The organism is Chimaeribacter sp. YP20170169 (assembly GCF_056739715.1).
Genome location: NZ_CP176824.1, coordinates 340,692 through 1,263,437, shown reverse-complemented (window position 1 = coordinate 1,263,437; position 922,746 = coordinate 340,692). Strand labels below are relative to the sequence as shown.

Here is a 922,746-nt window from a genome sequence, read left to right as displayed (position 1 = left end):
TGATTCCTCAATCCAGGTGGTGTACTCTTTGCCGCCCAGCGTCACGGCGATGTAGCCGTTCTCTTCATAGGAGAGGTAGCTGGAGGTGCCGGTCACGGTCAGCCCCTCGCTGGCCTCCGCCAGATTGAGCCGGTCATCGCCGCCCGCCAGCGGGTCGATGGCGACCGCCCCGACGTTCAGGTCAACGTAGATGTAGCGCTCAAATTCGCTGCTGTTACCCGCCGCATCGCTGACGGTGCCCAGCAGCGAGTAGCCGCCCTGGGTCAGGGCCGCCAGATCGGCGGCCGGGATGGTGGTGCTCCAGCTGCCGCCCTGCCCGACCGTGGCGCTGTAACTCTGGCCGTTCAGGGTCAGGGTGACAATCTGTCCAGCCTCGACGCCATAGGCGGTGCCGTCAACCAGCTGGTCAATCTGCTGCTCCGCGCCGTTGAGGACGTTGTCACCGGCGAAGGCATTGATACCCAGATAGGGCTGGGTGTAGAGATCGAGCGTAAAGGTCTGGCTGGCCTCAGAGACATTGCCTGCCCCATCAACGAGGGTGGCGCTCAGGGTGTAGTCGCCATCCTGGAAGTCAAGCAGCGCGCCGAACGGCAGCGTGGCGCTCCATGCCCCGCTCTCATCCAGCGTCGCCGGGTACGTCACGCCCGCCAGCGTGATGTTGAGGGTCGCGCCGGGCAGCGCGTTCAAATCAGTGACGCTGCCGGTGACCACGATTTCGCCCAGCGCCTCGGTTTGATCAATCAGGTTGTCGCCGGTCAGCGGGTCAATCTGCAACAGCGGCGCGGAGGCCGCGGCGGTAAACGCCACCTCCTGGCTGTCGCTGTTGCCCGCCACGTCAGTGACCGTCACGGTATAACTGGCCGGGCCAGCCGGCAGCGCCTGCAACGCCTCTGTCGGCAGGGTCACCCGCCAGAGGCCAGCGGCGTCCACCTCGCCGGTGAAGGTCTCGCCGCCCAGGGTGACGGTGACCGTCTGGGCAATGCCGGTCTGCCCGGTCTGGCCGGTCAGCAATTGGTCGGCGGCGGCCTCTGCCGCGCTCAGCACGCCGTCGCCGAACGGCGTGTCATAGCCCACCTCTGGCAGGTCATGGATGGCGACGGTCAGGGTCAGGGCGCTGGAGATGAGGTTGAAGAAGGTGTCCTCCGCCTCGGCGGTGATGACGATCGCGCCATCGGGCAGCGCCGCCAGATCGGCGGCCGGGAGGGTGATGCTCCAGTCAGACCCCTCCACCGTGGCGATGTAAGTCTGGCCGTTGAGGGTCACGGTGATCGGGTTTTCCGCCGGTACGCCAAACACCTTGCCCACCACCACCAGATCGCCACCGGCTTCGCTGGCATTCAACCGGTTATCACCGGCGATGATGTCAAAGGCCAGCGAGGGCCGGTTGGTGACGATGGTCAGCGACACCAGATCCGTGACCGCATCGCCCGCCTGATTGCTGACTGAGGCGACCAGATCCGCCTGTCCGCTGGCGAGATTAACCAGCTCTGCCAAATCCTCCTGCGGCACAATCAGGCTCCACTGGCCGTCTGACTGCACGGTGGCGCTGTAGGTTTCGCCGTTGAGCGTAACGGTGACGATCTGCCCGGCCTCCACGTGGGTGGTGGTGCCGGTGAGCATCTGCGCCACGCTGCGCTCCGCCCCCAGCAACTGGTTGTCGCCGGTGAAGGGCAGAATGGTTAGCAGCGGCAGGTCGTTACTCGCGATCTCCACCTCCTGCTGGAGGGTGGTGGGGTTGCCAAACGGGTCAGAGAGCGTGACGCTCAGGATCTGCGTCCCCGGCGCCAGCCCATTGAGGCTGGCGGCCGGGATGACGATGCTCCAGAAGCCATTCTCGTCACTGGTGCCGGTGTAGGTGTGCCCATTGAAACTGGCGCTGATCCAGCCGTAGGGTTCGTCACTGGTGCCAGCCAGCACCAGATCCTGTTGCAGCTCCCCTTGGTTGAGCACATTGTCGCCGGTGACCGGCTCCAGCGTCAGTTGTGGCGCGGTGACATCCACATCCAGCGCGGCGCTGGCCTGGCTCTGGTTGCCGCCGCTGTCAGTCACCACCACGCTGAAGGGCACGCTGCCATCGGTGAGCGTCTGCAACGCCTCCGGCGGCAGGAAGACCGACCAGGTGCCGTTGTTCTCCACCTGCGCGCTGTAGTCCTGGCCCGCCAGCGTTAAGGTCAGGCTCTGACCAGCGCCGCTGAAGTGGGTCTCACCGGTGAGGGTAATGCCGGTTTGGGTCGCCTCGATATTGACATAGGGCAGCGGATTGATGGTCACCTGCGGCAGGGCATTGGCGGAGGAGAAGAGATCAACGCTGGCGCTGAGCGGGTTGCCGTCGGCATCCACCGTCTCGACCGTTGCGGTCAACAGGCCCTGGGTGCGGATGAGGTTGCCGGGGATCCAGATGCCCCAGCTGCCATCCTCGTTGGTGTAGGTGAGATCGCTGTAGTCGCCCAGCGTCAGGGTGACCTGGGTGCCGGGCGCCACGCCACTGACGAGGCCGCCGATGTTGAAACCGTTGGCCGCCTCCTGCGCGTCAATGCGGTTGTCGCCAGCAATCAGGTCAAAGGCGATGCCGTCGAGGGTGTTATTGAGCGTCACTATCTGGCTGGCGGTGGCCTCGTTGCCCGCCACGTCCGCCACGCTGGCGGTGACGGTGCTGCTGCCGTTGGCGAGCTGCCCCAGCTGCTCCGCTGGCACAATCACCTGCCACAGGCCGCCCCCCGTCACCTCGGTGGTGAGGGCGAGCGTGCCGAGTGTCAGGGTCAGCACCTGCCCATCGGCCACGCCGCGGGTGGTGCCCGCGATCGCCAGCGGCACGCCCAGTTCCGCGGCGTCCAGCAAATTATCGCCGGTCAGGGCGTTGATCGTGACCGTCGGCGCGGTCAGCACGGCGGTGACGTACTCCAGCACGCTGCTGACGTTGCCAGCGGCGTCCATCGCCTCCACCGCGATCAGCAACGCTTCCGCTGGCAGCTGTTGCAATATTTCGACTGGCACCGGCACTGACCAGCGCCCGGCCTCATCCACCGTGCCGCGCAGGGTGTGGCCTGCCAGACTGAGGCTGACGCTCTGGCCCACGCCAGCGTTGCCGGTGGTGCCGCTCAGTACCTGCGGCGTGGCCGCCTCGCCAATGTTCAGGTAGCCGTCGCCAAACGGCGGATCCAGCGTCGCCAATGTGGCGGGGTGGGTAATAAGGGTGAGCGACAGGCTGTCGGCCAGCGGGTCGCCATTCTGGTCGGTGGTGGTGACCTGCGCCGTGGTGATGCCATCCCCCAGCGCCTGCACGTCTGCCGCTGGCACCGTGGCCTGCCAGCGGCCATCCGCCTGCACCTCCGCCTGATAGCTGCGACCGCCCAGCGCCAGCGTCACCGCCGTGCCTTCGGCCACGTTGGTAGCGACGCCCTGCACCAGCAGGTCGCTGCCCGCCTCATAGGCGTTGATGCGGTTATCACCGGCGACGGTATCCAGCGCGATGCCGCCCAGACTCTCCTCAATGGCAAAGCGCACCAGCTCGGTTTCCGCTGGGTTACCGGCGCGATCGGCCACCGCCACCTGTAGGATATTGCTGCCAGCTGGCAGGGCGGCGATGTCTGCCGCCGGGATAATCAGGCTCCAGCTGCCATCCGCCAGCACCTCGGCGCTGTAGGTTTGTTCGTTGACGCTGAGGGTCACCGCCTGCCCCGCCTCCACATGGCGGGTGGTGCCGCTGATGGCCTGCGCCACCTGGCGCTCCGCGCCGTTCAGCACGCTATCCAGCCCGTTGGTGACGCTGATTGCGGGCAGTGTGCCAGCATCCGCCTGTAGCGAAACCGGGCGGCTGACGGTGGTGCTGTTGCCGTTGGCGTCCGTGAGGGTCGCCACCAGCGCGTAATTGCCATCCGGGAAGGCCCCCTCCGGGTAGCTGAAGGTGTGGGCCGGGATCAGCTGGCTCCAGTTGCCCTGGCTGTCGGTTTCGGTGATCCAGCTCTGGTCGCCCAGCGTCAGGGCAATGCTGCCCTGGCTGACCGAGGCGTGGCCGGTCAGGAGGATGCCCTCCTCCGCCTCCGCCTCGGCAAAGGTGATCACATCATCGCCCGCCACCGGCTCGAGGGTCAGGGTGGGCGGCGTCAGCGCCACCTCCACATTCACCGACAGCGTTTTGCTCTCGCCAGCGGCGTTGGTGGCGGTAATCGCCAGCGCCTGCGTCCCCTCCTCCAGCGCCTGCAACGCTGCGGCTGGCAGCGTCACCTGCCAGCGGCCGCCCTCGTCCACCTGCCCGGTGTAGTCACTGCCGCCCAGCGTAATCACCACCTGCTGGTTGGCCCCAGACAGGCCGGTTGAGCCGACCAGCGTCTGGTCGGTCGCGGCCTCCGCCACCGACAGCACGCTGTTGCCAAACGGCGCCTCCACCGTCGGCTCGGGCCGCCGGTTGGTGTAGTTCTCAATCTCCTGCGTGGCGGCCGGGCCATCGGCCTCTGGCGCGCTGACGGTCAGCAGCACGACCGGGTCATTCCAGACGCCAATCACCTGCCCCTCCGCCAACGGCAATGACCAGCGCCCCTCGGCGTCCGTGGTGACGCTGTAGGTCTCGTCGGCGATGCTCAGGGTCAGCGTGCTGCCCTCCGCCAGCCCGCGGGTGCTGCCGGTCAGGGTGATACCAGCGACCGCCTCCGCGTAGCTAACCAGATTATCGCCGGTCACCGGGTCGATGGTGATCGCCCCCTGCGGCGGCTCCACCTGCACGGTGGTGTTCAATACGCCGCTGTTGCCCGCGTCATCGGTGGCAACGATGCTCAATGCGGCCGCACCCGCGGGCACCGCCTGCAGATCCACGGCCGGCAGGGTCACTTGCCAGTTGCCCTGATTATCGACCGTGGCGAGGTACTCCTTTCCCGCAAAGGTCACCGCCACGTTCTGATCCTCGCCGCTGACGCCGGTGGTGCCGCTCAGCGTCTGGTCAGAGGCGCTCTCATCGGCGCTCAGGGTGCCATCCTCAAACGGCGTGGCGAGGGTCGGGATCGGGTTGCTCTGGATCGCCACCTCCACCGACTGGCTGATCGGCGTGGAGCCGGGCACGCTGACGCTAACCTCCACATAGCCCTCTGGCAGGCTGACCAGTTCGGAGGTGGAGAGCGGCACCGACCAGCTGCCATCCGCCTGGATGGTGGTGGTGCGCTCCAGCCCGCCAATCTTGAGGGTCACCGTCAGGCCAGCCGCCGTGGTATCGGCGCTGCCGCTGATGACAATCCCGGCCGCCGCCTCGACGGCGTTGATGCGGTTATCCTCCGCCACCGGGTTGAGGGTCAGGCCAATGTCCTGCGCGGCGATCTCAAAATTGCGCCCATTGCTCTGGCTGTTGCCAGCGATGTCAGTCACCTCGGCGTGGATATAGCCGCTGGTCTGGTCGGGGATCGCCATCATGCCCAGCAGCACCTCGGCTGGCACCGTGATGCTCCAGCGTCCCTCACTGTCTGAAGTGGTGGTGAACTGGCTGGTATCGACATAGACCCGCACCTGGAGATTGGGGCCGCTGGTAGTGCCGGTGATGACCTGCCCCTCCTCGGCCTCGCCGGCGGTCAGCACGCCGTCGCCAAAGGGCTCCTCCACGTCGATGTGCAATTTCTCCCACGCCTGTACATAGATGCCGACGTCCACGCTGGTTGAGGCGCTGCCCGGCGCGCTGAAGGTCATGGTGTACTGGCCATCCGGGAAGCTGCGGATGTCATCAATGTCCAGCATGGTGCGCCAGCTGCCATCCGCCTCCACCCGCGTGCCAAAGTTCTTGGTGCCGATGGTGATGGTGATGGGGGTGTTGGCTGGCAGGGAGGGCGCGCTGCCAATGATGTTGAAGCCGTTGCCGCTCTCCTCCTTGTTGATGTAGTTATCGCCTGCCACTCCATTAACGATGATGCGCTCGGTGGTGAAGGCCACGGTCATGTGGCCGCTGCTGTTAGTGACTTGCCCGGCTTGGTTGGTGGCGCTGGCGGTGATCTCCACCTGCCCGTTGGAGAGTTTCAGCAGCTCCGCGGGTGGGACACGCACTGAAAAAGAACCCTCCTCGCCAATTTGGCTGGTGTAGGTGTAGCCATTCAGCTTGACCGTGACGGTCTGGCCCGGCTCAATGCCGCTGGTAATGCCGGTCAGCGTCTGCGTGCGTAAGGCCTCCGCGTCACTTAGCACGTTGTCGCCGACGAAGGTGTTGAAGGTCAGGGATGGCAGGGTGTTATCCACGATCAGCACCGCCGAGTCACCGGCCTGCTGCCCAGCGGCGTTGCTGACGGTAGCCAGGATCTGCGCGCCATCCGGCAGTGCCGCGACATCCGCCGCTGGCACCTCGGTGCGCCAGGTGCCATCGGCCAGTACTTCCGCGCTGTAGCTGATGCCGTTGATGGTGATGGTCACTACCTGCCCAGCCTCCACGCCGTGGGTCGCGCCGCTCACCACCTGCATCACCCCGCCCTCAGGGCCGCTGATCACGTTGTCACCGGCCAGCGCGTTGAGCACCAGCGACGGCCAGTCCGGCTCGATAGCGACCTGCACGGTGGACTCGGCCACCTCGCCAGCCTCGTTGATCACCGCGGCGCTCAACGGCTGCTCGCTGCCGGCGTTGAACTGCATTAGGTTGCTCATCTGCCAGTTTTCGACATCCACTTTCCAGCGGCCATCCTCCTGCACGGTGGCATAGGCATAGACCCAGTCACCGAGCATGATATTGACGGTCTTGCCCGCCTCCACGCCGGTGGTGGTGCCGCTCAACGCCTGCACCGTGATGCTTTCGCTGCGGGTCAGGATGTTGTCGCCAGCAAAGGGGTCAATCGTCAGGGTCGGCACTGCCTGTAGGGTGGGAGCCTCGGCGGCCGCGGCGGCGGTGTGGCTCTCTGCATTTTGGGTGTCACTGTTAGCCAGCGCACCGGCGGTTAATTGGGCGTCGATGTCGCTGGTATTGCGGGAATTTTGGTTTGGGGTTGCCATTTGTTGCCTCGTATGGGGAACGAAGTAAAAATTCCATGACCTCCCTCTCCTGGGTTATTCGGGAAGGAGAGCGCGCATGGGAATTCATATAAAAGCCCATTGATTCAGGGCGTCACGTCTTCGACTCTGTTTCGGCACATCACAAATAGAACGAAATACAAAAATTCGGCCGCACCGCATTATCAGAAAAAACTCTTTTGAAGAAATAACAAGGCGGCGCGCAAACTGATATATAAATAAATCAATAAAAACAATAAGTTAAAATAAATACAGCCATAAAAAAATGGTTTTTTTCTAAAAAAGTTGAACCGTTTCGCGTGGGCCTCGGGATATATATGCGGGCCACCGCGACCTTAGTTAATATATGGAATTAGAATTTAACAACTTGAATTATAATTTCACTGAAGTTCGGCATGATAGACACAAATTTTCACAGATTTAAAGATATCTTGGGGTCAGTTAAGAATATTTAACGTTTCTGGGAGCTGGATCGAACCCTCCCTATTTTTAATCCGCACCGCGCGAAATAGGGGCATTTTCAGAATAATGCCAATTAAGCCCCCCGCCCTTTCTGTTAACATGACGCGCTTGCTTACCGCGGCAACTCGACCAGGCGTCGCCAAAGGAGTAACATCGGCGTAACTGGTTTTACCAGATTGGTAAACAGGGTATCCTGCACCCTCTTTTTGGCCTGACAAGGGACGTTTCAGCGTGAACCATCACCCACTTCAGCCCCACCGTGCCACGCACGGTATGTCCGCCCCCGGCGGCCCGGCTGGCGTGCCCGTTCACGCGACGCCCCCGATTTTGATGCGGTAATCAAGGACCTCTATCCACTGTTATGCAAAGCAAATACCTGTCGTTGACTTCCGCCAACATCACCCGCTTCTTTTTGGTGCTGATTTTGCTGCTATTGGTGGCGCTGGGCGTGTATGGCTACAACTACACCAGCACCTACCTGAATGAGAAAAAGCATGTGATGGAGAACGTCGCCAGCCGGATGCAGCAACGGATCGACATCTATCGCTACAATACCTACCAGATTTATGACAATTACACTGGCTCCCCGCAGGGGGTGACACCGGCGCAGGAGATTCGCCTGCGGCCAGATGTGTTCTATGTGCAGAAAACCCGCCGCAAAACCGACGCGGTGATCTTCGGCAACCATGACAGCGCGACGCTCGACCTGACGTTGCAGGTCTCCAACTACCTGGATCTGCGCTGGGGCGGCAAAACCCAGCCCTACACCCTTTACTACCTGAATGGGCAGGACAACAGCCTGATCATGGTCACCACCCAGCCGTTGCAAGAGCTGACCTCGCGCTTCAAGGAGAGCTACCTCACCACCTCCGCCGACGCCCGCCGCGCCGAGATGCTGCAACAGGCCAATATGCTGGATGAGCGTGAAAGCTTCTCCACCCTGCGTAGGTCGCGTTTCAGCAATGATTACTTCTTCTCGCTGCGCACCACCTTTAATAACCCCGGCCACCTGGCGACGGTGATCGCCTTCGACCTGCCGGTGAATGACCTGCTGCCGTCACATCTGGCGCGCGCCAACTTTGCGCTGCGTGAGGCGACCTCCCCCGCCGGTGATGATGACCAGAGCAGCAATGCGCAGGTGACGCGCAGCGGCTGGTGGCTGGAGTTCACCGCGCCGCTCAGCAACGCGCCGTTGCAGGTGGTCTACCGCGTACCGCTGCCCAGTCTGGCGCTGGATCTGGCGCACAATAATAGTTGGCTGCTGTTGATCCACCTGGCGCTGCTGGCGCTCTCCATGAGCGGCATCTACTTTATCCGCCACCAGTTCATCCGCCCGAGCGAGAACATGGCCGCGCAGTTGCGCGCCCAGCAGGTGCTGAATCAGGAGATTGTCGCCAGCCTCTCCACCGGGCTGGTGGTGCACAACTTCAATACCAACCAGACGGTTCTCAGCAATAAAATTGCCGAGAACCTGCTGCCGCACCTCAGTTTGCAGAACATCGCCTCAATGGCGGAGCAGCACCATGGCTCCATCCAGGCGACGGTCAATAATGAGGTGTATGAGATCCGCATGGCCCGCAGCAAGTATGCGCCGGAGACCTACCTGTTCCTGCTGCACGATCAGGACAAAGAGGTGATGGTCAACAAGAAGCTGCAACAGGCGCGCAAGGAGTACGAAAAGAATTTGCAGGCGCGCAAGCTGATGCTGCACAACCTCGGCATTGAGCTGAACCAGCCGCTGAACCAGATCCACACGCTGGCCGAGACGCTGCAACAGGCGCCGGAGGTGGAGCGCGCCCCGATGCTGGCGGAGCTGGCCTGGCAGTCGCAGTCCGTGCTGACGCTGATTGAGAACATCACGCTGCTAACGCGGCTGGAGACCCAGGACTGGCAGCCGTCGAAACACCACTTCTCGCTCTCCGGCATGGTAGATGAATTGCTGCTCGAGACGCTGCCCGCCCTCAATCGCAAGGGGCTGTCGCTGTTCAACCACTTCCAGCTGGACGTAACCCAGACCTACGTCGGGGATGTGCAGGCGCTGAAGAAGGTGCTGTCGCTGCTGCTGGACTACGCCATCGTCACCACCGCCTTTGGCAAGATCTCGTTGATTGTCGAGAGCGAGCCGCAGCACCCAGAGCAGCTGATCTTCCACATCACCGACACCGGCAGCGGCATCTCGAAAGAGGAGATCCGCAACCTGAACTATCCGTTCCTCAGCCAGTCGCTGATTGACCGCTTCAACCACGGCTCCGGCCTGACCTTCTTCCTCTGCAACCAGCTGTGCAAAAAGCTGAACGGCCAGCTGGAGATCCGCAGCAAGGCGGACATCGGCACCCGCTATACGGTGCGCATCCTGCTGGGGCTGGAGCCGCAGCAGGAGGAGGAGAGCGAGAAGCTGCTGGATGAGGTAACCGTGCTGCTGGATGTGACGTCGGAAGAGGTGCGCTCGATCGTCACCCGGCTGCTGGCAGCCTATGGCGCCAACTGCATTACCCCGGACGACAGACAGATTAATCGTGATTATGACGTCATGTTGACAGATAATCCCCATAGCTGTGATCGCTACACCTTGCTGCTTTCGAGTGACGAGGCGGGCTTCCAGCAGTTACAACGGGACTATATTCGCGTCAATTATAATATCAGCAGCGCTGTCATTGATGCCATCTTGGTGCTGATCGAGCAGCAGATGGCGGCCGTCGACGGCCCAGCCTCCCTGGAGGCGCCGACCGATGAAGAGCCGGATTACCGCGCGCAGCTCCTCGCCAGCGACTACTACGCGCTGTTTGTGGAGACGGTGCCGGAGGATCTGGATAAACTGTATGTCGAGAGTCAACAGCATGATTTTACGTCGCTCTCCCAGACAGCACACCGCCTGAAAGGGGTCTTTGCCATGTTGAATCTGGCCCCCGGAAAGCGGTTATGTGAACACTTAGAACAGCACATCGTGGAAACTGATATGCTGAAAATCGAGAATAACATCAGTCAGATTGATCAATTTGTCAGCAGACTGCTACAGCAAGGTAGCCAAAAACATGAATAACCTGAATGTAATTATTGCCGATGACCATCCTATTGTCCTGTTTGGCATCCGTAAGTCACTGGAACAGATAGAGTGGGTGAATGTGGTCGGGGAGTTCGAGGACTCCACCGCGCTGATCAACAACCTGGCAAAGCTGGATGCCAACGTCCTGATCACTGATCTGTCGATGCCGGGCGAGAAGTACGGCGACGGCATTACGCTGATCAAATACATCAAACGCCACTACCCGCAGCTGGCGATCATTGTGCTGACCATGAACAACAACCCGGCGATCCTGAGTGCGGTACTGGATCTGGACATTGAGGGCATCGTGCTGAAACAGGGCGCGCCCACTGACCTGCCGAAGGCGCTGGCCGCCCTGCAAAAAGGCAAGAAGTTCACGCCGGAGAGCGTCTCCAAGCTGTTGGAGAAGATCAGCGCCAACGGCTATGGCGACAAGCGCCTCTCGCCGAAAGAGAGCGAAGTGCTGCGCCTGTTCGCCGAGGGCTTTTTGGTGACCGAGATCGCCAAGAAACTGAACCGCAGCATCAAGACCATCAGCAGCCAGAAGAAGTCGGCGATGATGAAACTGGGCGTGGACAACGACATCGCCCTGCTCAACTACCTCTCCTCCGTCAGTACCACCCCGGTGGATCGCGGTTAAACGGTATCCCGGCCACGATCAGAAAAGGCGCCCGAAGGCGCCTTTTTTATTGCCCCGCCATCAGGCGGAGGCGTCACCGGGCTGGCCCTGACTGGCCTCCGCCAACTGGCGCTCCCGCGCCCGCTGCTCCGCCTGACGGATCTGGCGGGTGCGCGCGCTGTAGTAAGCCAGCGTGGTGCGCAGCGTCTCCAGCGTCACCGGTTTCGACAGGCAGTTATCCATGCCGGCCTCAATGCAGCGCTGCTTCTCCTCCGCCAGCGCGTTGGCGGTCACGCCAATCACCGGGCGGATGTAGTCCATCTGCCGCAACCGCTGGGTCAGGCGGTAGCCATCCATCTTCGGCATGTTGACGTCGGTCAGCACGATGTCGATGGTGTTGGCGCGCATCACCTCCAGCGCGTCCAGCCCGTCGTTGGCGGTGAGGATCTGGTAGCCCAGCGAGCCAAGCTGGTCAGCCAGCAGGCGGCGGTTGATCGGGTGGTCATCCACCACCAGCAGCTGGATCTCATGGTTGGCCTGCTGCGCCTCGGCGTTCAGCGCTGGCAGTTGCAGCATGGCGCGTGAGCTCTCCTCCTCCAGTTTATAGAGGCGGTTGATCAGGCTGGTCAGCTCCAGCGGCGTCGAGGTGCTGTGCAGCCAGTAGCCGGGGCGCGTCTCCACCGGCGGGCCGATGTGCTCCAGCGAGAACTCAATCTGCCCCAGCAGCGGCAGCGGGTGGTTGAGCGGGTAGTCCGTCAGCAGCACGTCGCACTCGTGGGTCATCATCTCCGGCTGGTAGCGCACCACTTCCGCGCCATACTGGCGCAGCATCGGCTCCAGATACTCCTCCAGCCGGGCATTACGTACCTCCAGCACCAGCCGGCGACCCTGCCAGAGCGTGGCGTCCGGCGGCGCGGTGAACTTGGCCTCATACATCGGCAGCCGGATGGTGAAGGCACTGCCCAGCCCCGGCTCGGACTCGACGGCGATGTCGCCATCCATCAGGTTGACCAGCTTCTCGCAGATCGCCAGCCCCAGCCCGGTGCCCTGGAAGTGGCGCTGCACGCCGGTGCCAACCTGGAAGAAGGGGTCGAACAGCCGCGTAATCTCGCGCGCCGGGATGCCAACGCCGGTATCGCGCACCTGGAACACCAGATAGTTGTCGCGGGTGCAGACATGCAGCACGATGCAGCCGGTATCGGTGAACTTGATGGCGTTGTTGAGGATGTTGGAGAGCACCTGCTGCAACCGTACCGGGTCGCCGGAGAGGAACTCCGGCACGTCATGCTCAATGAAGCAGTAGAGGCCGAGGCGCTTCTTCACCACCAGCGGCAGGTAGTTACCGGCAATGTGGGTCAGCACCTCGCGGCAGGAGAACTCGCGCGGCTCAATCTTCAGCTGCTCTGACTCAATCTTGGAGAAGTCGAGGATGTCGCTGATGATCTTCAGCAGCAGATTGGAGGAGTTGTTCATCGCCGTCACCAGCCGCTCCACCCCCTCCGGCAGCCCCTTGGTCTGCAACAGATCCAGGTTGCCGATGATGCCGTAGAGCGGCGTGCGCAGCTCATGGCTGACCGTCGCCAGGAACATCGATTTCGACTGGCTGGTCTGCTCGGCGGCGCTTGCCATCTCCTGCAAGGACTCCTCCATCTTGACGCGGGCGCTGACATCCACCAGCACGCAGATCGCCACATCCTCGTTGCGGTAGCGCGAGTGGACGAAGCTCAGTTGCAGGTTGTTGTTATTGCTGGTGATGACATCGACGAAGTTGACCTGCTGATCGCAGATGATGCGCGTGATGCGCTGGCGATCCTCGTGGGTCAGCATCTTGATGTAGTTGTGCGCCAGCTCGTTGCTGAGCAAATTGACGCCGTCACTGATGCGCAGGATCGAGATGCCCACCGGCGCGGAGGCGACAATCTTGTGGTTGAACTGCTCATTCTCCTCCAGCCGGAAGGCGTTCTCCTCCGCCGGGAAGAACATCTTGCGCTCAAACAGCCAGGCCAGTGTGAACAGCAAAATCGCCGAGAAGATGTTGAGCAGGAAAGCGTTGAGAATCAGGATTTTGAAGCGCTCCAGCAGGGTGCGCACCGGCAGCGAGTAGACAATGCTGAGGGACGAGGGCTGGAGGCTCTTCTTCATGATCAGGTCGTTGTAGCCATTCACATAGCCGAAGTAGCTGCTGACATCCGGGTAACGGCCGAGCATGGAGATGTAGCGCTCCCCCTCGCTAAAGCGCAGCAGCGGCTCATTGGAGGGGCCGAGCAGCGTCACACCAATCGGCAGTGCGCTGGGGTTGGAGAAGTCCTCCAGCCGCAGCACCTGCTCAATGCCGATCAGCGCCTCCAGCTTGTTGCCGACGTAGATGGGCGACAGCACATAGAGGTAGCCGACGTCGGCGCGCGGGCCGGGGCTGATCCAGTAGAGGCTGTTGTCCTTCTCCTGATTTTTGCCGTTGCGGAACTTCAGGATGCGCTCATGCAGCGACTTGAGCACGTTTTCGCGCTCCAGCGGCCGGGTGTTGTTGATGTTGAAGTCCGCCATGCAGAGGCTGTCGCCGCCGATGAAGAAGACCCGGTTCAGGTCGTAAGCGGCGGAGAAGTTATCCTTCCAATAGTGGATGGTGTTGCTCAGCGCCTGTAGCGAATTGCGGTAGTCATCATTAAGCTGCGCGCAGTCGGAGTCGGCGAACAGTGGGTAGATGCGCGGCTGGTTGGTTTTGCCGGCGAATACGCCGTTCAGGATGTCCAGACCATTGACCGCACCATTCAGGCGGTTCTCCGCCATGTAGCGGATGTCGCGCATGATGTCCGCCGAGTGGCGGAAGTAGTTCTGCGCCTGATCGTAGTTGAGGTAATACTCCTGGCGGATCTGCGACTCTTTCTCATGGAAGATGTTGAGAATATAGAAGGTGGTCAACAGCGCACCGAGCGACCAGAGCATGATCGCCAGCAACCGGAACAGGTAGCGGGAAATCTTTAGCGTTGTACGGAACGAAGCCAGATATTTCAAGCGTATACCATTGTAAAGTGACAGACGAAAGGCGCCAGTGCGCCGGGGCGGGCCGCGCACAGGATACACCATTGGCCGACGAGAAAAAAATGGCGCGGCGGCCATAAAAAAAGCCAGCCCGTAGGCTGGCTTTTTACGCGGGCAAGGAATTACTCCTCTTCACCCTCGGCGTCGTCGGTGTCCGGCTCTTCCGGCTCCTCCTCTTCCACCGGCAGCTCGCCCTCAATGGCGATCACGCCATCCAGCTCCTCGTCCTCAACCGGCTCGGCCACCCGTTGCAGGCCCACCACGCTCTCCTCTTCCGCGGTGCGGATCAGCGTGACGCCCTGGGTGTTACGGCCCACGATGCTCACCTCGGAGACGCGGGTACGCACCAGCGTGCCGGCATCGGTGATCATCATGATCTGGTCGCTGCCCTCCACCTGCACCGCGCCGACCACTGGCCCGTTGCGCTCGCTGACCTTGATGGAGATCACGCCCTGCGTCGCACGGGATTTGGTCGGGTACTCGGCGGCGGCGGTACGCTTGCCGAAGCCGTTCTGCGTCACGGTCAGGATGTCACCCTCGCCGCGCGGCACAATCAGCGACACCACGCTGTCCTCTTCGGCCAGCTTGATGCCACGCACGCCAGCCGCGGTACGGCCCATCTTGCGCACGGCCGCTTCGGAGAAGCGCACCACTTTACCGGCCGCGGAGAACAGCATCACTTCGTTGCTGCCGTCGGTCAGGTCAACGCCAATCAGCTCGTCGCCCTCGTTGAGGTTCACGGCGATGATGCCCGCGCTGCGCGGACGGCTGAACTCGGTCAGCTCGGTCTTCTTCACCGTGCCGCTGGCGGTCGCCATAAAGACGTAGCGCCCTTCCTCATACTCGCGCACCGGTAGGATTGCCGTGATGCGCTCGTTGGCTTCCAACGGCAGCAGGTTAACGATCGGGCGGCCACGCGCGCCACGGCTCGCTTCCGGCAGCTGGTAGACCTTCATCCAGTAGAGACGGCCTCGGCTGGAGAAGCAGAGGATGGTGTCGTGGGTGTTGGCCACCAGCAGGCGGTCAATGAAGTCCTCCTCCTTGATGCGGGCGGCGGACTTGCCCTTGCCACCACGGCGCTGCGCCTCATAGTCGCTCAGCGGCTGGTACTTGACGTAGCCCTGATGCGAGAGGGTCACCACCACGTCTTCCTGACTGATCAGGTCTTCAATGTTGATGTCCGCCGAGTTGGCGGTGATCTCGGTGCGGCGCGCGTCGTTGTACTGCTCGCGGATGGCGATCAGCTCTTCGCGGATCACCTCCATCAGGCGGTCCGGGCTTTCCAAGATAAAGATCAGCGCGGCAATCTGGTCGAGCAGCTCTTTGTACTCGTCCAGCAGCTTCTCGTGCTCCAGACCGGTCAGCTTTTGCAGGCGCAGATCCAGAATCGCCTGTGCCTGCTGCTCGGTCAGGTAGTACTTGCCGTCACGGATGCCAAACTCCGGCTCCAGCCACTCCGGGCGGGCAGCGTCATCACCGGCGCGGGAGAGCATGTCAGAGACGTTGCCCAGCGCCCAAGCGTGGGCCACCAGCGCGGCTTTCGCCTCGGCCGGGGTCGGTGCCTGCCGGATCAACTCGATGATCGGGTCGATGTTGGCCAGTGCCACGGCCAGCGCTTCCAGAATGTGGGCGCGGTCGCGTGCCTTGCGCAGCTCAAAGATGGTGCGGCGCGTCACCACTTCACGGCGGTGGCGCACAAAGGCTGACAGGATATCCTTCAGGTTGAGGATCTTCGGCTGGCCCTGATGCAGCGCCACCATGTTGATGCCGAAGGAGACCTGCAACTGGGTCAGGGAGTAGAGGTTGTTCAGCACCACCTCGCCCACCGCGTCGCGTTTGATCTCAATCACGATGCGCATCCCATCCTTGTCGGACTCATCGCGCAGCGCGCTGATCCCCTCAAGGCGCTTCTCTTTCACCAGCTCGGCAATCTTCTCGATCAGACGCGCCTTGTTCACCTGATAGGGGATTTCGTGGACGATGATGGTCTCACGGCCGCTCTTGGCGTCCGCTTCCACCTCGGCACGGGCGCGGATATAGATTTTGCCACGCCCGGTGCGGTACGCCTCTTCGATGCCGCGGCGGCCATTGATGATGGCGGCGGTCGGGAAGTCTGGCCCCGGGATGTGCTCCATCAGCCCTTCAATGCTGATGTTCTCATCGTCAATGTAGGCCAGACAGCCGTTGATCACCTCGGAGAGGTTGTGCGGCGGAATGTTGGTCGCCATGCCGACGGCAATGCCCGAGGAGCCGTTAACCAGCAGGTTCGGGATCTTGGTGGGCATGACCGCCGGGATCTGCTCGGTGCCGTCATAGTTGGGGACGAAATCGACCGTCTCTTTCTCGAGATCCGCCAGCAGTTCGTGGGCAATTTTTGACATGCGCACTTCGGTGTAACGCATCGCCGCGGCGGAGTCGCCGTCGATGGAACCAAAGTTGCCCTGCCCGTCAACCAGCATGTAGCGCAGCGAGAAGGGCTGCGCCATACGGACAATGGTGTCATAGACCGCAGTGTCGCCATGCGGGTGGTATTTACCGATGACGTCACCGACCACACGGGCCGATTTCTTATAGGCTTTGTTCCAGTCGTTGCCCAGGACATTCATGGCGTACAGTACGCGGCGGTGCACCGGCTTCAACCCATCGCGCACATCTGGAAGGGCGCGTCCGACAATAACGGACATCGCATAATCCAGATACGAACTCTTAAGCTCTTCTTCGATGTTGACCGGTGTGATTTCTCTGGCAAGGTCGCTCATGGAGCTGCTATCCCTCTACTGAATTGTTCATCTGCCCGCTGCCTGTGGATAGGCAAAGGTGTAAAACTATACCACAAATCGGCCATCTGAGGGAAACAAACCCGCCCCGATCGCCCCATATTTCATGCTGTTCCGGCCACGCTGGCGCGCCACAAATCTGCGCCGCGGCGCGGGAATATGTATAATCCGCCTTAACCAGGTTTAAGGAGTGATAAAACCGATGAATGAACAAGCTACCGGCCCGGCCACCCAGGCCGCGCCCCAAAACGTTGACCAGCAGGAAATCGCCAAGTTTGAGGCCGTCGCCTCACGCTGGTGGGATCTAGAGGGGGAGTTCAAGCCGCTGCACCGCATCAACCCGCTGCGCCTGAACTACATCATGGCCCGTGCCAACGGCCTGTTCGGCAAGCAGGTGCTGGACGTCGGCTGCGGCGGCGGCATCCTGGCGGAGAGCATGGCGCGCGAGGGCGCGAAGGTGACTGGGCTGGACATGGGTGCCGAGCCGTTGCAGGTGGCGCGCCTGCACGCGCTGGAGGCGGGCGTGGCGCTCGACTACGTGCAGGAGACGGTAGAGGCGCACGCTGAGGCGCACCCGCAGCAGTATGACGTGGTGACCTGCATGGAGATGCTGGAGCACGTGCCTGACCCGGCCTCGGTGGTGGTGGCCTGTGCCAAGCTGGTGAAGCCGGGCGGCCATGTCTTCTTCTCCACCATCAACCGCAATAACAAGGCGTGGCTGATGGCGGTGGTGGGCGCGGAGTATGTGCTCAACATGGTGCCGAAGGGCACCCACGACGTGAAGAAGTTCATCAAGCCCTCTGAGCTGCTGCACTGGGTGGATCACACCCCGCTGGTGGGGCGCCACATGATTGGCCTGCACTACAACCCGCTGACCAACCGCTTCAAGCTGGCCCCGAACGTGGACGTCAACTACATGGTGCACACCCACTACCCGCTGGAGAGGTAACCCCAGCCGGCAGGGGCGGCATCTCTTCCCCTGCCACATTTCCCCGGCCATCGCCAGCGCTTTTTTAGGAATTGCGCCAGCCACTTAGGCAGGCGGCCAGAATAGATCTTTATTTTTAGGCATTTGGCGCGATCAGGGCTTTCAAAGAGTTTTTTTAGAATAGTTACTGCCGCCAATATAGCGATTTTTTCTAACGTTTAATAAATCAGCGATCGATCACTTTTTAAAAAAATATAAGAAATTCATATCGGAGATATTGACAGCCAAAGCATCCCAGCGCTGATGCGGCCTTACACCGCGCTTAACATTTTACCCCCATAGTTATCCACAAACCTGTGCTTTTTTGCCCCTTGTCATTCGCCCCGACTGCCACTATCTTGTTGGCCGAATTGAAGTCACCCACAATATATTGTGTTTATATCCTGACCAACCGCCTATACTTCGACAGCGGTCGTGCCCTGGGGGCGCGATCAGGCAAGTCTCGTTTATAAACCTTTAAGGTATGCACCCCATGAACCAGAGTCTGCTTGTTACTAAACGTGATGGCCGCAAAGAACGCATCAATCTTGATAAAATCCACCGTGTCATTGACTGGGCCGCGGAAGGGCTGCAAAACGTCTCCGTTTCCCAGGTAGAACTGCGTTCCCACATTCAGTTTTATGACGGCATCAAGACTGCCGACATTCATGAAACCATCATCAAGGCCGCCGCTGACCTGATCTCCCGCGATGCGCCGGACTACCAGTACCTGGCCGCGCGCCTGGCGATTTTCCACCTGCGCAAGAAGGCCTACGGCCAGTTCGAGCCGCCGAAGCTCTATGACCACGTCACCCGCATGATTGACATGGGCAAATACGATAAGCATCTGCTGGAAGACTACACGGCTGAAGAGTTCGAGCAGATGGACAGCTTTATCGACCACTGGCGCGACATGAGCTTCTCCTACGCGGCCGTCAAGCAGCTGGAAGGCAAGTACCTGGTGCAGAACCGCGTGACGGGCGAAATCTATGAGAGCGCCCAGTTCCTCTACATCCTGGTGGCGGCGTGCCTGTTCTCCAACTACCCGCGTGAGACGCGCCTCGACTACGTCAAGCGCTTCTATGACGCGGTGTCGACTTTCAAAATCTCGCTGCCGACCCCGATCATGTCCGGCGTGCGTACCCCGACCCGCCAGTTCAGCTCCTGCGTGCTGATTGAGTGCGGCGACAGCCTGGACTCCATCAACGCCACCTCCAGCGCGATTGTGAAGTATGTCTCCCAGCGCGCTGGCATCGGCATCAACGCTGGCCGCATCCGTGCGCTCGGCAGCCCGATCCGTGGCGGTGAGGCGTTCCACACCGGCTGCATCCCGTTCTACAAGCACTTCCAGACCGCGGTGAAGTCCTGCTCGCAGGGCGGCGTGCGCGGCGGCGCGGCCACCCTCTTCTACCCGATGTGGCACCTGGAAGTGGAGAGCCTGCTGGTTCTGAAGAACAACCGTGGCGTGGAAGCCAACCGCGTGCGCCACATGGACTACGGCGTGCAGCTCAACAAGCTGATGTACCAGCGTCTGGTGAAAAACGAGGACATCACCCTGTTCAGCCCGTCTGACGTGCCGGGGCTGTATGACGCCTTCTTCGCCGATCAGGATGAGTTCGAGCGCCTGTACGTGAAGTACGAGCAGGATGAGAGCATCCGCAAGCAGAAGGTGAAGGCGGTAGAGCTGTTCTCCCTGATGATGCAGGAGCGCGCCTCCACGGGCCGTATCTACATCCAGAACGTTGACCACTGCAACACCCATAGCCCGTTTGACCCAGCCATCGCGCCGGTGCGCCAGTCCAACCTCTGCCTGGAGATTGCGCTGCCGACCAAACCGCTGGAGGACGTCAACGACGAAAACGGCGAGATCGCCCTGTGCACCCTCTCCGCCTTCAACCTGGGCGCGATTGAGAGCCTGGACGACCTGGAGGAGCTGGCAGTGCTGGCCGTGCGCGCACTGGATGCGCTGCTGGACTATCAGGACTACCCAATCCCGGCCGCCAAGCGTGGCGCGATGGGCCGCCGCACCCTGGGCATTGGCGTGATCAACTATGCCTACTACCTGGCGAAGCATGGCGTGCGCTACTCTGACGGCAGCGCCAACAACCTGACGCACCGCACCTTTGAGGCGATCCAGTACTACCTGCTGAAAGCCTCCAACGAACTGGCGCGCGAACAGGGTGCCTGCCCGTGGTTCAACGAAACCACCTACGCACAGGGCATCATGCCGGTTGACACCTACAAGCGTGACCTGGATCAGGTGTGCAGCGAGCCGCTGCACCTCGACTGGGACACCCTGCGCCACAACATCAAAGAGTTTGGCCTGCGCAACTCCACGCTCTCTGCCCTGATGCCGTCCGAGACCTCCTCGCAGATCTCCAACGCCACCAACGGCATTGAGCCGCCGCGCGGCCACGTCAGCATCAAGCAGTCGAAAGATGGCATCCTGCGCCAAGTGGTGCCGGAGTACGAGCGCCTGAAAGAGGCGTACGAACTGCTGTGGGAGATGCCGAACAACGACGGCTACCTGCAACTGGTCGGCGTGATGCAGAAGTTTATCGATCAGGCGATCTCGTCGAACACCAACTATGACCCGTCGCGCTTCACCGGCAACAAGGTGCCGATGAAACAGCTGCTGAAGGATCTGCTGACCGCCTATAAGTTTGGCGTGAAAACGCTCTACTACCAGAACACCCGCGATGGCGCGGAAGATGCCCAGGATGACCTGGCGCCATCCATTCAGGATGACGGCTGCGAAAGCGGCGCCTGCAAGATTTAATCTGGCGGGGCCGGGCACCTGCCCGGCCCCTGCTGACAGACAGGATTAGCACAATGGCCTACACCACATTTTCCCAGAACAAAAATAACCAGCTGCTTGAGCCGATGTTCTTCGGCCAGCCGGTTAACGTCGCCCGTTTCGACCAGCAGAAGCATGAGATCTTCGAAAAGCTGATCGAGAAGCAGCTCTCCTTCTTCTGGCGCCCGGAAGAGGTGGACGTCTCGCGCGACCGCATCGACTTCCAGGGTCTGCCGGACCATGAGAAGCACATCTTCCTGAGCAACCTGAAGTACCAGACGCTGCTCGACTCCATCCAGGGGCGCAGCCCGAACGTGGCGCTGCTGCCGCTGATCTCCATCCCGGAGCTGGAGACCTGGATCGAGACTTGGTCGTTCTCCGAGACCATCCACTCGCGCTCCTACACCCACATCATCCGCAACATCGTTAACGATCCGTCGCTGGTGTTTGATGACATCGTCACCAACGAAGAGATCCTGAAGCGCGCCAAGGACATCTCTGGCTACTACGATGACCTGATCACCATGAGCGGTTACTACAACCTGTTCGGTGAGGGCACCCACCAGATCAACGGTGAAACCGTGGTGGTGAACCTGCGCGAGCTGAAGAAGAAGCTCTACCTGTGCGTGATGAGCGTCAATGCGCTGGAAGCGATCCGCTTCTACGTCAGCTTTGCCTGCTCCTTCGCCTTCGCCGAGCGCGAGTTGATGGAGGGCAACGCCAAGATCATCCGCCTGATCGCCCGTGACGAGGCGCTGCACCTCACCGGCACCCAGCACATGATCAACCTGATGCGCTCTGGCGCGGATGACCCGGAGATGGCGGAGATCGCCAAAGAGTGCCAGCAGCAGAGCTATGACCTGTTTGTGCTGGCGGCGCAGCAGGAGAAAGAGTGGGCGGATTACCTGTTCCGCGACGGCTCGATGATTGGCCTGAACCGCGACATCCTCTGCCAGTATGTGGAGTACATCACCAACATCCGTATGCAGGCGGTGGGTCTGGATCTGCCGTTCAAGGCACGCTCCAACCCGATCCCGTGGATCAACAGCTGGCTGGTGTCGGACAACGTGCAGGTGGCGCCGCAAGAGGTGGAGGTCAGCTCCTATCTGGTCGGCCAGATCGACTCCGAGGTCAATGCCGACGACCTGAGCGACTTCCAGCTCTGATATGGCAGGCGCAACGGTTACCCTTGGCGGCCACACCATTCTGGTACGCAGCTCTGGCGCGCAGCTTCCCTGCGCGGCAGAGCACCGCTGCCTGCTGGAGACGCTGGAGAGCCACCGCGTACCGGTGGAGTACCAGTGCCGCGAGGGCTACTGCGGCTCCTGCCGCGTGAAGCTGCTCAACGGCAGCGTCAACTACCACCAGACGCCGCTGGCCTTCATTCAGGAGGGGGAGATCCTCCCCTGCTGCTGTTTGCCGCAAGGGGATATCGAACTCGATATCTGACGCCGCCAAAGCATAAAAAAACGGGCTGATTATCAGCCCGTTTTTTTTGTGTCTTTTTATACCCGAGGGCCTTAGCGCGCCCGGCTGACCGCCTCGCCCAACTGCCACACCGCCATTGCGTAGTGGGTGCTGTGGTTGTAGCGGGTGATGACGTAGAAGTTCGGCAGGCCGTACCAGTACTGGTAGGCGGTGCCGATATCCAGCCGCAACAGGCTCACCTGCTGGTCATCGCGCAGCGGACTGAGCGGCCGCAGGCCAGCGGCGGAGAGCGCCCCCACGGTATATTTGGTGGTGTAGCCCTGCTGCATCAGCGGTGCCTGTCCGCTGGCCTGCACCGCCACCGTGCCATTCTTCACCCAGCCGTGCGCGGCAAAGTAGTGCGCCACGCTGCCGATGGCGTCAACCGGGTTCCACAGGTCAACATGGCCGTCGCCGTCGAAGTCCACCGCATACTCCTTGAAGGCCGATGGCATGAACTGGCCGTAGCCCATCGCGCCCGCGAAGGAGCCGCGCAGCGAGAGCGGGTCACGCCCCTCGGCGCGCGACATCAGCAGGAAGGTCTCCAGCTCGCCGCTGAAGTACTCGGCGCGGCGCGGGTAGTCAAAGGCCAGCGTCGCCAGCGCATCGATAATCCGCGTCTTGCCCATCACCCGGCCCCAACGCGTCTCCACGCCGATGATGCCCACCACAATCTCTGGCGGCACGCCGTAGGTGGCATAGGCGCGCTCCAGCGCCCCCTCATACTGGTTCCAGAAGGCCACGCCGTTCTGCACGTTGTCCGGCGTGATGAATTTTTTGCTGTAGCGCAGCCACGCGCCATTCGGCCCGCTCGGCCGCTGCTGCTGGCCGGGGGTTTTCGGCGTCGGTGCCTGCTGATTCATCAGCCGCAGTACATAGTCGAGCCGCTGGGCCTGATCCAGCACATCATGCAGCTGCTGGCGGTCAAAGCCATGCTTGCGCACCATCTGGTCGATAAAGCGCGCGGTATTGGGGTTGTTGGCGAAGTCGCCACTCAGCGGGTGCACCGCGTGCTGCGGCTCGAGCAAAAAACCGCCGCTGGAGGTGGGCTGCGCGGTGATATCGGCAGGCTTCGGCGTGCTGCTACAGGCGGAGAGCAGCAGCGCGAGGGGTAACAAGGCAGCTAATTGACGCATCGGGTATCCATACAACCAGAAAAAGTGGGCGCTATAGTAAAGCATTGCTTAAGCCGCCGGGAACAGGCCGGCCCGTCAGGAAGTGTAAAAAAAGCCGCCCGCAGGCGGCATGGGGTCAGGCTTCGGCCACCCGCGCCAGCCACGGGTAGTTGGCCACCGGCGGCCAGCCGTTGAGGTAGCGCCGCAGCATGTCCATCGCCACCATCGCTACCATCTCCTGTTGCAGCGTCGGGCTGTGGTGGCGTGCGCCGTAGCGCAGGGTCTGGCCGAGGGTGCCTGCCGGGGTGTGCAGTGCCAGGCTGATCTCCCCTCCACTAGCGGGCCGATGGCCAGCGCCAGCGGTGCGCCGCGTTGGGCCGCCAGCGTCGCGGCGCGCGCCAGCAGCGGTGACAGCCCCGCCTCCTCCTGCGCTGGCAGTTCGCCGCCGGCCAGCGGCACGCCCGCCGCCTGCAAGCGCCAGTGCAGCAGCCCGCCGGTGAAATGCTCGCTCAGCGCCAGTTGCAGCGACTGGGTCAGCATCTGCTCCGCCAGCCGCGCCGGCAGGCCGCCGGTGCCCTCAAACAGCGTGCTCTCGCCCGCCACCTCGCGCACCCGCTCCCACGCCTGACGCATCGTCGCCTCCTGCGCGCGCGGGCCGGTTAGCTTCAGCTCAATGATCGGCGCGGAGGAGCGGTAGCCCAGCACCACGCCCGGCGGCAATGGCAGCGGGTCCAGCTCTGCCGCCAGGCTGCTCTCGCCACGGCCAAAAGTGGTCAGGCGCAGGCAGAGTGGCGGCTCGCTCTCCGGCCACTGCTGGCGCAGGCGCGGGACGATCTGCTGCTCGACCATCACCTTAAACTCGGAGGGCACGCCGGGAGTGAAGAAGATCCAGCAACGGTTGAGGCGCAGCGCAAAGCCACAGGCGGTGCCGACCGGGTTGTCGAGCAGCTCGGCATTGGCCGGGATCTGCGCCTGCTTGCGGTTGGCGGGTGACATCGCCTGCCCCCGGTGGGTGAAATAGGCCTCCATGCGCGCGATCCACTCCGGCCGCTCCACCACCTCCACCCCGGCAGCCAGCGCGGCCGCCTGTGCGCTCAGGTCGTCGCTGGTCGGCCCCAGCCCCCCGTTGACGATCAGCACGTCGGCAATCTGGCTGCGCTCGGTCAGCACCGCCACCAGTGCCTCCAGCGCGTCGCCCACCGTCTCGCGGCTGGTGAGGGGAAAGCCCTGTTCAAACAGCTTGTCCGCCAACCAGGCGGCATTGGTATCAACAATCTGGCCATGCAGCACTTCGTCGCCTGTGCTGAGCATCTCAATCCTAAGCATCTCTCACTCCTATGGTTAGCCTGCTAACACTGTAGAAAGGGCGCGCGCCAAATACAATCGCCATTTGTTCTTGCCAATAAAAAGGCCGGGTCTCCCCGGCCTGATACGCTGGCATCGCCCGTCAGAAGTGCAGCGCCGCGCCCAAATAGGGGCCGTCTGCCAGCACGTTGTCCCGGTGCCCATCCTTGCCCGCCATCGCCATATAGCGGTAGCCAATGTCCACCGACAGCAGCGGGATGACGTTCAGCCGCAGGCCGCCGTTGGCCTCGGCGTAGTCATTGACGCCGCTGGAGAGGGAGTCCGGCGCGTAGTAACCCTCACCGTAGAGCGCGAAGTAGCGGCCCATCGGCAGGCTTAGGCCGCCGCCGACCGCCAGCGCGTAGCCCTCATCGCCATCCTGTGGCCCCAGATAGAGCGCCTTGCCGCCGACCGTCGCCATCACCGGCCCCAGTGGCACGTTCAGCCCCAGCCCGATACCGGCGATGTCGCCATCATTGTCGCTGTGCGCCCAGTTGAGGTTGGTGGTGAGGCCGGCGGTGTCCGCGCCGAAGTCGGCTCCCAGGCTGGTGTAGTGCTGGCCGGCCTGGCCGCTGATGCTGATTGCCTGTGCCATGGCGGCGCTGCACAGCAGGGCGGCGGCCAGAACAAGAGAGGTAGTTTTCATGGTGGATTTCCTTTGATCATCAAAACAGTGCGCAGTAGTGGCGCAGAGTCTAAACCAAAGACCACACAAAACCAGTGGATTAGCGCAGGAAATGGGCAGAGAGCCGTTGGCAAATGTAACAAAAACCCCTATCGATAAGCACTGATCATATAACCAATATTAATGATAAATCAGATCGATTTGCCCCGGATCAACACTGCCGCGAAACTGGCGGCGTAGAGTGGCTCGGCAGCAATCACCAGGAGGGGTTTTCCCTTCCTCCTTACCCGTCGGCAGCCCTTTTTACCCTCTCCTCAGCCTCCCCGGCGGGGACATAACAATAGAGCAGGAACAGCGATGACGAAAAAAGGTTTGACTACAGCAGCAGGCGCCCCGGTTGTCAGCAACAACAACGTGATGACCGCTGGACGCCGCGGCCCGATGCTGCTTCAGGACGTATGGTTCCTGGAGAAGCTGGCGCACTTTGACCGTGAGGTGATCCCGGAGCGCCGGATGCATGCCAAAGGCTCCGCCGCCTATGGCCGTTTCACCGTCACCCATGACATCACCCGCTATACCCGCGCCAAACTGTTCGCCGACATCGGCAAGCAGACCGAGATGTTTGTCCGCTTCTCCACCGTGGCCGGCGAGCGCGGCGGCGCGGACGCCGAGCGTGACATCCGCGGCTTCTCGATGCGCTTTTACACCGAAGAGGGCAACTGGGATCTGGTGGGCAACAACACCCCGGTCTTCTACCTGCGTGACCCGCTGAAATTCCCCGATCTGAACCACGTGGTGAAGCGCGACCCGCGCACCAACCTGCGCAACCCAATCTACAAGTGGGACTTCTTCTCCCACCTGCCGGAAGCGCTGCACCAGCTCACCATCGACTTCAGCGACCGTGGCCTGCCGCGCTCCTACCGTCATATCCACGGTTTCGGCAGCCACACCTTCAGCTTCATCAACCACGACAACGAGCGCTTCTGGGTGAAGTTCCACTTCCGCAGCCAGCAGGGGATTGAGAACCTGATGGATGATGAGGCCGCCGTCCTGATTGGCCGTGACCGCGAAAGCTCCCAGCGTGACCTGTTCGAGGCAGTGGAGCGCGGCGACTTCCCGCGTTGGAAGATGTTTGTGCAGGTGATGCCAGAGAAAGAGGCCTCCAGCGTGCCGTACAACCCCTTCGACCTGACCAAGGTGTGGCCGCACGGCGACTACCCGCTGATTGAGGTGGGTGAGTTTGAGCTGAACCGCAACCCGGACAACTACTTCGCGGAAGTGGAGCAGGTGGCGATGACCCCGGCCAACGTGGTGCCGGGCATCGGCTTCTCGCCAGACCGCATGTTGCAGGGCCGCCTCTTCTCCTACGGCGATGCGCACCGCTACCGTCTGGGCGTGAACCACCACCAGATCCCAGTGAACCAACCGCGCTGCCCGTTCCACAGCTACCACCGCGACGGCGCGATGCGCGTGGATGGCAACAGCGGCAATGGCCCGACCTACGAGCCAAACAGCTTCGGCCTGTTCCAGGAGCAGCCCGACTACAGCGAGCCGCCGCTGTCGCTGGAGGGTGCCGCCGACCACTGGAACCACCGCGAGGATGAGGATTACTTCAGCCAGCCGCGCGCGCTGTTCAACCTGCTGAGCGAGGAGGAGCACCAGCGCATGTTCACCCGCATCGCCGGTGAACTGGCCCAGGTGCCGGAGAACATCCGCCAGCGCCAGCTTGACCTGTTCTTCCAGGTGCACCCGGCGTATGGTCAGGGCATCGTTGATGCGCTGAACGCCATCCGCTAACCCGCACTCGCTAACTGGGGCCGCTTATGCGGCCCTTTTTTTATGCCTGCTGCGCCAGCCACTGGCGCACTGCCGCGCGCGCCACCTTGATGCCGCCCTGCGCCAGATCGGCTGGCAGCGCGTAGTAGCGATCGGGCTGCTGGTAGCGCGCCAGCCGCCCCGCCAGCCAACGATCCAGTGCCTGCGCGGGCAGCGGGCCGTCGGTCGCCAGCACCGCCACCGGTCGTTCGCCGTAGAGCTCATCCGCCACCGGCAGCACAAAGGCCTGCGCCACCTGCGGGTGCGCCAGCAGCACGCGCTCTACCTCCTCCGGCTGGATGCCCTCACCGCCGCTGAAAAACAGGTTATCGAGTCGGCCAGGAATGTGCAGCTCCTCGCCCTGCCAGCGGCCACGATCGCGGCTGTGATACCACCCCTCATCGTCCACCAGCGGGTGCAGCGCGCCGTCGCGCCAGTAACCCGCCGCCATGCCGGGCGCGCGGATCAACACCTCCTCCCCCACCAGCCGGATTGCCACCCCCGCCAGCGGCCGCCCGACGCCCGGCCCGCCATCTGCCCGCTTGGCGCAGACGGTGGAGGCCATCTCGGTCATGCCGTAGCCGCACCAGCAGCGCAGGCCGCGCTGTTCGGCACGCGCCGCCAGTTCCGGCGGGATCACCGCGCCGCCCAGCAGCACGTCACGCAGCCGGCCACTGCCCGCCGGTGAGGCGAGCAGCCGCACCAGTTGCGTCGGCACCAGCGAGGCGTGGGTGGCCTGCCCGATCTCCGCCAGCAGCCCGCCCGCCGCGGGCACATGCAGCGTCGCTCCCGCCGTCAGCCAGCGCCAGACAATGCCCTGCCCGGAGACGTGGCAGAGCGGCAGCGACAGCAGCCAGCTATCCTCGGCGCTGAAGGTCAGCAAACCCAGCACGCCTGCGGCGCTAGCCAGATGGGCGGCGGGGGTGTGGGCCGCCGCTTTCGGCAGGCCGCTGGAGCCGGAGGTGAGCGTCAGGGTCGCCAGCCGCGACGGCTGCCAGTCAACCGGCACCCTTCCCGCCCGCGCCTCGGCCCCCAGCCGTGGCAGCGGCACTCCCGCGCCCTCGCCGCAGAGCCACGCCATGTCTAGCCCCGGCAACAGCTGTGCCAGCAGCGCCGTCGGCAGTTGCGGGTTGAGCGGCAGCACGCGCGCGCCACAGCGGATCAGCGCCAGATAGTCGAGCAGCAGCGCCGGGCTATTGGCGCCGCGCAGCACCACGCCGCACCCCTCGGTGACGCCCTGCGCGCGGTAGCCCACGGCGCGGCGCTCCAGCCGCGTCGCCAGTTGCGCCCAGTTCAGGCTGCCGCCCGCCCCCGCCAGCGCTGGCCGATCCGGCGAGTGCTGCGCCCAGTGCCGCCACGGCCACGTTGTCAGCCCTGCCATGCCACCTCCAGTTGGTCGATGCCCCAGAGCGGCAGTGGAGTGCCGGGCCAGACGCGCAGCAATTGCGCGTTCATCATCGACAGCGTATCCAGCCCCGGCGGCGTTTCCGGCGTCAGCCAGGCGGCCAGCCGTGACAGTTGCGTCAGGCCAAGGCTGCTCTCGATGGCAGCGCTAATCACCACCTCCAGCCCGGCGGCCCGCGCCTGCGCCACCTGAGCCGTGACCTGCGCCAGACTGCCCACCAGCATCGGCTTGATCACCAGCGCCGCCACCCCCGGCTCCGCCTGAAGGGCAAAACCCGGCTCGCGGCCGCTCTCATCCCAGCCAATGGCAATGCCGCTCTGCCGGGCAAACTCCCGCGATGCCGCTGGCGAGTGGCACGGCTCCTCAATAAAGGCGATGCGCGCCCGCAACGCGGGTGGTACATAGCGGGCGAATTGGCGCGCCCGCTCCGGCGTCCAGCTGCGGTTGGCATCCAGCCGCAGCCGTAGCTGTGGCAGCGCCTCCAGCAGCAGCGTCACCAACATGCCGTCGCGCACCGCCTCATACAGCCCCACCTTCATCTTCGCCAGCGGCACCCCGGCCAGCCGGGCAAAGAGCGCGTCCGGGTCACCGTGGCAGAGCGGCACGCTGTGGCTCAGGGCAGTGGGCAAGGTGCCAGCCAGCTCCGCCTGCGCCATGCTGGTGCCCCACGCCACCGACGGCAGGCCGCACGCGGGCGGTTCGCCCGTCAGCCAGTCCGCCAGCCACTGCCGGGCGGCCTGTTCTGCCTCGGCCAGTGATTCCAGGCTGAAGCCCGGCAGCGGGGCGATCTCGCCCCAGCCGCTGGCACCGTCCGCGCACAGCCGCAGCAGCAGCCCCTCACGGCAGGTAAGCCGCCGATCGCGCAGCGCCGCCCCGGCCACCAGCGGCAAGCGGTAACGATAGAGTGTCGCGTGGCGCATCATGGATTCCGGGTAAATTTGCTGAAGTCGGGGGCGCGTTTCTCATTAAAGGCGTTGCGCCCCTCCTGCCCCTCCTCGCTCATGTAGAACAGCATGGTGGCGTTGCCCGCCAGCTCCTGCAAACCGGCCTGCCCGTCGCAGTCGGCGTTGAGCGCCGCTTTCAGGCAGCGCAGCGCCATCGGACTGTTTTGCAGCATCTCACGGCACCAGCGCACCGTTTCGCGCTCCAGCTCCGCTAGCGGCACCACTGCATTGACCAGCCCCATCTCCAGCGCCTGCCGGGCATCATACTGGCGGCAGAGGAACCAGATTTCGCGCGCCTTTTTCTGGCCGACGATGCGCGCCATATATGACGCGCCCCAGCCACCGTCAAAGGAGCCAACCTTTGGCCCAGTCTGGCCGAATACCGCGTTCTCCGCCGCCAGCGTCAAGTCACACATCATGTGCAGCACGTGACCGCCGCCGATGGCGTAGCCCGCCACCATCGCCACCACCGGTTTCGGGCAGGTGCGGATTTGGCGCTGGAAGTCGAGCACGTTCAGGTGGTGCACCCCCTGCTCATCGCGGTAGCCGCCGTAGTCGCCGCGCACCTTCTGGTCGCCCCCAGCGCAGAAGGCCAGATCGCCCGCGCCGGTCAGGATGATGACGCCGATGCGCGCATCGTGGCGCGCCGTCTCCAGCGCGCGCATCATCTCCCGCACTGTCTGCGGCCGGAAGGCGTTGCGTACCTGCGGCCGGTTAAGGGTGATCTTGGCGATGCCATCCGGCGAGGTGTGGTAGCAGATGTCCTCGAAACCGCTCGAGCAATCCTGCCACTCCACAGGCGCATAGAGCGCGTGCTCATCAACAGCAATCATAGTTAACTCCTTGGTCAATAATGGATATCAGGTGCCGGGCGAACAGGCTGGGGTTGTCAAAATGGGCGTTGTGGCCACAGCCGGCCAGCAGCGTCAGCGGCAGGCGGCGCGCCTCGGCCAGCGCCCGGAACCGGCTGTCCCGTCCGCCGCACAGGAAGTGAAAAGGGTGATGCAGCCGCGCGAGGGCGGTATCCAGCGGCGGTTGGTGGCCGAGGGAGGTGGCGAGTAGCATCTGGGCGACGCCCACTGGTGCATTGTGGCGGCGCAGCGCAATCAGCGCCTGCCGCTGCGGCTCCGCCAGATCGGCAAAAACCGGCTGGCGATACCAGGCATCAAGCACCGTTTCCAACGGCTGTTGCAGCAGTCGCTGCGCCCAGCGCTGGTCATGGGCCAGCCGCGCCTGCCGCTCGGCAGCCGTCATCAAGCCGGGGTGGCCGCCCTCCACCACCAGCCCGCACAGCCCCGCTGGCTGGCGCGTGGCGTGGTACATCGCCACCCGGCCGCCCAGCGAGTAGCCCACCAACCAGTAGCGGGCCACGCCGTGATGGCGCAGCGCGGCGCGCAGTTGCTGGTCGAGCGCGGCAAAGCCAGAGGGACTGATGCCCGCGGACGCGCCATGCCCCGGCAGATCGAGCGCCAGCGTGCGCCAGCCGGTGCAGTGCGCGGCCACCGCCTGCCAGTCGGCGGCCGATCCCAGCAGCCCATGCAGGAACACCAGCCAAGGGCGCGCGTCATCCATCGGCGCACCGGGGAAGTGGTGGGCGGCGAGCATCACTGTCCACCTGCCTTTTGCAGCTGCCGCAGCAGGTGTGCGCCAGCGTCCGGCTCGGTCTGCATCTCAATCAGCGTGGTGCCTTCGCCCTGCCACGCCTCGGCCAGCGCGCCACGCAGCGCCTGCCACTCTGTGGCGCAGGCATAGCGCAAACCGAACATCGCCGCCGCATGGGAGAAGTCCACCTGTTGCGGCATACAATAGAATCGTTCGCGCTCGGCGGCGGGCGTCGGCAGCAGCGAGAAGATGCGCCCACCTTGGTTATTTACCAGCAGGATCACTACCGGCGCGGGCGGATGCTGGAGCAGCGCCAGCGCGTTGAGGTCATAGAGCGCCGAGAGATCGCCGATCAGCAGCAGCGTCGGCCGGGCGGTGGCGCGCGATACTCCCGCCGCCGTGGAGATCAGCCCGTCAATGCCGCTGGCCCCCCGGTTACCGTAGACCGGGTAGCCCGCCGGCAACTGCGCCAGCGCATCCACCAGCCGTACCGCCAGACTGTTGCCGATAAACAGCTGGCCGCCCGCGGGCAGCAGCGATGGCAGGTGCGCCGCCAGCCGCCCTTCGCCGAAAGGCTCCACCCGCTGCGCCTGCCGGTGGGCGCGATCGGCCCACTCCGCCAGATCCGCCGCCCAAGGGTGGCGCGCGCCCGCTGGGTGCTGCGCCAGCCACTCCAACACCGGTGCGACGATGCGCCGCCCCGGATGCTGGCCCGGATCGCGCCGCCCCGGCAGCGCTGCCACCAGCCACCAGTTATCCGGCCGCAGTTCGCCAAGCCACGCCAGCACCCGCTGGCCGGTGAGATAACTGCCGAACTGCACCACCAGCTCCGCCTCCGCCAGCCGCGCCCGTGCCGGTGGGTGATTGAGCCACAGCTCGGCGCAAGGCAGAGGCTGGCCGGTATGGGACTGCACATCCGCTACCAGCGGCCAGCCCAGCGCCGCCGCCCAGCGTGCCACCGCCTCCCCTCCGTCGGCGACAGACGGCCAGCCACCACCACGCCGCGTCGCTGCTGCCACTGCGACCACCCCGGCTCCGGCTGGCAGGCGGGCTTCGCCCCGGCCGCCAACCAAGGCCCACGCCCCTGCCACCAGTCGCCGAGCGCCGCCGACCACGGCTGGTAGTCGCCGCGATCCTCGCCATACAGCGGATCGCTGAAGGGGCAGTTGATGTGCAGCGCGCCACCCGCCAGCTCCGCCATCGCCTGATCGATCGCCGACACCAGCCAGCGCGCCGGAATATCGGGCGTCGGGCGCGGCAGGTTGAGCGTGCCAGCCGGGTGATCGCCGAACATGCCCGGCTGGCGGATGGTCTGGTTCGCCCCGCACTCCAGCAGCTCCGGCGGACGATCCGCCGTCAGCATCACCAGCCGCTCGCCGGTCAGCCCCGCCTCGATCAGCGCCGGGTAGAGGTTGGCTGCCGCCGTGCCGGAGGTGACCACCACCGCCACCGGCTCGCCGCTCCCCTTCGCCAGCCCCAGCGCCAGATGCCCGAGGCCGCGTTCATCAAAATGGGTATGGCAGATCAGGTGGGGATGGGCGGCGGCGGCCAGGGTCAGCGGGGTGGAGCGGGAACCGGGGGCGATGCAGAGATGCCGGACGCCATGCCGGGTCAGCGCCTCAAGGATGAGCGCCGCCCAACGGCGGTTAAATTCACTGGTTAACATACGAAGCCTGTGCGGTACGGTTGCCAAAAGGGGGACATGACGCCGGGCCAACCCGGCCAGGCGTCAAAAAGTATATTTTTTTTCTATGGATCTATTATTGATTTAGACAGGCTAAAGGGGTGATTGGCCATCATCGGGGTGCAGCAGCGAACGCAGGCCAGCGGCCTTGTTCTCAACTTCCTGCCACTCCGCCGCCGGATCGGAGCCAGCCACGATGCCTGCCCCGGCATAGAGGTGCACCTGATTAGCACGGATCAGCGCCGATCGCAGCGAGACGGCGAACTCCGACTGATCACGCGACAGGTAGCCCGCCGACCCGGCGTACCAGTGGCGCGGGAACGGCTCATGGCAGAGGATAAAGCTGCGCGCTGGCTGGCGCGGCAGGCCGGCCACCGCAGCGGTGGGTTGCAGGCGCGCCAGACAGTCGCCATCCTCCGCCTGCCGCAGGCGACCGTGGATGCGGCGGCGCAGGTGCTGCACCTTGCGCAACCGCACGATCTCCGGCGGCATCACATCCAGCGCCTGCGCGCCGCCCTGCAACCGCTGGCAGATGTCATCCACTACCAGCCAGTTTTCCCGCTGGTTCTTTTCGCTGCCCATCAGCCACGCCGCCAGCGCCTGCGCCTGATCCGCCTCCTCGCTGTTGGCGACCGTGCCAGCCAGCGCCTCGGTGGTCAGTTGGTCGCCCTGCCGCAGGAACAGCCGCTCCGGGCTGGCGCTCAGGAACGCCTCCTCGGGCGAGAAGGCCATCATAAAGTGGTAGCAGTGGTGATTGACCGCCAGGCTCGCCGCCAGCATCTGGCCTGGTTCGACCGGCTGATTGAATGTCAGTACCGTCTGACGCGCCAGCACCACTTTCTCCAGCTCGCCCGCGTCTATCTGCTGTAGTGCCCGCTCCACCATCTCCTGCCACCCCTCTTTATCCGGCTGGTGGCTGGCGTGAACCAAGGTGGTATGCAGCGGCGGCAAGACAGCGGCGGGTTGGAGTTGTTGCAGGAAGGCGGCGGCGCGTGCCAGATCGCCATGCAGCGTATACGGGTCGGCCAACGTCAGGGTGAGCGTCAGGGTATGCGCCTGCTGATGCAGGGTCAGGCGCGGCACGAACAGGCAGGCGGCCTGTGGGGTGCCCTCCACGGGCGCGGCATCAAAGGCATTTACGCCCCAGACACGCAGCCGCCCAGCTGTGTCACTGTGCTGCCGCACGTAGTCGCTGGCCTGCCGCAGGGTGCCGAACTGCGCCACCTGCCCGCAAATTGCCACCCTCTCCGTGCCCTCTCTGGGCTGCCAGTAGAACTTGGGATAGTGCGGCTGGGCGGCCAGCCAGTCCAGCAGTGGTTCGTCGTCATCTGCCATAAAGGTCAGACTCAGCTGCCTGACCCCGCTGGCCGCTGGCCACGCCGGATCAAGTAGCGCCTGCGCCAGCGCCGCGTCCAACTGTTGGAACACCCCTGGAAGTATCGACACCGTCACCTCAATAACCAAACATAAAGTGTGGGCATTATACGTACCCCGAATGGGATGAGAAGCCGGCCGTCAGGCAAAAAAAAGGGCACACCACGGTGCGCCCCTCTTTGCCAGAGTCTCTGCCCTGACGGTTCCGTTGGCCTAGCGACGCATCAGCAGGCCGAGGATCATCCCGGCTGCGGCGCCCATACCCACGGCGTGCCACGGTTTCTCGTGCACGTAGCTGTCTGCGCTGCATGCCGCCTGTTTCGCCTTATAGTAGGCAGCGTCAGATTTGGCGCTCAGGCGTTTTTTCACCTTATGCAGCGCCTCTTCGGCACGGTGCTTGATTTCGATGTACTTCTGGTCTGCCTTGTCACCGGATGAAGAGAGCACCTCTTCCAACGTATCCGACAGCATCTTCAGATCGTCATCTAGGGAAGTTTGAGGTTCTTCCGGAAGCTCAGACTGTTTTGGATCTGCGGTAGTCGCCATGCATGTCTCCTTGGTTTTATGACTTGATAGTACTAACCATAGTCACTTTTTCACCAATTTGCTTAGTGACAACCCGTGATTTTATCTTACTGAATCAGTTTAAGAACCTTCTGAAGCCACTCAGGGATCAGTTTTCGCCGCCTTCGGCACCCCTGTTTTGCTACTGCGCGCCGCCAGCCACAGCCCGCTGTTTTTCATCGCATAACCGAACACCGCGCCGAGCAGCAGGGAGGGCAACACCAACCGCCAGTCCCCCTGCCCGGCAAAGGTTGCGCACGCGCCAATAAAGGTGCCCGGCACAAACGCCAGCCAGCGGTGGGCCGCCTGTATACACATCAAAAACGCCACCACGCCAGTGAGCAGGTAGCCCAGCAGCGCCCATTCCGGCTGGAAGGCTGCGCCATCAATGATCATCCGCGCCCAGAACACGCCACTGGCGGTGGTCAGACCGGTCAGAGCCAGCCCCCGCATCCCGCCCTGCGGGCAGGCAAAGTAAGCCGTACACCCCAAGAACCCGGCCCAGCTCAATAACCCCAAAGAGATCGCCACCCAGCCCCATACGCCCGAGAGCACCCCGGTGGTCAATGCAATTGCGAGAAGTACGTTCATCAGCCAGCCCCCCCATTAAAAACGGCGCAGTGTACGCGATCAGAGGCGGAAATGTGTGATTTGGATCACTTGTTGGATATAAGCGTTTCTATAATTTCATCGTAATTGTGATTTTTGTCACACTTGCATGGTGAGGGCGTTGGGGGCTGCTGGAGGGGTTGGGTTTGATGGCTGTTGAGACCCTCACGCCGCCCCCAGCTGCGTATGGCTACCGACCGTGATATCAAACTCGCCACTGCCTACGTCTATCCCGCTCTGCTCCCGTACGGAGGCATAATCGCTGTTCATGTTATCATTGCTGTAGCTGATACCGCCCGAGCCGGTCATGGCTGAAGCTACCACCTGCACTGATGTTTTTCTGGCTGCTGTCATAGTGATCGGTGCCCTGTTCGCTGGTGATGGTCAGGTTGCGCCAGATGTCGACGACAATCGTATTCCGCTTGTTCAATTTTCCTGATGTATTATCTGAACTTTAGAATAAAGTGAAACATTAACCAAACGCCAACTCCTGCAATAAATCCGCCAGTGGCACCTGCTTTGATAAATAATAATATTCTCATAAAATCAACGTCCCATAATCCAGTCAAGAAAAAAACATAAGCTATAAAAACAAACTGTAAAACCAGTGCACACAAAGAAATAGCGAGAGCATGAAGACCCACAATCAATAAAAAACCTTTAGTTCTTTATATGTTTTCATATTAATTACCACTAGGTATATCAATTATTTAAGGGCCAGCCTGACTCTCAGTCTTAATAGCGAATGAAGCTCCACTGTTACCAGACATTCCAGGTATAGGACTCAATTGCATCGGGTCAGCATAGTCTGCCCTGCTCCTAAAAGCCTTTGACTTTCAGGAGGCGACACAGGATTATTCCTAACCCCAAGATCCCTCCTCCAGCCCCTCCAACTCTTATACCTTTTAATATTTCAGAAAATGAAAAATCAATATATCCATAAATCAAATATTTAATGAGAAGCAAAATAACATAAGACACTTCTGCAATTGCCATTCCTGACATCATCGAAATAATGATAACGAAGAAAAGAAAGATGAATAATTTCATTATCTTTTTCCATCCTTTAATTTTCTGTTAATGAATTTTTGGATCTCAGCACCTGTCATCTCTGTCGCAATAGCAGGACCAATGTTAGCAGCTGCGCCAGGAATATTACTTGGCACCATTTACTTAAAAATTCCAAACTTTCCATTTACATCTCTATATTTCAAGCAGTTAGCATCAAATTTTGGATTCCAGCCACCGGAAATCCATTTACCTGCCATATTTACAGCGGGTTTGACTACATAATTACCAACGCCATACCCTAATCCCGCACCAAAACCACTAATAGCACCACCTGACAGCGGATCATCTCCTTTTAGATAACTGGATGTCGCTCCCCCCGCTGCGTTCCAGCCCATAGTTCCCCACACTCCTGTACTTGCAGTAAATGCGCCAACATAAGTGGCAATCAGGGCATCTGTCGGATTAATTTCCCCTGCCAGCGCATACTGAATACCCGCGTTTGCTACCCCACCAATCCCCGCAGTTACCTGCATTCCTCCTGGTAAATAGATCAGTCCTGTTGATGCCATTGCGAATGCCACCGCATTGGCTTCATTCTGTGCTTTCTGACATGCAGCCCCGGACGGATTATCGGCACATGTCGCCATATCAGTCCCGTGCTGGCGTATCCATGCTGTCTGAGACTCCTCATTTCCACCAAACAGGTTATTCTCCACCTCATTCCTTCCCGCCTTGCCGCCGTCTACGGCGGCAGAGAGGTCGCCACCGGTTAGGCCGCCGACGATGCTGGCAGCGAGGGTGGTGAGGGCGGCGACGGTCTGCTTCTCTGCTTCACTCAGGCTCGACGGGTTTTTGCCGGGGTAGAGCTGGCTTGCCAGATATTCCGCGCCGCCGGCGGCGAGGCCGGCACCGGTGGCGCCCGCCAATGCGTTGCCCTGTTGCAGTTCGGCCAGCACGGCGCCTGCCACCGCGTGGCTGATGATGCGCTCGGCCCCGGCGTCGGTGTGGGTTTTGACATACTCCGCCACATACGGCGCCGCCGCGCCGCCCAGTGCGCTGCCCGATATCCCCGCTCAGCGCGCCCTGCATCGCGGCGGTGATGGCCTGCGTCAGTTGCTGCGCCCGGCTGCCGGTGCCGTACTCTCGCTGCGCCAGTTCATAGGCGCGCTGGCTTTTACAAATTTTCTTGTCTAATTGCAAATGAACTCAGGGCAAAAAATCCCACTAACAGTGAATGGGACTCCTGATAATCACTTAGGGAAGGCAATCGCAACTCTGTACTTGTCGCATATAAATCCTTCTTCCGCTCGATTATGCGGTGTTTTTTCTGCATTCCAATAACGTAAAGAAGGCTCCGATGTTTCTATAAGCTGACGGACTTCATTTGTTAATATGCTTGACATATAAACAACCTGCTCAACTTTAGACCACCCATCCATGATATCGCTAACACTATTGCCCTTGCTTGTAGCTAAGTCTATTGCATGAACTATATATGGGGATTTACACATATCATTTACCTAGGTTAATAGTATCAATAAGCTTAAGGTTCTTATTATAGTCTTTTATGAAAAACTGTGTTCCTCCACCAGGACCTAATAATGGGTTTTGACTTACTATTCCTGTAGGAATTTTCATATCATTCATTACTTGGTAAATTCCCATTTTAGGCCTATAACCAAACTCAGGATGTGGAGCAACTTGCAAACTTTTGAATAAAAAATCACGACTAAACCCTGCGTTCAGTAAGGTAGCTTCGTTTGTATAATATGCTGATTGACCTGGAATGCCTCCAAACACCTTATCACCCGCTTTTAATCCTCCCATATTCCAGTCATCAGCTGCGTAACCCCATTGCAATTGGTCAGATTTTGCTGAGTGAATTGCAAAATTCGATGAATCTCGTGCTTGCTGGCTGGCAGCTATATTGCCATTGATACGATCAGCCTGGGCAATAGCAGAACCCGTCTCTGTCATTCCATAAACAATTCCGGCAACAGCCGCAGTACTGTGTATAACTGTCATACCATCGTAAAGCGTTGCAGCAGTTTCCGGGCTGACGCCCCAGTTCTGCGCTATACGCTGAACATCAGCATCACGTTGCGCTTTCGCACCGGCGGTAGCGTACTGCCACTGCTGCCCGGCAATTTTATCGGCACCTTCCTTATACACACTGCCCATTGTGCCAACATATTGACCGTCCAATTGCTCATCATAGCTCTTGCCCATGGCCGCAAGTTCCTGGCGCATACCCTGGCAGGCTGAGGATGACAGACCATTACAGGCTTTATCCAGTGCCGCATCGAACGCTTTATCTTTCGCATCAAGGTCCGCAACCAGCTTTTCAGCCTTGGCTTTTTCATTCGCATCCTGGATGTACGGCAGTGACCATTTCGCGTCCTGGCGTTTTTTCTCGTCCTGTGCGCTCAGCGAGTTATTCTCAACTATTCTTTTATTTATTTGTATTAGTCACGACTTGCTCTGACATATGACCTTTAAAGACTATCGTTGTATGGTGCTTCAGTCAGAATTTTTTGAATTTCGTGTTGTGCTTTTAGCTCCCATGAAAGATTCATATTTGCCATTAACTCAATAAATTTTGGAAAAGCGATACGTCGTCCATCTATGCCTTCCACCCTGTGTTCTAACTCATATTGGAATGCTATCTTATAAGCGAGTTCTGACATGATCCAATAAAGTAGCTTATCTAGCGAACTAGTTACCTTCCGCGAGAATTCATAACCTCTTTCTGAATGAATGTAATTATATACATTATTTTCAAATGTAACATATGGTGTGCCATCACCAATTGGAGCGGAACAAAGATTAACTGAATGTCTTGGGAGACCAGCTTTCAAAGTCAATACGTCAATTTTTTTTGTATTTCATTGATATTCAACAACATGTTAGCGAACCTCACGAATATATCCATTCTTTAATAGCCATTCCACATTCACTCGTTCTTGCATATTAGGTAATATTTGAATCCCCCCTCCAGGCTCACCAAAAGCGGGGGCTATCTTTCCTTGTATAGCAGGCAATGATTTTATTACCTCATATTCATAGTATTTTTCAGCTTTAGCACCTGGCGCTAGAGCTCGTTGTTCGTAAGGCGTACCTTTCGGTGCAAGGAAAGAGCCATTAGGCTCACCATATCTATCTAGGTGTGTGCCTACCGGAATTATAGTTTTGATTGGATCGCCTTCAAATCCCAAATTCTTGGGTCAATCCCACCCACCATTAGCATTCTTAAATTTGTCGTAGTAAGAATAGCCTCCGGCTTCAGCATCTGTAATTGCACTTGAAGAGTTAGGGTTTTTAGGTACGCTTTCTTTAACTATACCTTGGCCTAATGCACTGATTTTATTAGCTGCCGCAGCACCTAACACTGGCGTCATTGAGGCCACTACCGTCTTCATCCCGTCATAGGTTTCGACGTAGCTTTCAGCCGTCGCTTTATCCACACCGAACTGCGTCATGGCATAGTTTACCATTGCATCCTTCACCTGCTGCTGATTTTGTACATCAACACTGGTGATATTCAGCAGGTTTACTATCTGCCCGTAAGCATCTGCGTATTGCTGGCTAACCTTCGAGTTATACGGCCCGGTTTCATATTCACCTTTTGCCACTATGACCTCCAGCCGCGCACTCGCACAGGCCGTACTCCCTGCCGCACCGTTACCACAAGCATCAATAACCTTCTTATCGCTGGCGATATCTTTCTCACGCAGTTCATTGATGGTCTGCTGTGCTTTCTCACGCTCTGCCGGGTCGTTACTGTTGAGTTTCTGCTTCGCCAGCTCAAGCTCTGTCTTCTCCGACACGCTCAGGAAGTTATTCTCCACCACAACCGCAGCCAGCGAACCGCAGGCGCACTATTATCTGGTGGGTTATCGTCCCAACCAGGGCAGGCTCAACCCGCTACCCTAGCTCACCATCAAGGGCCGCTGGCTGGAAGCGCTGGGGTTCCGGACCGGGCTGCCGGTGATTGTGACCGCTGAGAAGGGACGGCTGACTATTGAACTTGAGCTTAAGTTCTGACGGTTAAAAAAGATCCCGGCGCAGTGGCCGGGATTGGATTAGCTCAGCGCCATAGTAATTTGATCGTAAAAGAATTCACCAAAATCATCGTAATATGGCTTGAATGCTGATTGATGATCCTTTATACCCGGTGTCCATAGTAGAACTTTACTTTGATCATTATTGCTACAGTCCAATACAACATAATCACCCTCTCCTGTTGCACTTATAACTACATAATTTTTTGGTAAATTTGATTCTTGCCGTTCTTTTATGGTTAACCATATAGCATCCGGTATACCAGAGTTGAAGAAATCTGATTTGATTACCCCATAAAATTCTTGACCTGCAATATCACCACAGCCAAGATTTTGCAGAAAAAATCTATAGCTATCGGGAAAATTAACATCCAGGGTTTTTTCTGCAAGATCAATCACCTTCTCTTCTTTCACGCCTTCAAAATCAGCATCATCTTGATGCTGATTTATTATAAGCATGGCTTTTCTAACATTATCGATACTCATAATGACCTACTTTTTAAAATCATTTACCCTTTGTTTCCAGTAATCAGACCGCCATTTGTTAAATTCATTACGATCAATCCCTGATGGAATGCTGTTATCATTAATATGAATAACACCATGATTATCCTTATGGAAGCCCTGAGTTACTTCTGCTATTGGACCATCTTGTTTTTGCAACATATGATGAAGGTTTACAGATTGACCATTTGCATCTATAGGGGCCAGACCTTTTTCCATACGTTGAATATTTGTTCTTCCTCTGGAATCCACTGCATTAGGATCGAACAAATCATTCCTTTGGTAAACTTTGTTCCCGTTAATATTGACGGGTTCGGCACTCCAGTACTTTCGTTCCTGCCCAAAATAATTAGCTGACGTAACATCATTGCTGGCCTTATTAATCAGCTTAGACGCAGTTTCAACATCCCCGGCCTTCAGCGCCTTTTCCGCCGCCTTGATGGTCTTACCTGCCACATCACCCGCACCCGGTATCAGCCCGATTGCCGCAGCAAGATAATCCAGCGCCGTCTCAGCCTCGTGGAACCCTTTAATATCCCCGACGACTGGCACAAAATCCAGACCCAGACTCGCCGCCTCATTCACTGCCTGGCGACACGCTTGCGGATCCTGTTTACATATGGCTTCTTTAGCAGCCTGGTATTTCGCTATCGTACCGGGCTTTTCTTTCTCGGCAGCGGCCAGAACATGAGCCAGCGAGTTATTCTCCACCTCATTCCTTCCCGCCTTGCCGCCGTCCACGGCGGCGGCAAGGTCGCCACCGGTTAGGCCGCCGACGATGCTGGCAGCGAGGGTGGTGAGGGCGGCGACGGTCTGCTTCTCTGCTTCGCTCAGGCTCGACGGGTTTTTGCCGGGATAGAGCTGGTTTGCCAGATATTCCGCGCCGCCAGCGGCGAGGCCGGCACCGGTCGCCCCCGCCAGTGCGTTGCCCTGTTGCAGTTCGGCCAGCACGGCGCCTGCCACCGCGTGGCTGATGATGCGCTCGGCCCCGGCGTCGGTGTGGGTTTTGACATACTCTGCCACGTACGGCGCGGCCGCGCCGCCCAGTGCGCTGCCGATATCCCCGCTCAGTGCGCCCTGCATCGCGGCGGTGATGGCCTGCGTCAGTTGCTGCGCCCGGCTGCCGGTGCCGTACTCCCGTTGCGCCAGTTCATAGGCGCGCTGGCTGATGGCCTCCCCGGTCGGGAGAATGCCCTCCGCCCGCAGTGCCGCTTCGGCCTCGGCCCGTCGGGCGGGGTCGTTTACTGCCGTCTGCGCCGCCAGCTTGCCCTCGGTGCGCAGGATATCGCTGACCTGGGTGCCCAGCTCCGCTATCAGCTGCCGCGCCTCCATGCGCGCCTGCTCCTGCTCCGCGTCAAAGATGGGCGACAGCCGCTCATGGCTGTGCGCGGTGTCGCGGCTGATGTCCAGCCCGCTGCCGTCATGCACCGTCAGCGTGCCGTCGGCGATGGCCGCCCGGCTGCGGCTCTGCGCCTCCCCGCTCTGGCTGCCGCCGTTGAGCAGCGTGTTCGCCATGTTGCCGGTGAACTGCTGCCCGATGCTGCCGCTGCTGCTGAACCCTGCCCCCTGACTCTGCGCCTCAAACTCCGCCCGGTTGGTGAGGTCGCGCCAGCCCAGAGAGCCGGTCTCCAACTGGTTCAGCGCCGGCAGAGCGCGGGAGTCAATCACCGCCCCCTCCAACTGGGTGTGGCCGCCGACCCGCAGGTCAAAGCCACCGGTGCCAGCAAACAGCCCGCTCTGCTCCGTTACGCTCAGGTAGTCAGAGTCCATCTGCTGCCGCCCGGCGCTGATGTACCCGCCGCCGCCAAGGCTTCCGGCGCTGAGGCCCGCGGCCAGGCTGCGCTGGTCACTCTGGTAGCGGTCGCTGTCTTGCAGACTAATCAGGCTCAGGTCGCCGCCGATGTCAGCCAGAATGCGGGTGCCGCTCGCCTGAGCGCCGGCCAGCGTCATGTCTTGCCCGGCGATGAAGGCGAGCCGATTGCCCGCCTGTGCCGTGCTCTCCGTCCAGGTGGTGCCGTTGCCCGCCTGCTGCCCCTGCGAAGCGCTGGCGTCAGCAAACAGGCTCACGCCGCCGCCGTCACCGCTCAGGCCAATGCTGGCACCGATGCGGCCGCCGTGGCTGCTGCTCTCGCCGCGCATCGTCTGGCTGTTCTGGGCGGCCAGCAGGCTGATGTTGTCGCTGGCCTGTAGCGTCAGGTCATGACCAGCCTGCATGGTCGCGCCCTGCGCCAGAATGTCGCCGTCGCGCGCCAGAATGTGCAGGTCGCCGCCGGCCGTCAGGGCGCTGCCCTGCGCGATGCGCTGGTCGTGGGTCTGGTGGGACTCGCTCTGCTGGCTGCCCATCGACAGCGCCATGCCGACAAAGCTGCTCTCGCCGCTGTTGTTGCCCGCCAGTTGCGTTGCCTGATAGGCCTGATAACCGGTCAGCCCGGCCTTCATCGCCTGAAGCGCCGCCAGCCGGCTGTTGCCGTTATCATCTGCTGCCTGCACGGTCTGGATGCCGCTGTTGACCGCCGAACCGACACTGCCGGAGAGCGCCACCGACAGCCCGCTCTGGCTCATCTCATAATGCTGCTCGCTGTGCTGGCGCGTCACTCCCGCCTCCAGCGTGACGCTGTCGCCAGCCAGTGTCAAATCGCCTGCCGCCATCAGATCGGCGGCGCGGGCGGTGAGCGCGCCACCGGCGTTCAGCGTGACGTTGCCGTTCAGGCTGCCCAGGGTGCTGCCCGCCTCGTACTGGCCGTCGCTGAGCGTGTCGAGCGCGGTGCTCTGGCGGCCCACCGTAAAGCCAATGCCGCCGCTGCCCATCAGGCCGGACTTCTCCTCGCGCTGCTCGCGGGTCTGGAGGTCATGCTCCGTGGCCGTGGTCAGGCTGAGCGCGTTGCCCGCCGAGAGCACCAGATCGCGGTCAGCCACCACGTTGCTGGCTTGCAGCGTCAAATCATGCCCGGCCTGCATCAGCACCCGGTCGCCGCTGAGCAGGCTGCCCTGCGCGGTGAGGGTGTCGCGGGTGGCGTGAGTCTCCTGAGTGGTACGTGAGGCGATGCCGTTGCTGCCCGTGACCTTGCTGTAGGACTCGACGTGGCTCTGCCGCTCGCCGTGGGTGATGCTGAGATCGTTGCCCGCCGCCAGCGCCAGTGTGCCGCCCGCGGTGGCGCTGGCGGCCTGAAGGGCCATGTCGTGCCCGGCAATCAGGGCCAGATCGCCGGCCACCTCCAGCGTGCTGCCCACCTGCTGCGAGCTGGACTGCCCATGCCGCTGATCCGTGCTGAAGTTGAGTTGCTCATGTGCGGCGGTGGTTACGGTATCCAGCTTCAGGTCGCGCCCCGCCTGAAGCTGGGTCTGCCCCTGCGCCCCCTGGTTGGTGATCTGCGCTGCCGTCAGGGTCAGGTCACGCCCGGCCTGCAACAGCATGTCGCCCTCCGTGACCTGAAACGCGGCCAGCCGATCGAGGGTAGTGGCGGCGAAGTCACCCCCGGCGCTGGCGGCGCTGCGGGTGCCGGTCATGGCCTGGATATCGCGGCCAGCCACCACCGTCAGCCCCTGTTCACCGCCAATCAACCCGCCCAGATGGTTAATGTCCGTGCGCGCCTGCAATGCCAGGGTGTCGGCATACAGGGTGCCGCCCCGGTTGGTGATGTTGTCAGCGACCAGCGTGGCGGACTGCGACGCCAATACCCGGCCACTGTTGTTGAAATCGCCGCTGAGGTTGATGTTGACGTCGCGCCCTGCCAGCAACGCGCCGCTGCCCTGCACATCGCCCGGCTGGACATGGGCATAGACCTGCGGCACCAGCACCTGCTGCACGCTGCCATCCGCCAGGGTAACCGGCTGCGCCACCATCCAGACAATGTCCTGTGTGAGCTGGCCCATCTGTTCGGCGGTCAGCGCCACCCCCGGCGTTAACTGGTACTGCTGCCCAAAGGCGATGCCGGCGTTCATCAGCGCCCGGTACTGCTCCTCGTCGCTGGTATAGCCTGACAGATAGCGCTGGCCGGTCAGTGCCGCCACCTGGTCGCGCACCAATTTTTGCTCGTAGTACCCGTCCCCCAGCCGCTTGAGGGTGCGGTCGGGATCGCTCTGGAAGGCGGCCAGCATATAGTCAGAGCTGAGCCACGCCTGCTGATGGGTGAAGCGCGGATCGGTCTCCACCAGATAGTCCGCGTCACTGGCCGGCAGAATGTGGAACAGGCTGCTGTCGGGCAGTCGCGTCTCCGGCCCGGTGATGCGCACCACGCTGGCGCTGCCGTTTTGTGGCGCGGCAGGCACCTCGAACGTCTTACCCGGCGGCACCCGCACGCCGCCGTCCAATGACTGCCAGCCAGCCCCATCCAGTGGCCCCAGCGCCGGGTTAGCCACGCTGCCGGGCGTGAGGCGCTCAATCGCCGGGCGTTCACCGCCCGCGCTGGCGTGCTCCTCAATGCTGCCCGGACGCAGGGTGATCGCCTCAATCACCGGCGCATCGGGAAGCGCTTTTTTGCTGTGCCCCTGATTATCCCCGCCGCGATCGCGGATGCGCCAGAAGGTCTCCGCCCAGCCATCGCGGGTGGTGATGCGTTCGCCAGCCACCTCGACATTGTCGAGCGTGCCGGCATCAATCGAGAGGGTGCCACCCGCGATAATCTGACTCTTGTCATTCAGCACCTGCTGGCCGTGGATCGAGAGGTCGCCACCGGCGCGGATTACTGCCGGATCGCTCTCGGTGATGCGCGTCTCATCCACCGTGAGGATGTAGTCGCGGTGTACCCAATGGTCGTTTTTGTCGGTGGCGGTGGTCGGGAAATCCTTGGTGATCAGGAAATCGACCTCCTTATTTTTGATGCGCACCTCATCCGGCCCATAGATGAGATCCTCATAGTCCACCACAAAGTACTCTTCGACATGATCCTGCGACACCTGCACCACCTCGGTGGCAAAGTGGTCATTCAGGTTGTTGAGCGTCGCCACGTCCAGCCACAGGTTGCCGGCTGACTCAATGGTGGCGCTGATGTTATTAACCAGCCGCGCAGAGCCGGTCGCCAGCCCCTGCTCATCCAGCGTGCCGCCAATTGCCAGATCGCCGCCGCTGTAGATCAGCCCATGCTCGCGGTTATTGAGGGTATCGACGCCCAGATCCAGCCGCTCGCGGGCGGCCAATGTGGCGGCGCTGCCGCCTTCGGCGAGGTTATTGAGCACCTCGGCCTGAAGGCTGATGTGGTCGCCATAGATACGGCCGCTGCCAATGTTGGTGAGGGTCTGGCTGCTGAGGCGCGTCCAGAGGCCATCAATCAGGCCACTGTTGGTGATGGACTGCCCGGCGCGCAGATCGGTCTGGCCGCCGCTGATCTCGCCGCTCTGCTGGTTGTCCAGTACCCTGGCGGAGAGGGCCAGTTGCTGGCCGGCGGCAATCAGCGCGGCGTTGGTGAAGGTGCCGCCGCTACTGAGGGCAAGGTTGCCATTGGCCTGCAAGGTGCCTTCGTTGGTGAAGTCGCCTTGTACCTCCAGCACCAGATCGCCCACTGACTGCACCGCCCCGGCGTGGTTATCCAGCACCTCGCTGTGCAGCGTGCCGTTGCCCTGGCTGGCGATCAGCCCGTCGCGGTTGGTCAGGGTGGTGGCCTCCACCGCCAGCGCGCCGCCGGAGAGCACCTCGCCGCTGAGGTTGACCAGCTCGAGGGCGATGAGCGAGAGGGCATCCGCCGCGCTGATCAAGCCCTCTTGGTTGTCGATACGCTGTCCCGCTGCCTGCCAGCGCAGCGCGCCGCCCGACTGGATGGCCCCGGCATGGTTGCTCACCGCCCCGGTGGCGGCCTCCAGCCCTGACAGCCCGGCCACCAGCCCGTTATCATTCAGCAAATCGAGGGTGGTAAGGGCCAACTGACCATTGGCAATAATCGCGCCCTGCTGGTTATCCAGCGTGCCACTGTGCACCGTGAGATCGCCCTGGCTGATGATGCCGCCCTGTGCGCCACTGCGGGCGTTATTGAGCGCGTGGCCGTGGGTGTCGAGATGGAGCGCGCCACCGCTCTGGATCAGGCCGCCGTCGGCGTTATTTAGCGCGGCGCTGTTGAGGGTCAGGGCTGCCAGCGCCGCCACCACGCCGCCACGGTTATCAACATCGGCGGTGGTGAGCGTGGCGTCCTTGCCGAGCAGGGTGCCCGCCCGGTTATCCACCGTGTGCGCGGAGAGGGTCAGGCGCTCGCCGGCACTTACGGTGCCGCCTTGGTTATCAAGATCGCCCACCACCAGTGACAGCTCGCCTGCCGCGCCCAATTGCCCCTGCGCGTTGGTGAGGCGTCCGCCGCTCAGGCTGAGCTGCTGCGCGCCAATCAGGCCACGGGTATTGTCCAGATCGCCCCCCTCCAGCCGCAATGTACCCTGCGCAATCAGGCCACCCTGCGTGCCGTTGTCACGGTTGATCACTTGCTGGCCGTGGGTGTTGAGGGTGAGGTCACGCCCGGCCTGAATCAGCCCGGCGCTGTTGTCGAGGCGGCCACTATCCAGCGTAAGATCCCCGCGGGCGGCCAGAGTGCCAGCGCGGTTATCCAGCGCCTGCTGGTGCAGCGCCAGCGTGGCGCGGTCGGCGGTTATCATGCCGGCGTGGTTATCCAGTCCCTGCGCGTCGAGGGTCAGCGCGCCCTCCGCCGCGATCTGCCCCTGCTGGTTGTTGAGGGTGGCGGCCGAGGTGATCGTTACCTCCCCGCCCTGCATCACGCCGTTCTGGTTAGCCAGTGCGCCGCTCGCCACGGTCAACGCCCCAGCGGTGGCGAGGGTGCCGCCGCGGTTGTCGATCTGGTCGCGCACCGCCAGCGAAAACGCCTCTTCCGCCTGCATCACGCCGCCCTGATGGCTGAACGCATCGGCGTTTAGGTCAATGCGCCGCGCACCGGTAATCGCGCCATCCAGCCCCAGCGTATTGCCGGAGAGGCGCAGTTCGCCATTGGTGATGATTTCACCCTGCCCGCCGGTGAGTGTCCCGGTGGTGAGGGTGAGCAGGCCGCTGCCCGCGTGGAGCAGGCTGCCGCCGGTGTTATCAAACGTCTCGGTGGAGAGGAGAAGATTCTGGCCGTTGCTGGCGAGGGTGCCGCCCCGGTTATCAATGCCGCCCTGATGCGCCAGCCGCAGGTCGCCATCGCCGAACTGGCGGATGCTGCCCTGCTGGTTGGAGAGGCGATCCGCCGTGAGTTGCAGGGTATCCGCCTGTAGGGTGCCGCCATCATTGCGCAGGGTCTGGCGGGTAGTCGCGCGCAGGGTGCCGGCCGCTTCAATGTTAGCGTCACGGGTGACAATTTCCCCCTGCCGGGCGGTGAGATCCACCGACTGGCCATACCCCTGCCCCTGGCTGAGATCCAACGCATCGCCGGTGAGCGCCAGCGCGCCACCCGCCAGTACGCTGCCGTGGCTGGTGAGCTGGCCCTCGGCAGTGAGGGTCAGGTTGCCCGCTGAGGCCAGCGTGCCCTCTGCCGCCATGCCAGCGGCCACTACGCCCCCGGCCTGATTGACCAATGCGCCGCCTTCTAGCGTGGCGTCCCCAGCCGCCGCCAACGTGCCCTGATTGGTGATCTGCTGGCTACGAACCGCCAGCGCCTGCTCACTGTAGAGGGTGCCGCTGTTCAGCGTCTCCTGCGCAGTGAGATTTATGCCCTGCCCGCTGAGGCTGCCGCTGTTTTCGATGCGCCCGTCGGCGGAGATGCGCACTTCACCCGCCGCCGCGCCAATCAGCCCGGCGTTGCGTACCCCGACACCCTGTTCGGTGCCAATCAACCGGATTTTGTTGGCATACATGCCGCCGAGCTGCGCCACATCAATCGCCACCGTCGGACGCCCCGGCGCGCTGCCCGGTTGCGCCGTGACGCGATCGTGCGCCGCATCCACCTGATTGGTTCCGGCCGTGACACGCAGATCCTGCGCCCAGACACCAGCGTTGACCTTCACCGAGCGGGCGATCAGGTCGGTATAACTTTGCCCGCTGCTGTCCAGCCCGCGCCCCTGGATGGCGATCTCGCCGCCATTAACCTGATAGCCGCTCAGTGCCCCCTCCTGCCACTGCGGCTGGCCGGTGGTGAGGGTGGCGCGGTTGGCGTTGATAAAGCCGCAGCCGTCACAGGTGATGCCGGCCGGGTTGGCGATCACTACCTGCGCCTGGCGGCCAGCGACTTCGATATAGCCGTTCAGTTGGCTGGGGTCGCGGGCGTTGACCTCATTAAGGATCACCTTTGCCTCGCCGCGCGCCAGCCAGGGGTTGCCGGTCACCAGCCCGCCCAACTGCGTCTGGGTGACGGCATGGCTGTTGTTAAGGATCGCACCCTTGCCATCCACGTTGAATTCGCTGAAGCGGTTGCGCGATACCCCCGCCGCGCTGGGGGTCTGGATATTGACCTGTGGTGTTCCGTTGGCGCTGTTGATAATAGTGGGCCGCTGGTTGCCGGGCGCGCTGCCATCCGCCACTAGCGCCGCCTGCGCGGGAGAGAGCAGCGCCATGCCCAGTGCGCCCCATAGCGCCAGCCGGAGCGGGCGCAGCACCGCCAACAGCGGATGTGCAGACGGGCGTGCGCCACGCGGCCGCCCTGACTTGCCCTGCCCGCTGTGGGCAATCTCCGGCACCACCATCAACATGCCGCGTTGACGGTTAAAAATGATGCGGTAACAGTGTTTGTTCATGGCGATCTCCTTATCGTCAGTAGTTCCAGTTGAGGTTGAAGCCGAAGGTGGCGGGGTCGGTGCGGAAACCCGCCGGTTTGGAGAGCGGGACGCCAGCGAACAGGTCATAGCCGACCTGCCATAGGCTGCCGCGCAGCCCGATGACGCCGCCCGCCAGGTGTTTGCCCACCAGCCAGTCGGCGCTGTCGCCCCCCACTTCGCCGTAATCGACGCCAAGGTAAAGCTCTTGCGTGGGCAACGGCGTGCGCCAGGCAAGATCATTGCGCCAGTACCAGCCGCGATCGGCGGAGAGGCTCAACTCACCATCAAAGCCGCGCACGCTCCAGCGCCCGCCAAGGGCAATCTGATCCTGTGGCGTCAGCAGCGTGTGGCTGATTTGGCGGAAGTAGCTGGGCGTGTAGCGGAATGACTGGCCGAACAGCGTGAACGGCATCTCCCAGGAGGCGGAGATCTGGACGATCCGCGCCAGCGCGTCGCCCTCGTCAAACATCTCCTCCGGGGCGGGCTGTGCGCCAAACCAACGGGTACCCTGTTGCAGGGAGACGGCGGCATCCAGCGTGGAGGTGCCGAGGGTATGGCGGTGTTGCAGCCCCAGCTTCCAGGCGGTGGTGGCGCGGCGCTGCACCTCCACTTCGGTGTCATCAATAAAGTTGCGAGACCGGCGCAACAGCACGTCATAGCTGATGCTGTTTTTTTGGTTGGCGTTGCGATGCAGCACGCGGCTCAGGGAGACATTGAGGTTATCGCTGTCACCCCGGTACTGGTAGTCGTCACCGGCGCCCGCTACCGTCTGGTAGTAGCCGTTGCGGCTGCCAGTAATACCGAGCGACCAGTAGCCCAGTGGCACCGAGTAGTGCAACGTGTGGTTGTCACTGCCAAGGGCGTTGCCCGGCGTCACATCCTGCCCCAGAGAGAAGTAGAACATGTCGCTTAAGGAGAGCGGGTTATCCAAATAGAGCGTCAGGCCGCCCTGATAGCGGCCCGTGCTTTCGCTGCCAGCATCGTCCAGTGACAGGCCCAGCCGCCAATGGCGGGACTGCGCCCACGCCACCCGCAGGTCACTGCTGCCCGGCTCACTGCCGGGGGCAATCTGAATATCCGCCTGCACGGTGGGCAGGCGCTGCATATTCTCCAGCCCCTGCTCAATATCCCGCAGATCCAGTAACGCCCCTTCGCGCGACGGCAACAGGGTATAGGGCTGAATATATGCACCAGCTGAATCATTTATTATTATTTTATTGATTTTTCCCGGCACAATAACCAGCGTCAGCTTGCCACCAGTTAAATCCTGTGCCGGTGCCAACACCCTGGTAGTAATATAACCGTGCTCAATGATTTTATTTTGAATGCGCGCCATCAGTTGGGATATTCCCTCACTGCCCAGACAGGGGCCAACGCCCTGTTGCGCCACCCTGTCCAGCGGGAGCCAGACCGGCATTGACGCCAGATTCTCAAGGTAGACGCTGTTGAAGTGGAAACAGGGCGTCTCCTGCGGGAAGCCGCGGCCGGTGGCGGTTTGGACCACGGGCGTGCGCACGTCTGGCGCGGGTTGCGCCAGCGCGGCCTCGCGGGCCTGTTGTTGCTGTTGCTGGTGAATAAGCTGCTGTCGCCCAGAGGCGGCATAAGGCAACGCCTCCGCCGCCCACAGGGGAGAAACGTTAAATAAAAATAGAATGGTGGTTAAAATAAATAAGAGACATTTCCTTGGCATACTTACTCCCTGAATTTGGCGAGAGAGAAAATACACCGCAAATAAAAGAAGTAAAGTGCAAAGCTATTTACCGAAGAAAAATAGCAACAGAAATAAGCTGAGGAAATAATGCGTCGGGAATGAAAATATTAATTAATATATTCCCTATCAATAAGGGAGGTATTTATTTGCTGCCATAAAAAAAGCCGCCCGAGGGCGGCTTATCACAGAATCGTTGGTTACAGGAGAGGTTGCGCGGCCTGTACCAGCGTAATCAGCGGTTGCGGGAAGATACCCAGCAGCAGCACCAGAATCGCGGAGATCAGCACCACCACACCACCGGCGGTGAAAGCCCAGTTGGTAGGGGTGTCGCGTTGCAGTTCGGTCGGCGCATTCAGGTAGAGACTGACGGTCACGCGCAGGTAGTAGTAGAGGCCAATCGCACTGCCCACCACCACCGCACCGGTCAGCCACCACAGGTGGGCGCTGACACCCATCGCAATCACGAAGAATTTGCCGATAAAGCCCAGCGTCATCGGGATACCCGCCAGCGAGAGCATCATCACGGTCATTACCGCCGACAGAATCGGCTTGTGCCAGAACAGGCCACGGTAGGAGAACAGTGACTCCGCATCCGGCCCGGTGTAGGGGCTGGACATCAGGCTGACCACGCCAAACGCACCCAGGCTGCTGAACAGGTAGCCCGCCAGGTAGACACCTACCGTCTCCATCGACAGCTGGTGGGTCTGCACCGCAATCAGCGCCACCAGCAGATAGCCGAGGTGGGCGATGGAGGAGTAGCCCAGCAGGCGTTTGATGTTGCTCTGGCTCACCGCCATGATGTTACCGAACAGGATCGAGCAGACGGCAATGATGGCGAGCACGGTGCGCACCGCTTCGCTGTCGGTGACCGGCGCATAGAGGAACATGCGCATCACCACCGCGAAGATGCCGATCTTGCTGGCGGTTGCCAGGAAGGTCGAAACCGGGGCCGGCGCGCCCTGATAGACGTCTGGCGTCCAGAGTTGGAACGGCACCAGTGATAGCTTGAAGCCGAGGCCTACAATCATCATGCCCAAACCGGCCAGCAGCAGCGGCTGTTGCAGCATACTGTCGCTGAGGTTTTTGCCCAGACCGGCGAAGGAAAGCTCGCCGGAGTTGGCGTAGAGCAGCGCCATACCAAACAGCAGGAACGACGAGGCGGCAGCAGAGAGCAGCATGTACTTGATGCTGGCCTCCAGCGAACGCTTCTGGCGGTAGGCGTAGCCAATCAAACCAAACAGCGGCAGCGAGACCAGTTCAATCCCAAGGAACAGCGCCGCCAGATGGTTAGCCATCGCCAGCAGCAGGCCACCCATCGCCGCGATCAGCACCAGCAGGTAGAACTCCTCCTTGTTGTCGGGGTAACCCGCCAGCCAGGGGTAGGCAAAGGTACAGGTCGCCAGGCTGGCCAGCAGCACCAGCCCGCTGTAGAACATCGAGAAGCCATCCACCCGCAGCAGCGGCGTGACGTCATAGATCCCGTTCTGCCACACCAGATAGAGTGACAGCAGCGCCAGGTTCAGGCCGATGACCGACAGGGTCGCGTTGAAAAAGTGGTCGCGTCGCCACGCAATGCACAGCATCACAACCACCACCGTCAATCCGACGATCAATAGTGGCAATAGTGCGATCAGGTGTTGAGGAGTAAATGTCATGGCGAATTACGGCCTTGTTGTTGAAATGGATGGAATCACAGACCCGAACCAGTGCTGCACGTTGCTCATCGCCGCATGGGAAGTGTCCAGAATCGGCTGCGGGTAGATCCCCAGCAGCACCAGCAACACCACCAGTAGCAGAATGATGAACAGCTCACGCAGCGACATCCCTGGCAATGGCTGATCGGATTTCGGCGCACCGAAGTAGGCGCGCTGCAACATAATCAACGAGTAGACCGAGGCGAACACCAGACCAAAGGTGGAGATCACGGTGATCACCGGTACCACACTGAAGCTGCCGAACAGAATCATAAATTCGCCGACAAAGTTACCGGTGCCCGGCATCCCCAACGTTGCCACCGCGAAGAACATCGACAGCGCCGGGATGAACTTGATGCGTCCCCACAGGCCGCCCATCTGGCGCATGTCACGGGTGTGCAGGCGCTCATAGAGCTGGCCGCAGATGATGAACAGGCCAGCGGCGGAGAGGCCGTGGGCGATCATCTGAATTACCGCGCCCTGATAGGCGAGTTGGCTGCCGGTGTAGATGGCGATCAGCACGAAGCCCATGTGCGAGACGCTGGTGTAGGCAATCAGGCGTTTGATGTCGGTTTGAGCGAAGGCCATCCACGCGCCGTAGAAGATGCCAATCACGCCCAGCCACATGGCGATCGGGGCAAACTCTGCCGAAGCGTGCGGGAACAGCGGCAGGCTAAAGCGCAGCAGGCCGTAGGCCGCGGTCTTCAGCAAGATGCCCGCCAGATCCACGGAACCGGCGGTCGGTGCCTGACTGTGGGCATCCGGCAGCCAACCATGCAGCGGCACCACCGGCATTTTCACCGCGAAAGCGATGAAGAAGCCCAGCATCAGCAGGTACTCCACATTGCGCGACATCGGCGTGTTCAGCAGATCTTCATAGTTGAAGGTCCAGACACCGGTCGCGTCGTAGTGGACAAACACCAGCCCAAGGATGGCGATCAGCATCACCAGACCGCTGGCCTGGGTATAGATGAAGAACTTGGTCGCGGCGGTGATGCGCGTCTTGCCGTCGGAGGCCTTGTGGCCCCACAGCGCGATCAGGAAGTACATCGGCACCAACATCATTTCCCAGAAGAAGAAGAACAGGAACATGTCGATGGCCAGGAACACGCCAATCACGCCGCCAAGGATAAACAGCAGGTTCAGGTGGAAGAAGCCCTGATAGCGCTCAATCTCACGCCAGGAGCAGAGTACCGCCAGCACGCCCAGCAGTCCGGTCAGCACCACCATCAGCAGTGACAAACCATCCAGCGCCAGGTGGAAATTGATGCCAAAGCGCGGGATCCACGCCAGGCTGAACTCAGTCTGCCATTGCGGGATGCCCTGCGGCACGGTTAATGAGTAGCCCCCCTGCAACCAGAGTTGCAGCGACAGCGCCAGCGTCAGCCCCATGGTGATCAAGGCGATCCAGCGCGGTACTTTGCTGCCGAAACGCTCGCACTGCCAACACAGCAGACCGCCGATAAAGGGGATAAGAATTAGCCAAGGTAGTAGCATGGCGTTTGGTGTCCCTTATTTGAATAAACGTGAAACCTGCTCTCCGGCAGGCGGCCCATACCCTGTTCCGCCTGCCCGCGTTGCATTGTTTGACAAACTCTTGTTCGTTAAACCATCAACAACAGCGCCAGTACAACCACTGCCCCGATGCCCATTGAGGCCATGTACCAGCGCACCTGGCCGTTCTCACTCAGCACCAACCCACGGTTGCCGACGCGTGTCAGCAGGGCCGGCAGGTTCATCAGCGAGTTCAGCGGATCGCTGCGCAGGATGCGCGCCACCAGCAGGTAAGGCTTAACGAAAACCATGTCATAGAGCCAGTCAAAGCCCCAGGCATGGAACCACCAGACCGAGAAGAAGCGGCCCGGCGCGCTTTTCGCCACGTTGTTGACCAGCGTACGTTTGCCAAGGTAGAGCGCGGCAGCCAGCAGGATGCCCACGATCGCCACGATCCCGGAGGTCACTTCCAGCATCACCTTGCCCTCTTCGCTGGCGTGGCCCTCTGGCAGTACGCCCGCCAGCGGCGGCGTAATCAGCGCGCCGACGAAGGTAGAGAGCACCAGCAGCACAATCAGCGGCAGGTGATGGGTAATGCCCTTGCCCGCATGTGCCTTGGTGTGCGCCTCACCGTGGAACACGATGAAGATCATGCGGAAGGTGTAGAGGGAGGTCAGGAATGCCCCCACCAGCCCAGCCAGCATCAGGTTGATATGGCCGTTGGCGTAGGCGCCGAACAGGATCTCATCCTTACTGTAGAAGCCTGCCGTTACCAGCGGCAGGGCCGCCAGCGCCGCACCGCCCACCAGGAAGCAGATGTAGACCAGCGGAATGGTTTTGCGCAATCCGCCCATCTTGAAGATGTTCTGCTCGTGGTGGCAGGCCAGGATTACCGAACCGGAGGAGAGGAACAGCAGTGCCTTGAAGAAGGCGTGGGTCATCAGGTGGAAGATGGCCGCATCCCACGCCTGAACGCCCAGCGCCAGGAACATGTAGCCAATCTGGCTCATGGTGGAGTAGGCCAGCACACGTTTGATGTCGGTCTGTACCAGCGCGGCGAAACCGGCCAGCAGCAGGGTTACTGCGCCGATGATGCCCACCAGATGCAGCACCTCCGGTGCCATCAGGAACAGGCCGTGGGTACGGGCGATCAGGTAGACGCCCGCGGTCACCATGGTCGCGGCGTGGATCAGTGCGGAGACCGGCGTCGGGCCAGCCATCGCGTCCGCCAGCCAGGTTTGCAGCGGCAGCTGTGCCGATTTACCAACCGCGCCGCCCAGCAGCATCAGGGTCGCCCAGGTGATCGCCGTGTCGCCGACCGCCAGACGCTGCGGTGCCAGCTCCATCACCTCACGGATGTTCAGCGTGCCCAGCTCGTGGTAGAGGATAAACAGCGCAAAGGCTAGGAACACGTCACCCACGCGGGTCACGATAAAGGCCTTCATCGCCGCCTTGCCATTCTCTGGATTGGAGTAGTAGAACCCAATCAGCAGATAGGAGCACAGCCCCACCCCTTCCCAGCCGAGGTACATCAGCAGCAAGTTATCTGCCAGCACCAGTACCACCATGCTGGCGATAAACAGGTTGGTGTAGGCGAAGAAGCGGGAGTAGCCCTCTTCACCGCGCATGTACCAGGAGGCGAACATGTGGATGAAGAAGCCGACGCCGGTCACCACGGACAGCATGGTCAGCGACAGGCCATCGAGCGTCAGGGTGGCGGCGATGTTGAAGTCGCCCACCTGCATCCAGTTCCACAGGTTCTGGTTAAACACCTGCACCCCGGTGGCGCGCTGGGAGAGGAAATCCATCGCCACGTAGACGGTGACCAGCGCCGCCAGCCCAATGGAGCCGACGCCAACGGTGGCCGACAGGTTCTCCGACCAGCGGCCACGGGAGAATGCCAACAGCAAAAAGCCGATCAGCGGTATCAGAACAGTTAAGTAGAGTAAGTTCATCCGCGCATCTCACTGACAGTATCGATATTCAGGGTATGACGACGGCGATAGAGCTGGAGCAGCAACGCCAGGCCAATGCTGGCCTCCGCCGCCGCCAGGCTGATCGCCAGGATATACATCACCTGACCGTCGGCCTGTCCCCAATAGCTTCCTGCCACCACGAACGCCAATGCGGCTGCATTGATCATCACCTCAAGGCTGATGAGCATGAACAGCAGGTTGCGGCGAATCAACAACCCCGTCAGCCCCAGCACAAACAGGATGGCCGCCAGAATCAGGCCATGTTGTAGAGGGATCATGCTTTTTCCTCCGTTTTACGTTTCACCGCGTCACTGCTCAGCACCTCGCCAGGCTTGTGCTCGCGGCCCACATGGTAGGCAACCACCAGACCAGCCAGCAGTAGCATTGAGGCCAGCTCCACCGCCAGTACATAAGGGCCGAACAGGCTGATACCGACTGCCTTGGCGTCCACTACCTGACCGTCGATGCCCTGATCGTTGATGGTGCGGATGGCATAGACCAGCACCACCAGCAACACCAGCGAGAGCAGACCCGGCCCAATCCAGGCACCGGGTTTCAGCCAGTTGCGCTCCTGCTCCTGCACCGAGTTGCCAAGGTTGAGCATCATCACCACGAAGACGAACAGCACCATGATGGCACCGGCGTAGACGATGATCTCCAGCGCCCCGGCGAAGTACGCGCCAAGGGTAAAGAACACCGCGGCAATCGCCAGCAGGGAGATAATCAGGTACAGCAGGGCATGCACGGGATTGGTGTGCGAGATGACGCGAATGGTCGCGGCCACCGCCACCAACGCGGCAATATAAAAGGCGAATTCCATGCTTGCTGGCTCCTTAAGGCATCAGGCCCTTGACGTCGATCGGTTTGGCTTCATTTTCCGCATCGCCTTTCGCTTTGCCGTCAATCGCCATACCGGCCATCCGGTAGAAGTTATATTCCGGATATTTACCCGGCCCAGAGATCAGCAGATCTTCCTTCTCATACACCAGATCCTGACGCTTGAACTCACCCAGTTCGAAATCCGGCGTCAGCTGGATGGCGGTGGTCGGGCACGCCTCTTCACACATGCCGCAGAAGATGCAGCGTGAGAAGTTGATGCGGAAGAACTCAGGATACCAGCGGCCATCCTTCATCTCGGCCTTCTGCAAGGAGATGCAGCTGACTGGGCAAGCGACGGCGCACAGGTTACAGGCCACGCAGCGCTCTTCGCCGTCCGGATCGCGCGTCAGCACGATGCGGCCACGGTAGCGCGGCGGCAGGTAGACCGGCTCTTCAGGATACATGCGGGTTTCACGCTTGCTGAACGCGTGCAGGCCGATCATCCAAATACTGCGTAGCTGGGTGCCGAAACCAACCACTAACTCTTTCAATGTCATGGTTCATTCACCCCTTATTGAGCGTTGTACAAAATGACCGCGGCGGTCGCCAGCAGGTTCAGCAGGGTCAGCGGCAGGCACACTTTCCAGCCAAATGACATCACCTGGTCATAGCGCGGGCGCGGCAGCGCGGCGCGGATCAGGATGAACATCATCATGAAGAAGGCAGTTTTCAGCGCGAACCAGATAAACGGCGGCAGGAATGGCCCCTGCCAGCCGCCAAAGAACAACGTCACAATCAGGGCGGAGACCGTCACGATCCCGATGTACTCGCCCACAAAGAACAGGCCGAACTTCATGCCGGAGTATTCAATGTGGTAACCATCGGCCAACTCCTGCTCGGCCTCCGGCTGGTCAAACGGGTGACGGTGGCACACCGCGACGCCAGCGATCGCAAAGGTCACGAAGCCGAAGAATTGCGGGATGATGTTCCAGACGTTTGCCTGGCTGTTGACGATGTCGCTCATGTTGAAGGAGCCAGCCTGTGCCACCACGCCCATCAGGGAGAGGCCGAGGAACACCTCGTAGCTCAGGGTCTGGGCCGAGGCGCGCATCGCCCCCAACAGCGAGTATTTGTTGTTACTGGACCAGCCAGCGAACAGCACGGCGTATACCGCCAGACCGGCCATCATCAGGAAGAACAGGATACCGATGTTGAGGTCGGAGACCGCCCACGTCGGGCTGACCGGCACAATCGCAAATGCCAGCAGCAGCGAGGTGAAGGCGATCATCGGTGCCAAGGTGAAGATCGCCCGGTCAGTAAAGGGCGGCACCCAGTCCTCTTTGAAGAACATCTTGATCATGTCGGCGACCAGCTGGAGCGACCCGCCCCAGCCCACCCGGTTTGGCCCGTAGCGGTTCTGGAACAGGCCGAGCAGACGGCGCTCGCCGAAACTCATGAAGGCACCGCAGGAGACCACCACCAGCAGGATCACCACCGCCTTCAGGATGGCGATCAGCACGTCGATCACCTCGGAGTTAAACCAACTCATAATGCCGCCTCCCGCAGATTTTCAACCTTCGCACCCACCAGCACCGGCGGAATGCCCGGCAAGCCAATAGGCAGGCCCAACTGGCCCTGACGCAGCGTGTCGCTCAGGCGCACCGGCAGGCGCAGCGTCTGGCCGGCGCAGGTGAACTCCACCAGCGCGCCAAGGTTCACACCCAGACGGGCGGCGTCTTCACGGCTGACCATCACGTAGGGTTGCGGCATCCGTTGCTGAATGACCGGCGCGCGCTGGGAGAGCTCCTCACTGCCGAACAGGTGGTAGTAAGGCGCAATACGCCACTGGCCGTCGGTGGTGACGGTGGCGGGTGGAATCTCCTTGAAGTATGCCAATGTCCCCTCCCCTGCCTCGATCAGGCGCACGCCCGGATCGCCATGGCGCAGGTGGCCGCCCACTTCGTCTTGGAACTTGTTCCAGGCCTGTGGTGAGTTCCAGCCCGGTGCCCAGGCGAAAGGCACCTGGTTGCGGTCGGCCAGCGGGTTGTTGTTCCCCTCCATTGAGAAGGCAAACATGGTGTCACGGTCCACCGGCTGGCGCGGCTCATGCACGTTGATGTTGGCGCGCATGGCGGTACGGCCACTGTAACGGTGCGGCGCGCGGGAGAGCTTCTGCCCACGGATGCGGAACGAGGCGTCCGGCGCGGCATCACGGATGCCAGCCAGTTGCGGCAGCGCGGTGGCGCAGGCTTCGATCACATGGTCGAGATCGCTCCAATCTATCTGGCGGTTGTGGCGCAGGGCGTGCAGCGAGTGCAGCCAACGCCAGCTCTCCAGAATTGCCACGCTGTGGTCATAGTAGGCCGGGTCATAAACCTGGAAGTAACGCTGGGCGCGCCCCTCCTGGTTAACCAGCGTACCGTCGCCCTCAGCAAAGCTGGCAGCTGGCAGCACCAGCGAGGCGCGATCCATGATGGCGGTGTGCTGGTGGTCGGTGACAATCAGGTTGCTGACCTTTGCCAGTGCGGCGTCGACGCGGCTGAGCGGCGCATGGCGATAGAGATCGTTCTCCATCACGATGGCGGTATCCGCGTTGCCGTTCTCCAGCAGCGCCAGCGCGTCATCCAGCGAGCCACCGCCCATCAGCGCCAGACCCATGCTGTTGGCGGCCGGGGCGACAAAGGTGATGCCAACCTGGCTGCCACGACGTTTCAGCGCCTGCGCCACGTTGGCGGCGGCGGCGATGATCGCCTCACTGCCGGCGTTGCTGCCGGTGATGATCAGCGGCTTCTGCGCGCCGGCCAGTGCCTGTACCACCACATCCAGCTTGCCTTTCAGCGTATCGGGTAGGTCATTGACCGCCGGTGCGCCCTCGTCCAGCGCATGGGCAATGGCGAAACCGAGGCGAGCCTGCTCCTCCACCGGGGCGTGATAGCTCCAGGCGGCGATGTCGTCCAGCTTGGTGCTGTCGACGCTGGTCATAAACAGCGGGTGTTTGGCATGTTGGCCGATGTTCAGTACCGCGGCGATCTGCCAGTCGGCCACACGCTGGGCGGCAGCCATCTGGCGCGCCTTGCCCTTCACCGCCTGACGCACGGAGAGCGCGATGCGCGCGCCGGTCTGGGTCAGATCCTCACCCAGAATCAGCACCGCGTCATAGCTCTCAATCTCGCGCAGCGCTGGCGTGTGCACGCCGCCCTGTTGCAGGATGTTGAGCATCATGTTCAGGCGTGACAGTTCTGGCGCGGCGATGCCGGTGTAGAAGTTCTCCGCCCCCACCAGCTCACGCAGCGCAAAGTTGCTCTCGAGGCTGGCGCGCGGTGAGCCGATGCCAATGGCGCGACGCGCCTGACGCAGCATGTCCGCCGCTCCCTCCAGCGCCTGCGCGGCGTTGAGGGTGATCCAGTCGCTGCCGCGCAGTTGGCGCGGGTGCTTCGGCCGGTCTTTCAGGTTCACGTAGCCGTAGCCAAAGCGGCCGCGGTCACACAGGAAGTACTGGTTGACGGTGCCGTTGTAGCGGTTTTCGATGCGACGCAGCTCGCCATAACGCTCGCCGGGGCTGGTGTTGCAACCGACGCTGCACTGTTGGCAGATGCTCGGTGCGAACTGCATGTCCCATTTGCGGTTATAGCGTTCGGAGTGGGTTTTGTCGGTGAAGACGCCGGTCGGGCACACCTCCACCAGGTTGCCGGAGAATTCGCTCTCCAGCGGGCCATCTTCCGGCCGGCCAAAGTAGACGTTGTCATGTGCGCCATAGACGCCCAGATCGGTGCCGTCGGCATAATCTTTGTAGTAGCGCACGCAGCGGTAGCAGGCGATGCAGCGGTTCATCTCATGGGAGATAAACGGCCCCAGATACTGGTTGTTGTGGGTGCGTTTGGTAAAGCGGTAGCGCCGGAAGCTGTGGCCGGTCATCACCGTCATATCCTGCAGGTGGCAGTTGCCCCCCTCCTCGCAGACCGGGCAGTCGTGCGGGTGGTTGGTCATCAGCCACTCGACGACACTTTCGCGAAACTCTTTCGCTTCCTGGTCATCAATGGAGATGAAGGTGCCGTCTGACGCGGGGGTCATACAGGACATCACCAAGCGGCCACGGGTATCTTCCGCATTTTGGAACTGCTTGACCGCACATTGGCGGCAAGCGCCGACGCTTCCTAGCGCCGGATGCCAGCAAAAATAGGGTATATCGAGACCGAGGGAGAGGCAGGCCTGCAACAGGTTGTCCGCTCCGTCGACTTCATACTCTTTGCCGTCTACATGAATCGTAGCCATAGTCAGCATGCTTCCACAAGGCCCGTGCAGGCACGGGCGTTAATCAAAAATTCTGTTGGGCGCGGACGGGGCAAACCCCGTCCCCACGCGGGCGTTAAAAGCGTTGCTTCAGCAGGTTGTTGGTCTGAATGCCGCCAATCGCGCGCGCATTGCTGTAGTGCTGCTTGGCGATGCCCGCCTCGAATTCGTCCCGGAAATATTTAATCGCGCTCTGCAATGGCTCGACCGCCCCCGGCGCGTGGGCGCAGAAGGTTTTGCCAGGGCCAAGGAAGCGGCAGAGTTGCTGCAGCGTCTCGATGTCGCCAGGCTGCCCCTCGCCGCGCTCCAGCGCGCGCAGGATCTTCACGCTCCACGGCAGGCCATCGCGGCACGGCGTGCACCAGCCACAGGATTCGCGCGCGAAGAACTCTTCTAGATTGCGCACCAGCGACACCATGTTGATCTCGTGGTCAACCGCCATCGCCAGCGCGGTGCCGAGACGGCTGCCAGCCTTGCCAATGTTGTCGAAATCCATCGGCAGGTCGAGGTGATCGGCGGTCAGGAAGTCAGTGCCCGCCCCGCCCGGCTGCCACGCCTTGAACTTCAGCCCGTCACGCATCCCGCCCGCGTAATCCTCCAGGATCTCGCGAGCGGTGATGCCAAACGGCAGCTCCCAGACGCCTGGGTTTTTCACCCGGCCGGAGAAGCCCATCATCTTGGTGCCAGCGTCGCCGCTCTTACCTGCGGACAGCCCCTTGTACCACTCCACGCCATGTTCAATGATCGCTGGTACGTTGCACAGGGTTTCGACGTTGTTCACGCAGGTCGGCTTGCCCCAAACGCCAGCAGAGGCCGGGAATGGCGGCTTGGAGCGCGGGTTGGCGCGGCGCCCCTCCAGCGAGTTGATCAGCGCAGTTTCCTCGCCGCAGATGTAGCGGCCAGCACCGGTGTGCACGATCAGTTCGAAATCGAAACCGCTGCCGTAGATGTTTTTGCCCAGCAGGCCCGCTTCGGTGGCCTCGGCGATGGCGCGACGCAGGTTCACCGCCGCCTCGATATATTCGCCACGCAGGAAGATGTAGCCACGATAGGCTTTCAGCGCATAGGCGGCGATCAGCATCCCCTCCACCAGCAGGTGGGGCATCTGCTCCATCAGCAGGCGGTCTTTGTAGGTGCCCGGCTCCATCTCATCGGCGTTGCACAGCAGGTAACGGATGTTCATGCTGTCGTCTTTCGGCATCAGGCTCCATTTCAGGCCCGTGGAGAAGCCCGCGCCGCCGCGGCCCTTCAGCCCAGCATCCTTGACCAGCGTCACGACTTCATCCTGCGCCATGCCCTTGAGTGCCTTTTCCGCGCCAGCATAGCCGTTCTTGCTGCGGTACTCGTCCAGCCAGATTGGCTGCTTGTCGTCACGCAGACGCCAGGTCAGCGGGTGCTGCTCGGCGGTGCGCACGATGGTTCTTGGAGTAAAGCCCGTGGTTGTCATTGATACTGCTCCAGTAGCCCGTCAATATCGTCCGGCTTCAGGTGACTGTGGGTATCCTCATCAATCATCATGGTCGGCCCCTTGTCGCAGTTGCCCAGACAGCAGGTAGGCAGCAGGGTGAACCGGCCATCCGGAGTGGTTTGTCCCGGCTTGATGCTCAGCTTCTTCTCAATGGCCGCCTGAATGCCCTGATAGCCGGTGATGTGACACACCACGCTGTCGCAGTAACGAATCACGTGGCGGCCCACTGGCTGGCGGAAGATCTGGCTGTAGAACGTCGCCACGCCCTCTACGTCGCTGGCCGGGATGCCCAGCACCTCAGCGATGGCGTAAATGGCACCGTCCGGCACCCAGCCGCGCTGCTTCTGCACAATCTTCAGCGCCTCAATGGAGGCAGCGCGCGCATCTTCGTAGTGGTGCTTCTCATGCTCAATCGCGTCGCGTTCCGCCGCGGAGAGCACGAACGCCTCCGTCGCGTCTGGCGTCACGATGTTGATGGCTTGGGGTTGGGTCACTTTATTGAACTCTGTCATCGTTAGCGGTCCACATCTGACATGACGAAATCGATACTGCCGAGGTACACGATCAGGTCGGATACCAGGCTGCCACGGATTACCGAGGGAATATGTTGCAGGTGCGGGAAGCTCGGCGTACGGATGCGCGTGCGGTAGCTCATGGTGCTGCCGTCACTGGTCAGGTAGTAGCTGTTGATCCCCTTGGTGGCCTCAATCATCTGCAGTGACTCATTCGCCGGCATCACAGGCCCCCACGACACTTGCAGGAAGTGGGTGATCAGGGTCTCAATGTGTTGCAGCGTCCGCTCTTTCGGCGGCGGCGTGGTCAGCGGGTGATCGGCCTTGAACGGCCCCTCTGGCATATTCTTCAGGCACTGCTCCAGAATGCGCAGGCTCTGGCGGATCTCTTCCACCTTCAGCATCACGCGGGTGTAGCAGTCGCTGATGCCATCGCCCAGCGGCACTTCAAAGTCGAAGTGCTCATAGCCGGAGTACGGGCGCGCCTTGCGCACATCGAAATCGATGCCGGTGGCACGCAGGCCCGCGCCAGTCACACCCCACTCCAGCGCCTCTTTGGCGTTGTAGGCGGCGACGCCCTGAGAACGCCCCTTCAGGATGCTGTTCTTCAGTGCGGCTTTGACATAGGAGTCGAGGCGCGCTGGCATCCAGTCGAGGAATTCGCGCAGCAGGCGATCCCAGCCGCGCGGCAGGTCATGCGCCACGCCACCGATGCGGAACCACGCCGGGTGCATACGGAAGCCGGTGATTGCCTCCACCAGATCATAAATTTTCTGGCGGTCGGTAAAGGCGAAGAAGACCGGCGTCATGGCGCCGACGTCCTGAATGAAGGTACTCACGTAGAGCAGGTGGCTGTTGATGCGGAACAGCTCGGAGAGCATCACGCGGATGACGTTGACGCGATCCGGCACCACGATGCCGGCCAGCTTCTCTACCGCCAGCACATAGGGCATCTCATTGACGCAGCCGCCGAGGTACTCGACGCGGTCAGTGTAGGGGATGTAGCTGTGCCAGGACTGACGCTCGCCCATCTTCTCAGCGCCACGGTGGTGGTAGCCGATGTCCGGGACGCAATCGACAATCTCCTCGCCATCCAGTTGCAGGATGATGCGGAAAGCCCCGTGCGCCGACGGGTGGTTCGGGCCGAGGTTGAGGAACATGAAGTCCTCGTTCTCGGTGCCGCGCTTCATGCCCCACTCTTCTGGCTTAAAGGTCAGCGCCTCCATCTCCAGCGCCTCTTTTTGCTTGGTCAGCGTGAAGGGGTCAAACTCAGTGGCGCGCGCCGGGTAGTCCTTGCGCAGCGGGTGCCCTTCCCAGGTTGGCGGCATCATGATGCGCGTCAGGTGCGGGTGGCCGTCGAAGGTGATGCCGAACATCTCCCAGGTCTCACGCTCATACCAGTTGGCATTAGGGTAGATCGAGGTCAGCGAAGGCAGGTGCAGGTCAGTCTCCTTCAGCGCCACCTTGAGCATGATGTCCCGGTTGCGCTCAATGGAGAGCAGGTGCACAAACGTGGAGAAATCCGCCTCCGGCAAGCCGTGGCGGTGGGTACGCAGACGCTCGTCCATGCCATGCAGGTCATACAGCATCACATAGGGTTTTGGCAGCTTGCGTAAAAAGGTGGCCACTTCCAGTAGTTGTTCACGTTTTACCCATACCACGGGCATCCCGGTGCGGGTCGCTTGAACAGTGAAGGCATCCGGCCCAAAACGGTTGCGCAATTCACCCACAACCGGATCATCGAGATGGTCACGGCTCTGCCAGGCTGGCTGGGCGAGGTCTTGCGTCGTTAAATCTGTCATAATTTTTCACCACACAAAATGGTCTGCGTTGACCGGGTCTGCCGCCGCTTATTCTTCTTCCCTGCCGGTAACGGCGCTTGCTCAACGCCTGGGCCAATCAGGGGTGCGGTGCGGCTGCCCAATGAACTAACAGGCGACCGCAGCGTTAAATCTCGTCAGGCGAGCGCAGGTTTGTCACGGCAATGCGCTCGCCATGCTTGCGCTCTCTCTCTGACTGCATGTTGGCGCGGTAGACGCCCTGGTCACCCACCACCCAAGAGAGCGGACGGCGCTCTTTGCCAATCGACTCCTGCAGCAGCATCAGCGCCTGCATATAGGCCTCCGGGCGCGGCGGGCAGCCGGGAATGTAGACGTCCACCGGCAGGAATTTGTCCACGCCCTGCACCACGGAGTAGATGTCATACATGCCACCAGAGTTGGCGCAGGCGCCCATCGAGATCACCCACTTTGGCTCCAGCATCTGGTCATACAGGCGCTGGATGACCGGGGCCATCTTGGTGAACGGCGTACCGGCCACCACCATGAAGTCCGCCTGACGTGGTGAGGCGCGCAATACTTCCGCCCCAAAACGCGCCACGTCATGCACGGCGGTGAAAGAGGTCACCATCTCCACATAGCAGCAGGACAGGCCGAAGTTATAGGGCCAAAGAGAGTTTTTGCGTCCCCAGTTCACCATGTCGTGCAATGCGTGCTCGAGTTTCCCCATATAGACGCTGCGGTGGACATGTTGCTCCAGGGGATCGGTAACGATCTCCTGTTTTTGCAGGGGGTAACGGTCGTTCTCACCGTCAGGTTCTACACGGGTCAGCGTATAGTCCATCTTAATGCCTCGCTGTTACTGCGGATGACGTTGGGTGTTGTTTGTAATTGCCTCTGGCCGGCGGCGGCCAGTGTTGCGCGCCGGCGCCCAGTCCAGTGCGCCGATACGCACCAGATACACCAGCCCGGCCAGCAACACGACAATGAAAATGGCGGCTTCGACGAACCCGGTCCAGCCGCTCTCGCGGATGGAGGTGGACCATGCATACAGATACAGGGCTTCCACGTCGAAAATGACGAAAAACATGGCTACCAGATAGAATTTGGCTGAAAGCCGCATTCTTGCCGACCCTACCGGATCTATCCCTGACTCAAACGGAATATTTTTTCCACGCGCCCGGGCTCTCCCACCCAGATAGAACGCGCCGAGAAGCATAAGACCGCAAAGCCCAATAGCAACGATAAGGAAGATGGCGAACGCCCAGTTATGGGCCATGACTTCAGTGGTTGTTGACATACTCTTAGCTTACTCATCAAAAGCGGCGACCATGGATCTGCTCTTTTTTCCGGCAGCTTCTGCACCACATCGATTCAAGGGAAGGATTAATAACCACAACAAAACAGTGCGTTTAAGGTCGTTAAGGCAGTGTTTTAATGTGGGCTTTTTACTCCTTTCTATAACCTTTTGTCAACTTTAACAAAAGTAACTCCATATTAATTTACATGGTTATCATTTTATTAACATGAGGTGCGCTAGGATGCGCTAAATCGTGTCAGTTAAAAAATGAGCATTAACAGAAGGATGTGAAAAGGGGTAAGCAGTCGCGAACAACTATAGCACTCTGTCAAAAAGTTTCAGGGCTTCCATGTAATAACTAGGGTTATTTTTTTGATCTAGAACACACTTCCGCTCTTTTTGCTAAAAAAATGAGCAATTACCTCAAGGGAAATAGAGATTTCATAAAAATGAAATAAAGGTTTGATTTGGGATAAGTGTACGTCAGTTGGTTAAAGATGAGAATGAGAACCACTCTTGTCTTTAACAGAAAAGCAGGGGAAGTTTGCCGGGTGTAGCGAAGATTAGGACGAGTAAAATGGCGCAGTCACGCCATCAGAGGGTCAAGATCGCTAAAAAACAGAAAACAAAAGATAACCTGCTGATTAATAACAGGCTATCTTTTAGCAAAAGTCATTTACTCAATTTTCGTCATCGAGCAAATATTCATTGTCTTCACTGGAGCCGCTGTGGGTGGCGACATAAGGCTCGTTGCCGTTCTCCACCGCGCTGAAGATGGCCATAGCCAGCTCGCTTTCGCACTCCGCGTTTTTGTACAGCCCATACTGGGTATCCGGCAGCTTGGGTAGCCCTTCCGCATCACCCAGCACACGCAGCTCTGGGCTCATCATCTCAATCGGCCGGGCAGTGACCCCTAAGCCAGCGCGCACGGCGGCGCGTATTGCTGAGAGTGTCGACGCGACATAGGCAATACGCCAAGGAATGCCAGCCTGATTGAGCAGGTTGATGGCCATGCTGCGGTATGGGCTGGGCTCATCCAGCAGCACCAGCGGCACCGCATCGCCGGTTGGGAACTTGTAATCGGCGGCACAGTACCACAGGGTGGGCGAGGTCCGCAGAATGACGTGCGGGTGCTCGTTGTCCACAACCGTGGTGACGGCCAGATCGATCTCATTCTTTTCCAGCATCTCCATCATGAATGGGCTACGCTTGACACGTACATCGATCGCCAGCTTGGGATAGACGGACGTCACCCGGTTTAGCAGGAAAGGCAGGATGGTATCCGCCGTATCGTCGGAAGCCCCAATGGTCATTACGCCCTGGACATCGCTGTACATCAACGAGGTGCAGGCCTCATCGTTGAACCGCAGGATTTTCCTCGCATAGCCAAGCAGTTGAATACCATGCTCTGTCAGCAGCTTGTTACGCCCGTGGCGGGCAAACAGCTCCTTCCCCACCAGTTGCTCCAGGCGCTGCATCTGCTGACTGACAGCAGACTGGGTACGACAGACCGCTGCGGCTGCGGCGGCAAAGGTATTCAAATCAGCAACAGCGACAAAGGTCCTGAGCAGATCAAGATCCAGATTAAGTATCGGACGAGTTGCATTTGTCATAGTGTTTTCTTCACTTTTTAGAATCTAATAACAAACTACCCTGGCATTGCGTGTGTAGTATTCACAGAGTGCAGAATACCAGATAAGACAGTACCCCACTCATTTCCGGGGCAAAAATGGTGTTAATCCGCCAGAATTTTCCGCTTCATTAGACCGAAAATAATCTTTCGCTCTAATAATACGGTTTTATTAGAATGAAAAAAACTCCCCTCGTCTGACGTGAGTCCGTCTCCTTCTACAGGATGGCCGGATCCTGACTTGCTTTCCGTCACCTGTTACTCTGATTTCTCCAGATAGGTTACGAAAGTTTTTAAGGGCGATGCAACAAGATGAAATAGGTTAAATTATGAAAGGGCGCTATACCAACCCGCACTGTTAAGAAATAATAACAGTACTCAGGCAGGCTGTAACTGACAACCGGTTTAGTATTTGCTGCCTTAATAACTTTATTACTCATCAGATTAATCGCAACAGGATTTATGATAATTTCATCACACTAAAATGAAAATTTCACGATTTCACCCGTAACTTCACTCAAATTTATCACAATAATTTTCAATTCTTTTCCCCCGTCCCAATTCATTATTGGTTTTGTATCGTTTTAACCGGTAAGCAGAATGTTCGGGCTTAATTATTTTGCCTGCGCATTAAGTAAGAATTGTGAAGCTCGCCCCCTCCCCCTTTGGACATTTGCCATCGCGAAAAAGTGATTGGCAACGATAAAAAGGTTTCCTCTTGCTGCCCCGCTTAGCCTAATGCCCACTGGTCGTTCTCTCCCACACCGGCATAGCGAGTCGGTTCGAGGTATATATAATGAATACAAAACGAAAAATAGGTTTGCACCATTATCTCTCTTACGGGTCAGGTGATTTTCTCGGTGCCGGCACCACGGCCCTGACCGCTGCCTGGCTGCTCTATTTTTACACAACATTCTGCGGCCTGACGCCGATTGAAGCGACATTTATTTTTGCCATGGCGCGCGTGCTGGATGCGGTGGTCAGTCCGCTGATGGGCTTTTTGACCGATAATTTTGGCGATACCTGGCTGGGCAAGCGATTTGGTCGGCGTAAGTTCTTTATTCTGCTCGGCATTCCCGCGGTATTCAGCTATAGCCTGATGTGGGTCGGCGATATGGGCTACTGGTACTATCTGCTGACTTACCTCTTCTTCGACGTGGTCTATACCATGATTCTGGTGCCCTATGAGACGCTAGTACCGGAGATGACCGATGACTTCAAGCAGAAGACCAAGTTCTCTGGCGCCCGCATCGCCATGGCGCAGCTCTCCGCCATTCTGGCCGCCTTCCTGCCCGGCATCCTGCTCGGCATCTTTGGCAAGGACAACGCAATCTCCTTCTTCTACGCGAGTCTGGTGTTCTCCGTTATCTGCGCCATCGTGCTAACGCTGGTCTACTGCTTTACCTGGGAACGGCCGCGGGAGGAGATGTCCAGCGAGCAGATTGCTGCGATGCAGGCCAACCGGCAGTTGACGCTCGGCCAGAGTTTGCGCCGACTGATTACCGAACTTGCCTCAACCTTCCGTATCCGGATTTTCCGCCAGCATTTGGGTATGTATTTAGGGGGTTACATCGCACAGGATGTCTTTAACGCGGTGTTCACCTACTACGTAGTGTTTGTGCTGATGCAGAGTGCTACCATCGCCTCCAACCTGATGGGCACCATGGCCATCCTGCAATTCATTGCGGTGATTGGCATGATTCCGCTCTGTATCCGCCTCGGGCCAGCCCCCTCCTACCGTATGGTGGTGACGCTGTTTGGCCTGAGCGCCTTCTCCTATGCCCTGCTCTACTTCAGCAACATGCATGACAGCATGACCGCGCTGCTGTTCATCTCGGCGGTGGCTGGCCTTGGCCGCGGCGGCATCAACTATGTGCCGTGGAATATTTATACCTACATTGCTGACGTGGATGAGGTGATCACCGGCCAGCGCCGCGAGGGGATCTTCGCGGGTATCATGACCCTGACGCGCAAGGCGTCTCAGGCGGGTGCCGTGATGCTAGTGGGCATCGCGATGCAGGCTGGCGGATTTGTCTCCGGCCAGAGCGAACAGGTGCCAGAGGTGCGCAATACCATCCTGCTGATCCTGAGCGTCGGCACCGTGCTGGTACTGACCTGCGGTTTCCTGATCTCCCTGCGATTCAAACTCAACCTACAGACCCACCAGACGCTGCGTGAGGAGACACTACGCATCAAGCAGGCGGGCCGCCCAGTGCCGGAGCAGGTCTCACCGCAGGCGCGCGCCACCGTCGAACTGCTGGCGGGTATGCCCTATGAGAAGCTGTGGGGCAACAATGATATCGGTTATCTGAGCCAGCAACGCGCCCGACGCAACCTGGACGAGCGCCCGGTGTGATCCCCCTGCCTGCCGCCTGTTTGACAGGCGGCAGGCAGCTGGAGAGTTATCTTTACGACAAGGGCCATTCATGAGTACTTAATGCTGAAATTCAGCAACCTTCCAAACAATTACTCTGCACTCCTGCCCCTTTGCCTTTGCTTCATTTACGCCGCTCCCTCTGTGCAACCATTTGCACCAAAAGGGAGCGGTGCCCTTCAAAAGCCCGATCGGTCGGAGTACATTGTGCAGATTGCAGTGTTCCACGGTAGGGGCACGCTACTCCGGCAAAAAGGCTCACTTGTTTATGTCCCCCATTGAAAAATCCAGCAAACTGGACAACGTCTGTTATGACATCCGCGGCCCCGTCCTCAAAGAGGCAAAGCGCCTTGAAGAGGAGGGCAACAAAGTCCTCAAACTGAACATCGGTAACCCGGCTCCCTTTGGCTTTGAAGCCCCTGATGAAATTCTGGTCGACGTCATCCGTAACCTGCCGACGGCGCAGGGCTACTGTGACTCCAAAGGGCTGTTCTCCGCCCGCAAGGCGATCATGCAGCACTATCAGGCGCGCAACATGCGCGATATCACCGTGGAAGATATCTACATCGGCAACGGTGTCTCCGAGCTGATTGTGCAGTCGATGCAGGCGCTGCTGAACCTGGGTGACGAAATGCTGGTGCCGGCCCCAGACTACCCGCTGTGGACGGCCGCCGTCTCCCTCTCCAGCGGCAAAGCCGTGCACTACCTGTGTGACGAGGAGTCTGACTGGTTCCCGGATCTGGATGACATCCGCAGCAAAATCACCCCGCGCACCCGCGGCATCGTGATCATCAACCCGAACAACCCGACCGGTGCGGTCTACAGCAAAGAGCTGCTGATGGAGATCGTGGAGATCGCCCGCCAGCACAACCTGATCATCTTTGCCGATGAGATCTACGACAAGATCCTGTATGACGAAGCGGAGCACATCTCCATTGCCTCACTGGCGCCGGATCTGCTGACCGTCACCTTTAACGGCCTCTCCAAGACCTACCGCGTCGCGGGCTTCCGTCAGGGCTGGATGGTGCTGAACGGGCCGAAGAGCCATGCCAAGGGTTATATTGAGGGGCTGGAGATGCTGGCGTCGATGCGCCTGTGCGCCAACGTGCCGATGCAACATGCCATCCAGACTGCGTTGGGCGGCTATCAGAGCATCAGTGAGTTCATCCAGCCAGGTGGCCGTCTGGTGGAGCAGCGCAACCGCGCCTGGGAGCTGATCAATGACATTCCGGGCGTCTCCTGCGTGAAACCGCGCGGTGCGCTCTATATGTTCCCGAAAATCGACGCCAAGCGCTTCAACATCCATGACGATCAGAAACTGGTGCTGGATCTGCTGCTGCAGGAGAAGGTGCTGCTGGTGCAAGGCTCGGCCTTCAACTGGCCCTACCCTGACCATGTGCGCATTGTCACCCTGCCGCGGGTGGATGAGCTGGAGATGGCAGTGAACAAATTTGGCCGCTTCCTGGAAAACTACCACCAGTAAACGCCATCGCACTCCCCTTTACGCCGGGCACCCTGCCCGGCGTTTGCATCTTGGGCGGTGAATCCGCACAATGTGGCTCTCCTTCGCCATGTTGAGAGCCGTCCATGAGCCAAAGTCACTTTTTTGCCTATCTCTCCCGCTTGAAATTGATCAACCGCTGGCCACTGATGCGCAACGTGCGCACAGAGAATGTCTCTGAACACAGTTTGCAGGTGGCATTTGTCGCCCACGCGCTGGCGCTGATCAAAAACCGGAAATTCAACGGCAACCTTAACGCCGAGCGCGTGGCACTGCTGGCGATGTACCATGACGCCAGCGAGGTGATCACCGGCGACCTGCCGACGCCGGTGAAGTACTACAACCCGCAGATTGCACACGAGTATAAAAAGATTGAGAAGATCGCCCAGCAAAAGCTGCTGGAGATGCTGCCAGAGGAGTTGCAGAACGACTTCCGCCCGTTGCTGGATGAGCACTGCTACAGCGAAGAGGAGAAGTTGGTGGTCAAACAGGCCGATGCCCTCTGCGCTTACCTGAAGTGCCTGGAGGAGCTGTCAGCCGGTAACCATGAGTTCACCCTCGCCAAGGCGCGACTGGAGAAGACGCTGGCGCAGCGGCATAGCCCGGAGATGGGCTATTTCATGGAGGTGTTCGTGCCCAGCTTCAGCCTGTCCCTGGATGAGATCAGCCTCGACAGCGCCCTGTGACCATTAGAACGGGAACAGCCACGGCACCAGACAGAGGGTAACGGCCATCACCAGCAGCGTGAAGGGCACGCCGAGGCGCACAAAATCCCCAAACCGGTAGTTGCCCGGCGCCATTACCAGCGTATTCACTGGCGAGGAGACCGGCGTCATAAAGGCCGCTGAGGCGGCAATGGCGATGGTCAGGGTAAAGGGATAGGGCGACACGCCCATTTGCTGCGCGGCGGCGATGCCAATCGGCGCCATCAGTACCGCCGTGGCGGTGTTGGAGATAAACAACCCGATGGTCGCGCACAGCACAAACAAACTGAACTGCATCATGCGCGGGCCAGCACCGCCGGTCAGATCCATCAGGCCCTGCACAATCAGGGCAATCCCGCCGCTGTTCTGCAACGCCTGGGCGAACGGCATCATGCCGACGATCAAAATCAGGCTCGGCCAATGGATGGCTCGGTAGGCGCTCTCCATATCAATGCAGCGGAAACGGCCCATCAGCAAACAGGCGACCAGCGCGGCAACCACGTTCGGCACCTCATCCGTCACCATCAGCGCCACCATCAACGCCAGACAGAAGAGCGCGTGGGGAGCCTGATTGACCGCCGGGGCCACCTCATCCACCTCCGCCGGCAGCGTCAGTACAATCACGTCACGCGTCTGTTGCTGGAGTTGGCGGATTAACTTCCAGTCGCCCACCACCAGCAACAGGTCGCCCGGCATCAGCGCCTCATCCACCAGCGTACCCGGCAGCGTCTCCCCCTGCCGCCGCAGGCCGACCACGTTTAATCCGTAACGGCGGCGAAAGCCGATGTCTCGCAGGCTCTTGCCCAGCAGTTCCGACTCCGGGCTGAGGGCAATCTCTGCCATCCCCACGGCGCGCGCCTGCTCAGAGAAGTAGTCACCGCGCAACACCCGTGGCTCCAGTTGCTGTTCGCTGCAAAATTTGCGGACGTCAATCTCCGGGTCGGCCATGTCAATCAGCAGTACGTCGCCAGCGCGCAGCTCGGTGCCGCTGCCCACACTGACCATGATACGGCGGAAGCGCCGCCAGCGCTCAATGGCGATAATATTGGCGCGGTAGTTGGCGCGCAGGTTGAGGTCATCCAGCGCCAGCCCCACCAGCGGCGATCCGGGGCGCACCGCCAGCCGCCGAGCACGGCCCGCCAGCCGGTAGTCGCGAATCAGGTCACGGAAGGTGCGGCGTGAGCGCTCCTCCTGCTCCTCGCCCCGACGGCCGCCCAGCCAGCGCCGCGCCACCAGCATGTAGAGGATACCGAGCACCAGCACCACTACCCCAACCGGCGTGACGGCAAAGAAGCCGAAGCCCCGGTAGCCCTCGCGCAACAGTTCACTGTTCACCACCATATTCGGTGCCGTCGCCACCAGCGTCATCATGCCGCTGATCAGGCCAGCAAAGCTGAGCGGCATCATCAGGCGCGCCGGATCGATGTGCATCCGCGCCGCCACGCTCAACGCCACCGGTATGAAAATCGCCACCACACCGGTGGAACTCATAAAGGCCCCCAGCCCAGCAACACTGGCCATCAGGAGCACCATTAGTCGCAGTTCACTGCTGCCGGCGACTTTCACCAGCCAGTCGCCGAGCTGGTAGGCAACGCCGGTACGCACCAGCCCCTCGCCAATCACAAACAGTGCCGCAATCAGGATGACATTGGGATCGCTGAACCCCGCCAGCGCCTCACTGGCTGTCAGCGTGCCGCTCAGCACAAAGGCCACAATCACCAGCAGCGCCACCACATCCATGCGCAGCCGGTTGCTGGCAAACAGGTAGATGGCAACCAGCAGCAGGCAAGTTACCCAAATAAGTTGGCCGTTCACGCGCTCTTCCCCCCGATTTAAACCGGCGGGCAGCATCGCATAAAAAAGCCCCGCTCGTGCGGGGCTTAATCATGTTTGGTGCAGATTCAGGCCTGAAGGGCCTTGACGGTAATGCGTTCGCCGTGCTTCTCGACCTGCAACGCCTCCAGCGTGGTGAGCGCTATGTCCACCTGATCCAGCTTTGGCGTCTCCGCGGGCGCATTGACCGCCACCACGTGGCAGCCCGCGGCGAGGCCCGACAGTATGCCAGCCGGGGCATCCTCCACGACTACGCAGGCCTGCGGCGGCAGGCCCAGCTTCTCCGCCCCCAACAGATAGGGATCGGGTTCCGGTTTGCCATGTTTCACCTGCTCGGCGGTGATGAAGACCTTTGGCGTGGGCAGGCCAGCGGCCGCGTGGCGAGCATGGGCCACGGGCACCGAGCCGGAAGTGACGATCGCCCAAGGAATGCCCTGCTCATCCAGCTGGTTGAGCAGGCGCACCGCGCCGGGCAGCGCCCGCACCCCATCGGTGTCGGTGGCTTCCGCCTGCTCGAGGGCCAAAAACTCCTGCTGGATCGCCTCTTTGCTCTCACCCGGCATAAAGTGGCGCAACGAGGTGATGGCCTGTTTGCCGTGGATAAAGTCCAGCACCTCGTCTGGTGAGACGCTGCGGCGCGTGGCCCACGCGGTCCAGGCATGTTCCACGGCCGCCAGTGAATCGACTAACGTTCCGTCCAGGTCAAACAGAAACCCTTTGCACTCCAAAGGCATACTCTCTCCCTATAGGTCAGGCATTGATGATTTGCGCGATTTCCACCGCACTGAGATGGTACTGGCGCGGGCAGGCGCGCCAGGCGGCCAGCATCCGCTGGTATTTGTCCCACATGGCGATCTGGGCGTCAAAGTGGTGCGCCCCGGCCTCAAATTGGGGATAGCGCCCCTCGCTCTCCGTCAGGAAGCGGACATAGCCGAGGTAGCGCGCCTCGGTCGTCGCGTCAAAGCCACGGAACACCAGACGCCGTGGGTCAACGCTATCGGACGTGTTGAGCAACTCAAACGACACCTGCAGGGCATGGTACATCTCCATGATCTCCAGGATAGTGCGGCACAGCGCCTCTGGCAGCGCGCCGAACTCATGGTCCAGCTCGCGCATCTGCAGGCCGTAGCCGTGCTCGATAATCGTCTGCAACCGGCGATAGCGCGGTGCGTGATCCGGGTCAAGCATCGCCATGATCTGGTATTGGTTGGAAAGGATAAGACGCTGGGCATGGGTCATTTCCATCATAGGCTCCTGGTTAAGGCATATCGACGACGGCAGCATCGCATATTGACCGGGATGATGTATGACAAGCTGGCGATTCTTTGACACAACCGGGGTTTTTGCCCCGGCCCGCGCCTGCGGCAGATTACAGGTCGTCCAGGAATGTTTTATCCAGTTGTTTAAAGGCACGTTTCAGCACATCCGCCAGCGCCTGATACGTGGGCGTGCCTTCGACGGGTGCCAGTGCCTGACCGGCATCGGTCAGCTTGTTGCGCACCTCGTGAAACCAGTGCAGCAGCGTCGGCGGCAACGGCGTGACGGCGCGGCGCCCGAGCCACCACAGCCCCTGCATCGGCAGGCTACAGGCAAACAGCGCGGTGGCGATGGCCGGGCCAAGCTGGCCGCCGAGCGCGATTTGCCAGGTCAGCGTGAAGACCGCCAGCGGTGGCATAAAGGTAATGGCGAAGCGGGTAACCCTTGACACCCGGTTCTCCGGGAACATGGGCGCCAGACGTTTGTCGGCCGGCCAAGTTTTCATATAGTGCTGCCCGCGCTGGAAAATCTGGAACCAGCTGACAGAACCGGAGGGTTTGGTTGTCATACAGCACCTCAACTTCTTTGATAAAAGTTAAAAATAACTTGTAATGCACAAACTTTACTTTAGTGCATTCAAATTTATTTTGTCTTTCCGTAGCCCCAACGTTATCCTACTTTGACCTATTGGCGGCGTCGTTCAGAGGGAGATTTTGCTCTCTGCTGGCCGGCAAAGCAACACGGTGGCAGTGCACCGGGACTGATTAATTGTTGTACGTTTTTACGCGCATTTCGAGCAACATCAGCGATTTTTATTCATGATGACCGGAAACCCCGGCACCATGATGTTAATCATAATTGTCAATGACATTATGCGCTACGCTTGATGTCAGACGATGATTTATTAACCACGTGCTGCACTTCCGCCGTGGCGGACGGCACGAACAATAAATAGGTACTTCCATGTCGAGTAAGCTGGTACTGGTTCTTAATTGTGGTAGCTCTTCGTTGAAATTTGCCATCATTGATGCAGCAAACGGTGAAGAACACATCTCTGGTTTGGCCGAATGCTTCCATCTGCCGGAAGCCCGCATCAAGTGGAAAATGGATGGCGGCAAACAGGACGCGGCGCTGGGCGCCGGCGGCGCCCACAGCGAAGCCCTGCACTTCATTGTTAATACCATCTTGTCCCAGAAACCAGAGCTATCCGCTCAGCTCGTCGCCATCGGCCACCGCATCGTGCATGGCGGCGAGAAGTTCACTGCCTCCGCCATCATCGACGAGAGCGTGCTTCAGGGTATCAAAGACGCCTCTTCATTTGCACCCCTGCATAACCCGGCCCACCTGATCGGCATTAATGAGGCGCTCAAAGCCTTCCCACAGCTGGCAGATAAGAACGTCGCCGTGTTTGACACCGCGTTCCACCAGACCATGCCGGAGGAGTCCTACCTCTATGCCCTGCCCTACCACCTCTATAAAGAGCATGGCATCCGCCGCTATGGCGCGCACGGCACCAGCCACTTCTATGTGACCCAGGAAGCGGCCAAGATGCTCAATAAGCCGGTGGAGGAGCTGAACGTCATCACCTGCCACCTCGGCAATGGCGGCTCCGTCACTGCCGTGCGCAACGGTCAGTGCGTGGACACCTCCATGGGCCTGACCCCGCTGGAGGGTCTGGTGATGGGCACCCGCAGCGGTGACATCGATCCAGCCATCGTCTTCCACTTGCATGACAGCCTTGGCATGAGCGTGGATGAGATCAACAAGCTGCTGACCAAAGAGTCTGGCCTGCTCGGCCTGACCGAAGTGACCAGCGACTGCCGCTACGTGGAAGACAACTACGGTGAGAAAGCGGACGCCAAGCGCGCGATGGATGTCTTCTGTCACCGTCTGGCGAAATATATCGGCGCCTACGCCGCGCTGATGGAAGGCCGTCTGGACGCCGTGGTCTTTACCGGCGGCATCGGTGAGAACGCCGCGATGGTGCGTGAGTTCGCGATGGACAAGCTGGGCCTGCTGGGTCTGGAAGTTGACCACGAACGCAACCTGGCCGCCCGTTTCGGCAAGGCCGGCTTCATCAACAAGGATGGCACCCGCCCGGCGTTGGTGATTCCAACCAACGAAGAGCTGGTTATCGCGCAGGACGCCGCCCGCCTCACCGCCTAAAGAATGCCCACCGTCAGCTCCGGCTGACGGTGTTGTTTTAGTCACTTGTAAAGAGGGTAAGCCGTGTCCCGTACAATTATGCTCATTCCTACCGGCACCAGCGTCGGCCTGACCAGCGTCAGCCTGGGCGTGATTCGCGCCATGGAACAGAAGGGCGTCAGCCTGAGCGTGTTCAAGCCGATTGCCCAGCCGCGCGCTGGCGGCGATGCGCCGGATCAGACCACCACCATTATTCGCGCCAACTCCTCTATCACCGCCGCCGAACCGCTGCGCATGAGCCATGTCGAGTCGCTGCTCAGCTCCAACCAGCAGGACGTGCTGATGGAGGAGATTGTCGCCCGTTACCATGAGAACACCCGGGATGCCGAGGTGGTGCTGGTTGAAGGGCTGGTGCCGACCCGCAAGCACCAGTTCGCCAATGCGCTCAACTATGAGATCGCCAAGACCCTAAACGCCGAGATCGTCTTCGTGCTGGCGCTGGGCAATGACTCCCCGGCGCAGCTGAAAGAGCGCATTGAGCTGGCGCGCTCCAGCTTCGGTGGCAGCCGCAACAAAAACATCACCGGCGTCATCATCAACAAACTCAACGCCCCGGTGGATGAGCAGGGGCGTACCCGCCCGGATCTCTCCGAGATCTTTGATGACTCCACCAAGGCGCAGGTCAGCCACATCGATCCCAAGCTGCTGTTCGCCAACAGCCCGCTGCCGGTACTCGGCTGCATCCCGTGGAGCTTTGACCTGATCGCCACCCGCGCCATCGACATGGCAAAGCATCTTAACGCGCGCATCATCAACGAGGGTGACGTCAACACCCGTCGCGTGAAGTCCGTGACCTTCTGCGCCCGCAGCATCCCGCACATGCTGGAGCACTTCCGCCCCGGCTCGCTGCTGGTCACCTCCGCCGATCGCCCGGACGTGCTGGTCTCCGCCTGTTTGGCGGCGATGAATGGCGTCGAGATTGGTGCGCTGCTGCTGACCGGCGGCTATGAGATTGACGCGCGCATCGCTGGCCTGTGCGAACGCGCCTTCCAGACCGGCCTGCCGGTGTTCATGGTGGATACCAACACCTGGCAGACCTCGCTCAGCCTGCAAAGCTTTAACCTGGAGCTGCCCGCGGATGACCAGCAGCGCGTGGAGAAGCTGCAAAACTATGTAGCCAGCCACATCAACAGCGACTGGATTGAGTCCCTCACCGCCGCCTCCGAGCGCCCGCGTCGCCTGTCACCGCCAGCCTTCCGTTATGAGCTGACCGAACTGGCGCGCAAGGCCGGCAAGCGCATCGTGCTGCCGGAGGGCGATGAGCCGCGCACCGTGAAGGCCGCCGCCATCTGCGCCGACCGCGGTATCGCGAAGTGCGTGCTGCTGGGCAACCCCGAGGAGATCCAGCGCGTTGCGGCAGTACAGGGCGTGACGCTCGGTGACGGCGTGCACATCATCAACCCGGAAGAGGTGCGTGAGCAGTATGTGCCGCGTCTGGTGGAGCTGCGTAAAAGCAAGGGCATGACCGAAGTGGTCGCCCGCGAACAGCTTGAGGACAACGTGGTGCTCGGCACGCTGATGCTGGAGCAGGGGGAAGTGGACGGGCTGGTCTCCGGCGCGGTACACACCACCGCCAACACCATTCGTCCGCCGTTGCAGCTGATCAAAACCGCACCGGGCAGTTCGCTGGTCTCGTCGGTGTTCTTCATGCTGCTGCCGGATCAGGTGCTGGTCTACGGTGACTGCGCCATCAACCCAGACCCGACCGCAGAACAGCTCTCTGAGATCGCCATCCAGTCCGCTGACTCCGCCGCGGCCTTCGGCATTGAGCCGCGCGTGGCGATGATCTCCTACTCGACCGGCACCTCTGGCGCGGGCAGCGACGTGGAGAAGGTGCGTGAAGCGACGCGTCTGGCGAAAGAGAAGCGCCCGGATCTGGTGATCGATGGCCCGCTGCAATATGACGCCGCCATCATGGCGGATGTGGCCCTCTCCAAGGCACCGAACTCGCCGGTGGCGGGCAAGGCGACGGTCTTTATCTTCCCGGATTTGAACACCGGCAACACCACCTACAAGGCGGTGCAGCGCTCGGCGGATCTGGTGTCGATTGGCCCGATGTTGCAGGGGATGCGCAAGCCGGTGAATGACCTCTCCCGCGGCGCGCTGGTGGATGACATCGTCTACACCGTGGCGCTGACCGCCATCCAATCCGCGCAAGCGGAAGCGCAGCAAACCGCGGCTGTCACGCCGTAACCGCGTTGCTGACAAAAACGCCGGCCTCAGGGCCGGCGTTTTTTTATGCCTGTCCATCAGCCGCTGACGCGCGCCTCCAGCAACTGCTCGGCGGCCGCCACAATATGGCTGGCGGTCAGGCCATACTCCTGCTGCAAAAAGGCCTGGGTGCCCACCTGCCCATAGCGGCCACTGACGCCCACGCGCCGCATCGGCACCGGGCAGTGTTCAACCAGCACCTCCGCCACCGCCGACCCCAGCCCGTTATGGATGCTGTGGTTTTCGCAGGTGACAATACGGCCAGTTTTGGCAGCGTAGCGCGCAATCAGCGCCTGATCGATTGGCTTCAGGGTAAACATATCAATCACCGCCGCGCTCACCCCGCGCGCCGCCAGCTGTTCCGCTGCCGCCAACGCCTCCGCCACCATGATGCCGTTGGCGATCAGCGTGATGTCATCACCGTCGCGCAGCACGTTGCCCTTGCCGATGGTGAAGCGATACCCGTCCGGGTAGATGCGTGTCGCCTGTTTGCGAATGGTGCGCACCCAGTAGAACCCCTCCCGCGTCAGCAGTTGTTGCAGGATCGCCGCGAACATGGTGGCGTCCGTCACCTCCAGCACCACCGCATGAGCCAGGCCGCGCACAATGCCCATATCCTCAAACGACATATGGGTGCCGCCGTTGTGGCAGGCCGTCACCCCGGCATCCGAGGCGATCACCTTCACGTTGTTGCGCTGGTAATCCAGCGCCATAAACAGCTGATCAAAACAGCGGCGGCTGGCGAAGGCGGTGAAGGTGTGCACGAACGGGATACGGCCGGTCAGCGAGAGACCGGCGGCCACGCCCATTACGTTGGCCTCCATGATGCCGCAGTTGATGACATGCTCCGGGTACGCCTTCTGCACGCTGTCCATCGCCATTGAGCTCATCAGATCGGCCTCCAGCGCGATGATGGGTTGCCCCGCCTCAATCTCCCGGCGGATCATGCCAGCGTAGACCTTGCGCATCTCCACCTGATCCGCCTCACGTTGCCCTGCGATGCTACTCATAGGCTGCCTCCAGCGCGTTGATTGCCTGCTCAATCTCCTCCCGCATTGCTGGCGTCAGCCGCAGGTGGTGGGAGTTCTCCATCTGTTCGAGGTAGGGCACGCCCTGCCCCTTGATGCTGTCGAGGATCACCGCCAGCGGCGGCTGCCCCGGCTCACGTGGCATGGCGACCGCCTCATGGATCGCCGCAATGTCATCCCCCTTCACCGTGACCACCTCAAACCCAAAGGCGCGGAACTTGCCGGGCAGGTCGAACGGCTTGATCACCTCCTCCAGCCGGCCATCCAGTTGCTGTTTGTTGTAGTCGATAAACAGCGTCAAATTGTGCAGCGCATGGTGGGCGATAAACTGGATCGCCTCCCAGCACTGCCCCTCGTTCAGTTCGCCATCGCCGACGATGCAGAACACCCGGTTGCGGCGGCGCGCCAGCTTGTGGGAGAGCGCCATGCCAGCGGCAATCGAGATCCCCTGCCCCAGCGAGCCGGTGGTGGCATCCACGCCGCGGGTCAGCAGCCGGTCGGGGTGGCTCGGCAGGTGTGTGCCGTTCTGGTTGAGCGTGGCGAGCAGTGCGCGCGGGAAGTAGCCCCTGATGGCCAGCGTGCTGTAGAGCGCCGGCCCGGCGTGGCCTTTCGACAACACAAAGGCGTCGCGCTCCGGCCACAGCGGCTGGTTCGGGTCGATGCGCATCACACCGCCATAGAGCACCGCCAGCGTCTCCACTACCGACATACAGCCGCCGTAGTGGCCGAAGCCCAGCGTGGTCAACGCCTTCAGCGTCTCCACCCGGATCTCTCGCGCCAGCTGCGCCAGCGCCTGTTTCTCTGTCACCGTCATTCTCCTCTCCTCTCTGTCGGGGGCGTGACCGCCGAGGGCGCACGCTTGCGTTGAACAATCAGGTTATGCGCCACCAGCAGCGCGAAGATGCCGACAATCACGCCCATAATCATCTCCTTGGAGAGGAAGCGCGCCATATTGCCCAGCACGATGCCCACCACGCCGAAATCCGCGTCGGAGAAGGTGGTGTTGGCAAAACCGAGCGCGCCGAGCACCGGCAATAGCAGCACGGGCAGGAACGTGATCAGCAGGCCATTGGCGAAAGCACCGAGCATCGCGCCGCGTCGGCCGCCGGTGGCATTGCCGAACACCCCCGCCGTCGCCCCGGTAAAGAAGTGCGGCACCACGCCGGGCAGGATCAGCACCATCTTCATCTGCCCGAGCAAAAACAGCCCGGCCAGCCCGCCAAGGAAGCTAAACAGGAAGCCAATCAGCACCGCATTGGGGGCGTAGGGGTAGACCACCGGGCAGTCGAGCGCCGGGCGGGCATTGGGTACCAACTTCTCGGAGAAGCCGGTGAAGGCCGGTACAATTTCAGCGAGGATCAGGCGCACGCCCTGCAAGATGATGAACACCCCGGCGGCGAAAGTGATGGCCTGGATAATGGCGTAGACCAGATAGTTCTGGCCGCTGCTGAGCTGCGCCTCCACATACTCCCGGCCCGCGCAGACCGCCATGATCAGGTAGATGATCATCATGGTGAGGGAGATGGAGATGGAGCTGTCACGCAGGAAGCTGAGGTTTTTCGGCAGGTTCATCTCCTCGGTGGAGCGGGAGTTCTTGCCGACCCGCGTGCCGATCCAGCCAGCCAGCACATAACCCAGCGTGCCGAAGTGGCCGAAGGCGATACCGTCATTGTTGGTGATGCGTTGCATATAGCGTTGGGCCAGCGCCGGGAAGATCGCCATCACCAGCGTCAGCGCGCCGGTGAACACCAGCGGGATGCCCTCGAAACCGGCCACCGTTAGGATGATGCCGATCATGCAGGCCATATAAAACGTGTGGTGGCCGGTCAGGAAGATGTATTTCAGCCGGGTAAAGCGTGCGACGACAATGTTCGCCACCATGCCGAACGCCATAATCAGCGCGGTGGAGGCACCATATTTCTCCAGCGCAATCGAGACAATCGCCTCATTATTGGGAATGATGCCCTGAATATTGAAGGCGAATTCAAACATGCCGCCGAGCGGGTTGAGCGAACTGACCAGCACCGTCGCGCCACCGCCGAGCACAATAAAGCCCAGAATGGTTTTCACCGTGCCCTTCACCACATCAGAGAAGGCTTTTTTCTGCGCCAGCAGGCCAATCATCGCAATCAGCCCCACCAGCACCGCCGGCACCTTAAGGATATCGACGATAAATTTAAGCGTGTCCTGGATAATCATATCCACCTCGCCAAGGGTTAGAGAAGGGAGCGGCTGGAGAAGTAGTCGTGCAGTTTGCTCTCCAGCTCATTGATATCAATGATATTGCTGAGCACTACCACCTGCTCGGCCGGTACGCTGGCGCTGTCGGCAATATCTTTCGCCATCACGAACAGGTCTGCCGCGCCGGGCGTGGCGGAGGAGAGATCGGCATGTTCCACCTCCGCCTCCAGTTCCCATTTTTTCAGCACTTTTTTGATGTTCATCTCCACCATGAAGCTGCTGCCGAGGCCGGAGCCGCAAATTGCCATAATTTTCATCTTGTCCGCCTTGTTCAAATTAACGCGTAGGGAAGCCCTGCCCCGGATAGCCGGGGCTTGATTGTCATTACGAAGAAGATCAGAAACGGGAAATAACGGTGCTTATCTGCTGGGTGGTCTGGGCATGAAATAACTCCTGCATGGCGGTGTCATCGGAAAACAGTTCGGCCAGCTGCGACAGCAATTCCAGATGGCGATGGCCATCCGGTGCGGCCAGCATCACCACCACTGACACCGGGTCGTTGTCGGCCGAGTGGAAACAGACGCCCTTTCCCAGCTTGAGCAGCGACAGCCCTAGCCCGATCGCGCCCTCCTCTGGCCGGGCATGGGGCATCGCCAAGCCGGGTGCCAGCACAAAATAGGGGCCAAGGGTCTGGTGCTGGCGAAAAATGGCCTCCACATACGCCGGGGTAATGATCCCCTGTTGCAGCAGTGGCCGGGCACTCAGGCGCACGGCCTCCTGCCAGTCCGCCACCTCATGGCAATAGTGGAGATGATCGTCGGTTAGCCACTGGTTTAACATGTGCCCTCCTTTGAACGGTACGGTCAGGGCCAACGCGGCCGGGAATGGGTAAACTTTAATCAAGGGTTCCGCGCACCACTGTGATAACGCCCACAAAGATAGCGCTACCAAGACAGCAACACGCGGTTTTGTGATAGCGCTATCAAAGGCGGCCAGCCTGATGCCCGTGGCTGACCTATTTTTATCGATGTGGCCGGTTGCGGCGGGTAGAATGGGCGGAGTGAGCAGGTGCCGGGGCGGGCGTCCCGGCAGGGGATGTTTTCGCGCATAACGCGCGTGTCAGTCAGGATTACACATGTCGATCGGTAAGAAACGACGCAGCACGGGAAGGGTCACGCTGGCCGATGTGGCCCAGCTGGCGGGCGTAGGCACCATGACGGTTTCGCGGGCGCTGCGCACGCCAGATCAGGTTTCGGACAAGCTGCGCGAGAAGATTGAGGCGGCGGTGAGCGAATTGGGCTACCTGCCCAATCTGGCGGCCAGTTCGCTGGCGTCAGCCTCCTCCTACACGGTGGCGATGGTGGTGCCGAGCCTCTCGGAGTCCGGCTGCGCGGAGATGTTCGCTGGCCTGCAACGGGTGCTGCAACCGGCGGGTTACCAGATCATGCTGGCCGAGTCGCAACATATGCTGGAGCGGGAGCAGCAACTGCTGGAGACGCTGCTCTCTTACAATCTGGCGGCGGCGGTGCTGCTTAGCGTTGAGCACACCGTCGCCACCCGGCAGGCGCTGGCGGCGGCCGCTATCCCGGTGGTGGAGATTGGCGCGCTGCGCGCCGATCCCCTCGACATCAATATTGGCATCGATTACGTCGCCGCCATGTACCAACTCACGCAGACGCTGATTGCCGATGGCTACCAGCACATTGGCTTGCTGTGCGCCAATCAGGAGCAGTGGATTTTCCAGCAGCACCTTCAGGGCTGGCACAATGCGCTGCTACGTAACCACATGTCGCCGCACCGGGTGATCAACGCCGCCCAGCCAGCCAGCTTCACCACCGGCGCGCAGCAACTGCCGGAGTTCCTGCTGGCGTGGCCGGAGCTGGATGCGCTGGTGTGCGCCTCTGATGAGCTGGCCTGCGGCGCGCTCTACGAGTGCCAGCGCCGCCACATTCGCGTGCCGGATCATCTGGCGGTGGTGGGGTTTGGCAACAGTGAGTTCAGCCGGGTTTGCCAGCCACCGCTGACCACCATGACGGTGCCGCACCGGGAGATTGGCGTGCAGGCGGGCAGCGCGCTGCTGGCGCGCTTGAATGGCGAGCGCTGGCAACCGGGGGAACCGCTCCCCTCCACCCTCTGCCGGCGCGACAGCTGCTGACAAAAACGCCGGCTCGGGGCCGGCGTTTTCAGGTGGGCGTGGCGTCAGGCGGCCGGGGCGTCGTCACTGCCCGCAGCGGCGGCGTCATTGGTGCGCCGTGGCTCCTCGCGTACCAGTGGCCGTCCATACTCCTGCTGGTTGTTACGGCTCAGCCACAGCGACAGCGCCTTCAGCGAGTCTGGCGTGAACTCGTCACAGCGCGCGGTGATCTCCTCCGGCAGCATCCAGTTCACCTCTGCCACCTCGGACTCCTGCAAGGCGAACGGCCCGTGGGAGACGCAGCTGAACAGCCCGCCCCAGACGCGGCAGTGCTCATCCTCAAAATAGAACATCCCATGCTCGGCGAACGGCACCCCGGCAATGCCCAGCTCCTCCTCCGCCTCGCGGCGGGCGGAGTCGAGCACATTCTCGCCGCGCTGCACCACCCCACCAGCGGTGGCATCCAGCCAGCCAGGGAAGTAGTCTTTGCTGTCAGTGCGGCGCTGTACCAGAATTTTGCCCATCCCATCATGCACCACAATATAGGTGGCACGATGGCGCAGCCGTTGCGCGCGCATCTGTTGACGACTGGACTGAGCAATCACTTCATTCTGCTCGTTAACGATGTCCACCCACTCTTCAGTGTCTGCGGTCTGACCTTGATCCATCCTCTGAAACCTTCTTTCTGGGCGCGAGATCCGCGCGGTTAGGGTTATTATATTTTGCACTGACAGCGGCCAACCACGTTGGCGCGGCGTTCTAAAATAAATGGCAGAAGGGTGACTATGACCATAGACCACCCGCTCTCTCCCACGCAAGCGGACAATGCACCGGCACATTAGGGTGACCGGGTGCCAAAATCCCTCGCTTGCCGGGCGGTGGCCATGGCCGAGGAAGTTTATCCGCCACGCCCTGCCTTCATCAAGCGCGGCGTCGTCCGCTGGGCGCTGGCAAAGCCGGATTATTCCCGCATTGCCTGCTATTCTTAGCTGTTATCCTAGCCCGGTAGTTTGGATGGCGGGCCGGCGCCGTATGCCCGTCCGTGTAATGACTTACAGATCACCCAACGCAGGAGGCACTATGATTGACCTGTATTACGCACCCACCCCGAACGGACATAAAATCACCCTCTTTCTGGAAGAAGTGGGGATGCCCTACCGACTCCATCCAATTGACATCAGTGCCGGTGATCAATTTAACCCTGCCTTTCTCGCCATCTCGCCGAACAACAAGATCCCGGCCATCGTTGACCACCAGCCGGTGGACGGCGGCCTGCCGGTCAGCGTGTTCGAGTCCGGCGCCATCCTGCTCTATTTGGCGGAGAAAAGCGGCAAGCTGCTGAGCCAGGAGCTGCGCGAGCGCAGCGCTACGCTCCAGTGGCTTTTCTGGCAGGTGGGCGGCTTTGGGCCGATGCTCGGCCAGAACCACCACTTCACCCACTACGCACCGCAGCCAGTGCCCTATGCGATTGAGCGTTACCAGAACGAAACCCGCCGCTTGTATGGCGTGCTGAATACCCAGCTGGAGAAGAAGCCTTGGCTGGCTGGCGACCACTACAGCATCGCGGACATCGCCACCTTCCCGTGGGTGGTTTCCCACGAGCGCCAGCGCATCGATCTGGCGCAGTTCCCGGCGGTGCGCAACTGGTTTGAGCGCATCAACCTGCGTCCGGCCACCATCAAGGCCTATAAGCTGGCGGAGAAGTGACCGCCCGCGGCCCCCGCGCGGGGGCCGCGCTCTTCCCACCGCCTTGATTCCAGTGAAAATCACCGCCTCCTGCCTACGCTCCCGGCGTCGGATGGCCTATGCTTGAGAAAAGCCCACATCCCACAGGAAGCCCACCATGCGAGTGCTCATTACCGGCGCAACCGGCCTGATTGGCCGCCACCTGACCGCGCAACTCCAGGCCCGCCACCAGGTGACGGTAGTGACGCGCAATGTTGCGCGCGCCCGCAGCCTGTTGGGCGAGGGCGTCACCTATTGGGCGTCGCTCGACGGCCAGCCAACGCTGGATGGCATCGACGCCGTGATCAATCTGGCCGGTGAGCCGATCGCCGACCGGCGCTGGAGCGAGGCGCAGAAGCGCCGCCTGTGTGACAGCCGCTGGCAGCTTACCGAGCGGCTGGCCACGTTGATCCGTGCCAGCAGCGCGCCGCCGGCCATTTTTATCTCCGGCTCTGCCACCGGTTACTATGGCGATCAGGGCGAAGCGGTGGTCACTGAGGAGGAGACGCCGCACGACGAGTTCACCCACCGGCTCTGCGCCCGCTGGGAGCAGCTGGCGCAGGCGGTGGACAGCGGCAAGACCCGCGTCTGCCTGCTGCGTACCGGCATGGTGCTGGCCCCGCACGGCGGCGCGCTGGAGAAGATGCTGCCGCCGTTCCGGCTGGGGCTAGGTGGCCCCTTTGGCAATGGCCGCCAGTACCTGCCGTGGATCCATATCGATGACATGGTCTCCGCCATCCTGTTCCTGCTCCACCATGCCGAATTGCGCGGGCCGTTCAACATGGTCGCGCCCTACCCGGTGCACAATGACAAATTCAGCGCCACGCTGGCAGATGTGCTGCACCGCCCGGCCTTCCTGCGCGTACCGGCCTTTATGGTACGGCTGCTGATGGGCGAGGCGGCGGTGCTGGTGCTGACCGGCCAGCGCGCCATTCCCAGCCGGCTGGAGGCCGCCGGTTTCCACTTCCACTATGGCGAGCTGGAACCCGCGCTGAAAAACGTGCTGGCGCGCCGCTGATCTTCTCCCTGCGCGCCGGTGGAATTTCACCGTTGGGCGCGGTCAGTGTAGACTCTCGCAGGGCGGCCGCTGTTCACCGCCCCACCACTGACCGACACTTCACAGGGAACCCCCATGCACAACGCGATTGCCGACCAGCTTACCGACCGTTTCTTCCGCTATCTGGCTATCCCCAGCCAGAGTGACGCCGCGGCCACTACCCTGCCGAGCACCCCCGGCCAGCAGCAGCTGGCGGCACTGGTCGCTGACGAGTTGCGCCAGTTGGGCCTGCAACAGGTCAGGGTGGATGAGCACGCCACCGTCACGGCGGTGAAGCCGGGCAACCAGCCGGGCGCGCCGCGCATCGGGTTCATTACCCACCTCGACACAGTGGACGTCGGTTTGTCGCCGGTGATCCGCCCGCAGATTCTCACCTTTGAGGGCGATGACCTCTGCCTGAACGCCGAGCGGGACATCTGGCTACGGGTCAATGACCATCCGGAGATTGACGCCTACCGTGGCCAGCCGATTATTTTCAGCGACGGCACCAGCGTGCTGGGTGCCGACAACAAGGCGGCGATGGCGGTGGTGATGACGCTGCTGGCCAACCTGACGCCGGAGACGCCGCACGGCGACATCGTGGTGGCCTTCGTGCCCGACGAGGAGATCGGCCTGCGCGGCGCCAAGGCGCTCGATCTGGCGCGCTTTGAGGTCGATTTTGCCTACACCATCGACTGCTGCGAGCAGGGCGAAGTGGTGTATGAGAACTTCAACGCCGCTGGCGTGGAGCTGCGCTTCACCGGCATCCCGGCGCACCCGATGTCTGCCAAGGGCGTGCTGGTCAACCCGCTGCTGATGGCCCACGACTACATCAGCCACTTTGACCGTCAGGAGACGCCGGAGCACACCGAGGGCCGCGAGGGCTACACCTGGTTCCAGGAGATGAGCGCCAACGCCAGCGTCGCCACCCTGACGGTGGCAATCCGTGACTTCGACAGCCAGCGCTTCCTGGCACGCAAGCAGCGCATCGGCGAGGTGGCGGAGATCATCGCCCGCCGCTACCCACGCGCCCGGGTAGAGTTCAAGATCACCGACGTCTACCGCAACATCGCTGACGCCATCCATGGCGATCGCCGGGCGATTGACCTGATCTTCAGCGCCATGACCGAGATCGGCGTCGAGCCAAAGGTGATCCCGATGCGCGGCGGCACCGATGGCGCGGCGCTCTCCGCGCGCGGCCTGCTCACCCCCAACTACTTCACCGGCGCGCACAACTTCCACTCACGCTTTGAGTTCCTGCCCCTCAGCACCTTTGTGAAGTCCTATGAACTGACGCTGGCCATCTGCCGGCAGGCAGCGGCTATTTAAGCGCGCCGGAGAGGAACTGGCGCAGCCGGGCGCTTTTGGGGTTGCCGAACAGCGCCTCCGGCGGCCCCTGCTCCTCAATCAGCCCTTGGTGCAGGAAGATCACCTGGCTGGAGACGTGGCGGGCAAACTCCATCTCGTGGGTCACCACCACCATGGTTTTGCCCTCCTCCGCCAGCTTCTGCATGATGCGCAGCACCTCGCCCACCAGCTCCGGGTCAAGTGCTGAGGTAGGCTCGTCAAACAGCAGCACGTCCGGCTCCATCGCCAGCGCACGGGCGATGGAGACGCGCTGCTGCTGGCCGCCAGAGAGGTTGATTGGGTACTTGGCGCGAGCCCGCTCATCGATGCCCACCTTGTCGAGGTAGCGGATCGCCCGCTCGCGCGCCTCCGCCTTGCCCAGTCCGAGCACCTGGATCGGCGCTTCCATCACGTTCTCCAGCACCGTCATGTGGCTCCAGAGGTTGAAGTGCTGGAACACCATCGTCAGTTTGGTGCGCAGCAGCTGCAACTCCTTTTTGTCGAACACCTTGAGCTGACCATCTTTGTCGCGCACCATGCGGATCGGCTGGTTATTGACGCTGATCGAGCCTTCACTCGGCTTTTCGAGGAAGTTGATGCAGCGCAGGAAGGTGCTCTTGCCGGAGCCGGAGGAGCCAATGATGGTGATCACGTCGCCGGCATCGGCGTGCAGCGACACCCCCTTCAGCACCTCGTGGTCGCCGTAGCGTTTGTGCAGTTCGGTCACCGCCAACTTGTTTTCAGGCATGGTCTACATTCCAAATCAGTGTGAGCCGCCCGGCCGGACGTGCGCCAGCCAGCGCCGTTCCGCCCGCCGGAACAGGCCAATCAATACAAAGGAGATCAGCAAATAGATCACCGCCGCAATGCCGAACGCGTAGAACGGCTGGTAGGTGGCGGCGTTAATGTCGCGGGCGATCTTCAAGATGTCCGGCACCGTGGCGGTAAAGGCCAGCGCGGTGGAGTGCAGCATCAAGATCACCTCGTTGCTGTAGGCGGGCAGCGCGCTGCGCAGTGCCGACGGCAGGATGATGCAGCGGTAGAGTTTGAAGCGCGAGAAGCCGTAGGCATTCGCCGCCTCAATCTCGCCATGCGGCACCGCGCGGATCGCCCCGGCAAAGATCTCGGTGGTGTAGGCGCAGGTATTGAGCGTCAGCGCCAGCACGGTGCAGTTCAGGCCGCTGCGGAAAAAGGCGTTGAGGAAGTCACTGCCGCGCACAATCTCCAGACTGTACATGCCGGAGTAAAAGACCAGCAGCTGCACATAGAGCGGCGTGCCACGGAACACGTAGGTGTAGAACCAGATCGGCAGCCGCACCCAGCGCAGCGGCGAAACCCGCCCCACCGCCATCGGGATCGCCAGCAGCCCGCCCATCACTACCGAGGAGACCAGCAGCCATAGGGTGATCGCCAGCCCGGTAAAGCGGTAGCCGTCGCTCCACAGCAGGGCCATGCCATACTGTTGCAGGATCTCCATCATAGCTCAGCCCTCTTCACGCCCAGCGAGTAGCGCCGCGTCAGCCACAGCAGCACGCCATTGGAGAGCGTGGTGAAAATCAGATAGACCGCGCCCGCCACCATCGCGAAGAAGAAGGGCTGGTAGGTGCCCTTGCCAGCCAGTTGCGTGGCCTTCACCACGTCGTTCAGCCCCAGCAGTGACACCAGCGCGGTGGCCTTCAGGATCACCTGCCAGTTGTTGCCGATGCCCGGCAGCGCGAAACGCATCATGGCCGGGAACAGGATGCGGCGGAAGGTCTGCGCGCCGCTGAAGCCAAAGGCGGTCGCTGCCTCAATCTGGCCGCGTGGCACCGCCATATAGGCACCGCGGAAAGTCTCGGTGAAGTAGGCCCCGTAGATGAAGCCGAGGGTAATGATGCCCGCCGCCAGCGGGTCAATGTCAATCTGGCCGACGCCCAGCAACTCGGTCAGGCTGTTAAGGGCAATTTGCAGGCCGTAGAAGATCAGCAGCATCAGCACCAGATCCGGCACGCCACGGATCAGGGTGGTATAGCCGTTGAACAGGGCGCGCAGCACGCGGCTTTGGGAGAGCTTGCCGCCCGCCCCCACCAGCCCGATCACCACTGACAGCAGCACCGATGAGAGCGCCAGCTCCAGCGTCACCCAGGCACCCTGGAGAATCAATTGGGAATAGCCGTCAAACATGGCGGTATCTCAGTTAGGCAGGGGCGGACGCCCCTGCGGAAAGGCTGCGGCCATTAGCCGCCGTACACGTCGAAATCAAAGTATTGCTTGGCAAACTTGTCGTAGGTGCCGTCCTGACGCATCTCGGCGAACGCCTTGTCGAGCGCGGCTTTCAGATCCGTATCCGCCTTGCGCAGCCCCATGCCGGTGCCGACGCCAAAGAAGGTGTCATCCTTCACCGATTCGCCTGCAAAAGCGTAATCCTTGCCTACCGGCTGCTTCAGGAAGCCTTCGCTGCCCGCAACTTCATCCTGGAAGGCGGCGTCGATGCGGCCGGAGTCCAGGTCAGCGTAGATCAAGTCCTGATTCTGGTAGGCCACCACGTCGATGCCCTTCGGCTGCCACATGGCGTTGGCGTAAGCCTCCTGGGTCGAGCCTTGCAGCACGCCCACGCGCTTGCCACGCAGGGCTTCCAGCGTCGGCAGGATGGGCGAACCTTTCTTGGCGATCAGACGGGCGTTGGCGGCGTAGAGTTTTTCCGTGAAGGCGATCTCTTTCTGGCGCTTCTCAGTGATGGAGAGCGACGAGATGATGGCATCAATTTTCTTCGCTTTCAGCGAGGGGATCAGCGCGTCGAAATCACTCTCCACGAAGGTGCACTTCGCCTCGATGCGCTTGCACAGCTCCTTGGCTAAATCAATATCGAAGCCGACCAGCTGGCCATTGGCATTTTTGGACTCAAAGGGTGCATAGGTGGGGTCCGTGCCGATACGCAGATCTTTCGGCACCGCGGCGAAGCTGCCGGCGGTCGCAAATGCCAGAACCAGAGGAAGGACTTTGACCAATTTCTTCATACATTACCCTCAAATGATAGTCGGTGCCTGACCCGGCACTCACCCGCTTTTTCATGCAGGTTTCATGCCGATTATGCGGGGGTGATGAATAACCTTCACGGCTCGCAAAAAGGCGGCCAGAGATCACGCCATAACGCCAATCCACAGGAGGAACGGTATGCCGTGTTGAGAGTATAGATAACTGCCGGGAAAAGATGCACCAGCGGGGTGCGGCGCGTGCGCCATACTGGTGCAGATGAGAAAAATGATCGTTGGTGGGGCAAGGTGCCTAGCGCGCGCCCTGCCAGCGCTCGAACAGATCGTCAGGCAATTCAATATCAAATTGATCCAGTACGCGGTTTACCGTCTGGTCGATAATCTCCTGCACCGTTTGAGGTCGGTGGTAGAAGGCTGGCACCGGCGGCATGATCACCGCGCCCAGTTCGGCGGCCTGCGTCATCAGGCGCAAATGGCCCAAATGCAGCGGCGTCTCGCGCACCGCCAGCACCAGCGGGCGGCGCTCTTTCAGCACCACGTCCGCCGCGCGCGTCACCAGACTGTCCGTGAAGCTGTTGACGATGCCGGAGAGCGTCTTGATGGAGCACGGCAGGATTACCATGCCAGCGGTCTTGAAGGAGCCGGAGGAGATGCTGGCGGCGATGTCGCGGGCATCATGCACCACGTCGGCCAGCGCCTGCACGTCGCGCAGCGAGTAGTCGGTCTCCAGCGCCAGCGTCTGCCGGGCGGCGTTACTCATCACCAGATGGGTTTCGATGCCGTCCACTTCACGCAGCACCTGCAACAGGCGCACCCCGTAGATGGCGCCGCTGGCGCCCGAGATGCCGATGATGAGTCGTTTCATAGGTAATCCTCTGCACTGGACGCCCGCAAACCGGATGCGCCGAAAAAGACAGGGCCAGACAAGTCTGGCCCTGGAGAGGTTATGGTAACGAAAGCGGCAAGAATAATCAGCCCTCGTTATGCATTTCCAGATTTTCCACTTCCTGCTGGCCACGCATCGCCTTGGCGTCATCGTTGCGCAGCGACTCCAGATGCTCCAGGTAGCCCTGATCCACATCCTTGGTGACGTAGACGCCGTTGAACACCGAGCACTCAAACTGCTCAATGTCCGGGTTGTCTTCACGCACCGCGTCGATCAGGTCATCCAGGTCCTGGAAGATCAGCGCATCGGCACCGATAATCTGGGTGATTTCGCTCACCTCACGGCCGTGGGCGATCAGCTCGTTGGCGCTCGGCATGTCGATGCCGTAGACATTCGGGAAGCGAATCTCTGGCGCGGCCGACGCGAGGTAAACCCGCTTGGCGCCCGCCTCACGTGCCATCTCCACGATCTGCTCGGAGGTGGTGCCACGCACGATGGAGTCATCCACCAGCAGCACGTTCTTGTCACGGAACTCGGCGCGGTTGGCGTTCAGCTTGCGGCGCACGGATTTGCGGCGCGCCTGCTGGCCCGGCATGATGAAAGTGCGGCCGACGTAGCGGTTCTTCACGAAGCCCTGACGGTACGGCTTGTTCAGGATGCGGGCGATCTCCAGCGCGATGTCGTTGGAGGTCTCCGGGATCGGGATCACCACGTCAATCTCCAGATCTTCCCACTCGCGGGCAATCTTCTGGCCCAGCTTCTCGCCCATGCGCACGCGGGCGCTGTAGACGGAGATCTTGTCGATGAAGGAGTCCGGGCGCGCAAAGTAGACATACTCGAACAGGCACGGGTGGAACTTCGGGTTCTCCGCGCACTGGCGGGTAAACAGCTGGCCGCGTTCGGTAATGTAGACCGCCTCGCCCGGCGCGACGTCGCGCAGGAACTCAAAGCCCAGCGTATCCAGCGCCACGCTCTCGGAGGCCACCATATACTCAATGCGGCCATCTTCCAGGGTGCGCTTACCCATCACCAGCGGGCGGATGCCGTTCGGGTCACGGAACGCCACCAGCCCGTGGCCGATGATCATCGCCACGCAGGCGTAGGCCCCGCGGATCTGCTTGTTCATCGCCGTGATGGCCGCAAAGATGTTCTCCGCCTCCAGCGGGTAGTGCTGGAAGCGGTCCAGCTCGCTGGCAAAGATGTTCAGCAGGATCTCGGAGTCAGAGGTGGTGTTCACGTGACGGCGCGCCCCTTCGAACAGCTGGCTGCGCAGTTCGTGGGCGTTGGTCAGGTTACCATTGTGCGCCAGAGTGATGCCGAACGGCGAGTTGACATAAAAAGGCTGCGCTTCTGATGCACTGGAACTGCCGGCGGTCGGGTAGCGTACATGGCCGATGCCCATGTTACCCTGCAAGCGTTGCATGTGACGTGCTTCGAACACATCTTTCACCAGACCGTTTGCCTTACGCAGACGGAAGCCGTTGTTGGCATCAATGGTGATGATGCCTGCGGCATCCTGCCCACGGTGCTGGAGCACCGTTAACGCGTCATAAATCGACTGGTTGACCGGCATAAAACCGGCGATCCCGACAATACCGCACATGTTGTCTTTTCCTCATCAGCGCTGCCGCAGTTAGAGATGCTGCGGCAAGAAACTCGACGTGCTCTGCAGGTAGCTGAAAAACCACCTGATAATAATGCTGAACTGCGGAATCAACTGAGACTGTTTCCAGTCAGCACTCTGTGAAAAGCCGGTGAAGGTGTCCAGAAAGAACAGGATGGCGGCGACGATCAAGACACCGCGCAACGCGCCGAAACACACGCCCAGCACCCGGTCTGTGCCTGACAGCCCGGTGCGCTCCACCAGCGTACCGATCACATAGTTAACAACCGCACCTACGAGCAACGTCGCGATAAATAAGATGCCGATTGCGATTCCGTTCCGAACCAGTTCGCCTTCAAAACGGGTGAAATAGATGGCAAGGTAGGGGTAGTAGTGACTGGCCACAAAGAACGCACATCCCCAGCTAACCAGTGAGAGCGCTTCACGGACAAACCCCCGGATCAGGCTGACAAGCGCCGAAAACCCGATAATTGCAATGATGACGTAATCAATCCAGACCATGACAATTCCAATGATGATCCGCCCCGCATCCAATTCGCGGCGAATTCTAACAGAAAAAGAAAACGTTTGCGTAGGGGAAATCTGGCCCTGTCGCAAATAATTAATTGTGCTTAAAAAAACCTCAACCCAGGCAGAAACATAGCGTGGCCGTCAGCGATTCCCTCCCCTGAAATGATAAACGGGGCGCCAAAGGGCGCCCCGTTGTGGCTGGTGCCAATCAGCGTCCGGCGCTGTAGGCGCGGATCTGGCCGCTCAGCCCGCTGATCTGGTTCAGCTCCGGCAGCGCCGACTGCAACTTCTGCTTCGAGGCGTCCGGCCCGACAAAGATGCGGGTGATCTGCCCCTGCACCGGCGTGGAGGGCACGGTGTAGGCGCGGTAGCCCGACAGGCGCAGGCTGGCAACAATCTCATTCACCTTGGCGGCGTTCTTCAACGCGCCAAGCTGGACGATGTAAGCCTGCCCGGCTGGCGCACTCTCCGTTGCCTGCGGCTTCGGCTCTGGCTTCGGCTCTGGCTTGGGTTCCGGCTTCGGCTGCGGTTTCGGCTCCGGTTTTGGCTGGGGCTTCGGCTCCACCGGTTTTGGCTTCTCCACTACCTGCGGCTTGCTTTCGGTCATCGGCGGCGGCGATACCGTCACCGGCGCTTTGGCTGGCGCACTGCCAGCGGCGCTGTTCAGCTCGGCGTTTGGCCGGGTGGCGGCGTCCACCGCTGGCCCTGCCCCTTCCGGTGGCTGGGCTGGCAGTGACTGGGTCGCCGGCGGCACCGCGTCATTCTCCTGGCTGTCGCCGGCCTTCGGCACCAGCGGAATAGCCGCGAACTCATCTTCATAGTGCTTCTTTTTACCATCCAGCAGGCCCGGCAGTACGATGACGCCAAGCGCCACCAATATCACCGTCCCGACCAAACGATTCTGGAACTTACTCGCCACGGCTGTTTCCCGCCTCTAGTGCCTCCATGACATGCGCCACGGTATGGAATGACCCGCAGACAATCACAATGTCATGATCATCAGCATCCTGCATTGCCTGTTGCCAGGCTGATTTGACATCGGCGAACTGCCGAGGTTCCGTCAGGTGCGCGGCCAATTGCTCGGCGCTAGCCCCACGCGGCCCCTCCAGCGGCGCGCAGTACCAGGCGTCTACCTGCGGCGCCAGACAGGCCAGCGTGCCGGGAATGTCCTTGTCCGCCAGCATCCCCACCACCGCGCGCACCGTCGCACCGGGCGCCTTCGGCAGTTGCGCTAGCTGCTGCGCCAGATAACCGGCGGCGTGCGGGTTGTGCGCCACGTCGAGGATCAGGCGCGGCGACTCGCTGACGGTCTGGAAGCGGCCCGGCAGCATCGCCTGTTGCAGGCCAAGGCGGATCGCCTCCTCTCCCACCTGCAAAGCGGGCGCAGCATAGTGCAGCGCGGCCAGCGCGGTGGCGGCGTTGTCCAGCGGCACCTGTGGCAGCGGCAAGTCAGCCAGTACCCGGCCACCGCACGCCCAGCGCCAGTTCTCTGGCTGGGCGCTGAAGTGCCACGCCTCGCCACGCGCATGGAGCGGTGCGCCCAGTTCCGCCGCCACCTCGGCGATGGTGTGCGGCATGTCCGGCTCGCCCACCACCGCCGGGCGGCCCGGACGGAAGATGCCAGCCTTCTCACGGCCAATGCTCTCGCGATCCGGCCCCAGCCAGTCAGTGTGATCCAGCGCGATGCTGGTGATCACGCCCACGTTGGCGTCGACGATGTTGGTGGCGTCGAGACGGCCGCCCAGCCCCACCTCGAGGATCACCACATCCAGCGCCGCCTGTTGGAACAGGTAGAGCGCCGAGAGGGTGCCGTACTCAAAGTAGGTCAGCGTGGTGTCGCCCCGGCCTGCCTCCAGCGCGGCGAAGGAGGCGCAGTGCGCCGCCTCGGGCAGCTCCTGCCCCTGGATGCGCACCCGCTCGGTATAGCGCACCAAATGCGGCGAACTGTAGACGCCGACGCGTAGGCCAGCGGCGAGCAGAATCGCCTCGAGGGTGCGGCAGGTGGTGCCCTTGCCGTTGGTGCCGGCGACGGTGAAAACAAAGGGGGCGGGTTGCAGCAGGGAGAGGCGCTCGGCCACCTGCCTGACGCGCGTCAGGCCAAGATCAATCGCCTGAGCGTGAAGGTGTTCCAGATAATGAAGCCACGTGGCCAGGGGCGACGTGGCTTGGGGAGTGGGTAGAGTTTGCATCGGTCCCGTTCGGCTTACGCTGCGCGTCGTGCAGCGGATGTGGACAACGCACCACCCACGACGTCGGCGCAGATGGTGCCCCATGTCAGGCGTGACGGGCGGCAGCCGGGCCGGTTACCGGGGCGGACAGGCCGCCCCGCAGCCCTCGCGGGCCGCCATCAGGCCGATCAGACGTCCTGTTGGCTCTCGCTCACCACGTCGTCGCCGTCCACCACATGGACAACCACATTCGGCTCCGGCTGGTTGGTCAGCTTGGCGAGGATGCCGGCCAGTTTGTCACGCATCTCCGGGCGGCGAATGATCATGTCGATCGCGCCCTTCTGGATCAGGAACTCACTGGTCTGGAAGTCAGCTGGCAGCTTCTCGCGCACCGTCTGCTCGATTACGCGGCGGCCAGCGAAGCCGATACGCGCTTTCGGCTCGGCGACGTTCAGGTCACCCAGCATCGCCAGACTGGCGGAGACGCCACCCATGGTCGGGTCAGTCAGCACGGAGATGTACGGCAGGCCACGATCCTGCATCTTCGCCAACGCAGCACTGGTTTTCGCCATCTGCATCAGCGACATCAGCGCCTCTTGCATACGGGCACCGCCGCTGGAGGAGAAGCAGACCAGCGGGCAGTTGTCTTCCAGCGCCTGCTCGACCGCACGCACAAAGCGCGCGCCGACCACGGAGGCCATCGAGCCGCCCATGAAGGCGAACTCAAAGGAGGCCACCACCACCGGCATACCGTGCAGCGTCCCTTTCATGACGATCAACGCGTCTTTCTCGTCGGTCTCTTTCTGGGCCGCGCTCAGGCGATCTTTATACTTCTTGGAATCCTTAAACTTCAGCACATCCTTTGGCTCAAGCTCGCTGCCCAGCTCCACATCGCTCCCCTCATCCAGGAAGGTGTGCAGGCGCATACGCGCTGCAATCGGCATGTGGTGATCGCACTTCGGGCAAACCATCAGGTTGCGCTCCAGCTCCGCCCGGTAGAGTACCTGGCCACAGCTGTCGCATTTGGTCCAGACGCCCTCAGGAATGTTGGCCTTCCGGGTTTGGGTGATAGTGCTCTTATTTAGAATTCGTTCAATCCAGCTCATTGATGACCTTTCTGTTTGAACCCGGCAAACGCCAGTCCACTGTTCTTGCCCGCCGGGGCCACCCCATAAAAAAATGCCTGAGAACCGCGCCGGGCGCGTTGCTGAGGCACTGACTTGGGTGTGTCACGACGGACAGACCATAAATGTCGCTCATTAAACCATAACGGTTCGACGCTGTGGATAAAAAACTGGTCGAACCGTTAGGTTAATGTCGTAAAAACTTAATCATTGTGTGACAGCGCGACCCGGTATCAGGGTTTCTGCGTCCGCGCGCGGGCGGCAGCGCGGCGATGGCGCCACACTTCAATCACGCCCGGCAGAATTGAAACAAGGATTATGGCGACAATCAAGAGCTTCAGGTTCTCCTGCACCACCGGCAGGTCACCGAACAGGTAACCGGCGTAGGTGAACAGCAGTACCCACAGCAGCGCGCCAATCACGTTGTAGGCGGCAAAGTGGCGGTAGGACATGTGCCCCATGCCCGCGACGAACGGCGCAAAAGTCCGCACGATCGGCACGAAACGCGCCAGGATAATCGTCTTGCCGCCATGCTTCTCATAGAAACGGTGGGTCTTGTCCAAATAGCTGCGGCGGAAGATTTTCGAGTTGGGGTTGCTAAACAGCCGGTTGCCAAACAGCCGGCCAATGGTGTAGTTCACCGCGTCACCCAACACCGCCGCACAGATCATCAGCCCCGCCATCAGGTGCACGTCCAGGCTGTTGGAGGGCAGTGCCGCCAGCGCGCCCGCCACAAACAGCAGCGAATCGCCGGGCAGGAACGGGGTGACCACCAGCCCTGTCTCGCAAAACAGGATCAAAAACAGGATGCCATAAATCCAAACGCCATACTGCGCGACCAGTTCTGCCAGGTGAACATCAATGTGCAGAATAAAATCAATAACGAAGCGGATAAAGTCCATGGGCGAAATCTTCTGTCAATGCAGGTCAACCCCGCAGGTTTTCACGTTTACCCGGCGAACCGGGTCCCTGTACTGCCTGTTAAATTACCGGCATGAGCGTATCTGGCAGGAACAGCGGCCCCAGCGACGGTTGCGGCAAAGCAAAGCGCTCCGGGTAGTCCACGTCCACCAGATACAATCCCTCGGCCCGGGCGGTCGCCGCCGCCTGGGTGCGGTCCTTCACCGCCAGAAGGTGGGCCATCCACGTCTCTGGCTGGTTGCCGCAGCCGATCTCCATCAGGCTGCCGACAATGTTACGAACCATGTGGTGTACAAACGCATTGGCCTTGATATCTACCACAATATAATTACCCAAGCGCGTAACATTTACATGTTTTACATTGCGCCACGGGGTGCGCGACTGGCACTGCACGGCGCGGAACGAGGTAAAGTCGTTCTCGCCCAGCAGGCACTGCGCCGCGCGCTGCATCCGTTCGGCATCCAGCGGCTGGTGGTAGTGGGTCACCCCCTGTTGCAGGATCGCTGGCCGGTAGCGGTGGTTGTAGATCACATAGCGGTAGCGGCGGGCGGTGGCGCTGAAGCGGGCGTGGAAATCCTCCTCCACCGCCGTGACCCAGCGCACCGCGATGTCGCGCGGCAGATGGGTATTGACGCCCATCGTCCAGGCGGCATCCTTGCGCACCGCATCGGTGGTGAAATGCACCACCTGGCCGGTGGCGTGCACCCCGGCGTCGGTGCGCCCGGCGCAGAAGACGCTGACCGGGTGCGCCGCCACCTTGCTGAGCGCCGCCTCCAGACAGCCCTGTACGCTGGCTACCTCCTGCTGCCGCTGCCAGCCATAGTAGCGGCTGCCGTCATACTCGATTCCCAGCGCCAGCTTGAACTGGCCTGCCGTCGCCTCCGGCGGCAGGGTTACGGCCTCTGACATCAGTACATGTACTCCTGCACCAGCTTCTCGGCGGTCTGCACCGCCATCAGCGCGCCGCCGAAGCGGATGTTGTCGGCCACCGACCAGAATTGCAGGATCTCCGGGATACCGTAGTCATTGCGCACGCAGCCGATGCTCAGCGCGTCGTTACCGGAAGCATCCGTCACCTGCGTCGGGAACGCCTGCTCGTCGCTCAGGGCGATCTCCTCCACATGGCGGAACGCCTCCAGCGCCTCGTCGGCCGCCATCGGCCGCAGCGCTTCCAGGTTCACCGCCTGCGCCACGCCGTAGAACACCGGCGACTGGATGCAGTTCACCGACACCGGCAGGCCCTCGTCCTGCAACACCTTGCGCACCTGATCAACCAGACGGCGCTCCTCACGGACGCTGCCCTCCTGATCGGCCAGCAGTGGCAGCATGTTGAAGGCCAGCTGCTTCGCGAACAGGCTCTCCTCCACCGGCATCCCGTTCAGCAGGCGGGCGCTTTGGCTGGCGAGATCGTCCACCGCCACCTTGCCGTGCGAGGAGGCGGGGATCAGGCTGGTGACGTGCAAACGCGACAGGCCAGCCTGCTCGGTCAGCGGCTTGATGGCGGTCAGCAGCTGGCTGGTGAGGCTGTCGGCCAGCGCCACCACGTTACGGTTGCGGTAGTCAGCCAGCACGTGCGGGTTAACGCCCGGCACCACCAGCGGCACGTCTGGCTCCATGGCGAACAGGCCACTGCTGTCAATCACCAGACAGCCCGCATTGGCTGCCTCGTCCACATAGCGGGCGCTCGCCTCGCTGCCAGCCACAAAGAAGGCCAGTTGCGCCTGCGACCAGTCAAACTGCGCGGCGTCCTGCACCATGACCGATTTACCGTTAAAACGGAGGGTCTCGCCGGCGCTGCGGTCGCTGGCCAGCGGAAAGAGGTCGCCCACCGGGAACTGGCGCTCTTGCAGTAACTCCAGCAGTGCGCCGCCTACCGCGCCTGTGGCCCCCAATAGGGCAATATTCCAGCCGTCAGACATCGTGGTTTCTCCAGAAAAAACAAAAACAAAGGGCGGTCAGGCCGCCCGATACACAGAGGGGTGACGCGCTACTTCAGCTGGGCAGTGAAGCCCAGCCGCGTCAGCAGCGTGGCCGTAGCCTCGTCGTCACAGTGGATGCAGAGCGACGACCATTCGCGCCGCTCCTGATAAAATTTACGCAATTTGTCGAACTCGCCCAGCTGGCCGGCCACGCGGCGCAGCGGGGCGTCATCACGCCGCACATCATACACCAGGTGCATCAGGCGCAGCAGGACACCCTCATCGAGGGTGCGGCTGAGATCGCCATTGAGCGTCAGCGCGCCAAAGTCCGGCGCGGGCAGCAGGCTTGCCAACGGCACTTCCTGCGGGCGGCCGAGGAAACGGCTGTAGGCCTCAAACACCTGGGTGGTGCCGCGCGCCTTGCCCTCCAAGCTGTAGCCAGCGATGTGGGCGGTGCCGATATCCACCGCGCGCAACAGCGGTAGGGAGAGATCCGGCTCCGGCTCCCAGACGTCCAGCACCGTGCTAAGCGCCTTGCCGCCGGTCAGTGCCGCCAGCAGCGCGGCGTTGTCCACCACCTCGCCCCGGCAGGCGTTGACCAGCACGCGGCCGGCTGGCAGCGCCGCCAGCAGCTCGGCGTCCACCATGTGCTGGGTGCGGTGCGGCCCACTTTTGTAGAGCGGGGTGTGGAAGGTGAGGATATCGGCCTCGGCCACCAGCTTCTCCAGCGGCCAGAATGGCCCGGTGTCGCCGCGCTCGGCGCGGGGCGGATCGCACAGCAGGGTCTTCACCCCCAGCGCCTCCAGCCGCGCCTGCAAGCGCGAGCCGACATTGCCGACGCCGACGATGCCGACGGTTTTGTCGCGCAACTGCCAGCCGTCCCGCTGCGCCAGAATCAGCAGCGCCGAGAAGACATACTCCACCACTGCGATGGCGTTGCAGCCCGGTGCGGCGGAGAAGCCGATGCCCTGACCGGCGAGCCACGCGTCATCCACGTGGTCGGTGCCCGCGGTGGCGGTGCCGACGAAGTTGACCGGCGTACCAGCCAGCAGATCGGCATTGACCTTGGTGACGGATCGCACCATCAGCGCGTCGGCATCGGCCAGCGCCTCCCGTGGGATGGGGCGGCCAGGCACCGCCTGGACGTCCCCCAGTCGGCTAAACAGCGTCTGGGCATAGGGCATATTTTCATCAACCAGGATCTTCACGTCACTCTCCGGCAGCTTGCGCATAAATAGGGGCAAATATTCTGCCACTGAATGACACAGAATCCCATTACTTAAGGTGAAACCCAGACGATTACGCACCGCACGGGGCTTTCATTTGCCAACGGCCGGGCCTTACACTACCGGCCCTTTTGCCTGTTTATTGAAGATAGTGACCCATGAATGCACTCTTTCCCCTGCTGGCCGTGATGATCTGGTCGCTGAACGCCGTGGTCAGCAAAGTCGCCGCCGGCGCCATCGACCCGGCCGCCATCTCCTTCTACCGCTGGCTGCTGGCGCTGCTGGTGCTGACGCCCTTTGTGCTGCCCGGCCTGTGGCGCAACCGCGCGGCGGTGCGCCCGCACCTGTGGAAGCTGCTGGTGCTGGGCCTGCTCGGCATGGTGCTCTACCAGAGCCTGGCCTACTATGCGGCGCACAGCGTCAGCGCGCTGTTCATGGGCATTTTGAATGCGCTGATCCCGCTGCTGACGGTGCTGTTCAGCATTGCGGTGCTGGGGGTGGCACCGACGCGCGGCATGGCGCTGGGTGGGTTGCTCTCTTTCGGCGGGCTGGTGTGGCTGGTGAGCGGCGGCGAGCCAGCGCAGCTGCTGCACCACGGCATTGGCAGTGGCGAACTGATGATGCTGGCCGCCTCCGCCTCCTACGCCTGCTATGGGGTGCTGACCAAGCGCTGGGCGATCCCGCTGCCGAACTGGCAGTCGCTCTATGTGCAGATCCTGTTCGGCGTGCTGCTGCTGACGCCCAACTTCCTGCATGCGCCCGACGTGGCGCTGACGGCGCGCAATATCCCGCTGGTGCTGTTCGCGGGCATCCCTGCCTCGCTGATTGCGCCCTTCCTCTGGATCCAAGGGGTGATGCGGCTCGGGGCCAACACCGCCTCGATCTTTATGAATCTGGTGCCGCTGTTCACCGCCGTCATTGCTGTGCTGTTCCTGCATGAGCAGTTGCACAGCTACCACCTGATTGGCGGCGGCGTCACGCTGCTGGGGGTGTTCCTCGCCCAGCGCCTGCGCACGCCGCTGTTGCGTCCGGCGCGCTGACCCGCGGTCGGCGGCTGCGACGCATCAGCCCAACGCCGGCCAACATCATCCCACTGCCCAGCGTTTGCCACGCCGTCAGCGTCTCGCCGAGCAGCAGCCAGGCGATGATGGCGGTGAAGACCAGCTCCAGCGACAGGATCAGGTTCGCCACCGCCAGCGGCAGGTGCTTCAGGCTGAGGTTATAGAGGCCAAAGCCGAGCAGCGTCGGCCCGGCGGCCAGCAACAGCAGCAACCCCCAGCCGCCCCACGCCACGCCCCCCTCGCCCCGCGACAGGAACAGAATGTCCCCGGAGAGCGGCCCGGCCAGCGCCGGGAACTCCCCCGCCAGCCCATTGAACAGCAACTGGTAGAGCGCCGCGAAGGCGAAGACGTAGCAGAGCGTGCCCCACTCCGGGTAGCGGCGCTGGCTTGCCAGCCGGCCGCACAGCGCATAGAGGGTGGAGCCAACGCCGGTCAGGATGCCGATCGCCAGCCCAAACAGCCCGCCCATCGCCGCCGATTCAGTGCCGCCCAAACTGACCAGCGCACAGCCGAGCAGGCTGACTGCAATAATCAGCAGCTGGCGGCCGCTCAACCGCTCGCCAAAACAGGCCCAGCCCAAAAACACCGTAAAGCCCACGGAGAAGTAGCTAAGGATGGTGGCGACCGAGGCACCGTTGAGCATGATCGAGCACGTCCAGAGCGCGTTGAACAGCGCCAGCACCAGCCCAAACAGCGCGTAGAAGCGCAGCTGCCGCCAGCCCGGCCGCAGCCATGCCGGGCGTAGCCAGAGCAGCACCGGGCAGAGCACCAGCGCCACCAGCGCCGCACGCCAGAAGGCCAGCACCAGCGCGGGCAGGTGGTAGCGCTCTGTCAGGATGCGGATGATGATGGCGGTAAAGGCCAGCAGGAAGGCGCTCAGCGCCGCCAGGGAGAAACCGTGGCGCGCGGGCGACAGCAGGCCACTTTGCGTTGCGGCAGCCGGCATGGCCGGTTCAGCGAGGGTTGACATAACATACTCATTCAGCAAGGGAAAACCAGTATGGGAAATTTTACCCGCCCGCCCCATTCCCGCCAGAGCCACTTACCACTAATCTTAGGCAGGCCACTTTTCCCCGCAGAGGATTGCCATGCACATCGCCCTCGACCGCCACAGCGTCATCCCGCTCTATTTGCAGATAGAGGAGACGCTGCGCGCCGCCATCCTGAATGGTGCCCTTGCCGAGGGCGACAAGCTCCCCTCCACCCGGACACTGGCCGCCGAGCTGGCCGTCAGCCGCCTGACGGTTGAGAACGCCTATGGGGAGCTGGCGGCCAAAGGGTTTTTGCAGGCGCGGCGCGGCAGTGGGGCCTACGTGCGCCACCCCTACGCCCCCGCCGGGACGCCCGCCACCGGCCAGCCCGCGCTGGAGACGCCGGTTGACCCCTACACCACCAGCACCTCACGCCTCGATGGCCAGCCCGACGCCCCGCTGCCGCCAGAGGTGATCAACTTTGCCGCTGGCACCGGCAACCCACGCCTCTTCCCCCAGGAGGCGTTCCGCCGGGTGATGCACTCGGTACTGCGCCGCCATGCCGATGCAGCCTTCCACTACGGTGACTACTGCGGCTATTTCCCGCTGCGCGACACGCTGGCGCGCATCCTGTCGTTGCAGGGCATCCCGGCGCGGCCGGAGCAGATATTGATCACCAATGGCTCGCAGCAGGCGCTGAGTCTGGTGAGCCAGACGCTGCTGCGCCCCGGCGACCGGGTGCTGGTGGAGGAGCCGACCTACGCCGAGGCGCTGACGCTGTTTGCGCTCCAGGGGGTGCAGATTATTTCCATACCTTGTGACCAGGATGGTATGTGCGTCGAGGCGCTACCGGCGCTGTTGGCGGCGCACCGCCCGGCGCTGATCTACACCATCCCCAACTTCCACAATCCTACCGGCCGCTGCCTGAGCGAGCCACGCCGCCGCCGGCTGGTGGCGCTGGCCGCGGCCGCCGGGGTGCCGCTGCTGGAGGATGACTTCGTGGGCGAACTGCGCTATCAGGGCGCGGCCCTGCCCTCGCTGCGTTCGCTGGCCACGGAGGGCGAGGTGATCTACATCAACACCTTCTCCAAGATTGTGATGCCCGGCCTGCGCATCGGCTATCTGGTGGCGGAGGGCGAGCGCTACCGCCAGCTGGCCCAGCGCCGCCATGCCGACAGCTTCGCCAGCGCTGGCCTGCTGCAACGCTCGCTGGAGGCATTTGTCACCGTCGGCAGCGTCCAGCGGCAGGTGCAGCGCGCCTGCCGCCTCTACCGCCAGCACCGGGACGTGATGGCAGCGGCGCTCCGGCGTCACCTGCCAGCGGGCTGCCACTTTGAGCTGCCGGAAGGCGGGCTGTTTATCTGGCTGCAACTGCCGCCGGAGATCCCGGTGTCGCGGCTGGTGCCGCTGGCGTGGCGCCAGCAGGTGACCTTCGCCCGTGGCGACTGCTTCTACCGCGACCACCCGCAGGCCAATTTTACGCTGCGGCTCAATTTTGCCGCCAACACGCCGGAGCGCATTGAGGAGGGCATCATCCGGCTGGCGGAGGCGATGCGGCTTTGCCAGATGCAGGCGCAAACTGGGGAGGGAGTAAGCGATCGGCCGCCATTGATGATTTAATCGACATTCATCACTATCCGTGATGGGTACAGGTTGGTATCATTCGCCCTGACACTGCCGCGCCCCGGTTCTCCCCCTTGCGCGGCCGCAGGCTTACATTCGCAACAAGGATCCCCACGCTATGCAACCACTGAGCGGCCACGGCCTTCCCCCGGCCAGCGACCGGCCCTTGCCCACGGCCAGAACCGGGCAGCCCTCGTCTGATGCCCTGCCGCTCACCCCTGCACAGCGCACCACCCTGGAGAAGCTGGTGGTGAAGATTATGGCCCTGACGCCGATGAAACCGGCGGAGCTGTGGGCCAGCCTGCGCCATGACCTGCACGTGCCGGACGAGCAGGAGATCAGCGCTGGCCAGTTCCCGCAGGCGGAGCACAATTTGCAGGCGCGGCTGAGCAGCGCGCAGGAGAGCCACGCCAGCCGCCAGTTGCTGCAACAGCTGACCGAGCTATTGCCGCTTGGCAATAACCGCCAGGCGGTGAGCGACTTTATCCGCCAGAGTTTCGGCCACACGGTGCTGAGCCAGCTGAGCCACGCCCAGTTGCAACAGGTGCTGGCGCTGATCCAGTCCGGCGAGCTGACCATTCCCGCGCCGCAGCAGACGCCAGTCACGGATCGCCCAATGCTGCCAGCGGAGCAGCACAGCCTGCAACAGCTGGTGGCGCGCCTGAGCGCCGTCACCGGTGAGAAACCGGCCAAGCTGTGGCACGACCTGTTTACTTTGGCTGGCGTCGCCACCACCGACCCGATGCCCGCGCGCCACTTCCAGCTGGCGACCCACTATTTGCAGGCGCGGCTGACCCTTAGCCAGCAGGCTGCCCCCACCCTGCACACCCTCCATGCCGCGCTCAAGCAACCGGCCAGCGAGACAGAGCAGCGCCAGCTGGCGGAGTATGCGCAGGCGCAGTTCCAGGCTGGGCCATTGACGCCGCTGACGCAGGCACAGGCGCAGGATCTGCTCGGCCAGCTGTTTGGCCCGCGCGTGGATCGCAGCGCCACCTCCAACGCGATGGTGCAGCCGCTGGCCCCGCCGCCGCTCAACCCGCTGATCGCCCTGCTGCCGCCCGGCCTGCGCGGCTCTGCTGGCGCGCCGCTGCTGTTCGTCGCCCTGCTGGTGCTGTTACTGATGCTCTGGCTGGTGGCCTAGCCGCGCAGCGCCAACAACCCCCAGCCTGCCAGCGCGCTGAGCAGCAGGAACGGCAGGGAGTAGAGGTGGAAGCGCCACCAGATGCGGCGGTCATTGGCCATCCGCAGCGCGATCAGGTTCGCCAGTGAGCCAATCGCCACGCCAAAGCCGCCGACGTTGACGGCGTAGGCCACCAGCGCGCTGGAGGGCACATAGTTCATCAGCAGAATGGTGGCTGGCACATTGCTGATCACCTGTGACAGGCCAATGCCGAGCAGGTACAGCCCCCCCTGCGGCAGGTGGGCGATCTGCGCGAACAGCGCGTGCAGCGGGGCCAGATCCACCAACAGGCGGATGTCGATGAACATCGCGATGAATACCAGAATCAACCCCCAGTCCACCTGCGCCAGCACCTGGCGCGCCAGCAGCAGCATTCCCACCGCCACCGCCAGCAATCCCCACGCCGCCACGCCCTGCTCCACGCAGATCAAAAACATCCCGTAGAGCAGCACGCAGCCCGCCAGCAGCCCGCGCTGGCAGGCCACCCCCTCCGGCAAGCGCACATCCTTGATGCGCCGCGCCGGGAAGCTGAACCAGGTTACCAGCAGCAGCGCCAGTAGCACGCAGGCCGCCAGCGGCAGCATCTGCCAGGTAAAGGCGGCGAAGGAGTTACCGGCGCGGCTCCACAGCAGGATGTTTTGCGGGTTGCCGATGGGCGTCAGCAGTGAGCCGGCGTTGACCGCCAGCGCTTCAAAGATGATCAGCCGCCGCACCGGCAGTGCCGACAGCTTTTTCAGCGTGATGGTGAGCGGCACCACGATAAACAGCGCTACGTCGTTGGTCATGAAGGTGGAGAGCAGCGCCGCGGCAGCCACCAGAAACAGCGCCAGCGTGCGCTCACGCTGCAAGCGGCGCATCAGCCCGCGTCCGAGCCAGTCAAAGCAGCCGCTGACCTCCACCCCCTTGGTCAACAGCAGCAGCCCCAGCAGGGTGACAATGGTTGGCCAATCCACGTAGCGCGGGAACGCCCGTATGGCGGCGGGCTGGAAGGCGGTCAGTACCGCGCCCAGCAGCAGTAGCGCTTGCAATAGGCGGTCGTGGAACAGGGTGTGGATTACGCGTTTAAACAGGGAGTTGGCCATGGCGTTTCGCTCCAGAATCGGGAGTGAGAAGGTAACGCGGGCCGGGAAAAGATGCCAGTGCGGCGTACAAGGCTGGAAAGCGCCCCGCAAAAAATCGCGGGGCGAGAGGGACTATTTGCGCGTCAAGCTGGCACCCCGGCTGCGAATCACCTCCTGATACCAATTGAAGCTCTTCTTGCGACGCCGTGTCAGCGTGCCTTCGCCGTTGTCATCACGATCCACGTAGATAAACCCGTAGCGCTTGGACAGCTCCGCCTTGGAGGCGCTGACCAGATCGATCGGCCCCCAGCTGGTGTAGCCCAGCACCTCGACGCCATCCTCAATCGCCTCGCCCACCTGCACCAGGTGGTCATTGAGGTACTGGATGCGGTAGTCATCATTGATGCTGCCATCCGCTTCCAGTTTGTCCTTCGCGCCCAGCCCGTTTTCGACGATGAACAGCGGCTTCTGGTAGCGATCCCACAGCATGTTGAGCAGGATGCGCAGCCCTTCCGGGTCAATCTGCCAGCCCCACTCCGAACTGGCCAGATGCGGGTTCGGCACCATGTTCAGGATGTTGCCGCGCATCTGCTGGTTCAGTGCCTCGTCGGCGGTGACGCAGCCGGACATGTAGTAGCTGAAGGAGATGAAATCGACCGTCGATTTCAGCGTTTCGCGATCCTCCTCGGTGATCTCCAGCGCCACGCCCTGTTCGCGCAGGTAGCGGGTCATGTAGGAGGGGTAGTAGCCGCGTGCCTGCACATCGCCGAAGAAGAGCCAGTCGCGGTTCTGGCGCTGGGTCGCCAGCACGTCGGCCGGGTTGCAAGAGAGCGGGTAGAGCAGCCCGCCAAGCAGCATGTTGCCGATGCGACCATCCGGGATGATCTCATGCAGAGCCTTCACTGCGGCGGCGCTGGCCACCAGCTGGTGGTGGATCGCCTGATAGATCTCGCCCTTGTTGCTCTCTTTCGGCAGGCCGACGCCGGTGAAGGGCTCGTGCAGCGCCATGTTGATCTCATTGAAGGTCAGCCACAGCTTTACCTTGTGGCGGTAGCGCTCAAACACCGTGCGCGCATAGCGGGTGAAGAAGCCGATGGTTTTGCGGCTGCCCCAACCGCCATAGTTTTTCACCAGCCCGTAAGGCATCTCGTAGTGCGAGAGGGTCACCAGCGGGGTGATGTTGTGCGTCGCCAGCTCATCGAACAGGCGATCATAGAAGGCCAGCCCGGCCTCGTTTGGCTCCGCCTCATCGCCCTGCGGGAAGATGCGCGTCCAGGCAATGGAGACGCGCAGGCAGGTGAAGCCCATCTCGGCGAACAGCGCGATGTCCTCTGGGTAGCGGTGGTAGAAGTCAATTGCCACGTCCTTGATGCCGTGGTCGCCCTCATGGCGCTCGACAATCTCGCCGAAGATACCGTGCGGTTGCAGATCGGAGGTGGAGAGGCCCTTGCCGTCGGTCAGGTAGGCACCCTCAACCTGGTTGGCGGCAATCGCCCCGCCCCATAGAAACTCCTGCGGAAATGCATTTTTCATGGTTCTCTCCTTACTGTTCATCAATGAATGACCGTCAGCAACGGCGTTTGCTGCTGGATCGCGCCACTGCGGGCGCAGAGCACATCCGTAAACTCATCGCTGTTGCTCACCAGCATTGGCGTGGTGAGGTCGTAACCCGCCGCGGCAATCGCCTGACGGTCGAAAGTCAAAAGCAGGTCGCCAGCGGACACCCGGTCGCCCGCCTTGACGTGGGCGGTGAAGTGCTGGCCATCCAGCTTAACGGTGTCGATGCCGACATGGATCAGGATCTCGCTGCCGCCCTGTGAGGCGATGCCGATGGCGTGGCGGGTGGCGAACAGCGAGGCGACCTCCCCATCCACCGGCGAGGTGACGCGCCCCTCTTGCGGCACGATGGCGATCCCCTTGCCGAGCAGGCCGCTGGCGAAAGTTTTGTCCGGCACCTGCTCCAGCGCCACCAGCGTGCCGCTCATCGGGCTGAGCAGCGTTTCGCCCTGCCCGGCCGGCAGCGCGGCCGGTGTGGCTGCCGGGGCCGCTGGCTCCGCCACCGGGGCGGCGGTGGCGCGCGGTTCGCCAAAGGCCATCGTCATCAGTGTCGCGAAGACCAGCGCCAGCACCGCACCGGCGGCACCCGCCCAGACGGTGGCATCAAGGCCAGCCGGTGGGATGATCTGCGCCAGGGTAAAGATGCTCACCAGCCCGAAGGAGTAGACCTTGGTCTGGAAGAAGCCAATCAGCGCGCCGCCGAGCGCCGCGCCAAGGCAGCCGAAGATAAAGGGGCGCTTGGTCGGCAGCGTGACGCCATATACCGCCGGCTCGGTGATGCCAAACAGCGCGGCGGTGAAGGCCGAGCCAGCCAGCCCACGGCGCTTCTGGTCACGGCTACGCAGCAGCACGCCCAGCGCCGCCCCGGCCTGCCCCAGCACCGCCGGGATCAACAGCGGGATCATGGTGTCATGGCCCAGCACGCTGAGGTTGTTGATCATCATCGGCACCAGCCCCCAGTGCAGCCCGAAAATCACGCACACCTGCCAGAGCGCGGCCAGCACCGCGCCAGCCAGCCACGGGGCGAAGGCGTAGATTGACTGGAAACCGCTGGCCAGTTGCTGGCTAAGCCAGGTGGCCGCCGGGCCAATCACCAGGAAGGTGAGCGGCACCGTCACCGCCAGACAGATCAGCGGCGTGCAGAAGTTACGGATATTGCTGTGCAGCCGTGGGTACACCTGCCGCTCAATCCAGCAGCTGATCCAAGCGGCAAACAGAATCGGGATCACCGAGGAGCTGTAGTTGATCAGCGTTACCGGCAGGCCGAAGAAGGTAAAGGGGGCACCGGTGCCGTTACTCTCCCCCTGAAAGGCGGCCAGCATCATCGGGTGCATCAGCGCGCCGCCAATCGCCATGGTGACAAAGGGGCTACCGCCGAACTTTTTGCCAGCGGTGTAGCCGAGCACCAGCGGCAGGAAGTAGAACAGCGCATCGCCGGCCACGAACAGCACCTGATAGGTGCCGCTCTGGTCTGACAGCCAGCCAAACACCAGCGCCAGTGCCAGCAGCCCCTTCAGGATGCCGGAGGCGGCCATCAGCCCGACCACCGGCGTGAAGATGCCGGAAACCATGTCGATAAAGCGGCTGAGCAGCCCCGGCTTTGCCTCGCCCTCCGTCGGCGCGGGCGCACCGCCCTCCTCCAGCCCGGCCTGACGCACCAGCGCCTGATAGACGTCGCCGACGTGGTTGCCGATCACCACCTGGAACTGGCCGCCACTCTCCACCACCATGATCACGCCGGGGTGTTGCTTCAGCCCTTCGGCATCGGCCCGCGTCCGGTCGCGCAGCTTGAAGCGCAACCGGGTGGCGCAGTGCATCACGCCCGCTATGTTCTCCCGGCCGCCGACCCCGGCCAGGATCTCGCTCGCCACCTGCTGATTATCCATTGCTTCCTCTCTTCGCTGAGTGACGCCGCCAGCCGGGCAAAAAAAAACCTGAATGCCCCCTGCGGCCAGCGGGCCGTGGGAAACATTCAGGTTTTGCCCGCCTCGCGGCAGTTACAATCCTGATGCGGTGCCGCCTGGGCGACATCGCGACGATGGTGCCCGGTTAGCCGGGCAGGTGTCCCTCTTTGCGCACCCGCTCAATGTGGATGGTCAGGAACATCAACTCCTCTTTGGTCAGCGCCTGCTGGTAGTGGCTCTGCATATGCCGCCCCACCTTGCCCGCGCAGCGGTAGGCCAACGGGTAGTTAGCTTTTACGGCGTCATGCAGTGACTCGTCGTCGCTCTCCACCCCGGTGCGCGCGTGCATCCGCTGGGCAAAAAACTTCAGGTGGGTGACGAAGCGGTGGTAGCTCAGGGAGCTTTCGTCATAATCCAGCGCGAAGTGGTATTTGACGATCTGCAAAATCTCCTGCATCACCCGCGTCACATGCATCACCTCCGGCATGTGGCCGTTGAGCTGGGCGTTGACCAGATGCAGCGCGATAAAGCCCGCCTCATCATCTGGCAACTGCACCTGCAAACGGCGGGCAATCAGCGCCACCGCGTCACGCCCCAGCGCATACTCCTTGGGGTAGAGCCGGCCAATCTCCCACAGCAGGCCGTTGCGCAGCGGGGTGCCCTGCTTCTGCCGCTCAATCGCGTGGTGGCAGTGATCCGCCAGCGAGATATAGAGGCTGTCATGCAGGTTACCCAGCCGGGCGCGCGCCTGTGTAATCACCAAGTCACAGGTGGCCATCACCTCCAGCGGGATCTCGCTGAGCAGCTCACCCAGCCGGGCGGTGAGATCGTTGCCCTTCAGCGCAAAGGTCTTCTCCACCAGCGCGGCATTGACCGCCTCGCCCGCCTGCTTCTGGAAGCCGATGCCGCGGCCCATCACCACCTGTTCCTGCCCGTGGCCATCCAGCACCACCACGACATTATTATTGAGTATTTTGGCGATTTGCATGTCCGTGCCCTGAAAACAAAAAAACCCGACCGCCCGGCAGATGCCGTTCGATCAGGTCTTGCCTGCTGCCGCAGTCACAATCCTACTGCCGCCAACCTACCATATTGCTGAATCGCATCAACGTGACGAATCCAAAAACGTGATAGATCTCTCGCCGGCCATGCCTGCGGCGGGCCACGGGCGAAAAAAAACCCGCCGTAGCGGGTTTTTTCTGCCGGGTGATTACTTGTCGAACTTGCGCATCACCAGGGTGGCGTTGGTGCCGCCGAAGCCAAAGCTGTTGGACATCACGGTGGTCAGCGCGCGCTGGGTCGGCTGGGTGATGATATCCATACCTTCGGCTTTCTCGTCCAGCGTCTCCACGTTGATGCTCGGCGCGATGAAGCCGTTTTCCAGCATCAGCAGGCTGTAGATCGCTTCCTGTACGCCCGCGGCGCCCAAGGAGTGGCCGGTCATCGCCTTGGTGGCGGAGAGGGCCGGGGTGGTGTCGCCGAACACTTCACGGATGGCGCCCAGCTCTTTCACGTCGCCCACCGGGGTGGAGGTGCCGTGCACGTTGATGTAGTCGATCGGGGTGTCCACGCCGTTCATCGCCATCTTCATGCAGCGCACAGCGCCTTCACCAGACGGGGCCACCATGTCAGCGCCGTCAGAGGTCGCGCCGTAGCCGACGATCTCTGCATAGATGTGCGCGCCGCGCGCCAGCGCGTGCTCCAGCTCTTCCACCACTACCATGCCGCCGCCGCCTGCGATGACGAAGCCGTCGCGGTTCTGGTCATAGGTACGGGAGGCTTTTTCCGGGGTGTCGTTGTAGCTGGTGGAGAGCGCGCCCATTGCGTCGAACTCACAGGCCATCTCCCAGCACAGCTCTTCGCCGCCGCCAGCAAAGACCACGTCCTGTTTGCCGAGCTGAATCATCTCGACCGCGTTACCGATGCAGTGCGCGGAGGTGGCGCAAGCGGAGCTGATGGAGTAGTTCACGCCGCGGATCTTGAACGGGGTCGCGAGGCAAGCGGAGACGCCAGAGGCCATCGCCTTGGTCACCATGTAGGGGCCAACGCCGCGCAGGCCCTTGGCGCGCATACCGTCGGAACCCGCCACCTGGTTGCGCGGGGAGCCGCCGCCGGAGCCAGCGATCAGGCCAGTGCGCTCGTTGGAGACCATCTCATCGGTCAGGCCGGAGTCCTTGATCGCTTCCTGCATGGAGAGGTAAGCATAGATAGAGGCATCGCTCATAAAACGCACGATTTTACGATCGATCAGGCCAGTGGTATCCAGCTTGACATCGCCCCATACGTGACTACGCATACCAGCATCTTTCAGTTCTTGCGAGAAAGTGATCCCTGAACGCCCTTCTTGCAAGGATGCCAGCACTTCCTGCTTGTTATTACCGATGCTCGAGACGATACCCAGGCCAGTAATCACTGCACGTTTCATGTAATACCTCTTCCACTTTTATAAGTCGGGATTTTGCCACGCACTCTAGCTTACAGTTGTACGCCGAACAAGTCCGATCAGCAATAGTTTGTCTATTATATGCAAATTTGCGCCGGGATCGTGACACCGTTAAAATCGCCCGCAACCCTTGAGCCATGAGTATTGCGCGTGAACCACTCTCCGATCCGCCCCGCTACCCTGACCTGGAACGAACAGGGTACACCTGTTTCCCAACAGTTTGATGACGTCTACTTCTCCAACCAGGATGGGCTGGAAGAGACCCGCTATGTCTTTTTGCAGGGCAATGGCTTCCCAGCGCGCTTTGCCAGCCACCCGCGCCGCCGCTGCGTGGTGGCGGAGACCGGCTTTGGCACCGGCCTCAACTTCCTGACGCTGTGGCAGGCCTTTGACCGTTTCCGTCAGGAGAACCCGCTGGCCCCGCTGCAACAGTTGCACTTTATCAGCGTGGAGAAGTTCCCGCTGTCGGTAGACGATCTGGCTGCCGCCCATGCGCGCTGGCCGGAGCTGGCGCACTACGCGGAAGCGCTGCGGGCGCAGTGGCCGCTGCCGTTCGCCGGCTGCCACCGCCTGCTGCTGGCGGAGGGCAGCGTGACCCTCGACCTGTGGTTTGGCGATGCCAACCAGTGCCTCGGCGAGGCGGATGAGAGTCTGGCGCAGCAGGTGGATGCCTGGTTCCTCGACGGCTTTGCGCCGTCCAAGAACCCGGACATGTGGTCAGAGACGCTGTTCAATGCGATGGCGCGGCTGGCGCGCCCCGGTGGCACCTTCGCCACCTTTACCGCCGCGGGCTTTGTGCGCCGTGGCCTGCAACAGGCGGGCTTTGCGGTGCAGCGGGTCAAGGGTTTCGGCCAAAAGCGCGAGATGCTGGTGGGCGAGATGGGCGAGCAGCCGCACGCCGCCCCTGCCGCGCCTTGGTATGCGCGCCCGGCCGCGCCACAGCCGAATGAGGTGGCGATTGTCGGCGGTGGCATTGCTGGGGCTTTGCTGGCGCTGGCGCTGTGGCGGCGCGGCAGCCGCGTGACGCTCTACTGCGCAGAGAACGAGGCGGCGCAGGGCGCGTCCGGCAACCGTCAGGGGGCGGTCTATCCGCTGCTGACCGGCCAGCAGAACGCGCACGAGCACTTCTTCGCCGCGGCCTTTACCTTCGCCCGCCGCCACTACCAGCAACTGGCAGCGCTGGGCATCGATTTTGCTGGCGAATGGTGCGGCGTCAGCCAGGTGGGCTTCGACGCGCGCAGCCAGCGCAAGATTGGCGCGCTGCTGGCCAGCGGCTGGCCGGAGGCGCTAGCGCAGGCACAGGATGAGGCGCAACTGACCCAGCAGCTCGGCCTGCCCACCGGCTTTGGCGGCGTCAGCTACCCGTTGGGCGGCTGGCTCTGCCCGGCGATGTTCACCCGCGCCCTGCTGGCGTGGCTGGAGGCGCGCGGCGTGGCCCTGCGCACGGGGCATCAGGTGACGCAGCTGGCCGCCGAAGAGGGTGGCTGGCAGATCAGCTTTGCCGACGGCCAGCACGCGCACCACGCCACGCTGGTGCTGGCGAACGGCCACCGGCTGACCGGCTTCCCGCAGACCTCTTCCCTGCCTGCCTACCCGGTGCGCGGCCAGGTGTCGCACATCCCTACCACCCCTTCACTGCGCGCGCTGCGCCAGGTGCTGTGCGCCGACGGCTACCTGACGCCAGCTGATGCCCAAGGGATGCACTGCATCGGCGCCAGCTACCAGCGTGGCGACAGCGATACCGGCTACCGTGAGGAGGAGCAGCAGCAGAACCGCCGCCGACTGATGGAGTGCCTGCCGGATGTGGCGTGGCCGCAGGAGGTGGATGTCTCCGCCGGCGAGGCACGTGCCGGGGTGCGCTGCGCCACCCGTGACCACCTGCCACTAGTGGGCGCGGCCCCAGACTTCGACGCGACGCTGGCGGCCTACGGCGACCTGCCGCGCCAGCTGGCCGCGGGCGAGACGCCGGTAACCGCGCCCGCCTATGCTGGCCTGTACCTGTTTGGCGCGCTCGGCGCACGCGGCATCAGCTCTGGCCCGCTGGCGGCCGAGTTGCTGGCGGCGCAGATCCACGGCGAGCCGCTGCCCTGCCCGACCGAGGTGCTGGCGGCGCTGAACCCGAACCGTTTCTGGGTGAGGAAGTTGCTGAAGGGGCGGCCGGTCGACGACCAGCCAGCGTAACGCAAAAAAAAGGCCCCGGACGGGGCCTTTTTTGTCAGGCTTCTTGTTGCGCCTGAAGGTAGAGGTTGTCCCACATCGCCTGCACCAGCACCTGGTCACGCGGGGCCAGCTCGCCAGCGTGGATCGCCTTGTTGAGGCTCTGCTCGACGCGCAGTTTCAGCGCCTGCGGCGTATGCTCGCCATTCTCTTCGGCTTCCGCCACTGCCAGGGTCAAATGACCGCGCAGGTAACCGCCCGCAAACAGTTCATCGTCACTGGCGCGGTCCACCATGTCATCAATCAGCGCCAGAATACGCGCTTCAAATTCAGCGATCATTACGTTTCCTCATTCATCAGTCGGGGGGGCGGATGCCGTCCTCAGAGATCGTCCGGGTAAGGGAAATCCTCTGCACGCAGCGTTGGCGTATTGTAAAACGAATGTAACGCGTTAATAAAGCGCGCCGGACGCGCCGGGATGCCCTGCGTCAGGTGGTGCAGCACCTGCGCGCGCACTTTGCGCTGGAACGCGATGCGATCCGGCTCCACGTCGCCCTCTAGGTTGTCGCAACTGACATTGAACGGGAAGTTCGCCGCCACGCAGAACATCCACTCCAGCGACTGCGGTTTCACCTCAACCTGCTCAAACTCCGCCTGGGTCTGGGCGTCGCGGCCATCCGGGCAGTACCAATAGCCAAAATCCACCAGCTTGCGCCGCGCCTCACCGGCGATGCACCAGTGGGAGATCTCATGCAGCGCGCTGGCGTAGTAGCCGTGGGCAAACTCAATACGGTGGTAGGGAGTCTCTGCGTCCGCCGGCAAATAGATGGGTTCCCCCTCGCCGCGCACCAGCCGGGTGTTGAACTCGTCACTGAAGCAGGCGTTGAAGATGTCGATCAGTTGTTGGTAGTGGTGGGTAGTCTCTGTGTTGTTTTGCATGATGTCATCGGTTTACAGGTCACGGGCCGGCCATCGCGCGGCCCGAAAAAGGGTGGACGCCGCTACAGGTGCGCCGTCAGCCAGTGCTGGATCTCTATCCCGTGGTTGTCATAGAGCAGCTTGAGGCTCATCACCAGTGAGACCAGCACAATCATCGGCCGGATCAGTTTCTGGCCGCGCGTCAGCACCATGTGCGCACCGAGGCGCGCGCCCAGAATCTGCCCAGCCAGCATCACCAGCCCAACGCCCCAGACCACCTTGCCGCCGAGGATAAACAGCAGCAGGCCGCCAAGGTTGGAGGTGAAGTTCAGCACCTTGGCGTGGGCGGTGGCTTTCGCCAGCGTGAAGCCGGAGAGCGTCACGAAGGCCAGCGCATAGAACGAGCCGGCGCCGGGGCCGAAAAAGCCGTCATAGAAGCCGACGCCGCCACCGGCCAGCAGGCCGAACGCCAGCCCGCCAAGGCGCTGCGCCCGCTCCTCCTCGCCCAGCTTTGGCGTCAGCAGGAAGTAGAGGCCAATGCCCACCACCAACAGCGGCAAAATCTGCCGCAGCAGGTCGGCGCGCACGTGCTGCACCAGAATCGCCCCGCTCATCGCGCCCAAAAAGGTCAGCAGGATGGTGAGTTTCTGGTCACTGAGTTTCACCATGCCACGGCGCACAAAGTAGAGGCTGGCGGAGAAGGAGCCGCCGACCGATTGCAGCTTGTTGGTCGCCAGCGCCTGCGCCGGTGGCACGCCCACCGCCAGCAGCGCTGGCACCGTCAACAGCCCGCCGCCGCCAGCGATGGAGTCAATGAACCCCGCCACCAGCGCGACCGCGAACAGGATGCCGAGCAGCTCCGGCCCCAGCGCCAGGCCACTCATAAGGACTCCCCGAAGTGGTTATCCAGCAGCGCCTGACAGGCGCGCGGCAACGGCGGTGGCAGGGTTTTGCCCGGCGGCGTGGTGGCCGGTTTCGGCGGCAGGAACCAGCTTGCCAGCTCCGCGCCACAGCCATCGCCCGGCGGCGGCGGTGCCTGATCCTGACAATCCGGGCTGCCCGCTGGGCAGACCAGCCGCACGTGCATGTGGGCACGGTGGGCAAACCACGGCCGCACCTTGTTCAACCACGCACGGTCACTGCCAGCATCCTCGCACAGGCGCTTCTTGATCGCCGGGTTGACGAAGATGCGCGCCACCTGACTATCCTCAGCGGCCAGCTTGATCAGCTGCCCAATCTGCGGCTGCCAGTGGCGATCCACCACCTGCTTGCCATCCTTCGACACCAAATCGATCGGCTGCGGCTTCAGCAATTGTTGGGACGTCCAGCGCCGGGTGGGCAGTTGCAGCCAGATGTCCACGTCCAGCCCGGACTGGTGGCTGGCGTGGCCGCTGCTAAAGCGCCCACCGGCCGCCATGCCCATGTCGCCGACCAACACCGAGCCAAGCGACTGCTGGCTGGTCTGGCGGCTGAGGCGCTGGATAAACGCCAGCAGCGTTGGGTGGCCGAAGTAGCGGCGCTGGTCAGGGCGCATCACCTGATAGTCGGCGGCCTGCAACGGCAGGGGTTGCGCACCGACGATGCAGCCATTGGCGTAGCTGCCGATCGCCTGTGGCGCGCCCGGCACCGGGTGGCCGATGGTCTGCCAAGGGGTCAGCGCCTGTGCTGGCAGCGTTGCCAGCAGCAACATGCCGGCCATCAGGCCGGCGCGAAGTGATCTGCTCATCGGCGTTACCAGCGTGGCAGTGGGGGCGTGACATCCGCGCACTGCGCGCGCTGGCGCAGCAGGTGGTCCATCAGCACGATGGCCATCATCGCTTCCGCAATCGGCACCGCACGGATGCCGACGCACGGGTCATGGCGGCCACGCGTTACCATCTCCACCGCTTCGCCCTGACGGTTGAGGGTACGCCCCGGCACCATGATGCTGGAGGTCGGTTTCAACGCCAGATGGGCGATCACCGGCTGGCCGCTGCTGATGCCGCCCAACACGCCACCAGCGTGGTTGCTCTGGAAGCCGTCCGGGGTGATCTCATCACGGTTTTCGCTGCCGCGCTTGTTCACCACCGCAAAGCCATCGCCCACCTCAACGCCCTTCACCGCGTTGATGCTCATCAGCGCGTGGGCCAGATCGGCGTCCAGACGGTCAAACACCGGCTCGCCGAGGCCAGCCGGCACATTCTCCGCCACCACCGTCACTTTCGCGCCGATGGAGTCGCCCTCTTTCTTCAGCGCACGCATCAGCTCGTCGAGCGCCTCAATCTTCGCCGGGTCTGGGCAGAAGAAGGGATTCTGCTCCACCTGCGCCCAATCCTTCAGCTCGCACTGCACGTCGCCCATCTGCGCCAGGAAGCCGCGCACCTGCACACCATGCTTCATCTGCAAATATTTCTTGGCGATGGCACCGGCCGCGACGCGCATCGCGGTTTCACGCGCCGAGGAGCGGCCGCCGCCACGGTAGTCGCGCAGGCCATATTTCTGCTCATAGGTGTAGTCGGCGTGGCCGGGACGGAACACATCCTTGATCGCGCTGTAGTCCTGCGAACGCTGGTCGGTGTTCTCAATCAGCAGGCCGATGCTGGTGCCGGTGGTGACACCCTCAAATACCCCGGAGAGGATTTTTACCTGATCCGGCTCGCGGCGCTGGGTGGTGTAGCGCGAGGTGCCCGGCCGGCGGCGGTCGAGGTCATGCTGGAGATCCGCCTCGGTCAGTGGGATGCCCGGCGGCACGCCATCAACGATGCAACCGAGCGCCACGCCGTGGGACTCCCCAAAAGTGGTGACGCGGAAAAACTGCCCAATACTGTTCCCTGCCATCACGGCTCCTTACTTTTGATTTTGGTTCTGTGGTTGGCCCGCTGGCCCTGCCGCGCCGGGGAGGCGCGGCGTGGCGCTTACGAGCGGTACATCGCGAAGTGCGCGTGGCAATCCACCAGCTGCTGGCGGGTCAGGGTGAAGACGCCGTCGCCGCCGTTCTCAAACTCCAGCCAGGTGAAGGGGATGTCCGGGTACTGCTCTATCAGGTGCACCATGCTGTTGCCCACTTCGCACACCAGCACACCCTCGTCGCTGAGGTAGTCCGGCGCGCAAGCCAGGATGCGGCGCACCAGCTTCAGGCCGTCGCTACCGGCCGCCAGCCCCAGCTCCGGCTCAAAGCGGAACTCCTCGGGCAGGTCGGACATGTCCTCCTCGTCCACATAAGGCGGGTTGGTGACGATCAGGTCGTAGCGCAGCGGCGGCAGCGCGCGGAACAGGTCAGAGCGGATTGGCGTGACCTGCTGCTCAACGCCATGATCCTGGATATTGCGCTCCGTGACCGCCAGCACCTCTTCGGAGATGTCCACCGCGTCCACTTCCGCTTCCGGGAAGGCGTAGCTACAGGCGATGGCGATGCAGCCGCTGCCGGTGCACATGTCGAGCACATACTGCGGCGGTTCGCTCAGCAGGCCGCTGAAGCGGTTGTCGATCAGCTCACCAATCGGCGAACGCGGCACCAGCACGTGCTCGTCAACATAGAATTCCAGCCCACAAAACCAGGCCTTGTTGGTCAGGTAGGCGACCGGCACCCGCTCATTGACGCGGCGGATCACCCGCTCAACAATGCGGTGGCGCTCGCTGGAGGTCAGGCGCGCACCGCGCATGTCTTCCGGGATGTCCATCGGCAGGTAGAGGGTCGGCAGCACCAGCTGCACCGCCTCGTCCCAGGCGTTGTCGGTGCCGTGGCCATAGTAAAGGTTGGCCGCGTTAAAGCGGCTGACGGCCCAGCGCAGCATATCCTGAATGGTATGCAGCTCACTGACGGCTTCGTCGACGAAAATCTTGTCCAAAGTGTTCTCCCACGCTGCGGCGGTTCTGGCCGCCGCCTTACAAAATGCCGACTAGTGTGCCATGAAGCGGCCGACAAATCAGCAGCTATAGTCACAGCGGCAAACACACCGCCACGCCCGGCCAGACATTTGTCGCCGGAGCAGGTAAACTCCATGTTAATTTCTCTGTCAACGACGGTTTCCACGACCCACATGAAGAACCGATACCCGCTTACCAGCGAAGAACAGCAGCTGTTCCGTGAGGCCCTGAGCGGCACCAAACGGCTACACAATGACACCATCGTGCACCCGCCAAGCCGCCAGAAGGTGAAGGTCGCGACGCCGAAACGGCTGTTGCAGGAGCAGGTGGATGCCACCCACTACTTCTCGGATGAGTTCCAACCGCTGCTGGAGAGCGAAGGCCCGGTGCGCTACGTGCGGCACGGCGTCGATCATTTTGAGATGAAGAAGCTGCGGCGCGGCGACTACACGCCGGATCTGTTCCTCGACCTGCATGGCCTGACGCAGCATGAGGCAAAGCAGGAGCTGGGGGCGTTGATCGCCGCCTGCCGCCGCGAGCATGTGCACTGCGCCTGCGTAATGCATGGGCACGGCAAACATATCCTGAAGCAGCAGACGCCGCTATGGCTGGCGCAACACCCGGACGTGATGGCGTTCCATCAGGCGCCCAAGCTGTTTGGCGGCGACGCGGCGTTGCTGGTGTTGGTGGAGCTGGCGGAGTAGCGGGAGGGAGGCCGGCGGGCGCCGGCCGGGGGCATCAGACGCGCGCCATCACCTGCGCGGGGCTGAACTGCCAGTCATACGTCCCTTTGCCGCTGTCGGCATCCAGGGTAACGCTGGCGATTGCGGAGGTGGCGAACATCGGCGGGCACTCGCCGGGGCAGAGCTCGGCCACCAGATAGCCCACCAGCGGCAGGTGCGAAACCACCAGCACCGTGGAGACGCCCTCTTTCGCCAGCGCCTCGAGGTAGCAGGCCACCAGCCCGGCATCGCCGCCGGGGGTCAGTTCGGAGAGCACATCCTCATCTTCCGGCAGCGTCAGCGTGCCGCGCACGGTGGCCAGCGTCTGTTCGGCACGGAGATAGGGGCTGACCAGCACCCGGTCAATGTTCAGCGGTTTGGCATTCAGCCAGGCCGCCATCTGTTGGGACTCTTCACGGCCACAGGGGGTAAGCGGTCTTACCGCATCGCTGGCGGCCTCAAGGGCAGCCTCGCCGTGACGCATAATCAAAACTTGCATAGTGCACCGTTTTTGTTTGACAAAATAACGCCATACAGGAAACGCGTCGCGTGCTGTATCGCTGTCTTCCCCTCTCTCCAGAGGGCAACCCTTTAACGATAACGCGCCGTCTCTTCTATGGCGGCCGGGCATTTTGCCTCAAAGTTGACACAAAGAAAATGCTGTTTTTTAGAGCAACCCACGGGTAGGCCGGCAAGTACTGGTTATTTAACCACCAATTCAACATTTTATTCACGGCTGCGCGCCGCGCAAAGTTTTGTAAAAACGACGTTCTTTGCCAGATGGCCTCTCTGTTTACGGTAGTCCTCCCCTCCCCGGCTGTACAGCCTGTGCCAGGGGCAAGAGGGCAAGCAGTGATCACCGTCACTAAATGCTTTAATCATCACCGGGTTGGCCGCAGAGTTGCATAGCATGTTACGCCTCTGGGTAGAAACGCTGCGCCTGCTCGGCCATCGTCACCAGCCGCTCACAGGGCGTGAAGCGATCGCCGTAGCGCGCCGCCAGCGCCCGCAGGTCGGCCGCCACCGGCCCGGCCCCGCGTTGGTCGAGATAGCGGAACGGCCCACCGAGAAACGGCGGGAAGCCGATGCCAAACACCGCCCCAATGTCGCCGTCACGCGCGCTACGGATCACCTGCTCATCCAAGCAACGCACCGCCTCATTGAGCATCATCAGCACGCAGCGCTCAGCGATCTGCTGCTCCGACAGCCGCGACTGCGGCGTCACGCCCAGCAGCCGGTAGACCGCCGGGTCGGGCTGTTTATTGCGCGTCACCAACGGCAGCCTGCGCGTGGGGTAGAGGTAGAAGCCACGGCGGTTCTTGCGCCCCTTGCGCTCATCTTTCAGTAGCGCGTCGAACGCCTCTGGCGCGGCAAAGCGCGGCCCCAGCTCGCGCACCAGCACCGGCACGATTTTGGTGCCGACGTCGATCCCTACCTCATCCAGCAGCATCAGCGGGCCAACCGGGAAGCCAAAGCGCACCAGCGCCCGGTCGATACGATCCACCGGCTCCCCCTCCAGCAGGCAGCGCGCCGCCTCATTAATGTAGGGCGCGAGGATGCGGTTGACGTAGAAGCCAGCGCGATCCGCCACCACAATCGCCGTCTTGCCCTGACGGCGCGCCAGATCCACGGTGGTCGCCAGGGTGCGCGCGTCAGTGCCAGCATGGGGGATCACCTCCACCAGCGGCATCTTCTCCACCGGGCTGAAGTAGTGCAGCCCAATCACCTGCTGCGGGCGCTGCGCGCCGTCGGCAATCTGCGCAATCGGCAGCGAGGAGGTGTTGGAGGCGAAAATGGTGTGCGGCGCGGCGTGCTGCTCCACCTCCGCCACCATCTGCCGCTTGAGCGCCAGATCCTCAAATACCGCTTCCACCACCAAATCAAGGTGCGCGAAGCCGCGGTAGTGGGTGTCGCCGGTGATCAGCATCATCTGCCGGCCGCGCTCGGCGGCGGTGAGCCGCTTGCGCGCCACCTGCTTGCTCAGCGATGCCCAGCTGGTCTGGAGCGCGTGGCTAATCCCCGCCGGGGTGATGTCCTTGATCCGCACCGGCAAGTGGGCGCGGGTGGCGGTGACGCTGGCGATACCGCCGCCCATCAGCCCACCGCCCAGCACGCCGATGCGTGCCAGCGGGGCTGGCTCCGCCGCGCTGGGTGGCGCTTTTTTCAGTGCGGTGCTGGCGAAAAACAGGCTGCGCAGCGCCGCCGACTCCGGCGTCATCGCCAATTCGCCGAAGGCTTGCGCCTCGGCGGCATAGCCGCTGGTACTGCCCTCCTCCAGCCCTTTGCGCAACACCTCCAGCACCCGCTCCGGCGCCGGGTAGTTGCCCTGGGTTTTGGCGCGCGTCTGACGGCGCACCAGCGAAAACAGCAGCCTTTTGCCGAGCGGCCCGCCCAGCAGCCGTTCGCGCCACGGCAGCGGGCGTGAGGCGCGCCAGCCGCGTTTCACCTGCGCCGCCGCGCTCTCCAGGAGGATGGAGGCTGGCACTGCGTCATCCACCAGCCCCAGCTTTTGCGCCTGACGGGCGCGCAGGTGGCGGCCAGTGAGGATCAGCTCCAGCGCCTTGCTGGCCCCCACCAGCCGGGGCAGGCGCTGGGTGCCACCGGAGCCGGGCAGCAGGCCAAGCTGCACCTCTGGCAGGCCAATCACCGTTTTGGGGTCGAGGGTGCAGATGCGGTAGTGGCAGGCCAGCGCCAGCTCCAGCCCGCCGCCAAGGCAGGGGCCGTGGATCGCCGCTGCCACCGGCACCGGGAAGGCGGCCAGCTGCGCCATCGTTGCCTGTCCCTTTTTCGCCAGCCGAGTCGCCTCGGCGGCGCTGCGGCAACCAGCAATCATGCCGATGTCCGCGCCCGCAATAAAGGAGTCGGGTTTGCCGGAGATGATCACCAGCCCCTGCAAACCGGGCTGGCGCTGCGCCTCGTGCAGTACCGCCACCAACTGTTCGGCAAACTCCGCCTTCAGGGTGTTCATGGTTTCGCCCGGCACGTCGAGGGTGATCACCCCGACGCCGTCCGGCCGCAGCATAAAGTGGAAAGCCGACGGCGTGGCGTGGCCCTCGTGCACCGGCTCCGGGCTGGCTGGCTGGGGAGTGGCGTCAAGGCTCATCAGGCAATCTCCAAAATCATGGCCGCGCCCAGCCCGCCCGCCGCGCAGGCGGTGGTCAGGCCCAGCGTGCCGCCGCGGCGGCGTAGCTCATGTAGGGTTTGGGTGATCATGCGCGCGCCAGTGGCGGCGAAGGGGTGGCCGTAGGCGATGGAGCCGCCCAGCACATTGAATTTTTCCGGGTCGACCTCGCCCAATGGCTGTGGGCGCTGGAGTTTGTCCCGTGCGAAGGCGGGGCTGGCGAACATCTTCAGGTTCGCCAGCGTCTGGGCGGCGAACGCCTCGTGCATGTCCACCAGATCCAGATCCGCCAGTTGCAGGCCAGCGCGCTCCAGCGCCAGCGGCGTGGCGTAGGCCGGGCCGAGCAGCATATCCTCCCGCACGTCGATGGCGGTGAAGGCGTAGCTGCGCAGATAGCCAAGCGGCGCCATGCCGAGGGCGGCGGCGCGTGATTCGCTCATCAGCAGCACCGCCGCCGCTCCGTCGGTGAGGGGTGTGCTGTTGGCGGCGGTGACGCTGCCGTGCCGCCGGTCAAAGGCCGGGCGCAGCCGGGCGTAATCCTCTGGCTTGGATTCGCGGCGGATGTTGTTGTCCTCCACCAGCGGCGTGCGGTAGGGCGGCACGTGGGCCGCCATCACCTGCTCACTGAGCAGGCCATCACGCCAGGCCGCCGCCGCCAGCTGATGGGAGCGGTGCGCCAGCGCATCCTGTGCCTCGCGGCTGATGCCGTGGCTTTTCGCCATCTGCTCAGCGGTGTCGCCCATCCGCAGGCCGGTGGAGTACTCCGCCACCGCCGGCGGCACCGGCAGCAGGTCACGCGGCCGCAAGCGGCTGAACAGCTTGAGCCGCTGCGACAGGCTGCGCGCCTTGTTGGCGTCCACCAACGTGCGCGCCAGCGCCTTGCTGACGCCGATCGGCAGTACTGACGAGGAGTCCGCGCCGCCAGCGATGCCCACCTGCACGGTGCCAGCCAGAATGCTCTCCGCCACGTTGGCCACCGCCTGGAAGCTGGTGGCGCAGGCGCGTGACACGCTGTAGGCGTCGGTGGCGGTACTCATGCCAGTGCCGAGCACAATTTCGCGCGCGATGTTGGGCGCTTCCGGCATCTGCACCACCTGGCCGAACACCAGTTGGTCAATCACCTGCGGGTCCAGCCCACTGCGTGCCAGCAGCTCGCTGACCACCATTTTGCCGAGATCAACGGCTGGCACGCCGTGAAATGCCGTTGCCTGCCGGGCAAACGGCGTGCGCAGGCCATCCACGATCGCGATGCGGTCGCCGCTCCGCGTGACCAGCGGTAACACCTTTCCCATAGTCGCTCCTGAACAAGAGATGCGGGCCGCCTGCGTCAACAGGTCAGACCTGAACCAATATTGTTAACCCATTGCTTACATGTCGCAAACCGCAGGCGGGGAGAAATGGGAGCCTGAGCACCCTTTTCGGCGGCAGGCGGGAGGGAGGGGCTAAAAAAACCCCGCCGGAGCGGCGGAGTCAGGTGGGATTAGCGCAAGGCGAGCTGGAAAATCAACGCCTCCGCCTGGCAGGCAAAGGCAAATGACATCTCCAGGCTGACGCCTTCGCCCTCCTCCACCATGCGGCTCTCAATCTGACAGGGATCGGACTCCACCTGGCGCGCCTTTTCGGTCAGCGTGGCCTGCATCGCCTCGGCGGCGGCGCGGTCAGCAAAGGTGTGGCGGTAGGCAGCGGTGCAGTCGGTGTTGTCCATGACGGTGCCGACATCCACGCAGCAGCAGGCGGCGGTCTCTTCGGCATGGCAGGCTTGGGTTACATCAGACATAGGTCTACTCCTCGGCAAAACGTGATGGGGCCATCAGGGAATGGCACAGAAAGCGAAAAGATGGGTAAGATTTTACGCCTCCCGCCCCCGATCCACCAGCCCTTACTGTTTGCAGGGTTTTATCCCAATCAATTGCCATGAAAATCCCCGCAGGGATCGGCCAGAAGGAAATAGTTCGCACTTACTGAAAGAAAATTGTTGGTTGGATCTAACTTTTGTTATCAAAAGGGAAATAAGTGCAAAACGATATTGCAACATAAACCCTCGACAACCCTATAATTCGCTCACTGGTCTGATTTGTCAGGGACGCCCCCGCCCCTACAATCCGCGCTCCTTGTTACTTCATGTAACATTGCAAAAAATAAACACATAACTGAGGTTTTGGTCATGAACCAGAAAAACCTGTTTAAAAGAACCGCACTGGCAGCGGCTGTGGCACTGGTCTCCACCCAGGCGTATGCCGCAGGCTTTCTCCTGAACGAGTACTCCGCCGCCGGGCTGGGCCGTTCCTTCTCTGGCGAAGGGGCCATGGCGGACAATGCAGCCTCCGGCAGCCGCAACCCGGCAACCATGACCATGTTCGATCGCCCGGCCTTCTCCGTCGGCGCGATCTATATCGACCCGGATGTGGACATCAGCGGCTCCTCACCGCTGACCGGGGCGGACACCAGCTCCTCCAACATCGCGCCCACCGAGTGGATCCCGAACATCCACTTCATCATGCCGCTGGATGACCAGTGGTCAGTGGGCGCTTCCGTCACCTCCAACTATGGCCTCGCCACCGAGTTCAACAGCGGTTACGCCGCTGGCCCGCTGGGCGGCAAGACCGAGCTGAAGACCGCCAACTTTAACTTGAGCACCGCCTACCGCTTCAACCGCCACTTCAGCTTTGGCGTGGGCTTTGACGCGGTCTACGCGCGCGCCAAGATTGAGCGCACCGCTGGCGAGGCGGGCGTGCTCTCCAGCCGTGGCCTGATCTCGGCGGACACCCAGATCGCCCGCCTGAAGGGTGACGAGTGGGGCTATGGCTGGAACGCTGGCCTGCTGTATGAGGTGGATGATAATAACCGCTACAGCCTGACCTACCGCTCGAAAGTGGACATCGACTTTGACGGCGACTACAGCAATGAGCTGCCGACGGCGCTGGGCGGCACCGGCGGTAGCACCATCCCCGGCGCGCTGACGCTCAACCTGCCGGAGATGTGGGAAGTGTCGGGCTACAACCGCGTGGCGCCGCAGTGGGCGATCCACTACAGCCTGACCTACACCAGCTGGAGCCAGTTCCAGCAGCTGAAGGCCACCGGCACCCAGGGCCAGACGCTGTTTGAGAAGCATGAAGGCTTCCGCGACGCCTACCGTCTGGCGCTCGGTACGACCTACTACCATGATGACAACTGGACCTTCCGCGCCGGTATCGCCTTCGATGACAGCCCGATCCCCGCGCAGAACCGCACCATCTCCATTCCGGATCAGGATCGCTTCTGGCTGAGCGCTGGCACCACCTACGCCTTCAACCGCGATGCCTCGGTGGATGTGGGGGTCTCCTATATGCACGGCAAGAAAGTGCACATCAGCGAACAGGTCTCCGCCAGCCTGCCGAACTACGAGTTTGACTCCGAAGGCAAGGCGTGGCTCTACGGCGTGAACTTCAACTACCTGTTCTAAGTTGCCGCCCACAAAAAAAGCGCCCCCAGGGGCGCTTTTTTTATGCCAGCAGGCTGGTCACTGCGAGTCGATGTCATCCAGGTCGCCCTGGATCGCCGCCGCGTTCGGGTTGGTGGTCGGGGTGAGCTTGCCGCCATTCGCCAGGAAGTCGTGGCGCTGGAAGTAGGCCTCGCGCACCATCAGGTATGGATCGGAGGCGTTGCGCAGCAGCCCATCGGAGTCCAGCAGCTGGGCGCGGGTTTCGATCCCCTCGACCGCCCACTTGCCGACCGACATCCAGAAGGTCAGGTAGCTGAGCGGCGGGTAGAGTTTGTCTACCCACTCGCCGCCATCCTCACGGATGGTGAAGCTGCCATAGCCCGGCAGTTCGACATAGGGGCCGTAGCCGACGCCGTAGTAGCCCAACGTGCTGCCGAAGCGGTGTGGCTCCTCGCGCGCCAGTTGGGGATTGGCCATGCCCGCGACGTCAATCAACCCGCCCATCCCAAGGATGGTGTTGAGGAAGAAGCGCGTGAAGTGCTTCGCCCCCTCATAGGGCTTACCCTCGAGGAAGTAGTTCACCATCGTCGCTGGCTCATCCAGGTTGCTGGTGAAGTTGCTCAGCCCGTTACGCGCTGGCATCGGCACGTAGTCACGCCACGCCACGGCGACTGGCCGCACAATGTACGGGTCCAGCACGTCGTAGTTGAAGCTGAACATCGCCCGGTTGAAGCCCTCAAGCGGGTCAGACCGCCCTTGCTGATCCTTCTCCGGTGAACTGGCGCAGCCAACAAGCAGTACGCTGGCAAAGACCAGTCCAGACAGGCGGTAGTCCATTCTTTTCTCCCTATTCTTGGTGCGGGGCCTTATGGCACCTGCTGATTAATCTCAATGTTAACCTGTGGTTGCCCATCAAGCGACAGCAACGCGCTGTCGCCAAACCACTCACCGGTGCGCGGCGCTGCCTGCCCCTCTGGCGAAATGCGTACCCTGACTTTGGCCTGATGTATGGAAGAAAGCAACCTTTCAGGCATCATCGCATTGGTATCATCAATAGTTAACTGTAGCGGGAAACGGCTGAGCGGGAGCCGTTTTACCGCTACCGGCACCGGGCTGTGGCCATCGGTCACGGAGAGGATCACCATCCCCTGCGCTGGCAACTGCCGGGCTGCCTCCGCGGAGAGCGTGACCGCCACCGCGAGCCGCGCATTATCCAGACCCGCCTTGGCGCGCGCTTGGCTAATGCTGCGCTTTAACATGTCAACGCGCGGATCGTCTGGCGGCAGCACGCGCAGCATCAGCGTCCACCCCTCCAGCGCCTTGCCATACTGCCCCTGCTGGAAGGCGTTGAGCGCCAGCAAATTGAGCACCCGCAGGTCAGCCGGGTTGGCTTCCCCCAGCTTGCGCAGGATCTGCTCCGCCTGCTTCTGCTGCGCCGCATCCGCAGAGCGGGTCAGCACCTCGGCGTAACTCAACTGCGCCTCGCGGTTCTCCGGTTGCAGCGCGTAGGCGCGAGCGAAGGCTTGGGTGGCGGTGTCGGCGTTGTCCAGCGCCACCCCGACCCGCCCCAGCAGCAGCCAGTCCGGCACATTATCCGGTTGCTGTTGTAGCTCACTGCGCACGCCCAGCCCAAGGCGCGCCACTTCACCTGCCGTCAGCGGCGCAGCGTGCTCGTCCGCCACTCGCGCGCGCAGCGCTGGCAGATCGGCCACCGCCTGTTGCCACTCTGCCACCTGCACCAGCCCACCGCTCTTTAGGTAGAGGGCCATCGGCAGCAGCACCAGCACCAGCAGGCCGGGGATCAGCGTCCAGCGGCCAATCGGCCGGGCGGCGGAAGCGCGCGCCTGTCCGGGGATGTCCGCCAGCAGCGTCTCCTGCAACTCCTCAATCAGTTGCGGCTTGCCCTCTACCACGCCGTGCTGCTCATCGTGCGCCAGTTCGGCGAGGCGATGGTGGTAGAGCGCCTTGTTCAGGCTGTCGCGGGTCATTGGGGAGGAGTGGCCACGGCGCAGCACCGGCACCACCAACAGCGCGCCGGCCAGCACCAGCAGCAAAAAGATAATCAGCCAAAAAGCCATCAGTCAGGTGTCCTGTCAGAATCATTCAACAGTTGCGCCAGCCGCGCCCGCTCTTCGGGCGGCAGCGGGGCGGCGCGTTGCCGGCGGCGCGCGCGGCCAACGATCACGCCCGCGCCCAGCAACACAAACAGTATCGGCCCCACCCAGAGGATCAGGGTGGAGGGGGTAACCGGCGGCTCATAGGTGACGAAATTGCCGTAGCGCGCCACCATGTAATCGATAATTTGCTGGCGCGACTGCCCCTGCTCCATCAGCTGGTAGACCTTGTTGCGCATGTCCGCCGCAATCATCGAGTTAGAGTCGGCGATGCTGTTGTTCTGGCACTTCGGGCAGCGCAGCTGGCCGGTCAGCTCCCGGTACTGCTGCTCCTGCTCGACGTTGGCGAAGTGGTAAGTATCGATGGCCGCCTGCACGCCGAAACACAGCAGCAGCCCCAGCAGCAACATGAAACGCCTCATAACGCCCCCCCGCCATAGCGGCGGTAGAGCGGCTCGACCTCACGCCGCCAAACCTCGGCATTCAGGTCGCCAGCATGGCGGTAGCGGATCACCCCCTGGCCGTCGATCAAGAAGGTCTCCGGCGCGCCATAGACGCCCAGATCCAGCCCCAGCATCCCGTCGCCGTCATACAGGCTCAGGGCGTAGGGGTTGCCGAGGGTGTTGAGCCAGTTGACCGCCTTGGTGCGGTCATCCTTGTAGTTCAGCCCCACCACCCGCACGCCCTGCGCCGCCAGCGTGTTGAGGTACTGGTGCTCGGCGCGGCAGGTCGGGCACCAGGTGGCCCAGACGTTCAGCAGCAGCGGCTTGCCGTCGCGCAGTACCGCCTGGCTGTAGGTTTTGCCCGGCTCGGCCAGTGACTCCAGCTGGAACACCGGCACCGGCCGACCAATCAACGCCGACTCCAGCCGCGTCGGGTCGTCGCCGTGGGCGTTGCGCTGCAACTGCACCAGAAACGCCGCCGCCAGCAGCAGGAACAGCACCAGTGGAATGAACAGCATCTTGCGCGTCATGCGCCCTCCCCTGCAGGCAGCGCCCGCTTTTTCATCCGGTAGCGCGGATCGAGGATGCAGAGCACCCCGCCCGCCGCCATCAACAGGCCGCCCAGCCAGATCCAGCGGACGAACGGTTTATAGTAGAGGCGCACGGCCCAGGCACCGTCGCCCAGCTCCTCGCCCAGTGCGGCGTAGAGATCCCGCACCAGCCCGCCGTCGATGGCCGCCTCGGTCATCATGCTGCGCGCCACGCTGTAGTAGCGCTTCTCGGCACGCAGCACCGTTACCGGCTTGCCATTTTCGCTGACGTCGATGATGCCCGCGCCACCGCTGTAGTTGGGGCCGCGGATGGCATGGACGTCGCGGAACACGAAGTGGTAGCCGCGGATGTCCACGCTGTCGCCCGCCTTCATCCGCACGTCGCGCTCGACGCTGTAGTTCTGGCTGAAGGCGATGCCGATCACCGTCACCGCCACGCCAAGGTGGCCAAGCACCATGCCCCAGTGGCTGCGGGTGAGGGTCGTCAGGCCGCGCCAGAAGCTGTGGCGGTGGGTGGCGCGCTCATGCAACTCCAGCAGGGTGAGCAGCGTCACCCACAGCGCCATCATCAGGCCGAGCACCGTCATACCAGCGATGCGATCCTGCAACAGCCACGGCAGCAGCAGGGAGAGCAGCAGCGTCACCGCCAGCGAGGCCAGCAGCCGCCGACGGAACTTGCCTGCGTCGTCGCGCCGCCAGCGCACCAGCGGCCCGATGCCTAGCAGCAGCGCCAGCGGTGCCATCAGGAAGGTGAACATGGTGTTGAAGAACGGCTCGCCAATCGAGATGCTGCCAAGGCCAAGCTGCTTGTGCACCAGCGGCAGCAGGGTGCCGAGCAGCACCACCAGCATCGCGGCGATCAGCAGCACATTGTTGCCGAGCAGGAAACTCTCACGGGAGAACAGCTCATGGCGGCTGGGGCTGCGCACCTGCGCGCCACGCACCGCATAGAGCAGCAGCGAACTGCCAATCACAATCACCAGATAGGCGAGAATAAACATCCCGCGCTGCGGGTCAGAGGCAAAGGAGTGCACCGACACCAGCACGCCCGAGCGCACCAGGAAGGTGCCGAGCAGGCAGAGCGAGAAGGCGGTGATCGCCAGCAGCACTGTCCAGGCCTTGAAAGTGCCGCGTTTTTCGGTCACCGCCAGCGAGTGGATCAGCGCGGTGCCAGCCAGCCACGGCATAAAGGAGGCGTTCTCCACCGGATCCCAGAACCACCAGCCGCCCCAGCCCAGCTCATAGTAGGCCCACGCGGAGCCAAGCACGATGCCGATGGTCAGGAAGACCCAGGCCGCGGTGGTCCACGGGCGTGACCAGCGCGCCCAGGCGGTGTCGAGCCGACCAGCCATCAGCGAGGCGATGGCGAAGGCGAAGGCCACCGAGAAGCCGACGTAGCCCATGTAGAGCAGCGGCGGGTGGAAAATCAGGCCAATGTCCTGCAACAGCGGGTTGAGGTCGCTGCCATCGATTGGGAAGTCCGGCAGGGTGCGGGTAAAGGGGTTGGAGGTGAGGATGATGAACAGCAAAAAGCCGCCGCTGATCATCCCAAGCACCGACAGCACGCGCGCCACCGCATCCTGCGGCATCCGGCGGCTCAGCAGCGCCACCGCCAGCGTCCAGCCGCTCAGCATCAGCACCCACAGCAGCAGCGAGCCTTCATGCGCGCCCCAGGTGGCGGCGACGCGGTAGTAGACCGGCAGTTGGCTGTTGGAGTTGGTGGCGACGTAGGCCACGGTAAAGTCATTCACCACAAAGGCGTGCACCAGAATGGCGAACGCCCCGGCGATGCAGGCAAACAGGCCATAGGCCAGCGGGCGGGCGGTGGCCATCATCCGCAGATCCTGACGCGCCGCGCCCCACTGCGGGTAGATGCTCAACAGCAGGGCGATCGCCATCGCCAGACAGAGCAGGAAGCTGCCAATCTCAGGGATCATGCGTGGCCCCCGTCCGCCGCGCGGTACTGCGCCGCCGGCCCCTTGTGGTTCTGTTTCATCGCATCGGCCACCTCCGGCGGCACATACTTCTCATCATGCTTGGCCAGCACCTGCTTGGCGTTGACCACGTTGCCAGGTTCCAGCACACCCTGCGCCACCACGCCCTGCCCCTCGCGGAACAGATCCGGCAGGATGCCGGTATAGGTGACCTCAATCGCGCCGCGCGCGTCATACACCTTGAAGCGCACTTCCAGGCTCTGGCTGTCACGCTTGACCGAGCCGGGCATCACCATGCCACCGATGCGCAGGTGCTGCCCCGGCTCCGGCCGCTCATGCGCCTCGCCTTTTCCGTCGAGGATTTCGCTCGGCGTATAGAAGAGGTCGATGTTCGAGCGCAGCGCGTAGAGCACCAGCGCGGCGGTCAAGCCAAGGCCGACCAGCACCGCCAGCGCCAGATAGAGCCGGTTTTTGCGGCGTGGGTTCATGGTGCGCCCTCCTGTGCTGGCGTATCACGGGCATGGCGGATGCGTGCCGCGCGCGCCTCACGGCGGCGGATGGCGTCAATCAGCCGGTGGCGCTGCCATACGGTATGCAGCACCAGCGTTAGCAGCGCCAGCAGGGTGACGGCCACCGAGAGCCAGACGTAGAAGGCGTAGCCGCCCATCGCAAAAAAGGCGTGCCAAGAAGGGAATGCGGCGCTCATGGGCGGCTCCTGCGTGCAAAAAGGGATAAGGCCCACGGGCGGTGGCTCTCCTGCTGCAAGATCAGATTGCGCAGGCGCAGCAGCGCCAGGGTAATAAAGAAGAGCAAGTAGCCAGCAATCGCCCAGCGCAGCGGGTAGCGCATACTCGGGTCAATGGTCTGCTGCATGTTGGTGGAGCCTTGGTGCAGGGTGTTCCACCACTGCACCGAGTAGTGGATGATGGGGATATTGACGATGCCGACCAGCACCAGAATGCCAGCGGCGCGGCCCGCCAGCCGTCGATCCTCAAAGGCATGATAGAGGGCAATTACCCCCAGATAGAGGAACAGCAGCACCAGCTCGGAGGTGAGGCGCGCGTCCCAGATCCACCAGGTGCCCCACATCGGCTTGCCCCAGGCGGAACCGGTCACCAGCGCGATCAGCGTGAACACCGCGCCGACCGGTGCCATTGCCGCCACCACCAGATTCGCCATCTTCATCTGCCACACCAGCGCCACGAAGGCGGCGGTGGCCATTGCGCTGTAGATGCCCATGGACCAGATGGCGGCCGGCACATGGATATACATAATCCGGTAGCTTTCGCCCTGCTGGTAGTCTGACGGGGCGAATCCAAAGCCCCAGATCCAGCCAATCCCTAAGCAGATCGCGCCTGCCAGCCCAAACCAGGGCGCGAAACGGCCGCACAGGTGGTAGAGCCGATCCGGCTTACCGAGTTGATGTATCCATTTCCACATTGTTAAGTGCTCGTCGTCATGTTCCAAAGTGTCGGCGCCCGCCCGGAAAGGGTGCGGCGGCATACGGCCAGGCCGTTGCCGCTCTTGTCAGGCGTCAGGGTGTTGCAGGCGCCCGGCGCGAACCGGGCAAGCTAGTCAAATCAGTGCACGCTGATGCGCAGCGCGGCGGCGGTGGCGAAGGGAGCCAGCGTCAAACTGCCAGCCAGCATCGCCCCCAGCACCGCCAGGTAGCCATCAATCGCCAGGCCGCTGGCCGCCGCCTCCACCGCGCCGCTGGCAAAGATCAGCACCGGGATGTAGAGCGGCAACACCAGCAGGCTCAGCAGTACCCCGCCCTTGCGCAGCCCCACCGTCAGCGCACTGCCGATGGCACCAATAAAGCTCAGGGTCGGCGTGCCGAGCAGCAGCGTCAGCGCCAGCGCCCGCCAGGTGGCCACGTCCAGCGACAGCAGCAGCGCCGCCAGCGGTGAGAGCAGCAGCAGCGGCAAACCAGTCACCAGCCAGTGGGCGCACACCTTGCCCGCCACCGTTACCGGCAGCGGCGTCGGCAGCAGCAGCAACTGCTCCAGCGAGCCATCCATAAAGTCGTCGCGGAACAGCCGCTCCAGCGACAGCAGCGCCGCCAGCAGTGCCGCCACCCACACCACGCCGGGGGCGATGCGCGCCAGCAACTGCGGCTCCGGGCCGATGCCCAGCGGAAAAAGCGTAATGACAATCAGGAAAAACCAGAGCGGGTTGACGATCTCCGCGCGGTGGCGGAAGGCCAGCGTCAGTTCACGCCGCAACAATACGGCAAACATCATGCAGGCTCCGTCTGGGTCAGGCGGATACTGCGCACGGCCTGCCGCACGCCCGGCAGATCCTGATGGGTGGTGAGCAGCACCATGCCGCCGCGCGCCGCCTGCCGCTCAAACAGCGCCACCAGCGCGGCCACACCCTGACGGTCAATGGCGGTCAGCGGCTCATCCAGCACCCACAGCGTGGCCTGGCTCAGCCACAACCGCGCCAGTGCCACCCGACGCTGCTGGCCAGCGGAGAGTTGCGCCACCGGCACCTCCTCATAGCCCAGCAGCCCCACCTGCTCCAGCGCCTGCCAGATCGCCGGGTGATCCGGTTTACCTAGTGCCGACTGATAGAACGCCAAGTTCTCAAAAGGGGTCAGCAGCGACTTCACGCCCGGCTGGTGGCCGAGGAACAGCATCTGGCGGTGGAAGCTGTCACGCGCCTTGCGTACCGGTTCGCCCTGCCAGCGCACTTCGCCGCTCTCCGGCTGCGCCAGCCCGGCCATAATCCGTAACAGCGTGGTCTTCCCGGCGCCGTTCTGGCCTTCAACCTGAACGATCTCGCCTGCGGTAATGTTAAAACTCAGTTGACTGAACAGGCTCCGCTCATCACGGACGCAGCTCAGTTGCACGGCTTCAAGCATTGGGAAAACTCGCCTCTTTTTTTGGGAGCGCGAATCATAGCACAAGCCACAAGGCGCTCGTAGCCTGCCTTGGCAGGGTTTGCCTATCAGTCAGAACCGATTCCATCCAATCTTGCCCACAATGGCGAGTTTTTCCTCAAAGTTAAGATCCTGTTACTTTTTTTATTAATTCTGGTAACGCTTTATGCACCGCCCTAGCACCGTTTGTGAAATCACCTATGCTTAAGCCACAGGGCCTGCGCCCTGCCTTTTCACCCGCCGGTCAGGCGGGCATTTCACCTTATGGGAACCTTTATGACGCAGCAAAAAAATAATCTACGCCAGCATGGCGAGCCTGATGATGAGCAGAACGTGGACAGTGAAGAGGAGGAGCAAGGCACCGAGATAGAGGTGGATGAGGAGAACCTGCCGTCACGGGCGGCGGCGATCCACGAGCAGATCCGCATGGAGGGGGAGAAGGAGCTGGAGCGTGACAGCATGGCGCTGCTCTGGTCAGCGATTGCCGCGGGCCTGTCGATTGCCGCCTCTTTGCTGGCGAAGGGGATCGTGCACGCCGAGCTGCCCGACACCCCAGCGCGCTTTTTCTTGGAGAACCTCGGTTACACCGTGGGCTTTATCATCGTGATCATGGCGCGCCAGCAGCTGTTTACCGAGAACACCGTGACGGCGGTGCTGCCGGTGATGCACAAGCCGACGCTCAACAACCTGGGAATGCTGTTCCGGCTCTGGGGCTGGGTGCTGCTCGGCAACCTGATTGGCGGTGCCTGTGCGGCGCTGGCCTTCCACTACCTGCCCGTCTTTGATGAACCGCTCAACCGTGCCTTTTTGGCCGTCAGTGAGGAGGTGATGCAGAACAGTGCCGGGGAGATGTTTACCAAGGGCATCCTCTCTGGCTGGCTAATCGCCACCATGGTCTGGATGTTCCCCTCCGCCGGGGCCGCCAAGCTATGGATCATCGTGCTGATGACCTATCTGGTGGGGATTGGCAACCTGACGCACATCGTGGTGGGTTCGGTGGAGATTCTCTATCTGGTGTTCGCTGGCGTGATCCCGTGGTACGAGTTTTTCTTCCCCTTCGCCATCCCGGTACTGCTTGGCAACATTATCGGCGGCACCTTTATCTTCGCCATGATCAGCCATGCACAGATCCGCAATGACATGAGCACGGAAGCCAAGGCCAAAGCCAAGGCGGAGCAGAAAAAGCGCGAAAAAGAGGAAGACAAGCAGCGGTAACGTGCATGGGCCAGCACGCTCCCACGCGCCCAAAAGTGGCGAGGGAATAAGCAAACGCACTGACCAACGCTTATACACCAGCAAAAAATGGGTATAATGCCTGCCGGGCAGCCCCACGCTGTCCGGTTGTCCCCTTAGTTAAATGGATATAACGAGCCCCTCCTAAGGGCTAGTTGCAGGTTCGATTCCTGCAGGGGACGCCATGTAACAGTTCGCCACCCTCCGTAGCAGTTCGCAAATTCCCAGTAAAACCAATACCTAGCTATGATAGGCATTCGCCATAGTTCGCCGTGGTTCGTTGACAGCCGCTACCTTGTCTGGGTAAATATTGGGTAAACATTTTTACCCAACGAAATTTTACCCAATGCTCACGATAAAACAAATTGAGGCCGCAAAGCCCAAAGACAAGCCGTATCGCCTGCTTGATACGTCCCCGCATCGGGTAAGAAGGTATGGCAGCTTCGCTATCAGTTCGATGGCAAGGAGAAAGTGCTCACTGTAGACAAGTACCCCATCACCTCCCTAAAGCATTTGAGGCAAAGAAGCTGTTAGCTGCGGGTGATGATCCGTCACAGTCAAAGAAGAGAGAGGTAAGGAAGATAACTTCGAATCGATATTCCGGGAATGGTACGACCATAAGCGGCAGGTGTGGTCGGAAGGGTATGCTGATGTATTAGCTCAGACCTGATCTGACAGTTACCGGTTATTTATACAGCTATCCGTCAGATTACATCTGGTTTAAATTTTTCTCAGCCCAGATGCGCTTTCCATCAAGTAATGTTTCCAGTTGATTAGATAAGCTGATGATTTTTCAGATGCTGCTGTTGTTTCAAATGCCTGACCATCACTTTCCCCTCTGGCATGAACTCGGTCCCATACCGTACAAATCCGATACCTCTCAGTTCCGCATCGATGGCGTAGCGCAACTCCCCAGGCATTTGCTGTTCGAGTAAAGTTACATTGAGTGACTGCAAACGAGGTTTATACTTGATCAGGACACCGGCCTGCGTATCGATCAGCTCGTGGGCAGTTCCAGGCATGCCTTGCATAATTTTGGTCATATCTGGCAAACCATAATCTGGGAGATGGGAAATGGTCCCGACCCGGGCGTTCAAAATACGTTGGATGTTATGCAGTACGGATAAAATGACCTGGTCTTCTTCGTTTACAACTTCAAGGGGAAGATCCCCTGTAAAGTTGCCAGTAAGAATTTCGTATAAAGATGGTGATTTTCTGTCTGGCATTTTGACCTCAGGAGTCTACTTCAGAGATTTTAAAAAGCGGAAGTCCATGGGATTTTCTCCATGCTTTTACTACCTTAGTTATTCCCTGCGGGTTGCAGTCTTCCTCATCGATAGTGTGATATATCAAGGCTGTTCCATCGGGATGACTGGTGATTTTTTCAAAATGCTCAAGCAGCTCGTCTAACTTATCATCATCAGGCGCAGTGTTTTCTTTAAAAATATCTTGTAAGAAATTTTTAAACTCATTTTCAGTATAATCTTCAAAGCGCGTTTTAAATTCCACTAAGCCTCCCGTACTTAAAACTTTTTAAAAAGTGGGAGCCCTTGGGATTGTCTCCATCTTTTAATTTCTTTGAGCACACCCTCTGGGGAATCTTCCCTATCACTTGGCGGATTGAAGATAAGGTCCCGTCCTTCTGGATGAGCAGTGATTTTTATCAGATGTTTCGCCATCTGGCTTAAATGATTTGTTGACTCATAGCCTTTAAGCTCCTTGGAATTTTCGAAAAAATCATTTAAAAACTCCATCATTTCAGACTCTGTATAATCTTCCAAACAGTTTTTGTACATTTAGAACCCTCCTGCTTCACTGGTTATTTGGAGTCTTTAAATAATTCTAACCCTTGAGATGCTCTCCATTTTTTAATTTCTTCAAATATTCCCAATGGCGAACATTCAATTTCATCTGGCGTGTTAAAAATTAGTCCATTGCCGAGTGGGTGTTTGGTAATTTTAACTACGTGCAACTGTAGGTCATCAATAAATTTTCTAAAATCCTTTGCATTTAACCCTTGTTTATTCTCAAAGAAATTAGATAGCAGTTCAATAAACTCTAACTCAGTATAATCGCTTATTGTCTTTTCATTATCTATTAGCATTTTTATGTATTCCTATATGTAAGCGAGGAGTGGTAACGTTTATATTATCCACATTAAACACTTCTCCACCATGTTGGATTTCTTCTATATGATGAAGTCCAAAAGTTGTTCTACCCCCCACCTGCTCTGAAGGGATAGGATACGGCGCTAACCCCATTCTTATCAGGGTTTGGTTCGAAGGTTTAAAATCCTTCATAAGTTCAGGACACTCAGACACAGCAAGCCAAAATTCTTCTCTAAAATGGTCAAAGTTACGGAAGGATTTTCCTCTAAGTTTATCAGCAACCTGCGCAGGTACAGGTGCCCCCAGTCCAGAGCTCGCAGCCTCAAGCCATTTCTCTGAACCTGATAGCGTCTCCCCCTTCCCTGTTGCAACACCTGGCTCATCCCTAGCGGTTTTGAGATAGACATAAATCGGCTTAATCCCGGAGTCCGCAGGGAAGACCAGAATGTAATCGTTAAGATCGCGTTCATCCGGCACCGGGAATGGTGGTGTCGTGTATTCATCTTTGCCGTCAGGAATTGGCGTGACGAGTATTGTAGCCTGGTCTATTGGCTTAATGTCGCTGCCGGTATGTGAGGGAAGGTCACTGCCTTCAGGTTTCTCAGGCGTCCAGGTAATCAGCGGACCATCGGCACCGTGGGCTGGAGTGAACTCATATTGATTATGCTCACTGTTCCACACCATGTTTGCCGTACGGACACCTTCATATGGGGTACCTTCACCCGTATGGACGCCATAGACCCGCATGTTGCCCTGCTCATCCTGGCGCCAGAAGAACCTCACCCGGGTTGTTGCTTTTGCCCCAGTGATGGCTTTCTGCCGCAGCTCTTCCTCGTACCAGAATTCGTCCCAGCCAGGAACCCTGTCACTCCCCTCGCCCGCAGATGGAACGTAGAGCACGGACATCATCGCTCCGACATACGGAATTCCCCGGGCCGCGCCCAATACGCCGGTCAGGGACCATTCACCCCAGACTTGGGTCATCACGCCCGTAGCAGCACCCAGAGCAAGCGGTGCTGCCGTTGCCTGAGCAGGCGCATTTGCGCCCCCGGCGTCAGGCTTCCGTTTTTTGGCTGACTGTGCATGCTGAACGACTTCATCATCTGCATGCTCATGCTCGTGGGCGTAACCGCAGCAGTCGTCCTCGACAGACTGGGCAAAAATGGTCATCTGTCCAAAGTTATCAGCGGGTTCTTCGGCAGTACCGGCATCCGTGCAGCCTTTCTCCTTCAGGCAGGATTTTGCATAAACCGGCGTCACCCACGGGGTGAGCGTTTCGGGATTGAATTCTCGCATGGTCGCCGGAGGCGGCAAGGATACGGCCTCCGGAGGTTTAGCACTGGCCGATGCCGCCATCGTCCTTTTCACCTTCCGCATATACGACGCCGTCGTACCATACTCGACCTTCCCTGCCTCAAGCTTCAGATAACTGCCACCACCAATTAGGGTGATACGTTTTTTTCCGGCAAAGGAGATGTCACTCGCTGAGCTTAGCGTCAGCTTCTTCTCAGCAAACAACCGCATGTTAGCGTTTTGGGCCTGGACATCGATTGGCCCTTCTCCGGATTTCAGGCTCAGTTGACCGGTGCGGGCGAAGAGTCCCAGCTTCTCCCCGGTCAAAGCGGTCGCATTGCCCATCACTCCAACACTAAAGTCTTCTCCGGCGTTAAGCGCCAGGTTCCGGCCAGCGGCCAACTGCATATCTTCCCCGCTGGTCAGCGCCATCCCTTCCGGCGCTGAGAAAAGCACCGCTTCATTGAGTGGTTTCAGTCGCTGTTCAAACATCCTTATCTGGCTGTCAACATCCGCCTTCAGCGCCTGCGCCTTTTCAGCAGCCATTTCCAGCTGTTGCAGTTGCTGATTAAGCCGGTCGATTTCCTTCAGCGCCGCATCCCTGTCCAGCGCATCACCCTGCGCTTTCGCCTGCGCATCCGCTGAGACAAAGAGTCCCTTTCCTGCTCTCAGGGTTCCCCACTCATCGGTGCGCAGCTCGAGGCCCGTACCGCGACGTTGCCCCTGTGCATCCACCAGGTGCCCGCTGTTGAGCTGCGTCTTGCCGTATTCCGTGGCGAGTTTGATATGCTCCTCGCCGCGCCTGTCCTCCATCCGCAGTTTGTTGTTCGCTGGTGTGCGTAGCATGTTACGGGTGTGGTTGTCGCGGGTGACGGGGTCCGGGTGCTCCGAGTCGTGCAATGCATAGGCGATGTACGGCAGGTCAATATCACCATTGCTGTACGCAATCGCCACGTCGGTGCCATCAATGAGCGGCGTATGCCAGCCCAGCGTTTCACTGGCATAAGGCTTCGCCATCCGCAGCCACAGATAGCCGTAACCGGGCTCTGTCCCCTCCCGGTCGAAGTCCAGCTTCACCCGGTAGCGCCCCTGCTCGTCCAGGTGTGCGTAGATATCGTTCTTCTCGCGACTCTCAATCCGCGCCGGAAGCGTCCCCGGGATGACCGGACGCGAGACTTCTACCGGACGGAAGCAGTAACGTTCGGTGTAAGGCAGGCCCCAGACCGACACATGCAGGCGGGAATCAAGCGCGCCCCGAAATGTCACCCGCGTGAGGAGCACACCTTCTTTCAGGGCCGTAATGACGTCGCCCTGCGGCTCCAGCACCTGCCCGGGTGTGAGGTGTGCGGCATTGCTGAACAGGTGAATACGGGTCGACCTGTTGAGCTCCCGCTCGTGGTGAAGTCGGGCGTAGAACGCGCCAGATTCGGTTTCCGGCTCCGGGCTGACGTCATCACCTGCGTCACGATACGGTGCCGCGTAACGGTAATGCTCCCCGGTGGTGACCGCATCATTACGCACGCTGACCGTCGCGTTCATCGGCGTGGTGGCGGTCCGGTAGTTGTAATCCCGCATGGTGACAGTGCCGGTGGCGATGGTGTGCCAGGTCCGCACATCCCAGACCGATTCTGCCGCGCCGTCAAACAGCCCTGATGGCTCGCGGTACGGCAGGCGCACGTCAAACCGGTAGTTAAGCTGACTGTCGGCCAGGATGTAGGTATCTAGACCGCGCACGTCGTCCATCTCCGTGCGCCAGTAAATCCCCACCTCAGACAGAATGCGCTGGATAAACTCAAGGTCCGTTTCCCGCCACTGGGTGATAATGTCACGCGGCGGGTAGGTGCGCTCCAGCCTGAAGTCAAAATCCGGACCTTCCAGACCGTGTTTACGCAGCACCTGCTCAACCACCTCAGGAACGGACTGGTTCTGATATACCGCGCACTGCCGGGTGTATCCCAGGAGCGCCAGGCGCGAACTGAGCGTAAGCCGGTAGTGAGACTGGTCCTTTGAGGTGGAAAGCCATTCCAGGCGGGTCACCCTGCCGTGAACACGTTTACCGCTCCGCATCCAGAAAGAGGCATATTTCATCAGCACCTCTTCCGGGGGGATGTTCGCCTGCGGCGTGGTAAACTCGATGTCCCAGCTGAACGGCTCGCTCAGTGCTTCCCTGCCGTAAAAACGCAGAACATCCGGCTTCACCGAACTGTCATTGATATCCAGATAATATCGGGTCTGTCCGTCAAAAAGCGCTGACCAGTTATCCATCTCGTCACTCCTTTACCGGCACGAGGCTGAGCCAGCCATCGCCCAGTTCAATCGTGCGGGGTTTGTCCGGGTCGAGGTCGTCACGGGTCAGCACCAGCCGCCAGCGGTTGTCTTTCTGATCCGGGCGATTAAACAGCCCTACCACAGCCACGAACTGCGCGTTTTCATCCATCGGCATATTGAGCGTCACGCTGCCGTTGGGCATCACCAGCAGCTCTTTTGACGCCAGCACGTCGTCCTTAAGTACCGTATCGGCCTTGCGCAGCAGCGTCTGGTAATCGGCGGCATCAACCGCTTTACGATCCCTGAGCTGATAAACCCGCACCATCGTCGCCAGCGGCGTCTGTGCGCCATCAGCGTTGATGGCCGTACGCGGAGTCAAATCCAGATGCAGCGTTTTGATTTTCTTGTAGAAGAGGGATTTTGCGATGCTGACCGTACCGTCCGTGACGGTCTGGGTCAGACCGCAGCCAGCGAGCAGGCTACAGGCAATAAGCGTCAGCGCCCACCGGCGGGTTACTGTTGCCATTCAAAAGTTCCTTTATTGAGAGTGGGAGTACGTGATTATTCGAAGCGGTAGTGCCCGTCTTCAGCGGACGGTAACGCAGAACATTGCAACCCTTCATAGCAGCCCAGACTGACGGTCAGACTCTCCCGGCTATTGCTGAGCTTGCCAGCTTTCAGGCCCAGCAAGCCGGTACGGCCCAGCTGGATGCGTCTGCTTTTGCCAAGTCGAGGCTCAGGCAGCAATCGTACGGGTACGGTGAGGCGCAGTCGGGCGTCACTACGATAGCCGAGATAAACGCGCAACAGGACCAGTAAATCGGTATGGAGGAAACCGCCGGGTAACCAGCCTTCTGCCTCACCTGGATCTTCCGTTTCCAGGGTCAACAGTACCCGACTGCATGCTTCTTTTGCGGTTTTGCCCAGTGTGGCTCGCTGCGAAAGACGGATGCGGTTTCCGGCACCCAGCCCGCTACGGTTATCGATATGAACCTTAACCGGATCGGGTTCGGTGATAATTGCCCGGGTATTCGGTGCCAGCAGGTTCACCAGGGCCCGGATGCCTTCTGTATTGCGGGTGGGTAAGCGCATGGTGCCCAGCAAGGCCAGAAAGCGGGAAACCGGCGTTGCCACCTGCTCTGCCGTGCCCGGAATACCGAGTCCCACCAGCCCGAGCAGACACTGTGATGTGGCATCGCGGCCACCTGCCTCGAAGGTGGCAGGATAGGCGTATTTTCGCCAGATTCGATAGTACTGGGTGGTAATGCGGTGGCTGAAAATATCCAGAAACGAGGTGACCGCCTCGTGCCCTTCGCGGCGCTGCACAATGTCGTCCAGATAGGACGTTGGCAGAGGGGAGTCCACGCCATACATCCCCAAAAATGTCGTACGGACCGTTGGGGGCAATGCCGGGTGGTCTTCGTCGGTCTCCACCGCTTTGAGGGTACTGACCGGGAATCCCATACCAGGCCAGGGCCTGAATCGTACCGGATCGTTGGCCGGATGGCTGGTAGTGCCCAGTTTCGGCGCGTCTGGATTTTCCTGCTCCAGCAGCTGGCAGAAACGATAAAAATTGGCTCGCCAGATATCTTTGCTCAGGACTAATGTCAGCCCGGTACGTGCTGGCTGTGATTCTCGCTCCATCTCAGTCGTTTTCCTGTCGGTTGCAGCACCAGCGTGAGCTGGTTAAAGAGGTGAATATCCGCGTAGAGTGCGAAGAACCGGTGCAGCATCTCGCCGAAGAGATTCACATCGCCCTCGCCTGCAAAATTGTCCATGTTCAGCGTGACCTCTATGTCCACGCCCCGAAGCATAAAGCCCTTCTCAAAGCGTCGAATCAGGGTGTGCTTCACCGCGACGATAGCTTCAAGCCGACGTCTGTTCATTTCATCGTCGGTCCAGTCGTACAGCGCCAGCGTGCCCCGCAGAACCTCAGGATTGTCCATCATGCTGAGGAAGTTTGAGCCGAGGTGGCTCATCACTCGCCAGTGAAAACGGTCGTTTGCGGGCGGATACAGCGGCATCGTCGGCGCGGAGACGTTCAGTACCCTGACGGGCACCTTCCCGGTTTTGACCACCCTGTCCAGCAGGGTACTTTCCAGTGCTTTACGCGGAAGCTGACCATTAGTGCCGGTGATCCGCATCGAGAGCGACTCTGGTTTCTCAGACAGCTGCTCCAGTTCGAACAAGCGGCCGCCGAGAATTAGCCAGGTGTCATGCAGGCCAGAGGGGCCGCGTTTCACACGGGTGTGGTAATAACGCTCCGGGGCATCGTGGCGCATCATTCCGCCACGGTGCCGGAAGCTGGTGAAGGGCACATAGGGGTGTTTGCCATTCTTCACCGCGCCATGGATATTATCGACGCTGTAAATCTCGGTGTGACCATCCTGAAGACGCAACGGCCTGAGCAGGTATTCGTTATCCAGCGGGTTAATCGTCAGCGGGTCGGCTTCCAGGGTGAAGAGGTTGATGACCGGCGCACAGTGCAGCCGGAAGTTTTCCGTCTCAAAAGGCAGATCGGATGACCAGGCTTCACTGAGCACGATGTCGATTTCAAACCAGGAGCTGGCTTCAGTGAGTCCGATGGTGTCGAGACCACGCAGCTCAACAAACATAAATTTCGGACGGAAGCTAAAATATTCCAGCAGCAGTTGGTAACCGCTGAAGGCTGTATCTGCTTTCTTCCACAGGCCGTCATTGTCATCAAAGCCCATGGGTTTGCACCAGCCATCAAACTGATAACGTTCGGTATATGTCCCTGCATGGCGGGCATACATGGCGTGAACGCGACGGGTCATTGCCAGGTGGAGTGCTGAACTGATCGGACTCTCTGCGTTGAGGAATATGGCGACTTTGTCGATCCCGGCTTTGCTCCAGTCCACTTTTTCAGGGCATTCGAAGCGCAAACGGATAGCAGAGCGGCCATCGGTTTCCGTATGCAGGCGGGCATCCGTAAGATGCAGTGGTTGCAGGGGAACATCGCGTGTCGTCCGATACTGGCAGGCGGTTTTATGCGGCCCGACAGGACGTGAAAGCACGGAGAAACCTTCAGCCAGCATTTCAGCCTGGCGAAGGGCACGCCAGTCAGGCGAGAATTCGACGATGGCCAGCGAAGGGATGGCCCGCATATAGTGCGGCCACAGCAGACTCACCAGCCCTTCGGTCAGTTCCGGCAGGTCATCATCCAGCTTTTCACGCAAACGTCCCATCAGGAAGGCAAAACCTTCAAACAGGCGCTCTACATAAGGATCGCGAGCGCCGGGCTTATCCAGATTAAGCATTGCTGCCCGATCCGGATGGGCGCGGGCAAACTCTTTTCCCGCCTCACGCAGGTAGCGCATCTCTGCTTCGTAATAGCGAAGGGTTAAATCATCCATGCTCGGCATTCCTGAAAATTATTAAATAAAACATTAGCCACAGAGCACCATGGCGCGGGCCGGGTCGATGGCGATCAGACCCGCCAATAGCGTATCCATCTCGGGCATCAGACGGGCTTTATCGGATTCGCTGCGACCAGCTTTCAGGCGCAGCAGTTTCAGGCGGCGAGCCTGGACTTCAAACAACAGAGCGGGTTCCCAGTCTTCCAGCGTCAGCTGCGGCGCACTGGTGGTCAGTTCACCAAGCAGATGAAGCGCCATATCGTTTCGGCCATACTGCTCAGCCACCCGGGCCATCAGCAGGCGTATCAGCCAGCGGTGGCGTGGTGTGTCCATTCCCGGTCGGGACTGGAGCCAGGCAAGCGCCGACTCAGGCCCTTCAGCGTCACCTTTTTCCATGGCTTCGGATTCAAGAAGCAGCACATCGTCGGCCTGACTATTAACGACGGTGGCCGGTTCATCACCGTACAGCAGGCCTTCCTCATTCACTTTTTCAGCGATCCAGGCGGTGGTGACTTCATCCGCGAAGGGGGTACCGTCATTCCATGCCAGCCCTTCAAGACCCGGAAGGCGCTTAAGAAGAAGCCGCAGATCGAGAAGGACGGAGTCTGTCCAGGCATCCCACGGGTGACCGGCATGACTGAGTCCCTGCCAGAGATACCACTGGAGATCGAGCCAGAAATGATTCACTCCCTGGCAAAACATCTGGCTGCCCTGATCAACCAGTTCAGTCCAGTTTTTCTGAAGCCAGAGTCGCTTAAGTTGAGCCCGGTATTCGGTCTTTGGCGGTATCAGACGGGTGTGCCCGCTACTGTCCAGCGGAGGGATCTGATCGACTGTGTCCCATCGCACAGTCTTAATCAGCCGGTGAGAGGCAAGCCAGCCCTGCGGCTGTTCACTCAGCCAGCGGGAAAGTAACTTTGCCTGGTCGAGTAAATCGCGACCCGATTTCACGGCTGACAGTTGTGGTGCGTCTGAGTGGGCCGGTTCACGTCCATGCTCCTGGGCGCTGCTGTTCTGGGGGACCAGCGCCTCCATACCGCCTGAGCGTGCCAGGCGGCTTTCCAGTGCCGTACACAGGCCAGAAAAAGAAGGCTTTTCAGCTTCCGGCCAGTTGGCAACGGCAGACTCAAGCAGGTTTATGGCACCGACCGTCAGGCCGGCATCATTACTGTCGACTTCCGGCCATAAAGAGAGTGTGTCGATAATTTTTGTACTGTTCAGCCACTCCAGTGCAGCTTTACGGGCAACCGGGCGTTGTGGATGGCAGGCCTGCCCGAATCGGGTCAACATCGCGACAAGAAGCAGTAATCCCTCAGATAAGCCTTTTTCGCCGTCGCGGCTGAGACGGGCCTGAACGTACCAAGTGACAACACGAATATCTTTGGCGTATTCGCAAAGACACGTGCGGGCCAGTTCGCACAACCGTGCTGAGTCGGTACCTGAAAGCTTATTGATCTCTTCACGCATCAGCTGAAAATTATCATCGTGTGCGGGGTCGTCACCGGTTTCAGACCCAGAGGTGAACGGATGCAGCCAGTTATCCCACAGTGACAGGGCGTCATTTGCCCGCGAGATGAGACGCTGCTTTTCTTCTTCGCTGGTGGCGCAGGCGGTTAACAGATCTTCCGGTGAACTCATTCTTTTTCCCGTTTGTTAGTCTCTTTCATAAACCTCACGACTGCTTCCAGAGAATCGTCGTCCTTGCCATTGACGATTTGGGTACTTGTTTCCGATACTCGCGGTGCCTGCCTGAGCGCCGAACCGGCGCGGGCACCGGCAAAAATTTGCACGGGCTCATCCGGGGGAATGAAGCGCTGATGCTTTCCGATGCGTCTGGGTGCAGGCCGGACGGGTTTCCCCTGTTTTCCCCATTCACTGTTCTTAGAGCAGAGCCAGAACAGTACCGGCAATACGGCGTTCCAGAATCCACGGATCCCCTGGAGACAGGGTTGGTTAAAGCGAGTAGCGGGTGAAGTTTCCCGCCCATCGTTACTGGAGCTCTTCTGCGTCAGCGGCGACGTTAAAGATAGCGTTGGGCAGCGTGAATCCCTGTAGCTCCAGTAACGCAAGCGGGCCGTTGCCGAGCTCGCTGCGCATCACAAACTTCAGAGGATTGCCGTCGGCGGTGATCCACACCAGTTGCGTCCGGCTGGCATCCAGCGGGGTAATGAGGGCCTTATCCAGCAGGCGGATGAAACCCCAGTTACCCTGGTTACTGGCGTAGAGTTGCATACCGCTGTTTACACTACGCCAGCTGAGCGACACACCTGGATAGTAAGTATTCCCCGGCCAGGTGAAGCTCTGCCAGCTTTCCATCTGATTGAAGTAATCCAGGTTCTGATCATCGAGGGTAAGCTGCACTCTGGCAACATCCCGCGAAGGACGCGCCATCAGTTCGAAGTGAACACCTGCATCGCCCTGAGAGAACACGATATCTGACAGTGCTGCCAGCTGGTTAATCGCCTGAAGGAAATCCGGACTCATCACCATTCCCTGGCTTGCAGAAGGGTCAACGACCCAGCGATTTCCTTCCTGATGAAGGATCCCGCCAAGATTAGTTTTCAGGAAGGTCGTAATTCGACCCGAGTCGCTACGCAGGAACTGTGCCAGCAACGGCAGGGAGGCATCGCTGCCGGTGGCTTTAAACGGATACCGCCCCGCAAAGGCCTTATTCCACTGATCGACAATGGTTGTCTGCCAGCGGGCATTGAGGCTACCCGCTGCCGGGGCAAGAACCTGCCGCCAGGCCAGATCCAGCGGTTGCACAAACAACGACTGGCCAAATCCGTTCCACTCCTGCCCCAGGCTTGCCGCAACCAGACTGCCGTAATCGCGGGTGTCCGTCAGGTCGATGGCTTTACCCTGGAACACGGTCTGGGCCAGCATCTGCGACATAGCCTGCGGATCCGGGGCGCTGGTGACCTGTTGAAGCTTCAGTCTCACCTGGGTTACACGGGCAAGCCAGGACTGGAAGCTGAGATTACCGTTGCTACCGGTTCCCTCTTTACCTTCCATCAGACCCATCAGCGGTCCAAATACACCATCGAGCGGGCCTTTAGGGCCCTGCGCCTGTTCGATAAACTGTCTGGCATTTTTTTTCTGGCCGATCAGCTTTTTCGCTGAGTCCACTAACGAATCAGCCAGTGCCTCACCCTTCTGCCCTGTTTTTCCCTGCCAGGCCAGCGTGTTCATCAGAGCAACCAGCGGTGACTGGCGGACATCGCCGATCAGATTGAGCTGAGCAATCGCTTCAGAAAGTGACGTTGCTTCCTGCCACTGAATGCTGTTGACCATGTTCAGCCAGGCATTACCAAAATCGGTAAAATAGCGTTCTGTCAGACGGGCTTTCAGTGCCTCCGGGGAGATATCGCTCCCTGTCTGGTGCGTTTTATCTGTCAGTACCCAGTCAATTTCATCTCGGCGGGTTTTGACGACCTCGTTAATCGCATCCTGAACCTGCTCTTCCCAGGCCTGGCGCGTAAACATTCCCGGGACGACTTCGTCAGTGCTGAATACCGTTGAGGCATCGGTGTCACCGGTCATATCTGCAAGCGTTAAATCAGGCCAGTTGCTGGCTACGCGCTTAAGCAGGTTCTGGTATAACCCGGATTCAGCGTTACGCTGCCCTATCTGTTTGAGCAGGATCTGACGGACCGTGGTGATTAATTCCGCGTCGGGCTTAATTTTCCATTCCGGATGCGCCGGGAGGTTCTGTGCATAAAAGCCCAGCAGTTTCGGTGCGAGACCCTGCCATATGCCATCTGGCACATTCTGCCGCTTCGGCCAGGCGACCAGTACGTTTTTTGCCAGCCAGCCTGCGTCCGCTTTATCTGGATGGGCCAGCATCAGATAACTTTTCAGCATGTCATAGGCGTGCTGTGTGCCCTGCGTACGGGCATCACTGGCAGGAGGAAGTTGCACAAAGGCATTCAGCTGCTGCCTGAGATGATCTGCGGTGGCATCCCTCATCAGCTGCGCGTTGTTTTTCGCATACAGCGGCCAGAGCGCGGCCAGCGTGTCGCTGTCCTGATTAAGGCCAAAGCGGGTATACCACGGAGCGCCGGTCACTTCACGATGTTGCAAACGGGCGATAGATTGCTGTAGTACGAGCTGGTTGTGCAGGCGTTCAGCTAGGGGTTTTGCAGTATCCGCTGCCTGCCTTGCCGTCTCCTGTGCCTCATAAATCTGAGCCCGGTTAACGACGAGCGACAGCAGAGTTCCGGCTCCCCATAAAAGGATCAGGGAAAGCAGGAGTAATCGCAGCACCTTCAGCCAGTTGAAACCCAGTTTTCTGCCGCTAATGGCATCACAGTCATCAATGACTGCCTTCCATGTCGGGGTGTCGAGACGTGTGTTCGGCACCGTTCCGGCACCGGCCAGTTCTGGACTGAACATGACCCCGCGTAAACGCCAGGCCGCAGATCCCTGCATCAGCCCACTGAGTAAAACGGTCAGGCTTGCTTTCAGTTCGTGTCGCAGGCGCGAGGACAACTGAAGCAGGCCGTCATGTGCCGAATTATTCAGTATCTGTGCCATTCCGAATTTTTGCAGGCGTTGTGCCAGTGTAGAAAAGGCTTCACGCGCCTCTTTTACAGTGCCTTCCGGGCCAAAAATAACCCCTGCTGGCATCGTTTCCGCTTCCGGCTGAGCGCCTGTCGCTTTGTCTGTCAACCACAGCCAGACAGGGGCCTGCCATCCCAGCAGATGGTCTGCTTTCTGGCGGCAACGCAAAAAGGCATCCCGTTCGCTATCCGTCGGAAGGGTTGAAGCATTCATCACCTGAATGATGCCATCAAGCGGGTGATCGGGCCGCAGGCGTTTCAGTTTTGACAGGAAGATCTCATCCGGGAGTGATTGTGCATCACCGCCGTAAATCAGTACGTTGCCGTCGCCTTCCTGCCAGAGGTCATGACACAGGCCCGGGGCAGCTTTGTGAACGTCGTCCTGGTTGCCCATCACCAGCAGGAGTCGCACCTTACGCTGCCAGCGGCGTCCATAGCGAAAGCGCAAGTGTTCGGACACAACGTCTTCGCTGAAAACCGGTTCATCGTCGTCTTCTTCACTGGGAATTGGGTTCGTCAACGGAGCGGCACTCTCAGCCTTTTTCTGCCCCCATTGGAAATACAACCCGGATTTACCCGCGTGGTCGAAAGCCTTCTCTATCAGCCAGCCGAGTAAAAATATCGCGGCAACCAGTATGGCGCAGAATGTGAGTATCCGTTGGCCGTCATACGGTCCGAAGCCGGTGGCAGAGGCCACATTTTCCGGAAAGGCATAAAACAAAAATGCCACGATGGCTGTCAGGAAAAAGGCGACAGTCACAACGGAGCCGATGAGTGTTTTTACTTTTACCTTAGACATTCTTAAGCGATTCCTTGCGAACTTCTTCTTTGGTGATGACGGCGATCCAGATGTCGTCTTTGTCAGCGGCGGGTTGTGCGGCGATAACCTGCGGCCCGCGTTGTTCAACGTCAGCATTGGCAAGCGTGATGGCCAGCCATGGAGATGCATGGCCCGTGTATCCCAGCACGGGATCGATACTGAAGTTGTCCTCTGTAAGGCTAAATTCCACCCCGCTCTGCTCACAGGCATTATTCCAGCCGCTTCCAGAGGTCAATGTTGGGCCGGTGATCCAGCTTCCTTTGAGTTCACCGGGCCGGGTCTTCGCCCAGAGCAGCGCCCGGGTGAGTGTCTTTGTGAGTGTTGTTTCTGTTCCCCTTTCGGGGCGATGAAGGCGGAGTGCATCCGGCCAGGCGTGGGCTTTGCGGTTGCTCAATACCACCATCGAGATGGCATCTGCGTCATCTTCCCGGGGAGACGCCGGTAAGGACAGCGTGATGGCAACCAGAATGCCCGGATTGTCCCATCGCTTGTCCAGCCAGGCATCGAATGCGCTCAGCCCTTTTCCGGACATCAGGCGAAAAATCCTGCCCGTCTTGAGTGAGAGAGCGGCCTTAAGCTGCTCTTCAATCAGGGGATACAGGTCGTTATCACAATCCAGCACCAGCCAGCATGGCAACTCCGGCGGAAGTGGCTGAACGATCCCTTCTACACGCGTGGTCAGTTTAGTCACCGCCGCCGTCAGGGCCTTTGTTAAATCAGCCTGGTATTCTATCAATGCCGCGTATCTGACCGGTTTGTCACATCCTCTTGGGCGGGAGAAGTCGATAGCGGGGGCTGCGGCCTTCATCGCCTCAAGCAGGTCATCGGTTTTGTTTCCGGCGGGCGCCTGAATGTATGTACCGAGGATCCATGCGCAGCGCTGACCGCGCATAATTTCACTGTCGATAAGAGCTTCACGGTCGACATTACGCGACTCAGCCCCGACCTGCTCTGCTTTATAGGCCCCCCTGCGTAAACCGAAAAGAAGCCCCCAGGTGCAAAACGGAAGGCCCAGAGCGGTGAACCAGAAGACAAATCCGGTTCGCTCTGACGTCCAGCACCATAGCGTGAGCGCTATGCCCCCCAGCATGATAAACGCGAGGAAGAGCAGCCAACGCCCGGTACTGGGACGCACTATCTTAGGTGCCTTTTCAGGGATGGCATCCAGCCAGACGGGCATAATCAGGCAACCTTTGCTGCGGCAAATGAACTGATCAACGTGCAACCACAGGCGCATTTGTGACCGTGAAAGGCAACCGGGATACCATGATCAAGGTAATCAGGGTTTCCTTCTACGATGGTTGTAGGGCTATGTCCCGGAACCGGGCAGGACACTTTGTCGCCTTTGCGGGCAACACCAATACCACCGAATTTCATTGTTTCAGAAGCGGTCAGTACTGAGCCACCGTGAGTGGTTTTATCGCCTTTGCGGATAATTTGAAGCATAAATTTACCTCATATCTGTGAGTTCCATGGAAAGATGCCTATGCCTTACATTTGCAATATGCGTTTCTTACCAGGTGCTTTTAAAGTCAATCTGTCTCAATGAGGCCAAATCAACCCAGCCTGTAACTGTAGTTCCTGACTTTGTTTGATAAGAAACTTGGGTGTATGAGCGCTGCGTTTCTAATCGCTTAACATAATCTCCATTGACAATGAAAGTGTTTGTTTTTTTCATGCCAGAGTCAGTTCTCTCAAAAAAGTACACACGCTTCTTACTTTGAACCTGATAAATAACATCACCTGAAAGACAATATCTTTGAGCTTTTTCGTATTCATTGTTATAGGTCAGTTTAATTGGATTTTCTGGATCGATAGTTGTGTTAAGCAACTCTGCTTTGTTTTTGTCAAATGAAACCCATCCAATCGTGCCTGCACCATCGGTATCAACCACTAATTTTGCACTTATAATTGAGTCATTATCTTCATCAATTATTAAATTTACTTCTTTGAGTTTTAAATCCCATTCCTTAAACGGAAAGTTGCTGCTTCTCACTAACTCATTAAAATATGAGTTTCACTGTTCCGGGCTTGCAGCAAAAGACATAGAGAACGGCAAAAAAGAAAGTAATGGAACTATTATTTTTTTATGAGGCGTCATTTGCTCCCCTCCTTGATTTCATCGACAAACGTATGCCTCATTTTAGGAAAAACAGTTCAGTGATTTTATTACACAGTGGAGTTTTGTGAGCTCTAGGTTGCCCATTTGCTTAAATGTCCTATCGAAAATCCCATCATATCTAAGACTAATATGGGCGTATTATCTCCTTTCTATAGCAATCAGCATTTTATGTGATTCTTTTTTTAACTTCATTCGATTGGGTGGAATTTGTCAATTTCACCCCCTTGGTTTGTGTACATTTCTTGGGTTCCTTTTTTGACCAAAATGCTAAATGGAGTGAGTTGAACGTCTTTACATTCTTCAAGTGCTTCTTTGGATATAGCGAATTTATAGTATTTTTTGTCAGTATCATCGCCACTGATGTTGATACATTTTTCAGGCGCTGTAGTTAGTTTGTTCTTCTTAATGATATCTGGAATAATGTTAAAAACAGTTTGTTCGTTACTTGATGGCCCACTTGTATATCCAGTGTTTTTTAAATCTGACAATTTGAGCCATCCATCGACCGAATCGCCATTTTTCTTGAAGTATGATGCAAACAAATATCCATTAAGCATGGTGTATCCTGAAACAATATCACCATTAACTAAAAATAAATTATTAATCTTGCATTGTTCACTTGGTGCGCTATTGAAGTAAGGCCTTGTTTTCGATACAACCTTAAATATATTCATAGAATGATCTACATATGCTTGCTCCTTCTCGGCTGCTTTGGACAGTTCCGAACAAAACTCGTTAGCATAGGAATAGCAACAAAAACCATATAATAAGATGGATAGTATGACCTTAATCATTTCAACCCTCTGCTTTTCATGTAACTACCTTTCATTATAGAAATTAACTTTGAAGCATAATTAGGGTCTGTGGCATAGCCTTTATTCTGAAGGCCATGAGCCCATTTTTCAGGATCATCGCTTTCAAATAGTGAGGCATATCTCTTGTTTTCAGTTAAGAATCTAGTTCTGTCGGCAATACTTTCTTCAAAAGAGTGATATGCTGCAAATTTATCCTTAATTTTAATGTTACTTCCATTGATATGTTCAGTGGTCCATATCTCAACGAATTCCTGTCCACTTTTAGCCTTTATTCCAAAGAGATTGAAACTATATGTATTATTGTTTAAATCAACTGGAACTTTACGCCCATACCCCGATTCATCAATGGCCTGAGCAGTTGTTATTGCCGCAGGAATACCTGATTTTCCTTGTTCTTTAAGAGCGGCCTCGTAAACAGCATCAGTAAACTGTTGCTTGGTCATCTTGCTCCAATCTATATCATGTCGTGGTTTTAGAACACCAAGGAACATTAATGGATGCATATGCCATAACGAGGGGCCCAGCTTCTCCGTGGTGACATCCTGCATCCATGCCATTTTATCAAGGAAATCTTCGCTGTATTTCTTCCATTCTGGCGCATCTTTCTTCAGTGCATTCAGGAATGGTTGCCAGATAGCATCGCCTTTTTTGAAGTACCAGTCGCTGGGATGTTTTACGATTGTCTTCTGAATGACGTCACGATAGTCAGGATTATGAAGTGCTCTCCAGTATTCCATTGGAGAGTAACGGTCGTTTCCACTATCAATTTTATCAAGAAGGCGCTGATAATTATGCTTCACCAGGGCATGGCTGGTCCGGGTATCACCGGTCGCAGCCTCGTAAAGTGCGTTGATAAGACTGCGGAAGAATCCAATAGGCTGGTTTTTTCCATCCAGGTAATCAAAGCTGGCAGGTTCTGCGGTTTCAGTTCTGAAGCCTAGCTTTGCCAGATCATACTGTGACAGAAGTTGAGGCTCCGCCTGGCCTTTGGGGACGTAAGCATTTTCTGGTCGCAGCTGCCAGTATTCATGTTTTGTTGATTTATCCGTTTCAGTTGTGACTTTGCTCAACGGAAGAATGCCTGTCCGCGTTGTTGACGTCGTACCCTTTGAGAAGGTGCCTTTCGCGACATCTTTTGTGTACAGAGCAAGGCCAGGAGAATACTTCAGCCAGAGCGGGTTTTTCTCCCCCACTTTTTCTGGGTTGGTCAGGAACTTCTCCAGATTATCATCCATGCTCGTGCATTCGATATGTACCTGATATCGTGCTTCATAACCACCATCTTTTGGTGCCTGATAGTAGCCCATGTGGCCAATCGGGTCACCGGCCTTAATAGGGAGAGGTGAACTGAGACTGACTGTTTTATCAAAAACCATGACTTCTTTTGCTGGTGGAACCAAATGCTCCCACCAGCCAGGGCCAATTCCTGGCGCCGGTTTAATGTTGTTATTGTCGACCAGCATCCAGAATCTTTGGCCCGATTTCAGTTTTCCGCTATCCGCATTCAGGGTCGCCAGTCCATAAGTACGTCCCCCCTGGGTGGCGGTGAGGGAAGTATCTGAGGCGTCCCAGGTAACAGGAGTCCCTTTGTTGACATTGCCTGCACTCGCTGGCCTCTGGTCGCTGCGGCTCAAATCCATAATCAACCAGTCGGCTTCTGAATAACCAGAGAGCGTATCCTGAGTTATCCAGTGGATTTTTTTTACACTTTCATAGGCCGAATACGGCGCAAGATGCATATACAGGGTGTAGAAATGCAGCCCGCTGGATTCTTTCTCCCCGGTTGAATAAAGTGCTTAACCAGAACAAACGAACCGGAAAAGCTCAGTGGGCCGGATTCCCATGCAAGCGTCAGATAATCCTTGCAGACACGATAAGCAACCACTTCCCCATCAGCCATGCATCGCACAGCCTGCTCACCTTTAAAAGCAACCGGGAAATCGAATGCCTCCAGCGGGGCTTTGCCACTGAGAGCACACCACGGGGTCGTTGCATGTGTGATATGTATACCGCCATGCCACATGCCACTGCGGCCAATCATATACTACCCGGTGGATTCCCCGCCCGACATGAGAGAAGATCTCTTCCTGATTTTTGAACTCACTTCCCCGACTGTTGGAGGGGATCGGCCAGACAATTTTGGGTAACACAGACACGATTCATACTCCCTGTCAGTCGTTGTAATATTTGCTAACCACCTGGTTTACTTTCGTAATCTCAGTCATATCGAAAACCAGTGATGAATTTTCTGGTGTTAACGAATCAACTTCATCTTTATCTGGATCAGGTTTTTCGTCCTCTTCACAAGCTATGTCTGCATCAATATGTCTATTCAAATTCTTGGGCATAAGCTGACTCCATTTTCTAATTATGGCTAAATTCAGCCCGGTACGTGCTGGCTGTGAGTCTCGCTCCATCTTAGTCGTTTTCCTGTCGGTTGCAGCACCAGCATGAGCTGGTTAAAGAGGTGAATATCCACGTAGAGCGCGAAGAACCGGTGCAGCATCTCGCCGAAGAGATTCACATCGCCCTCGTCTGCAAAATTTTCTATGTTATATGTAACATTAATAATCATTTTAAGTTGGAACTTGACACCTACTATTAGAAGGTGCTCATAGTACTAGTTAATATGTATCATATTCCTCACCGTTCCAGCGAAGTATATACTTAGGTCCGCATAATATGTCTTTCATTCCATTGTGAAGTTCCTTTGATACCCCTAGAGAGGTACACATGTATGAACCATCGATAGACTTACCATCATGCATTTTTATCTGGAATGTTAATATTGGAGAGTTGTCCAAACTAGACATGCAATCTGACTGGTCACATGTACCAGGTGGCGTTGCACTTGAAAAAATATATTCAATAGTATCCTGGTATCCATCACCATTCAGATCAACATTAACAGTTCCGCTCTGCCCATCCAAAAAACCTGTATTTTTTAGTTTGTTGGCGTTGACTAATACATCCTTATTATGGGCGCAATATGCCGATGTTGATATAACCAATAAGCATAATGCTGTTGTAAGATATTTTAATTGCTTTGCCATATTATCCCGCCTTAGGAATACCTAGTTTGTAATTTACCCTAATATTCTCTGCTATTTCATTTTTAGTGATTTCCCCGTCACTATTTCTGTCGTGATATAGGTTCTTACTATAATAGTCTCCGTCACTTCCCTGATAAACAATATCATTTGGCCCGAGTAGTATCGTTTTAGGTCTGAATATCGAGTAATATACATCCTCAAGAGTCCATTGTTCTGTTGGCACCCCGACATTGTCCGCCTGCATTTTGAAGTATTTCTTAACATATTCCATTTGCTCTACATGGTCCATTGCTCGGAGTTGACGGGTTGAAGTTCCAAGGTCTTTGGCCGTATCATCCATAAACTGGATTAGCCCCGTTGCAGATGAACCGGGGTTTTTGATATCTGTTCTAAATGTTTTTCCTGTTTCCAGTGCGATACAAGCCATAATGTAGTTAGGATCAATACTTAACTCCCTGGAAACTTCTAATAACTTGGTTCTAAATGCATCTGCTTTAGTTATTCCAAATTTTTCTATGAATTTTTTCATCCATATAATTTTATGTGTTTTAATAAATGAACCTAAAAATACTATCGGATGCATATGCCACAATGAAGGCCCCAGTTTTTCAGTGGTCACATCCTGCATCCATGCCATTTTATCAAGAAAATCTTCGCTGTATTTCTTCCATTCTGGCGCATCTTTTTTCAGTGCATTCAGGAATGGTTGCCAGATAGCATCGCCTTTTTTGAAATACCAGTCGCTGGGATGTTTTACGATTGTCTTCTGAATGACGTCACGATAGTCAGGATTATGAAGTGCTCTCCAGTATTCCATTGGAGAGTAACGGTCGTTTCCACTATCAATTTTATCAAGCAGGCGCTGATAATTATGCTTCACCAGGGCATGGCTGGTCCGGGTATCACCGGTCGCAGCCTCGTAAAGTGCGTTGATAAGACTGCGGAAGAATCCAATAGGCTGGTTTTTTCCATCCAGGTAATCAAAGCTGGCAGGTTCTGCGGTTTCAGTTCTGAAGCCTAGCTTTGCCAGATCATACTGCGACAAAAGTTGAGGTTCCGCCAGGCCTTTGGGGACGTAAGCATTTTCTGGTCGCAGCTGCCAGTATTCCTGTTTGGTCGACTTATCGACTTCCGTTTGCACCTGACTCAGTGGAAGGATCCCCGCCCTGGTTGTTGCCCTTGTATCTTCTGTGAATGTTCCTGTTGCAACATCTTTTTTGTACAACGCAAGTCCCGGAGCGTACTTCAGCCAGATTGGATTCTTTTCTCCAACCTGCTCAGGGTTTGTAAGGAACGTTTCCAGGTTATCATCCATACTCGTGCATTCGATATGAACCTGGTATCGCGCTTCATATCCGCCATCCTTAGGTGCTTGATAATATCCCATATGACCAACAGGGTCACCTGCACTGATAGCAAAGGGAGTCGGGCATACGACCTGGTCAAATTTCATCGCTTCTTTTGCTGGCGGCATGAGTTTCTGCCACCAGGAAGGCTGTACCACCCCATCAGTACCAGGAGACAAGTTGTTTTTGTCCACAAGCATCCAGTATTGCTGCCCTGGTTTCAGAGATGTTTTCTTGCCCTTTTTCAACGCCTGTTCTGAGAGGCTAACAAAGGTAACAAGGCCATACTCTCGCTTATTAAATGCAACGGTATGGAGGCCGCTGTCTGTTTTATCCCACTCAACAATAGATCCTTTTGGAATCGTGCCCTTGCGATAGCTTTCACTGGTACTTTTATTGTTGGTACTGGCGGTCATGACCCATTCTGGATCGTAGGCAGTAAGCGTATCCTGGACTATCCACTTTGTTTCCACCGGTTTGACACTATAGGCTGAATAGGGGGCCAGGTGCATATACAGGGTATAGAAATGCAGCCCGCTGGATTCTTTCTCCCCCGGTTGAATAAAGTGCTTAACCAGAACAAACGAACCGGAAAAACTAAGCGGGCCGGATTCCCATGCAAGCGTCAGATAATCCTTGCAGACACGATAAGCAACCACTTCCCCATCAGCCATGCATCGCACAGCCTGCTCACCTTTAAAAGCAACCGGGAAATCGAATGCCTCCAGCGGGGCTTTGCCACTGAGAGCACACCACGGGGTCGTTGCATGTGTGATATGTATACCGCCATGCCACATGCCACTGCGGCCAATCATATACTGCCCGGTGGATTCACCACCGACATGAGAGAGGATTTCTTCCTGATTATTGAACTCACTCCCCCTGCTATTGGAGGGGATCGGCCAGACAATTTTAATTTTTCCTTTTTGGGTAGCCGAGGCGTTCTGCTCTGATGTGGTATTATTGCCATAACGATAAAGTGCATAGGGTATGTTTTGATCACGATATATCTGGGCAGGATAGAACCCCCTTTCCTGGACAAAATCAGATACCCAGTGTGTACCATTAAACATCGCCATATGACCATGCACATGATGTGGTGCTGCCTGGATTACGACAACATCCCCCACTTGCTGACCAGAAATTGTGAATACACCGCCAGTACGCACTGTTGTAGCGTTATCTACAACTTTAAAGTTATTTTCAAGCAGCCATGGGCCATAATTTTTAGCTGATTCAATTCCTGATTTTTTTGCAGATACCCCTCCAGCGATTAATGCTTTTTTAACATAGCGGGCACATTTTGACTCGCCATATTTAAGCTTTTTATCTATGCCATTTTTAAAATTTTCAGCGTTAATTTTCGCTCTAGCTAGGGCTTGAGTGTTTAAAAAACTAACTGCTACATTCTTGTCCAGCATTTATTCTCCCCCCTCTGCTTGTCGAGGGCAATAAATACTACTATGGGATATGGGCTTAACAGAATCCATTAACCAGTCCCCGTTTGCTTTAATCAGGTTAACGGCATACAGGGATACGCCCTTACCATATCCTAATGTTAGCTTCACTTGTGCGACCTGGTCATTCTCTGAAACAGTTTCCACATTAATGCTGTCTTTCCATTCTTCACATATATCCTGAGCATCGACAAAATAATCAGCACCCGATTCATCATTATCTCGCAGACTTCTTAGATGCTCAGTTGTATATTCAAAAATAGCTTTTTGAGTTAGTTTATCAGCTGATTCCATATCAGGCATTTCAGACGCAACAAGGTAATCATGATAAAAATTTGCTACAATTTCACGAGGCATTGAACTATCGTTTGCTGAAGCTGAGGCTATATTGGCCACGCAGAATAAGCAGCAAGCAAAAATAATCTTCTTCAACATGAACGTCTCTCCGTAGATATGTTGGCATTTGTATAAGTAGTCGAGGTGAGAAATTTAGAAAATGACTACGTTCTTATTGTTCCGTTACGCTGGTGATTTTCCACTTCCCATCAATTCTTTCTAGCATAACCTTAAATTTAACTTTAGGCTCGGAACCCGCTCCTAAAATAACGTTGACTGAAGAGTCATTCTCTTTCTGAGATACATCGAAATTACTTATACTTGCTTTCCATGAAGGATAAATATCTTGTGATTTTGTAAAATAATTAACGTCAGTATCAACCCAAGCACCATGCCAGTTACAAATATAACGTCCTTTATACTGCTTGCATTCGCACTTTTGTGAACATTTCCCTTCGAGTTCTTCTGCCGACACTGACTCATCAGAATCATAAGCACACATCATTGAGTCGTTAATGCTTTTCATTAATTCATCAGAAACATATTGGCTGGGAAGTCGACTGTTGTCCGATGATTCTTCTTTCAAATATGACTTATAAAAATTGCACACGATGCTTTCTGGGCTTGTTTGCCCGGATGCCAGTGTAAAATTTGATAAACAAAGCAAAAACGCAAATTAAAACACATTACGCATGTGAGGAATTAATGTATCCATCATCAGCCCTTAGTCATTAAAAGACTTGCTGCTGATTTTGCTTTCCTGAGTGATATCCGTCAGGCTGAAATTGGGTGTTTCGTTGGGGAGATTTGCGCCTGAGCCTGGTACCAGATAGTCAGACGTCTTCATAATGAACTCACCAGATGAGCCGTGTTCAATACCGTTCTTACTCAGCCTCAGGTAAGACCCGCCACCATTAAGCGTCAGCGTTGCCGGGGTGCTGATAATAATTTCATCTTCACTACTGGTCACCGTCAGTTGTTTTTCAGAAAACAGGGCCATCGTGTTGTGCTGAGCCTGAATCTCGATGTCTCCCTGGTTGGCAACCAACTTAGCCCCTTCTTTATGGACAAACATACCCAGGGCTTTTTCTACCGTTACAGACAGATTTTTCATCGCACCGATATCAAGATGTTGACCGGCATTAATCATTGTATTGCGGGTGCTGCTGAGCTGAAGATGTTCACCTGAAGTAAATGCTACCCCCTGCGGAGCACTACCCAGCAGGACCGAAGACTGGAGGTCCTTAATTTTGTCGGTCACGAGGCTAATCTGGGTATTGATGTCGCAGACCAGCGCTCCGGCGGCTTCAGCAGCGCTGTTCAGCGCCTGCATCTGGCTGTTGGCCTGGTTAATCTGGCTAATGGCAGGGGCCATTTCCAGCACCGGGCCCTGGGCTTTGGCCTGGGCATCCGCTGTCAGGAACAGCCCTTTAGCAGCCCGAACTGCGCCATGCTCGTCCGTACGCAGTTCAAAACCGGCACCGCGTTTTTCACGCTGGCCATTGACCAGGTGTCCCATGTTCAGTTGCGTTTTGCCATATTCCGTCGCGAGCTTGATATGCTCTTCCTGGCGCTTATCCTCCATCCGCAACTTATTGTTCGCCGGGGTACGCCACACGTTCCGCGTATGATTGTCACTGGTGACATGGTCCGGATGTTCTGAGTCGTGCAAGGCATAGGCGATGTAGGGCCGATCCGGATCCCCGTTATCAAAAATGACGGCCACTTCCGTTCCGTCAAGAAGCGGGGAGTGGAATCCGTAGGTATCACCGGCATAGGGTTTAGCCAGCCGCAGCCACAGATAGGCATAACCGTGTTCAGTACTGCTGCGGTCAAAGTCCAGCTTCACACGGTAGCGCCCTTCCGGGTCGAGCCAGGAATAGGTGTCACCTTTCTGTGTGCTTTCCACCCGGGCAGGCAGCGAGCCGGATATCACAGGGCGATTGAGCAACGCCGGACGATAGCAGACGGTTTCGCTATACGGGATACCCTCAAAGGTCAGCGTAAAGCTACTTTTGCGCGAACCGCTGGCGCGCACCGTGGTGATGACGATGCCTTCTTTTACGGTATTGGGAAGCGTTCCGTCCGTTTCCAGTACCTGACCCGGAGCCAGATGAGGGCTGGAGGAATGCCCGGTGACGTGATATTGCGCATTCAGAATGCGTTCGTGACGCAGACGGGCGAAATATGCCCCGGTCTCTGTGCTGTCAGTATCACCTTCTGTCAGGAAAGGTTCCGCATAATGATACGTTTCCCCGGTGGTGATCCCTGCCTTACTGAAAATGCTTTCGGAACTGTCCTGTGGCTTCAGTGCTTCACGGTAGTTGTAGTCACGGGTGGCCACACTCCCGCTCACGACATTGCAACCAGTCTGAACATCCCAGATGCTCTCCTGCCCGCTGTCACTCATCCCGGCCTGATTGCGCAATGGCAGGGTGACACCAAATTCATACTGTTGCTGGCTGTCCTGGAAAATCACCACGTCCTGTTCAAGACGGCTGTCCATTTTAAAGCGCCAGAAGATACCCACTTCGGCCAGCAGACGCTGAACAAAGGCCAGGTCCATTTCACGCCACTGGGTAATGAGCTCCCGGGATGGATACTCACGGGAGAGCCGGAACTCAAAATCAGGACCTTCCAGCCCGTGGGAACGCAGGATTTGCTCCACCACTTCCGGCACCGACTGGTTCAGATAGACCGCACAGCGCTCGGTATGCTGCATCAGGGCTATACGGGGCACCAATCGCAGGGCGTAGGTGATTTCATCCCCCGATGCGGAGATGCGGCGGAAATCATCCACCACGCCATACACCGTGCGCACCGGCACCGCCGGCGTACCGTCATAAAGTGGCGTCTGGAAGGTAAAAGAAGCAGGTTTGAGCATCAGCTCACTGCCGGCAATATTCGCCGCACAGGTGACGGTGACATCGTAACGCCACGGCTGGCTCAGGGTTTCACTGGCACGAAAGCGCAGAACATCGAGAAAATGCGGGCACTCATGGACATCCACGCGATAGCGGGACAGCCCCAGGGCTTCATCGATTTTCTTTAGTGCCAGACCGATAGTAGTATTACTCATCCTTTACCTCCCTTACAGAACACCAGCGACAATCAATTAATCATTGCCACTGAGGAAATTAATGCGCTCATTGGTCATTTTCGTCTGGCACTGATAAATTTCAATGCGGCGTTTCATATCAACACTATTCGATTCCGCATCCGACAATTTCCCACATTTAGTCACTTTTCCATTCACCCATGCCAGCTGTTCTTTTTTCAGTGCATTTTTCGCTGAATCAGGAAGGTCCCGCCATGCCGAATTAAGCTCACGGTCGGAACTCTTATATTCTGCCTTAGCCGAATCCAAAATGTTTTGGGAGTGAGCGTTAATAATCTGATCTTTATTAACTGATAACACGCTGATATTAAATAGAACATCAGATAAGTCAGTACGGTTAAATTGGCTAAAGATGACATCCTTACCATTATCTGCAAGTTTGGCGCTGTAACTCACATCGCTCCAGACCACACTTCCACTGTTGAGCTTGCCGTAGGCACCTGTTACGTAATGCAAATAATTTGGACTACTGCTCACCACATCCAGTGCTTCTTGTGGTACTTTCACTGAAACCGTTGCGCTACAATTCAGACCATAGCTGCCGTCACCAGACGTTGAGACATTACTTACGTCAACCACCAGGCTGTTAAGCTTATTCTGATAATCTGCAACGGGTTTATCATATCTGTATTTAGATTTTGTCAGATAATCACTTTGCAGTACCCCGGAAGCATCACTACGGAATGTATCAGAGAGGGCTTTAACGGCATCCTCTCTACCACATTTAAAATCATCAGATGAACTGAAAAAACCTGCATAAGCATTTGCTGTAAAGGCCAGAGAAATAACTGCGGGGATGAATTTCATAAACTTCATTGTTTTGATTCCTTTTTTACTTGCAGTAATAGCAACATTCCGTTGCCAGTCATGAATAATTAAGTTCTGCGTTATGAATTCGCAGCATCAAATTCCAGACCAACCCCCTGTTCGTCATTCCAGCCGAGCGTCAGAGAGTGTGGTTTCTGTTTCGCCGCCATGTGGGTCAGCAGCTGCTGACTCAGCACCGGCAGAATTTGTTGATTGAGCAGACTGTCGATGTTGCGTGCGCCGGTAAATACCGGGTCAATCTTGCCCTCTTTCGCTTTGGCAGTGACGTCGAGGGTGAATTTATCCAGCGCATTCTGCAGCGCCGGATTCAGCTCCCCCTCTTTCAGTTCTGCACCGGCAGGACGGCCGACAAACGCCACGTCACCGCCGTGGCTCTGCGCCAGCTCTGCTTCCTGCTGCACGTCCGGACGCTCGTCCGACTGCGCATCGAGCAGCGGACGCAGGCGTTCCAGTTGACTCTGACCGAGCGTCAGCAGCGGCCACAGACCATCGCAGCGCACCAGGCTCTGCTTTTCCACCAGGGCCATCAACAGATGCTGGCTTCGGATTTGCGCTTCACCGTTAAGCGAGGCAATCAACCACGCCTCCTGCATCAGGGTCTGAATGGCGTCTGACGGTTCAGGCGGCGTAATAAGGTTGATGAGTAGTGCTCCATAAAGGCTTTCTTCATTCTGACTCGCACTAGCGGGTTTTACCGTATGGGGACTATCGATTTCAGATATCCCCAACCGGAAGATCCTCACTGCACACAATTAATGCCCTTTCAGGCAGGGTTGCAGCATCTGAAATGCGACGATTCAATGGTGTGTTTTTTGATTTGGGCCGGGTCTAATAATGGCCGCCAATTTCCAGGATCGTTACGTGCTCTCCTACAATCGAGAATAAAACCCTGTGCTGGGATGTAAGCCGGACAGAACAGAGATTACCGCTGTACTTCAATATTTCATAATTCATATCTCCCACAAGTCTTGCAGCGTCTGCCGGAGAATAGCCGGCCAGAATATATCTACGCCAGTTGTGATATTTCCGCATTCCGGCAGGCGGCACACTGGATGATTGTCCTTTTCCCCAGCGCTGCCTGGGAGCTGAATCATCAAAAACATATGGCATAATTTTCTCCTTTTATATCTCAGAAATAAGTCTGGTTTATTCAGGCACGCTACCGCCCATCGCTTTTCCTTTTAGTAAGGAGCCCTAAGCGCATTAGGCCAGATTTTTGGATGTTCACTTTTACACTGTCCCCTCAGCACAAAGGGGCTTTACAAAAAGCTGCAGACAGGTTTCCCCATCCGCATCAGGCGTTACTCTAAACAACAACCCTGCAGCACCAGGCACGGCAGGTCATTACGCGGTGGCGCGTTCGTTCCAGGAATCGGAATGAATGATGTTGCCGTCTTTGTAGGTCCAGGTGATTTTTTCGTAACGCAGTTCAATCTGCTCCAGATGGTTGTGCTTGTCGTAAGCAGGATCCTTAACGTCATGCATTAATGGATTCACTTTCACCACCTTCACATTCTCGAGTCTGGTGTTGAAGTATTCGACTTCCTGACCGGCGTCATTGATTTTGTACCACTTGAACTCTGCTGATTTCAGGGTCTGGCCGGTGGTCACTGCCTTGTACAGATACGGGCTGGAGGAGTCGATTTCCTTGGTGAACATAAACGGCGTGTGGATACGGGTTCCGGTCAGCTTGCCGGTGTTGTTATCAGTCGGGATGTACAGGGTATGCTGCTGAGCGACAACCTCGATGCTGCCATCACGATCCTGAACGTCCACAGACCCTTTAATGTCCGCGCCGCCGTCGTCTTTCAGCCAAAGATAAACAGGGATTGCCATGGAATTACTCTCGATTGTGTTGTGATGCGCCATCATCCTGCGATGGCGCCTGGGTATAGCCGGGTATCTGACAGGCATTCGCCTGCGGTACCAGACTGATTTCGACACGGCGGTTGAGCGCGCGCCCATCCGGCGTGTCATTGGTTGCAATCGGACGGCTTGCGCCATAGCCCTGCACCGCAAAACAGCTTTCCGGCACGTCACCGGTGTCACGCATCCAGTCGCGTACCGCTGCGGCACGCTCAAGCGATAGCGTCTGGTTCAGCTGTGCATTACCGGTGTTATCGGTGTGACCCGCGACCACAATCAGCCAGCCCGGTTTCGCCTTGATGCCGACCAGCGAATTGACCAGCATTTTGGTGGAGCCGGTTTTCAGTACCGCTTTGCCGGAGTCAAACAGCGACATACTGTCGAGACGGACAATTTTCGGTATCGGCTTTGGCTTCGGTTTTGGCGGTGGCGGCGGAGGCACATAGGTATCAATGGCCTGCTGCACCGCCAGCCACAGGCGGTTGCCCGGATACAGTCCGAGCCCGTAGCGATGGGGTTCGCCCTGACGCTGCCAGCGCTCCAGCAGCAGTGCATCCTGTTGCAGGGCATGCAGGGCCTGCGCTTTCGGGGCATAGTGGGTCATCGGGATAGCCTGCCAACGCTGAAGGTCGGCGCTGACCGTGCGGATAAGCGACTGGTTATGCCGCACGGACAGGGCAATGGCCCCCAGGGCGCAGAACAGCAGAACCATCACTACCCGACGCCCGGTTTTCCCGCCCTGCAACGGGGTGGTATACGGGGCCAGTAGAGGGAGCACCGCATCGGCAAAATGCCAGCGGGACTCATAGGCAGTAACACGCCTGGCAGGAGCAATGCGGGTCTGACGGAACAATAACTGTGGCCACAGCGCGGCTGTTGAGGTGGATACCGACCCGAGACGCAGGGTGACAGCAAACGGTCGTACGGCCGGACACAGCCTGTCCGCTTTACCCAGTTCATCCAGCATCACAGAATGAAGCAACGATGTCGCCTGAGTCAGGTATGGATGAATAAAGGCCGTCTGCGGGGACTGCTGCCATTCGCTGAGGGTGACGGCAGATTCGTCTTCCGGACACACCAGGGCCGTATTGCCCCGCACCACTATCCAGGGCGTATCAGGGCCGCTGAATTCGGTGTTCAAAACCACCGGCACGCTATAGCCGGTCAGGTCCCGTAACTGCTTCATCTGCAGACGCAGCGCTTTCAGGGAGGCGCGCAACAACGCCTCATCTTCATGCTGGTCCGGCAAACAGCGGTACATCACGGTGAGCTGGCCGGCCATCGTCGGCGTACGGGCCAGCAGACGCTCTGCAAAAGGCGTGAGTCCGGTCAGTTCCGCAATCCGCAGATACCAGCCCTGCGCCGTGCCACGTGTCGGGCCTGCCGCAAACATGGCATCATCCACATCCCCGCAGACCAGCACCACCGGTCCGGTATGACTGTCGGGCGGGAAAATTCCGGCCTCATCAGCCAGCTGTACCGGTCGCTGTTGACGGTAACGGCGGCGAGCAAGCATGCCCGCAACCAGCAAGGCCACCAGGGTCAGGAAGGCTTTCCCGACAACCGGCCAGGTCAGGAATCCCCATACCAGCCACAGCACGGCGGCAAGGCAGAGCACTACCGGCAGGGCAGCCCGGACGAAGGTTTTTCCACGCATCAGGGCAGCTCCGGCAGTTGCTGGTGCAGCAGATCCTGCAACCACAGATGACCACCCAGCCACACCGCACCGGTCAGGATCACCGCCAGTACAATCCAGAACCAGACGGACCGCAGCAGGTTATAACGACGGCGTCCGGTCTTCTGAACCACCAGTGATGCGCCCGTTTCCAGCGGCGGCACACGCTCATTCAGGGCGGCGATCACCTCATCACGCTGTGACTGCCCGACTCCCGAGAGACTGTATTGCCCCTGGAACCCTAGCGCCAGCACCCGCTGGTAGCAGGTCAGCACCGCAGGCTCCGGCGCGGGCTGACGCAGTACCTCCGCGATACGATCATACAAGGCCCCGCCCGCTCTCAGGGATCCGAAGTAAACCGCCTGCAGTGGCGCAGAACGCCAGGCGCGTTGCCCCGCATCCAGGGTCATATTCAGCGCATCGGAGGCACTGTCGCCGGATACTGCCGCTTGCGCATTTTCCGCTTGCTGAGCCACCGGTTTACGATTCATGACGGTTTCGTCCAGCAGGGCGCACTGGGCATAAGTGATGTGATCAATACTTTCCGCACCCAGCCCGGCGCGCTCCAGCGCCTCACGTACGCTTTCCACCTGCGCTTTGCAGGCCGCATACAGCGCAGGGCCGTCCGTCACCTTCCCACCATGGCGCAACTGCGCCACGGTTAGCCAGGTCTCCGCCATCAGGGCATCAATGTCGATAACCTTATTCATGAGCGCAACACCGCAAACAGTTCAAGCTCCAGCTCGCCGAGCAGGGATGGAACGTAGAATACGCACACCCCCTGATCGAGCATTTCGCGGGCCGCAGCACTCCCCATGTCCAGTACAAAGTACTGGTTCTCCAGACGCACCGGCAGTGCAGCCGGGACTCGGCTCAGGGCAATGAGGCCAATTCCCTCGACGGCCACGCCGGATACTTCACCGACATTCGCCGGGGCACCGGCAATACACATCTCTGCGAACCGTTCGGCAATCTGCCATGCTGGCTGACTGGCTCGTACGGAAAGGTAAAAATCCGCTTCATCGCGCAGACGAATATCATGCAGTACCGCTTTCCAGGTCTCCGGATCCAGACGATCCATCCTGACCGCGACCACTCGTGACGGCAGGCTGGCTTCCAGTAGCTCACTGATGAGATCAAACAGCGGCGGGAAGGTCTTTTCCGGTGCCCGGTGGTCATACCCCGGAATGGCATCCAGATCGTGCTCCAGCGAAAACGTCAGCATGCTGCCGGCCAGACGCGCCAGTTCCGCCCAGACCTGCTCAGGATGTCGGTCAGGGAAACGCTCATACTCCGAGAGCACCCGGGCATGGGAGTTCAGGGCATTCAGGAGCCAGAAAAGCGAAACATCAGCGACCGCAAAATCGGCCATCCTGTCGTTGCTCTCACGACGCATGGACATCAGACGCTGGCGGCGGGATCGCAGCTGGCGATTCAGCAGTGCCAGGCGCTCACACAGATTACGACTTGCCGAGAACAGCGCCATAGGCGGGATAAAGTCCGGATCCAGACGCCAGCCCCCCTGCCCATCCTGCAACAGACGGGCAATGGCGCAGGTATCCCAGGCACTGTTGTCTTCATGATCAAAGCGGAACGCCAGGTTAAAGCGGGCCACCGCCATCGACTCTTCTTCCTGACCGAAGCGATCGGCGATCGTCTCCCAGGCCTCTGCATAGCGCAACGGACGCTCTGCTGGCTGTGTATCGGTCTGGACATTCACGATCCCGGCCTGCATCACCGGCAGCGCAACGTAAACAGTGACCGGGGCATTGCCAGCAGAGGCAGACACCTCAACCTCGCGTGGCGCAGGAGGCAGATCGCTGTGGCGGGTATCTATCAGCGTGTCATCCGGGAGCCACAGGCGCAGTGACTGCGCCTGTACACGGCCTGATGCCAGCATGGCCTCATCCAGCTCAACCCGACCAACGCCCCAGGGGAAAGCATTTCCGCGGGCGGCAATACCGGCCCGGGAAAATGCATCCCATTCAGACTGCTGCTGGAACTGCTGAGGGGCCAGAAGGGCCCCTTCATTCCATAACGGACGATGAATTTTCATCCCTGATCTCCCCTCGCTTTACGACTTGGCTTTTGGCATCTGGGAAACCAGTGACAGGTTGACGTCCATCCCTTCCACCTGGAAGTGCGGCACCGCATAGAGTTTCACGCGGAAGAAGCCCGGGTTGTCTTCAATGTCTTCCACCACCACTTTCGCATCGCGCAGCGGGTGGGAAGCCTGCAGCTCGTCGCCTGGATCGGTCATTTCAGTCACCAGCGTGCGCACCCAGGTGTTCAGCTCCAGCTCCAGCAGACGACGGTCTTTGGTGGTACCGATGTTTTCGCGCTGAATCAGCTTCAGATAATGGGCAATACGCGACAGCAGGAAGATATACGGCAGACGGGCATTGATACGGCTGTTGGCGGTCGCATCGGTGGTGTCATACAGCGCCGGTTTCTGCGTGGAGTTCGCCGAGAAGAAGCATGCGTAGTCGCGGTTTTTGTAGTACGACAGGGGAATGAAGCCAAGGTTAGCGAATTCAAACTCACGGGTTTCCGGGAGCATCACCTCACTCGGGATCTTCACCTGGTTGCCAGTACCGAGGTCGTACAGATGGATTGGCAGATCCTGGACGGCACCACCGGCCTGCGGGCCACGAATTTGCACACACCAGCCGTTGTTAATGAAGCTGCGAACCATGTTGGATGCGAACGCAAACGAGGCGTTGGTCCACAGGTACTTATCGTGATCCGGGCCTTTGACTTCTTCGACATAGTTGAAGCTGCGTACGGGCACGGTGTCCGGGCCATACGGCAGGCGACCCAGCACGCGCGGCATCACCAGGCCGATATAGCGAGCATCGTCCGTCTCGCGGAAGGATTTCCACTTGATGTACTCAGCGCGGTCAAAGTAGTTACCGATATCCTTGATGGCTGCCACTTCTTCCATTGACTCCTTGAGGAAGAATTTCGGGCCGGCAGAGCCGATAAACGGCATGTGGGCAGCAGCGGAAACTTTAGAAATGTTGCGCAACAGCGCGACATCCTGGGCTGAGGCATCGAATTCATACGCAGAGATGACAGCAGCAATAGGCTCGCCACCCGGGGTGTCATACTCAGAAATGTATGTCTGACGGTATAACCCGCTCTGGATAATTTCCGGGCAGTCCTCAAAGTCCTGGCGCAGTGCTTCTTTAGATATATCAAGTATTTCCAGCTTAACATTCTGTCTGAAGTCAGTTTTATCCACGAGGGATTTCAGTCCCCTCCAGACAGATTCGACCTGTTGAAAGGTCTCGTTGTGCATAATTTCATCAAGCTGACGGCTGATCTGGAAATCCAGTTCTGCGATGTGGCTGTCCAGCAGGGCCTTATCCAGCTTCTCGACTTTCTGGCCGGATTTTTGCAGCACCTGCATAAAGACTTGAATGGCTGCCGTTACGCGCGCATCAGCAGAGGTTTCTGCCATAACGGTATTGTCTTCAAAACCGTCCAGCTCTGTCATTGTTGAAACTGGCGTTAAATTAATTTTTTCGAACAGTGAGGCATATACACCACCGGCTGGCAGTGTTTTTTCAAGGGTTGCACCCGCCGTCTGGTTCTGGGATTCGTTATTGACTGACATAAGCATTCTTTCCAGTTATTCCGTTAAAATTTCCAGTAATGACTTATTAATCCTGGGACGGGGCGAGCGCATTGATTTCGTTACGCAGTTCGTCGCTTAAGGCGGGGTCTTTCAAGATTTTTTCAAATTCGCGTTTGAAGGTGGTATTGTCCAGAAGGTTGGATTTAAGATCGCGAAGCAAATTACGCATGGCTAACATTGCTTTCAGCTGCGGCACCTGGCGGGCAATGGCTTCTGGCTCAAAGTCCTTCATCTCCTGGAAGCTCAGATGGATATTTTCTTCAGAGCCGTCGTCAGCAAGGGTATTTTTTACGGTCAGATTCACTTCCGGGTTTAAATCTGATAATACCGCATTAAAATTATTCTTATTAACGTTTACTTTACTTCTTTCTGACAGGGCACCGGTGGCCTTGCCGTTACTGAATTCGCCGACGCTCAATAGTTTCAGCGGAAGCTCACCCTTCTTTTGCGCGCCTCCCGTGTGTAAATTTAACGAAATATTAACGCGCGCTTTCGGTATCTCATTCTGAAAGCTCTGGCTCATCAGCTTACTCTCCTGTAAATATGAATTGAGCTTCCTGCCAGATAACGGGCATGCAACAGATATAACGGCAGGCCGCTTATTATTACGCTGCGCCATTCGTAAGTAAACAGGACAACACCGATTAGTTAATTCGTCATCTGATGTCAGCAGGGATGTTTATACGCCATGCCGCGCCGTGCCTGAGATTACAGACTAGCACCACTGTCGTATATTAATAATTTATATTTACACTTCAAGAAATCAAGGCGATGAATTATGATCAAAAAATCATAATATAATGTGAAAAATCCTAAATTCAGCATTCGACAAGATGAGACACAGTAAGCGGGTAAAATACTCACACGCCGTTATATTTAAATTGCAATAAACACCAAGGCATTTATCACTTAATTCATTTAACCAGGGAATGAATAAAATGAAATCACCCTGGATTATATATAAAGAAAAATACTGTGAGCATAACCATTAGCACGACGTCCCGTTAGCCAGCTCCCTGAAGACACTCCCCCAGCAATTTCGGGAACGTATCAGCGCGGTGGCAACTGGCTTTTCAGTTAATGCCCGCCCTCTTCTGGTACATCTCAATGTGCACGTCAGGGCAATGAATTTGTTATCATCGTATTGCGCAAGCCTGATGCTCAACACTGGGCAGGCAACAGCAATGGCCCATATGACCTGGTACGCGCTGGTCGCCCTTCACACTGCCGTCTGGATGGAATTGCCAGCTCCGAGGCCCAGCAGAATCTCTTTATCACCCGCTGGCTGGCGGAAGCCAAACGTACCCGACGTTTCCCCCCGGAAGTGGCCCGGGATAGTGACTGGCTGCTGAAACAGGGCAGAACCCTGTGCGTCAGGGCAAAACTCCCCTTCAAACTCAATTTTCTCTGGCAGGCAACCACCGGTACTCTGGAAGATCAGCCGGGCCTGTACCGACTCAGCCATGCCCTTGATGCTGCACGGGAGTATCACTGGGTCTACCAGATCCTCTCAGACGATCAGTGGCAGGGACGGCGTCAGATGGCACTGAACCCGGAGGTCAACGGAGTCTATTGCTTGATGGGAAGCGCATCTGGGCTGAAAAAAATTTAAACCAGATGTAATCTGACAGATACCTGTATAAATAACCGGTAGCTGTCAGATCAGGTCTGAGCTAATACAATTAAAATCCCTGCTTTATCGATTAGGTGTTTGCAGGGGGACGCCATTCAGTTATTGCCCACCTGTCTCTCTATCTGCTTCTGCTCTCACTGTGTTATGGCTTCAAAGCATGTCGCCATTATCCACTGCAACGCCTGAAATCCTGTCCCTGCTCGCCTTTGTGATAATTATCCTGGCCTCCTTCTGGTCAGGCCGGAGAGCGTTTTATATCACCCTGTTCTCGCTGGCTGCATTGGCGTCGCCTTTTATCCTGAATGTGCTGTTGGGTTCCTATCTGCCACCGCGCACCATGACACAACTGTCTGTGGTGTTTGCCGGATTAATTACGCTGGCTATTATGGCCCTGCGCAGTAAAACCTTAGGCATAGCTGTATGCGCCATTCTGCTTGCCTGCGGTTCTGCGGCTTCTAACCAACTTTTTTATAGTGATTACATGGCTCGGGCCAGCGATGAACATGCGGCAAAAATGATGCTGGATACGATCTACCAGAAGTATCCGCAGTTCGATATTGATAAAAACCCGGTCTTTTCTATGGTGCTTATGAGCCTAAAAACACCTGGAAACTGTCCAGGGCTGATACCTTTGGCGCATCATTCTTCCGTTGGGATGGCGGCTATAATAATCGTATCTATAACTACTTTAAGGTCAGCAACATTGCCGATTTCTTGCGCCCTTCTCCTGAGCAGGTTGATCGGGCTATCGCTGACGGCACAGACATGGCGTCATGGCCTAACCGCGACGCCGTGGTGATGAAACAGGGCGTGGTCATCGTGAAGATTGGCCCGGTGTTGAGTCCCTATAACCGGTAAGCACGTGCGGGAGAAGCTGACATGGCCTCTCCCGCTCTGCAATAGGGCCTGACGCTATCACAGTCAGGCCCTATTTACTGGCCCCACCTGATCAACAAGACTTCTCGTCATATTCAGGCAGAAATGCACACGTGAACCGATACCATCTCAATATTTAACGACATTTCAGTAAAAACCGGTTTATCTCTGATATCGTCTGGAGAAATTAATACGTCCTAAATAGAGTGTTCATTATTAGGGCAATAGACAGCGGAAAAAAGAACACTTTTACTGGTAGATATTTAACCAGGATAAAAACAGGGTTAATAGGTGCGTTAAAGAGAGGGAGAATAGCGGAGGGTTACCCAACCATGTGATGGCGGCAACCCCCGGTGATATAGAGAAATAATGTGTGACGAAAGAGGAGTGCGCATCCCTGCAAGGCAACAGGTTGAATGAATAACGCGCAAAATAGCCTGGGCTGTTATTGCCGCTGGATTTAGTCCGCCAGCCAACTAATACTTTCATCATGGATAAGATGATGAAACTTTTGAATATCCTCTTGAGTTACTGCATGACCGCAGTCACAACATACATAGACAGGAGATGTACCAGAAACTTTAGATTGGTCCAAAGACTCAAAATCTTCACCTCCACAATGCTGACAGATGAAGTAAAAATTATTCATGTACCTCACTCATAAAAAAGCGTCACACGGGCGTCGGGAAATAACGCGGGCGGTGACCATTGTGTTGACATTGCTACCCCAGCCTGCAAAACCATTATCAGTTTTTTGTGGGCGAACCCGGCACTGATTTTTGGTGCGGCGTTTGTTCGGTACTGCCTCACTGAACCACTACTTTTTCCATGGTGAAGGGATACACTGCTGCATCAGGCCCGCTGCTGGCCGCGACCAGCGTGGTAACCTTTTAAGCGTAAACGGAAAATGGGATTTCTGCCTGCCATCCTGTCCACCCACTCCCATTTGGCAGTGTAAGGATTAAAAAATTTCATGGTGATTCAGGGGAATCCGACCCTCAACCTGCCTGAAATTCTTTCCCAATGTCGGGAACCACCATAAGAGCGCTCTATTTTATACAGATCGGCAGAGTAGTTTTAATTAAAATTCATAATAGTTTGTCTATGCTCTAAACCCTTTCCCGCTAATAACTGTTGAAAAACCAACGGTTACCCCAAATTTTCAGATGTTAAAAGCTTTAATCTGACTAATAAGTCACAATCATAACTATATTTTTTCTATAAATGGACTGGTGATCCATCCAGAAACGCTAATCTTTTGCTTTTTTGTGAGGGAGCTAAAGTTTCGGGTGGCACGGCCGATACTCACTGCATCCGCTCTCAGCAAGATAATCAACATGATGAGTCGTCGCCTGACCTGGCTGTGCATTTTTACCTTTTGTGTTCTGTTTTGGGCTGTGATCTTCTCCCTGATATAACCCCTCGCGCGCTGCGCAGAGCGGCAGGATCAGTGGGAGGTTTAGGGTCGCCGCAGCCTGATCGGCTGTTTATTTGATGCGCCGTAACCCAGGTGGCCGGCGTGTATTCAGGAGTGAGATGTGAAATATCTGTTTATGGGCCTCTCTTTTATGATGGCGCTGTGGTTGGGCACCTTCATCATGCTGCTCGAGTGAGAGGCTGGGGGCGGCGTGCCGCCCCCGATGGCATCAGGGTTTGGCACCCTCGGTGTGGCGGGTGGCTGGCAGCAGGCCATCTGCGCGGAACATCGCCTTGATGCCGCGCACCGCCTGGCGGATGCGGTCCTGATTCTCGATCAGGGCAAAGCGCACGTGGGTATCGCCATAGTCACCAAAGCCAATGCCGGGCGAGACGCATACCTTGGCCTCCGCCAGCAGCTTTTTCGCGAACTCCAGTGACCCCAGGTGGGCATAGGGTTCGGGGATTTTCGCCCAGACATACATTGACGCCTTGGGATTCTCGACCATCCAGCCCGCCTCATGCAGCCCACGCACCAGCACATTGCGCCGCTGGCGGTACTGCTCGGCAATGTCCCGCACGCACTGTTGGTCTCCCTCCAGCGCGGCGATCGCCGCCACCTGGAGCGGCGTAAAGGTGCCGTAGTCATGGTAGCTCTTGATGCGCGCCAGCGCGCTCACCAGCTCTGGGTTGCCCACCATAAAGCCGACCCGCCAGCCTGCCATGTTGTAGCTTTTGGAGAGGGTGAAGAACTCCACCGCAATATCCTTCGCACCCGGCACCTGCATGATGGAGGGGGCCGTCCAGCCATCGTAGACGATGTCGGCATAGGCCAGATCATGCACCACCAGCACGTCATACTGTTTCGCCAGCGCCACCACCCGCTCAAAGAAATCCAGCTCCACGCACTGTGCAGTCGGGTTGGAGGGGAAGCCAAGGATCATCATTTTGGGGCGCGGAATCGACTCGCGAATCGCCCTCTCCAGCTCGCCAAAGAAGTCCACGCCCTCAGTCAGCGGCACCGAGCGCACCTGCGCGCCGGCAATCACCGCGCCATAGATATGGATCGGGTAGCTCGGGTTGGGCACCAGCACGGTGTCGCCGTGATCCAGCGTCGCCAGCATCAGGTGCGCCAGCCCCTCTTTCGAGCCGATGGTGACGATCGCTTCACTCTCCGGGTCAATCTCCACCTGATAGCGGTCGGCGTACCAGCGGGAGATGGCGCGGCGCAGGCGTGGGATGCCGCGCGAGGTGGAGTAGCCGTGGGTGTCATCACGCTGGGCAACGGTGCAGAGCTTCTCCACGATATGCGGCGGCGTGGCGCCATCCGGGTTGCCCATGCTGAAGTCGATGATGTCTTCACCACGGCGGCGCGCCGCCATTTTCAGTTCAGCGGTGATGTTGAAGACGTAGGGGGGAAGACGATCAATACGGGTAAAACGGCGTAATGCGCGGGATTCAGCCATGATTTCCTCTTGTACGTAGGCGCCCAGACCGTCCGAGCGACGTGGGCCGCACTCATGCGGCCGAAACCTGACCATATCGCAGCAAAAATCGCCTGTCGAGGCGCTGGCAAGCCACTTTTTACAATCACATTACTTTTTGATAAAAATTTTTTATCGTTTATGGCCGATTACTCAGGCGCGATGCGCGCCAGCAGCCAATCATTTTCCCATTCACCACCTAACAGGTAGTTATCGCGCAGCGTGCCTTCCCACGCAAAGCCGCACTTCTCCAGCACCCGGCGCGAGGCGCGGTTCCCCTCCACCACCAGCGCTTTCAAACGATGGAAGCCCAGCTCAAAGGCGTAATCACATACCGCATTCAGCGACTCGGTGGCGTAGCCCTGCCCTTGGAAGGCGGGCAGCAGCATATAGCCTATCTCCGCCTGACGGTACGGTGCCCACTCCGGCATAAAACCCGTGACGCCAATGGCCTCGCCGGTTTTGCGCAGCCGGATCACCAGACAGAGCCAGTGGTGGCTCTCTTTGTTCCAGGCTGGCAGCCGCGACTCAAAGTGTTGACGCACCTCCGTCTCGTCGCGGCGGTCAGCGACAAATGCCATCACCTGCGGGTTCTGTTGCAGCTGTTGGAACAGCGGCCAGTCGCGCTCGGTCAGCGGGGAGAGGATCAGTCGGGCAGTCTCTAGTTGCATCGGGTTCTCCAGATTACGTGACACAGATCTTCAAATGAAGAATTATTAATTTCGAACGAAAGTTTATTCCTTTTCTTCGGCCAGCCTTCTCTCCATAATAGTTAACGTCTGAGCAACAACTATTCCCCTTTTTACCGGCTGGAGAGAAGCCTATGACGGCGTTGACCATTGATAACATTCCCGAGGCGATCCGCAAAGTCAAACAGCAATTGCGGCGCGATCTGCCTGATTATGCGGAGGTTTTCCGCCAGATCGAGCAGGATGTCGCCGCCCAGGTGGCGGCCATCCGCGCCGAGCTGGCGCGCGGCGAGAACCCAGTGCCGCAACTGGATGCCGACGACATCCTGCATGGCCGCGTCAGCGAGCAGCAGAAAGCCCTGATTCGCCAGCGCGGGGCCTGCGCCATCCGTGGCGTCTTCCCGCAGGAGAAGGCACGCCGCTGGAACCAGATGATCGGCAACTATCTGGAGCAGAACAACTTTGTCGAGCGGCTGAAACAGGCGGCGGAGGACAACTACTTCGGCACTCTGGCTGCCAGCAAGCCGCAAATCTACGGCATCTACTGGTCACGCCCGCAAGTTGAGGCGCGTCAGGATGAGCGGATGGAGGCGGTGCAGGTGTTCCTTAACCGGCTGTGGCAGTCGGAGAGCAACGGCACGCAGCACTTCGATGCCGGGCGGGTGGTGAGTTACGCCGACCGCACCCGCCGCCGACCGCCACGCTCCTCCTCCCTTGGCCTGTCGCCGCATGTGGATGGCGGATCGCTGGAGCGCTGGCTGGATGAGGGGTTCCGCCACGTCTACCGCCACCTGTTCAGCGGCGACTGGCGCGCCTATGATCCCTTCGCCGCCGAGGGGCGCACCGAGGTGCGCGAGTTCCCCTCACCGGCAGTCTGCTCAATGTTCCGCACCTTTCAGGGCTGGACGGCCCTGACGCCGCAACGCACCCACGCTGGCACCCTCAACCTGATCCCGATTGCCAATGCGATGGCCTATATCCTGCTGCGCGCCTTGCAGGATGACGTGCCGGAGGATGAACTGTGCGATGCCGCGCCCGGCCGTGCGCTCTCGGTGTCGGAGAAGTGGCACCCGCTGCTGCTGGAGGCGCTGTCGCCGATCCCGGATCTAGAGCCGGGCGACACGGTATTTTGGCACTGCGATGTGGTACATGCGGTGGAGAATGAGCACCACGGCGAATTTGACAGTAATGTGATGTACATCGCCGCCGCCCCCTGGTGTGAGAAGAACGCCGCCTACCTGCCGGGACAGGCGGCCAGTTTCCTCGACGGCCGCTCGCCGCCGGACTTCGCAGCCGATGACTTTGAGGTGGATTTCCAGGATCGCGCCACCGAGGAGACGCTAACCCCGCGCGGCCGTCGCCAACTCGGCCTGGCGTAGCCCCCCGCCACCGGCGCTGGCGCCGCCGGTGGCTTTTCTTTATAGTGGCCGCTTGTCATCGCACAGGGAAGCTGTCGTGCACTCCATGTTTGAGATGTTGCTGGCGGTGTTTGATCGCGCCGCCTTGATGTTGATCTGCCTCTTCTTTTTGACCCGCACCCGCGCCTTCCGCCAGTTGTTGCAAAAAGAGCAGCACACACCGCGTGAACGGGCGGCGGTAACCGCCATCTTCTCCCTGTTCGCGCTGTTCAGCACCTACTCCGGCATCAATGTCGAGGGATCGCTGGTCAACGTGCGGGTGATTGCCGTGATGTCTGGCGGCATCCTGTTTGGCCCGTGGGTCGGCATCATCACCGGCCTGATCGCCGGCATCCACCGCTATGCCATTGACGTGCACGGCATCACCGCCGTGCCCTGCCTGATCACCAGCGTAGTGGCCGGGCTGATGTCGGGCTGGATCCACCAGCGCGTTGACAAGCCACGGCGCTGGAGCGTCGGGATTGCCGCTGGCATGGTGTGCGAGTCCCTGACCATGCTGCTGGTGGTGCTGTGGGCCAGCCCGCTGTCGCTGGGGCTGGAGATTGTCTCGCGCATTGCCGTGCCGATGATCCTCGGTGCCACCTGCATCGGCCTGATTGTGCTGCTGGTGCAGAGCGTGGAGGATGAGAAGGAGGTGATCGCCGCGCGGCAGGCCAAGCTGGCGCTGGACATCGCCAACAAGACGCTGCCCTACTTCCGCAACATCAACCACGCCTCACTCACCACCATCTGCGACATCATCCGCGGCGACATCAAGGCGGACGCCGTGGCGATCACGGACACCAAAAACGTGCTGGCCTACGTCGGCACCGGCGCTGACCAGTACAACATTGGCCATGAGATCATCAGCGACATGACCAAGGAGACGCTGCGGCGCGGCAAGATCACCATCAAAAACAATGATGAGATGCACCGCACCCCGCAGATCCACTCGCTGATCATCATCCCGCTATGGGAGAAGGGCGAGGTCACTGGCTCGCTGAAGATCTACTACTGCCGCGCCCACAAGATCACCTACTCGCTGAAGGTGATGGCGGTCGGGCTGTCGCAGATGATCTCCACCCAGATGGAGGTGTCGCGCACCGAGCAACTGCGCGAGATGGCGAACAAGGCGGAGATGCGTGCGTTGCAAAGCAAGATCAACCCGCACTTCCTGTTCAACGCGCTGAACGCCATCTCCTCCTCCATCCGCCTCAACCCGGATACCGCGCGCCAGCTGATCATCAACCTGTCGCGCTACCTGCGCTACAACCTCGAGCTGAACGACGAGCTGATTGACCTGCGCAAGGAGCTGCACCAGGTGCAGGACTACATCGCCATTGAGCAGGCACGCTTTGGCAGCAAGCTGACGGTGCTGTATGACGTGGATGAGGAGATCGCAGTGCCGATCCCGAGCCTGCTGATCCAGCCGCTGGTGGAGAATGCCATTGTGCACGGCATCCAGCCCTGCCGCGGCAAGGGCGTGGTGTCGATCAGCGTTAAGCACGTCGGCGACCGCATCCGCATCGCGGTGCAGGATACCGGCAACGGCATCCACCCGGAGGTGATTGACCGGGTGGCGCGCAATGAGATGCCCGGCAATAAGATTGGCCTGCTGAATGTGCACCACCGGGTGTCGCTGATGTATGGCGAGGGGCTGCACATCCGTCGGCTGGAGCCGGGCACCGAGATCGCATTCTTTATCCCCAGAGAGGGCGGCAAGTACCCCGCCGCTCTGGTTTGACGCCGCATTGAGTGGGGAGAGGGCCGTGAAAGCCATTATTGTTGAGGATGAGTTTTTGGCTCAGGAGGAGCTGAAGTATCTGATTAACGCCCACAGTGGCATTGAGCTGGCGGGCTGTTTCGATGACGGGCTGGACGTGCTGAAGTATTTGCAGGGCAATCCGGTGGACGCCATTTTCCTCGACATCAACATCCCGTCGCTGGATGGGGTGCTGCTGGCGCAGAACCTGAGCAAGTTCGCCCACCGCCCCTACATCGTCTTTATCACCGCCTACAAGGAGCACGCCGCCGAGGCGTTTGAGATTGAGGCGTTCGACTACATCCTAAAGCCCTACCACGAGGCGCGCATCGTCACCATGTTGCAGAAGCTGGAGGCGCACCACCGGCGCGACCGCCAGCCAGTGGGCGACCACCCCTCCCCGGCGCGCAGCAGCCATAGCATCAACCTGATCAAGGATGAGCGGATCATCGTCACCGACATCAACGAGATCTACTACGCCGCCGCGCAGGAGAAGGTGACGCAGGTGTTTACCCGGCGTGAGGTGTTCACCATGCCAATGAACATCACTGAGTTTTGCAGCCGTCTGCCGGAGGAGTTCTTCTTCCGCTGCCACCGCTCCTACTGCGTCAACCTCGGTAAAATCCGCGAAATTGTGCCCTGGTTCAACAACACCTACATCCTGCGCCTGAGCGATTTGCCGTTTGAAGTGCCGGTCAGCCGCAGCAAGGTGAAGGCTTTCCGGCAGTTGATGCGCATCTAGGTGCATTTCATTCCGCCCCGGAGGCATCTCATTCCCGATTCGATCACTGCTTGAAAAGCCGCCCCTATACTGGCCTCAGTGGGCAGACCAACAGGCGCCGAGCGCGGCCAACGGTCTGTTAATTTTGGCCCCGGAGGGGCCTTCGGCGCAGTAACGGGAGGCCGGCATGAACAGCAGTAAACCGGTAAATCGTGGTTTGATTGTTTTGGGCACCATCGTGGTACAGATGGGACTGGGCACCATCTACACCTGGAGCCTGTTTAACCAACCGCTGGTGGAGACATTCGGCTGGGCGCTAGGCGATGTGGCGACCACCTTCTCCATCACCAGCTTCTCACTGGCGCTGGCCACGCTGTTCGCGGGCCGCTTGCAGGAGCGCCTTGGCATCCGCCGCCTGACCCTCCTGGCCGGGGTGCTGCTCGGCTGCGGCCTGATCGCCAGTTCGCACGCCACTTCGCTGACGCAGCTCTACCTGCTGGCCGGGGTCGTGGTCGGCTTTGCGGACGGCACCGCCTACATCACCACCCTCTCCAACCTGATTAAGTGGTTCCCGGAGCGCAAGGGGCTGATCTCTGGCATCTCGGTCGGCGCGTTCGGCACCGGCAGCCTGCTGTTCAAGTATGTCAACGCCGCCCTGATTGCCGAGCATGGCGTCTCACAGGCGTTCCTCTACTGGGGCCTGATTGTGATGGCGCTGGTGGCGGCCGGTTCGCTGCTGCTGAAAGAGAAAAAAGTGCCGGCGGGCCAACCGGCGCAAACCAGCGGGCTGGGGCGTGACTTTAGCGTGCGCGAGATGCTGGCGACCAAAGAGGCCTGGCTGCTGTTTATGATCTTCTTCACCGCCTGCATGGGCGGCCTCTACCTGATTGGCATTGTGAAGGATATTGGCGTGCGGCTGGCCGGGATGGATCTGGCGACCGCGGCCAACACGGTCTCCGCCATCGCCATCTTCAACACCGCCGGGCGCATCATCCTCGGCGCGCTCTCTGACAAGGTGGGCCGGATGCGCGTCATCAGCTTCACCCTGCTGATGACGCTGCTGGCCGTGAGCACCCTGAGCTTTATGAGCCTCACGCCGATGCTGTTCTTCATCTGCGTCAGCACCATCGCCTTCTGCTTTGGCGGCAACATCACCGTCTTCCCGGCCATCGTGGGTGACTTCTTTGGGCTGCGTAACCACAGCAAGAACTACGGGCTGGTTTACCAAGGCTTCGGCATCGGCGCGCTGGCTGGTGCCTTTATCGCCGCCCACTTTGGCGGCTACCACACCACCTTTATGGTAATTGGCGTGATGTCGCTGCTCTCCCTGCTGGTGACGCTGCTGATCAAACCACCAAAAACCGAACCGGCCGCGCGCGCCCTGCCCTCCCGGCAGCACGCCTGAGCCGCCCCACCGCCCATCCTTTGATGGGCGGTTTTTATTTGGCCCCGCCTTGCAATTCCCCCTCCGTCCTGACAAAAATCTCCCTTTGGCTTGACCTTTCCACACAGCACCCAAGGATTGAGCATGGAACTGACTGCCGGACAAAATATCCCATTAACTGACCACACCTTGCGCCTCACCCTGAGCTACCAGCGGATGCCCGCCTTTTGCAGCGAGCTAGATCCCTCGGCCTTTATGCTGGATGCCCACCAGCGGGTGCGCGGCGACAGCGACTTCATCTTCTTTAACCAGCCTGCCACGCCCAACCGCAGCGTGGTGCTGGAGACCTCCCCTGAGCAGGCGCGGTTTACCGTCGATCTGCACCAGGTGGATGCTGGCGTGAGCAAAATCGCCCTGACGCTGGTGATTGACGGGCCGGATACCTTTTCCCACCTGACCAGCCTGACGCTGGAGGTCGGCGGCCACGCCCGCTTTGCCCCGCCGCTGCAACAGCGGAGCGAAAAGGCGCTGATTCTGGCGGAGATCTACCGCTACCAAGGCGGCTGGAAACTGCGCGCGCTGGGGCAAGGGTTCAATGGCGGGCTGGAGCCGCTGGCCACCCACTTTGGCGTCGAGGTGGATCAGGCAGCCGCCCCGCCAGCGGCCACGCGCGGCGTGGTGGATCTGGAGAAGCGGCTGGCGCAGCACGCGCCCCGACTGGTGAGCCTGGCGAAAAAGGCGACCGTCAGCCTGACCAAGCACCGCTTGCAGGATATGCAGGCCAAAGTCGCCTTTGTGCTGGACGCCTCCGGCTCGATGACCCAGCAATTCAGGAAGGGAAACGTGCAGGCGATTCTGGATCGCATTGCCGTGCTGGCGGCGCAGTTTGACGACGATGGCAGCATGGAGTTGTGGGGATTTGGCGAACGCCACCAGAAATACCCGGATGTCACCCTCGATAACCTGGATGGTTATATCCACATGATCCAGGGCATCGGCAAGCGCCGCATGGGCGAGATCCTGCCCGGCCTCGGTGGCGTCAACAATGAGCCACCGGTGATGGAGGAGATTATTGATACCTTCAAAGGGAGCGACTGCCCGGCCTATATCGTCTTTATCACCGATGGCGGCATCAGCAAGACCCGCGCCATCAAGGAGGCGATCCGCCGCTCCGCCCACACCCCAATCTTCTGGAAGTTCGTCGGCCTTGGCGGCCAGAACTACGGCATTTTGGAGCAACTGGACGACTTCACCGATCGCCGCATTGATAACAGCGACTTTTTCGCCATTGATGATTTTGCGCGGATGGATGACGGCCAGCTCTACGACCTGCTGCTGACGGAGTTCGCGCAGTGGTCAACAGAGGCGCGTCGGCTGGGCATTTTGCGCTAGCCGCCGCCGATAAAAAAAGCCGGTCATCATGACCGGCTTTTTTGTGCCTTACGCAATTCAGGCTGACTCAGCTTGCAGGGGCTCTAACCGCATGCCCAGCGACTGGCGCAGGTAGGCGCCCGCACCCAGCAGGCCCGGCTGGTCGTGGGTGATCATGTAGACCGGGATGTCTGCCAGATAGTCCTTGAAGCGACCCTTGTCCTCGAAGGCGGCGCGGAAGCCGGATGCCTTGAAGAACTCCAGGAAGCGCGGGACGATGCCGCCAGCGATGTAGACGCCGCCAAAGGTGCCAAGGTTCAGCGCCAGGTTGCCGCCAAAACGGCCCATAATGACGCAGAACAGCGACAGTGCCCGGCGGCAGTCAATGCAGCTGTCCGCCAGCGCGCGTTCGGTGACATCCTTCGGTTGCAGGTTCTCCGGCAGGCGCTCATCCGCCTTGACGATGGCGCGATAGAGGTTCACCAGCCCCGGCCCGGAAAGGATGCGCTCGGCGGAGACGTGCCCCAGCTCGCCGCGCAATTGCATCAGAATAATGTCCTCCTCCACGCTGTTTGGCGCGAAGTCAACGTGGCCGCCCTCGCCCGGCAGGCTCACCCAGCAGTTGCCGGCCTGCACCAAGTGCGCCACGCCCAGCCCGGTACCCGCACCGTAGACCGCGACCGGTTTACCGGCCTGCGCCTTTTTGCCGCCAAACTGCAATACATCCTGCTCGCCCAGCATCGGGATCGCCATGGAGACAGCCGTGAAGTCGTTGATGATCTCCAGGTGGCTGAAGCCGAGGTTCTGCTTCATCTCCGCAATGGAAAATGCCCAGGTGTGGTTGGTCATCGCCACCCAGTCACCGGTGATCGGGCAGGCAATGGCGATGCAGCCATCCTCCACCACCGCTTCCGGGTGCTCCGCCAGGTAGTGCCGCACCACGGCCTCCAGGCTCTCAAATTCCAGACCGGAGAAGGTCTTGGCCTGGGAGATCTCGCCGCTGTCCAGCGCGCAGAGCGCCAGACGGGCATTGGTGCCTCCCACATCGCCCACCAGGGAATATTTGTTCATTGAGGTACTTCTCCACGAAAAGGAATGTTATTGGCTGCGCACACTGTAAATTTCCCCCTGCAAAACAACAATGCCGATGCACTGGCCTCCCGCTTTTTAGTGATCTTGATCACAAAAATAAGCCAGGACTTTCGTTTGCCGGTGATAAATCATCCAGCCCCACCGCACTGGCACGGCGCGCAAAATAATAGGGGCTTCTTTTTCCTACGGAAAGACGAGGATTCCGATTCCAGCAATCACTCCCCGCCGAGTGCATAACGCACTGCGGCGGCGGCATGCAGCGCCGTGGTATCAAACACCGGCACCTGCGCATCCTGCGCGCCCACCAGCAGCGCGATTTCGGTACAGCCGAGGATGATGCCACCGACGCCCTGCGCCTCCAGCTTGCGAATAATTGCCTGATAGGCGGCGCGCGAAGCGTCATTGATGATACCGAGGCACAGCTCCTGATAGATGATGCGGTGCACAGTTTCACGATCCGCCGCCTCCGGCACCACCACCTCGAGGCCAAAGCGCTCCGCCAGCCGTGCCTTGTAGAACGGCTCCTCCATAGTGAAGCGGGTGCCCAGCAGCGCCACCCGCTGGATGCCCTGCGCCTGCACCGCCTGCCCGGTGGCGTCGGCGATGTGCAGCAGCGGCAGGCCGCCGAGGCGCTCAATCTCATCGGCCACCTTGTGCATGGTGTTGGTACAGAGCACCACCGCCTCCGCGCCCGCGCGCTTCAGGGCGGCAGCCGCCTCGCCCAGCACCTGCCCGGCGCGCTGCCACTCCCCCTGCGCCTGCATCTGCTCAATCTGCTGGAAATCGACGCTGTAGAGGATCAGTTGGGCGGAGTGCAGCCCGCCCAGCTCGGCCTTGACCTGTTGGTTGATCAGGCGGTAGTACGGCACGGTGGACTCCCAGCTCATGCCGCCAAGTAATCCCAGGGTTCTCATGTAACTCTCCAGGTGTTCAGGCTGATGCCGGAACATACCCCAATTTCAGCCGCGCGAGGAGAGGCCCGCGTGCTGTTTTTGCGCCCTGCGGTGCAGCCGTGCGTGGAGAAGGTCAAACAACCCGTTGTAGACCACGGTATAGGGCAGGAAAAATAGGAAAAAGGCGATCTCCAGCATCAGGGCCTGCCACAGCGACACGCCGAGGATCCAGGCGGTGACGGGCAGTGCAATCAAAATGAAGCCCCCTTCAAAGCCCAGCGCGTGCAGTACCCTCACCCGCAGGGTACGGGCCACCCGCTGCGGCGGCCAGCAGCGATCAAAAAGTGTGTTGTAACTAATATTCCACAACAGGGCAATCAGCGACAGCACGATCGCCACCGTGCCCATCTGCCACAGGGGTCGCCCCATGATCCAGGCCGCCAGCGGTGAAACCAGCAGGATAGCCAGCACCTCAAAGCCAATGGCATGGACAATACGTGTACGCAGGGATTTGGTTTTCATGGTCAGCCTCTCTTGGTCATGGAACGCCATCATCATCGCTTTCGGTGATGGGACAAAGTGGGCTAACATCGATAAAAACGATAGGAGCACTGATGCGCTACTCCCCTGAAGCTTTGATTGCCTTTGTCGAGGCGGCGGATGCCGGCTCTTTTTCGGCGGCCGCGCGCAAGCTGCGCAAGAGCCAGTCGACCATCAGCGCGGCCATCGCCAATCTGGAGGCGGATTTGGGGCTGACGCTATTTGACCGCCACAGCCGCACCCCGGCATTGACGCCACAGGGGCGGCGGGTGCTGAGCCACGTGCAGGCGATTCTGGCCGCCAGCGAACGGCTGGACGCGCTGGCCGTGCGGCTCGGGCAGCCGGTGGAGCCGCGCCTGACGCTGGTGCTGTCAGACACCTACGCCCCCAGCCACTATGAGACGCTGCTCGGCCACTTTGGGACACGCTACCCGGAGATTGAGTACGAATGCATGATTGCCGAACGGGAGGATGTCACTGACCTGCTGCAACAGGGACGGGCGCACATCGGCATTCTGGAGAGCCTGTCCGCCTACCCGCCGGACATCGCCCATGCGCGTCTGCCGGAGCAGACGGAGATGGCGCTCTATGTCGCCCGCAGCCATCCGCTGGCGGCACAGGCGCACGTCAGTGCCACCCAGCTCGGGACGGCGCGCCAGCTCTGCCTGACGCTCTATCACCGCCGCGCGGCCGCCCTGCCCACCGGGCTGTTCTGGTCGGCCCCCAGCTACCTGATGCTGATGGAGATGGCGGAACAGGGCTTTGGTTGGGCCGTGCTGCCGCGCTGGCTGGTGGAGCAGTATGGCAAAGGGACACTGGTGGCGTTGCCAGCCGAGGGCTGGCCGATGCGGGTGGACGTGGATGTGGTGTGGTCGAAACAGAACCTGCCCGGCCCGGCGGGCAGTTGGTTCCTCGATCAGCTGATCGCCGGGCCGGCCGCCTCAGTGTGAGGCTTTGCCGCAGTTGCGCTGTTCAATGGCCGTGGTGACGGCGCGCAGCAGCGCCGGCACATCCTGTTTGGGCAGTACCACCTCCACCAGCGCCAGACGATCCGGCTCCGCCAGCTGCGCCAGCGCCTGCCGTAACTGCGGCGGATCGGTGACGCGCAGCGTAGTCACCTGCTCGGCCTCTGCCCCCAGCGCCTGCGGCAACTGCGTCCAGTGCCAGGCGGCGATGTCGTTGTAGCGCTGCTCCGGGCCGTGGATCGCCCGTTCGACGGTGTAGCCCTGATTGTTGAAGACAAAAATCAGCGGCCGCAAGCCATCGCGGATCATCGATCCCAGCTCCTGAATCGTAAGCTGCGCCGCACCATCGCCAATCAACAGCACCACCCGCCGCGCCGGGCAGGCGATCTGCGCGCCATAGGCCGCTGGTAGGGTGTAGCCAATCGACCCCCACAGTGGCTGCACCAGCATGTCACAGCCGCTGGGTAGCCTCAGGCTGGCCGCGCCAAAGCAGGTGGTGCCCTGATCGGCCAGCAGGATGTCGCCGGGGCGCAGGAAGGTTTGCATCGCCTGCCAGAAGGCTGGCTGATCCAGCTGCCCCGAGGGCGGAGAGGGTGCCACGCGCCCAGGCGATGGCAGCCGCCAACGTGCCAGGTGGCGGGCCACCACCGGTTGCAGCGCCGCCAGGGCGACGGCCATCGGCAGCTGGCTGAACGGTCGATCGCCCACCTGCGCCATAAAGGGGTGGAGATCGATGCGCTTCGCCTGTGGCAAACAGTGGCTGAAACCGGCGGTGATGGTGTCGGTGAAGCGCACGCCCACTGTGATCACTGCCCCCGCCTCCTCCAACGGGCGGCGTACCGGTTCCAGGCTGGCCGCCCCGGTATAGGTGCCAAGGAATGCCGGGTGTTGCTCATCCAGCACCCCCTTGCCGAGCAGCAGCGTGGCATTGGGGATCGGCGAGGCCACCAGCCAGCGGTTCAGCGACTCCGCCACGCCAAAACGATGGGCCAGAAAATCCGCCAGAAGGGCCACGCTGTCGGCATTCGCCAGCAGGTTATCGGCGGCTTCGGTGAAGGCGTGCAGCGCCTCTGGTGAGCAGGCGGCCTCCGTGCGTGCCAGCGGCAACGGCATTGCGGCCACTGGCAATGCCGCCACGTCGCTCGGCAGCAGCAGGTAGCCGGGGCGGCACTGGTGCAGGACAGCCGCGATCACCCGGTCAATCTCCGTTAGCGCGTTCTCTGGCGTCAGGCTGGCCTGCGCGACCGTCACCTCTGCGGCCATGCGCAGGAAGTGGCCGAACTCGCTATCCCCCAGCGTGTGGTGCAGCAACTCCCCACCGTGCTGGGAGGCGAGCGGTGGCGCGCCCACGATGTGGATCACCGGCACATGCTCGGCATAACTGCCGGCGGTGCCGTTGATGGCGCTCAGCTCACCGACGCCAAAGGTGGTCAGCAGCGCCGCCGCGCCACGCTGGCGGGCATAGCCATCCGCCGCGTAGGCAGCGTTCAGCTCGTTGGCGCACCCCACCCAAGCGATCTGCGGGTGGTCAATCACGTGGTCAAGAAACTTCAGGTTATAGTCACCCGGCACACCAAACAGGTGGCGGATGCCCACCTCTGCCAGCCGTGCCAACAGATAATCCCCGACGGTACCCCTTTCACTCATCATGACCCCCTGCGTTATGGTTGGACTCCAGCATTAAGTATCGTGAAAACGGTGAGTGCAGCGAATTTTCCCCCAGCTTATCGGCTGGCAAGCGGGCGTTACAGCCACGGCGGGCACTGGCGCGCGGGATCACACTATTGACGGGATGAATGGAACGGTTCTGATTCAGGGGGTTAAGCTGCAAGGGCTGTTCAGGATGTGATCCAGCTGGCATTGGCGCACTATGTAAACGTCTACACTACAGCGCGACTTTCTCTCATCGATAAGGGACAGATATGGTGTACCAAGCCAGCCCGGCGCGTTATGACGCCATGGAGTACCGCCGCTGCGGCCGCAGCGGGTTGAAGCTGCCAGCCATCTCACTCGGCTTGTGGCATAACTTTGGCGACGCCACGCTGCTGGAGAACAGCCGCCAGCTGCTGCGCCACGCCTTTGATCTGGGCATCACCCACTTTGACCTCGCCAATAACTACGGCCCGCCGCCCGGCTCCGCCGAGCTGAATTTTGGCCGCATCCTGCAACAGGATCTGCGCCCCTACCGCGATGAGCTGATCATCTCCTCCAAGGCGGGCTACACCATGTGGGACGGCCCGTATGGCGACTGGGGTTCCAAGAAGTATCTGGTGGCGAGCCTCAACCAGAGCCTGACGCGGATGGGGCTGGAGTATGTTGACATCTTCTACCACCACCGCCCCGATCCTGATACCCCTCTGGAGGAGACGATGGCGGCGCTGGACTTGCTGGTGCGTCAGGGCAAGGCGCTCTATGTCGGCCTCTCCAACTATCCGGCAGAGCGGACACGGCAGGCATTTGAGATCCTGACCGACCTCGGGACGCCCTGCCTGATCCACCAGCCGAAGTACTCAATGTTTGAGCGCGGCGTGGAGGCGGGTCTGCTGGATGAGCTGGAGGAGCACGGCGTGGGGTCGATTGCCTTCTCGCCGCTGGCCGGTGGGCAGCTGACTGACCGCTATCTGCATGGCATCCCGGCCGACTCCCGTGCCGCCAGCGGCAGCCGCTTCCTCAATCCAGACCAACTGACAGACGAGAAGCTGGCGCGGGTGCGGGCGCTGGACGCACTGGCCCAGCAGCGCGGGCAGAAACTCTCCCAGATGGCGCTGGCCTGGGTGCTGCGCGGCGACCGCGTGACCTCGGTGCTGATTGGCGCCAGCAAAACCAGTCAGATTGAGGATGCGGTCGGCATGTTGCAGAACCGCACCTTCAGCCAGCAGGAGCTGGACGCCATCGAAGATATTTTGGTGTAAGCGCTTACCTGGACAGGCAAGTTTCCGGGTAAACCCGCTCTTTGGCGAGGCCAATGCGTTGGCCTTGCCAAATGCCGAGTTACTGGCAGGAATACTTTCATTAACCTTTAACGACGTGTCCACCTTTACTCACTGATTGACGCGCGCTGCCGCACCGGATTAGATTAGGCTGCTTATCAATGTATTTACCCAGCCTTTCCCGCGATCCACAGTTTTCGCCCTGGCATTACGCGAACAATAATTCTGAATATCAAGCCATTACCCTCGTTTTCCCTCTCTAAACCTATGCCAGCCAGTTTCCGCCTCTCTCCACAATTTCCCCACGATCTGCCGCTTTGTCAGTGATCTGTTAAGAGGGGTAAAGGATTCAAAAGGGCGCGTTGTCTTATAGAAGTTGCTTATGTTTAGCCGTATACCTATGCCATCCACTACGGTGGTATGGAGGATAATAAGAATGGTTAAAGTAAAAACACTTTTGTTGAGCACCCTGTTTGTCGCCTTGTTACCGGCTGTCCTGCCTGCCAAGGCGGGGGGCCTCGATCTCCGGATGCCCGGCCTGTCGCTCTCCATTGGTGACCGCGACCGGCATGGCAACTACTGGGATGGACACCGCTGGCGTGACCGCGCCTGGTGGGGCCGTCATCATCCCCGCTTCCACCGGCCACCGCCGCCCCCACCACGCTGGCACCACGGCCCGCCCCGTGGCCACGGCTGGGGGCATGACCACGGCCACGATCATGGCCGCGGCCATGGACATCATTGATAACGGCAAAGACACACACAGCACATAATAAAAACAAATAAAAAAAGGCAGGCCCCTGGGCCTGCCTTTCTTTTTCTGCCTGCTAGCGGAGCATGCTGATCAACAGGTAGGCGTTCAAGCCAATCACCACCACCACAATCATCCGCCCTAAATTCTGCATCAGCGGGGTGTTGGTCATCTCCCCCATCAGTTCGCGGTTGCCGGTAAAGGAGAGCAGTGGCAGCAGCGCCAGCGCAATGCCGAAGCTGAGCAGCACCTGGCTCATCACCAGAATTTTGGTGGCGTCCATCCCCATCAGGATCACGATGAACGAGGGCAGCATGGTCACCACGCGGCGGATCCAGAGCGGGATATAGAAGCGCACAAAGCCCTGCATCACCACCTGCCCTGCCAGCGTGCCCACCACCGTGGAGGAGAGGCCGGCGGCCACCAGACTGAGGCCAAAGATGGTGGCCGCGGCGTGACCCAGCAGCGGCTCCAGCGTCAGGTAGGCCTGATCCAGCTCGCTGATGCCGCTGTGGCCGCTGAAGTGGAAGGCCGCGGCGGCGGTCGCCATCATCGCCAGATTGACAAAGCCCGCGATGGTCATGGCGATCGCCACGTCCAGCTTGGTGGAGGAGTAGCGCTCCGCCTTGGAACTGGAGCCAGAACGCTGGGTGAGCGACGAGTGCAAATAGATGACGTGCGGCATAATGGTCGCGCCCAGAACACCCGCGGCCAGATAGACCGCCTCCGCGCCCGGCAGCGACGGCAGCGCCATCCCCTTCACCAGCTCCGCCATTTTGGGCTGCGAGAAGAACAGCTCCACAATGTAGGCCGCCGCCACAAACAGCAGCAGGCCGCCAATCACCCACTCCAGCGGCTTCTGCCCGCGCCGCTGAATCGCCAGGATAATAAAGGTGGCAATGCCGGTCAGCACGGCCCCCTGTAGCAGCGACACGCCGAGCAGCAGCTTAAAGCCAATCGCCGCGCCGATGAACTCCGCCAGATCGGTCGCCATGGCGATGATCTCCGCCTGCACCCAGTAGGCCCACACGGCCGGGCGCGGGAAGCGGTCACGGATATGCTCCGCTAGGTTTTTGCCGGTGGCGATGCCCAGCTTGGCCGACAGCAGCTGGATCAGCATGGCCATCAGGTTGGCCCACACCACCACCCACAGCAGCTGATAGCCGAACGAGGCCCCCGCCTGAATATTGGTGGCGAAGTTACCCGGATCGATGTAGCCAATGGCGGCGATAAACGCCGGCCCCATGAGGGAAAGTTTGATTTTTCTGGACGTGCGGCTGGTGGAGTCAGCGCGGCTGTTCAGCATAGCCTATAACCCTTAATCATTGTGAGCTTACCGCCATCATCAGGTTAATGAGAATCATTATCAAGCGTAATTCCATCGCTTCTCTGTATCTCACTGATAGGCTGCAGTGATATGTCTAAAAGAGTTGTGGGAACAAAGACCACAGAGTCCCCTGTATTTTGAGGGTTTTGCCGTTCGAAATTTACTCAGTCCGCGAGAATTTAGCGCGTACTATCGCAATTATTAAAGCTAGCACAAATATTCAGCTGGCACATGTGTTTCTTAAGTGGCTGATAAATGCGCCATTTCGTTGCTTTTAGCAGCATGACTTTTTATATTTGCAATTGATGTCTCGTTTTTAATGTAGCCGTTACATAAAATGTCCCCCGAAATATTGCCTGCCTCAAATTTGGAGCACACATGTCCCGCATACTACACTTCGTGTTGGCGTTGGCTGTGGTCGCTATACTGGCGCTGTTGGTCAGTCACGATCGCAAGAACATACGCTTACGTTTTATCGCACAGCTACTGGTTATTGAAGTCCTGCTCGCCTACTTCTTCCTGAATTCGGAAGTTGGTTTAGGCTTTGTTCAGGGCTTTGCCAACTTCTTTGACAAGCTGCTCGGCTACGCTGCCCAAGGTACTGACTTTGTCTTCGGTGGAATGGGCGACAAGGGTTTGGCCTTCTTCTTCCTGAAAGTGCTCTGCCCGATTGTCTTTATCTCCGCCCTGATCGGCATCCTGCAACACATCCGTGTGCTGCCGATTGTCATCCGCTGGATCGGTACTGTGCTGTCGAAAGTGAACGGCATGGGCAAGCTGGAGTCGTTCAACGCCGTCAGCTCGCTGATTCTGGGGCAGTCTGAAAACTTCATCGCCTATAAAGACATTCTCGGCAAGATGTCCGAGAAGCGCATGTACACCATGGCCGCCACGGCGATGTCCACGGTCTCCATGTCGATTGTCGGTGCCTACATGACCATGCTTGACCCGAAATATGTGGTGGCGGCGCTGATCCTGAACATGTTCAGCACCTTTATCGTGCTGTCGCTGATCAACCCGTACCGCGTTGAGGGCGAGCAGGATCTGCAACTGGGGGAGCTTCACAAGGGACAGAGCTTCTTCGAGATGCTGGGCGAATACATCCTGGCGGGCTTTAAGGTGGCAATTATTGTGGCGGCGATGCTGATCGGCTTCATTGCCCTGATCAGCGCGGTCAACGCCCTCTTCTCCACCCTGTTCGGCCACTCCTTCCAGGAGCTGCTGGGCTACGTCTTCTACCCGTTTGCCTGGGTGATGGGCGTGCCATCCAACGAGGCATTGCAGGTGGGCAGTATCATGGCGACCAAGATGGTCTCCAACGAGTTCGTGGCGATGATGGACTTGCAGAAGATTGCTGCCACCCTCTCCCCACGCGCGGAAGGCATTCTGTCGGTGTTCCTGGTCTCCTTCGCCAACTTCTCCTCCATCGGGATTGTGGCGGGCGCCATCAAGGGCCTGAACGAGCATCAGGGCAACGTGGTGTCACGCTTCGGCCTGAAGCTGCTCTACGGCTCAACGCTGGTGAGCGTGCTCTCCGCCTCTATCGCCGGTCTGGTGCTGGGTTAAGCGGACGCTTCCTCTAAAAGGCGCTGCGGCGCCTTTTTTATTGCCCGCGATTTGGTATGACAGGAAGAGCAGTAGGAAGTGGAGAAGTGGCAAACGCCAGAAAGCAAAAAACCGGCCTGAGCCGGTTTTTCTAAATTTGGTGGAGCTAGACGGGATCGAACCGTCGACCTCTTGCATGCCATGCAAGCGCTCTCCCAGCTGAGCTATAGCCCCACAATATGTGGTCACTTCATTTTTATGGACCGAAAGTGACAGTCCTTTACCAACTCCCCTGAGAAGTGAGTTGGTGGAGCTAGACGGGATCGAACCGTCGACCTCTTGCATGCCATGCAAGCGCTCTCCCAGCTGAGCTATAGCCCCTCATCAACACAACATGTCGTGTGGACGGGGCGCATAATATGAAACCCACCTGATCCTGTCAACGGCTAATTCCGACAAATTATTCAAACGTTGAAAAAGCAATCAAATCCGGCACCTGCCGCCGTTTTTGCCGCCAACCTACCACTTTCATCAGCCATGTTAACGGCTTTTCCACGCGGCTGGGGCTGAACCTTAGGAGACGGCCGCGTGCATCTGGCTACTATCCTGCCCCCGCTGGCCTGCTTTCGCTAACATCATGATGTTAGATAAGGTTTAAATTAATGTTAGCTCACTAAACAATCACGCTTGTTTTGAGATAATTCTCATACTAGACTGCTGGCGCTAAAATCATAACCTTTACATCCGGGCTACACATGTCACTGCATTCACCTAAAGAAATTGCAACACTCGCCGTACAGGCCGGCGTGGCGAAAAGCCAGGCCTCCATCCTGAACCTGATTATCCTGGGCTTTATGGCCGGTGCCTTCATCGCTACTGGCTTCCTGCTTGACCTGCATGTCATCGGCACCTTGCCGCCACAATGGGGCTCCTTCGGCGGCCTGCTGGGCGCGGCCGTCTTCCCGGTTGGCCTGATCCTGACCGTGCTGGCGGGTGGTGAACTGCTGACCGGCAACATGATGACCCTGCCGATTGCCTGGTTCTCGCGCCAGATTAAGGGCCTCGCCATTGTGCGTAACTGGTTCTGGGTCACCCTAGCTAACCTGATGGGCAGCCTGGCAGTCGCTTACTTCTTTGGCCACTTCCTGGGCATGACCGAAGGTGCCTATCTGAGCAAGACCGTTGCCATCGCACAGGCGAAGGTCAACGCGGACTTCCTGCACGCCTTTATCTCCGGCATCGGCTGTAACTGGCTGGTCTGTCTGGCCGTCTGGCTGGCATTCGCCAGTAAAGAGATGGGCGGCAAGGTGATCGGCATGTGGTTCCCGGTGATGGCCTTCGTGGCGATCGGCTTCCAGCACGTGGTTGCCAACATGTTCATCATCCCGGCGGCCATCTTTGCCGGTGCCCTGACCTGGGGTGACTATCTGCCGAACTTCGTGGCGGTATTCCTGGGCAACGCCGTGGGTGGCGCGGGCTTTGTTGGCCTGATCTACTTCCTGGCCTACCGTCCGGGCATGGTTGCCAAACAGGCATAATCGCCGACGTTCGCTTTACCCCCCTGCTCACTGCCCGCATCTGCGGGCAGTTTTTCTTGTGATCCAGATCGCGCCTTTTTCCACTTCCGCTTCCCCTGTTAGTGATTCATGTAAAATGAAGACGTAACACGAACCCGTAATTTTACTCATCAGGGAAGTATGATGGCTGACGAATGGATCACTCCCAAGGAGCTGGCGCAAAAGACTGGCTACACTGAGCAGAGCATCAACCAGCGCGCTGTCAAAGAGAACTGGGTCAAGCGCCGCCGCCCTGGCGTTCAGGGTGGCCGGGCGCATGAATTCCTGCTCGCCAGCGTGGCGCCGTTTCTGGCGCAGGCTCGCTCTGCCCAAGAGGAGCCGGCAACCTACCTCACCCACTCCAACCAGCCGCGTGACATTTGGGCGGCAGCGTTCGCACGCCTGAACCGGCGTGAGAAGCACCTGATCACCCAGTTCATTTTGCGTGAGGGTATCACCGGTGTCATGAAGAAGCTGGGACTGGCCGAAGGCTCGCCAGAGGGAAACGATGAGGGACAGCACGAGTAAGATCAGGCAATAAAAAAGGCCGGCAGGAGCATCCTCCCACCGGCCTTTTTATTGCCCGAAAACCTTACTGCTGAGCTTCGCGCTCTGCGATGTAGGCCAGGGCCTGATCAATGCGCGCCAGCGTGCGGCGCTGGCCGATGGCGTGTACGGTCACGTCCATGCCCGGCGACTGGCCGGCACCGGTGACCGCCACGCGCAGCGGCATCCCGACCTTGCCCATGCCCACGCCCAGCGTATCTGCCGTGCCCTGAATGGCGTGGTGAACGTTCTCCGGCGTCCAGTCAGTGATGGCAGCCAGTTGCGCTTTCACTGCCTCCAGCGGCTGGCGAGCCACCGGGCGCAGGTGTTTCTTCGCCGCGTCAGCATCAAACTCGCTGAAGTCTTCATAGAAGTAGCGGCTGGCTTCCGCCATCTCTTTCAGCGTTTTGCAACGCTCGCCCAGCAGCGTGACGATCTCCGCCAGCTGCGGCCCGTTGCGGGTGTCGAGGCCCAGCTGCTCAATGTGCCACTGCAGATGGGTGGCCACATACTCCGGCGCCATGGTGTTGATGTAGTGGTGATTCAGCCACTGCAACTTCTCGGTGTTGAAGGCGCTGGCGGATTTGTTGATCGCTTCCAGGGTGAACAGGTTGGTCATCTCCTCAATGGAGAAGATCTCCTGATCGCCATGCGACCAGCCAAGGCGCACCAGATAGTTGAGCAGCGCTTCCGGCAGGTAGCCGTCGTCGCGATACTGCATCACGCCCACCGCGCCGTGGCGCTTGGAGAGCTTTTTGCCGTCGTCGCCGAGGATCATGGAGACGTGGGCATAGACCGGCACTGGCGCGCCCAGCGCTTTCAGGATGTTGATCTGGCGCGGGGTGTTGTTGATATGGTCTTCACCACGGATCACGTGGGTGATCTCCATATCCCAGTCATCCACTACCACACAGAAGTTATAGGTGGGTGAACCATCGGTACGGCGAATGATCAGATCGTCCAGCTCTTGGTTGCTAAATTCGATCGGCCCGCGGATCTGATCATCAAAGATCACCGATCCCTCTTGCGGGTTGCGGAAGCGCACCACGCACGGCTCATCGGCCGCATGGTGCTCGTGGCTGTCGCGGCAGCGGCCGTCATAGCGCGGCTTCTCGCCATTCGCCATCTGGGTTTCACGCAGCGCTTCCAGACGCTCCTTCGAGCAGTAGCATTTATAGGCGGTGCCATTCTCCAGCATCTGGTCGATGACCTGGTTGTAGCGGTCAAAACGCTTGGTCTGGTAGTAGGGGCCTTCGTCCCACGCCAGGTTCAGCCAGTTCATCCCGTCCATAATGGCGTCAATCGCCTGCTGGGTGGAGCGTTCCAGGTCGGTGTCTTCAATGCGCAGCACAAACTCGCCCTGATTATGGCGGGCGAACAGCCAGGAGTAGAGCGCGGTACGGGCGCCACCGACATGCAGGTAGCCGGTCGGGCTGGGGGCAAAACGGGTTTTGATTTTCATGGAAACACTGCCTTATTACGCAATGGGGCCAGAATGGGCCACTGCTTGCTCGGAAAGAACGAAAAAAGTGGGCAACATTCTACCACTCCACATCATTTCCTCAACGATTGCCGCCCTCGCCTTTCGCTCATTCATCAAAGATATGCATAAAGAACCGGCAGCGCTGGCGATAAATATCGCATCCTGATTACTTTTGCGGCGAACGATTATTTTCTCCGGAAAAAGCGTTGACTCACTTCGAACTATCCCTATAATGCGACTCCATCACGACGGGGGCGATTAGCTCAGTTGGTAGAGCATCTCCTTTACACGGAGGGGGTCGGCGGTTCGAGCCCGTCATCGCCCACCACTAAACAGGTGGCCTGTTGTGATAAAGCAGTAAGACGTGAGACATGGGCGATTAGCTCAGTTGGTAGAGCATCTCCTTTACACGGAGGGGGTCGGCGGTTCGAGCCCGTCATCGCCCACCATCTCTCACCCTTACGCAAACCAGAAGTGGGTGATTAGCTCAGTTGGTAGAGCATCTCCTTTACACGGAGGGGGTCGGCGGTTCGAGCCCGTCATCACCCACCACTTCTGCGGGTCGTTAGCTCAGTTGGTAGAGCAGTTGACTTTTAATCAATTGGTCGCAGGTTCGAATCCTGCACGACCCACCATCACCTGGTTCATGCCAGTTGAGTTTTAGATTTGAGAAATGGGCGATTAGCTCAGTTGGTAGAGCATCTCCTTTACACGGAGGGGGTCGGCGGTTCGAGCCCGTCATCGCCCACCATTTCTCACTCCCCTTGATTATCTCCTGTTATTCCAACGCTCGACTTCTCTACTCTTTCCCTGCTTTTACGTTATTCCTGTTTTGCTTTTCCCTCTTTCCACGCCTGCTTTATTTTTGTTCGCTTTTGCCTGCGGTTAAACAGGGCCACCCTCGCCCTGCCGTGGCTATTTTGCCAAGCGTGGCGTGATGCGACCATGCAATGCCGGGTTGTCGCTCTCGTCTTTCAGCGCAATACCCGTCAGCCGACGCTGGAACGCCTGCTCCAGCAGCCAGGCGAGCTTGAAAGCCGCCTGCGGGTAGTCCAGCCCCTCTGGCCGGATGTTGGAGACACAGTTGCGCTCAGACATCAGCCGCTCACGGTGCGGTTGCCAGGTGAGATACGCGCCCAGGCTGTCTGGCGAGGAGAGGCCCGGCCGTTCGCCAATCAGCATCACCACCATGTTCGCCTGCAACAATTCGCCAATCTCATCGCTTAGCGCCACCCGCGCCTGATGGGCCAGCACCACCGGTGCTAGCGTCAGCCCCAGTTCACGCAAATAGGGATCGAGGGCGGTGATCAGGGGCAGCGCCTGGCGGTGTACCGCTTTGGAGGAGAGGCCATCGCCAATCACCAGCGCCAGATCTGCCCCCTTGCGCCGCTGCTCGCGCAGCAGCTCGCGGCTGGCGGCATTGAGTTGCCGGCCCAGATCCGGGCGGCGCAGGTAGGTGGGGCGATCCACCGCCGCGCTCTGCACCGTCAGGGTGTTAAACAGTTCCGCCTCCAGTTGCAGCGCCAGCGTATCGCTGTCAAAGGGCTGGTGCACCGCGTCCCGCGCCTGAGCGTGCGCCAGCCCGAACTCCAGCAGCGCCTGCGTCGGCAGGCTGGCCCCGGTACGCCCGAGGGCGATGCGCGCCGCGGTAAACTGTTGCAGGCGGCGCCAGGCGGGATTGAGTGGCGGTTTTTTCATGCAAGTCGTCCCTGTGGCAGGTGTTGCAGCAGTGGGTGGCCCGCGCGCGGGTCGCGCAGCCGTCCCTGTTCATCAATGATCTCCATCTGCGCCAGCCAGGCGGCGAACTCCGGCGCATGTTTCAGCCCCAACAGTTCGCGCACATAGAGGGCGTCATGGAAGGAGGTGCTCTGGTAATTCAGCATAATGTCATCCGCGCCCGGTACGCCAATCAGGAAGGTCAGGCCGGCGGTGCCCAACAGCGTCAGCAGGGTGTCCATGTCATCCTGATCTGCCTCGGCGTGGTTGGTGTAGCAGACGTCGCACCCCAGCGGCAGCCCCATCAGCTTACCGCAGAAGTGATCCTCCAGCCCGGCGCGGATAATCTGCTTGCCGTCATATAAATACTCCGGCCCGATAAAGCCCACCACCGTATTGACCAGCAGCGGCGAGAAGTGGCGCGCCACCGCATAGGCGCGCGCCTCGCAGGTCTGCTGGTCAATGCCAGCGTGGGCGTTGGCGGAGAGGCAACTCCCCTGCCCGGTCTCAAAGTACATCACATTCTGGCCGACGGTGCCGCGTTGTAGGCTGAGCGCCGCCTGTTGGGCCTCCGCCAGCAGCGCCAGGTCAATGCCGAAGCCGCGGTTCGCCGCCTCGGTGCCAGCAATCGACTGGAACACCAGATCGACCGGCGCGCCACGCTCCATCAGTTGCAGCGTATTGGTGACATGGGTCAGCACGCAGGACTGGGTGGGAATGGCGAAGCGCTGGATCACCTCATCCAGCATCTCATGCAGCTGCGCCAGTTGCGGCAGGCTATCGCTGGCCGGGTTGACACCAATCACCGCATCGCCCGCACCATACAGCAGGCCGTCGAGCAGCGCGGCAGCGATGCCCGGCAGGCTGTCGGTGGGATGGTTAGGCTGCAACCGCACGCTCAGGCGGCCCGGCAGGCCAATGGTGTTGCGAAAGGCGGTCACCACCCGGCACTTTTTCGCCACCAGTATCAAATCCTGATTGCGCATCAGCTTGCTGACCGCCGCCGCCATCTCCGGCGTAATGCCCGCGGCGACGGCTGCCAACTGGGCGCTGTCGCAACGCTCGGAGAGCAGCCAGTCGCGGAACCCGCCTACCGTCAGGTGTGACAGCGGCGCGAAAGCCAACGCGTCATGGCTGTCGATGATCAGGCGCGTCACCTCATCCTGCTCATAGGGGATCAGCGCCTGCTGCAAAAAGGCCGTTAGCGGCAGATCCGCGAGGGCGATCCGCGCCGCCATGCGCTCCTCGGCGCTCTCGGCCGCCACGCCGGCCAGATAGTCGCCGGATCGCGCCGGCGAGGCTTTGGCCATCAGATCGCGGAGATCGCGGAACCGATAGCTGCGGTGACTCAGGGTGGCCTGAAACATAGTTCTCAGTCTCTTATTTGCCAGGTTTAACCGCCGCGGCCTTCAGTGGTTCGGCAATCTGCAAATGCGGATCGCGGGCGGCGGCGCGGCGTGAATGGTGGGTGATGCAGTACCAGGCATACGCCAGCAGCATCATGGCGGCAAATATCAGCGCCAGCAAGGGGTTATAATAGATCATGGCCGCGAGGCAGACCACTGCCAACCCCAATGCCAACGCCGGTAATAGCGGGTAGAGCGGCGCGCGGAAGGGCCGGATGAGCAACGGCTCGCGACGGCGCAGCCGGAACAGTGACGCCATCGAGATGATATACATCACGATCGCGCCAAATACCGACATGGTGACGATATTGGCGGTCAGCGGCAGGCCACCCAACGTCACCAAGGAATCGGAGAAGATGGCGGCGATGCCGACCACCCCGCCAGCCAGAATGGCCCAGTGCGGCGTGCGGAAACGGCCATTGACCGCCGACAGCCGCGCTGGCAGGTATCCGGCGCGCGCCAGGGCGAAAATCTGCCGCGAATAGCCCATGATGATGCCGTGGAACGAGGCAATCAGCCCAAACAGCCCCAGCCACACCAGCATGTGCAGCCAGCCGCTGTCACTGCCCACCACCCGTTTCATCGCCTGCGGCAGTGGATCATTGATGTTGGCCAGCTGCCGCCACTCCCCCACCCCGCCCGCGAACAGCATCACGCCCAGCGCCAGCAGCGTCAGGGTCAGGATGCCGCCAATAAAGGCGCGCGGGATGGTGCGCTGCGGCTCGCGCGCCTCCTCTGCCGCCATCGACGCCCCCTCTATCGCCAGGAAAAACCAGATGGCGAACGGGATGGCGGCGAACATGCCCGGCAGCGCGGCGGAGGTGAAGACGTCACTGCCCGCCCAGCCGCCCTGCATGAAGTTGGCGGCATCAAAGCCCGGTGCCACCACGCCCATAAATACCAGCAGCTCAAAAATCGCCAGCAGCGTCACCAGCAGCTCAAAGGTGGCGGCCAGCGACACGCCAAGGAGGTTGAGCGTCATGAAGATCAGGTACGCCCCCACTGCCACCCACTTCGGGTTGATGGCCGGGAACTGCACATTGAGGTAGGCGCCAATCGCCATCGCAATCGCCGGTGGGGCGAAGACAAACTCCACCAGCGTGGCAAACCCAGCGATAAAGCCGCCGGTCGGGCCAAAGGCGCGGTAGGCGTAGGCGAACGGCCCGCCAGCGTGTGGGATGGAGGTGGTCAGCTCGGTAAAGCTGAAGATAAAGGCGCAGTACATGGTGGCGACCAGCAGCGCAGTGACCAAAAAGCCCAGCGTACCGGCCTGCGCCCAGCCGTAGCTCCAGCCAAAGTATTCGCCGGAGATCACCAGCCCAACGGCGATCCCCCACAGGTGAAAGCTGCCCAGCGTGCGTTTCAGCGCGGGCCGGGCGTCAGGTGCGGATGTGGTGTGCATGGCTCTCTCCCCTCGGTATAGTGTCCTGGGGTGCTGCAAAGGCTGTACCAGATGCGAGGGCCAGCGGGCGCGTTGACCCGGCAACACTTTTTTCCGATTGGCGATGCCGGTGCGCGGCGCTGCCCCAGCGCGGGGCAGGCAGGGCGCGGGTTGCACCGTGGCGGATAAGTGTAAAAAATTCGAAAGACCGATAAAGCGCCACAGGGCCTCGCCGATACCCAGTTTGCCCACCTTCCGGGCTGACATTTGGAGAGAGACCATGACCACCATCAGTGCAACCGGCACCAGCGCCACCCAGAGCAGCGGCGGCAGCGATCCGGCCCAGCAGATTGCCCAGCTCACCAAGCAGGTGCAGAAACTGACCCAACAGGTGAAAGACCTGAGCAACTCCTCAGAAAGCTCTGACGAGGTGCAGAAGCAAAAAGACCTGTTGCAGGCGCAGATCGCGCAGTTGCAGGCGCAGATTGCCCGGCTGGAGGCACAGCAGGCGCAGGCCGCCCAGCAGAAGCAGCAGGCAGCCAACACCGCCAGCAGCGACAGCGCCTACAGCGCCCGCACCGAAGGGGTCAACCGCCCAAGCGACACCAACCAGATCGACATCTACGTCTAAGTCCTAGGCCTGCGGCCAGTTCGGCTGCTGCTGTCGGCGCTGGGTCAGGGCGGCGGCCTGCGCCTGCACCACTTGCCAAATCGCTTCCGCCGCCGGGGAGAGGGAGCGATTTTTCCGCCGCACCAGCATCAGGCTGCGGTTGACCACCGGGTGCAGCACCCGCACCGCCAGCCGGCTGCCAGTGGGCAGTGGCAGTGCCAGCGCGGGCAAGACGCCAATGCCAATGCCGGCCTCCACCATTGGGTAGAGCGTCACCGGATGCCCAATCTCCTGCACAATCTCCGCCGTCACCCCCTGCTCCGCCAGCGCCCGATCAATCAGCATCCGGCTGCCGGAGGCGTAATCCTGCAACACCAGCGCCTGCCCCTCCAGGTCACGCCAGTTCGCCTGCGCCTGCCCGGCAAAGGAGTGATCGTCCCGGCAGAGCAGCAAGAATGGCTCCTGCATGATTACCTCGCAGTGCAGATCCGCGGCCGTCACCGGATCGATCACGATACCGAAATCGACCTCAGCATTGCGCACGCTGTGCAGCACCTGCTGTTGCGGCTGGTCGCGCAGCATCAGGCGAATCTCCGGGAAGCGCGCCGCGGCATCGGCGATGCACTGCGGCATCAGGTGGGCGGAGATGGTCTGGCTGGAGGCGACGCGCACCGTGCCGGTGTGCTGGGTGCCAAAGCTGCGGCTGTCCAGCAGCGCCGCCTGCAACTCCTCCAGCAGGCGCTCCACCCGTGGCGCCAGCCGCTGCCCGGCGTCGGTCAGCACCACTTCGCGGGTGGTGCGATCCAGCAGCCGGATGCCTACCTCCGCCTCCAGCTCCTTGATGCTGTGGCTGACCGCGGACTGGCTCAGGCCGATTGCCTCGCCAGCGCGGCTAAAGCTGCCGTGGCGGGCGATGGCGACAAAGGTACGTAACTGGCGCAGGGAGTAATTCATGGGGAAAATTCATCAATGGATTAAATAAATCAATTTTTTCATTGTATCCCAACCGGTCACAATAGCCATTCACTCCCGTGATGGAACCCTTATGCGCTTTTTACCTGATCCCTATACCCTGACCCTGATTGGCACCGTGGTGCTCGCCTCGCTGCTGCCAGCACAGGGGGTCTTCGTGCCCTTTTTCAGCCACCTGACCACCGCCGCCGTGGCCCTACTGTTCTTTATGCACGGTGCCAAGCTTTCGCGTGAAGCGATTCTGGCAGGCAGCAATAACTGGCGGCTGCACCTGCTGGTGATGTGCAGCACCTTCATCATCTTCCCGCTGCTGGGCATGGCGTTGCGGTGGTGGTCGCCGCTGCCGGTCAGCCCGGAGATCTACGCTGGCTTCATCTACCTCTGCATTTTGCCCGCCACCGTGCAGTCTGCGATTGCCTTCACCTCGCTGGCGGGCGGCAACGTGGCGGCGGCAGTGTGCAGCGCCTCCGCCTCCAGTTTGCTCGGCATCTTCGTCTCGCCGATGCTGGTGGGACTGCTGATGAACGTCCATAGCGGCGAGCAGCATATGCTGTCGCAGGTTGGCTCCATCGTGCTGCAACTGCTGGTGCCCTTCGTGCTCGGCCACCTGTCGCGTCCGTGGCTGGCGGGCTGGATCAGCCGCCATAAAAAGGTGATTGGCAAGACCGATCAGGCCTCCATCCTGCTGGTGGTCTACTCCGCCTTTAGCGAGGCGGTGACGCACGGCATCTGGCATCAGGTGGGGATTGGGTCACTGCTGGCCATCCTGCTGTTCTGCGCCGGGCTGCTGACGGTGATTCTGGCCTTCAATATGTTCGTGGCGCGGCGGCTGGGCTTCAGCCGACCGGATGAGATAACCATTGTCTTCTGCGGCTCGAAAAAGAGTCTGGCGAATGGCGTGCCGATGGCGAATATCCTGTTCCCGGCCGCCAGCGTTGGGGTCATGGTGCTGCCGCTGATGCTGTTCCATCAGGTGCAGTTGATGACCTGCGCGGTGCTGGCAAAGCGCTACCAGCAGCGGCAGGCCGCCGCCCTCACCCCGGCGGCTGACAAGGCATAAAAAAAGGGCGTGGCCTGCGCCACGCCCCTTGGGGAGGGTCAGCCGCGTTTCAACGGCGTGACCAGCCCCTCCAGCCCCTCGGTTTTGATCGCCAGCGTCAGCGCCAGCAACTGCCCGAGTTTCCCGGCTGGGAACGCCTCTTTGCGGGCGAACCACAGCAGGTACTCCTCCGGCAGGTCAACCAGCATTCGGCCCTGATACTTGCCAAACGGCATCGGGGTGTTGGCGAGGGCGATGAGATCCTCTTTCTCCATCATGCGGAGGCGTCCAGCCGGCGCACCATCTCCGCCTCATCAATCACCTCAATCCCCAGCTCCTGCGCCTTGGCCAGTTTCGAGCCAGCTGCCTCGCCCGCGATCAGCAGATCGGTTTTCTTCGACACGCTGCCGCTCACCTTGGCACCCAGCGCCGTTAGGCGATCCTTGGCCTCGTCACGCGACAGGATGCTGAGCGAGCCGGTCAGCACCACGGTCTTGCCAGCGAACGGGCTGTCAATCTCCTCAGGCACAATCACCTGCACCGCTGGCCAGTGGATACCGATGGCCGGATCGAGCAGCTCGTCAATCACCTGCTGGTTATGCGCCTCCTCCAGGAAGTTGCGCACATGCTTCGCCACGATGTCGCCCACATCCTGCACGCTTTTGAGCGCCTCCAGATCGGCGGCACGCAGCGCCTCCACCGAGCCAAAGTGCGCCGCCAGGTTGGCGGCGGTCGCCTCGCCCACCTCACGGATGCCCAGCGCATAGAGGAAGCGCGCCAGCGTGGTCTCTTTGGCCTTTTGCAGCGCATTGACCAGATTCTGCGCCGACTTCGGCCCCATGCGATCCAGCCCGGTCAGCACACCGGCACTCAGGCGGAAGAGATCGGCGGGCGTCTTGACGTACTCCTTCTCCACCAGCTGGTCGATGATTTTATCGCCCATGCCATCGACGTCCATCGCCCGGCGCGAGACAAAGTGCTTGAGCGACTCCTTACGCTGCGCGCCACAGAACAGGCCGCCAGTGCAGCGCGCCACCGCCTCGCCCTCCACGCGCTCCACGTCAGAGCCGCAAACCGGGCAGGCGGTGGGGAACGTCACCTCACGCACGTGCTCCGGGCGCTCGCTCAACACCACCCCCACCACCTGCGGGATGACGTCGCCGGCGCGGCGCACAATCACGGTGTCACCGATGCGCAGGCCGAGGCGCTCAATCTCATCGGCGTTGTGCAGCGTGGCGTTGCTCACGGTCACGCCCGCCACCAGCACCGGCTCCAGCCGCGCCACCGGCGTGATGGCCCCGGTACGGCCGACCTGGAACTCCACGTCGCGGACAGTGGTCACCTGCTCCTGCGCCGGGAATTTAAAGGCGATGGCCCAGCGCGGCGCACGCGCGACAAAGCCGAGCGCCTCTTGCAGATCGAGGGAGTCCACCTTGATCACCACGCCATCGATGTCAAAACCAAGGCCGGTGCGCGCCTGCTCAATCTGGTGGTAGAACGCCAGCACCTCTTCGCTGCCGTTGCACAGGCGGATGCGTTCACTGACCGGCAGGCCCCATTCGCGGAACTGCATCAACCGTTGCCAGTGGCTGCGTGGCAGCTCGCCGCCCTCCAGCACACCAACGCCGTAGCAAAAGAAGGTAAGCGGGCGCTTGGCGGTGATGCGCGAATCCAGCTGGCGCAGGGAGCCAGCCGCGGCGTTGCGCGGGTTGGCGAACACCTTGCCGCCCGTGCGGCGCGCCTCCTCATTCAACGCCTCAAAGCCACGCTGCGGCATGAAGACTTCGCCGCGTATCTCCACCCGGCGCGGGATATTGTCACCAGTTAGGCGCAGCGGGATGGCGCGGATGGTACGCACGTTGGCGGTGATGTTCTCGCCGGTGGTGCCGTCGCCACGGGTGGCGGCGCGCACCAGCTCGCCATCTTCATACAGCAGGCTGACCGCCAACCCATCCAGCTTCAGTTCGCAACAGAAGGTCAGGGTATCGGCACTCTTCAGGCGATCCTGCACCCGCTTGTTGAACGCCAGATAACTCTCCTCGTCGAAGACGTTGTCCAGCGACAGCATCGGCACCTCATGGCGCACCTGCTCAAAGGCGGTGAGCGGCGCAGCCCCGACCCGCTGGGTCGGTGAGTCAGCGGTGATCAGCTCCGGGTGCGCCGTCTCCAGCTCGCGCAGCTCGCGCATCAGCCGGTCATATTCGGCGTCTGGGATCTCTGGGGCGTCCAGGACATGGTACTGGTATTCGTGGTGGCGCAGTGAGGCCCGCAGTTGATTGATTTGTTGAATGATCGATTCCATGGCTCACCATTTGAAGATAAAAAACCCCCGGCAGGCGGGGGTTGGTCAGGAAGGGGCAGAGGTGCCGGCTATCAGGACTCGGCGGTCGCCTCCAGCACTTCGCGGATGCGGGCCTTGTAGGTCTCCAGCTTCTGCGGCGTCATCATGCGGCGCTCATCATCCAGCACCACGCCGCCGACATCATCAGCAATGCGCTGGGCGGATTGCAGCAGCAGTTTGAAGTTCTGGTTGGCGTCGCCATAGCACGGCACCATCATGAACATCGTGATGCCGGGCGTAGAGAAGTCAGACATGGTGTCCGGGTCAAAGGAACCGGGTTTCACCATGTTGGCCAGGCTGAACAGCACTGGGCCGCTGCCGGCCGGGCTGAGGTGACGATGGAAAATATTCATCTGCCCAAATTGGAAGCCGGCCTGCAACACGCTCTGCAACAGCACCTCGCCGCTAATCACGCCACCCTGATGGGCGGCCACATGCAGCACCAGCACGGTCTCTTTCAATTTTTCGCGCGGCGGCACCGGCGGCACCACCGGTTCCGGTTGCGCAGGCTCGGTCGGGACAACCGGGGCCGCGGCCGGACGGGACGGAGCCGGTTCTGGCTCATCGGCGCTGCCAAACATCGGCAGATCCTCATCCTCGTCGGCAGGCACGAAGGTGTGCACTGGCTCACGCTCTGGCACGTCACGCTGGCGCGGCGTCGGCGCGGTGGCCGGCTCGGCAGCGGAGTAGCCATTCAGCAGCGGGTCATCACCTTCCGCAGCAACAGGCGCAGGCTGGCGGCGCGGCGCAGGCTGGGGTGCCGGCTCCGGCTGGCGGGCAGCGGGCGCAGGCTGGGGCGGCGCACGGCGTACCGGCGCGGCTTCAGGCTCATCAAACTGGCCCAGCTCCGGCTCATCATGGGCATGGGCGGCGCGCACCCGTACCTCGCTGACCCCTTCGTCCACATCCTCGGCCGGGGCGCTAGTTCGCTCTTTCTTGGTTCGCTTGGCTGGACGATCGCGGAACAGGGCGGAGCGCTCTTTGCGGCTGGTCCATAAACCATGCAGCAACAGCGCTATTATGGCGATCGCGCCAACAACGATTAGTATCAGACGCAAATCCTGCATCATTGCTATCTCTAGTTGCTTTTATACATTGCCACCACGGCCTTGAACGCCGCAGAAAACATTCATCTAGTAACTCTATTTGCCCTCGTACACAAGTGCAAGTATTGACTCTATTTTCCCGGCATAAACATGAAGTGCGCACCTTTTTTTGCTGTTTTTTCCAGCGATTGGCGACTAGCCAGCGGAAAATCCCCCCGATATGATAGCCGCCACGAATGATCACCCTGAGATCCGCTGTTTATGCCTGAACCACGACGCGCCCCCACCGGGGCGAACGGTTTCCACTATGTCGCCGAGGGATGGCGCCTGCTCTCCCTGCCCGGCCTCAAGCGTTTTATCCTCGTGCCGATGCTGCTCAACATCCTGCTGATGGGCGGCGCCTTCTGGTGGCTCTTCACCCGGCTGGAGGCCTGGATCCCGCAATTGATGGGCTATGTGCCGAGCTGGTTGCAGTGGCTCAACTACCTGCTGTGGCCGCTGGCGGTGATCTCCATCCTGCTGGTGTTCAGCTACCTGTTCAGCACGCTGGTGAACTGGATTGCCGCGCCCTTCAACGGCCTGCTGGCGGAGCAGTTGGAAGGCAGGCTGACCGGCAAGCCGCTGCCGGACAGCGGGTTCATCGGCATCCTGAAAGACCTGCCGCGCATCATGAAGCGTGAGTGGCTGAAGCTGGCCTACTACCTGCCGCGCGCGCTGGTGCTGCTGGCGCTCTACTTCATCCCCGGCATCGGCCAGACCGTGGCCCCGGTGCTGTGGTTTGTGTTCAGCGCCTGGATGCTGGCCATCCAGTACTGTGACTACCCGTTTGACAACCACAAGGTGAGTTTCGCTGCCATGCGCCAGTCGCTGCGCCGCCACAAGCTGCACAATTTGCAGTTCGGCGCGCTGGTCAGCCTGTTCACCATGATTCCGCTGGTGAACCTGTTCATCATGCCGGTGGCAGTCTGCGGCGCCACCGCCATGTGGGTCGACCGCTACCGCGCACAGCACGCCCTGCCGCCGCGCTGAGCCGTTTTTTGGCGGGGGGCCAGCCCCCCGCCCTGCCCTTCCTGTTGTGCTAAAAACATATTTCCTAATAACATATAGATATACTAATTCTTTACTTCCCTGCGCCAATCGATAGCGTATGCTCTTGACGTTCCCCAAAATTTTCAACCAGTTAAAGGACGGGTTATGAGCAAGATCTATGAAGACAACTCACTGACAATCGGCCACACGCCGCTGGTACGTCTGAACCGTATCGGCAACGGCCGCATTCTCGCCAAGGTCGAATCACGTAACCCGAGCTTCAGCGTCAAGTGCCGCATCGGCGCCAACATGATTTGGGACGCCGAGAAGCGCGGCATCCTGACTGAAGGCAAGGAACTGGTTGAGCCGACCAGCGGCAACACCGGCATCGCGCTGGCCTACGTGGCGGCCGCGCGCGGCTACAAGCTGACGCTGACCATGCCAGAGACCATGAGCGTGGAGCGCCGTAAGCTGCTGAAAGCGCTAGGTGCCAATCTGGTGCTGACCGAAGGTGCGAAGGGCATGAAGGGCGCCATCGCCAAGGCCGAGGAGATCCAGGCCTCTGACCCCGACCGTTACCTGATCCTCCAGCAGTTCAGCAACCCGGCCAACCCGGAGATCCATGAGAAGACCACCGGTCCAGAGATCTGGGAAGACACCGACGGCCAGGTAGACGTGCTGATCGCGGGCGTGGGCACCGGCGGCACCATCACCGGCGCGGGCCGCTTCCTGAAGAGCAAGAACCCGGAGATCACGCTGGTGGCGGTTGAGCCAACCGACTCCCCGGTCATCAGCCAGACGCTGGCGGGTGAAGAGGTCAAACCCGGCCCGCACAAGATTCAGGGCATTGGCGCTGGCTTCATCCCCGGTAACCTTGATCTGGAGTTGCTGGACCGCGTTGCCAAAATCAGCAATGACGAATCCATGAGCATGGCGCGCCGCCTGATGGAAGAGGAAGGCATTTTGGCCGGCATCTCTTCTGGCGCGGCCGTGACGGCGGCAGTGAAGTTGGCAGAAGAGCCGGGCTTTGCTGACAAAACCATCGTGGTGATCCTGCCCTCCTCCGGCGAGCGCTACCTCAGCACCGCGCTGTTTGCCGATCTGGCAGCGGAATAATCTTTGCAACATTTGCAACATCTGCCCTGCGAAGCATTTGTCTGCCGATACGATGAAAAAAGCACCCTTATGGGTGCTTTTTTGTGGACTGCATCAAAGTTTGCAGCTGTCACAGATTGCTTTTAACCGGCAGGTCTAGTATTTAAGCGAGCAATTATTTCGATGCACAAAATTAATCTTGCTCCGCGCCAGATTGCCGCTGAATCGTTTTACTGGTTTGTTACATCCCGGCAAAACACGGCATAATGGGGTGCAGATTGAAAGCGTCCCGCACCGGAGGCTGTACTTGTGCGGCGTTGATGCTTCCTGGTGTATCTACGTTTGCTCCTGCCCGTCAGGCGCGACCAAACAGGCTAAAGTTGGGCAACTGCGCTAAACTTTAGCTCCACAACATTAATCCAATAAGTTGGGGAAATATAATGTTCCAGCAAGAAGTTACAATTACCGCTCCGAATGGTCTGCACACTCGCCCTGCTGCACAATTTGTGAAAGAAGCGAAGGGTTTCGCCTCTGAGATCACCGTGACTTCCAACGGCAAAAGCGCCAGCGCCAAGAGCCTGTTCAAACTGCAAACCCTCGGTCTGACCCAAGGGACTGTCGTGACTATCTCTGCTGAAGGCGAAGACGAGCAACAAGCCGTCGAGCATTTGGTAAAACTGATGGCTGAGCTTGAATAAGAAGGCCCGTCTTTATTAGTTAACACCAGTCAAGAGTAAGGTAGGGTTATGATTTCAGGCATTTTAGTATCACCGGGTATCGCTTTCGGTAAGGCTCTTCTGCTGAAAGAAGATGAAATTATCATCGACCGGAAAAAAATCTCTGCAGAGCAAGTTGAGAGTGAAGTCGAGCGTTTCCTGGCTGGCCGGGCGAAAGCCTCCGCGCAGCTGGAAATCATCAAGACCAAAGCTGGCGAGACCTTCGGGGAAGAGAAAGAAGCGATCTTCGAAGGCCACATCATGCTGCTGGAAGACGAAGAGCTTGAGCAGGAAATCATAGCCCTCATCAAAGATGAGCATGCCACCGCAGATGCCGCCGCCTACGCCGTCATTGAGACCCAGGCCAACGCGCTGGAAGATCTGGATGATGAGTACCTGAAAGAGCGCGCCGCTGACGTACGCGACATTGGCAAGCGCCTGCTGCGCAACATCCTCGGCATGCACATTGTTGACCTCGGCTCCATTCAGGATGAAGTGATTCTGGTGGCGACCGACCTGACCCCTTCTGAGACTGCGCAGCTCAACCTGAACAAGGTGCTCGGTTTCATCACTGACCTGGGCGGCCGCACCTCCCACACATCCATCATGGCGCGCTCCCTGGAGCTGCCAGCGATCGTGGGCACCAGCGACGTCACCAAGCAGGTCACCAACGGCGACTACCTGATTCTGGACGCCGTCAACAACCACATCTACGTCAACCCGACTGCCGATGTGATTGATGAGCTGAAGGCGGTACAGAACCAGTACCTGACCGAAAAGAACGATTTGGCGAAGTTGAAAGACCTGCCGGCCATCACGCTGGATGGCCATCAGGTGGAAGTGTGCGCCAACATCGGTACCGTGCGCGATGTCGCCGGTGCAGAGCGCAACGGCGCGGAGGGCGTGGGCCTCTACCGTACTGAATTCCTGTTCATGGACCGTGACGCGCTACCGACCGAAGAGGAGCAGTTCCAGGCCTATAAAGCGGTGGCTGAGGCCGTCGGCTCCCAGGCGGTGATCGTGCGCACCATGGACATCGGCGGTGACAAAGACCTGCCGTACATGAACCTGCCGAAAGAGGAGAACCCGTTCCTCGGCTGGCGCGCCATCCGTATCTGCATGGATCGCAAAGAGATCCTGCACGCCCAGCTGCGCGCCATCCTGCGTGCCTCCTCCTTTGGCAAACTGCGCATTATGTTCCCGATGATCATCTCGATTGAAGAGGTGCGGGAGCTGAAGCAGGAGCTGGAGATGCTGAAGGCGCAACTGCGCGATGAAGGCAAATCTTTCGATGAGACCATCGAAGTGGGCGTGATGGTGGAAACCCCGGCGGCAGCGGCCATTGCGCACCATATGGCCAAGGAAGTTGACTTCTTTAGTATTGGGACAAACGATTTAACCCAGTATACTCTGGCAGTTGATCGTGGCAATGAACTGATTTCTCATCTATATAACCCAATGTCCCCGGCTGTTTTAAGCCTGATTAAGCAGGTGATTGACGCTTCCCACGCGGAAGGCAAATGGACCGGCATGTGCGGCGAGCTTGCAGGCGACGAACGTGCTACACTGCTGTTATTGGGCATGGGATTAGATGAGTTCAGCATGAGTGCAATTTCAATCCCACGCATCAAGAAAATCATTCGTAATACGAACTTCGAAGATGTGAAGGCGTTGGCCGACGAGGCACTGGCTCAACCGACGGCGCAAGAGTTGATGAATTTGGTGAACAAGTTCATCGAAGAGAAAACACTCTGCTGATTTTGCTGCGTGGAACGCCGCCCAAATTAATGCTTAGGAGAAGATCATGGGTTTGTTCGATAAACTGAAATCGCTGGTTTCTGATGATAAGAAAGAGTCAGGCACGATTGAGATCGTAGCGCCGCTCTCTGGTGAAATCGTCAACATTGAAGATGTGCCAGATGTGGTGTTTGCCGAGAAGATCGTGGGTGATGGCATCGCCATCAAACCTGCCGGCAACAAGATGGTTGCCCCGGTTGACGGCACCATCGGCAAGATCTTTGAAACCAACCATGCTTTCTCTATCGAATCCGACAGTGGCATTGAGCTGTTTGTCCACTTCGGCATCGATACCGTGGAACTGAAAGGCGAAGGCTTCAAACGCATCGCTGAAGAGGGCCAGCGCGTTAAGAAGGGCGACGTCGTCATTGAGTTCAACCTGCCGCTGCTGGAAGAGAAAGCCAAATCCACGCTGACGCCGGTGGTCATCTCCAACATGGATGAGATCAAGGAGCTGATTAAGCTCTCCGGCAGCGTGACCGTGGGCGAGACCCCGGTAATCCGCATCCGTAAATAATCTCTTCTGCGGAAGCATAAAAAACGGCGCCCTCGGGCGCCGTTTTGTTTTGGCTCATTTCCACTGTGGGATGCGCAGGCTAATGCACAGGCCATGCGGTTCGACGTTACGCGCCTCCACCTGCCCGTGGTGCGCCATGATCACCTTGCGGGTGATCGCCAGCCCCAGCCCATAACCCTTGCCGGAGAGCGGCGACTTCACGCGCACGAATGGGTCAAAGATGCTCGAGAGTTTGCCCTCCTCCACCCCCGGCCCCTGATCCGCCACCTCAATCTGGTAGAACGCCTCTTTGCCGTTGAGCGACACCGTGACCGTCTGCCCCTGCGCCGAGAAGCGCAGCGCATTGCGCACCACGTTGTCGATGGCGCGGCGAATCAGCTCCGCATTGCCCTTGACGGTGTAGTCGCCATCCGCCGCCTCCAGCGCGATGTGCACGCCGGGGATCTGCGCCTCATAGCGCGCGTCGTTGACCACCGCGTCCACCAGCCCCAGCAGGTCGAAATACTCCTCGTCGGGCAGGGTGCTGTTCTCCGCCCGTGACAGCGCCAGCAGCTCGCCAATCATCTTGTCGAGCCGCCCGGCCTCATGCTCAATGCGCTGGAGCGAATTCTCAACGTTGAGCGGGTTCTGCCGCGCCAGCCCGATGGCCAGTTGCAGGCGCGCCAGCGGCGAGCGCAGCTCGTGCGAAACGTCATGCAGCAGCTCCTCACGCGCCTTGACCAGCACCTGCAACCGCTCCACCATCGCGTCGAAATCGCGCGCTACAATCGACATCTCATCGTGCCGCTTGCGCATGGTGGGAAAGAGCCGCACCGCCAAATCACCCTGCGCCACCTGATCAAAGGCGCCACGGATCTGCTGCATTGGCCGGGTGAGGTTCCAGGCCAGCAGCGCGCTGAACAGCAGGCCGCCAAGCGCGCCGACCCAGAACAGCGGCGACGGCATATGCAGGATGTCATCCGGGCGGTTACGGTGGTACTGCGTCATCAGGCCGCGCATGTCATAGCGCAGGCGGTAGCCCTGCCCGTCCGGCCCCTGGGCGAACTCCACAATCTGCGCTGGCTCCTGCCCGCGCGGCTGCCCCGGCTCCAGCGCCTCCAGCGGCGCACCGCTGGCTGGCATCATCGCCCGGCTCACCGAGAGGTACTGTTTGTCGTTGTCTGGCCAGGCGGCCACCAGCGACTCCAGCGCTGGCAGGCCGCCGCGCTCCAGCGTGGTGATGGCGGAGGTCATCTGCAACTTGACGAAGCGCCGCGCCAGACTGTTCTCTGGCGGCTCATGGTGGGTGCCGTAGAAGGAGAAGACCACCCAGAGGATCTGGGTCATCAGGATAAAGGTGAACCAGAACCCCAGCAGGATCTTCCAGAACAGCCGGCCGCGCACATTGTTATTTGATGCGATAGCCAATGCTGCGTACCGTTTCGATGGTGAGGGTCTCGCCGCCCGGCAGGGCTGACAGTTTCTGGCGAATATTGCTGATGTGCACGTCCACGCTGCGGTCATAGGCCTCACGCGGGCGGCCCAGCCCCTTCTCGGAGAGCTCATCCTTGGAGACCACGCGCTCCGGCGAGCGCAGCAGCAGCTCCAGCAGGTTGAACTCAGAGGCGGTCAGGTCGAACACCTGCCCACGCCACTCGCTGGTGCGGGTGGAGGGGTTGAGCATCAGGAAGCCATAGCTGACCGGCGCGGAGTCGGAGGAGGCCTCCGGCTGCTCCTCGAAGCGGCGCAGCACCGCCCGCAGGCGCGCCACCAGTTCACGCGGGTAGCAGGGTTTCGGCATGTAGTCGTCAGCGCCCATCTCCAAACCAATCACCCGGTCGATGTTGTCGCCCTTGGCGGTCAGCATGATGATCGGCAAGCGGCTGTTTTTGCGCACCTGCCGCAGCACGTCGATGCCGCTCATGTCTGGCAGCATGATGTCGAGGATCATCGCCGTAAACTCGCCGGAGAGCGCGCCCTCCACGCCCGCCTTGCCGGTCAGCACCAGCGAGGCGTCAAACCCTTCGGCAATCAGGTACTCGCTTAGCATGGTGCCCAGTTCGAGATCGTCATCAACTAACAGAATTTTCATTTTTTGACCTTTTACACTTGGATTGCTCATTTTTACCCCGTTAACCAGGCCACGCAGCAGCTTTTACTGTTTTTTTACACATTATCCCACCCTTGTATCGCGCTCAACGGCGGGCCAGAGTAAATTATGGGTGCGCTCCTCTTCCTGGAGCAGATAAGAAAGGACACCGTGGATGATTGCGTCACCCCCCAAGGAGAGATCCCGCTCTTCACGCCGCCGGCGCTGGCTGGTACTGCCGGCCCTGTTGATTATAGCGTTGGCAGGCTACGCCGTGCTGCACCGCCCGGCTCCGCCCACCTACCTGACCGCCACGGCGGTGCGGCAGGATCTGGAGCACACGGTGCTAGCGGATGGCGCGATTGAGGCGCAGAAGCTGGTCAGCGTCGGCGCGCAGGTCTCCGGCCAGATCAAGGCGCTGCATGTGGCGCTCGGTGACAAAGTGATGCCCGGCCAGCTGGTGGCGGAGATTGACGACCTGACGCAGCAGAACAGCCTGCGTGACGCCCAGGCGGCGCTTAAAAACGTGCAGGCGCAGCAGCGCGCCAAACAGGCGCAGTTAGAGAATGATCGCCTGACCTTCACCCGCCAGCGGGACATTCTGGCGCGGGGCGTCGGCGTGCGGGCGGACTATGACAGCGCGAAAGCCGAGCTGGAGCGCACCGACGCGGAACTGAAGGCGCTGGAGGCGCAGATTGTACAGGCACAGATTGCGGAGAACACCGCGCAGGTCAATCTGGGCTACACCAAGATCCGCGCGCCGATGGCTGGCACCGTGGTCGCCATCCCGGTTGAGGCCGGGCAGACGGTGAACGCCGTGCAGAGCACGCCGACCATCATCAAGGTGGCGGATCTCGACACCATGACCATCAAGGCGCAAATCTCCGAGGCGGACGTGGTCAATGTGCGCACCGGGATGCCGGTCTACTTCACCATCCTCGGCCAGCCTGAGCAGCGCTACCGCGCCACGCTGCGCGCCATTGAGCCTGCGCCCGACTCCATCAATGACGACACCAGCAACAGCTTTGGCGGCGGCAGTGCCGCCAGCGCCTCCACCAGCACTGCCGTTTACTACAACGGCCTGTTTGACGTCGCTAACCCGCAGGGTGTGCTGCGCATCTCCATGACCGCGCAGGTCTACATTGTGCTCTCAAGCATCAAGGATGCGCTGGTAGTACCGGCCACCGCGCTGCGCCGCGACGGCAACCGCACGCTGGTGCAAGTGGTGGACGCGCAAGGCGAGGCGCATGACCGCCCAGTGACCGTGGGGCTGAACAACAACGTGGAGGCGCAGATTACCGACGGCCTGCAAGCGGGTGAGAAAGTGGTGCTCAACCTGCTGAACAGCAGTGCGCCGGGGAGGTCGTGATGGCTGACGCCGCGCCGCTGCTGCATCTGAGCGGCATCCGCCGCGACTTTATGGCCGGGGAGCAGCACATTACCGTGTTGCGGGGCATCGATCTCACTATCCACGCCGGGGAGATGGTGGCGATTGTCGGTGCCTCTGGCTCGGGCAAATCGACGCTGATGAACCTGCTCGGCTGCCTCGACCAGCCGAGCGCCGGTGAGTACCGAGTCGCGGGCCGGCTGACGCGTGATTTAGATCGCGACCAGCTGGCCGAACTGCGCCGCGAGCACTTCGGCTTTATCTTCCAGCGCTACCACCTGCTCAGCGATTTGACGGCGCTCGGCAATGTCGAGGTGCCAGCCATCTACGCTGGCGCGCGGCGTGACCTGCGCCGCCAGCGCGCCAGTGAACTGTTGACGCGGCTGGGGCTGGCGGAGCGGCTCAGCTACCGGCCCAGCCAGCTCTCCGGTGGCCAGCAGCAGCGCGTCAGCATCGCGCGGGCGCTGATCAACGGCGGCGAGGTGATTCTGGCGGATGAGCCGACCGGCGCGCTGGACACCCACAGTGGCCAGGAGGTGCTGGCGATCCTGAAAGATCTGCACGCCCGCGGCCATACGGTGGTGATCGTCACCCATGACATGCAGATCGCCGAGCACGCCGAGCGGATCATCGAGATCCGGGATGGCGAGATCATCGCTGACCGCGCCCACGCCCCCGCCCTGCCCGCGGCGCGCCCGACAGACCGGGATAGTGCGGCGGCCACTGAGCCTTCACGCTGGCGCGCCCAGCGCGGGCGCTTCGCCGAGGCGTTCAAGATGGCGCTGCTGGCGATGTCCTCCCAGCGGCTACGCACCTTCCTTACCATGCTCGGCATCATCATCGGCATCGCCTCGGTGGTGTCGGTGGTGGCGCTCGGCAAGGGATCGCAACAGAAGATTCTGGCGGACATCAGCGCGATGGGCACCAGTACGCTGGAGGTGTTCCCCGGCAAGGACTTCGGCGACATGCGATCCGCCGCCATCCAGACGCTGCGCCCCGACGATGCCGATGCCCTGCGCCGACAGGCCTACGTGCACAGCGTCAGTCCCAGCGTCACCACCAGCACCACGCTGCGCTTTGGCAGCCAGTCGGTGACCGGCACGGTCAGCGGCGTCGGCGAGGAGTTCTTTGTGGTGCGCGGCTATACGCTGGCGGAGGGCATGGCCTTTGGTCGGCAGAGCGTCAGCCAGCTGGCGCAGGAGGCGGTGATTGATACCAATACCCGCAACAAGCTGTTTGTGCAGGGCGAGAACCCGATTGGTCAGGTGATTCTGCTCGGCAGCCTGCCGGTGCGGGTAATTGGCGTGGCCGCGCCGAAACAGGGCGGCTTTGGCACCAGCGAGAGCCTGAATGTCTGGCTGCCCTACAGCACCGCGATGGCGCGGATGCTCGGCAAGACCTACCTCAGTAGCATCACGGTGCGCGTCAATGACAGCGTCGATCTGGCGGCGGCGGAGCAGGCGCTGAACGGCCTGCTGTTGCAGCGCCACGGCACCAAGGATTTCTTCGTGATGAACACCGACAGCATCCGCCAGACCATCGAGAGCGCCACCACCACCCTGGCGCTGCTGGTGTCGATGATTGCGCTGATCTCGCTGATTGTCGGCGGCATTGGGGTAATGAACATCATGCTGGTGTCGGTCACGGAGCGGACGCGGGAGATTGGCGTGCGGATGGCGGTGGGCGCGCGCGCCAGCGACATCCTGCAACAGTTCCTGATTGAGGCGGTGCTGGTCTGTTTGATTGGCGGCACGCTGGGCGTGCTGCTGTCACTGGGGATTGGGCTGCTGTTTGCCCAGTTCAACAGCCCGTTTAGCATGATCTACTCGCCAGCCTCGATTGTCGCGGCCTTTGCCTGCTCCAGCCTGATTGGCATCCTGTTCGGCTTCTTCCCGGCGCGCCGGGCGGCGCACATGGATCCGATCCACGCGCTGGAGCGCGAGTAGCCCTAGCCGAAGATGCCGGTGGAGAGGTAGCGGTCGCCGCGGTCGCAGACGATCGCCACCACCACGCTGCCCGGCTGGGCGGCGGCGATCCGCAGCGCGGCGGCCACCGCGCCACCGGAACTGACGCCGCAGAAGAGTCCCTCTTCGCGCGCCAGCCGCCGGGTGGTCGCCTCCGCCTCGGCCTGCGTCATGTCCATCACCTCATCCACCAGCTCCGGGCGGAAGATGCCCGGCAGGTAGGCGGCTGGCCAGCGGCGGATGCCGGGGATCTGGTTCCCCTCCGCCGGTTGCAGCCCCACCACCCGCACCCGGTCGCTCTGCTCTTTCAGGTAGCGGCTGACGCCGGTGATGGTGCCGGTGGTGCCCATGCTGGAGACAAAGTGGGTCAGGCGACCCGCGCTCTGCTGCCAGATCTCCGGGCCGGTGGTGGTGTAGTGCGCCAGCGGGTTGTCCGGGTTGTTGAACTGGTCCAGCACCCGCCCCTGCCCCTCTTGTGCCATCTGGCGTGCCAAATCACGCGCGCCCTCCATCCCCCGCTCACGGCTGACCAGAATCAGCTCCGCGCCATAGGCGCGCATCGCCGCCTGCCGTTCGGCGCTCATGTTGTCGGGCATCAGCAGCTTCAGGCGATACCCCTTCAACGCGGCGATCATCGCCAGCGCGATGCCCGTGTTGCCGCTGGTGGCCTCCACCAGCGTATCGCCGGGACGCAGCTCGCCGCGCCGCTCCGCCTGCTGGATCATGAACAGGGCGGCACGATCCTTCACTGATCCGGCGGGGTTGTTCCCCTCCAGCTTGACCCAGATCTCACTCTCCAGTCCGGCAGTCAGGCGTTGTAATTTGATGAGCGGCGTATTGCCGATGCAGTGTTCCAGGGTGGTGGTCACGGTTGGGCCTTCGAGGAGTCAATAAAAAGGGCGGCCTCCAGGGCCGCCCTTGCGCACTATGGTGCCTAAAAATTATCAGGCACTCTGCGCCAACGCAACTGGTTGTAGCGGCTGGTCGCCAGCATAGAGGCGCGCGTTGAGGCTGCCAACGTAGTAGCGGCTGCCGCGTACCGGCGCCTTTTCGCTCTCGTGGCTGGTCAGCACCACGCTGATCGGCTCCTGATGCCAGCCCTGCGGCTGCACCGTCAACTGCCAGAAGTGGCCGCGCGGGCTGACCTCCAGCACCTGCACTGGCAGCGGGCAGCGCGGGTTCGGCTGGCTGCTCACCTCCATCTCCCACGGGCGCAGGAAGAGATCCACCGGCCCCTGATGCAGCGGCGCGATGGCGAGCGGCCAGTGGTGCGGGCCAACGTAGAGTTGCGAGCCGCGGATCTCGCCGTCGAGGCGGTTGACCTCGCCGAGGAACTCCAGCACGAAGCGGGTCGCCGGTTCGCGCCACACCTCATCCGGCGCGCCCACCTGCTCAATGTTGCCCTGGCTCATCACCACCACCTGGTCGGCCACTTCCATCGCCTCCTCCTGGTCGTGGGTCACGAAGACGCTGGTGAACTTCAGCTCCTCATGCAACTGGCGCAGCCAGCGGCGCAGCTCTTTGCGCACCTGTGCATCCAGCGCGCCAAACGGCTCATCCAGCAGCAGGATCTGCGGCTCCACCGCCAGCGCGCGCGCCAGCGCCACACGCTGCTTCTGGCCGCCGGAGAGCTGGGCCGGGTAGCGGTTGGCGAGGTGGGCAAGCTGCACCATCTCCAGCAGCTGCGTTACCTTCTGCTTGATGGCGGCAGTCGAGGGGCGCTCGCGGCGCGGCAGCACCGTCAGGCCAAAGGCGATGTTGTCAAACACCGTCATGTGGCGGAACAGCGCATAGTGCTGGAACACAAAGCCCACCTGGCGGTCACGCGCATGGAGGCGGGTAACGTCTTTGCCGTGGAAGCTCAGGCGGCCGCCGCTCTGGTTCTCCAGACCGGCGATAATGCGCAGCAGCGTGGTCTTGCCGGAGCCGGACGGCCCCAGCAGCGCTACCATCTGGCCGGAAGGAATATCGAGCGAGATATCATTCAGCACCTTCGTGCGGCCAAAATATTTGCTGATTTTATCGATCTCAATGCTCATTCTTTTCCTCCTCAAGGCGGCTGTCTGCGCGCGCCAGGCGCCATTGCAGGGCACTCTTCAGAAATAGGGTTACGATTGCCATCAGGGTCAGCAGGCCAGCGGCGGTAAAGGCCCCGGCGGTGTTGTAGTCCTGATGCAGCAGTTCCACCTGCAACGGCAGGGTATAGGTTTCGCCACGGATGGAGCCGGAAACCACCGACACCGCGCCGAATTCGCCGATGGCACGGGCGTTGGTCAGCACCACGCCATACAGCAGCGCCCAGCGGATGTTCGGCAGCGTGACGCGGCGGAACATCTGCCAGCCAGAGGCGCCAAGCAGCACCGCCGCCTCATCCTCCTGACTGCCCTGGCTCAGCATCACCGGCACCAGCTCGCGCACCACAAACGGGCAGGTTACGAAGATGGTCACCAGCGCCATGCCCGGCCAGGAGAACATGATCTGGATGTCATGGGCGTCCAGCCAACCGCCCGCCGGGCCGTTGGTGCCCCAGAACAGCAGGTAGAGCAGCCCCGCCACCACCGGCGAGACGGCGAACGGGATATCAATCAGCGTCAGCAGCAGCTGGCGGCCGGGGAAGTTGAAGCGCGTCACCAGCCAGGCCAGCAGGGTGCCGAACACTAAATTGACCGGCACGGTAATCAGCGCGATCAGCACCGTCAGCCAGATAGCGTGCAGCATGTCCGGGTCGCCCAGGTTCTGCCACACCGCCGCCGCGCCGCTGGAGAAGGCGGTGACGAAAATACTGACCAGCGGCACCACCAGAAACAGCACCGAAATCACCACGCCAAGGGCGATCAGCACCCACTTGCCCCAGTTCACCCGCGCGCGTGCCGCGCCATTGAAGGCCAAATCAGACATCAGTGGCCTCCCAGACGCTTGCCGAAGCGGCTTTGCAGCGTGTTAATGGCGAACAGCAACAGCAGCGAGGCCGCCAGAATCACCGAGGCGATGGCGCTGGCCGCCGGGTAGTCGAACTCCTGCAAACGGATAAAGATCATCAAGGACGTCACTTCTGTCTTCCAGGCGATGTTGCCGGCGATAAAGATCACCGCGCCAAACTCCCCCAGACTGCGGGTAAACGAGAGCGCAGTCCCGGCCAGCAGCGCCGGTGCCACCTCCGGCAAGACCACGCGACGGAAACTCTGCCAGCGGCTGGCCCCGAGGGTCTCGGCCGCCTCCTCATACTCTGGCCCCAGCTCCTCCAGCACCGGTTGCACGGTGCGCACCACAAACGGGATGCTGGTGAAGGCCATCGCCACCGCGATGCCGAGCCAGGTGTAGGAGACCTTGATGCCAAACTGCGCCAGCCACTCGCCATACCAGCCGGTCGTCGAGAACATGCCAGCCAGCGTCAGGCCAGCCACCGCGGTCGGCAGGGCAAAGGGTAAGTCCATCAGCCCGTCGAGCAGGCTGCGGCCGGGGAAGGTGTAGCGCGTCAGGATCCAGGCCATCAGCATGCCGAAAAACATATTGAAAATACTGGCCACCGCCGCCGACAGCAGCGTGACCTTATAGGCCGCCACCACCTGCGGGCTGGTGACCACCTCCCAATACTGCGCCAGCGTCATCTGCGACAGCTGCATCACCAGCGCGCTCAACGGCAGCAGCAGGATCAGGCAGACGTACAGCAGGCTGCTGCCGAGGCTAAGGGTAAATCCGGGTAGAACGCGTTTACTGGCCAACAACATTACTCATGCCCTTGTGCTAACAATTTATCCAGCTCGCCGCCGCTGGCGAAGTGTCTCTTCATCACCTGCGGCCAGCCGCCGAAGGTCTCCTCCACCCGGAACAGCGTGGTGGGTGGGAACGACTCCCTGGCAGCGGCCATCGCCTGCGCGTCATAGACCCGGTAGTGGAACTGGGTAATGATGCGCTGCGCCGGCGGGCTGTAGAGCCAGGTCAAATAGGCTTTTGCTGCCTCGCCGGTGCCGTTGGCCCGCACATTTTTATCAATCCAGGCCACCGGGAACTCCGCCAGAATATCGACCGGCGGCACGATGACCTCATACTGTTCCGCACCATACTGCTTGCGGATGTTGTTCACCTCCGACTCGAAGCTGATGAGCACGTCGCCCAAGCCACGCTCGACGAAGGTGGTGGTGGCTCCCCGGCCACCGGTATCAAACACCGCCACATTTTTCAGCAGCTGGCGCATCTGGTCGCGGGTTTTCGCCTGATCGCCCTGATTGGCCTGCTCCAGCGCGCCCCAGGCGGCCAGATAGGTGTAGCGGCCATTGCCCGAGGTCTTCGGGTTCGGGAAGACCAGCTTTACCCCCGGCTTCACCAGATCGCCCCAGTTGTGCACGCCGAGCGGGTTGCCCTTGCGCACCAGGAACGCCATGGTGGAGTAGAAGGGGGAGCTACGGTTCGGCAGGCGCGCCTGCCACTCCGCCGCCAGCAGGTTGCCGCGGTCATGCAGGATCTGGACATCCGTCACCTGGTTATAGGTCACCACATCCGCCTTCAGCCCCTGCAAAATCGCCAGCGCCTGCTTTGAGGAGCCGCCATGCGACTGCCGGATGGTCAGCGGGTCGTTGGGGTGCTGCGCATCCCACTGCTGGATGAAAGGCGGATTGAGGGCGGCGAACAGTTCGCGGGCCACATCATAGGAGCTGTTGAGCAGTTCGGCGGCCGGCGCGGCGGAAGCGGCGAACAACGTCACCCACGCACCTGCTTGCCAGAACCGGGACTTCCTTAACCTTGCTTTCATTCTGCACCTGTCTCACCGCCCGACAGGCCGGGGCATCGGGTCTGCCATGTGTTAACAGTGTATTTATAACTCTATGCTGAGCTGTAATGCTTTTATATACCATTTGGTGATTTCCAAGCATGAAAAGCTATAAGCAATGAAAGACGCCAGCGGTGGCGGGAAACACGCAGAAAAACAGGGACGAATAGAGAGGCCGACCCACGCCGGCCTGAAGGGTCAGAGCGCCAGCAGGCGCGTCAGGGAGGGGGCAAAGAAGTAGCTGCCGCTCACCGGCCGGGTAAAGCGCAGCATCTGGTCGCGCTTGCCATCCAAGTCACCAAACATGCTCAGCAGTTGCTGCTCGATGTTGTGCAACCGGGCGCTGTAGGCGAGGAAGTAGAGGCCGTGCTTGCCGCTGACGGTGCCGTAGGGCAGGCTCTGGCGCAGGATCTTCAGCCCCTTGCCCTCCTCTTTCAGGTCAACGCGGCTGACGTGGGAGGTGTCCGGGCGGCTGTCGCGCGGCAGCTCCTCGTCGGTCAGCTTGGTGCGGCCAATCACCTGCTCCTGCTGCTCGACGCTAAAGCGGTTCCACTGGCGCAGGTTGTGCTCCCAGCGCTGGACAAACACGTAGCTGCCGCCAGCGTCTGGCTGCTCTTCGGCCACAATCGCCACCTCACGGCGCTGCTCACCCTGCGGGTTTTCGGTGCCATCGACAAAGCCGCTTAGGTCACGCATCTCAATATTGCGGAAGCCGTGCGTCTCCTCCTCCACATGGATGGCGCTGCCAAAGGCAGCCAGCGCGGCCTGCGCCAGCGCGAAGTTGACGTCATGGCGCAGCGACTGGATGTGGATCAGCATGTCGCGCTGGGTGGAGGGGGCCAGCCCCTTGCCAAGCGGCAGGAAGTTTTTCAGCTCCGGCGCGCCCTGCCCGCCCGAGAGATCCTGCCAGATGTCATAACCGAAGGCGATGGTCGCGCCGAGGTTCTCCTGCGGGAAGGCCCGCTGCATCTCTTGCAGCTTCTGGCAGAAGCTGCGGCACCCCTGGCGCAGGGCCTCGAACTCACCCTGGATATTGGCTTCCAGATAGATGGCAAAACGGCACTTCTCCAGCAGGATGCCGCTCTGAACCTGTGTCATTGTTATATCCTCATTGCAAACCGGCCAGCCGCGAATACGGCTGTCACTTTCGGGGCGTTATCATATCGGTTTGCCGGGGAGGGTGCATGGGGAATCGCCCCTCCCGGTGAGAAAGGTTTAGCGCGCCTCTGCCCGCCAGATGATCTTGCTCACTTTCCAGTTTTTCAGGCTGTCGTCGGCTGGCATCAGGCCTGCCGGGCCGTGCCAGGTGCCGCTGAAGACGTAGCTCAGGTGGCGGCTGTTTGGCGCGGCGCACTCCACGCCTTGCTCATCGTCGCCCTGCCCCATCTGGCAGGCGCCGAACGCCTTGCTGTAGAGATCGCTGAACGGCGTGCCAATTTCCACGCCGCTGTCAGTGGCGATGGCGTCGCTGGTGACGTCGATGCGCGCCACCTTGCCCTGCTGCGGGCCGGTGATGGTCAGCGCCACCTTGTCATCCTCCAGCGCCTGCCAGAAGGCGACGATCTGGCCATTGTTGGTGGCCATACCATTGCGCAGCGTGAAGTCATTCTTCAGTCCGTCGCGGATTGCCTGTTCATCCATCGGCGTGGCGGCGGTCAGCCCACCGACGCCCTGCTCGCTCACCTCCAGAGTGCCGCTGAACCAGTTCATCGGGTTGAGGCTGGAGAGATCCGGCATCACGGAGGAGACGGTGGCACAGCCTGTTAGCAGCAGCGGCAGGGCCAGCAGCAGGGGGCGCAGGGGGGTAAGACGTGGGTACATAAAGGCTCCAGTTGGCATTCGCCGGCAGATTTATCGCCAGCGGGAAGAAGGGTTCCGGCAGGTTGGAGTCCTGCGGCGGCAAAAAGTGCCGTCACAGGCCATTTTCCCCGGCCCGGAAGGCGCGTTTCAGGCGGTGGCTCAGCCCACACCACGCCAGGGCCGTGGCGTCCGCCAGCGTCAGCAGCAGGTCGCCGAGCGCTGGCTGGCCGAGGCCGATCCCCTGCCAGAGCGCGGCGGCCTGCACCGCCAGCGAGACCGCCAGCGTCGCCAGCAGCAGCCACTCGCCGCCCCGCCACAGGCGCGGCCAGAGGTGGCGGCGGCCACTGAGCAAAAACAGCAGCACCGCTGGCAGGCCCAGCGCGATGCCCCACCAGAAGCGCTCGCGATCCGGGTAGAACAGCGTCAGCAGGCTGTCGCCCTGATTGCCGGAGGCGGCGGCCATCACAAACAGCAGCCAGGTGCGCGCCAGCAGCGCCAGCACCAGCCAGAACAGCAGCGGCAGGCGCAGCCAGCCATGGGCGTTGTAATCCTCGGGCGAGGGGTGGTCATCAGGTGAAAATACGCGCGGCATGGCAGATCCCCAGCGGCAAAAGTGAGAGGGTAGCAAAAAAAGGCCGTGACGATGAACACCTTGCGATTCTCTGCTTTACTTAATCACTCAAAGAGGCGACCGCGCCAGCCGTCGCCGCCTGACACCATAAGGAGATGCCCCATGAAAAAAGCGATCCTCGCCCCGCTGCTTGCCCTGTGCACCCTGCCCGCCTTCGCCCAACAGGGCGGCTTTATCGCGCCCAACGCGCCAGCGCAGGCCAGCCAGGGCGGTTTCACCGGCCCCGGCCCGCACGTCAGCAGCGTCAAGCAGGTCAAGGAGATGAAAGATGACGCCTGGGTGCGGCTGGAGGGCCACATTGAACGCCAGACCGGCGATGACCGCTATGTATTCCGCGACAACACCGGCAGCCTGAATGTGGAGATTGACGCCAAACGCTGGAATGGTCAGAGCGTCTCCCCCACCGACAAAGTGCAGCTCGAGGGGGAAGTGGACAAAGAGTGGAGCAGCCTGGGAGTGGACGTAAAGAGCGTGAAGAAGGTGCTGTGATGGGATGCCCGCCGGCCCTCGCCGGCGGGTAGGGATCAGTACTCCTGATCCTCAATCAGCCGCTTGCCGAGGGCGATGCTGTCCGCCATCTCGTAGCCCATCTTCTCATACATGGCGGTAACGGCGTCGTTCTCCTCGCGCACCATTAGGTTGATCTTCGGGCAGCCGCGGGCGATCAGCTTCTTCTCCAGCCGGCTCATCAGCGCATTGGCGATGCCGCGCCCCCGGAAGTCCGGGTGCACGCCGAGGTAGTAGGCCGCGCCACGGTGGCCGTCATAGCCGCCCATCACCGTACCCACCAGCTGGCCGCCAACCTGCGCCACCAGGAACAGGTCTGGGTCGTGGTTGAGCTTGCGCTCAATGTCCATCTCTGGGTCATTCCACGGGCGCAGCAGATCGCAGCGCTCCCACAGGGTAATGACCTCTTCAAAATCGTCTTGCCGAAATACGCGAATTTCCATGATCGTTCGCCGCTATTGTTCAGATTATTCTTGATTATCGCGGGATCTGCCGGTGACGCAATATTAAATTGCCTTGCGACGCCACGGCTAAACGAATTTTAAGCATTTTCCACGCCGCCGGGCGGCAGGCTCTGCTACATTGGCACGATTGCCCGTTGCCGCCCGCAGGAGTTTGCCGATGTCACTGACCCCCCTCGCCGCCCTTGACCAGATCGCCGCCGCCGACTGGGACGCCCTGCTGCCGACCGGCCAGCCCTTCTTGCGCCACGCCTTCCTCTCGGCGCTGGAGGAGAGCGGCAGCGTCGGCCCGCAGACCGGCTGGCGCGCCGAGCACCTGCTGTGGCTGGAGGGGGCCGCTGCCGCGCCGCCCTGCCCGGCTACCGCAAGCGCCACTCCTACGGCGAGTATGTGTTTGACCACGGCTGGGCCGACGCCTGCCGCCGCGCCCACATCCCCTACTACCCGAAATGGCTCGGCGCGGTGCCCTTTAGCCCGGTCAGCGGCCCGCGCCTGCTGGGCGATCCGTCATCCGCCGCCCGCCTGCTGGCGGCGCTGCCTGAATATCTGGAGGCGCAGGGCCTGTCGGGCGCGCACGTCAACTTCACCCTTGCCGATGACAACGCGCTGTTCGCTGATCAGCCGGGCTGGCTGCGCCGCCAGGGGTGCCAGTACCACTGGCGCAACCACGGCTACCGCGACTTCCAGGACTTCCTTGACGCCCTGACCTCGCGCAAGCGCAAGCAGATCCGCAAGGAGCGCGCGCAGGTGGCGGCGCTCGGCATTGAGTTTGTCTGGCGCGCCGGCCATACGCTGAGCGAGGCGGAGTGGGATTTCGTCTACACCTGTTACGCCAACACCTACGCGGTACGCGGCCAGTCGCCCTACCTGACGCGCGCGTTCTTCAGCCTGCTGGCGGCGCGGATGCCAGAGGCGATCCAGGTGGTGGAGGCGCGCCGCCACGGCCAGCCGGTGGCGATGGCCTTCTGTCTGGTGGATGGCGACACCCTCTATGGCCGCTACTGGGGCTGTCTGGCGGAGTATCACCAGCTCCACTTTGAGACCTGCTTCTATCAGGGGATTGAGTGGGCAATTGCCCACGGGCTGGCGCGCTTTGACGCCGGGGCGCAGGGGGAGCACAAGCTGATCCGCGGCTTTGAGCCGGTGCTCACCGACTCCTGGCACTACCTGCGCCACCCTGGGCTGCGCGAGGCGGTGGCTGACTTTCTGGCACAGGAGCGCGCCGAGGTGGGCGACTGGGCGGAGGGGGCGCGGCAGGTGCTGCCGTTCCGCCAGCCAGACGTCCCGCCCCGTTCATAATCGGTAATAGTTCCGGGGTCGATCGCCCCGGACGGATACTATATAACATCACCTTTTTAGCCATGATGGTGATGACCGATGCTTAACCCGCTGCACAAGTTCCTGCGTTTCCGCCCGCTGCCCGCCTCCCCCTCGCGCCGCACGCTGCTGATCTCCGGGCTGGGGCTGGCGTTCGGGCTGTTCGGCGCACGCACGGCCGCCGCGCAGCCGCAGCCTACCCACCCGGCCCGGCCGCCCAAGCCAGCCAATGCCAAAAAAGTGGTGATGCTCGATCCCGGCCACGGCGGCATTGACTCCGGCGCGGTCGGCCATGAAGGTTCGCAGGAGAAGCACATCGTGCTGGAGATCGCCAACAGCGTGCGACGCTGCCTCGGCGAGCACAGCAACATCGAGGTGAGGCTGACGCGCGAGAGCGACCACTTTATCCCGCTCTACCAGCGGGTGGAGATTGCCCACCAGCATCAGGCGGATCTCTTCGTTTCGATCCATGCCGACGGATTCACCAGCCCGGCCGCCTCCGGTGCCTCGGTGTTTGCCCTCTCCAACCGTGGTGCCAGCAGCGCGATGGCGCGCTACATGTCGCAGAAGGAGAATGACGCCGACAAAGTGGCCGGCGGCAAGTACGCGGCGCAGGACAACAACTACCTGCAACAGGTGCTGTTTGATCTGGTGCAGACCGACACCATCAAAAACAGCCTGACCCTCGGCCACCACGTGCTGGAGAAGCTGCGCCCGGTGCACCACCTGCACAGCAAAACCACCGAGCAGGCGGCTTTTGCGGTGTTGAAATCGCCATCGATCCCCTCGGTGCTGGTGGAGACCTCCTTCATCACCAACCATACCGAGGAGCAGTTGCTGAGCACGCCGCGCTTCCGCCAGCAGATCGCCCAGGCGATTGCCGACGGCATCGTCAGCTTCTTCCACTATTTCGACAGCCACGAGCGAAAACCGCGTTAACCCTGCCATCAACGGGGCAATGCGTTATACTGGCGGCCTGTTTCCTGAACGCGTGACCCCGTTATGAGCCATCCAAGCATCGACCTGGTAAAAACCTTCCTCCTCTCCCTGCAAGACCGCATTTGTGAACAGCTCGCCGCCGCCGATGGCCGCGCCAGCTTTGTGGAGGATGCGTGGACACGTGCCGAGGGCGGCGGCGGGCGCAGCCGGGTGCTGACCCATGGCGCGGTGTTTGAGCAGGCGGGCGTCAACTTCTCCCACGTCTCCGGCGCGTCACTGCCGCCCTCCGCCAGCGCCCATCGGCCAGAGCTGGCGGGCCGCAGCTTCCAGGCAATGGGCGTGTCGCTGGTGATCCACCCGCACAGCCCCTACATCCCGACCAGCCACGCCAACGTGCGCTTTTTCATCGCCGAGAAGCCGGGCGAGCCGCCGGTGTGGTGGTTTGGCGGCGGCTTTGACCTCACCCCCTACTATGGGTTTGAGGAGGACGCCATCCACTGGCACCGCACCGCCGAGCAGCTCTGCCGCCCCTTCGGCGCGGAGATCTACCCGCGCTACAAGGCGTGGTGCGACGAGTACTTCTTCCTCAAGCACCGCAACGAGGCGCGCGGCATTGGCGGGCTGTTCTTCGATGACCTGAACACGCCGGACTTCGACACCTGCTTTGCCTTCACGCAAGCGGTGGGTCACGGTTTCCTTGACGCCTACCTGCCGATTGTCGAGCGGCGCAAGGCGCTGACCTGGGGCGAGCGCGAGCGCGACTTCCAGCTCTATCGCCGTGGCCGCTATGTGGAGTTCAATCTGGTGTGGGATCGCGGCACCCTGTTCGGTTTGCAGAGCGGCGGCCGCACCGAGTCGATTCTGATGTCGATGCCGCCGCTGGTGCGCTGGGAGTATGGCTACGAGCCGGCCCCGGACAGCCCGGAGGCGGCGCTGACGCGCGATTTCCTGCCGGTGCGTGACTGGCTGGCCACCGATCAGGGGGCGCGCTGATGGCGATTTGGGTAGATGCGGACGCCTGTCCGAACGTGATCAAAGAGGTGCTGTTCCGCGCCGCCGACCGCACCGGCACGCTGGTCACGCTGGTCGCCAACCAGTCGATCCGCACCCCGCCCTCGCGCTTCCTGCGCACCCTGCGGGTGCCAGCTGGCTTTGACGTCGCGGACAATGAGATTGTGAAACGCGTGGAGGCGGGCGATCTGGTGGTCACCAGCGACATCCCGCTGGCGGCCGAAGTGATTGAGAAGGGCGCGGTGGCGCTCAACCCACGCGGCGAGCGCTACACGCCGGACACCATCCGCGAGCGGCTGAACATGCGTGACTTCATGGACACCATGCGCGCCAGCGGCGTCCAGACCGGCGGCCCACCGGCGCTCAACCAGCGCGACCGCCAGCAGTTCGCCAATGAACTCGACAAGTGGCTGCAACAGCGGAAGAGGTGAGGCCAGCCCGATGCCCGCTCAGATGGGCATCACCCCTCCCCCGGTGCGCTGCTGGACTCACGCTCAATCTCTTCCGGCCAGCGCTGGCTAGCGCGCGGTGCCCAGCTCTCTGGCCGCCCCGGCAGCAGCGGCGCCCGGTCTACTTCTTTATACTGCATATACTGACAGCAGACGCTCCACAACCGGCGCTGCGGCTCTGGGTTCAGCATCGCTCGGCTCAGCTCGAAGCGCTCCAGCACCTCATGGGTGCCGGGCTTGCACACCGCACAGAACAACGGGTATCCCTGGCTGTAGCGGTCCGGGTCATAGGCCAGCTCGCCATACACATCTGCCCAGTCAAAGACCCTGACGCTGGCTGACCAGTGCGCCCAGGGGTTCCAGGTGCGGTGATAGTCAAAGACATAAATCTTCTGGCGCGCGCGGTTAAAGCGAATAGGTTGGTCGCGGGGGACGTAGAGGGCCATTTTGATATTGAGCAGTAATAGTGACAATATCACAATCAAGAAAAAGAGATAAAATGGCAAAAAGGAAAATACAACCGAAAAATTATTTCTTAAAATAATTCTGTACATAATCACACATGGGAAATAAAAAAATATTAAGAAAGTAAAAGCTGATAAAACCACGCCTACCCATGCCCCGCCCCACATAATATTTTGGTAACGGGGCAACTCCATCCAAGTGTCATTAATCTCCGTGACGTGAATTAATTTGGCCGGTGCGGTTTGCACGCTTTGATTGGGCGGCAGATCCTCCTGCCAGTTTTTCAGGCGTGGCGTCAAACGCGGGGTGCGGGCAAAGTAGGCACGCAGGGCAGCATGATGCGCCTCCATGTCATCATACCAGTGTGTCATTCTTGCCCCTCCCCCGGTGCGCTGCTGGACTCACGCTCAATCTCTTCCGGCCAGCGCTGGCTGGCGCGCGGTGCCCAGCTCTCTGGCCGCCCCGGCAGCAGCGGTGCCCGGTCTACTTCTTTATACTGCATATACTGACAGCAGACGCTCCACAAGCGACGCTGCGGCTCTGGGTTTAGCATCGCCCGGCTCAGCTCGAAGCGCTCCAGCACCTCATGAGTGCCGGACTTGCACACCGCACAGAACAACGGGTATCCCTGGCTGTAGCGATCCGGATCATAGGCCAGCTCGCCATACACATCCGCCCAGTCAAAAACCCTGACGCTGGCTGACCAGTGCGCCCAGGGGTTCCAGGTGCGGTGATAATCAAAGACATAAATCTTCTGGCGCGCACGGTTAAAACGAATCGGCTGGTCGCGAGGGACGTAGAGGGCCATTCTAAGTTGGAGTAAGAACATAGAAAAAATAAAAAACAAAGAAGGGAACATAATTAGTAAAAAATATATAACAAAATAATAATTACCTTTACTCAATGCGCTATACAAAATGATTGCCATATAAAAAAATGCAGCGCAAAAAGATAAGAATGAAGCAACCACTCCAACCCACGCCCCCCCCCACATAATATTTTGGTAACGCGGCAACTCCATCCAGGTGTCATTGATCTCCTTAACGTGAATTAATTTGGCCGGTGCGGTTTGCACGCTCTGATTGGGCGGCAGATCCTCCTGCCAGTTTTTCAGGCGCGGCGTCAGACGGGGAGTGCGGGCAAAGTAGGCACGCAGGGCAGCATGGTGCGCCTCCATGTCATCATACCAGTGCGTCATTCGTGCTTCTCCCCCGGTGTGCTGCTGGACTCACGCTCAATCTCTTCCGGCCAGCGCTGGCTGGCGCGTGGCACCCAGCTCTCTGGCCGCCCCGGCAGCAGCGGCGTCCGGTCTACTTCTTTATACTGCATGTACTGGCAGCAGAAGCTCCACAACCGGCGCTGCGGCTCTGGGTTTAGCATCGCTCGGCTCAGCTCGAAGCGCTCCAGCACCTCATGGGTGCCGGGCTTGCACACCGCACAGAACAACGGGTATCCCTGGCTGTAGCGGTCCGGGTCATAGGCCAGCTCGCCATACACATCTGCCCAGTCAAAAACCCTGACGCTGGCTGACCAGTGCGCCCAGGGATTCCAGGTGCGGTGATAGTCAAAGACATAAATCTTCTGGCGCGCACGGTTAAAGCGAATAGGTTGGTCGCGGGGGACGTAGAGGGCCATTTTGATATGGAGCAGTAGTAATGAAAAAAGTAACAACAAGGACATGCTTATAAAAATAGTAGGATAAATTAATGAAAGAAAACCACTTTGAATAAATACATTCCGCAAAATCAGGCCGGAACAATAAAAGAAAAAAATCATAAATCCTAAAGAGGAAATTATCCCCACCCACGCCCCGCCCCACATAATATTTTGGTAACGCGGCAACTCCATCCAGATGTCATTGATCTCCGTAACGTGAACTAATTTGGCCGGTGCGGTTTGCACGCTCTGATTGGGCGGCAGATCCTCCTGCCAGTTTTTCAGGCGTGGCGTCAGGCGCGGTGTGCGGGCAAAGTAGGCACGCAGGGCAGCATGGTACGCCTCCATGTCATCATACCAGCGGGTTGGCGGGCGGGACTGTTTCATGCTTACTCCTTAATCTTCGGTGGTCAGCGTCAGGGCGATCTGGCCCTGCGGATCATTTTTATCTGGCCAGTACGCCAGGCTCAGGGTGGCCCGCGGGTAACGGTCACTCCTGACCCAGCACTGGCCGGTCAATAGCAGGGCCTGCTCCTCCCAGTGGGGCGTCAGGCTATTTTTGAACTGTTCTCGCCAGGGGTGGTGTGGTTGGTAGGGCAGCGTTGTTTCTGCTGCTGTCGGCAGGTTGTGGTGCGCGACCAGCAGCGGGCGGAGGTCGCCCCCCTCTGCCGTCAGGCGCAGTGACCAGGCGGAGCCGGTGCGAGTGCAGCCGGGTAATTTAACGCGCAGTGTGACCAGATCCTCATGGCCGCTGGACTCCCCCAGCATATCGCGGTAGTCCAGCTCCATCGTGACCCCGCTCATTACCGCCCGGTAGGCCATCAACGCTGCCCTGGCATCCTCCAGGCGGGTCACATGCCATACGGGGTCATGTTCAGCGCGTTGTTCCGGCTTACCGAAGCAGCAGCAGCGCAGCCACACCTCAAAGGGGCGGCTGCGGGCGCGTTCCGCCTCAATCGCCAGCGCCGCACCGGCCACAATCAGCAGTGCCGCCAACCCGGCGGGGCCAAACAGGGCGAACTGGCAGGTGTAGGAGAAATAAATTGTCACTACACCACCAACAGCAGTAGTAAGACTCGCTCCCAAGTACCAAAATAAAGCTCTTTGATCCCCCATTTCTGATGATTTCAAACCCTTAACCAACATCCCTGCCCCATCAATAATCGACGCCACGCCCGCTATTACCCCGCCGGCGCGCAGTAGCGGGTGCACATACTCGGGTACGCCGGGCACATTGGGGGGCAGGTTCCAGGGGTCTTTGCGTACCAGCATATGCAGGGCGCCACTGCTCTCCAGCGCGGCGCTGGTGATCATCAGTAGGTTGGAGAGCAGTGCCAGTTGCGCCTGGGGCTGGTCGCCTACCGCTTCCCGTACCGCTTGGCTGTTGCCTGCCAACAGGTTGGTTTGCAGGCAGAGCATCCCGATGCTCATTATCCCGCCCAGCACATTGCCGCTGACCAGCCGCCGCGCCAACTGCACCTGATCCTCAATAACCTGCTGCGTCTGCCCCGCCGTCAGGCGGAATGGCCCGCTCTCGCCGGCATCGTCGGCCAGCGTCAGTGACGAGATGCGCAGCGCGGAGAAGTGCCGCATCTGCTGGCTGTCTGTCAGCGGGCCATGCAGTTGCAGCGCGCCCTCACTGCTGCCCGCACGGCGTAGGGCGTCAGCAAAGGCCGCTGGCTCCATGTCGCTGACCAGCGTCACCGTGACCCGGCGGGCCAGCAGCGCCGGATCGGTGACCTGCGTCCCGCCGCCTGCCGTCAGGGCATGTGTCACCTGCTGCCCCTCACTGAGCACGCCACCAAAGCGCGGAAGGCCGCTGGCCGTGAGCTGTACGCGCGCCAGCTCACGGTTCAACTGCTGGTACTCGCCCAGACTCATCGTCAGCGTAAACAGCGTGACCTGTTGCTGCGTCAGCAGGGTGATTATGCCCTGCACCACCCGGCTGTAGCCCGCCAGCGCAGGCTGGGAGAGATTGGCACCCAGCCGGGTAACGGCACCGCTTATCGCCAAGAGCCGGTGGCTGATGGCCAGCCTGATCCCCTCCGACTCCAGGTAGTCGCCTATCTCCTTGGCCGAGAGCACCACCTTCAGGTTGGTGTAACCGCCCATGCCGGCATACACCGCCTCAAGCACTGACGCCTGATGCCCCAGCAGGCCGCGCCAGGCCGGGCTGCTCGCCTCCTCCAGCCACTGCTGCCAGACACTTTCGGTCTCTGGATCGGTACTGCCGCCCTGGAGGCAGGCTGCCAGAGTGGCGAGTTGCGCCGCCCAGCCCGCCATGCTGGTTTTTGGTGCATAGTCATGGGTGATTGCCGCCAGCCAACCCGGCGAGCGATACCAAGCTGCCAGATCTTGGCCGACGGCCGCGATGCGGCGCTGGTACTCCCCCAATATCCAGTGGTGATTGCGCAGGAACGCGGCGCGATCCTCCTCCCGGTAGTAGCGCTGCAAACGGCTCATCTGGGCCTGCCACGCTTCCTGCGCCACCTGCTCTTTCGGCACGGTAATGTGCGCCGAAGCCGGATAGCCGCTGGTGCTGGGCTGATGGCGCGGCTGGCTGGCATCGGTGATGGTCTGTTTCATCGCCGCCAGAGCCTGCTCAATGGCACTGGCGATAAGGTATTTGTGGCGGATTTCCGGGGTCTCGTTGTAGTGCTGGCGCGCCTCCACCAACTGCATCCGCCCGGTATTAAGCTCCTGCACAATCCCCACCGGATCCTCCAGCACCAGCGCGCTGATTGGGCAGTGGAAACTCTGGCTCTGCTGCCATACCCAATCGGCCAGCGCCAGCCGTTGGGATTGCCGGGAGTAAAAACCGTGCGCGCCTCCCAGCGGCTCACCCGGCAACTGCTCCAGATTTGGGTAATAGGGCGCGACGAATTCCGCCACCTCGCCCATCAGTACCGACAAACCGGTGTCCAGCACCCGCGCCTGTGGCACGGTGGCGGGCTGCTGTTTCAAGGCCGCCAGGTTAATGTGGGTGAAACGTGCTGGCCGATGCGGGCCACTGGCATACGCCGCCAGCACCTCGGCACTCCAAGGATCGCTGCTGAATGCCAGCCACGCCTCACGGTATTGCGTGTCATCAAGGTTGATAAAACTGGCGGCGATCTCATGCCCATAGGTGACACACTGCTCGCTGAGCGGCTCCACCCGCTCGGCCTCCGGCATCACGAAGGGATTGAACTGCCGTAAGTACCCTTTGCTGGTCACCTCATAGGCCTGCCACACCTCGCTGTCCAGCAGCACATACAGGTAGCCCTCACGCAGGGTGCGCAGTGCATATTTATACTCCCCGCCCGTCAGCGCCACTGTCTGTGGCGGTACAGAGGGCTGCCAGGCGGAGCCGCCCAGCGTGTTGGGCACTGCCGCCACCCGTAGAGGGTAGATCGGCAGCCCGGTGCGCTGGCACGCCTTGCACCCGCTGGGGAGTTGGGATACCTGCTGGATTAGGCGCAGGTTGCGTCTGGCTTGGCTGTCATGCGTCATGATCGGCTCCGGTATGGCTCACTCTCTGCCAGGCCCGCTGCGGCAGGCCCGCCAGAAGTTGCGTAAAGAGAAGGGAGGGATTGGCTACCGCCCGCGCCAGAAGCGGCTGCAGCAGGGGGTGATCCAAATCGAGCGTGTTTGTCAGGGCATTCAAGGCCAGGTAGCGGCGATCCTGCGGCTGCGTCAGGCCGTACTGCTCGCTCGCCTGCCAGGCAACGACGGCACGCTCCACGGCGTCTGCGGGCAGGGGTGCCCCCTGTCGCCAGGCAAAGAGCAGGCGCTCAATCTCATCCATCTGTTGCAGCAGGCACAGCACACCCCAGGTGGGCTGCCAGTCGCCTTGCGGCTCCCTGCCCTCAAGAGAAAAGAGGTGGCCACTGGCGGAGAGTGTCCACCACTGCCGAACGGGCCAGATCACGCCCTGAAAACCTTTGACCCGGTGCAGATACTCCATGCGCAACGGCTCATAGAAGGGTTCGACCCGGTAATCGGCGATTGCCCCACCCAACCGGCTGGACGCGGCCGCCAGGGTGGCAGCCAGCTCGGCGGGCGGCAGCGGGGTGGCTAGCCAGCCACAGACATAGCGTTTGCGGGCGGCAAGTTCACCGCGGGCATATGCCACTGACTGTGCCAGCAGCGCCGTGGGCAGGGGCGCGCCCGGCGCGGCAAGGCACACCAGCCGCGGGCAGTGGCACGGAGAGTGCGCCAGATCGGCGCGCGGCACCACGGTGAGCGCCGCCTCCCCCAGCTGGGTGGTCAGGCGGTTGATGTTCAGCGGATTACGTGAGGAGAGAGGCTTGAGCGGATCCAGCAGGAGGTAGCGGTAATCGGTAGCAGGGTCAGTCAGGCTGAAAGGATAAGCATCGGCGTGTTCCATACGGCGTGGTCTTCTTTCCGGTGCAGGCCGGAGGATGAGAGCGCCTCATGGCCCCCATCCCACTGCCTGATAAATCATAATGCCGCCTAAATTAAAAAACAGATCACCGGGGCGCAATGCGTCTCACTGGGCATTACGCGATCGGTCAAAAAAAAGCGCAATGCCATTGATTTAAATCAACATTACTGCGCTCATCATTCAATTTGGATTAATTCAAATAACGGAACTCAAGCCAACCTTATGCGGCCAAACATCAGCCACAAAAAAAGCGCCCATTGGGCGCTTTTTTTAGGCCGCCTTTACAGCGGTTGGGTCTGTGCCTCGACGGCGGCCAGCGCCACCATGTTGACGATGCGGCGCACCGAGGCAATCGGGGTGAGGATGTGCACCGGCTTCGCCACGCCCATCAGCACCGGCCCGACGGTGACGCCTTCGGAGGAGGAAACGCGCAGCAGGTTGTAGCTGATGCGCGCGGCCTCCATGTTCGGCATGATCAGCACGTTGGCCGAACCTTTCAGCGGGCTGTCCGGCATGATGTCCTGCCGGATGCTCTCCACCAGCGCCGCGTCGCCGTGCATCTCGCCATCGATCTCCAGATCCGGGGCCAGCTGGTTGACCCGCGCCAGCGTCTCGCGCATCTTGCAGGCCGCCGGGCTGTCAGAGCTGCCAAAGCTGGAGTGGGAGAGCAGCGCCACCTTCGGCTCAATGCCGAAACGGCGCACCGTCTCCGCTGCCATCAGCGTGATCTCCGCCAGCTGCTCCGGCGTCGGGTCATCATTGACGTAGGTGTCCGCGATGAAGGTGTTGCCGCTCGGCAGCAGCAGCGCGTTCATCGCCCCGGCGACGTGCGCCCCCTCGCGGAAGCCAAACACCTTCTCCACCACCGCGAAGTGCTCATGGTAACTGCCGATGGTGCCGCAGATCATTGCGTCCGCCTCGCCGCGCAGCACCATGATGGCGGCGATCAGCGTTGGGTTGCCAATCACTGCCCGGCGCGCCTGCTCCTGCGAAACGCCGCGCCGCTTCATGATCTGGTAGTACTCGCGCCAGTACTCGTTGAAGCGTGGGTCGGACTCGTTGTTGACTACCTCGAAATCGCGGCCCGCCTCAATCTGCAACCCCAGTTTCTTCAGGCGCATCTCAATCACGCTCGGGCGGCCCACCAGAATCGGGTACGCCAGCCCCAGTGACACCAGCTCCTGGGTGGCGTGCAGCACCCGCTCCTCCTCGCCCTCCGCCAGCACCACGCGCTTGGTCTCTTTTTTGGCCTGCGAGAAGATCGGCTTCATGAACAGGTTGGTCTTGTAGACAAACTCGGTCAGCTGCTCGGTGTAGGCGTCGAAATCCTCAATCGGCCGCGTTGCCACGCCGGACTCCATCGCCGCCTTCGCCACCGCCGGTGCGATCTTCACAATCAGCCGCGGGTCGAAGGGTTTTGGGATCAGGTAGTCCGGGCCAAATGACAGCTCCTGATCATCATAGGCCGAGGCCACCACATCGCTCTGCTCCGCCAGCGCCAGATCGGCGATGGCGTGCACGCAGGCCAGCTTCATCTCCTCGTTGATCGCCGTCGCGCCGACGTCCAGCGCGCCACGGAAGATGAACGGGAAGCAGAGCACGTTGTTGACCTGATTGGGGAAGTCGGAGCGGCCAGTGCAGATGATGGCGTCCGGGCGCGCCTCTTTCGCCAGCGGCGGCAAGATCTCCGGCTCCGGGTTGGCGAGCGCCAGAATCAGCGGGTCGCGCGCCATGCCCTTCACCATCTCCGGCGTCAGCACGCCGGGGCCGGAGCAGCCGAGGAAGATGTCCGCGCCAGGCATCGCGTCCGCCAGGCTGCGCCAGCCGTTGTCCTCAATGGCGTAGGCGGCCTTGGTCTCCACCATGTTCGCCTCGCGCCCACGGTAAATCACGCCGCGTGAGTCGCAGGCCGTGATGTTGTGGCGCTTGAGGCCCAGCGCCACCAGTAAATTGAGGCAGGCGATGGCAGAGGCCCCCGCACCGGAGACCACCAGCCGCACGTCGGAGATGCTCTTCTTCACCACCCGCAGGCCGTTGAGCACCGCGGCGGTACAGATGATTGCCGTGCCGTGCTGGTCATCGTGGAACACCGGGATCTTCATCCGCTCGCGCAGCTTCTGCTCAATGTAGAAGCACTCCGGCGCCTTGATATCCTCCAGATTGATGCCGCCAAAGGTCGGCTCCAGCGCGGCGATCACGTCAATCAGCTTGTCCGGGTCGTGCTCATCCACCTCAATGTCAAACACGTCGATACCGGCGAACTTCTTGAACAGCACGCCCTTCCCCTCCATCACCGGCTTGCCGGCCAGCGCGCCGATGTTGCCGAGGCCGAGCACCGCGGTGCCGTTGGAGATCACCGCCACCAGATTGCCGCGCGCGGTGTACTTGTAGGCGGCCAGCGGATCTTTCTCAATCTCCAGACAGGGGGCAGCGACGCCCGGCGAGTAAGCCAGCGCCAGGTCGCGCTGGGTGGCGAGTGGCTTGGTGGGGGAGACCTGGATCTTGCCGGGCACCGGATACTGGTGGAAATCGAGCGCGCTCTGTTTCAGTTGGTCATCCATTGTGAGGCTCCTTGTCATTATCATTGGGCGGATGCGGGTACAGCCCCACCAGTATAGGAAGGGATTTTTAACAAACGTTGAAGCACGCCAAAGAATCAACCGCCCAGCCCTGCCCGCCCCCCTGGAGAAACTCTGATTTACCTACCGGAAGCCGCTGATTTGCTGGCCTGTCGGCGTGAGGATTCTGTAAAGAGAGGTGTCAAATTGTATAAATATTGATCAATTTGTGCGATTTACTATAGTGAGATCTCGACATGACACGGCGCGCCGCTTCGCCACAGGGCGCGTCCTCCCGCGGTTCTTTTCCACCCCCGAGTCTGTGCCATGCCAGGATGGGACGCCCTGTCTCCTGGCGTCGGCCCGTGATCTGCCGCCGCAAGCATGGCCTTCCTGTCTGCCTTCCAATCTGGTCTATGACGCCCAGCCCCTACCGGGCTGAATCGGTTTGAATGTTACCGTCTGAATCTCAGGAGGAAACCTATGGAACCGCTCTACATGGACGAGAACCGCTACACCTATCTCATCGGCGCGTGGCGGCGACCTGTCAGCAATAATTACATTGCCCGTACCCCACAGGGGGATTTCGAGTTGCATCTCCAAACGCTGTTTCTGGAGGGGCAAGCTCATCTACAACACGAGGAGTTCACCCTGGCGCTCGACGCCTTCCAGGAGGCGATGACGCTGATCCTGCACACCGTGCACCCTACCATGCCGGTTGATCCCAACCTGCTGGGGAGAATCCGGCTACCCAGAATGGTGGAGATGGTGGAGCCGCTGATCGCCAAAACCGCCGAGATGCTGCGCCTCGCCACACCGGAGCAGTACACCTTCCCGGCGGCGCTGGTGAGCAGCGGCTCCCGGATGCCCAACGTGGTGCAGGAGGCGCTGAAGCCGCTGGACGATGGCGGCATCCGCATCACCTCCTTCCAGAGCGGCGTGCAGGCCAGCGTCGGTGCGGCGCTGGAGGCGGCCGGCCGCAGCAACTGGCCCGAGGCGGTCAAATTCTACCAGGAGGCGCTCAACCAGACGCCCGAGGGGGAGTTGGCGATCCGCGGCGGCCTGCAACATGATTTGGCGCTGCTGAGCGAAAAGGCGCAGAACCGCGAACAGGCGCAGCAGTTTGCCGAGGCCAGCGTCACCGCCTTTAATCAGGCGAAAGTGAGCGAGGGCGAGGCGCAGGCGCTGGCGATGAGCAGCGGCCTCTATGCCCGCGCCGGCAACAGCCAGCGCGCTGGCGAACTGACCAAGCAACTCGACCAGCTCAAGAGCACTACGGTGCTGACCGACGTGGTCGCCACCACCCGCTCGCCGGTGGCGCTCAACAGCAGCGTGGCGGCGGTGCAACCGCTCACTACCATGTCTCTGCGCTCCGCCTCGATACGCCCGTTGCCCTCCTCCGGCTCCATTGGCAACCTGCCGGTCACAGGGGTGGTGGGCGCCCCTCCGCCCTTCGTCACCCCCGCCGTGCTGGAACAAGCGCAGGCGCAGGCCGCGGCCCCGGTGCTTGACCCCGGCGCGCCGCAGCTGATGGGGACGCGCTTCATCGCGCTCTCCACCCCGGTCAAATCGCTGAGCATCCGTGGGATGCACGATGTGGTTAACCTCAATTTAGAGGCGGCCAACGCGGTCGCCAGCACTCAGGGCTTCCTTGGCACGTTGGAGCAGACCCGCGACCTCGGCCTGCTGACCGGCTGGCTGAACCCGGTGCGCTTCGTCGCCTATGTGCCGCATATGTACTTCTATGTGCTGCCGATGGCGGTGGGCGACTGCCACGCGGGCATGGGCAATCTGGAGGAGGCGCTGGCCAGCTACATCGAGGTGCTGCCCTACCCCTACATCAACCGCTTCTATGAGTTGACCAAAGTGTGGACCCGGCTGGCGCAGACCTACCTCGATCTGGGCGATCGCGCCTACCGCCTCGCGCGCGACAATCAGCCAGCCTACGCCACCGCCAAGGCGCACTATGAGATGCTGGTGATGAGCGATAACACCCTGAACGCCGCCTCACCACTCTATGCCAGCGCCAAGTTTGCCCCCCTCAAGGGGCGTGTCGAGGCGCTGCTGGCCGCCGCCGACCCGGCGCTGATTGATGAAAACCCGGCGGTCACCACGCTGGTGCTGGAGGCAAAGCTGAAGCTGAGCCAGCTGGCGGCCGGGCTGAACTTCTTTGGCTTCGCGCCGGACTACACGCCGCCCTTCAGCTTCGAGTACCTGCAAAACACCGCCCGCTACTTCGCTGGCCACGCCTCGCAGATTGAGCAGCGCTACATCCAGTACAAGAGCACCGCCGAGAGCGAGGCGTTCCGCCGCCAGCAGCTTGACCAACAGGCCGAGGTGGCGCGCCAGACGGTGATCCTGGAACAGCGCGGCGTCACCGAGGCGCAGCGCGGGATTGACGTCGCCAACCAGAGCCTCAACTACGCGCAGGTGCAGCAGCAGAACGCCGCCGCCTCGCGTGATGATTTCAACAACGCGCGCTGGGAACTGCTGGAGCTGAGCACGCTGGAGGCGTGGGCCGGTGCCTCGTCGGTGGATCGTGACGATCAGGTGAAGCTGACCATCAGCAACTACGGCTACTACAACACTGAATCCACCCGCCGCAACGTGGTGCTGAAGGAGCTGGCGGCCCAGCGCACCCTGCTGACCCACGATCTGGAGGCGGCCCGGCTCGATCGCGCCGTAGAGGCGGCGCAGGCTTACGTCGGCGTCGCCACCGCCCAGATTGGGCAGGCGCAGGCGCGCAAGGCGGTGGCGGAGCAGCGGGTGAAGATCGCCGCCCTGCAACAGAAGCAGGCGGAGGAGAACCGCGACTTCCTCGACATGCGCGAGTTCAGCACCCGGCTGTGGTATGAGCTGGCCCAGCAGGCGCGGCGCATCACCCAGCGCTATCTGGACATGGCCACCGAGATCGCCTTCCTGATGGAGCGCGCCTACAACGCCGAGACCGGGCGCGGGCTGGCGGCCATCCGCTACGACTACCAGAGCACCGCCTCCGGCAACCTGATGGGCGCTGACCTGCTGCTGGCGGACATCGACGCCTTCACCCATGACTACCTCACCACCATCCAGAGCAAGAAGATCCCGGTGAAGATCACCCTGAGTCTGGCAGATGCCTTCCCGACCCAGTTCCAGCAACTGCTGAGCCACGGCCGCTGCACCTTCGGCACCCACTTCACCGATTTCGACCGCCGCCACCCCGGCCTCTATCTGGCGAAGATCCGCAACGTCGAGCTGATGTTTGTCGGGCTGTCGGGGCTGGGCGGACTGGCCGGCACGCTGCGCAACATTGGCGTCTCGCGCTTCCGCGCCGCCGACGGCTCGGTGAACGAGCGCCTCTACCCGGCGGATGTGATGGTGCTGTCGCACTACGACATCCGCACCGATGCGCTGGCGTTCCGCTTCAGCCCGAACGAGCTGCGGCTGTTTGAGAACAACGGTATCGAGACGCTCTGGCAGCTTGACCTGCCACCGGATGCCAACGATCTCGACTACCGCGACCTGCTCGACGTGCAACTGGTGCTCTACTACGACGGCTTCTTCAGCCAGCCGCTGGAGGCGCAACTGCGCGCCGCCCTGCCCACCACCGGCAGCGCCGCCCGCGCCGTGTCGATGCGCTTCTCCGCGCCGGATGAGCTGTTCTACCTGAAAAATCAGGGCGAGGGCGAACTGCTGTTTGATGAGGCGCAGTTCCCGCGCAGCCAGAAAGATCGGGTGCGCAGCAGCGTGACGCTGAAGCTTGCCGGCGATCCGGCGACCATTGCCAACCTGACGCTCACGCTGCACAGCGACGCGCTCGGCAGCGCGCTGACGCTGACCACCGACGCCAATGGCGAGGTGACGGGCGCGCCGCTGGCAGACCTGCTCAGTAAACCGGTGCTGGATACGTGGCAGATCAAGATTGAGGCCGCCGCCAATGCGCCGCTGGTGAAAGAGGGCAAACTGGATCTCAGCGGCCTCACCGACCTGATGGTGTTCTTCGAATACCAGTTCACCTACCGTTGAGGGGACGATCATGGCCAAAAGTGAACAACGTTCCGCGCCGGCCGGCACCGGTTACCAGCCGGGCCTGGGCGAGGCCTTCGCCCTCAACCTCAGCACCGGACAGGGCACCTACAGCTACCAGATCCCGTTGCCGGACGGGGTGGCGCAGCACACGCCGCGCCTGCGGCTCGAGTACCTGCACGGCGTCGGCCACGGCCCGTGGGGGCTGGGCTGGCGGCTGCCGCTGCGCAGCCTGACCCGGCGGCTCGACACCGGCAATGAGGTGCTGCGCCTGCTCGACAGCGGCAATGAGCTGGTGCCGCTGGCGGATGGCAGTTGGGGCGCGTTGCAGGAGACCGCCTTTAGCCGCTACCGGCCCGAGGGCGACGGCTGGCGCATTGAGGAGCGCAATGGCACCGTGCACCTACTGGGGCTGACGCCCGCCACCCGCCTCGCGCCGCCCGACCAACCACAGCGGCCGCTGGAGTGGCTGCTGGAGCGCACGCTGGATGTGCACGGCAACGCCATCGACTACCACTACCGCATGGAGGCCGGGTTCGCCTACCTCGACAGCGTGCGCTACGGCGCGTGGGAGGTGCGGCTCAGCTATGAGGCGCGGCCCGACGTGCGCCACGATGGCCGTGCGGGCTTCTCACGCCGCCGCAGCCTGCGCTGCACCCTACTGCAACTGATCCTCGACCCCGGCGAGCAGGAGCGGCCGATCCGCAGCTACCGCTTCGAGTACCAGCTTGCGCCGGTGAGTGCCGTCTCGCTGCTTACCGCCGTGGGGTTCACCGCCCACGGCGCGGCGGCGGACGGCTCACAGGATGTGGTGCGTCCGACGGCGCGTTTCAGCTACACGCCGTTTGACCCGCGTCAGGTACGGGTGAGCTGGATGCAGGCCGAAGCGGGCCAGCCACCGGCACTCACCGAGCCGGACGCCGCGCTGGTGACGCTCGACAACGCGCCGCTGCCGGGCGTACTGCTCAACCGCGATGGCCGGGAGATCTACTGGGCCAACCGGGGCGATGGCCGCTGGGCCGCACCGCGCCCGGTGGCCCGTGCCCCGCTGGCTGGCAGTTTCCGCCGCAGCGGGCTGGCGCTGGTGGACATGGATGGCTCCGGCGCGGCGGATTTGATGGTCGCCAACCCGGACGCCCTTCAGGGCTACTACCTGAACGAGGGGCGGCAGGGCTGGGGCGACTTCGTCCCCTTCCCGCCCGGCGAGCGCCCCACGCCGCCGTGGAGTGACGCCAACCTGCGGCTGCTGGATGCCGACGGCGATGGCCGGCCCGATGCGCTGGTCAGCCAGCGCCGCGCGTTGGCGCTGTGGCGCAACCGCGGCAACCAGGGGTGGGCGGCCCCGGTGCTGCTGCCCAAAACCGCCGATGGCCTGCCGGATCTCGACTTCGCCGACCCTGACCTGCACTTCGCCGACATGAGCGGCGACGGCAACCTCGACATCGTGCGGGTGCGCTCCGGGCGGGTGGAGTACTGGCCCGGTCTGGGCGACGGCCGCTTCGGCGCGCGGATGGTGATGGGCAACAGCCCTCGCCTGCGGCGCGATCCGCTGCGCGACACCCTGCTGCTGAGCGATCTGGATGGCGACGGCTGCGCCGAGCTGATCGAGGTGACGGCGGTGGGGCTACGCCTCTATCCCAACCAGAACGGCCAGCGCTTTGGCGACGTGGTGGCGATCGGTGGCCTGCCGACGCCGTTGCGCGGCACCCTGCACGCCCTCAACCTGAGCGGCGGTGCCGGGGCCGGGCTGATGTGGAACAGCCCGGTGCGCGGCGGCATCGGCTATGTACAGTTCAGTTTCGCCGCCAGCCAGCCCCCCTGGCTGCTGGCGCAGATTGAGAATGGTGCCGGGCTGCGCTCGGAGATCCGCTACCGCTCCGCGATAGAGGATTACCAGCGCGACCGCGACGCCGGGGAGCTGTGGCAGACCCACTTCCCCTTCCCCTATCTGGTGGTCGCCAGCACCCGCGAGACCGATGCCGTCTCCGGCCGCGAAACGGTGGTGGAGCTGCGCTACCACGAGGCGCACTTTGAGCGCCGCGCCCGCCGCTTTGAGGGCTTCCGCCGCACCGAGCGGCTGGAGCGCGGCGACGCCAGCCGGCCGGACACCCTGCAGATCCACCACTTCCTGATGGCGCAGGAGCGGCAGCCGGGCAACGGCCCGCACCATGCGCTGCTCAACGGCCTGTTGCAGCGGATGGCGCTGTTCCAGATGGATGGCTCGCCACAGCAGCCGTTGCCGCTGCGCGAGGAGTTCTCCGACTATGGGCTGACCGCGCTGGAGGGCAGTAGTGATGGCCGCGCGCGCAGCTTCCTGTTCCTGTCTGAGTTCCGGGTGGAGGAGAGCGAGCGCGGCGCGGATCTACGTGTCGAGCGCAAGCAGTACCAGTATGATGGCTTCGGCAACGTGACGCAGGAGCGGCTGGAGGCGAGCGGCCAGCAGGGGGGCACGGCACTGCCGCCACGCGTGCGCACGCTGGAGACCACCTACGCCACCTCCACCGAGCACTACTTGCTCGACAAGCCCTCACGCGTCACCCTGCGCGACGGCGAGGGCCACCTCTGCTCGGAGCGCCGCTACTTCTACGATGGCGAGCCTTTTGTCGGCCTGCCAGCCGGGCAGGCCGGGCGCGGGCTGCTGAGCCGCGAGCAGAGCTGGGTGATGACAGAGACGGAGTTCGCCGCGCACTACGCCGGGATGGATGCGGCGGCGCTCGGCTATACGCCGGGCGAGGATGCCGACGGCACGCCCGGCCTGTTCGCCACCTCCCAGCGCCAGCAGCATGACGCACGCGGCCTGCGGCTGGCGCAACGCGATGCGCTGGGGCAGGAGATCCGTTTCAGCTATGACGCACAGGGGCTGTTCCGCACCGGGCTGACCTCAATGCTCGGCGAGACCCGCTTCAGCTACGATCGCGCCACCGGCCAGATCACCCGTACCGAGTACGCTGATGGTGCCATCACTGCCTTCACCTACGATGCCCAGGGGCGGGTACTGCGCGTGGCGCGCCCCGGCGAGGCGCTGGAGTCCGCCGCCACCGACTACCAGTATGATGAGAGCCAGATACCTAACCGCCGCGTTGCCCGCCAGCACCCGGCACCGGGCGTGACGGCGCTGGCCATCACCTACTTCGATGGCAGCGGCAAGGAGTTCCAGTCGCGCACCGAGGTGGAGCCGGGCACCTTCCTGGTGTCGGCGCTGCAAACACCCAACCCGTGGGGCGTGCCGTCACGCGAGTATGAGCCGGTGTTCTCGGAGAGCGAGGCGTTCGCCCTGCCGCCCACCGAGGGCCGCCCCTGCCGCCGCTTCTTCTATGATGCCAGCGGCCGGGTGGTGCGCACCGAGAACTACAACGGCGGCCTCTCCTCCGCCGATTACCAGCCGTTCCGCGTGACCCTGCGCGACGCCAATGACCACGACGACTCGCCGGAGAATCAGGCGCGCGGCCAGTTCAACACGCCGCGAGAGGAGCAGCTGGACGTGATGCGCTCACTGGTGGCGGTGGTGGAGCGCCCGGACGCGGCCACCACCCTCACCACCCGCTACACGCTGGGGCCGCTCGGCGAGCTGGCGGCGATCGCCGACGCGCAGGGCGAGATGGCGCGCTACCGCTACGACCGCTGCGGCAACCGGCTGGCGATCTGGCTGCGGGACAACGGCGAGCGCCGCATCTGGTATGACGCCGCCAACCGGCCGGTGCGCACGCTGGACGCCGCCGGCCACGACCTGCACGCCACCTGGGACGCGCTCGGCCGCCAGACGCGGCTGGCACAGGGCGACACCCTGCTGGAGGAGTATATTTATGACACGCCAGCCCAGTCGGCCCACGGCCGGCTGGCGGAGGTGCGCTACCCCGGCGGCAGCCAGTCCTTCCACTACGATCTGGCGGGACGGCTGCTGGCGCGCGACTACCAGCATGAGGGTGAAGCCTCGGCACGGCGCGTCGCGTATGAGTATGACGCGCTCGGGCGCGAGACCGCGATCGGCCACGCTGACGGCACGCGCATCACCCACGACTACTACCTCAACGGCTGGCTGCGGGCGGTGCCGGGCATCATCGACAGCCTGCGCTACAACGCGCGCGGCCAGCCGGAGGAGCTGCTCGGCCACAACGGCGTGCGCACCCTCTGCGAGTACACCGCTGGCCCCGGCCGCCTGAGCCGCCAGCGCGTCCTTTCTCCACAGGGGGAGCTGTATGACGAGATTGTCTTCGGCTTCGACAAGATGGAGCTGCTGGTCAGCCGTCAGGAGGGCGAGAACCAGCGCTATGAGTATGGCTACGACGGCCTCTACCAGTTGACGCAGGAGACCCACACCCGGCCAGAAGGCCCGCTGGTGCGCCACTACGCCTACAGCCCGCTCGGCAACCTGCTGCGCGCCGACGAGGCTGCCCTCAGCCTGCGTTATGACGATGCCGCCCACCCCGGCCGCCTGAGCGCGCTGACGCCCGACGCTGGCGCGCCCTTTGACACCCGCTATGACGGCAACGGCAACCTGCTGGCGCTGCCGGGCCAGCAGTTCAGCTACAACGCACGCAATGAGCTGGTGCGTATGCAGCGCCAGGATGGGCTGGTGGCGGAGTACCGCTACGACCACCTGGGGATGCGCACCAGCAAGGTGATCAACGACGGCCACGGCGGCGGGGCGCGCACCCTCTACCTCAGCGAGGAGGCGGAGATCACCAACGGCGTCGCCAGCTACTTCATCAACTTGGGCGTGCGGCGGGTGGCGGTGATCCACAACGGCGCGCTGCGCTACCTGCATGATGACGGTGCTGGCTGCACCCGCTTCATGACCGATGCCACCGGCCAGCGCCTTGGCCGCGTGCAGGGCCGCCCCTTCGGCAACGCCAGCGTCGAGGGCGACACCCGCTTCCGCACCTTCGCGCTGCACGCAGTGGATGAGGAGTCCGGGCTGGTCTACATGCAGCGGCGCTACTACTCACCGCTGCTGGGGCGCTTCCTGACGCCGGATCTGATGGCAACCTACCAGCCCGAGAAGTTCCTGCACCAGCCGCAGGGGCTACACCTCTACACCTTCGTCGCCAACGATCCGCTCAACAAGAGCGACGCGACCGGCCTCTCCTTCTGGAGCTTTGTCGGCGCGGTGGTAGGCGCGGTGGTGGGCGTGATCGTCGGGGTGGCGATTGTCGCGGCGGTGGTGGCAACCGGCGGGCTGGCGGGCATCGCCCTTGGCATCGGGCTGGCGCTCGGGGCCAGCCTGCTGGCGACCGGCATCTCCTATGTGATTGCTAGCAACGTTGACCCCAGCAGCGGCTTCGGCCAGTTCGTGCGCGGCTTTATGATCGGCTTCAACGCTGGCATGAACGGCGTCTTCGCCAGCGCCCTATTCGGCCCGGTGATTGGCATTACGCTCGGCGTGATCAACTTTATTGCCACCTTCGAGGGGGCGTCGCAAAGCCCGGTCTATCAGGGCATCCTGGGCTGGACCAGCTGGGCGATGCCGATGTCCTGGGCTGGCATCGCGCTTGGTGCGGTGTTCTTTATCATCAATTTGCTGGCGGCGGCCGTCACCTTCCAGCAGGTGGACGCGCTGAAAATTGAGAAGCTGCAAATTGACTGGCGCTCCGGCAGCATCGTGATGGTCAACGGCCTGATCCGCAACGGCACCGCGTTCAATGTCGGCAACTTTGTCTTTATGAACAAGGAGTGGACGGACAACCCGGCCTCCGGCGGCTTTGAGGCGGTGCTTAACCATGAGGTGGGCCACTCACTCAACAACGCCGCCTTCGGCCCGGCGTTTGGCATCTACGACGCGCTGAACGAAACCCTGCTCGGCGCAGGCAGCAATGACTACGGCGAGCAACTGGCCGAAAGCCACACCAACCGCCCCTGGCGGCCCAAAATTCCAATGTGGGGGTAACATGACAAAATTAAGGGGCATCTGCCCCTTAATTTTTGCCTCAGGCATTTGGGGGAAAGACATCGTTTTCATGGCCAGCCTGCGCGACATAGGAATGACTTGTGAAACCACGCTTGCCTTCGCACCGCCAAGTCACCCACAGTTTATGTTTAGTGGTACCCTCCACCTTGTTGAAATCCAAGGCCAACCAGTTACGCTCTGGCATGATGTACTTGCTATAGCTGGGAAAGGGGAGCATCTGCAAATGGTGAGCACTGTTTATTTCATCCTGCTTTACCAACACGTTTAAATAGGATAGAAAAAAGTAATCTTTAAAACCGCTGGCAAAGGGATTCATCACTGCTGACGAAATCAGCTGCGTCAGGCTCTTTTGGCGTGGTGACTCACGTTGCCGCCTGTCGGCAGCATATCCTTGGGCAGCCACATGGACATCACCCGAGACGATATAGACATCCACTCCTCTTCTGTCTGCCAGTTGTAAAAACGTTTCAATCACTTTATCCCTTTCACCGGCATGGTCAGCATGAGCCCAGTGATCCCTGACATCATCGAGGTTACCCTCCTGCACATCATCATGGCTGATGAAATCAAAAGCATTTGGTAGCATCACCAAATCGGGATAGATCATCGGCACCGACGACATAAAAATCACACTCTCAATATGTATCTCCTCATGGCCATCATTGATAGTAATCAACGCCGCTTTTATCTGGTTCCAACTTGCCAACCCAATGATCTGCTGTCGAGTACGCTCGCTACGTAAGTCCGCAGCAATCAACACTAAACCATACATTTTGAACAGGGAGGTAAAGCCTGCTTGCTGATCCAGCAAGGGTAATGCCAAGAGATCATCTTCTTTGTACGCCAGCCATGACAGCGGCAGGAAGCCGCCAGGCATTGAAGTGTCTTTCTCAAGCTCAGGCAATAAACTGATGGGATTCTGCAATTGGAAAACCCAAAAAGCTTGGCGTGCACAGGCAAAGAGGGTTTCGAACAATGGGCAGACCTGCCATTCCGCATGGTAGGAGCCCCAACCATCAAAAATATCATGATCGTCCCACATCATGATGGTAGGAATAACTGCCATGGCATCAGCCCCATCATAATGGCCATCGATGACAGTATCGTCCCAGGCCGTCCGACCACTCTGCAGCCAGTTTTTAAAATAATTAACGTAATAGTAGCGCTCAATCTCTTGCGCCAATCTAGGCGATACTTGATAGTCACGCTTTTTGGCTTCGGAGAGATGAGTCCACGCCTTTAACTCCTCAATATTCTCCCATATGGAATCCATATAAATTTGATCTCCGCCCATCATCAGCAGGTGAAAACGCTGGGTCTTCGTCTGCCGCATTTTATTGTCCAACCACACTTGATTAGAGTCAGGTGAGAAGGTTTTGGGGCGCAGACTGAGATCATGGCTGTTTACCAGATCGCGCCAAGCCCGATAGGGATAATCATCCCGATCTTTGAGCTTCTCTGGGTGGCTAATACCATTGCAGGAGACATAGGCCAAATGGGGCATCTCCTGCCTGCCCGGTACAGTAAAATGCCACTGGTGGTTTACACCAACAATTTTATAGTTGTGGCGCTGACTGATCTCTTCCATTTCACAAGAGAGATCAAATCGCAGTACCTGTAGGCTTTCTAACTCTAGTAACACTACTGGCTCCTCACATTGATTGTCATCCAAGAATACTTGCGGGAATGGTTCAGTTCCCGCCTGATGGACGCCAATTAGCATACTGACTTTCCAGACATCCTCCTGCATGCCGCGAAAGGAGAGGATGGGGCCAATAAAGATAAGTTGATTCATTGTCATTCACCTCTTCAGGTTAGGCAGTAATTAAAGAGTCGTTTTTATCTCTCCATCCCTGATAGCCGTGATGATGTGGCTCATGACCGCACTCATCCTGTCTCCCTTACCGGGTATAAAGTAGTAGGAGTGGCCTAATTCACTATTGATAAGATTATTGACCTTTGTGCAATCTATTACGTGAACATTTGAGTAGATCAGGTTTGGATTCCGCGGGCCATGACTACCTAGCCTGTGGCTTCCGTACCTAGTCCGGCCCAGGTTTATGGCTACGCTGGCTCCAAGCACATAGTCATCTCGGGCATGATAAACAATGACATCGTTCGATAACTGGCAAATCACCTCTCCATCTTGCTGAGATTCCAATGCGTTGTCCTCAATATCAGCCGCAATAAGAAATGCCGTTTTAAAAAGCGTTGTATCTTTATACTGGTTATTATCAAAGCTCCAGCGATGCAAGAGTGAGCATAGGGTCAAGTTACCCATAGAGTGCGCCATGACATACATATTCTTCCCAAAACTTTCATTTTTTAGATTGTTGGCTTTGTAGTAAAAGAAGAGTGAGATTGCTCTGGCAAAGGCTAAATCGGAGCGCATTGATGCATCATAATCGTTAAAGTATTTATTAATCAGGCCATAACCCCCGCTAGCGGGCCAGATGACAGGAATAAACTGAATTCTTTCTAGACTGGCATTGCCGTATTGCTCATTCATTTGATAGACCAGACTGAGAACGTCGGCAGGAAAATTATTGAACCCATGAATAAAAAAGACCACGTTTTTGGGTGCGCTATTAAAAAGTGTCATAAAGAAGTAGGGGTAACCGAGCTCGGTACTTATTCCACTCGCTGCATCATAATCACAAAAATAGACTGATGCCCCAGCATCATTATTTTTTATATCGAACTCGAAATTTCTTCCATACTGAGTAACAACCGAACCGACAGGCATGCGATTAGTAACAAATAACATAACGCCTCCTCACGAGCGAGCGCTTACGTTGATTAAGATGATGATGGTTATTCTACTAACAATACTTCCATCTTAAAAAAACACGAAGCATTCCAGCTCAAAGAGATTTGGCTGTTATAACAAATTAACCATTGCATTTTTCTTTTCACTATAATGAATCTTTTTATTTTTTCACTGATTTTATTTACGTCTTCTGGCTTGCAATCTCATAACGCTGAGCAGTACGGATAATTTTTCGTGGGGAGGAAATTTGTACTATTTGCTCCTGTTTTCTTACTTTAAAACAGAATTAAGCCTTTTTCTTGTGGCATAGGAAAAATGTGAGGATTCTCACATTCTCGTACTAGGACGGAGGCAAGCCAGTACTGAATAGCCTGTACTCTCTTAAATGAAAATCTATTTCCCCCTCGCTGCAAAAATGCACTATGCTGAAATGTTGTCCATTCGCGTGCGATCCTCCCTTTATGAGGCATCCTGACTCAACACGCCAGACCGCTCCCGGCAGGGTGCATCGCTATTACCCATTACAACAATCAGAAAAAGCGTATTCATTTCGTTAATGAAATGATGCAGGGTATACGAATGTGATGAAACTCCGAATTTTCTGAAACCGATCTGCCTATTTTTCGACGTTAATCTCGCTAAGGAGCACTGAGATGAACCAGTTAGAAGCTTTGAAAAAAGTGACCACTGTCGTAGCCGACAGCGGCGACATTGAATCTATCCGCCACTTCGAACCGCAGGACGCGACCACCAACCCCTCTTTGATCCTGAAAGCCGCTGGCCTGCCGCAGTACCAGCCCCTGTTCAAAGACGCGTTGGAGTACGCCCGCAAGCAGGGTGGCACCAAAGAGACGCAGATCATCAACGCCTCCGACAAACTGGCCGTTAACATCGGCGTCGAGATCCTGAAAAGCGTCCCTGGCCGCATCTCCACCGAAGTGGACGCGCGCCTCTCCTTTGACCGCGGCATGTGCATCGCCAAGGCACGCAAGCTGATCGGCATGTACCAGGAGCAGGGCGTCGACAAATCCCGCATCCTGATCAAACTGGCCTCCACTTGGGAAGGCATCAAGGCAGCAGAAGAGTTGGAGAAAGAGGGCATCAACTGCAACCTGACCCTGCTGTTCTCCTTCGCCCAGGCCCGTGCCTGCGCCGAAGCGGGCGTCTACCTGATCTCCCCGTTCGTTGGCCGTATCTATGACTGGTACAAGGCCAAAGAGCCGAACGCCGACTACAGCGCGGACAACGATCCGGGCGTGAAGTCCGTACGCCGCATCTACGAATACTATAAACAGCACCGCTACCAGACCGTCATCATGGGCGCGAGCTTCCGTAAAGTGGAGCAGATCCTCGCACTGGCTGGCTGTGACCGCCTGACCATCTCCCCGAACCTGCTGGAAGAGCTGAAAAACAGCGACGCCCCGGTTGAGCGCAAGCTGACCCCGTCCACTGAAGCCTTCCATCAGCCAGCGCCGCTGGCCGAGGCTGAGTTCCGCTGGGAGCACAACCAGGATCCGATGGCGGTGGAAAAACTGGCGGAAGGTATCCGTCTGTTCGCCGTTGACCAGCAGAAGCTGGAAGACATGCTGTCTGCTGAACTGTAATCACGGAGTTTTAATACATGTCCTCTCGTAAAGAGCTTGCCAATGCCATCCGCGCGCTGAGCATGGATGGGGTGCAAAAAGCCAAATCCGGCCACCCCGGCGCCCCGATGGGGATGGCGGATATCGCCGAAGTGCTGTGGCGTGACTACCTGAACCACAACCCGGTCAACCCGCACTGGGCTGACCGCGACCGCTTCGTGCTCTCCAATGGCCACGGCTCGATGCTGATTTACAGCCTGCTGCACCTCACCGGCTATGACCTGCCGATTGAAGAGCTGGCCAACTTCCGCCAGCTGCACTCCAAGACCCCGGGTCACCCGGAGTATGGCTACACCGCGGGCGTTGAGACCACCACCGGCCCGCTGGGCCAGGGTATCGCCAACGCGGTGGGCATGGCGATTGCCGAGCGCACGCTGGCGGCGCAGTTCAACCGTCCGGGCCACGACATCGTTGACCACTACACCTACGCCTTCCTGGGCGACGGCTGCATGATGGAGGATTTCCCACGAAGTCTGCTCGCTGGCCGGCACCATGAAACTCGGCAAGCTGGTGGCGTTCTATGACGACAACGGCATCTCCATCGACGGCCACGTTGAGGGCTGGTTCACCGACGACACCGCCGCCCGCTTTGAAGCCTACGGCTGGCACGTGGTGCGCGGCGTGGATGGCCACGACGCCGACGCCATCAAGGCAGCGATTGAGGAAGCGCGCCGCGTGACCGACAAGCCGTCGCTGCTGATGTGCAAGACCGTGATTGCCTTCGGCTCGCCGAACAAGGCCGGTACCCACGACGCGCACGGCGCGCCGCTGGGCGACGCCGAAGTGGCGGCCACCCGCGAGGCACTGGGCTGGCACCATGGCCCGTTTGAGATTCCGCAGGACATCTATGCCCAGTGGGACGCCAAAGAGGCCGGTCAGGCGAAAGAGCAGGCGTGGAACGAGAAGTTCAGCGCCTACCAGCAGGCCCATCCGGAACTGGCGGCCGAGTTCAGCCGTCGCCTGAACGGTGAGCTGCCGGCAGAGTGGCAGGCCCAGTCCGACGCCTTCATTGCCAACCTCCAGGCCAACCCGGCCAAGATTGCCAGCCGCAAGGCATCGCAGAACGCGCTGGAAGCCTTCGGCAAACTGCTGCCGGAGTTCCTCGGCGGCTCCGCTGACTTGGCGCCGAGCAACCTGACCATGTGGTCTGGCTCGACCTCGATTGGCGATGACCCGGCGGGCAACTATATCCACTACGGCGTGCGCGAGTTCGGCATGACCGCCATCACCAACGGTATTGCGCTGCACGGCGGCTTCCTGCCGTACTCCGCGACCTTCCTGATGTTCGTGGAGTACGCCCGTAACGCGGTGCGCATGGCGTCGCTGATGAAAATCCGCAACGTCTTTGTCTACACCCACGACTCCATCGGTCTGGGTGAAGACGGCCCGACCCACCAGCCGGTGGAGCAGCTGGCCAGCCTGCGCGTGACCCCGAACATGAGCACCTGGCGTCCGTGTGACCAGGTAGAGTCGGCGGTGGCGTGGAAGTACGCCATCGAGCGCAACGACGGCCCGGCGGCGCTGATTTTCTCCCGCCAGAACCTGGCGCAGCAGCCGCGCACCGACGCCCAGCTGGCGAACATCGCCCGCGGTGGCTACGTGCTGAAAGAGTGCGACGGCACGCCGGAGCTCATCCTGATTGCCACCGGCTCGGAAGTGGAGCTGGCGGTGAGCGCCTACGAGCAGCTGACCGCCGAAGGCCGCAAGGTGCGCGTGGTCTCCATGCCGTCCACCGACGCCTTCGACAAGCAGGACGCGGCCTACCGCGACTCCGTGCTGCCGAAAGCGGTGAGCGCGCGGATGGCGATTGAAGCCGGTATCAGCGACTACTGGTACAAGTACGTCGGCCTCAACGGCGACGTGGTGGGCATGACCACCTTCGGCGAATCTGCCCCGGCAGAGAAGCTGTTCGAGCTGTTCGGCTTCACCACCGACAACGTGGTGAACAAGGCCCGCGCCCTGCTGGGCTGAGCCGTTCCCCGCTGACAGGCGCCCCACGGGGCGCCTTTTTTATGGGGGCGACGGCTCCCTGCCCTACCCGCGCGTAGTCCACAGCAGCGGCCAGCCATGCTGGCTGACGCCATCGCAGTGCGGCTCTGAACGGTACTCCGCCAGCACAAACTGCTTGCCGTCATAGATCCAGCGGCTCGACTCGCCGCAATCGCCAATGCCACGTCCCTTGGCATAGAGCGTCAGTTCGCCCTTCGCCTCATCCATGTCCGCGTTGATCATCTCCGGCTCCAGCGTCTGTGTGCCATTCAGCTTGAACGGCGCATTCAGTGCCAGCTCCTCCGCCTTGAACGGCGCGTGGCGGTTCGCCAGATAGGCCAGCGAGAAGAGGTTATAGGCCCCCATGTCGCAGTTCACCAGAATCAGCGCCCGATCGGCGCTGAGGGGTGTCAGGCGGATGTCGCGCTCAGACGGCTCCAGCGTGCAGTCATTGGCATCAATGTTGGTGGCGGCAAACTGCGTCAGGGCGGCGATCTCCGTCTCGGTGAGCGGCTGCGGCAGGGCAAACACCGGTGCCTCCGGGGCCTGTGGCGCGGGCGGCACGCTCTCTGCTGGCTGGCTGCCCGGCTTCGTCCAGGCGGTGACGCTCTCCACCCGCCCCTGCTGGGCATCCATTGCCAGCAGCGCCGCCTTGAACCCCTTCAACGACACCACCTGCCGCAGCTTGACCTTCTCTTCGCCGGAGAGGGTCAGCGCCGAACCCTCGCGGATGTGGGCGATAAAATCGGCCACCACCAGCGGGTTATCTGCCAGCGTGAGGCGGTCAGCAATCTGCCACTCTCGCGGGTTGAGGCGCAGCACCTTGCCATCCAGCAGCAGGCGCGGCGCAATCGGCCGAGTGTCGCTGTCAGGGAACACCTCGCTCTGCTGGTTGTCCAGCCGCACCTCCGCCCGCCCCTGCGGCCCGGCCTCACGGCTGATCAGCAGCACCAGCCCATTGTGGTCATTGATATTGCGCGCCTGGCAACGGTTAAGGTTATCGCAACTGACCGTCCAGTCGCTGTAGTCCTGTTGCAGCGGATCGGCGGCGGCCTGTAGGGCGGCTAGCAACAGCACAGAAAACGTGATTACTCTCAACATCATCCATTCTCGGTTGGAAAAGTGGGTTCCGATAATAGCCCAACCTTTTGACAGCTTGCCTCTCTTTCCCACGCATTTTCGGCGCGGCACGCAAATTAACCGGATTATTCTGCAAGCGCCTGAAATGTCTGGAAAGCATCGCGCAAACTTAAGCTTTGCCCATGCCACATCATTGCCGAGGTGGGCGGCAAGCGGCACAATGCTGCCCTGAGAAGCCAGGCTGTTATGCTGCCTGGGCAAGAGGCTGAGCATGGCCTGAGCAGGGTAAGAGGGAGTGAGCGATGAGAGAGGGGATCCGCCGGGGCATCCGGCTGGGGGCATGTGGCATGGCCGCGGCGATAGGGCTGCTGGCGGCGGCCGGGCTGCGCGCCGAGGAAGCGCCACAGGTCTATACCGGCACGCTGGGCGACCAATCCGTGGTTGTGGAGCTAGACCTGACCCAGCCAAATGAGGTGACGGGCCGCTACTTCTACCAGAAGTACCACCTTGACCTGCCGCTGAGCGGCACACTGGTGAACCATGACCTCAGCATGAGCGAGGGGCTGGACGCGCTGGATGACACGCCGCACCCGACCATCAGCCTGCAACCTGCCGAACAGGGCTGGCAGGGGGAGTGGCGCAGCCCGCAGGGCAAAGTGTTGCCGTTGCAGCTCACGCAGGCCCACCCCACGGCCGCCGCAGGTGAGGACGCCTATCTAGCGACCCTGGCCGACAGCGATCCTTATGAGTACCTGCGCCTGCATGGGTTACGGTTGCAGCGCGACAAGCCACAGACAGTGATGGGCTACGCCATCCAGTGGTGGCGCGAGCCGCAATCTGGCATCCGGCTGTTTGAGATCCTCTCCGGTTACCCGCCGGCGCAACTTGAGACGCTGAACCGCCAGCTGCGCGCCCGGCTATGGCAGGAGGTGGTGGATTACCACGCCTGCCAGCTGGGGGCCAGCCGTTTCGGCCAGGGGGAGTTCTTCCAGACCGTGACGCCCACCCTGCTCTCACCGGCGGTGGTCAGCGTCAGCGTGTTCACCAGCTATGACTGCGGCGGTGCACACCCGGACTTTGGCGACGCACCGCTGAACCTGAATGCGCAGACCGGCGAGAAGCTGGCGCTGGAGGATGTACTCTGGCTGGGAGAGGGCAAGCCCTTCCACTATTTGTATGAGGAGAACAGCTTCTACGACGGTGGACAGGATGCGGACGAAACCACGGACAGCGTCAGTTTTGATGACTACGCCGCCTACCGCAGCCATACGCTGGCCCCCTGGTTAGTGCGCCAGTTCCAAACGCTCTACCCGGAACAGATGGCCGTGCCGGCGGAGGGGGATGAGGATGGCTGCAACTTCAGCGACCCGGAGATCTGGAACTTCCCGGCCTGGTACTTCACGCCACAGGGCATCTGGTTTGGCCCCTCTTTCGCCCGCGTGATGCGCGCCTGCGAGGGGGAGAGCTGGTCGGTGCTGCCGTGGAAACAGATCACCGGCCACCCCGGTGGCGTGGCGCTGGCGCTACCGAAGTAAGCCAACACCCCTAGCGCGGGCTGGCGCTGGGCCGCGTGCTCCCGAGCCACGCGCTGGGGGCAAGCGGTGCCATGCCAGTCAGTTGCCGATGTCGCGCAGCTTTTTGCCCGCCATCAGGTTGCGCTCGATGTGCTCCAGGGTGACGTTTTTGGTCTCTGGGATCAGCACAAAGGTAATCACCACGAACAGCACGTTGAGCGCGGCATAGAGCCAGAAGGTGGCCGCTGCGCCGATGCTGTTGAGCAGCGTCAGGAAGGTCGCGCCGATGATCATGTTGGCGACCCAGTTGGTGGTGGTGGAACAGGTGATGCCGAAGTCGCGGCTTTTCAGCGGCTGGATCTCGGAGCAGAGGATCCATACCACTGGCGCGGCGCTCATCGCGTAGCCAGCGATGCACATCATGGTCATGCCAACGGAGAGATAGGAGAGGCCGCTGGCGCCGCTGCCACTGCCCATCTGTTGCAGGCAGAAGCCGAGCACCAGAGTGCCGATGGCGATCACCGAGAAGCCAATCTTCAGCGCCGGTTTGCGGCCCGCCTTGTCCACCATGCCGATGGCGATAAAGGTCGCCAGCACGAAGGTCAGGCCCACCACCACAGTCGCCATCATCTGCTCGTGGGTAGTGGTGAAGCCCGCCAGGCTAAAGATTTTTGGCGCGTAGTACATGATGACGTTCATGCCGGTAAACTGCTGCATCGCCTGAAGCAACATACCGAGGAACACCGCGCGGCGGACGTTGGCGTTGGTTTTGAACAGCCCCCAGCCATTCTGTTTCAGCTTCAGGCTCTCGCGGATCTCGTTCAGCTCCTGACGCGCCTTCTCGGAGGTGTCACGGAGCATGTTCAGCACCTGCTCCGCCTCCACATGCCGCCCCTTGGCCGCCAGCCAGCGCGGGCTGTTGGGCAGGAAGAACACCGCCACCAGCAGCACCAGCGCGGGGACGCAGAGCACACCGAGCATCGCGCGCCAGTTGCCGCTGGCGCTGAAGGCGGTGTCAGAGAGGAAGGCCAGCAGGATGCCGATTGTCACCATCAGCTGGTACATGGCGATCATCTTGCCACGGATGTTCTCCGTAGCCATCTCAGAGAGGTAGAGCGGCGCGGTGTAGGAGGCGATGCCGACCGCAAAGCCGAGCAGCACCCGCGACAGCAGCAGCAACTCAATGCTGTGCGCCAGCGCTGAGCCAGCCGAGCCGAGCACAAACAGCAGCGCACCGATCATCAGGCTGTATTTGCGCCCCAGCCGTGACGACAGCCAGCCGTTTGCCAGCGCGCCCAGCGCCGCGCCGAGCATCATGGTGCTGACCACCCACTCCTGCAGGCGGCTGCTGAGGGTGAAGTGATCGGTAATAAAGGGCAGCGCGCCGGAAATGACGCCAATATCCAGCCCGAACAGCAGGCCGGCCATCACTGCCGCAAATGACACAAACAGGTTCATCAGGCGGGTGCGCTTCGCCGCATCGTGGGGGCGCAGGTTGGCCTTGCCGGGGTAATCATGGGTAGCAGACATAACGTTCTCCGTAACAAATCATCGGCCGGTGCCGACAGCAGATTTACCGCATACGAGAACGCCACCCTACGGGCTGGCAGGGGGAAGGCGTGAGGCGTAGTCAGCTGTAAGTATTCACTTTTCTGCTACGGCGGGCGGTTTTGTGATAGAGCCATCACAAAAATATGGCTAAAAATGGGGTGGATATGGAGAGGTGTGCCGTGGGCAGGCGCCGTGGGCCGGCGCGGCGGAGGCTGCAATGGGCAGGCGCGACCGGGGGTGCCGTGGGCGGGTGCGACGGAGGGTGCAATGGGCGGGCGCGACGGAGGATGCCGTGGGCAGGCGCGACCGGGGATGCCGTGGGCAGGCGCGACGGAGGGTGCCGTTGGCAGGCGCGACCGAGGATGCCGTGGGCAGGCGCGACCGGGGATGCCGTGGGCAGGCGCGATGGAGGGTGCAATGGGCGGGCGCGACGGAGGGTGCCGTTGGCAGGCGCGGCGGAGGGTGCCGTGGGCAGGCGCGACCGAGGATGCCGTGGGCTGGTGCGGCGGAGGTTGTCGTAGTCAGACGCGGCGGAGGGTGCCGCCGCGCCGGGAATCAGCTCAGCAGGCCGGCCAGTCGGGCGTGTTGCAGCAGCATGATGGTTTTGCCATCTTTGATGCGGCCGTCGCGCACCATCTCCAGCGCCTCTGGGAAGGGGATCTCCAGCACTTCAATGTCCTCATCCTCCACGCCGCCGCCTACGTGGGAGCGTAACGCCTCATGGTACTCCGCCACGAAGAAGTGGATAAGCTCCGTCACGCCGCCCGGCGACATGTAGGCCTCAAACAGCTTCTGCACCTCGCCGACCACGTAGCCGGTCTCCTCCACCGCCTCTTTGCGGATGCAATCCTCAGGCGAATCGTCATCCAGCAAGCCGGCGCACGCCTCCAGCAACATGCCATCATGGTTGCCGTTGACGTAGGTCGCCATGCGGAACTGGCGGATCAGCACCACGCTGTTCTTTTCGCGGTTATAGAGCAGGATGGTGGCCCCGTTGCCCCGGTCATAGATCTCGCGCTTGTGCTTCACCTTGCTGCCGTCCGCCTTCTCCAACTGGTAGGTATAGTTGCGCAGCACAAACCAGTTGTCTGACAACATCTCATTCTTCAAAACCTCAATTTTCGCTGCCATGGTACTCCCCGATTTAGCGCGTTGACTCTCCCCATGATAAGCGCCGCTTGCGCCAGATGCCAGCGGCCCACACACCGGCGGTAGCGCCGTTATCTGAAAGTAAACAGAAGGTTAAATAAAATCTGAAGCAGGATAATATTTTAATTAAAATACGCTTTTATCCGTGCGCCGGAGGTTAGGGTGACAGTCAAACGCTCGCTTATACGCTCACTAGCCGGAGTGTTTCTTGGCATCGCCCTGCTGAGCGCCCTGACCACCAGCCTGGCCGTGGTGACACTGTCTGGCAGCCTGCGTGACGCCGAGGCGGTCAATATCGCCGGATCGCTGCGGATGCAGAGCTACCGGCTGGCCTACGAGTTGGGCGCGAATGCCCCAGCGCTCGAGGCGCATCTGGCACTCTACCGCCAGACGTTGGCGTCACTGCCGCTGCATGAGCGGCCGCACATCTGGGTGCCGGACGAGGTGCGGCAGCACTACCAGCGCCTGCGTCAGGCATGGGCACCGCTGGAGGCCGCCGCCCTCGCCCGCCAGTCGGCACGTTACCAGCGCCTGCTCGAGGGCTATATCACCGAGATCAATGACTTTGTGCTGGCGTTGCAGCAAAACGACGAGCGGAAGCTGACGGGCGTGGCGGTCGTCAGTTTGGCCGGGTTTGTCGCTACCCTGCTGTTGCTGCTGTTCTCGCTGCACTTCTTGCGCCGTCGGGTGGTGGTGCCGCTCAATAAGCTGGTAGACGCCAGTCTGACGATGCAGCACGGCGAGTTCCACTTCCCGCCGCTGGAGACCACGCTGCATAACGAGCTGGGGCTGCTCTCTGCCACCTTCCAGCGCATGTCGGACGAGCTGTCGCGCCTCTATCACTCGCTGGAGCATAAGGTGCATGAGAAGACCGCCGACCTGACGCGCGCCAACCGCACGCTGGAGGTGCTGTTTGACTGCTCGCAGGCGCTAAGCGGCGGCCAGTTGGATCGCCCGCGCTTTCAGCGGGTGCTGGATATTGTTTGCCGCACCGAGAGCCTGCAGGTGCTGCGCCTGACGGTGCAGGAGGGCGGCGGCAGTTGGGCGCTGACCAGCGGCACGCCACAGGCCGAGCTGCGCTGGCACCATCTGCCGATCCAGCAGGAGGGGCGTGAGATTGGCCGGCTCGACTGGCAGAGCCAGCAACCGCTGACCCACCCGCAACTGATGGCGAACGTGGCGGACATGCTGGCGCGCGGGGTGTTTTTCAACTACGCCCAGAAGCAGCAGGTACAGCTGCTATTGATGGAGGAGCGCGCCACCATCGCCCGCGAGCTGCATGACTCGCTGGCGCAGGCGCTCTCGTTCCTGCGCATCCAGCTGACGCTGCTGAAACGCAGCCTGCCGGACGCCGCGCCGCCGGCACAGGCGATTGTCGCGGAACTGGAGCAGGGGCTGGCGGACGCCTACCAGCAACTGCGTGAGCTGCTAGCCACCTTCCGGCTGACCATCCAGGAGTCGTCACTGGAGGAGGCGCTGCGGCAGATGCTCGTGCCGTTGCAGGCCCAGAGCACGGCGGCGCTGCGCCTTGACTGCGCCCTGCCCTCCCAGTCACTCAACGCCCAGCAACAGGTGCACGCCTTGCAGATTGTGCGCGAGGCGGTGCTCAATGCCATCAAACATGCGGCGGCGACGTCGATTGAGATTGTCTGTCGCCCCGATGATGCGCACGCCAACATGATTACCATCCGTGATGACGGCATCGGCATGATTAGCACGGAGGAGCCAGAGGGACACTATGGCCTCGATATCATGCATGAACGGGCGCGGAAACTGGGCGGGGAGCTGGCGATCGGGCCAGCCGAGGGCGGCGGCACCGAGGTGCGGCTGCGCTTTCCCCGGCGGTAAATATCTGGAATGTGGCCCGCTGGCAGGTGAAAGCCACAATTTCACCCTATGGTTGTTACTGGGGGATGGGCCATTTCCCCCTTCACCTGCGGTAAAGGCATCCCGGCGCCCCCGACTGTGAGCCGCGCTATCCCTGGAGAAAAGCTTTTATGGTGAACCATACCCATAGCGTCATGATTATTGATGACCACCCGCTGATGCGCCGCGGTATCAAACAGCTGCTGGAGCTGGACCCTGCCTTTCGCGTGGTGGCGGAGGCGAGCAGCGGCAGCGAGGCGCTGGCGCTGGTGGCGCGCAACGCGCCTGACCTGATTTTGCTCGATTTGAACATGAAGGGCATGTCGGGACTCGACACCCTGAAGGCGCTGCGCAGTGACGGCGTCGCGGCGCGTATCATTGTGCTGACGGTTTCGGACGCGCGTAGCGACGTCTATGCGCTGGTGGATGCCGGCGCGGATGGCTACCTGCTGAAAGACAGCGAACCGGAGGCGCTGCTGGCCAACCTCCACCGCGCGGCGCAGGGGGAAGGTGTGTTCAGTGAGGTGGTAGCGGAGTATCTGGCGTCACGTGGCGAGCAGGCAGACCCGTTCGCCATGCTGACCGAGCGTGAGCTGGATGTGTTGCAGGAGGTGGCGCGCGGCCTCTCCAACAAACAGGTGGCCGCGCGGCTCTCGATCTCCGAGGAGACGGTGAAGGTGCATATCCGCAACCTGCTGCGCAAGCTGGACGTGCGCTCGCGCGTGGCGGCGACGGTGCTCTGGCTGGCGCACCACAAGCCGTCGCAGGGTTAGCCGATGGCCTCCAGCAACTGGTCATGGTGGCGATCGATCCACTCGCTGTCCAGCGGCCCCCAGCCCTCCAGCTGGTAGTAGCCATCATTGTTGCGTACCCCCTGCTGGATGAACTTCAGCTCCACCCCCATCCCCGGCAGCGCCTTCAGCACATCCTGCAAGGTGCGCCGCGGCCAGCCGGTCAGGGCCATCAGGCGCGGAACATTGGGCCGCTCCTGATGGCTAATCAGCCAGCAGAGGTAGAGGCGGCGGGCAAAAACAGAATTGAGCAGCATGGCAGACTCCCTTTGGACCCTAAATATTCATTATGACACCATCCCGCGCTCCCTGCTGGCCTCGCCTGATGCGGGGGTTACCGCCGTGCCAGGCGGCCGGGGTGCGCGGTTTTATTTACATGATCTCCTTATTTTCTCCACGCTTTAGCAAGGTGCGACGCGTAAAGTGCAAGAGAGCCGGGCGCCGCCCCGGCCGGGTTCCGTTCGCCCAAGGCAGGGCGCAGTGCGTCGAGCCGTCTCCTTCAGCTGACGTGATAGTGAGGTTCTCTACAGATGCCCAATTTTTTCATTGACCGGCCCATTTTTGCCTGGGTGCTGGCCATCATCCTCTCCCTGTGTGGGGCGCTGGCGATCATGTCATTGCCGGTGGAGCAGTACCCCGATCTGGCCCCGCCCAATATCCGCATCACCGCCAACTACCCCGGTGCCTCGGCGCAGACGCTGGAGAATACCGTCACGCAGGTGATTGAGCAGAACATGACCGGGCTGGATAACCTGATGTACATGGCCGCCGACAGCAGCAACACCGGGCAGGCGCGGGTGACCCTCACCTTTTTGGCGGGCACCGATCCAAATGAGGCGATGCAGCAGGTGCAGAACCAGCTACAGGCGGCGCTGCGGCGGCTACCGCAGGAGGTGCAGCAGCAGGGGGTGACGGTCACCAAGACCGGCGACACCAACCTGATGATGGTGGCCTTTGTCTCCACCGATGGCAGCATGGATAAGCAGGATATCGCCGACTACGTTGCCACCAACCTCCAGGATCCGCTGAGCCGGGTGAATGGCGTCGGCAGCATTGACGCCTACGGCTCGCAGTATGCGATGCGCATCTGGCTCAACCCGGACAAGCTGACCGACTACCAGCTCACCACCGCCGACGTGGTGGACGCCATCAGCGAGCAGAACAGCCAGGTGGCGGTCGGCCAGCTGGGCGGCGTGCCCTCGGTGGAGGCGCAGGCGCTCAACGCCACCATCAACGCCCAGTCACAGTTGCAGACGCCAGCGCAGTTCCGTGACATCACATTGCGCGTCAATCAGGATGGCTCCGTGGTCAGGCTGGGTGACGTGGCGCAGGTGGAGCTGGGGGCGGAGAAGTATGACTACCTCAGCCGCTACAACGGTATGCCAGCCTCCGGCATGGGCGTGAAGCTGGCGTCGGGCGCCAACGAGCTGGAGACCGACAAGCTGGTGCGCGCGCGCATTGAGGAGCTGTCGCACTACTTCCCGCACGGGCTGGAGGCCAAGATTGCCTACGAGACCACCCCCTTCGTTAAGGCTTCTATCCACGATGTGGTCAAGACGCTGTTTGAGGCGATCCTGCTGGTGTTCTTGGTGATGTACCTGTTCCTGCAAAATTTCCGTGCCACCCTGATCCCGACCATTGCGGTGCCGGTGGTGCTGCTCGGCACCTTTGCCGTGCTCTACCTGTGCGGCTTTAGCATCAATACCCTCACCATGTTCGCGATGGTGCTGGCGATTGGCCTGCTGGTGGATGACGCGATTGTGGTGGTGGAGAACGTCGAGCGGGTGATGAGTGAGGAGGGACTGGACCCGCGCGCCGCCACCCGCAAGTCGATGGGGCAGATCCAGGGGGCGCTGGTGGGCATCGCGCTGGTGCTGACGGCGGTGTTCGTGCCGATGGCCTTCTTCGGCGGCACCACCGGTGCCATCTACCGGCAGTTCTCGCTGACCATCGTCTCCTCGATGGTGCTGTCGGTGCTGGTGGCGCTGATCCTCACCCCGGCGCTCTGCGCCACCCTGCTCAAGCCGGTCAAGCCGGGCCATGCGGCGCGGCGCGGGTTCTTCGGCGGCTTCAACCGCGCCTTTGACCGGGCAATGCAGCGCTATGAGCGCGGCGTCGGTATGGTGCTCAAGCGCAGCCTGCGCTTCATGCTGATCTACCTGCTGCTGATTGGCGGGCTGGTCTGGCTGTTCATTACGCTGCCCACCTCCTTCCTGCCGCAAGAGGATCGCGGCGTATTCACCGTGCAGGTGCAGTTGCCGGTCGGCAGTACCCAGCAGCAGACGGTGAAGGTGGTGGAGAAGGTGGAGCACTACTTCCTGACCAAAGAGAAGGGGCCGGTGCAGTCGGTGTTCGCCACCATCGGCTCCGGGCCGGGCGGCAACGGGCAGAACGTGGCGCGGCTGTTTGTGCGGCTGGCGGACTGGGATGCGCGCGGCGCGGAGAACACCGCTGACGCCATCATCGACCGCGCCACCCGCGCCTTCAGCCAGATCAATGAGGCACGGGTGATCGCCAGTAGCCCGCCAGCCATCAACGGACTGGGCAACTCCGCCGGCTTTGACATGGAGCTGCAAGACCATGGCGGGCTGGGCCATGAAGGGCTGATGCGCCTGCGCGATGAGCTGCTGGATCTGGCTGGCAAACAGCCAGATTTGGCGCGGGTGCGCCACAATGGGCTGGATGACAGCCCGCAGTTGCAGGTGGACATTGACCAGCACAAGGCGCGGGCACTGGGCGTGTCGGTGGATGACATCAATGACACGCTGAAAACCGCCTGGGGCTCGACCTACGTCAATGACTTCGTGGACCGTGGCCGGGTGAAGAAGGTCTATGTGCAGTCGGCGGCGCGCTTCCGCATGTTGCCGGAGGATATCAACCGCTGGTATGTGCGCAACACGGCTGGCAGCATGGTGCCCTTCTCCGCTTTCGCCACCAGCCACTGGACTTATGGCTCGCCGCGTCTGGAGCGCTACAACGGCTACGCCGCGCTGGAGATTGTTGGTGAGGCGGCACCGGGCGTCAGTACCGGTACGGCAATGGACACCATGGAGCGGCTGGTGCGCCAGCTGCCGGGCGGCGCCGGGCTGGAGTGGACCGGCATGTCCTACCAGGAGCGCCTCTCCGGCTCGCAGGCACCGGCGCTCTATGTGCTGTCGCTGCTGGTGGTGTTCCTCTGCCTGGCGGCGCTCTACGAGAGCTGGTCGATCCCCTTCTCGGTGATGCTGGTGGTGCCGCTGGGGGTGATTGGCGCGGTGGCCGCCACCTGGCTGCGCGGGCTGGAGAATGACGTCTACTTTCAGGTGGGGCTGCTGACCATCATCGGCCTGTCGGCCAAGAACGCCATTTTGATTGTGGAGTTCGCCAATGAGCTTAACCAGAAGGGGCAGGATCTGCTGGCGGCCACCCTTGAGGCGTCACGGATGCGGCTGCGGCCGATTTTGATGACCTCGCTGGCCTTTATCTTCGGCGTGTTGCCGATGGCCATCAGTCACGGCGCTGGCTCCGGCAGCCAGCACGCTGTCGGCACCGGTGTGATCGGCGGGATGATCACCGGCACCTTCCTGGCGATCTTCTTTGTGCCGCTGTTCTTTGTGTTGGTGCGCCGCCGCTTCCCCGGCAAGCGCCCGGTGCGTGATACGGCGAAGGCGGAGGAGAAACCCGCGCCCTGACGTCCATAAAAAAGGGCCGCACCAAGAGTGCGGCCCTTTTAGATCATAAAACTTTTCATTCATAAAACAAGAGAGCGTGTGCTGTGAGTGACTTTATTAAAAAATGTTTTTAAAAAGTTACCCCTTTCGGGATAATAGATCTCAGACGTAACGGCCTGTCTTGTTATTACTTCATCGCTGTGTTACTTGCGCAACATCTCTTCGATGAAATCTTTCCAGTTACTGACTTCTTGCTCAACCATAACAACCTCACTGATAAACTGAGGGCGATTTTACGCGCGTTTTTTATACTTGTGAATCCCCCTGAACAACTATTTATCGCTATTTTAGCGATGGGTTTGATAGCCATCACACCCCTATTCCGGCCTGAGCACTTTAAGTTATTTATCCCTGGAGACTGATAGCCAAAGGCGTTTAATCGGCTATTTTTGGGCATTTGTTTATTGGATTTTAATTAATTGTTAAATCTTTTAACAACCCCTACTCTCTCTTACGAATGGACACTCCCGCTGGTTGAAACCGTTCAACTTGTGAACATTTGGCATTTTAAGTGGTTAAAATGCGTACTATGAGCATAGTGTCTGGATAGACCAGCTGGGCCACGCATTTTATCGTTGCCAAATGCCTGTCAGGATGATTTTATAAAACCGGCCCATTGCCATCCGAACTTCAACCTGTTCACGGCCTGTTTTCTTTTCCTGTTAGCTTAATATCGATTATAGAGTAATTTCAGGCAACCATTTATTTATTGGTGTATCATTGCCATTTAATGAGAATATTAAAAAACAGATTGCTTATATTAAAACGAGGCATTAAATATAAATAGACCCATTTATTCAGGCGTGATCTTTCATTATTTCCACGCTTTTATTGCTTCCCATCAGGCGCGCACTTTTTCCAAACAAATCAAGGCAGCGACTTTTTGTCAGAGGATTTTCTTATGGGTGATTCCTATTGCCGGGCGTCGCTGGAATATCTTACTCTGGCCTCTCCTTAACGGAACGGAAACCTTTATGAGCCACTCTGACGCCATCCTCGTTACCCCTGCCCAACCGCACCACTTCACTGCCATCCAGCAGATTTATGCCCACCATGTGCTCTATGGGTTGGCCTCCTTTGAAACCACACCGCCGGACAGCGCTGAGCTGCTGGCGCGTTACCAGAAGGCGCAGGAGAGCGGTTTGCCGTGGTGGGTGGCGCTGGCCGACGGGCACGTATTGGGGTACTGCTACCTCGCGCCCTACCGCCCGCGCGCGGCCTATCGCTATACGGTGGAGGATTCGGTCTACGTACACCATGAGGCGGCGGGCCGCGGCGTCGGCAAACAACTGCTGGCGACGGCGATTGCCTGGGCGGAGCAGCAGGGCTACCGGCAGATGGTGGCGAACATCGGTAACAGCGAGAACCATGCCTCGCTGGGGCTGCACCGGTCGCAGGGATTTTGCATCGCTGGCACCCTGCGCGCCGTAGGGCTGAAGCATGGCCGCTGGCTGGATACAGTGCTGATGCAGCGTGATCTAGGCGCGGCCGATCGCACCCTGCCGGAGTGAGCAACCCGTAGATTGCCGCCGCGCCGCCGCTGTGGCTGGAAAGCCCCGCCATTTTGCCGCATTATGTGGAGATGCCGGGCTGGCCGCGCATCCGCGGGCGCGCCGCTCTATGTTGATCCTTCGTTATAGGTAATTGTTTTCATGGCAGAGTCCACCACCGCCCCCCACCTCACCCTCTATGGTATAAAAAATTGCGACACGGTAAAAAAGGCCCGCCGCTGGCTGGACGAACAGCAGGTCGCCTACCGTTTCCATGACTACCGGGCAGATGGCCTGACCACCGAGATGCTGGAGCGCTTTGTTGCCCAGCAGGGCCATGAGGCGCTGCTCAATACCCGTGGCACCACCTGGCGCAAATTGGGCGAGGCCGAGCGCCTCTCCATCACTGACGCGACCACCGCCATTCAGCTGATGCTGGCGCAGCCGGCGGTGATCAAGCGCCCGCTGCTGGTCAGCGGCGATCGCTCCCTGCTGGGCTTTGATGCCGGGCGTTACCAGCAATTCGTGGCCGAGGAGCAATAAGATGACATGTCCGGTCATTGATCTGGCGCAGCAACTGATTAAGCGCCCCTCCCTCAGTCCTGACGATGCAGGCTGTCAGGCCATTTTGATCGCGCGTTTGCAGGCGCTCGGTTTTACTGTGGAGCCGATGCACTTCGGCGATACCCAGAACTTCTGGGCGTGGCGCGGCGAGGGCAAGACGCTGGCGTTTGCCGGCCATACTGACGTGGTGCCAGCGGGCGATGAGTCACGCTGGATCAACCCACCGTTTGAGCCAACCATCCGCGACGGCATGTTGTTTGGCCGTGGCGCGGCAGACATGAAAGGCTCGCTGGCGGCGATGGTGGTGGCGGCGGAGCGCTTTGTGCAGAGCCACCCGCACCATCGCGGCCGGTTGGCCTTCCTGATCACCTCGGACGAGGAGGCCAGCGCCACCCACGGCACCGTGAAGGTGGTGGAGGCGCTGATGGCGCGGCAGGAGCGCCTCGACTACTGTCTGGTCGGTGAGCCTTCCAGCACCGAGCGCGTCGGTGACGTGGTGAAGAATGGGCGGCGCGGCTCGATGACCGCCAACCTCTATATCCACGGCGTGCAGGGGCATGTCGCCTACCCGCATCTGGCGGACAACCCGGTGCACCGCGCCATGCCAGCGCTGAATGAGCTGGTGGCGACCGAGTGGGATCAGGGCAATGAATTCTTCCCGCCCACCAGTATGCAGATTGCCAACGTGCAGGCAGGCACCGGCAGCAACAACGTCATTCCCGGCGAATTCTTCGTGCAGTTTAACTTCCGCTTCAGCACCGAGCTGACGGATGAGCTGATCAAGCAGCGCGTGCAGGCGCTGTTGGAGAAGCACCAACTGCGCTACACCATTGAGTGGAAAGTCTCCGGCCAGCCCTTCCTGACCGCGCGCGGCGAGCTGGTGGATGCGGTGGTGAAGGCGGTCGAGCACTACAATGAGCTGTCCCCGAAGCTGGAGACCACCGGCGGCACCTCTGATGGCCGCTTTATCGCCCGCATGGGCGCACAGGTGGTGGAGCTGGGGCCAGTAAACGCCACCATCCACAAGATCAATGAGTGCGTGAACGCGGCTGATTTGCAACTGCTGAGCCGCATGTACCAGCGCATCATGGAGCATCTCATCGCATGATCAGCGACGAGATGCTGACCGGCCGCAGCGAGGCGCACCTCGCGCCGCTCAGCGGCCCGCACCGCCTGCAACCGGAGGCGGTGCAGGCGTTCCTGCGCCTGCAACAGGCCGCGGCGGCGGCGGGCTTCGATCTGCAACCGGCCAGCACGTTTCGTGACTTCGATCGGCAACGCGCCATCTGGAATGGCAAATTCCACGGCGAGCGGCCACTATTGGATCACCAGAGCCAGCCGCTAGAGGCGCTGGCGCTGGATGTCCCGGCGCGCTGCGAGGCGATCCTGCGCTGGTCGGCACTGCCCGGCACCAGCCGCCACCACTGGGGCACCGATCTGGATATCTACGATCCCTCGCGGCTGCCTGCCGGACAACGGTTGCAGCTGGAGCCGTGGGAGTACCTGCCCGGCGGCTATTTTGCCCCGCTGACCGCCTGGCTGACCGCGCACATGGCTGAGTATGGCTTCTACCGCCCCTTTACCGAGGATCGCGGCGGGGTGGCGGTGGAACCCTGGCACCTGAGCTACCGCCCGCTGGCTGCGCCGCTTGAGGCAAGGCTGACGCCGGAGACGGTGGTCGCGGCTTGGCAGGGCAAGGATGTGGCGGGGGCCGATTGGCTCTGCGCCAATATTGATAGGCTGTTTACGCGTTTTATACGCACGACGCACGGAGAGTAACTATGCACTGGATAGCCGATTACTGGTGGGTTTTCCTGATTATTCTGGTGGGGATCATCCTCAACGGCATCAAGGAGTTACGCCGTCTGGACCACAAGCGTTTTCTGAATAACAAACCGGAAATCCCTCCCCATCGCGACAACAATGCGCAGTGGGATGATGAAGACGACTGGCCAAAGAAAAAGTAACCCTCGGGGGCGGCGCTGGCCGCCCCTTCTCATTTCTGGCCTCTTTAGCCGCCCGCCGCCCACGCCTGCCACTGCGCGCACTGCGCGTTATCCAGCGCGGTCAGCGCCGTGGCCGTCTCCTCGCGCCAACGCACCAGCAGTGCCTTGCGCCCCGCCAGCGCCAGCTGTTGCGCCAGCACCGGCGGCGTGATGCCCTGTTGCAGGTGCGCCCGCAATGCTGGCAGTGGCAACGCGCTATGCCGCAGCAGGCGCTGGAGCGCGCCGAGGCTCGCCTCCAGCGGCCGGTGGGCGAAGGCAAAACCGGCCAGTTCGCGCCAATCCTCCTGATCAAAGCCCTGATCCCCGCTCGCCAGTGTCAGGTCAAGCTCCCGGCTGGCGGGCTGCCACGGCCAGTCGCGCGCCAGCCGCCGCCCCGCCTCCTGCGCCAGCGCCTCTCCCGCCGCCGAGAGTGGCAGCAGCGCCATCGCCGCGTAGCAGCCACTGCTCGCCTCACGCTGTGAGCCGATGCGCGCCAGCTGGAAGCCGCAGCGCTGCCAGAAGGCCCAGAGCGTCGGGGTATAGCCAAAGCTGACGGAGAGCGCATCCAGCCCGCTGGCAGCGGCATGGGCCGCCTGCTCAGCCACCAGCCGTTGCCCCAGCCCCTGTCGACGCAGGCCGGGCTGCACCGCGATGCGGCTGATGCGGCGCGAACGCAGCAGCGGCGCGCGCCACTGGCCGCCGTGTGCCGCCAGCGACTGGGCGATCAGGTTGCCGCGCGGCCGACGGCGGCCAGCCCACACCTCGCGCGCCAGCGGTTCCGCCAGCCCGCCCTCCTCCACCAGCCAGAGCGCGCCGCCTACATTTTCGCCCTGGCAAGCGGCAATAAAGTGCTGGCCGGGCGCATCCAGCAGGCGTCGCAGGTCAAGCGGCGTGGTGCGGTAGTGGGCGGCGGAGAGCAGGCCGTAGAAACTGGCCAGCAGCGCCGGGCGCGCCAGCCAGTCGGGCTGTGCGACGGTGATAAGCGTGGGCGGCGGCGCGGGGGTGGCAGCGGTGGGCGCGGTTTCCTCGCCCATCAGCAGCACCCGATCCAGCAGGCGCTCGAGCGGATCGTGTTCCGCCCAGCGGATCGGGCTGGTGAGCCGCAGATCGTGCCAGAGGGGCAGCTCGGCGCAGAATTTCAGCAGGAAGCCGCGCCCGGTGCCCTCATACCCCTGCACGGTGGTGGTGAGCAGCACGTGCGGAAAGTGGCGGATCAGCGCATGTAACAGCGGCGCGGGGATGGCGGCCGCCTCATCCACCAGCAGCCAGTCGACGTCCGGCGCTTGCTGGCGGCAGGCCGCGAGCAGGGCGTCCGGCGCCATAAACGGCAGCGCCTCGCCGGCCCAGCGGCTGAGCGTAGCGGCGGCCTGTCGGCTTGGGGCGGTCAACAGGCAGCGCGTGGGGGCCTGCGCGGCCAGCATCCCCGCCAGTGCCGATTTGCCGCGCCCGCGCGCCGCCGTCACTACCCAGACACCCGGCCTGGCGGTGCGCAGGCGCGCCAACAGCGCGTGTTGGCAGGGGGTCGGCTCGCCCGGTGGCGGTTGCCATGCCGGGCGGGCGTGCCAGTCAGGCAGGCGCAATGGCTCGCCCTGCCGCCAGAGCAGGCTTTCGCGCTCCTGTAGCAGCAATCGGCCAAGGTGGGTAACAAAATGGGGGTAGCGATGGGCTGGGGCTGTTCGCTCCAGCGCAGGGTGTCGCGATCGGGCTGCTGCGGCCAGCGTTGCCAAGGCGGCACCAGCAGCAGCAGCCAACTGCCAGCGGCCAGTGAGCCAGCCAGTGCGGCCAGCGCATCCGCCGCCAGCCCGTCACTGGCATCAAAGACCGCATGTTGCCGCTCGCTGCCGAGCAGCTGGCGGGCCTGCTCCGGCGGCAGTGCGCCCGGTAGGGCCGGGTCAGCGGAGATCCAGAGCACCTCCTGTGCCAGCGCCGCCATCAGCGCCTGCGCCTGCGCCACGCACCACGCCCGCTCGCCGCTGATAACCAGCAGCCGCCGAATACCGGCGTGCTGCATCGCCCGCTGTGCCTCCACCCACTCTCTCATCTTGCCCTGCCCGCTCAGCCTTACTGGGCGGCAAAGGTATCACAATCCTTGTAGTTCCCGCTGTCAAAACCGCGCTTGAACCAGCTGTAGCGCTGCTCCGAGGTGCCGTGGGTAAAGCTGTCCGGCACCACGCGCCCCTGGCTCTGCTGTTGCAGCCGGTCGTCACCAATCGCCTGCGCGGCGTTCAGTGCTTCCTGCACGTCACCTGCTTCCAGCACGTTCTGCTGCTGCATCGCATGGCCCCAGACGCCGGCGAAGCAGTCAGCCTGCAACTCCAGCTTCACCGATAAACGGTTGACCGCCACCTCAGAGGCACCCTGCTGCATCTGGCGCACGCGGCGCTCAATGCCGAGCAGGTTCTGCACATGGTGGCCCACCTCATGCGCCACCACGTAGCCCTGCGCAAAGTCGCCATCCGCGCCCAGCTTATCGCGCATCTCCTGATAGAAGGAGAGATCGATGTAGACGGTGCTGTCAGCCGGGCAGTAGAACGGCCCCATCACCGACTGGCCAGTGCCGCAGCCGGTGCGGGTGGCGCCGCGGTACATCACCAGTTTGGGCTGGCGATACTGCTGGCCGGACTGCTCGAAAATGGTGCCCCAGGTGTCTTCGGTGGAGGCCAGAATCACCGAGGTGAATTTTGCCAGCTCATCATCCTGCGGGCTAATGTTGCTCTGCTGGCTCTGGGTCAGCCCCTGTCCGCCGCCGCCCAGCAACGGGGTAAGGTCAATGCCGTAGTAGCCAGCCACCAGCACCACTACCACGATCAGGATGCCGCCCTTGCCGCCAATCGGCACGCGGAACCCGCCCCCACCGCCGCCGCCCTCGCCGCGCCGATCCTCAACATTGTCGCTCTCTCTTCTCCCTTGCCAACGCATAAAATGTGCTCCGATCTGGTTATAGTCTCCCTTTAGCGTAGTCCAAATCTTGTAGGGGGATGGGCGGGGTAGAAATGCGGCAGGCGGCCTGTGGGGGCCGCCTGCCGGGAGAGGGAGAGTAATCGATTGCGCGGTTAGTCGAGCGATACACCGATGCGGGTAGCGACTTCCTCATAGGCTTCAATCACGCCGCCCAGGCTCTGGCGGAAGCGGTCCTTGTCCATTTTGTTCAGGGTGGCCTTGTCCCACAGGCGGCTGCCGTCTGGTGAGAACTCATCACCCAGCACCACTTCACCGTTGAACAGGCCGAACTCCAGCTTGAAGTCCACCAGGATCAGGCCCGCGTCGTCGAACAGCTTGCTCAACACCTCGTTGGCGCGGTAGCTCAGCTCTTTCATGCGCGCCAGGTTCTCTTCATTCACCCAGCCGAAGGTTTTGCAGTAGGATTCGTTGACCATCGGGTCGTGCATGGCATCGTTCTTCAGGAACAGATCAAACAGCGGCGGGTTCAGCACCAGACCCTCTTCCACGCCCAGACGCTTCACCAGCGAACCGGCCGCGCGGTTGCGGATCACGCACTCGACCGGCACCATCTCCAGCTTCTTCACCAGCGCCTCGTTGTCCGAGAGCAGGCGCTCCATCTGGGTCGGGATGCCCGCCTCTTCCAGCTTGGTCATGATGAAGTGGTTGAACTTGTTGTTCACCATGCCCTTGCGGTCGAACTGTTCAATACGTTCACCATCGAGCGCTGACGTATCATTGCGGAATTCCAGCACCAGCAGGTCAGGGTTTTCAGTGGTGTAGACAGTTTTCGCCTTTCCGCGATACAGCTCAGCTAACTTTTGCATCTTAACTTACTCCAGTGATTTGACTCTTCAAGAGAGAGGGTAACGTTTGCGTCGCCGTTGCGGCAACAAAAATCTGCGGGTGCCGACCCACCGCGGCACCAATAAAAAAGGGGCCGAAGCCCCTTTGGTTATTTCGCCGGCACCTGGTTAAAGGCTGCCTGGAACACTGCCACCAGCGCGTCGTTTTGCGACTGCGTCAGCGGGTGCCCTTTCGAATCAATGAACTGCAGGCTGCTGCGGTTGTCGAGGTCACCCAGCTGCACTTTGTAGTCGCCGTCCTTCACCTCGACCGGCTCCTTGGCACCCAGTGCATCCCAGTCGCTGTCGCTGGCTTTGTAGGTGACCGAGAGCGTACCCTGCGGGCGGCTGCTGTCTTTGACATTCATGCCGACACGCGCCAGCGTGCGCGGCAGGCGATCCCACACCTGGGCGTACGGTGCACGGATAATCAGCACCGGCAGTCCGGTGTCATCACTGCCACTGGTGACGTTGAAGCTGCTGGTGTCGCGGCCAGCGCGGCTGCTCGCCAGCTCGGCGTTGATCTTGTCGATGCCGCCCACCAGCACGTTGAGCATCTCGCCATTGTAGCGCTGGATGTCAGACGGGGAGGTGATGGCCTTGTCCTGCTGTTGCAGCTCCAGCGTCCGCACGCTCAGTGCCAGCTGGTAGCCCTGCGGCGCGACGGTGATCTGGTAGCGGCCCTTGTACTGGTAGTCCTCATCCGCGCGGTTCCACTGCACCCAGTCGGTGGTCAGCGTCTTGCTGCCGTCGTCGCGGCTGGCGATGCCGTAATTGTTCTGCTGCACCACGCGCACCACATCCGACCACAGGTTCTGGTTCTGCGGGCTGTTCTCCAGCAGGATGGTGCCACTGTCACCGCTCATCTGGGAACGCGAGCCGTTCAGCAACGGCAGCGGCTGCACCGGCGGGCGCACATCCAGCTGCTTGCCGACGCTGCCTTTGAGGGTCACGGCTGGCACGTCATAGGAACCATCCTGCAACGGCAGGATCATGCCAGCGGGCGCTTGCAGCTCTTTCAGCGCCGGGGCATCAAGATAAGCCTCGTCGCCGCTGACCTGACGCTTGTAACGCTGGTCGCTGGAACAGGCCGCAAGCAGCAAAACGAGGGACACGCCCACAACCTTCGCGACACGCGACTTATGCAATGAATGAACCATTAAATCTCCCTAAGAATTACAGCAAACCGGCACGTTTCAGCGCCTGCTCCACCACCGGGCGGGCCGCGTCGCTCAACGGCGTCATCGGCAGGCGCAGGGTGTCGTTTGCCATCAGCCCCAACGCCTTACAGGCCCACTTCACCGGAATGGGGTTAGCTTCAACAAATAAATCCTGATGCAACGGCATCAAGCGCTGATTAAGACGGCGGGCTTGCACGAAGTCGCCCTCCAGCGCGAATGCGCAGAGTTGCGCCATCTCGCGGGCCGCCACGTTGGCCGTGACCGAAATCACGCCCTTGCCACCCAGTTGCATGAAGTCCAGGCCGCTGGCGTCATCACCGCTCAGCAACACAAAGGCATCATCATTTACCAGCTCTTGGATCTGGCTAACGCGGCTTAAGTTCCCTGTCGCCTCTTTGATTGCGACAATATTCTTCAATTTGGCCAGCCGCGCCACTGTCGCAGGCAGCATATCGCAGCCGGTGCGGGAGGGGACGTTGTACAGGATCTGCGGCAGCGCGGTGTTTTCCGCGATTGCGCGGAAGTGCTGGAACAGCCCCTCCTGCGTCGGCTTGTTGTAATAGGGGGTGACGGTCAGGCAGCCAACCACGCCGCTCTGCTCGAAGCGCCGGGTCAGCGAGATGGCTTCGGCCGTGGCGTTGGCGCCGGTGCCGGCGATCACCGGGATGCGGCCATCGGCCAGCTCCAGGGTTTGCATCACCACATCACCGTGCTCATCGTGACTCAGGGTGGCGGATTCGCCCGTGGTGCCCACGGACACAATCGCCGAAGTACCGCTGGCGACATGATAATCAATCAGTTTTTTAAGGCTCGCGCGATCGACAGCACCTTTGTCGTCCATCGGCGTAACCAGTGCAACAATACTTCCGGTAAACATTGGCCATCCCCTCCACAAACAGGTGACTCATGGTACGTTTGACCCTCGACCAAAAGCAAGCAAACAACCTGGTTGTAAGCGCTTGGCAGGCGGTTTTTTTTATGTTTACCATGTTAACCCCACGAAGCAGGACAGGAAGAGTGATTTTGCCGCAGTCACATCAACACTATCTGGTGATAACCGCGCTGGGCGCCGATCGCCCCGGTATCGTCAACACCATTACCCGCCACGTCAGCAGCTGTGGCTGTAATATTGAAGACAGCCGGCTTGCCATGCTGGGTGAGGAGTTTACCTTTATCATGCTGCTCTCCGGCAGCTGGAACGCCATCGCCCTGATTGAGTCGACCCTGCCGCTGAAGGGCGCGGAGCTGGAGCTTTTGATCGTGATGAAACGCACCCACTCCCATGGCCGCCCGGCGATGCCCTCGACGGTCTGGGTGAAGGTGGAGGTGAAGGACTCACCGCACATTATTGAACGCTTTACCGATCTCTTTGACTCACATCAGATGAACATTGCTGAACTGGCCTCCAAGACCCAGCCCGCCGAGGGCGAGCGGCCGCCGCAGCTATCGATCCAGATCACCGCGCACAGCCCTGCCAACACCGATTCATCAATTATTGAACAGGCTTTTTACCAGCTATGTACAGAATTGAATGCGCAAGGCACTATTAGCGTCGTGAACTATCCCCCTCATGATGAGAAAGATGGAGAGTAGTGATGAGCCCACTGAAAGCCGGTGATACAGCGCCGCAATTTAGCTTGCCCGATCAGGACGGCGAATTGGTCAATCTGTCCGACTTCCAGGGACACAAAGTCCTGGTCTATTTCTATCCGAAAGCAATGACGCCCGGTTGCACCGTGCAGGCCTGCGGCCTGCGTGACAACATGGACGACCTGAAAAAAGCTGGCGTGGACGTGCTTGGCATCAGCACCGACAAGCCAGAGAAGCTGTCGCGCTTTGCCGAGAAGGAGCTGCTGAACTTCACGCTGCTCTCCGACGAAGACCACCAGGTGGCGCAGCAATTTGGCGTCTGGGGCGAGAAGAGCTTCATGGGCAAGACCTATGACGGCATCCACCGCATCAGCTTCCTGATTGACGCCGCAGGTAAGGTGGAGAAGGTGTTCGACGAGTTCAAGACCAGTAACCACCACGACATCGTGATGGATTACCTGAAGTCCAGCGCCTGATTGCCGCTGCCATAAAAAAAGCGCGCCCGGCGCTTTTTTTATTGGCGGCACTACGCCTCCGGAGCCGGCGGCGTCTCTGGCCAGGCATGCACCACCGCCTTCACCAGCGTTGCCAGCGGGATGGCAAAGAATACCCCCCAAAAGCCCCATAGCCCGCCAAACACAATTACTGACAGGATAATCACCAGCGGGTGCAGGTTCACCGCGCCGGAGAAGAGTAGCGGCACCAGCAGGTTGCCATCCAGCCCCTGAACCACCAGATAGGCAATCATCAGCGTCCAGAAGTCCGCCCCCAATCCCCACTGGAACAGCGCCACGCCCACCACCGGCAGGGTGGCGATCACCGCGCCGATATAGGGGATCAGCACCGAAAAGCCCACCAGCACCGCCAGCAACAGCGAGTATTGCAGCCCGAGCACCAGAAACACCAAATAGGTGGCAACGCCAACCACCACCATCTCCAGCACCTTGCCACGGATATAGTTGGTGATCTGCTGGTTCATCTCCTGCCACACCTGCCCGGCCAGCCCACGGTTGCGCGGCAGCACCCGCCGCACCGCCCCCAGCATCTGCGCCTTATCCTTCAGCAGGAAAAAGAGCATCAGCGGCACCAGCACCAGGTAGATGGAGAGCGTCAACAGCCCGACCAGTGACGCCAGCGAGAAGCTGACCACTGACCCGCCGAGCACCGTCAGCCGGGTGCGCACATCCTGCGCCATCATGTCGAGGATGCCGGCGTCCACCAGCGCCGGGTAGCGCCGTGGCAGGCTCTGGGCGTAGCTATAGAAGTGGTTGACCATCGCTGGCAGGTCGGTCACCAGTTTGACGCCCTGCTGCCAGGTGAGCGGCGCGACCACCAGCAGCCCGAGCAGCACCACGCCAGCAAACAGCGTCAGCACGATGCCCGCCGCCCACCCGCGCGAGCAGCCGAGGCGCTCCAGCCGGGCGGTGGGCCACTCCAGCAGGTAGGCGAGCACAATCGCCACCAGCAGCGGCGCCAGGATGTCGTTGAAAAAATAGAGGATGCAGAAGCCCACTAGCAAAATCACCAGCAAGGCGATGGCCTGCGGATCGGTGAAACGGCGGCGATACCACTGCAATAACAACTCAAACATGCATGACTCCAGAGAAAACAACCCCTGCCCGCCGGTGGGCGTTCCATTACCCCCGCAGGCTGGCTAAGATAGAAAAATGACGCCGCACAGGAATCTGTTACCCCGTCAGGAGTCTATGGAGGGCTGGGTGACACCCCAAGGAGCACCGGCACGCTTTGCCATTTTGCGTCATCGACTGCCAGAGAGACGCCACAGGCACCCTCTCCGCTAACATCAGGATATTACAAGGGATAGCGTCATGGCTTTATCATTTCGACACTCTGTTATCGCATTGCTGGTCGGCACCCTGTCACTCTCGGCCGCCCTGCCCGCCGCGGCGGATTTCACCACTGACCAACTGCCGGACATCGGCACCACCGCTGGCGGCACCCTCAGCATCGGCCAGGAGATGCAGATGGGGGACTTCTACGTGCGCCAACTGCGCGCCAGCACCCCGCTGATCAACGATCCGGTTCTGATTCAGTATATCAACCAGCTGGGCAACCGGCTGGTGGCGCAGGCCTATTCGGTCAAGACGCCGTTCCACTTTTTTCTGGTCAACAACCAGGAGATCAACGCCTTCGCCTTCTTTGGCGGCAACGTGGTGCTGCACTCCGGGCTGTTCAACTACACCGACAATGAGAGCGAACTGGCCTCGGTGCTGGCGCACGAAATCTCCCACGTCACCCAGCGCCACCTGGCGCGGGCGATGGAAGACCAGCAGCGTAACGCCCCGCTGACTTGGGTCGGCGCGCTCGGCTCCATCCTGCTGGCGATGGCCAGTCCGCAGGCTGGCATGGCGGCGCTGACCGGCACGCTGGCTGGCGCGCAGCAGGGGATGATCAGCTTCACGCAGGCCAATGAGCAGGAGGCGGATCGCATCGGCATTCAGGTGTTGCAGCGCGCGGGCTTTGACCCGGAAGCGATGCCGGCCTTCTTGCAGAAGCTGGCAGACCAGTCGCGCACCTCCTCCGCCCCGCCGGAGATGCTGCTGACCCACCCGCTGCCGGACAGCCGGCTGGCGGACACCCGCAACCGCGCCAACCAGATGCCGCGCGTGGTGGTGCGATCCTCGCTGGACTTCCTGCTGGCGAAGATGCGCGTGCTGGGCATGTATGGCAGTGACGAGGGCCGGCTGAGTGAGGATGTGCTGGGGCCGCTGGAGCGCGGCAACGTGCGCGAGCAGACGGCGGCGCGCTATGGCCGCGCTATCCTGTTTTATCAGGCGAAAAAATATGCCGACGCCGCGCGCCTGCTGGAGTCACTGCTGGCGCAAGACCCCGGTAACGTCTGGTATCTCGATCTCTTTACCGACGTCGATCTCGGCCAGAACCGCGCGCCGCAGGCCATTGCCCGGCTGGAGAAGGCCAACGCCGCCAACAAAAACCCGGTGCTGCAACTCAACCTGGCTAATGCGGAGCTGGAGGGCGGCCGGCCGTCCGACGCGCTGCGCATTCTCAACCGCTATACTTACAGTCACCCGGACGATCCGAATGGCTGGGAGCTGATGGCGCAGGCCGCCGCGAAGCAGAACCTGCGCGCGCAGGAGCTCTCCGCCCGCGCGGAAGGATTGGCGTTGAATGGCAAGATTGATCAGGCGATTGAGCTGCTGAGCAATGCCAGCGCCCAGTCACGGCTCGGCAGCCTGGATCAGGCGCGCTACGACGCGCGCATTGACCAGTTCCGGCAGATGCAAAAACGCTTTAGCCAATACCAACGTAGCTGACCTTACGGCACGCCCGGCGTGCCGGTTTACCCACTTTTCAGGAAGCCTATTATGCAAACCGTCTCGATCTACCATAACCCGAATTGCAGCAAGAGCCGCGAGGCACTGGCCCTGTTGGAGCAGCAGGGCGTCAAGCCTGACATCATCTTCTATCTGGAGACCCCGCCCTCCTTTGACACACTGCAAACACTGGTGCACCAACTGGGCCTCTCCTCGGCGCGCGACATGATGCGTCAGGGCGAGGAGATCTATCAGGAGCTGAAGCTGGCGGAGGAGAGCAGCGAGGAGGCGTTGATTCAGGCGATGGCCGATCACCCGCGGCTGATTGAGCGCCCGATTGTGGTGGCAAACGGCAAGGCGCGCATTGGCCGGCCGCCGGAGCGGGTACTGGAGATCCTGTGACGCCGCGCCCGGCTACAGGTTAAGGATCTCTTTGACGAAGGGAATGGTGAGCTTGCGCTGGGCAGTGATGGAGGCACGGTCAAGCTGGTCGAGCGTCATGAACAGGGTGCGCATCTCGCGATCGAGCCGCTTCAGCAGGAAGCGGCCCACGTCTTCCGGCAGTTCAAAAGCGCGCAACTTGGCGCGCAACTGCAATGCCTGCAACTTCTCCTCATCCGACAGCGGCAACAGCTTGTAGATCTGCCCCCAATCGAGGCGCGAAGCCAGATCAGGCAGTTGCAGGCTGAGCTGGCGCGGCGGGCGGTCACCGCTGATGAACAGCCGGGTGCGGCCACTCTCCAGAATGCGGTTGTAGAGGTTAAAAATCGCCATCTCCCACGCCTCATCACCGGCGATGCACTCGATATTGTCGATGCAGACCAGCGCCAGCTGCTCCATGCCATCCAGCACTTCCGGGACAAAATAGGCGCGCTTGTCGAGCGGCACATAGCCGACGGCTTCACCACGCAGGGATAGCTCGGCACAGGCCGCGTGCAGCAGGTGGCTGCGGCCGCCGCCGACGCGGGACCAGAAGTAGATGTAGGTCCCATGTTCCTGATTCAGTGCATTGTGGATGGCAGCGAGCAGGGAGGGGTTCTCCCCCGGATAAAAACTGGCGAATGTCTCATCATCCGGAAGATAGAGTGGCAATGAAAGCTGTGCCGGTGTGTTCAGAAGCACCTCAACCAAAAACTGGCAGTAAAACCCGGCGAGTCTACCACACAAACGGCCGCCAGTAGAACCGGCGGCCGCACAATGTGGCCGGGGCGGCGGCGGGCCTAGTGGCGCGGCTCCGCCGGTTTGTCGGCGTCTTGCGGCGCCAGCACCTGCTCCTCGCCACGAAACAGCTCAATCACGCGGAACAGCAGGCTGAGGAAGATGCCGACGATGGTCGCCAGCGCCATGCCCTTCAGTTCGGCCGCGCCGATGTGCACCTTCGCGCCACTGACGCCGATGATCAGGATCACCGAGGTCAGAATCAGGTTCTGCGCGCGGTTATAGTCCACCTTGGACTCAATCAGCACGCGGATGCCGGAGGCACCAATCACGCCGTAGAGCAGCAGCGACACCCCGCCCATCACCGGCACCGGCACCGCCTGGATTGCCGCCGCCAGCTTACCGACACAGGAGAGCAAAATCGCCAGAATCGCCGCGCCGCCAATCACCCAGGTGCTGTAGACCTTGGTGATCGCCATCACGCCGATGTTCTCGCCGTAGGTGGTGTTTGGCGTCGAGCCAAAGAAGCCGGAGATCATGGTGGAGAGGCCGTTGGCGAACATGGAGCGGTGCAGCCCCGGCTCGCGCAGCAGGTCTTTCTGCACGATGTTGGCGGTCACCACCAGGTGGCCGACGTGCTCCGCGATCACCACCAGCGCGGCGGGCAGGATGGTCAGCATCGCCACCCACTCAAAGCGCGGGGTGTAGAAGGTCGGCAGCGCGAACCAGTGCGCCTGCCCGATCGGGGTGACATCCACCACGCCCATAAAGAAGGCGAGCGCGTAGCCCACCAGCACACCGATCAGGATCGGGATGATGGCGAGGAAGCCGCGGAACAGCACCGAACCCAGCACCGTCACCGCCAGCGTCACCAGCGAGATGGTGACGGTTTTGCCGTCCACCGCCGCGCCGTCTGCTGGCAGCAGCCCGGCCATGCCAGCCGCCACGCCTGCCAGCTCCAGGCCAATGACCGCGACAATCGCGCCCATCGCCGCCGGCGGGAACATCACGTTGATCCAGCCAATGCCGGCCTTCTTCACAATCAGCGCCACCACGCAGAACAGCGCGCCGCAGAGGATGAAGCCGCCGAGCGCCGTCTCATAGCCGAGCGGCAACAGCAGCAGCACTGGCGAGATGAAGGCGAAGCTGGAGCCGAGGTAGGCCGGGATCTTGCCCTTGCAGACAAACAGGTAGAGCAGCGTACCGATGCCGTTGAACAGCAGCACGGTGGCCGGGTTGATCTTGAACAGGATCGGCACCAGCACTGTGGCGCCGAACATGGCAAACAGGTGCTGGAAACTCAACGGAATCGTTTGCAGTAGTGGTGGACGCTCACTCACCCCGATGGCGCGACGGGTCATGGTTTCTCTCTCCAGGAAGGTCTTATTGACAGTGTGGTAAAAAAATCAAAAAAAAGCCGACTTCTCAGTCGGCTTAATAGCGTTACTTAGTACCAAATATTTTGTCGCCCGCATCGCCCAGGCCCGGGACAATGTAGCCTTTCTCATTCAGACGCTGGTCGATGGAGGCGGTGAACAGTTCCACGTCCGGGTGCGCTTTCTCCAGCGCGGCAATCCCTTCCGGCGCGGCCACCAGCACCAGCACCTTGATGCTGGTGCAGCCGGCTTTCTTCAGCAGGTCGATGGTGGCGATCATCGAGCCACCGGTCGCCAGCATCGGGTCTACCACCAGCGCCATGCGCTCTTCGATGTTGGAAACCAGCTTCTGGAAGTACGGCACCGGCTCCAGGGTCTCTTCGTCGCGGTAGACGCCAACCACGCTGATGCGCGCGCTCGGCACGTGCTCCAGCACGCCCTCCATCATGCCCAGACCGGCACGCAGGATCGGGACAACGGTAATCTTCTTGCCTTTAATCTGGTCAACTTCAACCGGCCCGCACCAGCCATTGATGGTGACCTTCTCGGTCTCCAGATCGGCGGTCGCTTCATAGGTCAGTAAACTCCCCACTTCAGAAGCCAGCTCACGAAAACGCTTGGTGCTGATGTCGTTCTCGCGCATTAAGCCCAGCTTATGTTTGACCAGCGGGTGTTTTACCTCAACGATCTTCATAATTATTCTCCCCTACGATGGTTGGCGGCCAAAAAAATCGCGAGATTATAACGCCTTTTTTTGGCCGCGCCAGCGCTAATCTCCTGATCGAGATCAACAGATTTTGATAAGTAGTATAGAAGGCAAAAGCGATTTCCCCTTCATAAGCTACTCGCAAACGTTTGCCTGGGCTGTTAGAATTGCGCCGCTCCATTTTAACCACCAATTGCAAACCGCCGTGGGGATTCAGCAGTGACCGACAAAACCTCTCTCAGCTATAAAGACGCAGGTGTGGATATCGATGCAGGTAACGCATTGGTAGACCGCATTAAAGGTGTAGTGAAACAGACCCGCCGCCCGGAAGTGATGGGTGGGTTGGGCGGTTTCGGTGCCCTGTGCGCGCTGCCGCAAAAATATCGTGAACCGGTACTGGTATCCGGGACCGACGGCGTCGGCACCAAGCTGCGTCTGGCAATGGATCTGAAACGCCATGACACCATCGGCATCGATTTGGTGGCCATGTGCGTCAATGACCTGGTGGTGCAAGGGGCGGAACCGCTGTTCTTCCTCGACTACTATGCGACCGGCAAACTGGACGTGGATACTGCGGCCAGCGTGATCACCGGCATCGCCGAAGGGTGCAAACAGGCCGGCTGCGCGCTGGTGGGCGGCGAGACCGCCGAGATGCCGGGCATGTACCACGGCGAAGATTATGACGTGGCCGGGTTCTGCGTTGGCGTGGTGGAGAAGTCCGAGATCATCGACGGCAGCAAGGTGCAGGATGGCGACGCGCTGATCGCGCTGGCCGCCAGCGGCCCGCACTCCAACGGCTACTCGCTGGTGCGCAAGATCCTCGAAGTGAGCAACACCGACGCCGCCACCGAGCAGCTGGACGGCAAATCGCTGGCCGATCACCTGCTGGCCCCGACCAAGATCTATGTCAAATCGGTGCTGAGCCTGATTGAGCAGCTGGAGGTGCACGCCATCGCCCACCTGACCGGCGGCGGCTTCTGGGAGAACATCCCGCGCGTGCTGCCAGCCAATACCCAGGCGGTGATTGACGAGGCGAGCTGGCAGTGGCCAGCGGTGTTTAGCTGGCTGCAACAGGCGGGCAACGTGAGCCGCCACGAAATGTACCGCACCTTCAACTGTGGCGTGGGCATGGTGATCGCCCTGCCCGCCGAGCTGGCGGATCAGGCGGTGGAACTGCTGAACGCCTCCGGCGAACAGGCGTGGAAGATTGGCCGCATTCAGGCCTCTGACGCGGCTGAGCAGGTGGTGATTGGCTGATGAAGCGGATTGTGGTGCTGGTCTCCGGCAATGGCAGCAATTTGCAGGCCATGATGGAGGCCTGCAAACAGGGACGTCTCCACGCCACCGTCGCCGCCGTATTCAGCAACCGCGCTGATGCCTATGGGCTGGAGCGCGCGCGTGACGCGGGCATTCCGGCCCATGCGCTGGATGCGCGCGATTTTGCTGGCCGCGAGGCGTTCGACGCCGCGCTGGCTGACAACATTGACGCCTACGCGCCCGATCTGGTGGTGCTGGCGGGCTACATGCGCATCCTGAGCGCGGGCTTTGTCCGCCACTACGCCGGGCGGATGCTGAACATCCACCCCTCTCTGCTGCCGAAATACCCCGGCCTGCACACCCACCGTCAGGCGCTGGCGAACGGCGATGCCGATCACGGCGCGTCGGTGCACTTCGTCACTGAAGAGTTGGATGGCGGCCCGGTGATCCTCCAGGCCAAGGTGCCGGTGTTTGACGGCGACAGCGAGGAGGATCTCCAGGCGCGCGTGCAGGTGCAGGAGCACCAGATCTACCCGCTGGTGGCCGAGTGGTTCGTCACCGGGCGGCTGGTGATGCGCGATGACGCCGCCTGGCTGGATGGCGAGCGCCTGCCCGCCGTCGGCCATGCGGCGGAGTAACCGCTCAGCGCCGGTAGAGCGGGCCGAACGTGCGGCAGGCACGGTAATCCTGCCCCTCGCGATCCATGCCGAGGGCTGACCACACGGACGGGCGGTAGATCTGCCCGTCCGGCACATTGTGCATACAGACCGAAATGCGCAGCATCGACGCCAGCGTAATGAAATCCGCCCCCACATGCCCGGCCGTCAAGACGCCGTGGTTTGCCCCCCACTTCTCCATCACTGACTGAAGATCCCGAAACGGCCCGGTGCCGGTCAAACGCGCGACAAACCAGGTGGTCGGCCAGGTCGGATCGGTGCGCTGGTCGAGCCTGTCATGCACCGCTGGCGGCAGATCCACGCTCCACTCCTCGGCAATCTGCATTACCGGCCCCACCCCGTGGATCAGGTTGATGCGCGTCAGGGTGAAGGGCACGCCGCCACAGGTCACGAACTGCGACGAGAACCCGCCGCCGGGGACGTAGTCACGCCGCGGCGGCGTCCATCGATCACCGGATGGATGCCGACCCGCGGCAGGGCTGTTCTGTTCATCGTTTCTCCTTGGCGAGCGCCGCCCTCCAGATCGAAAGCCGACAAAAGCCTTTGCTAACTCGAGTTAGCATTAAGATCCCTCCGCTGATTGCTCAATGCTTTTCCACGCATTCTGTGAGCCTTTTCACGCCCAATCCTGTCCGCCCTTTAGGCCACAATAGGTAAAAGGCATAATTATCATTATATTAAGCCGAAATTGTGCAGACGATCACACTCTGGCATCAAAGCGCTTGGCGAAATGCGGTGGGTAAAATAGCGTCAACACTACCAGCTAACTCGAGTTAGCCGCTATCAGGCGCATTGTGGCCCACTGGCGGGTGTGCTCGGTGACAAAACAAGGAGCCGTGATGAGTGATAACTATTTTCTGGGGGTGGACGTCGGGTCTGCCAGCGTGCGCGCCGCGCTGTTCAATGACACTGGCGAGAGGCTGGGCTGCGCCAGTCGGCCCATCTCCCAGTTCCACGCCAGCGGTGAACGGGTGGAGCAATCCTCCACGGAGATCTGGCAGGCGCTGTGCGCCGCAGTGCGCGAGGCGGTGTCGGCATCTGGCGTGCCCGTGGACGCGATCCGCGCCATCGGCTTTGACGCCACCTGCTCGCTGGTGGCGCTGGATGCCGATGGGCACGGGGTGGCGGTCTCACCGGGGGGCGAGCCGAGCCATGACATCATCATGTGGATGGATCACCGCGCCCTGAAGCAGGCCCAGCAGATCAATGCCAGTCAGGATCCGGCGCTGCGCTACGTCGGCGGCGAGGTGAGCGTGGAGATGGCGCTGCCGAAGCTGTTGTGGCTGAAGCAGCAGCACCCCACGGCCTGGCAGCGCACGCACCGCTTTTGGGATCTGGCGGACTTTCTGGTGTGGCGGGCCACCGGTGTGGAGGTGGCGAGCCTCTGCACCCTGACCTGCAAGTGGAACTACCTCGCGCACGAGGGGCGTTTCAGCGACTCGCTGCTGGCGGCGGCAGATCTGGCGGATCTGCGTGACAAGCTGCCCGCGCGCGTTGCCGGGGTGGCGACGGCGGCTGGCACCCTCAGCCCGCAGGCGGCCGAGGCGCTGGGGCTGACCACCCGCACCACGGTTGCCACCGGCATGATTGACGCCCACGCGGGCGGCGTGGCGCTGGCCGGGGCCGAGCCGGAGGGGACGCTGGCGCTAATCAGCGGCACCTCCAACTGTTTGATGCTCGCCAGCCGCCACGAGATCCACACCCCCGGCGTCTGGGGGCCATACTGGGGCGCGATGCTGCCGGAGTACTGGCTGGCGGAGGGCGGCCAGAGCGCGGCCGGTGCGCTGGTAGAGTGGACGCTCAGCGAGCACCACGCCTCCGCCGGGCTGTTCGCACAGGCCAAACAGCAGGGTTGCCATCCGGTGGAGATTGCCAATCAGTGGGTCGCCCAACTCGAGCAGGCGCAGCCCTGCCCCACCGCGCAGCTGCATGTGCTGGCAGACCACCACGGCAACCGCTCGCCCCGATCGCGGCCGGATGCGCGCGGCAGCGTCTGCGGCCTGACGCTGGAGCGTGGCGAGCAGGCGCTGGCGCGGCTCTACCTCGCCACGCTGCAGGCCATCGCCTACGGCACCCGCCACATCATTGAGGCGCTGGAGGCGCAGGGGCACCGGCCGCAGCGCATCGCGTTGTGCGGCGGCGCACGCCACAACCCACTGTGGCTGCGCGAGTACGCCGACGCTACCCAGCGCGACCTGCACCTGATTGCCGAGGAGGAGGCGGTGGCGTTGGGCGCGGCCATCTGCGGCGCAGTGGCGGCCGGTGCTTGGCCGGACATCGCCACGGCGGCACGCGCGCTGGTGCGGCCCGGCACGGTGATCCGCCATCGCCCCACTACCCTGCCCTTCCACCAGCGCAAATACCGCGTCTATCTGGCGATGTGGGAGCAACAGCAGGCGCTGGAGGCACTGATGCAGCAAGAAGCATGAGTTCACGCGCCATTTGCTTTAATCTGCTGGTTTTGATTGGCGAAAAGGATTGGGGCGCTTGAGATGGCGAAAACCGTGGAACAGATTGCGCAGGAGCTGAAACTCTCCGTCACCACCGTGCGGCTGGTGCTGGGGGGCAAAGCGGAGCGTTACCGCATCAGCGCGAAGACACAGGCGCGCATCCAGGAGCATGTGGAGCGCTACGGCTACACGCTCAACCATTCGGCGCGCAGCCTGAAGCTGAACAAAACCGATACGCTGGGGCTGATTGTGCCCAACCTCTCCAACGTGTTTTTTGCCACGCTGGCGGAGAAGCTGGAGCTGCGCTGCCGCCGCTCCGGCTACCAGCTGGTGATCAGCTGTACCTACCATGACGTGGACTACGAGAACCGGCTGGTCAAGGCGTCGATTGCCCGCAACATCGACGGTCTGTTCGTGGTGCCCTCCACCCTTGAGAACCAACAGCACCACCTGCGGCAGATGAAAAAGCCGCTGGTGTTGCTGGATCGTGACTTTGGCTACAGCGACAACGCGCTGGTGGAGAGTGACAACGCCGCCAGCGGGTTGCATCTGGCGCAGGCGATGCTCACCGCCCACGACGCGCCGCTGTGGTTTCTGGCCGGTGACGCCGCGCTGCCCAGCATCGCTGACCGCATCGCCGGCTACCGGCAGGCGCTGGCCGCGCGCGACCTCAGCGAAGAGTGGCTGCTGGCCGGCGAGGAGAACACGCCGCCGGGCGGGTATGCGCTGATGCGCCAGCTCATTGCCCAACACGGGGTGCCGCAGGCGTTCATTGCCTCGTCACTGCCAGTGCTGGAGGGGGCAATCAGCGCGCTGCGTGAAGAGGCGGGCGGGGTGCCACCCGCCATCCATATCGGCACCTTTGACGAGCACCCGATGCTCAGTTTCCTCGCCAACCCCGTCTGGTCGATGCAGCAGGATGAAGATGCCTGGGCGGAGAAGGCGTTTGGACTGATGCAGCGCGCTCTGGCCGGTTCCCCGGCCAGAGAGAGGGTACGGGTGGAGATGAAGCCGGTTATCCGGCGGCGTTGAGTCAGCCGCTGCCGTGGATGTCGGCCAACCGCACCGTTTCACCGGCCGGGATCATCCAGTAATCCTGATTCCGGCCACTCTGATCCCCACTGGAGAGTCGCCCGCTGTGGGCGTCCCTGATTTGGCTTAGCGTGTGTAAAAGACCTGCGCGCTCCGCTGGCCTCCTGCTCTCCTCACCTGATAATGGATCCGGTAAGGGCGACCACACCGGTGCCTCGACAACCTGACACCCACCGCCCTTTGCTAACTCGTGATAGCAAGTTAATGAGCACGTGCTTCGCTGACAGGGTGATTTGGCGGGGAGTGTAACAGGGGTCGTGGTGGCGGCGTTAAGCCAATGATTCTCTGGGGAAAGAAAGAAATCTGCGCCAGTGTTGCATGAATTTTTTTGCATCACTGGCGCGGATGATTTCGTGCGGTCAGCCAAAGCGGCCGGTGATGTAATCTTCGGTGCGCCGCTGGCGTGGTGAGGTGAAGAGTGTGTCGGTGTCGCCATACTCCACCAGCACCCCTTGGTGGATGAAGGCGGTGTAGTCCGAGACGCGCGCCGCCTGCTGCATGTTGTGCGTCACCAGCACCACGGTAAAGCGCTGCTTCAGCGCGCCAATCAGCTCCTCAATCGTCAGGGTGGAGATGGGATCAAGCGCCGAGGTCGGCTCATCCAACAGCAGCACCTCCGGCTCAATGGCGATGGCGCGGGCGATCACCAGCCGCTGCTGCTGGCCGCTGGAGAGCCGCAGGGCGTTCTCCTTCAGCCGATCCTTCACCTCGTGCCACAGCGCCGCCGAGCGCAACGCCGCTTCCGCCGCCTGATCGAGCAGCCGCCGGTCGCGCACGCCCTGCACCCGCAGCCCGTAGACCACGTTCTCATAGATCGATTTGGGGAAGGGATTGGGCCGCTGGAACACCATCCCCACCCGCCGCCGCAGCGCGCTGACGTCAAGCTCGCCATCGTTGACCAACGCGCCATTCAGGCGGATATCCCCCTCAATGCGGCAGGGATCGAGCAGGTCATTCATCCGGTTGAAGCAGCGCAGCAGCGTGGACTTGCCGCAGCCGGAGGGGCCAATCAGCGCCGTCACCCGGTTGCGCGGGATGCGCAGCGAAATGTTATACAGCGCCTGCTTCTCGCCGTACCACAGGTTCAGCTTCTGCACCTCCAGCGCGGTGTCGGCGTCGCTGAGCTGGGAAATATCCGGCAACGGCGTGTCCGGCAACAACGATCTCATCTCTCTCTCGCCGCCGGGCCTACAGGCCCAGCGTGCGGAATTTCTCTCGCAGTGAGTGGCGCAGCCCCATCGCCACCAAATTCAGCCCCACCACAATCAGCACCAGCAGCAGCGCGGTGGCGTAAACCAGCGGTTGCGCTGCCTCCACGTTCGGGCTTTGCAGCGCCATGTCATAGATCTGGAAGCCAAGGTGCATAAACTTACGATCCAGATGCAGGTAGGGGAAGATACCATCCACCGGCAGCGCTGGCACCGACTTCACTACCCCCACCAGCATCAGCGGCGCGGTTTCGCCAGCGGCGCGGGCGATCGCCAGGATCATGCCAGTCAGCATCGCGGGCACCGCCATCGGCAGCACGATGCGCCAGAGCGTCTGCGCCTGACTCGCCCCCAGCGCCAGCGAGCCTTGCCGCAGCGCCACCGGGATGCGTGACAGCCCCTCTTCGGTGGCGACAATCACCACCGGCAGGGTGAGCAGCGCCAGCGTCAGCGCCGCCCACAGCACCCCCGGCGTGCCGAAGGTCGGGTCGGGCAGCGCCTGCGGGAAGAACAACCGGTCGAGGGAGCCACCGACGCCATACACCAGAAAGCCGAGGCCAAACACCCCATAGACAATCGACGGCACACCGGCCAAATTGACCACCGCCACCCGCAGCAGCCGGGTGAGCCAGTGGCGGCCAGCGTACTCATGCAGGTAGATGGCGGCCACCACGCCGAGCGGCATCACGATGATCGACATCAGCACCACCATCAGCACCGTGCCAAACAGCGCCGGGAAGACGCCGCCCGCGGTGTTGGAGGCGCGCGGATCCTCGCTCAAGAAGGCCCAGATGGCACGCGCGGTGTGCAGCAGCTTCTGCGGCAGGCTCATGGCGTTCGGATACCAGGCGTTGTGCACCTCGTTCAGCGGCAGGGTATGCAACTGACCAGCGGCGTCACGCAATAGCAGCGCGTCGCGCCGCCGCTCCTGATTGATGCTGTCGAGTTGGGCGGTCAAGCGGCTGAAGCTGTACTCCAGCTCAATGCGCTCAGCGCGCAGGCGCGACACCGCGCGCGCATCCAGCTGGTCATGCAGCGCCAGCCGCCGCTCCTCCAGCCGCAGCGCCTCAAAGCGGTGGTTGACCCGTGCCAGATCGTGGTGTTGCAGGCGGTAGGCGCGGGCGGCCAGCGCACGGTTCTCCGGCACCCGGCGCAGCAACTCCTCCGCCAGATTGCGCGCCACCAGCGGCTGGCCATTTTCCAACATGCCCGCCAGCGTGCCGTAGGCCAGCCCGCTCTCCTCGCGGTCGAGCACCAGCACCTCTGGCGGCGCACGGCGCGCCGTGACATCCGCCTCATCCAGCAGCACAAACTCGCGCGCCGCTGGCGAGGCCGCTGACAGGTCGCGGTTGCCGGTCTTGACCAGCAACCGCCGCAGCGTGGGCGGGGCATCCGCTGGCAGCGTGACACCGGCGTCAATCAGCTGCTGGCGCGGCACCGACGGCCGGGCGTACAGCTCGCCAAGCAGCTGGTTCTGGCCCGCCAGCGGCGCACGTAGGGTGAACTGCCAGACGTCGGCTGGCCAGAAGCTGCGCGCCCCCTGCCCTGCCAGCAGCAGGATGATGCCAGCCAGTGCCAGCACGCTGGCCGCTACCGCCGCCGCGGTGAGCCAGATCCAGGGCGAGCCTGAGCGCCACCAACGTCTCATGCGCCCTCCTGGTTCTGGCTATAGCGCGCCCGCAGCCGCTGGCGGATCAGCTCCGCCACGGTGTTCAGCACAAAGGTAAACAGGAACAGCACCAGCGCGGTCAGCATCAGCACCCGATAGTGGCCGCTGTCGGCTACCGCCTCCGGCAGTTCAATCGCGATGTTGGCGGAGAGCGCGCGCAGCCCCTGCAACAGGCTGCCATCCATCACCGGCGTGTTGCCGGTCGCCATCAGCACAATCATCGTCTCCCCCACTGCCCGGCCAAAGCCAATCATCAACGCGGAGAAGATGCCGGCGGCGGCGGCTGGCACAATCACCCGGCGCAGCGTCTGCCACGGGGTCGCCCCCAGCGCCAGCGAGCCTTGCCCAAGCAGCGGCGGCACGCTGAACAGCGCATCCTCCGCCAGCGTAAAGATCACTGGCACCAGCGCAAAGCCCATCGCGATGCCCGCCACCAGCGTGTTGCGCGGCTGGTACTCCTCCCCCAGCCACTGGGCGAACGGCATACCAAACAGCATTTGCTCGAACCACGGACTGCCGTGGCACACCAGCCAGGTCACCAGCGCCAGCAGCGGCAGCAGGCAGAACACCTCCTGCCCGGCGCTACGCCAACGCTGGCGCACCGCCAGCACACTGCCCAGCAGCGCCACCGCCGCCAGCAGCCACGGCAGCAGCAGAATGCCGAGCAGCACATGTTGCAGCAGCGGGGCCAGCCAGACGCCAGCAATCAGGCCAATCACCACCGTCGGCAGGGCGCCCATCACCTCCAGCGCCGGTTTCACCAGCCGCCGCAGGCGCGGGGTCATGAACCACGCGGTGTAGGCCGCGCCGCCCAACGCCAGCGGCGCGGCGAACAGCATGGCGCAAAGCGCCGCCTTCAGGGTGCCGATAATCACCGGCACCAGGCTGAATTTGGGCTGGTAGCCCTCCGCCGCCGAGGTGGTCTGCCAGACGTAGGCTGGCTCCGGGTAGCCCTCATACCACACCTTCTGCCACAGGGTGCGCAGGCCGACGTCCGGATAGGGGTTGGTGACATGCAGCGAGAGCCAGCCGCCCGGCTGCTCCACCAGCAGCCCGTCGCCGAGCGGCGCGAAGGCCAGCCGCTCGGTCGCCGCCGGTAGCGCATGGTGCAGCTGCGGCCGCGTCTGTACCGTGGAGTTGAGCGTCATCTGCCCGTGGGCATCCAGCGCCACGAACACCCGGCGCGAGGTTTCGGCCGCCACGCGCACCACGCCCTGCGGCTGGAAGTCACGGATCTTCTGCAGCACCGGGCCGTTCGGGCCAGCGACGTCAAACCACTGGGAGAGCTGGCCGCCCGCGTTGACCAGCAGCGAATTGCCGCCGCTGAGCAGCGTCACGCTCACCGGGTCGCGCTCGGCCAGCACCACCGTCTGGCGCAGGCGCAGGGTGGCGCGGTCCAGGGCGTAGATCTGCATCAGCGGGCCGCTCTGCACAAACAGCAGCCGGCCATCGGGGGTCAGGGCGAGGGTGTCAGGCAGCGCCGCCAGCGGCAGCGTCTCTTCGCGCCCGCTGGGCAGGTCGCGCACCCACAGGCGGCGATCGGCAGTCACCGCCGCCAGCCGGGTGGCCTGCCCCTCGCCCGCCGCCAGTGCCAGTTTCACCAGCGGCTGGCCCGCCGGGTCAACCACCTGCGGCGTGCGGCCAAGCGGGAATGACCAGCTCGGGCCGTGGTGCGGCAGCGGCATCAGCGGTGTCACCAGCGTCACGCGGCCATCCTGGCCGCCAAGGGCATACATCGGCTGCGCACCGGCGTTGCGCGCCAGCGAGGCCAGCGGCGCAGCGGCGAGCGACGTGGTGAGCGGCGCCTCCTCGGAGGGGGTCAGCCGGATAAAGGTGCCCTGCCCGGCGCTGTCGAGGCGGTAGCCCCAGCGCCGATCCGGCAGCGTGCCGATGGCCAGCGACGGCGTGGAGGTGTCAACACGCAGCGTCACTGGCTGGTTGACGCACACCGTGCGGAACAGCGGCCAGACGCTGTAGAGCAGGTAGATGAAGATCAGCATCAGGGCCAGCAGCACCAGCATGCCGCATCCGGTCACGGCATAGCGCACCAGTCGATCGGTGCGGGCGCGGCGGCGGTCTGAAGAGAGAGGTAGGTCACGTATATGCACTGCCCGTCCTGCATAAAAAGTAAAAATCCCTGTGGGTTGCGGCCCCCATTTCATCATGCAAAAGCCGCGATTGACCGCGCATCTTAAGACAGTTTTATGAACATTGCATGACAATGTTAACTCTCGATCTTTATTGGACTTTCGCGCATTTCTCTCGCCATAATGGGCCTGGAGACACGGTGCTAAGCGACCGGCCGCCCTGGCCTGGAGACCGTGATTCAACCTGATTCCCCCTAAAACATCGTATGCCGTTCAGGCATCCCCGTTCCGGCCCCCAGGGAAATGTCAGGCTCAATGAATGGAGTGATAATGGGACAAGAAAAACTATACATCGACAAAGAGCTGAGCTGGTTATCCTTCAATGAAAGGGTATTGCAGGAAGCGGCAGACAAGTCCAACCCCCTGATCGAAAGGATGCGGTTTCTCGGCATTTACTCCAATAACCTGGATGAGTTTTACAAGGTGCGCTTTGCCGATCTGAAGCGGCGCATTTTGATCAGCGAGGAGCAGGGATCGGTCGGCGCGTCCCGCCACCTGCTGAAGAAGATCCAGTCCAAGGTGCTGAAGACCGAGCTGGAGTTTGACAACCTCTACAACGACCTGCTGCTGGAGTTGGCGCGCAATCAGATCTTCCTGATCAACGAGCGCCAGCTCTCTGAAAACCAGCAAAATTGGCTGCGCCACTACTTCAAGCACCAGTTGCGCCCCTACATCACCCCGATCCTCATCAACCACGACACCAATCTGGTGCAGTTCCTGAAGGATGATTACACCTATCTGGCGGTGGAGATTATCCGGGGCGAGCAGGTGAACTACGCGCTGCTGGAGATCCCGTCGGACAAGGTGCCGCGCTTCGTGGATCTGCCGCCGGAAGCCCCGCGCCGCCGCAAGCCGATGATCCTGCTGGATAACATCCTGCGCAATTGTCTGGATGAGATCTTCAAGGGCTTCTTCGACTATGACACGCTGAACGCCTATTCGATGAAGATGACGCGCGACGCCGAGTACGATCTGGTGACGGAGATGGAGTCCAGCCTGCTGGAACTGATGTCCTCCAGCCTCAAGCAGCGCCTGACGGCGGAGCCGGTGCGCTTCGTCTATCAGCGCGACATGCCGGATGAGATGGTGGATCTGCTGTGCGAGAAGCTCGGCATCTCCAACTATGACTCCGTGGTGCCGGGCGGCCGCTACCACAACTTCAAAGATTTCATCGGCTTCCCGAACGTTGGCAAGGCCAATCTGGTCAACCGCCCGCTGCCGCGCCTGCGCCACGTCTTCTTTGACCGTTTCCGCAATGGCTTTGACGCCATCCGCGAGCGCGACGTGCTGCTCTACTACCCCTACCACACCTTCGAGCACGTATTGGAGCTGCTGCGGCAGGCCTCGTTCGACCCGAGCGTGCTGGCGATCAAGATCAACATCTACCGGGTGGCGAAGGATTCGCGCATCATCGAGTCGATGATCCACGCCGCCCACAACGGCAAGAAGGTGACGGTGGTGGTGGAGTTGCAGGCGCGCTTCGATGAGGAGGCGAACATCCACTGGGCGAAACGGCTGACCGAGGCGGGGGTGCACGTCATCTTCTCCGCGCCGGGGCTGAAGATCCACGCCAAGCTGTTTTTGATTTCGCGGCTCGAGAACGACGAGATCGTGCGCTACGCGCACATCGGCACCGGTAACTTCAATGAAAAAACCGCGCGCATCTATACTGACTATTCGTTGCTGACCGCCGACCCGCGCATGACCAACGAGGTGCGCCGGGTGTTCAACTTCATTGAGAACCCCTACCGGCCAGTGACCTTTGATCACCTGATGGTGTCGCCGCAGAACTCGCGCCGGATGCTCTACGCGCTGATTGACCAAGAGATCACCAACGCCCAGTCCGGTGGCCGCGGTGGCATTACTCTGAAAATCAACAACCTGGTGGACAAGGGGCTGGTGGATCGCCTCTACGCGGCCGCCAACGCCGGCGTGAAGATCCGCCTGCTGGTGCGCGGCATGTGCTCCCTGATCCCCGGCCTGCCGGGCGTCAGCGAGAATATCCAGGTGATCAGCATCGTTGACCGCTTCCTCGAGCATGACCGGGTGTATGTGTTTGAGAACAATGGCGATCACAAGGTCTACCTCTCCTCGGCGGACTGGATGACGCGCAACATCGACTACCGGATTGAGGTGGCGGTGGGGCTGCTCGATCCACGCCTGAAACAGCGGGTGCTGGACATCCTTGAGCTGCTGTTCAGTGACACTGTCAAAGCGCGTATTGTTGATAAAGAGTTGAGTAACCGGTATGTTCCGCGCGGCAACCGCCGCAAGGTACGGGCGCAGACCGCCATTTACCATTACTTAAAGAACCTGGAACAGCCAGAGAATCAGGCCTGAGACTATGCCCTTACATCAAATTCCCTCGACCAAGCCACAGGAAATTGCCGCCGTTGATCTCGGCTCCAACAGTTTCCACATGGTGATTGCCCGCATCGTCAACGGGGCGTTGCAGGTGCTGGGGCGCCTCAAGCAGCGCGTGCACCTGGCCGACGGTCTGGACAGCAACCATGTGCTGAGCGAAGAGGCCATGCAGCGCGGCCTGACCTGTCTGGCGCTGTTTGCCGAGCGCCTGCAGGGCTTCTCGCCGGACAACGTCACCATTGTCGGCACCCATACCCTGCGCGAGGCGGTCAACGCCGAGGAGTTCCTGCGCCGCGCCGCCGAGGTGATCCCCTACCCGATTGAGATCATCTCCGGGCAGGAGGAGGCACGCCTGATCTTCATGGGCGTCGAGCACACCCAGCCGGAGAAGGGGCGCAAGCTGGTGGTGGACATCGGCGGTGGCTCCACCGAACTGGTGATTGGCGAGGACTTCGAGCCGCTGCTGGCGGAGAGCCGCCGCATGGGCTGCGTCAGTTTCGGCCAGCTCTTCTTCCCGCAAGGGGAGTTGAGCGCCCACCACTTCAACCGCGCGCGGCTGGCGGCGGCGCAGAAGCTGGAGGCGCTGGCCTGGCAGTACCGCATCCAGGGCTGGCAGTACGCCCTTGGCGCTTCCGGCACCATCAAGGCCACCGTGGAGGTGCTGGTGGAGCTGGGCGAGAAGGATGGCCTGATCACGCCAGAGCGGCTGGAGATGCTGGTGGCGCAGGTGCTGAAGTTCAAGAACTTCAAGTCGCTGAGCCTGCCGGGGCTGTCGGAGGATCGCAAGACCGTGTTTGTGCCGGGGCTGGCGATCCTGTGCGGCGTGTTTGACGCGCTGGCGCTGAAATCGATGCGCCTGTCAGGCGGCGCGCTGCGCGAGGGGGTGCTGTATGAGATGGAGGGTCGCTTCCGCCATCAGGACATCCGCAGCCGTACCGCCCGCAGTCTGGCCGACCACTACAACATCGACCGCGAGCAGGCGCGCCGGGTACTCGACACCACCCTGCAGCTCTATGCGCAGTGGCAGGCGCAGCACCCGAAGCTGGCGCACCCGCAGCTGGAGGCGATCCTGAAGTGGTCAGCGATGCTGCATGAGGTGGGGCTAAGCATCAACCACAGCGGTATGCACCGCCACTCCGCCTACATTTTGCAGAACACCAACCTGCCCGGCTTCAATCAGGAGCAGCAGACGCTGCTGGCGGCGTTGGTGCGGCTGCACCGCAAGGCGATCAAGCTGGAGGAGCTGCCGCGCCTCAACCTGTTCCGCAAAAAGGATTATGTGCCGCTGATCCAGCTGCTGCGCCTCGGCGCGCTGCTGAACAACCAGCGCCAGTCCACCACCACCCCCGAGTCGCTGCGGCTGGAGTGTGACGATAACCACTGGACGCTCTATTTCCCGGCCGGTTACCTGTCACAAAACATGCTGGTGCAGCTCGACGTGGAGCGCGAGCAGGCCTACTGGGATGACGTCACCGGCTGGAAACTGCACGTGGCCGAGGAGCTGCCAGCAGGCGATGGAGCCTGACCGGCCAAAAACGGGGCGGGGCCAGCGGGCCGCGCCCTTTTTTTCTTGCCCCTCGCATGGTTATTTTTTAATCTATACCCTCCCGATTTACCGGAGGAGCCGCCCGCGACGCCTCCCTGGCCCCCGGAGACCCTATGCGACGACGAACCAACGTCCGAATGACCAAAATTGTGCTGGCTATCAGTTTCATCATCCTGTTCGGACGCATGATCTACGCCGGAATCGGCGCCATCTCCCACCATCAGGACAAGCAGCAGTCTGCGGTGTCCGTGCTCACCAGCGAGACGGCTTCCCGCTCCAACCCACCCTGACCCCGCGCCCGCCTGCCCTGAGGCAGCGCAGCCCGCCTGCATGTTCTAACCTTACTCTATCCCGGTGAAGGGAGATTGCGCCGCGCGCGCCATATGAAAAGGGAAAAACATGTCTGCCGCCAACCACAACACTAAAAAACTTGCGGAAACCCGCAGCCGCATCATGGGGCTGCTATTAGGGAACCGGGATCTGGTGGAGGATCTGCTCGGCATCCGGCCCGACGACGCGCCGCCGCCCGACCCGGCCCAGCTTGACCACACCGCCGAGATCCAGACGCTGCTGCGCGGCCTGCACGCCGCCGACCTTGCTGACCTGCTGGAGGCGCTGCCGCTGGATGAGCGACTGGCGCTGTGGGGGCTGGTGGAGGATCACGCCATGCGTGGCCGGGTGCTGGTGGAGGCCAGCGAGACGGTCTGGGACAGCCTGATCGCCGAGATGAGCGACCGCGATCTGCTGCGGGCGATGGCGACACTAGACATTGATGAGCAGGTCTATCTGGCAGAGTACCTGCCGCGTAACCTCACGGGCCGGGTGCTCACCTCGCTGGCGCCGGACAAGCGCGCGCAAGTGCGCGAGGTGATGAAGTTTGACCGCGATACCGTTGGCCGGGTGATGGATTTTGAGCTGGTGACGGTGCGGCCGGACGTGACGCTCGGCACGGTGCACCGCTACCTGCGCAAGCTGGGGCGGATGCCAGACGCCACCGACAAGCTGTTCGTCACCGATCGCCACAATAAGCTGCTGGGCGAGCTGCCGCTCACCGCCATCCTGCTGCATCCGGCGGAGACCGAGGTGGCGGCGCTGATGGATGCCGATCCCACCACCTTCACCCCCGATGAGCAGGCGGAGGACGCCGCCAGCGCCTTTGAGCGTTACAACCTGATCACCGCGCCGGTGGTCGATGCCAAGGGCAAGCTGATGGGGCGGCTGACGGTGGAGGAGATCCTCGACATCGTCAACGAGGAGAGCGAGAACAACATGCGGCGCATGGGCGGCCTGAGCCAGGAGGAGGATGTCTTCGCGCCAGTGGGCAAGGCGGTGCGCAACCGCTGGGCGTGGCTGGCGATCAACCTCTGCACCGCCTTTATCGCCTCGCGGGTGATTGGGCTGTTTGAGCACACCATCTCCGAGCTGGTGGCGCTGGCGGCGCTGATGCCGATTGTCGCTGGCATCGGCGGCAATACCGGCAACCAGACCATCACCATGATTGTGCGGGCGCTGGCGCTGCACCAGTTGCAGGGCGGCAGCTACTCCTTCCTGCTGATGCGCGAGCTGGGGGTGGCGCTGATCAACGGGCTGGTGTGGGGCGGGCTGATGGGCATCATCACCTGGCTGCTCTACCATGATGCGGGCATCGGCGCGGTGATGACGCTGGCGATGGTACTAAACCTGCTGGTGGCGGCGCTGATGGGGGTGATAATCCCGATGCTGATGGTGCGGTTTGGCCGCGACCCGGCGGTCGGCTCCAGCGTGATGATCACCGCCATCACCGACACCGGCGGCTTCTTCATCTTTTTGGGGCTGGCCACGCTGTTCCTGCTGTAAATGCCAGCCCGGCAGCCGCCGGGCGGCACATTTATCTGCCGGAAAGATTCTTAACTCTTATTTCCTGCGATAATATTATTTAATTGATAAATATTTCTACAGTTTACCGCCCCCTGCCGGGGCCGGGCTTGTGACCCGCGCGTGCATAAGGCTTCGATGTGGAAACCAACCTGAATACCCTGCCAGCCCGCCCGCCGAGGATGCGCTGGCGTACCCTGGCGGCCCTGACGGCGCTGGTATTTGCCCTCGCCCTGTTTTGCCTGCGGTTCACGGTGGTGCAGGGGCTGATCGTCTCGCTCTGGCTGCCGACCGCGCTGATGATCGCCCTGCTCTACCGCTTCCCGCAGCGCGACTGGCTGGCGCTGCTGCTCGGCTCCGCCGGGGCGATGGCAGCGGCCAACAGCCTGTGCGGCGTGCCGCTGGCCTTCTTCCTGCCGCTGACGCTGATCAACGTGGCGGAGTCGCTGCTGGCGGCCACGCTGCTGCGCCGGCTGCTGCCCGGCCCCGATCCGCTCGGCAGTGTCGGCAACTGGATCACCTTTGTGCTGGCGGCGGTGGTGTTCACCCCCTGCGTCAGCGCGCTGGTGATGGTGCTGCCGCACCTCGGCACCGCGAGCGCCGAGCTGATGCCGGAGCGCTTTCGCATCTGGTTCCTCTCCGAGGCGCTCGGCATCCTGACCGTCACCCCGATTGGCCTGCTGTTCCGCCCCACGCCGTGGCGGCAGCTGCTGCGCTCGCCGCGTCTGCCGGAGGTGCTGTTCATGCTGGCCGTCACGCTCGGTGCCAGCTATCTGGTGCTGTTCTGGCTGCCCTACCCCTTCGCCTTTATCTCCATCGCCTTGCTGACCGCCTCGATCCGCCTGCAACGGCTGGAGGCGCTGCTGATCTTCTTCGCACTGACGGTGATGGTCACGCTGCTGATCGCCAGCGGGCAGATTGTGCACATCCGCTACCTCGACTACACGCCGCTGCTCAACTATGTGCCGCTGCTGCTGATCCTGCTGCCAGCCAATGCCATGACCATCATGATGCACCGGCTGAAGGTGGAGCGGGCGCACATCGAGGAGAGCGAGAACCGCTTTCGCAACGCGATGGAGTTCTCCGCCATCGGCATGGCGCTGGTATCGCCGCAGGGGCACTGGCTCCAGGTCAATCAGGCGCTCTGCTCGCTGCTGGGTTACCGCGCCGAAATCCTGACGCAGATGAATTTCCAGGAGCTGACCCACCCGGATGATCTGGCGGCGGATCTGGAGATGATGCAGGCGCTGCTGGCGGGACGCATCCACAACTTCACGCTGGAGAAGCGCTACCGCCGCCGCGACGGCGAGATGGTGTGGGCGCGGCTGGCGGCCTCGGTGGTGCGTGATGGCGAGGGGCGGCGGCCGCTCTACTTTATCGCCCAGATTGAGGACATCAGCAGCCTGAAGCAGACCGAGGCGGCCAACAACCGGCTGACCGAGGCGCTGCACGAGGAGAAGGAGCGGCTGCGCATCACGCTCGACGCCATCAACGAGGCGGTGATCTGCACCGACCGCAACCAGGCGGTGATCTTCATGAACCCGGTGGCGGAGAAGATGACCGGCTGCCGGATGCGCGAGGCGCAGGGGCGGCACATCGATCGGGTGGTAAGCCTGACGCGTGGCTTCGATGGCCCGCCGGTCGCCAACCTGCTGCCGTTCGACAGCAACGAGAGCCTGCACTCCTCGATTGAGCAGTCGCTGGTGCTCAACGGCCCCAACGGCGAGGCGTATGAGATCCAGCGCGCGCTCTCGCCGCTCAAGACCCTCAATCAGGAGCCGATTGGCATGGTGCTGGTGTTGCAGGATGTCAGCCGCTCCCGCGAGTTGATGCGCAAGCTGAGCTACAACGCCTCCCACGACATGCTGACCGGCCTGCCCAACCGATCGCACTTTGAGCGCGAGCTGCACCATGCGCTGATGCTGACTGCCAACGAGGGGCAGCGGCACGGGCTGGCGTTCCTTGACCTCGACCGCTTCAAGGCGGTGAATGACACTGCCGGCCACGCGGCGGGCGACGAGCTGTTGAAGCAGCTTAGCCAGTTGATGTCCGCCAACCTGCGCCCCACTGACCTGCTCGGGCGGCTGGGCGGCGACGAGTTCGGCATCCTGCTGCCAGATTGCGATCTGGCGCAGGCGCGCGAGGTGGTGGGCCGGGTGGTGCAGCGCATCAACGACTTCCGCTTCTACTGGGAGGAGAAACTCTACCGCATCGGCGCCAGCGCCGGGGTGACGCTGATTGATAATCCGCAGGTTTCGGCCAGCGAACTGATGTCGCAGGCGGACGTCGCCTGCTACGCCGCCAAGCACGGTGGTCGCGGGCAGGTGGTGGTCTATCAGGCGCGCCAGCAGTGGCTGCTGGAGAAAAACAGCGTGCTGCTCTCCGCCGCACAGGTCACGCAGATGCTGACGAACAACCAGCTGACCCTGATGGCGCGCGCCGCCGCGCCGCCCAAGACACCGCTCTCCACCTGCTTTTACACCCTCTCGGCGACCATGGCCGCTGGCGAGGAGAGTGGCGCGACCCACGAGGCGTTCCACACCACGGTGGCGCTGCTGGGGCTGGAGGCGGAGGTGGATCGCTGGCTGGTGCAGCAGGTGCTGCTGGCCTCCGGCCCGGCGTTGGCGCGCAAGGGGCTGACCGTGGCGCTGCCGCTGAGCGCCGGTGGCGTGCTCAGCCCGGCGCTGCATGAGGCGCTGTTTGAGGCGCTGGCGCAGAGCGCCCTGCCCCCTCGCGGCTACTGTTCACGCTGGAGGAGCAGGTGTTGCTGCACCATCGGGCACAGGCCGAGGCGCTGCTCCACCGCCTGAAGCAGCAGGGGTGCGGCGTCATCCTCACGCAGGCGGGCCACCAACTCAACGCGCTGGGCGAACTGCCGGCCGGGCTGGTGGACTACCTGAAGCCGGACGCGCGCTTTATCAGCCAGATCCACAGCAACCAGATGGATGAGATTCTGGTGAACATCCTGCACGGCACCGCCCACCGGTTGCAGGCGCAGACGCTGGCCGGGCCGGTCAATCTGGCCGCCGCGCAGCAGAAGCTGGTGGAGATGGGCATTGACCTGATTGAGGGCGAGGTGGTCGCGCCGCCGCAAACGCTGGAGAGCCTGCTCGCCAGCGGCTACTTTGCCATGCGCTAGACGCTGCCCTCTGGCACCCAGTCGGCGGCGTGCCACAGGTGCAGCGTGGCGTAGGAGCGGAACGGCCGCCAGCGGGCGGCGTAGCGCACGATTTGTCCTGGCGTCATGCCGGGGAAGCGCTGCTTGATCAGGTAGTCGGTGGTGAGGAACAGGTCACGGGCGGCCCAGGCGCGCATGGCGATATAGTTGGCCGTCCACGGGCCGATGCCTGGCTGCGCCAGCAGGTCGCGCATTCCCACCTCCACCTCCGGCACCGCATCCACCTCCAGCGCCCCCTCCGCCACCGCGCGTGAGAGCGCAATCAAACAGGCCGAGCGCCGCGCCTGCACGCCGATGGCGCGCAGATCATCCACCGTCAGCGTTGCGATGCGCTCAGGCGTCGGGAAGAGGCGGTCAAGCTGGCCGAGGGCTGCGCCAGCGGCTCCCCCAGCGCGCCGCCAGCCGCTCGGTGAGGGTGGCCGCCATCTTGACGCTCACCAGCTGGCCGAGGATGCCGCGCACCGTCTGCTCATAGCCATGCACCGATCCCGCCAGCCGCAGCCCTGGCCGCGCCGCCGCCAGCGGCCCCAGCACCGCGCCAATCGCCTGCGGGTCGGCATCCAGATCCCACTGCCGCCGCACGCGCCGTACCACCTCATCGCGCCACGGCCAGAGCGACACCGACACCCGCAGCGCCAGCGCTGCCTCCCCGGCAGCGGCGACACCTGATAGCAGCCCGGCACGCCTTCGATACGCAGGGTGCGCTGGTAGTGCATGGCGTCGCTGGCCTCCACGCCAGCAATGGCACGGGTACGCAAAAAACCCTGCACCAGCGCCCAGTCAAACGGCGGAATATAGGGTAAAGGGATAATATCCGGGTGCCATTGCAGCTCAACCGTCACGTGCGCGCCTCCTGTATCGCAAAACCTTCAGTTAAGACGCTGCCCGCAGGGGCGTCAATGTGGGGGTTTCAAATCAGGGTCTTATACCCCTCCAGCATCCTGACGGTTTTCGCCAGGCCCACTTGAAGCAGCGTGAAGAGAAACGCTTCGGCAGTAAATGGCGGATGTTTCAGCGAGGCGCGTTGCGCACTAACCGCCTACAATGCCCGGGCGCAGCTCAGGTCAATGATGTCCGAGATAAACTCATCGGGATGGATCGCCTCAATGCCAAACTGGCTGAGGTAGCTGGCAGGGAAATCCTGAAGGTTAAAGGTGACGATCAGTTCGGTATTGGCCTTAATGGCCGCCGCCAGCACATGGCGGTCATCCGGTCAGGCAGATCCAGCCCGGCAATCAGCGCCTCATAGCCAATGATCTCGGTGTCCGGCAGCGCCTGATTCATCAACTGCTCTATCCGATCCAGTTTGCTGGGTTCAATATCTTTTCGCTCCCTGAGCAGCCCACGTTTCCACTCCTGCTGGATGGTGGCCGTCCACTTGGGTTGGTAGAGGCCGTGCAACCCCAGATGCATCAGCAGATCGCGCAATCTGGCGGGATACAACACACAGGCATCAAGCATGACCGGATAGGGCGAGTGCATCATCAATAGATAGCCAAATCCTGTGAAAGTCTGGCCAACTCATCCATCGCGCTGGCACTCTCGGCATCCCGCTGCTGTTTGAAGGCCATCAGGTCAGCAAAGCGAATGCGGCGGTGGCGGCCGGTTTTATGGAAGGGGATCCGCCCCTGCTCAAGGAGTTTGACCAGGTGGGGCCGGGAGACCTTCAGCAAATTGGCCGCCTCCTGGGTGGTCAGCTCCGCGTGCACCGGCACCACCTGCACCGCGTTGCCATTCGCCAGCTCGCCTAAAATCTCCACCAGCATCTTTAGCGCGGAGACCGGCAGCTCCACGCTATGGGCCGGGTTCTCGGCGTTGACCAACGCAAATTGCCGCGACTCCAGCCGGGTCGCCAAAATGGCCGAAAGCTCGCGGTAGCCTTTTTCTGCTAACTGGCTCTCATGCACTTCCGGCAGGCTGAGATCCGACAAGGGGGGTGTACTCATCATGATTTCCTCTCTCTATTGCCCCCAGATCATTCGAAATAAACGAAACACCCAATCGGCGCGGTGTCCGGTACGTGGTTTCTTTGATCACCGCCAAAAAAAGCGCCTTGCGGCGCTTGGGTTATTCGAAGCTGTAGGCCAGCGTCAGGCCGCCGCCCCAGTTGCGGCCGGGGGCGGGTTCGTAGTAGCGGCCATTGCTCTCGTTGACGATCACCGAGCCAACGTAGTTGCGGTCAAACAGGTTATCGACGCGACCAAAGACGTCCAGCAGCCAGTTGCCGTGGCGGAACTTGTAGCCGGTATTGAGCGCAGTGACCGCATAGGAGGGGGCCTGCTCGCTGTTCTCGTCATTGACCTCAATGTCGCCCATGTAGCGGATCTCCGCCCCGGCGTACCACCCCTCTTCCGGTGCCCAGGCGAGGGAGGCGTAGCCCATGTTGCGGGCGATGCCCGGCAGGCGGTGGCCCGCGGTGGCGGTGCAGCCGCTGTCGTTGCAGGCGTCGTCGCGGTAGGTGGCGTCCAGCAGCGTCCAGGCCATATTCAGCTTCCACGCCTCGCCAAACTGCTGGTCGAGCGCCAGCTCCGCGCCGCGGCGGCGGGTTTTGCCAGCGTTGGTGTAGCTGGTGCGGCCGTTGCTGCTCTCATCCACCACAATCTCATTCTGGGTGTGGGTCTCAAACAGCGCGGCGGTGAACAGCCCATAGCCGATGCGCGCCTTGCTGCCCAGCTCCACGCTGTTGCTGGTGGCGGGTTGCAGGCCGACGTTCAGCCCGGCCTGGCTCTCGCCGTTGGCGGTGCTGCTGCGGTAAGAAAGCTCATTGATGGTCGGCGTCTCCATGCCGCGCCCGGCGGAGGCGTAGAGGTTCCAGCCCTCATTCACCGCGTACTTGATCGAACCGGCTGGCAGCCACTTGTGGTAACGGGCGTCGCCGCTGTCATCGCCGTTCTGCGCCGTGACGTAGTGGTCGTTGGAGTCAAACCGCACCGTGGTGTAGCGCACCCCGGCATCCAACGTCCACTTTGGCGTCAGTTGCCAAGAGGTTTGCAGGTAGGGATCGAGGTTCCACATCAGGTTGCGCTCGTCGCGCCGCAGGTTGCCGCGCGTGCCCAGCTCGGTCACGCCATCCTGCACGGTGTAGTTCTCATACCCCTTGCGCTGCTCGGTCACCGTCTCATAGTCCAGCCCGCCGGTCAGCGTCACCGGCACCAGCCACTCGTCGCGGTGCGTCCAGCGGGTGTCGATGCCCTGATAGTGGCGCGTCAGGTCAATCACCCCACCGGCGTTCAGCGGGTTGGCCTGCGCCGCCACCGGGATCGACTGGTACTGCACCGTCTCGCGCTCACCGGCGTAGGCCATGATGCTAAGATCGTCGCGCTCACTCATCTCGCGCTGGTAGCGCAGCCCGCCCTGCGTCTGTTTAGTGGTTTTGCGGGTGTTGAACTGCTCAGCGCGCGTCGCCTGCCGTGGGTTCTCCTGCCACTGCGCGCGCGTCAGGCCGCCGGGGTCATCGGCATCAATGTCCACGCTGTTGAAGATTAAGGTCAGGGTGCTGACGTCATTGATGCGCACGCCGAGCTTGGCGTTGCCGAGGTTCTTCTGCGCGGCGCTGTGGTCGCGGTAGCCGTGGGTGGTGAAGCGGGTGGCGGAGACCAGATAGTTGACGTCGCCGGCCTGGCTGCCATCCCCCGTCGCGCCGCTGGCCTTCACGCCGTAGCGCCAACTGCCGTAGCTACCATAGTAGAGGCCTGCCTCCAGCGTGTCGGGCTGCTGGCCGGTGAGGCTGGTGATGTTCACCACCCCGCCGGAGGCGTTGCCATAGAGCGCCGAGAAGGGGCCGCGCAGCACCTCTACCCGCTCGACCGAGTTCAGGTCAATGTTGGAGGTGTAGCCCTGCCCGTCTGGCATGGTGGCCGGAATGCCGTCCACGTTGATGCGCACACCGCGCACACCATACATCGACCGCGCGCCAAAGCCGCGCACCGACAGTTGCAGATCCTGCGCGTAGTTCTGGCGGTTCTGCACCTGCAAGCCCGGCACGCCGCCCAGCCCCTCGGACAAGTTAATCTCTGGCCGCGCCTGACGGAACGACGCGCCGTCCACCACGCTGACCGCGGCCGGAGTGTCCAGCTCCGACAGGCCCGCCGGGGCCGGGGTGGCGGTAACCACCATCGTCTGTTCAGGGGCGTCGCCCTCTGCGGCCTGCGCCGCCCAAGGCAGCAGCGCCGGGATCACCAGCGAGCAGGCGGAGCGTAGTGTGTACGGTGTTTTTTTCATGACAGGTCATCGCGCCAAAAAGGGGTAAAGGCCGGAGGCATGATCGGCGGCGCAGGGTAAACCACGGGTTAATGCCTTCAAACCTCTGGCATTTTCTTTCGTAGCCGCGCGGGCAGAACTCCGGTGCGTTGCCCGCCCCCTGGCCACATCGTTGGCGTGGCTTTCCCAGCAGAAAGGGGGAAGGTATCAGCAGTATAGGAGGTGATGGGCATCCGGGCGGGGCTATTTTCCCGGCGCGGTGGGCGGACGGCGGGTTTGGCTTGCCCGTTGCGCCGCTCTCCGGTAAAGTCGCGCCCCTTTATTGGCATGGGGAGAAGAGATGTTTATCGGTTTTGACTATGGCACCGCCAACTGTTCGGTGGCCGTGATGCGCGGCGGCAACGCGGAGTTGCTGACGCTGGAGGGCACCTCGCCCTACCTGCCCTCCATGCTGGCCGCGCCGACGCGCGAGGCAGTAAGTGAATGCTTACATCGCCATTGGCAAGTACCCACCGGCAGTGACGAGAATCAGCAGTTGCTGCGCCGTGCCGTCAGCTTCAACCGGGAAGAGGACATTTCGGTCAACAGTGACAGCGTGCTGTTTGGCCTGTCGGCGCTGGCGCACTATGCCGAAGACCCGGAAGAGGTCTACTTCGTCAAGTCGCCGAAATCCTTCCTCGGCGCCAACGGCCTGAAGCCGCAGCAGATCGCGCTGTTTGAGGATCTCGTGTGCGCCATGATGTTCCACATCAAGCGCCAGGCCGAGGGCGAGCTGCAACAGAGCATCACCCAGACGGTGATTGGCCGTCCGGTCAACTTCCAGGGCACCGGCGGCGACGAGGCCAACCAGCAGGCGCAGGGCATTTTGCAGCGCGCGGCTGAGCGTGCCGGCTTCCGCGACATCGCCTTCCAGTTCGAGCCGGTGGCGGCGGGGCTGGATTTTGAGGCGACCCTGCAAGAGGAAAAGACGGTGCTGGTGGTGGACATCGGCGGCGGTACGACCGACTGTTCGGTGCTGCTGATGGGGCCACAGTGGCACGGCCAGGCCGATCGCCAGCAGAGCCTGTTGGGGCATAGCGGCTGCCGCGTCGGCGGTAACGACCTCGACATCATGCTCGCTTTCCGCCAGCTGATGCCGCTATGCGGCATGGGCAGCCAGACCACCAAAGGGCTGGCGATCCCGGCACTGCCATTCTGGAACGCGGTCGCCACCAACGACGTGCCGGCACAGAGCGACTTCTATAGCGTCGCCAATGGCCGCCTGCTGCGTGATCTGATCCGTGATGCCGCCGATCCGGCCAGCGTGCAGCGCCTGCTGAAGGTCTACCAGCAGCGCCTGAGCTACCGGCTGGTGCGCGCCGCTGAAGAGAGCAAAATCGCCCTCTCCCACGAAACGGAGATCCGCACCGCACTGGGGTTCGTCGAGACCGCACTGGAGGAGCGCATCACTCAGCAGCAACTGGGCGAGGCGATCAGCCAGCCGCTGGCGCGCATTCAGGAGCAGGTGACCGAGGCGTTGCAGGGCAGCGCCGTGACGCCAGACGTGATCTACCTGACCGGCGGCAGCGCGCGTTCGCCACTGCTGCGCGCCGCGTTGCAGGCACAGTTGCCGGGCATCCCGCTGGTGGGTGGCAATGACTTCGGCTCCGTCACCGCCGGGCTGGCGCGCTGGGCCGAGGTGCTCTACCGCTAACGCAGAGGCCGGGCGGCGGCGGCCGCCCGGTGGCGCGTCAGTAGGCGCTGGCCTCGTTCAGGCGGGTGATGTCCTGCTCATCGAGCGTCAGCGTCGCGGCCTGCGCCAGATCGTCCAGCTGTGCCAGCGAGGTGGCGCTGACGATCGGCGCGGTGACGCTCGGGCGGGCAATCAGCCACGCCAGGGCGATCTGCGTCGGGCTGACGCGGTGTTTCTCCGCCAGTTCGTCCAGCGCCTGAAGGATCTGGTGGCCGCGCGGGTTGAGGTACTGCTTCACCACCCCCTCGCCACGCGCGCTCTTGCCCGCGTCCGCCGCGCTGCGGTACTTGCCGGAGAGGAAGCCGCTCGCCAGCGAGTAGTAACCAATCACCCCCAGCTGGTGCGCCTCGACCACCTGCTCCAGCCCCTGCTCATAGCCCGCACGGTCATAGAGGTTGTACTCGGGTTGCAGCGTCTCATAGCGCGCGATGCCCTGCGCCTCGCTCACCTTCAGCGCCTCCTCCAGCCGTGCCGCGCTGTAGTTGGATGCGCCGATGGCCCGCACCTTCCCCTCTTTAATCAGCGCGTCAAAGGTCGCCAGCGTCTCTGACAGCGGCGTGTCTTGGTCATCATCATGGGACTGGTAGAGATCGACATAGTCGGTTTGCAGGCGCGTCAGGGAGGCGTCAATCGCCTCGCGGATGTAGCGCGGCGACAGCCCCACCTTGCCCTCGCCCATCGATTTGCCCACCTTGGTCGCCAGCACGATCTGGTCGCGCTTGCCGCTCTTTTTCAGCCAGTGGCCGATGATGGTCTCCGACTCGCCGCCGTGGTTGCCCGGTGCCCAGTGGGAGTAGACATCCGCGGTGTCGATAAAGTTGAGCCGGTGGTCGAGCAGCGCATCCAGAATGCTGAATGAGGTGGCCTGATCGATGGTCCAGCCGAAAACATTGCCGCCAAAGGTCAACGGCGGTACGTGAATGCCAGAGCGGCCCAGTTCGCGTTGTTTCATCCTGATCTCCTTGGTTAATTGTTGCCCACAAAATTATTGCACAGCTAAGGAAAGCTGCCCGCTCAATATTTTCTGAGTTATCCCAGTGGGCGTCTTTGCGCAGCCTGCCCCGGTGCGGCGCTGACTTCATATTTACTTCATTTTTTCTGACGGGCGGAGTCGTTACACTGGTACTCTGCTCGCGCTATCACCTTGAAGTGTTCCACAGACCTGGTTCCCCCGGACGCGGTATAACGGAGAATATGTTCGTCCTATGAATGCATCCCTGAAACGATCTTCGCCGGCGCGCCGCCTGCTGGTTTGGCTGGCGCTGCTGCTGGCGGCTTTTGCTGTCTGGCACTTTTTCATTGCGTCCCCGCCCACCGAGGGGGAGGCCACTCAGGGGAACGCACGGCGCGGCGGCCGCCATGCCACCACACCGGCGCCGGTGCAGGCCGCGACGGCCAGCACCCGCAGCGTGCCGCACTATTTGACCGGCCTTGGCACCGTCACCGCCGCCAATACCGTGACCCTCAAGAGCCGCGTGGAGGGCGAACTGGTGGCGCTGCACTTCCAGGAGGGGCAACAGGTGCAGGCCGGTGATCTGCTGGCGGAGATTGACCCGCGCCCGTTCCAGGTGGCGTTGACGCAGGCGCAGGGGCAGCTGGCGAAGGATCAGGCGACGCTGGCCAATGCCCGGCAGAATCTGGCGCGCTACCAGCAGCTCGGCAACCGTAACCTGATCTCCCAACAGGAGCTGGACGCCCAGCAGTCGCTGGTGCGCGAGACCGAGGGGAGCCTGAAGGCCGATCAGGGGGCGGTCGCCAGCGCCCAACTCCAGCTGGCCTACAGCAAAATCACCGCGCCGATGGCTGGCCGCGTCGGGCTGCGACAGGTGGACGTCGGCAACTACATCACCGCTGGCAGCGACACCGGCATCGTGGTGCTGACCCAAACCCACCCGATTGACGTGGTGTTCACCCTGCCGGAGGACAACATCGCCACCCTGCTGCGGGCGCAGCGCAGCGGCCAGCCGGTGCCGGTCGAGGCGTGGGATCGCACCAACCGCGTCAAGCTGGCGGAGGGCGCGCTGCTCAGCCTCGACAACCAGATTGACGCCACGACTGGCACCATCAAAATCAAGGCGCGCTTCAGCAACCAGGATGACGCGCTGTTCCCCAACCAGTTTGTCAACGCGCGGGTGAAGGTGGACACGCAGCAGGACGCGGTGGTGGTGCCAGCCGCGGCGGTGCAGATGGGTGACAACAACCACTTTGTCTGGGTGCTGGAGGCGGGTAACCGCGTCAGTAAGCGGCTGGTGACCCCCGGCGTGGAGGCGGGGCAACAGGTGGTGATCGCCAGCGGCCTGGCCGCCGGGACGCGGGTGGTGACCGATGGCCTGGATCGCCTGAAAGAGGGGGCGCAGGTGGAGGTCGTGACCGGTGACACGCCAGCCGCCCCCGCCCAGCCACGCGCGGCACGGGCGGGGGCGCACTGATGCAGGCGATGACCCCGGACCACCGCGGCGGGCCATCACGCCAGTTTATCCTGCGCCCGGTCGCCACCACGCTGCTGATGGTGGCAATCCTGCTGGCTGGCATCATCGGCTACCGCGCGCTGCCGGTGGCGGCGCTGCCACAGGTGGACTACCCCACCATGCAGGTGGTGACGCTCTACCCCGGCGCTGGCCCGGACGTGATGACCTCGGCGGTCACCGCGCCGCTCGAGCACCAGTTCGGCCAGATGTCCGGCCTGAAAAGTATGTCCTCGCAGAGCGCCGGTGGCGCGTCGGTGGTGACGCTCCAGTTCCAGCTAACGCTGCCGCTGGATGTCGCCGAGCAGGAGGTACAGGCGGCGATCAACGCAGCCACCAGCCTGCTGCCGGATGACCTGCCGACGCCGCCGGTCTACAGCAAGGTCAACCCGGCCGACCCGCCGATCATGACGCTGGCGCTCACCTCCGACGCCCTGCCGATGACCGCGGTGGAGGATCTGGCGGAGACGCGCGTCGCGCAGAAGATGTCGCAGGTGGGCGGCGTCGGGCTGGTGACGCTGGCCGGCGGCCAGCGCCCGGCGGTACGCATTGAGATGGATTCGGCGGCGGTGGCGGCGCGCGGGCTGGACAGCGAGGTGATTCGCACCGCCATCAGCAACGCCAACGTCAACTCCGCCAAGGAAGCCTTGATGGCCCGATGCGCTCGGTGACGCTGGCGGCCAACGACCAGATGCGCTCGCCAGAGGATTACCGCCAGCTGATCGTCGCCTACCAGAACGGCGCGCCGGTGCGGCTCGGCGAGGTGGCGCGGGTGGAACAGGGGCGGAGAACAACCGGCTGGCCGCGTGGTCGGGACGGCAACCGGCGATTGTGCTCAACGTGCAGCGCCAGCCGGGGGCCAACGTGCTGACCACCGCCGACGGCATCCGCGCCCTGCTGCCAGCGTTGCAGGAGAGCCTGCCGGCGTCGGTGACGCTGACGCTGGTCAATGACCGCACCACCGCCATCCGCGCCTCGGTCAGCGACGTACAGACCGAGCTGCTGCTCTCCATCGCGCTGGTGGTGATGGTGATCTACCTGTTCCTGCGCAACCTGGCGGCCACCCTGATCCCAAGCATCGCGGTGCCGCTGTCGCTGGTCGGCACCTTCGCGGTGCTCTACTTCCTTGGCTTCTCGGTCAACAACCTGACATTGATGGCGCTGACCATCGCCACCGGTTTTGTGGTCGATGACGCCATCGTGGTGATTGAGAACATCTCCCGCTACATCGAGCAGGGCGACCCGCCGCTGACGGCGGCGCTGAAGGGCGCGGGCGAGATTGGCTTCACCATCATCTCGCTCACCTTCTCGCTGATTGCGGTGCTGATCCCGCTGTTGTTTATGGGCGACATCGTGGGGCGGCTGTTCCGCGAGTTCGCCGTTACCCTGGCGGTGGCGATTTTGATCTCGGCGGTGGTGTCGTTGACCCTGACGCCGATGATGTGCGCGCGGATGCTGAGCCACGCCGCGCTGCGCCAGCAAAACCGCTTCTCGCGCGCCAGCGAGCGCCTGTTTGAGCGGGTGATCGCTGGCTATGGCCGCCTGCTGACCCGCGTACTCGGCCACCCGTGGCTGACGCTCGGGGTGGCGGTCAGCACCCTGCTGTTGACCGCCCTGCTCTACCTGCTGATCCCCAAGGGCTTTTTCCCGGTGCAGGACAACGGCCTGATCCAGGGCACGCTAGAGGCCCCGCAGGCGGTCTCCTTTAGCAACATGGCCGAGCGCCAGCAGCAGGTGGCGGCCCGGCTGCTGCGTGACCCGGCGGTGGCCGGGCTGACCTCTTTTGTCGGCGTCGATGGCGCAAACGCCACCCTCAACACCGGGCGGATGCAGATCACCCTCAAGCCGCTGGCGGAGCGCAGTGACCGGGTGGCGGAGATCATCCCGCGCCTGCAACAGGCGGTGGCGGATATGCCGGGGGTACGCCTCTACCTGCAACCGGTGCAGGATCTGACCATCGACACGCAACTGACCCGCACCCAGTACCAGTTCACCCTCCAGGCGATGTCGGCGGAGGCGCTGGCCGAGTGGCTGCCGCCGCTGATGGAGCGACTGCGCCAGTCGCCGGCGTTGCAGGATGTGAGCAGCGATTGGCAGGATCGCGGGCCGGTGACCTATGTCAACGTTGACCGCGACAGCGCCAGCCGCCTCGGCATCTCGATGGCGGACATCGATAACGCGCTCTACAACGCCTTTGGCCAGCGGCTGGTCTCCACCATCTATACCCAGGCCAACCAGTACCGGGTGGTGCTGGGGCAGGACACCCGCGACACGCCGGGGCTGGCGGCCCTTGATCGGGTGTGGCTCAATGGCAGTGACGGCAACCGCGTGCCGCTCAACAGCATCGCCCGCATTGAGCAGCGCTTCGGCCTGCTCTCGGTCAACCACCTTGACCAACTGCCAGCCGCCACCGTCTCCTTCAACGTCACGCCCGGCTATGCGCTGGGCGATGCGGTGCAGGCGGTGACCGAGGCCGAGCAGGCGCTGGCGCTGCCGGCGGATATCACCACCCGCTTCCAGGGGGCGACGCTGGCCTTCCAGGCGGCACTTGGCAGTACGCTGTGGCTGATTCTGGCGGCGGTGGTCGCCATGTATATCGTGCTCGGCGTGCTGTATGAGAGCTTCATCCACCCCATCACCATCCTTTCGACACTGCCGACCGCTGGCGTCGGCGCGCTGCTGGCGCTGATGCTGGCTGGCAGCGCGCTGGACGTGATCGCCATCATCGGCATCATCCTGCTGATTGGCATCGTCAAGAAGAACGCCATCATGATGATCGACTTCGCGCTGGCGGCGGAGCGTGAACAGGGCATGACACCCTATGAGGCCATCTATCAGGCCTGTTTGCTGCGCTTCCGGCCGATCCTGATGACCACGCTGGCGGCGCTGCTCGGCGCGCTGCCACTGATGCTGGCCAGCGGCGTCGGGGCGGAGTTGCGCCGCCCGCTTGGCATCTGCATGGTGGGCGGGCTGCTGGTGAGCCAGGTGCTGACGCTGTTCACCACGCCGGTCATCTACCTGCTGTTTGACCGTCTGGCGCGCCGCCTGCGCCCGCTGCCACCGGAGCCGAACGCCAAGTGAACCTCTTCGCCCTGTTTATCCAGCGCCCGGTCGCCACCACGCTGCTGAGCGCCGCCATCGTGCTGGCCGGGCTGCTCGGCTTTGTGCGCCTGCCGGTCGCGCCGCTGCCGGAGGTGGACTACCCGGTGATCCAGGTGAGCGCCTCCCTGCCGGGCGCGTCGCCGGAGACGATGGCCGCCTCGGTTGCCACCCCGCTGGAGCGGGCGCTGGGGCGCATCGCCGGCGTCAACGAGATGACCTCGCGCAGCAACCTCGGCAACACCACCATCGTGCTGCAATTTGACCTTGGCCGGGACATCAACGGCGCGGCGCGCGACGTGCAGGCGGCGCTGAACGCCGCCCAGAGCCTGCTGCCAAGCGGGATGCCCAACCGCCCCACTTACCGCAAGGCCAATCCCTCGGACGCGCCGATCATGATTCTGGCGCTCACCTCCGACACCTACAGTCCGGTGCAGCTCTATGATCTCGCCAGCACCCAACTGGCGCAGAAGATCGCCCAGCTCGAGGGGGTCGGCGACGTCACCCTCGGCGGCAGTTCGCTGCCGGCGGTGCGGGTGACGCTCAACCCCACCGCGCTGTTTAACCAAGGGGTATCGCTGGACGAGGTGCGTCAGGCGATTGCCGGGGCCAACGTGCGCCGCCCGCAGGGGCGCTGGAGTCCAGCGAACAGCGCTGGCAGCTGGAGGCCAATGATGGCCTGACGCAAGCGCGTGACTACCGGCCGCTGGTGGTGCACTACCACAATGGCGCGGCGGTACGCCTACAGGATGTGGCGCAGGTGCGCGACGGCGCGCAGAACGAGCGCACCGCCGGGCTGGCGAAGGCCAAGCCAGCGGTGCTGATTCTGGTGCGCCGCGCGCCGGACGCCAACATCATCGCCACCGTCGATCGCGTGCGTGCCACGCTGCCTGCGCTGCGGCAGGCGCTGCCAGCCACGGTCGATCTGGCGGTGGCGCAGGATCGCTCGCCCACCATCCGCGCCTCGCTGCATGAGGTGGAGCGCTCGCTGTCGCTGGCGGTGGCGCTGGTGATTCTGGTGGTGTTCCTGTTCCTGCGCTCTGGCCGCGCCACGCTGATCCCCGCCGTGGCGGTGCCGGTGTCGCTGGTCGGCACCTTCGCCGCCATGTATCTGTGCGGCTTTAGCCTTAACAATTTGTCATTGATGGCGCTGACCATCGCCACCGGCTTTGTGGTGGATGACGCCATCGTGGTGCTGGAGAACATCACCCGCCACATTGAGTCGGGCATGAAGCCGCTGGCCGCCGCCTTGCAGGGCACGCGAGAGGTGGGCTTTACCGTGCTGTCGATGAGCGTGTCGCTGGTGGCGGTATTCATTCCGCTGCTGCTGATGGAGGGGCTGCCGGGGCGGCTGTTCCATGAGTTTGCCGTCACGCTGTCGGTGGCGATTGGCCTGTCGCTGCTCATCTCGCTGACCCTGACGCCGATGATGTGCGCACGCATCCTGCGGGCGCAGCCGGGCTGGCCAGCGGCTCCCGCCACGCCGGGTCGGCTGGAGCGCGCGCTGCTGGCGCTCCAGCAACTCTATGGCCGCTCGCTGAACCGGGTGCTCAACCATGCGCGGCTGGTGGGGCTGCTGCTGCTCGGCACCCTCGGCCTGACGGTGTGGCTCTACCTCTCCATCCCGAAAAGCTTCTTCCCGGAGCAGGACACCGGCCGGCTACTGGGCTACATCCAGGCTGACCAGAGCATCTCGTTCCAGGGGATGCAGCGCAAGCTCACGGCGTTCAGCGCGATTGTCAGCGCCGACCCGGCGGTGGAGAACGTCACCGGCTTTACCGGCACCCGCGTCAACGTCGGCTCGATGTACATCTCCCTCAAGCCGCTCAGTGAGCGCCATGAGAGCGCCCGCCAGGTGGTGGATCGCCTGCGCGTCAAGCTGGCGAAGGAGCCGGGCGCCAACCTGTTTTTGGTGCCGGTGCAGGATGTGCGCGTCGGCGCGCGCGAGTCGAATGCCGGTTACCAGTTCTCGCTGCTGGCCGATGACCTTAGCGCGCTGCGCCTCTGGGCACCGAAGGTCAAGGAGGCCTTCACCCGGCTGCCACAGCTGGTGGATGTTAGCTCGGATCAAGAGGATGGCGGCGCGGAACTGGGGCTGATCTATGACCGCGACACGCTGGCGCGGCTGGGCGTCAGCGTCTCTGATGCCAACGCGCTGCTGAACAACGCCTTCGGCCAGCGGCAGATCTCCACCATCTACCAGCCGCTGAACCAGTATAAGGTGGTGATGGAGGTGGACCCGGCCAACCGGCAGGACGCCAGCGCGCTGGCGAAAATGTTCGTCACCAACAGCGCCGGGCAGCCGGTGCCGCTGGCCTACTTCGCCCGCTGGCAACCGGCCAACACGCCACTGGCGGTCAACCACCAAGGGCTGGCGGCGGCCGCCACGATCTCCTTTAATTTGGCGGACGGTGCCAGCCTCTCTGACGCCACCGCCGCCGTCGCCCGCGCCATGACGCAGATTGGCGTGCCGCCGACGGTGCGCGGCCAGTTCGCTGGCACCGCGCAGGTGTTTCAGGAGACGCAGCGCTCGCAGGTGCTGTTGATTCTGGCGGCCATCGCCACGATCTATATTGTATTGGGCGTGCTGTATGAGAGTTACGTGCACCCGCTGACCATCCTCTCCACCCTGCCCTCGGCCGGGCTGGGGGCGCTGCTGGCGCTGGAGGCGTTCGACGCCCCCTTCAGTCTGGTGGCGCTGGTGGGGGTGCTGCTGCTGATGGGGATCGTGAAGAAGAACGCCATCATGATGGTCGACTTTGCGCTCGACGCCCAGCGGCGCGGCCAGCTGACGGCGCGCGAGGCGATCTTTCAGGCCTGCCTGTTGCGCTTTCGCCCCATCATGATGACGACGTTGGCGGCGCTGTTTGGCGCGCTGCCGCTGGTGCTGACGCAGGGCGATGGCGCGGAGCTGCGCCAGCCGCTGGGGATCACCATCGTCGGCGGCCTGCTGGTGAGCCAGCTGTTGACGCTCTACACCACGCCGGTGGTCTACCTGTTCTTTGACCGCCTGCGCCAGCGCGCCGATCATCGCCGCGCGCCGCTGCCGCTCGAACCCTAACCCGGCGGGCCACGCGCCCGCCCTTTACCGGAGGAGATCTCTCACCCCTATGCCCACCCTTCCCGCTGCCGTGCGCTGGCAACTCTGGATTGTTGCCTTTGGTTTTTTCATGCAATCGCTGGACACCACGATTGTGATCACCGCCCTGCCCTCAATGGCGGCCAGTCTGGGTGAAAGCCCGCTGCACATGCATACGGTGATTGTCGCCTATGTGATGACGGTGGCGGTGATGCTGCCGGCCAGCGGCTGGCTGGCGGATCGCATTGGCGTCAAGTGGGTGTTCTTCGCCGCCATCGTGCTGTTCACCCTTGGTTCGCTGTTCTGCGCGCTCTCCGACACCCTCAACCAGCTGGTGCTGGCGCGGGTGTTGCAGGGCATTGGCGGGGCGATGATGGTGCCGGTTGGCCGGCTGACGGTGCTGAAGATTGTGCCGCGCGAGCAGTATATGGCGGCGATGACCTTCGTCACCCTGCCGGGACAGGTTGGCCCGCTGCTGGGGCCGGCGCTGGGCGGCTTTCTGGTGGAGTACGCCAGCTGGCACTGGATCTTCCTGATTAACCTGCCGGTCGGCATCGCTGGCGCGGTGGCGACGCTGAAGCTGATGCCGAACCACACGCTGAAGACCCGCCGCTTTGACGTGCGTGGGTTCCTGCTGCTGGCGGTGGCGATGGCGACCCTGACGCTGGCGCTCGACGGCCAGCGCGCGCTGGGGCTGACCGCCGGTGACCTCGGCTGGCTGGTGTTCGCGGGCGCGGCGGCGTTGCTCGCCTACTGGCAGTATGCGCACCTCAATCCGGCGGCGCTGTTCCCGATGCGGCTGTTCCGCACCCCCACCTACCGCATCGGCCTGACCGGCAGCCTGCTCGGGCGCATCGGCAGTGGGATGCTGCCGTTCCTGACGCCGGTATTCCTGCAAGTGGGGCTGGGCTTCTCGCCGTTCCACGCCGGGCTGATGATGATCCCGATGGTGCTGGGCAGCATGGGGATGAAACGGATCGTGGTGCGGGTGGTCAACTACTTCGGCTACCGCCGGGCGCTGGTCGTCTCCACGCTGCTGCTGGCGCTGGTCAGCCTCGGCGTGCCGCTGGTGGCCTACCTCGGCTGGCTGTGGGCGATCCCGGTGGTGCTCTTCTTCCAGGGGATGGTCAACTCGCTGCGCTTCTCCAGCATGAATACCCTGACGCTGAAAGACCTGCCGAACCGGCTGGCGAGCAGCGGCAACAGCCTGCTGTCGATGGTGATGCAGCTGTCAATGAGCCTCGGGGTCAGCGTGGCGGGCATCCTGCTCGGCCTATTTATGCAGGAGGGCACGGCGACCACCGCCAGCGCCGCCCAGCCCGCCTTTATCGGCACCTACCTTAGCCTGGCGGTGATCATCGCCCTGCCGGCGCTAATCTTTAACCGCGTCCCGGACGCCGCCGCGCCGCAGCCGGCGGGTCACGGCGAGAAACGCGCACGCACCACGAGGCACTCATGAGAATTGGCATCACCGGCAAGCTGTTCCTCGCCATTTTCGCCACCTGTATGCTGGTGTTGATCACCATGCACTGGGGCGTCAGGATGAGCTTTGAGCACGGCTTTATCGACTATATCCGCCACGGTAACGAGCAGCGCATCGAGATGATTGGCGACGCGCTGGAGGATCAGTACCAGGAGCACGGCAGCTGGGCCTTCCTGCGCAAGGACAACAAGATCATCTACCAGCTGCTGCACACCTTCGAGACCAATGATGACAACCCGCGCCTGCCGCCGCACGGCTGGCGTACCCAGTTCTGGGTGCTGGATGAGCAAAACCGCCCGTTGGTGGGGCCGCGCGTGCCGGTGCCGCCAGAGGGGACGCACCGGCCCATTGTGGTCAATGGCACGCGGGTCGGCACGCTGGTCTCCTCGCCGGTGGAGCGCCTGACGCGTAACACCGACATCAGCTTTGATCGCCAGCAGCGCCGCACCAGCTGGATGATCGTCGCCCTCTCCGCCCTGCTGGCCGCCGCCGCCACCTGGCTGCTCTCGCGTGGGATGCTGGCACCGGTCAAGCGGCTGGTGAGCGCCACCCACCGGCTGGCGGCTGGGGATTTCGCCACCCGCGTCGAGGTGGACAGCCAGGATGAGTTGGGCAAGCTGGCGCAAGACTTCAACCAGCTGGCGACCACGCTCGAGAAGAATGAGCAGATGCGCCGCGCCTTTATGGCCGACATCTCCCACGAGCTACGCACCCCGCTGGCGGTGCTGCGCGGTGAGATGGAGGCGATGCAGGATGGCGTGCGCCGCCTCAGCCCGGAGGCGCTGCTCTCCTTGCAGGCGGAGGTGGCGACCCTCACCAAGCTGGTGGATGACCTGCACCAACTCTCCCTCTCGGACGCCGGCGCGCTGGCCTATCGCAAGGAGCGCATCGACGTCATCCACCTAGTGCAGCTGGCGGAGGCGGCGTTCCGTGAGCGCTTCCACGGCAAACAGCTGACCATCAGCAGTGAACTGCCGCCACAGGCGCTGATTTTCGGCGATCCGGATCGCCTGACGCAGCTGTTCAACAATTTGCTGGAGAACAGCCTGCGCTACACCGATGCCGGTGGCAAGCTGTTGATTCATGGCAAGAAACAGGATAAACAGCTGTTGCTATACTTTGAGGACAGCGCGCCCGGCCTGAGCGATGAGCAACTGGGGCGCATCTTTGAGCGCTTCTACCGCACCGAAGGCTCGCGCAACCGCGCCAGCGGCGGCTCCGGGCTGGGGCTGGCCATCTGCCAAAATATCGTCGAGGCGCACGGCGGTGCCATCGGCGCTGAACACTCGCCACTGGGGGGCATCCGCCTCTTGGTGCGCCTGCCACTACTCACCCCCGCGTAAGGATTCCCATGGAGACACACAGCGAGATGCCGCTGCAAATCATGATTGTTGAAGATGAGCCGAAACTCGGCCAACTGCTGGTGGACTATCTGGAGGCGGCGGGCTACCGCACCCGCTGGCTGACCGACGGCAACGCGGTGGTGGCGGCGGTGCAGGCGGAGATGCCCGCGATGATCCTGCTCGACCTGATGCTGCCGGGCACCGATGGCCTGACGATCTGCCGCGAGATCCGCCGCTTCTCTGAGGTGCCAATCATGATGGTGACCGCCAAGATTGAGGAGATCGACCGCCTGCTGGGGCTGGAGATTGGCGCGGATGACTACATCTGCAAGCCCTACAGCCCGCGCGAGGTGGTGGCCCGGGTGAAGACCATCCTGCGCCGCTGCCTGCAACGCCACGAGGCCCCGCCAGAGGCCTATGCGCTGCGTATTGATGAGGCGCGCTTTCAGGCCAGCTACCTTGGCGTGACGCTGGATCTGACGCCAGCGGAGTTCCGCCTGCTAAAGACGCTGGCGATGCAGCCTGGCCACGTCTTCTCACGCGAGCAGCTGCTCAACCACCTCTATGATGACTACCGGGTGGTCACTGACCGCACCATCGACAGCCACATCAAGAATCTCCGGCGCAAGCTGGAGGCGATCGATGGCGAAAAACCCTTTATCCGCGCCGTCTACGGCGTCGGTTACCGCTGGGAGGCGGACGCCTGTCACCTGGAGTAGCTTATGCACAGGGTGGCTATTTATATGCAGCAACCGGCTATTCACGCCGGTTGCAGGCAAAATTCGAACAGGATCACAACTTTTCACATTGCGCGTTGCTGATGCTTTTTTCGCCCTTCCTCTGCCTTTTTGTCTTGAGTACATTCTCTCGGAGCATTCCTAACCAGAGGAGATTTCGACCATGGCAATCGGGCATTTTGAGATTAAAAAAGCCAGAAACGGACGCTATCACTTTGAGTTGAAGGCCAGCAACGGGGAGATTATCCTCACCAGTGAGCTGTATGCCACCAAAGCCTCGGCGGAGAATGGCATCAGTTCGGTGCAGCACAACGCCCCGGAAGAGACCCAGTACGAAATAAAACAGAGCAGCAGCAACCAGCCCTACTTTGTGCTGAAAGCCCGCAACTATCAGGTGATCGGCATCAGCGAGCTTTATAGCTCGGTTAGCGCGGCGCGCCATGGCATCCTGGCTGTCACGCGACATGGCACCAGCACCGACATTCGCGATTTGACCCACTGACCCCCTTCTGCACGCGGCCTGCCCGCGTGCAGCATTGCACCCGGCGGCGCATCGGCCTACAATCCCTGACCTTAATTATCGTGCGGGTATTACACCCGCGGCGGCACCATGCCCGCCCTGACCTGTCATCAGAATGAGCCAAACCATGTCCAACACCTTTACCCCGGAGCTGCTCTCCCCCGCCGGCACCCTGAAAAACATGCGCTACGCCTTCGCCTATGGCGCGGATGCCGTCTACGCTGGCCAGCCGCGCTACAGCCTGCGCGTGCGCAACAATGAGTTCACCCACGAGAACCTGGCGCTCGGCATCCGCGAGGCCCACGCGCTGGGCAAAAAATTCTACGTGGTGGTGAACATCGCCCCGCACAACGCCAAGCTGAAAACCTTCCTGCGCGATCTGCAACCGGTAGTAGAGATGCAACCGGACGCGTTGATCATGTCCGATCCCGGCCTGATCATGCTGGTGCGTGAGGCGTTCCCGCAGATGCCGATCCACCTGTCGGTGCAGGCCAACGCGGTGAACTGGGCGACGGTGAAGTTCTGGCAGCAGATGGGGCTGTCGCGGGTGATCCTGTCGCGCGAGCTGGCGCTGGAGGAGATCGCCGAGATCCGCCAGCAGGTGCCGGGCATGGAGCTGGAGGTGTTTGTCCACGGCGCGCTCTGCATGGCCTACTCCGGCCGTTGCCTGCTCTCCGGCTACATCAACAAGCGCGACCCGAACCAAGGCACCTGCACCAACGCCTGCCGCTGGGAGTACCGGGTGCAGGAGGGGCAGGAGGATCAGGTGGGCAACATCGTCCACCAGCACACGCCGATCCCGGTCGCGCAGGTGGAGCCGACGCTGGGCATCGGCGCGCCCACTGACCGGGTGTTCATGCTGGCGGAGGCGCATCGGCCGGACGAGCCGATGCCGGCCTTTGAGGATGAGCACGGCACCTACATCATGAACTCCAAGGATCTGCGCGCCATCCAGCATGTCGAGCAGCTGACGCGCCTCGGCGTGCACTCGCTGAAGATTGAGGGGCGCACCAAATCCTTCTACTACTGCGCGCGCACCGCCCAGGTCTACCGCCAGGCGATCGATGACGCCGCCGCTGGCAAGCCCTTCGACCCGACGCTGCTGACCACGCTGGAGGGGCTGGCGCACCGTGGCTACACCGAGGGCTTCCTGCGCCGCCATGTGCATGAGGAGAAGCAGAACTATGACTACGGCCACTCAATGTCTGAGCGTCAGCTGTTTGTCGGCGAGCTGACCGGCGAACGGCGCGACGGCTGGGCGGAGGTGCGGGTGAAAAACCGTTTCCTGCGCGGTGACAGCGTGGAGTTGATGACGCCCGCTGGCAACGTGCACTTCACGCTTTCAGCGATGCGTAACGCGCGCGGCGAGGAGTTGGAGGTGGCACCGGGCGACGGCCACACTGTCTACCTGCCGCTGCCGGAGACGCTGGATACCCGTTTCGCCTTGCTGCTGCGTAATTTGCCCGAAAGTCAGGAAGCGTAAAAAAATAGCCCTGGAAATTGTGAGATTTTTTCATCATTTTTAGAATCGGATCACATCAATATTATTTTTTGGTGCGTACTATCTGGGGCGAAAATTACCAATCAAAAATAGCGTTTATGTTCTTCAGGAACCACCTCCTTAGCCGGCCCAATCTCCCTTGGGCCGGCTTTTTCTTTCTTATCAATCATATAATTAAAAACCATTTATTAGCTAAATAATGGATTGGTTATTTCAATTTTTGTAAATAATGGCAAAACCATTCCCTTTCATTGCCTGCTGGCGTTTATTATTTCAACGTGCTTGTCGGTCAAGGGAAATAAGCGGCCTGATTTCTCGCCCTTTTTATCTGCCCTGCCTTTTTTTGCCGCTGCGCTAAGATTTATCTGCATTGCCTGCGGCCGCCTGTTGCCAGTACCGGCATCGGGGCGTTTTGGTTTATCTTATACTCAATGTTGGGCGACCCTGCCCGCTGTACGCTTATTGCCGGGAGTTTGCAATGTCTGAATCATCAGTCCATGTACTGATCCTGAATGGAAAAGGGGCGGGAAATGAGGATCTCCGCCAGGCGGTCACGGCCCTGCGTCAGGATGGTGTGACCCTGCACGTGCGTGTCACCTGGGAGCACGGCGATGCCGGGCGTTACGTCGAGGAGGCGGTTGCCCTGCGCGCCGCGACGGTGATTGCTGGCGGCGGCGACGGCACCATTAACGAGGTGGCCACCGCGCTCTGTCTGGCCCCCGACGACCAGCGGCCAGCGCTCGGCATCGTGCCGCTCGGCACCGCCAATGACTTCGCCACCGCCTGCAATATCCCTGACAATCTGGAGCTGGCGCTGCAATTGGCGATCAAGGGCCACGCCTACCCCATCGATCTGGCGCGGGTGAACCGTGAACGCTACTTCATCAATATGGCGACCGGCGGCTTCGGCACCCGCATCACCACCGAGACGCCGGAGCGGCTGAAGTCGGCGCTCGGCGGCGTCTCCTACCTGCTGCACGGCCTGATGCGCATGGATACGCTGAAAGCGGATCGTTGCGCCATCACTGGCCCGGACTTCCAGTGGGAGGGCGACGCGCTGGTGATTGGCATCGGCAACGGCAAGCAGGCCGGCGGTGGGCAGGCGCTCTGCCCGGAGGCGCTGATCAATGACGGCCTGCTGCAGCTGCGGCTGTTCACCTCCGAGGAGCTGGTGCCGGCGTTCCTGCGCAGCATCGTCAGCGGTGAGGAGAACCCGAATGTGATCTCCGCGGCGCTGCCGTGGCTGGAGATCCAGGCCCCGAATGAGATGACCTTCAACCTGGATGGCGAGCCGCTGAGCGATACCCACTTCCGTATCGAGCTGCTGCCGGCGGCCCTGAGCTGCCGCCTGCCGCCCAACTGCACCCTGCTGGGGTAAGCCGCCGCCGGCCCGCCGGGCCGCCGTCGTTAACCGCGCCGCTCACTCATGCTACACTGGCGGCCATCGTCTTTTGGTGAGCTGCCCTGCCCTATGCCTTCAGAACTGTTACATAATGTCCCGGTCAACCAGCAGATCTACCGTCTGCTGCGCCGGGAGATCGTTGACTGCACCATTGCCCCCGGCACCCTGCTGTCGGAGAAGGAGATCTCGCTGCGCTTTAGCGTGTCACGCCAGCCGGTGCGGGAGGCCTTTATCAAGCTGGCCGAGGCCGGGTTGGTGCAGATCCTGCCGCAGCGCGGCACCTTTGTGATGAAAATCTCCGCCAAGCAGGTGGCAGACGCGCGTTTCATTCGTCAGGCGCTGGAGTGCGCCGTGGTGCGCCGCGCCGCCGCGATGGTGACCGATGAGCAGATCCGGCAGCTGGAGCACAACCTGGAGCGGCAGAAGCTGGCCGCCGCCAGCCAGCAGACGCGCGAGTTTTTGGCGCTGGATGACCAGTTCCACCAGCTGCTGACGCGCATCGCCGACTGTGAGCTGGCGTGGGAGACCATCGAGTCGATCAAGGCGACGATGGATCGGGTGCGCTTCCTGAGCCTGAGCGAAGTATCGCCGCCGGAGAGCCTGCTGGCCCAGCACCAGCAGATCGCCGACGCCCTGAAGGCACGCGACGCCGACCGCGCCGAGGCCGCCATCCGTTTACACCTCCAGGAGTTGATCTACTCCATCACGCCGATTGCCGAGCAGAACAGCGACTGGTTCGAGGCGAGCTGACACCCTGCCCGGTGCCAGCCGCCGGGCGTAAAATCTAACCCCGATCACAGTTTATCTGGCCGCCATCGCCCAGGATAAGGCCCTTTTTAGCCGACAGGAACCGTTGCAATGTCATACCCCTCCCCCCACCCGTTGCTGGATTTTGCCCGTGAGACGTTGGAGATAGAGCTGGCCGAGGCGCAGCGCCTGCTGGCGCGGCTGGATGGCCAGTTCGTTCAAGCCTGTGAACTGCTGCTCGCCTGCCGCGGCAAGGCGGTGGTCTCCGGCATCGGCAAGTCCGGCCACATTGGCAAGAAGATCGCCGCCTCGCTCGCCAGCACCGGCACGCCGGCCTTTTTCGTCCACCCGGCGGAGGCGCTGCATGGCGATCTCGGCATGATTGGCGCGGAGGACGTGATGATCTTTATCTCCTACTCCGGCCGCGCCAAGGAGCTGGATCTGATCCTGCCGCTGCTGGCCGAGAGCCGCATCCCGGTGATTGCCATCACCGGCGGGTTGGCCTCGCCGCTGGCGCAACAGGCGGCGTGCGTGCTGGACATCAGCGTGGAGCGCGAGGCCTGCCCAATGGGGCTGGCCCCCACCTCCAGCGCGGTCAATACCCTGATGATGGGCGACGCGCTGGCGATGGCCCTGATGCGCCAGCGTGGTTTCGGCGCGGAGGATTTCGCCCGCTCCCACCCCGGCGGCAGTCTGGGCGCGCGCCTGCTCAACCGGGTGCACCACCTGATGCGTACCGACGAGCGGATTCCGCAGGTGAGCGAAGGGGCGACGGTGATGGATGCGATGCTGGAGCTGAGCCGCACCGGGCTGGGGCTGGTGGCGGTGTGTGACGCCGCGCACCGGGTGCTGGGGGTATTTACCGATGGCGATTTGCGCCGCTGGCTGGTGGCCGGCCATGCGCTTCAGGATCCGCTGTGGCCAGCGGTCACCCGTCCCGGCTTCCTGCTGCCGGCGCAGTGGCGCGCCGGCGAGGCGCTGGAGGCGCTGCACGCCAACCACCTGAGCGCTGCCCCGGTGGTGGACGTCAATGGCACGCTGGTGGGCGCGCTGAACCTGCATGACCTGCATCAGGCCGGCATCGGCTGACGCCGACCTTTTCCAATCAGGCCGCGCTTACCACCAGTGGTGGAAGTGATGCACTGGGCCGATGCCGCTGCCCACCTCGAGGCTATCGGCCTGCTCCAGCGCCCGTTGCAGGTAGGCTTTTGCCAGCGGGACGGTATCCACCCAGCCGGTATGGCGCGGGCGCAACGCCGCCAACGCCGCCGACAGGGTGCAGCCGGTGCCGTGGGTATGGCGCGTCGCCACCCGCGGCGCGCTGAAGCGCCACTCGCCGTCACGGCTGAACAGCCAGTCCGGGCTATCCTGCTCGCTCAGGTGGCCACCCTTCATCAGCACCGCCTGACAGCCCAGTTCCAGCAACCCGCGCCCCTGCTGGCGCATCTCCTCCTCATTGCGTGCCTGATCGCAGGCCAGCAGCGCCGCCGCCTCCGGCAGGTTCGGCGTGATTAACGAGACCTGCGGCAACAGGCAGCGGCGGATCGCCTCCACCGCCTCCGGGGCTAGCAAGGGATCACCGCTCTTCGCCAGCATCACCGTATCCAGCACCACGTGCGGCACCCGGTAGTGCGCCAGCCGCTCCGCCACCGTCTCTACGACGTCACTGTTGGCCAGCATACCGATTTTCGCGCTGTCGATGCGCACGTCGCTGAGCACCGAGTCGAGCTGCGCCGCCACAAAATCGGGTTCGATGCGGTAGACCGACTGCACGCCGTGGGTGTTCTGCGCCACCAGTGCGGTGATGACGCTAGTGCCATAGGCTCCCAGCGCGGAGAAGGCTTTCAGGTCAGCCTGGATGCCCGCGCCGCCGCTCGGGTCGGTGCCAGCGATGGTCAGGGCGTTAATGCGGGTCATGGGCGCGCCTCCCCAACCTGTTGCCACAGCGCATCCAGCAGGTGCGGCAGCAGCGTGCCCGGCCCAGCGGCCTGCGCGGCCGCGCGCTCCCCGGCGCGCGCCATCAGCGCACAGGCGGCCGCGACATGATCCAGCCGCCGCCCCTCCAGCGCAGTAAAGCCCGCCACCAGCGCCGACAGCGCACAGCCGGTGCCCACCACCCGCGTCAGCAGCGCATCGCCCCCGCCACCGCCCACGTCTGGCGGCCATCGGTGATGTAATCCACCGCGCCGGTTACCGCCACGATCGCACCGCACTGCTGCGCCAGCGCCTGCGCCGCCGGTAGCGCCCGCAGCGAGTCGTCGCCGCTGTCCACGCCGCGCCCCAGCGCCGGTTGGCCCGCCAGTGCCAGTACCTCCGAGGCATTGGCGCGGATCGCCGCTGGGCGCAGGTCAAGCAGCCGACGGGCAAAGTCTGTGCGGTAGGTGAGCGCGCCGACCGCCACCGGATCGAGCGTCCAGGGCGTACTGGCAGCGTTGGCGCTGTCGATAGCCGCCAACATGCTCTCCGCGCGGGCGTGGTTCAACGTACCGAGGTTGATCAGCAGCGCATCGGCCAGCGCGCTGAACTGCGCCGCCTCCTGTGGCTCCACCACCATCGCGGGCGACGCGCCGACGGCCAGCAACATATTGGCGGTAACGGACTGCACCACCTCATTGGTCAGGCAGTGCACCAGCGGTGCACGGTGCGACAGCACGCGCCACGAGGCATCAGCAAGATCGGCGGGCAGCGCCGGCAGGGTGGGATCGGTAGGGGACAGCATGGGCATTCTCCTTACCGGCGTGAAAGAAGGGGGTGCCGGCAAGGCATCCTGACTTCCCTACGCTGGCATTATCCAGTTCAGGTAATACGGGTATTTCTCAGCCTTCACCAGGAAGGGCACCCCGAGTCATTGGTCGCTGTTATACAGCGCATCCAGCATAAGCAACCCGCCGATAAGTTGCAAATAACTTCGGGGGCTTATGATTAGTATAATTATATTTTGCGTTATTTTTAATCTGAAAAACGTTGATTCAAGTCATGACAAATTTCACACGGAAAGAATATTTTTTACCCTTTCTGATATTAAGGGATAAATTAATGCGTGGTGAAATAACGTATCAAGGTGAAATAGTCGGGCCTGAATTAGCGCAGCAGCTGCTATCTTATAATACCCATAACCGGATGCTCTCCGAATCGCATATTGAGACACTGGCAGATTTAATGAAGCGCGGGCTATGGAAAAGGAATGCCCAACCGGTTCAATTTATTGGCACACCTGATAACCCTATTCGCTGTATTGATGGGCAGCATCGTCTCCATGCAATTGTCAAAGCTGGCGTAGACGTCTATATGACGTTGGCCTTCAATGTGCCAGAAGAGTCTGCTGACACCATTGATAATGGCAAGCGCCGTACACATGGCGATCACATCTTTTTCCGCGTACCGGGCATTAAACCTGGGCCGGCGAAAGAGATTGGCGTCATTGTGCCTACCCTTATCCTTTACGAACGCCCCACCATTGTGCAGTGGAGCCAGAGCGGCCAAATGGCCATGAAAGGTGCCTCTTCAGCAGAGGTGGTCAATTATGTACAGAAGCACAAAGAGGAGTTATTGGCCGCCTACGAGTGGGTGGATAAACACTGTTTCCCTACCCGTAAATCACTCCGTTCCCGTTCAGAGATGATGCTTATTCGGGTATTAACCCGACGGGTGGATCCCGCAGCCTCAGACAGCTTCTGCTCTCAAATCTATGGGGGCGTCAATTTGCAGCCTGAGACTATCGAGAAGGTCATATATTCATGGCTGCTTGATATGATGATGAAAGAGGAAGAGAAACATGCAACACCACATATACGCTACACTATGGCTAAGGCGTGGAATAAAATCCGATTCGGTAATAATAAGAATCTTAAATTACGACACCTGATCTATAAAGAGGGCGAGCCTGCCCAACGATTCAAATGAGCCTATCGCCTTCCCTAAAGAGAGAAGGCATTTACCTATTTTCTTTCCCCTATAAAAGCGCCCGGCGGGCGCTTAGGGTTTGGCTTTTTTCTTCTTCCCTTTGTCAGGGGTTTTGATGGTCTCGGTGACGGTGGTTTTTGGCCGCCGCTTGGCCTCTTCCGGATCAACGAACTGGCCGGTCTCGGTGTCACGCACTACTTTACGCTCGTCCATAATGTCCTCACTGTGCAGGATGGTAAGCTAAGGCTATTGCCCTGCCCCCTTCCCCGCAAGCCCGCGCGGCTCACAACGTGTGATTTATCTATTTATAATCAATAAATTATCTGCATTTATCCACTTAGCTTATCAGGCGGGCGCATGAAGGTGCCGGCGGCGTGTACTAAGCTGAAGATAGCCCCAAGGCTTTGGTTCACGCTATACAAGGAGTTTTGATGATCATTCGCCCCTATCAGGAGGCAGACCGCCCCTTCCTACGCACCCTCTATCTCGCGGCCCGCAAGCAGGCCTGGCCCTGGCTGGAGAGCCGCGACTGGCGACTGGAGGATTTTGACCGGGCGGTGCTGGGCGAGACCGTGCTGGTGGCGGAGCACGAGGGGCGTCCGGTGGGGTTTGCCTCACTGTTTGAGGCCGAGAACTTCCTGCATAACTTGTTCGTCGCCCCAGAGGCACAGGGGCAAGGAGCCGGGCTGGCGCTGCTCCAGGCGGCGCAGGAGACTTTTACCAGTACGGGCGCGCTGAAGTGTCTGGTGCGCAACACTGACGCGTTGGCGTTCTATTGTCGGCATGGCTGGCATAAGGTGAGCCGTGGTACGGCACCGAATGGGGAGTATTTTCTGCTGCACTACCCTGTGACGCGCTAAAAGCGCAAGCGGGGTCAGGACGTGATACGGCAGGTTTTCCGGGAGGATGGCCTGACTCGAAAAACCTGCCGCATCGTGGGTTGCTGAATAATCCTCTGGGGAGCGACTGGCCGGTCACGGCTGGTGCCTAAAAACTCCCCCTTAAGCAGGGTCCCTTGCGGTGTCTGGCATAGTGTCAGGCGATGGCCTGTCCTATGTAATAAAACGCTTTCCTGGTATACGTTATCTTTTTTAGGGTTAATAAAACTATCCAATCCTCAACCTGATATATGACGTATTATCGGCTCCGGCGCCCGCTGTACGGGGTGTGACTCTTCGCTGGAGATGCTAATGATATTGCCACAGTGCACACAGTACTGAACCTTAATGATGGTGTTGCCACTCTGGCTATCCTTAATGCTTTTTACCTGGGTTTGATAATCCTCGCCACTTGCCAGACACTCAGGACAGACTTCATTGCTGTCTTCATCATTTGAATTTTCGTTCACATTCCCTCCACATTTTGTTAGCAAATACTAACAAGCCTAGCAGCGATTACAGATGATGTGAAACCCCTAAACCGGGCTGCAACCCCCGCCGTGCCTGATTTTTAGGCGATTCAGCCGGTTATCCTACCGACTTCAGATTATTCGGATTTTGCTTTCACCAATTTGGGCAAAGTGAGCAAGCGGTTTAAGTGAGAGCGCAACAAAACGACATCCGATGACACGATCTGCTCAAAGTCCGTCTCTGCCGAAACAATTGCTTGGTTAATTGTTTGCGAGACATTTTCCGCCAGCACCCGGTCCACTGTCAGGATCAAGGCAGCCAACACCAGCGATTGTGCCTCGACCTGCGCCGTCAAATCTTTGGTTTCCACCTCGATTTTTGACATTTTGATCAGGACATCTGCAACCAGATTTTTCATCGTCACCTCACAATGGCTTATTAATTGACCCTAGCACCCTCCCCGCCCGGCCGGGCGCGTTCTGTCCATCCATGAGACATAGTTTGAGATTTGATGTGTTTGGTGAGGGGTCAGATGAGAGGCGTGAGAAGTTGTGAGCAGTGGGCATAAAAAACCCCTGCCTGGGCAGGGGTTTTGGAGGGGTGGTCAGGCGGGGGTTATTCCCACTCAATCGTTGCCGGTGGTTTGCCGGAGATGTCGTAGACCACGCGGGAGATGCCGTTGACTTCGTTGATGATGCGGTTGGAGACGCGGCCGAGGAAGTCGTACGGCAGGTGCGCCCAGTGCGCGGTCATGAAGTCGATGGTCTCGACCGCACGCAGGGAGACAACCCAGTCATATTTGCGGCCATCGCCCATTACGCCGACGGAGCGCACCGGCAGGAACACCGTGAAGGCCTGGCTGACCTTGTTGTAGAGGTCGGCTTTGTGCAGCTCTTCGATGAAGATGGCGTCCGCGCGGCGCAGCAGGTCGCAGTACTCCTTCTTCACTTCACCCAGCACGCGCACGCCGAGGCCTGGGCCTGGGAACGGGTGGCGGTAGAGCATGTCGTACGGCAGGCCCAGCTCCAGGCCGATCTTGCGCACTTCGTCCTTGAACAGCTCTTTCAGCGGCTCGACCAGACCCAGCTTCATCTCTTTCGGCAGGCCGCCAACGTTGTGGTGCGACTTGATGACGTGCGCCTTGCCAGTGGCAGAGGCGGCAGACTCAATCACATCCGGGTAGATGGTGCCCTGCGCCAGCCACTTGAACTCTTCGTGCTTGCTCGCCTCTTCGTCGAACACCTCAACGAACACGCGGCCGATGGTCTTGCGCTTGGCTTCTGGGTCGTTAATGCCTGCCAGCGCCGACAGGAAGCGATCTTCGGCCGGTACGTGCACGATGTTCAGGCCGAAGTGGTCGCCGAACATCTCCAGCACCTGATCCGCTTCGTTCAGGCGCAGCAGGCCGTTGTCAACGAAGACGCAGGTCAGGCGGTCGCCGATGGCGCGGTGCAGCAGCAGCGCGGTCACGGAGGAGTCCACGCCGCCGGAGAGGCCCAGAATCACCTGATCGTCGCCGATCTGCTGCTTCAGGCGTTCCACCGTATCCTCGATGATCGAGGCTGGCGTCCAGAGGGCCTCACAGCCGCAGATGTCCAGCACGAAACGCTCCAGCATACGCTGGCCCTGACGGGTGTGGGTCACTTCCGGGTGGAACTGTACGCCGTAGAAACGCTTCTCCTCGTTCGCCATGATGGCAAACGGGCAGGTGTCGGTGCTGGCAACGGTAACGAAGTCAGACGGGATGGCGGTGACTTTGTCGCCGTGGCTCATCCAGACGTCCAGCAGCGGCTGGCCGGTCGGGCTGAGGGAGTCCTGGATGTCACGGATCAACTCGCTCTGTGCCTGAATCTCCACCTGCGCGTAGCCGAACTCGCGCTCGTTGGAGCCTTCTACGTGGCCGCCGAGTTGCATCGCCATGGTCTGCATGCCATAGCAGACGCCGAACACCGGCACGCCAGCGTTGAAAACGTACTCTGGCGCGCGCGGGCTGTTCTCTGCCGTGGTGCTCTCCGGGCTGCCGGAGAGGATGATGCCGCTTGGGTTGAAGTCGCGGATCTGCGCTTCAGTGACGTCCCATGCCCACAGTTCACAATAGACGCCGATCTCACGGACGCGGCGCGCAACCAACTGGGTGTACTGAGAACCAAAATCCAGGATCAGGATACGATGCTTATGGATATTTTTTGACATGTGAGACGAATTCCAAACAAGAAAAAGAAAATAGCAGGCGGTGGCCCCAGGCCGCCGCCGTGATCATCAGCCCATGCGGTAGTTCGGTGACTCTTTGGTGATGGTCACATCGTGCACGTGGCTCTCCTGGATGCCGGCGCCGCTGATGCGGACAAACTCGGCCTTGGTGCGCAGCGCCTCAATGGTCGGGCAACCGGTCAGGCCCATGCAGGAGCGCAGGCCGCCCATCTGCTGGTGGACAATCGCCTTCAGCATCCCTTTGTAGGCCACGCGGCCTTCGATCCCTTCTGGCACCAGCTTGTCAGCGGCGTTGTCGGTCTGGAAGTAGCGGTCGGAGGAGCCTTTGGACATCGCGCCCAGCGAGCCCATGCCGCGGTAGGATTTGAAGGAGCGGCCCTGATAGAGTTCGATCTCGCCAGGGGACTCTTCGGTGCCGGCCAGCATCGAGCCGACCATCACGCAGGAGGCGCCCGCGGCCAGTGCTTTTGCGATGTCACCGGAGAAGCGGATGCCGCCGTCGGCAATCACCGGGATGCCGGTGCCTTCCAGCGCTTCCACTGCGTCCGCGATGGCGGTGATCTGCGGCACGCCCACGCCGGTCACGATGCGGGTGGTACAGATGGAGCCGGGGCCGATGCCCACTTTCACGGCGCTGACGCCCGCTTCCACCAGCGCTTTCGCGCCCGCGGCGGTGGCGACGTTGCCGCCCACGATCTGCAGGTCAGGGTATTTGGCGCGGGTGTCGCGGATGCGTTGCAGCACGCCTTCGGAGTGGCCGTGGGAGGAGTCAATCAGCAGCACGTCAACGCCTGCGGCGACCAGCGCGTCAACGCGCGCTTCGTTGCCCGGGCCTGCGCCCACGGCGGCACCCACGCGCAGACGCCCATGCTCGTCTTTACAGGCGTTGGGCTTGCGCTCCGCTTTCTGGAAATCTTTTACGGTGATCATGCCGAGCAGGTGGAAGCTGTCATCCACCACCAGCGCTTTCTCAACGCGCTTCTCGTGCATCTTTTGCAGTACCACGTCGCGGGCCTCGCCCTCTTGCACCGTCACCAGACGCGCTTTCGGCGTCATCACGGCGGTCACCGGCTGGTCGAGGTCGGTCACGAAGCGCACGTCACGGCCAGTGATGATGCCCACCAGCTCGTTCTCTTCGGTCACTACCGGGTAGCCAGCGAAACCGTTGCGCGCAGTCAGCTCTTTCACCTGACGCAGGGTGGTGGACGGGGTCACGGTCTGCGGGTCAGCAACCACGCCGCTCTCGTGCTTCTTCACCCGGCGGACTTCTTCAGCCTGGCGCTCGATCGGCATGTTCTTGTGGATGAACCCCAGACCGCCTTCCTGCGCAAGGGCGATGGCCAGACCGGACTCGGTCACGGTGTCCATGGCGGCAGAGAGCATGGGGATGTTCAGGCGGATTTTCGCCGTCAGTTGGGTGCTGAGATCGGCCGTGTTCGGCAGAACGGTGGAGTGAGCGGGAACGAGCAGAACGTCATCAAACGTCAGGGCTTCTTTTACGATACGTAGCATGGGCAATATCTCACCAGGGTGGGCTGCGAAAGGGATAAAATATTGCCGCGGCATTATACAGAGCGTAATCGATTGCCTCCAGTACTTTTTTCGGAAAAACCTTGATTACCCCCTTCAGCCATGTAGTATCGACCAATTAAGTGTCTGTTATAAAACTTGATCAAGATCACATGCCGAACTCTACTTCATCAGGAATTTTCACGGTTAGCCGCCTCAACCAGACGGTGCGACAACTGCTGGAGGGAGAGATGGGTCAGATCTGGCTCTCCGGCGAAATCTCCAACCTGTCACAGCCCGCTTCCGGCCACTGGTACTTCACGCTGAAGGATGACCGTGCCCAGGTGCGCTGCGCCATGTTTCGCAATGCCAACCGCCGCACCACCTTCCGCCCGCAGAACGGCCAACAGGTGCTGATGCGCGCCACCATCACCCTCTACGAGCCGCGTGGCGACTACCAGCTGATTGCCGAGAGTATGCAGCCCGCTGGCGAGGGGCTGTTGCAACAGCGCTATGAGCAGCTGAAACAGGCGCTGGCGGACGAGGGGCTGTTCGACGCCCAGTTCAAGCAGCCCCTGCCCTCACCGGCGCGCTGCGTCGGGGTGATCACCTCCGCCAGCGGCGCGGCGCTGCACGATGTGTTGCAGGTGCTGAAACGGCGCGATCCGTCGCTGCCGGTCATCATCTACCCGACGCTGGTGCAGGGTGCCGACGCGCCAGCGATGATCGTGCGCGCCATCGAGACGGCCAACCGCCGCAACGAGTGTGACGTGCTGATTGTCGGGCGCGGCGGCGGCTCGCTGGAGGATCTCTGGAGCTTCAACGATGAGCGGGTGGCGCGCGCCATTTTTGCCAGCCGCATCCCGGTGGTGAGCGCCGTCGGCCACGAGACGGACGTCACCATCGCCGATTTTGTTGCTGACCTGCGTGCGCCGACCCCCTCCGCCGCCGCCGAGCTGATCAGCCGCAACCAGCTGGAGCTGCTGCGCCAGATCCAGTCCCAGCAGCAGCGGCTGGAGATGGCGATGGACTACTTCCTCGCCCAGCAGTCGCGCCGCTTCACCCGCCTGCACCATCGCCTGCAACAGCAGCACCCGCAACTGCGGCTGTCGCGCCAGCAGACCGCGCTGTTCCGCCTGCGCCGCCGGCTAGACGAGGCGATGCAGCAGCATCTGCGCCAACTGCTGCGCCGGGCGGATCGCCTGCAACAGCGGCTGATGCAGCACCCGCCGCAGACCCGCATCCACCGCACCCAGCAGCGGGTGCAGGCGCTGCGCTACCGGCTGAATCAGGCACTGGCGCAGCAACTGGCCGAGCAGCGCCAGCGCTTCGCCACCGCCTGTACCCAGCTGGAGGCGGTCAGCCCGCTGGCGACGCTGGCGCGCGGCTACAGCGTTACCACCGCCCCCAGCGGCGAGGTGCTGAAGCAGGTGGCGCAGGCCACGCCGGGCGAACGGCTCACCACGCGGCTGGCCGATGGCTGGGTGGAGAGTGAAATCACCCAGGTCACGCCCCTCAAGCCCGCCCGCAAACGCACGCCAAAATCCTGACCCTCGTGTCAGGATTGGGTAAATCCTCGCCGCCCCTTGTGCAAGGACTATACTGTTAATCAGGCGGTTATCACTGGCCGCCCCGCAGTACTCCGCCTGTCCAGGCATCTTTGACAAGGAGATTGGCATGAGCGACGGTCATTCCACCGTACGATACAGCGTAATTCCCCCCTACATCCTGCGACGCATTGTCGAGCACGGCACCGAGCCGCAGCGCACCCGCGCCCAGCAGACCCTGACCCATGTCCGCACCCTGATGGCAGAGCCATTCCCTCGTCAGGAAGTGGCAGATGTCGCCACACCCGGCGAGGTACAGCGCACGCTCTATGACGCGCAAAATGATACCGACCTGCCGGGGCAACTGGTGCGCAGCGAGGGGCAGCCCGCCACCGACGATATCGCCGTGACAGAGGCCTATGACTACCTTGGCGTGACCTATGACTTCTTCTGGCAGGCGTATCGGCGCAACTCGCTGGATGGCAAGGGGCTGGTGCTGGCCGGCACCGTCCACTATGACAAGAATTACCAGAACGCCTTCTGGAACGGCGCGCAGATGGTGTTTGGCGACGGCGACGGGGAGATCTTCAACCGCTTCACCATCGCCATCGACGTGGTCGGCCACGAGCTGGCGCACGGCGTCACCGAGAGTGAGGCGGGGTTGATCTACTTCCAGCAGGCGGGCGCGCTAAATGAGTCGCTCTCCGATGTGTTCGGCTCGCTGGTGAAGCAGTTCCAGCGCCAGCAGACCGCGGAACAGGCGGACTGGATCATCGGCGAGGGGCTGCTGGCGAAGGGGATCAATGGCAAGGGGCTGCGATCGATGTCAGAGCCGGGCACCGCCTATGACGATCCGCTGCTCGGCAAGGATCCGCAGCCCGCGCACATGAGGGACTATATCCAGACACGTGATGACAACGGTGGCGTCCACCTCAACTCCGGCATCCCGAACCGCGCCTTCTACCTGGCGGCTACCGCCCTCGGCGGCTTCGCCTGGGAGCGCGCTGGCTATGCCTGGTATGACACGGTGTGCGACAAAACCCTGCCGCAGGATGCTGACTTCGCCACCTTCGCCCAATTTACCGTACGCCATGCCGGGCAGCGTTTTGATGATGCCACCGCCCAGGCGGTACAGGCGGCATGGGAGCAAGTGGGGGTGCTGTGATGAAACAGCTTTCAGAGCTGCGGCCAGACGCGGTGATTATTTTGGTGCGGGAGGGGGGCTTCGCCTTCATCCCCAAACTGAGCGGGCCGCGCCGCATCTGCCTGTCAGAGGTGAGTGACGAGACGCGCGCGCGCTTGTGCCAGCTGATCAACCAACTGCTGCCCTATGCGGAGCAGCAACCCGGCCGCGCCGGCAGTGGCGACCAGCGCTACTTCCGGCTGGAGATCCACTTCACCTCGGCCAGCTATCAGAACTGGGTGCTGGAGATCCCGGAGACGCGCACGCCGCAGGAGCTGATCCAGCTGTGGAAGTCAGGCGATCTGGATGGCGACGGCGTGCCGGATGAGCCGTCGCGCTAGCCTTTCTCTTTGATATAGCAGAACTTTACCCGCATTTTAGAGATCAGGCCGTGGCCGTTGGGACAGAAGTAGTCCACCGCGCCACAGGCCTTCAACACCTCCAGCGGCAGGCCGCACTCCGGGCAGGCCGCCTCCTGACGAAACTCACCGTGCCCCTTCGGGCAGAGGTAGTGGCCGTTTTGCTCGCTCATCGCCTGTGCGCAGACAGGACAGGTTGCCATCATCATGCTCTCCTTTTGGCTCTCCCGCCGGCAGACGCCGGCACCCTCCAGTGTAGCGCCTCTGCGGCGGCGGGCAACTTTCCCGGCTTGGCATACACTTAACCACTTACCCCCATGATAAGGAGCGCTATGCATATCCATCACCTCAACTGCGGCTGCATGTGCCCGCTGGGCGGCGCCTTTTTTGACGGATTCAGCAAGGGGCTGACCGCGCAACTCACCTGCCACTGCCTGCTGCTGGAGACGGCGCAGCATGGGCTAGTGCTGGTGGATACCGGCTTTGGCAGCACCGATATGGCCTACCCACGGCAGCGCCTCTCCCCCTTCTTCCGTATGCTGAACAACATCCGCTACCGCCAACAGGACACCGCGCTGGCGCAAATCACGCAGCGCGGCTTCTCACCCCAGGACGTGCGCCACATCGTGCTGACCCATCTCGATTTTGACCACGCTGGCGGGCTGAGCGACTTCCCGCACGCCCAGGTGCACGTGCTGCAACAGGAAGCAGACGCCGCCCGCAACCGCCGCAACTGGCTACGCCACGCGCGCTACCGCGACAGCCAGTGGGAGCAGGTGCGCCAGTGGCACTTCTACCAGCCGGGTGGCGAGGGATGGAACGGCTTTGACGCGGTACGCGGCCTAACCGGCCTGCCGCCGGAGGTGCTGCTGATCCCGCTGGCGGGCCACACCACCGGCCACGCCGGGGTGGCGATCCGTCAGGGCGACGGCTGGTTGCTGCACGCTGGTGACGCCTACTTCTACCGGGATGAGGTGGGCCAGCCGGAGCGCCACTGCACGCCCGGCCTGCGCTTCTACCAGTGGATGATGGAGCAGGATCGCACCGCGCGCCGCCACAACCAGCAGCGGCTGCGGGCGATCTCCTGCGACCCGCAGGCCGGTGTACAGATGTTCTGTAGCCATGACGCCAAGGAGTTTGAGCGTCTGGCCCAGCGGGCGCCCTGAGGTTACACCAGATTGAGGCTGCGCAGCAGCGCCAGCCCCAGCGCGGTGGTGAAGAAGGAGCCAAGGGTGGTGAGGGCGATGATGTTCGCCGCCAGCGTGGCGTTACCGCCCATCGCCCGCGTCATCACATAACTGCCAGCGGCGGTGGGAGTGCAGGAGAAGAGGAAAATCACACCCAGCGCCGCGCCGGTAAAGCCGAACAGTGCCGCGCCAAGGGTCATCAGCCCCGGCACCACCAGTACCCGTGCGATGGAGGAGGAGGCAGCGACATTGGAGCTACGGAACATCGCGCGCCAGTCAAGGCTGGCCCCGGCACAGAGCATCGCCAGTGGCAGCGCCATGCCAGAGATAAACTCCCCGGTGGAGTAAATCGCGCCCGGCATCGTCCAGTGGGTCTGCTTGAACAGCAGGCCCAGCACCAAACCGATAATCAGCGGGTTGGTGACAATGCCGCGCAGGATGGAGGCGAGGCTCGGCCCCTTCCCTGCCCCGGTCTGCAAGCTGCGGCTCAGGGTAATCACTGACAGCACATTGAACAGGATAACGGTGACGGCAATATACATCGAGCCAAGCGCCACCCCCTCTTTGCCAAACGCCAGCGAGGCGTAGGCCAGCCCGGCGATGCCGGTGTTGGCACGAAAAGCACCCTGTACAAAAATGCCGCGCTCACGCGGATCCTTGACCAGCTTCAGCGCCGCCAACTCCAGCAGCAGGAAACTGACGAGGGTCGCCAGACCGCCATACACTGCCAGCGGCAGGTTGTGGCCAGCTTCGCTATTGTGGGTGGAGACGCTGAAAAACAGCAGGCAGGGTAACGCGACGTTGAAGACGACCCGGCTGGCCTTGTCGCAGAAGTGGTCATCCATGATGTTAACGCGCTTCAAAAAAATCCCTAACACCAGCAACAACAGGTTGGGCACGGTCACGCCCAGTGCAAAACTCCAGGTCTGCCACATCATCCCTTTTCCTTCTCAAAAAAAACGGGATGCACTTAATGGTGCATCCCGCGTCGGTTATTTGCTCTTTTTCAGGTGGCTCATCAGGCGCTTACGCTTGCGCATCTGGTTTGGCGTCAAGGTGTTACGCTTGCCAGCAAACGGGTTCTCACCCTCTTTGAACTGGATGCGGATCGGCGTCCCCATCACCTCCAGCGAGCGGCGATAGTAGTTCATCAGGTAACGCTTGTAGGAGTCCGGCAGATCCTGCACCTGGTTGCCGTGGATCACCACGATCGGCGGATTGTAGCCACCGGCGTGGGCATATTTCAGCTTCACGCGACGGCCACGCACCAGCGGCGGCTGGTGGTCATCGGCGGCCATCTGCATGATGCGGGTCAGCAGCGAGGTGCCGACGCGGCGGGTGGCGCAGCGGTAGGCTTCGTTAACCGACTCAAACAGGTTGCCGACGCCGCTGCCATGCAGGGCGGAGATAAAGTGGATGCGGGCGAAGTCAATGAAGCCCAGACGCAGATCCAGCGTCTCTTTCACCTGGTCGCGGATCTCCTGCGACAGGCCATCCCACTTGTTGACCACGATCACCAGCGAGCGACCGCTGTTAAGCACAAAGCCGAGCAGCGACAGATCCTGATCGGAGATGCCTTCGCGCGCGTCAATCACCAGCAGCACCACGTTGGCGTCTTCAATCGCCTGCAGGGTTTTGATGACGGAGAACTTCTCTACGGTGTCGGTCACTTTGCCGCGCTTGCGCACGCCAGCGGTGTCGATCAGCACGTATTCGCGCTCGTCACGCACCATTGGGATGTAGATGCTGTCACGGGTGGTGCCGGGCATGTCATAGACCACCACGCGCTCTTCGCCGAGGATGCGGTTGGTCAGGGTGGATTTGCCGACGTTCGGGCGGCCCACGATGGCCAGTTTGATCGGCAGGCTCTCCGGATCGAAATCCTCCTCTTCCGCTTCTGCGGCAGCGGCGGCTTCCGCCTCCTCGCCCAGCTGCTCGGCCCAGTAGGCGGCGTTCGCCTCCTCTTCCGTCAGCTCAGCCGGCTCTTCGTGATCGACGAACGGCAGCAGTACGTGCTCAATCAGCTGGGTGATGCCACGGCCATGGGAGGCCGCGATGGCGTGCACTTCGCCCATGCCAAGGGAGTAGAAGTCCGCGGCGGCGGCGTCAGCGTCAAGGCCATCCACCTTGTTGGCGACCAGGAAGGTGGCCTTCTCGCGGCTGCGCAGGTGCTTGGCGATGCCCTCATCCGCTGGCATCAGGCCCGCGCGCGCATCGACCATGAACAGCACGATGTCCGCCTCTTCAATCGCTTTCAGCGACTGGCCGGCCATGTGCGTTTCCACGCCATCTTCCGTGCCATCAATCCCGCCGGTATCGACGATGATGAACTCGTTGCCTTCCACTTCTGCACGACCATACTTGCGGTCACGCGTCAGCCCGGGGAAATCCGCCACTAACGCATCACGCGTTTTGGTCAAACGGTTAAACAGGGTGGATTTACCCACATTCGGGCGCCCGACCAGCGCGACGACAGGTATCATTGTTGCAGCCTCATTACTTATAAATCAACATGTTACGCAAAACCCATGTATAGCGGGCGATGCGTTTCAAAAAGACGAAACGGCCCCTGATCAACAGGAGCCGTTGGGGAGCCGCCAACGCGGCCCAAGGTATGTTACCGAATGTTAGCGGGTGAACGCGTAAACGTCACCGCTTTTCGCTTGTACCAGCAATTTATCGCTCGCCACGACCGGCGCGCTGAGCAGGCCGGAGCCGTCTACTTTGTGCTGGGCCACGAAACGGCCATCATCCGTATTGATCCAGTGCAGATAGCCTTCGGCATCACCGACCACCAGATAACCATTATACAACACCGGCGCGGTCAGGTTGCGGTGCAGCAGATCGCTCTGCCGCCACAGGCTGACGCCGCCCTGGGTGTTGAGCGCCACAACGCGGTCATCTTGATCGACAATAAAGATGCGACCGGCATCGACGATAAAGTCGCTGACCGATCCCACTTCACGTCGCCAGACGATCTGGCCAGAGCGCAGATCCAGCGCCACCAGGTTGCCGTTGTAGCCGAGTGCGTAGACCACGCCCTCGACCACAACTGGCGTGGTGTCCACGTCATTCAGACGGTCAATCTCCGTGGCACCGCTTGGCTGGGAGATGCGCTGTTGCCAGATCAACTGGCCCTCTTTCATCAGCACCGCGCTGACGCGGCCATTGTCGCCGCCGACAATCGCTGCACCGAAGGCGGTGGTAGGGGCAGATTCGCCACGCAGGCTCAGGGAAGGCATATCCAGGTTCACCGTCCACTGCACGGTGCCGTCCGTCTCGCTCAGCCCCTGCAACATGCCGTTGCTGGTGTGTACCAGCACCAGACCATCGCTGACCACCGGGCGGGAGACCGCTTCGCCCGCTACACGGGTTTTCCAGGCAACCTGGCCGTCACTGCTGTTCAGTGCATAGACCACGGCGCGCTCGCTGCCGACATAGACGTGGCTGCCAGAGACTGTCAGGCCGCCGGAGAGCAGCGCCGGGCGGTTACTGGAGAAGAAGCCGGTCTTCTCAGACAGGTCAACCTTCCAGATCTCTTTGCCGCTGTCGGCATCCAGCGCCTTCACCAGACCGTCGCGGTCAGCGGCGAACACGCTGCTGCCCTGCCAGGCCGGGCGCAGGTTGGAGTAAAACTCACCGATGCCGTCGCCCACGGAGACGTCCCAGACCTTGGTCGGCGTAAATTGATTTTCCACTTTCGGCAGTGGGGACATGGTGACCACGTCCTCTTCACCGCTAAACAGTGAGCACCCACTCAGTAGGGCCGTTGAAACCAATCCTACCAAGAGTGTTTTCCGCAATTGCATTGGCATCCCCTTAGCTGGCCAAATTATTTAACTTCATGCGCAGCAGCGCCTCTTGCGCCTGCGAAGCCTTCGCATCGATGCCTTTACTGTATGCGTCACGCGCGCCTTTCAGGTCACCCTTGCGCACCAGAACATCCCCACGGATGTCCTGCACCATCGCTGACCAGCTCGCGCCCTTGACGCCATCCAGCGTCTTGAGCGCGTCATCCAGCTTGTTCTGTTGCAGTTGGAGGCGAGCCTGACGCAGCGCGATCAGTGGCAGCAGGTTCTCATCCTTGGTCAGGGTGCTGGCCTGCGCCAGCTGCTTCTCCGCCGCCGCGTAATCTTTCTGGTTAACGTAGTGCTGTGCCAGTTGCAGGGCGGCAAATGCGCCATAGTTGTTGTCGTTGGCCTGCACGAACTGCTCGGTGGCCTTCACCCCTTCCGGCTTATTCGCCGCCAGGGCCTCTGTCGCTTTCTGATAGGCAACCGACGCCCCTGCCAGCGCTGTTGACTGGTGGCTCTGCCAGTAGCGCCACCCCAACAGGGCACCAATGCCCAGCACCACGCCAACCGCCAATGCCTTGCCGTTCTCCGAGAAGAAGCGGCGAATCACATCGACCTGTTCGTTTTCAGTGGTATAGACTTCCACGGTGACCCTCTCCTTAACCTAACATCGTTGACAGACGCGCCGCGATCTCGCTTTGCGCCAGCGTCTCTTGTTCACCACTTTGCAGGTTTTTCACCACCACCTGCTGGGCCGCCACCTCATTTTCGCCGAGCACCAGAGCCACGCGTGCGCCCCACTTGTCTGCCCGGGCGAACTGCTTCTTGAAGTTGCCGCCACCGTAGTTGGTCATCAGCCGCAGGTGCGGCACCTCATCACGCACGCGCTCTGCCAGCGCCATCGCCGCGCTCTGGGTGCCCGCGCCGGAGGAGATAACATAGATATCCACCGTGGCAGGTGCCTTGAACTCCGGGTTGACTGCCTGCACCAGCAGTACCAAACGCTCCAGGCCCATGGCGAAACCGACCGCCGGGGTGGCGCGCCCGCCAAGCTGCTCAACCAGACCGTCGTAACGGCCGCCGGCACAGACCGTGCCCTGCGCGCCGAGGCTGGTGGTGACCCACTCAAACACGGTGCGGTTGTAGTAGTCGAGGCCGCGAACCAGCCGCTGATTGACCGTATATGGGATGCCTGCCTGGTCCAAAAGTTCACACAGGCCGGAAAAGTGTTGTTTTGACTCCTCATCCAGGTAGTCACCCAGCACCGGCGCGTCATTCAGCAGGCGCTGCACGTCCGGGTTTTTCGAGTCGAGCACGCGCAGCGGGTTACTGTACATGCGGCGTTTGCAATCTTCGTCCAGCACGGACTCATGCTGCTCCAGGAAGGCCACCAGCGCGTCGCGGTAGTTGGCGCGCGCCTCCAGCGAACCGATGGAGTTCAGCTCCAGCGCCACGTGCTCTGCGATGCCCAGAGCCTTCCACCAGCGGGCGGTCAGCAGGATCAGCTCGGCATCAATGTCCGGGCCTTGCAGGCCGAACACTTCCGCGCCGAGTTGGTGGAACTGGCGGTAGCGCCCCTTCTGCGGACGCTCGTAGCGGAACATCGGGCCGATGTACCACAGTCGCTGTTCCTGATTGTACAGCAGACCATGCTCAATGCCGGCGCGCACGCAGCCTGCCGTCCCTTCCGGGCGCAGGGTCAGGCTCTCGCCGTTGCGGTCGTCAAAGGTGTACATCTCTTTCTCAACCACATCGGTCACTTCGCCGATGGCGCGCTTGAACAACGGGGTCTGCTCTACAATCGGCAGGCGGATCTCACTGTAGCCGTAGCCGCTCAGCACCTGCTTCAGGGTGCCCTCAATACGCTGCCATAATGCCGTCTCTTCCGGCAGGTAGTCGTTCATGCCGCGAATGGCTTGAATGTTCTTTGCCACGTCAGTTCTCTATTGTCTTAATACAAAAAATGAACCCGATTATAGGGGCTTTGCCTGCCGCGGTTCAATGCGGGCGCCCCGGCGGGTTCAATAGAAAACGGGCCGCCACTGCAGCCCGCTACCGATGTCACTCTTGCGTGTTGATCACGATGCGCTTGCTTTCATCCATCATCGCTGCCTTGGCGCGAATCTTGGCTTCCAGCTGGTCGATCATCTGCTCGTTGTCGAAGCGGTCACGCTGGCGAACGCCGTCCTCATAGAAGCCACTCTTGTTGTGGCCGCCGGTGACGCCGAGGGTGGAGACCAGCGCCTCGCCCGGCCCGTTGACCACGCAGCCGATGATGGAGACATCCATCGGTGTGATGATGTCCTCGAGCCGCTGCTCCAGCGCGTTCACGGTGCCGATAACGTCAAACTCCTGGCGGGAGCAGGTCGGGCAGGCGATGAAGTTGATGCCGCGCGAGCGGATGCGCAGGGATTTGAGGATGTCGAAGCCCACCTTCACCTCCTCCACCGGGTCAGCGGCGAGGGAGATGCGCAGCGTGTCGCCGATGCCCTCAGAGAGCAGCAGACCAAGGCCAATCGCCGACTTCACCGCGCCAGCACGCGCGCCGCCCGCCTCGGTGATGCCGAGGTGCAGCGGCTGGTCAATCTGCTTGGCCAGCAGGCGGTAGGCTTCCACCGCCAGGAAGACGTCGGAGGCCTTGACGCTCACCTTGAACTGGTCAAAGTTGAGGCGGTCAAGGATGTCAACGTGGCGCATGGCGGACTCCAGCAGGGCCTGCGGGGTCGGTTCGCCATACTTCTCTTGCAGGTCGCGCTCCAGGGAGCCGCCGTTGACGCCGATGCGAATCGGAATGTTGTTGTCGCGGGCGCAATCCACCACGGTGCGGATGCGTGACTCGTTGCCGATGTTGCCGGGGTTGATGCGCAGGCAGTCCACGCCGTACTCCGCCACTTTCAGCGCGATACGGTAGTCAAAGTGAATATCCGCCACCAGCGGCACGTTGACCTGTTGCTTGATCAGTTTAAACGCCTCAGCGGCATCCATGGTCGGGATGGAGACGCGAACGATGTCCACGCCCACGCGTTCCAGGGACTTAATCTGTTTAACGGTCGCTTCGACATCGGTGGTACGGGTGTTGGTCATCGATTGCACGGCAATCGGTGCACCATCACCAATAGGCACCTGTCCGACGTAAATCCGTTTTGATTTGCGGCGGGTAATGGGTGCTTGGTTATGCATTTCTTGCTCTCCATTGCTGCGGGCGCATGACGCGGGTGCCCTATTATTCGGCAGTCAGTGTCAGGCGCGCAACACGGTTTGTCTTGATGAATTGACTGAGATCAACCGGCTTACCCTGATACTGGATCTCGACCGCACGCGGCGCGCCGATTTTCAGTTTAAACGGCGCCGTGCCGTTCAGGTTCAGCTTGCCGCCGCTTTTCTGGATGCCGCTGAACAGGGTTTTGCCTGTCGCGTCATTCACTTGCAGCCAGCAGTCGGCGTTGAAATTCATGACAATTGTCCCGGCGTCAGCGGCCGGAGCCGCTTCTGCCGGGGTGGTCACCGGCGCGGCAACCGGGGCCTGAGCCGGGGAGACCGCGGCTGGAGCCTGGTCAACCGGCGCAGGGGTCTGCGCGGTGGCAGCCGGGGTCTGCGGCGCGATGGCAACCGGCTGGGCAGGCGTGGCGGCGCTGTCCGGCGGCGTGCCGGTCGCGTCGCTGCTGTCATCGCCGTTGCCCAATGGAATAGGCTGGGCATCGCCCTGGGAAAGCTGTGCGGAGCTATGGTCAGCCATGGTGGCGATCTCCTGCTGCTGGGCCTGATGGTTCTGCCACCACCATGCGCCGGTCAGCCCGAGCACCACAAACACGATTAACCAGGTGAACCCCATCAGCCAGCCGTCGCGCTTCTTGCGTGACTTGCCGAGGGAGAAGCTCTGCATGGGCGCGACTTTTGCCGCACGAACCGGCGTCTGCTTGGCCATCAGCGGCAGCAGCTCCTCTTCCGGGACGTGCACCAGCCGCGCATAAGAGCGGATATAGCCGCGCAGGAAGGTAGAAGCCAGGTCTGGCGGCGCGTTGTCATCTTCGATGTCACGTACCGTGGAGACTTTCAGGCACAGGCGCTCGGCCACTGCCTGCTGGCTCAACCCAAGCTGTTCGCGGGCCTGACGCAGGCGCTCGCCCGTCGTTTTGGAGATGTGATCTTGAGAGGCTTCAGTATTCATTAGCTAGAAACTGCTGGTACTGTTTGGATTGTGGAAAACTTCGCGCCAACTGCCTGCCATAACGTTCGAGCTTGTCCTGGCGGCCATCCAGCGCGGCGAAACGAATCTGTAACCATAAGCTGTCGGCACTGGCCGGCAGAATATGTTGGTAAACCTCCAGCAACAGCCGCGCCTGATCGCGTCGCCCCTCGCTGAAACGGCGTTCAGCCTCTGCCAGCAGGTGCGTCCCTTTGTCAGGGTCGACCTTCAATGCCCGGCCCAGCAATACCCGCGCATCATCCTGTTGATTGGCCTGCAAAAAGCAGTAGCCAGCGTTCTCCAGGCTGTCAGCCACCTGGCCAGTATCGGGTGCGGTGGCGGCGGCGCTAAACTGCTGTTGTGCCGGTACATACTGCCCTAAACTACACAAAAACGCACCGTAATTATTCATGACGGTGCCATTTCGCGGGGCCAGTTGCAGGGCGCGCTGGTAGCGCTGTTGCGCGTCCTCATTTTCCCCGACACGCTGCGCGTAGAGCGCCATGCCAAGCTGGGTGCGGTAATCCTGTGGGGCGGCCTTCACCGCCTTCTCCAGGTTCTGCCGCGCGGCGGGCAAATTGCCCTGCGACAGATAGCTCAGCCCTAACTGCAGGCGGGCATCCGCTGGCGCGCCAGCGTCCGTTTCCGGCTCACTTGGCCCAGAGCTGGCGCACCCTGCCAGCAGCCCTGCCGCCAGCAGTCCCGAAGCCAGCAGTGGCCTCTTCCACAACATTTTCAGCAACATGCGTTTCATTCCCTGGAACGCGGCAGCCCGTGCCGTTCCGAATCTGCGAGAGGGAGGCGCGGCGGCTTAACCCGCCACGCCCTCAGGCCAGGCTCAGAGTGCTTTTACCGAAATCGGCTCCCCTGCCATCTTCTTCTTCAGGGTACGCTTGGTTCGGTCGATCACCTCGCCCGCCAACTGTCCGCAGGCGGCGTCAATGTCGTCACCGCGGGTCTTACGGACAATAGTCGTAAAACCATATTCCATCAACACTTTGGCAAAGCGATCAACGCGACTATTCGAGCTGCGTCCATAAGGTGCGCCCGGGAAGGGGTTCCACGGGATCAGGTTGATCTTGCAAGGGGTCTCTTTCAGCAGGGCTGCCAGCTCATGGGCATGCTCGGTGCCGTCGTTGACGTGGTCGAGCATCACGTACTCAATGGTCACGCGGCCCTGATTGGCATTGGACTTCTCCAGGTAGCGGCGTACCGCGGCCAGGAAGGTTTCAATGTTGTACTTCTTATTGATCGGCACGATCTCATCACGGATGGTATCGTTCGGCGCGTGCAGCGAGATGGCCAGCGCCACGTCGATCATGTCGCCCAGCTTGTCCAGCGCCGGCACTACACCAGAGGTGGAGAGGGTCACACGGCGTTTGGAGAGGCCAAAACCGAAATCATCCAGCATGATCTCCATGGCCGGCACCACGTTGTTCAGGTTGAGCAGCGGCTCACCCATGCCCATCATCACCACATTGGTGATGGGGCGTTGGCCGGTCACTTTGGCCGCGCCAATGATTTTGGCGGCGCGCCATACCTGGCCGATAATTTCGGAGACGCGTAGGTTGCGGTTGAAGCCCTGCTGCGCGGTCGAACAGAATTTGCACTCCAGCGCGCAACCGACCTGGGAGGAGACGCACAGGGTCGCGCGGTCATCTTCCGGGATGTAAACCGTCTCTACACGCTGGTCACCAACCAGGATGACCCACTTGATGGTGCCATCTGCGGAGCGCTGCTCCTCCACCACTTCCGGCGCGCGGATCTCGGCAATCTGCTGCAACTTGTTGCGCAGTACCTTGTTGATGTCGGTCATCTGCTCGAAATCGTCGCAGCAGTAGTGGTACATCCACTTCATGACCTGATCGGCGCGGAAGGGTTTCTCACCCAGCTCGGCGAAAAATTCGCGCATCTGCTGGCGGTTGAGGTTGAGGAGGTTAATTTTTTCCGCAGCCGGTTTGACCGTTTGTACGGCGGACGCAGGAGAGTGGGAAGTTTCAGACACGGTTTGCCCAGAAGCTGTTGATTCTAACATGGATGTCGCGGCCTCGTTGTTACACTTTTGGCTCAAAGGAAGTGCACCCCGCCGTCATGGCGTGATGCGAAAACATGCGCCCCGAAAGAGCAGGCTCCGTCGGGGCGCAGTATTGTACAAATTTTAAGATAGCGACGCTATCGCGGAAAGCCCATGCTTAACCAATAATTGTTTCAGCAGGTGAATCTTTCAGTTCGCTATCATTCACCAATTAACGAGTGCGCGGGCACAGCTCGTTTTCGGTGAAGAAGTACGCGATTTCGCGCTGGGCAGACTCTACCGCGTCAGAACCGTGAACGGCGTTCTCGGTGAAGCTGTCCGCGTAGTCAGCACGCAGGGTGCCAGCCAGAGCGTTGTCCGGGTTGGTTGCACCCATGATGTCGCGGTTGCGCTGAACGGCGTTCTCGCCTTCCAGAACCTGCATCATGATCGGGCCAGAGGTCATGAACTCAACCAGACCGTCGAAGAACGGGCGGCCTTTGTGCTCAGCGTAGAAGCCTTCAGCCTGCTCACGGGTCAGGTGAACCATTTTGGCAGCAACGATTTTGAAACCAGCGGCTTCGAAACGTGCGTAGATAGAACCAATGGCGTTCTTGGCCACTGCGTTCGGTTTGATCATGGAAAAAGTACGTTCGATAGTCATGTCAACCTCTGTCTGACGTCCTGGGGGGCAGGCATAAAAGTTAGCCCGCCGTGAAATGGCGCCGATTATAGGGGGCGATGCCGCGCTTGCCTACCGGTAACACAACATTTAGTTAAAATAACTTTAGCTAAAACCCTACCATTTGTGTACATATGGGATCGCATTCATATCAGCTGGCCTAATGGATGCTACTGTTGTGCAAACCCTCGCTAAAAAATGCCAAGTCGATCACGTTCCCAACCGTTACATGTAACCTTTGCCGTAAATTGTTTCTAAAACAGCCAGATAGCTGGCGAGCCACCTACTCTGCTGTTAGCCTCTCCCTGACCGCTGCTGGTTTTATTTACAGCCTTTTGACCGACCGGCCGCCACGCATCCTATATCGAGGTCACCATGAATCGTGCCGTCAATGCACTGCAAGCTTTTGGCAAATCGCTCTATGGTCCGGTGCTGATCCTCCCCATCGTCGGGATGTTCATCGCCCTCGGCAACCTGTTTGGCAACGGCAACCTGGCGGCCTGGGTGCCCTTCCTTAACCATCTGCTGGTGCAGGAGATTGGGCAACTGGTGGCCAAATCCTCGGTCTCGATTCTGGCTAACCTGGCACTGGTGTTCGCCGTCGGCATCCCGATTGGGCTGGCGAAGCGTGACAAGGGCTATGCCGCCCTGATTGGGTTAGTGGTGTTCATCATCTTTATTAACGCCATGAGCATCACCCTGCAACTGCAGGGGCGGCTGGCGTCCGCTGAGTCGATGCGCGCGGCTGGGCAGGGCATGGTGCTGGGCGTGCAGGTGCTGGAGATGGGGGTGTTCGCCGGCATCCTGACGGGCGCCATCTCTGGCATCCTCTATAACCGCTACTCGCCGACCCAGTTCACTGGCGTGATGGCCATCTACTCCGGCCACTGCTTCGTGGCGATGCTTGGCATCCCGCTGGCAATTACGCTCGGCGTGGTGATGAGCGAGTTGTGGCCTTTCGCGCAGCAGGGTATCAGTGCCCTTGCCTACGGCATCCGCGGTGCTGGCCCGGTTGGCGTGGCGATCTATGGCTTTCTGGAGCGCATCCTGATCCCCACCGGCCTGCACCATCTGGTCTATACGCCTTTCCTCTATACCGAACTGGGCGGCAGCCAGGAAGTGTGCGGCACCCTCTACCGTGGCGCGCGCAACATCTACTTTGCGGAGATGGCCTGCCCTACCGTGAAGCAACTTAGCCCCACCGTCATGTGGGATGCGCGCGGCATCAGCAAAATGTTTGGCCTGACGGCAGCGGCGCTGGCGATGATCAGCACGGCCAAACCCGAGCGCCGGGCGGCGGCGAAGGCCATCCTGCTGCCAGCCGCCCTCACCTCGCTGCTGATTGGCGTGACCGAGCCGCTGGAGTTCTCCTTCCTGTTTGTCGCCCCGCTGCTGTTCGTGACCCATGCGGTGCTGGCTGGCCTTGGCATGATGCTGTTCGCGCTGCTGGGCGTCCACGCCATTGGTGCCAATGGCGTGATTGATTTCGTGCTCTACAACCTGCCGCTGGGCACTGAGAAGTCTAACTGGCCGATGTACCTGTTGGTGGGCGCAATCATGGCGGTGGTCTACTTCACGGTCTTCCGCTTCCTGATCCTGCGCTTTGACATGAAAACGCCGGGGCGCGAGGAGGAGGATCAGGAGACGCGCCTCTACAGCAAGCAGGATTACCAGCAGCGCGGCCAACGTGGCGCAGCGGGCGCTGAGCCGATCACGGCGGAGAACGAAGCCTTGGGGCTGGGCCAGCGCATCATCGCCGGGCTGGGCGGCAAGCAGAACATTGACGTGATTGACAACTGTTACACCCGGCTGCGGGTGACGGTGCGGGACACCAGCACCATCAATGAGCAGCAGCTCAAACAGACTGGCGCGCGTGGCGTCATCCTCCAGGGCAACAATGTCCAGGTGGTGTATGGGCTGCATGTGAAGAAAATGCGTGAGGCGGTAGAGATCGCGCTGTAACCGACCGACGAGGAGCACCTGATGACTACTGTGACCCAGACACCCGGCAACAAGGCCCCCTTTATCCTGTCGATTGCTGGTGGCGGCAGCACCTACACCCCCGGCATCGTCAAGAGCCTGATGCTGAAGCTGGAGGCGTTCCCGCTGGCGGAGATCCGCCTGTATGACATTGACAGCGAACGCCAGAACACCATTGCGCCAGTGGTGGAGAAGGTGATCCGCGACCACAGTGACACTATGACTTTCACCGTCACCACCGACCCGGAGGTGGCCTTCAGTGGCGCGCACTTCGTGTTTGCGCAGATGCGCGTCGGCCAGTACAAAATGCGTGAACAGGATGAGAAGATCCCGCTGCGGCATGGGGTGGTCGGTCAGGAGACCTGCGGGCCGGGCGGGCTGGCCTATGGTCTGCGCACTATCCTGCCAATGGTGGAGCTAATTGATTTGGTAGAGCGCTACGCCGATGCGCGCGCCTGGATCGTCAACTACTCCAACCCGGCGGCGATTGTCGCAGAGGGGGTACGCCGCCTGCGCCCCAACGCGCGGGTACTCAATATCTGCGATATGCCGGTGGCCGCCATGCGCAATATCGCCGCCATCCTTGGGGTGCCGCGCGAGGAGGTGACGGTGAACTACTTTGGCCTGAACCACTTCGGCTGGTTTACCCAAGTGTTTGTCGATGGCGTGGATCGGATGGCGGATCTGCGGGCGCACGTGGCGCGCTTCGGCCTGCTCACGGAGGATGCCGCCGCCACCGATCCCCAGCACGCCGATCCCTCCTGGGTGAAGACCTGGCGCAACATCCAGCCCCTGATGGAGCATTTCCCGGAGTACCTGCCCAACCCCTATCTCCAGTACTACCTGATGCCCAACCAGATAGTGGAGCATCAGGACCCGGACTATACCCGCGCCAATGAGGTGATGAATGGCCGGGAGAAAAAGCTGTTTGCCGCCGCTGCGGAGTATAAGCAGACCGGCATCCTGCCTGATGCCTTCCACGTCGGGGTGCATGGGGCATTTATTGTCGATGTCGCCCGTTCACTGGCCTTTGACCTGCGCCAGCGCCATCTGGTGATTGTGGAGAACCGCGGCGCAATTGCCAACCTGCCCTATGACGCAATGGTGGAGGTGCCTGCCTATATCACCGCCCAAGGGCCGGAGCCAGTGGTGGTGGGCGCAATCCCGCTGTTCTACAAGGGGCTGATGGAGCAGCAACTGGCCAGTGAGCAACTGCTGGTAGAAGCGACGATGGAGGGCAGTTATGAGAAGGCGTTGCAGGCCTTTACCCTGAACCGCACCATCCCGACCATGCAACATGCGAAGGCCATTCTTGATGAGATGATTGAGGCCAACCGCGACTACTGGCCAGCGCTGAAACGCGCCTATGAACAGGGTGTTGCACGCTGACTTTGCGGCACGCCGCGCAGAACCTGACAGAGAGCCGATGATTTGATTGAACCCAAACGCAGGCCACCCGTAGGATAGCCGCATCGCTATTGCCGGAGGGCTTGTGTTTGGATAATCGTCTTGCTTCGCTGCTGCAACGGGGCGATACCCTGACCCGTGCGGAGTATCGTGTTCTGGCCTATCTGGTTGATGATCGGCACCCCACTGACGATCAGCTCAGCCGCCTGACGGTTAGGACGCTGGCGCAGGAGACCTATGTCTCTACCGCCACTATCCTGCGCCTGTGCCATAAGCTGGGATTCAGCGGTTATAGCGAACTGCTGTTCCACATCAAGCAACTCCTGAACGGCCAGCCAGCCACGTCGGCCCTGCCTGAGATAACGGAAGCAGCGGATCTGCCTGCCGCCTTCGAGCACTTTGTTGAGAACTATCGGCGGAGTTTCCGCTTTATTACCGCCGCCAAACAGCAGGCGTTCAGCCAGTTGCTGCGCGAGGAGGAGACCTTTTTCCTCTATGGCACCGGCTTTTCCCAGCTGTTTGCTGAGTACCTTACCAAGAAACTGCAACTGCTGGGGAAGAACGCACTGGTCTCCGGGTTGGGTGACAGCCGTGGCATTTTCCTGCACAACGCCGCCAAATACCGCGTCTTTATTGCCATCTCACGCAGTGGCGAGACCGCCGCGGTGCTGGAGAAGGCGCGCATCGCCCGCAACATTGGCATGACGGTGGTGGCCTTCACCCGCGCGTCAGCGAACTCGCTGGCGCAGCTCTGTGACCTGCATCTGCCGCTCTATGATGATGCCAGCAGCGCGGCCGCCGAGGCCGGGGAGAGCAGCTCGTTTGAGTCCAACCTGATCCTGCTGATTGACCTGTTGCTGCTGGCGGCCTCGGCCCCGCCTTCGTCAGGCGATGCCTGACGAAGGGATAATGTTGCGTAGCCAGCTGCCCCAGCGGCGCTGGTAGAAGGGTTGGGTGTGCTGAATCAGGTAGTGGCTAATGCCGCGCTCCTTCTCAGAGACCAGACAGAAATCGACCGCCTCGTTATCCCCCAGTGCCTCGCTGGCCACGCTGCCCGCTTCCTGAATCAAATCCTCGATTTCCTGCTCGGTGGCCCCCTCCACTTCCAGCCCCACCAGCAGGTTGGGCTGCTCATCCTGGGCCTTGTCATGGATCAACGCCAGAAAGGCGCGGCGCATCGGCTTGCGCTGGCTGAACAGGGTGGTCAATGCATCCACCATTGCGGCCGGGTAGTGCTCTGGCTGGCCAATCAGGTACTCATGGCCGGCCTCCACCACCCGCTCCTGCGGCTTGTTTACGCCGCCATCCTGCAACAGCAACGCCACCTCTTGCGCGGTGAACTCCTTGCCGTACTCATTTTTCGGGTTCAGGAACAGCTCGGTGCCTTGGGTCATCTCAAACAGCACCCGCGCTGGCAGTGCCAGGAAGGGGTGCTCCCCCTCAATGGCGCGTTGCAGTGCCGCCAGCGAGGTGAAGAACGGCAACGCGCGCGTGCCATCCTGCTTCTCCCAGACCTGGAGGCTGAGCGGGCTGCCCGCCTCCAGTACCACCTCCCCCTGAGGGGCGGTGTTATCAGTCAGTACCAATACCGTGGACTCCAGCAGGGTGCGGTAGAAAGCCGCTCGCTGTGCTGGCTCGTTCATCGCCAGCATCAGCAGGTTTTCCAGTTCGCGTCCCTGCGTATCATCAGCAAAATTGGGTATCGTCATCTGTTACTCCATCAACAAGCCGGAATGGCTTCAGATAAAAAAACGGGGCAGCCACGCCGCCCCGCTAATTGGGTCATGGGCGGCCGCGCCGCTTATTGTGCCTTATTGAGCAGCAGGTTCGCCAGGGTGCGAACCCCCAGACCGGTTGCGCCAGCTGACCACTGATCCACCGCCCCTTTGCGGTAGGTGGCGGAGCAGTCGATGTGCAGCCAGCCCTGCTGGTAGTGCTTCACAAAGTGTGACAGGAATGCCGCGGCAGTGCTGGCGCCAGCAGTGTGGCTCGGGCCAGCGATGTTGTTCAGATCGGCAAAGTTGGAGGGCAACTGGCTGCGGTGGAACTCCGCCAGTGGCAAGCGCCAGAACGGCTCCTGCTCCTGCTGCGCGCTCGCCAACAGCTCGCCGGCCAGCGCGTCATCAAAGCTGAACAGCGCATGGTAATCACCGCCCAGCGCCGTTTTTGCCGCGCCGGTCAGGGTGGCGCAGTCAATCAGCAGTTGCGGCTGCTGCTCGGCGGCGTCAATCAGGCCATCCGCCAGCACCAGACGCCCCTCGGCATCGGTGTTCATCACCTCAACGGTTTTGCCATTGCGGTAACGGATGATGTCACCCAGCTTGAAGGCATTGCCGCTGACCATGTTATCGGCGCAGCAGAGGTAGAGTTTGACGCGCTGTTGCAGGCCACGCGCCGCTGCCAGCGCCAATGCGCCAGTCACGGTGGCCGCGCCGCCCATGTCGGCTTTCATGGAGTCCATCGACGCGCTCGGCTTCAGGCTGTAACCACCGGTATCAAAGGTGATGCCCTTGCCCACCAGACAGGCGTAGACCGGCGCATCGGCGTCGCCGGTCGGGTTGTAGTCCAGCGCCAGCAGCACCGGCGGGCGCTCGGAGCCACGACCCACGGTGTGGAGGCCGCTGTAGTTCTGCTCGCGCAGATCCTCGCCCTTGGTGATGCGGTAGCTGACATGGCCGCCACCATACTCGCACAGCAGATCGACGGCGCGCTGCGCCAGCTGCTCCGGCCCCAGCTCCTCGGCTGGCATGTTGATGGTGTTACGCACCCAGTCCACGATGGCCAGCCGATGATCCAGCTCTTGGCGTGCCGCCTCCTCCAGCGTCGGCCAGGCGACTTGGCGCGCCCCTTTCGGGCTGCGAAAACCCTGCCAGAAGGCCCAGCACTGCTCCAGCCCCCAGCCCTCGCCGGTCAGGGCGACCTTGCGGATCCCCTGTCCATCAATGCGGCGCGCAGCGCGCTGGATCGCTGGCAAGGTGTCGTTGCCGTTCAGATGGATCGTGATGCCATCGTTGTTGGTACTCAGCAGCGCCTTCTCGCCCCAGCGGGCGTCAGCGGGTTGCTGTGAAAGGGCGATGTGCATTACTTCTGATGTCATAACAAACTCCTGATTGTTGTTCTCTTTGTCAGGGCAGGTCTGCGGCCACGCCACAGGCGAACGGAAACAAAGCGGGCCACCCTGTGGTAGCCCGTATTCATGACTTCTGTTATCTAACCAGACCCTCTGGGCGGCTGCCAGAGTTTTTTTAGAAGGGAAAGCGACGACCGCCTGCGTAGAGGCGGCCTAAGGAAATCAGCGTTGCGTCCAGGCGGTTTGGCCGGCGGCCAGGCCCTGCTGGTACTGCTGCCAGGCCGGTGAAGTTTGGCGCAGGCGATCCAGCGCCTTGCGTACCACGGCGATGGCGTAGTCGATCTCCTCCTCCGTGGTGAAGCGGCCGACCGAGAAGCGGATGGCGCTGTGTGCCAGCTCCTCATCCAGCCCCAACGCGCGCAGCACATAGGAGGGTTCGAGGCTGGCAGAGGTGCAGGCAGAGCCGGAGGAGACGGCCAGATCCTTGAGCGCCATGATCAGCGACTCCCCTTCCACATAGCCAAAGCTGACGTTCAGCACGGAGGAAACCCCCTGCTCCAGCGAGCCATTCAGCTTGATCGCCTCAATCTCTTTAATGCCGTTCCACAGGCGATCACGCAACGCACGCAGGCGCTCGCTCTCTTCGGCCATCTCCAGCCGGGCGATGCGGTAGGCCTCGCCCATGCCAACAATCTGGTGCACCGGCAGGGTGCCGGAGCGCATGCCGCGCTCATGGCCGCCGCCGTGGATCTGCGCCTCAATCTGGATGCGGGGCTGGCGGCGCACGTAGAGGCCGCCGATGCCTTTCGGGCCATAGAGTTTGTGGCCGGAGAAGGACATCAGATCCACCGGCAGCTCCGCCAGATTGATGGGTAGCTTGCCGACGCTCTGGGTGGCGTCCACGTGGAACAGGATGCCACGGCTGCGGCAGAGCGCGCCGATGGCGGCGATGTCCTGAATCACGCCAATCTCATTGTTGACGTGCATGATCGAGACCAGCAGGGTGTCATCACGCATCGCGGCTTCCAGCGCGGCCAGATCAATCAGGCCATCGGGCTGCGGCGCCAGATAGGTGACGTCAAACCCCTCCAGCTCCAGCTGGCGGCAGGTGTCCAGCACCGCCTTGTGCTCGGTCTGGCTGGTGATGATGTGCCGGCCCTTCTCGCGATACGCATGGGCCGCGCCCTTGATCGCGAGGTTGTCGGACTCGGTTGCCCCGGAGGTAAAGACGATTTCGCGCGGGTCTGCGCCAATCAGTTCGGCAATGTCATTACGCGCCACATCCACCGCCTCTTCAGCCTGCCACCCGTAACGGTGCGAGCGGGAAGCCGGGTTGCCGAAGGTGCCATCCAGGGTCAGGCACTGCATCATCTTCCCGGCGACACGCGGGTCCGCTGGCGTCGTGGCTGAGTAGTCCAGGTAAATCGGTAATTTCATTGATCTTCTGCTCCGTACATCACATGCAGGTTAACGCACCACCGCCGGTTTACGGGCGCAGGTTGACGTTAATTGTCTCCTGCGGACGGCCATTGGCACCGAGGCGGCGAGTCTCATTGTTCTGGCGATCGGCAACATCCAGTACTTCCTGGTTGTTCACCAACTCGGCCAACGTAATATTATTCAGGAATCCGCTGATGCGCTCGCTCAGGTCGCGCCACAAGGTATGGGTCAGGCAACGGTCACCGCCCTGGCAGCCCTCTTTCCCCTGGCAACGTGTAGCGTCCACGGACTCATCAACAGCGGTAATCACCGCACCAACCGCAATGTCACCGGCATCTTTGCCCAGCAGGTAGCCGCCACCGGGGCCGCGCACGCTGGCAACCAGACCGTTTTTACGCAGGCGTGAAAACAGCTGCTCCAGATAGGAGAGGGAAATTCCTTGGCGTTCAGAGATATCCGCTAAAGGCACCGGCCCTTCCTGGGAGTGCAACGCCACGTCCAGCATTGCGGTTACCGCATAACGACCCTTTGATGTCAGTCTCATGGCTAATCTTACCTGTTGGGGGATTGAATATGGCCTTGAGTCTGCCATTCCCGACTATTTCAGTCAACTATTTAACCGAGTAAAACAGTCAAGTATTAGCCACCCGGCCTGAGGCCGGGCATTCAGCGGCCTATCGCTCAATCATAGGCCGCTGAAAATCAGGGGGTTAAGGGCGCTGTTTCTCGATGGAACTGAGGATGCCACGCAGGATGTTCAGCTCCTGGCTCTCCGGGCGGGCGCGAGTAAACAGGCGGCGCAGGCGGCTCATGATCTGCCCAGGGTGCTGCGGGCGGATAAAGCCGGTCTGCAACAATACCTGCTCCAGGTGCTCATAGAAGCGCTCCAGATCGTCTACCAGCGGGTACTCCACCTCTTCCGGGGTCGCCTCGCCCGCCTCCTGCCGCGCCAGCCAGGCAACGCGCACCTCATAGGCGATCAGCTGCACTGCCATCGCCAGATTCAGCGAACTGTACTCCGGGTTGGCCGGGATGCAGACGTGGTAGTTGCACTTTTGCAGCTCATCGTTGGTCAGCCCAACGCGCTCACGGCCAAACACCAGCGCCACCGGGGCGCTTTCGGCGGTCATGGCGCTCTTTACGCCGCACTCACGCGGTTCCAACATCGGCCACGGCAGGGTGCGCGAACGGGCGCTGGTGCCGACCACCAGACTGCACCCGGCAATCGCCTCATCCAGCGTATCAACGATGGTGGCATTGCCAATGACGTCGCTGGCACCCGCCGCCAGAGAGATGGCCTGCGAGTCAGGCTTAACCAGCGGGTTGACCAAATAAAGGTTGGTGAGGCCCATGGTTTTCATGGCACGGGCGGTGGAGCCCATATTGCCGGTGTGGGAGGTTTCAACCAGAACAATGCGGATATTGTGCAGCATAGGAACTCTGAGGGTTGCGGAAAATCGTGACATGCTAACACAACCGTAGGTATTTTTCAGAACCCCTGCTATACTGCGCGCCGTTTCCCGTTCTTTAACATCCCAGTTGGAAGATATCCATGCATCCGATGCTGACCATCGCCGTGCGCGCTGCGCGCAAGGCCGGTAACCTGATTGCCAAACACTATGAAACTCCGGACGCTGTAGAAGCGAGCCAGAAAGGCACCAATGACTTCGTCACCAACGTCGACCGTGACGCTGAGCACCTGATTATCGACGTGATCCGCAAGTCTTACCCGAAGCACACCATCATCTCTGAAGAGTGCGGCGAACTGCCGGGCGAAGATGCTGATGTACAATGGATTATCGACCCACTGGATGGCACCTCCAACTTCATCAAACGTCTGCCGCACTTCGCGGTCTCCATTGCCGTACGCATCAAAGGCCGTACGGAAGTGGCCGTGGTTTACGATCCAATGCGCAACGAACTGTTCACTGCGACCCGCGGTCAGGGCGCACAGCTGAACGGCTACCGCCTGCGCGGCAGCAATGCCCGCGACCTGGATGGCACCATCCTGGCGACCGGCTTCCCGTTCAAGCTGAAGCAGCATGCCACCCCTTATATGAACATCGTCACCAAGCTGTTTACCCAGTGCGCTGACTTCCGCCGCTCTGGCTCCGCTGCGCTGGATCTGGCCTACGTGGCTGCTGGCCGCGTGGACGGTTACTTCGAGATTGGCCTGAAGCCGTGGGACTTCGCCGGCGGCGAACTGCTGGTGCGTGAAGCGGGCGGTATCGTGACTGACTTCGTTGGCGGCCACAACCACCTGCACTCCGGTAACCTGGTGGCAGGTAACCCGCGCGTGGTGAAATCCCTGCTGGGTGCCATGCGTGAAGAGTTGAGCGAAGCCCTGAAACGTTAATTTTGCTGTATAAATTTCTTGATGCCGCCCAATGGGCGGCATTTTTTTTGCCTAAACCCCGCTGACGGCACGACAGAAGTGTGATGCCGCTTCAAAGGCCGGATGAAACTGCCCTGCATCCGGCGCAGGCGCCACGCGCCTTTGCTATGCTTACACCTCCCCACCCACGTGCGACAGTCAGAAGGTGTTCATGAGCCCGGCCACTCCACCTGCGCCTGAGCTCTCCGGTCAACAACGGCGCTGCCATATTATTTTGCTGTTATGCGCGCCCTCCCCTGTGACATGCCTGGAGAAGATCAGCCAAATCAATGGCGTTGACCTCCCCACCACCCGGCAGGATCTGGCCGACGTGGCGAGTGAAATCCAGCGTTTCCACCATCTGGCCCTGACGGCCGATGGGGCGGCGGTATGCCGCATTGAGGGTACCATCCTTAATCATCGTTTATGTTTCTTCCATGTGCTGCGACGGGCACTGCGCGCCTCCCCTGACTTCACCCGGCAACAGGGGGCGCTGCTGCTGCATGAGGGGCTGGCGGCATTCCACCGGCTGGAAGCCAGCGAGACCGATGGCCTGTTGCAGGCGCTGGTGGAGCAGGCGGAGGTGCGGCTGCGGCGCCCGTTTAACGCCCGCGACCGCCACTTCCTCTGCCTGTTTATCAAGTACTGCCTGAACCATCACCACCAGCTTTGCCATCCCGATTTCAGTCCACAGCAGCGCCGTTGGCTGCGGCAGAAGAGTGAGGCCGCCGCCGCGGCCTGGCTGGCCGGTGAGCTATGCCACCACTTTTCCCTGCCGTGGCGCGAAGCGGAGGAAGATTTCCTGATCCTGCTGCTCACCCTGCTAAAGACCCACAGCTATGACAGCAACGACACGCCGGAAGACCAGCGGCTGATGGAGGAGATCCACCAGCTGATTGGCCGCTTCCAGCAGTTGTCAGGCATGAGTTTCAGTAGCCAGCAGGGGCTGGCCGGCCAGTTATTCGCCCACATGGGCGCGGCGCTGGAGCGCTGCCAGTTTGACATTGGCATCGATCACACCCTGTTGGCGGAGGTGGTGCGGCTGTACCCGCGCCTGATGCGCACCACGCGGGAGGCACTGGCGGGATTTGAGGCGGCCTATGGCATTAGCCTGTCGCCGGAGGAGATTGGGCTGATCGCCATCAGCTTTGGCGCGTGGCTGATGCAGGACAATGCCTTGCAGGAGAAGCAGGTGCTGCTGCTGACCAACGGCAATCCGGCGCTGGAGACCGCGGTTGAGCAGCATATCCGCGAGGCGACGCTGCTGCCGCTCACCCTGCGCTACCGGCCGCTGGAGCAGTTCCTGCGTGAGGGCGCGCCGCGCGGCGTGACGCTGGTGGTCTCGCCCTACGCTTGCGCGCCAGACAGCGTGTTGCCGACGCTGCATATCACGTTGCCGCTGGAGAAGGCGCAGCGGCTGCAAATCCGCGCCCTGCTGGAAAGCCCCTGAACTAGCGGGCCGTCGGTGCCACCTGCGGCCGCAGGAAGATGGCCGGCAGCGCCACCAGCGCCATCACCCAGAACAGGTGCTGGTGCAGGTGCTGGAACAGGAAGCCGGAGAGCATCGTCATCACCGCAATGCCGCCGCCCATCGCCAGCGCCGAGTAGGCCGCCTGCAACCGGATCACTTCCCGCTCGCCGCGCGCGGAGATAAAGCGCATCGCCGCCAGGTGGCAGACAGTGAAGCTGCCGCAGTGCAGAATCTGCATCACCAGCAGCCACGGCAGGTCAATGAACGCCCCCATCAGCAACCAGCGCACCACCCCGCAGCAGGCGGAAAGCATTAGCAACTGGCGGGCGCTCCAGCGCTTGAATAGCTTCTGGCTAAAGGTGAAGATCACCACCTCCGCCACCACCCCCAGCGACCAGAGGTAGCCCACCACCGCCGCCGAGTAGCCCGCCTCCTGCCAGTAAAGCGCGCTGAAGCTATAGTAGGCGGCGTGCGCCCCCTGCATCAGCGTCACGCATAACAAGAAACGTCGCACCGCCGGCTGGCCCAGCAGCTCACGCCACGGGATCGCCCCGCTCTCCCCGCGCGTCGCGCCACGCGGCATCACCGCTGGCCGCAGCAACATGCCGACCAGCATCGCCGCCAGCCCGGCCGTCAAGGCAACCAAAATGGCCGGGTGGCCGTAGACCGCGATCATCTTGCCGATAAAGGCGGAGCCAATCACGAATGCCAATGAGCCCCACACCCGCACCCGGCCATAGTCGAGGCCAATCTGCCGCTGCCAGGTGGCGGCCAGCGCATCGCTCATCGGCACCAGCGGGCCAAAGAACAGGTTGAAGCCGGCCATTACCATCAGCAGCCAGGCCCAGTGGTTGCCGAACCAGAAGGCCGTGCAGCCCACCAGCGCCAGAAAGGCCATCAGCCGCAGCGCCGCCACCAGCCGCGACGGATCTTTTACTGCCGGGGCCAGCAGCAGGGTGCCGCTGAAGCGCGCCACCATGCCCGCGCCAAGCAGCAGGCCGATGCTTTCGGCGTCCAGCCCCTCCCCTTTCAGCCAGGTGGCGAAGAAGGGCAGGAAGATGCCGTAACAGAAAAAGTAGGTGAAGTAGCTGAGCGCCAGCCAGATGGGGGAAGGCAGAACCATTGTCTCTCCATTTACAGGTTATCGGGCCGCCGCGGCGGCCTGAGTCAGGCCGCTACTGTAGCGCAAATTTCCGGCGGCCACAGGCAAAAAAAAGGCACTGCCGAAGCAGTGCCTTCTGTTGCGGGGCGCGTCTGGCGCGCCGGCAATTATGCGTAAACCGGCAGGCGGGCGCAGATCTCCAGCACTTGCTGTTTCACACGCTCGATGGTCGCTTCGTCATGGATGTTGTCCAGCACGTCGCAGATCCAGCCAGCCAGCGCGCGCACGTCATCTTCTTTGAAGCCGCGACGGGTGACCGCCGGGGTACCGATACGGATACCGGAGGTGACAAACGGGCTTTTCGGATCGTTCGGCACGCTGTTTTTGTTGACGGTGATGTTGGCGCGGCCCAGTGCGGCGTCAGCATCTTTACCGGTCAGCTCTTTGTCCACCAGATCCATCAGGAACAGGTGGTTCTCGGTGCCGCCGGAGACCACTTTGTAGCCGCGCGCCAGTACCACTTCCACCATTGCCTTGGCGTTTTTGGCCACTTGCTGCTGGTAGGTTTTGAACTCTGGCTCCATCGCCTCTTTCAGCGCCACAGCCTTACCCGCGATGACGTGCATCAGCGGGCCGCCCTGACCGCCTGGGAAGACAGCGGAGTTCAGTTTCTTATAGAAATCTTCATTGCCGCCCTTCGCCAGGATCAGGCCGCCGCGCGGGCCAGCCAGGGTTTTGTGGGTGGTGGTGGTGACGATGTGTGCGTGAGGAACCGGGTTCGGGTAGACACCCGCCGCTACCAGACCGGCGACGTGCGCCATGTCGACGAACAGGTAAGCGCCGATGCTGTCTGCGATTTCACGCATTTTTGCCCAATCAACAGTACCGGAGTAGGCGGAGAAGCCACCGATGATCATTTTCGGTTTGTGAGTCTCGGCCTGCTGCGCCAGATCAGCGTAGTCAATTTTGCCGCTCTCATCGATGCCGTAAGGCACGACGTTGTAGAGTTTGCCGGAGAGGTTAACCGGGGAGCCGTGAGTCAGGTGGCCGCCGTGCGCCAGGTTCATCCCAAGGATGGTGTCACCCGGTTGCAACAGTGCAGTGTAAACGGCGAAGTTAGCCTGGGAACCGGAGTGCGGCTGGACGTTGGCATAGTCAGCGCCAAACAGCGCTTTTGCGCGGTCGATGGCCAGTTGTTCGACGATGTCGACATACTCACAGCCGCCGTAGTAGCGCTTGCCCGGATAGCCTTCCGCATATTTGTTGGTCAGCTGGGAACCCTGAGCCTGCATAACACGCGGGCTGGTGTAGTTTTCTGAGGCAATCAGCTCAATATGCTCTTCCTGACGAACAACTTCCTTCTCCATTGCTTGCCACAGTTCGGCATCATAATCGGCAATGTTCATTTCACGCTTTAACATCTGCTTCTCCTGACTCACACACTCAATTAAACAACCCCTACGGGTGATGGGCCACAGTGTAAACTGTTTTTGCCTGTCGCCATAGGGCTGAGGCCAGGTTTTTACGCAAACGATTGGCTTCAAGCTGCACAAGGATTCTACCCCATGCCCTTCCCGCAGGTGCAACCCGCTTTTCCTAACCGGCTGTGGTGAATATTTACCTTTGCGGGCTGGCTCTCAAAATAACAAATCCTTAACAAAAACAGGTCTATTTACAACTACCTGCGACTTATATAAGATGCATTTAAAATACATCATTTAGATTGGTTATCTTCGACGCCCTGCGTCTCCAGGAGCACACCATGCTGGACTCACAAACCATTGCCACCATCAAATCGACTATTCCCGTGCTGGTTGCCACCGGCCCAAAACTCACAGCGCACTTTTATGACCGGATGCTTGGCCGCCATCCCGAGCTGAAAAATGTCTTTAACATGCGCCACCAGAGCAACGGTGATCAACGCGAGGCGCTGTTCAATGCCATTTGTGCCTATGCTGCCAATATTGAGAACCTGCCCGCCATCCTGCCCGCCGTGGAGAAGATTGCGCAGAAGCACGCCAGCCTGAATATCCGCCCGGAGCAGTACGCGATTGTCGGTGAGAACCTGCTGGCGACGCTGGATGAGCTGCTCAGCCCCGGTCAAGAGGTGCTGGATGCCTGGGGCAAGGCGTATGGGGTGCTGGCTGGGGTCTTTATCCAGCGTGAGGGGCAGATCTACCAGGAGACCGCAGCGCAGAACGGCGGCTGGGAAGGCACCCGCGATTTCCGCATCGTGCGCAAGCAGCCGCAGAGCGAGATCATTACCAGCTTTGAGCTGGCACCGGTGGATGGCGGCCCGGTCGTTGATTTCCACCCGGGGCAGTATGTGTCGGTCTATGTGCAGGACGCCGCCTGGCACACCCACCGCCAGATCCGCCAGTACTCCCTGACCGCCGCACCGAATGGCCGCAGCTACCGCATCGCGGTGAAACGTGAGGATGAGGGCGCGGTCTCCCGCTACCTGCATCAGGTGGCGCAAGAGGGCAGCGTAGTGCAACTCGCTGCGCCGCACGGTGATTTCTTCATGGATGTGCAACCGGAAACGCCTGTGACGCTGATCTCCGCCGGCGTTGGCCAGACCCCACTGCTCTCCATGCTCCACACCCTGAAGGCGAAGGGGCACGCCGCGCCGATCAACTGGCTACATGCCGCCGAGAATGGCCGCCTGCACGCCTTTGCCGGTGAAGTGGCCGAACTTGCCGCCGCGCTGCCCAACCTCTCTCGCCACGTCTGGTATCGCCAGCCGGAAGAGAAGGATATCGTGGGCGTGGACTATCACAGCACCGGCTGGATGGATCTGGGGGCGATCGCGCCGCAACTGACAACGCCGGGGATGCACTTCTACCTCTGCGGCCCGGTTGGTTTCATGCAGTTTGTTGCCCGCCAGCTGCTGGATGTCGGCATCCCGGCAGAGAACCTGCACTATGAGGTGTTTGGCCCGCACAAGGTGCTGTAAGCCAACGCAAAAAGGGCGCCCGAAGGCGCCCTTTTTTATGGCGGGGAGCGGGCTTAGATCGCCTCTTCATCCTCTTCGCCGGTACGGATACGCACCACGCGGGAGACGTCAAAGACAAAGATCTTACCGTCGCCGATTTTGCCGGTCTGCGCGGTGCGCATGATGGTCTCCACGCAGGTGTCCACGATGTCATCGGCCACCACAATCTCGATTTTCACTTTCGGCAGAAAATCGACCATATACTCCGCGCCGCGGTAGAGTTCAGTGTGGCCCTTCTGGCGGCCAAAGCCTTTTACTTCGGTGACCGTCATGCCGGTAATCCCGACTTCGGCCAGTGCTTCACGGACATCATCCAGTTTGAACGGCTTAATGATCGCGTCAATCTTTTTCATGGCGAACCCTTTCTTTTACATAATATGCGGCTCAAGGCCGGAGGTTTTCGTCTGACATCTCGTGCCGGGCGGCGGCGCACGCCCACTGTCCGACAACGATTGCCTGCCCGGCGCTGGCCATGGTGGCCTGTTAAGTATGGCAGTTGCCCACTATCCTGCCCTGCCCGGTGCGACAATAAGCCTGCGAGTGTAAAACATTCTGGCCGGTTTGTTTAGCCACCTGCGACGGCTAATCCTTAAAGTCGTTGGCATCCAACTCGTGGCGCGACAGCAGCTTATAGAACTCGGTGCGGTTGCGCCCGGCCATGCGCGCCGCCTGCGTCACATTGCCCTTGGCAATCTGCAACAGCTTACGCAGATAGTGCAGCTCGAACTGGTTGCGCGCCTCGGCAAAGGTCGGCAGCACCCGGTTCTCTCCCTCCAGTGCCTGCTCCACCAGCGCGTCACTGATCACCGGTGCGGAGGTGAGCGCCACGCACTGCTCAATCACGTTAACCAGTTGGCGCACGTTGCCCGGCCAGCTCGCCGCCATCAGCCGTTTCATCGCATCGGAGGAGAAGCTGCGCACAAACGGCTTGTGGCGCTGCGCCGCGGCGCGCAGCAGATGGTTGGCAAGCAGCGGAATATCCTCTGGTCGCTCATTCAGCGCTGGCAGCTTGAGGTTGACCACATTCAGGCGGTAGAAGAGATCCTCACGGAACTCGCCGCGCGCCATCACCTTTGGCAGGTCGCGGTGGGTGGCGGAGAGGATGCGCACATTGACCTCCAGATCGCGGTTGCTGCCCAGCGGTCGCACCTTGCGCTCCTGGAGCACCCGCAACAGCTTGACCTGCAACGAGAGCGGCATGTCGCCAATCTCATCGAGGAACAGCGTGCCCCCCTCCGCCGCCTGGAACAACCCCTCACGCTGGCTGACCGCGCCGGTAAAGGCGCCCTTGGCATGGCCGAACAGCTCTGACTCCAGCAACTGCTCTGGCAGCGCGCCGCAGTTGATGGCGATGAACGGCCGTTGCGCGCGCGGGCTGGCGGCGTGGATCGCCTGCGCCAGCACCTCCTTGCCGGTGCCGCTCTGGCCGTTGATCAGCACGCTGACGTCCGACTGCGCCACCATCCGCGCCTGCTCCAGCAAACGCAGCATCAGTGGACTGCGGGTGACAATAGCCTCACGCCAGCGCTCATCCGCCGCCGGGGCGGTGGTCAGCGCCAGCGCCTCGTCGATCGCCTTGTAGAGCGCATCGCGATCCACCGGCTTGGTGAGGAAGCTGAACACGCCCTGCTGGGTGGCCGCCACCGCGTCCGGGATGGAGCCGTGGGCGGTCAGGATGATCACCGGCATCCCCGGCTGGTGCTTCTGGATCTCGCTGAACAGCGCCATGCCATCCATCTCATCCATCCGCAAATCGCTGATCACCAGATCAATCTTTTCGCGCGCCAGCAGCCGCAACGCCTCCTGTCCGCTCTCGGCGGTGGTGACGCTGAACCCCTCGCTGCTCAGGCGCATCCCGAGCAGCTTCAGCAGGCTGGGATCGTCATCCACCAGCAGCAGGTTGGCGGGTTTACGTTGGGTCATCCTGGCCCTCCTTAGTGGTCGCCGGCAGCCGGCGGGGTGTAAGTCTCATCGGGATCGACGCGGCGATGGCCCTCGCCGCCCTCCGGCAACTCGCCCTGCAACTGCTTGCGCGAGGAGAGGCGGCGTTCGATGTCGGTCAGGTTCTCCAGCTTCTGCTGGGTGTCGCTGAGCTTGTCCTGAAGCAGCGCCTGCGCCTGATGCAGCGCCGCGATCTGGCTGGCGTTCGCCTCCTGGGCGCGCTGAGCCTTCGCCCGCTCTTCGTTCAGCACAATCTCCAGGTTCTGGCGCTCCCGCCAGAGCTGCACCAGCGGCCGCAGTGAACCAGGCATCTCGGCGCGGTACTGGTTGACCCGCGTGAGCAGCTGGCGGCGGCCCGCTGGCGTCGGGTCGGCGCTGGAGAGCAGGATGCTCTGGCGGAAGGCGCTCTCCCAGGAGTCCACCACCATTGATTGGCCGAGCCGCTGGGCCTCGGCGGGGCCGAGCCGGTCGGCGCAGTCAATCGCCCGCAGCCAGTAGAGGGCATTCTCGATGCTCTCTTTGCCCTCCAGATCCCACAGGGTTTCACAGGCGGCGACGCGGAAGTCGATCACCTGCTGGTCGGGCAGCGCCTGCAAGGGGGCGTGGGCGGCACCCTGGCCGCCGCCCTGCATACAGCTGGCCAGCATCGGCAGCAGGCCCAGCGAGGCCAGTAGCCGCCCGCCGCGCACCGCCCGGGCCACTCCCGCTCCCCGCTGTAGCAGAGAGCCAAATATGCGCATTGTCATTGTTCGTGATTCCCGGCTGGTAACGGCAGTTCAATTCGGAAACAGACATCAGCATAGGCCACCTTGATCAGCTGCAGATCGCCCTGCATCCGGCTGATGCAGTCATGGGCAATGCTCAGCCCGAGGCCACTGCCCTTGACCGCGCCCTTGCGTTGCTGGCTACCCTGAAAAAATGGCTCAAAAATCATCGCTTTCTCACTTTCGGCAATCGGCGTGCCGCTGTTGGCGACCTCAATGTGTAGCCGGTTGCCAGCCTGACGGCTGCGGATCCAGATGTTACCGGATTCAGCCCCGTAGTGCACCGCATTGGAGTAGAGGTTGTCGAGCGCGCGCATCAGCAGCGTCGGTTCGGCGCGGCAGTGGGTCGCCGCCAGATCCAGGTGGGTGAGGATCTGCTTGGCGCGCGCCGGCAGGCTGTGGGCGGAGACCACCCGCGCCACCATCTCCGGCAGCGCCACCTGCGCCTTCTCCGCCGGGCCATCTGACAGCTTGCGGTTGTAGTCGAGCAGCTGCTCAATCAGGGTTTGCAGGTGGCGACTGCTCTTGTCGAGGATGGCCACCACCTCCTGCTGGTCGCGGGTCAGCGGCCCGGCCACCTCATCCGCCAGCAGCTCCGTGCCCTCGCGCATACTGGCGAGGGGCGTTTTCAGCTCGTGGGAGATGTGGCGCAAAAACTCATGGCGCTGCGACTCCAGCCAGGCGAGCCGCTCACTGAGCCAGATGATGCGCTGGGCCAGCGACTGTAACTCTCGCGGGCCGTGGAACATCACGCTATTGCCGAGCGCCCGCCCCTCCCCCAGCCGGTTGATCATCCGCTCCACCCCCTTCACCGGGCCGATGATCATGCGGGTGAAGAGGGCCACCAGCATCACGCTGAGCAGGAACAGCATCAGCGCCTGCCAGCCGAAGTAGTGGCCGCGCTCGGCAATCGCCTGTTGCAGCTGCTGGCCGCGCGAGAAAATGATATTGCGGGTGGCCTGCACCATCTCGGCGTTGGATCGGGAGAAAAGCTCCAGCCCGGCCGAGGCCTGCGGGCTGGGGCCGCTCTGTTGGCAGGCCATTGTCGACAGCTGGCCGAGCAGCGTATGCAGCGTCTGGTAGTAGCGCGGATCGGGCAGGATGGTGGCGTGGGCATCCAGCATCTGCGCATAGCGCTGGCGCTGATCCTGATAGAGCCGCGCCAGCGTGGCGTCATCCAGCACGCAGTACTGGCGGTAGCTGCGCTCCATCTCCAGCGCCACGCTGGTCATCGCCTCGCTGCGCCGCGCGTCGCTCAGGGTGGTACGGTTGATATCCGCCGCCTGGGCGCTGAGGTTATCGAGGCTCTCATAGGCCTGATAGGCCAGCACCAGCAGGGGCAGTAGCACCAGCAAAAAGGCCATCAGCACCAGCTGACGTAAGGAACGGGGGAAGAAACGCCAGCTTTTCAGCGTCAGCCGTTGCAGGGTGGCGAGGCGGGTGTTGAATCGCATGTGTGACCGGCTCCTTGCACAGGGAAATGCGGGCAACCCGCCGCCGCAGTATACCCCAGCGCCGGGCCGGGCAGAAAACCGGCAAAAAAAAGCACCGCTAATGCGGTGCCTGATGTATGGGCCGTTTGCCCAAGGTAGAGACCCTGACACTCGTGGGTGTCGGTGGAGGCGGCCAGGGCCTGGCCCCCGCGGGGGCCAGCCGCACGGTATGACCCTGCGGCGGAATGGGTGGATGCGTGATAACGTTCCCAGGCTGATGAACACTCATCAAAGGTGGAACGGTCGGCATCCGTCTTGCCCCTTGGGTAAGACGCTTACCGGCGGGGGGAGTTAAGGTTGGCGCCTCACTCAACGTGTCGTCCTGCGGGTGATAAAGCCAGCTGGCGATAATCGATGCGGTGGACGATAGGCACCTTGCTTTGGCGTCATTCGGATCTTATGGGGCGCATATTCCGCCGGGGCGGGGCCGTCATAAGTAAGGTGAATGAGCAACTGCGCAATAATATGCACATTGTATGCCAACTTTTCGGGTAATGCATTAAGTAGTTAGTTTTAAGAATAATTTTATGTGACACACTAAAAATTCAGTTAACTAACAAGGGATTACTTGCGCATTTTTGCGCCGCGCTGTCGCCAAAAACCGACACTTTTCTCCCTATAAATTTTAATCCATATAATTCAAGGGATTAAGTGTCTCTTTTTGACGACATCAAAAATGGCCGACGTCGCCATTTCCCGACAGTCATAAAAAAGGCGGCCCGCAGGCCGCCTGTTAATGCATGGGCTATTAGCCGAGCTGACGGCGCGCGTTGCGGAACATCCGCATCCACGGGCTGTCCTCGCCCCAGTTTTCCGGGTGCCAGGAGTTGCTGACGGTACGGAACACGCGCTCCGGGTGCGGCATCATTACCGTCACGCGGCCGCTGGCGTTGGTGACCGCCGTAATGCCGTTCGGCGAGCCGTTCGGGTTGGCCGGGTAGTTCTCAGTGACGTTACCCAGGTTATCGACATAGCGCAGCGCCACCAGCCCCTGATGCTCCAGCGTCGCCAGGTGGGCGTTATCACGCACCTCCACCCGCCCTTCACCGTGGGAGACGGCAATTGGCATCCGGGAGCCAGCCATCCCCTCCATCAGCAGCGATGGGCTGGCGGCCACTTCCACCAGACTGAAGCGCGCCTCGAAGCGATCCGACAGGTTGCGCACGAAGCGCGGCCAGCTCTCGGCCCCTGGGATCAGCTCCTTGAGGTTGGACATCATCTGGCAGCCGTTGCACACGCCCAGCGCCAGCGTCTGCGGACGGTTGAAGAAGTCTTCAAACTCGTCGCGCACGCGGCTGTTGAACAGCACGGATTTCGCCCAGCCCTCGCCCGCGCCCAGCACGTCGCCGTAGGAGAAGCCGCCGCACGCCACCAGCGTGTGGAAATCTTGCAGGTCACGGCGCCCCTCGATCAGGTCGCTCATGTGCACGTCCACCGCATCGAAACCGGCGCGATGGAAGGCGGCCGCCATCTCCACGTGGGAGTTAACGCCCTGCTCGCGCAGCACCGCCACTTTCGGCCGAGCCTGTTTGGCGATGTACGGCGCGGCCACATCTTCGTCTGGCGCAAAGGTCAGCTTGGCGTTCAGGCCCGGATCGCTGGCCTGCTGCTTGGCGTGGTGCTCCTGATCGGCACACTCTGGGTTGTCACGCAGGCGCTGCATCTGCCAGGTGGTTTCAGCCCACCAGGTACGCAGGGTGCTGCGGCTCTCGCTGTAGACCGCGTGGCCGTTGCTCTCGATCACAAAGCGGTCGCCCTCGGTGGCGCGTCCCAGATAGTGGGTGCACGCTTGCAGGCCGTGCTTCGCCAGCAGCGCCTCAACCTCTACACGCTGCTCCTCTTTCACCTGGATGACCGCACCCAGCTCCTCGTTGAACAGTGCCGCCAGCGCGTCATTGCCCAGCGCATGGATGTCCACCTCCAGACCGCAGTGGCCAGCAAACGCCATCTCTGCCAGCGTCACCAGCAGGCCGCCGTCGCCGCGGTCGTGGTAGGCCAGCAGTTTGCCCTCTGCCACCAGCGCCTGCATGGCGTTGAAGAAGCCTGCCAGCTGTTCGGCGTCATGCACATCGGCGGTGGTGTCGCCCAACTGGCGATAGACCTGCGCCAGCGCGGTGGCACCCAGCGCGTTGCGGCCGTTGCCCAGATCGATCAGCAGCAGCGCATTGTCGCCCTTGTCGGTGCGCAGTTGTGGGGTCACGGTGCGGCGCACATCCTCCACGCGGGCGAAGGCGGTGATCACCAGCGAGAGCGGCGAGGTCATCTCACGCGTCTCGTTGCCCTCCTGCCAGCGGGTCTTCATCGACATGGAGTCTTTGCCGACCGGAATGGTCAGGCCGAGCGCCGGGCACAGCTCCTCGCCCACCGCGCGTACCGCGTCATACAGGCCCGCGTCCTCGCCGGGGTGGCCCGCCGCTGACATCCAGTTGGCGGAGAGTTTCACCCGCTTCAGGCTGCCAATGTCGGTCGCCGCCAGGTTGGTCAGCGCCTCGCCGACCGCCAGACGGGCGGAAGCGGCAAAGTTGAGCAGCGCCACCGGGGCGCGCTCGCCCAAGGACATCGCCTCGCCGTGGTAGCTGTCGAGGCTGGCGGTGGTGACCGCACAGTCCGCCACCGGGATCTGCCACGGGCCGACCATCTGGTCGCGTGCCACCATGCCGGTCACGGTGCGGTCGCCGATGGTGATCAGGAAGGTCTTCTCCGCCACGGCTGGCAGGTGCAGCACACGGTTAACGGCGTCGGCCAGGGTGATGCCCTCGCGTTGCAGCGCATGGCCGGCCGCCTGTTGGCGCGTCACATCACGCAGCATTTTCGGCGTCTTGCCCAGCAGCACATCCAGCGGCATGTCGATCGGCTGGTTGTCGAAGTGGCTATCGTTCAGCGTCAGGTGGCGCTCTTCGGTCGCCTCGCCAATCACCGCGTACGGGGCGCGCTCACGGCGGCAGATCTCATCGAACTGCGCCAGTTGCGCCGGTGCCACCGCCAGCACGTAACGCTCCTGGGATTCGTTGCACCACACTTCCAGCGGACTCATGCCCGGCTCATCATTCAGGATGTCGCGCAGCTCAAACCGGCCACCGCGGCCGCCGTCGCTCACCAGCTCTGGCATGGCGTTGGATAGGCCGCCCGCGCCGACGTCATGGATAAACAGGATCGGGTTCTCTTCGCCCAGCTGCCAGCAGCGGTCAATCACCTCCTGGCAACGGCGCTCCATCTCTGGGTTGTCACGCTGCACGGAGGCGAAATCGAGGTCGGCGTCCGACTGGCCAGAGGCCATTGAGGAGGCCGCGCCGCCGCCGAGGCCGATGTTCATCGCTGGCCCGCCCAGTACAATCAGCTTGGCGCCCACGGTGATCTCACCCTTCTGCACATGGTCGGCACGGATGTTGCCGATGCCGCCCGCCAGCATGATCGGCTTGTGGTAGCCACGCAGCTCCACGCCATTGTGGCTGCTGACCTCTTCCTCATAGGTACGGAAGTAACCCAGCAGTGCCGGCCGGCCAAATTCGTTGTTGAAGGCCGCGCCGCCCAGCGGGCCTTCGGTCATGATGTCGAGCGCGGTAACAATGCGCTCCGGCTTGCCGAAATCCTCTTCCCACGGCTGCTCAAAGCCAGGGATGCGCAGGTTGGAGACGGAGAAGCCCACCAGCCCTGCTTTCGGTTTCGCGCCACGCCCGGTTGCGCCCTCATCGCGGATCTCGCCGCCGGAGCCAGTGGCCGCGCCCGGCCACGGGGAGATGGCGGTCGGGTGGTTGTGGGTCTCCACCTTCATCAGGATATGCGCCTCCTCCTGATGGTAGTCATAGCGTCCCTCTTTCGCGTCAGCGAAGAAGCGGCCCACCGTCGAGCCTTCCATTACCGCGGCGTTGTCCTTGTAAGCGGAGAGCACGTGGTCCGGGGTCTTCTCAAAGGTGTTCTTAATCATCTTGAACAGCGACTTCGGCTGCGCCTCGCCATCGATCACCCAATCGGCGTTGAAGATCTTGTGGCGGCAGTGCTCGGAGTTCGCCTGCGCGAACATATACAGCTCGATGTCGGTCGGGTTGCGCCCCAGCGTGGTGAAGGCCTGTTGCAGGTAGTCAATCTCATCCTGCGCCAGTGCTAGGCCCAGCTTGACGTTCGCCTGCTCCAGCGCGCCGCGCCCTTCGCCCAGCACATCCACATGCCCGACCGGAGCCGGCTGGTGGTGCGCAAAGAGCTGCTGTGCCTGCTCCAGCTCGCTAAAGACGCACTCCATCATGCGGTCATGCAGCAGCGCGGCCAGCGCCTGCCACTGCGCGTCCGTCAGGGTCGGCGCCTCAATATAGAAGGCTAGGCCGCGCTCAAGGCGCGTGACCTGTGTCAGGCCACAGTTATGGGCGATGTCCGTTGCCTTGGAAGACCACGGGGAGATAGTACCGGGGCGTGGCGTCACCAGCAGCAGGCGGCCTTGCGGGGCGTGTTCGGCGAGAGAGGGGCCATATTTCAGCAAACGCTGCAATTTGGTCTGTTCGTCGGCGCTCAGTGGCGCACTGACGTCGGCAAAGTGTACATATTCGGCGTAGACAGCGTCGACCGGCAGGCGGGCTTCCTGGCAACGGGACAGCAGTTTGTTAATACGAAAAGCCGACAAAGCGGGCGAACCACGCAGTATTTCCATCATTTCAGTTCTCTCGTCTTCGAAGCCGCAGGCAGGGCTTCATTGGGCGCAACAGGGGGAAAACGCGGGCCATTATAGAGAATCCCACTGCCAGACGAAACCGTTTGCGCAGGGATAATTACGATTAGTCCGCTTTTGCCGCCTTTTGGCAACCGGTGCCAATAAAGTTGCGTGTTGGCTTTTTGTTGAGCAAAATGCGTCGGCACTGGGATTTTACACATGCCTTAGCATGACCTAACACACGCAATGACATCGCGCCGCAGTGAGATAACTATTTGAAGCGCATACAATTAAATTACCTTTTTGTCGGGGCGGTAACGCTGCTCCTGGCGCTGGCCCTTTGGCCCGCCATTCCCTGGCACAGCAACCAGGGCGACCAGCTTGAGCGTATCCTGTCACGCGGCGAGCTGCGCATCAGCACCCTTAACTCCCCGCTGACCTACTACACCAGCCAGGAGGGCGCGGGTGGGCTGGACTATGAGCTGGCCCAACACTTTGCCGAGTATTTGGGGGTCAAGCTGGTGGTGCGGCCGCAGCGCAGCATTGATGACCTGTTTGACGATTTGGATGACCAGCGCGCCGATCTGGCCGCCGCTGGACTGATCTACAACACTGACCGGCTGGCCCGTTTCCGCGCCAGCCCCGCCTACTATTCCGTGTCGCAACAGCTGGTCTACCGGCAGGGCCACGCCCGGCCCAAAAACCTCGACGCCCTGAAGGGCCGGCTGGCGGTCGCCTCTGGCTCGGCCTACGTCACCACCCTGAAGCAACTGAAAGCGGGCAAGCACCCCAACCTGAGCTGGGAGTCGGTGGGCGATCTCTCGACGCGCGAGCTGCTGGAGCAGGTGGCGGACGGCAAGCTGGAGTACAGTATCGGCGACTCCGTGACCATTGGGCTGTTGCAGCGCATCCACCCGCAGCTGGCGGTGGCCTTTGACATCACTGATGAGGAGCCGGTCACCTGGTTCTTCCCGCGCAGCGGCAATGACAGCCTGCACGCGGCGCTGCTCGACTTCTTCAGCCAGATGATGGAGGACGGCACCCTGGCACGGCTGGAGGAGAAGTATCTGGGCCACGTCGGCAGTTTTGACTACGTGGACACCCGCACCTTCCTGGCGGCGATCGACAACATCCTGCCCGCGCTGCAACCGCTATTTGAGAAGTATGCGCGCCAGTTTGACTGGAAATTGCTGGCGGCCATCTCCTATCAAGAGTCACACTGGGATCCGACCGCCACCTCCCCCACCGGCGTGCGCGGCCTGATGATGCTGACGCGCGCCACCGCCGCTGGCCTCGGCATCAATGACCGGCTGGACTCGGAGCAGAGCATCCAGGGCGGTACGCTCTATCTGGAGCGGCTGATGGAGAAGGTGCCGCAGAGCGTGCCGGTGGATGAGCGTATCTGGTTTGCGCTGGCGGCCTATAACATGGGCTACGGCCACATGCTGGACGCGCGCAAGCTGACCAAGGCACAGCAGGGCAACCCGGACAGCTGGGTGGACGTGAAGCAGCGGCTGCCGATGCTCAGCCAGCGCCGTTACTACAACCAGACCACCTATGGCTATGCGCGTGGGCAGGAGGCGTATAACTACGTGGAGAATATCCGCCGCTATCAGGCGAGTCTGGTGGGCTATCTGGAGGAGCGAGAGAAGAAGGCCGCCCAGCAGGCGGCCCTCGATGCGCAGTACGCACGCGGTTACCCGGCGGTCTCCGCCGAGGCGGCCGGGCTGTAGCGCCTTACTGGCCGGCGGCGCGCGCCGCCTGTTTCAGCGCCTTCTGCTGGGCGCGGCGCAGGCGGAAGAAGTCGCTCAGCTGGGTGGAGCACGCCTCCGCCAGCACGCCCGACTCCACCTCAATCTGGTGGTTCATGCCGGGATGGCGCAGCACGTCGAGCAGCGAGCCGACCGCGCCGGTCTTCAGATCCTCCGCGCCATACACTAGCCGCCCGATGCGGCTGTGCACCATCGCCCCGGCGCACATCACGCACGGCTCCAGGGTCACGTAGAGGGTAGCGTTCAGCAGCCGGTAGTTTTGCAGCACCTGGCCGCCCTGCCGCAGCGCCATGATCTCGGCGTGGGCGGTAGGATCGTGGCGGCCAATCGGCCGGTTCCACCCTTCGCCAATCGGCTGGTTGTCCAGCACCAGCACCGCGCCGACCGGCACCTCCCCCTCATCCTGCGCGCGTTGCGCCAGCGTCAATGCGTGCCGCATCCAGAATTCGTGGTTATTTTCCTGCGTCACATTGACCTCATCATCTATTTGCCGCGCGCATTATACACGGCTGCTCCCCCCATTCTAGCCTCTCGCCACCCAACCCGCTGCCGCGAGCCGCCACGCGGCAAAACGCTAAGTGAATCACCTAACAAATCAGGGAGTTAATTTTTTCATGGTGCACTGGAAAGTGCCGTCTCTTTGCGGGAAATCAATTTGCCGCATCAATAACAGGACTATGGTGAGGGCCTACCCTACCCGGACAGGAGAGTTACCATGGCCATTTCCACCTTTTATATTCCCTCCATCAATGTCATTGGCGCGGGCTGCCTGACGCAGGCGGTCAGCGTGATGCAGGATCACCACTTCCGCCACGCGCTGATTGTCACCGACAGCGTGCTCAGCCAGCTGGGCGTGGTGGCGCAGGTGCAGGCGCTGCTGGCGGCGGGGGGCATCGAGAGCAGCGTATTTGATGGCACCCACCCCAACCCCACCTGCCAGAACGTGGCGGATGGGCTGGCGATCCTGCGCGCCAGAGCATGCGACTGCGTGGTGTCGCTGGGCGGCGGCTCCCCGCATGACTGCGCCAAGGGCATCGCGCTGGTGGCGGCCAACGGCGGCGAGATCAAGGATTACGAGGGCGTTGACCGCTCCGCCAAACCACAATTGCCGCTGATTGCCATCAACACCACCGCTGGCACCGCCTCGGAGATGACGCGTTTTTGCATCATCACCGATGAGGCGCGCCACATCAAAATGGCGATTGTCGATAAAAACGTGACGCCGCTGCTGTCGGTCAACGATCCGCAGCTGATGGCCGGGATGCCGAAGGGGCTGACCGCCGCCACCGGCATGGATGCCCTGACCCACGCGGTGGAAGCCTATGTCTCCACCGCCGCCGACCCGATTACCGACGCCTGCGCGCTGAAGGCCATCACCATGATCGCCAACAACCTGCCTACCGCGGTGGAGGATGGCGCGAATCCACAGGCGCGTGAGGCGATGGCCTATGCCCAGTTCCTCGCCGGGATGGCTTTCAACAATGCCTCGCTCGGCTATGTCCACGCGATGGCGCACCAGCTCGGCGGCTTCTACAACCTGCCGCACGGCGTCTGCAACGCGGTGCTGCTGCCCCATGTGCAGGCATTCAATGCCCAGGCGGCGGCTGGCCGGCTGAAAGAGGTGGCGGCGGCCATGGGAGTGGCGGTCGAGGGGATGGATGACACACAAGGGGCAGAGGCCTGCATCGCGGCGATCCGTGCGCTGGCGAAAGCGGTCGGCATTCCGGCGGGGCTGCGTGCGTTGCAGGTGCGCGAGGAGGACTTCCCGACGCTGGCGACCAATGCGCTGAAAGATGCCTGTGGCTTCACCAACCCGGTACAGGCCAGCCACGCGCAGATCATGGCGATCTTCGCCGCCGCCATGTAGCCAGCAAAAAGGGCGGAAATCCGCCCTTTTTTTCACCCTGCCCTGTTTCACTCCAGCTGTTGCAGCTCGCCCTCTTTGCTCACCCGGAAACGGTGCTCACAGAAGAACAGCAGCGGGTTATCCTGCTTGCTGTCGCTGTAGCCGCTGTAGAGTTTCAGCGGTGTGCCAAGGCGCTGCTCCAGCTGCACCACCTTCTGGATGCCGAGGCAGCGCAGCGGCAACACCCAGCCGCCGTTACGCCGCGCCATGCGGCTGCCAACCAGCTTCACCCGGTGCAGGAAATCGGAGCCGTGGTAGACCTGCTCCACCAGCCGCTGCGGCGATCCGGTAATCAGCCATACCTCGGCGTTATGCTTGTCGAGGTACTCGTTCAGGCGCATCTGCACCACCGGGAAGGCGGTTACCACGCTACGGAACCAGGTGACGAAACGCAGCTCCAGATCCTTGAGCCGCGCCTCGCTATGGCCAAACGTGATGGCCCATAGCAGCAGGCTCATCGGCCAGCGCGCCGCGCGGCCCCCCACCAGCAGCCCCAGCCCGATGACCGGCAACAGCGGCACCACCAGGATCAGGTTTTGCGGCATCCGCCAGAGCATGAAGCGCAAAAAACTGCCGAACATGTCCTGCTGGTGCAGTGTGCCATCCAGGTCAAAAAACACTACCCGTCGGGCCTGTGCCTCACTCAATCTCTACTCCTCAGGATCGTGGAAACCCAATATCCAGGTAAATATAAACCCTGCCACTACAGCGGCCAGATAGCCGGCCAGGTAGAGCACTACCTTGCCCGGCACCATGGTCAGCGCCAGCGGTAAACCGGAAATACCAAAAGTAATGACCGTAGCCACTTTCCAGACACTTATCAAGGCGCCGCCGACTGCCCCGCCGAGACAGGCGCCGATGAACGGCTTGCCGAGTGGCAGGGTCACGCCGAAGATCAATGGCTCGCCGATGCCCAACAGGCCAACCGGCAGCGCGCCCTTGATCACCTTTTTCAGCCGCGGGTTGCGGGTCTTTAGCAGCACCGCCACCGCCGCCCCAATCTGCCCGACACCGGCCATCGCCAGAATCGGCAGCAGGGGGTTGGCGCCGTGCGCCTGCACCAACTCCACATGGATCGGCACCAGCCCCTGATGTAACCCGGAGAGCACCAGCGGCAGGAAGAAGCCCGCCATCAGCGCGCCCACCAGCATACCGCCAGCCCCCAGCGCCAGGTTTACCCCGTGGATGATGGCGTCAGAGATCGCCCCACCCAGCGGCTGCACTATAATAATAGCCAAGCTGGCGGTAACGACGGTGGTCAGCAGCGGATTGACAATCAGCTCAAGCGATTCCGGCAGCCAGCGGCGCAGTTGCCGCTCCACCATGCACATCAGCGCCACCACCAACAGCACGGCGATCACCCCACCCCGCCCCGGCTGCAACGCCTCGCCGAACAGGGTGATCTGCGCCAGCGCCGGGCTGCTCAAAATACCGGCCATCACCCCGCCGAGCGCCAGTGAGCCACCAAACACCCTGGCGGCATTCACCCCGACCAAAATGTTCATGATGGCAAATACTGCACTGCCGAACAGCCCCAGTAGCGCCAGCACATTGGGGTAGTGGATGGCGAAATCGCCAGCGATGTCCGGGCGTTTCAGGATGTTCACGATGCCGGTGATCAGGCCGGAGGCGATAAACGCCGGGATCAGCGGGATAAAGACATTCGCCAACTTGCGCAGCGCCTCGCTCATGGGCGCGGCATACTTCTCTTTGGCCTGCGCCTTGTTGCGGGCGATCTCCTGATCCGCGGGCGGCGCCGACAGCAGGCCGCGCATGGCGTCTGTCACCTTGGCGGCCGCGCCCGGCCCGACGATAAACTGGTGCTGGTTGCCCTGCTTGACGTACCCCTTTACCCCCTCCAGCTGGCGCAGTGCCGCCAGCGCCAGTTGCTGCTCATTCCGCACCTCGACGCGCACCCGCGTCATGCAATTCTCCAGCTTCTGAATGTTGGCTTCCCCGCCGATGCCCTGTAACAGGCTGGCCGCCAGTGTTGTGGTCTTGTCCATGCCGCACCTCCCTGTCAGCCTAGAATCGCTGCCCGCAGATAGCCCCGGTGATTCGCCAGACGCTGCCGCGCCTCGTCCGCCCCCACCTGCGCCAGAATCATCAAGATGGCCGGTTTCACCTCAAAACCGGTCTGTTGCAGTGCCTGCTCCGCCTCGGCACGCGGCGCGCCGGTGGCCTCCACCACGATGCGGCAGGCGCGATCCACCAGCTTCTCATTGGTGGCTTTCACATCCACCATCAGGTTCTGGTAGACCTTGCCGCTCTTCACCATCGCGCCGGTGGAGATCATGTTCAGCACCAGCTTCTGCGCGGTGCCCGATTTCAGGCGGGTGGAGCCGGTCAGCGCCTCTGGCCCCACCACCGGGCTGATGGCGACCTGCGCCTCCTGGGCAATCGGCGAGTCCGGGTTGCAGGAGATGGCCACAGTGGCGCAGCCCAGCTGGCGCGCATGGCGCAGCGCGCCAATCACATAGGGAGTGCGCCCCGACGCCGCCAGCCCGACCACCAGATCGCGCGCCTCCAGGTTGATGGCCGCCAGATCCGCCGCACCGAGCGCCGGGTTATCCTCCGCGCCCTCCACCGCTTTCAGCAGCGCGCCCGGCCCACCGGCAATCAGCCCGACCACCACGCCGTGATCCACGCCAAAGGTTGGCGGGCATTCGGAGGCGTCCAGCACCCCCAGCCGGCCGCTAGTACCGGCCCCGAGATAGATGATGCGCCCGCCTGCCGCCAGCGCCGCCGCGGCCAGATCGACCGCTTGCGCCACCTGCGGCAGCACGGCGGCGATCGCTTCCGGCACCTTGCGATCCTCCTGGTTGAAGGCGGTGACCATCTCCAGCGTGGACATCTCATCCAGCGTTAGGGTGTTTGGGTTGCGGGTTTCTGAAACCAGTGCTCCTAGATTCATGGCGTTACCTTTGAATTTTTAATTCCAATAAAAAGATAATGATTGAATATTTTATTCTTTTAGACGAGCAAAATTTGCTATTTTATTTAGCAGGGTCTCGAAACCGTGATCGGTAACGCGCACGCACTGCGCGTGACACATCGTCAGTTCAGGAATGAAGGTATGAGTAGTCTTTTACGTATTCGCCAAATTTATCACTCGCTGGCGCAAAATGATCGCAAGCTGGCCGACTTTTTACTGTCGCATAGCGAGGACGCCCGCCACCTCAGCTCCCAGCAGGTGGCGGCACGCGCGGGCGTCAGCCAGTCCAGCGTGGTGAAGTTCGCCCAGAAATTGGGGTACAAGGGGTTTCCTGCCCTGAAGCTGGCGCTAAGTGAGAGCCTGGCAGGCAGCGATCAGCCGGTGGTGACGGTGCATAACCAGATCCTGAGCACCGACAGCCTGAAGATTGTGGGCGAGAAACTGCTGGCCGAGAAACAGGCCGCGCTGCGTGCCACCCTCGATATCAACAGCGAGGAGCGGCTGCGGCTGGCGCTGGAGATGCTGGCCAGCGCGCGGCGGGTGTTGCTGGTGGGCATCGGCACCTCCGGGCTGGCGGCCAAGGATCTGGCTTATAAACTGCTGAAAATTGGCGTGATGGCGAGCGCAGAGGCGGATACCCATGTCCAGCTTGCCACCGCGCAGGCGCTGACGGCGGAGGATCTGCTGCTGGCGATCTCCTTCAGCGGCGAGCGCAAGGAGGTCAATCTGGCGGCGGAGGTGGCGCAGCAATCTGGTGCGCGGGTGCTGGCCATCACCTGTTTTTCACCCAACCCGCTGCAACAGCGCGCCGACCACAGCCTCTATACAGTGGCGGAGCGCCCGGCGACGCGCGGCGCGGCCATCTCCGCCAGCACTGCGCAGTATGCGCTGACGGATCTGCTGTTTATGGCGCTGATCCAGCATGACGCCCAGCACGCGCCGGATCGCATCCGCCACAGCGAGGCGCTGATGAAGAAATTGGTTTGACTGGGATCAGGCGAGCCAGCCTTAACCGCGGCGGGGGCCGCGCGTTCTGCTATACTCCGCCCCCCGTATTCGATAGAGACCATCATGGCCCTGCTGATCACCAAGAAATGCATCAACTGCGACATGTGCGAACCGGAGTGCCCCAATCAGGCGATCGCCATGGGCAGTGAGATCTATGAGATTGATGCCACGCGCTGCACCGAGTGCGTCGGCCACTATGACGCCCCGACCTGCCAGCAGGTGTGCCCGATCGACAAAACCATCATCATCGATCCGCAGCACACCGAAAGCCGCGAGCAGCTCTGGGACAAGTATGTTGAACTTTATCTGGTGGAGTGAACCGCCCCGCCGTCAGCCCTCAAAAATTACCGTGGCGCAGGCGTAACGCCGCTCATCCGCCAGGGTGACGTGGGTGGAGGTCACCCCAAGCTCAGCCGCCATCTCCGCCGCCCGCCCATGCAGAACCAGACCCGGCCGCCCGAGCGCATTGTTCACCACTTCGAACTGCTCAAACGCCAGCCCATTGCGGATGCCGGTGCCCAGCGCCTTGGCGGCCGCCTCCTTGACGGCGAAACGCTTCGCCAAAAAGCGGATCGGCTGCTGGTGCCGCTGGTAGAGCGCCCACTCATTGGCGCTCAGAATACGTTCCGCCAGCCGGTCGCCGCTGCGGGCCACCACCGCCTCAATGCGCGTGATCTCGACGATGTCGGTGCCCAGTCCCAGAATAGCCATTAGCGACGCGCTTCCTGCATTAGGGTTTTCATCTCGCGCACCGCGTCCGCCAGCCCGCTCATCACCGCACGGCCAATGATCGCGTGGCCAATGTTCAGCTCATGCATCTCGGCAATGGCGGCAATGGGCAGCACGTTGTGGTAGGTCAGGCCGTGGCCAGCGTTAACCTTCAGCCCCTTGCCAGCGGCGTAGGCCGCAGCGGTTTGGATGCGTGCCAGCTCGGCCTGCTGGGCCAGTGGCGACGGCGCATCGGCGTAGGCACCGGTGTGGATCTCAATGTAAGGCGCGCCCACCGCCACCGCTGCGTCAATCTGACGCGGGTCGGCGTCAATGAACAGCGACACCAAAATGCCAGCCTGCGTCAGGCGCTCTACCGCCACCGTCATTTTGTCCAGTTGGCCAGCCACGTCCAGCCCGCCCTCGGTGGTCACCTCCTCACGCTTCTCCGGCACCAGACAGCAGAAGTGCGGCTTCAGCTCGCAGGCGATATCCAGCATCTCGTCGGTCACCGCCATCTCCAGGTTCATGCGCGTCTGGATGGTCTGGCGCAGGATGCGCACATCGCGATCGGTAATGTGGCGGCGATCCTCACGCAGGTGGACGGTGATGCCATCCGCACCGGCCTGTTCGGAGACAAACGCCGCCTGGACGGGATCGGGGTACTGGGTGCCGCGGGCGTTACGCACCGTGGCGACGTGGTCGATATTCACACCAAGCAGTAGGTCAGCCATGACAAATCCTCGAAATAGGGGAAAGTGACGGCAGTGTACACCGAGAGCGGGGACGGAAGGAATCGGAGGACTAGCTGGTCGGCTCGTCTGGCGCGTTGGTGGGCGCATCAGGCGCGGCTTTCACGCTGAACTGGCGGAACAGCTCACGGCTCTTGAGCGGTTTGCCGCCCAGATAGGGTTTCAGCGCCATGCGGGTAAAGCGTTTGGCGGCGCGCAGGGTGTCGGCATCGGGGAAGTCGCGCTCGGCCAGCGCGCGCAACTGGCGGCCGGTAAAGCTGCGGTTGTCTACCACCAGACTGGCGATAAAGCCCTTCTCTTCGCGGTAGCGGTAGGTCATCTCATCACTGACTGGCTCACCGCTGCCGGCACAGTGCAGGAAATCGACGCCATAGCCAAGGTGCGCCAGCAATGCCAGCTCGAAACGGCGTAAAGCCAGTTCGGGCGAGCCTTGCCCAGCGGCCAGCGATTGGATGCAGTTGAGGTAATCGAAGAACAGGGTGGCGCAGTCGCTCTCGGCTTCCAGCACTCGCGCCAGCAGCTCGTTAACGTAGAAGCCGCTGTAGAGCATCAGGCCCGTGAGCGGCAGGGCGAGGGAGACGGGCTCGGCGTTGCGCAGGGTTTTGACCTCCCCGCGCCCGCCCCAGCGCACCAGCAGCGGGGTGAAGGGTTGCAGCGCCCCCTTCAGGTTGGAGCGGCGGCTGCGGGCGCCTTTGGCCAGCACCCGCACTCGACCGTGCCCCTCAGTGAACAGGTCCAGCATCAGGCTGGTTTCACTGTAGGGCCGCCCATGTAAAACAAACGCCCGCTGCCAGCCTTCCATCGGCGTGTGGCCTTAGAGGTCGTCGACGTAACCCAGGCTACGCAGCGCACGTTCGTCGTCTGCCCAGCCGGATTTCACTTTGACCCACAGCTCGAGGTGCACTTTCGCCTCGAACATCTCTTCCATGTCCTGACGTGCCTCAATGCCGATGGTTTTGATCTTGCTGCCTTTGTTGCCGATGACCATCTTCTTCTGGCCTTCGCGCTCCACCAGAATCAGGCCGTTGACGTCATAGCCGCCGCGCTCATTGGCGACAAAGCGCTCGATCTCGACCGTCACTGAATAGGGCAGCTCCTCGCCGAGGAAACGCATCAGTTTTTCACGGATGATCTCTGAGGCCATGAAGCGCTGTGAACGGTCAGTAATGTAGTCTTCCGGGAAGTGGTGGATCGCCTCAGGCAGGCGCTTGCGCACGATCTGGGCGATGGTGCCCACATTGGTGCCCTTCTCAGCGGAGATCGGCACCACGTCATGGAAGTTCATCTGCTCACTGAGGAACTGGATGTGCGGCAGCAGCTTGCTCTTGTCCGCCACGTTATCCACTTTGTTGATCGCCAGCACGACCGGGCACTTCAGGCCGCGCAGTTTCTGCACCACCATCTCGTCATCGGCGGTCCAGTTGGTGCCCTCGACCACAAAGATCACCAGTTCTACGTCGCCGATGGAGCTGCTGGCAGCACGGTTCATCAGGCGGTTGATGGCGCGCTTCTCTTCGATGTGCAGGCCGGGGGTGTCCACGTAGATCGCCTGATAGGGGCCTTCCGTATGGATGCCCATAATGCGGTGACGGGTGGTTTGGGGTTTCCGTGAGGTGATGGAGACTTTCTGTCCCAGCAACTGGTTGAGCAGCGTGGATTTCCCCACGTTCGGACGCCCAACGATCGCGGCAAATCCGCAATAGGTTTTCTCTTCGCTCATTCAAGCTCCAGCTTTTTCAGCGCTTGCTCCGCTGCCGCCTGTTCGGCTTTGCGGCGGCTCGATCCGGTGCCGACCACCGGCTCACTCAGACCGCTCACCTGGCAGTGGATGGTAAATTCTTGATCGTGCGCCTCACCGCGAACCTGTACGACCAGATAAGAAGGCAACGGCAGATGACGACCTTGTAAAAACTCCTGTAACCGGGTTTTCGGGTCCTTCTGCTTGTCACCGGGGCTGATTTCATCCAACCGGCTGCGATACCAGTTGAGAATCAAACGTTCGACGGTCTGGATATCGCTGTCCAGGAACACGCCACCAATCAGGGCTTCCACTGTATCTGCGAGGATGGATTCGCGGCGGAAACCACCACTTTTCAACTCACCCGGCCCAAGGCGCAGACACTCGCCCAGATCAAACTCACGCGCCATCTCGGCCAGCGTGTTACCGCGCACCAGCGTGGCGCGCATCCGGCTCATGTCCCCTTCGTCGACCTTCGGGAAGCGGTGATAAAGCGCATTGGCAATCACGAAACTGAGAATAGAGTCACCCAGAAACTCTAACCGTTCATTGTGTTTACTGCTGGCACTGCGATGAGTCAGCGCTTGCAGCAAGAGCTCCTGCTGTTGAAAAGTGTAGCCCAGCTTTCGCTGTAGCCTGTTTACTAAGATGGGGTTCATGAGTTACCAATAGATCAAGAATGCGTCAAAAACTTCAGCATACGGAACAGGCCTGTTTCGCCTAAAGCCAATCCAAAGCTGTTTCGTTTGCAGTGGCTCCCGAAGGGGAGCCAACTTTTATCGCTCAAACGGTTATTCTACAACGAGTAGCAGCATAATGCTGCGTTTATGGGACGGATTAATGGATCCCGCCGATGCGGCTCAGGCGCACACCGGTCGGCCATTCGCCGTCCTGCTTCTCAAAGCTCATCCAGATCGCCGTGGCTTTGCCCACCAGATTTTTCTCCGGCACAAAGCCCCAGTAGCGGCTGTCAGCGCTGTTGTCACGGTTGTCGCCCATCATGAAGTAGTGGCCGGCTGGCACCACCCAGACGCCGAGCGGTTGGCCCGGCTGACGGTAGTACATGCTCAGCTGATCCTGCGCGCCCGGCACGGCCAGGATATTGTGTGTCACATCACCCAGCGTCTCCTGGCGCAGACGCAGGCGGATACCGCCCTCTGGCACGCTGTCGCTCTGCGGGATCTCAAAGAAGCCGCTGCTGACTTCCGTGTTGCCGCTGCGTTCGCCAAAGGTCTGCACCAGATTGCTTGGCTCTGAGGCGCTGTAGGTGAGCGCCAACGCCGTGTCGCAGCGGCTGTCACTGCCACAGCTCGGCTGTACGGTCACCTGCTTGCTAATCGGATCGTAGCTGACGCGGTCGCCCGGCAGCCCCACCACGCGCTTGATGTAATCCACGCGTGGGTCACGCGGGTACTTGAACACCACAATGTCGCCGCGTTTCGGGTGGCCGGTGGGGATCAGGGTGCCCTGCGTGATCGGGTTTTTCAGGCCGTAGGCGAACTTCTCCACCACGATGAAATCCCCGATCAGCAGCGTCGGCATCATGGAACCAGACGGGATCTGAAACGGCTCAAAAATGAAGGAGCGCACCACAAACACGATGAACAGTACCGGGAACACCGAGGCGCAAGTCTCTACCCAGCCCGGCTGCTTGGTCACCTTTTTCAAGGTGTCGCCGTCGAGGTTGCCCGCTACCTGAGCGTTGGCCGCGGCCGCCTTGCGGCGGCGGGCCGGCGCCCAGACAAAACGGTCGAGGCACCAAATGATCCCTGTCAGCAGGGTGGCAATGGCCAACCCCAGTGCAAATATGTTAGCCATGCCAACTCCTTACCCTTTTATTTGCTGTCTTTGCCCACGTGCAGAATCGCCAGGAACGCCTCTTGCGGCAGTTCGACGTTGCCGACCTGCTTCATGCGTTTCTTACCCTCTTTCTGCTTCTGGAGCAGCTTTTTCTTACGGCTGACGTCGCCGCCATAGCATTTTGCCAGAACGTTTTTACGCAACTGTTTCACCGTCGAACGGGCGATGATGTGGTTGCCGATTGCCGCCTGAATGGCGATGTCAAACTGCTGGCGCGGGATCAGATCTTTCATCTTCTCCACCAGATCACGGCCACGGTACTGGGAGTTGTCACGGTGAGTGATCAGTGCCAGCGCATCCACGCGCTCGCTGTTGATCATCACGTCAACCCGCACCATGTCGGAGGTCTGGAAGCGCTTGAAGTTGTAATCCAGCGACGCATAACCGCGGGAAGTGGATTTCAGGCGGTCGAAGAAGTCGAGCACCACCTCGGCCATCGGGATCTCATAGGTCAGCGCCACCTGGTTGCCGTGGTAGACCATGTTGGTCTGCACGCCGCGCTTCTCAACGCAGAGGGTGATCACGTTGCCCAGATACTCCTGCGGCATCAGCATGTGGCACTCAGCGATCGGCTCACGCAGCTCCGCGATGTTGTTCAGCGGCGGCAGCTTGGAGGGGCTGTCAACGTAGACAGTTTCGCCGGAGGTGGTCTCCACCTCATACACCACGGTCGGTGCGGTGGTGATCAGATCCAGGTCATACTCGCGCTCCAGACGCTCCTGGATGATCTCCATGTGCAGCAGGCCGAGGAAGCCACAACGGAAGCCGAAGCCCAGCGCAGTGGAGCTCTCCGGCTCATAGAACAGCGAGGCGTCGTTCAGGCTAAGCTTGCCCAGCGCGTCACGGAAGGCTTCGTAATCATCAGAGCTGATCGGGAACAGGCCAGCGTAGACCTGCGGCTTCACTTTTTTGAAGCCCGGCAGCGCCTTGTCCGCCGGCTGGCGGGCCAGGGTCAGGGTATCGCCCACTGGCGCGCCCAGAATGTCTTTGATGGCGCACACCAACCAGCCCACTTCGCCACAGCTCAGCGCGTCGCGATCGACCTGTTTCGGCGTGAAGATGCCAAGGCGGTCAGCGTTGTAAGTCTGGCCGGTGCTCATCACCTTGATCTTGTCGCCCTTACGCAGGGTGCCGTTTTTGATACGGATCAGGGAGACGACACCCAGATAGTTATCGAACCAAGAGTCGATGATCAGCGCCTGCAACGGCGCGTCCGGGTCACCCTCGGGGGCCGGGATGTCACGCACCAGACGCTCCAGCACGTCAGGCACGCCGACGCCGGTCTTCGCCGAGCAGCGCACCGCATCCGCGGCGTCGATGCCAACGATGTCTTCAATCTCCTGCGCCGCGCGATCCGGATCAGCAGCCGGCAGGTCGATTTTGTTCAGGACCGGCACCACTTCCAGATCCATCTCAATCGCGGTGTAGCAGTTGGCCAGCGTTTGCGCTTCCACGCCCTGACCCGCGTCCACCACCAGCAGCGCACCCTCACAGGCGGCCAGCGAGCGGGAAACTTCATAGGAGAAGTCAACGTGCCCCGGCGTGTCGATGAAATTGAGCTGGTAGGTCTGGCCATCCTGCGCCTTGTAATCCAGCGTCACGCTCTGCGCCTTGATGGTAATGCCGCGCTCACGCTCCAGGTCCATGGAGTCCAACACCTGGGCCGCCATCTCACGGTCGGTCAGGCCGCCGCAAATCTGGATAATACGGTCGGACAGGGTCGACTTACCGTGGTCAATATGGGCAATAATGGAGAAATTTCGTATATGCTTCATTATAAAAGTTTTTCTGCCTTGGTATTTCTGAATCGCTCGCCTGTGGGCACACGCATGGACAAGAAGCGACGGTGAGTAGGTCGGCTCTGTTTCGCCTAAGTCGCAGCATTCTACATGTCAGGCCTGTGAAAACCTAGTCATCCGCCCTGCTATCTCTCAATTATGAACATCTTCGCGCAAAAGCGGCAGCAACCGGGGAAATAAGATGTGAGAAGGCGTGACAAAGGTTGACGCCAAAGGGAAATTATTTCATCCATGCGGATAAACCTGAGGCTGCCGCCTGCCCCCTGTCTCGGTGTATGCCCAGCCGCCAGTAAACGCTATTTAAGCCCGCCTGCTTCCCTTTTTCATTACAGGGCATCTGTCCATGCCGCCGCTATTTCCTTTCCTTTTCATTCCGTGGGCTGCCGGGGGTTTAGGATAATGCTCATTTACACATTTTGCCGGATTAGACTAGATAGAGTAGTTCCCCAGGAGGCGTGTCGATAATCATTTTAATATTTACCTTGGGGAAACTTTGATGTCTCATTTTATTCAGGTTACAAGGATACCCGTTATGATCGAGGAAGGACGGCTGCTGAGTCGCCACGGTTTCACCAAGACCAACTCGTGGATAACCATCGTCATTTCTGCATTGCTGATGCTGGCGGGCGCGATGCTGGTTCTGTTTTTATTGACGGCAAAACGGGCGGAGGACGATCGGGTTCACTTTACTCTTTTAGCTGGCATGGCCTGTATTCTGCTTGGGGTAACACTGCTCGTTTTACGGCAGTTAATTAAACCCAAGCAAACCTACGAACTGCATGAAAATGGTGTGCTGGTTATTAATCAGCACAACCAGAAAGATCACTTTATTCCCTTTGAGCGCATCTGTGATATTTACCGTTACCGCAGCGGAAATTATACCGGCAAAGTGATTAACGCGATGGCGTTTCGCACCGATATCTACAGCGCGTGGAATAAGATCTCGCCCCATGTGGCTGGCTCTGCCCGGCTGATTGAGGTGATCATTAACCAGCAGCTTACCCATCGCGGCGCAGCGGCGCTGACTATGCTGGCCAATGATGGCCATGTCAGCTTCTTCTACCTGCCGCGCAGCCGCAGCCTGCTGAAGCGGTTGCTGACCCGCAACTTCCTGATGATGAAGGAGAAGCAGCTGCGCCTGAGCGCCCTCTCCCTGAGCAGCGAGGATCAGGTGGTCTCGATTGACCAGGTGCACCGGGTGATCGCGGGCACGCCGACCCAACCGATTGAGCTATTGGATGCCCAGGATCGGGTACTATTTTCCATTCCCTATTTGTCGCTGTTCAGCGCCGAACTGTTCGTTGCGCTGCTGGAACATATGATCCAGAGCCGGATCCCGATTCAGGGCTAATAAGCAATGAGTCGACGCGCCCTAACGAAGCGGCGCGTGACAACAAGAGGACTAGGTGCGGAAGGCGGTGGGCGGCAGGCCAATTTGCAATACCACAGGCTGGTACTGGCTCTCTTCACCGCTGTGTTTCGCCAACCGGCGGGCAGTCAGGAACCCGGCCATGCCGCCGGCCACCGCACCCAGCAGGGCGAACAGGTCACTGTTGAGCCACATTTGCATCAAGCCCCCGCCCAGCAGCACGCCGACCAGCGGCGTCATGTAGACCAGTAGCGCGGAGCGCAGCAGGCTCCCTTCGGTGATGCCCAGCTCCACTTTCTGGCCCGGCTCCAGCGGTTGGTCAATGGCAACCTGCAAATGATGCTCCGGCTGGGGGCCGAGTTTATTGAGTGTGCGGGTTCCGCAACCCGTGCGCGCATTGCAGCTGCCGCAACCGGCTTGCGGATCACAGCGCAGCAACGCCATCCCATTTTCCCACGACACGACCGTGGCCCACTCTTTCATCATCGCGGTGACTCCTATTGCGCCCGGCTGAGCACAATGCTATCGGCAATACGTTTGGCGGTAGTGGGCGGCAATTCACCTACCACCGTAATCTCCTGCCCGGCGCGGATCTCCGTGTGCACCGTACGCCTCCCCTGCCGGACGAACTGCTCCGAGGTAGGGTTAGACGAGGTGCTGATATTCACGGAGAAACTGAACAATCCGTCCGAGTAGAGACGTGATTCTATCGGAACGGGCAGGCTTGGCAAAGTACGGCGGCTACGTGACACCTCGGTGACCCCGGCTGGTAGCCACTTCGGCTGCCAATTGAAGTCCACCTTTTCAGTGGCCGGAATGGCCAGCAGTGGCGGCAGGCTGGCCTTCGTCAGGCCACTCAACGCGTCCTCTACGCCCTCATTGGCAACAAACGAAATGACCCGGAACTGCTCCAGCGTCTCGCCGTCACGATCCAGCAGATCGGCCCGCAGCGGCAATTTGGTCTGCTCATCAATCCAGACGATATAGCTGTAACGGGTGCCATCACGCGCCACAATGCGCAGCACTTCACTGGGTCGGTCAGCAATGCGCGCCCTACCCACTGGAATGAAGTCATAGAATTTCGCCAGCTCGTTGAAATCCGCGAAGGCCAGCGCTGGCAACGCATCGACAATATGGTCGCCAGTCAGCGTAAAGGGTTCCAGCCCGGATTCGAAGTAGCTGATTTCATTGCCACGTTGCAGGATCTCCCGACGTGGGCCATCCATTTGCAGCAGTTGGGCGAGGGGTTGTTTGCCCAGCAAGACGTGGCGATAGCGTGAAGATTCTATCCCTTGCTTGCTGATGCTGATAAAGGCGATCTCGTAATCGAGTGTCTGGCTGGCGCTGTTCATCTGTTGCAACAACGCCCCGGACGCACTCTGCGCCGGGGCGATGGTGGGATAAACCAGGCTGCCTGTCAGCACACACACGGCAAACCAAAATTGCTTCATTACTGCGACTGCATTCCTAATGACTGGGTTCCTGGGACCTGAACAGCCGCTTGCTGCGGACTTGTGGTGTCCAACTGCAACTGGTCAGAATGCAAACGGCGCTGTAATTCGTAATCCTGCAAAATGGCATTGATACGCTTGCGCTGTTCCTGAAGCTGCTGCTGTTGGCCGCCGTTGGCTGCCGTGGCGTCACTGCTCGGCACGCCGAAGCTGACCGGCGAGGCCTTGCCGCCCATCATCGGCAGCGTGTTGAACACCGGGGTCTCCGGCGAGGCGCTGCCTTCAGGCTGATTGTAGTGCTGCACGCCGACGATGACCGCCAAGGAGACACAGGCCGCCACCCCGACTTGGGTAATCTGACTGGCCCAAGGGCGCACCTTGTGCCAGAACGGCATCTTCTGCCAGGTGTGCGGCTGTGGCTGTGCGTCAGGCACCGCCTGCGGGATGAGACGAACCGGCTCTTTCTCAATGGCAGCGGCCACTTGAGCGGCAATGTCGAAGTGCATTACTTCGCTGACATCGCCCCGCATGGTGTCACGGATGAGATGGTAACTCTGCCAGCGCGCCTGGAGAGCCTTGTCGTTTGATAACGCGTTTAACAACTCGGAATCAAGCGCTTCGCCATCCATCAGAGCTGAAAGCTGTTCTTTCTGCATGCCTTAGTACCCTTCCTGTGTCCGCCATCATTGACGCTGAATCAGCGGTTGGACTTTATTATCGATAGCTTCGCGCGCGCGGAAGATGCGCGATCGCACCGTCCCCACCGGGCACTCCATAATGGCAGCTATCTCTTCATAGCTCAGGCCATCCAGCTCTCGCAGGGTAATCGCCATGCGGAGATCTTCAGGGAGTGATTCGATCGTACGAAAAACTATCTGTCGTAACTCTTCAGACAACATTAGGTTCTCAGGGTTCGAAATTTCTTTCAACGCCCCGGCACTTTCGAAGTTCTCTGCCTCGTTGGCATCAACGTCGCTGGCCGGCGGGCGGCGCCCCTGAGCTACCAGGTAATTCTTGGCCGTGTTGACGGCGATACGATATAACCAAGTATAGAAGGCGCTGTCGCCGCGGAAGGATTCCAGCGCACGATAGGCCTTAATAAAGGACTCCTGCACCACATCAGGCACGTCGCCCTGTGGCACATAGCGGGAAACGAGGCTCGCCACTTTATGCTGGTAACGGATTACCAGTAAGTTAAACGATTTTTGATCTCCCTTCTGGACCCGCTCAACCAGAACCTGATCCGTAAACTGCTCGCTCATCCGAGGTAAAGTCTCCCCAAACCTGTCTCCACGCATAAAATAGTACTGCCAGTCATGTTCTTTTTTCCTGAGCAAGCACCTGCTTGGAGTTTACACGGTACATAGAGTTCCGTCGCGCTTATGATTTTTCTGTCGGCCGGCATGTCAGCGCCGCTGAATCAACAGGCTACCACGTTTTGTGCACTTTCTCTGCATCACCGCACCATTGCGCGGCGAGCATGGCATCAATAAAAAAGGTAGAAGTCAGTGATCAGCTGGCGGAAGGCGTTGCTGTAGTGCCCGTCGGTATCCCGCAGCGGCATCTCCCCTAGCTGGGGCGCGGCCGGCTGGCGCACCAGCGTCAACAGAACACGGTGCAGCGGCTTGCCCGGCCGGTCGCGCAGCGCCAGTCGCTGGGCGAGGTGCCAGCCCGCTGCGGCAGCGCGGGTGACGAAACGCTCGCCAATCTCATAGGGCAGCACCACACAGAAGCGCCCGCCCTCCTGCAGCAGGGCCGCGGCACAGGCCAGCAGCGCCTCATGGCTGAGGGTATCGGTGTAACGTGCCTGAGTACGAGCGGCATCACGGCAGGCGACCGCCGGCTCAAAATAGGGCGGATTGCTGACAATCAGGTCATAGCGCGCGGAAGCGTTCGCCGTGACTTCATGGATATCTGTTGCCAGTACCCGGATACGATCGGCCCAGGGTGAGGCCGCCGCGTTCTCCTGTGCCTGCGCGGCGGCGTCCGGGTCCAGTTCCACCGCCTCAATCTGGCAGGTGGCCGACGTCCGCTGTGCCAGCATCAGGGCGATCAGCCCGCTGCCGGTGCCGATATCCAGGATGCGGCGGGCCTCTTCCACCGGTGCCCAGGCACCGAGCAGCACGCCATCGGTGCCGACTTTCATCGCGCAGCGGTCATGGGCGACAAAAAATTGTTTGAAGGTAAAGCCATTACGGCGCAGCGTAGGTGCAGGGGTCGGTTCGGTAGTCACGGGCTTTTCCAGGTCATCTCATGGGGTGCGGCGGCAGGCGCGGCACGACAAATCGGGCGTAGCATAGGATAATCAATGAGTGAGTAAAAGCGACGGTAGCGGCTTAAATAGATGAAGAATGCGTCTAACCCGTCTATAATCGGCGCCCCACGTAGAGGTAGACCATGACTGTAACCACTTTTTCCGAACTCGAACTAGACGAAAGCCTGCTCGACGCGCTGCGCGACAAGGGCTATGACCGGCCCACCGCCATCCAGGCTGAGGCGATCCCGCCCGCGATGGAAGGCCGTGACGTTCTGGGTTCGGCACCCACCGGCACCGGCAAAACCGCCGCTTTCTTGCTGCCGGTGATGCAGCACCTGCTGGATTTCCCGCGCCATAAATCTGGCCCGCCGCGCATCCTGATCCTGACGCCTACCCGCGAACTGGCGATGCAGGTTGCCGATCAGGCGCGCGAACTGGCGAAACACACCCACCTGGATATCGCCACCATCACTGGCGGCGTGGCCTATATGAACCACGCTGAGGTATTCAGCGAAAACCAGGACATCGTGGTCGCCACCACCGGCCGCCTGTTGCAGTACATCAAAGAAGAGAACTTTGACTGCCGCGCCGTCGAAACGCTGATCCTCGATGAAGCCGACCGGATGCTGGACATGGGCTTCGCTCAGGACATCGAAACCATCGCCGGCGAAACCCGCTGGAGAAAGCAGACCATGCTGTTCTCCGCCACGCTGGAAGGCGAGGCAATCCGTGACTTCGCCGAGCGCCTGTTGCAAGAGCCGGTCGAGGTGGAGGCCGATCCCTCCCGCCGCGAGCGCAAAAAGATCCAGCAGTGGTACTACCGTGCCGATGACCTGCAACATAAGACCGCCCTGCTCGTTCACCTGTTGAAACAGCCGGATGTGCAGAAGTCGATCATCTTCGTGCGTAAGCGCGAGCGGGTGCATGAGATGGTCTCCTGGCTGCGTGAGGCGGGTATCAACTCCTGCTACCTTGAGGGTGAGATGGTGCAGGCCAAGCGCAATGAGGCCGTCAAACGCATGACCGATGGCCGCGTCAATGTGCTGGTCGCCACCGATGTGGCGGCGCGTGGATTGGATATCAACGATATCACCCACGTCTTCAACTTTGACCTGCCGCGCACCGCTGACATCTACCTGCACCGCATTGGCCGTACTGGCCGCGCGGGCCGCAAGGGGTGCGCGATCTCACTGGTAGAGGCGCATGACCACCTGCTGCTGGGTAAAATCGGCCGTTACCTGAATGAGCCGCTGAAGCCGCGCGTCATTGACGAGCTGCGCCCCACCAGCAAGCTGCCAAGCGAGAAGAGCAATGGCAAGCCCTCCAAAAAGGTGCTCGCCAAACGTGCTGCCGAGAAAAAAGACAAGCCGAAGGCCAAGGTCAAGGTACGCCAGCGCGACGCCAAAAACGTCGGCAAGCGCCGCCAGCCGAAAGCGGAAGCCGGCGAGCAGAAGTAATGCGTGGGAAATAAACAGGGGAGCCGAGGCTCCCCTTTTTTCTGCCTGCTTACAGGCTTTCGGTAAAGGTGCGGGCTATGACGTCGCGCTGCTGTTCCGGTGTCAGGGAGTTGAAACGCACCGCATAGCCAGAGACTCGGATGGTCAGTTGCGGGTACTTCTCCGGGTGCTCCACCGCATCAAGCAGCGTTTCACGGCGCAGTACGTTGACGTTGAGGTGCTGGCCGCCCTCGACACGCACGCTGGGCTGCACATCCACCGGCACCTCGCGATACTCTACTTCGCCCAGATCGGCCAGTGCCACTACCTGATCCTCTTCAAACTCCGCCTTGGCGCACAGGCAACGCACTTGCGCCTGTTCGCTATCCAGCAGCCAGAATGAGTTGACCAGCGCCGGGTTGGCGGCTTGGGTAATTTGGATACCTGTAATCATGATTGCCTCAAGAGAGCAGCGGTCAGGCTGCCCGAACAATGTCATCGATGACGGTGGTCTCTCGGCACACCGCACGCCTGTTCCCTGTATACCAGCCTAAAAAGTGGCAATCCTTGATTGAAATCAATAAATTCGGGCTAGCGCAGCAGGCTGGAAAACCAACTTTTTGTTTTTTATCAAATTAGCCCGCACGGCCATTCCTGATTTTTTTGTAAATTATCAACTTTTTTTGAAATGCCTAAGCGTCCTAATAGCAGGCGTTTTACTGGTAAGCGGATGCAGGTACTCTATAGTCATCAGAATATCTGCAAAAACAAAGGAGAGCGCGGATGCCGACTTCACCTACCTGGCATGATGTGATTGGTCAGGAAAAAGAGCAGCCTTACTTTCAGGAAACCCTGGCGTTTGTCGCCGCAGAGCGGGCGGTGGGCAAAACGGTTTACCCACCGCAAAAAGATGTGTTCAACGCCTTTCGCTTCACTGAGCTAAGTGACGTGCGGGTGGTGATCCTCGGGCAGGATCCTTACCACGGGCCGAATCAGGCGCACGGTCTGGCCTTCTCCGTACGCCCCGGCGTGCAGGTGCCGCCCTCGCTGGTCAATATTTATAAGGAGCTGGAGAGCGACATCCCCGGCTTCGTACGACCAGAGCATGGCTGCCTACAGAGTTGGGCGGAACAGGGGGTGATGTTGCTGAATACAGTGCTGACTGTGGAGCGCGGGCAAGCACACTCCCATGCGCGGCTAGGTTGGGAAACCTTTACCGACAAGGTGATCGGTGCAATCAACGAGCATCGCGAGGGCGTGGTGTTCCTGCTGTGGGGTTCCCATGCGCAGAAGAAAGGGAGCTTTATTGATACCCAGCGCCACCATGTGCTGAAGGCGCCGCACCCCTCCCCGCTCTCTGCACACCGCGGGTTCCTGGGCTGCCGCCACTTCTCGCAGACCAACGCCTTGCTGGAGCAGCAAGGGCTGCCAGCGATTGACTGGACGCCGGTTCTGCCGAAAGAGCTATAACGCTCAGGCAGAAAAAGGCACCCTTGGGTGCCTTTTTTGCGCTTACGCCTTGGCTTTGGAGACGGCCACCATCGCCGGGCGCAACAGGCGACCGTTGAGGGTGTAGCCCTTCTGCATGACCATCATGACGTGGTTCGGCTCGTGCTCCGCGGACTCCATCAGGGTCATCGCCTGATGCACTTCCGGGTTGAACGGCACATGGGTCTCACCCACCACTTCAATGCCAAATTTGCGTACCGCATCCAGCAGCGATTTCAGGGTCAGTTCAATGCCCTCAATCATGGACGCCAGTTCGGTGTTGGATTTGTCCGCCAGATCCAGCGCACGCTCCAGGTTGTCGATCACCGGCAGCAACTCGCCAGAGAACTTCTCCAGGGCGAATTTATGCGCCTTCTCCACATCCATCTCGGTGCGGCGACGGAGGTTTTCCACTTCCGCCTTGGCGCGCAGCAGGCTTTCACGCTCGCGTTGCTGAGCATCTTTCAACTGCGCTTCCAGCTCAGCAATACGGGCGTCTCGCGGATCGACATCGTTTGCCGTTTCGGCTCCAGCTTCCGCGTGCAGTTGGTCTTTTTCCATTTCGTCCGAGACTTGCTCGTTTGCTGTGTTCTGTTCTTTACTACTCATGAAATTCTCCGCGTTTTAGCATTACACTTGCTAGTTCGCTTATTATGGGGATCAAAACCGGGGTTTCAAGGGAACCGGTCAGAATGTGTGGGACAGCCCCCGCACTGAGGACAAGCGAGACAATGAGTAAGAAATTTAAGCGTATCGGCATCGTGGGCCACCCACGCCACCCTTCGGCCCTGGCCACACATGAGATGCTGTACCACTGGCTGCGGGGAAAGGGCTATGACGTCATCCTCGAGCGGCTGGTGGCGGAAGAGCTGAAGCTGGCGGATGCCCCCACCGGCACCCTGGCGGAGATCGGCCAGCAGGCCGATCTGGCGGTGGTAGTAGGCGGCGATGGCAACATGCTTGGCGCGGCACGGGTGCTGGCGCGCTATGACATCAAGGTGATTGGCGTTAACCGCGGCAATCTGGGCTTTCTTACCGACCTGGACCCGGACAATGCCCAGCAGCAGCTGGCCGATGTGCTGGAGGGCGAGTACCTCGACGAGCAGCGTTTCCTGCTGGAGGCGCAGGTGAAGCGCGGCAATGAGCAGTGCCGGCTTGGCACCGCCATCAACGAAGTGGTGCTGCACCCCGGCAAAGTGGCGCACATGATTGAGTTTGAGGTCTATATCGACGATCGCTTTGCCTTCTCGCAGCGCTCCGATGGCCTGATCATCTCGACGCCCACCGGCTCCACCGCCTATTCCCTCTCCGGTGGCGGCCCGATCCTGACGCCGACGCTGGATGCCATCGCGCTGGTGCCGATGTTCCCGCATACGCTTTCGGCGCGGCCGCTGGTGATCAACAGCAGCAGCACCATCCGCCTGCGCTTTTCCCAGATCAGCAGTGACCTGGAGATCAGCTGTGACAGCCAAATTGCCCTACCGATTCAGGAGGGAGAAGAGGTGGTCATTCGCCGCAGCGCCTTCCACCTAAACCTGATCCACCCCAAGGATTACAGTTATTTCAATACATTAAGCACTAAGTTGGGCTGGTCAAAAAAATTGTTCTGAAAAACGTGCTGCCCCACTTTACTGGCGATGATTCCCGTTTATACTGTACGCAATTACAGTTCTGTGGTTATGTACAGGAAGGTGGCTATGCTGGCTCAACTCACTATCAGTAACTTTGCAATCGTCCGTGAGCTGGACATTGATTTTCAGGCAGGGATGACCGCCATCACCGGTGAAACCGGCGCGGGCAAATCGATTGCAATTGATGCACTGGGCCTCTGCCTGGGCAATCGCGCTGATGGCAGCATGGTACGTAATGGGGCAAACCGCGCCGATCTCTGCGCCCGCTTTGCCCTTTCAGATACCCCTTCCGCCCGCGAATGGCTGGCGCAAAACCAGCTCGATGAGGGCAATGAGTGCCTGCTGCGCCGCACCATCGGCGCGGATGGCCGCTCCCGCGGGTTTATCAACGGCACACCGGTGCCCCTCTCCCAGCTGCGCGAATTGGGCCAGCACCTGATTCAGATCCACGGCCAGCACGCTCACCAACTGCTGCTGCGTCCGGAGCACCAGAAATCGCTGCTTGATGCCTATGCCGATGAGCCGCAACTGCTGGCTGCCATGCGTGGTGCCTATCAGGCATGGCACCAAAGCTGCCGCGAACTGGCACAGCATCAACAGTTGATGAGTGAGCGCGAGTCTCGTCGCCAGTTGTTGCACTACCAGCTAAAAGAGTTGAATGAGTTCTCACCGGTCGCCGGTGAGTACGAGCAAATCGACAGCGAGTATAAGCGTCTGGCCAACAGCGGCCAGTTACTCTCCCTCAGCCAACAGGCGCTCTATCTGCTGGCCGATGGTGATGACCAGAACATCCTGAGCCAACTCTACACGGCAAAAAATCAGCTGGGTGAACTGGCGGAGCTGGATGAGAAGATGGGTGAATTGCTGGCAATGCTGGAAGAGGCATCTATCCAGATCAGTGAGGCAAGTGACGAGCTGCGTCACTATAGCCAGCGTCTGGATCTCGATCCGAACCGTCTGTATGAGTTGGAGCAGCGCCTCTCGCGCCAGCTTTCCCTCTCACGTAAACATCGTGTGTCGCCGGAAGAGCTGCCGGTGCTCTACCAGCAACTGCTGGACGAACAGCAAGCGCTGGAAGATCAGGAGAGCAGCCAGGCGGAGCTTAGCGAGGCGGTGGCCCACCACCATCAAAAAGCCACGGCGATTGCTGGCCAGCTGAGCCAGAAGCGTCGTGAATACGCGGATGAATTGACGACCCTGATTACCCAGAGTATGCAGGCGCTCTCCATGCCGCACGGCAAATTCAATATCGAGATTGCTTTCAACCCGGATCACCTGAGTGCCGAGGGTGCCGATCATATCGAGTTCCAGGTCACTACCAACCCCGGCCAGCCCATGCAGGCATTGGCGAAAGTGGCGTCTGGCGGTGAACTGTCGCGTATTGCTCTGGCCATTCAGGTCATTACAGCCCGCAAAATGGATACGCCTGCACTGATCTTCGATGAGGTGGACGTAGGCATCAGCGGCCCAACGGCGGCCATCGTTGGCAAGCTGTTGCGCCAGTTAGGTGAGTCCGCTCAAGTGATGTGCGTTACCCACCTGCCGCAGGTGGCGGGCTGTGGCCATCAGCACTACTTTGTCAGTAAGCAAACCGATGGTGAAGTTACAGAGACCACGATGGTACGCCTCGACAAGCGCGCACGGCTGCAAGAGTTGGCTCGCCTGCTGGGTGGCAGTGAAGTGACGCGCAACACGCTGGCGAACGCCAAAGAGCTGCTGGCTGCTTAGAAATACTCAACTTTTTTGCTTTCCTGCGGTCATACTGGAACCCTGTAAAGGTTCCCAACTGCCGAAAGGTTTATTATTATCGGCATCCTATGCCCTAAAGGAATGTGATTACTATGCGCTGTAAATTGCTGACTGCCGCCGCTGTGGTACTTGTTACGCTTACCACAGGCTGTTCCACACTGGAGAAGGTGGTTTATCGGCCTGATATCAATCAGGGGAACTACCTCTCCCCTGCTGACGTAGCCAAGATTCATACCGGCATGACCAAGCAGCAAGTGGCTTATGTGTTAGGTACGCCAATGATGCAGGACCCGTTTGGCAGCAATACCTGGTTCTATATCTTCCGCCAGCAGCCAGGGCATGAGAGTGTCACCCAACAGACGCTGACGCTGACCTTCGACAGTAGCGACGTGCTGACCAATGTCGATAACAAGCCAGCACTGGCAGGACAGAAAGAAGAGTAACGGCTGAAAGCCAAGCAGAGTGACGCGGTTGCGACTCGTTACCTGCTAAAAAATAAGGGTGCCTCTATGGGCACCCTATTTTTTTGTGGCTCGCTCAGCGCGCTGGCGCCGTAGCTCTTTCGGATCGGCAATCAATGGGCGATAGATCTCCACCCGGTCGCCATCCTGTACCTCATCCGTCAGCTTGACCGGCCGGCTATAGACGCCAACCTTATTGATACTCAGATCAATGTCACTACGCTGTTCAAGGATGCCAGAGGCCTCAATGGCCTGCTGGACGCTGCTGCCCAACTCCAGCTTCACGCTGCGCAGGTACTGCCGCTCGGGCAGCGCGTAGACCACCTCAACCCGGATCTCAGGCACTGTAGACCTCTTTCGCGCGCTGGGTAAACGCTTGTACCATACTGCTCGCCAGTTCTTTGAAGATCCGGCCGAATGCCAGTTCAATCAGCTTATTGGTGAACTCAAAATCCAGGTTGAACTCAATTTTGCATGCATCCGGGCTTAGGGGAGTAAAGTGCCAGCCGCCCATCAATTTACGGAACGGCCCATCGACCAGATGCATCTTGATACTCTGGTTGCTGGAGAGCAGATTACGTGTAGTGAAGGTTTTGCTGATCCCCGCTTTCGCGACATCCACGGCTGCCATCATCTCGCCCGGCCCCTGGGTTAATACCCGGCTACCGGTGCAGCCTGGCAAAAATTCCGGATAGGAATTAACATCGTTTACCAACTGGTACATTTGCTCAGCGCTGAATGGCACTAACGCAGAACGGTTGATCTGGGGCATATCGTTTCCTGTGTGTCATAAAACGTACAGATAATAACATTTATCTGCGCTGTGACAAAAAACTGCTTCACATCATATGCTCACAGAGCATAAAAAGGCTAAGGGCCTCAGGCTCAAGGGATTTCATTCGCCACTCCATGCGGTATAATAACAACCACTATGACTAAGAAAAAAGCACATAAACCCGGTTCCGCAACCATAGCGATGAACAAGCGCGCCCGCCACGAGTACTTCATTGAAGAAGAGATCGAGGCTGGCCTTGCGTTGCAAGGATGGGAAGTTAAGTCGCTGCGCGCTGGCAAAGCCAACCTTAGCGACAGCTATGTTGTTTTCCGTGATGGTGAAGCGTACCTGTTTGGTGCCACCATTACCCCACTCAACGTTGCCTCCTCCCACGTAGTGTGTGAGCCGATGCGCACCCGTAAGCTGCTGCTGAACCGTAAAGAGCTCAGCTCGCTGTTTGGTGCCGTAAACCGAGATGGTTACACCATCGTGGCGCTCTCGCTCTACTGGAAAAATGCCTGGACGAAGATCAAAATCGGCGTCGCCAAGGGTAAAAAAGAGCACGACAAACGTGAAGACACTCGCACCCGTGAATGGCAGGTTGACCGTGCGCGTATCATGAAGAATGCCAATCGTTAAGTGACTGGCATTACGTGGTAATCTTCTGTTATACTGTCTGACAGACACTTGGGGCTGATTCTGGATTCGACGGGATTTGCGAAACCCAAGGTGCATGCCGAGGTGCGGTAGGCCTCGCTAAAAAACCGCAAAAAAATAGTCGCAAACGACGAAAACTACGCACTAGCAGCTTAATAACCTGCTTAGAGCCCTCTCTCCCTAGCCTCCGCTCTTAGGACGGGGATCAAGAGAGGTCAAACCTAAAAGAGATCGCGTGGATGCCTTGCTTGGGGTTGAAGCGTTAAAACTAATCAAGCTAGTTTGTTAGTGGCGTGTCCATCCGCAGCTGGCAGGCGAATGTAAAGATTGGACTAAGCATGTAGTACCGACGGCGTAGTAATTTCGGACGGGGGTTCAAATCCCCCCAGCTCCACCAAATATGCTTCCGGTTATCACCAGATAAGGCCGGAAACCCTAAAAGCCCGCAACTTCGGTTGGCGGGCTTTTTTGTGCCTGCCGTTCAGCCACTCCTCTGCTTCGCGATTCTTAGCGCGCTATTTATAGCAGCTGCCGTAAGGCCGGAGTGAAGTAGCGACAGTGGATTTTTGTATATTGTAATAAATTTAGTATGGGTGTCAGACGTTGGCCGGGCACTTATTATTGGGTGCGAATAGCATAATAGGAGGGAAAATAGGCCGCTGTCTTACGATGGGCTTTAGTTATCAGCGCTTACAATGTGCTTTTAATGCCGCGGAAGTACGGCCTGAATCAGGGTAGGATATTAAACGTCAGTGAGTCACGTTCAATAAGTGAAGTGTAGAGGAACTTGATATTGCCTGACATCCCTGTCCAGGCGATCTTACGGCTTATACGAGCAACTCAAAGATAGTGAAGCTCTTTTCGGTTATAGACTACGGATCCTGCGGGTACGTCCTTATTTACAAAGGTCATGGCACCGATCACCACATTATCGCCAATCCGGAGATTGTCACCAATAATGCAGCTGTTTGCCCCGACTTCGACGTTATCCCCGATATAGATCTTGCCTGCCTGATCAAGATGGCGAATGCCAATGGTAACGTTCTGTTTGATATAGAAATTTTTGCCAATAACGCTGCATTCGGCGATCACGATGCCTACATAGTGCGCAATACGTAACCCTTCGCCAATCTGGGCACCCAGCTTAATATGCAGGCCATACCGATTACGTAATTTGCGGTTAAAGTTGACCGCATGTTTTTTATACTTGTTATTAAGGTAGAAGTAATTGGCGATACGCCACCAGAAGTAGAAACGTCGGTCCGGGCACTTGAGGACTTTATGGATGGTTTTCAGCCATGAAAACTCTTTGTCGGATTTCATTACCTCAATGCGCAGGCAATTTTTGAGGTGTTCAACGCTGGCATGGTAATTTTCATTTTCTGCGGTGGGTGGGCTGAGTGAAGATGTCAAAAGCACAGAGAAACCACTTAATCGGTTGAATTTATTTGCATTGTGCCACTGTCGACACAGACATTTCCAGAATTCTTAACATTGTAAATTATTTGCATTTCATGGTAAAGGCACTGGGCAAACCTGTCTCTTTTTGCGTTGCATGTAGGATTGTCTATTTGACAGGTACTCCTCGCGCCAAAAAAAGCACACCCTAAGGTGTGCTGTGGGAAGGAGGGAAAACGATCAGCCCTGCCGGTCTTCGGCAGCCTCTAGCACCATTTTCTGTGGCATGGAGAGGGAAACCTTTTCAGCGCGCAAGCGCTTCAGAATGTCATATAGCAGCTCGCTCTTCGTGCTGCTCACTACGCGTGGGCTGGTAACGTAGCCCGTCACGCTCAGTACAATGCCGGTTGGTGCCAACTGGCTGAAGGTCACTGAGGGCGCTGGCATTTCCAGGATAGACTGATGCTCTTGGTAAGCCTGCAACAGAATGCCGCGCACCTGCTCCGGGTCGATATCCAGCGGGAAGGTCAGCGCGATGGTGGCTACCCCCTGGGCATTGTTCATCGTCGCGTTGCGCACGTTCTGCGAAATCAGCTGGGAGTTCGGCACAATCACCGTTGAGCGGTCAGAGAGTTGGATCTCGGTGGCGCGCACATTGATGCGGCGAATATCCCCTTCTACCCCACTAATGGTAACCAGATCGCCCACCTTGACCGGTCGTTCGGTTAACAGGATCAGGCCAGAGATGAAGTTTTTCACAATCTCCTGCAAACCAAAACCGATGCCCACTGACAGCGCACTGACGATCCAGGCCAGTTTGTTCCACTGGATGCCCATTGCCGACAGGGTAATCAGGATCACCAGCACGTAACCTACGTTGCTGAACAGTGTCACCAGCGAGGCGCGGATGCCCTTGTCCATCATGGTTTTTGGCAGGAAGTCGTTGTCCAGCCAGCGGCGCGCGCTACGCAGCACCACCATGCCGACCACCAGACAGATCACCGCGTTGATCAGCTGCGACGGCACAATGTTGAGCTTCTCCAGCCCCTTGCCACCCCAGATATCGACCACTTTGCTGATCAGCTCCAGCGGCGTGGTAGTACCAAAGGTGCCGTTAAGGATAGCTACCACCGCCAGCAGGATCAGGATGCTTTTGCCGATGGCGGAGAGCAGCGTCGCGGCCAGCGTCAGGTGGCGATCCTGAATGTTGAGGGAGTGCTTGATGATGCGGCCGCTGGCGGTATTGGCCGAAAACAGGCTCTCGCACACGTCGGTGACCAGATGGATCAGCAGGTAGAGGCAGCCCAGCACCAGCCCGATCCAGACCAGTTCATAGGAGAGGAAACGTGCCAGCGGGATATAGCCCACCAGCACAGCCATCAAAATGACGAAGGCCGTGACGCTGGTTGCCAGGTGAGCCAGCCCGACCAGCGTGGAGCGCGCCTCTGGGGTCTCGCCCTCGGCGATGTAGCGGCGGCGCAGGCGGTTAACGCGCATCGGACCGATGAAGGCGGTCAGCGCCACCAGCAGCGAGGCCAGGCCACTGCCCATCAGGCTGGTCACCACGCTGACGCCAATCAAGTTGTTCAGTTGCTCCATCGCGCCAAACACCAAAATGAAGCTGGCGAGCATCAGCGGGAAAGGTCGCAGCGTCTGGGCGATCTCATTGGCCATGGTCGGCAAGCGCCATGAGGGGTGCTGGTTGGCGAGCAGCGCCTGCCCCAGTCCGGCAATCAGCGCCGAGAAGAGGCTCAGGCCGACCACGCTCTCCGCGTAGTCGAGCACCATCTGGCTGGCACTCCCCTCACGGGTCACGATCTGGCACAGCAGCTGGGCGGCAATCCCGACCGAGAGCAATACGGTCAGCACGGTGCCGGCAGCCAGCGCACTGCGGCGCAAGCGCCCCTCCGGCAGTGCTTTCAGCACCAGCCAGGTGAGTGGCTTGTCCAGCAGACGGCGGCCAAACAGGCCAATCGCCAGCGCGGCCACCAGCAGCGCCGCGGAACCGTAGCGCCACTCCGGCTCCCAAGCTGTCGACCAGCTCGCGTGCAGTTGCTCGGTAAAGCCAGTGAAACGGCGGGCATCATTGGCCTGCCCATCCAGCAGCGGTGACCAGAAATGGTGGCCCAAAATGCTGCCGGTGTTAAGCGCCAGCTGGGTCTTCAGCGCATTGCGGCGCAGGTTGGTGATCTGGGCTGACAGATTGGTGGCGGCCGCGTTGATGGCGCTGGCCTGATCGATCTGGTCTTTCAGCTGTTGCTGGCTCTTGTTCAGGCTGGTGCGCTGGCGCGCGACGTCGGCGGTCTCCGCCAGCGCGTCATCGGCCGGCTCCGGCCCCAATACCGCCAGTTGCGCCTCGGCCTGCGCCAGAGCCGGTTGCAGGGCCGTAGACAGCGCATCAGCATCGGCGGCCAGTTGCAGCGTGCTGTCATTCAGGGCGCTGAGCTTGTTGTCGCTGGTGGTGTTCGAGACCTGCTGCTTGATGTTGTCGAGGCGTTTTTGCAGCTGGGCCAGGGTGGCGGGCGCATTGATCGCCGTTGGTTTGGCACTCTCTTCGCCCGTTGCGGCAGCATCGGGGGCGGCATGGGCGACTTGGGACATCAGGGGGATAAACAGCAAAAGAGCGTAGAGCAGGCGCCTGAGGCGCAAAGGTGTGGTCGGCATAGCAGGCTTTTTCCGTTAGTGAACTGGCAATCGCGTCTGACTTTTCGCGCCTGATGGCGTCACGCAGACTTATTTCCACCGTGAATAATAACCATAAAGCACCACGCTGCGCCCCAGATTATTCGGGAAAACCATGAGGCTGCCGGAGAAGGGCACTTATCCGCTGGTTAAATTACGTGCAAATAACCCGTTGTAAGGTTTGATAAAGCGGAAAAGTTGAGGGATATGCCAAGGTGTTGACCCAGATCAATAAATTTTGCTGAAACACCATTTTTTGCTTCTATCACGTATAACGATCGCCACATAATGTTATTTAAAATTAAATTATGTTTAAGTTATTCTGTATGTTACCTCACTGTTGCCCTCACAGCTTGACGTATAAGGAGATCCTGATGGAGTGGAGAGTCATTGATAGTGTGGTGTGCACGCGCAGCAACATGACCTTTGTCTGCGTGATTTCAGCTAAAAGTTTAAAGTTGATTGTCTGGACAGTCACCGATCTGGCCCTGCGGCCCGGTGACCGCCTGACGCCCCATCGGCAGGGTTACCAGATCAATCACGATCCGGGGCGCGTCATCAGTGTGGTGAACGCAACGCCCTTTCGCTCCCGCCTGTGGCAGTCACTGTTGCAAAGCCGCCCCGGCCGCGAGCAGCGGCTGAGTGACCGGGATGCCCTTTCACTGTAGTTCACCCTTCGCGCCCGGCCATCAGATAAAGTCTGAAAACTCCCCCGCCCTCCCCTTGACCTGATAGGCTGCCGTCATAGTGCTATCAATGGAGGTGTGGAGCGATGTTGCAAATCTGGGGAAGAAAGACCTCATCCAACGTGCAGGCGGTAATGTGGTGTGTCGGCGAACTGGGGCTGGATTATCAGCGCTACGATATTGGCCACTGCTATGGCGGCACCGATACGCCAGAGTTTTTGGCCATGAACCCTAATGGGCTGGTGCCGGTGATTCAGGATGGGGATTACCCCCCGCTGTGGGAGAGTGGCGCGATCCTGCGTTACCTGGCCGCCCGCTATGCGGACGCGGCCTTCTGGCCTGCAGAGGCAGCGGCGCGCGCGCCGGTGGACATGTGGGCCGAGTGGGCGAAGCTGAATATCTCGCAAAACTTCACTGGCCCAATCTTCTGGCAACTGGTGCGGACGCCGGAGCGGGAGCGTGATGCAGAGAAAGTCAGGCAGGCGATGGCAAAGCTGGTGCCTTTTTTGCAGATTGCCGACGCGCGACTGGCACAGCAGCCGTGGCTGGTGGGGGAGCACTTTACGCTGGCGGACATCCAGTTCGGCCACCTGCTCTACCGCTACTATGACATTGCGCTGGAGCGGCCCGACCTTCCCCATCTGGCCGCCTACTACGCGCGCCTGACAGCGAGGCCAGCCTATCGCCAGCATGTGATGATCTCTTATGAGGCGTTGCGGGTGGTGTAAGGGGGAAATCTGCGGGCCGGGCGGCCCGCAGGTATTCAGGCATCCAGGCACTCCGCCAGTACCCAGACGCTGACGCTGCCACCGTTGCAGGTGAAAACGCCATTGCCCTGTTCATCCGTGGTAATGGTCTCCTCGCGCAGGCCCAGGTAGTCCCGCCACTCGCGGTTGGCCAGCGCCTCGCCAAGGGCAACGCCCTTCTCGCCATCCGAGCCATTGGAGAGCACCACCACGCAGCCCGGAGCCTCATCCGTGCCACTGCGGGTAAAGGCGATGCAGTTGGCATGGTCGAAGTAGTCGGTTTGCACCCCGTGGGCGAAACGCTGGCGCGCCTTCAGCAGCGCGGGCAGCTCCGCCACCGCGGGCAGGTCGATGTGGTGCTCATTGCCATCCTGGCCGCGATCGTCATAGGCCACGCCAAACAGATCCGGATAGAAGATGGTTGGCACGCCCTGCTCACGCAGCAGGATCAGCGCGTAGGCCAGCGGCTTGAACCAGCTCTCCACGGGCGCTTCCAGCGCCTGCAGGGGCTGGGTGTCGTGGTTGCCGACAATGGTCACCGCATGGAAGGGATCGTCTGCCAGCAGCGAGCCGTCAAACAGCGTGCAGAGATCGAAATCCTGACCCTGCTTCGAGGCATGGTGGAAATTCATGTAGAGCGGCACATCAAACAGCATGGTGCGCCCTTCGACCTGCTCGATATAGTGCTTGAGCACATCGAGATCCGGCGACCAGTACTCCGCCACCACCAGCATCGGCTGGTCGCGCAGCGTCTCCACATAGGCCAGCCAGTCCCGGTAGAACCACGCCGGGATGTGCTTCACCGCGTCCAGCCGGAACCCGGCGCAGGGGACCTGCTCCAGCAGCCAACGCGCCCAGTACTCCAGCTCGCCGCGCACTGCCTGATTGCGGAAGTCGATGTTTGCCCCCATCAGGTAGTCGAAGTTGCCCAGTTCGCTGTCTACCTCTACGTTCCACCCCTCGGCGGTGTAATCATTGATGATTTTGAAAACGCCGCTCTCCTCCGGATTATCAATGTGATCCACGCCACTGAAGCACTTGTAGTCCCAAACGAATTGGGAGTACTTGCCCGCGCGGCCGGGGAAGGTAAAGCGAGTCCAGGCTTCGCACTCCACCACCTCATCATCAATGTCCGTGCGGTTACCCTCATCAACGCGGTTAACCTTCACCGGCTCTTTCTCATCCGCCCCCATTTTGTGGTTGAGCACCACATCCATCATCACGCCCACCCCCGCGCTGTTCAGCGCGTCGGCCGCCCGCAGCAGCCCTGCCTTGTCGCCATACTTGGTGGCCACACTGCCCTTCTGATCGAACTCTCCCAGGTCAAACAGATCGTACACGTCGTAGCCCACTGAGTGGCCCCCCGCAGACCCTTTATAGGCCGGCGGCAGCCAGGTGTGGCTGATTCCCAACTCCCCCAGGTAAGACGCTTGTTGCTCGACTTCTGCCCACAGCTTGCCGCCCTCCGGGTAATACCAGTGAAAGAATTGCAAAATAACGGGATTGTTCATCGGGTGAGACTCCACTTCTCTGAAGGTAGGAGAAGTATGGTCTAAAAGTATGCAAAAGAAATTTTGCCGCAGACTATTTTTTCCGGTGCGAATTAATGGTTTTCGCGTAGAGAAGGAGCAAATGAGGAAAGAGGTAAACCGCGTTTCGGGGGTCGAGAGGTGCTGCAATTCGTTACGGCCCGGTTTTCGACCCGCCGTGTTGCCTGTTATAGCGGTACAACGGCCAACATATTGAGCTTTCAGCACAATCTGTTGCCAATGGCAGACAGAATAGTCTGAATCCTCGGTCAGGCGGCCTGCCAGCGCGGATTTCTCTGGATAAATTTTTTGCCGCGCACTAAGGTTCTGCCTGACAGGGATGTGGCAAACCGTTTTTCCTCTGCCGTTATGGCACTGTTTTAAGAGTTGAAAATGATGAAAAGATTGACCCTGATGTGCAGCGCCCTGCTGCTGAGCACCCTGTTGAGCGGCTGCATCTATCCCCACCACGGCCACCACCACGGGCATGGCCACGGTCACCACTACGGCCACCGCTACTGATTTCCTTTCCCGGTCTGGCGCGGCGGCAGCTTGCCCGCCGCGCCAAGGGAGACCGGACACCCGCCAAGGTTATTTTTTCAGCAGTCAGCTGCGACATTGTGGCCGGGATTATCCCATTCGCGGCAGAAGCGGATACACTCAGGCTGGAGATCGGACGCCAGCCGGCGACCGGCAAGCTGGAGAGCAGACTGACAGATGACATGGATTATCATTGCCGCACTGATCGCGGTCTTTGTCGCCGGTTACCTGGTGATGACGGCAGATACCCGCAAGGCCAATGATTCGTTGGCTTCCCTGCTGCGGATCAAGCCGGTGGTGATTGAGTCAATGCTACTGGAGATGGGCAAACGCCAGAGCCAGATGTTTACCCGTGCCATCAGCAGTGGTTACGCGGAGGAGCTGCGCAAGGCGGCCTATATCGTGTTTATCTACCACACCTTTATCCGCGACGACTCGCCAGAGAGCATCCTCCATTGGCGTGACGTGCTGATCCGCGCGCACCTGTCACCGGTGCTGACCAATGAGCACGCTGAACAGGCGCTGTTCTACTTTGCCGAGCTGGATCTGGATCCGTTTGAGCTGGCGCAATTCCGCCGCCACTACAACGAGACCTATAACCAGATCCACCTGGTATAATTATTTGAAGACATTCTCCAGATAGCTGGCCAGCAACTGGCGCGAGCTGAATCCGTGCGGAATGCCGTAGTGCAGCCCGCCGCTGCCAGAGGTCTCACGCGGGAACTCCGTATAGTGCTCGCTGGCGCGCATCTCCGAGGTGGGTTGCGCAAAACGCAGGCTGAACTCCTTAAGCGCTGGGTGGATCACCAGCGCCGTGCGGCCAAAGCGGGCCTCGCGGTTGACGTACACGTAGTGCACGCCGCGGCGGTAACCGTAGGTTTTATCATCTACATAGTCCCGCTCAAATCCTGAACCTTCCAATACCCGTGCGACTTCATCCGGCCGTAAATACATTGTTTCTCCTCACATCCTAAACAGCCAAGCGACCTTACCGTATTGGCCCGATCAGACAATGCCTTTATCCTGCATTCTGGACGATTTCAGAATATTCTCCACCCGGCTGGTGTAATTACCGGCACTGCCGCAAGTTTCTGGCGGTTTATTGCGCCGGCCCCGCTGGCCGAGCCAGCGTCAGGCGCAGGGTGATCAGCGCCGCCACCCCAACGGTGATCGCCGCCACCAGATAGATGGAGGCAATGCCAAAGTGGTTGATGATCATCCCCGCCACCGGGCCAGTCAACCCCAGCCCGAGATCCAAAAACGCAGAATAGAGCCCCAGAGCTGTCCCTTGGTTCTGCACCGGCACCTGCTTCACCGCCTCCACGCCCAACGCCGGGAAGACCAGTGAGAAGCCAGCGCCGGTCAGGAACGCCCCGCACTCCACCAGCAGCGGGCTGCCGGCCTGCCAAATCAGCAGCAGCCCTGCCATCTCGAACAGGAATGAGACCAGTGAGACCTTCAGCCCACCGTGGCGGTTGATGTTGTTGCTGAACAGTAACCGGATGCCGACAAAGCCCAAGCTGAACAGGGACAGTGAGAAGGCCGCACCCTGCCAGCCGCGCTCGCCGTAGTAGAGGGTAATAAAGGTGGCGATGACACCGAACCCGATGGTGCCCAACCCCAGCCCAAGGCCGTAGGGCCAAATTTTGCCCACCACGGCACTGAAGGCGATGCGGTTGCCAGCCACCACCGAGATGGGTGATTTGCGCGCGGCCAGCAGCATGGCGATCACCACCGCCAGCACAATCACCCCGGCCACGCCGGCCAGCCCCCAGCGCTGGTTAAGCCAGACGCCAAGTGGCGCGCCAATCGCCATGGCCCCGTAGGTCGCCACCCCATTCCAGGAGATGACGCGGGCGGTATGCAGTGACCCGACCGCCCCGATGCCCCACAGGGTGGAGCCGGTACTGGCGAAGCTCTCGCCGACGCCCAGCAGTACGCGACCCGCGCAGAGCAGCATCAGGCTGAGCAGCGGCTGCCCACCCGCCAGCCACGCCAGCGCATAACACAGGCCGCTGAGGCCACAGCACGCCAGCCCAAACAGCACCACCCGCTTCGGCCCCAGCATGTCCGCATAGCGCCCGGCGTGTGGCCGGCTCACCAGCGTCGCGAAGTATTGCGCGCTGATAATCAGCCCCGCCAGTACCGAGTTATAACCAAGATTGTGATGGACAAAGCCCGGCAGCACCGCCAGCGGCAGGCCAATGGTGAGGTAACAGACGAAGGTAAACAGAACAATGGAGAGGATGCGCTTGTTCAGCTGCGAAGTGCTGATTGCATGACTGGCAGACATCGGCTGGCCTGATAAAAAGTGAGTTAAGTGAACAGCATAGCGCCTGCGCCGCCATCAGGGTATGTGGAAATCGTGAAAAAATTTAACAATCAGTCAACGGCAGGAGGGGGAGTTACAGCAGATCGTCGGTGATAAACAGTGCCCAGGCTGCCGCCAGCCCACACAGGGTCAGCCCAGCCAGAAAGAGTTCAAACCAATAGCGTTTCAGCATGGTTGCCACCGTCCTGATGCTAAAAAAACGCCCGTACAAGACGGGCGTTATCAACGGGTTTGGCGGTCAGAGGGTGTCTGCCGTCACGCCTGTTCCTTATGCGGCAGGCTGTGCTGCAGCTTTCTTATGGGTCACTTTTTTGTGGTGCTTTTTAGCGGCCTGGGCTTTCTGGGCAACCGGTTTGTGGGCCGCTTTTTGGTGGTGCTTTTTAGCAGCCTGAGCTTTCTGCTCAGCCGGCTTGGTCGCTTTTTTGTGGTGCTTTTTAGCAGCCTGGGCTTTCTGCTCAGCTGGCTTGGTCGCTTTTTTGTGGTGCTTTTTGGCAGCCTGGGCTTTCTGCTCTACCGCTTTCTTGGTGGATTTTTTATGTTTTTTCGCAGCCTGAGCTTTCTGGGCAACGTGTTTTTTATGCGCTTTGTGGTGCACGGTCTTCGCGGCCGGAGCGGTCGCAGCCGGTGCAGTGGTGGTGGCCGGAGCGGTGGTTGCCGTTTCCGCAGCGAACGCTACAGAGGACATACCCAGGGTAGCGGCAACAATCATGGCGACGATCTTTTTCATAACATTCCTCAGCGTGTTTGGGATCAGCCCGGGGGTGGGCCGGTGAAATGCAGTCTACGCAGATTCTTCACCGCACTCCGTGAGTGATTGGTGTCGCTACGTAACGAAATGTACAACCGCGCAGGGGAGTCATGGCATGAAGGGCGCGCCAGGTGCCAGCTTATCTTGGGGAAGCCCCATTCAGGCGTTCCCTATTCGTAAACTTATTGAGTGTCTGAGCAAGAATCCTTATGTATTGTATGCAGGGAAGCGTGTCCCGCAGGGCAACGTCATGATTCTTGCCAAACCACTGCGCCTTTTGGCGCGGGGAAAAGAGGCGGAGGCCTATTTATCGCTGCTGCATCTCGCTTTTACCAGGTCAGGCATCTCTACGCGCTCCCCCAATTCCATCATCACAATGGCACGACAAGCGGCAATCAGCGAACTCTGCGCCTCTTGTATTGCGGCATTACTGTGGGGCGAGCAACTTGCAACTTTCACTATGCTGCCATCATCCTTTTCATAACTGGATAACCAGACGTTATATTTATCTATTAAACGGCCAGCCTGCCCCCAGTTAGCAGAGGGCTGGTAATACTCAGGGAATCCATCGCCATGCTGAAATACCACGCCCTGCTCGCACCAGACTGTCTGTTTGGTCGCAACGGCCACGGCCCAGTCAAGGAAGATCCCCTCCAGGTCTTTCGTTGCAACAGTGATTGTTTTCATTGCTTAATACCTTTCACTCATGCATTTTCTTTATTATTGAGGCGGTCATTACTCTGTTGCGGCAATAAAATGCCAGCAAATTCATGCTGTTAAAGGCGGGTCAATGCGATGGACTGTAACCAGGTTAAATGGATAACTTACAGGTCAACAAATTAAAACAGCGGGATATTGCCTCGGTAAAAATGCCGCCCGAAGGCGGCGAGGCGGAATAGTAGCAGAAGGAGACCAGCGGCGTCAGCTAGTAAACGCTTATAACGCAAGGTTGCCATGCACCCTATCTCGCGCACGGATTTTTATATGACGACCCGGCCTAAAGAGACAGGCTTGCACCACCGGTTTTTATAAGCGCCTGACATAAAGCCATAGGAGTAGTGCAGAACGCAGTTTTTATCCCCTGCCTCCTGATGTAAAGAGGTTAAATTCTTCCACATCAGCATGGTGCCCAATGCGCCGGCATTCATGTCCATTCGATAGCCAATATTGATAAAATCAACAAAGAGACCGGCTTTGCTAGCGACTGACAACAGCAGCTGAATGGCAACCGGCTCATTATTCCTGAACATCACATGGCCTTTGAAATGGTGATGGAAAGCCTGGAAGAATGCCAGATTAAGATCCTGGTCTTTTACCTGAATATTTCTTCTCGCTTGGTACAGTTCGCTATAAATCGTGAAAAGTTGTTTTCCATCCAGTTGTTCAACAGAGATGAAGTCACCACCACTGTTAAGAAAGTTTCTTATTTCCCGCTCTCTGGTAGAGATCGTCTTTTTTGAAAAGTCTGTATCAATGCTTTTAGTAAAAGCAGCTTTTCTTTTACTTAACACATTATAGGACGTATTGATAAATTGCTTATGTTGCAGAGGATGCAAGCATTTTGAACGAAAAGGAAGGATAACCCTGCTTTCAGTCTCGCGGCAAAATGGCACATAGATTGACGAGGACGGAATAGGCAGCGATGAAAATTGCCGGGAGGAATTTTTAGCATCATTGACTAGCCATCCATTATCTACACAGACGCTACCCATGGTTTTCTTCTTTTTCTCATAGGCATAAAATTTAAAGGACGCACCGTGCTGTAACATAAATTCGATGAATTCTGGTGCCGATTCACAATTATATCCATATTCAGAGCATGTACCTTGGTAATCCTGAAAAGAACATTCACTCCACTGAAGTAATTTTGGGATAATCATGATTCTAGTTTATTTTTGATGTGATTTTTCAATCGCGCCCTGTGCGATGCGCATATCCTGTACTTATCTGGTGTAGGTAAGCGGCCGCATTTTAGGATAAAACTGATCGTCAAAAAAGTACAAATTGTATTTAAAATCAATAAAGTATTGTTCCTAACCCTCCCCTTTCCAGCCACCAATATCCCATCTTGGTCAGCATGATCCTGCGGGCCAGGTTGCATTTCCGGTGTCTTGCGCGCGCCTTGGTGGGCATCAATTAACTACGCTAATCTTTGGAAGGTTGCCCCATTGGCGGCCCCGCCCCTGCGCGTGATTTGGTCTATGCTTTAAGGCAAACCATGCGAAAGGGAGAAGCAAATGTTTAAAAGATCGGAAAAAATTGAGCGTAACCTCGATCAGGATGTCTCGCTGCTGGCGGATACATTGGATGGGGTGCTGCAATCCTCACGTAACCGCGGTCATGAGACAGCGGAGGCGATCCGCAGCCGGGCAGAGGATGTGCTGCGTAATAGCCGGGCGCGCCTGCATGAGGTGCCGCCTGCACGCGAACTGGCCGGCAAGGCCAAAAGCGCCCTCAAAGATAACCCGTGGAAAGGGGTTGGGTTGGGTGCCGCCGTGGGTGTCGTGGTCGGTATCCTGCTTGCCCGCCGCTAACCCTCTGTTCTCTCGCTGATAATAACTCTCGCGTCTCTTATGCCGGGGCTTTCCCCCCGGCCCCCTCGCAAATCCTGGCTTTTCCTATCACATCCATTATCAAAAAAATTTTTTAACGCTTGACGCCCGGCTGCTGCGGGCTGGCGCTCGCACGTGAACACCTTTCACTCAAACACTATATATTGTGTGGTTGCAATATTTAGGATCAATATCTAGTATTTTTAGCAACACTACAGCGCAGGCGGCCCGTCCGTTTTGTGCCTTAACATAGTGAATATGGCGCTCAGTAGGCCTCTGTAATACCGGGGGAGCCGCAGAGCAATGCCCTGACGACATATCATAAACGGAAATGCGAATCATGAGCATTATTATTTACAGTAAACCGGATTGTGTTCAGTGCAACGCCACCTACCGCACGCTCGATCGCCAGGGCATCGCCTATCAAGTGGTGGATCTGACCACCGATGAGGCTGCCCTGCATCATGTCAAATCCCTCGGTTATCAGCAGGTGCCAGTGATTGTCGCTGGCGATGCCCACTGGTCGGGCTTCCGCCCTGACCTGCTCAGCACCCTAAGCGCCACGCATCAGGGGTAACGGATGCACCCGCTGGTCTACTTCTCCAGCAGCTCCGAGAACACTCACCGTTTTATCGGCAAACTCGGACTGCCGGCCATCCGCATTCCGCTGGCGCGCCAGCGGGAGCCGCTGCGCGTGTATGAGCCCTATATTCTGGTGGTGCCGAGCTATGGCGGCGGCGGGATGGCAGGCGCGGTGCCGCCACAGGTGATCCGCTTTTTGAACCAGCCGGAGAACCGCGCGCTGATCCGCGGGGTGATCGCCGCTGGCAATACCAATTTTGGGGAGGCCTATGGCATTGCTGGCCGGATCGTGGCGCAGAAGTGCCAGGTGCCCCTTCTCTACCGCTTTGAGTTGCTCGGTACGCCGGGCGATGTCGATAACGTCATTAACGGAGTGACCACATTTTGGCAGCGACAGAACTCGCTCTGACTGAGCCGGCGCTTGAGCGCCCGGACTACCACGCGCTGAACGCGATGCTGAACCTGTTCGATGAGCAGGGACAGATCCAGTTTGATAAAGACCGGCTCGCCGCCCGTCACTACTTCCTCCAGCACGTTAACCAGAACACCGTATTCTTCCATAACCTGGAGGAGAAGCTACGCTATCTGGTGGCGGAGGGGTACTACGAGCAGGAGGTGCTGGCGCGCTATACGCCGGCCTTTATCAAACAGCTGTTCCGCCAGGCCTACGCCCATAAGTTCCGTTTCCAGACCTTTTTGGGCGCGTTCAAGTACTACACCAGCTACACGCTGAAGACCTTCGACGGCAAGCGCTATCTGGAGCGGTATGAGGATCGCGTCTGCATGGTGGCGTTGACGCTGGCACAGGGTGACACCGCGCTGGCGCAGAAGATGGTGGATGAGATCATCAGTGGCCGCTTCCAGCCAGCCACCCCTACCTTCCTCAACTGCGGCAAGAAGCAGCGCGGCGAACTGGTCTCCTGCTTCCTGCTGCGCATCGAGGACAACATGGAGTCCATCGGCCGTTCGGTCAACTCAGCGTTGCAGCTCTCCAAGCGCGGCGGCGGTGTGGCCTTTATGCTGACCAACATCCGCGAGGCCGGCGCGCCGATTAAGCGCATCGAGAACCAATCCTCGGGTGTCATCCCGATCATGAAGATGCTGGAGGATGCCTTCTCCTACGCCAACCAGCTTGGCGCGCGTCAGGGGGCCGGCGCGGTCTACCTTCATGCGCACCACCCGGACATCCTGCGTTTCCTGGATACCAAGCGCGAGAACGCCGACGAGAAGATCCGCATCAAGACGCTGTCGCTGGGCGTGGTGATCCCGGACATCACCTTTGAGCTGGCGAAGAACAATGAGGAGATGTACCTCTTCTCGCCGTATGACGTGCAGCAGGTGTATGGCGTGCCGCTGTCGGAGCTGTCGGTCAGCGAAAAGTACCGTGAGATGGTGGCGGACAAGCGCATCCGCAAGAAGAAGATCAACGCCCGTGAGTTCTTCAAGATCCTGGCGGAGATCCAGTTTGAGTCCGGCTATCCCTACATGATGTTTGAGGATACGGTGAACCGTGCCAACCCGATCGCTGGCCGCATCAACATGAGCAACCTCTGCTCGGAGATTTTGCAGGTCAATAGCGCCACCGAGTATGGCGAGGATCTCTCCTACCAGCACATCGGCAAGGATATCTCCTGCAACCTCGGCTCGCTGAACATCGCCCACGTGATGGACGCGCCGGACTTCGGCCAGACGGTGGAGACGGCGATCCGCGCGCTGACCGCGGTCTCTGACATGAGCCACATCCGCTCGGTGCCCTCGATTGAGCAGGGAAACCACAGCTCCCACGCCATCGGGCTTGGGCAGATGAACCTGCATGGCTATTTGGCGCGCGAGCGCATCTATTACGGCTCGGAAGAGGCGTTGGACTTCACCAACCTCTACTTCTATACCGTGGCGTACCACGCCCTGCGCGCCTCCAACCAGTTGGCGATTGAGCGGCAGACGCAGTTCGGCGGCTTTGCGCACTCCGCCTATGCCAGCGGCGCCTACTTCGACAAGTACCTGGAGCCGCGCTGGCAGCCGAAAACCGCGCGTGTGAAGGCGCTGTTTGAGCAGGCCGGCATCCACATCCCGCAGGTCGCCGAATGGGCGGCGCTGAAAGCGTCAGTGATGGCGCACGGGCTGTACAACCAGAATTTGCAGGCGGTGCCGCCGACTGGCTCCATCTCCTATATCAACAATGCCACCTCCAGCATCCACCCGATTGTGTCGCGCATCGAGATCCGCAAGGAGGGCAAGATTGGCCGCGTCTACTACCCGGCGCCCTTTATGACCAATGACAACCTGGAGTACTACCAGGATGCCTATGAGATTGGGCCGGAGAAGATCATCGACACCTATGCCGAGGCGACGCAGCACGTGGATCAGGGGCTGTCGCTGACGCTGTTCTTCCGCGATACCGCCACCACCCGCGACATCAACCGGGCACAGATCTACGCCTGGAAACGCGGCATTAAAACCATTTACTACATCCGCCTGCGGCAGATGGCGCTGGAAGGCACCGAGGTGCAGGGCTGCGTCTCCTGCACGCTCTGACCGGCGCAACGAATTAAGGGATAACGATGAGTGTTTTAGTCGCGCCAGCACGGCGCATACACAAGGCGATCAACTGGAACCAGATCGAGGATGACAAGGATCTGGAGGTGTGGAACCGGCTGACCGCCAACTTCTGGCTGCCGGAGAAGGTGCCGCTCTCCAATGACATCCCCTCCTGGGCGACGTTGACGCCACAGGAGCAGCAGCTGACCATCCGGGTGTTTACCGGCCTGACGCTGCTGGATACGGTGCAGAACGTGGTGGGCGCACCGGCGCTGATGGAGGATGCCATCACCCCGCATGAGGAGGCGGTCTACGCCAACATCAGCTTTATGGAGGCGGTGCACGCCCGCTCCTACAGCTCCATCTTCTCCACGCTCTGCTCCAGCACCGACGTGGATGACGCCTTCCGCTGGAGCGAGCAGAACCGCACGCTGCAAAACAAGGCAGAGATCGTACTCTCGCACTACCGGGGCGGCGATCCGCTGATGAAGAAGGTAGCCAGCGTATTCCTGGAGTCGTTCCTGTTCTACTCCGGTTTCTACCTGCCGATGTACTGGTCAAGCCGTGCCAAACTGACCAACACCGCCGACCTGATCCGGCTGATCATCCGGGATGAGGCGGTGCATGGCTACTACATCGGCTACAAGTTCCAGAAGAACTTGCAGCAGGTGGATGAGGCCCGCCGCCGCCAGGTGAAGGCGCAGGCTTACGACCTGTTGCAGGATCTGTATGAGAATGAGCTGCGCTACACCGAAGAGCTGTATGACGGCGTCGGCTGGAGCGAGGATGTGAAGAAGTTCCTGCACTACAATGCCAACAAGGCGCTGATGAACCTCGGCTATGAGGCGCTGTTCCCGGCGGCGATGGCGGAGGTCAACCCAGCGATCCTGTCGGCGCTGTCACCCAATGCCGACGAGAACCACGACTTCTTCTCTGGCTCTGGCTCCTCCTATGTGATTGGCAAAGCGGTCAACACCGAGGATGAGGACTGGGATTTCTGATCCTGACGCTGGCCCTCGGGCCAGCGCCACGGGTCAAGGCTGGTAGGGGTGCACGGCGCACCAATGGTCGGCGATATCCTGCCGACGGCAGATCCAGACGCGCTCATGCTGCTGGATATAGTCGAGGAAGCGTTGCAGCGCGCGGAACCGCCCCGGCCGCCCCAGTAGCCGGCAGTGCATACCGATGGAGAGCATTTTTGGCGAGGTTTCGCCCTCGGCATAGAGCACGTCAAAGCTGTCTTTCAGGTAGGTGAAGAACTGTTCGCCGGTGTTGTAGCCCTGCGGCGAGGCGAAGCGCATGTCATTCGCCTCCAGGGTGTAGGGGATGATCAGGTGCGGCGCGCGGCGGCCGTCACTGAGCGTGACCTCGCTCCAGAACGGCAGATCGTCGCCGTAGTAGTCGCTGTCATACTGGAAGCCGCCGTGCTCCACCACCAGCCGACGGGTGTTTGGGCTGTCGCGGCCGGTGTACCAGCCGAGCGGCGCGCGGCCAAACAGATCCTTTAGGATCGCCACCGCCTGCGTCAGGTGCTCGCGCTCGCGCGCCTCCTCCATCTGCTGGTAGTGGATCCAGCGCCAGCCGTGGCTCACCACGTCATACTCCGCTGCCTTGATCGCCTCAACCACCGCCGGGTTGCGCGCCAGTGCCATCGCCACGCCAAACACCGTCAGCGGCAGGCCGCGGCGCACAAACTCCTGATGGATACGCCAGAAACCCGCGCGCGAACCATATTCATAAAGGGAGTCCATCGACATATGGCGCTCAGGGTAGCTGGCCGCGCCAATGATGTCTGACAGAAACTGCTCCGAACCGGCATCGCCGTGCAGGACGTGGTTTTCACCGCCCTCCTCGTAGTTCAGGACAAATTGCACCGCGATGCGCGCCCCGCCCGGCCAATTGGCGTGGGGCGGCTTGCCGGCGTAACCCATCAGGTCACGCGGGTAGTGTTCGGTAAAGGCATAGTCGGGCTGGCTCTCTCGTCGGTTATCGTGCATAACCACTCCTTGTGATGGAAAAAATTACCGTTCATTCAAACCGGCAAAGCGCCCGGAGAGCGGCTTCGCCAGCGGATAGGCCAGATCGCCCTGCTTGCTGGTGCGCAACCCCAGCGCCGCCAGCGCCTCAATCATCTTGACCGCGGCGCTGACGCCGTCGATCACCGGCACCCCCAGCTCATGGGTAAGCTGGCGCGCCAGATCCGCCATGCCGCCGCACCCCAGCACCACCGCCCCGCTGCCATCACGCTCGATCGCCTGAATGCACTGCGCGCGCACCTTCTCCTGCGCCACGCCGCTGCCATCCTCCAGCGCCAGCACCGGCAGGTCGATGGCGTGCAGCCCGGCGCAGTGGCGCTCGAAGCCATACTGATGCAGCAAATGGCGGGCAATCACCAGAGTGCGCGGCAGGGTGGTAACGATGGAGAAGCACGTGGCCACCAGCGTGGCGAAGTGCATCGCCGCCTCGGCAATGCCAATCACCGGCGCGCGCGCCAACTCCCGCGCCGCCAGCAGGCCGGGATCGCCGAAACAGGCGATGATGTGCCCATCCACCCCCGCCTCACGCCCCAGCCGCACCTGCTCCAGCACCCCCAGTGCGGCCACGGCCTCATCAAAATGGCCTTCAATCGAGGGCGCGCCCTCCTGCGGGCAGACTGCCAGAATCTCATTGCCCGGCGCGGCCACCACGCGGGCGGCGGCGGCGATGGTGGCGGTCATCGCCTCGCTGGTATTGGGATTGATCACCTGAATCACTAATGGACGGGGAGGCATGGTTTACTCCTTACTCGGTAGGGTCGCCTGGAACGGCGCGAAGATACGCGCGAAGTCCGGCAGGGTATCGCCTGCTGGTTCGAAGCGCAGGCTGCCGACAATGGCGTCAAAGTGGCGGTGCATCTGGGCCACCAGCGCGTCAACATCGCGCTTTTTCAGCAGCGCCAGCAGGGCATCGTGGTCAAGACAGCGGCAGCCCTGCTGCCAGGGCGCGCCCCATGCCGCCACCACCAGCGAGGATCGCAGCGTGAGCTGGGAGACCAGCTCGGTCAGTACCGCGTTGCCGGAGATGGCCTGCAACTGCACATGGAAGGCCGCCGAGAGCCGGATTGCCGCCGCGCCGTCGTGCGCCTCATGCGCCTGCTGCTCCTCGCTGACGATTTTGCGCATCGCCGCCAGATGCGGCGGCTGGCAGTGGGCCACCACCGCTGGCAGGTTGGCGCACTCCAGCATTCGCCGGGTGGCGAACAGATCGCGCGAGGTGTCGATGTCTGGCGTAGCGACCTGCGCACCACGCTTGGGCGTCAGGGTGATCAATTGCACTGCGGCAAGGCGCTGCAATACCCGGCGGATGCCGGTGCGGCTGACGCCAAATACCTCGGCCAGCGCCTCCTCGGGCAATTTGCTGCCCGGCAGTAGCTGGTGCTCGACAATTGATGTCACTAGCGCGTTGAAGATGTGATCGTCCTTATCCAGTGTGAAGTAGGCTGAATTCAGCCCGTCCCAGCTTGTCATCGCGTCACTCCGTATACCGTTTATTGCTCAAATCGTATACAGAGCGTTTCCATTCTGTATACAAAAAGAACACCTTTTTTACTTAGCTTTAAAAATCTGGCCTGGATCCTGCACCGTTGCTGCCACTGTTTTTGTATTCGGGCGCTCGCGCCTGACACCCTCAAAAGTGGCCTGTCCTGTAGAGGAGCACGTTTTATGCCAAATCTGGAAACCCATGCCGCCGGGAGTGATACCCGGCCCAATGCCGCCAGCATCAAGCCCTTTTACAGCCCGAAGCTGTGCAACGAGGATCTGGCCCCGACCAAAAACCAGAGCTGGAGTTGGTACAACATCTTTTCGTTCTGGATGTCTGATGTACACAGCATGGGGGGTTATGTGGTGGCCGCCAGCTTCTTCACGCTGGGACTGGCGAGCTGGCAGGTGCTGATCTGCCTGCTGGTGGGCATCTGCATCGTGCAGCTGTGCGCCAATCTGGTGGCGAAGCCGAGCCAGATGGCTGGCGTGCCCTATGCGGTGATTTCACGTCAGGCGTTTGGCGTGTTCGGCGCCAACATCCCGGCGGTGATCCGTGGGCTGATCGCCTTCGCGTGGTACGGTATCCAGACCTATCTGGCAGCCAACGCGCTGATGCTGGTGCTGCTGAAGTTCTATCCCTCACTGGTGCCGCTGACCCACAGCCAGTGGCTGGGGCTATCGACGCTGGGCTGGATCTGCTTTGGCATCATGTGGTTGTTGCAAGCCATGGTGTTTTGGCACGGCATGAACGCCATCAAACGCTTTATCGACGTCGCAGGCCCGGCGGTCTATGTGGTGATGCTGGCGCTGGCCGGCTGGATCCTCTACCAGACCGGGCTGGATAACCTCTCCTTTACCCTCTCCAGCAAGGTGCTGACACCCGGCCAGCAGACTTGGGAGATGATCACCGCCACCGCGCTGGTGGTCTCCTACTTCTCCGGCCCGCTGCTGAACTTTGGTGACTTCTCGCGCTATGGCAAAAACATGCAGGAGATCCGCCGCGGCAACCGCTGGGGGCTGCCGTTCAACTTCCTGCTCTTTTCGGTGGTGACGGTGGTGATTGTGTCGGGAACGCAGAGCCTGTTTGGCCAGATGATCACCGACCCGATTGAGACGGTCAGCCGCGTCGGCAACAGTCTGGCGGTGGCCATTGGCCTGCTGACCATGATTACCGCCACCATCGGCATCAACATCGTGGCGAACTTTGTCTCGCCAGCGTTTGATTTCTCTAACTGTGCGCCGCAGAAGATCAGTTTCCGTACCGGCGGGATGATCGCCGCCGTTGGCTCGGTGCTGCTGACGCCATGGAACCTCTTCCAGTCGCCAGAGCTGATCCACTATACGCTGGATGTGCTGGGTGCCTTTATCGGGCCGCTGTTTGGCATCCTGGTGGCGGATTTCTATCTGGTAAAACGTGGCCAGGTGCATACGGATGACCTGTTCAACGCCACGCCCGCCGGGCGCTACTGGTATCGCAACGGCTTTAACCCGAAGGCGATTGCCGCGCTGCTGCCAGCGGTGGCGATTGGGTTGGTAATAAGCTTCACACCGGGGCTGCACGCGGTAGCGAACTTTAGCTGGTTTATTGGGGTAATGTTAGGTGGCGGGGCGTATCGGCTGATTGCACGCCGCGAGGCCGCAACGGCCGCAGCGCCAGCTTACCTACAGGCGAGGATGGGGGAAGAGACGCGCTAAAACGACGAAGCCCTGAGTTATTGCTAACTCAGGGCTTCTGAATAGTTGGCGGTGCGGACGGGACTCGAACCCGCGACCCCCGGCGTGACAGGCCGGTATTCTAACCGACTGAACTACCGCACCGCGCTGTTGTTCCGGTTGAGAACGAGGCGAATATTACGGTCAGCCCGTGCATCCGTCAATGCTTTTTCTTTTAAAAAGATTCGTTTGCACGCTTTTTCCACAATCCGCCGATTAATGCTGCAAGACGCGGAAAATTCAACCGCGCCACAGGCAGCTTCCGCCCTTCTTCATCACCAGATCGAGGCGCGACTCATGGGCAACAACCTCTTCATCACTGGCGTAAACCACGGTCAGCCCACTACTTGGGCGCGCAATGCGTTGGATGCCCTGCTCGGTGTTCTGCGCCTGATTCTCCCCCTCCATCGAAAATGAGAGCGAGGTCTGGCCGCCGGTCATCGCCAGATAAACTTCCGCCAGGATCTCGGAGTCAAGCAGTGCGCCGTGCAGCGTACGCTTGGTGTTGTCAATCTGGTAGCGATCGCAGAGCGCATCCAGGTTGTTGCGTTTGCCGGGAAACAGCTTGCGCGCCATCAACAAACTGTCGGTGATGGTGCAGAAGGTGTCAGTTTTCGGCAGGCCACGCTTCAACATGCCGAACTCGTAGTCCATAAAGCCGATATCGAACGATGCGTTATGGATCACCAGCTCGCCGCCGCGGATAAAGTCGAGGAACTCGTCAGCGACGTCCGCAAAGGTCGGTTTGTCCGCCAGAAACTCATCGCTGATGCCGTGAACGCCATATGCCTCTGGGTCAACCAGTCGGTCTGGCTTCAGGTAGACGTGGAAATTGCGTCCAGTCAGGCGGCGGTTGATCACTTCAACCGCACCGATCTCAATAATACGGTGTCCTTCGTAATGCACCCCCAGCTTGTTCATGCCGGTGGTTTCCGTATCCATAACAATCTGTCGTGTAATTGCAGTGCTCATAGGGTTGGTTTTGTGTCAGACTTGGCTTTTACATTGAAGGAAGAGTCTACCAGAGATGCGTAAACAGGTAGAAATTTTCACCGACGGTTCTTGCCTTGGCAATCCCGGTCCCGGTGGCTATGGCGCGATTTTGCGCTACAAGCAGCATGAAAAGTGTTTCAGCGCCGGTTACCGGCTCACGACCAATAACCGGATGGAGCTGATGGCCGCCATCGTCTCGCTGGAGGCACTCACCTCCCCCTGTGATGTGGTGCTCAGCACCGACAGCCAATATGTGCGTCAGGGAATCACCGGCTGGATCCATAACTGGAAGAAGCGCGGCTGGAAAACCGCGGACAAAAAACCGGTGAAGAACGTCGATCTCTGGCAGCGGCTCGATACCGCCATCTCTCACCACCAGATTACCTGGGAGTGGGTCAAAGGCCATGCCGGCCACCCGGAGAATGAGCGTTGCGATGAGCTGGCACGCACCGCCGCCAATGCGCCCAGCTTTGAGGATATCGGCTACCAGCCAGCCTAAGGCAGGTCGCGGTAACTCTTTACGGCACCCACGGCCCGGCTCAGGCTGGGCTTACGCAGGCCTACGCGCTTGGCCGTAGGCGTCAATGGCAAAGTCCGTTTGCGGGCCACCATCACCCCCACACACCCCAACGCCGGCAGATGGGCGCTCAGCATCTTTCCGCCCTGCCGACCCCACGGCAACACATGTACCCGTGAGTGATACATCACTTCGTAATTCAGCAAGCCAAGCCAGTCGTGCAGCCGCATCTGGGTAAACATCTGCGCCGCCATCGGCTGCCGATGGCGTACCCACGGCAATAGCTTTCCCACACCCAGCAAACTGAACAGGTTAAAGTTGGTCATCACCAGCCAGCCGTCATCAATCAACACCCGATCCACCTCGCGCAGAATGCGATGCGGATCGCGCGCATAGGCCAGCGTATGGGCGATCAAACAGGCATCAACGGACTTTTCGGCAAACGGCAGTTGGACAGGATCGGCCAGCACCTGTAGCCCCTCGCCGCACAGCCCTACGTTGACCTGATGAGAAATCGGGCACTTTTCACTGTCGATGCCAGCGCTCAGGTTGCCAAGCTTTAGCAGATGATAACCATACATTTTTGGCCACCACGGCTGCAGCTGCTGCTCCAGCGCGGCGCGAAATGCCTCGCCCCGAGGAATCTCTTCCCAGGAGCGCGGCAGGTACAGAGTGTTGGACGGCGGCAGGGTTTGCATGTTTTATTATCTTCTTTCAAGCGTTTGCCAACGAGGTGTTCTATGAATCTTATCAGCATTCCCGCTCTACAGGATAACTACATTTGGTTGCTTGATGACCAGCAGGGTACGGTCATTATTGTCGATCCTGGCGAGGCGGCACCGGTGCTGGCCGAGCTGCGCCAGCGAAACCTGATACCCACTGCCATTTTGTTGACGCACCACCATCATGACCATGTGGGCGGCGTCGCTGAGATTATTGATTGCTATCCGCAGGTTACTCTTTATGGCCCGCAGGAAACCGCCAGCAAGTTTACTCAGAATACTCTGAAACAGGGTGACGATATCACGGTAGGGCAGCAAACCTACCAGATTTTCGAGGTGCCAGGGCACACATTAGGCCACATTGCGTACTACAGTGCGCCTTATCTGTTCTGTGGTGACACGATGTTTTCAGGCGGTTGCGGACGACTTTTCGAAGGCACCGCACAGCAAATGTACCAGTCGTTTCAACAGTTAACCGTTTTACCAGAAGATACATTAGTATGTTGCGCACACGAGTACACCCTCAGTAATCTTAACTTTGCGCATCATATTTTACCCACTGATCGCGATATAGAAACATACCGTCAACAAGTGCAAGAAACACGTAAAAAAGGGCTACCAACAGTACCTACAACCCTCAATTTAGAGCACAAAATTAACCTATTTTTACGTTGCCATGATACTGATTTACAAAAGAAATTAGGATTTATCTTACCAGTTAGTGAGCCTTGGCAAGTTTTCGCCCGTTTACGCGAGCGGAAAGACAGTTATTGAACCTTTTTCTTGTGTTGTTTGGGGAAGCAAAGTATTATCGGACGTCTTTTAAGCGACTATTGACACACACATGAAGGCTAAAGCGATACTACTCGCCTCCGTGTTGCTAGTGGGTTGCCAGGCGTCCAGGCAGGACGCGATGCCACCAGAACAGCACGCACAGAGTTTGTCTTCAGCTGGTCAAGGTGAAGCAGGAGAGTACACAGGAGCCGGTCGAGAGACCACGGCACGCTGGTTGGGCAGTGACAATGACATTGCGCAGCAAGAGGACTTGTGGAACTTCATTAGCGACGAGCTGAAGATGGAAATTCCGGATAACACCCGGATCCGCGATCAAAAAAAGCGTTATTTAAAACAGAAGAGCTATCTCCACGATGTAACATTACGGGCAGAGCCGTACATGTACTGGATTGTCGAGCAGATTAAGCAACGTAAGATGCCGATGGAACTGGTACTGCTACCCATAGTGGAGAGCGCTTTTGACCCCAGGGCTACGTCTTCCGCCAATGCCGCAGGGCTATGGCAGATTGTACCGAGCACGGGTCGCACATATGGTTTGAAACAGAACCAGTGGTACGACGGTCGCCGCGATGTGGTGGCCTCGACAACGGCTGCGCTTGACATGATGCAGCGTCTTAACCGCATGTTTGATGGCGACTGGTTGCTGACCGTCGCAGCATACAACAGCGGCGAAGGCCGCGTTATGCAAGCAATTAAAGCGAATAAAGCGAAAGGTCGGCCAACAAACTTCTGGGCATTGGCGCTCCCCCATGAGACGTCCATCTATGTTCCGAAGATGTTAGCGCTTAGTGATATTCTTAAGCATAGCAAACAATATGGGATCCGCCTGCCGAAAGCGAACGAGAGCCGTGCTCTTGCCCGTGTAGAGGTAGGTCAGCAGATGCAGCTGACTCAGGCAGCCGAGATGGCTGGCATGTCGCTCACTAAGCTGAAATCCTTTAACACCGGCTATAAGCAAGGTGTGACGGCGCCAAACGGCCCGCACTATATTTTGGTACCGAAAGCCCATGCTGATCAGTTGAAGGATTCGCTGGCGGAGAGTGACATTGCCGCCGTCGAGACCAAACTGGCCAAGAACAGCACGGTTTCCGGTTCCACTTATAAAGTGCGTCCGGGTGACACCCTGTCTGCGATTGCTGCGCGACTGAACGTGACAACGCGTGATTTGCAGCGTTGGAACAAACTGGGCCGCTCTAACGTGGTCAAGGTGGGCCAAAGCTTGCAGACTGCTGACAACAGCACGGCGTCAGCTGGCAGCATCACCTATCAGGTGCGCAAAGGGGATTCGTTGGCGAGTATCGCTCGACGTCATGGGGTGAATATCAGCGATGTTATGCGCTGGAATACTATCTCCAATAACCTGCAGCCGGGTGACAAACTGACGTTGTTTGTGAACAACAAAATGACGCCAGATACCTAAGTCAGATATCCACTGAGTTCTTAAAAAAGCATCCTTCGGGATGCTTTTTTTATGTCTCTATCCCTCTTCCCCACCCTCTTGCGGAACAAATTCAACCAGTAAGGGGTTGTGATCCGACGCTCGCGTCACCAGCACAGAGGCCGTTTTAACGTCCAGGCCGCGATAGAATACAAAATCCAGCGGCTTGCCAAATGCGCGCCGACGATGGTCATCCGTAAAGCTGACTTCCGCCAGCCCGGCATCACGGGCAAAATTGAATAGCGCATTCATACGCTGCCGGCTCCAGGCGTTGAAATCCCCGGCCATAATGACCGGGCCGCGATGGGAAGCCAGCTGCTCACCAATCGGCCCCAGTTGCTTGCTGTAAACATCTACACCGATGCTGAAATTGACGGCATGGATATTCACTATCATCAGCAATTGGCCATTTAGCAGCGGGTAGACGGTAATCAAGGCCGACTTAGCCAAACGTAACAATGGTTCCCGTTCACGCAAAGGACAGCAATAGACTGGATGAGCCGCGGCCAGCGTCATCACACCCGAGGGGTGCTGTGGCAAGGAAATGGCGGGTACCTGATCAGCTGCCAAATAGTGCGAGGTGGCGAACTTAATCAGCTCAGGCGTCGTTTGAGCCTCCTGTAAGAGCACAAGCTGCGCCTCCTTCCCAAAGTTTTTCAGCACCGAGAGCCACTCGGCCCGCTGCTGCTTAAAGATATTCCACACCATCACGCGCAGAATCTGTGAGTTTGGCAACGCCTCGCCAGGCGGCAAGGCCTGCCCCAATTGCGCTACCGCACCAGGAAAGATGCGTTCAACTGGTTGTCCGGCAACATACCTCATTGCATATGTTTTCTTCCGCACGCTGAAACTTTCTCCCTTACATAATGGGGCTGGCTGGCTTTAATACCCAGCCGTATAAGTCTGAGTATACGCATAGAGTCAGCACAGGAAAAACCTGTTTTGCCGCCACCGGGCGCTAACGGCGCGATCGGTAGCCCCCCTCCCTTCCCCCCTAGTCGAATGCCACAATCTAGAGAGGAGAGATCGGTAGACTAATAAGGTGAGAATAAATTGTGATCCTGCTAACAGAGTAAGGGCGAAAATCCTCCTCACTTAAGATAACTGAGTATGATTCACACAATATTGAAATGACGTTTCAAAAATAGAGGCTGTATGAAATCGCCCTACCCTGTTATCTAAGGAGACATGACGTGGCTAAAGGTTCTGTTATTGCACTGGATTATCATACCTACCGAGACGCTGGTACAGGCGTTGAGGTCATCCGACTGACCCCACCCGATGTTCTGTGTCACCGAAATTACTTTTATCAAAAGTGTTTCACCCGCGCAGGTGACAAGCTGCTTTTTGCCGGTGAGTTTGAAGGAAATCGCAACTATTACCTGCTGGATCTGGCGAAGCGGAAAGCCGTGCAACTTACTGAGGGCAGTGGCGACAATACCTTCGGCGGGTTTCTTTCTCATAACGATCGCTATCTCTATTACGTCAAACATGAACGCCGTTTGCAGCGGGTAGACCTATCGACTCAACATGAAGAGACCATCTACGAAGTACCCGAAGAGTGGGTAGGCTACGGTACGTGGGTTGCCAATAGCGAGTGTACCAGCCTGGTAGGAATTGAGATTGATCGTAAGGATTGGGTACCGCTGACAGACTGGAAAGTCTTCCAAACCTTCTTTACCCGTCAGCCACACTGCCGGCTGCTGCGGATTGATCTGAATAGCGGCAAGTCAAATGTCATTCACGAAGCCAACGCCTGGCTGGGCCACCCTATCTATCGTCCTTATCATAATGAGACAGTGGCGTTCTGCCATGAAGGCCCACACGATCTGGTCGACGCCCGTATGTGGCTGGTAAATGAAGATGGCTCTCATGTACGCAAAGTCAAAGAACATGCTGAAGGGGAGAGTTGTACCCATGAGTTCTGGGTACCTGATGGATCGGCACTGATCTATGTCTCCTACTTGAAGAACCAACCGGATCGTCAGATTTGGCGCTTTGATCCTGACACGAATACTAACGAAATAGTGATGACTATGCCGGCATGTTCACACTTGATGAGTAACGAAACAGGAACGCTATTAGTAGGAGATGGTGCAGGCACGCCTGTGGATGTGCTAGATGCTAAGGGTTACAGCATTGATAACGATCCCTGGCTCTATCTATTTGATGTACGCACTAAAATGCATAAACGTATTGCAGCTCACAATAGTTCATGGCGAGTGTTGGATGGCGATCGTCAGGTCACGCACCCCCACCCCTCATTCACGCCAGACGATAAGCACATTTTATTCAGCTCAGATTTTGAGGGTAAACCCGCTATCTATCTTGCGACGTTACCCAACTAACAGGCTGTTTAAGAGTAAAAGAGGAGGAATTGACGCAATAAGAGCAGCGACGCAAGGCTCAAAGAGGTGATAATCAGAAAAGCAGTGTGGCGAAATACAATGCAAAAAGCCCTGAGCTAATGCTCAGGGCCTATGCAATAAGTGGCGGTGCGGACGGGACTCGAACCCGCGACCCCCGGCGTGACAGGCCGGTATTCTAACCGACTGAACTACCGCACCACCGATTCTTTTACGTTAACAGAGAGGTCATTCTGTTAACCGGTGTCACTGGTCTGTCTGTCGACAGACGCTAAATTGGATGCCTGGCAGTTCCCTACTCTCGCATGGGGAGACCCCACACTACCATCGGCGCTACGGCGTTTCACTTCTGAGTTCGGCATGGGGTCAGGTGGGACCACCGCGCTCGTGCCGCCAGGCAAATTCTGTGCTCTGACCGCCCACCGGGCCATCAGATATCTGAACCAAGCTGAATATCGTGTCTCTAAAAACACCTTCGGTGTTGTAAGGTTAAGCCTCACGGGTCATTAGTACCGGTTAGCTCAATGCATCGCTGCACTTACACATCCGGCCTATCAACGTCTTCGTCTTAAACGTCCCTTCAGGGGCTCAAGGCCCCAGGGAAGACTCATCTTGAGGCAAGTTTCGCGCTTAGATGCTTTCAGCGCTTATCTTTTCCGCACTTAGCTACCGGGCAGTGCCATTGGCATGACAACCCGAACACCAGTGGTGCGTTCACTCCGGTCCTCTCGTACTAGGAGCAACCCCTCTCAATCTTCCAACGCCCACGGCAGATAGGGACCGAACTGTCTCACGACGTTCTAAACCCAGCTCGCGTACCACTTTAAACGGCGAACAGCCGTACCCTTGGGACCTACTTCAGCCCCAGGATGTGATGAGCCGACATCGAGGTGCCAAACACCGCCGTCGATATGAACTCTTGGGCGGTATCAGCCTGTTATCCCCGGAGTACCTTTTATCCGTTGAGCGATGGCCCTTCCATTCAGAACCACCGGATCACTAAGACCTGCTTTCGCACCTGCTCGAGCCGTCACTCTCGCAGTCAAGCTAGCTTATGCCTTTGCACTAACCTCACGATGTCCGACCGTGATTAGCTAACCTTCGTGCTCCTCCGTTACTCTTTAGGAGGAGACCGCCCCAGTCAAACTACCCACCAGACACTGTCCTCACCCCGGATAACGGGGCCGAGTTAGAACATCAAACATTAAAGGGTGGTATTTCAAGGTTGGCTCCATGCAGACTGGCGTCCACACTTCAAAGCCTCCCACCTATCCTACACATCAAGGCTCAATGTTCAGTGTCAAGCTATAGTAAAGGTTCACGGGGTCTTTCCGTCTTGCCGCGGGTACACTGCATCTTCACAGCGAGTTCAATTTCACTGAGTCTCGGGTGGAGACAGCCTGGCCATCATTACGCCATTCGTGCAGGTCGGAACTTACCCGACAAGGAATTTCGCTACCTTAGGACCGTTATAGTTACGGCCGCCGTTTACCGGGGCTTCGATCAAGAGCTTCGCGTTGCCGCTAACCCCATCAATTAACCTTCCGGCACCGGGCAGGCGTCACACCGTATACGTCCACTTTCGTGTTTGCACAGTGCTGTGTTTTTATTAAACAGTTGCAGCCAGCTGGTATCTGCGACTGGCTTCAGCTCCGGGAGCAAGTCCCTTCACCTACGTGCCAGCGTGCCTTCTCCCGAAGTTACGGCACCATTTTGCCTAGTTCCTTCACCCGAGTTCTCTCAAGCGCCTGAGTATTCTCTACCTGACCACCTGTGTCGGTTTGGGGTACGATTTCGTGTTACCTGGAGCTTAGAGGCTTTTCCTGGAAGCAGGGCATCAGCTACTTCACCACCGTAGTGGCTCGTCATTGCGCCTCAGGGTTAATAAGAAAGCGGATTTACCTGCCTTCTCCCCCTACACGCTTAAACCAGGACAACCGTCGCCTGGCCAGCCTAGCCTTCTCCGTCCCCCTTCGCAGTAACACCAAGTACAGGAATATTAACCTGTTTCCCATCGACTACGCTTTTCAGCCTCGCCTTAGGGGTCGACTCACCCTGCCCCGATTAACGTTGGACAGGAACCCTTGGTCTTCCGGCGAGCGGGCTTTTCACCCGCTTTATCGTTACTTATGTCAGCATTCGCACTTCTGATACCTCCAGCAGACCTCACAGTCCACCTTCGCAGGCTTACAGAACGCTCCCCTACCCAACAACGCCTAAGCGTCGCTGCCGCAGCTTCGGTGCATGGTTTAGCCCCGTTACATCTTCCGCGCAGGCCGACTCGACCAGTGAGCTATTACGCTTTCTTTAAATGATGGCTGCTTCTAAGCCAACATCCTGGCTGTCTATGCCTTCCCACATCGTTTCCCACTTAACCATGACTTTGGGACCTTAGCTGGCGGTCTGGGTTGTTTCCCTCTTCACGACGGACGTTAGCACCCGCCGTGTGTCTCCCGTGATAATATTCTTCGGTATTCGCAGTTTGCATCGGGTTGGTAAGCCGGGGTGGCCCCCTAGCCGAAACAGTGCTCTACCCCCGAAGATAAATTCACGAGGCGCTACCTAAATAGCTTTCGGGGAGAACCAGCTATCTCCCGGTTTGATTGGCCTTTCACCCCCAGCCACAAGTCATCCGCTAATTTTTCAACATTAGTCGGTTCGGTCCTCCAGTTAGTGTTACCCAACCTTCAACCTGCCCATGGCTAGATCACCGGGTTTCGGGTCTATACCTTGCAACTAGACGCCCAGTTAAGACTCGGTTTCCCTACGGCTCCCCTATTCGGTTAACCTTGCTACAAAATATAAGTCGCTGACCCATTATACAAAAGGTACGCAGTCACCCTGATAAATCAAGGCTCCCACTGCTTGTACGTACACGGTTTCAGGTTCTATTTCACTCCCCTCGCCGGGGTTCTTTTCGCCTTTCCCTCACGGTACTGGTTCACTATCGGTCAGTCAGGAGTATTTAGCCTTGGAGGATGGTCCCCCCATATTCAGACAGGATGTCACGTGTCCCGCCCTACTCATCGAACTCACAGCCTGTGTATTTTTGTGTACGGGACTATCACCCTTTACTGTGCGACTTTCCAGACGCTTCCACTAACACACAAACTGATTCAGGTTCTGGGCTGTTCCCCGTTCGCTCGCCGCTACTGGGGGAATCTCGGTTGATTTCTTTTCCTCGGGGTACTTAGATGTTTCAGTTCCCCCGGTTCGCCTCACTGCACTATGTATTCATGCAGAGATAGTGTGACGTATCACACTGGGTTTCCCCATTCGGGTATCGTCGGGTATAACGCTTCATATCAGCTTACCGACGCTTATCGCAGATTAGCACGCCCTTCATCGCCTCTGACTGCCTAGGCATCCACCGTGTACGCTTAGTCGCTTAACCTCACAACCCGAAGATGTTTCCATCAGGATGTGATTATTTGAGAGACTCTCTTACATGCGCCATCTCTCAAGACTTCTACGGAGAGAGACAGGGCTGTAAGGTTTCAATTTTCAGCTTGTTCCAGATTGTTAAAGAGCAAATATCGTAAACCTGACTCGTAAGTCAGCTTTAAGATATCGGTTGATAATGTCTTTCACCCATCATCAGCAAGTGGCGTCCCCTAGGGGATTCGAACCCCTGTTACCGCCGTGAAAGGGCGGTGTCCTAGGCCTCTAGACGAAGGGGACACGTGGTCAGCTTCGCAGACGCTTTGCTCGTACATCTATCAGACAATCTGTGTGAGCACTGCACAGTCAAATATCTCTAGGTAAGGAGGTGATCCAACCGCAGGTTCCCCTACGGTTACCTTGTTACGACTTCACCCCAGTCATGAATCACAAAGTGGTAAGCGCCCTCCCGAAGGTTAAGCTACCTACTTCTTTTGCAACCCACTCCCATGGTGTGACGGGCGGTGTGTACAAGGCCCGGGAACGTATTCACCGTGGCATTCTGATCCACGATTACTAGCGATTCCGACTTCATGGAGTCGAGTTGCAGACTCCAATCCGGACTACGACGCACTTTATGAGGTCCGCTTGCTCTCGCGAGTTCGCTTCTCTTTGTATGCGCCATTGTAGCACGTGTGTAGCCCTACTCGTAAGGGCCATGATGACTTGACGTCATCCCCACCTTCCTCCGGTTTATCACCGGCAGTCTCCTTTGAGTTCCCGACCGAATCGCTGGCAACAAAGGATAAGGGTTGCGCTCGTTGCGGGACTTAACCCAACATTTCACAACACGAGCTGACGACAGCCATGCAGCACCTGTCTCAGAGTTCCCGAAGGCACCAAGGCATCTCTGCCAAGTTCTCTGGATGTCAAGAGTAGGTAAGGTTCTTCGCGTTGCATCGAATTAAACCACATGCTCCACCGCTTGTGCGGGCCCCCGTCAATTCATTTGAGTTTTAACCTTGCGGCCGTACTCCCCAGGCGGTCGATTTAACGCGTTAGCTCCGGAAGCCACGCCTCAAGGGCACAACCTCCAAATCGACATCGTTTACAGCGTGGACTACCAGGGTATCTAATCCTGTTTGCTCCCCACGCTTTCGCACCTGAGCGTCAGTCTTCGTCCAGGGGGCCGCCTTCGCCACCGGTATTCCTCCAGATCTCTACGCATTTCACCGCTACACCTGGAATTCTACCCCCTCTACGAGACTCTAGCTTGCCAGTTTCAAATGCAGTTCCCAAGTTAAGCTCGGGGATTTCACATCTGACTTAACAAACCGCCTGCGTGCGCTTTACGCCCAGTAATTCCGATTAACGCTTGCACCCTCCGTATTACCGCGGCTGCTGGCACGGAGTTAGCCGGTGCTTCTTCTGCGAGTAACGTCAATCGATAAGGTTATTAACCTTACCGCATTCCTCCTCGCTGAAAGTACTTTACAACCCGAAGGCCTTCTTCATACACGCGGCATGGCTGCATCAGGGTTTCCCCCATTGTGCAATATTCCCCACTGCTGCCTCCCGTAGGAGTCTGGACCGTGTCTCAGTTCCAGTGTGGCTGGTCATCCTCTCAGACCAGCTAGGGATCGTCGCCTAGGTGAGCCATTACCCCACCTACTAGCTAATCCCATCTGGGTTCATCTGATGGCGCGAGGCCCGAAGGTCCCCCGCTTTGGTCTTGCGACGTTATGCGGTATTAGCTACCGTTTCCAGTAGTTATCCCCCTCCATCAGGCAGATCCCCAGACATTACTCACCCGTCCGCCGCTCGCCGGCAAAGTAGCAAGCTACTTCCCGCTGCCGCTCGACTTGCATGTGTTAGGCCTGCCGCCAGCGTTCAATCTGAGCCATGATCAAACTCTTCAATTAAAAGCTTGATGTGCTACACAAGGTAGCGATGCTCAAAGGTTACTGTTTGAATTTCACTTCAGTTAGTCACTCTTCAAGACTTAATATTTTCTGCATCCGAAGATGCTTGATATCGTCTTGTGAGTGCCCACACAGATTGTCTGATAAATTGTTAAAGAGCAGTGAGTTACGCGCTTTCGCTTGTTAACTCGAGGTGGCGTATATTACGCGTTCCTCTTTCAGAGTCAACTTCTTTTTTTCAGAAGTTTTTTCTCTTTCGCTCCGGTCGCTCTGTGAAGTGAATCACTTGCGCCGTGTCGATGGAGGCGCATTATAGGGAGCCGGTTCGGAATGACAAGCGAAAATCATCACTTTTATTTTGTTCGTCTCTTTTTTGAGCGAAGCGTCTAGTTTTTCCGCTTTTTGATGGCTTCTGGCAGCTCAGCAAGGCTATTCAGTACCCAATCCGCACTGCTCTCCCCTTCTGCGGTGACCGGCTTGCCGCTTCTGACCAGCACTTTAGTACCGACGCCAGCGGCCAGACCCGCCTGCATGTCTTCCAGTTTGTCGCCCACCATATAAGAAGCGGCCATATCAATCTCTAGCTCCTGTTGCGCGGCCAGCAGCATACCCGGCTGCGGTTTACGGCAATCGCAGGTTTGGCGGTAAGCCTCTACTTGCGCTTCCGGGTGGTGCGGGCAGAAGTAGATACCGTCGAGATCGACATCCCGGTCAGCCAGCGACCAGTCCATCCACTCTGTCAGCGTCATAAACTGATCTTCAGTAAAGAGGCCACGCGCGATGCCAGACTGGTTGGTGACGACGATGAGGGCATAGCCCATCTTTTTGAGTGCCTGACAGGCTTCAATGACGCCATCAATAAATTGGAAATCATCGATCTCATGAACGTAACCATGATCGACATTTAATGTACCGTCACGGTCGAGAAAAATTGCGGGAACTTTGTTTGCCACGTCTTTGCTCCTGATGGCTGAAAAACCTGATCAGTATCGCACGTTTTTCCGGGGGGGTGAGAGGGGCAGCAACGGCAATCGCGTTGACTTGGACGTCTAGACACCTTACCATCCGCCCCATACTCCGGCGCCTGCCGTCAGGGGTGACGTTTCATCAAGCCACAGGCAACCGTGACAATATAAGAAGAACATGATCAGACTTTCTAATATTACTAAAGTGTTTCAGCAGGGTTCGCGCGCCATTCACGCGCTCTCTGACGTGTCGCTGCACGTCCCTGCCGGACAAATCTATGGGGTTATCGGGGCCTCCGGTGCCGGTAAGAGCACCCTTATCCGTTGTGTAAACCTGCTGGAGCGCCCCACGAGCGGGCAAGTTCTGGTGGACGGCACGGATCTGACCACCCTTTCCGCCAGCCAGCTAGTGCGCGCACGCCGCCAGATCGGCATGATCTTCCAGCACTTTAACCTGCTCTCCTCGCGCACCGTGTTTGGCAACGTGGCACTGCCGCTGGAGCTGGACAACACCCCAGCGGCGGACATCAAGCGGCGCGTCAGCGAACTGCTGGAGCTGGTTGGCCTGGCGGACAAGCATGACGCTTACCCGGCCAACCTCTCTGGCGGCCAGAAACAGCGCGTGGCGATTGCCCGTGCGCTGGCCAGCAACCCAAAGGTGCTGCTGTGTGACGAAGCCACCAGCGCCCTGGATCCGGCCACCACCCGCGCCATTCTGGAGCTGTTGAAAGACATCAACCGCCGTCTGGGCCTGACCATTCTGCTGATCACCCACGAGATGGATGTGGTGAAGCGCATCTGTGACCAGGTGGCTGTGATCAGCGGCGGCAAGCTGATTGAGCAGGATAAGGTGAGCGAACTCTTCTCCCACCCAAAAACCCCGCTGGCGCAAGCCTTCATCCAGTCCACGCTGCATCTCGACATCCCGGACGACTATGCCGAGCGGATGGTCACGGAGCCAGCGGAGGGCCGCGTGCCTCTGCTGCGTCTGGAGTTCACCGGCCAATCCGTGGATGCGCCGCTGCTCTCTGAGGCTGTGCGCCGTTTCAATATCAATAACAACATTATCAGTGCCCAGATGGATTATGCTGGCGGCGTGAAGTTCGGCATCATGCTGACCGAACTGCATGGCGACAGCGCAGCAACTGCGGCGGCCATTACGTTCCTGAAGGAGCATCATGTGAAAGTAGAGGTGCTGGGTTATGTCTGAGGCAATGATGTGGCTGCTGGGCCGTGGCGTCTGGGAGACAATGATGATGACCTTCGTCTCCGGCTTCTTTGGCTTTGTGATTGGCCTGCCGGTGGGTGTGCTGCTCTATATCAGCCGTCCTGGGCAGATCAGCGAGAATGCCAAGCTCTATCGCCTGCTGTCGGCGCTGGTTAACATTTTCCGTTCGATTCCCTTTATTATCCTGCTGGTGTGGATGATCCCGTTCACGCGCATCATCGTCGGCACCTCCATTGGCCTGCAAGCGGCGATTGTGCCGCTGACCGTGGGTGCCGCGCCCTTCATCGCCCGTATGGTGGAGAACGCGCTGCTGGAGATCCCTACCGGTCTGATTGAAGCGTCGCGCGCCATGGGCGCCACCCCGCTGCAGATCATCAAGAAGATCCTGTTGCCGGAAGCGCTGCCGGGTCTGGTGAACGCCGCCACCATTACGCTGATTACCCTGGTGGGCTACTCGGCGATGGGCGGTGCGGTCGGTGCCGGTGGTCTTGGCCAGATTGGATACCAGTATGGCTATATCGGCTATGATGCTACCGTCATGAACACGGTGCTGATTCTGTTGGTGGTACTGGTCTATCTGATCCAGTTCGCCGGTGACCGCATCGTCAAGGCAGTCACACATAAATAACGGTCTTCATAATAGCGCCTCGCGGGGCGCATAATTAATATCCGTCTATAGAGGAAAAGGGTATGGCGTTTAAATTCAAATCTCTCGCAGTAGTGGGTGCGCTTCTGGGTTCTCTGGCGCTGGCGGGTTGCGGTCAGGAAGAGAAAGATCCGAACCACATCAAAGTGGGCGTGATTGTCGGCGCGGAACAGCAAGTGGCTGAAGTGGCGGCCAAAGTGGCGAAAGAGAAGTATGGCCTGGACGTTGAGCTGGTGACCTTCAACGACTACGTGCTGCCAAACGAAGCTTTGAGCAAGGGCGACATCGATCTGAACGCCTTCCAGCACAAGCCTTACCTGGATCAGCAGATCAAAGAGCGCGGCTACAAACTGGTTTCGGTTGGCAACACCTTTGTCTACCCGATTGCGGGCTACTCTAAGAAGATCAAATCCCTGTCTGAGCTGCAAGATGGTTCGCAGATCGCTCTGCCAAACGACCCAACCAACCTGGGCCGCTCTCTGCTGCTGTTGCAGAAACAGGGCCTGATCAAGCTGAAAGAGGGTGTGGGCCTGCTGCCGACCGTGCTGGACGTGGTGGACAACCCGAAAAACCTGAAGCTGGTTGAGCTGGAAGCGCCGCAACTGCCGCGCTCTTTGGATGACCAGCAGATCGCACTGGCCATCATCAACACCACCTACGCCAGCCAGATTGGTCTGACGCCGGCGAAAGATGGCATCTTCGTGGAAGACAAAGACTCCCCGTACGTCAACATGCTGGTATCTCGTGAAGACAACAAGGATGCTGAGAACGTGAAGAAATTCGTTCAGGCCTACCAGTCTGACGACGTCGATCAGGCAGCCAACAAGATCTTCAACGGTGGCGCGGTGAAAGGCTGGTAATCCGGCAATTTTCGATTTTTAACAATATATCTCTGAGACGGGCTACGGCCCGTCTTGTTATTTGCACGTCAGATTGTTTCAATAACGCCACTTTTTTTAGCAGAGGAACTCCCATGCGTGCTTTACCTCTCTGCTTGTTGGCGTTACTGCTCGCAGGATGCTCGGCTACCCAAACCCAGCCCTCCTCCACCAACAAGCCTATTTTCTCTGACCCGAAACCGGCCAAGCCGAAGCCGGCGGCCCCGCATGTTGTCGCACCGGCCAAACTCTATAGCAGCGCAGAAGAGCTGGTTGCCCATCCGTTCCGCGATCTGGGCACCGTCACCGGCGAATCCTGTCAGGCCACCGCCCAGGATGCCGCGCCAAGCCTGGCTGCTGCCCGCAAAAAGATGCAGGTGCGCGCCGCGGGCCTGAAGGCCAATGCCGTGCTGCTGCACAAGTGTGAGGTGGTCAGTAATGTGGCGGGCTGCTACCAGCAGGCGGTCTGCCAGGGCTCTGCACTGGACGTCACCTTTAAATGACCGACTTTAGCTTCCAGCAAATTGGCGTCATCCGCTCCCCCTATAAAGAGAAGTTTGCCGTGCCGCGCCAGCCGGGACTGGTGGAAGATGGCAACGGCGAGCTGGTGCTGCTCCCGCCCTACAACCAGCCGGAAGCCGTGCGCGGCCTTGAGGCGTTCAGCCATGTCTGGGTGATGTTCATCTTCCACCAGACTATGGAGGGCGGCTGGCGGCCAACGGTTCGTCCGCCGCGGCTCGGCGGCAATGCGCGGATGGGGGTGTTCGCCACCCGCTCCACTTTCCGCCCCAACCCGCTCGGCATGTCATTGATTGCGCTGAAGGGCATCCGCCAACAGGGCAGCGAGGTGATTCTGGAGCTGGGCAGTCTGGATCTGGTGGATGGCACGCCGGTCGTTGACATCAAGCCCTACCTGCCGTTTGCCGAGAGCCACCCGCAGGCGCGCGCTGGCTTCGCGCAGGATGCGCCGCCCGCAGACATGCCGGTGCGCTTCTCTGACGAGGCAGAGCGCCAGCTGCTAGCGGAAAACCGCGATTACCCGCAGTTGCGCCGCTTCATCAGCCAGGTGTTGGCGCAAGACCCACGCCCGGCCTACCGCAAGGGTGACAGTGAAGAGCGCGAGTATGCGGTTCACCTGCTGGCATTCAACGTACGCTGGCGGGTACGCGAGGGGGAAACGGAAGTGCTCTCCCTTACACGGGTGTAATTTTCTCGCCCTTCTCTTTTGGCGGCCCATCGCCGCTGGTAAACTAAGTGACTTTTCATATTTTGGCTGCCACTGCGGCAGTCTGATGCAATTAGCTGTTCTACTTGGAACCACTACATCATGCGTACAACTCAATACCTGCTCTCCACCCTAAAGGAGACCCCCGCCGACGCAGAGGTGATCAGCCACCAGCTGATGCTGCGCGCCGGGATGATTCGTAAACTCGCTTCTGGGTTGTATACCTGGTTGCCGACTGGCCTGCGCGTCCTGAAAAAAGTTGAAAACATCGTGCGCGAAGAGATGAACAACGCCAACGCGATTGAAGTCTCGATGCCGGTGGTGCAGCCAGCCGATCTGTGGCAGGAGAGCGGCCGCTGGGAGCAGTATGGCCCAGAGCTGCTGCGCCTTGTCGATCGCGGCGATCGCCCGTTCGTGCTTGGCCCGACGCATGAGGAAGTGATTACGGATCTGATCCGTAACGAGATCAGCTCTTACAAGCAGCTGCCGCTGAACTTCTTCCAGATCCAGACCAAATTCCGTGATGAAGTGCGCCCGCGCTTTGGCGTGATGCGCTCGCGCGAGTTCCTGATGAAGGACGCCTACTCCTTCCACACCACTCAGGACTCCCTGCAAGAGACCTACGACGCGATGTATGCCGCGTACAGCAAAATCTTCACCCGCATGGGCCTCGACTTCCGTGCGGTACAGGCGGATACCGGCTCCATCGGCGGCAGCGCCTCCCACGAGTTCCAGGTGCTGGCCTCCAGCGGTGAAGATGACATCGTCTTCGCCACCGGTTCTGACTACGCGGCCAACATTGAGCTGGCGGAAGCGGTCGCGCCGAAAGCCGAGCGTGATGCGCCGTCTGAAGCGCTGCGTGAAGTGGATACGCCGAACGCCAAAACCATCGCGGAGCTGGTTGAGCAGTTCGAGCAGCCGATTGAAAAGACCATCAAGACCCTGCTGGTGCACGCCCGCGAAGAGAGCGGACACAAGCTGGTGGCCCTGCTGGTACGTGGTGACCACGAGCTGAACGAAGTGAAGGCGGAGAAAGTGGCGTTGGTTGCCGTGCCGCTGACCTTCGCTACCGAAGCGGAGATCCGTGAACTGGTCGGCGCTGGTCCTGGCTCCCTTGGCCCGGTTAACCTGCCGGTGCCGGTCGTGGCTGACCGCGCAGTGGCGGTGATGAGCGACTTCAGCGCCGGTGCCAACCGTGACGGCAAGCACCTGTTCGGCATCAACTGGGAGCGTGACGTGGCGCTGCCGCAAGTGGCAGACATCCGTAACGTCAAAGAGGGTGACATCAGCCCGGACGGCCAGGGTACCCTGCTGATCAAGCGTGGCATTGAAGTGGGCCACATCTTCCAGCTCGGCACCAAGTACTCCGAGGCGATGAACGCTACCGTACAGGGTGAAGATGGTCGCAATCAGGTCATGACCATGGGCTGCTACGGCATCGGCGTGACCCGCGTGGTCGCCGCGGCGATTGAGCAGAACCACGATGAGCGCGGCATCATCTGGCCGGACGCCATCGCGCCGTTCCAGGTCGCTATTCTGCCGATGAACATGCACAAATCTTTCCGCGTGAAAGAGGTGGCGGAAGAGCTGTACCACACCCTGCGCGCGCAGGGCGTGGACGTGCTGCTGGACGACCGTAAAGAGCGTCCGGGCGTGATGTTTGCGGACATGGAGCTGATTGGCGTGCCGCACACCATCGTGATTGGCGATCGCAACCTGGACAGCGAAGAGGTGGAGTACAAAAACCGCCGCTCCGGTGAGAAACAGATGCTGAAAACCGCCGACATGGTGGCGTTCCTGCTCAGCCAGATCCCACGCTAAGCCAGCTTTGGCCATAAAAAACGCCCCAATGGGGCGTTTTTTTTATGCCTGCGTCCGGCGGTCAGTCACAGTGCTTGCCGGGATGGGCCTGCGGTGTGCTGTCCGGCACCAGCGTGCGTTCTGCCTGCTCGCCGCCCGGTTGGCTATAGTGCCCCTCGAGCGTCAGGAAGACCGGCTCCTCCTCTGGCCGGCCCTGCAGCCGGTGCAGCGCCTGCGCCATCAAGCCCCTGGCCACCACTGGGTAGCGCTTGCCGGTAGCGCAATCCTGGAAGGTGGCGCTTCCCGCCTGCTGGTGGTAGAGGCCATGCATCGCCATCGGCGTCGTGGGCAGCGGCTGCTCCACTGAGTGCAGGGTATAGTTGAGCGTAGAGACAATCGGCGTCCCGTCGCGCTTGAGCATCTCCAAACTCTCTTCATGGGCGCGGAAGTAGCGCTTGTCGCCATCAGCCGTCGTCAGTATCAGCTTGTCCGCGGTGCGCGCCCACTGGCCGTAGCTGGCGCGTGGTGCCGTCTCGCGCCCCTGATAGTGCTCCTGCAGGATGTAGGTGCCATCCTCCATCAGGAACAGTGAGGTCTCAATGCCACTGCAATCCGCGCAGGGTATGACGCCCTGATAGCTCTGCTCCATCGGTTGCAGCGTAAGTTCCTGTGGCCGGGAGGCGTGGCGGCAGCCAATCAGCGCCAACGCCCCCAGCGAAAACAGCAGTGCAAGAGTGATCTTTTTCACAGCGACTCTCCTACTGTGTCCATGTTCCCGTTGAATCCCTCAGCGCACTTTGCCGCGCAGGGCCTTAGTGGAAGCCTTGCGGCTTTTGCCCTCCAGCCGTCGCTGGTTGGAGGCTTTGGTCGGTCGCGTCGGTCGCCGCGCTTTTTCCACTTTTACCGCCTCGCGGATCAGCGCTACCAGCCGGTTGAGCGCCGCCTCGCGGTTCATCTCCTGGCTGCGATGCTCCTGCGATTTGATGATCACCACCCCTTCTGCAGTAATGAGGTGGTGGCTCATCGCCAGCAGCCGCTCCTGGTAGAACGGCGGCAGGCTGGAGGCGCGGATGTCAAAGCGCAGATGGATCGCCGTCGAGGTCTTGTTGACGTGCTGGCCGCCCGCCCCTTGGGCACGGATGGCGGTCAGCTCAATCTCGCTCTCGGGCAGCGTGACGCTGTTGGAGATAATGAGTGCCACCCTACTCCACCTGCTGCCACTCATTAAAGTGGATCTCGAGGCTGGAGGTTGCATCGGAGAGCCAGATCGCCCCCTCCTGCAACGTCGCCTGTAGGGTCATATTGCGATTTGCCAGCGCGGCCAGTTGCGCCATCTGGGCGTCATCCAGAAAACGCACCCGCAGGTTGCGCAGCGCACGCGCCTTCTCCGCCATCTGTGACCACCAGACGCCAGCAGCCCGTTCGCCGTAGGCGTAGAGCACCACGTCCGCCGACTGATTGCAGGCTTTTTTCAGCCGCTTCTCATCCGGCAACCCCAGCTCAATCCACAGCTCCAGCCCATTATGGTCATTGCGCCGCCACAGTTCCGGCTCCCCCTCGGCGCTCAGGCCACGGGTAAAGTGCAGCCGCTCATCGGCATGACAGATCCAGGCCAGCAGGCGCAGCATCATGCGCTGCTCGGTTTCGGAGGGATGCTGGGCAATGGTCAGGTTAGCATCATCAAAAAAATTACGATCCATATCGGCAATGTTAACCGCCGCTTTATAAATTGTGGCCTTCAGCGCCATGTTCACCTCTCACGTGTAGGGCGACAGTGTACTTGAAAGCGCAGGGTAACGGCCAGCCACCCCGGACAGCGGCTAAACGCCTGATGATCCGAGAAAGGCAAAACGGGTCGCTGAACTCCTTGCGGCGCCTGTGCTATAGTCGTTAGATAATGAGAGTTTATCTTCGTAGGTGCATCTTCCGTGGCATCCTATCGGGATAGGCTCTTAGGGGAGGTTATTGTGCGACAATACTGTGAGTTAGTACGCCGTTTCTACGCTGAGATCGGCAGTGGCGATCTTGGTTATGTGCCCGATGCGCTGGGCTGTGTGTTGCAAGCATTGGACGAAGTGGCGGCCAATCCGACGCTTCCGTCTTCCGTCAGGGACCAGGCGGCCTTTGCCGCCGCTAACTTATTGGTGAGCGATTATGTCGATGAATGATGAGTATCAACCCATCAATTGTGATGACTACGATAATCTTGAGCTCGCCTGTCAGAAGCACTTTGTATTGACGCTGAAGCTGCGCAGCGGAGAGATTGTGGAAGGCAAGGCAAGCGATCTGATTTCACGCAAGCGCGTGGAGTATCTGGTGATTGAGGAGGCCGGCCACGCGAGGGAGCTGCGGCTGGACCATATTGCCAGTTTCAGCCACCCGGAACTGGGGACGGTTGAAGTCAGCATCGATTGATGCAGCGGCGTGTACGCCGCCACACCGACGGGCAGCCTGGCTGCCCGTTTTTATGTCTGCCATCAGGGTTTTTGCGCAGAATAGTAGGCCGCCAGATCCGCGATATCCTGATCCGACAGGTCAGAGGTATAGGCATTCATGATGCCCGCCTGCCCGGCACTGCGGTCGCCATTTTTATAGGCGTGCAGCGCCCCCTCTAGATAGGCCGGTTGCTGCCCGGCCAGATTGGGGTAGATGGGCGCGGTGCCCTTGCCATCCAGCCCGTGGCAAGCCATACAGGGGGCGGCCTTCTCTTTGCCCGCCGCCGCGCTGCCTGCCGCCGTTGCCGTCTGGCACGCCAGCCCAGCCAGTAGCGCCAGCAGGATCGCCGTTCTCATTCCTTCTCTCATGGTTATGCCTCTTTTTGCCACTCAATGCCCCAGCCAGTCTGGCCGGCGCTTGCGGCCCCCTCTCGGGTGATAAAAATTCCGGGGGCGGCGATCAACTGTTCGCCATAGAAAATCAGGGGGGTACGGGTGCGCGCCCAGGGTGGGATCGCCAGCTCCTGCCACAGCTTTTTAATTTGGCGCGAGTGCGGCCGCCCCACAATGTGGAAGGTGCCCTCGGCGCGAAAACGCACCGTCACCGGCTCATCTGGCCGGGCGCGGCGCACCCAGCGCGCCTTGGCGGCACTGAAATCCTCACCGACCACCAACTGGCCAAGGCCATCTGGCAGTGCCAGTGGCTCCGGCGGCTGCCATGCCAGCACGTGATCCTCCACCGGCTGCAACGGCGGCAGCAGGTAGAGGCGCTGGCGGAAACGGCGCACCGATCCCGCGCCCAGTTGCAATTGCGGCTCCGCATCGGCGCGGCTCTCCGCCACCTCACGCCATAGGCGGCCAATTTGCTCGCGCGCTGGCATCGGCAAGCCGTGCCGCGCCATCCAGCGGCGCAACAGGGCCGCACGCTTGGCCTCGGACATCGGCCGCAGCGCCTCAATCGCCAGTGAGCCTTCCGCATCCAGCAAGCTCGCCAGCGTCTCCTCCAGCAACTCATCCAGCAACGACTCCTGCTCAGCGCAGAGCGCGGCGCTGCGGCTAGCGGCGGCGGCAAAGTGCGGCCAGCGCTGGTGCAGCACCGGCAGCACCTGGCGGCGCAGGAAGTTACGGTCGAAGCGATTATCCTGATTGCTGTCGTCATCAATCCACGCCAATCCCTGCGCGGCCGCGTACCCCTCCAGCTCCTGACGGGAGACATCCAGCAGCGGGCGCAGCAACACCTGGCCGTGGAAGGCGGTGGCAGATTTCATCGCGGAGAGGCCGGCGGGGCCACTGCCGCGCTTCAGCGCCAGCAGCAGGGTTTCGCACTGGTCATCGAGGTGTTGGGCAGTCAGCAGCGTCTCACCAGTTTGCAACGCCGCGGCCAGTGCCTGATAGCGCGCCTCGCGGGCCGCCGCCTCAATGCCGCCGCGCCCATCCACCTGGACGCGGAGCACCGTCAGCGGCACCTGCCACGCGGCGCACAGCGATTCACAGTGGGCGACCCACTCGTCGGCATGGCGGCTCAGGCCGTGGTGGATATGCACCGCCCGCAGCGGCAGATCCCGTCCGGCGTCGCGCAAGCTGACCAGCAGGTGCAGCAGGACAGTGGAGTCCAGCCCGCCGCTGAAGGCGACGCAGCAGGCCGGGTGATCGCCCAGTTGGGCGTCAAGGTGTGAGAGCAGTGTGACATCATTCATACGGCGGGTGGGTCCTGCGCCTTACTTTTTCATGATGCGCACGTTACCCACTCAGGCGCTGGCAGGCAAGTCCGGCTTGATCGATTCTGCCTTGGCCGGTCGGCTCTCATACAGCTCCAACGGCAGGCCGTCAGGATCGCTGAAGAAGGTGAAGCGCTGGCCGGTCAGCGGATCGATGCGTACCGGCTCGCACTCAACACCGTCCGCTTCCAGCGCCTCGATCGCCTCGTGGATGTTATCCACGCTGAAGGCCAAGTGGCGCAGGCCACAGGACTCCGGGCGGCTGGGGCGCGGCGGCGGCGATGGGAAAGAGAACAGTTCAATGGTGTAGGCGCCATTGAGGGCCAGATCGGCTTTCCAGGAGTCGCGCTCCTCACGGTAGAACTCGCTTAATAGGCTGAAACCCAGCACGTTGCAGTAGAACTGCTTGCTGATCTGGTAGTTGCTGCTAATGATGGCGATATGGTGAACCTGGCGTAGTGTAAGCATCCCCGACTCCTTATAGTGATTTATGCCCGCACGTTAACCATCCTGTTCTGGAGCGTCAATGCGGTTACTCTGAGAAAGGCCCGAAATTGCCGGGCCGGGGTGAAAACAGACAGTGAAATTGTTTATAAATTGTTGCGACCGCGATTTTCAGTGGTTAAAACCTTGAGCCAACCACCACTTACCCACCTTCATCAATAAAGTGCTCGGCCCTTGCCCGGCGCGCGCCCTACACTGTTTGCAGGATAAAAAAGCAGTGGACAACGCTGCCCACTTCTATGCCGGAGCATGTCGATGAAAGTTAACTTTTATGTAACCTGTATTGGTGACGCCATCAAAGCCAACATGGCTAAAAAGAGCGTCCTGCTGCTGGAGCGGCTGGGGTGCGAGGTGCACTTCCCGGAGCGGCAGGGCTGCTGCGGCCAGCCGGCAATCAATGGCGGCTACATCAAGGATGCCAAACCGGCGATGAAAAACCTGATCGCCGCCTTTGAGGAGAATGACTACCCGATTATCTCCCCCGCCGGCTCCTGTACCTACGCGATCAAGAGCTATGCCGACTATCTGGCCGACGAGCCAGCATGGGCGCAGCGCGCTACGGCGGTGGCCGCGCGGATGCAGGATCTCACCTCCTTTATCGTCAATACGCTCGGCCTGCGTGACGTCGGCGCGCGCCTACCCGGCCGGGCGGTCTACCACCCCTCGTGCAGCCTGTTCCGCAAGCTGGGCATCCGCGAGGAGCCGCTCACCCTGCTGCACCATGTGCAGGGGCTGGAGCTATTGCCGATCCGCAATCAGGAGACCTGCTGCGGCTTCGGCGGCACCTTCTCGGTCAAGATGGCGGAGATCTCCGGCGAGATGGTGAAGGAGAAGGTGGTGCACATGATGGATGCCAAGCCAGACTACCTGATTGGCGCGGATGCCAGTTGCCTGATCAACATTGGCGGCCGACTGCACCGCGAGCGGCAGCCGGTCAAGGTGCTGCATATTGCTGAAGTGTTGATGAGCCGCTAGGGGGCCTGCCATGTCAATGAAAACCAGTGCGGTGGCCTTCAAGCCACGCATCCATATCGAAATGCAGGACAGCGTCATGCGCAATGCGGTGGCGATGGCGCAAGAGCGCATCGGCACCAACCGGCAGATCATGGTCGAGGAGCTGGGCGACTGGGAGGCGTGGCGCGATCGCGCGGAGCAGATCCGCAACCACGTGCTGGAGAACCTCGACGCCTATCTCTACCAGCTGTCGGAAAAGGTCACAGAGAATGGCGGCCATGTCTTCTTCGCCCGCACCAAAGAGGAGGCCACCGCCTACATCAGCCAGGTGGCCGCCCGCAAGCAGGCGAAAAAGGTGGTGAAGTCCAAATCGATGGTGACGGAAGAGATCGGCATGAACGCCGTGTTGCAGCAGCAGGGCATTGAGGTGATTGAGACCGATCTGGGCGAGTATATTTTGCAGCTGGATGAGGATCCGCCCTCGCACATCGTGGTGCCGGCGATCCACAAGGATCGCTTCCAGATCCGTGACGTGCTGCGCCACAAGCTGGGTTATGAGGGGCCAGAGACGCCGGAAGCGATGACGCTGTTCATCCGCCAGAAGATCCGTGAGCACTTCCTGACGGCGGACATCGGCATCACCGGCTGCAATTTTGCGGTGGCAGAGACCGGCTCGGTCTGTCTGGTGACTAACGAGGGCAACGCCCGTCTCAGCACCACCCTACCCAAGACCCACATCGCAGTGATGGGCATGGAGCGCATCGCGCCGACCTTCGCCGAGGTGGACGTGTTGATCACCCTGCTCTGCCGCAGCGCGGTGGGTTCTCGCCTCACCAGCTACAACACCTGGCTGACCGGCCCGCGTGAGGCCGGCCACCTCGACGGCCCGGAGGAGTTCCACCTGGTGATTGTCGACAACGGCCGCTCGCAGGTGCTTGGCTCAGAGTTCCGCGACATTTTGCGCTGCATCCGCTGCGGTGCCTGCATGAACACCTGCCCGGCCTACCGCCACATTGGCGGCCACAGCTACGGCTCCATCTACCCCGGCCCGATTGGTTCGGTGCTGTCGCCGCTGCTTGGCGGCTATGAGGATTACCAAGACCTGCCCTACGCCTGCTCACTCTGCACCGCCTGTAATCAGGTCTGCCCGGTAAAAATTCCGCTGGCGCAACTGCACCTGAAGCATCGCCAAAAATTGGCGGAACAGGGGCTGACACCCAAGGCCGAGCAGCGCATCACCCGGCTGTTCAACTACGCCAACGCCCACCCCATGCTGTGGAAAGTGGGCATGAAGGCCGGGGCGAAAGCCGCCGGCTGGCTGATCAAAGAGGGCAAGATGCCCTTCCACCCCGCCGCCATCGGCGAATGGACGGCCGCGCGCGACCTGCCGGAGGTGGAGGGGGAGAGTTTCCGCAGTTGGTTCAAGCGCCATCAGGCGACGGGGGAAGAGTGATGCTGGATGAACAGAACCGCAGTGATTTTCTGGCGGAGATTGCCCGCCAGCTTGGCCGCGCACCGCGCCGTCAGCCAGAGACACCTGCGCCGCCGGTAAGCAGCTTCGCCACCTCGCGCCTGACCTCGCTAACGCAGGAGGAGCGCTGCGCCGCCTTTGTCGCTTACGCGCGCGAGACGTTGAAGGTCAACTGCCAGCGGGTGGCGGAGGATCAGGCCGTCAGCGCGGTACTGGCGCTGTGCGAGGAGTATGGCCGCACGCCGGTGATCGTCAGCGGCGACGCGCGGCTGGCGGCGCTCGGCATTACCCAGGCGCTACAACAGCAACTGGGCGCGGCGGTATGGCAACCAGAGGCTGGCGCGGAGAACCTGCGGCTGGCGGAACAGGCGGTGGTGGGCGTGGTCTATGCCGAGGCGGGGCTGACGGAGTCCGGCAGCGTGGTGCTCTTCTCTGCGCCGGAGCGTGGCCGGGCGGTGAGCCTGTTGCCCACTGCCTCGGTGTTTGTGCTGCGCAAAAGTACCATCCTGCCACGGGTGGCGCAGCTGGCCGAGCAGCTGCACCAGCGGGCATTGCGCGGGGAGCGTATGCCAAGCTGCATCAACCTGATTGCAGGCCCCAGCTCCACCGCCGACATCGAATTGATCAAGGTGGTCGGCGTGCACGGGCCGGTGCACGCCGCCTACCTGATTATTGAGGATTGCTGACCGGCTGCTTGAGCACTGTCACCATGTAGCGGCCATCCTCGGTGACCCGCGTGCCGTGGATGTCAGTGGCAAAGCCCGGATAGCGCAGGCCAATCGCGCAGAGCATCAGCAGGAAGTCGAGCACTGCCCGGCTCTCCTCGGTGACCATCTCGCCGGGCATCACCACCGGCACCCCCGGCGGATAGGGCAGGATCATGTTGGCCGAGATGCGACCCACCAGATCCTCCAGCTCGCACTCCTCCACCTCTCCCCTCACCTGCTGCTGGAACATCTCATACGGCGTCAGCCGCATCTCCGGCAGCACGTCAAAGGCGCGCAGCATCAGGCCCGGCAGGTCATGCCGCACCACCATCTGGTGGATGCCCTGCGCCAGATCCTGAATGCGCATGTTGCGGTAGAAGTCCGGGTCTTCGGCGTAGAGATCCGGCAGCATGTTGCGCACCCGCAAATTGAGATCAAAGGCGCGCTTGAACTCGGTCAGGCCGCGCAGCAAGCTGAGCGCCTTGGTTTTGTCGATGCCGATGCTAAACAGGAACAGCAGGTTGTAGGGGCCGGTCTTCTCCACCACGATGCCACGCTCATCCAGGAACTTGGCCACCAGCGACGCCGGGATGCCGGAGGCCGCCAGGTTGCCCTGCTCATCCATGCCCGGCGTCAGGATGGTCACCTTCACCGGATCCAGGTACATATGCTCCGGGTCGGTCGCGCCAAAGCCGTGCCAATTCTCGTCCGGGTTGAGCGGCCAGCACGCCGCCTCGCCAATGCTGGCCGGCTGCCAGACATCAAAGAACCAGCTGTCAGACTCCTGCCGCAGCCGCACAATCTCTTCGCGGAAGTGCAAGGCACGCTCCACCGAGCGCTGGATCAGCCGTCGTCCAGGGTTGCCGTGCAGCATCGCCGCCGCCGTCTCCATAGAGGCGACGATGCCATAGTTGGGCGAGGTGGTGGTGTGCATCATGTAGGCTTCGTTGAAGGTGCCCTCATGGTAGTCGCCCTTGATGTGAATCATGGAGGCCTGCGAGAAGGCCGCCAGCATCTTGTGGATCGACTGGGTTTCGTAGAAAACCTTGCCGGGGACGCGGTCGCCGCTCATCCCGCTCTTGCCAGCATAGATCGGGTGGAAGTTGGTGTAGGGCACCCAAGCAGAGTCAAAGTGGATCGAGGGCACATCCAGCTCGCGCTTGATGAAATCGGTGTTGTAGAGCAATCCGTCATAGGTGGAGTTGGTGATCACCGCATGTACCGGCCAGCTGGCATTGGCGGTTTGCGCCACCTTTTGCTCGATGCTCTCCCGGCTGAACTCACTGCGCGGGATGCCGCCTAAAATGCCGTAGGCATTGCGCACCGGGCGCAGGTAGATCGGGGTGATGTCGCTCATCATCATCAGGTGCGCCAGCGACTTGTGGCAGTTGCGGTCAATCAGTACCGTGCTGCCAGCAGGGGCGGCATACATGCCGACAATCTTGTTGGCGGTGGAGGTGCCGTTGGTCACCATGTAGCTCTGCTCCGCGCCAAAGGTGCGGGCAATGTACTCCTCGGCCTCCAGGTGCGGGCCGGTGTGGTCGAGCAGCGATCCCAGCTCCGTGACCGAGATGGAGACATCCGCCTTGAGCGTATTCGCGCCAAAAAAGTCATAGAACAGCGTGCCCACCGGACTTTTCTGGAACGCGGTGCCCGCCATGTGGCCGGGGGTGCAGAAGGTGTACTTCCCCTCCTTCACATAGTTGAACAGCGCCCGTGTCAGCGGCGGGGTGATGGCGTCACGGTACTCATCCGTGTACTGCTGGATGCGGGTGGCAATATCCTCGGCGGCGTGCAGCGCATACTCAAAGAAGTAGAGCGCTATGCGCATCTCGTTGAGGGAGACATCCAGCGTGGAGTGGGTGTTGATAAAGGCGTAGATCGGCAGGGACTCGTTCAGATCGTTGATCTCGGTGCACAGCGCCATGCTGTAGTCGTCCCAGTCGAAGATCACCCCGCAAATGCGGGCGTTGTGCTCGATCAGCTTCAGCAAGTCCGCACCATTTTGCGGATAGACCAGATCAAACCCACGCCGGGTCAGGGCTGCATCCAGTTCCCGCATCGGCTCATCTTTGTAATAGGCCGTAGGTGGCTTAAGGATGGCAATAATATTCATTCAGTGTCCTTATCGTTTTCGAGTTTCCTCCTTCAAACATAGCAAAACGGCAGGCATTACGCCTGCCGCCCGAAAACCTGCCGCCCCCAGCCCCTCCTTGCATGGGGGCGGCAACCCTTTTATTTACAGGACTTAATCAGCTTCCACTGCGACCACTCGCCGGTAAAGTCAGCGTTGCCCGGCTCCTGGCTCTGCGTCCAGTAGTTGGCACGGTACTCGCTGCCTTTCCAGTTTACGGTTTCACCGCCGTAATAGATCTTGTCGCTCTTCCAGCTATCGGCGCAGCCTTGGGTGGTGTCCGGGATAGGTGCGACTTTCGGCGTGACGGTAAGCTGGTAGCGGGCCACGCTGCTCAGCTTGCCATCCGAAACGGTCAGGGTGAATTTATAGACCGTCTGGCTGGTGACCACCGGCGCGATAAAGCTCAGGCTGCTGCGATCACTGCCGGACAGGGTGTTGCCGTTGGGCAGCATCCACTGGTAGCTGAGCTTGTCACCGTCCGCATCATGGGACTCGGCCGCATTCAACGTGACGTTGGCCTGGCTCTCCACGGGGCCGGTCGGGCCATTCAGCACCGCCACCGGGGCATGGTTCTGCACCGCCGGGGTTGGTGTTGGGGTTGGTGTTGGGGTTGGCGTCGGCGTTGGTGTCGGCGTTGGTGTCGGTGTCGGCGTTGGTGTCGGTGTCGGCGTCGGGGTCGGGGTCGGGGTCGGGGTCGGTGTTACATCACCACCCAGATCGTCAACGATTTTCACATTGCCATAGTGGTGCTGGACACAGCGGACGTAGTCGCCCTCTTTAAAAGCGCTGAACGGTGTCTGGTAGCCGACCAGCTGGCAAGCGTAGGTTTTGCCATCCGCGGTATTCGGGCTCCAGCCCCAATCTTGCTCCCAATAGATAGGCAGCGCGCCCGAGCCACCCTCATCGAACTGCTTCATGTTGGCGCAACCCAGTACCTCATTCTCTGGCACGGGTACCTTCAGGTACTCGGCTTCGCTCTTATAGTAGGAGATACGGTTCAGCCCCTGGGCGATATCCTGCGGGCCGCCACACTCTACCCCACCGTTGATGATCTGGATGGTGACGCCAAAGCCCGGTACCAGCCCGCTGGCTTTGTCATGGTCGTTGGGCTGCCAGGTGCCATCAATGACGTGCAGCATACTGGGTTTCGGCGGCTGCGGCGTAACGAAGAAGAACACCGCGCTCGCCAGGTTCAGCCAGGTATCCGCCACCAGCTCCGGTTTGTCGAGCAGGGTACGGACGGTGCCGAACATGGCGTCAGAGAATGGCCCGTAGTTGTAGTTGTAGGAGAGCTGTTTGGCACCGCGGCCAAAGTAACTGAGGAAGTTGCCGCTAGCATCTTTGCCACAGGGCCAGGTCTGCCCCTGCCAGACATCCGGGTTACACTCGCCGTTGTAGCCGCCCGGCTGCCCCTCCTGCCAACCCATTTCACGCAGCCAGACCAGCCCCTGCCGCCACTCCGCCTCCTCACGCCAACTCTCATGGCCGCCGGTCTCCTGGGCGAAGTGGGCGAACATGGTGGCCAGCACCTTGCGGCAAATCGCCTCGGAGTCACGGCCATCGGTATAGATGCCGCACACCGCCGGGAATTTGCCAATTGCCTTCAGGAAATTACTGTAACTGTATTCAGGTGCGCGCAGCGGGAAAATATATTCCCAATCTTTATTACTTAATATTTTCTCAACCAGTTTCACGTTGGCGGGATTGGAGGGCTTGCCCGGTTCAATCGCCTCAACGGTGGCATTATCCAGTGTGCGAATAGACTCTTTAACGCTAAGCATCAATGGGTCCGTGGTTAATTCCGCCTCTTTCTTTTGTAGATCGCTGGCTTTTATCTCTACTGTCGCCGCGGGCGTGGCCGTATCAGCGGCATAGGCGCCGAGCGCACAGGTTAATCCGACGGTTAGCGCCAGTGGCGTAAGCATCCAATGTTGAGCTGATGGTATCATTATCTCTACCCCTTGTTATTTTTTCATGACAGGCGACCGCCGCGCTATTCACTGGCACGTCGCGCAAACTATCCGCAGTACGCTGGACACAGGCAGCATAAATAAGGGGAAAATAAAACCGTGCATCACGTTGGCTCAATGACGCCATTAAATCACAGTCATGCCAATGACTATTTCCGGCACGGGCTAAATAATCAAAAAATAGGGGATAAAAAGTGCAGGATAAAAGTAAAAAATAAAAAATGAGCCAACGATTGATAGACATAAAAAAAGCCCGCGACAGGCGCGGGCTTTTTATTAAGCGGATAAATCAGCAGTAACCGTAGGTCATCAGACGCTGGTAACGGCGGTTGATGAGCTCTTCCTCATTCAGCGTGTCGAGGTCACTGAGGTCTGCCAGCAGCTGGGCCTTCAGGGACGCAGCAACTGCCGGGATGTCACGGTGTGCGCCGCCCAGCGGCTCCGGGATCACTGAGTCAATCAGCTTCAGCTCTTTCAGGCGCGGGGCGATGATGCCCATCGCTTCAGCAGCCAGCGGCGCTTTGTCGGCGCTTTTCCACAGGATGGAGGCACAACCTTCAGGGGAGATCACGGAGTAGGTGCTGTACTCCAGCATGTTGACCTTGTCGCCCACGCCGATGGCCAGTGCGCCGCCGGAGCCACCCTCGCCAATCACGGTGCAGATGACCGGCACGCTCAGGCGGGACATTTCACGCAGGTTGCGGGCAATCGCCTCGGACTGGCCGCGCTCTTCCGCCCCCACGCCAGGGTAGGCGCCCGGGGTGTCGATGAAGGTGATGATCGGCATCTTGAAGCGCTCGGCCATCTCCATCAGGCGCAGGGCCTTGCGATAGCCTTCCGGTGCTGGCATACCGAAGTTGCGGCGGATTTTCTCTTTGGTTTCACGGCCTTTCTGATGACCGATGATCATCACCGGGCGGCCATCCAGACGGGCGATGCCGCCCACGATGGCTTTGTCGTCAGCGTAGGCACGGTCGCCGGCCAACTCGTCAAAGTCAGTGAAAATATGTTCGATATAATCCAACGTGTAAGGGCGACGCGGATGACGCGCCAACTGGGCAATCTGCCAGGCACCCAGATCGGAGAAGATCTTGCGGGTCAGCTCTACGCTCTTTTCACGCAGGCGCTGCACCTCTTCATCCAGATTAATATCTAATTTTTCGTCTTGACGACTGACTGCAGTCAGCGAGTCAATTTTCGCTTCAAGCTCTGCAATCGGCTGTTCAAAATCAAGAAAATTCAGACTCATAGTATTCCTATTTTAGTCAAATTCCAGTTCCACCTGCTCATTGCCGACCAACGTCCGCAAATCAATCAAGAGGCGGTCGGTCGGCGTTACGCGCCATGTTGCCCCAAACCGCAGGCGGGCGCGTGCATCTTCGCGCTGATAATACAGATGCACTGGAATCGTCCCCGATCGATGGGGTTCCAACGACTGTCGGAGACGGTTCAAAAGCTGGTCATCAATTTGCCTGTCAGTCAGCGAGATAGCAAGCCCGCGAGCATATTTTTCCCGGGCTTCACTGATGTCCATGAGTTCGCGGGCGGTCATTTTAAGGCCGCCGCTGAAGTCATCAAAGCTGACCTGTCCGCTGGCAATCAGGATACGGTCTTTTTCCAGCAAATGCTGGTATTTTTCCAATGCATCAGTGAACAGCATCACCTCCAGACGGCCTGAGCGGTCATCGAGTGTGCAGACGCCGATGCGGTTACCCCGTTTGGTGACCATCACGCGTGATGCCACTACCAGGCCAACGGCAGTGGTCATTTTGCCCCGTTCCGTCGGATGCATATCCTTCAAACGCTGCCCGCCGGCATAGCGTTCGATCTCCTTGAGATATTGGGTAATCGGGTGGCCGGTGAGGTACAGCCCCAGCGTCTCCCGCTCGCCATCCAGCACTTTCTGCTCTGGCCACGGCGCGACGCTGGCGTAGGACTGCTCCACCTGCTCCGGTGCCTCGGCCAGCACGCCAAACATGTCCACCTGGCCAATGGCCTCTGCCTTGGCGTGCTGGTCTGCTGCCTTCAGCGCATCGCCGAGCGAGTTCATCAGCGCCGCGCGGTGCGGCCCCAGCCGGTCAAACGCCCCGGACATGATCAGCTTCTCCAGAATGCGGCGGTTCAGCTTCTTGATGTCCGAGCGGGCGCAGAGGTCGAACAGCTCTTTGAAGTAGCCATCTTGGTTGCGCGCCTCAATGATTGCCTCAATCGGCCCCTCGCCCACGCCTTTGATGGCGCCGATGCCGTAGACGATCTCGCCCTCGTCATTGACGTGGAAGTGGTACTGCCCGCTGTTGATGTCCGGCGGCAGGATCTTCAGGCCCATCCGTAAGCACTCATCCACCAGCCCGACCACCTTGTCGGTGTTGTCCATGTCGGCGGTCATTACCGCCGCCATAAATTCGGCGGGATAGTGCGCCTTCAGCCACAGCGTCTGGTAGGAGACCAGCGCATAAGCAGCGGAGTGGGATTTGTTGAAGCCGTAACCCGCGAACTTCTCTACCAGATCGAAGATCTTCATCGACAGTTCGCCGTCGATGCCCATCCCTTCGGCACCCTCTTTGAAGACCGAGCGCTGCTTCGCCATCTCTTCCGGCTTTTTCTTGCCCATCGCACGGCGCAGCATGTCCGCGCCGCCCAGGGTGTAGCCCGCCAGCACCTGGGCAATCTGCATCACCTGCTCTTGGTAGAGGATGATGCCGTAGGTCGGCTCCAGCACCGGCTTCAGTGACTCATGCTGCCACTGAATATCCGGGTAGGAGATCTCCTCACGCCCGTGCTTACGGTCGATGAAGTTATCCACCATGCCCGATTGCAGCGGGCCGGGGCGGAACAGCGCCACCAGTGCGATCATATCTTCGAAGCAGTCTGGCTTCAGGCGTTTGATCAGATCCTTCATGCCGCGCGATTCAAGCTGGAAGACCGCGGTAGTCTCCGCCCGTTGCAGCATGTCGAAGCTCTTTTTGTCTTCAAGCGGGATGGCGGCGATATCAATCGGCTCCAGCCCCTGCTTGGCACGCCGGGCGTTGATCATCTCCAGCGCCCAGTTGATGATGGTCAGGGTGCGCAGGCCAAGGAAGTCAAACTTCACCAGACCGGCGTACTCCACGTCATTCTTGTCGAACTGGGTAACCGGGTGGTTGCCCTCGGCGTCGCAGTAGAGCGGCGCGAAATCAGTGATCTTGGTGGGCGCAATCACCACGCCACCGGCGTGTTTGCCGGCGTTACGGGTCACCCCCTCCAGCTTGCGCGCCATGTCGATCAGCGCGCGCACCTCTTCATCCGCCTCGTAAATCTCCGGCAGTTGCGGCTCCGCCTCAAAGGCTTTCGCCAACGTCATGCCCGGATCGGGCGGCACCAGCTTGGAGATACGATCGACGAAACCATAGGGGTGGCCCAGCACGCGGCCGACGTCGCGGATAACCGCCTTCGCTGCCATCGTACCGAAGGTGATGATCTGGGAAACCGCGTCACGGCCATACATCTCCGCGACGTGCTCAATCACCAGATCGCGCTTCTCCATGCAGAAGTCGACGTCAAAGTCGGGCATCGAGACACGCTCCGGATTAAGGAAGCGTTCGAACAGCAGGTCAAACTCCAGCGGATCGAGATCCGTGATCTCCAGCGCGTAGGCCACCAGCGAGCCGGCGCCCGAGCCACGCCCCGGCCCAACCGGCACGCCGTTATCCTTCGACCACTGGATAAATTCCATCACGATCAGGAAGTAGCCGGGGAAGCCCATCTGGTTAATCACGTTCAGCTCAATATCGAGCCGCTCGTCATACTCTGGCCGCCGCCGCGCCCGCTCCTCCTCATCCGGGAACAGGAAAGCCAGTCGCTTCTCCAACCCCTCTTTCGATTTCACCACCAGGAACTCCTCGGTGGTCATCTCGCCGGTCGGGAATTGCGGCAGGAAGTACTCGCCCAGCCGGATGGTGACGTTACAGCGCTTGGCGATCTCAACGCTGTTGGCCAGCGCCTCAGGGATGTCGGCAAACAGCTCGCACATCTCCTCTTCGCTGCGCATGAATTGCTGCGGGCTGTAGTTGCGTGGGCGCTTGGGATCGTCGAGGGTGAAGCCGTCATGGATGGCGACACGGATCTCATGGGCGTCAAAGTCATCCGTCTCAATGAAGCGGACGTCGTTGGTCGCCACCACTGGCACGCCGTGGGTGGTCGCCAGCGCCACCGCCGCATGCAGGTAATTCTCCTCATCCGGGCGACCGGTGCGGATCAGCTCCAAATAGTAGCGGCTGGGGAAGTGCTCAGCATAGAAGGCGAGCGTCTGCTCCACCAGCGTCTGGTTGCCGCGCAGCAGGAATTTACCTACGTCGCCCTGCCGTCCGCCCGAGAGCAGCAGCAGCCCGCCGCTGTGCTCCACCAGCCAGTCGCGCTCAATGGTTGGCCCCAAGGCACCATAGCCACGCTGATAGGCACGGGAGATGAGTAATGTCAGGTTTTGATAACCCTCATTATTCATCGCCAGCACCGTCAGCTGGGCCAGTTCGTCGCCCAACTCCGGGCTTTGCAGATGGAAGTCGGCCCCGATAATCGGCTTGATACCGGCGCCATGCGCGCTGCCGTAGAACTTCACCAACCCGCACAGGTTAGTGAAATCGGTGATTGCCAGGGCTGGCATTGCCAGGGCAGCCGCTCGCTTAACCAACGGGCTCACTTTGGCTAGCCCATCGATCATGGAGTAGTCACTGTGTACGCGCAGGTGAACAAAACGAGGTTCGGCCATATCGAAATACCAGAATTGAGTAAATGGAAGCTCTGGCGCATGGGCGCCAGAGGGTCATATTAACGCGGGGACAGCGATAACGCGCGTTTCACCGGGGCGAAACTGCGCCGGTGGTGGGCCGTTGCGCCAAATTGCGCCAGCCTCTCCAGATGGAACGGGGTAGGATACCCCTTATGCTGGGCGAAACCGTAATCCGGGAACTCTTGGTCCAACAGCGCCATCTCACGATCGCGCGTGACCTTGGCCAGAATGGAGGCAGCGCTGATCTCAGCCACGCGACTGTCGCCCTTCACCACCGCCTGCGACGCCATCGGCAAGGCCGGGCAGCGGTTGCCATCAATCAGCACCATATCTGGCGTCACCGCCAGCCCCGCCACCGCCCGCTGCATCGCCAGCATGGTGGCGTGTAGGATATTCAGGCTGTCAATTTCATCCGGTTCGGCGCGCCCGAGGCTCCAGGCCAGCGCCTTCTCTTTGATCTCGTCAAACAGCGCCAGGCGGCGTTTTTCACTTAGCTTTTTCGAATCTGCCAGTCCCACGATCGGCCGGGCCGGATCGAGGATAACGGCGGCGGTCACGACCGCACCCACCAGGGGGCCGCGCCCGACTTCATCCACGCCGGCGATACAGCGCGCGGCGGGATAGACAAAAATTTCACTCATGGCTGGGCCAGTTCCAATACCGCCAGCGCGGCCTGTTCGTCGGCGTCGCAGCGGATCTGCTGATGGAGTTCAAGGAAGGTGTGCTTCAGCGCGGCGCTCTGTTCGCCACTGGCCAGCAACGGCATCAGGGCCGCCGCCAACTTGTCCGGCACGCAGTCATGCTGCAACAGCTCAGTGACAATCTCCCGGCCAGCCAACAGGTTGGGCAGCGAGACGTAGGGCGTCTTGATCAGCCGCTCGGCCAGCCAGAAGGTGAAGGGTTTCATGCGATACCCCACCACCATCGGGCACTTAGCCAGCATACACTCCAGCGCGGCGGTGCCGGAGGCCAGCAGCGCGGCGTCACTGGCGACCATCGCATCACGCGCCTGGCCGTCCAGCAGGTGCATCGGCAGATCTGGCGCCACCTGGGCCTTAATCTGCTCGAACTGCTCGCGCCGTTTGGCATTGACCAGCGGCACCACGATCTCCAGATCGGGGTAGCTGGTGCGCAATTTTTGCGCCGTACGCAGGAAGTCAGCGCCGAGCATCTCCACTTCCATATTGCGGCTGCCGGGCAACAGCGCCAGACAACGCGCATTCGGGCGAATGCCCAGACGCTGGCGCGCCTGCTGTTTGTCCGGTTGCAGCGGCATGGAGTCGGCCAGGGTATGGCCAATGAAGCGGCAAGGCACAGCAAATTTATCGTAAAACGCCTTTTCGAAAGGCAGGAAAGCCAGCACCAGATCGGTGGCTTTGCCGATTTTGAAAACGCGCTTCTGCCGCCAGGCCCAGACCGAAGGGCTGACATAGTGGATGGTGCGGATGCCGTTACGCTTCAGCCGCCCCTCCAACGTAATGTTGAAATCAGGCGCATCAATGCCGACAAACACATCAGGCTTGAGGGCATTGAAGCGCTGGGTCAGGTCGCGACGGATCTTCAGCAGGCGAGGCAGCCGTTCGACCACCTCGACAATGCCCATCACCGCCAGCTCTTCCATCTCGTACCAGGCTTCACACCCTTCTGCCTGCATCAGCGGCCCCGCGACGCCCACAAAGCGGGCGTCGGGAACATGCTTTTTCAGCGCACGAATCAGACCGGCGCCAAGGATGTCGCCGGATGTTTCACCGGCCACCAGGCCGATCGTCAATGGACGCTTCTGCATAGATTAGCGAATGATGCCGCGCTTGGAACGGGCAAAGAACTCACTGAAGGGTTTCACCGCCGGATGCTGTTCAGCCAGGGCTGCAATTTCTGGCAGCGCCTCTTCCAACGTATTGCCGTTGCGGTAGAGCACTTTGTATGCGTTGCGGATGGCGTGCAATGCCTCTTTATCAAAACCGCGGCGCTTCAGCCCCTCGATATTGATGCCGAACGGCGTAGCATGGTTGCCCTGCGCGATGACAAAGGGTGGGACGTCCTGCGCCACACCGGAACACCCGCCCACCATCACATGCGCGCCAATCACGCAGAACTGGTGAATGGCCGTCATGCCGCCAATGATCGCAAAATCATCAATCTGCACATGGCCGCCCAGAGTGGCGTTATTGGCCAGGATGCAGCGGTTGCCGATAACGCAGTCATGCGCCACGTGTGCGTTGACCATCAGCAGGTTGTCGCTGCCAACTTTGGTCAGGCTGCCGCCCTGCGTGGTGCCACGGTGAATGGTGACGCTCTCGCGGATGCTGTTGCGGTCGCCAATCTCCGTACGGGTTGGCTCGCCAGCATATTTGAGATCCTGGTTTACCTCACCAATGGTGACAAACTGGTAGATAGTGTTGTCACGACCAATTTTGGTGACGCCATTTACGACCACGTGCGACTTCAGCACCGTGCCTTCGCCAATTTCGACCTGCGAGCCGATATAGCAGAAGGGGCCAATATGTGCGCCGGCACCAATGATGGCACCCTCTTCAACGATAGCGCTGGGATGGATAAAGGCGGTTTTGTCAGTCACGAATTAACTCTCCCGACGACGGGCGCACATCATTGAAGCTTCACAGGCCACTTCACCGTCAACTTTGGCAACACCTTTGAAACGTGCAACGCCACGACGTTCTTTAATGAATTCAACTTCCAGAATCATCTGGTCACCTGGTAATACTGGACGCTTGAAGCGGGCATCGTCAATGGCAGCGAAGTAGTACAGTTCACCCGGCTCCAGTTTGCCAACGCTTTTGAACGCCAGAATACCGGTGGCTTGCGCCATGGCTTCAAGGATCAGCACGCCTGGGAAAATCGGCTTACCAGGGAAATGGCCCTGGAAAAACGGTTCGTTGACTGAAACGTTTTTCACTGCACGAAGAAATTTGCCTTCTTCAAAGTCCAGCACGCGGTCAACCAGCAAGAACGGGTAGCGGTGCGGAAGCAAATCCAAAATCTCTTCAATATGCAGAGTATGAGTGTCAGTAGTCAAAATACTCTTCCTGTCTAAAAAACTGATGGCATCAATAACACGGCCTGCTCAACCCCCAAAAGGAGGGCATAAGGCAGGCCGCAAATAGGGGTATGTGTATGCGCAGCCAGCGATTCTGCGCACCTTGCCCGCCTTACGGGCAAGGGTGGTGATTAGTCTTTTCCGACTTTACGCTCAACAGCTTTCAAGCGCTTGTTTATTTCGTCAATATTCATCACCAGCGCGGCGGTTTTGCGCCACGCTTTATTGGGCTGCAACGGAATGCCTGAAGAGTATACCCCAGGTTCGGTAATTGGTCGCATAACCATTCCCATTCCGGTGACAACGGCCTTGTCACAGATTTCCATGTGGCCGTTAATCACGCTGGCGCCGCCAATCTGGCAGTAGCGGCCAATTTTCAGGCTGCCAGCCATGATTACGCCGCCCGCGACCGCCGTATTGTCGCCAATCACGACGTTGTGTGCAATCTGGCATTGGTTATCAATGATAACGCCATTGCCGATAATCGTGTTATCCAGCGCGCCACGGTCAATGGTGGTACAGGCGCCAATCTCTACACGGTCGCCAATTTGCACCGTGCCGAGCTGAGGAATTTTGATCCAGTTACCGCGATCGTTGGCGTAGCCAAAGCCATCCGCACCGATGACCGTGCCGGATTGTATCAGGCATTGCTGGCCAATTTCGATGTTATGGTAGATGGTGACGTTGGCCCACAGGCGGGTGCCTGCGCCAAGGCGGCTATTTTTACCGATAAAGCATCCCGCACCGACCACCACGTTGTCACCCAGTACTACACCGGACTCAATGACGGCATTGGCACCAATCGACACATTTGCACCCAGGCTGGCCTGCGGCGACACCACGGCGCTCGGCGCAATATCTTCCGCCGGCGATGGCGTGGTATCCATCAGCTGCGCCATACGCGCATAGGTCAGGTAGGGGTTTTTGACGACCAGAGCGGCGCCATGCCAGAACGGCAAGTCAGCCTCCGTTAACACCACGGCACCGGCTTTGCAGCTGGCAAGTTGTTCACGGTAATGGCTGTTGGATAAGAAGGTGATGTGCTCAGAATCTGCGGAATGCATAGAAGCAATGCCGGTGATGACGAGATCGCCATCACCGTGCACGTGTGCATCCAACTGCTGTGCAAGATCAGCCAGTCGAATTGAAGACATGTATTATTTAACCTGTTTCAGCACATCAGCAGTAATGTCTTTGTCAGCATTAGAGTAAGCGACGGCGTTGGCATCGATGACTACGTCATAGCCCTCTTTGCTGGCAACGGACTTCACCGCGTCCTGGATACGGCTCAGGATTTTGTTACGCTCTTCCATCTGGCGACGGCGGTTATCCTGCTCGAAAGCCTGCGCTTTACTGGAGAAGGTTTCACGCTGAGCCATCACGCTTTTTTCCAGCTTGCTGCGCTCGCTGGCTTTCATGGTAGAACCATCACGTTGCAGTTTCTGCATTTGGGTCTGCAGGTCACGCTCCATGGTTTGCAGTTCAGAGGCACGGCCTTTGAACTCGTTTTCCAGCTGCTTCGCTACTGCGTCACGCGCTGGAAGCTGTTGGAAAATGCTGGAGACGTTAACGACTGCGATTTTATCGGCAGCCTGAGCGCCAGCAGACGCAGCCATTGCTAAACCGAGGCTTGCGGCACACAACCACTTTTTCACTATAAACTCCTTACCATCATCCGTTTGTGTCAGAGACACTTGAATTACACAACCTATCCAGCATACCACACTGCCCACTCCCAAGCAGCGCCTAGGAGTGGGAGCAACTACACAAGATTGTCGTGAAGTTACAGCATATGCGCGCGCGAAGCGGCATTACCATGTTTTACCGATGTTAAACTGGAACTGCTCCGCCTTGTCGCCATCGTACTTCTTGATTGGCTGCGCGTAGGAGAAGACCAGCGGCCCCAGCGGGGACATCCACTGCAATGCAATACCGGTGGAGACACGGAAATTATCCGGCGAACTGTAGTCCGGCACGCCGGCTGCACGGGTCGCAGAGGTATTCTCCCAGTTGGTGTCCCAGACGGTGCCGCCATCCACGAACAGCGAGGTACGCACAGAGTTGGCGTATTTGTCGCTGATGAACGGCGTCGGTACAATCAGTTCAGCGCTCAGCACGGCCATGGCGTTACCGCCCACGGCGTCGTCAGAGTTCTCCACCGGGCATCCGGCGTAGCTGCCGTCACCGGAGTTACAGCGGAAGTAAGCAGCTTTCGGGCCAATGGTGTTGGACTGGAAGCCACGCACAGAGCTGGAGCCGCCGGCATAGAAGTTATCGTAGAACGGCACCTCTTTACCGCCCAGGCCATCTGCATAGCCGGCGCGCGCACGTCCCATCAGCACCCACTCGTGGTTCTCACTCAATGGCAGGTAAGAGGTCGAGTCGAAGGTGACTTTATAGTATTCGTTGTCTGAACCCGGCACTGTCACCTTGCCGCTCAGGCTGGCGCGTGTCCCGGCGGTCGGGAAGTAACCACGGTCGAGGTTGTTGTAGGTCCAGCCGAGGTTCAGCATGAAGTCATCCGCGCTGAATTCGGTATCGCTGGAGTCCTCGCCCACCACCACGCCAGGGTTGACGCCCATGGAGTTCAGGTAGCGCCACATGCCCACCTGCGGCTCCATGTCGGAGAGGTCATTGTGCACGTAGTCCAGACCCAGACGCAGGGAGTTGTTCTCATTGACCGGGAAACCGAGCGTCGTGCCGAGGCCGTAGCTGCGGTTGGTGTAGTCAGAGAGGTCTGCGTCATCTGCCTGGAAGTCGTTGTAGAACAGACGGCCGCCCAGGCTCACCCCATCCACCGTGAAGTACGGGTCGGTCAGGGAGAGTTCCGCATAGGTCTGGTAGTCATTCTTGGTGCCGCTGATGCCCACGGTGTTACCGGTGCCCAGCCAGTTGTCCTGCTGGACGCCCACCTGGAAGCTGACGCCACTCTCGGTGCCGTAGCCGATACCGAAGTTAAAGGTGCCGGTGTTGCGCTCCTTCACTTTGTAGGTTACGTCCACCTGGTCAGCGGTGCCCGGCACACGCTGGGTATCCACGTCTACCGATTCGAAGTAGCCCAGGCGGTTCAGGCGCTCTTTGCCCTGATCAACCTGGTCATTGCCCAGCCAGGCCCCTTCCATCTGGCGCATTTCGCGGCGCAGTACGGAGTCCTTGCTGGTGTCGTTACCCTCAAAGCGGATATGGCGTACGTAGAAGCGGTTGCCAGCATCCACGGAGATATGCAGCTTCACCGTCTTATCCGCGTCATTGATCTCCGGTTGGGTGATCACGCGCGGGTAGGCGTAGCCATAGCGGCCCAGCAGCTGCTTGATGTCGCCTTCCATCTTGGTGACCTTGGTGCCGTTATACAGCTCGCCCGGCTCTACCTTGGTCAGCGCCGTCACTTCTGCGGAGTGGCCAGCCATGTTGCCATTCAGCTCCACACCCGACAGCTTGTACTGCTCGCCTTCGGTGATATTCAGGGTGATGTAGATGCCCTTCTTGTCCGGCGTCAGGCTCACTTGGGTGGAGTCGATGTTGAAACGGGCATAGCCGCGATCCAGGTAGAAGCTGCGCAGGGTCTCGAGATCGCCCGCCAGTTTCTGCTTCTGGTATTTGCGGTCGCCAACCAGGTTCCACCACGGCACTTCGTCACGCAGCTGGAAACGGGAGATCAGCTCTTCCGTGGTGAACGCATGGTTCCCCACAATGTTGATCTGCTGGATTTTGGCTGAGACGCCCTCGGTGAAGACCAGTTTCAGGTCAACGCGGTTGCGCGGCAGCGGTGTGACCACGGCTTTCACCGAGGCGCTGTATTTGCCGACGCTGTAGTAGAAGTCCTCCAGCCCCTTCTCAATGCTGGAGAGCGTGGTGCGGTCCAACGCTTCGCCCACACGCACGCCAGACGCCTCAAGGTTCTGTTTGAGCATGTCATCCTTCACCGACTTGTTGCCGGAGAAGGTGATGCTGGCGATTGTCGGGCGCTCTTTGACCTGCACGATTAAGGTATCACCGTCCCGGAGTACGCGAACGTCCTCAAAGTTGCCGGTCGCGAACAGCGCCCGGATGGTGTTACTGATGTCTTCGTCATCCACCGTATCGCCTACGCGAACCGGCATATTGAGTAACGCCGCACCGACGGCAACTCGTTGCAGGCCTTCGAAATGAATGTCCTTCACTACGAACCCGTCTGCACCGTATACGGTGGCGCTGCCAAACAGCAGCGACGCTATGAGCAACTTTTTCATCGCCATCGTTGTTATGCGTTCTTCCTAACCTAATCCCCCGCCTCAGAGGCGGGAGAAATCATTGAAAAGTGCAAGTCCCATTAACAACACCAGCAATACGGAGCCGATGCGGTAGCTGAAGTCTTGTACTCGCTCAGAAACCGGCCCGCCCTTCAGCTTTTCAATCGCCAAAAAGAGCAGGTGTCCACCATCCAGTACCGGCAGTGGGAACAGGTTGATAATCCCGAGGTTCACGCTAATCAGCGCCAAAAACATCAGGTAGTAGACCAACCCAAACTCCGCTGACATCCCAGCGCCCTGTGCAATCGAGATAGGGCCACTCAGGTTGTTCAGCTTCACATCGCCAGTAATCAACTTACCCAGCATGGACACGGTCAGCTTCATCAGCTGCCAGGTCTTGTCTCCGGCTTCGTAGAGCGCCGTAAACGGCCCATACTGGCGAATCGTCTTGTACTCGTCAGGCAGCGGGATCACCTTGGGGACAACCCCGGCGAATCCCTCTACCCCTGCCCGGCCAGCCGGTTTGCTATCTGGCACCAGGGTCACGGACAGCGGCGAGCCCGCCCGTTCAATCTCAATCGCCAGCGGCTTGCCGGCATTGTCGCGTACGTCAGCGACAAAGGTTCGCCACTGCGCCAGCGGCTGACCATTGACTTTAACGATCCTATCACCGGGTTGCAAACCCGCTTTTTCCGCCGCCGAACCAGCCTGTACTTCCGCCAGCACCTTTTCGATCGTCGGGCCGCGCGGCACGATGCCCAGCGCCACAACGGGATCCTGCTTATCTGGCTCAAACTGCCACTGACGCAGGTCGAGGCGCTTCTCCACCTCCCGGCTCATGCCAGCGCCAAATGGCGCCACTGTCACCGTGGTTTGCGCATCGCCAATTTTGCCAATCAGCTCCAGACGCACCGAATCCCAATCAGGCGTTTCGATGCCACCAAGTGACTTAAGTTCCATACCGGGAGAAATTTCAGCGTGCGCCGCCACGGAGTCGGGCAGCACCTCCCCGACCACCGGACGCAGGCTCGGCACGCCGATGATGAACACCAGCCAGTAGGCGAAGATGGCGAAAATGAAGTTGGCGATCGGCCCGGCGCTGATGATAGCGGCACGTTGCCAGACGGTTTTGTTGTTGAAGGAACGGTGGCGCAGTTCCGGCGGAACCGACTCTACACGCTCATCCAGCATCTTGACGTAACCGCCAAGGGGGATCAGGGCAATGACATACTCCGTGCCCTGACGATCGGTGCGCCGCCACAGGGCGCGGCCAAAGCCGATGGAGAAGCGCTCAACCTGCACGCCACAGCGGCGGGCGACCCAGAAGTGACCGAACTCATGTACGGTAATTAACACGCCCAGCGCCACGATAAAGGCCGCCAGGCTCCAGAGTATGCTCATCATAATCCCACCACTCCCCGTCTCAGACCGTTCAAAACACCAACAGCATCAGGCAGGCAAAGACCGGCACTGCCGCCGTCAGGCTGTCGATACGGTCAAGGATACCGCCATGACCAGGGATAAGGTTGCCGCTGTCCTTGATACCGGCCTCACGCTTGAACATGCTCTCTGTCAGGTCGCCTAGCACCGAGGCCAGCGCGGCGACGATGGAGCAGACCAGCAGCATCATCGGCTGGATGCTGAGCGGGGCGAAACGCCCGAACAGCCAGGCAATCACCGCCGAGGTCACCAGCCCGCCAATCAGGCCCTGCCAGGTTTTGCCCGGCGAGACCCTAGGGGCCAGCTTATGCTTGCCAAACAGCTTGCCGAATACATAGGCACCAGAGTCTGCCCCCCACACCAGCAGCATGACATACAGCAGCCACCATGCGCCGTTCGCGTGGTTCTCCTCGTAGCCATACTGGCGCAGCGCCACCATGCCCCAGAAGAAAGGGACGATGGTCAGCAGCCCAAACAGCAGGCGCAGCGGCTTTGACTTGCGCCACAGCCCCGCCGAGCGCGGGTAGAACAGCACCAGCAGCAGTGCCACGCCCCACCAGACCAGCGACGCCCAAAGCGACAGGCTGACCTGCGGCACGTGCAACGACTGGCGGTAAGCAGGGAGGGTCAGCATCATCAGCGCCAGCAGGAAGCCGCACAAAATGGCCAACCAGACCCGCTGGTTACGCGAAGCGAAGCCAGCCAGCTGGCCCCACTCCCAGGCAGCAAGCATGCAAACGATCAGAGTGACAATGGCGAACCCCACCGGCGGAAGCAGAAAGAGCGCGGCAATGACAATGGGGATCAAAATAAACGCGGTGATGAGGCGATACTTCAGCAAAAGTTCCCCCTAGGACGCATCAGCGCCGATAGGTGTTGTTCCCCCGAAGCGGCGCTCGCGATGTGCAAATGCATTCAGCGCACCTTCAAAGACATGTTCATCAAAGTCAGGCCAGAGGATATCGGTAAAGTAAAGTTCCGCGTAGGCAATCTGCCACAGCAAAAAGTTACTGATCCGGTGTTCCCCGCCCGTACGGATAACCAGATCCACGGGGGCCAATTCATGCAGACAAACCAGGTCGCCCAGGGCTTCCTCTGTAATCTGCTCCGGGTGCAGCTCGCCGGCCTGTACCTGCCGCGCAAGCGTTTTCACTCCCTGAATAATATCCCACCGGCCGCCATAATTCGCGGCGATGTTCAGCGTCAGGCCATCATTTTCAGCGGTCAACGCTTCTGAACGGCGGATACGCTCCTGCAAACGGGGACTGAAACGGCTGGTATCGCCGATAATCCGTAAGCGGACGTTATGTTTATGCAGACTTTTGACTTCGCTGTCCAACGCCCTGATGAACAACTCCATCAAGGCAGAGACTTCCTGTGCGGGGCGATTCCAGTTTTCACTGCTAAAGGCATAAAGCGTGAGTGCATCGAGATGATGGTTGGCCGCAAAGCTTACTGCCCGGCGTACCGATTTCACCCCTGCTTTATGACCAAAGATGCGTAACTTTCCCTGACGTTTAGCCCAACGGCCATTGCCATCCATGATAATGGCAACGTGGCGTGGTCCCGGGATGGGCAGGTCAGCCCCGTGTTGATTTGCGGACGACATAACGCGTACTTATTTCCTCAATCAGAAATACAACAGTGCTACCGGAACATAAGGCCCTGTGTGCGCAAAAAAGCCGTGAACCAGGCACGGCTTACCCTAAACTGCCCCCGGCCTGCCAACGGCATCGTACCGCTGTACATGCATTTTACTGATATTCATAACAGAGTGCCGGGTGGCGCTGACTATATCATTTTCACCTATCATCGACAAACGGCCCGCATTGCAAGCAGATAGCTCAACGGCAACCGGTGCCGACCACGCTTAACGCGGCGTCGCGTGCCTGGCGGTCAATCGCCAGCACGTCCTCTACGGCGTGCGGTTCTGACAGCGCCAGTGTATCAAGGACGCGACGGTTTACCGCGGCGATGTCGGTGAAGCGGATCGCATTATTCAAAAATGCCGCGACTGCCACCTCATTGGCCGCATTCAGCGCCGTGGTGGCCGCCTGGCCGGCATTGCAGGCTTCAATCGCCAGTTGCAAGCACGGATAGCGCTGGTAATCAGGCTCCATGAAGGTCAGCGCGCCAATGCGGCAGAAGTCCAGCGGCTCGACGCCCGCCCCCACCCGCTGTGGGTAGGCCATCGCGTGGGCGATAGGGGTACGCATGTCTGGCGAGCCAAGCTGTGCCAGCACGCTGCCATCACGGTAGCGCACCATGGAGTGGATCACCGATTGCGGATGCAGGATCACCTCCATCTGCTCGGCAGAGGCGTTGAACAGCCAGCGTGCCTCAATGTACTCCAGCCCCTTGTTCATCATGGTGGCGGAGTCCACGGAGATTTTGCGCCCCATCGACCAGTTGGGATGGGCGCAGGCTTGGGCCGGTGTCATCATTGGCAGCTCAGTGAGCGCGGTTTCACGGAACGGGCCGCCGGAGCCGGTCAGGATGATGCGCGAGACGCCGTGCTCCTCCAGCGAGGCATAGCCTAGGCGGGTCTGGATTGCCTCCGGCAGGCTCTGGAAGATGGCGTTGTGCTCGCTGTCGATAGGCAGCAGTTGCGCGCCGCTTTGGGCGACCGCATCCATAAAGATACGCCCGCAGGTCACCAGCGACTCTTTGTTGGCCAGCAGCACCTGCTTGCCAGCCCGGATGGCAGCCAGCGTTGGCAGCAGGCCAGCGGCACCGACAATGGCAGCCATCACCTGGTCGACGCCATCCAGCGCCGCCAGTTCGCAGGCTGCGCCCTCCCCTGCCAGTACTTCGGTCTTGAGGTTCAGCTCTGCCAGCCGCCGCCGCAGGTCATGGGCGGCCTGTTCATCGGCCATTGCCGCGTAGTCAGGATGGAACTCGGCGCACTGTTGCGCCATGACATCAACATTGTATCCGGCCACCAGGGCCTTCACTGCAAATTGCTGGGGGTTGGCGCGAATCACGGCCAGGGTGCTAAGGCCAATAGAGCCGGTGGAACCCAGAATGGTCAGTTGCTTCATGAGGGTGCTCTGAATAACTGTTTATTATGATTAGAAGGCGTCCAGTCTGAAACCTGAGACGTCAGATGTCTATGGGATTTCAGCGGTAAAACAGAAATATCACCGTATAAAATAATAAAGCGCCGCCAAGGCGACGCTTTATTTCACGCGAAAATTAAAACTCCATTAATTCCGCTTCTTTCTCTGCCAGGGCGGCATCGATTTTCTTGATGAAGACGTCGGTCATCTTCTGGACGTCGTCCTGGGAGCGACGCTCTTCATCTTCGCTGATCTCTTTGTCTTTCAGCAGCGCTTTGACTTTGTCGTTGGCATCGCGACGAACGTTGCGAACCGAGACACGGCCCTGCTCTGCTTCACCACGAACTACCTTGATCAGGTCGCGGCGACGCTCTTCGGTCAGCGGTGGCAGCGGAACGCGGATCACGGTGCCGGCTGAAGAGGGGTTCAGGCCCAGGTCAGACGCCATGATCGCTTTTTCCACGGCCGGACCCAGGGTGCGGTCGAAGACAGTGATTGCCAGGGTGCGCGCATCTTCCGCCACCACGTTCGCCAGCTGGCGCAGCGGTGTTGCGGAGCCGTAATACTCCACCTGGATACCATCCAGGAGGCTTGGGGATGCACGGCCTGTACGGATTTTGCTGATGTGGTTTTTAAACGCGTCGACGCATTTTTCCATGCGCGTTTCAGCATCTTTTTTGATTTCGTTAATCACGTTGCGAACCCTTGAAAACTGGTTACTTGGCAGACTCTACGTCTAGTATAGCCCGTAAATACTTAAACCAGCAGAGCTGGCCAAAGATAGCATGGGGGCCAGGTCGGTGACCGGCCCGGATGGCCCCCATGATAGCAAACTTAACGGCAGACCGTTATTTGCAGATCAGCGTGCCTTCTTTCTCACCCATCACCACCCGGCGCAGTGCGCCCGGCTTGTTCATGTTGAACACGCGGATCGGCAGGTTGTGGTCGCGCGCCAGGGTAAAGGCGGCGAGATCCATCACCTTCAGTTCGCGCTCCAGCACATCGGCGTAGGAGAGCTGATCGTACAGGGTGGCATCCGGGTTCTTCACTGGGTCCGCTGAGTAAACGCCGTCCACCTTGGTGGCTTTCAGCACCACGTCAGCCTCGATCTCGATGCCGCGCAGGCAGGCAGCGGAGTCAGTGGTGAAGAAGGGGTTGCCCGTGCCGGCGGAGAAGATCACCACGCGATTGTTGCGCAGCAGGCTGATTGCCTCTGCCCAACTGTAGTTGTCGCACACGCCATTCAGCGGAATGGCAGACATCAGGCGGGCATTCACATAGGCACGGTGCAGCGCATCACGCATCGCCAGGCCGTTCATGACGGTGGCCAGCATTCCCATGTGATCGCCCACTACGCGGTTCATGCCAGCTTGCGCCAGACCTGCACCACGGAATAAGTTACCCCCGCCAATGACCACACCGACCTGGATACCCAGCTCGACCAATTCCTTTACTTCCTGTGCCATACGATCCAAAACGCTAGCGTCGATACCAAAACCTTCTGCGCCTTGTAGGGCTTCGCCACTCAGCTTAAGCAGGATTCGCTGATATACGGGTTTTGCATTGGTTGCCATGGTGTTCTGTCCTAAGAAGCAGTGAGAGTAGTGGGGTTTTTTGTGTATCACATCACAACTTTGTTGCAGGCGCTACAAGGCAGGATGTCATTGGGATAAATCTGGCTGGATAAAACGGAACCGCCTGATGGCGGCTCCGTAAGTCATTAAGACTGTTTGCTCATTGCTGCAACTTCAGCAGCAAAGTCAGTCTCAACTTTCTCAATGCCTTCGCCCACTTCGAAGCGGATGAAGTCAGTGACGTCAGCGTTCTGCTCTTTCAGCAGCTGAGCAACAGATTTGCTCGGGTCCATGACGAAAGGCTGGCCAGTCAGGGAAACTTCGCCGGTGAATTTCTTCATGCGGCCTTCAACCATTTTCTCTGCGATCTCTTTCGGCTTGCCAGACTGCATCGCGATGTCCAGCTGAACCTGGTACTCTTTCTCTACTACTTCAGCAGAGACGTCTTCCGGCTTCACGAATTCCGGCTTGCTTGCTGCGATGTGCATCGCCAGCTGCTTAACCAGCTCTTCGCTTGCGTTTTTAGCCGCAACCAGAACACCGATACGCGCGCCGTGCTGGTAAGAACCCAGTACTTCGCCTTCCAGGGAAGATACGCGACGGATGTTGATGTTCTCACCGATTTTCGCAACCAGTGCCACGCGCTCTTCTTCGAACTGCGCTTTCAGAACTTCAACGTCAGTGATCTTGCCTGCCATCGCCGCGTCCAGCACTTTGTTAGCAAAAGCCTGGAAGCCGCTGTCTTTTGCCACGAAGTCAGTCTGGCAGTTAACTTCCAGAATGATGCCGTAAGTACCGTCGATCTTGGTGATGATCACGCCGTCAGCAGCCACGTTGCCTGCTTTCTTCGCTGCTTTGATCGCACCAGATTTACGCATGTTTTCGATTGCCAGCTCGATGTCGCCGCCTGCTTCAACCAGCGCTTTCTTGCAATCCATCATGCCTGCGCCGGTACGCTCGCGCAGCTCTTTTACCAGGGATGCGGTAATTTCAGCCATTCTATTTTCCTCGGTTATCTCGTGGGGGAGCGAGAGGCTCTCACAGAGACGGTTCTCGCATTTAAGATAAGCAAAGGGGGCCTATAAAAGGCCCCCTAACCAACCATATTCAATACCTGGTTAATAAGGGCTCAGTAAGAGCGTGCCTTATTATTCAGCTTCTACGAAGCTGTCTTCTGCCTGAACAGCCAGATCTTGCGAACGGCCTTCACGAACAGCGGCAGCAACAGCGCTCAGGTACAGGCTTACTGCACGGATTGCGTCGTCGTTACCCGGGATAATGAAGTCAACGCCATCCGGATCGGAGTTGGTATCAACGATGGAGAATACCGGGATACCCAGGTTGTTAGCTTCTTTGATCGCGATGTGCTCGTGGTCAGCATCGATAACGAACAGTGCGTCCGGCAGGCCGCCCATGTCTTTGATACCGCCCAGGCTGTTTTCCAGTTTTTCCAGCTCACGGGTACGCATCAGAGCTTCTTTCTTGGTCAGCTTGTCGAAGGTACCGTCTTGGGACTGGGTTTCCAGATCTTTCAGACGCTTGATGGACTGACGAACGGTTTTCCAGTTGGTCAGCATGCCGCCCAACCAGCGATGGTTCACGAAGAACTGGTCGCAGCTGTTAGCTGACTCTTTTACCGCTTCGCTTGCAGCGCGCTTGGTACCAACGAACAGGATCTTACCTTTACGGGAAGAGATCTTGGTCAGCTCAGCCAGAGCTTCGTTGAACATCGGTACGGTCTTCTCAAGGTTGATGATGTGAACCTTGTTACGTGCACCGAAGATGAACGGCTTCATTTTCGGGTTCCAGTAACGGGTCTGGTGACCGAAGTGAACACCAGCCTTGAGCATGTCGCGCATGGAAACAGTTGCCATGATAAAACCTCTATAGTAGATGTTGGGGTTATGCCTCCACGTATCCCATAACGCCGACCCGTTGAAGCGAACTTCGCGGAGCACCCCGGCGCATGTGCCGATACGTGTGTGTTATACACATATGAGTTTAGTTGGCCGATACCGTCCGGTCATTAATTACGACGCAGATGCGGTTCGCCGGCGCGCTTTATACCACAATCCCGCCCCAGACTCCAATAGTTGTTGCACCACGGCGCGACGGAAAATCAGCGTTTGGCAGCCCACAACCGGGCTGATACCATATTGCCCTATTGACTCTTTGCTGCGCCCCAACGGGCAGCGCCCCCGAATACCTGCGGAAACATTCATGGCAATTTCAATCAAAACTGCTGAAGACATTCAGAAAATGCGCGTTGCCGGCCGCCTGGCTGCGGAAGTGCTGGAGATCATCGAGCCACACGTCAAACCGGGTGTGACCACCGGCGAGCTGGACCGTATCTGCCACGCGCACATCACCGAACAGCAGCAGGCGGTCTCTGCCTGCCTGAACTACCACGGCTTCCCGAAGTCGGTCTGCATCTCTATTAATGAGGTGGTGTGCCACGGCATCCCGAGCGATGACAAGGTGCTGAAGGATGGCGACATCGTCAACATCGACGTCACAGTGATCAAAGATGGCTTCCACGGTGACACCTCCAAGATGTTCATCGTCGGCAAGCCCACCATCCTTGGCGAGCGTCTCTGCCGCATCACCCAAGAGAGCCTCTACCTGGCGATTAAGATGGTGCGCCCCGGCATCCGCCTGCGTACCCTTGGCAAGGCGATCCAGCAGTTCGTCGAAGCGGAGAACTTCTCCGTGGTACGCGAGTACTGCGGCCACGGCATCGGCGAGGGCTTCCACGAGGAGCCGCAGGTGCTGCACTATGACACCGATGACGGCGGCGTGGTGCTGCAACCGGGCATGGCCTTCACCATCGAACCGATGGTCAACGCCGGTGACTACCGCATCCGCACCATGAAAGATGGCTGGACGGTAAAAACCAAGGATCGCAGCTTGTCGGCCCAGTATGAGCATACTATTGTGGTGACAGAGAACGGCTGTGAAATAATGACCCTGCGCAAGGATGACACCTTGCCTGCGGTGATTACGCACGAACAGTAAAAAAGAACAAGCCGGCGCACGCCGGCTTTTTAATGGGCGGCGCTTATGTCTACTTTCCTCGAACAAGAAATCCCGGTGGTGCCTGAGCATCTGCTGCCTGAGCAGCCGCCCTCCCCCAGTACGCTCCAGGATGAGCAACTGACCCGTGCCATCCTGAAGCAGCAGCTGGAGACTTTCCAGCAGTGGCTGGCCGACGCCTTCAACGCTGGCGGCAGCGCCGAGATGCTGGTGGCGGCGCGCAGCCGCTACATCGATCGCCTGCTGCGCCGGCTGTGGCGCTTCTACGGCTTTGAGCAGATCCCAGAGACTGCGCTGGTGGCGGTGGGTGGCTATGGCCGTGGTGAGCTGCACCCGCTCTCAGACATCGACGTGCTGATCCTGAGCCAGAAACGCCTGAGTGACGAGCAGGCGCAGCGCGGCGGTGAACTGATCACCCTGCTGTGGGATCTGAAGCTGGAGGTGGGCCACAGCGTGCGTACGCTCGAGGAGTGCCTGTTGGAGGGGCTGGCAGATCTGACGGTCGCCACCAACCTGATTGAGTCACGCATGATCTGCGGCGACGTGGCGTTGTTCCTCTCGATGCAGAAGCACATCTTCAGCGAGGGCTTCTGGCCGTCGCCGGACTTCTTCCAGGCCAAAATCCAGGAGCAGCACGATCGCCACCTGCGCTACCACGGCACCAGCTACAACCTGGAGCCGGACATCAAAAGCAGCCCCGGCGGCCTGCGTGACATCCACACCCTGCTGTGGGTGGCGCGCCGCCACTTTGGTGCCACCTCGCTGGATGAGATGGTGGGCTTCGGCTTCCTCACCAAGGCGGAGCGCAACGAGCTGAATGAGTGCCAGAGTTTCCTCTGGCGCATCCGCTTTGCCCTGCATCTGGTGCTGCCGCGCTACGACAACCGGCTGCTGTTTGACCGCCAGCTCAACGTCGCCCAGCTGTTGCAGTATCAGGGCGAGGGCAATGAGCCGGTGGAGCGGATGATGAAGGATTTCTACCGCGTGACCCGCCGCGTTGGCGAGCTGAACCACATGCTGCTGCAACTGTTTGATGAGGCGATCCTTGCCATCGGCGCTCATGAGAAGCCGCGCCCGCTGGATGAGGAGTTCCAGCTGCGCGGCAATCTGATTGACCTGCGCGACGAGACGCTGTTTGAGCGCAAGCCTGAAGCCATCGTGCGCATGTTCTACCTGATGGTGCGCAACCGCGACATCGAGGGCATTTACTCCACCACGCTGCGCCAGTTACGCCACGCCCGCCGCCACCTCGCCGCGCCGCTCTGCACCATCCCGGCGGCGCGCGACCTGTTCATGGCGATCCTGCGCCACCCCGGCGCGGTGTCGCGGGCGTTGGTGCCCATGCACCGCCACAGTGTGCTACTGGCCTATATGCCGCAGTGGAGCAACATCGTCGGCCAGATGCAGTTTGACCTGTTCCATGCCTACACGGTGGATGAGCACACCATCCGGGTGCTGCAAAAGCTGGAGAGTTTCGCCGATGAGGAGACGCGCCCGCGCCATCCGCTGTGCGTCGAGATCTACCCGCGCCTGCCGCACCCGGAGCTGCTGCTGGTGGCGGCGCTGTTCCATGACATCGCCAAGGGGCGCGGCGGCGACCACTCGATCCTCGGTGCACAAGATGTGCTGGAGTTTGCCAGCCTGCATGGCCTCAACTCGCGGGAGAGCCAGCTGGTGGCCTGGCTGGTGCGCTGCCACCTGCTGATGTCCGTGACCGCCCAGCGGCGCGACATCCAGGACCCGACGGTGATCCAGCAATTCTCCGCTGAGGTGCAGAGTGAAACCCGGCTACGCTATCTCATTAGCCTGACCGTGGCCGACATCTGCGCCACCAATGAGACCCTCTGGAACAGCTGGAAACAGAGCCTGTTGCGCGAACTCTACTTCGCCACCGAGAAGCAGCTGCGCCGCGGGATGCAGAACAGCCCTGACCTGCGCGAGCGGGTGCGCCACCACCGCCTACAAGCGCTGGCGCTGCTGCGCATGGACAACATTGATGAGGAGGCGCTGCACCATCTCTGGAGCCGATGCCGCGCCGACTACTTCCTGCGCCACTCGCCCAACCAGCTGGCGTGGCACGCCCGCCACCTGCTGGATCACGACGCCAGCCAGCCGCTGGTGTTGGTGAGCCGTCAGGCCACGCGCGGCGGCACAGAAATCTTCATCTGGGCGCCCGACCGCCCCTACCTGTTCGCCACGGTGGCCGGCGAGCTGGATCGCCGCAACCTTAGCATCCATGACGCGCAGATATTCACCAACCGCGACGGCATGGCGATGGACACCTTCATTGTGCTGGAGCCGGACGGCAGCCCGCTGGCGGCGGATCGCCACGAGGCGATCCGTCAGGCGCTGGCGCAGGCCATCACTCAGGAGTACCAGCCGCCGCGCGCGCGCCGCCCCTCCTCGAAGCTGCGTCACTTCAGCGTGCCGACCAACGTCAACTTCCTGCCGACCCACACCGATCGCCGCAGTTATTTGGAGCTGGTGGCCCTCGACCAGCCCGGCCTGCTGGCGCGGGTGGGCGAGGTCTTCTCCGATCTGGGGCTGTCGCTGCATGGCGCGCGCATCACCACCATCGGCGAGCGGGTGGAGGATCTCTTTATCCTGGCGGATAGTGATCGGCGCGCGCTGAACCGCGAGACGCGGCGAAAGCTGGAACAACGATTGACAGAAGCACTCAATCCAAACGATAAAGTGTGATAAAAGTAGTTTTTCTCTAAATGACAAATCAGGACAGACATCAGGATGCAGCAATTACAAACCGTTATTGAAAACGCCTTCGAGCGCCGCGCAGAGATCACCCCGGCGAACGTAGACACCGTAACGCGCGAAGCGATTAACCAGGTTATCGGTCTGCTGGACAGCGGCGCGCTGCGCGTCGCCGAGAAGGTCGATGGCCAGTGGGTAACGCATCAGTGGCTGAAAAAGGCCGTGCTGCTCTCCTTCCGCATCAACGACAACCAGGTTATCGATGGCGCGGAAACCCGTTACTACGACAAAGTGCCGATGAAATTCGCCGGCTACGACGAAGCGCGCTTCCAGAAAGAGGGCTTCCGTGTGGTGCCGCCTGCCGCCGTGCGTCAGGGTGCGTTCATCGCCCGCAACACCGTGCTGATGCCCTCCTACGTCAACATCGGCGCCTATGTCGATGAAGGCACCATGGTTGACACCTGGGCCACCGTTGGCTCCTGTGCACAGATCGGCAAAAACGTTCACCTCTCCGGCGGCGTCGGCATCGGTGGCGTACTGGAGCCGCTGCAGGCCAACCCGACCATCATCGAAGACAACTGCTTCATCGGCGCGCGCTCTGAAGTGGTCGAGGGTGTGATCGTGGAAGAGGGTTCCGTGATCTCCATGGGCGTCTACATCGGCCAGAGCACCAAGATCTATGACCGCGAAACCGGCGAAGTGCACTACGGCCGTGTACCGGCTGGCTCGGTAGTCGTCTCCGGCAACCTGCCGTCCAAAGATGGCAGCTACAGCCTCTACTGCGCCGTGATCGTGAAGAAAGTGGACGCCAAAACCCGTGGCAAAGTCGGCATCAACGAGCTACTGCGCTCCATCGACTGATCCCTGTCTGACAAGACACGTAGCGGGCCTCTGGCCCGCTATTTTTTTGCCTCTCTGTAAGCGGCCTTGTCTGGCGTCACACCCCGGTTCATCTATTCACGCCATAATAGGGGGTGGAAAATAACCAAAAGGTGCCGCTATGTATGACAACCTGAAAGGCCTGGGGATTGCCAACCCGGATGACATTGATCGTTACAGCCTGCGCCAGGAGGCCAACAACGATATTCTCAAAATCTACTTCAGAAAGGATAAGGGGGAGTTTTTCGCCAAAAGCGTGAAGTTCAAATATCCACGCCAGCGGAAAACCGTGGTGGCTGACAATACGACGCAGGGCTTCCGGGATATCCATGAGATCAACCCCAACCTACGCTATGTAGTTGATGAGCTTGACCAGATCTGCCAGCGCGATCAGGAGGAGGTTGACCTGAAACGCAAAATCCTTGATGACCTGCGCCATTTGGAGTCTGTGGTCGCCAACAAGATCAGTGAGATTGAGGCCGATCTGGAGAAGTTGACCAAAAAAGGCCGCTAGGGGCACAGGCCAGCAGAGAAAGACGTAAAAAAAGAGTGGCACCTGGCCACTCTTTTTTTATTTGAGCAGCGTGCCCCACTGCTGCACCCAGGGGCCGCTCACGACTTCCGGCTCCGGCTGCTCCATGGCGTCAATCTCCAGACGCTCACCGAGCCGCGCCGCGCCCTGCTCCTGCAACAGCGCGTCAAAGGAGCGCCCCGCGCCGCAGAAGTGGTCATAGCTGCTGTCGCCCAGCGCGATGATGCCGTAACGCAACTCCGGCTGGTAGCCCAGCTGCTCACGGATCGCCTCATACAGCGGCACGATGGAGTCCGGCAAGTTGCCCTGCCCGGTGGTCGAGGTGACAACCAGCGCATAGTGGGAGCGGTAGCACTGCCACGCCTCCAGCGTCCCCTCCTCAAACAGCGTCACCTGGTGACCCTGCTTGGTAAGGATGGCTTCCGCATCTTCCGCCACCAGCAACGCATTGCCGTAGACGGTCCCAACAAAAATACCCACCTGAGCCATGGTGACTCCTCCCCTCTGGGTGATTGAGATCAGCCGTTATCCTGACCCGACTCGTCGGGAAACTCAACCCTTTCCAATGCCGGCAGTTTTCCCTGCCAGCCGAAGGCGTGGGTCAGCCGCTGCCAGCGGGCATCCCAGCGAGCGGTGATCGCCAGTGGCGCGCCGGTCACCGGGTGCGCCAGCGTCATATGGCTGGCGTGCAGCATCAGGCCGGGGCAGTCAAAGTGGCTGGCGATGCCCCGGTTCTGGCGCAGGTCACCGTGAGTGGTGTCGCCGACAATCGGGTGGCGCAAATGGGCCATGTGGCGACGCAGCTGGTGCTTGCGGCCAGTTTCCGGCGTCAGTTCCAGCAGGCTGTAGCGTGAAGTCGGGTAGCGGCCAATCGCCAGCGGCACCTCTGCCTGTGCCAGCGCACGGTAGTGGCTGACCGCCGGCTGTGGGGCCTTGTCCGGCTGGCTGAACTTGTCGGCGATCTTGTCCAGCTCCTCGGTCAGCGCATAGTCAATGGTGCCATCTTCCAGCACATAACCGCGCACTACCGCGTGGTAAGTTTTGCCTACCTGCCGCTGCTCAAACTGTTGCGAGAGCAGGCGGCCCACCTCGCTCGACAGCCCCATCAGCAACACGCCGGAGGTGGGCCGGTCAAGGCGATGGACGGTAAACACATGCTGGCCAATCTGGTCGCGCAGGGTCTGCATCACAAACTGCGTCTCATGGCGATCGAGCCAGCTGCGGTGCACCAGCCAGCCGGCGGGCTTGTTGACCGCCACCAGATGTTCATCTTGGTAAAGGATTTCCAGCATCTTAGGCGTCTTGGTTCAGCAGGTCGTCAAGGCGCTGCAACGCCGCCAGCAGGGCCGGGGCCGGTGTGCCCGCTTGGGTGAAGGCCACCTCAAAATAGGGGGTCAGGGCAAAGCGGGTGGGGAACATGGCACGCTGCGCCAGCAGGGCCTGCATACGTGGCAGGAATACCCACTGCAACCACTGCTCTGCGTCCATGGTATCCACGCTGAAAGGCTCCGTGCTCTCAAAGGCTGCCGGGGCCGGCGGGGCCGCCTGCCACAGGGCCGCTGCCTTCATTGCCTGCTCAATCTCCAGCAAACAGTGCTGGACTTGGGTCTCTTTACTCATCATCAACTCTCAACTTGCTTCTCAAACCGTTGGCCGGCAGAGCATAGCACCAAATCTGTTCAGCGACGGGCATAAAAAAAGGGGGTACTGTATAAACAGTACCCCCGGTTCGTTTTGCAGCGATCCCGCTACCTGTGTGCTCCCTGCTCAATCCTTGAAAACTTTTCCCGCGGTTATCCTAACCCAGCCATCCCTTGCGGCCGTCCCTCTTTCATCCTGACGCGTCATCCTGCACCCTGCCGATGCGTATCCTTTAGTCATCCTGACCCACTTGTCGGCTCCGTGGACAAGCTCTCATTCTCCCTCCTGGAGGTGTCCCTTACCTCATCCTTGAAGTCTCCTGGCCTCATCCTGACGCCTCCTGCCTCCATCCTGGACGCTCTCCTTTTTTGAAACGGGGATCATCCTGATTACCCTGCTTCACCAGTATTTCCCTCTGGTGCTAATACATTCGCTTATTTGCCCCTTCCCCGCAAGCCAGTGTAAGTCCTTATCGTTACACGTTCTTGTAATAAGCTTAGAACAAACTTACTTAACTAACTGAAAAGAGAAACTTTTTAAATTCAATCCAAATAATTACACACGAAATTAAAAGCAATATCTCACACCCTTTGTAAGAGATATCTCACAAATAAATTGGCAATAAACGCTACGATAGAACCGGTTCCAATTGGGTCAGGAAGGCGTCCAGGGTCGGGGCGAGCACCGTACGCTTGGCGGTGCCAAATTGTTCAAGCACTATGTTGCCACTAATATTGCAGAGCGACACCATGGTCATTTCTGAATCAGTGGTGGCAATGAACAGCGTCGGCGAGAGTTTCAGGCGCTTTTGCGCCACCAAATGGCCAATCAGGTTCTCCTGCAGGCGGGTAAAATCCTCTTCACTCCATACTTGTAGTAGCGTCAACGCCTGTCCGTCAAAATTGGCGCCCATATCACCGGCATATTGGCTGGTGTAGAAGGGGTGAATCTCCTCGCGCAGGCGGATCTCCAGCGCGCGCTCCACCGCTGCCAGCGTTGCCGCCGGAGTAAAGGGCTGCGCCTGCCAGAAAACCTCGCTGTCGCTGCTGCTTACGATGCAGGGTGAAGGCACACCCAACAGTACTTCACTGGCAGGAGATAAACCGGTTTCAGTGCGCCATAATGCCTCATAGCGCTGGGTAAAGGCGGCCAGCGCCTGTGCGGTCTCTGTCATATTTCTCTCATCTCCTGGACGGGGGTACGGTAAACTATCGGCATTGTAACTCTCTCAACGTAAGGTGACAGCATGTCTTCTTATCAGGAGCATCAGGCTCTACAACAACTGACGCTGGGGAAACCCACCGCCTACCAGGATCACTATGACGCCGCCCTGCTCCAGGCCGTGCCGCGCAGCATGAACCGCGAACCGCTGGGGCTTTACCCGGACAACCTGCCGTTCCACGGCGCGGACATCTGGACGCTCTACGAACTCTCCTGGCTGAACGCCAATGGCCTGCCACAGGTGGCGGTCGGTGAGGTGCGGCTGGATGCTGGCAGCCAGAATCTGGTGGAGTCAAAAAGCTTCAAGCTCTACCTCAACAGCTTTAACCAGACCCACTTTGCCAGCTGGGAAGAGGTGCAGGCCACCCTGCAACGCGATCTCTCCCGGTGCGCCGACGGTGAGGTGACGGTCAAGCTGTTCCGCCTTAGCGAGGTGGAGGGGCAGCCCATCAGCCGCTTCCACGGCGAGTGCATTGATGAGCAGGATATCCGCATCGACAGCTATGAGTTCAGCACCGATTTCCTTGGGCAGGCCCGCTGCGGCGCGCCGGTAGAGGAGACGCTGGTCAGCCATGTGTTGAAATCCAACTGCCTGATCACCCACCAGCCAGACTGGGGCTCGGTGCAGATCCACTATCGCGGCAACCAGATCGATCGCGAGGCGCTGTTGCGCTATCTGGTCTCCTTCCGCCACCACAATGAGTTCCATGAGCAGTGCGTGGAGCGCATCTTCAATGACCTGATGCGTTTCTTCCAGCCGGAGAAGCTGGCGGTCTATGCACGCTACACCCGCCGCGGCGGTCTGGACATCAACCCGTGGCGCGCCAACTTTGACTTTGCGCCAGCCAACGGGCGTCTGGTTCGGCAGTAATTGGGAGGTGCTGCTCAACAAAGCGCCGAACATCACGCCACCATTGGTAAAACGCCGGGAGCGCCGTTAAGGTTAAGAAGGTCAAGAGAGATAACAACGGCATCACACAGGATGTAAGGAGCAATTTTGATTACACATATCAGCCCGCTCGGCTCTATGGATCTGTTGTCCCAACTTGAGGTCGACATGCTGAAACGGACCGCCAGCAGCGACCTCTATCGCCTTTTCCGTAACTGCTCCCTGGCCGTGCTCAACAGTGGCAGCCAGACCGATAACAGCAAACAGTTGTTGGATCGCTACCAATCCTTTGACATCAACGTGCTGCGCCGTGAGCGCGGCGTGAAGCTGGAGCTGGTCAACCCGCCTGAAGAGGCGTTTGTCGATGGACGGATCATCCGCTCGCTCCAGGCCAACCTGTTCGCAGTGCTGCGCGACATCCTGTTCGTCAACGGGCAGCTGGCCAATGCCGGGCGCTTCCAGCACCTCGACCCAGAGAACCCGGCGCACATTACCAACATCGTCTTCTCCATCCTGCGCAACGCCCGGGCGCTGCACTTGGATGAAGACCCGAATCTGGTGGTCTGCTGGGGCGGCCACTCCATCAATGAGACGGAGTACCTCTACGCGCGCCGCGTCGGCAGCGAGCTGGGGCTGCGTGAACTCAATATCTGTACCGGCTGTGGGCCAGGTGCGATGGAGGCACCGATGAAGGGCGCGGCGGTCGGCCACGCGCAGCAGCGCTATAAATCAGGCCGCTTCATCGGCATGACCGAACCGTCGATCATTGCCGCCGAGCCGCCTAACCCGCTGGTCAATGAGCTGATCATCATGCCGGACATTGAGAAGCGGCTGGAGGCCTTCGTGCGCCTTGCCCACGGCATCATCATCTTCCCCGGCGGCGTTGGCACCGCCGAGGAGCTGCTCTACCTGCTGGGCATCCTGATGGATCCTGTCAACCACGATCAGGTACTGCCGCTGATCCTCACCGGGCCAAAGGAGAGCGCTGACTACTTCCGCGTGCTGGATGAGTTTATCTTCAATACGTTGGGTGAGGCGGCGCGCCGCCACTACACAATCATCATTGACGATCCGGCGGAAGTGGCGCGCCAAATGAAGCGGGCGATGCCGTTGGTGAAAGAGAACCGTCGCAATAGCGGCGACGCCTACAGCTTTAACTGGTCAATCCACATTGAGTCGGCGCTGCAACTGCCGTTCCTGCCGACCCATGAGAACATGGCGGCCCTCAACCTCTTCCCTGATCAGCCGCCCGAGGCACTGGCGGCCGCGCTGCGCCGCGCCTTCTCCGGCATTGTCGCTGGCAACGTGAAGGAGTTCGGCATCCATGCGATTGAGGCCTTTGGCCCCTACAAGCTGCATGGCGATCCGCAACTGATGAAGCAGATGGACAGCCTGTTACAGGGCTTTGTCGCCCAGCACCGGATGAAGCTGCCCGGCAGCGCCTACATCCCCTGCTACGAAATCTGCGCCTGACGCACACTCTGGCGCCGCCATGCGGCGCCCCTTTTCTCTCCCGTGGCCCCGCCCGCGGGCAAATGTTCAACCAGGTCTGCCCACCATGATCCACCTTTTGATTGTCGATGCCCTGAACCTGATCCGGCGCATCCATGCCGTACAAGGCTCCCCCTGTCAGGAAGCCTGCCTGCACGCCCTGCACCAGTTGCGCCAGCACGCCAGCCCCACCCACGCCGTGGCGGTATTTGATGAGGATGACCGCGCCGACAGCTGGCGGCACCGCAGCTTGCCCGCCTACAAGGCGGGGCGCTCGCCGATGCCAGAGACGCTACAACAGGAGCTGCCACAACTGCGGGCGGCCTTTGAGGCGGCGGGCGTCGCCTGCTGGCAGTCGCCGGGCCATGAGGCGGATGACATCGCCGCCACGCTGGCGGCCAGGGTCTCCGCTGCTGGCCACCAGGTGACCATCGTCTCCACCGACAAGGGCTACTGCCAACTGCTGGCTCCGCAGGTACAGATTCGGGATTACTTCCAAAAGCGCTGGCTCGACTTGCCCTTCGTGATGCAGGAGTTTGGCGTGGCACCGGCGCAACTGCCGGACTTCTGGGGGCTGGCCGGCATCGGCAGCAGCAAGATCCCCGGCGTCAGCGGCGTCGGGCCGAAAACTGCCGTCACCCTGTTGCAGCAAGGGGGCACGTTGGAGGGGCTGTATGAGAATCTGGCGGCGGTGCCGGAGAAGTGGCGCAAGAAGCTGGAGCAGCACCGTGAGGTGGCGTTCATCAGCAAGCAGGTGGCGACGCTGCGCACGGACGTCACGCTGCATGGCAACCTGCAACAGCTAAGACTGCCAGCCTAAAAAAACGGCGCACAGGGTGCGCCGTTCAGGGATTACCGCTCGTCGCGGCGACCCGGCACCGCAGACCAGATACGGCGCACGTGCACCGTTACCTCTTCGCGATCGTGGTAGAGCTGCTTGGCGTGGATCTCGGAGTTGATGCCCTGCTCATCCAGCCGAGCCTTGATCAGTTGCAGGTTCTGGCTCACCTCTTCATAGCGCTTTTTCATCGGCAGCTTCAGGTTGAAGATCGCCTCACGGCACCAGCCATTCACCAGCCAGTCAGACATCAACTGCGCCACGCGCGCCGGCTTCTCCACCATGTCGCACACCAGCCAGTAGATGTTGCTGCGCGTCGGCTCAAAGCGGAAGCCATCGGCCTTGTGGTGCGTCACCTGGCCGGTCTCCATCAGGCTTGGGGCCATCGGGCCGTTGTCCACCGCGTGCACCATCATGCTGCGCTTCACCAGTTGGTAGGTCCAGCCGCCGGGGCAGGCACCCAGATCCACCGCGTGCATACCACTCGCCAGACGCTCGTCCCACTCATCTGCCGGGATAAAGACATGGAACGCCTCCTCCAGCTTCAGGGTGGAGCGGCTTGGCGCATCGGCCGGGAACTTCAGGCGCGGGATGCCCATGTAGAACGGCGAGTTGTTATTGCTGTAGGAGTAGCCGACGTAGCAGCAACCGGCAGCGATGAAGAACACGTGCGCCACCGGGCGGTGCGGGTTCTCGCGCTGCGCCATCACCTTCTGCGCGCGCATCCCGGCGCGCAGCGGCACCGTCAGCTTGCGGCAGAACTTGGTCAGCTCTTTGCCTTCGTTGGTGTCTGGCACCTCGACGCGCAGGTCGCCCGCGCCCTCAATCACCCCCACCAGCATCCCGACAATCGGCGACACCCGGTCATCCACCGGTAGGTCTTTCAGCAGCTCGCCGACCACCAGCATCTGGCGGGCGAAGATCAGCTCGCGGAACGGCAGGTTACGCGCCAGCTTATCGGCGTCATCAACCTGATAGCACTCAAACAGCACGTAGCCGCTGTTCTCTTTCACACGCGCGAAGCCAAACACCTCAAGGGTGGCCGCTTTCTCGGTGATCTCCGCCGCGCACTCTTTTTCAAAGCCCGGACGGCAATATAACGCTAGTTTATTCATGGCGTTCTGCCCTTTTCTTAAGACGCAACGCGCCAATCAACATCAATACCCAGCCCGCCAGGAAACAGAATCCCCCGACCGGCGTAACGAAAACCCACAGGCGCAACTGTGACAGCGCCAGACAGTAGAGGCTACCGCTGAACAGCACCGTGCCCAGCGCCAGCAACGCACCGCTCCAGTAGAACCAAAGGCAGGTGCGGCGCTGCATCGCCACACCCAGTGCCATCACGGCCAAGGTGTGGATGCCCTGATAATTCAGGCCGGTCTGGATCCAGGCCATCTCCTTGGCACCCAGCGACCCACTCAAAACATGGGCGCCAAACGCGCCCAACGCGACAAACACAAAGCCGCTGATGGCGGCGAAAATCAACATGAAACGGCTGCTCATGGTATGGCCCATCGCTGTGAAACTGTCGATAAAAGAGGATAAAAGCCCGCGCGCGGCGCGTGCTTAATGCTCATAACGAAAACGGAATTTTTCCTGTTCACTGGCGGCTCGCGCCAGGATCCACTGTCGGAAGGCCGCTATTTTACCGAGTTCTGCCTGACTGTCATGGCAAACCAGATAAAAAGCGTTTTTACTTACCAGCACGTCATTGAATGGGCAGATCAACCGGCCCGCCTCAATCTCCATCTGCGCCATCACATTGTTCACCAGCGCCACCCCCTGCCCATGCACCGCCGCCTGTACCACCATCGCACTGTGGCTGAAGATCGGCCCCTGCTGCACATTGATGTGCTGCAAGCCAAGCTGGCGGGTGTAGGCCAGCCAATCACGGCGCGACGAGTCATGCAACAGGGTGTGGTAGGCCAGGTCAGCGGGAGTTTTCAACGGGTGCTCGCCACCGGTTATCAACGTGGGCGCGCAGGCTGGCAGCAGGTACTCGGCATAGAGGCGCTCGGCGCGCAGCCCCGACCAGTTGCCGCGACCATAGAAAATGGCGACATCCACGTCATCCGCCAGCTTGTCCTCCTCGCGGTCAACTGCCTGGATGCGCACATCGATGCCGGGATAGGCGGAGTTGAAGCCCGAGAGGCGCGGCACCAGCCACTGGATGGCGAAGCTGGGCGGCAGGCTGACCGTCAGCGCCCCCTTGGCACTGCGCGCCTGCAATTTGCGCGTGGCGTCATTCAGCGCGGTGAAGATCTCCTTGATATCAAGGTAGTAGCTCTGCCCCTCTTCGGTCAGCAGCAGCGAGCGATTACGCCGGCGGAACAGCTTCAGGCCGAGGAAGTCCTCCAGGGACTTGATTTGGTGGCTGACAGCGGCCTGGGTAACGAACAGCTCTTCTGCCGCCTTGGTGAAGCTCAGGTGGCGGGCGGCCGCATCAAAAACCCGCAGGGCATTGAGTGGCGGTAGACGTTTGGACATGGTGACAGCTTATTGGTTAGTATGCGGTTGCAATAAAATAATCTTTAGTTACTTATTAGTTTTTTTTATCCGAGCCATTATAATTTGTCCGTTGAGGATGCGCCAGCAAATACCTATAGTGGCGGCACTTCCCGGGCCGGAACGAAAAGTTGAAGGGTGTGAGGATACTCTGAGGCTTTTGGCTTGTGGTTGTGATGTTGTGTTTGCAAGTTGTCTGGCAATCCAGACACAGTAGCGCAAGCTACTCTTTTTCACTTCCTGTACATTTACCCTGTCTGTCAATAGTGATTTTATGCAGCACCGCCCTTTAGCGGTGCTTTTTTTTGCCCGTGGCGGAGCCGTGCCCCGCCAGGCAGGAAGCTTACTCCCCTTTCACCATCTCTTTGACATCGGAACGGTTAATCTGCTGCTGATTGCCGTAGGCATCGGTGTAGCTGATCATCCCGGTATCATCATCAACTTTCGGTTTGCCATCAGCAACGATGGTACGACCATCATTCGTATGCATGACATAGTTGCTGGAACAGGCAGCCAAAGTACACGTGAGCATTACCGCAGAAACCACTGCCGCTATCTTCTTCATCATGAACTCCTTGTAGAGGGTTATACTCTCGAAACCGTTGATGTTGTCAGGGGAAAATCTTTCCACCTGTCATAAATCAGCATAACAAAGTTCCGACGGTTTGCCAGAAAACCGCCGGGTGCCGCGGCGGCCTTGTGCCGGCGCGCCAAATCGGCGAGGATCGCCGCCAGTAACCAACAGAGTGAATGTCATGACCCCCTTTGATCCCGCCGGCTTCCGCCGCCACTTCCCGGCGTTGGCGCAGCCCGGCAGCTACCTCGACAGCGCGGCCACGGCGCTGAAACCTCAGGCGATGATTGACGCCACCACCGCCTTCTACCTGCAGGGCGGCGTGACAGTGCACCGCAGCCAGCACGCGCAGGCGCTGGCGCAGACCGCCCGCTATGAGTCGGCGCGCGCCCAGGTGGCGGCCCTGATCCACGCCCCGCAGCCGCAGGACATCGTCTGGACGCGCGGGGCCACCGAGGCACTGAATCTGGTGGCGCAGGGCTACTTCCGCCCGCGCCTGCAACCGGGCGATGAGATTCTGGTCAGCCAGGCGGAGCACCACGCCAATCTGTTGCCCTGGCTGATACTGGCCAAGCAGACCGGCGCGAAAGTGCTGCCGCTGCCGCTCAATACGCAGCAGATCCCGGACGTGGACGCATTAGCTGAGCTATTGCGGCCACGCACACGATTGCTCGCTCTTGGGCAGATGTCGAACGTTACCGGCGGCTGCCCGGATCTGGCGCGCGCGGTGGCGCTGGCCCATGCCAATCAGACGCTAGTGGTGGTGGATGGCGCGCAGGGCGCAGTGCACTGCCCGCCGGATGTGCAGGCGCTGGACATCGACTTTTACGCCTTCTCCGCCCATAAGCTCTATGGGCCGACCGGCCTTGGCGTGCTGTATGGCAAAAGCGCGCTGCTGGCGGAGATGGATGCCTGGCAGGGCGGCGGCAAGATGATAAGCCAAGTGACCTTTGAGGATTACCGCCAGCAGCCCGCGCCGCACCGCTTTGAGGCTGGCACCCCCAATATCGCCGGGGTGATTGGCCTCTCCGCCACCCTTGGCTGGCTGGCGGAACAGGATATGGCGGCGGCGGAGCGCTACAGCTGCGAACTGGCGCGTGAGGCCGAGAGTCAGCTGGCGGAACTGCCGCACTTCCGCAGCTTCCGCCGGTCGGACTCCAGCCTGCTGGCGTTCGACTTCACCGATCTGCACCACAGCGATCTGGTCACGCTGCTGGCGGAACAGGGCATCGCGCTGCGCGCCGGCCAGCACTGCGCCCAGCCGCTGATGGCGCAACTGGGCGTCAGCGGCACGCTGCGCGCCTCTTTCGCCCCCTACAACACCCCGCAGGACGTGGAGGCGCTGGTGGCTGCCGTGCGTCAGGCCCGCGCCCTGCTGCTGGATTAACCTGACTGGAGTCAATTATGTTGCTCGCCCCCCACCCCTTCGGGACGGAGATCACCCTGGAGGCGCTGGTCGCCACCTTCACCGGATACAGCCAGTGGGAGGATCGCTATCGCCAGCTGATCCAGCTGGCACGGCGGCTGCCGCCGATGGATGAGGCGCTAAAAACGCCGGCGCGGGAGCTGTCCGGCTGTGAGAACCGCGTCTGGTTTGATTACCAGCGCAATGCGAATGGCACGCTGCACTTCTATGGCGACAGCGAGGGGCGGATCGTCAAGGGGCTGCTGGCGGTGATCCTGACGGCGGTGGAGGGGCAGACGCCCGCTGCCCTGCGCCAGTGGGATCTGCTGGCGCTGTTTGACACCCTCGGCCTGCGCCAGCAGCTTAGCGCCACCCGCGCTGGCGGCTTGCAGGCGCTGGCGGATGCCGTGGCGCGCATCGCCGCCGCCGAAGGGGGCTGATTAGCTGGCGGCGGCCAGTCGTTCGGCCTTCGCCACCATCTTCTTCAGCGCATGGGAAACCGCGACAAAGCCAAAGGTCGCGGTCACCATGGTGGCCGCGCCAAACCCGGCGGCGCAATCCATGCGCTTTGGCCCCTCGGCGGTGCTGCGTGAGGCGCAGACCGAGCCATCCGGCTGTGGGTAGACCAGCGGCTCGCTGGAAAATACGCAGTCGATCCCCAGCTTGCCCTTGCTGTTTTTCACCACGTTGAACTCCCCTTTCAGTCGCTCGCGCAGCTTGGCGGCCAACGGATCCTGGATGGTTTTCGCCAGATCCGTCACCTCAATCCGCGTCGGGTCGATCTGCCCGCCCGCCCCGCCGGTGGTCACCACCGGGATCTTGAAGCGTCGGCAGTAGGCCAGCAGCGCCGCCTTTGGCCGCACGCTATCGATGGCGTCAATCACGTAGCTAAAGTCTTGGTTCAGCAGCTCGACCACGTTGTCTGGCGTGATGAAGTCATCCACGCAGGTAACGCGGCACTCCGGGTTAATCGCGCGGATGCGTTCGGCCATCACCTCGGTTTTCGCCTGCCCGACGCTCTGTTTCAGGGCGTGGATCTGGCGGTTGGTGTTGGTGACGCAGACATCATCCATGTCAATCAGCGTAATGGCACCGATGCCGGTGCGCGCCAGTGCCTCGGCGGCCCAGGAGCCGACGCCGCCGATGCCGATGACGCAGACGTGCGCCTGGGCAAACACCGCCAGCGCAGACTGGCCATAGAGCCGGGCGGTGCCGCCAAAACGTTGCAGATAAGCGTCAGAGTACGCAGGAGTTGTCACGGCTTTTACCTCAGATAACGGACCGGCGGGCGGTCATGCATGAATAAAAAAAGCGGCCCGCAGGCCGCTTAGTGCGAAGCCGGCAGGCAGTTACGGCTGGTTATTGACCAGGAAGCTCCCGCCCTGTGGGCTGGAGGTCTGTAAGCCGGGCTTGCCCTGGCTCTGGTAGGCGGTAAACAGCGGGCCGCCGCTCTGTTTGGATTTCAGCACCCAGACCCGGCCATAGTGGTTGTAATAACCCGCGGCGTGGCCGGCGTCCGGCCCAATGCCTTGGTAGATGTCAAAGTGCTGGCCCTTAATGGCCCCGCCCACATCCAGCGCCACCATCAGCCGCATGTGGTATTTTCCGGTGAATTTGCCCTCGTTGTCCAGCTCCGGCACTTCAGCCAGCAGCGTGGTGCCAGCCGGGATCAGCGAACGGTCAGAGGCCACCGACGCCTTGGCAATCAGTGGCACGGCGCTCGCGCCCTTTACCGGGGCGAACATCTCCGGCTTGAAGAAGACAAAGGAGGGGTTCTGCTCCAGCAGCTCGCGCACCTCAGCTTCGGAGTGGCTGTCGGCCCACTTGCGGATTGCCTGCATCGACATATCTTCGCGCGCCACCTCGCCGCGATCAATCAGCACCTTGCCAATGCTGCGATAGGCATGGCCATTCTTACCGGCATAGCCAAAGAACATCAGCGGGCGGCCATCGCCATAATCCACATAGCCACTGCCCTGCACTTCCATCATGAAGTTGTCCATCAGCGAGTTGGTGTAGGCCACCACATAACGCTCATCCAGCGCGCCGGAGTAAATGGCGGCACGATCCGGCAGGCGACGCTTGCCCTTCGGCGGCATCCGGTAGAGCGGGTAGCGGAACTCGCCCTGCGGCGTGTAGCGCGCCTGCACCACTGGCGTATAGTAGCCGGTGAACTGCACGTTGCCGAAGTTATCCACCCCCTCCATCTGGTAGGCATTCAGGCCATACTGGCTCAGGGCGCGGGTGTCGGCACCATCGCGGATCCACTGCTGCACATTCTGGTAGGTGGCGCTGTTGCGATCGAACAGGCCCGGCGAGGCGTAGCGGATCTCCAGCAACTGGTCAGAATAATCCTTCGCATTGACCGGTTTTCCCTTGGCGTTTGGCTCATTCACCAGCTCCAACGGCTGCTTGAGATGCCCATCCTTATACTGCTGGCCGCGATCGGTGGGCTTGGATGAACAGCCAGCCAGTATGGCCACCACCAATCCACTGACGATATATTTGAACATTCCTCTCATTGCCTGCACTCTTTGCCGAATTTCCTTCTGTGCACGATAACAAACGGGCCTAAAGAAAGGAATTCTCCGCCTTAAAAAAGGGAAACGGGCCTTTCGAGCGAAAACCCACCCAATCCGGCCCAATTTGTTTAAAAAACCCCCGCCCGGGCAGTTATTTGTAAAAACCACTTGCAACAAATCTCATGCCGGGTATAGTGCGCTCCACATCGGACGCGGGGTGGAGCAGCCTGGTAGCTCGTCGGGCTCATAACCCGAAGGTCGTCGGTTCAAATCCGGCCCCCGCAACCAATCTGATGCATTGGCAACCGCCAGCCATAAGATGGTACGATGTAAAAGTAAGAAGTAAGACGGACGCGGGGTGGAGCAGCCTGGTAGCTCGTCGGGCTCATAACCCGAAGGTCGTCGGTTCGAATCCGGCCCCCGCAACCACTTCAACGCTGTACCAGCAGTGATTGAAGGTAAAAACAGCAGTACCCTAAAGCAGTAACACGGACGCGGGGTGGAGCAGCCTGGTAGCTCGTCGGGCTCATAACCCGAAGGTCGTCGGTTCGAATCCGGCCCCCGCAACCAACTTAAATGACACCCTTCCGGGTGTTTTTTTGTTTCTGGCTTCCGCCAATTTTTTCCCCCTCCCCTTTTGCATATCGACGGGCCTCCCTGCCCATCGACGTTCGCTGACTATCCGCGCCGTGCCGCCAGCCCGCCCTTGGCAAAGTACGCCTTAATGCCAGCCAAAATGGACTCCGCTACCTGTTGCTGGAAGCGGCTGGTTTTCAGCTTGCGCTCCTCCTGCACATTGCTGATAAAGGCTGTCTCCACCAGAATCGACGGAATGTCCGGTGCCTTCAGCACCGCAAAGCCCGCCTGATCGACCTTGCTCTTGTGCAGGTGGTTGACCTTGCCCATCCGCCCCAGCACCTCTTTGCCGAACTTCAGGCTGTCATTGATGGTGGCGGTCTGCACCAGATCAAACATGGTGTGATCGAGGTACTTGTCGCCGCTGCGGCTGACGCCGCCAATCTCATCGGACTCATTTTGCGTCTGCGCCAAATAGCGCGCCGCCGCGCTGGTCGCCCCCTTGGTGGAGAGCGCAAACACCGAGGAGCCGCGCGCCGCCCGGTTGGTAAAGGCATCGGCATGGATTGAGACGAACAGGTCAGCCCGCTGTTTACGCGCTTTTGCCACCCTCACCCGCAGCGGGATGAACACATCTTCACTGCGCGTCATGTAGGCGCGCATATGCGGCTCGCGGTCAATCAGCCGTTTCAGCCGCCGCGCAATCAGCAGCACAATGTCCTTCTCACGCGTTTTGTACTTGCCGATGGCCCCCGGATCCTCGCCGCCGTGGCCGGGATCGAGCATGATGATGATGGGCCGGTCATGCCCGGCATGGCCGCTCGCCTGGCTCTTCGCCGGCAGGGTGCGCTCCAGGTCGCCCTGATTGTAGTCCTGCAACAGTGACAGCAGCGGATCTGCCGCCTCCCCCCCGGCGGCATGGCCGTTGGCCGGATAGAGATCGACCACCAGCCGGTTTTTGAAGCTGGAGACCGGGCTGAGGGTAAACAGGCGCGGGCTGCTGTTACGCTTCAACTCCAGCACCACGCGCACGGTATTGGGGTCGAACTGGCCGACGCGCGCCCGCTTCAGGTAGGGATCGTTGCTGCGCACCTGCTTGCCGATGCCCTCCAACACGCTGTTGAGATGAACGCCCTCAATGTCGATCACTACCCGCTCCGGGTGGCTGAGGGCAAACTGCCGGTACTTGAGCGGCGTGTTGGACTCCAGCGTCACGCGGGTGTAAGTGGATGAGGGCCAGACCCGGACGGCGATAACATGCGATGCGGCAGCAAAACCGACCCGGCTGACACTCAACAACCAGGTCGCGGTGGCGGCCTGCATCAGGCGACGGCGCGCCAGATTGGTGGGTTGATCGGTCATGCGACTCCGGAAAAAGGTAAGGGCGATGAAAGCGCACCGCCAAAATAGGAAAAGCCGCAAAAACTTTAACGAATCAGTCCCTTCCTGTCACCCCTTACGCCCCCCGGCGGGCAAAAAGAGCGTTACGCTTTGTGAATCCGCCATATTTTTCCCCTCCCTGACCAATCCTGCGCCAAATCGCGCTTGCCATTCCGGCCATAAAAGAATAAAAATACAAAAATTACGAATAAACATGCAAAGAGGCGAGGCCGTGAAGGAACGTAGTACAGAGCTGGTTCAAGGATTCCGTCACTCAGTTCCCTATATCAATGCCCACCGGGGCAAGACCTTTGTGATAATGCTGGGCGGCGAAGCCATTGAGCATGAGAACTTCGCCAATATCGTCAATGACATCGGCCTGCTGCATAGTCTGGGGATCCGGCTGGTGGTGGTCTATGGCGCGCGACCGCAGATTGACGCCAACTTGGCCCAGCACCAGTGCGAGCCGGTCTACCATAAGCATACGCGGGTAACCGACGCCAGAACCCTGGAGTGGGTGAAGCAGGCGGCCGGCCTGCTGCAACTGGACATCACCGCCCGCCTCTCCATGAGCCTGAACAACACCCCGTTGCAGGGCGCGCACATCAACGTGGTGAGCGGCAACTTCATCATCGCCCAGCCGCTGGGGGTGGATGATGGCGTGGACTACTGCCACAGCGGCCGTATCCGCCGCATTGATGAGGAGGCAATCCATCGCCAGCTCGACAGCGGCGCGATTGTACTGCTGGGGCCGGTGGCGGTTTCAGTGACCGGGGAGAGCTTCAACCTCACCTCCGAAGAGGTGGCAACGCAGCTGGCCATTAAGCTGAAAGCGGAGAAGATGATTGGCTTCTGCGCCGAGCAGGGCGTGACGGATGGCGAGGGCAACATCATCTCTGAACTGTTCCCGAATGACGCCCAGCAGCGGATTGAGACGCTGGAGGGCAGCGGCGACTACCACTCCGATACCGTGCGTTTCCTGCGTGGGGCCGTGAAAGCCTGCCGCAGCGGCGTACGCCGTAGCCACCTGATCAGCTATCAGGAAGATGGCGCGCTGGTGCAGGAGCTGTTCTCACGGGACGGCATCGGCACCCAGATCGTGATGGAGAGCGCCGAGCAGATCCGCCGTGCCACCATCAATGACATCGGCGGCATCCTCGAACTGATCCGCCCGCTGGAGCAGCAAGGCATTCTGGTGCGCCGCTCGCGTGAGCAGCTGGAGATGGAGATTGACAAGTTCACTATCATCGAGCGTGACAACCTGACCATCGCCTGCGCCGCGCTCTACCCCTTCCCACAAGAGAAGATCGGCGAGATGGCCTGCGTGGCAGTACACCCGGAGTACCGTAGCTCCTCGCGTGGCGAGTTGCTGTTGCAGCGCATCGCCAGTCAGGCGCGCCAGATGGGGCTAGAGAAGCTGTTTGTGCTGACCACCCGCAGCATCCACTGGTTCCAGGAGCGCGGCTTCCAGCCAGCCGAGGTGGACGTACTACCCACCGAGAAACTGGCGCTCTACAACTACCAGCGGCGTTCCAAGATCCTGTTGGCCGACCTCTAATGCCACACCGGCACCTCAGGGCGCCGGTGTGCGGTTTCCAGCCAGCCGAGGTAAACGTACTGCTCACCGAGAAACTGGCGCTCTACAACTACCAGCGACGTTCCAAGCTCCTGTTGGCCGACCTCTAATGCCACACCGGCACCTCAGGGCGCCGGTGTGCGGCTTCCAGCCAGCCGAGGTGGACGTACTGCCCACCGAGAAACTGGCGCTCTACAACTACCAGCGGCGTTCCAAGCTCCTATTGGCCGACCTCTAATGCCACACCGGCACCTCAGGGTGCCGGTGTGCGGCTTCCAGCCAGCCGAGGTAAACGTACTGCTCACCGAGAAACTGGCGCTCTACAACTACCAGCGGCGTTCCAAGATCCTGTTGGCCGACCTCTAATGCCACACCGGCACCTCAGGGCACCAGTGTGCGTTTGGTCAGGTCTATGGCGCAAGGGGCTGCATCAGCCGATCGCCCAGCCCGTAAGGACGTGCGACCGACCGAAAAGCTGGCGCTCTACAATGACCTACGGCGCGCCACTCTCTCTAATACACACCGGCGCCTCAAGGTGCCGGTGTGCGTTTGGATCAGGTCTATGACGCGAGGGGCTGCATCAGCCGATCGCCCAGCCCGTAAGGACGTGCGACCAACCGAAAAGCTGGCGCTCTACAATGACCTGCGGCGCGCCACTCTCTCTAATACACACCGGCGCCTCAAGGTGCCGGTGTGCGTTTGGGTCAGGTCTATGACGCAAGGGGCTGCATCAGCCGATCGCCCAGCCCGTAAGGACGTGCGACCGACCGAAAAGCTGGCGCTCTATAATGACCTGTGGCGCTCCACTCTCTCTAATACACACCGGTGCCTCAGGGCGCCGGTGTGCGTTTGGGTCAGGTCTATGACGCAAGGGGCTGCATCAGCCGATCGCCCAGCCCGTAAGGACGTGCGACCGACCGAAAAGCTGGCGCTCTACAATGACCTGTGGCGCTCCACTCTCTCTAATACACACCGGCGCCTCAAGGTGCCGGTGTGCGTTTAGTCAGGTCTATGACGCGAGGGGCTGCATCAGCCGATCGCCCAGCCCGCTGCGGCGCTGGGTGGGAGTGCTGATGGCGCTCGCCAACACTTTCTGGCTGGTATAGAGCGAAAGCTGCCGTTTGGCGCGGGTAATGGCGGTGTAGACCAGCTCACGCGTCAGCACTGGCAGCCACTGGTTGGGCAGCACCAGCAGGGTATGGTCGAACTCCGACCCTTGCGACTTGTGCACCGTCATCGCGTAGGCGGTCTCGTGGGCCGGCAGGCGGCTGGGCTGCACCGATTTGATCTCGCCGTTGGGCAACTGGAAATAGACGCGCAGCTCATGGCGCGCGTCCCGCAGCGTGATGCCAATATCACCATTGAACAGCCCCAGCGCACTGTCATTGCGGCTGATCATCACTGGCCGGCCTGCATACCAGCGTCCGGCCGCGCCCGGCGCACGGCGGATCACCCCTTGTCGGCTCAGCGCCTGCTCAATCCGTTCATTCAACCCACTGACGCCAAATGGCCCCTCGCGCAGGGCGCACAGCACGCGGAAGCGGTTGAACAGCGCCAAAATCTCGGCGGCGTCCCCGCCTGCGTTCACCTGCTTCAGGTAGGGCTGGTACTCCTCCATACACACCGCCAGCAGGTGCTGGTACTCCTCGGCGCTGCCCAGCGGGTAGCCGCGCACATCCTCATAGCTTCCCTCCAACGCCTTCAGCGCCTGCGGGACCTGCCCAGCATTCACCGCGCTCGCCAACCGGCCAATGCCGGAGCGGGCATCGAAGCGATAGCTTTTGCGCAGCAGGCAGAGGCTGTCACGGACGGAGGCGTGGCTCGGGTGGTCGGCCCCCTCAAGCGCACAGCCGGTCAACGCGCTAAGCTGGCCGGCGCGGGACGCACTGTAGCCCTGCTCGGCGAAGCGACAGAGATCGCCCAGCACCGCCCCGGCCTCCACGGACGCCAGCTGGTCGCGGTCACCCAGGAAGATCACCCTGGCGTGCGGCGGCAAGGCGGCAATCAGCCGCGCCATCATTGGCAGATCCACCATCGACGCCTCATCCACCACCAGCACGTCGAGGTGCAATGGGTTGGCGGCATGGTGGCGCATCCGCTGGCTATTGGGCTGCGCGCCAAGCAGGCGGTGCAGCGTCGATGTCTCCTGCGGGATGGCAACCGACAGATTGAGTTCGCGGCTGGCCTTGCCCAGCGACTCCGTCAGGCGCGCCGCCGCCTTGCCGGTCGGCGCGGCCAGCTGGATGCGCAGTGGTTTGCCGCCGGACAGCTGCACCAGCGCCGCCAATAGCTTGGCGACGGTGGTGGTTTTGCCGGTGCCGGGGCCGCCAGAGATGATGGAGATGCGCCGAGTGATGGCCACGGCGGCCGCCACCTTCTGCCAGTCCGGCTCCGCGCCGCCCGCGCCAAACAGCGCATCCAGGATGGCGGCGAGCGCCTGCGTGTCCGCCGGCTGGTCGCAGTCGCTGGCGATAAAGCTCGCCACCTGCGCCTCGCACTGCCACATCCGTTGCAGGTAGAGCCGATCTTTATGCAGCACCAACGGCGTCGGGCGGGAGCCGTCACTCACCGCTGGCCACGCCAGCAGCCATTCGCGCCACTGTCCGTGGTCTGGGTTACCGATGCGCTCACCCATGGCACCGGCCAGCTCCGGGTGGCGGCCATCAAATAGCGCCGCGGCGTTCAGGTGGGTCAGCGGCAAACAGACGTGGCCGCTGCCCGCTTCGGCGCTAACACAGGCCGCTGCCAGCATCAGCGCTGGCTCGCGCTCATCCGCGAGAAAACGGGCAAATTGCACATCCAGCGGCCTCAATGCGCCGCCCAGCAGCGCGCGTTCCAGTAAGGTCATCATGGGCGTGTCTCCGCCTCCATGTTAAGCGCGTGGCCCTCAAACAGGGCGTCCATCTGCTCGATGAATGCTCCCGATGGCCGACAGCGAAACAGGCCGTTATCCGGGTGCTGCCGGTCAATGCCGCGCAAAAAGAGATAAATCACCCCGCCAAAGTGGCGGTCAATGTCATAGTCAGCCAGACGGTGGCGCAAATAGCGGTGCAGCGCCAGGCTGTAGAGCTGGTATTGCAGGTCGTAGCGGTGCTCCGCCATCGCCTGCTCCATCGCCGGCTGGGTGTAGGCCGCGGCGCTGTCACCCAGCCAGTTGGATTTGTAGTCCAGCAGGTAGAATTTGCCCTCCCAGCGGAACACCAAATCGATAAAGCCCTTCAGCATCCCCTGCACCTGCCGGAAATCGAGGGGCGGGTAGCGGGCAGAGAGCGGGTCATGCCGTTTGACCAGCGCGTCCAGATCGGTGGCGTGCAGCAGGCCACGGATCGGGATGTAGAACTGCAACTCGGCCTGACGCATCGCCGGTGTCAGCTGCCGCAACGACAGCCCCGGCGGCCCAAGCGGCGCCTGTAGCACCTGCTCCAGCCACGGGGCCAGCACCTCGCCCCACTCTGCGCCAAAGCCGTGTGCCACCAGTTTTTCCGCCAGCCAGTCGCTCTGCGGCGTCTGGCTGAACTCCATCTCCTCAAACAGGCTATGCAGGAAGGTGCCGGGCGACGCGCCCTTCGGGAAGGCGTGCGGCGTCATGCCCGGAGCCGGTTCGGCGGGGTTTTCGCCGGCGGCGTCAATGTCCAGACGCGGCAACAGCGCCTCCGCCAATGCACTGCCGTGCTGTTGCAGGCCGGAGTAACTGGTGACGCGCCAGTTGTCGCTGACGCGGCGGCTAAAGTCGCGGGCAGCCAGCGTGAGCGCCGGGTTGCCCGGTGCCTCCCACGGCTGCGCAGCTGGCTCGGCCACCTGCGTCAGGGCGATGCCCTCGCCCTCCAGCGCTGCCAGCCGCGTCGCTAGCTCGGCGGCGTCACAGGGCTGGCCCTGCTGGATCAGGTAGCCGAGCGCGCTGCGGTGCAGGTCGGTTTCGCCCTGCTTTTTGCGGTTGCCCTGAATCAGCGGGGCCATGCCGATGCTACAGTGGTAGACCGAGCGGGTCAGTGCCACGTAGAGCAGGCGCAGATCCTCTGCCAGCCGCTCCTCTTCCGCCAGCGCCTGACTCTCCTCCTCGGCGCGCAAGTCGAGCAGCGCCGCAAAGGTTTGGCGATCGTGGTAGAGCGCCTGCTGCTGCGGGCGGAAGTGGGCAATAAAGGGCAGCCACACCAGCGGGTACTCCAGCCCCTTGGATTTGTGGATAGTGACGATCTGCACCAGATGGCGGTCGCTCTCCAGCCGCAGTTGCTGGTTCTCCGCCTGACTCTCTGGCTGGGCGATCTGCTGCGCCAGCCAGCGCACCAGCGCGTACTCGCTCTCCAGTTGCGCCGAAGCCTCCTGCAACAGCTCACCCAGATGCAGGAAGTCGGTCAGACGGCGCTCGCCCTCCTCGCTCACCAGCAGGTTCTCCGCCAGATGGCGCTTGCGCATCAGCTCGCGCAGCATCGGCAGCACGCCACGCCGCTCCCAGTGCTCGCGGTAGCTATCAAACTCCAGCACCAGCGCATCCCACTCCGTTTCGCTCTCGCTCAGCGCCGCCAGTGTACGGGCGTCGAGTCCCATGATGCCAGCAGCCAGCGCGCTGCGCAGTGCGCGCTCCTGCTCCGGCGCCAGCACCGCCTGCAACAGCCAGAGCAGGTCGCGCGCCTCCGGGGTGTCAAAAACACTGTCGCGGTTGGAGAGGTAAACCGACGGGATGCCGAGCGCGCCGAGCGCCTCGCGCACCAGCGCCGCCTCGTTGCGGTTACGCACCAGCACCGTGATGTCCGAGGCGCGCACCGCGCGGCGCTCGCCCCCGCTCACTAGCCAGGCGGCGTTGCGCTGCCCGGCGGAGAGCCAGTCGCTGATCTGGCCAGCGCACTGGCGCGCCATCAACTGCTGGTAGTCACTGACGCCAATCCCCTCGCCCGCCTGAAGCCAAAAGTGCAGCGCCGGCTGTACCGCGCCCTCCACCTCAAAGGCCAGATCGCGGTTGCGCCCGGCGGCCTGCACCGGGCTAAAGGGGATCTGCGCAAAGATGAAGGGGTTATCCGACAGCTGGAACAGGCGGTTGACCGCGGCCACCATCGGGTGGGCGGAGCGCCAGTTGGTGCCAAGCGTATAGTGAGCATTCACTTCGGCTCTGGCACGCATGTAGGTAAAGATGTCCGCGCCCCGGAAAGCGTAGATCGCCTGCTTTGGGTCACCGATCAGCAGCAGCCCGCACTGGGGTTGCTGCCCGTAGATGGCACGGAAAATGCGGTACTGCTGGGGATCGGTATCCTGGAACTCATCGATCATCGCCACCGGGTAGCGGGTGCGGATTGCCTCCGCCAGCGCCTCGCCGCCTGCCGATTGCAGCGCCTCATCCAGCCGGCTCAGCAGGTCGTCAAAGCCCATTTCGGCGCGCTGGCGTTTCTCCTGCTGCACCGACTGGCGGATCTCCTTGATCGCCTGCGCCATCACCACATCACGCAGCGACAGTGGCTCGGCATAAAGCCTTTCAATCAGCTCAAACACCGGGTGGCGCGGTGGCTCACCCTTCTTGGTCTTCTCCAGCAACGTCGCCTGGCTGAACCTCTCCAGCTCCTTCGGCAACTGGTAGTCCAACGTCTCCAGCTGGCTCCAGGCACCGACGGCCTCTAGCCACTGCGGCAGGTAACGGCTGCTGTAGCTGCGCTTGTCCACGCCAGAGTCACCGATCAGCCCCCCTAGCTCTGCCGCGGCCGCGGCCCAGCCCTGTTTCACCTCGGTGATGCACTCGACAATGCGCGCATGGCGGATCAGCAGCGTTTCCCCTTCGGCTGGCGGGTAGCGCAGCGCCGGGGCCTCGCCCTGCAAGTAGGGTGTCAGATCGCGCAACAGCTCCTCCGGCCCGCTCCACATCTGCCCCACCGGCCGCGCCACCGCAATCGGCAGCGGGTAGCAGTGGCGACGCCAGAAGTCGGCGCAGGCCTGACGGCGCAGCGGCGTCTCATCCTGCACCAGCGTCTGCTCGAACAGGATGCCGGACTCGAAGGCGTTATGGGTCAGCATCCGCTGGCAGAAGCCGTGGATGGTGTAGATGGCGGCCTCATCCATCTGGCGCTCGGCCGCCAGCAGCAGCGCGGCGGCGTCGGCCAGATCGGTCATCTCCGCCATCAGCGCCTGCAACATGCCATCACTGCTGTTGCCGCGCACGCAGGCCAGCCGCAGCGCGTGGATATTCTCGCGGATGCGCCCACGCAGCTCCTCGGTGGCGGCCTCGGTAAAGGTCACCACCAGGATCTCCTCCACCGTCAGCGGCCGGGGGAAGGCCGCCGCGCCGCCCAGCCCCAGCAGCAGGCGCAAATAGAGGATGCCGATGGTAAAGGTTTTGCCGGTACCGGCTGACGCCTCAATCAGCCGCTCCCCAGAGAGCGGCAGTGTCAGGGGATCAAGCGGCAGCGGGATGGCCGTACTCATTGCCCGTTCACCTGTTGCGGCAGGGTAGCCTGCAGGCCGGTGACGTTCTCATAGCGCGTCCAGCCCTGCGGCGCGGCAAAGCCCGCTTTCCCTGGCTCGGTGCCACTGCCCTGCAACTGCGACAGCAGCGCCAGCCCCTCAGGGGCCATGACCGCTTGCCGATAGTAGGTATGGAGCTGTTCGCGCGTCAGGCTGCCCAGCACTTTCAGTACCTTGTCACGGGTATCGAAGGTGAAATTGCCACGGCTGAAGTCATTGCTGAACCGGCCGGCCTCCTCACTCAGGGTCTGTGGGCGCTGGGTCAGCTCATTGATCATCCCTTGACGGTACTGCATAAAATCCTCATTGCTCATGCTGGCCAGGCGCTTGTCGGCCTGGGTAAAGAAATCGAGATAACGGGTATAGAGGTAGGCCGGCGACTGGTTGCTGCTCTGCAACAGGAAGCCCATCCCCCACTGTTTGCCCACGGAGATGGGGAAGGCGAACACCGCATAGCCCAGCTGCTCCTGAGTGCGCAGCTGGCTGTAGAACCAAGGCTGGATAATCTGCCCCAGCAGCGCGCTGTAGGCCATGCTCTTCACCTCGTCATAGCCCGGCGGCACAAACACCGCTGCCAGCGCCGAGTCGCTGCCCGTGCTGTTCTGTTGCAGGAGGGCCAGCTGTTGCTTCTCGATCACCACCTCCTTGCCGTGCCACCACGCCTTGCCGGTGCAGCCGAGCTGGGTCTTCAGCGAGCGCGCCAGCGCCTGCACCTGCTCCGGCGTCATGTTGCCGACCACCATCACCTCCGGCGCGGCCAGGTGCAGCAGGCTGTCACGGTAGGCGACGATATCCTGCACCGTGATGCCATCCAGCATCGCGCGCCGCGCGGCCCGTTCGCTGTAGGGGATGCGTGACAGCATCTGCACCGGCATGATCGCCTGCTCAAACGCCTTGCCACGCTCGGCGGAGTCCAGCTTTTCGCGATACCACGACTTCGCCTGCGCCAGCTGCTCGTCGGTTGGCGTAAAGCTGGAGTAGCCTTCCACCAGCGAAGTCAGCAGCTGCGGCAGGCGCTGGGTGTAGCCATTGGCGTTGAACACCAGCCCGTTGTCCGGCGAGGTGGAGAAGCTGATGCCACCAATCGAGGCCTGATAGCTCAACTGATCCAGAGAGAGGCCCGCCAGATAGTCAGTGAGCGCATACATCACCTGATGGCGGGCGGAGTCGAGCGCCGTCGGGTTGCGGAAGGCAAAGGTGATGTCGGCGCGCGGCTCATCGGCAAAGTAGCGGCTCGGCATGTAGAGCGCGCGCAGCCCCGGTTCATCCACCACCAGCTGCGGGCGCGTGGCCTGCGGATCAGCCTTGATCAGCGACAGATCATCCGGGATGTAGGGGTTGAGCGCTGGCAGGGTCAGGGCAATCTGGCTGCCCAACTGTTGCCAGCGCGCATACTGTGCCGGGGCGATTGGCTCGACCTGATAGGGCGCGTCCACAAAGTAGGCGGTGCGGTTGTGTGGCTGATCCGGGCTAACCACCCAGACGCGGGCGTTTTGCGGCGTCAGTTGGTCCAGCCGCTGGCCAATGGCCTGCGGATCGTAGCGGTCAGCCAGATAGGGCGCATCCAGCGCATGGTTGACCGGCACCCGCAACAGGGTGTCCACCAGCCATTCAATGTAGTTCATGTCTCGGGTGATGGCCGGGTAGCGGAAATCGAGGTTCAGCACATGGCCAATCTCATCGAAATAGCTCTGGCTGATGCCGTCGCGGCGCAGCAGCGCGAGGTAGTTGAAGATGGCAGCGATCACCTCATCCTTCTGCGCCAGCCCCTTGTCCGTCAACGAGACCGAGATGGCAAACACGCCTTGGTTGCGATCCACCAGCGGATCGGCCCCGGCGTTGATGGCGTCTGCCAGCCCCTGCTTCTGCAACCAGTCAGAGAGGGTGCCGGGGCTGCGGTTGCCAATCAGGTAGCTGATGTAGGTGTCGATTTTGCTGCGGAATGCCTGACTGTTGTTGTCAATCGCGAACTCCAGCTTGAGCTGTTTGCGCGGCTGGGCCGGCACCACGTGGATCATGATGCCCTTCTGCGCGGCCGTCAGGGTCGGTGCGGTGATGGCTGGCACCGTCGCATTATGGTTGGCGATGCGCCCGAAGGTTTCCGCCGCCAGTTGCCCCAGCGCCGGCAGCGGCTGGTTGCTGTAGATCACCCCCACCATCAAATTGGCGGAGTAGTAGCGGTGGTAGAAGGCGGTCAGCTCATTGTGCAGCACGCTACCCGGTTTGTCCTTCAGGGTATCGAGGTTGCCACCGGAGAAGCGCGCGCTGGGGTGTGCCGGGTTGAGGGTCTCAGCCCGCACCTGCGCCATGCGCATCCCGTCGCGGGAGCGCGCCATCGTCAGCTCGGCATTCACTGCATGGCGCTCGCGATCGGCATTGACCGGATCGAGCAGCGGCGCGGCGATGGCATCCGCCAGCCGATCCACCGCCGGTGCCAGCGCCGCATTCTCCACCTCCAGGTAGAAGGCGGTGCGATAGGAGGCGGTGCTGGCGTTGTGGCTGCCCCCATGCTTTTTCAGGAATTCCGCCAGATTCTCCGGCTCCGGGTACTTTTTCGACCCCATCAGCACCATGTGCTCAAGGTAGTGCGCCAGACCCAGCTGGCTGTTGGGATCCTCCAGCGAGCCGACCGGCAACGCCAGCGCCGCCAGTGACTTCGGCGCTTGCGCGTCCGAGACCAGCAGCACGGTCATCCCGTTGTCCAATTTCACCGCCTGATAGTGACGGGGATCGTGTTCACTCTTGTTGATTGTTTCCGCCAGTGGCTGCCATCCCTGAGCAAATACACTGAAAGGCAAAACAAAAACCACTAACAACAGTAACCTGGAAATACAGGTAAGCTGTTTTCGCATTCCCACTCTCCCATCACTTCGTAAATATACCGCTGGTGTAAACGTCAAATTGGCCTGGCCACTCTGCGTGCACGCTGCGAATGTCAGGCCAGGCTGGCCCGATGGGGTCAGACCCGGTTATGAGGCGAAAGTTTCGCCAAACGGCGCACTCTCGCATTTTCTGCATCCATCGTATAGTGATGGAGTGCGCCAGCGTCCTTTCATGGGGTTATCCGGTTGCCTTCAGGCATCCGGTTGATGATGGCGCATCAGGGGCAGCAAGAAGCGCTCTGCCTGACGCTGAATCTGGATAATGTCATCCTCATCCAGTTGGCGGATGACACGTTGCAGGTAGGGATCCTCGCTTTCGCCGGGCATCCGCGGGTCGCCCAGCCACGCCTGCAACAGCTTGCCGCGCGCCTTGCCCTGCGTCTCGTCGTCGCGCTTGATCTCACCGGTCTGGGAATCATAACACTGGTTGAGCCAGGCCCAGCCGCTCTTGTTCAGCAGCAGCAGCGGCTCGCGCATCCCTTGGTGGTAACCCTCAATCAGTTGCCCCAGCAGTTGCGCCGCCTCGTCGGCTGGCAGCGGCGGGAAGTGCCACTCGCTCTCCTTGCGGCCATAGCTGCGGCTGGCCCCCTCGCCCCCCGATGTACAATACGCCAAATGCTCAATCCACAGCAATATGCCATCCACCGCATTCAGCTGCGCTGGACGCCAGCGTAGCAGGCCATCAGCCTGCACCTGATGGATCCAGCCCGTCACCCACGCGCCACCGATTTGCAGGGCAATCTCCTCGCTGTGCGACTCGCCACGCAGGCCACGCACCCGCTCCGCCAGTGCGCCCATCTCCTCGGATTGCGTCTGCCAGTAGATCTCGCCAAACGCGCCGTAGGGCAGCGCGCCAGAGGCTTTCACGCGATCGTAGAGCGCCGAGACATCCTGCTCCTCGATCAGCGTATTCAGCAACTGGCTGTTGAATTTGTAGCGGTTGAGGCTGTCCAGCACGAACGGCTCCTCATCCGGCAGCTCGGTCTCCTCAAGGATGAAGTTGACCCCCAGCCGCATCTGGAAGAAGGCGCGCACCGGATGGCGATAGAAGCGCATCAGGTTGTCCAGCGTGATCTCCTCCAGCGGCTTCGGATCCAGCGGCTGGTTGAAGTCCGGGTGTGGCTCGCCAAGGGCGCTGGCAGCGGGCAGCCACTCTTTGGCATAGCTCTGGTGCTCATGGCCCGGCACAAAGTTTTCGGCATTGAATGGCATTCGCGCATGCCAGCACACCAGATGCTCGCGCACGCGCCGCTCGCTCTCATCCGCCTCAAGATCCAGGTCATCCGGCAGCACAAAGCTCTGGCCGATATACTCCATCAGTTCCGTCACCAGCACCGAGGCGTAGCGCTCGCTGTTGTCCTGAATGGAGCGGCCGATAAAGCTGATGTAGAGCCGCTGCTGCGCGGAGAGCATCGCCTCCAAAAACAGGTAGCGGTCATCGTCGCGGCGGCTGCGGTCGCCCTTCTTCACCTGATGCGCCATCAGGTCAAAGCCGAGCGGCGGCAGGGTGCGCGGGTAGACGCCATCATTCATGCCGAGCAGGCAGACCACCTTAAAGGGAATCGAACGCATTGGCATCAGGGTACAGAAGTTAATCGGCCCCGCCAAAAAGCGCTGGCTGATGCGCTCCTGATCGAGGCGCGCCGCCAGGTCATCACGCAGGATGGTCAATGGCACCGCCTCCGGGTACTGCGCCGAGAGGCCAAAGTTGATCGCCTTCTGCCACTGCTCCTCAATCACCGTCAGCACCCCCTCCGTCTCCACATCCTTGGTGAAGAAGGTGTCGAGCATCTGCCGGCAGAGCGGTAGCCAGTCGGCCAGCGGGCGGGACTCTGCCAGCAGGGTGCGCCAGCGCGTCAGCTGCATCAACAACTCGGCCAGGTGGCCGGCCAGCTCCGCCGCCAACCCGGTGGTTTCGTCATAGGGCAGCACGCCCTGCCAGTGGCCCGCCTCGCTCTCCATCGCATAGCCAAGCAACATGCGCGTCAGGCCAAAGCGCCAGGTGTGCTGGCCGGTCGGCGGCAGCGCCAACTGGCGGATGGCGTCATCATCCAGCCCCCAGCGGATGCCAGACTCACTGACCCACAGGCGCAGCAGCCGCAACCCATCCTCATGGATGGAGAAGCGGCTGGCCAACGCTGGCACCTCCAGCAGCGCCAGCACCTGCTCGGCGGTAAAGCGGCTCTGCGGCATCTCCAGCAGCGAGAGGAAGGCCTGCAACGCCGGGTGGGCCTGGCTGGCCTTGCGGTCAGAGATGGCGAACGGCAGATGGCGCTCTGGCGGCGCGTTGCCGAACACCGCCTGAATATAGGGCGCGTAGCTGTCGATGTCTGCCACCATCACGATGATGTCGCGCGGTGTCAGTGACGGGTCTTCGGCCATCATCGTCAGCAATTTGTCGTGCAGCACCTCCACCTCGCGCTGCGGGCTGTGGCAGGCGTGGATGCAGATGGAGCGATCCTGCGGGTCAAGCAGCCGCTTGCCGTCGCTGCTGGCCAGCGTCTCCGGCGTCATGCCGAGCACCGCCCGGTCATCCAGCTCCAGCATGTCGCGCTGCACCGCATGGAGCAGGCTATCATCCTCCAGTTCAACAAATGCCTGCACCTCCTGAATCTCATCCACCTGCGACAGCAAATACATATGGTCGCGCCCCAGCTTGCCCCAAGAGGCCAGTAACGGGTTGGTCAGCGCCTGCTCGCCCTCCTGGTTGAACAGTTGCGGTGCCTGCTCCGGGTCACGGAACAGATCGACCTCCGCGCGCGCCAGATAGTCACGGCGCTTGCGGCTCTGCAACTTCGCCAGGAAGGCATAGTTCTGGATGTCGCCCCAGTAGTAGCGGCAGGGGTTGGTGAACATTAAGTGGATGTCGATGTGCTGGCCAAGCGCCTGCAACGCCTGTAGGTAGACCGGCGGCAGTGCCGAGATGCCGCAGATAAAGACCCGCTTCGGCAACCCCGGCGGGCACTCCGCGCTCTGGTGCAGGGTGGAGATAAAGCGCTGGTAGAGGTTGGCACGGTGCCACGTCGGCTGGTTCAGCGATTCGGTGTATTCACACAGCCGCTTCCACAGTACCGACTGCCACTGCTGCGCCTCGCCCAAATCTGGTTGCAGCTCACCGCGCTGCCATCCTTCGAGCCAGGTCGGTCGGTAGACCAGATATTGGTCGAACAGATCCGCCACCCGCGCCGCCAGCTGGTGGATTTTGCGTTTGTCGCCGTCGTCAGTCAGGTAGTGGCGCAGCGCGGTGAACTCCGGCTGCGGCAACATCTGCGGCAGCAGCCACATCAGCTTCCAGGTCATCGCATCTTTGCTGAAGGCGCTCTCTTTCGGGATGCCCGGCAGGACGCGGGTAAACATCTCCCAGATAAAGGTGGCGGGCAGCGGGAAGTGGATATTCGCCGCGATGCCAAACTCCTCCGCCAGCTGCATTTGCAGCCACTGCGCCATGCCGGGGCTTTGCACCAGGATCACTTCCTGCTCAAAGGGATCGGCAAGCGGTTGCCCCTCAATCAGTGCGGCAATCAATTTTTTTAGCAAATCCAGATGGTTGGAGTGGTAGACGGTGAACATGGTGCCTCTGAAGTGAATAACGGGTATAGCAGACGGCGTGCGCCGCAGCCCCACTGTAACCTGACGTCGGTGTAAATCAACAGCACGCGGCGGGTTTTTAGCACAACAGGCGGCTCAGCGATACCTGATAATGCATCGGTGTGACCACCACCACTTTCGCCCAATGGCAGGCAGGCGTGGCCGCCGGGGAGGCCGTCACGGCCAGCGTCCAGCCCGCTGGCGGCGCTGAAGGCACCTTTGCCGTGGCCGACAGGGCGGCAGCCTCCAGCCGCTCTCCGGCCAGTTGCCACGCCTGTTGCGCCTGCCGCTGCCGCTCAAACCCGGCGGCCAGCGCCTGCTGGTAGCGCAGCAGCCCCAGCAACGACACCGCGAACAGCAGGGCGGCGACCAGCATCTCCACCAGCGTAAATCCTTGCTGGCCTCTCATGGCACCTCCTGTACATCGCAGTCGCGGCGCTCTCTCTCCGGGCAGAAGTCGAGCCAGCCGCCAGCCAGCCGTTGCACCTGCCCCTCCCCGTCGCGCGTGACCAGCTGGTAGAGGTAGAGCGGCGTCCGTGCATCCACCTGCCCCTGCCCGCGCAGCAGGTATCCCCCCAACTGGACGCTGGCCTTCAGGCAACTGCGCCCCGCGTCAGAGGTGCGGCACTGCCAGTGGCCGGGTGGCGGCTCAGGCCAGCGCTGGGTGGCACCCCATGCCAGTGCGGAGGCAGCCTGATTCCATGCCAGCAGCGTGCGCCGGGTATCTCCGGTCATGCGCACTGCCTCGTCAAGCTGGCCGTGCAGCGCCTGCAACCCTGCCAGTCCCAGCGCCATCATGCCCAGCAGGGTGAGCAGCAGCGCATTGCCGCGCTGTTTCACTGCGCTCATCGTGCCCTCCCCTGCATCAGGCGTTCGATCTGGCGGTGTACCGCTGGCGTACGCGCCCCCTGCGCCGCCAGCGTCAGCCGGTAAAACTCGCCCTGCCGCGCCAGCTGGAATTCGGTCACGGTGACTTCCGCCGGATCGAGCAATCGCTCCCAGCCCGCGCCATGGCAGCCCTCCCCGCGCCGCGTCTCCAGTGCGCCCGCTGACAGGCGATAGCCAAAAATTTCCGCCTCTGGCCCACTGCGCTCCCAGCGCCCATTGCGGTTGAGGTCATAGGCAGCCTGCACACAGGAGCCAGCCGCCTCGCCGGGTGCGGCGCCCAACAGAATGGCCTGGGTGCCGCACTGTTCGCCCGCGCAGAAACCGGCGCGGCGCAGGTCTTTCTCCAGCCGGTTCGCGGCCTGATGCAGGGCCTGCTCCAGCCAGACGCGCTGCCCCAGCCGCTGGCCTTGCAGGTAGATCGGCGGGTAGCCAGATGCGGCGGCCAGCATTACCACACTGCCTATCGCCATCGCCAGCAGCACCTCCGGCAGGGTAAAGCCCTGTGCCTGATTCAGCGGCATGGCGGCACCCCGCTGAGGTTATCCTCGCTGCATAGCCGCAACCGCCCCTGCCCCGACAGCACCACCCGGATATGCCCCGCGCCGTTGCGGAGCGTGATATGCCCCGGCTGCGCGGTATTGCGCAGGCCATAGAAGCCCATGCCATTGCCGCTGAACGCCTGCACGGCAACGCCGTAGCGCGCCGCCGGATAGAGAACCGCGGATGGCGTGCCGCAGCCCGCTGGCGGTGGGGGTTGCGTCGTGACGCACCCGCGCACGCCCTCCTCCACCCACAGCAAACGGCTGTCATTGGCGGCATTGGCCTGTGCCTGCACCCGCCCTAGAAAGGTCTGGAGCGCCAGCGCGCCTTGGCGCAGCCGTTGCGCCTCACGCACGCCCTGCCATGACTGGATGCCGCCAGCGGTCAGGATGGCAACCAGTGCCATCACCACCAGCATTTCAAGTAAGCTCATGCCCTGCTCGTTCTGGTTTTTCATGCCAGCCACTCTACGCGGCCTTTCCCCCCGCTGGTGCGCCAGATGCCAACCCTGCGGCGCGCTTTCCAGCGCGGCGGCGGCGTTTTCCGTTTCCGACATTTTTCTGGAAGCGCGCGCGCAAAACCGCGGCCGCTCACTGGGCGACAGGCATAAAAAAACCGAAGCCTTGGCTTCGGTTTGATACAGCAGAGCGATGGGTTAGATGGCGACCGGTGCCTTGATGGCCGGGTGCGGGTCGTAGCCCTCGATCTCGAAATCCTCAAAGCGGTAGTCGAACAGCGAGGCCGGTTTGCGTTTAATCACCAGCTTCGGCATCGGGCGCGGCTCACGCGTCAACTGCAGGCGCGCCTGCTCCAGATGGTTGCTGTAGAGGTGGGTGTCACCGCCAGTCCAGACGAAATCGCCCACTTCCAGGTCACACTGCTGCGCCATCATGTGCACCAGCAGCGCATAGCTGGCGATGTTGAACGGCAGGCCGAGGAACACGTCACAGGAGCGCTGGTAGAGTTGGCAGGAGAGTTTGCCATCCGCCACATAGAACTGGAAGAAGGCGTGGCACGGTGCCAGCGCCATGCTCTCCAGCTCGCCGACGTTCCAGGCGGAGACGATGATGCGGCGCGAATCCGGGTCACGCTTGAGCTGCTCCACCACCTTGGTCAGCTGGTCAATTTCACGGCCATCAGCCGCGCCCCACGCGCGCCACTGCTTGCCGTAGACCGGCCCCAGATCGCCGTTCTCATCGGCCCACTCATCCCAGATGGTGACATTGTTCTCACGCAGGTAGGCGGTGTTGGTGTCACCGTTCAGGAACCACAGCAGCTCATGGATGATGGAGCGCAGGTGGCAACGCTTGGTGGTCACCAGCGGGAAACCCTCTTGCAGGTTGAAACGCATCTGATGGCCGAAGATCGACAGCGTGCCAGTGCCGGTACGGTCGGCTTTCGGGGTGCCCTCATGCAGCACTTTATGCATTAAATCCAGATACTGTTTCATTTTACCTCACGACACTTTTTTGGGGGCGGCGGTACGCCCAAATCATCATAATCACACCCGCGACGATCATCGGAATTGAGAGGATCTGTCCCATGCTAATTATGCCGTCAAACAGGCCAAGCTGCGCATCCGGCTGGCGGAAGTGCTCAACCACGATGCGGAACGCGCCATAGCCAATCAAAAACAGGCCAGAGACGCTGCCCATCGGGCGCGGTTTGCGGATAAACAGGTTGAGGATGATAAACAGCACCACCCCCTCCAGCAACAGTTCATACAGCTGCGACGGGTGGCGCGGCAGTACGCCGTACTGCGCCAGCAGCGGTTGCAGCGACGGGTCGGCGGCGGCCAGCGCCACATCCTCACTGCGCGAGCCGGGGAACAGCATCGCCCACGGCGTGCTGGTGGTGACACGGCCCCACAGCTCACCATTGATGAAGTTGCCCAGACGGCCCGCGCCCAGCCCAAACGGGATCAGCGGCGCGATAAAGTCCGACACCTGGAAGAAGGTGCGTTTGGTGCGGCGGGCGAACAGCAGCATCACGCAGATCACGCCCAGCAGGCCGCCGTGGAACGACATGCCGCCATCCCAGACGCGGAACAGGTAGAGCGGATTGTCCAGGAACAGCGGCAGGTTGTAGAACAGCACATAGCCGACGCGGCCACCGACGAACACGCCGAGGAAGCCGAAATAGAGCAGATTCTCCACCTCCTCCTTGGTCCAGCCGCTGCCGGGCTTGTTGGCGCGACGCACCGCCAGCCACATGGCAAAAATAAAGCCCACCAGGTACATCATGCCGTACCAGTGGAGGGAAACCGGGCCTATGGAAAAAATGACCGGGTCGAAGTTCGGAAACGCCAGATAGCTGTTACTCATCCATCACCACAAATTGTCTAGTGTTTACCCCAGGGGGGGTCGGCAGGTTGCGAATCATAGCATAGGCGAAAAGCACGCCGGGCGCGGCGGGATAAATTATCTGTAAAGAAAGGCGTCTGCCGGCAGGCCCGGCAGACGGGGGCGTGGCGCTACTTGCCGCCGCGGATCAGGCCGCCCAGCCCGCGCCGCTCCATGAACGCCGAGACACTGTGGCGCACGTCGCTGGTCTGCGCCGCCGTCAGCGCGCGCGCTGCCAGCACCTCGGCGTCACACAGGTCGATGCGGCGCAACAGGTACTTGATGCGGGCGATGCTACGCCCGTTCATGCTGAGGTGGCGGTAGCCCAACCCGACCAGCAGCAGCGCGCCCATCGGGTCGCCAGCCATCTCGCCACACAGGCTCAGATCCAGCCCGGCGGCGTGGCTCTGGTCGGCGATCATCTTCAGCACCCGCAGCATCGAGGGGTGCAGGTTGTCATACAGCGCCGCCACCCGTGTGTTGTTGCGATCCACCGCCAGCAGGTACTGCGTCAGGTCGTTGGTGCCAACCGAGACAAAATCTACCCGGCCCGCCAGATGCGGGATCAGGAACACCATCGCTGGCACCTCAATCATCACGCCAAGGCGCACCGGCGGCAGGGCGTAGCCGAGCACCTCCTGCACCTCGCGTCCGGCGCGCTCAATCAGGCGTTTCGCCTCATCCAGCTCCTCGAGGCTGGTGACCATTGGCAGCAGGATGCCAAGGTTGCCGGTGGCGGCATTGGCGCGCAGCATCGCCCGCACCTGAATCAGGAAGATCTCCGGCTGGTCAAGGGTGACGCGGATGCCGCGCCAGCCAAGGCAGGGGTTCTCCTCGCTGATGGGCATGTAGGGCAGTTGCTTGTCCGCGCCGATGTCCAGCGTGCGCAGCGTCACTGGCCGCTGTGGGAAGATCTGTAACATCCCCTGGTACTGCGCCACCTGCTCCTCCTCGGAGGGGAAGCCGCCCTGGAGCATGAAGGGGATCTCGGTGCGGTAGAGGCCGATGCCATCCACCCGGCTGCCGAACAATTTTTCATGGTCGGCGCTCAGGCCAGCGTTCAGCAGGGTGTGGATGCGCTCGCCGCTCTGCAACTGCGCGGGCTGCTCTACGTCATCCTCGGCGCGCTGGCTCAGCTCCTGCTCCTCGCTGATCAGCCGCTGGTACTCCTGCACCAGCACCGGTTCCGGGTCAATCAGCAGCTCGCCGCGGTAGCCATCGACAATCAGCAGCCGCTGGTTGAGCAGCGAGGGCTGGATGTCCGCGCCCATTATCGTCGGCACGCCCATCGCCCGCACCAGAATGGCCGCGTGCGAGTTGGCCGCGCCGTCGCGCACCACCACGCCAGCGAGGCGATCGGCGGGCAGTTCGGCCAGCAGGGTGGCGGTCAGCTCGTCGGCCACCAGCACGAAACGCGCCGGCCACTCGACGTCGCCCTGCACGCTGTCATCAAGGTGGAACAGCAGCCGCTGGCCGAGGGCGCGCAGGTCACTGGCGCGCTCGCGCATGTAGGCGTCCTGCAAACTGGCGAACTGGGCGGCGAAGTGCTCCACCACCTTTTTCACCGCCCACTCCGCCACCGAGCCGCCATCCACCTCAAAGTAAAGTTCGCGCTTCAGGCGGGCGTCGTTGAGCAGGTGGGAGTAGAGGTCAAAGATCGCCGCGCTCTCTTTCTGCGCGCTGGCGGTGAAGCGCTTGCTGAAGCGGCGGAACTCGGCGCCCGCCTCCTCCAGCGCGCGCGTCAGGCGTTCGCGCTCGCGGGTACTGTCGAGGGAGGAGGCCATGTAGACCAGATCCAGCGAGGGCTGCGAACTGTCCTGCCAGCCGGTGCCAATGGCTACGCCCGGCGAGGCGGGCAGCGCCTTGACGCGCGTCTGGCGGAAGCGGCCAAACAGCACATTGAGCTGCGCCTGCGTCAGGAAGCCGGCCACCTGCGTCGCCAGCGTGACCATAAAGGACTCTTCGCTCTCGTCAAACTGGCGATGCTCGCGCTGCTGCACCACCAGCACGCCGAGCAGCTGGCGGCGATGGATGATCGGCACGCCAAGGAAGGCGCGGAAGCGCTCCTCTTTGACCTGCGGGATATATTTGAAACTGGGGTGGCTGTGGGCGTCAGCGAGGTTGATGGGTTCGGCCAGCCGGCCAACCAGCCCGACGATCCCTTCGTCAAAGGCCAGCGCCACCTGGCGGCCGCGCGGCTTTTTCAGGCCGCGCGTTGCCATCAGGTAGAAGCAGCGGCGATCGTTGTCTGCCAGATAGATGGAGCAGACTTCCGTGCTCATCGCCTGGCAGGTCTCATTCACCAGCAAATCCAGCGCCTCGTTCAGGCTGGTGGCTGCGGCGACCTTCTCAACAATTTCTCGCAAACGCGTGAGCATAATCTGCGTGACTTAACCTCTTTTACGACGGTAAGCGGGAGGTGAGCGAGGCGGGCTGAGCGCCTGCATCGGCATCACGGTAGTGGAAAACTCTTTCATCACGCGCCGGTAGACGTCACGTTTAAAGGAGACGACCTGGCGCACCGGATACCAGAAGCTGACCCAGCGCCAGCCGTCAAACTCCGGCGTGCTGCTGCGCTGCATATTGATATCCGCATCGTCGCACATGAGCTGCAAGAGAAACCATTTTTGCTTCTGGCCGATACATACCGGCTTTGTGTCCCAACGCACCAAACGTTTTGGCAATTTATAGCGCAACCAGTTGCGGGTTGAGGCCAGGATGCGGACATCCTTGCGGTTCAGTCCCACTTCTTCAAACAGTTCACGGTACATCGCCTGCTCGGCGGTCTCACCGGGGTTGATTCCCCCCTGGGGAAACTGCCAGGAGTGCTGACCGTAACGACGGGCCCATAATACCTGCCCCTGCCGATTACAGATTACGATACCAACATTCGGGCGGTAGCCATCATCATCGATCACCGGACTACCTCAAATAAGCGTAAATGCATATGTCTTGATTGTTTCACACTCCCAACAGGCGGTAAACCACTGCTTCACGGCCCGCCGCACGGAATAACATTGAGTTAACCCACAGCTTGCTGCCAAGTTATAAACATATACCCAGATCGAGGGGCCATTTTATTCACTTTTTCTGTGGATATCTTTGTGCAGAAGTGGCAAACCGGGTAAAATAGGGGCAGGCAGTGGATAAAAACCCCCATAGGAGCTATCGGCATATTCCTATTTAAAACAGCGCTATAACCCAATAACGCCGGGCTGGCTGGCAATGATAATGTGATCAATATCACCTTATGATGTTAATATGTCCAAATAGTGACCAATGTCGCTTTTATCCACAGATAACGCCAATTTATTGGGCATAAAAAGAGTAAAACCGGCAAAAACGCCTAGAGTCAAGGCTGTAAATGGAACCAGTTATGTGCTTTGCTCGCTCTTATCCAAAAAATCTGTGGATAACCTGGTGCAAGATCCGGTTTAAGGCAGTGATCAGGCGGTGAAAAAAAGCGGCCCGATTGAGAAATGCCTGCTAAGGGCCGGGAAAATCCCCAGACAAATCATGCTATTATTTCCAATGTGCCGCCACGTGCCTGACCTGCCAAAAAAGGGCGCGCGCGACTGTATGTTTTTCAACCAACCGTGAGTGACTACCATGAGCCTTTCGCCTCTGCCCCCGCCAAATGATTGTGAGGAACTGCTGCAACGCGCGCAGGCACTGGCTGGCCAGTCGCTGGGCGAGCTGGCGGCGCGGGCGGGCATCGCCATCCCGGCTAACCTCAAGCGCGACAAGGGGTGGGTCGGCATGTTGCTGGAGTTCTACCTCGGCGCGACGGCCGGCAGCAAGGCCGAGCGAGACTTCCCGGCGCTCGGCGTGGAGCTGAAAACCATCCCGATTGATGCCGCGGGCAAACCGCTGGAGACCACCTTCGTCTGCGTCGCGCCGCTGACCGGCAACAGCGGCATCAGCTGGGAGCGCAGCCACGTGCGCCACAAGCTGGCGCGGGTGCTCTGGGTGCCGGTGGAGGGCGAGCGCCAGTTGCCGCTGGCGGCGCGGCGCATCGGCGCACCACTGCTCTGGTCGCCCAGCCCGGAGGAGGAGGCGCAGTTGCGCTGCGACTGGGAGGAGCTGATGGACATGATTGTGCTGGGCAAGGTGGAGAGCATCACCGCCCGCCACGGCGAGGTGCTGCAACTGCGGCCCAAGGCGGCCAACAGCAAGGCGCTGACCGAGGCGATTGGCGATCGCGGCCAGCCGATCCTGACCCTGCCACGCGGCTTCTATCTGAAAAAACCCTTCACCGCCGCCCTGCTGGCGCGCCACTTCCTGCTGTAGTTCTTTCATTTTCCTGATTGAGGGCCGGACGGCAAAATTCGGATTTTTAGAGGTGATTTTACCTTGCTTTATATGGCAGTTTGCTACGCTTAAAACGTCCCCCTCTTCGTCGATTATCAAGGAAAACATCATGAAAACATGGGCTATCGCTGTATCGGCGCTGATCGTCGCGTGCACACTCACCGGGTGCGCCAGCGACTATGTGATTGCCACAAAAGATGGCAATATGATCCTGACCCAGGGTAAACCGGCAATTGACAAGGAAACTGGCCTCATCAGCTATACCGATGAGCAGGGCAACCAGCGCCAGATCAACGCCGATAACGTCAACCAAATGATTGAACGCTAACCCGTTACTCCTCCCTCCCGGCCAGTCAGCCTGCGCCGGGAGCGCGACCACCCGTGGCGCCCCGCTCCGCTTCCTCACCGGTATACAATCAGGCACCGCACTTGTGCGCGCAGAGAAAAACGTGTTAATGAGTCAATGACAAGCGATAACGTCGATAACGGCGCATTTTTCAGTCTCCATTCTCAACACTAAGGAAAACCGGCTATGCACTATCACCGTATCCCCCACAGTTCTTTGGAAGTGAGCGTACTGGGACTGGGCACCATGACGTTTGGTGAGCAGAACAGCGAAGCCGAGGCCCACCAGCAGCTGGACTATGCCCTCTCCGCCGGGATCAACTTGATTGACACCGCCGAGATGTACCCGGTGCCGCCGCGCCCAGAGACACAGGGCCTGACCGAGAGCTATATCGGCAGCTGGCTGAAGGCGCGCGGCTGCCGTGAGAAGGTGGTGCTGGCCAGCAAGGTCGCCGGGCCGTCACGCGGCAGCGACGCCGCCATCCGCCCGGATCAGGCGCTGGATCGCAAAAACATCCGCAATGCGCTGGACGCCAGCCTGAAGCGCCTGAACACCGACTACCTCGATCTCTACCAGCTACACTGGCCGCAGCGCCAGACCAACTGCTTCGGCAAGCTGAACTACCGCTATGAAGATGACAAACCGGCGGTGACGCTGCTGGAGACGCTGGAGGCGCTGAATGAGCAGGTGCGCGCGGGCAAGATCCGCTACATCGGTGTCTCCAACGAGACGCCGTGGGGGGTAATGCGCTACCTGCAACTGGCGGAGAAGCATGACCTGCCGCGCATCGTCTCGATCCAGAACCCCTACAGCCTACTGAACCGCAGCTTTGAGGTGGGGTTGGCGGAGATCAGCCACCATGAGGGCGTGGAGCTGCTGGCCTACTCCAGCTTGGCGTTCGGCACGCTGAGCGGCAAGTACCTGAATGGCGCGAAGCCAGCTGGCGCGCGCAATACGTTGTTCAGCCGCTTCACCCGTTACAGCGGTGAGCACACCGAGCAGGCGATCGCCGAGTATGTGGCGCTGGCCAAACACCACGGCCTCGATCCGAGCCAGATGGCGCTGGCCTTCGTGCGCCAGCAGCCGTTCGTCGCCAGCACGCTGCTGGGCGCGACCAACCTGGAGCAGCTGAAGACCAACATCGACAGCCAGGATCTGGTGCTGGATGAGGAGGTGTTGCAGGCGCTGGAGGCGATCCACCGCCACTTCACTTTCCCGGCTCCCTAAGGCCAAAAAAACAGGGCGGAGAGTCCGCCCTGTTGCATTACCGGGTGGGCGCGCGCCGCGCCTGCCAGATCCATAGCCCGCCAATCGCCACCACAAACACCACGCCAAAACCGATGCCGATGCCAATCACCGGCGCGCCCAGCTTCACCACCAGCGAGTAAAGGCCCAGCATCAGCAGCATTGCGCTGTTCTCACCGAGGTTCTGTACCGCAATCGCGTTGCCCGCGCCGACGGTCAGCTTGCCGCGCACCTGCAACAGCGCATTGAGCGGCACCACAAAGAAGCCGCCGAGCGCGCCAATCACTACCAGCACCACGCCCGCCCCCACCAGCTGGTGCTGGAGGGCGAACAGCACCACCGCGCCGCCCATCAGCACGCCCGCTGGCAGGCTGCGGCGCACCTTTTCCAGCGTCACCAGCCAGGCCGCCGCCGCTGCGCCAAACACGATGCCAATCGCCACAAAGGCATTGAGCAGCGTCGGCGTGGTGTGGTCAGTGATGCCGAGTGCCACCGGCACCCAGAGCACCAGCAGCAGGCGCAGGGTGACGCCCGCTCCCCAGAACAGGCTGGTGCCAATCAGCGAGAAGCGCGCCTCGTTATCCTGCCACAGGGTGCGGGTCGCGCCCGCAAAGGTACGCAGCATCTGCCCTGGGTGCCAGCCACTGGCCGGGCGCGCCGCCGGCAGGCGCGGGATGAACAGGTTCGCCAGCACTGCCGCGCCGTAGGCCGCCGCGCAGGCCCCGACCGCCGCCGTCAGGTGCCAGTCAGAGAGCAAGCCGCCCGCCACCGATCCGAGCAGGATGGCGGCGATGGTGGAGGCCTCCATCAGGCCGTTGGCCTTCACCAGCAGCTCGCCACGGGCTATCTCACCGAGGATGCCATACTTGGCCGGCGAATAGGCCGCCGCCCCGACGCCCACCAGCGCGTAGCCAACAAATGGGTTGAGGCCCACGAGGATCACCGCCGCGCCCGCCAGCTTCAGCAGGTTGGCGATCATCATCGCCCGTCCCTTGGCGAGGCTGTCGGCGAACTGCCCGACAAAGGGCGCGAGCACGATGTAGGCGGCGACAAACACCATCTGCAATATCGGCTGGCTCCAGTCGGGATAGTGCTCGCGGGCGATCAGCGCCAGCGTGGCGAACAGCAGCGCGTTATCGCCAAAGGCGGAGAGGAACTGCGCCGCCATCACCGCCATCATGCCGCGTGACAGCAGGCGATCATTGGCCGGGTTAGTCATGGGAAGCCTCCGGGTGTTCCGCCAGTTGGCGCAGGGCAACAAAGTCAGGTTTGCCGCTGCCGAGCAGCGGCAGCGCTTTCAGGACGCGGATGTCGCGCGGCACCGCCAGCTCCGGCGCGCCGGATTCACGCGCCGCCTGTAGCAGTGCATCGCGGGTCAGGCCAGCGTCGGTAGTGAACAGCACCAGCGCCTCGCCCCGGGCGCTGTCAGGCTTGGCGGCCGCGGCGTGCTGCCCCTCCGGCGAGGCACGCAGTGCCAGCTGCTCGACGCTCTCCAGCGAGACCATCTCCCCCGCCAGCTTGGCGAAGCGCTTCACCCGGCCAAGGATAGTGCAGTAGCCCTGCTCATCCAGCGTGACGATGTCGCCGGTGTCATACCAGCCCGCCTCCGGCTGCCCCTGGGCGTTCTCCGCTACTGGCGGCTCCAGCTGGCCAGGGTGCTCCACCCGCAGGTAGCCCTTCATGATATTCGGCCCCTTCAGTTGCAGCCGCCCCCCCTCCGGGATGCCCGCCACCGGCAGCAGGCGCGCCGCCATGCCCGGCAGGATGCGGCCCACGGTGCCGGTTTTGGCGGCCATCGGCACATTGATGGCGACCACTGGCGCGCACTCGGTGACGCCATAGCCCTCCAGAATGCGGATGCCATACTTCTCCTGCCACACCTGACGGGTGGCCTGAGAGAGCTTCTCCGCCCCGGCCACCACGTAGCGCACGCGCGCGAAGTCATAGGGGTGGGCGAAGCGCGCATAGTTGCCCAGGAAGGTGGAGGTGCCGAACAGCACGGTGCAGTTGCGGTCGTAGACCAGTTCCGGCACCACCCGGTAGTGCAGCGGGCTGGGGTAGAGGAACACCCGGCTACCGGTGAGCAGCGGCGTGAACAGCCCGACGGTCAGGCCGAAGGCGTGGAACAGCGGCAGCGCCGACATAAAGCGGTCACGCGGCGTGAAGTCAGCGACGGTGCGGATCTGCTCGACGTTCGCCAGCAGGCTGCGGTGGCTGTGCACCACCCCCTTGGGGTTGCCCTCGGAACCGGAGGTAAACAGGATCAGCGCCGCGTCGTCGGGACGCTGCGGCGTCATCGCTCGGTGCGGGAAGATCAGGTGCTTCAGGATCCAGATCTTGTCCTCGCGGGTGACGGTATCCTTGAGATCCTCCAGGTAGACCCACTCCGCCTCAGGCACCTGCGCTGGCAGCTCGGTCAGCTTGCCCTTCTCGAGGAACTGGCGCGAGGTGACGATGGTGTGGATCTCGGCCGCGCGCATGGCGCTGCGGATGCCGTTCGCGCCCGCAGTGTAGTTGAGCATCGCTGGCACCCGGCCACGCAGGGTGGCACCAAAGATCGCCGCGGCGGTGATAGTGGCGTTCGGCAGCAGCAGGCCAACGTGCTCGCCCTCGCGGGTGAAGCGTTGCAGGATGCGGCTGACGCCAAGGGACTTCTTCAGCAGCCCGTGGTAGCTGTCCTCGTGGAAATTGATGTCCTCGATGCAGGGCTTGAAGCGGCCGTAGCGCGTCTGCGCCGCCAGCAGTGCCTCAAACAGCGTCTGCGGTGCCAGCGTCGCCATGCGCGCGTCCATCATGATCTGGTGCAGGTGCTGGCCAGCCAAAATCCGGCGGTCGCGGGCGCGCGGCGCGTCCGGCATCGGCAGCCGGGTGGCGGGCAGCGCCTCAATGGTGATCTTCGGGAACAGGCGGATCTTGAAGTTGCCGCGCAGGCGGCCAAACGGCGTGAACTCCGCTCCCTCGATGCGCACCGGCACCACGGCCGCACCGGCGCGGGCGGCGATAAAGGCCGCGCCGTCATACACCTTCATCAATGAGCCGGTGATAGTGATGCGCCCCTCGGGGAACACCACCACCGGCCGGCCCGCCTGCACCTCACGCACCAGCCGCTTGATGGCCATTGGGCTGGTGGGGTCGAGCGGCACCACGTCCACATAGGGCGTAATCAGGCGCATGTACCAGCGATCGGCGATGCGGCTGTAGACGCCAAATACCGGCTTCACCGGCAGGAACAGCGCCAGCAGCGCGCCGTCGAGGAAAGAGACATGGTTTGGCGTGATCAATAGTTTGTCATGCCGGAACAGCGCCGGGTCGGCGTTGACCGAGACACGGAACAGGATTCGGAGCAATCCCCTCAGCAGTGCATACACAGCCCATCTCCTTATGAGGAAACAGGGCCAGCAAAATGCCAGCCCAAAACAGGCGACAGGATACCGCACCCATCGGTGGCTGACGATAAGGCACGGCTAACGCGTGAATTAAGGATAGCTGCTTGGCAGGGGGAGATCGCAGGCAAAAAAAAACCTACGCATCCGCGTAGGTTGGTGCAATTGAATAGGTTCTCAACATACAGAGTATGCTGATTTCTCACCAATCAATACCTCTGGGACCTCATACTCTAGAGATCCCCCTCTTAAGAAACTACCGCAGAATCGAAAGAGTTCTGCTCTAAATGCAACCAACTGTAAATTCGTATCCCCGCATGTAATCAACGGATTAAAAGGGGGTCAGGTGGCGCTGACCTCCACCAGACAGCTCATGGCATTTGGCCCCTGCGTCAGGGAGGAGGTGCCAATGTCGAGCGTCAAGACATTCGGGTTGCCAGCCTGCTCGGTGCCTGACCACGCCGCGCCAAAGCCGGGGTCGAACCACGCTCCGGTCGCCATCACCACCACGCCGCGGGCCAGCCCCTCATTCAGCCGCAATCCGGCCAGGCAGGCACCACGCTCATTGTGTACCCGCACCTGTGCCCCCTCGTGCAGGCCACGCGCGGCGGCGTCGGCGGGGTGCATCTGGATCGTCTCCTTACCGGCGGTTTTGTTGCCCTGCGCCTGCGGCGTCTGGTCGAGTTGACTGTGCAGGCGGTCGGCGGGCTGCACGGTGATCAGGTGCAGCGGCCAGCGATCGGCCGCGCCCAGCCACTCCACCGGCGGCTGCCACTGCGGGTGCGGTGCCATGTCCGGTTGGTCGTGGCGCGCCAGTGTCTCGCTGTAGAGTTCGATGCGGCCGCTCGGCGTCTTCAGCGGATGGCGCGCCGGATCCTGGCGGAAGCGCTCAAAGAAGACGTAAGGGGTGGCGGGTTTCGGCAGTTCGACGTGGCCGCGCTGCCAGAACGTCTCAAAGTCTGGCCACTCGACGCCGGTGCCAACCTGCGCCGCGCCGCACTCGGCATAGAGGTGGCGCAGCCAGCTTTGCTCGTCGCGCCCGCCGGTGAAGGCGTCACGGTAGCCGAGCCGCTCCGCCAGCTCGCTGAAGATGTCGAAGTCATTGCGCGCCTGATGCTGCGGCGCAATCGCCTGATGCATGGCGAAGACAAAACGGTCACGCGAGGAGCCGCCGATATCGTTGCGCTCCAGTGTGGTGGTCACCGGCAGCACGATGTCGGCCATTTTCGCCGCTGGCGTCCACCAGATATCCTGCACAATCACCGTCTCCGGCTTCTGCCAGCCCGCCAGCAGGCGGTTGAGCTGCTGGTGGTGGTGGAAGGGGTTGCCACCGGCCCAGTGCACCAGATGGATGTCCGGGTAGTGGTGCGTCTCGCCCTGAAAGTGGTAAGGCTCGCCGGGATGGAGCAGCATGTCGGCGATGCGCGCCACCGGGATCGCCAGCCCCGCCGGGTTGGTGCCCACCGCCATCGATGGGCCGGGGGTATCGTGGCGCGGGTTGCCGACGCTGTTCATCGAGCCGTGGCCGAAGGAGAAGCCGCCGCCCGGCAGCCCGACCTGCCCGAGCATCGCGCTCAGGGCGATCATCATCCAGTAGGGCTGCTCGCCACGGTGGGCGCGCTGCACCGCGTAGGCACCGGTCATGAAGCTGCGCACGCCAATCAGTTGCTGCGCCAGCTGGCGGATGCGCGCCGCCGGGATGCCAGTGATCCCCTCGGCCCACGCCGGGGTCTTCGCCACGCCGTCGCTGTCGCCATTTAGATAGGCCAGCAGCTGCGGGTAGCCGGTGCAGTGGCTGGCAAGGAACGCCTCATCCGCCGCGCCGAGGCGGGCGATCTCCTGCCCGAGCGCCAGCATCAGCGCCACGTCGGTGTTAGGGCGGATCGGGATCCACTCGGCGTTAAGGAAGGCCGGGCAGTCGTCGCGCGTCGGGCTGATGTTGATCACCGGCGTGCCCTGCGCCGCCAGCCGCTCCAGCCAGGGTTGCAGCGTGTGCTCGCCCGCGCCGCCAGAGGCGACCTGCGCGTTCTTCAGCGCCAGCCCGCCAAAGGCCACCAGCAGCTGGCAGTGCTCCGCCACGCTCTCCCAGGAGGTGACGCGGCCGGTCAGCGGGCTGAAGGTGCCAATCACATAGGGCAGGAAGAATTGTGCCGCGCCCCAGCTGTAGTTGCCGACTTGATCGACCCCGCCGCCGCCGCTGAAGTAGAAGCGGCGCACCAGCGAGCGCGCGTGGTGCAGCCGCCCGGCCGATGACCAGCCGTAGGAGCCGGTAAAGATGCCGGAAGCGCCATACTGCGCCCGCACGCGGCGGTTCTCTTCGGCGATCAGATCGAGGGCGACCTCCCACTCCACCTCCACGAATGGCTCGTGGCCGCGCAAACTGCGGTCGCTGCGCTCACGCTGCAACAGCCAGGAGCGGCGCACCGCTGGCTTGCGGATGCGAGTGTCGGAGTAGACCGCCGCCGGAATGGCGTCGAGCATCGGTGAGGGGTGGCGATCGGCGGCGAAGGGTTCGCAGCGCGTCAATACGCCCTCCTCCACCACGGCGGTGTAGGCGCCCCAGTGCGCCAAATGTGGGAAACGTTGTGTCGGCATGGTTCTCTTTACGGCTGGTATTTGGGCTGACGCACAAAGTACCACCCTCACGCCCGCCGCTCCACATTTGCTGCTGCGGGCTTCTACACTTTACCTATACCCCATCGCGAGGAGTGAACATGGCCGACGTCGCTTGGCACCCGCTGCTCAACCTGCCGCCCTACCCGCCGTCGCGCTTTGCGCCGCTGGCCGACCGGCTGGCGCGCCTGCTGGGCACGCGCCATGACGTGCTGCTGTTTAAGGGCGAGGCGATGCTGGCGCTGGAGGCGGTGGCGGTCAGCCTCGCCCGGCCGGGCCAGCATCTGCTGAACGTGGTGAGCAGCCCCTATGGCCTCTACTTCAGCCAGTGGCTGCGGCGCGGCGGCGCGGAGGTGCATGACGCCAAGGCGCGCTCGGGCTACCCGCTCACCCTCAACGCCTTTGATCAGGCGCTGGCGGCGATGCCAAAGCTGGATGCGGTGGTGCTGGCGCATGGCGAGTCGGCCAGCGGCATCCTCAACCCGCTGGCGGAGATTGCCGAGCGGGTGCGGCGGCGTGGCGCGCTGCTGGTGGTGGATGCGGTGGCCTCATTTGGCGCGCACACGCTGGAGGTGGACGCGCTGGGCATCGACATCGCGGTGATAGGGCCACAGAAGGCGCTCGGCGGCCCGGCGGGCGTCTCGGCACTGAGCGTCAGCCCGCGCGCTTGGGCGCAACTGGCGACGCCGCCGGCCTGGGCGCAATCCTGCCTCTCGCTGCCGGAATTGAAGCGCCAGTGGCTGGGGCGTGGCCGACAGGCGCTGCCGGGCACCCCAGCGCGCTCGACTTCTGGGCGCTGGAGTCGGCGCTCGACCGGCTGGATCAGGAGGGGCTGGTGAGCCTGATTAACCGCCACCTGAAGGCGGCGCAGGCCACCCGCGCCGGGCTGCGGGCGCTGGGCATCGTGCCCTGGCAGCCAGAGGATGCCTACGCCTCGGCGCTGTTGACCGCCGCCCCGGTGCCGGCGGGGTGGACATTGACGCGCTGCTCACCGATGCCGCCGGGCTGGGGGCAGAGATCAGCGCTGGCGTCGGGCCGATCGCCCGCCAGCTGGTGCGGCTCCACCACACCGGTGCGCAGGCCGCCTTCCCGACGGTGTTGGCCAACGTGGCGGCCTATGGCGCGGCGCTGGCGCGCGCGGGCTGCCCGGTGGACATCGCTGCCGCCGCTGCGGTGATCACCCACCACTACCTGCCGCCGCCCAGCCCGGCCCCGACCCTGCACAGTGAACCGACGCTGTAACCGCTGCCATTTCTCCCGACAAATGCCGTGATAAGTCACCCTTTGGCTGGATTGAGGGATAAAACGGCTATTGTCGCGTTTGCAGTGCCGGGATGGGATCTGGCTCGCTTGCAGCCGCCGCGCTTTTCCGCAAAACTGGCGATGTAATCGATTACCCCACTGTGGATGATCTCGACGTTCACACTGCATGATGGAATAACTATGGCCACGATTAAGGATGTTGCCAGGCTGGCGGGCGTTTCCGTTGCCACGGTATCACGCGTTATCAACCACTCCCCGAAAGCCAGCGAAAGCTCGCGCCTGAGCGTACTGAGCGCCATGGAGCAGTTGCAGTATCACCCCAACGCCAACGCCCGCGCGCTGGCGCAGCAGTCCAGCGAGTCCCTCGGTCTGGTGGTCAGCGACGTCTCCGATCCCTTCTTTGGCGCGATGGTCAAGGCGGTGGAGCAGGTCGCCTACAACACCGGCAACTTTTTGCTGATTGGCAACGGCTACCACACCATTGAGAAGGAGCGGCAGGCGATTGAGCAGCTGATCCGCCACCGCTGCGGCGCGCTGGTGGTGCACGCCAAGAAGCTGCCGGATGAGGAGTTGGCCGGGCTGATGGCGCAGATCCCCGGCATGGTGCTGATCAACCGCATTCTGCCGGGCTTTGAGGCGCGCTGTGTGGCGCTGGATGATCACCACGGCGGCTGGCTGGCGACGCGCCACCTGATCCAGGCGGGCCACCAGCGCATCGCGGTGATCTGCTCCAACCACCAAATTTCCGACGCCCATGACCGGTTACAGGGCTATCTGGACGCCCTGAAGGAGCACAATATCCCGGTGGATGACCGCCTGATCGCCTACGGTGAGCCGGATGAGATTGGCGGCGAACGGGCGATGACCGACCTGCTCGGCCACGGCCAGACCTTCACCGCCGTCACCTGCTACAACGACCCGATGGCCGCTGGCGCGCTCTCGGTATTGAGCGACAACAGCATTGAGGTGCCGCAGCAGATGTCGATGATTGGCTTTGATGATGTGCTGATCTCACGCTACCTGCGGCCACGCCTCACCACCATCCGCTACCCGGTGGTGACGATGGCCAATCAGGCCGCCGAACTGGCGCTGGCGCTGGCGAACGGCACGCCGCTGCCGGAAACCACCCACATGTTCAACCCGACACTAGTGCGCCGCCACTCGGTGATGGCCCCGCCAGTCAGCGCCCTGCGCGGCGTGGTGACCCCGGCCAGCGACTAATCGTCTCCCAGCGCCCGGTGGTAGATGGTCACCGGCTCGGCCGGGTACTCCATGCCGTCGCCAATCGGCTGCCAGCCGTGGCGTTCGTAGTAGCCGCGGAAGCTGGCATAGAGGTAGAGGTCGTGGAATCCGGCCTGCCGGGCGGCGGCGATGGCGTGCTGTTGCAGCCGTTCGCCCAGCCCCTGCCCACGGTAGTCCGCATCCACGTAGAGCGCCGCCAGCCACGGGGTGAGATCCTGCCGGCTGAGCAGGTCGCTGCGCCATAGGCCGACGGTGCCAGCCAGCCGCTCGCCGTCACGGGCAATAAAGGTGATGGGCAGGCCATCGCGCCGCAGGCTGTTTTGCACCAGCGCGGCAAAGAAGGGACGGCTCTCGGCGCTGCCGAACGCCTGCCAGAGCCACTCGGTCACCTGTGGCTGGTGGGCCGGGAAGTCGGCCAGCAGATCATAGGTCAGCATGGGTCACACCAGCTTGCCCTGGAAGATCGGCACCGACTCAAACAGGTAGCCGTCAAACTCCGGCGCATCCACGTCAGACAGCTCCATCAGCGTGTTCTTCACGTTCTCCATGTGCTGCCACATCGCTTGGTAGGAGCCCATCACGTCGCGGCGGCGCAGCGCGGCGAGGATCGCCTGATGGTCGGCCAGCCACTTCAGCCGGTAGCCACGGGTGGCGATGTGGCTGTGCAGCTGCTGCCACAGCGGGCTGTTGTCGCGCCGCTGCCAGATGTTTTTCACTGTCTCCAGCAGCATCTGGTTCTGCGTCGCCCCGGCGATCAGCAGGTGGAACAGCTTGTCGTTGTCGCCGCTGGTGTCGTTGGCGACAATCGCCCGCTGCTCCTGCTCGAGGGTGCGGCGCAAGTTCTCAATGTCGGCCTTGGTCGCCATGGTGGCGGCGAAGGCGGCGATGTTGCTCTCCAGCAGTTGCCGGGCCTGCAACACCTCAAACGGGCCAATCTCATTGAGCAGGTCATCATCCTGCTCCCCTTCGGAGGGGATGCGGATCACATAAACGCCCGAGCCTTGGCGGATGTCCACCGTGCCCTCCAGCTCCAGCATCAGCAGCGCCTCGCGCACGATGGTGCGGCTGACGCCATACTGCTCCGCCATGTTGCGCTCCGGCGGCAGCCGCGAGCCTACCGGAAAGTGGCCCTGTTGGATCTGCTCACGCAGGTCGCGGCCAATCTCCTGATACTGTTTCTTTTCCTGCGCAATGGTGCCTTTTTCCACGCTGTTACCCTGCCACGTCCCAATAATGGCCCGCCGGCGCGGATGACCGGCGGGAACCCAGGCGGCTAGTTTATCAAACCCAGCGCCTGATCGAGCACTTTTGCGCCGTTGAGGGTGCCGTAGGCCACGCTGTCGATGACGCCAATCGGCACCTGGTGCGCGTCCGTGATCGCCTTGTTGGCCGCCAGCTTGAAACGCACCTGCGGGCCGAGTAGCACTGCCGCCACCTCGCCGGGGTAGCTTTGCAGCTCATCGCGCAGGTTCTGCTCCGGGATGGCGTAGATGTGGAATGCCAGCCCTCGCGCCTCGGCTTCGCGCTCCATTTTGGTGACCACCAGCGAGGTGGACATGCCTGCCGAGCAGGCGAGTACGATTCGTTTCATCAATGGCTCCACTATTTGGGCTGGTCATCCAGCTCGAGGGTCAGGGTGCGCGACTCGCTCAGCGCCGCGAACCAGTAAGAAGATTTTTTGCGCCGCCGTGCCCGCTGCTGCGCCAGATCGATCTCAATCAGCCCGTAGCGGTTCTTGAAGGCGTTCATCGGCGAGACGTTGTCCGTGAAGGCCCACAGCATGTAGCCCTGGCAGTTGGCCCCCTCCTCGCACGCCTTCAGCGTCCAGTAGAGGTGTTCAGCGATAAACTGGATGCGGTAGTCATCCTGAATCTCGCCATTTTCGCCCCGGTGCTGCGCCTCGTTCTCCACCCCCATGCCGTTTTCGGCAATGAACCACGGGATGTTGCGGTAGTCGTTTTTCAGCCGCAGCGCCATGTCATAGATGATGCGCGGGTAGATCTCCCAGCCGCGTGACGGGTTCATGCGCCGGCCCGGCAGCTCGAAGTGGTCGTAGTAGCAGGCCGGGTGGAACGGCGTCTCCGGGTGCCACGCGTGGCTCGGCGCCTTGACGCGGTGCGGGTAGTAGAGGTTGATGCCCACCTCATCGACGGTGTTGGCACGGATGGTCGCCAGCTCCGCCTCGTCATACTCAAACAGCACCTCATGCTGGCGCAGCAGCGCCAGCAGCTCCGCCGGGTACTCGCCCAGAATCAGCGGATCGAGGAACACCCGGTTGTAGAAGAGATCGTAAAGCGCGGCGGCGCGCACGTCGTGGGCCGCCGTCGAGCGCGGGTAGGTCACCTCCGGGTTGAGGATCACGCCAAGGGTGCCGGGCTGGCCGCGGCGGCGGAACAGCTCCACCACCCGCGCGGTCGCCAGCACCTTGTTGTGGTTCCACTGCATCCAGGTGGCGCTGTTCTGCTCGTAGGGCCAGCGCAGCGCATCCAGGTAGACGCGGGTCTGCACCACCACCGGCTCGTTGAAGGTAAACCAGCGCCGCACCCGGTGGCCGAAGCGCTCAAACACCTGTTCGGCATAGCGCACGAACAGCTCCACCACCTGCTTGCTGCCCCAACCGCCATACGTCTCCAGCAGCGCCGCCGGCAGCTCGTAGTGCTCAAGGCAAAGCATCGGTTCGATGCCCGCCGCCTCCAGCTCATCCAGCAGCCGGTGCAGGTAGGCGGCGTACTCCTCGTCCACCGTCGCCGTCTCATAGTCGGTCAGGAAGCGCGACCAGTTGATCGAGGTGCGGTAGTGGCTCAGCCCGCTGGCCTTCATCAGCGCCACATCCTCCGGGTAGCGGTTGATGAAGTCCGTCGCCACCGCCGGGCCGTAGCCCTGATGCCAGACGTGGCGATCCTGTTGATACCAGGCGTCCAGGTAGGAGTCCTGCCCCGGCTTTTTGCCGCTCCAGCCCTCGGTCTGCCAGGCGGAAGCCGCCGCGCCAAGGATGAATCCGTCAGGGAGTGCCAATGAAACCTTGCTCATGCGTACCTCATACGTTGCGGGCCAGTTGGTCGTTTGCCGTCTCGGCCGCCAGCTGGGCGGCATCCGCCCGGCGCGAGGCCACCTTGACGAACGGCAGGTAGATCATCACCGCCACGCCGATGCACACCAGTTGGGTGATCACCGCGCCCATCGATCCGGCGGTGGAGAGCCAGGCGTTGATCACCGGCGGCGTCGTCCACGGCACCATCACCACCGCGCGGCCAGCAAAGCCGAGGCTGGTGGCGAAGTAGCCGATGGTGCCGGTGATCAGCGGGGTGATGATGAAGGGGATCGCCAGGATCGGGTTGAGCATGATTGGCATCCCGAAGATCACTGGCTCATTGATGTTGAAGAAGCTTGGCCCAAGCGACAGCTTGCCGATCTCCTTCATCTCCTTGCGGCGCGAGGCGATCATCACCGCCAGCAGCAGGCCGATGGTGCAGCCGGAGCCACCGATGCTCATGTAGACGTCCCAGAACGGCATGGTGATGATGTTCGGCACCTCCTTGCCCTGCTCAAAGGCGGTCATGTTGACGGTGATCGCCCCGAGCAGCAGCGGCTCGCGGATCGGCTTCACCATCTGGTTGCCGTGGATGCCGATCACCCAGAATAGCTGGGCGACGAACATCAGGATCAGGATGCCGGGCAGGCTCTGCACCACCGACTCCAGCGGCTGCTGGATTACGCGGTAGACAGCGTCATAGAGGTAGATGCCGGTCACGCGGTGGAAGACAAAGCCGAAGGTGGCGATGATCACCACGGTGATGATGGCCGGGATCAGCGCCGAGAAGGAGGCGGAGACGTTGGGCGGCACGCTCTCTGGCATCTTGATGCGCAGCCCGTTGATGCGCTCCAGCCGGGTGTAGATCTCCACGGAGAGGATGGCGATGAACATGCCGAGGAACAGGCTCTTGGTGTCGGAGAACTGCTTCGCCAGCACATCCTTCACCACCTGCAACTGGTCATTGACCATCAGCTCCAGCGTGGTGGGCGTGACGGCGATAAAGCAGATCACCGCCAGCAGGCCGGGGAACAGCGTGCGGTTGCCGTTGATCTTGCCCAGCTCGATGCCAATCAGGAACACCGCGCCGATGGTGATGAAGCTCAGGGTGGCATAGTTGATGCTGGTCATGATTGGCTTCAGCACCGCCAGGAAGGAGAAGATCTCAAAGCTCGCCAGCCCGTTTTTTGGGTCCATCACCATGTTGGAGAGCAGCACCGAGAAGGCCCCGACGATGATCACCGGCATCAGCGTGATAAAGGCGGCCTTGATGGCCATGATGTAGCGATAGCTGTTGAAGGTATTGGCAAAGCTCCCCAGGGAGTCGATCAGCCGGTCCTTGTATGACATACGCACCTCGTTATCGATGATGGCGCACGGGCGCACCGGCCTAAAAGGCAGCGCGGCACCGGGCACCGGAGGAAGAACAACGATAAACGCGTGCGGCTTAATCGCGTTTGGTATGCCAAAGTTAAATGAATGTGACAATTTATCTGTGATCACGCCCACAGAAGCGCTAATTGGAATTCCAATGGGGCATAATTCTGTTATTTGGTATACCACATCACCCTGTGTGGTAAGCCGGGACGATCGCGGCGCAAGGGGCAGTGATCCCATGCGATCCGGCAGGCAGGTTCCGGGCGACGGCTATGCTAAACTGCGGCGGTATCGATGATTTTCCGGCGCTTTTTTGCCGGTTACCTGAGGATGGTTAACTGATGATCACCATGTTGGATGTCTCACGGCGCGCCGGCGTATCGAAGGCGACGGTCTCCCGCGTCCTGAACGGCACCGGCCAGGTCAAGCAGAGCACGCGTGACGCGGTGTTCCGCGCGATGGAGGAGCTAGGCTACCGGCCCAACTTTTTGGCCCAGTCGCTGGCGACCCGCAGCTCCAACAGCATCGGTCTGGTGCTCTCCAACTTTGATGGCCCCTACTTCGGCAAATTGCTGCGTCAGGCGGCGAAAGATGTGGAGGCCAGCGGCAAGCACCTGATCGTCACCGATGGGCACGACACGCCAGAGGATGAGATTGAGGCGGTGCGGCTGCTGGCAGACCGGCGCTGTGACGCCATCGTGCTCTACACCCGCCACATGTCCGAGGCGCAGATCATGCGGCTGTTTGAGACGCTGCCGATGCCGCTGGTGGTGATCAACCGAGATGTGCCACAGGCGCGCGACCGCTGCGTCTTCTTCGAGCAGCAGCAGGCGGCGTTTGAGGCGGTCTCCTACCTGATTGGTCAGGGGCACCGCGAGATTGCCTGCATCACCGGGCCGCTGGGCACACCCACCGCCCAGCAGCGGCTGGCGGGCTACCGCGCGGCGCTGGCTGGCCACGGCATTGACTACCATGAGGCGCGGGTGGCAGAGGGGGACAATAAGGTGCCGGGTGGCTATGAGGCGTGCCGCCAGTTGCTGGCCAACGGCGTGCCCTTCAGCGCGCTGTTTTGCAGCAATGATGACATGGTGATTGGCGCGATGCGGGCGCTGAGCGAGGCGGGCCGAACGATGCCGGAGCAGGTGTCGCTGTTTGGCTTTGATGACCAGCCGGCGGCGGCCTTCCTGCAACCGGCGCTCTCCACCGTCTACCTGCCGATTGACGCGATGATGGAGACCGCCATCCGCCAGACGCTGCGGCTGCTGAACCGCCAGCCGGTGACGGCGCTGGCCCCCTTCACCGGCCAGCTGCGGCTGCGCGGCTCGGTGGTGCGGGGGCCGTTCGCTTAGAGCAGCTCCAGCGCCAGCAGCTCCTCGATGGTCTGGCGGCGACGGATCAGGCGCGCCTCGCCGCCGTCGAACAGCACTTCCGGCAGCAGCGGGCGGCTGTTGTAGTTAGAAGACATGGAAGCACCATAGGCACCGGTGTCATGGAACACCAGATAGTCACCCACCCGCGCCGCCGGCAGGTCGCAGGTCTCCACGCCACCGCCCGCCTGCTGGGTAAAGACGTCGCCCGACTCGCACAGCGGCCCGGCCACCACCGACGCCACCAGCGGCTCGTCCTGCACATCACGGCCATCGGCCGGCAGCAGTGAGATGTGGTGGTAGCTGCCATACATCGCCGGGCGCATCAGGTCATTGAAGCCCGCGTCCACCAGCACGAAGTGGCGGCTGCCCATCCCCTTCACGGCGCGCACCTGCGCCAGCAATACGCCCGACTCCGCCACCAGGAAGCGGCCCGGCTCAATCTCCAGCTTCACCGGGTGGCCGAGGTGCTCGGCGATCTGCCGGCGCGCCCGATCCCACAGGCCGAAGTAGTGATCGGTATCGATCCGCTCACCATCGAATTGATAAGGGATGGAGAGGCCGCCGCCAGCGGAGATCGCCTCAATATCCTGCCCCAGCTCCACCACCTGCCGCACCATCGCGTCACACACCTGCTCGAGGTGGCTGTAGTCCACGCCGGAGCCGATGTGCATATGGATGCCCACCAGTTTCAGCTCATGGCGCTGGATCAGCGCCAGCGCCTGCGGCAGATCGGCATACCAGATGCCGTGCTTGCTGTTCTCGCCGCCGGTGTTGGTCTTCTGGCTATGGCCGTGGCCGAAGCCAGGGTTGACGCGCAGCCAGACCGGGTGGCCGGGGCGGCGTTCGCCAATCTGCGCCAGCATGTCGGTGGAACCGGCGTTGACCGGGATCGACAGCTCGGTGACGCGCGCCAGCGTCGGCTCGTCCAGCACGTCGGCGGTGAAGACAATCTCCCCCTCCGGCCCCGGCTGGTAGCCAGCGTGCAGGGCACGTTCGATCTCACCGAGCGACACCGAATCCACGCGCACGCCCTGCCCACGCATCAGGCGCAGGATATGGGTGTTGGAGCAGGCTTTCTGCGCGAAACGGATGACGTCGAACTGCCGCAGTTGCTCAATGCGCTGGCGGATAATCTCGGCGTCATAGACCCACACCGGGCAGCCGAAGCGGGCGGGCAGCGTCAGCAGGTTGTCCGCGTTCAGGGCGGTGGAGGCGTCATTCAGGGCAAAAGGCATGGTCAGGCAGTCCATCATCAAAGTTGAGATGGCCCTATCCTAGCGGGCGCGCCGCCGGGGGGAAAATATCTGTTTGCCGGGTATCTATTCATCTATGATATGGCTTTTCCCACCGGAGCCGCTGATGCCTGCCCTCTCCCTGCGCCAGATTGAAATCTTCCATGCGGTGATGACCACCGGCAACCTGACCGAGGCCGCCGCGCTGCTGCACACCTCGCAACCTACCGTCAGCCGGGAGCTGGCGCGCTTTGAGCGCAGCGTCGAGCTGGCGCTGTTTGACCGCGTGCGCGGCCGGCTGGTGCCGACGGTGCAGGGGCTGCGGCTGTTTGAGGAGGTGCAGCGCTCCTACTACGGGCTGGAGCGCATCAGCGCCGCCGCCGAGGGCATCCGCCAGTTCCGCGAGGCGCAGCTCTCCATCGCCTGCCTGCCAGCCTTCAGCCAGTCGCTGCTGCCAGCGGTGTGCAAGCCCTTCAGCGATGCCCACCCCGGCGTCAGCCTGAGCGTGGTGCCGCAGGAGTCACCGCTGCTGGAGGAGTGGCTCTCCGCCCAGCGCCACGATCTCGGCCTGACAGAGACCACCCTGACGCCCGCTGGCACTGAGCGCCTGACGCTGATGACCCAGAATGAGGTGTGCGTGCTGCCAGCCGGGCACCCGTTGCTGGCGAAGGCCAGCCTGGCACCGGCGGATTTTGCCGGGGAAAACTTCATTAGCCTCTCCAGCACCGACAGTTACCGGCAGTTGCTGGATGCGCTGTTTCTGGAGGCGGGAGTGGCGCGGCGCATGGTGCTGGAGACTCACAGCGCCGCGTCCGTCTGCGCGATGGTACGCGAGGGGGTAGGCATTTCGATCGTCAACCCGCTGACGGCGGTGGACTACGCGGCGGGACAGGGCGGGATTGGCATCCGCCCGTTTGAGGTGGCGGTGCCCTTTACCGTCAGCCTGATCCGGCCGCTGCACCGCCCCTCGTCAGAGGTGGTCGATGCCTTCATGACCTGGCTGCACCGCCATGCGGCGCAGTTCCCGGCCCGGCTGGCGGCGGCGATGGCGCGCCGCTAGCCCACTTTTCACGCGGCGGCCTTGCGCGCTGCGCGGCGGAAGGTGAACAGGCAGAGCAGGAAGCCGATCAGCGCCAGACCGCCCGCCGCCACCGGCACGCTGGTCAGTCCCAGCCCGCTGGCGATCACCGCGCCGCCCACCCAGGCCCCGATGGCGTTACCGATGTTGAAGGCGGCGATGTTCAGCGTCGAGACCAGATTCGGCGCGTTCTTGCCGTAGGTCACCACGTTAATCTGCAACGCTGGCACTGCGGCAAAGGCGGCCGCCGACCAGAGGAACAGCGTGATCTCCGCCGAGACCAGATGGTGGCTGGTGACGCTGAACAGCACCGAGAACAGCGCGATCAGCAGGAAGGTGGCGGTCAGGCTGACCGGCAGTTTCCAGTCCGCCAGCCGGCCGCCCAGCACGTTACCCACCGTCAGGCCGACGCCCATCAGCAGCAGCGTCCAGCTCACGCCATGCTCCGAGACGCCAGTGATGTCAGTCAGCACCGGCGCGATGTAGGTGAACAGCGCGAACATCGCCGCCGCGAAGCAGACGGTCATCAGCAGCGACAGCCAGATGCCCAGCCCGCGCAGCGCGCCCAGCTCCTTGCGCAGGTTGGTCGGCTGCTCCTCCTTCACCGCTGGCAGCTTGGTGTAGAGTGCCAGCAGCGACACCACGCCAATCACCACCACCGCCCAGAAGGTGGAGCGCCACCCCAGCGCCTGCCCGAGGGCGGTGCCGAGTGGCACGCCCAGCACGTTCGCCAGCGTCAGGCCGGTGAACATCAACGCCACCGCCGAGGCGCGCCGGTTTGGTGCCACCAGATTGGCGGCCACCACCGATCCAATGCCGAAGAATGCGCCGTGACAGAGGGCGGTGATCACCCGCGCCAGCATTAGGAAGTTGTAGCTGTAGGCCAGCGCGCACAGCAGGTTGCCGATGATGAAGATGCCCATCAGCAGCAGCAGCGTCTGCTTGCGCGGCAGGCGCGCGGTGAGGATCGCCATGATTGGCGCGCCAATCGCCACGCCCAGCGCATAGCCGCTGATCAGCCAGCCGGCCAGCGGGATGCTGACCTGTAAATCGCCCGCCACCTGTGGCAATAGCCCCATGATGACGAACTCGGTGGTGCCGATGGCGAAGGCGCTCATCGCCAGCGCCAGAAGAGAAATAGGCATACACACTCCTGTGTTACCGCCCGCGGCGGCCCTTGCAGAAAGACAAACCCACCCCAGGCGGGTAGACCGGCCGGTATAGGATGGGGAGGGTGGGAACCGGCAAGCGGGACGCGGGCCGGCAATATCCCTCTATTTTATAAGGGATTTAATCTTGGGTAATGCCATAGGAATAGCACACCCGGCCGCCACAAGGCCAGCGGCGGCCGGTGCGATCGCACAGTGATCTAACGGGTCAGGGGGTGACCCGCCAGTAGCTCCCCTGCGCGCGCACGTTGTGGCCGAAGCCGCAGTCGCCGCGGGTGGAGAGCGTCACCTGCTGGTCGCTGAACGCCATGCTGATGTCGCAGGCGCTGCCGAAATCGGAGTCCGCCGTCTGCTGGTAGAGTGCGTGGCCGCCCTCAATTGCCGTCACGGTGCTGAACTCGCCCAGATTGGGGCCGTAGTAGAGCGCCATCGGCCCCATATAGAGGCCGGTGTACTCAATCTGGTAGCGCTGGCCCTGCGGCTTCACCAGCAGCGTGTTCCAGGTGCCGTAGCCCGCGTACTGCCAGTACTCTCCCGCCGGGCCGCGCGGCGGCGGCAGGGCATCAAGCTGTGCCTGCATCAGGCCAAGGTTGTAGCGTGACTTATCATCATCCGGTGCCAGTTGCAGCCAGGCGCGCGCCTTCAGCCACATCCCCTGCCGCAGGTAGGAGAGCGCAATATTGTTGTAGGCGGTGACCGTGGCGTCGCGCGGCTGGCGGCAGAATTCGCTCCAGGCCACCTGGTCGCGGAAGATCTCACGCGCCTTGGCAAAGTCCCCCTGTTGGTAGGCCGCCTGCCCGGCGTTGGCGTACTGGCCAATCTTGCCGCAGTCGGCCTCCACGTCCGGCTCATCAATCCTGGCGGCGGCATCCAGCGCCGGCCACAGTCCGGCCAGCAGCACCACACCGGCAGTCCACCCTGTCGGCAAACCCTTCATCACCTCATCCTCTGTTGCATGGCTGGCCCGCAACCACATGCGGGGGGAACGAAAAACATCCTTACAAGTCTATAATTGCCAGTTGGATCACTGACACTCATTCTGCCTTTTGTCTGGCCATGGTTATGATGGCCCCTTTGCTGGAAGTTGGATGCTTTTATGACACATACACCGGGAACATACAGCCAGTGGCGCCAAATCTGGCGCCTGATTGCGCCCTATTGGCGCTCCGAAGAGAAGTGGCGCGCCTGGACGATGCTGGCGACCATTGTGGCGCTCTCGCTCGCCACGGTCTATATCAACGTGCTGCTGAACGAGTGGAACCGCGTGTTCTACGACGCCTTGCAGAACAAAAATTACGCCGTATTCAAAACGCAGCTGCTGCACTTCACCTGGCTGGCGCTGGCCTTTATCGTCATCTCCATCTACAAAGTCTACCTGACGCAGGGACTACAGATGTACTGGCGGCGCTGGATGACCAAAAAGTACATGGCGAAGTGGATGCGCCACCACGCCTATTACCACACCGAGCGGCAGCAGACGGTCGATAACCCCGACCAGCGTATCGCCGAAGATCTCAACGTGCTGGCGAGCGGCACCCTGTCGCTGACGCTCGGGCTGCTGTCGAGCGTGGTGACGCTGGTCTCCTTCGTCTCCATCCTCTGGGCGGTGAGCGGCCCGATCAGCTTTATGCTCGGCTCCCATGACATCACCATCCCCGGTTACATGGTCTGGTTCGCGCTGCTCTATGCGGTGCTCGGCTCGCTGCTGATTGGCTGGATCGGCAAGCCGCTGGTTCGCCTCGGCTTCAATCAGGAGCGCTTTGAGGCGAACTTCCGCTTTGGGCTGATCCGCATCCGCGAGAACAGCGACGCCATCGCGCTCTATCAGGGCGAGGCGCGCGAACGCGAGCAGCTGGAGGGGCGCTTTGAGACCATCCGCAGCAACTGGTGGTCGATCATGCGCGTCACCAAGTCGCTGAACATCGCCTCCACCTTCTATGGCCAGTTCGCCATTATCTTCCCGTTTCTGGTGGCCGCGCCGCGCTACTTCTCCGGCGCCATCCAGCTCGGGATGCTGATGCAGATCTCCTCCGCCTTCGGGCAGGTGCAGGGGGCGCTCTCCTGGTTCATCGACGCCTTCAACGACCTCGCTACCTGGAAAGCCTGCGTCAACCGTCTGGCCGGCTTCAATGCCGCCGTCGAGGAGATCGAGGCGCAGCCGAACCACATCGCGCACAGCGACTCGCCGCGCCACGCGCTGGTGCTGGACAAGCTGCAACTGACGCTGCCGGATGGTGAGCCGCTCTTCTCACCGGCCAGCGCCACCCTGAACCCCGGCGAGAGCGTGCTGATCGCTGGCCCCTCTGGCTGTGGCAAATCGACCCTGCTGCGCGCCATCGCGGGCGTCTGGCCCTACGGTCAGGGCGGCATCGCGCTCGATCGCCGCCAGCGCACGCTGTTCCTGCCGCAGCGCAGCTACATCCCGATTGGTAGCCTGCGTGAGGCGCTCAGCTACCCGGATGACCCGGCGCGCCACCCGGACAGCGAACTGCTGTCGGTGCTCGAACTCTGCCGCCTCAAACACCTGCAACCGATGCTCGACATGGCTGGCAACTGGGGCCACCGCCTCTCGCCCGGCGAGCAGCAGCGGCTGGCCTTCGCCCGCGTGCTGCTGGTGAAACCTGACTTGCTGTTTTTGGATGAGGCCACCAGCGCGCTGGATGATGAGACCGAGCAGCAGATGTACACGCTGATGGTGGAGAAGCTGCCGGAGATGACGCTGGTGAGCGTTGCCCACCGCAACAGCGTGGCGAAGTACCACCAGCACTGCTGGCGCTTTGGTCAGGATGAGCAGCGGCGCGCCATCGTGCTGACCCCCTCCCCGCTGCCCGTCAGCGCCTGACGCACGGCAAAAAAAGGGCGGCCCACTGGCCGCCCTTTTCTTTCGCTCCCTGCTAGCCGGTGGCCCCCAGCGCCACCTTGACTTGGTTGGCTATCGTCTCCACCTGCGGGCCGTAGATGACGTGCACGTCATGCTCCGTCACCCGCTTCACGCCGTGCGCGCCGGTGGTTTTCAACTTGTCATCCGCTACCTGCGCCATGTCATTGACCTTCACCCGCAAGCGGGTAAAGCAGCAGTCCACCTGTACGATATTGCCGACGCCGCCCAGCCCGGAGATGATCACCTGCGCCTTGTCATCGGCAGTGGCCTTGCCCACTGCTGCAGTGGTGCCGGTGGCCGGTTGCGGCGAGTTGGTCACTTCGCCCAGCTCCCCTTCGCTCTCACGCCCCGGCGTTTCCACGCTCATCCGCTGGATGATAAAGCGGAAGATAAAGTAGTAGAGCGGCGCATAGATCAAACCGAGCAGCAGCGCATACCACCAGTGGGTGCGTGCGCCGCCCAGCACGCCAAAGATCAGGAAGTCGATCGCCCCGCCCTGCACGTTACCGATCATCACCTGCATCAACTGCATCAACATAAAGGAGAGGCCGGTCAGCAGCGCGTGCACGATGTAGAGGATCGGTGAGACGAAGATAAAGCAGAACTCCAGCGGCTCGGTGATACCGGTGGTGAACGAGGCCAGGCCGCCCGCCAGCATCAGCGCCTTCACCCGCTCTTTGTGCTGCGGGCGGGCGGCGTGGTACATCGCCAGCGCCGCCGCTGGCAGGCCGAACATCATCACCGGAATCTTGCCCTGCGCCAGGAAGCGCGTCGCCTCGCGCGTCACCTCATCAGCCATGGTGCCGGGGTTGGAGAGCGCGGCGTTGAAGATGTTCAGCGCGCCCACGATGCTCTGCCCATCCACGGTGGTCATGCCGCCGATTGGGGTGAAGCGCACCGTTTCATTAATGATGTGGTGCAGGCCGGTCGGGATCAGCAGCCGCTCGGAGGTGGCGTAAATAAAGGTGCCGATCACGCCGGTCTTGCCGATCAGCTCGCCGACCCACAGGATTGCCTGCGCCACCGCCGGCCAGATCAGCGCCATCACCACCCCCACCAGCGGCAGCACCAGCACGGTGACGATCGGCACAAAGCGGCGGCCGCCGAAGAAGGCGATCGCCGTTGGCAGCGCGGTGGTGTAGAAGCGGTTATGCAGCAGCATCACAATCAGGCCCGTGATCACCCCGCCCAGCACGCTCATGTTGTAGGTGAAGATGCCGAGGGTGTTGGTGAACTCGGCGGCATACATCATCGCCTCGGTTTCCGGCATCCCCTGCCCGGTGAGGTGCGCAACGCTGGTGGTGGCGGCGGTCAGCCCCTGCGCCTTCAGGCAGAAGCTCACCCCGACGTGCAAGCTGATAAAGCCGATACCGGCCGCAAAGGCCGCGGTGGCCTTCTCGGCGTTTGCCAGCCCCATCGCGGTGGCGACGGCGAAGAACAGCGGCAAGTTGGCGAACAGCGCGCCAGATACCGCCCGGATAAAGCCAATCACCAGCTGCGGATAGTGCAGGTTGGCGAAGGCGTTACCGGTAATGGCCGGGTTTTGCAGTGCTGCTGCCAGCCCGAGGAATATCCCGGCGGCGGCGATCACCGAGATTGGCGTCATCAGTGCCTTACCCAAATCATGAATCTTGCTGCCGAGCTTGATCATGTCCCGATCTCCTTGAAGCAGGGTGAAAAATCATCCTTTTGAGTAAAGTCACGAACCGGTGGCTTGTATAGACACCATCGGTAAGAGTATGAGAGCGGTCACATTTTCACCGGCAGGCAACAGCGGGGATTTTCACGGTGGATGGCGGCGATTGGCGGCGCAATCGCCGCCGTTCAGCCCATGGCAAACGGCAGGAGAGAACAGAAAACGGCCCGCAAGGCGGGCCGGGGATTGATTGATTTCTCTGATGTTTGCCGCGTTAGCCCTGCCAGCGGCGGAACAGTACGCTGGCGTTGACGCCGCCAAATCCAAAGCCATTGGAGAGCGCGTACTCCATCGCCATGGGCCGCGCCGTCGGGCCGACCAGATCGACCCCCTCCGCCGCCGGGTCTGGCTGTGTCAGGTTACGGTTCGGTGGCGCAATCTGGTCACGCAGCGCCAGCAGGGTGAAGATTGCCTCAATGCCGCCAGCCGCGCCCAGCAGGTGGCCGGTGGAAGCCTTGGTGGAGGTGACGGCCAGGCCACTGTTCTCACCAAACAGCGCCTTGATCGCCGCCAGTTCGCCCCGGTCACCGACCGGCGTGGAGGTGGCGTGGGCATTCAGGTGCTGCACCTGATGCGGTGCCACGCCCGCCTGCTTCAGCGCCAGTTCCATCGCACGGCGCGCGCCGCTGCCATCCTCTGGCCCGGCGGTCAGGTGGTAGGCGTCGGCGGTGGTGCCGTAGCCCACCACTTCCGCCAGCGGCGTGGCGCCGCGCGCCAGTGCATGTTCCAGCGTCTCCACCACCAGCAGGCCCGCCCCCTCGCCCATCACGAAGCCATCGCGGGCGGTATCAAAGGGGCGCGAGGCGGCTTGCGGCTGGTCGTTGAAGCCGGTGGAGAGCGCCCGCGCCGCGGCAAAGCCGCCGAGGCTGACGCGATCGATCGCCGCCTCGCTGCCGCCGCACAGCACCACGTCGGCCTCATCGCTGCGCAGCAGGCGCACCGCGTCGCCAATCGCCTGCACGCCAGCGGCACAGGCGGCCACCGGCGTGCCCATCGGGCCTTTCAGGCCAAAGGCCAGCGAGACGTGCCCGGCCGCCATATTCGCCAAAAAGGCCGGGATGGTGAAGGGGGAGAGACGGCGCGGCCCCTTCTCCGCCGTGGTGGTCACCGCCTGCGCGATGGCCGGGAAGCCACCGATGCCGGAGCCAATCACCGTGGCGGTACGCTCACGCTGCGCCTCGCTCTCCGGCTGCCAGTTGGCCTGCGCCAGTGCCTCACGGGCGGCGGCCAGCGCGAAGGTGATGAAGCGGTCCATCTTCTTCTGCTCCTTGGCTGGCACCGCCCGCTCAAGGTCAAAGCCCGCCTCCGGGTCGTGCGCGATGTCCGGCACTTGGCCGCCAATGCGGGTCGGCAGGTCAGCCACCGCCGCCGCTGGCAGCTCTGCCACCCCAGAGTCGCCCGCCAGCAGCCGTCGCCAGACCGGCTCAATCCCACAGCCAAGCGGGGAGACGATGCCCATGCCGGTCACCACGATGCGTTGCTTACTCATTTGCGCTCTCCTGCTGTTCGTTGGCGCGCCGGATGCGCGCGCCCATGTTTTCATCGGCGGCTGGCCCGGCCACCAGTTGGTGGCTCTCCAGGCTGATGGGTTTCTGCTGCTCGAGGTCATACAGCACCGGCGTGACCACCCGGCCCGTGGCGCGGTCGGCCAGCGTGATGCTCGCCCCCTCAGGCGCAAAGTAGGTGTTGCCCCAGTGCAGCAGGCTGAGCAGCACCGGTGCCAGCCCCTGCCCGGCCTCAGTCAGGTGGTACTCATAACGCGGCGGCCGCTGGCTGTAGGCGCGCTTCTCCAGCAGCCCGTTCTCCACCAGCGTCGCCAGCCGGCGGCTCAGGATATTGGGTGCGATGGCCAGGCTCTTCTGGAACTCATCGAAGCGCCGCAAACCGTGGAAGGCGTCACGCATAATCAGCAGGCTCCACCACTCCCCCACCCGATCCAAACTGCGCGCGATGGGGCATGCCTCTTCACTTAAGTCTCGTCGTTTCATCAGCACCTCATTTGCATAATGAAAGTCACTCTAGCGAGGTCACTAGCATTTTGCAAGTTACAGGATAGATAGCGATGCGGGGGAAGGCAGTGGGGTAAACAGGCAGGAAGCTAAGTGGAGGAGGAAATGGCCCCCGCCTGACAGGCGGGGGCATCGGCTGGTAGGCTTGCTCAGGGCACCGGTGCAACCGAGATGATTTTGACGTTGTCGCCGGCTTTCTGTTTCGCCTGCTCCAGCACTTCCGGGCTTTTGTCCGTCAGCTCATGCTCGCTGACGATCACCAGCTCCTCCGCACTGGCATGGCTGCCATCCTCACGTTCAAATACCACTTTATAACTGGCCATTCTCTCTCCTTGCAGTTGTTGGGTTGGCGGCGGTTACCGCCACTGGTCATCCACGTCACCGAGCAGCGCGATGCTGCGCGCATCGCAGCCCATCGCCCGTAGCGGCGCACGCACGTCACGTTCCAGATCGGGCACATATCCCACCAGGATTTCGCCCGGCCCACGGAACAGCACCTTGCCCAGCGCCGCCGGCAGCAGCAGGCTTTCACCACAGCCAAGCCGGTAACACTGGCCGTTGGCCTCCACGTCGCACGGCTCGCCGATATTGGAGATTAACTGCGCCGAGGTGAAGGTGTAGGCATAAGAGGCGGAGATCTGCCAGCGCTCCAGTGCAAAGTACGGGCCAGCGCAGCACATAATGCGGCGGCAGGCTGGCGTCTCCTCACGCAACAGGCCGGGGAACGGCACGGTGCGCAGCTCCGGCCGCAGCTCCTCTAACAGCGCGTCGATGTTGCGCTCCTGCGTGGCGCGCGACAGCGGTTTGCCATCCTCCATCCGCCACGGCATCGCGTGCTGCTGGATGTTGGAGGTCTGCTCAATCTCATAGATCAGCGTGTCCGGCCCGAACGAGTGCAGCATCCCGCCCGGCACGTAGAAGGTATCGCCAGCGCGCACCGGGAAGCGGTACATCACCGCGTCATACTCCTCTGCCAGCAGCGCGGCGCGCAGGGTGTCGCGATCCACGCCCGGCTTGATGCCCAGCAGGCAGGTGGCACCCGGTGCGGCCCACAGGATGTGCCACGCCTCGGTTTTGCCATTGGGCTGGCGCTCAAGCCGTTGCGCCGCCTCGTCATTGGCGTGCAGGTGCACCGGCAGCAGGTGGCTGGCGTCGATGAACTTGCTGAGCAGCGGGAAGTGCGGGCCGCGCCAGCCGGGCGCGACCAGCTCGTCGGGGTAACGCTGCGTCAGCTCCCGCAGCGTTTTGCCCGCCAGCGTGCCGTGGGTGACGGTGGCGATCATGCCGTCAACGTCACTCACCTCCCAGGTCTCGGCGATGCGGCCCTCTGGCAGCCCCGTTCTGCCGAGGATTTGGCGGATCTTCTCTCCGCCAAAGATATGAGTGGCGAGCGGCGTAGTCAGCGATAAGGGGTAAGCGTCCATTCGCACCTCCTTAGATGATGGGCTGGCCACCCGTCACGGCAATGTTCGCGCCAGAGATGTAGCTCGCCTCGTCGCTGGCCAGCATCACATACGGGGCTGCCAGCTCTGCCGGCTGGCCGACGCGCTTGATCGGCATCGCGCTGCCCAGCTCTTTCACTTGCTCCGCCGGCATGGTGGCCGGGATCAGCGGCGTCCAGATTGGGCCGGGAGCAACGGTGTTGGAGCGGATGCCCTTCTCTGCCAGCAACTGCGCCAGACTGCCAGACATGTTCAGCATGGCGGCTTTGGTCGCCGAGTAGGCCACCAGCATCGGCTTCGGCTGGTCAGCATTAATGGAGGTGGTGCTGATGATGGAGCTACCCTTCGGCATGTGCGGCACCGCGGCCTTCACCAGACGGAACATGCCGTAGATGTTGGTTTTCATCGTGCGGTCAAACTCTTCATCGCTGATCTCATCCAGCGACTGGCGCACCATCTGGAAGGCGGCGTTGTTGACCAAAATGTCGATGCGGCCGAAGGCTTCCACCGCTTTTTCCACGATCGCCTTGCAGTGCGCCAGCTCGGTGATGTCACCCTCAACCAGCACGGCTTTCTGGCCGGCCTCTTCCACCAGTCGCGCGGTGTCTTTGGCGTCTTCATGCTCATTCAGGTAGGAGATCAGGACGTCGGCCCCTTCACGCGCATAGGCAATCGCCACGGCACGGCCAATCCCCGAGTCACCGCCGGTGATGATGGCTTTTTTGCCCGCCAGCCGGCCTGAGCCTTTGTAGCTGGTTTCGCCGTGGTCGGGTTTCGGCTCCATATCAAAGATGGTGCCCGGTACGCTCTGCTGCTGTTCTGGCTGTGGGGGGGTCGGATAGTGTGTCATCGTGCTTTCTCCTGTATCAGAGGGCTGTTACCAGCCTGAGAACGGAGCCAGGCAACGGCCTGACGCTAAAAATTGGACTTATCTCACACGGTTATGCAATGAGATGCCATGATTTTCAGTATAGTTGACTACACGAGATTGCAAGCCAGATCAGGATAACCGGTAAAATTGCCAAACCGCAGGATAAAGGTTCAGGCATGAGCGAAGGGGGTGGGTTGGATTGATACTGTGATAGCAGGGAAAATAAATACGCGGAGCGCAACGCCCCTTTTCTTTAAAGTCACTTAACCCACACCTACTTTAATGATTCTGCCACAGCTGCTCATTTACTCATCAACACCAAAAGCCTACACTTTCCGTATGGATTTACAGACAACATAAGGATGAGAATGAATGGCTATCGGTCATTTTTTATTCAGGGGCGATAAGACAGTTTGCGGTGGTCGGATTATTGAAGGGTGTACCGATCATCAGTTTTTCGGTAAAGACATGGCTTGCGAAGGCCATCAAGTGACCTGTGGTAAACATGCGGGGAGATTCCGCATCGTGGGGGACTTGATACCGATGACATACATGGTAAAAGAGTAGCCGGAACACTGCACAGCCGTAGCTCCTGCCCTTGCAAATCCCGTTTTATTCCTTCCATTTTTGACACCTACGAGTTTTCTAAATCCCCCATAACAGAGCCAACAGACCATTACCACCAGGTAGAATTTCCTGTTCTGCCTGGCCCAATTGACGATCCCAAAACGGAGAGCTTTGCTGACACCTGCCAACCAGAAGATAACCCGCTATTGAACGGCGTTTACATCTGGACTGAAACCACGGACGCAGGACACGCTTGCGTATCCGTACATCAGGATAATTCAATTTATCTGTACACCTATGGTCGTTACGGTAGGACAGGCCCAGGGAATTTAACTGGTGATGGGATTTTAAACTTTCTGCAAGATGAAGATGCGAGGGTTTACTATAGAGCAGAACTGTACCGTATGGGCGCAAGAGCATTTCGAATAGATGACGCTGACCCGACGAAAACGAGACAATTCTTTGAAGATCTTTGGAACAAGGGCCAACCAGCGATTCGAACATCGGAGATGAAAGAAACAACCCAGCGGAGAGGCCACACTATCGATGAGTATGACGTAACAGGAAATAACTGTACAACTCACTCCGTTGAAGGGATCAAGTTTGCCGGTTCAACGGTATTCGAGCACAACTACACATCCATCACTACGCAAATTCCTATCGAATCCGAAGAAGACTTCACCATCCCTGTCTCATTGCAGCGTTATCTTGAGTCAAAAAGCTCTGACTTCTCATCAATGACAGTGGTTGAAATGACAAACGAGTTTAAAAAAATGTACCCTAACAAGGACAATTTACTGCGCTACCAAGCGTCGCCAAAGGGGAAAGTTCAGCATATTGCAGCCGAAGCCGCCGCTACTGGCGATTCATTATCACAGTATTCCAGCGGTACTTTTGGCGGTGTATTAGGTGGATCTTATGACGTTGACGAGTAGAACTAAAACCGTTCTTCGATGGGGAGGGATTTGCATTGTCAGCTTGGGTTACTTCTTCAGTTTGTTTGTCGCCTCACAAGCATTCACAGTTTTCTATGAAAATCAGACGCTTGTCTCAAACCCTGTTCCATTAAAAGAGTATTACCAAGCTGTTGATTCACTTGCTCAAGCTACAAGCGGTGTTTTTGATGCGGCAATTTACGGTTTTGTGATCGGTGTACCTCTGATCCTACTTATCTTCAAAAAGGTGAGATGACCACCAAAGGCTAGATATTTCTAGCCTTTTCCTTTATTTCCGATTTTGGACAATGCCCTCTATTAATGATGTGGCTACAGGCTTTAAAAAGATAATACGAGGAGCAACGCTCTTTTTCGTTAGTATTACTTAACCCAAAATTAACCCATAGTTATTCTAATAACTCTATTACAGCTGCTCATTTACTCGCCAACGCCAAAAGCCTACACTTTCCGTATGGATTTACAGACAACATAAGGATGAGAATGAATGACTATCGGTCATTTTTTATTCAGGGGCGATAAGACAGTTTGCGGTGGTCGGATTATTGAAGGGTGTACCGATCATCAGTTTTTCGGTAAAGACATGGCTTGCGAAGGCCATCAAGTGACCTGTGGTAAACATGCGGGGAGATTCCGCATCGTGGGGGGACTTGATACCGATGATATACATGGTAAAAGAGTAGCCGGAACACTGCACAGCCGTAGCTCCTGCCCTTGCAAATCACGTTTTATTCCTTCCATTTTTGACACCTACGAGTTTTCTAAATCCCCCACAACAGACCATTACCACCAGGTAGAATTTCCTGTTCTGCCTGGCCCAATTGACGATCCCAAAACGGAGAGCTTTGCTGACACCTGCCAACCAGAAGATAACCCGCTATTGAACGGCGTTTACATCTGGACTGAAACCAAAAACGCAGGTCACGTTTTCGTTTCGGTGCACGAGAATAACAATGTCTATCTCTACACGTATGGTCGCTATGGCAGAACCAATCGTGGAGGCTTTACGGGAGATGGTGTTCTTAACTTCCTGCAAGATGAAGATGCAAGGGTTTACTATCGTTCTGAACTCTATGAGATGGGTGCTCGTGTTTTCCGCATAGACGATGCTGACCCGGTGAAGACAAGAGCGTTCTTCGAAGACCCATGGAACAGCAGTAAGCCAGCTATACAAACATCAAAAATGCCAGAGACAACAAGGAGGAGAGGCCATACCATTGATGAGTATGACGTTACTGGCAGCAATTGCACCACACATTCAGTTGCGGGGATTAAGTTTGCTGGCTCTACGGTATTTGAGCACAGTTACACATCTATGACGACCCAACTACCTATTGAAGCCGAGGAAGATTTTACCGTTCCGGTATCGCTGCAAAGATTTCTCATCACGAAGGGTGGAGACATGTCCTCGATGCTTGTCGTTGAGATGACAGGAGTATTCAAAGAGCAATACCCTAATTCAGATAACTTACAACCATTCCAGGAAACTCCCGGCGGGATAGTTCAGCATGTTGCTGCGGAAGGTGCAGCCACTGGCGATTCATTGTCTCCGTATTCCGGCGGCACTGTAGGTGGCGTATTAGGGGGATCTTATGGCGATGACGAATAGAACTAAAACCGTTTTCCGATGGGGTGGGATTGTCATTGTATCGCTATGCTACTTTATCGCACTGGTGCTATCTACCTTCTCTTTTTCCGCATTCAGCGAGAGTGAAAGTATGCGGTTTTCTGACCCAATCCCATTAAGAGAGTACCAAGCTTCTATAGACTCGATCATGCAAGCCACTGATGGCGTTTTTACTGTCGCCCTTTTTGGCTTTGCGATCTGCGTGCCTCTCATCCTACTGATCTTTAAAAAGGTGAGATGACCGCCGAAGGCTGGTTCTCTCCAGCCTTTCCCTTTATCCCCGATGTTGGACAATACCCTCCATAAAACCGGTTGGCGGTAAGACAACGCGCGGAGCCGTCAGGCGAGAACATTTGTTGGTATTTCGTCGTTCAATGGTAGAACGATTACAGACAATTTATCTAAGGTAACTTGTTGGGAAAAAGAGAATTCTGATGAAGTTTTACTGCAAGGGGAGAGATTTGGAGCGGGTGAAGGGAATCGAACCCTCGTATGCAGCTTGGGAAGCTGCCGTTCTACCATTGAACTACACCCGCGTCGGTGTGAGGGGCATTATAACCCTAACCGCCTGAGAGACAAGCAGTAAAACACCGCCAATTGGCGGTGTTTTGAGCAATCGCAATGCATTGGCCGCCTCAGGCGGAGAATCGGCGTGGCGCGGCGTAGTAAGCCCGCATCTTTTCTGCCAGCCAGCCGCCGTCATCGCCGTTGGAGTGGATGGTGGTGATACTGACGGTCGAGCCACCGCCCCACAGCACGGAGAAGATGTTGTAATCCGGCAGGTTATGCACCTGCTGCTGGCCCCAGTCGTAGCCCTTGTCGCGCTGCAAAAACTCCCCGACGGTGGCCGCGCCATAATTCACCGGGTTGAGCGGCGTGTTGCGCAGCCCGGCGTAGATGGTGGAGACGTTGCTGCCGATGCGATCGTCCCCCATCAGGAAGGTGCCGCCAGAGCCGAAGTGGCTGCTGGGGATCAGCGAGGTGCCCTCGCTCTCGGTGGGCATGTGGCCGCCGGGGATCTGCCAGATCATCGCCGGTCGGTTCAAGCCAGCGGCGGTGTACTTCACCAGCTTCAGGTAGTTGAGCCAGCTGGAGGCGTTCCAGCCATAGTGCGCCAGCGCATCCGGGCTGAAGCAGTCGCGCTCAAACTTATCGAAGACGATAAAGTCCGGCACCGCCTCCCCCCGGTAGACCCCCAGCTCATCAATGAAATTAACCACCGCGTCGGCATGGGCGCGGGCGTCCACGTTCTCGCGCAGTACCCAGTCGGCGGTGCCGGTCGCCCAGACGTTGGTCTGCCAGCCGAAGGGGACGTCGGGCGCGAAGTGGCGAACGATGAAGTTGATCGCCTGCACATAGCCATAGAGATCGTCGCGGAACGTCGGCAGCGTGGGCGCGCTGAACTTAAGCAGCGGCGCCAGATCCTGCACCGCCTGTTTTAGCAGCCTGTTGACCTGCACGCTATTGGCCTGCCGCACCACCTCATAGCCATACGGCTCCTGCTGCATCGCGCCGAGGAAGTCCGGGTTGAGTACAAAGGTGACCGGCACCGGGTGCGCGGCATCCTTGTAGCTCTGCGCCGCGACGCACTGGGTGATGAAGCTGCCGAAGTGGTTGCGCAGGCGCTGCGTGTCCTGGAGATCCGGGAGCGCGCTGCCGCCGCTGGCGTTGGCGGTGTAGACCACCATCACCGGCATCACCGGCTGCCCGCTGTTCTGCTCCATCTCGCGCGCCACCTTGCAGGTGCGGTGCACCGGCAGGGTGTGGAGATCGAGGTAGCCGTCGCCGTTCTCATCCACTTCCGGCGCGGGCAACGGATCGCCGCCGCCGTCGAAGCCGTCATACTTGAAGATCGCGCTGACCGGCACGTTCTGGTAGGCGGTGACGCTGGCCTGCGAGTTGACCGTGACGCCGCCGTGCGCCAGATAGTCCGGCCAGCCGCGCACCTGTAGGTCAACGCCCTGCTCAAACACCAGCCGGATGCGGCTCTGGCTGGCGGAGAGCGTGACGCTGGCGCGCTGCGCCAGATAGGTGCGGCCGTTGAGGCTCAGGCGGCCCGCGCTCAGGATGTAGTCACCTGCCGCCAGCGGTAGCGGGATCGCCTGTTCGCTGCTGCCATTTAGGGTGAAGTAGTACTGCGTCAGGCCGTCCGGGCTGACCAGCGACACCTCCAACTTATGGCTGCCGGCTGGCAGACCGGTGGTGGAGAGCGTCGCCTTCACCATGCCGCTGGTGTTGAGGTTGCGCGTCTGGTAGCCCACCGTCACGGCCAACGGGCTGTTTTTGTTCGGGATAAAGCTGTTCAGCGCCGACTGGTTGGTGAACTCGGTATTGTTGATGTGGGTGGTGACAATCTTGACCTGACAGGCCACCTGATGCGTCAGCCGGTTAAGGGTCAGCGACTCACCAAAGGAGAGCGTGTGATCCCCCTCCAGTGTCTGGCCGCCCTGCGACAGGTTGAGGCGGATCAGCCCCTGCCGGATGCTGTGGTTGTTCATCAGCGTCAGGGTGGCGGAGGCGAAGATGTGCGGGGCCTGATAGGCCAGCGCCACCTGGTAGGGCGAGTTGCTGGCCGACAGCGACAGCGTCTGCTGCGCCTGCTGCGGGGTGAGGCTCGCTTCCTCACTCTCCAGCACCGGCAGTTGCAGGGTGTAGCGGCCATAGGCCAGGTTCGCTATGCGCGTGGTGCTGCCCCATGCCAGCGTGTGGGTCACGGATTTGCCCTGCGGATCCACCAGCACCACTAGCGGGCTGGGCAAACCGGCCAGCGGGCAACCGGGGGCGGTCAGCGCCAGCTCCCCCTGCCGGGCCGGATCGTTTTGCAACGTGACGTGCACATCGCCCAGCGTGACCGGCGTCTGGGTGGCGCTCAGGCTAAAGCTTAATGTCGCGCTGGCCCCCGGTTTTAGCGTCATGGGCTTGCTTGCGGGCAGCACCAGCGTATTTTTTTCCAGCGGCCAGCCGCCGTCACGGGTCAGGGTGGGCGCGCCACCGGCTGCCAGCGTGCCGCCGTAGGGGCTATACTCATCGGGGTGGCCGGTGGCGAGGAACTCAATCTCCGCATGGGCCAGATCGATCACCTGCTGGCTGGCGTTGGTCAGGCTCAGGGTCACCTTCTGATACCAGCTGCTGGAGGCTAGCGCGCTGACGCTGACCGCCACACTGGCCGCCGCCGGCTCTTGGGGCGCAGGTGACGCCTCCTCTTCCCAATCCGGCGGCGGCAGGTTATCAGTCGGCTCGGGCGTGGGGGCAACCTCCGGCTCAGGGTCTGGCACCGGGGCGCTCTCTGCTTCAGGCTCTGGTTCAGGGGCAATCTCCGGCTCGGGTTCTGGCGCAACGGGCGTTGGCTCCTCGGCAGGAGTTTCCTCGCCCTCACCCTGCTCGCCGCTGGCGAGGGTCAACGTCCAGTGGCTGACCTCAAACGGGATCTGCCCGGCAGCGAGGTTGAACACCAAGGTGCCAAGCTGGCCGGGCGCTAATAGCAGCGGCCCGCCGTTATCCAGCACCACGCGCGTGTGCTTCAGCGGCCACTCGTCAGTGAAGGTGATGTCGGGCATCTTGCCGCCCATCAGCGACCCGCCTACCGGCGCGTAAGCATCGATGCCACCATTGGCGGTAAAATTCAGCTCGGCCTGATTGAGATCCAGCACCGCCTTGCCGTGGTTGCTGAAGATCAGCGTGACCGGTTGATACCAGCTGTTGACGTCGATGGCGCTGGTGGCCAGATGTAGCCCTGATGGAAATTGCGTTGCCATGGTAATCCCCTTATTGGAAGGTGTCCGCTAAGGTTTTCACTAAGCAACTGTTATTCCTATCATTTATCCGCTAAAAAAGTATAACCTGCGGTCATAACACATCAATCACGGCAAATAACAGACATAAAAAAGAGCGCCGGGGCGCTCTTTGATAAAGATGAGGAAGGCTTATTTCTGCGGGCGCATCGCCGGGAACAGGATCACGTCGCGGATGGTGTGGCTGTTGGTGAACAGCATCACCATGCGGTCGATGCCGATGCCCAGACCGGCGGTCGGCGGCAGGCCGTGCTCCAGCGCGGTGACGTAATCTTCGTCATAGAACATCGCTTCGTCATCGCCGGCATCCTTGGCGTTAACCTGCTGCTGGAAGCGCTCAGCCTGATCTTCTGCGTCGTTCAGCTCGGAGAAGCCGTTACCGATCTCACGGCCGCCGATGAAGAATTCGAAGCGGTCGGTGATCTCCGGGTTCTCGTCGTTGCGGCGCGCCAGCGGTGACACTTCAGCCGGGTACTCGGTGATGAAGGTCGGCTGAATCAGGTGGCTCTCTGCGGTCTCTTCAAAGATCTCGGTGACCAAGCGGCCCAGACCCCAGCTCTTTTCAACCTTGATGCCCAGCGAGTGGGCGATCGCCACGGACTTGTCGAAATCATCCAGATCGGCCAGGTTGGTCTCCGGGCGATACTTCAGGATCGCTTCGCGCATCGTCAGCTTCTCGAATGGCTTGCCGAAGTCAAACTCCTGATCGCCATAGGGCACCTTGGTGGTGCCGAGCACGTCCTGCGCCAGGGTGCGGAACAGGCTTTCGGTCAGCTCGATCAGGTCACGGTAGTCCGCATAGGCCATGTAGAGTTCCATCATGGTGAACTCTGGGTTATGGCGCGGCGATACCCCTTCGTTGCGGAAGTTGCGGTTGATCTCGAACACGCGCTCAAAACCGCCCACCACCAGACGCTTCAGGTACAGCTCCGGCGCGATGCGCAGGTACATATCGATGTCGAGCGCGTTGTGGTGGGTGATGAACGGACGCGCGGAGGCGCCGCCTGGGATCACCTGCATCATCGGCGTTTCGACTTCCATGAAGTCGCGGCCCACCATGAAGCTGCGGATGCCGGACATGATCTGGGAGCGCACCTTGAAGGTGTTACGCGACTCGTCGTTGGCGATCAGGTCGAGGTAACGCTGGCGGTAGCGGGTCTCCTGGTCAGCCAGGCCGTGGAACTTGTCCGGCAACGGGCGCAGTGCCTTGGTCAGCAGACGCAGTTCAGTACAGTGGATGGAGAGTTCGCCGGTCTTGGTTTTGAACAGCTTGCCGCGCGCACCCAGGATGTCACCCAAGTCCCACTTCTTGAACTGCTCGTTGTAAATGCCTTCCGGCAGGTCATCACGCGAGACGTAGATCTGGATGCGGCCGCCCACATCTTGCAGGGTGGCGAACGACGCCTTGCCCATGATGCGGCGGGTCATCATGCGACCAGCGATGGTCACTTCGACGCCCAGCGCCTCCAGCTCTTCCGGCTCTTTGCTGTCATAGTCGGCGTGCAGCGCGTCAGAGGTGTTTTCGCGACGGAAGTCATTCGGGAATGCCACGCCTTTTTCACGCAGGGCGGCCAGCTTCTCGCGGCGCGCCTTCAGTTCGCTGTTCAGTTCCTGCGCCTGATCTGCGCCTTGGGGTTGTTGCTCAGACATTTCGGTTCCTCATAACCCGGCTTTCAAACTTGCCTCAATGAATTTGTCCAGATCGCCATCGAGTACGGCCTGGGTATTGCGTGTTTCAACGCCGGTGCGCAGATCCTTGATGCGGGAGTCATCCAGCACATAGGAGCGGATCTGGCTGCCCCAGCCGATGTCAGATTTGTTCTCTTCCATCGCCTGTTTCTCAGCATTTTTCTTTTGCATCTCAAGCTCGTACAGCTTCGCCTTCATCTGCTTCATCGCTTGATCTTTGTTTTTGTGCTGGGAACGGTCGTTCTGGCACTGGGTGACCGTGCCGGTCGGAACGTGGGTGATACGCACCGCGGATTCCGTCCGGTTAACGTGCTGGCCGCCCGCGCCGGAGGCACGGTAGACGTCAATACGCAGGTCTGCCGGGTTGATCTCGATGTCGATGTCCTCATCCACTTCCGGGTAGACAAACGCGGAACTGAAGGAGGTGTGGCGGCGGCCGCCGGAGTCAAACGGGCTTTTGCGCACCAGACGGTGGACGCCGGTCTCCGTGCGCAGCCAGCCAAAGGCGTAGTCGCCGATGATTTTCAGGGTGGCGGACTTCAGGCCAGCCACGTCACCGTCGGACTCTTCGATGATCTCGGTCTTGAAGCCCTTGGCCTCAGCCCAGCGCAGGTACATGCGCAGCAACATGCTGGCCCAGTCCTGTGCCTCGGTGCCGCCGGAACCAGCCTGGATGTCCAGGTAGCAGTCGGCGCTGTCATACTCACCGGAGAACATGCGGCGGAACTCAAGCTGTTGCAGCTTGCTATCCAGACCGTCCAACTCCTCAACGGCTTCGTTGAAGGTCTCTTCGTCGTCGGCTTCCACCGCCAGCTCCAGCAGGCCGTTGACATCGTCCAGCCCTTGGGTCAGCTGGTCGAGGGTCTCAACGATCGCTTCCAGTGAGGCGCGCTCTTTGCCCAGCGCCTGGGCGCGTTCAGGCTCGTTCCAGACGTCGGGCTGCTCCAGCTCGGCGTTTACTTCTTCCAGTCGCTCTTTCTTGGCATCGTAGTCAAAGATACCCCCTCAGAACAGCTGTCCGCTCAGACAGGTCCTGAATTCGGTTTTTTACCGGATTAATTTCAAACATGGTTTATGAGTCTTACGTTAAGTCGTCGGTGACGAAGTGCCATTCGAACCGATAATTCTAACGGATCTGGCGGCGGGTTTATAGCAAGTTGCGCCGATTTCTGCCGCCCCGGCGGCCGCCTAGCGCGGCCACAGATGCTGGATCAACAGCTGCACGCTGCGGTTGCCACGGAACTCGTTGACATCCAGCCGGTAGGCAAGCTGCACCTCGCGGATGCTGGTGTCCGGCCACTGGGTGGTGTCGATGTTGAAAGCGATGCCATCCAGCAGCGGGCCACCGCCGAGCGGCTCCACCATCAGCTTGAGGTGGCGCTCGCCCACCAGCCGCTGTTGCAGGATGCGGAACACGCCATCAAAGGTCGGCTCCGGGAACGCCTGCCCCCACGGGCCGCCGTCGCGCAGCAGCTCGGCGGTCTCCAGCGTCAGTTGCTGCGGGGCCAGTTCGCCATCCGACCAGATCACCCCCTCCAGCTGCGAAGGATCCAGCCACTCGCCCACCAGCTCGGCGAAGCAGTCGCGGAAGCGCTCAAAGTGCGCCTCCTCCAGTGACAGCCCGGCTGCCATCGCGTGGCCGCCGAACTTCATTATCAAGCCGGGGTGGAGAGTATCAATGCGCTCCAGCGCGTCACGCATGTGCAGGCCAGCGATGGAGCGGCCAGAGCCTTTCAGCACCCCCTCGCCCGCCGGGGCAAAGGCGATCACCGGGCGATTGAAGCGCTCCTTGATGCGGGAGGCGAGGATGCCCACCACCCCCTGATGCCACTCCGGGTGGTACATCGCCAGACCAGAGGGGAGCACGGTGCTGCTACGCTCCAGCTGGTTGCAGAGCGCCAGCGCCTCCATCTGCATCCCCTGTTCAATCTCGCGTCGCGTCTGGTTGAGGGCGTCGAGATCGTTGGCAAGCGCCCGCGCCTGCGCGAGGTCATCGCTCAGCAGCAGCGCCACGCCAATCGACATATCATCCAGCCGGCCAGCAGCGTTCAGCCGTGGCCCCAGGCCAAAGCCGAGGTCACTGGCCGCCAGGGTGCGCGCCTCGCGCCCGGAGACCTCCAGCAGCGCGCGGATGCCGGGGCGGCACTTGCCGGCGCGGATGCGGTTTAGCCCTTGGTAGACCAAAATGCGGTTGTTGGCATCCAGCGGCACCACGTCCGCCACCGTGCCGAGCGCCACCAGATCAAGCATCTCTGCCAGATTTGGCTCCGCCAGCCCGCGCTGGGCGAACCAGCCAGCGTCGCGCAGGGCGCTGCGCAGCGCCAGCATCAGGTAAAAGGCAACGCCCACACCAGCCAGCGACTTGGAGGGAAAGGCACAGGTCGCCAAATTGGGGTTCACGATGGCGTCCGCCTCCGGCAGGGTATCGCCCGGCAGGTGGTGATCCGTGACCAGCACCTGAAGCCCCTTCTCATGCGCCAGCGCCACGCCAGCGTGGGAGGAGATGCCGTTATCGACCGTCAGGATCAGCTCCGCGCCGCGCGCCGCCGCCTGCTCTACCACCTCCGGGCTAAGGCCGTAGCCATCGTCGAAGCGGTTCGGCACCAGATAGCTCACCTCGCTGCCGCCCATGCTGCGCAATGCCAGCACCGTCAGGGCGGTGCTGGTGGCACCGTCGGCGTCAAAGTCGCCGACTACCATAATGCGCCGGCGATCGGCCAGCGCCTGTTGCAGCAGCGCCACCGCCTGATCAATGCCGCTCAGTTGCTGGTAGCTGAGCAGGCCGCGCACGCCGCGCTCCAACTCTTCTGGCTGGCGGACGCCGCGCGCGGCGTAAAGGCGGCGCAGCAGCGGGGAGAGACCGGCGGGCAGCGCCCCGGCCTCGGCCGCCTCACGGCGGCGCAGGGTTGTTTGCGTGATCACTCAGGACTTACCACCATCATCAATTTTTCTCATTGTGTGACGCCTTCTGGGCATCCAGCATCGCCGCCATCTCTTTCGGCGGCTGGTAGCCCGGCACCATCGTGCCATTCTCCAGCACGATGGCTGGCGTGCCGGAGACGCCAAACTGCACGCCCAGCTCAAAGTGGCGGCTGATATCAGTCTGGCAGGTGGCTGGCGACGGCGCGTCGCCACGCATCGCGTCATCGAAGGCGCGGTTGCGGTCGGCGGCGCACCAGATCGATTGCATCTGCTTCTCGTTGGCCGAGGCCAGCCCCTGCCGTGGGAAGGCGAGGTAGCGCACCGTGATGCCCAGCGCGTTGTACTCTTTCATCTGCTCATGCAGCTTGTGGCAGTAGCCGCAGGTAATGTCGGTGAAGACGGTGATCACATGGCGCTGCTGCGCAGCCTTGTAGACGATCATCTCGCCCTCGAGGCTGTCGAGTTTTTTCAGCAGCAGGCGGTTGGTGATGTTGACCGGCTGCTTGCCGCTGACGTCATACAGCGGCCCCTGCACCATATAGCGGCCATCGTCGGTGGCGTAGAGCACGCCATTCTCGGTCAGGATGGTCTTCAGGCCAGCCACCGGCGCGGGCTGGATCTCCATATGCTGCACGCCGAGGCTCTTCAGGCTGTTGATGATGGCGGCGTCATCCGCCTGCGCGCCGCCACAGAACATCGCGGCCAGTAGGGCCAGCGACATGATCGGGTTTTTCATTCCTGTTCCTTGTAGTGCCCCCCGCCGCTCAGGCGCGGGGATGATGCTGTTGATGAAGCTGCTTCAGCCGTTCCGTTGCCACATGGGTGTAGATCTGCGTAGTAGAGAGATCGCTATGGCCCAGCAGCATCTGTACGACACGCAGATCCGCGCCGTGGTTCAGCAGATGGGTGGCAAAGGCGTGGCGCAGCACGTGGGGCGAGAGCCGGTCGCTGTCAATACCAGCCAGAACCGCATAGTGCTTGATGCGGTGCCAGAAAGTCTGGCGCGTCATCTTTTGGCTGCGGTTGCTGGGGAACACGATGTCGAGGGTCTGGCCATTCAGCAGCCACGGGCGGCCAAACTCCAGGTAGTTCTCCAGCCAGTGGATCGCCTCCTCGCCGAGCGGCACCAGCCGCTCCTTGTTGCCCTTGCCGATCACCCGCACCACGCCCTGACGCAGGCTGACGTCGCTTAGGGTCAGGCCCACCAGCTCCGAGACGCGCAGCCCGGTGGCGTAGAGCACCTCGAGCATCGCCTTGTCGCGCAGCTCCAGCGGGTTCTCGGGGCTGGGTGCCTGCAACAGCGCCTCCACCTGCGCCTCGCTCAGGTCTTTCGGCAGCCGCTGCGGCAGCTTGGGCGAGGCCAGCAGCGCGCTCGGGTCATCGGTGCGCTGTTTCTCCCGGTAGAGGTACTGGAACAGGCGGCGCATGGCGCTGACCAGCCGCGCCGAGCTGCTAGCCTTGTAGCCGCCCTCGACGCGCTCCGCCAGAAACGCCTGCAACGCCGGGGTGTCGGCGGCCAGCAGGCCGCTCTGGTGGTGGTGCAGCCAGGCCGCCAGCGTGTGCAGGTCAATGCGGTAGGAATCGAGCGTATTTTGCGCCAGGTTGCGCTCCAGCCACAGGGCGTCGAGGAACTGTTCAATCAGGCTGTGGTCATGCTCAAGCTGTGTCACGCTGGCTCCCGGAGTGAAGTGATCTCGGCCGTCATTATGCCTCATCGCAGGGCAAAATAGTGGAGCAAATCTGATACACTCAGCTTATCTCCAATTCTGTAACCTGATGGCAACATAAAATGAAGATTGGTCTGTTTTACGGTTCGAGCACCTGTTATACCGAGATGGCAGCGGAGAAGATCCGCGACATTCTGGGCGAGGAGCTGGTCGATCTGCATAACCTGCGCGATGCCGATCCCAAGCTGATGGAGGAGTACCCGGTACTGATCCTTGGCATCCCGACCTGGGATTTTGGCGAGTTGCAGGAGGATTGGGAGGCGGTCTGGAACCAGCTGGTGACCCTGAGCCTGAAGGGCAAGATTGTCGCCCTGTATGGCATGGGCGACCAAGCCGGCTACGGTGAATGGTTCCTGGACGCGCTCGGGATGCTGCACGATCAGCTCAAACCCAAGGGCGTGCACTTTATCGGTTACTGGCCCACCGAGGGCTTCGAGTTCTCCAGCCCGAAACCGCTGACGCCCGATGGCAAGCACTTCGTCGGGCTGGCGCTGGATGACGTGAACCAATATGAGCTGAGCGATGAGCGCATCCAGCAGTGGTGCGAGCAGATCCTCCAGGAGATGGCACCGCTGCTGTAGTGAACTGCCGTCCGTCCCTACGTCTCCCCCTGCCCCGCGCCGCTCTGCATGTAGGCGCGGAAGTGGCGCCATGCCTCTGGTGACAGCGCGTCAGAGGCCAGCCAAAACCGCTGGCGGCGGCGCTGCAAGAACGGCAGGCTCTCCGCGCCAGCCAGCGGCTTGAGCAGCATGATGGCGCCACTGCGTAGCAGCCAGGGCGAGCCGACACACTCCCACTCCCGCTGCTTCCAGCGCAGGCGCTGCGGCGATAGGAACACCATCTCGCCATGGCAGGCCGAGATGCGCTTTTGGCTGCGGATGCACTGGAACACCAGCGGCACCAGCAACGCCAGCCACACCAGCATGTAGCCCTCCGGCCAGGGGGCCAGCAGCACCAGCAGGATCAGGCCGCCATGCAGCAACAGGGAGAGGATCTGGGTACGCCAGGAGACGCGCAGATCACATCGCCACTGGGCCACGGGCTTTATTTCGCGTCTGAATCAGGGTAACCATGCGCTGCAACGCTTCGTCCTGCGGCGCGCCGTGATTCATCAGCCAGTTGAAGAGATCCGGGTCATCGCACTGCAACAGGCGGACAAACAGGGTTTTGTCGGCCTCGGACAGCGTGTCGTACTCATGCTCGAAGAACGGCATGATGGCGATGTCCAGCTCGCGCATACCGCGGCGACATGCCCAGTGAATGCGGGCCTTATTGTTAATATCCATGTGTTTTACCGACCTTTATTTCAAAGACGTTCATCAGTTTAAACCGATTTTATCACTCTGCACGCACCACGGCTTAACAATTCGGCGCAGTGCGAAAAAAGAGGCGGCACCCGACACCCCACCGACAAGGAGTTGCGATTGGGATGCCACGAATTCCTGTTGCAATCCCCCGCGCCTCTTTTACCATTAAGCAACACTTACGGCACCCTACTGGCAGGAATCCACTATGGCGTATCACACCCCGTTTCCCCCGCAAAAGCCCTCGGCATCGTCCCATCTGCCCCTGACCCTGATCTCCCTTGAGGAGTGGGCGCTGGTCAACGTCACTGGCGCTGACGCGGTGACCTACTTGCAGGGCCAGGTCACCGCTGACGTGGCCGCGCTCGCTGGCCAGCACACGCTGTGCGCGCACTGTGACGCCAAGGGCAAGATGTGGAGCAACCTGCGTCTGTTCCCGCATGGCGAGGGCTGGGCCTATCTGGAGCGCCGCAGCGTGCGTGACAGCCAACTGGCCGAGATCAAGAAGTACGCGGTGTTCTCCAAAGTGACCTTCACCGCGGATGATGAGGCGGCGCTGCTCGGCGTGGCCGGTTTCCAGGCGCGCGCCGCACTGGCCGGGCTGTTTGACGAACTGCCGACCGCCGAGCGGCCGGTGGTGCAGCAGGGCGACTCCACGCTGCTGCACTTCGCCCTGCCGGCGGAGCGCTTCCTGCTGGTCACCCGCGCCGACAAGGCGAGTGAACTGATGGACAAGCTGGGCGGCGAGGCGCAGTACAATGACAGCCAGCAGTGGCTGGCGCTGGAGATTGAGGCGGGCTACCCGGTGATTGATACTGCCAACAGCGCGCAGTTCATCCCGCAGGCCACCAACTTGCAGGCGCTGCCAGCGGGCATCAGCTTCAGCAAGGGCTGCTACGCCGGGCAGGAGATGGTGGCGCGCGCCAAGTACCGTGGCGCGAACAAGCGTGCGCTCTACTGGCTGGCGGGTCAGGCCAGCCGCGTGCCAGCCGCCGGCGAGGATCTGGAGTTGCAGATGGGCGAGAACTGGCGGCGCACCGGTACGGTGCTGGCGGCGGTACAGCTCAATGACGGCACGGTCTGGGTACAGGTGGTGATGAACAACGATCAGGCACCGGAGAGCCGCTTCCGCGTGCGCGACGACGCCCACGGTGCCCTCGCCATCCAGCCGCTGCCCTACTCGCTGGTGGAGGAGAAGTAACGCTCCCCAGCATAAAAAAACGGGGCCTGCTGGCCCCGTTTTTTTCGCCCGCTACACGTAGAGATAGATCGCCAGAAAGTGGCAGACGCTGCCGCCGAGCACAAAGCCGTGCCAGATGGCGTGGCCAAAGCGCCACCGCCGCGAGGCGTAGAAGATAACGCCGAGGCTGTAGATCACCCCGCCAATCGCCAGCAGCGCCACCCCACCCACCGGCAGCGCCCGCGCCAGCTGGTAGATGACAATCAGCGACAGCCAGCCCATCGTCAGGTAGGTCACCAGCGACAGCGCCTCAAAGCGGTGGGCAAACGCCAGCTTGAACAGCACGCCGACCAGCGCCAGTCCCCAGATCACCGCCATCAACCCGCGCGCCAGCGGCGAATCCAGCCCCACCAGCAGGAAGGGGGTGTAGGTGCCAGCAATCAACAGGTAGATGGCGCAGTGATCAATCTTCTTCAGCCAGTACTTCGCCCGGTGGTGCGGGATGGCGTGGTAGAGCGTTGAGGCCAGATAGAGCAAAATCATGCTGCCGCCATACAGGCTGTAGCTGGTGAGCGCCACGGCGCCCGCGCCCTCATGCAGCGCCTGCATCAGCAGCAGCACCAGCCCGACGATGCCAAATACCACGCCAACGCCGTGGCTGAGGCTGTTGGCCAGCTCCTCGGCCCAAGGATAGGGAACAGAACGGGAAATTGCGGGTGGGGTTGAACGCATGCGCTGGCTTCCTTCACGGCAGAGAGGGGAAATGGGTCGCCTTTGCAGGGTAACTGAGAATGATTCCAGAGTACACGTGTAAGCTGACAAAAAATCTGTGAGACCTTGTCACAACCAAGTGTTAACGGAATAATCACATTTTCGCCGTCCGACCTGGAGTGTGTATGTCATTGATTTCAAGTGCGCTGGATTTCGGTTCCCTGACCGAAGTGTTCCAATTCCTGATGGAGATCGACAAGCTGAAAACCGTGGAGCGCCGCACCAAGGTGCTCGGCACCAGCCGGCAGGAGAACTCCGCCGAACATAGCTGGCACTTTGCGGTGGCGGCGATGACGCTGGCCCCCTACGCCGACGAGGGGCTGGACGTGCAGAAGGTGATCCAGATGGCGCTGCTGCATGACATCGTGGAGATCGACGCGGGCGACGTGCTGGTGTATGACCTGGCGGGCCGCGCCGCGGTACAGGAACAGGAGCAGGCTGCTGCGCAGCGGCTGTTTGGCCTGCTGCCGTCGCCGCAGCGCGAGCGCTTCCTTGGCCTGTGGCAGGAGTATGAGGCGGGCGAAACGCCGGAGGCGCGCTTCGCGCTGGTGATCGACCGCATCCTGCCGGTGCTGATGAACCTCAATAACCAAGGACAGAGCTGGGTGGAGAATGGCATCCGGCTGGAGCAGGTGCTGAGCCGCAACGCCTTCATCGGCGAGATCCACCCGGAGCTGTGGCGGCATTTGGAAGGCCACCTGCAAGACGCCCAGCGTCAGGGATGGCTGAAATAATCCCCTACCCCGCCTGCAGCCGCGCCAGCGCCTCGGCGTGGCTCGGCATGGAGGCCGCCGCCCCCGGCCGCTCGACGCACACCGCCGCATAGGCGGTGGCAAACCGCACCGCCTGCGCCAGCCCACTGCCGGCCGCCAGTTGCGCCGCCAGCGCGCCGTTGAAGGCATCGCCCGCGCCGGTGGTATCAACTGGCGTGGCGCGGCAGGCTGGCACCAGCGTGGTCTCCCCTTCAGCGACAGCAGCGCCCCCTGGGTGCCGAGGGTGACGATCAGCCGCGCAATCCCCTTGCGGTGCAGCACCGCCGCCGCCTCACGCGCCGAGGCCACGTCCGTCACCGTCACACCGCTGAGCAGCGAACACTCAGTGGCGTTGGGCGTCAGCAGGTCAACCTGTTGCAGCAGCGCGTCCGGCACCGGCTGGAACGGCGCCGGGTTGAGGATCACCGAGGTGCCCGCCTCACGCGCCAGCGCGATGGCGCGCTCCACCGCTGGCAAGTTGTTCTCCAGCTGGGTCAGCAGGATGTCGGCCGCGGCAATCGCGGGACGGCACTGATCAATCTCCTGCTCGCTGACCGTCAGGTTCGCGCCGGGATCGACCGCGATCATGTTCTCCGCATCCTCACCCGCCACGTAGATCAGCGCATTGCCGGTTGGCCGCTCGCCGGTGGTGAACAGCGTCACGGCGTCAAAACCGGCGCTGTCGAGGTGGCGGCGGGCGAACTGGCCGAAATCATCCCGCCCCACCTTGCCGATGTAGTGGACGCGCGCGCCAGCGCGCAGCGCGGCAATCGCCTGATTGGCCCCCTTGCCGCCCGCGCCCATCATGCTGTTGCGCGCAATCAGCGACTCGCCCGGCAGCGGGAAGCGCGCCATGCCCGCGACGATATCCAGGTTGAACGATCCAAACACACACACTTTGTTGCTCATGCCTGCCTCCTGCTGCCGGCAAAGGAAAAGTCACGGGCGGCGGCCAGACAGGCACCACGGCAGCCGGTCTCGTCAGTGACGTCGCTCAGGGTGATCGCCAGCCCGCCGGCCGGCTGTGGCGCGCGTAGATGGCGACGGATCTGCGCAATCAGCGCCGCCTGCGGGAAGCCGGGCATCGCCAGCACCCCGCCGCCCAGCACCAGATGCTCCGGGTCGAGGATGTTCATCTCGGCGGCAATCGCCTGCGCCAGCCGGGTGATGAACGCCTGCAAATCCGGGTGCGCCGCGTGCTGTAAGAACAGCTCGCCAATCGGCGTCTGCGCGGCGTGGGCGGTGGCCCAATCCGCCAGCCAGTGGCCAGCGGTGACGCTCTCCACGCAGCCGATGTTACCGCAGCGGCAGGCGGTGGTTTCGCCCGGCCACGGCATGTGCCCCAGCTCGCCAGCGGCCCCGTGCGCGCCGTGGTAGAACGCCCCCTCCAGCCACAGGCTGTTGCCCATGCCGGTGCCGAGGTAGACCCCGACCGCCACGCGCGGCAGGTGCGGCAGGCGGGTCAAGTCCCACCACATCAAGTGGTTGACGTCCTTGTCCATCGCCACCTCTACCCCCAGCGCCTGGCTAAGGCACGCCGCCACCGGCTGGTTGTCCAGCGCCGGGATGAAGGGCAGCGAGAGCACCTGCCGCCGGTCGCGTGACAGAATGCCGGGCAGCCCGAGCATCACCCGCGCCAGCGGCCCCTCTGGCCGCGCGGCGGCAATCAGCTCTGTCAGCCCCTGCAACGGATCGGCCTGCCGCGCCCAGCTGGCGGTCGGCACTTTGCGGTAGCCGCTAAAGCGTTGCTGCTCATCCATTACCATCAGGCGGGTGTGTGTACCGCCGATATCGACCCCAAGAAATTGCTGCATACGCCTCTCCGCGTTTACGCCGCCTGGCGCATCTGATCGAGCATTTTTTCCCACGCCGCATCCAAGTCACTGTCCAGATTGAACAGTCCGGAGGTGCCGACAATCAGCACTTCCGCGCCCGCGCCCATCAGGTCGTGGTAGGTACGGCTGTTGCAGGAGCCATCAATCTCTATCAGGTAGCGGTGGCCCTGCTCACGCTTCAGGTCGCGCAACTGGCGGATCTTGCCGAGCATCTCCGGGATGAAGGGCTGGCCAGCGTAGCCAGGATCGACGGTCATCACGGTGATCTTGTCCAGCAGGTGGATGTAGTGGCGGATGTACTCCACCGGCGTCGCCGGGTTGAGCACCACGCCCACCTTTTTGCCAAGTGAGCGGATCTGGTTAATCACACGGAAGGCGTCGCGGTTGATGGTCTCGGCGTGCGGGCAGATGAAGTCTGCCCCGGCCTCGGCAATCGGCACGATAAAGTCGGTCGGGTGCTCCACCATCAGGTGCACGTCCAGCACCAGTGGCGTGTGCGGGCGGATCTGCTCAATAAAGAAGGGCGACAGGGTGATGTTCTTCACGAAGTGCCCATCCATGATGTCGATGTGCAGCATGTCGGCGCGGCGATTGAGCACCGCCAGCTGCTGGCGGATCTCCATCAGGTTCATGCACATCAGCGAGGGCGAAATTTTGTAGTCCATGGTCCGTATCCTGAGGTTAAGGGGAAAAAGGGTCAGGGGCGAGCCTGCCGGGCGCGCAGGGCGCTGAGCCGCGCCGCACGCCGCTGCTGGTAACGCTGGCGGAAGAACTTGCCGGCCAGCACCAGAATCAGTACCGCGCCCCACATCGCCAGGCTGAAGTGCGGGCTGACGTTGAGCAAATTGAGGCCGGTGGCGATCACCTGGAGCACCACCAGCGCCAGCACCACGCCGCTGACGCGGCCAAAGCCGCCGAACGGGTCGGTGCCGCCGAGGATGATCGCCAGCACGGTCAGCAACAGGTAGGAGTCGCCGTAGCCCATGCGCGCCGAGTTGAAGCGCGCCATCATCACCAGCCCGGCGATCACGCACAGCAGGCTGGAGATCATGTAGATCGCCATCAGCACGCGGTGGGTGTTCACGCCGCTGAAGTGGGTGGCGTTGATGTTGCTGCCGCTCATGTAGATGGTCTTGCCGAGGCGGGTCTTCTCCAAAAACAGCGCCAGCAGCAGCGCCGTCACCAGAAACAGGATCAGCGGCACCGGCACGCCGAGCAGCGTCTCCGCGCCGATGTAGCGCACGATCTCTGGCATTCCGCTCAGGGCCGCGCCGCGCGTCAGGTAGATGCCGAGGCCGTTGACGATGGTCATGGTCGCCAGCGTCACCAGAATCGGGTGCGCGCCGACGTAGGCCACCAGCGCGCCGGTGAACAGGCCAATCACCATCGCCAGCAGCATCGCGCCCACCAGCGCCACCGCCAGCCACAGCGCCTGTAGCGCCAGCCCGGCCTCCGGCGGCATCCAGGTGAGGAACACCCAGGCCATCAGCAGGCTGGTGAGGTTGGCGGTGGCGATGATCGCCAGATTCAGGCCGCCGCTGAGGATCGGGATAAACATCGCCAGCGTCAGCAGCCCCAGCTCCGGCAGCTGGAAGGCGATGCTCATAAAGGTGCCGCCGTTGAAGAAGCGCCCCGGCAGCGCCACGCTGAAGCCCACCACCACCAGTACCAGCAACAGCAGCAGCCCTTGGGTGGTGCCATCCACTTTTTTGATCCGCGTAAACATAAGCTCTCCCGCGCCGGCCATCAGACGAAGCCGACGTCCGTCTCTTTGCGTTTTTTGTAGTGGGTGACGGTGATGGCGGCGACAATCACCACGCCAATCACCACATTCATGAAGTAGTTGGAGACACCGATCAGGTTCAGGCCGTTCTTCAACATGCCGATCAGGAACACCCCCATCAGGGTGCCCACCACGCTCCCCTTGCCGCCGTTGAGGCTGGCCCCGCCCAGCACCGCCGCCGCCAGCACGTCCAGCTCGCCGCCGACCAGTGCGTTGGGCACCACCTCGCCGACGCGGTAGACCTGCACCAGCCCGCCGACCGCCGCCATCGCGCCGAGGTAGCCATAGGCGAACAGGTGCAGCAGCCCGACGCGGATGCCGATGCGCCGCGCCGACTCTTGATCGCCGCCCATCGCGAACAGCTGGCGGCCCAGGTGGGTGCGGTTGAGCAGCAGCCAGGTGAGCAGCGCCACCGCCAGCATCACCACCAGTGGCAGGCCGATCTGGTAGCTCTGGTCGCCGAGGCTGAACGGCAGCACGCTGCGCGGCAGCGTCCACCACTCCGGCAGGTCATACAGGCTGCGGCCGTTGGTCAGCCACATCAACATGCCGAACAGCAGCGCCTGCATACTGATGGTGACGATGATCGAGACGATGCGCAGGCCGTAGATCAGCAGGGCGTTGAACATGCCGAGCAGCATCCCCGCGCCGATGCCGAGCGCGATGCTGAGCACCGGGCTGGTCAGCCCCAGATGCAGGAACAGCGAGGCGATCAGGTACTGCACCACCGAGGCGACGGCGGCGAAGGAGATGTCGATGCCGCCGGTCACCAGCACCACGAACAGCCCGAGGGCAAAGATGCCGCTGACCGCATAGCTCTCGGTCAGGTCGAGCAGGTTCTGCACGGTGAGGAACTGGTCACTGAGCAGTGAGAAGGTGACCATCACCACCAGCACCACCCACGCGAGGTAGCCCTCGTTGTGGCGCGGCAGCAGGCGGCGCAGGCCGTGTGGCCCGACGCGGCGGGCCGGGACGCCCTTCGGCAGGTGTGAGTTGATGTCAAGCATTGACCGCCTCCGCGAGTTGTTGCTGGCTGATGCCGTGTGGCAGGTATTCGCCGATGACGCTGCCTTCGCTGAAGTGCAGCACCCGGTCGCAATTGAAGTAGACCTCCGGCACCTCGTCGGAGATCAGCAGCACCGAGATCCCCTCGTCGGCCAGCTGGTGGATCAGCTGGTAGATGCTGGCCTTGGCGCCGACATCCACGCCGACGGTGGGCGAGTCGAGGATCAAAATCTTGGGTTGGGTCAGCACCCACTTCGCCAGCACGATCTTCTGCTGGTTGCCGCCGGAGAGCGTCGAGATCGCCTGCTCCGGGTCATTCACCTTGACGCCGAGCCGCTCGATCCACTGCATGATCAGCTTGTTCTTGCGGTACTCATCAATCAGGTGGAAGCGGCCGCGCAGCTGGTCGAGGATCGCCAGCACCGTGTTATCGGCCACCGACTGCTGCAACACCAGCCCGAGCGTCAGGCGATCCTCCGAGACGTAGCCGATGCCGGCCTTGATGGCGTCCTCATGGCTGCGGAAGCGCACCGGCTTGCTGTCGAGGTAGATCTTGCCGCTCTCCGGCCGGGTCATGCCGAACAGGCTGAGCGCCAGCTCGGTGCGGCCGGAGCCGAGCAGGCCGCACAGCCCCAGCACCTCGCCCTGATAGAGTTTGAAGCTGACGTCATGGTACTGGCCGGGGCGGCTGAGGTTGTCCACCTCCAGCATCACGCGCGGGTTGTGGCGGTTGGCCGCCTTCAGGCGGTAGTCGAGGGTCAGGCCGGTCATCAGCTCCGTCAGGCGGGCGCTGCTCACCTCGCTGGCCGGGAAGGTGCCGACCTTTTTGCCGTCGCGGATCACCGTCACGCGGTCGGAGATCTCCAGCACCTCATCCAGCCGGTGGCTGACGAACACCACGCTGATGCCGCGCCCCTTCAGGTAGTGCACGGTGCGCAGCAGTTGGTTGACCTCGGTGCGGGTCAGCGAGGCGGTCGGTTCATCCATGATCACCAACCGGGCGTCGGCCACCAGCGCGCGGCAAATGGCTACCTGCTGGCGCTGGGCAATGGGCAGCTCCGACACCTTGCTGTCAAGATCGAGGGTAAAGTTCAGCTCCTCAAGAATGCGTTGCGCCGTGGCGCGCAGCTTGCCGGGCCGGAACCAGCCCAGCAGGCCATGCAGGTTGTGCTCAAAGGCGATGTTCTCCGCCACCGTCAGGTTGGGGAACAGCGACAGATCCTGGTAGATCACCTGAATGCCGAAGGCGCGGGCCTGATCCGGCGTCAGCCGGCGGAAGGTTTCGCCATTCAGGGTGATGCGGCAGCCGGCATCCGGCTGGTAGACCCCCGAGATCACCTTGATCAGCGTGCTTTTGCCGCAGCCGTTGGTGCCGGCCAGACAGTGCACCTCGCCCTGCATCAGGGTCAGGGAGATCTCATCCAGCGCCCGTTGGCCGCCGAAGGTCATCGACAGGTGCTGCACGTCGATCAGCGGCTGGCCGACGGTGGGCGCGGCGGGCGTTGCGGTTGGGAGTGTCTCGGAGATCGCCATGGTTACAGCCCCATTTTCACCAGTTTCGGCAGGTTGGTCTTATCCAGGCTTTCGGTTTCGTTGCCCAGGATGGTGTGGGTGGCCTCATCGACCTTCACCTGGCCCATGCCCTCAATGGTCATGCCGTCGGTGATCTTCTCGCCCTTCTGCATCATGTCCGCCAGCCGGACAAATACCTCACCGGCCACCATCGGGTTCCAGATGTAGCCGCCCTTGATGGCGCCGCGGTTGACCAGCGACGCACCTTGGCCGGGGCTGAACGGGCCGATGACGCAGATGTCATTGGTCTTGCCACGGTTCATCACCGCGCGACCCGCGCCAATTGGCCCCTGCGAGCCGAAGGCGACGATGCCCTTCAGGTCGGGGTACTTGGCCATCAGGTCGTTGGTGGTGCGCAGCGTCTCATCCAGCGACTCCGCCACGCCGAACTTGTCGGCCACCATCTGCATGTTCGGGTAGTGCTCTTTCTGGTAGCTGATGGCCGAGTCGGCCCACAAATTGTGCAGCGGCACCGTCAGGCTGCCGACGTAGACCGCATACTTGCCCTGCTCCTTCATGCAGGCGGCCAGCGCCTTCATGTGGTTGATGCCGTGCACCTTGGCGTCCACCAGTTCGAAGTCCCAGTCGGCGTACTGCTGCCCCGGCGACTCATGCACAATCACCTTGATGCCCGCCGCCTGCGCGCGCTTCAGCACCGGCTCCAGCACCTTGGCGTCGTTCGGCACCACGCCGATCACATCCACCTTCTGCGCGATCAGATCCTCAATCGCCCGCACCTGCAACGCCGGGTCGGCGGCGGTCGGGCCAACCTGCCAGGCGTCGATGCCACGCTTGGCGGCCTCGCTCTTGATGCCGGCCTCCATCGCGTTGAACCACGGGATGCCGCCAATCTTGACCACCACGCCCATGCGGAGCTTCTCCGCGCCATGCGCTGACACAGAGAGCAGCGCCGTGGCGAACAGGCAGGCCAGTACAGATCTCTTCATGGTGTTCTCTCCTTCAGGGTGGCTCCACGCCACTTGTTGTTATTGAACAGACGGTTATTGGTCAGAGGGTTATTGGGACAAACGGTTATGGGCACAGACGGTCTGGTGTTTGACGCACACCCCTACGGCTCGCCGCGCCGCCGGTTGGCGGGCGCGGCCTCCACCACGTTGACGTTGTTCCAGGCCAGCTCCTGCCGGAACTCCTCATCCACCAGCCGGTCGGTGATCAGCGTATCGATCTCGCGGTAGTGGCAGATGCGGGCAAAGGAGCGGCGGCCTATCTTGCTGGCGTCCACCAGCAGGAACTTGCGCTCGGCGGCCAGCAGCATCTGCTGTTTCAGCCGCGCATGGTGCTCGTTGCTCTCGCGGATCCCCCCCTCCAGGCTGAGGCCGTGGCAGGAGAAGAACATCTTGTTAATGACGAACTCCTTGAGCATCTGCTCCGCCAGCACGCCGATAAAATCCTCATACTTGGCGGAGTACTCGCCGCCGAGGCCGATGGTGCGCACATTAGCTTTCACCGCCAGCGTCTGGATGATGTGCAGCGAGTTGGTCAGCACCACCAGCTCGATGTCCGGCAACTGCCGGGCCAGGAACCAGCTGGTGGAGCTGCTGTCCAGCAGCAGGCAGTCACCCGGCGAGATAAACTCCAGCGCCCGCTTGGCGATGCGCGTTTTGGCCTCCGGCGACTCGTTGCTGCGCTGGCGGAATGACTCCCCCTGCTCAATCTGCGCCGGCAGGGTGCGCTTCTCCGGCCCTGGGCTGTCTAAGTAGATTGCGCCGCCGTGGCTGCGCAACAGCACGCCCTTTCTCTCCAGCAGCGTCAGGTCGCGACGTGCGGTCTCCAGTGAGATTTGGCACAGCGCGGCCACTTCATGAACTAATACCCGCCCCCGTTGGCTGAGGAGGTCGGCGATAAAGCGATGGCGTTCTGCAGGCAGCATGGTCTTCTCCTTCCTGATGTTTTTTAAGATACGGGCTTAACCGGAATGGTTTTGCGCCGACGGTCAAAGCCGCCGGTGCGAATCGGGCGTCCGCGACCGGCTGTGATATTTCGCACAAAAAAGAGAAAGCTAATGAAATGTTAAATAACTGATCTGAGGCATGGCGCGCAGATAACGCCCCTTTTGGCGTCTCGCCAGCAGAGGCAAATTTGCAAACGGTCACATTTCCCCACCCGTCCCGCTGACCGTTACTGACCGTTTCTGTGGAAATGACCGTTTTTGTCTGTAGCGCCCCTACCAAAAGAGCAAAAATCGCGCAGCGACGCTAGGTAAACCGGTTAATAAAAAGATCGAGATTTAACATATCGGCAGGCCCGTAGGCGCAGCAAGCAGGGAAAACAGCACAGGCGGGCGTGGCGCGGTCAATCCGCAATCAGGACAAGGGAGTGTAATTTTTCAGGAAGGTGACGCCTGCCAGGGCAGCAGGCGTCAGAAAAGGGAATCAGTGCAGGCCGCGCGCCAGTTTCAGGGTGGCGGCGACGTTGCGCGCCGTCATGCGCACGTTGTCGCCAGCGTTCTCCAGCGCCTCGTCGAGGCTACAGATGGTGTAGAGCACGCTGAATACCGCATCCAATCCATGCTCATGCACCACGCCGACATCGGCGGTCAGGCTGCCAGCGATGGCGATCACCGGTTTATCGTGGCGCTTCGCCACCTGCGCCACGCCAATCGGCACCTTGCCGTGGATGGTCTGGCTGTCGATGCGCCCCTCGCCCGTGATCACCAGATCGGCATCCTTGACCAGCGCCTCCAGCCCCAGCGCCTCGGTGACAATCTCAATGCCCCGGCGCAGATCCGCGCCACAAAAAGCCAGCAAGCCGGCACCCATGCCACCGGCCGCGCCCGCGCCCGGCACCTGATCGACCTCCACCTGAAGGTCGCGCTGGATAAGCTGCGCGTAGTGCGCCAGATAGCCATCGAGTTGCTTCACCATCTCCGGCGTCGCGCCCTTCTGCGGGCCGAATACCGCCGAGGCCCCCTTGTCGCCGGTCAGCGGGTTGGTGACGTCGCAGGCCACCTCAATGCGGCACGCCTTCAGCCGCTCATCCAGCTCGCCCACGTCGATGCGATCCAGATCCGCCAGCCCGGCCGCGCCGCGCACGATGGGCTGGCCATCGCTATCCAGCAGCTTCGCGCCCAGCGCCTGCACCATGCCCGCGCCGCCATCATTGGTGGCGCTGCCGCCGATGCCGATGATGATGTGGCGCACGCCCTGCTCCAGCGCGTGGCGGATCAGCTCGCCGGTGCCATAACTGGTAGTGTGCAGCGGGTTGCGCTGTTTGGCGGGCACCTGCTCCAGGCCGCTGGCGGCCGCCATCTCGATAAAGGCGGTGTCGCCGTCACCGGAGAGGCCGTAGAACGCCTCAATCTCCTTATCCAGCGGGCCGGTGACCTTGACCTTGACGACGCGCCCGTGGGTGGCGGCCACCATCGCCTCCACCGTGCCTTCGCCGCCGTCGGCGACCGGCAGCTTCACATACTCGGCCTGCGGGAACACTTCGCGGAAGCCCGCCTCAATCTGGTTGGCCACCTCCAGCGCGCTCAGGCTCTCTTTATAAGAATCTGGTGCAATGACGATTTTCATCTCTGCCCTTCCCTCCACATCCTGTCTCTGGGCAGGGATGGCCTGCCCGGTTGCGCCTGCCGGTTGCCGGGGGTGGCAGTGGGCAGGCCCGCTCATGCGCTACGCTTTCAGCATAGCAAATCGCCGCCGGGCCTCCGGCGGACGGCGCAGTATAGGCAAGCGCCGCCACGTGGCGCATCAGGCAGATGAACAGGATTAACCGCCCACAACCGGCACATTTTCAGGCATCTGCCCAATACTGCTACTTGCCGCCAGCCAGTTCGAGGAAACTGCCGGTCACGTAGGAGGCGGCGTCAGAGAGCAGCCAACTGATGGCGGCCGCCACCTCCTCCGGCTGGCCGCCGCGCCGCATCGGCAACTGCGCCTTGACGCGGTCAACCCGACCCGGCTCGCCGCCGTCAGCATGCATCTCGGTGTAGATAAAACCGGGGCGCACGCCGTTGACGCGGATGCCTTCCGCCGCCACCTCCAGTGACAGACCGGTGGTCAGGGTGTCCAGCGCCCCCTTGGAGGCGGCGTAGTCCACGTACTCACCCGGCGCGCCCAGCCGCGCCGCCGCCGACGAGACATTGACGATCGCCCCACCGCGCCCGCCGTGGCGCAGCGCCATGCGCTTCACCGCCTCACGGCAGCAGAGGAACGCGCCAGTGACGTTGGTGGCCAGCACGCGGTTGATGCGCGTGGCGTCCAGCGCCTCAATCCGCGCCTGCTGGAACAGGATGCCCGCGTTGTTCACCAGCGCCGTCAGCGGGCCGAAGGCCGCATCCACCGCCGCGAACAGCGCCATGACCTGCGCCTCCTCGGCGATGTCGGCGGCAAACGCCTGCGCCGTCCCACCGGCTGCCACAATCTCCGCCACCAGTGCCTCCGCTGCCGCGTGATCCTGCCGGTAGTTGATCGCCACCCGGTAGCCCTCCTGCGCCAGCAACCGCGCCGTGGCGCGCCCAATGCCCCGGCTACCGCCGGTCACCAATGCCACTCGCTCCATCTTTTACCTCCATAAAAAAGGCCCGGTTTTCCGGGCCTTTACAGCGTAGGGTTTCCTGTTGCTTATTGGTAGTCGCTGACCGGCACACAGGCGCAGAACAGGTTGCGGTCGCCGTAGACATCATCCAGACGCTTCACTGCTGGCCAGTACTTGTTCTCCTGCGTGGCGGCGCTCGGGAACACCGCCCGCTCGCGGCTGTAGGGGTGTTGCCACTCCACCAGCAGCTCCGCTTGGGTGTGCGGCGCATTGACCAGCGGGTTGTCATCCTGCGGCCACTCACCGGCTGCCACGCGGCCAATCTCGGCGCGGATCGCCAGCATCGCCTCGATAAAGCGATCCAGCTCGGCCTTGCCCTCGGACTCGGTCGGCTCCACCATTAGGGTGCCCGCCACCGGGAAGGACATGGTTGGCGCATGGAAACCGTAATCAATCAGGCGCTTGGCGATATCCATCTCGCTGATGCCGGTCTGCTCTTTCAGCGGGCGGATATCGAGGATGCACTCGTGCGCCACCCGGCCGTCGTGGCCGGTGTAGAGCACCGGGAAGGCCCCCTGGAGGCGCGTCGCGATGTAGTTGGCGCTCAGGATCGCCACCTGGCTGGCGCGCTTCAACCCCTCCGCGCCCATCATGCGGATATACATCCAACTGATCGGCAGGATGGAGGCACTACCAAACGGCGCGGCGGAGACCGCCCCGTTCTGCGTCAGCACGCCATCAATCGCCACCACGCTATGGCCGGGCACGAACGGTGCCAGGTGCGCCTTCACGCCAATCGGCCCCATGCCCGGCCCGCCGCCACCGTGCGGGATGCAGAAGGTTTTGTGCAGGTTGAGGTGCGAGACATCCGCGCCAATGTAGCCCGGCGTGGTGATGCCCACCTGGGCGTTCATGTTCGCGCCGTCGAGGTAGACCTGCCCGCCATACTGGTGGACGATCTGGCACACCTCGCGGATGGTCTCCTCATAGACGCCGTGGGTCGAGGGGTAGGTCACCATGATGCAGGAGAGGCGATCGTCCGCCTGCGCCGCCTTCTCGCGCAGGTCATTCAGGTCGATGTTGCCGCGCTTGTCGCAGGCCACCACCACCACCTCCATGCCCGCCATCTGCGCTGACGCCGGGTTAGTGCCGTGGGCGGAGCTGGGGATCAGGCAGAGGGTGCGGTGGCCCTGCTGGCGGCTCTCATGGTAGTGGCGGATCGCCAATAGCCCGGCATATTCGCCCTGCGCGCCAGAGTTCGGCTGCATACAGATGGCGTCATAGCCGGTGAGCTGCGCCAGCCACTGGGAGAGCTGGCCAATCATCTGCTGGTAGCCAGCGGCCTGCTCCGGCGGGCAGAAGGGGTGCAGATCGGCGAACTCCGGCCAGGTGATCGGGATCATCTCGGCGGCGGCGTTCAGCTTCATAGTGCAGGAGCCGAGCGGGATCATCGCCTGATTGAGCGCCAGATCGCGCTTCTCCAGCCGGTGCATGTAGCGCATCATCTCAGTTTCGCTGTGGTAGCGGTTGAACACCGGATGGGTGAGGATCGGCGTCTGGCGGCGCAGCGCCTCAGGGATCGAGGTGCTCTCCAGCGCGACCGCCCGATCAAGCGCCTCAATCTCCAGCCCATGCCCCTCGCCCAGCAGCACCGCGAACAGCGCCAGCACCTCCTCGCCGGTGGTGGCCTCATCCAGCGTGATGCCGACCGCGCCGTGGATGTCGGTGCGCAGGTTGATGCCGAAGCTGAGTGCGCGCGCCAACACCGCCGCCTTGTCCGGCACCTCGACGGTCAGGGTGTCAAACCAGCGGGTGTGGCGCAGCGTCAGGCCACCCTGCCGCAGGCCAGCGGCGAGGATGTCGGTCAGGCGGTGGATGCGCGTGGCGATGCGCTTCAGCCCCTCCGGCCCGTGGTACACCGCGTAGAGGCTGGCGATGTTCGCCAGCAGCACCTGCGAGGTGCAGATGTTGGAGTTGGCCTTCTCACGGCGGATATGCTGCTCACGGGTCTGCATCGCCATGCGCAGCGCGGTGTTGCCCGCCGCGTCACGCGAGACGCCGATGATGCGCCCCGGCATCGCGCGCTTGAACTCATCGCGGCAGGTGAAGAAGGCGGCGTGCGGGCCGCCGTAGCCCATCGGCACGCCAAAGCGCTGGGCGGAGCCAAACACGATGTCCGCCCCCTGGCTGCCCGGCGCGGTCAACAGCACCAGTGCCATGATGTCCGCCGCCACCGCGCTGATGACGCCGCGCGCTTTCAGCGCCGTCAGCAGTGCGCCGTAGTCATGCAGCTCGCCGGTGGTGCCGACCTGTTGCAGCAGCACGCCGAACACCCCCTCATGCTCCAGCGCCCGCTCGGCGCGGTCGATGATCAGCTCAAAGCCAAAGGTCGCGGCGCGGGTGCGCACCACGTCCAGCGTCTGCGGGTGGATATCCTCGGCGATAAAGAAACGGTTGGCCTGCTTCAGCTTGCTGACGCGCTTGGCCATTGCCATCGCCTCGGCGGCGGCGGTTGCCTCATCCAGCAACGAGGCGGAGGCGAGATCCAGCCCGGCCAGATCCTGCGACAGCTGCTGGAAGTTGAGCAGCGCCTCCAGCCGCCCCTGCGACACCTCAGGCTGGTAGGGGGTGTAGGCGGTGTACCAGCCGGGATTCTCTAGCATGTTGCGCAGGATCACCGGCGGCGTCAGCACCGCGCTGTAGCCCATGCCAATGTAGCTGCGGTGGCGCTGGTTGCGGGCGGCGATCGCTTTCAGCTCTGCCAGCGCCTGATGCTCGGTCGCCGATTCGCCCACCGCTGGCGGCCCCGGCAGCTGGATGTCGGCCGGTACGATCTGCTGGATCAGCGCCTCCAACGAGGCCGCGCCCACGGCGTCGAGCATCTGCTGCTGCTGGCGCGCGTCCGGGCCGATATGGCGTTCAACAAAGGCGTCACGGTGTTCAAGTTGGCTAAGCGTCTGGGTCATTGCTACAGATTCCTGAAGTCATGCATGGGGGTCTGGGGGGTGGCGCAGCAGCCCGGCGCGTGGCCGGGCCGTGGGGATCACTCGGCGATGCTGGCCTGATAGCCAGCGGCGTCCAGCAGGTTCTCCAGGCCAGCGTCATCGGCGGCCTTGATTTTGCAGATCCAACCTGCGGCATAGGGCTGCTCGTTGATCAGCTCTGGCGAGTCATTCAACTCTTCGTTCACTTCGACAATCTCACCGGCAATCGGCGCGTAGATGTCCGAGGCGGCCTTCACTGACTCCGCCACCGCACACTCTTCATTGGCCTGTAACTGGCGGCCCACGGCCGGCAGGTCAATGAACACCATGTCACCCAGCAGCCCCTGCGCGTGCTCGGTGATGCCGATGCAGTAGATGCCATTGCCTTCGTCACGCACCCACTCATGGGATGCGGCGTATTTCAGTTCTGTTGGTACATTGCTCATCGCCACCCTCTCTCTTTGTTATCCGTCACTGGGCGACCGGCTTGCCGGCGCGCACAAAGACAGGTTTTGTCACCCGTACCGGCATTTCGCGGTTGCGGATCTCCACAATGGCCTGCTCGCCGATACCGGCTGGCACCCGCGCCAGCGCGATGCTGAAGCCCAGCGTGGGCGAGAAGCTGCCGCTGGTGATCACTCCCTGCTGCGGGCTGCCAGCAGCATCGGTGAAGCAGACGGTCTGGCCGCCACGCAATACGCCCTTCTCGGTCATCATCAGCCCGACCAACTGTTCGCCGCCCTGCTCACGCTGGTGCGTCAGCGCCTCGCGGCCAATGAAATCACGATCCTCCGGCTGCCACGCGATGGTCCAGCCCATGTTGGCCGCCAGCGGCGAGACGCCCTCATCCATCTCCTGCCCGTAGAGGTTCATGCCCGCCTCCAGCCGCAGGGTGTCACGCGCGCCAAGGCCAGCTGGCTTGATGCCCGCCGCCAGCAGGCGCTGCCAGAATTCTGCCGCCTGCGCGTTCGGTAGGGCGATCTCATAGCCCGCCTCGCCGGTGTAGCCGGTGGTGGCAATGAACAGGTCACCCGCCTGCACGCTGAAGAAGGGTTTCATGCCCGCCACCGCCTGACGCTGCTCCGCGCTCAGCAGGGTGGCGGCGCGCTCCTGCGCTTGCGGCCCCTGCACCGCGATCAGCGCCAGATCGTCACGCTCGGTGAGCGTGATGCCATACTCCTGGCCGTGGCGACTGATCCACGCCAGATCCTTCTCCCGGGTCGCGGAGTTGACCACCAGCCGGAAGTGATCCTCCGCCAGAAAGTAGACAATCAGGTCATCAATGACGCCGCCGGAGGCGTTCAGCATGGCGCTGTAGAGCGCCTTGCCCGGCGGGGTCAGGCGGCCAACGTCATTGGCCAGCAGATAGCGCAGGAAGTCGCGCACGCGCGCGCCCGTGAGATCGACAATCGTCATGTGGGAGACGTCAAACATGCCAGCGTCATGGCGTACCGCGTGGTGCTCCTCCAGCTGCGAGCCGTAGTGCAACGGCATCATCCAGCCATGAAAGTCCACCATGCGCGCGCCGCACGCGAGGTGTTGCTCATACAACGGGGTCTGCTTCGCCATGTTTCCCTCTCCGAGGTTTGCGTCTACCAGTGGTGGTTTTTTACGCCATCCACTGGGCAAGTATAGCGACGCAAACGTTAACCTTTTGGTGAAGTTATCACCGTTCCCAACGCCTTTCCATAAGCTGAAATAGGCCTTGCCGCGTTGGCACCAGAAGGGTGTGACCAAAGTCTGTAGCAGATTCCGCTAAAAAACTGCGCCCCGTGGCACATAATTAACAATAAGCACAGACAATATACGAGATTATGTAACAAAAGCGGCCAGCGCTGGGAAAACCCGCCGTGCCCGAAAAGCGCTTCGGATAATAATAAGTAATGCGAAACAGTGAGTGGAATTAGAATAATTCAAACGAGCGCGGGCCTGCCCTGTTTTGGGGCATGACGGAGGGAGAGGAGAAAGGGGCGGTAGAGCGCCGCCCCGAGGGTCAGGCTGGCGGGTTAAGCCAGTCAGGCAGATCGTTGAGGCCCATCGCCTGACGTACCAGACGCGGCTTGACGCCCGGCAGGCTGTCCGCCAGCGTCAGGCCGATGTCGCGCAACAGTTTTTTCGCCGGGTTCTGACCAGCGAACAGGTCGCGGAAACCCTGCATCCCCGCCAGCATCAGCGCGGCGCTGTGCTTGCGGCGGCGCTCATAGCGCTTGAGGTAGAGGTGCTGGCCGAAATCCTTGCCCTCATGTTGCAGGCGGCGGATCTCCGCGGCCAGCTCAGCGGCGTCCATAAAGCCGAGGTTGACGCCCTGCCCGGCCAGTGGGTGGACGGTGTGGGCGGCATCACCCACCAGCGCCAGCCGGTGACCGGCAAAGCTGCGGGCGTAGCGGCCGGTCAGCGCGAAGCTTTGGCGCTCGCTCTCCAGCTGGCAGAGGCCGAGGCGCATGTCGAAATGCAGCGCCAGCTCGCGGTTGAACGCCGCCTCATCCAGCTCAATCAGCCGGGTCGCCTCCGCCGGCGGCACCGACCAGACGATGGAGCAGAGGTGTGGATCGGAGAACGGCAGGAAGGCCAGAATGCCGTCGCCGTGGAACACCTGCCGCGCCACGCCGTGGTGCGGCTCGGAGGTGCGGATGGTGGCGACCAGCGCGCTGTGGCCGTAGTCCCAGAAGGTGAGCGGGATATCAGCGTGGCGGCGCAGCCAGGAGTTGGCACCGTCCGCGCCGACCACCAGCCGGGCGGTCAGCATCCGGCCATCCTCCAGGTTGATGAACGCCTCATTCTCGCCCCACGCCACGCTTTTAAGCTGCGCCGGGGCCATCAGTGTCACTTCCGGCAGGCTGGCGGCGCGCTGCCACAGCGCCTGCTGGATCACCGGGTTCTCGATGATGTGACCCAGATGGGCGTGGCCGTAGTCGTCAGCGCGGAAGGCGATGCTGCCGAAGCTGTCGCGATCCCACACTTCCATACCGGCGTAGGGGCTGGCGCGGCGCGCCACGATCTCATCCCAGACGCCGATATGCCGCAGCAGGCGCTCGCTGGCGGCGTTGATTGCCGAGACGCGCACCGAGTGCTGTGCCGGTAGCGGCGAAGGCTCCGCCGCCCGGTGCTCCAGTACCGCAATGCGCAGGCCGGTGCCGTGCAGGCCACATGCCAGCGCCAGCCCGACCATGCCGCCACCGGCGATGACCACATCAAAAGATTGCATAATTAGTTTCCTGTTGGCCTCAGCGCGCCACCCATCCCAGGGTACGGCGGGCAAAGGCGTCACGCAGCAGTGGGGTCTGTTCCATTGCCATCAGGCCGAGGTTACGCCCCACGGCGAGTGGCGCATAACGGTTGGCGAAAAGGTGAATCAGGCCATCCGTCACACCGACGGTGGCCTGCTGGTCTGGCTGGCGGCGCGCCTGATAGGCACTCAGCACCGCCCAACTGCCGGGATCTTGCCCACGCGCGGCGGCGTCGGCCAACGTCTCCGCCAGCGTCATCACGTCACGCAGGCCGAGGTTGAAGCCCTGCCCGGCAATCGGGTGCAGCGTCTGGGCGGCGTTGCCAGCCAGCGCCAGCCGGTGGCTGATGTGGCTGTGGGCGGCGCGCAGTTGCAGCGGGTAGCAGTCGCGCTTGCCGACCTGGAGGATCTTGCCGAGCCGCCAGCCAAACGCCTGTTGCAGGCGCGCGCTGAACTCGGCGTCATCCCAGCCGCGCACCGCCGCCTGCTGGTCACGCGGGTGGCACCACACCAGCGAACTGCGCCCCTGCGACATCGGCAGCAGTGCCAGCGGCCCGTGCTCGGTAAAGCGCTCAAAGGCGCGCCCTTGGTGCGACAGCGCGGTGGTGACGTTGGCGATGGCCGCCACCTGCGGGTAGTCGCTCACCTGCCACTCCACGCCACAGGCTTTCGCCAGCGCCGAGTGGGAACCATCCGCCGCCACCAGCAGGCTGGCGGTCAGCGTCTCGCCGCTCTCCAGCGTAACGCTGGCGTGGTCGGCGCTGCGGGTCACCTCCACCACCTTCGCCGGGCAGTGCAGCCGCACGCCGGGTGCTTTGCGCAGCAGGTCAAACAGCCGCCGGCCGGCGTCATGCAGCTCCAGCACGTTGCCCAGCTCGGTGACATTGAAATCGCGGGCGTGCAGGTTCACAAACCCGGCATGGCCGCGATCGCTGACGTGGACGTGGGTAATCGGGGTGGCGAGGTCACGCAGCGCCGGCCAGATGCCGATGCGCGCCAGCTGCTGGCAGGTGCCCTGCGCCAACGCCAGCGCCCGGGAGTCAAAACCGGGGTGGCGGCGATCCTCGGGGCGCATCGCCTCGATCAGATCTACCGGTAGGCTGCCGCCGCTCAGCGCCGACACCGCCAGTGCCAGCGTGGCCCCGACCATGCCGCCGCCTACAATAATGATGCTCATTGCCGTGCCGCCGCCATCAATGCCTCAATCTCATCCGCCTCTTTCACCACGCCGCCGGTGAGGATCTCATTGCCCTCCTCGGTGATCAGGATGTCATCCTCAATGCGCACGCCGATGCCGCGGTACTCGGCTGGCACGTCGGCATCCGGCGCGATGTACAGCCCCGGCTCGACGGTCAGCACCATGCCCGGCTCCAGCACCCGGTCACGATCGACGCCGTAGTGGCCGACGTCATGCACGTCCAGCCCCAGCCAGTGCGACAGGCCATGCATAAAGAAGGGGCGGTGCGCCTGCTCCGCCAGCAGCTGGTCAGTTTCGCCCTGCAGGATGCCGAGCGCCACCAGCCCCTCGATCATCACCCGTACCACCTGCTCAGTGACGTCACGGATGCTGGTGCCGGGGCGGAACAGTGCCAGCGCGCGGTACTCGGCAGCCAGCACCAGATCATAGATGGCGCGTTGCGCCGAGCTGAAGCGGCCATTGACCGGGAAGGTGCGGGTGATGTCGCCAGCGTAGCCCTGTAGCTCACAGCCCGCGTCAATCAGTACCAAATCGCCCGCCTGCATCTCGCTCTCATTTTCGGTGTAGTGCAGGATGCAGGCGTTGTCGCCGCTGCCGACGATGGTGTTGTAGGAGGGGTAACGCGCGCCATGGCGGGTGAACTCGTGGTGGATCTCCGCCTCCAGCTGGTATTCGAACATGCCGGGACGGCACTGCTGCATCGCCCGCGTGTGGGCCTGCGCGGTGATCTGGCCAGCGCGGCGCATGATCTCCAGCTCCTCGGCGGACTTGAACAGGCGCATCTCATGCAGCCACGGCCGCCAGTCCGTCAGGGTGGCGGGGGCGGTCAGGTTCTGGCGTGCGCCCTTGCGTAATTTTTCCAGTGCGCCGAACACAATGGCATCGGCATAGGCGTGCTGCCCCTGCGCGTGGTAGACCACGTCCAGCCCGTTGAGCAGCAGGTGCAGCTGATCGCCAATCTCCGGGAATGGCAAGGCGCGATCCACCCCGAGCCGGGCGGGGGCCGCCTCCTGCCCAAGCCGACGGCCAAACCAGATCTCAGCCGTCAGGTCGCGCACCCGGTTGAACAGCACGCTGTGGTTGTGCGTCTCGTCGCTTTTGATCAGGATCAGTACCGCTTCCGGCTCGTTGAAGCCGGTGAGATACCAGAAGTCGCTGTCCTGACGGTACGGGTAGTCGCTGTCGGCGCTGCGAACAGCTTCCGGGGCAGCAAAAATGAGGGCCGCACTGGCTGGCGCCATTTTCGCCAAAAGCGCCTGGCGGCGGTTCTGATACTCCTGTTGGGTCATTACCTTCTCCTGAAAGTCTGTTAACGGCGCACTGCCCGCCGCTTAGTGCAGCGTCGGCTTGCGCACTTCCGGCGCGGTCGGGCCTTGCTGGCCAAACTCAGAGTGGCAGAGGATCGCCGCGACGCGCACGTACTCCACCACCTCCTCCAGCGACTGCTCCAGCTCCTCTTGGTCCTCATCCTCATCGTAGCCAAGCTGGGCGATGTTGCGCAGGTCATCGATCGCCTCGCCCACTTCATCCTTCACCTGGTTGAGCTTCGGCTGCACCATGCCTAGGCCCAGCAGGAAGTGGTTGACCCAGCCGGCCAGTGCGTCGGCGCGGTCAAACACGCTGGCGTCATCATCTGGCATCAGCATCTGGAACTGGAAGCCGTCATCCTCCAGCGACTCGCGGGTCGCCTGATGCAGCGCCTGCAATGGCGCGCTCAGCGCCTGCGGGAAGGCGATGCCCTCGTTGGTCAGATCATGTACCAGCGTCTGCCAGCTGGCATCGTGGTTGCCGCCACACAGCAGGCCGCTGATCAGGCCGTGCATCTCGGCGGCCGTCAGGGCGACGGCCTGCTGGCGCAGCGCCTGATTAATGGTGTCATAGGTGGGGTAGCTATTATTTATCGACATACGTATTGGTCATCGTTGGCAGGATAAGTTCATGGTATGCTACCACCAAGATCCGTCGCTGTACCAGATTCGCAAATGCCCGGTTAAGGGTTGATTCTCCCTGACAGCTTAGTAGAGTAAGCTCTCTAGCATGGGGAACCCCCTGAAGAAAAGGGGGTTGTATCTTGGTATTGAGGTATATATAGTGGCGCCCGCTTTGACCGGTGCGGTAAGCGGACGCAGAAATTGAGCAGGAAGGTGGCATGGCTGCACAACCGGTAGACATTCAAATTTTTGGCCGTTCATTACGGGTGAACTGCCCGCCAGAGCAACAGGATGCATTGAATCTGGCTGCAGAAGATCTGAACCAACGGTTGCAAGATCTTAAAGTTCGCACTAGAGTCACAAATACGGAACAACTAGTTTTCATCGCGGCACTGAACGTTTGTCACGAACTGGCGCAAGAGCGCTTGAAAACCCGTGACTATGCCGCCAATATGGAACAACGCATCCGGATGCTGCAACAGACCATCGAACAGGCGTTGCTGGAGCAGGGTCGTATCTCTGAACGTCAGGGCGCGCCCTTCGAATGAGCCAACCAGGTTAATTCGAAAAAATGATCACTTAAGCAGTTGATTTCTCTTGGTTAGGCCAGTAAAGTCAGCAGCGAGTTAAAAATTTCTCTGAGATGTTTGTCAGCGGGCCAGTCCCCTGAGCCGATATTTCATACCACAAGAATGTGGCGCTCCGTTGCCCGTGAGCATGCTCGGTTCGTCCGAGAAGCCTTAAGGTTACGACGCTACGTTCACCTTGAACCAAGGGTTCAAGGGTTACAGCCTGCGGCGGCATCTCGGAGATTCCCTTCTTTATCTGGCAGCGATTTACCCTGTCACTGTTAGCCCAATCGTTTCACGTTTCTTATGAAATTCGCAGACGACAGCGCGCTCTCCATCCCTGTATTACGCCAACAACTGCGCACTGAAGTGCGGCAACGACGTCGCGCCCTGAGCGCCGATCAGCAACGCCTGGCGGGCCAACAGGTGGCCGAACGGGTGATAAGCCATCCGCGCATTGTATCGGCGCAGAGCGTGGCGGTGTTTCTCTCCTTTGATGGCGAACTGCCGACCCGCCCCACCATTGAGGCGCTGTGGTCGCTGGGCAAACGGGTGGTACTGCCGGTGCTGCACCCCTTCTCGCCGGGGCATCTGCTGTTCCTGGATTATGCGCCGCAGACGGCGCTGGCCGCCAACCGCCTTGGCATTCTGGAGCCGCCGCTGGACGTACGCCACCTTCTGCCGCTGCAACAACTCGATGTCATTCTCACCCCTTTGGTGGCCTTTGACGACAGCGGCCAGCGGCTCGGCATGGGCGGCGGTTTCTACGACCGTACGCTGGCGACGTGGCAGGCGCACGGCCCCTACCCCATTGGTCTGGCGCATGAGTGCCAACAGGTGGCGGCCATTCCGGCGGAAGTCTGGGACGTGCCGCTGCCAGAGATCCTCACCCCCGCCAAACACTGGCAATGGTAGCAACGAAAACGGGTGCCCTAAGGCGCCCGTCGTAAAGAGAGAGCCAATCAGTACAGCAGGCGGGTACGGATGGTGCCCGGGATCTCTTTCATCAGTTGCAGCGCGGTCTCCACGCCTTCACTCTCCACGTCGATCACCACGTAGCCAATCTCCGGGCTGGTTTGCAGGTACTGGGCCGCAATGTTGATGCCCTGCTCCGCGAAGATCTGGTTGATGCGCGTCAGCACGCCGGGGCGGTTTTCGTGGATGTGCAGCAAACGGCTGGCGTTGATGCCATGCGCCGGCAGCGACACTTCCGGGAAGTTGACGGCTGAGAGCGTGGAGCCATTGTCAGAGTACTTGCTCAGCTTGCCGGCCACTTCCGAGCCGATGTTCTCCTGCGCTTCCTGGGTGGAGCCGCCGATGTGCGGCGTCAGGATCACGTTGTCGAACTCGCACAGCGGCGAGATGAACGGGTCGCTGTTGGTGGCTGGCTCGATCGGGAAGACGTCGATGGCCGCACCCGACAGGTGTTTGCTGGCAAGGGCGTCGCACAGGGCCGGGATATCGACCACCGTGCCGCGCGAGGCGTTGATCAGGATCGCGCCCGGCTTCATCAGCTTAAACTCTTCCGCACCCATCATCTCTTGCGTGGAGGGGGTTTCCGGCACATGCAGCGAGACCACGTCGCTCATGTTGAGCAGCTCCGAGAGGTGGCGCACCTGCTGGGCATTGCCGAGCGGCAGCTTGTTCTCGATGTCGTAGAAGTAGACGTGCATCCCCAGCCCTTCAGCCAGCACGCCAAGCTGCATACCGATGTGGCCGTAGCCAATGATGCCGAGGCGTTTGCCGCGCGCCTCAAAGGAGCCGACTGCCAGCTTGTTCCAGATGCCGCGGTGGGCCTTGGCGTTGGCCGCCGGGATGCCGCGCAGCATCAGCAGCAGTTCGCCGATCACCATTTCGGCGACGGATCGGGTATTGGAGAAAGGCGCGTTGAAGACCGGGATACCGCGCTTGGTGGCCGCCTTCAGGTCAACCTGGTTGGTGCCGATACAGAAGCAGCCCACGGCGATCAGCTTCTCTGCGGCGGCGAACACCTCTTCAGTCAGCTGGGTGCGCGATCGGATGCCGACAAAGTGCGCATCGCGGATCGAGGCTTTCAGCGCCTCAGTGTCCAGCGCACCCTTATGGTACTCAATGTTGGTGTATCCGGCAGCACGCAGGCTTTCGATGGTGCTCTGATGGACCCCTTCTACTAACAGAAACTTAATTCTGTCTTTCTCCAGTGATACTTTTGCCATAACCCGACCCTATAGTTCAGACTTCAGAAACGGCTGTTGCATAACAGCTCCGCTCCAACATAACAAATATTCAGCGGGCGGCAATACAAACGATTGCGGGCAGAGCAGCACAAGGCTTATCGGCGGCAGTAGATTCTGGCGAAAAATGCTGGCGAAGCGTAGGCAGCCAGAATGTTACAGAATTCCGGGCGCGGCTTGTGACAGATGTCACCAAATTTGGGGGCCTGAAGAAAAGATATTTCAGCGGGGAAAATATGTCCGGTCATAAGGCCGGGTTATGGCGCGAGGTGAGACGCGGGAGTGGCATTCCGGCGACGCGCCCCAGCAGCCCGGTTGGGCTGAGTGACGCGCCGCCGCCACAATAGCGAAAACTTATTTTACGGTGCGGACACCCTCTGGCGTACCGATCAGCGCCACATCCGCGCCGCGGTTGGCGAACAGCCCAACCGTCACCACGCCCGGAATGCCGTTGATGGTGTTCTCCAGCGCCACCGGGTCAAGGATGGTGAGGCTGCGTACATCCAGGATGATATTGCCGTTGTCGGTCACCACGCCCTGACGGTACTCCGGCAGGCCGCCCAGCTTCACCAGCTCGCGGGCCACGTAGGCGCGCGCCATTGGGATCACCTCCACCGGCAGCGGGAAGTGGCCCAGCACATCGACCTGTTTGGAGGCGTCCACGATACAGACGAACTTGCGCGCCATCGCGGCGATGATCTTCTCACGCGTCAGTGCCGCGCCGCCGCCCTTGATCATCTGCATCTGGCCGTTGATCTCATCCGCGCCATCCACATAGACGTCGAGTACGTCCACCTCGTTGCTGTCGAACACCGGGATGCCGAGGCTCTTGAGCCGGGCGGTGGAGGCGTCGGAGCTGGAGACCGCGCCCTCGATCTGGTGTTTGATGGAGCCAAGCGCATCGATAAAGTGCGCGGCGGTCGATCCGGTGCCGACACCGACCACCGTGCCCGGCGTCACGTAGTCCAGGGCCGCCCAGCCAACCGCTTTTTTCAGTTCATCCTGAGTCATGGTAAATTCACTGCTCTTGCTGCGAAAACGTGTGCGTATTATAGAGCAAGCGCCGTGGAAAAGGGCGCGTAATCCGCCGCCGACGATCACAGATCCGCACGCCATGCCGCCGCGCGCGCATGATTTTGCCGCCGCGCAACGGCAAAAACTGTGGCATAGTGCAGGGATACACTTTTTTCAGGGGATAGAAGGTCGATGAAACGCCCAGACTACCGAACGTTGCAAGCACTGGACGCGGTGATCCGTGAGCGCGGTTTTGAGCGCGCGGCACAGAAACTTTGCATCACACAATCGGCAGTATCCCAACGCATCAAACAACTCGAAAACCTGTTCGGCCAGCCGCTGCTGGTGCGCACTGTGCCGCCCCGCCCCACCGAGCAGGGGCAGAAGCTGCTGGCGCTGCTGCATCAGGTGGAGCTGCTGGAAGAGGAGTGGCTGGGCAACGACACCGGCAGTGACTCGCCGCTGCTGCTGTCGCTGGCGGTCAACGCCGACAGTCTGGCGACCTGGCTGCTGCCAGCGCTGAAGCCGGTGCTGGCCGACTCGCCAATTCGCCTCAATCTCCAGGTGGAAGATGAGACCCGCACTCAGGAGCGGCTGCGGCGTGGTGAGGTGGTGGGCGCGGTGAGTATCCAGCCCCAGCCGCTGCCGAGTTGTCTGGTTGACCAACTGGGGGCGCTCGACTACCTGTTCGTCGCCTCAAAGGGGTTTGCTGAGCGCTACTTCCCGAACGGCGTCACCCGCAGCGCGCTGCTGAAAGCGCCAGCGGTAGCCTTCGATCACTTGGATGACATGCATCAGGCGTTTTTGCAGCAGAATTTCGACCTGTCACCCGGCAGCGTTCCCTGCCATATCGTGAACTCCTCGGAAGCCTTTGTGCAGCTGGCACGCCAAGGCACCACCTGTTGCATGATCCCACACCTGCAAATTGAGCGTGAACTGGAGAGCGGCGAACTGATTGACCTGACGCCCGGCCTGTTCCAGCGGCGGATGCTGTTCTGGCACCGTTTCGCGCCGGAGAGCCGCATGATGCGGAAAGTGACGGATGCGCTGATCGCCTACGGCCATCAGGTACTGCGGCAGGATTAAGCACGGCCTGCCGGCCGTGCGGGAAGATTACTGTGGGCGTTGTAGCTCAAACACCACATCGACCTGATCGTCAAAGTGGATAGTCTGCTGCTCATAGGTTTGCGCCGCGTCACCTTGCGGGGCGGACTCCGCCGTTTTGAACATGCGCATTACCGGCATCGGCTGGTAGTTGGCGACATGGTAACGGATGCTGTAGACCGGCCCCAGTTTAGCCTTGAAGCCCGCTGCCAGCGCGCCCGCCTGCTGGGTCGCGTTATCAATCGCCTTCTGGCGCGCCTGATCGCGGTAGGTGTCCGGGTTCGCCACCCCCAACTCCACGGCGCGGATCTCATTCAGGCCCGACTTCAGCGCGCCATCCAACAGATCGTTTAGCTTGTCGAGCTGGCGCAGCGTCACCTGTACCTGACGCGAGGCGCGGTAGCCTTTTAGCTCCGAGCGACCATCTTTCAGGTAGTTATACTCCGGCTGGGTGCGCAGGTTGGCGGCGTTAATGTCTTTTTTGTCGATGCCATTCTTTTGCAGGAAGGCGAAGTACTCCGCCACACGGGCGTCCGCCTGCTGCTTGGCCGATGCCGCCTCTTTCGCCGACACGTTCACGTCAATCGCCAGGGTGGCGATGTCTGGGGTAGCGTCCACGCTAGCCGTGCCGGACGTCACCACGTGCGGCCCTTCCGGCAGTTCTGCGGCCTGTGCGGCAGTCGCCGCGCTGCCTACGCCCATGATTGCGGCCAAAGCCAATGCCTTTAACTTCACGGTCTCTCCTTAAGGTTGCGGTATACGCCGGGATAGTGTCCCTTCCGCCCTATTTAGTGTTAACCCCTGCCCGGCGGCAACAGGCTTTTCAATTGTTTACCCATTACTGCTGGCCATTGTCCGATAAAAATAGAGTGTCACGCATCAAAGCTAGCATAACGTGCGGTCAACCGCCCCACCTATAGGATTATTTCGAATCAGTGCAGCGCCTGGCTCGCCAGCTGGAAGGCGATGCCCCACATCACCACCCCTACCAGCGCATTGATGATGCGTTGGGCACGCGGCGTACGCAGCACCGGTGCCAGCCACGCCGCCAGCAGCGCCAGACCGAAGAACCACAGCAGCGAGGCGCAGGCGGCCCCGAGCGCAAACCAGCGGCGGCCTTCGGACGCGAACTGCCCGCCCAGACTGCCGAGCACCACAAAGGTATCCAGATAGACGTGCGGGTTGAGCCAAGTGACCGCCAGCAGCGTCAGCACGATCCGCCAGCGGGTCTGGCTCACGCCTGCCTCGAGCGCGGCCTCCTCACCCGGCTGTACCGTCCGGCGCAGCGCGCCGAAGCCATACCAGAGCAGGAAGGCCACGCCGCCCCAGGTCACCAGTGCCAGCAGCAGCGGCGAGGTGCTGAGCAGCGCGCTGCCGCCAAACACCCCACCACAGATCAGCAGCACATCGCTTAGGGTGCAGAGCGCGGCGATCATCAAGTGGTACTGGCGACGGACGCCCTGATAGAGCACAAAGGCATTCTGCGGGCCGAGCGGCAGAATCATCGCCGCGCCCAGCAGGAAGCCTTGCAGGTAGGTAGAAAACACAATCGCTATCCTCAATACAGGCAGTGCGCCCAGTGCGCCCTGCGAATGGGCGCAGTATGCGGCGGCGCAGCCATTAGAGGAAACGCAAAAAACTTATCCTCTATCAGTCTGGCTAATGCCCATCGGCCATAAAAAAGGGGTGCCGCATGGCACCCCCAGTTTAGGCGAAAAAAGCGTCAGGAGGCGTGGCCGTTGGCCTGCCCATTGGTTGCCTTTTTCAGATCGAGATTGCGCGGCTCGGCGTCGGAGCTGTCGCCGTTGTCCGCACGGTAGAGGTGCACATCCATCTGCGGGAACGGGATACCGATGTTGTGCTTGTCCAGCGCGCGCTTGAAGCTCTCCAGCGTATCCCAGAAAGTCTCCTGTGCATCGCCATTGGTAGTCCAGAAGCGCACCACGAAGTTCAGGGTGGAAGCACCCATCTCGTTCAGGCGTACTACCACGCCCTTCTCATGCATTACGCGCTTGTCGGCGGCCACGATGTCGCCCAGCACCTTTTTCACGGTATCGATGTCCGCATCGTAGGAGACACCCACGATAATCTCGGTACGGCGGTTTGGCTCACGCGAGGTGTTGATGATGTTGCCAGCGATGATTTTGCCGTTCGGCACCACTACCATTTTGTCATCCGGGGTACGCAGGGTGGTGTGGAAGATCTGCACCTCATCCACAGTACCGGCCACGCCGCCCAGATCCACATACTCACCGGCACGGAACGGACGGAAGATCACCAGCAGCACGCCCGCGGCGAAGTTGGAGAGCGAGCCTTGCAGCGCCAGACCCACGGCCAGACCGGCGGCACCGAGCACCGCGATCACTGAGGCGGTCTGCACGCCGATGCGGCCCAGCGCGGCGATGATGGTGAAGGCGATAACCCCGTAGCGCACGATGGCGGAGAGGAAATCAGAGACGGTGTCATCGATGCCGCGCGCATGCATCAGCTTGCGGATGGCGGTGGAGATGAAGCGCGCCGCCATAAAGCCCAGAATCAGGATGAACACGGCGGCGATAATGTTCACCATATAGTGGATCAACAGCCCCTGGTTGCGCACCAGCCAGTTGCCGGCGCTGTTCAGTGTATCGACTACGTTCAAATCATCCATTCATGCCACCTTTGTTATTTTCACACGCGGCCTCTCCTGCTGCCGGAGAGGGCGATTAACGATCAAGAGTAAACCTGGCCTTGCGTCCGGCAAGCTACCGGCGCACTAAAACCACAAAGTTTGCCAAGGTTTTCAACCCTGACAGTTCGCTATAAGGGTAACTAACAAAATCGGCCTCTGCCAACCGGGCGGGCGCAATCGGGCGACAGACGCTGAAAAACGGGGCAATCTGCCTGCTTTTCGCCCATAAAAAAAGGCTCCCCGTGGGGAGCCTCGCTCTCAGGCCAGATGGCCTTACAGTACGTCTACCGCGTTCAGTTCTTTGAACGCCTGCTCCAGGCGGGTCACCATGGACGCCTGGGCCGCGCGCAGCCAGACGCGCGGGTCGTAGTATTTTTTGTTCGGCTGGTCGTCGCCTTTCGGGTTACCCAGCTGGCCTTGCAGGTAGGCTTCGTTCTCTTTGTAGTACTTCAGGATACCTTCCCAGGTTGCCCATTGGGTGTCGGTATCGATGTTCATTTTGATCACGCCATAGCTGACGGAATCTTTGATCTCCTGCGCGGAGGAGCCGGAACCGCCGTGGAACACGAAGTCCAGGCTGTTATGCGGCAGGTTGTATTTCTTGGAGACGAACTCTTGGGAGTCGCGCAGGATGGTCGGGGTCAGTTTCACGTTGCCCGGCTTGTAAACGCCATGCACGTTACCGAAGGAGGCCGCGATGGTGAAGCGCGGGCTGATGGCGTTCAGCTTCTCGTAAGCGTACGCCACGTCTTCCGGCTGGGTGTAGAGCGCGGAGGCATCCATGTGGCTGTTATCAACGCCATCTTCCTCACCGCCGGTGCAGCCCAGCTCGATCTCCAGGGTCATGTCGATCTTCGCCATGCGCGCCAGGTACTTGGAGCAGATCTCGATGTTCTCTTCCAGCGACTCTTCAGAGAGGTCGATCATGTGGGAGGAGAACAGCGGTTTGCCGGTGGCAGCGAAGTGCTTCTCGCCAGCGTCCAGCAGGCCGTCGATCCACGGCAGCAGTTTTTTGGCGCAGTGGTCGGTGTGCAGGATAACCGGCACGCCGTAGTGTTCCGCCATCTGGTGCACGTGGTGCGCGCCAGAGATGGCACCCAGAATGGCAGCCGCCTGCGGCTGGTCAGATTTCAGACCCTTGCCAGCGATGAAGGCCGCGCCGCCGTTGGAGAACTGGACGATAACTGGCGCTTTGACTTTAGCGGCAGTTTCCAGCACGGCGTTGATGGAGTCGGTGCCCACGCAGTTAACTGCTGGCAGTGCGAACTGGTTCTCTTTCGCAACTTGGAACACTTTCTGAACGTCATCACCTGTGATGACACCCGGTTTTACGAAATCAAAAATTTTAGACATATTACGTCGTCCTGTTTTCGTCGGCCGTAGAGAAATGAATCGGTAAGCCCCTCCGCCCGGCGGTGCCAGGCGGAACAGCATGAACGGGCCGCAGCGGCGACCCGCCAGTTAATTACTGCTTAGCACGCTCTTCCAGCATCACAACTGCCGGCAGTTTTTTGCCTTCCACGAACTCCAGGAACGCACCGCCACCGGTGGAGATATAGGAAATTTTGTCAGCAATTCCGAACAGATCGATTGCTGCCAGAGTGTCACCACCACCTGCAATGGAGAAGGCTTCGCTGTCGGCGATGGCCTGCGCGACAATTTCAGTCCCTTTGCGGAAGTTCGGGAACTCGAAGACGCCTACCGGACCGTTCCACAGGATGGTCTTGGCATTTTTCAGGATCTCAGCCAGACGCTCTGCGGACTGGTCGCCCAGGTCGAGGATTTGTTCATCATCTTTGATGTCGTTGACAGATTTCAACGTTGCACGGGCGGTTTCAGAAAACTCCGTGGCCACGCGCACATCGGTCGGGACCGGAATGTCACAGGTTTCCAGCAGCTTTTTCGCCTCATCCGTCAGGTCAGCTTCATACAGGGATTTGCCCACGTTGTGGCCCTGCGCCGCCACGAAGGTGTTGGCGATGCCGCCGCCAACAATCAGCTGGTCAGCAATTTTAGAGAGGGAATCCAGCACGGTCAGCTTGGTGGAAACCTTGGAGCCACCTACGATGGCAACCATCGGGCGGGCCGGGTTGCCCAGCGCCTTGCCCAGCGCTTCCAGCTCAGCGGAGAGCAGCGGGCCGGCACAGGCGACAGGCGCGAACTTGCCGACGCCGTGGGTGGAAGCCTGCGCACGGTGCGCGGTGCCGAAAGCGTCCATCACAAACACGTCACACAGCGCGGCGTATTTCTTCGACAGCGTTTCGTCGTCTTTCTTTTCGCCCTTGTTGAAACGGACGTTTTCCAGCACGACCAGCTCACCTTCTGCAACCTCAACGCCCTCCAGGTACTCTTTTGCCAGACGTACCGGCGAGGAGAGTTTGTCTTTCAGGTAATCCACCACCGGCTGGAGCGAGAATTCTTCGTTATACTCACCTTCAGTCGGGCGGCCCAGGTGGGACGTAACCATGACGCGCGCGCCCTGCTTCAGTGCCGCCTCGATGGTCGGCAGCGAGGCGCGGATACGTGCGTCAGAGGTCACTTTGCCCTCTTTTACCGGCACGTTCAGGTCAGCACGGATGAGGACGCGTTTGCCGGCCAGATCCAGATCGGTCATTTTAATTACAGACATGGTGAACCCTCTCGTTGATTCTATTTAAAGTTGCTTGAGCGGTGAGCCGGCAGTAGCCGGTGCACCGTACTAGAAACCGCTTGCGGCCATTGCCCTGGTGGTGTCTAACATCCGGTTGGCAAAGCCCCACTCATTGTCGCACCAGACCAACGTCTTAATCAGGTGCTGCCCACTGACCCGCGTTTGGGTGCCATCAACGATGGCGCTATGCGGATCGTGGTTAAAATCTATCGAGACTAATGGTAGTTCCGTATAGTCAACTATACCACGAAACGCCCCCTGCGCGGCTTTCTGTAACAGCAGGTTGACGTCACGGACGCTAACGCAGGCCCCGACAAAAACGCTCAAATCGATGGCCGTGACATTGACCGTCGGCACCCGTACCGAGATCGCTTCAAAGCGATCCTGGAACTGCGGGAAGATGCGCGTAATGCCCGCCGACAGCTTGGTGTCCACCGGAATAATGGACTGGCTGGCGGCGCGGGTGCGGCGCAGATCCGGGTGGTAGCCGTCAATCACCTGCTGGTCGTTCATGGAAGAGTGGATGGTGGTCACGGTGCCGGACTCGATGCCGTAGGCGTCATCCAGCAGCTTGATCACCGGGATGATGCAGTTGGTGGTGCAGGAGGCGTTGGAGACAATCCGATCCTCCTTGTGCAGCGCCAGGTGGTTGACGCCGTAGACCACGGTCGCGTCCAGATCATGCCCGCCGGGATGGGCGAACAGCACCTTTTTTGCTCCGGCGGCGCGGTGCGCCTCGCCATCGGCGCGGCTGCCATACACGCCGGTGCAGTCCAGCACCACATCCACGCCCAGCTCACCCCAAGGCAGCGCCGCCAGTGACGGCTCATGCAGCAGACGGATGGTATCGTCGCCGACCATCAGCAGGTCGCACTCCTGCCGCACGTCCCACGCAAAACGCCCGTGGCTGGTGTCATACTTCAGCAAGTGCGCCATCCCTTCGGATTGCGCCAGCTCGTTGATTGCCACCACGGAGATCTCTGCCCGACGGCCGGACTCATACAGCGCGCGTAGCACGCTGCGGCCAATGCGGCCAAAGCCATTTATCGCAATGCGGATTGTCATGCGTTTCCCTGAGTTGCGGTAATGAAAGCAGCTCCATAGAGTAATGCAGGGCGCGCCCGTGGGGAATTCCTCACGTCACGTTTACATCATCACATGGATAGCGTGATCGCCGTCACACTATTCATTTTGCAGGGATTTCCCTGAACTGAAACGGTTCAGCCGAGCATAAACCAAAGCAATCGCAAAGAAAATGATCTGACGCCGCTGTCAGTGAAAGGCCGCGCGATCGTTGCAAAAACCAGCAACGCCCGCCGCTTTCGCCGTCAGGGTGAGGAAAATAGCGCCAACTTGGGCAATCCAGCCCGTTCAACGCCCATAAAAAAGGCGCCCCGTGGGGCGCCTGTCAGCGGGGAACGGCTCAGCCCAGCAGGGCGCGGGCCTTGTTCACCACGTTGTCGGTGGTGAAGCCGAACAGCTCGAACAGCTTCTCTGCCGGGGCAGATTCGCCGAAGGTGGTCATGCCCACCACGTCGCCGTTGAGGCCGACGTACTTGTACCAGTAGTCGCTGATACCGGCTTCAATCGCCATCCGCGCGCTCACCGCTTTCGGCAGCACGGAGTCGCGGTAGGCCGCGTCCTGCTTGTCGAAGGCGTCGGTGGACGGCATGGAGACCACGCGCACCTTGCGGCCTTCGGCGGTCAGCTGCTCGTAGGCGCTCACCGCCAGCTCCACTTCCGAGCCGGTGGCAATCAGGATGAGCTCCGGCGTGCCGTCGCACTCTTTCAGCACGTAGCCACCGCGGGCGATGTTCGCCAGCTGGGCGTCGGTGCGCGGCTGCTGCGCCAGGTTCTGGCGGGAGAAAATCAGCGCCGCCGGGCCGTCGTTGCGCTCGATGGCGTACTTCCACGCCACCGCCGACTCTACCTGGTCACACGGACGCCAGGTGCTCATGTTCGGGGTCACGCGCAGGCTGGCCAGCTGCTCCACCGGCTGGTGGGTCGGGCCGTCTTCACCCAGACCGATGGAGTCGTGGGTGTAGACAAAGACGTTGCGGATTTTCATCAGCGACGCCATGCGCACCGCGTTACGGGCGTACTCCACGAACATCAGGAAGGTCGCGGAGTACGGCAGGAAGCCGCCGTGCAGCGCAATACCGTTGGTGATGGCGGTCATGCCGAACTCGCGCACGCCGTAGTGGATATAGTTGCCCGCCGGGTCATCGCCAATCGAGGTCGAGCCAGACCACATGGTCAGGTTGCTCGGCGCCAAGTCAGCGGAGCCGCCGAGGAACTCCGGCAGCAGTTTGCCGAAGGCTTCCAGCGCGTTCTGCGATGCCTTGCGGCTGGCAATCTTGGCCGGGTTGGCCTGGAGGTTGGCAATGAAGGCGTCGGACTGGGCCTGCCACTCTGCCGGCAGCTCACCGTTCAGGCGACGGCTGAACTCGGCCGCCAGTTCCGGATGGGCCTGCTGGTAGGCGCTGAACTTCTCGTTCCACGCCTGCTCTTTCGCCTGACCGGCCTCTTTGGCGTCCCACTGGGCATAGATGTCCTGCGGAATCTCAAACGGGCCATGGTGCCAGCCCAGTGCCTCGCGGGTGGCCGCCACTTCGGCGTCGCCCAGCGGCGCGCCGTGCGCGTCGTGGGTACCGGCCTTGTTCGGCGAGCCGAAGGCAATCACGGTCTTGCACATCAGCAGCGACGGCTTGTCGGTCACGCGGCGCGCTTCCTCAATCGCTGCCTTGATGGCGTCGGCGTCGTGGCCATCCACGCCGCGCACCACGTGCCAGCCGTAGGCTTCAAAGCGGGCGGCGGTGTCGTCGGTGAACCAGCCCTCAACGTGGCCGTCGATGGAGATGCCGTTGTCGTCATAGAACGCCACCAGCTTGCCGAGTTTCATGGTGCCGGCCAGCGAGCAGACTTCGTGGGAAATCCCCTCCATCATGCAGCCGTCGCCCAGGAAGGCGTAGGTGTAGTGGTCAACGATGTCGTGGCCCGGACGGTTGAACTGCGCCGCCAGCGTGCGCTCGGCAATCGCCATGCCCACCGCGTTGGCGATACCCTGGCCCAGCGGGCCGGTGGTGGTCTCAACGCCCGCGGTGTAGCCATACTCCGGGTGACCCGGGGTCTTGGAGTGCAGCTGGCGGAAGTTGGCCAGCTCTTCAATCGGCAGGTCATAGCCGGTGAGGTGCAGCAGGCTGTAAATCAGCATCGAGCCGTGGCCATTGGAGAGCACGAAGCGGTCGCGGTCAGCCCAGTGCGGGTTGACCGGGTTGTGGTTCAGGTAGTCACGCCACAGCACTTCGGCGATATCCGCCATCCCCATCGGGGCGCCGGGGTGGCCGGATTTGGCCTTTTGCACCCCATCCATGCTCAGCGCGCGGATGGCATTGGCAAGCTCTTTACGAGAGGACATGTTCAACTCCAGGTCGGATTAAAGAAGCTAATAAGTGAGGCATTTTGTCAGACTCCGTATTGAATCGGCAATCCTTAAAACTATTTGTGAAAGGGATCACAACTTGTCAGCCATTTTGCTGCACATTTTCGGAAAAATGGTCTATGCCGGGCCATGTCTGTCGCATAGCTTAACGTTTTCTTGACGGTTGGGTTATGCTTTGCCGGTTCCCTTGTTATACCTCACAGGAAGTTAATTGTATGAAGATGCGCCCTGCGCTGTTAGCCATTGGCATCACCGCCCTGCTGGCGGGTTGCCAGAACATGAACTCCCAATCTTTACTGCAATCCGGCGCGCAGGCTTTTCAGGCGGCGACCCTCAGCGATGCGCAGGTGAAGGCCCTGAGCGTCCAGTCCTGCGAAGAGATGGACAGCAAAGCCCAGATCGCGCCAGCGAGCAGCGAGTACAGCCAGCGGCTGACCAAAATCGCCGCCGCGCTCGGCGATAACATCAACGGCCAGCCGGCCAACTACAAGGTCTACCTGACCAAGGACGTCAACGCCTGGGCGATGGCGAACGGCTGCATCCGCGTCTACAGCGGGCTGATGGATCTGATGGATGACAATGAGGTCGAAGGCGTGCTCGGCCATGAGATGGGCCACGTGGCGCTCGGCCACACCCGCAAGGCGATGCAGGTGGCCTACGCCACCACTGCCGCGCGTACCGCCGCCTCCTCGCTGGGCGGCGTCACCGGCGCGCTCTCGCAGTCGGAACTGGCGGATATCGGCGAGAAGTTCGTTAACGCCCAGTTCTCCCAGAAGCAGGAGTCCGAGGCGGATGACTACTCCTTTGACCTGCTGAAGCAGCGCGGCATCGACCCGAATGGCCTCGCCACCAGCTTTGAGAAGCTGGCGAAGCTGGAACAGGGCAACAGCATCGGCTGGTTTGACGATCACCCCTCCTCCGAGGCGCGCGCCAAACATATCCGTGAGCGCATCGCCGCCGGCAAGTAATCCAAGCCACATAAAAAAAGCAGCCCTTGGGCTGCTTTTTCTTTATTGGGACGGGAGAGGCTTAGGCGCCCTTCTTGTCCGCCTGCACGTGCAGCATCTCCAGCGCCAGCGTCGCCGCGGCCAGCGCGGTGATCTCGGACTGGTCGTAAGCCGGGGCCACTTCCACAATGTCCATGCCGACGATGTCCAGACCCAGATCTTTCAGGCCACGCACCAGCTTCAGCGCGCGGTCAGAGGTCAGGCCGCCAATCACCGGGGTGCCGGTGCCCGGCGCGTGGGCCGGATCCAGGCAGTCGATGTCAAAGCTCAGGTAGACCGGCAGGTCGCCAACGATCTGTTTCACCTGTGCCAGAATGTCATCAACGCTGCGGTCGTTGACCTGCGCGGCATCCAGCACGGTAAAGCCCAGATCCTTGTCGAACTCGGTCCGGATCCCGATCTGCACCGAGTGATCCGGGTCGATCAGCCCTTCGTTCGGCGCATGGAAGAACATGGTGCCGTGGTCGAACTTGCTGCCGTTGGAGTAGGTGTCGGTATGGGCATCGAAATGCACCAGCGCCATCTTGCCGAAGTGCTTGGCATGCGCGCGCAGCAGCGGCAGGCTGATGAAGTGGTCGCCGCCGAAGGTGAGCAGGCGCTTGCCATTCTCCAGCAGCTTCTCCGCGTGGGCCTGCAACTTGTCGGTCAGGTCTTGCGCGTCGCCGAAGTTGAACACCACGTCGCCGCAATCCACCACCTTCAGGCGCTCACGCAGGTCGAAATCCCACGGCCAGCGCTTGCCTTCCCACGCGAGATTGACGGAGACCTGACGAATCGCTGCCGGGCCGAGGCGGGAGCCAGAGCGGCCGGAGGTGGCCATGTCAAACGGCACGCCAGTGATGACCCACTCCGCGTCGCTGTCATACGGCTGGAAGTTCAGGGGAAAACGCAGAAAACCAAACGCATTGGAAACCAGAGAGTTATCGGCTTGATGGCCCAACGTGCTCATAGTTCGTCCTCTTTTATTATGGATTCGGGCCGCGCGCGGCGGCCGCCTACAGTTCAGGGATAAAAAAATCCCCCGGCCGCCCGCAAGCGCGGCAGCCAGGGGATCGGCAGGTTACTCGTCTTCCAGATAGGTGTAGCCGTAGAGGCCTGCCTCAAACTCTGCCAGGAATTCCGCCTGCAGCGTGCTGTCGAGGTCGGTCTCTTTCACCTGATCGCGGAAGCGGGTCAGCAGGACGTTCGGGTCAAGCTGGACATACTCCAGCATGTCGGCCACGGTGTCGCCCTCGTCAGACTGCTGCACCTCGACGTTGCCGTCCGGGAAGACGTAGACGTCAACCGCCGCGGTGTCGCCGAACAGGTTGTGCATGTTGCCCAAAATCTCCTGATACGCGCCCACCATAAAGAAGCCCAGCACCGGTGGGTTCTCCGGGTCATACGGCGGCATCGGCATGGTGGCCGCGACGCCATCGCCATCCACATAGTGGTCGATGGTGCCATCAGAGTCACAGGTGATGTCGAGCAGCACCGCGCGGCGCTCTGGCGGCTGGTCCAGCCCCTCAAGCGGCAGCACCGGGAAGAGTTGGTCAATGCCCCATGCATCCGGCATCGACTGGAACAGCGAGAAGTTGACGTAGAACTTGTCAGCCATGCGCTCCTGCAACTCATCGATAATCGGGCGGTGCGCACGGTTGCTCGGATCCAGCTGCTGCTGGATCAGGTTACAGATGTTCAGGTAGAGCTGCTCGGCCCAGGCACGGTTGGTCAGGTCGAGCATCCCGTGGGCGTACTGGGTGTGGACGTCATGCAGGTCCATCTGGCTATCATGCAGCCACTCACGCAGCGAACGGCGGTTGGCCGGGTCATGCATCTCCTGCCAGGTGCCCCACAGGCTCTGCAACGCGCGCGGCGCCTCCTCGGTCGGCGGCAGCGGCTCGCTGAACTCGTTGCGCTCTACGCCAATGACGTTGGAGACCAGCACCGTATGGTGGGCAGTCACGGCGCGGCCGGACTCGGTGATCACCGTCGGGTGCGGCAGGCCGTGCTCGTTACAGGCCTGTCCGATACCCCAGATGACGTTGTTGGCATACTCGTTCAGGCCATAGTTGACCGAGCAGTCAGACTGCGAGCGGGTGCCCTCATAGTCCACGCCCAGACCGCCACCGACGTCGAAGCACTGGATGTTGACGCCCAGTTTGTGCAGTTCGACGTAGAAGCGCGCCGACTCACGCACGCCGGTGGCGATGTCACGGATGTTCGCCAGCTGCGAGCCAAGGTGGAAGTGCAGCAGTTGCAGGCTGTCGAGGCGGTTCGCCGCGCGCAGCGTCTCCACCAGTTGCAGCACCTGTACCGCTGCCAGACCGAATTTCGACTTCTCGCCGCCGCTCGACTGCCACTTGCCGGAGCCTTGCGAGGCCAGACGCGCACGCACGCCAAGGCGCGGCACCACGTTCAGGCGCTCTGCCTCCTCCAGCACCATCTTGATCTCGGACATCTTCTCGATGACCAGATAGACCTTGTGGCCCAGCTTTTCGCCAATCAGCGCCAGACGGATATATTCGCGATCCTTGTAGCCGTTGCAGACGATCACCGAACGGGTCATGCCAGCATGGGCCAGCACGGCCATCAGCTCCGCCTTGGAGCCGGCTTCCAGCCCCAGCGGCTCGCCGGAGTTGATCAGCGACTCAATCACGCGGCGGTGCTGGTTAACCTTGATTGGGTAGACCAGGAAGTAGCCGCCCTCATAGCCGAAGGACTCACGCGCGCGCTTGAAGGCGGCGTTGATGGAGCGCAGGCGGTGCTGCAAAATCTGCGGGAAGCAAAACAGCGCGGGCAGGCGCTGGCCATCCTCCTGTTGCAGCTCCTTGACCAACTCTGCCAGATCGACCCGCGCCTCAGGCACGTCCGGGTCCGGGCATACGCTGATGTGGCCCCGTTCGTTGACGTCATAGTAGTTATTGCCCCAATAGGCGACGTTATAGGTGCGCAGCATCTTGCTGGCATTATGATCATTCATGGCAACCTCCTGCATGGAGCGCAAAGATAAGGGTTCGCCCGACGCGGACGGACGGTGGTGCAACATATCATCAGACATCATTTGCCTCTCGTTCTGTACTGACAACATGGCCAGCCACTATCACAGTAATAACAGATGAGAACAACCCACACCGCGCGCTGGCTCGCAGGATAAAACGCTGCGATGGCGGCAGTGTAAGGGCGTTAACACCCCTATAAGTGTAAAACACCTGGTTCAAACCTCGACTCACGAGGTGAATTATTCCGGCATCAAACCGGTTAAGCGGAGGTTGTAACGCCGCAGAGCATCCCAATCAGCCGCGCGAACAGGCGCGCAGACGTTGCCGTTAAGGCAGGGCGCCAGGCTTGCCGGCCCGGGAATCCTGGGTTGCGTCCAGTGGGGGATAACACCGTTGAGATGTTGAAGAGAGGGAAGAAAGGCAGGTTGCCGTGGCGAGTGACATCATGGGATGCCGTAGCTGCACAAATGTAACAACCGGTAAACAGCGGGTCATTAAACTCACCACCTCCACGCACGCTGCCCTTGAGCAGCCAAGCCTCTGAGAATTGTTGATAAGCCGGACGCCAGTCCGATTCGCGCTGGTTATACCGGTATCAGACTGAAATTGCAAAATGAAAATGTGCCCCCGGCTTTGTCAGGCTACGCCTTGTGCAGTCACGCCCATTGTGCTGCAACACGCCTGCAAAAAAGCACTGGCAATCCGGCCAAAAGCTGACCTAAAATAGCCGTCCAGATGTTAATCCGTCTATACTGGTTAACCAATGAACTGCGATCGGCTTGTCTGCGGGCATTGCAGGATGCATTTCAGACCCCCGGGGAAGCCAAGCTTACCTCTATTCAATTCGGCATGCCCTGCGCCATGCAGTAGTTATTAACCCGTTTTCTCAAGGTGAAGAAGATAATGGCTAAACACCTCTTTACGTCCGAATCTGTATCAGAAGGACATCCGGATAAGATCGCTGACCAGATTTCCGATGCTGTCCTGGACGCCATCCTGGAGCAGGACCCGAAAGCGCGCGTCGCGTGCGAAACCTATGTCAAAACCGGCATGGTGATGGTAGGTGGCGAGATCACCACCAGCGCCTGGGTAGATATCGAAGAGATCACCCGTAACACCGTGCGCGAAATCGGCTACGTCCACTCTGACATGGGCTTCGACGCCAACTCCTGCGCCGTCCTGAGCGCCATCGGCAAGCAGTCCCCGGACATTAACCAGGGTGTTGACCGTACTGATCCACTGGAGCAGGGCGCGGGCGATCAGGGCCTGATGTTTGGCTACGCCACCAATGAGACCGACGTGCTGATGCCAGCACCGGTCACCTACGCGCACCGTCTGGTGCAGCGCCAGTCTGAAGTGCGCAAGAGCGGCATCCTGCCGTGGCTGCGCCCGGACGCCAAGAGCCAGGTCACCTTCCAGTACGATGGCGGCAAGATTGTCGGCATCGATGCCGTGGTGCTCTCCACCCAGCACGCCGAGGACATTGGCCAGAAAGAGCTGCAAGAAGCAGTGATGGAAGAGATCATCAAGCCTGTGCTGCCGGCTGAGTGGCTGACGGAGTCCACCAAGTACTTCATCAACCCGACCGGCCGTTTCGTGATCGGCGGCCCAATGGGCGACTGCGGCCTGACCGGCCGTAAAATCATCGTTGATACCTACGGCGGCATGGCGCGCCACGGCGGCGGTGCCTTCTCTGGCAAAGACCCGTCCAAGGTTGACCGCTCTGCGGCCTACGCGGCGCGCTACGTAGCGAAAAACATCGTGGCGGCCGGTCTGGCTGACCGCTGTGAGATTCAGGTCTCCTACGCCATCGGCGTGGCTGAGCCGACCTCCATCATGGTAGAAACCTTCGGCACCGAGAAAGTCTCCACCGAGCAGCTCACCCTGCTGGTGCGTGAGTTCTTCGACCTGCGCCCGTACGGTCTGATCCAGATGCTGGACCTGCTGCACCCGATCTACAAAGAGACGGCAGCCTACGGCCACTTTGGTCGCGAACACTTCCCGTGGGAGAAGACCGACAAGGCTGCTCAGCTGCGTGATGCCGCTGGCCTGAAATAAGTTTTCCCGCTACTCTGCGCCCCGGCCGGGAACCCTGCCGGGGCGTTTTTGTATGCATTGCACTCACCCCGCCAGTTTTCCCCACGGGTAGCGCGGTTTACCTGACGACAAAACAGAAAATTATTACGCCTGGCGAAAGCCCTGCGTATTTCTCTGATAACTGAAACCGATTACACGTAAAAGAGGCATTAATAACAATAAGTTATAAATTTACTTTATAAATTTTCGCCAAAATCTGATTGCTCTTTCAGAGAGCTTCATCAAATAATCTGGCGCACGCTTTTTTGCCCCAAGACTGGGGTAAGGAAGGGTCGATTAATCAGTAATATACCTAGCTACAATAGGTGTAACCGATTACATAAGTGTGATCTGGCGCACTTTATCAGAGCGACTGGGCAAATAATATAGTTAACTAAGTAATAGATGCCGTCTTGGAGGCCCAATGAGTAACCTTACGCTAAGCAAAGAGGGAACTGGCTCAAGTGCCAGAATCACCTTCTTTGTTTGTTTTCTTGCCGCGCTGGCTGGGCTGCTGTTTGGCCTGGACATCGGCGTCATCGCCGGGGCGTTGCCGTTCCTGAGCGATGAGTTCCAGATAACCAACCATCAACAAGAGTGGGTGGTCAGCTCCATGATGTTCGGCGCCGCCGTAGGCGCGGTCGGCAGTGGCTGGCTCAACTTCCGCATTGGCCGTAAATATAGTTTGATGATCGGCGCAGTGCTGTTTGTGATTGGCTCTCTGGCCTCTGCACTGGCTCCGAACGTGGACGTGCTGATCATCGCACGCGTGCTGCTCGGTCTGGCGGTCGGCATCGCGTCCTATACCGCGCCGATCTACCTCTCTGAGATTGCGCCGGAGCGCATCCGCGGCAGCATGATCTCCATGTACCAGCTGATGATCACCATCGGCATCCTGGGCGCTTACCTCTCCGACACCGGCTTCAGCTACAGCGGCGCATGGCGCTGGATGCTGGGCGTGATCACCATCCCGGCGCTCCTGCTGCTGGTGGGGGTCTTCTTCCTGCCGGACAGCCCGCGCTGGCTGGCGGCCCGTGGCAGCAATGAGAAGGCGCGCCGCGTGCTGGAGAAGCTGCGTGACACCAGCGAGCAGGCCAAACGTGAGCTGGATGAGATCCGTGAAAGCCTGAAGGTGAAGCAGTCTGGCTGGGCGCTGTTCAAGAGCAACTCGAACTTCCGCCGCGCGGTGTTCCTCGGCATCCTGTTGCAGGTGATGCAGCAGTTCACCGGCATGAACGTTATCATGTACTACGCGCCGAAAATCTTCGGCCTGGCGGGCTTCGCCAGCACCTCCCAGCAGATGTGGGGCACGGTGATCGTTGGTCTGGTGAACGTGCTGGCGACCTTCATCGCCATCGGTCTGGTAGACCGCTGGGGCCGCAAGCCGACCCTGAAGCTGGGCTTCATGGTAATGGCGGTCGGCATGGGTATCTTGGGCACCATGCTGCACATCGGCGTCGAGTCGATGGGCGCCAAGTACTTCGCCATCGCCATGCTGCTGATGTTCATCGTTGGCTTCGCCATGAGCGCCGGCCCGCTGATCTGGGTGCTCTGCTCCGAGATCCAGCCGCTGAAAGGGCGTGACTTCGGCATCACCATCTCCACCGCGACCAACTGGATCGCCAACATGGTGGTCGGCGCGACCTTCCTGACCATGCTGGACACCCTCGGCAACGCCAACACCTTCTGGGTCTATGGCGCGCTGAACGTGGTGTTCATCTTCATCACCATCGCGCTGATCCCGGAGACTAAAAACGTCTCACTGGAGCACATCGAGCGCAACTTGATGGCCGGCAAGAAGCTGCGTGACATCGGCTCCCGCGACTGATTCCGCACCACAGCCAGTGAAGGGCGCCCCGAGGGGCGCCCTTTTTTATTGCCAGCGCCAGCTAGGTTCACTATCCTGCCGCCTATGAAACCCGTCCGCCTTCCCATCGCCCTGCAACAGGCCGTGATGCTCCGCCTGCGCCAGTCACTGCGGCAGGCCAATGCGCGGCTGGGCACGGATTACCCGGAACCCGCCCTGCTCTACCAGCAGCGCGGCACGTCCGCGGGCACTGCCTGGCTCGAGCGCTGGGAGATTCGCCTCAACCCAGTGTTGCTGCTGGAGAACCAGCAGGCGTTTATCGATCAGGTGATCCCGCATGAGCTGGCGCACCTGCTGGTGCACCGCCACTTTGGCCGCGTGCCGCCCCATGGCAAGCAGTGGCAATGGATGATGGAGTCGGTGCTTGGCGTGCCAGCGCACCGCACCCACTCGTTTGGCATCGCCTCGGTGCAGAGCAAAACCTTCCCCTACCGCTGCGGCTGCCAGAAACATGAGCTGACGCTGCGCCGCCACAACCGCGTGCAGCGCAAGGAAGCGGAGTACCGTTGCCGCCAGTGCGGCGGCCTGCTGCAACCGGACGAGCCGGGGCGCGCGTGAGCCTGTCGGCAAAATGTATCCATTGATTTGCCTCGCTGTTACGCATCCGTTACTCTCCCCCTTTTCTCTTCAGGCAGTTTTGGAATATGTCTCGCAAAATCTGGTTTACCCTCCTTGTTACCGGCGCTCTGCTGCCATTCAGCGGCTTCGCAAAAGAGAGCAATAACTTCAGCCAGGCCAAGGCGGAAGCGGTCAAGATTCATCAGGGCGCGCCCGGTGACTTCTACTGTGGCTGTAAAATCAACTGGCAGGGCAAGAAAGGGATCCCGGATCTCGCCTCCTGCGGCTATCAGGTGCGCAAAAGCGCCCTGCGCGCCAACCGCATTGAGTGGGAGCACGTGGTGCCAGCCTGGCAGTTTGGCCACCAGCGCCAGTGCTGGCAGGAGGGCGGCCGCAAAAACTGCGTGAAAGATAAGGAGTACCGCCGCATTGAAACCGACCTGCACAATTTGCAACCGGCGGTTGGCGAAGTGAATGGCGATCGCGGCAACTTCCTCTACAGCCAGTGGCGCGGCGGCGAAGGCCAGTATGGCCGCTGTGAGATGAAAGTCGACTTCAAGGACAAGAGCGCCGAGCCGCCGGCACGCGCACGCGGCTCCATCGCCCGCACCTACTTCTACATGCGTGACCGCTACCAGCTGCGCCTCTCCAGCCAGCAGACGCAGCTGTTTGACGTCTGGAACCGCCAGTATCCGGTCACCGCCTGGGAGTGCGAGCGTGACAACCGCATCGCCACCGTGCAGGGCAACCACAACCCCTACGTGCAGCAGGCTTGCCAGCAGCGAAAAGGCTAACCTACACTAGGCACTCCGCGCGCCAGCCCGTGGCTGGCGCGCTCGTCATGCCGCAGCTGGCGGCCCCTTATGTCACAGGAAGTTGAACCCACGTTATGCGCATTCCCCGCATTTACCATCCGGAGCCACTGGCCTCCGGCAGCAGCATCATGCTGAGCGACGAGGCGGCCAACCACGTCGGCCGCGTGCTGCGCATGAGCGCAGGCCAGCACCTGCACCTCTTTGACGGCAGTAATCAAGTGTTCCCGGCAGAGATTGCGCAGGTAGACAAAAAGAGCGTCCGCGTCACCTTGGGCGACGGCGTGGTGGAGGATGTGGAGTCCCCGCTCGATCTGCACCTCGGACAGGTTATTTCGCGGGGCGAGAAGATGGAGTTCACCATCCAGAAATCCATTGAGCTAGGCGTAAGCACAATTACCCCTCTGTTTTCCGAACGCTGTGGGGTTAAACTGGACGGAGAACGGCTGGCGAAGAAGATCCAGCAGTGGCAGAAGATTGCCATCGCCGCCTGCGAGCAGTGCGGGCGCAACCGCATCCCGCTGATCCGCGAGGCGATGCCGCTGGACGTCTGGTGCCAGGAGGAGGATGGGAGCCTAAAACTCAACCTGCACCCGCGCGCCAGCCAGAGCATCAACACCCTGCCGCTGCCGGTGGAAAAGGTTCGCTTGCTGATTGGGCCGGAAGGGGGACTCTCCGCAGATGAGATCGCCATGACCGCCACCGTTGGCTTTACCGATATTTTGTTGGGACCGCGCGTTTTACGCACCGAAACGACGGCGCTCACTGCGATAACCGCCCTCCAGGTCCGTTTTGGCGACCTGGGCTAAAGGAGAAACAATGATCAAGCTCGGCATCGTGATGGATCCGATTTCCTCCATCAACATCAAGAAAGACACCAGTTTCGCCATGCTGTTGGAAGCGCAGCGCCGTGGTTGGGAAATCCACTACATGGAGATGCGCGACCTCTACCTGCGCGGTGGCGAGGCACGCGCCCGCACCCGCCTGCTGCGCGTCGAGCAGAACTATGAGCAGTGGTATGAGTTCGGTGAGGAGCAGGATATTCCGCTGCACCAGCTCGATACCGTACTGATGCGCAAAGACCCGCCGTTCGATACCGAGTTTGTCTACGCGACCTACATTCTGGAGCGCGCCGAGGACAAGGGCACGCTGGTGGTCAACAAGCCGCAGAGCCTGCGTGACTGCAACGAGAAGCTGTTCACCGCCTGGTTCCCGGAGCTGACGCCGGACACGCTGGTGAGCCGCGACAAGGCGCACCTGCGCAGCTTCCATCAGGAGCATGGCGACATCATCCTCAAACCGCTGGACGGCATGGGCGGCGCGTCCATCTTCCGCGTCAAGCAGGATGACCCCAACCTGTCCGTCATCGTCGAGACCCTGACCGAGCACGGCAGCCGCTACTGCATGGCGCAGAACTACCTGCCAGCCATCAAGGATGGCGACAAGCGCGTGCTGGTGGTGGATGGCGAGCCGGTGCCCTACTGTCTGGCGCGTATCCCGGCGCAGGGCGAAACCCGTGGCAACCTGGCGGCCGGTGGCCGTGGCGAGGCTCGCCCGCTGAGCGAGTCCGACTGGCAGATCGCCCGCACCGTGGCCCCGATCCTGAAGCAGAAAGGGCTGATCTTTGTCGGCCTCGACATCATCGGCGACCGCCTGACGGAGATCAACGTCACCAGCCCGACTTGCGCACGCGAGATCGAGGCGGCGTTCCCCATCTCCATCACCGGTATGTTGATGGATGCAATTGAGAAACGTCTGGCTGCTCGTTAATCCCCGCTAAAAAGCCCGGAAACTGGCCGCCTTTTCAGATTGCGGCCAGTGACTTGGCTGGCCGCACGCCGCATACTACAGATTGTGTACCCTTTAACCCCGCGAAAGCTCCAAACTATAATGAATTTACAGCATCACTTTCTTATTGCCATGCCCTCTTTGGACGATCCGCAATTCAAACGTGCCGTAGTCTATATCTGCGAACACAATGAAGAAGGCGCGATGGGGCTGGTCATTAACAAACCGGTTGAGCAGTTCACTGTTGAAGGTGTCCTGAACAAATTGAAAATCGCCCCCGTTGAGCGCGATCCCGCCATCCGTCTGGACAAGCCGGTATTCTCCGGCGGCCCGCTGGCGGAGGATCGTGGCTTTATCCTGCATACCCCGCGTGAAGGTTTCGGCTCCAGTATCCTGATCTCTGACCAGACCATGATCACTACCTCTAAGGATGTGCTGGAGACGATCGGCACCCAAGAGCAGCCGGAAGAGGTGCTGGTGGCGCTGGGCTACGCCAGTTGGGAGCAGGGCCAGCTGGAGAAGGAGCTGCTGGAGAACGCCTGGCTCACCTCGGAGGCCAGCGTAGATATCCTGTTCCACGTGCCGATCGCTGACCGCTGGCGCGAGGCGGGCCGCCGCCTTGGCATCGACATCGCCAACATCGCCACGCAGGCGGGGCACGCCTGATGAGCAACCGCACCCTGATCGCCTTTGATTTCGGCACCAAGAGCATCGGCGTGGCGATTGGCCAGGAGATCACCGGCACCGCCCGCGCCCTGCCTGCCTTCAAGGCACAGGACGGCACGCCAGAGTGGCCCAAAATCGAGAAGCTGCTGAAAGAGTGGCAACCCGATCTGGTGGTAGTCGGCCTGCCCCTCAATATGGACGGCACCGAGCAACCGCTGACCGCCCGCGCGCGGAAGTTCGCCAACCGCCTGCATGGCCGTTTCGGCGTGCAGGTTGAGCTGCATGACGAGCGCCTTAGCACCGTAGAGGCGCGCGCCCACCTGTTCGACCGTGGCGGTTTCCGCGCCCTCGACAAGGGCAGCGTTGACTCCGCCTCCGCAGTGGTGATCCTCGAAAGCTGGTTCGAAAACCACTACGGCTGAACGCCCGCCCCACCCGTTTCCGTCTCAAAACGTACCCCCTGTGCCAGCCGCTGCGCGCGGCTCTGGGCAAAGGTCTGCATTCCGGCCTGCGCGCCGGTTTGCAGCAGCGCTGGCAGCTGGTGGCTCTTGCCCTCACGGATCAGATTGCTGGCCGCCGGCGTGACGGCCAGCGTTTCAAACAACGCCACCCGGCCACCCCCGGCGGTGGCGCACAACGTCTGTGACACCACCGCCCGCAAACTGCCAGCCAGCTGGGCGCGGACAAAGGCCTTCTCCTCCGCCGGGAAGGTGTCCACCAGCCGCTCCACCGCCTGTGCCGCGCCGCGGGTGTGCAGCGTCGCCATCACCAGATGCCCGGTCTCGGCGGCGGTCAGCGCTAGCCGGATGGTGTCGGCATCACGTAGCTCCCCCAGCAAAATCACATCCGGGTCTTCACGCAGCGCTGCCCGCAGCGCCCCGGCAAAGGTGCGGCTGTGCGGCCCAATCTCCCGCTGCTGGATCAGGCAACGCTCGCTGGTATGCAGGAACTCAATCGGGTCTTCCAGCGTGATGATGTGCCGCGCGGCCTGACGGTTGAGGTGCCCAACCAGCGCCGCCAGCGTGGTGGATTTGCCGCTGCCGGTCGCACCGGTGACCAGCAACAGCCCATCGGTGGCCAGCGCCCACTCCGCCAGCACCGGCGGCGCGCCCAGATCCGAGAGTTGCGGGCAGCTCACTGGCAAGGGGCGCAGCGCCAATGACAACCCCTCCGCCTGCCGGAACAGGTGCGCCCGCATCCGCGTCCCTGTCGGCAGGGTCAGCGCCAGATCCACCTGCCCCTCTGCCACCAGCGCCTGCCGCTGTGGCTCCGCCAGCCAGCGGTCACACCACGCCGCCAGCGCGGCGGCGGAGAGGCGCGGCTGGCGCTCATCTCGCCACAGCCGCCCATCCTGCCGCCAGATGGGCGGATGTCCGGTACAGAGGTGCAGATCGGAGGCATTATGCTTTACACTAAGGGCCACCCATTCATTGATATCCATCTCCACCACCTCTGAGCCACTATGAGTACGATTGAGCACAATTTACAGGATGTTCGCCGCCGGATCGCCGCTGCTGCATCAGAATGCGGGCGGGATGCCAAAGAGATTACACTGCTTGCGGTGAGCAAAACCAAACCTGCGAGCGCGCTCGAAGAAGCGATGGCCGCTGGTCAGCGCGCCTTCGGCGAAAACTATGTGCAGGAGGGGGTGGAGAAGATCCAGCATTTCGCCACCCACCCGCTGGCCGGGGAGCTGGTCTGGCACTTCATCGGCCCACTGCAATCCAACAAGAGCCGTCTGGTGGCCGAGCATTTTGGCTGGTGCCATACCGTTGACCGCCTGAAGATCGCCACTCGCCTGAACGAGCAGCGCCCAGCAAACCTGCCGCCGCTGAATGTGCTGGTGCAGGTCAATATCAGCGACGAGGCGAGCAAGTCTGGCGTCACGCTGGCTGAACTGCCAGCGCTGGTAGACGCGGTGGCGGCGCTGCCACGTTTGCGGCTGCGCGGGCTGATGGCGATCCCGGCACCGGAGAGCGACCCGGCGCGCCAGCTGGCGGTGTTCCGCCAGATGGCTGACGCGCTGGCGGCGATGCAGGCGCGCCACCCGCAGATGGATACCCTCTCCATGGGCATGACTGATGACATGCCTGCCGCCATTGCCGCTGGCAGTACGCTGGTGCGGATTGGCACCGCCATTTTCGGTGCGCGCGACTACGGCGAGCCACGCTGAGCGCGCGGCCTTTTTGCTGCATAACATCCAACAAGGAGTCCCATGCAACATCGCAACATTACCTTTATCGGCGCGGGCAACATGGCTGGCGCGATTGTCGCCGGTCTGGTTGACGGGGGCTATCCGGCCCAATCCATCAGCGTCTGTGCGCCGTCGGCTACCCACCGTGACCAACTGGCCGAACAATATGGCGTAACGAGCAGCAGTGACAACGCGGCCTGCGCCGCCGCGGCAGAGGTGGTGGTGCTGGCGGTGAAGCCGCAGCTGATGGCCAGTGTCTGCGACGAATTGCGCGGGCAGGTCGATTTCCACGGTAAGCTGGTGCTGTCGATCGCCGCGGGCGTCAGCGTCACCCGCTTCTGCGAGCTGCTGGGCGAGGATTTGAACATCGTGCGCATCATGCCCAACACCCCGTCACTGGTCGGCAAAGGGATGAGCGGCCTTTATGCGCCCGACTACGTCAGTGCCGCCGACCGCGATTTCACCGCTGACCTGATGCGCTCGGTCGGCAAAATTTGCTGGGTCGAGCAGGAGGCGGGCATCAATCAGGTGATCGCCGCCGCTGGCAGCGCCCCGGCCTACTTCTTCCTGTTTATGGAGGCGATGCAGCAGGAGCTGGAGCGTCAGGGCATGGCGGCCGACAAGGCGCGCCTGCTGGTGCAACAGGCGGCCAGCGGCGCAGCGGCGCTGGTGGAGGCCAGCCCGGATGAGGGCATCGGCACGCTGCGCGAACGCGTCACCTCCAAGGGCGGCACCACGGCGGAGGCGCTGCGGGTGTTCAACGAGCAGAAGCTGCCGGAGATCGTCGCCGAGGCGATGCAGGCCGCGATTGCCCGCGCGCAGGACATGGAAAAACAGTTTTAATCACAACAACAAGGTAATTTATGCTGACGCTGACTTTTTTGGTCAAAACGCTGATTGATCTCTACGTCATGGTGCTACTGCTGCGCATCTGGATGCAGTGGGCGCGTACTGACTTCTACAACCCCTTCTCACAGTTTGTGGTGCGCATCACCCAGCCGGTGGTCGGCCCGCTGCGCCGTGTCGTCCCGTCGCTGGGGCCGGTTGACAGCGCCTCGTTGCTGCTGGCCTTCCTGCTGATGACCATCAAATACCCGCTGCTACTGTTGATTCAGGGAGGCGGGCTGTCGCTCAGTCCCTATAATTTGCTGTTCGGCCTGATCTCGGTGATCAAATCCGCCGGCTATCTGGTGTTCTGGATGATCATCATCCGCTCAATCATGAGTTGGGTCAGCCGCGGTAACGGTCCGATGGACTATGTGCTGATGCAGCTGACCGAGCCGTTGATGGCCCCGGTGCGCCGCGTAATCCCGGCGATGGGCGGCATTGATTTCTCCGCGATGGTGGTGGTGCTGATTCTCTACCTGCTCAACTACTTGGGCATGGATCTCTTCGGCCAGCTGTGGATGCTGCTGTGACCGCCGTCACCATGCAACTGGACGGGCTGCTGCTCAGGCTATATATTCAGCCCAAATCGAGCCGTGACCAACTGGTCGGGTTGCATGGTGACGAACTGAAGGTCGCCATCACCGCCCCGCCGGTGGATGGGCAGGCCAATGCCCATCTGGTGAAGTATCTGGCGAAGCAGTTCCGCGTCGCCAAGCACCAGGTGGTGATCGAAAAGGGCGAGCTGGGACGCCACAAGCAAATTCGCATCCTTGCGCCGCGGCAGATCCCCCCGGAAGTCGCGGCACTGCTCGCCCCCTGACGCCGCCCATGCGGCGTCACTCTTTACTCTACGGTGCCGCTGCGGCGGCACCCTCGTGACAGCAGGATACCCTCATGCAAAAAGTTGTTCTCGCCACCGGTAACGCCGGCAAAGTGCGCGAGCTGGCCCATCTGCTGGCTGATTTTGGCCTGGATGTGGTCGCCCAAACCGATCTCGGGGTGGAGTCGGCGGAAGAGACCGGCCTGACCTTTATTGAAAACGCCATCCTCAAGGCGCGCCACGCCTCGCGCCTGACCGGCCTGCCGGCGATTGCCGACGACTCCGGTCTGGCGGTGGACGCGCTGGGCGGCGCGCCGGGCATCTACTCCGCGCGCTATGCCGGGGAGAATGCCAGCGACCAGCAAAATCTAGAGAAGCTGTTGGTGGCGTTGCAGGATGTGCCGCCCGGCCGTCGCCATGCCTGCTTCCACTGCGTGCTGGTCTACCTGCGCCACGCCGATGACCCGACGCCGCTGGTCTGCCACGGCGCATGGCCGGGCGAGATCACCTTCGCTGCCGAGGGCACCAACGGCTTTGGCTACGACCCGATCTTCTTCGCGCCGGAAGCCGGCAAGACCGCCGCCACCTTGACCCGCGAGGAGAAGCGCGAGCTTTCCCACCGTGGCCGGGCGCTGTCACAGCTGCTGGATGCGATCAAACATGCGTAAACTGCCACCGCTGAGCCTCTATATCCACATCCCGTGGTGCGTGCAGAAGTGCCCGTACTGCGACTTCAACTCCCACGCCCTTAAGGGCGAGGTGCCGCATGACGACTACGTCGCGCACCTGCTGGCGGATCTGGATACCGAGGTATTGAAGGTTGCAGGACGCACCATTACCACCATTTTTATCGGCGGCGGCACCCCGAGCCTGCTGAGCGCCGAGGCGATGCAGACGCTGCTGGATGGCGTGCGCGCTCGCCTGCCGCTGGCGGCGGACGCGGAGATCACCATGGAGGCCAACCCCGGCACCGTGGAGGCAGACCGCTTCAGCGGCTACCAACGCGCTGGCGTCAACCGCATCTCCATCGGCGTGCAGAGTTTCAGCCCGGAGAAGCTGACCCGCCTTGGGCGCATCCACGGGCCGGAGGAGGCGAAACGCGCCGCGCGTCTGGCCGCCGGGCTGGGGCTGCGCAGCTTCAACCTCGATCTGATGCACGGGCTGCCAGACCAGACGCTGGAGGAGGCGCTCGACGATCTGCGTCAGGCGATTGCCCTCAACCCGCCGCACCTCTCCTGGTATCAGCTCACCATTGAGCCGAACACCCTGTTTAGCTCACGCCCGCCGGTGCTGCCGGATGATGACGCGCTGTGGGACATCTTCCAGCAGGGCGACGCCCTGTTGACCGCCGCTGGCTACCAGCAGTATGAGACGTCGGCCTACGCCAAGCCGGGCTACCAGTGCCACCACAACCTCAACTACTGGCGCTTTGGCGACTACCTTGGCATCGGCTGCGGCGCGCATGGCAAGATCACGCTGGCTGACGGCACCCTGCTGCGCACCAGCAAGACCCGCCACCCACGCGGCTACATGCAGGGGCGCTACCTCGACAAAGAGTATGCGGTGGCGGCGGCAGAGCTGCCGTTCGAGTTCTTCATGAACCGCTTCCGCCTGCTGGAGCCAGCGCCGCGCGCCGAGTTCACCGCCTTTACCGGCCTGCCGGAGAGCGTGGTGCGCCCGCAAATTGATGAGGCGCTGGCGCAGGGCTACCTGACGGAGAGCGCCGAGATGTGGCAGATCACGCCGCACGGCAAGCTGTTCCTCAACTCGCTGCTCGAACTGTTCCTGAGCGAGGAGTAAAAAAAGGGCGCCCGAAGGCGCCCCTTTTTTTACTGGCCCATCACTTCAGGCTGCTGAGCAGCCCGGCCCGCTGGTTCTCCAGCGCGGTGACGCGGTTGCACACCTCATGGCCGAAGGCGTTGAACTCCTGCTCCTGATTGCTCCACTCCGCCTGAATCGCCTGTTGCAGCCCGCCGAGGTTGCCCATCACCGCCTGCAACGGATTGCTGTCCGAGGCACCGGCCGCCTGCTTGACGCCCATCTCGTTCAGGCTGTCTTGCAGCACACCGCCCAGGCTCTGCTGCACAATGCGCTCGCCATCTGCCCGCACCTGGTCAATCGCCTGATGGTGGAACACCAGCCCGTCGCTGCGGTGCTCCAGAATGCGGTTCATCTGCTGCTTGAGCTGGCCATTCAGCGTGGTGAGCCGGTTGCGCACGTTGCTGCCACTGCCCAGTTGCTCGACAATGACGCCGTCGAGCGCCACCCGCGCCTTCTCCAGATGCTGCTGCGCGCCGGTGTCAATCCACGGCAGGTCGCGGCGCAACGCCGCCTGATAATCAACCGCCTTCTGGCGTTGCAGGGCGTCCAGAGCCACCATCTGGCCGCCACGGTTCACGTCGCCGTTCGGCGAGATAACGACGTTGCCACTGGCCCCCACCACCTGCACGCTTTGCGGGGTGATAACGATGTCATCCTGCGGTTTAACGTTGCACTGGTAATCCGCCTGCGCCTGCCCGGCGGCCAGCAGGATGGCGGCACACAGCCCGCCCTGTACGATCTTCTTCAATTGCATACTGACTCCCTCTTCTGCCACCCGGCGGGCGGCAGCTTAAAATATCGAACGGCCAAGACGCTGCGCCAGATGCTCTAAGGCAGCGGTGCCGGCCAAAGAGTTCCCTGCCGGATCAAGTTCCGGTGACCAGACGGCGATGCACATCTCATCCGGCACCACGGCGATGATACCGCCGCCCACGCCAGACTTGGCTGGCATCCCAACCCGGTAGGCAAATTCGCCCGCGCCGTTGTACATACCACAGGTCACCATCAGCGCATTGATCTGCCGCGCCTGACGGGGCGACAGCAGCGCCGTCTCCGCATCCAGCGCCTGCCCGCGGTTGGCGAGGTAGACAAAGGCGCGCGCCAATTCGCGGCAGCTCATGCGCAGGGCACAGTAATTAAAATAGGTCTGAAGTACCGAAAGCACCTCATTCTCGAAGTTGCCAAATGATTTCATCAGGTAGGCGATAGCAGCGTTGCGGTCGCCGTGGTCGAACTCCGAGCGCGCCACCCGCCCGTCGTAACCGATGTCCGGCTGGCCGGCGAGTTGGCGCACCACCTCTAGCATCCGCTGGCGCGGGGCGCTGAGGCGGGTTTGCAGCATGTCGCACACCACCAGCGCGCCGGGGTTGATGAAGGGATTACGCGGCTTGCCCTGCTCCAGCTCCAACTGCACCAGCGAGTTGAACGGCTGGCCTGACGGCTCCTTGCCCACCCGCTGCCAGATCTCCTGCTCCGGGTAGCGCGTCAGCGCCAGCGTCAGGCTCAGCACCTTAGAGATCGACTGGATGGAGAAGCGCTCGGCGGCGTCGCCAGCATAGTACTCCCGCCCATCCACCGTACAGATGGCAATGCCCAGCCGATCCGCCGGCACCTCCGCCAGCGCCGGGATGTAGTCCGCCACCTTGCCCTGCCCAATCAACGGGCGGGTGAGCGTGACGATCTCCTCCAGCAGGCCGTTATCCAATTCTGTCATCACCTTGGGTGCCTCACGCACTGTCCCCACTCCTTCATGAAATTTTCACCCCCAAAATATCCTCTTGGGCCGGGGTTCAGCAATGCCGCACTGCCCTACTTCCGCCTTCCGCCGAAAGTTTGACCATAGCGGCCAAAAATGGCGCGGTTAGTCATTGCGGCCAACCAGCCGGAACGGATTCGCTCTAGCAAAAGTTGAATATAATCTACAACTTATAAATGTGGTGTTAAATCATCCACATACCTCTAAAGAGTGATCCCCAGGCGAGATTGATTTGCATCAATATTCACGCCAGCCAACCCGTTATCGTAAGCGCAGCATAAAAGAAACTGAGGCAAAAATGAGCAAAGTCAGAGTTGCTGTGATCGGTAACGGGATGGTAGGCCACCGCTTCATTGAAGAGTTGATGGAGAAATCGGAGCCGGGCCAGTTCGAGATTACCGTTTTTTGTGAGGAGCCACGCATCGCCTACGATCGCGTCCATCTCTCCTCCTACTTCTCCCACCATACCGCTGAGGAGCTGTCGCTGGTTCGTGAGGGCTTCTACGAGAAGCACGGCGTCAAGGTGCTGCTCGGCGAGCGCGCCATCACCCTTAACCGTCAGGAGAAGGTGATCCACTCCAACACCGGCCGTACCGTCTGGTATGACAAACTGGTGATGGCCACCGGCTCATACCCGTGGGTGCCGCCAATCAAGGGCGCGGAGGGGCAAGATTGCTTCGTCTACCGCACCATTGAGGATCTCAACGCGATTGAGTCCTGTGCCCGCCGCAGCAAGCGCGGCGCGGTGGTTGGCGGCGGCCTGCTCGGGCTGGAGGCGGCTGGCGCGCTGAAGAGCCTCGGCGTAGAGACCCACGTGGTGGAGTTCGCGCCGGTGCTGATGGGCGAACAGCTCGACCGGCTGGGCGGCGAACAGCTGCGCCAGAAAATCGAGCGGATGGGCGTGCGGGTGCACACCAGCAAAAACACTCAGGAGATCCTCCATCAGGGCCGTGAGGCGCGCAAAACCATGCAGTTCGCCGACGGCAGCGCGCTGGAGGTGGACTTCATCGTTTTCTCTACCGGCATCCGGCCGCAGGACAAGCTGGCGCAACAGTGTGGGCTGCCCACCGCGCCGCGCGGCGGCATCGTGATCAACAGCCAGTGCCAGAGCGCCGACCCGGACGTCTACGCCATCGGCGAGTGCGCCGCCTGGCATGAAAAAGTCTATGGGCTGGTCGCGCCGGGCTACAAGATGGCGCAAGTGGCGGCCGATCACCTGCTAGGCCGCGACAACGCCTTCACCGGCGCGGACATGAGCGCCAAGCTGAAGCTGCTCGGTGTGGATGTCGGCGGCATTGGCGATGCGCAGGGGCGCACGCCGGGCGCGCGCAGCTACGTCTATCTGGATGAGCGCCAGGAAATCTACAAGCGGCTGGTGGTCAGTGAGGATAACAAAACGCTGCTCGGCGCGGTGCTGGTCGGCGACACGAGTGACTACGGCAACCTGCTGCAACTGGCGCTGAACGCCATCCCGCTGCCGGAGCACCCGGACACGCTGATCCTGCCAACACACGCCAGCGGTGGCAAACCGGCCATCGGCGTGGAGTCGCTGCCGGAGACGGCGCAGATCTGCTCCTGCTTTGACGTCACCAAGGGCGACATCATCCGCGCGGTACAGGGCGGCTGCCACACCGTCGCCGCCCTGAAGGCCGAAACCAAGGCTGGTACTGGCTGCGGCGGCTGCGTGCCGCTGGTGACCCAGGTGCTGAACGCCGAACTGAGCAAACAGGGCATTGAGGTCAACCACCACCTCTGCGAGCACTTCCCCTACTCTCGGCAGGAGCTGTACCACCTGATCCGCGTGGAGGGCATCACCTCCTTTGACGCGCTGCTGGCAAAATATGGCCGCGGCTATGGTTGCGAGGTGTGCAAGCCGACCGTCGGCTCGCTGCTCGCCTCCTGCTGGAACGACTATGTGCTGGCACCGCAACACACCCCGTTGCAGGACAGCAACGACATCTTCCTCGGCAACATCCAAAAAGATGGCACCTACTCGGTGATCCCGCGCTCCGCTGGCGGTGAGATCACGCCGGAGGGGCTGCTGGCGATTGGCGAAGTGGCGCGCGACTACCGGCTCTACACCAAGATCACCGGCTCACAGCGCATCGGTTTGTTCGGCGCGCAGAAAGATGATCTGCCTGCCATCTGGCAGCGGCTGATCGACGCTGGCTTCGAGACTGGCCACGCCTACGCCAAGGCGCTGCGCATGGCGAAAACCTGCGTCGGCAGCGCGTGGTGCCGCTTTGGCGTCGGTGACAGCGTGAGCCTCGGCGTCACGCTGGAGAACCGCTACAAGGGCATCCGCACCCCGCACAAAATGAAGTTTGGCGTCTCTGGCTGCACCCGCGAGTGCGCCGAGGCACAGGGCAAGGATGTCGGCATCATCGCCACTGAAAATGGCTGGAACCTCTATGTCTGCGGCAACGGCGGCATGAAGCCGCGCCACGCCGACCTGCTGGCGGCCGACCTCGACCGCGAGACGCTGGTGTGCTACCTCGACCGCTTCATGATGTTCTACCTACGTACCGCCGACAAATTGCAACGCACCTCCCTGTGGCTGGAGAGCCTGGAGGGCGGCATCGGCTACCTGCGCAGCGTGATCATTGACGACAAGCTGGGGCTAAATGCGCAGCTGGAGGAGGAGATGGCGCGCCTGCGCGGTCAGGTGAGCTGTGAATGGCGTGAAACGCTGGCGCATCCAGAGCAACTGGCGCGCTTTGCCCACTTTATCAATAGCCCGCTGCGCGACCCGAACGTGCAGTGGACGCCGGAGCGCGAACAGCACCGCCCGGCGCGCCCGGAGGAGCGTATCCCGGTGCAACTGCTTGAGCAGGAGGTGACGAAATGAGCCAGTGGATCGATCTCTGCCCCTTGGAAGCCATCCTGCCCGGCTGCGGCGTCTGCGCGCTGGCTGGCAGTGAGCAGGTGGCCCTGTTCCGCCCGTGGCGTGACGAGCGGGTGTTCGCCATTAGCAATATTGATCCCTTCGCCCAAGCGAGCGTGCTGTCGCGCGGCATCATCGCCGAGCATCAGGGCGAGCTGTGGGTCGCTAGCCCGCTGAAAAAACAGCGCTTCCGGCTGCGTGACGGGCAGTGCATGGAGGAGGAGAGCCGCTCCATCGCCAGCTACCCGGTGCGCGTCCGCGCTGGCCGCATCGAGATTAACCTCTGACTTTTTTGGGGCCGCAAGGCCCTCTTTAACCCTGGGAAAATGCTGTATGTTCACTGACACCCTGAATAAGTGTGCCGCCAATGCCGCTCGCATTGCGCGCCTCAACCAAGAGAACCCGTTCGGCTTCTGGATCAGCGCTGCGATGGCCGGTGCCTACGTCGGGCTGGGGATCATCTTGATCTTCACCCTCGGCAACGTGCTGGAACCCGCCATGCGCCCGCTGGTGATGGGCGCGACCTTCGGTATCGCGCTGACGCTGGTGATCATCGCCGGTTCGGAGCTGTATACCGGCCACACCATGTTCCTGACGCTTGGCGTGAAGGCTGGCACCCTCAGTGCCGGGCAGATGTGGGCCATCCTGCCGCAGACCTGGCTGGGCAACCTGCTCGGCTCGGTGCTGGTCGCGCTGCTCTATAGCTGGGGCGGCGGCAGCCTGTTGCCGGTGGACACCAGTCTGGTGCACACCGTGGCGCTGGCGAAGACCACCGCACCGGCCTCGGTGCTGTTCTTCAAGGGCGCGCTCTGCAACTGGCTGGTCTGTCTGGCGATCTGGATGGCGCTGCGGGTGGAAGGCTCAGCCAAATTCATCGCCATCTGGTGGTGCCTGCTGGCCTTTATCGCTTCCGGCTATGAGCACTCCATCGCCAACATGACGCTGTTCGCCCTCTCCTGGCTCGGCCACCACAACGAGGCCTACACCCTGTCGGGCATCGGCCACAACCTGCTGTGGGTGACGCTGGGCAACACCTTCTCCGGCGCGGTGTTTATGGGGCTGGGCTACTGGTACGTGACCCCGCGTGAGCAGCGTCCGCACTCCGCCAACGCCACCAAGCACCGGGTGGCCTGAGATGGATTACCTGCCGATCTTCTGTCAGCTGCGCGGGCGTGACTGCCTGCTGGTGGGCGGCGGCGAAGTGGCCGAGCGCAAGGCTCGGCTGCTGCTGGAGGCTGGCGCGCGGCTGACTGTCTGCGCGCCAGAGGCCACGCCGCAGATTCGCCAGTGGGCGGCACAGGCTGAGCTGACGCTGGTGTCCCGTCCCTTTGACGAGGCGCTGCTGGCAGGGAGCTGGCTGGTGATCGCCGCCACCCACACCCCGGCGGTCAACCAACAGGTGAGCGAGGCCGCCGAGGCGCGGCGCATCTTCTGCAATGTGGTGGATGCGCCGCAACAGGGCGGCTTTATCATGCCCTCGATCATTGACCGCTCGCCGCTGATGGTGGCGGTCTCCTCCGGCGGGCAGGCACCAGTACTGGCGCGGCTGCTGCGCGAGAAGCTGGAGGCGCTGCTGCCCCAGCACCTCGGCGCGCTGGCCAGCCACGCCGGTCGCCTGCGGCAGCGGGCCAAGGCGCACTGGCAGACGCTGGGTGAGCGCCGGCGCTTCTGGGAGAAGCTGCTAAGCCATAGCCGGCTGATACAGGCGCTGGCCAACCGCGATACCCAGCAGGTCACGCAACTGACCGAGGCGCTGTTCGAGCAGCCGCTGGAGGATCGCGGCGAAGTGGTGCTGGTCGGCGCCGGGCCGGGGGACGCCGGTTTGCTGACGCTAAAGGGGTTGCAGCAGATCCAGCAGGCGGATGTGGTGGTGTATGACCGGCTGGTCTCTGATGAGATCATGGCGCTGGTGCGGCGTGATGCCACGCGGATCTTTGTCGGCAAGCGCGCCGGCTACCACTGCGTGCCGCAGGATCAGATCAACCAGATCCTGCTGGATCAGGCGCGCAGCGGCAACCGGGTGGTGCGGCTGAAGGGGGGCGATCCCTTTATCTTTGGCCGCGGCGGCGAGGAGCTGGAGACGCTGCACGACGCGGGCATCCCCTTCTCGGTGGTGCCCGGTATCACCGCCGCCTCTGGCTGCGCCGCCTACAGCGGCATCCCACTGACCCACCGCGACTACGCGCAGGGCGTCCGGCTGGTGACCGGCCATGCCCAGCGTGAGGGGGAGCTGGACTGGGCCAACCTGGCGGCAGAGCGGCAGACGCTGGTGTTTTACATGGGGTTGGGCCAAACGCCCGCCATCCAGCAGCAGTTGATCGACCACGGCATGGATCCGGCGATGCCAGTGGCGCTGGTGGAGAACGGCACCTCCACGCAGCAGCGGGTGGTGAGCGGCACGCTGGCGCACCTGGCGGCGCTGGCGCAGGAGGTGCGCAGCCCCAGTTTGATCATCGTCGGCCGGGTGGTGGCGCTGCGCGAGCGGCTCAACTGGTTCGGTGCCTGACGCCCATAAAAAAGCGCCCGCAGGCGCTTTTTTTTCAAGCGGGACTCAATCCCACCAGATATCAAACAGGTCGCTGACCACCACGTCCTGCATCTTGTGCTGCTCCAGCCACGCCTGCACCAGCTGGCGGTGCTCGTCGGTGCAGCGGCCCACCTTTTGCAGGCAGACCAGCCCTTCCCACTGCAAATAGCCGCTGCCATCAAAGGCCAGGCCATTAGGCTCGATCACCCCATCAATGAAGGCATCCAGCGCGCGGTCGATCTCATCCACCGGCGTGCCCTCAGGGAAGGCCCACTTGACGGAGAAGCCCAGCTCCTGGAACTCCGCAATATGTAATTTTTTGCGTAAACGGCGGCTGCGTTGTGTGGCCATTACTTCTTCCTCTCGAACATTAAGTCCCATACGCCGTGGCCGAGACGGTGGCCACGCGCTTCGAATTTGGTCAGCGGGCGGGAGTCCGGACGCGGCACGTAGTCGCCGCTCTCGGAGCGGTTACGGTAGCCGGCGATCTGGTTCATCACCTCCAGCATGTGCTTCGCATAGGCTTCCCAGTCGGTCGCCATATGGAAGACGCCGCCCAGCTTCAGCTTGCGCAGCACCAGATCGGCAAACGGCACCTGCACAATGCGGCGTTTGTTGTGGCGTGCCTTGTGCCACGGATCCGGGAAGAACAGCTGCACCATGGTCAGCGAGTTGTCCGGGATCATGTTCTCCAGCACTTCCACCGCGTCATGGCACATCACGCGCAGGTTGCTGACACCCGCCTCATGGGCGGTGCCGAGGCATGCGCCAACGCCTGGCGAGTGCACCTCAATGCCGAGGAAGTTTTGGTGCGGGTTGTTCTGCGCCATGGTCACCAGCGAGGTGCCCATGCCAAAGCCGATCTCCAGCACCGTCGGTGCCTCACGGCCAAACAGTGTCTCCAGGCTGACCGGCGACGTCTGGTACTCCACGCCCATTTCCGGCCAGTAGTTGTCCAGCGCGAGCTGCTGCCCTTTGGTCAGGCGGCCCTGGCGGCGGACAAAGCTGCGGATACGGCGCATCGGGCGGCCGTTTTCATCAAATTCCGGTGAAATGACGTCATTAATCATGGTGCTTATCGTCTGTTTGGCTGTGAATAAAAGAAAGGCGCATTATCCAAAGATACCCTGCTTTAGCAAGCGCCGCGTTGAGATTGTCGCCGTTATGGCCCCCATAGTCGGCAACTTCCGGTTTACTCCGGCCAGCGTCTGTGCTGGAATCGCTGGCTACTCATTATCTGATGACTATCGAACCCGCCTATGATGGAAGCGCAACAGTTCGCGCACCAGGTGCTTGACTGGTACCAGCGCTACGGCCGCAAGACCCTGCCGTGGCAACTCGAAAAAACTCCCTACAAAGTATGGCTCTCTGAAGTGATGTTGCAACAGACCCAGGTGGCAACCGTCATTCCCTACTTTGAACGCTTTATGGCGCGCTTCCCGGACGTGCGCGATCTGGCCGCCGCCCCGCTGGATGAGGTGCTGCACCTCTGGACTGGGCTGGGCTACTACGCCCGCGCCCGCAACCTGCACAAGGCGGCGCAGCAGGTGGTCACGCTGCACGGTGGCGAGTTCCCCACCACCTTTGAGGCGGTCGCGGCCCTGCCGGGCGTTGGCCGCTCTACCGCTGGCGCAGTGCTGTCGCTGTCATTGGGGCAGCACTATCCGATCCTCGACGGCAACGTGAAGCGCGTGCTGGCGCGCTGCTACGCAGTCGCTGGCTGGCCGGGCGAGAAGCGCGTCGAGAACCGACTGTGGCAGATTAGCGAACAGGTGACGCCAGCCGCTGGCGTGCAGCAGTTCAATCAGGCGATGATGGATCTGGGGGCGATGGTCTGCACCCGCTCCAAGCCCAAATGCGAGATCTGCCCGCTCAACCGTGGCTGCGAAGCCTACGCCCACCATAGCTGGGCCGAGTACCCCGGCAAGAAGCCAAAAAAAGTGCTGCCGGTGCGCACCGGCTGGCTGGCGCTGGTGGAGCGGCAGGGCCACGTCTGGCTGGAGAAACGCCCGCCCTCCGGGCTGTGGGGTGGGCTATACTGCTTCCCGCAGTTTGAGGAGGAGAGCGCGCTGGTAGCGTGGCTGGCCGGGCACCAGCTCCAAGGCGCGCCGCGCGAGCAGCTGGTCGCCTTTCGCCATACATTCAGCCACTTCCACTTGGATATCGTACCGGTGCACATAACCAGTGCATCCGCGCCGGGTGGCATGGATGCCAGCTCCGGTCTCTGGTATAACTTAGCGCAACCGCCCTCTGTGGGGCTGGCCGCCCCGGTTGAGCGCCTGTTGGCCCAGCTGGCGCGCCACGCGCCTACACAGCACACACTATTTGGCCATCACGCCGCCGATGAGGAATAAGCATGAGCAGAACCATCTATTGCACCTTTTTAAAACGCGAGGCCGAGGGCCAGGACTTCCAGCTCTATCCGGGCGATCTGGGCAAGCGCATCTATAACGAGATCTCTAAAGAGGCGTGGGCGCAGTGGCAGACCAAGCAAACCATGCTGATCAACGAGAAAAAACTCAACATGATCAACGTGGCCGACCGCAAACTGCTGGAGCAGGAGATGATCAACTTCCTGTTTGAGGGACAGGACGTCCACATCGAAGGCTACACCCCGCCGAGCGAATAGTCCGGGACATCACATTTTCAGGGCTGGATTGGCCCTGCTTCTTTCATCACGACACGGCTTTGAAGATGAAGAAAATTTTAGCGCTGCTCCTTGTCGCGCCTCTGCTGGTGTCTTGCTCCGGCAAAAAAAACAGCAATGAATTCAATGAAGCATTTGTGAAGGATACCAACGGCTTCGATATCCTGATGGGGCAGTTCGCCAACAATATCGAAAATATCTGGGGGATGAATGAGGTTCTGATCGCCGGGCCGAAGGATTACGTCAAATATTCCGACCAGTACCAGACCCGCAGCCACATCAACTTTGATAGCGGCACCATCACCATCGAGACCATCGCCGGCACCGATCCCGCGGCGCACCTGCGTCAAGCAATCATCACCACCCTGCTGATTGGCGAGGATCCGGGCGGCGTCGATCTCTACTCGGACGCCAATGACATCCAGATCAGCAAGGAGCCGCTGCTCTACGGCCAGGTGCTGGACAACACCGGCGAGCCGATCCGCTGGGAGTGGCGCGCCGCGCGCTTTGCCGACTACCTGTTGCAGAGCCGCCTGCAAAAGCGCGAGTCCGGCCTGCGCGTTATCTACTCAGTAACCATCCAGCTGGTGCCCAACCACCTCGACAAGCGTGCGCATAAATACCTGCCGATGGTGCGACAGGCGGCTGCCAAGTATGGCGTCGAATCCTCGCTGATCCTGGCAATCATGCAGACCGAATCAAGCTTCAACCCCTACGCGGTCAGCCACTCTGACGCACTGGGGCTGATGCAGGTGGTGCAGCACTCCGCGGGCGTGGACGTGTTCAAGATGCAGGGGAAATGGGGCAAGCCGAGCCGCAGCTACCTGTTTGACCCGGCGAACAACATCGACACCGGCACCGCCTACCTGGCGATTTTGCAGAACAACTATCTGGGCGGCATCAGCAACCCGACCTCCCGCCGCTATGCGGTAATCACCGCCTACAACGGCGGCGCGGGCAGCGTGCTGCGCGTCTTCTCCAGCGACAAGGAGCGGGCGTTGAACATCATCAACAGCATGGCGCCGGGGGATGTCTACACCACCCTGACCACCAAGCACCCCTCTGGCGAGTCGCGCCGTTACCTCTACAAGGTCAACACCGCGCAGAAGAGCTACCGCCGCGGCGGTTAAGCCCTCTCCAACAAAAAGGCCGCATTGCGCGGCCTTTTTTTATGACGGGGATCAGGCTGGCGGCTGCGCCAGCACGTACCCCATGATGCGTCGCCATCCCTCTGGCTTTTTCTCGACGTAGACGCCCTGCAACTCCGGCGAGAAGCCCGGCAGCCGGTTGATGCCCTCCTCCAGCGCCATGAAGTAGCGTTGCACCGCCCCGCCCCACACCTCGCCCGGCACCACGCAGAGCACCCCCGGCGGATAGGGCAACGCCCCCTCCACCGCCACCCGCCCGGCAGCCTCGCCGATCGGCACCAGCTCGGCGTTGTCGCGGATAAATTCGTTGTGCGCGTCCTGGGTGTTCATCTCCACCTGTGGCAGGTGGTCATGGCGGAACATCTCTTTCTGCAACTGCTTCACGTCAAAGCTGACGTAGAGGTCATGCATCTCCTGGCAGAGCTGGCGCAAGGTGTAGCCGCGGTAGCGCGCCTCGTTCTTGCGGTAGACCGTCGGCAGCACCTCCTCCAACGGCGCATCCTCGGCGATGTAGCGCTCGAAGCGCACCAGCTCCTCCACCAGATGCGTCATTTTCGCCATGCTCTCCGCGGGCGTCAGCAGGAACAGGATCGAGTTGAGATCGCTCTTCTCCGGCACGATGCCACTCTCGCGCAGGTAGTTGGCGAGGATGGTGGCCGGGATGCCGAACGGGGTGTACTTGCCGGTTGCCGCATCAATGCCCGGCGTGGTCAGCAGCAGCTTGCAGGGATCGACGAAGTACTGGTTGTCGGCGTAGCCCTCGAAGGCGTGCCACTTCTCCCCTGGCACAAAGTCGAAGAAGCGCACGTCATTCGCCATCAGGTCGGTATCGTGATCCTGCCACGGCGTGCCATCCACCTGCACCGGCACGAAGGGCTTGATCATGCTGCAACGGTTGAGCAGCATTTTGCGCGCCTCGATGCCAGTTTTGACGCACTCGAGCCACATGTGGTGGCCGCTGCCGTTGGCATGCATCCGCGCGTTGACGTCCAGCGCCGCGAACAGCGGGTAGAACGGGCTGGTGGAGGCGTGCAGCATGAAGGCGTTGTTCAGCTTTTTGTGGCTGACGTGGCGCTTCTGCCCCTTGATGTGGTTATCTTTTTTATGGATCTGCGAGGTCTGGGAGAAGCCCGCCTGCTGCTTGTGTACCGACTGGGTGACGATGATGCCCGGATCGTTTTCATTCAAATCAAGCAGCAGCGGCGAGCACTGCTGCATCATCGGGATAAACTGCTCATAGCCGACCCACGCGGAGTCAAACAGGATGTAGTCGCACAGGTGGCCGATCTTCTCCACCACCTGCCGGGCGTTGTAGACGGTGCCGTCGTAGGTGCCGAGCTGGATGATCGCCAACCGGAATGGCCGCGCCGCGCCAGCCTTGTGCGGCGCCACCTCGCGAACTTGCTGGCGCAGGTAGGCCTCATCGAAGCAGTGCGCGTCAATGCCGCCGATAAAGCCGAACGGGTTACGCGCCGTCTCCAGATAGACCGGTGTCGCCCCAGCCTGGATCAGCGCGCCGTGGTGATTGGATTTGTGGTTGTTGCGGTCAAACAGCACCAGATCGCCACGCGTCAGCAGCGCGTTGCACACCACCTTATTCGCCGCCGATGTGCCATTCAGCACGAAGTAGGTTTTGTCGGCGTTGAACACCTTTGCCGCGTGTTTCTGCGCGTCTTTGGCGCTGCCCTCGTGGATCAGCAGATCGCCTAGCTTGACGTCGGCGTTGCACATGTCAGCACGAAAGACGTTCTCGCCGAAGAACTCATAGAACTGGCGGCCAGCCGGGTGGCGCATGAAAAACTCCCCGCCCTGATGGCCGGGGCAGGCAAAGGTGGCATTCTTCATCTCGACATACTTTTTCAGCGTGTCGAAGAACGGCGGGAACAGCGCCTCCTCATACGCGGTGGCGGCGGCCTCCACTTGGGCACCGTAGAAAGCCCGGTTGGCGTCATGCAGCGCGATGACCCCTTTCAGACGTGGCAAATAGTCCGGGGAGACGCTCTCCTCCCCAGTCACAGCAACAAATGCCGGGATGGCGAACCCGCTCTGCTCAATGGCGTCCAACCGGCCAGCGGCCAGCTCACTGGCAGACACCACGATTGCGGCGACGTCGGTATAGTCCGCGGCATCCAACCCAATGATGTCACGGGCGGTATCGAGACGTGGAGCCACGCTGGCGCTTGCTGCTATTTTCAATGATTTCATATGTCAACTCTCAAACTGTGAAGGATGAGGGTGTGCCACGTCGGCACGGCAATGGGAAGGCACAACACGGCGTGCCATCCCGGCAAAGTGATGCCTCCCCACTGGTAACGCGGCGGGTCGAATTCAGACGATAACTGGGATCAGCACCGTTGATAGACATCAGTAAAACCAGAGTGCGGCTCTGTTTTTAATAATGGCTAACCGCGAGCACAGGTTGGCTTCACCGCATGGTGAATTCAGCAAGGGGTATCGAACAGGAGAGCGCCGGACACCGGCGAACAGACATTGGCGAGACCGTGGCAGACGCCACGTAGCAACATGGGGAGGAGCAATGTGTGAAGAGTGTCATGCCGCAACCCTCATCGCTTTCGCGCAACAACGGAAGTCAAAATTTGCGCAATCATGGCACTTTTCCCTAAGGGGTTCAAGCGTCATCCCCGGTGCAATCCCCTGCCCAACCGGTCATTGCTATAAAATTCAACGCTTGAACCACAAAGCAGGAAAAACCCGTTGACGGCATCCAGCCAATACGGTTTAATGCGCCCCGTTGCCCGGATAGCTCAGTCGGTAGAGCAGGGGATTGAAAATCCCCGTGTCCTTGGTTCGATTCCGAGTCCGGGCACCACTATTCAGAAAACCCGCCTTATGGCGGGTTTTTGCTTTTCTGGCATCCGGACTCTCCATCGAACTGCGTTCGATTCACTCGCCGCTTCCTGCGGCTCGCCCTGCGGGCAGCGCTAACGCGCTGTGCAAAACGCTCCCGGCGTTTTGTCCGAGTCCGGGCACCACTTATTCAAAAAACCCGCCTTATGGCGGGTTTTTGCTTTTCTGCATCCGGACTCTCCATCGAACTGCGTTCGATTCACTCGCCGCTTCCTGCGGCTCGCCCTGCGGGCAGCGCTAACGCGCTGTGCAAAACGCTCCCGGCGTTTTGTCCGAGTCCGGCACCGCTTATTTAGAAAACCTGCCTTACGGCGGTTTTTTGCTTTTCTGCGTCTGGACTCTCCATCGAACTGCGTTCGATTCACTCGCCGCTTCCTGCGACTCGCCCTGCGGGCAGCGCTAACGCGCTGTGCAAAACGCTCCCGGCGTTTTGTCCGAGTCCGGACACCACTATTCAGAAAACCCGCCTTACGGCGGGTTTTTGCTTTTCTGGTCGATCCGGTTAGGGAAATACGTGCCCCCCGGGCGTGTCCCGGGCACCTGACCTACGACGCGGTAAGGCAGTTTATCGACAGTATCCCTGATTGACGCCTGGGCTGTCGTTTCCACCTCGTGATTGGCGTACAGAATGAAACCCACGCTGCTTACGCCAAACAGAATGACCAGGCTGATGATTTTTTTTGAGAAATCGCATTACTTTCCTGCAGTTACTCATTGGCGTGACTGTTTTTTACCAACGGTGCATCACCTTTCTGGGACGACGCCTGCTACAGCACATGGATCAGCGAGTCCAGATGACGTGCCGTCTGTTCGATGTTCACCCGAGGCGCATTTGTCTCCCCTGCAGCAGGTGTTACATATTGAACGACTACAACAGCGTCAGACCTCACCATTATAACGGTGGGCTGACGCCAGAAGAGTCAGAGAACAGATACCGTTTTTACTGTAACCCCGTGGCCAATATTACTTGACCACTACAGTTTCATGTGACGAATGAGCACACGACCTTCAGGCATAAACTCCGTGCCATAACGCACCAGGCCGATGCCTTTCAGCTCGGCATCAATGGCATAACGCAATTCACCGGGCGTGGTCTGCTCCTGGATCACTACCGTAATCTGCTTTAGCCGAGGCTCATACTTCAGCAGCACACCGGAGAGCGTGTCCATCAGGTCATGCTCGGTACCCGGCAGCCCTTGGATAAGGGTGATCATATCCGGCAACCCATAGTCGGGCAGATGCGCTAGTGTCCCTGCCCGGCAGTTCAGAATACGCTGCATATTGTCAAGCACGGACAGGATGGTCTGGTTCTGTTCGCTGACCTGATGCTGGTCGAGCCCGCCTGTGAAATTGTTATAGAACGCTTCATACAGCGATGGACGAGGGGTATCACTCATCTTTCAGTGCCTTCAGGGTCAGGCGGTTGTTACCGGCCTCAATCACCCGGGCTTTATCCGGATTGAGATCATCACGGCTCAGCACCACCCGCCAGGTGTTGTTCTCCTGGTCCGGCGACATAAACATGCCAGCCACCGCGACATACTGTGCATTTTCATCCATCGGCATATCCACCATCACCGCCCCACCCGGCTGCAGGCGAACATCTTTCTCCGCCACCAGGTCTGCTTTGATGGCCTGACTGTCAGCCTTAAACAGTGACGGGTAGTCGGTGGTATCAAAGGTTTTGCGATCCTTGAGCTGGTAGATACGCACTACCGTGGACAGAGCCACGCCGCCGGCATTGCTGTTAACGGCCTCACGGGCCCGAATGTCCAGATGCAGGGTCTTTATCTGCTTATAAAAAATCGATTTGGTCACGGCGACAGTGCCGTCCGTGACGCTCTGGGTCAGCCCACAGCCTGCGAGCATCAGTGTGATACCCGCGGCCAGTGCCACCAAGGGGAATTTACCAGCGGTACTCGCCATGTTCATCGGTCTCCCTGCGGTGAAGATTTTCCTGAACCCGCTCATAGCGGCCCAGATTAATGGTGATTGTTTTGGGGTGTGTAGCGGTCTTTGCTGCATTCAGCGGTCGCATCACGGCAGTACGACCCAGTTGCACCGCGCCTGCTTTGGGTTTCGTGCTCATAGTGGCATCCGGCAGCAGGCTGCGGTCGACGCACAGCTGCAGGCGGACATCCAGGCGAGACCCAAGATATACGTGCAGCAGCGCCATTAAATCCGTGTGAAGCTCCCCACCCGGTAACCAGCCCGGCACTTCAGCCGGGTCAGTGGTGGTCAGACGCATCAGCACCTGACTGTTTACGTCGGTGGCATAGTTGCCCATCACCGGGCGACTGGTCAGGGTGACAGGCTGGCGCACGCTCATGGTCAGGGGCTTTTTCAACGGCACACGGCGTTTGTCGTGGTGCCAGACTTTCGCCTGCGTGTTGGGTGCCAGCAGGCGCACCAGCGAGGCCATGCCTTCGGCCGTTCGTCCCGGCAGCAGCATCACCGGCAACAACGCGAGGAAGCGTGACGCAGGAGCGGCAATGCTGTCCGTGCAGCCGTCGATGCCAAGCCCCGCCAGGCCCAGCAGATACTGCGAGATGTTGTCCTTACCGCCGGCTTCAAAGCTCGCCGGGTAAGAGTATTTGCGCCAGATGCGGTAGTACTGGGCAATCAACCGGTGGTTGAAGATATCGAGGAAGTCCGCGGTCGCTTCGTACCCTTCCCGTCGCTGTGTGATGTCATCGATATAATGTGTCGGCAGCGGTGACTCCACGCCGTAGAGTCCCATAAAGGTAATGCGTACCGTGGGTGGCAGATGAGGATGCTCTGGCGGCTCAATCCCTTTGATTTCAGATGCCGGAAAGCCCATGCCCGGATGGGGCCGGAAGCGCACCGGCTCATGACGCACCTGCCAGCTGCTGCCGGTGACCGGCTTATCCGGCTGGCTCTGCTCGAGTATCTGGCAGAAGCGATAAAAGTTCATGTACGGCAGGTACTGCCGTAGCTGCTCCATCAGCCGGGCAGGCGTGGACTGTGGTTCTCTTTCCACCGGATGCATTTTCCTTCTGGCTGAACAATGAGGGTGAGCTGGTTAAACTGGTTCATGTCGGCATACAGTGCAAAGAACCGGTTGAGCATTTCACCGAACAGGTGAATATCGCCCTCGCCGGTGAAGCCGTTGCTGTCGAGGGTCACTTCGATATCCAGCCCCCGTAGCAGGTAGCCCTGCTCAAAACGCTGAAGGCGGTGGTGTTCCACCTGCTGAATCGCCTCCAGACGGCGGGTGTTCAGTTCATCTTCCTGCCAGTTATAGAGCGCCAGCGTCCCACGCAGCACTTCAGCGGTGCTCATCATGTTCAGGAACCCGGAGCCGAGGTGGCTCAGCACCCGCCAGTGGAAACGGTCTTCCGCAGGCGGATACACCGGCAGCGTGGGCTTGCAGAGGTTGCGCACCGTCAGTGATGTGCTGACCACCTGTTCACAGCGGTCGAGCAGTGTGCTCTGCAGCGTCCGGCGCGGTAATTGCCCGTTGGTGCCGGTGATTTGCAGCGACACGGCTTCGCGCTCAAATAGGCGGTCATCCTCCCACTGGTGACCCCCCAGAATCAGCCAGGTATCATACAGTCCAGTGACGCCCCGCTTCACACGGGTATGGTAATAGCGAGGCGGTGCGTGACGGCGCATCATCCCACCCTTGTGGCGGAAGCTGCTGAACGGCACGTATTCGGCATCACTGGTGCGGTTTGAGCCAGTGACCGAATCAACCGAATAAATCTCGGTGTGTCCGTCCTGCAGTCGTTTGGGGCGCAGCAGGTACTCGTTTTCAAGGCCCGTAATGGTGAGCGGGTCGGCTTCCAGGGTGAACAGGTTAATCACCGGCACACAGTGCAGACGAACCGCGTCATCGGTGACCGGCAGGTCTGATGGCCACTGCGCACTGAACACCACGTCGATGTCGAAGTACTCTGCTCCGACAGGTGGCGTAATGCCATCCAGGCCGTTGAGGTGGACAAACATAAACTTGTTGCGAAAGGTGAAGTACTCCAGCAGCAGCTGGTAGCCACTGAACGCGGTATCGCCTTTCGGCCACAACCCGTCTTCCTCCGCAAATCCGCCCGGCGAGAAGTACCCGTCAAGGCGAATGCGGTCGGTTTGCCCGGGCAGGCGCATATACAGGGCAGCCTGCCGTTTGGTCAGCATCAGGTGCAGCTGGCTGCTGACGGGCGCATCCGCGCCGAGATAGAGGCTCAGGTGGCTGAGGTCAGCATGAGACCAGTCCGCCTGCGTACTGCAAGCAAAGCGCATCCGCAGCAGCGAGCGCCCGTCCGGCTCGGTGGTCATGGTCACCCCTGAGATATTCAGCGGGTTGAGCATCACATCGCGGGTGGTACGGTAGCGGCAGACCGTGTTTTTCGGCCCCACAGGCCGGGAATACACTTCCAGACCCGCGGGCATCACTTCTGCCATCTTCACCGCCTGAAGCGCAGGCGTGAACGCCACCACCGAGAGTGACGGAATGGTACGCAGGTAGTGTGGCCAGAGCATACTGACCAGCCCTTCGGTCAGTTCCGGCAGGTCATCGTCAATCTTCTCGCGCAGTCGCCCCATTGAGAAAGCAAAGCCTTCGAACAGGCGCTCGACATACGGGTCAGGTGTCCCGGCCTTATCCAGATCCAGCATCGCGGCCCGGTCCGGGTGGGTCTGGGCGAATTCTTTGGCCGCTTCACGGAGGTAGCGCATTTCCGCGTCATAATAACGCAGGGTCAAATCTTCCATATAAATAATTACTCAGAATATAGAAAAGAACTTTTTCATCCGAAAAGTGGAAGCTATCTCACTACTTCTCGATTAGTGAGAGGTATACTCTTTACCTTCCCATTTAAAATCTCAAATCCGGTAGTTACTTTTCTGAATGGCTCATTAGATGATATCGACGTAAGAAAATATCTTGCTATAAATTGCCCTTTTTCGGGCAAAGGCCAGCGTTCTGCTGGAACGCATAATTTTCCATTTATAATTTTAAAATCAGAACCAAACATATATTCTCGTTGATTAGACAGCGTCTCTCTTGAATATATGCTCAAATCCGATAGTCGATAGTGCTCTGTATTGGGAACCCAAAAGCATATACTTTCTCCGACCATACTGACCTTCGCTTCTTCTTCCGGAAAAATCCTGTCTCCTGAACCAGGGCAACCGGTAAGCATTAATAAGCAGATGCTGGAAAGCAACATGCCACAAAATGATTTATTACATATCAACACCATGGAAACCCTCTTAACACATGGCGATACTGTTCTCTGACTGCTGACTCACTAATATCCCCATCAAGTGTGACATCATGCGACCTTATTAGATCACACCACCCTCGATATCCTTCTCTTTCGAGTGTAAAGTTGTCAGCAATAATCTGTGCCTGTTGCTCCATCGGATATTCCGACAAAAATCGCCCATCAAGGCGATATCGATAACTGACGAACCAACTCACTAACCCTCGAAGAATAACATTCATTCCCTTTTCACGTTGCCAGATGCGTACCATTTCATGAATGAAAATATGTTGCATGTCTGGAAGCGATTTAGAAAAATCATCAAGATATAATGGAAAGCGGAAATAGATCTCCCCATTAGGAGTCATTGCTGTATGCTCATCCTGCAAACTAAAGGGAAGATAACTGTCGCAATGAATCCAGACCTTGTGATACTGAACGGTCGTCAGAAATACTGAGTTTGCCAGTGAAATTTCACCCGAAGTTAATCTCCGTAATTTACCTTCTTTTTTCTGACCCAGATTCATACCCCCTCCGATAGATACACGTCTATCCAGTTAATAGCATTCCCTAGCCACATAGCACCGCCGCACGTACCGAATCAACCGCAATCAGTTCAGCCAGCAGTTGCTCCATCAATGGACTCAGGCGAACCTTATCAGCCTCACTGCGACCGGCTTTCAGGCGCAGGAGTTTCAGATGGCGGGCCTGAACGTCAAACAATAGCTCTGGCTCCCACTCACTGAGGGTCACTGCTCTTGCACGCTCACCCAGCTCTGCAAACAGATGCGCCGCCAGGTCATTTTTTCCGTACTGATCAGCAATGCGACCCATCAGCAGGCGCAACAGCCACTTCTGACGATCGGTGGTCATGCCCGGCCGGGTCTGCAACCAGCCCAGCGCGGTATCCGGGCCTTCACTGTCGGCCAGTGCCACGGCTTCCGGCTCCAGCGCCAGAATGTCGTCGTTACCAGAGGTGACCGGGGCGGATGGCGTGTCATCCCCCCACCCACCGACGGTGTCCAGCACGCTCTGCTGGATCCAGTTCAGCGTCACTTCGTCCGCAAACGGCGTACCGTCACTGAACGCCAGCGTTTCCAGCCCGGACAGGCGTGACAGGAGTCCTTTCAGGTCGGCAGTAATAATATCAGCCAGGGTGTCCTGACCTGATTTCGTCAGGGCCTGGTGGATGTACCACTGCAAATCCAGCCACAGGTGATTGGCACCGCGCGAAAAGGTGCTGTCGGCCGTTTCCAGCATTTCAGCCCAGTTCTGCTGCAGGTAGAGACGTTTGAGTAACGCGCGCTGATCCGCCCTTGGCGGCTCGATGCGTGTACGCCCCTGCGCATCCGGGGTTGGGATGGCCCGCAGGGTGTCGTGACGCAGGCTCTTCATCAGATGGTGTGCTGACAGCCAGCCATCGGGCTGCTCGCGCAGGTATTCGGTAAGGGTGCGAGCCTGGGCCAGCAAATCCTGACCGGACGTGATCCGCTCGATGGTCGGGGCATCGCTGTGACTGGCAGACGACGGGGTTTCACTGGTACTGGCGTTCTGCGGTACCACCGCATCCACGCCCCCCGCTTTCTGCAGACGATTCTCCAGCGCGCCGTAAAGCGCATTGAGTTCAGGACGGGTTTCATCCGGCTCATTTTCGGTAAGCCCGGCGATCAGCAGCAGTGCGCCGAGGGTACGCATCGCCTCTTCCCTGACCACTTCCGGGTACAGGGAAAGCGAGTCGGTCATGCGCGATCCTGCCAGCCATTCCAGTGCCGCCTTACGGCTGCGGTCACGCTGCGGGTGCAGCTGTGGTCCAAAGCGCTCCAGCAGACCAGCCAGCAGTTCAAGTCCTTCGGCCAGCCCCTGCTCACCCTCGCGGTGTAGCTTCGCCCAGCAGTAGTAGGTTGCCACACGGATATCTTTTGCGATCGTGGTCAGCAGCTTCTCTGCCAGCCGGCAGATGAGTTCTGTATCTGCACCGGAAAGTTTGTTGACTTCCTCGCGCATCTGCTGGAAGTCATCGTCATAGCCCGGGTCTTCGCCAGCGGGCGATTGCCCGGAGAGCGGCTGCAGCCAGCTGTCCCACTGCGCCACACGGCCATGGGTTGCTACAAGCAATGGTTCCTGTTCTGTCTGGCAGGCACTGAGTAAGGCATGGAGCGTGCTCATCAGTAGACCTCCTCTGCATCACTGGCCGCGCTGGCGACCAGGTCTGACGGTGCGATATCGGAGGTGCTGAAGATAATTTCCGGCAGACGGAAATTACGCAGCTTCAGCAGCGCCAGCGGACCCTCGCCGGCTTCGGTTCGCAGGGTGTAATTGAGCGTATAACCGTCCTGGGCTTTCCAGCTCAGGCTGTAGCTGCTGCCCACGCCCGGGTACGCTTTCACGCTGGCTTTATCGAGCAGGCGAATCCAGCCCCAGGCACCCGGAATATCGGCGTACTGGCGAGTGCCCGCCTGGGTGCTAATCCAGCTCAGGTTCGCCCCCGGGGCCTCAGTATCTGCAGGCCAGCTAAAGCGTTTCCACGCCGGCAACTGGTTCACGTAGGTCAGCTTCTGGCTGTCGATAATCATGTCGGTCTGCATCACGCCCTCGGCGGTGCCCGGACGCAGGTCGAAGTTCATCCCGGCATTGCCTTCGGTGAAGGCCACATCCGAGATATGACTCAGGGTGTTGATGGCATTAAGGAACGCCGGGTTAAAGGCGAGGCCCTGCGAGTTGATGCTGTCCGGTACCCAGTGATTGCCCTCTTTGTGCAGCACGCCTTTAAGGCGGGTCTGCAGGAATTGGGCAATACGCCCGGAATCCGCATTGAGGTATTTGGCCAGCAGCGGCAGAGAAACATCACTGCTGGAGTTGTTGAACGGATAGCGTCCACCAAAGGCACTGTTCCACTCGGCCACCACCGCCTGCTGCCACTGGGCATTGAGGCTGTCTGCCGCCGGGGTCAGCACCTGCTGCCAGGCCTGCTCCATCGGGCTCACGAACACCGTCCGTCCAAAACCGCTCCACTCCTGTCCCAGACCTGCGGCAATCAGGCTGCCGTAATCGCGGGTTTCGGTCAGATCCACCGCCTTGCCCTGGAAGACGGTCTGGGCAATGGTCTGGGTCATGGCCTGAGGGTCAGCGGCATTAGTCACCTGCTGCAGGCGCAGACGAACCTGCGTCACGCGGGTCAGGTACGACTGCAGGCTCAGCGCCTGCGCACCGGTGTTGCTTTTATCCATCAGCGCCAGTACCGGACCAAAGGTTGCATCCAGCGGACCGTGAACGCCGGCACTCTGGTCAATAACATCGTTGTTATCACCCCCGAGCAGATTTTTGGCTGATTTCACCAGGGAGTCTGAAATCGCCTCGCCAGTCTGCCCGGTACGCCCCTGCACGTTCAGGGTGTTCATTAGCGCCACCAGGGGTGACTGACGTACATCGGCCATCAGGGTCAACTGGTCAATCGAGTCAGACAGCGTGGCGGCCTGGTTCCAGCGCAGGCTGTTGAGAAACGCCAGCCATGCCCCGCCAAAGTCGGCAAAGTAACGCTCCGTCAGGCGATTTTTCAGCGCTTCCGGCGAGGTCTCGTCCTGTTTATTCACCTGACGCTTGCTGTCGGTCAACACCCAGTCGAGCTCGTCCCGACGTGCCTTCACCACCTTCTCAATAGCGGGCTGCACGGCCTGCTCCCAGGCCTGACGGGTAAACATGCCTGGTACAATTTCGGTGGTGCTGAACAGGCGGGCAGCATCGGTATCACCAGTCATCTCTTCAAGACGCATATCGACATACAGGTGCGCCACCTGTAAAAGCATTTTCTGGTACAGGGTCGATTCACTGTTACGCACGCCCATCAAGCGAACCAGCAGGGAGCGCGCCTGGCTGACCATGTTTTCATCCGCACGGAGCTTCCACTCAGGGTGCGCAACCAGCTGCGCGCCATAGAACGACAGCAGTGACGGTGCCACGCCCTGCCAGACGCCGTCTTTCACACCGATACGCTTCGGCCAGTCGTGCAGCAGCGCCGAGCTGAACCAGGCGGCGTCCATATGCTCCGGACGGGCCAGCATCAGGTAGAGTTTGAGCTGGTCATAGGTGGTTTTTGCCATCTGCTCACGCAGCGGGCTGCCCGCCGGCAGCGCATTGAAGGCACTGAGCTGAGTCTGCAGATGGGCGGCTGCCGCATCGCGCAGCAGAGGCTGGGCGCTGTCCCGATAGCGCGGCCAGAGTGACGCCAGCAACGCATTGTTCTGGCTCAGCCCGGCCTTCTCGTACCACGGCACGCCGTGTTCTGAACGGTACTGCAGTCGGGCCAGCGTTTTCTGCAGTTCAGACAGCGCGTGCAGGCGCTGCTCCAGCGGCTGATTCTGTCGGGCGGCAAGTGCGGCCTGGGCATTCGTATCAGCAATCTGGCTGCGGTTGGTGACATACGCGATGCCCATCCACGCAGCCCAGCCTACCATCGCCAGGGCAGCCGTCGACGCAAACACTTTGCGCCAGGGAATGCCCGGTTTGCGCGGACGCAGTCCGGCCGGAAGCGTGCGGACAGACTCAGGCAGAACATCCCAGCGCTTATCCATGCCCCAGTGGTGCGCCACGGCACGTTCGGCACCGGCAGAGGGCTGACTGAACACCACACCGGCCAGCGGCAGCGGTCGGTACGGATTGAGCATCACCGACAGCGGCGCAGTCACGCTCTCCGGCTCACGAATAAGCTGGTCGGCAAGCGTCAGCAGGAAATTATGTTTCACTTCACCGCAGGTCTGCTGCAGACCCTGTGAAGTCAAATCCGGCGTCAGGGCAGAGAGTTGTTCTGCCAGCCCCTCGGTATGACAACCGGCAGGCAGCAGACAGCCGGTCGCCTGAGTAATGCGCCCTTCCGGTTTACCGGCGCGCGGGTGCAGGGACCAGACATACAGCGGGAGTTTCCAGCCAAGCGTTTCCATGCGAGCACTGATGGCATGAGACAGGGAATCCATGGTGCTTTCAGACGGTACCGGCAGCGGCTGCCCCAGCCCTGGTGCTGAGAGTTGGTCAAAGGCCGAGGTGACCCACACCAGACCATCCACCGGACGGCGACGCAGTTTGCGCAGTGCGGTCAGCCAGGCGCTATCGGCGGGGGTATTGAGGTCACCACCCCAAAGAAGCAGTGTTCCCCGATCCTCCTGCCAGAGCTGAGCCGTAAGACCTGGAGTCAGTTGCTCCACCTCAGAGACGGTGCCAGTGACCAGCAGAATGCGTGTTTTACGTCCCCAACGCCGACCGTAGAGGTTACGCATGGCGAGGCGAAGGATTTTGACCGTTTCGGTATTTTTTTCCTGGTCAGCTCGCGATGTATCGTCTTGTCGATGATTTTTCTTCGCCAATTCACGAAGCTGCTGAATAAAACTCAGAGAAATAAACCATTGCCACAAACGAACAAATAAGTCATCACAGAGCAAAATGAATAAACATAAACCAGCAACAGTCAACGAAACTGTTAATCTTTTCTCGGTGGTACGCAGGTGAACAAAGGGATTTTCAGTCCAGATAAGTCCCCCAGCTATAACCACAATCAGCAGGACGAATAGCCAGGTACTGAGGCGTTTTTTCTTTTTCACATCACTATCCTTTGCGTAGCATTATGCAGGTCGGACAACAGCCATTTGGGGGATTTGATCGCCAACGAGTAGCCACTGAGGCAACCCCGAAGTAACAGCATGTTCGCAAGCGCAAATCAGAGTAATATTGCCCACGGCTGCAGCTGGTCTGCCAAAAGCATCATCCAGAACCAGCTCCCCTTTTTTAGCAGGTAAAAAACCTGACTTATCCATCACCTGAAGAACAGTTGCCAACACATCGCTTTTCACCTGTGCACGCCAGAAATACCAGGGTAATTCTGAGGTTACTTTTCCCCAATTCGCTACGTCCGTAACCGCATCACTGGTATCCTTTACCACAACAGGACGGTGTACCCACATTTGCGGCTTGATATGTTGCCGCTCCAACCATGCGGGAGAAGCCAGTAACAGGGCAGATACAGACTCTGCCTGCCTGTCACGGGCCAGCAGAAATAAATTAATTTCAACAGAAAGGAACAGCGTGTCATCCTGCCTGTCGAGCCATTCATCAACCCACATTAACCCATCGCTTTCAGTGGTGACGCTGATGTCGGCAGCAACATATGACTGAGAGAAAACGCCCTGCCAGACCGCGATAATCTGCTCTTTTTTCAACACACCATCATGATGAAGGCGAACAACGAACTTCCCAGTCAATTGTGTCAGTTCGGTATGTAGCTGACGGATGACGCGGCCAAGCAACACTTCCAACCGTGACTGATGTTCTTCTTCATCAGGTATTTTTAATGCCGGAGAGATTGAGGCCGAAGTCACTACAGACTGAAGGGCTTGAGAATAGTGCGACTGAAGCGCATTCGCTCCCTGCAAAAGCGCGGCAGCGAGTTTGTTACTGGCAACGGGCGTGACGTAACTCATTCCCAGCACACCAAGGGCTTGTCGACCCAGTAAAACCTGTTCGTCATGCTGCGTTTGATGTAAATGGTTCCACCACATTACGCGATCGCGTTCGTTCTCATAGTGCCGTAACCTGACAATATACCCAGCAAGCCCCGCAAAGAAAGGAACGAGAAGCGTACAGAACCAGAACCAGGCAGAATGCGTGGTCAAATCCTTTGGCCATAGAGAAAGCACAAGTACGGCCCCTGCAATCACAACCAGAACAATCATGAGAAACCAGCGGGTTCTGTCCGGAGGCACAGGTAATGATTCTGCCTTCGGGATCTGTTTGAGATCAACTGGCATAATTAACGTTTTCCGGCATTAGGTAATGAAGAAATCAGTGTGCAGCCACACCCACAGCGATGACCATGCAATGCAACGGGCTTGCCATTAATTTTTGCACCTTCATCACCCTCTACAATGAATGTTTCGCCATGCTCAGGACAGGATACTTTATCCATCAGACAGGCAACCTCCAGCCCCATAAATTTCACACCAGAGCTTCCTTCAAGCACTGTGCCACCATGAGTTGTTTTATCATTGATGCGAATTACACCCTGCATAATCACTCCTTTAAGCCAGGAAACACATTGTCCCAAGTAATACTATCGCTATGAATATAAGCCAGAGCAAAGAAGAACCATACCTGTCCACAAGGCTCCTTTTAAGCTCCCAGCCTGAGTTATTTACAACACCAAAAATAGGATTCTTTATATCTGAAGTGCTAAATTTATAAGAGTATTGCTGTCCAAGAGTGCCATCTTTTTTTAACCCCCAGGAATTACCAAAACTAAACTCTTTACGACTCCCCCATTGAGCTTGTTTTTTAAACCCTACCCTCTCTGTACTTATTTCCTTTTCAATATCGATTGACTTTTCTCTGTAACTCACTCGATGCTTATCTTCATCAAAACGAAGTGTCAATTCATATTGCCTCTTCAAACTGCCAACACCAAACAACTCAATCCATTTCGCATCCACAATTTTCCATGAAGCAATCAATTTATATTTTTGCTCAACGACGGAGAATGGAATGTCTCCATTTTGATTCAATTCTAAAAGGCGGGATTTTAGTTCTGACAAAGAAACAGGCAGTTTACTATTCATACCACACTCCATTACTACTCCCACAACACCCGAACCTATTACGGATTAAAATGAATAATGACAGAATATAAATGACTACTATTATGCATATAGCACATATGAGGGGAACATCATTTAATGGGTTCAGATGAATTGACAACATACCGAACTGTAGTACTAACAGGATAAGGGGTATCTATAATTCTGTAACCACGAAAAAATGTTAGCCCAACATCACCAGTTGGGTCTGGATTATTTCCACCGCGCAATACCTTCTTGTATTGACCCATATCATCATCTTTCACAACGGAATTTTCTGGCCCTTGTGGGTCTTTTTTCGAAGATGTGCTGTAGTATTCAGGATCATACCAATCCATTACCCACTCATAACCATTATCTGCCATGCCATACAATCCAAGAGGAGATGGTGGATATTTATTGGCTGGAAAATGAATAGATGCACTGTTAATCCCTGTAATATTCTCTACAGATTGGCGGTCTTGATCAGTAACATAGTTTTCACCTTGCCCATTTTTCTCATTCTTCCGCTAAAAACCATCCTCAGTTGCTACTAAAACATTCGTTCCTCGACTACGTGCGGCATACTCCCATTGTGCCTCAGTTGGAAGTGAAAAAGGCAATCCAGTTTCATTTTCCAACCAAACACAATAACTATTTGCTTCTTTCCAAGTTGTTATTGCTGGGCTATTTTTAAAATGAGTAATTTCCGTTAATACGTCATTCCGCCATTTTTATCAAATCGCTGTTCGGGCAAGCCAGCCATTTTTAAATAAAAATTGTAGTCCTCGTGAGTGACTTTAAATTTCCCAATTTAATAGCTGCTTAACTCAACTTCATGAAGTGGTTTTGTGTCTTTCTCTGGAGAGCAGTAAGGGCCACTCTCTCGCATCTTCTTGCAAAAATCGCCCATCCAGAAGGTACGCCTTTGATATAGACTAAATCTGTCTTAACACGATTCAGGTAGTTCTGAATTCCTGCTTGTTCTTGTGGCGTATGTTTAACATCCTGATCAAAACGATCACAAGCACTGATGAGCAGAATCATCATAATACTGCTTCGATATATTATCTGCTTCATTTTATAGGCTCAGAGGAATTAACCACACATCGCACCGTGGTTCCATCAGGGAAATCATTATCCGGAATATTATAACCACGGAAAAATGTCAGGCCGACATCCCCTGTAGGGTCAGGATGATTTCCTCCGCGCCGAACCTTCCAGTACTGTCCGGTATCTTCATCTTTAACAACTGGTTTTTCTGGACCTTGTGGATCTCTTTTTGACGAATATTTCTAGTAATTAGGATCATACCAATCCTTTACCCATTCATAGCCATTATCGGCCATGCCATACAGCCCAGAAAGTGTTGGAGGATATTTGTCTACAGACAAAAGAGCCAAAGAACCATTTATTCCATAAAGTTCCTCAACCTTGTATCGATCTTCATCTGTAGCATAGTTTTCACCATATCCGTTTTTATCCTCTCGCCAAACACCGTTATCAGTAGCAACCAAAATATATTTACCTCGACTGCGAGCAGCGTATTCCCACTGAGCTTCAGTTGGAAGAGAAAATGGCAACCCGGTTTCTTTTTTTAACCAAGCGCAATAATTATCTGCCTCAGTCCAAGTTACAACTGCGGGACTTTTTTTGAAATAAGTCATCTTTAAAAGCATTTCGTTCATCGACTTATCGCTAGAATACTGCCTCGGTAAACCTGCTATTTTAAGATAAAAATTGTAGTCTTCATGTGTAGTTTTAAATTTACTGATCGAATAATTGCTGAGTTCAACCTCATGAAGAGGTTTGGTATCTTTCTCAGGGGAACAGTAAGGGCCACCCTCTCTCATTTTCTTGCAAAAATCGCCCATCCAGAAGGTACCACCTTTGACGTAAACCAAATCAGACTTAATGCGGCTTAGATAGTTATTGAGTTCTTCCTGTTCTTGAGGTGCATGCTTTGGTGAACTTGCAGAATTATCACAACCGTTGGCAAAAAAAATCAGTATGAGACAATAGTTATAAAGATTAGACTTAGACATTATTCATTCCCTTCCCATTTTTGCTTATATTGTGTACCTACAGGTACAAAATGACATAGTGAGGTGTAAAACGGATTATCATCACAATGTAAAAAGTACTGCTTCGAGCAGTTAGGGGAAAAAGCATAGCCGTAGGCAGGATTATTTTTTAGACGATTTAGGACTTCATCAAAATCTCTCATATTTAACTTATCAATGATAGCTTCAAGTTCTTTATCCCGGTTAATCCCTATTTGTAAAAATGTAGTCAAATTCTCCTGAGCCAGCTTGACCATGGCATCTTCATTACCCGAAACGACTGTTCCTTCCTTTGTAATACGAGTCAAAACCTTTCTCCATTCCCGCTTAGTCTGAATACTGGATAAAATGTATAATACAGCAGTCTTTCTATTTTTATTGGTATCTGGTAAAAAACCATCACCCTGATTATTAATATCTACTCGATCATAAGCACCGTCTCCCGTAAGGATATAAAGCGCAATACCCTTTGCCTCTGGTGAAAAAAGATAAATACTTCCGGGATCTGCATTGATTATATCTGCAAAATTATTACGCTTAGTCGATTCTGTCTTTGCATCAATTACTTCATTTGATACTTTATCAACAAATCGGACAAAATCTCGTGCAACATTAGCGAATTCCGAGTGCATTTTATTATAATAAGTTTCGTAGATACTTTTCCCGCCCATAACCAGCATATAAGACAATGCTAAAAAGGCATCTTTCGTGATAATAGATAAGTGTTTATAATCAATACCATATAACTGATAGATTATCCACACGGCAAATTCCGGGAATAATTCAGGGGTAATTTCACCTTCAACCTCGCCTTTCGCGCCTGCTCCCAGACACAAACTACCTTTAATATTGAATCTGAACTTTCCTTTTACGAACCGGACTCTAAATTCACCGCTTAAGCCAATACCTAGCTCTGCATCGCCCCCCAACGTCAACGAGGCAAAATCCTGAAACTCCCCCAGGTGCGATTCTTTTTTCTTCTCGGACTGACTAACAGAGGGAAGAATTTGCTGTAATGCAGGAGAATCCAGACCAAAGGTGTGTAGTATGTTTGGCAGTTCATCCACAAGTGAATCAAAGGGTTTTAGCCACTGTAATGCTCCCCCCAGGCTGCCACCGACTTTTGCCCCGCCAAAGGCTTCCCCTTTCAGCTCCAGCCCTTTTGGATTCTCTTTGCTGTCTTTGATGGTTGCGCCTTCTTTTTTCCGGGCAGAGAAGCGTGAACCCGGTGTACGGTTTCCCATCAACAGTTGCTTATTGCCGTACGTAACAAACTGCAGGTTGCCTTCCGCCTGCGCTGAGGCCCCGACATAGCCAGTCAACTCCCCGTCAATCTTTGCCCGCAGAATCCCAATGTTCGCTTCTTTAGTATTATTGACCATAAATTTAAGTTCCCAGCCGACCCGATCCGGAACATAAATTGTTGAATTAACTTTACCGCAAAAAATAGCTAAATCCGCTTTCGCTTCCCCTTTTATATGGACCTCACCCGTATCCGGATCCCATGTATTCAGCGTGGAGGCATTGGCAGTAAGTCGCAGAAACTGTGCTCCGGCAGAAACATCAATATAACTACCTTCTTTGCTGTATCCTTTATATTGATTGTTCCATGCATCAGCCCAGTCAGTCAGCGTAGTTTCATAGCTAATATCAGCACTGACGGACATGGTATTATCCATCATCTGCTTGATAACGTTTTGTGCAGAAGCTAACTTGGTTTTTAACGCACTGATATTAATTTCGGTAATATTTCCCTGCTCATCCTTAGTAAAAATCGCATCGCCGCTAAACGTATCAACCGAAATAATAGTAAATTTGCTTTTTAAGGCATCGTAATCTGACTGTTTTATATAAGAATAGCAACGGCCATAAATTCCTTTACTTAAGGGCTGAATAGGGATCAACTCTACTACAGGCTTATAGCCTGCCTGCTCATTAAATTCACCTAATTCAGTCTGGAGATCTTTGGTTGCTTTGTCGAGAACCGCTTCCGCAGTGATTATTTTATCCTCATACTCAGGCAACTTATCTTTATTCGCAATATCTTTGAGGTTCTTGCCGTAATTCTCTATCGCTTGCGAGTAATCAGTTTTTTCCTTATGTTGTTTATCTATTAACTCACTAAGCTTGCTCATTACCTTTTCAAGCTCAGCGGCATCAACTTCATCAACAAAAACCAGCTCCAGGGTTTCTATTCTGAAATAACACTGACATGATTTATGCAGAACCACTTTAACATTTGATTCTACTTTACTCAGCGAATGTTTCGCAGCAGGTGCTCCTTGCTCACTCATCATTTCCTCCCTGATTATTCAAAAAATAATTTGATTGCTTTGGGATCCAAACCATAATGGCTCTCAGTACAGCCATTCTCATCCGTGACACCACGAATAACCTGCCCATCCTCTGTTTCAATTCGATAAGGAATATATGGCTTAGGTTGACCGCTGGCCTGATCCTGTATCTGGAATCCACCATTCATCGAGTTATGGAACTCAGGATCGCTCACCGACATGGGAGAAAGAGCCTGTTCAAGCGACGCACTTCCTCCCCATAAAATATTTGCACTTTTCAGATCTATTTTTCCAGGAGCCCCAATTTCTACTGAACCATCTTTAATCTTTATATAGGCGCCGCCTTTGCTGGTCAGCGTAATCCCCTGTGCGGCATTCAGCACTACCTCACCATTAACACTGTTAATGTTCATTATCTTGTCTGACTGTAATCGCATGGCATCTGTTTGCGCCTGAATATCCACTTTTCCTCTGGCGGCAAATATCGACATTCCCATCCGCTGAGCAAACAGACTAATAGCCTCTCCCGCCGCAAGGGTAAACTTTTTCATTATGCCCATATCCACATTCTCTCCCGCTGTGGTGGTTAGCGTATGACCCGCAGAGAGTTGGATATTTTTAGGCGTCACAAGACCGATCCCCGCGGGTGCAGAAGCCAATAACCCTGCTTCTTTCAGTTGAGCCAGAGCATTACCAAGCTGTTGTTGAGAACCCGTATCCGCTTCCATTGCTCCTGATGCACTCGAACTTTGCGCCAGTGAGGTCACCAGCTGGAGCGCTCCTTGCAGCTGGGCAATAGCAGCATTCATATCCAGCATTTGGCCCTGGGCTTTAGGCTGGTTGTCGGCACTGATGAAAATCCCCTTACCGCCCCGAATACTCACCCAATCATCAGTTCGTAATTCAGCCCCTTCACCGCGCAATGCTCTGGAGGCATTGACGTTGTGGCCTAAATTGAGTTGGGTTTTGCCGCCATACTCCGTACTGAGCTTAATGTGCTCTTCGCCGCGCTTATCCTCCATCCGCAACTTGTTCAGGCCAGCTGTTCGAATGACGTTGCGCGTGCTGTTGGCCTCCGTAACGTGGTCAACGTGGCGCGAGTCATGTAGCGCGTGCGCAATATACGGCCTGTCTGGGTCACCTTCATGGAAGGCAATGGCGACTTCAGTGCCCTGTATCAGCGGGAAGTGAAAGCCGTATTTATCACCACCGTAAGGCTTGGCAAAGCGCACCGGCATGCTTTCCATGCCCTGGCGTTTATCGTCGCGGTCGGCATCAAACTTCACCCGGTACATGCCTGATGCATCCTGCCAGGCGTAGATATCGTTATCTTTGGCGCTGGTCACGCGTGCCGTCAGGGTGCCACTGACCACCGGGCGCTTTTTAGCTGCAGGACGCCAGCAGCGGTTCTCGTAGTACGGCATCCCCTCCCACATGACGATCAGGGCATCTTTGCGACTCGCTATATAGCCCGTGCGGGTAACGATAATGCCGTTGTACGTTTCTGATGGTAGTGTCGGCGGTACTACACGTTCACTGATAGTCAGCACCTGAGCCGGAGAAAGCAGGGCATCATTACTGCAGCCGCTGATAGTCGTCTGTCCTGACAGAAAACGCTCGTGTTCAAGACGCGCCCAGAAGTTGCCGGTTTCTGCCATCGGCGTAATTTTGTCGCCACGTTCAAGATGACGTGGCAGGTAGTGATAAACCTCACCGTAGGTCACACCGTCACCGTCGCCACGGGTCATGTCCGCCGGTACAGAGGTCAGGACATTCTGGGCTTCGCGGTGATTGTAATCACTGGCGATAACAGCGCGCTCAACCACGTTCTGTCGGACGTTAATCCCCCATACCGAGTCAGCAGCATTGTCACTCATCCCTGATGGGCTGCTGAGTGGCAGCGATTTACCAAACGTCCATGCGCTCTGCTTGTCTGCGAAATGCACCATTTCGGTCTGGGTGTCGGGTTGCAGGGTGAAGAAGTAGAAAATCCCCACTTCGGCCAGCAGACGCTCAATGAATGCGAGGTCATTTTCTTTATACTGGTTAATCTGTTCACGCTTGGGATAGTCGGCTTTGAGGTTGAACTCATACTCCCAGCCTTTCAGACCATGCTCCTGCAATACTTCAGCGACGACTTCCGGTACCGACTTATTGACAAAAAAGCGGTGGGTACGGAATTGCTTGCGCAGCAAGGACAGGAACGGCTCAATAATAATCTGGTACGTCGCCTGGTCACGTGAGCCACTGATACGCTTAAAATGCGTCACCACACCATGCACCACTTTCTGCCCGGTCAGCCCCATCAGTGCCCCGGTTCCCATGGTCAGTGTGGCTGGCTTGGTCAACAATTGTGCTGAGCTGATATTCTGGTCACTGCTGGTAAAGAGAACGGTATAGTGATAAAGCTCACTCATGAACTCCTTACCACTAAATTCTTCCACATCCAGCGAGGCTGTACAGGACGGAATATCCAGGCGGTAGCGGTTTAGCCCGCCTTCAGTTAGCGCAGACAGGGTGTTCTTCAGCATATCTGTCAGACTCATGATTTTGACTCCATGGGATAACCTGCTGTCCATGACTTTCTTGCCGACAGGCAAGTAACAGGTTTAATCAGGGGTACTCGGCGAGTACGAAAAAGGGTGATTGCGACTCTAGCCCCGACAGCGCACATGAGGGCTTTTACCAGCAATACGGTCATGTCAAAGTTGTCCATCGCATATTCCCCATCACCGCTGATGGGAATAAAACGCTTAACAAACGTGTAAATAAAAACATCAGGAAGAAACAGCATCCCTATTACAACCAAAGCAATAAAAAAATTATTTTCACCGCCTTAGCTTAGCGTACTACTCGGAAACTCGAATTGATCCATAAGGCCTTGCGAATTCGCGATCTGTCAAAGGAAAATTATACACTTGATTATTATTAACGCCGACGCCAACGACAAAACTTCTCGCCTCTTTATTATCAAGTGTTGGATGTAGCACAAACTCAACAATATATTTATTACCATTTTCAAAATGGTAATAAGATGGAGGAATACACAACTCACCTTCAATAACCTTAAGGCCAGGAGAAAAATCAAAGTCCTTTTCCTTTGAAGGTGTTCCTCGGAGATTGATCCCCATATCTACTGGCTGATAGTCTTGTGCATTATCAATATTTACGCAAATATCATCACCCTTTCTGCTCACCTTTGCAGTTTCATCAAAGCGCATTCTGTCACCAGGCCCAGGACACCCCGTCAGGGTTGAAAGACAAAAAAACGATAACAACAGAGAATTAAGCTTAATAAAATAGTTACGTCTCACCATGGAAAGCCCCTCAAAGCATTTTTATATCCCTCACGTATCACCGACTCAGAAGTATCCCCATCGAGGGTAATATCGGGATATCTTTTATTTTCGAGGTGACTCCAGATTTCATAACCAAATTTTTGCAAAACAAAATCATCAGCAATAATCTGCGCCTGTTGCTCCATTGGATAATCACTCAACAGACGACCATCAAGCGTGTAGCGATAGCTGACCCACCAACTCGCCAGACCTCTACCGATGACGTTCATTCCCCTGGCACGTTGCCAGATATGGCTCATCTCATGAATGAAGAGATGCTGAAGGTCATCCAGCGTCTGAGAAAAGTCATCTCTGTATAATCTGGTACGAAAATACAGCTCACCATTTGGGGTCATCGCCGTGTCTTCATTTTGCAGATTAAAAGGGAGATAACTCTCCCTGTGGATCCATACTTTCGAATAATCAATAGTGGATAGAAAAACAGAGTGTGCCAGTTGTATCTCACCGGCCGTAAGTGGTCTGACACCACCTTCTTTAATTCTGAACTGATCCTGAGTTTCTTCAGCCATGTTTAAACTCCAGCACAATCCCTTCTTCGTCATGCCAGCCGAGCGTCAGAGAGTGTGGTTTCTGTTTCGCCTTCATGTGGGTCAGCAGTTGCTGGCTCAGCACTGGCAGAATTTGTTGATTGAGCAGGCTGTCGATGTTGCGTGCGCCGGTGTCCGGCAGCAGACAGGCGGCGGTCAGCGCGTCATACAGACTTTCTTCGATTTCGGTGGTCAGTCCATAGTGGCGATGCAGGCGCTGGCTCACCTGCGACAGCTTCATCTCCACGATGGTACGCATCGCAGCTTCTGCCAGCGGGCGGTAAATCACGGTCTGGAAGCGGGCCAGCAGCACCGGCTGGAAGTGGTCGCGCAGTATCGGGCGCAGCAGCTCGTGCAGGTCGCCTTCGCTGGCGTCCGGCTGTTCGTCCAGCAGTTGCATTAAGTGGTCGCTGCCGAGGTTGGAGGTCATGAGGATAACGGTATTGCGAAAGTCGATTTCGCGCCCTTCGCCGTCGCGCATGAAGCCGCGGTCGAAGACCTGATAAAACAGGTTCATCACGTCACGGTGTGCCTTTTCCACCTCATCGAGCAGCACCACGGTGTATGGGCGCTTGCGTACCGCCTCGGTGAGAATACCGCCCTGACCGTAACCCACATAGCCCGGAGGCGAACCTTTCAGCTGGGAAACGGTGTGCGGCTCCTGGTATTCCGACAGGTTGATGGTGATGAGCGATTTTTCGCCGCCGTACAGCACATCGGCCAGCGCCAGCGCGGTTTCGGTTTTACCGACGCCGCTCGGGCCAACCAGCAGGAACACGCCCTGTGGGCCATTCTCTGACGTCAGCCCGGTTTTCGCCGCACGCAGGCGCCGGGCGATGGCCTCAAGCGCTACATCCTGGCCCACCACACGTTTACCGATTTCGTTTTCGAGTGTCAGCAGTTCGGTCTGTTCATCTTTCATCAGGGAAGAGAGCGGCACGCCTGTCCAGTCGGCTATCACGTTGGCGACGGTACGCACGTCCACCTCCACCGACAGCAGCGGGTTGCTGTGCTGCATACCGTTGAGCGCCTGTTGCAGCTTATGGGTCTCACTCTGGCGGGAGATGTCCTGGCGGCTTTCCAGTAGCTGTTCGGTGAGTTGCAGCTCCTGACCGTACTGGGTTTCCAGTTCATCGAGTGCAACGATAAGGTCGTTTTCTTCCTGCTCGATGGCGGTCAGGCGCTCGCCGTGGCTCTGATTGCCGACGGCGATATCTTCCAGCAGTGCCTGCTTCTCCATTTCAAGCGAGGTAATCTGCGAACGGATGCGGGTCAGCTGTTCCGGCACGGTGTCGAGACTCATACGGACGCGTGCCGCAGCGGTATCTAGCAAATCAACGGCCTTGTCCGGCAGCTGGCGGCCGGTCAGGTAGCGACGGGAAAGCGTGACGGCCGCCCGCACAGCATCGTCAGTGATGTGCACATGATGGTGTTCGGCGTAGCGGGATTTGAGGCCGCGCAGCATCAGGCAGGCCGTGTCGTCGTCCGGCTCGTCCACCAACACCCGCTGGAAGCGGCGCTCCAGGGCAGCATCGCGCTCAAAATACTGTTTGTATTCAGACCAGGTGGTGGCGGCGATGGTGCGCAGTTCGCCGCGCGCCAGTGCCGGCTTCAGCAGGTTGGCCGCATCCGCGCCGCCTGCCTGGTTGCCCGCACCGATGATGGTGTGGGCTTCGTCGATAAACAGCAAAATCGGAACCGGCGACTGCTGCACCGCGTCGATGACGTTTTTCAGGCGCTGTTCAAATTCCCCTTTCACGCCCGCGCCCGCCTGTAACAGACCGAGGTCAAGGGTGCGCAGGATGACGGGTTTGAGCGATTCAGGAACGTTGCCCTCTGCAATACGCAGCGCCAGGCCTTCAACCAGCGCGGTTTTACCGACACCCGGTTCACCGACCAAGATTGGGTTGTTCTTGCGACGACGCGAGAGAATATCCACCATCTGGCGGATTTCAGTATCACGGCCAAATACCGGGTCAATCTTGCCCTCTTTCGCTTTGGCGGTGACGTCGAGGGTGAATTTATCCAGCGCATTCTGCAGCGCCGGATTCAGCTCCCCCTCTTTCAGTTCTGCACCGGCAGGACGGCCGACAAACTCCACGTCACCGCCGTGGCTCTGCGCCAGCTCTGCTTCCTGCTGCATCTCCGGACGCTCGTCCGACTGCGCATCGAGCAGCGGACGCAGGCGTTCCAGCTGACTCTGACCGAGCGTCAGCAGCGGCCACAGCCCATCGCAGCGCACCAGGCTCTGCTTTTCCACCAGGGCCATCAACAGATGCTGGCTTCGGATTTGCGCTTCACCGTTAAGCGAGACAATCAACCACGCCTCCTGCATCAGGGTCTGAATGGCGCCTGACAGTTGGGGGCGGTGGCGTACTGAGCGCGGCTGTTTGTCCAGCCAGCCCAGCAAATCCTGCCAGATGCTGTCCATATCCCACTCGTAGCGACACGCCAGCACGGTCAGGTCACCTTCCCCCTGCTCCAGCAGTGTCAGCAGCCAGTGCTCAGGTAGAATTTCTGCGTGGGCACGGGTCTGACACAGAGAGGCCGCCCCTTCCATTGCGCGAGCACAGTAAGGGTTGAGGCGGCGTAACAGGATGGCTGGGTTTTCCATGTCTCGAAGTTCTCTCTGTTCGGTTGATTCAGGGCACGCTACCGCCCTTCGCTGTTTCCTGTTCATCAGGAACCCAAAGCGCATCAGGTCAGGCAGGCAGATTGTGTGATTCTTTGCTGAATGCCCGCGTCTGGCAGGCGCTCAGCAAAAACTGCGGACAGGTTTCCCCGTCCGCATCAGGCTTACGCGGTGGCGCGTTCGTTCCAGGAGTCGGAATGAATGATGTTGCCGTCTTTGTAGGTCCAGGTGATTTTTTCGTAACGCAGTTCAATCTGCTCCAGATGGTTGTGCTTGTCGTAAGCAGGATCCTTAACGTCATGCATTAATGGATTCACTTTCACCACCTTCACATTCTCGAGTCTGGTGTTGAAGTATTCGACTTCCTGACCGGCGTCATTGATTTTGTACCACTTGAACTCTGCTGATTTCAGGGTCTGGCCGGTGGTCACTGCCTTGTACAGATACGGGCTGGAGGAGTCGATTTCCTTGGTGAACATAAACGGCGTGTGGATACGGGTTCCGGTCAGCTTGCCGGTGTTGTTGTCAGTCGGGATGTACAGGGTATGCTGCTGAGCGACAACCTCGATGCTGCCATCACGATCCTGAACGTCCACAGACCCTTTGATGTCCGCGCCGCCGTCGTCTTTCAGCCAAAGATAAACAGGGATTGCCATGAAATTACTCTCGATGGTGTTGTGATGCGCCATCATCCTGCGATGGCGCCTGGGTGTGGCCCGGTATCTGACAGGCATTCGCCTGCGGTACCAGACTGATTTCGACACGGCGGTTGAGCGCGCGCCCATCCGGCGTGTCATTGGTTGCAATCGGACGGCTTGCGCCATAGCCCTGCACCGCAAAACAGCTTTCCGGCACGTCACCGGTGTCACGCATCCAGTCGCGTACCGCTGCGGCACGCTCGAGCGACAGCGTCTGGTTCAGCTGTGCATTACCGGTGTTATCGGTGTGACCCGCGACCACAATCAGCCAGCCCGGTTTCGCCTTAATACCGACCAGCGAATTGACCAGCATTTTGGTGGAGCCGGTTTTCAGTACCGCTTTGCCGGAGTCAAACAGCGACATGCTGTCGAGACGGATGGTTTTCGGGCCCTGGATGATTTTCTTAATGACCGGTGGTAGTGGTGGCGGCGGAGCCCAGTCGCTGACGGCAGCCTCAACGGGCGGCACCAGGCGCAGCCCTTGATACAGGCCCAGGCGATAACGCAGTGGCTCCCCGCGACGCGCCCAGTCGTCCAGCAATGCGCCATCGGCTCTGAGGCGCTGCTGGGCACGCAGTTTCGGGGCAACAGGCTTCCCCGACAGCTGGTGATACAACGCAAGGTGATCGCCCACATTACGTATGAGGCGCTGGTTGTTCATCCAGGAGGCCAACATGGCAAGTGCCAGGAAAATCCCGCCCAGTAATCCGGCATAGCCCCAGAACACCATTCTGCGGCTGACGCCCCGTCGGCGCGGCAGTGCCGGCAGCAGCAGTTCAGGCAGCGGCAGTGGCTCTGTCGTCACAACGGCATCCGGTGGCAGCGACGTCACCGTAGTGATGTACTGTTGCCAGAGATTGCCCTCGATACCGCTCACCGGCACCCTGCACATGCCCTGTACACAGGGTTTCATCACCGGCAGCTCACCCTGGCGTACCGACAGCAGGTCATTGACTGCGCTGTTCTGCCAGGTAAGCAGGCTGTCCAGCCACAGTCCCTGACTCAGACGCGAAAGACGCCCGTCTGAACCACTCTCCCGGGTCCACTCTGTCAGTGACATATTGCCCTGACCGGGCTGATACACCTGAATACCGCTTTGCGTGTTAAGCGTGGTAAACCAGACGGGTTCTGCCTCCGCACAGGCCACAGGGGGCGATACCCAGGTCACGGTCCACAGCGGGGGGAGTGTGCCAAATGCCGCACGGCACTGGACGACAGCCCGCTGCCAGCCCCGAAGAGTCTGGGTAAAATCATCGCCAGAGATGTGTTGTTCAGGCACCACCGCCAGCATGACAGAGATTTGCGACACCAGGGCCGGGCGCACCAGGCTCAGGTGCTGTGCCAGGAGTGGCAGTTGTTCCGCATCTTTCACCCACAGATACCAGCCCTGCCGGGTTTCCCGGTGACGGGAACCGGACACAAACAGCGGGGCGTTGTCGCCACAGACGAGGATCACCGCGCCCTGAAAATCTTCCGGCGGCAGGTTTTCATCCACAATTTCCCGGACAGCGGTCGCCTGCGCCTGCGAGGCCCGACGCTGACGCCAGAACATCGCCCCGGACACCAGAACAACCAGCAGGCTGAGTGCCACACGGCTGCCCGTGGACAGTGGCCAGAATCCCAGAATGAGCCACAGCGCCAGTACGGCACCCAGGGCAGTTAACAGACTTCGGTACGCATCCCGCATCGTTTACCCCGGCATGACGGTCTGGCTTACCAGCTCGGTAAGCGAAGACGACAGGAAGAACCAGAGCGCTACCAGGGCGACAGCGGCCACAACCCAGCTCAGCCAGTACCAGCGACGACCGCTGCGCAGGCGTGATGCGCGGGCAACAAGGGGGGCGTCCTGGGCAAGCGTGAAGGCCGGCACCCGTTCCGCAAGCGCGCGAACGATATCTTCCCGGCGCTCATCATCCTGGGCACGATACTGACCGACGAACCCCAGCTGCAGGGTTCGGTACATGCAGGTCAGGACGGCGGCGTCAGGAGCGGTTTCTTTCAACAGGTTGCGGATCCGTTCCCACAGCTCCTCACCGGCATTGAGGGTGCCAAAGAAGTGCGCCTGAAGCGGGTCACGGCGCCAGGTCAGGTAACCATCATCGGTGGTTCCCCGGTTCATCACGCTCTCATCAAGCAGTGCACACAGGGCGTACACCATATGGTCACGGCCAATGTTGCTGTAACCTGCCTCTGTGAGCGCCGATTTTGCCTCCTGCACCAGACGGCAGGCCCGACGATAGAGCCCTTCCCCGTCCCGGACTTCCTGTCCGCCACGTAGCTGGCTGACCATCAGCCAGCCCGGGTAGAAAATGCGTTCTATCTGGCTGAGTTCGGATTTATTCATGAGCGCAGCACCGCAAAGAGTTCAAGATTCACATCCCCCAGTGAGCGCGGGGTATAGAAGGTGCAGTTCCCCATCTCAAGCATTGCGCGCGCCGCCTCAGTACTCAGATCCAGCGAGAAATACTGGTTCTCAAGGCGTAACGGGATAGCGGCCGGCACATGGGTCAGCGGCTTGATAACCATGCCGCTCAGCGCCACATTCACCACATCGGACACATCATCAAGGCTGCCCGCTTTACACAGCTGCGGGAATTTCGTCTGAAGTTCATGGTTCGGCATGGAGGAGCGTACGGAGAGATAGAAGTCCGCCCCTTCGCGCAGGCGCGCATCATGCAGAACCCCTTTCCAGATCTGGTCCTGATGCTCTAGGTGGATACTCACCACCCGCGACGGCAGGCTCGCTTCCAGCAGCTTATCGAGCAGTGCCAGCAGCGGCGGGAATACCCGCTCCGGTGCATCGTGCTGGTAAGCCGGAATATCGCCGGCGTCGTGCTCCAGTGAGAAGGTCAGCAGACTCCCGGCCAGACGGGTCAGCTCGCGGTACAGCAGTTCCGGGTGACGATCCGGCGTCTGTAACAGTTCCGTCAGCACCGGCTCGGCGCTGTTCAGGGCATTGAGCAGCCAGAACAGGGAGACATCCGCGACCGCAAAGTCGGCCATCCGCTCATTACTTTCACGGCGCATGGCCATCAGGCGACGGCGACGGGCCTGCAGACGGATCAGCAGGTCACCCAGTTCGGTGGCAAGCCACGGACTGGCGGCAACAGACAGCATTGGCGGGATAAAGGCCGGATCACGGCTCCACTGCCCCTGCGCATTACGCACCAGGCGGGTGACCGAACAGGTCAGGTATGCCGTGTTTTCCTGGCTGGACAGACGCAGGGTCAGCGCATTCCGCAGAACGGCGAGCTCCCCGCTTTCGTGACCGGCCAGTTCCTGTACCACTAGGCGTTCCGATTTCCAGCGACGCGGGCGCTCACTGTCCTGACCGTTATCAAGGTTGCCACCACTTGCACTCAGCAGCGGCAGCGCGACAACCACGTCAACAGCTTCGCTGCCGGCGGCAACAGACAAATCACAGACTGGAGGAAGCGTGTCAGCCAGATCGGTATCCACAAGGGTACCGTCCTGAAAGCGCACCACCAGACGGGTGGCGTTCAGGCGCGAGAGCGCCAGTGCTGCATCGTCAAATTCTGCCGCCACCACGCCCCAGGGATAAGAAACCCCCATCCGGGCGACCATGTCGGCAACGTGTTCATTCCAGCGAGCCTGCTGCTGGAATTGTTGGGGGGCCAGAGCGGCCCCATCCTCCCAAAGTGGGCGGTAAATTTTCATCCCTGATCTCCCCTCGCTTTACGACTTGGCTTTTGGCATCTGGGAAACCAGTGACAGGTTGACGTCCATCCCTTCCACCTGGAAGTGCGGCACCGCATAGAGTTTCACGCGGAAGAAGCCCGGGTTGTCTTCAATGTCTTCCACCACCACTTTCGCATCGCGCAGCGGGTGGGAAGCCTGCAGCTCGTCGCCTGGATCGGTCATTTCAGTCACCAGCGTGCGCACCCAGGTGTTCAGCTCCAGCTCCAGCAGACGACGGTCTTTGGTTGTGCCGATGTTTTCGCGCTGAATCAGCTTCAGATAATGGGCAATACGCGATAGCAGGAAGATGTACGGCAGACGCGCATTGATACGGCTGTTGGCGGTCGCATCGGCGGTGTCATACAGCGCCGGTTTCTGCGTGGAGTTCGCCGAGAAGAAGCATGCGTAGTCGCGGTTCTTGTAGTACGACAGGGGAATGAAGCCCAGATTGGCGAATTCAAATTCGCGGGTTTCCGGGAGCATCACCTCACTCGGGATCTTCACCTGGTTGCCAGTACCGAGGTCGTACAGATGGATTGGCAGATCCTGGACAGCACCACCGGCCTGCGGGCCACGAATTTGCACACACCAGCCGTTGTTAATGAAGCTGCGAACCATGTTGGATGCGAACGCAAACGAGGCGTTGGTCCACAGGTACTTATCGTGATCCGGGCCTTTGACTTCTTCGACATAGTTGAAGCTGCGTACGGGCACGGTGTCCGGGCCATACGGCAGGCGACCCAGCACGCGCGGCATCACCAGGCCGATATAGCGAGCATCGTCCGTCTCGCGGAAGGATTTCCACTTGATGTACTCAGCGCGGTCAAAGTAGTTACCGATATCCTTGATGGCTGCCACTTCTTCCATTGACTCCTTGAGGAAGAATTTCGGGCCAGCAGAGCCGATAAACGGCATGTGGGCAGCAGCGGAGACTTTAGAAATGTTGCGCAACAGCGCAACATCCTGGGCTGAGGCATCAAATTCATACGCAGAGATGACAGCAGCAATAGGCTCGCCACCCGGGGTGTCATACTCAGAAATGTATGTCTGACGGTATAACCCGCTCTGGATAATTTCCGGGCAGTCTTCGAAGTCCTGACGCAGATCTTCTTTTGACATATCCAGCAACTCAACCTTCACGTTCTGGCGGAAATCGGTTTTGTCGACCAGGGATTTCACGCCGCGCCATAGACTTTCTACCGCCTGAAAGTCCTCATGGTGCATGATGGCATCCAGCTGACGGCTAATCTGGTCGTCCAGCTCAGCGATATGATGGTCAATCAGGTTTTTGTCGAGTTTTTCAACTTTTGAACCCGATTTTGTCAGACACTCCAGAAACACCTGCATCCCCGCCGTTAAACGTTCATCCGCGGTCGCATCCGACATCGCCTGCGCGTCCTGCCAGATATCGAGCGCACTCAGCTCAGAGACCGGGTTCAGGTTGATTTTTTCAAACAGGGACGCATAAACCCCGCCTGCAGCAGGACGTTCCAGCACCACACTCTCGCTACCTGCGGCATTCTCATTTTTTACAGACATCAACATCTTCCTTATTAATCCGTTAAATCATCAGTGACCGTTATGGCTCTTTTGGGGCCAGGGCTGAGAGTTCGGCTCTGAGTTCTGCGCTTAACGCCGGGTCGAGCAGTATTTTTTCCAGCTCCTTTCGGAATGCCTGGTTATCCAGCAGGTTCGCTTTTAAATCGCGAAGCAGGTTGCGCATGGAAAGCATTGCCTTCAGCTGAGGGATTTGCCGGGAAACCTGCTCGGGGGTGAAATCCTTCATGCTCCGGAAGGTCAGACTGATATTGTCTTCGCTACCGTCATCAGCCAGCGTGTTTTTGACGGTCAGATTGACGTTTGGGGAATATTCGGAAAGCACAGAGTCAAAATTATTTTTGTTCAAGCTGACTTTTTTGCGCTCAGACAGGGGTGCAGACTCCTGACCATGACTGAAGTCGCCCGCTACCAGTAATTTCAGGGGGAGTTCCGTTTTCTTGCTCGCACCATCGGTATGCAAATCAAGTTTTAAATTAATACGCGCTTTAGGGATTTCGGACTGAAAGGAAGAGTTAGACATGGCTGTCCCTGTTCTATGGAGTAATAGAAACGGTCAACGCCAGTGAGAAATAAATAAGAAAAAACTACCCTGCCAGAACAACTTTCCGGTTCGCGTCATCCGACGCAAATAAAAATCCCGGAACTAAAAAGCGGGCGCACTCCATCCACCAGCATGCCGAAACTGTACTTTGAGTATTTTTCTGAAATGAAAAAAATTCGGATAATACCCAATAGCGGGAGTGTAGAAACGTTCCCTGGTTGATCGGAAATGAAAAAATGTAACAATATTTTACATTCTCAGCTTTTAACAACTACAGATCATCTTTCTGATTTATAAGAATTTTACTACATATACCCCTTCAGGCCTTGTGGAATAAGGGTGTGCAGCAAATGGTCAATTTATCTTAGGGCGAGGTTCTGTACAAAATACCACCAATCACATGGAATATCTGATTTTGTACTTTTATCAAAAATGAGAAGCGGGACGTGACTGAGCAAGTGAAAAATTGACGACCTTTTCAGGCTTTCATCTTTTCTTATTATTCATTTAAACGGGGCTTATTTGTTTTCGTCAGAAGAAAGGAAATTTCACGGCAACTCTTTACACATGCGTTAATACCAGGAGGTATGCACGATCTGGAAACCTGCCATTCAGGAAATTTCAGATTAAGGTGCTTTTTATTGGTAGAGGTTTTTATTCAGACAATACTGTCCGCCAAATCTCCCAACGTCACCATCAGCATCATTGGATCAATCGGTGATGGCTCGAAACCTACCTGTAAGTAAAAAGCCCGTGCATCATCAGACAGCGCATGAACCAGCATTCCGCGGATGCCGATGGTTTCTGCCACCTGGATCACCCGTAGGCCAGCGTCACGTACCAGCGCCCGGCCAATTCCTTGACCATGCAGGGATTGATCGACCGCCAGACGCCCCAACACGATAACCGGAATGGGGTCAGGCATGTTGCGGCGAAAGCGGCCAGGTGCCGTGCTTGTTGTTACCGCACTGGATGCCAGTGAGTAATAGGCCATCACCCTGGCATTTTCACAGCAGACAAACGTGCGGGAAGCCCCTGTCAGCTGATTTTTCATGGCCCGCTGTTTCAGCCAGCTATCCATAGACTCCACGCCGCAATTGAAGAGCGTCAGATCGTGTTCGGCGTGCAGTGGCTCAGGGGCAGTGATCATTTTTCCTGTTCCCAAGGTGCCGGGGTTTTCATGGTCTTGCGTAGCGCGGCATTGGGTGCGGGAGCCTGATCGAGGCGCGTGAGGAATTCCTGATATGCTTCTGGATCAGCCATAATGATGCGTTGCTCAATCAACGTCTCTTCCGCAGCGGCACGGGCCGCGTCTAATACAAAATCAGTGCGGTTTTTTCCTTTGGCTTTCGCCGCACGGTCAATCAGTTCACGTTCAGCGGGCTTGATGCGCAGGTTCAGGGTTTCCCGCTTAATGGACAAACTATTCGCAGCAGGCATAGTGCCCTCCTCTCTTTTCTGAACAGTAATTATACAATCCCTGTAACGCCAATGTCATTACACTTTGTAGATAAAAAAGCCGGGGGTTTAACTCCCCCTCCCCTACAAAAACCGTAAAAATGCCAACCGCGTCATCCCAGTCTTCTGGTGAGTGCCACTGCGCGCCGGAAGATGGCAGCCAGATGAAGGTGTTTTCCGGCCAGGTAGGTCATGTTGGCGGGCAAATAACAGGAAATGACCTGTTTATTAACATGACGATAAAATACTGTTTACGGAGAGGCTACCATGGCGCCAGTGAAGCAACAGATGTACATCAACGGCCAGTTCGTTGAGAACCGCAGCGACAAGTGGATTGAGGTAGTGAACCCGGCGACGGAGGAGGTGCTGTCGCTGGTGCCGGAGGGCAGTGCCGAGGATGCGCGCCGTGCCATTGATGCGGCGGAGGCAGCGCAGGCGGATTGGGAGGCGCTGCCAGCGGTGGAGCGTGGCAACTGGCTGATCAAGATTGCCGAAGGCATCCGCCGCCGCGAGGCTGAGCTGACGGCGACCATCGTGGCAGAGGGCGGCAAAACCCAGGCGCTGGCGAAGACCGAGGTGCTGTTCACCGCCGACTATCTGGAGTACATGGCTGGCTGGGCGCGCCGTTATGAGGGTGAGATCGTGCAGAGCGATCGCCCGAACGAGAACATTTTGGTGTTCAAGAAGGCGATTGGCGTTACCACCGGCATCCTGCCGTGGAACTTCCCGTTCTTCCTGATCGCCCGTAAGGCCGCGCCAGCGCTGGTCACCGGCAATACCATCGTGCTGAAACCCAGCGAACTGACCCCCAATAATGCGGTGATCTTCGCCGAAATCGTTGATGAGGTGGGCCTGCCCGCCGGCGTGTTCAATATCGTCACCGGCTATGGCCCGGTGGTCGGCCAGGAGCTGGCGGGCAACCCAAAAGTCGGCATGGTCAGCCTGACCGGCAGCGTCAACGCTGGCATCGCCACCATGCAGGCGGCGGCCAACAACGTTACCAAGGTGTCGCTGGAGTTGGGCGGCAAGGCACCGGCCATCGTGATGAATGACGCCGACGTCGATCTGGCGGTCAAGGCGATTGTCAGCTCCCGCGTCATCAACACTGGGCAGGTGTGCAACTGCGCCGAGCGCCTCTATGTGCAGGAGGGAATTTATGAAGCGTTCGTCAGCCGCCTGACCGAGGCGTTCCGCCAGGTGACGGTGGGCGATCCGGCACAACAGAGCGAGCTGGACATGGGGCCGCTAATCACCCGCGCGGCGCTAGAGCGCGTCGAGCAGAAGGTGGCGCAGGCCGTGGGACAGGGCGCGAAAGTGGAGATTGGTGGCAAACGCTTCGGCGAGCGCGGCTACTTCTTCGAGCCAACGCTGCTGACCAACGTCCGTGCTGACATGGCGGTAATGAAAGAGGAGACCTTCGGCCCGGTGCTGCCGGTGATGGCCTTCTCCACGCTGGAAGAGGCGATCGCGCTGGCGAATGACAGCGAGTATGGCCTCACCTCCTCCATCTTTACCCGCGATCTGAATGTGGCGATGAAGGCGATAAAAGGGCTGAAGTTCGGCGAAACCTACATCAACCGTGAGAACTTTGAGGCGATGCAGGGATTCCACGCCGGGTGGCGTAAGTCTGGCATCGGTGGCGCGGATGGCCGCCACGGGCTGGAGGAGTACTTGCAGAGCCACGTCGCCTACCTGCAATACCAGTAAGCGACCGGGTGCACGGGCCGTCGCCCGTGCACCCTCGTATCAGCCCGGATAGATGCCGCGATCTTTGCGCGCCATCAGGATGCGCTCACAGGCGACGATATAGGCCGCGGTGCGCAGCGTGCAGGACTTCTCTACCGCCTTATCCCAGACGTGCACCATCGCGTCAGTCATGATCTTGTCCATGCGCGCGTTGATCTCCTCCTCGCTCCAGAAGAAGCTCGCCATATCCTGCACCCACTCAAAGTAACTGACCGTCACGCCGCCGGCGTTGCAGATCACGTCTGGCACCACGGTGATGCCGCGCGCCTTCAGGATGTCATCCGCCTCCGGGAAGGTCGGGCCGTTCGCCCCCTCTAGCACCAGCTTGCAGCTCAGTGACTCGGCGCGGGCGCGGGTGATCTGCCCCTCCAGCGCGGCCGGGATGAGGATGTCCATCTGCACCGTCCAGAATGCCTCGCTATCGATCTCCTTCGCACCGGAGAAACCAGCGATCTGCTTGTGCTGGTTCTGCCACTCGCTCAGGGCGTGCAGATCAATGCCGCCGGCGTTGAACAGCGTGGCGGTGTGGTCCTGGATCGCCACCACCCGCGCGCCCGCCTCGGCGAACAGCCGTGCGGCCTCGCTGCCGACGTTGCCGAAGCCCTGCACCGCGATGCGGGCGCCCTCAATGCCAATGCCAGCGCGGCGCGCCACCTCTTTGCCGGTGACAAACACCCCGCGGCCGGTGGCCTTCTCACGCCCCAGCGAGCCGCCAAGGTGAATGGGCTTGCCGGTCACCACGCCGGTGACGGTGGTGCCGTGGTTCATGGAGTAGGTGTCCATCATCCAGGCCATAACTTTCGGGTTGGTGCCGACGTCCGGCGCGGGAATGTCTTTCTGTGGGCCGATGATCACGCCAATCTCGCTGGTGTAACGGCGCGTTAGCCGCTCCAGCTCGCCTTCGGAGAGGGAGAAGGGATCGACGCGGATGCCGCCCTTCGCCCCGCCATACGGCAGGTTGACCGCGGCGCACTTGATGGTCATCCAGGCGGAGAGCGCCATCACCTCATTGAGATCCACGTCGGGGTGGAAGCGGATGCCGCCCTTGCCCGGCCCACGGGAGAGGTTGTGCTGCACGCGGAACCCCTCGAAGTGGCGGATAGTGCCGTCATCCATCTGCAACGGGATGTCCACAATCAGGGCGCGTTTGGGGTGGCGTAGGGTATCAATCCAGCGTGACAGGTCGCCGAGGTAGGGTGCGACGCGGTCGATTTGTTGAAGGTAAGTGGACCATGCCGACGTGCTGCTCTCTGAGACGTAAGATAGCTTTTCCATAACAAACCTTTTTTTAAATAAAGTTATTTATGTTGTTAGAACCGTGGAAGTGACCTGCATATCACTATGCGGATATTAATCTAGCATTTAAAAAGCCGGGGTAAATGGCTAAATTCTGCGAAAAAGTTTCCCGCCGGGAAATTAAACCCGCCCAATGTGAATAAATAATTATCTTTTCGCGCTCCCATAGGGAAGGGATTTTTATGCAGTTTTTATGCACTTAAAATGCATAAAAAAAGAATTTTTCCTATTTTTCAGAAGCTTGAATGTGATCAAAAAGTGAATATTTTGCGATTCGGTGTGTTGACTTTGTTAAAGCACACGGCCAGCATTGAGAGCATTCACGGGCCACCAGTCCGGCCACATCCATCAGGAATACAGGAAAAAGTCCTTTATTTTCATAAAAATACATTTCAACACCGCGCCAAGTGGCTGTTAAGGCTCACGTTGGCACGATGTAACAACATGTTGGCTTAAATGAACTTGCGTACAGGCCCTGAAACATTAAGGGCCGGGATGAGTTCGCCTTTAAAAAATAGCGATCAGGAGAGGGTGTAATGTCTGAAAAAATTCAGCGCGACTGGTTTGATAAATATATGGTTCCCTGCTTTTCACCTGCGCCCTTTATTCCGGTCAAGGCGGCCGGTTCCCGCGTCTGGGATCAATCCGGCAAGGAGTATATTGATTTGGCCGGTGGCATTGCGGTGAACTCCCTTGGCCATGCGCAGCCCGCGCTGGTCGCCGCCCTCACCGAGCAGGCCAGCAAGCTGTGGCACATCGGCAATGGCTACACCAACGAGCCAGTGCTGCGGCTGGCGAAACGGCTGGTGGAGTCCACCTTCGCTGACAAGGTGTTCTTCTGCAACTCCGGGGCCGAGGCCAATGAGGCGGCGCTGAAGCTGGCGCGCAAGTATGCCCATGACCACCACGGCGCGCACAAGCATGAGATCATCGCCTTCAAGAACTCCTTCCACGGCCGCACGCTGTTCACCGTTACCGTCGGCGGCCAGCCGAAATACTCCGCCGACTACGCGCCGCTGCCAGCTGGCATCACCCACCTGCCCTACAACGACTTGCAGGCGGTGGAGAACCACATCTCTGACAAGACTTGCGCCATCATCGTCGAACCAGTGGTGGGCGAAGGCGGCGTGATCCCGGCCGACCCGGCCTTCCTACAGGGGCTGCGTACCCTGTGTGACAAGTTCAACGCCACCCTGATCTTTGACGAAGTGCAGACCGGCGCGGGCCGCACCGGGATGCTCTACGCCTACCAGACCTACGGCGTGGAGCCGGATCTGCTGACCAGCGCCAAGGGGCTGGGCGGTGGCTTCCCGATTGGCGCAATGCTGGCGAAAGAGTCGTGGGCACAGGCTTTCCAGCCTGGCACGCACGGCACCACCTTCGGCGGCAACCCGCTGGCGGCGACGGTGGCGGAGCAGGTGCTCTCGCTGCTGGATGAGCCACTGTTACAGGGCGTGCGCGAGCGCCATGATGAGATGATGCGCCGCCTGGCGGAGCTGAATGCCCGCTATGGTGTGTTCAGCGCGCTGCGCGGCAAGGGGCTGCTGATTGGCGCGGAGCTGGCGGAGCCGTGGCGCGGCAAGGCCAAGGCCCTGACCAATCTGGCCGCCGAAGAGGGGCTGATCGCCCTGATCGCCGGGCCGGACGTGCTGCGCTTTGCGCCGGCGCTGGATATCAGCCACCGCGATCTGGACGAGGCGTTTGCCCGTCTGGCGCGCGCCGTGGCCCGCTTTGTCTGAGTTGCGGAGGTTGCCATGATGCTGTTTCGCCCGGTCAGGGAGACTGACCTACAGGATATCCTCGACCTCTCCGCCCGCGCTGGCGTCGGGTTGACCTCACTGCCGAACCACCCGGATCGCCTGCGCGCCCGTATTGCGCGCAGCGTAGAGACCTTCGCCGGGCTGCGGCCGCGCGCGCAGCAGGGCTTCCTGTTCGTGCTGGAGGATACCGAGCTGGCGCGGGTGGTGGGCGTCAGCGCCATTGAGGTGGCGGTCGGGCTGGATGAGCCGTTCTACAACTTCCGCATCCAGCGCACAGTGCGCGCCTCGCGCGATCTGGGGGTCTACAAAACGCTGGAGACGCTCTACCTCAGCTATGACCACACCGGCCACAGCGAGCTGTGCACCCTGTTCCTCGATCCGGCCTACCAGAAGAACCGCAACGGGCTGTTCCTCTCCAAGGCGCGCTTCCTGTTTATCGCCGCCTTCCGTGAGATCTTCTCGTCGCATCTGTTCGCCGAGCTGCGTGGGGTCGTTGACAGCGGCGGGCGCTCCGCCTTCTGGGACGCGCTGGGCCACCACTTCTTTGAGATCCCGTTTGCCGAGGCGGACTACCTGACCGGCATCGGCAACAAAACCTTTATCGCCGAGCTGATGCCCTCCTACCCGATCTATGTCTCGCTGCTGCCGGAAGAGGCGCAGCGGGTGATTGGCGAGGTGCACCCGCACACCGCCCCGGCGCGCGCCATCCTTGAGAAAGAGGGGCTTAACTGGCGCGGCTCGGTGGACATTTTTGACGCCGGCCCGGTGCTGGAGGGCGAGACCGACGCCATCCGCGCGGTGCGCGCCAGCCGCGTGCTGCCGGTGCATCAGGGGGCGATGGCCACAGGCCGCCCCTGCATCGTCGCCAACCAACAGTTTGAGGATTTCCGCGCGCTGCTGGTGGAGACCGACGCCCATACCGGCACCCTGGCGCTCAGCGCCCCCATGATGGACTCGCTGCACCTGGCCGACGGCGACCACGCCCGGCTGGTCAGTTTACTTCCCGAGGAGCAGATCGCATGACCCATGCCGCACACTTTATTGCCGGTGACTGGCTGCCCGGCAGTGGCCCGCGTTTCAGTAAATTCTCCCCCAATGACCAACAGGTGCTCTGGCAGGCGCAGAGCGCCGGGGCCAGTGAGGTGCAGGCCGCCGTGCAGGCCGCACGTGACGCCTTCCGCGGCTGGTCACGCACGCCGGTAGCCGGGCGCATCGCCATCGTGGAGCGCTTCGCTGCCCTGCTGGCGGATCACAAGGAGCCGCTGGCGCGCCTGATCAGCCAGGAGACCAGCAAGCCGCTGTGGGAGACGCGCACCGAGGTGCAGTCGATGATAGGCAAGGCCGCCATCTCGATAGAGGCGTGGCAGCGCCGCACCGGCGACAGCGAAACGCCGATGGCTGACGGCAAGGCGCTGCTGCGCCACAAGCCGCACGGCGTGATGGCGGTATTCGGCCCCTACAACTTCCCCGGCCACCTGCCGAACGGCCACATCATCCCGGCGCTGATTGCTGGCAATACGCTGGTGTTCAAGCCAAGCGAGCTGACCCCGGCCACCGCCGAGATGACGGTCACGCTGTGGCAGCAGGCCGGGCTGCCAGCGGGCGTACTCAATCTGGTGCAGGGCGGGCGCGAAACTGGCCGTGCCCTGCTGGAGAACCCGCAGATTGACGGCGTGCTGTTTACCGGCAGCGCGGCGGCAGGCTTCCACTTCCACCGCGTGCTGGCGGGCCAGCCAGAGAAGATGCTGGCGCTGGAGATGGGCGGCAACAATGCGCTGATCGTCGATAGCGTGGCGGATCAGGATGCGGCGGTGCACACCATTATCCAGTCGGCCTTTATCTCCGCTGGCCAACGCTGTACCTGCGCCCGCCGCCTGCTGGTGAAGGCCGGGCCGGAGGGCGACGCGCTGATCGACCGGCTGGTGGCCGTCAGCCAGCAGATCCGCGTCGGCCGCTGGGACGCCGATCCGCAGCCCTTTATGGGCGGCGTGATCTCCTTGCAGGCGGCGGAGTCGATGTTGCAGGCGCAACAGCAGTTGCAGACGTTGGGCGGCCGCACGCTGCTGGAGATGACCCAGCCGGACGCCAACGCCACCCTACTGACGCCGGGCATCATTGAGCTGACCGGCGTGGCGGGAGTGCCGGATGAGGAGCACTTCGGCCCGCTGCTGTCAGTGATTCGCTATCAAACCTTTGAGGAGGCGATAGACCTCGCCAACCAGACCCGCTACGGGCTGGCGATCGGCTTGATCTCTCCGGATCCGGCACGCTTCGACCAACTGGCGGCGGAGGCCCGCGCTGGCATCGTCAACTGGAACAAGCCATTGACCGGTGCCTCCAGTCAGGCCCCGTTCGGCGGGGTCGGCGCGTCTGGCAACCACCGGCCCAGCGCCTTCTACGCCGCCGACTACTGCGCCTGGCCGATGGCCTCACTGGTCAGCGAGGATCTGGCCCTGCCCGCCACCCTCAGCCCTGGCCTGCACTTCTAACCTATTGAGGTTTTTATGTCTGGATTTGAAGCAAATTTTGATGGTCTGGTCGGCCCGACGCACCACTATGCCGGGCTGTCAGTCGGCAATGAGGCCTCGCTGCACAACAAGGATGGCCTCTCCAACCCGCGCAAGGCCGCCTTGCAGGGGCTGGCGAAGATGAAGGCACTGGCGGACGCCGGTTTTGTGCAGGGCGTGCTGCCGCCCCAGCCGCGCCCGAATGTCACGGCGCTGCGCGCACTGGGCTTCAGCGGCAATGATGAGCAGTTGCTGCGGCAGGCAGCGGCCAGCGCGCCACAGTTGCTCTCGACCCTCAGTTCGGCCTCATCAATGTGGACGGCCAACGCCGCCACCGTGTCGCCCTCCGCCGACAGCGCCGACGGGCGGGTGCACTTTACCGTCGCCAACCTGAACAACAAACTGCACCGCTCGCTGGAAGCCCCGGCCACCGCGGCGATCCTGCGCGCCACCTTCCCGGCGGGGAGCACTTCTGCCACCACGACGCCCTGCCGCAGCATGGCGATTTCGGCGATGAGGGGGCGGCCAACCACAACCGGCTCGGCGGCGACTACGCCACGCCCGGCGTGCAGATGTTTGTTTATGGCCGCCGCGCCTTTGGCGACGGGCCGCAGCCGCAGCGCTACCCGGCGCGCCAGACGCTCGAGGCCAGCCAGGCGGTGGCGCGCCTCCACCAGCTCGACCCGGCGCGTACCCTGTTCGTGCAGCAGAACCCGCAGGCCATCGACAGCGGTGTGTTCCATAACGACGTGATCGCCGTCAGCAACCGCCACGTGCTGTTCCACCACCAACAGGCGTTTGTCGATCAGGCGGCGGTGCTGGCGCAACTGGAGCAGAAACTGGCGGCGCTCGGCCAGCCCTTCGCCAGCCTGGAGGTGCCGACGGCACAGGTGAGTCTGGCGGACGCCGTCGCCTCCTACCTGTTCAATAGCCAGTTGTTGAGCAAAGCCGATGGCAAAATGATGATTGTGGTGCCGGAGGAGTGCCGCCAGCGCGACAACGTCTGGGCCTACCTGACGGAGATGACCCAGCGCGCCAACTCGCCGGTGGATGAGGTGCGGGTGTTTGACCTGCGCGAGAGTATGCGCAACGGCGGCGGCCCGGCCTGTTTGCGGTTGCGGGTGGTGCTGACCGAGGCGGAGCGGGCGGCGGTCAACCCCGGCAGCCTGCTGGATGAGGCGCTCTACCAGCGCCTGACCCGCTGGGTCGAGCGCCACTACCGCGACCGGCTGCATCCGAACGATCTGGCCGACCCGCAGCTGCTGCGCGAGGTCTATGTGGCGCTGGATGAGCTGTCGCAGATTTTGCGGCTCGGCGCTGTCTATGACTTCCAGCGCTAAGGGGGCCGGATGCAGCCATTGACTGACTCCCTGCTGGCGCACGCGCTGCGCGACCTGCCGCTGCCCGACGCCCTGCAACCGCGCTGGCTGGCGGAGGGCGTGCTGCACTTGACGCCGCCCGAGCCACAGCGCGCGCTGGTGCTCTCCGCCGGCATCCACGGTAATGAGACCGCGCCGATCGAACTGCTGCTGGGGCTGCTGGCAGATCTGGCTGCAGGCCGATTGGCGAGCCGGGCGGCGCTGCTGCTGGTGTTCGGCAACCTGCCAGCGATGCGTGCCAACCGCCGCTACCTGCACCATGACATGAACCGGCTGTTCGGCGGCCGCCACCGCCAGTTACCGCCCAGCGATGAGGCGGCGCGCGCCGCCGAGATTGAGCGCACCACCGAGGCATTCTTCGCCACCACCGGCGACCTGCCGCGTTGGCACCTCGACATGCACACCGCCATCCGTGGCTCGCGGCTGCCGCAGTTCGCGCTGGTGCCCCACCACTGCCACCCCTACCCGCAGGCATTCTTCGACCTGCTGGCCGCTGGCGAGCTGGATGCACTGGTGCAGCACACCGCGCCGGGTGGCACCTACAGCCACTATGTCAGCGAGGCGTTCCACGCGCAGAGCTGCACGCTGGAGCTGGGCAAGGCGCGCCCGTTCGGCGACAACGAGCTGGCCCAGTTTGCCGCCATTGACCGGGCGATCCGCGCGCTGGTCGGCAGTGATCCGCTGCCAACCCGGCAGAAGCCGCCGCTGCAGGTCTTTGAGGTGGCGGAGAGCATCATCAAGGGGGATGAGAGCTTTACCCTCCACCTGCCGCCAGAGACCGAGAACTTCACCCGCCTGCCGGCGGGATACACCCTAGCCAGCCAGCAGGATCGTCACTGGACGATTGGCGAGGCCGCACCTTACATCCTGTTCCCGAACGCCAACGTGGCGCCGGGCCTGCGAGCGGGGATGCTGCTTTCACCGGGCACGCCGCGCCTCTCCCTACCTGAGTGATCTGCCTATGACCAAACAACCCGTACCATCACGGCCGGGCGATCCGGCCACGGCGCAGAGCCTGCACCGTGGCCTGAGCGAGCGCCACATCCAGCTTATCTCGATTGGCGGTGCCATCGGCACCGGCCTGTTTATGGGGGCGGGCAAGACGATTGCCGTCTCCGGCACCTCGATTTTGATCACCTACGTCGTCATCGGCTTCTTTATGTTTGTGGTGATGCGGGCGATGGGGGAGCTGCTGCTGACCCGGCTCGACTACCGCTCGTTTGCCGATTTTGTCTCTGACTACCTTGGGCCAAAGGCCAGCTTCTTCCTCGGCTGGTCTTACTGGCTGAGCTGGGTGGTGACCTGCATCGCCGACGTGGTGGTGTGCGGCGGCTATATGCAGTACTGGCAGCCCGATCTCTCACCGTGGATCCCGGCGCTGCTGACCCTCGGCCTGCTCTGCCTGTTCAACCTGCTGTCGGTGAAGATGTTTGGCGAGGCGGAGTTCTGGTTTGCCATCATCAAGGTGATCGCGATCGTCGCGCTGATCCTGACCGGCTGCTGGATGATCGCCAGCGGCTGGACGTCGCCGGATGGGGTGCGCGCCTCCCTCGGCAACCTCACTGACCCGGCGGTCTTTATGCCGCACGGCGTGGTGGGCTTTTTCGCCGGGTTCCAGATCGCTATCTTCTCCTATACCGGCGTGGAGCTGCTCGGCACCATGACCGCCGAGACGCGCAACCCGGAGAAGCTGCTGCCGAAAGCGATCAACGCCATCCCGCTACGCATCATCATCTTCTACGTGATGTCGATTCTGGTGATCATTGCCGTCACCTCCTGGCAGCATATCTCGCCCGACACCAGCCCGTTCGTCACGCTGTTTGACAAGGCCGGGCTGCCGGCGGCGGCAGCGATCATCAACTTTGTCGCCCTCACCTCGGCGATGTCGTCGGCCAACAGCGGCGTCTACTCCTGCACCCGGATGCTGTATGGCCTGTCGATGGAGAAGCACGCCCACTGGCAGTTCCGCATCCTGTCGCGCGCCACTGCCATCCCGGTACGCAGCCTGATGTTCTCCTGCTTCTGTATGCTGAGCGGCACCCTGCTACTGTTTTTGGTGCCGAACGTCATGACGCTGTTCACCATCGTCTCGACGCTCTCCGCCATTCTGGTGATCTACAGCTGGGGCATGATTCTGGTGGCCTACCTGGTCTACCGCAAGCGCCGCCCCGATCTGCACGCGCAGGCCATCTTCAAGATGCCCGCCGGCATCGCCCTGAGCTGGCTGAGCCTGCTGTTCTTCCTCTTCTCCATCGTGATCATGGTGTTTGACCACGACACCCTGCTGGCACTGTGCGCGATGCCCTTCTGGTTTGCGCTGCTCGCCATCGTCTGGCGGCTGAAGGTGAAACGCGAAAACGCCACCCGTTCCTACAAGCTGGAGACTGAGGGGTAAACCCATCACCCACCGCCACGGAGGGCGGTGTATTGGGATTTAACCATCTCTCGCCGCACCCTACCCGCACGCCTGCCACCTATTCATTGATATTGTGCCCGCGCAAGTTCTCCACAATACGTTGGCGTTACTATGGGACGTTAACTGCTCAAATAGGACGAATCATATGCCGCTGCAAGGAAAATTTATTATCAATGATGCTGATTACTCACCATTAACTTTGCAGTTCCTTGCATGAAAGGGCTGATGTCTTATGGAACTATTGAGGTAACTGCCAATGGTAAAACATGCCGTTAAAGCTGGGAAAATAACTTTATTTTTATTGATAATGATCACTATTGCTCGTCTTATTGATCCATCCCAATACATCAGCAACGAATGGGTGTTGACGTTAACTGCATTGACATACAGGGAGGATAAGATTTATGCAGAATATACAGAAAATATTTTCTTTTATCTAAATGTAATAGAAGTGATTTTTCTCACAGCGATAATTTATATACCCATAATATATACTATTAAGAAACTCTTTTCTAAAAGGTAGGAAGTTTGCTTTGCAAAGGTGTTTTTTAAGCCCATGATCATATTACTTGGCCTAGTCAATATGTGCGCCAATGTGGCGCACATATTGACTAGGTTCTCACATTCCAATCATCACTGTATTGAATATTACCTTCAACATAATGCCAAGTAATCTTTTCGTACATCAATTAAACAGATTCCATATGGTTAATATAGTCGTTGCCCGGCAATTTCGTGTTAGGCATCCCAGGATTAACACCTGTTACTTTCACACCGTCCAAATACATTATAAAACAAGCCTCTTCTTGACCTGCTTCATTGATCTTGTACCATCGAATTTCCGCAGACTTCAGTGTTTGTCCTTTAGCAGTCGCTTTATAAAGGTAGGGTGAGGATGAATCAAACTCTTTTTCAATAAACATTGGGGAGTGTGAGCGGGCACCAGTGATTTTCCCATTGGTGTTGTCTACTGGAATGTTTAACCCCTGGCTAAACCCTATAGTTTCTATGCATCCCTCGCGACCTTAAACATCAGCTGAACCTTTGATGAATGAACCTCCATCATCTTTTAACCACATATAAGCTGGAATTGGCATTATTGCTCATTATTTACTGTGAATGAATTAAGGTGATTTAACTTTTTTCCAAATTGGAAATTTTGCTCATGGTCAATCTATTATCCTAATTATTAATTTATCTATTTATATTTCAGCCATAAAAAAACCCCGGCCAAGGCCGGGGTTGGGGGGAGTGGGCGGGGGAGTTATTTCTCCTCGGCCTTCTCCTCTTTGGCGGGGAACAGCATACTGGCAATGATGCCAACCGCCAGTACGCCAAGCACGATGTAGAGGCTGGTGTTGATGCCAATCTCATAACCGTGGTGCCAGAGGTGGTCGCTGGCGTTCAGGCCCAGTTTAAAGGCGATGAAGAACAGCAGTACCACCACCGCTTTCTCGAGGTGCACCAAATAGTGGCGCAGCGCTTCCAGTACAAAGTAGAGGGCGCGCAGGCCGAGGATGGCGAACATCATGGCGGAGTACACAATCAGCGGCTCGCGGCTGACGGCAATCACCGCTGGCACGCTGTCAAAGGCAAACATCACGTCTGACAACTCCACCACCGCCACACAGAGCAGCAGCGGCGTGGCATAACGCACGCCCTTCTTCACCGTAAAGGCGAAGCCCTTGTTCTGCGGCTTCTCCAGCTCCGCGCTAACCTCGCTCGAGGAGAGCATGAAGCGATCACCCGCCAGTTTCGGCCAGACCGGGAAGAAACGGCGTACCAGACGGTTGGCGAAGTGATCAGAGTAGTCCTCGATCTCTTCGTCATCTTCGCCAGAGCGCAGCATCATTACCGCTGTCCAGGCCACAATCACCGCAAACACCATCTCCACCCACGGGCCAAGCGACAGCAGCGCCGTCCCGAAGGCGACGAAGATGCCACGGAACACGATGGCCCCAATCACACCCCAGTAAAGCACGCGGTGGCGCAGGCCATCCGGCACCTTAAACCAGGCGAAGATCGCCATCATCACAAACAGGTTATCGACCGACAGCACCTTCTCCAGTGCATAGCCGGTGATAAACAGGTTGGCGACGGCGGCGCCGTGGTGGATATAGAGGAAGCCGGCGAAACCCAGGGCGGTAGCCACCCAAAAGATTGACCAGCCCACCGCGCCTTTCAGGCTGATGGCATGGTTGCCACGGTGGGCAAACAGGTCAATCAGCAGCGCGGCAATTGACAGGCCAACGAATACGCTGACTGTCTCCAGAGGAAAACCAATATGAACTGACGCCATTATCTCTTCTCAATCAAATACGCTGCCGTGAACGGCAGACCTGTTAATTATCGTGCGCAGCGCCGGGGCGCCATGCCGGGCCATTGTAACAGCAGGGGGCGCGGTGCCTGACGAAAAAAGTACAAGAAAAAAGCGGAAGGGAAACAGGGCGTGGCACACGCCGCCCCAGAGCGGGGCGGCGGCAGAGGGATCAGAGGTTTTTCAGCGCCTTGACCGTCTCTTCGATGTCGATCTCCAGCTCGGAGAAGGTGTAGGTCTTGTTCTGGAAGGTGGTGACGTTCAGCATCTCCAGCGGGCGGGTCGCGCCCTTCTCTACCTCGGCTTTCGGGCGGATGCGCTCCATCAGCAGGCCAGCGGAGAGGATGGTGTTCTCTTTGTCGATGTGGGTCTCAACCGGCACCTGTTTGGTGAAGCGGTTGAAGGATTTGATGCTGGTGATCTTGATGCGCTCACCGGCGATGTGGATGTACTTGCTCTCGGGCGCCACCTTGACCGCATAGGCTGACAGCCCCTTGCTATTGGTGGTCGGCTCGAAGGTCACGGCGGCATCCTTTTTCAGCAGCTCCGGGTTAGCTACCTTCACCACGTGAAAATAGCGATTGTCGCCGTTCTCATCCTTGATGAATCCGAAACCTTTCTCTTCAAAATATGTCGTTACCGTACCGTGCATCATAAATTACCGCCTGACCAATCTGTAAAAAGCCTATTTTAGTCGAGCCACGCGCAGAAGTCGCCTGCTTTGCCATGCCCGGTGGCGGGGCGGCGGCCAAAAAAAAACGGCCCCCGAGGGGGCCGCCGTGGCGTGGGCTGGCTTACTGCCCGCCGCTCTGCTCCATGCCGACCAACCCCACCTTCAGGTAGCCTGCCTGACGCAGCGTGTCCATCACGCCCATCATCGTTTCGTAATCCACGGATTTGTCCGCGCGGAAGAAGATGGTGGTCTCTTTGTCGCCATTGGTCTGGGCGGCCAGTTGCGCCGTCAGCTGATCGCGCGCGATCGGCGTTTCGCCAACATACAGCTGCTTCTCGGCGTTCACGGTCACGAACAACGGCTTCTCCGGGCGCGGAGTTGGCTTGGAGGTGGAGGCCGGGAGGTTGACCCGCACATCCACCGTCGCCAGTGGCGCGGCCACCATGAAGATGATCAGCAGAACCAGCATGACGTCGATGAACGGCGTCACGTTGATCTCATGCATCTCACCACTTTCGTCCAGATCTTCGTTTAAACGCATGGCCATAACAGATTACCCCACCCGCCACTGCGGATTGGCCTTCGCCGGTTTGCTGCCAGCGCTGGCGGCCAGATCCAGGTCACGCCCCTGCAGCAGCATGATCTGCGCGGCTACGTCGCCAATCAGGTGGCGATAGGAGGCGATCAGGCGGGCAAAGATGTTGTAGATCACCACGGCCGGAATCGCGGCCACCAGACCGATGGCGGTAGCCAGCAGCGCCTCGGCGATGCCCGGTGCCACGACGGCCAGGTTGGTGGTCTGGGTTTCGGCGATGCCGATAAAGCTGTTCATGATGCCCCAGACGGTGCCGAACAGGCCGATAAACGGCGAGATGGCACCGATGGTCGCCAGGAAGCCGTTACCGCGCCCCATGTGGCGGCCGGCGGCCGCAACGCGGCGCTCCAGGCGGAAGCCGGTGCGATCTTTGATGCCAGCGTTGTCGGTGGAGTCGGCGGAGAGCGCCAGCTCGTTTTGCGCGTCAGCCAGCAGGCGGGCGCTGATGCTCTTCTCGTCGAAGTTCTCAACGATGGCGGCGGCCTCATCCAGCGAGGTGGCCGGGGCCAGCGCGCTCAACTCGCGGCGCAGGCGGCGTTTAGCGGCAAACAGCTCACTGCCCTTGGCGAACAGGATCGCCCAAGTCACCACGGAGGCCAGCAGCAGGCCAATCATCACCGTTTTCACCACCGCGTCAGCGTGGTGGTACATGCCGAGCACCGAGAGATCCTGTGGGATAACCGGCTGGGCGCTGGAGGCGGCAGGCTGGCTGCCCGTGATGAGGGCAGGTGTGGCCGGGGCATCTGATGCCGGGGTGGTGGCGGCCACCGGGGCGGCAGCAGCGTCACCGCTTTCCGCGGCCAGTGCTGGCCCGCTCAGGCCCGCCAGCAAAAACAGGGATACGAATGCCATACGCCAGCGGCGAGGAGAGTGCTGTGCTGCCGTTGTGGACAGGGCAGATTTCATTTTCATGCGAGCCGTATTCACGCTGCGCCTCCAACCAAAAATCGTCAATGTTGAGGAATTAATCAGTGCGGGATCATATCAAACGCAGCGGGGATTGATAGTAGTTCTCATTATTATTTACGTTGCCGATAGATCAGGGCGGAAACAATAGGAATATCCATATGTGGCGGGCAAGCAGGCCACTCGCGCCCGGCGAAAGCAGGCGGCGGCAAGCGGTGTTTTTTTAGCCGCATCACACTTCCCACACCTGCCCCGGCATAGGCCGTGATGCAGATCCGATTTATTTTAAAAAGCTATTTCAACAAATTTTCAATAACATTTCAAAGCGTATAATCGTGTTAATAAAGTGTTTCAAAATCGCTGGTTTGTTGGTGCTTACTTCTTTTCAAGCCCTCGCTTATCCAGCACTTCACCACCGCAAGATACCACCCTGTGTCTGACGAACAATAGCGGCGCGGCTATGCGCCCGATCTCTGGAGAGTCCTATGAACGTGCGTAAATCCCTGCTGGCGCTTAGCCTCTGTTCCGCCAGCCTGTTCCTCAGCGGCCAGGCCGTTGCCCAGACCATCAAGGCCGCCGACGTCCATCCGCAGGGTTACCCCAATGTGGTGGCGGTGCAGCACATGGGTGAGAAGCTGGAGAAGGCAACGGATGGGCGGCTGGAGATCAAAACCTTCCCCGGCGGCGTGCTCGGTGATGAGAAGCAGATGATTGAGCAGGCGCAGATTGGTGCCATCGATATCATCCGCGTCTCGATGGCACCGGTCGCCGCCATCCTGCCGGAGATTGAGGTCTTCACCCTGCCCTACGTGTTCCGCGATGAGGATCACCTGCACAAGGTGCTCGACAGCCAGATCGGCCAGGAGATCGGCAATAAAATCAGCAACGATCCCAAATCGCGGCTGGTGTTCCTTGGCTGGATGGACTCCGGCACCCGCAACATGATCACCAAAACACCGCTGACCAAGCCGGAAGATTTGAAAGGGATGAAGATCCGGGTGCAGGGCAGCCCGGTGGCGCTGGCAACGCTGAAGGCGATGGGGGCCAACTCGGTGGCGATGGGCGTGAGCGAAGTGTTCAGCGGCCTGCAAACCGGCGTGATCGATGGCACCGAGAACAACCCGCCGACCTTCGTCGCGCATAACTACCTGCCAGTGGCGAAGTACTACACCCTCACCCGTCACTTCATCATCCCGGAGCTGTTCCTCTACTCCAAGGCGCGCTGGGACAAGCTGAGCAGCGAGGATCAGCAACTGATCCTGAAACTGGCAAAAGAGGCACAAGCGGAGCAGCGCCAGCTGTGGGCCGCCTATAACGAGAAGGCCCTGCAAACCATGAAGAGTGGCGGCGTGACCTTCCAGGAGATCGATACCCAGTACTTCTACACCGCTACCCAACCGGTGCGCGACCAGTATGGCAAGGCGCACCAGGATCTGATGCAACGCATCAGCGACGTCAAATAAGCCCCCGGCGGCCTGGCCGCCGGGCGTTTCAGCCTGATAACCGGGGGAGTTATGGCCCGTTACTACCTCTCATCCATGGATATTCTCTACCGCATCGCGATGTGGATCTCTGGCATCGCCCTGCTACTGATGGTGGCGGTCATTCCCGTCGGCATCTTCTACCGCTATGTGCTCAATCAGGCGCTCTCCTGGCCGGAGCCGATCTCCATCCTCTGCATGGTGACCTTCACCTTTGTCGGCGCGGCGGTCAGCTACCGCGCTGGCTCGCACATCGCGGTGGCGATGGTGACGGATCGCCTGCCGCCGCTGTGGCAGAAGGTGGCCTCCACTCTCACTGACCTGCTGATGCTGGCGCTGAGCCTGTTTATCCTGGTCTATAGCATTACGCTCTGCCGCGACCTCTGGGAGCAGCCGGTGGCCGATTTCCCGCTGCTGACCGCGGGCGAAAGCTACCTGCCGCTGCCGATTGGCTCGGCGATCACCCTGCTGTTCATTCTGGAACGGCTGTTGATGGGGCCGCAGCACCACCGCCAGGTGGTGGCATTCGGCACCTCGGAAACCTGATGTGGGGCAACTCTGATGGATGCGTTTATTCTGCTGTTCTCGCTGGCCGTGCTGCTGGCGATTGGGGTGCCGGTGGCCTATGCGGTGGGGCTGAGCGCCGTGGTCGGCGCGTTCTGGATCGAGTTGCCGCTGGAGGCGATCATGATCCAGCTCACCAACGGGGTGAATAAATTCTCACTGCTGGCGATCCCCTTCTTTATTTTGGCGGGCGCGATCATGGCCGAGGGCGGCATTGCCCGCCGGCTAGTGAGTTTCGCCTACATCTTTGTCGGCTTTATCCGTGGCGGCCTATCACTGGTGAATATCATGGCCTCCACCTTCTTCGGTGCCATCTCCGGCTCCTCGGTGGCGGACACCGCCTCCATCGGCTCGGTGATGATCCCGGAGATGGACAAAAAGGGCTACCCGCGTGACTTCGCCGCCGCCGTTACCGCCAGCGGATCGGTGCAGGCCATCCTGATTCCGCCCAGCCACAATGCCGTCATCTACTCGCTGGCGGCCGGTGGCACCGTCTCCATCGCCGCGCTGTTCATCGCTGGCGTGCTGCCCGGCCTGCTGCTCTGCCTGTCACTGATGGTGATGTGCATCGGCTTCGCCCACAAGCGCGGCTACCCAAAAGGCGAGCGCATCCCGTTCCGTCAGGCGCTGAAGATCTTCGTTGATACCCTGTGGGGACTGATGACGGTGGTGATCATCATGGGCGGCATCCTGAGTGGTATCTTCACCGCCACCGAATCCGCCGCCATCGCCTGCCTGTGGTCGTTTTTCGTTACCATGTTCATCTATCGCGACTACAAATGGTCAGAGCTGCCGAAACTGATGTACCGCACGGTAAAGACCGTCACCATCGTGATGATCCTGATTGGCTTCGCTGCCTGCTTCGGCGCGGTGATGACCTACATGCAGCTGCCGACCCGCATCACCGAGTTCTTCACCGCCATCTCCGACAATAAGTATGTCATTTTGATGTGCATCAACATCATGCTGCTGCTGATCGGCACCCTGATGGACATGGCCCCCATCATCCTGATCCTGACGCCGGTGCTGCTGCCGGTGACCAACTCGCTCGGCATCGACCCGGTGCACTTTGGCATGATCATGATGGTCAACCTCGGCATCGGCCTGATTACCCCGCCGGTTGGCTCGGTGCTGTTCGTCGCCAGCGCGGTGAGCAAACGCAAGATTGAGGAGGTGGTGAAGGCGATGCTGCCCTTCTACTTCGTACTGCTGCTGGTGCTGATGCTGGTGACCTACGTCCCGGCCATCTCGCTCTGGCTGCCGGGGGTGTTCGGCGTTCACGGTTAGTGGTTTGTTCCTCCCTTGCCCGCCGCTCGCATGGCGGGCTTTTTTATTGGTTTTTTTTCCTTTCGCCCCACGCAATGACGTCGGATTCTGCTGTTTTTCCCCTTGGCTGGCAAAAGCCTCCCCCCTGCTGGCTGGCCGCGTGGTAAGTTATCCGGCAAGTAACATTCACAACACAATAGGTAACAGGGCAACGATGGCAGGAAAAAAACAGGATACCGTGCTGGTGAGTGCCGGGCGGCAGAAGCGTTATACCCAGGGATCGGTCAATGCCGTCATCCAGCGGGCCTCTTCGCTGGTATTTGAGTCGGTGGCGGCGAAAAAGCACGCCACCGCCCACCGCGCCAACGGCGAGCTGTTCTACGGCCGCCGTGGCACCCTGACCCACTTTGCCCTGCAGGACGCCATGACCGAGCTGGAGGGCGGCGCTGGCTGTGTGCTCTACCCCTGCGGCGCGGCCGCGGTAAGCAACGCCATCCTGTCGTTTGTCAGCGCTGGCGATCACCTGCTGGTGATTGGCTCCGCCTATGAGCCGACGCAGGATTTCTGCTCGAAAGTGCTGGCCAAGATGAACGTCGAAACCACCTACTTCCCGCCGCTGATTGGCGCGGGCATCGCCGAGCTGGTGCAGCCCAACACCAAGGTGGTGTTTTTGGAAGCGCCCGGCTCCATCACCATGGAGGTGCCGGACATCCCGGCGATGGTGCAGGCGGTGCGCGCCGTGGCCCCCGAGGCGGTGATTATGCTCGACAACACCTGGGCGGCGGGCGTGCTGTTTGACGCGCTGGCCCATGACATCGACATCTCCATTCAGGCTGGCACCAAGTACATCATCGGCCACTCCGACGCGATGATTGGCACCGCGGTCGCCAACGCCCGCTGCTGGGAGCAGCTGCGCGAGCACTCCTACCTGATGGGCCAGATGGTGGATGCCGACACCGCCTACATGGCGGCGCGCGGCCTGCGCACCCTTGGCGTGCGCCTGAAGCAGCACGAGGAGAGCAGCCTGCGCATCGCCCGCTGGCTGGCGACACGCCCGGAGGTGGCAGAGGTGCGCCACCCGGCACTGCCCGGCTGCCCCGGCCACGAGGCCTTTATGCGCGACTTCCACGGCAGTTGCGGCCTCTTCTCCTTTATCCTCAAAGCGCGCCTGAGTGATGAGGCGTTGGCGGAGTACCTCGACCACTTCCATCACTTCAGCATGGCCTACTCCTGGGGCGGCTTTGAGTCGCTGATTCTGGCGAACCAGCCGGAGGAGTTGCAGGCCATCCGCCCGGCGGAGCGCCTGGCCTTTAGCGGCACGCTGGTGCGGCTGCACATTGGTTTGGAGGATTGCGACGATCTGATTGAGGATCTGACGGCCGGCTTTGGCCGGCTGTGCCTCTCCTGAGTCTCGGCATCCCATCCTGCACGGCGGCGCACTATACTCATCAGAGGCCATAACGGCCTCTGATGAGGGATGTTCCATTCGCAACGGGAAGAATAATGGAAGTACTGACACATATTTTTCATGCGCTCTGGCAGCAAGATTTTAGCGCGCTGGCCGATCCGGGCGTGATCTGGATCATTTATGCCATCCTGTTCACCACCCTGTTTCTGGAGAATGGGCTGCTTCCCGCCTCTTTCCTGCCGGGCGATAGCCTGCTGCTGCTGGCCGGCGCACTGGTGGCCAAGGGCGTGATGAGCTTCTTGCCGACGCTATTGATCCTGACCACCGCCGCCAGTCTCGGCTGCTGGCTAAGCTACCTCCAGGGGCGCTGGCTGGGGGATACGCGCATCGTGCGCCGCTGGCTGCTGCAACTTCCGGCCCACTACCACCAGCGCGCCTATGCCCTGTTCAACCGCCACGGGCTGCTGGCCCTGCTGGGCGGCCGGTTTCTGGCCTTTGTGCGCACCCTGCTGCCGACCATGGCTGGCATCTCTGGCCTAAGCAACTCCCGTTTCCAGTTTTTCAACTGGCTGAGCGGCGCGCTGTGGGTGGGCGTGGTGGTGTCGCTGGGCTTTGCCTTCAGCCAGATCCCGCTGGTGAAACGCCATGAGGATGCGGTGATGGCTGCGCTGATGGTGCTGCCGATGCTGCTGCTGGTGCTGGGCCTCGCCGGTGTCATCTGCATGGTGATCAAAAAGCGCCGCGCCGCTGACAAGTAAGCACTTCGCGTAATCGCACTCCTCCTTTTAACCCGCCGGCGGCATTGCCCCGACGGGTTTTATTTATTCCCCTGCAAAATAATATATTAAATGGTTAATTATTAGATAGATCATTTAATTATTTATTAATTCCTTTTTAATAAAGCATAAATTGATAATCCTTGAAAATAGCGATTATATAAGGCACGAAAAGTTCCATGTGATTCCTTATTTCCTTATTTTCTTATTTGGCTAATTAAAGAACCCAAATCAATCAAGAAAGGACCTCTCATGTTTAAAAAAAATTTGATAGCAATGGCGCTGCCTTTCATGTTATTGACTGCCGGGGCACAAGCAGCGACCCTGTATGATAACGAAGGCACTAAAATTGACTTCACTGGCTCTATCCGTCTGATGATGGAAAACTCCGATTCACGCGACCAATATAACCCAGGACAGGACTCCCTCATTCTGCGTGACCAGACCTCCCGTTTCGGTTTCGGCTTTGACCACGCCTTCAATCAGGGCACTGCCCACGGCATCGGTTACCTGGAGTTCGGCAACGACACCCAACAGGGTGAAGGCGACTTCGAAATGAATAACCGCCAGGGCTGGGCCGGCTTCCGTCTTGACGACGTGGGCGACCTGACCTTCGGCCGTATCACCTCACCATTCGATGACATGCCGCAGTCTGACTTCAGCTACGAGTATGGCGGCGTGATGGACTTCGGTGCCTACAACAACGGCTTCATCGGCCGTACCGGCGGCTCCGACTCTGGCGATGACAACTTTATCGGCCGTGTCTCCAACTCTATCCGCGTGATGAGCGCCGACTACAACGGCTTCAGCTTCGGTGGCTCCTATACCCTGCAAACCGAAGGCGACGAAAATGCCGCCGCCCTGCAAAACGCCTACAGCCTGGCTGCCTTCTACAAAACCGAAACCGATAACCTGGCGATGTCCTTCGGCGCTGGTTATGGCTACGCGCATCTGGAGCAGAACGGCATCTATGGCCTGGGCTACCAAGGCAGCTTCACCAGCATCAGCAACGGCAGCGAATATGACGGCGAAGATGGCACCGAGCAAATCTGGGGCCTGTCTGGCAAGTTCACTCACAAGCCAACCAACCTCTCCTTCTCTCTGGATATCGGCCAGCTCTACATGGATAACGTGGTCTCCGGCGACGTGAACTATGAAGGCAGCCAGGCTGTTGATAAAGCGCTGTTCTACGTAGGCGACACCGCGACCGTCAACCTGTTCGGTGTGGGCATGAAATGGGCTTACGAAGATGACAACAGCATCTACGGCGGCTACTACATGAAAGATGCCGACGACGAGCTGTACAACTGGAAAGAGCAGAAATTCGTAGTGGGTACTGACTACTACTTCACCAAAAACGTCGTGGTCTGGGGCGAATACGCCTACATCGACGTCCGTGCCGACAAGTGGGTTGACAGTGACAATGTCAAACGCGACTTCGCCAGCGTTGGTGATGACAACCGCATCGCGGCCGGTATGCGTATCTACTTCTGATAGTCTTTCGCCCCCTGTTATATCAGGGGGCACACCCTGTTATTTTCCGTTCCCCTCATAGCGGAATTAACAATGCCACTGTTGTTTTTATCTATTTCGGCGCTTTTATAGCGCCGTTTTTTATTTAACGCCTTTTGGTATTTAGGAGAAAAATAAATAAGCATATTATTAATAGAGTAAGTGTGACGTTATTTCCCGCAATGGCCGTCCATGCTTCCCTGCCTGCATATATTCCCGCCGCTATTTTCGCCAATCGATAACGCGCGTCCGGCACGAAAATTCCCAATATAAAATCCTCGCGGCAACGGCAAGTCACCACATATTGGCTACACTAATAGGTCAATCCGTACTCTGACCGTGCCCAGCACGGAAAACCCGTATAAGGAGAGCCTAATGGCAACGCAGCAACCCATCATCAAACTGCACGATGGCAACCTGATGCCGCAACTGGGCCTTGGCGTTTGGAAGGCCAGTAATGAAGAGGCGACCGCTGCCGTCGCCAAGGCGCTGGAGACCGGTTACCGCCACATTGATACGGCGATGATCTACAAAAATGAGGAGGGCGTCGGCAAAGGGATTGAGGCCGCTGCCTTGCCGCGTGAGGATCTGTTTATCACCACCAAGCTGTGGAACGATGACCAGCAGCACGCCCAGCAGGCTCTGGAACAGAGCCTGAGCCGGCTGAAACTGGATTATGTTGACCTCTACCTGATTCACTGGCCGGTGCCGCAGCAGGGCCACTATGTTGATGCCTGGAAGCAGTTGCTGTCCCTGAAAGAGCAAGGGCTGGCGAAAAGCGTGGGCGTCTGTAACTTCCAGATCTCCCACCTGCAACGCCTGCTGGATGAGACTGGCACCGCGCCCGTCATTAACCAGATTGAGCTGCACCCGCTGCTGCAACAGCGCCAGTTGCACGCCTGGAACGCCACCCACCACATTATCACAGAGTCCTGGAGCCCACTGGCACAGGGCGGCGACGGGGTATTTGATCACCCGACCATCGTGAAACTGGCTGAGAAGTATGAGAAAAGCCCGGCGCAGATTGTCATTCGCTGGCATTTGGATAGCGGGCTGATTGTGATCCCGAAATCCGTCACGCCGAAACGCATCGTCGAGAACTTTGACGTGTTTGATTTCCGGCTGGAGCGTGAGGAGCTAAGCGAGCTGGCGAAACTGGATGCCGGCCAGCGGCTGGGGCCGCACCCAGACCCGGATGCGCAACCCTGACAGCAAAAGAGCCTCCAAGGAGGCTCTTTTTTTATGCTGCGTTTATCAATGTGCCACAGTGGTTCCCGCCGGGCTGGCCTCCTCCTGTGAGGCCGCCTCTTCCGCCTCCTGCGCCAGCAGTTGCCGCTCATAGACCTTGAAGAAGGGGTAGTAGACCACCGCTGACACCACCGCCAGCACCACCACCAGCAGCGCGGCGCGGAAATCCCAGCCGGTGCCCCACGCTGCGCCAATCGGTGCCGGGGCCGTCCAGGGCACCACGGAGATCACCCGGCCAATCAGATCCATCTTCACCGCCGCATAGGCGATCACGGAGTTCACCAGCGGCGCGATGATAAACGGCAGGAAAAAGGTCGGGTTCATCACAATTGGCGTGCCGAAAATCACCGGTTCATTGATGTTGAAGGCGCTCGGCACCAGACTCAGTTTGCCGATGGAGCGCAAGTGCGCGCTGCGGCTGCGCAGATAGAGCAGCACCAGCCCGAAGGTGGCACCGGAGCCGCCAATCACGATGAAGAATGACCAGAACGCCTCGATAAAGATGTGCGGCATCGGCAGCCCGGCGGCCAGCGAGCTTTGGTTGACGCCCAGGTTGGTCAGCCAGAAGGCCTGCAACATGCCGGAGACAATCACCGCGCCGTGGATGCCAGCAAACCAGAGCAGGTGCGCCAGCAGTACCGCCAGCAAGATGGCCGGTAGGGAGTCGGCGGCAGAGATCAGCGGCTGGAAGATGGCCATGATCGCCTGCGGCAGCAGCATATTGAACTGATCCTGAATCAGCAGGCTGAGCGGGTAGAGGGTCAGCACCACCACCAAAATCGGGATCAGCAGGTCAAATGACTGTTTGATCTTCGCTGGCACCTGATCAGGCAGGCTGATGCCAATGTTGTAGTGCTTCAGCAGGCGCACCATTTCGGTGGTATAGAGCGCCACCAGAATGGCGGTGAAGATGCCGATGCCACCCAGCGCAGCAGTGGGCAGCGCCTTGTCCACCTGTGGCGCGGCCACCAGCAAAAAGGACATCAGCGAGAGCATTGCCGCCATAAAGGGATCGAGCTTGTAGCTCTGTGCCAGGTTATAGGCGATGGCAGCCGTGATGTAGATCGACATGATGCCCATCGTCATGTTGAAGGGGGTCAGGATCTCCGTCTCATAGTTGCCAGCGATCGCCAGCCACCAGCGCGCCAGACTCCAGCCGCTCTCGGCGGAGAAGGGCGGGTAGGCAAACACCAGCAGGAAAGATCCGACGATCATGAACGGCATCGCGGAGATAAAGCCGTCGCGGATCGCCATCACATGCCGCTGGGTAGAGAGCCGGCCCGCTATCGGGCTGATACGCATCTCTATGAAGTTGAAGATCGACTGGCTGACGCTCATTTTCCACCCCTTGAACCGGTCAGAGAGAAACGCGATGCCACCGCACAGGCGGCGCGGCATCCTGTAGTTAGGTGCTGTTTTTGCTTCGTTGCCAATGCCAGCCAACGGCTGGCCAATAGTGTGTTTCGTGCGCCCGGCGTTCCCTGGATCATTGAGGAAACGGAGGAGGGCGCGCTCAAGTATGGGCAAGAAAAATGCGCAACTGCAACCGGTTACAGTAACCGGTTGCAGTTTTTGTCAGGTTCTGTGAGTCAGATCCAGAATTGAATTGAAGGGCGTGGCAGCCAGCTTTTTCAGCGTGCGGTGCGGCTCGCATATTCCCTGCGATGGCACCGCCTGCGTCACTGTACCCTCTCGATCTCTACCCGATTGCTGTGTTGCGGATTGCCCTTGGCGAGCGGTGAGGGACGGTGTGAGGTCAGGGTATTAATGCAGCCACCGTGATCGACCCTGTCACCCTGCATGTCCGCCTGATGCCATGCGCCCTGCCCCATCGCCGTCACGCCCGGCATGATGCGCGGCGTGACCTTGGCGATCAGCCGCACATCGCCGCGATCGTTGAACACCCGCACCCGGTCGCCATCCCTGATCTGGCGCGCCGTCGCATCCAGCGGGTTGATCCACACCTCCTGCCGCGCCGCCGCCTGCAACACATCGATGTTGCCGTAGGTGGAGTGGGTGCGTGCCTTGTGGTGGTAGCCAAACAGTTGCAGCGGGTAACGGGCAAAACGTGGATCATCCCAGCCCTCAAAACCGGGATGGTAGATCGGCAGCGGGCTTATCACCTCATCCGCCAGCAACGTCCAGCGGACGGTAATCTCCGCCAGTGCGCTGGAGTAGATCTCAATCTTGCCGGAGGGAGTGGCGAGCGGGTTGGCCTCGGGGTCTTCCCGGAAGGCGCGATAGGCCACGAAGTGGCCGGCCGGGTCACGCTGACGGTAGATGCCAGCCGCCCGCAGCGCCTCATACGTCGGGAGTTGCGGATCGCGGGCGCGCATCTTGTCGTAAAGCCAGTGCAGCCACGCCGACTGGCTGCGCCCCTCGGTGAAGCGTTGCAGCACCTCTGGCCCGAGCCGTGCCGCCACGCCGCTCAGGATCTCATAGATGCCGCGCCGCTCAAATTTGGCGGGGGTGGCCGGCTGGCTGAAGATCAGGTAGCCCATGTGGCCAGCAGACTCATTGGCGACGATGTCCTCCTGCTCGGTGGTCATCAGATCTGGCAGCAGCAGGTCAGCGTAGCGCGCCGAGGAGGTCATGAAATTGTCGATCACCACGATGGTTTCACACAGGCTCTCATCCTGCAAAATCTCATGGGTGCGGTTGATGTCGGCGTGCTGGTTGACCAGCGTGTTACCGGCGTAGTTCCAGATGAACTTGATTGGCGTCTCCAGCCGGGCCTTGCCGCGCACGCCGTCGCGTAGCTCGGTCATCTCCTGGGCGCGGATGATGGCGTCTGTCCAGGCGAACACCGGGATGCTGGTGCGCACCGGGTTCTCCAGCACCGGCATCCGTTCGATGGTACAGGTATAGCTCGATTCGCGTGCGCCGGTGCCGCCGCCCGGTAGCCCGACGTTGCCGGTCAGGATGGCGAGCATGGCGATGGCGCGCGAGGTCAGCTCACCGTTGGCCTGTCGCTGTGGCCCCCAGCCCTGCATGATGCAGGCTGGCTTGGCAGTGGCGATCTCACGCGCCAGCGCGACGATGCGATCCTGTGGGATGCCCGTAATTGCCTCCGCCCATTGCGGCGTTTTGGCGGTGCCATCCTCCCCCTGCCCCAGAATATAGGCTTTGTAGTGGCCGTTGGCGGGCGCGCTGGCCGGCAGGGTCTTCTCATCGTAGCCAACGCAGTAGCGATCCAGAAACGCCTGATCGACACGATCCTCAGTGATCATCACATAGGCCAACGCGCTGACCAGCGCGGCGTCGGTGCCGGGACGGATCGGGATCCACTCATCCTCGCGCCCAGCGGCGGTGTCGGTGTAGCGCGGATCGATCACTATCATCCGTGCGCCGCTGCGCGCCCGCGCCTGCTGGAGCAGGTAGGTGACGCCCGCACCGCTCATGCGCGTCTCCGCCGGGTTGTTGCCGAACATCACCACCAGCTCGCTGTTGACGATATCAGAGGGGCTGTTGCCCTCGTTGCCGCCGTAGGTATAGGGCATGGCGGCGGCGATCTGGGCGGTGCTGTAGGTGCCGTAGTGGCTGAGGAAGCCGCCGTAGCAGTTCATCAGGCGCGCCACCAGCGAGGCATAGGGGGACGAGCGCGTCAGGTTGCCGCCGACGATACCGGACGAATAGTTGAGATAGACCGCCTCGTTGCCATAGGTTTCGACGGTCTGCTTCAGCCGCCGCGCCAGCGTGTCCAGCGCCTCCTCCCAGCTGATGCGCTTGAATTTGCCTTCGCCACGCTTGCCGACCCGCTTCATCGGGTAGTTGAGGCGCGCCGGGTGGTTCATCCGCCGCCGGATCGAGCGACCGCGCAAACAGGCGCGAATCTGGTGATCGCCCCACGCATCGGCGCCGGTATTATCGCTCTCCACCCAGGTGACGCACTCATCTTGCACATGTAGCCGCAGGGCGCAGCGGCTGCCGCAGTTGACGGAGCAGAGGCTCCAGACCACTTGCTCTTCCGGTTCGCGCGCTGGCGTGGGCGTGGCCCCTGCCGTGCCAAAGGGCAATCGCACCGCCCCCGCCGCCAGCGCCAGCCCGCTGCCCTTCAGCAAGCCGCGCCGTGTGATACCGCCCCTTTGGGTGGGCGTCGCACTGTTGTCGCTCATCCTCTCCCCTCCTGTTGGTTAACCCACAGGCTGGAGTAACAAAAAGCGCGTGCGAATGCCTTGCTCTTTATCAAGCAACAGGCCGGGAGGGGGAAGAAAAAGCAGGCAGGGCGGGCGCCCTGCCCTCACTCAGTTGGCGGGTTGCACCACCAGTTGGCCGGCAGAGCCGCGATCGGCCATCTCCAGCGTCTGGCTGTAGAACAGGAAGGGGAAGTGCTCAAACGAGGGCTGGTTGAAGTAGACCAGCAGCTCCACCTGGCCATCCACCCAGACGGTATCCTTGAAGCCAGCATCCTCCGCCAGCGGCGGCCCGCCATTGACGCTCTTCACCAGGAAGGAGACGCCCTGAATATGGAAGGATTGCGGCAGGTCGGCGCGTACCGTCCAGCGCTCCCAGGTGCCCTGCACCGCCTGCGCGTCCGTGCGGTTCATGTCCCACACTGCGCCATTGATGCCAGCCTGATTGTCACCGAGGCGGAAATCGCGCGTGCGCACCACGTTCCCCTCCAGCAGTTGGTCGGCCAGCAGGCGCATCGGCAGGTTGTCCGTCACCAGCGGCAGCAGGCCAGTGGGTTTCAGCGTCAGCACCAGCGTGTTGACCAGAATGCTCGACGGCTCGAACAGCCCGCGCAGCCGGTCCATGATGCCCGCCGCCTCACCGGCGGTGATTGACACCTCATCGCCCTGCGACATATCCACCAGAATTTCGCGCCGCTCGCCGGGGGCCAGCGAGAGGTGCGGCACCGCCGCTGGCGCGGGCAGGAAGCCCTGATCGGCGGCCACCACGTGGAACGGGCGGTTGTCGCTCATCTTTAGTATGAAGCGGCGCGAGTTGGAGGCATTCAGCAGGCGCAGGCGCACCCAGCCGCGTGACACCTCGACGTAGGGGCTTTCCACGCCATTCACCAGCAGCGTGTCGCCGAGGAAGCCGCCCTGCGCGGGCGCGTCATATTGCGGGGTGCCGAAGTTGTCGAGGCGCTTGTCCTGGAGGATCAGTGGGAAGTCATCCACGCCGTAGTGGCTCGGCAGCGGCAGGGATTTGCTGACGCTGTCCTCCACCAGCCACAGCCCGGCCAGCCCGTTATAGAGGTGCGGGGCCATCCGGTTGGGGGTGTTGGCGTGATACCAGCAGGTGGCGGCCGGCTGGCGGATAGGCAGCACCGGTGCCCAGTCAACGCCCGGCGACATCATGCGCCCTGCCCCGCCGGTCAGCGTACCCGGCACTTGCAGGCCACTGACGGTCATGGCGACCGGCTCACTCAGCCGGTTGCTGTAGATCAGTTTGACGTCATCCCCGCTGTAGACGCGCACCGTCGGCCCCAGATAGAGGCCGTTGACGCCCCAGACGCTGGCCTTCGCGCCACCGTTGAATGACCAGTGGGCGCGTTGCAGGGTCAGGAACAGCGGTTGCCCACGGCGCGACTCCAACAGCGGCGGAACCGGGAGGGCGGTCTGCGTTCCGTTCGCCTCTGCCCTCAGCGGCATCGCCCCGGCAGCCAGCGCCATGCTCGATGCCTGTAAAAACTGACGTCGACTGAGTGACATATCTTCTCCATGACAAGCAATATGACTGTATGCAAAACCCCGCCCGGAGGCAGGGTGAAAAGGGCCCGGCGCACCGGGCAGCGGCCTGAATCCCAGGCCGGAAAGCGTTTACTTCTTGCGTTTGGCGGCCGCTTCTCGGGCGGCCACTTCCGCATCCAGCTCGTTGATTTTAGCCTGCATCAGCGTGCGGCAGTGCTCGGCCAGCTCACGAACCCGCTCTTTTCCATACTCTGTGGTATCGATGGGCGGCAGCATCTCTACAATCACCAAGCCATTTGACCAACGGTTCAGGTTGATTTTGCCGTGGGTGTTGGAGACGCAGATTGGCACAATCGGCACGCCAGCGGCAATCGCCGCATGGAACGCACCGGTTTTGAAAGGCATCAGGCCGCGGCCACGGCTGCGGGTGCCCTCCGGGAACATCCAGATGGAGATGTTGCGCTTTTTGAACTGCTCCACCACCTGCGAAATGGTGCCGTGCGCACGGGCGCGGTTGTCACGGTCAATCAGCAGGTTGCCGGTCAGCCAGTAGAGCGGGCCGAAGAACGGGATCCACAGCAGGCTCTTTTTACCCACCGTCACGGTACGCGGCTGCACCACGTTGGCGGCGGTGACCATGTCATAGTTATTCTGGTGGTTGGCAATGTAGATACAGTTGCCGTAGTGCGCTGCCTCTGGCGGGATGCGCTGCTCCACTTTCAGGCCAAACACCTTGGAGAGGCGGCCAAACATATGGCCGAACCGCGCCACATGGCGGGGATTACGCGGGCTGAACAGACAGAAAATTGACCCGAAGATACAGATCAGTAGCGAAAACAGCGTGACAATGATGACACGTAAAATCAACAACATAAAAAACCTCGTTAGCGAAACGCCAGCCCCAGACGCACCACTGTGCCGCCCCGGCGCCGGTCTCCTTGCTCCTGACAAACCCTCACAGGCTGTTTTATAGAGACAAAGGTGCCCTGCTCACCCTTGCTCACCCGTCCTGCGAAATCCTCAAGCCGGGTGATACAACGGCTATATTAATGCAAACGGTGAATATTCACCGAGAAAAACGACGGATTAGAGAGGCTTGGCACTTTTTGTGCCGCCGCGCCCATGCCCGGCGTCCCGGCATCACCGGGGTGCCGGGACGTGGCTGGGTTACTCGTCGCTGCTGGCAGCCGCTTCCGGGCGCGCCGGTGCATCCACGTCAACCCGGTCGATGCGTTGCAGGCCACGCGGCAGCAGCGTGCCTTTGCGGCCACGCTCGGCGCGGTATTTCTGCAAATCTTCCGGGCGCAGCGTCAGCTTGCGCTTGCCGATATGCAGCGTCAGGGAGGTTTGCGGCGGCAACACGAACAGCCAGGCCAGCCGATCCTCACCCGCCGCGGCCTGTGCCGCCGGGATGGAGACAATCTTGTTGCCCTTGCCCTTCGACAGCTGCGGCAGATCCGCCACCGGGAACATCAGCATCCGGCCCGCCGCGGTGATGGCGAGCAGCATGTCATCCTCGCCATGGATCTCCAGCGGCGTCAGTGCCTTGGCATTCTCCGGCAGGGTCAGCATCGCCTTGCCAGCGCGGTTGCGCGCCACCAAATCATTGAAGGTACAGACAAAGCCATAGCCAGCGTCAGAGGCCATCAGCAGCTTCTGGTTGTCTGCCGCCATCAACACCTGCTCCACCACCGCACCCGGCGGCGGCGTCAGCTTGCCGGTCAGCGGCTCTCCCTGCCCGCGCGCGGAGGGCAGCGTGGTTGGCTCAAGGGCGTAGCTGCGGCCGGTGGAGTCGATAAACACCACCGGCTGGTTGCTCTTGCCGCGCGCCGCGCCGAGGAAGCTGTCCCCGGCCTTGTAGCTCAGGCCGGTCGGGTCGATGTCATGCCCCTTGGCGCTGCGCACCCAGCCCATCTGCGACAGCACAACGGTGACCGGCTCAGAGGGCAGGATGTCCGTTTCGCTCAGCGCCTTGGCTTCGCTACGCTCATGCAGCGGCGAGCGGCGCGGGTCGCCATAGGCTTCGGCATCCGCCTGGATCTCCTTGCGGATCAGCGTGTTCATCTTGCGCTCGGAAGCCAGCGTCGCCTGGATCTGGTCGCGCTCCTTGGCCAGCTCATCCTGCTCGCCACGGATCTTCATCTCTTCCAGCTTGGCGAGGTGGCGCAGTTTCAGGTCAAGGATCGCCTCGGCCTGCGTCTCGCTCAGCGCGAAGCGTGCCATCAGCACCGGCTTCGGCTCATCTTCGCTGCGGATGATGTGGATCACGTCATCGATATTGAGGAAGGCGGTCAGCAACCCCTCAAGGATGTGCAGGCGCTTCAGCACCCGCTCCAGACGGTGGTTGAGGCGCAGGCGCACGGTGTTGCGGCGGAACGCCAGCCACTCCGTCAGGATCTCCACCAGCCCCTTGACCATCGGCCGGCCATCAAGGCCGATCATGTTCATGTTGACGCGGTAACTCTTCTCCAGATCGGTGGTGGCGAACAGGTGGTTCATCACCTGATCCATGTCCACGCGGTTGGAGCGCGGCACCACCACCAGACGGGTCGGGTTCTCGTGGTCCGACTCGTCACGCAGATCCTCCACCATCGGCAGCTTCTTGGCGCGCATCTGGCTGGCGATCTGCTCCAGCACCTTGGCACCGGAGACCTGATGCGGCAACGCGGTGATCACCACGTCGCCCTCCTCCTTTTTCCACACCGCGCGCATCCGCACCGAGCCACGCCCGGTTTGGTAGAGTTTGCGGATTTCGTCGCGCGGCGTGATGATCTCCGCCTCGGTCGGGAAGTCCGGCCCCTGCACGTGGGTCAGCAGCTCATCCAGCCCGGTGGCCGGTTTCTCCAGCAGCATCACGGCGGCAGCAGCCACTTCGCGCAGGTTGTGCGGCGGGATGTCGGTGGCCATGCCCACCGCGATGCCGGTGGTGCCGTTCAGCAGGATGTTGGGCAGGCGCGCTGGCAGCATTTTCGGCTCGTCCAGCGTGCCGTCAAAGTTCGGGATCCACTCCACCGTGCCCTGTCCCAGCTCGCGCAGCAGCACTTCGGCATATTTCGACAGGCGGGATTCGGTGTAACGCATCGCGGCGAAGGATTTCGGATCGTCCGGCGCACCCCAGTTGCCCTGTCCATCCACTAGCGGGTAGCGGTAGGAGAAGGGCTGCGCCATCAGTACCATCGCCTCATAGCAGGCGCTGTCGCCGTGCGGGTGGTATTTGCCCAGCACGTCGCCGACGGTACGGGCCGACTTCTTGAATTTGGCGCTCGCGTTCAGGCCCAGCTCTGACATCGCATAGACGATGCGGCGCTGCACCGGCTTCAGGCCATCGCCGATAAAGGGCAGCGCCCGGTCCATGATGACGTACATGGAGTAGTTGAGGTAGGCGTTCTCAGTAAACTTGTGCAGCGCTAAGCGCTCAGCACCGTCATGAGTCATGTCGCTCATTAAATGTTTATCCTTACACCCGTAGCGTTTTGTTCTGCATTGAAGCATCAGCCCACGGCCGGCGGGTAGATCCCGGCGCGGGGCGCATGATGCGGCGATAGTACAACATCTGGCATGGCACTGTCACAGCCACCGGCGTGCCAGGCGGGGCGGCCCGGCTATCCGGGTGAAATATGGACGCAGGCTCGCTAAATCCGCCGCTTTGTTGCATTTTAGTCAAGAGTGTTGTGCGCCATCGCACATTTTTTCTATCCGGTTGCGCCGCTATACTGCCCACCATGTCTATTGATAGGGCGAATAATAAATGAGCAACATCCTGATTCTGAATGCGGCAAAAACCTTTGCCCACTCCAAAGGCGCACTGAACGATACCCTGACCGACGTGGCGGCCTCCTTCCTGCGTGACAGCGGGCATGACGTCCGTGTGGTCAACATCGACCAAGGCTATGAGGTGCCCGCCGAGGTGGAGAACTACCTGTGGGCAGACACCGTGATCTACCAGATGCCGGGCTGGTGGATGGGCGAACCGTGGATCATGAAAAAGTACATCGATGAGGTCTTTACCGAGGGTCACGGTAAATTATATGCCAGCGATGGCCGCACCCGCGCCGACGCGGCGAAAAAATATGGCTCCGGCGGCCTGTTGCAGGGCAAGACCTACATGCTCTCCCTGACCTGGAATGCTCCGCTAGAAGCCTTCACCGACCAGGAGCAGTTCTTCCACGGCGTGGGCGTCGATGGCGTTTACATGCACTTCCACAAGGCCAACGAGTTCCTGGGCATGGCGGGCCTGCCGACCTTTATCTGTAACGACGTGATCAAGCAGCCGGACATTGAGAACGACATCGTTCGCTACCGCGCGCACCTCGCCAACGTCTTCAACGGCTAAATCAGACAATGGCCGCTGGCGCCGTGGCGCCCCAGCGGCCACACTCTGGTGGCTGACCGGGCCGCCTGCTGGCCGCCCCATCCCCGCCGTATGGACGCTACGAGGTAACGATGATCACTGTTATTGCTGAAATCCAGGTCAAGCCCGGCCGCCGCGACGCCGTGCTGGCGCAGATCGAGGCGCTACTGCCGACGGTGCGCGCCGAGGCGGGCTGTGGCTGCTACCAGCCACTGGTTGACCTCAACGCGCAGGTGCCGTGGCGCAAGACCGCGCCGGACGCCATCTTTATGTATGAGGAGTGGGAGAGCCTGAGCCACCTCGAGCAGCACCAGCAGCAGGCGCACATGGATCACCACCGCGAGGCGATCAAGCAGGATATCGAGGATGTGGTGATCCATATCCTTGAGAAGCCCTGACCCGCCCCCCGCCTGAGGCCGCTAACGCGGCCTTTTTTCTGCGCGCTATAGCCAGTCGTGCGCCATCTGCTCGCTGATGTAGTCCAAAAAGCAGGTGATGCGCGCCACCAGCTGGGTGTTGCGGTAGTAGACCGCGTGGATTGGCTGCGTCTCCGTCTCGGTCAGCTCCGCCAGCACCGGCACCAGCCGCCCCTGTCGGCAATCCTCACGGGTCATGAAATCCGCCAGTTGCACAATTCCCTCGCCCTGCAACGCCAGGTGGCGCAACGTCTCGCCACTGGAGGCACTGAGCGCCGGGGTGATGGTCAGGCGCTCGCCATCGGCGGCACGCAGCGGCCACTGGTTGAGTGACTCTGGCTGGGTAAAGCCCAGCAGGCTGTGGCGCGCCAGATCCGCCACTTGCTGCGGCTCGCCGTGGCGCGCCAGATAGTCCGGGCTGGCGAGGATACGCAGCTGGCTGCGCCCCAGCAGCCGGGCATGGATCGAGGAGTCGCGCAGCTCGCCGATGCGGATCGCCACATCCGTGCGCCGCTCCAGCAGATCGATAATCTGGTTGTCGGTGTTCAGCTCCAGCTCCACCTGCGGGTAGCGGCGGCGGAAACCGCCCACCAGCGGCACAATCACATGCTCCATGAAGGGCGCGGCGGCATTGACCCGCAGTCGCCCGGCTGGCATCTCGCGGCGCAGCGCGATCTGCTCCTCCGCCTGCTCCACCGACTGCACAATTTGCCGGGCGTGGTTCAGGAACAGCGCCCCCTCCTCCGTCAGCTCCAGCCGGCGGGTGGTGCGGCGCAATAGCGTGGTGTCCAGCTTGGTCTCCAGCCGGCTCAGGGCGCGGCTGATGCCCGAGGTGGTCTGCCCCAGCTGCTCGGCGGCGGCGGTAATCGAGCCACTGTCCGTGACGACGGTAAAGGCAAGCAACTCATCCAAGGTGATCTTCATCCATCTCCCCCGCAGCAGAAACGCATCCGGCCGCCCCTGGGGGCGGCCGGTATCATCACATCAGCACATCAGACTGCCAATTCGGCCTTGTCGCCCTTGTCCTGCAACCAGTTGCGGCGATCTTCCGACCGCTTCTTGGCCAGCAGCATGTCCATGATGGCAACAGTCTGCTCCACATCCTCGTCATCGATGGTCAACTGCACCAGACGGCGGGTGTTCGGGTCGAGGGTGGTCTCACGCAGCTGCATCGGGTTCATCTCGCCCAGCCCCTTGAAGCGCTGGACGTTGGGTTTGCCCTTCTTGCGTTTAAGCTGGTCCAGCACCCCGGTCTTCTCCTCCTCATCCAGCGCATAGTAGACCTCTTTGCCCAGATCGATGCGGTAGAGCGGCGGCATTGCCACGTAGACGTGGCCGCCCTTCACCAGCGAGCGGAAGTGGCGCACGAACAGCGCGCAGAGCAGCGTGGCGATGTGCAGGCCATCGGAGTCCGCATCCGCGAGGATACAGATCTTGCCGTAGCGCAGCTGGGAGAGGTTCTCGCTGTCCGGGTCCATGCCAATGGCGACGGAGATGTCATGCACCTCCTGCGAAGCCAGCACCTCGTCGGAGGAGACCTCCCAGGTGTTCAGGATCTTGCCCTTGAGCGGCATGATCGCCTGATACTCGCGGTCGCGCGCCTGCTTGGCGGAGCCGCCCGCCGAGTCCCCTTCCACCAGGAACAGCTCGGTCATGCTCAGGTCTTGCGAAGTGCAATCCGCCAGTTTGCCGGGCAGTGCCGGGCCGCTGGTCAGTTTTTTGCGCACCACTTTCTTGGCGGCGCGCATCCGGCGCTGGGCGCTGGAGATAGCCAGCTCCGCCAGCTGCTCGGCGGCCTGCACGTTCTGGTTGAGCCACAGGCTGAAGGCATCTTTCACCACGCCGGAGACGAAGGCCGCGCACTGGCGCGAGGAGAGGCGCTCTTTGGTCTGGCCGGCGAACTGTGGATCTTGCATCTTGACTGACAGCACATGCGCGCAGCGATCCCAGATATCCTCCGCCGACAGCTTGACGCCGCGCGGCAGGATGTTGCGGAATTCGCAGAACTCGCGCATTGCGTCCAGCAGCCCCTGACGCAGGCCGTTGACGTGGGTGCCGCCCTGCATGGTCGGGATCAGGTTGACGTAGCTCTCGGCTAGCAGCTCGCCGCCCTCTGGCAGCCAGAGCAGCGCCCAGTCCACCGCCTCGGTATCACCGGCGAAGGAGCCAACGAACGGCTTTTCTGGCAGGGTGACCAGGCCGTTGACCGACTCCATCAGGTAATCCGTCAGGCCATCTTCGTAGCACCAGCGCTGCTCGGTGTTGTTGAGCTTGTCCTTGAACAGGATCTCCACGCCGGGGCAGAGCACGGCCTTGGCTTTCAGCAGGTGCGACAGGCGGCTGATGGAGAAGCGCGGGCTGTCGAAGAAGCTGCCATCCGGCCAGAATTGGACGCGGGTGCCGGTGACGCGTTTGGCGCAGCTGCCGGTGACCGCCAGATCCTGCACCTTCTCGCCATTCTCAAACGCCATCTCATAGACGTTACCGCCACGCTTGACCGTCACCTCCACGCGGGTGGAGAGCGCGTTCACCACCGAGATCCCCACGCCGTGCAGGCCGCCGGAGAACTGGTAGTTCTTGTTGGAGAACTTGCCGCCAGCGTGCAGGCGGCAGAAGATCAGCTCCACCGCCGGGATGCCCTCTTCCGGGTGGATGTCCACCGGCATACCGCGGCCGTCGTCGATCACCTCGAGCGACTGGTCGGCATGGAGGATCACCTCAACACGGCGCGCATGGCCAGCCAGCGCCTCATCGACGCTGTTATCAATGACTTCCTGCCCCAGATGGTTGGGGCGCGAGGTATCGGTGTACATGCCGGGACGGCGGCGCACCGGCTCAAGGCCGCTGAGTACCTCAATGGAATCTGCGTTATAACTTGATTGACTCATCGTTTGATTACTATTCGTGGCCAGTGGTTGGTGGGCTGGCGGACGCCGGCCGGTTGGCGCGGCGCACCGCCCGGTTGGTGGCGGGCGGTGTGGCACAGGGCGTCAGTCAGACGCCAGCCCGAGAAAATCGATAATCGGAGAGAAGAAGCGTTCGAAACCGACGAAGGTGTGGTTGCCGCCCATCTCCACCGTCTGGCGGCAAGGCGTGTAGTAGGTCACGGCCTGGCGGTAATCGAGGATCTCATCTCCGGTCTGTTGCAGCAGCCAGATCAGATCCGGCGACTCCAGGGGATCGACCTGCATCACGCGCAGGTCGTAGACGTGGCGAGACTCTAACACATATTGCTGGCCGGTGTAGGGGTTCTGATTTTGCCCCAGATAGTCGATCAGCAGCTCATAAGGGCGCACCGCCGGGTTGACCACCACCGCCGGAATGGCGAAGCACTGCGACAGCCAGGTGGCGTAGTAACCGCCGAGCGAGGAGCCGACAATGCCGATGCGCTCGCCGGCGCGCGTCATCACCACGCTCTCCAGCAGCTCCGCCACCGCGTCCGGGAAGGGCGGCAGTTGCGGCACCAGCATCTCAATTTGCGGGTGGTGTTCCGCCAGCCAGGCCTTCATGGCGCTGGCCTTTGCCGAACGGGGGGAGCTATTAAAGCCGTGCAGGTAGAGTAAGGTGTTCATCAATAACCGTCCGAATCCATGTCCGGGCTGAACTCATCCGTGGTGAGACGGCACACCTCGGTCTCCAGCCGGCCATCTGGCCAGAGATCGAGGTAGCGCCAGCCGGGCGCCACGCTGTCGATGGTGAAGTTGGTGCAGTGCGGCTTGAACTGGACGCAGGTGGAGGGCGTCGCCAGCAGGCGGCGGCCATGCCACTCCTCGTCCATCTCCTGATGGATATGGCCGCACAGCAGTGTGGAGACCTGTGGGTAACGCGCCAGCAGCGCCGCCAGCTCGTGGGCGTTGCGCAGGCTGTGCTGGTCAAGCCAGGTGCAGCCGGAGGGCAGCGGGTGGTGGTGCAGCATCAGCAGGGTGTGGCGCTCTGGGTAAGCCTTCAGGCAGCGCTCCAACCACTCCAGCTGGTACTCGCTCAGGGCGCCGTGCGGCACGCCGAACACCTGGGTGTCAAGCAGCACTACCTGCCAGTGATCGCCCAACAGCGCCTGTTTGGAGGGGGCGATGCCCGCCTCGGCCAGCGCGTCCACCATCGCTGGCTGGAAATCGTGGTTGCCCGGCAGCCAGAGACAGGGCGCCTGAAAACGACGGATACCGGCGGTGAAGTGGCGGTAGGCCGCCAGCGAGTGATCCTGCGCCAGATCGCCCGTGGCCGCGATAAGGTCAACCGGCCGCTGTTCGGCGGCAATCGCATCCAGCACGGCGTGGTAACTGCGGAGCGTATTGACGCCCAGCAGCGTCTGGTGCTCGCCGGCAAACAGGTGCGTATCGGTTATTTGTAATATCCTGACCTTGGCGTCACCGGCCACAGGCAGCGTAAACAGGCTTTCCAAATGGTGTCCTTTGTTATCTCACTCTGTCTAACAAACCGGAACCGCCATCGCTCCATGCGCTAAACAGTAGCGCAACCAATCAGCAAGAAACTGGTTAATTTGATGCTTTTCATCGCGTTGATGCAACTTTTTATTAGGATAATCATAACGTGCTTTGAAACGATAGATCTGCTGGCTGGAACACACTTCCGCCACCATCGCGTCGTGGTAGAGCCGCACGGTCATGGCCGGCAGGCTCCAGTAGCTCACCGCCGGGGCCGTCTGCTGGATCTCCACCAAAGAGGTATAGCGCGTGGATTCGACAATCGTCAAACGGTAGGTGGCGCCATTCACCTGATAGCTGATTGTCTCACCGGCGGCGTCGTTGCGCGGCAGCAACCGTCGTAATTGCGCGAAATTGGTTTCGCACAGCCGCATCATTTCAGGGAAATCAGGGATATAGCGCTTAATCATCAGTTGACCACTCTTTTCGTAACGATTCATGGTGCAGCGCCAGCCATTGCAGGGCAATGATTGAGGCCGCGTTATCAATAGCTCCTTCTTCCACCCATCGACAGGCCTGCTCACGGCTGACCACATGTACCCGGATATCCTCATGTTCCTCTGCCAGTCCATGCAGACCCTCCGCCATCCTGGCATCCACTTCGCCGACCATCACGGAGAGACGCTCGCTGGTGCCGCCGGGGCTGGCGAGGTAGCTCAGCACCGGCTTGCAACGCGCGACCGTCAGGCCGGCCTCCTCCACCGCCTCACGGCGGGCCACCTGCTCCGGGCTTTCGCCTGGCTCAATAATGCCGGCCACCATCTCCAGCAACCACGGCGTGTCGCTGGTCTCCAGCGCCGGGAAACGCAACTGCTCTACCAGTACCACCTGGTCGCGCTTGGGATCATAGGGCAACAGCACCGCGGCATGGCCGCGCTCAAACACCTCACGCCGCACTTCACCACTCATTTCACCATTGAACAAACGGTGACGGAAACGATAGGCGGTGAGCGAAAAAAAACCACTGTAGAGTGTCTCACGTGCAATAATTTCTACATCATTTTTGGTGAAGGTGACGGGCGACGGGTTGTTGGATGAAGCCATGATGATCCCTCTCTGGTGAGTATAACGGCGCCATTGACCGGTTTTAGGTCAATACCGTGAGTGTTCATAAATTATACTCGGACATAGTTGTGGTAGATTGACAGGATTCAAGGGCGATGGCACGTTAAGCCACCTCGCCTGTATCTAATACTCTGATAGAATCGGCAAAATTTTCGTTATCGACAGCCCATACATAATAAGCAACGCTGCTGTATTACAAGGAATGCAAATGAAGAAACTGCTCCCCTTTCTTATTGGCCTGAGCCTGTCTGGCCTGAGTCAACTGGGCCACGCCGAGAACCTTCTCCAGGTTTATCAGCAGGCGCGCCAAAGTAACCCAGACCTGCGTCAGTCTGCCGCAGAGCGCGATGCTGCCTTTGAAAAGATTAATGAGACTCGCAGTCCGTTGCTGCCACAACTCGGTTTGGGTGCGGATTACACCTATACCAGCGGCTTCAAGGATGCCCGGGATACGGAGAGCAATGTCACCAGCGGCGCGTTGCAACTGACCCAGACCCTGTTTGATATGTCCAAATGGCGTGCGCTGACGTTGCAGGAGAAGCAGGCAGGCATCCAGGATGTCACCTACCAGACGGCGCAGCAGAACCTGATCTTAAACACCGCGACGGCATACTTCAATGTGTTGAGCGCGATTGATACGCTTTCTTATATTGAAGCACAGAAACAGGCGATCTACCGCCAGCTCGACCAGACCACCCAGCGCTTCAACGTGGGGCTGGTGGCGATCACCGATGTCCAGAACGCCCGCGCCCAATATGATAGCGTACTGGCTAATGAAGTCACAGCCCGCAACGATCTGGACAACGCGCTGGAGTCCCTGCGTCAGGTGACCGGCCAGTACTACCCGGAGCTGTCGTCGCTCAACATCGACACCTTCAATACCCAGCGCCCGCAGCCGGTCAGCAGCCTGCTGAAAGAGGCCGAGAGCCGCAACCTCAACCTGCTCTCTGCCCGCCTGTCGCAGGATCTGGCGCGTGAGCAGATCCGTTACTACCAGTCTGGCCACCTGCCGACCCTCGACCTGAATGCCTCCTCCGGCATCAGCAACAGCAAATATAGCGGCTCGCGCAACCTCAACAGCGACACCGACGCTGGCCAGAACCAGATTGGCCTGAGCTTCAACCTGCCGCTCTATAGCGGTGGCGCGGTGACCTCACAGGTCAAGCAGGCGCAGTACAACTTCGTTAGCGCCAGTGAGCAGCTGGAGAGCGCGCACCGCAGCGTGGTGCAGACCGTTCGCTCCTCCTTCAACAATATCTCTGCCTCCATCAGCAGCATCAACGCCTACAAACAGGCGGTGGTGTCGGCGCAAAGCTCGCTGGACGCGACGGAAGCTGGCTATCAGGTTGGAACGCGCACCATTGTTGACGTGCTGGATGCCACCACCACGCTCTACAACGCCAAGCAGCAGCTCTCCAGCGCGCGTTACAACTACTTGATCAACCAGTTGAACGTGAAATCAGCCCTTGGCACGCTGAATGAGAATGACCTCCAGATGCTGAACGGCGCACTGGGCAAACCGGTGCCGACCACGCCAGAGGCAGTCGCCCCGGAGAACGCGGCACAGGATGCGGCGGTGGATGGCGGCGTGAAGCCAGAAAGCGGCGAAGTGCAGATGCAGGGCCAAAATCAGGCCCGCACCCAGCCGGCGAAAGCCTCGGCCAACCCGTTCCGACACTGATCCCCTGCCCCCTGACGGCGCCCCTGTGGCGCCGTCTCTCTTTCTTGCCCCATAAGCGGGCGTTCATCCTGATTGTGGCGTACGCTTGCTTTAAACGTAATCAGCTTTCGCCTATCCTTATGCCCTCTGGGAGGGCGTTCCGCCCTATATAAAAAGGGGAGATATCACAATGAAACGGACGAGAAGCATCAACCTGCCGGCGTTCCGCAAGTCGTGCCGCATGGCACCGCTGGCGCTGGCGATTGGCGCGGCCTTTGCCCTGGCCGGCTGTGAGCAGGCCGATGAAACGGTCTCGATGTACCAAAATGCCGACGACTGCAGCAAGGCCAATCCATCCAATGCCGAGCAGTGCAAAACCGCCTTCACCGAGGCGCAAAAAGAGGCGGCACGCACCGCGCCCAAGTACGCCAGCCGTGAGGATTGCGTCGCCGAATTTGGCGAGGGGCAGTGCACGCAGGCGCCTGCGCAGGCCAGCGCCGCCCCCCAAGAGAGCGGCAGCTTCTGGATGCCACTGATGGCTGGCTACATGATGGGCCGGATGATGGGCGGCGGCGGTTACCGCCAGCAGCCGCTCTTTACCCCGCGCTCGGCGGCCAGCCCGGCCAACGGCCAGTTTGTCGATGCCAGCGGCCGCAGCTATGGCAGCGCCACGCCGGGCCGCACCATCAACGTGCCGCCCTCCGCGATGGCACCGAAACCGGCCACCACCAGCACCATCACCCGTGGCGGCTTTGGTGAGAGCGTCGCCAAGCAGAACTCCGCTCAGCGTAGCAGCATGAGCAGCGGCTCCCAACGCTCGTACGGGGGATAACATGAGACGCATTACCCTGCCGGAGCGCCCCAACTGGCGTGCCAAAGCGGAAGAGTTCGGCTTTCAGTACCACACCATGTATGGCGAGCCATACTGGTGTGAGGACGCCTGCTACGCTTTCACCCTGAAACAGGTGGAGGAGATTGAGGCGGCCACCGCCGAACTGCACCAGATGTGCCTCAAGGTGGTCGAGCGGGTGGTGAACAGCGATGAGTTGCTGGCGCGCTGCCAGATCCCGGCGCACTGCCGGGAGTTTGTGCGCAGTGCCTGGCGCACCGGCCAGCCGTCGCTCTACTCGCGGCTCGATCTGGCCTACGACGGCGTCAACCCGCCGAAGCTGCTGGAGAATAATGCCGACACCCCCACCTCGTTGTATGAGGCGGCGTTTTTCCAGTGGCTGTGGCTGGAGGATCAACTGGCGGCCGGCAAGGTGCCAGCGGGCGCGGATCAGTTCAACAGTTTGCAGGAGCGGCTGATTGAGCGCTTCGCTGACCTGAAGGCGCGCCACGGCTTCAGCCAGCTGCACTTCACCTGCTACCGTGACAGCGATGAGGATCGCGGCACCGTGCAGTATTTGCAGGATTGCGCCCAGGAGGCCGGGCTGCCCAGCCGTTTCCTCTACATTGATGAGATTGGCCTTGGCGAGCGCGGGCAGTTTACGGATCTGGACGATCAGGTGATTGGCAACCTGTTCAAGCTCTACCCGTGGGAGTTCATGTTCCGCGAGGTCTTCTCCACCAAGCTGGAAGATGCCGGGGTACGCTGGCTGGAGCCAGCCTGGAAGGGCATTCTCTCCAACAAGGCGCTGTTGCCGCTGCTGTGGGAGATGTTCCCCAACCACCCCAACCTGCTGCCAGCCTACTTTGCCGATGCGCCGCACCCGCCGCTGGATCACTATGTGGTCAAGCCACTCTTCTCCCGCGAGGGAGCCAACATCCGCATTATCAAGGATGGCCAGGAGCTGGAGCGCGTGGACGGCCCCTATGGTGAGGAGGGCATGATCGTCCAGCAGTTCCACCCACTGCCGAAATTTGGCGATAGCTACGCGCTGATTGGCAGCTGGCTAGTGGATGACCAGCCTTGCGGCATGGGCGTGCGTGAGGATCGGGCGCTGATTACCCAGGATCTGTCACGCTTCTACCCGCATGTGATTGTTGGCTAAATACCGGGTGGGGGGTCAGCCCCCCACCTGTACCGACAGCATACTCAACGACGCCATCTCAATGCCGTCCACCGGCACCGTTACTGGCTCCTCGCCATCCCAACTGCCCAGCACATAGAGCAGCGGCAGGTAGTGTTCCACTGACGGGTTGGAGAGCGCCGCGCCCTCATGCGCCATGAAGTCCACCAGCGGATGGTGCTCGCCACGGTAGCTCAGGTTCTCACGCACATAGTCATTGAACGCCGTCGCCCATGGATATGGCTCGCCGCCGCCCTGCCACTTCGCCAGCCGCAGGTTGTGCACCACGTTGCCGCTCGCCACGATCATCACCCCCTCATCACGCAGCGCCGCCAGCTTCTGGCCGAGCTGGTAGTGGTAGGCCGCAGGCTGGGTGCCGTCGATGCTCAGTTGCACCACCGGGATATCGGCCTCCGGGTACATCTTGATCAGCACGCCCCATGAGCCGTGATCCAGCCCCCACTCGCCCTGATCGGCGATGACCGGCGTCGGGGCCAGCAACTGCTGCACGCGCGCCGCCAGCGCCGGTGAACCGGGCGCCGGATAGCGGGTATCAAACAGCGCCTGCGGGAAGCCGCCAAAATCGTGGAGGGTGCGCGGCGCGGCCATCGCCGTCACCGCGGTGCCACGGGTGTACCAGTGGGCAGAGACCGCCAGAATTGCTTTGGGCCGGGGCAGGGTTTCACCCAGCGCGCGCCAGGTGCGGGTATAGAGGTTCTCTTCCAGCACATTCATCGGGCTGCCGTGGCCCAGAAACAGCGCTGGCATACGGGAAGTGGTCATAATTTATCCTTGCTGCGGTATACTTTGAATGCAGCAAAAGGCAAAAGCCCCTGCCGCCGATAACAAAATACGTTACTCTCTTTCCCAGGAGGTGACAGCCTGATAACCATGAAGAAGATGTTCAGAAATTTTGAATATCCAGGCCAGGACACCTGTGCGCATCAGGCGCGTTACCGGGTATGACCCCACCCGCTGTCGATGGAATTACATGAAAGGAGCCATCATGTCAGTACCGTTAATCCTTACCCTGTTGGCCGGAGGCGCCACGTTTTTGGGCGCGCTGCTGGGCATCATCGGACAGAAGCCTTCCAACCGGCTGCTGGCCTTTGCGCTCGGCTTTGCTGCCGGGATTATGCTATTAATTTCATTGATGGAGATGCTGCCTGCCGCGCTGCATACCGAAGGCATGTCGCCGCTGCTCGGCTACGGCATGTTCATGCTCGGCCTGCTGGGCTACTTTGCCCTCGACCGGATGCTGCCGCACGCCCACCCGCAGGACTTAATGGAGGGGCAGCTCACGCCGCGCAGCCTGAAGCGCACCGCGCTGCTGCTGACGCTGGGCATCAGCCTGCACAACTTCCCGGAGGGGATTGCCACCTTCGTCACGGCCAGCGCCGATCTGGAGCTGGGGCTGGGCATCGCGCTGGCGGTGGCCATCCACAACATTCCTGAGGGGCTGGCGGTGGCTGGCCCGGTGTACGCCGCCACTGGCTCCAAGTCCAAGGCGCTGCTCTGGTCGGGGGTCTCCGGCATGGCGGAGGTGCTCGGCGGGCTGCTGGCCTTCTCGCTGCTGGGGCCGCTGGTGTCGCCCGTGATGATGGCCTCAATCATGGCGGCGGTGGCTGGCATCATGGTGGCGCTGTCGGTAGATGAGTTGATGCCGCTGGCGAAAGAGATCGACCCGAACAACAATCCCAGCTACGGCGTGCTGTGCGGCATGTCGGTGATGGGCTTCAGCCTGACGCTGTTGCAGAGCGGCGGGGTCGGCTGACGGCAACGCAAATAAAAAGGGCTGCCCATCGGCAGCCCTTTTTTATGGCAGCAATCAGCTGGCCTGACGGGTTTCGTTCTGGCGGTAGGCCACCAGATCCTCAATCGTCACCACTGGCATGTCGTGCTGCTTGGCGAACACGATCGCCTCTGGCGCATGGGCCATGGTGCCGTCATCGTTGGTCAGCTCGCAGAGCACGCCCAGCGGCTTAAAGCCCGCCAGCGACACCAGATCGATGGTTGCTTCAGTATGGCCGCGGCGAGTCAGCACGCCGCCATTCTGCGCGCGCAGCGGGAAGACGTGGCCGGGGCGATTCAGGTCGCTCGGGCGGGCGTCATCGGCGGCGGCAGCGCGGATGGTGGTGATGCGGTCGGCAGCGGAGACGCCGGTGGTCACGCCCTTCGCCGCTTCAATGGTCACGGTAAAGGCGGTCTGGAACTGGCTGGAGTTGTTCTCCACCATCATCGGCAGTTCCAGCTGCTGGCGGCGCTCTTCGGTCATGCAGAGGCAGACGATGCCGCTGCCGTGGCGAATGGTCAGCGCCATCTGCTCGACCGTCATGGTTTCGGCGGCGAAGATCATGTCACCTTCGTTTTCGCGGTTTTCATCATCCAGCACCATTACCCCGCGCCCATTGCGCAGGGCATCGAGTGCGCGTTCAACGCGCTCAAAAGCAGTACCGAATTCGGAAAGTAGCGTCTGATTCATGGTAAAAAACCTCATTAAAATTATGGATTACCAGAATCAGGGCGATCTTGAGGAGGTCATCACGCCCAAGGGGCGCAATTCAAAAGATAACGCATGTGGGCGTCATGCCCGACAAAAGCCGTTACTCTCTCCCATCCGGACTATAACCGTCGGCCCCGGAATTGCACCGGATCTGCTGACCTTGCGCCGTTGCCGGCCCAAGCGCTCGCGGGCTTCCACAGGGGCCAGTTGGCCGCGCCTGAGGTTTACCGCCGGTGGGGAGTTTCACCCCGCCCTGAGAATAAGCGTGTTTACTATAGCGCCAATGGGTTAGCAGGGCAATTCTCGTTTTTGGCTAAGCTTTGCCATTTTTTCACCCGCCCGGCTGTACAAAAAACCCTCTTTATCTGATTCCCGTCACGAATCGGCAACAAGGGTTTATACGACACCCAACTCGGATTACACTACGCTTAAGAAACTTTTATCCAAACAAGGGAAAGATCATGATTGACCCGAAAAAAATAGAACAGATCGCACGCCAGGTGCATGAGTCGATGCCGAAAGGCATCCGCGACTTCGGGGAAGATATCGAGAAGAAGATCCGCCAGGTGCTGCAATCCCAGCTGACTCGCCTTGATTTGGTCAACCGCGAAGAGTTCGACGTGCAGACCCAAGTCCTGCTGCGCACCCGCGAAAAGATGGCGCTGCTGGAACAGCGTCTGGAAGCGCTGGAGGGCCGCCAGCCGACCCCCGCTGCCCCGGCCATCATCACTGACCCCGTGACCACCCCGATCACCGGCTCCGCGTCCGCGCCGGCCTCTGCCCCGGCCAGCACCGTTACGCCGCCGGTCAGCACCACCCCGCCGGAAGCGCAATAACCCCATAAAAAAAGGACACCGTGGTGTCCTTTTTCTTTGGCCGCAACAATTAGCCGCGGTTTTTGATCACGTTGATGATGTTGGTGGTGGAGCAGCCATCCTCAAAGTTCAGCACGCGCACGTCACCGCCCGCAGCCCACACCTCTTCACTGCCAGCGATCTCATGCGGCTGGTAGTCGCCGCCCTTCACCAGCAGGTCAGGCAGGATGCCAGCGATCAGGCGCTGCGGGGTGTCCTCTTCAAATAGCACCACCCAGTCCACCGCCTCCAGCGCGCTCAGCACGATCATGCGCTGCGTCTCCGGGTTGACCGGGCGCGACTCGCCCTTCAGGCGCTTGGTGGAGGCGTCGCTGTTGACCGCCACAATCAAACGGTCGCCAAGCTTGCGGGCATTCGCCAGATAGGAGACGTGGCCAGCATGGAGAATGTCGAACACGCCGTTGGTCATCACCACCTTTTCGCCACGCTTGCGCGCGTCGGCCACCGCCTGCTTGAGCTGTGCCTCGGTCATCACGCCAAAGCCGGACTCGGCGCGGCCGTGGATGGCGTTCTCCAACTCCATCGGCGAGACGGTGGAGGTGCCGAGCTTGCCCACCACCACGCCCGCGGCGGCGTTGGAGAGGAAGCAGGACTCCTCCAGCGAGTTGCCGGCCGCCAGCGAGGCTGCCAGCACGCCGATCACCGTGTCACCGGCACCGGTCACGTCATACACTTCCTGCGCTTCGGTTGGCAGGTGCAGCGGTGCCTTGCCCGGCTGAAGCAGCGTCATGCCCTGCTCGGAGCGGGTCACCAGCAGCGCAGAGAGATCAAAGTCCGCGATCAGGCGCATCCCGCGCTCCACCAGCTGCTCCTCATCCTTGCAGCGCCCTACCACCGCCTCAAACTCGGAGAGGTTCGGCGTCAGCAGGGTCGCGCCACGGTAGCGCTCAAAGTCATTGCCCTTCGGGTCAACCAGCACCGGCACACCGGCGGCTTTCGCCAGCGCGATCATTGGCTGCACGTCGGCCAGCGCGCCCTTGGCATAGTCAGAGAGCACCAGCGCGCCGCTGGTCGGCAGTGCCTGGCGGATGCGCTCCAGCACCGGCTGCGGGTCGATGCCCTCAAACCCCTCCTCGAAATCGAGGCGGATCAGCTGCTGGTTGCGTGACAGCACGCGCAGCTTGGTGATGGTCGGGTGGGTCGGCACGGCCACGAAGTCACACTGCACATTCACCTCATCCAGCTTGGCGTTCAGCGCGCGCGCCGCATCGTCCTCACCGGTCAGGCCCACCAGACGCGAAGCCGCGCCGAGCGAGGCGATGTTCATCGCCACGTTTGCCGCACCGCCGGGCCGCTCCTCGATGGTATCGACTTTTACTACCGGCACCGGGGCTTCCGGTGAAATGCGGCTGGTCGGCCCATACCAGTAGCGATCCAACATGACATCGCCAACCACCAGTACGCCGGCGCGGCGAAAATCAGGCAGTGTTACTTTCATCCCATACTCCAGACTAATAAATACTGAAAATTTGTGCGTGATATTATCATAAGCGTGAATGCTTCCCACCCATGCGTATGCTTCTTACTGACGCCCTTGCCGGGAACCCCACGCACGTGGCGATCCCCGTGTACGACGCCGACGGGTTACCCCAGCCAACGCCGCCAACTCTCTGTAACCTGATTGCGCTCCGCCGCGAATGCCTCGCCCGCCACCTTGCCGGAGAGGGTCTGCAATGCCAGATGGTGGATCTCATCGCGCAGGGTGACGTAGGCGTGGGTCAACGCTGCCGCCTCCTGCTCCTCCATGATGCCGTGCTGGGCCATCAGGCCGAAAATCCGCACATTGTCTGACCAGCGGGTCAGCGCCGGTTGCTGGGCGGCATAGCGTAGGACAAGGTATTGGGCAATGAATTCAATATCCGTGATGCCGCCGGGGTCGGATTTCATGTCAAAGCGATCCGCCTGCTTGCTACCGAGGTGCGTCACCATCTTCTGGCGCATCTCACGCACCTCCTGTTGCAGGGTGGTGGCGTCACGTGGGCGGCACAGAATATCACGCCGGATGGCGTCGAACTGCTGGCGGATCAGCGGGTCGCCGTGCACCATGCGCGCGCGCACCAGCGCCTGATGCTCCCAGGTCCAGGCGTCCTGCTGCTGGTACTCGGCGAACGCGCTGACGGTGCTGACCAGCATCCCGGCCGCGCCGGAGGGGCGCAGGCGCGCGTCCACCTCATACAGAATGCCGGAGGAGGTGCGGGTGCTGAACAGGTGCATGATGCGCTGCGCCAGCCGCAGGTAGAACTGGCGGCCATCAATGCTGCGCTCGCCGGTGGTCATCACGTCATCCGGGCAATCGAGCAGAAACACCAAATCGAGATCGGAGCTATAGCCCAGCTCCCAACCGCCCAGCTTGCCGTAGCCAATCACCGCGAAGCCGCGCCCCTCGCGCCCGGCCAGGTGCGCTGGCTCGCCGTAGCGGCGCACCATCTGCCCCCACGCCTGCTGCACCACGCTCTCAATCATCGCCTCCGCCAGATAGGTGAGGTGATCGCTCACTTTCATCACCGGCAGCACGCCAGCGATGTCCGCCGCGGCAATGCGCAGGTGCTGCGCCTGCTTGAACTGGCGCATCGCCTCCAGTTGCTGCTCCTCATCCTCCTCTGGCACGCGCATCAGGTACTGGCGCAGCTCATCGCGGTAGGCGTCCAACGCAATCGGCTGGTAGAGGGTCTGGGGATCGAGCAACTCGTCCAGCAGCAGCGGGTAGCGCGCCAACTGCTCCGCCACCATCGGCGAGGCGTCACACAGCCGCACCAGTTGCTTGAGCGCGCCGGGATACTCCACCAGCAGCTCAATGTAGGTGGTACGGGTGACAATGCCGAGCAGCAACCCGGTCACACGCACCAGCGCCACCTCGGCTTTAGAGTGAGCACACACTTCCGCCAGCAGGCGCGGCATCAGTAGGTCGAGCATCTCGCGGCCGCGTGGGCCAATGGTGCGTTTGTCCACGTCCTGACGGAAAGCACGCAGGTTGCGCAGCAGCTCCGCCTGCTGTTCTGGCGAGAGGTGCGGCGGCGTCAGCGGGGCGAGATCGCCCTCCTCCCGCGCGTCGCTCCACAGGCTGACGTACAGCTCCTGATCGCTGGTTTCGCCCGGCTCAGGGGTGTCGTCGCCAATCAGCTGGTCGAACACCGCACGCACCGCACGCATTTGCGCCTCCAGCGCTTGCGACAGCGCCGTCCAGCCCGCAAAGCCCATGCCCCACGCCAGCCGCGCGCGGTTGAGGCTGTCGGCTGGCAGGGTCTGGGTCTGCTCGTCGGCGATCGCCTGCAACAGGTTCTCCAGCCGACGCAGGAACAGGTAGGCTTCCGCCAGCTGTGCCACCTGCTCCGGCGGCAGCAGCCCCAATTCGCCCACCGTGCGCAGCGTCGGCAACAGCGCCCGTTGCTGCAACTGCGGCTCACGCCCGCCGCGGATCAGTTGGAACACCTGCACGATAAACTCAATTTCGCGGATGCCGCCCGCCCCCAGCTTGATGTTGTCCGTTAGCCCACGCCGCCGTACCTCACGGGCGATCATCCCCTTCATATTGCGCAGCGACTGGATGACGCTGAAGTCGATGTAGCGGCGGAACACGAACGGCTTCAGCATCTGGTGCAGCTCGCGGCTATAGGCATCGCCAGCGTCGCCCATCAGCCGCGCCTTGACCATCGCGTAGCGCTCCCAGTCGCGCCCCTGCTCCTGGTAGTAATCTTCCAGCGCCGGGAAGCTCATCACCAGCGGGCCACTGTCGCCAAAGGGCCGCAGCCGCATGTCCACGCGGTAGACAAAGCCATCCACCGTCGGTTGGTCGAGCGCCTTGATCAGCCGCTGCCCCAGCCGGGTGAAGAACTGGGCGTTGTCCAGCACCCGCCGTCCGCCGCGCGTCTCGCCATTCTCCGGGTAGGCGAAGATCAGGTCGATGTCAGAGGAGAAGTTCAACTCGCCGCCGCCCAGCTTGCCCATGCCAAGGATCAGCAGCGGCTGCGCCGTGCCCTCCGCGCCCGAGGGGGTGCCCCACTCACGGCAGCAGGCCGCGTAGAGCCAATCCCGCGCCGCGACGATCAGCGTCTCCGCCAGCACACTGAGCTGTTGCAGCGTCTGCTCGGTGCTGCTCGCCTGAATCGCCTGCGCCCAGGCGATGCGCGTCATGATGCGGCGGCGGAACTGGCGCAGCACGCGCATCAGCGCTGGCTCATCCCCGGCCTCTGTCAGCGCCTCCGCCAGCCAGTTGGCATAGTGCCGCCACTCCTCCGGCTGCGGCGGTGCGTCCTGCAACGCCGCCAGCCACGCGGGGTGGGCCGCCAGACTGTCGCTGACAAAGTCACTCAGCGCCAGTACCGCGCGCGCCTGTTGCGTCAGGTCGGCATCAGGGGCAAGGCGGCTCATCTGGCTATCGGCCTGTGCAAGCAGCGGGGGAGGCAGTGGTAACATCTCATGGTCCTTATTAAGAAAAGCCCGCGCGGGCGCGGGCTAAATGAGGGTCGGGGTCAGGCGTTTTTGGTGGGGGTGCCGTTGAGCCAGAAGGCTGGCTGCTGCACCGCGTGCTTGCGGGCCGCCTCCAGCCAAGCTTGCTGCTGCTGGACAATCGACTGTTGCAGCGCCTGCCAGTTTTCGATATAGCCCTGCCACGCGCTCTGCGGGTAGGCACCGGCCAGCAGGTGCAGCGCGATGATTTGGCGGTTGAGGCGCGGCAGCTGGTCGCGGTAGCCCTCGTCGGTCAGCGGGCGGCTGAACGCCTCTTTGATGTCTGCTGCCGTGCGGCCCAGCATGATGTCAGCGAAGCGCTTGAAGGAGCCATCCAGCTTCTGGCGGCTCTTGGCATCAACATGCGCATTCCAGCCAGCGGTCGCCAGATAAGAAGTAAGCGCTAACTTACACTTCAGATAGGCCGGGCTGAAGCAGAGCGTCTGACCCTCGACAGCCGGGTCAGCAATCTGCGGCTCCAGGTCGTTGAACAGGTTACGCAGATCGCTGGTCGCCTTGCGCGGCACCAGCCCGCCAAAGATCGCCAGCGCCTGTCGCACCATCACCAGCGCCTCAATCACCGCATGGCGCGCCTGCTTGTCGCCGCGTAGCCACAGCTCCTCATGGTACTGCCAGTGGCCGAGCGCCAGCTCCAGCACGCCAGCCATCCCCTGCTCGACGGTGGCCTTGGCCGGCGGCGTCCAGACCGGGATCGGGCGGATTTTGCGTGGTTCGTTGCCCTTCGCCAGATGGTAGCCGCGCGCCGCCTTGCTCAAGCCGCCCTGACGCAGGCCGCCCTCTTCACCCAGCCAGGCCGCCAGCGCCAGCAGGTCGTCGGTGTTGCCATCTTTCAGCTCCAGCTCAATCTCACAGAGCGGTTCGCTCAGCTCGCCAGCCTTGACGCTGCCTTGGTCGAGGGCAATCTCAATCTCGCTCTGCTGGAAGGTCACCAGCCACTTCTCACGCATAAAGTCGGTCTGGAACAGCGGTTGCAGCTCGCCTTGCAGGGCCATCACGTCACACCCCTCCGGCCAGATCTCCGCCGGGAAGCGCGCCAGATCGAGCGTCGGCTCCTCCAGCTCCACATTGTACTCCGGGCGCTGGTGCAGGCCGCCCATCGCCTTGCCCGCGGTCTTGATGGTCATCTCATAGCGGCCATCAAAACCACGGATGCGCAGACCCATGTCCATGCCGCGCACGGTGTTGTCCGGGGTTTCATAGTAGATGTTGGTCAGGTGCTGGGGCGCACTGTGCTGGCTTTTCAGGGAAGAAACTTTGGCCGGTAATGCCGCTACCGCCGCAGGCGCGGCAATGAATTTCAGTTCAATCTCTACAGTCATCGTTTTTCACACCAAAGTTTGCCGGCGCGCTGCCGGGAAATAAGCACCATCAATTATAGCGCTGAATAGTATCGCAATAGCCGCAATGAAGTCTTGTGCCGTGCGGCAAGCTTGCGGCACGCCTCGCGAACTTTTCCGCGCTCCCTGCTGTCAGACCTTGTTGGTGACGCACCTTGCCAGCCACATGAACATCGCGGCGATTTCACTTAGGGCAAGAGAGGGTGCGCCCCTGCCCGACGAGGGCAGGAGACGCGCGGGCACGCGGCCGGATAGTAAGATAGTTCTCATTCCGGTTTATGCGTTGCGCCGTCACACTTAACTCATTAGTATCTTTCCCCTAAATTTAGCCAAATACGATGGAATAATGCAGAAATTACGCCTGATCTCCCTTACTTTGCTCACTTTGAGCGTGACCTGGGCCGCCCACGCTGACGAAAAGCGTTATATCTCTGACGAACTCAACACCTACGTCCACAGTGGCCCCGGCAACCAGTACCGCATTGTCGGCACGCTGAACGCCGGCGACGAAGTGACCCTCCTGAGCGTCAATGACAGTACCCACTACGGCCAGATCCTCGACGCCAAAGGGCGTACCACCTGGATCCCCCTCGACCAGTTGAGCGACCAGCCAAGCCTGCGTACCCGCGTGCCCAACCTGGAGCAGCAGGTGAAGACCCTGACCGACAAGCTGACCAATATCGACAACAGCTGGAACCAGCGCACTGCCGAGATGCAGCAGAAAGTGGCGGCCAGTGACGGCATCATCAACGGCCTGAAAAGCGAGAACCAGAAGCTGAAAGACCAGCTGATCGTGGCCGACAAGAAGGTGAACGCGGTCAACGTGCAGCTGGATGACAAGCAGCGCACCATCATTTTGCAGTGGTTCATGTATGGCGGTGGCGTGCTGGGCGCCGGTCTGGTGCTGGGCCTGCTATTACCGCACCTGGTGCCGCGCCGCAAGAAAAAAGATCGCTGGATGAGCTAACTTCCCGCCGCCCGCCTTCCACAGGGCACGCCCGTGCCCTTTTGTCTTTCCCCGGCGCACCACGCTACACTCAACACAGTCTGTGTTTATCCGGCACGGGTTGCCCGTGTCCGGCAGTACCCTTTTCAGGAGTTGAACCGTGAAGATTTATCTGGTGGGCGGCGCTGTCCGTGATTCTTTGTTGCACCTTCCCGTCACCGAACAGGATTGGGTGGTGGTCGGCGCGACGCCGGAGCAGTTGCTGACGCAGGGCTACCAGCAGGTTGGCCGCGATTTCCCGGTCTTCCTCCACCCGGTGAGCCGCGAGGAGTACGCACTGGCACGCACCGAGCGCAAATCGGGCCGGGGCTACACCGGCTTTGAGTGCCATGCCGACCCGGACGTTACCCTGGAGCAGGATTTGCTGCGCCGTGACCTGACCATCAACGCCATCGCCCGTGACGCCCACGGCGCGCTGGTTGACCCCTACCACGGCGTGCAGGATCTGCATGACCGCCTGTTGCGCCACGTTTCGCCAGCCTTTGGTGAAGACCCGCTGCGGGTGCTGCGGGTGGCGCGCTTTGCCGCCCGCTTCGCCCAGCTCGGTTTTACCGTCGCACCGGAGACGCAGGCCCTGATGGCGGAGATGGCGGAAGGGGGCGAATTGGCGCACCTGACGCCGGAGCGCGTCTGGAAAGAGACCGAGAAGGCGTTGCTGACGCAGCAGCCGCAGATCTACTTCCAGGTGCTGCGCGACTGTGGCGCGCTGGCGGTGCTGTTCCCGGAGATTGACCGGCTGTTCGGCGTGCCCGCGCCGGTGAAGTGGCATCCGGAGATCGACACCGGCATCCACACCCTGATGACGCTGCGCATCGCCGCCCAGCTCAGCCCGGCGGTGGATGTGCGCTTCTCGGCGCTGGTGCATGACCTCGGCAAGGGGCTGACCCCGCGTGAGAAGTGGCCGCACCACCCCGGCCACGGCCCGGCTGGCGTGACGCTGGTGGCGGAGCTGTGCCAACGCCTGCGGGTGCCCAACCCGGTGCGCGATCTGGCGCTGCTGGTGGCGGAGCACCACGACCTGATCCACACCATCAACCGGCTGCAGCCGGAGGCACTGCTGGCGCTGCTGGATGCGATTGACGTCTGGCGCAAGCCGGAGCGGCTGGAGCAGATGATCATGACCAGTGAGGCGGACGCGCGCGGACGCACCGGTCTGGAAGATCGCCCCTACATCCAGGGCGACTACCTGCGCGCCGCCTACCAGACCGCGCTGGGGGTATCGATCAAGGAGGTGCTGGACGCGGGTTTTAAGGGCGCGGAGATTCGTGAGGAGCTGCGCCGCCGCCGTACCGTGGCGCTGGCGGAGTGGAAGGCTTATCAGCAGCTACTGGTCGAGTGAGTGGCGTTCGCCCATAAAAAAGCCCCGCCGAAGCGGGGCTTTTTTTCTCGGCCACGATCAGGCAAAGAAGACGAAGTAGAGCACGCCGGCCACGATGAAGCGGTAGATGGCGAACGGCACAAAGGAGAAGCGTTTGATCACGGCCAGGAAGGTCTTGATGGCGATCAGCGCCACCACGAAGGCGGTGATAAAGCCCACGGCGAACATTGGCAGATCTGACAGGCTCAGGAAGTGCCAGCTTTTATAGAGATCGAGCGCGCTGGCGCCCATCATCATCGGCACCGCCAGCAGGAAGGAGAACTCCGACGCCGCATAGCGGCTGACGCCCATCAGCATCCCACCGGAGATGGTGGCACCTGAACGGGAGAAGCCCGGCCACAGTGCCAGACACTGGAAGCAGCCAATCATGAACGCCTGACGGTAGGTCAGGTCATCCAGCCCCGGTGATTTCGGCTGTTTTGGCTTCAGCCACTCCGCGGCCAGCAGCAGGAAGCCCCCGACCACCAGCGCGTACACCACGTTTTTCACCTCAAACAACGCCTTGATCTGCTCATGCAGCGTCAGGCCAATCACCACGGCCGGGAACATCCCCAGCAAAATGTGTATCAGCGACAGTCGGCCGGTGGTAATCCCCTCGTGCGGCACTTCACCGAAACGGATACCAATCAGGCCAAACAGGCGGCGCCAGAACATCACCACCACCGCGAGGATGGAACCGAGCTGGATGATGACTTCAAAGAATTTCGCTTTGTCATCGGTAAAGCCGAGCCAGGTGCCCACAATAATCATATGCCCGGTAGAGGATACCGGCAGAAATTCGGTCAAGCCTTCGACCACGCCAAGAATAAACGCAACCACTAACGAATGGAGATCCGTCATGAAATGTTCCTTACCCCTAGAATTAACGTCATAAAAAAGCGGCAAAAAAGTTGCCGCTTAACATTTCGTTACGTATGACCAAGTTACCGGTCTTTGGTTTCATTCCAGTGACATTAATTCTGACGCGTAAGGTCAGTGCGGGCGAGTGCCACGCTCAATGATCACCCCAACCCGTGCGGCCTGAGCCACCGCGCCGGGCTTACTGACCTTAATACGGACCCACGGGGATTTGAAGCGTTGGAGCAACAATTCAGATACTTCCTCTGCCACCCGCTCCACCAGCGCAAAGCGCCCACCTTCAACGTGTTGCAGGATCGCCTGACTGACATCGGCATAACTCAGGCAATCTTTTACGTCGTCACTGGCAGCGGCCGGGCGATTGTCCCAGGCCATCTCGATGTCAAACACCAACTTTTGCTGGATGGTCTGCTCCCAGTCGTACACGCCAATGGTGGTGATCGCCGTCAATTGTTCTATAAATACAATGTCCATTACGTCATTCTCTATTTTTGGCCCTGCCGGATACCACTTCCGGCGGAATGTGCGTATTATCCACAGATGCCGCGTCTAACACGACCTCTATTGAACGGAACCCTGTTATGAGTGCTACCGCGCTTGGGATGATCATCCTCGCGTATTTATGTGGCTCAATTTCCAGTGCCATCCTGGTCTGCCGCCTGGCCCGCCTGCCCGACCCGCGCCTGCATGGCTCCGGCAATCCCGGTGCCACCAATGTGCTGCGCATCGGTGGCCGCGCCGCCGCCGCCGCGGTGCTGGTATTTGACGTGCTGAAAGGGATGCTGCCGGTCTGGCTGGCATACAAATCCAACGTCGCGCCCTTCTACCTCGGCCTGACCGCCATCGCTGCCTGCCTCGGCCACATCTACCCGGTCTTCTTCCGCTTCCGTGGCGGCAAGGGCGTCGCCACTGCGTTCGGTGCCATCGCGCCCATCGGCTGGGATTTGACCGGCCTGATGACCGGCACCTGGCTGCTGACAATACTGCTCAGTGGCTACTCCTCGCTCGGCGCCATCGTCAGTGCGCTGATCGCCCCGTTCTACGTCTGGTGGTTCAAGCCCCAGTACACCTTCCCGGTTGCCATGCTCTCCTGCCTGATCCTGATGCGCCACCACGACAATATCCAGCGCCTGTGGCGTGGGCAAGAGACCAAAATCTGGGACAAGCTGCGCAAGAAACGTGACGCGCGCAAAGACGCCGCCCGCAAAGCCCCCTGACTTTTTGCCATGTGCCACTGGCGCATGGCTCCCCCTCCCCTGCACTTACCAAATTTCTGACCGCGCTCAACAAATAAAGAAAACTCATACCTGCATAACTATTTTATGGCAGACAAACCCTGCCCGCCTCCCTACCTTGGTAGCTGCACCACCGGATCACCCATAATTAATCATCTGATTTTAATATAAAAAATAAAAACAGCTTGCCGGAAAACCCTCCCGGCACGCGCTTTTCGCTGGGTCATGCCCACTGAAAATTTTAACCCGATCACGTATTGATAAAAAAAACAGAGAGCGTACCCGATGAACAACCACCCGATTGTCGATGTGAAGGGCTGGATCGATGCCCGCCCGATCTCCGCTTACCAGTGGCTGGTACTGGCGCTGTGTTTCATCATCATCATGTTTGATGGCTACGATGCGGCGGTGATGGGCTTTATCGCCCCGGCGCTGATTGAGGATTGGGGCATCTCCCGCGCGCAGATGGGGCCGATTCTGGGCGCGGCGATGTTTGGCGTCGCCCTTGGCGCGCTGATTGCCGGCCCGTGGTCGGATCGCCTCGGGCGCAAGCGTGTGCTGCTGGTGTCGGTGGCTGGCTTCGCGCTGTTCAGTTTGCTGTGCGCCTTCGCCCGCACCCCGTTTGAGATGGCAGTGCTGCGCTTCCTCGCCGGGCTGGGGCTGGGCGCGGTGATGCCCAACTGCGTGACGCTGGTGTCGGAGTACATGCCAGCGCGGCGGCGTGGCCTGACCATCGCCCTGATGTACAGCGGCTTTAATATCGGTTCCGGCGCGGGCGGGTTTATCGCCGCCGGGCTGCTGCCCGACTGGGGCTGGAAGTCGGTGCTGCTGTTTGGCGGGCTGGTGCCGCTGCTGCTGCTGCCGGTGCTGATGGTGATGCTGCCAGAGTCGGCGATGTACATGGTGGTGCGCCGCGTTAGCCGCGAGAAGATTGCCGCGGTGCTGCGCCGCGCTGGCGGCCACTTCGCGCCGGAGACTACCTTTGTGCTCAACACGCCGGTGATCCGCAAGCAGGCACCGGTGCTGCAACTCTTCAGCAAGGGCTACGCGCGCGGCACGCTGGTGCTGTGGCTGACCTACTTTATGGGGCTGTTCGTCATCTACCTGCTGAATGGCTGGCTGCCGACCATCATGCGCACCAGCGGCTTCTCGCTGGAGCGGGCGGCGATGATCTCCGGCCTGTTTCAGCTGGGTGGCCCGCTCGGCGGCCTGCTGGTGGGCTACCTGATGGATCGCTTCGCCGCCAAATATATCATCGGCCTGTTCTATCTGGTCGGCGCGGCCTGTCTGCTGTCACAGGGGCTGGGCGACTTCGGCCCGACGGCGCTGGCGGTGCTAGTGTTCTTCAGCGGCTTTTGCATCAACGGCGCGCAGAATGGCTTGCAGGGCTTCTCCCCGGCCTTCTATCCCACCGAGATGCGCGCCACCGGCGTCAGTTGGATGCATGGCATCGGCCGCTCCGGCGCGATCCTCAGCTCCTCGCTGGGCGGCGTGCTGCTGGTCGCCTTCCCCGGCGCGGCCAGCATCTTTATTATCCTGGCCATTCCTGCCCTGCTGGCGGCCATCGCCATCACCCGGCACCAGAAGGCCCATCCGCCGGAGCAGGTAAAAGGCATTGATCTCAACGATCTGCCGGCCCTCTCTCGCACCATGAACAACCGCTAACCACGAGGTCACCTATGGCAAAGATAATTGGCGGGCTCGCCGTGTCACACACGCCGACCATCGGCTTCGCCGTCGATCACCACAAGCAGCAGGAGAGCGCCTGGGCGCCGATTTTTGACGGCTTCGCGCCGATGCAGCGCTGGCTGGAGGAGAAGCAACCTGACGTACTGCTCTACATCTTCAATGACCACGTCACCTCCTTCTTCTTCGACCACTACTCCACCTTTGTGCTGGGGATTGACGATCACTATGAGGTGGCGGATGAGGGCGGCGGCCGGCGTGACCTGCCGCCCATTCAGGGCCACGCGGCGCTGTCGCAGCACATCGGCGCGAGCCTGATGGCCGATGAGTTCGACATGGCCTTCTTCCAGGACAAGGCGCTGGATCACGGCCTGTTCTCGCCGCTCTCCGCGCTACTGCCGTGGGAGAAGGGGTGGCCGGTGCCGGTGGTGCCGTTGCAGATTGGTGTGTTGCAGTTCCCGATCCCTACCGCCCGCCGCTGCTACCGGCTGGGGCAGGCGTTGCGCCGGGCGATTGAGAGTTTCCCGGAGGATCTGAAGGTGGCGGTGGTGGCGACCGGCGGCGTCTCCCATCAGGTGCACGGCGAGCGCTGCGGCTTCAACAACCCGGAGTGGGACGCGCAGTTCATCGACATGCTGGTCAACGACCCGGAGCGGCTGACCGAGATGACGCTGGCGGAGTACGCCACCCTCGGCGGGCTGGAGGGGGCGGAGGTGATCATGTGGCTGGTGATGCGCGGCGCGCTGTCGGCCAACGTGGAGAAGCTGCATGAGGCGTACTACCTCCCCTCCATGACCGGCATCGCCACGCTGATTCTGGAGAACCGCGCCCGCGAGGCACCGGTGGATGTCCACCAGCGTCAGCGCGACAAGATTCAGGCCCAGCTGGCCGGTGTGGAGTCGCTACCGGGCACCTACCCCTTCACCCACGCGCGCAGCCTGAAGGCGATCCGCATCAACCGCTTCCTGCACCGGCTGATCCAGCCGACGTGGCGTGAGCGCTTCCTGCATGAGCCACAGGCGCTCTATGCCGAGGGCGGGCTGACGGCGGAGGAGCAGCAGTTGCTGGAGGCGCGCGACTGGCGCGGCCTGATCCACTACGGCGTCAGCTTCTTCCTGCTGGAGAAGCTGGGGGCGGTGGTCGGCGTCTCCAACTTGCACATCTACTCGGCGATGCGCGGCCAGACGCTGGAGGAGTTCCAGAAGACCCGCAACCAGCAGGTGCTCTACTCGGTGGCTGGCAAAAAAGGGGCCTAGCCAGCTGGCGCGGCGGCGCACACCTCGCGCAGGCAGTCGATCATCGCCTGCGCGGCCGGTGAGTGCAGGCAGCCCGTGCGGCAGGTCAGGCCGATGTCACGGCCAGTACCGGTCAGCGCTGGCGCCAGCCGCACCAGCTCCCCGCGCGCCAGCTCATGCTCCAGCTGGTGGGCGGAGACCGCCGCCAGCATGTCAGAGTGCAGCAGCAGCCCACGCACCAGCGCCAGATCGCCGCTCTCCACCTGTGGCGACGGCGCGGGCAGCCCCATCGACTGGAAGCACCCCTCCAACAGCCGCCGCGCGGGCGTATCGGCGCGCGGCAGCACCCACTGCGCCCGTTGCAGATCCGCCAGCGTCGCGCCCTGCGCCGCCAGCGGGTGGCCGCGCCGCGCCAGCAGTACCATATCCTCCCGGAACAGCGTCTCGCGGGTGATGTCCGCCGCCTCCTCACTGTTGCGCAGCGCGCCAAAGATGAAGTCAATGTCGCCAGCGCGCATCTCCGAGGCCAACATGCCGAAGGCGCTCTCGTTGGTCATCACCTTCACCGCCGGATAGCGCGACAGCAGCAGGATAATCGCCTGCGGCAGCAGCCGGGTGCGCCCCAGCGGCAGCGCGCCAATGCGCACCGTGCCAGTCAGTACGCCACGCCGGGCGGCGATGTCCGCCGGGATGTGGCGCAGCTCATTCAGCGCGCGGCGGATACCCGGCTCCATCTCGCGCCCGGCCAGCGACGGCATCATGCCGTGCGGCGTGCGCTCCAGCAGCGCGATGCCCGCGCCGCTCTCCAGCACTTTCAGCGCGGCGCTGACCGCCGGCTGGCTCAGGCCAAGGCGCGCGGCCACGGTCTGCATGTGGCGCGTCTGGCAGAGGGTGATGAAGATCTGCAACCGCCGCACGTTGAACAGCCAGAGCGGCTCCGCCTCGCCGCGCGGCGGCGCGGGCCGACCACGCAGGCGCGCCAGCCGCAGCGACGTCTCCCGCAGCTCCGCCAGCGCCCGCCGCGCGCGGGGCAGCACGCACTTGCCAAAGTCGGTCAGCATCATGCCGCCAGCGTGGCGCTCAAACAGCGGCACGCCGAGCCGCAGCTCCAGATCGCGGATGGCGCGAGTGACGGCAGACTGCGTACGGAATAGCTCCTCGGCGGCGCGCGACACGCTCCCCTGCTCCACCACCTGGCTGAAGGCCCTGATCTGCATCAAGTTTACCCACTCCTGTCCGCTCTCTTCTTGCATGGCGTTCCCCATCCCATTCAGCGATCCCGATCGGCAATATAAATAAAACGCATACCTGCTGCAATCGAATGAATTATCGCCACGGCGGCCAGAGTGACAGCATGGAAAAAAAACCGAGGAGGGTTATCCATGAGCACCAATCCAAGCAAAAGCGCGCTGGTCGTCAGCGCCCACTCCGCCGATTTCGTCTGGCGCGCCGGCGGCGCCATCGCCCTGCACCATGAGCAGGGCTACGCCGTGCATGTGGTCTGCCTCTCCTTCGGCGAGCGCGGCGAATCCGCCAAGCTGTGGCGCAAAGGCGGGATGACCGAGGAGAAGGTGAAAGAGGCGCGCCGCGCCGAGGCTCAGGCCGCCGCCGAGATCCTCGGGGCCAGCGTCGAGTTCTTTGACATGGGCGACTATCCGCTGCGCGCCGACCAAGAGACGCTGTTCCGGCTGGCGGATGTCTACCGCCGCGTGCAGCCGCACTTCGTGCTAACCCACTCCCTGAACGACCCTTACAACTATGACCACCCGCTCGCCAGCCACCTCGCCCAGGAGGCGCGCATCATCGCGCAGGCGGAGGGTTATCGCCCCGGCGAGCCGATCATTGGCGCGACGCCGGTCTACTGCTTTGAGCCGCACCAGCCGGAGCAGTGCAACTGGAAGCCGGACGTGCTGCTGGACATCACCCGCGTCTGGGAGAAGAAGTACCGCGCCATCCAGTGCATGGCCGGTCAGGAGCACCTGTGGGAGTACTACACCCGCGTGGCGCAACAGCGCGGCGTGCAGGCCAAGCGCAATGTCGGCATCGCCACGGCGCGTGACATCACCTATGGCGAGGGCTACCAGAGCCTCTTCCCGCGTGTGACGGAGGATCTGGCATGAGCCTGATTGGCAGAAAAGGCGTGGTGGTGCGCCACATCCCACGCGCCGATGCCCAACTGATTGATGCGTTGGCGGAATTTGGCGTCGCCACTGTGCATGAGGCGCAGGGGCGCAAGGGGTTGCTGGATCCGGCGATCCGCCCGATCCAGCAGGATCGCGGCATTGCTGGCAGTGCGGTGACGGTGCTGGTGGCCCCCGGCGATAACTGGATGTTCCACGTGGCGGTGGAGCAGTGCCAGCCGGGCGACATTCTGGTGGTCGCGCCCACCTCCCCCTGTCAGGATGGCTATTTTGGCGACCTGCTGGCGACCTCGCTCCAGGCGCGCGGCGTGCGCGGGTTGGTGGCAGACCTCGGCGTGCGCGACACCCGTACCCTGCGCGAGATGGGCTTTGCCGTCTGGTCACGGGCGGTCTATGCCCAAGGCACGGTAAAGGAGACGCTCGGCTCGGTTAACGTGCCGCTGGTGTGCGCTGGCGAGCTGGTGATGCCCGGTGATGTGGTCGTGGCGGATGACGATGGCGTGGTGGTGGTGCGCCACGCCGAGGCCGCCGCCGTGGTGGTCGCCAGCCGCCAGCGGGCTGATGCCGAAGAGGGCAAGCGCGCGCGGATGGCCGCTGGCGAGCTGGGGCTGGACATCTACCAGATGCGCCCGCGTCTGGCGGAGAAGGGGCTGCGCTACGTCGACAGTCTGGATGAACTGGAGGGGTGATATGCGCCAGCGCCGAATTCCCTGCCTGCTGATGCGCGGCGGCACCTCCAAGGCCGCCTGCTTCCTGGCAGACGATCTGCCCGATGACCCGGCACTGCGCGACCGCGTGCTGCTGGCGGTGATGGGCTCGCCCGATCCGCGCCAGATTGATGGCCTCGGCGGCGCCGACCCGCTCACCAGCAAGGTGGCAATCGTGCGCCCCTCTGCCCGCCCGGATGCCGACGTTGACTACCTGTTCGCCCAGGTGAACGTCGATAAGGCGGTGGTGGACACCGGCCAGAACTGCGGCAACATCCTCGCCGCCGTCGGCCCCTTCGCCATTGAGCGCGGGCTGGTGGCGGCACGGCCCGGCGTCACGGCCGTGCGCATCTTTATGGAGAACACCGGGCAGGTGGCGGTGGCGCAGGTCTCCACGCCAGATGGCGCGGTCAACTATGAGGGCGATCTGCACATTGATGGCGTGCCGGGCCACGCGGCCGAGGTAGTGCTGACCTTCCAGGACATTGCTGGCTCGAGCTGTGGCGCGCTGCTGCCCACCGGCGCGGTGCGTGACCGGGTGGATGGCATCGAGGTGACCTGCATCGACAACGGGATGCCGGTGGTGCTGGTACGCGCCGCCGATCTGGGGCGCAGCGGCGATGAGAGCCGCGAGCAACTCGACGCCGACGAGCCACTGAAGCAGCGGCTGGAGTCAATCCGGTTGCAGATGGGGCCGAAGATGAACCTCGGCGACGTCAGCCAGCGCACGGTGCCAAAGATGGCGCTGCTCTCCGCCCCGCGCCACGGCGGCACCATCGCCAGCCGCACCTTTATACCGCACCGCTGCCACGCCTCAATTGGCGTGCTGGGCGCGGTGAGCGTCGCCAGCGCCTGCCTGATCCCCGGCTCGATTGCGGAGGGCGTGGCGCAGGTCACCGCTGGGCGCAACCCACAGCGCATCAGCGTTGAGCACCCCAGCGGCGAATTTAGCGTGCTGCTGCACCTGGAGGGCGGGCAACTGGCTGGCTGTGGCCTGCTGCGCACCGCCCGCTTGATCTTCGATGGTCAGGTGTTGATCCCGGCCACCCTATGGCCCCTTGAAGGAGCATAACCATGGAAACATTACGCGTGACGCTGATTGGCTTTGGCGAGGCGGGCGGCATTCTGGCTGAGGAGATGCAGGCGCGCGGTGTGCAGGTGACCATTTGGGACAGCAAATTGCTGGGCGAGGCACGCGGCCCAATGCTGGCGAAAGCGGCACGCGCCGGTGTGCGCCCGGCGCTGTCACTGGCGGAGGCGCTGGCTGGCGCCTCGCTCATCTTCTCCACCGTGACCGCCGCCAACGCCTTCGCCGTCGCGGCGCAGTGCGCCCCGCTGCTGTCGCCCGGCCAGGTGTTTTTGGATCTCAACTCCGTCGCGCCCCACACCAAGCAGGCGGCGGCGGCACAGGTGGAGCGCCACGGCGCGGACTATCTGGACGTGGCGGTGATGGCCCCCGTGCCGCCGCAGCGCCTCGCCACCCCGCTGCTGGTGGGCGGACGGCGGGCGGAGGAGATTGGCCCGCTGCTGACCCGCCTCGGCTTTCACTGCCGCGTCTGGAGCCAGCAGGTGGGCGAGGCGTCCGCCATCAAGATGTGCCGCAGCGTGATGATCAAGGGGCTGGAAGCGCTGACCACCGAGTGCCTGAGCGCCGCGCGCCAGTATGGCGTGGAGCAGGCGGTGCTGGATTCGCTGCACGCCAGCTTCCCGTCGCTGGGCTGGGATGGCGAATTGCCGCACTACCTGATCAGCCGGGTGGCGGAGCATGGCCGCCGCCGGGCCGAAGAGATGCGCGAGGTGGTGAAAACCCTGACGGACGCCGGCGTGCCCCCACTGATGAGCGCGGCCACTGCGGAAACCCAGCATGGCACGGTGGAGGCGCTGGCGGAGAGGGGATTGGACTACGCGGCCCTGCTGCCCTTTACCTGGCAACAGGCGATCGACGCCCTCTATCCGCCCAAATAAACGCAACATTATTTCACATCAAAATAACATTATATTAACCTTACGGCGGGCGCTATATTCTGGCGGGCCGCCGCCTACTGGTGAAATAGTCACCGCAAACGTTAACCTTTATTTCTGCGTTATTTTCATCTTCTCTTTCGCTATTTTCCCTATTCTGTTCTAATTATTTCACTTATCAAAGTGACATGACCTTTCCCTAATTAACCTTATTTACTGAATGTTTATTGACTTATTGCGTTTTTTAAATGCAAAGCCGCTTTAATTCTTCACCTGTTAAATGATATATTCCGCCGCGTTGTAAAAAAGTTACACATTTGCTTCGTCGTTATCATATCTTCAAAAGGCCCCTCCTGCCTTGAGGGTCGTTTTCATGCTATTGATAAGTAAGCTTTTTATTGAATAGGTTCTGGCAAGGTAGCGGTAATGAAAAGAAAAGTTGTTGCGGTATTGTGTTCCTCCATGCTGTTCAGCAGCAGCCTGATGGCGGCTGAAACCCAGAAGGTGGACGTGCTGTTGATTGGCGGCGGTATTATGAGCGCCACCCTCGGTACTTTCCTGAATGAGCTGGAGCCAGATTGGTCGATGACCATGGTCGAGCGCCTGGATGGCGTGGCGCAAGAGAGTTCCAATGGCTGGAACAACGCCGGTACGGGTCACTCTGCCTTGGCAGAGATGAACTACACCCCGGAAAAAGAGAACGGTGAGATCGATATTTCCAAAGCCGTCGAGATCAACGAAGGTTTCCAGATCACCCGTCAATTCTTCTCCTGGCAGGTTAAGCAGGGCGTGCTGAAAAACCCGCACTCCTTTATTAACTCCACGCCGCACATGAGTTTTGTCTGGGGCGACGAGAACGTCGACTACCTGCACAAGCGCTACCTTGCGCTGCAAAAGAGCACCCTGTTCCAGGGCATGCAGTACTCTGACGATCCGGCCCAGATCCAGAAGTGGATCCCGCTGGTGATGGATGGCCGCGACCCGAAACAGAAAGTGGCCGCGACCTGGATGCCGATCGGCACCGACGTCAACTTCGGCGAAATTACCCGCCAGTACGTGCACAATCTGGAGCAGAAGCCGAACTTCAAGCTGAACCTCTCCACCGAAGTGCGTGACCTGAAGCGCAACCCGGACAACACCTGGCACGTCACCGTGGCTGACCTGAAGCATGACGGCGAAGAGCGCGCGATTGACGCGAAGTTCGTCTTCATCGGTGCCGGCGGCGCGGCCCTGCCGCTGCTGCAAAAATCCGGCATCCCGGAGTCCAAGAACTATGCGGGCTTCCCGGTCGGCGGCTCCTTCCTGGTGACTGAGAACCCGGACGTGGTGAACAAGCACCTGGCGAAGGTATATGGCAAGGCGTCCGTTGGCTCCCCGCCGATGTCCGTTCCGCACCTGGATACCCGTATGCTGGATGGCAAGCGCGTGCTGCTGTTCGGGCCGTTCGCGACCTTCTCCACCAAGTTCCTGAAGCAAGGTTCCCTGTGGGATCTGGCGCGCAGCACCAACATGCATAACGTCGTACCGATGATGCACGTGGGCATCGACGAGTTCTCCCTGGTGGAGTACCTGGCGGGCCAGCTGATGCTCTCTGACGACGACCGCTACGCGGCGCTGAAAGAGTACTTCCCGGAAGCACGCAAAGAAGATTGGCGTCTGTGGCAGGCTGGCCAGCGTGTGCAGATCATCAAGCGTGACGAAGAGAAAGGCGGCGTGCTGCGTCTGGGCACCGAGATTGTCAGCGCGCAGGATGGCTCCATCGCCGCGCTGCTGGGCGCTTCTCCGGGTGCCTCCACTGCTCCGCCGATCATGGTGAAACTGCTGCAAACCGTCTTCAAAGACAAGCTGGCAACGCCAGAGTGGCAGGCCAAGATGCACCAGATTATCCCGACCTACGGCCAGAAGCTGAACGGTAACCCGCAGCTGACCGAGCAGGAGTGGCAGTACACCAGCCAGACCCTGCAACTGGACCCGCCGCCGATGATCCCGCAAGGCATGGCAACTGCCCCGGCCACGGCTACCAACAGCGCGCCAGTGCCTGACAGCGCTGCCAAAGACATGGCGTTGTAAGCCAGACCCCTGCCCCAGCCCACGCGGTTGGGGCATAAAAAAAGCGCCGGTGCGAAAGCCCGGCGCTTTTTCTTTGGGCGGCCGCCAGCGTGGCGGCACCTCACATTCAGACGGGTGGCAGTTCCGCCAGCGGCCAGCGTGGACGCACGCTGATGCCCAGTCCACCCGTGTTGCCCGCCTTCAGGCGCACCATGCCCGCGTAGGCAATCATCGCGCCGTTGTCGGTGCAGAACTCCGGACGGGCGTAGAACACCTCACCACGGCGTTTCTGCATCATCTCCGCCAATTTCGCGCGCAGGGTGCGGTTGGCGCTCACGCCACCGGCCATCACCAGCCGCGAGAAGCCAGTCTCATCCAGCGCCCGCTTGCACTTGATCGCCAGGGTGTCCACCACTGCGTCCTCAAAAGCGCGGGCGATGTCGGCACGCGTCTGGTCGTCGCTGCCATTGCCACGGATGGTGTTGGCGGCGAAGGTCTTCAGGCCGGAGAAGCTGAAGTCCAGCCCCGGCCGGTCGGTCATTGGCCGTGGGAAGGTGAAGCGCCCCGCTTCGCCCTGTTGCGCCATCTTCGACAGCATCGGCCCGCCGGGGTAGTCCAGCCCCAGCAGCTTGGCGGTCTTATCGAAGGCCTCACCCGCCGCGTCATCAATCGACTCGCCCAGCAGGCGGTACTCGCCAATGCCGGTCACGCTGATAAGCTGGGTATGGCCACCGGAGACCAGCAGCGCCACGAACGGGAACGAGGGCGGGTTATCCTCTAGCATCGGCGCCAGCAGGTGGCCCTCCATGTGGTGCACTGGCACTGCCGGCACATTCCAGGCAAATGCGAGGGAGCGGCCGACGGTCGCCCCAACCAGCAGCGCACCCACCAGCCCCGGCCCGGCGGTGTAGGCCACCGCGTCAATGTCACGGCCCTCCAGCCCAGCCTCACGCAGCGCCTCCTGAATCAACGGCACCGTCTTGCGGACATGGTCACGCGACGCCAGCTCCGGCACTACGCCGCCGTAGTCCGCGTGCAATTTCACCTGGCTGTACAACTGGTTGGCCAGCAGGCCCTGTTGATCATCATAGATTGCGATGCCGGTCTCATCGCAGGACGTTTCGATACCTAATACGCGCATTGCCTCTTCCACCTGTTTCGTACGGCGCCCCGACGCGGGCGGCGCGGCGGGCAGTTTACCACTATCCGCCCGCCGCCAACACCCCGCCAGCCCCTGCCCGCCCCGCCTTTGCGCCCTGCCGGGGCGGCAGAAATCCGCGGCCAAAATCGATTAATCGCGGGCTTTACGGATTGATTGGTATATAATCATCGCCTTGCGCAAAAATGCGCGCATCCGCTGGCCTGCCCGGCCCATTCCAATTTGCTGTGGTGCTTTACAAAGCAGCATCCATTGAAGTAAAATTCCGCACCATTTTGAAAATGGCTGGCGCCAACAGGCCAGCGACAAACCGATTTTATTGAGGTGAGAGGCACATGCCGGTAATTAAAGTACGTGAAAACGAGCCGTTCGACGTAGCTCTGCGTCGTTTCAAACGTTCCTGCGAAAAAGCGGGTGTTTTAGCTGAAGTTCGTCGTCGTGAGTTCTATGAAAAACCGACTACCGAACGTAAACGCGCTAAAGCTTCTGCTGTGAAACGTCACGCGAAGAAACTGGCTCGCGAAAACGCACGCCGTACTCGTCTGTACTAAGTTTTTGGGGATCACTCCCCAGCGTGATTTAGTCATTACGAAAAACGCGCAGACTGAGTAGTAGTATCTTAAGGCCGTGCTTTCCGAAAGGAATGCGCGGCTTGTTCTCGTTTATAGGCTGGTGAGCAAGGGGCTTATGGCTGGACGAATTCCGCGTGTATTTATCAATGACCTGCTGGCGCGCGTTGACATCGTCGATCTGATCGATGCCAGGGTGAAGCTCAAAAAGCAGGGCAAGAACTACCACGCGTGCTGCCCGTTCCATAATGAGAAAACCCCCTCCTTCACCGTCAACGGCGACAAGCAGTTCTATCACTGTTTCGGCTGCGGCGCGCACGGTAACGCCATCGACTTCCTGATGAACTACGACAGGCTGGAGTTTGTCGAGAGCATTGAGGAGCTGGCGACCATGCAGGGGCTGGAAGTGCCCTACGAGGCCGGCTCCGGCCCAAGCCAGATTGAGCGCCACCAGCGCCAGAGCCTCTACCAGTTGATGGAGCAGCTGAGCGCCTTCTACCAGCACGCTCTGGGCCAGCCCAACGGGCAAGCCGCGCGCGATTACTTGCAACAGCGCGGCCTGAGCCAGGAGATCGTGCAGCACTTTGCCATCGGTTTCGCCCCCGCCGGCTGGGACAACGCCCTCAAACGCTTTGGCCGCGACAGTGAGAGCCGTACCGCGCTGAATGACGCTGGCATGCTGGTCAAGAATGATCAGGGGCGTACCTACGACCGTTTCCGCGAGCGGGTGATGTTCCCGATCCGCGACAAGCGTGGCCGTGTCATTGCCTTTGGCGGCCGGGTGCTGGGCGACGGGATGCCCAAGTATCTCAACTCGCCGGAGACCGAGATTTTCCATAAGGGCCGCCAGCTGTTCGGCCTGTATGAGGCACAGAAGAGCCACCCGACCCTGTCGCGGCTGCTGGTCGTCGAGGGGTATATGGACGTGGTGGCGCTGGCGCAGTTTGGCATCGACTACGCCGTGGCCTCACTTGGCACCTCCACCACCGCCGACCATATCCAGCTGATGTTCCGCGCTACGGATAACGTGGTCTGCTGCTATGACGGTGACCGCGCGGGCCGCGAGGCTGCCTGGCGTGCGCTGGAGACGGCCCTTCCCTACCTGAACGATGGCCGCCAGCTGCGCTTTATGTTCCTGCCCGATGGCGAGGACCCGGACACCCTGATCCGCAAAGAGGGGAAGGCGGCGTTTGAGCAGCGCATGGAGCAGGCCCAGCCGCTCTCCACCTTCCTGTTTGAGACGCTGCTGCCGCAGGTGGACCTGAGCAGCCCTGACGGGCGTGCCAAGTTGAGCACCCTGGCGCTGCCGCTGATTGGGCAGGTACCGGGCGAAACCCTGCGGCTCTACCTGCGCCAGCAGCTCGGCCACAAGCTGGGCATTCTGGACGACAGCCAGCTGGAGAAGCTGCTGCCCAAACAGGCGGAGAGCGCAAATAGCTACCAGGCGCCCCAGCTAAAACGCACAACCATGCGTATACTGATAGGATTACTGGTACAGAATCCCCGGCTGGCGACGCTGATCCCCTCCCTTGAGGGCGTGGAGCAGGCTGGCCTCGCGGGGCTGGATCTGTTTATCGAACTGGTGGAAACCTGTCTGGCGCAGCCGGGCCTGACCACTGGCCAGTTACTCGAGCAGTACCGCGACAATAAATACAGCCAGCAACTTGAAATCCTGGCGACATGGAACCACATGATCGTAGAGGATATGGTTGAGCAAACATTTGTGGATACGTTGGCCAGCTTGTATGACTCCATCCTGGAGCAGCGGCTGGAGACGCTCATTGCGCGCGCCCGGACGCACGGTTTGAGCACCGAAGAGCGGGAAGAAGTTCAGTCTCTCAACCAGGTGCTGGCGAAAAAAAAGTGAATCTCTGACGGCTTAAGTGCCGATATATAGCGGGGCGACGCCCCGCGTGATGCCGCCATAGCGGGCCGCGGCAACAACAAAAACGCCCCAAATGTTATCGTTGGCGGTTTCGCCGACCGACACCAACCCCAATACTCTGAAGTGTGGATACCGTCTTATGGAGCAAAACCCGCAGTCACAGCTCAAACTTCTTGTCACCCGTGGTAAGGAGCAAGGCTATCTGACCTATGCTGAGGTCAATGACCATCTGCCGGAAGATATCGTCGACTCCGACCAGATCGAAGACATCATCCAGATGATTAACGACATGGGCATCCAGGTGATGGAAGAAGCACCGGACGCCGATGATTTGATGCTGGCCGAAAACACCAACGACACCGATGAAGATGCCGCGGAAGCTGCCGCACAGGTGTTGTCCAGCGTTGAGTCTGAGATTGGTCGCACGACCGATCCGGTGCGCATGTATATGCGCGAAATGGGTACCGTTGAACTGCTGACGCGCGAAGGCGAAATCGACATCGCCAAGCGCATTGAGGATGGCATCAACCAGGTACAGTGCTCGGTAGCCGAGTACCCGGAAGCCATTACCTACCTGCTGGAGCAGTACGATCGCGTTGAGGCTGGCGAGACCCGCCTCTCTGACCTGATCACTGGCTTCGTTGACCCGAATGCGGAAGAGGACATCGCGCCGACCGCTACCCACGTCGGTTCTGAGCTGCCCAACGAAGAGTTGGACGACGAAGATGATGACGAAGAGGATGATGACGACAACTCGGACGATGACAACAGCATCGACCCAGAGCTGGCACGCCAGAAGTTCACCGAACTGCGCGAGCAGTATGAGGCGACCCGCACCGTCATCAAGACCAAGGGCCGCAGCCATGCAACCGCCACGGAAGAGATCCTGAAGCTCTCCGAGATCTTCAAGCAGTTCCGTCTGGTGCCGAAGCAGTTCGATTTCCTGGTCAACAGCATGCGCTCCATGATGGATCGCGTCCGTACCCAGGAACGTATCATCATGAAGCTGTGCGTTGAGCAGTGCAAAATGCCGAAGAAGAACTTCGTCAACCTGTTCACCGGTAACGAGACCAGCGACGTCTGGTTCGAAGCGGCGATCGCCATGGCCAAGCCGTGGTCTGAGAAGCTGCGCGACGTCAGCGAAGATGTGGAACGCAGCCTGCAAAAACTGCGTCAGATTGAAGAAGAGACCGGCCTGACCATCGAGCAGGTCAAGGACATCAACCGTCGTATGTCCATCGGTGAGGCGAAAGCCCGCCGTGCGAAAAAAGAGATGGTTGAAGCGAACTTGCGTCTGGTTATCTCGATCGCCAAGAAGTACACCAACCGTGGCTTGCAGTTCCTGGATCTGATCCAAGAGGGCAACATCGGCCTAATGAAGGCGGTGGACAAGTTCGAGTACCGTCGTGGTTACAAGTTCTCGACCTACGCCACCTGGTGGATCCGTCAGGCAATCACCCGCTCCATCGCCGATCAGGCGCGTACCATCCGTATTCCGGTGCATATGATTGAGACCATCAACAAGCTCAACCGTATTTCGCGCCAGATGCTGCAAGAGATGGGCCGCGAGCCGACGCCGGAAGAGCTGGCTGAGCGTATGCTGATGCCGGAAGATAAGATCCGCAAGGTGCTGAAGATCGCCAAAGAGCCGATCTCGATGGAGACTCCGATCGGTGATGATGAAGATTCGCATCTGGGCGACTTCATTGAGGACACCACGCTGGAGCTGCCGCTGGACTCTGCTACCTCAGAGAGCCTGCGTTCCGCCACCCACGACGTGCTGGCCGGCCTGACCGCGCGCGAGGCGAAAGTCTTGCGTATGCGTTTCGGTATCGACATGAACACCGACCACACGCTGGAAGAGGTCGGCAAGCAGTTTGACGTGACCCGTGAGCGTATCCGCCAGATTGAGGCGAAAGCGCTGCGTAAACTGCGTCATCCGAGCCGTTCTGAAGTGCTGCGCAGCTTCCTGGACGATTAATCGCCCGCTGCCACACCAATAAAAAAGCCCCGCGAGGGGCTTTTTTTATGCCTGTATGCTGCCAGCCTTAAGCCTTCGCCAGCGCCTGTTTCAGCGCGCGGTAAGCCTCCACCAGCTCCTCCAGTGTGGCGCGGTTCAACCCACTGGGGTTGGGCAGCACCCACACCTGCGTGTCGCCCAGCATAATCTCCTGACGCCCCCAGGGTGCCTTGCGCACGCCGAAGGCACTGGCGTAGGCCTGCTTGCCCAGCACCGCCAACGCCCGCGGCTGGTGGCGCATCACCTTCTCCCGCAACGCCTCCCCACCCTGCCGCAGCTCCGCGCGCGACAGCTCCGTGGCCTCGACCGTCGGCCGATCCACCAGACGGGTGATGCCGCAGCCGGTATCCAGCAGATGCTGCTCCTCCTCAGGCTTCAACTGGCGCTCAGTAAAGCCTGCCAGATGGATCACCTTCCAGAAGCGGTTATTGCCATTGGCGAAGTGAAAGCCGTGGTGCGCGGTCGACAGGCCGGGATTGATGCCGCAGAACAGTACCTGCAAGTGATCGTCCAGGATATCCTTCATCATGATGCTCCCACAGTAAGACATAACCCCCGGTTATCGCAAAAAGTTGCAGGGAATACAACACGCTATTCTGCGCAGAAAACCGCCATCCGGGCAGTGGGCAGTAGACCTGCCGCGTCCAACTGCCGTATAATCACGCCGCCCGGCCCCTTAGCTCAGTGGTTAGAGCAGGCGACTCATAATCGCTTGGTCGCTGGTTCAAGTCCAGCAGGGGCCACCAAATAAAACAAGGAGTTAGATGATAAATCGTCTAACTCCTTTTTCTTTGGATGCAATTTGGGTCAGGTAATGGGTCAGGTAAGGAATTGCTACCCTGCCCTCTTCATCTCGTTACAAGCCCTCCCGGATAGTGATGAAAGTCAGTAGCATTGCCTGTAATATTCACCGCACCGAATTTTTACGGCATTGTTGCAACAAGCCAGTTGCCTGCCGCGCTCGCAGAATATCGACAGCCCGAAGGTAAGGGGATTGTTCCTGCCAGCTAAATCCCTTCCTGTCGATACGCACCAGTTCGTATTTTTCCACCAGGAAGTTGACTGCATCGGCCAGGGTAATCCCGGCATCAATATGTTCCTTAATAACAGTTTCATCACTGAACGGCGTGTCGTTTAGCGTCAGGCCATAGTGTTGTTCCAGCAGGCGTGTCAGTAACATTTGCCAGACAGCCACGGGTGACAGGCAGGGCTTCACCGCCCGCTGAGTTGTTGCAGGTAAAGTTTTCATATTTGCTCTCGTGAAATTCGTTAGCGTTGAGTGTGATAGACGGCGATGTATACATAGCCGCAACTGCCAAGGGTGTCGGCTTCGCAGGTGAAATCATTGTGGTACAGGGTGACGCAGTGGGCATGTTGGGGGCTGACTTCACCGGTGGCCAGCATCGATTCCATCTGGCGGATAAAGTGCGGGAATGTTTCATCCAGCTTCCGGCATTCGGCGTCACTGAATCTACCGGTGATGCTGGCCCGGTCAGCCAGGTAGTGCAGTCGGTTACCCTCCTGCACCAGACGGGCTCCCAGGCGCGGCGTGATATTCCGCTGCAGGCCCCAGATGATGTGGGTCATGGCGGCTCTCCTTTTATTGTCAGTTCAGGGTGATGCTCATCAGGCAGGTATAGGGCCCGTTACGGTCCTGGCGGCGTTCGGCGTATACCGCGAGGACTCCGGTGATATCCGGAACGTCCCTGCCGGTGTAATGACAGACGCTACCGTGCCACTGATATTTGCCGGTGCAGTAACGAAAGATTCGGGACTCAGGATGCTGACGGTATATCGTCATTGCCCGGCGTTTACTGATAATTTTCATGTAATACCTCACAACAGACCGTGTTCAGCGAACGAATAGATTTGCCTGCCGCCGACAATCAGATGGTCAGGGACGCGGATATCCACCAGCTGAAGTACCTGAACCAGTCGCTGCGTGAGGGCTTTGTCAGCCTGGCTGGGCGTCGTCTCGCCGGAAGGATGGTTATGCGCCAGTATCACCGCTGTCGCGTTGAAATACAGGGCACGTTTGACCACCTCCCGGGGATGCACCTCGGTACGGTTAATCGTGCCGGTGAAGAGCGTTTCATGGGCAATCAACTGATTCTGGTTGTCCAGATACAACGCCCGGAACTCTTCCCGCTCAAGCGCGGCCATATGCAGTCGCAGCCATTCACGTACGGCGTGGGTAGAGGTGAAGGCCACGCCGGGCTCATGCAGGTGGTGGTCCAGAGCCCTGAGCGCCCGCTGAATGAGACGCCGGTCCTGTGGCGTCATCTCGCCGGGTAAAAAGGAAAGCTGTTTCATCTGTTGCTCCTTCGGTCAGTCGATAATACGCAGAATGGCGTGGGCCTCTGGATGCTGCAGGGCGTAGTCCCGCAGGCGGTAATAGTGTTCAGTCATGGCATCGCATTGGGTGCGACAGGCGTGATGGCTGTACGCAATCAGGCAGACAGCAATACCTGCGGCTTCAGCACTCATATCCGAACCATTACCGTTCATGCCGTTGAACAGATGCCATTTATCGTCACCTTCAACATCAGGGGCCATAAACGCGCCGCCATTGCTGAGGGTGTAGAACGACCAGATGCCACCGCTGTAGGTCGCACAGAAACGCGCCATCCAGGCAAAAATACGCGGCTCCAGGGTTATCCACTGCGGAATGGTGCCAAAGTGCTGCGGCCAGAAATCGATACGCTGTTCATCGGGGACCGGCGTGACGGTCAGTTCAAATTCGGGTCGGTTAGCGGGTGCGAGGTCGTGCTGCGTCTGTGTTGTCATGGGTATGTCTCCGTCAATAAAAACGCCAGCGGCGATGGCTGGCGTATGGGGGTATAAAGTGTGTTCGGGGAGGTGAAATGTTGCGGGTAAATGCTTCGCGGTCAGCGGGTGGAGGTGTCTGTACGGATGCCTGAGGTGCGGATATAGCGGTTAAGACCTTCACCGGCATCCGGCTCAAAGTTCCATGCCCGCCAGACCATCCGGCTTTCAGCGTCACGAACCACCAGGCGGAAGTGACTGCCCTGGTCGTCTTCGAGTGTGATATTGCTGTAAGTGGTAGTGACCGCTTGCGCTTGTCTCCGGGTGAAAGGCCCCGGTGGCAGCAACACGGATTGGGACATTTTCGGGCTCCTGATAAAAGAAAACCCCGGCAGCCTGATGGCTGTCGGGGTGGGTTTGCGTAAGGAGGAACGGCTATCAGTCGTTACCGCAGTCTCCGAGAGTGGACAGAACTTTCTCTGCGTTCTTCCGGTCCACCGTGAAGCTCCCTGCTTTGTGGTCATTGACGTAGACGTCGAACTGCCCGGCCTCAGAGATATTGCTGATGAAGTCAAACCAGGCGTTATCGCCGTTACGCCAGCCCAGGCTGGACGGAATAATATATTGCTGGTGGTTCATCACTACTGTGATAGTAGTGTCGTCATCGTGCGAACTGACCATCTTGTCATCGGCAAGGGTAAGAAAGACTGAATGCTGATAAAAACCATTCTGGTCCGGGTTCCCTGTGCAGTTGATGGTAAACGTCCTCCCGCTGGCTTCGGTCACACTGTATTCCGTATTGCCCTGACCGTAACCCTGCTGCCAGAACCCCGGGATAGCAGAGGCATTAAAGCTCGCGAGCAGTACACCCACCAGCACAAACCGACTTAGTGAACGTATTATCATTTCTGTTTCCTTTATCGTTGTTTTTATTCGTGGTTCTCTGGGTTTGAGGGTATCAGCAGTCGACCCATCAGTTTGCCGTCATGGGCGTACTCAAAGTATCTTTCTTTGGTATACGGGTCCGTCACCTCCTGGTATTCCAGTTTGATGTTATCGGCAATACACAGCGCATTCATCAGTGGCTGGACGCTTTTTTCCTGCATATCCACGAGGTAGTAGTAACTGCCACCCTCGCAGCCATCGGGCGACTGGCGGGTACGTAAAATCTGCAAGGTGGGACCGGATAAGTAGTCAACCTGTGACCATTCTTCGCTGACATCATCCTGACGACTGACCACATCACTGAAGCGCGGCGGGGTGAGGTCCTTGAATTTGCTGATAGCCTTCAGGTCATCACTTCTGTCATCGCATGCGCTGAGAAACAGAGTGGTGGCAACCAGCGCCAGCAGAGGCAGTGTTTTACGTTTCATTATTTTTTTCCTGAAATCAGACGAACCACTTTGGCAAAGACATAAATTCCCACAAAAATACCCACCGGCACGCCGACGAACGGTGTCAGCGCGACACTGGCGGCACCTGCTGCCCCTCCGCCCGTCAGCAGTGCGGCAACAGTGGCAAGGGTCAGGGCCGTGAGGCTCTCGGACACCCCGGTTTTGTTCAGAATGATGACGATGACAACAATGGCGATAATGGCAATGAATGGCATAGGCTCTCCCTGCGGATGAGTTGAGATAGACCTGCACTATTCCGGTGGACTGTTGGCCGGAACAAACGCAAGCAGTGACTGCTGGATAAAGCGAAAATGGGGTAAGGCCTGAATAAACACCGGGTCTTCAACCAGACTGCACAGACTGTCGTTGCGGCGAAAAGTCTCTTGCAAGGGCTGAACCAGATGGATTTCATCCAGGGTGAATACGGCGATATGTCCGTCGTGCTCAGCCACCAGATACCAGGCCTGCTGGTGGATAAGTAACCGGCAGGGAGCCAGCCGCTCACAGCGCTGCCCCTCGGCAATCAGCGTCACCCGCCTGCGCCCGGTAATGGCCTGAATCAGTCGCCAGAAAGACAATGCGCCTGATGGCGAAGGAGCCGGACTGGCGGGTGCTATCACGCAGGGAGACTCATCGCACATCAGCAGAGCGTTCACCAGACGGCGGTCAAGGCCTGGAAAAAGTCCGGCCAGCCCGCTGCGGTGAGCAAAGATAAGCACGTCGGGCACCATCTGCATTTCACTGCCAGCAGTACGTAAGCGGCAATATCCGGACTGATACTCCAGGTCCAGATACATCAGCCGCTCGCGAAAATCACGCCGCAGCGTGCGCACCGACACACCAAACTCAGCGGCCAGCTTACGCACACTCAGCGTTTCCCCCGCCACCAGACGGCTGATTATCAGTGACAGTCTGACAGCCAGCAGGTCATGGCGGCGTTCTGCCTGTGTCATGAGACGTTCTCCGTGAAAGTTAACTGACTGAAAATGATGTGATTACTTTAAATAAGGGGGCGGACAGGGTATGGACACCACAGAAACTATTTTTTATTTCTGCAAAAGCCAGATGTAGCGGGGGTTACAGGCCATCCCTCGGTGTGTAAGGACCGCCAGCACGTTGCGATGCGGACAGGTGGTGTCCGATATTAACAACGTGTCAACATGAAACGGTCACCGCAGTTGCGTGAGCATCGCTTCCGCCATCACCCACAGTGCCCGGTTAAGTTTCACGTCCCCGTCTATACCGCGAACGGCCCGGGTATGTGACCGTCCCCCTTTGGCATTACGGCCACTGAGCCCGCCCTTAATCAGGTTCTCCTGAATACGCTGATACGTGGTCCACAGGTCGTTACTCTCATCCTGCCAGCGGCGCGGGGAGAGGATCTGCGATTCAGTCACCGGCTGGTGGTCTTCACCAAAGCGGTACGTCAGCGCGACTTTTGCCAGTGCCTGCTGCGCCGGTGGCGGCAACAGCAACGACTGCATCGCATCCCGCTTCTCCTCCACACGGTCAAAAATGCCCAGCACTTCATACGCGCCTTCAATCACTTGACTTACCACGTCCCCCTTGTGCGGCACCCGCACCTCGCCAAATGACTCACCACAGACAAGACCGTTCTGACATACTGCTCTGAATAACCCCGGCAGCATCTGGTACGAACTGGTGCCATCATGTGAATTCAGCAAAATGATTTCCGGCACCTGCTTACCGGTAATCTGCCCCTCCCGACGAAGGCGCAGCATGTGTTTCGTATGTTCACGACGACCCGGGTCACGTACCCGGGTCTGACAGGCAAAGAACGGCTGGAAGCCTTCGCGCTGCAGGCTGTCGAGCAGGGAGATGGTGGGTATATAGGTATAACGCTCACTACGGGACTCGTGTTTGTCCTCACTGAATACACTGGGCACCACGCGAAACAACTCTTCACGGGTTAAAGGGCGGTCGCGACGGATAAGATTTGCAGCGCCAAAGCGCGAAGCCAGACGGGTCATAAGCAGACTCCTCATAATGGGAAAACAAATAAAAGAAATCTCCGTCGCATCGGCGACAGGGTCAGGGAAATAACAGGGATGGGTTAAATACTCAGAAGAAGAAATCCCAGACTGCGCGGGCTACCGAGACCACGGTGGTGCGCACGGCCTGAATGACGGCCCGCACAGGTGCGGGTATCAGGGGAGAGGCACTGATGCTATCGAGTACGGCACCGACGGTTTCACCAAAATCGCTACGAGCCTGCTCCTGGACTATCGTCGTGCGAAAGGAAGACTGGAGTTGCGACACTACCGGGCTGGTGGCCTCACGTGGCAGGCACTTTATCATTCGCTCGGCCATCACCCGCAGCCCCCACTGTAGACGGACCGATAAGGCACACACCGGATGGACGGGCTGGAACAGCTCATGCAGCAGACAAATTTTGCGGCTGATATTCTGCTTCTGCTCTGTGGACAATGGCCCCCCACCGCTGGTGGGCTCGGCCTTATCCGACTGGCTGATAACAAACAGCACCTTATGCCGGAATGCCTCCCCAATTACCTGATGATAAAAATGTTCATCCACTGCCAGTGCCCGGTCATCGGCCTTAATCAGCCACAGCACCAGGTCGAGCCGGGGGAGTTGTTCGCGATACAGTGCAGCATACTCGGTATCGCGAGCGCCACTTTCGCCCACGCCGGGCAGATCCACCAGCGTCATATGGCGGTCGCCAACTTGCAGGCGAAAGCGCAGTGGCTCACGTGTACAGGCCGCCACATCGCTGACTGGTGATACCTCACTGGCAAACAGGGCATTGCACAGCGAGGACTTACCCGCTCCAGTTTTGCCCATAATGCCAATCACTGGCTCGTAGTGGGTTAACTGATTTATCTGTTGCAGAATGCGTTCAGACACCCATTGCGGCAAGCCAGAAAGTGAGTTCTGCAGCGGCTGCAGTCCTTCATAATTGTTCATCACTACTCCTATGAAAAATAAAACAAAAACGGCAGGACCATGAGGTTCTGCCGTTAATCAGGTATGTTCAGAAGAATGATATATATCCGAAGAGTTTTCTAATGCACACAAGTGTGGGGAATTGGTAGAGCCTACGAAGCCGATTATCGGGAAAAGGCATTATCTAACTTGATTATAGATACAGTCGATAAGAACAAATTGCGATAAAATCGCAGCAATAGCCGTAACCAAAAATCAATAACAGGATAAAAATGACTAGTCTTCAACAACGTGCAGAACTACACCGTCAAATCTGGGCAATTGCCAATGATGTTCGGGGGTCGGTCGATGGTTGGGATTTCAAACAATACGTCCTTGGTGCGCTCTTCTATCGCTTTATCAGTGAAAATTTTTCCAGCTACATTGAGGCCGGTGATGCTAGCGTCCACTATGCTGCACTGGATGACAGCATCATTACCGATGACATCAAAGATGATGCCATCAAAACCAAAGGCTATTTCATCTACCCGAGCCAGCTGTTCTGCAATGTTGCCGCTAAAGCGAATACCAACGACAGGCTAAACGCTGATTTAAATAGTATCTTCGTCGCTATTGAAAGCTCAGCCTACGGTTATCCGTCTGAAGCTGACATCAAAGGCCTGTTTGCTGATTTTGACACCACCAGTAACCGCTTGGGTAACACAGTCAAAGATAAAAATACCCGCCTAGCTGCTGTGTTGAAAGGTGTTGGGGGCTTAAAGCTGGGTGACTTTAACGACCACCAGATTGACCTGTTCGGTGATGCGTACGAGTTTTTGATTTCTAACTACGCGGCGAATGCTGGTAAGTCTGGTGGGGAGTTCTTCACACCACAGCACGTCTCTAAGCTGATAGCTCAACTGGCAATGCACGGTCAGACCCACGTCAACAAAATCTATGACCCGGCTGCAGGCTCGGGTTCACTGCTGTTGCAGGCGAAGAAGCAGTTTGATGATCACATCATTGAGGAAGGTTTTTTCGGTCAGGAGATTAACCATACGACGTTTAACCTAGCGCGTATGAACATGTTTCTTCACAACATTAACTACGACAAATTTGACATCAAGCTAGGGAATACACTGACTGAGCCACATTTCGGTGATAAGAAACCTTTTGATGCAATTGTCTCTAACCCTCCCTATTCGGTGAAGTGGATTGGCAGTGATGACCCGACGCTGATTAATGATGAACGTTTTGCTCCGGCAGGCGTACTCGCACCGAAATCTAAAGCCGACTTTGCGTTTGTACTTCATGCGCTGAACTACCTCTCAGCTAAAGGCCGTGCGGCGATTGTCTGCTTCCCGGGTATTTTCTACCGTGGCGGTGCGGAGCAAAAAATCCGCCAGTACCTAGTCGATAACAACTACGTTGAAACAGTGATTTCACTGGCACCGAATCTGTTCTTTGGCACCACTATTGCCGTTAACATTCTGGTACTGTCAAAGCACAAAACAGATACCAGTATACAGTTTATTGATGCCAGCGAGCTGTTTAAAAAAGAAACCAATAACAACATCCTGACCGACAACGATGATGAGGACAATCTAGGCCACATCCAGCAGATAATGCGAGTGTTCGCAAACAAAATGGATATCGACTATCTGGCAACATCGGTGCCTTTTGAAAAGGTTGCAGCTAATGGCTACAACCTATCTGTCAGCAGCTACGTGGAAGCCAAAAACACCCGAGAAATCGTTGATATTGCGGAACTGAATGCCGAGCTGAAAACTACCGTCGGCAAAATAGACCTGTTACGTAAAGATATTGATGCGATTGTGGCTGAGATTGAAGGCATTGAGGCGCAGGCATGAGCGAGTTGAGTTATCTGGAAAAACTGCTGGATGGAGTTGAGGTTGAATGGTTGCCATTGGGTGATCTAGGCGAACTAGTACGTGGAAATGGATTACCTAAATCTGATTTCACGGAGTCGGGAGTACCTGCCATTCACTACGGTCAAATATATACTTTTTACGGACTATCAACTGAAACTACAAAATCATTTGTTTCTCATCAAACAGCGGAAAAGCTAAAAAAAGTAAATCCTGGTGATGTTGTTATTACTAATACTAGTGAAAATTTTGAAGATGTTGGCAAGGCGTTGGTATACCTTGGAAAAGAACAAGCCGTTACTGGTGGGCACGCCACGATCTTCAAACCCAATAATGAAATTATTGGGAAATATTTTGCTTACTACACTCAAACGGGATTTTTTGCAAGCGAGAAAAGAAAGTACTCCAAAGGAACAAAAGTAATAGACGTATCGGCAACTGATATGGCGAAAATTACTATCCCAACCCCCTGCCCGAACAATCCGGAAAAGTCCCTCGCCATCCAGTCTGAAATTGTCCGGATTTTGGATAAATTTACCGCAATTACCGCTGAGCTTACCGCTGAGCTTACCGCTGAGCTTACCATGCGTAAAAAACAGTACAACTACTATCGCGACCAGCTACTGAGTTTTGATCAAGGTGAAGTTGAGTGGAAGCCGTTGGGGGACATTGGTGAATTTATTCGTGGAAAGCGCTTTACTAAAGCTGATTATGTGGAAGAAGGAATCAGCGTTATTCACTACGGTGAGATATATACGCGGTACGGTGTTTTTGCGACCCATGCCCATTCTCATGTCCGAGACGATATGGCTGAATCACTACGCTATGCAATGCCTGGTGATGTTGTAATGGCTGGTGTGGGTGAGACTGTTGAAGATGTTGGTAAGGCTGTGGCTTGGATTGGAAATGAAAAAGTAGCCATCCACGATGACAGTTATGCTCTTCGCCATTCAATGAACCCAAAGTTCATTTCTTATGTGATGCAAACAGCTGCATTCATTGATGATAAGGCGAAACATGTCTCTAGGGGAAAGGTCAATAGGTTATTAATTGATGGAATTGCAAAAGTCAAAATACCAATTCCATATCCCAATGACACTGAAAAATCACTCGCAGAACAGGCTAATATCGTCGCCATTCTCGATAAATTCGATACTCTGACCAGCTCAATCACCGAAGGCCTCCCACGTGAAATTGAGCTACGTCAGAAACAGTACGAATACTATCGTGACCTGCTGTTCAGTTTCCCAAAGCCTGAAGCCGTCAGCAACTGATTAACCGCTGATGCTGACTTTTTTATATGTGCCGGAAGCGACTCAATCCCTCTTCTGGCCTTTACCAACCGGCACACAGGATGCGCTATGACTCACAAAACCCACACCATTGCTGAATCCAATAACTTCATTGTTCTCGAGAAATACACCAGAACCTGGGAGTCTGTTGATAGCTACCAGAGCGAGTCAGACTTAGAGCGTGAAGTGATTCAGGATCTTCGCAATCAGGGCTATGAATTTCTTTCCGTTAAATCACCGACAGCGATGCTGGTCAATGTGCGGAAACAGCTTCAGAGCCTCAATAGTGTGGTGTTTAACGAAAACGAGTGGCGACGTTTCACGGAGCACTACCTGGACAGCCCGAGTGATAGCAGCCTCGATAAGACCCGTAAGATCCACATCGACTATATCTGCGATTTCACCTTCGATGACGGGCGGCTGGAAAATATCTACCTGATCGATAAAAAGAACCTCATGCGCAACAAAGTGCAGGTCATTCAGCAGTTTGAACAGAGCGGCTCACATGCTAACCGTTATGATATCACCATCCTGGTCAATGGTCTGCCACTGGTTCAAATCGAGCTGAAAAAACGCGGCGTAGCTATACGTGAAGCCTTTAACCAGATACACCGTTACAGCAAGGAAAGCTTTAACGGTGACAACTCACTGTTTAAATACCTGCAACTGTTTGTCATTTCCAACGGCACCGATACCCGCTACTTTGCCAATACCACAAAACGGGATAAGAACAGTTTCGACTTCACCATGAACTGGGCGAAGTCCGATAACACGCTGATTAAAGATCTAAAGGACTTTACTGCCACTTTTTTCCAGAAGCATACCCTGCTCAATGTATTGTTTGACTACAGCGTGTTTGACAGCAACCAGACGCTGCTGGTGATGCGCCCGTATCAGATTGCCGCCACCGAGCGAATTTTATGGAAAATTAACAGCTCCTATAAAGCCAAAAACTGGTCAACCCCAGAAAGCGGCGGTTTTATCTGGCATACCACCGGCTCAGGTAAAACCCTGACCAGCTTTAAAGCCGCACGTCTGGCGACCGAACTGGACTTCATTGATAAAGTCTTCTTTGTTGTCGACCGTAAAGACCTCGATTTCCAGACCATGAAGGAATATCAGCGCTTCTCCCCGGACAGCGTCAATGGTTCTGACAATACTGCAGGCCTTAAAAGGAATCTGGATAAAGACGATAACAAAATTATCGTCACCACAATTCAGAAGCTGAATAACCTGATGAAAGCGGAAGCCGACTTATCGGTCTATCAGCAACAGGTCGTCTTCATTTTCGATGAGTGCCACCGCAGCCAGTTTGGTGAGGCCCAGAAGAACCTGAAAAAGAAATTCAAACGCTTTTATCAGTTTGGTTTCACCGGCACGCCCATTTTCCCGCAAAACGCATTGGGCGCTGAAACCACCGCCAGCGTGTTTGGCCGCGAACTGCATTCTTACGTGATTACCGATGCGATTCGTGATGAGAAAGTGCTGAAATTCAAGGTGGATTATAACGATGTCCGCCCGCAGTTTAAGTCGCTTGAAAACGAAACCGACGACAAGAAACTCACGACAGCTGAAAACAATCAGGCTTTTCTACATCCGCGCCGTATTGAGGAAATTACCCGCTATATTCTTGCTAACTACCGTCAGAAAACCCATCGTACTTTTCCGGGGGCAAAAGGGTTCAACGCCATGTTTGCGGTTAGCAGTGTGGATGCAGCCAAAGCCTATTATGAAGCCTTTAAGCAGTTACAGCAGGGGCCAGAAAATCATACTGACACCCGTAAACCACTTAGGGTAGCGACCATCTATTCATTCGCTGCGAATGAAGAACAGAATGCGGTCGGTGACATTACCGATGAAAGTTTCGATGTCAGTGCCATGAACAGCAGCGCCAAAGAATTTCTTGATGCGGCCATTGACGACTATAACCGTCATTTCAAAACCAATTTCAGTACCGACAGTAATGGCTTCCAGAACTATTATCGTGATTTAGCCCAGCGCGTGAAGAAACAGGATATTGACCTGTTAATTGTCGTGGGCATGTTCTTAACCGGCTTCGATGCTCCAACTATGAATACCCTGTTTGTGGATAAGAATCTGCGCTATCACGGCTTGATGCAGGCATTCTCACGCACCAACCGCATTTATGATGCCACCAAAACCTTCGGCAATATCGTGACCTTCCGTAATCTGGAACACGCGACGATTGACGCTATCACGCTGTTTGGTGATAAGAATACCAAAAACGTGGTGCTGGAAAAGAGCTACACAGAGTACATGGAAGGCTTTAACGATATCGTCACCGGTGAAGCGAAACGTGGTTTTATGACTGTAGTCTCAGAGCTGGAGCAACGGTTCCCAGACCCGGCGAATATTGACAGCGAGAAAGAGAGAAAGTCCTTCGTTAAGCTGTTTGGTGAGTATCTGAGAGCGGAAAACATTCTGCAAAACTATGACGAATTTACCACGTTAAAAGTGCTCCAGAAGGTCGATACCAGCAACCCGGAGGCACTCGAAGCCTTCAAGGCCGAGCATTATATCGATGATGAGAAGCTCGCTGAATTACAGACTATTCGTCTTCCTGCCGAACGCAAGCTTCAGGACTACCGTTCAGCCTACAATGACATCCGCGACTGGCAGCGCCGCGAAAAGGCAGCGAATGATAAGGATGACTCAACCACCGACTGGGATGATGTGGTGTTTGAGGTAGATTTGTTGAAGTCTCAGGAGATTAACCTGGACTATATCCTCGGTCTGATATTCGAGCATAACAAACAGAACAAGAGCAAAGACGGGTTGACCGAAGAAGTCAGACGTCTTATCCGCTCAAGCCTAGGCAACCGAGCCAAAGAAGGGCTGGTCATTGATTTTATTCAGCAGACGAACCTAGATGAACTGTCAGATAAGGCTGGGATTATTGATGCGTTCTTCGCTTTTGCTCAGCGTGAACAGCAGCGTGAGGCAGACGCATTAATAAAAGAAGAAAACCTGAATGAAGAGGCTGCCAAACGCTATATCCGTACGTCCCTGAAACGAGAGTATGCCACCGATAATGGTACTGAGCTAAACGAGACGTTACCAAAACTCAGCCCGTTAAACCCGCAATATAAAACGAAAAAGCAGTCAGTGTTCCAGAAAATCGTCGCATTCATTGAGAAATTTAAAGGGGTGGGTGGGCAGATTTAAGCGTGGGGGTTTGAAGGATATTGGCACTGATAACCTGTCTGTGAGCACAGCACCTCGGACATGGATCCACCTATCACAATAAGGAAATGAGTTAATGACCTTCTGCGATAAACTAAAAATACATCTGGAAAACAGCCAGCAAAATCAACCCCAACTGACAGTTATGATTGTTGAGCAGGCATTGTAGTCATGGGAACTGTATCCTATCAGGTAAAAAAAATCGGGATGCTGCTAGAGCAGCGCCTCGCTATTCCGTCATACCAGCGCCCCTACAAATGGAAACAAAAACACGTCAATCAACTAATTGATGATGTGTTAACCCACCAAAATAAACAGAGCTACCGCCTTGGGACTGTGGTGTTGCACCGGGATAAGTTAAAACCTGCTTATGAAGGTGAGCTCGATATCGTTGATGGTCAGCAGCGCCTTCTGACCTTAACCTTGCTTTGCTCAGTGCTCGATCAGAGTGGTGAGTTTTCAACGCCCCTGTTGGAACAATCTTTTGCTTCAAGGGTTAGCATCAATAACCTTGAGCACAATGCCAAAGTCATTGAGAACCGCCTCGTGGGACTAAATGATAACGAGCGCAAATCACTACTTCACTTCGTGTGTAACAAGTGTGAACTGATCGAAGTGACGCTCGATGATTTGAGCGAAGCCTTTCAGTTTTTCGACTCGCAAAACGCCAGGGGTAAGGCCCTCGCGCCCCATGACTTACTAAAGGCATACCATTTGCGCGAAATGATGGATGCTACAGAGCAAGCGGAACGACTACACCACGTTAGCCTGTGGGAGCAAGGAGTCAGTCCGGATGATGAATCCGCTAATCTACACCTCATTATGGGCGAGTATTTGTTCCGCATGCGCCGATGGCTGGATGGCGATTATGGCGTGCAGTTCAGCCGCCACAATCTTGAAGTGTTCAAAGGCGTCAACCTCTCCACCTCTGATTACCACTATCTGCAGTCTCTGCTCGCCCTGGATTTTGCAGTTGAGCACTACAATAACGACCCTATCAGGAAGTGGGACAAGCAGAAAAAAACTTATCCGTTTCAGGTTAATCAGTTAATAATTAACGGAAAGCGCTTTTTTGAGTATATCCAGCACTACAAATCCCTGCATCACACCCTATTTGAAGGTGACAACGCACTGCTTGGCAATTTCTTAAAAAAACATACCCGCTACGCTGGCAGTTCACGCAAAGGGGATATGTATATTAAAAATCTCTTTATGTGTGCAGTGATGGCCTATTACGATAAGTTTGGCGATAAAGAATTAATTCAAGCCGCAACAATCTGTTTTTGTTGGAGTTACTACTTGCGCTTGCAATATCAAAAAATCGGCATGGACAGTGTTGATGGCTATGCGCGTGAGCCCCGAGGACTATTGAGAGTGCTCGATAAAGCGATCCACCCACAACAATTCCTACGCTTTCAGCCAACGCGTTGTATAAACATTCGTTTTCAAAATGCCAAACCCGTAGAAGATTCAATCGCTCAGATGCAGGGAGAAGTACATGCCACTGAGTAACGATTTAGCCTTGCTGACCATCGAACAGTTATTCAGCGCTGATAGCCATTATGTTATCCCTATTTATCAGCGTAACTACGCCTGGGGCGCGCAGGAGATTGAACAGCTTATTCGGGACATTGCCGATGCTGCTGAAGCCCTTAAAAATGCAGAGCAACAGGAAGACCCGAAATACTATCTGGGCAGCTTGGTGGTATATGTCCGAGATGGCGCTGATAGCGCACACCAAGGCGTAATAGTCTATGAAACGATTGATGGGCAGCAAAGGTACACAACGCTGTCGATTTTGCTCGCATACTTAAAAAAAGTTGCTTGCTGCAGCGAACAAGATTTATCCCCGCTTCACCTAAATCTCGACTTTGACAGCCGTCCTAAATCAGCCCGAACGCTACATAACCTGTTTCAACAGGCTCAGAGCAATGATCCTGAAGAACCCTCAATCCGAGCGGCGTTTACTATTATTGAACGCTACTTTGAGAAAGAGAACATAGACACCAACAACTTTTGCCGATATCTACTCCAGCGCGTCACTATTTTGCGGGTTCCGGTGCCAACAGAGACTGATCTCAACCACTACTTTGAGATCATGAATAACCGAGGTGAACAGCTAGAAAAACACGAAGTGTTGAAAGCGAAATTGATGTCAGTTTACAACGGTGAAACTGCCGCAAGAAACGGCTTTTCTGCCATATGGGATGCCTGCGCTGACATGAATCGATATGTGCAATTGGGCTTTAGCTCAGAGGCTCGCAAAGCATTATTTGGTGAGCAGTGGCTAGGATTCCCGGCGAGTTTTGAGGTGATAAAATGCGCGATAGAAACTAATCGTGATACAGACGAAAAGCTGACTATACGGGATATTATCGAAAGACGACGCTTTCATCACACTGATGACAACGATGAAAAAGCAAAAGAGCAGCGTTTTGATTCGATTATCGATTTCTCCAACTTCCTACTGCATGTGCTAAAAGTGACAGTGGATAATGACGTGTCATTGGACGATAAAAAACTACTTCAGGCATTTGAAATCATAAAAAATGACCGAAAAAAAATCACCCAGTTTGCTTTTAACTTGCTGAAGTTTAGAGTCTTGTTTGACCGCTATATCATTAAGCGCGATCAGGCTGAGAAGTGGAGCCTGCTGACACTTGAGTACTATGCCAGAGACAGGAATTCGAGCTTCAGCTACAACAACTCTTTCGATCAAGATGAACTGTCTGGTGTAAACAAACAACTAGCGATGATCTTGTCGATGTTCCATGTCTCCCACCCTGCCTATGTTTACAAGCGATGGCTCAATCGCTCGCTGGCCATTTTGAATACTCTGGCTTTGGATCAACTGAACGTTGACGGAGCGGCTTACCTCAGAGAGCTTGAGCAACTCAGCCATGAGTTTTTGGCTGAGATTTGTGGTGAAAAGGAGCAATTCGATTCAGAGGCTCTGCACCGCGGTACCGGTGTGCAGAACTTTGTGTTCAATTTGCTCGATTATCGTTTGTGGCGTGATCTTAATGCTGGCCAATCATTTGATGGTAAAGGGCTTAATAATCCCGAGATTAAAAAGCATTTTGACGGCTTCCAGTTTTCACCGAGTCGAACGTCGGTTGAACACTACTTTCCTCAAACCGATCCTTCTGGCGCAAACCAAATGGGGGATGATGTCCATCGTTTCGGTAACCTCTGCCTGATCTCACCAAGCAGCAACTCGAGACTTAGTAATTATTCGCCGGCAGACAAGAAAAAATTCTACGTCGAAACAGAGCGAGCAGAGAGCTTAAAACAAGCAATCATGATGAGCTATGAGGAGTGGGGGCCGGAGGGACAAGGCTTTAAAAACATAGCAAGCCATGAATACGCGATGCTGACATTGCTCAAAGAGCATCGAGATATGACCCTACCAACCAGGAAATAATGCGTGCAACTGTGTTTTATAATATCAAGTGTGATTACAATCGCTGGCGGTGCCATAGTGCCGTTGGCGGTCTCAGCTCTGAACGATTTGAAAACCAAAAACCTGATTAGGGCTGTGTCTACCTTACGTGAGGTGGAACAGTATGTTATACAACCAAATTAGACGTCAGGATTCCAATATTTATGGAATCCTGAAAAGCTTGATACCTGCGACCGAGAATAGTTGTGAAGTATTTAGATCACTGGTGATGATGCAGTGAACCGATTGGACTGTGTCATAACATCTTCCTAGTTTTCGCAAAATTGTCACGGATGTCTAAATGGAGTCGAACGATTCAGGCGGAGTAGCCGCCAAGCACGGTTTCTTATTTCAGGACTGCGTAGCCGCTTACCATGTCACCAGAATGCTTCGTGACAAGACTATTCGCAGTGTTCGCTGCGAGGTCACAGACGATATCGACATTGTATCTGATGGATACATCGACTTCGTTCAGGTAAAAAGCACCGGCAAAGCACGTTGGAACATTTCGGACATCGTTCAGAATTCAAAAGGTGCTGATAAAAAGACGATCCCCTGCAGTTCAATTTTGCACAAATCAATGCAGTGTGAGCCTGACCCGGCCCTTGGACGTAGGTACTCCATCGTCACAGAGGAAAAGGTCAACAAAACCCTTGAGTACTTGACGATCAGCCCAAACGCCCGACTAGATAAGCTAGGTAGACAGGAACTCATCAATGATCTCAACAAGCGCACGAACAATTATTTAACAGACTCAGGTATAAGCGTTTCAGATTGGATCGATGCGGCTAAATGGGAAGTGTTTTCATCCCTGAGAGAACTTGAACTTCTGGGGATCAAGAACATACGGCTGGCCTCCCAAGATCTACATGGGGTCATTCTCAGTTCCGAAACTGTCGCCGAAGACATTTGGTGCCGCATCCTTGATACCGTGACGCGCAAGGGCGAGCATTCTCGACGCATTCACAGTGCTGATGACAAGTCCTACTTACGACCAGACCTGCTTGAGTGGTTCAAGCAGCGTGTCGAAGATGACCAATCTCGGTCAGGCCGCAAAATCTACGTCAAACGGGACTTACCCCACATCCTTACGCCATTTAGAGCGCCTATGGCTTCGGTCTGCGCTAAGCGTAAAGGCCAGGTTCTACATCAGCAGTACTCGCTTAAGAAATACCGCTACAAGCACATCGCGGATAACGTCTGCCAATGGTTGGATGAGGTCTTTCTCCGACCAAAAGAAATGTCTGATATTCATAAACTGACATTCATTGAAAAGCGAGAACGACTAAAGAATTCCGTCTTCAAGTCGCTCCATGACGTCAGCGAATTCCTGGGGCGAGTGTTGTTGCATGCAACGATCCGGCAGCACCACGAAAGCCAGCCTATCCCTTGCATGCTATACGTGGAAAAAGCAGGGGCCGAAAAAATTCTTGAAAACGTGCATATCGTTCGCCGCGATCCAGAAGGTGATCAGCTTTGGATTGGCTTCAGCGAGTTGGTGACTGATATTGACATTGCCGTCAGATTGCCGGAGATACGGGATCAGTTGTACGAGGACATTTCGGATTGCATCGATACAGCACGCAGAAAGATCCTCGACATTAAAGACGATAACTACCTGCTTCGCCACGATATTGACGAAATTCTTGATGGCAGCCAACCTTTCGATGCTCACCTCGATCGTTTCACGTTTGTTCTGTTCGTGGGCTACAACTCGAATCTGCTTACCGAGCCAGAAACGCCGGGGTTCGAGGGTGACCTGGAGAAGGAAACGACGGCGCTATTCGAAAAATTCGCGGCTGACCTTATCGAGGATTCGCCGTTTGCGAATCTTTGCATCCACGTATTCATTTATCCAGCCCCGAGTCTTGAGCGGTTAACCCAATTGGTTGATGAGAAGGTGAGAGAGGTTATATGACAGAGGTCTATGAACAGGCGAAACATAGCCTGCAGGGTGAGGACTTCTCATCTTTCAATTATCTGTTTGCGGTTAACAAGCTGTTGTCTAATCCTGTTTCGTATGACTTGGGACGGGACTTGATCGTGCGAGCTCTCGATTCGCGCGAACTATTTTCCGAGCACACCACAATTTTGAAAAATATGGTGAGAAAATCAGGTTTGTTCCCGTATCTCAAAAAGGAGTTCACTGGCCTGACACCGGATGACCTAAGGGTGCTTGAGCTATACCAGACCCCATTCTCGAATGGTTATGTTTTCCACTCAATGCAGTTCCACATATTTGATCTGCTTAAGTCCGGTCAAAACGTGGTGCTGAGCGCACCTACAAGCATGGGCAAAAGCGCAATCGTCGATTCATTGCTCGGCATGGGAACCTTGAAACGGCTTGTTCTGGTTGTTCCGACAGTGGCTCTTGCCGACGAAACCCGTCGCCGACTGCAAGAGCGATTCGGTGACCGATATCAGATCATCCACCACAGTTCCCAAGTGTGCCATTCCGATCAGGCTGTTTACGTGTTAACTCAGGAGCGAGTGAACGAGCGTGACGACATCGTCAACATTGACCTCTTCGTCATTGACGAGTTTTACAAGTTGGCGTTCCGACAACTGAAAAGCGGGGACATTGATCATCAAGACGAACGAGTCATCGAGCTCAACATTGCGTTGAGCAAACTGCTTAAGGTCTCCAGGCAGTTTTACCTGACTGGACCGTTCGTTAACAGCATTCGCGGTCTCGAAAGACTTGGGTATCCGCATACTTTCGTTTCTACCGACTTCAATACAGTCGCGCTAGATGTTAAGACGTTCGGCATCAAAGCGAATGACGACAAAGCCAAGCTCAACGCGCTAGGGGAAATCGCGCACGCATGCGTCGACGCAACGATCATTTATTGCAAGTCACCAACTGTTGCGGGCCAGGTGGCGCGCGAGCTGATCAGGCTTGGGCATGGCACTCCGACTGAGAGTCCTCATGTCGACTGGGTCAGAGAAGAGTTCGATGCCGACTGGGATTACACAGTCGCACTTAGAAACGGTATTGGCTTGCATTTTGGCGCGCTACCGAGGGCACTGCAGCAATACACCGCCGACCAATTCAATGCTGGAAAACTGCGCTTTTTACTCTGCACCTCCACGATCATTGAAGGAGTCAACACTATCGCTAAGAACGTCGTAATCTACGACAACCGCGATGGAACTCGCAGCATTGACAAATTCACCCATGGGAACATCAAAGGGCGCGCCGGGCGCATGGGCGTTCACTTCGTAGGCAAAATATTTTGCCTAGAGGAAATCCCGGAAGACAACCTCAATCAAGAGGTGGATATTCCGCTCGGTATTCAGGACATTGATACTCCAATCAACCTCTTAGCCAGCGTTCAACCAGACCACTTGTCCGAGTTTTCACAGGATCGCTTTGATGAGGTTTTCATAAACGACCGTGTTTCCATCGACCTTGTGAAGAAGCATTCGTACTTCCGTGTCGAGCAGTTCGAAATGCTGCAAAGTATGTTCGAGATGATGGACGACAACGAATTTTCCTCGTTGGTGTTTCACTGGACCCCCGCGACAAACTTTCTCAAGACCTTTGCAAAAATCATTGCCAGACTGGTTCCCCATACGTTCAGTCGCAATGGGGTCCCTGTTAATCCCACGGATGTCATGATCGCCAAACTTGCCGGTTATTTAAGTGCTGAAAGTTATTCGGAATATCTGAAAAATCAGATCGATTACGCACGACAGTGGGTTTCTGAAGGGGAGAAGCGCACTCTTTCCATTGCCCTCAACAATGATTTAAAGCTCATAACCAATACTTTCGGTTACACGTTACCTAAAGTGCTCAGCTTGATGGAGGATGTAGTTAAATACCACGCTTTGAAGCGAGGTATGCGCAGCAAAGTCGATTACACACATGTCAAATTGGCGTTCGAAAGTTTCCATCTACCACCAGGTGTCAATGCCTTAGAAGAGATTGGCATTCCCATTCAGACGTTACACCGACTGGTAGACTTGCTGGAATTTTCCGACGAGGCTGATGTGGATGAGTTGAGCCAGTATCTTCGGGATACTCAGGACATTTGGAGTAGATCGATTGGGTACGTTGATCAGATGTTTATCAGGCGCGCGCTCGGTATTAGACGACATTGATTTAGGTACGTTTGTCTACGGAACGCGGGAAAGCGACATTTTTGAATAACTCACATCTTCGGTAGGCTAGGTCGTCTACCAGGACGGGCTTCCAACCATCAAAAGATTACCGATATCTTAATACAAACAAATCAGGCCTTTCCAGCCATAAGAAAGGCCATTGTTGTAAAAAATAAATTACCCGCGACTGCAGCCGAAATTACGGTCTCCGTCACCGACTATTTTAGTCCTTACTTTGGTCATGTAATCCACCCTATTCATCAAATCGCTATAGGTCTGCTCAAAGTTGTCCCTTTTACGATTGAGAAGGTATTTGCCATTTGGCGGGTAATTAACTAACTTCCCCGAGCTATCTATAGGGATGCCAAGTGCACTGTACCAAGCTGTCGTTATCATTGTACGTAACGTGTTACGGTTTAAGTCGTAATCACCTAAATGATAATAAGCATCCTGATTGAAACACAGTATCAAATGGTAGTGCCGCTTCCCAATTTTTGTATATTCTCTGACCCATGCGTAACGTAAGGTAGAATGTCGACTCTCAGGCCAGTCTTTTCGTTGAGTTTTGATATGCTTATCGTGTTCAAGCTTTGCTTTTAACGCACTGGTAAAGCGAGATATAGCACCAGAGTCAACCCTAGGTTGAAAGAATGGATTATCCATATTTTCTGTATCAATTGGGTCATGCAGATCAACACGAAGAATCATTGAGTTAGGATGTTCGTTGAGGGAGTCATCAATAACCTGTTTTATTCTATCCCGATATAGGGATACGTGTGATCCGTATTCACTATCGTATGTCATATAGCATCCTGTTTTATGATATTGAAGTAAGTGATGGATTTAATATATATTACCTATCATGATAATAAACCCTTAACTGAGGTGGGCTCATGGTTCATTTTTACTCCTGAATTAAAACATTTACTTAGAATGAAGTTGCGGGGTTCAAACCAGCGAGAGCTATTAATGTAGTTTTCCCCCTCTTCCCTACAAGGATTTTATTTTGAGAGAACAAAGCACTCAGCAATTCATTTGCTTTACTACGATTCCTGAATTTATTAGGGCCATATTGGAGGATGGTGTTTTTCGTGATGAAAGGCTTACAATAACGAATACAATAGTTTTTTATCCAGCTGTAAAGCTCATCTGTTTCCGCAACATCTAAAGAAAACTTTTCTTTTTTGGAGAACAAGAGGATGTATTCTTCAACATACCAGGCCATTATATCCACTGCGGCTTTTACAGCGGCAATAGATATATCGCCCTCATCACCGCTGAAATAATGTAGTAAGGCAGCAAGCCTCGCCATATTCTCCGCCATTTTAGAAGCATAATCCTTAAAATCAGACAGGTAGCCAAGCAGCCTCATTTCTGACTCGACTTTGTTATAAAATTCGAGCCAGTTTTTTTCTGCTTCGGGAGAGAAACGCAGACACTGACGCTCATTTTCCTCATTTCTCGAAATGCTCTCATTAACAATGTCTATCAGCCGTTGATGAAATACCGGCAGATGCTCATTTGAGACAACCGGACTGGTAATTTGCCTGTTGCCCTGTGTTGAACCCGGTTGACATATCAAACATCGGGCGAAGAATCCGATCCCTTTCGCGGCATCGCCTTTTCGTTCCAGATACCCTTTTTTAAACACATCAGGCTGAATCATCAACCCCAGCGTCATTCTGGCATCTTTGATTAATTTATCTGGCTCGCTTTTTCTTTCCACGGAAAACATTGTGCCATCCCACATTTTATTGATGAACGGCAGTTCATTCAGCGCGTAGCCGTTAAAAATGGTGCCAGCTTCATCAGACATAAGCCCGATGGACCGCCAGCGTCCACAGAGAGAGTCTTTTATCGCCGCAGGTGTGGCATCGTTGTATATCTGCCTTAACCGGATCGGTGCTTTTGGAGACACCGCCAGTAGCACTTTCAGCCGTTCATTCGTTGTGGAGTGATCTTTATTACGGCGAATATCGGATTTCAATTTTGACATAAGGGCTTTCTTTTCAATATTAAAAACCGTTTCTTCATTCCTCCAGACAACTAGATCGTGTTTATATTTTTTAAACCATTCTTCTTCCAGTTGATACATTGGCTTCATCAGAAGTTTGTCCACAGTGCTTTTGCGCTCACCAGAATCAGCCAGTGTCAGTAAAAAAAGCGATACAGGGCTGCGCAGATTATTCAATCTGCACACATCAATTCGGTTCTGGCAGGCAAGCGAAATTACTCCCAATACCGATGCGGCAATCAAAGCTTGGGGAGCCTGGGTCTGCTGCTCCACTTCATATACCGCATTTCTAATGATCTGCGGGAACACATGCACAGGGAAAGGGCGACCGTTAAACATATAACACCTCTAATACAATTCAGGTTAAAAATTCCCGCACAAGTTGCTATTCCGCTATTAATAGCGGAATAGCAACTTGTGCGGGTCACTCAAAAAAATGATCCCCCTTAAAACTAACGTTCATTGATCCAATAGAGCAGATCACTTAATAGCCATCCGCAGGATTTCAGGCCAATAGGCTTACGTAGCGGAAACTTTCCAATCTGTTCAAGTTTCCACGCTGTAGAGCGGGAAATGGACGTGATACGCTGGCGCTCTCGTTCACGCACCAGACGATCACCTTGCTCACCATAATCACGCAGGATTTTCAGGCGTTCTTCCAGGGTGGGGGTGATAAATGTTGTACTCATACTGCCTCCTTTGTTTCAGTGGATGCAGCATGTCGCAAGTGGGTAACTGAATGACAGCAGCGGACACCTTATTAAGGTGTTAGCGCTTATTGCGGGGCTTAATGCGGTTGCTGTGTTTCTCGATTCAACTGGCGTGTCCACTCATTGATGATTTTTCCATCTTTAAAGTGGACGAAGCGCCATTATGACGATTTATTACCAGCGGGAGAGGGTCTATTGATTTTCATTCTCAATGCGTTTTATCCACTTAGCGATAGTGTCATCACTGAATGAGTCACTGAATCCATATTTTTTGGATGCCACAGTAAGCATCTCCGCCATTTTTGAAAAATTAACCTCACCATTACCATTAAGATAATGCTCTTTCAGCATGACATACAGGGCTATTCTTTCTGGCCTAGAAATGCGGGTTTGTTTTTCTTTTTTCACGCAGGGCATGCTTTCTACACTTTGTGGTGACAATTCATTTGCATCAAAAAACAATTCTGATTTATTTCGAAAAACTTCACTTGGAAATCTCAAATAATCCCAATCATCTTTACCATATACCGTAATCGCACCTGCAATATTATTATTTTCTCTGAAAGTATCCATATCCGTTAGCACGTAATGGTCTTCCGCAAAACGAGTCACTGGCGTAGCCTTTACCCGCCAGTAACCATGTGCATGCCCATTGTAGGTATAACGACATATCCCCAAGTAACCTTCCAGAAGTCGAGATTCAATTTCTGCATTTTTCTCCGGGTAAAACAGCCTTATTTTAAACTCTGGCATTTTTTCATGCTGATAATAATCCATGCCTGATTTAATTTTCCTCTCCCAATCTTTAAGAAGAAATTGATCTCCACCAAGGTGCCTGACGATCAGGCATGGCAAAGCATCCAACCGAATGTAGAGTGGAACTTTATGATCAAGCCAATCATTCAGTAAATTTTCAGACATGATATGGCACTTTTCAGATGCCATTGACAAAGGGTGAAAATCGGGCCGCTTTAATGTCATTCGACTTGTCGTCCTGTGTGGAGCTTCGCTGCTTGCGCTATATGTGCTTTATATATTGATTTATATAACTGAAAAGTGGCATTCAGTCTATGCCTTGCAAGCAGCCCCGTTACCCTCTAAAATTTCCAGATTAACTTAAGAGAACACAGCATCATGAAGAAAACACCTGTGACAAAAGCCCAAATCTATCGCGCCGTTGCCAGCTCAACCGCAATAGAAACCGGTGCTCCTGTGCAAAAAATTGAGCAGCAGCTTAAACGCAATCAGGCACAGGCAAAAGCCGTTGGCCTCGCCCGTTAATCTGGCAAGATGTCGCTCACCAGTTGCATCATAGGGCTGTAGTTCCCTGAGACACCCGCCTGTATTGCCTTGAAGTAAAACGCCTTGTGCTCATCCCACAGGCTGTAATCAAGTAAGCCCTTCCCTGCCAGAACCGACAGCACATCGCAAAGTAGCCGCGACAGACGCCCGTTACCTTCTCTGAAGGGGTGGATCAAAATAAACTCCACATGGCATTCAGCCAGATAACTTACCAGCTCCAGACGAGCCAGGGATTTGAGTTCACCAGACCGAGAAAGAAACTGCTTCTCGAAGCCATCAAGCAGCAGCGGAATCCTGTCGGCAGCCGCAAACTGAAAGCCATCCTTAGTTAGGTTGGCATTACGCAGCCTCCCCGCCCAGTCGTACACATTCCCCAGCCATTGGCGATGCCACCTGCTGATGTGCTCAAAAACCAGCGCCTCAGGCGGCTGGCTCTCAATAAATAGATGCTCATACAGCATCAGCAGCAAGCCAGACTCCAGCGTATCCATTTCCTGTTCATCAATGATTCCCAGCTTATTAGCCAGCACCAAGTCCCCAGAGCCCGGCTGATACCGTTCTTCCGCTGAATTAAGCTCATATTTTGACAAGCTTTTACCTCCGCCCAAACAAGTTAACAACGTTGTTTTCCTGCTGCCGTTGATAGTTATTAACCCGATCTTCCCAGATCTCAAGCGCCCTGCGCTTTTCAGTCAGATAATCATAGCGGTCATAGTGTTTCGAGCTGACGTCATTTAAAGCGTGTGAATCGCCACAGATAATCTAGACACTTCCGAGCCGCTGATAATATTGGTTTTCGTATTCAGTTGGTGGCATATGATCACTCGAACCATGCCGACGCTTACTGTTATAAAACATTTCGATGTAATCAAAAATATCACCGCGAGCTTCTTCTCGCGTTCCGTAGATCTTTTTCTTTATCCGTTCACGTTTCAGTAGCTGGAAAAAACTTTCTGCGACTGCGTTGTCATGACAGTTACCGCGACGGCTCATACTGCCCTCCAGCCCGTGTGATTTCAGGAACGACTGCTACTCATAGCTTGTGTACTGACTGCCTTGATCAGAATGAACCAGCATCTGCTTTTGAGGATTACGTCGCCACACGGCCATCAGAAGTGCATTCAGGACAATATCCTTTGTCATCCGGGGCTGCATTGACCAGCCAATAACTTTGCGCGAGAACAGGTCAACAACCACAGCCAGATACAGCCAGCCTTCGTGAGTCCGGATGTAGGTGATGTCCGTTACCCAACGCTCATCCGGTGCTTCCGGGTTGAACTGCCGCTGGAGCCTGTTGGGCGTACGATGCTGGTTTCACCCTTACGTGCCCGTGGGCTACGGTACCCGACCTGAGCCCTTATCCCGGCACGCTTCATCAGTCGCCAGACACGGTTAACTCCGCACTGTTGTCCGGTATCCCGCAGGTCGAGGTGGATCTTGCGATAACCATAAACGCAACCCGACTCCAGCCAGAACTGCTTTATCAGCCCCGTCAGCCTCAGGTCAGCATGATGCCGCCGTGAATCCGGCTGCTGAAGCCAGGCGTAAAAACCACTCGGATGCACATCCAGCACCCGACAAAGCAGTCGGACAGGCCAGCAATGGGTGTTGTCACGGATAAAGGCGTACCTCAGTCGGACAGCTTTGCGAAGTACGCCGCGGCTTTTTTTAATATGTCCCGTTCGTCGGTAACCCGCTTCAGCTCTTTCTGGAGGCGTCGGATCTCGGCCTGAGCGTCTGACTGGACTCTATTGGTTGAGGAATCCGGGCCATATGCCTTTATCCAGGCATAAAGACTATGGGTGGTGATACCGAGACGTGTTGCCACGCTGGAAACAGAATGGCCGCGATCAACAACCTGTTTTACCGCTTCAATTTTAAACTCTTCGGGATAACGCTTACCGCTCATGGGCACCTCTCTTTAAGTCATCTTAAATGACTCTGAGGTGTCTGTTAAACCTGTGGCGATTCAGTTGACGATTTCATGCACTCATATGTTCAAAAAATAACGCCACTGAAGGATGACTTTCACAGCCAACTACTCGTTAGCAGCAGAACGCAACAAGCAGCGCTGACTGTGCACTGACTGCGGTAGTACACTTTCCGAAATTTTTTTACTCAAGTGACCAAGCCACAGGCCGATAACACCTAAAGTTATATTTCACATGATTATCAATATGATAATTTTTCAGGGACAAGACAGCCCTGGTTTAACGGAACTTAAACATCTCTCTATGAATGAAGATCTTATGTCAGCGCACAGTAACAATTCAGCACCGTTTAGACAGCCGTTATCTCCACAAGATGACGACGAAAATGGAAAAAAAAATATACCGACAGACCCGAGATTTACTCTCGATAAAGATGTCATCTTATCCCAGACCACCCGCTCCTCTCTTGATGAATGCATGGCTCGTCTGCGTTTTCATACAACGATCTACCAGGAATGGAATTTTTCAGTCGTTGATCCTATGGGGTCGACGGCGATACTAAATTTTTATGGCCCTCCCGGCACCGGGAAAACGCTTTGCGCCGAGGCACTGGCTGGACAGTTACGAATGCCCTTTATTGCTCTTGGTATTGCAGAACTGGAAAGCAAGTTTATGGGAGAAACGGCTAAAAATATCCAGGCTGCTTTTGCGCAGGCTAAGGAAACCGGAGCGCTGCTCTTTTTCGATGAAGCCGACACGTTACTGGGGAAACGACTCTCCTCTGTCACACAAGGCGTTGATAATGAAGTTAATGCGATGCGCTCTACGTTACTGATCGAGCTGGAGCGTTTTGACGGCATTGTAGTTTTCGCGACTAATTTCGCACGTAACTATGATGAGGCGTTCCGCAGCCGTATTGGCTATCACGTTGAATTTACGCTTCCTGATCTTACAGCCCGTTACCATCTCTGGAACAAATTCGTGGTTGCTGAAATTCCACTCGCAGAAGAAAGAGAAACTCTTCTCACCGCCGCAAGCGAACTATCCGAAGGACTGGCAGGACGAGAGATCCGTACCTGTATGCGTCTGGCACTGCCTAAAGTGCTGCTGGAAGCAGAACGCACCGGAGAGACTGCACAACTTAACATCGCTCATTTACGGAGTGCGATAGAACAAGTTTTGGCCTCCCACCAAGCGATAGCCAATCATTCGGGACGTACAGCCAGTGAAGTCAACACAGCAAAAAAATTATTAGGTATCCAATAAAAACAACAGGAGAAGATTATGGGTTTCTGGTCAAGTGTCGGCAGTTTTTGCAGCAGCGTAGCAAGTGGATTGGCAAGCACTGCCAGCCGGGTATGGAATGGTATTAAAGAAACCGCAGCTAAAACCGTTTCCTGGATGGCAGAGAAAGCTGAGACCTTTGTGGGAAGTGTAAAGAGCATCTGGGAAAAGGTGAAGCCATTTATCAGTAATGTGATTCGCCCTATCGTGCAAAACGCAGCAAAATTAGCTGAAAAGATGTTGCCACAATTCCCGTGGGTGGGTGGCGCTTTGAAAGCGCTGGATAAAGCGTTGGGGCTGTTGGTCGAATGGGATAAGAGTGATCTGGCGAAACGTATTGGCAAGGCCATTGAGTGGGCAATTAATAAAGCCAAACAACTTAAAGATTTGTTTCTTACACCTGAAGAAATGGATGAGGCCAGTGAGCATGAGCAAGCTTTACGCGAAGCGCGTAACCAGATGCGCGGGGAAGCAGCGAGTGCTGTTGATCTGGCGAGCCTGATTACCTTATATGCCCAACTCTCAACGCGTATTAAGGACGTCCTGGATAACATTCAGATCAACGATTTCGAACATTATCTGCGGTTACGCGCTTCGCAGAAGTTACTGAAAGATACTGAGCAGCATCTTACGCGTGCGCAGGACATTGATACGATAACCGATGACGACCTGTTTCTTATTGAAACTGGCAACGAATTGCTAAAACCTAACCCTCAGTTGAGCGATGAGGCAACGCAACGCCTGGATCGTGTTGTGATGGCGCGTTTTGGCAAGAAACTTATCCCCTTCGTGTTCGAAGAAATGATAATGGCCTGGGGGTATAACCTGCAGGATATGGAAAATGAATGGAAATCGCTGAATGACGGTCTGTCGAAAGAACAAGTACTTCTGCGACGTCTACAGATTGGCCAGCGCCTTGGTGATCTTCAGGAAGATGAAGTACCAATGCTCAACGACCTGGAAGCTCGTTTACCAGTGCAACAGGCTGAGATGGAAACAAAACGCAAACGAACCAATGAAATGCGTAATTATGTTTTTGCAGCAGAAGGATTTCTGCAAATGCTAGAAAAAGAGCCTGAAGAATTTGCTGACCAAGAATATTTGATGGAAGACAGCAGCACGGTTGGGATGATTATTATTGAGTGTGCTCAGTTTGGTAAGCGTTGGGAAGAACTTAATACCGAGCAACAAAGCTTAATTATCGATTTTGCCAATATCTTTGAAAAAGCCAGCCGCGCACGTGCAAGCAAGCTTGTCGAGGTGGCAGCATGACGTTTCATGAATTTTTTGCCTTTATATTGCCGGAATTCGACGTCATTCAGATGCTGTTTGGCGGCACAATGCTTTTTTTGGTTTTACTGACGATTGGTTTATTGCTCTGGCAGGCAAATCAGCGCTTTTGGGACAGAAAATGGCAAGGTGATGCACTGAATAATGGGGCAGACCATCTCGATGTTGATCATGGTTCAGTCAACGAAATCAGCGCAGCAGTTGCCAGTCCAGCAGAAAAAATGGCCGATATCATGCCGGGCATTTTGTTAATTTTAGGGTTGCTAGGCACTTTCCTCGGTCTGGGAATTGCCCTTAATAAAGCATCGGATATTTTGATTGATGCTAACTCCGCAGGCATGGATAACGCCATGTCGAATCTGATGGGGATGATGGAAGGGCTGGGGACGAAATTTAAAACGTCGACATGGGGGATCATGGCGTATCTGATCCTTAAAGCCTGTGCTGCTGGGTTAGGATATGACGAGAAGCGTTTACGCTGGTGCGCACAGCAGATGAAGCAAGTGTTCGACCAGTCACGAGAGCAAAAGCGCGCTGAACATAAAGAGACCCAGTTACAGTATCTGGCAGCATTACAGGGTTTGAACGACAGAATGCAGGTGGAAAGCGAAGCCACACGGCAGTTGCTGAGCAAGTTCTCTTCAGGTATGGAGTCGTTTTTACAGCCCCTGATTGAGCAGGGCCATGCTGCCGCACAACAACGCAAAATACAGGAAACATATCTGGAACAATTGACAGATATATCCCGTAGTACTCAGCAGCAACATATCGATGGATTGCAGCACGTATGCAACAGTATTCACGAGGAAAGCGAAAATTCCCGGCAAGTTAACCATTCACACCATGCCGAGGTAGCCGCGATATATATGAGGATCGCCGGTCAGGGTGATAACGCTGAACAACAGCGTATTAACCAAAATGAGCAATTGGTAAAACTGCAAGACCTCTTGCATGAAATTCAAAACAATATCGTTAAGGGTACCAAAGATCAGTCTGTGCAAGGGCAACAACAGATAACAGAGTTAACGACGACCCGAGAATCGTTACAGCACTTCATTAATACCAACAGTAGTAACCTGTCTGCCATTCAACATTCAGCCGAAAAAATGTCATCGGCAGCACAAGAAATGGGGGATTCCGCCGGTGATTTGCAACAGGTTATCGGTGATTTCCGTACAGGCATTACCGATATGTTAGGTACGGTTAAAACCGATCTTGGTTCCACCATCTCCCAAATGGGCGAAAGTTTTAGCCAGAATATGGAATCGATATCCACCAGTATGGCAAATGCAACAGATGGCATTTCCAGTGCAGTTACCGACCTTTCTCAAAACGTTGGCACCACAATGAGTGAAGTTCGAATTTCCATCGATCAATCGATGAAAACTCAGCGTGATGCGCAGCGTGAATTTATGATCACCAGTGAAACTTTAAATGAAAAAGTGATCGCTATGACAAAACTGGTTGATGATTTGCGTGAGCAAATAGTTAACGGACTAACAGCGGTATCCAGCAGCAATCGGCAAGTAGCCAGCCTGAACAACCGTTATGCGGAGATGACGACATCAGGTGAAAGAAATGCAGATGCGATTGAAACGCTGGTGAATCAACTCCAGCTCATGCAGAAAGAGAGCCCTCTTCAGCCGGGAATGGACAGGGTCACTGCAGGTGTCGGTAAACTGGTGCACAGCATTGAATCATTACGTGATGAAATGCTGAGTAATACTGATGCCTCTGCTGCACTTTCTTCGCTCGATGACAGATTGATCCGTTCTCTGGAAGAGCTGGGAGGGATTCGTAAAATGCTGTCACCGCCAGAACGGAACCACCTGGTTCAGCAAATTGAAAAAAGCCTGACGCCACTTGCCAATACATTACAACATATCGACCAAACGTTATCGACCATGAACATCGTTAATGATGCAGTCTGAGGTGCTCACTCATGAAAGATAAACCTAATGAGTGGGTCTCGATCTCCGACCTGATGTCGGGAGTAATGGCTGTAGTTATGTTACTGCTGGTGATGTCTGTACTACAGAAAACATGGTCAGATATTAAGCATAAGCAGGAAATGGAACAGGGAGTCAATGCCCAGCGAGCCCGGGTAGGGGAAATGTTGGGAAGTATTAAAACCACACTTGATGGAACGGCAAATGAAGGCTTAGTTGCGCTGGATGTCAACTCGCAAAAAATTACGTTGCGTGATGGAGTTTTCAATCGCGGCAGCGCCTGCATTGCATCTCAGGCAAGCCAGGCATTGGCGACGATTGAAACGCAGGTCGTCAGATTTCTTACCGAATTTAGAAGCGGACAAGTTTATATTGAAGGGTATACGGATAATCTTCCAGTTACCCGTCCGGTGACTAACTTTGAAAGTTTCTGCACTGTCTATGACGATAATTTTACCTTATCGGCAGCGCGTGCAAGAGAGGCGCGTAAATTTATAGTTGGCGATCTTGCTCAGGCTTTTGCACGCCGAGTGATTGTTGCCGGATATGGTGACTCGCAGCCTATTCCCGGTGTTGCACCGGAAGATGCTCGTCAGCGTCGCATTGAAGTTCGGTTCGTGTTGCCAGAAAAGTAGTATTACCTAGCGTGATATTAATCGGAGTGTCTACGTGCTAAAGGCGAGAGCCTGTGCCGCCTTCAATATACTGCCATTTATTAGACGTGACCGCTCAGGCGGTCACCGAAATAAAAAAGAAAGTCTCGTATAGCCCTCCGCCAGTATCTCGGCGGCATCGCAATTTTTTGATGCCGCAGAGAACACCAGCCACACAACGTTCTTACCTGGTAGCCTTGTCCAGATAAATGCTACTTCCGCCCAAACAGGTTCACAACGTTATTTTCCTGCTGCCGCTGATAGTTGTTGACCCTGTCTTCCCAGATCTCAAGCGCCCTACGCTTTTCAGTCAGGTAGTCATAACGATCATAGTGTTTAGAGCTGACGTCATTCAAAGCGTGATTCTGGATACGGTCGCGGATCTCTTTGCTGATCCCCGCCTCCCCCATCAGCGTTTTACAAGTGCGACGTAAATCTCGCGCTGTGAAAACTTTAAACTCAGGATTAAAAGCCCGAAAATACATGATCGAACGCGCCAGGCTATCAGTACGCACCGGGCGCTCACCGTTGGTTGATAGCGGGAATATATAGGGACTGTTACTTTCCTTAGTCAGTTCTTTCACTGAGGCTAATTCCTGTTGTGCCGATTCAGTCAGCGGGATCAGGTGCTCACGCTTGTTTTTCGATACATCGGCAATGACCAGCAACGTCTTTTGCTGCCAGTCAATCGCGCTCCACTGGCTGGCAATCATTTCAAACGGACGCTGCCCGCCAGCATAAACACAGAAGCGAATAAGATGCTGCATCAACGGCCCAACGTTGGTGGCCTCGGCAAACTGTTCCATGACAAAACGTAGCTCCGCCAGCGTTAACCATGTATCACCCACTTTCTCCGCCGAGGACTGCTTCGGTATGGCCGATACCGGGTTAACTTCAAGCCCGAAAGTAATGCCCACGCTGGTATTCATCGGATCGTTATCGGCTTTAAGACCGTAGTTAAAAGCCGCCATCAGGTAGGAACGAATCCGGTTCGCATGGACCACCGCATCACGCTGGATAATGCCAGACAAGATCGTTTTGATCTGTAAGGGCGTGACATCCTTGGCTTTGGTTTCTCGAGGGATAACCGTGTAGCACTCTTTTTCAAGACGTTTCAGAACATCGGCCCAGGTCCGCTTGTTGTCGAGCTTCATCTTGTTAACGTAGCCATGCACCAGTTCTTCAAACGATCCTTGAGAACGATGGATCTGCATGATGTGCTGTTCGGCCAGGCGCTGTTGCTCAAGCTCTTGCTGGGGCTCTTTTCCTTCAACAAGCCAGGCACCATACTTTTTCGCCAGCTCATTGGCCGTCACCAGTTTCATCTCAGGCCAGATGCCCAACTGGATGAACTTCTCTTTCTTCCCTTTCTCAACGTAGTAACGGAAATAAAAAACTTTGCTACCTGAAGGCTGAACCTTAACGCCAAGCCTGCCAGTACCACGCTGAGCACTGTTGCTCCACACGTAGTACGACGTACTTTTTGTCTTCAATCCACGTATAGCAGTCTCGGTAAGATTAGCGGCCATGAGGATACCTTTATGAGAATAAGCGTTACCTGACCCAATGCCCATTCTGGGTCAGGTAATGGGTCAGGTAAGGATAGTACAATGGGGAAATGAGAGAACCAATCAGAAACAAAAACAACTTCAGAACTTATTGATTATAGGCAATTAAAAACACAAGCAGAGACAATAACGAACAATTAAAAACGTGCCAATTTTATGACTCATAATCGCTTGGTCGTTGGTTCAAACCCAACAGGGGCCACCAAATTTTAGCTTTAAAATCATAACATTAAGCCACCCCTCACGGGGTGGCTTTTTTGTTGGGTTCAGGAAAGTGGCGATGAAATGGCGGCACAGCTTTACTTAAGCTTCCCTCAACGCCCTGTGGGGCCTCCATTTTGTGCCCCCTCCCCCACTAATGCCCATATCTGGAGAGGGCGACCAGGTAGATGATGGCGATCACCAGTGTCATGATGGCGGAGGTCCAGAAGGCGATCACGCCGTTGGAGTTTTTTACCTGTTTCCAGTAGACAAAGCATCCCCCGGTGATCAGGCAGCAGATCCAGCTCATCACCGCAAATATCATCAGCATCATCACTCTTCTCCCTATTGTCTGTCGTCCGCCAGACGTTGGCGGATTACCCTGCCTAAAAATAAGTCTAGTCTGATATCAGACGCTTGGGCGCAATAAACGCCAACGGGGGGATTGAGCGCCTCATGGATGGGTAATGGCAGTGCTGGCGCAAATTTCCGTAATGCCTCGCAAAGTTGGTTGTAAACTAATGAACCATCGTAATATCAATTGATAACATTCAGGGTGGCGGTTAGATTCTCTCCGTTCACCCTCCCGGACAGGCAAGGTTCAGGCCGCCACGGCTGACGGCACTACTCACCAGGCTGACGAAGCCTGTAAAGGATTACTGATGAATAAGCGTTGTTTACTTGGCATTCTGGTCTCATTGGCGTTCGCGCCCGCATTCGCCCAGCCGTTGGTGGTCAATACCGCCCCGCAGTATCAGGTCAAAGAGAAAACCGCCTTTATTGATCATTTGCTGAAGCAGATGACGCTGGATGAGAAGATCGGCCAGCTCAATCTGGTGACCGTCGGCTCCGAGTACCCGAAAGAGGCGATCATGGCGGACATCCGCGCCGGTAAGGTAGGCGGCATGTTCAATACCGTGACTAAGCCGGACATCCGCCGGATGCAGGATCAGGTGCAACACAGCCGCCTCAAAATCCCGCTGTTCTACGCCTATGACGTGGTGCATGGGCAGCGCACCATCTTCCCGATCAGCCTTGGGCTGGCGGCGAGTTGGGATCTGGAGGCCGTGGCGCTGAGCGGGCGCGTCTCCGCCACGGAGGCCGCCGCCGATGGCCTGAACATGACCTTCTCACCGATGGTCGATATCACCCGTGATGCGCGCTGGGGCCGCGTCTCTGAGGGGTTCGGCGAGGATACCTACCTCACCTCACGGCTGGCCGAAGTGCTGGTGAAAGCCTATCAGGGCGATGATCCCTCCGCGCCGGGCAATGTGATGGCCAACGTCAAGCACTATGCCACCTATGGCGCGGCGGAGGGCGGGCGCGACTACAACACTGTCGATATGTCCCTGCCGAAGATGTTCCAGGACTACCTGCCGTCCTATAAGGCGGCTCTGGATGCTGGCGCTGGCGGCGTGATGGTGGCCCTGAACGCGGTCAACGGGATGCCCGCCACCTCCAACACCTGGCTGTTGCAGGACATTTTACGCCAGCAGTGGGGCTTCCACGGCGTGACGGTCAGTGACCACGGCGCGATCGGCGGTCTGGTGAAACATGGCGTGGCGCAGGACAACCGACAGGCGGCGGCGATGGCGCTCAAGGCTGGGGTTGATATGGACATGGCCGACAACATGTATGGCCTCTACCTGAAAGGGCTGCTGAAAGATGGCCTGATCAACGAGCGCGATCTCGACCGCGCGGTGCGCAATGTGCTGGACGTGAAGTGGGACATGGGGCTGTTCGCCGATCCTTACCGCCACCTTGGCCCGGCCTCCACTGACCCGGCGGATACCAATGCCGAGAGCCGTTTGCATCGCAAGGAGGCGCGCGAAGTGGCGCGCACCGCAATGGTTCTGCTAAAGAATGATCACCAGACGCTGCCGCTCAAGAAAACCGGCACCATCGCCGTGATCGGGCCGCTGGCGCAGAGCCAGCGTGACATCATGGGTAGCTGGTCGGCGGCCGGTGTCGCCGCGCAGTCGGTCACCCTCTGGCAGGGGATGGAGAGTGCAGTCGGCGACCGCGCCAAGTTGCTCTATGCGCGCGGTGCGAATGTCACCAACGATCAGGCGATCGTGGACTACCTCAACTCCTATGACAAAGCGGTGGTGAACGATCCGCGCACGCCGCAGCAAATGATCGATGAGGCGGTGCAGGTGGCGAAGCAGGCGGATGTGATCGTGGCGGCGGTGGGCGAGTCGCAGGGCATGGCCCATGAGGCCTCCAGCCGCAGCGACATCACCATCCCGGAGAGCCAGCGTGACCTGTTGAAGGCGTTGAAAGCCACTGGCAAGCCGCTGGTGCTGGTGCTGATGAATGGCCGCCCGCTGGCGCTGCCGTGGGAGAGTGAGAATGCCGATGCGATGCTGGAGACCTGGTTCAGCGGCACCGAAGGCGGCAATGCCATCGCCGACGTGCTGTTCGGCGACTATAATCCCTCCGGCAAGCTGCCGATGACCTTCCCGCGCGCGGTGGGCCAAGTACCGCTCTACTACAATGTGCTGAACACCGGCCGGCCGTTCAATCCGCAAAAGCCGGACAAGTACACCACCCGCTACTTCGATATCACCAATGGGCCGCTCTACCCGTTCGGCTATGGCCTGAGCTATACCAACTTTGAGGTGTCGGAGATCGCGCTCTCTGGCTCAACGCTGGGGCGGCATGGGCAGATCAACGCCAGCGTGACGGTCACCAACAGCGGTGACCGCGCCGGGGCGACGGTGGTGCAGCTCTACCTGCAGGATGTGACCGCCTCGCTGGCCCAGCCGGTGAAGCAGCTGAAAAACTTCAAAAAGGTGACGTTGCAGCCGGGTGAGAAGCAGGTGGTGAGCTTCCCAATCGACGAGAGTGCGCTGCGCTTCTACAACAACCAGCTGAAGTGGGCCTCCGAGCCGGGGCGGTTCAACGTCTTTATCGGCCTCGACTCGCAGAACGTGAAGAAGCAGAGCTTCCTGCTGTCGGAGTAACGGGGTGCGGGAGGCCACTGGCCTCCCTGCCCGCAATTAACCATGACGCCCCTGTTAACACTCGCTACGCTTAACCACAGGGGATTGGGAGAGTTCTTACTATAATTTTTAGCAACCCCCTTACCCTATGTGGCAACCTAGTAATGTTCTGCCTGCAAGACCAGGCCCAGCCATCCCGGCGGATGTGCCGGCGCCATCCGGTATACTCAGCCTCTTCTGCGGAGATGTCTTCATGATCGAAAATCAAGACAGTTCGATCCTGTACCAACATTTTGGTACGCCCCGCCCCTATTGGCGGCTCCATGCAGACAGTCACGCGCTGGAACTCTCTGCCGAAAAAAACATGACCAATGTGGCGGTCGCCCTGACACCCTATCAGGCGTCCACCATCCGTGGCCTGACCGGCATTACCTCCAGCTTTACGCTGGAGATCACGCTCTATGGCGCGCCATTGCGGCTGCATCTGGTGGGTCGGCGCGTCGGTGCCGAGGAGTGGGCAGGCACCGCCTCTGACTACTATGACACCCCTTCCGTGGCGCATGACCTGGAGGTCGGCCTCTCGTTCGCCGAGCAGGTGGTATCAGAGGCCAACTCGGTGATCGTAATCATCGATCAGGAGGGAAAAGTCCAGCGCTTCAACCGCCTCAGCGAGGAGTACACCGGCGTCAAAGAGAAGGACGTGATTGGCAAAAGCGCGCACGATCTCTTTATGTCACTGGAGGAGGGATCCGCCTCGCGCCAGAACATCTCCGGCTTTTTCCAGAACAAGCAATCCTATGAGGTGGAGCGCTGGATCAATACCGTGAAGGGGCAGCGCCTGTTCCTGTTCCGCAATAAGTTCGTGCACAGCGGCAGCGGCAAGCAGCAGACCTTCCTGATCTGCTCCGGCACGGACATCACCGATGAGCGCATGGCACAGGAGCACCTGCGCATCCTCGCCAACACCGACACCATCACCGGCCTGCCCAACCGTCATGCCATTATGGAGAAGCTCAAGGCGGCGCTGGCAGGGCGTGGCGAACAGCAAGTGGGCATCATCTACCTCGATCTGGATAACTTCAAAAAGGTGAATGACGCCTACGGTCATATGTTCGGCGACCAGTTGCTGGAGGAGGTCTCGACGGCGCTGAAGGGCTGTCTCTCGCCCAATCAGACCCTGGCGCGGCTGGGCGGCGATGAGTTTATCCTGCTGTGCGAGAACAGCGCGCTGGAGGAGTTGGAGACGCTGGCGCAGCAGCTGCACAACCTGTTGAAGACGCCGTTCCGCATCGGGCTGATAGAGGTCTACACCGGGTGCTCCTGTGGGCTGGCGATCTGCCCAGACCACGGCACCAGCGCCGAGAGCCTGATCCGCAATGCCGATACCGCCATGTACGTCGCCAAGGAGCAGGGCAAGCGCACGCACCGCATCTTCTCACCGGAGATGAACTACAAGGTTGCGGAGTATATGTGGCTCGACACCAACCTGCGCAAGGCGCTGGAGGAGGAGCAACTGCTGCTCTACTACCAGCCGAAGATTGCCTCGTCCACGGGCCGGGTGACCGGCGTGGAGGCGCTAGTACGCTGGTACTCGCCGGAGCGCGGGCTGATCCAGCCCATCCAGTTCATTCCCTATGCCGAGGAGTCAGGGCTGATCACGCCGCTCGGCAAGTGGGTGCTGGAGAGCGCTGCCCGGCAGGCGATGGCGTGGCAGCAGAAGGGCTTTGACCTGCGGGTGGCCGTCAACCTCTCGGCGCGCCAGCTCAGCGGCGACGCGCTGATCACCACCTTCCGTGAGGCGATGCAGGAGGTGGGCATGACCGACTGCCTACTCGACTTTGAACTGACGGAGAGCTGCCTGATTGACGATGAGCGGCGGGCGGTCTCGTTGATTGAGCAGCTGCATGCGCTGGGCGCGGAGGTCTATCTGGATGATTTCGGCACCGGTTACTCTTCGCTCTCGCAGCTGGCGCGCATCCCCATCGACTACATCAAACTCGACCAGAGCTTCGTGCGCGGCATCAGTGAGAACAGCGTCTCACAGGCGCTGGTTCGCGCCATCATCGCCGTGGCGGGCACCCTCAGTCTGAAGGTAGTGGCTGAGGGGGTGGAGAGTGCGAAGGAGGAGCAGTTCGTGGATGAGATGGGCGTGCATGACAAACAGGGTTATTACTATGCGAAGCCAATGCCCGCAGACGAGCTGGAGCATTGGCTGTCGGACTACAATGTGCTTCACCCATAAGGTTTGCCGGGCAGGTTAGCCTGCGCCAGCGCGGGGGTATTCAGGCGTCAACGGTGCCATGGCACCCTGTCGCCGGGGGGAGTTAACCGCTTAACCTGCTTTGCGCAAGCTGGCGGTATGACGGTTCTGTAGTGTCACCAGTCGCTCCATGTAAGCGACGTCTTTCTCCTCCAGGGTAAAGGCCGCATCGACCCAATCCTCGGTGATGTCCATCAGTTCAGAGCGTGAGAGTTGCAGCACCCGTTGGCGGGCGCGCAGCATGGCGCGCATCCCGTTCATCTTAGGGCGCAGGGTATCGATAAAGGTGCGGGTAGCGGCAAAGGCGTCGCCCGGTTGGAACAGCCGGTCAATCAGCCCGCGTGACTCATACCACTCGGCGGTGTGGGACTCGCCGCTACTGATCAGCTCCTCCGCCAGCCGCATCCCGGCCTTGCGGGTCACCAGCGAGTAGGCGCCCATGCCAGGGAACAGGTTGAAGGCGATCTCCGGGAAGCCCATGCGCGCGGTGTTCTGCGCCAGCACGTAGTGGTGGGCAAGCGCCGCCTCAAAGCCGCCGCCGAGCGCGGTGCCCTCAATCATCGCCAGCGTGATGGCACCAACGCCAAACCCTTGCGATGCGGCATGGACACAGTCAATGCAGGCGCGGGCATAGGCGCGCAGTGACTCGCGCTTGCGGCTCTTGATGGACTCCACAAAGTAGTTGAGGTCGCCGCCCACGTTGTAGATGTTGGGCACCAGCGAACCAGTGACCCAGAAGTCAATCGGCAGGCCGGAGGCGTGGGCGCAGTCCGCCAGCTTCATGATGTCGTCGATCAGGGCCTGATTGAAACAGGGGCGCGGATAGGCGCGCAGCATCATCCATAAGACATTTCTACCCTCCTCATAAAATGCGGAAATTTGGGACATGTGGCCGGCTTCGGTGAATGGACGGCAAGATGGGTGGTCAAGAAGGTTCATAATATAATTCCACTATTTTCAGTATAGAGTGGGTGAAGCCATTCCAGCCTAGTGCAGCTGACTGCCGAACTGAATCACCTCTCTTTCTGAAATGTGCTCTTTTCTTTCTGCATTTGGTTGCGCCCTGCCCCTTATGGCCCCCTTGCCGCATTAATAACCGCCCTGGCCAGTAAGCCACAGCGTGATTTTGCATAACTCCTTTGCAGGCAGTAGGTTAAGCCGGATACAGCTCGTCTCCTCCCCTGCCCGCCAAATGAAAATTCGATACGTTATGTCAGGATAAAAATAATGGCCGCTGTGGTTCGCGTTGTTGTTTTTTAGAAAGAGCGTGCAGGCAGAAGTATTTATTTCATCGCGTGGCGTTGCCGTTTATAAATAACCTGCTACTGACGCCATAAATAGCAAATCCTTTGCTATTTACGCCCACGGAGATTTTATGCGGTGGTGGTTTGCCTGCTATTACGCTGGCCAGCTGAGGGCTTTGCCGTGACGCTGACAGGCGAAGGGGTGCGGTAGCGCAGGCAGCCGCATGGTCAGCAAGCATATAGTTACTAAATAAATTAATTTATTGTTATATATCTCATTTATAAATATGCGCTATCGTCTTGGTTCTTGGGCATAATCATTTCATAACTCTTTGCTAGCTAGTCATTAAATATTTGAACGATCTCACATTCAGCGGAGAGAGTGCTTTTCCTCCCCTTCTCCTTTGCCAAAATGCCCCTTAAACTCATCCGACCACTCAGTAGATCATCGGAAGTTGTGCCGCCAGATTGACCACGCCGGAGAGATTTTCATGACCGCTTATCCTCATCTGCTTGCCCCTTTGGAGTTGGGTTTTACCACCCTGAAGAACCGTGTCCTGATGGGCTCCATGCACACCGGGCTGGAGGAGTTGCCAGACGGTGCCTCACGGCTGGCAATCTTCTATGCCCAGCGCGCCCGCGCTGGTGTGGGGCTGATCGTAACCGGCGGCGTGGCGCCAAATGATGAGGGCGTAGTCTATCAGGGCGCGTCAACGCTGATCTCCAGCGCCCAGCTCAACGGGCACCGTACCGTGACCCAGGCGGTGCATCAGGCTGGCGGTAAAATTGCGCTGCAAATCCTCCATGCCGGGCGCTACAGCTACCAGCCAAATCCGGTGGCCCCCTCCGCCTTGCAGGCGCCCATCAACCGCTTTGCACCCACCGCCCTGAGTGAGGCGCAGATCCTCGCCACCATCCAGGATTTCGCCCGCTGCGCCCGGCTGGCACAGCAGGCTGGCTACGATGGCGTGGAGATCATGGGTTCCGAGGGCTACCTGATTAACCAGTTCCTGGCCGCCCGCACCAACCAGCGTGACGATGGCTGGGGCGGCACCCCCGAAAAGCGCCAGCGCTTTGCGGTGGAGATCGTGCGCGCGGTGCGTGAGCGGGTCGGGGCGAACTTCATCATCATCTATCGCCTGTCGCTGCTCGATCTGGTGGAGGAGGGACAGACGCTGGCGGAGAGCATCGCGCTGGCGCAGGCGGTGGAGCGGGCGGGCGCCACGCTGATCAACACCGGCATTGGCTGGCATGAGGCGCGTATTCCCACCATTGCCACCATGGTGCCGCGCGCCGCCTTTGGCTGGGTGACGCAGCAACTGATGGGCCACGTCTCGCTGCCGCTGATTGCCACCAACCGCATCAACGATCCCGCCGTGGCCGAGCAGATTCTGGCGTCTGGCATGGCAAATATGGTCTCTATGGCGCGCCCTTTTTTGGCAGATGCCGAGCTGGTGGCCAAGGCGGCGCAGGGGCGGGCAGAGGAGATCAACACCTGCATCGCCTGCAACCAAGCCTGTCTGGATCGGGTGTTCGAGGGCCATGTGGCCTCCTGTCTGGTCAACCCGTTTGCCTGCCGGGAGGCGGATCTGATCGTCACGCCCGCGCTGAGCCGCAAGCGGCTGGCGGTAGTGGGCGCGGGGCCAGCCGGGCTGGCGTTTGCCGTCAATGCCGCGGCGCGCGGCCATCAGGTGACGCTGTTTGACGCCCAGCCGGAGATTGGTGGGCAGTTCAATCTGGCGCGGCAGATCCCCGGCAAGGAGGAGTTCAGCCAGACGCTGCGCTACTACCGCACCCAACTGGCGGTGCTGGGGGTGACGCAGCACCTTAACTGCCGGGCCGAGGCGGCGATGCTGGCTGACTTTGATGAGGTGATCCTTGCCACTGGCGTTGAGCCGCGCCTCCCGCCGATCCCCGGCATCGATCATCCCAAGGTGATGAGCTATCTGGAGGTGCTGCGCGACCACCAGCCGGTCGGGCAGCGGGTGGCCATCATCGGCGCGGGCGGCATTGGCTTTGATGTGGCGGAGTACCTGAGTCAAGCAGGCCCCTCCTCCAGCCTGAACTGCGTGGCGTTCTGCCATGAGTGGGGCATCGATACCACCCTGAGCCAGCGCGGCGGACTGCAAGCGCACGCGATCCTGCCGCCGAGCACGGTACGGCAGATCTTTTTGTTGCAGCGCAAGGCGAGCAAGGTCGGGGCCGGGCTGGCAAAAACCACTGGCTGGATCCATCGCGCCAGCCTAATGCAGCGCGGCGTCAGGCTGCTCAACAGCGTCGAGTATCTGCGGATTGATGATGAGGGCCTGCACATCCAGCGCGCCGAGGAGCGGCACTGTCTGGCGGTGGACAACGTAATCGTGTGCGCCGGGCAGGAGCCACAGCGGGTGCTGTACGCGCCGCTGGTGGCGCTGGGCCGGCCGGTGCACCTGATTGGCGGTGCTGAGGTGGCGCTGGAGCTGGATGCCCGCCGGGCGATTGAACAGGGCACCCGGCTGGCATTGCAGATTTAGCGGCGGGACGGCCCTTTCACGGCGCGCAAAATCACGAACTTCTGGTTAGAGGCCAGGGTTTCGCAGTTGCCGAACAGGCGCTTGAGCTTGTGGAAGTAGCCCAAATGGCGGTTGCCAACGATGCGCAGTTCGCCGCCGGTGTGCAGGCAGCGTTTGGCGTCGCAGAACATCTGCCAGGCCGTGACGTCCGTGACGGTCTGCTGCTGGTGGAACGGCGGGTTGCAGAGCACTGCGCTCAGGCTGTCGCGCTCCACGTGCGCCAACAGGTTATCCACCTCGAACGCGCTGCGCGCCAGATCCTGCGGGCGGTTGCGCTCGACGTTGAGCTGGCTAGAGGCCACCGCCATGTAGGACTCATCGACAAACAGCACTTCCGCATCCGGGTTCTGCTCCAGCGCCGTCAGGCCAATCACGCCGTTGCCGCAACCGAGATCGGCGATGCGCCCCACCATCCCCTCCGGCAGGTGCTGCATAAACAGGCGTGCGCCAATGTCCAGCCCACCGCGTGAGAAGACGTTGGCGTGGTTGGCGATACGGTAATCCGTACCATCCAGCGCCCACTCATTGATCACCGGCTGGTCGCTGACCGCCAGCTCCGCCACGCTGCCAAAGATCAGGCGCGCCTTTTTCTTCGCCAGACTGGTGCGGGTCGGGCCGAGGATCTTCTCAAACAGTTGCAGTGTCGAGGTGTGGATGTCACGTGCCTTGGCACCGGCCACGATCACCGTCTCCGGCGTCACCACCTGACGCAGCGCCCGCAGTTGCTGCTCCAGCAGCGCCAGCGTTTTCGGCACGCGGATCACCACCAGCCCCGGCGCGGCTGGCAGGGGTGCCAGGCTGTCGAGCAGGGTCACGCTCTCCGGCTCAAGATCGTTCAGCGCCAGATTGTGGCGTACCGCCAGCTGCGCCATGTAGGAGTCGCTGATGCTGTACGGGCGCTGCTCCGCCAGGGCACAGGCCAGCGCGCCAAAGGTATCGTTGAAGATCAGCAGCGGCTTGCCAGCCGCCGCGCCGAGGTCAAGGGTTTCCAGCAGATACTCATCTGCCGCATCCCAAGCCTGAAGCTGCGTGATCTCTTCCTGCTGCGGGTAGCGCTCCAGTTCAAGGCGCAACGTTCCCAGTTCAAATAGGCTCATCGCCCCTCCTGAATAAAAAATTTGGGCTGTTTATCCCTTAAATTTGCCTGTCAGTAAAATGTTTTTTCGGTTAAAACTGGCATTATTGCCCTTGCGGCGCGTTTCCCGCCGCCGCAACCGGCCCGCACCCCCTTTCTGGAGAGCCGAGCCACGCCCATGCCGTCATTGACTTACCTTCAGGGCTACCCTGAACACCTGCTGCGCCAGGTCCACCAGCTGATTGATGAACAGCGGTTGGGCAGCGTGCTGCTGCAACGCTACCCGCAGCCCCATGAGCTGACCACCGACAAGGCGCTCTACCAGTTTACCGCCGACCTGAAGAACCAGTTTTTGCGCAATGCGCCGCCCATCAGCAAGGTGGCCTATGACGGCAAGATCCAGGTGATGAAGCACGCCCTCGGGCTGCACACTGCCGTGTCGCGCGTGCAGGGCAGCAAGCTGAAGGCGAAGGCGGAGATCCGCGTTGCCACGGTGTTTAAGAGCGCGCCGGAGGCGTTCCTGCGCATGATCGTGGTGCATGAGCTGGCGCACCTGAAAGAGAAGGAGCACAACAAGGCGTTCTACAGCCTCTGTTGCCACATGGACCCGGCCTATCATCAACTGGAGTTTGATACCCGGCTCTACCTCACCCATCTGGATCTGTTCGGCACACTTTATACCTGAACCGAGGGCGGCCCGTGCCGCCATACATGGAGTACATCATGATTCGCTTTGCTGTTGTCGGCACCAACTGGATCACCCAACGGTTTATCGATGCCGCCCACGAGAGCGGCAAGATGCGCCTGACCGCCATCTACTCCCGCAACCTGTCGCAGGCCAAGGCCTTTGGCGAGGACTACCCGGCCGAGCACCACTTTGACTCGCTGGAGGCGCTGGCGACCTGCGACGAGATAGACGCGGTCTACCTCGCCAGCCCGAACGCCCTGCACTGTGAGCAGGCGCTGCTGTTTATGCGCCACGGCAAGCATGTGATCTGCGAGAAGCCGCTTGCCTCCAACCAGCGCGAGGCGGAGCAGATGGTCGCCTGTGCGCGGGAGCAGCAGGTGGTGCTGTTTGAGGCGTTCAAGACCGCCTGGCTGCCCAACTTCCTGCACCTGCAAAGCTGCCTGCCACGGGTTGGCGTGCTGCGCCGCGCCAGCTTCAGCTACTGCCAGTTCTCCTCGCGCTACCCGCGCTATCTGGCGGGCGAGAACCCCAACACCTTCAATCCGGCCTTCTCCAATGGCTCCATCATGGACATCGGCTACTACTGTCTGGCGAGCAGCGTGGCGCTGTGGGGCGAACCGGCGCGCGTCACCGCCAGCGCCAGCCTGCTGCCGAGCGGCGTGGATGGGCACGGCGTAGTGATCCTCCACTACGATCAGTTTGAGGTGGTGATCACCCACTCCAAGGTGAGCGACTCAGCGCTGCCCAGCGAGATCCAGGGCGAGAGCGGCACGCTGGAGATCGGCAAGCTGGCGGAGTGCCAGTCACTGGTCTTCACCCCGCGTGGCGGCCAGCGTCTGGACATCACCCAGCCGCAGCACATCAACACCATGCTGTATGAGGCCGAAGCCTTCGCCCGGCTGGTGGAGGCGCAGCAGGTGGAGCACCCCGGCCTTGAACGCTCGCTGATCACCGCCCGCCTGCTGACGGAGATCCGCCGCCAGACGGGCGTCATCTTCCCGGCAGATACCGCCACCGCCTGACAGGAGCCGACCATGACGCAGCCACGCCCCCTACTGATCCTGCAAACCGGCGACGCCCCCGAGGTGATCCGGCAGGAGCATGAGAACTTCCAGCAGATGTTTATCCGTCAGGGTGGGATGAAGCCGCTGGCGCTGGAGATTATCCACCTGCCGAGCGGTGGCCTGCCGCAGCCGCCCAGCCACTATGCTGGTGTGGTGATCACCGGCTCCTCGGCGATGGTCACTGACCGGCTGCCGTGGAGCGAGTGGGCCGCCGGGTGGCTGCGTCAGGCGATGGCGGAGTCACTGCCGATCTTTGGCGTCTGCTACGGCCACCAGCTGCTGGCGGATATGCTGGGCGGCGTGGTGGATTACCACCCGCAGGGGATGGAGGTCGGCACGCAGCAGCTGGAGCGGCTGCCGGGCGCGGAGCAGGATCCGCTCTGCGCCGCCCTGCCCGACCGCTTCACCGCCAACCTGATCCACTCGCAGACAGTGATCACGCCGCCGCCCGGCGCGCAGGTGCTGGCGCGATCGGCGCACGATCCGCACCAGATCCTGCGCTACTCACCCACCACTTTCAGCACGCAATTCCACCCGGAGTTCAACGGCGCGGTGATGCGCAGCTACCTGGAGTGGCTGAAGGCGGCCCAGCCATCCCAGGCGTCATTGCCGGCGGCGCATCAGGCGCAGGACACGCCGGACAGCCAGCGGCTGTTACAAACTTTCGTGGCGCAGGTGGCCGGGCGGGCGGAGAATTCATAAGGCTGACGAAACTTTACCGGTGCTCCCATTGTAGGTGTAAATATTTTGTACTATTTTGACATTAGCAAAGGGGAGTAACTTCTTCGCCGGCCAATCGTCATTACGGTGTCCAGACAGGATGCCCGGTTGCCGGGGCAACCCGAGAACATTGCACCATCCATGTTTCCGAGTTGTAAGTGAGACCTTGCCGGAAGGCGAGGTTTGCTTATAGCTCAACAGAGCGGCTGACGTCTTCCGATGTCGGCCGTTTTTTTTGGACTTCAATGAGGAGCATGCCATGAACTCTGTTGGAAACCCCTGGCTCTGGGGCAGTTTTGCCGTGATTGTCGCCATTATGCTAGCGGTTGACCTGCTGTTGCAGGGCAAGCGTGGGCAGCAAACCATGACCATGAAAAGCGCAGCCTGCTGGTCGCTGGTGTGGGTCAGTTTGGCGCTGCTGTTTAACGCCGGTTTCTGGTGGTATCTCACCCAGACCTATGGCCGTGACGTGGCCGACCCGCAAGCGCTGGCCTTCCTGACCGGCTATTTGATTGAGAAAGCGCTGGCGGTAGATAACGTCTTCGTCTGGCTGATGCTGTTTGGCTACTTTGCCGTGCCGGCTAACCTGCAACGGCGGGTGCTGGTGTATGGCGTGCTGGGGGCCATCGTGCTGCGCACCATCATGATCTTCGGCGGCAGTTGGCTGGTGACGCAGTTCCACTGGATCCTCTACGTGTTCGGTGCCTTCCTGCTGTTCACCGGCATCAAGATGGCGCTGGCGAAAGAGGATGACGCGGTACTGGGCGAGAAACCGCTGGTGCGCTGGCTGCGCAAGCACCTGCGGATGACCGAGGAGCTGGATGGCGAGAAGTTCTTCACCGTGCGCAACGGCGTGCGTTACGCCACCCCGCTGCTGCTGGTGCTGATTTTGGTGGAGCTGAGCGACGTGATCTTCGCGGTGGACAGCATCCCGGCCATCTTCGCCGTCACCACCGATCCCTTTATCGTGCTGACCTCCAACCTGTTCGCGATTCTCGGCCTGCGCGCCATGTACTTCCTGCTGGCGAACGTGGCGGAGAAGTTCTCGCTGCTGAAGTATGGGCTGGCGGTGATTCTGGTGTTCATCGGCATCAAGATGCTGCTGATTGACCTGTTCCACATCCCGGTGGGGGTGTCGCTCGGCGTGGTGGCCAGCATTCTGGCGATCACCATGCTGCTGAACGTCTGGGTCAACCGCCGCGCCGCGCGTGGCTAGTCCCCGTGGGGCGCACTCCGCGCCCCGTCTGGCCAGTCAGCGCCGTGCGTTGGCTGGCCGGTTTTTTGCCGCATCTGGCTCCTTGCGCGTCAGCGCATCCAGTAGCGCCTCCAGTGGGTAGACCGCCGCAATCACCACCTCATCCCGCACTGCCGCCGCCTGATCCAGCTGCTGCCGGGCGCGTTTTGCCTCGCCGTTGCTGATCAGGCTGCCGCGCTGCCAGAGATCCACCAGCCGTTTGCCAAGCACAGCCAGCCCGTTGAGGTCAGTGGCCACCGGTTGCAGCGGCGTCAGCACGCTATTGCCAGCCAGCAGCGGCGTCACCTGCGGCAGGTTGGCCTGCCAGCGTGCCAGCCGCTCACGCAGGGCGTCCGCCGCCGCGCTGTCGGCCCGGTTGAGCAGCAGGCGCTCCACCTCCAGCCGCATCTGCCGCACCGCCTCGCTCTCCGCCGGCAGTGCGTCGGCCAGCCGGTTCAACGGCTCAAACTGGTGGTAGTTGCCAGCCTGAAACTTCAGGTGCTGGCGGGTGTAGTAGTGCGCAGGCTCCAGCGCCTCGGCGAACAGCTGCAACGGCGCGATCTGGGTGCTCTGCGCCAGCCGGGTGAACTGCCGCGCCGCCTCAACGTGGGGTTGCAGCCCGACGGAGACCACCGACCACGCGTCCACTGCCGCCAGCCGCTGGTACATGTTCTGCTCATCCTGCACGTCGCGCGCCGACCAGAGCCGCTCCGCCACCGCAAAGGCACGCGGCCAGAGTTTCAGGTCGAGGATGGCGGGCGTGACGTTTTCCGCCCACAGCGCCGCCTCGCCGCCAAGGATATTGGCCGCCGCCTCGCGGTTCGGCACCACCGGCGCGATGCCCGCCGGTGGTGACGCCAGCCGTTGGCCACTGACCGGGTAACGGACGTTGCCCAGCAGGAAGTAGCCGCTCAGGCCATCCGGCCGTAACCGCAGTACCGGCCGGGTGTCGCCCAGCCAGGTGTCGAGGCGGAAACTCACCTCCTCCGGCGAGTGCCAGTCAATCTCGCGCACCGCGCGGCGCGCCTTGCCGTTGAAGTCGATAAAGCCACGCCACCCCTGCGGCCCCTCAATCAGCGTGAAGCTCCCCTCCACCGGCTTACCCTTCAGACGCGGCAGGGTGAAGGCCCAGCTCTGCCCCTTCTCATCGGCATGGATCTTGTCATCCACCCACAGCGGTTGCGGCAGCACCTCATTGCGGTAGTGGTAGGCGGTGCTCTGCGGCTGGTCGAGGTAGAAACCGGTGGAGAGCAACCCCGGATAGCCCGCCTGCGCAGCGGCGGCCAGTGCGTCCGGCCCCTGCCAGGATTGGATGACGCTGGTGTGCGGCAAGTCCGGGTGCAAAATCTCATCCCAGCCGACCATCCGCCGCTGGTAGGAGCCGAGGATCAGCGACAGCTTGCGGTTGAAGTAGGCTTGCAGCGCGTGGGCATCCGCCAGATTGTTGCGCTGCATAAATGCCTGAATGGTGGGCGATGCCAGCCACTGGGTCGGATCCACCTCATCGCCACCGATGTGCAGATAGGGATCGGGGAAGATCGCCGCCACTTCGCCGAGGATCGTATCCACGAACTGGTAAGTCTCCTGCCGGCTGGGATCGAGCAGCGGCGTATGGACGCCCCACTCGCGCTGCATCAGGTAAGGCCCCGGCGCGCTGACCAGCTCCGGGTAGGCGACGGCGATCGCCGAGGCGTGGCCGGGCAGGTCAATCTCCGGCACCACGCGGATGCCGAGCGCGGCGGCATAGGCCACCACCTCCTTCATCTGCGCCACTGTGTAGTAGTGGCCGTCACTCGCCAGCTCCTGCAACTTGGGGTAGTGGGTGGAGGCAAATCGCCAGCCCTGATCGTCGGTCAGGTGCCAGTGGAAGACGTTGAGTTTGGCGGCCGCCATGCCATCCAGCTGCCGCTTGATGTCGGCCACCGGCAGGAAGTGGCGCGCCGAGTCCAGCAGTAGCCCACGCCACGGGAAGCGCGGTGCGTCCGTGATGCGCACCAGCGGCAGGCTGGTCTGGCGGCCATCGTCGCGGATCAGTTGCAGCAGCGTCTCCATGCCGCGCAGCGCGCCAAAGCGCGTCTCGGCATTTAGCACCGCCCCCTGTGGCGTGACGGTAAGCTGGTAGCGCTCATCGCTCTCCGGCTGCGGCAGCGGATCAACCTTCTGCGCGATGACGATCATGATCATCGCCTGCTGCGGGTTACCGGTCTGCGGCAGCAACTCCCAGCCGGTCTGCTCCGCGATGCGCTGCCGCCAGCGCGTGACCTCCGGGCCAAGATCGTCGCCACTGACGCCGATGGTCAGCCGGTTGTCCAGCACCAGCTTGCCCTGCTGCTGCGGGTTGAACTCCACCCGTTGCGGCCACGGCATCAGCGGCAGATCGCCAGCGGGCTGGGCCTTCAGGCCGGGGGAGAGCAGCAACAACGAGGCAAGCAGCGAGGTCGGTAGAGAGCGTTTCATGGTTATCCATCCCAGAGGTCATTACAGCAATGCGCAAGAGTAACCCGATGGATAGTAAAGGGTAAGTCTCGCCCCGTCGCCGCTGTGGCGCAAAAAACCGACGATTGCCACCGCCTGCTGGCAATGGCGCGACGATCGCTGGCAATAACAAAAATTTTCAGGCGCTTACCCCTGCCGTTTGCCCCGCTGGGTGACCGGATGTCGGCGGCGGACGGCGGAAATTAAGAATTACCCCAGAGTGTGGTCTAGGGGGATGCGCGACGGAGCAATTTCAGCTAAAAAGGGGGACGCCGCCGGTGTTGCCGGTCCCCTACTCCCAACTGTGGTAACCAGCCGTAAACCATGACCAGTCGCCTGACCATCAAAGACATTGCCCGTCTCAGCGGCGTGGGGAAGTCCACCGTCTCCCGCGTAATCAACCATGAAAAGAGCGTGAACCCGCAGACCCGTGAGCGGGTGGAGGCAGTGATCCGCGCGCATGGCTTTACGCCCTCCAAGTCGGCGCGGGCGATGCGCGGCCAGAGCGACAAGGTGGTGGGGATTATCGTCTCGCGTCTCGACTCCGCCTCTGAGAATCAGGCGGTGCGCACCATGCTGCCGCTGTTCTACCAGCACGGCTACGACCCAATTGTGATGGAGAGCCGCTTCTCGCCGGAACGGGTGGAGGAGCACCTGCATGTGCTGCGCCAGCGCCGGGTGGATGGGGTGATCCTGTTTGGCTTTACCGGGCTGGATGAGGCAGCGCTGCGCCCCTGGCAGGCCAATATGGTGACGCTGGCGCGCGGCTATGCCGGGCTGTCCGCCGTCTGTTATGACGACGCCGGTGCCATCCGTTTGCTGATGGCGACGCTGGCCGCGCGCGGCCACCGGCAGGTGAGCTACATCGGCGTGCAGCCGACGGACGCCACCACCGGCCAGCGCCGCCATCAGGCCTATCTCGCCTGCTGTGAGGAGGCCGGGATAACGCCAGTGGTGGCGCTCGGCGAGCTGTGTTACCAGAGCGGCTTCCGGCTGGCACCAGAGGTGCTGCACCCGGAGACCACCGCGCTGATCTGCGCCTCTGACACCATCGCCCTTGGCGCAGCCCAGTACCTGCAACAGCAGGGCAGCGCGGTGCAGGTGGGCGGCATCGGCAATAACTCGCTGTTGCGCTTCCTGTTTCCGCAGACGCTGTCGGTGGAGATGGGCTACGGCACCGCCGGGCTGCGCGCCGCCGAGCAGCTGCTCAGCCAGCTCCAACCCTCGCCTGCCGATCCCCAGCAGATCACCATTCCCTGCCGCCTCGCGGAGTAGATCCCGCCGGCCGCTGACGATCTAGCGGCCGGTATTTGTGATCGACGCCCCAATCCGGGAACGTTCCCAATTCTATTCGGCTCAATTATCGCTATGCTTTGCTTACCTCCTCCCCTCTCCGGATCGGCCACCTGGCCCCTGACAAGAGCATCTGACCATGAGCAAAAAGAAAGCGATTGACCCGGCGGACATTGAGCAGTTGATTACCCTGGTGGGCGGCAGCGGCAATATCGCTACCGTCACCCACTGCATTACCCGGTTGCGTTTCGTGTTGAATGACCCCGCCAAGGCGGACAGCAAGGCGATTGAGAAATTGCGGATGGTGAAGGGATGCTTCACCAACGCCGGCCAGTTCCAGGTGGTGATTGGGCCGGAGGTGGGCGAATACTATCAGGCGCTGATTGCCGCCACCGGCAACAGCGGCGCGAACAAGGAGCAGGCCAAGGTGGCGGCGCGCCAGAACATGAGCTGGTTTGAGCGCGGCATCTCCCACTTCGCCGAGATCTTCTTCCCGCTGCTGCCAGCGCTGATCACCGGGGGGCTGGTGCTGGGCTTCCGCAACGTGATTGGCGACATCCCGATGGCAGACGGCCAGACGCTGGCGCAGTCGCACCCGCTGTGGAAGACGGTCTATGACTTCCTCTGGCTGCTGGGCGAGGCGATCTTCTTCTACCTGCCAGTCGGCATCTGCTGGGCGACGGTGAAAAAGCTGGGCGGCACGCCGATCCTCGGCATCGTGCTCGGCATTACGCTGGTGTCGCCGCAGTTGATGAACTCCTATCTGCTCGGGCAACAGATCCCGGAAGTGTGGAATTTTGGCTGGTTCACCATTGAGAAAGTGGGCTATCAGGCACAGGTGATCCCGTCGATGCTGGCGGGCGTGGCGCTGGCCTTTATTGAGACGCGGTTGCGGCGCATCGTGCCCAACTATCTGGATCTGGTGATTGTGCCCGTGGTGTCGTTGCTGCTGGCGGTGTTCCTCGCCCACACCCTGATTGGCCCGTTTGGCCGACTGGTCGGCGATGGCGTTGCCTGGGCAGTGAAAGCGATGCTGACCGGCAGCTTCGCGCCGATTGGTGCGGCAATCTTTGGCTTCCTCTATGCGCCGCTGGTGGTCACCGGCGTGCACCAGACCACGTTGGCCATCGACTTGCAGATGATTCAGAGCATGGGCGGCACGCCAGTGTGGCCGCTGATCGCCATCTCCAACATCGCACAGGCGGCGGCGGTGGTCGGCATCATCATTGTCAGCCGCAAGGCCAATGAGCGCGAGATTTCCGTGCCAGCCGCCATCTCCGCCTTCCTCGGCGTCACGGAACCGGCGATGTACGGCATCAACCTCAAGTACCGCTTCCCGATGCTCTGCGCAATGATTGGCTCGGCGGCCGCCTCGCTGATTTGCGGGCTGGGCAACGTGACGGCCAACGGCATCGGCGTCGGTGGCCTGCCCGGTATCCTCTCCATCAAACCCCAGTTCTGGGGCACCTTCTCGCTGGCGATGCTGGTGGCGACGGTGATCCCGATCCTGCTGACCATGCTGGTCTACCAGCGCAAAGTGCGCCGGGGCGAGCAGGTCTATATCTGATCCTTGCCGGGTGCGCCACTGCGTACCCGGCCTTTTTTCGGCCTTTGGCCGGCCTTTCCTCAGTAAAAATGGGAGACCTGTTATGTCTGCACCCCTGCCCTGGTGGCGAAACGGCGTCATCTACCAGATCTATCCAAAGAGTTTTCAGGACAGCACCGGCGATGGCCGGGGCGACCTGCCCGGCATCATTCGCCGGCTCGACTATTTGCAACAGCTTGGCGTGGACGCCCTGTGGCTGACGCCCATCTACCGTTCGCCGCAGGTGGACAATGGCTATGACGTGGCGGACTACTGCGCCATCGACCCCAGCTACGGCACGCTGGAGGATTTCGAGCATCTGACCCGCGAGGCGCACCGGCGCGACATCCGCATCATCATGGATATGGTGTTCAACCACACCTCCACCGAGCACGAGTGGTTTATCCAGTCCAAGGATCCGGCCAGTCCCTACCGCGACTACTACTACTGGCGCGATGGCAAGCCGGACGGCAGCGCGCCGAACAACTGGCGCTCCAAGTTTGGCGGTCAGGCGTGGCAGTGGCACGACCCCAGCGGCCAGTACTACCTGCACCTGTTCGCCACCCAGCAGGCCGACCTGAACTGGGAGCACCCGCCGGTGCGGGAGGCGCTGAAGCAGGTGTGCGCCTTCTGGGCGGAGCGCGGAGTGGATGGCCTGCGGCTCGACGTCATCAATCTGGTGTCAAAAACCCCCGGCCTGCCGGAGGATGAGGGCGGCGATGGTCGGCGCTACTACACCGATGGCCCGCGCATCCATGAGTTCATCCGTGAGCTTAGCCGGGACGTCTTCCAGCCGCGCGGGCTGATGACCGTTGGCGAGATGTCCTCCACCACCCTCGAGCACTGCCGCCAGTATGGCGCGCTGGATGGCAGCGAGCTGTCGATGACCTTTAACTTCCACCACCTGAAGGTGGATTATACCGATGGCGAGAAGTGGTCGCTGGCGAAGCCCGATTTCGTCCGGCTCAAGGCCATCTTCCGCGAGTGGCAACAGGGGATGCACGGGGAGGCGTGGAACGCGCTGTTCTGGTGTAACCACGACCAGCCGCGCATTGTGTCGCGCTTTGGCGACGGCGAAGCGCTGCGCGTGCCGGCCGCCAAGATGCTGGCGATGGCACTGCACGGGATGCAGGGCACGCCCTACATCTACCAAGGCGAGGAGATTGGCATGACCAACCCCGGCTATCAGCGCATTGAGCAGTATCGCGATGTGGAGAGCCTGAACATGTTCCATGAACTGCGCGAGGCGGGCCACGACGCGGAGGAGCTGCTGGCGATTCTGGCCAGTAAGTCGCGCGACAATAGCCGCACACCGATGCAGTGGGATGAGAGCGCCAACGCTGGCTTTACCCCTGCCGAGCCGTGGCTGGAGCCAGCCAGCAACTACCGGGAGGTGAATGTGCAGCACGCGCTGGCCGACAGCGATTCGGTGTTCTACACCTACCAGCGGCTGATCACCCTACGCAAACAGATTCCGCTGCTGACCCACGGCGACTATCAGGATCTGCTGCCCGATCACCCCTGGCTCTGGTGCTATCAGCGTGAGGCGGAGGGCCAGCAGCTGCTGGTGATTGCCAACCTGAGCCGTGAGCCGCAGGCGTGGGAGCCGCAGGGGGTGGCGCTAGAGGGGTGGGAGCAGCTGCTCGCCAACTATGCGGACGCCGCGCCACAGCCGGGCGACATCACGCTGCGCCCGTTTGAGGCGATCTACTGGCTACGCGGTTCGGTTAGCGCGGGGTGACAAAGCCCCGCGCCACCAGCCACTGCGCCGTCTGCTCCACGCCCTCGTTCAGGGAGTAGCGCGGACGGTAGCCCAGCCCCTCGCGCGCCTGTTGGGCGCTGAGAGTCAGGTCATAGGCGGCGGCGATGTGGTGGCGGGTGGTGCCCGGCCTCTGGCGGCGCAGCAGGCTGCCCAACTCATGCAGGCCGGCGCGGCTGTAGGCCAGCCGGTAAGGGGTGGCGCGCAGATAGTACTGGATGCCGAGGTGCTGCCCGAGCAGGCACTCCAACATCACCGCGAGGCTCTGCGCCTCCTGGTTGGTGACGTTAAACAGTGAGCCGGAGGCAATCTCCGGCTGGCTGGTCGCCAGCTGCATCGCCTCCACCACGTTCAGGCTGTAAGTAAACTCCAACCGCGCCACGCCGCCCTCCGGCAGGGACAAAATCCCTTTGCCGCGTCGCAACTCATCCAACATTTGGGGTAGGATGCCCTGATTCCACGGGCCGAACAGCGCACAAGGGCGCAGGATCACGCAGCGGGTGGCGGGGAAGTGCGGGATCAACCGGAGAATGGCCTCTTCCGCCGCATATTTGCTGGCGGCATAGTGATTGACGAAGCGCTTGGCGCGGAAGTTCTCCTGCACGTTGTAGCGATGGCGGTAATCCATGTAGATGGCAGCGGAGGAGAGGTAGATAAAGCGCCCCACCCCGAGCTGCCCGGCGGCTTGCAACAGGTTTTCCGTGGCCAGCACGTTGATATCATAGAAGGATTGGTAATCGCCCCAGTGGCAGGTGTTGGCCGCACAGTGCCAGACCGCGTCACATCCCTCCATCAACGCCCGGCAGGCGGCGATGTCTGCCCCGACCAGATCCAGCGCCGTGAAGCGTGCGCCCAGCGCCATGAGTTCCTCACCGGCCAGCGGATTGCGACCGGTGGCATGAACCTCATGCCCTGCCAGCAACAGGGCTTCTACGGCGTTGCGGCCCAATCCGCTTGTCGCCCCGGTAACCAGTATCTTCATCGCTCTCCTGCCCGTATCGCCATCCTGAAAGATAAGACCTGCCCCAGCAGTGTAGCCGGGCGCAAAGTGTAAAAAAATCGTTAATATCTAATATTTAGTCTTTTCGGCAAAAACCACTAAACCGGTTTCCTAAATCCTCCGACTTGCTTTGCTGCCTTGCGCATTGACAGATGGTTAGCCTTGCTCCACTGCTGGCTTTTCTTTGTTTTACGTCAACAAACCCTGCATTAACTGCCAGCAAATAACTAGATGCTGTATGTATAGTGACCCGCCTCATCTATATCTAGTTAAACTTTCGATACGTTACCTATGCGCCACCGAACTGCCCCGGCGGCGGCGGAACGTCTATAAAAAGGAGTGCATCGTGGAGCCAGTGGTGATTAAGCGGGACGGGTGTCAGGCCCAGTTTGATGAGACGCGCATTGTGCAGGCGGTGCAGCGGGCTGCCGTTGCCGCCGGGGTGAACGATCCGGCCTACTGTACCGCCGTGGCCCGACAGGTCAACGCGCAGTTGGCCGGGCGGGCGCAGGTGGATATCCATGAGATTCAGGAAGCGGTGGAGAACCTGTTGATGGCTGGCCCCTACAAGGCGCTGGCGCGCGCCTATATCGAGTATCGCCATGACCGGGATGTCGCCCGCGAGCAGCGCGGCCGGCTGAACCAGGAGATCCGTGGGCTGGTGGAGCAGCGCAATGCCGCGCTGCTCAATGAGAACGCCAACAAGGACAGCAAGGTGATCCCGACGCAGCGCGACCTGCTGGCCGGTATCGTCGCCCGGCACTATGCCCGGCAGCACATCCTGCCGCGTGACATTGTGCTGGCCCATGAGCGCGGCGAGATCCACTACCACGATCTCGACTACTCCCCCTTCTTCCCGATGTTCAACTGCATGTTGATTGATCTGAAAGGGATGCTGACCAGCGGCTTCAAGATGGGTAACGCCGAAATTGAGACGCCCAAATCGATCTCGACCGCCACCGCCGTGACCGCGCAGATCATCGCGCAGGTCGCCAGCCATATCTACGGCGGCACCACTATCAACCGCATTGATGAGATCCTCGCCCCCTTCGTCACCGCCAGCTATGAGAAGCACCTGGAGACCGCCCGGCAGTGGCAGATCCCGGACGGTGAGGGGTATGCACAGGTGCGCACCGAGAAGGAGTGCTACGACGCCTTCCAGTCGCTGGAGTATGAGGTCAATACGCTGCACACCGCCAATGGCCAGACGCCCTTTGTCACCTTCGGCTTTGGCCTTGGCACCAGCTGGCAGTCGCGGCTGGTACAGCAATCGATCCTGCGCAACCGCATCGCCGGGCTGGGCAAAAACCGCAAGACCGCCGTCTTCCCGAAACTGGTGTTCGCCATCCGTGATGGCATCAACCACAAGCCGGGCGATCTCAACTATGACATCAAGCAATTGGCGCTGGAGTGCGCCAGTAAGCGCATGTACCCGGACATCCTTAACTACGAGCAGGTAGTGAAGGTGACCGGCTCCTTCAAGACGCCGATGGGCTGCCGCAGCTTCCTTGGGGTGTATGAGGAGAACGGCGAGCTGATCCATGATGGCCGCAACAATATTGGCGTCATCAGCCTCAATCTGCCGCGCATTGCCCTGGAGGCCAGGGGCGAGGAGGCCGCCTTCTGGCAATTGCTCGACAGCCGGCTGGCGTTGGCGAAACGGGCGCTGATGACCCGCATCGCCCGGCTGGAGGGGATCAAGGCGCGGGTGGCACCGATCCTCTATATGGAGGGGGCGTGCGGGGTGCGGCTGAAGGCGGATGATGACATCTCCGCGCTGTTCCGCCATGGCCGCGCCTCCATCTCGCTGGGGTATATCGGCCTGCATGAGACCATCAATGCCCTGTTTGGCAACCGGCACGTATTTGATGACGAGACGCTACGCGCCAAAGCGGTGGCGATTGTCGCTACCCTGCGCGCCGCCACCGATCGCTGGAAGGCGGAGACTGGTTATGGTTTTAGCCTCTACAGCACCCCAAGCGAAAACCTGTGTGACCGCTTCTGCCGGCTGGATACCGCTGAGTTCGGCATGGTGCCAGGCGTCACCGACAAGGGCTACTACACCAACAGTTTCCATCTGGATGTGGAGAAACGGGTCGATCCCTACGCCAAGATCGATTTTGAGGCCCCCTACCCGGCGCTGGCGAACGGGGGGTTCATCTGTTACGGCGAGTACCCCAATTTGCAGCACAACCTGAAGGCGCTGGAGGATGTCTGGGACTACAGCTATCACCGGGTGCCCTACTACGGCACCAACACGCCGATTGATGAGTGTTATGAGTGCGGCTTTACCGGTGAGTTTGGCTGTACCAGCAAAGGCTTTGTCTGCCCGCAATGCGGCAACCACGATGCCAGCCGGGTGTCCGTGACGCGCCGGGTCTGCGGTTACCTCGGCAGTCCCGACGCCCGCCCATTCAACGCCGGTAAGCAGGAGGAGGTGAAGCGCCGGGTCAAGCACCTGCCAGACGGCAGTTGGGAGGGGCAATGAATTTCCACCGTTACTACCCCATCGACGTGGTTAACGGGCCGGGCACCCGCTGTACGCTGTTTGTTGCGGGCTGCGAGCACCACTGCCCCGGCTGCTATAACCAGAGCACCTGGCGGCTGGACTCTGGCCGCCCCTTCACGGCCGTCGATGAGGATCGCATCCTCCGTGACCTGAATGATACGCGCATACCGCGCCAAGGATTGTCGCTCTCCGGCGGCGATCCGCTGCATCCGCAGAATGTGCCCGCCGTGCTGCACCTGCTGGAGCGGGTGCGGCAGGAGTGCGAGGGCAAGGATGTCTGGCTCTGGACCGGGTATACGCGGGCAGAGTTAAGCCCTGAACAGCGCCCTGTGCTGGCCCTGATTGATGTGCTGGTGGATGGCCGTTTTATCCGCGAAAGGTATAACCCCTCCCTGCCCTGGCGCGGAAGCGACAATCAGGTTATTCACTATTTCTAGCGATAATATTTTATTCTTTGACGCATCCTGGGAATTCAAAAGCAGACGACTTGTGAATTCCTTTATTATTTTATACGGGGATTTTTTCTTTGAGGGTGCCTACCCTTCCGCTTTTGACGCTATACTTGTTCACTAGTAGACTGACAGCCATAATACTATGAAGAAAAGAGCCTCGCCGGCCCATTCCCCTGTCCATGCTGATCCTGGACAGAAAATAAAGGTCGCCCTTGCCGACCCCCAGCCCATTGTGACTTATGGGCTTACCTCATTATTGCGCGAAGAGTGTGACATTGACGTTCTGTTCATCAGCCATACGGCCAAGCACCTATTAAATACATTGAGCAATAACAAGGTTGATGTTGTTATCTGCGACAATAATTTCAAGGATCTATTGGGCGCGCATGGCACCCAGCTTTTTCGGCTAATTCATCGCCATAATCCTCAAACCCACATTATTTATTTCACGCACCATGCGAACACGCATACCATCACTGAGGCCATGGAGGCGGGCGCAGCCAGCGTCATTAGGAAAAGTGAGGAGGATTTATCATTAATAATCGAAAGCTTACGCCATATCTATAGCGGACACTTCTACCTTCAGTCCACGCTCTCGCAAGAGCTCCTTTCTCACTATCTGTCAGAGCAGCGCAATAAAAACCCCTGGAACACCCTCTCTGCGCGTGAGAAAGCGGTGGTACAACTCATTTGTGATGGTCATTCGATTAAACAGATTGCCCACGATTTATGTAAGAGCCCGAAAACGATCAGCAACCAGAAAAGTACTGCCATGCGCAAACTCAATGTAACCAATGATATTCAACTGGTTAATACGGTGAAAGATTTGCAAGAAAAATCGGGCAATTAATCACACAGCACACTATTTATCCCTAATAATTTCCACCTGATTCCCCACCCCAGAAAATAATCCAAAGACAGCATCCCGCGGCAATATTTGCCGCTTTTTAACCCACCGAAAATCAACCGGCATAAAAAAAGCGTGCTCCTTAGGAGCACGCTTTGGGTGGTACTGTCTACTTATTTGAAGCGGACTAGATTACGCGTTTTTACCCTTTATCGGGGTATTGCTCTGTCCCCACTCCGCATCAAGGTAAGCCTGCTGTTGGGAGAGGCGATAATCAGGCAACAGCGGAGTCCAGTTTGACCGATCTTCACTGATGTTCATCGCACCCTTCTGGATGCTGCTCGAAGTTGGGGTGACAACCTTCGGCGCGTTCATCCCATTTTGGATGCCAGTGCTGCTACCCTGCATCCCATTGGCCGACGCATCCTTGTTACTGGATCCCGTCTTAAACGTTACCGGAGCCGGCGCGTTCATCCCATTTTGGATGCCCGTGCTGCCACCCTGCATCCCATTGGCCGACGCATCCTTGTTACTGGATCCCGTCTTAAACGTTACCGGAGCCGGCGCGTTCATCCCATTTTGGATGCCAGTGCTGCCACCCTGCATCACATTGGCCGACGCATCCTTGTTACTGGATCCCGTCTTAAACGTTACCGGAGTCGGCGCGTTCATCCCATTTTGGATGCCCGTGCTGCCACCCTGCATCACATTGGCCGACGCATCCTTGTTACTGGATCCCGTCTTAAACGTTACCGGAGTCGGCGCGTTCATCCCATTTTGGATGCCCGTGCTGCCACCCTGCATCACATTGGCCGACGCATCCTTGTTACTGGATCCCGTCTTAAACGCCACCGGAGTCGGCGCGTTCATCCCATTTTGGATGCCAGTGCTGCCACCCTGCATCACATTGGCCGACGCATCCTTGTTACTGGATCCCGTCTTAAACGTTACCGGAGTCGGCGCGTTCATCCCATTTTGGATGCCAGTGCTGCCACCCTGCATCACATTGGCCGACGCATCCTTGTTACTGGATCCCGTCTTAAACGCCACCGGAGTCGGCGCGTTCATCCCATTTTGGATGCCCGTGCTGCCACCCTGCATCACATTGGCCGACGCATCCTTGTTACTGGATCCCGTCTTAAACGTTACCGGAGTCGGCGCGTTCATCCCATTTTGGATGCCAGTGCTGCCACCCTGCATCACATTGGCCGACGCATCCTTGTTACTGGATCCCGTCTTAAACGCCACCGGAGTCGGCGCGTTCATCCCATTTTGGATGCCCGTGCTGCCACCCTGCATCACATTGGCCGACGCATCCTTGTTACTGGATCCCGTCTTAAACGCCACCGGAGTCGGCGCGTTCATCCCATTTTGGATGCCAGTGCTGCCACCCTGCATCACATTGGCCGACGCATCCTTGTTACTGGATCCCGTCTTAAACGCCACCGGAGTCGGCGCGTTCATCCCATTTTGGATGCCAGTGCTGCCACCCTGCATCACATTGGCCGACGCATCCTTGTTACTGGATCCCGTCTTAAACGCCACCGGAGTCGGCGCGTTCATCCCATTTTGGATGCCAGTGCTGCCACCCTGCATCACATTGGCCGACGCATCCTTGTTACTGGATCCCGTCTTAAACGTTACCGGAGTCGGCGCGTTCATCCCATTTTGGATGCCAGTGCTGCCACCCTGCATCACATTGGCCGACGCATCCTTGTTACTGGATCCCGTCTTAAACGTTACCGGAGTCGGCGCGTTCATCCCATTTTGGATGCCAGTGCTGCCACCCTGCATCACATTGGCCGACGCATCCTTGTTACTGGATCCCGTCTTAAACGTTACCGGAGTCGGCGCGTTCATCCCATTTTGGATGCCAGTGCTGCCACCCTGCATCACATTGGCCGACGCATCCTTGTTACTGGATCCCGTCTTAAACGTTACCGGAGTCGGCGCGTTCATCCCATTTTGGATGCCCGTGCTGCCACCCTGCATCACATTGGCCGACGCATCCTTGTTACTGGATCCCGTCTTAAACGTTACCGGAGTCGGCGCGTTCATCCCATTTTGGATGCCCGTGCTGCCACCCTGCATCACATTGGCCGACGCATCCTTGTTACTGGATCCCGTCTTAAACGCCACCGGAGTCGGCGCGTTCATCCCATTTTGGATGCCCGTGCTGCCACCCTGCATCACATTGGCCGACGCATCCTTGTTACTGGATCCCGTCTTAAACGTTACCGGAGTCGGCGCGTTCATCCCATTTTGGATGCCAGTGCTGCTACCCTGCATCCCATTGGCCGACGCATCGTTGTTACTGGATGCCGTCTTAAACGCCACCGGAGTCGGCGCGTTCATCCCACTTTGGATGCCCGTGCTGCTACCCTGCATCCCATTGGCTGACACATCGTTGTTACTGGATGCCGTCTTAAACGCCACCGGAGTCGGCGCGTTCATCCCATTTTGGATGCCCGTGCTGCTACCCTGCATCCCATTGGCCGACACATCGTTGTTACTGGATGCCGTCGTAAACGCCACCGGAGCCGGCGCGTTCATCCCATTTTGGATGCCAGTGCTGCTACTACCACTACGCACACTACGCAGCATCCCATTGGCCGACACATCGTTGTTACTGGATGCCGTCGTAAATGCCACCGGATCCGGCGTGTTCACCTCATTTTGGATGCCATTGTAGCTCGTGGAACCATCCTGATTGCTCGCCGCCCTGTTCCCTGAACTACGTAAAAGCTTCGGATTGCCTTCGAACTCCGTGCCATTGCTGGTATTACCATCACGCGGCGTCTCGTGGTCCGAGATATTGTTGGAATTAGACCCAGGGGTCAGCACCACCGGATCCGGCGTGTTCACCTCATAATGGTTGCCATTGTAGGTCGTGGAACCATCCTGATTGCTCGGCGCCTTGTCCGCATTTCCAGCCGGATCGTAGACAATCTTCGGATTGCCTTCGAACTGCGTGCCATTGCTGGTATTGCCATCGCGCGGCGTCCCGTGGTCCGAGATATTGTTGGAGTTCGACCCAGGGGTCAGCACCACCGGATCCGGCGTGTTCACATCATAATGGTTGCCATTGTAGCTCGTGGAACCATCCTGATTGCTCGGCGCCTTGCTCCCGGTTGGGGTATAGATAATCTTCGGCAAGCCCTCAAATTGAGTGCCATTGCTGGTATTACCATCGCGCGGCGTCGCGTGGTCCGAGATATTGTTGGAGTTAGACCCAGGGGTCAGCACCACTGAATCCGGTGTTTTCACCTCATAATGTTTGCCATTATAGGAGGTTGATCCATCAATGTTCGTCGGCGCTTTCGGCTCCACCAGCTTGCTGTGCGGCACACCCTGGTATTCGGTGTCCGGTTTGCCTACGCCATCACGCGGCGGTGCGATCCAATCCGTCTTACCGGTAGAGGAACCCGGCGTCAGGATGACGCGCTCATACTCTTTCACCTTCCAGCCGCCATCCGGGCGTTTCGGGGTGTCAGCATCATCCGGTTTAACCACGTCATCCGGTTTGGCAGCGTTATCTGGCTTGGTGGCGTCATCCGGTTTGGTGGCGTCATCCGGTTTGACATCGTTGTCCGGTTTGACATCGTTGTCCGGTTTGACGTCGTTGTCCGGTTTGACGTCGTTGTCCGGTTTGACGTTGTTGTCCGGTTTGACGTTGTTGTCCGGTTTGACGTCGTTGTCCGGTTTGACGTTGTTGTCCGGTTTGACCACATCGTCCGGCTTGACCGGTGATGGGATGTTCCGATCCGGCACCTGGCCATCGGCGTCTGGACGCGGCGTATTGCTATCCGGGCGCGGCGTATTGTCTGGACGCGGCGTATTGTCCGGGGTGTCATCGCCTGAAGGACGCGGCGTATTGCTATCCGGGCGCGGAGTATTGCTATCCGGGCGCGGAGTATAGTTGTCGGTTGAATTACTTGTATCTGGACGCGGGCTATAGCCATCCTTGTGCTTCATCGGATCCATCGCAATGGTTCCGGAAATGTCGCTGCCCCACTCCTTTTCATCTTTAGTTACTGTCGATGTCTTGGTCGCGTCAGTGTTGTACTCTTTGCTGTCCCGCCCTTTGACATCAAGGTCACCCACGGCGATGGTGGCGTGCTGCTCTTCGCGATAGTGCTCCTCATCCACGGTTTCGACATAGTAGTTAGCCGCAATGCCAGTTTTACTGATACCGCCACCGCCACCGCCATATGTCCCATCCTGCTCAATGGTATCCACCACATTACGGGTGTTGATATCGCCCCCAATCTTCATGGTGCTGTTAGTAGGATCGCCGATAACATGGCCACCGGCAATGTTCAGGTCGCCACCGACGTTAACCGCCATGCTATCTTTTGCCGTGATGCCTGATTGCTTCCCAGTGGTCGCACTGTCACGGTACTCAGAGCCGCCGCCAGCGGAGAAGCTGGCAGTCGGGATAGGTGCCGCAAAGCCAGTGTCACTGTTGATGGCAACACCTATGCTGCCGCCCGTCTCCCAACGTGAGCCGTCTCTATTGTACGAATCCTGCACACTGATGATGTTCAGATCGCCTTTAATATCTGTTTTGACATTATCCGCGGTGATGTTGCCGCCAATCAGGCTGGCATCGCCCCCGACATTCAGATTCACGCTACCGGCATTGATGGTGCTGTTGTTATAGGTTGTGGCTGTATCATTGGATTTACTACCACTACCGCCCGCGTAGATGGACACGCCTAAGCCGACAGTATCTCTGTCCGCGGCCACGCCCCCACTAATGCCGATGCTGAATGCCTTGTTCGATCCAGACGTGCTGGAATGTGCTTCTGCCGCCCGCATGGTGAAATCACCACCAATATCCGTGTTGAACGCGCCAGCATTGATAGTGACGCCCGCCAGGTTCGCGTCCTCCTCAATATGCAGGTTCATATTACCGGCCACATTGATGTTATTGGTGTTCTCACTAGCGGAGTGTGACGACGATTCGCTGCTCGACTTTTCAAAGCCAATGGACTGTTCCACATAGGCCAGATCGCCAAAATAGAGGTTCAACGCATCACCGGCCGCTTGGGCCGTGGTGGTGAGCGGATCAAACCCTTTTTCCGGATCGCTCACCGCGTCCACGATCATTGAGGCGTTTTTGTCCACGACGTCCAGCACCACACTGCCAACTTCACTCTTCCAGCCGAAGAAGGATTCCGAGTGCTTGGCATTCACATCCACCGTATCCTCATACTTGGTAGTATCTAGCTTACGGGCATAGATAGCCATGTCGCCATCGGTCACATTGACGTCAGCGCCGCCAATATCCGCGGTGTCGCCAGCTTTGATGAGCAGGCCATCTTTGAAATTCAGCGAGGCATTGGAGTTGGTGGCTCGATCAACCTCAATTTCGTCGGTCATTTTGCCAAAGCCAATCTTCGCTTCTGCCGTCGGTGCCGATTTCGCCTTGCCGCTGCGGCTGGCCCCAGCCTGGCCAGAGGTATCCGCGAAGTCGTTCTCGTACTGCCCCTTCGTGGTAGAGCTGGAGCCACCATCCAGTATGCTGTAGTCCGCTTCTGCGGTGTAACCTGCGGCACCTGCTTTCGCGCTCAAGGAGAACTCTCTGGATTTGATATTTTGCTCAGTGTGGCTGAAATCCTGCCCGGTCTTGATGGTGGTATCATTTTTCGCCGCGATTACCCCGGTGGTCGCGTTGTACTTGCCGCCCTCCATTGTGAGGTCGTTGGCAGAGTCGATTTGGAGGTGGCCACGCGCATTCACGTCGTTCTGGATGCTGGTCGCGTTGGTGACCTCCGTTTCAGTGCGGCGATAGTTCAATGCGCCCCTGAAGTCCATCTCATAGTTGTACTCCGCGGAAACTTCATGCATCTCGTTGAAGTTGATGTCACCCGTCAGGGACTTCATGACGATGTTTTCACCATCGAGCTTCATTGCATTGGAGGTGATGTCGCCCCCCTGCATGATGATATTGCCACCGGCGTTGAGGCCGTCTTCGAAGTAGTGCACCTTCTGTTTGCCGTTGACATCACGTCCGACGCTGGCCGTAAGATCAATGCTGCCCAGATCGGCAAACATCAAAATGTCGCCACCCGCCTTGACATAAGAGCCGTCGATGTTGATGTCGCCCGCCTCGCTGTTCATGTAGACATCTTCTTTCGCTTTGATGCCGGCATTCATGCCTTTCGCGCCGCTGTTGATGTCCTGGTCAGCATTGATGACCACACTCTTGTTGGCGGAGATGATGCCGTTGCCATTATCGACTGACTTGGCATCGATAAAGACATTTCCGTCCGCATGGACGATAGCCGAGCCCTGGCCTTGGGTGACCCCATTGCCCAGCTCCTCCAGCGTGGTTCTGCAGAGGTAGACATAAGGCACCATCACGGTGGTCCCATTAATCTCTTTGTTGACGAACCAGACGATATCCTTCTCCAGGTTCATCAGCTGCTCTTCGTTCAATGGCTCACCTACCACCAGCCCCATTTCTGAGTTCTGCATGGCCATATCGGCGTTATCCATCAACATCTTGACCAGATCAACGCCCTGCACGCCATCGCGTACGGAGAAGAAGGTGCCCACCGCCTCATTGACCTGACGACGGATCAGTTCAGAGATAAAGTAGTTGTCCCCAATCACCGTAACAGGGTTTAGTGGGTTGTAGCCCACCTGGTTAAAGAAGTATTCAGAGCCGTAGTATTTGCTCTGATCCATCATCGACATGCGTGTTTCGAAGACAGGAACAACCTTGCTGCTGGATTCACTCAGTGAGACCTCGCCTCCTTTCTGTGCCAGGAACGCCTCAGATTTCTGGAACATGCCCGGAATGGAGACCAGATCGCTGATGACGCTGGCCGGGCTGATGCCTTTACGGATCTCTTCGAAACTTGACAGGTTGATCAGCACCTCACTGCTGCCGCCGATGCCTTTAACGTCTTTTTTGCCGATCTTCTCAACGGCAACGCTGGCCTTGCCGGTTTCACCGCCGCTCAGATTACCGATACCGTTAACCAATTTACCGCCAGTGTGGGAGAAGTTCCCACCGCTGATGACACTGCCACGCTCAGAGGGCAGGAAGTATTGCTTAGTCTCTCTGAACGTGGTTTGTTCGGGAGTATTCAGCCCTGACCAGTCTTTTACCAGGTCATCGTAGTCCTTGGTCTCCCAGCTATTGCCAAACATCTTGATCATGATGGATTGCAGTTGGGCTGAATTATGCGACGCCATCCGTAATGAGTTGGTAAAACGCTCACGCTCGGCATCTTTCCACCAGTTCCAGTTTGGATCATCACCGGAGTAGCTATTGGGTTGACCACTGCCGAACATGAAGTCCAGGTACTCATAAACCGTGTTGAAGGAAGCCCGCCGTGTACCGTCCGCCACCACTTTCCAATAGAAAGTGATGGTGATCGGGGTCGCCAGCGGCTTATGGATGTAGTCATACATCGACACTTCCGCATAACGGGGCACGTTAATCAAGTCGCCGACAATGACCATGTCTTTGTCAGACATGATGTTGCCACCATCATTGACGATTTGTGGCGTGAGATATGTCGGGATGATCGTCCCATCATTGATATTTACCGCGGTGGTCCCATTCTCATCGATTTCTTTGCTGAAGATCCCATCACTGTTAATGTACATACTGCCAGAGGAGGAGATCTCACCCGCTTTGATCAGTTCAATGTCTGAAGCAAGTGTGGGGATGGAGATATCGGTCTCGTACTCCAGATATTTCAAGCCTTCCCAAACTACAATTGTGGCACTCGCATTTTGCGCTGGCCCGTAAATATCCTTTTCACCACCGCTGTACTGGCTCAGGTTATTCAGGTGCAGGGCCTCAAGGAACATATTCCCTTCGGAACGGATCAGGCCCACGGCATTGGTCAGCTCTTTGGCGATGATCATCATGTCGCCGATGCTGAGGACGTTGCCTTTGAAGTTGTTGACGAATGACCCTTCTCGGGCATCGATATAGAGGTTACCCAGGCTCCAGAGCGAGGCATTTTCGCCATTGATCACATCATGGGCGAAGAGGTTAAGGTTTTTGCCGGTGTTGATCGCGGCACCATCAGCGATTTTGATGGTCTCTTCGGCAGTCAGTTGGATGGTGCCGGTGTTTTCCATCAGGTCGGTGACGGTAATGTTCTTCGCATCAATGATCAGGGAGCCATCACTGCCCAACTTACCGCTGTGGTCGTCGTGGATATAATCCTTGTCAACCATGTTCAGCCACAGCATCTCGTCGCCGCGCAGCACGCCGTCTTCGTTTTTCAGCACATCGTTGATGGTCAGCTTGGTCTGCTTGGTTGCCTGAATAATCCCTTCGCGGTTATCAAGATCGTCGGCTTCAATAATAGTATTGAGGCCACTGATCATACCATCCTGGATATTAGTGATATATTGACCCTTGATGAAGACGTTGCCATCAGCGGCAATGCGCCCATCAAGTTGGTTCTGGAGCAAGGTGGCTTCCAGATCGATCTGGTTTTCTGAAACGATCCGGCTAGAGTTGTACAGACTCTCGGCCTGGAGCCGCACATTCGCCTGCGACTCCAGTGAAGCGTCCTTGTCGTTTTTCACCACCCCAATCTTTTCCAGCACCAGTTGCATCGCGCCACTGATTCTTGCCTCATTGGTATTGTACAACGTCTCAATATCTTCGGCAGTCAAAGATCCCAAGGCCACCAGCGCGGCTTCGTCGCCGCTGTTGAGCAGTTTGTTGATGTTTTTCAGCACCACATTGGCATTGGACTGGATGCGGTTCTGGTTGTTCAGGTTTTCGATCTTCGACAGTTCAAGCAGGTCATTGCCAAGCAATGCGCCACTGTTTTTCAGGGTAACGATATCCTGCATCCTCAGGGCAGCATTCGAGGTGATGCTTGAGTCGGCTTGGTTATCCAGTTTGGTGACATGGCTGATGTCCAGATCCTGCTGGGTCGCAATCATGCTTTCGCCGCTGTTGGTCAGGGTACCGATATTATCGATTTTCCCCTTGCCATTGGCGCTGATGATTCTGCCCTCATTGGTGTTGGTCAGGCTGTTGGCAACGGAAATGGTGAGGTCGCCGTTGGAGCCCATGCTGGAGCCATCATTGAGGATATCGCCGTTGTTGAGCAGGCTGAGTGCGCCGTTGCCGAACAGTTCCGCCTCATTGACGTTACTGATGGTGCCGATTTTGGAGAGCGTTAACTGGCCGTTACTCTGCAAGGTGGAGGCATCGTTCAGTACGCGGTTGGCATCGTTGATGCTGAGGTTATCAAGCCCCACGATGACGCTTTCACCGCGGTTTTCCAACTGATTGATGTTATCGAGCTGGATATTTTTTGCCTGTACCCAGCCAGCGTCGGCGTTGAGGATATCCAGGTGGCGCGCGTCAGGATGGGTGCTCTGTACGGAGAGGTTCTCCCCTGCGACGATCTGCGCGCCGTCGGTGTTACTCAGCAGGTGGCTAAGGGAGAGATTGATATCTTTCTGCGCATAGAGTGCGCCGCCCGCATTCTCCAGGCTATCCGTGGTGATGGCCAGACTCTGTTGGGCGTTGATGCTGCCGCTGTTGTTGAAGATCGTCGGCTGGCCAGCATCGCTCTTCTGCTTAATGGTGATCTGTTTGCCGCTAATCTGGCCGCTGTTGTTCAAGCGCTCATTATTGACATTCAGATTCACATTGCCAGCGGCACTGTTGATGACACTGCGGTTGTCCAGCGCCTGAGTATTGACCTCCAGGTCGTTATTGGCCAGCAGGCTACCTTGGTTATCCAGCGACGTGACGTTAAACAGTGCACTGTTAGCGAACGCGATGCCCTTGTTTTTCAGCGCCTTGGTATTGATGGTCAGGGTACCGGAGGCATGGATCATGCCGCTGTTTTCGACAGCGTCTTTGATGTTGAGCACCAGTGCGCCTCTCTGGGCGCTGACCCAGCCTGCATTGTTGCTCATTGAGGCAGCTTTGACCTCAACATCGCTATCAAGGCTGGCCAGTTGTGCATTCGAGTAGATGCCCGCATTGACCTGCTGGCCGTTGACGCGCACCACATAGTCGCCGTTTTCCAGCGTGATCACGGCGTTCGGGATGGTGTTGCCGTTGCCATCTACCGCATACAGCTTGCCTTCAATCCGATAGTCGTTGGCGACATTGATCTGGATGGACGGCACTTTCACCGCACCGGATTGACCGCTGTTCGCTATGATGCTGGCGGCATTTTGCAGCATGGAGGTGGCATCAATACGCACGATGCCGTTTTGCACCTGAGCGTCTGCCGACAGATTGACATGGGAGAGCGCACGAATGACCAGATCGCCAGAACTGATGATACCACCAATGCCATCAGCATTTTTTTGCACAGAAATATTGTTACCCTGCAAATTAATGCCACCCTGCTTACTTTGGATACCGGCCAGGCGCAAATCGCCATCGGCGGTAATCTCAATGCTCTGGTCGCCGATGATGCTGCCTTCGTGACGCACGCCAGCCCCGCTTTCGGTACTGATCAGCTGGATACGGCCGCCATACATTGAGCCCAGCGCGCTGCCGTCAATCGCCACTTCTGGGCGACCCTCGCCCTCTGCGCTGCGGACGGTATGGGTGCGGGTTTCCGGATCGTAGTCGTTCAGGCCGGTCAGCAACTTCACATCGGCCTGACCAGCAATCTCACCGTCCAGCTTGACCGAGCGGCTGATAACGTCGAAGTAGCCCAGCCCTTGGGTGGAGATACCCTGCCCCTGAATCTCGACCGTCCCTTTGTCCACGCCGAGACGAACGCTGCCATCCTGCTGCGTGATCACGCGCCCGGTACTGAGCGTCAGGTTGTTGGTGTTGACGGTGGCGACGCCGTTGACGGTGATGCCGTTCTGGTTGGCGATGATCACATCCGCCTTCTTACCAAACACCTCCATCGTGCCATTCAGCTTGGTGCCGTTGGCGCCCGTCACCTCACTAATGACCGCCTTGGCTTCATTATTGAGGTTGCTGTTCTTCATCGCGAAGCCGCCAATTTGTGAGACGCCATCGCTCTTGCTGTTGTTGAAGATCAGGCCCTCTTTATTGACGTTGAACTCTTTGAATTTGTTGTGTGAGATCCCACGTTGGTTAGGATCAACAATGTTAACCATCGGCGTACCGTTGGCCGCCTGGTTCATGGTTGGCACATTTTGCTGACGATCGTCAGGAATAATCGCGTCAGCAAATGCCATGGTCGGCAGCACGCTCGCCATCGCTAAATAGATGGGCTTAATTCTGCCGTTGAAACTACGCCTTTTTACTACTCGTACACTTTTTTTGGAGTTTGTCATATGAACCTCAGAATGCTTTTATCTTAAGAATTTGGTTATGGAACTATTGATTAAAAATTCAAACTAACGTTGTAATAAATGGCAGGCTCGGACACACCCAATGCCTCAAGGGATTGGGGTTCAGCCAGCGGCCAGCTATAAGTCAATGAGGTAGAGAAATGGTTACCATTGGCTTTAATACCCACAGCAGCGCCCGTCATATATTCAGTGTGGCAAAGGCTATTGCTCTGGTGGCAATTGTCATCCACTACCCCCAGGTCATAGCCGATAAAAGGTGTGATCTGGTTAAGACCGAATTGATAGATACTAATAGGGAATTCGAATGTATTGGAAATATAGGCAGCGTTGTTGGCAGAAATAAAACTGTCTTTATAGCCGCGTACCGTAAATTCATCACCTACGCTGAAATTGGCTTCATTGATCAGTACACCATTGGTGTATTGGAAACCACTGTTCAGTACATAATTAGCGCCTATGCGTCCATACTCAGCCAGAGTTTTAGACCAGTTCACTGAACCGTTATATTTCACATAGTTTAAATCGAACCCCTGAAGGTCAGGATCGTTATCCCACGCCGAATTGAACCACGGCGTGCCAGCCGTCACGCTCAGATCGCCATATAACCAGCCACCAAACAGGGTACCTACACGGTTAATCCCACCGGTCAGGGAGGTATAACGTTTACTGCTGACGCCGATGACCTCATCCTCAATGATGTTTTCGCTCTCGCGGGTCTCCAGCTTGGCATAGGCGCTGGTTTTACCCACGCTATCGCGGAATAACAGCCGGCTCACTTTTAATGAGAGTCGATCAGAGGTGCCCTCAGAGTGGTAGCCGCCATAATAGCCGCCAATTTCCTTTGAATAGTTAGAGTGATAATAGAGTGCATCAAAAGTCCAATATCCCAGTGGCAGGCTATAGCTGGCAGACCAGGAGTCCTGATCATCGCTGTTATGCTTTAAATCGTTAAAGGAGTAATAAAGATTTAAAACATCGTTCATCCCGGCCAAATTATTGGCGTTGAGGCTGGCAAAATATTGCCCCCAGCCATCCGCTTCGTTTCCGGAGTTATTGGTGCCAATGCTGCCAGAAAAGGGGGTGACGCCTGCACCTTGCAGATCAATCACGGAATAGCCTGCCTCTTGGGCGGGCACAACCACCAGCTTGTCTCCCTGTGAAACACGCATCAGGTTATCCATGCCCTGATCCACATCCTGCATATTCAGCTTTTTGTTTTTGGCAAAAGGCATGGCGCTGAACAGACGGCTGGATTCGCGAAATGTCGGCTGCTGCCCATTCGAACTAAACGCCGTGATCTTTCCCCACAGCACTTTGAGCGTTAAGGTACCCTCTTTCAGGTTACCCGGCACAATGGTGACCAGCGTCGTGGAGTAACCTTTGCTGATATAAAAGTCGGTCAATTCACGGATCAGGTTGAGAATATCATCGCTACCCAATTTTTTATGGCTATAGCGGTCAACAATCGCCTGACGCTGTGTGGAGAGTTCAAATTCGTCATCCCCAGTAATCACAATATTATCAATCTGGAATTGATGACCCTTTTTCGGCATGCCAATGTTGTCCTGAGCAGGCTGTGCGTCCTGCTTCATTTCATACAACTGCTTTTCCCGGCTCTTCTCTTCTTCGATCGTTTGTTGTGTCTGGCGACGCTCCAGTTGATCAATGTCATGCTTGGCGCTGCGCTGCGGTAGCATGGCCGCATTGGTACTTGTGATACCCAGCAAAAGAGTTGAGCTGATAACAAATAAATTTTTAAACATAGTTAACCCGCTTATAATTAAAGATAGTGATGTTAATCAGCAAATACGTTAAAGATCACAAAGGTATCAATTGCGCCCGACGTGGCTTTATTTGGACTACCTGAGTAAATCCTTGCCTCATATTCAAAGGTGTGTCTTCCCGAGACACTTTTTTTCTGGGTATCACTAGGCACTTTTCCGGTCACATCCACCGATGAGCCGCCATATTCTGACAACCTGACACCGATATTCTGAGCACACGTTTGTGCACTGCAATTTTTTATATAGCCCTTACCAACGTTCGTATCAGAGTTGCCCTCAAATCCGATTGCCACCTGGGAACTTTGTGGGCAATCTATCGTGATAGGGAATTTCACTTTATCTGTACGCCCGCCATCAGCGATAAAATCGGCCAATGACCAGCTGCCCAAATCAACCTCTTGTGACGGTGTTAAAACGGCGCAGGTCACGGGTTTAACATCAATCGGGCTAGCCAGACGGACATTTAATAAGGTCGCGCTACTGCCCGGATTGCTATTAGCATTGACTACGACCTGTCCCAGCATCCCGGAAGGAATTGTTCCCGCGGAGACATTCCCGGTTTGAACAAATTCCACCCGGATTTTGTCGCTATTTTCCATGCATGACCCATTACAGACATAGGCATCAGGGAAATAGGAGGAGCGCGATGCGGGCCAGGTAATACGTATCCCTATTCCCGACAGATTGGTTGCGTAAACGTGGTCGATGGCGGTTCTGGCTGCTGATTCTGGGCGTGTGAACTCAGAGCGCCACGTATTCGACACACCTGAGCCACAGGTATAGTTGATCGAATTAGTGGAAAACTCCGCTTGCCCTAGCACAGCGCCCGTTGCTGCACCTTTCGACGACGGCTTAAGGGTGGAAATATTAATTACGGCATCAATAGTCGAACCGGATGTAATACGACAATCATTGGCTGCAAAACTTATATTCGGCAGGAATGAGATCGCACACAGGGCGATACATACCTGTATAATTTTTTTTAACATAGTCACTCCAAAGAAACCTTATCTGCCTCTTGTTATGGCTGGCAGGTTAATTCCTGTGTCACGAGGTTCCCAGCATCAGAAATAGATGATGCAGCGCTGGGAGCATATTCAATTCGACAATGATAAGAGACATCTTGCTGTTTCCAATCTATGGTCAGCACCTGTGATTTAGCATCATCTGGCAAATCCAACATGGCACGGCCGCCCTGGCCGATCATGCCTAGCATCTCTCCACTCTCATTTTTAATGGCCGATCCATACGGAATGTTTTTCACCGAAGGATGCGTGATACGCACAAATTGCGTCACGTTGGTTTTGGTTGCCATTTTTAATTTAAGTGCTGCGCCCGCGGTCGGTACGGCGCTTAATTTTGATTCATCCACTTCTATGCCAGCCGGCGCGCCTTTGGTATCCAAATAGATATCGTTAAATTGATAGGGCGACAGTGATGAGATAATCGCATAGCCATTTTTATCAATTACTTTATTCAGTTCTGGATAAACATGCGCCCCGGTGGCCCCTTTCGCCTCAACAATAGCGAAGGTATCACCCAGCGATGAGGTGAAGTTGACGCCATCACCATGGAATACAACACCGCCGCTGGCATTGACTGACGCGGTATAGGACTGCTCGGTCTGGCTATAACCCACGTTGCCCTGCATGTTGCTGCCGTTATAACCCAGATTGATGCCCAGGTTGGAGTTGTGGTCCTGCCGGTAGTCCATCCAGCCGCCAAAGTTGTACTGGTCATACTGCCCCCCCGTCCCGTTCAACGATGCCCGCATACTGGAGGATTCATCGCTATAACTGACGGTCGCATTCAACTTAGGCACCTTGGTGCGCAGGGTGCCGAAAGGCACCGAGAAGCTCAGGTAGATGCTGTCCTGATCTTCGCCATACTCGTCATAGGTACGAGCCAAGTTGATGCTATAGCTGACGGAGCGCCAAGCATTGGAATACCCCACCTGATAGCTGCTGCGCTTGTTGGTTTGTGTCCAGCTGTCCCAAACGCGGCCGTAATAGCCTGATACAAAAACGCTTCCCCAGTTTCCTGGCAGGCTCTGAGAGACGTTCAGCTCAATTTTGTCGCGGTAGCTCTCTGGCAACAGGCGTCTATCGTCGGCATCAATCGCCTCTTTCATCAACATGGCGTCCATCAGCGTGTAGTAGTTGCTGCTGGAGTAGCGGTAACCGGCCAGACTGACGCTGGTATTGGTTTCGTTGATGACTTTCGCCAGGCTGATTTTCAGGCTCATCTGGCAGAAGCGGTCACACTCTTTCTGATCATCAAATGAGGTGAATGAGCGCGTTAAATCCATACCCAATGCACCAACAGGCGTGTTCAGGGCAAAACCGCCCACGAGTGCGGCGTAGTCGCCATCTGCCGTCACCTGGCCCCCGCCATAGGCAGTGATCAGGTTGTTCAAGCCATATTGGTAGGTCGCTTCCATCACCACGGGGGGCTCTTTCAGGTCCCCGTCACGCACCTCACCTATGGAGGTGGAAAATTTGGAGTAGCCGGCCCGCAGCAGCATCGGCACGCTTGAGTAAGGCACGATGAACTTACGTACCTGGCCCGTCGCCTCCGTGATGGTGACCTCCAGATCGCCGCCATAACCGGTGGCATACAGGTCATCCACCACAAACTCGCCGGGCGGTACAGTCAGCTCTTTGATGACGTTGCCATTTTGTCGAACGGTGACCTGCGCATTGGTATCCGCGATGCCGCGTACTACCGGCGCATAACCGCGCATGGAGTCAGGCCACATGCGGTCATCCGTCGCCAGTTTTGCCCCGCGCAGGCTAACAGAGTCGAACATCTGCCCGGAGGTATGGATATCACCGGCCTGGAACTCCGCTTCCAGCGGGGCAATGGCCCGCTGCACGTAGGCCGACATGTGATCCCACTGCGAACCGTCATCGTTGCTGGAGACGCTGTCATAGGTATACAGGCGCCATGCTCCCCACTTCAGGGAGGTCAGGGCGTTACCGTAGAGGTATTTATTCGACGTATTGTCACGGTACTTCACATCAGAGGCGCTAAAGGAGTAGTTGACCGCCAATGAAGGCACACCGTTGTCCCACAGCTCCGGGCTGACATAGCCATTGGGGCTGTGCAGCAGGCTCGCTTGTGGGAAGGTGAGTGCCAGCGCCTCCTCATCAGTGTCATAGTGATGGGTAGAGCCGGGCACCAGCGTGTCCAGCGCCACACAGGATTGATCTTTCCAATCTGCCGGGAATTTTTTCACATTCACATCAGATTGGATGATCAACTCCGGTGAGAGGCACGGCGTTAACTCATTGTCACCGTTATCCTTGGCGAAGCGGATCTGCTTAACGCCAATCTCTTTACCGTTAACCGTTACCTCAACTGGATAGACGCCAGGATTGACCACTCCCTCGCCGTCGAACGCGGAGAGATCCACCCCTTCCATCTCAGCGGCAATAAAACCGGTATTGAACTTCACCGGCTTCTTGGCTGGAGTTTTATTTTGTGTCGTCGTTTCATTCGCATCTGAGTTACCCTCAAGAAGCATTGCTGGCAGTGGTTTTGCCACCGCAGGCACAAGCACCATTCCACTAACCAGGATGATGCTTGCAAATTGATTACTTTGTTTCAGATAACTCACGAACGTATCCTTCCTTATCACCCATCAGGCACGATTACATCGAGACCCGATACTCCTTCGCCACATATGCGCCCAGATCGGTGATGTAGTTGTATTTCAATACCGGATTGGCGACCGTTTTATCGGATTTCACGACAAATGCTTTCTTGCTGAATGGCTCGATCATGCCGCCCGTCGTTTGGGTTGAGGCATCATCACCTAACTTGTAATTGGCGATAGAGATATGGAACGGCGTATTGTTTTCAGCAGTGAATTCATAGCCTTTCGCCACTCTACGCCCACTCCACTTCAGGGATTCAGCCGCGGTAATGGCATCCCCTTTCAAACCAGCGGGGCGGTAAAAGAACTTGATGCGCGTCCGTACGGCAATATTGAGCTTATTGGCGTCCAACTCACCTTCTGGCGGCACGTCGAGAATATTGACCCACAACGCTGACTCGCGATCCTGCGGATATTTATTCACCGCCTCATCGGTCTGGAAAATGCGGAACACTTTGCTTTTGCCGACATTGATACGCGAAACGGGCGGGTTAATCATGAAAGGCAGATCTTCTTTATCAGAAATTTTTGAATCTGCGCGGCTATCCAGCCAGATTTGTACCAGAGCGGGCGTCGTCCCAACATTGTTAATACGCACAGTCTCTTCTTTCTGTTGCGCATTAAAAATGACGCGCGTTCCCAACACCTGGATTGAGGCGGATGAAGAAAAGGCGAATGAAAGTAACAGTGGCACCAAAGCCAGTTTTTTAAGAGTCATAATGATATTCCAGACAGAGTGAAAAAAAGGGGCGTAAACGCCCCTTTGCCAGAGCCTACAATTATTGGTAAATAATTGAGTAAACTACATCGGTGTTGACAGAGCCTGAACTGGCTGCGCCACCTGTGGCAACGTACTGCGCCCAATAGGTAAATTCTGCCTTGTTGTTGGCAATCTTTTTACCTTTTGTGGCGTCAGTAATTTGTTGACGCAGGTCAATTGGGTTTTTGGACTCATCGCTCAGGCCAACCTGCACATTGGTTGCTGCACCAGCAGCCGTGTGGTTTTTCAGGTTACCTGTGGTGCCGTCGATATTTTTGCTCAACGCACGCTCGAATGAGACGTTAGCCCATTTGTCGTTGGTACAGTTCGCACCGCTCAGCTGGAATTTGAAATCCGTATCCCCAGCACGTTTCCCTACAGCGTTCAGAGCAGAGGTGCTAACATCTTTTAACTTCACGGTATAGTCACCGGCACCAGAGCCATTGGCATCGGCAATGGTGACGACACAAGTAGTGTCACTGATATTACCGGTAAAGGTAACAGTGCCATCTTGTGCGCTGGCTGCCATACTGCTGATTAATAAGCAGGAGGGAACCAACAATGTTTTAGCAATAAAATTAACTTTTTTCATATCCATTCCTTAATTAGAGGGGTCTTCTTGACGGAAAGTATCGTAGTGTATTTATTTGCCAGTTAATATAGTTGATATCCTGAAATAAAAATGGGCAAACGCCCAGATCTATTTAGCTGGTGAATTATAAGGAGGGAATTCCACGAATTAAGAATTGATAAGCATATTATTTAATAACAAATAATGCTTTTTGTTTGTCTAAATAGCGTAAAACTACATTTGATTATACATATTTGATCATTCAACTCAAACAATTTACAATCTGTACGCTACAATTCACAAAGAAATAAACAAAATCCTTACCGTTATTTATAATAAAAATATAATTCACTTTAAGATTCATAGCAATTATATCTAGGTAACGGAGAAAAATATTTTTGAACTTTTCTACAGGCCGCTTTTTTCAGAAAAAAATCAGGCTGTTTTGCGCTTCAGCGCCCCTCTTCCTTGAGATGCTGATTGTATTGAGTGTACCGAACAGCAACCCCATATTGCGAGTGTCAGGAAAATGAACGGTCAGAAAGGATAAAACGCAGAGGGGGGTGCCCGGCCACACGGCCGGGAGGGGAGATCAGGTAGGGGTATCGCGCTGCCAGTAGAGTTTTTTACCAAAACCAAGGGTGTTATCGGTCATCTTTATCTCATCCAGCGTTAGCCGCCAGAGAGGCGCTGGCATCTTGCCCGCGACCGGGAAACGTGTGCAGTAGCGATCGCGCCCCGCCCGCTCTGCCTCGCCGCTTAACTGGCTGACACGGCCAGCATATTGGATGCCCCGGATCAGCGCGACGCTTTTCGGTTGGCCGGCGATGGTGCCGCTGACGTGCGGGTGCTGCGCCATCAGATTGCCGTGGCGCGTCCTCAATTCGGTCATCAACAGCAGCGACATCTCACCCGGCTCTGGTACATAGAAACAGTTGGCACACCAGAGATCCCCCTCGCCCACGCTGCACAGGGTCAATACATGGTATTTCTTCAGGAATTTTTCGATAGCTAACCGCTCGTCAGGCGAATTCATGTGCGCTCCCTCTTTGAATGAGTGGCTAGTCTACCGCGCCCTCAGGGTGGAACCAACCCAGCATCTGGTTTACCCTGTGCCGATGTTGACCCTTGCCCTGCTCCCATGACTGAATCCACCACTGCCTGGCATCTCTATATTTTGCGCACCGCCGCTGGCCAGCTCTATACGGGTATTACTACCGATGTGGCGCGCCGGCTGGCCCAGCACCAAAGCGGCAAGGGCGCCAAAAGCCTGCGCGGCAAGGGGCCGCTGATCCTAGAGTTTCACTGTCTGGCGGGCGATCGCTCGGCAGCGCTGAAAGCGGAGTACCGCATCAAGCAGCTGCATCGCCAGCAAAAAGAGAGGCTGGTCAGTGACCAGCCCCCGGATGTGGTGGATTATCTGCTGGCGTACGCGGCCAGCGTCAGAAGCGGTTAAAGGGCGGCGCGTAGTTGATTAAGCCGCTGACGCCCTCCAGCGCGTGCTCAGCCAACGGGTAGATCTGGAAGGCCGCTTCCGCGCCCTGCCAGGGGCAGTACAACTGGTAGGCCGCCGCCGGGCGGAAGCCCAGTTTGCCATACAGCGCCGGATCGCCCAGCGTCACCACGGCGGCATAGCCGAATTCGTTCAGCGCATCCAGCCCCTCATAGACCAGCTGAGTGGCGATCCCCTGCCCACGGCTGGCTTCGTCCACCGCCAACGGTGCCAGGCCGACCCACTGCCGGTCCTCGCCCGCGACTTCGACTGGGCTGAACGCCGCATAGCCCACCACGCCGCCCTCATCGTCCGTGGCGACAATGCCCAGCGTTAGCAAGCCATCTTCCCGTAGCTCCTGTACCAAATCCGCCTCGTCATCACGGCCAAAGGCACGACGCAGCAGGCTATCGATACCGGCGGCATCCACCGGGATTTCTACTCGAATCAGCATATGTTAACCGCACGGTGAGCGGTCACCGCGCCCTCTCGTAATCCTGCTTCAATAAAATCGGCAAGCTGAACCAACCCACGGCGCAGCGCCGACGGCAGGGTGTCCAGATCGATGGCATCTATCAGGTTTTTCACATACAGCCCCAGCTCCGTGTCCCCCTCAATGCTCAAGCGACGTTGGAAGAACAGGGTATCCGGATCGCAGCGGCGCGCAGCCACCAGGATCAGGTCGTTGGCATCGGCGCTGAAACGCACATCGGCGTCGGCCTGCTCACTGACCACCAGCTGACCCTCCGCCAGGGTGATATACCAGCGCAGTCCCAGATCCCGCACCTCCACCTCAAGCCAGCGCGCTTCCAGGAAGTCCAGCTCCCCCTCCGCCAGTGCCTGCCGGAATTGCACATTCAGCAGCGACAGCAGCAGCTGCCGTTGCACAGCAAACGGGGTGATAGCTAACGGCATCCGCAGTAACGATGGCCCCTGGCGCACAAGGCGCGAGCGTAGTTGCTCCAACACTGGCATTACTCCTCTGATCAAGACTGACACTATTCTGCCAGATTGAAAAACGTGTTCAGCGGTCTATATCAATAAATTTTGCACCAGAACGCCCGCGTGTACAGCGGAAATTATTCATCACATTGTTATCAATGAGATAGAAACTGCCTCAAATCAATATACGCGCCGAAAAGGTTGCCTAGAATCGCAGGCTGTTGCTGATAATGTGCTCACCAAGGCACGTCGCCGGGACTCAACTATGGAACTGCTCTGCCCTGCTGGCAATCTGCCAGCCTTGAAAGCTGCGCTGGAGAATGGCGCGGATGCCGTGTATGTCGGCCTGAAGGATGACACCAACGCCCGGCACTTCGCCGGCCTGAACTTTACCGAGAAGAAGCTGCAGGAGGCGGCGATGCTGGTTCACCGCCGCCAGCGTAAGCTGCATGTCGCCATCAATACCTTTGCCCATCCCGATGGCTTTGCGCGCTGGCAGCGGGCCGTGGATATGGCGGCACAGTCGGGGGCGGATGCCTTGATCCTGTCTGACCTGGCGATGCTGGAGTATGCCGCGGCGCGTTATCCGCAGTTGGAGCGCCATGTCTCGGTGCAGGCTTCCGCCACTAATGAGCAGGCCATCGCATTCTACCAGCGCCACTTTGCCGTCAGCCGCGTGGTGCTGCCACGGGTGCTCTCCATGCATCAAGTCAACCAGCTGGCTCGCAGCAGCCCGGTGCCGCTGGAGGTTTTCGCCTTTGGCAGCCTCTGCATCATGGCCGAGGGACGCTGTTATCTCTCCTCCTACCTGACGGGTGAATCCCCCAACACCGTGGGTGCCTGTTCCCCAGCGCGCTTTGTGCGCTGGCAACAGACGCCACAGGGCATGGAGGCACGGCTGAATGATGTGCTGATTGACCGCTACGGCCCACAACAAAATGCTGGCTATCCGACGCTCTGCAAGGGGCGCTACCGGGTGGGAGACAGCTGCTACCATGCGCTGGAAGAGCCAGCCAGCCTCAACACGCTGGCCCTGCTGCCGCAACTGCTGGCCGCCAATATTGCCTCCGTGAAGATCGAGGGGCGCCAACGCAGCCCGGCGTATGTCAGCAGCGTTACCCGCATCTGGCGGCAGGCGATTGATCGCTGCAAGGCCGCGCCAGAGACCTTTACCCCGCAGCCCGCCTGGATGGAAGCACTGGGCGCGCTGTCAGAGGGAACCCAGACCACGCTGGGTGCCTATCACCGCAAATGGCAGTAAGGGAAACCGCATGAAATACGCATTAGGTGCCATCCAGTACTACTGGCCAAAAGACACGGTTGAGGCTTTTTATCAGGCGGCGGCAACCAGCAGCGCTGACATCCTCTATTTGGGGGAGACGGTGTGCAGCAAGCGGCGGGAGATGAAGGTGGGCGACTGGCTGGCGCTGGCAAAGGCATTGGCGGCGGTAGGCAAGCAGGTGGTGCTCTCTACGCTGACGCTGGTGCAGGCCCCCTCCGAGCTGACAGAGTTGAAACGCTATGTGGAGAACGGTGAGTTTCTACTGGAAGCTAACGATCTGGCGGCGGTGAACATGGCGGCGGAGCGCCACCTGCCCTTTGTCGCTGGTCATGCGCTGAATTGCTACAACGCCTATACCCTGCGCCTGCTGCACCGTCAGGGCATGGTGCGCTGGGTCATGCCGGTCGAGCTATCACGGCAGTGGTTGGCGGCGCTGTTGGCGCAGTGTGACGAACTGGGCATCCGCGGCGCGTTTGAGGTGGAGGTAATGGGTTATGGCCACCTGCCGCTGGCCTATTCAGCGCGTTGCTTTACTGCCCGTTCGGAGAACCGCGCCAAAGATCAGTGTGAAACTTGCTGCATCCACTACCCGACCGGGCGCACAGTGTTGTCTCAAGAGCAGCAGCAGGTATTCGTGCTCAACGGCATCCAGACGCAGAGCGGCTACTGCTATAACCTGGTGAACGATCTGCCAGGCATGGCTGATTGTGTGGACATCGTGCGCCTCTCCCCCGCCTCCACGCAGGATCTGGCGAAACTGGAGCAGTTCCGCGCCAATGAGCAAGGTGCGGCCAGGCAGACACTGCCGGCAGGCGTGGACTGCAACGGTTACTGGCACCGCGTGCCGGGTCTGGTGCTGCGCCAATAGCGCGGAGTGCCAGCAACCGGAGCGCACATTCACCTAAGGCCATCCTGTATTCAAAATAGGCAAAATGAACGATACTCAAGTTTATCATTAGCTGGCGAGCTATTTTGCCAGTGTATAAACCGTGAGTAATGACTATGTCCATACAACAGACGACACCTTCCGAAATTGTCCCGATTTCGGTACTGGATCTGGCTCCGGTGCCGCAAGGCAAACGCCCGGCGGATGCCTTCCGCCACTCGCTTGATCTGGCGCAACATGCGGAGAAGTGGGGCTATCAGCGCTATTGGCTGGCTGAACACCACAACATGACCGGCATCGCCAGTGCTGCCACCTCCGTGTTGATTGGCCACCTCGCCGCTGGCACCCAGACTATCCGTCTCGGGTCGGGCGGCGTAATGCTGCCGAACCACTCCCCGCTGGTGATTGCCGAGCAGTTTGGCACCCTCGCCACCCTCTACCCGGACCGCATCGATCTGGGGCTGGGCCGTGCGCCGGGCACCGATCAGCGCACCATGATTGCCCTGCGCCGCCATCTCTCTGGTGAGGTGGATAACTTCCCGCAGGATGTGCAGGAGTTGCAATTCTACTTTGGCGATGCCCAGCCGAACCAGCCGGTACAGGCCGTGCCGGGCCAGGGCTTGCATGTGCCCATCTGGCTGCTTGGCTCCAGTCTCTACAGCGCCCAGTTGGCGGCGGCGCTTGGCCTGCCGTTTGCGTTCGCCTCCCACTTCGCGCCCGACATGCTCTATCAGGCGCTGGCGGTCTACCGCAGCAACTACAAAGCATCTGAACGTTGGCCTACGCCCTACGCGATGGTCTGCGTCAACGTGATTGCCGCCGATACTCAGGAAGAGGCACAGCGCATGTTTACCTCCAACCAGCAGCAGTTTATCAACCTGCGCCGTGGCCACCCCGGCCCGCTGCCGCCGCCGGTTGATGACATCAACAGCCTCTGGTCACCGGCTGAACGCTTCGGCGTGGAGCAGTCGCTGCGGATGTCGGTGGTGGGTGACCAACAGGGCGTCCGTCACGGCCTGCAAGCGCTGCTGCGTGAGACAGAGGCGGATGAGTTGATGATCAATGGCCAGATTTTTGACCATCAGGCTCGCCTGCGCTCCTTTGAGATCGTGGCGCAGGTGCACCCGGATTTGGTGAAAGAGAGCCGCATCCGCTAAGCACGCTGAATTTCAGGCAAAAAAAAACCAGCCCGCAGGCTGGTTTTTTTATATTACCGGATGTGCTTACGCATCACCGAAACGACGCGGGGCGCGCTGGCCGTCACGGTTGCCAGCTGGGCGGCGCTCGCCACCTTCACGGCGTTCACCGTTGAACGGACGACCACGACCACCTTCACGGCGTTCACCGCTGAAAGTACGACCACCACGGCCGCCTTCACGACGCTCACCAGCACCGCCTTCGCGACGCTCACGGCGTTCACGCGGCTGCGCATCACCCAACAGCTGCATGTTCAGCGGCTTGTTCAGGATACGAGTGCGGGTGAAGTGCGACAGCAGATCGCCCGGCATACCTTTCGGCAGCTCGATGGTGGAGTGGGTCGCGAACAGCTTGATGTTACCAATGTAACGGCTGCTGATGTCGCCTTCGTTAGCGATCGCGCCAACGATGTGACGCACTTCAACGCCATCATCACGGCCCACTTCAATGCGGTACAGCTCCATATCGCCCACTTCACGACGCTCACGACGCGGACGGTCGCCATCACGTGCATCACGGCGATCGCCACGATCCGGACGGTCACCACGACGATCGTCACGATCGTTGAACTCACGGCGCTGACGCGGTTTGAATACCGGGTCCGGCGGCAGAATCAGCGGACGCTCGCCCTGTGCCATCTTCAGCAGCGCGGCAGCCAAGGTTTCGATATCCAGCTCTTCTTCCGGTTGCAGCTTAGCCAGCAGCGCGCGGTACATGTCCAGATCGCTGCTCTCCAGCTGCTGCTGTACTTTAGCGGCAAACTTGGCCAGACGGCGTTCACCCAGCAGTTCTGCATTCGGCAGTTCTACTTCTGGAATAGTCAGCTTCATGGTGCGCTCGATATTGCGCAGCAGACGACGCTCACGGTTCTCAACGAACAGCAGCGCGCGGCCTGCACGGCCTGCACGACCGGTACGGCCGATACGGTGCACGTAGGATTCAGAATCCATCGGAATATCGTAGTTCACCACCAGGCTGATGCGCTCAACGTCGAGGCCACGGGCCGCTACGTCGGTTGCGATCAGGATGTCCAGGCGGCCATCTTTCAGGCGCTCCAGGGTCTGCTCACGCAGCGCCTGGTTCATGTCGCCGTTCAGCGCGGCGCTGTTGTAACCGCTGCGCTCCAGCGCTTCAGCCACTTCCAGAGTCGCGTTTTTGGTACGCACGAAGATGATCGCCGCATCAAAGTCTTCTGCTTCCAGGAAACGCACCAGCGCTTCGTTTTTGCGCATACCGTAGACAGACCAGTAGCTCTGGCTGATGTCCGGGCGGGTCGTCACGCTAGACTGGATGCGCACTTCCTGCGGCTCCTGCATGAAGCGACGGGTAATGCGACGGATCGCTTCCGGCATGGTCGCGGAGAACAGCGCGGTCTGATGTTCAGCCGGGATCTGCGCCATGATGGTTTCAACGTCTTCGATGAAGCCCATACGCAGCATTTCATCGGCTTCGTCCAGTACCAGACCGCTCAGGTTAGAGAGGTCCAGGGTGCCACGCTTCAGGTGGTCCAGCAGACGGCCCGGCGTACCGACCACAATCTGTGGGCCTTGACGCAGTGCGCGCAGCTGTACGTCATAACGCTGGCCGCCGTACAGGGCAACCACGTTGACGCCGTGCATGTGTTTGGAGAACTCGGTGCAGGCTTCAGCAACCTGAACAGCCAGTTCACGGGTCGGTGCCAGTACCAGCACCTGTGGCGCTTTCAGCTCCGCTTTGACATTGTGCAGAAGCGGCAGCGAGAACGCGGCGGTTTTACCACTGCCGGTCTGTGCCATACCCAGTACGTCACGGCCGTTCAGCAGATGTGGGATACATTCCGCCTGAATCGGAGAGGGTTTTTCGTAACCCATTTCAGTCAGAGCGGTAAGGATAGGAGCGGAAAGCCCCAGGTCAGCAAAAGAGGTTTCAAACTCAGTAGTCATGTACACGTGCCTCATGAGAGATGGCGGCCAGTCTACGTAACTCGTCGAGAAAATTTTCAGTCATTTTCATTGAAAAGTGTGAACCGGCTCAAATAAGTTAATAAACGGACAAAAAAACCCTCGCCTGTTAAGGCGATTTGACGATGGTAAAACCAAGGTAAATCAGGCTGATAAGTGTCCGTCAGCTATTGCTGGTCCGATTCTGATAGGTCGTCTTGCTCTTGGCCTAATAGCGCCAATTCCAACAATGCATAGCGGTGCTCAACAAAGTTATGAACGTTGTTAGCGACCGTCAGTTTGAACAGTGCCGAAGCGCTGCTCTTGTCCCCCAGACTCAGGTAGTGTTTACCTAAATAGAAGTCAGTTTCACTGAGATGCTCAGCGAGCGAAGTGTTATCCGTTGCATCTGCCTTCAGGCGATCCATCAGCGTACTTTCACTGATGTTGCCAAGGTAGAATTCGACAATATTCCATCCCCATTGCCCTCTGTCCGCTTTTTCGTAACGCTGTTCCAGCGCGGCTTCTGCCTGCTTGGGATCGATCTCTCGCTCCACCAGGTAAAGCCATAACGAACGGAAGGGATCATTTGGGTCGTCTTGATAAAACGCCTGCAGATCATCCTGCGCTAAGGGGTATCGGCCACCGTAATACAGTGCGATGCCTCGGTTTAAACGCGCGTAGTTGTAAGTTGGATCAAGCTCTAGTACAGAATCAAACGCTTCATAGGCAGCATCAAAATTGCCTGCCTGCGTTAGGTAAATGCCCAGGTAGTTGAAAACTTCCGGCATGTCGGGACGAATCGCCAGCGCCTGTGAAAAGTCGTTTCGCGCCAGCGCCCGTAATCCAAGGCTATCATACAGCACTCCACGCTCATATAACAACTGCGCACGCTCATCATCTGTCAATGCCCGGCTGGCAAGGATTTGTTCCATGCGCGCCAGGATCACTTCCTGCTGCAGCGTAGGCTGCAAAGGAATTGCCAGAACGTCGTCTTTACGCCAATCATGGTTGCTGCATCCTGCCAGCATAAGTGCTGTCGCAACATAACACCAGCGCAAGAAAGGCTTCATTTCCCACTCCCGAAGACAAACATTGGATGATCGTCCTGTCATCCGCTTGCTTAACACGAAAGCCTCCTGCCCTCGCGATACGAACAGCGCCCTACCGGCGGTAAGGCGCTGTAAAACTGCATCAACAGTTATTCTGCTTCAGGCGCAGCCGCTTCTGTAGACTGGGCAGTCGCTTCTTTGATGCTCAGGCGGACACGGCCCTGACGATCAACTTCCAGGACTTTCACTGGCACTTCCTGACCCATCTCCAGGTAGTCGGTCACTTTCTCGACGCGCTTGTCAGCGATTTGAGAGATGTGTACCAGACCCTCTTTACCGCCGCCGATGGCCACGAAGGCACCGAAGTCAACGATACGGGTCACTTTACCCTGGTAGATACGGCCCACTTCGATCTCAGCGGTGATCTCTTCGATACGACGGATAGCGTATTTCGCTTTATCACCGTCGGTCGCTGCGATCTTCACAGTGCCATCATCTTCGATTTCAATGGTGGTGCCGGTCTCTTCGGTCAGTGCACGGATTACCGAGCCGCCTTTACCAATCACATCCTTGATTTTATCAGGATTGATTTTGATGGTGTGAATGCGCGGCGCGAATTCAGAGATATCACCACGCGGGGTGCTGATGGCCTGCTCCATCACGCCCAGGATGTGCAGACGCGCACCTTTGGCCTGATTCAGGGCAACCTGCATGATTTCGCGGGTAATGCCTTCGATTTTGATGTCCATCTGCAGGGCGGTGATGCCTTCACGGCTGCCCGCCACTTTGAAGTCCATGTCACCCAAGTGGTCTTCGTCACCCAGAATGTCAGAGAGAACCACAAAGTTTTCACCCTCTTTCACCAGACCCATCGCGATGCCCGCAACAGCGGCTTTAATCGGCACGCCAGCGTCCATCAGTGCCAGAGAAGCACCACACACGGACGCCATGGAGGAGGAGCCGTTGGATTCGGTGATCTCAGATACCACACGTACGGTGTACGGGAAGGAGTCTGCTTCCGGCATCACTGCCAGCACGCCACGCTTCGCCAGACGGCCGTGGCCAATCTCACGACGCTTCGGTGAGCCGACCATGCCGGTTTCACCTACGGAGTACGGAGGGAAGTTGTAGTGGAACAGGAAGCTGTCGGTGCGCTCGCCCATCAGCTCATCCAGGTTCTGGGCATCACGTGCGGTACCCAGAGTGGCTGTTACCAGCGCCTGAGTTTCACCACGGGTGAACAGCGCCGAGCCGTGGGTACGCGGCAATACGCCGGTGCGCACGTCCAGACCACGGATCATGTCTTTCTCACGGCCATCGATACGCGGCTCGCCACGCAGCACACGGCTACGTACGACGTTCTTCTCAATGGTGCCCAGCACATCCATGATCTCGCCTTCGTCCAGCGACTCATCTTGTGCCAGCAGAGCAGCAGCAACGTCAGCCTTGATGGTATTAACCTGGCCGTAGCGCTCTTGTTTGTCGATGATGCGGTAGGCATCACCCAGACGGGATTCAGCCAGCTCCGCCACACGGGCGTGCAGGACTTCGTTCACCGCTTCCGGCTGCCAGTCCCACTTCGCTTTGCCTGCTTCAGCAACCAGTGCGTTGATGTTCTCAATCACTACCTGCTGTTGGTCGTGGCCGAAGACCACAGCGCCCAGCATCTGGTCTTCGCTCAGCAGATCCGCTTCGGATTCCACCATCAGTACCGCGCCTTGGGTACCCGCAACCACCAGATCCAGTTTGCTCTGCTTCAGCTCATCAGTGGTCGGGTTCAGGACATACTGGTCATTAATGTAACCAACGCGTGCGGCACCAATCGGGCCGTTGAACGGGATGCCAGAGAGGCTCAGGGCCGCAGAGGCACCGATCATGGCAACGATGTCCGGGTTAACCTGTGGGTTAACGGAAACCACGGTCGCGATGACCTGAACTTCGTTCAGGAAGCCTTCCGGGAACAGCGGACGGATTGGGCGGTCAATCAGGCGGGAGGTCAGGGTTTCACCTTCGCTCGGACGGCCTTCACGACGGAAGAAGCTACCAGGGATACGGCCGGCAGCGTAGCTGCGCTCTTGGTAGTTGACGGTCAGCGGGAAGAAGTCCTGACCCGGTTTAGCTTTCTTGGCGCCAACCACGGTCACGAAGACGGCGGTGTCATCCATGCTGACCATGACGGCAGCTGTTGCCTGGCGCGCCATCATGCCGGTTTCCAGCGTAACGGTGTGCTGGCCGTATTGGAATTTGCGTACGATCGGATTCAGCAAAATCATATCCTTTATTGAGATGCAGTGCCGCATGGGCGGAAGTGCACCAGTGACTCACCGATCTTCACATTACATCCTCGCGACTAATGACAATCCTTATCCTTTCCTCGAAGGACAAAGCCTCTCATTAGCCGCGCGAACCTCTGTAGCGGAAGATCCTCTGTAGAGATAGCGGCAGTACCTTACGGGGTCTTGCCTCCTAGAATAAAGGGGCCAAATTTGGCCCCTTTACACTGAAACTCGCAGACTTAGCGACGCAGGCCCAGACGTTCAATCAGGCTGGTGTAGCGTGCAACATCTTTACGCTTCAGGTAGTCGAGCAGCTTACGACGCTGAGAAACCATACGCAGCAGACCACGACGGCTGTGGTGATCTTTTTTGTGCTCTGCAAAGTGACCTTGCAGGTGGTTGATCTGAGCGGTCAGCAGAGCTACCTGAACTTCGGTAGAACCGCTATCGTTAGCACCGCGACCGTAGTCGGCTACGATCTGTGCCTTAGCTTCAACGCTTAGAGACATTGTAATACTCCAGATTATAGATAATAAAACAGGTGCCGATCTCTAATTCAGCAACCCAATACATAAGCTGCGCCATTCTACTCCTTGCCATAGTGTTGCGCAAGGTAAGCAGCAGTGGCTCACTCGGGGTTTTCTACCACCAGACGGCGCGGGGCGACCCGCCCATCTTCCGCGATTTCTCCGATGCCAATAAAGTGGCGCTCCTCCCCTTCCGTGATGCGAACCATCCCCTCGGACGGGGCCTGGGCGGCCTGTACTGGCTGCCCCTGCTTCACATAGCTGGCCACTGTCGGCAGCAGGTTCACTTCCGGGAAGTGCTGCACCGCACTGTCCATCGGCATCAGCAGCGGATCCAGCAGCTCACTGGGCGCGCGCTCCTCGGCCTGGCACTGTTCAAGCAGGCTGTTCAGTTGCTCCAGCGTCACCATCCGCTCAATCGGGTAGGTGGCGACTTGCAGGCGGCGCAGGAATGTCACATGCGCGCCGCAGCCCAGCATTTCGCCCAGATCGTCGATGATGGAGCGAATGTAGGTGCCCTTGGAGCAGTGAATTTCCAGCTCCAGCTCCAGCCCTTCATGGCGAATGAACAGCAGCTCATACACCGTGATATCACGGGCTTCGCGCGGCACTTCAATGCCCTGACGCGCGTACTCATAGAGCGGCCGGCCCTGATATTTCAGCGCGGAGTACATGGAGGGCACCTGCTTGGTCGCGCCACGGAAGCGCTCAAGGGCCTCCTGCAGCTGTGCCTCGCTAAAGGTGACATCACGCTCGGAGATGATCTGCCCATCCGCGTCAGAGGTGTCAGTACGCTGCCCAAGGCGCGCAATGACTCGGTAACGCTTATCGGAGTCGAGCAGGAACTGGGAAAACTTGGTCGCCTCACCCAGGCAGATCGGCAACATGCCGGTTGCCAGCGGATCGAGCGCGCCCGTGTGGCCGGCCCGGTTGGCGTTGTAGAGGCGTTTTACTTTTTGCAGGGCATCGTTGGAGGAGAGGCCCTGCGGCTTATCCAGCAGCACGATACCGTGAATATCGCGACCACGGCGACGAGGACGTCCCATTACTTTTCCTCGTCGTCGCCCGCCGCCGAGCGGCGTTCTGCATCGTTTTTCACGACGCTGGTGACCAGGTTGGACATGCGCATCCCTTCAACCAGCGAGTTGTCGTAGGCGAAGGTCAGTTCCGGCACCACGCGCAGGCGCATGGCTTTGCCAACCAGCATACGGATAAAACCAGAGGCGTCTTGCAGCGCCTTGATGCCGGTGGTGATACGCTCTGGATCGTGATCTTCGGTCAGTACGTCCAGGAAGGTGACGAATACTTTGGCGTATGCCAGGTCACGGGAAACTTCTACCCCGGATACCGTCGCCATGCCAACGCGCGGATCTTTCACTTCACGCTGCAAAATGATAGCGATCTCTTTCTGCATCTCTTGGGAGACGCGCTGAGTGCGGCTAAATTCTTTGGCCATAATGGATTCTCCAGACAAAGCGGGGGGCGCAAGGCCCCCCAATTGGATCTAAGCAGAGTGTCGCTGTGATTAAGCGATGGTGCGTTGGATCTCGATGGTTTCGAAGACTTCGATCATATCGCCGGTGCGAACGTCATTATAGTTCTTCACGCCGATACCACACTCCATGCCGTTACGCACTTCGTTGACGTCATCTTTGAAGCGACGCAGGGATTCCAGTTCGCCTTCGTAGATCACCACGTTTTCACGCAGGACACGAATCGGGCTGTGACGCTTGATGATGCCCTCGGTCACCATACAGCCGGCGATGGCGCCAAACTTCGGTGATTTGAACACATCACGCACTTCAGCCAGACCGATGATCTGCTGCTTGTACTCTGGTGCCAGCATACCGCTCATCGCCTGCTTCACTTCGTCCAGCAGGTCATAGATAACGGAGTAGTAACGCAGATCCAGGCTTTCAGCTTCGATCACGCGGCGGGCAGATGCATCAGCACGCACGTTGAAGCCAATCACAATGGCGTTGGACGCCGCTGCCAGGGTGGCGTCGGTTTCGGTGATACCACCTACGCCAGAGCCTACGATCTTCACCTTCACTTCGTCGGTGGAGAGCTTCATCAGAGAGTCGGCAATCGCTTCGACAGAGCCCTGAACGTCGGCTTTGAAGACGATGTTCAGCTCGGAGACTTCGCCTTCGGTCATGTTGGCGAACATGTTCTCCAGCTTGGACTTCTGCTGACGCGCCAGTTTGACTTCGCGGAACTTGCCCTGACGGTACAGCGCCACTTCACGCGCTTTCTTCTCGTCACGGACAACGGTCGCTTCGTCACCAGCAGCCGGCACACCAGAGAGACCCAGGATCTCAACCGGGATGGATGGGCCAGCAGAGCTGACTTCACGACCCAGTTCGTCACGCATCGCACGCACACGGCCATACTCAAAGCCACACAGCACGATGTCGCCCTTGTTCAGGGTGCCTTCGCGAACCAGTACGGTCGCAACCGGGCCACGGCCTTTGTCCAGGAAGGATTCGATCACGACGCCGCTGGCCATGCCATTGCGTACCGCTTTCAGCTCCAGAACTTCAGCCTGCAGCAGGATGGCGTCCAGCAGGTCATCGATACCCGTACCGGCTTTCGCAGATACGTGGATAAACTGGGACTCACCGCCCCACTCTTCCGGCATGACGCCGTACTGGGAGAGTTCGTTCTTCACGCGGTCCGGATCGGAATCTGGCTTGTCGATCTTGTTCACGGCCACAACAACCGGCACGCTGGCCGCTTTGGCGTGTTGGATCGCTTCGATGGTCTGCGGCATCACGCCGTCGTCCGCCGCCACAACCAGTACCACGATGTCCGTTGCCTGTGCACCACGGGCACGCATTGCGGTAAACGCGGCGTGGCCTGGGGTGTCCAGGAAGGTGATCATGCCGTTGCCGGTCTCTACGTGGTAAGCACCGATGTGCTGGGTAATGCCGCCCGCTTCGCCCGCTGCCACTTTGGTGGAGCGGATGTAGTCCAGCAGGGAGGTTTTACCATGGTCAACGTGGCCCATGATGGTCACGACCGGTGCACGTGCTTCCGCACCGCTGTCGCCGGTGTCACGGTCGCTCATGACCGCTTCTTCCAGCTCGTTTTCACGACGCAGGATAACTTTGTGGCCCATCTCTTCGGCAACCAGCTGTGCGGTTTCCTGGTCGATGACCTGGTTGATGGTTGCCATGGCGCCCAGTTTCATCATCGCTTTGATGACCTGAGAACCTTTTACCGCCATCTTGTTGGCCAGCTCGGCCACAGTAATGGTCTCGCCGATCACCACATCGCGGTTCACGGCCTGCGCCGGCTTGTTGAAGCCCTGCTGCAGGGAGCTTGGCTTACGCTTGCCCTTACCACCACGGGTAACGGCACGCGCTTCTTCGCGATCAGCTTTAGATTCAGACAGCTTGCTGCCTTTCTTCTGCTTGGTCACTTTGGCGGTGCGGGTACGGCTGCGGCGATCGCCTTCAACCTGACGATCGTTCTCGTCTTCCGCTTCACGCGCATGGTGAGAGGTGGTGACATGATAGTCAGCCGCTTCAGACTCAGGCGCCTCGGTGGTTTCGGTCCACACGCCAGAGTCAGCCATTTTACGGGCCTCTTCTGCAACGCGGCGGGCGTTCTCTTCGACCTTACGGCGCGATTCCTCTTCCGCTTTACGCTTAAGTTCGGCGGCTTCGGCCTCACGTCGTGCTTTTTCTGCCTGCGCTGGCTTGGTCATATCGTCGGTATGTTGATTAGTCACTTTTTCTTTTTCCGCTGCGTCACGCTTCGCTTTTTCAGCGGCCTCACGTTTGGCTTGCTCTTCGGCTGCACGCTTCGCTTTCTCAGCAGCTTCTTGCTGAGCTTGCTCTTCTGCTAGGCGCCGTGCCTGCTCTTCCGCTTCACGCCGTGCCTGCTCTTCCGCTTCAGCCTTAGCCTGTTCGGCCTCTGACGTGTCGCGTTTAACATAAGTGCGTTTCTTGCGGACCTCGATTTGCACCGATTTACTTTTACCGCCGGTGCTCGGAATATTCAAGGTGCTACGCGTTTTGCGTTGCAGTGTCAGCTTGTTTGACGCATTACCATTGTCACGGTTCAGATGCGCCAGTAATGTCTCTTTCTCGTGCTGGGTCACAGAGTCAGCTTCGGACTTGTCGATCCCTGCATCAGCAAATTGCTGTACCAGGCGATCAACCGAAGTCTGAATCTCTGCGGCCAGTGATTTTACGGTTACATCTGTCATGCTGTTCCTTCCTGCTACAGTTTATTACGCATTGTCGCCAAACCAGCAGATATTACGCGCAGCCATAATCAGCTCGCCGGCTTTCTCATCATCAAGCCCTTCAATATCTGACAGATCGTCGACACCCTGCTCGGCAAGATCTTCCAGCGTACAAACCCCACGCGCCGCCAATTTGCTGGCCATGCTGCTCTCCAGACCTGGCAGATTCAGTAAGTCTTCTGCGGGCTGCTTATCGCCCAGACTCTCTTCATGCGCCAGTGCCAGGGTGGTCAGTGCAGCTTTAGCGCGCTCACGCAGCGCTTCTACCGTCTCTTCATCCAGACCGTCGATCTCCAGAAGCTCTTTCATCGGCACGTAGGCCAGCTCTTCCAGAGTAGAGAAGCCCTCTTCCACCAGAACGGTAGCGAAGTCTTCGTCAATGTCGAGGTGCTTGGTGAAGGTGTCGATAGCAGCGTGCGCCTCAGCCTGATGTTTAGCCTGCAAGTCATCTGCCGTCATCACGTTCAGTTCCCAACCGCTCAGTTGGGAAGCCAAACGCACGTTTTGACCATTACGGCCAATCGCCTGAGCCAGGTTGCTGGCTTCAACAGCGATATCCATCGTGTGCTTGTCTTCGTCAACGACGATAGAGGCGACATCCGCCGGCGCCATCGCGTTGATGACGAACTGCGCCGGGTTATCATCCCACAACACGATGTCAATGCGTTCACCGCCCAGCTCACTGGAGACGGCCTGAACGCGTGCGCCACGCATCCCTACGCAGGCGCCGACCGGATCGATACGCTTGTCGTTGGTTTTCACAGCGATCTTGGCACGGGAGCCTGGATCGCGCGCAGCGGCTTTAATCTCAATCACTTCTTCGCCAATTTCTGGCACTTCAATGCGGAACAGTTCGACCAGCATCTCCGGGCGGGAGCGGCTGACAAACAGTTGCGCGCCGCGCGCTTCCGGGCGAACGGCGTACAGTACGCCGCGGATGCGGTCGCCTGGACGGAAGTTTTCACGCGGGAGCATATCTTCGCGCAGGATAACGGCTTCAGCATTGCTGCCCAGATCCAGGGAGATGCTGTCGCGGTTAACTTTCTTCACCACGCCAGTGACGATTTCGCCTTCCTGCTCACGGAACTGGTCAACGACCATTGCGCGCTCGGCTTCGCGCACTTTCTGCACGATAACCTGTTTGGCGGTCTGGGTGGTGATGCGGTCGAAGGTCACAGACTCAATCTGGTCTTCGATGAAGCCGCCAACATCAATGGAAGGATCTTCAAACTGGGCCGCTTCCAGCGTGATTTCACGCGTCGGTTGCGTCACTTCTTCGACCACTAACCAGCGGCGGAAGGTATCAAAGTCACCGGTTTTACGGTCGATGCTGACACGTACGTCAATCTCTTGCTCGTACTTTTTCTTGGTCGCCGTTGACAGGGCTGTTTCCAGCGCCTCAAAAATCTTTTCCCGCGGGAGGGCTTTTTCGTTCGAGACTGCCTCTACAACAGCCAGAATCTCTTTGTTCATCCTAGTTGCCTCGTCCTAACTTTAAAAGTGGGGTACCAGGTTCGCTTTCTGGATGTTGCTCAGCGCGAACACTTCATCTTTCCCATCCACAGTCACCGTGATCATCTCACCATCTACGGCTTTGATAATACCCTGCCATTTACGGCGGTTTTGCATCGCCATACGCAAGACAATGCTCACTTCTTCACCAAGATAACGGGTATAGTGCTCAGCAGTGAACATAGGACGATCAAGGCCCGGAGAGGAGACTTCCAGGTGGTAAGCCACAGTGATGGGATCTTCAACATCAAGCACTGCGCTCACCTGATGGCTGACATCAGCACAATCATCGACAGTGATGCCGTCTTCACTATCAATATAGATGCGTAGCGTTGATTGGCGACTACGGATGAATTCGACACCGACCAGTTCATAGCCTAATGCTTCTACCGGCGCAGTAATCATCTCTGTCAATTTTTGCTCTAATGTGGACAAGCCCACCCCCAAGACATAAAAAAAGGGCTTAATAGCCCAGTGATTCTGTTGTCAAATAACAAAAAACCCCGATAAATCGGGGCTTTTTGTAACTGGACCCTATTTGCCGCATAGCGGCTTCGGTGCACTTTCGGCAAGAATGTTTTCAAATTGCCCTGAGAAACACTGTTGACTGACTCACAGTATATTTGAAAAAAGACTTTAAGGGAAAGTGGTTGCGGGGGCCGGATTTGAACCGACGACCTTCGGGTTATGAGCCCGACGAGCTACCAAGCTGCTCCACCCCGCGTCCGAAAACGTGGCGAATACTACGCCGAAATTTGCGAAAACGCAAATTTATAAAAGGATTGGTACCGAGGACGGGACTTGAACCCGTAAGCCCAATCGGGCACTACCACCTCAAGGTAGCGTGTCTACCAATTCCACCACCTCGGCACTTTTTTTTAAAAAGTCGTCTCTGCTGCTTACGAACGTTGACCACTCTTTGAAAAGCGTTTACTGCTGTGTGACGCTCCGCTTACTGCGGCAGGTCACTGTTCTGAGCTGGCGCTGCTGGTACGGCCTGCTGCTCAGATTTTACTGGCTGACCCAGGTTTTCCCACTCACTGCCTTTGTGGCTCTGGTTGCTGCTCAGGTTGCCTAAGATCAGGCTGATGACGAAAAACAGTGTTGCCAGAATCGCCGTCATGCGGGTCATGAAGTTGCCGGAGCCGCTCGAACCGAACAGCGTGGCAGATCCACCTGCGCCAAAAGAAGCGCCCATATCCGCACCTTTGCCCTGCTGAAGCATAATCAAGCCTACCAGGCCCAACGCTACAATCAGGAAAATTACCAGAAGAGCTTCGTACATAAACGTACCTGTATCCTCGCGGCTTCACCGCATGCCAATTGCTTCGCATTAATCAAGCAGGTCAGGTCAATTCACTTACCTACTGAAGCGGGTGTGAATACTAACCAAAGGCTGGGTATCCTGCAAGAGCAATTTTCACCAACCGAACCGTTTGCAGAAAAAAGCGCCATCCTGCTCAAAACCCCGGCGATTTACCGGCTAACACCTTGGTGTTGGCCGGTAAACGCCATGTTTTATCGTTAACCTGCCGCCTTTACCGCGTCCGCGATGCGGTTAGCCAGGGACTCTACCAGGACAGCATCCTCCCCTTCCACCATCACGCGGATCAACGGCTCTGTACCCGACTTACGCAGCAGCACCCGTCCACGGCCTGCTAACTGCTTCTCCACGTCGGCAGTCACGCTCACTACCTCTGGGGATTGCAGCGGGTCATGGTTGCCTGCAAAGCGCACATTCACCAGAATCTGCGGCAGCAGCTTCATGCCGCTGCACAGGTCGTGCAGGCTCATGTGGTTGCGTGTCATGGCAGTGAGTACTTGCAAACCTGCCACGATGCCGTCGCCGGTGGTGGTCTTGTCCAGTAGGATGACGTGGCCGGAGTTTTCCGCCCCAATGCGCCACCCTTTCTCCTGCATCATTTCCAGCACGTAGCGGTCACCGACTTTGGCACGGACAAACGGGATGCCAAGCTGCTTCAACGCCAGCTCCAGCCCCATGTTGCTCATCAGGGTGCCAACCGCACCACCGCGCAGCTGCCCCTGACGCAGCCCTTCGCGGGCGATGATGTAGAGGATCTGGTCGCCATCGACTTTATTGCCGAGGTGATCCACCATCATCACGCGGTCGCCGTCACCATCAAACGCCAGACCCACGTCCGCCTTCTCTGCCAGCACGCGCTGTTGCAGGGCCGCCACGTCGGTCGCGCCACATTTTTCATTGATGTTCATGCCATCCGGCTGGCAGCCGATGGCGATCACCTTGGCGCCCAGCTCGCGCAGCACGCTGGGGGCGATGTGGTAGGTGGCGCCATTGGCACAGTCGACCACAATTTTCAGTCCGCTGAGACTCAGCTCACTCGGGAAAGTGCCTTTACAGAACTCGATGTAACGCCCGGCGGCGTCAACAATCCGGCTCGCCTTGCCCAGTTCAGCAGACTCCACGCAAGAGAGTGGCTTCTCCATCTCTGCTTCGATCGCCTCTTCTACCTCATCCGGCAGTTTTTCCCCGGCATTGGAGAAGAATTTGATGCCGTTGTCGTAGAAGGGGTTATGAGACGCGGAGATCACAATGCCTGCTTCCGCACGGAAGGTACGCGTCAGGTAGGCCACCGCCGGGGTCGGCATTGGGCCAGTGAAGGCCGCAGACAGCCCAGCCGCGGCCAGGCCAGCCTCCAGCGCTGACTCCAGCATATAGCCAGAGATACGCGTGTCTTTGCCGATGATCACTTTCCGTGAGCCGTTGCGCGCCAGCACCTTGCCAGCTGCCCAACCCAGTTTCAGTACAAAATCAGGGGTGATGGGGGATTGGCCAACCTGGCCACGAATACCATCAGTACCAAAGTATTTACGGTTACTCATAATGAATTGTGATTCCTAAGCAGAAAGTGTTGCTTCGACAATGCGCATCGCTTCGACGGTCTCTTTGACATCATGCACCCTAATGATTCTGGCGCCTTTCATGGCAGCAATCACGGCGCAGGCGACACTGCCTGTCACGCGCTGCTCCGGGGGAATGTTCAACAGTTGTCCCACCATCGATTTACGTGACATGCCTACCAGCAGCGGCAAATTGAACCCATGCAGCTCAGGCAGTCGATTCAGCAGTTGATAGTTATGCGACAAATTCTTACCGAAACCAAAGCCGGGGTCGAGCACCAATTTCTCGCGGGCGATGCCTGCCTGCTCGCACCGGGCGATGTGCTGATGGAAGAAGCTGATGACATCGCTGACCACATCATCATAATGCGGGGCCTGCTGCATCGTCTGTGGCTGTCCTTGCATATGCATGATGCAGACGGGCAGGCCAGTGCGGGCTGCCGCCTCCAGCGCACCTGGTTCCTGGAGCGAACGGATGTCATTGATCAGATCGGCACCGGCCGCCGCGCTGGCAGTGATTACCGCGGCCTTGGAGGTATCAACTGAGATCCAGACATCAAAATAGCGCGCGATCGCCTCAACGATGGGCACCACCCTATCCAGCTCCTCCTGCTCGCTGACCTCCGCCGCCCCCGGCCGGGTAGATTCGCCGCCAATATCGATAATGGTGGCCCCAGCCTCAATCATGCTCTGGGCATGGCGCAGCGCCTGATCGCGGGTGTTGTGTTTGCCGCCATCGGAAAAGGAGTCAGGCGTCACATTCAGGATGCCCATCACCTGTGGGTAGATCAGGTTAAGGGTGCGGTCGCCAGCGGTAAGCTGCATAGGTTGTTGTCTCCACCTTATCTTGAGTTCCAAATAACAAAAAACCCCGGGCAAGCCCGGGGTTGGTATTGTGCTGTCATCCTACAGTCCAACGCGGGCTTATTTGTCGCCCAGCTGTTCAGACATGGTATTGCCAGGATTTGGCGTGCGTGGATCATCCACCGGCGTCGGCGCTTTTGGCGAGCCACCGTCGTTTGGTGTGTTCTTCACGACATCATCCCAGCCCGCCGGAGGACGGACATCTTTGCGGTTCATCAGGTCGTCGATCTGCGGCGCGTCGATGGTTTCATACTTCATCAGGGCATCCTTCATTGAGTGCAGGATGTCCATGTTCTCCATCAGCAGCTTGCGAGCGCGGGTGTAGTTGCGCTCAATCAGCGACTTCACTTCCTGGTCGATGATGCGGGCAGTTTCATCGGACATGTGCTTGGCTTTCGCCACAGAACGGCCCAGGAACACCTCGCCCTCTTCTTCCGCATACAGCAGCGGCCCCAGCTTCTCAGAGAAGCCCCATTGGGTCACCATGTTACGCGCCAGGTTGGTCGCAACTTTAATGTCGTTCGACGCACCCGTGGACACCTTCTCCGGCCCATAGATGATCTCTTCCGCCAGACGGCCACCATACAGGGTGGAGATTTGGCTCTCCAGCTTCTGGCGGCTGGCGCTGATGGCATCCCCTTCCGGCAGGAAGAAGGTCACGCCCAGGGCGCGGCCACGCGGAATGATCGTCACTTTGTGTACCGGGTCATGCTCAGGCACCAGGCGGCCGATAATGGCGTGACCTGCTTCATGGTACGCGGTGGACTCTTTCTGCGCTTCGGTCATCACCATGGAACGGCGCTCTGCACCCATCATGATTTTGTCTTTCGCTTTCTCGAACTCCACCATCGACACCACGCGCTTGCTGCCACGGGCGGCAAACAGGGCGGCTTCGTTGACCAGGTTAGCCAGGTCAGCACCGGAGAAGCCCGGCGTACCACGTGCAATCACGGAGGCATCAATGTCCGGCGACAGCGGCACACGGCGCATGTGAACTTTCAGGATCTGCTCACGGCCACGTACGTCTGGCAGGCCAACCACTACCTGGCGGTCGAAACGGCCCGGACGCAGCAGAGCCGGGTCCAGTACGTCAGGACGGTTGGTAGCCGCGATGACAATAATGCCCTCGTTGCCCTCAAAGCCATCCATTTCAACCAGCATCTGGTTCAGGGTCTGCTCACGCTCATCGTGGCCCCCGCCCAGACCAGCGCCACGCTGTCGGCCCACGGCATCAATCTCATCGATGAAGATAATGCAAGGCGCAGCCTTTTTCGCCTGTTCAAACATGTCACGCACACGAGATGCACCGACACCCACGAACATTTCCACGAAGTCAGAACCAGAGATGGTGAAGAAAGGCACTTTGGCCTCACCCGCGATGGCTTTCGCCAGCAGGGTCTTACCGGTCCCCGGCGGGCCGACCATCAGGACGCCTTTCGGGATCTTGCCGCCCAGTTTCTGGAAGCGGCTCGGCTCACGCAGGTAATCTACCAGCTCGCTCACCTCTTCCTTCGCTTCGTCACAGCCAGCCACATCAGCAAAGGTCGTTTTAATCTGGTCTTCTGTCAGCATACGGGCTTTGCTTTTGCCAAAGGACATCGCACCTTTGCCGCCCCCGCCCTGCATCTGTCGCATAAAGAAGATCCAGACCCCAATCAGCAACAGCATCGGGAACCAGGAGATGAAGATAGACGCCAGCAGGCTCGGCTCTTCCGGCGGTTCACCGACAACTTTCACATTCTTCGTCAACAGGGTATCCAGCAATTTCGGATCGTTAACGGGGATATAAGTCGTGTATCGGTTACTATCTTTCTTGGTAACGTTGATTTCACGTCCGTTGATACGTGCTTCACGAATCTGGTCTTGGGTCAATTCGGACATGAAGGTAGAATAATCTACCCTACGGCCATTCGACTCGCTGGGCCCAAAGCTCTGGAACACAGACATCAGCACGACTGCGATGACCAGCCAGAGAATTAGGTTTTTCGCCATGTCACTCAAGGGATTAACCTCATATTACAACTGTGTTAACAAACAGCGTTAGGGTACTACAGTTTGCGCCCTGTCGCTACGATGTACACTTCGCGGGAACGCGCCCGGGAAGCGTCTGGCTTACGAATCTTAACCTTCGTAAACAGGGAGCGAATTTCGCGTAGGTACTCATCAAAACCTTCTCCCTGAAACACCTTCACCAGGAAACTTCCGCCTGGTGCCAATACATCACGACACATATCCAGCGCCAATTCAACCAGATACATCGATTTAGGAATATCGACCGCCGGTGTACCGCTCATATTCGGGGCCATGTCAGACATCACCACCTGAACTTTTTTCTCGCCCACCCGCTCCATCAGCGCCTTGAGCACCAGTGGATCACGAAAATCCCCCTGAAGGAAATCGACACCGACGATAGGATCCATCGGCAAAAGGTCACAGGCAATAATCCGCCCGTTACCGCCAATCTGGCCTACCACATATTGTGACCAGCCACCCGGTGCCGCGCCGAGGTCAACCACTGTCATGCCCGGTTTGAATAACTTGTCGCTCTGCTGTATCTCATCAAGTTTAAACCAGGCACGGGAGCGTAGCCCTTTTTTCTGCGCCTGCTGTACATATTTATCGCTAAAGTGTTCCTGTAACCAGCGGCTCGAACTGGCAGAACGCTTTTTATTGGTCATCGGTTTTCCAACTATCTTGAATTTAAGCCCGTTTTACAGGCTCTTAGTGTCATAACATTGATTGCTTTGCGCACGGTGGCCGCAGACAGGCAGATACCGGGTTGGTGATACTGTTGAGATGGCGGTAGAATGAACCGTTTTCAATCCCAACCTAAGCAAAAAACACAATGAATCTGAGTAATAAACAAAAACAGCACCTGAAAGGCCTGGCGCATCCGTTAAAACCGGTCGTTATGCTGGGTAATAACGGACTCACCGAAGGGGTGCTGGCCGAGATTGAGCAGGCGCTTGCGCACCATGAACTGATTAAAGTGAAGATCGCCGCTGAAGAGCGCGAAACGAAGGCCTTAATCGTTGATGCTATCGTGCGTGAGACCGGCGCTGCCAATGTACAGGTTATCGGCAATATCCTGGTGCTCTACCGCCCGTCCGAAGACCGGAAAATCAGTTTACCGCGTTAAGTTTCCGCGATCTGCTGAAAAGGTGCCATGGGCACTGCTCTGATAAAAGGCCGCATGCGGCCTTTTTCTTTTCTTTACAAATAATGCGTGAGGGGAAACCCTGGTACTTACAGGTAATCAACCTTCAGGATTTCATACTCCACATCACCGCCTGGCGTGTTGATTACCACGACATCATCCTGCTCTTTGCCGATCAGGCCACGTGCAATCGGGGAATTGACTGAGATCAGGTTCTGTTTAAAGTCCGCCTCATCATCGCCCACGATGCGATAAGTCTGCTCTTCATCGGTGTCCAGATTCATCAGCTTAACGGTCGAACCAAAGATGACGCGGCCATTATTTGGCATTTTTGTGATGTCGATCACCTGGGCATTGGAGAGCTTGGCCTCAATCTCCTGGATACGGCCTTCACAGAAGCCCTGCTGCTCGCGCGCGGCGTGGTATTCGGCGTTCTCTTTCAGGTCGCCATGCTCACGGGCATCAGCAATGTCCGAGATGATCTTCGGACGGCGTACGGTTTTCAGGTAATCCAGCTCTTCACGCAGCTTATCGGCGCCACGCAGTGTCATCGGAATCTGTTTCATAGTTACACTACCTCTACTTCAATCCTGTTTAAAAATCCGCCTTCCTGACGTATGTAAAACGAAAGGCGCAGGGTGCCTTCAAGCCTTTCGTCTCCCGGCGAGAAACAAAAGGATCCTGAGCCGGCAGTATTTTGCTGGCTCAGGATCGGTTTTGCATTTTGATACGCATTTTAACGTAGAGTTCATTATGGGTCATCGTTTACTTTTTCCCACATTGCACCGTAGTATGGCGGCACGTTATCACTCTGTTATTCCGAAATTATGCGTTTTTCACGAATTGTCAGCGGATTGACCTGCGCGTTTATGTTGTCTGCCCATGCTGGGTCGGTTGAGGAGTACACTCAGTACCTGCCTGACGGCGCCAACCTCGCGCTGCTGGTGCAAAAAGTCGGTTCCCCTACGCCGACCATTGATTACCACGGCCAGCATATGGCTCTTCCAGCCAGTACCCAAAAAGTGCTTACTGCCTTGGCGGCGCTGCTGCAACTGGGGCCGGATTTCCGCTTCAATACGACCTTCGAGAGCGACGCATCTATCGCAGATGGCGTACTGCGGGGCGATCTGGTGGCGCGTTTTGATGGCGACCCGACCCTGAAGCGCCAGCATCTGCGCAATATGGTGGCCGCCCTGCGCAAACAGGGGATCCGGGAGATCCGCGGCGACGTGCTGGTGGATACCTCGGTGTTTGCCAGCCATGACAAGGCGCCCGGCTGGCCGTGGAATGACATCACGCAGTGCTTCAGCGCACCGCCAGCGGCGGCCATTGTCGATCGCAACTGCTTCTCCGTCTCGCTCTATAGCGCGCCCAAGCCCAATGACATCGCCTTTATCCGCGTGGCTTCCTACTATCCGGTGCACATGTTCAGCCAGGTACGCACCTTGGCGAAAGGCTCACCCGATGCCCAGTATTGCGAGCTGGATGTGGTGCCGGGCGAGCTTAACCGCTTCACCCTAACCGGCTGCCTGACCCAACGTGCCGATCCGCTGCCGTTGGCCTTCGCCATCCAGGATGGCGCGGCCTATGCCGGCGCGATCCTGAAGGATGAGTTGCAGGAGGCGGGCATCCAGATTGACGGCACGCTTAAGCGCCGCACCCAGCCGTCGCCGGCGGGCACGGTGCTGGCGCAAACCCAGTCGCTGCCGCTGCATGACCTGCTGAAGATTATGCTGAAGAAGTCTGACAACATGATTGCCGATACGGTCTTCCGCACCATCGGCCATGAGCGCTTTGGCGTGCCGGGTACCTGGCGTGCCGGGGCGGACGCGGTACGTCAGGTGCTGCGCCAAAAGGCCGGTGTCGATCTGGGCAACAGCATGGTGGTGGATGGCTCCGGCCTGTCGCGCCACAACCTGCTCGCCCCTGCCACCATGATGCAGGCGCTGCAATATATCGCCCAGCACGACAATGAACTGGACTTCATCTCGATGCTACCGCTGGCTGGCTATGACGGCACGCTACGCTACCGTGGCGGCCTGCACGAGGCCGGGGTGGATGGCAAGGTGTCAGCGAAGACCGGTGCGCTCCAGGGCGTCTACAACCTCGCTGGCTTTATTACTACCGCCAGCGGCCAGAAGATGGCGTTCGTGCAGTACCTCTCCGGCTATGCCGTGCCGCCAGAGGATCAGCGCACCCGCCGTGCGCCGCTGGTGAGGTTTGAGAGCCGCCTCTATCGCGACATCTACCAAAACAACTAACCATAAAAAAAGGCTGCCTCAGGCAGCCTTTTTTGTATGCGATTAACGCTGGTAGATGATCTCGACGCCTTCGTCGTCATCTTCATCCCAATCGTCATCCCACTCCTCTTCGGCTTCCGCTTCTGCTTCGGCCAGCTGTTCACGGTGGTAGTCATCCCACATGAACTCCGCTTTCTCCGGCTTGATCTCTTCGATCGCCATCTCACGCGGCTGCGTGTTGAGGAAACTCATGACATCCCAGCACAGCGCGTTGACGCCAGCGCGGTTGGCTGCCGAGATCATGTAGTATTTGCCTTCCCAGCCCATCTCCTCGACGATCGCCTTGGCGCGCGCTTCGGCTTCCTCGTCATCCAGCAGGTCAACTTTGTTGAAGATCAGCCAGCGCTGCTTCCCAGCCAGCTTCTCGCTGTACTGATGCAGCTCATTGATGATGATGCGGGCGTTCTCCACCGGGTTGGACTCGTCGATCGGCGCGATGTCCACCAGATGTAGCAGCACGCGGCAGCGCTCCAGGTGCTTCAGGAAGCGGATACCGAGGCCCGCGCCCTCAGAGGCGCCCTCAATCAGGCCGGGAATATCCGCGACCACGAAGCTCTGCTCGCTATCCATGCGCACCACACCGAGGCTTGGCACCAGCGTGGTGAACGGATAGTCCGCCACTTTTGGCTTAGCCGCGGATACTGCGCGGATGAAAGTGGATTTGCCAGCGTTCGGCAGGCCCAGCATCCCCACATCTGCCAGCAGCAGCAGCTCCAGGTTCAGATCGCGCTTCTCACCCGGTGTCCCCATGGTTTTCTGGCGCGGGGTACGGTTAACTGAGGATTTGAAACGGGTGTTGCCCAGGCCGTGGAAGCCGCCCTTGGCGACCATCAGGCGCTGCTGGTGGCGGGTCATGTCGCCCAGCACCTCGCCCGTGCCCTGATCAAGCACGCGCGTACCGACCGGCACCTTGATGGTGACATCTTTACCGCGCTTGCCGGTACAGTCACGGCTCTGGCCGTTCTCGCCACGCTCGGCGCGGAAGGACTTCTCAAAACGGTAGTCGATCAGGGTGTTCAGGTTCTCATCCGCCAGCAGGTAGACATCGCCGCCGTCGCCGCCGTCACCGCCGTCCGGGCCGCCCTTCGGGATATATTTTTCACGGCGGAAACTGACACAGCCGTTACCGCCATCACCTGCTACCACCAGAATCGTGGCTTCATCTACAAACTTCATTTGCGTCTCCGTAAATCATTCGTCCGGCTGCTTGAGTGAAGCCACCAGACTTTTTTCTGTCCGCCCCGGCCACCAACGGTGACCGATCGCGGAAAACATTGCCCCTGACACCACAACCATCGCCCCGAGGTATCCCACCACATTCAGCGCAGGCGACGCGAAGAGTTGCGGCCAGGCCAATGCCAGTAAATTCGAAAATAGCAGGGTAAACAGCGGCGTCAGCGTCACCAGAGCACTTACCTGTGCCGCCTGCCAGCGTGCCATTGCCTCTGCCAGCGCCCCATAGCCAATCAGGGTATTGGCCCCGCAAAAGAGCAGGCAAGCCAGTTGCCAGCCACTCAGTTGCATGATCGCCTCTGGATGCGCCAGGGGGAAGAGTGCGATTGCACATAAAGTGTACAACAAGACCAGGATCTGTTGCGACGCCAATCGGCGCAGCAGAACCTTTTGCGCCACGCCGTAGCATACCCATACTGAAGCCGCGCAGACGCCCAGCAACACGCCCAGCGTGTAATCCGTCAGCCGGGTGAAGATCTCTATCAGGCTGCGGTTAAAGAACATCATCAGCCCGCAAATCAGCATCACGGCCCCAATTATCTGGGTGATGCGCATCCGCTCTTTCAAGATGAATACGCTGGCGATCATCATGCCAACCGGGGAGAGCTGGCCAATTACCTGCGAGGCGGTCGGGCTGAGGTACTGCAACGAGGAGCTAAAGAACAGGAAGTTCCCCAGCAGGCCGCCAGTGGCAATCGCCAGCAACAGCAGCCAGCGCGGCCGGCCGAACAGGTGCAGCGACGGCAACTGATGGCGGGCTGCCAGCAGCGTACCCAAGCCGAGCGCCGCCATGCTGAAGCGATACCAGACAATCGTAAACGGGTCCATCACCTGGAGCACCTGCTTCATCGCGATGGGCAGCGCGCCCCAAAACACGGCGGTGGTGAGCGCCAGTGAGATGCCAATGCCTGCCTGCTGTCTGGTGTCCATAACCTGCCCTGCCGTCCTCTCTAAAATGTAAAAAGCCCCGCAACATAATTGCGGGGCTTACATCTACCAGTTAGGCTCGAGAAACTTATTCAGCAACGATGCTGATAAATTTACGATTGTTCGGGCCTTTAACTTCGAACTTAACTTTACCGTCAGCCAGTGCGAACAGGGTGTGGTCTTTGCCGCAACCTACGTTGGTGCCTGCGTGGAACTTAGTTCCGCGCTGACGAACGATGATGCTGCCTGCCAGTACTGCTTCGCCGCCAAAGCGTTTCACGCCCAGACGTTTAGCTTCAGAATCGCGACCGTTACGAGTTGAGCCGCCAGCCTTTTTATGTGCCATTTAATGCTCTCCTATTAAGCGCTGATACCGGTGATTTTCACATCAGTGAACCACTGACGGTGGCCCTGCTGCTTACGGTAGTGTTTACGACGACGGAACTTAACGATTTTGATTTTCTCGCCACGACCGTGCGCAACAACTTCAGCGGTAACTTTGCCGCCATTGACGAAAGGAACGCCGATGTTGATCTCTTCACCATTGGCAATCATCAGCACTTGGTCAAACTCAACAGCTTCACCAGTTGCGATGTCCAGCTTTTCCAAGCGAACGGTTTGACCTTCGCTTACTCGGTGTTGTTTACCACCACTTTGGAAAACCGCGTACATATAAAACTCCGCTTTCCGCGCACTCGCCTTTGTAGTTCAGAGCGCGCTATAAATATTCACAATAGGGCGCGAATTCTACGCAAAAAAGCATCGCATGACAAGAGCAGAATAAAGTCAAAAGAAGAAAAAAAGCACAGCTCATTTCGCGACGTTTATCTATGCCATTTTTCAAGTACAATCATACTCACTGTTACTACGATGAGCCGCTGCACGCGGTGCTCCCATTCATGGTGAAGAGCATCCCAGTAGAAAAAAATACAATGAACCTTGAACAGATTACCGACCTAACCGCGCAAGATATGGCGGCCGTGAACGCGACAATCCTCGACCAACTCAACTCTGATGTCTCCCTCATCAATCAGTTGGGTTACTACATCATCAGCGGCGGCGGCAAGCGCATTCGCCCGATGATCGCGGTGCTGGCGGCCCGGGCGCTCGACTATGACGGGGAGCAGCATGTCACCGTCGCGGCGCTGATTGAATTTATCCACACCGCCACCCTGCTGCATGACGATGTGGTGGATGAGTCGGACATGCGCCGCGGCAAGGCCACGGCCAACGCTGCCTTTGGCAACGCCGCCAGCGTATTGGTGGGCGATTTTATCTATACCCGTGCCTTCCAGATGATGACCAGCCTCGGCTCGTTGCGCGTACTGGCGCTGATGTCTGAGGCGGTGAACGTGATTGCCGAGGGTGAAGTGTTGCAGCTGATGAACTGCAATGACCCGGACATCACCGAAGAGAGCTACCTGCGGGTCATCTACAGCAAGACCGCCCGCCTGTTTGAGGCCGCTGCGCAGGCGTCCGCCATTCTGGCAGGTGCCGATGAGCAGCAAGAGCGTGCCCTGCAGGATTATGGCCGCTACCTTGGCACCGCTTTCCAGCTGATTGATGACCTGCTGGACTACGATGCCGATGGCGCGACGCTGGGCAAAAACACCGGTGACGATCTGGATGAGGGCAAGCCGACGCTGCCGCTGTTACACGCGATGCAGCATGGCACACCTGCCCAGGCCGCGATGATCCGCCAGGCAATTGAAGAGGGCAATGGCCGCCACCTGCTGGAGCCGGTGCTGGAGACCATGCATCAGGCGGGCTCCCTCGCCTACACCCGCCAGCGGGCAGAAGAGGAAGCGGACAAGGCCATCGCCTGTCTGAGCATTCTGCCGCCCTCCCCGTGGCGTCAGGCTCTAGAAGGACTGGCGCATATCGCCGTTAAACGCGATTTCTGACGCGCTGTCCTGCCCGTCGCCCGCTTGCGGGGGCGGGCCTCTCCCCTCCCCCGGCTACCTGTTAGCCACCCGATGTCGCCCCCTCCTTTTCCGAAAAAATAACCATTTCAAGCTTCAATTTATTTCTGAAAAACCATTAGCCCTTATAATCTTTATTTATGCAATTTATCGTTTTTTCTGTCTTTTTTGCATAAAATGTTGCCAGTTCGCACATTTTTTTCCTTTCGTTTAGAAAGGCATTTGCGCATTTATCAGAAATTTGGTGTGATATTTTTTCTGAAAAAATGAGTGTTTCTGGTTGATCAGTGGATTTACAAATAGGGATGAAGATATGCGGGTAAGGAAACAGGATTGGCATCCAGCGGACATTATGGCTGCATTACGTAAAAAGAAGATGACGCTGGCGGCGTTGTCACGGGCATCGGGATTAAGCTCATCCACCCTCTCCAACGCGCTCTATCGCTCTTGGCCAAAGGGCGAGAAGATCATCGCGGAGGCGCTGGGCCTTTCCCCCGGCCAGATCTGGCCAAGCCGTTACTATGATCCTGTCACTAAAACGATTAGTGCTCAGAAACCGTTGCGCGCCGCCAGAGTGAAACAGACGGGCGATCGGGAAGAACCGCTGGCATAAGGCCAGCGGCAGTCAGGCAGGGTGTTATGGGTTAACGAACTGTTCACCCAGCTCAATATCCTTGCGCAGTACCTCCAGCATCCCCTCCAGCGCCTGCCGTTCGGCATCGCTCAGTGCACCAATCTCTTTGCGCTCTACCACGCCCTCTTTGCCCAGCAGTAGCGGTTGGGCGAAGAAGCGGGCATAGCGGCCATCGCCCTCAACGTAGGCGCACTCCACCACATTGCTCTCCCCTTGAAGCGCACGTACCAAAGACAGCCCAAAGCGCGCAGCGGCCTGGCCCATCGACAGAGTGGCGGAGCCGCCACCGGCTTTGGCCTCGACCACTTCCGTACCGGCGTTCTGGATACGCTTGGTCAGGTCGGCGGCCTCTTGCTCGCTGAAGGTCACGCCCGAGACTTGCGACAGCAGTGGCAGGATGGTCACCCCGGAGTGACCGCCAATCACCGGCACCTCAATCTCCTCGGGCTGCTTACCCTTCAGGGCGGCGACAAAGGTGTTGGCGCGGATGGTGTCCAGCGTCGTCACGCCAAACAGGCGGTTCTTGTCATAGACGCCCGCCTGTTTCAGCACTTCCGCGGCGATCGCCACCGTGGTGTTGACCGGGTTGGTGATAATGCCAATCAGCGCCGTCGGGCAGGTTTTCGCGACCTGCTGAATCAGGTTACGTACGATGCCGGCGTTAACGTTGAACAGGTCGGAGCGATCCATGCCCGGCTTGCGGGCAACGCCAGCGGAAATAAGCACGATGTCCGCCCCGTGCAGTGCCGGGGTGGCGTCTTCACCGCTGAAGCCCTCAATCTTGACGGCAGTGGGGATATGGCTGAGATCGACCGCCACACCGGGGGTAACGGGGGCGATGTCATATAAAGAGAGTTCCGAACCTGAAGGCAGTTGGGTCTTTAGCAAAAGGGCGAGCGCCTGACCAATGCCGCCGGCTGCGCCGAGGATTGCAACTTTCATCCTATACTCCTTTTTTATGGTAAACGTAAAAATGCCGTGAATTCAAAACATTAATACTTTACGTCATCGCGAGATCCACCACAAATCCTTACCGGATCTGTGCGGGCATGTGCGATAGGTCAGCCCGAACATTAAGGAAAGCGTGAAGTGAGTGAAAAGTGTGGTGCACAGAACGAGACTCCAGTATGACATGCCCGGCCCTGCACAATCCGTGAGCTGCATTACAGTGATGAATAACATTCGTACAACACCATTTTAATATCAATATCACGTATTGCCAGCCGCGGAAAAAGCTTCGCCAATTGGCATATTCATGAGGAGGCGATTTTGCTACACTCCGCGGCTTTCCTTGTGAGAGTAAGCCTGCAATGATTCAGGCCCCTGCTCGACATTGCATAAAAATTCATATATATGCATAATAATGACTTCAACTCTGATGATTCCACGGTGCACTATGCGTAATCCCGCAAAACAAGAAGATCTGATCAAGGCCTTTAAGGCGCTGCTGAAAGAAGAAAAATTCAGTTCTCAAAGCGAGATTGTTCAGGCGTTGCAAGAGGAAGGGTTTGATAACATCAACCAGTCCAAAGTCTCCCGTATGCTGACCAAATTTGGCGCGGTGCGTACCCGCAATGCCAAGATGGAGATGGTCTACTGCCTGCCGGCAGAGTTGGGCGTGCCCACCACCACCAGCCCGTTGAAGAATCTGGTGCTGGACGTGGATTACAATGACTCCGTGGTGGTCATCCGCACCAGCCCCGGTGCCGCGCAGCTGATTGCCCGTCTGTTGGACTCACTGGGCAAATCCGAGGGTATCCTCGGCACTATCGCCGGGGATGACACCATCTTCACCACCCCGGCCAGTGGCTTCAGCGTCAAGCAGCTCTATGATGCCATTCTGGGTCTGTTTGAGCAGGAGCTCTAATCTGCCCCCAACGGCGCCTGTGCGCCGTTATACTTTTCTTACCCGCTGACCGTCCGGTAAAATTACCTTCCTGAACTTCCTCATACGTGATTATCCCGCTTCTGCACCACTCTTTCGCCGATCCAACCACAAAATAATGTGACCACAGCATATCGCCCTGTCAGAAAGCGCACTTTTGGTCAAAGCCAGTCATGTCCCTGATCTTACGAAAAATTAACGTTTTTCGAACGTAAATTAATCAATTTTTATGCTTTGTGGTTATAAAAAAATCACAATCGCACACAAAGTAACCTCAAAAACTATTAGCGTCCTATTTATTTTTAGATGTAACGAGGCGTATACTTCGTTTCGTGATGTGAATCACATAAATCTAACGAATAATAAAGCACGACGAGGACAAACCATGAACATTAAGACAAGTATCGCGACTCTGAGCATTCTATCTGCACTGTCATTCGGCGCATTTGCAGCACAATCTGTTGATGCCAATCAGGCGGCTGGCCTGCAATCGATGGGCACCATCACCGTGAGCGGTGTGACCGCTGCACCGTCAGATATCCGTCAGCAACTCTCTGAAAAAGCAGACAGCAAGGGTGCCAAAGCCTACCGTGTGGTTGAGGCTTACACCAACGGCAACTACCACGCCACCGCCGAGATCTACCAGTAATCGCTGGCGACCACGCCACGCTGAGGGGGCGCCCGCTCCCGCTGACTTACCTGTAACAACCGATAGGCCGAAACTGTGATGTAGCCTTAGCGGTTGTTCTGCAACCTTAAGGAATTTAATCATGAAAATGAAAGCAACCTTTGCCGCCCTGGCCCTGTTCTCCGCCCTCTCTGCTGGCGCATCCGCCGCCGAGTTGGTGACCGCCCCGACCCATGACATGACCCCGGTCGGTACTGTCAGCGTCAGCGGCGTAGATGGCTCACCCACCGCCATCCGTCAGGCGCTCTCTGATGCCGCCGACAGTAAAGGCGCTAAAGCCTATCGGGTGGTGGAAGCCTACTCCAACGGCAACTACCACGCGACAGCGGAAATCTACCAGTAATCGCCGATGCGGCCCGGCCTACTCCCGCAAGATGATGGGAGCACATTGGGCGGCCGCCTACAGGAAAGCATCGTGTTAAGCAAGTTAATCCCAGCCCTGATGGCCATGCTGGCGGGCCTCGCCCCTGTTGCCCATGCCGAAACCTCCGGCAGCGCAGAGACGGCCCCCGCCATGCAACATGCCGAATCCCTGCCCCTGAGCCTTTCTCAGGTGCTGATGGGCACCTCGGCACAGGGTGAACACCTCACCCCCGCCATCAGCGGCACGCTAGAAAGTCAGGCATGGCACCACGCCGCTGCCAAATAAATACCCTCGTCCTCTCCGACGAACCCCATTGCCCCTGCCTGCAGGGGCTTTTTTATGGCACTTGCCCATAAAAAAGGGGCCGAAGCCCCCTTGTTTATCGCATGGTGATTCACTGCGCCGCTTTGGCCGCCAGCTTCTCCAGCAGTTTGGTATGGATGCCGCCAAACCCGCCGTTACTCATCACCAGAATATGGTCGCCAGCGTGGGCCGCTTTTACCACCATGTCCGCCAGAGTATCGACGTCCGCGCTCCAGTAGGCAGGCTGCACGCACGCCTCGGAGACTTCCGCCACCTGCCACGGGATATTCTGCGGCTGAAGCAGGTAGACCTCATCGGCACGCCCCAGCGCTGGTGCCAGCTCATTTTTGCTCATGCCCAGCTTCATGGTATTGGAGCGCGGCTCCAGCACCGCCAGAATACGCGCCGTGCCGCCCACCTTGCTGCGCAGCGCCGCCAGGGTGGCAAGGATCGCCGTTGGGTGATGGGCGAAATCGTCATAGACGGTCACGCCGTTGGCCTCGCCGCGCAGCTCCAGACGGCGGCGGGCGTTGATGAAGCCGCACAGCGCCCGGCAGGCGTCCGCCGGCGCTACGCCGACGTGGCGCGCCGCGGCAATCGCCATCAGGCCATTGTGCATGTTGTGCTCGCCTACCAACGCCCAGCTCACCTCGCCAACCCGCTCGCCCTCGAGGAAGACCTCGAACTTGCTGGCGTCCGGCGTCAGCTTGGCAGCGCGCCAACGGCCATCTTCGCCCACGAACTCCTGCTCGCTCCAGCAGCCCATCGCCATCACCTGCTTTAGGTGGGAGTCGTGATCCGGCAGGATAATCTTCCCTTGCCCCGGCACCAGCCGCACCAGATGGTGGAACTGCTTCTGGATCGCCTTCAGATCGTCGAAGATGTCGGCATGATCAAACTCCAGATTGTTCAGGATCAGGGTACGCGGGCAGTAGTGGACAAACTTGGATCGTTTGTCGAAGAAGGCGCAGTCATACTCATCCGCCTCAATCACGAAGAACGGGCTGCCGCCCAGACGGGCAGAGACCTCAAAGTTGCCCGGCACGCCGCCGATCACAAAGCCCGGCTGGTAGCCGCACTCTTCCAGGATCCAGGTGACCATGCCGGCGGTGGTGGTTTTGCCGTGCGTCCCGGCAACGGCGATGACCCAGCGTTCACGCAGCACATCGTCATGCAGCCACTGCGGGCCTGACATATAGCGGATGCCACGCTCCAACACTGCCTCCACGCACGGGTTGCCGCGCGTCATGGCGTTGCCGATGATCACCAGATCCGGCGCGGGATCGAGCTGTGCCGGATCGTATCCCTGGATAAGGTTGATGCCCTGGTTCTCCAGCAGTGTGCTCATCGGCGGATAGACATTGTCGTCAGAGCCGGTTACCTCATGGCCCAGCGAGCGGGCCAGCATCGCCAGCCCGCCCATAAAGGTGCCGCAGATACCAAGAATATGAATACGCATATTATTTCCATTTGATCACTTTGGGTCAGCCGGTATTCTACCGCTCGGAATCGTCCAGAAGAAATGGATTTGCCTATGAATCGTCCATATCTTTACGTTAAACTGGCTCAGCTTATGTTGGTGGTTTGTAACCGAAACCACTTTCCATCATTAGATTCAGGGATTGTGTCATGAAAACGTTAGGCGAATTCATTGTCGAGAAGCAGCACGACTTCCCCCACGCCACAGGTGAACTGACGGCGTTGCTCTCCGCGATCAAGCTCGGTGCCAAGATTATCCACCGGGATATCAATAAGGCGGGTCTGGTCGATATTTTGGGTACCAGCGGCGTGTCGAACGTTCAGGGCGAAGTGCAGATGAAGCTCGATCTGTTCGCCAACGAAAAGCTGAAAGCGGCCCTGAAAGCCCGTGGTGAAGTGGCTGGCATCGCCTCCGAAGAGGAAGATGAGATCGTCATCTTCGAAGGCGCGGAGAATGCCAAGTATGTGGTGCTGATGGACCCGCTGGATGGCTCCTCCAACATTGACGTCAACGTCTCTGTCGGCACCATCTTCTCCATCTATCGCCGCATCAGCCCGATTGGCACCCCGGTCAAGGCCGAGGACTTCCTGCAACCGGGTAGCGCCCAGGTCGCCGCTGGCTATGTGGTGTATGGCTCCTCCACCATGCTGGTCTACACCACTGGCTGCGGTGTCCATGCCTTCACCTATGACCCTTCCCTCGGTGTGTTCTGCCTCTCCCATGAGAAAGTCTGCTTCCCGGAAAAGGGCAACATGTACTCCATCAACGAAGGGAACTACATCAAATTCCCGCTCGGCGTGAAGAAGTACATCAAATATTGCCAAGAGCAGGATGAGGCGACTCAGCGCCCCTACACCTCGCGCTATATCGGCTCGCTGGTGGCGGACTTCCACCGCAACCTGCTGAAAGGCGGCATCTATATCTACCCAAGCACCGCCAGCCACCCGAAAGGCAAGCTGCGCCTGCTGTATGAATGCAACCCGATGGCCTTCCTGGCCGAGCAGGCGGGCGGCAAGGCCAGCGATGGCGTGCGCCGCATTCTGGACATTGAGCCGGAGTCGCTGCACCAGCGCGCGCCGTTCTTTGTCGGCACCCACTCTATGGTGGAAGACGCCGAGCGCTTTATCGAGCTCTACCCGGACAACTGATCCGGCGGCAATAAAAAAGGGTGATCTCGCGATCACCCTTTTTGCTTTCTGCCTGCCGATAAGCCCTATCGGCCTACTTTGAAGCCCGCCATGATCTCCGCCAGCAGCCGCGCCTGCTCCTCCAGCGAGGCGGTGGCGGCGGCCGCCTGCTCCACCAGCGCCGCATTCTGCTGCGCCACCTGATCCATCTGCGTGACCGCCTGATTGACCTGGCCGATGCCATTGCTCTGCTCATGGGTGGCGGTGGAGATCTCACGCATCAGCGTGGTGACCCGGCCCACCTCCTCGGCGATTTCACTCATGGTCTGTGCCGCGCCCTCGACCATTTGGCGGCCCTCCTTGACCCGCGCCTCAGAGTCACCAATCAGTGTCTTGATCTCCTTCGCCGACTGGGCGCTGCGCTGCGCCAGATTGCGCACCTCACCGGCCACCACCGCAAAGCCACGCCCCTGCTCCCCGGCACGTGCCGCCTCGACCGCCGCGTTCAGAGCCAGAATGTTGGTCTGGAACGAGATGCCATCCATCACGGTGATGATGTCGCCGATGCGTTGCGAACTGTGGGTAATGGCGCGCATCTTCTCCATCACCTCGCTTACCACGTCACTGCCCTTGCTGGCGATGGCGGAGACGCTCTCTGCCAGCGCATTGGCCTGCTCGGTATTTTGCGCGTTCATGCGCACGGTGGAGGTCAGCTCCTCCATGCTGGCGGCGGTCTGCTCGAGTGAGGCGGCAGACTCTTCGGTGCGCGCCGCCAGATTGATGTTGCCGGCGGACAGCTCGCGCGCGCCGGTGTCAATCTGGTTGGCGGCATTGCGCACCCGGCTGACCGACTCCGCCAGCGACCCCTGCATGTTCGCCAGCGCCTGGCCCAAGCGGCCAATCTCGGTATTACCCCGCAGCGGCACTGGGCGGGTGAGATCGCCAGCGGCCATGTGCTCCAGGTGGGCCATCACCCCTTCCAGCGGGCGCAGGATAATCTGCTTGAGCGCAAACCACGCCAGCACCACCAGTGCCAGTACCAGCAGGCAGGCGATGATGATGATCGTCAGCTTGAAGTGCGCACTCCCTACCGCATGGTTGACGCGCTCCTCCCCCAGATCCTTGCCAAAGGTGCGGAAGTTGGCGATGGCGGCATCATAGGGGTTGCTGTACTGACTAATCTGGTGCTCCAGCAGCTCATAGTAGTCATCCGGCTTGCTCTGTTGCAGGGTAGCCAGCAGCGTCGCCAGCCCCTTGTCCCGGTATTGGCTGTATGCCGCATCCACCGCCTGAGCCAACGCCTCGCCGCGCTCGCCGGAGTGGTCAGAGGCCTTGAAGTCGGCCATGTTCTGGTCGGCGCGTTGCAGGTAGATGGCAATGCGGCCCGTGGTCTTCTGGGCGTCATCGGTCATGCCGGTCTCCATCTGCCGGATGGCCAGCGCCGCCGCGGTGCGCACCCGCAGCGTGTTGTTATAGCCCTCGGTGACGGAGTTCATCTCCTCGCCCTGAAGCTGGTTAATCTGCTGGAGGGAGTGTGCATCCTGCTGTATGGCCACGCCGCCGATAATGCTGACCAGCAGCAACAGCAGAGTCATCAAGCCCAGCAGGGCAACTAGCCCAGCTTTGACACTAATCTTGTTGAACATACGTAATCCTGGTGTGGTGAAAAAAAGGACGTTAAGACAATGGCTTGCGGGTTTTTCCCGCATCATTTGTTTTTTCTATCGGCAGGAGGCGTCAATCCTTGAGGGAAAATGTGATGCAGCTCTCACTACAGCAGTGAAAGGATAAGTCTGAAATTGGCGGTGAAGGCAGCAACGGCGCCCTCTGGCGGGCTGACGGCGTGTTAAAAGGGCAGGACTTCATAAAAGAGTTGGCTATAATAGCCGACACTCTAATTCTGGTTCGATGAAAGGAAACCACCATGAGCTTGAACAACGTACCGGCAGGCAAAGATCTCCCGGAAGATATCTACGTAGTGATCGAAATCCCGGCCAACGCTGATCCGATCAAATATGAAATCGACAAAGAGACCGGCGCGCTGTTCGTAGACCGCTTCATGTCTACCGCGATGTTCTACCCGTGCAACTACGGCTACATCAACCACACCCTCTCCCTGGATGGCGACCCGGTTGACGTACTGGTCCCGACCCCGTACCCGCTGCAGCCGGGTTCCGTGATCCGCTGCCGTCCAGTGGGCGTGCTGAAGATGACCGACGAAGCCGGTGAAGATGCCAAGCTGGTGGCCGTGCCGCACAGCAAGCTGACCAAAGAGTATGACCACATCAAAGATGTGAACGACCTGCCGGAGCTGCTGCGCGCCCAGATCGCCCACTTCTTCGAGCACTACAAAGACCTGGAAAAAGGCAAATGGGTAAAAGTTGAAGGTTGGGACAACGCGGAAGCGGCGAAAGCTGAGATCGTGGCCTCCTTCGAGCGCGCGAAGAAGTAATCTTCCACTGCCCGAACAAAAACACCGCCCAAGGGCGGTGTTTTTTTTTGCCCGGAGGGGCATCAGTCCATGCGCGGGTTGCGCTTCAACCAGTCGCCGCTCTCAATGCGCGACACCCCCTCCAGGGGGAGCTTGTAAAGGTAGATCCAGGCACTGCCATAGGGCGTTGAGATCAACTCCCGGCGGTAGTCCTTGGTATTGCTTTTCAATTCATCCAACTCTGACAGGATCGAGGAGTTGATGCGATAAACCTCACAATAGATGGTGCCCTCACCGGGGATGGCCGCCGGATACAGTCCCAGATCATAGAGTTCAAACCCCTCTAACTTATGATCGCCTAACCATTGGGCATTGGTCATCCAGTGACTGTTACCCTGCTTGCGGCGCAAACTGCCGTAGACAATTATTCGCATCGTTAAAACTCAAACTGATAGAGCACATCTAATGCCTGATCAAGACCAGACACCGCTTCCAGGTATAATTTCGGCATCAACCGGTAACGTAGCGTTAGCGTCGCCAAAGAATCAAATATCCCTACACCATATTTTACTTGCAGCCCCGGCAGCACATAACCGCTGACCACCACCTGCGAGCTGTCGCCCACGCCAGCGGTGTCCAGCGTCAAGTTGCTCACGCCAAAGGCCTCGCCGATTTTACCCACAAGTTTACCACTTTGTGCAACCCCCAATCCGACCAGCATGGAGGTCATCATGCCGCTGTCGGTGCCGGTGTTATCAAGCCCCTGCCCGCGCAGCAGGTAGGAGAGCGCCTCCTCCTGAGACATCGCCGGGTCGGAGAAGATCTCCAGCTTCGGTTCGTCCGCCAGGCCGGTCACCTTCACGCCCGCCACTACGTCATCCGCCGTGGAGTCCGGGTTGCGGATCGCCTCAATGTTGAGCAGCGGCTGGTCAGGCGGGCCAGAGAAGAGCAGCTGTCCCTTGCGCACCAGCAGATCCTGTCCATAAGCGTGGAAGCGGCCGGAAGGGATGTCAATCTGGCCGTTCAGCCCCAGCCCCTGCTTGTCCTGCACCACTTTCAGCGCGCCCTTCAGCTGTGCCTTCAGGCCGAAGGCGTCCAGCCGCACGTTGTTGCCGATGTTGACGGTCAGGTTGCTGGCAATCGGGATGGAGGCGGACTGCGCCTCGATTGGTCGGCGCTGCTCATCCAGCATCACCTCGTCCGAGGAGACACCCACCGCGCTCTCCGGCAGATCCTGCACCGTGATGCGCGCCCACGGGATATCGACATTGCCGTTCAGCGAGAAGAGTTGCGGCGTCGCCTCGAACACCAGATCCGGCGACACATCGAGCCGCACCATCGGCGGCACCGTGACGCGCACCTTGTCCCCCTTGGCGGCGATACGCGCGCGCCAGGCATCGATCTGCGACCAGTCCGCGTTGCCAGCCAGCGCGATCTGCCCCTGCGAAGTCTGGATCAGGCCGTTGAGCGTCGAGGTGTTGCCGTTGAAGTTCAGTCCTAGCCGACCATTGGTGATATCAAACGGCATCCAGCTGCCATCCACGTCCACGCCATCCAGCGCCATCTGCCCATAGACCAGCGGGCGCTGGGCGTTGCCAGCCAGCCGCAGGTTGGCGTCCAGCATCCCCTGTGCCTTCTCTCCCTGTGACAGCGCCGGGTTAAGCAGCGCCAGCGACAGGCGGCTGATGGTGATATTGCCGGTGATGTTGCGCCGCCCCTGCGGATCGGCAATCTGCACGTTGCCCGCCAACTGGCCATTGTTGGCAATGCGGATCAGCCAGCCCAGTTGGGCGCGGCCATTGACTAGCGCGGCATTGAGATCCAGCGTGTCAAAGTCTACCGGCAGGGTGTTGCCCTGCACATTCTGCCGTACCTTGACCCCCTTGCCGGAGAGCGTCACCTTCGCCTGCGGCAGGCCGCCACCGGCTTTCCAACTGACATCCGCCTGGCCGGTGAAGAGGCCGGAGAGTTGAGTATCCTCGGTCAGGAAGGGCTTCACCATCGCCAAATCGAAGCGGTTGAGTTGCACCGTCGCTTGCCCGCTCGCGCCAGCGTCGATGGTTTTGGGTACGCACAGCTCCACGTTCGGGTTGAGCCAGCAGTGCGGCCCGACGGTTACCCGCTGCTCTTGGTTGATGTACTCCAGCGCCATTGCGCGGCTGAGGCGCACCTCGCCCACCGGCGTGTCGAAGCGGGTATTGTTGAGGGTGCCGCTCCAGCGCTGGGTCTGGCGGTCAAAGCTGCCGTTCAGCGCCAGCTGGCCGGAGACCGGTTTGCCGTCGATGCGCAGTTGCATCTGGTGCTGCTTCTCGCTGCCTTTGGCCTGAAGCGTCAGCTGGCGGATCGCCAGTGCCGCTTGGGTCAGTTGATCGACCCGCAACGCCAGATCGCCTTCGATCTGCTCACCGGATCGCACCTCGCCTTTCAGGGTGACACGGTTGATGCGCAGCTCCTGCCAGCGCAGGCGGTTGGCGGTGAGATCCGCCAGGATCTGCGGCGCCTTCAGGTTGCCGCGCAGTTGCAGCGCGCCATTAACCACGCCGCCCAACCCCGGCAGGGCGTTGTCCAGCTGCGGCGCGTTGATGTTGGCGTCGAGGTTCCAGTTCTCATCCAGCTTGCCCTTCACATCTACCGTGTTGCGCCCCAGCGCCAGATGAAGTTGCGGAATGTCCCACTGCCCGGCGGCGTTGCCGCTGAGCTGGCCGCGCGCCTCCACCCGGTTGTTGCGCACCCGGCCATTAAGTTGCAACTCCGGCACCCGTAGCTGCATGTTTCCGCCGTAAAGGCTGCCGCGCGTGACGATTTTGCCCTCCAGCGTGGCCGGCCACTCTGGCCACTGCCGCGCGGTGTTGATGCCGTTGAGCGTCAGCACGCTGTTCCAGCTGATCGCCTTGCTCCAGTCCACCACGCCGCTCAGGTCGCTGTTGCCCTGCAAGGCGGCCAGCCGCAGCCGCGCCAGCCGGAACTGCTCGACGTTGCCCGCGCCATCCAGGGTGACGGTGGCCGGTGGCAGGCCGACGCCGCTGACGTCCGCGTGCATCCCCAGCTGATAGTCCACCGCCTTACCGGTGAAGTTCACCGCCACATTTTTCACCTGGTACTGCGCCTCGCCGGTCAGCGGCCAGCGCAGCGCATCGCTGGTCAGGGAGAGCATCAGCGGCAGCCCCGCTTCAGCCAGCTGGGTCTGTACTTTCAGGTCGGTGCGCACCGGGCCGGAGAGATTGAGCGCCACATCAAGCTTCTCACGCAGGCCGCCACTGGCGGTCAGCTTCAGCTTTTCACCCTTCAGCGGATCGACGTTCAGCGTGCCGTTGACCTCCATCGCCAGCGGCCAGTTATCGCTGAGCGTCGCCTGCCCGCGCGCGTTCAGTGTGCCCTGCGGCGAGTCGATATCCAGCGTGTCGAGTTGCAGGTGCTGGTCTTTGGTGTGCGCCTGCACCAGCAGCGACGTGAGGGTGATGTCGGTGTCACCGGTCAGGCGCAACTGCTCGCCCCGGATCGATGGGATGGCGATATCCAGCGGCAGGCGGAAACTCGGCAGATCCGGCAGCAGCGGCTTGGCGAACAGCTGTTGGAGCGTTTCGCCCAGCGGCGTCTCTGGCTCGGCCGGGGTGGCTGGTGCCGGTGGCTGCGGTTCGGCAACCTGCTCCAGCGCCAACTGCGCGGCAGTCGGCAGCGCCACCAGCAGCGAGTTGATGCGCGTCGGCAGCAGCGTCAGCGCCCGCTCCTGCCAATGCATACCGGTGCGGAACTCGCCCAGCGCTATGGCGGTGTTGTCCACCGTGACCTTGACGTTATTCAGCCGTAACAACCGCACCGTGATGGGATAGGGCGTACTGAGGTTACCACTGCCCGGCTCCTCTTCGGCGGCCGGCGCCGTGGAGGGCGCAAGCTCACGGGTATTGACCACCACGTCCACATCCTGCGCCGTCACGGCATTCAGGCAGAGCTGGCTACGGCGGAAGCAGGAGAGATCGAGCGACAAATGGAACTGCCCGCTCTTTACCGTCACGCCCGGCATCTGGTACTGCACGCCGGTCAGCGTCAGGTCACGCCAGCCGCCGGTGACGGAGGCAATTTGCAGGCCCGGCACCCAGCGCGCCGCGCCATTCAGCACCAAGTGGAGACCGGTTTGTGTGCCCAGCAGGAAGGCCAGCGTACCCAGCAGCAGGATGAGGAAGACCAGCACCCCGAGGGAAATTTTCTTCAACAGACTCATAATTCAGGCCCCAAACCAATGTAGAACTCCACGCCATGCTCCTCGTCATCGTTGATTGGGGCGGCAATATCCAGTTTCACCGGGCCAATCGGCGAGGCCCAGCGCACACCGACGCCCGCGCCGGTCTTCACATTGGTTTGTTTGATGTCATTGACCGCTTCGCCGGAGTCCACAAACACCGCGCCCCACCACTTGCCGGTCACGTTGTATTGGTACTCGAGCGAGCCGGTGGCCAGACGCGAGGCGCCGGTCAGCTTGCCCTCGTCATCCCGTGGCGAGAGCGATTTGTACTGGTAACCACGGATGCTGCGATCGCCACCGGCAAAGAAGCGCAGCGACGGCGGCACGCGATCAAAGTCATTGGTCTCGATCCAGCCAAGGTTGCCGCGCACCACAAAGCGGTGCTTCTCCGCCAGGGTGCGGATCCAGACGTTCTGCGCCTGGATCACGGCGAAGTCTACATCCGATCCCCAGCTGGTGTCGGAGATGTCCAGCGAGTAGCGCTGCGAGTCGCCCCAGTCAGGCATCAGGCCGCCGCGTTGGCGGGTACGGCTGACGCTGACGCCGGGGTAGATCAGCATGGTGGTGTTGGTCACGCTGCCTTGGGTAAAGTGATCCAGACTCCAGCGCAGGTTGATGGCGCGCTTCCAGCCGGAGGAGGAGTCCCAGTAACGCGCCAGATTGACGGTGGTGCCGTCAGACTCGGTGTCATTCAGATCCTCGCGCTTGTAGCCGCCTTGCACCACGTAGTACTGCTCGATCGGGTTCTTCAGCAGCGGGATCTTGTAGCTGAACTCCAGCTCCTGCTCCGGGCCGGAGAGGTTCAGGGTGCTCTCCAGACTGTGGCCGCGTGAGTTGAGCCACGGCTTCTTCCAGTTGGCCTTGATGCGTGGGCCGACGTCCGTTGAGTAGCCCACGCCGGTCTCCAGCGTGTTGCGGGTGCGCGGCGTTACCACGGCGTTTAACGGCAAGACTTTGTTCTCTTTGGCGTCCTTGAACTCCGGTGCCACTACCACGGAGTTGAACCAGCCAGTGGCGGAGAGACGACGGTTCAGCTCGGCCAGATCGTTGGAGCTGTAGTAGTCGCCCTCCTCAAAGGGGACAAGGTTTTGCAGATAATCGTCGCGGATTTGCGAACCCGCGAAGGAGACATGGCCGAAGCGGTAGCGCTGCCCGGTGTTGAAATCGATGTCCCAGAAGGCCTGCCGCTGCGACTGGATGATGCCGAGCTGGCTTTTGCGCATATCGGCATCAAAGTAGCCTTTGCGCACCGCCACGTTGGTCAGGGAGCTTTTGAAGCTGTCATAGGCGCCGTGGTTGAGCTGGGTGCCGACCGGCGGCACTTTGTCGCGCTTTAGCGTCTGGAACTCCTTGTCATTGCGCCCGTCGCCCTCAATCACCACGTTGGTTCCGGCCAAAAAGACCGGCTGCCCGGCGGTGACACGGGCGATCAACACCGGCCGCCCCGGCGGTGGGGTGTCGCGGTACTGGAAGTCAATGGTGGGATCGTAGTAGCCAAAGGGCCGCAGCCCCTGTCGCACCGCCTTGTCCACGCTGGCACGGAAACGCCCGTCGGCCGTGACCTCATCACTGCCGATCGCTGAAAGCCGCACCCGCACGTTTCTCTCTAATTCCCCGGTCAAGCCCTCAAGCTGCAAGCGTAATTTGGCGGCATGCGCGAGAGGGGAAGCCAGCAGTACACATAAAAAACAAAGGGTCCGGTTTGGTCGCACACGTACTCCTGGAAAATTTTACTGTCCTGTAAAAGCGAATCATTCTGGCCATGAAAACAGCCTCAGTATGGGCGAAATCCTTTCAGCCGGTAGCCGTTTAACCTCGAAATTTTGATTAGTGTAAGCAAATTCATCAATACACAAGGACGTATTGTGTGCAAAGACGCAATCAGATACAACTAACGCACTTTAACCCGTAATTGACTGGAGCCCATTGTGGTGCAAAATTTCGACAAAACTCAACCTGTTACCTCCGCCGATGCCCTGCCAGGCCGTAACACGCCGATGCCAGTGGCGGCCACCCATGCGGTAACGGGCCACACCATGACCCACATCCCCGACGGCATGGAAGAGGCGATTTTTGCAATGGGATGCTTCTGGGGCGTGGAGCGCCTGTTCTGGCAGCTGGAGGGCGTCCATAGCACTGCCGCCGGTTACAGCGGTGGCTATACGCCGAACCCGACCTACCAGGAAGTGTGCACCGGCCAGACCGGCCATGCGGAGGTGGTGCGCGTGGTATTTGACCCGGCGGTGATCAGCTATGCGCAGCTGTTGCAGGTGTTCTGGGAGAACCATGACCCGGCGCAGGGTATGCGTCAGGGCGGTGACATCGGCACCCAGTATCGCTCCGCGATCTACCCGCTGACGCCGGCGCAACAGGCCGCCGCCGAGCAGAGCCTGTCCGCCTTCCAGCACGCCATGCAGGAGGCGAACGACACCCGCCACATCACCACCGAGGTGACGCCGGCACTGCCGTTCTACTACGCGGAAGATGAGCACCAGCAGTACCTCTACAAGAACCCGGAAGGCTACTGCGGCATCGGTGGCATCGGCGTCTGCCTGCCACCACAGCTGGCGCAGTAACTGCCACGCGACCGCCAGCGGCCGTTTTTTCTTCGCTGGCGGCGTTCTCGACGCTACTGCTATACTAAGCGTGCTGCAAATGTACCCTGTTTGCAGCATTTCTATCTGTCATTTTGGATTTTTTCACTCAGCGTTACCCCCTGCCTCATACGCGCCGGTCGGGAACCGGAACTAAGCGGATAAACTATGTTAAACAGTATCTTACTGATAATTCTATTGATCGCCGTGAGCGCCTTCTTCTCCCTGTCGGAGATCTCGTTGGCCGCCTCACGTAAAATTAAACTGAAACTGCTGGCTGACGAAGGAAACGTCAACGCCGCCCGCGTGCTGAAACTCCAGGAGACGCCGGGCATGTTCTTTACCGTGGTGCAGATTGGCCTGAACGCCGTCGCCATCCTCGGTGGTATTGTCGGCGACGCCGCTTTCTCCCCGGCATTTGAAGTCTTCTTTGGCCGCTTCATGTCAACTGAGCTGGCCGCCCAAATCAGCTTCATCTGCTCCTTTGTGCTGGTTACCAGCATGTTCATCCTGTTCGCTGACCTCACCCCGAAGCGCATCGGTATGATTGCACCAGAGGCGGTTGCCGTCCGGATCATCAACCCGATGCGTTTCTGCCTCGCCCTGTTCCGGCCGCTGGTCTGGCTGTTCAACGGGCTGGCCAACTGCATCTTCCGCCTGTTCAAGCTGCCGATGGTGCGCAATGACGACATCACCCCTGATGACATCTATGCGGTGGTGGAGGCTGGCGCGCTGGCCGGGGTGCTGCGCAAGCAGGAGCACGAACTGATTGAGAACGTGTTCGAGCTGGAGTCACGCACCGTGCCCTCCTCCATGACCTCACGTGAGAGCGTGATCTACTTCGACCTGCGCGAGAGCGAGGAGAGCATCAAGCAGAAGATCGCCACCCATCCGCACTCCAAGTTTCTGGTGTGCGACGGCAACATCGATCAGGTGGTGGGCTATGTGGACTCCAAGGATCTGCTGAACCGCGTGCTGGGCAACCAGAGCCTGAAGCTGAGCAGCGGCGTGCAGATTCGCTCGGCGCTGATCGTGCCGGATACCCTGACGCTGTCAGAGGCGCTGGAGAGCTTCAAGACCGCCGGCGAGGACTTCGCGGTGATCCTGAACGAGTATGCGCTGGTGGTCGGGATCATCACCCTGAATGACGTGATGACCACCCTGATGGGTGATCTGGTCGGCCAGGGGCTTGAGGAGCAGATCGTCGCGCGTGATGAGAACTCCTGGCTGATTGAGGGCGGTACGCCGATTGAGGATGTGATGCGCGTGCTGCACATCGAGGAGTTCCCGCAGTCTGGCAACTATGAGACCATCGGCGGCTTCATGATGTTCATGCTGCGCAAGATCCCGAAACGCACCGATTTCGTGAAGTTCTCCGGCTATAAGTTCGAGGTGGTGGACATCGACAGCTACAAGATTGACCAGCTGCTGGTCACCAAGCTGAGCGACAAACCCGCCACGCCGCTGCTACCGAAAACCCCAGAGGAGCTGGCGCGCGAGAAGAGTCTGTAAGGCCCTTGCCACCTCCCGTGCCACATACAACAACGGCCCCATCTGGGGCCGTTGTCATGTCTGGCTCATGCAATGAGCGGGGGTTACATCTCCGCCTGGAGGCTCAGCACCTGGCGGTTCACTTCAGACATCACACTGAAGTGGCGTTTATCACGAATCTTCGGCAATAAAATTTTGCCGTTATCAAATTCGAATGCGCCAACGTCTTTGATGTACAGACGGCCGCGAAACAGCGTTTTTACATATTTAGCCACTTTAAGTGGATTATAACGCTGAAAAATTCTCATTTCTTACTCTCTCCTTCCTATGAGTTCATCGCGTTCCTGCCAGATAATTAACCAGACTAGGGGCAGCTACTCAAATGAACGCAATGTAATAGACTTTAAAAATAGTCGGAAATTCTACATTTGCCAGTCCGTTTCCGGGGCTTTTACAGAATCTGACACTTAAATGAGCGTAATCAGAATCCATTTTTTGTCGTGCTGGGTCTGGTGCCAACTATCTGTTGGGAAAATGATATCAATCACGTTTCATGACAGGACAGACCTCTGATTACAGCTTATGATCCTGCTTTCCACTATCGGAGCGCTCTTAAAGGCGCGGCTCATACCAAGGAGAAAGCATGTTCAAGCATAGTCTGCTAACTATAGTGCTAACGACTTCGTCATTTTTCGCCTCCGCCCACAATTTTACAATTCAGCAACCTGTTCCGTCGGTCTATGTCAGTGACCTGGGGGAGCTGCTGTTGGAAAAAGATGTTTTCAACTATCAGCGCTGGAGCAGTAGCCAACTTCCCGGAAAAGTGCGGGTTATCCAGCACATAGCTGGGCGAACCGCCGCCAGAGAGCTGAATGAACCCCTGATTAACGCCATCAAGGCCGCTAATCTACCGACCGAACGTTACCAAACGACGACAATCGTCAACGTCAGTGACACGATGTTCGGCACCAAGGCTTTTGTGCGCCACAGCATCCGTGAGGGCAAGAAAACCTATCCTTGGTCGCAAGTGATCGTGGACAGGCAGGGGGTGGTACTCAAGGCGTGGGAGTTGCAGGAGCAGAGCTCAGCCATCGTGGTGCTGGATCGCCACGGCAAGGTGCGCTTTGCGCAGGAGGGGGCGCTGAGTATGGCGGAGACGCAGCAGGTAATGAACCTGCTGCACCAGTTGCTGGACTCCGATCAGTAGAGGGAGACGCGGAAGCCGGGGTTGAGGAAGGATTCACGCGGCGTGTAGAGCAGCGGCTGGCCCTGCCAATCATGCACCTGCGCGCCCGCGGCGGCGGCGACCGCATGGCCGGCGGCAGTGTCCCAGATGGAGGTCGGCCCGAAGCGCGGATAGAGCTGCGCTTTGCCCTCGGCCACCAGACAGAACTTCAGCGAGGAGCCGACCGCCACGGTCTGGTGCTCGCCGAGCTGCGCCAGATAGTCCTGCAACTCCTGGCTGCCGTGGGAGCGGCTCACCACCACCAGCGGCGGGCGAGCGTCACGCACCGCGATCTGCACGCGCTGGCCGTTCTCCTCTTTCCACGCCTTGCCATCGGCGGCGGAGTACATCACCCCGGTCACCGGCACGTAGACCACGCCGAGCACCGGCTTGCCATCCTCCACCAGCGCGATGTTCACGGTGAAATCACCATTGCGCTTGATGAACTCCTTGGTGCCATCCAGCGGATCGACCAGCCAGTAACGTGTCCAATTGCGGCGCACCTCCCAGGCGGGTGGATCCTCTTCCGACAGGAGCGGGATCTCTGGCGTCAGTGCCTCCAGCCCACGCTTGATCACACGGTGTGCCGCCAAATCCGCGGCTGTCACCGGCGAGTCGTCGGTTTTCACCTCCACATCCATCGGCTGGCGGCCCTCATAGACCTCCAAAATCGCCGCGCCCGCGTCCCGCGCCAGCTGGCAAATATTTTCTAACATCATGCACCTCTGCATTCAGAATCTTATTAAGCAGCCTAGTTTTTTTTGCCGTGAAGATCTACCGTCCCACTGTCTGAATCCTCCCCTTTCGGCCCCTGCCCGCGCTCGGCGTGACCGCTTACGCAGTTTCCCACGCTGAATTGCCCCATACTTCACGTTTATTTTGTGCGCTATGGTGCATTTGCACCCTATTTTGCGATATTCGTTCATTAATCATGGAGAGCAATGATGAGGAACCCTACCCTCGCCCTGTGCCTGCTGGCCGCCTACGCTGGCGCTCAGGCAGCCACGGTCGATCTGCGCATCATGGAAACCAGCGATCTGCACGGCAACATGATGGATTTCGACTACTACAAGGATGCGCCCACCGAAAAGTTCGGTCTGGCGCGTACCGCCAGCTTGATCAAACAGGCGCGCCAGCAGGCCACCAACAGCGTGCTGGTGGATAACGGCGACCTGATCCAAGGCAGCCCGCTCGGCGACTACATGGCGAAGAAGAGGTGGCGCCAGGGCGAGGTGCACCCGGTCTATCTGGCGATGAACCCGCTGGGTTACTCGGTCGGCAACGTCGGCAACCACGAATTCAACTACGGGCTGGATTTCCTGAAACGGGCGCTGGCGGGCGCGGCCTTCCCCTACGTCAACGCCAACCTACTGGACGCCGCCACCGGCCAGCCGCTGCTCAAGCCCTACCTGATTGAGGAGAAGCAGGTCAAGGATCGTGACGGCAACACCCATACGCTGCGCATCGGTTACATCGGCTTTGTACCGCCGCAAATCATGGTGTGGGACAAGGCTAACCTGGCAGGCAAGGTGCAGGTGGCGGACATCACCGAGACGGCGAAGAAGTGGGTGCCGGAGATGCGTAAAGCGGGCGCGCAAGTGGTGGTGGCCATCCCACACTCCGGGCTGTCGGCGGAGCCGTACCGGGCGATGGCGGAGAACTCCGTCTACTACCTCAGCCAGGTGCCGGGCATCGACGCCATTATGTTTGGCCATGCCCATGCCGTCTTCCCCAGCAGTGACTTTGCCGACATCAAGGGCGCGGATGTCAAACAGGGCACACTCAATGGCACGCCAGCGGTGATGCCCGGCCAGTGGGGCGATCACCTCGGCATTGTCGATCTGCAACTGAATAACGATGGCGGCAATTGGCAGGTGGTGCAGGCGCGCGCCGAGGCGCGGCCCATCTATGACACCGCCGCCAAAGCCTCGCTGGCCGCCGAAGACCATGAGCTGGTCGGCCGGGTGGCGGAGGCACACAAGGCGACGCGTGAGTTTGTCAGCCAGCCAATCGGCAAGGCCAGCGACAGCATGGTCAGCTTCCTGTCGCTGGTGCAGGATGACCCGACGGTGCAGATCGTCAACAATGCCCAGGCCGCCTACACCCGGCACTTTATCCAGGGCGATCCGGACTTGGCAAACCTGCCGGTGCTCTCCGCCGCCGCGCCCTTTAAGGCCGGTGGCCGCAAGAACGACCCGGCTGGCTATGTCGAGGTGGAAAAGGGCGAGCTGACCTACCGCAACGCCGCCGATCTCTACCTCTACCCCAACACGTTGGTGGTGCTGAAAGTGACCGGCAAAGAGGTGAAGGAGTGGCTCGAGTGCTCGGCCGGGCTGTTCAACCGCATCGATCCGCAGAGCAGCCAGCCGCAGCCGTTGATCAACTGGGAGGGCTTCCGCACCTATAACTTCGACGTGATCGATGGCGTGCAGTACCAGATTGATGTCACCCAGCCGGCGCGCTATGACGGTGAGTGCCAGATGATCCACCCCAACGCCGAGCGCATCCGCCAGCTCACCTGGCAGGGCAAGCCCATCGATCCGGCGGCAACCTTCCTGGTGGCGACCAACAACTACCGCGCCTATGGCGGCAAGTTCGCTGGCACCGGCGACAGCCACATCGCCTTCGCCTCGCCGGATGAGAACCGCAGCGTGCTGGCAAACTACATCACCGCCGAGAGCCAGGAGCATGGCGAGGTTACCCCATCAGCGGACAACAACTGGCGGCTGGCTCCCATCACCAGCCGCCAGCCGCTGAACATCACCTTCGAGACGTCGCCCAGCGACAAGGCGACGGCCTTCATTAAACAAAAGGCGCAGTACCCGATGAGCCGTCAAGGCAGTGACGCGATCGGGTTTGCCCTCTACCGCCTCGATCTTCAGGCGAAATAACCCGCCAATAAAAAAGGCAGTGCCGGTAACGGCGCTGCCTTTTGCTTACACACATGAAACGGGAAAATGAAGCTTACAGGATTTCCAGCAGCTCGACGTCAAAGATCAGCGCGCTGTAAGGAGGAATCGACGCGCCTGCGCCACGCTCGCCATAGGCCAGGTTGTGCGGGATGTAGAGCTGCCACTTGGAACCCACCGGCATCAGCGTCAGCGCTTCGATCCAGCCTGGGATCACGCCGCTCACCGGGAACTCTGCCGGCTCACCGCGCTCTACGGAGCTGTCAAAGACGTCACCGTTGATCAGGCGGCCAGTGTAGTGCACGCGCACGCGGTCCTGACGGCTTGGGATCGGGCCTTCGCCCTGGGTGATGACGGAGAATTGCAGGCCGGACTCGGTACGGCTCACGCCTTCACGCTCCGCGTTCTGCTCGAGGAACTGCTGGCCTTCCACGGCCATCGCCTGTTGGCGCTCACGGCGCACGGACTCCGCACGCTCATGCATCTCACGCAGTGCACGGTGCAGCACGTCCACCGGCACCGCCGGCGCGATCCCTTCGAGCGCGTCACGCAGGCCAGCGGCCAGGGCGTCAGGTTGCAGGCCTTCCAGGCCAGACTCTTGCAGCTGCTGTCCCACTTGCAGGCCGATGGCGTAGCTCGCCTGCGCTTCTACGCTGTCATAAGAAGGGGTTGTCATGCGTTTTCCTTAAATCGATAAAAAGTCGAAGGCAGAGCATAGCAGCGCAAGGGATTGGGGTAAAATCTTGCGTCAGGATGGGTGACTTTTGGTAACGAAACAGAAACAATGGCGCGCCGGGAAAACCCCGATCTGCCCCCGCGCATGTCGCCCTGCTGTCTCTTTCTGCTTCAAGCAGTTATCAGACTATACTCAATGTGTCATGGCAGCGTTGCTGACCATGGCGCCGTATTACTTCTGCCTTCTGGCAGACCGCGTTGCAAGAGAGGTTGTCATGGGCAGAATCGCGCCCAGGAGAAAGAAAGCCGCCCAGGTTCCTTCGCCGCTGCACCACTGGTGGTCGACGCTTCGGTCAACATGGCCGCGCCGTCAACACAGTCGGCGCGTGACGGAGGACTCGGAGCCGATGAGCGGTTCCACACCGGCGGCGTCGCAGGATGCACCCCACCTACCCGCCGATGCCACGGCCGCGCCGCATGATCCCACGAGCGGGTCGGCCACTGACCGTCCGCGCCGCCGTGCCGTGCGCCGGGTCGCTCCACCGCGCGTGCGCGCGTGGGCGGAGGCCGCCTGGCAGTGGCCAGCACAGTGCCGCTGGATGGAGCCGCTGCCGCTGCCGCACCGCCGGGGCATCCTGATTGCCGCACTGGTGGTGCTGCTGGCGCTGCTGTGGCCCAACAGTGAGCCGCGCTACCCGACGCCGGAGCAAAGCCGCAGCCGTGACATCCTGTTGCAGGCGGAGTTGCAACAGGGTAGCGGCGATGTGGAGGAGCGTGATGGCAGTTGGCAGACCTACCGCATCCGCGCTGGCCAGACGCTGGCGCAGCTGTTCCGCGACCATAACCTGATGGTGAATGATGTGTTTGCGATGGCGCAGGTTGAGGGGCAGGATAAGCCACTCAGCAATTTGCAGGCGGGTCAGCAGGTACGGATTCAGCGCAATGCCCAAGGGGTGGTGACGGCGTTGGAAGTGGAAGGCGATAACGGTCAGGTGCGCTTTGTGCGCCAGCCGGATGGCAGTTACCGACGCGCGGGTTGACCGCGCCTCCGTTCAGCGGCTGTGGCGGCCGCCAAAACGCAAAACGCCGGCACAAGGCCGGCGTTTCGCAAGAAGTGGAGTAAAACTTACTCTGCTTCTACAACGATGTTCAGTTGTGCGAACACATCGCTGTGTACCTGGAAGTGCACTTCGTGCTCACCCAGAGTACGCAGGACGCCGTTCGGCAGGCGAACTTCGCTTTTGGCAACTTCAACACCGGCCGCAGTTACTGCGTCAGCGATGTCACGGGTGCCGATAGAACCGAACAGTTTACCTTCGTCGCCTGCTTTAGACGCGATGGTAACGGTGCCCAGCTCGTTGATCTTAGCGGCGCGCGCTTCAGCAGCAGCCAGAACGTCAGCCAGTTTGGCTTCCAGATCTGCACGGCGTGCTTCGAAGAACTCAACGTTTTTCTTGGTAGCCGGGACAGCTTTGCCCTGCGGTACCAGGAAGTTACGAGCGTAGCCCGCTTTAACGTTGACCTGGTCGCCCAGGCTACCCAGGTTTGCTACTTTATCAAGCAGAATAACTTGCATTACCTTATCCTCTCAAAGTCGTATTAATGGACCGTGGCCGATTACTGATGACGATCAGTGTACGGCAGCAGAGACAGGTAGCGAGCGCGCTTGATAGCACGTGCCAGCTGACGCTGGTATTTTGCACGAGTACCGGTGATACGGCTCGGAACGATCTTGCCGCTTTCGGTGATGTAGTTTTTCAGCGTAGCGATGTCTTTGTAGTCAATCTCTACAACGCCTTCCGCGGTGAAACGGCAGAACTTGCGACGACGGAAATAACGTGCCATTTGGCTAGTCTCCAGAATCTATCAATTCAATCTGCTCGGCATGCAGTACCACTTTGTTCAGCCCATTGCGCCCTTGATGGCAACTAATGAAACCTGACACGGTAATCTGTGTGCCGACCGTTAATCTGTGAGTTAATGCTTGTAGTGTGTGTCCGCTGGCGACCACGGGCATTCTGCACCATGCCAACCTGCTAAATCCGGCTTCCTGCTGCTGCGAGCGGTGCTCAAGCACAAACTGGCAGTGCGGTATTCCGGAAGGACTGACTTTTCGCGCGGGTGTTTTGCACACTGTGCCGGTTAACACCAGGCGATTGGCCATCACCGCAATTACTCTTCAGAATCCCCAGCATCAGCATCATCAGAGGTTTCGTTGGCGAAATCTTCACGACGCTCACGACGCTCGTCTTTCGCTTTAACCATCGGGGATGCTTCGGTAACCGCGTGCTTAGTACGCATTACCATGCTACGGATAACGGCGTCGTTGAAGCGGAAGTTAGTTTCCAGCTCGTCGATCACTTCCTGCGGCGCTTCAACGTTCAGCAGAACGTAGTGAGCTTTGTGCAGTTTGTTGATCGGGTAAGCCAGTTGACGGCGGCCCCAGTCTTCCAGACGGTGGATCTGACCCTGCGCAGCGGTGATAGCACCGGTGTAACGCTCGATCATGCCCGGAACCTGTTCGCTTTGGTCAGGATGGACCATAAAAACGATTTCGTAATGACGCATCGAATTGCTCCTTACGGATTATTCAGCCTCCTGTCAGGGTCAACCGCGGCCCATGGAGGCAAGGAACGTGTTTGTGTGCGGCTGAAAAATGACGCGCAATTATAGGGGCACCGTCAGGGAAACACAAGGAGTGAATAGGGATTAAACAGCCGCCGCGGCGCAGGCGCGCCTGAAACCGAGGAATGGTAAACCGCATTAACAGAGTTAGCCGTGAAAAAACAGAGTGAAATGCGGAAATTTCGTTCAGATTTCTTGAATGGTTCATTCAATAATTGCCGGTTTATAGATGAACAGCCTTGTTTAGAATGACATCATGAAAGCACGACGGTTTGCCGGGTTGCCACTGTCAGCAAGCCATCGTTGCTCACCAGAAAAATGCAGTACCAGGGAAACCGATACAATAAGACCGATACCAGACGCTGCTTGACCCCCTTTATGGGGGTTTTTTTATGGGCGGAGATCGCCCCCGCCCCTTTCCTACACAAATTCCCGCCGCACATGATATCTCCATGATCTAAATCAATAACATGGCAAATAAGTTATTACATTTTTGCCCTAAACCTTTTTCGTGCGCCGCCGTTATTGCCTTCTCCAACTCTACCTATTATGGGATAACGATGATAATGGCACTCTCATTCCGCCGCTGGGGCCTTGGCGTCAAGCTCTCAGTGCTGGCTTCGGTGACTTTTGCAGTAATCTTTTTACTCTTTACCCTGTCGCTGACCCGCACCGCCGGCAACCAGCTTAAAGATCTGACCCTGAGTGACATGGAGAATCAGGTCACGGGCGTGGAAGACATGATCACCATGTATGACGCCAGCCTCACCAGTGAGGTCAGCAGCTATACCCAGCTCTTTGCCAGCTTTATCCCGACCCGCTTCAGCCTGCAAAGCCAGGAGGGCAAGACGGTGATGAAGAGCGGCGATATCGTGCTCAATGACAACACCGCCATCCCCGACGATTTCCTGAGCCGCACCGGCGCCATCTCCACCCTGTTTATGCGCGAGGGAGATGACTTCCTGCGTATCACCACCTCGCTGAAGAAAGAGGATGGCTCACGCGCGATGGGCACCCGCCTCGACCGCCAGAGCGTTGCCTACCGGGCGGTGATGGCTGGTGAGACCTTCAAGGGGCTGGCGACGTTGTTCGGCAAGCAGTTCATCACCCAATACCAGCCAATCAAGGATGAGAGCGGCAAGATTATCGGCATCATCTTTGTTGGCGTGAACATTACGCCGCAATTCAACCAGATGCGTGACACCATTCTGGGCAAACGTATTGGCGAGAGTGGTCACTTCTTCGTGCTGGACGCCAGCCAGAGCAGCAGCCGTGGCAAGTACCTGTTCCACCCGACCGCCGAGGGGCACGCCCCGGCGTGGTCTGGCGACACCCTGACGCAGGTGCTGGCGCAGCCGCGCGGCACCCTCACCTATCAGGATGATGACCTGCCAGCCGACAGCGGCGATCAGGTGCTGGTCTACCATGCCCTGCCTGCCTGGGGCTGGGTAGTGGCAGGCACCGCCGATGAGCGGAAGATCCTGGCGGGCGTGACCCACAGCCGGAACCTGTTCCTCGGCATCGGCGTGGTGCTGGTACTGCTGTTCGCCGCCCTGTTCATGACCATCACCCGCAACTGGCTGAGCCGCCCGCTGGAAGAGGTGGTGAAAGTGGCGGAGGAGTATGCCGCTGGCAACCTGAGCGCCACCCTCACCACCCAGCGTCAGGATGAGGTGGGCCGCATGATGACGGCGATGGCTGGCATTGGCCGTGGGCTGGCGCGCATTGTCGCGCAGGTGCGTGAGGCGGCGGTGGAGATCAACCAGAGCACCGCCTCGCTGGCGGCTGACAGTGAAAACATCACCGGCCAGATCTCCCGTCAGGCCAGCAGCCTGGAGGAGACCTCCGCCAGCATGGAGCAGCTCACCGCTACGGTGCAGCAGAATGCCGAGAACGTCTCTGAGGCGATGAAACTGGTACGCCAGACCGAGTCCGCCGCGCAGAATGGCGGCGAGGCGGTGACGGCTGCCGTCTCGACCATGGGCGACATCAAGCACGCCTCCCAGCGCATCGCGGATATCACCACGGTGATTGAGTCCATCGCCTTCCAGACCAATATCCTGGCGCTGAACGCAGCGGTGGAAGCGGCCCGCGCTGGCGAGCATGGCAAGGGCTTTGCGGTGGTGGCTGCCGAAGTACGCGCGCTGGCACAGCGCAGCGCCAAGTCGGTGAAAGAGATTGAGGCGCTGATCGCCGAGTCTCTCGAGAAGGTGGAACAGGGCAACCGCATCTCCGCCCAGACCCACGAGGCGATGAATGACATCCTGTCGCGCATCCAGCAGGTGCGTACCATCGTCAGCGACATCGACATCGCCTCCCACGAGCAGTCCGCTGGCATCGGCCAGGTCAACATTGCCATTGTGCAGATTGGTCAGGCGACGCAGGAGAACGCCGCGCTGGTGGGCAATTCGGAAGAGACCGCCAGCGCGCTGAACCAGAAGGGTCAGCACCTGAAGAAGCTGGTCAGTATGTTCCGTCTCGACTGAGGATAATCCGCGTCCCGGTCAAAATACGCACTACACTCATAGTGTCTTTATCAGGAGAAGTCGCCATGAGCCTTTCCCGTATTTTGACCGGCCTGATGCTGGCTGTGCTGTTGAGTGGCTGTGGTGCCCTGCACACGACCCCAGAGCCACCGCCGCCGCCAAGTGCCAAGGCGCAGGAGATTACCCGTGCCCAGGCTGGTTCGCTGCAAAAGATGGGAACCATCTCCGTGCAGGAGCGGGGCAGCCCGATGGATGCCGCCCGCGCGCTGCAACAGAAGGCGGACGCCAGTGGCGCCCGTTACTATGTGGTGCTGATGAATGATGAGACGGTCGTGCCCGGCATGTGGTACTCGCAGGCGATTCTCTATCGCTAGGGCGCCGGGAGCACAGGCAACTTACCATGAGGTGTGACAATGAACAGAGTGAACGTTCTTCTTCCGTTGGTTCTGCTGGCTGGCCTCTCAAGCACGGCGGCAATGGCGGCTGACGCCGTCAGCGCCAGCCAGGCCGCACGTCTCCAGCCCGCTGGCAGCGTGCATGTGCAGGGGATCCCCGGTAGCCCGCAGCGTGTGGAGCAGCTGATTGCCGCCAAGGCCGACGCCCAGCACGCCAGCTACTACCGCATCACCTCCATGCAGGAGAGCCAGAGCAAAAGCAGCTGGCGCGCCAGCGCCACCCTCTACCGCTGACAGCATGATGCACACCGGGCGCCTTTGGGCGCCCTTTTTTATGCGCCAGTCGCCCGGTTGAGCAGGTCGGTGCAGAGGCCCTCCGGCAATAGATAATCGCCTCGGTGGTCGAACGCCATCCGGCACCACGCCTCCGCCAGCGGCGGCGCGCCATGACGCAGCAGCTCCGCGCCGCTGCACAGCATGAACAGCTGCTGGGTAATGGCACGGCCACGTGCCTCGACGGGCCGCGCCAGTTGCGGGGCCAGTTGCCGCCAGCTCCGGTCAAACAGCCGGTTCTGGCCGCGCACCTCATGCAGCTCCTGATGCAGCATCTCCACCGCCCCCGGCACTTTTTGCAGCGTGCGCAGCACATCAAGGCACATGATATTGCCAGACCCCTCCCAAATGCTGTTGACCGGCATCTCGCGGAACAGGCGCGGCATTTCGCTCTCCTCGCAGTAGCCGATGCCGCCCAGCACCTCCATCGCCTCGGCGGCGAAGGCACTGCCGTGGTGGCAGATGGCGTATTTGGCGGCGGGCGTCAGCAGGCGGGCGTAGATCTGCGGTTGCGGCAGCTGGCGCTGCTCCCACGCCTGCGCCAACCGGAACAGCAGTGCCGTCTGCCCCTCCAGCCGCAGCGCCAGCCGCGCCAGCACCTGCCGCATCAGCGGCTGCTCTGCCAGCCGTTTGCCGAAGGTCTGCCGTTGCAGCGCGTGGTAGAGGGCCACCGAGAGCGCCCGCCGCATCAGGGCGTGACTGCCCAGCGCGCAGTCGAAGCGGGTGTGGCCGCCCATCGTCAGGATCTGCCGCACCCCCTCGCCCTCCTCGCCTACCAGCCAGCCAAGGGCGTCCTGGAACTCCACCTCGCTGCTGGCGTTGGCGTGGTTGCCGAGTTTCTCCTTCAGCCGCTCCAGCCGGATGGCGTTGCGCGTGCCATCCGGCAGCAGGCGCGGCAGGAAGAAGCAGGAGAGGCCGCCCTCCGCCTGCGCCAGCACCAGGTGGGCGTCGCTCTGCGGCACCGAAAAGAACCACTTGTGGCCCACCAGCTGGTAGCACTCCCCCGGCCCCCGCGCGGCACAGGGGCGCGCCTTGGTGGTGTTGCTCAACACATCAGAGCCGCCCTGCTTTTCTGTCATCCCCATGCCAATCAGCAGGCCGCGCTTCTGGTGGCCCGGCTGGCTGTGGGTGTCATAGCGATCCGAGAGCAGCGCCGGTAGCCAGTCAGCAAAGGGGGCAGGCAGCGCGCGCTGCAACAGTGGGATGGCACCGAAGGTCATGGTCACCGGGCAGAGTGAGCCGGCCTCCACCTGCCCATGCAGGATGAAGCGGGCGGCGCGCGCCACAAAGGAGCCGATGCGCGCCTCCTCCTGCCACGGCAGGTTGTGCACGCGGTTGGCGATCAGCCCCTGCATCAGCAAATGCCAGGCGGGATGGAAACGCACCTCGTCGATCCGCTGCCCACAGGCGTCATAGCGCAGCAGCTCCGGCGGGTTGGCATTAGCCAGCCGACCCAGCTCCAGTGACTCGGCGCTGCCCAGCTGTTGCCCCACCGACGCCAGCAGGTCGGCGTCCCAACCGGCCTGAAAGCGTGCCACCGCCTCGCGCAGCGGCGTGTCAGAGAGAAACAGGTTGCTGTTGGCCAGAGGTTTGGGCTGATTGAATACCGTATGCGTTTGCCAGCTCATGACGTCTCCTCACACAGATGATGAGGGAGTAAGTATGGCGTTTTTGGCGGGTGACGCCGCCGGGGCGATCACAAAGAGGAAAACGCCGGGACGGATGCCCCGGCGGCAGAATCAGGCTTTCTGGCTACGTTGGCGCACGACCTCAAACAGGCAGACGCCGGTGGCCACGGAGACGTTCAGCGACGAGACAGAGCCAGCCATCGGGATGCTGATCAGCTCGTCACAGTGCTCACGCGTCAGGCGACGCATCCCTTCACCTTCGGCACCCATCACCAGCGCCATCGGGCCGGTCAGTTTGCTCTGGTAGACGCTGTGGTCAGCCTCGCCCGCGGTGCCAACGATCCAGACGTTGTGCTCCTGCAACAGGCGCAGGGTGCGCGCCAGGTTGGTGACGCGGATCAGCGGCACCGTCTCGGCCGCGCCGCTGGCCACTTTCTTCGCCGTGGCGTTGAGGGCGGCAGAGCGGTCGCGCGGCACGATCACCGCATGGACGCCAGCGGCGTCGGCGGTACGCAGGCAAGCGCCGAGGTTGTGCGGGTCGGTCACGCCATCCAGCACCAGCAGCAGCGGGCTGGAGACGCTCTCCAGCAGCGCTGGCAGGTCATTCTCTTGGTACTGGCGGCCTTCGCGCACGCGCGCGACGATCCCCTGATGCACCGCGCCCTCGACCTTCTCATCCAGCCACTGGCGGCTGGCGACCTGGATCACGATGCCGGTGGCTTCCAGCTCCTGAATCAGGGGTTGCAGGCGACGGTCTTCACGGCCCTTCAGGATAAACACTTCCAGGAAGCGCTGCGGATCGCGCTCCAGCAGGGCCTTGACGGCATGGATGCCGTAAATAATTTCGCTCATGATGCTCTTTAACGGGTTCAGACGGGCCTTGCGGCCCGTGCGCTATCGGGTTGGCGGGCGATTCTACACCGTCAGGGACGGCGGCAGAATGCCCGCAGCAGGATTAGTTATCGCCCCGGCGCGGGCCACGGCGGGAGCGCGATCCAGAGGTGCTCTTTTTGTCCGACGGGCGGCGGGAGCGACGCGGCTTCTTCTCGCCGGTTTTGCCGCTCTCATCCTTGCGGAAGGCGCTGTCCGGCTCAAAGTTGCCGCGTTTGCTGTTGTCGCGGCGCGGGCGGCTGCGGCCATCGTCACGCTGGGTGCCACGCTTCGCCTTGTCGCGGGCGGTTTTGCCGGCACCACGCGGGCGGCGGGCGCTGGAGACCAGCGCGAAGTCGATTTTGCGCTCGTCCATGTGCACCGCTTCCACGCGGATCTCCACCTCGTCGCCCAGGCGGTAGACCTGGCCGGAGGATTCACCAATCAGGCGCTGGCCGATGTTGTCATAACGGTAGTAGTCGTTGTCCAGCGTCGAGACGTGCACCAACCCGTCGATGAACAGGTCATCCAACCGCACGAAGAAGCCGAAGCCAGTGACGCTGGAGATGATGCCGTCAAACACCGAGCCAACATGATCCTGCATGAAGTCACACTTCAACCAGTCGGCCACGTCACGCGTTGCCTCATCGGCACGGCGCTCGGTCATCGAGCAGTGCTCGCCCAGTTGCAGCATGTCCTCGTAGTCGCTGTGCCAGCCGCCGGTCGGCGTCCAGCGCTCTTTCAGCGTGCCGTGCTGCTTGGCGAGGATATATTTGATCGCGCGGTGCAGCGCCAGATCCGGGTAACGACGGATTGGCGAAGTGAAATGCGCATAGGCGGAGAGCGCCAGACCGAAGTGGCCGCGGTTTTCAGGATCGTAGATCGCCTGTTTCATCGAGCGCAGCAGCATGGTTTGCAGCATCTCGTGATCCGGGCGATCGGCGATGGCGTCCATCACGTCGGCGTAGTCTTTCGGCACCGGCTTCATGCCGCCGCCCATTGACAGGCCCAGCTCGCCCAACACGCTCTTTAGCGCGGAGATGTGGTCGTCGCTCGGGCGATCGTGGTCGCGGAACAGCGCCGGCTCGTTGAACTTCTCAACAAAGCGCGCGGCGGCGATGTTCGCCATGATCATGCACTCTTCAATCAGTTTGTGCGCGTCGTTACGCACCGTCGGCTCCACGCGCTCAATGCGGCGCTCGGCATTGAAGATGAACTTCGCCTCTTCCGTCTCAAAGGCGATGCCGCCGCGGTCGGCGCGCGCGTCGTCCAGCACCTCATACATGTGGTGCAACTCTTCCAGGTTCTTCACCAGCGGCGCGTACTGTTCACGCAGCTCCTGGTTGCCCTCGATGATCTGCCACACCTTGTTGTAAGTCAGGCGGGCGTGGGAGCTCATCACTGCTTCGTAGAACTTGTAGGAGGAGAGACGGCCGGTGGCAGAGATGGTCATCTCACACACCATGCAGAGGCGGTCAACCTGCGGGTTCAGGGAGCAGAGGCCGTTGGAGAGCACCTCTGGCAGCATCGGCACTACCTGGGAGGGGAAGTAGACCGAGTTGCCGCGGTTGCGCGCTTCGTCATCCAGCGCGGTGCCGGGGCGCACGTAGTAGCTGACGTCAGCGATGGCAACCCACAGGCGCCAGCCGCCGCCGCGCTTCTTCTCGCAGTAGACGGCGTCATCAAAGTCACGCGCGTCCTCGCCGTCGATGGTCACCAGCGGCAGGGTGCGCAGATCAATGCGCCCTTTTTTCGCCTCCTCCGGCACCTGCTCGCTCAGGCCAGCAATCTGCTTCTCGACGGCCTCAGGCCAGATGTGCGGGATCTCATGGGTACGCAGCGCGATGTCCACCGCCATGTTGGTGCCCATCTTGTCGCCGAGCACCTCGACGATTTTACCCACGGCCTTGGTGCGGCGCGTCGGGCGCTGGGTCAGCTCGACCACCACCATATAGCCCATGCGCGCCCCGCTCACCTCTTCCGGTGGGATCAGGATGTCAAAGCTCAGGCGGCTATCGTCAGGCACCACAAAACCGGTGCCGGCGTCGGTGAAGTAGCGGCCAACGATCTGGCTGTTCTTCGGCACCACCACGCGCACGATGCGCGCTTCGCGGCGGCCACGGCGGTCAGTGCCGGTCGGCTGTGCCAGCACCACGTCGCCGTGGATGCACATCTTCATCTGCTCGGCGGAGAGGTAGATGTCCTCTTTCTTGCCGCCTTCCAGGCGCAGGAAGCCAAAGCCGTCGCGGTGGCCGATGACGGTGCCCTTCAGCAGGTCAAGGCGCTCCGGCAGTGCGTAACACTGGCGGCGGGTGAAGACCAACTGGCCATCGCGCTCCATGGCGCGCAGGCGGCGGCGCAGCGCTTCGAGCTGCTCTTCGCTGGAGAGTTCCAGCTCATTGGCCAGCTCTTCGCGGCTGGCCGGGGCTTCACGTTTTGCCAGATGCGCGAGGATAAACTCGCGGCTGGGAATGGGGGAGTCATATTTCTCTGCTTCCCGTTCCAAAAATGGATCTTGTGACATTGCGGTTCCTCCGTTGTCATCAGCGGGGTTGTGCTGAAATGTGCTCATTCAACAAGCAACAGTTTGTAGAGCGGCGCATTATCTTTGACCATATCGGCCAGCGTGTATTGATCGAGCTCTTTCAGGAAGTTCTGCACCGCTTGGTTGAGGATCTGTCGCAGGCGACAGGCGGGGCCGATATGACAAGACTCGCTGCCACAGTTCACTAACGCCATTGGCTCAAGGGCGCGTACCACGTCACCGATGCGGATCTGTGTCGCTGGCCTGCCAAGGCGGATGCCGCCCTTCTTACCGCGTACGGCAGTCACAAAGCCTTCCCGGCTTAACTGATTGATTATCTTAACCATATGGTTACGAGAAACACCATAAACAGCAGTCACCTGAGAGATGTTCGTCATCTGATCAGCTGGCAAGGAAGCCATATAGATCAGGGCTCTTAAACCATAATCAGTAAAACTTGTTAACTGCACAACACACCTCTGGGCCAATGGCCCTGCCTGTAGGCACCTGATCTCACAACGCTTAATGTTTACTTCTGTAAGACTACTCTTTGGATGATAAACCAGCCACAAAGAATGCAGCTAATCATTTAAACCCGGAATGGAATGCAACGAGCACGACACGGAAGGAAAAAACAATAAACCGGGCACGATGGCCCGGTTTGGCATTCAGATCACTGAACGATGCGGCAATCAGGCATCAAACGGATCACGCAGGATCATGGTTTCGCTGCGGTCTGGGCCGGTGGAGATAATGTCAACCGGAACATCCGTCAGCTCTTCCACACGCTTGATGTAGTCACGCGCGGCTTGCGGCAGTTTATCAAACTCTTTCACGCCAAAGGTGGACTCACTCCAGCCCGGCATGGATTCGTAAATCGGCTCGATGCCATCCCAGTCTTCGGCGGCCAGCGGCGTGGTTGACACTTCGCGGCCATCCGGCAGACGGTAGGCCACGCAGATTTTAACCTCTTTCAGGCCATCCAGCACGTCCAGTTTTGTCATGCAGAAGCCAGAGAGGGAGTTAATCTGCACCGCGCGGCGTACCGCGACCGCATCCAGCCAGCCAGTACGGCGGCGACGGCCAGTGGTGGCGCCGAACTCGTTGCCCTGTTTGCACAGGAATTCGCCCGTTTCGTCGAACAGTTCGGTCGGGAATGGGCCAGCGCCCACGCGGGTGGAGTAGGCTTTCACGATGCCCAGCACATAGTCCACATAACGCGGGCCAATGCCGGAACCGGTCGCCACGCCACCTGCGGTGGTGTTGGAGGAGGTCACGTACGGGTAGGTGCCGTGGTCGATGTCCAGCAGCGTGCCCTGCGCGCCTTCGAACATGATCAGCTCGCCCTGCTTGCGGGCGTTGTCCAGCAGCTCGGAGACGTCCACTACCATGCCGGTCAGGATGTCGGCAATCGCCATAACATCGTCCAACACTTTCTGATAATCGACGGCTTCTTCTTTGTAGTAGTGCACCAGCTGGAAGTTGTGGTACTCCACAATCTCTTTCAGCTTGGCGGCAAAGTTCTCTTTGTTGAACAGGTCGCCAACGCGCAGGCCGCGACGGGCAACTTTATCTTCGTAAGCTGGGCCGATGCCACGGCCAGTGGTGCCGATTGCTTTGGCGCCGCGGGCTTTTTCACGCGCAACATCCAGCGCGACGTGGTAAGGCAGGATCAGAGGGCAGGCTTCAGAGAGCAGCAGGCGCTCACGCACCGGAATGCCACGGTCTTCCAGCTGTTTCATCTCTTTCATCAGGGCGTCAGGCGCCAGTACAACACCGTTGCCGATGATGCTGGTGACGTTATCACGCAGGATGCCAGAGGGGATTAAGTGGAGGACGGTTTTCTCACCGTTGATAACCAGTGTGTGGCCGGCGTTGTGACCACCCTGGTAGCGCACAACATATTTAGCCCGTTCAGTCAGCAGGTCAACGACCTTGCCTTTGCCTTCGTCACCCCATTGGGTGCCCAGTACGACGACGTTCTTACCCATTTCAAGAATCACCAGGTTGCTTAAAAAAGGATTCTAACATCTCATTCACGGCCTTTCAGTAGTTTTTAGCACACGATTGCCTGAAAAATTTTCGCCAATCAAGCGGCGATCACACCACATATGGGGCAGATCCTGAATATTGTGTCAGCCACCGTTATGGATACGCAACATGTAGTAAATCACACAGCCCGCTACCACGATGCCACCGCCAAAACGGCGCAAAATATTGTCGGGCAGCTGGGTCATGGCGGAGATCATCCGCCGCCAGGCCTTCGGCCACAGCATCGGGCCAAGCCCTTCCAGCACCATCACCAGCCCGACGGCCAGCCAGATTGATGTGTTCATTGTTTTCCTCACCCATAAAAAAGGCCCGCATCAACGGGCCTGAGTCACTGTTGCCGATTTTACGGCTGGATGGTCTTTTCCGGGGACTTCATAAAGCGGAAGAAGTCGCTGTCCGGGCTGAGCACCAGCACGTCATTATTGTTCTGGAAGCTGTTCTCGTAGGCACGCAGGCTACGGATAAAGGCGTAGAAGTCCGGGTCCTGGCTGAACGCGTTGGCGAACAGTTTGGCGGCCTCGGCGTCGCCCTCACCACGGGTGATGCGGCCCTGACGCTCGGCTTCTGCCAGCGTGCGGGTCACCTCATAGTCAGCGGTGGCACGCAGCTTCTCGGCCTCTTCACGCCCCTGTGAACGCAGACGCAGCGCCACGGCGTTACGCTCGGCGCGCATACGCTGGTAGATGGCGTCGGAGACTTCGGTCGGCAGGTTGATCTGCTTGATGCGCACATCAATCACCTGGATGCCCAGTGCCGCCATGCTGTTCGGGTTCACCTGCAGCTGCTGGCCGTTGGTCTCCTGCTCCACGCGCTTCGCCACGGAGGCGATGGCGTCATCGGCCTCGGTGGTGGCCGCATCCTCTTCCGCCGTACCGTTGTTGAGCTGGTCACGCACGTCAGACATCAGCTGGCCGCGGGAGTCGGTGACGATATCCTTCACTTCCAGCCGGCCAATCTCAGAGCGCAGACGGTCGCTGAACTTACGCTTGAGCAGCACCTCGGCTTGGGAGACGTCGCCGCCGCCGGTTGCCAAGTAGTAACGGCTGAAATCGCTGATGCGCCACTTGATGTAGGAGTCAACGATCAGGTCTTTCTTCTCATTGGTGACGAACCGGTCGGCCTGGTTATCCATAGTCTGGATACGGGCGTCGAGGGTTTTCACGGTCTCAATGAACGGGATTTTGAAGTGCAGGCCCGGCTCAAATACCTGCGGCTTGTTCTCATCATCACGCAATACTTTGCCGAATCGCAGCACGATGCCACGCTCGCCTTCCTGAACCACGAACAGGGAGGCATAGAGCGCGACCAGCACCACCACGACGATAAAGATAACTGACTTACGCATTGGTTACTCTCTCCCTACGCGAGTGGTATCGTCACGCTGCGCGTTGGCGCGGCGCTGGTCCATCACATTGTTGTCCACCGGGCGCGGGCTGTTGTCCGCCTGGCCGCTGGTGCCGCCCAGAGGGTTCAGACGGATCAGGCTGTCGTTGCTGTCGTTGCTGGCAGACGTGGATTTGCCGCCGCGCATCAGCTGCTCCAACGGCAGCACCATCAGGTTGTTGCCCTTATCGCTGACCAGCACTTTACGGGTTTCGCTCAGTACCTTCTCCATCGTTTCGATGTAGAGACGCTCGCGGGTGATCTGCGGCGCAGCCTTATACTCCGGCAACAGGCGGGCGAAACGAGCCACCTCACCCTGCGCTTCCAGCACGGTGCGGTCTTTATACGCCTTGGCGTTCTCCAGGATGCGCTGTGCCTGGCCGTTGGCCTGTGGCTGCACCTGGTTAGTGTAGGCTTCTGCCTCACGGATGTACTGCTGCTCGTTCTCACGGGCGGCAATCGCATCATCAAAGGCCGCTTTCACCTCTTCCGGCGGACGTGCTGCCTGGAAGTTGACGTCCAGCAGCGTGATGCCCATCTTGTACGGACGGACGGTCTCTTCCAGCACGCGTTGGGTGTCATTACGCACCACGGTACGCCCTTCGGTCAGGATGCGGTCCATGGTGTATTTACCAATCACGCCGCGCAGGGCGCTGTCGGTGGCCTGACTCAGGCTGTCGTCGGCATTGACCACGCTGAACAGGTAAGCTTCCGGGTCAGTGACGCGGTACTGCACGTTCATCTCTACGCGCACCACGTTCTCATCAGCGGTCAGCATCACGCCAGAGGCCGCCAGCTCGCGCACGGACTCCACGTTCACCGCCCGCACCTTGTCAACGAAGGTCGGTTTCCAGTTCAGGCCCGGCTGGACCAGATGGCTAAACTTGCCGAAGCGGGTTACCACGCCCCGCTCCGCTTCCTTGATGGTGTAGAAGCCGCTGGCTGCCCAAATCACCACCACGGCGGCTGCCGCGATGCCGACCAGCCGGCCGCTTACGCCGCGGCCAGTGCCGCCGCTGCCACTGCCTGTCCCTCTGCCGCCAAAGTTGCCCAGCTTTTTGCTGAGCTTACGGAAGATGTCATCCAGGTCAGGCGGGCCTTGTTCACGACCGCCTTTATTATTTCCGCCAGAGTTGCCGCCATTGTTATTGCTGCTCCCCCACGGATCGCGGTCCTGTCCGTTATTACCGGGCTGATTCCACGCCATGTTTAGCTCCATTCTTTTATGATTGGTGTTCTTCAGGCTTGCCTTACAGGTCCGATTCACACGACAAAGCCGGTGAGCTCCTGCTCTTGCTTACAGAGGCGACGCCACTCAACGATAGGCATCCGCACCGAAAGGCCGATGCTGCCGTCCTCTTCAATCCACTCTTTTTCTATCGCCTGAAGCTGGTAAAAACGGCTGCGCAGACGGCCTGCCTGGGGTGGGAGCCGCACATCAAATTGCGCGATTTCACCGGAAAGACGCTCCGTCAACGCTTGAAACAGCAACGGAATGCCTTCACCAGTCTGGGCAGACAACCACACCCGTATCGGCAAATTCTCCTCGTTGCGATCGATACGCGGCGCGATGTTCTCCAACATATCGACTTTATTCATCACTAACAGCACAGGGATCTCGTTTGCCTCGATCTCTGCCAGAACGGTATTGACCGCCTCAATATTCTCATCCATGCGGATGTCGGCGGCGTCCACCACATGCAGAAGCAGTGACGCCAGTCGCGTCTCTTGCAGGGTAGCCTTGAAGGCCGCCACCAGGTCATGGGGCAGGTGGCGGATAAATCCAACGGTATCCGCTAGCACCGTGTCGCCGACGTCAACGCGCCGCAGCGTGGGGTCCAGCGTGGCGAACAGCTGGTCGGCGGCATAGACCTCAGCCGAGGTCAGGCGGTTGAACAGCGTGGACTTGCCGGCGTTAGTGTAGCCCACCAGCGACACGGTCGGCACCTCGGCGCGATCACGCGCGCGACGGCCCTGCTCACGCTGCTTCTCGACCCGCTCAAGGCGGGAGAGGATCAAACGGATGCGGTCACGCAGCAGCCGGCGGTCGGTTTCGAGCTGGGTTTCACCCGGCCCGCGCAACCCGATGCCGCCCTTCTGCCGCTCCAGGTGCGTCCAGCCGCGCACCAGACGCGTGGCAATGTGGCGCAACTGGGCCAGCTCAACCTGCAACTTACCCTCGTGGGTACGGGCACGCTGGGCGAAAATATCTAAAATAAGTCCAGTACGGTCGATGACACGGCACTCGCACAGGCGCTCCAGGTTTCGTTCCTGGGCGGGGGAGAGCGCGTGATCAAACAAGACGACGGAAGCACCTGTGGCTTTTACGGCGTCCGCAATTTCTTCGGCCTTGCCTTCACCGACAAAGTACTTGGGATGTGGGGCTTTGCGACTGCCCGTGATGACCTGCAAAGATTCAACGCCCGCAGATGAGACGAGTGACTCAAACTCACTCAGATTCTCAATATCTTTATCCTGCGAGAAATAGATATGAACCAGTACGGCCTGCTCACCGGCTTCATAACGGTCAAACAAGCGTGCAACCTCTTAAACGGACTGAAACCGCTAGGGCGGGAACCATAAGCAGCCAGCTGCCCACAGTTCCCGTCATGGTTGACCAGCGATACGCTTTATTCAGCGTCATCGCTTTCCTGCTGCGGCTGTTGCTGCGCAGACGGAGTGTTACCATGATGATAATTGTTGTTCTGGCCGCCACCCGGATTGTTGCTATGGTGCGAGACTGGGCGCGACGGCACAACGGTAGAGATAGCGTGCTTATACACCATCTGGCTGACCGTGTTCTTCAACAGGATGACAAACTGGTCAAAAGACTCAATCTGGCCTTGCAGTTTGATACCATTCACCAAATAAATCGAAACCGGAACACGTTCACGACGCAAAGCGTTCAAGAACGGATCTTGCAAAGATTGCCCCTTAGCCATTCTATCTTTTCCTTATTTGCTTGTTGTTTGTAACTAAGAGCCTGACGGCCCTAAAATAAACGACTTAAAAATTTGCGCGCTGAGTACCAATCAATTGTACACAATCACCCGATCTATGCACCAATAACCTGAAGGACACGATCCAGCGCCGCGTCAGGCTTTTCACTCTCCAGCCACTCCACGTCGTCCCAACCGCGCAACCAGGTCATCTGCCGCTTAGCCAGCTGACGCGTCGCACAAATACCACGATAAACCATCTCATCGTAACTAATTTCGCCAGCCAGGTAAGACCACATCTGGCGATAACCGACACAGCGAATGGCAGGCAAATCCGTATGCAAATCGCCGCGGGCGAACAGCGCCCTCACCTCGTCCTCAAAACCAGCCTCCAGCATCTGCCGGAACCGCAGTTCGATGCGCTGGTGCAATACCGCGCGCTCCGTGGGCGCAATGGCAAACTGTTGAACGCGATAAGGCAGCGTTTCACCCGAAACTTTTGTCAGTTCTGTTAAAGTTTTACCCGAAATAAAAAAAACTTCCAGTGCTCTGGAGAGTCTCTGCGGATCATTCGGATGAATGCGGTGAGCAGAAATGGGATCGATTTCACGTAATTGATGATGCAGCGCTTCCCACCCCTCTCGGGCCGCGCGCGCCTCGATCTCCTGCCGCACGGCCGCGTCCGCCTGCGGCAAGGGAGAAAGCCCCTCCAGCAACGCTTTGAAATAGAGCATGGTTCCGCCCACCAGCAGCGGAATATTGCCCCGCGCGGTGATGGCGGCCATCTCGCGCAGCGCGTCGGCGCGGAAATCGGCGGCGGAGTAAGATTGCGCCGGATCACGAATATCGATCAGCCGGTGCGGAAACGCCGCCAGCTCCTGCGCCGTAGGCTTGGCGGTGCCAATATCCATGCCGCGGTAGATCAGCGCGGAATCGACGCTGACCAGCTCAACCGGCAGGCGCTGGTGCAGCGCCATCGCCAATGCGGTCTTGCCAGACGCCGTCGGGCCCATAATGAAAATTGCCGTCGGTGCGGTGTTGTTATGTAGATCAGTCATGGCTAAAGGAGGCAATCACTTCCGCTAATTCAACAGGTTGCAAAAGGCCCGCCGGCGGTGCTTTCACCAACGACGGGCAGAGTCGTTCTACCTCCGCCAGCAACTGGATGGCCTGGGCGGTGTTCCACTTCTCATGGTCACTGCCGAGGTGGCGTGCCAGCCAGCCAGCGACGAGGGCAGCCGTCGATTCAGACGCGGAGGCCAGATAGCCTAACAGGTCTGGTATCAACTTTTGTAAGTTTTGTTGCCGTAATGGTAAAGGTACGGCGCGCAGGGTGGCGCGGCCATGTTCAATCGCCAGTTCGATGCCCAGCGTCGCCAGCAGCGGCTGGCTCTGTTGCGCCGCGCTGGCCTCGGCCTTACTGAGGGTCAGCTTGAGTGGGATCAGCAGCGGCTGCGGGCGCAGCCCCTCCGGCGGCGGCATCAGTTGCGCCTGTTTCAGCCAGCGCTCGGCCACCGGCAGGTTGAGCAGCGCCAGCCCACTGGCGCGCTCCAGCAGCGCATAGCAGGGTGCGGCCACCGTCAGCACCCGGCCAAAACTCTGGCTGTGTCCCTGCAATGCCTCCTCCTGCACCGGTTGTGCAGCAGGCGGCACGGCAGGCGACGGCGCAGCCATGCGCTCCTCCACCACTGCGGGTTGCAGCAGCTTGCGGTACAGCTCGCCCTCGCGTTTGTCATAGGCGGGCTGCTCCGGCGGCCGGCCGCCATAGTGACCCGCTGGCTCCCGCGCCGAGCCACCGCTGCGCGCCGGGCCAGTGGCAGGACGCGGCGCGTTTTCTCTGGCTGGCGGTGTCTCCGGCGCGCGGCGTGGGGCCGGTTCGGAGAACTGGTTGGTGCCCGCCGCCTGCCGTGTCTCCGGCTGCCAGCGCGGCAACTCCGGCACCTGCGCCTGCTCATCATGCAGCGGCAGCGCGGCGGTGCCCGCCTCCTGCAACACGCTCATTACCGCCTGATAGATAAAGTCATGCACCAGCCGTGCCTGATGGAAGCGCACCTCATGCTTGGCCGGGTGGACGTTGACATCCACCTGGTGCGGATCGATATCCAGATAGAGCACGTAGGCCGGCAGTTGATCATCCTTGAGCTGATCTTGATAGGCCTGACGGATGGCGTGGTTGATCAGCCGATCCTTCATCATGCGGTTGTTGACGTAGCAGTACTGCATCTCCGCCAATGCGCGTGAGCCGGCCGGGTCAGCCACCCAGCCACGGATGGCGAGATCGCCGTGGCTCCATGACACCGCCAGTGCATGTTGCAGGAACTGTGGCCCGCAAATCGAACCAAGCCGTCGCTCATGCTGGGAGGGATCTTTCGCCGCACGGTATTGGCGCATCACCTTGCCGTTGTGGCTGAGGGTGATGGCGACGTCAAAGCGCGCCAGCGCGATGCGCCGCACCACCTCATCAATGTGGCCGAACTCGGTCTTCTCAGTACGTAGGAATTTGCGGCGAGCCGGGGTGTTATAGAAGAGGTCGAGCACCTCCAGCGTGGAGCCGACCGGGTGCGCCGCCGGTTTGACGGTGACCTCCATGTCGCGCCCCTCGGCGTAGGCCTGCCACGCCTCACTCTGATCAGCGGTGCGTGACGTCAGCGTCAGGCGGGAGACTGAACTGATGCTGGCCAGCGCCTCGCCACGAAAGCCGAGGCTCATGATCGCCTCCAGGTCATCCAGCGAACTGATCTTGCTGGTGGCGTGGCGGGCCAGCGCCAGCGCCAGCTCCTGCTGAGCGATGCCGCAGCCATTGTCGCGGATGCGGATCAGCTTGGCGCCGCCGCGGTCGATCTCAATATCAATGCGCGTCGCACCGGCATCCAGGCTGTTTTCGACCAACTCCTTGACCACTGACGCCGGGCGCTCGACCACCTCGCCGGCGGCGATCTGGTTGGCAAGCTGGGGAGGAAGAACCTGAATAGCCATGCGTGCTCCTGAACAGGAAATAACTCAATGAGAAGCAGATGGGGGCAGATCAGGGGATGATCAATGTCTGCCCGAGCTGTACCTCACCGGATTTGAGATGGTTGGCGCGCTTGATGTCGGCCATGCTAACGCCGTAGTGGGACGCGATGTCAGACAGCGTGTCCCCGCGTACCACCTTATGGCGCGCCGGACGGGCCGGCGCGGTATGGGTACTGGAGCCGGCCGGGATCTTCAGGCGTTGGCCTGTCCAGACGCCCGGCTTCTTCAGGTGATTATACGTGCTCAATTGGCTGGTGGAGAGGCCATAGGATTGGGCGATGCCGGAGAGCGTCTCGCCACGTTTCACCACATGCACCTTGCCCTTCTTGCTGCTGGTGCCATGCACCACCGGTTCGTCCGCCGCTTCGCTACCGGTCGCTGAGGCGGTCAGCGGCCGGTTCTCCACCTTTGGGCCGGATTGGTAGGGATGCGTCAGGAAGTAGCTGCGCAGGCCGGTATGGATGGCGCGGGCAATCTTCTCCTGATAGGCATTGCTGCCCAGCAGCCGCTCCTCCGTGCTGTTACTGATGAAGCCGGTCTCCACCAGCAGGGAGGGAATATCTGGCGAGCGCAATACGCCCAGGCTGGCGTGCTCTGGCCGACGCTTGTGCAGCGAGCCAACGCGTTGCAGCTCACGCAGCACCTTGACCGCCACGTCATAGCCCACGCGCTGGGAGTGGCCGAACTGAAGATCCAGCACCGCCTGGCTCAGGTAGGGATCGTCGGCGCTGTTGGCGAGCAGGTCGCCCGCGCCACCCAGCAGCTCTGACTGCTTCTCATGCTGCTCCAACCAATTGGCCATCTCGCTGTTGGCGCGGCGGTTGGAGAGCACCCACACCGAGGCACCCGAGGCGCTGCGGTTTGGCGCGGCGTCGGCATGAATGGAGACCAGCATACTGGCGCCCTGCTTGCGCGCTACGTCCGAGCGCCCCATCACCGAGATGAAGTAGTCGCCGTCGCGCGTCAGTACTGGCCGGAACATCGGGTCGTTATTCAGCTGCTCACGCAGTTTGCGGGCGATAGCGATGGTGACGTTCTTCTCTTTCAGCCCGCTGGGGCCAATGGCTCCAGGATCTTGCCCACCGTGACCGGCGTCAATCGCCACTACGATGCGGTCGCTGGCACTGGTGCTGCGGCTGGCGGGGCGGATGGAGGTGGTGCCGCTGGTGACTGCCGTAACTTTGTTGCCGTCAAACGGGTTGGCCGCTGGCTGTCGGCTGGCTGGCCGGGCGGCTGGCGCGGCTGGAGTAGCGCGGGTGATGCGGCTGTCTGCGCTCCCGCCCTGCCCACTGAGGGTAAAGACCACGTTCTGGCGACCGCCACCCTGCTGGGTGGCGGCGCGGGCGCGGCTTTTGCCGGTTAGCTCCAGCACCAGCCGGATGCTCTGGGCATCTTTCGGCGTGCTGGTGCGAATGCGTTTCACCAGATTCTGGCCGCTGAACTCCAGCGGCAGGCCGGAGATCACGCCGCTCTCGCGGACGTCAATCACCAGACGCTCCGGGTTATGCAACGGGAAAAAGGCGTAGACCGGTGCCCCATCAAAACTGAGGGTGACGGTAGATTGCTGCGCGCCATTGGTGACCTGAATATCCTTCAGGTTGGAGGCCAGAGCAGCGAGCGGCCCCAGCAACCCGAGCACGGCCAGCATCGACAGCGCGCGACGCGTGGTGCTCGCCCACCGGGCAAAACGGCTGTTCCCTTGCATCATCTTTGGTTATCCCTGCTGAGCAGCAACGCGTTGCAGCATGTCACTGCCATAGCCTGATAGGGCGCGCAGCGTCGCCTGGCGTCCCTCCCCGCAATAATCCAGCAGCAACTCCAAATCCGGCTCTGGCAGGACACCCGCCCCCTGCTGCGGCCACTCCACCAGACAGACCGCGTCTTGGGCGAAGTAATCACGGATGCCCATGAATTCCAGCTCCTCAGGATCGGCCAGCCGGTAGAGGTCGAAGTGGTACACCGCTAGCGGCGAGAGCATGTAAGGCTCCACCAAGGTGTAGGTTGGGCTTTTCACATTGCCCTGATGGCCGAGCGCCTGCAGGAAGCCGCGGCTGAAGGTGGTTTTGCCGGCGCCAAGATCGCCCAACAGGTGGATCACGCTGGATTGCGTACAGGCACGGGCCAGTTGTGTGCCCAGTGCCACGGTGGCTGCCTCATCCGGCAGAGATAAAATAAGTTCTTTCATTAAGTTATATCGTTTATTTCAACTCTGGATTAACACTTTGCGCGATAACCGGTAGTAAATCGGTGGCCAGCAGCCCGCGGGTGCCCTGTCGCTGGGCGATCAGATCCGCCGCATGGCCATGCACCACACAGCCAGCACAGGCGGCATCAAAGGGCGACAGTTGCTGCCCCAGCAGGCCGCCGATGATCCCTGAAAGGATATCACCCATGCCGCCGGATGCCATGCCCGCGTTGCCGACATCGGCAATCGCCCGCTCGCCGCTTTCACTGGCGATTATCGTTCCCGCACCTTTCAATACCACCACGCCGCCATAGCACTCTGTCAGCTTTTTGGCTGAAAGTAAGCGATCACTCTCAACCTCTTTGACCGAGCAGCCCAATAACCGGGCTGCCTCGCCCGGATGCGGCGTGAGGACGCGATTCTGACGCTTATCCGGGGCTTTTGCCAGCAGGTTTAGCGCATCCGCATCCCATAGCATGGGTTTGTCGCTGCCGCGTAGCGCGGCCAGCGCATTTTTGCTCCACGCCGACTGGCCTAGCCCCGGCCCAATCACCAGAACATCGGCCCACTCTTCACCTGCCGCCAGTGCCTCATCGTCCAGTTCCTGTACCATCAGCTCCGGGCGCGCGGTCAGCAGCGGCGCGATATTCTCTTTGTGAGTAAGTACTCGCACCAGCCCGGCACCGCTGCGCAAGGCGGCTTCCGAGGCCATGCGGATCGCGCCTGCGAAGCCGTGGTCGCCACCCACTACCAGCAGGCGGCCATGCTCCCCCTTGTGCGAACAGGGGCGGCGCGGCGTCAGCCAGCGCGAGAGCGAACTGGCATCCAGACGAGTCAGGGTGACCCGTTGTTTTTGCAGCCATTCTTCTAAGCCTAGCGCAGAATGGTGAAGCTGCCCGACCCAATCGCGTGCCTGACCGGTTAATAGGCCCGGTTTCAGGGCGATAAAGGCCAGCGTGTGGTCGGCGCGGATGACGCTCCCCGGTGTCTGGCCGCTCTCTGCCAGCAGCCCGGAGGGGATGTCGAGCGCGATGCGCGGCGCCGGGTGGCGGTTGGCCTGTTCAATCAGCCGATCGTAGGGCGCACGCGGCGCGGCAGAAAGCCCGGTGCCAAGCAGGCCATCGATGATCAGATCGCCCTCCTCCGGCCAATCATCCTCGGGAGCGTGAATCTCGCCACCGGCCGCCTGCCAGGCCGCTTGTGCCTGCTGCGCCTCAGGCGGCAGTGGGCGCTGCCCCGGCACCGCAATCAGCGTGACGCGCAGCCCGGCGGCGCGTGCCAGTGTCGCCACCACATAGCCGTCGCCGCCGTTGTTGCCATGCCCGCACAGCACCAGCCAGTGGCGGCTATGGGGGTAGTGTCTCCTTGCCAGTTCGAAGGCTGCCAGCCCGGCGCGTTGCATTAGGCCGTAGAGCGTGGTGCCGCTCTCCTGCGCCGCCTGTGCTTCTGCCGATCTAATCCAGTCTGCGGCGAACACAGAGTGTGGTAAACTGGGCGTGTTTTGTTCTTCACGTTGGTTTGCCATGACTTTCCCCTTCGATCTCCATCAATTATCCCAACATATCAAGCAATGGGGCCAATCGCTAGGCTTCCAGCAGGTCGGTATCTGCGACACCGATCTCTCGCTGGAGGAGCCAAAACTCCAGGATTGGCTTGATAAACAGTACCATGGCGAGATGGAGTGGATGGCCCGCCACGGTATGCTGCGGGCGCGGCCCCACGAGCTGCTGCCCGGCACTCTGCGGGTGATCAGCGTGCGCATGAACTATCTGCCAGCCAAGGCGGCCTTCGCCTCAACGCTGAAGAACCCGGCACTGGGCTACGTCAGCCGTTACGCACTGGGGCGCGACTACCACAAGCTACTGCGCCAACGGCTGAAAAAGCTGGGGGAGATGATCCAAAGCTGGTGTACGGAACAGGGCGGCGGCGAGGTAGGCTTCCGGCCGTTTGTTGACTCCGCGCCCATCATGGAGCGCCCGCTGGCGGCCAAAGCCGGTATCGGCTGGGTTGGTAAACACTCACTTATCCTTAACCGCGAGGCAGGGTCATGGTTCTTCCTCGGCGAATTGCTGATTGACCTGCCGCTGCCGGTTGACCAGCCGCAGCCGGAACAGTGCGGCAAGTGCGTCGCCTGCATGACCACCTGCCCCACCGGGGCGATTGTTGCGCCCTATACGGTGGATGCGCGCCGCTGCATCTCCTACCTGACGATTGAGCTGGAGGGGGCAATTCCAGAAGAGTTCCGCCCGCTGATGGGCAACCGCATCTATGGCTGCGATGACTGCCAGCTCATCTGCCCGTGGAACCGCTTCTCCCAGTTGACGGATGAGGCGGACTTCAGTCCGCGCGCGGCGCTACATGCGCCAGAGCTGCTGGAGCTGTTCGCCTGGAGTGAGGAGAAGTTCCTGCGTGTGACTGAAGGCTCAGCGATTCGGCGCATTGGCCACCTGCGCTGGCTGCGCAATGTCTCCGTCGCGCTGGGCAATGCGCCCTATCAGGCGGAGATTGTTTTGGCGCTGCAACAGCGGCTGGGGGAGAACGAGATGCTGGATGAGCACCTGCACTGGGCGATTGCACAACAGTTCCAGAAACGCGATGCCAATAAGTTGGAAGTGCAGCTGCCACAGCAGAAAAGGTTGGTGCGCGCGGTGGAAAAAGGTTTGCCGCGCGATGCCTGATGGGCGCAGTTATCCACCGGTTTACTTATCCACTGTTTGTGCATAAAAACAAAAACGGCTTGGCAATCAAGTGTAAAAAAAACATCAAGTGATCGATTTAACGTTTTGGTAGAAATAAATTAAGAAATGAAATCAATTACTTATTTTTGCAATTTTGCGGATGAACAAAAAAGAGGCTGGTCAAAAAAAGCGCGGAAACTGTGGATAACTCTGTTCAAAAGAATATTACACTGCGAAGTAATAATGCATGAACGCACCTGACGGTGTTGGGCGCTGTTATCTGGGATAAGGGAGAAAAAATTTGGAGCGGGAAACGAGACTCGAACTCGCGACCCCGACCTTGGCAAGGTCGTGCTCTACCAACTGAGCTATTCCCGCATAGGAGGTACGTACTGCGCTTACCATGGTGGTAAGTAAATTTTGGAGCGGGAAACGAGACTCGAACTCGCGACCCCGACCTTGGCAAGGTCGTGCTCTACCAACTGAGCTATTCCCGCGTCGCATGGGTATGACGTTTTACTGCTTACTGCTGTTCACTGCCAGGCAGTGAAATTGGAGCGGGAAACGAGACTCGAACTCGCGACCCCGACCTTGGCAAGGTCGTGCTCTACCAACTGAGCTATTCCCGCTCTGCATACTAACGAATTTCTTCATCGGTACGGGGAGCGCATTATACGAGGATTCTTTTTCGCTGCAAGCCCCTGAAAGCAAAAAAACGTTCTTTTTGTTCAAGTGCTGATTTAATATCCAATGCGGCGAGAATTCAAGCGTCGCGTGGGCAAAAAAACGCCGGATACACCGATCCGGCGTCGAAAAAAATTATTCCTGAATGAAGTGCTGGCGATAGTAGGCCAGTTCCGCCACCGATTCACGGATGTCATCCAGCGCCTGATGGGTATTTTGCTTCTTGAGTCCCTCCAGCAACGACGGCTTCCAGCGGCGTGCCAGCTCTTTCAGGGTGCTGACATCCAAATAGCGGTAGTGGAAGTAGGATTCCAGCTCCGGCATGTACTTGAACAGGAAGCGGCGATCCTGGCCGATGCTGTTGCCACAGATGGGAGATTTGCCCGCTGGCACCCATTTTTGCAGGAAAGCGAGGGTCTCCAGCTCTGCGGCACGGTCGTTAAACTGGCTCTGCCGGACGCGCTCGGTCAGGCCGCTGGCACCGTGGGTGCGGGTGTTCCACTCATCCATCATCGCCAGCTGCTCATCGCTCTGGTGTACCGCCATCACTGGCCCCTCGGCCAGGATATTCAGGTCAGCGTCCGTGACAAGCGTGGCGATCTCAATGATGCGGTCGCGTTCCGGGTCCAGTCCGGTCATCTCCAGATCGATCCAGATCAGGTTGTTTTCATTTGGTGTCATAAGGTTTCCTGAGCCGCATACGCCGCAACGGGCATGGCCGCTGCGCGCGCGTCGCGCTTTTTTCACGGGGAGAGATTCACCGGTCACACGGTGAACGGTTAATTAATATAAAATAGCGTGTATCATAGTCTTTTTGGTCGCAACGAGCGATAAAAGCCGGTTTAAGTGAGGCGCAGTGAGCAAGAACAAACTGTCTAAAGGTCAGCAACGTCGTGTATCCGCCAATCATCAGCGTCGTCTGAAGCAAGCAGACAACCGTAAGGAGCTGGATGATTCGCTGCATGGCGATCCGCAAGAGGGGATCGTGATCAGCCGGTTCGGGATGCATGCGGATGTTGAGGCCGCCGACGGCAGCCTGCACCGTTGCAATATCCGCCGCACCATCTCCTCGTTGGTGACGGGCGACCGCGTGGTCTGGCGGGCGGGCCGTGAAGAGAACGCCAGCCTGAAGGGCATTGTGGATGCGGTGCATGAGCGCAGCTCCGTGCTGACGCGTCCCGATTTTTATGACGGCGTGAAACCCATCGCCGCCAACATCAACCAGATTGCGATTGTCTCAGCCATCCTGCCTGAGCTGTCGCTGAACATCATCGACCGCTATCTGGTGGCGTGCGAAACCGTCGGCATCGAGCCGCTGATCGTACTGAACAAGATCGATCTGCTGGATGAAGAGGGCCGCCGCTTTGTGGATGAGGCGATGGATATCTACCGCCGCATCGGCTACCGGGTGCTGAAGGTCTCCAGCCAGACCGAGGAGGGGATGGAGGCGTTCAAGCAGGCGCTGACGGATCGCATCAGCATCTTCGCTGGCCAATCGGGGGTGGGCAAATCCAGCCTGCTGAACGCCCTGCTGCCGCCGGAGGAAAAGCAAATTCAGGTAAATGCCGTTTCCGACGTCTCCGGACTTGGGCAACATACCACCACCGCGTCGCGCCTCTACCACTTCCAGTATGGCGGCGACGTGATTGACTCGCCGGGCGTGCGTGAATTTGGCCTGTGGCACCTGACGCCAGAGCAGGTCACGCAGGGCTTTATCGAGTTCCGCGACTACCTCGGCGGCTGCAAATTCCGTGACTGCAAGCACGGCACCGACCCTGGCTGTGCCATCCGTGCCGCGGTAGAGCGTGGCGAGATCGCTGAAGAGCGTTTCGACAACTACCATCGCATCCTGGAAAGCATGGCCGACGTCAAAGTCCGCAAAAACTTCAACGAGCTGTAGGGCATCCCCTGCCAGCTCCCGCCTGACGGAACAGGCCGCGCGCCGCCGCTGTGACAGGGCGGCGCGCCAACGTCTGTTCACCAGACAAATATTGAACAACATGCCCTGCGCCGCTACAATGCGCGCCCTTTAATCCGAAGGCATGTCACATCCTATTGAGAGGCATCTGTGCTGGACCGTATCAAAATCAAATTACAGTACCTTCTTCCCAAACAGTGGCTTACGCGCCTGGCTGGTTGGGGGGCTGACAAACAGGCCGGCGCGCTGACGCAGCTGGTCATTAACCTGTTTGTCCGTCACTACAAGGTGAACATGCAGGAAGCGCAGCAGCCGCAGATTTCGGCCTACCGCTCCTTCAACGAATTCTTCGTACGCCCGCTGCGTGACGGCGCACGCCCGGTGGTGGCCCTGCCGCAGCAGATCTGCCTGCCTGCCGATGGTGTTATTAGCCAGCTGGGGCCGATCGACAACGGCCAGATTTTCCAGGCCAAGGGCCACTACTACAGCCTGGAAGCGCTGCTGGCTGGCAACCACATGCTGGCCTCTGAGTTCCAGGATGGCCTGTTCGCCACCACCTACCTGGCGCCGCGCGACTACCACCGTGTGCACATGCCGTGTGACGGTACGCTGCGCGAGATGATCTACGTGCCCGGTGACCTCTTCTCGGTGAACCCGCTGACTGCCGCCAACGTGCCGAACCTGTTCGCGCGCAATGAGCGCGTCATCTGCATTTTCGACACCGAGTTTGGGCCGATGGCGCAAATTCTGGTGGGCGCAACCATCGTCGGCAGCATCGAAACCGTCTGGGCTGGCACCATTACCCCGCCGCGTCCAGGCATCATCCAGCGCTGGACCTACGCGCCGCAGGGCATTGAAGGTGCCGTGACGCTAGAGAAAGGCCAGGAGATGGGCCGCTTCGCGCTGGGTTCCACCGTGATCAACCTGTTCCCGGCTGGCAAGTTGCGCCTGGAGCCGCAGTTGGCCAACGGCAGTGTGACCCGTATGGGCGCGCCATTCGCGGAGATCCTCTCTGCCCCGGTACAGCCTGTGTAACACTGAAGGAATCTGCTGTGCGCCTCTTTGCTGCCCTGCTGCTCGGCCTGCTTGTTTCTATGCCGCTCTACGCGGCGTCCGCACCCGACAAAGGGCAGCTCGAGCAAGAGCTGAAGCAGGCGGAGTCCAATAAAACCGCGCCTAATCAGGCGGACATCGTGGCGGCGCTGCAAAGCGCCCTCAACTGGCTTAGCGAGGCGCAAGCCTCGGCTGACCGCGCCGCCCAATACCAAAAAACCATTGATGATTTCCCGCAGCTGACCCAGACCCTGCGCCAACAACTGGCGGAGGAGAGCGAAAAGCCGCTGGAGATCAACCAGAACCAGCCTGCCGCCGACCTTGAGCAGCAGATCCTCCAGGTCAGCAGCCAGCTGCTCGACCAGAGCCGCCAGCTGCAACAAGAGCAGGATGCCTCCCGCGACATCAGCGACTCCCTCAACCAGATCCCGCAGCAGCAGTCTGAGGCCCGCCGGGTACTGAGTACCATCGACAGCCAGCTCCAGACGCAGAGCGCGCCGACCACGCCTCTGGCGCAGGCGCAGCTCTACGCGTTGCAGGCGGAGGCCGCGGCCCGCAAGGCCAAGGTGGATGAGCTGGAGCTGGCGCAACTCTCCGCCAGCAATCGCCAGGAGCTGTCGCGCATCCGTTCCGAGCTGTATAAACACCGCCACGACCGGCTGGACATCCAGTTGCAGAGTATGCGTAACGCGCTCAACAACCAGCGCCAGCGTGAGGCGGAGCAGGCGCTGGAACGCACCGAGATGCTGGCGGAGCAGAGTGGTGACCTGCCGCACGTCATCAATGCCCAGTTGCAGAGCAACCGCGAGCTGTCGGTGGCGCTGAATGAGCAGGCGCAGCGGATGGATCTCATCTCCTCGCAGCAGCGTCAGGCGGCCGCCCAGACGTTGCAGGTGCGTCAGGCGCTCAGCACCATCAAAGAGCAGGCGCAGTGGCTTGGCTCCTCCAACGTGCTGGGCGAGACCCTGCGCGCGCAGGTCTCCCGCCTGCCGGAGATGCCCAAGCCCCAGCAGCTTGACCGCGACATGGCGCAGCTGCGAGTGCAGCGGCTGCACTATGAGGATCTGCTGAACCGCCAGTCACAACTGCGGCAGGGCAAACAGGATGACGGCAGCGCGCTGTCGGCCTCGCAGCAGCGGATCATGGACGCACAGTTGCGCACCCAGCGCGATCTGCTCAACTCCCTGCTCTCCGGCTGTGACAGCCTGATTCTGGAGCTGACCAAGCTGAAGGTCGCCAATAGCCAGCTGGTGGATGCCCTGAATGAGATCAAGGACGCCGCGCACCGCTACCTGTTCTGGGTGGCGGACGTCAGCCCGATTGGCTTCGCCTACCCGGTGCAGGTGGCGCACGACCTGACGCGCCTGCTGTCGCTGGACACGCTGGCGCAACTGGGCGGGGCCTTCCTGATGATGGTCACCAGCCGCGAGACGCTGGTGCCTATCTTTGGCGCGCTGATTCTGGTGATTATCAGCATCAGTTCACGCCGCCACTTCTCGGCGTTTTTGGAACGCTCCAGCAGCCGCGTCGGCAAGGTGACGCAGGATCAGTTCCGGCTGACGCTGCGTACGGTGTTCTGGTCAATTTTGGTGGCCCTGCCGCTGCCGGTGCTGTGGGCCGCCCTCGGCTATGGGCTGCGCAACGCCTGGCCCTACCCGATGGCGGTGGCGATAGGCGATGGCGTCACCGCCACCCTGCCGCTGCTGTGGGCGTTTATGATCAGCGCCACCTTTGCGCGCTCACGCGGGCTGTTCATCACCCACTTTGGCTGGCCGCAGCGCAGCGTCAGCCGGGCGATGCGCTACTACGCCATGTCGGTCTGGCTGATCGTCCCGCTGATCATGATGGTGATCACCTTCGATAACCTCAACGATCGCGAGTTCGCCTCCTCGCTGGGGCGGCTCTGCTTCATCCTGATCTGTGTGGCGCTAAGCATTGTCACCAACAGCCTGAAGCGCGCTGGCATCCCGCTCTACCTCAATAAAGATGGCTCCGGCGACAACGTCTGGAACAGCGCGCTGTGGTGGTTCTTCCTCTCCGCGCCGCTGGTGGCGGCACTGGCCGCGGCCATCGGCTACCTGGCGACCGCGCAGGCACTGCTGGCGCGGCTGGAGACCTCCGCCGCCATCTGGTTCCTGCTGCTGATTGTCTACCACATCATTCGCCGCGGTATGCTGATCCAGCGCCGACGCATCGCCTTTGACCGGGCGAAGCAGCGCCGCGCCGAGATCCTGGCGCAGCGCGCGCGTGGTGAGGAGGAGCCGGCCCACACCAACAGCAGCGAGGGCACCATTGAGATCGACGAGCCGGTGGTGGATCTGGATGCGATCAGTGCCCAGTCACTGCGGCTGGTGCGATCGCTGCTGACGCTGATCGCGCTGCTCTCGGTGATCTTCCTCTGGTCGGAGATCCACTCCGCCTTTGGCTTCCTGGAGAACATCCATCTGTGGGACGTCACGGAGACGGTACAGGGGGTGGAGAGCGTCCAGCCGATCACCTTGGGATCGGTGCTGATCGCCATTCTGGTGCTGATCATTACCACCCAACTGGTGCGCAACCTGCCAGCCCTGCTGGAGCTGGCGCTGCTCCAGCACCTGGATCTGACCCCCGGCACTGGCTACGCCATCCTGACCATCACCAAATATGTGCTGCTGTTCTTCGGTGGGCTGACCGGCTTCTCGATGCTCGGCATCGAGTGGTCGAAATTGCAGTGGCTGGTGGCCGCACTGGGTGTGGGGCTAGGCTTTGGCTTGCAGGAGATCTTCGCCAACTTTATCTCTGGCCTGATCATCCTGTTTGAGAAGCCGATCCGCATCGGCGATACGGTGACGATCCGCAACCTGACCGGCAGCGTTACCAAGATCAATACCCGCGCCACCACCATCGCCGACTGGGACCGCAAAGAGATCATCGTGCCGAACAAGGCGTTCATCACCGAGCAGTTCATCAACTGGTCGCTTTCGGACTCCGTGACGCGTGTGGTGCTCTCCGTGCCAGCGCCAGCGGAGGCCAGCACCGAGGAGGTGACCAACCTGCTGCTCAGCGCGGCACGGCGTTGCAGTCTGGTGCTGGATAACCCGGAGCCGGAGGTCTATCTGGTGGATATCCAGCAGGGCATCCAGCTGTTTGAGATGCGTATGCACGCTGGCGAGATGGCGCACCGTATGCCGCTGCGCCATGAGATCCACCAGCTGATTCTGGCGGCGTTCCGTGAGCATGGCATCACCCTGCCCTTCCCGCCCTTCCAGGTGCGTATGGAGACCATGACCCGCAGCCAGCAGGGAGGCACGACGATCAGTTCCGTCAGCCGCCCAACGCGCACGCCGGGCGATCTCTGACCATAAAAAAAGGGGCTGAAGATTCAGCCCCTTTTTTCATCCTTACGCCCGCTCCACCGAGAAGGCGATCACCTCGCTCAGGCGCTCCGCGCCCAGCGCCAGCATCACCAACCGATCCACGCCGAGCGCCACGCCGGCACAATCCGGCATCCCGTGGCTCAGGGCATCCAGCAGGTTCTGGTCGATCGGGTGCGCGGGCAGGCCACGCGCGGCGCGGCGGCGGTTATCCTGCTCAAAGCGCTGGCGCTGCTCGTTGCTGTCGGTCAGCTCGCGGAAGCCGTTGGCCAGCTCCATCCCCTTGTAGTAGACCTCAAAACGCTCCGCCACCCGGTGATCCTCGGTGCTGATCTCCGCCAACGCCGCCTGGCTGGCCGGGAAGTGGTAAACAAAGGCCGGGCGATCGATGCCAATATGCGGCTCCACGCCAAAGGTGAACAGCATCTGCAACAGGGTATCGCGATCCTCTTCGGTGTCGGCGATGTTGCTCAGATCCAGCTTTTTCGCCGCCTCACGCAGTTGCGCCTTGTCCGCAGAGAGCGGATCCACGTCCAGGTGGCGGGTAAAGGCCTGCTGGTAGGAGAGCGACTCCGCGCTCTGGCAGTCCAGCACCTGTTGCAACAGGTCATCCACCTCATTCATCAGGCGGTACATGTCATAGTGCGGGCGATACCACTCCAGCATGGTGAACTCTGGGTTGTGATGGCGGCCAGACTCCTCATTGCGGAAACTGCGGCACAGCTGGTAGATCGGGCCACTGCCCGCCGCCAGCAGGCGCTTCATGTGGTATTCCGGGCTGGTCATCAGGTAGAGCGTCAGGCCATCAGCGGCGCCCGGCCCCACGAAGTGGGTCTGGAAAGGCACCAGGTGGATGTCCGTCACTGTGGCCTGGCTCATTGCCGGAGTCTCAACCTCCAGCACGCCACGATCGCCAAAGAAGCGCCGAATTTCCGCCATTATGGTTGCGCGTTTCAACAAATTGGCGATGGGGGCGCTTGGTTGCCAGCTTGCCGTTTCGCTCATGGTCATTCACTCCAAAATCAAAAAGGGGTGCAGTCTACCTGTAACCGCGGCGGCAAACAATTGCTGCTTTTTGCGCCGCCCGCAGAGTGGGGCAAACCCTCGATCGTATCAACATTTACCCTATTTGCTTTCGATATACTCACATCCCCCTACGAAGAGTAGGCCAACCCGTTGCCAGCAAGGCCCGCCTTGTGTGGGTGCTCCCGCACCGGTCGGGCGGCAGCGGCTGTTTTCAAGCCTGAAGGAGGAGTGCCGTGCAAACCTTTTATGCCGATTTGGCCATCATCGGTGCCGGCGGGGCGGGGTTACGCGCCGCAATCGCCGCAGCCGAGGCCAATCCGGCCCTGACGATTGCCCTGATATCCAAAGTGTATCCCATGCGCAGCCATACGGTGGCGGCGGAGGGCGGCTCCGCGGCGGTGACCCAGTCCCATGATGCGCTGGAGTACCACTTCCATGACACGGTTGCTGGCGGCGACTGGCTGTGCGAGCAGGATGTGGTGGCGGAGTTTGTCCAGCGCTGCCCACAGGAGATGACCCAGCTGGAGCTGTGGGGCTGCCCCTGGAGCCGCAAGCCGGATGGCAGCATCAACGTGCGCCGCTTCGGCGGCATGAAGATTGAGCGCACCTGGTTTGCCGCCGACAAGACCGGCTTCCACATGTTGCACACGCTGTTCCAGACCTCGCTGAAGTACCCACAGATCCGCCGCTTCGACGAACACTATGTGCTCGACCTGCTGGTGGATGACGGGGAGGCGCGCGGGCTGGTGGCGATCAACATCATGGAGGGGAGCCGGGTGCAGATCCGCGCCAACGCGGTGGTAATGGCCACTGGCGGTGCCGGGCGGGTCTACCGCTACAACACCAATGGTGGCATCGTCACCGGTGATGGCATGGGCATGGCCTATCGCCACGGCGTACCGTTGCGTGACATGGAGTTCGTGCAGTACCACCCCACTGGCCTGCCCGGCTCCGGCATCCTGATGACTGAGGGCTGCCGCGGCGAGGGCGGCGTGCTGGTCAATAAAGAGGGCTACCGCTACTTGCAGGATTATGGCATGGGGCCGGAGACGCCGCTGGGCGAGCCGAAGAACAAATATATGGAGCTTGGCCCACGCGACAAGGTGTCGCAGGCCTTCTGGCATGAGTGGCGCGCCGGCCGCACCATCTCCACACCGCGTGGCGAGGTGGTGCACCTTGACCTGCGCCACCTGGGCGAGAAAAAGCTGCTGGAGCGGCTGCCCTTTATCTGTGAATTGGCGAAAGCCTACGTCGGTGTCGATCCGGTGAAGGAGCCGATCCCGGTGCGCCCTACCGCGCACTACACCATGGGCGGCATCGAAACCAATGGCCTGTGCGAAACCCGCCTGCGTGGGCTGTTCGCGGTGGGCGAGTGCTCCTCCGTGGGCCTGCATGGCGCCAACCGGCTCGGTTCCAACTCGCTGGCAGAACTGGTGGTCTTTGGCCGCATTGCCGGCGAGCAGGCGGCGCTGCGGGCGGCCGAGAGCGCCCCTGCCCCGCAGCAGGCGCTGGAGAGCCAGGCCCGTGACATTGAGAAGCGGCTGGTGCAACGCATGAACCAACAGGGCGGCGAGCGCTGGGGGGCGTTGCGTGATGAGATGGGCATGGCGATGGAGGAGGGGTGCGGCATCTACCGTACCGAGGCGCTGATGCAGAAGACCGTCGATAAGCTGGCGGAATTGAAGGAGCGCAGCCAACGCATCGCCATCACCGACAAGGGCAGTGTCTTCAATACCGACCTGCTCTATACGCTGGAGCTGATGCACGGGCTGGAGGTGGCCGAATGCATGGCGCACTCCGCGCTGGCCCGCCGTGAGTCGCGCGGCGCGCACCAGCGGCTTGACCCCGGCTGCACGGAGCGTGACGACGTGAACTTCCTGAAACACACCCTCGCCTTCGCCACCCCCGGCGGCACGCCGCGCATCGACTACAGCGAGGTGAAGATTACCACCCTGCCGCCGGCCAAACGGGTCTATGGCGCAGCGTCTGAAAACCCGGCAGAGGAGCAGACCCATGGCTGAGATGATCCTGACGATCGTGCGCTATAACCCCGAGATCGACACCGCGCCGCACCCGGAGCCATACCGGGTGCCTTACGATGAGCAGACCTCGTTGCTGGATGCCCTCGGCTACATCAAAGATCACCTTGCGCCAGATCTGGCCTACCGCTGGTCGTGCCGGATGGCGATCTGCGGCTCCTGCGGCATGATGGTCAACCGCGTGCCGAAGCTGGCCTGCAAAACCTTCTTGCGCGACTACCCACAGGGCATGGAGGTGGAGGCGCTCGGCAACTTCCCGATCGAACGCGATCTGGTGGTCGACATGACACACTTCATCGAGAGCCTGGAGGCGATCAAGCCCTATATCCTCGGCAATGCGCGCCAACCCGAAGAGGGGCCTAACCGGCAAACCCCGGCGCAGATGGCGAAATACCACCAGTTCGCTAGCTGCATCAACTGCGGGCTGTGCTACGCCGCCTGCCCACAGTTCGGCCTGAACCCGGAGTTCATTGGCCCGGCGGCCATCACCCTCGCCCACCGCTACAACCTCGACAGCCGCGATCGCGGTAAGGCCGCACGGATGCCGCAACTCAGCGGGGAAAACGGCGTCTGGCGCTGCACATTCGTCGGTTACTGTTCAGAGGTCTGCCCGAAACAGGTTGACCCGGCCGCCGCTATCCAGCAGGGCAAGGTGGAGAGCAGCAAGGATTTCATGATTGCCATGCTGAAGCCGCGATAAGGAGAGCCATGATGACCACCCAACGCAAACCCTATGTCCGCCCGGTGACACCTGACTGGTGGCAACGGCTGGCATTCTACCGCTTCTACATGCTGCGCGAGGCCACTGCCCTCCCCGCCGTCTGGTTTAGCCTACTGCTGATCCACGGCATCTACCGGCTGAAGGCCGGGCCAGAGGGGTGGGAAGCGTTTGTCCAGCTGCTGCAAAATCCGCTGGTGATGGCGCTCAACCTGATCGCACTGGCGGCGGCGCTGCTGCACAGCAAAACCTGGTTTGAACTGGCACCGAAAGCCGCCACCCTGATCGTAAAAGGGGAGAAGCTGAAACCGGCCCCACTGGTCGCCCTGCTGTGGGGCGTGATGGTGGTGCTGTCGCTGGCGATTTTGCTACTGGCGCTCTATTGAGAAGGGGGAAACCTGATGAACCAACAACCGAAACGCTCTGATGAGCCGCCGTTCTGGGCGCTGTTTGGTGCCGGCGGCATGTGGACGGCGCTGGTGGCGCCCGCCGTGATCCTGCTGCTCGGCGTGCTGCTGCCGCTGGGTTGGGCACCAGACGGGGCATTCAGCTACGCGCGCGTACTGGCCTTTGGCCAGAGCTGGCTGGGGCGGATATTCCTGTTCCTGATGGCGGCGCTGCCGCTGTGGTGCGGGCTGCATCGCCTGCACCACATGACCCACGATCTCAAGCTGCACATCCCGGCGGGCAAGTGGCTGTTCTATGGACTGGCCGCCATTTTGACCATCGTCAGCGCCATCGGCCTGCTGGCGCTCTAAGCGCGCCAGCACTGACAGCGGCCCTGCGGGGCCGTTTTTATTTGGCGGCTTGCCTCTTATTCATTTTTATTACCTACACTTAAGGCAGATGGATGAGAAAAGGAAAGGCTATGCATCTTTGGTCAAAACTTGGCGTCATGATGACCGCGCTATTTTCGGTAGCATGTAGCGTGAAGCCGCCACCGGATGTGAAAGTGGTAGAGAACTTCGAACTGCCGCGCTACCTCGGCACCTGGTATGAGATCGCCCGCATGGATCATGGGTTCGAGCGTGGGCTGGATCATGTCACCGCCAACTACAGCACCCGTCAGGATGGCGGCATCAAGGTGATCAACCGCGGCTACAATCCCAAAAAGAAAACCTGGCAGGAGAGTGAGGGCAAGGGCTATTTTCTGGGGACACCGGTGCGTGCGGCACTCAAGGTCTCCTTCTTCGGCCCTTTCTATGGTGGCTATAACGTAATAGAGCTGGACCGTAACTACCAGTACGCGCTGGTCTGCGGCCCGAACAAGAAGTACCTGTGGATTTTGTCACGCACGCCGATTTTGGATGAGGTGGCGAAAAGCCGGTTGCTGGAGACTGCCAAACGCTATGGCTTTGATACCAGCAAATTGATTTGGGTTAACCAGTCCTGAGAAAAATCAGGTACGGTCACAGAGACAGCGTGTCCGTACCCTTCCTATTACTGAGCAGTACGCTGGATTGCCTCGCCGCCGGCTTCAACATCTTGCCCCACCCCACGCGTCGTATTGCACGCTGTCAGTGAAGAGAGAAACGCCAAGGACAGCACCACCAAAAGAGTTTTCTTCAACATAAAAATATCCTTCTTCTACAGGGAAGTGTGCTCATGCCCCTTTAGTGTAGCCAAGAAAAGAAAACATGCGGAAAACAACAGGATATTTTTTAAGCGGACAAATCAGCTGGCGATATGGGAGATGGCGCTGCCAAGGTGCTGGATATCTTCACCCATGCCGCGGGCGGTGTTGCAGCCGGTCAGGGCGGTGAGCATCAGCAGGAACAGGGCAAGGCGCTGGATTTTATTCAGCATGGTAGGGATCCAAAATTGCCGCTGCAACGGGCGTCGCAGCGGCAGGGGCATTACTTCACGCGGGAAACGTATTCGCCAGAGCGGGTGTCAACTTTGATCACTTCACCCAGCTGGACGAACAGCGGTACTTTCACCACGGCACCAGTGGACAGGGTAGCCGGCTTGCCGCCAGTCCCTGCGGTGTCGCCCTTCAGGCCCGGATCGGTATCAACGATCTCCAGCTCAACGAAGTTCGGCGGGGTCACGGAGATCGGCTGGCCGTTCCACAGGGTCACGATGCACTCAGCCTGATCCAGCAGCCATTTGGTGCTGTCGCCTACGGCTTTCGCATCCGCAGCCAGCTGCTCAAAGGTTTCGTTGTTCATGAAGTGCCAGAACTCACCGTCGTTGTAGAGGTAAGTCAGGTTCATGTCGACCACGTCTGCGCCTTCGGCAGAGTCAGTGGATTTGAAGGTTTTCTCAACACGGGTGCCGGTCAGCAGACGACGCATTTTAACACGCGCAAACGCCTGGCCCTTGCCCGGTTTGACGAACTCGCTGGATTCGACAGCGTAAGGCTCGCCTTCGAACATGATTTTAAGACCGGCACGGAAATCGTTGCTAGAATAAGTCGCCATAGTGGCCCTCTGAATAATGTAAACTGGTAGCTTAGCCAAAAAAATGGCACATATTATAACCCAAGACACGGCGGTTAGAGAAGATTGGTTGCAGCAACTCGCCGATGTTATTACTGACCCGGATGAACTGTTAACCCTGCTCGGCCTTGAACACCATCCGGAGCTGCAGGCGGGACGTGATGCCCGTCGCCTCTTCCCCTTGCGCGTACCCCGCGCCTTTGCCGCCCGGATGCAACCCGGCGATCCGACGGATCCCCTGTTGATCCAGGTATTGACTGCCCAGCAAGAGTTTGTCGCCGCACCCGGTTTTACCACCGATCCGCTGGAAGAGCAGCAGAGCGTGGTGCCCGGTTTGCTGCACAAGTACCGCAACCGCGCGCTGTTGCTGGTCAAGGGCGGCTGTGCGGTCAACTGCCGTTACTGCTTCCGCCGCCACTTCCCCTATCAGGATAACCAAGGCAACCGGGCCAACTGGTCCAGGGCGTTGGAGTATATCCGTCTGCATGAAGAATTGGATGAAATAATTTTCTCCGGCGGCGATCCGCTGATGGCCAAAGACCACGAACTGGATTGGCTGATCGGTGAGCTGGAGGCAATTCCGCACCTAAAACGGCTGCGCATTCATAGCCGCTTGCCGGTAGTGATCCCAGCCCGCATCACGCCGGCATTCTGCCAGCGGCTGTCCAGCTCCCGCTTGCAGGTGCTGATGGTGACCCACATCAACCACCCGCAGGAGATCGATGACGCCCTGCGTCAAAGTATGGCGCAATTGAAGCGGGCTGGCGTGACGCTGCTAAACCAGAGCGTGCTGCTGCGCGGCGTCAATGATGACGCGGAGATCCTGGCGCAGTTGAGCAACGCCCTGTTTGACGCGGGCATTTTGCCTTACTACCTGCATGTGCTGGATAAGGTACAGGGGGCGGCGCACTTTATGGTGGGGGATGATGAGGCGCGGGCGCTGGTGAAGGCGCTGCTGACCAAAGTCTCCGGCTATATGGTGCCGAAGCTGGCGCGGGAAGTGGGCGGCGAGCCGAGCAAAACGCCGCTCGATCTCTACCTGAAGCAAGCCTGACGGCCCAAGGAGGGCGAGGGAGACCTCGCCACCGGGCACTGCTTGCCTGCCTGTCAGGGGCAGTGGTAGACCTGACCCACCATTTTGCTGTCTTTCGGGACGAAGCTGGACCAGAAATCCTCACTCGGGCTGGTGGCGCCATAAATGACGTTGCCGCCCATATCCGCCGCTTTGTTGCGCAGGTCATTGGCCGCGCCGCGCATGGAACTGCCATCGCCACCGGTGCCAGAGAACCAGTTGCTCTGCGAGCCGGTCACCTCACCCACCAGCCGGCAGCTGCTGCTCGGTTGGCTGTCGGTGAATTTGACCTGCTGGCCAGCCGAACTCAATTGGTGGGTACTGCTGCAACCCGCCAGCAGCAAGGCTGCTGAAAGACCAAGAAAGACGTTAATCCGCATCTTTTTCCCCATATAGTTAAGACTCTCGCCGACCTTACCAGCCGGGGCGCCGTGCCGGTTAGGCATCCGCTGCCCTGACGATAGGCTGCGCGCAGGTAGTCTACAGTTTATACGTTAATTCAGCGAGACTATGATAGATATATAGCAGCAACAATCAATTAGTTGCGAATTAATGCGCAGATAAATAAAAACCCCCGGCCGGGGCCGGGGGTTTCGCTACAGACTGTGGGGGACAGTCAGGGACGGATTACATCATGCCGCCCATGCCACCCATGCCGCCCATACCTGCGGCGCCCATGTCTGCTTTCTCTTCTTTCGGCAGCTCGGTCACCATGCACTCGGTGGTGATCATCAGGCCAGCAACGGAAGAGGCGTACTGCAGAGCAGAACGGGTCACTTTGGTCGGATCCAGGATACCCATGCCGATCATGTCGCCGTACTCTTCAGTGGCCGCGTTGTAACCGAAGTTACCTTCACCGGCTTTCACCTGGTTAGCCACAACGGACGGCTCTTCACCGGCGTTGGAGACGATCTGACGCAGCGGGGACTCCATCGCGCGCAGCGCAACACGAATACCCACGTTCTGGTCTTCGTTGTCGCCTTTCAGGCCGCTCTGAGCGATGGCATTTGCCACACGCACCAGCGCCACGCCGCCACCCGCTACCACGCCTTCCTCTACCGCAGCACGGGTTGCGTGCAGGGCATCTTCAACGCGGGCTTTCTTCTCTTTCATCTCAACTTCAGTTGCTGCGCCCACTTTGATGACAGCGACGCCGCCAGCCAGTTTAGCCACACGCTCCTGCAGTTTTTCGCGATCGTAGTCAGAGGTCGCTTCTTCGATCTGCTGACGGATCTGGGTTACGCGGCCCTGAATGGTCTCTTCGTCACCCACGCCATCGATGATGGTGGTGGTGTCTTTGTTGATGACCACACGTTTAGCCTGACCCAGGTCTTCCAGCGTCGCTTTCTCCAGCTCCAGACCGATCTCTTCAGAGATAACAGTACCGGCAGTCAGGGTAGCGATGTCTTGCAGCATGGCTTTACGACGGTCGCCGAAGCCCGGCGCTTTCACCGCAGCCACTTTCACGATGCCGCGCATGGTGTTAACCACCAGGGTCGCCAGCGCTTCGCCTTCCACATCTTCCGCGATGATCAGCAGCGGTTTGCCGGCTTTCGCCACGGCTTCCAGCACTGGCAGCATTTCGCGGATGTTGGAGATCTTCTTGTCAGCCAGCAGGATGAACGGGCTTTCCAGCTCAACAGAACCGGTTTCCGGCTTGTTGATGAAGTAAGGGGAGAGGTAACCGCGGTCGAACTGCATACCTTCAACCACGTCCAGCTCGTCTTGCAGGCCAGTACCCTCTTCAACAGTGATCACGCCCTCTTTGCCGACTTTTTCCATCGCTTCGGCAATCAGTTTGCCCACGGTGTCGTCGGAGTTGGCGGAGATAGTACCTACCTGAGCGATCGCTTTGGAATCAGAGCACGGAACGGAGAGTTTTTTCAGCTCTTCAACAGCGGAGATAACCGCCTTGTCGATGCCGCGCTTCAGATCCATCGGGTTCATGCCAGCGGCAACGGCTTTCAGGCCTTCAGTAATGATGGACTGTGCCAGAACGGTGGCGGTGGTGGTGCCGTCGCCCGCAGCGTCGTTCGCTTTGGAGGCCACTTCTTTCACCATCTGTGCGCCCATGTTTTCGAACTTGTCTTCCAGTTCGATTTCACGTGCAACGGATACGCCGTCTTTGGTGATGGTCGGTGCGCCGAAGGATTTGTCCAGCACTACGTTACGGCCTTTTGGGCCCAGGGTAACTTTTACCGCATCAGCCAGCACATTAACGCCGCGCAGCATTTTTACACGAGCGTCATTACCGAATTTTACGTCTTTAGCTGCCATTTTACTTTCCCTTAAATTCGTTCAGTTCAGTGATTTGCGCGTGAATTACGCTTCAACAATCGCCAGAATGTCGCTTTCAGACATGATCAACACTTCTTCATTGTCGATCTTCTCGGCTTTCACGCCGTAGCCGTCGTTGAAAATAACGATGTCGCCAACTTTCACATCCAGCGGCTTGATCTCGCCGTTTTCCAGGATGCGACCATTGCCCACAGCCAGCACTTCGCCACGGGTAGATTTGCCCGCCGCAGAGCCGGTCAGAACGATGCCGCCAGCAGATTTAGACTCGACTTCTTTACGCTTGACGATAACGCGGTCATGCAATGGACGAATTTTCATTGATAGCTCTCCTTTGAGAAGGTCCATATCTGATTCAGGATAAGAGATGCCGGGGTATGCCTCCGGCCTCGTGGTTTTCTAGATGGGGGCATTCACGCCCCCTTCAAGGGACAGACCAAAAAAATTTTTCGTTCTTGCCCTGCCCCGCAAAATTGGTGGGCCGCCTTAGGCCAGCCCGCACTCTAGCGTGCCGGGGCGGACGCCGCCACCCCAGCCTGGCCTTTTCAGCTTTCGCCCTACTTGTCGTCTTTCTCGCGGTCGGTGTGGCCCAAGCGCTCGTGGTACTCATCCTTGCGCTGGTATTCACCCTCAAAGGTCGCGCCGCCACCCTGCCCGGCGCGGAAACCGCCGCGACTAAAGGTGAGGTGCGGCAACAGTTTCAGCGTCAGGTGTTTTTGCACCGGCGGCAATAGCAGCAGCAGGCCGAGGAAGTCAGTAAAGAAACCGGGCAGCAGCAGCAGGAAGCCCGCCAGCAGCAGCGATGCGCTCTTGATCATCTCTGCCGCCGGGCTTTCGCCCAACGCCAGCTTTTGCTGGATCTGCATTAGGGTCTTCATCCCCTCATTGCGCACCAGCGAAATCCCAACGCCGGAGGTGAAGATCACCAGCAGCAGGGTAAGGAAGACGCCCAGCACATGGGCAACCTGGATAAACAGTGATATTTCGATGTAGGCCAGCAGAAATATCACCAATAACGGTAACAGGCGCACCGCACTCTCCTTTCAGCAAACGCGCTGGCATGTTGGTCGCCAACGCGTAAAAATGGGGGGCCAGGCTGCCACGCAACCGGGCTGACTACCTTGAGATGGTGCTGCCAGCGGAAGAATTCAACCGTACCGGTGACTTTTCTTCTGGCCGGACGGGAAGTGTGAACTCCTTCACAGATATAAAACTGGGCGGGATGGATTGCGTGGGGAGTGAGCCGCGCACGTGCATTTCTTGAAAAGCAGCATATGATCGTGCCCGCCAGCGGGGCGGTGGTTTATCCTGTGGTGCAGGCACGATTCAGCCCAAAGTCTACTATTTATTCAGTCATCCATTTACGGCATCAAACAAGAAGGTTCTATGTCTAACACTATTCGTATCGAAGAAGATCTGCTGGGCACCCGTGAAGTGCCGGCAGAGGCTTACTATGGGATCCATACCCTGCGTGCGATTGAAAACTTCTACATCAGCAATACCAAAATCAGCGACGTCCCGGAGTTCGTGCGCGGCATGGTGATGGTGAAGAAAGCGGCTGCGCTGGCAAACAAAGAACTGAAAACCATCCCACGCAAGATCGCCGATGTCATTATCCTGGCCTGTGATGAGGTGCTGAATAAGGGCAAGTGCATGGACCAGTTCCCGGTGGACGTGTTCCAGGGCGGCGCGGGCACCTCCCTCAACATGAACACCAACGAAGTGCTGGCCAACATCGGTCTGGAGCTGATGGGGCACCAGAAGGGCGAGTACCAGTACCTGAACCCGAACGATCACCTGAATAAGTGCCAGTCCACCAATGACGCCTACCCGACCGGCTTCCGCATCGCGGTTTATGCCTCGATCCTGAAGCTGGTTGATGCCATTGGCCAGCTGGGCGAGGGCTTTGAGCGCAAATCCAAGGAGTTCGAAACCATCCTGAAGATGGGCCGCACCCAGTTGCAGGACGCGGTGCCGATGACCCTCGGCCAGGAGTTCCATGCCTTTAACGTGCTGCTGGCGGAAGAGACCAAAAACCTGCTGCGCACCGGTGAACTGCTGCTGGAAGTAAACCTCGGCGCGACCGCCATCGGCACCCGCCTCAACACGCCAGAGGGCTACCAGCCGCTGGCGGTGAAATACCTGGCCGAGGTGAGCAACCTGCCCTGCGTGCCGGCAGAAGACCTGATTGAGGCCACCTCCGACTGCGGCGCCTACGTGATGGTGCACAGCTCGCTGAAGCGGCTGGCGGTGAAACTCTCCAAAATCTGCAATGACTTGCGCCTGCTCTCCTCCGGCCCGCGCGCGGGCCTGAATGAGATCAACCTGCCTGAGTTGCAGGCTGGCTCCTCCATCATGCCCGCCAAGGTCAACCCGGTGGTGCCAGAGGTGGTGAATCAGGTCTGCTTCAAGGTGATCGGCAATGACACCTGCGTCACCATGGCCTCCGAGGCGGGCCAGCTGCAACTGAACGTGATGGAGCCGGTAATTGGGCAGGCGATGTTCGAGTCGATCCACATCCTGACCAACGCCTGCTATAACCTGCTGGAGAAGTGCGTCAACGGCATTACCGCCAACAAAGCGGTGTGCGAATCTTACGTGTTCAACTCCATCGGCATCGTCACCTACCTCAACCCGTTCATCGGCCACCACAATGGCGACATCGTCGGCAAGATCTGTGCGGAGACCGGCAAGAGCGTGCGTGAAGTGGTGCTGGAGCGCGGCCTGCTGACTGAGGCGGAGCTGGACGACATCTTCTCGGTGCAAAACCTGATGTTCCCGGCCTACAAAGCCAAACGCTATACCGATGAAAATGAACAGTAAACCTGTTCCGACCTGACCTCAGGGCACGTTATTTCTACGGATAACGTGCCCTTTTCTTTTGGTACTCACAAGATAATAACAATACGTTTTCATTTTTCACTAAGGAGCGCGCCATAAGCGCGAGAGCAGAACCATGTTGATACTCGAATTTGTCATTGTGCTGCTGGCCATCTTCCTTGGCGCCCGTCTGGGCGGCATCGGGATTGGCTTTGCAGGTGGGCTGGGGGTGCTGGCGCTGGCGCTGGTGGGCGTCAAGCCCGGTTCCATCCCCTTTGATGTCATCTCCATCATTATGGCGGTGATCGCGGCCATCTCCGCGATGCAGGTAGCCGGCGGGATGGACTATCTGGTGCACCAGACCGAGAAGCTGCTGCGGCGCAACCCGCGCTACATCACCCTGTTGGCCCCGGTGGTCACCTACTTCCTGACGCTGTTTGCCGGCACCGGTAACATCTCGCTGTCGGCACTGCCGGTGATTGCCGAGGTGGCGAAGGAGCAGGGCATCCGCCCCTGCCGCCCACTCTCCACCGCCGTTGTGGCGGCGCAGATCGGCATCACCGCCTCGCCCATCTCGGCGGCGGTGGTCTTTATGGCCTCCGCGATGGAGCCGCACGGTATCAGCTACCTGACGCTGCTCGGCGTGATGATCCCGGCCACGCTGGCGGGGGTGCTGGTGATGTCACTGCTGGTGAGCTGGCTGTTCAATGCCCGGCTCTCGGATGACCCGGTCTACCAGCAGCGGCTGGCGGAGGGTCTGGTGACACTGCGCGGCAACCATAGCCTGACCATCCCGCCGCGCGCGGCGCGCTCGGTGCTGCTGTTCCTGCTCGGCGTGCTGGCGGTGGTGCTCTACGCCATCTATAACAGCAACGGCGTCCATTTGGCGCTGTTCGGCACCCCGGCGCAGCCGCTGACCAGCACCACTAACGCCATCCTGATCATCATGCTGAGCGTCGCGACACTAATCACCCTGGCCTGCCGCATTGATACCGCCGCCATCCTGAATGCCAGCACCTTCAAGGCCGGCATGAGCGCCAGCATCTGTATCCTCGGCGTCGCCTGGCTCGGCGATACCTTTGTGCAGGACAACCTGACGTGGATTAAAGACACGGCTGGCAGCGTCATCCAGTCCCACCCCTGGCTGCTGGCGGTGATCTTCTTCTTCTGCTCTGCCCTGCTCTATTCGCAGGCGGCCACCGCCAAGGCGTTGATGCCGATGGCGATGGCGCTGGGGGTCGCGCCGCTGACCGCGCTGGCCTCCTTCCCGGCGGTCTCTGGCCTGTTTATCCTACCGACCTACCCGACGCTGGTGGCGGCGGTGCAGATGGATGACACCGGCACCACCCGCATTGGGCGCTTTGTCTTCAACCACCCCTTCTTTATCCCCGGTACGCTGGGCGTGACGCTCTCGGTCATCTTCAGCTTCGCGATCGGCGGCCTGCTGCTCTGACGGCTTACGCGGGCAGCGTTGGCTGCCCGCGGTAAAATCCACCGCCCCGCCTTCAAGCCCCCGACGCTTCGCGCTATAGTCTCTGCTCCTGCTGTTTCATCCCTACCCCACGCGAGGCCCTGATGACTGAACCCACCGCGATTGTCGTGCTCTGTACCGCACCGGACGAAGGGAGTGCGCAAGGGCTGGCCGCCGTCGCCCTTGGCGAGAAGCTGGCCGCCTGCGTGACCGTGTTGCCCGGCGCCAGTTCGATGTACTACTGGGAGGGCAAGCTTGAACAGGAGTATGAGGTGCAGATGCTGATCAAGAGCGACAGCGCGCACCAAGAGGCGCTGCTCGCCTGCCTAAAACAACACCACCCCTATCAGACACCGGAACTGCTGGTACTACCGGTTCGCGACGGAGACAAAGATTACCTCTCATGGATTACCGCATCATTAAAGCCATAATCTGGGCGGGCAGCCTGCTGCTGCTCCCTTTGGCTGCGCACGCCTCACTCTTTTCGCAGCCTACTTCCCAGCAATTCGTGCCGCCCGATCAGGCGTTCGCCTTTGATTTCGCCCAGCGCGGCGCGCAACTGACGCTCAACTGGCAGATCAAGCCCGGTTACTACCTCTATCGCCAGCAGATCCAGTGGACGGCCGATAACGCCACCCTCGGGTCGGTGACGTTGCCGGAGGGGCTGTCGCATAAAGATGAGTTTTTCGGCATTACCGAAATCTATAAGGATGCGCTGTCCGTGGCCCTGCCGATTGACCGCGCCGCGCCGGGCAGCCAGCTGAAGGTGACCTATCAGGGCTGTGCAGAGGCGGGGTTCTGCTACCCGCCAGAGACCAAAATCGTACCGCTGACGGCGGTTACGCCGGACGAAACAACGCCAGCCGCCGCGCCGCCGGTGGTGGTTCCTGACGCCCCGCCCGCCTCGCGGCCCTTCTCGCCGCTCTGGGCGCTGCTGATTGGCATTGGCGTTGCCTTCACTCCCTGCGTGCTGCCGATGTACCCGCTCATCTCCGGCCTGATCCTTGGGCGTGAGCAACGCCAGCGCAGTGGCCGCATCTTCTGGCTGGCGCTGGCCTACGTGCAAGGGATGGCGCTGACCTACACCCTGCTGGGGCTGGTGGTGGCCGCTGCCGGTCTCTCCTTCCAGGCAGCCCTGCAAAGCCCGGCGGTGCTGGTGGGCCTGTCGGTACTGTTTGTGCTGCTGGCGCTGTCGATGTTCGGCCTGTTCACCCTGCAACTGCCCTCCGCCCTCCAGACCCGGCTGGCACTATGGAGCAATCACCAGCGCGGCGGCTCGCTGCCCGGCGTGTTTGCGATGGGCGCACTGGCCGGGCTGATCTGCTCCCCCTGCACCACCGCGCCGCTGAGCGCCATCCTGCTCTACATCGCCCAGAGCGGCAATCTGCTGGCTGGCGGTGGCACGCTCTATCTCTACGCGCTGGGCATGGGGCTACCGCTGATGGCGGTAACGCTGTTCGGCAACCGCCTGTTGCCACGCAGCGGGCCGTGGATGCAGCATGTGAAAGAGGCGTTCGGCTTTGTGATTCTGGCGCTGCCGGTGTTCCTGCTGGAGCGGATCGTGGGCGACACCTGGGGAGAACGGCTATGGAGCCTGCTCGGCATCGCCTTCTTCGGTTGGGCGTTCCTGCTGAGCCTGAAGGGCACACGGCGCGGCATTCGGCCGCTGCAACTGCTGCTGTTGGCCGCCGCGCTGGTGGTGGCGCGCCCAGTTCAGGAGTGGGCCTTCCCCTCCCCGACCACCGCGGCCCAACCGCCCGCGCTGGCTTTCCAACCGATCCGTAGCCGGGCAGAGCTGGCGCAGGCGCTGCAACAGGCGCACGGCCAGCGCGTGATGCTTGATCTCTATGCCGACTGGTGCGTAGCCTGCAAAGAGTTTGAGAAGTACACCTTCAGCCAGCCGGAGGCACAGCGTGCGCTGGCGGATACCGTGCTGTTGCAGGCGGATGTCACCGCCAATACGCCGGAACAGCAGGCACTGCTGCGCGAGCTGAAGGTGCTGGGCCTGCCAACTATTCTGCTGTTCAATCGCCAGGGGGAGGAGCAGACCGCCCTGCGCATTACCGGGTTTATGGACGCGCCAGCCTTCACGGCGCATTTGCAGAAACGGGATCAGTAAACGACACTACTTGTCTGAATGGGGAAACGGGAGAACGCCAACGTGCAACGTGAACAAGTGCTGAACCATGCATTAACGCTCCTGGAGCAGCGCGGATTGGCCACCACCACAGTGGAGATGGTGGCCACGGCGTCGGGCAGTTCAGTGGAGGAGTTAAGCCGCTTCTGGCCGGATCGCGAGGCGCTGCTCTATGACTGCCTGCGCCACCACGGCCAACAGATTGATGCCTGGCGGCGGCAACTGCTGCTTGATGAGACGCTGTTGCCGCAACAGAAGTTGCTGGCGCGCTACAAAGTGCTCGGTGAGTATGTGGAGCAGCAACGCTACCCCGGCTGCCTGTTTATCGCCGCCTGTAGCTTCTTCCCAGATACGGAGCACCCGGTGCACCAGCTGGCGGAGCAGCAAAAGCGCGCCTCCTATGACTACACGCTGGCGCTGCTGCAGGAGATGGACGCCGATGATGCGCCGATGGTAGCCGAGCAGATGGAGCTGATTCTGGAGGGGTGCCTGAGTAAATTGCTGATAAAACATCAGGCCCACGACGTCGCGGTGGCATTGCGGCTGGCAGAGGATGTTTTGCAGGTCGCGCAATGCCGGAAATATGGTGCTCTGGCCTGACGCCCGCCCGATGAAAAACGGCGCTCATCCGCCCTCACCGAGGGATATTGATGGAAAAGAGAGCAGTCGAATCATTTGCAGGGAGAAATATGCATAAAGCCGTTGACGGCATCCAGCCAATACGGTTTAATGCGCCCCGTTGCCCGGATAGCTCAGTCGGTAGAGCAGGGGATTGAAAATCCCCGTGTCCTTGGTTCGATTCCGAGTCCGGGCACCACTTATTCAGAAAACCCGCCTTATGGCGGGTTTTTGCTTTTCTGGCATCCGGACTCTCCATCGAACTGCGTTCGATTCACTCGCCGCTTCCTGCGGCTCGCCCTGCGGGCAGCGCTAACGCGCTGTGCAAAACGCTCCCGGCGTTTTGTCCGAGTCCGGGCACCACTATTCAAAAAACCCGCCTTACGGCGGGTTTTTGCTTTTCTGGCATCCGGACTCTCCATCGAACTGCGTTCGATTCACTCGCCGCTTCCTGCGGACAGCGCGGGCGCCCTTCTCCTCACCCTCCCTTTTGACAATATCCTCACAGTGCTACCAGCCATAAACTTTGCGTCCTTCTCGTAGATACATATTCATACCAAATATTTTTAATTCAATATTTTCACACAATGAATTAAGAAAAATAAAATGAGCTGAATGATTTCACATTATTTTCTCAAAAGAAGAGCAACCGGTTAAAAATTAATACACCCCAATAAAAGAAACCACAAATTAACAACGAATTATTTTACGAACTAATCAGGCCATAAATGAATTGTTTATCCGAACAAGTTTCATAAAGCGTTGATTTTCATCAATGATCGCTATATTTTATAGCAAATTAGAATAAATCTCGCTTGTTGCATGCCTGCCTATTATCCATTGCAGTACTTGATGGGTAACGGTTGAAATTGAGCAATGAGGAAAGAATAGCATTCGTCTTACCTACATTCATAATAACAATATAAAACAAGAACTTATAAAATAAAATCTGGGATAGATCAAAACAATCCAAGCTTGGTCTCTATTTAAAATCAGAGGGGGTGATAAAGCAGATAGACGAATTGCACCGATAGATTTACACGGAAATCCGGTCATGGCAGCGAAGATCCCCCATATGATGAAACATATTGCCATTCATAAAATGAATGCGTAGGAGTTATTAAGCACAAGAGACAAGCATCATCTAGCGATAAAATCGAATCTCTGCCACCCAGCAAAAAAGACTCTTTTTCGGTAGAGACATAAAAGGCAAATGTTATTCAACCTTAAATCAAGAGATTTAACAGGAATAAACCATGCATCCTTCAATTAGGAGGGTTGTTGCTTTCTTCCAGGCAACAATTTACCTCTTTATCACAAGCATCAACCCTTGGATGTTTTCTTTTTCGGCCTTCGCCGATACGGAACAGACCCTTTCGGCTACGCCCAGCACGCAGGCAACACCAACTGAACAGAGCCTGGCACAAATGGCTACCACAGCCGGCAACATGCTAAGCCAGGATAACTCGGCGGATGCGCTGACCAGCACCATGATCAATGCGGGTACTTCAATGGCGACCGCTGAAATCCAACAGTGGCTGCAACAGTTCGGTACTGCGGCAATCAACGTCAGCGTTGATGATGAATTCTCACTGGACAGCGCTGATTTGGATCTGTTGTTCCCCCTGTACGATGACAAGAAGCAGAACCTGCTGTTCAGTCAGTTCGGTGGGAGACGCCATGATGACCAAAACATCATTAACCTCGGCGTCGGTTATCGTCATTTCTCGGACAATTGGATGTGGGGGGTTAACCTCTTTTACGATCGTCAGATTTCGCACAATGCGCACCAGCGCCTGGGTGTGGGTGGCGAACTCGGGTGGGATAACCTGAAAATCAGCGCCAATGGCTATAAGCGCTTATCCGGTTGGATGGATTCGCGTGAGTATGAGGACTACCAAGAGCGGGTCGCTGATGGTTACGATATCCGGGCCGAAGGCTACCTCCCCAGTTGGCCGCAGTTTGGCGCGAAGTTAACCTGGGAGAAGTATTACGGCGACAATGTGGCGCTGTTTGGCAACAATGAAGACGATCGACAAAAAGATCCGTATGCCCTGACGGCGGGCCTGAACTACACCCCGTTCCCGCTGGTCACCGTTGGCCTGGATCAAAAATTTGGCAAAGAAGACCAGCAAGATACCCAGATCAATCTGGCACTCAATTGGGCTGCCGGCGTCCCGTTGAAAGACCAATTGGATCCTAATCAGGTAAAACAGCAGCGTTCGCTGCTCGGTTCCCGCATGGCGCTGGTTAACCGCAACAACAACATCATCCTGGACTACCGTAAAAAAGAGCTTATCAGCCTTTCTCTGCCTTCCCGTATTGAGGGAAAAGAGGGGCAGGTGCTGCCCGTGAACGTCAACGTGAAAAGCAAATACCCTGTCGATCACCTTACCTGGCAGGATGATGCACTGGTTAAACGTGGCGGAAAAATCGATAAGGTCGGTAATGGATGGGCGATCACGCTTCCCCCATACCAGCAAGGTGGCAAGGAGAATAACGCCTGGGTGGTCTCTGCCACCGCTTGGGATAACCAGGGCAATCACTCTGACAACAGCTATATGTCAGTGGTCGTTGACGGCTTTGACGAAGCACAGTTTGTCTCCGAGAGCAGTTTAGATGCCACAAGCCTGGCGGCCGATGGCGTCAGTACCACAACCCTCACCACCACTATCGCTTCTGTGAGTGGGCAGCAGGTTACCGGGCTGGCTGGCAACCTGAGCGCTGAACTGGTACGCCAGAGGAGTGTGAAAGGTGTCAAGGCGGCAACGCCGGATGTGAAAGAAAAAATCAGCAGCTGGACGGAGAAAAGCGCGGGTGTTTATACCAGTACCTTCACCAGCGGCACGATGCCCGGTGATGTGCTGGTTCAACCCTTGCTGAACGGCACGCAGAAACTGGCGACCACCACCATTACCCTCGTCTCACTGATCAAAGATCTTAAATTCACCTCACTGGATGCGTCGAAACAGAGCGCACTGGCCAATGGCAGCGACACCATTACCCTGACCACGCATGTGGTCAAAAAGGATAATACGCCAGCCAGTAACATCACCCTGCACTGGACAACAGACAACGATAAGACGCTTCTCTCCTCTGCCACCAGCGTCACCAATGCAGAGGGCGAAGCCTCGGTGACGGTGAGCAGCACGGAGGTGCTGAACACCACCGTGACAGCCCAAATCGAAAACGGTGCCAGCATAAGCAGCGATCCGCTGAGTTTTACCGCTGATGCCGCCTCAGCAAAAGTCGTTAAGGTTGATCAGGATAAGACCCGGATTAAGGCCAATAACCAGGACAGCGTGACCTTAAGCGCTCTGGTCAAAGATGCCAGCAACCATCCCTTGGAAAATGCCTCGGTACAGTGGTCGGTAGAGAGCGAAGATGGCCAGATCCATGTGGCTGATAAGTCGAGTGCCACCAATGCTGAGGGCATTGCAACCCTGACACTCAAATCGCCGAAAATCGGGAAAGTGGTGGTTTCTGCCGCTACGCCAGCAAACAGTACACCGGTTAAGTCCGATCTGCTGACTTTTGTCGTGGATGTTTCCACTGCCATTCTGTCGCCGCTGACAGTAGACAAAACCAGTGTGCCGGCTAACGGCCAGGACGCAGCCACACTGAAAACCACGCTGCTGGACGCCAATAATAATCCGCTTAAAGGCGTTGAAATTTCATGGGAAACCAGCAGTCAAACTGCGCATCTCTCTGCCAGCAAAAGCAAGACGAACGACAACGGCGAAGCCACTATCAGCGTCACCTCTTCTGACGTGGAAATGCTGACGGTCAGCGCGACAGTTGGCAAGCAGACGCAAACATCGGAGAGCATCGCCTTTACCAGCGACAGCGCAACCGCCAATGTGGCGACCATACAGGAAGATAAAAATCAGGCGACCGCCAATAACAGCGATCGCATCACCTTGACGGCGCATGTGAGCGATGCGAACGGCCACGCAGTGGCAAACAGCACGGTCAATTGGGCTGTCAAGCAAGGCGTGGCAACCTTGAGTGATGCGCAAACTGTCAGTGACAGCAAGGGTAACGCCCTGATTACGTTGACCTCAACCAAAGCTGGGCAAGTACTGGTCGAGGCCAGTATCGCATCCGGCACGGCAAAAACGTCCAATACGCTGACGTTCACTGCCGACACCGCATCGGCGACCATTACGGAGATAACGGCAAATAAAACCCAGGCAACAGCCAATGGCTCAGATAGCGTGATATACACCGCCACTGTCCTTGATGCCTCCGGTAATCCATTGGTTAACAGCCCGGTAAATTGGCGCGCCTCCCCAGGGCAAACCACCATTACCGCAACCAGCCAAACGGATGCCACTGGCAAGGCTACTGCAACGGTGACCACTACTCTGGCAGGTGATGTCAGCGTGTTTGCCCAGGCAGTCAGCGGCGACGAGGTGAGTGCACCGGTGGCCCACTTCAACGCAGACCGCTCAACGGCAACATTGCGCGCAGTCAACGCTAGCAACACCACGTTACTGGCGAATGGTAAGGACAACGCCACACTGACCACTCAGCTAGTGGACGCCAACGACAACCCGGTTCCCGATATGGATGTGACCTGGAACACCACCAGCGCCACGGCTGCCCTTTCCGCCAGCAGCGTGCAGACGGATAAGCAGGGTGAAGCCAGCATCACTGTCAGTGATACCACGGTTGAGAATGTGGTGGTCAATGCCGTCTTTAATGGGCAAAGCCAGGCTTCCCCAGCACTGACGTTTATGGCTGACGCCAGCACGGCGGCTGTCGCGTCAATTACAGAGGATAAAACTCAGGCAATAGCCAACAATAACGATCGCATCACCCTCACCGCGCATGTAGTGGATAACAACCACGCCGTTACCGGGGCAACCGTCGAGTGGCGCGTGGCATCCGGCAGTGGCACCTTGAGTGCGCCGCAGGGCACCAGTGATGCACAGGGTAATGCCGTCGTGACGCTTACCGCCACACAGGCAGGCCAGGTCAAGGTCTCCGCCCGCTCAACCACCGGGGCTGAACAGTTGTCAGGCACCCTGACGTTTATTGCCGACAGTGTTACCGCCGGTGTTACCGACGTAACGGTGGACAAACCGCAGGCCGTGGCAAATGGCCAGGACAAGGTGACCTATACCGCCACCGTGAAGGACGCCAACGGCAACCCGCTGACCAATACGACCGTGACCTGGGAGGCGGTGCCTTCACAGACCCAGCTTGCAGGCAAGACATCCACCACTGACGCCAATGGTAAAGCCACGATGACGGCGAAAACCACGCAAGCGGGGACCGTCAGCGTGTCCGCCAGCGCGGGCAGCGGCGTGGCGCGTAACGCACCGGATGTCAGCTTTGTGGCAGATACTACCACCGCCACCCCAGACGACATTAATGCCAGTAAAACCACCCTTCTGGCCAATGGAAATGACACGACCACACTGACGCTCCGTGTACAGGATGCCAGCAAAAATCCGGTTGCCGGCGTGGAAGTGACCTGGAAAACCACCAGCAGCACGGCGACGCTCTCCTCTGGGAAGGTGTCAACCAATGCGCAGGGTGAAGCCAGCATCACCGTGAAAAACACGGCGGTAGAGAAGATTACCGTCAACGCGACCGTCAATGGGCAGACGCGTACTTCGCCAGCGCTCGACTTTATCGCGGATGCGACCACCGCGACGGTGCAGTCGTTGAAGGAGGATAAAACCCAGGCCGTGGCGAACAATAGTGATGCGATCACGTTAGTCGCCCACGTTGTGGACGCCAACAACCACCCGGTCTCTAACGCGACCGTGAACTGGGAAGTGGCATCCGGTAAGGGCACGTTGAATGCGCCATCTAGCACCAGCGATGCACAGGGCAACGCCACCATGACGCTGACGGCCACACAGGCCGGCCAGATCACGGTATCAGCCCGAGCTACCGCCGGCGCGGCGCAAACATCCGTTCCGCTTACCTTTACGGCTGACGCTACTACGGCCCAGATAAAGGATATCCAGACGGATAAAACCCAGGCAGTCGCAGATGGCGTGGACAGCGTCACCTATACCGCCACGGTTTCTGATGCGAATGGCAATGCACTGGCGAACACCGCTGTTGACTGGCAGGTCACGCCAGCCGGAACGCAGCTCTCTGCCGGAACCACCACCACGGATGCCAACGGCAAAGCCTCCATCACCGCCAAAACCACTGAAGCCGGCAAGGTCAACGTGTCAGCAACCGTAGGAAGCAGCGCTGCCTACGATGCGCCAGTGGTCACCTTTATCGGCGACATGAAAACGGCAACGGCGGTTGATCTGAAATTCAGCAAAGATACCGCGCTGGCAAATGGCGTGGACAGCATCACCTTCACCGGTAATGTGACGGACAGCCACGGCAATGCGTTGAGCAATGCGGATGTTGAGTGGTCAGTCACTCCGGGGAATGGCGTCTTGTCTGATACCACCTCCCAGACCAATGCGCAGGGCGAGGCAGTGGTATCGCTGACCTCCGCCGGAATCGGGGATTATACGGTTACCATGAGCATCAACGGCAGCAGTGCCACGTCGACCGTCACCTTCACCGCGGACAAGACCACGGCCCAACTGGTTAAGCTGACGGCAGATAAAACCGGTGACATTCCCGCGGGCGATACTGTTACCTTGAGTGCGGAAGTGGTGGATATCAATCACCACCCAGTACAGGGCGTGATGGTCAACTGGACAAGCGATAATGCCACCGGGCAATTCAGTGAAGCCCGCTCCACAACGGGGCCGGATGGCATCGCGACCGTGACCTTCCGCGGCACGCTGGCGCAAGCCACCCAGGTTCAGGCAAGCAGCGTCAACAGTAGCCAGAAAGCCCTTACGCTGAATATCGTTGCCGATATGCAAAGCGCGCATGTTGATCTGGTCGAAGCGGATAAGTACAGCGCAATAGCCAACAACAGTGATGCAGTGACGCTCATCGCCACGGTGTTGGACAGCTATGGCAACCCAGTGAATCAGGCAACAACGCATTGGGAAGCGACCACCACTGAGCAGAACCCGGTCTTCACGCTCTCGTCACCTACCTCTGTGACAGATGCGACCGGCACGGCAACGGTACAGCTACGCTCACAAAGCGCTATCGCCTATACAGGTGGCGCGTGGGTAGGTGCAACCCCCGCTAAAACCACGAAGACCATCCTCTTTAGCGCTGACAAAGCGACTGCGCAAGTGGTCAGCATGACCGCCGACCGGACGAGTGGGCTGGTGGCCGGGAAAGATAGCGTGACGCTAACCGCGGTGGTTCAGGATGCCCAGGGCAACCTCGTGCCTGATGCGCTGGTTCACTGGGAAAGCGATAACAGTGTGGGCACCTTTACGCCGGGCGACACCAGCCTGACGAATGCCACCGGGACGGCAACCATGACCTTCACGACCACCAAGGCCATGGTCACACAACTGGGGGCTGGGATTAACCACCCTGAGCAGCGCGTCAGCGTTGAGTATATCGGTGATATCACCACGGCGGAGCTGGCTGATATTCAGGCGGATAAAACGCAGGCAGTGGCGGATGGCGTAGAGCAGGTCATCTGGAACGTGCTGGTGAAAGACGCTAACGGCAACCTGCTGCCAGATGTGGCTGTTGGCTGGCAGAGCAGCGATGCCAGCGCGGCACTGTCTGCCAAAAGCAGCAACAGCGATGCGAGCGGGGTAGCGACCGTCAGCGCGACAACGTTGAAAGCCAGCGATATGGTGATGACGGCATCCCTCACCTCCCCTGCTATGACGCTCAATGCCGCGAAAGTCGCTTTCATCGGCGATGTGAAAACGGCAGTCGTCACGAGCCTCAGCGTGGATAAAACCACGGTGCTGAGTAACGGCGGCGATAAGGCAACCTATACCGCGCAGATTAAGGATGCCAATGCCAACCCTGTGCCGAATGCGACGGTAAACTGGACAGCATCTATTAACAAGCTGTCAGCAACCGCGCAGCAAACAGACAGTCAGGGTATGAGCAAGGTCACGCTGTCAGGCAATACCAATGGCCTGGCAGAGGTTACCGTCTCCATTAATGCGTCGAGCAAAACGAATAATACGGTGAATTTCATCGGCACGTTGTATGACACCTGGTATATCACGTCCGATACATCAACCTATAAATCAGCGGGAATTTATGGCTATCCTTCAATGGGTTACTTAACCGTCGCACCCACCACAGGTCCGACAAACCTGGTTTGGAAAATACAATATAGCCAGAAGAGTGATGTTTCCACGCCCATCGTGCTGACCGATGGCACCGGCAAGCAATACACACTCTATGTGCAAGGGGCGCGCACAAATGATTGCGGCACTTTCCTGATGAACAATGCCGCGCGATGTGACAATGGGAACTACCCAGACTCAGTGAAGTTCTTCTTCAATCGTAGTGAAAACCCTGATTTACCACCGGGTCACTATACTGGCTTGATCCATTTCATGGGCAAAGAGTGGAACAACGGACTTTACGGTTTTGAATTCCGGTTAACGGTGGATATTACGCTGAAATAATTTTTAGCACGCTTATAGAGGGGTAATGCCAGCGGGTTAAGCCGGGCATTATCCTTTTTTAGGTTCACCGTCTTTTACCCAACATATCTAAGGAGAACCCGCCATCAGGCGGGTTTTTGCGTTTTGGCTTCCGGTGACAATTCCCGGTCGCGTGTCCACTCGTTGCTCAATATCCACCAGCGGGTGCGCTGGCGGCAGAGGCGTTGGTGGTGCATAAGCAGCGTGTCAGGGTCGCACTGTGCAATCAGCGCGAGCGCGGGGGCGGGATGCTGCCAGTTGTCCCAGGCGCGGTCCAATAGGCTGTCCGCTGGCTGGCGGAGACGGTCAATCAGCGCGGCCTGCATCTCCGACAATGCTGCGGCGGGCAGCGCGGCGATCTCCGCCGTCATGGCCTGGAGGAACGTTTTGCAGTGGCTCAGGAGCTGGCGGGTGGTGAGGTGCGGCGATTGCAGCGCAAACAGTATGCCCGCGTGATCCGCGCTCTGGTGGAAGCGGCAACTGACCACGTAGCCAATGTTTAGCTCCACCCGCAGCCGCTGGAAGAAGCGCGGCTCATAGATCATCGCCAGCAACTGCCCCGCCACTTTTGCGTCCGGCGCATCGTCAAGCGGGCAAAATAGCAGGAGCGCACGCTCTGCGCTGGCGGTGGCGATCGACCAGATCCGCCGGACTGGCGGCAGGATCGGGACGATCCCGGTCGCAGCGTTGACCGGTGCCGGAAATGCGCTCAACTGGCGGGCAAGCGAGAGGCGCAGCGACTCTTCGCCGCCATACAGGCTGGCCTGCCAATGGCCG

At 59.9% G+C, this 922,746-nt stretch carries 764 protein-coding genes, 23 tRNA genes, 3 rRNA genes, 2 other RNA genes, 27 pseudogenes and 2 riboswitches (2 of these 821 running past the window's edge); of the genes and pseudogenes, 303 read left to right on the top strand and 516 right to left on the bottom strand.

All coding sequences use genetic code 11. The features are described from left to right. Positions 1-6,948, bottom strand: the 5' portion of a protein-coding gene (locus tag ACK3SD_RS05700; protein ID WP_481127058.1) for an Ig-like domain-containing protein. 5,631 nt of this gene lie to the left of the window's left edge; 6,948 of the gene's 12,579 nt are visible here — the first part of the coding sequence; the start codon lies at positions 6,946-6,948; its stop codon lies off the left edge, out of view. Between the two features lie 841 nt (positions 6,949-7,789). Here ACK3SD_RS05700 and rcsD point away from each other — a divergent pair. Beyond that, positions 7,790-10,468 (top strand): phosphotransferase RcsD, encoded by a 2,679-nt coding sequence (gene rcsD / locus ACK3SD_RS05695; protein WP_481127057.1) that lies wholly within the window; start codon positions 7,790-7,792, stop codon positions 10,466-10,468. Beyond that, complete coding sequence (rcsB, locus tag ACK3SD_RS05690; RefSeq protein ID WP_137762630.1) at positions 10,461-11,111, top strand: response regulator transcription factor RcsB; 651 nt, start codon at positions 10,461-10,463, stop codon at positions 11,109-11,111. Before rcsD ends, rcsB begins: the two co-directional genes overlap by 8 nt. Before the next feature lie 60 nt (positions 11,112-11,171). Here rcsB and rcsC read toward each other — a convergent pair whose 3' ends face one another. Together rcsC and gyrA are read right to left on the bottom strand one after the other, a co-directional pair. Further along, the gene (rcsC, locus tag ACK3SD_RS05685; protein ID WP_481127056.1) at positions 11,172-14,102 is read right to left on the bottom strand and encodes a two-component system sensor histidine kinase RcsC; all 2,931 of its coding nucleotides are present in this window, start codon (positions 14,100-14,102) and stop codon (positions 11,172-11,174) included. 149 nt (positions 14,103-14,251) lie between these two features. Then, positions 14,252-16,888 (bottom strand): DNA topoisomerase (ATP-hydrolyzing) subunit A, encoded by a 2,637-nt coding sequence (gene gyrA, locus ACK3SD_RS05680; protein WP_481127055.1) that lies wholly within the window; start codon positions 16,886-16,888, stop codon positions 14,252-14,254. A 220-nt stretch (positions 16,889-17,108) separates the two neighbouring features. Between gyrA and ubiG the strand changes: the two genes are divergently transcribed. The 4 genes from ubiG (at position 17,109) to yfaE (ending at position 22,119) form a co-directional block, all read left to right on the top strand. Next, positions 17,109-17,855: a bifunctional 2-polyprenyl-6-hydroxyphenol methylase/3-demethylubiquinol 3-O-methyltransferase UbiG gene (gene ubiG / locus ACK3SD_RS05675; protein WP_481127054.1), complete on the top strand. Its 747-nt coding sequence runs from the start codon at positions 17,109-17,111 to the stop codon at positions 17,853-17,855. A gap of 511 nt (positions 17,856-18,366) precedes the next feature. Next, positions 18,367-20,652, top strand: coding sequence for a class 1a ribonucleoside-diphosphate reductase subunit alpha (nrdA, locus tag ACK3SD_RS05670; protein WP_137762626.1), 2,286 nt, complete (start codon positions 18,367-18,369; stop codon positions 20,650-20,652). A 53-nt stretch (positions 20,653-20,705) separates the two neighbouring features. Further along, positions 20,706-21,836, top strand: a complete 1,131-nt coding sequence (nrdB, locus tag ACK3SD_RS05665) for a class Ia ribonucleoside-diphosphate reductase subunit beta (RefSeq protein WP_137762625.1) — start codon at positions 20,706-20,708, stop codon at positions 21,834-21,836. Between the two features lies 1 nt (position 21,837). Further along, positions 21,838-22,119 carry a class I ribonucleotide reductase maintenance protein YfaE gene (gene yfaE / locus ACK3SD_RS05660; protein WP_137762624.1) on the top strand — a complete coding sequence of 94 codons (282 nt, stop codon included), beginning with the start codon at positions 21,838-21,840 and terminating at the stop codon, positions 22,117-22,119. Positions 22,120-22,190: 71 nt separating this feature from the next. On the opposite strand, the gene mltB is transcribed toward yfaE, so the two are convergent. The 3 genes and pseudogenes from mltB to ACK3SD_RS05645 all read right to left on the bottom strand — a co-directional run bounded on the left by mltB (position 22,191) and on the right by ACK3SD_RS05645 (position 25,242). Then, positions 22,191-23,273, bottom strand: coding sequence for a lytic murein transglycosylase B (gene mltB / locus ACK3SD_RS05655; protein WP_137762623.1), 1,083 nt, complete (start codon positions 23,271-23,273; stop codon positions 22,191-22,193). Positions 23,274-23,388: 115 nt separating this feature from the next. Beyond that, positions 23,389-24,578: pseudogene (locus ACK3SD_RS05650) on the bottom strand (nicotinamide mononucleotide deamidase-related protein YfaY). Between the two features lie 121 nt (positions 24,579-24,699). Continuing rightward, positions 24,700-25,242 carry a YfaZ family outer membrane protein gene (locus ACK3SD_RS05645; RefSeq protein ID WP_481127053.1) on the bottom strand — a complete coding sequence of 181 codons (543 nt, stop codon included), beginning with the start codon at positions 25,240-25,242 and terminating at the stop codon, positions 24,700-24,702. A 336-nt stretch (positions 25,243-25,578) separates the two neighbouring features. Between ACK3SD_RS05645 and katA the strand changes: the two genes are divergently transcribed. Then, the gene (gene katA, locus ACK3SD_RS05640; protein ID WP_481127052.1) at positions 25,579-27,018 is read left to right on the top strand and encodes a catalase KatA; all 1,440 of its coding nucleotides are present in this window, start codon (positions 25,579-25,581) and stop codon (positions 27,016-27,018) included. 40 nt (positions 27,019-27,058) lie between these two features. Here katA and menE read toward each other — a convergent pair whose 3' ends face one another. From menE to ACK3SD_RS05565, 15 genes and pseudogenes are all read right to left on the bottom strand, one after another. Beyond that, positions 27,059-28,417: an o-succinylbenzoate--CoA ligase gene (gene menE / locus ACK3SD_RS05635; RefSeq protein WP_481127051.1), complete on the bottom strand. Its 1,359-nt coding sequence runs from the start codon at positions 28,415-28,417 to the stop codon at positions 27,059-27,061. Beyond that, positions 28,405-29,361, bottom strand: a complete 957-nt coding sequence (menC, locus tag ACK3SD_RS05630; protein ID WP_481127050.1) for an o-succinylbenzoate synthase — start codon at positions 29,359-29,361, stop codon at positions 28,405-28,407. Before menC ends, menE begins: the two co-directional genes overlap by 13 nt. After that, positions 29,361-30,218, bottom strand: a complete 858-nt coding sequence (gene menB / locus ACK3SD_RS05625; RefSeq protein ID WP_481127049.1) for a 1,4-dihydroxy-2-naphthoyl-CoA synthase — start codon at positions 30,216-30,218, stop codon at positions 29,361-29,363. The genes menC and menB overlap by 1 nt, the downstream gene beginning before the upstream one ends. Next, positions 30,205-30,990, bottom strand: a complete 786-nt coding sequence (gene menH, locus ACK3SD_RS05620) for a 2-succinyl-6-hydroxy-2,4-cyclohexadiene-1-carboxylate synthase (RefSeq protein ID WP_481127502.1) — start codon at positions 30,988-30,990, stop codon at positions 30,205-30,207. The genes menB and menH overlap by 14 nt, the downstream gene beginning before the upstream one ends. Continuing rightward, positions 30,990-32,653, bottom strand: a pseudogene (menD, locus tag ACK3SD_RS05615) (2-succinyl-5-enolpyruvyl-6-hydroxy-3-cyclohexene-1-carboxylic-acid synthase). The gene menH and the pseudogene menD overlap by 1 nt, the downstream one beginning before the upstream one ends. Positions 32,654-32,764: 111 nt before the next feature. Next, the gene (gene menF, locus ACK3SD_RS05610; RefSeq protein WP_481127048.1) at positions 32,765-34,117 is read right to left on the bottom strand and encodes an isochorismate synthase MenF; all 1,353 of its coding nucleotides are present in this window, start codon (positions 34,115-34,117) and stop codon (positions 32,765-32,767) included. 141 nt (positions 34,118-34,258) lie between these two features. Next, a complete protein-coding gene (elaB, locus tag ACK3SD_RS05605) occupies positions 34,259-34,591 on the bottom strand; it encodes a stress response protein ElaB (RefSeq protein ID WP_137762615.1) in 333 nt (110 codons plus the stop codon). 120 nt (positions 34,592-34,711) lie between these two features. After that, the gene (locus ACK3SD_RS05600) at positions 34,712-35,200 is read right to left on the bottom strand and encodes a DUF1097 domain-containing protein (RefSeq protein ID WP_481127047.1); all 489 of its coding nucleotides are present in this window, start codon (positions 35,198-35,200) and stop codon (positions 34,712-34,714) included. A 292-nt stretch (positions 35,201-35,492) separates the two neighbouring features. Beyond that, positions 35,493-35,648: a hypothetical protein gene (locus ACK3SD_RS05595; protein ID WP_481127046.1), complete on the bottom strand. Its 156-nt coding sequence runs from the start codon at positions 35,646-35,648 to the stop codon at positions 35,493-35,495. A gap of 389 nt (positions 35,649-36,037) precedes the next feature. Next, complete coding sequence (locus ACK3SD_RS05590; RefSeq protein WP_481127045.1) at positions 36,038-36,268, bottom strand: hypothetical protein; 231 nt, start codon at positions 36,266-36,268, stop codon at positions 36,038-36,040. A 119-nt stretch (positions 36,269-36,387) separates the two neighbouring features. Next, positions 36,388-37,257, bottom strand: coding sequence for a VENN motif pre-toxin domain-containing protein (locus tag ACK3SD_RS05585; RefSeq protein ID WP_481127044.1), 870 nt, complete (start codon positions 37,255-37,257; stop codon positions 36,388-36,390). A 484-nt stretch (positions 37,258-37,741) separates the two neighbouring features. Next, entirely contained in the window at positions 37,742-38,458 is a 717-nt protein-coding gene (locus tag ACK3SD_RS05580) for a hypothetical protein (protein ID WP_481127043.1), read from the bottom strand. Between the two features lie 39 nt (positions 38,459-38,497). Beyond that, positions 38,498-38,569, bottom strand: a pseudogene (locus tag ACK3SD_RS05575) (hypothetical protein); the annotation flags it as partial. A 155-nt stretch (positions 38,570-38,724) separates the two neighbouring features. Next, positions 38,725-39,134 (bottom strand): annotated as a pseudogene (locus ACK3SD_RS05570) (Imm63 family immunity protein). A gap of 1 nt (position 39,135) precedes the next feature. After that, a pseudogene (locus ACK3SD_RS05565) lies at positions 39,136-40,077 on the bottom strand (TNT domain-containing protein); the annotation flags it as partial. Positions 40,078-40,114: 37 nt separating this feature from the next. Here ACK3SD_RS05565 and ACK3SD_RS05560 point away from each other — a divergent pair. After that, positions 40,115-40,273 (top strand): annotated as a pseudogene (locus ACK3SD_RS05560) (SymE family type I addiction module toxin). A 38-nt stretch (positions 40,274-40,311) separates the two neighbouring features. Here the strand turns inward: ACK3SD_RS05560 and ACK3SD_RS05555 are convergent. The 17 genes from ACK3SD_RS05555 to lrhA all read right to left on the bottom strand — a co-directional run bounded on the left by ACK3SD_RS05555 (position 40,312) and on the right by lrhA (position 68,110). Next, complete coding sequence (locus ACK3SD_RS05555) at positions 40,312-40,776, bottom strand: SMI1/KNR4 family protein (RefSeq protein WP_481127042.1); 465 nt, start codon at positions 40,774-40,776, stop codon at positions 40,312-40,314. Positions 40,777-40,782: 6 nt separating this feature from the next. After that, the gene (locus ACK3SD_RS05550; protein WP_481127041.1) at positions 40,783-49,434 is read right to left on the bottom strand and encodes a two-partner secretion domain-containing protein; all 8,652 of its coding nucleotides are present in this window, start codon (positions 49,432-49,434) and stop codon (positions 40,783-40,785) included. Positions 49,435-49,450: 16 nt separating this feature from the next. Further along, positions 49,451-51,145, bottom strand: a complete 1,695-nt coding sequence (locus ACK3SD_RS05545) for a ShlB/FhaC/HecB family hemolysin secretion/activation protein (protein ID WP_481127040.1) — start codon at positions 51,143-51,145, stop codon at positions 49,451-49,453. A gap of 218 nt (positions 51,146-51,363) precedes the next feature. Continuing rightward, a complete protein-coding gene (gene nuoN / locus ACK3SD_RS05540; RefSeq protein ID WP_481127039.1) occupies positions 51,364-52,821 on the bottom strand; it encodes an NADH-quinone oxidoreductase subunit NuoN in 1,458 nt (485 codons plus the stop codon). Positions 52,822-52,827: 6 nt separating this feature from the next. Beyond that, complete coding sequence (nuoM, locus tag ACK3SD_RS05535; protein WP_481127038.1) at positions 52,828-54,357, bottom strand: NADH-quinone oxidoreductase subunit M; 1,530 nt, start codon at positions 54,355-54,357, stop codon at positions 52,828-52,830. Positions 54,358-54,464: 107 nt separating this feature from the next. Continuing rightward, positions 54,465-56,309 carry an NADH-quinone oxidoreductase subunit L gene (gene nuoL / locus ACK3SD_RS05530; protein WP_137762605.1) on the bottom strand — a complete coding sequence of 615 codons (1,845 nt, stop codon included), beginning with the start codon at positions 56,307-56,309 and terminating at the stop codon, positions 54,465-54,467. Further along, positions 56,306-56,608, bottom strand: a complete 303-nt coding sequence (gene nuoK, locus ACK3SD_RS05525) for an NADH-quinone oxidoreductase subunit NuoK (protein ID WP_137762604.1) — start codon at positions 56,606-56,608, stop codon at positions 56,306-56,308. The genes nuoL and nuoK overlap by 4 nt, the downstream gene beginning before the upstream one ends. Further along, a complete protein-coding gene (gene nuoJ / locus ACK3SD_RS05520) occupies positions 56,605-57,150 on the bottom strand; it encodes an NADH-quinone oxidoreductase subunit J (protein ID WP_137762603.1) in 546 nt (181 codons plus the stop codon). The genes nuoK and nuoJ overlap by 4 nt, the downstream gene beginning before the upstream one ends. Positions 57,151-57,163: 13 nt before the next feature. Beyond that, positions 57,164-57,706, bottom strand: a complete 543-nt coding sequence (nuoI, locus tag ACK3SD_RS05515) for an NADH-quinone oxidoreductase subunit NuoI (protein ID WP_137762602.1) — start codon at positions 57,704-57,706, stop codon at positions 57,164-57,166. Between the two features lie 14 nt (positions 57,707-57,720). Further along, positions 57,721-58,698: an NADH-quinone oxidoreductase subunit NuoH gene (gene nuoH / locus ACK3SD_RS05510; protein ID WP_137762601.1), complete on the bottom strand. Its 978-nt coding sequence runs from the start codon at positions 58,696-58,698 to the stop codon at positions 57,721-57,723. Continuing rightward, complete coding sequence (gene nuoG / locus ACK3SD_RS05505) at positions 58,695-61,421, bottom strand: NADH-quinone oxidoreductase subunit NuoG (RefSeq protein WP_481127037.1); 2,727 nt, start codon at positions 61,419-61,421, stop codon at positions 58,695-58,697. The genes nuoH and nuoG overlap by 4 nt, the downstream gene beginning before the upstream one ends. Positions 61,422-61,515: 94 nt before the next feature. Continuing rightward, positions 61,516-62,886, bottom strand: coding sequence for an NADH-quinone oxidoreductase subunit NuoF (gene nuoF, locus ACK3SD_RS05500; protein ID WP_137762599.1), 1,371 nt, complete (start codon positions 62,884-62,886; stop codon positions 61,516-61,518). Further along, the gene (nuoE, locus tag ACK3SD_RS05495) at positions 62,883-63,419 is read right to left on the bottom strand and encodes an NADH-quinone oxidoreductase subunit NuoE (protein ID WP_168195807.1); all 537 of its coding nucleotides are present in this window, start codon (positions 63,417-63,419) and stop codon (positions 62,883-62,885) included. The genes nuoF and nuoE overlap by 4 nt, the downstream gene beginning before the upstream one ends. A 2-nt stretch (positions 63,420-63,421) precedes the next feature. Beyond that, the gene (gene nuoC / locus ACK3SD_RS05490) at positions 63,422-65,221 is read right to left on the bottom strand and encodes an NADH-quinone oxidoreductase subunit C/D (RefSeq protein WP_481127036.1); all 1,800 of its coding nucleotides are present in this window, start codon (positions 65,219-65,221) and stop codon (positions 63,422-63,424) included. A gap of 145 nt (positions 65,222-65,366) precedes the next feature. Further along, positions 65,367-66,041, bottom strand: coding sequence for a NuoB/complex I 20 kDa subunit family protein (locus ACK3SD_RS05485; protein ID WP_481127035.1), 675 nt, complete (start codon positions 66,039-66,041; stop codon positions 65,367-65,369). A 15-nt stretch (positions 66,042-66,056) separates the two neighbouring features. Further along, the gene (gene nuoA, locus ACK3SD_RS05480) at positions 66,057-66,497 is read right to left on the bottom strand and encodes an NADH-quinone oxidoreductase subunit NuoA (RefSeq protein WP_137762596.1); all 441 of its coding nucleotides are present in this window, start codon (positions 66,495-66,497) and stop codon (positions 66,057-66,059) included. A 680-nt stretch (positions 66,498-67,177) separates the two neighbouring features. Beyond that, a complete protein-coding gene (gene lrhA / locus ACK3SD_RS05475; RefSeq protein WP_137762595.1) occupies positions 67,178-68,110 on the bottom strand; it encodes a transcriptional regulator LrhA in 933 nt (310 codons plus the stop codon). Positions 68,111-68,923: 813 nt separating this feature from the next. Between lrhA and ACK3SD_RS05470 the strand changes: the two genes are divergently transcribed. The 3 genes from ACK3SD_RS05470 (at position 68,924) to yfbR (ending at position 72,688) form a co-directional block, all read left to right on the top strand. Further along, positions 68,924-70,483 (top strand): MFS transporter, encoded by a 1,560-nt coding sequence (locus ACK3SD_RS05470; RefSeq protein ID WP_481127034.1) that lies wholly within the window; start codon positions 68,924-68,926, stop codon positions 70,481-70,483. Between the two features lie 286 nt (positions 70,484-70,769). Continuing rightward, positions 70,770-71,984, top strand: coding sequence for a pyridoxal phosphate-dependent aminotransferase (locus ACK3SD_RS05465; RefSeq protein WP_137762593.1), 1,215 nt, complete (start codon positions 70,770-70,772; stop codon positions 71,982-71,984). Positions 71,985-72,088: 104 nt separating this feature from the next. Then, positions 72,089-72,688 (top strand): 5'-deoxynucleotidase, encoded by a 600-nt coding sequence (gene yfbR / locus ACK3SD_RS05460; protein WP_137762592.1) that lies wholly within the window; start codon positions 72,089-72,091, stop codon positions 72,686-72,688. A gap of 3 nt (positions 72,689-72,691) precedes the next feature. Here yfbR and ACK3SD_RS05455 read toward each other — a convergent pair whose 3' ends face one another. From ACK3SD_RS05455 to yfbV, 4 genes are all read right to left on the bottom strand, one after another. Beyond that, the gene (locus tag ACK3SD_RS05455; RefSeq protein ID WP_481127033.1) at positions 72,692-74,521 is read right to left on the bottom strand and encodes an SLC13 family permease; all 1,830 of its coding nucleotides are present in this window, start codon (positions 74,519-74,521) and stop codon (positions 72,692-72,694) included. An 86-nt stretch (positions 74,522-74,607) separates the two neighbouring features. Continuing rightward, entirely contained in the window at positions 74,608-75,267 is a 660-nt protein-coding gene (locus tag ACK3SD_RS05450) for a sugar phosphatase (RefSeq protein WP_481127501.1), read from the bottom strand. A 22-nt stretch (positions 75,268-75,289) separates the two neighbouring features. Then, on the bottom strand, positions 75,290-75,784 hold the full coding sequence (locus tag ACK3SD_RS05445) for a YfbU family protein (RefSeq protein ID WP_481127032.1): 495 nt from the start codon (positions 75,782-75,784) through the stop codon (positions 75,290-75,292). A 124-nt stretch (positions 75,785-75,908) separates the two neighbouring features. Continuing rightward, complete coding sequence (gene yfbV / locus ACK3SD_RS05440) at positions 75,909-76,364, bottom strand: terminus macrodomain insulation protein YfbV (RefSeq protein ID WP_137762590.1); 456 nt, start codon at positions 76,362-76,364, stop codon at positions 75,909-75,911. Positions 76,365-76,759: 395 nt separating this feature from the next. Between yfbV and ackA the strand changes: the two genes are divergently transcribed. After that, the gene (gene ackA / locus ACK3SD_RS05435) at positions 76,760-77,962 is read left to right on the top strand and encodes an acetate kinase (RefSeq protein ID WP_481127031.1); all 1,203 of its coding nucleotides are present in this window, start codon (positions 76,760-76,762) and stop codon (positions 77,960-77,962) included. Positions 77,963-78,040: 78 nt separating this feature from the next. After that, positions 78,041-80,194 (top strand): phosphate acetyltransferase, encoded by a 2,154-nt coding sequence (gene pta, locus ACK3SD_RS05430; protein WP_481127500.1) that lies wholly within the window; start codon positions 78,041-78,043, stop codon positions 80,192-80,194. A gap of 56 nt (positions 80,195-80,250) precedes the next feature. Here pta and ACK3SD_RS05425 read toward each other — a convergent pair whose 3' ends face one another. From ACK3SD_RS05425 to ACK3SD_RS05405, 5 genes are all read right to left on the bottom strand, one after another. After that, positions 80,251-81,222, bottom strand: coding sequence for a transketolase family protein (locus ACK3SD_RS05425; protein WP_481127030.1), 972 nt, complete (start codon positions 81,220-81,222; stop codon positions 80,251-80,253). Continuing rightward, positions 81,215-82,054 (bottom strand): transketolase, encoded by an 840-nt coding sequence (locus ACK3SD_RS05420; RefSeq protein WP_481127029.1) that lies wholly within the window; start codon positions 82,052-82,054, stop codon positions 81,215-81,217. Before ACK3SD_RS05420 ends, ACK3SD_RS05425 begins: the two co-directional genes overlap by 8 nt. Beyond that, complete coding sequence (locus tag ACK3SD_RS05415) at positions 82,051-83,439, bottom strand: PTS ascorbate transporter subunit IIC (RefSeq protein WP_481127028.1); 1,389 nt, start codon at positions 83,437-83,439, stop codon at positions 82,051-82,053. The genes ACK3SD_RS05420 and ACK3SD_RS05415 overlap by 4 nt, the downstream gene beginning before the upstream one ends. 17 nt (positions 83,440-83,456) lie before the next feature. After that, complete coding sequence (locus ACK3SD_RS05410; RefSeq protein WP_481127027.1) at positions 83,457-83,738, bottom strand: PTS sugar transporter subunit IIB; 282 nt, start codon at positions 83,736-83,738, stop codon at positions 83,457-83,459. 79 nt (positions 83,739-83,817) lie between these two features. Then, positions 83,818-84,261: a PTS sugar transporter subunit IIA gene (locus ACK3SD_RS05405; protein ID WP_481127026.1), complete on the bottom strand. Its 444-nt coding sequence runs from the start codon at positions 84,259-84,261 to the stop codon at positions 83,818-83,820. A gap of 295 nt (positions 84,262-84,556) precedes the next feature. On the opposite strand from ACK3SD_RS05405, the gene ACK3SD_RS05400 reads away from it, so the two are divergent. Beyond that, positions 84,557-85,576 carry a LacI family DNA-binding transcriptional regulator gene (locus tag ACK3SD_RS05400; protein ID WP_481127025.1) on the top strand — a complete coding sequence of 340 codons (1,020 nt, stop codon included), beginning with the start codon at positions 84,557-84,559 and terminating at the stop codon, positions 85,574-85,576. A 44-nt stretch (positions 85,577-85,620) separates the two neighbouring features. On the opposite strand, the gene yfcD is transcribed toward ACK3SD_RS05400, so the two are convergent. Further along, entirely contained in the window at positions 85,621-86,223 is a 603-nt protein-coding gene (gene yfcD / locus ACK3SD_RS05395) for an NUDIX hydrolase YfcD (protein ID WP_481127024.1), read from the bottom strand. A gap of 412 nt (positions 86,224-86,635) precedes the next feature. Between yfcD and yfcG the strand changes: the two genes are divergently transcribed. The 3 genes from yfcG (at position 86,636) to pepT (ending at position 89,645) form a co-directional block, all read left to right on the top strand. Next, complete coding sequence (gene yfcG, locus ACK3SD_RS05390; protein WP_481127023.1) at positions 86,636-87,262, top strand: GSH-dependent disulfide bond oxidoreductase; 627 nt, start codon at positions 86,636-86,638, stop codon at positions 87,260-87,262. A 136-nt stretch (positions 87,263-87,398) separates the two neighbouring features. Continuing rightward, entirely contained in the window at positions 87,399-88,298 is a 900-nt protein-coding gene (locus ACK3SD_RS05385) for a TIGR01777 family oxidoreductase (RefSeq protein WP_137762579.1), read from the top strand. A gap of 114 nt (positions 88,299-88,412) precedes the next feature. Next, a complete protein-coding gene (gene pepT / locus ACK3SD_RS05380) occupies positions 88,413-89,645 on the top strand; it encodes a peptidase T (RefSeq protein WP_481127022.1) in 1,233 nt (410 codons plus the stop codon). On the opposite strand, the gene hisP is transcribed toward pepT, so the two are convergent. The 14 genes from hisP to pdxB form a co-directional block, all read right to left on the bottom strand. Continuing rightward, positions 89,638-90,411: a histidine ABC transporter ATP-binding protein HisP gene (hisP, locus tag ACK3SD_RS05375; protein ID WP_481127021.1), complete on the bottom strand. Its 774-nt coding sequence runs from the start codon at positions 90,409-90,411 to the stop codon at positions 89,638-89,640. The genes pepT and hisP overlap by 8 nt on opposite strands. A 15-nt stretch (positions 90,412-90,426) precedes the next feature. Beyond that, the gene (locus ACK3SD_RS05370) at positions 90,427-91,143 is read right to left on the bottom strand and encodes an ABC transporter permease (protein WP_137762576.1); all 717 of its coding nucleotides are present in this window, start codon (positions 91,141-91,143) and stop codon (positions 90,427-90,429) included. Further along, a complete protein-coding gene (locus ACK3SD_RS05365) occupies positions 91,140-91,826 on the bottom strand; it encodes a histidine ABC transporter permease HisQ (protein ID WP_137762575.1) in 687 nt (228 codons plus the stop codon). The genes ACK3SD_RS05370 and ACK3SD_RS05365 overlap by 4 nt, the downstream gene beginning before the upstream one ends. Before the next feature lie 53 nt (positions 91,827-91,879). Next, entirely contained in the window at positions 91,880-92,659 is a 780-nt protein-coding gene (gene argT, locus ACK3SD_RS05360; protein ID WP_481127020.1) for a lysine/arginine/ornithine ABC transporter substrate-binding protein ArgT, read from the bottom strand. A 268-nt stretch (positions 92,660-92,927) separates the two neighbouring features. Continuing rightward, a complete protein-coding gene (locus ACK3SD_RS05355) occupies positions 92,928-93,500 on the bottom strand; it encodes a UbiX family flavin prenyltransferase (RefSeq protein WP_137762573.1) in 573 nt (190 codons plus the stop codon). Positions 93,501-93,606: 106 nt separating this feature from the next. Next, positions 93,607-95,124 carry an amidophosphoribosyltransferase gene (gene purF, locus ACK3SD_RS05350; protein WP_481127019.1) on the bottom strand — a complete coding sequence of 506 codons (1,518 nt, stop codon included), beginning with the start codon at positions 95,122-95,124 and terminating at the stop codon, positions 93,607-93,609. Between the two features lie 30 nt (positions 95,125-95,154). Beyond that, complete coding sequence (gene cvpA / locus ACK3SD_RS05345) at positions 95,155-95,646, bottom strand: colicin V production protein (protein ID WP_137762571.1); 492 nt, start codon at positions 95,644-95,646, stop codon at positions 95,155-95,157. A gap of 217 nt (positions 95,647-95,863) precedes the next feature. After that, positions 95,864-96,574 (bottom strand): cell division protein DedD, encoded by a 711-nt coding sequence (dedD, locus tag ACK3SD_RS05340; protein WP_481127018.1) that lies wholly within the window; start codon positions 96,572-96,574, stop codon positions 95,864-95,866. Beyond that, positions 96,564-97,844 (bottom strand): bifunctional tetrahydrofolate synthase/dihydrofolate synthase, encoded by a 1,281-nt coding sequence (gene folC / locus ACK3SD_RS05335; RefSeq protein ID WP_481127017.1) that lies wholly within the window; start codon positions 97,842-97,844, stop codon positions 96,564-96,566. Before folC ends, dedD begins: the two co-directional genes overlap by 11 nt. A gap of 167 nt (positions 97,845-98,011) precedes the next feature. Then, positions 98,012-98,929 (bottom strand): acetyl-CoA carboxylase, carboxyltransferase subunit beta, encoded by a 918-nt coding sequence (gene accD / locus ACK3SD_RS05330; RefSeq protein ID WP_481127016.1) that lies wholly within the window; start codon positions 98,927-98,929, stop codon positions 98,012-98,014. A gap of 251 nt (positions 98,930-99,180) precedes the next feature. Beyond that, positions 99,181-99,849 carry a DedA family protein gene (locus ACK3SD_RS05325; protein ID WP_137762567.1) on the bottom strand — a complete coding sequence of 223 codons (669 nt, stop codon included), beginning with the start codon at positions 99,847-99,849 and terminating at the stop codon, positions 99,181-99,183. A gap of 79 nt (positions 99,850-99,928) precedes the next feature. Beyond that, the gene (gene truA, locus ACK3SD_RS05320) at positions 99,929-100,777 is read right to left on the bottom strand and encodes a tRNA pseudouridine(38-40) synthase TruA (protein WP_481127015.1); all 849 of its coding nucleotides are present in this window, start codon (positions 100,775-100,777) and stop codon (positions 99,929-99,931) included. Further along, positions 100,777-101,787: an aspartate-semialdehyde dehydrogenase gene (locus tag ACK3SD_RS05315; RefSeq protein ID WP_481127014.1), complete on the bottom strand. Its 1,011-nt coding sequence runs from the start codon at positions 101,785-101,787 to the stop codon at positions 100,777-100,779. The genes truA and ACK3SD_RS05315 overlap by 1 nt, the downstream gene beginning before the upstream one ends. A gap of 68 nt (positions 101,788-101,855) precedes the next feature. Next, the gene (gene pdxB / locus ACK3SD_RS05310; protein WP_481127013.1) at positions 101,856-102,995 is read right to left on the bottom strand and encodes a 4-phosphoerythronate dehydrogenase PdxB; all 1,140 of its coding nucleotides are present in this window, start codon (positions 102,993-102,995) and stop codon (positions 101,856-101,858) included. A 176-nt stretch (positions 102,996-103,171) separates the two neighbouring features. Between pdxB and ACK3SD_RS05305 the strand changes: the two genes are divergently transcribed. Beyond that, entirely contained in the window at positions 103,172-104,053 is an 882-nt protein-coding gene (locus ACK3SD_RS05305) for a DMT family transporter (RefSeq protein ID WP_137762563.1), read from the top strand. Here ACK3SD_RS05305 and ACK3SD_RS05300 read toward each other — a convergent pair. After that, a complete protein-coding gene (locus ACK3SD_RS05300) occupies positions 103,989-105,044 on the bottom strand; it encodes a DMT family transporter (RefSeq protein ID WP_481127012.1) in 1,056 nt (351 codons plus the stop codon). The genes ACK3SD_RS05305 and ACK3SD_RS05300 overlap by 65 nt on opposite strands. 118 nt (positions 105,045-105,162) lie before the next feature. On the opposite strand from ACK3SD_RS05300, the gene pdxR reads away from it, so the two are divergent. Next, the gene (pdxR, locus tag ACK3SD_RS05295; protein WP_481127011.1) at positions 105,163-106,665 is read left to right on the top strand and encodes a MocR-like pyridoxine biosynthesis transcription factor PdxR; all 1,503 of its coding nucleotides are present in this window, start codon (positions 105,163-105,165) and stop codon (positions 106,663-106,665) included. Positions 106,666-106,786: 121 nt separating this feature from the next. Beyond that, positions 106,787-107,809: a flagella biosynthesis regulator Flk gene (gene flk, locus ACK3SD_RS05290; protein ID WP_481127010.1), complete on the top strand. Its 1,023-nt coding sequence runs from the start codon at positions 106,787-106,789 to the stop codon at positions 107,807-107,809. Here the strand turns inward: flk and ACK3SD_RS05285 are convergent. The 5 genes from ACK3SD_RS05285 to fabB form a co-directional block, all read right to left on the bottom strand. Continuing rightward, positions 107,806-108,930 (bottom strand): SLC13 family permease, encoded by a 1,125-nt coding sequence (locus ACK3SD_RS05285; protein WP_481127009.1) that lies wholly within the window; start codon positions 108,928-108,930, stop codon positions 107,806-107,808. The two genes, flk and ACK3SD_RS05285, sit on opposite strands and share 4 nt — an antisense overlap. A 111-nt stretch (positions 108,931-109,041) precedes the next feature. Further along, positions 109,042-110,442, bottom strand: a complete 1,401-nt coding sequence (locus ACK3SD_RS05280) for a glycoside hydrolase family 1 protein (RefSeq protein WP_481127008.1) — start codon at positions 110,440-110,442, stop codon at positions 109,042-109,044. A 20-nt stretch (positions 110,443-110,462) separates the two neighbouring features. Further along, on the bottom strand, positions 110,463-112,352 hold the full coding sequence (gene bglF / locus ACK3SD_RS05275; protein ID WP_481127007.1) for a PTS beta-glucoside transporter subunit IIABC: 1,890 nt from the start codon (positions 112,350-112,352) through the stop codon (positions 110,463-110,465). A 163-nt stretch (positions 112,353-112,515) separates the two neighbouring features. Continuing rightward, positions 112,516-113,358, bottom strand: coding sequence for a BglG family transcription antiterminator LicT (gene licT, locus ACK3SD_RS05270; RefSeq protein ID WP_137762556.1), 843 nt, complete (start codon positions 113,356-113,358; stop codon positions 112,516-112,518). A gap of 222 nt (positions 113,359-113,580) precedes the next feature. Then, positions 113,581-114,795 carry a beta-ketoacyl-ACP synthase I gene (fabB, locus tag ACK3SD_RS05265; RefSeq protein WP_481127006.1) on the bottom strand — a complete coding sequence of 405 codons (1,215 nt, stop codon included), beginning with the start codon at positions 114,793-114,795 and terminating at the stop codon, positions 113,581-113,583. Positions 114,796-114,963: 168 nt separating this feature from the next. On the opposite strand from fabB, the gene mnmC reads away from it, so the two are divergent. Then, the gene (gene mnmC, locus ACK3SD_RS05260) at positions 114,964-116,994 is read left to right on the top strand and encodes a bifunctional tRNA (5-methylaminomethyl-2-thiouridine)(34)-methyltransferase MnmC2/FAD-dependent 5-carboxymethylaminomethyl-2-thiouridine(34) oxidoreductase MnmC1 (protein ID WP_481127005.1); all 2,031 of its coding nucleotides are present in this window, start codon (positions 114,964-114,966) and stop codon (positions 116,992-116,994) included. Between the two features lie 34 nt (positions 116,995-117,028). Here mnmC and ACK3SD_RS05255 read toward each other — a convergent pair whose 3' ends face one another. The 6 genes from ACK3SD_RS05255 to prmB form a co-directional block, all read right to left on the bottom strand. Next, entirely contained in the window at positions 117,029-117,310 is a 282-nt protein-coding gene (locus tag ACK3SD_RS05255) for a YfcL family protein (protein WP_137762553.1), read from the bottom strand. A gap of 41 nt (positions 117,311-117,351) precedes the next feature. Then, entirely contained in the window at positions 117,352-117,909 is a 558-nt protein-coding gene (locus ACK3SD_RS05250) for an elongation factor P hydroxylase (RefSeq protein ID WP_481127004.1), read from the bottom strand. Between the two features lie 62 nt (positions 117,910-117,971). Then, positions 117,972-118,772: a sulfite exporter TauE/SafE family protein gene (locus ACK3SD_RS05245; protein WP_481127003.1), complete on the bottom strand. Its 801-nt coding sequence runs from the start codon at positions 118,770-118,772 to the stop codon at positions 117,972-117,974. After that, positions 118,769-119,587 (bottom strand): penicillin-insensitive murein endopeptidase, encoded by an 819-nt coding sequence (gene mepA, locus ACK3SD_RS05240; RefSeq protein ID WP_137764905.1) that lies wholly within the window; start codon positions 119,585-119,587, stop codon positions 118,769-118,771. Before mepA ends, ACK3SD_RS05245 begins: the two co-directional genes overlap by 4 nt. Before the next feature lie 32 nt (positions 119,588-119,619). Next, positions 119,620-120,705, bottom strand: coding sequence for a chorismate synthase (aroC, locus tag ACK3SD_RS05235; protein ID WP_481127002.1), 1,086 nt, complete (start codon positions 120,703-120,705; stop codon positions 119,620-119,622). Between the two features lie 77 nt (positions 120,706-120,782). Further along, the gene (gene prmB, locus ACK3SD_RS05230) at positions 120,783-121,715 is read right to left on the bottom strand and encodes a 50S ribosomal protein L3 N(5)-glutamine methyltransferase (protein WP_481127001.1); all 933 of its coding nucleotides are present in this window, start codon (positions 121,713-121,715) and stop codon (positions 120,783-120,785) included. Between the two features lie 192 nt (positions 121,716-121,907). Between prmB and smrB the strand changes: the two genes are divergently transcribed. After that, entirely contained in the window at positions 121,908-122,438 is a 531-nt protein-coding gene (gene smrB, locus ACK3SD_RS05225) for an endonuclease SmrB (protein ID WP_481127499.1), read from the top strand. Positions 122,439-122,472: 34 nt separating this feature from the next. Here smrB and sixA read toward each other — a convergent pair whose 3' ends face one another. The 4 genes from sixA to ACK3SD_RS05205 all read right to left on the bottom strand — a co-directional run bounded on the left by sixA (position 122,473) and on the right by ACK3SD_RS05205 (position 127,354). Then, positions 122,473-122,955: a phosphohistidine phosphatase SixA gene (sixA, locus tag ACK3SD_RS05220; RefSeq protein ID WP_137762547.1), complete on the bottom strand. Its 483-nt coding sequence runs from the start codon at positions 122,953-122,955 to the stop codon at positions 122,473-122,475. A gap of 414 nt (positions 122,956-123,369) precedes the next feature. Continuing rightward, the gene (gene fadJ, locus ACK3SD_RS05215) at positions 123,370-125,559 is read right to left on the bottom strand and encodes a fatty acid oxidation complex subunit alpha FadJ (protein WP_481127000.1); all 2,190 of its coding nucleotides are present in this window, start codon (positions 125,557-125,559) and stop codon (positions 123,370-123,372) included. Next, entirely contained in the window at positions 125,559-126,869 is a 1,311-nt protein-coding gene (gene fadI / locus ACK3SD_RS05210) for an acetyl-CoA C-acyltransferase FadI (RefSeq protein WP_137762545.1), read from the bottom strand. The genes fadJ and fadI overlap by 1 nt, the downstream gene beginning before the upstream one ends. A gap of 188 nt (positions 126,870-127,057) precedes the next feature. Then, a complete protein-coding gene (locus tag ACK3SD_RS05205; RefSeq protein WP_137762544.1) occupies positions 127,058-127,354 on the bottom strand; it encodes a YfcZ/YiiS family protein in 297 nt (98 codons plus the stop codon). Positions 127,355-127,741: 387 nt separating this feature from the next. On the opposite strand from ACK3SD_RS05205, the gene fadL reads away from it, so the two are divergent. Continuing rightward, positions 127,742-129,019, top strand: coding sequence for a long-chain fatty acid transporter FadL (fadL, locus tag ACK3SD_RS05200; RefSeq protein WP_481126999.1), 1,278 nt, complete (start codon positions 127,742-127,744; stop codon positions 129,017-129,019). A gap of 57 nt (positions 129,020-129,076) precedes the next feature. On the opposite strand, the gene mlaA is transcribed toward fadL, so the two are convergent. The 10 genes from mlaA to ccmA all read right to left on the bottom strand — a co-directional run bounded on the left by mlaA (position 129,077) and on the right by ccmA (position 136,906). Then, a complete protein-coding gene (gene mlaA / locus ACK3SD_RS05195) occupies positions 129,077-129,835 on the bottom strand; it encodes a phospholipid-binding lipoprotein MlaA (protein ID WP_137762542.1) in 759 nt (252 codons plus the stop codon). Between the two features lie 29 nt (positions 129,836-129,864). Continuing rightward, entirely contained in the window at positions 129,865-131,076 is a 1,212-nt protein-coding gene (gene ccmI, locus ACK3SD_RS05190) for a c-type cytochrome biogenesis protein CcmI (protein WP_481126998.1), read from the bottom strand. Further along, the gene (locus ACK3SD_RS05185; protein ID WP_481126997.1) at positions 131,076-131,534 is read right to left on the bottom strand and encodes a cytochrome c-type biogenesis protein; all 459 of its coding nucleotides are present in this window, start codon (positions 131,532-131,534) and stop codon (positions 131,076-131,078) included. The genes ccmI and ACK3SD_RS05185 overlap by 1 nt, the downstream gene beginning before the upstream one ends. After that, on the bottom strand, positions 131,531-132,085 hold the full coding sequence (locus ACK3SD_RS05180) for a DsbE family thiol:disulfide interchange protein (protein WP_481126996.1): 555 nt from the start codon (positions 132,083-132,085) through the stop codon (positions 131,531-131,533). Before ACK3SD_RS05180 ends, ACK3SD_RS05185 begins: the two co-directional genes overlap by 4 nt. Continuing rightward, entirely contained in the window at positions 132,082-134,043 is a 1,962-nt protein-coding gene (locus tag ACK3SD_RS05175; RefSeq protein WP_137762538.1) for a heme lyase CcmF/NrfE family subunit, read from the bottom strand. Before ACK3SD_RS05175 ends, ACK3SD_RS05180 begins: the two co-directional genes overlap by 4 nt. After that, a complete protein-coding gene (gene ccmE / locus ACK3SD_RS05170; RefSeq protein WP_137762537.1) occupies positions 134,040-134,528 on the bottom strand; it encodes a cytochrome c maturation protein CcmE in 489 nt (162 codons plus the stop codon). Before ccmE ends, ACK3SD_RS05175 begins: the two co-directional genes overlap by 4 nt. Then, a complete protein-coding gene (gene ccmD, locus ACK3SD_RS05165) occupies positions 134,525-134,746 on the bottom strand; it encodes a heme exporter protein CcmD (protein WP_481126995.1) in 222 nt (73 codons plus the stop codon). The genes ccmE and ccmD overlap by 4 nt, the downstream gene beginning before the upstream one ends. Further along, a complete protein-coding gene (locus ACK3SD_RS05160) occupies positions 134,743-135,480 on the bottom strand; it encodes a heme ABC transporter permease (RefSeq protein ID WP_137762535.1) in 738 nt (245 codons plus the stop codon). The genes ccmD and ACK3SD_RS05160 overlap by 4 nt, the downstream gene beginning before the upstream one ends. Before the next feature lie 140 nt (positions 135,481-135,620). Beyond that, positions 135,621-136,280: a heme exporter protein CcmB gene (gene ccmB, locus ACK3SD_RS05155; RefSeq protein ID WP_481127498.1), complete on the bottom strand. Its 660-nt coding sequence runs from the start codon at positions 136,278-136,280 to the stop codon at positions 135,621-135,623. Next, a complete protein-coding gene (ccmA, locus tag ACK3SD_RS05150; RefSeq protein WP_481126994.1) occupies positions 136,280-136,906 on the bottom strand; it encodes a cytochrome c biogenesis heme-transporting ATPase CcmA in 627 nt (208 codons plus the stop codon). The genes ccmB and ccmA overlap by 1 nt, the downstream gene beginning before the upstream one ends. Before the next feature lie 294 nt (positions 136,907-137,200). On the opposite strand from ccmA, the gene ACK3SD_RS05145 reads away from it, so the two are divergent. The 3 genes and pseudogenes from ACK3SD_RS05145 to ACK3SD_RS05135 form a co-directional block, all read left to right on the top strand. Further along, complete coding sequence (locus ACK3SD_RS05145) at positions 137,201-138,139, top strand: formate/nitrite transporter family protein (RefSeq protein ID WP_481126993.1); 939 nt, start codon at positions 137,201-137,203, stop codon at positions 138,137-138,139. 128 nt (positions 138,140-138,267) lie between these two features. Continuing rightward, positions 138,268-138,342 (top strand) — tRNA-Arg (locus ACK3SD_RS05140). 161 nt (positions 138,343-138,503) lie between these two features. Beyond that, a pseudogene (locus ACK3SD_RS05135) lies at positions 138,504-138,821 on the top strand (integrase arm-type DNA-binding domain-containing protein); the annotation flags it as partial. Between the two features lie 109 nt (positions 138,822-138,930). Here the strand turns inward: ACK3SD_RS05135 and tssE (ACK3SD_RS05130) are convergent. From tssE (ACK3SD_RS05130) to tssB (ACK3SD_RS04965), 34 genes and pseudogenes are all read right to left on the bottom strand, one after another. Continuing rightward, positions 138,931-139,383 (bottom strand): type VI secretion system baseplate subunit TssE, encoded by a 453-nt coding sequence (gene tssE, locus ACK3SD_RS05130; protein WP_481126992.1) that lies wholly within the window; start codon positions 139,381-139,383, stop codon positions 138,931-138,933. 7 nt (positions 139,384-139,390) lie between these two features. Further along, complete coding sequence (locus tag ACK3SD_RS05125; protein WP_481126991.1) at positions 139,391-139,666, bottom strand: bacteriocin immunity protein; 276 nt, start codon at positions 139,664-139,666, stop codon at positions 139,391-139,393. Between the two features lie 14 nt (positions 139,667-139,680). Then, the gene (locus ACK3SD_RS05120) at positions 139,681-139,953 is read right to left on the bottom strand and encodes a bacteriocin immunity protein (protein ID WP_481126990.1); all 273 of its coding nucleotides are present in this window, start codon (positions 139,951-139,953) and stop codon (positions 139,681-139,683) included. Positions 139,954-139,976: 23 nt separating this feature from the next. Beyond that, positions 139,977-140,261, bottom strand: coding sequence for a bacteriocin immunity protein (locus ACK3SD_RS05115; protein WP_481126989.1), 285 nt, complete (start codon positions 140,259-140,261; stop codon positions 139,977-139,979). Further along, positions 140,248-141,030 (bottom strand): annotated as a pseudogene (locus ACK3SD_RS05110) (S-type pyocin domain-containing protein); the annotation flags it as partial. The gene ACK3SD_RS05115 and the pseudogene ACK3SD_RS05110, both read right to left, overlap by 14 nt. Before the next feature lie 543 nt (positions 141,031-141,573). Further along, positions 141,574-143,823, bottom strand: a pseudogene (locus ACK3SD_RS05105) (type VI secretion system Vgr family protein); the annotation flags it as partial. A 4-nt stretch (positions 143,824-143,827) separates the two neighbouring features. Continuing rightward, the gene (gene tssJ, locus ACK3SD_RS05100; protein WP_481126988.1) at positions 143,828-144,352 is read right to left on the bottom strand and encodes a type VI secretion system lipoprotein TssJ; all 525 of its coding nucleotides are present in this window, start codon (positions 144,350-144,352) and stop codon (positions 143,828-143,830) included. Positions 144,353-144,387: 35 nt separating this feature from the next. After that, entirely contained in the window at positions 144,388-145,470 is a 1,083-nt protein-coding gene (gene tssG, locus ACK3SD_RS05095) for a type VI secretion system baseplate subunit TssG (protein ID WP_481126987.1), read from the bottom strand. Next, on the bottom strand, positions 145,434-147,203 hold the full coding sequence (tssF, locus tag ACK3SD_RS05090; RefSeq protein ID WP_481126986.1) for a type VI secretion system baseplate subunit TssF: 1,770 nt from the start codon (positions 147,201-147,203) through the stop codon (positions 145,434-145,436). The genes tssG (ACK3SD_RS05095) and tssF (ACK3SD_RS05090) overlap by 37 nt, the downstream gene beginning before the upstream one ends. A 33-nt stretch (positions 147,204-147,236) precedes the next feature. Beyond that, the gene (gene tssA / locus ACK3SD_RS05085; RefSeq protein ID WP_481126985.1) at positions 147,237-148,844 is read right to left on the bottom strand and encodes a type VI secretion system protein TssA; all 1,608 of its coding nucleotides are present in this window, start codon (positions 148,842-148,844) and stop codon (positions 147,237-147,239) included. Beyond that, entirely contained in the window at positions 148,841-149,116 is a 276-nt protein-coding gene (locus tag ACK3SD_RS05080) for an AcrVA2 family anti-CRISPR protein (protein ID WP_481126984.1), read from the bottom strand. The genes tssA (ACK3SD_RS05085) and ACK3SD_RS05080 overlap by 4 nt, the downstream gene beginning before the upstream one ends. Positions 149,117-149,195: 79 nt before the next feature. Continuing rightward, entirely contained in the window at positions 149,196-152,567 is a 3,372-nt protein-coding gene (locus ACK3SD_RS05075) for an ImcF-related family protein (RefSeq protein WP_481126983.1), read from the bottom strand. Next, positions 152,560-153,768, bottom strand: a complete 1,209-nt coding sequence (locus ACK3SD_RS05070; RefSeq protein ID WP_481126982.1) for a hypothetical protein — start codon at positions 153,766-153,768, stop codon at positions 152,560-152,562. Before ACK3SD_RS05070 ends, ACK3SD_RS05075 begins: the two co-directional genes overlap by 8 nt. Positions 153,769-153,770: 2 nt before the next feature. Continuing rightward, positions 153,771-154,034, bottom strand: coding sequence for a PAAR domain-containing protein (locus tag ACK3SD_RS05065; RefSeq protein WP_481126981.1), 264 nt, complete (start codon positions 154,032-154,034; stop codon positions 153,771-153,773). 67 nt (positions 154,035-154,101) lie between these two features. Further along, positions 154,102-154,584 (bottom strand): hypothetical protein, encoded by a 483-nt coding sequence (locus ACK3SD_RS05060; RefSeq protein WP_481126980.1) that lies wholly within the window; start codon positions 154,582-154,584, stop codon positions 154,102-154,104. A 314-nt stretch (positions 154,585-154,898) separates the two neighbouring features. Then, positions 154,899-155,504, bottom strand: coding sequence for a hypothetical protein (locus tag ACK3SD_RS05055; RefSeq protein ID WP_481126978.1), 606 nt, complete (start codon positions 155,502-155,504; stop codon positions 154,899-154,901). Further along, complete coding sequence (locus ACK3SD_RS05050) at positions 155,501-155,968, bottom strand: glycoside hydrolase family 73 protein (protein ID WP_481127497.1); 468 nt, start codon at positions 155,966-155,968, stop codon at positions 155,501-155,503. Before ACK3SD_RS05050 ends, ACK3SD_RS05055 begins: the two co-directional genes overlap by 4 nt. Positions 155,969-155,997: 29 nt before the next feature. Continuing rightward, positions 155,998-157,681, bottom strand: a pseudogene (locus tag ACK3SD_RS05045) (hypothetical protein); the annotation flags it as partial. A gap of 15 nt (positions 157,682-157,696) precedes the next feature. Then, complete coding sequence (locus tag ACK3SD_RS05040) at positions 157,697-157,942, bottom strand: hypothetical protein (protein ID WP_481127601.1); 246 nt, start codon at positions 157,940-157,942, stop codon at positions 157,697-157,699. Next, a pseudogene (locus ACK3SD_RS05035) lies at positions 157,906-158,094 on the bottom strand (type VI secretion system baseplate subunit TssF); the annotation flags it as partial. The gene ACK3SD_RS05040 and the pseudogene ACK3SD_RS05035, both read right to left, overlap by 37 nt. A gap of 55 nt (positions 158,095-158,149) precedes the next feature. Then, the gene (locus tag ACK3SD_RS05030; RefSeq protein ID WP_481126977.1) at positions 158,150-158,578 is read right to left on the bottom strand and encodes a hypothetical protein; all 429 of its coding nucleotides are present in this window, start codon (positions 158,576-158,578) and stop codon (positions 158,150-158,152) included. 1 nt (position 158,579) lies between these two features. Continuing rightward, positions 158,580-161,003: a hypothetical protein gene (locus ACK3SD_RS05025; RefSeq protein ID WP_481127496.1), complete on the bottom strand. Its 2,424-nt coding sequence runs from the start codon at positions 161,001-161,003 to the stop codon at positions 158,580-158,582. Positions 161,004-161,345: 342 nt separating this feature from the next. Continuing rightward, a complete protein-coding gene (locus ACK3SD_RS05020; RefSeq protein WP_481126976.1) occupies positions 161,346-161,816 on the bottom strand; it encodes a DUF3828 domain-containing protein in 471 nt (156 codons plus the stop codon). Positions 161,817-161,889: 73 nt separating this feature from the next. Continuing rightward, positions 161,890-162,303 carry a DUF3828 domain-containing protein gene (locus tag ACK3SD_RS05015; RefSeq protein ID WP_481126975.1) on the bottom strand — a complete coding sequence of 138 codons (414 nt, stop codon included), beginning with the start codon at positions 162,301-162,303 and terminating at the stop codon, positions 161,890-161,892. Between the two features lie 138 nt (positions 162,304-162,441). Beyond that, on the bottom strand, positions 162,442-164,796 hold the full coding sequence (locus ACK3SD_RS05010) for a type VI secretion system Vgr family protein (RefSeq protein ID WP_481126974.1): 2,355 nt from the start codon (positions 164,794-164,796) through the stop codon (positions 162,442-162,444). A 36-nt stretch (positions 164,797-164,832) separates the two neighbouring features. Next, positions 164,833-165,651 (bottom strand): lysozyme inhibitor LprI family protein, encoded by an 819-nt coding sequence (locus ACK3SD_RS05005; RefSeq protein WP_481126973.1) that lies wholly within the window; start codon positions 165,649-165,651, stop codon positions 164,833-164,835. A gap of 173 nt (positions 165,652-165,824) precedes the next feature. Beyond that, positions 165,825-166,286 (bottom strand): annotated as a pseudogene (locus tag ACK3SD_RS05000) (type VI secretion system ATPase TssH); the annotation flags it as partial. A 205-nt stretch (positions 166,287-166,491) separates the two neighbouring features. Beyond that, complete coding sequence (locus ACK3SD_RS04995) at positions 166,492-166,773, bottom strand: hypothetical protein (protein WP_481126972.1); 282 nt, start codon at positions 166,771-166,773, stop codon at positions 166,492-166,494. Positions 166,774-167,007: 234 nt separating this feature from the next. Further along, a complete protein-coding gene (gene hcp, locus ACK3SD_RS04990; protein ID WP_481126971.1) occupies positions 167,008-167,499 on the bottom strand; it encodes a type VI secretion system effector Hcp in 492 nt (163 codons plus the stop codon). Positions 167,500-167,503: 4 nt separating this feature from the next. Next, positions 167,504-169,186, bottom strand: a complete 1,683-nt coding sequence (locus ACK3SD_RS04985; protein ID WP_481126970.1) for an OmpA family protein — start codon at positions 169,184-169,186, stop codon at positions 167,504-167,506. Further along, positions 169,186-169,914, bottom strand: coding sequence for a type VI secretion system protein TssL, short form (gene tssL / locus ACK3SD_RS04980; protein ID WP_481126969.1), 729 nt, complete (start codon positions 169,912-169,914; stop codon positions 169,186-169,188). The genes ACK3SD_RS04985 and tssL (ACK3SD_RS04980) overlap by 1 nt, the downstream gene beginning before the upstream one ends. Further along, positions 169,911-171,260, bottom strand: a complete 1,350-nt coding sequence (gene tssK, locus ACK3SD_RS04975; RefSeq protein WP_481126968.1) for a type VI secretion system baseplate subunit TssK — start codon at positions 171,258-171,260, stop codon at positions 169,911-169,913. The genes tssL (ACK3SD_RS04980) and tssK (ACK3SD_RS04975) overlap by 4 nt, the downstream gene beginning before the upstream one ends. 18 nt (positions 171,261-171,278) lie before the next feature. Continuing rightward, positions 171,279-172,829 carry a type VI secretion system contractile sheath large subunit gene (tssC, locus tag ACK3SD_RS04970; RefSeq protein ID WP_481126967.1) on the bottom strand — a complete coding sequence of 517 codons (1,551 nt, stop codon included), beginning with the start codon at positions 172,827-172,829 and terminating at the stop codon, positions 171,279-171,281. A 40-nt stretch (positions 172,830-172,869) separates the two neighbouring features. Beyond that, on the bottom strand, positions 172,870-173,367 hold the full coding sequence (gene tssB / locus ACK3SD_RS04965; RefSeq protein WP_481126966.1) for a type VI secretion system contractile sheath small subunit: 498 nt from the start codon (positions 173,365-173,367) through the stop codon (positions 172,870-172,872). Between the two features lie 621 nt (positions 173,368-173,988). Here tssB (ACK3SD_RS04965) and ACK3SD_RS04960 point away from each other — a divergent pair. Beyond that, positions 173,989-174,456: a DUF2913 family protein gene (locus ACK3SD_RS04960; RefSeq protein WP_481126965.1), complete on the top strand. Its 468-nt coding sequence runs from the start codon at positions 173,989-173,991 to the stop codon at positions 174,454-174,456. 178 nt (positions 174,457-174,634) lie between these two features. After that, the gene (locus tag ACK3SD_RS04955; RefSeq protein WP_481126964.1) at positions 174,635-175,276 is read left to right on the top strand and encodes a hypothetical protein; all 642 of its coding nucleotides are present in this window, start codon (positions 174,635-174,637) and stop codon (positions 175,274-175,276) included. Positions 175,277-176,999: 1,723 nt separating this feature from the next. On the opposite strand, the gene alaC is transcribed toward ACK3SD_RS04955, so the two are convergent. After that, a complete protein-coding gene (gene alaC / locus ACK3SD_RS04950) occupies positions 177,000-178,235 on the bottom strand; it encodes an alanine transaminase (protein ID WP_481126963.1) in 1,236 nt (411 codons plus the stop codon). Between the two features lie 167 nt (positions 178,236-178,402). Further along, positions 178,403-178,924 (bottom strand): GNAT family N-acetyltransferase, encoded by a 522-nt coding sequence (locus tag ACK3SD_RS04945; protein WP_137762530.1) that lies wholly within the window; start codon positions 178,922-178,924, stop codon positions 178,403-178,405. 152 nt (positions 178,925-179,076) lie between these two features. Here ACK3SD_RS04945 and ACK3SD_RS04940 point away from each other — a divergent pair, with 152 nt between their 5' ends. The 5 genes from ACK3SD_RS04940 to ACK3SD_RS04920 all read left to right on the top strand — a co-directional run bounded on the left by ACK3SD_RS04940 (position 179,077) and on the right by ACK3SD_RS04920 (position 185,598). Next, positions 179,077-180,321, top strand: coding sequence for a DUF1479 domain-containing protein (locus tag ACK3SD_RS04940; protein WP_481126962.1), 1,245 nt, complete (start codon positions 179,077-179,079; stop codon positions 180,319-180,321). 76 nt (positions 180,322-180,397) lie between these two features. Continuing rightward, positions 180,398-182,083 (top strand): LytS/YhcK type 5TM receptor domain-containing protein, encoded by a 1,686-nt coding sequence (locus ACK3SD_RS04935; protein WP_481126961.1) that lies wholly within the window; start codon positions 180,398-180,400, stop codon positions 182,081-182,083. A 25-nt stretch (positions 182,084-182,108) separates the two neighbouring features. Further along, positions 182,109-182,843 (top strand): LytR/AlgR family response regulator transcription factor, encoded by a 735-nt coding sequence (locus tag ACK3SD_RS04930; RefSeq protein ID WP_481126960.1) that lies wholly within the window; start codon positions 182,109-182,111, stop codon positions 182,841-182,843. Between the two features lie 166 nt (positions 182,844-183,009). Continuing rightward, complete coding sequence (locus ACK3SD_RS04925; protein ID WP_481126959.1) at positions 183,010-184,227, top strand: L-lactate MFS transporter; 1,218 nt, start codon at positions 183,010-183,012, stop codon at positions 184,225-184,227. A 123-nt stretch (positions 184,228-184,350) separates the two neighbouring features. Then, positions 184,351-185,598: a vWA domain-containing protein gene (locus ACK3SD_RS04920; RefSeq protein ID WP_481126958.1), complete on the top strand. Its 1,248-nt coding sequence runs from the start codon at positions 184,351-184,353 to the stop codon at positions 185,596-185,598. 57 nt (positions 185,599-185,655) lie between these two features. Here the strand turns inward: ACK3SD_RS04920 and glk are convergent, their stop codons facing one another. From glk to ACK3SD_RS04905, 3 genes are all read right to left on the bottom strand, one after another. Further along, positions 185,656-186,648 carry a glucokinase gene (glk, locus tag ACK3SD_RS04915; protein WP_481126957.1) on the bottom strand — a complete coding sequence of 331 codons (993 nt, stop codon included), beginning with the start codon at positions 186,646-186,648 and terminating at the stop codon, positions 185,656-185,658. A 236-nt stretch (positions 186,649-186,884) separates the two neighbouring features. After that, positions 186,885-187,583 carry an aspartate/glutamate racemase family protein gene (locus tag ACK3SD_RS04910; protein WP_481126956.1) on the bottom strand — a complete coding sequence of 233 codons (699 nt, stop codon included), beginning with the start codon at positions 187,581-187,583 and terminating at the stop codon, positions 186,885-186,887. 45 nt (positions 187,584-187,628) lie between these two features. Continuing rightward, positions 187,629-188,090 (bottom strand): multidrug/biocide efflux PACE transporter, encoded by a 462-nt coding sequence (locus tag ACK3SD_RS04905; RefSeq protein ID WP_481127495.1) that lies wholly within the window; start codon positions 188,088-188,090, stop codon positions 187,629-187,631. An 86-nt stretch (positions 188,091-188,176) separates the two neighbouring features. On the opposite strand from ACK3SD_RS04905, the gene ACK3SD_RS04900 reads away from it, so the two are divergent. Then, entirely contained in the window at positions 188,177-189,052 is an 876-nt protein-coding gene (locus ACK3SD_RS04900; protein WP_137762521.1) for a LysR family transcriptional regulator, read from the top strand. Here ACK3SD_RS04900 and ACK3SD_RS04895 read toward each other — a convergent pair. After that, a complete protein-coding gene (locus tag ACK3SD_RS04895) occupies positions 189,044-190,714 on the bottom strand; it encodes an alpha-keto acid decarboxylase family protein (RefSeq protein ID WP_481126955.1) in 1,671 nt (556 codons plus the stop codon). The two genes, ACK3SD_RS04900 and ACK3SD_RS04895, sit on opposite strands and share 9 nt — an antisense overlap. A 275-nt stretch (positions 190,715-190,989) precedes the next feature. On the opposite strand from ACK3SD_RS04895, the gene mgrA reads away from it, so the two are divergent. Next, positions 190,990-191,979, top strand: a complete 990-nt coding sequence (mgrA, locus tag ACK3SD_RS04890; protein WP_481126954.1) for an L-glyceraldehyde 3-phosphate reductase — start codon at positions 190,990-190,992, stop codon at positions 191,977-191,979. Positions 191,980-192,433: 454 nt separating this feature from the next. Continuing rightward, a complete protein-coding gene (locus tag ACK3SD_RS04885; RefSeq protein ID WP_137762518.1) occupies positions 192,434-192,742 on the top strand; it encodes a DUF2502 domain-containing protein in 309 nt (102 codons plus the stop codon). 82 nt (positions 192,743-192,824) lie between these two features. Here ACK3SD_RS04885 and ACK3SD_RS04880 read toward each other — a convergent pair whose 3' ends face one another. Further along, the gene (locus tag ACK3SD_RS04880) at positions 192,825-194,054 is read right to left on the bottom strand and encodes an Nramp family divalent metal transporter (protein ID WP_481126953.1); all 1,230 of its coding nucleotides are present in this window, start codon (positions 194,052-194,054) and stop codon (positions 192,825-192,827) included. Between the two features lie 399 nt (positions 194,055-194,453). Here ACK3SD_RS04880 and ACK3SD_RS04875 point away from each other — a divergent pair, with 399 nt between their 5' ends. After that, a complete protein-coding gene (locus ACK3SD_RS04875; protein WP_137762516.1) occupies positions 194,454-195,641 on the top strand; it encodes a NupC/NupG family nucleoside CNT transporter in 1,188 nt (395 codons plus the stop codon). Between the two features lie 137 nt (positions 195,642-195,778). Here the strand turns inward: ACK3SD_RS04875 and ACK3SD_RS04870 are convergent. Continuing rightward, positions 195,779-195,854: transfer RNA gene (locus tag ACK3SD_RS04870), tRNA-Ala, on the bottom strand. A 71-nt stretch (positions 195,855-195,925) separates the two neighbouring features. Continuing rightward, positions 195,926-196,001 (bottom strand) — tRNA-Ala (locus ACK3SD_RS04865). A 374-nt stretch (positions 196,002-196,375) separates the two neighbouring features. Between ACK3SD_RS04865 and ACK3SD_RS04860 the strand changes: the two genes are divergently transcribed. Together ACK3SD_RS04860 and ACK3SD_RS04855 are read left to right on the top strand one after the other, a co-directional pair. After that, positions 196,376-197,158 carry a formate/nitrite transporter family protein gene (locus tag ACK3SD_RS04860; protein ID WP_137762515.1) on the top strand — a complete coding sequence of 261 codons (783 nt, stop codon included), beginning with the start codon at positions 196,376-196,378 and terminating at the stop codon, positions 197,156-197,158. A 162-nt stretch (positions 197,159-197,320) separates the two neighbouring features. Continuing rightward, complete coding sequence (locus tag ACK3SD_RS04855) at positions 197,321-197,704, top strand: YfeC-like transcriptional regulator (protein WP_481126952.1); 384 nt, start codon at positions 197,321-197,323, stop codon at positions 197,702-197,704. Between the two features lie 64 nt (positions 197,705-197,768). Here the strand turns inward: ACK3SD_RS04855 and gltX are convergent, their stop codons facing one another. After that, positions 197,769-199,184, bottom strand: a complete 1,416-nt coding sequence (gene gltX / locus ACK3SD_RS04850; RefSeq protein WP_481126951.1) for a glutamate--tRNA ligase — start codon at positions 199,182-199,184, stop codon at positions 197,769-197,771. On the opposite strand from gltX, the gene ACK3SD_RS04845 reads away from it, so the two are divergent. The 6 genes from ACK3SD_RS04845 (at position 199,183) to ACK3SD_RS04820 (ending at position 199,956) form a co-directional block, all read left to right on the top strand. Next, positions 199,183-199,371 (top strand): hypothetical protein, encoded by a 189-nt coding sequence (locus tag ACK3SD_RS04845; RefSeq protein ID WP_137762512.1) that lies wholly within the window; start codon positions 199,183-199,185, stop codon positions 199,369-199,371. The genes gltX and ACK3SD_RS04845 overlap by 2 nt on opposite strands. Positions 199,372-199,457: 86 nt before the next feature. Further along, positions 199,458-199,533 (top strand) — tRNA-Val (locus ACK3SD_RS04840). Positions 199,534-199,578: 45 nt separating this feature from the next. Further along, positions 199,579-199,654 (top strand) — tRNA-Val (locus ACK3SD_RS04835). A 27-nt stretch (positions 199,655-199,681) separates the two neighbouring features. Then, positions 199,682-199,757 (top strand) — tRNA-Val (locus tag ACK3SD_RS04830). Positions 199,758-199,764: 7 nt separating this feature from the next. Further along, positions 199,765-199,840 (top strand) — tRNA-Lys (locus ACK3SD_RS04825). Positions 199,841-199,880: 40 nt separating this feature from the next. Further along, positions 199,881-199,956, top strand: a tRNA-Val gene (locus ACK3SD_RS04820). Positions 199,957-200,120: 164 nt separating this feature from the next. Here the strand turns inward: ACK3SD_RS04820 and eutC are convergent. The 3 genes from eutC to eat are packed head-to-tail and all read right to left on the bottom strand — an operon-like array spanning position 200,121 to position 203,729. Then, a complete protein-coding gene (gene eutC / locus ACK3SD_RS04815; RefSeq protein ID WP_481126950.1) occupies positions 200,121-200,903 on the bottom strand; it encodes an ethanolamine ammonia-lyase subunit EutC in 783 nt (260 codons plus the stop codon). After that, positions 200,900-202,288, bottom strand: a complete 1,389-nt coding sequence (locus tag ACK3SD_RS04810) for an ethanolamine ammonia-lyase subunit EutB (protein ID WP_137762510.1) — start codon at positions 202,286-202,288, stop codon at positions 200,900-200,902. The genes eutC and ACK3SD_RS04810 overlap by 4 nt, the downstream gene beginning before the upstream one ends. Positions 202,289-202,301: 13 nt before the next feature. Further along, a complete protein-coding gene (gene eat, locus ACK3SD_RS04805) occupies positions 202,302-203,729 on the bottom strand; it encodes an ethanolamine permease (protein WP_481126949.1) in 1,428 nt (475 codons plus the stop codon). A 259-nt stretch (positions 203,730-203,988) separates the two neighbouring features. Here eat and ACK3SD_RS04800 point away from each other — a divergent pair, with 259 nt between their 5' ends. Further along, entirely contained in the window at positions 203,989-204,339 is a 351-nt protein-coding gene (locus ACK3SD_RS04800) for a FlxA-like family protein (RefSeq protein ID WP_137762508.1), read from the top strand. Positions 204,340-204,342: 3 nt separating this feature from the next. Here ACK3SD_RS04800 and ACK3SD_RS04795 read toward each other — a convergent pair whose 3' ends face one another. After that, positions 204,343-205,272: a LysR family transcriptional regulator gene (locus tag ACK3SD_RS04795; RefSeq protein ID WP_481126948.1), complete on the bottom strand. Its 930-nt coding sequence runs from the start codon at positions 205,270-205,272 to the stop codon at positions 204,343-204,345. A 91-nt stretch (positions 205,273-205,363) separates the two neighbouring features. On the opposite strand from ACK3SD_RS04795, the gene ACK3SD_RS04790 reads away from it, so the two are divergent. Further along, on the top strand, positions 205,364-206,350 hold the full coding sequence (locus ACK3SD_RS04790; RefSeq protein ID WP_481126947.1) for a bile acid:sodium symporter family protein: 987 nt from the start codon (positions 205,364-205,366) through the stop codon (positions 206,348-206,350). A 38-nt stretch (positions 206,351-206,388) separates the two neighbouring features. On the opposite strand, the gene ACK3SD_RS04785 is transcribed toward ACK3SD_RS04790, so the two are convergent. The 3 genes from ACK3SD_RS04785 to zipA all read right to left on the bottom strand — a co-directional run bounded on the left by ACK3SD_RS04785 (position 206,389) and on the right by zipA (position 209,740). Continuing rightward, entirely contained in the window at positions 206,389-206,604 is a 216-nt protein-coding gene (locus ACK3SD_RS04785) for a DUF3820 family protein (protein ID WP_481127494.1), read from the bottom strand. Then, positions 206,604-208,631: an NAD-dependent DNA ligase LigA gene (gene ligA / locus ACK3SD_RS04780; RefSeq protein ID WP_481126946.1), complete on the bottom strand. Its 2,028-nt coding sequence runs from the start codon at positions 208,629-208,631 to the stop codon at positions 206,604-206,606. Before ligA ends, ACK3SD_RS04785 begins: the two co-directional genes overlap by 1 nt. A 71-nt stretch (positions 208,632-208,702) precedes the next feature. Beyond that, entirely contained in the window at positions 208,703-209,740 is a 1,038-nt protein-coding gene (zipA, locus tag ACK3SD_RS04775; protein ID WP_481126945.1) for a cell division protein ZipA, read from the bottom strand. A 237-nt stretch (positions 209,741-209,977) separates the two neighbouring features. Here zipA and cysZ point away from each other — a divergent pair, with 237 nt between their 5' ends. The 5 genes from cysZ (at position 209,978) to crr (ending at position 214,870) form a co-directional block, all read left to right on the top strand. After that, positions 209,978-210,745, top strand: a complete 768-nt coding sequence (gene cysZ / locus ACK3SD_RS04770; protein WP_481126944.1) for a sulfate transporter CysZ — start codon at positions 209,978-209,980, stop codon at positions 210,743-210,745. A gap of 165 nt (positions 210,746-210,910) precedes the next feature. After that, a complete protein-coding gene (gene cysK / locus ACK3SD_RS04765) occupies positions 210,911-211,861 on the top strand; it encodes a cysteine synthase A (protein WP_137762502.1) in 951 nt (316 codons plus the stop codon). Between the two features lie 419 nt (positions 211,862-212,280). After that, positions 212,281-212,538 carry a phosphocarrier protein Hpr gene (ptsH, locus tag ACK3SD_RS04760; protein ID WP_137762501.1) on the top strand — a complete coding sequence of 86 codons (258 nt, stop codon included), beginning with the start codon at positions 212,281-212,283 and terminating at the stop codon, positions 212,536-212,538. A gap of 48 nt (positions 212,539-212,586) precedes the next feature. After that, a complete protein-coding gene (gene ptsI, locus ACK3SD_RS04755) occupies positions 212,587-214,314 on the top strand; it encodes a phosphoenolpyruvate-protein phosphotransferase PtsI (RefSeq protein WP_137762500.1) in 1,728 nt (575 codons plus the stop codon). A 46-nt stretch (positions 214,315-214,360) separates the two neighbouring features. Then, positions 214,361-214,870: a PTS glucose transporter subunit IIA gene (gene crr, locus ACK3SD_RS04750; RefSeq protein WP_137762499.1), complete on the top strand. Its 510-nt coding sequence runs from the start codon at positions 214,361-214,363 to the stop codon at positions 214,868-214,870. A 54-nt stretch (positions 214,871-214,924) separates the two neighbouring features. On the opposite strand, the gene ACK3SD_RS04745 is transcribed toward crr, so the two are convergent. Both ACK3SD_RS04745 and ACK3SD_RS04740 read right to left on the bottom strand, forming a co-directional pair. After that, positions 214,925-216,277, bottom strand: a complete 1,353-nt coding sequence (locus ACK3SD_RS04745) for a sensor histidine kinase (RefSeq protein ID WP_481126943.1) — start codon at positions 216,275-216,277, stop codon at positions 214,925-214,927. Further along, on the bottom strand, positions 216,258-216,941 hold the full coding sequence (locus ACK3SD_RS04740; RefSeq protein WP_137762497.1) for a response regulator transcription factor: 684 nt from the start codon (positions 216,939-216,941) through the stop codon (positions 216,258-216,260). The genes ACK3SD_RS04745 and ACK3SD_RS04740 overlap by 20 nt, the downstream gene beginning before the upstream one ends. A gap of 172 nt (positions 216,942-217,113) precedes the next feature. On the opposite strand from ACK3SD_RS04740, the gene ACK3SD_RS04735 reads away from it, so the two are divergent. Then, positions 217,114-218,307: an efflux RND transporter periplasmic adaptor subunit gene (locus ACK3SD_RS04735; RefSeq protein ID WP_481126942.1), complete on the top strand. Its 1,194-nt coding sequence runs from the start codon at positions 217,114-217,116 to the stop codon at positions 218,305-218,307. Beyond that, positions 218,307-220,271 carry a MacB family efflux pump subunit gene (locus ACK3SD_RS04730; RefSeq protein ID WP_481126941.1) on the top strand — a complete coding sequence of 655 codons (1,965 nt, stop codon included), beginning with the start codon at positions 218,307-218,309 and terminating at the stop codon, positions 220,269-220,271. Before ACK3SD_RS04735 ends, ACK3SD_RS04730 begins: the two co-directional genes overlap by 1 nt. A gap of 2 nt (positions 220,272-220,273) precedes the next feature. Here ACK3SD_RS04730 and cysM read toward each other — a convergent pair whose 3' ends face one another. The 8 genes from cysM to ACK3SD_RS04690 form a co-directional block, all read right to left on the bottom strand. After that, positions 220,274-221,158: a cysteine synthase CysM gene (gene cysM, locus ACK3SD_RS04725; protein WP_481126940.1), complete on the bottom strand. Its 885-nt coding sequence runs from the start codon at positions 221,156-221,158 to the stop codon at positions 220,274-220,276. Positions 221,159-221,233: 75 nt separating this feature from the next. Continuing rightward, positions 221,234-222,328: a sulfate/thiosulfate ABC transporter ATP-binding protein CysA gene (gene cysA / locus ACK3SD_RS04720; protein WP_481126939.1), complete on the bottom strand. Its 1,095-nt coding sequence runs from the start codon at positions 222,326-222,328 to the stop codon at positions 221,234-221,236. Further along, positions 222,318-223,187, bottom strand: a complete 870-nt coding sequence (cysW, locus tag ACK3SD_RS04715; protein WP_137762493.1) for a sulfate/thiosulfate ABC transporter permease CysW — start codon at positions 223,185-223,187, stop codon at positions 222,318-222,320. Before cysW ends, cysA begins: the two co-directional genes overlap by 11 nt. Then, positions 223,187-224,017 carry a sulfate/thiosulfate ABC transporter permease CysT gene (cysT, locus tag ACK3SD_RS04710; RefSeq protein WP_137762492.1) on the bottom strand — a complete coding sequence of 277 codons (831 nt, stop codon included), beginning with the start codon at positions 224,015-224,017 and terminating at the stop codon, positions 223,187-223,189. Before cysT ends, cysW begins: the two co-directional genes overlap by 1 nt. Then, positions 224,017-225,039, bottom strand: coding sequence for a thiosulfate ABC transporter substrate-binding protein CysP (gene cysP, locus ACK3SD_RS04705; protein ID WP_481126938.1), 1,023 nt, complete (start codon positions 225,037-225,039; stop codon positions 224,017-224,019). Before cysP ends, cysT begins: the two co-directional genes overlap by 1 nt. 216 nt (positions 225,040-225,255) lie before the next feature. Beyond that, a complete protein-coding gene (locus ACK3SD_RS04700; protein ID WP_481126937.1) occupies positions 225,256-226,155 on the bottom strand; it encodes a Dyp-type peroxidase in 900 nt (299 codons plus the stop codon). A gap of 117 nt (positions 226,156-226,272) precedes the next feature. Then, entirely contained in the window at positions 226,273-226,878 is a 606-nt protein-coding gene (locus ACK3SD_RS04695) for an RpoE-regulated lipoprotein (RefSeq protein WP_481126936.1), read from the bottom strand. Between the two features lie 91 nt (positions 226,879-226,969). After that, positions 226,970-227,449 (bottom strand): DUF2919 domain-containing protein, encoded by a 480-nt coding sequence (locus ACK3SD_RS04690; RefSeq protein ID WP_481126935.1) that lies wholly within the window; start codon positions 227,447-227,449, stop codon positions 226,970-226,972. A gap of 141 nt (positions 227,450-227,590) precedes the next feature. Here ACK3SD_RS04690 and ACK3SD_RS04685 point away from each other — a divergent pair, with 141 nt between their 5' ends. Next, entirely contained in the window at positions 227,591-227,977 is a 387-nt protein-coding gene (locus tag ACK3SD_RS04685; protein ID WP_481126934.1) for a YgiW/YdeI family stress tolerance OB fold protein, read from the top strand. Between the two features lie 35 nt (positions 227,978-228,012). Here ACK3SD_RS04685 and ACK3SD_RS04680 read toward each other — a convergent pair whose 3' ends face one another. Beyond that, a complete protein-coding gene (locus tag ACK3SD_RS04680; RefSeq protein ID WP_137762486.1) occupies positions 228,013-228,438 on the bottom strand; it encodes a GNAT family acetyltransferase in 426 nt (141 codons plus the stop codon). A gap of 178 nt (positions 228,439-228,616) precedes the next feature. On the opposite strand from ACK3SD_RS04680, the pseudogene ACK3SD_RS04675 reads away from it, so the two are divergent. The 4 genes and pseudogenes from ACK3SD_RS04675 (at position 228,617) to ACK3SD_RS04660 (ending at position 232,154) form a co-directional block, all read left to right on the top strand. Continuing rightward, positions 228,617-229,755 (top strand): annotated as a pseudogene (locus ACK3SD_RS04675) (GNAT family N-acetyltransferase). A 78-nt stretch (positions 229,756-229,833) separates the two neighbouring features. After that, positions 229,834-230,712, top strand: a complete 879-nt coding sequence (gene amiA / locus ACK3SD_RS04670; protein WP_481126933.1) for an N-acetylmuramoyl-L-alanine amidase AmiA — start codon at positions 229,834-229,836, stop codon at positions 230,710-230,712. A gap of 63 nt (positions 230,713-230,775) precedes the next feature. Beyond that, entirely contained in the window at positions 230,776-231,705 is a 930-nt protein-coding gene (gene hemF / locus ACK3SD_RS04665) for an oxygen-dependent coproporphyrinogen oxidase (RefSeq protein ID WP_481126932.1), read from the top strand. Then, positions 231,705-232,154, top strand: coding sequence for a YaiI/YqxD family protein (locus tag ACK3SD_RS04660; protein ID WP_481126931.1), 450 nt, complete (start codon positions 231,705-231,707; stop codon positions 232,152-232,154). Before hemF ends, ACK3SD_RS04660 begins: the two co-directional genes overlap by 1 nt. 29 nt (positions 232,155-232,183) lie before the next feature. Here ACK3SD_RS04660 and ACK3SD_RS04655 read toward each other — a convergent pair whose 3' ends face one another. From ACK3SD_RS04655 to maeB, 6 genes are all read right to left on the bottom strand, one after another. Continuing rightward, positions 232,184-232,645, bottom strand: a complete 462-nt coding sequence (locus tag ACK3SD_RS04655) for a DUF6708 domain-containing protein (protein ID WP_481126930.1) — start codon at positions 232,643-232,645, stop codon at positions 232,184-232,186. A 359-nt stretch (positions 232,646-233,004) separates the two neighbouring features. Further along, positions 233,005-233,835: a DUF6708 domain-containing protein gene (locus ACK3SD_RS04650; protein WP_481126929.1), complete on the bottom strand. Its 831-nt coding sequence runs from the start codon at positions 233,833-233,835 to the stop codon at positions 233,005-233,007. Then, positions 233,832-234,317 carry a DUF6708 domain-containing protein gene (locus ACK3SD_RS04645; RefSeq protein ID WP_481127493.1) on the bottom strand — a complete coding sequence of 162 codons (486 nt, stop codon included), beginning with the start codon at positions 234,315-234,317 and terminating at the stop codon, positions 233,832-233,834. Before ACK3SD_RS04645 ends, ACK3SD_RS04650 begins: the two co-directional genes overlap by 4 nt. 372 nt (positions 234,318-234,689) lie before the next feature. Next, positions 234,690-237,785, bottom strand: a complete 3,096-nt coding sequence (locus ACK3SD_RS04640; RefSeq protein WP_481126928.1) for a T6SS effector BTH_I2691 family protein — start codon at positions 237,783-237,785, stop codon at positions 234,690-234,692. Next, positions 237,775-238,662, bottom strand: a complete 888-nt coding sequence (locus tag ACK3SD_RS04635) for a hypothetical protein (RefSeq protein ID WP_481126927.1) — start codon at positions 238,660-238,662, stop codon at positions 237,775-237,777. The genes ACK3SD_RS04640 and ACK3SD_RS04635 overlap by 11 nt, the downstream gene beginning before the upstream one ends. A gap of 299 nt (positions 238,663-238,961) precedes the next feature. After that, positions 238,962-241,241, bottom strand: coding sequence for an NADP-dependent oxaloacetate-decarboxylating malate dehydrogenase (maeB, locus tag ACK3SD_RS04630; RefSeq protein ID WP_137762477.1), 2,280 nt, complete (start codon positions 241,239-241,241; stop codon positions 238,962-238,964). A gap of 480 nt (positions 241,242-241,721) precedes the next feature. Between maeB and ACK3SD_RS04625 the strand changes: the two genes are divergently transcribed. Both ACK3SD_RS04625 and ACK3SD_RS04620 read left to right on the top strand, forming a co-directional pair. Then, the gene (locus tag ACK3SD_RS04625; protein ID WP_481126926.1) at positions 241,722-245,243 is read left to right on the top strand and encodes a Tc toxin subunit A-related protein; all 3,522 of its coding nucleotides are present in this window, start codon (positions 241,722-241,724) and stop codon (positions 245,241-245,243) included. 10 nt (positions 245,244-245,253) lie between these two features. Further along, positions 245,254-251,127, top strand: a complete 5,874-nt coding sequence (locus tag ACK3SD_RS04620; RefSeq protein WP_481126925.1) for a toxin TcdB middle/N-terminal domain-containing protein — start codon at positions 245,254-245,256, stop codon at positions 251,125-251,127. A 40-nt stretch (positions 251,128-251,167) separates the two neighbouring features. On the opposite strand, the gene ACK3SD_RS04615 is transcribed toward ACK3SD_RS04620, so the two are convergent. Together ACK3SD_RS04615 and ACK3SD_RS04610 are read right to left on the bottom strand one after the other, a co-directional pair. Next, positions 251,168-252,943 carry an alkaline phosphatase D family protein gene (locus ACK3SD_RS04615; protein WP_481126924.1) on the bottom strand — a complete coding sequence of 592 codons (1,776 nt, stop codon included), beginning with the start codon at positions 252,941-252,943 and terminating at the stop codon, positions 251,168-251,170. A gap of 30 nt (positions 252,944-252,973) precedes the next feature. Continuing rightward, positions 252,974-253,915 (bottom strand): alpha/beta hydrolase, encoded by a 942-nt coding sequence (locus ACK3SD_RS04610; protein WP_481126923.1) that lies wholly within the window; start codon positions 253,913-253,915, stop codon positions 252,974-252,976. A 656-nt stretch (positions 253,916-254,571) separates the two neighbouring features. Here ACK3SD_RS04610 and tal point away from each other — a divergent pair. Next, positions 254,572-255,522 carry a transaldolase gene (gene tal, locus ACK3SD_RS04605; protein WP_137762474.1) on the top strand — a complete coding sequence of 317 codons (951 nt, stop codon included), beginning with the start codon at positions 254,572-254,574 and terminating at the stop codon, positions 255,520-255,522. Positions 255,523-255,539: 17 nt separating this feature from the next. After that, positions 255,540-257,532 (top strand): annotated as a pseudogene (tkt, locus tag ACK3SD_RS04600) (transketolase). A 63-nt stretch (positions 257,533-257,595) separates the two neighbouring features. Here the strand turns inward: tkt (ACK3SD_RS04600) and ACK3SD_RS04595 are convergent. Then, positions 257,596-258,654, bottom strand: coding sequence for a DUF1176 domain-containing protein (locus ACK3SD_RS04595; RefSeq protein ID WP_481126922.1), 1,059 nt, complete (start codon positions 258,652-258,654; stop codon positions 257,596-257,598). A 278-nt stretch (positions 258,655-258,932) separates the two neighbouring features. Between ACK3SD_RS04595 and ACK3SD_RS04590 the strand changes: the two genes are divergently transcribed. Further along, positions 258,933-260,165: a hypothetical protein gene (locus tag ACK3SD_RS04590; RefSeq protein WP_481126921.1), complete on the top strand. Its 1,233-nt coding sequence runs from the start codon at positions 258,933-258,935 to the stop codon at positions 260,163-260,165. A gap of 78 nt (positions 260,166-260,243) precedes the next feature. Here the strand turns inward: ACK3SD_RS04590 and ACK3SD_RS04585 are convergent, their stop codons facing one another. Beyond that, positions 260,244-261,674 carry a sugar porter family MFS transporter gene (locus ACK3SD_RS04585; protein ID WP_481126920.1) on the bottom strand — a complete coding sequence of 477 codons (1,431 nt, stop codon included), beginning with the start codon at positions 261,672-261,674 and terminating at the stop codon, positions 260,244-260,246. A gap of 576 nt (positions 261,675-262,250) precedes the next feature. Continuing rightward, on the bottom strand, positions 262,251-262,826 hold the full coding sequence (nudK, locus tag ACK3SD_RS04580) for a GDP-mannose pyrophosphatase NudK (protein ID WP_481126919.1): 576 nt from the start codon (positions 262,824-262,826) through the stop codon (positions 262,251-262,253). Between the two features lie 180 nt (positions 262,827-263,006). Here nudK and narQ point away from each other — a divergent pair, with 180 nt between their 5' ends. Further along, the gene (gene narQ / locus ACK3SD_RS04575; protein WP_481126918.1) at positions 263,007-264,692 is read left to right on the top strand and encodes a nitrate/nitrite two-component system sensor histidine kinase NarQ; all 1,686 of its coding nucleotides are present in this window, start codon (positions 263,007-263,009) and stop codon (positions 264,690-264,692) included. Positions 264,693-264,841: 149 nt separating this feature from the next. Then, entirely contained in the window at positions 264,842-265,483 is a 642-nt protein-coding gene (narL, locus tag ACK3SD_RS04570; protein ID WP_481126917.1) for a two-component system response regulator NarL, read from the top strand. Here narL and ACK3SD_RS04565 read toward each other — a convergent pair. Beyond that, complete coding sequence (locus ACK3SD_RS04565) at positions 265,480-265,758, bottom strand: winged helix-turn-helix domain-containing protein (protein ID WP_481126916.1); 279 nt, start codon at positions 265,756-265,758, stop codon at positions 265,480-265,482. The genes narL and ACK3SD_RS04565 overlap by 4 nt on opposite strands. A 273-nt stretch (positions 265,759-266,031) precedes the next feature. Here ACK3SD_RS04565 and acrD point away from each other — a divergent pair, with 273 nt between their 5' ends. Continuing rightward, the gene (acrD, locus tag ACK3SD_RS04560) at positions 266,032-269,172 is read left to right on the top strand and encodes a multidrug efflux RND transporter permease AcrD (RefSeq protein WP_481126915.1); all 3,141 of its coding nucleotides are present in this window, start codon (positions 266,032-266,034) and stop codon (positions 269,170-269,172) included. A gap of 182 nt (positions 269,173-269,354) precedes the next feature. Here the strand turns inward: acrD and ypfM are convergent, their stop codons facing one another. Then, entirely contained in the window at positions 269,355-269,414 is a 60-nt protein-coding gene (gene ypfM, locus ACK3SD_RS04555; RefSeq protein WP_137764898.1) for a protein YpfM, read from the bottom strand. A 771-nt stretch (positions 269,415-270,185) separates the two neighbouring features. Between ypfM and ACK3SD_RS04550 the strand changes: the two genes are divergently transcribed. The 5 genes from ACK3SD_RS04550 to ACK3SD_RS04530 all read left to right on the top strand — a co-directional run bounded on the left by ACK3SD_RS04550 (position 270,186) and on the right by ACK3SD_RS04530 (position 273,232). Then, a complete protein-coding gene (locus tag ACK3SD_RS04550) occupies positions 270,186-270,722 on the top strand; it encodes an N-acetyltransferase family protein (protein WP_481126914.1) in 537 nt (178 codons plus the stop codon). Between the two features lie 141 nt (positions 270,723-270,863). Beyond that, on the top strand, positions 270,864-271,244 hold the full coding sequence (locus ACK3SD_RS04545) for an ArsC family reductase (RefSeq protein ID WP_481126913.1): 381 nt from the start codon (positions 270,864-270,866) through the stop codon (positions 271,242-271,244). Between the two features lies 1 nt (position 271,245). Beyond that, complete coding sequence (gene dapE, locus ACK3SD_RS04540; RefSeq protein WP_481126912.1) at positions 271,246-272,373, top strand: succinyl-diaminopimelate desuccinylase; 1,128 nt, start codon at positions 271,246-271,248, stop codon at positions 272,371-272,373. Next, complete coding sequence (locus ACK3SD_RS04535; protein WP_481126911.1) at positions 272,370-273,044, top strand: M15 family metallopeptidase; 675 nt, start codon at positions 272,370-272,372, stop codon at positions 273,042-273,044. Before dapE ends, ACK3SD_RS04535 begins: the two co-directional genes overlap by 4 nt. 2 nt (positions 273,045-273,046) lie before the next feature. Then, positions 273,047-273,232, top strand: coding sequence for a YpfN family protein (locus tag ACK3SD_RS04530; RefSeq protein ID WP_137762462.1), 186 nt, complete (start codon positions 273,047-273,049; stop codon positions 273,230-273,232). A 44-nt stretch (positions 273,233-273,276) separates the two neighbouring features. Here the strand turns inward: ACK3SD_RS04530 and ACK3SD_RS04525 are convergent. From ACK3SD_RS04525 to dapA, 5 genes and pseudogenes are all read right to left on the bottom strand, one after another. Beyond that, a pseudogene (locus ACK3SD_RS04525) lies at positions 273,277-275,261 on the bottom strand (tRNA(Met) cytidine acetyltransferase TmcA). A 50-nt stretch (positions 275,262-275,311) separates the two neighbouring features. Further along, the gene (ypfJ, locus tag ACK3SD_RS04520) at positions 275,312-276,169 is read right to left on the bottom strand and encodes a KPN_02809 family neutral zinc metallopeptidase (RefSeq protein ID WP_481126910.1); all 858 of its coding nucleotides are present in this window, start codon (positions 276,167-276,169) and stop codon (positions 275,312-275,314) included. Positions 276,170-276,303: 134 nt separating this feature from the next. Beyond that, complete coding sequence (gene purC, locus ACK3SD_RS04515; protein WP_481126909.1) at positions 276,304-277,017, bottom strand: phosphoribosylaminoimidazolesuccinocarboxamide synthase; 714 nt, start codon at positions 277,015-277,017, stop codon at positions 276,304-276,306. Positions 277,018-277,145: 128 nt separating this feature from the next. Then, positions 277,146-278,195, bottom strand: coding sequence for an outer membrane protein assembly factor BamC (bamC, locus tag ACK3SD_RS04510; protein WP_481126908.1), 1,050 nt, complete (start codon positions 278,193-278,195; stop codon positions 277,146-277,148). A gap of 16 nt (positions 278,196-278,211) precedes the next feature. Then, on the bottom strand, positions 278,212-279,093 hold the full coding sequence (dapA, locus tag ACK3SD_RS04505; RefSeq protein ID WP_137762458.1) for a 4-hydroxy-tetrahydrodipicolinate synthase: 882 nt from the start codon (positions 279,091-279,093) through the stop codon (positions 278,212-278,214). 146 nt (positions 279,094-279,239) lie between these two features. On the opposite strand from dapA, the gene ACK3SD_RS04500 reads away from it, so the two are divergent. Both ACK3SD_RS04500 and bcp read left to right on the top strand, forming a co-directional pair. Next, a complete protein-coding gene (locus ACK3SD_RS04500) occupies positions 279,240-279,809 on the top strand; it encodes a glycine cleavage system transcriptional repressor (RefSeq protein ID WP_481126907.1) in 570 nt (189 codons plus the stop codon). Positions 279,810-279,811: 2 nt separating this feature from the next. Beyond that, the gene (gene bcp / locus ACK3SD_RS04495; protein WP_481126906.1) at positions 279,812-280,282 is read left to right on the top strand and encodes a thioredoxin-dependent thiol peroxidase; all 471 of its coding nucleotides are present in this window, start codon (positions 279,812-279,814) and stop codon (positions 280,280-280,282) included. Positions 280,283-280,332: 50 nt separating this feature from the next. Here bcp and ACK3SD_RS04490 read toward each other — a convergent pair whose 3' ends face one another. Then, positions 280,333-281,397, bottom strand: a complete 1,065-nt coding sequence (locus ACK3SD_RS04490; protein ID WP_481126905.1) for an AI-2E family transporter — start codon at positions 281,395-281,397, stop codon at positions 280,333-280,335. A gap of 238 nt (positions 281,398-281,635) precedes the next feature. Here ACK3SD_RS04490 and bepA point away from each other — a divergent pair, with 238 nt between their 5' ends. Then, entirely contained in the window at positions 281,636-283,102 is a 1,467-nt protein-coding gene (gene bepA / locus ACK3SD_RS04485; RefSeq protein ID WP_481126904.1) for a beta-barrel assembly-enhancing protease, read from the top strand. A gap of 51 nt (positions 283,103-283,153) precedes the next feature. After that, the gene (gene arsC, locus ACK3SD_RS04480; protein WP_481126903.1) at positions 283,154-283,504 is read left to right on the top strand and encodes an arsenate reductase (glutaredoxin); all 351 of its coding nucleotides are present in this window, start codon (positions 283,154-283,156) and stop codon (positions 283,502-283,504) included. A gap of 12 nt (positions 283,505-283,516) precedes the next feature. Here arsC and hda read toward each other — a convergent pair whose 3' ends face one another. The 3 genes from hda to upp all read right to left on the bottom strand — a co-directional run bounded on the left by hda (position 283,517) and on the right by upp (position 286,330). After that, positions 283,517-284,224, bottom strand: a complete 708-nt coding sequence (gene hda, locus ACK3SD_RS04475) for a DnaA inactivator Hda (RefSeq protein WP_481127492.1) — start codon at positions 284,222-284,224, stop codon at positions 283,517-283,519. Positions 284,225-284,322: 98 nt separating this feature from the next. Beyond that, entirely contained in the window at positions 284,323-285,621 is a 1,299-nt protein-coding gene (uraA, locus tag ACK3SD_RS04470) for a uracil permease (protein WP_137762451.1), read from the bottom strand. An 82-nt stretch (positions 285,622-285,703) separates the two neighbouring features. Further along, a complete protein-coding gene (gene upp / locus ACK3SD_RS04465; RefSeq protein ID WP_137762450.1) occupies positions 285,704-286,330 on the bottom strand; it encodes a uracil phosphoribosyltransferase in 627 nt (208 codons plus the stop codon). A gap of 231 nt (positions 286,331-286,561) precedes the next feature. On the opposite strand from upp, the gene purM reads away from it, so the two are divergent. Both purM and purN read left to right on the top strand, forming a co-directional pair. Next, positions 286,562-287,599: a phosphoribosylformylglycinamidine cyclo-ligase gene (gene purM / locus ACK3SD_RS04460; RefSeq protein ID WP_137762449.1), complete on the top strand. Its 1,038-nt coding sequence runs from the start codon at positions 286,562-286,564 to the stop codon at positions 287,597-287,599. Continuing rightward, positions 287,599-288,237 carry a phosphoribosylglycinamide formyltransferase gene (purN, locus tag ACK3SD_RS04455; protein ID WP_481126902.1) on the top strand — a complete coding sequence of 213 codons (639 nt, stop codon included), beginning with the start codon at positions 287,599-287,601 and terminating at the stop codon, positions 288,235-288,237. The genes purM and purN overlap by 1 nt, the downstream gene beginning before the upstream one ends. A gap of 4 nt (positions 288,238-288,241) precedes the next feature. Here purN and fucI read toward each other — a convergent pair. Next, positions 288,242-288,700 (bottom strand): annotated as a pseudogene (gene fucI, locus ACK3SD_RS04450) (L-fucose isomerase); the annotation flags it as partial. Positions 288,701-289,115: 415 nt separating this feature from the next. Here fucI and ACK3SD_RS04445 point away from each other — a divergent pair. Next, on the top strand, positions 289,116-290,705 hold the full coding sequence (locus tag ACK3SD_RS04445) for an FGGY-family carbohydrate kinase (protein ID WP_481126901.1): 1,590 nt from the start codon (positions 289,116-289,118) through the stop codon (positions 290,703-290,705). 63 nt (positions 290,706-290,768) lie between these two features. Continuing rightward, positions 290,769-291,758 carry a LacI family DNA-binding transcriptional regulator gene (locus tag ACK3SD_RS04440; protein WP_481126900.1) on the top strand — a complete coding sequence of 330 codons (990 nt, stop codon included), beginning with the start codon at positions 290,769-290,771 and terminating at the stop codon, positions 291,756-291,758. Positions 291,759-292,177: 419 nt separating this feature from the next. Here the strand turns inward: ACK3SD_RS04440 and pstB are convergent, their stop codons facing one another. From pstB to ACK3SD_RS04425, 3 genes are read right to left on the bottom strand one after another with little or no spacing between them, the layout of a single operon-like run. After that, a complete protein-coding gene (pstB, locus tag ACK3SD_RS04435) occupies positions 292,178-292,987 on the bottom strand; it encodes a phosphate ABC transporter ATP-binding protein PstB (RefSeq protein WP_481126899.1) in 810 nt (269 codons plus the stop codon). Between the two features lie 19 nt (positions 292,988-293,006). After that, complete coding sequence (gene pstA / locus ACK3SD_RS04430) at positions 293,007-294,674, bottom strand: phosphate ABC transporter permease PstA (RefSeq protein ID WP_137762441.1); 1,668 nt, start codon at positions 294,672-294,674, stop codon at positions 293,007-293,009. Further along, positions 294,671-296,803, bottom strand: coding sequence for an ABC transporter permease subunit (locus tag ACK3SD_RS04425; protein WP_481126898.1), 2,133 nt, complete (start codon positions 296,801-296,803; stop codon positions 294,671-294,673). Before ACK3SD_RS04425 ends, pstA begins: the two co-directional genes overlap by 4 nt. A gap of 309 nt (positions 296,804-297,112) precedes the next feature. Here ACK3SD_RS04425 and ppk1 point away from each other — a divergent pair, with 309 nt between their 5' ends. The 6 genes from ppk1 to ACK3SD_RS04395 all read left to right on the top strand — a co-directional run bounded on the left by ppk1 (position 297,113) and on the right by ACK3SD_RS04395 (position 305,745). Then, entirely contained in the window at positions 297,113-299,182 is a 2,070-nt protein-coding gene (gene ppk1, locus ACK3SD_RS04420; RefSeq protein WP_481126897.1) for a polyphosphate kinase 1, read from the top strand. Between the two features lie 4 nt (positions 299,183-299,186). Beyond that, positions 299,187-300,731, top strand: a complete 1,545-nt coding sequence (ppx, locus tag ACK3SD_RS04415) for an exopolyphosphatase (protein WP_481126896.1) — start codon at positions 299,187-299,189, stop codon at positions 300,729-300,731. Positions 300,732-300,865: 134 nt separating this feature from the next. Next, positions 300,866-301,042: a YfgG family protein gene (locus ACK3SD_RS04410; protein ID WP_137762438.1), complete on the top strand. Its 177-nt coding sequence runs from the start codon at positions 300,866-300,868 to the stop codon at positions 301,040-301,042. Positions 301,043-301,151: 109 nt separating this feature from the next. Then, complete coding sequence (mgtE, locus tag ACK3SD_RS04405) at positions 301,152-302,588, top strand: magnesium transporter (protein WP_137762437.1); 1,437 nt, start codon at positions 301,152-301,154, stop codon at positions 302,586-302,588. Between the two features lie 158 nt (positions 302,589-302,746). Further along, positions 302,747-305,416, top strand: coding sequence for a diguanylate cyclase domain-containing protein (locus tag ACK3SD_RS04400; protein ID WP_481126895.1), 2,670 nt, complete (start codon positions 302,747-302,749; stop codon positions 305,414-305,416). Beyond that, complete coding sequence (locus ACK3SD_RS04395) at positions 305,368-305,745, top strand: EAL domain-containing protein (RefSeq protein WP_481126894.1); 378 nt, start codon at positions 305,368-305,370, stop codon at positions 305,743-305,745. Before ACK3SD_RS04400 ends, ACK3SD_RS04395 begins: the two co-directional genes overlap by 49 nt. On the opposite strand, the gene ACK3SD_RS04390 is transcribed toward ACK3SD_RS04395, so the two are convergent. The 7 genes and pseudogenes from ACK3SD_RS04390 to pqqU form a co-directional block, all read right to left on the bottom strand. Further along, positions 305,742-306,098, bottom strand: a complete 357-nt coding sequence (locus ACK3SD_RS04390) for a hypothetical protein (protein WP_481126893.1) — start codon at positions 306,096-306,098, stop codon at positions 305,742-305,744. The genes ACK3SD_RS04395 and ACK3SD_RS04390 overlap by 4 nt on opposite strands. Before the next feature lie 40 nt (positions 306,099-306,138). Then, positions 306,139-306,554, bottom strand: a pseudogene (locus ACK3SD_RS04385) (AlkA N-terminal domain-containing protein). Positions 306,555-306,694: 140 nt separating this feature from the next. Beyond that, complete coding sequence (locus ACK3SD_RS04380) at positions 306,695-306,799, bottom strand: hypothetical protein (protein WP_481127491.1); 105 nt, start codon at positions 306,797-306,799, stop codon at positions 306,695-306,697. 24 nt (positions 306,800-306,823) lie between these two features. Next, positions 306,824-306,982, bottom strand: a complete 159-nt coding sequence (locus ACK3SD_RS04375) for a hypothetical protein (protein WP_481126892.1) — start codon at positions 306,980-306,982, stop codon at positions 306,824-306,826. Continuing rightward, positions 306,946-307,269 carry a hypothetical protein gene (locus tag ACK3SD_RS04370; RefSeq protein ID WP_481126891.1) on the bottom strand — a complete coding sequence of 108 codons (324 nt, stop codon included), beginning with the start codon at positions 307,267-307,269 and terminating at the stop codon, positions 306,946-306,948. Before ACK3SD_RS04370 ends, ACK3SD_RS04375 begins: the two co-directional genes overlap by 37 nt. Beyond that, complete coding sequence (locus ACK3SD_RS04365; protein WP_481126890.1) at positions 307,269-307,730, bottom strand: helix-turn-helix domain-containing protein; 462 nt, start codon at positions 307,728-307,730, stop codon at positions 307,269-307,271. Before ACK3SD_RS04365 ends, ACK3SD_RS04370 begins: the two co-directional genes overlap by 1 nt. Positions 307,731-307,851: 121 nt before the next feature. Then, complete coding sequence (gene pqqU / locus ACK3SD_RS04360; RefSeq protein WP_481126889.1) at positions 307,852-310,005, bottom strand: TonB-dependent receptor PqqU; 2,154 nt, start codon at positions 310,003-310,005, stop codon at positions 307,852-307,854. A 319-nt stretch (positions 310,006-310,324) separates the two neighbouring features. On the opposite strand from pqqU, the gene yegD reads away from it, so the two are divergent. Beyond that, a complete protein-coding gene (gene yegD, locus ACK3SD_RS04355; protein ID WP_481126888.1) occupies positions 310,325-311,677 on the top strand; it encodes a molecular chaperone in 1,353 nt (450 codons plus the stop codon). 37 nt (positions 311,678-311,714) lie between these two features. Here yegD and ACK3SD_RS04350 read toward each other — a convergent pair whose 3' ends face one another. Next, on the bottom strand, positions 311,715-312,668 hold the full coding sequence (locus ACK3SD_RS04350; RefSeq protein ID WP_481126887.1) for an aldo/keto reductase: 954 nt from the start codon (positions 312,666-312,668) through the stop codon (positions 311,715-311,717). Between the two features lie 253 nt (positions 312,669-312,921). Between ACK3SD_RS04350 and ACK3SD_RS04345 the strand changes: the two genes are divergently transcribed. From ACK3SD_RS04345 to gutQ, 11 genes and pseudogenes are all read left to right on the top strand, one after another. Beyond that, complete coding sequence (locus ACK3SD_RS04345; protein ID WP_481126886.1) at positions 312,922-314,145, top strand: MdtA/MuxA family multidrug efflux RND transporter periplasmic adaptor subunit; 1,224 nt, start codon at positions 312,922-312,924, stop codon at positions 314,143-314,145. Further along, positions 314,145-317,262, top strand: a pseudogene (locus tag ACK3SD_RS04340) (MdtB/MuxB family multidrug efflux RND transporter permease subunit). The gene ACK3SD_RS04345 and the pseudogene ACK3SD_RS04340 overlap by 1 nt, the downstream one beginning before the upstream one ends. Further along, positions 317,259-320,341 (top strand): annotated as a pseudogene (mdtC, locus tag ACK3SD_RS04335) (multidrug efflux RND transporter permease subunit MdtC). The pseudogenes ACK3SD_RS04340 and mdtC overlap by 4 nt, the downstream one beginning before the upstream one ends. Positions 320,342-320,390: 49 nt before the next feature. Then, a complete protein-coding gene (gene mdtD, locus ACK3SD_RS04330) occupies positions 320,391-321,818 on the top strand; it encodes a multidrug transporter subunit MdtD (RefSeq protein WP_481126885.1) in 1,428 nt (475 codons plus the stop codon). Continuing rightward, on the top strand, positions 321,815-323,185 hold the full coding sequence (gene baeS / locus ACK3SD_RS04325) for an envelope stress sensor histidine kinase BaeS (protein ID WP_481126884.1): 1,371 nt from the start codon (positions 321,815-321,817) through the stop codon (positions 323,183-323,185). Before mdtD ends, baeS begins: the two co-directional genes overlap by 4 nt. Before the next feature lie 8 nt (positions 323,186-323,193). Continuing rightward, on the top strand, positions 323,194-323,904 hold the full coding sequence (gene baeR / locus ACK3SD_RS04320; RefSeq protein ID WP_481126883.1) for an envelope stress response regulator BaeR: 711 nt from the start codon (positions 323,194-323,196) through the stop codon (positions 323,902-323,904). A 181-nt stretch (positions 323,905-324,085) separates the two neighbouring features. After that, positions 324,086-324,424: a YegP family protein gene (locus tag ACK3SD_RS04315; RefSeq protein WP_481126882.1), complete on the top strand. Its 339-nt coding sequence runs from the start codon at positions 324,086-324,088 to the stop codon at positions 324,422-324,424. A 145-nt stretch (positions 324,425-324,569) separates the two neighbouring features. Continuing rightward, positions 324,570-325,925 carry a prephenate-dependent tRNA uridine(34) hydroxylase TrhP gene (gene trhP, locus ACK3SD_RS04310; protein WP_481126881.1) on the top strand — a complete coding sequence of 452 codons (1,356 nt, stop codon included), beginning with the start codon at positions 324,570-324,572 and terminating at the stop codon, positions 325,923-325,925. A 496-nt stretch (positions 325,926-326,421) separates the two neighbouring features. After that, a complete protein-coding gene (gene yegS, locus ACK3SD_RS04305; protein ID WP_481126880.1) occupies positions 326,422-327,321 on the top strand; it encodes a lipid kinase YegS in 900 nt (299 codons plus the stop codon). Between the two features lie 93 nt (positions 327,322-327,414). Next, a complete protein-coding gene (locus tag ACK3SD_RS04300) occupies positions 327,415-328,095 on the top strand; it encodes a GntR family transcriptional regulator (protein WP_481126879.1) in 681 nt (226 codons plus the stop codon). Positions 328,096-328,203: 108 nt separating this feature from the next. Beyond that, entirely contained in the window at positions 328,204-329,181 is a 978-nt protein-coding gene (gutQ, locus tag ACK3SD_RS04295; protein WP_481126878.1) for an arabinose-5-phosphate isomerase GutQ, read from the top strand. A 27-nt stretch (positions 329,182-329,208) separates the two neighbouring features. Here the strand turns inward: gutQ and thiD are convergent, their stop codons facing one another. Together thiD and thiM are read right to left on the bottom strand one after the other, a co-directional pair. After that, the gene (gene thiD / locus ACK3SD_RS04290; protein ID WP_481126877.1) at positions 329,209-330,009 is read right to left on the bottom strand and encodes a bifunctional hydroxymethylpyrimidine kinase/phosphomethylpyrimidine kinase; all 801 of its coding nucleotides are present in this window, start codon (positions 330,007-330,009) and stop codon (positions 329,209-329,211) included. Then, positions 330,006-330,811 (bottom strand): annotated as a pseudogene (gene thiM / locus ACK3SD_RS04285) (hydroxyethylthiazole kinase). Before thiM ends, thiD begins: the two are co-directional and overlap by 4 nt. A 37-nt stretch (positions 330,812-330,848) precedes the next feature. Further along, positions 330,849-330,945, bottom strand: a riboswitch (TPP riboswitch). A 183-nt stretch (positions 330,946-331,128) separates the two neighbouring features. On the opposite strand from thiM, the gene ACK3SD_RS04280 reads away from it, so the two are divergent. Continuing rightward, positions 331,129-331,995, top strand: coding sequence for a hypothetical protein (locus ACK3SD_RS04280; protein ID WP_481126876.1), 867 nt, complete (start codon positions 331,129-331,131; stop codon positions 331,993-331,995). Between the two features lie 72 nt (positions 331,996-332,067). On the opposite strand, the gene ACK3SD_RS04275 is transcribed toward ACK3SD_RS04280, so the two are convergent. Next, positions 332,068-332,208 carry a hypothetical protein gene (locus ACK3SD_RS04275; RefSeq protein ID WP_168195802.1) on the bottom strand — a complete coding sequence of 47 codons (141 nt, stop codon included), beginning with the start codon at positions 332,206-332,208 and terminating at the stop codon, positions 332,068-332,070. Between the two features lie 218 nt (positions 332,209-332,426). Between ACK3SD_RS04275 and ACK3SD_RS04270 the strand changes: the two genes are divergently transcribed. Then, the gene (locus tag ACK3SD_RS04270) at positions 332,427-332,855 is read left to right on the top strand and encodes a GNAT family N-acetyltransferase (RefSeq protein ID WP_481126875.1); all 429 of its coding nucleotides are present in this window, start codon (positions 332,427-332,429) and stop codon (positions 332,853-332,855) included. Between the two features lie 625 nt (positions 332,856-333,480). Here ACK3SD_RS04270 and iraP read toward each other — a convergent pair. The 3 genes from iraP to guaB form a co-directional block, all read right to left on the bottom strand. Further along, positions 333,481-333,762 carry an anti-adapter protein IraP gene (gene iraP / locus ACK3SD_RS04265; RefSeq protein WP_481126874.1) on the bottom strand — a complete coding sequence of 94 codons (282 nt, stop codon included), beginning with the start codon at positions 333,760-333,762 and terminating at the stop codon, positions 333,481-333,483. Positions 333,763-333,959: 197 nt separating this feature from the next. Then, positions 333,960-335,537, bottom strand: coding sequence for a glutamine-hydrolyzing GMP synthase (guaA, locus tag ACK3SD_RS04260; protein ID WP_481126873.1), 1,578 nt, complete (start codon positions 335,535-335,537; stop codon positions 333,960-333,962). A gap of 66 nt (positions 335,538-335,603) precedes the next feature. Beyond that, positions 335,604-337,067, bottom strand: a complete 1,464-nt coding sequence (gene guaB / locus ACK3SD_RS04255) for an IMP dehydrogenase (protein ID WP_481126872.1) — start codon at positions 337,065-337,067, stop codon at positions 335,604-335,606. Between the two features lie 170 nt (positions 337,068-337,237). Between guaB and xseA the strand changes: the two genes are divergently transcribed. From xseA to ACK3SD_RS04240, 3 genes are all read left to right on the top strand, one after another. Beyond that, complete coding sequence (xseA, locus tag ACK3SD_RS04250; RefSeq protein ID WP_481126871.1) at positions 337,238-338,614, top strand: exodeoxyribonuclease VII large subunit; 1,377 nt, start codon at positions 337,238-337,240, stop codon at positions 338,612-338,614. 127 nt (positions 338,615-338,741) lie between these two features. Further along, entirely contained in the window at positions 338,742-339,776 is a 1,035-nt protein-coding gene (locus ACK3SD_RS04245) for a M4 family metallopeptidase (RefSeq protein WP_481126870.1), read from the top strand. Beyond that, positions 339,776-340,135 carry a protealysin inhibitor emfourin gene (locus tag ACK3SD_RS04240; RefSeq protein WP_481126869.1) on the top strand — a complete coding sequence of 120 codons (360 nt, stop codon included), beginning with the start codon at positions 339,776-339,778 and terminating at the stop codon, positions 340,133-340,135. The genes ACK3SD_RS04245 and ACK3SD_RS04240 overlap by 1 nt, the downstream gene beginning before the upstream one ends. On the opposite strand, the gene ACK3SD_RS04235 is transcribed toward ACK3SD_RS04240, so the two are convergent. Next, entirely contained in the window at positions 340,132-340,359 is a 228-nt protein-coding gene (locus ACK3SD_RS04235) for a zinc ribbon domain-containing protein (protein WP_137764893.1), read from the bottom strand. The two genes, ACK3SD_RS04240 and ACK3SD_RS04235, sit on opposite strands and share 4 nt — an antisense overlap. 126 nt (positions 340,360-340,485) lie before the next feature. Between ACK3SD_RS04235 and ACK3SD_RS04230 the strand changes: the two genes are divergently transcribed. Continuing rightward, positions 340,486-341,319: an MBL fold metallo-hydrolase gene (locus ACK3SD_RS04230; RefSeq protein ID WP_481126868.1), complete on the top strand. Its 834-nt coding sequence runs from the start codon at positions 340,486-340,488 to the stop codon at positions 341,317-341,319. A gap of 2 nt (positions 341,320-341,321) precedes the next feature. Here ACK3SD_RS04230 and ACK3SD_RS04225 read toward each other — a convergent pair whose 3' ends face one another. The 10 genes from ACK3SD_RS04225 to ndk form a co-directional block, all read right to left on the bottom strand. Continuing rightward, a complete protein-coding gene (locus ACK3SD_RS04225; RefSeq protein WP_481126867.1) occupies positions 341,322-342,278 on the bottom strand; it encodes an AEC family transporter in 957 nt (318 codons plus the stop codon). Between the two features lie 54 nt (positions 342,279-342,332). Further along, entirely contained in the window at positions 342,333-343,823 is a 1,491-nt protein-coding gene (der, locus tag ACK3SD_RS04220; protein ID WP_137762406.1) for a ribosome biogenesis GTPase Der, read from the bottom strand. Positions 343,824-343,967: 144 nt separating this feature from the next. Then, positions 343,968-345,149 carry an outer membrane protein assembly factor BamB gene (gene bamB / locus ACK3SD_RS04215; protein WP_481126866.1) on the bottom strand — a complete coding sequence of 394 codons (1,182 nt, stop codon included), beginning with the start codon at positions 345,147-345,149 and terminating at the stop codon, positions 343,968-343,970. A gap of 10 nt (positions 345,150-345,159) precedes the next feature. Further along, on the bottom strand, positions 345,160-345,780 hold the full coding sequence (locus ACK3SD_RS04210) for a YfgM family protein (protein WP_481126865.1): 621 nt from the start codon (positions 345,778-345,780) through the stop codon (positions 345,160-345,162). Positions 345,781-345,793: 13 nt separating this feature from the next. Then, positions 345,794-347,068, bottom strand: a complete 1,275-nt coding sequence (gene hisS, locus ACK3SD_RS04205; protein WP_481126864.1) for a histidine--tRNA ligase — start codon at positions 347,066-347,068, stop codon at positions 345,794-345,796. Between the two features lie 127 nt (positions 347,069-347,195). Continuing rightward, positions 347,196-348,314: a flavodoxin-dependent (E)-4-hydroxy-3-methylbut-2-enyl-diphosphate synthase gene (gene ispG / locus ACK3SD_RS04200; RefSeq protein ID WP_137762402.1), complete on the bottom strand. Its 1,119-nt coding sequence runs from the start codon at positions 348,312-348,314 to the stop codon at positions 347,196-347,198. Between the two features lie 43 nt (positions 348,315-348,357). After that, positions 348,358-349,302: a cytoskeleton protein RodZ gene (gene rodZ / locus ACK3SD_RS04195; protein WP_481126863.1), complete on the bottom strand. Its 945-nt coding sequence runs from the start codon at positions 349,300-349,302 to the stop codon at positions 348,358-348,360. Continuing rightward, positions 349,292-350,065 (bottom strand): type IV pilus biogenesis/stability protein PilW, encoded by a 774-nt coding sequence (gene pilW, locus ACK3SD_RS04190; protein ID WP_137762400.1) that lies wholly within the window; start codon positions 350,063-350,065, stop codon positions 349,292-349,294. The genes rodZ and pilW overlap by 11 nt, the downstream gene beginning before the upstream one ends. A gap of 93 nt (positions 350,066-350,158) precedes the next feature. Continuing rightward, complete coding sequence (gene rlmN / locus ACK3SD_RS04185) at positions 350,159-351,232, bottom strand: dual-specificity RNA methyltransferase RlmN (RefSeq protein WP_240775759.1); 1,074 nt, start codon at positions 351,230-351,232, stop codon at positions 350,159-350,161. Positions 351,233-351,566: 334 nt separating this feature from the next. Beyond that, positions 351,567-351,998: a nucleoside-diphosphate kinase gene (gene ndk / locus ACK3SD_RS04180; RefSeq protein WP_072930234.1), complete on the bottom strand. Its 432-nt coding sequence runs from the start codon at positions 351,996-351,998 to the stop codon at positions 351,567-351,569. A 393-nt stretch (positions 351,999-352,391) separates the two neighbouring features. Between ndk and ACK3SD_RS04175 the strand changes: the two genes are divergently transcribed. The 3 genes from ACK3SD_RS04175 (at position 352,392) to ACK3SD_RS04165 (ending at position 356,302) form a co-directional block, all read left to right on the top strand. Then, the gene (locus ACK3SD_RS04175; RefSeq protein ID WP_481126862.1) at positions 352,392-353,978 is read left to right on the top strand and encodes a PTS transporter subunit EIIC; all 1,587 of its coding nucleotides are present in this window, start codon (positions 352,392-352,394) and stop codon (positions 353,976-353,978) included. Between the two features lie 21 nt (positions 353,979-353,999). Next, positions 354,000-355,385 carry a 6-phospho-alpha-glucosidase gene (locus tag ACK3SD_RS04170; protein ID WP_481126861.1) on the top strand — a complete coding sequence of 462 codons (1,386 nt, stop codon included), beginning with the start codon at positions 354,000-354,002 and terminating at the stop codon, positions 355,383-355,385. Between the two features lie 107 nt (positions 355,386-355,492). Beyond that, positions 355,493-356,302 (top strand): MurR/RpiR family transcriptional regulator, encoded by an 810-nt coding sequence (locus ACK3SD_RS04165; protein ID WP_481126860.1) that lies wholly within the window; start codon positions 355,493-355,495, stop codon positions 356,300-356,302. Here ACK3SD_RS04165 and sseB read toward each other — a convergent pair. From sseB to trmJ, 5 genes are all read right to left on the bottom strand, one after another. After that, complete coding sequence (gene sseB / locus ACK3SD_RS04160) at positions 356,288-357,112, bottom strand: enhanced serine sensitivity protein SseB (RefSeq protein WP_481126859.1); 825 nt, start codon at positions 357,110-357,112, stop codon at positions 356,288-356,290. The two genes, ACK3SD_RS04165 and sseB, sit on opposite strands and share 15 nt — an antisense overlap. Positions 357,113-357,204: 92 nt before the next feature. Further along, positions 357,205-358,500 carry an aminopeptidase PepB gene (pepB, locus tag ACK3SD_RS04155; protein WP_481126858.1) on the bottom strand — a complete coding sequence of 432 codons (1,296 nt, stop codon included), beginning with the start codon at positions 358,498-358,500 and terminating at the stop codon, positions 357,205-357,207. Between the two features lie 195 nt (positions 358,501-358,695). Continuing rightward, positions 358,696-359,910: an IscS subfamily cysteine desulfurase gene (locus ACK3SD_RS04150; protein WP_481126857.1), complete on the bottom strand. Its 1,215-nt coding sequence runs from the start codon at positions 359,908-359,910 to the stop codon at positions 358,696-358,698. 49 nt (positions 359,911-359,959) lie between these two features. After that, positions 359,960-360,457: a Fe-S cluster assembly transcriptional regulator IscR gene (gene iscR / locus ACK3SD_RS04145; RefSeq protein WP_137762392.1), complete on the bottom strand. Its 498-nt coding sequence runs from the start codon at positions 360,455-360,457 to the stop codon at positions 359,960-359,962. A gap of 166 nt (positions 360,458-360,623) precedes the next feature. Continuing rightward, positions 360,624-361,346, bottom strand: coding sequence for a tRNA (cytosine(32)/uridine(32)-2'-O)-methyltransferase TrmJ (trmJ, locus tag ACK3SD_RS04140; protein WP_481126856.1), 723 nt, complete (start codon positions 361,344-361,346; stop codon positions 360,624-360,626). Between the two features lie 119 nt (positions 361,347-361,465). Between trmJ and suhB the strand changes: the two genes are divergently transcribed. Together suhB and csiE are read left to right on the top strand one after the other, a co-directional pair. After that, a complete protein-coding gene (gene suhB / locus ACK3SD_RS04135; RefSeq protein ID WP_481126855.1) occupies positions 361,466-362,269 on the top strand; it encodes an inositol-1-monophosphatase in 804 nt (267 codons plus the stop codon). Positions 362,270-362,459: 190 nt separating this feature from the next. After that, complete coding sequence (gene csiE, locus ACK3SD_RS04130) at positions 362,460-363,737, top strand: stationary phase inducible protein CsiE (protein ID WP_481126854.1); 1,278 nt, start codon at positions 362,460-362,462, stop codon at positions 363,735-363,737. A gap of 1 nt (position 363,738) precedes the next feature. On the opposite strand, the gene ACK3SD_RS04125 is transcribed toward csiE, so the two are convergent. Together ACK3SD_RS04125 and glyA are read right to left on the bottom strand one after the other, a co-directional pair. Further along, complete coding sequence (locus tag ACK3SD_RS04125; RefSeq protein WP_481126853.1) at positions 363,739-364,881, bottom strand: 3-phenylpropionate MFS transporter; 1,143 nt, start codon at positions 364,879-364,881, stop codon at positions 363,739-363,741. Between the two features lie 146 nt (positions 364,882-365,027). Continuing rightward, positions 365,028-366,281 carry a serine hydroxymethyltransferase gene (gene glyA / locus ACK3SD_RS04120; RefSeq protein WP_137762387.1) on the bottom strand — a complete coding sequence of 418 codons (1,254 nt, stop codon included), beginning with the start codon at positions 366,279-366,281 and terminating at the stop codon, positions 365,028-365,030. Between the two features lie 341 nt (positions 366,282-366,622). Here glyA and hmpA point away from each other — a divergent pair, with 341 nt between their 5' ends. Further along, a complete protein-coding gene (gene hmpA / locus ACK3SD_RS04115; protein ID WP_481126852.1) occupies positions 366,623-367,816 on the top strand; it encodes an NO-inducible flavohemoprotein in 1,194 nt (397 codons plus the stop codon). 53 nt (positions 367,817-367,869) lie between these two features. Here hmpA and glnB read toward each other — a convergent pair whose 3' ends face one another. The 5 genes from glnB to purL form a co-directional block, all read right to left on the bottom strand. After that, positions 367,870-368,208, bottom strand: a complete 339-nt coding sequence (gene glnB, locus ACK3SD_RS04110) for a nitrogen regulatory protein P-II (RefSeq protein ID WP_137762385.1) — start codon at positions 368,206-368,208, stop codon at positions 367,870-367,872. A gap of 229 nt (positions 368,209-368,437) precedes the next feature. Next, positions 368,438-369,778: a two-component system response regulator GlrR gene (gene glrR / locus ACK3SD_RS04105; protein ID WP_137762384.1), complete on the bottom strand. Its 1,341-nt coding sequence runs from the start codon at positions 369,776-369,778 to the stop codon at positions 368,438-368,440. Positions 369,779-369,789: 11 nt separating this feature from the next. Then, a complete protein-coding gene (gene qseG, locus ACK3SD_RS04100) occupies positions 369,790-370,497 on the bottom strand; it encodes a two-component system QseEF-associated lipoprotein QseG (RefSeq protein ID WP_481126851.1) in 708 nt (235 codons plus the stop codon). Positions 370,498-370,538: 41 nt separating this feature from the next. After that, on the bottom strand, positions 370,539-372,014 hold the full coding sequence (locus ACK3SD_RS04095) for a sensor histidine kinase (RefSeq protein WP_481126850.1): 1,476 nt from the start codon (positions 372,012-372,014) through the stop codon (positions 370,539-370,541). 787 nt (positions 372,015-372,801) lie between these two features. After that, positions 372,802-376,692, bottom strand: coding sequence for a phosphoribosylformylglycinamidine synthase (gene purL / locus ACK3SD_RS04090; protein ID WP_481127490.1), 3,891 nt, complete (start codon positions 376,690-376,692; stop codon positions 372,802-372,804). A gap of 275 nt (positions 376,693-376,967) precedes the next feature. Between purL and mltF the strand changes: the two genes are divergently transcribed. After that, positions 376,968-378,425 carry a membrane-bound lytic murein transglycosylase MltF gene (gene mltF, locus ACK3SD_RS04085; protein WP_481126849.1) on the top strand — a complete coding sequence of 486 codons (1,458 nt, stop codon included), beginning with the start codon at positions 376,968-376,970 and terminating at the stop codon, positions 378,423-378,425. Between the two features lie 4 nt (positions 378,426-378,429). On the opposite strand, the gene tadA is transcribed toward mltF, so the two are convergent. Further along, positions 378,430-378,903: a tRNA adenosine(34) deaminase TadA gene (tadA, locus tag ACK3SD_RS04080; protein ID WP_137764891.1), complete on the bottom strand. Its 474-nt coding sequence runs from the start codon at positions 378,901-378,903 to the stop codon at positions 378,430-378,432. A gap of 276 nt (positions 378,904-379,179) precedes the next feature. Here tadA and yiaY point away from each other — a divergent pair, with 276 nt between their 5' ends. Further along, complete coding sequence (gene yiaY, locus ACK3SD_RS04075; RefSeq protein WP_481126848.1) at positions 379,180-380,331, top strand: L-threonine dehydrogenase; 1,152 nt, start codon at positions 379,180-379,182, stop codon at positions 380,329-380,331. Between the two features lie 47 nt (positions 380,332-380,378). On the opposite strand, the gene yfhb is transcribed toward yiaY, so the two are convergent. The 3 genes from yfhb to murQ are packed head-to-tail and all read right to left on the bottom strand — an operon-like array spanning position 380,379 to position 383,284. Beyond that, positions 380,379-381,017 carry a phosphatidylglycerophosphatase C gene (gene yfhb, locus ACK3SD_RS04070; RefSeq protein WP_137762379.1) on the bottom strand — a complete coding sequence of 213 codons (639 nt, stop codon included), beginning with the start codon at positions 381,015-381,017 and terminating at the stop codon, positions 380,379-380,381. Between the two features lie 3 nt (positions 381,018-381,020). Continuing rightward, positions 381,021-382,376: a PTS transporter subunit EIIC gene (locus tag ACK3SD_RS04065; protein WP_481126847.1), complete on the bottom strand. Its 1,356-nt coding sequence runs from the start codon at positions 382,374-382,376 to the stop codon at positions 381,021-381,023. A gap of 14 nt (positions 382,377-382,390) precedes the next feature. Further along, the gene (murQ, locus tag ACK3SD_RS04060) at positions 382,391-383,284 is read right to left on the bottom strand and encodes an N-acetylmuramic acid 6-phosphate etherase (protein ID WP_481126846.1); all 894 of its coding nucleotides are present in this window, start codon (positions 383,282-383,284) and stop codon (positions 382,391-382,393) included. Between the two features lie 162 nt (positions 383,285-383,446). Between murQ and ACK3SD_RS04055 the strand changes: the two genes are divergently transcribed. Next, complete coding sequence (locus ACK3SD_RS04055) at positions 383,447-384,292, top strand: MurR/RpiR family transcriptional regulator (protein WP_137762376.1); 846 nt, start codon at positions 383,447-383,449, stop codon at positions 384,290-384,292. Between the two features lie 84 nt (positions 384,293-384,376). Further along, positions 384,377-384,631: a YfhL family 4Fe-4S dicluster ferredoxin gene (locus tag ACK3SD_RS04050; protein WP_137762375.1), complete on the top strand. Its 255-nt coding sequence runs from the start codon at positions 384,377-384,379 to the stop codon at positions 384,629-384,631. Positions 384,632-384,643: 12 nt separating this feature from the next. On the opposite strand, the gene acpS is transcribed toward ACK3SD_RS04050, so the two are convergent. From acpS to lepA, 7 genes are all read right to left on the bottom strand, one after another. Beyond that, positions 384,644-385,024, bottom strand: coding sequence for a holo-ACP synthase (acpS, locus tag ACK3SD_RS04045; protein WP_137762374.1), 381 nt, complete (start codon positions 385,022-385,024; stop codon positions 384,644-384,646). Next, positions 385,024-385,755 (bottom strand): pyridoxine 5'-phosphate synthase, encoded by a 732-nt coding sequence (gene pdxJ, locus ACK3SD_RS04040; protein ID WP_137762373.1) that lies wholly within the window; start codon positions 385,753-385,755, stop codon positions 385,024-385,026. Before pdxJ ends, acpS begins: the two co-directional genes overlap by 1 nt. Before the next feature lie 70 nt (positions 385,756-385,825). Further along, a complete protein-coding gene (gene recO / locus ACK3SD_RS04035; protein ID WP_481126845.1) occupies positions 385,826-386,575 on the bottom strand; it encodes a DNA repair protein RecO in 750 nt (249 codons plus the stop codon). Positions 386,576-386,587: 12 nt separating this feature from the next. Further along, a complete protein-coding gene (gene era / locus ACK3SD_RS04030) occupies positions 386,588-387,493 on the bottom strand; it encodes a GTPase Era (RefSeq protein WP_481126844.1) in 906 nt (301 codons plus the stop codon). Further along, positions 387,490-388,170, bottom strand: a complete 681-nt coding sequence (gene rnc / locus ACK3SD_RS04025) for a ribonuclease III (protein WP_137762370.1) — start codon at positions 388,168-388,170, stop codon at positions 387,490-387,492. Before rnc ends, era begins: the two co-directional genes overlap by 4 nt. A gap of 178 nt (positions 388,171-388,348) precedes the next feature. Then, positions 388,349-389,329: a signal peptidase I gene (gene lepB, locus ACK3SD_RS04020; RefSeq protein WP_481126843.1), complete on the bottom strand. Its 981-nt coding sequence runs from the start codon at positions 389,327-389,329 to the stop codon at positions 388,349-388,351. Between the two features lie 17 nt (positions 389,330-389,346). Further along, positions 389,347-391,146 (bottom strand): translation elongation factor 4, encoded by a 1,800-nt coding sequence (gene lepA / locus ACK3SD_RS04015; protein WP_481126842.1) that lies wholly within the window; start codon positions 391,144-391,146, stop codon positions 389,347-389,349. A gap of 556 nt (positions 391,147-391,702) precedes the next feature. Between lepA and ACK3SD_RS04010 the strand changes: the two genes are divergently transcribed. Then, positions 391,703-392,521, top strand: a complete 819-nt coding sequence (locus ACK3SD_RS04010; protein WP_481126841.1) for a hypothetical protein — start codon at positions 391,703-391,705, stop codon at positions 392,519-392,521. A 51-nt stretch (positions 392,522-392,572) separates the two neighbouring features. Here the strand turns inward: ACK3SD_RS04010 and rseC are convergent, their stop codons facing one another. From rseC to trmN, 5 genes are all read right to left on the bottom strand, one after another. Then, entirely contained in the window at positions 392,573-393,025 is a 453-nt protein-coding gene (gene rseC / locus ACK3SD_RS04005) for a SoxR-reducing system protein RseC (RefSeq protein WP_481126840.1), read from the bottom strand. 11 nt (positions 393,026-393,036) lie between these two features. Beyond that, a complete protein-coding gene (gene rseB, locus ACK3SD_RS04000) occupies positions 393,037-393,990 on the bottom strand; it encodes a sigma-E factor regulatory protein RseB (protein ID WP_481126839.1) in 954 nt (317 codons plus the stop codon). Then, positions 393,990-394,646, bottom strand: coding sequence for an anti-sigma-E factor RseA (gene rseA, locus ACK3SD_RS03995; RefSeq protein ID WP_481126838.1), 657 nt, complete (start codon positions 394,644-394,646; stop codon positions 393,990-393,992). Before rseA ends, rseB begins: the two co-directional genes overlap by 1 nt. Before the next feature lie 27 nt (positions 394,647-394,673). Beyond that, positions 394,674-395,252, bottom strand: a complete 579-nt coding sequence (rpoE, locus tag ACK3SD_RS03990; protein ID WP_137762363.1) for an RNA polymerase sigma factor RpoE — start codon at positions 395,250-395,252, stop codon at positions 394,674-394,676. 224 nt (positions 395,253-395,476) lie between these two features. Beyond that, positions 395,477-396,223, bottom strand: a complete 747-nt coding sequence (trmN, locus tag ACK3SD_RS03985; RefSeq protein WP_481126837.1) for a tRNA(1)(Val) (adenine(37)-N(6))-methyltransferase TrmN — start codon at positions 396,221-396,223, stop codon at positions 395,477-395,479. A 164-nt stretch (positions 396,224-396,387) separates the two neighbouring features. Between trmN and srmB the strand changes: the two genes are divergently transcribed. Beyond that, complete coding sequence (gene srmB / locus ACK3SD_RS03980) at positions 396,388-397,704, top strand: ATP-dependent RNA helicase SrmB (RefSeq protein ID WP_481126836.1); 1,317 nt, start codon at positions 396,388-396,390, stop codon at positions 397,702-397,704. 49 nt (positions 397,705-397,753) lie between these two features. On the opposite strand, the gene grcA is transcribed toward srmB, so the two are convergent. Beyond that, positions 397,754-398,137 (bottom strand): autonomous glycyl radical cofactor GrcA, encoded by a 384-nt coding sequence (gene grcA, locus ACK3SD_RS03975; protein ID WP_481126835.1) that lies wholly within the window; start codon positions 398,135-398,137, stop codon positions 397,754-397,756. A 329-nt stretch (positions 398,138-398,466) separates the two neighbouring features. Here grcA and ung point away from each other — a divergent pair, with 329 nt between their 5' ends. After that, positions 398,467-399,153: a uracil-DNA glycosylase gene (gene ung / locus ACK3SD_RS03970; protein WP_481126834.1), complete on the top strand. Its 687-nt coding sequence runs from the start codon at positions 398,467-398,469 to the stop codon at positions 399,151-399,153. Positions 399,154-399,195: 42 nt separating this feature from the next. Here the strand turns inward: ung and grpE are convergent, their stop codons facing one another. Continuing rightward, positions 399,196-399,780 (bottom strand): nucleotide exchange factor GrpE, encoded by a 585-nt coding sequence (grpE, locus tag ACK3SD_RS03965; protein ID WP_137762359.1) that lies wholly within the window; start codon positions 399,778-399,780, stop codon positions 399,196-399,198. Positions 399,781-399,902: 122 nt separating this feature from the next. Here grpE and nadK point away from each other — a divergent pair, with 122 nt between their 5' ends. The 3 genes from nadK to bamE all read left to right on the top strand — a co-directional run bounded on the left by nadK (position 399,903) and on the right by bamE (position 402,994). Then, positions 399,903-400,781: an NAD(+) kinase gene (gene nadK, locus ACK3SD_RS03960; protein WP_137762358.1), complete on the top strand. Its 879-nt coding sequence runs from the start codon at positions 399,903-399,905 to the stop codon at positions 400,779-400,781. Between the two features lie 87 nt (positions 400,782-400,868). Beyond that, complete coding sequence (recN, locus tag ACK3SD_RS03955) at positions 400,869-402,530, top strand: DNA repair protein RecN (RefSeq protein WP_168195801.1); 1,662 nt, start codon at positions 400,869-400,871, stop codon at positions 402,528-402,530. A gap of 113 nt (positions 402,531-402,643) precedes the next feature. After that, the gene (gene bamE, locus ACK3SD_RS03950; protein ID WP_481126833.1) at positions 402,644-402,994 is read left to right on the top strand and encodes an outer membrane protein assembly factor BamE; all 351 of its coding nucleotides are present in this window, start codon (positions 402,644-402,646) and stop codon (positions 402,992-402,994) included. Between the two features lie 75 nt (positions 402,995-403,069). On the opposite strand, the gene ACK3SD_RS03945 is transcribed toward bamE, so the two are convergent. Both ACK3SD_RS03945 and ACK3SD_RS03940 read right to left on the bottom strand, forming a co-directional pair. Next, complete coding sequence (locus tag ACK3SD_RS03945) at positions 403,070-403,357, bottom strand: RnfH family protein (RefSeq protein WP_481126832.1); 288 nt, start codon at positions 403,355-403,357, stop codon at positions 403,070-403,072. After that, positions 403,350-403,784 (bottom strand): type II toxin-antitoxin system RatA family toxin, encoded by a 435-nt coding sequence (locus ACK3SD_RS03940; RefSeq protein WP_137762354.1) that lies wholly within the window; start codon positions 403,782-403,784, stop codon positions 403,350-403,352. Before ACK3SD_RS03940 ends, ACK3SD_RS03945 begins: the two co-directional genes overlap by 8 nt. Before the next feature lie 159 nt (positions 403,785-403,943). On the opposite strand from ACK3SD_RS03940, the gene smpB reads away from it, so the two are divergent. Then, positions 403,944-404,426: an SsrA-binding protein SmpB gene (gene smpB, locus ACK3SD_RS03935; RefSeq protein ID WP_137762353.1), complete on the top strand. Its 483-nt coding sequence runs from the start codon at positions 403,944-403,946 to the stop codon at positions 404,424-404,426. A gap of 50 nt (positions 404,427-404,476) precedes the next feature. After that, positions 404,477-404,841, top strand: a transfer-messenger RNA (tmRNA) gene (ssrA, locus tag ACK3SD_RS03930). 443 nt (positions 404,842-405,284) lie between these two features. Here the strand turns inward: ssrA and ACK3SD_RS03925 are convergent. Both ACK3SD_RS03925 and ACK3SD_RS03920 read right to left on the bottom strand, forming a co-directional pair. Next, positions 405,285-405,863 carry a serine acetyltransferase gene (locus ACK3SD_RS03925; protein ID WP_481126831.1) on the bottom strand — a complete coding sequence of 193 codons (579 nt, stop codon included), beginning with the start codon at positions 405,861-405,863 and terminating at the stop codon, positions 405,285-405,287. A gap of 219 nt (positions 405,864-406,082) precedes the next feature. Beyond that, complete coding sequence (locus tag ACK3SD_RS03920) at positions 406,083-408,506, bottom strand: DUF3772 domain-containing protein (RefSeq protein WP_481126830.1); 2,424 nt, start codon at positions 408,504-408,506, stop codon at positions 406,083-406,085. A gap of 392 nt (positions 408,507-408,898) precedes the next feature. On the opposite strand from ACK3SD_RS03920, the gene ACK3SD_RS03915 reads away from it, so the two are divergent. Then, on the top strand, positions 408,899-409,192 hold the full coding sequence (locus ACK3SD_RS03915) for a hypothetical protein (RefSeq protein WP_168195800.1): 294 nt from the start codon (positions 408,899-408,901) through the stop codon (positions 409,190-409,192). A gap of 104 nt (positions 409,193-409,296) precedes the next feature. Beyond that, positions 409,297-409,938, top strand: a complete 642-nt coding sequence (locus tag ACK3SD_RS03910) for a glutathione S-transferase family protein (protein WP_481126829.1) — start codon at positions 409,297-409,299, stop codon at positions 409,936-409,938. Positions 409,939-409,973: 35 nt separating this feature from the next. Here ACK3SD_RS03910 and amyA read toward each other — a convergent pair whose 3' ends face one another. Beyond that, complete coding sequence (gene amyA, locus ACK3SD_RS03905) at positions 409,974-411,467, bottom strand: alpha-amylase (protein WP_481126828.1); 1,494 nt, start codon at positions 411,465-411,467, stop codon at positions 409,974-409,976. 411 nt (positions 411,468-411,878) lie between these two features. Between amyA and ACK3SD_RS03900 the strand changes: the two genes are divergently transcribed. After that, positions 411,879-412,007: a hypothetical protein gene (locus ACK3SD_RS03900; protein ID WP_481126827.1), complete on the top strand. Its 129-nt coding sequence runs from the start codon at positions 411,879-411,881 to the stop codon at positions 412,005-412,007. 195 nt (positions 412,008-412,202) lie between these two features. Then, a complete protein-coding gene (locus ACK3SD_RS03895) occupies positions 412,203-412,643 on the top strand; it encodes a DUF1198 family protein (protein WP_137762348.1) in 441 nt (146 codons plus the stop codon). Here the strand turns inward: ACK3SD_RS03895 and ACK3SD_RS03890 are convergent, their stop codons facing one another. The 5 genes from ACK3SD_RS03890 to ACK3SD_RS03870 all read right to left on the bottom strand — a co-directional run bounded on the left by ACK3SD_RS03890 (position 412,644) and on the right by ACK3SD_RS03870 (position 416,985). Beyond that, the gene (locus ACK3SD_RS03890) at positions 412,644-412,979 is read right to left on the bottom strand and encodes a DUF2002 family protein (RefSeq protein ID WP_137762347.1); all 336 of its coding nucleotides are present in this window, start codon (positions 412,977-412,979) and stop codon (positions 412,644-412,646) included. Positions 412,980-413,124: 145 nt separating this feature from the next. Beyond that, a complete protein-coding gene (locus tag ACK3SD_RS03885) occupies positions 413,125-414,318 on the bottom strand; it encodes an MFS transporter (RefSeq protein ID WP_481126826.1) in 1,194 nt (397 codons plus the stop codon). Positions 414,319-414,625: 307 nt separating this feature from the next. Beyond that, on the bottom strand, positions 414,626-415,084 hold the full coding sequence (gene asr / locus ACK3SD_RS03880; protein ID WP_481126825.1) for an acid resistance repetitive basic protein Asr: 459 nt from the start codon (positions 415,082-415,084) through the stop codon (positions 414,626-414,628). Between the two features lie 324 nt (positions 415,085-415,408). Next, positions 415,409-415,792, bottom strand: coding sequence for a phage protein NinX family protein (locus ACK3SD_RS03875; protein WP_481126824.1), 384 nt, complete (start codon positions 415,790-415,792; stop codon positions 415,409-415,411). Between the two features lie 293 nt (positions 415,793-416,085). Further along, on the bottom strand, positions 416,086-416,985 hold the full coding sequence (locus ACK3SD_RS03870; protein WP_481126823.1) for a GNAT family protein: 900 nt from the start codon (positions 416,983-416,985) through the stop codon (positions 416,086-416,088). Positions 416,986-417,342: 357 nt separating this feature from the next. Between ACK3SD_RS03870 and ACK3SD_RS03865 the strand changes: the two genes are divergently transcribed. The 5 genes from ACK3SD_RS03865 (at position 417,343) to nrdF (ending at position 421,778) form a co-directional block, all read left to right on the top strand. Then, a complete protein-coding gene (locus ACK3SD_RS03865) occupies positions 417,343-417,639 on the top strand; it encodes an ElaB/YgaM/YqjD family protein (RefSeq protein WP_137762343.1) in 297 nt (98 codons plus the stop codon). Between the two features lie 358 nt (positions 417,640-417,997). Next, positions 417,998-418,234 (top strand): glutaredoxin-like protein NrdH, encoded by a 237-nt coding sequence (gene nrdH / locus ACK3SD_RS03860; RefSeq protein ID WP_137762342.1) that lies wholly within the window; start codon positions 417,998-418,000, stop codon positions 418,232-418,234. A gap of 3 nt (positions 418,235-418,237) precedes the next feature. Next, positions 418,238-418,648 carry a class Ib ribonucleoside-diphosphate reductase assembly flavoprotein NrdI gene (gene nrdI / locus ACK3SD_RS03855; protein WP_137762341.1) on the top strand — a complete coding sequence of 137 codons (411 nt, stop codon included), beginning with the start codon at positions 418,238-418,240 and terminating at the stop codon, positions 418,646-418,648. Next, entirely contained in the window at positions 418,624-420,774 is a 2,151-nt protein-coding gene (gene nrdE / locus ACK3SD_RS03850; protein ID WP_137762340.1) for a class 1b ribonucleoside-diphosphate reductase subunit alpha, read from the top strand. Before nrdI ends, nrdE begins: the two co-directional genes overlap by 25 nt. Positions 420,775-420,800: 26 nt before the next feature. After that, on the top strand, positions 420,801-421,778 hold the full coding sequence (gene nrdF, locus ACK3SD_RS03845; protein ID WP_481126822.1) for a class 1b ribonucleoside-diphosphate reductase subunit beta: 978 nt from the start codon (positions 420,801-420,803) through the stop codon (positions 421,776-421,778). Between the two features lie 33 nt (positions 421,779-421,811). On the opposite strand, the gene puuE is transcribed toward nrdF, so the two are convergent. From puuE to ACK3SD_RS03830, 3 genes are read right to left on the bottom strand one after another with little or no spacing between them, the layout of a single operon-like run. Then, a complete protein-coding gene (puuE, locus tag ACK3SD_RS03840) occupies positions 421,812-422,774 on the bottom strand; it encodes an allantoinase PuuE (RefSeq protein ID WP_481126821.1) in 963 nt (320 codons plus the stop codon). Positions 422,775-422,798: 24 nt separating this feature from the next. Beyond that, complete coding sequence (gene hpxA, locus ACK3SD_RS03835) at positions 422,799-423,548, bottom strand: allantoin racemase (RefSeq protein WP_481126820.1); 750 nt, start codon at positions 423,546-423,548, stop codon at positions 422,799-422,801. Positions 423,549-423,551: 3 nt separating this feature from the next. Beyond that, positions 423,552-424,283, bottom strand: coding sequence for a GntR family transcriptional regulator (locus ACK3SD_RS03830; protein WP_481126819.1), 732 nt, complete (start codon positions 424,281-424,283; stop codon positions 423,552-423,554). Positions 424,284-424,478: 195 nt separating this feature from the next. Between ACK3SD_RS03830 and ACK3SD_RS03825 the strand changes: the two genes are divergently transcribed. Continuing rightward, entirely contained in the window at positions 424,479-425,993 is a 1,515-nt protein-coding gene (locus ACK3SD_RS03825; protein WP_481126818.1) for an NCS1 family nucleobase:cation symporter-1, read from the top strand. Positions 425,994-426,039: 46 nt separating this feature from the next. Here ACK3SD_RS03825 and ACK3SD_RS03820 read toward each other — a convergent pair. Next, positions 426,040-426,116, bottom strand: a tRNA-Asp gene (locus ACK3SD_RS03820). A gap of 135 nt (positions 426,117-426,251) precedes the next feature. Beyond that, a complete protein-coding gene (dnaQ, locus tag ACK3SD_RS03815; protein WP_137762334.1) occupies positions 426,252-426,983 on the bottom strand; it encodes a DNA polymerase III subunit epsilon in 732 nt (243 codons plus the stop codon). A 55-nt stretch (positions 426,984-427,038) separates the two neighbouring features. Between dnaQ and rnhA the strand changes: the two genes are divergently transcribed. After that, positions 427,039-427,503 (top strand): ribonuclease HI, encoded by a 465-nt coding sequence (rnhA, locus tag ACK3SD_RS03810; RefSeq protein WP_481126817.1) that lies wholly within the window; start codon positions 427,039-427,041, stop codon positions 427,501-427,503. Here rnhA and ACK3SD_RS03805 read toward each other — a convergent pair. Then, positions 427,500-428,219 carry a methyltransferase domain-containing protein gene (locus ACK3SD_RS03805; RefSeq protein ID WP_481126816.1) on the bottom strand — a complete coding sequence of 240 codons (720 nt, stop codon included), beginning with the start codon at positions 428,217-428,219 and terminating at the stop codon, positions 427,500-427,502. The genes rnhA and ACK3SD_RS03805 overlap by 4 nt on opposite strands. 42 nt (positions 428,220-428,261) lie before the next feature. Here ACK3SD_RS03805 and gloB point away from each other — a divergent pair, with 42 nt between their 5' ends. After that, entirely contained in the window at positions 428,262-429,017 is a 756-nt protein-coding gene (gene gloB / locus ACK3SD_RS03800) for a hydroxyacylglutathione hydrolase (protein ID WP_481126815.1), read from the top strand. Between the two features lie 70 nt (positions 429,018-429,087). Next, positions 429,088-430,458: a murein transglycosylase D gene (mltD, locus tag ACK3SD_RS03795; RefSeq protein WP_481126814.1), complete on the top strand. Its 1,371-nt coding sequence runs from the start codon at positions 429,088-429,090 to the stop codon at positions 430,456-430,458. Between the two features lie 57 nt (positions 430,459-430,515). Here the strand turns inward: mltD and ACK3SD_RS03790 are convergent, their stop codons facing one another. Continuing rightward, complete coding sequence (locus ACK3SD_RS03790) at positions 430,516-431,319, bottom strand: endonuclease/exonuclease/phosphatase family protein (RefSeq protein WP_137762329.1); 804 nt, start codon at positions 431,317-431,319, stop codon at positions 430,516-430,518. A 350-nt stretch (positions 431,320-431,669) separates the two neighbouring features. On the opposite strand from ACK3SD_RS03790, the gene ACK3SD_RS03785 reads away from it, so the two are divergent. Beyond that, positions 431,670-432,824, top strand: a complete 1,155-nt coding sequence (locus tag ACK3SD_RS03785) for an oligogalacturonate lyase family protein (RefSeq protein WP_481126813.1) — start codon at positions 431,670-431,672, stop codon at positions 432,822-432,824. A gap of 142 nt (positions 432,825-432,966) precedes the next feature. On the opposite strand, the gene ACK3SD_RS03780 is transcribed toward ACK3SD_RS03785, so the two are convergent. From ACK3SD_RS03780 to gmhB, 6 genes are all read right to left on the bottom strand, one after another. Next, positions 432,967-433,043: transfer RNA gene (locus ACK3SD_RS03780), tRNA-Asp, on the bottom strand. 81 nt (positions 433,044-433,124) lie between these two features. Then, positions 433,125-433,240, bottom strand: a 5S ribosomal RNA gene (gene rrf / locus ACK3SD_RS03775). Positions 433,241-433,327: 87 nt separating this feature from the next. Next, positions 433,328-436,236: ribosomal RNA gene (locus tag ACK3SD_RS03770) — 23S ribosomal RNA — on the bottom strand. A 211-nt stretch (positions 436,237-436,447) separates the two neighbouring features. Next, positions 436,448-436,523, bottom strand: a tRNA-Glu gene (locus ACK3SD_RS03765). An 81-nt stretch (positions 436,524-436,604) separates the two neighbouring features. Then, positions 436,605-438,145: ribosomal RNA gene (locus ACK3SD_RS03760) — 16S ribosomal RNA — on the bottom strand. The 16S, 23S and 5S rRNA genes sit together here with 2 tRNA genes alongside, the layout of an rRNA operon. A 386-nt stretch (positions 438,146-438,531) precedes the next feature. Further along, positions 438,532-439,098, bottom strand: coding sequence for a D-glycero-beta-D-manno-heptose 1,7-bisphosphate 7-phosphatase (gene gmhB / locus ACK3SD_RS03755; protein WP_137762327.1), 567 nt, complete (start codon positions 439,096-439,098; stop codon positions 438,532-438,534). Positions 439,099-439,288: 190 nt separating this feature from the next. On the opposite strand from gmhB, the gene metN reads away from it, so the two are divergent. The 6 genes from metN to proS all read left to right on the top strand — a co-directional run bounded on the left by metN (position 439,289) and on the right by proS (position 444,908). Next, entirely contained in the window at positions 439,289-440,320 is a 1,032-nt protein-coding gene (gene metN / locus ACK3SD_RS03750) for a methionine ABC transporter ATP-binding protein MetN (RefSeq protein ID WP_481126812.1), read from the top strand. Further along, positions 440,313-440,966, top strand: a complete 654-nt coding sequence (locus ACK3SD_RS03745) for a methionine ABC transporter permease MetI (RefSeq protein WP_137762325.1) — start codon at positions 440,313-440,315, stop codon at positions 440,964-440,966. The genes metN and ACK3SD_RS03745 overlap by 8 nt, the downstream gene beginning before the upstream one ends. Positions 440,967-441,028: 62 nt before the next feature. Then, complete coding sequence (locus tag ACK3SD_RS03740) at positions 441,029-441,844, top strand: MetQ/NlpA family lipoprotein (RefSeq protein ID WP_137762324.1); 816 nt, start codon at positions 441,029-441,031, stop codon at positions 441,842-441,844. 113 nt (positions 441,845-441,957) lie between these two features. After that, positions 441,958-442,365 carry an Rcs stress response system protein RcsF gene (gene rcsF, locus ACK3SD_RS03735; protein ID WP_481126811.1) on the top strand — a complete coding sequence of 136 codons (408 nt, stop codon included), beginning with the start codon at positions 441,958-441,960 and terminating at the stop codon, positions 442,363-442,365. Further along, positions 442,362-443,069 (top strand): tRNA (N6-threonylcarbamoyladenosine(37)-N6)-methyltransferase TrmO, encoded by a 708-nt coding sequence (gene tsaA / locus ACK3SD_RS03730; protein ID WP_137762322.1) that lies wholly within the window; start codon positions 442,362-442,364, stop codon positions 443,067-443,069. The genes rcsF and tsaA overlap by 4 nt, the downstream gene beginning before the upstream one ends. Before the next feature lie 120 nt (positions 443,070-443,189). Continuing rightward, positions 443,190-444,908, top strand: coding sequence for a proline--tRNA ligase (gene proS / locus ACK3SD_RS03725; protein ID WP_481126810.1), 1,719 nt, complete (start codon positions 443,190-443,192; stop codon positions 444,906-444,908). Between the two features lie 61 nt (positions 444,909-444,969). On the opposite strand, the gene nlpE is transcribed toward proS, so the two are convergent. The 3 genes from nlpE to ACK3SD_RS03710 are packed head-to-tail and all read right to left on the bottom strand — an operon-like array spanning position 444,970 to position 446,635. Continuing rightward, positions 444,970-445,635 carry an envelope stress response activation lipoprotein NlpE gene (nlpE, locus tag ACK3SD_RS03720; protein ID WP_481126809.1) on the bottom strand — a complete coding sequence of 222 codons (666 nt, stop codon included), beginning with the start codon at positions 445,633-445,635 and terminating at the stop codon, positions 444,970-444,972. A gap of 39 nt (positions 445,636-445,674) precedes the next feature. Next, positions 445,675-446,088, bottom strand: a complete 414-nt coding sequence (gene arfB / locus ACK3SD_RS03715; RefSeq protein WP_240775718.1) for an alternative ribosome rescue aminoacyl-tRNA hydrolase ArfB — start codon at positions 446,086-446,088, stop codon at positions 445,675-445,677. Position 446,089: 1 nt separating this feature from the next. Continuing rightward, positions 446,090-446,635: a YaeQ family protein gene (locus ACK3SD_RS03710; RefSeq protein ID WP_481126808.1), complete on the bottom strand. Its 546-nt coding sequence runs from the start codon at positions 446,633-446,635 to the stop codon at positions 446,090-446,092. Between the two features lie 219 nt (positions 446,636-446,854). Between ACK3SD_RS03710 and ACK3SD_RS03705 the strand changes: the two genes are divergently transcribed. Next, positions 446,855-447,055, top strand: coding sequence for a YaeP family protein (locus tag ACK3SD_RS03705; protein WP_137762317.1), 201 nt, complete (start codon positions 446,855-446,857; stop codon positions 447,053-447,055). Then, entirely contained in the window at positions 447,042-447,302 is a 261-nt protein-coding gene (rof, locus tag ACK3SD_RS03700; protein ID WP_137762316.1) for a Rho-binding antiterminator, read from the top strand. The genes ACK3SD_RS03705 and rof overlap by 14 nt, the downstream gene beginning before the upstream one ends. A 62-nt stretch (positions 447,303-447,364) precedes the next feature. Here the strand turns inward: rof and ACK3SD_RS03695 are convergent, their stop codons facing one another. Genes ACK3SD_RS03695 through ACK3SD_RS03685 form a run of 3 tightly spaced genes read right to left on the bottom strand, consistent with a single transcriptional unit; the run spans position 447,365 to position 449,508 of the window. Further along, positions 447,365-447,679 carry a c-type cytochrome gene (locus ACK3SD_RS03695; RefSeq protein ID WP_481126807.1) on the bottom strand — a complete coding sequence of 105 codons (315 nt, stop codon included), beginning with the start codon at positions 447,677-447,679 and terminating at the stop codon, positions 447,365-447,367. Positions 447,680-447,693: 14 nt separating this feature from the next. Then, positions 447,694-449,019, bottom strand: a complete 1,326-nt coding sequence (gene tilS / locus ACK3SD_RS03690; protein ID WP_481126806.1) for a tRNA lysidine(34) synthetase TilS — start codon at positions 449,017-449,019, stop codon at positions 447,694-447,696. Positions 449,020-449,070: 51 nt separating this feature from the next. After that, on the bottom strand, positions 449,071-449,508 hold the full coding sequence (locus ACK3SD_RS03685) for a VOC family protein (protein WP_137762313.1): 438 nt from the start codon (positions 449,506-449,508) through the stop codon (positions 449,071-449,073). 291 nt (positions 449,509-449,799) lie between these two features. Here ACK3SD_RS03685 and ACK3SD_RS03680 point away from each other — a divergent pair, with 291 nt between their 5' ends. The 3 genes from ACK3SD_RS03680 to ACK3SD_RS03670 are packed head-to-tail and all read left to right on the top strand — an operon-like array spanning position 449,800 to position 452,655. Continuing rightward, positions 449,800-450,519, top strand: coding sequence for a (Fe-S)-binding protein (locus ACK3SD_RS03680; protein ID WP_481126805.1), 720 nt, complete (start codon positions 449,800-449,802; stop codon positions 450,517-450,519). A gap of 10 nt (positions 450,520-450,529) precedes the next feature. Beyond that, positions 450,530-451,951 carry a LutB/LldF family L-lactate oxidation iron-sulfur protein gene (locus ACK3SD_RS03675; protein WP_481126804.1) on the top strand — a complete coding sequence of 474 codons (1,422 nt, stop codon included), beginning with the start codon at positions 450,530-450,532 and terminating at the stop codon, positions 451,949-451,951. Further along, positions 451,951-452,655, top strand: coding sequence for a LutC/YkgG family protein (locus ACK3SD_RS03670; RefSeq protein ID WP_481126803.1), 705 nt, complete (start codon positions 451,951-451,953; stop codon positions 452,653-452,655). Before ACK3SD_RS03675 ends, ACK3SD_RS03670 begins: the two co-directional genes overlap by 1 nt. Here the strand turns inward: ACK3SD_RS03670 and ACK3SD_RS03665 are convergent. From ACK3SD_RS03665 to rpsB, 20 genes are all read right to left on the bottom strand, one after another. Beyond that, positions 452,639-454,792: a lysine decarboxylase LdcC gene (locus ACK3SD_RS03665; RefSeq protein ID WP_481126802.1), complete on the bottom strand. Its 2,154-nt coding sequence runs from the start codon at positions 454,790-454,792 to the stop codon at positions 452,639-452,641. The two genes, ACK3SD_RS03670 and ACK3SD_RS03665, sit on opposite strands and share 17 nt — an antisense overlap. Before the next feature lie 119 nt (positions 454,793-454,911). Beyond that, positions 454,912-456,738: a chitinase gene (locus tag ACK3SD_RS03660; protein WP_481127489.1), complete on the bottom strand. Its 1,827-nt coding sequence runs from the start codon at positions 456,736-456,738 to the stop codon at positions 454,912-454,914. Next, positions 456,677-457,027, bottom strand: a complete 351-nt coding sequence (locus ACK3SD_RS03655; protein WP_481127600.1) for a hypothetical protein — start codon at positions 457,025-457,027, stop codon at positions 456,677-456,679. Before ACK3SD_RS03655 ends, ACK3SD_RS03660 begins: the two co-directional genes overlap by 62 nt. Positions 457,028-457,072: 45 nt before the next feature. Further along, the gene (accA, locus tag ACK3SD_RS03650; RefSeq protein WP_137762307.1) at positions 457,073-458,032 is read right to left on the bottom strand and encodes an acetyl-CoA carboxylase carboxyl transferase subunit alpha; all 960 of its coding nucleotides are present in this window, start codon (positions 458,030-458,032) and stop codon (positions 457,073-457,075) included. Positions 458,033-458,044: 12 nt separating this feature from the next. Further along, entirely contained in the window at positions 458,045-461,527 is a 3,483-nt protein-coding gene (gene dnaE / locus ACK3SD_RS03645; RefSeq protein ID WP_481126801.1) for a DNA polymerase III subunit alpha, read from the bottom strand. 59 nt (positions 461,528-461,586) lie between these two features. Then, positions 461,587-462,189: a ribonuclease HII gene (rnhB, locus tag ACK3SD_RS03640; RefSeq protein ID WP_137762305.1), complete on the bottom strand. Its 603-nt coding sequence runs from the start codon at positions 462,187-462,189 to the stop codon at positions 461,587-461,589. Beyond that, positions 462,186-463,334: a lipid-A-disaccharide synthase gene (gene lpxB, locus ACK3SD_RS03635; protein WP_481126800.1), complete on the bottom strand. Its 1,149-nt coding sequence runs from the start codon at positions 463,332-463,334 to the stop codon at positions 462,186-462,188. The genes rnhB and lpxB overlap by 4 nt, the downstream gene beginning before the upstream one ends. Positions 463,335-463,337: 3 nt before the next feature. Next, entirely contained in the window at positions 463,338-464,126 is a 789-nt protein-coding gene (gene lpxA, locus ACK3SD_RS03630) for an acyl-ACP--UDP-N-acetylglucosamine O-acyltransferase (RefSeq protein WP_137762303.1), read from the bottom strand. Between the two features lie 3 nt (positions 464,127-464,129). Beyond that, complete coding sequence (gene fabZ / locus ACK3SD_RS03625; protein ID WP_137762302.1) at positions 464,130-464,585, bottom strand: 3-hydroxyacyl-ACP dehydratase FabZ; 456 nt, start codon at positions 464,583-464,585, stop codon at positions 464,130-464,132. Between the two features lie 152 nt (positions 464,586-464,737). Continuing rightward, positions 464,738-465,760 (bottom strand): UDP-3-O-(3-hydroxymyristoyl)glucosamine N-acyltransferase, encoded by a 1,023-nt coding sequence (gene lpxD / locus ACK3SD_RS03620; protein ID WP_481126799.1) that lies wholly within the window; start codon positions 465,758-465,760, stop codon positions 464,738-464,740. 3 nt (positions 465,761-465,763) lie between these two features. Then, positions 465,764-466,261, bottom strand: a complete 498-nt coding sequence (gene skp, locus ACK3SD_RS03615) for a molecular chaperone Skp (RefSeq protein WP_481126798.1) — start codon at positions 466,259-466,261, stop codon at positions 465,764-465,766. Positions 466,262-466,417: 156 nt separating this feature from the next. Then, positions 466,418-468,841: an outer membrane protein assembly factor BamA gene (bamA, locus tag ACK3SD_RS03610; RefSeq protein WP_481126797.1), complete on the bottom strand. Its 2,424-nt coding sequence runs from the start codon at positions 468,839-468,841 to the stop codon at positions 466,418-466,420. A gap of 36 nt (positions 468,842-468,877) precedes the next feature. Beyond that, positions 468,878-470,239, bottom strand: a complete 1,362-nt coding sequence (gene rseP / locus ACK3SD_RS03605) for a sigma E protease regulator RseP (RefSeq protein WP_137762298.1) — start codon at positions 470,237-470,239, stop codon at positions 468,878-468,880. A gap of 28 nt (positions 470,240-470,267) precedes the next feature. Then, complete coding sequence (cdsA, locus tag ACK3SD_RS03600; RefSeq protein ID WP_481126796.1) at positions 470,268-471,116, bottom strand: phosphatidate cytidylyltransferase; 849 nt, start codon at positions 471,114-471,116, stop codon at positions 470,268-470,270. A gap of 9 nt (positions 471,117-471,125) precedes the next feature. Next, complete coding sequence (ispU, locus tag ACK3SD_RS03595) at positions 471,126-471,884, bottom strand: (2E,6E)-farnesyl-diphosphate-specific ditrans,polycis-undecaprenyl-diphosphate synthase (RefSeq protein ID WP_137762296.1); 759 nt, start codon at positions 471,882-471,884, stop codon at positions 471,126-471,128. 235 nt (positions 471,885-472,119) lie between these two features. Then, positions 472,120-473,316, bottom strand: a complete 1,197-nt coding sequence (gene ispC / locus ACK3SD_RS03590) for a 1-deoxy-D-xylulose-5-phosphate reductoisomerase (protein ID WP_481126795.1) — start codon at positions 473,314-473,316, stop codon at positions 472,120-472,122. A 154-nt stretch (positions 473,317-473,470) separates the two neighbouring features. After that, positions 473,471-474,028, bottom strand: coding sequence for a ribosome recycling factor (frr, locus tag ACK3SD_RS03585; RefSeq protein ID WP_137762294.1), 558 nt, complete (start codon positions 474,026-474,028; stop codon positions 473,471-473,473). Positions 474,029-474,182: 154 nt separating this feature from the next. Continuing rightward, a complete protein-coding gene (pyrH, locus tag ACK3SD_RS03580) occupies positions 474,183-474,908 on the bottom strand; it encodes a UMP kinase (RefSeq protein WP_137762293.1) in 726 nt (241 codons plus the stop codon). A gap of 146 nt (positions 474,909-475,054) precedes the next feature. Further along, a complete protein-coding gene (gene tsf / locus ACK3SD_RS03575) occupies positions 475,055-475,906 on the bottom strand; it encodes a translation elongation factor Ts (RefSeq protein ID WP_481126794.1) in 852 nt (283 codons plus the stop codon). 150 nt (positions 475,907-476,056) lie between these two features. Next, positions 476,057-476,782, bottom strand: a complete 726-nt coding sequence (rpsB, locus tag ACK3SD_RS03570) for a 30S ribosomal protein S2 (protein WP_137762291.1) — start codon at positions 476,780-476,782, stop codon at positions 476,057-476,059. 346 nt (positions 476,783-477,128) lie between these two features. Here rpsB and map point away from each other — a divergent pair, with 346 nt between their 5' ends. The 4 genes from map to ACK3SD_RS03550 all read left to right on the top strand — a co-directional run bounded on the left by map (position 477,129) and on the right by ACK3SD_RS03550 (position 482,043). Then, positions 477,129-477,923 carry a type I methionyl aminopeptidase gene (gene map / locus ACK3SD_RS03565; RefSeq protein WP_137762290.1) on the top strand — a complete coding sequence of 265 codons (795 nt, stop codon included), beginning with the start codon at positions 477,129-477,131 and terminating at the stop codon, positions 477,921-477,923. 45 nt (positions 477,924-477,968) lie between these two features. Next, positions 477,969-480,641, top strand: coding sequence for a bifunctional uridylyltransferase/uridylyl-removing protein GlnD (gene glnD / locus ACK3SD_RS03560; RefSeq protein ID WP_481126793.1), 2,673 nt, complete (start codon positions 477,969-477,971; stop codon positions 480,639-480,641). Positions 480,642-480,686: 45 nt separating this feature from the next. Further along, a complete protein-coding gene (gene dapD, locus ACK3SD_RS03555) occupies positions 480,687-481,511 on the top strand; it encodes a 2,3,4,5-tetrahydropyridine-2,6-dicarboxylate N-succinyltransferase (RefSeq protein WP_137762288.1) in 825 nt (274 codons plus the stop codon). Positions 481,512-481,650: 139 nt separating this feature from the next. Next, positions 481,651-482,043 carry a DUF3461 family protein gene (locus ACK3SD_RS03550; protein ID WP_481126792.1) on the top strand — a complete coding sequence of 131 codons (393 nt, stop codon included), beginning with the start codon at positions 481,651-481,653 and terminating at the stop codon, positions 482,041-482,043. 57 nt (positions 482,044-482,100) lie between these two features. Here ACK3SD_RS03550 and ACK3SD_RS03545 read toward each other — a convergent pair whose 3' ends face one another. The 4 genes from ACK3SD_RS03545 to syd form a co-directional block, all read right to left on the bottom strand. After that, positions 482,101-482,550, bottom strand: a complete 450-nt coding sequence (locus ACK3SD_RS03545) for a flavodoxin (protein ID WP_137762286.1) — start codon at positions 482,548-482,550, stop codon at positions 482,101-482,103. Between the two features lie 29 nt (positions 482,551-482,579). Continuing rightward, positions 482,580-483,353 carry a tRNA pseudouridine(65) synthase TruC gene (truC, locus tag ACK3SD_RS03540; protein ID WP_481126791.1) on the bottom strand — a complete coding sequence of 258 codons (774 nt, stop codon included), beginning with the start codon at positions 483,351-483,353 and terminating at the stop codon, positions 482,580-482,582. A 1-nt stretch (position 483,354) separates the two neighbouring features. Then, complete coding sequence (locus ACK3SD_RS03535) at positions 483,355-483,681, bottom strand: YqcC family protein (protein WP_481126790.1); 327 nt, start codon at positions 483,679-483,681, stop codon at positions 483,355-483,357. Between the two features lie 649 nt (positions 483,682-484,330). Beyond that, entirely contained in the window at positions 484,331-484,876 is a 546-nt protein-coding gene (gene syd, locus ACK3SD_RS03530) for a SecY-interacting protein (protein WP_481126789.1), read from the bottom strand. Between the two features lie 72 nt (positions 484,877-484,948). Here syd and queF point away from each other — a divergent pair, with 72 nt between their 5' ends. From queF to xni, 3 genes are all read left to right on the top strand, one after another. Beyond that, the gene (queF, locus tag ACK3SD_RS03525) at positions 484,949-485,794 is read left to right on the top strand and encodes an NADPH-dependent 7-cyano-7-deazaguanine reductase QueF (RefSeq protein ID WP_481126788.1); all 846 of its coding nucleotides are present in this window, start codon (positions 484,949-484,951) and stop codon (positions 485,792-485,794) included. A 126-nt stretch (positions 485,795-485,920) separates the two neighbouring features. Further along, the gene (gene ppnN / locus ACK3SD_RS03520) at positions 485,921-487,285 is read left to right on the top strand and encodes a nucleotide 5'-monophosphate nucleosidase PpnN (protein ID WP_481126787.1); all 1,365 of its coding nucleotides are present in this window, start codon (positions 485,921-485,923) and stop codon (positions 487,283-487,285) included. A gap of 85 nt (positions 487,286-487,370) precedes the next feature. After that, positions 487,371-488,123: a flap endonuclease Xni gene (xni, locus tag ACK3SD_RS03515; RefSeq protein WP_481126786.1), complete on the top strand. Its 753-nt coding sequence runs from the start codon at positions 487,371-487,373 to the stop codon at positions 488,121-488,123. 32 nt (positions 488,124-488,155) lie between these two features. Here xni and rlmM read toward each other — a convergent pair whose 3' ends face one another. The 4 genes from rlmM to ACK3SD_RS03495 form a co-directional block, all read right to left on the bottom strand. Beyond that, positions 488,156-489,256: a 23S rRNA (cytidine(2498)-2'-O)-methyltransferase RlmM gene (rlmM, locus tag ACK3SD_RS03510; RefSeq protein ID WP_481126785.1), complete on the bottom strand. Its 1,101-nt coding sequence runs from the start codon at positions 489,254-489,256 to the stop codon at positions 488,156-488,158. Then, positions 489,249-489,644 (bottom strand): DUF423 domain-containing protein, encoded by a 396-nt coding sequence (locus tag ACK3SD_RS03505; protein WP_137762279.1) that lies wholly within the window; start codon positions 489,642-489,644, stop codon positions 489,249-489,251. Before ACK3SD_RS03505 ends, rlmM begins: the two co-directional genes overlap by 8 nt. Positions 489,645-489,707: 63 nt before the next feature. Then, entirely contained in the window at positions 489,708-490,628 is a 921-nt protein-coding gene (locus ACK3SD_RS03500; protein WP_481126784.1) for a transcriptional regulator GcvA, read from the bottom strand. Positions 490,629-490,989: 361 nt separating this feature from the next. Then, a complete protein-coding gene (locus ACK3SD_RS03495; RefSeq protein ID WP_137764887.1) occupies positions 490,990-491,211 on the bottom strand; it encodes a YgdI/YgdR family lipoprotein in 222 nt (73 codons plus the stop codon). Positions 491,212-491,401: 190 nt separating this feature from the next. Here ACK3SD_RS03495 and csdA point away from each other — a divergent pair, with 190 nt between their 5' ends. Continuing rightward, positions 491,402-492,607 (top strand): cysteine desulfurase CsdA, encoded by a 1,206-nt coding sequence (gene csdA / locus ACK3SD_RS03490; protein ID WP_481126783.1) that lies wholly within the window; start codon positions 491,402-491,404, stop codon positions 492,605-492,607. Positions 492,608-492,627: 20 nt separating this feature from the next. Beyond that, positions 492,628-493,065, top strand: coding sequence for a cysteine desulfurase sulfur acceptor subunit CsdE (gene csdE, locus ACK3SD_RS03485; RefSeq protein WP_481127488.1), 438 nt, complete (start codon positions 492,628-492,630; stop codon positions 493,063-493,065). Here csdE and tcdA read toward each other — a convergent pair whose 3' ends face one another. Then, positions 493,066-493,884, bottom strand: a complete 819-nt coding sequence (gene tcdA, locus ACK3SD_RS03480; RefSeq protein ID WP_481126782.1) for a tRNA cyclic N6-threonylcarbamoyladenosine(37) synthase TcdA — start codon at positions 493,882-493,884, stop codon at positions 493,066-493,068. It lies immediately after the preceding gene. A gap of 90 nt (positions 493,885-493,974) precedes the next feature. Then, entirely contained in the window at positions 493,975-495,147 is a 1,173-nt protein-coding gene (mltA, locus tag ACK3SD_RS03475; protein WP_481126781.1) for a murein transglycosylase A, read from the bottom strand. A 211-nt stretch (positions 495,148-495,358) separates the two neighbouring features. Here mltA and ACK3SD_RS03470 point away from each other — a divergent pair. From ACK3SD_RS03470 to ACK3SD_RS03460, 3 genes are all read left to right on the top strand, one after another. After that, positions 495,359-495,435 (top strand) — tRNA-Met (locus ACK3SD_RS03470). 64 nt (positions 495,436-495,499) lie between these two features. Then, positions 495,500-495,576, top strand: a tRNA-Met gene (locus ACK3SD_RS03465). Between the two features lie 64 nt (positions 495,577-495,640). Beyond that, positions 495,641-495,717 (top strand) — tRNA-Met (locus tag ACK3SD_RS03460). Between the two features lie 108 nt (positions 495,718-495,825). On the opposite strand, the gene amiC is transcribed toward ACK3SD_RS03460, so the two are convergent. Then, complete coding sequence (gene amiC, locus ACK3SD_RS03455; RefSeq protein ID WP_137762273.1) at positions 495,826-497,085, bottom strand: N-acetylmuramoyl-L-alanine amidase AmiC; 1,260 nt, start codon at positions 497,083-497,085, stop codon at positions 495,826-495,828. A 250-nt stretch (positions 497,086-497,335) separates the two neighbouring features. Here amiC and argA point away from each other — a divergent pair, with 250 nt between their 5' ends. From argA to ACK3SD_RS03440, 3 genes are all read left to right on the top strand, one after another. Then, complete coding sequence (argA, locus tag ACK3SD_RS03450; protein ID WP_137762272.1) at positions 497,336-498,661, top strand: amino-acid N-acetyltransferase; 1,326 nt, start codon at positions 497,336-497,338, stop codon at positions 498,659-498,661. A gap of 127 nt (positions 498,662-498,788) precedes the next feature. After that, the gene (locus tag ACK3SD_RS03445; protein ID WP_481127599.1) at positions 498,789-498,917 is read left to right on the top strand and encodes a hypothetical protein; all 129 of its coding nucleotides are present in this window, start codon (positions 498,789-498,791) and stop codon (positions 498,915-498,917) included. Then, complete coding sequence (locus ACK3SD_RS03440) at positions 498,917-499,045, top strand: hypothetical protein (RefSeq protein WP_481127598.1); 129 nt, start codon at positions 498,917-498,919, stop codon at positions 499,043-499,045. The genes ACK3SD_RS03445 and ACK3SD_RS03440 overlap by 1 nt, the downstream gene beginning before the upstream one ends. A gap of 643 nt (positions 499,046-499,688) precedes the next feature. Here the strand turns inward: ACK3SD_RS03440 and recD are convergent. The 12 genes from recD to rppH all read right to left on the bottom strand — a co-directional run bounded on the left by recD (position 499,689) and on the right by rppH (position 518,281). Continuing rightward, a complete protein-coding gene (gene recD / locus ACK3SD_RS03435) occupies positions 499,689-501,530 on the bottom strand; it encodes an exodeoxyribonuclease V subunit alpha (RefSeq protein WP_481126780.1) in 1,842 nt (613 codons plus the stop codon). Further along, positions 501,527-505,084 carry an exodeoxyribonuclease V subunit beta gene (recB, locus tag ACK3SD_RS03430; RefSeq protein WP_481126779.1) on the bottom strand — a complete coding sequence of 1,186 codons (3,558 nt, stop codon included), beginning with the start codon at positions 505,082-505,084 and terminating at the stop codon, positions 501,527-501,529. Before recB ends, recD begins: the two co-directional genes overlap by 4 nt. Beyond that, entirely contained in the window at positions 505,081-507,975 is a 2,895-nt protein-coding gene (ptrA, locus tag ACK3SD_RS03425) for a pitrilysin (RefSeq protein ID WP_481126778.1), read from the bottom strand. Before ptrA ends, recB begins: the two co-directional genes overlap by 4 nt. A 222-nt stretch (positions 507,976-508,197) precedes the next feature. Beyond that, complete coding sequence (recC, locus tag ACK3SD_RS03420; protein WP_481126777.1) at positions 508,198-511,575, bottom strand: exodeoxyribonuclease V subunit gamma; 3,378 nt, start codon at positions 511,573-511,575, stop codon at positions 508,198-508,200. Positions 511,576-511,672: 97 nt separating this feature from the next. After that, a complete protein-coding gene (locus ACK3SD_RS03415) occupies positions 511,673-512,002 on the bottom strand; it encodes a type IV pilus modification PilV family protein (RefSeq protein WP_481126776.1) in 330 nt (109 codons plus the stop codon). Beyond that, positions 511,999-512,442 carry a YgdB family protein gene (locus ACK3SD_RS03410; protein ID WP_481126775.1) on the bottom strand — a complete coding sequence of 148 codons (444 nt, stop codon included), beginning with the start codon at positions 512,440-512,442 and terminating at the stop codon, positions 511,999-512,001. The genes ACK3SD_RS03415 and ACK3SD_RS03410 overlap by 4 nt, the downstream gene beginning before the upstream one ends. After that, positions 512,439-513,002: a prepilin peptidase-dependent protein gene (locus ACK3SD_RS03405; RefSeq protein WP_481126774.1), complete on the bottom strand. Its 564-nt coding sequence runs from the start codon at positions 513,000-513,002 to the stop codon at positions 512,439-512,441. The genes ACK3SD_RS03410 and ACK3SD_RS03405 overlap by 4 nt, the downstream gene beginning before the upstream one ends. Beyond that, positions 512,993-513,454, bottom strand: a complete 462-nt coding sequence (locus tag ACK3SD_RS03400; RefSeq protein ID WP_481126773.1) for a prepilin-type N-terminal cleavage/methylation domain-containing protein — start codon at positions 513,452-513,454, stop codon at positions 512,993-512,995. The genes ACK3SD_RS03405 and ACK3SD_RS03400 overlap by 10 nt, the downstream gene beginning before the upstream one ends. Before the next feature lie 222 nt (positions 513,455-513,676). After that, entirely contained in the window at positions 513,677-514,471 is a 795-nt protein-coding gene (gene thyA, locus ACK3SD_RS03395) for a thymidylate synthase (protein WP_481126772.1), read from the bottom strand. A gap of 1 nt (position 514,472) precedes the next feature. Beyond that, the gene (gene lgt / locus ACK3SD_RS03390) at positions 514,473-515,345 is read right to left on the bottom strand and encodes a prolipoprotein diacylglyceryl transferase (protein ID WP_137762262.1); all 873 of its coding nucleotides are present in this window, start codon (positions 515,343-515,345) and stop codon (positions 514,473-514,475) included. A 149-nt stretch (positions 515,346-515,494) separates the two neighbouring features. Next, the gene (ptsP, locus tag ACK3SD_RS03385; RefSeq protein WP_481126771.1) at positions 515,495-517,741 is read right to left on the bottom strand and encodes a phosphoenolpyruvate--protein phosphotransferase; all 2,247 of its coding nucleotides are present in this window, start codon (positions 517,739-517,741) and stop codon (positions 515,495-515,497) included. 12 nt (positions 517,742-517,753) lie between these two features. Further along, positions 517,754-518,281 carry an RNA pyrophosphohydrolase gene (rppH, locus tag ACK3SD_RS03380; protein ID WP_481126770.1) on the bottom strand — a complete coding sequence of 176 codons (528 nt, stop codon included), beginning with the start codon at positions 518,279-518,281 and terminating at the stop codon, positions 517,754-517,756. Positions 518,282-518,972: 691 nt separating this feature from the next. On the opposite strand from rppH, the gene mutH reads away from it, so the two are divergent. From mutH to ACK3SD_RS03365, 3 genes are all read left to right on the top strand, one after another. Further along, positions 518,973-519,653, top strand: coding sequence for a DNA mismatch repair endonuclease MutH (gene mutH / locus ACK3SD_RS03375; RefSeq protein ID WP_481126769.1), 681 nt, complete (start codon positions 518,973-518,975; stop codon positions 519,651-519,653). A gap of 130 nt (positions 519,654-519,783) precedes the next feature. Then, entirely contained in the window at positions 519,784-520,002 is a 219-nt protein-coding gene (locus tag ACK3SD_RS03370) for a YgdI/YgdR family lipoprotein (protein WP_137762258.1), read from the top strand. Positions 520,003-520,206: 204 nt separating this feature from the next. Continuing rightward, complete coding sequence (locus ACK3SD_RS03365; RefSeq protein WP_481126768.1) at positions 520,207-521,247, top strand: NADP(H)-dependent aldo-keto reductase; 1,041 nt, start codon at positions 520,207-520,209, stop codon at positions 521,245-521,247. Between the two features lie 37 nt (positions 521,248-521,284). On the opposite strand, the gene lplT is transcribed toward ACK3SD_RS03365, so the two are convergent. The 3 genes from lplT to ACK3SD_RS03350 all read right to left on the bottom strand — a co-directional run bounded on the left by lplT (position 521,285) and on the right by ACK3SD_RS03350 (position 527,243). Next, entirely contained in the window at positions 521,285-522,484 is a 1,200-nt protein-coding gene (gene lplT / locus ACK3SD_RS03360; RefSeq protein WP_481126767.1) for a lysophospholipid transporter LplT, read from the bottom strand. Next, complete coding sequence (gene aas / locus ACK3SD_RS03355; protein ID WP_481126766.1) at positions 522,477-524,633, bottom strand: bifunctional acyl-ACP--phospholipid O-acyltransferase/long-chain-fatty-acid--ACP ligase; 2,157 nt, start codon at positions 524,631-524,633, stop codon at positions 522,477-522,479. Before aas ends, lplT begins: the two co-directional genes overlap by 8 nt. A 357-nt stretch (positions 524,634-524,990) precedes the next feature. After that, on the bottom strand, positions 524,991-527,243 hold the full coding sequence (locus ACK3SD_RS03350; protein WP_481126765.1) for a molybdopterin guanine dinucleotide-containing S/N-oxide reductase: 2,253 nt from the start codon (positions 527,241-527,243) through the stop codon (positions 524,991-524,993). A gap of 119 nt (positions 527,244-527,362) precedes the next feature. Between ACK3SD_RS03350 and ACK3SD_RS03345 the strand changes: the two genes are divergently transcribed. From ACK3SD_RS03345 to galR, 3 genes are all read left to right on the top strand, one after another. Then, positions 527,363-528,100 (top strand): aminotransferase class V-fold PLP-dependent enzyme, encoded by a 738-nt coding sequence (locus ACK3SD_RS03345; protein ID WP_481126764.1) that lies wholly within the window; start codon positions 527,363-527,365, stop codon positions 528,098-528,100. A 130-nt stretch (positions 528,101-528,230) separates the two neighbouring features. Further along, positions 528,231-528,503 carry a hypothetical protein gene (locus ACK3SD_RS03340; RefSeq protein ID WP_481126763.1) on the top strand — a complete coding sequence of 91 codons (273 nt, stop codon included), beginning with the start codon at positions 528,231-528,233 and terminating at the stop codon, positions 528,501-528,503. 201 nt (positions 528,504-528,704) lie between these two features. Next, a complete protein-coding gene (gene galR, locus ACK3SD_RS03335) occupies positions 528,705-529,745 on the top strand; it encodes an HTH-type transcriptional regulator GalR (protein ID WP_481126762.1) in 1,041 nt (346 codons plus the stop codon). Here the strand turns inward: galR and ACK3SD_RS03330 are convergent. The 5 genes from ACK3SD_RS03330 to ACK3SD_RS03310 all read right to left on the bottom strand — a co-directional run bounded on the left by ACK3SD_RS03330 (position 529,742) and on the right by ACK3SD_RS03310 (position 534,147). After that, the gene (locus ACK3SD_RS03330; protein WP_481126761.1) at positions 529,742-530,203 is read right to left on the bottom strand and encodes a GNAT family N-acetyltransferase; all 462 of its coding nucleotides are present in this window, start codon (positions 530,201-530,203) and stop codon (positions 529,742-529,744) included. The two genes, galR and ACK3SD_RS03330, sit on opposite strands and share 4 nt — an antisense overlap. A gap of 3 nt (positions 530,204-530,206) precedes the next feature. Further along, entirely contained in the window at positions 530,207-530,974 is a 768-nt protein-coding gene (locus ACK3SD_RS03325) for an FCD domain-containing protein (RefSeq protein WP_481126760.1), read from the bottom strand. Positions 530,975-531,039: 65 nt separating this feature from the next. After that, on the bottom strand, positions 531,040-531,357 hold the full coding sequence (locus ACK3SD_RS03320; protein WP_137762249.1) for a PTS sugar transporter subunit IIB: 318 nt from the start codon (positions 531,355-531,357) through the stop codon (positions 531,040-531,042). 11 nt (positions 531,358-531,368) lie between these two features. Then, complete coding sequence (locus ACK3SD_RS03315; protein WP_481126759.1) at positions 531,369-532,796, bottom strand: glycoside hydrolase family 1 protein; 1,428 nt, start codon at positions 532,794-532,796, stop codon at positions 531,369-531,371. 7 nt (positions 532,797-532,803) lie between these two features. After that, a complete protein-coding gene (locus ACK3SD_RS03310; protein WP_137762247.1) occupies positions 532,804-534,147 on the bottom strand; it encodes a PTS sugar transporter subunit IIC in 1,344 nt (447 codons plus the stop codon). 368 nt (positions 534,148-534,515) lie between these two features. Here ACK3SD_RS03310 and ACK3SD_RS03305 point away from each other — a divergent pair, with 368 nt between their 5' ends. Further along, the gene (locus ACK3SD_RS03305; RefSeq protein ID WP_481126758.1) at positions 534,516-535,523 is read left to right on the top strand and encodes a LacI family DNA-binding transcriptional regulator; all 1,008 of its coding nucleotides are present in this window, start codon (positions 534,516-534,518) and stop codon (positions 535,521-535,523) included. On the opposite strand, the gene lysA is transcribed toward ACK3SD_RS03305, so the two are convergent. Next, complete coding sequence (gene lysA, locus ACK3SD_RS03300; protein ID WP_481126757.1) at positions 535,520-536,779, bottom strand: diaminopimelate decarboxylase; 1,260 nt, start codon at positions 536,777-536,779, stop codon at positions 535,520-535,522. The genes ACK3SD_RS03305 and lysA overlap by 4 nt on opposite strands. 124 nt (positions 536,780-536,903) lie before the next feature. Here lysA and ACK3SD_RS03295 point away from each other — a divergent pair, with 124 nt between their 5' ends. Next, entirely contained in the window at positions 536,904-537,836 is a 933-nt protein-coding gene (locus tag ACK3SD_RS03295) for a LysR family transcriptional regulator (protein WP_481126756.1), read from the top strand. Positions 537,837-537,844: 8 nt separating this feature from the next. Here ACK3SD_RS03295 and ACK3SD_RS03290 read toward each other — a convergent pair whose 3' ends face one another. Next, the gene (locus ACK3SD_RS03290; RefSeq protein ID WP_481126755.1) at positions 537,845-538,999 is read right to left on the bottom strand and encodes an MFS transporter; all 1,155 of its coding nucleotides are present in this window, start codon (positions 538,997-538,999) and stop codon (positions 537,845-537,847) included. A gap of 232 nt (positions 539,000-539,231) precedes the next feature. Further along, positions 539,232-539,960: a tetratricopeptide repeat protein gene (locus tag ACK3SD_RS03285; RefSeq protein ID WP_481126754.1), complete on the bottom strand. Its 729-nt coding sequence runs from the start codon at positions 539,958-539,960 to the stop codon at positions 539,232-539,234. Positions 539,961-540,119: 159 nt separating this feature from the next. Here ACK3SD_RS03285 and ACK3SD_RS03280 point away from each other — a divergent pair, with 159 nt between their 5' ends. Beyond that, positions 540,120-541,865: an ABC transporter ATP-binding protein/permease gene (locus ACK3SD_RS03280; RefSeq protein WP_481126753.1), complete on the top strand. Its 1,746-nt coding sequence runs from the start codon at positions 540,120-540,122 to the stop codon at positions 541,863-541,865. 52 nt (positions 541,866-541,917) lie between these two features. Here the strand turns inward: ACK3SD_RS03280 and ACK3SD_RS03275 are convergent, their stop codons facing one another. The 6 genes from ACK3SD_RS03275 to ACK3SD_RS03250 form a co-directional block, all read right to left on the bottom strand. Beyond that, the gene (locus tag ACK3SD_RS03275) at positions 541,918-543,555 is read right to left on the bottom strand and encodes a PTS transporter subunit EIIC (protein WP_481126752.1); all 1,638 of its coding nucleotides are present in this window, start codon (positions 543,553-543,555) and stop codon (positions 541,918-541,920) included. Positions 543,556-543,814: 259 nt separating this feature from the next. Then, the gene (gene fabF, locus ACK3SD_RS03270; protein WP_481126751.1) at positions 543,815-545,089 is read right to left on the bottom strand and encodes a beta-ketoacyl-ACP synthase II; all 1,275 of its coding nucleotides are present in this window, start codon (positions 545,087-545,089) and stop codon (positions 543,815-543,817) included. Next, positions 545,082-545,588: a winged helix-turn-helix transcriptional regulator gene (locus ACK3SD_RS03265; protein ID WP_481126750.1), complete on the bottom strand. Its 507-nt coding sequence runs from the start codon at positions 545,586-545,588 to the stop codon at positions 545,082-545,084. The genes fabF and ACK3SD_RS03265 overlap by 8 nt, the downstream gene beginning before the upstream one ends. A gap of 170 nt (positions 545,589-545,758) precedes the next feature. Beyond that, the gene (locus ACK3SD_RS03260) at positions 545,759-545,932 is read right to left on the bottom strand and encodes a hypothetical protein (RefSeq protein ID WP_168195796.1); all 174 of its coding nucleotides are present in this window, start codon (positions 545,930-545,932) and stop codon (positions 545,759-545,761) included. A 33-nt stretch (positions 545,933-545,965) separates the two neighbouring features. Beyond that, positions 545,966-547,033: a class I mannose-6-phosphate isomerase gene (locus tag ACK3SD_RS03255; RefSeq protein ID WP_481126749.1), complete on the bottom strand. Its 1,068-nt coding sequence runs from the start codon at positions 547,031-547,033 to the stop codon at positions 545,966-545,968. 10 nt (positions 547,034-547,043) lie between these two features. Continuing rightward, positions 547,044-547,901 carry a glucose 1-dehydrogenase gene (locus tag ACK3SD_RS03250; protein ID WP_481126748.1) on the bottom strand — a complete coding sequence of 286 codons (858 nt, stop codon included), beginning with the start codon at positions 547,899-547,901 and terminating at the stop codon, positions 547,044-547,046. A 393-nt stretch (positions 547,902-548,294) separates the two neighbouring features. Between ACK3SD_RS03250 and ACK3SD_RS03245 the strand changes: the two are divergent. From ACK3SD_RS03245 to ACK3SD_RS03235, 3 genes and pseudogenes are all read left to right on the top strand, one after another. After that, a pseudogene (locus tag ACK3SD_RS03245) lies at positions 548,295-549,424 on the top strand (PAAR domain-containing protein). Then, positions 549,408-549,680 carry a hypothetical protein gene (locus ACK3SD_RS03240; RefSeq protein WP_481126747.1) on the top strand — a complete coding sequence of 91 codons (273 nt, stop codon included), beginning with the start codon at positions 549,408-549,410 and terminating at the stop codon, positions 549,678-549,680. Before ACK3SD_RS03245 ends, ACK3SD_RS03240 begins: the two are co-directional and overlap by 17 nt. Before the next feature lie 249 nt (positions 549,681-549,929). After that, positions 549,930-551,051: a PAAR domain-containing protein gene (locus ACK3SD_RS03235; RefSeq protein WP_481126746.1), complete on the top strand. Its 1,122-nt coding sequence runs from the start codon at positions 549,930-549,932 to the stop codon at positions 551,049-551,051. 480 nt (positions 551,052-551,531) lie between these two features. Here the strand turns inward: ACK3SD_RS03235 and ACK3SD_RS03230 are convergent. The 7 genes from ACK3SD_RS03230 to xerD all read right to left on the bottom strand — a co-directional run bounded on the left by ACK3SD_RS03230 (position 551,532) and on the right by xerD (position 561,186). Next, positions 551,532-551,605: transfer RNA gene (locus ACK3SD_RS03230), tRNA-Gly, on the bottom strand. 99 nt (positions 551,606-551,704) lie between these two features. Then, positions 551,705-554,824, bottom strand: coding sequence for a chitinase (locus ACK3SD_RS03225; protein WP_481126745.1), 3,120 nt, complete (start codon positions 554,822-554,824; stop codon positions 551,705-551,707). A gap of 168 nt (positions 554,825-554,992) precedes the next feature. Further along, positions 554,993-556,510 carry a lysine--tRNA ligase gene (lysS, locus tag ACK3SD_RS03220; RefSeq protein WP_137762235.1) on the bottom strand — a complete coding sequence of 506 codons (1,518 nt, stop codon included), beginning with the start codon at positions 556,508-556,510 and terminating at the stop codon, positions 554,993-554,995. 9 nt (positions 556,511-556,519) lie between these two features. After that, a protein-coding gene (gene prfB / locus ACK3SD_RS03215) for a peptide chain release factor 2 (RefSeq protein WP_481126744.1) occupies positions 556,520-557,618 on the bottom strand; the annotation gives its coding sequence in 2 pieces (ribosomal slippage) (positions 556,520-557,542 and positions 557,544-557,618; 1,098 coding nt in all). Between the two features lie 119 nt (positions 557,619-557,737). Then, entirely contained in the window at positions 557,738-559,471 is a 1,734-nt protein-coding gene (recJ, locus tag ACK3SD_RS03210) for a single-stranded-DNA-specific exonuclease RecJ (RefSeq protein ID WP_481126743.1), read from the bottom strand. 19 nt (positions 559,472-559,490) lie between these two features. Further along, positions 559,491-560,207 carry a bifunctional protein-disulfide isomerase/oxidoreductase DsbC gene (gene dsbC, locus ACK3SD_RS03205; protein ID WP_481126742.1) on the bottom strand — a complete coding sequence of 239 codons (717 nt, stop codon included), beginning with the start codon at positions 560,205-560,207 and terminating at the stop codon, positions 559,491-559,493. A 28-nt stretch (positions 560,208-560,235) separates the two neighbouring features. Further along, positions 560,236-561,186, bottom strand: coding sequence for a site-specific tyrosine recombinase XerD (gene xerD / locus ACK3SD_RS03200; protein WP_481126741.1), 951 nt, complete (start codon positions 561,184-561,186; stop codon positions 560,236-560,238). A gap of 74 nt (positions 561,187-561,260) precedes the next feature. Here xerD and fldB point away from each other — a divergent pair, with 74 nt between their 5' ends. Then, on the top strand, positions 561,261-561,779 hold the full coding sequence (gene fldB / locus ACK3SD_RS03195; RefSeq protein ID WP_481126740.1) for a flavodoxin FldB: 519 nt from the start codon (positions 561,261-561,263) through the stop codon (positions 561,777-561,779). A 17-nt stretch (positions 561,780-561,796) separates the two neighbouring features. On the opposite strand, the gene ACK3SD_RS03190 is transcribed toward fldB, so the two are convergent. Together ACK3SD_RS03190 and sdhE are read right to left on the bottom strand one after the other, a co-directional pair. Next, positions 561,797-562,237 (bottom strand): protein YgfX, encoded by a 441-nt coding sequence (locus ACK3SD_RS03190; protein ID WP_481126739.1) that lies wholly within the window; start codon positions 562,235-562,237, stop codon positions 561,797-561,799. Then, complete coding sequence (gene sdhE / locus ACK3SD_RS03185) at positions 562,218-562,484, bottom strand: FAD assembly factor SdhE (protein ID WP_137762228.1); 267 nt, start codon at positions 562,482-562,484, stop codon at positions 562,218-562,220. The genes ACK3SD_RS03190 and sdhE overlap by 20 nt, the downstream gene beginning before the upstream one ends. Before the next feature lie 226 nt (positions 562,485-562,710). Between sdhE and ygfZ the strand changes: the two genes are divergently transcribed. Next, positions 562,711-563,703: a tRNA-modifying protein YgfZ gene (ygfZ, locus tag ACK3SD_RS03180; RefSeq protein ID WP_481126738.1), complete on the top strand. Its 993-nt coding sequence runs from the start codon at positions 562,711-562,713 to the stop codon at positions 563,701-563,703. Between the two features lie 51 nt (positions 563,704-563,754). Here the strand turns inward: ygfZ and trhA are convergent, their stop codons facing one another. Further along, entirely contained in the window at positions 563,755-564,414 is a 660-nt protein-coding gene (gene trhA / locus ACK3SD_RS03175) for a PAQR family membrane homeostasis protein TrhA (RefSeq protein WP_481126737.1), read from the bottom strand. A gap of 164 nt (positions 564,415-564,578) precedes the next feature. On the opposite strand from trhA, the gene ACK3SD_RS03170 reads away from it, so the two are divergent. Continuing rightward, complete coding sequence (locus ACK3SD_RS03170; RefSeq protein WP_481126736.1) at positions 564,579-565,187, top strand: HD domain-containing protein; 609 nt, start codon at positions 564,579-564,581, stop codon at positions 565,185-565,187. Positions 565,188-565,191: 4 nt separating this feature from the next. Here the strand turns inward: ACK3SD_RS03170 and rbsK are convergent. The 17 genes and pseudogenes from rbsK to ACK3SD_RS03085 all read right to left on the bottom strand — a co-directional run bounded on the left by rbsK (position 565,192) and on the right by ACK3SD_RS03085 (position 585,215). Then, positions 565,192-566,114: pseudogene (rbsK, locus tag ACK3SD_RS03165) on the bottom strand (ribokinase). Further along, the gene (gene alsK, locus ACK3SD_RS03160) at positions 566,111-567,019 is read right to left on the bottom strand and encodes an allose kinase (RefSeq protein WP_481126735.1); all 909 of its coding nucleotides are present in this window, start codon (positions 567,017-567,019) and stop codon (positions 566,111-566,113) included. The pseudogene rbsK and the gene alsK overlap by 4 nt, the downstream one beginning before the upstream one ends. A gap of 14 nt (positions 567,020-567,033) precedes the next feature. Beyond that, the gene (gene alsE, locus ACK3SD_RS03155; protein ID WP_137762222.1) at positions 567,034-567,705 is read right to left on the bottom strand and encodes a D-allulose 6-phosphate 3-epimerase; all 672 of its coding nucleotides are present in this window, start codon (positions 567,703-567,705) and stop codon (positions 567,034-567,036) included. Between the two features lie 32 nt (positions 567,706-567,737). Continuing rightward, positions 567,738-568,766 (bottom strand): ABC transporter permease, encoded by a 1,029-nt coding sequence (locus tag ACK3SD_RS03150; RefSeq protein ID WP_481126734.1) that lies wholly within the window; start codon positions 568,764-568,766, stop codon positions 567,738-567,740. A gap of 20 nt (positions 568,767-568,786) precedes the next feature. After that, positions 568,787-569,707, bottom strand: coding sequence for an ABC transporter permease (locus ACK3SD_RS03145; protein ID WP_240775758.1), 921 nt, complete (start codon positions 569,705-569,707; stop codon positions 568,787-568,789). Between the two features lie 115 nt (positions 569,708-569,822). Beyond that, positions 569,823-571,361 carry a sugar ABC transporter ATP-binding protein gene (locus ACK3SD_RS03140; RefSeq protein ID WP_481126733.1) on the bottom strand — a complete coding sequence of 513 codons (1,539 nt, stop codon included), beginning with the start codon at positions 571,359-571,361 and terminating at the stop codon, positions 569,823-569,825. A gap of 2 nt (positions 571,362-571,363) precedes the next feature. Continuing rightward, positions 571,364-572,347 carry a substrate-binding domain-containing protein gene (locus ACK3SD_RS03135; protein WP_481126732.1) on the bottom strand — a complete coding sequence of 328 codons (984 nt, stop codon included), beginning with the start codon at positions 572,345-572,347 and terminating at the stop codon, positions 571,364-571,366. A gap of 122 nt (positions 572,348-572,469) precedes the next feature. After that, entirely contained in the window at positions 572,470-573,291 is an 822-nt protein-coding gene (locus tag ACK3SD_RS03130) for a DeoR/GlpR family DNA-binding transcription regulator (RefSeq protein WP_137762217.1), read from the bottom strand. A 502-nt stretch (positions 573,292-573,793) separates the two neighbouring features. After that, positions 573,794-574,936, bottom strand: coding sequence for a glycerate kinase (locus ACK3SD_RS03125; protein WP_481126731.1), 1,143 nt, complete (start codon positions 574,934-574,936; stop codon positions 573,794-573,796). Between the two features lie 241 nt (positions 574,937-575,177). Beyond that, complete coding sequence (locus ACK3SD_RS03120; RefSeq protein ID WP_481126730.1) at positions 575,178-575,924, bottom strand: SDR family oxidoreductase; 747 nt, start codon at positions 575,922-575,924, stop codon at positions 575,178-575,180. A 62-nt stretch (positions 575,925-575,986) separates the two neighbouring features. Next, on the bottom strand, positions 575,987-578,866 hold the full coding sequence (gene gcvP, locus ACK3SD_RS03115) for an aminomethyl-transferring glycine dehydrogenase (protein WP_481126729.1): 2,880 nt from the start codon (positions 578,864-578,866) through the stop codon (positions 575,987-575,989). Between the two features lie 77 nt (positions 578,867-578,943). After that, positions 578,944-579,330, bottom strand: a complete 387-nt coding sequence (gene gcvH, locus ACK3SD_RS03110) for a glycine cleavage system protein GcvH (protein WP_137762213.1) — start codon at positions 579,328-579,330, stop codon at positions 578,944-578,946. Between the two features lie 25 nt (positions 579,331-579,355). Next, the gene (gene gcvT, locus ACK3SD_RS03105; RefSeq protein ID WP_481126728.1) at positions 579,356-580,453 is read right to left on the bottom strand and encodes a glycine cleavage system aminomethyltransferase GcvT; all 1,098 of its coding nucleotides are present in this window, start codon (positions 580,451-580,453) and stop codon (positions 579,356-579,358) included. Positions 580,454-580,877: 424 nt separating this feature from the next. Further along, a complete protein-coding gene (ubiI, locus tag ACK3SD_RS03100; protein WP_481126727.1) occupies positions 580,878-582,089 on the bottom strand; it encodes an FAD-dependent 2-octaprenylphenol hydroxylase in 1,212 nt (403 codons plus the stop codon). A gap of 19 nt (positions 582,090-582,108) precedes the next feature. Continuing rightward, the gene (gene ubiH, locus ACK3SD_RS03095) at positions 582,109-583,287 is read right to left on the bottom strand and encodes a 2-octaprenyl-6-methoxyphenyl hydroxylase (protein ID WP_481126726.1); all 1,179 of its coding nucleotides are present in this window, start codon (positions 583,285-583,287) and stop codon (positions 582,109-582,111) included. After that, a complete protein-coding gene (gene pepP, locus ACK3SD_RS03090; protein WP_481126725.1) occupies positions 583,284-584,597 on the bottom strand; it encodes a Xaa-Pro aminopeptidase in 1,314 nt (437 codons plus the stop codon). The genes ubiH and pepP overlap by 4 nt, the downstream gene beginning before the upstream one ends. 42 nt (positions 584,598-584,639) lie before the next feature. Then, positions 584,640-585,215, bottom strand: coding sequence for a YecA/YgfB family protein (locus ACK3SD_RS03085; protein ID WP_481126724.1), 576 nt, complete (start codon positions 585,213-585,215; stop codon positions 584,640-584,642). Positions 585,216-585,457: 242 nt separating this feature from the next. Here ACK3SD_RS03085 and zapA point away from each other — a divergent pair, with 242 nt between their 5' ends. The 3 genes from zapA to ACK3SD_RS03070 all read left to right on the top strand — a co-directional run bounded on the left by zapA (position 585,458) and on the right by ACK3SD_RS03070 (position 586,723). Beyond that, positions 585,458-585,787 (top strand): cell division protein ZapA, encoded by a 330-nt coding sequence (zapA, locus tag ACK3SD_RS03080; RefSeq protein WP_072932761.1) that lies wholly within the window; start codon positions 585,458-585,460, stop codon positions 585,785-585,787. A gap of 84 nt (positions 585,788-585,871) precedes the next feature. Further along, positions 585,872-586,055, top strand: a non-coding RNA gene (ssrS, locus tag ACK3SD_RS03075) — 6S RNA. A 59-nt stretch (positions 586,056-586,114) separates the two neighbouring features. Continuing rightward, a complete protein-coding gene (locus ACK3SD_RS03070) occupies positions 586,115-586,723 on the top strand; it encodes a 5-formyltetrahydrofolate cyclo-ligase (RefSeq protein WP_481126723.1) in 609 nt (202 codons plus the stop codon). A gap of 47 nt (positions 586,724-586,770) precedes the next feature. Here ACK3SD_RS03070 and serA read toward each other — a convergent pair whose 3' ends face one another. Together serA and rpiA are read right to left on the bottom strand one after the other, a co-directional pair. Next, on the bottom strand, positions 586,771-588,003 hold the full coding sequence (serA, locus tag ACK3SD_RS03065) for a phosphoglycerate dehydrogenase (RefSeq protein WP_481126722.1): 1,233 nt from the start codon (positions 588,001-588,003) through the stop codon (positions 586,771-586,773). A gap of 372 nt (positions 588,004-588,375) precedes the next feature. Next, a complete protein-coding gene (gene rpiA, locus ACK3SD_RS03060) occupies positions 588,376-589,032 on the bottom strand; it encodes a ribose-5-phosphate isomerase RpiA (RefSeq protein ID WP_481126721.1) in 657 nt (218 codons plus the stop codon). A gap of 195 nt (positions 589,033-589,227) precedes the next feature. Here rpiA and ACK3SD_RS03055 point away from each other — a divergent pair, with 195 nt between their 5' ends. Continuing rightward, a complete protein-coding gene (locus ACK3SD_RS03055) occupies positions 589,228-590,121 on the top strand; it encodes a LysR family transcriptional regulator ArgP (protein ID WP_137762204.1) in 894 nt (297 codons plus the stop codon). A 27-nt stretch (positions 590,122-590,148) separates the two neighbouring features. Here the strand turns inward: ACK3SD_RS03055 and ACK3SD_RS03050 are convergent, their stop codons facing one another. From ACK3SD_RS03050 to tkt (ACK3SD_RS03020), 7 genes are all read right to left on the bottom strand, one after another. After that, positions 590,149-590,874, bottom strand: a complete 726-nt coding sequence (locus ACK3SD_RS03050; RefSeq protein WP_137762203.1) for an oxidative stress defense protein — start codon at positions 590,872-590,874, stop codon at positions 590,149-590,151. Positions 590,875-591,071: 197 nt separating this feature from the next. Further along, a complete protein-coding gene (argO, locus tag ACK3SD_RS03045) occupies positions 591,072-591,686 on the bottom strand; it encodes an arginine exporter ArgO (RefSeq protein WP_481126720.1) in 615 nt (204 codons plus the stop codon). A gap of 176 nt (positions 591,687-591,862) precedes the next feature. After that, the gene (mscS, locus tag ACK3SD_RS03040) at positions 591,863-592,789 is read right to left on the bottom strand and encodes a small-conductance mechanosensitive channel MscS (RefSeq protein ID WP_481126719.1); all 927 of its coding nucleotides are present in this window, start codon (positions 592,787-592,789) and stop codon (positions 591,863-591,865) included. Positions 592,790-593,083: 294 nt separating this feature from the next. Continuing rightward, on the bottom strand, positions 593,084-594,163 hold the full coding sequence (fbaA, locus tag ACK3SD_RS03035; RefSeq protein WP_481126718.1) for a class II fructose-bisphosphate aldolase: 1,080 nt from the start codon (positions 594,161-594,163) through the stop codon (positions 593,084-593,086). Positions 594,164-594,275: 112 nt separating this feature from the next. Next, positions 594,276-595,439, bottom strand: a complete 1,164-nt coding sequence (pgk, locus tag ACK3SD_RS03030; protein ID WP_481126717.1) for a phosphoglycerate kinase — start codon at positions 595,437-595,439, stop codon at positions 594,276-594,278. Positions 595,440-595,508: 69 nt separating this feature from the next. Beyond that, entirely contained in the window at positions 595,509-596,525 is a 1,017-nt protein-coding gene (gene epd / locus ACK3SD_RS03025) for an erythrose-4-phosphate dehydrogenase (RefSeq protein WP_137762198.1), read from the bottom strand. A gap of 358 nt (positions 596,526-596,883) precedes the next feature. Then, positions 596,884-598,878: a transketolase gene (gene tkt, locus ACK3SD_RS03020; protein ID WP_481126716.1), complete on the bottom strand. Its 1,995-nt coding sequence runs from the start codon at positions 598,876-598,878 to the stop codon at positions 596,884-596,886. Between the two features lie 239 nt (positions 598,879-599,117). Between tkt (ACK3SD_RS03020) and loiP the strand changes: the two genes are divergently transcribed. After that, a complete protein-coding gene (gene loiP, locus ACK3SD_RS03015) occupies positions 599,118-599,870 on the top strand; it encodes a metalloprotease LoiP (protein ID WP_481126715.1) in 753 nt (250 codons plus the stop codon). Between the two features lie 61 nt (positions 599,871-599,931). Here the strand turns inward: loiP and speB are convergent, their stop codons facing one another. From speB to ACK3SD_RS03000, 3 genes are all read right to left on the bottom strand, one after another. Further along, positions 599,932-600,858 (bottom strand): agmatinase, encoded by a 927-nt coding sequence (gene speB, locus ACK3SD_RS03010; protein ID WP_137762195.1) that lies wholly within the window; start codon positions 600,856-600,858, stop codon positions 599,932-599,934. 111 nt (positions 600,859-600,969) lie between these two features. Beyond that, entirely contained in the window at positions 600,970-602,949 is a 1,980-nt protein-coding gene (speA, locus tag ACK3SD_RS03005; protein ID WP_481127487.1) for a biosynthetic arginine decarboxylase, read from the bottom strand. Positions 602,950-603,217: 268 nt separating this feature from the next. Next, positions 603,218-603,334: a hypothetical protein gene (locus tag ACK3SD_RS03000; protein WP_481127486.1), complete on the bottom strand. Its 117-nt coding sequence runs from the start codon at positions 603,332-603,334 to the stop codon at positions 603,218-603,220. Between the two features lie 459 nt (positions 603,335-603,793). Between ACK3SD_RS03000 and metK the strand changes: the two genes are divergently transcribed. The 8 genes from metK (at position 603,794) to ruvX (ending at position 611,079) form a co-directional block, all read left to right on the top strand. Further along, a complete protein-coding gene (gene metK, locus ACK3SD_RS02995; protein WP_137762194.1) occupies positions 603,794-604,948 on the top strand; it encodes a methionine adenosyltransferase in 1,155 nt (384 codons plus the stop codon). 442 nt (positions 604,949-605,390) lie between these two features. Beyond that, positions 605,391-606,794 carry a sugar porter family MFS transporter gene (locus ACK3SD_RS02990; RefSeq protein WP_481126714.1) on the top strand — a complete coding sequence of 468 codons (1,404 nt, stop codon included), beginning with the start codon at positions 605,391-605,393 and terminating at the stop codon, positions 606,792-606,794. Between the two features lie 84 nt (positions 606,795-606,878). After that, complete coding sequence (locus ACK3SD_RS02985) at positions 606,879-607,391, top strand: SprT family zinc-dependent metalloprotease (protein ID WP_137762192.1); 513 nt, start codon at positions 606,879-606,881, stop codon at positions 607,389-607,391. 86 nt (positions 607,392-607,477) lie between these two features. Further along, positions 607,478-608,185, top strand: a complete 708-nt coding sequence (endA, locus tag ACK3SD_RS02980; RefSeq protein WP_481126713.1) for a deoxyribonuclease I — start codon at positions 607,478-607,480, stop codon at positions 608,183-608,185. A 95-nt stretch (positions 608,186-608,280) separates the two neighbouring features. Beyond that, the gene (gene rsmE / locus ACK3SD_RS02975) at positions 608,281-609,012 is read left to right on the top strand and encodes a 16S rRNA (uracil(1498)-N(3))-methyltransferase (protein ID WP_481126712.1); all 732 of its coding nucleotides are present in this window, start codon (positions 608,281-608,283) and stop codon (positions 609,010-609,012) included. A 10-nt stretch (positions 609,013-609,022) separates the two neighbouring features. Beyond that, positions 609,023-609,973 carry a glutathione synthase gene (gene gshB / locus ACK3SD_RS02970; protein ID WP_137762189.1) on the top strand — a complete coding sequence of 317 codons (951 nt, stop codon included), beginning with the start codon at positions 609,023-609,025 and terminating at the stop codon, positions 609,971-609,973. Between the two features lie 120 nt (positions 609,974-610,093). Beyond that, on the top strand, positions 610,094-610,657 hold the full coding sequence (locus ACK3SD_RS02965; RefSeq protein WP_481126711.1) for a YqgE/AlgH family protein: 564 nt from the start codon (positions 610,094-610,096) through the stop codon (positions 610,655-610,657). Continuing rightward, the gene (gene ruvX / locus ACK3SD_RS02960) at positions 610,657-611,079 is read left to right on the top strand and encodes a Holliday junction resolvase RuvX (RefSeq protein ID WP_137762187.1); all 423 of its coding nucleotides are present in this window, start codon (positions 610,657-610,659) and stop codon (positions 611,077-611,079) included. Before ACK3SD_RS02965 ends, ruvX begins: the two co-directional genes overlap by 1 nt. Here the strand turns inward: ruvX and ACK3SD_RS02955 are convergent. After that, positions 611,070-612,104: a type IV pilus twitching motility protein PilT gene (locus tag ACK3SD_RS02955; protein ID WP_481127485.1), complete on the bottom strand. Its 1,035-nt coding sequence runs from the start codon at positions 612,102-612,104 to the stop codon at positions 611,070-611,072. The two genes, ruvX and ACK3SD_RS02955, sit on opposite strands and share 10 nt — an antisense overlap. Before the next feature lie 15 nt (positions 612,105-612,119). Between ACK3SD_RS02955 and ACK3SD_RS02950 the strand changes: the two genes are divergently transcribed. From ACK3SD_RS02950 to hemW, 6 genes are all read left to right on the top strand, one after another. After that, positions 612,120-612,830, top strand: coding sequence for a YggS family pyridoxal phosphate-dependent enzyme (locus tag ACK3SD_RS02950; protein ID WP_481126710.1), 711 nt, complete (start codon positions 612,120-612,122; stop codon positions 612,828-612,830). Between the two features lie 42 nt (positions 612,831-612,872). After that, positions 612,873-613,694, top strand: coding sequence for a pyrroline-5-carboxylate reductase (gene proC / locus ACK3SD_RS02945; protein WP_481126709.1), 822 nt, complete (start codon positions 612,873-612,875; stop codon positions 613,692-613,694). 20 nt (positions 613,695-613,714) lie between these two features. Beyond that, a complete protein-coding gene (locus ACK3SD_RS02940) occupies positions 613,715-614,269 on the top strand; it encodes a YggT family protein (protein ID WP_481126708.1) in 555 nt (184 codons plus the stop codon). Beyond that, entirely contained in the window at positions 614,266-614,559 is a 294-nt protein-coding gene (gene yggU, locus ACK3SD_RS02935) for a DUF167 family protein YggU (RefSeq protein WP_481127484.1), read from the top strand. The genes ACK3SD_RS02940 and yggU overlap by 4 nt, the downstream gene beginning before the upstream one ends. 74 nt (positions 614,560-614,633) lie before the next feature. Further along, the gene (rdgB, locus tag ACK3SD_RS02930) at positions 614,634-615,227 is read left to right on the top strand and encodes an RdgB/HAM1 family non-canonical purine NTP pyrophosphatase (RefSeq protein ID WP_481126707.1); all 594 of its coding nucleotides are present in this window, start codon (positions 614,634-614,636) and stop codon (positions 615,225-615,227) included. After that, positions 615,220-616,359: a radical SAM family heme chaperone HemW gene (gene hemW, locus ACK3SD_RS02925; RefSeq protein WP_481126706.1), complete on the top strand. Its 1,140-nt coding sequence runs from the start codon at positions 615,220-615,222 to the stop codon at positions 616,357-616,359. Before rdgB ends, hemW begins: the two co-directional genes overlap by 8 nt. A gap of 40 nt (positions 616,360-616,399) precedes the next feature. Here hemW and ACK3SD_RS02920 read toward each other — a convergent pair whose 3' ends face one another. Both ACK3SD_RS02920 and glsB read right to left on the bottom strand, forming a co-directional pair. Continuing rightward, complete coding sequence (locus tag ACK3SD_RS02920) at positions 616,400-617,134, bottom strand: YggN family protein (RefSeq protein ID WP_481126705.1); 735 nt, start codon at positions 617,132-617,134, stop codon at positions 616,400-616,402. A gap of 36 nt (positions 617,135-617,170) precedes the next feature. Further along, on the bottom strand, positions 617,171-618,097 hold the full coding sequence (glsB, locus tag ACK3SD_RS02915) for a glutaminase B (protein ID WP_481127483.1): 927 nt from the start codon (positions 618,095-618,097) through the stop codon (positions 617,171-617,173). A 337-nt stretch (positions 618,098-618,434) separates the two neighbouring features. On the opposite strand from glsB, the gene nirB reads away from it, so the two are divergent. Genes nirB through cysG form a run of 4 tightly spaced genes read left to right on the top strand, consistent with a single transcriptional unit; the run spans position 618,435 to position 623,526 of the window. Further along, on the top strand, positions 618,435-620,984 hold the full coding sequence (nirB, locus tag ACK3SD_RS02910) for a nitrite reductase large subunit NirB (protein WP_481126704.1): 2,550 nt from the start codon (positions 618,435-618,437) through the stop codon (positions 620,982-620,984). Beyond that, on the top strand, positions 620,981-621,307 hold the full coding sequence (gene nirD, locus ACK3SD_RS02905; RefSeq protein ID WP_137762178.1) for a nitrite reductase small subunit NirD: 327 nt from the start codon (positions 620,981-620,983) through the stop codon (positions 621,305-621,307). The genes nirB and nirD overlap by 4 nt, the downstream gene beginning before the upstream one ends. Before the next feature lie 46 nt (positions 621,308-621,353). Then, on the top strand, positions 621,354-622,154 hold the full coding sequence (nirC, locus tag ACK3SD_RS02900; protein ID WP_481126703.1) for a nitrite transporter NirC: 801 nt from the start codon (positions 621,354-621,356) through the stop codon (positions 622,152-622,154). Between the two features lies 1 nt (position 622,155). Continuing rightward, positions 622,156-623,526, top strand: a complete 1,371-nt coding sequence (cysG, locus tag ACK3SD_RS02895; RefSeq protein WP_481126702.1) for a siroheme synthase CysG — start codon at positions 622,156-622,158, stop codon at positions 623,524-623,526. Positions 623,527-623,571: 45 nt separating this feature from the next. Here cysG and ACK3SD_RS02890 read toward each other — a convergent pair whose 3' ends face one another. After that, positions 623,572-623,898, bottom strand: coding sequence for a YggL family protein (locus tag ACK3SD_RS02890; RefSeq protein ID WP_137762175.1), 327 nt, complete (start codon positions 623,896-623,898; stop codon positions 623,572-623,574). Next, complete coding sequence (trmB, locus tag ACK3SD_RS02885; RefSeq protein WP_481126701.1) at positions 623,898-624,617, bottom strand: tRNA (guanosine(46)-N7)-methyltransferase TrmB; 720 nt, start codon at positions 624,615-624,617, stop codon at positions 623,898-623,900. The genes ACK3SD_RS02890 and trmB overlap by 1 nt, the downstream gene beginning before the upstream one ends. 189 nt (positions 624,618-624,806) lie before the next feature. Here trmB and mutY point away from each other — a divergent pair, with 189 nt between their 5' ends. From mutY to mltC, 3 genes are all read left to right on the top strand, one after another. Then, a complete protein-coding gene (gene mutY / locus ACK3SD_RS02880; protein WP_481126700.1) occupies positions 624,807-625,901 on the top strand; it encodes an A/G-specific adenine glycosylase in 1,095 nt (364 codons plus the stop codon). 2 nt (positions 625,902-625,903) lie between these two features. Continuing rightward, positions 625,904-626,176, top strand: a complete 273-nt coding sequence (locus ACK3SD_RS02875) for an oxidative damage protection protein (RefSeq protein WP_137762172.1) — start codon at positions 625,904-625,906, stop codon at positions 626,174-626,176. A gap of 65 nt (positions 626,177-626,241) precedes the next feature. Further along, positions 626,242-627,324 carry a membrane-bound lytic murein transglycosylase MltC gene (gene mltC, locus ACK3SD_RS02870; RefSeq protein WP_137762171.1) on the top strand — a complete coding sequence of 361 codons (1,083 nt, stop codon included), beginning with the start codon at positions 626,242-626,244 and terminating at the stop codon, positions 627,322-627,324. Positions 627,325-627,375: 51 nt separating this feature from the next. Here mltC and speF read toward each other — a convergent pair whose 3' ends face one another. Beyond that, the gene (gene speF / locus ACK3SD_RS02865; RefSeq protein WP_481126699.1) at positions 627,376-629,547 is read right to left on the bottom strand and encodes an ornithine decarboxylase SpeF; all 2,172 of its coding nucleotides are present in this window, start codon (positions 629,545-629,547) and stop codon (positions 627,376-627,378) included. Between the two features lie 549 nt (positions 629,548-630,096). Here speF and ACK3SD_RS02860 point away from each other — a divergent pair. Further along, positions 630,097-630,172, top strand: a tRNA-Phe gene (locus ACK3SD_RS02860). Between the two features lie 1,012 nt (positions 630,173-631,184). Here ACK3SD_RS02860 and tssE (ACK3SD_RS02855) read toward each other — a convergent pair. From tssE (ACK3SD_RS02855) to ACK3SD_RS02725, 27 genes and pseudogenes are all read right to left on the bottom strand, one after another. Beyond that, positions 631,185-631,607, bottom strand: coding sequence for a type VI secretion system baseplate subunit TssE (gene tssE, locus ACK3SD_RS02855; RefSeq protein WP_481126698.1), 423 nt, complete (start codon positions 631,605-631,607; stop codon positions 631,185-631,187). Beyond that, positions 631,600-632,136: a type VI secretion system lipoprotein TssJ gene (tssJ, locus tag ACK3SD_RS02850; RefSeq protein ID WP_481126697.1), complete on the bottom strand. Its 537-nt coding sequence runs from the start codon at positions 632,134-632,136 to the stop codon at positions 631,600-631,602. Before tssJ (ACK3SD_RS02850) ends, tssE (ACK3SD_RS02855) begins: the two co-directional genes overlap by 8 nt. After that, positions 632,117-633,220 (bottom strand): type VI secretion system baseplate subunit TssG, encoded by a 1,104-nt coding sequence (gene tssG, locus ACK3SD_RS02845; RefSeq protein ID WP_481126696.1) that lies wholly within the window; start codon positions 633,218-633,220, stop codon positions 632,117-632,119. The genes tssJ (ACK3SD_RS02850) and tssG (ACK3SD_RS02845) overlap by 20 nt, the downstream gene beginning before the upstream one ends. Further along, positions 633,175-634,938 (bottom strand): type VI secretion system baseplate subunit TssF, encoded by a 1,764-nt coding sequence (gene tssF / locus ACK3SD_RS02840; RefSeq protein ID WP_481126695.1) that lies wholly within the window; start codon positions 634,936-634,938, stop codon positions 633,175-633,177. Before tssF (ACK3SD_RS02840) ends, tssG (ACK3SD_RS02845) begins: the two co-directional genes overlap by 46 nt. 53 nt (positions 634,939-634,991) lie before the next feature. Continuing rightward, complete coding sequence (locus ACK3SD_RS02835; RefSeq protein WP_481127482.1) at positions 634,992-635,396, bottom strand: putative T6SS immunity periplasmic lipoprotein; 405 nt, start codon at positions 635,394-635,396, stop codon at positions 634,992-634,994. A gap of 23 nt (positions 635,397-635,419) precedes the next feature. Then, complete coding sequence (locus ACK3SD_RS02830) at positions 635,420-635,959, bottom strand: type IV secretion protein Rhs (RefSeq protein ID WP_481126694.1); 540 nt, start codon at positions 635,957-635,959, stop codon at positions 635,420-635,422. Between the two features lie 43 nt (positions 635,960-636,002). After that, complete coding sequence (gene tssA, locus ACK3SD_RS02825; protein ID WP_481126693.1) at positions 636,003-637,598, bottom strand: type VI secretion system protein TssA; 1,596 nt, start codon at positions 637,596-637,598, stop codon at positions 636,003-636,005. Beyond that, positions 637,598-641,020 (bottom strand): ImcF-related family protein, encoded by a 3,423-nt coding sequence (locus tag ACK3SD_RS02820; protein ID WP_481126692.1) that lies wholly within the window; start codon positions 641,018-641,020, stop codon positions 637,598-637,600. Before ACK3SD_RS02820 ends, tssA (ACK3SD_RS02825) begins: the two co-directional genes overlap by 1 nt. Before the next feature lie 21 nt (positions 641,021-641,041). Beyond that, entirely contained in the window at positions 641,042-642,223 is a 1,182-nt protein-coding gene (locus ACK3SD_RS02815; protein ID WP_481126691.1) for a hypothetical protein, read from the bottom strand. 2 nt (positions 642,224-642,225) lie between these two features. After that, positions 642,226-642,483 (bottom strand): PAAR domain-containing protein, encoded by a 258-nt coding sequence (locus tag ACK3SD_RS02810; protein WP_481126690.1) that lies wholly within the window; start codon positions 642,481-642,483, stop codon positions 642,226-642,228. Positions 642,484-642,493: 10 nt separating this feature from the next. Next, positions 642,494-643,027 carry a hypothetical protein gene (locus ACK3SD_RS02805; RefSeq protein WP_481126689.1) on the bottom strand — a complete coding sequence of 178 codons (534 nt, stop codon included), beginning with the start codon at positions 643,025-643,027 and terminating at the stop codon, positions 642,494-642,496. Between the two features lie 110 nt (positions 643,028-643,137). Next, a pseudogene (locus tag ACK3SD_RS02800) lies at positions 643,138-643,704 on the bottom strand (formylglycine-generating enzyme family protein). Between the two features lie 145 nt (positions 643,705-643,849). Further along, positions 643,850-644,074 (bottom strand): hypothetical protein, encoded by a 225-nt coding sequence (locus ACK3SD_RS02795; protein ID WP_481126688.1) that lies wholly within the window; start codon positions 644,072-644,074, stop codon positions 643,850-643,852. A 245-nt stretch (positions 644,075-644,319) separates the two neighbouring features. Beyond that, positions 644,320-645,069, bottom strand: coding sequence for a formylglycine-generating enzyme family protein (locus tag ACK3SD_RS02790; RefSeq protein WP_481126687.1), 750 nt, complete (start codon positions 645,067-645,069; stop codon positions 644,320-644,322). Next, positions 645,069-647,381: a hypothetical protein gene (locus ACK3SD_RS02785; RefSeq protein ID WP_481126686.1), complete on the bottom strand. Its 2,313-nt coding sequence runs from the start codon at positions 647,379-647,381 to the stop codon at positions 645,069-645,071. The genes ACK3SD_RS02790 and ACK3SD_RS02785 overlap by 1 nt, the downstream gene beginning before the upstream one ends. Before the next feature lie 14 nt (positions 647,382-647,395). Next, on the bottom strand, positions 647,396-649,927 hold the full coding sequence (locus tag ACK3SD_RS02780) for a type VI secretion system Vgr family protein (protein WP_481126685.1): 2,532 nt from the start codon (positions 649,925-649,927) through the stop codon (positions 647,396-647,398). A gap of 303 nt (positions 649,928-650,230) precedes the next feature. Beyond that, the gene (locus ACK3SD_RS02775; RefSeq protein WP_481126684.1) at positions 650,231-650,698 is read right to left on the bottom strand and encodes a putative T6SS immunity periplasmic lipoprotein; all 468 of its coding nucleotides are present in this window, start codon (positions 650,696-650,698) and stop codon (positions 650,231-650,233) included. Beyond that, positions 650,692-651,249, bottom strand: a complete 558-nt coding sequence (locus ACK3SD_RS02770; protein WP_481126683.1) for a type IV secretion protein Rhs — start codon at positions 651,247-651,249, stop codon at positions 650,692-650,694. The genes ACK3SD_RS02775 and ACK3SD_RS02770 overlap by 7 nt, the downstream gene beginning before the upstream one ends. After that, complete coding sequence (gene tssH, locus ACK3SD_RS02765) at positions 651,242-653,881, bottom strand: type VI secretion system ATPase TssH (RefSeq protein ID WP_481126682.1); 2,640 nt, start codon at positions 653,879-653,881, stop codon at positions 651,242-651,244. The genes ACK3SD_RS02770 and tssH overlap by 8 nt, the downstream gene beginning before the upstream one ends. Positions 653,882-654,063: 182 nt before the next feature. Then, the gene (gene hcp / locus ACK3SD_RS02760; RefSeq protein WP_481126971.1) at positions 654,064-654,555 is read right to left on the bottom strand and encodes a type VI secretion system effector Hcp; all 492 of its coding nucleotides are present in this window, start codon (positions 654,553-654,555) and stop codon (positions 654,064-654,066) included. 4 nt (positions 654,556-654,559) lie between these two features. Next, positions 654,560-656,284 carry an OmpA family protein gene (locus tag ACK3SD_RS02755; RefSeq protein ID WP_481126681.1) on the bottom strand — a complete coding sequence of 575 codons (1,725 nt, stop codon included), beginning with the start codon at positions 656,282-656,284 and terminating at the stop codon, positions 654,560-654,562. Between the two features lie 3 nt (positions 656,285-656,287). Further along, a complete protein-coding gene (tssL, locus tag ACK3SD_RS02750) occupies positions 656,288-656,941 on the bottom strand; it encodes a type VI secretion system protein TssL, short form (RefSeq protein ID WP_481126680.1) in 654 nt (217 codons plus the stop codon). After that, entirely contained in the window at positions 656,938-658,275 is a 1,338-nt protein-coding gene (tssK, locus tag ACK3SD_RS02745; protein WP_481126679.1) for a type VI secretion system baseplate subunit TssK, read from the bottom strand. Before tssK (ACK3SD_RS02745) ends, tssL (ACK3SD_RS02750) begins: the two co-directional genes overlap by 4 nt. Before the next feature lie 18 nt (positions 658,276-658,293). Further along, complete coding sequence (gene tssC / locus ACK3SD_RS02740) at positions 658,294-659,841, bottom strand: type VI secretion system contractile sheath large subunit (protein WP_481126678.1); 1,548 nt, start codon at positions 659,839-659,841, stop codon at positions 658,294-658,296. Positions 659,842-659,875: 34 nt separating this feature from the next. Beyond that, positions 659,876-660,376 (bottom strand): type VI secretion system contractile sheath small subunit, encoded by a 501-nt coding sequence (gene tssB / locus ACK3SD_RS02735; protein ID WP_481126677.1) that lies wholly within the window; start codon positions 660,374-660,376, stop codon positions 659,876-659,878. Positions 660,377-661,055: 679 nt separating this feature from the next. After that, complete coding sequence (locus ACK3SD_RS02730) at positions 661,056-661,547, bottom strand: GNAT family N-acetyltransferase (protein WP_481126676.1); 492 nt, start codon at positions 661,545-661,547, stop codon at positions 661,056-661,058. Further along, positions 661,544-661,837: a type II toxin-antitoxin system TacA family antitoxin gene (locus ACK3SD_RS02725; protein ID WP_481126675.1), complete on the bottom strand. Its 294-nt coding sequence runs from the start codon at positions 661,835-661,837 to the stop codon at positions 661,544-661,546. The genes ACK3SD_RS02730 and ACK3SD_RS02725 overlap by 4 nt, the downstream gene beginning before the upstream one ends. 285 nt (positions 661,838-662,122) lie before the next feature. Here ACK3SD_RS02725 and aldA point away from each other — a divergent pair, with 285 nt between their 5' ends. Continuing rightward, a complete protein-coding gene (gene aldA, locus ACK3SD_RS02720; RefSeq protein ID WP_481126674.1) occupies positions 662,123-663,562 on the top strand; it encodes an aldehyde dehydrogenase in 1,440 nt (479 codons plus the stop codon). Between the two features lie 39 nt (positions 663,563-663,601). Here the strand turns inward: aldA and ACK3SD_RS02715 are convergent, their stop codons facing one another. Beyond that, positions 663,602-664,876 carry a Glu/Leu/Phe/Val family dehydrogenase gene (locus tag ACK3SD_RS02715; RefSeq protein ID WP_481126673.1) on the bottom strand — a complete coding sequence of 425 codons (1,275 nt, stop codon included), beginning with the start codon at positions 664,874-664,876 and terminating at the stop codon, positions 663,602-663,604. A gap of 557 nt (positions 664,877-665,433) precedes the next feature. Here ACK3SD_RS02715 and ACK3SD_RS02710 point away from each other — a divergent pair. The 6 genes and pseudogenes from ACK3SD_RS02710 to ACK3SD_RS02685 all read left to right on the top strand — a co-directional run bounded on the left by ACK3SD_RS02710 (position 665,434) and on the right by ACK3SD_RS02685 (position 672,938). Beyond that, positions 665,434-666,636 (top strand): bifunctional succinylornithine transaminase/acetylornithine transaminase, encoded by a 1,203-nt coding sequence (locus ACK3SD_RS02710; protein WP_481126672.1) that lies wholly within the window; start codon positions 665,434-665,436, stop codon positions 666,634-666,636. Positions 666,637-666,654: 18 nt separating this feature from the next. Then, entirely contained in the window at positions 666,655-667,680 is a 1,026-nt protein-coding gene (astA, locus tag ACK3SD_RS02705) for an arginine N-succinyltransferase (RefSeq protein WP_481127481.1), read from the top strand. Then, positions 667,677-669,146 (top strand): succinylglutamate-semialdehyde dehydrogenase, encoded by a 1,470-nt coding sequence (gene astD / locus ACK3SD_RS02700; protein WP_481126671.1) that lies wholly within the window; start codon positions 667,677-667,679, stop codon positions 669,144-669,146. The genes astA and astD overlap by 4 nt, the downstream gene beginning before the upstream one ends. A gap of 15 nt (positions 669,147-669,161) precedes the next feature. Continuing rightward, positions 669,162-670,504: pseudogene (gene astB, locus ACK3SD_RS02695) on the top strand (N-succinylarginine dihydrolase). A 9-nt stretch (positions 670,505-670,513) separates the two neighbouring features. Then, positions 670,514-671,497: a succinylglutamate desuccinylase gene (gene astE, locus ACK3SD_RS02690; RefSeq protein ID WP_481126670.1), complete on the top strand. Its 984-nt coding sequence runs from the start codon at positions 670,514-670,516 to the stop codon at positions 671,495-671,497. Between the two features lie 7 nt (positions 671,498-671,504). Then, positions 671,505-672,938, top strand: coding sequence for an amino acid permease (locus ACK3SD_RS02685; RefSeq protein ID WP_481126669.1), 1,434 nt, complete (start codon positions 671,505-671,507; stop codon positions 672,936-672,938). A 632-nt stretch (positions 672,939-673,570) separates the two neighbouring features. Here ACK3SD_RS02685 and tssD read toward each other — a convergent pair. From tssD to exbB, 5 genes and pseudogenes are all read right to left on the bottom strand, one after another. After that, positions 673,571-674,056, bottom strand: a pseudogene (gene tssD / locus ACK3SD_RS02680) (type VI secretion system tube protein TssD). A 167-nt stretch (positions 674,057-674,223) separates the two neighbouring features. Continuing rightward, positions 674,224-675,258 (bottom strand): TerC/Alx family metal homeostasis membrane protein, encoded by a 1,035-nt coding sequence (locus ACK3SD_RS02675; protein ID WP_137762153.1) that lies wholly within the window; start codon positions 675,256-675,258, stop codon positions 674,224-674,226. A gap of 190 nt (positions 675,259-675,448) precedes the next feature. After that, a complete protein-coding gene (locus tag ACK3SD_RS02670; protein WP_137764881.1) occupies positions 675,449-675,928 on the bottom strand; it encodes a cold-shock protein in 480 nt (159 codons plus the stop codon). A gap of 142 nt (positions 675,929-676,070) precedes the next feature. Beyond that, positions 676,071-676,496: a TonB system transport protein ExbD gene (exbD, locus tag ACK3SD_RS02665; protein ID WP_137762152.1), complete on the bottom strand. Its 426-nt coding sequence runs from the start codon at positions 676,494-676,496 to the stop codon at positions 676,071-676,073. Positions 676,497-676,502: 6 nt separating this feature from the next. Further along, positions 676,503-677,450: a tol-pal system-associated acyl-CoA thioesterase gene (exbB, locus tag ACK3SD_RS02660; RefSeq protein WP_481127480.1), complete on the bottom strand. Its 948-nt coding sequence runs from the start codon at positions 677,448-677,450 to the stop codon at positions 676,503-676,505. A 485-nt stretch (positions 677,451-677,935) separates the two neighbouring features. Between exbB and ACK3SD_RS02655 the strand changes: the two genes are divergently transcribed. From ACK3SD_RS02655 to dkgA, 7 genes are all read left to right on the top strand, one after another. Then, positions 677,936-678,913 (top strand): TRAP transporter substrate-binding protein, encoded by a 978-nt coding sequence (locus ACK3SD_RS02655; RefSeq protein WP_481126668.1) that lies wholly within the window; start codon positions 677,936-677,938, stop codon positions 678,911-678,913. A gap of 51 nt (positions 678,914-678,964) precedes the next feature. Continuing rightward, the gene (locus ACK3SD_RS02650; protein ID WP_481126667.1) at positions 678,965-679,477 is read left to right on the top strand and encodes a TRAP transporter small permease; all 513 of its coding nucleotides are present in this window, start codon (positions 678,965-678,967) and stop codon (positions 679,475-679,477) included. A gap of 15 nt (positions 679,478-679,492) precedes the next feature. Beyond that, positions 679,493-680,782 (top strand): TRAP transporter large permease, encoded by a 1,290-nt coding sequence (locus tag ACK3SD_RS02645; protein ID WP_481126666.1) that lies wholly within the window; start codon positions 679,493-679,495, stop codon positions 680,780-680,782. A 193-nt stretch (positions 680,783-680,975) separates the two neighbouring features. Then, the gene (metC, locus tag ACK3SD_RS02640; protein WP_481126665.1) at positions 680,976-682,169 is read left to right on the top strand and encodes a cystathionine beta-lyase; all 1,194 of its coding nucleotides are present in this window, start codon (positions 680,976-680,978) and stop codon (positions 682,167-682,169) included. A gap of 95 nt (positions 682,170-682,264) precedes the next feature. Next, complete coding sequence (locus ACK3SD_RS02635; RefSeq protein WP_481126664.1) at positions 682,265-682,927, top strand: DedA family protein; 663 nt, start codon at positions 682,265-682,267, stop codon at positions 682,925-682,927. A gap of 270 nt (positions 682,928-683,197) precedes the next feature. Continuing rightward, positions 683,198-684,439, top strand: coding sequence for a porin (locus tag ACK3SD_RS02630; RefSeq protein WP_481126663.1), 1,242 nt, complete (start codon positions 683,198-683,200; stop codon positions 684,437-684,439). A 393-nt stretch (positions 684,440-684,832) separates the two neighbouring features. Then, positions 684,833-685,666 (top strand): 2,5-didehydrogluconate reductase DkgA, encoded by an 834-nt coding sequence (dkgA, locus tag ACK3SD_RS02625; protein WP_137762144.1) that lies wholly within the window; start codon positions 684,833-684,835, stop codon positions 685,664-685,666. Between the two features lie 45 nt (positions 685,667-685,711). On the opposite strand, the gene ACK3SD_RS02620 is transcribed toward dkgA, so the two are convergent. The 5 genes from ACK3SD_RS02620 to parC form a co-directional block, all read right to left on the bottom strand. Next, positions 685,712-687,043 (bottom strand): PTS sugar transporter subunit IIC, encoded by a 1,332-nt coding sequence (locus ACK3SD_RS02620; protein WP_481126662.1) that lies wholly within the window; start codon positions 687,041-687,043, stop codon positions 685,712-685,714. Positions 687,044-687,384: 341 nt separating this feature from the next. Further along, on the bottom strand, positions 687,385-689,820 hold the full coding sequence (locus ACK3SD_RS02615; RefSeq protein ID WP_481126661.1) for a DmsA/YnfE/YnfF family dimethyl sulfoxide reductase: 2,436 nt from the start codon (positions 689,818-689,820) through the stop codon (positions 687,385-687,387). A gap of 129 nt (positions 689,821-689,949) precedes the next feature. Then, positions 689,950-691,365: a cell division protein FtsP gene (gene ftsP / locus ACK3SD_RS02610; RefSeq protein ID WP_481126660.1), complete on the bottom strand. Its 1,416-nt coding sequence runs from the start codon at positions 691,363-691,365 to the stop codon at positions 689,950-689,952. Between the two features lie 108 nt (positions 691,366-691,473). Next, positions 691,474-692,217: a 1-acylglycerol-3-phosphate O-acyltransferase gene (locus ACK3SD_RS02605; protein ID WP_481126659.1), complete on the bottom strand. Its 744-nt coding sequence runs from the start codon at positions 692,215-692,217 to the stop codon at positions 691,474-691,476. 294 nt (positions 692,218-692,511) lie between these two features. Next, positions 692,512-694,788, bottom strand: coding sequence for a DNA topoisomerase IV subunit A (gene parC / locus ACK3SD_RS02600; protein ID WP_137762139.1), 2,277 nt, complete (start codon positions 694,786-694,788; stop codon positions 692,512-692,514). A gap of 304 nt (positions 694,789-695,092) precedes the next feature. Between parC and ACK3SD_RS02595 the strand changes: the two genes are divergently transcribed. Together ACK3SD_RS02595 and ACK3SD_RS02590 are read left to right on the top strand one after the other, a co-directional pair. Further along, positions 695,093-695,677: an NAD(P)H-dependent oxidoreductase gene (locus tag ACK3SD_RS02595; protein WP_481126658.1), complete on the top strand. Its 585-nt coding sequence runs from the start codon at positions 695,093-695,095 to the stop codon at positions 695,675-695,677. 110 nt (positions 695,678-695,787) lie between these two features. Further along, positions 695,788-696,093 (top strand): putative quinol monooxygenase, encoded by a 306-nt coding sequence (locus ACK3SD_RS02590; RefSeq protein WP_481126657.1) that lies wholly within the window; start codon positions 695,788-695,790, stop codon positions 696,091-696,093. A 45-nt stretch (positions 696,094-696,138) separates the two neighbouring features. Here the strand turns inward: ACK3SD_RS02590 and ACK3SD_RS02585 are convergent, their stop codons facing one another. From ACK3SD_RS02585 to nudF, 6 genes are all read right to left on the bottom strand, one after another. After that, the gene (locus ACK3SD_RS02585) at positions 696,139-697,035 is read right to left on the bottom strand and encodes a LysR substrate-binding domain-containing protein (protein ID WP_481126656.1); all 897 of its coding nucleotides are present in this window, start codon (positions 697,033-697,035) and stop codon (positions 696,139-696,141) included. A gap of 68 nt (positions 697,036-697,103) precedes the next feature. Then, on the bottom strand, positions 697,104-698,999 hold the full coding sequence (gene parE, locus ACK3SD_RS02580) for a DNA topoisomerase IV subunit B (protein ID WP_481126655.1): 1,896 nt from the start codon (positions 698,997-698,999) through the stop codon (positions 697,104-697,106). 102 nt (positions 699,000-699,101) lie between these two features. Next, on the bottom strand, positions 699,102-699,683 hold the full coding sequence (gene yqiA / locus ACK3SD_RS02575; RefSeq protein WP_481126654.1) for an esterase YqiA: 582 nt from the start codon (positions 699,681-699,683) through the stop codon (positions 699,102-699,104). After that, positions 699,683-700,510, bottom strand: coding sequence for a 3',5'-cyclic-AMP phosphodiesterase (gene cpdA / locus ACK3SD_RS02570; RefSeq protein ID WP_481126653.1), 828 nt, complete (start codon positions 700,508-700,510; stop codon positions 699,683-699,685). Before cpdA ends, yqiA begins: the two co-directional genes overlap by 1 nt. Positions 700,511-700,537: 27 nt before the next feature. Further along, positions 700,538-700,963: a DUF1249 family protein gene (locus tag ACK3SD_RS02565; protein ID WP_137764880.1), complete on the bottom strand. Its 426-nt coding sequence runs from the start codon at positions 700,961-700,963 to the stop codon at positions 700,538-700,540. Beyond that, positions 700,956-701,597 (bottom strand): ADP-ribose diphosphatase, encoded by a 642-nt coding sequence (gene nudF / locus ACK3SD_RS02560; RefSeq protein WP_481126652.1) that lies wholly within the window; start codon positions 701,595-701,597, stop codon positions 700,956-700,958. Before nudF ends, ACK3SD_RS02565 begins: the two co-directional genes overlap by 8 nt. A 229-nt stretch (positions 701,598-701,826) precedes the next feature. Here nudF and tolC point away from each other — a divergent pair, with 229 nt between their 5' ends. The 3 genes from tolC to ACK3SD_RS02545 all read left to right on the top strand — a co-directional run bounded on the left by tolC (position 701,827) and on the right by ACK3SD_RS02545 (position 705,272). Next, the gene (gene tolC / locus ACK3SD_RS02555) at positions 701,827-703,299 is read left to right on the top strand and encodes an outer membrane channel protein TolC (RefSeq protein WP_137762131.1); all 1,473 of its coding nucleotides are present in this window, start codon (positions 701,827-701,829) and stop codon (positions 703,297-703,299) included. Between the two features lie 169 nt (positions 703,300-703,468). Beyond that, a complete protein-coding gene (locus ACK3SD_RS02550) occupies positions 703,469-704,110 on the top strand; it encodes a DUF1190 family protein (RefSeq protein WP_481126651.1) in 642 nt (213 codons plus the stop codon). Position 704,111: 1 nt separating this feature from the next. Further along, positions 704,112-705,272, top strand: a complete 1,161-nt coding sequence (locus ACK3SD_RS02545; RefSeq protein ID WP_481126650.1) for a glutathionylspermidine synthase family protein — start codon at positions 704,112-704,114, stop codon at positions 705,270-705,272. Positions 705,273-705,287: 15 nt separating this feature from the next. Here the strand turns inward: ACK3SD_RS02545 and ygiD are convergent, their stop codons facing one another. Next, positions 705,288-706,073, bottom strand: coding sequence for a 4,5-DOPA-extradiol-dioxygenase (gene ygiD / locus ACK3SD_RS02540; protein WP_481126649.1), 786 nt, complete (start codon positions 706,071-706,073; stop codon positions 705,288-705,290). Between the two features lie 223 nt (positions 706,074-706,296). Here ygiD and zupT point away from each other — a divergent pair, with 223 nt between their 5' ends. Next, complete coding sequence (gene zupT / locus ACK3SD_RS02535; RefSeq protein WP_137762127.1) at positions 706,297-707,064, top strand: zinc transporter ZupT; 768 nt, start codon at positions 706,297-706,299, stop codon at positions 707,062-707,064. A gap of 54 nt (positions 707,065-707,118) precedes the next feature. On the opposite strand, the gene ribB is transcribed toward zupT, so the two are convergent. Beyond that, positions 707,119-707,772, bottom strand: coding sequence for a 3,4-dihydroxy-2-butanone-4-phosphate synthase (ribB, locus tag ACK3SD_RS02530; protein ID WP_481126648.1), 654 nt, complete (start codon positions 707,770-707,772; stop codon positions 707,119-707,121). Between the two features lie 119 nt (positions 707,773-707,891). Then, positions 707,892-708,058, bottom strand: a riboswitch (FMN riboswitch). Positions 708,059-708,254: 196 nt separating this feature from the next. On the opposite strand from ribB, the gene ubiK reads away from it, so the two are divergent. Next, positions 708,255-708,629, top strand: coding sequence for a ubiquinone biosynthesis accessory factor UbiK (gene ubiK, locus ACK3SD_RS02525; protein ID WP_137762125.1), 375 nt, complete (start codon positions 708,255-708,257; stop codon positions 708,627-708,629). A 49-nt stretch (positions 708,630-708,678) separates the two neighbouring features. Here ubiK and hldE read toward each other — a convergent pair whose 3' ends face one another. The 3 genes from hldE to ACK3SD_RS02510 form a co-directional block, all read right to left on the bottom strand. Further along, complete coding sequence (gene hldE, locus ACK3SD_RS02520) at positions 708,679-710,106, bottom strand: bifunctional D-glycero-beta-D-manno-heptose-7-phosphate kinase/D-glycero-beta-D-manno-heptose 1-phosphate adenylyltransferase HldE (protein WP_137762124.1); 1,428 nt, start codon at positions 710,104-710,106, stop codon at positions 708,679-708,681. Positions 710,107-710,252: 146 nt separating this feature from the next. After that, the gene (glnE, locus tag ACK3SD_RS02515) at positions 710,253-713,081 is read right to left on the bottom strand and encodes a bifunctional [glutamate--ammonia ligase]-adenylyl-L-tyrosine phosphorylase/[glutamate--ammonia-ligase] adenylyltransferase (RefSeq protein ID WP_481126647.1); all 2,829 of its coding nucleotides are present in this window, start codon (positions 713,079-713,081) and stop codon (positions 710,253-710,255) included. A 56-nt stretch (positions 713,082-713,137) separates the two neighbouring features. Next, the gene (locus ACK3SD_RS02510) at positions 713,138-714,454 is read right to left on the bottom strand and encodes a CYTH domain-containing protein (protein WP_481126646.1); all 1,317 of its coding nucleotides are present in this window, start codon (positions 714,452-714,454) and stop codon (positions 713,138-713,140) included. A gap of 364 nt (positions 714,455-714,818) precedes the next feature. Between ACK3SD_RS02510 and ACK3SD_RS02505 the strand changes: the two genes are divergently transcribed. Next, positions 714,819-715,439: a TIGR04211 family SH3 domain-containing protein gene (locus tag ACK3SD_RS02505; RefSeq protein WP_481126645.1), complete on the top strand. Its 621-nt coding sequence runs from the start codon at positions 714,819-714,821 to the stop codon at positions 715,437-715,439. 139 nt (positions 715,440-715,578) lie between these two features. Continuing rightward, on the top strand, positions 715,579-716,817 hold the full coding sequence (locus tag ACK3SD_RS02500) for a multifunctional CCA addition/repair protein (protein ID WP_481126644.1): 1,239 nt from the start codon (positions 715,579-715,581) through the stop codon (positions 716,815-716,817). 57 nt (positions 716,818-716,874) lie between these two features. Here the strand turns inward: ACK3SD_RS02500 and bacA are convergent, their stop codons facing one another. Both bacA and folB read right to left on the bottom strand, forming a co-directional pair. Continuing rightward, entirely contained in the window at positions 716,875-717,696 is an 822-nt protein-coding gene (bacA, locus tag ACK3SD_RS02495) for an undecaprenyl-diphosphate phosphatase (RefSeq protein WP_137762119.1), read from the bottom strand. A gap of 132 nt (positions 717,697-717,828) precedes the next feature. Next, positions 717,829-718,188, bottom strand: a complete 360-nt coding sequence (gene folB / locus ACK3SD_RS02490; protein ID WP_137762118.1) for a bifunctional dihydroneopterin aldolase/7,8-dihydroneopterin epimerase — start codon at positions 718,186-718,188, stop codon at positions 717,829-717,831. Between the two features lie 107 nt (positions 718,189-718,295). On the opposite strand from folB, the gene plsY reads away from it, so the two are divergent. The 3 genes from plsY to ACK3SD_RS02475 all read left to right on the top strand — a co-directional run bounded on the left by plsY (position 718,296) and on the right by ACK3SD_RS02475 (position 721,891). Further along, on the top strand, positions 718,296-718,931 hold the full coding sequence (gene plsY / locus ACK3SD_RS02485; protein WP_481126643.1) for a glycerol-3-phosphate 1-O-acyltransferase PlsY: 636 nt from the start codon (positions 718,296-718,298) through the stop codon (positions 718,929-718,931). Between the two features lie 303 nt (positions 718,932-719,234). Further along, entirely contained in the window at positions 719,235-720,614 is a 1,380-nt protein-coding gene (locus tag ACK3SD_RS02480) for an MFS transporter (RefSeq protein WP_481126642.1), read from the top strand. A gap of 14 nt (positions 720,615-720,628) precedes the next feature. Then, positions 720,629-721,891, top strand: a complete 1,263-nt coding sequence (locus ACK3SD_RS02475; RefSeq protein WP_481126641.1) for a gallate dioxygenase — start codon at positions 720,629-720,631, stop codon at positions 721,889-721,891. Here the strand turns inward: ACK3SD_RS02475 and ACK3SD_RS02470 are convergent. Next, complete coding sequence (locus ACK3SD_RS02470; protein ID WP_481126640.1) at positions 721,888-723,123, bottom strand: LysR family transcriptional regulator; 1,236 nt, start codon at positions 723,121-723,123, stop codon at positions 721,888-721,890. The two genes, ACK3SD_RS02475 and ACK3SD_RS02470, sit on opposite strands and share 4 nt — an antisense overlap. Positions 723,124-723,252: 129 nt before the next feature. Between ACK3SD_RS02470 and galB the strand changes: the two genes are divergently transcribed. The 5 genes from galB (at position 723,253) to mqo (ending at position 728,750) form a co-directional block, all read left to right on the top strand. Next, positions 723,253-723,990, top strand: a complete 738-nt coding sequence (galB, locus tag ACK3SD_RS02465; protein ID WP_481126639.1) for a 4-oxalmesaconate hydratase — start codon at positions 723,253-723,255, stop codon at positions 723,988-723,990. After that, entirely contained in the window at positions 723,987-724,700 is a 714-nt protein-coding gene (locus ACK3SD_RS02460) for a 4-carboxy-4-hydroxy-2-oxoadipate aldolase/oxaloacetate decarboxylase (RefSeq protein WP_481126638.1), read from the top strand. Before galB ends, ACK3SD_RS02460 begins: the two co-directional genes overlap by 4 nt. Before the next feature lies 1 nt (position 724,701). After that, positions 724,702-725,790 (top strand): 4-oxalomesaconate tautomerase, encoded by a 1,089-nt coding sequence (locus ACK3SD_RS02455; protein WP_481126637.1) that lies wholly within the window; start codon positions 724,702-724,704, stop codon positions 725,788-725,790. Positions 725,791-725,792: 2 nt separating this feature from the next. After that, positions 725,793-726,683: an NAD(P)-dependent oxidoreductase gene (locus tag ACK3SD_RS02450; protein ID WP_481126636.1), complete on the top strand. Its 891-nt coding sequence runs from the start codon at positions 725,793-725,795 to the stop codon at positions 726,681-726,683. Between the two features lie 459 nt (positions 726,684-727,142). Then, positions 727,143-728,750 (top strand): malate dehydrogenase (quinone), encoded by a 1,608-nt coding sequence (gene mqo / locus ACK3SD_RS02445; protein ID WP_481127479.1) that lies wholly within the window; start codon positions 727,143-727,145, stop codon positions 728,748-728,750. Between the two features lie 106 nt (positions 728,751-728,856). On the opposite strand, the gene tsaD is transcribed toward mqo, so the two are convergent. Beyond that, positions 728,857-729,870 carry a tRNA (adenosine(37)-N6)-threonylcarbamoyltransferase complex transferase subunit TsaD gene (tsaD, locus tag ACK3SD_RS02440; RefSeq protein WP_481126635.1) on the bottom strand — a complete coding sequence of 338 codons (1,014 nt, stop codon included), beginning with the start codon at positions 729,868-729,870 and terminating at the stop codon, positions 728,857-728,859. Positions 729,871-730,223: 353 nt separating this feature from the next. Here tsaD and rpsU point away from each other — a divergent pair, with 353 nt between their 5' ends. The 3 genes from rpsU to rpoD all read left to right on the top strand — a co-directional run bounded on the left by rpsU (position 730,224) and on the right by rpoD (position 734,323). Then, on the top strand, positions 730,224-730,439 hold the full coding sequence (gene rpsU, locus ACK3SD_RS02435) for a 30S ribosomal protein S21 (RefSeq protein WP_001144069.1): 216 nt from the start codon (positions 730,224-730,226) through the stop codon (positions 730,437-730,439). Between the two features lie 136 nt (positions 730,440-730,575). Then, entirely contained in the window at positions 730,576-732,324 is a 1,749-nt protein-coding gene (gene dnaG / locus ACK3SD_RS02430; protein WP_137762107.1) for a DNA primase, read from the top strand. Positions 732,325-732,481: 157 nt separating this feature from the next. Beyond that, the gene (gene rpoD, locus ACK3SD_RS02425; RefSeq protein ID WP_481126634.1) at positions 732,482-734,323 is read left to right on the top strand and encodes an RNA polymerase sigma factor RpoD; all 1,842 of its coding nucleotides are present in this window, start codon (positions 732,482-732,484) and stop codon (positions 734,321-734,323) included. Positions 734,324-734,390: 67 nt separating this feature from the next. Here rpoD and mug read toward each other — a convergent pair whose 3' ends face one another. Beyond that, positions 734,391-734,891 (bottom strand): G/U mismatch-specific DNA glycosylase, encoded by a 501-nt coding sequence (gene mug, locus ACK3SD_RS02420; RefSeq protein WP_481126633.1) that lies wholly within the window; start codon positions 734,889-734,891, stop codon positions 734,391-734,393. 141 nt (positions 734,892-735,032) lie between these two features. On the opposite strand from mug, the gene ACK3SD_RS02415 reads away from it, so the two are divergent. Further along, positions 735,033-735,108, top strand: a tRNA-Ile gene (locus ACK3SD_RS02415). A gap of 161 nt (positions 735,109-735,269) precedes the next feature. On the opposite strand, the gene ACK3SD_RS02410 is transcribed toward ACK3SD_RS02415, so the two are convergent. The 12 genes from ACK3SD_RS02410 to ACK3SD_RS02355 all read right to left on the bottom strand — a co-directional run bounded on the left by ACK3SD_RS02410 (position 735,270) and on the right by ACK3SD_RS02355 (position 741,468). Next, positions 735,270-735,611, bottom strand: a complete 342-nt coding sequence (locus tag ACK3SD_RS02410) for a TA system toxin CbtA family protein (RefSeq protein WP_106929604.1) — start codon at positions 735,609-735,611, stop codon at positions 735,270-735,272. 20 nt (positions 735,612-735,631) lie between these two features. Next, positions 735,632-735,949: a type IV toxin-antitoxin system YeeU family antitoxin gene (locus tag ACK3SD_RS02405; protein WP_106929602.1), complete on the bottom strand. Its 318-nt coding sequence runs from the start codon at positions 735,947-735,949 to the stop codon at positions 735,632-735,634. A 19-nt stretch (positions 735,950-735,968) separates the two neighbouring features. Then, positions 735,969-736,190: a DUF987 domain-containing protein gene (locus tag ACK3SD_RS02400; RefSeq protein WP_106929599.1), complete on the bottom strand. Its 222-nt coding sequence runs from the start codon at positions 736,188-736,190 to the stop codon at positions 735,969-735,971. 8 nt (positions 736,191-736,198) lie between these two features. After that, positions 736,199-736,675, bottom strand: a complete 477-nt coding sequence (radC, locus tag ACK3SD_RS02395; protein WP_481126632.1) for a RadC family protein — start codon at positions 736,673-736,675, stop codon at positions 736,199-736,201. Between the two features lie 15 nt (positions 736,676-736,690). Next, on the bottom strand, positions 736,691-737,149 hold the full coding sequence (locus ACK3SD_RS02390) for an antirestriction protein (protein ID WP_106929595.1): 459 nt from the start codon (positions 737,147-737,149) through the stop codon (positions 736,691-736,693). Positions 737,150-737,250: 101 nt separating this feature from the next. Beyond that, a complete protein-coding gene (locus ACK3SD_RS02385) occupies positions 737,251-737,490 on the bottom strand; it encodes a DUF905 domain-containing protein (RefSeq protein ID WP_232960611.1) in 240 nt (79 codons plus the stop codon). Between the two features lie 76 nt (positions 737,491-737,566). Next, a complete protein-coding gene (gene ykfB, locus ACK3SD_RS02380; RefSeq protein ID WP_106929591.1) occupies positions 737,567-738,034 on the bottom strand; it encodes a protein YkfB in 468 nt (155 codons plus the stop codon). 23 nt (positions 738,035-738,057) lie between these two features. Next, positions 738,058-738,501, bottom strand: coding sequence for a YfjS/YafY family lipoprotein (locus tag ACK3SD_RS02375; protein ID WP_153752218.1), 444 nt, complete (start codon positions 738,499-738,501; stop codon positions 738,058-738,060). Next, positions 738,501-738,737 carry a protein YpjK gene (gene ypjK, locus ACK3SD_RS02370; RefSeq protein ID WP_063255810.1) on the bottom strand — a complete coding sequence of 79 codons (237 nt, stop codon included), beginning with the start codon at positions 738,735-738,737 and terminating at the stop codon, positions 738,501-738,503. The genes ACK3SD_RS02375 and ypjK overlap by 1 nt, the downstream gene beginning before the upstream one ends. Before the next feature lie 36 nt (positions 738,738-738,773). Beyond that, positions 738,774-739,475 carry a DeoR family transcriptional regulator gene (locus ACK3SD_RS02365; RefSeq protein ID WP_232960612.1) on the bottom strand — a complete coding sequence of 234 codons (702 nt, stop codon included), beginning with the start codon at positions 739,473-739,475 and terminating at the stop codon, positions 738,774-738,776. Positions 739,476-739,691: 216 nt separating this feature from the next. Next, positions 739,692-740,513: a DUF932 domain-containing protein gene (locus ACK3SD_RS02360; RefSeq protein WP_153752214.1), complete on the bottom strand. Its 822-nt coding sequence runs from the start codon at positions 740,511-740,513 to the stop codon at positions 739,692-739,694. Between the two features lie 91 nt (positions 740,514-740,604). Continuing rightward, a complete protein-coding gene (locus ACK3SD_RS02355; protein ID WP_232960613.1) occupies positions 740,605-741,468 on the bottom strand; it encodes a GTPase family protein in 864 nt (287 codons plus the stop codon). Positions 741,469-741,719: 251 nt separating this feature from the next. Here ACK3SD_RS02355 and ACK3SD_RS02350 point away from each other — a divergent pair, with 251 nt between their 5' ends. From ACK3SD_RS02350 to ACK3SD_RS02320, 7 genes are all read left to right on the top strand, one after another. Then, the gene (locus ACK3SD_RS02350; protein WP_153752210.1) at positions 741,720-743,297 is read left to right on the top strand and encodes a type I restriction-modification system subunit M; all 1,578 of its coding nucleotides are present in this window, start codon (positions 741,720-741,722) and stop codon (positions 743,295-743,297) included. Next, entirely contained in the window at positions 743,294-744,589 is a 1,296-nt protein-coding gene (locus ACK3SD_RS02345) for a restriction endonuclease subunit S (RefSeq protein WP_232960614.1), read from the top strand. The genes ACK3SD_RS02350 and ACK3SD_RS02345 overlap by 4 nt, the downstream gene beginning before the upstream one ends. An 87-nt stretch (positions 744,590-744,676) precedes the next feature. Continuing rightward, a complete protein-coding gene (locus ACK3SD_RS02340; protein ID WP_481126631.1) occupies positions 744,677-747,793 on the top strand; it encodes an HsdR family type I site-specific deoxyribonuclease in 3,117 nt (1,038 codons plus the stop codon). 189 nt (positions 747,794-747,982) lie between these two features. Next, positions 747,983-749,323 carry a DUF262 domain-containing protein gene (locus ACK3SD_RS02335; RefSeq protein ID WP_153752205.1) on the top strand — a complete coding sequence of 447 codons (1,341 nt, stop codon included), beginning with the start codon at positions 747,983-747,985 and terminating at the stop codon, positions 749,321-749,323. Further along, a complete protein-coding gene (locus ACK3SD_RS02330) occupies positions 749,310-751,235 on the top strand; it encodes a GmrSD restriction endonuclease domain-containing protein (RefSeq protein ID WP_153752203.1) in 1,926 nt (641 codons plus the stop codon). The genes ACK3SD_RS02335 and ACK3SD_RS02330 overlap by 14 nt, the downstream gene beginning before the upstream one ends. 319 nt (positions 751,236-751,554) lie before the next feature. Continuing rightward, positions 751,555-753,171, top strand: a complete 1,617-nt coding sequence (gene abpA / locus ACK3SD_RS02325; protein WP_153752201.1) for an anti-bacteriophage protein AbpA — start codon at positions 751,555-751,557, stop codon at positions 753,169-753,171. Further along, positions 753,168-755,357, top strand: a complete 2,190-nt coding sequence (locus ACK3SD_RS02320; protein WP_153752199.1) for a DEAD/DEAH box helicase — start codon at positions 753,168-753,170, stop codon at positions 755,355-755,357. The genes abpA and ACK3SD_RS02320 overlap by 4 nt, the downstream gene beginning before the upstream one ends. A 177-nt stretch (positions 755,358-755,534) precedes the next feature. Here the strand turns inward: ACK3SD_RS02320 and ACK3SD_RS02315 are convergent, their stop codons facing one another. From ACK3SD_RS02315 to ACK3SD_RS02300, 4 genes are all read right to left on the bottom strand, one after another. Further along, the gene (locus tag ACK3SD_RS02315; protein ID WP_153752197.1) at positions 755,535-756,161 is read right to left on the bottom strand and encodes an inovirus Gp2 family protein; all 627 of its coding nucleotides are present in this window, start codon (positions 756,159-756,161) and stop codon (positions 755,535-755,537) included. A gap of 124 nt (positions 756,162-756,285) precedes the next feature. Then, positions 756,286-757,710, bottom strand: a complete 1,425-nt coding sequence (locus ACK3SD_RS02310) for a YfjI family protein (RefSeq protein WP_153752196.1) — start codon at positions 757,708-757,710, stop codon at positions 756,286-756,288. Positions 757,711-757,823: 113 nt separating this feature from the next. Then, positions 757,824-758,060, bottom strand: a complete 237-nt coding sequence (locus tag ACK3SD_RS02305) for a helix-turn-helix transcriptional regulator (protein WP_481126630.1) — start codon at positions 758,058-758,060, stop codon at positions 757,824-757,826. A gap of 213 nt (positions 758,061-758,273) precedes the next feature. Then, positions 758,274-759,002 carry a hypothetical protein gene (locus tag ACK3SD_RS02300; RefSeq protein WP_481126629.1) on the bottom strand — a complete coding sequence of 243 codons (729 nt, stop codon included), beginning with the start codon at positions 759,000-759,002 and terminating at the stop codon, positions 758,274-758,276. A 213-nt stretch (positions 759,003-759,215) separates the two neighbouring features. On the opposite strand from ACK3SD_RS02300, the gene ACK3SD_RS02295 reads away from it, so the two are divergent. After that, positions 759,216-759,362, top strand: a complete 147-nt coding sequence (locus ACK3SD_RS02295) for a hypothetical protein (protein ID WP_153752190.1) — start codon at positions 759,216-759,218, stop codon at positions 759,360-759,362. Here the strand turns inward: ACK3SD_RS02295 and ACK3SD_RS02290 are convergent. From ACK3SD_RS02290 to ACK3SD_RS02280, 3 genes and pseudogenes are all read right to left on the bottom strand, one after another. Continuing rightward, positions 759,359-759,973, bottom strand: a complete 615-nt coding sequence (locus ACK3SD_RS02290) for a Fic/DOC family protein (RefSeq protein WP_182945211.1) — start codon at positions 759,971-759,973, stop codon at positions 759,359-759,361. The genes ACK3SD_RS02295 and ACK3SD_RS02290 overlap by 4 nt on opposite strands. Before the next feature lie 4 nt (positions 759,974-759,977). Continuing rightward, positions 759,978-760,130 (bottom strand): annotated as a pseudogene (locus ACK3SD_RS02285) (tyrosine-type recombinase/integrase); the annotation flags it as partial. Between the two features lie 15 nt (positions 760,131-760,145). After that, positions 760,146-761,292 (bottom strand): annotated as a pseudogene (locus ACK3SD_RS02280) (IS3 family transposase). A gap of 256 nt (positions 761,293-761,548) precedes the next feature. Here ACK3SD_RS02280 and ACK3SD_RS02275 point away from each other — a divergent pair. From ACK3SD_RS02275 to ACK3SD_RS02260, 4 genes are read left to right on the top strand one after another with little or no spacing between them, the layout of a single operon-like run. Beyond that, a complete protein-coding gene (locus ACK3SD_RS02275) occupies positions 761,549-762,580 on the top strand; it encodes an ATP-binding protein (RefSeq protein WP_227675402.1) in 1,032 nt (343 codons plus the stop codon). Positions 762,581-762,598: 18 nt separating this feature from the next. Next, a complete protein-coding gene (locus ACK3SD_RS02270) occupies positions 762,599-763,870 on the top strand; it encodes a hypothetical protein (protein WP_049121186.1) in 1,272 nt (423 codons plus the stop codon). After that, a complete protein-coding gene (locus ACK3SD_RS02265; RefSeq protein WP_063923221.1) occupies positions 763,867-765,819 on the top strand; it encodes a hypothetical protein in 1,953 nt (650 codons plus the stop codon). The genes ACK3SD_RS02270 and ACK3SD_RS02265 overlap by 4 nt, the downstream gene beginning before the upstream one ends. 11 nt (positions 765,820-765,830) lie before the next feature. Then, complete coding sequence (locus tag ACK3SD_RS02260) at positions 765,831-766,472, top strand: OmpA/MotB family protein (protein ID WP_049121188.1); 642 nt, start codon at positions 765,831-765,833, stop codon at positions 766,470-766,472. A gap of 230 nt (positions 766,473-766,702) precedes the next feature. Here ACK3SD_RS02260 and ACK3SD_RS02255 read toward each other — a convergent pair whose 3' ends face one another. Next, the gene (locus ACK3SD_RS02255) at positions 766,703-768,019 is read right to left on the bottom strand and encodes a tyrosine-type recombinase/integrase (RefSeq protein WP_153752184.1); all 1,317 of its coding nucleotides are present in this window, start codon (positions 768,017-768,019) and stop codon (positions 766,703-766,705) included. Between the two features lie 394 nt (positions 768,020-768,413). Further along, complete coding sequence (locus tag ACK3SD_RS02250) at positions 768,414-768,593, bottom strand: hypothetical protein (RefSeq protein WP_481126628.1); 180 nt, start codon at positions 768,591-768,593, stop codon at positions 768,414-768,416. Between the two features lie 328 nt (positions 768,594-768,921). Here ACK3SD_RS02250 and bglX point away from each other — a divergent pair, with 328 nt between their 5' ends. Both bglX and pdeR read left to right on the top strand, forming a co-directional pair. Beyond that, the gene (bglX, locus tag ACK3SD_RS02245) at positions 768,922-771,225 is read left to right on the top strand and encodes a beta-glucosidase BglX (protein ID WP_481126627.1); all 2,304 of its coding nucleotides are present in this window, start codon (positions 768,922-768,924) and stop codon (positions 771,223-771,225) included. Between the two features lie 232 nt (positions 771,226-771,457). Then, a complete protein-coding gene (gene pdeR / locus ACK3SD_RS02240; protein ID WP_481126626.1) occupies positions 771,458-773,446 on the top strand; it encodes a cyclic di-GMP phosphodiesterase in 1,989 nt (662 codons plus the stop codon). Positions 773,447-773,536: 90 nt separating this feature from the next. Here pdeR and ACK3SD_RS02235 read toward each other — a convergent pair whose 3' ends face one another. Beyond that, entirely contained in the window at positions 773,537-774,403 is an 867-nt protein-coding gene (locus ACK3SD_RS02235) for a crotonase/enoyl-CoA hydratase family protein (protein ID WP_137762098.1), read from the bottom strand. A gap of 796 nt (positions 774,404-775,199) precedes the next feature. Between ACK3SD_RS02235 and ACK3SD_RS02230 the strand changes: the two genes are divergently transcribed. Continuing rightward, positions 775,200-777,221 carry an oxidoreductase gene (locus ACK3SD_RS02230; RefSeq protein ID WP_481126625.1) on the top strand — a complete coding sequence of 674 codons (2,022 nt, stop codon included), beginning with the start codon at positions 775,200-775,202 and terminating at the stop codon, positions 777,219-777,221. Here ACK3SD_RS02230 and rlmG read toward each other — a convergent pair. After that, on the bottom strand, positions 777,218-778,357 hold the full coding sequence (gene rlmG, locus ACK3SD_RS02225; protein WP_481126624.1) for a 23S rRNA (guanine(1835)-N(2))-methyltransferase RlmG: 1,140 nt from the start codon (positions 778,355-778,357) through the stop codon (positions 777,218-777,220). The genes ACK3SD_RS02230 and rlmG overlap by 4 nt on opposite strands. A gap of 156 nt (positions 778,358-778,513) precedes the next feature. On the opposite strand from rlmG, the gene ACK3SD_RS02220 reads away from it, so the two are divergent. The 4 genes from ACK3SD_RS02220 (at position 778,514) to ACK3SD_RS02205 (ending at position 782,023) form a co-directional block, all read left to right on the top strand. After that, positions 778,514-779,020 (top strand): M48 metallopeptidase family protein, encoded by a 507-nt coding sequence (locus ACK3SD_RS02220; protein ID WP_137762095.1) that lies wholly within the window; start codon positions 778,514-778,516, stop codon positions 779,018-779,020. Between the two features lie 38 nt (positions 779,021-779,058). Then, the gene (locus ACK3SD_RS02215) at positions 779,059-780,045 is read left to right on the top strand and encodes a Gfo/Idh/MocA family protein (RefSeq protein WP_481126623.1); all 987 of its coding nucleotides are present in this window, start codon (positions 779,059-779,061) and stop codon (positions 780,043-780,045) included. Between the two features lie 12 nt (positions 780,046-780,057). Next, positions 780,058-780,789, top strand: coding sequence for a glutamine amidotransferase (locus tag ACK3SD_RS02210; protein ID WP_481126622.1), 732 nt, complete (start codon positions 780,058-780,060; stop codon positions 780,787-780,789). Positions 780,790-781,066: 277 nt separating this feature from the next. Next, entirely contained in the window at positions 781,067-782,023 is a 957-nt protein-coding gene (locus ACK3SD_RS02205; protein ID WP_481126621.1) for a TerC family protein, read from the top strand. 36 nt (positions 782,024-782,059) lie between these two features. On the opposite strand, the gene ACK3SD_RS02200 is transcribed toward ACK3SD_RS02205, so the two are convergent. Continuing rightward, positions 782,060-784,498 carry a beta-N-acetylhexosaminidase gene (locus tag ACK3SD_RS02200; protein ID WP_481126620.1) on the bottom strand — a complete coding sequence of 813 codons (2,439 nt, stop codon included), beginning with the start codon at positions 784,496-784,498 and terminating at the stop codon, positions 782,060-782,062. A 342-nt stretch (positions 784,499-784,840) separates the two neighbouring features. Between ACK3SD_RS02200 and treR the strand changes: the two genes are divergently transcribed. From treR to treC, 3 genes are all read left to right on the top strand, one after another. Continuing rightward, positions 784,841-785,791 carry a trehalose operon repressor TreR gene (gene treR, locus ACK3SD_RS02195; protein ID WP_481126619.1) on the top strand — a complete coding sequence of 317 codons (951 nt, stop codon included), beginning with the start codon at positions 784,841-784,843 and terminating at the stop codon, positions 785,789-785,791. A gap of 157 nt (positions 785,792-785,948) precedes the next feature. Then, positions 785,949-787,376, top strand: coding sequence for a PTS trehalose transporter subunit IIBC (gene treB, locus ACK3SD_RS02190; RefSeq protein ID WP_481126618.1), 1,428 nt, complete (start codon positions 785,949-785,951; stop codon positions 787,374-787,376). Between the two features lie 82 nt (positions 787,377-787,458). Beyond that, a complete protein-coding gene (gene treC / locus ACK3SD_RS02185; RefSeq protein WP_481126617.1) occupies positions 787,459-789,135 on the top strand; it encodes an alpha,alpha-phosphotrehalase in 1,677 nt (558 codons plus the stop codon). Here treC and ACK3SD_RS02180 read toward each other — a convergent pair. Continuing rightward, on the bottom strand, positions 789,122-790,135 hold the full coding sequence (locus ACK3SD_RS02180; RefSeq protein ID WP_481126616.1) for an NAD-dependent epimerase/dehydratase family protein: 1,014 nt from the start codon (positions 790,133-790,135) through the stop codon (positions 789,122-789,124). The two genes, treC and ACK3SD_RS02180, sit on opposite strands and share 14 nt — an antisense overlap. 364 nt (positions 790,136-790,499) lie before the next feature. Between ACK3SD_RS02180 and nrdD the strand changes: the two genes are divergently transcribed. From nrdD to ACK3SD_RS02165, 3 genes are all read left to right on the top strand, one after another. Continuing rightward, positions 790,500-792,641, top strand: coding sequence for an anaerobic ribonucleoside-triphosphate reductase (nrdD, locus tag ACK3SD_RS02175; RefSeq protein ID WP_481126615.1), 2,142 nt, complete (start codon positions 790,500-790,502; stop codon positions 792,639-792,641). Beyond that, complete coding sequence (gene nrdG, locus ACK3SD_RS02170; protein WP_481126614.1) at positions 792,638-793,099, top strand: anaerobic ribonucleoside-triphosphate reductase-activating protein; 462 nt, start codon at positions 792,638-792,640, stop codon at positions 793,097-793,099. The genes nrdD and nrdG overlap by 4 nt, the downstream gene beginning before the upstream one ends. A 157-nt stretch (positions 793,100-793,256) precedes the next feature. Next, the gene (locus ACK3SD_RS02165; RefSeq protein ID WP_481126613.1) at positions 793,257-793,964 is read left to right on the top strand and encodes a response regulator; all 708 of its coding nucleotides are present in this window, start codon (positions 793,257-793,259) and stop codon (positions 793,962-793,964) included. A 189-nt stretch (positions 793,965-794,153) separates the two neighbouring features. On the opposite strand, the gene ACK3SD_RS02160 is transcribed toward ACK3SD_RS02165, so the two are convergent. The 7 genes from ACK3SD_RS02160 to ACK3SD_RS02130 form a co-directional block, all read right to left on the bottom strand. After that, entirely contained in the window at positions 794,154-805,136 is a 10,983-nt protein-coding gene (locus ACK3SD_RS02160) for a two-partner secretion domain-containing protein (protein WP_481126612.1), read from the bottom strand. Positions 805,137-805,285: 149 nt separating this feature from the next. Beyond that, positions 805,286-807,016 carry a ShlB/FhaC/HecB family hemolysin secretion/activation protein gene (locus ACK3SD_RS02155; RefSeq protein WP_481126611.1) on the bottom strand — a complete coding sequence of 577 codons (1,731 nt, stop codon included), beginning with the start codon at positions 807,014-807,016 and terminating at the stop codon, positions 805,286-805,288. Between the two features lie 32 nt (positions 807,017-807,048). Continuing rightward, entirely contained in the window at positions 807,049-808,026 is a 978-nt protein-coding gene (locus ACK3SD_RS02150; protein ID WP_481126610.1) for a fimbrial protein, read from the bottom strand. Positions 808,027-808,058: 32 nt separating this feature from the next. Beyond that, entirely contained in the window at positions 808,059-810,656 is a 2,598-nt protein-coding gene (locus ACK3SD_RS02145) for a fimbria/pilus outer membrane usher protein (RefSeq protein WP_481126609.1), read from the bottom strand. 34 nt (positions 810,657-810,690) lie between these two features. Continuing rightward, positions 810,691-811,413 carry a fimbrial biogenesis chaperone gene (locus ACK3SD_RS02140; RefSeq protein ID WP_481126608.1) on the bottom strand — a complete coding sequence of 241 codons (723 nt, stop codon included), beginning with the start codon at positions 811,411-811,413 and terminating at the stop codon, positions 810,691-810,693. Positions 811,414-811,474: 61 nt separating this feature from the next. Then, positions 811,475-812,047: a fimbrial protein gene (locus ACK3SD_RS02135; protein WP_481126607.1), complete on the bottom strand. Its 573-nt coding sequence runs from the start codon at positions 812,045-812,047 to the stop codon at positions 811,475-811,477. A gap of 571 nt (positions 812,048-812,618) precedes the next feature. Then, positions 812,619-813,062, bottom strand: coding sequence for a YhbP family protein (locus ACK3SD_RS02130; RefSeq protein WP_481126606.1), 444 nt, complete (start codon positions 813,060-813,062; stop codon positions 812,619-812,621). A gap of 105 nt (positions 813,063-813,167) precedes the next feature. Between ACK3SD_RS02130 and ACK3SD_RS02125 the strand changes: the two genes are divergently transcribed. Beyond that, positions 813,168-813,482 (top strand): GIY-YIG nuclease family protein, encoded by a 315-nt coding sequence (locus ACK3SD_RS02125; RefSeq protein WP_481126605.1) that lies wholly within the window; start codon positions 813,168-813,170, stop codon positions 813,480-813,482. Here ACK3SD_RS02125 and ACK3SD_RS02120 read toward each other — a convergent pair. Together ACK3SD_RS02120 and ubiT are read right to left on the bottom strand one after the other, a co-directional pair. Beyond that, positions 813,469-813,972 carry a GNAT family N-acetyltransferase gene (locus ACK3SD_RS02120; RefSeq protein ID WP_481126604.1) on the bottom strand — a complete coding sequence of 168 codons (504 nt, stop codon included), beginning with the start codon at positions 813,970-813,972 and terminating at the stop codon, positions 813,469-813,471. The two genes, ACK3SD_RS02125 and ACK3SD_RS02120, sit on opposite strands and share 14 nt — an antisense overlap. Then, positions 813,966-814,487: a ubiquinone anaerobic biosynthesis accessory factor UbiT gene (gene ubiT, locus ACK3SD_RS02115; RefSeq protein WP_481126603.1), complete on the bottom strand. Its 522-nt coding sequence runs from the start codon at positions 814,485-814,487 to the stop codon at positions 813,966-813,968. The genes ACK3SD_RS02120 and ubiT overlap by 7 nt, the downstream gene beginning before the upstream one ends. A 238-nt stretch (positions 814,488-814,725) precedes the next feature. Between ubiT and ubiU the strand changes: the two genes are divergently transcribed. From ubiU to ACK3SD_RS02100, 3 genes are all read left to right on the top strand, one after another. Next, positions 814,726-815,721 carry a ubiquinone anaerobic biosynthesis protein UbiU gene (gene ubiU / locus ACK3SD_RS02110; RefSeq protein WP_137762073.1) on the top strand — a complete coding sequence of 332 codons (996 nt, stop codon included), beginning with the start codon at positions 814,726-814,728 and terminating at the stop codon, positions 815,719-815,721. A gap of 10 nt (positions 815,722-815,731) precedes the next feature. Next, positions 815,732-816,610, top strand: a complete 879-nt coding sequence (locus ACK3SD_RS02105; protein WP_481126602.1) for a U32 family peptidase — start codon at positions 815,732-815,734, stop codon at positions 816,608-816,610. A 134-nt stretch (positions 816,611-816,744) separates the two neighbouring features. Continuing rightward, positions 816,745-817,785 (top strand): luciferase-like monooxygenase, encoded by a 1,041-nt coding sequence (locus tag ACK3SD_RS02100; protein WP_481126601.1) that lies wholly within the window; start codon positions 816,745-816,747, stop codon positions 817,783-817,785. A 66-nt stretch (positions 817,786-817,851) separates the two neighbouring features. On the opposite strand, the gene ACK3SD_RS02095 is transcribed toward ACK3SD_RS02100, so the two are convergent. From ACK3SD_RS02095 to rlmE, 17 genes are all read right to left on the bottom strand, one after another. Next, on the bottom strand, positions 817,852-819,747 hold the full coding sequence (locus ACK3SD_RS02095; RefSeq protein ID WP_137762070.1) for a DEAD/DEAH family ATP-dependent RNA helicase: 1,896 nt from the start codon (positions 819,745-819,747) through the stop codon (positions 817,852-817,854). Then, positions 819,737-819,811: a protein YrbN gene (gene yrbN, locus ACK3SD_RS02090; protein ID WP_370465591.1), complete on the bottom strand. Its 75-nt coding sequence runs from the start codon at positions 819,809-819,811 to the stop codon at positions 819,737-819,739. The genes ACK3SD_RS02095 and yrbN overlap by 11 nt, the downstream gene beginning before the upstream one ends. 121 nt (positions 819,812-819,932) lie before the next feature. After that, entirely contained in the window at positions 819,933-820,817 is an 885-nt protein-coding gene (gene nlpI / locus ACK3SD_RS02085) for a lipoprotein NlpI (protein WP_137762069.1), read from the bottom strand. Between the two features lie 128 nt (positions 820,818-820,945). Then, positions 820,946-823,063, bottom strand: a complete 2,118-nt coding sequence (pnp, locus tag ACK3SD_RS02080) for a polyribonucleotide nucleotidyltransferase (RefSeq protein WP_481126600.1) — start codon at positions 823,061-823,063, stop codon at positions 820,946-820,948. A gap of 248 nt (positions 823,064-823,311) precedes the next feature. Further along, positions 823,312-823,581 (bottom strand): 30S ribosomal protein S15, encoded by a 270-nt coding sequence (gene rpsO / locus ACK3SD_RS02075; protein WP_072927115.1) that lies wholly within the window; start codon positions 823,579-823,581, stop codon positions 823,312-823,314. 119 nt (positions 823,582-823,700) lie between these two features. Beyond that, complete coding sequence (truB, locus tag ACK3SD_RS02070; RefSeq protein WP_481126599.1) at positions 823,701-824,645, bottom strand: tRNA pseudouridine(55) synthase TruB; 945 nt, start codon at positions 824,643-824,645, stop codon at positions 823,701-823,703. Beyond that, positions 824,645-825,055, bottom strand: coding sequence for a 30S ribosome-binding factor RbfA (gene rbfA, locus ACK3SD_RS02065; RefSeq protein ID WP_137762066.1), 411 nt, complete (start codon positions 825,053-825,055; stop codon positions 824,645-824,647). Before rbfA ends, truB begins: the two co-directional genes overlap by 1 nt. 69 nt (positions 825,056-825,124) lie before the next feature. After that, positions 825,125-827,815, bottom strand: a complete 2,691-nt coding sequence (infB, locus tag ACK3SD_RS02060; protein WP_137762065.1) for a translation initiation factor IF-2 — start codon at positions 827,813-827,815, stop codon at positions 825,125-825,127. Between the two features lie 24 nt (positions 827,816-827,839). Further along, positions 827,840-829,327 (bottom strand): transcription termination factor NusA, encoded by a 1,488-nt coding sequence (nusA, locus tag ACK3SD_RS02055; RefSeq protein WP_137762064.1) that lies wholly within the window; start codon positions 829,325-829,327, stop codon positions 827,840-827,842. Positions 829,328-829,348: 21 nt separating this feature from the next. Beyond that, the gene (rimP, locus tag ACK3SD_RS02050) at positions 829,349-829,801 is read right to left on the bottom strand and encodes a ribosome maturation factor RimP (RefSeq protein WP_137762063.1); all 453 of its coding nucleotides are present in this window, start codon (positions 829,799-829,801) and stop codon (positions 829,349-829,351) included. Positions 829,802-830,013: 212 nt separating this feature from the next. Continuing rightward, positions 830,014-830,090, bottom strand: a tRNA-Met gene (locus tag ACK3SD_RS02045). Positions 830,091-830,149: 59 nt separating this feature from the next. Beyond that, positions 830,150-830,236 (bottom strand) — tRNA-Leu (locus ACK3SD_RS02040). An 82-nt stretch (positions 830,237-830,318) separates the two neighbouring features. After that, a complete protein-coding gene (gene secG / locus ACK3SD_RS02035; RefSeq protein ID WP_481126598.1) occupies positions 830,319-830,651 on the bottom strand; it encodes a preprotein translocase subunit SecG in 333 nt (110 codons plus the stop codon). Positions 830,652-830,890: 239 nt separating this feature from the next. Next, positions 830,891-832,228, bottom strand: a complete 1,338-nt coding sequence (glmM, locus tag ACK3SD_RS02030; protein ID WP_137762061.1) for a phosphoglucosamine mutase — start codon at positions 832,226-832,228, stop codon at positions 830,891-830,893. Between the two features lie 15 nt (positions 832,229-832,243). Then, entirely contained in the window at positions 832,244-833,071 is an 828-nt protein-coding gene (gene folP / locus ACK3SD_RS02025; RefSeq protein ID WP_481126597.1) for a dihydropteroate synthase, read from the bottom strand. 99 nt (positions 833,072-833,170) lie between these two features. Further along, positions 833,171-835,102 (bottom strand): ATP-dependent zinc metalloprotease FtsH, encoded by a 1,932-nt coding sequence (gene ftsH, locus ACK3SD_RS02020; protein ID WP_137762059.1) that lies wholly within the window; start codon positions 835,100-835,102, stop codon positions 833,171-833,173. Between the two features lie 56 nt (positions 835,103-835,158). Further along, positions 835,159-835,788, bottom strand: coding sequence for a 23S rRNA (uridine(2552)-2'-O)-methyltransferase RlmE (gene rlmE / locus ACK3SD_RS02015; RefSeq protein ID WP_137762058.1), 630 nt, complete (start codon positions 835,786-835,788; stop codon positions 835,159-835,161). Between the two features lie 167 nt (positions 835,789-835,955). Between rlmE and yhbY the strand changes: the two genes are divergently transcribed. Next, entirely contained in the window at positions 835,956-836,249 is a 294-nt protein-coding gene (gene yhbY / locus ACK3SD_RS02010) for a ribosome assembly RNA-binding protein YhbY (RefSeq protein ID WP_137762057.1), read from the top strand. A 107-nt stretch (positions 836,250-836,356) separates the two neighbouring features. Here yhbY and greA read toward each other — a convergent pair whose 3' ends face one another. Then, entirely contained in the window at positions 836,357-836,833 is a 477-nt protein-coding gene (gene greA, locus ACK3SD_RS02005; protein ID WP_481126596.1) for a transcription elongation factor GreA, read from the bottom strand. A 261-nt stretch (positions 836,834-837,094) separates the two neighbouring features. Between greA and dacB the strand changes: the two genes are divergently transcribed. Then, positions 837,095-838,528: a serine-type D-Ala-D-Ala carboxypeptidase gene (gene dacB, locus ACK3SD_RS02000; RefSeq protein ID WP_481126595.1), complete on the top strand. Its 1,434-nt coding sequence runs from the start codon at positions 837,095-837,097 to the stop codon at positions 838,526-838,528. A gap of 42 nt (positions 838,529-838,570) precedes the next feature. On the opposite strand, the gene cgtA is transcribed toward dacB, so the two are convergent. The 4 genes from cgtA to rplU all read right to left on the bottom strand — a co-directional run bounded on the left by cgtA (position 838,571) and on the right by rplU (position 841,399). After that, complete coding sequence (gene cgtA / locus ACK3SD_RS01995) at positions 838,571-839,743, bottom strand: Obg family GTPase CgtA (protein ID WP_481126594.1); 1,173 nt, start codon at positions 839,741-839,743, stop codon at positions 838,571-838,573. A 15-nt stretch (positions 839,744-839,758) separates the two neighbouring features. Then, positions 839,759-840,730, bottom strand: coding sequence for a DMT family transporter (locus ACK3SD_RS01990; protein WP_481126593.1), 972 nt, complete (start codon positions 840,728-840,730; stop codon positions 839,759-839,761). Between the two features lie 85 nt (positions 840,731-840,815). Beyond that, complete coding sequence (gene rpmA / locus ACK3SD_RS01985) at positions 840,816-841,073, bottom strand: 50S ribosomal protein L27 (protein WP_072927085.1); 258 nt, start codon at positions 841,071-841,073, stop codon at positions 840,816-840,818. A gap of 14 nt (positions 841,074-841,087) precedes the next feature. After that, positions 841,088-841,399 carry a 50S ribosomal protein L21 gene (gene rplU / locus ACK3SD_RS01980; protein WP_137762052.1) on the bottom strand — a complete coding sequence of 104 codons (312 nt, stop codon included), beginning with the start codon at positions 841,397-841,399 and terminating at the stop codon, positions 841,088-841,090. Positions 841,400-841,659: 260 nt separating this feature from the next. Here rplU and ispB point away from each other — a divergent pair, with 260 nt between their 5' ends. Further along, positions 841,660-842,631: an octaprenyl diphosphate synthase gene (gene ispB, locus ACK3SD_RS01975; RefSeq protein ID WP_137762051.1), complete on the top strand. Its 972-nt coding sequence runs from the start codon at positions 841,660-841,662 to the stop codon at positions 842,629-842,631. Positions 842,632-842,962: 331 nt separating this feature from the next. Next, a complete protein-coding gene (locus ACK3SD_RS01970) occupies positions 842,963-843,262 on the top strand; it encodes a helix-turn-helix domain-containing protein (protein WP_481127478.1) in 300 nt (99 codons plus the stop codon). A gap of 24 nt (positions 843,263-843,286) precedes the next feature. Here ACK3SD_RS01970 and mdh read toward each other — a convergent pair whose 3' ends face one another. Further along, positions 843,287-844,225, bottom strand: coding sequence for a malate dehydrogenase (gene mdh, locus ACK3SD_RS01965; protein ID WP_481126592.1), 939 nt, complete (start codon positions 844,223-844,225; stop codon positions 843,287-843,289). Between the two features lie 454 nt (positions 844,226-844,679). Here mdh and argR point away from each other — a divergent pair, with 454 nt between their 5' ends. The 4 genes from argR (at position 844,680) to ACK3SD_RS01945 (ending at position 846,505) form a co-directional block, all read left to right on the top strand. Then, positions 844,680-845,150, top strand: a complete 471-nt coding sequence (gene argR, locus ACK3SD_RS01960; protein WP_481126591.1) for a transcriptional regulator ArgR — start codon at positions 844,680-844,682, stop codon at positions 845,148-845,150. Positions 845,151-845,553: 403 nt separating this feature from the next. Next, positions 845,554-845,817 (top strand): peroxide/acid stress response protein YhcN, encoded by a 264-nt coding sequence (gene yhcN / locus ACK3SD_RS01955; RefSeq protein ID WP_137762048.1) that lies wholly within the window; start codon positions 845,554-845,556, stop codon positions 845,815-845,817. Between the two features lie 121 nt (positions 845,818-845,938). Then, positions 845,939-846,199, top strand: a complete 261-nt coding sequence (locus tag ACK3SD_RS01950; protein ID WP_137762047.1) for a YdgH/BhsA/McbA-like domain containing protein — start codon at positions 845,939-845,941, stop codon at positions 846,197-846,199. A gap of 72 nt (positions 846,200-846,271) precedes the next feature. Continuing rightward, positions 846,272-846,505, top strand: coding sequence for a hypothetical protein (locus tag ACK3SD_RS01945; RefSeq protein WP_481126590.1), 234 nt, complete (start codon positions 846,272-846,274; stop codon positions 846,503-846,505). A gap of 109 nt (positions 846,506-846,614) precedes the next feature. Here ACK3SD_RS01945 and mpl read toward each other — a convergent pair whose 3' ends face one another. Beyond that, a complete protein-coding gene (gene mpl, locus ACK3SD_RS01940) occupies positions 846,615-847,982 on the bottom strand; it encodes a UDP-N-acetylmuramate:L-alanyl-gamma-D-glutamyl-meso-diaminopimelate ligase (protein WP_481126589.1) in 1,368 nt (455 codons plus the stop codon). A gap of 170 nt (positions 847,983-848,152) precedes the next feature. Between mpl and fbp the strand changes: the two genes are divergently transcribed. Further along, the gene (gene fbp / locus ACK3SD_RS01935) at positions 848,153-849,151 is read left to right on the top strand and encodes a class 1 fructose-bisphosphatase (RefSeq protein WP_137762044.1); all 999 of its coding nucleotides are present in this window, start codon (positions 848,153-848,155) and stop codon (positions 849,149-849,151) included. A gap of 65 nt (positions 849,152-849,216) precedes the next feature. On the opposite strand, the gene ACK3SD_RS01930 is transcribed toward fbp, so the two are convergent. Continuing rightward, on the bottom strand, positions 849,217-850,776 hold the full coding sequence (locus ACK3SD_RS01930) for a methyl-accepting chemotaxis protein (protein WP_481126588.1): 1,560 nt from the start codon (positions 850,774-850,776) through the stop codon (positions 849,217-849,219). Positions 850,777-851,054: 278 nt separating this feature from the next. Between ACK3SD_RS01930 and ppa the strand changes: the two genes are divergently transcribed. Then, positions 851,055-851,582 (top strand): inorganic diphosphatase, encoded by a 528-nt coding sequence (gene ppa, locus ACK3SD_RS01925; RefSeq protein WP_137762042.1) that lies wholly within the window; start codon positions 851,055-851,057, stop codon positions 851,580-851,582. A gap of 62 nt (positions 851,583-851,644) precedes the next feature. On the opposite strand, the gene ACK3SD_RS01920 is transcribed toward ppa, so the two are convergent. The 3 genes from ACK3SD_RS01920 to tamA are packed head-to-tail and all read right to left on the bottom strand — an operon-like array spanning position 851,645 to position 857,513. After that, complete coding sequence (locus tag ACK3SD_RS01920) at positions 851,645-851,995, bottom strand: gamma-glutamylcyclotransferase family protein (protein ID WP_481126587.1); 351 nt, start codon at positions 851,993-851,995, stop codon at positions 851,645-851,647. Between the two features lie 2 nt (positions 851,996-851,997). Further along, complete coding sequence (tamB, locus tag ACK3SD_RS01915; protein WP_481126586.1) at positions 851,998-855,780, bottom strand: autotransporter assembly complex protein TamB; 3,783 nt, start codon at positions 855,778-855,780, stop codon at positions 851,998-852,000. Next, positions 855,777-857,513, bottom strand: a complete 1,737-nt coding sequence (gene tamA / locus ACK3SD_RS01910; protein WP_481126585.1) for an autotransporter assembly complex protein TamA — start codon at positions 857,511-857,513, stop codon at positions 855,777-855,779. The genes tamB and tamA overlap by 4 nt, the downstream gene beginning before the upstream one ends. Positions 857,514-857,732: 219 nt before the next feature. On the opposite strand from tamA, the gene msrA reads away from it, so the two are divergent. After that, on the top strand, positions 857,733-858,377 hold the full coding sequence (gene msrA / locus ACK3SD_RS01905; protein WP_481127477.1) for a peptide-methionine (S)-S-oxide reductase MsrA: 645 nt from the start codon (positions 857,733-857,735) through the stop codon (positions 858,375-858,377). A gap of 186 nt (positions 858,378-858,563) precedes the next feature. Continuing rightward, positions 858,564-859,907: a polyamine export protein PaeA gene (gene paeA, locus ACK3SD_RS01900; RefSeq protein WP_481126584.1), complete on the top strand. Its 1,344-nt coding sequence runs from the start codon at positions 858,564-858,566 to the stop codon at positions 859,905-859,907. A gap of 83 nt (positions 859,908-859,990) precedes the next feature. Here paeA and ACK3SD_RS01895 read toward each other — a convergent pair whose 3' ends face one another. Then, positions 859,991-860,194 (bottom strand): DUF1107 domain-containing protein, encoded by a 204-nt coding sequence (locus ACK3SD_RS01895; protein WP_137762037.1) that lies wholly within the window; start codon positions 860,192-860,194, stop codon positions 859,991-859,993. A 335-nt stretch (positions 860,195-860,529) separates the two neighbouring features. Here ACK3SD_RS01895 and ACK3SD_RS01890 point away from each other — a divergent pair, with 335 nt between their 5' ends. After that, a complete protein-coding gene (locus ACK3SD_RS01890) occupies positions 860,530-861,093 on the top strand; it encodes a YtfJ family protein (RefSeq protein ID WP_481126583.1) in 564 nt (187 codons plus the stop codon). On the opposite strand, the gene cysQ is transcribed toward ACK3SD_RS01890, so the two are convergent. Continuing rightward, on the bottom strand, positions 861,087-861,827 hold the full coding sequence (gene cysQ / locus ACK3SD_RS01885) for a 3'(2'),5'-bisphosphate nucleotidase CysQ (protein ID WP_137764876.1): 741 nt from the start codon (positions 861,825-861,827) through the stop codon (positions 861,087-861,089). The genes ACK3SD_RS01890 and cysQ overlap by 7 nt on opposite strands. A gap of 225 nt (positions 861,828-862,052) precedes the next feature. On the opposite strand from cysQ, the gene ACK3SD_RS01880 reads away from it, so the two are divergent. Continuing rightward, a complete protein-coding gene (locus ACK3SD_RS01880; protein WP_481126582.1) occupies positions 862,053-864,002 on the top strand; it encodes a bifunctional 2',3'-cyclic-nucleotide 2'-phosphodiesterase/3'-nucleotidase in 1,950 nt (649 codons plus the stop codon). A 73-nt stretch (positions 864,003-864,075) separates the two neighbouring features. Here the strand turns inward: ACK3SD_RS01880 and bamJ are convergent, their stop codons facing one another. Continuing rightward, complete coding sequence (gene bamJ, locus ACK3SD_RS01875) at positions 864,076-864,696, bottom strand: BamJ family beta-barrel-assembly machinery protein (RefSeq protein WP_137762034.1); 621 nt, start codon at positions 864,694-864,696, stop codon at positions 864,076-864,078. A gap of 406 nt (positions 864,697-865,102) precedes the next feature. On the opposite strand from bamJ, the gene ACK3SD_RS01870 reads away from it, so the two are divergent. Next, positions 865,103-865,735 carry a LysM-like peptidoglycan-binding domain-containing protein gene (locus ACK3SD_RS01870; protein ID WP_481126581.1) on the top strand — a complete coding sequence of 211 codons (633 nt, stop codon included), beginning with the start codon at positions 865,103-865,105 and terminating at the stop codon, positions 865,733-865,735. 86 nt (positions 865,736-865,821) lie between these two features. Here the strand turns inward: ACK3SD_RS01870 and rplI are convergent, their stop codons facing one another. From rplI to rpsF, 4 genes are read right to left on the bottom strand one after another with little or no spacing between them, the layout of a single operon-like run. After that, on the bottom strand, positions 865,822-866,271 hold the full coding sequence (gene rplI / locus ACK3SD_RS01865; protein ID WP_137762032.1) for a 50S ribosomal protein L9: 450 nt from the start codon (positions 866,269-866,271) through the stop codon (positions 865,822-865,824). A gap of 41 nt (positions 866,272-866,312) precedes the next feature. Beyond that, the gene (rpsR, locus tag ACK3SD_RS01860) at positions 866,313-866,540 is read right to left on the bottom strand and encodes a 30S ribosomal protein S18 (RefSeq protein ID WP_005974788.1); all 228 of its coding nucleotides are present in this window, start codon (positions 866,538-866,540) and stop codon (positions 866,313-866,315) included. 4 nt (positions 866,541-866,544) lie between these two features. Then, positions 866,545-866,862 carry a primosomal replication protein N gene (priB, locus tag ACK3SD_RS01855; protein WP_168195793.1) on the bottom strand — a complete coding sequence of 106 codons (318 nt, stop codon included), beginning with the start codon at positions 866,860-866,862 and terminating at the stop codon, positions 866,545-866,547. Between the two features lie 5 nt (positions 866,863-866,867). Continuing rightward, the gene (rpsF, locus tag ACK3SD_RS01850; RefSeq protein ID WP_137762030.1) at positions 866,868-867,263 is read right to left on the bottom strand and encodes a 30S ribosomal protein S6; all 396 of its coding nucleotides are present in this window, start codon (positions 867,261-867,263) and stop codon (positions 866,868-866,870) included. A gap of 623 nt (positions 867,264-867,886) precedes the next feature. On the opposite strand from rpsF, the gene ACK3SD_RS01845 reads away from it, so the two are divergent. The 3 genes from ACK3SD_RS01845 to ACK3SD_RS01835 all read left to right on the top strand — a co-directional run bounded on the left by ACK3SD_RS01845 (position 867,887) and on the right by ACK3SD_RS01835 (position 870,495). Next, positions 867,887-869,806 carry a methyl-accepting chemotaxis protein gene (locus tag ACK3SD_RS01845; protein ID WP_481126580.1) on the top strand — a complete coding sequence of 640 codons (1,920 nt, stop codon included), beginning with the start codon at positions 867,887-867,889 and terminating at the stop codon, positions 869,804-869,806. Between the two features lie 65 nt (positions 869,807-869,871). After that, the gene (bsmA, locus tag ACK3SD_RS01840) at positions 869,872-870,180 is read left to right on the top strand and encodes a biofilm peroxide resistance protein BsmA (protein WP_481126579.1); all 309 of its coding nucleotides are present in this window, start codon (positions 869,872-869,874) and stop codon (positions 870,178-870,180) included. A 39-nt stretch (positions 870,181-870,219) separates the two neighbouring features. After that, positions 870,220-870,495, top strand: coding sequence for a YdgH/BhsA/McbA family protein (locus ACK3SD_RS01835; RefSeq protein WP_481126578.1), 276 nt, complete (start codon positions 870,220-870,222; stop codon positions 870,493-870,495). Between the two features lie 38 nt (positions 870,496-870,533). Here the strand turns inward: ACK3SD_RS01835 and ACK3SD_RS01830 are convergent, their stop codons facing one another. The 15 genes from ACK3SD_RS01830 to nnr all read right to left on the bottom strand — a co-directional run bounded on the left by ACK3SD_RS01830 (position 870,534) and on the right by nnr (position 888,655). Beyond that, the gene (locus tag ACK3SD_RS01830) at positions 870,534-872,162 is read right to left on the bottom strand and encodes an isovaleryl-CoA dehydrogenase (protein ID WP_481126577.1); all 1,629 of its coding nucleotides are present in this window, start codon (positions 872,160-872,162) and stop codon (positions 870,534-870,536) included. 111 nt (positions 872,163-872,273) lie between these two features. Beyond that, positions 872,274-873,014 (bottom strand): 23S rRNA (guanosine(2251)-2'-O)-methyltransferase RlmB, encoded by a 741-nt coding sequence (gene rlmB / locus ACK3SD_RS01825; protein WP_137762026.1) that lies wholly within the window; start codon positions 873,012-873,014, stop codon positions 872,274-872,276. A 103-nt stretch (positions 873,015-873,117) separates the two neighbouring features. Further along, positions 873,118-875,556 (bottom strand): ribonuclease R, encoded by a 2,439-nt coding sequence (rnr, locus tag ACK3SD_RS01820; RefSeq protein WP_481126576.1) that lies wholly within the window; start codon positions 875,554-875,556, stop codon positions 873,118-873,120. A 44-nt stretch (positions 875,557-875,600) separates the two neighbouring features. Beyond that, complete coding sequence (gene nsrR, locus ACK3SD_RS01815; RefSeq protein WP_137762024.1) at positions 875,601-876,026, bottom strand: nitric oxide-sensing transcriptional repressor NsrR; 426 nt, start codon at positions 876,024-876,026, stop codon at positions 875,601-875,603. 222 nt (positions 876,027-876,248) lie between these two features. Beyond that, on the bottom strand, positions 876,249-877,547 hold the full coding sequence (locus ACK3SD_RS01810; protein ID WP_137762023.1) for an adenylosuccinate synthase: 1,299 nt from the start codon (positions 877,545-877,547) through the stop codon (positions 876,249-876,251). Between the two features lie 144 nt (positions 877,548-877,691). Further along, positions 877,692-877,892 carry a DUF2065 domain-containing protein gene (locus tag ACK3SD_RS01805; RefSeq protein ID WP_481126575.1) on the bottom strand — a complete coding sequence of 67 codons (201 nt, stop codon included), beginning with the start codon at positions 877,890-877,892 and terminating at the stop codon, positions 877,692-877,694. Positions 877,893-877,951: 59 nt separating this feature from the next. Beyond that, positions 877,952-878,953: a protease modulator HflC gene (gene hflC, locus ACK3SD_RS01800; RefSeq protein WP_481126574.1), complete on the bottom strand. Its 1,002-nt coding sequence runs from the start codon at positions 878,951-878,953 to the stop codon at positions 877,952-877,954. Positions 878,954-878,956: 3 nt separating this feature from the next. Continuing rightward, complete coding sequence (hflK, locus tag ACK3SD_RS01795) at positions 878,957-880,198, bottom strand: FtsH protease activity modulator HflK (protein ID WP_481126573.1); 1,242 nt, start codon at positions 880,196-880,198, stop codon at positions 878,957-878,959. A 56-nt stretch (positions 880,199-880,254) separates the two neighbouring features. Next, positions 880,255-881,526 (bottom strand): ribosome rescue GTPase HflX, encoded by a 1,272-nt coding sequence (gene hflX, locus ACK3SD_RS01790; protein ID WP_481126572.1) that lies wholly within the window; start codon positions 881,524-881,526, stop codon positions 880,255-880,257. Positions 881,527-881,621: 95 nt separating this feature from the next. Then, complete coding sequence (gene hfq / locus ACK3SD_RS01785) at positions 881,622-881,933, bottom strand: RNA chaperone Hfq (RefSeq protein WP_137762018.1); 312 nt, start codon at positions 881,931-881,933, stop codon at positions 881,622-881,624. Positions 881,934-882,046: 113 nt separating this feature from the next. After that, positions 882,047-882,988 carry a tRNA (adenosine(37)-N6)-dimethylallyltransferase MiaA gene (gene miaA, locus ACK3SD_RS01780; RefSeq protein ID WP_481126571.1) on the bottom strand — a complete coding sequence of 314 codons (942 nt, stop codon included), beginning with the start codon at positions 882,986-882,988 and terminating at the stop codon, positions 882,047-882,049. Next, positions 882,981-884,906: a DNA mismatch repair endonuclease MutL gene (gene mutL / locus ACK3SD_RS01775; protein ID WP_481126570.1), complete on the bottom strand. Its 1,926-nt coding sequence runs from the start codon at positions 884,904-884,906 to the stop codon at positions 882,981-882,983. The genes miaA and mutL overlap by 8 nt, the downstream gene beginning before the upstream one ends. Positions 884,907-884,955: 49 nt before the next feature. Continuing rightward, the gene (gene amiB / locus ACK3SD_RS01770) at positions 884,956-886,653 is read right to left on the bottom strand and encodes an N-acetylmuramoyl-L-alanine amidase AmiB (protein ID WP_481126569.1); all 1,698 of its coding nucleotides are present in this window, start codon (positions 886,651-886,653) and stop codon (positions 884,956-884,958) included. A 6-nt stretch (positions 886,654-886,659) separates the two neighbouring features. Further along, positions 886,660-887,130, bottom strand: a complete 471-nt coding sequence (tsaE, locus tag ACK3SD_RS01765) for a tRNA (adenosine(37)-N6)-threonylcarbamoyltransferase complex ATPase subunit type 1 TsaE (protein ID WP_137762014.1) — start codon at positions 887,128-887,130, stop codon at positions 886,660-886,662. Between the two features lie 13 nt (positions 887,131-887,143). Further along, entirely contained in the window at positions 887,144-888,655 is a 1,512-nt protein-coding gene (gene nnr, locus ACK3SD_RS01760) for a bifunctional ADP-dependent NAD(P)H-hydrate dehydratase/NAD(P)H-hydrate epimerase (RefSeq protein ID WP_481126568.1), read from the bottom strand. Between nnr and queG the strand changes: the two genes are divergently transcribed. Then, positions 888,654-889,808: a tRNA epoxyqueuosine(34) reductase QueG gene (gene queG, locus ACK3SD_RS01755; protein WP_481126567.1), complete on the top strand. Its 1,155-nt coding sequence runs from the start codon at positions 888,654-888,656 to the stop codon at positions 889,806-889,808. The genes nnr and queG overlap by 2 nt on opposite strands. Before the next feature lie 302 nt (positions 889,809-890,110). On the opposite strand, the gene ACK3SD_RS01750 is transcribed toward queG, so the two are convergent. From ACK3SD_RS01750 to orn, 4 genes are all read right to left on the bottom strand, one after another. After that, positions 890,111-890,186, bottom strand: a tRNA-Gly gene (locus tag ACK3SD_RS01750). A 43-nt stretch (positions 890,187-890,229) separates the two neighbouring features. Continuing rightward, positions 890,230-890,305 (bottom strand) — tRNA-Gly (locus tag ACK3SD_RS01745). Between the two features lie 56 nt (positions 890,306-890,361). Beyond that, positions 890,362-890,437 (bottom strand) — tRNA-Gly (locus tag ACK3SD_RS01740). A gap of 190 nt (positions 890,438-890,627) precedes the next feature. Continuing rightward, the gene (gene orn, locus ACK3SD_RS01735; RefSeq protein WP_137762011.1) at positions 890,628-891,173 is read right to left on the bottom strand and encodes an oligoribonuclease; all 546 of its coding nucleotides are present in this window, start codon (positions 891,171-891,173) and stop codon (positions 890,628-890,630) included. 175 nt (positions 891,174-891,348) lie between these two features. On the opposite strand from orn, the gene rsgA reads away from it, so the two are divergent. From rsgA to mscM, 3 genes are all read left to right on the top strand, one after another. Beyond that, entirely contained in the window at positions 891,349-892,392 is a 1,044-nt protein-coding gene (gene rsgA / locus ACK3SD_RS01730; RefSeq protein WP_481126566.1) for a small ribosomal subunit biogenesis GTPase RsgA, read from the top strand. Positions 892,393-892,560: 168 nt separating this feature from the next. After that, a complete protein-coding gene (asd, locus tag ACK3SD_RS01725; RefSeq protein WP_481126565.1) occupies positions 892,561-893,445 on the top strand; it encodes an archaetidylserine decarboxylase in 885 nt (294 codons plus the stop codon). A gap of 59 nt (positions 893,446-893,504) precedes the next feature. Next, on the top strand, positions 893,505-896,801 hold the full coding sequence (gene mscM / locus ACK3SD_RS01720) for a miniconductance mechanosensitive channel MscM (RefSeq protein WP_481127476.1): 3,297 nt from the start codon (positions 893,505-893,507) through the stop codon (positions 896,799-896,801). A 42-nt stretch (positions 896,802-896,843) separates the two neighbouring features. Here mscM and epmA read toward each other — a convergent pair whose 3' ends face one another. Continuing rightward, positions 896,844-897,821: an elongation factor P--(R)-beta-lysine ligase gene (gene epmA, locus ACK3SD_RS01715; RefSeq protein WP_137762007.1), complete on the bottom strand. Its 978-nt coding sequence runs from the start codon at positions 897,819-897,821 to the stop codon at positions 896,844-896,846. 254 nt (positions 897,822-898,075) lie between these two features. On the opposite strand from epmA, the gene frdA reads away from it, so the two are divergent. The 5 genes from frdA to blc all read left to right on the top strand — a co-directional run bounded on the left by frdA (position 898,076) and on the right by blc (position 901,992). After that, on the top strand, positions 898,076-899,863 hold the full coding sequence (gene frdA / locus ACK3SD_RS01710) for a fumarate reductase (quinol) flavoprotein subunit (protein WP_481126564.1): 1,788 nt from the start codon (positions 898,076-898,078) through the stop codon (positions 899,861-899,863). Beyond that, entirely contained in the window at positions 899,856-900,581 is a 726-nt protein-coding gene (locus ACK3SD_RS01705) for a succinate dehydrogenase/fumarate reductase iron-sulfur subunit (protein ID WP_481126563.1), read from the top strand. Before frdA ends, ACK3SD_RS01705 begins: the two co-directional genes overlap by 8 nt. A gap of 11 nt (positions 900,582-900,592) precedes the next feature. After that, positions 900,593-900,985, top strand: a complete 393-nt coding sequence (gene frdC, locus ACK3SD_RS01700; RefSeq protein WP_481127475.1) for a fumarate reductase subunit FrdC — start codon at positions 900,593-900,595, stop codon at positions 900,983-900,985. Between the two features lie 12 nt (positions 900,986-900,997). Further along, positions 900,998-901,357: a fumarate reductase subunit FrdD gene (gene frdD, locus ACK3SD_RS01695; RefSeq protein ID WP_481127474.1), complete on the top strand. Its 360-nt coding sequence runs from the start codon at positions 900,998-901,000 to the stop codon at positions 901,355-901,357. A 110-nt stretch (positions 901,358-901,467) separates the two neighbouring features. Then, on the top strand, positions 901,468-901,992 hold the full coding sequence (blc, locus tag ACK3SD_RS01690; protein WP_137762003.1) for an outer membrane lipoprotein Blc: 525 nt from the start codon (positions 901,468-901,470) through the stop codon (positions 901,990-901,992). A 47-nt stretch (positions 901,993-902,039) separates the two neighbouring features. Here blc and ACK3SD_RS01685 read toward each other — a convergent pair whose 3' ends face one another. From ACK3SD_RS01685 to efp, 3 genes are all read right to left on the bottom strand, one after another. Further along, a complete protein-coding gene (locus ACK3SD_RS01685; protein WP_137762002.1) occupies positions 902,040-902,171 on the bottom strand; it encodes an entericidin A/B family lipoprotein in 132 nt (43 codons plus the stop codon). 102 nt (positions 902,172-902,273) lie between these two features. Further along, the gene (locus ACK3SD_RS01680; RefSeq protein WP_137762001.1) at positions 902,274-902,405 is read right to left on the bottom strand and encodes an entericidin A/B family lipoprotein; all 132 of its coding nucleotides are present in this window, start codon (positions 902,403-902,405) and stop codon (positions 902,274-902,276) included. A gap of 50 nt (positions 902,406-902,455) precedes the next feature. Next, the gene (gene efp / locus ACK3SD_RS01675; RefSeq protein WP_137762000.1) at positions 902,456-903,022 is read right to left on the bottom strand and encodes an elongation factor P; all 567 of its coding nucleotides are present in this window, start codon (positions 903,020-903,022) and stop codon (positions 902,456-902,458) included. Between the two features lie 43 nt (positions 903,023-903,065). On the opposite strand from efp, the gene epmB reads away from it, so the two are divergent. Next, positions 903,066-904,094, top strand: coding sequence for an EF-P beta-lysylation protein EpmB (gene epmB, locus ACK3SD_RS01670; RefSeq protein ID WP_137761999.1), 1,029 nt, complete (start codon positions 903,066-903,068; stop codon positions 904,092-904,094). A 53-nt stretch (positions 904,095-904,147) separates the two neighbouring features. Here epmB and ACK3SD_RS01665 read toward each other — a convergent pair whose 3' ends face one another. The 4 genes from ACK3SD_RS01665 to ACK3SD_RS01650 all read right to left on the bottom strand — a co-directional run bounded on the left by ACK3SD_RS01665 (position 904,148) and on the right by ACK3SD_RS01650 (position 907,438). Then, positions 904,148-904,492: a DUF4156 domain-containing protein gene (locus tag ACK3SD_RS01665; RefSeq protein ID WP_481126562.1), complete on the bottom strand. Its 345-nt coding sequence runs from the start codon at positions 904,490-904,492 to the stop codon at positions 904,148-904,150. Positions 904,493-904,739: 247 nt separating this feature from the next. Then, complete coding sequence (groL, locus tag ACK3SD_RS01660; RefSeq protein ID WP_137761997.1) at positions 904,740-906,389, bottom strand: chaperonin GroEL; 1,650 nt, start codon at positions 906,387-906,389, stop codon at positions 904,740-904,742. Positions 906,390-906,434: 45 nt separating this feature from the next. Next, positions 906,435-906,728, bottom strand: a complete 294-nt coding sequence (locus ACK3SD_RS01655; protein WP_137761996.1) for a co-chaperone GroES — start codon at positions 906,726-906,728, stop codon at positions 906,435-906,437. Between the two features lie 236 nt (positions 906,729-906,964). After that, a complete protein-coding gene (locus ACK3SD_RS01650) occupies positions 906,965-907,438 on the bottom strand; it encodes an FxsA family protein (RefSeq protein ID WP_481126561.1) in 474 nt (157 codons plus the stop codon). A gap of 355 nt (positions 907,439-907,793) precedes the next feature. Between ACK3SD_RS01650 and aspA the strand changes: the two genes are divergently transcribed. From aspA to ACK3SD_RS01615, 7 genes are all read left to right on the top strand, one after another. Further along, on the top strand, positions 907,794-909,230 hold the full coding sequence (gene aspA / locus ACK3SD_RS01645) for an aspartate ammonia-lyase (RefSeq protein WP_137761994.1): 1,437 nt from the start codon (positions 907,794-907,796) through the stop codon (positions 909,228-909,230). A gap of 133 nt (positions 909,231-909,363) precedes the next feature. Further along, positions 909,364-910,680 (top strand): anaerobic C4-dicarboxylate transporter, encoded by a 1,317-nt coding sequence (locus tag ACK3SD_RS01640; protein ID WP_481126560.1) that lies wholly within the window; start codon positions 909,364-909,366, stop codon positions 910,678-910,680. Positions 910,681-910,802: 122 nt separating this feature from the next. Next, the gene (gene cutA, locus ACK3SD_RS01635) at positions 910,803-911,129 is read left to right on the top strand and encodes a divalent cation tolerance protein CutA (RefSeq protein WP_137761992.1); all 327 of its coding nucleotides are present in this window, start codon (positions 910,803-910,805) and stop codon (positions 911,127-911,129) included. Then, positions 911,102-912,817: a protein-disulfide reductase DsbD gene (locus tag ACK3SD_RS01630; protein ID WP_481126559.1), complete on the top strand. Its 1,716-nt coding sequence runs from the start codon at positions 911,102-911,104 to the stop codon at positions 912,815-912,817. Before cutA ends, ACK3SD_RS01630 begins: the two co-directional genes overlap by 28 nt. A gap of 42 nt (positions 912,818-912,859) precedes the next feature. Then, on the top strand, positions 912,860-913,435 hold the full coding sequence (dicD, locus tag ACK3SD_RS01625) for a division control transcriptional repressor DicD (RefSeq protein ID WP_481126558.1): 576 nt from the start codon (positions 912,860-912,862) through the stop codon (positions 913,433-913,435). Between the two features lie 141 nt (positions 913,436-913,576). Next, positions 913,577-913,652 (top strand) — tRNA-Phe (locus ACK3SD_RS01620). A gap of 1,057 nt (positions 913,653-914,709) precedes the next feature. Next, positions 914,710-921,951 carry an Ig-like domain-containing protein gene (locus tag ACK3SD_RS01615; protein ID WP_481126557.1) on the top strand — a complete coding sequence of 2,414 codons (7,242 nt, stop codon included), beginning with the start codon at positions 914,710-914,712 and terminating at the stop codon, positions 921,949-921,951. 104 nt (positions 921,952-922,055) lie between these two features. Here ACK3SD_RS01615 and pqqF read toward each other — a convergent pair whose 3' ends face one another. Further along, a protein-coding gene (gene pqqF / locus ACK3SD_RS01610; RefSeq protein WP_481126556.1) for a pyrroloquinoline quinone biosynthesis protein PqqF crosses the window boundary here: on the bottom strand, positions 922,056-922,746 show its final stretch. 1,721 nt of this gene lie beyond the right edge of the window; only the last 691 of its 2,412 coding nucleotides appear in the window; the start codon falls outside the window, past its right edge — the gene reads right to left on this strand; the stop codon is at positions 922,056-922,058.

What these genes read in the sequence shown, in the direction of transcription:
- rcsD (WP_481127057.1), top strand. Translation starts at nt 7,790, where the DNA reads ATGCAAAGCAAATACCTGTCGTTGACTTCCGCCAACATCACCCGCTTC.
- rcsB (WP_137762630.1), top strand. Translation starts at nt 10,461, where the DNA reads ATGAATAACCTGAATGTAATTATTGCCGATGACCATCCTATTGTCCTG.
- gyrA (WP_481127055.1), bottom strand. Translation starts at nt 16,888, where the DNA reads ATGAGCGACCTTGCCAGAGAAATCACACCGGTCAACATCGAAGAAGAG.
- ubiG (WP_481127054.1), top strand. Translation starts at nt 17,109, where the DNA reads ATGAATGAACAAGCTACCGGCCCGGCCACCCAGGCCGCGCCCCAAAAC.
- nrdA (WP_137762626.1), top strand. Translation starts at nt 18,367, where the DNA reads ATGAACCAGAGTCTGCTTGTTACTAAACGTGATGGCCGCAAAGAACGC.
- nrdB (WP_137762625.1), top strand. Translation starts at nt 20,706, where the DNA reads ATGGCCTACACCACATTTTCCCAGAACAAAAATAACCAGCTGCTTGAG.
- yfaE (WP_137762624.1), top strand. Translation starts at nt 21,838, where the DNA reads ATGGCAGGCGCAACGGTTACCCTTGGCGGCCACACCATTCTGGTACGC.
- mltB (WP_137762623.1), bottom strand. Translation starts at nt 23,273, where the DNA reads ATGCGTCAATTAGCTGCCTTGTTACCCCTCGCGCTGCTGCTCTCCGCC.
- ACK3SD_RS05645 (WP_481127053.1), bottom strand. Translation starts at nt 25,242, where the DNA reads ATGAAAACTACCTCTCTTGTTCTGGCCGCCGCCCTGCTGTGCAGCGCC.
- katA (WP_481127052.1), top strand. Translation starts at nt 25,579, where the DNA reads ATGACGAAAAAAGGTTTGACTACAGCAGCAGGCGCCCCGGTTGTCAGC.
- menE (WP_481127051.1), bottom strand. Translation starts at nt 28,417, where the DNA reads ATGGCAGGGCTGACAACGTGGCCGTGGCGGCACTGGGCGCAGCACTCG.
- menC (WP_481127050.1), bottom strand. Translation starts at nt 29,361, where the DNA reads ATGCGCCACGCGACACTCTATCGTTACCGCTTGCCGCTGGTGGCCGGG.
- menB (WP_481127049.1), bottom strand. Translation starts at nt 30,218, where the DNA reads ATGATTGCTGTTGATGAGCACGCGCTCTATGCGCCTGTGGAGTGGCAG.
- menH (WP_481127502.1), bottom strand. Translation starts at nt 30,990, where the DNA reads ATGCTCGCCGCCCACCACTTCCCCGGTGCGCCGATGGATGACGCGCGC.
- elaB (WP_137762615.1), bottom strand. Translation starts at nt 34,591, where the DNA reads ATGGCGACTACCGCAGATCCAAAACAGTCTGAGCTTCCGGAAGAACCT.
- ACK3SD_RS05600 (WP_481127047.1), bottom strand. Translation starts at nt 35,200, where the DNA reads ATGAACGTACTTCTCGCAATTGCATTGACCACCGGGGTGCTCTCGGGC.
- ACK3SD_RS05590 (WP_481127045.1), bottom strand. Translation starts at nt 36,268, where the DNA reads ATGAAATTATTCATCTTTCTTTTCTTCGTTATCATTATTTCGATGATG.
- ACK3SD_RS05580 (WP_481127043.1), bottom strand. Translation starts at nt 38,458, where the DNA reads ATGGGCAAGAGCTATGATGAGCAATTGGACGGTCAATATGTTGGCACA.
- ACK3SD_RS05555 (WP_481127042.1), bottom strand. Translation starts at nt 40,776, where the DNA reads ATGAGTATCGATAATGTTAGAAAAGCCATGCTTATAATAAATCAGCAT.
- ACK3SD_RS05550 (WP_481127041.1), bottom strand. Translation starts at nt 49,434, where the DNA reads ATGAACAAACACTGTTACCGCATCATTTTTAACCGTCAACGCGGCATG.
- ACK3SD_RS05545 (WP_481127040.1), bottom strand. Translation starts at nt 51,145, where the DNA reads ATGCCAAGGAAATGTCTCTTATTTATTTTAACCACCATTCTATTTTTA.
- nuoN (WP_481127039.1), bottom strand. Translation starts at nt 52,821, where the DNA reads ATGACATTTACTCCTCAACACCTGATCGCACTATTGCCACTATTGATC.
- nuoM (WP_481127038.1), bottom strand. Translation starts at nt 54,357, where the DNA reads ATGCTACTACCTTGGCTAATTCTTATCCCCTTTATCGGCGGTCTGCTG.
- nuoL (WP_137762605.1), bottom strand. Translation starts at nt 56,309, where the DNA reads ATGAACTTACTCTACTTAACTGTTCTGATACCGCTGATCGGCTTTTTG.
- nuoK (WP_137762604.1), bottom strand. Translation starts at nt 56,608, where the DNA reads ATGATCCCTCTACAACATGGCCTGATTCTGGCGGCCATCCTGTTTGTG.
- nuoJ (WP_137762603.1), bottom strand. Translation starts at nt 57,150, where the DNA reads ATGGAATTCGCCTTTTATATTGCCGCGTTGGTGGCGGTGGCCGCGACC.
- nuoI (WP_137762602.1), bottom strand. Translation starts at nt 57,706, where the DNA reads ATGACATTGAAAGAGTTAGTGGTTGGTTTCGGCACCCAGCTACGCAGT.
- nuoH (WP_137762601.1), bottom strand. Translation starts at nt 58,698, where the DNA reads ATGAGTTGGTTTAACTCCGAGGTGATCGACGTGCTGATCGCCATCCTG.
- nuoG (WP_481127037.1), bottom strand. Translation starts at nt 61,421, where the DNA reads ATGGCTACGATTCATGTAGACGGCAAAGAGTATGAAGTCGACGGAGCG.
- nuoF (WP_137762599.1), bottom strand. Translation starts at nt 62,886, where the DNA reads ATGACAACCACGGGCTTTACTCCAAGAACCATCGTGCGCACCGCCGAG.
- nuoE (WP_168195807.1), bottom strand. Translation starts at nt 63,419, where the DNA reads ATGACAGAGTTCAATAAAGTGACCCAACCCCAAGCCATCAACATCGTG.
- nuoC (WP_481127036.1), bottom strand. Translation starts at nt 65,221, where the DNA reads ATGACAGATTTAACGACGCAAGACCTCGCCCAGCCAGCCTGGCAGAGC.
- ACK3SD_RS05485 (WP_481127035.1), bottom strand. Translation starts at nt 66,041, where the DNA reads ATGGACTATACGCTGACCCGTGTAGAACCTGACGGTGAGAACGACCGT.
- nuoA (WP_137762596.1), bottom strand. Translation starts at nt 66,497, where the DNA reads ATGTCAACAACCACTGAAGTCATGGCCCATAACTGGGCGTTCGCCATC.
- lrhA (WP_137762595.1), bottom strand. Translation starts at nt 68,110, where the DNA reads ATGACAAATGCAACTCGTCCGATACTTAATCTGGATCTTGATCTGCTC.
- ACK3SD_RS05470 (WP_481127034.1), top strand. Translation starts at nt 68,924, where the DNA reads ATGAATACAAAACGAAAAATAGGTTTGCACCATTATCTCTCTTACGGG.
- ACK3SD_RS05465 (WP_137762593.1), top strand. Translation starts at nt 70,770, where the DNA reads ATGTCCCCCATTGAAAAATCCAGCAAACTGGACAACGTCTGTTATGAC.
- yfbR (WP_137762592.1), top strand. Translation starts at nt 72,089, where the DNA reads ATGAGCCAAAGTCACTTTTTTGCCTATCTCTCCCGCTTGAAATTGATC.
- ACK3SD_RS05445 (WP_481127032.1), bottom strand. Translation starts at nt 75,784, where the DNA reads ATGGAAATGACCCATGCCCAGCGTCTTATCCTTTCCAACCAATACCAG.
- yfbV (WP_137762590.1), bottom strand. Translation starts at nt 76,364, where the DNA reads ATGACAACCAAACCCTCCGGTTCTGTCAGCTGGTTCCAGATTTTCCAG.
- ackA (WP_481127031.1), top strand. Translation starts at nt 76,760, where the DNA reads ATGTCGAGTAAGCTGGTACTGGTTCTTAATTGTGGTAGCTCTTCGTTG.
- pta (WP_481127500.1), top strand. Translation starts at nt 78,041, where the DNA reads ATGCTCATTCCTACCGGCACCAGCGTCGGCCTGACCAGCGTCAGCCTG.
- ACK3SD_RS05425 (WP_481127030.1), bottom strand. Translation starts at nt 81,222, where the DNA reads ATGAGTAGCATCGCAGGGCAACGTGAGGCGGATCAGGTGGAGATGCGC.
- ACK3SD_RS05420 (WP_481127029.1), bottom strand. Translation starts at nt 82,054, where the DNA reads ATGACGGTGACAGAGAAACAGGCGCTGGCGCAGCTGGCGCGAGAGATC.
- ACK3SD_RS05415 (WP_481127028.1), bottom strand. Translation starts at nt 83,439, where the DNA reads ATGATTATCCAGGACACGCTTAAATTTATCGTCGATATCCTTAAGGTG.
- ACK3SD_RS05410 (WP_481127027.1), bottom strand. Translation starts at nt 83,738, where the DNA reads ATGAAAATTATGGCAATTTGCGGCTCCGGCCTCGGCAGCAGCTTCATG.
- ACK3SD_RS05405 (WP_481127026.1), bottom strand. Translation starts at nt 84,261, where the DNA reads ATGTTAAACCAGTGGCTAACCGACGATCATCTCCACTATTGCCATGAG.
- ACK3SD_RS05400 (WP_481127025.1), top strand. Translation starts at nt 84,557, where the DNA reads ATGTCGATCGGTAAGAAACGACGCAGCACGGGAAGGGTCACGCTGGCC.
- yfcD (WP_481127024.1), bottom strand. Translation starts at nt 86,223, where the DNA reads ATGGATCAAGGTCAGACCGCAGACACTGAAGAGTGGGTGGACATCGTT.
- yfcG (WP_481127023.1), top strand. Translation starts at nt 86,636, where the DNA reads ATGATTGACCTGTATTACGCACCCACCCCGAACGGACATAAAATCACC.
- ACK3SD_RS05385 (WP_137762579.1), top strand. Translation starts at nt 87,399, where the DNA reads ATGCGAGTGCTCATTACCGGCGCAACCGGCCTGATTGGCCGCCACCTG.
- pepT (WP_481127022.1), top strand. Translation starts at nt 88,413, where the DNA reads ATGCACAACGCGATTGCCGACCAGCTTACCGACCGTTTCTTCCGCTAT.
- hisP (WP_481127021.1), bottom strand. Translation starts at nt 90,411, where the DNA reads ATGCCTGAAAACAAGTTGGCGGTGACCGAACTGCACAAACGCTACGGC.
- ACK3SD_RS05370 (WP_137762576.1), bottom strand. Translation starts at nt 91,143, where the DNA reads ATGATGGAGATCCTGCAACAGTATGGCATGGCCCTGCTGTGGAGCGAC.
- ACK3SD_RS05365 (WP_137762575.1), bottom strand. Translation starts at nt 91,826, where the DNA reads ATGTTTGACGGCTATTCCCAATTGATTCTCCAGGGTGCCTGGGTGACG.
- argT (WP_481127020.1), bottom strand. Translation starts at nt 92,659, where the DNA reads ATGAAGAAATTGGTCAAAGTCCTTCCTCTGGTTCTGGCATTTGCGACC.
- ACK3SD_RS05355 (WP_137762573.1), bottom strand. Translation starts at nt 93,500, where the DNA reads ATGAAACGACTCATCATCGGCATCTCGGGCGCCAGCGGCGCCATCTAC.
- purF (WP_481127019.1), bottom strand. Translation starts at nt 95,124, where the DNA reads ATGTGCGGTATTGTCGGGATCGCCGGTTTTATGCCGGTCAACCAGTCG.
- cvpA (WP_137762571.1), bottom strand. Translation starts at nt 95,646, where the DNA reads ATGGTCTGGATTGATTACGTCATCATTGCAATTATCGGGTTTTCGGCG.
- folC (WP_481127017.1), bottom strand. Translation starts at nt 97,844, where the DNA reads ATGCAAACTCTACCCACTCCCCAAGCCACGTCGCCCCTGGCCACGTGG.
- accD (WP_481127016.1), bottom strand. Translation starts at nt 98,929, where the DNA reads ATGAGCTGGATTGAACGAATTCTAAATAAGAGCACTATCACCCAAACC.
- ACK3SD_RS05325 (WP_137762567.1), bottom strand. Translation starts at nt 99,849, where the DNA reads ATGGACTTTATCCGCTTCGTTATTGATTTTATTCTGCACATTGATGTT.
- truA (WP_481127015.1), bottom strand. Translation starts at nt 100,777, where the DNA reads ATGTCAGAGGCCGTAACCCTGCCGCCGGAGGCGACGGCAGGCCAGTTC.
- ACK3SD_RS05315 (WP_481127014.1), bottom strand. Translation starts at nt 101,787, where the DNA reads ATGTCTGACGGCTGGAATATTGCCCTATTGGGGGCCACAGGCGCGGTA.
- ACK3SD_RS05305 (WP_137762563.1), top strand. Translation starts at nt 103,172, where the DNA reads ATGAATGCACTCTTTCCCCTGCTGGCCGTGATGATCTGGTCGCTGAAC.
- ACK3SD_RS05300 (WP_481127012.1), bottom strand. Translation starts at nt 105,044, where the DNA reads ATGTCAACCCTCGCTGAACCGGCCATGCCGGCTGCCGCAACGCAAAGT.
- pdxR (WP_481127011.1), top strand. Translation starts at nt 105,163, where the DNA reads ATGCACATCGCCCTCGACCGCCACAGCGTCATCCCGCTCTATTTGCAG.
- flk (WP_481127010.1), top strand. Translation starts at nt 106,787, where the DNA reads ATGCAACCACTGAGCGGCCACGGCCTTCCCCCGGCCAGCGACCGGCCC.
- ACK3SD_RS05285 (WP_481127009.1), bottom strand. Translation starts at nt 108,930, where the DNA reads ATGGCCAACTCCCTGTTTAAACGCGTAATCCACACCCTGTTCCACGAC.
- ACK3SD_RS05280 (WP_481127008.1), bottom strand. Translation starts at nt 110,442, where the DNA reads ATGAAAAATGCATTTCCGCAGGAGTTTCTATGGGGCGGGGCGATTGCC.
- bglF (WP_481127007.1), bottom strand. Translation starts at nt 112,352, where the DNA reads ATGGATAATCAGCAGGTGGCGAGCGAGATCCTGGCCGGGGTCGGCGGC.
- licT (WP_137762556.1), bottom strand. Translation starts at nt 113,358, where the DNA reads ATGCAAATCGCCAAAATACTCAATAATAATGTCGTGGTGGTGCTGGAT.
- fabB (WP_481127006.1), bottom strand. Translation starts at nt 114,795, where the DNA reads ATGAAACGTGCAGTGATTACTGGCCTGGGTATCGTCTCGAGCATCGGT.
- ACK3SD_RS05255 (WP_137762553.1), bottom strand. Translation starts at nt 117,310, where the DNA reads ATGATCGCTGAATTTGAAGCGCGTATTCTGGCGCTGATTGATGACATG.
- ACK3SD_RS05250 (WP_481127004.1), bottom strand. Translation starts at nt 117,909, where the DNA reads ATGCAAAACAACACAGAGACTACCCACCACTACCAACAACTGATCGAC.
- ACK3SD_RS05245 (WP_481127003.1), bottom strand. Translation starts at nt 118,772, where the DNA reads ATGAGTGGCCTGGCGCTGGGGCCGGAGCTGCTCGGCATCCTGTTCGCG.
- mepA (WP_137764905.1), bottom strand. Translation starts at nt 119,587, where the DNA reads ATGGCCGGCATGTTGCTGCTGGCAACGCTGCCAGCACAGGCGCTGACC.
- aroC (WP_481127002.1), bottom strand. Translation starts at nt 120,705, where the DNA reads ATGGCAGGGAACAGTATTGGGCAGTTTTTCCGCGTCACCACTTTTGGG.
- smrB (WP_481127499.1), top strand. Translation starts at nt 121,908, where the DNA reads ATGAAGAACCGATACCCGCTTACCAGCGAAGAACAGCAGCTGTTCCGT.
- sixA (WP_137762547.1), bottom strand. Translation starts at nt 122,955, where the DNA reads ATGCAAGTTTTGATTATGCGTCACGGCGAGGCTGCCCTTGAGGCCGCC.
- fadJ (WP_481127000.1), bottom strand. Translation starts at nt 125,559, where the DNA reads ATGAGCCTTGACGCCACTCCCCAGCCAGCCAGCCCGGAGCCGGTGCAC.
- fadI (WP_137762545.1), bottom strand. Translation starts at nt 126,869, where the DNA reads ATGGGAAAGGTGTTACCGCTGGTCACGCGGAGCGGCGACCGCATCGCG.
- ACK3SD_RS05205 (WP_137762544.1), bottom strand. Translation starts at nt 127,354, where the DNA reads ATGTCTGATGTAACCCAAGCCTGCCATGCCGAAGAGACCGCCGCCTGC.
- fadL (WP_481126999.1), top strand. Translation starts at nt 127,742, where the DNA reads ATGAACCAGAAAAACCTGTTTAAAAGAACCGCACTGGCAGCGGCTGTG.
- mlaA (WP_137762542.1), bottom strand. Translation starts at nt 129,835, where the DNA reads ATGGACTACCGCCTGTCTGGACTGGTCTTTGCCAGCGTACTGCTTGTT.
- ccmI (WP_481126998.1), bottom strand. Translation starts at nt 131,076, where the DNA reads ATGGCTTTTTGGCTGATTATCTTTTTGCTGCTGGTGCTGGCCGGCGCG.
- ACK3SD_RS05185 (WP_481126997.1), bottom strand. Translation starts at nt 131,534, where the DNA reads ATGAGGCGTTTCATGTTGCTGCTGGGGCTGCTGCTGTGTTTCGGCGTG.
- ACK3SD_RS05180 (WP_481126996.1), bottom strand. Translation starts at nt 132,085, where the DNA reads ATGACGCGCAAGATGCTGTTCATTCCACTGGTGCTGTTCCTGCTGCTG.
- ACK3SD_RS05175 (WP_137762538.1), bottom strand. Translation starts at nt 134,043, where the DNA reads ATGATCCCTGAGATTGGCAGCTTCCTGCTCTGTCTGGCGATGGCGATC.
- ccmE (WP_137762537.1), bottom strand. Translation starts at nt 134,528, where the DNA reads ATGAACCCACGCCGCAAAAACCGGCTCTATCTGGCGCTGGCGGTGCTG.
- ccmD (WP_481126995.1), bottom strand. Translation starts at nt 134,746, where the DNA reads ATGAGCGCCGCATTCCCTTCTTGGCACGCCTTTTTTGCGATGGGCGGC.
- ACK3SD_RS05160 (WP_137762535.1), bottom strand. Translation starts at nt 135,480, where the DNA reads ATGTGGAAATGGATACATCAACTCGGTAAGCCGGATCGGCTCTACCAC.
- ccmB (WP_481127498.1), bottom strand. Translation starts at nt 136,280, where the DNA reads ATGTTTGCCGTATTGTTGCGGCGTGAACTGACGCTGGCCTTCCGCCAC.
- ccmA (WP_481126994.1), bottom strand. Translation starts at nt 136,906, where the DNA reads ATGCTTGAAGCCGTGCAACTGAGCTGCGTCCGTGATGAGCGGAGCCTG.
- ACK3SD_RS05145 (WP_481126993.1), top strand. Translation starts at nt 137,201, where the DNA reads ATGACGCAGCAAAAAAATAATCTACGCCAGCATGGCGAGCCTGATGAT.
- tssE (WP_481126992.1), bottom strand. Translation starts at nt 139,383, where the DNA reads ATGCCAGACAGAAAATCACCATCTTTATACGAAATTCTTACTGGCAAC.
- ACK3SD_RS05120 (WP_481126990.1), bottom strand. Translation starts at nt 139,953, where the DNA reads ATGTACAAAAACTGTTTGGAAGATTATACAGAGTCTGAAATGATGGAG.
- ACK3SD_RS05115 (WP_481126989.1), bottom strand. Translation starts at nt 140,261, where the DNA reads ATGCTAATAGATAATGAAAAGACAATAAGCGATTATACTGAGTTAGAG.
- tssJ (WP_481126988.1), bottom strand. Translation starts at nt 144,352, where the DNA reads ATGGCAACAGTAACCCGCCGGTGGGCGCTGACGCTTATTGCCTGTAGC.
- tssG (WP_481126987.1), bottom strand. Translation starts at nt 145,470, where the DNA reads ATGGAGCGAGAATCACAGCCAGCACGTACCGGGCTGACATTAGTCCTG.
- tssF (WP_481126986.1), bottom strand. Translation starts at nt 147,203, where the DNA reads ATGGATGATTTAACCCTTCGCTATTACGAAGCAGAGATGCGCTACCTG.
- tssA (WP_481126985.1), bottom strand. Translation starts at nt 148,844, where the DNA reads ATGAGTTCACCGGAAGATCTGTTAACCGCCTGCGCCACCAGCGAAGAA.
- ACK3SD_RS05075 (WP_481126983.1), bottom strand. Translation starts at nt 152,567, where the DNA reads ATGTCTAAGGTAAAAGTAAAAACACTCATCGGCTCCGTTGTGACTGTC.
- ACK3SD_RS05070 (WP_481126982.1), bottom strand. Translation starts at nt 153,768, where the DNA reads ATGCCCGTCTGGCTGGATGCCATCCCTGAAAAGGCACCTAAGATAGTG.
- ACK3SD_RS05065 (WP_481126981.1), bottom strand. Translation starts at nt 154,034, where the DNA reads ATGCTTCAAATTATCCGCAAAGGCGATAAAACCACTCACGGTGGCTCA.
- ACK3SD_RS05055 (WP_481126978.1), bottom strand. Translation starts at nt 155,504, where the DNA reads ATGATTAAGGTCATACTATCCATCTTATTATATGGTTTTTGTTGCTAT.
- ACK3SD_RS05050 (WP_481127497.1), bottom strand. Translation starts at nt 155,968, where the DNA reads ATGACCAAGCAACAGTTTACTGATGCTGTTTACGAGGCCGCTCTTAAA.
- ACK3SD_RS05040 (WP_481127601.1), bottom strand. Translation starts at nt 157,942, where the DNA reads ATGGAGCGAGACTCACAGCCAGCACGTACCGGGCTGAATTTAGCCATA.
- ACK3SD_RS05030 (WP_481126977.1), bottom strand. Translation starts at nt 158,578, where the DNA reads ATGGCAAAGCAATTAAAATATCTTACAACAGCATTATGCTTATTGGTT.
- ACK3SD_RS05025 (WP_481127496.1), bottom strand. Translation starts at nt 161,003, where the DNA reads ATGGCGATGTTTAATGGTACACACTGGGTATCTGATTTTGTCCAGGAA.
- ACK3SD_RS05020 (WP_481126976.1), bottom strand. Translation starts at nt 161,816, where the DNA reads ATGTTGAAGAAGATTATTTTTGCTTGCTGCTTATTCTGCGTGGCCAAT.
- ACK3SD_RS05010 (WP_481126974.1), bottom strand. Translation starts at nt 164,796, where the DNA reads ATGAGTAATACTACTATCGGTCTGGCACTAAAGAAAATCGATGAAGCC.
- ACK3SD_RS05005 (WP_481126973.1), bottom strand. Translation starts at nt 165,651, where the DNA reads ATGAAGTTTATGAAATTCATCCCCGCAGTTATTTCTCTGGCCTTTACA.
- ACK3SD_RS04995 (WP_481126972.1), bottom strand. Translation starts at nt 166,773, where the DNA reads ATGCCATATGTTTTTGATGATTCAGCTCCCAGGCAGCGCTGGGGAAAA.
- hcp (WP_481126971.1), bottom strand. Translation starts at nt 167,499, where the DNA reads ATGGCAATCCCTGTTTATCTTTGGCTGAAAGACGACGGCGGCGCGGAC.
- ACK3SD_RS04985 (WP_481126970.1), bottom strand. Translation starts at nt 169,186, where the DNA reads ATGCGTGGAAAAACCTTCGTCCGGGCTGCCCTGCCGGTAGTGCTCTGC.
- tssL (WP_481126969.1), bottom strand. Translation starts at nt 169,914, where the DNA reads ATGAATAAGGTTATCGACATTGATGCCCTGATGGCGGAGACCTGGCTA.
- tssK (WP_481126968.1), bottom strand. Translation starts at nt 171,260, where the DNA reads ATGAAAATTCATCGTCCGTTATGGAATGAAGGGGCCCTTCTGGCCCCT.
- tssC (WP_481126967.1), bottom strand. Translation starts at nt 172,829, where the DNA reads ATGCTTATGTCAGTCAATAACGAATCCCAGAACCAGACGGCGGGTGCA.
- tssB (WP_481126966.1), bottom strand. Translation starts at nt 173,367, where the DNA reads ATGAGCCAGAGCTTTCAGAATGAGATACCGAAAGCGCGCGTTAATATT.
- ACK3SD_RS04955 (WP_481126964.1), top strand. Translation starts at nt 174,635, where the DNA reads ATGTCGCCATTATCCACTGCAACGCCTGAAATCCTGTCCCTGCTCGCC.
- alaC (WP_481126963.1), bottom strand. Translation starts at nt 178,235, where the DNA reads ATGGCTGAATCCCGCGCATTACGCCGTTTTACCCGTATTGATCGTCTT.
- ACK3SD_RS04945 (WP_137762530.1), bottom strand. Translation starts at nt 178,924, where the DNA reads ATGCAACTAGAGACTGCCCGACTGATCCTCTCCCCGCTGACCGAGCGC.
- ACK3SD_RS04940 (WP_481126962.1), top strand. Translation starts at nt 179,077, where the DNA reads ATGACGGCGTTGACCATTGATAACATTCCCGAGGCGATCCGCAAAGTC.
- ACK3SD_RS04925 (WP_481126959.1), top strand. Translation starts at nt 183,010, where the DNA reads ATGAACAGCAGTAAACCGGTAAATCGTGGTTTGATTGTTTTGGGCACC.
- ACK3SD_RS04920 (WP_481126958.1), top strand. Translation starts at nt 184,351, where the DNA reads ATGGAACTGACTGCCGGACAAAATATCCCATTAACTGACCACACCTTG.
- glk (WP_481126957.1), bottom strand. Translation starts at nt 186,648, where the DNA reads ATGAACAAATATTCCCTGGTGGGCGATGTGGGAGGCACCAATGCCCGT.
- ACK3SD_RS04910 (WP_481126956.1), bottom strand. Translation starts at nt 187,583, where the DNA reads ATGAGAACCCTGGGATTACTTGGCGGCATGAGCTGGGAGTCCACCGTG.
- ACK3SD_RS04900 (WP_137762521.1), top strand. Translation starts at nt 188,177, where the DNA reads ATGCGCTACTCCCCTGAAGCTTTGATTGCCTTTGTCGAGGCGGCGGAT.
- ACK3SD_RS04895 (WP_481126955.1), bottom strand. Translation starts at nt 190,714, where the DNA reads ATGAGTGAAAGGGGTACCGTCGGGGATTATCTGTTGGCACGGCTGGCA.
- mgrA (WP_481126954.1), top strand. Translation starts at nt 190,990, where the DNA reads ATGGTGTACCAAGCCAGCCCGGCGCGTTATGACGCCATGGAGTACCGC.
- ACK3SD_RS04885 (WP_137762518.1), top strand. Translation starts at nt 192,434, where the DNA reads ATGGTTAAAGTAAAAACACTTTTGTTGAGCACCCTGTTTGTCGCCTTG.
- ACK3SD_RS04880 (WP_481126953.1), bottom strand. Translation starts at nt 194,054, where the DNA reads ATGCTGAACAGCCGCGCTGACTCCACCAGCCGCACGTCCAGAAAAATC.
- ACK3SD_RS04875 (WP_137762516.1), top strand. Translation starts at nt 194,454, where the DNA reads ATGTCCCGCATACTACACTTCGTGTTGGCGTTGGCTGTGGTCGCTATA.
- ACK3SD_RS04860 (WP_137762515.1), top strand. Translation starts at nt 196,376, where the DNA reads ATGTCACTGCATTCACCTAAAGAAATTGCAACACTCGCCGTACAGGCC.
- ACK3SD_RS04855 (WP_481126952.1), top strand. Translation starts at nt 197,321, where the DNA reads ATGGCTGACGAATGGATCACTCCCAAGGAGCTGGCGCAAAAGACTGGC.
- ACK3SD_RS04845 (WP_137762512.1), top strand. Translation starts at nt 199,183, where the DNA reads ATGGAAACACTGCCTTATTACGCAATGGGGCCAGAATGGGCCACTGCT.
- gltX (WP_481126951.1), bottom strand. Translation starts at nt 199,184, where the DNA reads ATGAAAATCAAAACCCGTTTTGCCCCCAGCCCGACCGGCTACCTGCAT.
- eutC (WP_481126950.1), bottom strand. Translation starts at nt 200,903, where the DNA reads ATGAAAAAACCGCCACTCAATCCCGCCTGGCGCCGCCTGCAACAGTTT.
- ACK3SD_RS04810 (WP_137762510.1), bottom strand. Translation starts at nt 202,288, where the DNA reads ATGTTTCAGGCCACCCTGAGTCACCGCAGCTATCGGTTCCGCGATCTC.
- eat (WP_481126949.1), bottom strand. Translation starts at nt 203,729, where the DNA reads ATGCACACCACATCCGCACCTGACGCCCGGCCCGCGCTGAAACGCACG.
- ACK3SD_RS04800 (WP_137762508.1), top strand. Translation starts at nt 203,989, where the DNA reads ATGACCACCATCAGTGCAACCGGCACCAGCGCCACCCAGAGCAGCGGC.
- ACK3SD_RS04795 (WP_481126948.1), bottom strand. Translation starts at nt 205,272, where the DNA reads ATGAATTACTCCCTGCGCCAGTTACGTACCTTTGTCGCCATCGCCCGC.
- ACK3SD_RS04790 (WP_481126947.1), top strand. Translation starts at nt 205,364, where the DNA reads ATGCGCTTTTTACCTGATCCCTATACCCTGACCCTGATTGGCACCGTG.
- ACK3SD_RS04785 (WP_481127494.1), bottom strand. Translation starts at nt 206,604, where the DNA reads ATGGAGAAAGAGGATCTCATCGCCCTCGCCAACACCCCGATGCCGTTT.
- ligA (WP_481126946.1), bottom strand. Translation starts at nt 208,631, where the DNA reads ATGGAATCGATCATTCAACAAATCAATCAACTGCGGGCCTCACTGCGC.
- zipA (WP_481126945.1), bottom strand. Translation starts at nt 209,740, where the DNA reads ATGATGCAGGATTTGCGTCTGATACTAATCGTTGTTGGCGCGATCGCC.
- cysZ (WP_481126944.1), top strand. Translation starts at nt 209,978, where the DNA reads ATGCCTGAACCACGACGCGCCCCCACCGGGGCGAACGGTTTCCACTAT.
- cysK (WP_137762502.1), top strand. Translation starts at nt 210,911, where the DNA reads ATGAGCAAGATCTATGAAGACAACTCACTGACAATCGGCCACACGCCG.
- ptsH (WP_137762501.1), top strand. Translation starts at nt 212,281, where the DNA reads ATGTTCCAGCAAGAAGTTACAATTACCGCTCCGAATGGTCTGCACACT.
- ptsI (WP_137762500.1), top strand. Translation starts at nt 212,587, where the DNA reads ATGATTTCAGGCATTTTAGTATCACCGGGTATCGCTTTCGGTAAGGCT.
- crr (WP_137762499.1), top strand. Translation starts at nt 214,361, where the DNA reads ATGGGTTTGTTCGATAAACTGAAATCGCTGGTTTCTGATGATAAGAAA.
- ACK3SD_RS04740 (WP_137762497.1), bottom strand. Translation starts at nt 216,941, where the DNA reads ATGAAAATTCTGTTAGTTGATGACGATCTCGAACTGGGCACCATGCTA.
- ACK3SD_RS04735 (WP_481126942.1), top strand. Translation starts at nt 217,114, where the DNA reads ATGATTGCGTCACCCCCCAAGGAGAGATCCCGCTCTTCACGCCGCCGG.
- ACK3SD_RS04730 (WP_481126941.1), top strand. Translation starts at nt 218,307, where the DNA reads ATGGCTGACGCCGCGCCGCTGCTGCATCTGAGCGGCATCCGCCGCGAC.
- cysA (WP_481126939.1), bottom strand. Translation starts at nt 222,328, where the DNA reads ATGAGCATTGAGATCGATAAAATCAGCAAATATTTTGGCCGCACGAAG.
- cysW (WP_137762493.1), bottom strand. Translation starts at nt 223,187, where the DNA reads ATGTCTGATTTGGCCTTCAATGGCGCGGCACGCGCGCGGGTGAACTGG.
- cysT (WP_137762492.1), bottom strand. Translation starts at nt 224,017, where the DNA reads ATGTTGTTGGCCAGTAAACGCGTTCTACCCGGATTTACCCTTAGCCTC.
- cysP (WP_481126938.1), bottom strand. Translation starts at nt 225,039, where the DNA reads ATGAAAGCAAGGTTAAGGAAGTCCCGGTTCTGGCAAGCAGGTGCGTGG.
- ACK3SD_RS04700 (WP_481126937.1), bottom strand. Translation starts at nt 226,155, where the DNA reads ATGACACAGGTTCAGAGCGGCATCCTGCTGGAGAAGTGCCGTTTTGCC.
- ACK3SD_RS04695 (WP_481126936.1), bottom strand. Translation starts at nt 226,878, where the DNA reads ATGTACCCACGTCTTACCCCCCTGCGCCCCCTGCTGCTGGCCCTGCCG.
- ACK3SD_RS04690 (WP_481126935.1), bottom strand. Translation starts at nt 227,449, where the DNA reads ATGCCGCGCGTATTTTCACCTGATGACCACCCCTCGCCCGAGGATTAC.
- ACK3SD_RS04685 (WP_481126934.1), top strand. Translation starts at nt 227,591, where the DNA reads ATGAAAAAAGCGATCCTCGCCCCGCTGCTTGCCCTGTGCACCCTGCCC.
- ACK3SD_RS04680 (WP_137762486.1), bottom strand. Translation starts at nt 228,438, where the DNA reads ATGGAAATTCGCGTATTTCGGCAAGACGATTTTGAAGAGGTCATTACC.
- amiA (WP_481126933.1), top strand. Translation starts at nt 229,834, where the DNA reads ATGCTTAACCCGCTGCACAAGTTCCTGCGTTTCCGCCCGCTGCCCGCC.
- hemF (WP_481126932.1), top strand. Translation starts at nt 230,776, where the DNA reads ATGAGCCATCCAAGCATCGACCTGGTAAAAACCTTCCTCCTCTCCCTG.
- ACK3SD_RS04660 (WP_481126931.1), top strand. Translation starts at nt 231,705, where the DNA reads ATGGCGATTTGGGTAGATGCGGACGCCTGTCCGAACGTGATCAAAGAG.
- ACK3SD_RS04650 (WP_481126929.1), bottom strand. Translation starts at nt 233,835, where the DNA reads ATGACGCACTGGTATGATGACATGGAGGCGCACCATGCTGCCCTGCGT.
- ACK3SD_RS04645 (WP_481127493.1), bottom strand. Translation starts at nt 234,317, where the DNA reads ATGTCCTTGTTGTTACTTTTTTCATTACTACTGCTCCATATCAAAATG.
- ACK3SD_RS04640 (WP_481126928.1), bottom strand. Translation starts at nt 237,785, where the DNA reads ATGACGCATGACAGCCAAGCCAGACGCAACCTGCGCCTAATCCAGCAG.
- ACK3SD_RS04635 (WP_481126927.1), bottom strand. Translation starts at nt 238,662, where the DNA reads ATGGAACACGCCGATGCTTATCCTTTCAGCCTGACTGACCCTGCTACC.
- maeB (WP_137762477.1), bottom strand. Translation starts at nt 241,241, where the DNA reads ATGGATGACCAACTGAAACAGAGCGCGCTCGATTTCCACCAGTATCCG.
- ACK3SD_RS04625 (WP_481126926.1), top strand. Translation starts at nt 241,722, where the DNA reads ATGGAACCGCTCTACATGGACGAGAACCGCTACACCTATCTCATCGGC.
- ACK3SD_RS04620 (WP_481126925.1), top strand. Translation starts at nt 245,254, where the DNA reads ATGGCCAAAAGTGAACAACGTTCCGCGCCGGCCGGCACCGGTTACCAG.
- ACK3SD_RS04615 (WP_481126924.1), bottom strand. Translation starts at nt 252,943, where the DNA reads ATGAATCAACTTATCTTTATTGGCCCCATCCTCTCCTTTCGCGGCATG.
- ACK3SD_RS04610 (WP_481126923.1), bottom strand. Translation starts at nt 253,915, where the DNA reads ATGTTATTTGTTACTAATCGCATGCCTGTCGGTTCGGTTGTTACTCAG.
- tal (WP_137762474.1), top strand. Translation starts at nt 254,572, where the DNA reads ATGAACCAGTTAGAAGCTTTGAAAAAAGTGACCACTGTCGTAGCCGAC.
- ACK3SD_RS04595 (WP_481126922.1), bottom strand. Translation starts at nt 258,654, where the DNA reads ATGATGTTGAGAGTAATCACGTTTTCTGTGCTGTTGCTAGCCGCCCTA.
- ACK3SD_RS04590 (WP_481126921.1), top strand. Translation starts at nt 258,933, where the DNA reads ATGAGAGAGGGGATCCGCCGGGGCATCCGGCTGGGGGCATGTGGCATG.
- ACK3SD_RS04585 (WP_481126920.1), bottom strand. Translation starts at nt 261,674, where the DNA reads ATGTCTGCTACCCATGATTACCCCGGCAAGGCCAACCTGCGCCCCCAC.
- nudK (WP_481126919.1), bottom strand. Translation starts at nt 262,826, where the DNA reads ATGGCAGCGAAAATTGAGGTTTTGAAGAATGAGATGTTGTCAGACAAC.
- narL (WP_481126917.1), top strand. Translation starts at nt 264,842, where the DNA reads ATGGTGAACCATACCCATAGCGTCATGATTATTGATGACCACCCGCTG.
- ACK3SD_RS04565 (WP_481126916.1), bottom strand. Translation starts at nt 265,758, where the DNA reads ATGCTGCTCAATTCTGTTTTTGCCCGCCGCCTCTACCTCTGCTGGCTG.
- acrD (WP_481126915.1), top strand. Translation starts at nt 266,032, where the DNA reads ATGCCCAATTTTTTCATTGACCGGCCCATTTTTGCCTGGGTGCTGGCC.
- ACK3SD_RS04550 (WP_481126914.1), top strand. Translation starts at nt 270,186, where the DNA reads ATGAGCCACTCTGACGCCATCCTCGTTACCCCTGCCCAACCGCACCAC.
- ACK3SD_RS04545 (WP_481126913.1), top strand. Translation starts at nt 270,864, where the DNA reads ATGGCAGAGTCCACCACCGCCCCCCACCTCACCCTCTATGGTATAAAA.
- dapE (WP_481126912.1), top strand. Translation starts at nt 271,246, where the DNA reads ATGACATGTCCGGTCATTGATCTGGCGCAGCAACTGATTAAGCGCCCC.
- ACK3SD_RS04535 (WP_481126911.1), top strand. Translation starts at nt 272,370, where the DNA reads ATGATCAGCGACGAGATGCTGACCGGCCGCAGCGAGGCGCACCTCGCG.
- ACK3SD_RS04530 (WP_137762462.1), top strand. Translation starts at nt 273,047, where the DNA reads ATGCACTGGATAGCCGATTACTGGTGGGTTTTCCTGATTATTCTGGTG.
- ypfJ (WP_481126910.1), bottom strand. Translation starts at nt 276,169, where the DNA reads ATGCGTTGGCAAGGGAGAAGAGAGAGCGACAATGTTGAGGATCGGCGC.
- purC (WP_481126909.1), bottom strand. Translation starts at nt 277,017, where the DNA reads ATGCAAAAGTTAGCTGAGCTGTATCGCGGAAAGGCGAAAACTGTCTAC.
- bamC (WP_481126908.1), bottom strand. Translation starts at nt 278,195, where the DNA reads ATGGTTCATTCATTGCATAAGTCGCGTGTCGCGAAGGTTGTGGGCGTG.
- dapA (WP_137762458.1), bottom strand. Translation starts at nt 279,093, where the DNA reads ATGTTTACCGGAAGTATTGTTGCACTGGTTACGCCGATGGACGACAAA.
- bcp (WP_481126906.1), top strand. Translation starts at nt 279,812, where the DNA reads ATGAGCCCACTGAAAGCCGGTGATACAGCGCCGCAATTTAGCTTGCCC.
- ACK3SD_RS04490 (WP_481126905.1), bottom strand. Translation starts at nt 281,397, where the DNA reads ATGTTTGAGTTGTTATTGCAGTGGTATCGCCGCCGTTTCACCGATCCG.
- bepA (WP_481126904.1), top strand. Translation starts at nt 281,636, where the DNA reads ATGGCTTTATCATTTCGACACTCTGTTATCGCATTGCTGGTCGGCACC.
- arsC (WP_481126903.1), top strand. Translation starts at nt 283,154, where the DNA reads ATGCAAACCGTCTCGATCTACCATAACCCGAATTGCAGCAAGAGCCGC.
- uraA (WP_137762451.1), bottom strand. Translation starts at nt 285,621, where the DNA reads ATGACCCGTCGCGCCATCGGGGTGAGTGAGCGTCCACCACTACTGCAA.
- upp (WP_137762450.1), bottom strand. Translation starts at nt 286,330, where the DNA reads ATGAAGATCGTTGAGGTAAAACACCCGCTGGTCAAACATAAGCTGGGC.
- purN (WP_481126902.1), top strand. Translation starts at nt 287,599, where the DNA reads ATGAAGCGGATTGTGGTGCTGGTCTCCGGCAATGGCAGCAATTTGCAG.
- ACK3SD_RS04445 (WP_481126901.1), top strand. Translation starts at nt 289,116, where the DNA reads ATGAGTGATAACTATTTTCTGGGGGTGGACGTCGGGTCTGCCAGCGTG.
- ACK3SD_RS04440 (WP_481126900.1), top strand. Translation starts at nt 290,769, where the DNA reads ATGGCGAAAACCGTGGAACAGATTGCGCAGGAGCTGAAACTCTCCGTC.
- pstB (WP_481126899.1), bottom strand. Translation starts at nt 292,987, where the DNA reads ATGAGATCGTTGTTGCCGGACACGCCGTTGCCGGATATTTCCCAGCTC.
- pstA (WP_137762441.1), bottom strand. Translation starts at nt 294,674, where the DNA reads ATGAGACGTTGGTGGCGCTCAGGCTCGCCCTGGATCTGGCTCACCGCG.
- ppk1 (WP_481126897.1), top strand. Translation starts at nt 297,113, where the DNA reads ATGGGACAAGAAAAACTATACATCGACAAAGAGCTGAGCTGGTTATCC.
- ppx (WP_481126896.1), top strand. Translation starts at nt 299,187, where the DNA reads ATGCCCTTACATCAAATTCCCTCGACCAAGCCACAGGAAATTGCCGCC.
- ACK3SD_RS04410 (WP_137762438.1), top strand. Translation starts at nt 300,866, where the DNA reads ATGCGACGACGAACCAACGTCCGAATGACCAAAATTGTGCTGGCTATC.
- mgtE (WP_137762437.1), top strand. Translation starts at nt 301,152, where the DNA reads ATGTCTGCCGCCAACCACAACACTAAAAAACTTGCGGAAACCCGCAGC.
- ACK3SD_RS04370 (WP_481126891.1), bottom strand. Translation starts at nt 307,269, where the DNA reads ATGATGCACTCGCCCTATCCGGTCATGCTTGATGCCTGTGTGTTGTAT.
- ACK3SD_RS04365 (WP_481126890.1), bottom strand. Translation starts at nt 307,730, where the DNA reads ATGAGTACACCCCCCTTGTCGGATCTCAGCCTGCCGGAAGTGCATGAG.
- pqqU (WP_481126889.1), bottom strand. Translation starts at nt 310,005, where the DNA reads ATGAAAAAAACACCGTACACACTACGCTCCGCCTGCTCGCTGGTGATC.
- yegD (WP_481126888.1), top strand. Translation starts at nt 310,325, where the DNA reads ATGTTTATCGGTTTTGACTATGGCACCGCCAACTGTTCGGTGGCCGTG.
- ACK3SD_RS04350 (WP_481126887.1), bottom strand. Translation starts at nt 312,668, where the DNA reads ATGAAACAACGCGAACTGGGCCGCTCTGGCATTCACGTACCGCCGTTG.
- ACK3SD_RS04345 (WP_481126886.1), top strand. Translation starts at nt 312,922, where the DNA reads ATGAATGCATCCCTGAAACGATCTTCGCCGGCGCGCCGCCTGCTGGTT.
- mdtD (WP_481126885.1), top strand. Translation starts at nt 320,391, where the DNA reads ATGCCCACCCTTCCCGCTGCCGTGCGCTGGCAACTCTGGATTGTTGCC.
- baeS (WP_481126884.1), top strand. Translation starts at nt 321,815, where the DNA reads ATGAGAATTGGCATCACCGGCAAGCTGTTCCTCGCCATTTTCGCCACC.
- baeR (WP_481126883.1), top strand. Translation starts at nt 323,194, where the DNA reads ATGGAGACACACAGCGAGATGCCGCTGCAAATCATGATTGTTGAAGAT.
- ACK3SD_RS04315 (WP_481126882.1), top strand. Translation starts at nt 324,086, where the DNA reads ATGGCAATCGGGCATTTTGAGATTAAAAAAGCCAGAAACGGACGCTAT.
- trhP (WP_481126881.1), top strand. Translation starts at nt 324,570, where the DNA reads ATGTCCAACACCTTTACCCCGGAGCTGCTCTCCCCCGCCGGCACCCTG.
- yegS (WP_481126880.1), top strand. Translation starts at nt 326,422, where the DNA reads ATGTCTGAATCATCAGTCCATGTACTGATCCTGAATGGAAAAGGGGCG.
- ACK3SD_RS04300 (WP_481126879.1), top strand. Translation starts at nt 327,415, where the DNA reads ATGCCTTCAGAACTGTTACATAATGTCCCGGTCAACCAGCAGATCTAC.
- gutQ (WP_481126878.1), top strand. Translation starts at nt 328,204, where the DNA reads ATGTCATACCCCTCCCCCCACCCGTTGCTGGATTTTGCCCGTGAGACG.
- thiD (WP_481126877.1), bottom strand. Translation starts at nt 330,009, where the DNA reads ATGACCCGCATTAACGCCCTGACCATCGCTGGCACCGACCCGAGCGGC.
- ACK3SD_RS04280 (WP_481126876.1), top strand. Translation starts at nt 331,129, where the DNA reads ATGCGTGGTGAAATAACGTATCAAGGTGAAATAGTCGGGCCTGAATTA.
- ACK3SD_RS04275 (WP_168195802.1), bottom strand. Translation starts at nt 332,208, where the DNA reads ATGGACGAGCGTAAAGTAGTGCGTGACACCGAGACCGGCCAGTTCGTT.
- ACK3SD_RS04270 (WP_481126875.1), top strand. Translation starts at nt 332,427, where the DNA reads ATGATCATTCGCCCCTATCAGGAGGCAGACCGCCCCTTCCTACGCACC.
- iraP (WP_481126874.1), bottom strand. Translation starts at nt 333,762, where the DNA reads ATGAAAAATCTGGTTGCAGATGTCCTGATCAAAATGTCAAAAATCGAG.
- guaA (WP_481126873.1), bottom strand. Translation starts at nt 335,537, where the DNA reads ATGTCAAAAAATATCCATAAGCATCGTATCCTGATCCTGGATTTTGGT.
- guaB (WP_481126872.1), bottom strand. Translation starts at nt 337,067, where the DNA reads ATGCTACGTATCGTAAAAGAAGCCCTGACGTTTGATGACGTTCTGCTC.
- xseA (WP_481126871.1), top strand. Translation starts at nt 337,238, where the DNA reads ATGCCGAACTCTACTTCATCAGGAATTTTCACGGTTAGCCGCCTCAAC.
- ACK3SD_RS04245 (WP_481126870.1), top strand. Translation starts at nt 338,742, where the DNA reads ATGAGCGACGGTCATTCCACCGTACGATACAGCGTAATTCCCCCCTAC.
- ACK3SD_RS04240 (WP_481126869.1), top strand. Translation starts at nt 339,776, where the DNA reads ATGAAACAGCTTTCAGAGCTGCGGCCAGACGCGGTGATTATTTTGGTG.
- ACK3SD_RS04235 (WP_137764893.1), bottom strand. Translation starts at nt 340,359, where the DNA reads ATGATGGCAACCTGTCCTGTCTGCGCACAGGCGATGAGCGAGCAAAAC.
- ACK3SD_RS04230 (WP_481126868.1), top strand. Translation starts at nt 340,486, where the DNA reads ATGCATATCCATCACCTCAACTGCGGCTGCATGTGCCCGCTGGGCGGC.
- ACK3SD_RS04225 (WP_481126867.1), bottom strand. Translation starts at nt 342,278, where the DNA reads ATGATGTGGCAGACCTGGAGTTTTGCACTGGGCGTGACCGTGCCCAAC.
- der (WP_137762406.1), bottom strand. Translation starts at nt 343,823, where the DNA reads ATGATACCTGTCGTCGCGCTGGTCGGGCGCCCGAATGTGGGTAAATCC.
- bamB (WP_481126866.1), bottom strand. Translation starts at nt 345,149, where the DNA reads ATGCAATTGCGGAAAACACTCTTGGTAGGATTGGTTTCAACGGCCCTA.
- ispG (WP_137762402.1), bottom strand. Translation starts at nt 348,314, where the DNA reads ATGCATAACCAAGCACCCATTACCCGCCGCAAATCAAAACGGATTTAC.
- rodZ (WP_481126863.1), bottom strand. Translation starts at nt 349,302, where the DNA reads ATGAATACTGAAGCCTCTCAAGATCACATCTCCAAAACGACGGGCGAG.
- pilW (WP_137762400.1), bottom strand. Translation starts at nt 350,065, where the DNA reads ATGTTGCTGAAAATGTTGTGGAAGAGGCCACTGCTGGCTTCGGGACTG.
- rlmN (WP_240775759.1), bottom strand. Translation starts at nt 351,232, where the DNA reads ATGCGCGAATTTTTCGCCGAGCTGGGTGAGAAACCCTTCCGCGCCGAT.
- ndk (WP_072930234.1), bottom strand. Translation starts at nt 351,998, where the DNA reads ATGACTATCGAACGTACTTTTTCCATGATCAAACCGAACGCAGTGGCC.
- ACK3SD_RS04175 (WP_481126862.1), top strand. Translation starts at nt 352,392, where the DNA reads ATGAATCGTGCCGTCAATGCACTGCAAGCTTTTGGCAAATCGCTCTAT.
- ACK3SD_RS04170 (WP_481126861.1), top strand. Translation starts at nt 354,000, where the DNA reads ATGACTACTGTGACCCAGACACCCGGCAACAAGGCCCCCTTTATCCTG.
- sseB (WP_481126859.1), bottom strand. Translation starts at nt 357,112, where the DNA reads ATGACGATACCCAATTTTGCTGATGATACGCAGGGACGCGAACTGGAA.
- pepB (WP_481126858.1), bottom strand. Translation starts at nt 358,500, where the DNA reads ATGACATCAGAAGTAATGCACATCGCCCTTTCACAGCAACCCGCTGAC.
- ACK3SD_RS04150 (WP_481126857.1), bottom strand. Translation starts at nt 359,910, where the DNA reads ATGAAATTACCGATTTACCTGGACTACTCAGCCACGACGCCAGCGGAC.
- iscR (WP_137762392.1), bottom strand. Translation starts at nt 360,457, where the DNA reads ATGAGACTGACATCAAAGGGTCGTTATGCGGTAACCGCAATGCTGGAC.
- trmJ (WP_481126856.1), bottom strand. Translation starts at nt 361,346, where the DNA reads ATGCTGCACAATATCCGCATTGTTCTGGTTGAAACCTCCCACACCGGC.
- suhB (WP_481126855.1), top strand. Translation starts at nt 361,466, where the DNA reads ATGCATCCGATGCTGACCATCGCCGTGCGCGCTGCGCGCAAGGCCGGT.
- csiE (WP_481126854.1), top strand. Translation starts at nt 362,460, where the DNA reads ATGAGCCCGGCCACTCCACCTGCGCCTGAGCTCTCCGGTCAACAACGG.
- ACK3SD_RS04125 (WP_481126853.1), bottom strand. Translation starts at nt 364,881, where the DNA reads ATGGTTCTGCCTTCCCCCATCTGGCTGGCGCTCAGCTACTTCACCTAC.
- glyA (WP_137762387.1), bottom strand. Translation starts at nt 366,281, where the DNA reads ATGTTAAAGCGTGAAATGAACATTGCCGATTATGATGCCGAACTGTGG.
- hmpA (WP_481126852.1), top strand. Translation starts at nt 366,623, where the DNA reads ATGCTGGACTCACAAACCATTGCCACCATCAAATCGACTATTCCCGTG.
- glnB (WP_137762385.1), bottom strand. Translation starts at nt 368,208, where the DNA reads ATGAAAAAGATTGACGCGATCATTAAGCCGTTCAAACTGGATGATGTC.
- glrR (WP_137762384.1), bottom strand. Translation starts at nt 369,778, where the DNA reads ATGACCCAACGTAAACCCGCCAACCTGCTGCTGGTGGATGACGATCCC.
- ACK3SD_RS04095 (WP_481126850.1), bottom strand. Translation starts at nt 372,014, where the DNA reads ATGCGATTCAACACCCGCCTCGCCACCCTGCAACGGCTGACGCTGAAA.
- purL (WP_481127490.1), bottom strand. Translation starts at nt 376,692, where the DNA reads ATGGAAATACTGCGTGGTTCGCCCGCTTTGTCGGCTTTTCGTATTAAC.
- tadA (WP_137764891.1), bottom strand. Translation starts at nt 378,903, where the DNA reads ATGCGGCACGCATTGACGCTGGCGCAACGCGCGCAGGATGAGGGGGAG.
- yiaY (WP_481126848.1), top strand. Translation starts at nt 379,180, where the DNA reads ATGGCCATTTCCACCTTTTATATTCCCTCCATCAATGTCATTGGCGCG.
- ACK3SD_RS04065 (WP_481126847.1), bottom strand. Translation starts at nt 382,376, where the DNA reads ATGGACAAGACCACAACACTGGCGGCCAGCCTGTTACAGGGCATCGGC.
- murQ (WP_481126846.1), bottom strand. Translation starts at nt 383,284, where the DNA reads ATGAATCTAGGAGCACTGGTTTCAGAAACCCGCAACCCAAACACCCTA.
- ACK3SD_RS04055 (WP_137762376.1), top strand. Translation starts at nt 383,447, where the DNA reads ATGAGTAGTCTTTTACGTATTCGCCAAATTTATCACTCGCTGGCGCAA.
- ACK3SD_RS04050 (WP_137762375.1), top strand. Translation starts at nt 384,377, where the DNA reads ATGGCCCTGCTGATCACCAAGAAATGCATCAACTGCGACATGTGCGAA.
- acpS (WP_137762374.1), bottom strand. Translation starts at nt 385,024, where the DNA reads ATGGCTATTCTGGGACTGGGCACCGACATCGTCGAGATCACGCGCATT.
- pdxJ (WP_137762373.1), bottom strand. Translation starts at nt 385,755, where the DNA reads ATGGCTGACCTACTGCTTGGTGTGAATATCGACCACGTCGCCACGGTG.
- recO (WP_481126845.1), bottom strand. Translation starts at nt 386,575, where the DNA reads ATGGAAGGCTGGCAGCGGGCGTTTGTTTTACATGGGCGGCCCTACAGT.
- era (WP_481126844.1), bottom strand. Translation starts at nt 387,493, where the DNA reads ATGAGCGAAGAGAAAACCTATTGCGGATTTGCCGCGATCGTTGGGCGT.
- rnc (WP_137762370.1), bottom strand. Translation starts at nt 388,170, where the DNA reads ATGAACCCCATCTTAGTAAACAGGCTACAGCGAAAGCTGGGCTACACT.
- lepB (WP_481126843.1), bottom strand. Translation starts at nt 389,329, where the DNA reads ATGGCTAACATATTTGCACTGGGGTTGGCCATTGCCACCCTGCTGACA.
- lepA (WP_481126842.1), bottom strand. Translation starts at nt 391,146, where the DNA reads ATGAAGCATATACGAAATTTCTCCATTATTGCCCATATTGACCACGGT.
- ACK3SD_RS04010 (WP_481126841.1), top strand. Translation starts at nt 391,703, where the DNA reads ATGATCGAGGAAGGACGGCTGCTGAGTCGCCACGGTTTCACCAAGACC.
- rseC (WP_481126840.1), bottom strand. Translation starts at nt 393,025, where the DNA reads ATGATGAAAGAGTGGGCCACGGTCGTGTCGTGGGAAAATGGGATGGCG.
- rseB (WP_481126839.1), bottom strand. Translation starts at nt 393,990, where the DNA reads ATGAAGCAATTTTGGTTTGCCGTGTGTGTGCTGACAGGCAGCCTGGTT.
- rseA (WP_481126838.1), bottom strand. Translation starts at nt 394,646, where the DNA reads ATGCAGAAAGAACAGCTTTCAGCTCTGATGGATGGCGAAGCGCTTGAT.
- rpoE (WP_137762363.1), bottom strand. Translation starts at nt 395,252, where the DNA reads ATGAGCGAGCAGTTTACGGATCAGGTTCTGGTTGAGCGGGTCCAGAAG.
- srmB (WP_481126836.1), top strand. Translation starts at nt 396,388, where the DNA reads ATGACTGTAACCACTTTTTCCGAACTCGAACTAGACGAAAGCCTGCTC.
- grcA (WP_481126835.1), bottom strand. Translation starts at nt 398,137, where the DNA reads ATGATTACAGGTATCCAAATTACCCAAGCCGCCAACCCGGCGCTGGTC.
- ung (WP_481126834.1), top strand. Translation starts at nt 398,467, where the DNA reads ATGCCGACTTCACCTACCTGGCATGATGTGATTGGTCAGGAAAAAGAG.
- grpE (WP_137762359.1), bottom strand. Translation starts at nt 399,780, where the DNA reads ATGAGTAGTAAAGAACAGAACACAGCAAACGAGCAAGTCTCGGACGAA.
- nadK (WP_137762358.1), top strand. Translation starts at nt 399,903, where the DNA reads ATGAGTAAGAAATTTAAGCGTATCGGCATCGTGGGCCACCCACGCCAC.
- recN (WP_168195801.1), top strand. Translation starts at nt 400,869, where the DNA reads ATGCTGGCTCAACTCACTATCAGTAACTTTGCAATCGTCCGTGAGCTG.
- bamE (WP_481126833.1), top strand. Translation starts at nt 402,644, where the DNA reads ATGCGCTGTAAATTGCTGACTGCCGCCGCTGTGGTACTTGTTACGCTT.
- ACK3SD_RS03940 (WP_137762354.1), bottom strand. Translation starts at nt 403,784, where the DNA reads ATGCCCCAGATCAACCGTTCTGCGTTAGTGCCATTCAGCGCTGAGCAA.
- smpB (WP_137762353.1), top strand. Translation starts at nt 403,944, where the DNA reads ATGACTAAGAAAAAAGCACATAAACCCGGTTCCGCAACCATAGCGATG.
- ACK3SD_RS03920 (WP_481126830.1), bottom strand. Translation starts at nt 408,506, where the DNA reads ATGCCGACCACACCTTTGCGCCTCAGGCGCCTGCTCTACGCTCTTTTG.
- ACK3SD_RS03915 (WP_168195800.1), top strand. Translation starts at nt 408,899, where the DNA reads ATGGAGTGGAGAGTCATTGATAGTGTGGTGTGCACGCGCAGCAACATG.
- ACK3SD_RS03910 (WP_481126829.1), top strand. Translation starts at nt 409,297, where the DNA reads ATGTTGCAAATCTGGGGAAGAAAGACCTCATCCAACGTGCAGGCGGTA.
- amyA (WP_481126828.1), bottom strand. Translation starts at nt 411,467, where the DNA reads ATGAACAATCCCGTTATTTTGCAATTCTTTCACTGGTATTACCCGGAG.
- ACK3SD_RS03900 (WP_481126827.1), top strand. Translation starts at nt 411,879, where the DNA reads ATGATGAAAAGATTGACCCTGATGTGCAGCGCCCTGCTGCTGAGCACC.
- ACK3SD_RS03895 (WP_137762348.1), top strand. Translation starts at nt 412,203, where the DNA reads ATGACATGGATTATCATTGCCGCACTGATCGCGGTCTTTGTCGCCGGT.
- ACK3SD_RS03890 (WP_137762347.1), bottom strand. Translation starts at nt 412,979, where the DNA reads ATGTATTTACGGCCGGATGAAGTCGCACGGGTATTGGAAGGTTCAGGA.
- ACK3SD_RS03885 (WP_481126826.1), bottom strand. Translation starts at nt 414,318, where the DNA reads ATGTCTGCCAGTCATGCAATCAGCACTTCGCAGCTGAACAAGCGCATC.
- asr (WP_481126825.1), bottom strand. Translation starts at nt 415,084, where the DNA reads ATGAAAAAGATCGTCGCCATGATTGTTGCCGCTACCCTGGGTATGTCC.
- ACK3SD_RS03875 (WP_481126824.1), bottom strand. Translation starts at nt 415,792, where the DNA reads ATGAAAACAATCACTGTTGCAACGAAAGACCTGGAGGGGATCTTCCTT.
- ACK3SD_RS03870 (WP_481126823.1), bottom strand. Translation starts at nt 416,985, where the DNA reads ATGATTATCCCAAAATTACTTCAGTGGAGTGAATGTTCTTTTCAGGAT.
- ACK3SD_RS03865 (WP_137762343.1), top strand. Translation starts at nt 417,343, where the DNA reads ATGTTTAAAAGATCGGAAAAAATTGAGCGTAACCTCGATCAGGATGTC.
- nrdH (WP_137762342.1), top strand. Translation starts at nt 417,998, where the DNA reads ATGAGCATTATTATTTACAGTAAACCGGATTGTGTTCAGTGCAACGCC.
- nrdI (WP_137762341.1), top strand. Translation starts at nt 418,238, where the DNA reads ATGCACCCGCTGGTCTACTTCTCCAGCAGCTCCGAGAACACTCACCGT.
- nrdF (WP_481126822.1), top strand. Translation starts at nt 420,801, where the DNA reads ATGAGTGTTTTAGTCGCGCCAGCACGGCGCATACACAAGGCGATCAAC.
- puuE (WP_481126821.1), bottom strand. Translation starts at nt 422,774, where the DNA reads ATGCACGATAACCGACGAGAGAGCCAGCCCGACTATGCCTTTACCGAA.
- hpxA (WP_481126820.1), bottom strand. Translation starts at nt 423,548, where the DNA reads ATGCCTCCCCGTCCATTAGTGATTCAGGTGATCAATCCCAATACCAGC.
- ACK3SD_RS03830 (WP_481126819.1), bottom strand. Translation starts at nt 424,283, where the DNA reads ATGACAAGCTGGGACGGGCTGAATTCAGCCTACTTCACACTGGATAAG.
- ACK3SD_RS03825 (WP_481126818.1), top strand. Translation starts at nt 424,479, where the DNA reads ATGCCAAATCTGGAAACCCATGCCGCCGGGAGTGATACCCGGCCCAAT.
- dnaQ (WP_137762334.1), bottom strand. Translation starts at nt 426,983, where the DNA reads ATGAGCACTGCAATTACACGACAGATTGTTATGGATACGGAAACCACC.
- rnhA (WP_481126817.1), top strand. Translation starts at nt 427,039, where the DNA reads ATGCGTAAACAGGTAGAAATTTTCACCGACGGTTCTTGCCTTGGCAAT.
- ACK3SD_RS03805 (WP_481126816.1), bottom strand. Translation starts at nt 428,219, where the DNA reads ATGCAAACCCTGCCGCCGTCCAACACTCTGTACCTGCCGCGCTCCTGG.
- gloB (WP_481126815.1), top strand. Translation starts at nt 428,262, where the DNA reads ATGAATCTTATCAGCATTCCCGCTCTACAGGATAACTACATTTGGTTG.
- mltD (WP_481126814.1), top strand. Translation starts at nt 429,088, where the DNA reads ATGAAGGCTAAAGCGATACTACTCGCCTCCGTGTTGCTAGTGGGTTGC.
- metN (WP_481126812.1), top strand. Translation starts at nt 439,289, where the DNA reads ATGATCAGACTTTCTAATATTACTAAAGTGTTTCAGCAGGGTTCGCGC.
- ACK3SD_RS03745 (WP_137762325.1), top strand. Translation starts at nt 440,313, where the DNA reads ATGTCTGAGGCAATGATGTGGCTGCTGGGCCGTGGCGTCTGGGAGACA.
- ACK3SD_RS03740 (WP_137762324.1), top strand. Translation starts at nt 441,029, where the DNA reads ATGGCGTTTAAATTCAAATCTCTCGCAGTAGTGGGTGCGCTTCTGGGT.
- rcsF (WP_481126811.1), top strand. Translation starts at nt 441,958, where the DNA reads ATGCGTGCTTTACCTCTCTGCTTGTTGGCGTTACTGCTCGCAGGATGC.
- tsaA (WP_137762322.1), top strand. Translation starts at nt 442,362, where the DNA reads ATGACCGACTTTAGCTTCCAGCAAATTGGCGTCATCCGCTCCCCCTAT.
- proS (WP_481126810.1), top strand. Translation starts at nt 443,190, where the DNA reads ATGCGTACAACTCAATACCTGCTCTCCACCCTAAAGGAGACCCCCGCC.
- ACK3SD_RS03710 (WP_481126808.1), bottom strand. Translation starts at nt 446,635, where the DNA reads ATGGCGCTGAAGGCCACAATTTATAAAGCGGCGGTTAACATTGCCGAT.
- rof (WP_137762316.1), top strand. Translation starts at nt 447,042, where the DNA reads ATGTCGATGAATGATGAGTATCAACCCATCAATTGTGATGACTACGAT.
- ACK3SD_RS03695 (WP_481126807.1), bottom strand. Translation starts at nt 447,679, where the DNA reads ATGAGAACGGCGATCCTGCTGGCGCTACTGGCTGGGCTGGCGTGCCAG.
- tilS (WP_481126806.1), bottom strand. Translation starts at nt 449,019, where the DNA reads ATGAATGATGTCACACTGCTCTCACACCTTGACGCCCAACTGGGCGAT.
- ACK3SD_RS03685 (WP_137762313.1), bottom strand. Translation starts at nt 449,508, where the DNA reads ATGCTTACACTACGCCAGGTTCACCATATCGCCATCATTAGCAGCAAC.
- ACK3SD_RS03680 (WP_481126805.1), top strand. Translation starts at nt 449,800, where the DNA reads ATGAAAGTTAACTTTTATGTAACCTGTATTGGTGACGCCATCAAAGCC.
- ACK3SD_RS03675 (WP_481126804.1), top strand. Translation starts at nt 450,530, where the DNA reads ATGTCAATGAAAACCAGTGCGGTGGCCTTCAAGCCACGCATCCATATC.
- ACK3SD_RS03670 (WP_481126803.1), top strand. Translation starts at nt 451,951, where the DNA reads ATGCTGGATGAACAGAACCGCAGTGATTTTCTGGCGGAGATTGCCCGC.
- ACK3SD_RS03665 (WP_481126802.1), bottom strand. Translation starts at nt 454,792, where the DNA reads ATGAATATTATTGCCATCCTTAAGCCACCTACGGCCTATTACAAAGAT.
- ACK3SD_RS03660 (WP_481127489.1), bottom strand. Translation starts at nt 456,738, where the DNA reads ATGCTTACGCCACTGGCGCTAACCGTCGGATTAACCTGTGCGCTCGGC.
- ACK3SD_RS03655 (WP_481127600.1), bottom strand. Translation starts at nt 457,027, where the DNA reads ATGTCTATCAATCGTTGGCTCATTTTTTATTTTTTACTTTTATCCTGC.
- accA (WP_137762307.1), bottom strand. Translation starts at nt 458,032, where the DNA reads ATGAGTCTGAATTTTCTTGATTTTGAACAGCCGATTGCAGAGCTTGAA.
- dnaE (WP_481126801.1), bottom strand. Translation starts at nt 461,527, where the DNA reads ATGGCCGAACCTCGTTTTGTTCACCTGCGCGTACACAGTGACTACTCC.
- rnhB (WP_137762305.1), bottom strand. Translation starts at nt 462,189, where the DNA reads ATGAGTGAAATTTTTGTCTATCCCGCCGCGCGCTGTATCGCCGGCGTG.
- lpxB (WP_481126800.1), bottom strand. Translation starts at nt 463,334, where the DNA reads ATGCAGAAGCGTCCATTGACGATCGGCCTGGTGGCCGGTGAAACATCC.
- lpxD (WP_481126799.1), bottom strand. Translation starts at nt 465,760, where the DNA reads ATGTCTTCAATTCGACTGGCTGATCTTGCACAGCAGTTGGATGCACAC.
- bamA (WP_481126797.1), bottom strand. Translation starts at nt 468,841, where the DNA reads ATGGCGATGAAAAAGTTGCTCATAGCGTCGCTGCTGTTTGGCAGCGCC.
- rseP (WP_137762298.1), bottom strand. Translation starts at nt 470,239, where the DNA reads ATGATGAGCATACTCTGGAGCCTGGCGGCCTTTATCGTGGCGCTGGGC.
- ispU (WP_137762296.1), bottom strand. Translation starts at nt 471,884, where the DNA reads ATGTCGTCCGCAAATCAACACGGGGCTGACCTGCCCATCCCGGGACCA.
- ispC (WP_481126795.1), bottom strand. Translation starts at nt 473,316, where the DNA reads ATGAAGCAACTGACCATTCTGGGTTCCACCGGCTCTATTGGCCTTAGC.
- pyrH (WP_137762293.1), bottom strand. Translation starts at nt 474,908, where the DNA reads ATGGCAACCAATGCAAAACCCGTATATCAGCGAATCCTGCTTAAGCTG.
- tsf (WP_481126794.1), bottom strand. Translation starts at nt 475,906, where the DNA reads ATGGCTGAAATTACCGCATCCCTGGTAAAAGAGCTGCGCGAGCGTACC.
- rpsB (WP_137762291.1), bottom strand. Translation starts at nt 476,782, where the DNA reads ATGGCAACTGTTTCCATGCGCGACATGCTCAAGGCTGGTGTTCACTTC.
- map (WP_137762290.1), top strand. Translation starts at nt 477,129, where the DNA reads ATGGCAATTTCAATCAAAACTGCTGAAGACATTCAGAAAATGCGCGTT.
- glnD (WP_481126793.1), top strand. Translation starts at nt 477,969, where the DNA reads ATGTCTACTTTCCTCGAACAAGAAATCCCGGTGGTGCCTGAGCATCTG.
- dapD (WP_137762288.1), top strand. Translation starts at nt 480,687, where the DNA reads ATGCAGCAATTACAAACCGTTATTGAAAACGCCTTCGAGCGCCGCGCA.
- ACK3SD_RS03550 (WP_481126792.1), top strand. Translation starts at nt 481,651, where the DNA reads ATGTATGACAACCTGAAAGGCCTGGGGATTGCCAACCCGGATGACATT.
- ACK3SD_RS03545 (WP_137762286.1), bottom strand. Translation starts at nt 482,550, where the DNA reads ATGGCTCAGGTGGGTATTTTTGTTGGGACCGTCTACGGCAATGCGTTG.
- truC (WP_481126791.1), bottom strand. Translation starts at nt 483,353, where the DNA reads ATGCTGGAAATCCTTTACCAAGATGAACATCTGGTGGCGGTCAACAAG.
- ACK3SD_RS03535 (WP_481126790.1), bottom strand. Translation starts at nt 483,681, where the DNA reads ATGAGTAAAGAGACCCAAGTCCAGCACTGTTTGCTGGAGATTGAGCAG.
- syd (WP_481126789.1), bottom strand. Translation starts at nt 484,876, where the DNA reads ATGACAGAGACCGCACAGGCGCTGGCCGCCTTTACCCAGCGCTATGAG.
- queF (WP_481126788.1), top strand. Translation starts at nt 484,949, where the DNA reads ATGTCTTCTTATCAGGAGCATCAGGCTCTACAACAACTGACGCTGGGG.
- xni (WP_481126786.1), top strand. Translation starts at nt 487,371, where the DNA reads ATGATCCACCTTTTGATTGTCGATGCCCTGAACCTGATCCGGCGCATC.
- rlmM (WP_481126785.1), bottom strand. Translation starts at nt 489,256, where the DNA reads ATGAATAAACTAGCGTTATATTGCCGTCCGGGCTTTGAAAAAGAGTGC.
- ACK3SD_RS03505 (WP_137762279.1), bottom strand. Translation starts at nt 489,644, where the DNA reads ATGAGCAGCCGTTTCATGTTGATTTTCGCCGCCATCAGCGGCTTTGTG.
- ACK3SD_RS03500 (WP_481126784.1), bottom strand. Translation starts at nt 490,628, where the DNA reads ATGTCCAAACGTCTACCGCCACTCAATGCCCTGCGGGTTTTTGATGCG.
- ACK3SD_RS03495 (WP_137764887.1), bottom strand. Translation starts at nt 491,211, where the DNA reads ATGAAGAAGATAGCGGCAGTGGTTTCTGCGGTAATGCTCACGTGTACT.
- csdA (WP_481126783.1), top strand. Translation starts at nt 491,402, where the DNA reads ATGACCCCCTTTGATCCCGCCGGCTTCCGCCGCCACTTCCCGGCGTTG.
- mltA (WP_481126781.1), bottom strand. Translation starts at nt 495,147, where the DNA reads ATGAGAGGAATGTTCAAATATATCGTCAGTGGATTGGTGGTGGCCATA.
- amiC (WP_137762273.1), bottom strand. Translation starts at nt 497,085, where the DNA reads ATGACCGATCAACCCACCAATCTGGCGCGCCGTCGCCTGATGCAGGCC.
- ACK3SD_RS03445 (WP_481127599.1), top strand. Translation starts at nt 498,789, where the DNA reads ATGCCACACCGGCACCTCAGGGCGCCGGTGTGCGGCTTCCAGCCAGCC.
- ACK3SD_RS03440 (WP_481127598.1), top strand. Translation starts at nt 498,917, where the DNA reads ATGCCACACCGGCACCTCAGGGTGCCGGTGTGCGGCTTCCAGCCAGCC.
- recD (WP_481126780.1), bottom strand. Translation starts at nt 501,530, where the DNA reads ATGATGACCTTACTGGAACGCGCGCTGCTGGGCGGCGCATTGAGGCCG.
- recB (WP_481126779.1), bottom strand. Translation starts at nt 505,084, where the DNA reads ATGAGTACGGCCATCCCGCTGCCGCTTGATCCCCTGACACTGCCGCTC.
- ptrA (WP_481126778.1), bottom strand. Translation starts at nt 507,975, where the DNA reads ATGCGAAAACAGCTTACCTGTATTTCCAGGTTACTGTTGTTAGTGGTT.
- recC (WP_481126777.1), bottom strand. Translation starts at nt 511,575, where the DNA reads ATGTTCACCGTCTACCACTCCAACCATCTGGATTTGCTAAAAAAATTG.
- ACK3SD_RS03415 (WP_481126776.1), bottom strand. Translation starts at nt 512,002, where the DNA reads ATGAGAGGCCAGCAAGGATTTACGCTGGTGGAGATGCTGGTCGCCGCC.
- ACK3SD_RS03410 (WP_481126775.1), bottom strand. Translation starts at nt 512,442, where the DNA reads ATGAGCGCAGTGAAACAGCGCGGCAATGCGCTGCTGCTCACCCTGCTG.
- ACK3SD_RS03405 (WP_481126774.1), bottom strand. Translation starts at nt 513,002, where the DNA reads ATGCCGCTGAATCAGGCACAGGGCTTTACCCTGCCGGAGGTGCTGCTG.
- ACK3SD_RS03400 (WP_481126773.1), bottom strand. Translation starts at nt 513,454, where the DNA reads ATGAGCTTACTTGAAATGCTGGTGGTGATGGCACTGGTTGCCATCCTG.
- thyA (WP_481126772.1), bottom strand. Translation starts at nt 514,471, where the DNA reads ATGAAACAGTATCTGGATTTAATGCATAAAGTGCTGCATGAGGGCACC.
- lgt (WP_137762262.1), bottom strand. Translation starts at nt 515,345, where the DNA reads ATGAGTAACAGCTATCTGGCGTTTCCGAACTTCGACCCGGTCATTTTT.
- ptsP (WP_481126771.1), bottom strand. Translation starts at nt 517,741, where the DNA reads ATGCTCACGCGTTTGCGAGAAATTGTTGAGAAGGTCGCCGCAGCCACC.
- mutH (WP_481126769.1), top strand. Translation starts at nt 518,973, where the DNA reads ATGAGCCTTTCGCCTCTGCCCCCGCCAAATGATTGTGAGGAACTGCTG.
- ACK3SD_RS03370 (WP_137762258.1), top strand. Translation starts at nt 519,784, where the DNA reads ATGAAAACATGGGCTATCGCTGTATCGGCGCTGATCGTCGCGTGCACA.
- ACK3SD_RS03365 (WP_481126768.1), top strand. Translation starts at nt 520,207, where the DNA reads ATGCACTATCACCGTATCCCCCACAGTTCTTTGGAAGTGAGCGTACTG.
- lplT (WP_481126767.1), bottom strand. Translation starts at nt 522,484, where the DNA reads ATGACTAACCCGGCCAATGATCGCCTGCTGTCACGCGGCATGATGGCG.
- ACK3SD_RS03350 (WP_481126765.1), bottom strand. Translation starts at nt 527,243, where the DNA reads ATGCCGACACAACGTTTCCCACATTTGGCGCACTGGGGCGCCTACACC.
- ACK3SD_RS03345 (WP_481126764.1), top strand. Translation starts at nt 527,363, where the DNA reads ATGGCCGACGTCGCTTGGCACCCGCTGCTCAACCTGCCGCCCTACCCG.
- galR (WP_481126762.1), top strand. Translation starts at nt 528,705, where the DNA reads ATGGCCACGATTAAGGATGTTGCCAGGCTGGCGGGCGTTTCCGTTGCC.
- ACK3SD_RS03330 (WP_481126761.1), bottom strand. Translation starts at nt 530,203, where the DNA reads ATGCTGACCTATGATCTGCTGGCCGACTTCCCGGCCCACCAGCCACAG.
- ACK3SD_RS03320 (WP_137762249.1), bottom strand. Translation starts at nt 531,357, where the DNA reads ATGAAACGAATCGTACTCGCCTGCTCGGCAGGCATGTCCACCTCGCTG.
- ACK3SD_RS03315 (WP_481126759.1), bottom strand. Translation starts at nt 532,796, where the DNA reads ATGAGCAAGGTTTCATTGGCACTCCCTGACGGATTCATCCTTGGCGCG.
- ACK3SD_RS03310 (WP_137762247.1), bottom strand. Translation starts at nt 534,147, where the DNA reads ATGTCATACAAGGACCGGCTGATCGACTCCCTGGGGAGCTTTGCCAAT.
- ACK3SD_RS03305 (WP_481126758.1), top strand. Translation starts at nt 534,516, where the DNA reads ATGATCACCATGTTGGATGTCTCACGGCGCGCCGGCGTATCGAAGGCG.
- lysA (WP_481126757.1), bottom strand. Translation starts at nt 536,779, where the DNA reads ATGCCTTTTGCCCTGAATGACGCCTCCACCGCCCTGAACGCGGACAAC.
- ACK3SD_RS03295 (WP_481126756.1), top strand. Translation starts at nt 536,904, where the DNA reads ATGCCTGCCCTCTCCCTGCGCCAGATTGAAATCTTCCATGCGGTGATG.
- ACK3SD_RS03290 (WP_481126755.1), bottom strand. Translation starts at nt 538,999, where the DNA reads ATGCCTATTTCTCTTCTGGCGCTGGCGATGAGCGCCTTCGCCATCGGC.
- ACK3SD_RS03285 (WP_481126754.1), bottom strand. Translation starts at nt 539,960, where the DNA reads ATGAAGGGTTTGCCGACAGGGTGGACTGCCGGTGTGGTGCTGCTGGCC.
- ACK3SD_RS03280 (WP_481126753.1), top strand. Translation starts at nt 540,120, where the DNA reads ATGACACATACACCGGGAACATACAGCCAGTGGCGCCAAATCTGGCGC.
- ACK3SD_RS03275 (WP_481126752.1), bottom strand. Translation starts at nt 543,555, where the DNA reads ATGATCAAGCTCGGCAGCAAGATTCATGATTTGGGTAAGGCACTGATG.
- fabF (WP_481126751.1), bottom strand. Translation starts at nt 545,089, where the DNA reads ATGAGTAAGCAACGCATCGTGGTGACCGGCATGGGCATCGTCTCCCCG.
- ACK3SD_RS03265 (WP_481126750.1), bottom strand. Translation starts at nt 545,588, where the DNA reads ATGAAACGACGAGACTTAAGTGAAGAGGCATGCCCCATCGCGCGCAGT.
- ACK3SD_RS03260 (WP_168195796.1), bottom strand. Translation starts at nt 545,932, where the DNA reads ATGGCCAGTTATAAAGTGGTATTTGAACGTGAGGATGGCAGCCATGCC.
- ACK3SD_RS03255 (WP_481126749.1), bottom strand. Translation starts at nt 547,033, where the DNA reads ATGGACGCTTACCCCTTATCGCTGACTACGCCGCTCGCCACTCATATC.
- ACK3SD_RS03250 (WP_481126748.1), bottom strand. Translation starts at nt 547,901, where the DNA reads ATGACACACTATCCGACCCCCCCACAGCCAGAACAGCAGCAGAGCGTA.
- ACK3SD_RS03240 (WP_481126747.1), top strand. Translation starts at nt 549,408, where the DNA reads ATGACGTTGACGAGTAGAACTAAAACCGTTCTTCGATGGGGAGGGATT.
- ACK3SD_RS03235 (WP_481126746.1), top strand. Translation starts at nt 549,930, where the DNA reads ATGACTATCGGTCATTTTTTATTCAGGGGCGATAAGACAGTTTGCGGT.
- ACK3SD_RS03225 (WP_481126745.1), bottom strand. Translation starts at nt 554,824, where the DNA reads ATGGCAACGCAATTTCCATCAGGGCTACATCTGGCCACCAGCGCCATC.
- lysS (WP_137762235.1), bottom strand. Translation starts at nt 556,510, where the DNA reads ATGTCTGAGCAACAACCCCAAGGCGCAGATCAGGCGCAGGAACTGAAC.
- dsbC (WP_481126742.1), bottom strand. Translation starts at nt 560,207, where the DNA reads ATGAAAAACCCGATCATGTCGCTGGCCCTACTGGCCGCGATGTTCTGT.
- xerD (WP_481126741.1), bottom strand. Translation starts at nt 561,186, where the DNA reads ATGAGGCATAATGACGGCCGAGATCACTTCACTCCGGGAGCCAGCGTG.
- fldB (WP_481126740.1), top strand. Translation starts at nt 561,261, where the DNA reads ATGAAGATTGGTCTGTTTTACGGTTCGAGCACCTGTTATACCGAGATG.
- sdhE (WP_137762228.1), bottom strand. Translation starts at nt 562,484, where the DNA reads ATGGATATTAACAATAAGGCCCGCATTCACTGGGCATGTCGCCGCGGT.
- ygfZ (WP_481126738.1), top strand. Translation starts at nt 562,711, where the DNA reads ATGGCGTATCACACCCCGTTTCCCCCGCAAAAGCCCTCGGCATCGTCC.
- trhA (WP_481126737.1), bottom strand. Translation starts at nt 564,414, where the DNA reads ATGCGTTCAACCCCACCCGCAATTTCCCGTTCTGTTCCCTATCCTTGG.
- ACK3SD_RS03170 (WP_481126736.1), top strand. Translation starts at nt 564,579, where the DNA reads ATGTCATTGATTTCAAGTGCGCTGGATTTCGGTTCCCTGACCGAAGTG.
- alsK (WP_481126735.1), bottom strand. Translation starts at nt 567,019, where the DNA reads ATGCAGCAATTTCTTGGGGTCGATATCGGCGGTACACACACCCGCCTG.
- alsE (WP_137762222.1), bottom strand. Translation starts at nt 567,705, where the DNA reads ATGGACTACAAAATTTCGCCCTCGCTGATGTGCATGAACCTGATGGAG.
- ACK3SD_RS03150 (WP_481126734.1), bottom strand. Translation starts at nt 568,766, where the DNA reads ATGTTTACGCGGATCAAAAAAGTGGATGGCACCACCCAAGGGCTGCTG.
- ACK3SD_RS03145 (WP_240775758.1), bottom strand. Translation starts at nt 569,707, where the DNA reads ATGGTCACCTTCTCACTGCTCAGTGACCAGTTCCTCACCGTGCAGAAC.
- ACK3SD_RS03140 (WP_481126733.1), bottom strand. Translation starts at nt 571,361, where the DNA reads ATGGCGATCTCCGAGACACTCCCAACCGCAACGCCCGCCGCGCCCACC.
- ACK3SD_RS03135 (WP_481126732.1), bottom strand. Translation starts at nt 572,347, where the DNA reads ATGAAGAGATCTGTACTGGCCTGCCTGTTCGCCACGGCGCTGCTCTCT.
- ACK3SD_RS03130 (WP_137762217.1), bottom strand. Translation starts at nt 573,291, where the DNA reads ATGCTGCCTGCAGAACGCCATCGCTTTATCGCCGACCTCCTCAGCCAA.
- ACK3SD_RS03125 (WP_481126731.1), bottom strand. Translation starts at nt 574,936, where the DNA reads ATGAAAATCGTCATTGCACCAGATTCTTATAAAGAGAGCCTGAGCGCG.
- ACK3SD_RS03120 (WP_481126730.1), bottom strand. Translation starts at nt 575,924, where the DNA reads ATGGAGCGAGTGGCATTGGTGACCGGCGGTAGCCGGGGCATTGGGCGC.
- gcvP (WP_481126729.1), bottom strand. Translation starts at nt 578,866, where the DNA reads ATGACCCAGACGCTTAGCCAACTTGAACACCGTGACGCCTTTGTTGAA.
- gcvH (WP_137762213.1), bottom strand. Translation starts at nt 579,330, where the DNA reads ATGAGCAATGTACCAACAGAACTGAAATACGCCGCATCCCATGAGTGG.
- gcvT (WP_481126728.1), bottom strand. Translation starts at nt 580,453, where the DNA reads ATGGCGAAGCAGACCCCGTTGTATGAGCAACACCTCGCGTGCGGCGCG.
- ubiI (WP_481126727.1), bottom strand. Translation starts at nt 582,089, where the DNA reads ATGCAATCTTTTGATGTGGTCATCGCCGGTGGCGGCATGGTCGGGCTG.
- ubiH (WP_481126726.1), bottom strand. Translation starts at nt 583,287, where the DNA reads ATGAGCATCATTATTGTAGGCGGCGGCATGGTCGGGGCCACGCTGGCA.
- pepP (WP_481126725.1), bottom strand. Translation starts at nt 584,597, where the DNA reads ATGACCCAACAGGAGTATCAGAACCGCCGCCAGGCGCTTTTGGCGAAA.
- ACK3SD_RS03085 (WP_481126724.1), bottom strand. Translation starts at nt 585,215, where the DNA reads ATGTCGATAAATAATAGCTACCCCACCTATGACACCATTAATCAGGCG.
- zapA (WP_072932761.1), top strand. Translation starts at nt 585,458, where the DNA reads ATGGCTGCACAACCGGTAGACATTCAAATTTTTGGCCGTTCATTACGG.
- ACK3SD_RS03070 (WP_481126723.1), top strand. Translation starts at nt 586,115, where the DNA reads ATGAAATTCGCAGACGACAGCGCGCTCTCCATCCCTGTATTACGCCAA.
- serA (WP_481126722.1), bottom strand. Translation starts at nt 588,003, where the DNA reads ATGGCAAAAGTATCACTGGAGAAAGACAGAATTAAGTTTCTGTTAGTA.
- rpiA (WP_481126721.1), bottom strand. Translation starts at nt 589,032, where the DNA reads ATGACTCAGGATGAACTGAAAAAAGCGGTTGGCTGGGCGGCCCTGGAC.
- ACK3SD_RS03055 (WP_137762204.1), top strand. Translation starts at nt 589,228, where the DNA reads ATGAAACGCCCAGACTACCGAACGTTGCAAGCACTGGACGCGGTGATC.
- mscS (WP_481126719.1), bottom strand. Translation starts at nt 592,789, where the DNA reads ATGGATGATTTGAACGTAGTCGATACACTGAACAGCGCCGGCAACTGG.
- fbaA (WP_481126718.1), bottom strand. Translation starts at nt 594,163, where the DNA reads ATGTCTAAAATTTTTGATTTCGTAAAACCGGGTGTCATCACAGGTGAT.
- pgk (WP_481126717.1), bottom strand. Translation starts at nt 595,439, where the DNA reads ATGTCTGTAATTAAAATGACCGATCTGGATCTGGCCGGCAAACGCGTC.
- epd (WP_137762198.1), bottom strand. Translation starts at nt 596,525, where the DNA reads ATGACAATCCGCATTGCGATAAATGGCTTTGGCCGCATTGGCCGCAGC.
- tkt (WP_481126716.1), bottom strand. Translation starts at nt 598,878, where the DNA reads ATGTCCTCTCGTAAAGAGCTTGCCAATGCCATCCGCGCGCTGAGCATG.
- loiP (WP_481126715.1), top strand. Translation starts at nt 599,118, where the DNA reads ATGAAGATGCGCCCTGCGCTGTTAGCCATTGGCATCACCGCCCTGCTG.
- speB (WP_137762195.1), bottom strand. Translation starts at nt 600,858, where the DNA reads ATGAGCACGTTGGGCCATCAAGCCGATAACTCTCTGGTTTCCAATGCG.
- speA (WP_481127487.1), bottom strand. Translation starts at nt 602,949, where the DNA reads ATGTCTGATGATATGTTGCACCACCGTCCGTCCGCGTCGGGCGAACCC.
- ACK3SD_RS03000 (WP_481127486.1), bottom strand. Translation starts at nt 603,334, where the DNA reads ATGTCACTCGCCACGGCAACCTGCCTTTCTTCCCTCTCTTCAACATCT.
- metK (WP_137762194.1), top strand. Translation starts at nt 603,794, where the DNA reads ATGGCTAAACACCTCTTTACGTCCGAATCTGTATCAGAAGGACATCCG.
- ACK3SD_RS02990 (WP_481126714.1), top strand. Translation starts at nt 605,391, where the DNA reads ATGAGTAACCTTACGCTAAGCAAAGAGGGAACTGGCTCAAGTGCCAGA.
- ACK3SD_RS02985 (WP_137762192.1), top strand. Translation starts at nt 606,879, where the DNA reads ATGAAACCCGTCCGCCTTCCCATCGCCCTGCAACAGGCCGTGATGCTC.
- endA (WP_481126713.1), top strand. Translation starts at nt 607,478, where the DNA reads ATGTCTCGCAAAATCTGGTTTACCCTCCTTGTTACCGGCGCTCTGCTG.
- rsmE (WP_481126712.1), top strand. Translation starts at nt 608,281, where the DNA reads ATGCGCATTCCCCGCATTTACCATCCGGAGCCACTGGCCTCCGGCAGC.
- gshB (WP_137762189.1), top strand. Translation starts at nt 609,023, where the DNA reads ATGATCAAGCTCGGCATCGTGATGGATCCGATTTCCTCCATCAACATC.
- ACK3SD_RS02965 (WP_481126711.1), top strand. Translation starts at nt 610,094, where the DNA reads ATGAATTTACAGCATCACTTTCTTATTGCCATGCCCTCTTTGGACGAT.
- ruvX (WP_137762187.1), top strand. Translation starts at nt 610,657, where the DNA reads ATGAGCAACCGCACCCTGATCGCCTTTGATTTCGGCACCAAGAGCATC.
- ACK3SD_RS02950 (WP_481126710.1), top strand. Translation starts at nt 612,120, where the DNA reads ATGAGTACGATTGAGCACAATTTACAGGATGTTCGCCGCCGGATCGCC.
- proC (WP_481126709.1), top strand. Translation starts at nt 612,873, where the DNA reads ATGCAACATCGCAACATTACCTTTATCGGCGCGGGCAACATGGCTGGC.
- ACK3SD_RS02940 (WP_481126708.1), top strand. Translation starts at nt 613,715, where the DNA reads ATGCTGACGCTGACTTTTTTGGTCAAAACGCTGATTGATCTCTACGTC.
- rdgB (WP_481126707.1), top strand. Translation starts at nt 614,634, where the DNA reads ATGCAAAAAGTTGTTCTCGCCACCGGTAACGCCGGCAAAGTGCGCGAG.
- hemW (WP_481126706.1), top strand. Translation starts at nt 615,220, where the DNA reads ATGCGTAAACTGCCACCGCTGAGCCTCTATATCCACATCCCGTGGTGC.
- ACK3SD_RS02920 (WP_481126705.1), bottom strand. Translation starts at nt 617,134, where the DNA reads ATGCAATTGAAGAAGATCGTACAGGGCGGGCTGTGTGCCGCCATCCTG.
- nirB (WP_481126704.1), top strand. Translation starts at nt 618,435, where the DNA reads ATGAGCAAAGTCAGAGTTGCTGTGATCGGTAACGGGATGGTAGGCCAC.
- nirD (WP_137762178.1), top strand. Translation starts at nt 620,981, where the DNA reads ATGAGCCAGTGGATCGATCTCTGCCCCTTGGAAGCCATCCTGCCCGGC.
- nirC (WP_481126703.1), top strand. Translation starts at nt 621,354, where the DNA reads ATGTTCACTGACACCCTGAATAAGTGTGCCGCCAATGCCGCTCGCATT.
- cysG (WP_481126702.1), top strand. Translation starts at nt 622,156, where the DNA reads ATGGATTACCTGCCGATCTTCTGTCAGCTGCGCGGGCGTGACTGCCTG.
- ACK3SD_RS02890 (WP_137762175.1), bottom strand. Translation starts at nt 623,898, where the DNA reads ATGGCCACACAACGCAGCCGCCGTTTACGCAAAAAATTACATATTGCG.
- trmB (WP_481126701.1), bottom strand. Translation starts at nt 624,617, where the DNA reads ATGATTAATGACGTCATTTCACCGGAATTTGATGAAAACGGCCGCCCG.
- mutY (WP_481126700.1), top strand. Translation starts at nt 624,807, where the DNA reads ATGATGGAAGCGCAACAGTTCGCGCACCAGGTGCTTGACTGGTACCAG.
- ACK3SD_RS02875 (WP_137762172.1), top strand. Translation starts at nt 625,904, where the DNA reads ATGAGCAGAACCATCTATTGCACCTTTTTAAAACGCGAGGCCGAGGGC.
- mltC (WP_137762171.1), top strand. Translation starts at nt 626,242, where the DNA reads ATGAAGAAAATTTTAGCGCTGCTCCTTGTCGCGCCTCTGCTGGTGTCT.
- speF (WP_481126699.1), bottom strand. Translation starts at nt 629,547, where the DNA reads ATGAAATCATTGAAAATAGCAGCAAGCGCCAGCGTGGCTCCACGTCTC.
- tssE (WP_481126698.1), bottom strand. Translation starts at nt 631,607, where the DNA reads ATGAGTGATACCCCTCGTCCATCGCTGTATGAAGCGTTCTATAACAAT.
- tssJ (WP_481126697.1), bottom strand. Translation starts at nt 632,136, where the DNA reads ATGGCGAGTACCGCTGGTAAATTCCCCTTGGTGGCACTGGCCGCGGGT.
- tssG (WP_481126696.1), bottom strand. Translation starts at nt 633,220, where the DNA reads ATGCATCCGGTGGAAAGAGAACCACAGTCCACGCCTGCCCGGCTGATG.
- tssF (WP_481126695.1), bottom strand. Translation starts at nt 634,938, where the DNA reads ATGGAAGATTTGACCCTGCGTTATTATGACGCGGAAATGCGCTACCTC.
- ACK3SD_RS02835 (WP_481127482.1), bottom strand. Translation starts at nt 635,396, where the DNA reads ATGTTGCTTTCCAGCATCTGCTTATTAATGCTTACCGGTTGCCCTGGT.
- ACK3SD_RS02830 (WP_481126694.1), bottom strand. Translation starts at nt 635,959, where the DNA reads ATGAATCTGGGTCAGAAAAAAGAAGGTAAATTACGGAGATTAACTTCG.
- tssA (WP_481126693.1), bottom strand. Translation starts at nt 637,598, where the DNA reads ATGAGCACGCTCCATGCCTTACTCAGTGCCTGCCAGACAGAACAGGAA.
- ACK3SD_RS02815 (WP_481126691.1), bottom strand. Translation starts at nt 642,223, where the DNA reads ATGCCAGTTGATCTCAAACAGATCCCGAAGGCAGAATCATTACCTGTG.
- ACK3SD_RS02810 (WP_481126690.1), bottom strand. Translation starts at nt 642,483, where the DNA reads ATGCAGGGTGTAATTCGCATCAATGATAAAACAACTCATGGTGGCACA.
- ACK3SD_RS02805 (WP_481126689.1), bottom strand. Translation starts at nt 643,027, where the DNA reads ATGAATAGTAAACTGCCTGTTTCTTTGTCAGAACTAAAATCCCGCCTT.
- ACK3SD_RS02795 (WP_481126688.1), bottom strand. Translation starts at nt 644,074, where the DNA reads ATGATGATTCTGCTCATCAGTGCTTGTGATCGTTTTGATCAGGATGTT.
- ACK3SD_RS02790 (WP_481126687.1), bottom strand. Translation starts at nt 645,069, where the DNA reads ATGTCTAAGTCTAATCTTTATAACTATTGTCTCATACTGATTTTTTTT.
- ACK3SD_RS02785 (WP_481126686.1), bottom strand. Translation starts at nt 647,381, where the DNA reads ATGAGTGAGCAAGGAGCACCTGCTGCGAAACATTCGCTGAGTAAAGTA.
- ACK3SD_RS02780 (WP_481126685.1), bottom strand. Translation starts at nt 649,927, where the DNA reads ATGAGTCTGACAGATATGCTGAAGAACACCCTGTCTGCGCTAACTGAA.
- ACK3SD_RS02775 (WP_481126684.1), bottom strand. Translation starts at nt 650,698, where the DNA reads ATGGTGAGACGTAACTATTTTATTAAGCTTAATTCTCTGTTGTTATCG.
- ACK3SD_RS02770 (WP_481126683.1), bottom strand. Translation starts at nt 651,249, where the DNA reads ATGGCTGAAGAAACTCAGGATCAGTTCAGAATTAAAGAAGGTGGTGTC.
- tssH (WP_481126682.1), bottom strand. Translation starts at nt 653,881, where the DNA reads ATGGAAAACCCAGCCATCCTGTTACGCCGCCTCAACCCTTACTGTGCT.
- hcp (WP_481126971.1), bottom strand. Translation starts at nt 654,555, where the DNA reads ATGGCAATCCCTGTTTATCTTTGGCTGAAAGACGACGGCGGCGCGGAC.
- ACK3SD_RS02755 (WP_481126681.1), bottom strand. Translation starts at nt 656,284, where the DNA reads ATGCGGGATGCGTACCGAAGTCTGTTAACTGCCCTGGGTGCCGTACTG.
- tssL (WP_481126680.1), bottom strand. Translation starts at nt 656,941, where the DNA reads ATGAATAAATCCGAACTCAGCCAGATAGAACGCATTTTCTACCCGGGC.
- tssK (WP_481126679.1), bottom strand. Translation starts at nt 658,275, where the DNA reads ATGAAAATTTACCGCCCACTTTGGGAGGATGGGGCCGCTCTGGCCCCC.
- tssC (WP_481126678.1), bottom strand. Translation starts at nt 659,841, where the DNA reads ATGTTGATGTCTGTAAAAAATGAGAATGCCGCAGGTAGCGAGAGTGTG.
- tssB (WP_481126677.1), bottom strand. Translation starts at nt 660,376, where the DNA reads ATGTCTAACTCTTCCTTTCAGTCCGAAATCCCTAAAGCGCGTATTAAT.
- ACK3SD_RS02730 (WP_481126676.1), bottom strand. Translation starts at nt 661,547, where the DNA reads ATGATCACTGCCCCTGAGCCACTGCACGCCGAACACGATCTGACGCTC.
- ACK3SD_RS02725 (WP_481126675.1), bottom strand. Translation starts at nt 661,837, where the DNA reads ATGCCTGCTGCGAATAGTTTGTCCATTAAGCGGGAAACCCTGAACCTG.
- aldA (WP_481126674.1), top strand. Translation starts at nt 662,123, where the DNA reads ATGGCGCCAGTGAAGCAACAGATGTACATCAACGGCCAGTTCGTTGAG.
- ACK3SD_RS02715 (WP_481126673.1), bottom strand. Translation starts at nt 664,876, where the DNA reads ATGGAAAAGCTATCTTACGTCTCAGAGAGCAGCACGTCGGCATGGTCC.
- ACK3SD_RS02710 (WP_481126672.1), top strand. Translation starts at nt 665,434, where the DNA reads ATGTCTGAAAAAATTCAGCGCGACTGGTTTGATAAATATATGGTTCCC.
- astA (WP_481127481.1), top strand. Translation starts at nt 666,655, where the DNA reads ATGCTGTTTCGCCCGGTCAGGGAGACTGACCTACAGGATATCCTCGAC.
- astD (WP_481126671.1), top strand. Translation starts at nt 667,677, where the DNA reads ATGACCCATGCCGCACACTTTATTGCCGGTGACTGGCTGCCCGGCAGT.
- astE (WP_481126670.1), top strand. Translation starts at nt 670,514, where the DNA reads ATGCAGCCATTGACTGACTCCCTGCTGGCGCACGCGCTGCGCGACCTG.
- ACK3SD_RS02685 (WP_481126669.1), top strand. Translation starts at nt 671,505, where the DNA reads ATGACCAAACAACCCGTACCATCACGGCCGGGCGATCCGGCCACGGCG.
- ACK3SD_RS02675 (WP_137762153.1), bottom strand. Translation starts at nt 675,258, where the DNA reads ATGGCGTCAGTTCATATTGGTTTTCCTCTGGAGACAGTCAGCGTATTC.
- ACK3SD_RS02670 (WP_137764881.1), bottom strand. Translation starts at nt 675,928, where the DNA reads ATGCACGGTACGGTAACGACATATTTTGAAGAGAAAGGTTTCGGATTC.
- exbD (WP_137762152.1), bottom strand. Translation starts at nt 676,496, where the DNA reads ATGGCCATGCGTTTAAACGAAGATCTGGACGAAAGTGGTGAGATGCAT.
- exbB (WP_481127480.1), bottom strand. Translation starts at nt 677,450, where the DNA reads ATGAAATCTGCCCTGTCCACAACGGCAGCACAGCACTCTCCTCGCCGC.
- ACK3SD_RS02655 (WP_481126668.1), top strand. Translation starts at nt 677,936, where the DNA reads ATGAACGTGCGTAAATCCCTGCTGGCGCTTAGCCTCTGTTCCGCCAGC.
- ACK3SD_RS02650 (WP_481126667.1), top strand. Translation starts at nt 678,965, where the DNA reads ATGGCCCGTTACTACCTCTCATCCATGGATATTCTCTACCGCATCGCG.
- ACK3SD_RS02645 (WP_481126666.1), top strand. Translation starts at nt 679,493, where the DNA reads ATGGATGCGTTTATTCTGCTGTTCTCGCTGGCCGTGCTGCTGGCGATT.
- metC (WP_481126665.1), top strand. Translation starts at nt 680,976, where the DNA reads ATGGCAGGAAAAAAACAGGATACCGTGCTGGTGAGTGCCGGGCGGCAG.
- ACK3SD_RS02635 (WP_481126664.1), top strand. Translation starts at nt 682,265, where the DNA reads ATGGAAGTACTGACACATATTTTTCATGCGCTCTGGCAGCAAGATTTT.
- ACK3SD_RS02630 (WP_481126663.1), top strand. Translation starts at nt 683,198, where the DNA reads ATGTTTAAAAAAAATTTGATAGCAATGGCGCTGCCTTTCATGTTATTG.
- dkgA (WP_137762144.1), top strand. Translation starts at nt 684,833, where the DNA reads ATGGCAACGCAGCAACCCATCATCAAACTGCACGATGGCAACCTGATG.
- ACK3SD_RS02620 (WP_481126662.1), bottom strand. Translation starts at nt 687,043, where the DNA reads ATGAGCGTCAGCCAGTCGATCTTCAACTTCATAGAGATGCGTATCAGC.
- ACK3SD_RS02615 (WP_481126661.1), bottom strand. Translation starts at nt 689,820, where the DNA reads ATGAGCGACAACAGTGCGACGCCCACCCAAAGGGGCGGTATCACACGG.
- ftsP (WP_481126660.1), bottom strand. Translation starts at nt 691,365, where the DNA reads ATGTCACTCAGTCGACGTCAGTTTTTACAGGCATCGAGCATGGCGCTG.
- ACK3SD_RS02605 (WP_481126659.1), bottom strand. Translation starts at nt 692,217, where the DNA reads ATGTTGTTGATTTTACGTGTCATCATTGTCACGCTGTTTTCGCTACTG.
- parC (WP_137762139.1), bottom strand. Translation starts at nt 694,788, where the DNA reads ATGAGCGACATGACTCATGACGGTGCTGAGCGCTTAGCGCTGCACAAG.
- ACK3SD_RS02595 (WP_481126658.1), top strand. Translation starts at nt 695,093, where the DNA reads ATGAGCAACATCCTGATTCTGAATGCGGCAAAAACCTTTGCCCACTCC.
- ACK3SD_RS02590 (WP_481126657.1), top strand. Translation starts at nt 695,788, where the DNA reads ATGATCACTGTTATTGCTGAAATCCAGGTCAAGCCCGGCCGCCGCGAC.
- ACK3SD_RS02585 (WP_481126656.1), bottom strand. Translation starts at nt 697,035, where the DNA reads ATGAAGATCACCTTGGATGAGTTGCTTGCCTTTACCGTCGTCACGGAC.
- parE (WP_481126655.1), bottom strand. Translation starts at nt 698,999, where the DNA reads ATGAGTCAATCAAGTTATAACGCAGATTCCATTGAGGTACTCAGCGGC.
- yqiA (WP_481126654.1), bottom strand. Translation starts at nt 699,683, where the DNA reads ATGAACACCTTACTCTACCTGCACGGCTTTAATAGCTCCCCCCGTTCG.
- ACK3SD_RS02565 (WP_137764880.1), bottom strand. Translation starts at nt 700,963, where the DNA reads ATGATTAAGCGCTATATCCCTGATTTCCCTGAAATGATGCGGCTGTGC.
- nudF (WP_481126652.1), bottom strand. Translation starts at nt 701,597, where the DNA reads ATGGCTTCATCCAACAACCCGTCGCCCGTCACCTTCACCAAAAATGAT.
- tolC (WP_137762131.1), top strand. Translation starts at nt 701,827, where the DNA reads ATGAAGAAACTGCTCCCCTTTCTTATTGGCCTGAGCCTGTCTGGCCTG.
- ACK3SD_RS02550 (WP_481126651.1), top strand. Translation starts at nt 703,469, where the DNA reads ATGAAACGGACGAGAAGCATCAACCTGCCGGCGTTCCGCAAGTCGTGC.
- ACK3SD_RS02545 (WP_481126650.1), top strand. Translation starts at nt 704,112, where the DNA reads ATGAGACGCATTACCCTGCCGGAGCGCCCCAACTGGCGTGCCAAAGCG.
- ygiD (WP_481126649.1), bottom strand. Translation starts at nt 706,073, where the DNA reads ATGACCACTTCCCGTATGCCAGCGCTGTTTCTGGGCCACGGCAGCCCG.
- zupT (WP_137762127.1), top strand. Translation starts at nt 706,297, where the DNA reads ATGTCAGTACCGTTAATCCTTACCCTGTTGGCCGGAGGCGCCACGTTT.
- ribB (WP_481126648.1), bottom strand. Translation starts at nt 707,772, where the DNA reads ATGAATCAGACGCTACTTTCCGAATTCGGTACTGCTTTTGAGCGCGTT.
- ubiK (WP_137762125.1), top strand. Translation starts at nt 708,255, where the DNA reads ATGATTGACCCGAAAAAAATAGAACAGATCGCACGCCAGGTGCATGAG.
- hldE (WP_137762124.1), bottom strand. Translation starts at nt 710,106, where the DNA reads ATGAAAGTAACACTGCCTGATTTTCGCCGCGCCGGCGTACTGGTGGTT.
- glnE (WP_481126647.1), bottom strand. Translation starts at nt 713,081, where the DNA reads ATGTTACCACTGCCTCCCCCGCTGCTTGCACAGGCCGATAGCCAGATG.
- ACK3SD_RS02510 (WP_481126646.1), bottom strand. Translation starts at nt 714,454, where the DNA reads ATGACTGTAGAGATTGAACTGAAATTCATTGCCGCGCCTGCGGCGGTA.
- ACK3SD_RS02505 (WP_481126645.1), top strand. Translation starts at nt 714,819, where the DNA reads ATGCAGAAATTACGCCTGATCTCCCTTACTTTGCTCACTTTGAGCGTG.
- bacA (WP_137762119.1), bottom strand. Translation starts at nt 717,696, where the DNA reads ATGACGGATCTCCATTCGTTAGTGGTTGCGTTTATTCTTGGCGTGGTC.
- folB (WP_137762118.1), bottom strand. Translation starts at nt 718,188, where the DNA reads ATGGACATTGTATTTATAGAACAATTGACGGCGATCACCACCATTGGC.
- plsY (WP_481126643.1), top strand. Translation starts at nt 718,296, where the DNA reads ATGAGTGCTACCGCGCTTGGGATGATCATCCTCGCGTATTTATGTGGC.
- ACK3SD_RS02480 (WP_481126642.1), top strand. Translation starts at nt 719,235, where the DNA reads ATGAACAACCACCCGATTGTCGATGTGAAGGGCTGGATCGATGCCCGC.
- ACK3SD_RS02475 (WP_481126641.1), top strand. Translation starts at nt 720,629, where the DNA reads ATGGCAAAGATAATTGGCGGGCTCGCCGTGTCACACACGCCGACCATC.
- ACK3SD_RS02470 (WP_481126640.1), bottom strand. Translation starts at nt 723,123, where the DNA reads ATGCAAGAAGAGAGCGGACAGGAGTGGGTAAACTTGATGCAGATCAGG.
- galB (WP_481126639.1), top strand. Translation starts at nt 723,253, where the DNA reads ATGAGCACCAATCCAAGCAAAAGCGCGCTGGTCGTCAGCGCCCACTCC.
- ACK3SD_RS02460 (WP_481126638.1), top strand. Translation starts at nt 723,987, where the DNA reads ATGAGCCTGATTGGCAGAAAAGGCGTGGTGGTGCGCCACATCCCACGC.
- ACK3SD_RS02455 (WP_481126637.1), top strand. Translation starts at nt 724,702, where the DNA reads ATGCGCCAGCGCCGAATTCCCTGCCTGCTGATGCGCGGCGGCACCTCC.
- ACK3SD_RS02450 (WP_481126636.1), top strand. Translation starts at nt 725,793, where the DNA reads ATGGAAACATTACGCGTGACGCTGATTGGCTTTGGCGAGGCGGGCGGC.
- mqo (WP_481127479.1), top strand. Translation starts at nt 727,143, where the DNA reads ATGCTGTTCAGCAGCAGCCTGATGGCGGCTGAAACCCAGAAGGTGGAC.
- tsaD (WP_481126635.1), bottom strand. Translation starts at nt 729,870, where the DNA reads ATGCGCGTATTAGGTATCGAAACGTCCTGCGATGAGACCGGCATCGCA.
- rpsU (WP_001144069.1), top strand. Translation starts at nt 730,224, where the DNA reads ATGCCGGTAATTAAAGTACGTGAAAACGAGCCGTTCGACGTAGCTCTG.
- dnaG (WP_137762107.1), top strand. Translation starts at nt 730,576, where the DNA reads ATGGCTGGACGAATTCCGCGTGTATTTATCAATGACCTGCTGGCGCGC.
- rpoD (WP_481126634.1), top strand. Translation starts at nt 732,482, where the DNA reads ATGGAGCAAAACCCGCAGTCACAGCTCAAACTTCTTGTCACCCGTGGT.
- mug (WP_481126633.1), bottom strand. Translation starts at nt 734,891, where the DNA reads ATGATGAAGGATATCCTGGACGATCACTTGCAGGTACTGTTCTGCGGC.
- ACK3SD_RS02410 (WP_106929604.1), bottom strand. Translation starts at nt 735,611, where the DNA reads ATGAAAACTTTACCTGCAACAACTCAGCGGGCGGTGAAGCCCTGCCTG.
- ACK3SD_RS02405 (WP_106929602.1), bottom strand. Translation starts at nt 735,949, where the DNA reads ATGACCCACATCATCTGGGGCCTGCAGCGGAATATCACGCCGCGCCTG.
- ACK3SD_RS02400 (WP_106929599.1), bottom strand. Translation starts at nt 736,190, where the DNA reads ATGAAAATTATCAGTAAACGCCGGGCAATGACGATATACCGTCAGCAT.
- radC (WP_481126632.1), bottom strand. Translation starts at nt 736,675, where the DNA reads ATGAAACAGCTTTCCTTTTTACCCGGCGAGATGACGCCACAGGACCGG.
- ACK3SD_RS02390 (WP_106929595.1), bottom strand. Translation starts at nt 737,149, where the DNA reads ATGACAACACAGACGCAGCACGACCTCGCACCCGCTAACCGACCCGAA.
- ACK3SD_RS02385 (WP_232960611.1), bottom strand. Translation starts at nt 737,490, where the DNA reads ATGTCCCAATCCGTGTTGCTGCCACCGGGGCCTTTCACCCGGAGACAA.
- ykfB (WP_106929591.1), bottom strand. Translation starts at nt 738,034, where the DNA reads ATGATAATACGTTCACTAAGTCGGTTTGTGCTGGTGGGTGTACTGCTC.
- ACK3SD_RS02375 (WP_153752218.1), bottom strand. Translation starts at nt 738,501, where the DNA reads ATGAAACGTAAAACACTGCCTCTGCTGGCGCTGGTTGCCACCACTCTG.
- ypjK (WP_063255810.1), bottom strand. Translation starts at nt 738,737, where the DNA reads ATGCCATTCATTGCCATTATCGCCATTGTTGTCATCGTCATCATTCTG.
- ACK3SD_RS02365 (WP_232960612.1), bottom strand. Translation starts at nt 739,475, where the DNA reads ATGACACAGGCAGAACGCCGCCATGACCTGCTGGCTGTCAGACTGTCA.
- ACK3SD_RS02360 (WP_153752214.1), bottom strand. Translation starts at nt 740,513, where the DNA reads ATGACCCGTCTGGCTTCGCGCTTTGGCGCTGCAAATCTTATCCGTCGC.
- ACK3SD_RS02355 (WP_232960613.1), bottom strand. Translation starts at nt 741,468, where the DNA reads ATGAACAATTATGAAGGACTGCAGCCGCTGCAGAACTCACTTTCTGGC.
- ACK3SD_RS02350 (WP_153752210.1), top strand. Translation starts at nt 741,720, where the DNA reads ATGACTAGTCTTCAACAACGTGCAGAACTACACCGTCAAATCTGGGCA.
- ACK3SD_RS02345 (WP_232960614.1), top strand. Translation starts at nt 743,294, where the DNA reads ATGAGCGAGTTGAGTTATCTGGAAAAACTGCTGGATGGAGTTGAGGTT.
- ACK3SD_RS02340 (WP_481126631.1), top strand. Translation starts at nt 744,677, where the DNA reads ATGACTCACAAAACCCACACCATTGCTGAATCCAATAACTTCATTGTT.
- ACK3SD_RS02335 (WP_153752205.1), top strand. Translation starts at nt 747,983, where the DNA reads ATGGGAACTGTATCCTATCAGGTAAAAAAAATCGGGATGCTGCTAGAG.
- ACK3SD_RS02330 (WP_153752203.1), top strand. Translation starts at nt 749,310, where the DNA reads ATGCCACTGAGTAACGATTTAGCCTTGCTGACCATCGAACAGTTATTC.
- abpA (WP_153752201.1), top strand. Translation starts at nt 751,555, where the DNA reads ATGGAGTCGAACGATTCAGGCGGAGTAGCCGCCAAGCACGGTTTCTTA.
- ACK3SD_RS02320 (WP_153752199.1), top strand. Translation starts at nt 753,168, where the DNA reads ATGACAGAGGTCTATGAACAGGCGAAACATAGCCTGCAGGGTGAGGAC.
- ACK3SD_RS02315 (WP_153752197.1), bottom strand. Translation starts at nt 756,161, where the DNA reads ATGACATACGATAGTGAATACGGATCACACGTATCCCTATATCGGGAT.
- ACK3SD_RS02310 (WP_153752196.1), bottom strand. Translation starts at nt 757,710, where the DNA reads ATGTTTAACGGTCGCCCTTTCCCTGTGCATGTGTTCCCGCAGATCATT.
- ACK3SD_RS02305 (WP_481126630.1), bottom strand. Translation starts at nt 758,060, where the DNA reads ATGAGTACAACATTTATCACCCCCACCCTGGAAGAACGCCTGAAAATC.
- ACK3SD_RS02300 (WP_481126629.1), bottom strand. Translation starts at nt 759,002, where the DNA reads ATGTCTGAAAATTTACTGAATGATTGGCTTGATCATAAAGTTCCACTC.
- ACK3SD_RS02295 (WP_153752190.1), top strand. Translation starts at nt 759,216, where the DNA reads ATGAAGAAAACACCTGTGACAAAAGCCCAAATCTATCGCGCCGTTGCC.
- ACK3SD_RS02275 (WP_227675402.1), top strand. Translation starts at nt 761,549, where the DNA reads ATGATTATCAATATGATAATTTTTCAGGGACAAGACAGCCCTGGTTTA.
- ACK3SD_RS02270 (WP_049121186.1), top strand. Translation starts at nt 762,599, where the DNA reads ATGGGTTTCTGGTCAAGTGTCGGCAGTTTTTGCAGCAGCGTAGCAAGT.
- ACK3SD_RS02265 (WP_063923221.1), top strand. Translation starts at nt 763,867, where the DNA reads ATGACGTTTCATGAATTTTTTGCCTTTATATTGCCGGAATTCGACGTC.
- ACK3SD_RS02260 (WP_049121188.1), top strand. Translation starts at nt 765,831, where the DNA reads ATGAAAGATAAACCTAATGAGTGGGTCTCGATCTCCGACCTGATGTCG.
- ACK3SD_RS02255 (WP_153752184.1), bottom strand. Translation starts at nt 768,019, where the DNA reads ATGGCCGCTAATCTTACCGAGACTGCTATACGTGGATTGAAGACAAAA.
- ACK3SD_RS02250 (WP_481126628.1), bottom strand. Translation starts at nt 768,593, where the DNA reads ATGATGCTGATGATATTTGCGGTGATGAGCTGGATCTGCTGCCTGATC.
- bglX (WP_481126627.1), top strand. Translation starts at nt 768,922, where the DNA reads ATGAATAAGCGTTGTTTACTTGGCATTCTGGTCTCATTGGCGTTCGCG.
- pdeR (WP_481126626.1), top strand. Translation starts at nt 771,458, where the DNA reads ATGATCGAAAATCAAGACAGTTCGATCCTGTACCAACATTTTGGTACG.
- ACK3SD_RS02235 (WP_137762098.1), bottom strand. Translation starts at nt 774,403, where the DNA reads ATGAACCTTCTTGACCACCCATCTTGCCGTCCATTCACCGAAGCCGGC.
- ACK3SD_RS02230 (WP_481126625.1), top strand. Translation starts at nt 775,200, where the DNA reads ATGACCGCTTATCCTCATCTGCTTGCCCCTTTGGAGTTGGGTTTTACC.
- rlmG (WP_481126624.1), bottom strand. Translation starts at nt 778,357, where the DNA reads ATGAGCCTATTTGAACTGGGAACGTTGCGCCTTGAACTGGAGCGCTAC.
- ACK3SD_RS02220 (WP_137762095.1), top strand. Translation starts at nt 778,514, where the DNA reads ATGCCGTCATTGACTTACCTTCAGGGCTACCCTGAACACCTGCTGCGC.
- ACK3SD_RS02215 (WP_481126623.1), top strand. Translation starts at nt 779,059, where the DNA reads ATGATTCGCTTTGCTGTTGTCGGCACCAACTGGATCACCCAACGGTTT.
- ACK3SD_RS02210 (WP_481126622.1), top strand. Translation starts at nt 780,058, where the DNA reads ATGACGCAGCCACGCCCCCTACTGATCCTGCAAACCGGCGACGCCCCC.
- ACK3SD_RS02205 (WP_481126621.1), top strand. Translation starts at nt 781,067, where the DNA reads ATGAACTCTGTTGGAAACCCCTGGCTCTGGGGCAGTTTTGCCGTGATT.
- ACK3SD_RS02200 (WP_481126620.1), bottom strand. Translation starts at nt 784,498, where the DNA reads ATGAAACGCTCTCTACCGACCTCGCTGCTTGCCTCGTTGTTGCTGCTC.
- treR (WP_481126619.1), top strand. Translation starts at nt 784,841, where the DNA reads ATGACCAGTCGCCTGACCATCAAAGACATTGCCCGTCTCAGCGGCGTG.
- treB (WP_481126618.1), top strand. Translation starts at nt 785,949, where the DNA reads ATGAGCAAAAAGAAAGCGATTGACCCGGCGGACATTGAGCAGTTGATT.
- treC (WP_481126617.1), top strand. Translation starts at nt 787,459, where the DNA reads ATGTCTGCACCCCTGCCCTGGTGGCGAAACGGCGTCATCTACCAGATC.
- ACK3SD_RS02180 (WP_481126616.1), bottom strand. Translation starts at nt 790,135, where the DNA reads ATGAAGATACTGGTTACCGGGGCGACAAGCGGATTGGGCCGCAACGCC.
- nrdG (WP_481126614.1), top strand. Translation starts at nt 792,638, where the DNA reads ATGAATTTCCACCGTTACTACCCCATCGACGTGGTTAACGGGCCGGGC.
- ACK3SD_RS02165 (WP_481126613.1), top strand. Translation starts at nt 793,257, where the DNA reads ATGAAGAAAAGAGCCTCGCCGGCCCATTCCCCTGTCCATGCTGATCCT.
- ACK3SD_RS02160 (WP_481126612.1), bottom strand. Translation starts at nt 805,136, where the DNA reads ATGGCATTTGCTGACGCGATTATTCCTGACGATCGTCAGCAAAATGTG.
- ACK3SD_RS02155 (WP_481126611.1), bottom strand. Translation starts at nt 807,016, where the DNA reads ATGTTTAAAAATTTATTTGTTATCAGCTCAACTCTTTTGCTGGGTATC.
- ACK3SD_RS02150 (WP_481126610.1), bottom strand. Translation starts at nt 808,026, where the DNA reads ATGTTAAAAAAAATTATACAGGTATGTATCGCCCTGTGTGCGATCTCA.
- ACK3SD_RS02140 (WP_481126608.1), bottom strand. Translation starts at nt 811,413, where the DNA reads ATGACTCTTAAAAAACTGGCTTTGGTGCCACTGTTACTTTCATTCGCC.
- ACK3SD_RS02135 (WP_481126607.1), bottom strand. Translation starts at nt 812,047, where the DNA reads ATGAAAAAAGTTAATTTTATTGCTAAAACATTGTTGGTTCCCTCCTGC.
- ACK3SD_RS02130 (WP_481126606.1), bottom strand. Translation starts at nt 813,062, where the DNA reads ATGAATTCGCCTGACGAGCGGTTAGCTATCGAAAAATTCCTGAAGAAA.
- ACK3SD_RS02125 (WP_481126605.1), top strand. Translation starts at nt 813,168, where the DNA reads ATGACTGAATCCACCACTGCCTGGCATCTCTATATTTTGCGCACCGCC.
- ACK3SD_RS02120 (WP_481126604.1), bottom strand. Translation starts at nt 813,972, where the DNA reads ATGCTGATTCGAGTAGAAATCCCGGTGGATGCCGCCGGTATCGATAGC.
- ubiU (WP_137762073.1), top strand. Translation starts at nt 814,726, where the DNA reads ATGGAACTGCTCTGCCCTGCTGGCAATCTGCCAGCCTTGAAAGCTGCG.
- ACK3SD_RS02105 (WP_481126602.1), top strand. Translation starts at nt 815,732, where the DNA reads ATGAAATACGCATTAGGTGCCATCCAGTACTACTGGCCAAAAGACACG.
- ACK3SD_RS02100 (WP_481126601.1), top strand. Translation starts at nt 816,745, where the DNA reads ATGTCCATACAACAGACGACACCTTCCGAAATTGTCCCGATTTCGGTA.
- ACK3SD_RS02095 (WP_137762070.1), bottom strand. Translation starts at nt 819,747, where the DNA reads ATGACTACTGAGTTTGAAACCTCTTTTGCTGACCTGGGGCTTTCCGCT.
- nlpI (WP_137762069.1), bottom strand. Translation starts at nt 820,817, where the DNA reads ATGAAGCCTTTCTTGCGCTGGTGTTATGTTGCGACAGCACTTATGCTG.
- rpsO (WP_072927115.1), bottom strand. Translation starts at nt 823,581, where the DNA reads ATGTCTCTAAGCGTTGAAGCTAAGGCACAGATCGTAGCCGACTACGGT.
- truB (WP_481126599.1), bottom strand. Translation starts at nt 824,645, where the DNA reads ATGGGACGTCCTCGTCGCCGTGGTCGCGATATTCACGGTATCGTGCTG.
- rbfA (WP_137762066.1), bottom strand. Translation starts at nt 825,055, where the DNA reads ATGGCCAAAGAATTTAGCCGCACTCAGCGCGTCTCCCAAGAGATGCAG.
- infB (WP_137762065.1), bottom strand. Translation starts at nt 827,815, where the DNA reads ATGACAGATGTAACCGTAAAATCACTGGCCGCAGAGATTCAGACTTCG.
- nusA (WP_137762064.1), bottom strand. Translation starts at nt 829,327, where the DNA reads ATGAACAAAGAGATTCTGGCTGTTGTAGAGGCAGTCTCGAACGAAAAA.
- secG (WP_481126598.1), bottom strand. Translation starts at nt 830,651, where the DNA reads ATGTACGAAGCTCTTCTGGTAATTTTCCTGATTGTAGCGTTGGGCCTG.
- glmM (WP_137762061.1), bottom strand. Translation starts at nt 832,228, where the DNA reads ATGAGTAACCGTAAATACTTTGGTACTGATGGTATTCGTGGCCAGGTT.
- folP (WP_481126597.1), bottom strand. Translation starts at nt 833,071, where the DNA reads ATGCAGCTTACCGCTGGCGACCGCACCCTTAACCTGATCTACCCACAG.
- ftsH (WP_137762059.1), bottom strand. Translation starts at nt 835,102, where the DNA reads ATGGCGAAAAACCTAATTCTCTGGCTGGTCATCGCAGTCGTGCTGATG.
- rlmE (WP_137762058.1), bottom strand. Translation starts at nt 835,788, where the DNA reads ATGACCAATAAAAAGCGTTCTGCCAGTTCGAGCCGCTGGTTACAGGAA.
- yhbY (WP_137762057.1), top strand. Translation starts at nt 835,956, where the DNA reads ATGAATCTGAGTAATAAACAAAAACAGCACCTGAAAGGCCTGGCGCAT.
- greA (WP_481126596.1), bottom strand. Translation starts at nt 836,833, where the DNA reads ATGAAACAGATTCCGATGACACTGCGTGGCGCCGATAAGCTGCGTGAA.
- dacB (WP_481126595.1), top strand. Translation starts at nt 837,095, where the DNA reads ATGCGTTTTTCACGAATTGTCAGCGGATTGACCTGCGCGTTTATGTTG.
- cgtA (WP_481126594.1), bottom strand. Translation starts at nt 839,743, where the DNA reads ATGAAGTTTGTAGATGAAGCCACGATTCTGGTGGTAGCAGGTGATGGC.
- ACK3SD_RS01990 (WP_481126593.1), bottom strand. Translation starts at nt 840,730, where the DNA reads ATGGACACCAGACAGCAGGCAGGCATTGGCATCTCACTGGCGCTCACC.
- rpmA (WP_072927085.1), bottom strand. Translation starts at nt 841,073, where the DNA reads ATGGCACATAAAAAGGCTGGCGGCTCAACTCGTAACGGTCGCGATTCT.
- rplU (WP_137762052.1), bottom strand. Translation starts at nt 841,399, where the DNA reads ATGTACGCGGTTTTCCAAAGTGGTGGTAAACAACACCGAGTAAGCGAA.
- ispB (WP_137762051.1), top strand. Translation starts at nt 841,660, where the DNA reads ATGAACCTTGAACAGATTACCGACCTAACCGCGCAAGATATGGCGGCC.
- ACK3SD_RS01970 (WP_481127478.1), top strand. Translation starts at nt 842,963, where the DNA reads ATGCGGGTAAGGAAACAGGATTGGCATCCAGCGGACATTATGGCTGCA.
- mdh (WP_481126592.1), bottom strand. Translation starts at nt 844,225, where the DNA reads ATGAAAGTTGCAATCCTCGGCGCAGCCGGCGGCATTGGTCAGGCGCTC.
- argR (WP_481126591.1), top strand. Translation starts at nt 844,680, where the DNA reads ATGCGTAATCCCGCAAAACAAGAAGATCTGATCAAGGCCTTTAAGGCG.
- yhcN (WP_137762048.1), top strand. Translation starts at nt 845,554, where the DNA reads ATGAACATTAAGACAAGTATCGCGACTCTGAGCATTCTATCTGCACTG.
- ACK3SD_RS01950 (WP_137762047.1), top strand. Translation starts at nt 845,939, where the DNA reads ATGAAAATGAAAGCAACCTTTGCCGCCCTGGCCCTGTTCTCCGCCCTC.
- mpl (WP_481126589.1), bottom strand. Translation starts at nt 847,982, where the DNA reads ATGCGTATTCATATTCTTGGTATCTGCGGCACCTTTATGGGCGGGCTG.
- fbp (WP_137762044.1), top strand. Translation starts at nt 848,153, where the DNA reads ATGAAAACGTTAGGCGAATTCATTGTCGAGAAGCAGCACGACTTCCCC.
- ACK3SD_RS01930 (WP_481126588.1), bottom strand. Translation starts at nt 850,776, where the DNA reads ATGTTCAACAAGATTAGTGTCAAAGCTGGGCTAGTTGCCCTGCTGGGC.
- ppa (WP_137762042.1), top strand. Translation starts at nt 851,055, where the DNA reads ATGAGCTTGAACAACGTACCGGCAGGCAAAGATCTCCCGGAAGATATC.
- ACK3SD_RS01920 (WP_481126587.1), bottom strand. Translation starts at nt 851,995, where the DNA reads ATGCGAATAATTGTCTACGGCAGTTTGCGCCGCAAGCAGGGTAACAGT.
- tamB (WP_481126586.1), bottom strand. Translation starts at nt 855,780, where the DNA reads ATGAGTCTGTTGAAGAAAATTTCCCTCGGGGTGCTGGTCTTCCTCATC.
- paeA (WP_481126584.1), top strand. Translation starts at nt 858,564, where the DNA reads ATGTTAAACAGTATCTTACTGATAATTCTATTGATCGCCGTGAGCGCC.
- ACK3SD_RS01895 (WP_137762037.1), bottom strand. Translation starts at nt 860,194, where the DNA reads ATGAGAATTTTTCAGCGTTATAATCCACTTAAAGTGGCTAAATATGTA.
- ACK3SD_RS01890 (WP_481126583.1), top strand. Translation starts at nt 860,530, where the DNA reads ATGTTCAAGCATAGTCTGCTAACTATAGTGCTAACGACTTCGTCATTT.
- cysQ (WP_137764876.1), bottom strand. Translation starts at nt 861,827, where the DNA reads ATGTTAGAAAATATTTGCCAGCTGGCGCGGGACGCGGGCGCGGCGATT.
- ACK3SD_RS01880 (WP_481126582.1), top strand. Translation starts at nt 862,053, where the DNA reads ATGATGAGGAACCCTACCCTCGCCCTGTGCCTGCTGGCCGCCTACGCT.
- bamJ (WP_137762034.1), bottom strand. Translation starts at nt 864,696, where the DNA reads ATGACAACCCCTTCTTATGACAGCGTAGAAGCGCAGGCGAGCTACGCC.
- ACK3SD_RS01870 (WP_481126581.1), top strand. Translation starts at nt 865,103, where the DNA reads ATGAGCGGTTCCACACCGGCGGCGTCGCAGGATGCACCCCACCTACCC.
- rplI (WP_137762032.1), bottom strand. Translation starts at nt 866,271, where the DNA reads ATGCAAGTTATTCTGCTTGATAAAGTAGCAAACCTGGGTAGCCTGGGC.
- rpsR (WP_005974788.1), bottom strand. Translation starts at nt 866,540, where the DNA reads ATGGCACGTTATTTCCGTCGTCGCAAGTTCTGCCGTTTCACCGCGGAA.
- rpsF (WP_137762030.1), bottom strand. Translation starts at nt 867,263, where the DNA reads ATGCGTCATTACGAAATCGTTTTTATGGTCCATCCTGACCAAAGCGAA.
- ACK3SD_RS01845 (WP_481126580.1), top strand. Translation starts at nt 867,887, where the DNA reads ATGGCACTCTCATTCCGCCGCTGGGGCCTTGGCGTCAAGCTCTCAGTG.
- bsmA (WP_481126579.1), top strand. Translation starts at nt 869,872, where the DNA reads ATGAGCCTTTCCCGTATTTTGACCGGCCTGATGCTGGCTGTGCTGTTG.
- ACK3SD_RS01835 (WP_481126578.1), top strand. Translation starts at nt 870,220, where the DNA reads ATGAACAGAGTGAACGTTCTTCTTCCGTTGGTTCTGCTGGCTGGCCTC.
- ACK3SD_RS01830 (WP_481126577.1), bottom strand. Translation starts at nt 872,162, where the DNA reads ATGAGCTGGCAAACGCATACGGTATTCAATCAGCCCAAACCTCTGGCC.
- rlmB (WP_137762026.1), bottom strand. Translation starts at nt 873,014, where the DNA reads ATGAGCGAAATTATTTACGGCATCCATGCCGTCAAGGCCCTGCTGGAG.
- rnr (WP_481126576.1), bottom strand. Translation starts at nt 875,556, where the DNA reads ATGTCACAAGATCCATTTTTGGAACGGGAAGCAGAGAAATATGACTCC.
- ACK3SD_RS01810 (WP_137762023.1), bottom strand. Translation starts at nt 877,547, where the DNA reads ATGGGTAAGAACGTCGTCGTACTGGGCACCCAATGGGGTGACGAAGGC.
- ACK3SD_RS01805 (WP_481126575.1), bottom strand. Translation starts at nt 877,892, where the DNA reads ATGAACACATCAATCTGGCTGGCCGTCGGGCTGGTGATGGTGCTGGAA.
- hflC (WP_481126574.1), bottom strand. Translation starts at nt 878,953, where the DNA reads ATGCGTAAGTCAGTTATCTTTATCGTCGTGGTGGTGCTGGTCGCGCTC.
- hflK (WP_481126573.1), bottom strand. Translation starts at nt 880,198, where the DNA reads ATGGCGTGGAATCAGCCCGGTAATAACGGACAGGACCGCGATCCGTGG.
- hfq (WP_137762018.1), bottom strand. Translation starts at nt 881,933, where the DNA reads ATGGCTAAGGGGCAATCTTTGCAAGATCCGTTCTTGAACGCTTTGCGT.
- miaA (WP_481126571.1), bottom strand. Translation starts at nt 882,988, where the DNA reads ATGACTGATCTACATAACAACACCGCACCGACGGCAATTTTCATTATG.
- mutL (WP_481126570.1), bottom strand. Translation starts at nt 884,906, where the DNA reads ATGGCTATTCAGGTTCTTCCTCCCCAGCTTGCCAACCAGATCGCCGCC.
- amiB (WP_481126569.1), bottom strand. Translation starts at nt 886,653, where the DNA reads ATGATGCAAGGGAACAGCCGTTTTGCCCGGTGGGCGAGCACCACGCGT.
- tsaE (WP_137762014.1), bottom strand. Translation starts at nt 887,130, where the DNA reads ATGAAAGAACTTATTTTATCTCTGCCGGATGAGGCAGCCACCGTGGCA.
- queG (WP_481126567.1), top strand. Translation starts at nt 888,654, where the DNA reads ATGACTTTCCCCTTCGATCTCCATCAATTATCCCAACATATCAAGCAA.
- nnr (WP_481126568.1), bottom strand. Translation starts at nt 888,655, where the DNA reads ATGGCAAACCAACGTGAAGAACAAAACACGCCCAGTTTACCACACTCT.
- orn (WP_137762011.1), bottom strand. Translation starts at nt 891,173, where the DNA reads ATGACACCAAATGAAAACAACCTGATCTGGATCGATCTGGAGATGACC.
- mscM (WP_481127476.1), top strand. Translation starts at nt 893,505, where the DNA reads ATGCCGCTCTACGCGGCGTCCGCACCCGACAAAGGGCAGCTCGAGCAA.
- epmA (WP_137762007.1), bottom strand. Translation starts at nt 897,821, where the DNA reads ATGAGCGAAACGGCAAGCTGGCAACCAAGCGCCCCCATCGCCAATTTG.
- ACK3SD_RS01705 (WP_481126563.1), top strand. Translation starts at nt 899,856, where the DNA reads ATGGCTGAGATGATCCTGACGATCGTGCGCTATAACCCCGAGATCGAC.
- frdC (WP_481127475.1), top strand. Translation starts at nt 900,593, where the DNA reads ATGACCACCCAACGCAAACCCTATGTCCGCCCGGTGACACCTGACTGG.
- blc (WP_137762003.1), top strand. Translation starts at nt 901,468, where the DNA reads ATGCATCTTTGGTCAAAACTTGGCGTCATGATGACCGCGCTATTTTCG.
- ACK3SD_RS01685 (WP_137762002.1), bottom strand. Translation starts at nt 902,171, where the DNA reads ATGTTGAAGAAAACTCTTTTGGTGGTGCTGTCCTTGGCGTTTCTCTCT.
- ACK3SD_RS01680 (WP_137762001.1), bottom strand. Translation starts at nt 902,405, where the DNA reads ATGCTGAATAAAATCCAGCGCCTTGCCCTGTTCCTGCTGATGCTCACC.
- efp (WP_137762000.1), bottom strand. Translation starts at nt 903,022, where the DNA reads ATGGCGACTTATTCTAGCAACGATTTCCGTGCCGGTCTTAAAATCATG.
- epmB (WP_137761999.1), top strand. Translation starts at nt 903,066, where the DNA reads ATGGCACATATTATAACCCAAGACACGGCGGTTAGAGAAGATTGGTTG.
- ACK3SD_RS01665 (WP_481126562.1), bottom strand. Translation starts at nt 904,492, where the DNA reads ATGCGGATTAACGTCTTTCTTGGTCTTTCAGCAGCCTTGCTGCTGGCG.
- groL (WP_137761997.1), bottom strand. Translation starts at nt 906,389, where the DNA reads ATGGCAGCTAAAGACGTAAAATTCGGTAATGACGCTCGTGTAAAAATG.
- ACK3SD_RS01655 (WP_137761996.1), bottom strand. Translation starts at nt 906,728, where the DNA reads ATGAAAATTCGTCCATTGCATGACCGCGTTATCGTCAAGCGTAAAGAA.
- aspA (WP_137761994.1), top strand. Translation starts at nt 907,794, where the DNA reads ATGTCTAACACTATTCGTATCGAAGAAGATCTGCTGGGCACCCGTGAA.
- ACK3SD_RS01640 (WP_481126560.1), top strand. Translation starts at nt 909,364, where the DNA reads ATGTTGATACTCGAATTTGTCATTGTGCTGCTGGCCATCTTCCTTGGC.
- cutA (WP_137761992.1), top strand. Translation starts at nt 910,803, where the DNA reads ATGACTGAACCCACCGCGATTGTCGTGCTCTGTACCGCACCGGACGAA.
- ACK3SD_RS01630 (WP_481126559.1), top strand. Translation starts at nt 911,102, where the DNA reads ATGGATTACCGCATCATTAAAGCCATAATCTGGGCGGGCAGCCTGCTG.
- ACK3SD_RS01615 (WP_481126557.1), top strand. Translation starts at nt 914,710, where the DNA reads ATGCATCCTTCAATTAGGAGGGTTGTTGCTTTCTTCCAGGCAACAATT.